Source organism: Luethyella okanaganae (assembly GCF_042660285.1).
GTDB lineage: Bacteria > Actinomycetota > Actinomycetes > Actinomycetales > Microbacteriaceae > Luethyella > Luethyella okanaganae.
Genome location: NZ_JBHSTP010000001.1, coordinates 56650 through 875246, shown reverse-complemented (window position 1 = coordinate 875246; position 818597 = coordinate 56650). Strand labels below are relative to the sequence as shown.

The following is an 818597-nucleotide window of genomic DNA, read 5'->3' as shown; positions in this document are numbered from 1 at the left end:
CAGCCACAGCCACAGCCACAGCCACAGCCACAGCCACAGCCACAGCCACAGCCACAGCCACAGCCACAGCCACAGCCACAGCCACAGCCACAGCCACAGCCTAAGGCGCGATCGAGCTGAGCGACGGATGCGACTAGCGGGAGAGCGCGAGAGTGGTCCCGTCCGCGATGCGGGTGCCGCTCGTCACGTAAGCACCACGGTCGATGCCGATGAGTGCCATGTTCCTGAGCGACTCGCTTCCTGGTTTGAAGTAGTCGTTGTGGCCGAACGAGGGCGCGAGATGGTCGTGATCGAGCGGATCCGTTCCACCGGCAACACCCATCCGAGTGGCGCCATAGGAGGAGGTGCCCGGATCACTTCCATAGAACGCCGTGTTCACCACGGGATCCCAATCGGCTTCGCCGACGAAGACGTTCCCGTTCGCGACATCCAGCGCAGCGACCGACTGGGCCGTGCTCCCCGGAGATCCGACGAGCGCCAGCGCATCGATCTCGACCGTGTGCCGTTCCAGCGCGATCAGCGCTGCCGTGGAGCCGTAGGAATGGGCGAGCACCGCCAGGAATGGCTGGTCGCTTCCCCGGGAGGCACGGATGCCGGCCCAGGAGCGCTCGAGCGCATCGGCTCCCCCCTGAGCGAGATCCAGACCCCCGACATTCAAGAGATCGGGCGTCTGGTAGCCGATCCAGGCGATCGTGGCGACCGTCGGCGTCGCACCCGGATCATCGGCGTCGGGGAGCCGTCGAAGCCAATCCTGCTGCTGGTCGTGCAGCACCGAAGCCGTGTCGGCCCAGTCGACGATCTGCTGGTCGACCGAGAAATACATTCCGGGGATGAGATAGCTGATGTAGTTAGCCCGGTCGAGATCTCCGTCGGCGATGACTGCGCGGCCCTGCCCCGTGATGTCGAGCGCGACGAGAGTCCTGCTCGCCTCGCCCTTCTTGGGAATCAAGGCCTCCCGAACCTGCTCGAGCATCGCGAGTTGTCTGGTGACCTGCTGACGCACGCCTTTGCCCACGCCTGCATCGAGGTGGTCCTGCAGCTGCCGGACAGCAGCGTCGAGGGTGAGCAGGTTGGCCTTATCGCGCATGCGATACGGAACCCCCTCCAGATTGCCGACCAGGCTTGGGGCGCCGGCGATCATGTCGCTGCGCGCGAGCGCGGTCATCCGTTGCCACCATGCCGAGACGTCACTCGGCGCGAGCCGCGCATCCAGGAGCGCCGAGATCTGTTGCGGGTTGCCGGTGACGTAGTTCACGATGTCGCTACGACTCAGTCGGGAGAGGCCGGAGAGCAAGCTGATGCCGGTCGCGCGTTGCAACGCGGCCGGATCGATCGATACGGAGAACAAAGATGCCGTGTTGAGCCAGGGCGGGAGGTTATCGCTGTTCACGCCGATGTCGGCGACGACCGTCAGGGATGTCGGCTCATGCGCGACAAAGGCCTCGGAGACTCCTCCAAGAGCCAGCGAGGCTGAAAGAACGGCTGCCACGTCCAACAGCAATTCGGGTACGTCCCCTCACGAACGGCATGGCACGAACCACTGACTGCCGCTGTACACAACTCTCTTAGCCATGTTAGCGGTGCGGACGTCCCCTCAACCAGCCGGTGCACCCCGCTTTCGAGGGTAGGACGCTGGCCGCGATCGCTACTCGGCCTCATCCGGCTGCACCGCATCCGCACCTTTCTCCAGCAACAAGCGAAACTGGGCCGCGTCGAGCACCGGGATGCCGAGCTGCTCGGCCTTGGCCAGTTTCGAGCCGGCCCCCGGTCCGGCCGCAACGAAGTCGGTGTTCTTGGAGACGCTCGACGCCGCCTTGCCCCCGGCCGCGATGATCGCCTCCTGAGCGCCTTCCCTGGTGAAGCCGTCGAGGCTGCCTGTTGCGACCACCGTCAACCCGGCGAGTACGCCGTCGGCCCTCTCAGCCGCTCCTGGGCCCGGGTGACCCGGCGTCGCGAACTGCACGCCGGCCGCAGCCCAGCTGTCGACGATGTGCACATGCCAGTCCACGGCGAACCAGTCGAGCAGCGAGTCGGCGATGATGCCGCCGACCCCGTCGACCTCGGCGAGTTCCTCACGACTCGCCGAGCGGATCGCGGCGAGGGAGCCGAAGTGATCGGCGAGGGCACGGGCCGCGACCGGCCCGACATGGCGGATGTTGAGGGAGACGAGTAGCCGCCACAACGGCTTGGTCTTCGCCTTCGCAATCTCGTCGAGAAGCTTGAGGGCGTTCGAGGATGCCTGCTGATCGATGAGCCCCGCCTTCTTCTCGGCGGCGGACGGGTTACGGCGGAACGGCGTGCGCAATTTGACCGAGCCGTCCTCTTCCTCCTTGGGCAAGCCGGTCTCGGCATCCCTGACGAAGACCTCGATCGGCAAGAGGTCGTCGATGGTGAGGGCGAACAGTCCGGCCTCCGTCAGCAGCGGCGGCTCTACCGGAACGGTCGGCTGCGTCAATGCGGCGGCGGAGACCTCGCCGAGCGCCTCGATGTCGAGGGCACCACGCGAACCGATGTGCTCGACTCTCCCGCGTACCTGCGCAGGGCAGGCACGCGCGTTCGGGCACCTCAGGTCGATGTCGCCCTCTTTCGCCGGCGCGAGCGGTGTTCCGCACTCTGGGCAGTTCTCAGGCATCACGAACTCGTGCTCAGTGCCGTCTCGCAGTTCCACGACGGGGCCGAGCACCTCCGGAATGACGTCTCCGGCTTTGCGCAACACGACGGTGTCGCCGACGAGCACCCCTTTGGCCTTCACCACGTCCTGGTTGTGCAGCGTCGCCTGCCGCACCTCGCTGCCGGCGACTCGAACCTTCTCCATCACCGCATACGGTGTCGCCCGCCCCGTGCGGCCAACGCTCACGACGATATCGAGCAGCTTCGTGTTGACCTGTTCCGGCGGGTACTTGTAGGCGATCGCCCAGCGTGGGGCACGACTCGTCGCCCCGAGCTCGTCGTGCAATGCCAGCTCGTCGATCTTGACGACGATTCCGTCGATCTCGTGCTCGACGCTGTCGCGATGTTCGCCGAAGTACCCGATGAACTCGGACGCGCCGGGCACGGAGTCGAGGACCCGGTAGTGACTCGAGGTCGGAAGTCCCCAGCTCTGCAGAAGCTCGTAGACCCTGGACTGGCTGCTCACGGGCGGGTTCCGCCACGCCCCGATCCCGTGCACGAGCATCTGCAGGCGTCCGAGCCGAGCGTGCATGAGTTCGAGCTGTGCGGCGTTCTTGCCCTCGGCCTTCTGCCGCAGGGAGCCGCTCGCGGCATTGCGGGGGTTCGCGAACACCTTCTCGCCCGCTTCGGCCTGCGCCGCGTTGAGCTCCCGGAAGGCCTCGACCGGAAAGAAGACCTCTCCGCGCACCTCGACGAGCGGAGGATGCCCCGTGCCGCTCAGCCGCCCCGGGATCGAGCGGATGTAGCGGATGTTCTCGGTCACGTCCTCGCCGACGACGCCGTCGCCTCGAGTCGCGGCGGTCGTCAGCACACCGCTCTCGTAACGCAGATTGACGGCGAGTCCGTCGATCTTGAGCTCGCACAGGTAGTCGACGTGACGGCCCGCGTCGCGCTCGGCACGCGTGGCCCATGCCTCGAACTCCTCGATCGAGAACACGTTGTCGAGGCTCAGCATGCGTTCGAGGTGTTCGACAGGGTCGAACAGGGTCGTCTCCGCCCGGCCGCCGACGGTCTGTGTCGGGCTGTCCTGGCTCTGCAGCTCGGGGAACAGCCGTTCGAGGGTTTCCAGGTCATGGATGTAGCCGTCGTACTCGGCATCGGAGTAGATCGGTGCGTCGCCCTCGTAATAGGCATCGCGGCCCTCGAGGATCTTGACGGTCAGCTGAGCGGCGAGCGCGGCAGCCTCGTCGAGCGCGAGCTTCTCGAACGCGGCGTCGGTCATCGAGCCTGCGCTGTGACGGCATCCTCGACGGGGACCGCACTCACGGTGCGGTCGATCGTGGTCTGACCGAGCACTCGCGTGCCGACGTAGACCACGGCGGTCTGCCCAGCGGCGACCCCGTTGAGGGGGGCAAAGGGTGTGATCACGAGTTCATGCCTACCAGCGGCGTCCGACATCACGAACGCCCGTGCGGGGACGGGGTCGGCATGAGCGCGGATCTGGACGTCGCAGTCGAACGGCGTCTCGGGCGACTCCGGCGGCTGACCAGCCCAGGTGAACCGCGATCCGGCGATCTCGGTGATGGCGAGAGCCGCCTTCGGTCCGACGACGACGACATTCTCCTTGGGCCGGACCTCGAGCACGAAACGCGGTTTCCCGTCGGACGCAGGCCTGCCGATATGCAGGCCGCGCCGCTGTCCGACAGTGTAGGCGTGCGCACCCTCGTGTTCTCCGAGCTTGGCGCCGTCGCGATCGAGGATGTCGCCGGCCTCGGCGCCGACACGCTCAGCCAGCCAGCCGCGAGTATCCCCGTCTGGGATGAAGCAGATGTCGTGGCTGTCCGGCTTGTTCGCCACGCTGAAGCCACGCTCAGCCGCCTCGGCGCGTACCTCCGCCTTCGACGGGGTGGCACCGAGAGGGAACATGGCGTGCGCGAGCTGCTCCGTCGTGAGCACTCCGAGCACGTAGGACTGATCCTTCGCCCAGGCGCTCGCACGATGCAGTTCGTGATTGCCGTCGGCATCCATCACGATGCTGGCGTAGTGCCCGGTGCAGACCGCGTCGAACCCGAGAGCGAGCGCCTTCTCGAGAAGCGCGGCGAACTTGATGCGCTCGTTGCAGCGCATGCACGGGTTCGGCGTGCGACCGGCCGAGTACTCCGCGATGAAGTCGTCGACGACATCGGCTTTGAAACGCTCAGAGAAGTCCCACACGTAGTAGGGGATGCCGACGATGTTGGCGGCCCGCTGAGCATCCATCGAGTCCTCGATCGTGCAGCAACCACGGGAACCGGTGCGCAAGGTTCCCGGCATGCGGCTGAGCGCGAGGTGGACACCGACCACGTCGTGCCCGGCTTCGACCGCTCGCGCCGCGGCGACGGCGGAGTCGACACCGCCGCTCATCGCTGCCAGTACTTTCACCCGATCAGTCTAAGCTCTCTCGCTTCGCGGGCGGCATGGATGGCACGTCACGGGCGACGACGCCCGTGTTCAGCGGTCGAAGGAGGTCACGCGGTCGGCGAGACCTGCCAGCACTGCCCGCGCGTGGGCGCCTGGTAGCGCGGCGAGGAACGCGTCGATGTCGGCCTCGGTCGAGGTATGCCCGAGCGTCATACGCAATGCTCCGCGCGCTTCGAGTTCGCCGCGACCCATGGCACGCAGCACGTGTGACGGCTCAGGGATTCCGGCCTGGCAGGCCGAGCCGGTCGACACGGCGACCCCGGCGGCGTCGAGCAGGAACAGGAGCGAATCGCCCTCGCAGCCGGGAAAGCTGAAGTGGGCGTTGCCGGGCAGCCTGCCGGACGGGTTCGGGTCACCGTTCGACACGGCATCCGAAACCGCCGTCGTCACACCGTCAACGAGCCGATCGCGCAGGCGCGCCAGTCGAAGCGCCTCATCGTCGATGCGTGCCGTAGAGATCGATGCGGCTGCCGCGAACGACACAGCGGCAGCGACATCCTGCGTTCCGGAGCGCAGCTGCCGCTGTTGGCCGCCCCCGTGAATGAGTGGTTCCACCGTTGCCGCTCGGCTCAGGACGAGGGCGCCGATACCGACGGGACCGCCGATCTTGTGGGCGGATACGCTCAGCGCCACGAGACCGGAACCATCGATGCCGTTGGAACCATCGACGCCGGAGGAGGCGTTCCTCACTCCGGCGAAATCGATCGGCAGCTGACCGTAGGCGGCGACGGCGTCGATGTGGAGTGGAAGGCCGAAACGCGCCGAGAGGGCGGCGATCGCCGTGACCGGCTGCACGGTTCCCACCTCGTTGTTCGCCCAGAGACTCGTGACGAAGGCGACGGAGGCCGGATCCGCAGCGATGGCGGATTCAAGGGCATAGAGATCGACCCGCCCGAGCTCATCGAGCGGAAGCGTCTCGACGACGGCGCCCTCGTGCCTCTCAAGCCACTCGACCGTGTCGATCGTCGCATGGTGCTCTCCGCCCGGCATGAGGATCCTCCGGCCAGGACGGGCCCAGAACAGACCCTTGAGGGCCAGATTCACGGCCTCGGTGCCGCTGCCGGTGAAAACGACCTCGATCGGATCGCAACCCAGGGTGGACGCGACGCGCTCACGAGCCTCCTCGAGCATCCGCTTGGCGTTCTGGCCGGGGCTGTGGATCGACGCCGGGTTGCCGACGACGGTCATGGCCGAGGTGTAGGCCTCGATGGCCTCAGCGAGCATGGGGGCCGTCGCGGCGTGATCAAGATAGGCCGCCATACTCACTACTGTAGAACGCATGATGGTCGCCCGAACCCTGCCCGGCCTCGGCGCACGAACGACCTCGGGTGGCGGGGAGCTCCGAGTGTGGTCGGCGAATGCCACGAACATGGAGATCTGCCTCTTCGACGACGCCGATCCCAACTGGATCATCAAAACCGTCCCGATGACGCGTGATGCCCACGATGTGTGGCACGGTCGCTCCCGGAGTCTCTCCCCCGGACGGCGTTACGCCATTCGGGTCTCCGGTCCCACCGGCCCGACGAACTCGTTCAACCCCGAGAAGCTGCTCGTCGATCCCTACGCCCGAGGCCTGGTCAGGGTCGGCGCGGGCGAGTGGCGGTCCGTCGTCGTCGATGACCAGTTCAACTGGAACGGCACGAAGAAGCCGAATACCCCTCTCGACCACAGCATCGTCTACGAGGCACACGTCCGCGGTTTCAGCAAGCTTAACCCGGCCGTTCCGGCCGAGCTGCGCGGAACCTATGCCGGGCTCGCCCACGAGGGGTCCATCGCCGCGCTCACAGACCTCGGTGTGACCGCCGTCGAGCTGCTTCCCGTGCACGCCTTCGTCTCCGAGCAGCGCCTCATCAAGCAGGGCCTCAGCAACTACTGGGGATACAACACCCTCAATTTCTTCACCCCGCACGCCGCCTATGCCACGACGGCCGCACAGGCCGAGGGGCCGGATGCCGTGCTACGCGAGTTCAAGGGCATGGTCAAGCTCCTGCACGAAGCCGGACTCGAGGTCATCCTCGACGTCGTCTACAACCACACCGCAGAGGAGGGACCGAACGGTCCCACCTCGAGTTTTCGCGGTATCGACAATGCGAACTACTACCGGCAGGATGCGCACGGCGCCTACATCGACGTCACCGGATGCGGCAACACCCTCAACTTCGGCAATGAAGCGCCCGTGCGCCTCGTGCTCGATTCGCTGCACTACTGGGCGAACGAGGTGCAGATCGACGGCTTCCGCTTCGACCTTGCGGCGACCCTCGGACGCGGAGCCGACGTGGAGTTCACGCGCGACCATCCGTTGATCAACGGCATTCTCAGCGATCCAGGACTCGACGGGGTGAAACTCATCGCCGAACCGTGGGATGTCGGGCAGGGCGGCTGGCAGACCGGCAATTTCCCTGACGGCTGGACGGAATGGAACGACCGCTATCGCGACCGCGTACGCGACTTCTGGTTGAGCGATGTCGCGAGTCAGCGGGCGAACGGGTTCGCCGGGAGCGGCATCGGCCGATTCGCGACCCGTCTTGCGGGCTCGTCGAACACCTTCGCCTCCGAACGCGGCCCGCTCGCCTCGCTCAACTTCGTGACCGCGCATGACGGTTTCACCATGGCCGACCTCACCACGTACAACGTCAAGCACAATATCGGGAACGGCGAGTCCAATCGCGACGGCACCGACAACAACAACTCCTTCAATCACGGAGTCGAGGGTCCGACGGCCGACCCGGCGATCCTCAACACTCGTCGCAAGGCGATGCGCAATCTGATGGGAACGCTGCTGCTGTCGGCCGGTGTACCCATGATCACCGCAGGAGACGAGTCCGGCCGCAGCCAGCGCGGCAACAACAACGCCTACTGCCATGACAGCGAGCTCACCTGGCTCGGTTGGGACCTCAGTGGGTGGCAGAAAGACCTGCGTGAGGTCACGAAGCGGCTCATCCAGTTGCGTCTCGAGAATCCCGCGGTTCGGCCGGAGCACTATGGCAAGTTCGGCGAGACCGTTCCGAGCGCGACCCAGATGGACTGGTACAACGCCGACGGCGAGTCGATGTCGGAGGAGGATTGGAACTCCCCTGAAGAACGCACCTTGCAGTATCTGGCCGCGAGCACTCCCGAGACCGAGGAGTTCAACCGCATCCTGCTCATCGTGCACGGGCTCGAGGATGACGTCGTCGTGACCCTGCCGACGCACGAGGGGGTCGTCGGCTACTCCCTGCTCTGGGACTCGAGCCTCGACGAGCTCGGCGGGGCGGTGATCGAGCATGCGCCGGGCACCGAATTGCGCGTGACGGGCACCTCGATGCAGCTACTGCGAGCGCATTGACCGAGGGAGGGCGATGAAGAGAGCGGATGTCTCGGCCGGCACGCTGGCGACCGTCGCGCTCATGCGTGCCGGCGTGCGGTTCACGCCCCACGGTTACGAACACGACCCCGCCACGAAGAACTTCGGTCTCGAGGCGGCCGAGAAGCTCGAGCTCGAACCCGAACGCGTATTCAAGACGCTCCTCGTCGAGGCGGACGGTCGTCTCGTCGTCGGAGTGGTTCCTGTGACGGGCCAGCTCGACGTGAAGGCACTCGCCGCGGCCGTCGCCGCGAAACGCGCGACGATGGCCGACCCCAAGCTGGCCGAGCGCAAGACGGGATACGTCGTCGGCGGAATCAGCCCGATCGGTCAGAAGACCCCGCTCGAGACCGTCATCGACGAGACGGCGATCCTCTACGACACGATCTTCGTGTCGGGAGGGCGACGCGGCCTCGACATCGAACTGGCCCCCGATGACCTCGCGTCGGTCACGGGTGCCACGTTCGCGCCGATCGCGCGCTGACGCTGCCCCGTTCTCTCTCTCGCGAGACTGCATGAATCGTTGAAATGGCGGCCCGAATCGACGATTCATGCAGTCTCGAGGGGGGAGGAGCTCGAAGGAGGAGACGGAGGGTCAGCTCGCGACGGCGATAAGCCCCATCTCGGCCGAACCGGCGAGGAGCGCGTTCTTCGGTACCACCCGCACCGTGTAGCCGAAGCCGCCCGCGCGTGCGAGTTCGACGGTCCCGGTGAACAGCACCGGCTTGCCCTCCGACGCGGCGGCTTCCGCCGACGGTTCGAGCTCGCGGATCTCGACCTCGCGGAGATCGTCACCGTTGTGGCTGCGACCATAGACGACCTCGACGGCGACATCGTCGGGCACGAGCGAACCGAGGTTGACATGCGCGCGCAGGTGCAGCTCGTCGCCGACCTGCGGCACGGCGGTGACACCGCCGGACTCCACATGTGCGACAGAGACGCCCGGCCACGCCGCGACGACCCGCGCCTTCCACGCGGCGAGCGCTCGCGCGGCCTCGTAGTGGTTGGCCGAGAGCAGGGCCTCGGCGTCTCCGGCCGGCCGGTACATGCGCTGCACGTACTCGCGCACCATGCGGTCCGCGCTGAGCTCTGGTGAGAGCGTCGCGAGCGTGTGTCGAATCGACTGCAGCCAGCGCACGGGAAGACCATCGTGGTCTCGCTCGTAGAAACGTGGCACGATCTGGTGCTCGATCAGGTCGTATAGGGACTCGGCCTCGAGCTTGTCACGCTCGGCGGCGTCTCCGGCGGAATCAGCCGAGGGGATGGCCCAGCCGTTCTCACCGTCGAAGTACTCGCTCCACCAGCCATCGAGGATCGAGAGATTGAGCACGCCGTTGAGGGCGGCCTTCATACCGGAGGTGCCGCAGGCCTCGAGCGGGCGCAACGGGTTGTTCAACCAGACGTCCGTGCCGGGATAGAGCAGCTGTGCCATCGCGATGTCGTAGTCGGGCAGGAACACGATGCGTTCGCGCACCTCTGGCTCCGCGGCGAATCGCACAAGCTGCTGGATGAGCCGCTTGCCCTCGTCGTCGGCCGGGTGTGACTTGCCGGCGATCACGATCTGAACGGGGCGCGTCGGATGCAGCAGCAGGCCACGCAGCCTCTCCTGGTCGTGCAGCATGAGGGTGAGCCGTTTGTAGGTCGGAACACGGCGCGCGAAGCCGATGGTGAGGACGGCGGGATCGAGGATCTCGCCCATCCAGCCGGGTGCGATTCCGCCGGGATTCTGCTTCTGCCAGGCTTTCGTCGTGCGCTCACGAGCGTCCAGAACGAGCTGTCGGCGCATGTCGTTGCGCACGCTCCAGAGCTCGTCGTCGCCGAGCTGGGCCGAGTTCCAGTCGGCCGCCGTCGTGTCGCTCCCGCCCAGCTGTGCCCGTGCTAGCGATCGCAGAGCGGAATCGGTCCAGGTCGGCGCGTGCACGCCGTTGGTGATCGACGTGATCGGCACCTCTTCGACGTCGAAACCGGGCCAGAGGTCGCGGAACATGGCCCGACTGACCTCTCCGTGCAGCTTCGAGACACCGTTGGCGTGGCGGCCGAGCCGGAGGCCCATGTATGCCATGTTGAACACCCCTGCGCCATCGGCCGAGGTCTCGGCGCCGAGCGCGAGCACGTCGGCCGCCGCTACTCCCGGTAGGAGGTCGGCGGAGAAGTAGCGCTCGACGAGGCTCGCCTCGAAGCGGTCGATGCCGGCTGCGACGGGAGTGTGCGTGGTGAACACCGTTCCGGCGCGAACCACCTCGAGCGCCTCAGCGAAGCTGAGCCCGTCGCCGATGAGGTCGGCGATGCGCTCGAGGCCGAGGAAGCCGGCGTGGCCCTCGTTGGTGTGGAACACCTCGGGCTCAGACGCTCCTGCGAGTTCGGCCCAGGCTTTGACGGCGCGAACGCCGCCGACGCCGAGCAGCAGCTCCTGCAGCAGCCGGTGCTCTCCGCCGCCGCCGTAGAGCCGGTCGGTTACGAGCCGAAGCTCGTCGCCGTTGTCGGGGATGTCGGTGTCGAGCAAGAGCAGTCGCACACGACCGACCGCTGCCTGCCACACCCGGGCGTGCAGCGTCCGATCGTCGGGCAGCGCGAGCGTGACCTGCACCGGCGAACCGTCCGGACGGCGGAGGATCGCGAGCGGAAGGCCGTCTGGATCGAGCACGGGATAGCTCTCGAGCTGCCAGCCGTCGGGCGAGATGGCTTGGCTGAAATATCCGGCGCGATAGAACAGGCCGACGCCGACGAGGGGCACACCGAGATCCGAAGCGCTCTTGAGGTGGTCGCCGGCGAGGATGCCGAGGCCGCCGGAGTACTGCGGCAGAGCCGCTGCGATGCCGAACTCGGGCGAGAAGTAGGCGATCGTTCCGGGAGCTGTGCCGTCGAGCGACTGGTACCAACGCGGCTGCTCGAGATATGCCCGCAACTCGTCGCGCTGGTGGCTGACCCAGTCGACGTAGCCGCCGTCCGCGGCGAGCTCGCTGAGCCTGGCCGGCTCGACCTCACCGAGCAGGGCGATCGGGTCGTGGCCAACTTCTCGCCAGATCTCGGGCGCGATATGCGCGAACAACTCGCGCGTCGGCTCGTGCCATGACCAGCGGAGATTGCCTGCGAGCTCCTCCAACGCAGCGAGTGGTTCAGGAAGAACAGCTCTGACCGTAAACTTGCGAATCGCCTTCACGACGACAACCCTAGAGCCGTCGGATGACGAATGCATAAACGGGCGAGCACTCTTGGATGGATTTCGCGCTACGGTCACAGTGTGTCCAATAACAGCGTTGCTCAGACCGCGGCACGAACCGGCCGCATTCCGGTGTTCGGTCTCTCCCCGCAGCTGGCCGACGATCTGTGGCCGGCGAAAGCCTTCTCCGGTGAGGTCGTGCCCTTCGAAGCGACCGCGTTCCGCGAAGGGCACGACCGCATCGGCGTCGAACTGCTGCTGACGTCTCCAGACGGCACGAATACCCAGCATCGGATGACGGCGCTCGCCCCGGGGACCGACCGTTGGCAGGCGCTCGTGCAGCTCGACGCAACGGGCGACTGGAGCTACCGCGTGCGTGCCTTCGCCGACGACTTCGCCACCTGGGAGCACAATGCGCTGATCAAGGTCCCGGCCGGCATCGACGTCGAGCTCATGTTCGCGATCGGCTCGACACTCCTCGGACGGGCCGCGAAGGACAAGAGCCGGGCGTCCGCCGACCGCAGGACGCTGACGACGCTGGCCAAGAAACTCGTCGACACCGAACGGGACGCGCTGGACCGCCTCGGACTGCTGCAGAGTCCGGCGCTACACGCCGTGCTCGACCGGATGCCCATCGCAGGGCTCGAGTCCCTTTCGGAGTCGCGGACGGTGCGCGTCGAGCGCACCCGTGCCGGTGTCGGCTCCTGGTACGAGTTCTTCCCTCGTTCAGAGGGCGCCAAGCGCCTCCCCGACGGCTCCTGGAAGAGCGGGACGTTCCGCACCGCGGTCAAACGCCTGAACGAGGTCGCCGCCATGGGCTTCGACGTGGTCTATCTGCCGCCCATCCATCCGATCGGCCGTGCCTTCCGCAAAGGTCCCAACAACACTCTCGACGCGGGGCCGAACGATCCGGGATCGCCCTGGGCGATCGGCTCGTCGGAGGGAGGGCACGACGCGATCCATCCGGAGCTCGGCACATTCGAGGACTTCCGCTACTTCGTCGGCAAGGCGAAGGACGCCGGCATCGAGATCGCCATCGATCTCGCTCTCCAAGCCTCCCCCGATCATCCGTGGGTGCGCGAGCACCCGGAGTGGTTCACGGCGCTCCCCGACGGCACGATCGCCTTCGCCGAGAACCCGCCGAAGAAGTACCAGGACATCTATCCGCTCAACTTCGACAACGACCCGGACGGGATCCGCGCCGAGGTGCTGCGCATCGTGCGGCTCTGGATCGACCAGGGCATACGCATCTTCCGTGTCGACAATCCGCACACGAAACCGCTCGACTTCTGGGAGTGGCTCATCGCCGAGGTCAACGGCGAGCATCCGGATGTCGTGTTCTTGGCCGAGGCATTCACCCGGCCCGCACTGCTCCAGGCACTCGCGAAGGTCGGATTCCAGCAGTCCTACACCTACTTCACCTGGCGGAACACGAAACTCGAGCTCGAGGAGTTCCTCGGCGGGCTCGCAACCGAGACCGCCGACTTCTTGCGGCCCAATCTGTTCGTCAACACCCCCGACATCCTGACCGAGTACCTGCAATTCGGCGGGCCGGCCGCGTTCACGATCCGCGCTGCGCTCGCTGCGACGGCGGCTCCGACATGGGGCGTGTACTCGGGGTTCGAGCTCTTCGAGAACGTCGCTCGTCCAGGCGCCGAAGAGGCAATCGACAACGAGAAGTACGAGTTCAAGTTACGCGACTTCGCCGCGGCCGAGAAGGCCGGGCGCTCCCTTTCGCTCTATCTCGGAATCCTCAACCGCATCCGCGCCGAGCATCCGGCGCTGCGCCAGTTGCGCAACATCCGTTTCCATCGCAGCGACGATGACTCCGTCCTCGTGTACAGCAAGTACCTCGCAGGAGCATTCACCCCGAGCGGGGAGCCGGATGCGCTGCTGGTCGTTGCGAACGTCGACCCCTACTCGGTGCGCGAGACCATCGTGCACCTCGAGGTGACCGCTTTCGGCCTCGCCGTCGGCGAGCGGTTCATCGTCGAGAACCTCGTGACCGGGGCGACATGGGAGTGGGGAGCCGACAATTACGTGCGCATCGACTCCTTCACCGAGCCTGTGCACATCCTGCGCGTGTCGCCTCTCGTGGCGCGCCGATCGACGGAAGGAACCCGAGAATGACGAGAGAAGAAGGCGAGGCAGGAATCCGCCTGCCTAGGCTCTCCCCCGAGCTTCTCGCCGCCGTCGCCGCAGGCAGCCATTACGATCCGCATTCGGTTCTCGGTCAGCATGTCGTCTCGGCGGCCGGGATCGCCGACCCTGTCACCGTCATCCGGGCCCTGCGTCCCCTCGCTCGGGAGGTGCAGGCCGTGCTTGCAACGGATGCACGGATCGAGCTCGCCCACATCGGTCACGGCATCTGGCAGGGTCTCAGTCTGCTCGGCCCCCAGGACTACGAGATCGAGACGCGGTACGACGACGGCAGCGAGTGGCTCGCCGACGACCCTTACCGTTATTCGCCGACGCTTGGCGAACTCGACCTGCACCTCATCGGAGAGGGTCGCCACGAACGGCTGTGGGACGTTCTCGGCGCGCACCACCAGGACCACTGGGGCGTCGACGCGGGAATGAGCGGGACCGCATTCGCGGTGTGGGCACCGCACGCCAAGGCGGTTCGCGTCATCGGCGACTTCAACGGCTGGAACGGCGTCCAGCACGCGATGCGCAACATGGGTGCGACGGGCGTGTGGGAGCTGTTCGTGCCGGCGCTGCATCCCGGGAGCACCTACAAGTTCGAGCTGCTCACCCAGGCCGGTGGCTGGGTGAGCCGCGCCGATCCGATGGCCCGCTATACGGAGGTGCCTCCGGCGACGGCGTCGATCGTCGGCGAGACGTTCTATCGATGGGGCGACGAGGAGTGGATGGCCCGCCGGGCCGCTACCGATCCCCACGACCAGGCGATGAGCGTCTACGAGATCCATCTCGGCTCATGGAGACCCGGGCTCGGCTACCGCGACGCCGCCGATCACCTCATCGAGTACATCCACGAACTCGGCTATACCCACGTGGAGTTCATGCCCCTGGCAGAGCATCCTTTCGGCGGATCCTGGGGCTATCAGGTCACCGGCTACTATGCGCCGACGAGTCGCTTCGGTCATCCGGACGAACTGCGCTATCTCGTCGACCGGCTGCATCGTGCGGGCATCGGCGTCTTCATGGACTGGGTGCCAGGGCACTTCCCGAAGGACGAGTGGGCGCTCGCCCGCTTCGACGGCCAGGCACTGTACGAGCATCCCGACCCCCGACGTGGCGAGCAGCCGGACTGGGGCACCCACATCTTCGACTTCGGTCAGAAGCAGGTGCGCAACTTTCTCGTGGCGAACGCGCTGTACTGGCTCGAGGAGTTTCACGTCGACGGACTCCGGGTCGACGCCGTCGCCTCCATGCTCTACCTCGACTATTCCCGCAGCGACGGCGAGTGGGAGCCGAACATCCACGGAGGCAACGAGAACCTCGAAGCCATCGCCTTCCTGCAGGAGGTCACCGCGACGGCGTACAGGCGCAATCCAGGCACCGTGATGATCGCCGAGGAGTCGACGAGCTGGGGCGGCGTGACGGCCCCGACATCGAGCGGAGGACTCGGCTTCGGCTTCAAATGGAACATGGGCTGGATGCACGACACTCTGCAATACATCCAGAACGACCCGCTGTACCGCTCCTACCATCACGGCGAGGTCACCTTCTCGTTCCTCTACGCCTTCAGCGAGAACTTCCTCCTGCCGATCAGCCACGACGAGGTGGTGCATGGCAAAGGCTCGCTGCTGCAGAAGATGCCGGGCGACCACTGGCAGAAGCTCGCGAACATTCGAGCCTATCTCGCCTTTATGTGGGCGCATCCTGGCAAGCAACTGCTCTTCATGGGCCAGGAGTTCGGCCAGCCGTCGGAGTGGAGCGAGGAGCGCGGCCTCGACTGGTGGGTGCTCGACCAGCCGTCACATCGCGGCCTGTTCGACCTGGTCGCCCAGCTCAACCGCGTCTATCGCGAGAATCCGTCCTTGTGGTCGCGGGACAACGACTCCGGCGGCTTCGAATGGCTCGATGGCGGTGCCGCCGCCCACAACGTCGTCTCGTTCCTGCGCTGGGATACCGACGGCAACCCGATCGCGTGCATCATGAACTTCTCGGGAAATCCGCATGTGGGGTTCCGAGTAGGATTGCCCCTCGCCGGTCAGTGGGAAGAACTGCTCAACACCGATGCGATCGAGTTCGGCGGATCCGGAGTCTGCAATTGGGGTGGCGTGACGGCGACGGACGCCCCGTGGGCCGGTCGACCGGCATCCGCCGAGATCACGCTCCCACCGCTCGCAGGTCTCTGGCTCAAGCTCCGCCGCTGACAGCTCGTCAGTACAGCAGCATTGCGAGGCGACCACGCGCCGTCGTGGCCGTCGGATCCTCGGGACCGACGACCTCGAAGAAATCGAGGAGTCGCTCGCGAACCCGGTTCTTGCCATCAGCGTCGAGCGTGGGGAACAGCGTGAGCAAGCGGTCGAAGGCGTCCTCGATATGGCCTCCGGAGAGATCGAGGTCCGCAACATCGAGCTGAGCATCGACGTCGCCCGGGGCGGATGCCGCCGCCGAACGGATCTCGTCGAGGCTCTTGTCCTGCAGCCGCTGAACCAGGCTGATCTGAGCGAGTCCGGCCACGGCGAGATGGTCACGCGGGTCTTCGGCGATCGCGGTCTCGTAGTGCGTGATCGCCTCGGCGTAGTCACCGCGTTCGATGGCATCGTAGGCTTCGGCGTGGTGCGGTGGCAACGGCTGCTCGGCGGGTGCGGCCTCGTCCGGCTCGCCCGGCTCGCCGTCGCCGGCATCCGCGGCGGCCGCGATCCCCGTCACGCTGTTCTGCGCTGCCAACTGCAAGACCTGGTCGAAGACGGAGCGTAGCTGGTCCTCGGGGATAGTCCCCTCGAACAGCTGAACGGGTCGCCCTGCGACGAGCGCGGCGACTGTCGGCACGGACTGCGCCTGGAAGGCCTGCGCGAGTTGCGGGTTCTGGTCGGCCTGGACCTTGACGAGGACGATGCGGCCATCGAATTCCCGGGTGATCTTCTCGAGCAACGACGTGAGCCGCCTGCTGGGCTCGCTCCGCTCCGCCCAGAGGTGGACGATCACGGGAACATTGAACGAGAGGTCGAGCACTTCGCCGAAATTGTCGTCTGTGCCCTCGAGCAACAGGCTCGGCACTTCGACCGCGGCTCCGGCCGTGCCTCCTTCTGCAGACGGCTGAGGGCGGTTCACGAGCGAGGACAGGTCGACGGCCCCACGCAGGTTCGCTGTCGACGGTGGAAGATTGGTCACGGTACCTCCGAAGATGAGATGAGTCCCTGCGCCCAGCCGAGCAGAACGATCTTGTCATTGGAGCCGGCCGCGGGAACGTAGAAGAGAAGCTGGTCTCCGTAGCTCGTCGTCACACCCTTGGCTGTCTTGTCGACGCCCGAGAGCGCCTTGGCAGCGCCTTCCGGACCGACCGTTCCGCCGTCGTTCGGCCTCACGGTCTCTGTCTCGTCGAGGTTGACGGCGACGATCGCGCCGGAGTCGTTCGTCGCGAGCGCGATCGTGGCACCCGATCCGACCGTGTTGGCGAACTCGATGTTCGCCGTAGCAGGCAGCGCGGCTCTCCTGAGGTTCTTTCCCTCGAGACCGACCTGTGCACGCAAGGTGTCGCCCTCTGCCTGGAACAGCGGGAAGAAGGGGCTCGCCTCGCCCTGCATGAGGATGTCGCCGTAGGCGCTTGCCACCTGGTTCGGCGGCAACGACAGCAGCTTAGAGTCCGGGTTGACGATCGGAGCGCCGATGCTCGCAGGGGCAACCTCCGGCATCTGAGCGTCCGCCTCGAGCGGGATGGCGTATTCGACGAGATAGTTGTCGCGCGGCGTCTTCTGCGTCATGACGAGTGTCATGGGCGCCAGAGTCGGGTCGTCCTGGTTCTGGATGACCGTCAGCACGACCCGCGGCCACGTGTTCGACTGCTGCGGCACGTTGTACGAAAGCGGCGAGGCCGGGATCGCCGGAGGTGCTGCGTATTCGGGAATGGTGCCACGGATCCTGTAGTTGGAGCGACGCAGTCCGAGAGCGGGTCCGTCGAAACGCGTCGCGAGCGCGTCGGCGTCGCGAGCGGTGTCGGCGTCGCCGGTCAGCACAGCGATCTTCCGCACGATACGTTCGAGCTGCGGCACCGTCACGGCCGCCGCCGGAATGTCCTCAGCGCCCTCAGGGGGTGCGGTGACGTCGGGACTCGGGATACTCGACACGGTCGACGTGGCCTGGAAACTCGGCCAGAAGTCCGCAGAGCACCCGCTCAGCACGAGCCCCGAGATCGCGAGAACTGGCAGGAAAGCGATTCGCGAGGAGCGGCCGATCGAGCGGCGTCGGCCACCACCGGTGATCTCACTCTGCTTGATCGTCTTGGGACGGGGGGCGCGCGGAAGCTTGGGCATCCGCGGCCCCTTCGGCAGGTTGCGACGCGGACCGCGCGAGCGGCGCATGTGGATGATCGCCCAGAGGTAGAGCAGCAGGCCGACGAGCAGGATCAGGGCGCCTCCGGCGATGAGCGGCCCCGCCCACGGCGTCGAGTTGTCGAGCGGCCAGGAGATGCGAACGTTCTTGGGCGCCGGATCGGTGCCGTCGGAGGCGACGAGCACCGAGATGCCCTCCGGCACGTTGATGGTGGTGGTGATGGCGTTGTCGCCCGAGAACTCCTCAAGCCAGAGATCGGATCCGGCAGGGTTGGGTTTCGCCGCGTCGACGGCATCTGCCGTCGGATCGGCAGAATCGGAGGCTTCGAACTCATTGACCCCAGCTATCACTTCGCTGGTCAACTCCTCGGTCTTCTCGTCGAAGCCGATGCGAGTGAACGACTGGTCGCCGAGCCAGGCCTCCATGTCCGCTGTGCGTCCATAGGACATGTACACGGTGCCGGAGCCTCGGACGCTCACGGTCTGGTTTCCCTTGTGCGAGATGAGCGCGGAGGGATCGATGACCGTGAACGGCCCGTTGCCGGGAACTGTCATACTGAGCGTCACATTCGCCGGCGCGAGAAACACGGTGCGCTGGGCGATGCCGAGCACGATCATGGCAGCCGCGACGATGAACGCCGCGATGGCAAGTACAAATCGCACGAAAACTCCTCCTGTGTTGCCAGCCGAAAGGCGAAGCATCCGGTGTGCGCAGTGGATTCTGCGGCGCAGAACACGACATCCGGGTGCACCCGGCTTCACATGCACTGCCCCGTCTCGGGTCCGAGTGGCAACAGACAAAGACAATTCACGATACCGGATGCGTCTGAGAGCCGCCTAACCTGTTCTCTCTCGGAGTAACGGGCAGCCCCGCGCACGGACTAAAATCGGATGGGCTCGCACGCCTCCCCCAGCCTGCGGACCGTGACAAGGAGAGAACGTGGCCACCGACGAAGCAGACTTCACCCAGGTATTCCGCGGGTACGACAAGGATGAGGTCGACAAGGCCATCCAGGGCCTGCGCCGTGATCTGATCAAAGCGAATGCGCAGTCGACGGAATCCGCCAAGGAGATCAAGCGGCTGGGCGCCCGGATCGACGAGCTCAACGCCGAGCTCGAGGAAGTCGGCAGTCCCACCTTCTCCGGCCTCGGGACCAAGCTCGAGAACACGCTGCGCGTCGCGGAAGAGCAGTCGACGAGGCTCATCGCCCAGGCGGACATCGACGCCGAGAAGCTGCGCAACTCGGCGGGCGGTGAGGTGGAGAAGCTGCGCAAGGACGCCATGGAGCTCGCGGAGCGCGCCGTCGCAGAGGCGCGGGCACGGGCCGCACGCATCCTCGAGGACGCCCGCATCGAGGCGGACGACCTGGTCGCCCGCGTGCGGGACGAGCATGAGCTGCTCAGCCAGGACGCGCTGCGAGACGCCGCGGCGATCCGCGGAGCCGTCGCGACCGAGGCCGCCGAACTGCGCGCGACGGCCAAACGTGAGACAGCCGCCGTCCGCGCCGAGGCGGAGCGGGAGGCGGCGGAGGTGCGTGCCGTCGCGAATCGCGAGGCGTCGGAGGCCCGTGAAGCAGCCGCTGGCCTCGCCCAGGAGACGGAGCAGACCCGTGCAGAGGTCGCTCTGGAACTCGACCAGGCCCGTGCCGACCTCGCTCGCGAGACCGAGCAGATCAGGATAGACCTCGCTCGCGAGACCGAGCAGGCCAGGCTCGACCTTGAGCGTGAGACCGCCGAGGCACGTCAGGCGATCGCCGCCGAGACGGCCGAAGCGCGCGCAGACCTCGCCGACGAGCTCGAACAGTCCCGCACGGATCTCGCCCGCGAGATCGAGCAGGCCCGCGCGGACCTCGCCGTCGAGCGGGAGCAGGCCAAGACAGACCTGTCGCGTGAGATCGAGGCCGGCCGGCTGAGGCTCGGTCACGAGCTCGAGCGCGCCCGCGCACGGCACGACGCGGAGAGCGAGCAGGCGCGCGCGGACCTGGCACTCGAGCACGAGCAGGCCCGTGCAGACTTCGACGCCGAGAGCGAGCAGGCGCGCATCGACCTCGACAACCAGCTGAGCGCGATGCGCAAGAAGGCCGATCACGAGGTGCGCAAGCTCCGTAGAGAGACGGAGCAGGCGCGCATCGACCTCGATGTCGAGCTTAAGGCACGACGCGATGAGGCTGAGCAAGAGCATCTCACCCGTCACCAGGAGGCCGTCGCTCAAACCCAGAAATACCTCGACGAGGCGAACGCTCAGCTCACGGAGGCGATCGCTCGCACCACGGAGAACCGCGCAGAAGCCGAACGCCTCGACGGCGGGGCTAGAGCGGAGGCGAAGGCGCTCATCGCCCGGGCCGAAGACGACTCGGCGGCGAAAGTCGCCCAGGCCGAGGCACGCTCGAAAGAACTCATCGCCGAGGCCGAGGAACGCACACACGCGCTCGTCGCCGATGCAGAAGACCGGCTCTCCCAGATTAGGATTGAGCGCGACGCGGTCGCCGGCTACTTCGAGAGTCTGCGTGGTGTGCTCAAGCAAGCCGAGAACGTGGCTGCCGACACCGGGAAGTAGTCCGCGCAACTCGTCGCACCATCGAGGGGAAGGTCGTCAGTGAAGATCCAGAATGCGTTCCGCGTCGGGCTCGTCGGTACGCTCGGCGTCGGACTCGGTCTGCTCATACTGCTCTCCATCACGCAACTGTCGACGATCCTCACGTACATCGGTGCGGCGCTCTTCCTCGCACTCGGCCTCGACCCGGCAATCGCTTTCCTGGAGCGGCACAAGTTTCCTCGGTGGGCCGCCATCCTCACCGTGCTCTGCGTGGTGGTCGGCGCCGTCACCGGTCTGGTCTTCGCGATCGTTCCGGTGATCGCGGCACAGGCGCAACAGCTGATCGATCAGATTCCCGGCATCACCCAGCTCGTGGTGACCGGCGCGCTCGTCGACAACATCCAGGCCGTGATTCCCGCGATCAATGTGCAAGAAGTCGTGAACACCGTCACCAAGTTCATCAATGATTTCGTCAGCGACCCCGTCAAGGTGCTCGCGGCGGCAGGCGGCGTGCTGGACTTCGCGGTGAAGTTCGCCTCCGGCATCTTCGGCGTGATCATCGTCCTGATCCTCACGCTGTACTTCGCGGCGAGTCTGCCGTCCACGAAGCGCGCTCTGTACCAGCTCGTGCCCGCGTCGAAGCGAGAGCGCTTCAGTGATATCAGCGAGCAGATCACGGAGTCCGTCGGGCGCTACGTCGTGGGCCAGGTATCGCTCGCCTTCGTGAACGGAGTGCTGAGCTTCATCTTCCTCAGCATCATCCAGGCGCCGTTCCCGGCCGTTCTGGCGCTCTTCGCCTTCCTGTTCTCGCTGATTCCGCTCGTGGGAACCATCTCGGGTTCCATACTCATCGTCCTGATCTGCCTGATCCCCGTGATCAGCTCGCCACTGACCGCGCTCGTCGCGGCGATCTACTACATCATCTACATGCAGGTGGAGGCATACGTGCTGAGTCCGCGCATCATGAACCGAGCGGTGTCGGTGCCGGCCTCCGTCGTCGTGATCGCGGCCCTGGCGGGCGGCTCGCTCCTAGGAATCCTGGGAGCGCTCATCGCGATCCCGGTCGCCGCCTCGATCCTGCTCATCATCAAACAGGTCGTCATCCCCCGGCAGAACGAGCTCTAGGCAGGCGGTCCGGTCCACTCCATAGGGAGCGGCGACGCCGCTGGGTTCACGACGGCGACGATCTCGTCGAGCACCCGACGGGTCTGGTTTTCGCCCACCCAGAGGTGCTTTCCGCCGTCCACGGCGATGAGGATGGCGTCCGGAACCACGGCGAACCGCTCCCGCGCCTCGTCGGGGCGCAGATAGTCGTCGTGCTCGGGGATGAGCGCGATCAGGCGTTTGCCACTGTGCGCCCATCTCGCGAGTTCGATGTCGCTCGCACGATGCAACGGCGGCGAGAGCAGGATCGCCCCGTCGATCGGATGCTCAAGCCCGTATTTGACCGCAAGTTCGGTTCCGAACGACCAGCCGACGAGCCATGGATGCGGCAGGCCGCGTTCGGCCACGAACGCCATGGCCGCGGCGACGTCCGCCCGTTCGGCCACGCCGTCGCCGAACGATCCCTCGCTCGTTCCGCGCGGCGAGGTCGTGCCGCGCGTGTTGAAGCGCAGCACGGCCAGATCGGCGAGTTCGGGGAGCCGAGCGGCCGCCTTGCGCAGAATGTGCGAATCCATGAATCCGCCGTGCGTCGGTAGCGGATGCAACGTGACGAGCGTCGCGACCGGGCGACGGTCCGCAGGAACCGCGAGCTCACCGACGAGGATGAGGCCGTCGTCTGTGCGGAGTTCGATGTGCTCTCTAAGGGCAGGAAGCTCCACGCCGCCCCGGATCTCGACGGTCTCCTCGCCCACAGCTCCCCCTGCGCTCATGCGATCTTCCAGCAATGCGAGTGCCAGTGACGTCTGGCGGTGATGTCTGCGCCGTCGCCCATGACTCCGTCTGCCCGCCACGTCACGAGGTGCGCGACACCCGGGTCGATGTCGAGGCCGCAACCGGGGCAGACATAGCTCTTGACGGCTTGGAGGGCGGCGACCGGCTGTATGTGCCACAGTCCGTCGCGCTTCGCCTCAGTGCGCTTCCACCCGGCGAGGACCCGGCTCAGATCGCTCGCGCCCTCGTCGCTCCGACCGGGCGTTCGACCGCGGGGGCGGTTGCTTCGTGGCATACGATCAGTCTATGCACGCGCGCCGACATGGCGCGCTCAGTGCTCAGTACCAGCCGGCGTCCTGCGAATGGGCCCAGGCGCCGCACGGAGTGCCATAGCGACCCGATACGTAGCCGAGGCCCCACTCGATCTGGGTGGCCGCGCTGGTCTCCCAATCAGCTCCCGCCGTCGCCATCTTCGAACCGGGAAGCGCCTGTGGGATGCCGTAGGCACCACTCGAGGCGTTGTACGCGTTCACCCGCCATCCGGACTCCTTGGACCACAGCGAGACGAGGCAGTCGAACTCGGTGGTGCCCCATCCGCGCGACACAACGGCACCGAAGGCGTAGGCCTGCGCAGAGCCCGGATCGGGAGCGACAGCGGGGGGAGCCCATCCGCTCAAGGATCCGCTGCCTGCGGCAGTGGAGACCGACGGCGCGACAGGTTTGGGCTTCTCGATAACGGTGTAGCCGTCTCGCACGACGACATGCTCGAACGAGCCGGCCACATCGACGGTCTGGACGGACTCGCCACCAAACCGGTCTCCGGCGGCGTAGAAGTAAGGCGAAGCGGTCGCACCCGAATACGGGTCGACGACGTTCACCAAGACAAAGGCGACGGCCGCCGTGAATGCGAAGAGAAACAGAGACGCCTTGCTGCGCAAGACTGACCGCTCCATCGCATGGCCTCTCGAGGCCCACCCGCTCGGAACCGTTCCGCTCGGTACGGGCACGCTGGTGAAGGGTCGCCGAGCCCCTGCCGCTGCTGCGGTCGAATGGGGCGTCACGACGCCCGAATGCCTACCCACGATTCAACGATGATAGCGGATAAGCACGGTAACGGCCAGGTAACGACGCACCGGATCAGCGAACTGCGAGCATCACGTCGACGACGCTGTCGAGAACGAGATCGACCTGCGCTTCCCGGTAGCCGCCCCGCTGGGGCCGAAAGACGGTCGTGCGGACATCGTCGACCGTGAGGGGCAGACTGTCCTGAAAATACTTGGAGAGCTTCGCGGCAAAACCGTCGACGTCGACCGTACTGTATCCCACCGTCAGCACGTTCGTGCGGTCGAAGCGATGACCGTTCGGCCTGCTGAGACGGTTGAGGATCACCTGCGCAGTGGAGCGGGCCTCCTGGAACCAGGCCTGATTGCCCACGGTCTGGTAGGCCAGTTCCCGTTCGCGTGCGGCGAATGCGTCCTCGAGACGCTCCATCGCGGCATCGACGTGTTGCGTCGAGTATCCGCCCTTCTGCATCGAGAACGCGGTATGACGGATCGCGTCGGCGGTGAGGCCGCCATCGCCCGCAGGCTGCGAATCGTAGGCGGCTCGTGCCCTCAGCAGGAAGTCCTCTACCTGCTCGACCCTATAGCCGAGTCTCGGACGGTGTGCTCGCGGAAAGGTATTGCTCACCAGATCATTCTCCCAAACCGATTATCCGAAAATGAGGAAAAGCGCGTAGGCGGCGGCGGCCGAGGGCAGGATGGAGTCCAATCGGTCGAGGAATCCACCGTGACCGGGCAGCCAGGAACTCATGTCCTTGATGCCGAGGTCGCGCTTGATGAGGGATTCTGCGAGGTCGCCGAGTGTCGCGCTCGACAGAATGACGACGCCGAAGACGACGCCGAACCACCATGGCTCCCCCAGCATGAAGATCGCGAGCAGGACGCCACCGACGAGGCAGGCCAGCGCACCCCCGGCGAGACCCTCCCACGTCTTCTTCGGGCTGATCACCGGCGCCATCGGATGCTTGCCGAACAACAGGCCACTCGCGTACGCGCCCGTGTCCGCCGCCACCACCACGATGAGGAATGCGAGCGTCCACCACTGACCGCCGTCTTCGCCGACGAGCACGACAGCGAAGCTCGCGAGAAAGGTGACGTAGACCTGAATGAAGCCACCCGCCCCGAGATCGCGCAGGAGCGGCCCGCCCGCCGTGCGAAGAGCGGGAACGACCTGCTCGACGAGCCGCCAGAGCGACACCAGCAGGATGCCGGAGAGCACCGCCAGCCATTGCCCGCTCGCCCCCCAGTAGTAGGCGGCGGGAACGACGGCGACCGCAGCGGCGACCGTGGGGATCCTCGGAACGGAGCGACCGGCCTTGCTCAGCGCCTCGGCCAGTTCGAAGGAGGTGAACGCCACGATGACAGCGGCGAAGACCATGAAGATCTCTTTGACGACGATGAGGCTGAACAACATGACCAGCCCCAGCACGAGGCCGATCAGGACCGCCAGAATGAGATTGCGGCCCGTGCGCGCCTCGATGCGTTCCGTCGTCGCGTCCAGTTGGGCCTTCGTCGCCTCGAACTGGCGCTCGATGTCCGCTCTCGTCGCCTTGACCTGGGCGCGGAGCTCTTCTTTGGTCACCCGGCCGGCCGGCCGTCTGCGCACAGGGCGGCCTCCATTCGGAACACGCGACATACGGTGCCCTCCTAGACCTCGAGGAGTTCGGCTTCCTTGCGCTTGAGGGCATCGTCGATCGCGTCGACGTGGCTCTTGGTCACCTGTTCGAGCTCCTTCTCGCCGCGCCCGACCTCGTCGTCGCCGACCTCGCTCTTCAGCGCATCGAGGTCGTCCTTGGCCTTGCGACGGATGTTACGGACGGACACCCTCGCATCCTCGGCCTTGCTGCGCACGATCTTGACGAACTCCTTGCGGCGTTCTTCGGTGAGCTCTGGCAGGGTCACGCGCACGATGTTGCCGTCGTTGCTCGGGTTGGCTCCGAGATTAGGGGTGTCGCGGATCGCCTGTTCGATGTCCTTGAGGGCACTCTTGTCGTAGGGAGTCACGACGAGGGTACGAGCCTCCGGGTTGGCGAGCGAGGCGAGCTGCGCGAGCGGTGTCGGAGTGCCGTAGTAGTTCACCATGATCTTCTGGAACAGCTGCGGGTTCGCCCGACCGGTGCGCACACTGGCGAAGTCGTCTTTGGCGACCTCGACGGCCTTGCTCATGCGACTCGAGGCATCGGACAGGACATCCGCGATCACGGCAACTCCTTCATGGTTCGTTGAGTCAAGCTTAGTTGCACTTAGTTGCTCACCACGGTGCCGAGGCCCGCGCCGAGGATCGCCGCGGTAACGTTCCCGCCGGGCTCCATGCCGAAGACCTGCATCGGCATCCCGTTGTCCATGCACAGGCTGAATGCGGTGGAGTCGACGACTTTGAGCCCGCGCTGCAGCGCCTCCTGATAGGTGATGTGGTCGATCTTGTGGGCATCGGGGTTGGTGCGCGGGTCGTCGGAGTACACACCATCGACGCCGTTCTTGGCCACGAGCACGACGTCGGCGTCGATCTCGAGGGCGCGCTGGGCCGCGACCGTGTCCGTCGAGAAGTATGGCAGTCCGGCACCGGCCCCGAAGATCACGACGCGTCCCTTCTCGAGGTGGCGCTCCGCGCGGCGCGGTATGTACGGCTCCGCGACCTGCGTCATGGAGATGGCCGACTGGACTCGGGTCTCCGCCCCGGCCTGCTCGAGGAAGTCCTGTAGTGCGAGCGCGTTCATGACCGTGCCGAGCATGCCCATGTAGTCGGCTCGACCCCGGTCCATGCCGCGCTGGGAGAGTTCCGCGCCGCGGAAGAAGTTGCCCCCGCCGACGACGATCGCGACCTCGACGCTGCGCGCTGCCTCGGCGATCTCGCGGGCGAGACCGCTGACGACGTCCGGGTTCACACCGAGGGATCCCCCGCCGAACGCCTCGCCGGAGAGCTTGAGAAGGACCCTGCGCCTCTTGCCTGTGTTCGACGTCCCCGTGCTTTCTATCATGACGTGTGAGCCCTTCCGATGCGATTGTTCTAGAACTTACTGGGTCCCTCGGCGGGGACGCACAGAAAAGGAGTCCGGATCACGAGTGGTCCGGACTCCTTCATCTAACGGCCTAGGCGCCGGCCTTGAAACGGGCGAAGCCCGTCACGGTCAATCCGGCGTCTTCGAGAACCTTCTTGACTTGAACCTTGCTGTCGCGGGCATAGTCCTGCTCGAGCAGTGCGACCTGTTTGAAGAACGCGGTGAGCCGACCCTCGACGATCTTGGGCAGAGCGGCCTCCGGCTTGCCCTCGTTGCGGCTGATCTCCGTGACGATCTCGCGCTCCTTCTCGACGATGTCGGCCGGAACCTCGTCGCGCGTCAGGTACTGCGGGTCGAACATCGCGATGTGCTGAGCGACGGCCCGCGCGGTCTCGGCATCCGGGCCGCTGTAGGAGACGACGACACCGATCTGCGGAGGCAGGTCCTTCGACGTCTTGTGCAGGTAGACCGCGACGGAATCACCGGAAAGCGCTGCGACACGACGCAACTCCACCTTCTCGCCGAGAGTCGCGGCCTGGTCGTCGATGAGCGCGGCTACCGTCGCCTGCCCTGAGCCTGTCGAAGGTCCGACGGGGGCTGCGATGGCCTCCTCGACGGTAGAGGCACCAGCGGCTGCGACGGCTTGGAGCACTCTGTCGGCGAGCGCGACGAACTTCTCGTTCTTCGCGACGAAGTCGGTCTCGCACGCGAGCTCGATCATCGTGACGCCGCCGTCGGTCTCGGCGACCGCGATGAGGCCCTCGCTCGTAGAGCGGTCGGCACGCTTCGCGTTGCCCTTCGCACCCTTGAGACGCAGGATCTCTGTGGCCTTCTCGACGTCACCCTCGGCCTCGACGAGCGCGTTCTTGGTATCGGTCATGCCGGTGCCGAGCTGCTCGCGCAGGGCCTTGAGGTCTGCGATGTTGAAGTTAGCCATACCTGGAGTTCCTTACTTGGTCTCGTCAGCGGAGGCCGCAGCGTCCGCAGCGACGACTTCTTCGACAACGGCGGCGACTTCGCCCTCGACGAAGACCGCCTCGTCGGCAGCGACGGCCTCGTCGGCGACCTTCTCGGTCTCGGCCGAGGACTGCTCAGGGGTGACCTCGGCTGCTGCGGTCTCGGACGCCTGGAGGAGCTCGGCCTCCCAGGCAGCCAGCGGCTCCACCTCTGCGCCCTCTTCGGGCCTCTGGTGGCGCTGGATGAGTCCCTCGGCGGCAGCGTCCGCGATGATGCGGGTCAGCAGGCCGACGGAACGGATGGCGTCGTCGTTGCCAGGGATCGGGTACTGCACCTCGTCGGGGTCGCAATTGGTGTCGAGGATGCCGATGACAGGGATGCTCAGCTTGCGGGCCTCGTCGATGGCGAGGTGCTCCTTCTTGGTGTCGACGACCCAGAGCGCCGACGGCGTCTTCGACAGGTTGCGGATACCGCCGAGCGACTTGTGCAGCTTGTCGAGCTCGCGCTTCTTGATGAGGAGTTCCTTCTTGGTGAAGCCGCTCTTGGCCGTGTCCTCGAAGTCGAGCTCCTCGAGCTCCTTCATGCGGGCGAGACGCTTGCTGACCGTCTGGAAGTTGGTCAGCAGACCACCGAGCCAACGCTGGTTCACGTAGGGCTGGCCGACGCGGGTAGCCTGCTCCGCGATGGCCTCCTGAGCCTGCTTCTTGGTGCCGACGAAGAGAATGGTGCCGCCATGGGCGACAGTCTCCTTGACGAAGTCGTAGGCCTTGTCGATGAAGGCGAGCGACTGCTGCAGGTCGATGATGTAGATGCCGGAACGCTCGGTGAAGATGAAGCGCTTCATCTTCGGGTTCCAGCGACGGGTCTGATGCCCGAAGTGCACGCCGCTGTCGAGCAGCTGGCGAATCGTTACGACGGCCATGAGCCGTTCTCCTTTTATTCTCGGTTGACACGACGGCCGGATGGCTGCCATTCCTGGTGCCCGACGCACGTCCGACCCGCCTCTGAGGAGACTGGGACCGATTGGATGTGGCTGCCGAGTGGGCACGCGTAGTCAGCGCTCGAAGCGCTGCTCGGGGAAGTCTAGCAGGATGTCGGCGCGCAGAGGCACGTCCACCACAGCCCCTCGCCCGGCACGATCGTCCCCAGATCGGCCGGAACCAGCGGGATCTCGAGTGGTTTCGGTGCACCATATTCGCATGCGTCGGACCATCAAGCGACTTCTCCTCACGACAGGGGGCGACCGGCCGAAGGGCCTGCGGCCGGAATGGCCACCGGGGCGTCGATCGGCGCGCCGACCGACGTGGCCGCCCGCGCTGCCCCCGCGCCCACCGTCGCCGGCAGCGGTTTCTGCTGGGCTGCTGATGCGCGGCGCCCTCGCGCTCGCCCTGACGGTGCTCGCGCTCACGGCCGCCGTGAACGGTCCGGCGAGCGCGGCGGAGCCGTTCGCCCCCGGGGATTCCGGGAGTCCCGGCGAAACAGGCGCAAGAGCCAGAGCGGGAACCTGGCTCTGGCCACTCGCTCCCCCGCATCCGATCGTGCGCCCCTTCGAGGCACCGGAGACCCTGTACTCGGCGGGTCATCGCGGTATCGATCTGCCCGCGACCGCTGGAACAGCAGTCTTCGCACCCGCCGACGGCGTTGTCTTCTTCGCCGGGACCGTCGTGGATCGTCCCGTGCTCTCTCTGAGCCATCCGGGCGAACTGCTCTCGTCGTACGAGCCGCTCGACGCGAGCGTTCGCGAAGGCGAGCGAGTGGTAGCAGGGCAGCAGATCGGCGTGGTCGCGAGCGGCGGCCACTGCGCAGACGGCTGCCTGCATTTCGGTGTGCGACTGCGCGGTCGGTACGTCTCGCCGTTGCTCTATCTCGGCGGGGTTCCGCGGGCGATCCTGCTGCCGATGGACTGACGATTCCCGGCACCCGGGCTCAGGCGCGAGGATGTGCCGTGCGGTAGCTCTCCTTGAGCCGTTCGGTCGACACGTGTGTGTAGATCTGTGTGGTTCCGAGGCTCGCATGACCGAGCAGTTCCTGTACGGCTCGCAGATCCGCCCCGCCGTCGAGCAAGTGCGTTGCCGCCGTGTGCCGCAGGGCGTGCGGTCCCGACGGGCCGGTTCCAGGAATCCCGGCGAGCAGCTCCGAGACGAGCCGGTAGACCGCTCGCACTCCGAGGCGTCCGTGGCGCGCACCGACGAAGAGCGCACGGGCACCCGGTTGCAGCGTGTGCGGTGAGGCATCCGCGCCTGGTGCGAGACCGGTGGAGGCGAGCAGCGAAGGCCGTGCCCGATGCAGATAGTCGACGATCGCCGAGTGAGCAGGAACTCCGAACGGGACAACGCGTTCCTTGGCGCCTTTGCCCGTCACCCGCACCGTGAGACGGTCGAGGTCGAGGTCGTCGACGTCGAGACCTACGAGCTCTGAGACGCGAAGCGCCGCAGCGTAGAGCAATTCGATGACCGCGAGGTCGCGAAGAGCGCCCGGGTCGCCTTCTGAACAACGCAGGCTCAGCCCTTCGAGCAGTTCGTCCATCTGCGTCCTCGTGACGACCCGGGGCAGGGTCCGCCCCGGCTTCGGCGCGCGCAAGCGGGCGCCGGGGTCCGCCGGAATCCGTCCCGTGCGTGCGAGCCATGCGGTGAAACTTCGGGCAGACGCCGAATGACGGGCTATCGTCGCCCGTGCGAGTCCTGACCGGGTGCCCCACCACAGCCAGTCGCGAAGAACTCCGAGGGTGAGCGCATCCACAGTCGGGATCCCATGCCTCTCGGCGAACGCAGCGAGCTGCGCGAGATCGGCATAATACGCCCTGACGGTATGCGCAGAGAAGCCGCGCTCTGCCGTGAGGTAGAGCACGAAGTCGTCGATGGCGACGTCGAGGTTCACCGTTCCAGCATCAGCCATCTGAAGCGATCCTTGTGGAGGCTCGCTGCCCTGGCACTGTGTTCAGGCACCGGGGTCGCCGCTGGAGACCTGGCGAGAGAACGACTCACGACGCAGCTCGGGCGTCATCGCCTCGAGTCGCGCGAGGAAGTCCGCGTCGAAACGAGTCGCGACGGGTGCCTCCCCGAGAGGGACGACGGAGTGCACGATCCGGTCCTCGTAGACGTGCACGAGATTGATCGACTGGCCACCGTCGACGCCGACGAGTTCGCGGGAGGGGGCGCTGAGATCCATGGTGTAGCACGTCGCCGCCGCGACGGACACGGGCACCCCCGCGAAGAGACTCGTCGTCGCATAGTGCAGGTGCCCGCCGAGAATGGCGCGGACGTCGCTGCCTGCGACGACGGCGGCGAGTTCGTGCTGATGCTCGAGTTCGAGGACCGTCATCGCCGCGAGCGGCGTGGGGATCGGCGGGTGGTGAAGGGCCAGGACGGTGCCGAGCGGTGCCGGGGTCGCGAGCACGGCGGCAAGCCATTCCAGTTGCGAGCGCTCGATAGCACCATGGTGGTATCCCGGAACGCTGGTGTCGAGGGCGACGATGCGCAGACCGCCCACCTCAACGATGCGATCGACGGGAGCCCCGACATCCTGGCGGCCGGTCTCGCGCAAAAGCTCCGAACGGAACGCGGCGCGCGCGTCGTGGTTGCCCATGACCCACACGAGCTCAGCACCGAGGCGTTCGGCGACGGGTTCGACGATGTCTCGCACGCGTAGGTACGCGTCCGGCTCGCCGCGGTCCGCGATGTCACCTGTGAACACGAAGGCATCCGGTCGTATCCCGGAACGCTCGAGCTGCCGCATGGCCGCCCACACCCCGATGTCGGTGTCCACCCGGCCGTAGAGCTCGCGCCCGCCGCCGAGGAAATGCGTGTCGCTGATGTGCGCGATGACGAGACAGGCCGCAGGATGCTGACCCATCTGCGCCGGACCCGCTTGACGACCCCGGTCTGCGCGCTGTTCGTCGTTCATGCTCCTCCTCGACACCGTTCCTCAACGATATGGTGCACCACCGTCGCGCGTCTCGGCCGTGAGGAGCCCGAGTCGCTGCGACGTCATCGACGTTATCCGGGCGAAGCCCTGACCCATCCCCCGTGCCGCTCCCGCACGATCCCGGCGAGTTCGAGCGTGCCGAGGGTGCCGAGCACCGTCGTGGTCGACAGTCCGCTGCGTTGCGCGATGTCGAGGGGCACCCGCGGAGATCGGGCGCTGAGCGCGTCGATGACACGCGTCTCCTCGCCCGTCTGGCGGACGCCGGGTGACTGTGCGCCCCCGCCGGCACCTGAGTCGTCCGAACGCACGAGCTCGGCCATCTCGGCCGCATTGGAGACGCAGCGCGCGTCGTACTCGCGCAGGAGACGATGGCATCCCGCGGACGCCGGCGAGGTCACAGGACCGGGAACGGCTCCGAGCGGACGGCCGAGCGCCGCCGCGTGGCCCGCCGTGTTGAGGGAGCCGGAACGCCAGCCGGCCTCCAGCACGACAGTCGCCTGGCTGGAGGCGGCGATGAGCCTGTTACGTTGCAGAAATCTCCATTTCGTAGGCGTCGATCCGCAGGGCAGCTCCGAGACCACGGCACCCACCTCGCAGATCCTGCCGAGCAGAGCGTCATGTCCGCGGGGGTAGAAGCGATCGACACCGCCGGCGAGAAAGGCGATGGTGTGTCCCTCGCTCGCGATGGCCGACCGATGCGCCATCCCATCGATCCCGTACGCGGCCCCGGACACGATCGCGAGGCCGCGGTCGACGAGACCGGCTGAGGCCTCCATGGCGACGTGCTCGCCGTAACCTGTCGCCGCCCTCGCGCCGACGAGGGCGATCGAGAAGGAGAGCGAGTGGAGGGCCGCGGAGCGTCCGCGCCACCAGAGCGCGATGGGGGCGTTGGCGCCCAGATCGTCGACGCCGACCGGCCACAGCTCCATGGCGGGGGTAACGAGACGGCAACCACGGCGCGCCGCCACCTCGAGCGATCGGATCACGTCGCGCAGCTCCATTCGTGGGCGCCAGCGCGCCAGTGCGTCGGCGAACTCTTTCCGCAGCGCGGCGACCGAGACGGTCGCCGCCGGATCGACCGCCCGTGCCAGCCGTTCTGCCGACCACCCCTCGAGGAGTGCGGTCAGGGCACCCGGCGCTCCGAGCGCCATCGTCAGAACGCCTGCGCTACGGTCTCCCGGCTCGGAGAGCCCCGTCCACGCCGCACGTGCGAAAAGGTCTGCGTCGGAGACGGCCTCCGAGTCCCCTCGTTCCAAGCGCGGATCCGAACACGAGGGGATGCGCAGCGGTGCCACCAGGCGGCTGACCTCACTCTCGCCGAGCCCGAACACCGCCATCTAGATCCCCTTCCTCAGGTAGAGCGCCTGTCCGATGTGGTCGCCGGTCGGCACGGAGGCGCCCTCGAGGTCGGCCACCGACCAGGCGACGCGCAGCACCCTGTCGTAGCCGCGCATCGTGATACCGCCCCGTTCGAGCGCCCGGTCGAGCCCGGCCATCGCCGCGGAACCCGGACGCATCCGGGTTCCGCGCAACCACCGCCCTGGAACCTCCGAGTTGAGCCGCCATGGCGTGGAGGCCAGCCGGGCGGCGGCCGCGGCACGGGCGTTCACCACCCGGCCGCGAGCTTCGGCCGTCGACATCCGCCCGAGGCTCAGGGCGGCACGCAGTTGCACGGTAGTGACTCTCTGCACGCGCAGTTGGATGTCGATGCGGTCGAGCAACGGCCCCGAGAGCCGCCCGAGATAGCGGCGTCGCGCGTTCGGGGCGCAACTGCACTCACCGCCCTCGACCCCGTACTGCCCGCACGGACACGGATTCGCCGCGAGAAGCAACTGGAATCTGCCGGGAAAGTGGGCGACCGCATTGGCACGGTGGATGCTGATCACGCCTGATTCGAGGGGCTGACGCAGCGCGTCGAGCACGGAGGCGCTGAACTCCGGGGCTTCATCCAGGAACAAGACGCCATGCGCCGCGCGAGCGGCGGCTCCCGGCCGGATGACGGAGCTGCCACCCCCGATGATGGCGGCGGCCGTCGCCGTGTGATGGGGGCTCTCGAGCGGTGGCCTCGTCGCGAGGGCTCGGCCGACTGCTCGGCCGCCGAGAGAACGGATGCTGCTGACCTCGAGCGCCGCCCGCTCGTCGAGGTCGGGCAGGAGCCCGGGAAGCCTGCCGGCGAGCATGGTCTTGCCCGCACCGGGCGGTCCGAGCAAGAAGGCGTGATGACCCCCGGCCGCGGCGACCTGGAGAGCGAGGACCGCCGCATCCTGTCCCACGACGTCGACGAGGTCTGCGACGTGCTCGCCGAGTATCGGCTCCTCCACCGGCACATCGGACGGCGGGACTGCGTCGACCGGAATCGGATCGAATGCGCCACCGTGCCAGATCGCTGCGTCGCGCAGGCTCGCGACACCGACCACGCGCATCCCAGAGACGAGTTCGGCCTCGGCGACACTCCCGGCCGGCACCATGACGGTCGTGTGCCCAGCACGCTGGGCCGCGACGACGGCGGGCAACACCCCGGGAATCGGCCGAAGCCGCCCGTCCAGGCCGAGCTCACCGATGTGCACGACACGCTCGATCGACTCAGCCGCGATGTCTCCGGCCGCTGCCAGGCAGGCGAGGGCGATCGCCAGGTCGAACCCTGATCCATGCTTCGGCAGCGCCGCCGGCGAGAGGTTCACCGTGATGCGGTGCGTCGAGAGCGGGATCCCGGCGTTGCTCGCGGCCGCGCGCACCCGATGGGCGGACTGGGCGAGCGCGGCGTCCGGAAGCCCAATGAGCACGATCGCGGGCAACTGGCTCGAGATGTCGGCCTCGACCTCGACGATCGAGCCGCTCATACCGATGAGAGCGACGGCGTGGGTGCGGCCGAACCGCATCAGCCGAGCCGTTCGAGGTGTTCGAGTCGCGGCGGTGATCCGGCTGGCCAGACGATCCCGATCACGTCGAGCCTGATCCGGGAGACGGGCCGCGGTGAGGCGTCGCACCACAGCATCGCGAGGCGCCGCATGCGCTCGAGCTTCGCCGGCGAGATCGCCGCGAACGGATGGCCGTATCCGAGACCCGACCGCGTCTTGACCTCGACGAAGGCGGTCTCGCCGTTGCGTTCGGCCACGATGTCGATCTCACCGGACTCGCATCGCCAATTGCGATCGATCACCCGATAGCCACCCGCGCGCAGATACTCGACGGCGAACGTCTCGCCCCGCCGTCCCAGCTCATTCCTGTCGACCACGACGACCTCCTGCAGCAAGCCTGCGGGAGAGGAGGCCGGTTCGGCGGGATGCTAGCCGGTTCTGTTCACAACCACGTGGAAGGCCGTGAGGTGCAGGAGAGCACGACCGCTACTCGTCGAGCGCGACTTCGGCAGCTCGAACTCGCGCGTAGCGAGCTCTTCGACGCTGACGTCTTTGAAGACGAGCACGCGCACCGACTTCGCGAAACGATTGGCCCGGTAGACGTCCCATCACCGGACGTCCTTCATCGTCAGCTCGAAGGAAAGGAGAAGCCGTGCTCCGTGTCTCGACGCACCAGCTTGACACACTCAGACGACCTTTCCCTTGCTCCGTGTTTGGCGAGCTGGGGACCTGGCGACCCATGGTGTGTGGATGGGTTGTGGTTCCGGGTCGTTGACTGTTACCCTGCCGGGGTCGTGGGAACTATTGTCGACACCGGTTCGGTAACAATACGAGTTAACCGAGAGATGCGAATTGCGCATGAAATCGATGTACATCGTGGCCGGAGTTGCCGCGCTGATTCTGGCTAGCGGAGCTGTGCCGGCACGTGCGGCCGAGCTGACGGGAGATCCGTTGGCGACGATTGCTGCATTCGCTGACAGCACGACTGCGGCGGGTACCGAGTCGGAAACCGGGGTGACAGTCGAGGTACCGAACGATCCCAGCGCGGGAATCATGGTGGAGGGCTCTGACAGCGGCGAACCGGTTACTATCGGCGACGGAGCCGACACCGCTGTGATCGAGGCACCGGGTGTGACCCCCTACTCGCTACGAATACCCATCGATGTTCCTGACGGAGCCTCGCTCGTCGCAGCAGAGGGTGGCGGCGCACAGATTCTCGCGACAGATGGTCTCCCGATCGGTGTCTTTGCGATGCCATGGGCGCTCGACGCGAATGACCAACCGGTCGGGAAGCGCTATGAGATCGAAGGCGAGACAGTCGTGCAAATCGTTGAACACGGCGAGGGCAGCGCATACCCGGTTGTTGCTGACCCCACCTACGTTACGACGACGTACTGGCTCTCGCGCGCCGATGTCGAGCGGATGTGGAACGTGCTCCAGACGACGGGTGCCGTCTGCAACTATCTCCCGCTCCCATACGTCTGGAGCATCTCGTGTGCCGCGGGGTCGGCCCTCGTTGATGCCGTCAGCAGCGCGCACTATCAGCAGAAGCGAATCAAGGCCGTGTATTACAACTGCGGTTTCACGTACTGCAACTACTACCGGTATTACGTGGTGAGCTAAGGAGCTACGACGATGGTGATACGCTCCGGGGCCGGCAAGGCCGCATCGGTGATCCTCGTGTATTTCGCAGCACTGTTGTCAGGGATCTTCACAGGGTTGCTGATCGATGTTGGCGCGGGATATCTCCTGACTGGAACACTGCTATTGCTCGGGATCTATGCGCTCACGCGATTCTTCCGCGGCGGGAACGAATCCGATGAACCTCGCGAGTGGTGGCGGATGACCGCATATCCTCTCGCCGGGTACGTCCTGGCAGTTTGGTTTGCTGCGCAGGCTGTGAGTATGGCGCTCGTGCCGCCGGTCAGTTCTCTCAGCATGGCCGGGACGGCGATCATGCTGGTGATTGCGATCGGCTACGTTAATTCATCAGCCAAGCTCTCAGCGCGACAGCGGGCAAGTTCCTAACGTTGCGCTGTCGGCGTCGACCGGACTTCTTCGTGTCGCCGCCACGACGAATCGGCGGGTTCAGCGGAACCGTCCTGAACCCGGTCTCCACAGGGCTCATCTCCACTGGGCTCATCTCCACTGGGCTCAGTGCGGACAGGTCACTCGTCGAGCGCGAGTTCCTTCGGCAGCTCGAACTCCTTCGTCGCGAGCTCCTCGATGTTGACGTCCTTGAACGTGAGCACGCGCACGGACTTGACGAAACGATCGGAGCGGTAGACGTCCCATACCCAGACGTCCTTCATCGTCAGCTCGAAGTAGAAGTCGTGCTCGGTGTCACGCCTCACGAGTTCGACTTCGTTAGCGAGGTAGAACCGCCGCTCGGTCTCCACGACGTATTGGAACTGCGCCACGATGTCTCGGTATTCGCGGTACAGCGCTAGCTCAACCTCACGGTCGTAGTCCTCGAACTCGTCTTCATCCATCGTGCGTCAATCCTACGCCAACGGGGTCTTCCGTGATTCCGTGGCGACGGCTCCGACCTTGAGCCAGGAGAGCCGGTGCAGCCCGCTCGGCCCATGCTCATCGATGGCGGCGAGGTGCGCGGCGCTGCCATAGCCCTTGTTGCCGCTCCAACCATAGACGGGCTCGGCGGCATGCGCCTCGATCATCAGCCGGTCACGGCGTACCTTGGCGATCACGGACGCTGCAGCCACCGAACCGCAATCACGGTCGGCCTTGACTCGCGTGACGACGCGAAGCCTGGTCGTGAGCGCCGGATTCAGCCAGTCGTGCGCCCCGTCGAGCACGACGGTGCTGGCGAGGATCTCGACGCCCAGCTCGTGCAACGCCGTCAGAGCGCGCTTGCCCGCGAGACCGAGGCAGGCGGTGATGCCGAGCTCGTCGACCTCCGATGCGGAGGCCATGCCGACAGCGGAATACAAAGCCCATGCCTCGGCGACCGGAGCCATCGCCTCGCGCCGAGGCTCGCTCAGAAGCTTGGAGTCGCGCAAGCCGTCGGGAACCCGGGCGACCGTGTGGTCGATCACGGCCATTCCCACCGCCACGGGGCCGGCGAGAGCACCCCGGCCGACCTCGTCGCATCCGATCACCAGTCGAGTGCCGCTCGCGAAAAGCTCCTGCTCGACCTCGAGGGTCGGAACGACGACGGGCATCAGCCGCCGGACCCGCTGCCGACCCCCTGGAACACCTCCGGGTAGTTGCCGAGCCACGCCCAGTGGTTGAGCGGCCAGCTCACTACGAAAGCCCGGCCGACGACGTTGCCGATCGGGACGAAGCCTCTTCCGGGGGCGTCACCGTTGTAGCGCGAGTCCTTCGAGTTGTAGCGGTTGTCGCCCATGACCCAGAGCGAGCCATCGGGAACCGTCACGTCGAAGCCGTCTTTGGAGACCTTGGACTCGCCTGGCGGCAGGGTCACATACGGTTCGGAGAGCGGGATGTCGTTGACACTCATCTGGCCGAGGGCGTTGCAGCAGACCACGTGGTCGCCCGGAAGCCCGATGACACGCTTGATGAGGTGGTCGTTGCTGTCGGGTGCCGAGAGACCGACGAGCGAGAGCAGCCAGTCCAGGCTCGCCACGATCGGGTTCTGCTCGGGAACAGGCTGCGGAACGAGCCATCCGCCCGGGTCCCGGAACACGACGACGTCGCCACGGGAGATCGGGACGAACTCGGGTTCGAGCTGGTTCACGATGATGCGATCGTTGACCTGCAGGGTCTCGCGCATCGACTCCGAAGGAATGAAGAAGGAGCGGACGAGGAACGTCTTGACCAGGAAGGACACGAGCAACGCGACCACGAAGATGATCAAGAGGTCGCGAAGGAAGACGAGCGCGCCGCGCTTCTTGCGTTGTCTGTCGCCGCGCGCGCTCCCGGCGCGTGTGCTGACCATGTTGTCTGTCATTAAATGTCTGAACTCCCCCACTCAGTGTATGCGATGGAGGAGTCCAGCTCGTATCGGCGCGCGGCTAGCTGTCGCGCTTCTCCTTGATCTTGGCCTTCTTGCCGCGCAGCTTGCGAAGGTAGTAGAGCTTCGCGCGACGCACGTCACCGCGGGTGACGACCTCGATCTGGTCGATCACCGGGGAGTGCACCGGGAAGGTGCGCTCGACGCCGACCTGGAAGCTGACCTTGCGGACCGTGAAGGTCTCGCGGACGCCTTCGCCCGAGCGACCGATGACGACGCCCTGGAACACCTGGATGCGAGAGCGGGTGCCCTCGATGATGTTGACGTGCACCTTGACGGTGTCACCGGCTCGGAAGGCCGGAATGTCCGACTTGAGGGATGCCGCGTCGACCGCGTCGAGGATATGCATGATGATTCGCTCTCTGTGCCCGCCGCCGGTCGAACACGGACTAGTTGTCGAAAAGAATAAAGAATGATGTGCGATTGCGGACGCACCGTCTGGCGCGTTGCCGGCTCCCCGGGGGCAGAACCGTGCCGCAGCACAATCATCAATTGTGCCATGCACAGGTCCCTCCTCGCAAAAGCGACGGCTAAGACGCGCTCATTCACGCGCTTCGCGGATGACGATCACCTCGCCGTCGCCGGGGAACGAGCCGCTCCCGGGCCTCCCGGCGGGTTCCGCCGGCTGTTCACCACGCTGGCCGGATCGAGGCACGCCCGGCCCGGCGGCTGGCTGCGAAGGCATAGCGGCCTGCTCGAACGCGTCGAGGGTGACCCGCATGCTGCGCGCGCCGTCGGTGAAGAGCTCCCAGAGCGAGATCCAGAATCCGGCGATCGCGGCGAGCACGCCGAGCACCGCGAAGAGGGTCGTCGTGGAACCGAAGAAACCGAAGCCGATGACCGCTCCGTGCCAGACCGTGAAGAGCGCGACGTCGGTCCAGGAGACGGCGCGTTCCCGCCGCACGGTCGGCCGGGCATAGACGAGAAGGCTCACGGCCGTCAGCGTGACGAAGACCACGGGACAGACGAGGAGCAGGCCAAGGATGCCCCAACCGCCCTGTCCGAAGACACCCCAGCCCACGAGGATCCATACGGGAAGGGCGACCGCGGCGACGAACTGCCAGTGGTAGAAGGCCCTGCGGATGATCACGGAACCAGGGTAGCCGCGAAGGCTGGGCGAGCGCTGCGCATTCGCTGGAGGCGCACGCCAACACGCTCCGCCGTCGAGAACGGGGAGAATGGTCCTGACGAGAGGACGCCATGATCGAGTTGAGAACCCCCGCCGAGATCGAGCAGATGAGACCGGCAGGCCGTTTCGTGGCGAGCGTGCTCGAGGCGACGGCCGCCGCCGCCGGGGTCGGCGTGAACCTGCTCGCGCTCGATCGGCTCGCCCGCGATCTGATCCGCTCCGCCGGTGCCGAATCCTGCTACATCGACTATCACCCGTCATTCGGTGCGAGTCCCTTCGGCAAGGTCATCTGCACCTCCGTCAACGACGCCGTGCTGCACGGCCTGCCGCACGACTACGCGCTCCGCGACGGCGACGTGCTGAGTCTCGACTTCGCGGCATCCGTCGACGGCTGGGTCTCGGACTCCGCGATCACGATCGTGGTCGGCACGCCGCGCGACGAGGATCTGCGGCTGATCGACACGACGACCCATGCCCTGGACGCAGGAGTCGCCGCCGCGCAGCCCGGGGCGCGCATCGGCGACATCTCTGCGGCGATCGCCGGCGTTGCTCTCGCGGACGGCTACACCATCAACACGGACTTCGGCGGTCACGGCGTCGGCCGCACGATGCACGGCGACCCCCACGTGCCGAACAACGGGCGCCCAGGCCGGGGGCTTCCGCTCAGACCGGGTCTCGTGATCGCGATCGAGCCCTGGTTTCTCGAGACGACCGACCGTGTCGTCACGGACCCCGACGGGTGGACGCTGCGCAGCGCCGACGGCTCACGTGGGGCGCACATGGAGCATACGGTGGCGATCACCGAGTCCGGTCCGATCGTGCTCACGGCGCGCATGCCCTGAGTTGCTGCACGTCGACGAAGCCGTCGGACCGGTGACCGCGGCACCCCTCATCGCGGCCGGGATCACACCGATCCAGCCGAAACGCTACCGGATGGGTGCGCTCATCCGGCTCGTCTGCGAATACCTGGAGCAGAACCGGGTCATCCGAGTCGAGACGCCATGGCATGGTCGAGCTGCGCGGATCGATCATCGAGCTCCCCGGTGGACGGATCGCGCTCGCCCCGACCGCACTCGCGCTCATGCGCACGTTCGTCAAGGCCGGCGCCTCGGCCGCCCGCTCACAGGGTAGCCGCACTGGCACCGCTCAACGCATCCGCACCTCGAGTCGCCGTCGGGACGTCGGCGGCGAGCCGCCTATCCGCCGATCGCGCTCATGCTACGGGTCGGTTGCACGAAATCGGGGCGATTGACGCCATGACCGGCGGCCTTGCGCCACATCTCTGCCTGCCACAGCCTGGCGATCGTCTCATCGTCGGCTCCCGCACGCAACGGTCCGAGCAAGTCGGTCTCCTCGTGCGTGAAGAGGCAGTTGCGCACTCCGCCCTCCGCCGTCAGCCGGGTTCGTCGACAGTCGCCGCAGAACGACTCGGTGACCGATGCGATGATGCCGACTGTTCCGGAGAAGGCCGGCCCCACACCGGTTCCGCGGCGTCGCAACCGCCACAATTCCGCCGGCGCGCCATCTCTCGGAGCGCGATCGGGAGTGAGCTCATAGACCTCCGCTAGCCGCCTTCTTGTCTCCTCAGCCGTCACAAACGAGTCACGCGACCAGCTGTGGTCGGCATCCAGCGGCATCTGCTCGATGAACCTCAACTGGTGGCCGTGCTCGAGGGCCCAGTCGACGAGCTCGACAGCTTGGTCGTCGTTCACGCCGCGCAACAGCACGGCGTTGATCTTGATCGGGCCGAGCCCAGCATGGCGCGCGGCGTCGATGCCCTGAAGCACGCGGTCGAGGAACGGCCGGCGTGTGAGCCGGGCGAAACTGTCGTGACGGATGGAGTCGAGCGAGATGTTCAGCCGGTCGAGGCCCGCAACCGCGAGCGCCTCGGCGCGCGAGGCCAGGCCGATCGCATTGGTCGTGAGCGAGATCTCCGGTCGGTCCGGCAGGTCGGCGCAGGCCGCGACGATGTCGACGAGGTCGGCCCGCAGCAGCGGCTCCCCTCCTGTGAAACGTACCTGCCGCACGCCGAGCCTGGAGACCCCGAGACCGACGAGGCGGCGGATCTCCGACACGGTCATGAGCGCGTCGGCTGGCTGGGTCGGAAGGCCCTCCGCCGGCATGCAGTACGTGCAACGCAGGTTGCAACGATCGGTGAGTGAGACACGCAGGTCCGTCGCCCGCCGCCCGAACCGATCGACGAGCGCATCCGTGGGTGGACGACCGGACGGAGGCTCGTATCCGGCCGGCATCGACGTGGCAGCACCGCGCACACGCGGCATTCCCAGAACGGTCGTCATGCAGACACCGTAGCCCGAGACAGACCCGTTGTGTTGCAGTATCGTTTCGACAGCGTCAACTCGGACCGATGCTCGGCACGGGCGGGCGACCCATTATGCACCCTGGAGGATCGATGACCGACGCGACAACCCCCGCTCCCCCCGCCGCCGCCCTCACACACGAACGCGCCGATGGCGCCGCGCACATGGTCGACGTCGGCGACAAGCCGTCGAGCAAGCGAAATGCGCGGGCACAGGCGACCCTGGTCACCCGGCCAGACGTCATCGGTCTCCTGCTCGCCGGAGAGCTGCCCAAGGGGGAAGCCCTGCCCCTCGCTCGCATCGCCGGCATCATGGCAGCCAAGCAGACATCGACCCTGATTCCACTCTGCCACCCATTGTTCATCACGGGGGCCGACATCGAGTTCTCGGCTGGAACGGATCGCATCCGCATCGTCGCAGAGGTCGGAACGACGGGACCGACCGGCGTTGAGATGGAGGCCATGACGGCCGTGTCCGTCGCTGCCCTCACGCTCTACGACATGATCAAGGCCGTCGACAAGGCGGCGACGATAACCGACATCGCCGTTCTCGAGAAGAGCGGCGGCAAGAGCGCCGACTGGACGCGCCCGCTCGACGATGTGGAGCAGACGTGATCGGCGCAGAACTCTCTGCCGTCGTCGTGACCGTCTCCACCCGGGCGTCCGTCGGCGTCTATCCGGACACGACAGGGCCGGTGATCGCAGCGTGGTGCGTCGCGCGCGGCTTCCGCACCGAGACACGTGTGGTTTCAGACGGCCCAGACCTCGGACCTGCTCTCCGCCATGCGCTGGCCGGCGAACCGGAGCTCATCGTCACGACGGGCGGAACCGGCATCTCTCCCCAGGATCGCACGCCGGAAGCAACCCGCGAGCTGCTCGACCTCGAACTTCCCGGATTCAGCGAAGAGCTGCGGCGGCGCGGGGCAGCGGCATCCGCCACCGCGCTGCTCAGCCGCGGCACAGCCGGGGTCGCGGGGTCCACGCTTCTCGTGAACCTGCCGGGCTCGTCGGGCGGCGTGCGCGACGGGCTCCAACTGCTTGGCGAGCTCGTCGACCACGCCATCGCCCAGATCCACGGAGGCGACCATGCCCGCTGAACCGGGAAACGAGCCAGAGGCCGATTCCGCCGGTTGCCGGATCGCCGAGGTCGTCGATGGCGCCATCTCCATGGCGACGCTGCGCGCCGTCGTCGCCGGAGACGGCCAGGGCGCGATCGTCGCCTTCGAGGGCGTCGTGCGCGACCACGACAACGGTGAAGCGGTGAGCTGGCTGCGCTACACCGCCCACCCGAGCGCGCAGACCGCCCTGCAGGCCGTCGCGGAGACTGTCGCGGAGCGGTTCACCGAGGTCGCGGTGGCCGTGCAGCACCGCATCGGCCTGCTGCAGATCGGCGACGTCGCCCTCGGCTGCGCTGTGGCCAGCGCGCACAGAGCGACCGCCTTCGCCGCGTGCGCCGCGCTCGTCGACGAGATCAAGGCACAGGTTCCGATCTGGAAGGAACAGGGCTTCGAAGACGGCCACACGGAATGGGTGGCCGCGCTCGGGTGAGCCGGCGAGTCGTCCGGGCGATCAACCCGCCCTCACCTCCCCATCCGAAAGATGTGAGAAGCACGCGGCGCTCGAGAAGTGCGGTGCGGCGCTCATCGCCGACAGCGCACTCCCGAACGGGATCACCGTGCTACGTGACCTTGCCGATGCGGAACGCATCGGCTCCATCGTGCGCGAGCGACGGCGCATCGTCGTCTTGGGCGCCGGCGTTCTCGGACTCGAGATCGCGCTCGCTGCGGCCCGCGCGGGAGCCGAGGTCTGCGTCGTCCATCACGGCGACCATCCGATGCCACGCAATCTCGACAGCGGTGGCGGAACAGTTCTGCGGTCGGCATTGAGACACTCCGGCATAGCCATCATCGCGCACAGCCGGGCCGAGGCGATCAGCTGCCACACGGATGCCGATGGCGTCGACAGTTTCGACGCTCTCGTCACAGCCGACGGCAAGCAGATCCGCGGAGACCTGCTGCTGCTCTCCTGCGGCGTGAGTCCGCGCACCGAGCTCGCGACCCTTGCGGGCCTGCGCACAGGCCACGGCATCGTCGTCGGACCCGAGCTGCGCACCTGGGCCGACCCGCAGATCTACGCGATCGGCGACTGCGCGCACGTGGTGGAGCACACAGCCCAGACCGCACAACTGCAGGTGCTCCCCGGCGGGGCGTCCGGCCTGATCGGCCCCGGCTGGCATCAGGCCGCCTGGCTCGCCGCACCTCGGTGGGCGCGTCGAGGGGGGCGATCTGTCCGCCGCCGACGATGGGCCAGCCGGCAGGCGCCCGGAGCAGCCGTCAGTGCGGGGTCTCGGAGGACTCGCCGACGAGCAGGTCTGGGCGCACCCGCCTCGTGCGCTCGAGCTGTTGTTCGCGCCGCCAGGTAGCGATCGCTCCGTGATTGCCGCTCAACAAGATCGGCGGCACCTCGAGTGAGCGCCACTCGGCCGGCTTGGTGTAGCTCGGATACTCGAGCAAGCCGTCCTCGTGCGACTCCTGTACGAGACTCTCGGGATTGCCGACGACGCCGGGGATCAGACGACCGAGCGCCTCGATCATCGCCATGACGGCGACCTCTCCACCGTTGAGCACGTAGTCGCCGAGACTCACAAGCCGCACCCGGCCGCGGGCGCCGTAGTGGTCGAAGACCCGCTGATCGATGCCCTCGTAGCGACCGCAGCCGAAGACGAGATGCCGCTCGTCGGCGAGATCGCGCGCGATGGACTGGGTGAAGCGTTCCCCTGCCGGGGATGGGAAGATCAGGAGCGGTCCGTCTGCATCCGCATGCGCATCCGGGTCATGGCCGAGGATCGCGTCGAGCGCCTCGCCCCAGGGCTGCGGCTTCATGACCATGCCCGCGCCACCGCCATAGGGCGTGTCGTCGACCGTGCGGTGTCGGTCGTGCGTGTAGTCGCGCAGGTCGTGCACGCCGAGTTCGATCAGCCCGGACTGCCGCGCCTTGCCGAGCAACGAGATGTCAAGCACATCGAAGAACTCCGGAAAGATCGTGACGATGTCGATGCGCATGTCTGCGAGTTTAGCCAGCGGAGCGAGACCGGATGCCGCCCGGGCGCAGCGAGGACTCCTACAGAGCTCGGCAGGCTACCCCTCGAAAGCCGGATCGACATCGGCAGCGTCGGGAGCCTCCTGTTCCTCCGACAGCTCTTCGAAGAGTCCGGGCGGTGGCGTCACGGTGACGACACCGCTCCCGATGTCGACGGACGGCACGATTGCCTTGACGAAGGGCACCATGACCTCGCCCCCCACGGTCTTGACGATGATCAGATCCTGCGCGGGAAGGTGGTCGACCCTGGCGATGGTTCCGACGACGACGCCCTCACGGATCACCTTGAGGCCGACGAGCTGGTGGTCATACCAGGCATCCTCCTCCTCGGGCAACTCAGTCTCGTCCTGGTCGACCCACAGGATCGCCTTGACGAGGCCCTCGGCCGCCGTTCGGTCCGCGACGCCTGTGAAGAAGCCGACGGCGTGGCCGTTGTACCAGCGGAGCTCGTCGAGCTTCAGAGTCTTGCCGTGCCACGGCGAACCCGTCGGCACCTGGAGAGAGAACACGGCGCCCGGGACGAAACGCCGCCCCGGATCGTCCGTGAACAACTCGAGCTTGATCGCACCCTTGAGGCCGTGGGCTTTGGTCAAGCGCCCAACCCGTAGCTGGGCACGGCGCGAAGCGTCGACGCCCACCTCAGTAGTCGGTGTCGACGACATCGACGCGTACGCGCCGACCGTCGGCGAGCGCGGCCACGAGGGTGCGCAGAGCCTTCGCAGTACGTCCGGCGCGGCCGATCACCCGACCCAGGTCCTCAGGGTTCACGCGAATCTCGAGAACCTCGCCTCGAGGCGAACTCTTGGCCACGACGTGCACGTCGTCCGGGTGATCGACGATCCCCCGGACAAGGTGCTGAAGTGCGGGAGCGAGCAAGACTAGGCCTGCTCGTCCGCTGCGGGAACCTCGACGGTCTCTTCTGCTGCGACCTCGACGACCTCGACGGTCTCCTCGACAACCTCGGCGTGAGCCTCGTCCTTGACGGCGGGCTTCGCAGCCTTGGGCTTCAGAACCGGCTTCTTCTTCTCGTCTGCGACGAACTCGACCTTGGCTTCCTTGGTCTTGACGGTGTTCTTGGCGTTCTTGTCGCCCTTGAAGATACCCCAGTCGCCGGTGAGCTTGAGAAGCGCCTCGACCTGCTCGGTCGGCTGGGCCCCGACGCCCAGCCAGTACTGCGCACGTTCGGAGTCGACCTCGATGAACGAGGGCTCCTCGGTGGGGTGGTACTTGCCGATCTCCTCGATTACACGACCGTCGCGCTTGGTGCGCGAGTCGGCGACGACGATGCGGTAGTACGGTGCCCGGATCTTTCCAAGGCGCTTGAGACGAATCTTGACAGCCACAATTCTCCTGTGTGTGTTGTGAATGGGCGAACTGACAGCCGTGAGCGTGGGGTGCACACTCGGCAAAAGCTCAGAGAGGACCGCACGCCTGATGAGAGGGTCGGACGGTGCGGTACTCGACTGACCATTCTTGCAGATTTCGGGCTGCTTCGACAATCGGCCTCGATCGGCGCATGCTGCGGAACTCCACCATGGCCGTCATGGCCGGGTCGATCGCTCGACAGTGATTTTTGCTGCGATTCCTCCTGCGACGTTCAACGACCGTGGAAGAGCATGGGCACCATCTTTTCCTCGTGTTGCGCGTCGCATGCGCCAGCCGCCGATCGCGTGCCAAAATTGCTGCAGCACAAACTACAGTGACACGGTCATCCGCTCGGATGACCCCCGGCAGAACGGCGGCCGCCCGTGCAGATCAGCTTCGCCGACTCCCCCCGGTCCACTGTCGGTATCGAATGGGAGCTCGCGCTCGTCGACGGTGCGAGCGGTGAGCTCGTCGGCATCGCCGACGAGGTGCTCGAGGGCCTGCGCGGCGCCGACGGCACCCCGCATCCGCGCATCACGGGCGAGCTTCTGCTCAACACGGTCGAACTCGTCTCCAGTGTGCACGAGACGGTCGGTGCAGCCGTCGCCGAGCTCCGAGAGCAGACCGAGGCCGTGCGCGCGATCACCGATCCGCGCGGCGTCGAGCTCATCTGCAGCGGTTCCCACCCGTTCAGCCAGTGGTACGACCAGCGGGTCACCGACAAGGTGCGCTATCACCGACTCATCGACCGCACCCAGTGGTGGGGGCGGAACATGATGATCTGGGGCATCCATGTGCACGTCGGTGTCGAAAAACGGGACAAGGCCATGCCGCTCCTCGGCGGGCTGCTCGGATATCTCCCCCATCTGCAGGCGCTTTCAGCGTCGAGCCCGTTCTGGGCCGGAGTCGACACGGGTTACGCCTCGAATCGGTCGCTCATGTTCCAACAACTGCCGACCGCGGGACTCCCCTACCAACTCGAGGACTGGGATGCCTACGAGCGCTACGTGCGCGACCTGATGACGACCGGCATCATCGACGACTACACAGAGGTGCGCTGGGACATCCGTCCATCGCCGCATTGGGGCACGATCGAGATGCGCGCCTGCGACGGCGCCTCGACCACAGAAGAACTCGGGGCGATCGCGGCCCTCGTGCACTGTCTCGTCGAACGGATGTCGCAACACCTCGATGCCGGAGGCGCCCTGCCCTGGCTGCAGCCGTGGTACGTGCGCGAGAACAAATGGCGGGCGGCACGGTACGGGCTCGACGCCGAGATCATTCTCGACCCGGACGGGCGCGAGTGCCTCGTGACCGATGAGCTGCGCCGACTCGTGACCGAGCTCGCGCCGATCGCGGAGCAACTCGGGTGCCCCGCGGAGTTGCTGCAGGTGCTGCAGGTGCTCGACCGCGGCGCGAGCTACCAGCGGCAGCTCCGGGTGGCGAAAGCCGCCGACGGCGAGCTCAGAGCGGTCGTCGCGGAGCTCGCGCGCGAACTCCGCGAGGGACTCGGCTAGGAGTCCCTCGCTCAGGCGGGCTCGCCGCGCCCTCGTCAATGGCTATGTTCCATGGGAACACCAGGGCACCTGGGACAGGTTCCGGGATCCGAACAACCGGCTTCAGACGCAGATCCTGTTCACGCTCGCCGGCGCGACCGCAGAGCACCCGGAACTCGACCTTCCCGGACTCAACCTCGACCTCGACGACTTCGCCGTCGCCTTGACCGCGCTACATCGTTGCGAGCCTTCTCGGCCTCTACCCCGATTTCTTCATCGCGAAGAGCGCGGCTCACATCGACAGCAGTTTCGCCACGCTCAAGCGGCGGGTGGAGCGGAGCACGCGCGACGCCGCATCCGGTCAAGCCTCCGAGTAGCGAGGTCTAGGGCGTGACGACGACGTTCTTGTCGTCGCGCCAGGCGAGCCATTCGCGCACGGGTGCAAGATCGTAGTCCGGGCCGCCAACGCCGAGAGTGAACAGCCGCGCTCCGAGGTCGTAGAGCTCATCCGCCTGGCGCGTCGTGCTCCGCCGAAGTTCGACCGAGATCTCGATCTCGGCGGGATCCCTCGACTCCTGTGCACACCAGCGGTGGAGGACGCCGAGCTTGTGCTCGAGAGTCGCCGGATCAGAGAAACTGTGCCAGATGTCTGCATGACGCGCGACGATGCGAAGGGTCTTGCGTTCGCCCGCGCCGCCGACGAGCACGGGGATCGGGCGGAGCGGCGGCGGGTTGAGCTTCGTCCAGCGCTCCTCGATGATCGGCAGATCGCGCGCAAGCGCATCGAGTCTGCTGCCCGCGGTTCCGAACTCGTACCCGTATTCGTCGTAGTCGCGCTCGAACCATCCCGAGCCCGTGCCGAAGATGAATCGGCCACCGCTGATGTTGTCGATGGTTCGCGCCATGTCGGCTTGGAGGTTCGGATTGCGATAGCTGTTGCAGTTCACGAGCGCGCCGAGCTCGACCAGGGAGGTCTGCTCGGCCCAGGCGGCGAGCAGCGTCCAGGACTCGAAATGCAGCCCGTCGGGATCTCCCGAGAGCGGATAGAAGTGATCCCAGTTGAACAGGATGTCGACACCGAGCTCCTCGAGCGCCCCGACGGCGTCACGCATCGACGGGTACAGGGCGTGCTGCGGCTGGAGCTGTACTCCGAGGCGGACGGGGGCGGAAGGAACGGTCGTCACGCAGGCCAGCCTAGAACAGTGCTCGCGCGTCAGCGCCGCATCCGGGCGAACCCGGTGCTCGAAATGGTACGACGGCCACGTCGCACATTCCGTATGCACGGTCTGCTAGCTCGGGTCATGGGGTCGCACACGTCGCCGGGGTGCCCTCGATCGGAGACGGACGCAGCATCCGCGACACTCCCACCAGCCACCGGATGCTGCCGCATCCGGTCAAGCCTCCGAGTAGCGAGGTCAGCGAGGTCTAGGCCGTGACGACGACGTTCTTGTCGTCGCGCCAGGCAAGCCATTGCCTCAACCGCGGCCGAGTAACCTCTGCAGGGCCGCGAGCTCGTCCTCGCTCGGGCCGGCCTTCGCCGCGGCGGCGCCCGCGCCGCCGCCGAGACCGAAGCCGGAGCCCCCGCCGGTCACGGGGTCGCCCAGCTTGACGCCACTCGCGAGCGCCGCATTCTCGGCGGCTCGCTTCGCGGGGTTCCCCGATCGCGAGCCTTTCTTCTTGGGCAGCGCTTTGCCGCGGCCTCCGCCGAAACCGGCTCCGGGGATCGGTCCCATGCCCGGCATGTTCGGCACACCGCCTTTGGCGACGGTCTTCATCATCTTCGCCGCCTGCTCGAAGCGGGTGACGAGTTGGTTGACGTCCGTCACGGTCATGCCAGAGCCTCTGGCGATGCGGAGCCGTCTCGAACCGTTAAGGAGCTTCGGGTTGGTGCGCTCGGCAACCGTCATCGACTGGATGATGGCCTCGGTGCGCACGATCTCCTGCTCATCGAAGTTGTCGAGCTGCTGCTTCATGGCCCCTGCGCCCGGCAGCATGCCCATCATCTTCTTGATAGAGCCCATGTTGCGCAGTTGCTGCATCTGCTTGAGGAAGTCGTCGAGCGTGAAGGTGTCCGTCGCGAACTTCTCGGCGACCTTGAGCGCCTCCTCCTCGTCGAACGCAGCCTGGGCCTGCTCTATGAGGGTGAGGATGTCGCCGAGGTCAAGGATCCTGCTCGCCATGCGGTCGGGGTGGAAGGGCTCGAAGTCGCCGAGGCTCTCGCCCGTCGAGGCAAAGACGATCGGACGCCCAGTGACCGACGCCACAGAGAGGGCGGCGCCGCCGCGCGCGTCGCCGTCGAGCTTGGTGAGCACGACTCCCGTGAAGTCGACACCCTCTTGGAACGCCTTGGCCGTTGCGACCGCATCCTGTCCGATCATGGCATCGATGACGAAGAGCACCTCGTCTGGATCGATCGCCCTGCGGATATCGGCTGCCTGTTTCATCATCTCGGCGTCGACGCCGAGCCGACCGGCGGTGTCGACGATCACGACATCGTGCTGCTTCTGCACGGCCCATGCGACGCCGTCCTTCGCCACCTTCACCGGATTGCCGACACCGTTGCCGGGTTCGGGCGCGAAGACGGGAACGCCTGCCTGCCCGCCGACGATCTGCAGCTGGTTGACGGCGTTGGGCCGTTGGAGGTCGGCCGCGACGAGCACGGGGGTGTGGCCGTCTTTCGCGAGCCACCGGGCGAGCTTGCCCGCGAGGGTCGTCTTTCCGGCTCCCTGGAGGCCGGCGAGCATGATGACCGTCGGCGGCCTCTTGGCGAACTCGAGCCGGCGCTGCTGCCCGCCGAGGATCCGCACGAGCTCCTCGTTGACGATCTGCACGACCTGCTGCGCCGGGTTCAGCGCCTTGTTGACCTCGTCGCCGAGCGCACGCTCGCGCACGGTCGCGGTGAACTCCTTGACAACGTCGAGAGCGACATCGGCGTCGAGCAGGGCGCGACGAATCTCGCGAACCGTGCCGTCGACATCCGCGGCCGACAGCTTGCCCTTGGTACGGAGGTTCTTGAAGGTGTCGGCGAGCCGATCGGAGAGGTTTCCAAATGTAGCCATGGTCTGGCTAGTTTAACCGGTGCGGGTGCCGCTCAGGCACGCCCGAGCACGCGGAGCGGCTCCCCCGAGACCTTGTCCACACCGCATCAGCTCTCGTAGTCGATGGCGACGACGTCGCCGTGCATGTCGATGATAGCCACGAGGATGCCGTCGGTCTCGTCGGGCGCTATCGAGTAGTCGAGCACCGCGAAGTGCTCCTCTTGCCCGGAATGGTGCGGGTGGAAGCCGACTCTCAGCAGGCGCATGGAGCGCAGGAAGTCGATCTGCCTGTCACCGGACTCCCGACTGATCGCGTCGTCGAGCACCGCCTCGTCGAGTTCTTCGAGATGATGGTTGACGTAGAGCGAGGTGTCGGACTCCTCGGAGCTGAGCTCTGCGACGAACGCCTCGCGAGCGTCGGAGTCGAGCTCCTCGAGAGCACCGATCATCGCTGCCGCGATGTCGAGGGCCTCAACCGAGACCTCGCTCTCGTCGGGCGAGCTGAGGTCGACATCGACCTGCTGGTCGCCGAGTTCGAGGCTCTCCGACCAGTACAGCTCACCGTCCTCGGTGCTTCCCAACAGTCCGAAGTAATCGTGTTCGATGGCCATGTTCTCTCCTTCCGTCTGACCGAGCGGCTCCGCGCCTAACCAATGAGCTTCTGGGCGAAGACATGAGGGGTGAACCCCGTCAGGTCGTTGATACCCTCGCCCTGGCCGACGAGCTTGATCGGGATACCGGTCTTCTCCTGCACGGCGAGCACGAAGCCGCCCTTGGCAGAGCCGTCCAGTTTCGTCAGCACGAGCCCGGTCACCCCGGCGTGCTCGATGAAGGCCTCGGCCTGCGCGAGCCCATTCTGGCCTGTCGTCGCGTCGAGTACGAGCAGGACCTCGGAGATCGGCGCCTGCTTCTCGACGACGCGCCTGATCTTTCCGAGTTCGTCCATGAGGCCACCCTTGGTCTGGAGCCGTCCTGCGGTGTCGATGATCACGATCTCCGTCCCATCCTGCTTCGCCTTCTCGATCGTCTGGAAGGCGACGGACGCCGGATCCTGGCCGTCGTGCTGCGGCCGCACGATCCCTGCGCCGGCTCGATCGGCCCAGGTCGCGAGCTGTTCGACCGCGGCAGCGCGGAAGGTGTCGGCTGCGCCCACGAGGACGGTCCTCTCATAACTGCGCAGGAACCTGGCGAACTTGCCGATCGTGGTGGTCTTCCCGACACCGTTGACGCCGACGACGAGCACGACGGCCGGCCGTTCGGTGAGCGTGAGGGTGGGGTCGAGCCTGGCGAGGCGCTCCTCGACGCTCTCGCGCAACATCCGTTGCAGATCGGTGGGATCGGTCGTCTTGTAGCGGTCGACCTTCGCTCGCAGCTCGCTCACGATCGCCTCTGTCACCTCAGAACCGAAGTCTGCGGTGATGAGCGCGTCCTCCAGCTCGTCCCAGGTCTCGTCGTCGATCGTCCTCTTCGCGAACATGCCGCGGAGCGCGCCGGAGAGAGACCAGGGGGTGCGTTCTGCCATGGTCCCAGCCTAGGGGCGTTGACCCCCGCCGGGTTCCGCGATTCGGCTTCGGCAGAGACTCCTCGTGCAGGAGTCCATGCAGTCGACTCGGATCCCTTGAGGAGCTCGTCTCAACGCGTCGGCTCAGCTGGCGCGCTCCTCGGCAACCCGCTGGCCGACGACGGCGGAGACACCGTCTTGACGCATCGAGACGCCGTAGAGCGCATCGGCGATCTCCATCGTGCGTTTCTGATGCGTGATGACGATGAGCTGGCTCGATTCGCGCAGGTCCTCGAAGATCGTCAGCAGCCGGCCGAGATTCGCGTCGTCGAGCGCCGCCTCGACCTCGTCCATGATGTAGAAAGGGCTGGGACGCGCCTTGAAGATCGCGATGAGCAGGGCAACGGCGGCCAGGGAACGTTCACCGCCAGAGAGCAGCGACAACCGCTCGATCTTCTTCCCAGCGGGCTTGACCGCGACCTCGATGCCCGTCGTGAGCAAGTCGTCGGGGTCGGTGAGCGAGATACTGCCGCTGCCCCCCGGGAACAGCACGGGGAAGACCTCGCTGAAGGCGGCCCTCGTGTCTTCGAACGCGCTCGCGAAGATGGACTGCATCTTCTCGTCGATCTCCTCGACGATCGTCAGCAGGTCCTTGCGCGTGTTGGTGAGGTCGGTGAGCTGCTCGGTGAGGAACTTGTGCCGCTGCTCGAGCGCGGCGAACTCCTCCAGTGCGAGCGGATTCACGCGGCCGAGCTGCGCGAACGTGCGCTCGGCGCGCTCGAGTCGCTTCTTCTGCTCCGCACGGTCGAAACGCGTCGCCTCCCCGCCCTCGTTCTCTGCCGGGATCTCCACGTCTGGTCCGTACTCGGCCACCAGAACATCCTCCACGAGCCCGAGCTCGGAACCCGCCCGTTCGAGCAGGCCTGAGAGGTGCAGCCTCTTCTCATAGATCTGCAGTTCGAGCCCGTGCACGTTCTCGGTGATCGCATCGAGCCGCTCACGGAGCGCGGTCTCATCCCGGCGCAGAGCGGCAAGCTCCTCGTTCTGGCTCGAGCGCTGCGCCTCGGCGGCCGCGAGTTCGAGCCTCGCCTGTGCGGCCGAGGCATCGACCGAGGCCAGCACGGGCGGCAACGCCTCGATCACGCTCGTCGCGGCCTCCACTTGGCGACGGCGGATGACGGCCCGCCGCGCTGTCTCCTCGGCTGCGGCACGATCCGCCTCCAGCTGCCTCGCCATCGCCTGCCCGCGCGCTTCCTCGGCACGGACACGCTCGCGGGCGGTCTCGAGCTGGAGTCTCGCCTCGACCTCGCCTTCGCGTGCAACCTCGAGTTCGCCGTGGAGCGCGTCGCGAGCGCTCACGTCGAGCATCGGACGCGGCCTGGCTTTCGCCGTCTCGAGCTCCGACCTGGCTTTCTCGGCAGCGGCCTCGGCGTCGGCGACCCGGTCACCGGCGAGCTGGAGCGCAGCACCCAGACGCTCGAGCTCCGCGGCAGCCGCCTCAACCTGCACGCGGGCGCGGTTGAGCTTCTCCGTCTGAGCCGCGAGCTGGGAATCGAACTCGCGCAGCGCGGCGAGCGCAGCAGTCGACTGCTCTTTGGCCACCTTCAGGATGCCGCGCTGTTCGGCGAGCGCGAACCGCGCGCGCTCGATGAGCGAAGTCACCTCGCCCAGACGTTCGGCCGCGGTGTCCCGCTCAGCCAGAAGCTCGATGCGGCCCTGTTCGCCGCCGGAGCCTCCACGCAGAACATACTCGGTCAGCACATCGCCGCCGCGGGTGACGATCGTCACCGGAGCACCGAACTCCACGCCCGAGAGAGCTGGCGCGGCAGCCCGCGCGGCCTCGAGATCGTCGGCGATCGCGATGTAGCCGAGCACCCCGAGCACTCCGGCCGGCGCCGTCACGACCGAGTGAGCCGACGCGACGCCCGGAAGACTCGGCCAGTCGGGCGTCGACGCTCCGGCGTCGGCGATGACGACCTCGACCCGGCCGAGATCGTGCTCCTTGGCATAGGCGATGGCGTCGTAGGCGATCTCCCGGGTGGCGACGAGCACTGCATCCGCGAGGGTGCCGAGGGCTGCTGCGACCGCGGACTCGTAGCCGGGCTCGACCTGCACGCTGTCTGCGACGATGCCGTGGACACCGGGCAGTTTCGCCGCGATGAGATCGGCGGAGCCGTCCTTGATATCGAGGGCTCGCGAGAGTGCGCTGGTCTTCGCCGCGAGAGCGTCGCGCTCGCGTTCGTTGCCGTGCAGCTCCTCGCGAATCCTCTCGATCTCGCCTTCGGCCTCGACGAGACGGCCCTGGGCCGACTCATACGCCTCGTCGAGGTCGGTCTCGCCGGCATCCGCCGTCGCGGCCTCCGCTTCGAGCAGTGCGAACTGCGCCTGAGCAGACTCACGTCGCTCTCTGGCCGCTTCGACGGCGTTCTCCTGCCGCAGGACCTCGCCACGCACGGCAGCAAGTCTGGATGCCGCAGCATCGGCTTGCCCGGTGAGCTTGGTGATCTCGAGGTCGTGCCGAGAGACGAGCGCGCTCTGCGCGACGATCTCCTCGTCGACGGCGTCGAGACGGTTCCGCGAACCGGCCGTGCGCGCTTGAGCCTGCTGCAGTGTCGCCTCTGCCATCACGACCGTCTCGCGCAGACGATGCACCTCGTCACCCACGTCGGCGAGCATCTGCGGGGTCACACTCGGTCCGGCGTCCGGCGCATCCGTGTCTGTGCCGAGCAGCGCGATCCGCTGGTTGGCGAGGGTGAACAGCCCGCGCAGACGTTCCTGCACCGATTCGAGACCGAAGCTGGTGCGCCTGGCCTGGTCGACGGCATCGCCGCGCTGCGCCTGTTCGAGCCGCTGAAGGCGCAACTGCCTCTGCTCGAGCTGCTCCTGCAGAACGATGCGCTCGCTGTGTCGTTCGTGCTCGGCACGGTTGTAGCCGTCCAGCGCGGTGCGCAACGTCACGACCTCGTCGGCGAGCAGACGCGCCCGGGCGTCGCGCACGACGGCGGCGATCGACTGCGCTTCGCGCGCTATCTCGGCCTGGCGTCCGAGCGGCTTGAGCTGGCGGCGGATCTCCCCGGCGAGATCGCTCAACCGGGTCAGGTTCGCCTGCATCGCGTCGAGCTTGCGTAGCGTCTTCTCTTTGCGGCGCCGATGCTTGAGGATCCCGGCGGCCTCCTCGATGAAACCGCGACGATCCTCCGGACTCGCGCGCAGGACGGCGTCGAGCTGCCCTTGACCGACGATGACATGCATCTCGCGTCCGAGCCCCGAATCGCTCAGGAGCTCCTGAACGTCGAGCAGGCGACATCCCTGACCGTTGATCGCGTATTCGCTCGACCCATTGCGGAACAGCGTGCGACTGATCGTGACCTCGGAGTAATCGATCGGCAGAGCGCCGTCGGAGTTGTCGATCGTGAGGGTGACCTCCGCCCGACCGAGCGGGCCCCGCGTCGAGGTGCCGGCGAAGATGACATCCTCCATCTTGCCGCCGCGCAGGGTCTTCGCCCCTTGCTCGCCCATGACCCAGGCGAGGGCGTCGACGACGTTGGACTTGCCGGATCCATTCGGTCCGACGACACAGGTCACCCCGGGCTCGAAGGCGAAGGTGGTCGGTTGTGCGAAGGACTTGAACCCCTTCAGGGTCAGGTTCTTCAGATACAACGCGCCGCCTCCCGTCGGCGTCCGCTCCTCGCACCGGGATGCCTGGACGCTGGGGTCAACGGTACCGGACTCTGGGCGAAGAACCGATCAAGCGCTGGGCTGGTCGGCTGCCCGAGTCGGAGCGGGTGCGCGAACAGGGCAATACACGAACCGGGTATCTGCTTAGGTCAAGTAGTGGTTCGGAGGCCGGTGCGCCGGCCCCTATAAAACTGCTTTCGTCTAGACGCAAGCTGCTGCTATCCGGCTAGGCCGTGCGCGCCTCAGAATTAGTTGGCTCAATGGCCAACTGAACTACGCCTATGCGATCGCCGTTCCAATGACAATCTAAACTCACCGTGTGGCCCGCTATTTCCCATGAACTTTGAGGCGCATCACCCAGCGAAATATCAGTCGCCGCCTCACCAAACAACGAGCAGAATTCCTCATCGAGGATGACGAATGCCTTCGACAGCTGATCCCTATTGGTGGGGGCGGTTTCGCAGGCGAAGATGCTGATACTTTCGAGCGCTCCGGCACAGATGGTCCAATGGCCCGTCACGCCCGAAAAGGGCGTAGCCATTTCGCCAGAGATCGTGAGACCGTCTTTGTCAGGCGCGTTGTCGGAAAGAACAAAGCCATGGCGGCGCAGAAACGCCACGGACTCAGCCTCAGTCGTGGGCCACGCGGCTTCGGTCAGCGTGGCAACCAGCGACGGAATTTTGTGCCTCAAATCATCACTACTCGTCATGTCCTGGTCTCCTCTTTTGCAAACAAGTGTGGGCTGCTCAGCAGAGCAGCCCACACTTTGCTTTAGATGTTGTTTTCCCCGAACCACAGCGCCCACCGGGTTTGGGCTGGGCAGACCTGCGCCTGGTAAGACTGGCACATCCAGTGATAGCTGGCGGGGTACGCCGCCTTCATCTTCGTAAGCAAAGCTTGGCACTTCGCCGACGTGCCGATGTTCTCATTTTTCCCCATCTCGTAAGCCACCGCGGCACACCCGCCCGGTGGTTACCTGAGTGGAGCACGAACATGGTGGTGCGCGGTGTCCTCACTTCGGGGGACGACCCTGAACCCGGGCGTGATAGTTCGTTAGCCGATCGGTCTACGGGCATCCCTCGACCAGGAACTGGGCTTGAACTGCGGCCTGCTTTCCGAGAACAGGTTGCCTAACGTAGGCGAAGCTCCAAATCCTCGACCGACGCCAAACGGGCGCCATGGTCACTCTTGGCGGCGATGATCGTAGGCAGGGGTGCAGGTTCCGTGCGCATTGCCTGTTGGAGGAGCCGGTAAAACAGTAGGCCTCTGCTACGGGATGTGCGGCGATTGAATCGGAAGGTGAACTCGTCGAGGTAATAGCCCAGGTGGTCATTGCCGAGTCCCTGGTGAAGGGTGCCTTCGAGCCAGCGCTTGAGCAGCGAGGCAACGGTGTGGACGCCGTAGAGGGATACATGGGCGGGGATGTTAGAGCCTAGTTCCACGTGACGTTCGTGCTCGTATCCGAGCTTCGCGAGGCGTTTGAGTTCTTGCGCTCCGTCCGTACGGATCAGGGAGCCGGGGGTGATGACACGCTGCGCGAAGCCGATCAGCTGCAAGCTCTCAACGGGACTTGGCTCGAGCCGTATTCGGCCCAGCCGCTTGACGCCGAGCATCTCTGCGGCGACCATCATTCCCACTTTTGTGCTGCTGCGGCCTGCATTTCCGCGGCTTACCCCGCCAACATAGGTCTCGTCGAGCTCGACCACACCATGCAGCAGCTCCCGGCCAGGCACGACCATCGCCCGACGGAACTTATGCATCCACACCCACGCTGTTTCATATGACCGCAGCCCGAGCACCCGCTGCAGCCCCTGCGCAGAGACCCCGGTTTTTTGCGAGGTGATGTACCACGCGGCGTGAAACCACATCCGCAAGGGCGATCGGGTTCGATCAAAGATCGTGCCAGCTGTCACGCTCGTTTGCCGTCCACACGCTCGACACATCCATAAGCCGCCCGTGATCCGCCACGCCTGCCCACTCACGCCACATCTCGGGCAGACAAAGCCGTCCGGCCATCGCAGACGCGTCAGGAACTTCAAGCATGCATCATCCGTAGCGAACCACTCCTGAAACTCCAGAATTGTCTGCGGATAATCCACCCCACCGACCAAACGCTCGACCATACCGGCGGCCCTATCAAGAGAACTTGACCCAAGCAGATACCCGGTATACACGATGGGGGAAGCGGGTGATCACCCGCTGAGGTCCGGCTATGGTACGAGAATGTCGGATCGCTTCCCGGCGACGGCATCGGCGGTCCGTCGCGCCGCCGAACGGCGTCGCACCACGGCGACGATCGGAGGAACGATGAGAAAGAGGATGAGGATCGAGTAGAGCATGATCGGCAACGGCTCGCTCAGGAGTATGACAGGGTCGCCGGCGCCGATCTGCAAGGCACGACGCAATTGACGCTCCATCTCAGGGCCGAGGATCGCCCCCACGATGACGGGCAGCACCGGCAGCCCGTAGCGGCGGCAGGCGTAGCCGAGCGCGCCGATCACGAGCAGAATCACGATGTTGAGGGCCTGGAGACCGACAGCATAGGCGCCGAGGGTGGCGAAGAACAGGATCCCGGCGTACAGATACGGTCGCGGGATGCGCAGCAGCTTCGCCCAGAGCGGCGCGAGCGGCAGGTTCAGCACCAGCAGCATCGTGTTGCCGATGAAGAGACTGGCGATCAGGGTCCAGACCAGCACCGGCTCCTTCTCGAAGAGCAGAGGGCCAGGGTGGATGCCGAACTGGTTGAATGCGGCGATCATCACGGCGGCCGTCGCCGTGGTCGGCAGCCCCAAGGTCAGCAGGGGCACGAGCGTGCCGGCCGCCGAGGCGTTGTTGGCCGCCTCCGGCCCGGCGACGCCCTCGATGGCGCCATGCCCGAACTCTTCGGGATGCTTCGAGAGCCGCTTCTCCGTGACGTAGGAGAGAAAGGTCGGGATCTCCGCCCCACCGGCGGGGATCGCACCGAATGGGAAGCCGATCGCCGTTCCACGCAACCAGGGCTTCCAACTGCGCTTCCAGTCCTGTCTGCCCATCCACGGCACCCCTACCGGAATCGTCGCGGGCTTCGACTTGCGCAGGTGGGCGGCGATCCAGAGTGCCTCACCGATGGCGAACAGGGCGACGGCGATGACGACGACGTCGATGCCACCGGCCAGCAAGGGCTGCCCGAAAGTCAGCCTCGGCTGCCCTGTCGTCGCATCCATGCCGACCAGGCCGACGGCGAGGCCGATGAAAAGCGAGGCGAGGCCGCGGATCCGCGACGATCCGAGCACGGTGCTGACCGCGACGAAGGCGAACACCATCATGGCGAAGTACGACGGCGCGCCGAGACTGATCGCGATCGCGACGATGAAGGGCGCGACGAGGACGATGGCGCCGGTTGCGATCGTGCCGGCGACGAACGAGCCGATCGCCGCTGTCGCGAGCGCCTGCGCCCCGCGACCGAGCTTGGCCATCTTGTTTCCCTCGAGCGCGGTGACGACCGAGGAGGACTCACCGGGGGTGTTGAGCAGGATCGACGTCGTCGATCCGCCGTACATGCCGCCGTAGTAGATCCCGGCGAACATGATGAGAGAACCGGTCACGTCGAGGGCATAGGTCAGCGGCAGCAGCAGCGCGACCGTCATCGCCGGTCCGATGCCAGGCAGAACGCCGACGGCGGTTCCGATCAGCACGCCGATGAGCGCGTAGAACAGGTTCTGGAAGGTCAGCGCGTTGGCGAAGCCATTCATCAGGAGACTGAGGTCGTCCATTAGAGAATTCCCGTCAAGAGCCCGGCTGGCAGTCCGATGCCGAGGCCGAGAACGAAGCCATAGAAGGTGAGCACGGCCAGCACGATCCCGATCAGCAGGGCGATGATGTATCTGCGCGAGCCGAGGAGAAGGGCCGAACCGTAGAAGAGGAGGCTGGTCGCGATCACGAAGCCGAGCGGCTCGATGAGCAGGGCCGTCAACAGGATGAGGCCGGCCAAGCAGAGCAGGGTCGGCCAGTGCGCACCAGCCTCCAGGTCGACGTCCTCGCCGTCTTCCGCGGCGCCGTGCCCGCCGCGCAGCACGTCGATCGCGAGGGCGACGGCACAGGCGCCGAGACCGACGGCGATGATCGTCGGCACGACCTGTGGTCCCATGACACCGGCGTTGACCGCCGTGTGGCGGATGTTGGCGGTGTCGATGGCGACGACGATGGCGAGCGCCCCGAGCAGGGCGGCGAGGCCCAGCTCGGAGCGACCGCGCATCAGGGAGCGGAGTCTGGTCACACCAGACCCAGCTGCTTCAGCACCGTCTCGACCCGCTTGTCCTGCTCGGTGAGGAACGAAGCGAAGTCGTCGCCCGTGACGAAGGCGTCCGTCCATCCATTGGCCTTCAGGACGACGGCCCATTCGTCGCTCTCGTGCATCGCGGAGAGGGCATCGATGAGCGCAGTCTTCTGCGCGTCCGTGATCTCCGGCGGTGCGACGAGACCGCGCCAATTGGTGAAGACCAGGTCGACGCCCTCTTCGGTGAGGGTCGGGATGTCGGGCAGAACGGGCACGCGCTCGGCGCCGGACACGGCCAGGACGCGCAGGTCACCCGACTCCACCTGCTCGAGAAACTCGCTGTAGCCGGAGAAAGCGGCTTGCAATTGGCCACCGAGGACGGCGGGGAGCAACTCGCCGCCCCCGTCGTAGGCGACATAGTTCACGGTGCTCGCCTGGATGCCGACCGCATCGGCAAACTGCATCGGCAACAGGTGATCGGGCCCGCCCGGCGAGGATCCGCCACCGATGGCGAAACCGGCCGGATTGGCCTTCCAGGCGGTGACCAGATCGTCGAGGGTGGCATACGGCGAGTTCGCGGGAACGAAGATCGCGCCAGCCTCCTCCACCAGACGTGCGATCGGCGTCGTGTCAGCGATGCGCGCATCCGTCTCGTTCGTGTACGCGGCACCGACGACGCCGAGGCCCATGACCATGAGGAAGTTGCCGTTGCCGGACTCGGTGATGGTGCGTGCGAGGCCAACGGTGCCGCCGGCGCCAGGCAGGTTCGTCACCTCTGTGTCGACGGTGATCCCGAGTTCGTCCATCACCTTGACCGCGGAACGCCCCGTCACGTCGTATCCGCCGCCGGGAGTGTTCGGCACCATGACCTGGAGGCTCTTGATCGGGCCGACGTCGCTCGCCGCAGTGCCGGCCGCATTCGTGACTCCGCAGGCACTGAGCGCCACAGCGAGTGCCGTCGCGACGACAGCCGTTCCGATCAGACGCCGCGTCGTTGCTGGTCTGCTCATTGCAATCTCCTTCGATTGGTGGTCAGCGCCATCGCTGACAGAGTCCATGATGGGCATGCCGCGCTCGCCTGGGGAGCTTCCGGAGGTAGAGAACATTGTGTAGCTTGTGATCGCTCACGCCGAATTTCCCTCCCGAGCGTTTGTGAGGGAACATATGTGGAGAACTCCGCCGGGACTCGCCCGCAGAGAGTTTCTGACATGCCAACGACGGCGGGAGGACAGAATGCGTTCGCGAACGCGACCCCTCGCCCGTCTCGGTCTCGCCCGCCAACTTCTGGTGTTCCAGCTCAGCCTGCTTGCGATCGTGCTCATCGCTGTCACCGCGATCTCGCTCGAGCAGACCAAGAACGGCTTCGTGAGCTCCCAGCAGCGGCGCATGCTCACCGTTGCCGAGTACTCAGCCGCGAACCCGCTGCTCAGAAGCATCCTCGCTGAAGGCCCGGCATCGCCCCGACTGACCGCATCGGTCGAGTCCCTGCGCACGACAACGGGCGTCGACGAGTTGATCGTGACCGACCCGGACGGACGGGTTCTCGCCTCCCCTGCCGACCCCCGCCTGCTCAGGACCACGCTCGCCATCGGCGGAGGCGATGGCGCTTGGGCGGGCGAGGCCGCCATCGGCTCCGTTGCTCACGTCGCAGGCAGTGTGCCGGTGCTTGGCGACAGCGGGGCGCTGGTGGGATACATGATCGCGGGAAGACGGTTTCCCACGCTCGGCGGGTTGCTCGCCAGCGCCGCACCCGATCTCCTCACCTACCTCGGGGTCGCCGGTGTTCTCGGCATCGCCGGCTCGTGGTGGCTGGCCGCCCGCGTGAAACGTCAGACCCTGGGCTTGGAGCCCGAGCAGATCGCCCGCTTGGTCGAGCATCGCGAGGCCATGCTCCACGGCATCCGCGAGGGTGTGGTCGCCGTCGACACGGACGGCATCATCACGCTCGCGAATGACAGCGCACGGCATCTGCTCGCCCTCCCCGACGACGCTGTCGGCCGGCCGGTCGACAGCGTCGGGCTCGAGCAGACGGCGGTGCGCGCCCTGCGAATGCGCGACACCGACGGCAAGGACACCGTTCTCGTGAGCGGTGGCGCGCTTCTCGTTCTGAATCAGACCACGATCTCGCCGCCGCGATCAAAGCCCGAGATGGTGACGACGCTGCGCGACCGGACCGAGCTCGTCACGCTCCAACACGATCTCGGCAGCAGCCTCCAGGCGACCAATACCCTGCGCGCGCAGACCCACGAGTTCGCGAACCGCCTGCACACGATCTCGATGCTCATCCAGCTCGGCGATCACACTGCCGCCGTCGACTACATCGACGCGGTCTCGCACGACAAGCTCGCGCAGGGGAGTACGGTCCTGACGCAGATCGCCGAGCCGGCCGTCGCAGCGCTCCTGATCGCCAAGACCTCACTGGCCCGTGAGCGGGGCGCCGAGTTGAGGCTCACGGCCGGCTCCGCCCTGCCCCGCGTCGACGAGATCCTGTCAGCCGATCTCGTGACCGTGATCGGCAACCTCGTGGACAACGCGCTCGATGCCGTCACGGGGGCGAATGCCCGCAGGGTGGACCTCGACATCCGCGCGCTCCCGGAGCCAGGGGAGGGCACGCGACTCGCCTCGGTTCACGTCTCGGTCAAGGACACGGGGCCGGGGATCGATGTGGATCTGATCGACCACGTGTTCGAGCCGGGCGTCTCGTCCAAAGCGACGACGTTGCAGAACGACGCGCACGGCTATGGACTGGCCATCGTGCAGTTGGTCGTCATGAGACGGGGCGGAGGCGTTTCTTTCCGAAACGACGGCGGGGCCGTCTTCGAAGCCGTGCTTCCGGCGCTTCCGCTCGTCGCGGCCTCCACCGCAACGTCGCATGGGGCGAACGATGTGTGATGTGCTCGTGGTCGAGGACGACTTCATGGTCGCGCGCACCCATGAGCGCGTCGTCGACCAATCCCCCGGCTTCCGCGTCGTCGGTGTCGCGCACACGGGTGCCGAGGCGCTCGAGCTGATCGGTGGGCTCAGGCCGCAACTCGTGCTGCTCGACATGTACCTGCCCGACATGTCCGGTCTCGACGTCATCCGCCGTTCGCGTGAGGCCGGCGACGAGGTGGACTTCCTCGTGCTGAGCGCCGCCCGCGAGGCCGACATGGTGACCGCGGCCCTGCAGGGCGGCATCGTGAGCTATCTGCTGAAGCCGTTCAAGATCTCGGAGTTGCAGGCCAGGCTGGCGGGGTACGCCGAGCGACGCCGTGTGCTGGGCGGTTCCGGCGAACTCGAGCAGAGCGACCTGGATCTGGCGTTCGGATCCGTTGCCGCTCCAACCTCGGCGGCGTCGGCAGTCGCCTCCCTGCCGAAAGGGCTCAGCAGGGAGACAGCTGCGCTCATCGAGCGCGAACTCAAAGAGCGCAAGCCCGATGTGGCAGCTTCGGAATGCGGCGAGATCCTGGGACTGTCGCGAGTCGTCGCCCGCAAGTATCTCGAGTACTTCGTTCATCGAGGCGACGCGACCGTCACCCATCGCTACGGTCACACAGGCCGCCCGCAGCGCCGGTACTCCTGGGTGGGCCGGTAGGCCCGCTCGACGGCACGACGAGTCCCCCGGAAGGTCCCATGCCCTAGCGCAGACGCTGGCAGCGCGGGCAGAAGTGCGAGCCGTGGTTCGTGGATATGGGTGATGGCGTCCTGCTTTGTCTTTGAAGCGGAGCACCTCGAGCAGCGACGCCACGGGTAACCGAGCCGCGCAATCGGCTGTGAGATCAGTAGCCGTATTCTGGGACCATGTCCGAGCCTGCGGTGACCATCGAAGACGTACGACAGCGGATCGATGCGCTCGATCTTCGGATCGTCGAGTTGATCGCTGAACGACAGAAATGGGTCGTCACGGCTGGATCGCTGAAGATGGACCAGCAGGCGGTGCGCGCGCCAGCACGGGTCGAGCAGGTGATCACCAAGGTCCGCGTTCTAGCCGAAGAATCGGGCGCATCCCCCGAGGTCGTGGAGCGCACCTACCGGGCCTTGATCACCGCATTCATCGACCTCGAGCTCGAACAGCAGGCGCGCCGAACGCGGAGAAGCACAGACGGACTACCGAACCGGGCTGCCGATCGTTGAGAACGATCCGACATAGGCCATCACATCCTCCAAACACATTCGATGCACAGCGCTAACTTGCTAACGGATCGTCAATAGGATCCTGCGCTCGACGACGTGACCAGAGCAGGCGGCAACGACGTGTCACGACACGAAATGCCCCCTAGATCTTCGTGTGCCACAGTGACACTGCCAGCGGCTCCCCCGCCGACGCCACCGGCGTCGCTGAGCATCTCAACGGCGTCGGCATGTAGGCGATGGCCGATCCGGACACATCCTGCAGCAGCGTGCTCGTCTTCTTGTGGTACTGCACTCGGATGGAGCGGGCCTGTCAGATGAACGGCGTTTCTGGGCCGGCGGTCACTAGTTGATTCGGCCTTCGAAGGCGATCGCGAACGCGTTCAGCGCCGGCTTCCACCTCGTCGCCCAGCGTGCCCTGCCGCGCCCGGTCGGGTCCCACAACTACATGCCCTCTAGCCGGATACCTGTTACCTGCCGAAGAGTCGACCGAAGAACCCGCCGCGAGCAAGAGGGGACCATTCAAGGTTCCACAGCTCACCAAGCGTGATGCCGGCGAGGCGGCAGAAGAGTTCGAGGTGGCCGTCCTCGGGGTCTTCCTCCTCTTCAAACACTGTCTCGACATCGAGTGGGGTTCCGATGTCTTCGGCGAGTTCCCGCTCGGCAAGCACTCGGAGTCGAGGATCGTCGCCGAACGACTGGACCACGTAGACGTCGCTCGTGCCTCCCAAAGAGACGAGGACCGTACCTGTCGGCGGCTCGACAAGCTGGGGAAGCCGTTGAAGGTCCAGACCGGGGTCTACGAGCAACACATGCCGACCAACCTGAACGGCTGACGGCCCTTTTGCACCACTACGACTCGCTTCATCAAAATCGATGGGCGTATCAGGGCGTCTGCCGAAGGTAGAGATGTCGGTTTCCGGCACGAAGCCCAGCATGAAGTTCATCGACATGGCGAGATCTTATCGCGAGACCCCGAAGCCGATTCAGACAGTATTCTGTGTTCTGCGACGACGACCTCCATCCTTTTCACGCAGCAGCTCACTGCCTACGCTGGCAGCGCGGGCAGAAGTGCGAGCCGCGGTTCATGAACCGCTCTCGCCGCATGAGGGTTCCGCAACGCAGGCACGGCTTGCCCTGCTGGCCATATGCGGTGAGGTGATGGGCGAAGTAACCAAACTCCAACAGTAGGAGACGTTGACCTGCCACTGATGACCAAGGTTGACCAAGCATCCCTAGATGCTTGGTATTCGAGCCGATTCTGTTTCTCCGCATCGCTTTCGACGTCTCGTTCTATCGAGGTGGCTCGCGCGCCACGACATCATCGGCGGTGATCCGCTTGTTCCATCCGTCATCGAGTGCACAGCATCTGTCTGGGACGCGGAGCCTTCGTGCGCAGGACGTGCCATGCGCAGGGCAGCTGCGATCCGAGCCCGCTGCGACGCCCTCGAGATGGGTCTGGCCGCCGACCGCGCCGGTCGGATACGGCGGTCTGCGAGAGTGGATCCCACCGGGCGCCCGGGCAAGACCACGGATGCGCGTCCCGCGGCGGACGCCGTGGACCGCACCGACTCGGCTCTTTCAGACTCCCGACGAGGCGTGGGAACTCCGCTACGGCCAGACTCTTGCGCAGCAACCGCACGCGCCGAGGCGCTACGTCTCCGAGGCGGAACTGATCGAGGACCTCGATCGGATCGAGTCCTGGCCGATGAGCGTCGAGGAACGTCGCCGGGAAGAGTTGGAGCGGCTCTGGACGACGACGGTCGCCGACGCGCACAACGAGCACTACATCGGGATGCCGGTCACGGAGCCCTATGGGAGTCGACTGGATGCGATCGAGGCGCGCCTGGCGTCGCGTGACGAGGCTCGACTCGACGACCCGCGCTCATCTGACCTAGCGGCCGGCGACATTCACGCGCAGCGGCGGCTCGTCGACGCCGAAGCATGGGCATCGGCCGTCCGCACTGCGCGCGCTGGCGGGCGCAGGTGGGGGTTGAACGGACCAGATCAGCCGCTGTAATCATCGACAACGTCACCGCCGACATGGCACTCGAAGTCGCGCAGACATCAGCGATCAGTTGCATGGACGCCGTGCACCATCTATATTATGAAATGAAACGGTTTCTTATTCTATGGTTGGGTGATGTCGTGCCGGAGGAAACGGTCGGGAGTGGGCGTTCACGAGGTCGACCGGTCAATGCCGACCTGACTCCAGCGATCGTCGAAGCGGTGCTTTTCTTGCTCGCTGAGGGCGGCTACGCGCAGCTGACGACCGCCGCGGTCGCCAAACGAGCGGGCGTCTCGACGGCGACGCTGTATCGGCGTTGGCCGTCGAAACGCGAGCTGCTGCTGTCGGCGGCCGAGCAGATCGCCGCATCGGAGCCGGCGGACATCGACACCGGGTCGACGGAAGGCGACCTCCGGGAGCTGTGCGCCCACAAGCGGCGGGTGCTCTCCGGCCAGGTCGGGGCGACGCTCATCACGCTGGTCGGAGAGTCCGTGCACGATCCCGAGGTCGCGGCGATCGTGCGCACCACTGTCTTCGATCCCACCCGCGACCATCTCGCCGTCATTCTGCGCCGCGCCGAGGCGCGCGGCGAGCACGTGGTGACCGACGCGACCGCTGCGGCTGGCTTAGTCGTCGGCGTGGTGCTCGCCCGTATCGCCTTCTCGGGGAGAGACGGGGCTGGTCTGCTCCCCGAGGCCGATGTGATGCTCCTGATCCAGGCGATCGCCGGAGCCCGTTCGGGGCCGAGGGGAGCACGGCGCCGATGAGCCGCGAACAGACCATCGTCATGACCGGCGCCAGCCGCGGCATCGGTCGGATCGCTGCTGCGCGCATTCTCCAGGAGCAGCCACAGACGCACCTCCTGCTGCTCAGTCGCAGCGTTCCCACCGACCTCGTGAACGAGCTGCGAGCCGCAGATGGAAACGTATCCGTGGTTCCTGCCGACCTGTCATCCCTGCGGGAGGTCGCCGACGCTGCCGATGCGGTCATCGCTCGGATCCGGGCCGGCGAGCTGCCACCGATCCGGGCTGTGGCCTGCAATGCCGGGGTCCAGCATACGAACGCGCGCACGACCACCATCGATGGGTACGAGTCGACGTTCGCAGTCAACGTCTTGGCCAACCACGTCCTTCTGCGCCGCCTCCAGAGCAGCCTGCACCCGGCTGCCAGAATCGTCGCGACCGTGAGCGACACCCACTTCGGCGATTTCCGGCACAACCTCGGCATGGTGCCGGGCCCGAGATGGCAGCCCGTCGACACACTCGCCCGCGTGGGCGCGTTCCGCGATCCAGAGCGCGCGGCCGCGGGCCGGACTGCCTACTCGACCAGCAAGCTCGCCGCGATCTACCTCGTCCACGAGTACGCAAGGCGTTTCACGGCGGGGCCTGTCGTCAGCTACAACCCAGGCTTCGTACCCGGCACGGACCTCGCTCGCGACGCCGATCCCGTCTCACGGTTCGCGATGCGCTGGATCATGCCACTGCTGACCCTCACTCCGCTCGCGACCTCGCCATCACGCGCGGGACAGTTCCTCGCCGACGCGATACTCGGCACCGTCGCAGCATCGAGCGGGGCGTACATCGACCGCGACCGGGTCGCGGAGTCCTCACCCGAGTCGTACGACCCACTGCGTGAGCGAGAGATCTGGGAGGCGGTGGAATCTCTCACCGACGCCTTCCTTCCGACAGCCAACCCGACCGAGCGCCTCAAGAAGTAGTCCGCGGAGGAAGCCCCGCGTCCGCGGATGCCCGAGTCGAACAGCACACGTGGTCGTTCGAGCCTTGGTGGCACTTCCGGGCCTGGGAGAATGGTTGAGTGAGCGCACGCAAGAACTGCCATCGTCGCGGACCTTGGCTGCTCTTCGCCGCCTGGGCATTGCACGACCTCGAAGAGGGCGCCGCATTTTCGAGCACTCGTGACGTCTCGGCCGATCGACCCGGCATCGACGGGCTCCGAGAGGCGATCGACGGCGCAACAGTCCGTGTCATCGCCGCGCGCACACACCTCGCCCCGGGCACCGTGCGAAACTACGCATCCACAGCCATGGCCAAGCTCGGGATCCCGGCCGCAGCACGGATGACGAAGTACACCACCAGCGCGGCCATGATCAGCCAACGCCAGACATCGTCCAACCGGTCCGGGAAGACCACGAACAGCAACAGTGCCACAGCACCGACCTGAAGGACGGCGGCAAGGAACTCGCGTCCCGGTGTCGACGCAAGGCCGACATTCATCAGGTTCACCGCCAGACTCGGCTTCGCTGCGGGCGCCTGCGACTGCTCATCATTCCATCTACTCATGCCTCGAGAATCACCGCCTCTCGCGCCGAGGGGCAGTGTCGAGTGTCACCGGACGTATGACAGACGTCACTCAGCCTGTCGTCGTCGAGATTCACAGCGCTCTCAAGCCCCACATACCTCATCGCGTCCCGATGTACTACTGGCCTCGCCAGAGTTGACTAGAACGGGAACTGACATTGAAGTGGCAAACCGTGTCCAACAGTGTCACACCTACTGCTGGTGCGAACAGACGCCGACAACGCGCGCCTCGCCGCCACGAACTCATTAATCCCAGGTCAGAAGCTAATCAGCGACGCTGACATCTGGGGCAGAAGTGAGACGATCGGTTCATGAACGCAACCCTCTTGATCGGGGTTCCACAACGGGGACAGGGCCGCCCAGTTCGACCATAAGCGGTCAATTGAAGGTCAAAATAACCGGAGACGCCGTTGACGTTCACGTACTGCGCGTCGAAGCTCGTCCCGCCCTCAGCGAGCGCTTTGTCGAACACCCGCCGGACTTCGCCGAGCACGGCCATCGCCTTCCGCGGCGAGAGCGAGGAAGCCGGTTGCTCGTAGTGCACCTTCGCGGCCCAGAGGGCCTCATCGGCGTAGATGTTGCCGATGCCGCTCACGAGGGTCTGGTCGAGCAGGGCACGCTTGATGCCAGACCTCCTGCGTGCGAGCGCGGCGAAGAACGCCTGCTCTGAGAAGCCGGGGTCGATCGGGTCGCGGGCGATGTGGGAGACCTGGCTTGGCAGCAGCGACTCCCAGGCACCGCGCGCCCGTCCGGAGTACCCGGCCGAGAGCCCATCGCTCGTCGGGGCCATCCTGTCGACCGCCATCGACCCGAAGATGCGCTGATCGACGAAGTCGACCCGGAGCTCGCCGTGCTCGGGGTGATCGAGGTGCAGGCGGATACGCAGGTGGCCGCTCTCCGCCGTCTCCGGCGTGCGCAGCAGCACCTGACCGCTCATTCCCAGATGGGTGACGAGCGCTCGGCCGCTCGACAGCGGGATCCACAGGAACTTGCCGCGACGCACCGCGGAGAGCATCCGCTGACCCTGCAGCAGGGCGTCGAAGGCGCCGGATGCCGCATCGTGCCGTCTGAGCGAACGCTCGTCGAACACCTCGATGCCGCTCACCGTCGACCCGCTCACCGCAGGAGCAAGGCCGGCGCGCACGACCTCGACCTCGGGCAGTTCGGGCATGGTCAGGGCCGGGTCAGGTCAGCCAGCGTTGAGAACGGTCCAGGCTTCGAGCGCGGCGGCCATCTCGGCCTGCTTCTTGCTCGTGCCCTGACCCGATGCCGTCAGGTCGCCGACGACGACCGCCGCGATGAACACCTTGCTGTGGTCGGGACCGCTCTCGGTGACCGTGTAGACGGGTGCCTCCCGGCCGTGGCGGGCCGCGATCTCCTGCAAGCTTGTCTTCGGGTCCATGGAGGCGCCGAAACGATCGGGGTCCTTCAGCAGTGGCTCGATGAGCCGCAGCACGAACGCGGTCGCGAAGTCCCCGCCGCGATCGAGGTAGACGGCGCCGATGACGGCTTCGACGGTGTCGGCGAGGATCGACGCTTTGTCACGACCGCCGGTGAGCGATTCGCCTCGACCAAGACGCACGTAGCGTCCGAGGCCGATCCCGCGCGCGACCTCGGCGAGGGCGACGCTGCTCACGAGGCTCGCACGACGTTTGGCGAGGTCGCCTTCGTCGAGCGTCGGGTATTCCGTGTAGAGCATCACCGTGACGGCTTGCCCCAAGATCGAGTCGCCGAGGAACTCCAGACGCTCGTTCGTCGGGATGCCGCCGTTCTCGTAGGCGAAGGAACGGTGCGTCAACGCGAGCTCGAGCAGCCCGTCGTCAATGTGGATGCCAAGAGACGCCGCAAGGGCATCCCGCGATTCCTCGGAGAGAGACGTCATGCGGAGATGCCCTTCACTCGAGGCTTCGGCCGTGAAACCGGCCGTGCGCGCCATGAGCGACAATCACCGACTAGACGTCGGCGACCTTGCGGCCCTTGTATTCCATGAACAACGCGGTGCCCGCGGAGTCCTCGACGACCTTGGCGCGGTGCGGAAGACTGTAGGTGACCTTGCCGTTCTCGACGGTCTTGACGAGCGTGGGGGCCTCGGCCTTCCACTGCGAACGACGAGCGTGCGTGTTTGCGCGTGACTGCTTCCGCTTGGGAACTGCCATGACTATCTCTCTTTCTCCATGTCGGCGCCGACGTCTCCGCCCGAACCGATGTCAGTGGAAGCCTGCAATTCCGCAAGCGCGGCCCACCTCGGATCGCGCGTTTCCTGTGCGGTGAGTTCTGGATGACGGGCCAGCCGCTCTCCGGTCTCGGGGTCGAGACCCGGGCAATCCGGCCGGCATACCGGCTGGAACGGAAGTGCGAGCACAACCGCGTCCCTGATCAGCGGTTCAAGATCCACGTGGTCGTCTTGAACCTCGAACTCAAAAGCTTCTCCAGAAGAATACGCGAAAAGCTCTTGAAATTCGACTTGGACCGGGATCTCGATGTCGATCAGGCATCGACCGCACACGCCGGCGGCCGTCGCGTCGATCTCCGCGGTCGCCAGAATGCCCTCGTGCACAGACTCCAGACGCACGGAGACGTCGATGCTGCCGCCTGCGCGAACCGCAACGAGCCCCTCGCCGAGATCCTCGGAAGCCGGCACGTCGAGCGTGAATTCGCGCATCTCGCCGGGACGGTGCACGAGGTCGCGCACGGAGATCGCGAATGGTGACTTGCTGAAGGTGCTCACAACGGTGAATTCTACGCGCGTGCAGCCGGGCGATCGGCACGAGGACCGAGGGCCTCCGACTGGCCAGAGCGACCCCGGCAGGAACATCGCGCGCAGCCGAGTCCACGGTGGGGCCGCACCGCGGATCGCACGCGCGACGAGATCGAGCTCGTCGCACAGGCCGGCGGCGGCGTCCTGCCCTGCCGACGGCCGCGATCGAACCTAGCCGCGCTTCGGCGACCCAACCGGCACCCGGGTGGCCGCCACGATGCGCCGCACGATCTCCTCGACGAGCAGATGCCCCCCGGCGAGCAGAACCGTCAACGCCGTTCGCACCGCCCCGTGCTTTCCGTCGATGACGGATTCCACATTGCGCACGACGAGTTTCGCGGTCTCCGTCATCTCGTCGAGCGGCATGGCGAGAGTGTCGACACTCGGTGCGACGGGGGGTCCGTCGGCACCCTGGTGGGAAAGCTGTTCAACGCTCGGCCCTCTGCAGGAACTCGGCGACGACGGGAGGCACATAGGGGGCGACATCGCCGCCGAGCGCAGACACCTGCCGGACCAGGGAGCTGGACACATGGGTGTTGGCCGGGTCCGGCAGCAGGAAGACCGTCTCGACCCCCGCGAGATTGCGGTTGACGATCGCCATCGGGGTCTCGTAGGCCACATCCACCTGCGAGCGGATGCCCTTGACCAGCACGGACGCCCCGACATCGGTGCAGTAGTCGACGAGCAACCCCATGCTCCAGGAGGCCACGATGACGTTCCCGTCGACGCCTGCGCCCTCGATAGCCCGTTCGAGCAGGAACACCCGTTGCACAATGGGCAGTAGCGCGGACTTGTCCGGGTTGTGCACCACGAGGACGTGCAACTCGTCGTACAGCCCCGCCGCGCGTTCGATGACGTCGAGGTGCCCTAAGGTGACGGGGTCGAACGAACCAGGGACGACGGCGATCCTGCGCATACGTTTCAGACTAGCGTGGCAGAATGGGAAAGAACCCGGTCGCCGAAGTCTTAGTTCTTGCTCAGGAAGTCGCGCTCGGTCTCGTCGAGTCGGCGGCGCACCGCATCGCCCAAGGCCGGATGGGCCGTGAGAGTCGGATCGTCCTCGATGATCGTATGCGCAGCCGCCCGGGCCTCGGCGATGAGCTCGCCGTCGCTCGCCACCCGTAGCAGGCGCAGAGAGGAACGGGCGCCCGATTGGCTACTGCCGAGCACGTCGCCCTCGCGACGAAGCTCGAGGTCGACCTGCGCGAGCTCGAAGCCGTCGAGCGTCGCGGCGACGGCCTCTACACGTTGCAGGGCGATGCTGTCCTTCTCGGCGCGTGTGACAAGCAGGCACAGCCCCGGAACGCCGCCGCGACCGACCCGGCCGCGCAGCTGATGCAGTTGCGATACGCCGAAGCGATCCGCGTCGAGCACGACCATCGTCGACGCATTGGGCACGTCGACCCCTACCTCGATCACGGTGGTCGCGACGAGCACATCGATCTCCCCGGCTGCGAAGGCGAGCATCCGCGCCTCCTTCTGCTCGCTGGTCATCCGGCCGTGCAACGGCTCGATGCGACGTCCGGCGAGAGCCGGATCCCTCAGCAGTCCGGCGAGCACCTTCTCGACGGATGCCGGTTCGACGGGCACGTTCCCGTCCACCGGCTCGAGTTCCTCGCCCTCCTCGACCTGCCTGGCCTCGATCGCGGGACAGACGACAAAGACCTGCCGCCCCTCGGCGAGCTCTTCTGCGACGCGCTGCCAAATGCGCGGCTCCCAGTTCGGGCGTCCTGCGAGCGGCACGACGAAGCTCTCGATGCCTTGTCGCCCGGCCGGCAGTTCGCTGATCACGCTCACGTCGAGATCGCCGAAGACCGTCATTGCGACGGTGCGCGGGATCGGGGTCGCCGTGAGCACGAGCACGTGCGGTTGAACGCCTTTGAGCCGCAGCGCCTCGCGCTGATCGACGCCGAAACGATGCTGTTCGTCGACGATGACGAGCCCGAGGTCGAAGAAGGAGACCGATTCCCCCATGAGGGCATGCGTGCCGACGACGACTCGCGCCTGTCCGGACACGGCACGGAGCAGAGCACGTTTGCGGTCGGCGGTCGCGAGCTGTCCGGTGAGCAGGGTCGGAACGAGTTCGGCGGCGAGATCAGGCCCGAGAATGCGGGCGATCGAGCGCAGGTGCTGTGCGGCGAGCACCTCGGTCGGCGCAAGCAGTGCGGACTGCCCGCCGGAGTCGGCGACGGCGAGCATGGCCCGCAACGCCACGAGCGTCTTGCCGGAGCCGACCTCGCCCTGCACGAGACGGTTCATGGGCGACGCCCGAGCGAGGTCGTCGGCGATCTCATCGCCGACCCTGAGCTGGTCATCGGTGCGCCGGAACGGGAGGGAGGAGTCGAAGCGTTCGAGGAACCCGCCGGAAGTCGGCAGCCGGGGGGTCGCACGCTGAGCCTTCGCGCTCGCGCGCTGCTGCAGCAGCGCCGCCTGCAACACGAGCGCCTCGGTGAAGCGGAGGGTGTCTCTGGCGCTTCGCCAATCGGCATCCGTTTCGGGGCGATGCACCAGCTCAAGGGCACGGCCGTGCGGCAGCAGGCCTCGTTTGCGACGGAGCAGCTCCGGCAACGGCTCGGGGATGTCGCCGAGACCGTCGAGCACGATCGCGATCGAACTGGCGAGCTGCCAGCTCGCCACGGTGCTCGTCGCCGGATAGATGGGGATGGGGGCTTCGGCCCAGCGACGAGCCGCCTCCGGGTCGCCGAGGGAGGCGTCGCTCTGCTCGTCGAAAAGCTCGTAGTCGGGATGAGCGAGCTGCAGCGATCCCTTGTAGTCGGAGACCTTGCCGGCGAAGATGCCACGGGCGCCGGGCCGGAGCTGCGTCGCCCGCCACTTCTGGTTGAAGAAAGTGAGGGTCAGGATGCCGTTGCCGTCGGAGATCTTGGCCTCGACGATCGAACCGTTGCGAGCCTTCATCGATCGTTCCCGCACTTCGAGCACCTCGGCGACGATCGTCACGTTCTCGTCGACGGGGAGGTCGCCGAGTGCGGTCAACTCGCCGCGGCGCGCATAACGCCGCGGATAGTGGCCAAGCAGTTCTCCGACCGTGACGAGTCCGAAGGCTTTCTGCAAGGCCGCCGCCGTGCGTCCGCCGAGCACGGACTGGAGCTTCGAATCGAGGCCGAGCCTGTCGGCTGCTCCTGCGTCGAACGATCCGGTCATGCTTCGATCGTAGAGGTGTCCTCCGACGGTCTCTCCGCGGTCAGCACGGCGATCTCCGCCGCCACGTACCGGTCGTCCGGGCGTTTCTCGGCGAGGCTCTGCTGCAACGCCAGCGCCTCGTCGTTCCGGCCGAGGGTCCGCAGACAGCGGGCGATCGCCCAGCGGGCGAGGAAGCGCTGGTCCGAGGTTCCGACGGTGCGTGCGAACTCGAGGGCCTGCTCGAAATGCGGGAGCGCCTCGTCCGGTCGCCCTGTGTCGTGTAGGTGCCAGGCGAGGTTGTTGTGCAGGGCGACACCCCAGCGCCGGGTGCGCGGCTGCGTGGCTTTGTCGAGCACGGCGAGGCCTTCCTCAGACCACTCCTCCTCGTGGCCGGTGTCCGTGATCGCGAGCATGTGCAGCGCATCGAGGACGAGGAAACTGACGTCACCGGATGCCGCCTCGCGCGCGGCCTTCGTGAAGAGCGGGACCGCCTCGTCCGGCTTCTTCTCCGCGTTGCGCAGCCGACCCCGTTCGAGAGCGATCCTCGCGGCCACGACATGACTGTCGCTCTGGATCGCGTCGAGCACCGCATCGCCGTCGTCGAAGCGCCCCTGAAGGCCGAGGGCACGCGCGAGCTGAGTGGCGAGCTCCGCGCGGGCCTCCTCGCTGTAACTCGCATCGTCCTTTCCATCACGGAAACGCTCTGCCGAGAGCTGCGGATCGGCGAAATTCCACAGTTTGTCGAGCACCGTCTGATCGATCGTCTTCGCTTGAGTGCTTGCATCTGTCACCCAACCATCATCACAGATTGTCCCCCGCCCACGCGTAGGCTCAGGTAACGATGACGAGAATTGTTGCGGGCTTCGCAGGCTCTTTGACCCTCGCAGTGCCGAAGCACGGCACCCGCCCAACGAGCGACCGCGTGCGCGAGGCGATCTTCTCGGCGCTCGACGCGAGGGACGCTTTGCCCGGGGCGCGAGTGCTCGACCTCTACGCCGGCTCGGGTGCCCTCGGCCTCGAGGCCGCGAGTCGCGGGGCCGCCACGGTCACCCTCGTCGAGCGGAGCGTCGCTGCGGTCCGCGTCTGCCGCGGGAACGCCGAGGCGATCCTGCGCGCCGCACCATACCCCGATACCTTGCAGATCGGGGTGACCGGGCAGCCGGTTCAGGCCTTCCTGTCGGCGTCGCACGCCCTGTTCGACGTGGTGTTCGTCGATCCCCCCTACGAGCTGGGCGAAATCGAACTGAGCCACAATCTGGTGGCTCTCGAACACCGTCTCGCAGAGGAAGCGATCGTCGTGGTGGAGCGCAGTTCGCGATCGCCCGAACCGAGCTGGCCGCACGGCATCGAGCTCGAACGACGCAGGGACTATGGCGAGACCACGCTGTGGTGGGCACGACGAACGACCTCACGAACGGCGAGCGGACCGGGTTGACCGACCCTAGCCCGCGTGCCCGTCCCATCCTCGGTACGGGTCCCAGCCGGTGTGAGCGTTGGGAACGCCGCCGACGGTCAGGGCACCGGGATCGGCCGTGACCCGGCCGATCGCGCGGAAACCCTCCGGCAACGTCGCCTCCGCTGGGAAGGCCGCCAACAGACCGTGGTCCTCTCCCCCGCCGAGCGCGAGCTCCCGGTCTGCGCCGAGAGCAACCGGGTCGAGGTCGATACCGACCCCGCTGGCGCGGGCGATGCGCGCCGCATCGAGCGCGAGACCGTCGGACACGTCGAGCATGGCGGTGGCACCGGCGAGCGCGGCCACCGCACCGAGCGCCACGGGGGGCTCAGGCCGCAACTGGGCGGAGACGAGGTGCGGATGACGCTGGCGCAGGGACTCCGCGCGTCGGGCATCCGGAACCCCGTCGTCGGATACCCCCTCTCGGAACAGCAATCGGAGACCGCGAGCGGCGTCGCCGAGACGCCCGGCGATGGCGAGCACGTCTCCGAACCGCGCACCGGAGCGCAGAACGGGCCTCCGGCCCTCGAGATCACCGAAGGCCGTGACCGCCAGAGTCAGCGTCTCGGATGCCGAGAGGTCGCCTCCCACGACACCGCAACCAGGGGCGAGCGCCTCACAGCATTCCCGGAGACCGTCGGCGATGCCCTCGAGTACGGCGACGGGCAGATGCTGCGGGGCGGCGATGGCCACGAGCAGCGCCGTCGGTCGCGCTCCCATGGCCGCGACGTCTGAGAGATTGGTCGCCGCGGCCTTCCACCCCAGATCGTTGGGCGTCGACCAGGCCAGCCGGAAATCCGGACCGTGCACCATCATGTCGGTCGTGACGACGTAGCGCCCGTCTGGGGCCGCGAGCACGGCCGCGTCGTCGCCAGGACCCACCAGAGTCGCCGACGACCTCGGCAGACGGGGGAAGATGCGCTCAAGAACGGCGATCTCGCTGAGTTCGGCGAGGGTCTCGCCCGAGCCGGGGCGGTCGACGTTCGTCATACTTCACACGCTAGCCTGAAAGAGATGACTTCTCATTCTCTCCCGCATGCCTCTGTCGCCATCACGACGGCCCTCCTGACGGCGGGGACGCTCGCCGGCTGCGCGTCGGCCGTCCCCTTCGATGCGGCGCCGAATGCCGCCGATCCGCTGTGCGCAGAGGTCATCGTGCGACTGCCGGATTCGGTCGGAGACAACCGGATCCGCGAGACCAATGCCCAGGCGACGGGAGCATGGGGCGATCCGGCGGCGGTCCTGCTGCGCTGCGGAGTGGATGTCCCTGGTCCAACGACCCTGCGCTGCGTGAACGTCAACGGCGTCGACTGGATCGCCGACGAGTCGCGGGCCCCGGTCTTCCGCTTCACAAGCTACGGCCGGACCCCGGCCGTCGAGGTCGTCGTCGACAATGACAAGGCGTCGGGAAGCGTGCTCGTCGACCTCTCCGCGGCCGTCTCGAGCATTCCCGCCGAGAAGCAATGCCTCGACGTCACCGATGTCGCACCGTGAACTGCGCAGGCGGGGTATCTCTCAGCGCTTCGCGTGTGCGAGCGCCACGTCGATCATCTCGTCGATGAGCTCCGGGTAGCTGAGCCCCGAGTTGAGCCAACACGTCGGGAACATCGAGATCGGTGTGAAGCCGGGCATGGTGTTGATCTCGTTGACGACGAAGCCGTTCCCCGTCAGGAAGAAGTCGACACGAGCAAGCCCAGCGCCGCCGACTGCGTCGAAGGCGCGGATGCCGAGGGCTTGCATCTCGCCGAGCTCCTCGACCGTCAGCTCGGCCGGACAGACCAGCTCGACACCGTGTGCGTCGAGGTACTTCGCGGCGAAATCGTAGAAGTCGCGGCCCGTCACCAGGATCTCACCGGCGACCGAGGCTCTGGCTGTCTCGCCGGGCCGCCCGCCGAGCACGGCGACCTCGATCTCCCGTCCGATCAGACCCGATTCGATGAGCACCTTGTCGTCCTCCGCGAGCGCGATCGACATGGCGGCGGCGAGGACTTCCCGCGATGAAACCTTGCTCACGCCCACGCTCGAGCCGGCACGGGCCGGTTTGACGAACACGGGAAGACCCAGCTCGTCGAGCGCGGAATAGGCTTCGTCAGGATCCGTGGCCCAGGCATGCGCCGTGACCGTACGCCACGGCGCGACCGGGATACCCGCCTGTCGCAGCACCGTCTTGGTGAAGTGCTTGTCCATGCCGAGCGCGCTCGCGAGCACCCCGGAGCCGACGAAGGGCAGCCCGAGGAACTCGAGCATGCCCTGGATCGTGCCGTCCTCACCGTACGGGCCGTGCAGAACCGGAAAGACCAGGTCGACCTCGCCGAGCGAGCGCCTGACGTCGTCCGCCTCGGCGACCGAGAGCTCCCGCGACGCCGTGCTCTCCGGCCAGCACACGCGTGTTCCGTTGTCGACGACCTCAGGCATCGCAGCCGGATCGAGCGTGAAGAGCGCAGCATCGTCAGGCTGCAGCGTGAAGGCGCCCTCACGGGTCACCCCGATCGGGATGACGTCGTACCGCTCGCGGTCAATCGCCGAGAGAACCCCGCCCGCCGTTGCGCAGCTGATGGAATGCTCGCTTGAGCGACCCCCAAAGAGCAGCGCCACCGTGAGCTTGTCCGTCATCGAGAGTCCTTTCGCCCTGCGGCTCGTCCGAGTCGGTCGTCAGATGAGGCGCGATGTCCTTCGGATCCAGCGTACCGTCGAGCACCTGCCGCACCTGCTCGACGATGGGCATCTCAACGCCCTTCGCGCGCGCCAGCTCGAGGATCGGCCCGACCGAAGCAAACCCCTCAGTGGTCTGCTGCATCTGCTTGACGACGTCGCCGAAGCTGTAACCCTGGCCAAGCAGCCGTCCCGCCGTGTTGTTGCGCGAAAGCGGAGACTGGCAGGTGGCGATAAGGTCTCCGAGGCCCGCGAGGCCGGAGAGCGTCTCCGGTTGGGCACCGTAGGCGACGGCGAAGTCGGTCATCTCGACGAGACCGCGCGTGATGATCGACGCCTTGGTGTTCTCGCCGTAGCCGACACCGTCGACGATGCCGATCGCCACGGCGATGAGGTTCTTGAGCACGCCGCCGAACTCGGTGCCGATGACATCCGTGTTCACGAATGAGCGGAAGTACCCGTTCGTCGCGAGCATGGCGACAGCCTGGGCCGTCTCGAGACTCGTCGAGGACACGACGGCTGCGGTCGGCTGCTGTTTGGCGATCTCGAGCGCGAGGTTCGGCCCCGAGATCACCGCGATGTCGTCCGGTGCGATCGGCAGGACCTGCGCGATGACCTCGCTCATGCGCAGACCACTCGCGCGCTCGACGCCCTTCATCAGCGACACGACGATCGCGTTCTCACCGAGATGCGGCTGCACCGCCACGAGGTTCTCCCGCAGCGACTGGCTCGGCACGGAGACGAACACCTGTTCGGCGCCGGCGAGCGCCAGATCGAGGCGGGCCGTGGCGCGCAGACTGACAGGGAGGTTGACGCCGGGGAGGTAGTCGCTGTTGCGCTTGGCCTCCTGGATCTCGCGCGCCAGCTCTGGGCGTCGCGCCCAGACCACGACGTCGGATCCGCCGTCGGCGAGGATCTTCGCGAAGGTCGTCCCCCAGCTTCCTGCGCCGAGTACGGCGACCCGTTTGCCGTGCACCACCGCGAGGTTGCGAGGCTTCTGCGCCTTAGCTTTCAAAACGACCCGTCTCCTTCTGATCATGCTCGGCGGGGTTCCATCGTCTCTCCGGCGCTGGTTCATCGCGCAGATCGGCCAGCAGCTCGGTGATGGCCTCCATCACGACCGTCGTCGCCGCGTTGAGATTCGCGGTGTCGAGCGGCTTGCCACGGAAGGCCGAGAGATCGACGGGATCGCCGATCTTCACAAGGACCGTCTTGCGCGGAAAGATGCTGATCTTCTTGGAGTACCGCGCCATGATGGCCTGGGACCCCCAGTGAGCAGCCGGGATGACCGGGATGCCGCGTTCGAGGGCGATGCGCACGGCACCGGTCTTTCCGCGCATGGGCCACATGTCCGGGTCGCGCGTCAGCGAACCCTCTGGGTAGACGACGACCATCCGGCCCTTCTCGACAAGCTCTTCAGCGGCGCGGATGGCGGTGTGACTCTTGCTCCCGTGCCGGTCCACCGGAATCTGCCCCGACGCGCGCAGAATCCAACCCGCGACGGGAATCCTGAACAAGGAGGCCTTGGCGAGGAAGCGTGGCAGCCGGCCGAGCCTCCACGAGACGACGCCCATCACGACCGGGTCGATCTCGCTGTAGTGGTTCGGGGCGAGCACGAACGCCCCCGTGCGCGGAAGCTTGTGGCCGTCCTCGATCTCGTATCGCGCGGCGAGGCTCATGACGGGGACCAGCAGGGCGGCGAGAAGCCAGAAGATCGACGGTCGGCTCTTCTCCGAACGGATTCTCCGGGCGGCGGGCGTCGTCTCAGATGGGGGCACTCCCCCATTATCCTTCGAGAACGAAGTCCGCTCCCAACAGCCGCAGCTTGGTGATGAAGTTCTCGTAGCCACGGGCGATGATGCCGACGTTGCTCACGGTCGACGTTCCCTCGGCCGTGAGAGCCGCGATCAGGTGGCTGAAGCCGCCACGCAGATCGGGAACCTCGATGTCGGCTCCATGCAGTTTGGTCGGGCCGGAGATCACGGCTGAGTGCTTGAAGTTGCGCTGTCCGAAACGACAGGCCTGTCCGCCGAGGCACTCCTTGTGCACCTGGATGGTCGCGCCCATCTCGATGAGGGCGTCGACGAAGCCGAATCGTTGCTCGTAGACCGTTTCGTGCACGATCGATACGCCCTCGGCTTTGGTGAGTGCGATCACGAGCGGCTGCTGCCAGTCGGTCATGAAACCCGGATGCACATCGGTCTCGATGAACACCGAGGTGAGCGGCCCTCCCGGATGGTAGAAGCGGATGCCGTCCTCGTGGATGTCGAACTGACCGCCGACCTTGCGGAACACGTTGAGGAAGGTGAGCATCTCGGCCTGCCGAGCCCCGCCGACGAAGATGTCACCGTCGGTCGCGAGGGCAGCGGCGGCCCAGCTCGCCGCCTCGTTGCGGTCGAAGAGCGCCCGGTGGGTATACCCATCGAGGTGCTCGACGCCCTCGATTCGGATGACCCGATCGGTGTTGACCGAGATCGTCGCCCCCATCTTCTGCAGGATGTTGATGAGATCCATGATCTCGGGCTCGATGGCGGCACCTTTGAGCTCGGTGATGCCCTCGGCGCGCACCGCGGTCAACAGTACCTGCTCGGTCGCGCCGACGCTGGGGTACGGAAGCTCGACCTTGGTGCCCCTGAGGCCGTTCGGCGCCGACATCCTGATGCCGCTCGGCAGCTTCTCGACGACGGCGCCGAACTTGCGCAACACCTCGAGGTGGTAGTCGATCGGACGGTCACCGATACGGCAGCCGCCGAGATCGGGGATGAACGCCTCGCCGAGGCGGTGCAGGAGCGGTCCGCAGAACAGGATCGGGATGCGGCTGGAGCCCGCGTGCGCGTCGATATCGGCGAAGTGGGCGCTCTCGACGTTGGAGGGGTCGAGGATGAGCTCGCCCTCCTCCGGTCCCTCGGTCACCTGGACGCCGTGCACCTCGAGCAGTCCGCGCACGATGCGCACGTCGCTGATGTTCGGCACGTCCTTGAGCACGCTCGGGCTCTCGCCGAGCAGCGCCGCGACCATCGCCTTGGTGACGAGATTCTTGGCACCTTTCAGCTCGATGCGACCCGTGAGCGGCTTGCCACCGTTGATCGTGATCCTGTCGACATTGAGTCCGACAGCCGAACCGTGGTTCTTGGCATCCTCACCGAGTGTGTTCACACGTCTTCCACCTGCACTGCCAGCCTCACGGGGAGGGTCTGCGGCCGCCAGTGTTCCCGGCGGGCCTCGAATTCTTCGATGAGCGCCTCGTCGCGCAGGGTCAGCCCGATGTCGTCCAGACCCTCGAGCAACCGCCACCGAGTGTAGCCATCGACCTCGAAAGGAACCTGAAGATCACCGATGCTCGCAATACCCGCAACCAGATCGACGGTCGCGTCTATTCCCGGGGCGGCCTCGATGGCCGCCCAGAGCCTCTCGGCATCCGCCTCGCTGATCTGGGCAGCGAGCAAACCCTGTTTGCCCGAGTTGCCTCGGAAGATGTCGCCGAACCGTGGGCTCAGCACGACATCGAAACCATAGTCGCGGAGCGCCCAGACGGCGTGCTCGCGCGACGAGCCGATACCGAAGTCGGCGCCGGCGACGAGCACCCGCGCGCCCCGGTACGCCTCCTGGTTGAGCACGAATTCCGGGTCCTGTCGCCAGGCCGCGAAGAGCGCGTCGTCGAAGCCCGTCTTGGTGACGCGTTTGAGGTAGACGGCCGGGATGATCTGGTCGGTGTCCACATTCGAGCGACGCAGCGGCACGGCCACGCCGGTGACTGTCGTGAACTTCTCCATCACGCCGCCGCCTCTCCTGACGTGGTTTCGACCCATTCCGCCGGTGGCTGCTCCAGATCCCAGGGGCTCGAGAGCGTACCCCGGATCGCAGTCGCTGCCGCGACGAGCGGCGACACGAGGTGGGTGCGCCCACCCTTGCCCTGCCTGCCCTCGAAATTGCGGTTCGATGTCGACGCGCACCGTTCGCCGGGAGCGAGCTGGTCCGGGTTCATCCCGAGGCACATCGAGCATCCGGCGAAGCGCCACTCGGCGCCGAACTCGGTGATGATCTTGTCGAGACCTTCGGCCTCGGCCTCCAATCGCACCCGGGCCGACCCCGGCACGACCATGACACGCACGCCCTCTGCCTTGGTCTTGCCCTTGACGATCTCGGCGAAGGCGCGCAGATCCTCGATCCGACTGTTGGTGCACGATCCCATGAACACGGCGTCGACCGCGACCTCCTTGAGCGGGGTTCCCGCGACGAGGTCCATGTATTCGAGGGCTCGCTCCGCCGCCGCACGCTCGTTCGCGTCGGCGAACTCGGCCGGATCCGGAACGCGGTCGCTCAGTGACACGCCCTGCCCGGGGTTGGTGCCCCAGGTGACAAACGGTTCGAGCGTGTTCGCGTCGATGACTAGCTCGGCATCGAACTCGGCGCCTTCATCGGTCGCGAGAGTGCGCCAGTATGCGACGGCCTCGTCCCAGTCGGCGCCTACCGGGGCGTGCGCACGCCCCTCGAGATAGGCGAAGGTCGTGTCGTCCGGGGCGACCATGCCCGCCCGGGCACCTGCCTCGATCGACATGTTGCAGATCGTCATCCGGCCCTCCATCGACAGCGCGCGGATGGCGCTGCCCCGGTACTCGAGCACATAGCCTTGACCACCCCCAGTGCCGATCTTCGCGATCACGGCGAGAATGACGTCCTTGGCAGTGACACCGCGACGCAACTCGCCGTCAACGGTGATCGCCATGGTCTTGAACGGCTTGAGCGGCAAGGTCTGCGTCGCCATGACGTGCTCGACCTCGCTCGTGCCGATCCCGAACGCCATCGCGCCGAACGCACCATGGGTCGAAGTGTGCGAGTCGCCGCAGACGACCGTGATGCCCGGCTGGGTGAGGCCGAGTTGCGGGCCGACGACGTGCACGATGCCCTGCTCGACATCGCCGAGCGAGTGCAGCCGGATACCGAACTCCTCGCAGTTGCGACGGAGGGTCTCGATCTGGGTGCGACTCGTGAGGTCGGCGATGGGCTTGTCGATGCCGATCGTCGGCGTGTTGTGGTCCTCCGTCGCGATCGTCAGATCGGGCCGGCGCACAGGACGCCCGGCCAGGCGCAAGCCGTCGAATGCCTGCGGGCTCGTCACCTCGTGCACGAGGTGCAGATCGATGTAGATGAGGTCGGGGGTGCCGTCTTCGCCCTTCTTCACGAGATGCGCGTCCCAGACCTTCTCGGCGAGGGTGCGGGGTCGAAAGATCGACGATGTTCCGGTTGTCATGGTGAGTGCGTCTTCCTCAAGAATGGTGGTCAGCCAGCGACGGGCTCCGCGACGAGGGAGGCCTGGAGACTAGGACTCGTCGCGGCACAGAAGAACTCGACCGAACAGCACTCCTATAGATTACACCGGATCACCGGGTGCCTAGCGCGCTCACCTGCGTCCATCGCGAACGACACGGAAGGAGAACTCGCCGAGTTTCAGCGTGTCACCGGACCGCACGACCCACCTGGACCCCGGTTCGAGCTCGGTCTCGGATCCGTCCACCCCGACCACGACGACCCCGTTCGTGGAGTGCAGATCGAGCACGGAGAGCTCACCGCCCTCGAGGTCGACGAGCAGATGGGTCTTCGACACGGAGCGGCTCGGATCATCGAGCGCGCGGAGCTCCGCGTGCGGTCGCGTCTCGACGGCGCCTGGATCACGGCCGAGCACGAGCGAGCCCGTCACTTCGATCTCCACCCCGTCCGGCAGGACGAGACGCCAGGGGCCGGGCACGGATGCGTGAGCGGGTGGCAGGACAGGGGCTGCTGTGGCCGGGCCGGCCGCCACCGGGTGGAAGACGGGGAACGTCGCGGGCCGCACGACAGAGGCGGCTGGGGCAGGCTCACCCTTGTGCTGCGGGATCAGGCCCGGCGGCGGGACGATGAAGTCGCGGTTGTCCACGCCACCACTCTAGCCAGCGGCGTCCGCCGGCGTGCCCATGCCCGCCGAAGCGGCCGACCCCGACCGCCCCGGGAGCGCGACGTTCACGCTCCTCCAATCACGTTGCGAGCGGATCCGGAAGCGGGCGATCATGCGCCGTGTTCGACCGGCGGAGCGACGGGCGATGCCGAGCGACTCCTCGACCTCGTTCCAGCGCTCGGAGACAGACTCGTCGGCGACCTCGTCGCCGCCGAAGACGGCGGCGTCGATCTCTGCGGCGATCGGGACGAGCCGGATCGCGGTGCCCGGTGCAGCCGAGCCCTCGACCGCGCGGACAGGCCCGGTATCCGTGTGGAGGGGTGCGCTGTCACCGACTCCCTGCTCGTGCAACTGCCCCTCGAGGCTCAGGGCGACCTGACGTCTCGTGCGTCCGCGCGGCACCTCGAAGCCGAGTTCGGCGTAACCGTCGGTGAGCTCGTCCCACGCGCCGGCGACCCGGCGATCGCCGCTGCCGCGCCCACGTCGACGGGCACGCCGGCGCTTCTTGAGCGCGGCGATCGCGAGGAGCGGAACACCGAGGAGAAGCAGGGGGATGCCGACGATGCCGGTGACCGCCCAGACCCAGCCCGGGATCGCGAACGGCGGCTTCCGGTCGTCCTTGTCGCTGTCGTCGGTCTCGACCGCCGTCAGCAGCTCGTCGCTGCGGTTGTCCGTGCGCGGTGGCTGGCGCACCTGCGGCTGAGGTTCCGTCTTCGGCTTCGGCGTGAGGTCCTGCGGCACGTCCGTCTGGTCTGGCGTCGGATAGAACGGCACCCAGCCGACACCCAAGAACGCGATCTCGACCCACGCCGTGACATCGTCCCCGACCACCCCCACCGTGCCGCCGCCGTCGGGGATGTCGGGAGCGAAGCCCATGACGACCCTGGCCGGGTAGCCGAGGTCGCGCGCCATGAGCGCCATCGCAGAGGCGTATTGCTCCTGGTCCCCGACCATCTGGGTACGGGTGAAGAGCTCGATCATCCGGTCGGCGCCGTGACCTGCGCGAGAGGGAACCGCGTCCGATGCGAGGCCGTGACTGAGAAAACCCTGGGTCTTCAGTCTCTGTTCGATGGCGCGCAGCTTCGCGATGGGCGTCTCGGCCTCGCCCGAGAACTCGACCGCCTTCGCGACGACGATGTCGGGGAGGTCCTGCACCGACGGCTGGGCGATCTCGGCGACCGGGACGTCCGCGAGGGCGTCGTCGGAGACAGAGGCCTGTTGGACCGACAGCACGTTGAAACGGAAACCGGACTCGAGCCCGCCCGTCAGCACGCCCGTGCCGGAATCCGGCCGATAGCGCACGGTCTCGGCGAGAGCCCGACTCTCGCCATCCTGGAAGTCGATCCGCGAGGGATAGCCGCTGAACGGCAGCCAGACGTCCGAGTACTTCTCGATCTCGACGGTGGCCTCGGTCATTGAGCTCGGCGTGAGGAGCGGCGGCGGCGGCACCGTGCGGCCGATGAGGCTGAAACCGGCCGCTCCGGATGCGGCCTCCTCCGGTCCGGCGACGTTCCAGAGCTTGCCGTCATACGAGTCCATGCTCGCCATCCGGATGCTCTCCCCTGGCTGCAGGCCCGAGACGGTGAAGAGGGTGGTGTCGACGAGGTCCTTGGTGTACTTCCGAAACCCGGCGAGCGGGCTCGGAAACTGGAGCGGGTCGAACGGGGGCTCGATCTCGTCGCGGAGGACGAAGCGGCTGGACGACGGCGGGGCGACCGCCGCGCCGACGAGTGCTCCCACGAGAGCCGCGCCGACGACGACCACCGCAGTGCCGACGAGCTTGCCGCGAAGAAGCCGTGCGGAGCCCGCCGCGTCGGCACGCTCTGCGCCAGAGGAACGCCAGCCGAGCCAGACGAGCGCCACGACCGCGAAACTGATCCCGCGCACCGCGGCCAGGTATGCCTCATCGGTGCCGAGTAGGATGCCGACCACATAGAGGGCGATTGGTCCGACGAGGAGCACCCCAGAACGCCAGACGGTGCGCGGACGCCGCGGCAGCCAGCGGGTCACGAGGAGCGTCCCGACGAGCGCGACGAGCCAGGTGGACACGTATGGCAGCACCGGCATGTAGTAGGGGGCTTCGACGGGGGCGGCGAGCGTGACGATGTCCGCCCAGCCGTGGACGGCGCCGATCGCGAGGCCCGCGAGCGATCTGAGACTCGGGAGCACGGCGAGGATGCCCTCTCCCGGCATCGCGAAGAGCGTGCCGAGGAGGAAGTAGCCGACGATCCCCGCCAGCACGGTCACAACGAGACCCAGCCGCAGCGCGTTGGCGGCGAGGACGACGCCGGTGCCGACGAGCAAGCCCCCGAGACCGGCGAGAAGAAAGTCGTACTCGCCGAAGGAAGTCTCGAAACCGAGCACGCCGAGCAGGCAGAGCAGGGTGAGTACGCCGAGGTCGACGACGGTGCGCACGCTCATCGATGCACCCGCCGCAGGAGCTTCGGAAGGTCGTCTAGCGTGCCGACCGTGAGCACGGTGATCCCCGAGACCGCCCCGACGCGCGATGAGGCACCGCATTCGACTCGGAAGGCGATGGTCATGGTGTCGAGTCCGAAGAGCGTCGTGACGCTCCGCAGCTCGGCGAGCGGAAGTGTCGAGCCGGCGACGATCATCGCGACGCTCGGCGGCGAGAGGCGCTTCGTCGTGTCACGGGCGAAGTCGCGAAGCGAGGGATAGGCGCCCTCGACGCCGAGGAGGCGGCTCGAGTCGTCGAGGAGGGTCGTCGGCGTGCTCGTGCGGAGCGGACGCTCCTCCGTCACGACGTTCAGCCGCGTTCCGTCACGGATGACCTGCAGGGCGAGCGAGGCGGTGACGGAGATCGCGAGCTCGAACTCCTCCTCGTCGGCGTAGTGATCGCGCTCCGTGGTATGAACGACGGTCAGCTGAGTGCGCCTGGTCTCCTCGAACTGGCGCACCATCAGCTGACCCGTACGCGCGGTCGTGCGCCAATGCACATTCCGCAGCGCATCACCCGGCTGGTAGGCGCGGAGTGCGTGGAAGGAGATGTCGTTGTCGGTGATCGTCTTGGTGACCTCGCCCTCGAGATCGCGAACGAGTCCGGCCGCCGACGACGCGAGCCGGGTGGTCACGGGGTGCACGAAGAGCTCGACGGGCTCGGTCCAGCGCACGGCGCGACGGAGCAGGCCGAGCTGATCGCCGCGAACGGAGACAGCAGGACCGGCGACAATGACCGCGCGGCGCTCGGTGGGCACCGCGAAGAGCTCCTCCTGCTCCCCTCCCGGCGGCAGGGAGGGGATCAGGAACTCGGCGAGACCGTCGCCGACCGGCAGCTCCATTCGAACGGGCAGAGCATTCCGCTCGGCGGTGTTCCGCACGAGCATCCGGCCGAGCGCGCGCTGACCCGCGACCACACGGTGGGGGTTCAGCTCGATGAGCACGGCGAAGCTCGAGCGTCCGAACACGAAGGCGACGGCGATGACGAATGCTGCCACGAGGGTCACGCCGATGAAGGAGAGTTCCATCCAGCCGAGGGCACCACCGAGGATCAGTGCGAGGGCTGCGCCACCCAGGGCCAGCCAGCCGGCTGGACCCACGACATCGATCACGGGCCGTATGAACGTCCAGAGCCGCGCTGCGAGCTGCCCGAGCAGTCGCCGAGCGTTGCCGAGCCCGCCCACGAGTGCGCGCCGGACGGAACGCAGGGCGTAGCCCGTCTGCGATGTCCGCCGCGACGACGGCTCGTTCGTCGGGCTCATGCGGCGCGGTACACGGGGGGTTCGACCTGGAGCAGCACGCGGGAGACGATCTGCTCGGCGGTGACACCGGCGAAGTCGGCCTCCGGATCGACGATGATGCGGTGCGCGAGCACGGGCACGGCCAGATCCCGCACGTCATCGGGCGTCACGTAGCTCCGGCCCTGTGAGATGGCCCAGGTCTTGACGGCGCGCGCGAGCGCCAGCGCGCCGCGCATCGAGACGCCGAGCGTGACGGAGGGGTCGACGCGTGTGGCCGAGACGATCTCGTTGAGGTAGCCGAGCACGGCGGCGTCCACGAACACCTCCGACGCCAGCTCCGCCATCGTCGTGACCGAGCTCGACGCGATGATCGGCGTCACCTTGGACGCGCGCGCCCGGTTGGACGAGTCGAGGAGCAGCGTGACCGCGGTGTCATGGTCGGGGTAACCGAGCGAGGTCTTGATGAGGAAGCGGTCGAGCTGGGCTTCTGGGAGCGAGTAGGTGCCCGCCTGCTCGACCGGGTTCTGGGTCGCGATCACCATGAACGGACTGCCGACCGAGTGGCTGACGCCGTCGACCGTGACGCGGCCCTCCTCCATGACCTCGAGCAGAGCCGACTGGGTCTTCGGGCTCGCCCGGTTGATCTCGTCGGCGAGGACGATCGAGGCGAAGATCGGCCCCCGGTGAAACTCGAAGACTCCCTTGCCCTGATCGTAGATCGTGACACCGGTGACATCAGACGGCAGGAGGTCCGGCGTGAACTGGATGCGCGAGTTCGTGCCGTCGAGCGTGTTCGCGAGAGCCTTCGCGAGGACGGTCTTTCCCGTGCCGGGGAAGTCTTCGAGAAGCACGTGCCCGTCCGAGAGCAGCGCGGCGACGACGAGCCGGATCACGTGGTCCTTGCCGAGGATCGCCTGGTCGACGTTGCCGACGAGTTTGGTGAACGCGTCGGCGAACCAGTCAGCCTGTTCCTGTGTCACTGCCATGGTGCTGTCCTTGCTCTCGGTTGTCGGGATGGGTGCCAGGTCATCGCCAGTCCTGGACATCGCTCTTCTTGCCGTCGACGGTGACCCAGACGTTCGGGTAGCCGCAGTAGCCGCTGTTCCCGCGGAACGATCCGCGGCCGTCCGCGCCGACGGAGATGCTGGGCGCGGTCTCGAGCTGGCCTCCGTTGCAATAGAGCACGACGGGGTAGCTGCCCTGCGGCCAGTCGGAGAGGTCGATGTTGTAGTACGTGGTTCCCGAGATCGGACCGGGGCCTCCTCGGAAGAGCGTGATCGTCTTGGCCGGCGGCGGCTTGGTGGGCGTCGCCTGACCGGAGCTCGTCCACGCACCGCAGTCGCGGGCGTTGCACGCCCTGACGTGGAACTGGTAGGTCGTGCCGTTGCCTCCGGATGCCGAGGCGGACTGGCCGCCCGTCTGTCCGGAGGCCGAGCTGCCCTGGATGAACGCCCACTCGTAACGGCTCACGGGTCGGCCACCGTCGCTCGACGGCGTTCCCCAGCTGAGCGAGAGCGCCCCACTGCCATCCTGCGCGGCGGTGAGCGTCGCCCCGTTCGGCGCGGACGGCACACCGTAGGGTCGGACGGCGTTGCTCGGCGCCGACTCGGCCGAGGTGCCCATCCCGTTGTGGGCGACGACCCTGAAGGTATAGCTCGTGCCGTTCGCAAGGTTCCCGATCGTGTACGTGCCCTCACTCGTCACCGGCCACTGTCCGCCGCCCCACAGGATCGTGTAGCCCGTGATCGGCGAGTTGTTGTTCGCGGTCGATGAGATCGTGACGGTCGCGGCGCCGTCGCCCTCCACCGCGACGGGGGCGCGGGGCGCGTCGGGCACGTTCCGTATGACGAGCGTGATGCGGCCCTGGGCCGCCCGCTCGGGATCCTTCGTGCCGTCCTCGATGCGATAGACCGCCGTCAGCGTCCCGGTCGCGGACGGCCCGGTGCGGATGACGACGTTCGACCCGGAGACGGAGACGGTGGCTGTGCCCCCCGGGACGTCCTGTTCGAGCTCGGCGCTGACGACCCGAAGGGGGACGCCGTCCTGGGCGAAGGGATTGAAGTCGTTGTCGAGCACGGGGACCGTGACCGTCGTGCTCGGCCGCGTCTCGAACTCTCCGTCGGGAACCGCCTGCGGCTTCGGCCGGGTGGAGGAGACGACCGTGACCGTCACAGTGCCGGGGACCGTGAACTCCTTGAGTCTGACCTCGAAGGAGAGGGTGACGCTCGTCCCCCGCTGCACACCGAGGGGCGCTGAGAGGCTGAGCGTCGCGCCGTCGAGGTTCGCCACCACGGAGCCGCCCCCGCCGGAGAGCGCGCCGTAGGAGACCTGCGAGACGAGCGCCGGGTTCGGGTGCCCCGTCGAGCTTCGGAGGTCGACGCTGTACGGGGCCTCGCCGGCCTCGATCGTGACGTTCTGGGCCGTGAACGTCGGCGGGGCGTCCTCGAAGTTGGGGTCGCCGACCGTGACCGGGATGGTGAGGAGCGCCGAGCGTCCCTTCGGGTCGTTCGCCGAGGTGCCGTCGGTGACCAGGAACGAAACGGAGGCGGGGCCGCGGTAGTCGCGGGCGGCGGTGAAACCGAGCGAGGTGCCCGAAAGCGAGGCCTCGCCGTTGACCGCCGAGGAGGACAGCACGATGAGCGGCCTACCCGACGGCACGACGACGAGCTCGGCCAGGTTCCAGTCGATGGTCCCGTTCATCCGCACGGTCTGCGGGGGCAGTGGCTTCAGATACGGCGGGCCGAAGGCCGCCTCCTCCTCGGCGTCCTTCGCATTCGGCACAGGCGGAACGACGATGAAGGATGTCGTGCTGAGCTCGTCGATGTCGTTGGTGAGCCTGTAGGCAATGACCTGCCGGGTGTCGCCAGGCTCGACGCGCACCTTCCCGCCGGCGAGCACCTCGCCTGCCTCGGCGTTCTGCCCGTCGAGGGTCACCACCAGATCCTCGAGCAGTCCACCGGGGTTCTGAGCCCCCTCGAGCACGTCGACGTCGACGCGGTTCTTGCCCGCGATATCCTTCGCCTCGAGCACATGGTCGATCGAGCTCGGGCGCACGGGCTTCGCGTCCTTCGTCACCTTCACCTGCAGGAAGGCCGTGTCGGATCCGCCGTGCCCGTTCGTGATCTCATAGCGGATCGTGAAGGCGCCCTCGCTCTCGGGTGCATCGACGATGACACGGTTGCCCGCGACCCGCGCTTTGATGCCGTCGTCGACCTCCGGCAGCTTCTTCGAGACCGTGAGCGCGTAGCCATTCGGATCGGAGTCGTTCAACCAAACGGGGATCGAGCCGGTGCGGCCCGGTTTGATCTCGATCGCGTCGTCGACGGCGTTCGGCGGCTGGTTGGCCTCGGGGCGCGGGATGACACCGACCTTGATCGTGCCGACCGCGGAGGCTCCACCCGTGTCCTCGACCTCGTAGCTGAAGGTGTCCGTCCCGGCGGCACCCGGGAACGACTCGTAGCTGACGGAGTTGCTCGCCGTCTCGACGATGCGTCCGTGCATCGGCACCGCGGTCACGCCCTTCAACCGCACGGAGTCGCCATCCGGATCGATGCCGTCGAGGGGCACGTCGATCTTCACCGTCGAGTCGGCGAAGGTGCGCACCGTGAGCGGAAGCGGGTTCGGCGGTTGGTTGCCCTCCGGGTTCGGCGCTACGACGGTGAAGCGAACGGTGGCGACCGCCGACTCGCTGAAGGCGTCGACGACCTGGTAGGAGGCACTGTAGACGCCGGCCTCACGGGGCGCCTGGTAGCGGACGGTGTTGCCGGAGACGAAGACGAGTCCGGCGGCGGCGCTCGCGTCGACGAGGTCCGGAGCGAGCGTCATCGTCGCGGAATCCGGGTGATAGTCGTTCTCGAGCACGGGGACGGTGACGATGTCGCCTGCACGCACGTTCACGGCGTCGTCGACGGCCACGGGTGGCTGGTGCTTTACGAGCGGCGGCACCGGGACGACGGTCACGCCCGCCGTCGAGGTGGAGACCCCGTCGCTGATCGTGTAGGTGAACTGGAGCTGCTGGGTGAGCGCCGACGCCGCGGTGACGCGAAGCACCGTGTTGGTGAGGAGCTCGACGGAGATCGCGTCCCCGCTCTCGCTCGTGTCGACCGATTGCACCGCGAGCACCTTGCCAGAAGGCGAGACGTCGTTGTTCAACACCGACAACGAGAACGGCTCCCCCGCACGGAGATAAGCGGTGTCCTTGACCGCGATCGGGGGCAGCGTCTCGGCCGGCGGCTCCTTGACGTCGACCCGGATGAGACCGACGCTCGCCGCGGGTCCGGCGCCGAGTGAGTAGAGAAAGACGAAGCTGCCGGCTCTGCCAGCCGTGACGGCGATCGTGCCGCGCTCGGTGTTCGGGACCACGGTGATCTCCTGCGGCACCTCGCTCACGCCGAGGAGCGCGAGGGGCGCACCGGACGGCGTGATGTCGTTGAGGAGGGGTTCTACGAGCACGGTCTCGCCGGCGAAGGTCTCGGCGAAGTCCGGTGTCCCGACCGGATTCAACGATCCCGTCGGCTGAACATCCACTCGCAACACCCCCGTCGCCGTCTCCACCCCGTCCGAGACGACGAAGCTGACCTCCTTCACCCCCAATTGCGCCGACTTGTGCTCGAACGTCACAAACCCCTCCGGCCCGAACCGCACCGCATCGCCGCTGCTCGGCGCCGCGGAGACCAGGTAGATGTCGTCGCCGTCGGGGTCTCGCCAGTCCGTGAGGACGTTGTAGCCGACGATCTGCCCCTGCTCTACGCTGAGCGCGCCCTCGCGGTGCGCGACGGGCGCCTGGTTCTCGGATGGAGGACGCACCGTGACGTCGACCTGCGCCTCGGCCACGCCGCCTGGTCGGCCATCGCTGACGGTGTAGCGGAACGACACCGTCGACACCGCGTTCTCGGAGGGGGTGAACTGCAGGGCGCGCCCACCGTCGATGACGTCGAGACGGCCAGCCGTTTCCGCGACGGCTCCGGTCTTGATGACCGTCAGCACATCGCCATCCGGATCCGTGTCGTTGTCGAGCACCGGGAGCACGGTGGTCTTTCCCGGGCGGACGCCGAAGACGTCGTCACGGGCGATCGGGGCTCGGTTCGTCTCCGTGCGCTCGGCAAGGGTGTCCTCGAACGATTGCTTGGACGCCTTCTCGTCGCCCTCCTCCGAGTCCTGCTCCTCGGGCGGCGTCACCTCGTCCCAGTTCTCGACGAGGCGCATGTTGGCGTCGACGAGCCAGACGTTGCCGTTGCTCAGATTGTTGAGCGCGATGACATCGCGATTGACGCGGAACTCCAGCTGGGACCCGGCCGTCGGCTGCTCGATCGACTCCACCCGGGGTTCCCCGTCCCCACAGGCGGCAACATAGCGTTGCGTGCTCGCCCAGGCGCCATGGGCGCAGCCGTTCAGCCACACGGGGGCTGACACCTCCGCCGGATCCGAGGAGCCGCCGTCTGCGCCGGTCGGGATCCGACGCGCCTCTCCTCCACCGAGCGGCACCATGAGCAGTTCGTCCGCGGAGGCGACGAGCACGTCAGCGGCTTCGCCCCCCGGCTGCTGAAGTCGGATACCCGGGGCGGGAAGCTCGCTCGTGCGTCCGTCGACGATGAGCTCGTTCTTCTCGAGGTCGAGTACGACGGCGGTGTCGCCGACCGCGCTCAACTGGTGCTCTCCATCGAGCCTCACCTCTCGCGCACTCGGTTCCGCCCCGAGGGAGTCGATACGGAAGAGCGTGTCCTTCTCAGGCGAGCTCGCGAAGACGACCCCGTCGTTCGTGACCGCGACGTGCCCTCCCTTCCCGAGCTTCAACACGGGATCCGACGTGCTCGGATCGAAGCTGAGCTCGCCGGCCGCGTCGACCGTCCAGAGCTCCCCGGATCCAGAGTCCAGTACCGCCAAGGTCTCTCCACCGAAGGCCAGTTCGGCACCGACGGGAACATCGATCCGCTCCACGAGCGTCGTGAACGACGGATGGATGCGCTCGACGGAACCGAGCGAGACATCGCTCAAGAAGACGTCATCGCCATCCTGCAGGACGTCCGCGGAACGGGAGGGGGTCGCCACGGCCGCGTTGAGCTCTTCGATCTGACGATTCAGTCGCCCGGCGAGCAGGGCCTCGCCGTTGGTCACCCAGACGTCACGAGCGCGCATGTCGACGTCGGTCACGGGGAAGCCCCGGTGCAGGATCGCGATCGTCACCGGCACGCCGACGAGCACCGCCAACGCGGTGACGGACGCCACGCTCTTACGAACGCGGATCCAGGACCAGAAGTGTCCCACCAGTCTCTCCCCCGGGTTGGCTCAACGGTGTCGCGAGGTCGACGGCCTCTCGCTTCGGATTACACGGTAACATGTGCCGCAGCAGTGCTCAGACCCTCACGGCGTAGCCCCGCTCAGCCAGGTGAACGTGCCGATCATTGAGTCGCTCAGCACGCTCAGACCCTCGAGGACATCCTCCGGCAACGGCGACTCACCGGCATGCACGATCGTCGTCTGGATGATGACGGCCGTGCGCCGTCGCATGCCGGGGACCGCTATGACATAGTCGATGGTACGAGCTGTGACGCCGCGCAGTTCGCCATCGGGCGTGCTCTCGCCGCTCCAGCGCACGATCGCGCGGTTCTCATCGAGGAACTCGGCTCCTCGGTCGCGGAAGGCGCTCGCAACCTCGTCGTCGAGACTCGCCCCCTGCCGCCCTTCCAGGACCGATGCCGACATCGTCATCGGGACGAGCTCGTCCTCCGTCACGCCCTGCTGGAGGTAGACGGCGAAGACCTTCGCCCTCCGCATGCGGCTGAACGCCTCTCGGGTCAGACGGGACAGCTCGGCGTCGAGGTCGGGCCGGTTCGCCCGCTTGAAAACCTCCCGCGAGCGCCCGAGCAGAGCCGTCGCCGTCTCCTCACTCGCAGGCAGTTGCACCCATCCGGGCGGTAGGAGGAAACGGAACGGCGGGATGCCGTACCGCGCGCCGACGACCTCGTTCTTCACCGCTGCTCCTTCCGTGGCGTCCGCAGCGCCGGCTGGCGGGCGCGGAGGGCGCGGACAGTGTCTCCGGCCGGGTCGAGCGCCTCGTCGAGTGCCGCGCGCCCGAACGCCCAGGAGGCTTCGTCTGACACGCCAATCGCGCGGCGGGCACGGGCGAGAGCAGCGGAGTCGACAGCGCCGAGGGCACGGCCGAGTCGGCCGACGGCGCGGCGGGCGACGAGTTCGACGCGGCGGTCTCTGTCGGCCGCCGCCGTAACCAGGGCCGAGGCCGTGTGCTCCGCGTGCTCCCGCCCGAGGACTCGCTGCTGCACGACGGCGAGCACGGCGACCGACGCGAGGAGAACGGCTCCGAGGAGCTGTGCTCCCAGACCGACCGCGCCGAGGCCGGGATCGACCGGCTGAGCACTCGATCGGAGCAAGGTGAGAACGATCGCGGCGAGCGCGAGCCCGAAGCAGAACCACGTCACCGTGCGGAAGTCTGCGTCGATATCGCGCGCTCTGCGCCGGGCGAGCTCGGTGGCGAGGAGAACGAGAGACGATGCGACGAGAAGCGCACCGGCCGCGACGATGGCTCCCTCGAGCGCATCAGCTCGTTTGAGCACCTCGGGGATGAGCAGGATCGGTGCGACCGCGGCGAGAAGGAAGGCGATGCCGACGGCGACGAGGATCCCGACGGAGGAGGTCACGGTGCGCGCGACCGGGGCGGCCCGGGAGTCTAACCGGTCGAGCACCGCGGCGACATCGGCCGCAGCGTCGTCCCAGACGTGCGCGATCGCCCGCAGCGCCGCCCCCTCGTCGTCGACCGCGCGACGCTCTGCGTTCGCGAGCCCTCTGTTCACGTGACCGGTCACGAGATGCTCGCACCATCGACGAGGGAGATGGCGTCGACCAGCGCCAAAAGCGCTGGAGTCATGGCTCCGATCACCGAGAGGTCCATGGCGATCGCGTCCACGATGATCAGATAGCCGGGCGGATTGAAGACGAACGTGACCTGGCCGATCACATCGGCCCGATCACCGGGGCGGTCGATGTCGACGACGCGGCGGACGACGACGCCAGGACCGAGCGCAGCCGTCTCCAGCGTCTCGACGACCGGCGGGAGGCTGGCGGAGGCGGAACCGAAGATCTCGGCAAGGCTCGGATCGACTCCCGGCGGAATCTCCTGCACCTGAATGTTGACGACCCCCGATGTCGGGGCGGCCCGCGGGCAGAACCAGAACGCCTCGACGCTCGCCGGCGATACCCCCTCCAGGCAGAGCCGGGCGAGCTGCGCGCCGGCCTCGCGGTCCTCCGAGCTCAACTCGCCGTTCGCCGCGGCGAACTCCCGCAGTTGCAGTTCGACCCAGGCGTTCTCGTTCGGAACCCCGCCGAGCGGGAAGGATCGCGGAAGACGCACCCAGCAGGCGATGTCGTAGTCGATCAGGTACTCGATCATCGGTGATCCCCCGTTCCTGGCATCCGCCTGAACGAGTGTGGCACGATCACGGAGTGCCCGCGAGCTGGACCCGCCACGTCTCGGAGGGAGTCGGGCCGCCGAAGAAGTCGCCGACGGCTGGTGCGATCGTGTTGTTGTACGAACGGTAGTAGCCGTTCAGGTTCTTCGCGGCGTTCAGCACGGCTTCGCCGCGGGCGAGGGGGCCACCACTCGAATAGAGGCCGCTGAGCGATGTCGGCAGCTGGGAGACGAGAGAGGCGGAGAACTTCGGCCCTGTACCGTCGACAGCGCCCCGGAAGGTCGTCGCCCAGGTGCGGTTCGCGCCGCCGAAGAAACGCGACAACGCGCCAGAGGGGGAGCCGAAGAGAGGCTGAGCGGACACCCGGCCCACGTAGCTGTTGAAGTTCTTGGCGACGGCCCCGTACCAGAGCGTACCGCTCGCACCCACGGCGCTTGCCGACGTCGGCAGCCCGCGGACACCCCGGATCTGGGTGACCGGTCCGCTGTACTGCTTGACGAAATCGGTCCCGAACCCTTTGAACTGACCTTTGAAGAGTTTGCCGAGCTTGCCGAACGGCAGCACACCGATGACGGCCCAGCCCACATCTCCCAGGGACTTCCGGCCCTGACTATAGAGATAGAGCGTGCCGAGGAGCGTCAGTGCCGCGACGATCGCCGCGAGGAGGGCGATGAGCGGGCCTCCGACGATGAGAGCGAGAACGGTGAGCACGATGCCGACCCAGGTGAGCACTGTCAGCGCAGCGTCCACGATGCCAGAGACGTCGTCCCAGAAACCGTCGCTGATACCACCGTCGGTCGCGGAACCGATCTCGTTGACCGCCTTGTCATAGGCCTCGTCCCACACGTCGTACTGCGTATCGAACTCGGCGAGGTTGGCGTCGTGATCGGTGATCGCGGCGTTGAGGGCCGTCTGCGCATTGCTCGCCGCTTGTGCGAGCTTCTCGTTCGCAGCAACCGCGACCGCGTCGCCGGGCGGAGGCGGCGGTGCCGACATGGAAGCGCCCTCCGCGGTCTCCTGCGAGCCACGGGCGGTCTCAAGGGCGGCGTGGGTCTGCTCGCACTCCGGGATGATCCGGCCGAGGCGCGTCTGCACGCCGTCGAGCGCGTCGCCGTAGCGCTTGAGCGCCGTGCCGGTCGGTTTGTAGCGCTCACCGGCGAGGCGGAGCTCGCCGTGGACGTCGCCGATCTCCTCTTTGACCTTGTCGAGCGAGTACCCGCGTCCATGCGCGGTTCCCTCCGCGATGCGCGACATGAGTTCGGCTGCGCCGATCATCTGTTCGCCGAGCTCTTCGATCTGCTCTCCACGATCGACGATGTCGCCGGCGCGACCCTCGATCGGAGCGACGGTACGTCCGCGATGCGTCTTCATGAGCTCTTCCGGTCCTCGTCTACGGTGCGATCGGGAGGGTGCTGGCTTCGTTCTCCTCGACGCGGAGCGAGGCCGCCGCTTCGAGGTCGAAGTCCTTCCAGCCCCGGCCCGTCGCTTCGACGCGGGCCTGGACGTTCTGCAGGTTCTTGAGGAGCTCCGAGCGACGATCGTTCCAGCCGCCCTCGAAATCGTGGCATCTCGATCGCAGTTCGCCGCGGCCGTCCGGCGAGCCGATGGCCGCTTCGACGTTGTTCTGCCGCTTCTCGGCGTCCTCGAACTCGACGATGATCTGCTTCAGCGAGCCGTTCAGCTCGCTGAGGTCCGTCATCGGAATCCAGATGTCACCCATCGCCCTCTCCCCTTCTGATGTGCGTTCCGACGACGTCGCTCCGCCGGATCCCGGCGGAGCGACGTCTATGGGGGGCTATTGGCCGGCGAGCGCGGCGTCGGTGTCCTTGATGGCCTGCTGCATCTTGCGAAGGGACTCGCCCATGTCCTTGATGCCGTTGATCGCGGTATTGAGACCGATCGTCAACTCGTTGTAGCCCTCGCCGAACTTGCCCGAGGCATGCTCGGTCTTGAAGTCGTCGCCGAGGAGGGTATCGACGCCCTCCTTGAGCGCGCGCAGGATGTCGGCGATGTCCTCACGGCCCTGCTCGAGCCTTCCGGCCATGCTCTCCATCTCGCCGTACGTTGCCTTGAAGTCAGCCATGTCGGCCATTCCTTTCAGTTCCGGCCCCCAACATTCGGACCTCTTGCACTCAGATTACGACACGACCCACTCGCATCCAATGGGGAGGACTACCCACCCTCGGTTCGCGTGAGCCCTCCCCATCGGCGCCCTCAGTCCACGCGCGGCATCTGCACCGTGACATGCCGGCCGTTCTCCACGAAGAGCCCACGCCCCTCGGGGAACTCGTGCCGCTGGACCTTCGGGAACGGGACCTTGAACAGCGAGTCGCCATCGTAGGTGTCCGGTTTCAGCACGATGCCGCGCCGCCCGCCCTTGAAGTCGCCGATGAAGCCGTAACTGGAGCCGAGCTGAGTGACGTCGCCGTCGCCGATCAGAAAGTGGTCGCTGCGGTTGATCGCCTGGAACATCTCCTTGAGCGGGCGTTCCGCGTCGGAATCGGCGAACTCGGCGACGTTCTCGATGACGATCACGAGTCTTCTCTGACTCGCCTCGTCGGGGATGACGTCTGTCAGCTCCTTGGCGAGCGAGCGCACATCCTCGACGGCTTGCGCCTGCCGCGCCCACGGCCGGAACTCCCTCAGCGCGGCACGGCGACCCCCGATGTGGAAGAACTGCGCCTCCGGGTCGAAGCGCTCCATGGCGCGCACGAGCGCGCGGAGCGCGTTCGACTTGCCGCTCTGTGGCGGGCCAGCCACGACGAAGGTGCCGACCGGCTCGAAGCCCTTCGGCCCGAGCACGTCCTCCGAGACGCCAATGACGGGCTGACCGTCGACCGACGCGGGAAGCTGCTCCGGAGCGAGCTCGGTCGGCAGCGCGCCGATCTCGCCGACGTCGACGGCACCGCGGGCGCGCAGGTCATTCGCGAACTCCTGCAACGCGACCGTCTGCTGGGCGACGTTGGCGGTCCCACCCATCACGGCCACCTGCGTCTCGAAGCCGTCGACGATGGCCCGTCCCGGTGCGCTGCGCTCGTTGAGAACGTCTTTCGGCGCGCCGAGCACGGAATACGCGGCGTCGTCAGAGAGCCGGAGGATCACCCGTTTGGACACGTTCGCGCTCACCGCCGTCGGCACCGCGCCGTAGCGGTCGGCCGTCGCAATCGCATGGACGCCGAGCGGGCGACCCTCCCCGAGGATGCGCATGAAGATGTTGTAGAACGGCGACCGCGCCGACGTCGACTCCCACTCCTGCCTGAACGTGCCGAAGCCGTCGATGAGCAGCAGCACACGCGGCTCCCGGTGGCGGCCGCTCAGGCGGCGGTATTCGCTGAGGCTCGACGCGTTGACGGCCGAGAACCGTTTCGCTCGGTCGTCGAGCATCGCTCGGAGCGTGCGCAGCAGGCGCTGGACCCGCTCCGCATCGTCGCCTGCGACGATCGAGCCGACATGCGGGAGCACCTCCAATGAGCGGAGCGCCCCGGTTCCGAAGTCGAGTCCGTAGACCGCGGCGGAGCCGCTCTCGGGATGCGCGCCGACCGCTGTGGCGATCGAACGCAGCGCGGCGGACTTGCCGGCGCCACTCGTGCCGTAGAGCAGCAGGTGCCCGTCCGTGTCCGGCTCGAAGAACACGGGCTCCTGCAACTGGCGCTCCGGGATGTCGGCGAGGCCGAGCGGTATGCGCCCATCGCCCTCGAGCGGCAGCTCCCGGAGGTCGACCTCGAGTCGCAGATCGTCGAGCCACGGTCGACGCGGAGCAGGGACCCCTGCCTCGTGACTTGCGGCGACGAGGTTCCGAACGATCCTCTTCTGATCGTTGGGACCGAGGTCGGCATCGTGGGAGTCCGGCTCCCGGGCACCGTCCTGCTCCCAGACCAGGATCGAGCCGAAACGCAATTCCGCGACGCGTACTTGCGCCGTCTCGGGCGTCGCACTCGTCCAGCCTCCTGCATAGCCAGACTGGAAGGGGACGAGGCGGCCTGGCCCGGTCTTCGCGATGCCCCGTCCCGGGATGGACGGGTCGAAGGTGCCCGCGATCGGGTCTCCGACGACATCGTTCGAGTCCGAGACGTCCGCCATGCGGAGCGCGACCCTGAGGTTGGTGTTTGCACGCAGATTGTCCTTGATGACGCCGGCAGGACGCTGTGTCGCCATGATGAGGTGGATGCCGAGCGAACGGCCGCGCTGGGCGATGTCGACGACGCCGTCGACGAACTCCGGCACCTCCCCGGCGAGTGCCGCGAACTCGTCGATCACGAGCACGAGCGCTGGCGGCGTCTCGGGATCGCGGCGCTTCTCGAGCTCCAGCAGGTCTTTCGCCTTCTTCCGGTTGAAGAGGTGCTCGCGATGGTGCAGTTCGGCGCGGAGGCTCGTGAGCGCACGCCGGACGAGGTGCGGGCTGAGGTCTGTGACGAGGCCGACACAGTGCGGCAGTTCGACGCAATCGGCGAACGCGGAGCCGCCCTTGTAGTCGACGAAGAGGAAGGTGACCCGATCCGGACTGTACTCGGCGGCCATTCCGAGCACCCAGGCCTGGAGGAACTCCGACTTTCCCGATCCGGTCGTGCCGCCGACGAGGGCATGCGGCCCTTGCGTGCGGAGGTCGAGCGACATCGCGTCCGGACTGGCCTGTCCGATGAAGGCTTTCAGGGTGCCAGCCCGCTTGAGCCTCGGACGCGCACCGGCGCTCCGGTCGAGGATCGAGTTGTTCTGTCTCCAGCGCTCGATCGCCGCGCTCGGCTGCGATGCCGCCTCCTCGCCGAGCAGCTTCAGAAGGGAGACGCTCCGCGGCAGATCGCTCGAGTCGGCAGCGACCGAGCTGGAGTCGATCACAGGTGCGAGGCGCTTCGCGAACATCTGAGCGTAGGCGTTCGAGACTCCCTCGACCCGCACGCTCTCGTAGCTCTCGCCCGCGCGGACATAGCCGACACGCGCACCCTCGAGCCCGTCCGTCGCGTCTATGAAGGTGCGGCAAGCCGCTGGGAGGGATTCGACGGTGGGGGCGAAGAACACGGTGTAGATGCCGGCGTCAGGACCGCGCTCGATGACCTGAGTGAGACGGGGACGATCGACGGGTGCGTCGCCGGAGACGAACAGGATGAGGGCGATGTCGCCCTCGGTCTTCTCCTCAGACAGCGTCGTCTCACCGACCTTCGCACCCAGCGCCATCGAGGTGTCCTCGCTGCGGAGCGGCCCGCGCCGGGTCGGCGTGCCCGAGAGCCGTTCGAGGATCGCCTCCTCGAGCCCGTTGAGGAGAGCGGTCCCCGCCGATTGGCTGTCGGCGAAGGCCATCTCGGCGAAGGGCGACCTCGGGCTCGTGGCGTGCGGCAACCACTTCATCCACTCGAGGTCCCCCGTCCATGCGGGGTCGACGATCGCGGCCGTCACGACCTCGTTCGGCGCGTGCATGCCGAAGATCTGCATGGCGAGGCCGCGCACGATGTCGGCGGCCACCTCTCGCGGACCGGCGACACCGATCGCGCCCGCGTTGGGCAGCATCTCGACAAGCGGAACGTCATCGAGCCAGGCCGTGGCGCCTCGGAGCTTCTCGACCTGTCGCGCGTACTTGGGGATGCCCTTCGCGTTCTGGGACTCCGCGATGGTGTTGCGACTGAGCGCCCGGCCGACGCCGAGCCGCAGCGAGAGGAAGTTCCAGTGCTCGGGCCGCCTGGTCCAGAGCAGCGGTCCGAGGCGCATGGCCTGCTCGTAGACGACGGCGACGGCGTGAGCCTCATCGTGCCGACGCTCACGCTCGGTCCGGGCCTGCGTGACGAGATCGTCCTCGAGCTGTTCGACCTGGACCTCATAGGTCTCGATCTCCTGGCGAAGTTTGCGCCCCTGCTGCGTACGTTGCCCGATCACGTTCCCGAGCATCATGAGGGGTGACATGAAGATGATGAAGAGCGAGGTCGCGCGACCCGTCATCGCGAACATCGCGAGGCCGAGCAGCACGGGCGCCGCCACCATCGGCCACGGGAACATGCGCGGATCGGACTCTGACGGCACCTCGGGGTGCGGGTACTCGGTGCCCGAATAGCGTGCCTCCACCCGTGGGGAACGGTTGAACATGAGCGCGCCACCACGTTCCAGCACCTGCTCCGTCTGCTGCGCGTCGGTGGCGAGCGGGACGACGGAGACCTCGGTGTCGCCGAGCGTGATGATCTGCCCGGGAATCGCTCTGAGACGCTGCACGAGCCCGCCGTCGACGAGGACCCCATTGGCGGAGTTCAGGTCGATGAACTCGATCCCCTGGCCGACCTCGATCCTGACGTGACGTTTCGAGATGAGCGGGTCGGCGAGGACGACGTCCGCGTCCGTGCCTCGTCCGATGACGGTGTTCCCCGCCGGCAGTCGTATCTCGCGGCCGGCCTCCGCCCCGTTGTGCACGCGGAGGAGCGCAGCGGCCGGGCGGGACTCCGCGCGGCTCGCGGCCCGCCGCCCGTGTGCGATGACAGTTGCGTTGAAGCCGGACCCGATGGGGGCTTCGGCGATGAGCACATCCGGCTGGAGCGGGACGAGCTCATCGGAGGTGGGCGGCGCGACGGCAAGCGTCAGCACCGTGGCTTCGGCGCGGGCGAGCTGGGTCGATACCGGGTCGGTGTTCGCGATCGAGCGCGCCACGTCCTCGACGGTGGCGGTGGCATCGGCGGTGATGACGATGTCGACCGGCGAACCGGCTTGCCGTCTGAGAGAGAGCTTGACCTTCATCCGTCACCCTTCGTGGGGGTGCCGACGACGAATTCCCGGCCCCCGATCTCAATGCTCGTGCCGCCGGACAGGTAGGTGCGTTCCTCGGCGACGAGCCGTCGCCTCGCGCCACCCGGTGTCGTGGCGTACGTTCCGTTGGTCGATCCGCGGTCGGCGACCCACAAGCCCCCTTCGTCGGCGCCGACCACGGCATGGGTCTTCGAGATCCGCATGGACTCGTCGCTCAGCGCGAGTGCACTGGCGCCCTCCTCGCCCGGACGCGCCTGCGGGCTGCGCCCGAGGAGGAGCAGTCCCTCGACCCGGACACGGGAACCGTCGTCGAACACGATGACGGGCGCGGGCTGAGGCGAGGACGACGGCGCCACGGCGGCGGATCTCAGCGGCGGCGGCGACCAGCCGGCGTCTGCGAGCTCGCCCGACGACGGCGCTGACACGACACCGGAGCTCGACCGGGCACCGGGTTCGAACATCGCGGCGGAGAAGGACGCGCCCGTCGCGAGTGACGGAAGCGCCCCCCGATCGCCGGAACTCGGCGAATCGAAGGCTCGACGTGCGTGCCTCAGTGTCTTCGCGTCGAGGGGGTTCAGCCCGCGCCGAACGTCGAGAACCCAGGTGTGGCCGACCCGATCGAGCCAGCTACGGCCACGGCCTTCTGCATCCCAGAAAGAGGAGGAGAACAGCACGGCGGGACCCGCGAGCGGAAGGATCCACTGTGCGACCTGGAGGACGAGTACCCGAAGCACGACCCGCCAGAGTCCTGGTGCGGTGAAGCGCTCGACGTTGACGGAGCGGAGCCCGAACGTCGCCTTGCCGACCGTGACCCCACGCTTGCCGTGCAGGATCAACTGGACGAGACCGTAGACGAGTATCAGACCCTGGCTGATGAGAACGGCGATGAGACTCGCCGGGAGCGCAGGGTGGTCGAGCAACCAGCCGAGGCTTCCGACGAACGGGCTCAACCTCGACCACAACGGGATGCTGCCGAGGATCGCCGGGAGGAGCAGTGCCAGCCAGATGACGAGATCGAGGGCGAAGGCGAGTGAGCGGCGGAGCGGCTCCGCGGCAACGAGACCGAGCCGAGCCGCGTACTCGGGATCCGGCCGGCCGTCCGGCAGAAGACCGGGGATCGGATCATCGTCGAGGTCGAGCGTGACGCTCACGGGTTCTCCTCACTCTCACTCGCGCGTGCGCACGGGAAAGCGCCGGCACGCCAGTCAATCCGACCCGGGGAGCGGTGTCGATGGGGAGGACTCACCATCTGCGGCGTTCGCGTCGAGGAGCACGAGATCGTCCTGTCCGACGAGCCGCGTCGCGACGGCGTACTCGACGAGCCGCGCGCGCCGATTCGTCGCAAGCTTGCCGCGCCCGCCGCGCAGACCGGCGACGCCGATCTTGTCGAGCTTGTCGCAGACGTTGTCGAGCTTGCGGTTGAACGTCGTCATGTTCCAGCCCAGCCGGGCGGCCGCCTCCGCAGAACTCGGGATGACACCGCGACCCGACACGGACCGCGTGAGCACGTTCTCGGCGAGCGCGACGACAAGAAGCCGCTGACTGCTCGTCAGCGTCACCGGGAGGATCGTCGTCGACCCGGCTGAGCTCACGACGGCGGCGGAGGTGTTGAAATAGTCCTCGGCTGCGTGGATCGTGAAGTCGTAGGTCGTCGATCCAGCACTGAACATGACGTGCATGGTCTGGAACACGATCGGGAGCTTCGCCCCCGGCGCGAGCCATGCCTGAACGGCTCCCGTCGCGTCGGACACGGTGGCCGAGAGCAGGTTGCCGACGTTGCCCAACCACCACATGCCGAAGTCCTCGGAGAGCGTGAGGAAGGTGCGATGCAGATAGGGGTTGTCGTCGATCGTGAGGTCGGATTCGCGGCCGATCGTGAACACGCGTCCTGCCTGGATCTCGTGCCACTCACCGCAGAACTCGAGTTTCAGAGGCGTCATGGGGCGCAGGCCCTGTTCGGCTCGGCCGAGAGGCGCCCGTCCCGGCGTTGGACATAGACGTCGATGCAGACGGGCGCGCCCGGCACGACGCCCTCGACGGTGATGCTCGGCTCATGGCTGAGCGCCGGCTGGTTCGGCGTCTCGGCCCGCGCCCAACGGTAGACGTCGCCGTCTTGCGGCTTCGGATTCGAGAACGAGAACGCGATGCTCGTCCCGTCGGCCGATGGGACGACGGAGTCGAGCCTCGGCGTCGGCACCCCGCCGCCGAGGTTCGCGTCGGACGACGGGTGGCTCGAGGGCGATGGCCGGGATGAGAGATCCTCGCCTCCGCCCAGCGAGAGGGCAACGGCCGAGACGATTCCGCCGAGCACGAGGACTCCCGCGGCTACGACGATCCCGATCACGAGGCCGCGTCGACGGACCGTGACGGGAGTCTCCTCGACCGTCTGCGACCGCGACCGCGCGACAGTGCCGTCAGCGACCGCGTCGCCCACGACGCGCGCGGTCGGGGCACCTCGGACGACCGTCGCATCCTCGACGGCGGATGGCTCGGACGGCTCGGACGGCTCGGACGGCTCCCGCCCGGACGGCGCATCCGGTCTCGTCGACGTCTCCGGCGAGCGTGGAGGCCGCGGTGCCTGGGCGGCGACGGTGGCGACAGGCCGCATGCGCGTCTCGTCCTCACCATCGGACTTGGCCTCGGCGGTCAGGGTGAGGTTCGGGACCTCGATCGATGTCGGCGCGTAGCCGAGCTCGAGCTCGATCCGCTGGAGCGCGCGGGCGAAGTCCGTTGCGCTCTCGTAGCGCGCTGAACGGCGCGTCGCGAGCCCTTTCCCGAGCACGGCGACGAGCGAGGCCGGCACGTCGTCACGCGCGATCGGCGTCACCGAACCGCGCTCGATCCTGCCGATCAGGTCGAGCGTGCCGTTGGAGCGCCCGCGGATCTCGAACGGCGTATGGCCGGCGAGGAGCGTGTACACCGTCGCCGCGAGAGAGAAGATGTCACTCCGCACATCGGGCTGCGGTTCGTCTTCGAACATCTCGGGCGGCGACCATGGAACCGACATCCCGACAGCCGACTGCCCGCTGTTCGTCCCGGTCTCCCCCGCGACCGGCCGCCCCGTCGTCGTGTGCACCGGCAGCTCGTCCTCGAGCGTCGAAGAGATTCCGAAGTCGGTGAGTGCCGGCCAACCATAAGCGTTCGTCAGCACGTTGGCCGGCTTGATGTCGCGGTGCAGGATGCCGGCGGCGTGTGCGGTGGCGATCGCGCCGGAGAGGCGCACCCCCGTGCGGAGGGCGTCTTCGACGCTGAACCGCTCGCGTTTGTATCGTTCGGCGAGACTCGGCCCTGAGCAGTACTCCATGACGAAGTAGGGCCGGGCATCCGACGCGACGTCGGCGTGGTGGATCGTGACGATGTAGGGATGCGCGGACAGCTGCGCCATCAGATTGGCCTCGGCGACGAATTGCGAGCGCGTTGCCGAGTTCAGCCCTTCTGTGAGAAGCACTTTGACCGCCACCTCGCGGCGCGGGAGCTTCTGCTCGTAGAGGAAGACGTCGGAGAATCCGCCGGAGCCGAGCACACGGACGAACTCGTAGCCGGGCAGTTCGGGTGGCGTCGACGGCGACCGGCGCATCATTCCTCCACGACTCGGAAGACGATGCCGCCGCCGAGGTCGACGATGGTGCCCGCGATGACCGTCGTCGGCTCGCCAGCGCGAAGTTTCCTGGGACTCTTGCCCGGGAGCACGATGAGCGTCCCGTTGCGGGAGTGCAGATCGGTGACGACGACGGAGTCACCCTCGAGCCGAAACTGCAGATGCGTGCGGGAGATGTCCTGATCGGCGCTGTCGACCGTGACGAGTCGAGGCATGGTTCCGCCTGCGACCGTTCCTGCGCGAGGTGCGCGGCCCACGACGACGGGCCGCTCGAGCGCGTCCGTCTCGCCGTCGGGGAGCACGATGTGCACCCGCGGATCCTGCGCGCCAGGAGCCGCAGCCGTAGGCGCGCCAGGCAGGCCAGAGCGGAGCGCGCGGATATCGCCGCTCAGTACGGTGAGACCGTCGTGATCACCCGACGATCCCGCTGCAGGAACAGGCCTCGGCTGGGAGCCCGTGATGAACGCGGGGAGCTCGATCGCGGGCGCGGCACCCGTCGACGCCGGAACGGCGTCGTCGCCGCGCAGCATCGTGGAGCCCGCGACCTCGTCTGCGGCGAACTCGACGATCGTCTGCTCGGACATCGGCTCGCCCGACCCGTCGTCGTTCTGCGGTACGGGGGCGGTCACGGGCATGCGAGGGGTGCGTGCGACGGCGACGGTAGAGTCGTCGATCTCGCCGGCGGGCTCCTCAGCGAGTGCGGATGCGGGCCACGCCGCCGCGGCGTCCGCCCGCTGAAGCGCGTCGTTCGGGGCCGGGTCCGCGCCACCTGACAGGGAGCCGATCCAGACGGCTCCGCCCTGCAGCGGAAGCTCGATCCCGCCGTCCGATCCTGTGTCGATGGAGAAACGAGTGACACCGTCGGTGCTCCGCTCAAGCCACGTCGTCGCCTCACGTCCGCTCAGCTCGAGCTCTCCGTCCCTCCGCTCGAGGCGTACCACGAGCTCGCCACGAACGAAGACGCGCACGTTCAGCGCACCGCCAGGGCCGGAGGTCGTGCTGAGCAGGGCGAACGACGGCGTCGCGGAGAGGCCACCGATTGTGAGCAGGTCGAGGACCCCCCGCTCCTCGCCGTCTGCAGCGGCCAGGACGCCGGTCACCGCCGCGTCGTCGTTCGTCGCCCGGACCACGAGGATGCGCCCCGGTCCCGCGACGGCGAGCCATCCCCCTGGCACACCGCTTCGATATCTCAGCACCGTTCTCCCTTCTACGCTCTCGGCCTGGTGTCTTCGAGGTTCTCGTCGCCCCGGTCGCGTCGGTCGCGCGTGCTCTCCGGGTCGTCGCTCTCGGCCTCGATCGTCGACTCCACGAGGACGACGCTGATGTTATCGCGCCCCCCGGAGGCCAGCGCTCGCTCGACGAGCTCGTCGGCGATGGCGCCGAGTTCGCTGGAATCCTGGCCGTTCGTCAGCACACGTTCGATCTCGCCGCGATCGAGCTCTTTGCTGAGGCCGTCCGAGCAGACGAGGAAACCCGACCGTCCATCTGCCGGGATCAGCCATAGGTCGATGTCGACGGACTCCTCGGCTCCGATCGCACGGGTGATGACATTGCGTTCGGGATGCCGTTCCGCGTCGGCCTCCGAGATGAGGCCTGCGTCGACCAGCTCTTGCACGGCCGAGTGGTCAACGCTCAGCTGCCCGAGCACCCGCCCGTCCCAGGTGTAGACACGGGAGTCGCCCACGTTGAACGCCATCCAACGGTATCCGCCCTCCCCGGTGTCGACGAGGGCCACTCCGGCCAACGTCGTTCCAGCGACAGCCGTGCCGACGTCGCCGACGTCGTTGAGGTCACGGACGGCGTCGTTCGCCGAGTGGATCGCGTCGAGCACGCGCTCGGGCGTGCTCGGGACGTCGGCTGCGAGGTGCTCCGTGAACACCCTGACCACGGTCTGGCTCGCGAGCTCGCCCCTGGCGTGCCCGCCCATGCCATCGGCGACGAGGAACACCGGCATGGCGGCGAGGATGCTGTCCTCGTTCGCGGCGCGAACCGCGCCGACGTCCGTGCGTGCGCCGAAGCGCACGTGCGCTCGATACGCGGACAGCGTCATCTCGACGTCGCCGTTCTCAGCCACGGGAACCCCTCACATCTGCAGCCGGTCGTCGGCACCCGTACCGGGCACCGGTCCTCCACCGTACCAATTCCTGGAGCGTGCTCAATCCTCCGTGAAGTGCGGGACTTCCTCCATCAGCGTGTGACCACGGCGGCGAGCGTCGATCCGGGCTTTGACGATGCTGGCGATCGTGGCGACCGCCATCGAACCGAGGATCACGCCGAGCGAGGTCCAGGTGTCGATCTCGGGCGCCCACGCGACGCCGTGGCCGCCGTTGATGAACGGAACCTCGTTCTCGTGCAGAGCGTGGAAGACGAGTTTCACCCCGATGAAGAACAGGATGAAGGCGATCCCGTACTTGAGGTACTCGAGTCGTTCGAGCAGACCTCCGAGCAGGAAGTAGAGCTGACGCAGACCCATGAGCGCAAAGACGTTCGCGGTGAAGACGATGAACGGGCTCGTCGTGATGCCGAAGATCGCCGGAATGGAGTCGAGCGCGAAGATGAGATCGGTCGTGCCGATCGCGACGAAGACGACGAGCATCGGGGTGAAGACCTTGCGTCCGTCGATGCGCGTGCGCAGCCTCGCACCGTCGAACTCCGTCGAGATGCTCATGCGACGGCGGAGGAGGCGGATGAGGCCGTTCTCCGAATCGTCGTCATGGTTGCCGAATGCCTGGTTGACGGCCGTGTAGAGCAGGAACGCGCCGAAGATGTAGAAGATCCAGCTGAAGTTCTCGATGAGCTGTGCGCCGAGCAGGATGAAGATGCCGCGTAGCACGAGCGCGACGATGATGCCCACCATGAGCACCTCCTGCTGGTACTTCCTGGGCACCGAGAAGCGGGCCATGATGATGACGAACACGAAGAGGTTGTCGATCGAGAGGCTGTACTCGGTGAGCCACCCGGCGAGGAACTGACCGGCGTGCTCGGCATCGCCCAGCAGAAGCATGCACAGGGCGAAGAGGAGGGCGAGCCCGACGTAGAACGCCACCCACAGGCTCGCCTCGCGAATCGATGGAACGTGCGGGCGCTTCACGACGATCAGGAGATCGGCGACGAGGATCAGTGTCAGCACGACGAGTGACCCGATTTCGAACCATGCGGGGAGTACCAGATCCAAGGGAGACCTCTCGAGGTTGGGATGCGCGAGTAGCGCAAGGCCCGAAAGTCTCTCCCACGACCAGCGATGATCGCCTCCGCGCCCGGGGTGCCATCGTCGGCACCCGTACTGACGTACACGGAGATCGGCCGCGAACGACCGAGAGGGATACTCCCCTTCGTAGGGCCGAGTCTAGCGGATGCGCCTCAGAGGTGCGCATCGACCCTCCACGCGGCGCGCGGCGTCCGCTCGCAAACTAGAATCGATCTCGAATCGAGAGCCGAGGAGACCCGAGTGAACGTCGTTCCCCCGCCCGCCGCCCGCAACTACAGAACCCCTCCAGGATCGCCGCTGATCGGCTATGCCATCTTCGCGAGCCGCTGGCTGCAGGCGCCACTCTACCTCGGGCTCATCGTCGCACAAGCGATCTATGTCATCGTCTTCATGATCGAGCTCTGGCATCTCGGAGAGAAGGTCTGGGACTCGTTCGCGCATCCGGGCGTCGACAAATATCAGCTTCAAGAAGCCGACGTCATGCTCGCGGTGCTGGGTCTCATCGACGTCGTCATGATCGCGAACCTGCTCATCATGGTGATCATCGGCGGCTACGAGACCTTCGTCTCGCGCATCAGGGTCGACGGGCATCCCGACCAGCCGGAATGGCTCTCGCACGTCAACGCGAACGTGCTCAAGGTCAAGCTCGCCATGGCGATCATCGGCATCTCCTCGATCCACCTGCTGAAGACCTTCATCGAGGTCGGCGACCTCGAAGCACCGGCGAGTGCGAGAGCGGAGAACATCACAGGGAACGTCTACACCGGCGAGGGCGTCATGTGGCAGGTGATCATTCACACCGTGTTCATCTTCTCGGCCATCGCCCTGGCCTGGATCGACCGGATGTCCTACCACAAGCCGGTCACCGGCGAGACGCACGATTCCCTGCCCATCCCAGCGCCTGCCATGGCCGACGTCGAGTGACCTGCACGCCGCTCGTGGCAGGAGCGGGTAGCATCCTGACGGGCGATCCCCAACAGACAACTCCATATCGACGAGTTCGACGACGAGCGGAAGGCGGCGCACGTGCTGGCATTGTTCAAGCCAAGCGGCGCGCCGGGACTGGAACTGGCCCACCGGCCGGAACCCGTTCCCGGCGATCATGAGGTCAAGATCCGGGTGCTGAGAACCGGCATCTGCGGAACGGACCTCCATATCGAGTCCTGGGACGCCTGGGCGGCGAGCACGATCGAGCCGCCCATCATCCCTGGACACGAGTTCTACGGCGAGGTGGTCGAGATCGGCCACGAGGTTCGTGACGTGCACGTCGGCGCTCGCGTCTCTGGCGAGGGTCATATCGTCTGCGGCAACTGCCGCAACTGCCGCGCCGGGCGGCGGCAGATGTGCATCCGCACGCTCAGCGTCGGCGTCAACCGCGACGGCGCGTTCGCCGAGTTCGTCGTCATCCCCGAGTCGAACGTGTGGGTGCATCAAGACGGAACGGATCCGGATCTCGCGGCGATCTTCGACCCTTTCGGCAATGCCGTGCACACGGCGCTGAGCTTCCCACTGGTCGGCGAGGACGTGCTCATCACGGGGGCCGGCCCGATCGGCCTCATGTCAGCCGCCGTGGCCCGCCACATCGGCGCCCGGTTCATCGTTGTGACGGATGTCTCGGAGCCGCGCCTCGAGCTGGCTCGCCGGGTCGGCGCCGACCTGACGGTCGATGTCGCCCGTGAGCGGATAGCGGATGCGCAGCTCTCCCTCGGCATGAAGGAGGGCTTCGACGTCGGCTTCGAGATGTCGGGGCACTCGAGCGCGCTGCCCGAGATGATCCTCAACCTCAACCACGGAGGCCGTGTTGCGATGCTCGGTCTGCCAAGCCAACCGATCGACGTCGACTGGGCCAAGGTCGTCACCCACATGCTGACGATCAAGGGCATCTACGGCCGCGAGATGTACGAGTCGTGGAACGCGATGAGCGCGATGCTGCAGACGAGCCGGGAGCTGCGGGACGCGCTCTCCATCGTGATCACCGACCGCTTCTCGGCGACGGAGTGGGAGAAGGGCTTCGCGGCGGCGCGCGAGGCGCACGGCGGCAAGGTCGTGCTCGACTGGAGTGGAGTGTAGAGCCCGTGTACGGAACGATGAGGGACCAGTTGCTCGGGACGCTGGATGAGATCACGGCGGGCGGGCTCTACAAGAACGAACGGCGCATCTCGTCTGCGCAGTCGGCGCACATCACCGCGAACGGCGGCGACGTGCTCAACTTCTGCTCCAACAACTACCTGGGGCTCGCAAACCATCCGGCGATCGTGTCGGCTGCCCAGCGCGCGATGGACCGCTGGGGCTTCGGCCTGGCGAGCGTCCGCTTCATCTGCGGCACCCAGGATCTGCACATCGAGCTCGAACGCCGTGTGTCTGAGTTTCTGGGAACCGAGGGGACGATCCTGTTCTCGTCGTGCTTCGACGCGAACGGCGGCGTCTTCGAGACCCTGTTCGGACCGGAGGACGCGATCATCTCGGACGAGCTCAATCATGCCTCGATCATCGACGGCGTGCGCCTGTCGAAGGCCCAGCGCTTCCGCTACAAGAACCGCGACCTGGCCGACCTCGAGGCGCAGCTCGTCGCTGCGGAGAATGCCAGGCAACGCGTCATCGTGACCGACGGCGTGTTCTCGATGGACGGCTATCTGGCTCCGCTCGGCGGGATCTGCGACCTCGCCGAGCGCTACGGGGCGCTCGTCATGGTCGACGACTCCCACGCGGTCGGCTTCGTGGGCGAGAACGGCCGTGGGACGCCAGAGCTCGCCGGGGTCGGCGACCGGGTCGACATCTACACCGGAACCTTCGGCAAGGCGCTCGGCGGGGCATCGGGCGGCTACATCTCCGGACACGCCGAGATCGTCGCCCTGCTGCGGCAAAGGGCGCGCCCGTACCTCTTCTCGAACACCGTCGCCCCTGCCGTGGTCGCCGGCACGCTCGCCGCCCTCGACCTGCTCGGCGAGAGCAGCCGGTTGCGCGAGCAACTGCGCACGAACGCCGCCCAGTTCCGTCGGCGAATGGTCGAAGAGGGCTTCGAGCTGCTCGACGGCGAGCATCCCATCGTTCCCGTCATGTTCGGCGACGCGGCGCTGGCTGCCCGGCTCGCCGACCGGATGCTCGCAGAGGGCGTCTACGTCGTCGCCTTCAGCTACCCGGTCGTGCCGCACGGCGCGGCGCGGATCCGCGTGCAGCTCTCCGCGGCTCACACGAGCGACGACATCGAGAAGGCCGTCGCCGCGTTCGTGATCGCGCACGACGCGGAGTCCGCCGCCTGACCGGCATCGGGAATGCAGAGACCCCCGGCACCGTGTTGTGTTTTGACCGACATCGACCAGAGCAGCGATCCTGCGACGGCGATGCCCAACCTCAGATGCAGCGGCTGAATCCTCACGGTCGTATGGTCGTCTCTCCTGCCGTTGGTGGCGGGCGATCAGCGTCGAGGGCTGTGGCAACCCGGCCTAGGCGATGGCCGATTCGCTTCCATCGGTGGCCACGACGCCGTAGTCGAGCTGGCCGGCGATTCCGGTCGCCGCAGCGTTCTTGGTGCCCGTCAATCGCATCCTTACAGTGCGGGGGGCCTTGCGGCAGGGTGCCCGTGTCGAAGACGAGTTGATATCCCGTCGCCGCGTACCCGTCCACGATTGCCTCCGGGCCGCCATCCACGCTCAACGCGTAGATCCCGTGGCCGGGATGCTTGCTCCCGTAGAGCTTCGCCTCTGTACCGGTGAACGAGAGAACGGCAGCCGCGTCCTTCCCGAGCGAGTAGTGCTACCCAAGTACTATAGTGAGTGCCTAAATTAAGTCGATAGCTCTGTCATCATCATCATCATCATCATCATCATCATCATCATCATCATCGTTCTTTACGGCTGGCCTTCGACCAACGCACAATTGTCTCAGGTCACGCTTCACCGAGGAGGGCAGCATTGGAGTTCCTGCGAGGCCGGCACTGGCAAATGCCGCCGGCGGTCAGCTCGGGACAACTCGAGACCCGGCGCCGCAACCTCCGCGCCGCACTTCAGCTCGTCGTCGAGAACGACGGCCGGATGACTCGAGCCGAGATCGCTCGCCGCTCAGGACTGACCTCGGCCACCGTCTCCTCCCTGCTGTCGGAGCTCATCCAGAACGGGTACGTCAGAGACGGGAGGCTCGCGGCGAGCACCGGTGGAAAACCCGCGACAACCCTGAACATCGATCGTAAGCGTCACAGCATCCTCGTCATCGTCCTGCGGCCACTACTCCTGCATGGCGCGATCCTGGACCTCGCCGGAGACATGGTCGTCGACGTCGTGGAACACCTCACCACCCGAGTCACCCCCGAGACTGTGGCCGGATTTGCGGCGAGGCTCATGGACGAGTCGAACCACGAGGTTCTGGGGGTCGGCCTGCAGATTCCCGGCACCACGAACCACGGCCGCGTCATCGAGAGCGTCCAACTGGGATGGCACGAGGAACCGATCACCGACCTCGTCCAGGCGGCGGTCGGCGCACCATGCATCGCGATCAACGATGCCGACGCCGAAGCACTCGCCGAGTCCGTCTCGTCTCCAGATGCCGGCCGGAGCTGCCTGTTCGTCCACCTCGGCGAAGGGATCGGCGCAGCGATCGTCCACGACGGAAAGCTGATGCTGGGCCCGACCGGCAGGGTCGGTGAGATCGGACACGTCCGAGTCGTCTACGAAGGCTCCCGAAACGTATGCCGCTGCGGTCTCACCGGATGCCTCGAATCCACCTCCTCGTTGAGCGCGATGCTCGGACCCGCCTTCCGCGACGAAGCCGACCTCGACGAGATCCGCGCACTCGCGGCGACGACAGACGCCAACGAACGCCTCTCAGACGGAGCACGCGCGCTCGCCCGCGCAATCCGCCTCATCTGCGCGACCCTCGACATCGGCGATGTCATCATCGGCGGAGCCGCCCCCGCACTCGGCGACACCTTCATCACAGACATCACAGATGACCTCGAAACCTACCCCGCCCACGGCACCCAGGCCATAACGGTCCGCTATGCCCAATCGAAGAACCCCTTCCAAGGCATCGGCCAACACGCGCTCCGAGAACTCCTCGGCATCCGCTGGGCAGCCCCGACCGTCGGCGAGGACTCCCCCACTTTCCGCGAGACTGCTTCCCGCGAGACTGCGTGAATCGTCGAAAAGAGGGCTCTTTTCGACGATTCACGCAGTCTCGCGGAACCACTTTGTCTCGAGGTCACCATCCGCCGCTCGCCCGAATCTGCCCAGGTAGTGCCACACCTTCTTGAGCTGTTGGGGATCGTGAGTGCCCTCCCACCGTGCGCGGCCGATGACTTCAGGGGTGAGCTCGCCGTACTTGGCGATCTGCTCTGCCAGGCGCACGATGCTCACTCCTCGATAGTCGGGGTGATCGCGGATTACCGCGAGGCCGACCCGATAGCCCTGATGCCATTCGAGGGGACAGTCAAGACGCGAGGCAGCGGCCTCGACCTCGGTGCCGCGGTATGACGGATCCAGGATCAGGGCCTCTGCGTCCCGCGCAACGATGACTGGCCCGTGAACGTGGGCTTCGATGTAGTGATCGAGCGGATCGTCGCTGGGACGGTCGGCCACGGCGTCGAGAAGTCCGAACCTGTCGGCCGTTGCAAAATTGGTCGGCTGGAAGACGCTGTCGGGATAGCAGAACGTGGTCCGGTCAAGCGCCTCCCGTCGGAGCCTGAAATAACAGGCTCCGAAGCGGGGCGCGGCCCCATACGGATCACGGTCGAGATTCAGCGCCCCGTACTTGGGGCGGACCTCGGGTCGAAGGGTGTCGTAGACGCTCGCGAACATGCGCTGCTCCCACGCGAAGCGGTCGCCGCCTGGGTGAGCAGTCAGCCCTCCATTGCTGACGCCCGTCTCGAACTGCGACAGGTACGTGCCCGATGAGGCAATGCCATCAAGGACTGACGCGCCGCCCGCATGATGCTGATCAGCTTGGAAATGGAGATTGATGCGCGCGTCTGGGTCTAGTGCTGCTCCGTCAGATAGCCCGCGGACGTGTTCCACAACCAAGGCGATGTACTCCGAAGCCAACACATTCCAAGCCTAGCCAGCTGACCGTGGCACCCGCAGGACATCTCGACCCCTGCTGTCACACAAATAAAAGCCCGGACCCCAGTAACACTGGCATCCGGGCTGTTGGTGACCCCAGCGGGATTTGAACCCGCGTTACCGCCGTGAGAGTTGGCTCCCCCGCAACGCTGTGACCGACCACGTTCTGTCCTGTGTTTACAGGGGTTCCGCGTGCGTCAAGTGCGTCGCGGAAGGTCTCGTCGTCAGCGTTCGTTGCCAAAATGTTGCCACGTTTCCGCCCCTGCGGAGGCGGGTAATCCTGGTGCGTCCGGGCACTTGTCGAGTGTGACAAGGTGCCCGCGTCTCCGACGTTGCCCTCTACGACATGACCGCCCAGGGCGCGACCACCCTGGCCTCCGTGCTGATCGAACGGCAGCTCGCCACCGCCGACGAGCGCGAGCGCGAGTATTGGGCCGCGCGGGTGCGCCTGGTGAACCAGCAGCGCACGGCACTGGACCCGGACGACCGGCTCGGACTGATCGCCCAGCAGCAGGCATGGCTCGATGAGATCGACGCCTTGACCGGCCAGGCGACCCGCCGGATCGCGTGATAGAACCCGACGCGCCCAGCGAGGCGCGGCTGCGGCAGGTGTTCGACGCCGCCGTGAGGGGCGCGATCTTCACGCCGGTCCCGGCCGGCGACCGACTCCTGGTGCTGCTCGGCGGCCAGCCGGCCGCCGGCAAGATGCGGGCGCAGGCGGCGATCCTCGCCGAGCATCCGGAGCTGGTGTCCATCACCGGCGACGATCTGCGCGCCTACCATCCCGGTTACCGCGAGCTGGCGGTGGACGACCCGCTGGGAATGCCGGCCGCGACCGCGCCGACCTCCAGCGGGCTCATCCGGCTCGCCCTGGATCACGCGATCGAGCACGGCTACCCAGCGCTGCTGGAGGGCACCTTCCGCGACCCGACGATGGTCACCGGCACCGCGGCCCGGTTCGCGGAGGCCGGCTACCGGGTCGAGGTCGTCGCCGCGCTGGAGGCTCTGCCCGCCGTCACCCGCATCCAGGTCTACGCCCGCGACCGCCGCCTCTACGACAACCATCGCACCCAGGCCGGCGTGTGGGAGCACCAGCCCCACGCGGCCGAGGTGCTCCGCGCCGAGCAGACCCGGCAGCTCACCCCGGCCGAGGCGGTCGGCTGGCTCGCGGACTACGGCGCCGTGTTCGGCGCCGCTCATGCCCGGCGCGGCTACTTCAGCCTGACCACCGCACCCGCCTACTGGCGACTGCAAGACGACGCCGCCGGGATGATCGAGCTGGCGCGGGACGAGCCGAGCGCCGACAAGCAGGCGCTGGAGGAACAGCAGGCCCACCGGAGGATCGCCCTCAAGGCGGCGGCGCCCGAGCCGTCGGGGATCGTCGGACGGGTCGGGCAGACCCTTCGGCGCTCGCTCCCGCCCTATCGCCCCGCGCCGTCGCGTGACGCGCCCGGTCACGAGCCACCGAGTTATCGGACGCTGAGCGGACGGGGAACGTTCGCCGTACCGACGGCAGCGACATGAGTCGAACCGTACTCAGCCCCTCACGCGCAGAACCATGGATCGGCGCTCAGCCTCGGTGAATCACCACTCAGCATCTGCGTCGGCACCTTGTTGCCGCAGGGAGGAGGGAGGGAGCTCGATATCTCTGAACCCCCTCCCTCAGGTCAGGATCAGCCCTGTCCACCGATCTGCTTTTGCTGCCTCGCTGCCGCTATCACGACGACAGTCAGCACCAGGAAGACGACGATCGCGATCGTCCCTGATGACGACAGGGAAGACCCGCTCGCTGTTCCCAGACCGACCATGAAGCTCGCAGTCACCAAGCCGACACCAATTCCGATGCCGAGGACGCCGAGGACAAGGCCGACGGCCATAAGACGGTTATCGATGGACATCTGGTTCACCTCTCTCTTATTGGGCCCAGCAGCTGGGAGGAACCACTCCGGGTATTCCGCCGTTGAGGTAGATAGCATTCACACTGCTCGTGTCCTTACAGATCGTCAAGAACACCACGCCCAGTCCGAGGACCGCGGCGACCACGCCTGTCACCGCGGCCGCCGGGAGTCCAGCAACCGTCAAGGCTGACGCGGCAGCGTAGACGCCGCCACCAGCAGCTGCCAGGGCGATGCCGTTGATGAAGGCCGTCGTGAGGCACGAATCCAGCGCCGTCTGGGGGCCGAACCAGTAGTAGCCTGTGAACCCGGTCTGACCAAGACATGCGGCCAGAGCCATCGCCCCGGCTTGGGTGCCTCGGGCGATGTCGGCGGCGACGGATGACAGGCCGGCCGCCAGCGTTCCTCCGGACTCCACGAACGCCGAGGCGTACCGCTGGGTCGCGGCCTCGTCAGCGCCGAGCTGAAGCGCCTGATCGACGTCGAACACCGCCACGTCGCCGCTATTGTCTGAGGCTGCCAGTAGGGCGTCGAGGTTCGCCTGCTCTTCAGCAGAGATCTCGACCACTGGCGGCGGTTCGATGGGCGCTTCCGCCGCGTTTGCTGCCGGCGCCATGAAGAGCATGGCGAGAGCCGTCGCAGTCGCCGCGGTGATCGAGGTGATCAGCCGCGCCTTATTGCGAGGCCCTCGTGCCTGTGTGGGTGGGTACATCGTTGTCCTTCCAAATGCCGGCGAACCGGGATGATGACGTCGCCCTACCCCAAGGGCTTCGGGCGAGGAGACTCTTGGCTGCCCAGCAGGTTTCCCTCACCAGACCTTCGCATCATGGTCGTCGCCTGTCGGGTCGCTCAAGACTCGACGGCCACTCTTAGCCCTGAGGCCACAGGTGCTATCCACAAAGCTGGATCAGAGGCTGATGATGCCCATCGCGGTGGCACGGAGAACGATCTGATCAACCAGGCGAAGGACGGCCGCGAGTACGGCTACGGTCTCGTGGTCCTCGTGCTCGCCTACTGCGGCCTCCGCTGGGGCGAACTGTCCGGGCTCCGTATCCGTGACCTCGATCTCGACGCGAAGCACCCCCAGCTGACAGTAGAGCAGACGGTCGTGGCCGACAGGGGCTATCAGCGCATCGAGCCGCCGAAGGACTACGAGCACCGCAGCATCCCGATCCCGGCGTTCCTCGTCGGCCTGCTTCGGACGCAGATCGCCGGCCGCGACGGCGACGCTCCGGTGTTCTACGGCATCCGCACCGGCACCTGGCTCCGCAACCACGTCTACCGGGTCGGCTGGTTCGACGACGCCGCCACCGCGGTCGGGATTAAGGGCCTCACGCCCCACGAGCTGCGGCACACCGCCGCCTCCCTCGCCGTCAGCGCCGGCGCGAACGTGAAGGCCGTCCAGCGGATGCTCGGCCACGCCTCGGCCGCGGTCACGCTCGACGTGTACGCCGACCTGTTCGACGACGACCTCGACGGTGTTGCCACGGCGCTCAACCTGGCGGCGATGCAATCAGATGTTGCCAATCTGTTGCCAAGAGCGGCTTAGGCCCTCCAGAGTCCCAACGGCAGAAATGCGAAAACCCCCGGATGACCGGGGGTTTTCTGTTGGTGACCCCAGCGGGATTTGAACCCGCGTTACCGCCGTGAGAGGGCGACGTCCTAGGCCGCTAAACGATGGGGCCGTTTCGACAACTTGAAAAGTATGCCATACAGCGAGCACCGACTCCAAACCGAGACACGTCCAGGCTCAGGCGAACACGTTGAGCGCTCCCGGCACCCAGGGGCAACAGCCGCAGGAACGCTGGCCGCGACATCGGCGACACGATGAAGAGGTCGAGCAGGCCATCGTCGAGCCGGGCGTTCGGGGTGATCTTCACCCCTCCCCTGAAAGAACGACGACGCGCAACGAGGCAGAGGTCCTAGGCCGATTATCGCGGTCAGCCGACCGGGCGGGGCAACCGAACCGCTGCGTGTCGCGCGGTCTATGCCGCCTCGCGCATGTTGCACCACGGGCGGGAAGGGTGTTGGCTCGAAGCATGAGACTGACCAAGTTGGAGCATGCCGCACTCGTTGTTGAGCATTCGGGGGACAAGCTCTATGTCGACCCCGGGACATACACGACGGCGATCACCGAATCCGCCGGAACGGTCGCGGTCGTCATCACCCATGAACACGCGGACCATTGGACGCCGGAACAGCTCGACCGCATCCTGAACGACAGCAAGAACGTGCGGATCTTCGCACCGGCCGGCGTCGCCGCCGCGGCTTCGGACTTCCCCGTCGAGGTCGTGCAATCCGGCGCCGAGGTGACCGTCGGACCGTTCTCGCTCCGCTTCTTCGGCGGCAAGCACGCCCTCATCCACTCGTCGATCCCCGTCGTCGACAACGTCGGGGTGCTCGTCAACGACGCGCTCTACTACGCGGGCGACTCCTTCACGATCCCGGAGGGTGTCGATGTCGACGTGCTGGCCGTGCCGGCATCGGCGCCATGGATGAAGATCGCCGAGGCAATGGACTACGTTACCGCCATCGCGCCGAAGCGCAGCTTCCCCACCCACGAGATGCTGCTCTCCCGCGCCGGCAAGGAGCTCTCGAACGTGCGCATCAAGTGGGCGACCGAGCTGGGCGGCGGGGAGTTCTTCCCGCTCGAGCCGCAGGGCACGCTCGACATCTGACCCGGTGCAGTCGACATTCAGTACGACATTCAGTACCAGTTGACGTCCTCGGAATGCTGCCAGGCGCCACACGGCGAGCTATAACGCGAGGAGATGTAGCCGAGCCCCCAGTTGATCTGGGTTGCCGCGTTGGTGCGCCAATCGTCGCCGGCCGACTGCATCTTGCTTCCCGGCAACGATTGCGGGATCCCGTATGCGCCGCTGCTCGCGTTGTATGCGTCGACCCGCCATCCCGACTCCCGGTTCCACAGACGAACGAGGCAGTCGTACTGATCGGTCCCCCAGCCGCGCGCCGCGACCTGATCGGCCGCATAGGCTCGAGCGCCGGCGGGGTCGACGACGACTCCCGACGGCGGGGTGAACCCGCCGGAGCCCGACCCGTCTCCCGGGTCGGATCCGCCCGCACTCTGCTGCCGCTCTCGATACTCCTGCTCGGCGAGCACCCCTGCTCGATACGCCCGCTCGGTCTCGGCTGTCGAGTTGCGCAGGCTCGCAAGCTGAGCGAACAGTACGTCGGCGATCACGCGCTGTGATGCGAGCTGCTCGTCGGCAGTCTGCTGCGCTCGGTTCGCGTCGTTCGACTCGGCTCGAGCCGTTCCGGCCAGGCGGTCGCGCTCGGTGGCAGCCGCCAGCGCCTGTTTCTCGAGGGTTCTGGCGACGTTGCGGGCGGCGAGTGCGTGCTGCTGCACGGATCGCGTGATCTCGCTCAGCCGGGTCGATGCACCGAGCTGGTACAGCAGGTCGATACGGTTCTGCCGGGTGACGAGCATGCGTGACACAAGATCTCCGGCACCGGAACGATAGAGGTGCGCCCCGAACCTGCCGAGCTGCTCGCCTGCCGCATCCGCTTGCGCGGAGGCCGTGGAGAGCTGAGTCCCGAGCGTCGCGGCCCGTGCCGTCGCCCCGGCGAGAGCGGCATCGGCCGCGGCAGCCTTCGCGGTCGCGACGACAGCGGCGTCACCCGCTTCCGCCGCTCGCGTCTCCAGGCCGGACAGCAGCGACTCGATGCGGTCGACCTCGGCCGCGGTGGCGGCCGTCGATGCTCGGGCGGCCTCGACGTCGGCCCAGCTCGGATAGTCGTCGACCGCATGCGCAGGCACAACGAACGACCCGCCTAACAGGGCGAGAGCCATCATCGCGCCGCCCAGAAGACGCATTCCCTTGCGCATGCGTTGGCGACTCCTCACTCTGCGCGAGTCTAGTTTCGGATTCGAGAGGTCGTGGGAGCACGCGCCAGCACACCCCATCCGATTCTCAGCAAGAGTTTGCTGGCCCGGCTGGCTTCGGATGTGCTACACAGACCTTGTGAGCGATCCAGTCACCGGAAGGCATGACGTGGGAGATCCCTTCATCGTCTACCACCGTCGTGGTCGGCGGACCGCTGCTCTGCGTCTGGTGGCGCTGGCGATAGCGACCGGAGTGGCGGTGTCCGGCGCCTGGTGGCTCGCGCCCCGGTTCGCAGAGGCGGCTCCCGCCCCGACGACGGCGCTCTCCCCAGCGATGGTTCCTATGGTGCCGCAGATCGCACAGGAGGTTCCCCAGCGGGTCGCCGAGCAGTCGCCCAACACCCTGCCGAGCATCGACCTCGGATCACGCGAGGCGTCTCCGGCGGACGTCGCCACATCCAAGCCTCACACGCCACAGAGCCCCGCGCGTTCATTCGAGATCCCGGTGACGGCCACCGGCTATCAAACGGAGATCGATCAATGCCAATGGGTGCGCATGGACATCGGCGCCGTGGCCCCGATCGTGGGAGCCCACACGAGCTGCGGGGGCGAGATCGTCCTAGACATGCAGGCCGGTGACCGCGTCTTCCTGACCGGAAACGGTGTCGACGGCGGCTACGAGGTCGCCATGAGCCGTGACGCGCACGCGGGCGACGACGCAGCGACCGCGACGGCCGGACTCAGCGCTGTCGTCATTCTGCAGAGCTGCTACCGGGATCGCGACGCGGTGCGCCTGGTCGGCCTCCTGCCACTCCCGCCCCCATGATTGAAGTAGCCGATCAAGAGGTTCGTGTCCCCCGCGTGTCAACGTCGGCTGTGGAATACGCTCACCGACGACACCCGCATCGAGGACAAAAACTCCGCTCGATGAAACCGAGACCGTCGTTCAGCGGCGACAGGTGGCCGAAAGAATCAGTCACGTTGTCGAGCCGGACTACCGACCCCGATCCACCTGCGAGTTGAACTTATCCATCGCGGTGCTCCGCCAGGGTTAATCCGCGGGTGGAACGCGGCGAACTGCTCGTCGAGATCCTTGGCCATGACCGACACTTGAATCCCCCGGCTTCCGCGGAACTCAGAGGTTATCGCTGGGGTACCTGGACTCGAACCAAGAATGGCGGTACCAGAAACCGCTGTGTTGCCAATTACACCATACCCCATTGGCCCGAAGCGAACCCCTGGCCGACACGCAACTCTAGCCTACGCACGCGTACCCGACCAAACCGGGCCGGCCACCCGCGCGTGCGGAACGTCGCGAGCCGGCGCCGCTCAATCCAGGCTCGGCTCCACGGCCAGGCTCGGCTCCACGGCCAGGCTTCCGAGCAGGTCCCGGTTGAGGACGGCGGCCACCTGGGCTCCCTGGCCAGCGGCGACGATCAGCTGCCCCGGTCCCGGCGCCGTGGAATCCCCGGCGGCGTAGAGACCGGGGACGCTCGACCGACCGGCGGCATCGACGGCAATGAGTCCCTCGCCGTCGAGAGCGATGCCAAGGCCGTCGAGGAACCCGATCGCGGGCGACCAATCCGGTCGCACGAAGCCCGCAGCACGCGCGATCGTCTCGCCGTCGGCGAGCAGCACCCCTGTCATGCGCCCCTGCTCCCCCACGACGTCGACGATGCCACGGCGCTCGACACGGATGCCGCGTGCGGCGAGACCGGCCTCGTCCCGGGGGGAGATCGCCGTGGAGCCGTTGGTGAACACGATCAGGTCGTCACTCCACTGGCTGACGATGAGCGCCCGTTCCGCGAGGTCGTCCGACTCGCCGATGAGCGCGAGGGCTTCGTCCGCCTTCTCGTAGCCGTCGCATTCGATGCAGCTGTGCAGATCGGTGCCGTACCAGGCGCGGATGCTCGGGATGCAGGGCAGGGATTCGACGAGCCCCGTCGCGACGATCACCGTGCGCGCGGTCGCCGAGAGGTCGGCGGAGCCACGCACTCCGCGGGCGGTGAGCACGAAACCACCGTCGGCGCGCTCGATCGACTCTACGAGGCCTGCGTGAAAGGTCGCTCCCGGGTAGCCCTCGAACTCCTCACGCGCCAGTCTGCGCAATTCCAGCGGTGAAGTCCCGTCGCGGGTGATGAAGCCATGCGAGTGCAGCGTTGCCGCGTTGCGCGGACGATTGCTGTCCACGAGAAGCGTGCGTCGGCGGGCACGCGCGAGATTGAGCGCCGCCGACAGACCCGCCGGGCCGGCCCCGACGACGACGACCTCGAATGCTGCGGCGTTCGACGGGGCGTCCGGTGTTCCGTCATCGCTGTGACTCATCGTCGCCCTCAGCCCGCCAGCTTTCCCGTCAACCGGACGAGGCGCAGGATCGACTCGTCTTTTCCGAGGATCTGCATGGACTCGAACAACGGTGGCGAGACGCGGCGACCGGAGATCGCGACCCGCAGCGGACCGAAGGCCACACGCGGCTTGAGGCCGAGTCCGTCGATGAGCGCGCCGTTGAGCGCCTGCTGCACCTGTTCGTGCGTCCACTCCACAGCGGGAACGCGGTCCAGGGCGTCGACGGATACCGTGAGCACCTCTTGGACGTTCTGGGGCAGGGATGCGAGCGCATCATCGGCGTAGCCGAGACCCGCCGCATCCGTGAACAGGAAGCCCAGCATGCCGGGAGCCTCGCCGAGCAGGGCGATGCGCTCCTGCACGAGCGGCGCGGCCTCGGCGAGCGTTGCCTCCTGCGCCGGGGTCAGCTCCTCGTCAACGATGCCGGCCGCCACCAGATACGGCACCGTTCGTGCGGCGAAGTCCCGCACCTCGAGCCTGCGGATATGGTCACCGTTGATCGACTCGGCCTTCTTGAGGTCGAAACGCGCCGGGTTCGGGTTGACGTCCTCGACGTCGAAAGCCGCGATCATCTCTTCGACCGTGAAGACGTCGCGGTCGTGCGAAAGCGACCAGCCGAGCAGCGCGAGGTAGTTGATGAGACCTTCCGGGATGAATCCCCGATCGCGGTGATGGAAGAGACTCGATTCGGGATCGCGCTTCGAGAGCTTTCTGTTGCCCTCTCCCATGACATAGGGAAGATGGCCGAAGAGCGGCACGAAAGTCGTCACGCCGATGTCGATGAGAGCATGGTAGAGCGCGATCTGGCGTGGAGTCGATGAGAGCAGATCCTCTCCGCGCAGCACGTGCGTGACCAGCATGAGCGCGTCGTCGACGGGATTCACAAGCGTGTAGAGCGGAGCACCGTTGGGGCGCACGACGACGAAGTCGGTGAACGAGCCGGCCGGAAAGGTGATCTCGCCGCGCACGAGATCCGTGAAGGACAGATCGTCGTCGGGCACGCGCAGACGCAGGGCCGGCTCACGTCCTTCCACGGCGAACGCCGCACGCTGCTCGTCGCTGAGGTCTCGGTCGTAATTGTCGTAGCCGAACTGCTTCGGCCGGCCGGCCGCCTCGTTGCGCGCGTCGATCTCCTCGGCGGTGGAGTAGCTCTCGTAGACGTGGCCGGAGGCCTTGAGCCTCTCGATCACATCGTGGTAGATACCGGTGCGCTGCGACTGCCGGTACGGACCATGCGGCCCGCCGATGTCGACACCCTCATCCCAGGTGAGGTTGAGCCAGGTGAGCGCATCGATGAGCTGGTGGTAGCTCTCCTCGCTGTCGCGCGCGGCATCAGTATCCTCGATGCGGAAGATGAGCCTGCCCCCGGTGTGTCGAGCATACGCCCAGTTGAACAGGGCGGTGCGCACCATGCCGACATGCGGAGTGCCCGTCGGAGACGGGCAGAATCGCACGCGAACGTCGCTGCCGGTGGCCGTGGAGAAGGGGTGTGCTGAGTCGGACATCACCCTCGATCCTAGTTGGCGGGAAGCGCCAGGAGGTCGTCGTCGAGGCGCCTGAGCACCTGGAGGGTGGCCGCGACGGCCGGCACCCGTCCGGCACCCTCCGCGGCGACGATGTGCACGGTGCGGTGGTCACGGTTGGCGGTCGGCCTCACGACGACCCCGGCCGGGATGCGCGCGGACTCGATCGCGAGCGTCGGCAGCACGGCGACGCCGAGGCCCGCGGCGACCATGCTCATGACGGCGACGAAGTTGTCGGTCTCATAGGCGATGCGCGGGGCGAAGCCACCCCGATCGCACAGCTCGAGCAGATGGCCTCGGCACCGCGGACAGCCGGCGATCCATGCCTCGCCGTCGAGCGCCGCCAGGTCGACGAGTTCGGATGTCCCGTGCGCATGACCGGAGGGAAGCACGAGCATCATCTCCTCCCTTCTCAATTCGGTGACCGCCAGCCCGTTGGCGCTCTCACGGTGGGGATCGATCCGGTCACCCGGATAGCTGAAGGTGAGGGCGATGTCGGCCCGGTTCTCGCGCACGGCTGCAACGGCCTCGGGCGGCTCGGCTTCGAGGTAGGTGATGCCGATGCCAGGGTGCTGTTCGCTCATCGTCGCGAGCAGCCGCGGAACGATCGTCGGCGAGGCGGAGGGAAAGGCGGCCAGGCGCACTCTGCCGGAGCGGAGGCCGCGCAGCTCCGCGAGTTCGCCGGCCGCGGCATCCAGTGCCGTCGTCACCGGAAGGGCGTGGCGGGCGAGCACGCGGCCGGGTTCGGTCAGCCGCACCCCACGACCTACACGCTCGATCACGGGCATGCCGAGACGTTGCTCGAGTCGTTTGAGATGCTGGCTGATCGCCGGCTGACTGTAGCCGAGTGCGTCGGCGGCGGCGGTGATCGATCCGTGCTCCGCGAGTGCCTGCACGATCCTCAGAGAGTGCGAGTCGAGGTCGAACACCGGCAAGGAAGGCATAGCCGAACAATAACATTCTGTCATGCTTATCCTCGAACACTGGGCATTGTCGAATGACATCCGCGGCCTCATCCTGAACTCATGAACGTCGAGACTGTGCCGGTTCCACGTGCCCGAACCGCCCCGTCGCTCACCATGAGCGATGCCCGCGAGCGCTTCCGTTCCGGTCGCGGCTACCTCGCGGCCTGCACCCTCGGCCTCCCGAGCATCGACACGATCGCCGCGATGCGTGCGGACGCCGAGCGGTGGGAGAGGGGCGCCGCATCCGCGCACGACTACAGCGGCCTCGTCGAACGGGTTCGCGCCGGCTACGCCGAGCTCGTCGCCGTGCCGTCGACCGCTGTCGCGATCGGTTCGCAGGTGTCCGCGTTCGCCGGCATGGTCGCAGGCAGTCTCCCCGACGGCGCCGAGGTGCTCTGTGTCGACGGCGACTTCAGCTCTATGGTGTTCCCGTTCCTCGCCCAGTCCCACCGTGGCGTGACGGTGCGACATGTCGCCATCGCCGAGCTCGCCGAGAACGTGACCTCGACGACGACTCTCGTCGTCTGGTCCCTCGTGCAGTCCGCGACCGGCACGGTCGCAGACACCGATTCGATCCTGGTCGCCGCCCGCCGTCACGGGGTGCGCACGCTCTGCGACACCACCCAGGCGGTTGGTTGGATGCCCGTCGACGCCTCGCTCTTCGACGCGACGGTCTGCCACAGCTACAAGTGGCTGTGCGCGCCCCGTGGAGTCGCCTTCCTCACCGTCTCCGCCGAGTTCGCCGCGGAACTCCGGCCAGGCTCCGCAGGATGGTATGCGGGCGACAACCCCTGGGAGTCCTGCTACGGGCCGCTCATGAACCTCGCACCGGATGCCCGCCGGTTCGACGTCTCGCCGGCCTGGCCGGCCTGGGTCGGTGCGGAGCCCGCGATCGCACTCTTTGGAAAGCTCGACCTCGCCGAGGTGCGCGATCATGTGATCCGCCTCGGCGACGCCCTCTGCGACGGACTCGGGATCGAGCGGCTGAATCAGGCGATCGTGGCCTGGCCCGACCTCGACGGCTCAGATCTGGCTCGGCTTACGGCCACCGGCCTCACGGCATCGGGGCGCGCCGGACGCGCCAGGGTCGCCTTCCACCTGTGGAACGACGATCAGGATGTCGTCGACGCCCTGCGTGCCCTCGACCGCTGAGCCCGGAACCGCCCGAACGCGCGGGTCAGCCCCTCCGGACCGGGTTGGAGAGCACGCCCAGACCAGAGATCTCGACCTCGACGACATCTCCGTCCACGATCGGGCCGACACCGGCCGGGGTGCCGGTGAGGATCACATCGCCGGGCAGCAGAGTCCACACGCTCGAGGCGTAGGCGACGACAGCCGCCACGGGGTGAGCCATGTCGCTCAGCTCGCCCCGCTGACGCACCTCGCCGTTGACGCGCGTGACGACGGTCGCGCCGTCCAGTTCGAACTCGGTGTCGACGACGGGACCGAGCGGGCAGAAGGAGTCGAAGCCCTTCGCGCGGGCCCACTGACCGTCGGCCCGCTGGAGATCCCTCGCGGTCACGTCGTTTCCGATCGTGTAACCGAAGACGACGTCGAGCGCCGCGTCCTCCGTGACGTTCTTCGCGATCCGGCCGATGACGACGGCGAGCTCGCCCTCGTGTTCGACCCGGTTGCTCTGCGGAGGCAGCACGATCGCATCTCCGGGGCCGATGACCGCGGTGTTCGGCTTCAGGAACAGCAGCGGTTCCGCGGGGACCTGCCCGCCCATCTCCTGCGCGTGATCGAGATAGTTCCTGCCGACGGCGACGACCTTCGAGCGCGGGATCACCGGGGCGAGCAGTCTCACCTCGGAGAGCGGAACCCGCTCCCCCGTCGTATCGTAGCCGGCGAACAAAGGATCGCCGGCGAGCACGACGAGCTCATCGTCGTCGACGATGCCGTAAGCGATGCGATCTTCATCGCTGAACCGAGCGATCTTCATTCCGGCGAACCCTCCCGTTCCGAACGTCGGCCGTCACGCATCGAGACGTGTGAGCCACCCGTGACGGTCGGGTAGACGACCGTACTGGATGTCGGTGAGCTCCTGGCGCAGCGACAGCGTCAGTTCGCCGGCCGGGGCATCCGCCGAGCCGACCGTGAACCCGTCGCTCTTGAGCTGCGCGATCGGCGTGATGACGGCGGCGGTACCGCAGGCGAACACTTCGGTGACCTCGCCCGAAGCGACGCCGTCGCGCCATTCGTCGATGGTCACGCGACGCTGCTCGACGGTCAGGCCACGGTCACGTGCGAGCTGCAACACCGAGTCGAGGGTGATCCCCTCGAGGATACTGTCCGATTCGGGCGTGACGATGGTGCCGTTCTTGTAGACGAGCACGATGTTCATCCCGCCGAGCTCTTCGAGGTAGGTGCCCTCTGAGGAGTCGAGGAAGAGCACCTGGGCGCAGCCATGCTCCGCGGCCTCGGCCTGCGGCAACAGGCTGGATGCGTAGTTGCCGCCGGTCTTGGCCGCTCCGGTGCCGCCCTTTCCCGCGCGGGCATAGTCGGTCGAGAGCCAGATCGAGACGGGGTTCACCCCACCGGGAAAGTAGGGGCCGGCGGGGCTGGCGATCACGTAGTAGGCGATCTTCTCGGCCGGCCTCACCCCGAGGAATGCCTCCTTGGCGAACATGAAGGGGCGCAGATAGAGGCTCGTGTCCGGAAGCGACGGCACCCAGGATCCATCGACGGCGATGATCTGCCTGAGTGACTCGACGAAGTACTCGACTGGAAGCTCCGGCAGTGCCAGGCGCCGAGCGGAACGCTGCATCCTGCGCCCGTTGGCATCGGGACGGAAGGACCAGATCGATCCGTCCGCGTGCCGATAGGCCTTGAGCCCCTCGAAGATCTCTTGTGCGTAGTGCAGCACCGCTGCGGAGGGGTCGAGCGGAATCGGTCCGTACGGCTGAACCCGGGGCCGGTGCCAGCCGCCCGTGGCCGACCAGCAGATGTCGACCATATGGTCGGTGAAGTACTTGCCGAAGCCCGGATTGGCGAGGATCTTCTCCCGTTCAGCGGTGGACTTGGCCGCGAGGTTGCGGGTCACGGCGAATTCGAGCGTTCCGCCCGATGTGGTGATGGTCATCGTTCATCCTGTTCGACGGTTGGACTCTGAGCCGTATGGCGAGTCCACACGGGGTAAACCCTAGTCATTCCTGCTCAGCGACCGGGCGATGGCGTCGCCGATTTCGGCGGTGCCGCGAGCTTCCCCCGTGCGAGCGGCGATGTCGGCGATGACGGCCGCGTTCACCCGGGCCGCCTGTTCCGCCAGACCGAGATGGTCGAGCAGGAGGGCGACGGAGAGAATTGCGGCAGTCGGATCGGCCAACTGCTTGCCCGCGATGTCGGGCGCGGACCCGTGGACCGGCTCGAACATGCTGGGGAATCGGCCGTCCGGGTTGATGTTGCCCGAAGCCGCAAGCCCGATCCCGCCGCTGATTGCCGCGGCGAGGTCGGTGAGGATGTCGCCGAAGAGATTGTCCGTGACGATGACGTCAAATCTAGCAGGATTCGTGACCAGGAAGATCGTGGCTGCGTCGACGTGCAGGTAGTCGACCGCGACATCCGGGAACTCGATGGCGACCTCGTTGACGATCCGCTGCCAGAGCGAGCCGGCGAAGACGAGCACATTGGTCTTGTGCACGAGCGTGAGCTTCTTGCGCGGCCGAGCGGATGCGGTGGCGAAGGCGTAGCGCACCACGCGCTCGACGCCGTAAGCGGTGTTCACCGAGACCTCGTTCGCGACCTCGTTCTGCGTCCCCTGCCGGATGGTGCCGCCATTGCCGACATAGGGGCCTTCCGTTCCCTCGCGAACGACGACGAAGTCGACGTCCCCTGGCTCCGCAAGCGGACTCGGCACGCCCCGGTAGAGCACGGACGGCCGGAGATTCACATAGTGGTCGAGGGAGAAGCGGAGTTTCAGGAGCAGCCCACGCTCGATGTTGGCGTCGGCCAGACGAGGGTCGCCCGGAGTGCCGCCGACCGCGCCGAGCAGGATGGCGTCGTGCTGCTTGATCGCCTCGAGGTCCACATCGCTCAGGACGTCACCGGTGTCGAGGAACCGTGCGGCGCCGAGCGAGAAATAGTGGGAGTCGACGACGATGTCGCTTCCCGCGGTAACGGCCTCCAGAACCTTGACGGCTTCCGAGACGACCTCGGGACCGATGCCGTCCCCAGGAATGACGGCCAAGGTGATGACACGGGACATAGAACTCCTCGCTGCGGTGACAGGGACGCCTCCAGCGTAGCGCTCACATTCCCCCGGGAACGATGCCTGCCGGCGGCTCTACGGCATCCTGTGCGACGCCGCCCGCACGAGCAGCGGCACCACGACGCCCAGGACGACCGCGAGCGCCGCGGCGGTCGCGCCTGCGACGAGACCCGCTAGACGACTGACCGCGACGTCGAAGATGAGCATGATCGTACCGGACAGGGTCAGTGCGACCCCGACGAGCACGAACCGAAGCACGAGGTCGCCGAACCTCACGGTCGCCGACTTCACCTGGCGGTGGAAGAGCAGGCGGTGCAGGCTCACCGGCAGCAGGCTCAGAGCCGTTGTGCTGACCGCGACGACGACGAGGCAGAGATAGAGCACGTGCTGGTAGGCGTCGAGGAGTGCGAAACGCGGCTGGAAAGCGATGGCGAGCAGGAATCCCGTGAGGATCTGCGTTCCGGCCTGCGTGACTCGCACCTCCTGGAGGATGTCGTTCCAGTTGCGGTCGGCACGTGAACTCGCCGACTCGGCCCGCCCGTCACCGGGCGCAGCATCCGGTTCCATGACGCCTCCCTCGCCCAACGCTACATCCGCAGCCCGCTCAGCGGGGATTCCAGGGCTCAACGCGCGTTGCGCAGACTGAGCACGGCGACCGTCGCCGCCGCGAGCACGAGACCGACGCCGATCCATGCGCTCAGTCCAACACCGCTGTCGAAGGCGTTCCTTGCCGAATCGAGCAGTTCAGAGGCAGTGCCGGCCGGCAGTCGCTCGGCGACGGCGACGGCACCTCCGAGCGTCTCGCCCGCGGCGATCCTCTGCGCGGCATCCAGCCCGTCTGGAAGCGTGACGGCACTGCGAAACGAGGCGGTCAGGATCGCGCCGAGGGTCGCCGTTCCGAGCACCGCGCCGAGTTCGTACGCCGTCTCGGAGACCGCGGATGCGGCGCCGGCCTTGTCGGCCGGCGCGCTCGCGATGATGAGTTCGTTCGACACCGTCTCGGCCGCGCCGATCCCGATCCCGAGCGCGACGAAGACCAGACCGAGCCCCACAACGTCGATCCTCCCGCCGGTGACGGCGACCGCGGCGTATCCGCCCACGGAGACGAGCAAAGCCGACGGCACGAGGATCGACGGTCGCACACGTTTGGCGATCGGAACGACGACGAGCCCTGCCGCGATCATCGCGACGAGTCCGGGCACGAGCACGAGACCGGCATCGAGCGGGGCGAGCCCGAGCACGAGTTGCAGGTGCTGCGAGACGAAGAACAGCCCGCCGACGAGAGCGATCACGCTCAGCAGGTTGACTCCGACGGCACCGCTGAACGAGCCGAGTGCGAACAGTCCCATGTCGAGCATGGGGTCGGCGAGGCGCAGCTGGCGGCGCACGAACAATGTACCGGCGGCCAGACCGAGCACGATCGGCGCGACCGTGATCAGACCGAGACCGTGCTCGGCGACGGTCTTGATGCCGAACACGATCGGCAGCATCGTCGCGAGCGAGAGCAGGATGCTCAGCACATCGATGCGACCCGGATTCGCGTCGCGCGACTCGGGCACGAGCACCGGCACGAGGATGAGCAGCGGCAGCAGCAGTGGAACGGCGAGCAGGAAAACGGAGCCCCAGGCAAAGTTCTGCAGAAGGACGCCGCCGACGACGGGCCCGAGGGCGCTGCCTGCCGCGAAGCCGCTCGCCCAGATGGCGATCGCCAGACGACGCCTGTCACGGTTCGTGAAGACCGAGCGCAACAGCGAGAGCGTCGACGGCATGAGCATCGCGCCGAAGAATCCGAGAGCGGCCCGCGCGATGATGAGCCACCCGATCGTCGGTGCGAACGCCGCCGCCGCCGACACGATGCCGAATCCAGCGGAGCCGACGAGCAGGAGCTTCCTGCGGCCGATGCGATCGCCGAGACTGCCCATCGATACGAGGAGTCCGGCAAGCATGAGCGGATAGATGTCGATCATCCAGAGCAGCTGGGTTCCGCTCGGACTCAACGCCTTCGAGATCGCGGGCAGTGCGAAGTTGAGGACGGTGTTGTCGATGGACACGAGCAGCACCGGGAGCATGAGCACGGCGAGTATCCACCACTGGCGACGCCGGGTCACGGGAGCGATGGGTGAGGAAGAAACGAGGGTCTCGACAGTCGGGGTCGACACGGTTATCAGCTCTTTCAGTCGTAGGAGACACGATTACTATACCGTCTAGCCGGTATAGTAATCAACTGGCTGCGCGCACTTCTCGCTACGATGGCCGCATGGCCCGCTCCACTCCGACGCGCGACCGCATCCTCGACGCCTTCCAGGAACTGCTCATCGAGCACGGCGAGCGCGCGGCAACACTCGACGCCGTCGCAGCGAGCGCCGAGGTCTCCAAAGGCGGACTGCTCTACCACTTCGGCTCGAAAGAGGCACTCGTCGAGGGTCAGCTCGCGCGGCTCTCGGAACTTGCCGCCGTCGACGCCGAGAACATCCGGAACGCGCCGGAGGGCGCCGTCGACTACCTCATCCGCACCTCGGTGAACACCGGAACGCCCCTCGACCGAGCTGTGCTCGCCGCGACCTGCCTCGCGCAGGGCTCGCACCCGCGGGTCAACGAGGCGATCGCTGCGATGCGGCATGCATGGCGCGCCGCGATCGAGGACGCCGTCGGCGATCCGGAGGTCGCCGAGGTGATCCTGCTCGTCAGCGACGGCCTGTACTACAACTCCGCACTCGCGAGCACGGAACCGGCCGCGATTCAGGCGGACATGGACCGGCTGCTCGCGGTGATCGCCCGGCTGCTGCCCTGAACGCCACCACCCGGCGAGGAGAGGTCAGCCGCGACCCCATAGCAGCTCAGTCGGTGATGTCGATCTCGACCATGACGTCGGCCGCGATCGCCTCCCGCACCGAGGCGAGCAGCCCCGCCGGAACGGGCGAATCGACGGTGAGCACGCTCAAAGCCTGCCCCCCCGCTTCATGCCGAGCGATCTGCATGCCGGCGATGTTGATGCCGGCCTCGCCGAATTCTCGGCCGTAGACGGCGACGATCCCCGGACGATCGGTGTAGAGCATGACAATGAGGTTCTTGGCGATCGGGACCTCGACGTCGTAGCCGTTGATCTCGACGATCTTCTCGATCTGCTTGGTCCCGGTCAGAGTCCCCGAGACCGAGACCTGGGAGCCGTCCGCCAGCGCACCGCGCAAGGTCACCACGTTGCGGTACTCCTCGGACACGGCATCGGTGATGAGGCGCACGGTGATTCCGCGCTGCTCGGCGAGCAGCGGCGCGTTCACGTAGGAGACCGTCTCGCTCACGACGTTCGTGAAGATGCCCTTGAGCGCGGCCAGCTTGAGCACGCTGACGTCGTATGCGACGATCTCGCCGCGCACCTCGACATCGACGTTCGTCAACGGGCTCGTGTGTGCGAGGCCCGAGAACACCTGGCCGAGCTTCTCGAGCAGCGGGATGCCGGGGCGCACGTACGGGTCGATGACGCCGCCGGCGACGTTCACGGCATCCGGGACGAGCTCGCCCGCGAGTGCCAGGCGCACCGAACGGGCGACCGAGACGCCGGCCTTCTCTTGCGCCTCGTCGGTCGACGCACCGAGGTGAGGGGTCACGATGACGTTGTCGAGGCAGAGCAACGGCGACTCCGTCGGCGGCTCACTCACGAACACGTCGAGGCCGGCGCCCGCGATCTCGCCGGTCGTGAGCGCTGCGTAGAGGGCGTCCTCGTCGATGAGCCCACCGCGGGCGACGTTGACGACGAAGGCGGTCGGCTTCATGCGCGCGAGCTGCTCAGCACCGATCATTCCCGTCGTCTCAGGAGTCTTCGGCATGTGGATGGTGACGAAGTCGGCCTGACCGAGGAGCTCGTCGAGGCTTACGGGCTGAACGCCGAGTTGCTGAGCACGGGCCGAGGTGATGTAGGGGTCGTAGGCGATCACGTTCGTGCCGAATGCCTGGAGCCGGGCCGCGATGAGGGCCCCGATACGGCCGAGACCGATGATGCCGACGGTCTTCTCGTAGAGCTCGACGCCCGTGTACTTCGAGCGCTTCCACTGCCCCCGGGCGAGCGCGCCGTGGGCGGCCGGGATATGCCTGGCCAGGCTCAGGATGTGGCCGACGGTCAATTCAGCGGCGGAGATGATGTTCGAGGTCGGCGCGTTGACGACCATGACCCCGGCAGCCGTCGCCGCCTTGATGTCGACGTTGTCGAGGCCGACCCCCGCGCGCGCGATGACCTGCAGCCTGGGAGCGGCCGCGATGGCCTCGGCATCGACCTTCGTGGCTGAACGCACGAGGATGGCATTCGCTTCGGCGATCTCACCGAGCAGTGCCCGGCGATCGGTGCCGTCGACCGAGCGGATCTCGAAGTCGGGGCCGAGTGCATCGACGGTAGCGGGCGAAAGTTCTTCGGCGATCAGCACGACCGGTTTTGACACGATGTATCGGATTCCTTTGACTGCAGGCGAAGCGGGCGGCGCGCGCCACGGCCATTGGGGCGCTGATACACCCTCACTCTAGCCGAGCGCCGGACACCGTCCCGACGCGGGAGCCGCGGTCGTCATATTTCGTTATGAAGCGGTTAGGCCAGCAGACTTCCCGGTCCGAAAACCGAGTAGACGTCGAGATAGAGCGTCGCAGAGACGCCGAGCCCGACGAGGTAGAGAGCCGCCTGTGCGAGCACGCCGCGGCTCCGTCCGAGCCAGAACGCCAGACCGAACAGGATGATCGGAAGCACGAGCGCGAAGACCAGCACGATCCACCCGAAGACGCTCAGCGTCGTGCCCAGCCCGCTCGCGAGGCTGCTCAATCCGACGAGGTTGCCGACCGCCTCCCACACATCGTAGGCATAAGACAGGCCGAAGAACACGGCGATGGTCGTCGCGAGCCAGAGCGGGGTGCGCCTGGTCCCGGATGTGGCATCCATCATGGTCTCGTGGGTGCTCATGCTCCGGCCCCAACCCCCGCGATGAACGGCAGCGGCACGAGCACCACCACGCCGACCAAGAGCCACAGCAGGCGTAGCCGCGGCCGGCCCAGAGTGAGCCAGAACGTCACTCCAAACCACAACGTGGGAGCGACGATGGCGAACCAGAGTCCCAGGGTGAACATGAAGCCGCCGACGACATCGCTCGCCCCGTTGACGACGCGTCCAGCGGCCACCGCCCAGCCGACGGTGTAAAGCAGGTAGATGCCACCGAGAACGCCGAGCAGGATCAGCACGGTCGAGCTCGCCGCGTACTCCTCGACAGCAGGCTCGTCGACGGCATCGTTCCCGGCATCGTTCCCGGCATCCGTCGCCGGTTGACCGACGACGGTCCAGCCCGGAGCGAGATCACCCTCGGCCGCGTGACGCTTGCCAAGGAGCGTTGGATCGTCTTCCCCCGGCCAGCTCAAGGCGTCGTCGTCGGAGTGCCGCGTCATGCCTTCACACTAGCGGTCGGCCCGATCCCGTGGACAGCGCTCACCGCCGCAGCCGCGATCGCCTCATCCGTGCGGTCGAAGCTCGCCTCACCACCGCCGGGACCACTCGGCGCGACATCGTCCACGACACGTCTGGCCGAGAGGTGGACGGCGTCGACACCGGAGGCGAGGAGCGTCGGGATGTCCTCGACCCGCACACCGCCACCTGCCATGATCTGCAGGCGCCCCACCGAACGTTCCACCATCGTGGCGAGGGTGCGAACGCCGTCGATGCTCCGGACGGCTCCTCCGGAGGTGAGCACGCGGTGGAGTCCGAGCTCGAGAAGGACGTCGATGGCGCGCAGCGGGTACGATCCGGCGTCGATCGCACGGTGGAAGGTGACATTCAGTCCGTCGGCGGCCGCGACGAGCTCGCGGGTCGCCTCGATATCGACCTCTCCGTCGCGAGTGAGCGCTCCGATGACGACCCCGTCCGCCCCGGCGTCCCTGGCTGCACGGATGTCGCGCACCGTCGTCGCGAGCTCGCTCGGCGAGTAGACGAAGCCGCCGGGGCGCGGACGAACGAGCACATGCACGAAACCCGGTGCTCCAGCCGCGCGCGCGGCATCGACGGCACCGCCGATCAGGCCGATCGACGGAGTCAGCCCGCCTGCGGAGAGCGCACCGCACAGCTCGACGCGGTCCGCGCCCACGGAGAGGGCTGTCGCGACGCCGTCGGCATCCTGAACGGCGATCTCGATAGCCGATCGTGCGGTCATGGCTCGCTCCTCGTGTCGGGCTGGCACCGCGTCGCCCGTCGTGAGCGCCGCCCGGAATGACGCGACACGAAGAAGTGGCGCTTTCGCGATCGGTTGTCTAGCGGGCGACCTCGCCGTCGACGTAGTCGTCGTCGTTCGAGGCGTTCCACGCGAACAGCTTGCGCAACTCACGTCCAGTGGCCTCGATCGGGTGGGCCTCGCCCTTGGCGCGCAACGCCAGGAACTCGGGGGCACCCGCGTCCTGGTCGGCGATGAAACGCTCGGCGAACGCGCCGGACCGGATGTCGGCGAGAACGGCCTGCATGTTCTCCTTGACGTGCGGGTCGATGACGCGCGGGCCCGAGACGTAGTCGCCGTACTCGGCCGTGTCAGAGACGCTCCATCGCTGCTTGGCGATGCCGCCCTCCCACATGAGGTCGACAATGAGCTTGAGCTCGTGCAGAACCTCGAAATAGGCGACCTGCGGCTGATAACCGGCCTCGGTCAGGGTCTCGAAGCCGTACTGCACGAGCTGAGAGACACCACCGCAGAGCACGGCCTGCTCACCAAACAGATCGGTCTCGGTCTCCTCGGTGAAGGTGGTCTTGATGCCACCGGCGCGGAGGCCGCCGATCGCCTTGGCATAGCTCAGGACGAGCGACCAGGCATTGCCCGATGCATCCTTCTCGACGGCGACGATGACGGGGACGCCACGGCCGGCCTCGTACTCGCGACGCACCGTGTGACCGGGACCCTTGGGGGCGACCATGACGACGTCGACGCCCTCTGGCGCCTCGATGTAGCCGAAACGGATGTTGAAGCCGTGACCGAAGACGAGGGCCTTGCCCTCGGCAAGGTTGGGCTTCACATCGTCGGCGTAGAGGTGGCGCTGCACCTGGTCGGGGGCGAGGATGACGATGACGTCGGCCCATGCGGACGCCTCGGCTGCGCTCAGCACCTGAAAGCCGGCCTCCTCAGCCTTGGCCTTGGACTTCGAACCCTCCTTGAGGCCGATGACGACCTCGACGCCGGAGTCGCGCAGGTTCTGCGCATGGGCGTGGCCCTGCGAGCCGTATCCGATGACGGCGACCTTCTTGCCCTGGATGATCGACAGATCAGCGTCTTTGTCGTAATAGATCTCAGACATGCGTGTTTCTTTCTCCTTGATGGTGGCGTATGGGCGTGATGACGCGTTCAGTTCTTGAAGACGCGCTCGGTGATCGACTTCGAGCCGCGGCCGATGGCGAGCAGGCCGGATTGGGCGATCTCCTTGATCCCGTAGGGTTCGAGCACCCTGAGGAATGCACCGGTCTTGCCGGAGTCTCCCGTGACCTCGATGACGAGGGCGTCAGCCGCGACGTCGACAACACGGGCACGGAACAAGGTGACGGCTTCGAGCACCTGAGAACGAGTCGCGTTGTCGACCTTCACCTTGATGAGCAGATGCTCGCGGTGAACGGACTGCGCTGGGTCGAGCTCGACGATCTTGATCACGTTGATGAGCTTGTTGAGCTGCTTCGTGACCTGCTCGAGTGGAAGGTCTTCGACGTCGACGACGACGGTGATGCGCGAGAGCCCCTCGATCTCGCTGTGGCCGACGGCGAGGCTTTCGATGTTGAAGCCACGACGGGCGAACAGGCCGGCGACGCGTGTAAGCAGACCGGGCTTGTCTTCGACGAGCAGGCTGAGGACATGGGTGCTCAAGGTCACTCCTCTCCCCAGGTCGGCGCATGATCCTTCGCGTATTGCACGAAGCTGTTCGAGACTCCCTGCGGGATCATCGGCCACACCATCGCGTCGCGGCTCACCACGAAATCGATGACGACGGGACGGTCGTTCGTCTCGAGGGCGAGCGTGATCGCCGGGTCGACCTCTTCCTCCTTCGTGACGCGGATGCCCAGGGCTCCATAGGCATCGGCGAGCTTCACGAAGTCGGGGATCATGGCCGTCTCGTGCCCGGTGTTCAGATCGGTGAAGGAGTGGCGACCATCGTAGAACAGGGTCTGCCACTGCCGCACCATGCCGAGCGAGGAGTTGTTGATGATCGCGACCTTGATCGGAATATCGTTGATCGTGCAGGTGGCGAGCTCTTGATTCGTCATCTGGAAGCATCCGTCACCGTCGATCGCCCACACGGTCCTGTGCGGCTGGGCCACCTTCGCGCCCATCGCCGCCGGGATCGCATAGCCCATGGTTCCTGCACCTCCGGAATTGAGCCAGGCGTTCGGGCGCTCGTACGCGATGAACTGCGCCGCCCACATCTGGTGCTGACCGACACCGGCCGCGTATACACCCTCGGGGCCTGTGAGCTCGCCGATGCGCTGAATCACGTACTGCGGCGCGAGCAGACCGTCGGTGGGCTCGGAGAAGCCGAGCGGGAACTCGCTGCGCAGCCCGTCGAGATAGCTCCACCACTCGTCCGTGTCGGGCGTCGTGCGCCTGGCCGCATCCGTGTAAGCCGCGGTGAGGTCGGCGATCACGTCTTTGGCGTCGCCAACGATGGGAACGTCGGCAGCGCGGATCTTCGAGATCTCTGCCGGGTCGATGTCGACGTGGACGATCTTGGCCTTGGGAGCGAACTCGGCGACCTTGCCCGTTACCCGGTCGTCGAAGCGTGCGCCGAGCGAGATGATCAGATCGGCCTCTTGCAACGCCAACACCGCGGGCACCGTCCCATGCATTCCAGGCATGCCGAGGTGCAGTCGATGCGAGTCTGGGAATGCGCCTCGTGCCATGAGCGTGGTCACGACGGGAGCCTTGCTGGTCTCGGCCAGAGCGAGCAGCTCCTCGGAGGCTCGGGCACGGATGACGCCGCCACCGACGTAGAGCACGGGCTTCTTGGCCTCGACGAATAGCTGCGCGGCCGCCTGGATCTGCTTTCCGTGCGCCCTGGTCACCGGTCGGTAGCCGGGCAGGTCCAGCTTCGGCGGCCAGGCGAACTCGAACGAGTTCTGCTGTGCATCCTTCGTGATGTCGACCAGAACGGGACCGGGGCGTCCGGTCGAGGCGATGTGGTAGGCCTCAGCGATCGTCGCGGGGATGTCTTCGGCGCGTTTGACCAGGAAGGAGTGCTTGGTGATCGGCATCGTGATGCCGACGATGTCCGCCTCCTGGAAGGCATCCGTGCCCATGAGGTGCGAGAAGACCTGACCGGTGATGGCAAGGAGCGGGACCGAGTCCATATGCGCGTCGGCGATCGCGGTGACGAGGTTCGTCGCACCGGGGCCAGAGGTGGCGATCGCAACGCCGACCCTGTTGCTCGACGACGCGTAGCCCTCGGCCGCGTGGCCGGCACCCTGCTCATGCCGCACGAGGATGTGTCGGATAGCGGTCGACGACATGAGTTCGTCGTAGAAGGGGATGACGGCTCCCCCGGGGATTCCGAAGACGTCGGTAACGCCGAGGAGCTCGAGAGAGCGCAGGATGGCGCCGGAACCCGTGAGGGTTTCCGGGCCGACTCGACTCTTCGGTGCGCTGGGTCGCGCGACGGGCGATGGCACGGGCAGTGATTCCGTGGACATTGGGATGGTTTCCCTTGATGAGTGGGTGATGGATATGCGGGCGCGAAGCTACCCCGTGATCGCGCCTTCCGCTGCGGAGTGCACGAGCTTGGAGTATTTCGCGAGGACGCCACGGGTATAGCGCGGAGGAAGCGGGGCCCAGCCTTCACGGCGGGCGGCCAGCTCAGCCGGTTCGACGCGTAGATCGAGTGAGCGAGCTGCGATATCGACCCGTATCAGATCACCATCGCGCACGAAGGCGATGGGACCAGCGTCCACCGCTTCGGGTGCTATGTGGCCGATGCACAGTCCGGTTGTGCCACCTGAGAATCGACCGTCCGTCAATAGTAGTACATCCTTACCGAGGCCAGCGCCTTTGATGGCACCGGTGATCGCGAGCATCTCGCGCATGCCTGGGCCTCCCTTCGGGCCTTCGTAACGGATGACGACGACGTCACCCGTGCCGATCCTGCCCTCGGTGAGAGCGTCCATGGCCTCGCGCTCGCGCTCGAACACACGCGCCGGCCCTTCGAAGACCTCGAGATCGAAACCAGCGGTCTTCACGACGGCGCCCTCGGGTGCGAGGGAGCCGTGCAGGATGCTGAGACCGCCGGTCGCGTGGATCGGATTGTCGAGCGTGCGCACGACCTCGCCGTCGAGCGGGTCGGGAGCGAGCGTCTCGAGGTTCTCCGCGACGGTCTTGCCGGTTACCGTGAGGCAGTCGCCGTGCAGGAGTCCGGCATCCAACAGCGCCTTCATGACGACGGGGACGCCACCGACGCGGTCGACGTCGTTCATGACGTACTTGCCGAAGGGTTTGAGGTCTCCGATGTGCGGCACCCTGTCGGCGATGCGGTTGAAGTCGTCGAGCGTGAGGTCGACCTCGGCCTCACGGGCGATCGCCAGCAGATGGAGGACGGCGTTGGTCGAGCCGCCGAACGCCATGACGACGGCGATCGCGTTCTCGAATGCCTTCTTGGTCATGATGTCGCGGGCGGTGATGCCGAGGCGCAGCAGACCGACCACCGCTTCGCCAGAGCGATGGGCGAAGTAGTCGCGGCGACGGTCGGCGGATGGCGGCGCGGCGGAGCCGGGGAGGCTCATCCCGAGCGCCTCGGCGACGGAGGCCATCGTGTTCGCGGTGTACATTCCGCCGCAGGCACCCTCGCCGGGGCAGATCGCCTTCTCGATGCGGGTGAGGTCCTCCTCGCTCATCGTTCCGGCCTTGCACGCCCCGACCGCCTCGAACGCGTCGATGATCGTCACGTTCTTCTCGGTGCCATCGGAGAGCTTGACCCAGCCGGGGGCGATGGATCCGGCGTACAGGAAGACAGAGGCGAGGTCCAGGCGCGCCGCGGCCATGAGCATACCGGGCAGGGACTTGTCGCAGCCCGCGAGCAGCACGGAGCCGTCGAGGCGCTCGGCCATCATGACGGTCTCGACCGAGTCGGCGATGACCTCTCGCGAGACGAGCGAGAAGTGCATGCCCTCATGACCCATCGAGATGCCATCGGAGACCGAGACGGTGCCGAACTGCAGCGGGTATCCCCCGCCGCCGTGGACGCCCTCTTTGACGGCCTGCGAGAGGCGGTCGAGCGAGAGGTTGCACGGGGTGATCTCGTTCCATGAACTGGCGACGCCGATCTGGGGCTTCTCCCAGTCTTCGTCACCCATGCCAACGGCGCGAAGCATGCCACGCGACGCGGCCTTCTCGATCCCGTCGGTGACATCTCTGCTGCGTGGCTTCAGGTCGATCTCCGGCATGTACCGAGTCTAGAACCTCTCTGGAAGGCTCCGGAACCGAGCGGGCACGACCTTCATCGAGAGGATCCGCGCAGGAGCGCGGCGGCCTGCGATCCGCGGAAGTCTGCGAGAAGCGCGAGCGCTTCGGCCACCTCCTCCGGACCTCGTACCCGGTTGCTCGCGGCGGTGATCCCCTGTCCGATCTTGAGACCGAGATCGTGGGACTCGAGCACCCCGAAGGCATCCTCGTCGGTCACGTCGTCACCAGCGTAGAAGACGACGGAAGCCCCTGTGTGCTCCTTCAATCGCACCAGCGCATCGCCCTTGTTGCTGTCGCGCACCGCGAACTCGAGCACGTTCTTGCCCTCGCGCACCGTCAGCTCCGGCAACGCGGCCCCGACCTGGCTGCGTGCGTTCCTCTGCACCGCCTGCCCGGCCGGCCGGGTCAGCAGGCGGGTGTGCAGGGCGAAACCTGCCGGCTTCCGTTCGACCCAGACTCCCTCTGTGCGCGCGGCGATGCTCTCGAGGATCACGGCGAGGCGCTCGAGCTGCTGCATCTCCCGGTCGAGCAGGTCGAGCGTGACCTCGGGGTTGTCGAGTTGCAGCTCGACCCCGTGCGAGCCGGTGAGCAGGACGCTCTCCGGCGGGTCGGCCACCTGCTGCAGGCTCACAAGCGCACGCCCCGAGACGAAGGCCACTCGGGTCTCTGGTAGTGCGATGAGGCGCTTGATCGCGGATCGCGCCCCCACCGATGCCCGTGCCTCCTCGGGACGGTCGACATGCGGAGCCAACGTCCCGTCGAAATCGAGCGCGATGAGCAGCCGCTCCGCTGCGGCCACCTCGCGCAATTTCGTGACGAGGGTCTCGGGGATGCCAGCCGGCACGGTGGCCCGACCGGTCAGAGTGTCGAGAAAAGAGGCCGACCAGTCGGACACAGTGTTCTCCTGCACCTTCTTGCGGAGCGCGCGCATCCGCCGTCTGCGTTCTGCGGGCGGCATCTCAATAGCCGTGACGATCGCATCCTTGAGCCCCTCGATGTCATGGGGATTGATGAGCAAGGCCTGTTTGAGCTCGTCGGAGGACCCGGCGAACTCGCTCAGCACGAGCACGCCGTCGTTGTCGACGCGGCAGGCGACGTACTCCTTGGCGACGAGGTTCATGCCGTCGCGCAGGGCCGTGACGAGCATGACGTCGGCAGCGAGATAGAACGCCACCATCTCCTCGCGGGGATAGGCCTGGTGCAGGTAAGAGATCGCCGTGTGGCTGATCGTGCTCTGGTCACCGTTGAGCCGTCCAACCTGAAGCTCGATCTCGTCGCGGAGTGCCATGTACGGTCCGACCCGCTCGCGGCTGGGACTGGCCACTTGCACGAGCGTCACGTCCTCGACGCTCAGACGATGCTGCGCGAGGAGCTCGCCGAAAGCCTTGAGCCGGTGCGCGATGCCCTTCGTATAGTCGAGCCGGTCGACGCCGAGCATGACGGTCTCTGGGTTGCCGAGCCCCTCGCGAATCTCTCGGGCGCGTGCCCGGATGTCCGGCCGCTTGGCGAGTTGCACGAAACTGTCGACGTCGATCGAGACGGGAAAGTTCCGCGCGACGACCCTTCGCACCTCCCCGCCATCGCCGGGAACCTCGACGACGGCGCCCCGCGTCGTGTACCCGAACAGCCGACGGACCGCGCGTGTGAAGTTGCCCGCGTCTGCACTGCGCTGGAACCCGACGACGTCGGCGCCGAGCAGCCCGTCGAGGATCTGCTTGCGCCAGGGCAACTGCGAGTAGATGCCGTAGGGAGGAAACGGGATGTGGTTGAAGAACCCGATCACAAGATCGGGGCGCAGCTCGCGAAGCATCCTGGGCACCAGCTGCAGCTGGTAGTCGTGCACCCAGACGACGGCTCCGAATGCCGCGGCACGGGCGGCCGCTTCAGCGAAGCGGCGGTTCACGACCAGGTAGGAGTCCCACCACTCACGGTGAAAGCTGGGGGGCGCGATGACGTCGTGGTAGAGCGGCCAGAGCGTGTCGTTCGAGAAGCCTTCGTAGTAGTACTCGACCTCCTCCCCGCTCAGCGGCACGGGAACGATCGAGATCCCGTCGTTCTCGAAGGGCTCGAACTCCTTGTCGGCCACTCCCGTCCAGCCGATCCAGGCGCCGTCGGCCGCGCGCATGACCGGTTCGAGGGCCGTTACGAGGCCCCCGGGCGAGGTGCGCCAACGCTGCGTCCCATCCGGCCCGACCTCGTGGTCGACAGGCAGCCGGTTCGATACGACCACCATGGTGTAGTCGCCGTACCCAGCCGCCCCTTTTTCTCGTGAACCCTGCACAGCTATGACGAATCCATTCCGGTGTGAGCCAGATTCCACACCTTGCTCCGGCTTCGAGGCTAGCAGCAGAGCGCGGCTTCGGCCCTCGAACCGTGCCCGAACGGACACCTTCCGTTCAGACGGCAGGGCTACACTGGCGCCAATGATCCGCGTCGGCATGAGCACCACCTGCGTCTACCCGCTCGCACCGGAACACGCGTTCCGGCTTGCCAAGCTGGCGGGCTTCGACGGTGTCGAGATTATGGTCACCCAGGAGGATACGACCCAGGACGCCACGGCACTTCTGGCGCTCAGCCGACGCTACGACCTGCCGATCCTATCAGTCCATGCTCCGGTCCTGCTGCTCACGCATTTCGTCTGGGGGCGCGACCCCCGGGTAAAGCTCGAGCGATCTGCTGCGCTCGCCCGCGACGTTGGGGCGACGAGCGTCGTCGTGCATCCGCCGTTCCGTTGGCAGTCCGGCTACGCCGAGAACTTCCTCGATATCGTGCGCGAGGTCGGCACAGACACCGGCGTGACGATTGCGGTCGAGAACATGTTCCCCTGGAAGGTCGCGGGCCGCAGCCTCAAGGCGTACTCGCCGGGTTGGGACCCGACCGCCATGGACTGCGACGCCGTCACGCTCGACTTCTCGCATTGCGCCCTCTCCGGACGCGACAGCCTGGCGATGGCGACCGCCCTGGGCGAGCGACTGCGACACGTGCACCTGTGCGACGGCTCCGGCTCGATCGACGAGGGCAAGGTCTTCGACGAGCATCTCCTTCCCGGACGCGGGAACGAGCCGGTCGCAGAGGTGCTTCGCTACCTCACGACGAGGCAATGGAACGGTTCGATCGTCGCCGAAGTGAACACACGCAAGGCCAAGACCGAGCAGGAACGCCTCGAACTGCTACGCGAGACACTGGCCTTCGCGCGGGAGCACACCGCGACGGCCACGCCGCGCAAGCGCTTCACCCGCTCGCGCCGCGCGCTCGAGGCACTCCTGCCCGGCCACAAGCTCTGACACCCTACCTCCTCCCCTCTCTCCTCCCCCTCCCCCTCCCCTCGCGAGACTGCGTGAATCGTCGTTATGAGCCGCCATAACGACGATTCACGCAGTCTCGCGAGAAGCAGAGGGCTCCTCGAGGGGTCACCGAGTAGCGTTGACCTGAACGGAGGCAGACGACATGCGCAAGTTTCTTTTCAACGGTGCGGTTCTCGGTGCGCTCGGGGGTGCGATCGGCGTAATCCAGGCGACGAGGAAAGGCCCGCGCGACTGGCGACTCCTGCTCATGTGGATCGGCTGGGGACTCACCCTCGCGGTCGCGATCGGCACGGTCATCAAGGAATCCGACGAGCGCGCACTCGAATCGCGCTAATTCCCCGGCGTTCCAAGCCTGTACTGGGGCTGTTGCGGCGTGTCCGAGTTGGAATACAGCGCACGTGACCGACACTGGAGATAACGTCCGCAGCGGTTGAAAGGGGCCAGAGATGTTTCGTCGTCGGCGACAGAACGCACCCGTCGTTCAGACGCCTGTCCCCGAACTTACCAACGAGCAGGTCTTCGAATTGCTCAACGGCAAACTCGCCGACCTCATCGGCACACATGGGCAGTGGACCCTCGTGCGCCGCACAAGCGAGGACACCGACGCCATCTTCCACGCTATGCTGACGCACCAGATCGCGGCGGAGCTCACGCGCACCGTGCAAGCCGGCCGTGCCGTTCTGCGCGGCGAACACGGAGCAGAGCCTGCCGCGCTCGCCTGGGCTCCTGCGCCCATCGCGCTGTGGACGGATTCGGAGGCCCCGGATGTCGCAGCGGCGGCACCCGCTCTCGAGGCGACACCCATCGATGCTGCCACGGCAGCCACGGACGCGCCTTCCGCCGACGCCTCCAGCCGGCTCGTCGCCTGAGCTCGCGAGCCTCGCCGTCCCCATACAGGATGACCGTCGCGCGTGCCTCGTGCGAACAAACGCTGCATGTACGGTTAGCCTGCGACCGCACAAAGCACGCATCTCACTGTCGAACCGCACGGCGTACAGATTTGCGGCTCATTTCTTGTAGCTCCTTGTGTGAGAAGGTCCGGCTCGCGCTCCTAGTCTGGGTTCCAGTCCGTGACCCACGAACCGGGTCCCCTCACCCCCTGGAGTCCCCGCATGGTTTCGTCCCGCTCAACCGCCCGCGATCTCGCCAGCATCGCGATCTTCGCGGCACTCATCGCCGCGCTCGGCTTGCCCGGTGCCCTGCAGCTCGGCACATCCGGAGTGCCGATCACCTTCCAGACCCTCGGCGTCATGCTCGCCGGCGCGATTCTCGGAGCGCGGAACGGATTCTTCGCCGTGCTGCTGTTCGAGGTGCTCGTCGCCGCGGGCCTTCCCCTGCTGTCAGGAGGGCGCGGTGGAATCGCGGTCTTCGCAGGCCCCTCGGCCGGCTACCTCGTCGGCTGGTTGCTCGGCGCGCTCGTCATCGGCTGGTTCACGGCACGACTCCTGCCCAAGTATGCGTTCTGGCCTGCCCTCGGTGCGACGGCGCTCGGCGGGATCGTCGCGGTCTACCTGCTTGGGATTCCCTGGCTCGCGTTCAGCACAGCCGCTCCGTTCTGGGTCGCCCTCTCCGGCGCGGCGGTATTCCTCCCCGGCGACATCCTCAAGGTCGTCGTCACCGTGCTCGTCGCCAAGCAGGTGCACCGGGCCTGGCCGGGACTCATCGCGGACCGCGGAGTCGATCGGCAGTCATCGGCGACCGCTGTCGAGACAACCGCTGCCGAGACAACCGCTGCCGAGACATCGGTCGACACGGTCGGGTCCTGAGCCTGAGGCAGCGCGTGGGTGGATGGCTCGGCGGAGCCGACGACGACATCGCCGTCGCCATGACGGATCATGCGATCGGCTATGCGGAGCTGCGGAGCCTCGTGGCAGAGCTGGAGCTCCCGTCCGAAGGAGTCGTCGAGGCGCACGATCCTGATCCGGTACGGATGCTCGCCCTCGTGCTCGCATCCCTCGCACGAGGCCGCCCGGTGCTCGTGTCCAACCCGGACGATCCGGCCGTGCCCCCGAGCGAGCTGCCCGTCGGCGCCGGGCTCCTGCTCAGGACCTCCGGCTCCTCCGGCCTCGCGCGAACGGTTGCCCGCACCGCGGCGTCCTGGACCGCCTCGTTCGTTCCCTTCGCACGGATCACGGGTGTCACCTCACACGACACCGTCATGCCGACAGGCCCACTGCATGTGTCGATGCATTTGTTCGCGGCTCTGCACACGCTGTGGCTCGGCGGCTGCGTGAGCGACGACGTCCGGCGGGCGACGGTCGCGCACTGCACGCCGACGATGCTCGATCGGCTGCTGTCGTCGCCGGGCCAGCTGCGGAGGGCCGTGGTCGCCGGCGCGGCCCTCTCCGGCCGTGCCGCCGCAGCCGCGACGACGGCAGGGATCGACATCGTCGAGTACTACGGCGCGGCCGAACTCTCCTTCGTCGCGGCCGATCGCGACCGCGGCGGGCTGCGCGCCTTTCCCGGCGTCGACGTGGCGGTCCGCGATGGCACTCTCTGGGTCCGCTCGCCCTATCTCTCTCTCGGCTACGTGGATGCCGCGGTCTCCGGCCCGTTCCGTCACGACGAGACCGGTTTCTCCACCGTCGGCGACCTCGCCGAGCTCGACGCCGACGGCAGGATCCGCATCCGCGGGCGCGGAACAGCGGCAATCACCACGGCCGGCACGACGATCGTGAGCGAAGACGTCGAGCGTGTGCTTGAGACCTTGCCAGGGGTGCGGACGGCCGCGGTGATCGGAGAGGCCCATCCTGTGCTGGGCGAGTCCGTGCTCGCGGTGCTCGAACTCGACGACCCGTCCGTCGATCCACGGGCGGCGGCGCGAGAGCACCTCGCCGCCGCCGAGCTGCCCCGGCGCTGGCTCGTGGTCGACGCCGTGCCGCGCACGGAGTCGGGCAAGATCGCGAAGGGCGAGCTCACCGCACGTCTCGCAGACGGACGGCTGCCGAGCCGCCGAGTGGGAAACGGAGACGTCGATGGCTGAACACGGTCCCCCGGTCATCGTCGCCGCACGCCGCACCGCAATCGGAACCGCGGGGCGCGGCTTCGCCCGGCACACTGTCGACGCTGTGGCCGCGCCGGTGCTCGCCGCGGTCGCCGCGGAGGTGGCGGCGTCCGGTCGGCCCGTCGACGACGTGATCCTCGGCAATTGCCTCGGACCCGGCGGCGACATCGCCCGCATCTCGGCATTGAGAGCAGGCCTGGGTGTCGAGGTGCCCGGGGTGACCGTCGACCGCCAGTGCGGATCCGGACTCGACGCCGTCGCACAGGCGGCCTCACGAGTGCGCGCGGGCGACGCCGAGCTCGTGATCGCCGGCGGCGCCGAATCAGCCTCAACCGCGCCGTGGCGACTCTGGCCACCGGACGACGGCGAGAGCCCCTCACGCCGTTACAGACGTGCACCCTTCGCCCCTCTCGGATGGCCGGACCCCGAGATGGGTCCGGCTGCTGAGGCCGTGGCGCGACGGTTCGGAATCGGTCGCGACCGCCAGGACGCCTGGGCCGCCCGTTCGCACCGCCTCGCGGCTGCGGCGCAGGCCGCTGGCGTCTTCGACACGGAGCTCGTCGCGGTCGACGGCGTCGTGCGCGACGACCGTCCACGCGCCTCGCTCGACGAGTTCCGCCTGCGTCGTTTCGCGCCGGCGTTCGAGGCAGGCGGCACGGTCACCGCGGGCAACTCGTGCGGCATCGCCGATGGAGCCGCAGCCGTGGCTGTGACCACCGAGGCCGTGCGCGCGGGGCTGGGCATGCCCGGGCTGCGGGTTGTGGCGAGCGCAGTCGCCGGCTCGGATCCCTCCCTTCCCGGCATCGGGGCCGTGTCCGCGGTGCAGCGGCTCCTCAGACGGACAGGCCTGACACCGTTCGACCTCGGCGCGATCGAGATCACCGAGGCCTTCGCCGCACAGCTCCTTGCAGTGAGCGACGAACTCGGCCTGAACGAGCATGAGATCTGCACGCAGGGGGGTGCGATCGCTCTCGGCCACCCGTGGGGAGCGTCCGGAGCCATCCTGCTCGTTCGGCTCGCGAGCCGCATGCTCGCGGCCGACGACTCCCGGCCGGGACTCGCTGCCTGCTCCATCGGCGGCGGTCAGGGGATCGCCATGATCGTGGAGCGCGTCGGATGAGCAGGATCGAGTTCCTGGGCGTCTCACACCATTTCGGAGAGCGCCCTGTGCTGCACGAGGTGGACCTCGATCTCGTCGAGCATCGCGTCGGCGTCGTCGGGGCGAACGGTTCCGGCAAGTCGACGCTTGCCCGCATGATCAACGGGCTCGTCACCCCGAGCCGCGGCCAGGTCCGCGTCGACGGCCTTGACGTGGCGAAGCACGGCCGCGAGGTGCGCAGAACGGTCGGATTCGTGTTCACGAATCCCGACAATCAGATCGTCATGCCCACCGTCGCCGAGGATGTCGCGTTCACGCTGCGCCGTCGTGGGCTCGACAAGGCTGACGCGGCGGAACGGGTCGCGCACGCGCTCGAGCGCTTCGGCCTTGCCCAGCACGCGGACCATCCGGCGCACCGTCTCTCCGGGGGACAGAAGCAGCTGCTCGCCCTCGCCGCGGTGCTTGTGGCCGAACCGGCCGTCGTCGTCGCCGACGAGCCCACGACGCTGCTCGACGCCCGCAACGCGCGTCACATTGGAGAGATGCTCCACGGCATGCCACAACAGGTGATCGTGATAACGCACCACCTCGAGCTGCTCGACGGCTTCGACAGGGTCATCGTGATGGAGCACGGACGCATCGTCGCCGATGACACCCCGGGCGCAGCGCTCGGCGCCTACCGGAGTCTGCTCGCATGATCGGGCTCTATCAGCCGGGCAGTTCTGTCGTCCACCGCGCTCCGGCGGTGGTCAAGCTGTTGCTGCTCTCCGTGGCCATCGGCGCTGCGGCGCTGCTGCAGGAACCGTGGCAGCTCGCCGTCGCCGTCGCCGTCGTGCTCGGGCTGTTCCTGGTCGCACGCGTGCCGATCGGACCGGTCTGGCGTCAGATCTCGCCCGTGCTCTGGGTGCTGCTCGTCGCCGTGCCCGTTCAGCTGCTGCTCGGCGGCTGGCTCGTCGCGACGATGATGGCCGGACGCCTCATGATGGCCGTGGCACTGGCCGCTCTGTTCACCCTCACCACGACGGTGAGCGCCGTCCTCGACACCTGCCAGACATTGCTACGACCCTTCCGACGCCGGGTGGACGCCGAGCGCGTCGGTCTGCTGCTGGCACTCACCATCCGATGCATCCCGCTCATCGCCGACATCGTCGCAGAAGTCGTCGAGGCCCGGCGTGCACGCGGAAGCCACGGCTCCGTCATGTCTCTCGCCGTGCCCGTGATCGTGCGTTCGCTGCAGAGCGCCGAGTCCCTCGGCGATGCGCTCATCGCCCGCGGTTTCGACGACTAGATTCGCCCAACGCGGAACGAGGCTCGGACTTCTTGACGGTACCTTCGTCCGCGCGTAGCGTGAGCCAAAGGAAGCATCATTTCGCATCCGAAAGGAGACGACCATGACTGAATTCATGGACGTACATCACAACATGGCTGGGATCACCGCGGAGAGCCTCAGAGAAGCCCACGAAGCCGACATCGCCATCCAGGGCGAGGAGAACGTCTTCTTCAAGCAGGCGTGGGCCGATCCCGAGAACGGCATCGTCTACTGTCTCTCGGACGCCCCATCCTCCGACTCGGTCCAGCGCGTACACGAGCGCACGGGACACCCCGCCGACGAGATTCACGCGGTGCCGCTCTCCGTGTGACCGTCGAGACTCGACGAGTGCACGAAGAGAAGCCCCACGCCTCTCGCGAGGTGTGGGGCTTTTTGTGGCATCAAGCCGCAGGGCTTGCCTTGAGCGGCAGACGGCGGTCGCCGACTTCGCAGAAGTCATCGAAACACTGTTTCAATGTACTGGGTACATGCTGGATTCGCAGACGTCCGTGACCCTCTTGGAGACGAGTAAGGCCCGAGATCGCCTAGATCTCGGGCCTAGCCGGTGCACCCCCAGGGACTTGAACCCTGAACCCACTGATTAAGAGTCAGTTGCTCTGCCGATTGAGCTAGAGGTGCGTTTCCGGCCCGAGCGAACGAGCCGAACCGAGGGTCAACATTAGCATCACGAACACGGGGAAGGCCAATCGACGTCGTGCGCCTCCGTCCCCCCGCGACAACTAGTCTGAAGCTGTGACCGACATCGCCAAGCCTTCTCTCTCCGACGATCTCGGGCTCGCCCTCGACCTCGCCGACCTCGCCGACGCCATTTCCCTCGACCGCTTCCGGGCGAGCGATCTGCTCGTCTCGACCAAGCCGGACCGCACGCATGTGACGGATGCCGACCAGGCCGTCGAGCGCACCATCCGCCAACGCCTGGGCACGGCACGTCCCGCCGACGGCATCTACGGCGAAGAGTACGGCATCGAGGGAACGAACACCCGCCAGTGGATCATCGACCCGATCGACGGCACCGCGAACTTTCTGAGGGGAGTCCCCGTGTGGGCAACCCTCATCGCGCTCGGCGTCGACGGCGTTCCCGTGCTCGGGGTGGTGAGCGCGCCGGCTATGGGCAGACGCTGGTGGGCAGCCTCCGGCGCCGGAGCATGGCTCGCGGACGGCGGTCTCGCACCACGCCGCCTGCAGGTCTCGGCCGTGAGCGACCTCGCCGACGCCTCGATCAGCTTCAACAGCATCGCCCAATGGGACGAGGCCGGCTACCTCGACCGGCTCATCGCCCTCACCCGCGCCGTCTGGCGCGACCGCGCCTATGGAGACATGTGGTCGTACATGCTGCTCGCCGAGGGTCTCATCGACGTCGCCGGCGAGTTCGACGTCAAGCCCTACGATCTCGCGGCGCTCGTGCCGATCGTCGAAGAAGCCGGCGGGCGCTTCACCTCGGTGACGGGCGAGCCGGGGCCGTGGCACGGCAACGCTCTCGCGAGCAACAGCTTGCTGCACGACGCCGTGCTCGACGCCTTGCGCTGAACCGCCCGCGTCCGCGGTGCCCTCAGCGTGCCCGGTGGCTCTCCGCGATCACTATGACGAGCGCGGCGACCACAGGGTCTCCTGCTGATCTACGACCCGGCCGGAGAGGTCACAGGAAGCCTCGCGGGAGCCGCCAAGTAGCTCAGGGCCCGGCTAGGCTGATGGCTCATGCCGGTTCCCCGCACTCCTTCGCTCCAGCCCGTCGTCGACCGTCTCCGCGCGGCAGGCTGCGTCTTCGCGGAGGATGAGGCGGCGCTGCTCGCCGCGTCAGCCGGGACTCCGTCCAAGCTCGACGCACTGGTGGCCCGGCGTGTCGAGGGTGTCCCCCTCGAACATCTCCTCGGCTGGGCAGAGTTCGCCGGCCTGCGCATCGCCGTCGATCCTGGCGTCTTCGTGCCGCGGCGCCGCACCGAATTCCTCGTCGAGTGCGCGGTCGCGGCCGCACGCACGACCGACCCTGTCGTGCTCGACCTGTGCTGCGGCTCAGGGGCCGTTGGGGTCGCCATGATGAAGAAGCTGCCCGGTGCCGAGTTGTACGCGGTGGACCGTGATCCGGGCGCGGTGAGGTGCGCGCTGCGCAACCTCACCTCCGTCGGCGGCCAAGTATTCGAGGGCGACCTGTTCGACCCGCTGCCGACCACACTGCTGGGTCGCATCGACGTGATCGTCGCCAATGCCCCGTATGTTCCGACCGACATGATCGGGACGATGCCCCCCGAGGCGCGCCTGCACGAGGCGCGCATGGCGCTCGACGGTGGATCCGACGGCCTGGACGTGCATCGTCGGATCGTCGCCGCCGCGCCGCGGTGGCTGGCGCCCGGCGGCAGCCTCCTGATCGAGACGAGCGAGGAGCAGGCACCGCTCGCCCGGGAGTTCTTCGCCCGCAACGGCCTTCTCCTCGGTGTCGCCGATTCCGAAGAGCACGAGGCCACCGTCGTCATCGGGACCCGGCCGACGACGTTCAGCCCCCCTGGCTACCGGCCCCCTCCCCTCCCCCGCGAGACTGCGTGAATCGTCATATAGAGCACTCTTTTCGACGATTCACGCAGTCTCGCAGGGATTCAGAGCGGGTACGCGCCGGGATCTTGACCGCGAACATCGTCTCGTCGATGAGTGCTCCACGTGCTTCGATGATCGTGTTCATGCTGCTGACTTCTGTTCATTGATCGGTCGTTCCCACACGGCGACCGACGTTGCTCGCCGCCCAGCCCGTGTCGATCGTGCGCGCCGCGTCCACCGCGAGCGCTACGCCGTCGTCGAAGGGGCGCCGCCAGATCGCCAGCATGTCGGCAGCCGCGGCGTCGAGGGTCGAGCGCGAGAAGGCCTCGACACCCCACCTCCCCCCGTATCCGTCGTCCAGGGCCTGGCGCACGATGCCCCCGATGTCGACCGCGCCCGCCGAAAGCGCCCCTCGCCCCGATTGGCCGAGCTCGAGGTAGCCGAGCCTGGGCAAGGCGGTGCGGATGGCTACAGAGGCATCGGTCTCCTCTACGGCCATGTGAAAGGTGTCGAGGTGGATCCAGAGGTGTTCGGAGCCGCTGGCGGAGACGTATTCCATCGCTTGCGCAGCGGTGTTCACGACGGACGTCTCGTAGCGGTTCAGCACCTCGAAGGTCATGAGAACCCCGCGATCGTGAGACTCGTCGGCAACGCGTCCTACCTCAGCAGCCGACCTCTCGAACGCCGCGCCATCGGTCAGGCCCGCAGGATGGCCGAAAACGCCGTAGGGCACCCCGTTCATCTGATCCGCGCCGAGCGCGACGGTGAGATCGAGTGCACGACGGAGCAGGGCGGCCCCGGCTGCGCGCACGTCTCCGCTCGGCGAGGAGACATCGGCGTCCGGAGCCTGCCCTGCGATGGTGATCGGAGTCAGCCCACGGACCCTGAACAGCTCACGCAGTGCCGCAGCATCGATGGCATCCGGATTCAGCGGCGGCAGCACGACTCGTCGATAGCCCGCGGCGGCGATGGTGTCCAGTGCGGCAGGAAGCCGCGCGGACGACACCCCAGGGGCGAGGACATTCAGGTGGCAGGCCACATCCAGATCGGCGTCCATTGTTCGCCCCTCAGAAGGTCGGCAGGTCGAATCGCTGCTTGAAGCTGGAGTACCCGTCGTCGACGTGCACGACGGTTCCATTGATCGCGTTGGACTCGTCGGAGGCGAGGAAAGCCACGACATCGGCGATCTCCTCGGGCTCGGTCATGACGCCGCGCAGTTGCTCCGATGCGAACGTCCGTCTCAGCTCCTCGCTGAACTGGTTGATGATCGGCGTGCCCACCCGGCCGGGAGTGATCGCGACCGCACGCACGCCGAACTCGGCGAGCTCGTACGCAGCCGAGCGGGTGAACGAGATCACGGCCGCCTTGGCGGCGCTGTACGAGAAGGCGAGCTCCGCCGCCTGCTCGCCGTAGATCGAGGAGGTGCTGATGATGACACCACCGGTGCCCTGATCGCGGAACTGCCGCCCCGCGGCGAGGATGCCATGGTAGACGCCGTCCTGATCGATACGGATCATCGGGGCATAGTCGACCTCGGGGTCGTGGTCGAGCAACGGCTTGCCACCTGCTATGCCCGCGTTGTTGAACATGACGTCGAGCTTGCCGAACACTTCGACGGCGCGCGCAACGGCGGCCTCGACGTCCGCGAAGCTCGAGACGTCGACCTGGGCAGCGGCGGCGGCGCCGTCGAAGCCTGCCGCCGTCACCTCGGCGACGACATCCTCGGCCCGTCTCAGGTCGATGTCGGCGACCAGCACTCGTGCGCCCTCGCGCACGAACTTGTGCACCGTTGCACGGCCGATTCCACTGGCTCCGCCGGTGATGATGGCGACTTTGTCTTCCAAACGCATGTGCTTACTCTCTCCAAAGGTGCGGTGATGGGCGAAGATGAGCCCGTGGGGCTGGGCGATCGCCCAGCCCCACGGGTGTCGGACCCGATTACTTCAACTTGTCCGACGGGGTGATGGTCGCCGCATTCGACGCATCGACGAGAGTCGTATCGACGGCCTCGAACTTCGTCTTCGGTAGCGTGCCGTCCTTGTGGAAGGCGGTCATGTGCCCGACCAGGGAGTCGAGGATACTGGGCCACGGCTGCTCGACCGTCGCGAGAAAGTTGCCGCCGGCTTCGATCTGGGCGATCGCCTCGCTCGTCGCGTCGACGCCCGTCACCTTCGCGCTCGAACCCGCCTCGGTGAGGGCTTTCGCCGCACCGAGTGCCGCGTCATCCCAGCCGACCCACACCGCGTCGAGCCCGTTCGGGTGAGCCGTGAGATAGTCGGCGACGAGGGCGAGCGCCTCGGTGCGACCCGTCGCAGGAGACTTGACCTTCTGGATGTCACCCCCGGCGATCGTGGCGCCGGCGGCGGTGAACGCCTTCTCCGCCAGGCTGGCACGCTCGCGAATGCCCGGGTGCGGGTCGTGGCCGATCACCATGACGCTCTTGCCCTTGAGCCCGCCGACCGCCTTGTCGAGGGCGTTGACGGTGCTGTCGGCGATCTGTTGCTGGTTGGCCGTGATGTTGATGGCGAATGCGTCGCTCTCCTTGGTCGCACTGTCCATCGCGAAGATGGGGATGTCCGCGTCCTTGGCTGCTGTGACGATAGAACCGATCGACGCGACGTCGGTGTAGCCATCGAGGATGGCGTCGGCACCCTGGCCGATGGCGCTCTCGACGGCCGGGTTCATCTTCTGGAAGTCGAAGTCACCCTGGATCATTGTCAGATCCCAGCCGAGCTCGTCGGCCTTCTGCGTGACGGCCTTGACCCACCAGGCGCCGACCGGGGTCTGGTTGCCGGAGGTGAAGGCGATGACCTTGAATGGTTTGGCGGCATCGCCGCCTCCGCCGGAACCCGAGCAGCCTGCCAGGGACAGTGCCGCCGTCACGGCGATGGCCGCGAAGACGGTGAACTTGGTACGCATATGTCTACTCCTTTGTCGCTGTTGCGTTTGTTTCTCTTGGTGCCGCGCAGGACGAGAGTCCGCTCGGTGGCTTACTGAGGCGGTGCTGCTACCTCTCCCGCGTCTTCAGGGACGAGAGGGTCACGGCCGCGATGATGATCAAGCCCGTGACGACCTGCTGCACATAGGCGTTCACGCCGAGGATGTTCAGGCCGTTGCTCATGACGCCGATGATCGCGACGCCAACCATGGTCCCGCCGAGATTGGCGACGCCAGACTTGATGACGGTCATCCCGAGGAACACGGCGGCAACCGAGAACATCATGTTGTCGCCGCCCTGGACCGCACTCGCGCTGCCCAGCCGGGCGGCCAGCAGGATGCCGCCGATCGCCGAGACCAGCCCCGCGATGGTGAAGGCGAGCAGTCGGGCGCGCCGGACGTTGACCCCAGAGAGCCGGGACACCTCCACACTCCCGCCGATCGCGTGCCACTGGCGGCCGACCGTGGTGAACCGCAGGGCCGCCCACAGGATGATCGAGATGACGATCGCGATATATACGGGCAGCGGAATGTTGAACAGCCTCCCCTGGCCGAGGTTGTTGAATTCGGCCGGGAGGTCGAAGAGCGTCGTCCCCGCAGTCACGAGGTAGGCGACGCCGATCACGGACGTCATCGTCGCCAAGGTCGCCACGAACGCCGACAGATTCACGTACGCGATGAGAAGGCCGTTGACGAGCCCGACGAGCAGCCCGACCCCTAGGGCGACGAGGATCGCTGGGACGATCGGCACCCCGGTCAGCATCAGTGACGCGGCGACGGCTCCGGCGAGGCTCGAGGTCGCGCCGACCGACAGATCGAAGTCGCCGACCACCATGACGACCGTCTGGGCACCGGCGATAATCGCCAGAATGGAGACCTGGAACAGGATGTTCTTTACATTCACGAAGGTGAGGAACACGTCAGGGCGCATCGCGAAGAAGAAGACGATGAGAGCGACGAGGGCGACGACGGTGCCGCCGTGCAGGAGCAGTCTCCCGACCGACCTGGCCGGGGCTGCGACGGTGAAGGTTCTGGTCATTTCAATCTGTCTTTCCATAGCAGTAGGAGAGGAGGAGCTCGTCGTCGGCGCCCTCTGCAGCGACCTCGCCCGAGACCTCGCCCTCGTGCATAATGAGGATCCGGTCGCTCATGCCGATCAGTTCCGGAAGCTCGGAGCTGACGGCGATCACCGCCGTTCCCTCGGCGGCGAGCTGACGGATCAGGCGGTAGATCTCCGCCTTCGTGCCGACATCGATACCGCGGGTCGGCTCATCCATGAGCAGGACCTTGGGCTTGCGCGCCAGCATCTTGGCCAAAACGACCTTCTGCTGGTTGCCGCCCGAGAGCTCGCCGACGTGCTGACGCGGACCACGGGCCTTGATCTGCAGATCCGTCATCCCGCGCTTGGCCATTTCGACGATCTGTGCGCCCCGCACCCAGCCGAGGGCGCTCACCTCCGGGATGTTCGCCAGGGCGATGTTGTCCTGGATCGACGCGCGGAGGATCACACCCTGGCTCCGGCGTTCCTCGGGGACGAGCGCGATACCCGCGTCGAGCGCGCGGCCGACCCCCGGGGAGCTCGGGAGTGTGGCTCCGCCCACGACGATCTCGCCGGATCTGTGCTTCTGCGAGCCGGAGAGGATGCGGAGCAGCTCGCTGCGTCCCGAACCCGCGAGACCCCCGATGCCGAGGACCTCACCGGCGTGGGCGGTGAAGGAGATGTTCTTCACTCGGCGACCCTGGAGATTCGTGACCGTGATCGCGACCGTGGTCGTCGCCGTTCCACGCTCCGGATACAGGTCACCGGCCGAGCGGCCCACCATCGTGGAGATGACCTCGTCGATGGTGGAGTCTGCGACGTCCTTCGTGACGATCGTCTCCCCGTTGCGCATGATGGTGAGGCGGTCGCACAGCTCGAAGACCTCCTCGAGCCGATGCGAGACGTAGACGATCGCGACTCCCTCGTCTCGGAGCGACCTCAGCACCGCGAAGAGGTCGCGAATCTCGTGGTCGGTCAACGAGGCCGTCGGCTCGTCCAGGATCAGCACCCGCGCGTCGGTGGCGAGCGCCCGCGCGAGCGCGACCATCGTCTGCTGCACCGGCGAGAGGGAGCCGGCGAGTCGGCGCAACGGGATCTTCTGGTTGAGGCGGTCGAGCTGCTGCCTGGCGCGTCGGCGCAGGGACGCCTGGTCCACGATGCCGGCACGGCTCGGCAGCTGCTCACCGAGGAGGATGTTCTCCGCGACGCTGATCGTCGGCACGATCGACAGCTCCTGGTAGAGCGCGACGATGCCCGCCCGGTGCGCGACGCGCACATTGGCGAACTCGACCAGCTCGCCACCGCGGAGGATCTGGCCGCCGTCCGGAGAGTAGATCCCGGTGACGATCTTGATCAGCGTCGACTTGCCGGCACCATTCTCGCCGAGCAGCGCGTGGATCTCGCCCGGTCGCACCGAGAGCCGCGCGCCGCTGAGGGCGTGCACGCCGTCGAAGCGCTTGACGATGTCGACCGCCTCGAGCGCCGGAGTGAGGTCCTGCACGCGCGGCTCCTCCCGCGTGAGCGTCATGACCGCACCGCAGCATCGTCGAGGTTGTTGCAGCGGATGACGACCTTGGGGTATGCGCCGCTGACATGCATGGCGAAGGCCTCTGCGGCATCCTCCAGCTCGAACACCGACAGGGTGAGCTCGTCGACGTCGAGGTGGGGCAGGATCTGCAACGCACGCGGGAACGCGTACGGCGAGACGAAGACCCCGGTGAGCGTGAGCTCCTTGAGGTAGAGGTAGTCCGAGAGGTTGAGGGGCATCTCGAAGTCATGCGGGTACATCGCCCCGTAGACGACGGTCGCTCCCTTGGCGGCGATGTCGAGCAGGCCGCGCACGGCGCGGGTCGATCCGGAGGCGTCGATCACGACATCGAACCCTGCGCCGTCGGTGATCTCATCCGCGCGCCGGTACTGGTCCTCTGCGATCGGATCGATCACGGCATCGGCACCGTGCCGAAGCGCCATCTCGCGGCGTTCCGCGATCGGCTCGATGAGGGTGAGCGAGGTCGCGCCGTTCATCTTCAGCACTTGCAGAGCCAACTGGCCGATCGGACCGCCCCCGCAGACGACCACCCGGTCACCGACCTTGATGGCGGTCTTGTCGGCGATCCGCACGGCGACGGACGTCGGCTCGAGCAGGCAGCCCTTCAGCAAGGACACACCGTCGGGCAGCTTATAGACCTGAGACTCGTGCCAGGTGACCGTCTCGGCCATGCCGGGACGGTTGTAGTCCTGGATGTGCTCACAAAACTGCTGCTTCCCGGTCCGGCAGGGCGTGCACGTGCCACAGAATCGCAGGAAGTTGCCCGCGACGCGATCGCCGATCCGCAAGCCGTTGCGATACGCATTCTCGCCGAGCGCCTCGACGACACCCGAGAGCTCATGACCGAGCCCGATCGGAACCTCTGTGCCGAAGAATCCTTCGGCCAGGTGCGGGTCCGAGCCGCAGATCGCGGAGTAGGCAACCCGGATCCGGACGTCCTCGGCTCCGAGTGTCGGCTCCGGAAAGTCGACAAGGCCGATGCGACCACGGGTCTGCTCGTCGGGATCGCGAAGGCTCCCGATCTTGGTGACAGCTACTGTTCTCATTCGTCTCTCCATTGAGCGCATGACAGGTGGGGCGGGTCAGGGCCGCGCCGCGATGACGCGCCGTGCGGCCGCGATCGTCGCCTCGAGCCCGTAGCCGTGCTTGTCGCGCAGCTCCTCGTCGTTCCCGAAGCCCGCGTACAGCTGCGGGATTCCGAGGCGATCGAAGGCGTTGAGGTGGATGTTGCGGTCGGCGACGACATCCGCGACCCGCGACGCAAGACCGCCGTAGGCGAGGTGATCCTCGAGGACGACGAACCTGCCGTCGGTCTCGGCGGCGCACCGCACGACGAGCTCCTCGTCGATCGGCTTGAGCGTGAACATGTCGACGACGCGCACCGAGTGACCGTCCTTCGCGAGTTCGTCGGCGGCATCCAGCGCCTGGGCGACGACCGTGCCGTGGGTGAAGATCGTGGCATCGGCTCCTTCACGGGCGATGATGCCCTTGCCGATACGGATGTCGTGCTGACCCTGCTCGTAGAGCACCTTGTCCTTCTTGCCGACGGCGAGACGGATGTAGATCGGGCCCTGCATCGTCATCGACTGGCGGATGATCTCCCCCACCATCAGCGGGTCGCCGATGGAGGTGACGGTCATGTTCGTCAGAGCGCACATGAGCGCCAGGTCCTCGACCGCATAGTGGGTCGAGCCGCCGTTGCCGACGAGGCCACCATGCGTGCCGATGATCTTCACCGGCAGATTGGGATAGCAGATGTCGCTGCGGACCTGTTCGAGCGCACGCATGCTCAGGAAGGGGAGCATGCCGGAGACGACGGGGATGTTGCCGTCGTAGGCGAGGCCGGCGGCGATGCCGACGCAGGCCTGCTCGGCGAGTCCCACATCGACGAAGCGCTCGGGATACTTGTCGCGGAACTCGACGAGCGTCGCGCCGATGTCGGGGGTGAGCACCCAGAGATTGCCGTGGTCCTCGCCGAGCTCGGCCAGCGTGGTGCCGATGACGGACCGAGCCGAGAGCATCTCGCCGAAGGTGAAGGTAACGGGCATCAGACGGACTCCTTCTCACGCGAGGCTTCGAGCGCGGCCATGGCGCGCTCCAGGTCGGCGGCGCCGAGCGAGCCGGCATGCCAGGCGAGGTTGCGCTCCATGAAGTCGACGCCCTTGCCCTTGACCGTCTCGCAGATGACGATGGTCGGACGGTTGCTGTCGGGTGCGGGCAGCGCGTCGACCGCGGCGACCAACTGAGCCATGTCGTGTCCATCGATGTTCACGACGTTCCAGCCGAATGCCGCCCACTTGTCGGGGTACGGCTCGAAGACGACCCGTTCCTCCGCGAAACTCGTCATCAGCTGACGATTACGGTCGACGAAGGCGACCAGGTTGCCGAGCTCGTTGCTTCGGGCGGCCATCGCCGCCTCCCACACCGATCCCTCGCCGGTCTCTCCATCGCCGAGCAAGCAGAACACCCGGTGAGACTCACCGCGGCCGCGGGCGCTGAGCGCCATCCCGACCGCCAGTGGGAGGCCGTGTCCGAGCGATCCCGTCGAGCACTCCACTCCGGGCAGCTGCACCTTGCACGGGTGCATTCCGTATGCGGAGTCGAGCTGGCCGTAGGTCTCGACGATCCCCTCGTAGGGGAAGAACCCTCGCATGGCCATCGCGATGTACATGCAGACCGCGGCGTGGCCCTTGCTCAACACGAAACGATCCCTGGCTGGGTTGGCGATGTCGGCGGGATCGACATTGAGCCCGTAATGGTAGAGCACCGTGAAGATGTCGGCGGCGGACAGGTCGCCGCCGATGTGCACGGCCCCCTCGTAGGTGCCGCACAGGTGCAGCAGCTTCGACCTCAGCTCGAAAGCGAGGTCTTCCAGTTCCTCGACAGTGTGCGGGTTCTCACCCGCTTGCAGGCTCATTTGGCCCATCTCATGCCTCCTCATTGAATGACACGGATGCCGATCTGCCGCCTTATCGTGGCGTCCTCATCGACTCACTCGCGGTCGGGGAACCGGCGATCCCGGCTCCGACGTAGCGACAGTAACACACTGATGTTTACAAGTAAACAAGAAGTTTTCCAAACGTGTTTACGGTAGCGTGGAGGGGTATCCCGATGAGGCGCGATCCCGGATCGTGCCGTCTGACGCGGAGTCCGAGGGACGAGGAAGTCAATGCGAGTCGTGACTGACGCGACCTCCGTGCCCCGTATCACGGCGAGAGCCGACGAGGGCCCGGCTGCTCTCTGAGACACTTTCCTCACAACGAATCGGGGTAGTCCGGACTTCACGCGCCAGAGGGGGACCATGTCTAGCGACAGAGAGCTGAGGGCGCGTTCGCTCACGTTGTCCGAGGCCGTCACGGATCCGTTGATCGACACGATCGACCCGGACAACTTCACCCCCAGACTTCTCGCGCTGCTCTCCAACACGCTCGTGTGGCGGGAGTCCCATGAGCTGCGCCGACGCTTCCGGCTCGGCACGAACGACTGGCGGGTCATCTCGGCACTCGCCATCCGCCCTGGCGCATCTGCGACGGAGGTGTCGGACTTCCTCGGGCTCAACAAGGCGGTCGTCTCGAAGAGTGTCAACACTCTGCTCAGGCGCGATCTCGTGCTCCTGGTCGACGGACCACGCGGCTCGCGACCCATGTACCTCACCCGCACGGGTGCAGAGATGCACGACGCCATGCTGCCGATCTCGCTGCGCGGACAGGAGATCATCCTGGCCGACCTCTCCGAGGACGACGTCGACCGACTCAACCGCCTGCTGCGCCGCATGCTCGAGAAGACCCGCGAACTGCAGACGCTCGAGAACGAAGCACTCGCCGCGGCCGAGAACGCTCCGCTGCCGGGCTGAGGATGCCCGGGCGTAGCCGGGACTCACCCGACGTGGCTTGCGCACGTCCTCCCGGGCGGTCACCAGCCTCGTCACGGTCTCCGGAAGGCCCTCAACGACATCCCATGAGCCAGCAAGCGAGAGGGCGAGCTGCCGCTGGCGCAGCCCTGTGAATCCGAACGCAAGAGAAAGCGGAATAGACCAATTGCCGCCACCTACTGGCGTCAATGCCCCATGTGGTGTCGGGCTTTCCTGATGGTGTCGATCCAGGATGTGGCGCCGAGCTTCAGATACATGTTGGTCGTGTGGCGCTTGACCGTGCCTTCAGCGATAACCAGCCTGAGGCCGATTTCACGGTCGTTGTGCAAGAAGAGCTGGTGGTCCGCAACCAGTACTGAGATGCGATGCACAGTCGGGCCTACGCGAAATCCCGTTGTCGCGGAATCACGAGTCGCACGGATGTGCTGCGCCCAATCACCGACTCGAACGTCAGCTCTCCTCCGATAACCTCGGCTTTCTCGGTCGCCGAGACCATGCCCATCACGCCCAAACGGATGCTATCCCGCGAAAAGCCGATCCCGTCATCATCGACCTGAACGCTTAGGCTCCGGTCTGACCGCTCGAGGTTGACCTCGATCGCCGTTGCCTCTCTCGTAGCCCCTATCAGACGAGGAGCACGCGCGAAGCCGCGCGGGTGCTGAGGAACAATGCCGTGGTCCAGCTGAACATGAGCAGCGTCGCGATCGCCAGGCGAAGACTCGGCGTCCCGACGGGGAGGAAGAACAACACGAAAGTGACGACTCCGACACATACTGATACGACGATCCATGCCCACTTGCCCTGATGCGTGAATCGCCTGACAAAGACGAAACAGGCGATCGACAGGCAGATGAAGGCAACCATCGACGACAGGTTGTGGGCGTACATGTGCCAGGTGTAGTCGGATTGGGTCAGGGCCGGAGACCCGGGAGGCGCGCCGTCTCCTGGGTCGACGTCGAAGATGCCGGAGCCGACGAGACCCACCCCGAAGACGCCGATCAGGAGTGGCCCGAATGCGCCGCTCGGGCGGCCACGGAGGGTGCGCCGTAGACCGATCGCGCCGGCAAGGGTGAGCAACCCACCGCCGAGGAAGGCGGTCTTGTTCATCCACCAAGTCTCGCCGACGCTCAGCACGCTCAGCGGGAACTTCACGATGTCGAACCAGGGGACGACCGCCATCTGGATCAGGACGAGCACAACGAACAGCGGCCCGCCGAACGACCCAAGCACAAGGAGCTTGCTACCACCACCCCCTCCCGACTCGACAACCCCCGGCTTCTTCACCATATCCTGGCCCTGTGCCTGTGCCTGTGCCTGTGACATGCGATCGCTCCGCTCTATAAAGAACTTATTAGTTATATAACTAATAAGTTACTATTAGACGATCACACGCGCACTGTCAACCATCGAGAGACCTCCTTGCCCGGCAGGCCAGATCCACCTCGCAGGCGGGTTGACCGAGGCCGACATGATGCTATTGTGTAACCGATAATTTCTACAACCGATTGGTTATGAATGGGGATTCGTTTGAGTTCCGCGTTTTCCTGCCAGCAGCATCCACCTTCCAAGCATTCAGGCGCCTGGAGGAACGACAACGCGAACGCCGCCGAACGAGCCGCGTCACTCTGGCGGAGAACTCGAGAGAGTCATCCCCACGCCGCGATACGAATGACGCTGCATCAGGGTTCATTCGCCGAAGTAGCCCGAAAAATCACAACCGAAGGCTGGGCCGAGTCCTTTTTCTAAGCTCGACAACATCCTCGGACACACCGGAAAGGAAAGATGAATGTCATTCCAGGCATATCTCGACACGATCGAAGACAAGACCGGCCTCACGCCTCGCCAACTGACAGAGATCGCCAAACAAAAGGGTTTCGACGACCCGGCCGTGAAGGCTGGCACCATCCTCGAATGGCTCAAAGAGGACTACGGGCTCGGCCGCGGCCACGGCATGGCACTCATCCACGTCATCAAGAACGGCCCGCAGATCGACGCGAAACACGTTGGAACCACCGGATCGCACCGCGACGAATCAGACATGCTCTGGCTCGACGGCAAAGACTCGAATCCGAACACAAGCAACTGACAAGCGGTGGCCGCTCCCGTCGCGGGCGGCAACGGGCGTTCAGCCAAGTTGCTCGGCCAGTGCGATGATGATGCCCCCGGGCCTCGAGACAGCAGAGCCGGTAGCGGTCCTCGTATCGCGTGACCTCGCCGACGAGTTCGGCACATGGGCACGAACACGGCCGGTCTCGACCTGACCGTCTGATCACTGGGCGAACGTGCTCACCAGTAATATGGGTGCCGATGACAGACAAGCCATACAAGGGGACGGGATACTGGGCCACCCAGATCGGGGTCTCCGCGCTCATAGCCGCCCTCAGCCTCGGCGGCGGCGTCTTCGTCCTCGCCGGCGACACGGAGAAAAAGGGCGAAGGGGTGATGATGATGCTGGTCGGCATCGCCTTCCTCCTCACCGTGATCTGGCTGGTCAAGAGGGTCATGAGCAGCACGAAAGAACAACGCGCAGTCTATGCGTGGGCGATCATGCAGCATCACTCCCGCAACGTCTACGATGGGCGACCGATCGACGTCCCTGGTTCCGCTGCCAACGACATCGAGACCATGAGCATCGCGGCGAAGGCGAGGGACGGACGGCTCTCGCTCGCCGAGGTCCAACGCCTTCAGGCTCTGCGGCCCGAGGTCCCGTATCCCGGACGGCTCCCCGACCCCGCACAAGCTGGAACTCTCTCGCGGCGCGAACTGGATTGAGCCGGCAGGCGCTCAGCAAGCGAGCTCCCGGCACCAACAGTTCGCGATAGCACCAGCGCCAAGCCCCTCGACGAGTGGTACGACATTTGGTACCACTTGGAAAAATGATGGCGATCACAGCAAGCGAAGCGCGGAGCGACCTGTTCGGGCTCATCGAGCGCGTCAACCTGGACCAGACCGAGGTCGAGATCACCTCCAAGCGCGGCTCGGCCGTGCTGATGTCCAAGGACGAGTACGACTCACTACTGGAGACGAGCTACCTGCTCCGCTCGCCCAAGAACGCCCGCCGCCTGATCGACGCTATTGAGAGAGCACGCGCCGGCAACGTCACGGAGCATGACCTCGACCAGTGAGTGACAGAAAGCTCGCGTGGACGGCCGGCGGCTGGGAAGACTACCTCTACTGGCAGGGCCAAGACCAGCGCACACTCAAACGCATCAACTTCCTGATCGAGGACATCCTTCGCGACGACCCATTTGACGGGGTCGGCAAGCCCGAACCACTGAGACATGCATTGGCCGGAGCGTGGTCGCGCCGCATCGACGAAGCCAATCGACTCGTGTGCCTCGTCGATGACGCCTATGTGATCATCCTGCAGGCCCGGTACCACTACTGAACCTGTGATGTATCAGGACATCTCTGACAGTCCCTTGGTCTTGCGCGGGCCACGGATATTCGGCTAGGAGGTCGCCCTGGGCGTCGAAAAACAGGGCAAGCGTCATGACCACACAGCGGTGAAGGAATTCCACCGGTCTCAAGCAACGTGTGACAGCGACCGAATGGTGGAGATGGGGGGAATTGAACCCCCGTCCACTGCTGTAATTCTGCGCCTTCTACGGGTGTAGCCCACATAGACGTTCTACTCGGCCCCAAACTTTGCCGTGAGCACCTAGCTTGACAGGCCCAGCCCGAGTGCAAGTCCCGCGTGGCGCTCAGACATCACCACACAGCAAGCTCTCTCAATGACGCCAGGCTCCGGGGCGAGAGCAGACCCGGTCTGACGGACTATCGGCTCTGCCTAGGCGGCGAGAGCGAAGTCAGTGCGCTTTGAATTGGCACTTATTGTTTTGCAGAGGTCGTTAACGAGATAACCCTGCATCCTCGACCCGCTTCTCGCAGTTTTGCAGGCAATGTCGAAACCGATCATCCCCATGCGCACTGGCCGGGCACGGATGCCCCGCCGAAGTGGGTCGCTGTCACACGCTGTTGAGTTGTCAGTGCCGCATCGGCGACTGGACGTCGGATCGATGCGGCCTTACAGTCTAGAACAGAAACCTCCTCAGCGCTATTTCATCGCGCTTACCCAGACGGCGCGATCCGGACGCCCTGCGATGGGAACTCGGTCGAATGACCGGGACCTCAGACGGCTTCCAGCCCGGTTCAGCCCGGTTCGACGAGCACATGGTGCAAGGTCGCGAGTTCGGCGAGCGTGAGGCCGCCGTCGAGCAGGTACTGCCGCACGGAGCCATGCTTGCGCTCGACGATGTCGAGTGTGGCCTCGAGCACTGCCGGCGGGCTTCCGCCCATGAGCACGCGTAGTTCGGGGGTGTCAGGCACACCGTAGCTCGCGACCATGGACACCATGCCCTCGAGCCACGCCCCACCCAGATTGGCCTGGGACAGCGCGTAGTCCTCGATGACGACGGCACGGTCCACGCCGACCGCGAGCAGGGCGAGCGCCACGACGATGCCGGTGCGGTCCTTGCCCGCCGTGCAGTGCACGAGCACGCCGTCGCTCCCCGTTGCGGCGATCTCGCGAAGCACGCCGATCACAACGTTCGCATGCTGATCGACGATGCGCGCATAGAGCGCCCCGAGGGTGATTCCCACGGCTCCCTGCGAGGCGCCCGAGCCTTCGAACACGGGAAATCGCACGACCTCGACGTCGAGACCGTCGAGGTCGTCGGGCATGACGGATGCCTCGAAGTCGTCGCGCAGATCGATGACGACACGCACGCCGAGCTTCGCGAGCTCCGCACGCCCGGCAGCACCGAGTTCGTGCAGCCCGTCGGAGCGGAACAGCTTGCCGCGTCGCACGAGCCCGCCGTCGGCCCGGTAGCCGCCAGGATCGCGGAAGTTGTAGGTTCCGGGAACCGGGATCCGGCGCGTCGTATCCATCGCGCTATTCCCCCAGGTTCTTGCGGCTCGACATGGCACGGTCCGCCTCGCGCTTGTCCTGCCTCTCCCGCAGCGCCTGGCGCTTGTCGTATTCGCGCTTGCCTTTGGCGACCGCTATCTCGACCTTCGCACGACCATCGCTGAAGTAGATCGACAGCGGAATGAGAGTGTACCCGCCCTCTTTGGTCTTGTGACTGATCTTGACGATCTCGCTCTTGTGCAGCAGAAGCTTGCGTTTGCGACGCGGCGGGTGGTTCGTCCATGTGCCACCGACATACTCGGGGATGTGCACCGCGTCGAGCCAGGCTTCGCCGCCCTCGATGAAGGCGTAGCCGTCCACCAGGCTCGCCCGACCTGCCCGCAACGACTTCACCTCTGTTCCGCTGAGGACCATCCCGGCCTCATAGGTGTCTTCGATGGTGTAGTCGTGGCGCGCTTTGCGATTGGTGGCCACGACTTTCTGGCCACGTTCTCTGGGCACGACGAAACTCCTTCACCATGTTGCCCCCGGCCGAGTGCCGGGCAGCCGTTCAGTCTAACGGATACTCCGAGGATGGCCGATCACGAGCGCCGGCGGCATCCGGTCTCAGACCTTCAGATACCTGGTGATGGCGAAGTTCGCGGAGAATGCGGCGAGCACCGCCCCGAGCACGATCAGGATCGGCACGACCACAAAGGCGTCGGCCTGACCGACGAAGCTCGTGAACTGCAGCCTGTCTGCAAGGTAGCCATCAATGAAGAACGCGACGATCGCCCAGATCGCACCACCGGCCAGGATCGATCCGAGCAGCGCGGCGAAGACCCCCTCGAGAATGAACGGCGTCTGGATGAATCGGTTCGACGCCCCGACGAGACGCATGATGCCGAGCTCGCGCCGCCGCGAGAACGCCGAGAGCCGAATCGTGGTGGCGATGAGCAGCACGGCTGCGACGAGCATGAGGATGGCGATGCCGATCGCCGTGTAACTGGCCGCGTTCAGCACCGAGAAGATCTGGTCCAGATAGCTGCGTTGGTCGGTTACGGCCTCGACGCCCGCGATGCCGCGCAGACTCTCGACGAGCACGTCGGCGTTCGACGGATCCTTGAGGTTCACCCAGAAGGTCTGGTTGAGCTGGTCGGGGGTGACGTACTCCGACACCGGGTTGTCTTTGAACTGCTGCTGAAAGTTCTCGAACGCCTGCTTGTGGGTCTCGAAGTAGTACTTATCGATGAACGGCGAGAGCACGGCCGAGTCGAGTTGTGTCTGCACGGCGTCGATCTGCTCCTGCGTCGCCTCGCCGGCCGAGCAGCTCTCCCCCGGCGAGATGCTCGTGCACATGTAGACCGCGACCTGGGCACGGTCGTACCAGTAGTTCTTCATCTGCGCGATCTGCATCTGCATGAGGATCGCGGCGCCGACGAAGGTGAGTGAGATGAAGGTTACGAGTACGACGGAGACCACCATCGAGGCGTTTCGCCGCAGGCCGTTCGCCGCTTCGGAGAGCACGAGGCCGATTCTCATTTGGTCGGCCCCACTTCCTGCTCGCCGGTCTCGTGCGGGTTCTCGCCGGGTGCACGCAAGCCGAGCTTCTCGGCCAGCGTGAGCTGCTCGGGCATGTCGTGCTTCGTCGCAGGCAGCACCGGGCGCGTCATGGTCGTCGGGGGTTGTTCAACCGGTGTCGCCTGCGTCGCGGCGGCGGTGACCGCTGCGGCGGCATCCGTCACCTCGTCGGAGACCTCGGGCTCGATGTAGAGCGGTTGGGCGTGTTGCATGACCTCGACGGGCACCTTCGGCGCGGCCGCAGCGGGTCTCGAGGTCGGCACGGAATCGGCTGAAGGGCCGGAAGAAGCGGTGATCGTCGGCACCGCGGAGGTCGCGCCGTAGCCGCCCCGCCGCTCGTCGCGCACGATCTGCCCCGCGGAGAGCTCGATGACACGGCGCTGCATCTGGTCGACGATGCCGGCTTCGTGCGTGGCCATCAACACCGTGGTGCCGCCGGCGTTGATGCGATCCAGCAACGTCATGATGCCGGCGCTCGTCGTGGGGTCGAGATTGCCCGTCGGCTCGTCGGCGAGCAGGATCTGCGGCTTGTTGACGATGGCGCGCGCGATGGCGACGCGCTGCTGCTCACCGCCGGAGAGCTCGTGTGGAAGACGCTGCGCCTTGCCATCGAGGCCCACCATCTTGAGCGTGTCCGGGACGGCCTCCTGGATGAAGCCGCGGGACTTTCCGATCACCTGCAGAGTGAACGCCACATTGTCGTAGACCGTCTTGTTCGGCAGCAGACGGAAGTCCTGGAAGACGACACCGAGATTGCGACGGAAATAGGGGACCTTGCGGTTCGAGATGGATCCGAGGTCCTGTCCAAGCACGTGGATGCTGCCCTTGCTCGGCTTCTCCTCCTTGAGCACGAGCCGCAGGCAGCTCGACTTTCCCGAACCTGAGGCTCCGACGAGGAAGACGAACTCTCCCCGCAGGATCTCGAGGTCGATGGAGTTCAGTGCCGGCCGATTGGTCCCGGGATACTGTTTGGTGACGTGGTCGAAGCGGATCATGACTCTCCGAGCTTAAGCAGCCCGACCCGGATTCGGGTCAACGACTCACCTATGGCGACCCTCCAACCCGCGAATGCCCGCTCGAGAACGTCCATGGCGGAGAAGAAGCCGGATACCGACCGTCGCAACATCGTGACCACTCAGACCTAGCCGGCGACCCGTTGCTTGCGCCAGCGGATGCCGGCCGCGATGAAGCCGTCGAGATCGCCGTCGAACACGTTGGAAGGGTTGTTCACCTCGAACTCTGTGCGCAGATCTTTCACCATCTGATACGGCGCAAGCACGTAGCTGCGCATCTGGTCGCCCCAGCTGGCAGTGATGGTGCCAGCGAGCTCCTTCTTCTGGGCCGCTTCCTGCTCACGCTGCAGCAGCAGCAGGCGCGACTGGAGCACACGCATGGCCGCCGCACGGTTCTGAATCTGGCTCTTCTCGTTCTGCATCGACACGACCGTTCCCGTCGGGAGGTGGGTGATGCGCACGGCCGAGTCTGTGGTGTTGACCGACTGCCCGCCCGGGCCGCTCGAGCGGAACACGTCGACACGGATGTCGTTCTCGGGGATGTCGATCGACTCGGTCTCCTCGATGAGCGGGATGACCTCGACCGCGGCGAAGCTCGTCTGGCGCTTGCCTGCCGCCCCGAAAGGCGACATCCGCACGAGACGGTGGGTCCCGGCCTCGACGCTCAGCGTGCCGAAGGCGTACGGCGCGTCGATCTCGAACGTCGCCGATTTGATGCCAGCCTCCTCAGCGTAGCTCGTGTCCATCACGGTCACCGAGTACTTGTGCTTCTCGGCCCAACGCAGGTACATGCGCATGAGCATCTCGGCGAAGTCGGCGGCGTCGACGCCGCCTGCGCCGGCGCGAATCGTTATCACGGCCGGCCGCGGATCGAACTCCCCATCGAGCAGGGTCTGCACTTCGAGGTCGCCGATCACCTTCTGCAAGCCCTGCAGTTCCTCGCGCGCTTCTTGCGCGCTGTCTTCATCGCCCGCCTCGTTCGCCAGTTCGACGAGCACTTCGAGGTCGTCGAGACGGCCCTCGATGCTCGTCACACGGGCGAGCTCAGACTGCCGGTGGCTGAGCGCGCTCGTCACCTTCTGCGCGTTCTCGGGGTCGTCCCACAGGTTCTGCACGCCTGCCGCCTCGCTCAGACGCTCGATATCGGCCCGGATGGCGTCGATGTCGAGCACCGCCCGGATGTCGCCGAAGGTGGTGCGCAGTGCGGCGATCTGTTCTGAGATATCGAGCTCAATCATGTCGCACCCCAGCCTACCCGTCCCTATGTTTCCGACGTGTTCGCCCCCTTTCGCCCCCGATACCTCGGCGGGCGTAGCATCGAAGGGCCATGACGAACGACGAGCGCCCCTTCCGTTTGCGCTCGGTCGCACTCGCGGCGTTCCTTCCGACGCTTCTGTTCTCGATCGGCGAGGGCGCGATCATCCCCCTCATTCCGATCGTGGCGCACAACCTCGGAGCAAGCCTCGCCGTGGCCGGGTTCATCGCCGCCATGGTGATGCTCGGAGAGCTCGTCGGCGACATCCCGAGCGGATGGGTCGTCAGTAGCATCGGTGAACGCAATGCAATGATCTGGGCCTCGCTGCTCGCCATCGTCGCGGTGTTGATCTGCGTCGCCGCCCCCAACCCCCTCGTGCTCGGCTTCGGCATCTTCGTCATCGGAATCGCGACGGCGGTGTTCGCCCTGGCCCGCCATGCGTTCCTGACGAGCTATGTTCCGCTCGTCTACCGGGCGAGGGCGCTCTCCACCCTCGGCGGCATCTTCCGCGGTGGATGGTTCCTCGGCCCATTCATCGCGGCCGGCCTCATCCAGTGGACCGGCGGAACCCAGGCCGTGTTCTGGGTCTTCGTCGTGTGCTGCCTCGGAGCGGCAGCGGTCCTCCTGCTCCTCCCGGATCCGGCGAGCACTTTCGGACCGCCTACCGTCGTGGTCGGTGCCGACGGCCGCACCCTCACCACGGGTGAGGAACTCGCCGCCGAGGAGTCGCACGGGCTTTTCCGCACGATCTGGGGATACCGTGCCGTTCTGTTCCGTCTCGGCACCGGGGCGGGACTTGTCGGCGCGATGCGGGCGACGCGCACCGTCGTCATGCCGCTGTGGGCTGTGAGCATCGGCATCACCGAGTCGAACACCGCCCTCATCATCGGCATCGCGGGAGCGATCGACTTCGCGCTCTTCTATGCGAGCGGTCAGATCATGGATCGCTTCGGCCGACTGTGGAGCGCCCTGCCGTCCATGATCGGTCTCGGCAGCGGGCTGCTCGCGCTCTCGTTCACCCACGAGCTGCCGAACGGCGTGCAGTGGTTCATCGGCATCGCGATGTTCCTCTCGGTGGCGAACGGGGTCGGCAGCGGCATCCTCATGACCCTCGGAGCCGACCTCGCGCCCGCCGCCTCCCCCGCACCGTTCCTCGGCGCCTGGCGTTTCGCGGGGGATCTCGGTGGCGCAGCGGCGCCGCTCGCGGTCTCGGGAATCACCGCCATCGTGTCGCTCTCGGTCGCCAGCGGCGCGATGGGCGTGCTCGGCCTCCTCGGCGTGGTCCTGCTCGCACGCTACATCCCACGCTATGTGCCACGGAAACCACGGCTTCCCCGCGCCCTGCCGCCTGACATCGCCGATGGGGGCGGATAGGAAAGAGGTCGGCCGGGTTCCGAGCGGGCGACCGATATCCGGCAGGCCCGAACTCGACTAGCCGTTCAGCGGAACACCGAGCGGGCGGTCGCCGTCACGTCGAGGCGGATGCCGCTCGGCACGACAAGGGTCAGCACAGGCGGCCTCCACCAGGCGCTGAGGGTGACGGAGGCACTGACACCGTCGTCGGTGGTGGCACGATCGATCGACAACGACTCGAGACCGGCCTGGGGCAAGCCGGAGACATACTCGGCGGCGGCGGCCCGCACCTCTTCCGGCCGCAGTTCGGGCGAGAGCACGCCGTCTCGCACGGTCACCTCGTCGAGCTCGAACGACTCCGCGCCTGCGAGAGCCGCGCCATCCGCGATGGTGAACAACTGTTTGCGTTCGAGATAGAGCGAAGTCGCCGCCACGACCGCGAGAACGAGAACCAGCCCCAGGAAGCCGTAGAAGATCGTGAGCAGCAGCGTCGATCCCTCATCGTCTCGCAGGCGCGCCCACGGGATCGCCGTTCCGCTCACGGCTCTGCGCCCCAGAACCGCGAAACGTGCTGAGTCGCGCTCGCCGTCAACGGCACGCTGGCGGCGTCACGCAAAGAGAGCACGTCGGGCACGAGCGGCAGGGCGATGTCGATGCGCACCGTCATGGTGACCGAGCCGTCGCGCACGAGGCATCCGTTCGACGATGAGCACTCCACCGCTATCTGCGCGGCCGACGCGTCGATCGCGTAGTCGGCAAGCGCGATCTGCACGGCACGCGATGCTCTGGCCTCGGCCTCGCCGTCGTCGGACGCCTGCACGTAGACTCGTGCAGCCTGCCGCGCTGCGCCTTCGACGGCGAGCGCGCCACCCTGGATGGACGCCATCGCCAACACGAGATAGACGAGCGGGACCAGCAGAATCAACCCGGCCGTGACGAACTCGAGCGACGCAGAGCCGGTCTCGTCATCCAACCGTCTCCACTGCGGCATGGCCGACCACCTCCAGCCCCCGATTTGGGCCGACAAGCCCGAAGAGCGGCAACGGCGCCACGACGCGCATCTCGACACTGGGGTGCCCGCCGAAATCCCCGTAGCGCGCGGCGATCCCAGTCGCGTAGGTGCCGCCGAGCGCAATGGTGATGAGGTCGCGCGTGCGCCCGACGCCGTCGGAGAGGCCGTTGTCGGCGAGGGCCGCATAGCGCGCACCCTCGGCAGCCGCGTCCAGAACCGTGTTGCGAATGTGAAGCGCGAGCGCGAGCTGCACCACCGCAAGCGCGAGCAGTGTGAGCAGGGTCGCCACCAAGGTGAACTCGGCGACCGCGGAGCCGGTCTCCCCGCTCAGACTCTCGCGCGACGACATGGCTGGTCAGAGCCCGGTCACCCGGTCGATGGCCTGCTGGAAGACGCCGCTGAGCGCTGGCCCCGCTAGCCCCCAGATCACGATCACAAGCCCGGCTGTCATGAGCGTGATGAGAACCCAGCCGGGCACGTCGCCGCGCTCCTCCGTGCACATCCGCGCGATCCGGTGTCGAACCGCAGCCCCCAATCGAAACATCGTTCGCATCCTTTCCTCGGTCATGGGTTTCTCGTTCCTCTGGCAACAGCACCTGGTCAGAATCCGGCCTGAAGCACGAACACGCCGGGAAAGATCGCGAACACGATCGTCGTGGGCAGAATCAAGAAGACGAGGGGAAGCAGCATCGCGACCTCCTTCTTGCCCGCGGTTTCGAGCAGCGTGCGCTTCGCCTCCTCTCTCGCGTCCTGTGCCTGGGCGCGCAGAACCTCGACAAGCGGTGAGCCTCTGTCGAGGGCTCCCACCATCTGGTCGACGCAACGGTCGAGCGCTGGGAGCCCCAGTCCATCGCTCATCTCGGCGAGCGCTCTGCCGAGCGGGATACCTGTGTTGACCCTGGTGACGGCTGCGGCAAGCTCACCGGCCAGCTCACCCGAGCCCGTGCGGGCGACGCGTCTCACCGCGTCGACGAGACCCTCGCCGGCAGACAGGCTCAGCGTCAGAAACTCCAGGATCGTCGGCAACTCGCTCGCCATGCGAGCGATCCTGGCCCTCGCCGCGCGATGCAGAGTCCAATCCCGCATGGCACCGGCGCTCACGGCGAACACGAGAGGTAGCGCGAATCGGGCGGCAAGCGGCAGCTCGGGGAACGCCGGCACGAACAGCACAGCCAGAAGCCCGAGGGCAAGACCGGCGAGGGCCCACGACAACTGCTCGCCTCGATGGCCGACGACCGAGGCCGAGCTGCCCGCTTGCCGCAACCGCCGGGCAAGCGTGTCCGACCCTCCGAGCATCGACGCGAGGAGGCGCGTGGAACCCGCGAGCGTCGGCGCGAACAAGGCCCCGAGCACAGGAAGGGGCTCGACCGTCGTGCGCCCGATCCGCTCGCGCGCGGCATCCGAGATATCTACGACGTACGGCGCGACACGATCGACGAGCCGAGGCCGGCTCAACCGAGGGATCATCGCGACGAGCGACCACAGCCCGAGGCCGAGGGTGACACCGCAGAACAGCGCCAGTGCGACATTCCCACTCATTCGAACCACCGCTGTTCCTCGGGCAGACGTCCGACGGCAAGCATGACGCGATAGGCGAAAACCGACACGATCAGCCCGACACCCACAACGGTCGCGCCCTGCGGAGTGTTGTAGGCGAGCGCGGCCTCCGGCCGGGACGAGAGCAGGAGGAGCACGATCCACGGCGCAACCACTCCCAGGCGGGCGGCGTTGACGATCCAGGACTGGCGGGCGCGCACTTCAGCGCGCGCGGCGGCATCCTGACGCAGGTAACTCCCGAGTGCCCGCAGGACGGTCGTCAACTCGCTGCCGCCGACGTCTCGCGCCATGCGCAGGGTCTCGAGAATCCGATCGGCGACCGGATCGGCGAGCGTCGCCTTCAGCCGGTCAAGGCACTGGCCGAAGTTGCCGCTCGACCGATAGTCGCGCTCGAAGGCCGCGAAGGCCGCCCGGGTGAACGGCGGGCTCAAACGTGCCAGGCTGCTCACGCTCTCGGGCAACGCGAGCCCCGACCGAACGGCCGCGACGAGATGATCGACGACATCCGGCCACACCGCCCGGTTCGCCCTGCGCTGGGTCGCGGCGCGACGGCGCACGAGGATGGCGGGCAGGACGACTCCGGTCATGCCGAGCGCGACGGATAGCGCCACGACCCCGAGGAACGCGTGGGCGAGAGCCGCGAATGCCACGCCGAGCATCACCGACATAAAGACGAACGCCGACAGCGGAACGACACCGAGACCCGCCTGACGCAGGTTCGTGCGCCAGCGGTCGATCGCGCCGCGACGTTGGGGTTTCTGGGAACGACTCTTCGGCCAGAGCCACGGCGAGGACGCGAGCAGAACGCCCGCCCCGAGAACACTGCCGAGGAGAGTACTGCCGATAGCGATGGTCATGCGACCTCCCGGGCGAGCACGATCGCAGGATCGAGACCGAATGCGTGGAACTTCTCGAGCTTGCTCGGATAGCCGCCCGTCGCCACGATTTGGCCGTCCTTCCATCCGAAGATCGGACTCGCCTCGACGAGCGCCCCCGCGACACGCCCGCTCGGGGCGAGGATCTCGGTCACCCGACGTCTGCCGGTGCGGTCGAGCTCGCAGTGCACGACGATGTCGATGCACCCGGCGACCGTCGGCTGCACGAACGACGAGTCGATGTTGCGCCCGGCCAGCAGTGGAAGCGTGCAGAGCTTGGCCAGGGCGTCCCGTGCGCTGTTGGCGTGGATGGAGCACATGCCGGGCAGGCCGCTGTTCAGGGCGATGAGCAGGTCGAGGCTCTCCGCCTCTCGAACCTCGCCCACGATGAGCCGGTCCGGCCGCATGCGCAGCGCCTCCTTGATGAGCCGGCGCAGGGTGATCTCGCCCGTCCCCTCCAGACTCGGCTGCCGGCACTGCATGGCGACGACATCGCGAGCGCTCAAATCGAGCTCGAAGGTCTCCTCGACGGTCACGATACGCTCGTTCTGCCGTGCACCAGACAGCAGAGCGTTGAGCAGAGTGGTCTTGCCGCTCTGCGTGGCTCCGGAGACGAGGATGTTCTGCCCGGCCAGCACACACATGCGCAGGAACTCCGCCGCCTGCCGGCTCAGCGAGCCGAGTTGCACGAGTTGACCGAGATCGCGGATGCGGCGGGTGAACTTGCGGATGTTCACCGCCCAATGCCGAGAGGTGATGTCTGGGATCACGACGTGAAGGCGCGAACCGTCGGGGAGAGAGGCGTCGACGAAGGGCGAGCTCAGGTCGACACGGCGACCGGAGGACTGCAGCATCCGTTCGACCAGCTCACGCACCTCCTGCTCACCGAGCACCGTCGTCGTCAGCTCGGGAACGCCGTCCCTCGCGACGAACACACGAGTCGGCGCGTTGATCCAGATCTCCTCGACGCCCGGGTCATCGAGAAAAGGCTGCAGCGCACCGAAACCCGTGAGCGACGCGACGACCTGCCGTGCCGCCTGCCCTTCGTCGCGGATCAGTGGCAGGGCGCCACCGAGAGCCCGCTCGTTGTAGCGCCGCAACTCGTCGTGCACATACTGCTCTGCAAGCGCACCATCGCCCGCCAGATCGACGCCGTCGCGGCGCACCCGCAGCCTCACCTCTTCGGTCATCATCCGCACGGCCTCGCTCATGGCGACATGATGCCCCGAAACAGTCACCGCCCGCCGAAGTTATCCACAAGCCCCTTCTCCAACCAGGTCGCCTCTGCCGCGATCAGCTCGCCCGGAAGCTCGGGGACCTCGACCGTCAGCGAGGCGGATGCGCTCCTCGAGGACGCCCTTGACGCGGACCGACGGTGAGCGAGGTGTCGTCATGCATGGGGGATTCCGGGGGTCGGCGGGGTAAGGGTGATCTCGCCGGTCCCCCCAGACTCGGCTGCCGGCACCACATGGCGACGACATCGCGAGCGCTCAAATCGAGCTCGAAGGTCTCCTCGACGGTCACGATACGCTCGTTCTGCCGTGCACCAGACAGCAGAGCGTTGAGCAGAGTGGTCTTCTCCACTTGGGAGCTTGAGGATCTCATCGACTTGGTGGAGTCCCACCCCATCCGAATCGACACGGTGAAAGGGGGCGGTTTTGATCTCAACGCGCATGAGGGGCGGCTGATGGCTCGTCAGTTGGTTGCGATTGCGTCCTATGAGTCGGGCCGCAAAGCTGACCGAATCCGACGCGCGAATCGGCAGAAGGCTGAGCGCGGTGAATGGCATGGTGCGCCGAAGTTTGGCTACGGTCTCGGCGGGGTTCTCATCCCCGGTGAGGCAGCCATCGTTCGGGAGATGGCAGACAGGTTCCTCGCGGGTCAGTCGCTCAGGTCCATCACGTCCTGGCTGAACGATGAATTCAGATACCCCTCACCCAAAGCGGACACCAGCAAGCTGAAGGTGTGGCATGCCACCACAGTGAAATCGATCCTGGTATCAGCACGAATCTCGGGACAGCGCGCATACGAACTGACAAGGAAAGCCGGGGATGCCCCTACAGGAAGGGAAATCCTCGGCGCGGGGAACTGGGAACCAATTATCACTCCCGAGGAAATGACCCGGATCAGAGGCACGTTCGCCTCCCCTGACCGACGGGTAGGACGGTCATCGATCAACCTGCTCTCAGCGATCGCTACCTGTGGCGTTTGTGGCGCGGGCTTGGTGAGCGGAAGACATCGCGCGCAGACCGCGCCCGCGAAGCGACGCTACTACCGGTGCATGCCCACCACCGGGTACCCAGAGCGAGGGAAACGTCCCACAGGTACGGCTCCGCTCCCCCCGCCGTGCACACCGCATCCGATGGACGACAGCCCCGACAGTGGCCTGAACCACGCCGTGACCGCAGTCTCAGCCTGTGACGGTGTCGCTGTACGGCTTCGCTTTGTGGCAGGACTCGATGAGCATCGCCACCGGTCAGAAGCATGGGGGGCCCTGTCGCCGGAACAAACACGAGATTCGTTCGCGGACGTCACTGAAAGCCGCCGTGATCGGAACGATACTGAATTTTGGACAGTTTCGGTCGTTGCCTACATATGTGGAGTAAGAGCTGTTCGCTGGATTGGAGCTAATGATGGATGAGGTTCGACTGGAAGCGATGCTCCGGGAGGCGGCGCCGCAGGTCGCGACGCCTATCAGCCTGGAATCGCACCGCGCACGCATCTTGTTCGATGCGCGCAGCCGTGCTCGTGGCAAAGCTGGGGCTTGGGTTGCCGCCATCGCCGCGTTGGCGCTGGCGCTGGGCGGTACTTCGGTAGCCGCCGCAAGCAGCGGGCTGGATACACCTTGGGGCTGGGTCGCTGACAACGTCTTCTCCTTTTATCAAGCGGATAGCTCAGTCTGCTTCCAAGGCACCCGAATCGTTTTGCATGGAGTTCCCGAGGATTCTGAGGCCGCTCGCGATGCGCAGATGATCGTCAATGGCATCGACATTGCCAGCCTCGACACGGGAGCTGCAGAAGCCTGGGTGCGGGAGCAGGAAGGCATCGAGAAGCTGAGCAAGGGAACGGTTCACCAGCTCGCAGTACACAGGGCCGTAGCGGAGGTGCTGTTCGGGGAGCTAGCCATGCATGGCTACAACAACGGCGACGGGGACAGACAGATCGGCTTGTTCTCACAGATCAGCGCCTGCAACTGATGTCTCGCCGGGAAGATCGGAATTCTCCGTTTGAGGACGCGATTCGCGCCAACGAGCATGACCTTTTGCGGTACTTCCAGCGCCGCCTCATCAACGGCGCGGATGCCGCCGAGGCGTTCGGCGAGTTGCTGCTAACCGCGTGGAAAGTCCGGCGGAAGATGCCGACCGAGCCGATCCAGGCGCGCATGTGGCTCTACGCGGTCGCGCGCAATGTTCTTGGGAACGTCCGGAGGTCAATCGCGCGCCGCTCGCATGCGGTGCAACGATTGATGGACGAGATGAACGATGTCAACGCGTCTGTGCCCACTGACGAGGCATCCGTCGAGATACGTATGGCTATCGAGTCACTCGCACCAGATGACGCCGAACTTGTTCGGCTCGTGTACTGGGACGGGTTCAAGTCCCACGAGGCGGCTTCCCTGCTCGGCATCAACCCATCCACGGCACGTTCGCGACTGTCATCCGCCAAGCAGCAACTGAGGGCCGCACTATCAGTGACCTCCCTCCCCATGGCATAGCGGCGGACGGCACGTGCCGCTGCGGCAAAGCAGGACAGATCGGCGATTCCGTTCGTCGCGCCGCCCTTCTGCCCGGCGGGACTGCGTTGATTCGATTGGTTTCGAGCTGTTCGCTCGGCGACACGCGAAAGGAATCGGACGAGGATACAAAAGCGGTGTTCCGCTCCCACCTACGTTGTGTGACGGTGTCGATGCGAGTGCACCAGGTACCCACGGCCAACCACCCACTCCTGCCGACCGCGGCTTCCATTCACCGTGGAATCGAACCATCCGCTCCCGCCTCCGTCACCAAGGCGGCCAGTAGTGCGTGACTTCGCGCTTGCCGTCGTTTCGGTGAGACTCCATGCCTGAAACCTCTGTCAGCACGAACGACTCACGGCCAAAAGGCAACCACTTGGGCCGCGTACGGATCATGCCGAAACGCGCGATACTGACACAGATGTCGACTGCCCATTCAAACTGGGCTAGCTCGTCAGAGCCCATCGCGTCGGAAGAGTCGAATTCCCACTTCGCTTCGGGCACCTCCAGGTACCACGAGACACCGGTGTCCGTCACAAGCAGCGTCGCCGACCCTGTCCGGTGCGGCTGAAGCCGAACGCAGACATTCCCCGAAATGCGCGTCGTCATCACGCGAGCGGCTTCAAACCGTTGAATGCCGCGCTCCGTGATCGCCGACAGAAATCTTCCAAGTCGCTCCTCAGGCACGTTGATCATCGCAGGTTCCTTAAACTCCGCCCCAAAAGCAATGGAATATGACCGTATCCATTCGCTCGATTGAACGGAACATACCTTGACGAGATCCTCAACTGCTCAAACCCGCGCCCATTCCCTCAGCCGAACTTCGTGTTGAACGAACTCCGGTTCCAGGACCCACCACCCTTGGGAATACCTCGGGTTCCCAACGTCCAGTTCCCGAGTCGCGCACTGTTTACACCAAGTCTTGACGATACCGCCAGCGTGGGACCAGCGACTCGCAGTATGCTGCCTCCCACCAGCGAGGTGGCGGCGCCACCGACAGCGGCAGTCCTCACACCCTTCCATGAATACTCAGCGGAACGCGTAGTGAGCGCGTAGTTTGCAACCCCTGCGGCAACGCCAATTGCAACGGTGGCCGCAATGGCGCATACAACCGTCGCCGCGCACCCCGCCACGGCCATCGCTGTACCGACAACAGCGGCTACAGATACCGCCACGGCAAGAAGGTCGCCCCATACCCCCCCCCCCCCCCCGTCTCCCGACAACCCGGCTAGGTCGGTCTTGTTGATCGGGTCGCCCGGGTAGTCGTAGTTGTTGGTGACGCCGCCCTCGACAGGGTCGACCTCCAGGAACCGGCCCAGGGCAGGCACATACTGGCGGGCACCCATCTCAATCGTATGAATCGAACCGGCATGCTCGGTGAGCTTGCGGAATGAGTTCTTCGCAGTTGAGACCGACACCTCGCCTGCTGTCCCGAACGCGCCGAACGGCATCGCCTCAAGATGACATCTCGATCCAGTACCCATTCGGGCGCAACCAACAACGCTATCTGTGAGAGTCGGCCGGTCGGACACGTCGGTGACCGGTGCGTCGTAGGACGAAGTACGCATTGCCAACCGTGAGACAGCCCGCGACCAACGCACAGAGAACAATGCCAAACGCCGTCACAGAACCAGAGAGTTGAGTGAGGCCAGAGAGTGGAATCAGCGGCGCGACTCCGATCGCACCACCGGTGCCGATCAACACCAGCCGCAGCCATAGGGGTGCCGCCCGCGTCGTTACCCAGCCGATGGATGACATAAGCGTCGCGACGGCTCCGACCATGAATCCCACGATGCCCCCGAAAAGCAATGCCCATGGCAAGAAGAACGCCGCCTCCGACACCGATCGCTCACGTGCGACAGGGATCGTCACAGCGACGAAAGAGAACACGATCCCCACGCACGTCGATCCGAGCAGCTCAAACCCAACAAACCTGCCCCACATCCTCATTGGCTGATCAGAGGTCATCGAAGTCCCCCACCGCCGACATCATGCCGGAGCCGACTCGCCTGGGCGTTCCATGTCATGTCGACTACTCCCATATCCTTCGCCAAGTACTCAGCATCCGCTGAGCTATCTGCTGGCCCAATTCGTGCCTGGATCGATCGACTCTGCTCGCCAACTTGTCCACACTTTGAGCACCCATGGTCTCCGAAGCCGCTCAATCGACACCTTCACTTCCGACGTAAGTGGCATCACCACAAGCGGGAAAGGCTGGAAAAGGCCCCGCCGATATGCGATTGCCCCATATTCACCGACACCTCGTACGAAGTCACACAAGCCTTGCCCGGATTCGGCCGACACGGAAGAGAACTCCCGATCCAGGTACGTTCCCGACACGACGCGGACCCAATCGTTCTCGAAAAAGAGGTCTAACGGCATCCCTCCCTCGGTTCTAGGAGCGATCGTATAGCCGCGAAACTCCGCGAACTCAAGAGAGGATACGTCTATCAGACCGGGAAACTCCACAACAAGCCTTTCGACAAGTCGAGTCAGCTCATCCATATGACTCTGCTCCCTCGGGCTGTTCCTCTTGCCAGACAAGCGCCCTGCTGGCACGACCGCGACGGACTGCCGCCGATGGACGCACATTTGCGCCGACAACGGGCGAAGATACCACCAACTCGCTTCAACTCGCTTAGTCCCAGTAGGAGACTGTCTCAAGAGTAACGCCGAGCCTCCCCGACAGCTCGCTCGTCGCGCTCGCGGATCGGTTGTTGGTCATTGCCGTTACCGGGAAGAAGCGGGACCTGTCGGTATTCCGAAATCCGATCATCCGGACACACGGGTTGAAGAGATCGAACCCCCTGACCAACGAATAAGTAGCCGTACTTGGCAAACGGCGGTGGCTGACGTGGCAAACGAGTCGCCGATCGCTCACGAGTTGCGCGCGCAAAACCACGAGACGGAGGCAACCACAACAACACTGCGCCCACGCCAACAGCAATGGTCGAAGCCACTGATTCCCAAGTCGTACCGTACAAGAGGTCTATACCTGCGAAGACCACGGTGGTGAAAGTCGCCGCAACCACCGGCCACCGCCTGCCATGAACCGCGAAGAACGCCGCCAGGAGCAGCCCCCCGGCGACCGCTGCAGCCACCACCACCAACACCGTGAGATAAACCACGACAGAAAGAGCAGGCAGACCCGAATAGACCACTGGATCAAGGAGCGGCGGCAAGAGCAGAGCGAACAAGACGCCACCGACACTCAAACAGATCGCGCCGAGGATGGTTGTCACAGGCGCATCTAAGCCGGACACATTCAGGAACCTAGCCCAGGTCGGCTTCACCTTCACCTCGGGACGTTTGATGCCTCGCTTAGTACTGCCGCCATTGTCGGACAAACCAGCCTCCCTTCTCCCAGTATTCTCGTTCCGCTTCGAGCAATCCAACTGTGTCGTACAGAAGACCAGCTGCCGCTTCGGCGTCTAGGTTCACCGGCTCGACATCCCAGACCCAACTGAAGACCTCGTCCTCGGGTTCGGAGCCCGCACCGTCCCCGATCGAGACCGGACCCGGACCTCGGATGTACGTACCTGCGTCCTCGCCGCGACGGCAATAGCCGATCATCGCGCGGTGTTCGGGGCGGCCTAGGTTCACCAGACCCTCCATCCTCGTCCGTGGTAAACATGAAGGCTCTTGCAAGCGCCCTGCGGGTAAGACGTCCTCCGCCTCCGTCGTTTCCGCTTCGTCGGATCGCTCACGAGGCGCTTCGCGCCCAAGGCTGCCAGGTGCGGATGAGTTCCGTCCGAGGTTCACGAAGCGCCTCCTCCAACTCATCGGAGGTCCCCGGAACGAATGGCATCGCCTGGCGCCGACCGAACAACGCTGGCCGCGACAACTGGGCCGCACCGAACCTGCCCAGATCGAGCACCGTCGTGATGGTCCAGTAGAAGCGATCTTCCGCCGGAACATACTCGTCGCGCGTGTCAACAATTGTCCCTGCCCCGATCACCACGACATACTCACCTTGGTGTTCTTCAACTAGCGCCGTGGACGCCGCAGAGTCATGGGGTTGAAAGAGAACTGCTTGACCACCGACCAGCACTGACGGCGGCACCGACTCGGCTTCCACACGTCCCGGGAACGCCAGAAGCACAGCCTCCGCCAACGCCCGCAAACGACCTTCGACAGGAATCTCGACCATCATCAGTAGTAGCGCCCTCCTCGGAACAGTGGAAAATGACCGTTGCCTCCGTGCCGCCCAACGGGTATGTATCGAGATGAAAGTCGAAAGACTGTCGCTCCGCTCGGCGCTCTACTCCATCCGATCTTTATCACCCTTTGGTTGTTGTTGAATAGCCCACCTGGTTTCGGCGGAGTGCCAATCTTGCCAAGAGAGTAGTTTCCGAATCGCGAGCTATTGACGCCAATTGTCGCCGATCGCATTGCAACGGAGCCAGCCACGCGAGAAACAACGCCGCCGAATCCACCTCCAATCCCACCAACCGCGGCAGCCCCTAACTGCCCTTCGATGGTCCAACGTGGTGTGAATGCTTCCTGCGCTGCGTATGCTGCTGCTCCAGCGGCGACGCCGATTACTGCGGCTCCGACCACCCCACATACGACACTCGCCGCGCAAGCTATACCACCGATAATTCCCGCGGCTATCGCGCCACCTGCGAGCCAGCCTCGCCACCATTCGTCGCCCTCCGCCATCCCGGTCAGGTCGAATCGGTTGATCGGATCGCTCGGGTAGTCGTAGTTGTTGGTGACGCCGCCCTCGACGGGGTCGACTTCCAGGAACCGGCCCAACGCTGGAACGTACTGGCGGGCACCCATCTCGATCGTATGAATCGAACCGGCATGCTCGGTGAGCTTGCGGTGGGTGCCCAACCAACCCCAATCCGCGGCGCCGGGCAGCGTGTCCGAGCCGGCATCATCCGCAGCCAGGGTGCCGATCCGGCCTTCGCCAAAGTGACCCCACCAGGCAGGCCGACCACCGAGCGACAACGGTCAATGTCGGCGACGTTCGCGACGACAGGCAAACTCGCGCTCGTCAACATTGGCGTACAACCCATCAACAGGCTGGGATACCGGGCCGCAAGCTCATCCGCGAGTCGAGTCAGATCATCCGTGTTTCCGTTTCCGGCCGACGTCAGGACACGCGATGGATCAAGTGACCATCGGAGAACCGGCGCGACAGCCGATTCTCGAACGTAAGCGCCCAGGGACTCGCCTGCACGACTGACCGCACTCGCTGCAATTTCCGTCGCCGAAGTTCGCTTGAGAGCTTCAGATGATCGCCGGCGATGAAGTACCGACGCCATCCGACACGATAGACAGCACAGCCGCCCATCGCGTTGGCCCAGAACAAGTCAAGTACGAGTTCTCGCGACTCCGTACCGTGAGGACCGACCTCGATTTGAAGCAGCTTGCCTATCGACAACACAAGCCCGCCGGGTCCGGCAAGCATTGCGAACGGCACCGCATCCGCTGGTCCGAATGGCACGATCCACACATCCCGGGTCTGACCTTCCACACCCACTCGCGACACGCTGATGTCGATGCCGGACACGACTTGGCTTCGGATCGAACGCAAGAGATCGTCAACGACGTCAGTCATGGTAGTGCGCCTCCTAATACCGATACAGCGAAGGTCCCCGGAACAAGTTGAAGGGCCCGCGACCCGGACCGCCAACCCTGAATACAGCGTGGGTGGTGGTCCCGGTAAAAGATCGATCCAGAGTCGACCAACCGACACGGAAAGACCTATTTGGGTTGTCCTGGACGAGGTCATCCTTGTCAGTTGCGGTGCTGAAAAACGTAGGACGAAGGCCGTAGACGCAGCGAGCCCGCCCCAGCTAAATCGCGATGTCCCAGAATTTGCTGCAGCGTACGACGCGGCTCCTGCCGCGGCCCCAATGGCTGCGGCAGCGACCACACCAACACCAACCCCTCGCCACCATTCGTCGCCCTCCGCCATCCCGGTCAGGTCCAGTTTGTTGATGGGGTCGGCGGGGTAGTCGTAGTTGTTGTATCGCGACGAACTGGTCCCAGAAAAACCTCAGATTGACGTTGAAGCTCCAGAAGGACACCTTCCAACATCCGCTCAGACCCCCCCCCAGCCGCGACGACCTCTTCGGAGACTCAACCGCGCTCTTCCACGGGCTCGATACACTCTCCGACCAATACCCCACGATTTCCCCGAACTCATACTTGATATCCGACGTGGGCACCTGCTTCCACCGCAAACAGTAAAGACTCATCGTGCAGTACAACCAAAGCGCTTCGACGTCCGAGAAATCAGGATCGAGATCTACCTGCAAAAGAGTCGCTTCCACCTCGTCCAATTGGTCCTCTAGCGCGTAAGCGAACCTCAACTGCGTATCGGTCTGCGGAACCCCCGCCGCGAATCGATCCATTGAGATCCGCACTACAAGCGTGACGTCGACATAGTGAAGCCTGTATCCGAATGCAAGCTCAACGACCCCCAGACGCGATAGATGAACGAGCTGATCAAGCGGCACACTCGGCGTGTCATAGGAGGAGATGGCGGCATTCAGACGCTCAAACCAGAAATCACCGTAACGCTGCACTTCCAACCGCTCCAAGGGCGGCTGCACCCACAAGACCCCCTCAGGGCCTACTTGTAACCGAACTCGATGAGCGTACGGCCGCCGTTCTGGGATGTTCGGAAATTGCTCTTGCCCTCGCATCTGCCATTCTCGCCCGCGCTTCCCATTCTGCCGGTGTGCTTGCCGTTGTCGGAGGTGGGGGCGCCGAACTCGATCTTGTAGTGCGGGTAGGTCTGGGCGTTGCACGCGGCAGAGTGCCGCCGGCCCAATCACCGATCGCAGCGGGACGATCGATGCCGCGCGGCGACCGTACACTGGAACAGCACTCGCGGGAGTGGTGAAATTGGCAGACACGCAGGATTTAGGTTCCTGTGCCTTCGGGCGTGAGGGTTCAAGTCCCTCCTTCCGCACCCAATGAACGATGTTGTAACCCGGGCCCGAAGAAGCGGGTCTTGGGTTATAAGATCGCTCTCTTCATGAGAGCTGGCCTGCTGGTCGCGTGCCAGCTCGAGGGCTCCCTCGGTGAGGACGCGGGCTCCTTGGTGGTCGTCATGGTGCTCGGCGACCTGATCGGCCGGCTATCGCACTGTCCGCGCGCGTTCCAGGCTCGCCCGTAGCAGCTTCACGGCTCCCGGCGCTCACGACCGCCTCGACCATCGACCGGAGCCCCCATTCGAACGCCTCGGCGACCTCTCCGCCCAGGCGAAATGCACCGGTGAGTTCCATCGAGACGAAGCCGCTCGCCCACGCGGTGACCGTCCGCGCCGCCGGCAGCACCTCGGACGAGGGCACGAGTGCGGCGACGGCTCGGAAGACCGGCTCGGCGGCGTGCTCCAGGATCGCCTCAGACGGGCGCTCCGCGTGCGGGCCAGGTCCGAAGATCAGCCCATACGCGTGCGGCGACCGATGCGCGAACGCGCGAAACGCCCGCACTGCCGCGGCGAGCGCCCACGGCGGGTCGGTCTCGGCATCGACCGCCTCTGCGAGGTCGCGGCCCAGCTCGTCGACTGCGGAACCCGCCACGAGCCGGAGCAGCCCTCCACGCCCGTCGACGTGCTTGTACAGCGACGGACCTCGCACACCGACGGATGCCGCGACCGCAGCCATCGTCACCGCTTCAGGCCCGCGATCGTCGAGCAGGGTGCGGGCCGCCGCGACGATCTCGGCAAGGCTGGTGCGCTGGACTGCGGGCATCTCGCATCCTCTCAACGAAGACTATTGACGATAGCCTTCATGGCTAATTATAGTAGCCTTATGGAACTCGCTCCGGGATTGATTCGAGTCGGCAACGATAAAATCGCGATTCACGCGATCCTCACGCCCGACGTCGTCACACTCATCGATGCCGGCCTCGCCGGCCTCTATCGGCCCCTGCTGGGTGAGCTCGCGAAGCATGGCAAGAGTCCCGAAGACATCCGCGGGATCGTCTTGACCCACGGCGACTCCGACCACATCGGGTTCGCCGAGCGGCTGCGCACCGACTACGGCTTGCCCGTGTTCGTGCATTCCGCAGACGCCGAGCGCGCCAAGGGGAACGAGAGCACGAAGCCGGAGTGGGGTGGCATGCGCGTGCTGTCAACCCTCGGCTTCATAGCGTTCGCTGCGACTCGCGGGGGGCTGCGCACGCGTTACCTCGGCGAGGTCGTGACCATGACCGACGGCGACGGGCTCGATCTGCCGGGTTCCCCCGAGATCATCGGGATGCCGGGGCACTCGCCCGGCAGCATCGCCGTCCACGTCCCCGCGGTCGGGGCAGTGTTCGTCGGCGACGCCCTGACTACCCGACACGTGCTGACCGGACGGACCGGGCCGCAGCCGGCGCCGTTCACAGACGACCAGGCCGCGGCATCCGCGTCGCTCGATCGCCTCGTCGGCACCGAGGCCGAATGGGTCATCCCCGGGCACGGCCCCGCGTGGCACGGCAGCATCCCGGCGCTCATCGCGGCCTACCGCGCCGCCGAGTAGCCCCACTGCGAACGCCCGGCCCAGAGCGAGGGCATCTCGCAGAGGCGCGTGAACCTCGTGCATACCCGCGAGAGGTCTGGGCGGCGGTCGGCTGATGAGTATGGACTCCACGCCGGGCGGTGAGTGGTCTGGGGCGCCGCTGACCCAGCAGCAGCGCCCCAGATGCGCAACAAGCGACCACCCGAAGATCGCCTGCATCCGGAGAATATGCCGGGCGGGCGAAAACTCCCCCTCCACGACGTTTCCGAACCGCGCAGAGTCAACGCTACGGGCAGATTGTTCGAATTAGGTACGGTTGATTGGACTATGAGTGTCTAAGGGAGACGAAAATAGGTAGTCATGCGCTGTTCAGTGTGACGACGTGAGCGCTGTTCTAGCCGGAGCACCCGTCCAATCGGAGTGCTCACATGATGAGCACCTAACACCATTCGGTGCTGCGATTGAGACTCTCGGGTTCCGATCCGTTCCGAGAGCATGCATGCTCCGTTTTCTCGGCGCTTCCCAGGAAGTCTCGATACGCTTAGGTGTGCCTAAGCTAACCGCATCCAACCCGGCCGCCTTCGATGTCGCTCAGCACGTGCGCGAGAGCACGCTCGATGCGCACCGAGACGCCGAGGAGCGCCCGTTCATCGTCGCCCTCTTGAAGGGGGAACTCACTCTCGACGACTACACGCGCTATCTGGCACAGTACTGCTATGTCTACCAGGCCCTCGAGGCTCGCGCAGCACTCTCCGATGGTCCGGTCTTCGACCCGAACCTGGCTCGCCTCACGGCCATCGAATCCGACCTGGCCGCCCTCGGCGTCGTCGACAGACAAACGGAGCACCCGCCGTTGAGAGCGACATCGACCTATGCCGCGCATCTGCGCGCTCTCCCCCCGAACGACCTCGCACGCTACCTCGCGCACCACTACACCCGCTACCTCGGCGACCTCTCAGGCGGACAGGTCATCGCGCGGCTCGTCTCCCACCACTACGCGGCCACACCGGAGCAGTTGAGCTTCTTCCGGTTCGACGACATCGACGACATCGTGCACTACAAACGCGCGTACCGCGCCGCACTCAACAAGCTCGCACTCTCATTCGATGAGGTCGACGCGCTCGTCGAGGAGGTCAATGCCGCCTACCACTTCAACAGTGCCATCTTCGACGAGCTGGCTGCATAGCAGTGCTCCGCGCCGCCGCTCTCGACCAGCAACTCAGTGACCTGCTCTCGGATGTCGGAGTGCTGGTCTTCTATCTCGTCGTGTGGGGACTCGTCTTCGCAGGCACCGCGCTCTTCGTTGGTGCCTTCGTGCCGTTCGTCACAGGAGATTCCCTGCTCTTCGCCTCAGGACTCATCGCAGCGGCGGCATCCGGGGTCGACATCTGGGTTCTTGCGATCGGCACGGGCATCGCCGCCTTCCTCGGCGACCAGATCGGCTTCCTGCTCGGTCGCCGCTACGGGCGCCCCTATCTCGACAGACGCGGCGGGCCACGCACCCGCAAGGCGATCGACCGCACTGAGGCGTTCTATCGCACCTTCGGCTGGTGGTCGGTCGTTATCGCCCGTTTCATGCCGTGGGCACGCGTCTTCGTTCCGCTCATCGCAGGGGTCGGAAACATGGGCTACTACCGCTTTCTCACCGCGAACGTCGTCGGGGCGCTCGCCTGGGGCGTCGGCATCACGGTCGTCGGCTACTTCGCCGCCTCCATCCCGGAAGTCCGGGTGGCCGCCTATGTGATCGCGGGCGTCTTCATCTTCGCGGCGATCGTCGCAGGCATCCGCGCTTGGCGTGCCGACCGGGTCACCGCGGATACCTCCGAGGGATGATCTTGGGCGCCACCCGAGGTTCTCACACATGCCCTCGCTAGACTGCCCCTCGTGACGCATACCGCTTTGATCCCCTGGCTCGACCCGAACACGATCATCAACGGCGCTGGCCCATGGGCTCTGCTCGTCGTCTGTGCCATCGTCTTCGCCGAAACCGGACTGCTCGTCGGGTTCCTGCTCCCCGGCGACACACTCTTGATCATCTCCGGCCTGCTCACCCATTCGGTGTTCGTGTTCGGCGTCGACATCTGGTGGGTATGCCTCGCCATCGGCCTCGCCGCGTTCCTCGGCGGTGAGGTCGGCTACCTGATCGGACACAAATTCGGCCCACGCGTCTTCGAACGCAAGGAGTCCGGCCTCTTCAGTATCGAGAACGTCGAACGCACGAACGCGTTCTTCGAGCGTTTCGGCGCCATCGCCGTGATTCTCGCCCGATTTGTCCCCATCGTGCGCACCTTCGCCCCCGTCGCCGCGGGCGTCGGCCATATGAACTACCGCAAGTACAGCCTCTACAACCTCGTCGGCGCACTGATCTGGGGCGTGGGACTGAGCTATTTCGGCTACCTCATCGGCTACATCCCGCCCGTCGCGAACTTCGTCGAGAGCTACATCGACGTGATCCTCATCGGCGCCGTATTGCTGACGCTCATCCCCACGGTGTGGCACTATTTCCAGTCGTCCCGCAAGGCGAAGAGGTCGGCAGCGGCAGCGGACGCCACGACCATCGAGACCGTCAGAGCCGCCGAGAAGCTTACGCTCGAGCCCGAGGTCTTCGAACACCGCCCAGAACACAAATAAGCAGCAGAACACAAATAAGCACCAGAACACGAATAAGCAGCGGCCGCACGCAGCCCCGCCGTGCGGTCCGGCCGCTACGCGTGTGATTGCTCCTCATGCGCCGCGTGCTCGGCCGGCTCGAGCTGGAAGGTCGAGTGCTCCACATCGAAGTGTTCGGCCAGGCACTCCGAGAGCTTGTCGAGCAGGCAGTCCGGTCCGTCACCGACGAGCGCGCCTGGTTCTACGACGACATGCGCGCTGAAGACATGCGCCCCCGAGGTGATCGCCCACACATGCACATCGTGCACGTCGACGACACCGTCGGTCTCGAGGATATGGCGGCGGATCTCGGCCACATCGGTGTCGACCGGGACGGACTGGCTGAGCACACGGAACACATCCCTCAGCAACGAGAGCGCACGCGGCACGATCATCACCGCGATCGCGAGCGAGGCGATGGCGTCGGCCTTCTGGAACCCGGTCACGATGATGACGAACGCCGCGATGATCACGGCCACGGAGCCGAGCAGGTCGCCGAGCACCTCGAGGTAGGCCCCGCGCAGATTGATCGACTGTTTGGCCCCGCCCCTCAGCACCAGCAGGGCTGCGAGGTTCGCCCCGAGTCCGGCAACGGCCACGATCAGCATCGGAATGCTCTGCACCTCGATGTCAGAGCTCTCGAACAGCCTCCGCAGACCCTCGATCGACACACTGACGGCCACCCCGATGAGGATCATCCCGTTGACGAGGGCGGCGAACACCTCGGCCCGCTGATAGCCGTAGGTCTGCCGGTCCGTCGCGGGTCTCGCCGCGACGACGGTTGCCACGAGGGCGATGACCAGTCCGGTGAGGTCGGAGAACATGTGACCGGAATCGGCCAGCAGCGACAGTGAGCCACTCAACAGCGCCCCGGTGACCTCCACCACGAGGAAGGTGCCGATGATGCAGATCGCGACGACCAGTCGCGAGCGGTTCGTCGTCGCGGTCGCGTGGTTGTGATCGTGTCCCATTACCTCAACGCTAGGCGCGTCGCGAGCATCGCACCAGCCTCTATGCCCAATGAGGAATGAATGCCGTTATCATTCTCACCGACCGGAGAGGCCAGCCGGGATCCGCCGGCTGGCGTCGATCGGAAGAGACGGACTGCGGGGGTCAGCCGACCAGATCCCGCAGCAGCGGAACGAGGTTGGCGATCGCCCGCGCACGGTGGCTGTTGTCGTTCTTGATGTGCGGCGCGAGCTCAGCAGCCGTCACCGCGAAGCCGTCGGGCACGAAGATCGGATCGTAGCCGAAACCGTTGCTCCCGCAAGGCTCTGTGGCTAGGTGGCCGCTCCACTCGCCGACGACGACGTGCTCCGCGCTCCCGGCTCCCGCATCCGGAACCGCGAGCGCTATCACGCAGACGAACCGGGCGGTGCGGTGAGGATCGCGGATGTCACCGAGCTGGTCGAGCAGCAGCGCGAGGTTCGCGGCTCCATCGCCGTGCGCTCCTGCCCATCGCGCCGAGAAGATTCCCGGCGCGCCCCCCATGACGTCGACGCACAGGCCCGAGTCGTCGGCCAGGGCGATGCGGCCCGTGTGCTCAGACGCCGCGCGCGCCTTGATGAGGGCGTTCTCGGCGAAGCTCACACCGTCTTCGACCGGCTCCGGTCCGTCGTAGCCGTGCACGAGCAGTTCAGGTACGACTGCGCCGAGGATGCGCTGGAACTCGTCGACCTTATGCCTGTTGTGTGTGGCGAGCACGAGTTCGAGTGCCATCAGGAAATCGTCGCCTCCGCGCCGAGGGTGGCCGCCTGCAACCCGCTCAAGGTGGCGGCGCCGCCGACGGCGAGGTCGAGGAGCGAGTCGAGCTCACCTCGGTCGAACGGCGCGCCCTCGGCGGTCCCCTGCACCTCGACGAAGAGGCCGCGGCCCGTGACGACGACGTTCATGTCGGTCTCGGCGCGCACGTCCTCGACGTAGGCGAGGTCGAGCATCGGCTCACCGTCGATGATCCCGACCGAGACCGCCGCGACGCTATCGATGAGCGGTCGGGCCTTCTGCCCGATGAACTTCTTGCCGCGACCCCACTCGAGCGCATCGGCGAGTGCGACGTAGGCCCCGGTGATCGCGGCCGTGCGGGTTCCGCCATCCGCCTGCAGGACATCGCAGTCGATGAGGATGGTGTTCTCACCGAGTGCCTTCATGTCGACAACGGCCCGCAGGCTGCGACCGATGAGGCGGCTGATCTCGTGGGTGCGCCCACCGATCCTGCCCCGCACCGACTCGCGGTCCATACGCTCGTTCGTGCTGCGCGGAAGCATCGAGTACTCGGCCGTGACCCACCCCTTGCCCTTGCCTGCCATCCAACGGGGAACACCATTGGTGAAGGAGGCCGTGCACAGCACCTTGGTGCGGCCGAAAGAGATGAGGGCCGAGCCCTCGGCCTGCTCGCTCCACCCGCGTTCTATCGTGATCGGGCGAAGCTCGTTGAGGGCGCGGCCGTCGGCGCGAATGACGGTATTCACGGTGGTTCTCCTTCGTTCGGGGATGTCCGGGATGTTCGGGGCAGCTCGGCGAGGTGGACCACGCCGGTCTCGACAAGCTCGACACCCGAGATCTCGGGACCGATCAGGCGGTGGGCGAGGTCGAGAAAGTCGGATGCGCTATCGCCGGTCGCCTCGTAGCGGTAGCTCGGGGGCGTGTTCGCCGCACGCTCGAGCCCTCGGCTCACGAGCACCCGGTAGACGTCGTTGGCGGTCTCTGTGTCGCTCGAGACGAGCGACACATCCTCACCCATCACATAGGAGATGGCGCCCTTGAGGAACGGGTAGTGCGTGCATCCGAGCACGAGGGTGTCGATGCCGGCCGACTTCAGCGGGGCGAGATAGTCCTCGGCGACCGCCAGCACCTCGTCGCCCGTCGTGACGCCCGCCTCGACGAACTCGACGAAGCGCGGGCAGGCCTCGGAGAAGAGCTTCAACCTCGGCGCAGCCGCGAAGGCGTCGTCGTAGGCACGGGAGTTGATCGTGCCGACCGTGCCGATCACGCCGACCCGGTGGTTGCGCGTCGCGGCGACGGCACGACGCACCGCAGGCTGGATGACCTCGATCACCGGCACGCTGTAGCGTTCCCGGGCATCCCGCAGCATCGCGGCCGACGCCGTGTTGCAGGCGATGACGAGCATCTTGACGCCCTGCTCGACAAGGTCGTCGAGCACGTCGAGAGCATAGCCGCGAACGTCCGCGATCTTCTTGGGGCCGTACGGCGAATGCGCGAGGTCACCGATGTAGAGGATCGACTCCCCCGGCAGCTGATCTTTGATCGCCCGCGCGACCGTCAGGCCGCCGACTCCGGAATCGAAGATTCCAATGGGTGCATCAGTCACGACTGGCAAGCCTACTAGCCTCAACCGTGCGACTAGGCTGGCCTGCGTGATCAGCTCTCCGGCTCTCCTCACCGACCGTTACGAACTCACGATGGTGGATGCCGCCATCCAGAGTGGCACAGCCCACCGCGAGTGCATGTTCGAGGCCTTCGCCCGCCGTCTTCCGAACGGCCGGCGCTACGGTATCGTTGCTGGCACCGGACGGCTGATCGAACTCATAGGCGCCTTCCGCTTCGAGGATCCCGAACTCGACTGGCTGCGCGACAACGGCGTCGTGCGCCAGCCGACCCTCGACTGGCTCGCCGATTACCGGTTCAGCGGCTCGATCTGGGGCTACCAAGAAGGCGAGGCGTACTTCCCTGGCTCTCCGCTCATGACGGTCGAGTCGAGTTTCGCCGAGGGGGTCGTGCTCGAGACCCTCATTCTGAGCGTGCTCAACTACGACACCTCGGTCGCGAGTGCCGCCGCTCGCATGGTCTCGGTGAGTCTCGGGCGACCGATCGCCGAGATGGGATCCAGGCGCGCCAATGAGAAGTCCGCGATCGCCGCGGCTCGTGCGGCCTATATCGCCGGCTTCAGCGCGACGAGCAATCTCGAGGCCGGTCGCACCTGGGGAATCCCGACGATGGGAACGGCCGCACACTCGTTCACCCTCCTGCACGATACCGAGGAGGATGCCTTCCGTGCACAGGTGGCCGCCTTCGGCCTCGACACGACGCTACTCATCGACACTTACGACATCCGCAACGGCGTCGAACTCGCTGTGAAGGTCGCCGGACCGGGCCTGGGTGCCGTGCGCATCGACTCCGGCGATCTGCCGACCGTGGTCGAGGCGGTGCGCGAGCAACTCGACTCGCTGGGCGCCGTCGGCACGAAGATCACCGTCACGAGCGATCTCGACGAATACACGATCGGGGCGCTCTCTGGCGCCCCCGTCGACGCCTACGGCGTCGGCACCTCCGTGGTCACCGGGTCCGGGGCTCCCGCAGCCGGCATGGTATACAAGCTCGTCGCTCACAAGGGTGACGGCGAGGAGTGGATACCGGTCGCCAAGACCAGCGCCCAGAAGATGAGCGTCGGCGGACGTAAGACCGCGGTGCGTCGTCTGGACTCCACGCGCACCGCACGCGAGGAGATCATCTACGTCGGCGACGGGCCGGAAGGGGAACCGGAGGGCAGCCCGGACTCGAGCCGTGAGCGCCGACTCATGATTCCGCTCATTCGAGACGGCGTGGCGGACGAGCGTTACCTCGGGAGGGAAGGAACGGTTCGGGCACGCCAGCATCGAGCATCCGTCATGCAGGAACTGCCCGTCGAGGCGTTCCGTCTCGGCCATGGGGAGCCCGTGATCCCGACCGTGTATCGCTAGAACGCCCCCGGCCAGGCGACTATTCGGCCTTGAGCCGCTCGTAGATCTCTTTGCACATCGGGCATACAGGGAACTTCTCAGGGTCACGACCCGGTGTCCACTTCTTGCCGCACAGGGCCTTGACCGGCTTGCCCGTCATAGCCGACTCGAGGATCTTCTCCTTCTTCACGTAGTGCGAGAAACGCTCGTGGTCACCGGGCTCGACGGACTCTTGGTTCAGCAGTTCCTCGAGCTCGCGATCGAGCGTCGAGGTGCCGCCGCCTGGGTGCCCTGGGTCGGCGATGCTCGCGCGGAACTGTTCAGTCATGCTTCCAGCGTATCCCGATGCCGGCCATGGAGGCCTCATGCGCGGAGTGCCGAGGCCAGCATCTCCGGTCCGCGACGCTCGAAGGTGCGCGACCCGAACCAGATGCCCCCGAAGAGGACGAGCAGCCCTGTACCACAGCCGACGAGGAGGGACACGACATGCCAGGCGGAATCGACGAAGAAGCCCAGCAGTGCAAGACCGATGGCCGGCAGGGCGAGCACGAGGGAGCCGAGGAGCGTGAGGGATTGCACGAACGAGGCGGCTGTGCCCGAGGCCTGCGGCTGGGCGAACGGGCTGTCACCCGGTTTCGGCACCGGGTAGGGGAAACGCGCGGAGGTGTAGCTCCCGAAGCCGAGGCCTGCCAGGAACAGGCAGGTGCTCACACCGAGAAGCGACGGCATGACGCTCCAGTCACGGTAGAAGAGCGTGCTCAGGCCGGTGCCGATCGCGATGACGACGACGCCGAGGGCGAGCGCGGGAACGAGCCGGCCGACCCGGTCGGAGAATCCCCTGGTGCCCGATACGACATGAAGCCAGATCGCCGTGCTGTCATAGGCAACGTCGTTGTGGGTCGTCCAGCCGAGGAACAGGCTCATGACCGGAACCGGGAGGAGCGCGAGGGCCGAGACGGGAATGCCGCCGATGTTCAAGGTCAGGACAAGGATGACGGGCAGCACCGGGATCATGATGAGGGACACCCAGTAGCGCGAGTCCCTGGTCCAGTAGGTGATGCTGCGTGCGGCGACGGCGCCCGTCGCATTGTGCGGCATTCGGTCGAACCACCCGATGCCGTGATACGACCTGGCCTGCGCCTCGCGGCCTGGCGTGACGAGCATGCGCACGACGAGCCGCTGCCAGGCCAGCCAGAGCACGCCGAGAGTCGCTGCGGCGATGAGCAGCTTCAGCATGGCTGCACCCCACGATCCGTTCGCCGCGTCGGCAGGGACGGCCCAGACCGCTCCAAGCGGAGTCCAGCTCAGGATGCCGGCAATAGCCTCGAGCACCGTGCGGCCCTGCCTGCCCCAGTCGACGTTGCTCAACAGGATGATGAGGGGCGAGATCATCACGATCAGCAGGAGGCCGATCGCGCCGGTGAACTCGCGCGAACGTCGCGTGGAGAGCAGGAACGAGGCGATCGAGGTCGTCACCCTGGTCGCGAGCATGCAGGTCGCGAGCGCGAGCACGGCCGCGACGACTGCGAGCGCCGTCTCGCCGAGGCCGCGGGTCCAAGTCACGACGAACCCGACGAGCACGATCACGAGGACGAGTGCCGGGATTCCGAGGAAAGCCGACACGGCGAGCCCCAGCGAGAGCTCACGGTTTTCGACGCCGAACAGAGCGAACTTTCGTGGATCCATGGTGTCGTCAACGCCGAAGACCAGAGGGAAGACGAGGAATCCGAGCATGACGAGCGAACCGGCGATGACCGTCGCGTCGCGGATGACGTCGACGGCGTCGACGAACCGCAGTCCGATGAGCATGCCGGCCAGGGTGACCGCGAGCCCGAGTCCGTAGACCAGTCCGACGACGATGCCGACGACTTGCCAGGGGCTACGACGGAAGAGATTGCCGAGCAGCCGGAGTTTCAGTCCGAGAAGCTGTGCAACCATTCCATCCCCTCCGCAGCCTTGCGCCCGCCCGCGAGCTCGACGAAGCGGTCCTCGAGCGGCTTGCCCTCGCGCACCTCGTCGAGCGTTCCCGCCGCGAGCACACGGCCCTGCACGATGATCGCGACGCTGTCGCACACCCGTTCGATGAGGTCCATCCCGTGGCTCGAGAGCACGACGGTTCCTCCAGCGGTCACGTACCTCTGCAGGATCTCGGTGAGATTCGCAGCCGAGACGGGGTCGACGGCTTCGAACGGCTCGTCGAGCACGAGCAGTCGAGGCGAGTGGATCATCGCGCACGCGAGCGCGATCTTCTTGGTCATGCCAGCAGAGTAGTCGGCGACGAGCCGGTTGAGCGCGTCCTCCAGCCCGAAGGCCGAGGCGAGGTCGTTTGAGCGGGCACGGACGGTCTCGCTGTCGAGACCGCGTAGCGCACCGGCGTAGTAGAGGAGTTGGGCTCCGGTCAGACGGTCGAAGAGCCTGAGACGGTCGGGCAGCACGCCGATGGCGCGCTTGGCTTCGACGGGTTTCGCCCACACATCGATGCCGTGCACGAAGACGCGTCCGGTGTCGGGCCGAAGCAGACCGGTCACCATGGACAGCGTCGTCGTCTTTCCTGCGCCGTTCGGCCCGACGATGCCATAGAACGAACCGGCGCGCACCTGCAGGTCGATTCCGGCCACGGCGACGTTGTCGCCGAACTGTTTGACCAGTCCGGAGATTTCGAGCACGACCTTCGCGGTCACGGGCGGGGCGACCGCCGCAGGCTTCTTCTGAGGAGCCGGTCGCGCCGCGCGCTTCACCGGGAACTCGGCGGTGTCCCGGGTCTCGGCACTCGTCTCCTCGGTAGCGGTCTCCGCGGATGACTCCGCCGCCGCGCGCTCGGTCACGAGCTCGGCCGCCGTCTGCTTCGCGTTCGCGCGCTGGGCTGTCCTCCGCGCTGCGGCGGCCTTGGCCGTGCTGCTGCGCTCGGCGGTCGATCGCACCGTGGTTCGGGCTGTGGCGGCTCGCGCCGTGCGTGGCGCACGAGCGGCTGCAGGCTCCTTGGCGGGGGCACCTTTCGCCGCGGTATCCGGCGTCGCAACGTCTGCGGCAGCGGCGTCGCTCGTCGCAGGCGTCGCCTTGGCAGCCTTCGTGCGTGTCGCGGTGGACTTCGTCGAGTTCGAGCGGACGGAGGTGCTCTTGGCCGTTGCCGTTCGTGCGGAAGCCGTCGAGCGAGCACTGTTCGTCCTCGTACGGGTCGTCTTCGGCTTGGCAGATGCCGGCTCGCGCTTCGCCTGCTCCGCCGTTCCCTCGGAATCAGCCATACCGTCCGTCACCACAGACTCGGCGGCCCCCTTCGGGGCACTCTCCTCGACGACGTCTGAAGGCCCCGACATCGCGCTCGTCTCTTGCGTCGAAGGAGGATGCGGCACTGAAGTCACCCCGCCAACCTACCAATTCCCCCGGGCACCCCGCCCGATTCCCCGTGTGTATGATGCAATCCGTAGCTGAGAATATGCCCAGCAGGCTGTGACGAACGCGCAGGCGCAACGATTACTCCCCCGACCGGGTGGCACGCTATGCTGATTTTGGCACAACGGCGTGTCCTTACGTGAAATTTGGGGTAAATCGTAGGCAAACTTCCGAGAACGGTGGTTTCAACAGCGATGAGCCCTTTATCTATGAGGAGCCTATCGTGACCACCCAGGTCGTCATTCTTGCCGCAGGCATGGGGAGTCGTCTCGGTCGATCCCTCCCCAAGCCGCTCACCGAGTTGGGCGACGGCCGCACGATCATGCGTCAGCAGTTCGACAACATCGAGCACGCATTCGGACACAGCGCCAGGGTGTCCATCGTCGTCGGCTACAAGCTTGAGCACATCATCGAGGCCTTCCCCCACACGTCTTTCGTCTACAACGAGCAGTACGACCAGACCAACACCTCGAAGAGCCTCGTGCGCGCACTTCAGGCGTCGCAGCCCGGCGGCGTGCTCTGGATGAACGGCGATGTCGTGTTCGACCCGATCGTGCTCGAGCGCGCCGCGGTGATGGTCGCACGCGACCAGTCGTTCGTGACCGTCAACACCTCGGAGGTCTCGGGCGAAGAGGTCAAGTACACGACGAGTGCCGAGGGTTACATCAAAGAGCTCTCCAAGACCGTCAAGAACGGTCTCGGCGAAGCCGTCGGCATCAACTACATTTCAAGCGCCGACAAAGCCACGCTGCAGCGTCACCTGATCAAAGTCGGAAACCAAGACTACTTCGAGCGCGGGATCGAGTTGGCCATCGAGAAAGACCGCATGCTCGTCGAGCCGGTCGACATCTCCGACCTCTACGCGGTCGAGGTCGACTTCGCCGAGGACCTGGCCCAGGCCAACCTCTACGTCTAGCATCGCGCAGCTCGCGGGGCCGAACCCCATGCCCCCTACGATAGACCCCGTGAGTTCCGATGCCGAGGAGCGGCAGCACTGGTCGCCGTTCGCACGCTACCGCCATTCCCTGTGGCTGCTCACCCGTCGCGACCTCCGCGTCCGCTACTCCACCTCTGCGCTCGGATACGTGTGGTCGATCCTCGACCCGCTCCTCATGTCTGCGATCTACTGGTTCGTCTTCACGCAGGTCTTCCAGCGCCCTGTCGGCAGTGAGCCGTATATCGTGTTCCTGCTCTCTGCTCTGCTGCCCTGGATGTGGTTCAACGGAGCGGTCTCCGATTGCACCCGGGCCTTCCTCCGTGAGGCCAAATTGATCCGTTCCACCAAGATTCCGCGCACGATCTGGGTCAACAGGCTCATACTCTCCAAGGGAATCGAGTTCCTGGCGTCGATTCCCGTGCTCGCGTTGTTTGCGATCGTGTCGGGAGCGGTCATCACCATCGGCGCCGTCTATTTTCCGCTCGCCATCCTCATCCAGGCGATGCTCACGGTCGGCATCGGGCTGGTCGTCGCCCCTCTCGTCGTCTTCTTCCGCGACCTCGAGCGCGCGATCAAGCTCGCGCTGCGTTTCCTCTTCTACGCCTCGCCTATCATCTATGGAGCAACCGATCTACCGGCGAACCTGCATTTCTGGGCGGCGTTCAACCCGCTCACGGGCATCTTCGGCCTCTACCGCGCCGCCTTCTTCCCCGGTCAACTCGACTGGTTCAGCGTGATCGTCGCCACGGTCATGTCCGCGGGCGTCCTCGTGCTCGGGCTCTTCGTGTTCCAACGCGTCGAACGCGCCGTGTTGAAAGAGATCTGATGGCGAACGCGACGAGGACCGCCACGCAGGAGACCGTCATCCACGTCGACGACGTCGGCATCCGATTCCGCCGCAATCGACGAGGACGACGCACTTTCAAGGACCTCTTTGCGAGCAGGAATCGACGCAGCCGCCCTGACGAGTTCTGGGCGCTGCGTCACCTGTCGGTCGAGGTGCGCGCGGGCGAGGCCATTGGCGTCGTCGGGCGCAACGGACAAGGCAAGTCGACTCTCCTGAAACTCGTCGCCGGGGTCATTCTGCCCGACGAGGGCAGCGTCGAGGTGAGCCTGGGTGTCGCTCCCCTCATCGAGATCACCGGCGGCTTCGTCGAGGACCTCTCGGTGCGCGACAATGTCTACCTCACAGCCGGTCTGCACGGGATGACGAGACCGATGATCGACGCGCGGTTCGACGACATCATCGACTTCGCCGAGATCGGCGGCTTCCTCGACACCCCTTACAAGCATCTGTCGAGCGGCATGAAAGTGCGTATCGCCTTCGCTGTGATCTCTCGCTTGGAAGAGCCGATCATCCTCGTCGACGAGGTGCTCGCTGTTGGAGATAAGGCTTTCCGCGAGAAGTGCTATCGCCGCATTGAGGAATTGCTCGCCGACGGTCGCACTCTCTTCTTCGTCTCGCACAACGAGCGCGATCTGCGCCGTTTCTGCACGCGGGGCCTCTATCTCGACAAGGGCAGGCTCGTGCTCGACGGCACGATCGCCGACGTTCTCGCCCGCTACGACGAGGAGTACGGGCCTGCCTGAGTTGCAGGCACTCCTCCTCCACAACCGCGTTCTTCCTTCAGTCGCCAACAGTGTCTGTCGGAAAGCCTGAATCGGGTGCGCTCAACGTCGGACGCCGCGGTTACCGTGTCTGCATGTTGCGAGCCGTCGACCCCCACGACTCCCCTTCGGAGTCGGCCTACCGCGTGCCATGGCGCATCGATCGCGGGGCCGCGCCCCGCTATGAGCTGCTCAACGTCGGGCACGAACGGCTTGTCGGCATCCATCTCGCCCTCCTCGGAACAGGTGCGCTCATCTGGGGACTTCCGACCGCGCTGAGCCCCGGCCAGCGCTTCTCGTTCATTCTGCACTCTGACGACCCTTCGCGGGCGACCGTCGTGCTCGTTCGCTGGTTTCGGCCCGATGGCGCAGAGTACCTCTGGCGGGTGAGCTTCTAGCACCCCCGCTCCCCGCCTCCGGCCTGCTCAGCTCCTGGCCTTGCGTTCCCTGATGAGGTCGGCGGCAGTGAGCCTGTGGGACCGCGGAGGAAGGTGGTCGAGACCGATACCTCTCACAAGGTCACCCGGGTCGACGTCGAGCACACCCGCGACCCGCACGATCGTCGTCAGGCTCGGATTCGCCTGCCCTCGTTCGATCTTGCCCAGATTGGTCACGTGGATCTCCGCGAGATCGGCCACGTCCTCCTGGCTCAAACCCAGACGCAGGCGGGATTCCCGTACGCGTGCGCCGAGCAATCGAGCTGCATCGGAGTGCGCGGAAACCATCCCTCATGACTACGCGCCCCTCGCGAGAGTATCCAGAGCGCCTGTGACTCATGCTTATATACCTCTAGCATAATGAGGATGAGCGCTGTCAGCGCCTGACCACCCGAGGACATACCGAGATATGGGCAAATCGCTACTTGAGCAGCTTCCCGAGATCGTCAAGGCCGGCAAACGACAGGCCCAACAGATCCTCGAGCAGCTCGAAGGCAACAATCGAGTCGGCCTGCAGACCCGCGAACTCGTCATTCCCTCGCGCGACACAGCCGGCCTCTACTCCTCCGGCCACACTCCGGACGTCGTCCCCGAGCACCCGAATCGCCTTATCTACGGTGACAACCTCCTCGCCATGGCCGCGTTGCTCGCGGGGGACGAGAACACCCCGAGTCTCCGCGACAAGATCGCACTCATCTACATCGATCCCCCCTACGACTCGAAGGCCGACTATCGCAGCAAGATCTCGCTTCCGCGGGCGGAGCTGAGCCAGCTGAGCACAACACTCGAGCAGTTCGCATACTCGGACACCTGGCGAAACGGCACCGCCTCCTATCTCCAGATGCTCGTGCCGCGGCTCGTCCTCATGCGCGAACTCCTCGCCGAGCGAGGCTCGTTCTATGTGCACTTGGACTGGCACGTCGGTCCCTACGTCAAGATCGTTCTCGACGAGGTGTTCGGACGCGAGAACTTCGTGCGCGAGATCGTATGGGCCTTCGACACGAAGTCGGGGTACAAGAGCGCCGTTTCGAACTGGGTGCGCAGCCACGACACGATCTTCTACTACGCGAAGAGCACACGCGGGCGGAGGTTCACCAAGCAGTACACCCCCTACGACGAGAGGTATCTGCAGAGATTCAAGAAGGATGACGGCGACGGTCGTCTCTACCGGGATGACCGAGGCAGCGGAGTCAAACAGTACCTCGATGAGCTGAAAGGGGTCCCCGTCGGCGACGTCTGGGGAGACATCCCGTCATTCCAGCAGAACGCCACGGCTGCCGAGTACCTGGGATACAGCACTCAGAAGCCGGCGTCGCTCCTGCGGCGGATCATCCTCGCCTCGAGCGAACCTGGAGACATCGTCGCCGACTTCTTCGGGGGATCGGGGACGACAGCTGCGACCGCCGAAGAACTGGCACGGCGATGGGTGACCTCGGACTTCGGCAAGCCGGCCACGATGATCACAAGGAAACGACTCGTCGACGCCGACGCGAAGCCTTTCCTCTATCAGGCGATCGGCGACTACCAGGTCGAACAGGCCCGTAGTGCACTCGGGCGCAAGTTCCGGGTCGGCGACCTCTCGCAGACGGTGCTCGACATCTACGGCGCACTCCCGCTGCCTCCCGCGGAAAACGTCAACGGCTCACTGGGCCGGTCAGCCGACGGCCGACAGCTCATCGTCGTCGAGAGTCCTTCGCGACTGACCACATTGTCATCGTTGCGACGCGCGCAAGGATACAGAGACGGCAAACTCGGCGGCTTCGACAAGGTCGTCGTCCTCGGCTGGAACTTCGTCGCCGATATCGGCAAGACCATCGAGCTCCTCGACGATCCCGCCCTGGATGTCCGGGTGATCCCTCCGGATCTGCTCGACCAGCTGAAGAAGAAAGGCAAAGAGGGCTTGACCGGGAACATCCGCTTCTCGACCCTGCAGTACCTCAGCGCACACCTGGAGACTCGTGTCATCGCTGAGGCCACCGAGGATCTGCAGATCCGTCTCGACAACTACGTCCTGCTCGATCCGCAGGCGATCAATCTCAACGAGGCGAATCGCGAGACCCTGCTGGAAATCATGAACGCCGAGCCACTCGCTCTGATCGAGTATTGGGCGGTGGACCCCGACTACGACGGTGAGCTGTTCCGCTCGGTATGGCAGGACTATCGCGGCAACACGGCGAACGACGCCGACCCCCTGCGCGTGGTGACCGACGCCTCTCTCACCGTCGAACGACTCGACCGGGAGCGCCGGATCTGCGTCCGCGCCGTCGACGTCTTCGGGTTCGAATCCGAGGTCGTGCTCTCCATCCCAGCGGCCGAACGATGACTCTCGGATTCGAGGTCTTCCCGCTTGCCGAGAACCTCTACAAGAAATTCGCCGACGACATCCCGGCCATCGAAGCCGGCGCGCCGAACCGGTTCCTGCAACAGGTGACACCGATCACGGCCTCACTCCTGAAGCACTGGTTCCAGACGGACTACGTGGATACTCGCGGCCCCAACTTCCATGTCGGCCAACGTGATGCGATCCTCTCGATCGTCTACGCGCACGAAGTCCTCGCAACCGCCTCGTTGCAGGAACTGTATGCCGCAGTCGCACCTCACGCGATGCTCGACGGCGATGTCCTGAACGAAGTCACGCTCGGACGGAACCGGTATCCGAAGTACGCCGCCAAGATGGCGACAGGAACCGGCAAGACCTGGGTGCTGAACGCCCTCCTCCTGTGGCAGTATCTCAATCGTTCCGCAGATCCGAACGACGAGCGATTCACGAGCAACTTCCTCATCGTCGCACCGGGCCTCATCGTCTATGACCGCTTGCTCGACTCGTTTCTCGGCAAGCTTCGCGACGAGACCCGCGACTTCGAGACCAGTGACATCTATGCCCAGCGCACGCTTTTCGTCCCCGAGACATATCGCAGCCAGGTCTTCGGCTTTCTGCAGTCCTCGGTGATCACCAAGCACGACATCGGTCGCAAAGTCACCGGCTCGGGCATGGTCGCGATCACGAACTGGCATCTTCTGGCAGGCAAGGAGGACCCGGATTTCATTGACGACGACGAACGTTCCGGCACAAAGATCGGTGCCAAGGAGCTGGCGCGTCGAGCACTGCCCCTCAGTCCCGGAATCACGACGGGCAATGCGCTCGATGCACTCGATCGTCGCTATCTCCGTGGCAGACCACTCGAGTCATTGAAAGACCTCCCCGATCTACTCGTTTTCAACGACGAGGCGCACCATGTGCACGCTATCAAGAAGGGAGAGCAGACGAGCGAGGTGGAGTGGCAGAGGAGCCTTATCGAGATCGCCTCGACGAAAGGGCGGCGTTTCACACAGATCGACTTCTCGGCGACCCCGTACAACGAGACGGGGTCGGGCAGAAAACGGGGCAAGCGGTATTTTCCTCACATCGTCGTCGACTTCGATATGCGATCGGCCATGAAACACGGTCTCGTCAAGGCGCTGGCCCTCGACAAGCGCAAGGAGGTCGCGGCTCTGCCGCTTGACTTCGCCTCCGAGCGCGATGAGCAGTTGCGCGTCGTCGGGTTATCGAACGGCCAACGCGTCATGCTGCGCGCAGGACTCAAGAAGCTCGAGATCCTCGAAGAGCAGTTCTCGAAGGCCGGCCCCGACAAGCATCCCAAGCTCCTCGTCGTCTGCGAGGACACGAACGTCACGCCATATGTCGAGGGCTTCCTCAGAGAACAGGGATACTCCGACGAGGACTTCCTGCGAGTGGACTCCGGGAAGAAGGCTGAACTCGGCCAACAGGAATGGGAACCGGTTCGTGAGCTTCTCTTCGACATCGATCGCCATCGACAGCCGAAAGTCGTCATCTGCGTACTGATGCTCCGAGAAGGATTCGATGTCGACAACATCTGCGTTATCGTGCCACTCCGATCGAGCCAGGCGTCGATCCTTCTCGAACAGACCATCGGTCGGGGCCTTCGCCTGATGTGGCGTGGCGACGAGGCGATCGAGGAGCTGAAAGCGGAAACACGGTCCAGGATCACACGGCGGCAGGAACCGAGAAACTACTTCGACGTCTTGTTCGTCATCGAGCATCCGGCGTTCGAAGCGTTCTACGACGAGCTTCTCGGTGGCGAGTTGGTTGGCCGAGTCGGGGATGACGGCGACGGCACCCGAGCGACGGGCGACCTCGAGACCGTTGGGCTGCGCGAAGGCTTCGAAGCCTATGACTTCGAGATCCCGTTCGTCCTTCGCGAGGCCGATGAAGAGCTCACGGCACCGCTCATCGATCCACTCGCCCTTCCCGTCAGCAAGTATCCTCTACACGATCTGCTGCAGATCATCGGCAACGGCGACCGGTTCTCCTCGATCGACGCTCAGACGAAGACCCAGTTCGGCGACTACCGTGTCGACGGCGGTGTGATGACTGCGACCGGATACAACGACTTCCTGTCTCGCATCACGACTCGCATCGCGGAGGCGCACGCTCGCGCCTTCGTCGCGACGAGCAAGCAGTACAACACGATCAGCCATTTTCCGATGCTCCTCGCCTATAAGCCGATGATCCTCGGCTGGCTGGACACCTACATTCGGCGACGCTTGTTCGGGTGCGAGTTCGATCCAGCGCTCGGAGAGAACTGGCGGGTCCTCTTGATCGACGATGTCGCTCAAGACATGGCCGGAGCGGTGGGGAGCCTTCTCGTCGAGATGCAGGCGAATACACCGATTGTGGTAGCCGAGGTCATGTACCGACGAGTCTCCGAAGTGTCCGAGATCACTGTGAGATCGACGGCGGGCGTCGACGCGCTCAAGTGCGTCTACCCACGCCTACCGATTCCCTCACGCGGCGGCGGGCTCGAACGTCTCTTCATCGAATGGGCGGACTCCGACACCCACATCGAGGCATTCGTCAAACTCCACGAGTACCAGCACGATTTTCTGCGCCGACCGTATCTGAAGGCCGATGGAATGCCCGCACAGTACTCACCTGACTTTCTGGTGCGCACTCGGCACGAGATCTTCGTGGTCGAGACCAAGGCTCAGAGCGCCCTGAGCGACGAGAACGTTGCGCGAAAGAAACGATCCGCGCTCGCCTGGGTCGACCAACTCAACGACCTCGCGCCCGAGCAGCGAGGCGACCGCGAGTGGAACTATGTCCTCCTGGGCGAGACGGCGGTGCGATCGTGGCATGACAAGGGCGCACGCGTCTCCGAGCTGCTGTACAACGCGCGGCTCACGGCGGCTCTCCCAAGCGCGCCGACGACGCTGATCTAGCTCGTGTCATCCAGACGAGCTGAGCAGAGGCTAGAAGGGCGGAGACTCTCCCGGTGGACCGACCGCAGTGTTGTCGAAGGAGCGCTCGGGAAAGGTGTCGTGGAGGCGACCGGCGGGCGACGTCCAGCGGATGACACCCGCCGGGAGTTGCTCGGCCCGCCAGTCGGAGTTGTGTTTGAGGCGATGGTGTTTGCGGCACAGATGGGCGAGATTGTCGTGCCTCGTCTCGCCGTCGAACTGCCAGGGCCGAGTGTGGTCGAGGTCGCATCGAACGGCACGCCGTGTGCAACCCGGGAATCGACAGACCCCGTCACGCAGTCGCAGGTAGTGCTTGAGCTCTGCGGGAACCCGGTAGCTCTTGCGACCGAAGGAGACGAACGCGCCCGTCTCTGGATGGGTCAGGATGCGAAAGAACGATGGCGCATCGGCAGCAAGCCTTCGCGCGGTCTCTGCGTCGATCGGACCGTATCCGTCGAGCACAGCGGGTTCGTCCGAGTGTCCGAGGAGCGTCAGCACTGGAACGGTGACGAAAACCGTGGGGCGCACAGCGGCGATGCCACCTGTGCAGGTGCCGCTCGACGACTCCTCGCCCCGGGAGATCGTGCCGTTCAGCAATAGGTCTGCCGCGACATCCGCTTCGGCCTGGGCACGCGTGCGGGGCTCTGAGCGGATGTCGCCGTCGCCCAGCACATGGCCGGCCAGGGCTTCGAGTCGAGAAGCGATTGCCGCAGCCTGGTCGCTCGCCAGGTAAAGCGTGATCCAGGACATGCCGTCACGGTCGGCCTCGACGGACACACGGCGATCGCGGCGAGATCGGCGGAGGCGCTCGGCGATCGACTCGGGGTGCAGGCGCTCGCGCAATCGACGGGCCAGCTGTCGGAACTGCGCGGGCGATAAAGCAAGGGCCAGCGGGAGTGCTGAACTCTCGTACAGAGCCCGCATGCCAAGGGGAAGCGCGGCCGCCTGAGCCAGAATCTCCCGCACATGCGGTCTGCCGATATCACCCCGTTCGAGCGCGTCGAGGGTCGTAGGGAACTCGTTCACGAGCGTACGGGCATCATGCACGAGTTCTAGAACGGTGCGTTCGTGCATTCCCAGGGCGGCTGCGATCTCGGCGGCGAGACTGCGCATGGCGAACTCCCGAGAGAGAGCCGCGCTCCTGCCGGAGCCGTCGGCGGTCGCCATCATGTGCAGCCTCGCCTGCTCGATCAGTCGATACTGGTCGGCTTGAGCGGCACGGATCGTCTCATCGTCGCGCCTGATGTCGCGCACGATCTCGTGGAGCCCTGCGTCGTCGAGCCCTGCGTCGTGGAGCCCTGCGTCGTGGAGCCCTGCGTCGTCGAGCCCTGCGTCGTGGAGCCCTGCGTCGTGGAGCCCTGCGTCGTGGAGCCCTGCGTCGTGGAGCCCTGCGTCGTGGAGCCCTGCGTCGTGGAGCCCTGCGTCGTGGAGCCTCGCGCCGGCAGTTGCAGCAACACCTGTCCGGATAGCGGCGGCAGCGCCGTCCGGCAACGCCCGGCCACTAGCCAGGGTCATTGTCGGCTCGGTTTCCATGGCCATAGTCAAGCAGGATCCACTGACATCGACGTTTCTGAATGCCCTGGTCAGGCTGTTATTTGTGGACAAATCTGGGACTTCCGGACTGTGCAGGACGAGACCTCCGCTCATGGACGGAAATTTCGCGCAATCCGGCAGCCTAGGATCATAGCGATGGCCAGGAAAACGAAACCGATCATCTCAGAGACCGGTGGCACCCCCAAAGGCGGTGAGCTGCCGCACCCTGTCGTGCGCGGAATCGACCGGGTCATGGCGGTCCATCGGCCCGTCGTGCTCTCGCACATTCGAGTCATCCGTCGCCGCAACCCTACCGCGACGCCCGAGCAGATCGTGAGGATCCTCGAACGTCGCTACCTCGCAGCCGTGACGACGGGCGGCGCTGCTGTCGGCGCCACTGCCGTGGTTCCCGGTATCGGAACGGGAGTGACTCTCGCGTTGTCGGGTGTCGAGACGGCGGGCTTCCTCGAAGCCACCGCTCTCTTCGCCCAGTCGGTCGCCGAAGTTCACGGCATCTCGGTCGACGATCCCGAGCGCGCCCGCGCCCTCGTCATGACGCTCATGCTCGGTCGAGAAGGGTCCGACCTCGTGCGACAGCTCGCCGCGCAGTTCGGCGGAGGAGGCGTCGTTCGTCATCTCTACTGGGGCGAGCTCATCACGAGCAGCTTGCCTGCCGCGGTCGTCGGCCCGCTCGCGGACCGGCTCAAGACTGCGTTCATCCGCCAGTTCGCGGCGCGTGGCGGAGCGAGCTTCCTCGCCAAGGCCGTGCCGTTCGGCATCGGGGCCGCAATCGGCGGAGTCGGCAACAACATCCTCGGCCGCCGTGTGCTGCGGAACTCCCGCGTGGCTTTCGGCTACCCTCCTCCAGCGTTTCGCCTGGAGCTGGACCCGCGACCGCGCGAGATCACGCTTCGCGGGTCGGCGACTCGACGGGTCACGGAACTCGGACGTACCGTGGGACGCGGCGTCGGAACGGCCGTGCAGAAGGCATTGCCGCGAGGTATGAAGGCGGCGGATGTCGCGACGGATGCTCAGGAGAGCGACCAGCCGTTCTCACGCCCGTCCTAGAGTTCGTCCTCTTCGGACCGATCGTGGTAGTCGTCGACCTCGCCGTCTGCCGCATGAAGCGCGGCATTGTGCTCCCATTCGTCCATGAGGTGCTGAACGGCAGTATGGAACCGAGCGGTCGCGACTCCCGGTGTGGTGTCGCCGAAGTAGTAGCGCACCCAGCGCGCCAGCCGTCTGCGGCCCTCGTCACCGTGCGAGACGTCATCGACGATGCTCACGATGTTCGCGGCGTCCTCGGCTTTCAACCACTCGCAGTCCGATAGGTAGCCGCCCGTGTCGATCTGCACTCCAGAATCGGCTGGCCGGGTTACGATGAGCGGCTTCCCCGCCGCGAGCCTGTCGTAGACCATGGCCGAGATGTCGACGATCGCGACATCCGCCGCCGCAAGCTGCCAACCGAGCTCTGCGCCCGTGTCGCAGAAATGGTGCGCTGAAGGGTCGGCAGCGTTCGCGAGCCCGATCATGTGCAGGATCTCGCGATTCGCGGCCCCGTATGCGTGGTCGACGACGCCGCTGCGCGGATGCGGGCGGTAGACCAGCCGATGGCGCCTCGTTGTGAGCAGTGCCCTCACGAGCTCGACACCATGGGAGGCGATGGAGCCGTAGGCCGCGGCGGCCCGGTCTCCTTCCCAGGTCGGGGCGTACAGCACGACCTGGCGCTCGTCGGGCGTGTAGGGCAGCCGCCCGCTATAGAAGTCGGCCTGGGGCCGCCCGATCGCGATGGCACGTTTGTCGAAGTCGAAGTCCCAGAGCACCTTGTTCAGTCGCGAGAGGGCGGCATCCCCCGCCACGAAGGAGTAGTCGTAGGCCTTGAACTGGTTCGTGGTCATGTACACCTTGTCGCTTTCACCATGATTGATGAAAACGTGCCAGCGTCGACCGTAGCGCATCATCTGGAAGTTCTTCGCGTTCTGATTGACGTAGAAGACGATCCGGATATCCTGTTCGGCGATCACCTGCTCGAGGTCGGAAACCTGCCGAACGTAGGCGACAGGGATGGGCGACTCGTCGAGGATCGTCAACGCCGCTTCGGATGCCCTGCTTAGGATGAGCACCGGCCAGGTCTTCGACAACTCGGCGAGCGGTTTGTACCACTGCCTGAGCTGGTACATGTTGACCACGCCGTCAGCGAAGTAGACCGCGACGACGAAACGATGCGGTTCGAGCGGAGCCTGTGCGGCGAGTCTTCTCCGCAGCGTCTTCTGCGCCCGACGGTTTGAGAGCGCACTCTTGACCATCGTGACGGCGAGTCGCGCGTCTCTCGTCAATCCCACGTTTTCAAGCGTAACGATTCGCTTCAAGTGACCTCGCCAGAAGGTCCGACCGGTAGCGAATCGTTAGACCAACGGAGCGCGGCCGGCGAGCGTCATGCGCCAGATCGTGCGCCAGCGCAGGGGGCGTCGCTCCCCCGGCTCCTCACTCCACCCCTCACGCCACCCGCCGAACCATGCCTTGAGCGCGTCGGGGTCGCGCGCCCAGCGCAGCACCTGGATGCCCGTCCAGGAGGCGACGTAGAAGGGCAGGAGCACGACCGGCAGGTTCCGCCGCGCGAGCCATACCCGGTTTCTGGCGTTCAGCCGATGGTAGTAGGCGTGCCGGGTCGGCTGGATCACAGGATGGTTCGCCTCGAGATCACCGGCGTACCAGACGCGTTTGCCCTGGTCCCAGACCCGCCAGGCGAGCTCGATGCCCTCGTGGGCGTAGAAGAACGGTTCGGCCCAGCCACCCGTCGCATCGAAGACAGCACGCGGGAGCAGCACCGCCCCCTCCCATACCGAGAACACGTTGCTCGACCGTGTCGCCTTCCCTTTGCGGATGCGCGGGATCCACCGCCGAGGAGAGGGCAGACCTGACGGATCGACGACCCTCGGCTGCAGCAAGCCGATGCCCGGATCGGCCATGCACGTGGCGACCGCGGTCTCGAGGAACGACGGATCGGGGATGCTCGCATCGTCGTCGAGAAAGAACAGGTAGTCGCCGGTCACCTGCGAGACCCCACGATTGCGCCCGGCGGGGATACCGAGATTGGTCGGCAGGCCGAGCGTCTTGACCCCGACCGGCAGGCCCTCCGGCTGCCAGCCGTTGCCGACGCAGACGATGTCGGCCGAGACTCCTCGTTGCGCGAGCACACTGCGGATGCCACGCTCGAGATCCTCGGGCCGCGTTCCCTGCGTGAGTACCACGACACCGACAGTCGGCGTGGAACGTGCGCCTGTCGCGCCGTCCCGGACCTGCCGCTCAGGAACGGACACGCCTGGACGCCATGATCGCGACGAAATGGCCGAGCAGCGCGAGCAACGACAACGGCACAAGCGTTGCGAGAAGCACACGATCCACGACCGGCTGACCGGCGAAGAGCCCGATGACGGCAGCCACGAAGACGAGCATCGTGAGTTCGACCGAGTGGTACAGCCGGTGGAACGGCACGAATCGGGCGGCACGACGAAGTCTGGCGATCCGGCCCGATACCGGAGCGGACTCTCCGCGCGTATCGGCCAACCTTGCGAGGCCGGCGTTGGCCCGTGCGACGTGCACCATGTCGTTGAGCGCCTTGTTGAGCACGATGAAGAGCGCGAGAAGTCCGGCGAGCGTCGTCCAGAGAAAGTCCTCGGGCGTCTCGAACGGATATGCAGCAGCGCGGATGCCCAGTGCGAGCGGGATGAACGCCTCGGTCGTGTAGTGGCCGACCTTGTCGAGGAAGACTCCGGCCGGCGACGAGGTGCGGCGCCAGCGCGCGACCTCGCCGTCGCAGCAGTCGACGAGCATCTGCAGCTGCCCGAGCACGAGAGCAAGCAGGGCACCCCAGATGCCCGGGATCAACAGCGCAGCCGCCGTCGACCAGCCGATGAGGATCATGAGCCCGGTGACGCCGTTCGCCGAGATGCGCGTCTTGAGCAGCATCCAGGTGAGGTAGGGCGAGATGCTCCGCAGGTAGAGCGAGGCAGTCCAGTGCTCGGCGTTACGCCGATCGCGGACTTCGAGCGGCTGGGCTACGGCGCGCAACTCGGCTATCGACGAGGGGCGGCTGGGTCCATCTGTGCTCTGAGCCACGGTCACCTCCCTGTGTGTGCAGTGATTTTGCCGGTCAAGGTGAGGAAGCCCAGCAGAAAGCCGACGCCCCAGCAGAAGTGGATGCACGGCAAGACGAGGAGAAACCAGGGCGACGGCCGAAATCCATCGGGCCTGGTCACGGCGACCATTGCGACGATCACGAAGAGCGCGTAGAGGGCGGGGGCGACGAAACCGACGAGGAGCAAAGGGAACGTTCCGAGAACGACCTGCAGCACACCGCCGATGCCGAGAAGGGTTCCGATCACGACGCCGAGAACCGTGATCGGCGGCACGAAATAGCGGATGCCGTTGCTGGCCGGGAATCGCCGGGCGAGCTCACCGCGCCACAGGCCCGTCGAGAGCATCTGCCGCGCAAGCCGCCGCAAGCTGGGGCGTGGGCGATAGGTCACCTTGAGCCTCGGCGTGAACCAGACAGTGCCGCCGGCCTTGCGAATGCGACGGTTGAGCTCCCAGTCCTGGCCTCGTTTGATCTCCTCGTCGAAGAGTCCGACCTTGACGATGCTGTCGCGCTGGAAGCAGCCCAGATAGACAGTCTCGGCAACGCCCTCCTTGCCTCCGACGTGAAACGCGGAGCCGCCGAGACCGAAACGCGAGCCGTAGGCGCGAGCGACGGCTTTCTGGAACGGCGACTCGCCCTGGGCGTCCATGATGCCGCCGACATTGTCTGCTCCCGTGCGCTGGATGGTCTCGACCGCGACCCTCGCATAGTCGGGCGGCAGCACCGAGTGGGCATCGACCCTGATGACGACCGGGTAACGCGATGCGAGGATGGCGACGTTGAGGCCGGCGGGCGTCGAACCGGCGTCGTTGGAAATGACACGGACGCGCGCATCCGCGCTGGCCATATCCTTGAGGAGTTCCGTGGTGCCGTCGATGCTCGGACCAAGGGCGAGCGTGACCTCGAACGGTCCTGCATAGTCTTGGTGCAGCAGGCTGTCGACGGCTTCCCTGACATGCGTCGCCTCATTGAGCACGGGCATGACGTAGGAGACTCCCGGAAGCGCGTTCGCTCCGTCGCTCTGCACCAGATCGGCCATCTCTCCTGCTCGTCGGGTTGGTCGATTGAGCCTACCAGCAGCGTTCGTGGCATCGCCTCGGGCCATCACCTCGTGTGCCGGACACGTGAACGTCGCCGTCCCGCTCGGATGACCGATGCGGAACCGCGACGTTCGGCCCGCGCGTCAGCTCTTCAGCTCGCCAAGAGTGACCGTGACAGTGCTCGACTTCCCGTCACGCACATAGGTCAGATCGGCTTTAGCGCCGGCGGCGAGCACCCGCACCTGAGCGGTGAGGTCGTTCCCGCTGGTGATCGGTACTCCGTTGAAGTTGGTGACCACGTCGCCCTTCTGCAAGCCGGCTTTAGCGGCGGCTTCGCCGGAGACGACCTCCTTGACGAGAGCACCGACCGTCGTGCTGTTCTTGACGACCCCCTCGGGGTCCGGCTTGACGCCGAGCAGGCCGTGCGTGGCCGTGCCGCCCTTGATGAGCTCATTGGAGATCCGCTCGGCGAGGTTCGACGGAATCGCGAAGCCGACACCGATGCTGCCGGGCGCACTTTGAGAACCACTGGGATTCGCTAGCGCGACATTGATGCCGATGAGCTGCCCCTTCGAGTTGACCAGCGCGCCACCCGAGTTGCCTGGGTTGATCGCCGCATCCGTCTGGATGACAGAAAGGGAGATGGGCGACTGGCTCTGGCTCTGGGTCTGGGTCTGGGAGCCTTGACCCTGACCGGGAATGTCGAAGTTCCAGACGTTGAAAGGCTGCCTATTGCTCGGGTCCGGGATCGTCGGGTCCTTCTGCTGCCCATCCCCGCTGCTGGGCACGGCCGACGAGGCGACGGTGATGCTGCGGTTGAGCGCGCTGACGATGCCATTGGTGACGGTGCCGTCGAGGCCGAGGGGCGCTCCGATGGCGATGGCGACGTCGCCGACGTTGAGCTTGCCCGAGTCGGCGAAGGCGAGCGGGGTGAGGCCAGACACGTCGGCAAGCCGGATCACAGCAAGGTCGGAGATCGGGTCGGTGCCGACGACGGTCGCCGTATAGATCTTGCCGTCGGACGCCGTCACCCTGATGACGGGGTTAGCGATCTTGCCATCGTCGGTGACGACATGGGTGTTGGTGAGCACGTAGCCGTCAGCGCTCAGGATGACCCCTGAGCCGGTGCCGCCGGTACTCGAGCTAGTGGAGCTGCCGTCCGCGACGGCGATCGTCACGACGCTCGGGGAGGCCTCAGCGGCGACAGCGGTGATCTCGTTGACCGAATCGGTGTTGTTGACAACGATGCTCTGCGGCCCTGACGTTTCTGAGGCGGGGCGTGCGTTGTTCTGGTTCGCGGTGACGAGCGCCGTGACACCCGCCCCGGAGGCACCGCCGACGAGCGCGGCTATAGCGAGAGCGGCGACCATGACGGCGCTGCTCTTGCGTTTGCCAGCCTCTGGCGCGGACAACACCGGAGAGCCAGGGCCACCGGGAGCACCGGGACCACCGGGACCACCCAATGGTTGGGTCGGCTGGGTGTGGGGTTGGGTCGGCTGGGTGTGGGTCGGCTGGGTGTGCTGGCTTGCCGCAGCGGGCGCGGTCGGCTGGCCGAACGCACCAGTTCCGTGGTTGATGATCGGCGTACCTGTGGCGGGAGCCTGAGGAGCCGAGGGGGCCGAACTGGCGAGGGTGGCGGTCTCAGGAGCGGTCTCCTCGACCGCAGAGGTGGCATCGACCCCAGAAACGGCCTCAGCTGACGATGCCCCGGCCGCCACAATAGAGGTTCCATCTTCTGTGGAGGAAGCTTCTGTGGAGGAAGGCTCGGTCGATGTCGGTGGTGTGCCCGGTGTGCTCGCCGAAGCAACTGGCGCGGCATCCGTCGCCGACGCAGCAGGGGTCGTCTCGGTCGAAGGAACTGGCTGCTGCGGCACCTCGGCCGTAGTCTCGTCGATGACACTGTCGCCGGCAGGCAGGGGCTCGGGCTTCTCTGTGTTGTTGGTACTGTCGGTCATTGGGGTGCTCCTTCCAAGCGTTGCCAGCTTCGTCGTCGAAGCTGAACGTTTCACGCATGCTGACTGAGAGCCGGCTCTCTAACCCCAATGCCTTTGCCAAGGGTGTTTCGCATCCGAGCGGGTCAGCAGCCTGGACCGCTCGGATTCGCCGCACAATTACGTGCGACCAGCACCGTTTTCGCCTCTCCTGCGACGACTTTGAGGTCGTTCGACGACACTGTCAGCGTACCTCGAATGCCCTGCCATGGCTGCCCGTCGAAACGGTACTCTGCGGCGAACTCGACACCCGCAGAAACGAGGTACGAACCACGCGCCGCGTAAGCGTGACTCGTTGTGGTTTCCGAGAACTCCGGCACCTGGAGCGTGGCCCAGTCTGCGCCACCATCCGCGGACGTTGCAACGGTTCCATCACCGTAGTTCCAATGGAATGCGACCGGCATGAATCGCACTTCGGCCGGGAGCCCGAGCAGGATGCCCGAGAGCGTCTCGGCCGGAGCAGTCGCATAGGGGTTGAATGGAAGCCCGACGAGGGCCCAACCGTCGGGATCCATCGCCATAGTGGGCGTCGCCGGGCGGAAGTTCACCAGATCACTCAAGCTGACCGCGGGCGTTCCCAGCTGCACGATGTCGCGCATGCAGAAGTCGGCTGGCCTTCCACGCGACGACACGGCGCATTTGGTCCGGATCCGCTGACCGTTCTGTTCGATGTAGATGACGGAGCCGGGCGGCTCCGTGCTTTCTTCGTCGGCATTGCCGTCGTCGCTGTCGCCGCCGCCGCCGCTCGGCTCCTTCCCCCCGATGCCGAGGCGGGCACTCAGATCGACTCCCCTGTCCCCGATGCTGGCACCGACATCGACCGCGCATGTGCCCGTGAAGCGATCAAAATCGGTGCAGCCTCCGGTCGCAGATACAGGCTCAGATACAAGCCCCATGAACCCGGTAACTACGCCAATGAACCCGATAACTACGCCAAGCGAAATGACGCCCCATCTACTTTTCAATCGCAAAAGGTCTCACCCTCCCAGAGATCCTTGCGCGAGAGAATCAACTTGTTGTTCAACTTGTGATCAAACTCCACGACAAATGGCGTTTTGTCAGGCCGATCTGGCGAGACGATCGATACACCGTCCTCTCCCAAGACATCCACCGAACTCACGTCATCGCACACATACACAAGAATCTCTAGGGTTTCCACATTTGCGTAGTTAGCCAACTGGAGCTTGTATGTCGAGTAAGTGGAGTCGCCGAATGTATGAGCTCTCGCTTCACGAAACTGACCCGCGCTCTTTAGCGCTGATTCCAACGCCTGACCTTTGGATACTTGCGCATATCGTTCTGGATTGTCTCCGCCCTGCTTCGAAATCTCGTCACCTACTGCGAGGTACGCCGCATACGCCTCCTCCGCCGCGGCGAGCGCCTCCTCGTCGGAGGCGAAGACCGGCGCGGGGGCGTCCGTGGTCGAGACAGGTGGCTGCACGGGCGTCTTCACGCACCCGGCGACGCCCATGACGAGCAACACGACGCCCACGAGCGCTGCGGTGATACCACGAGACATCAGGCGCATGCAGACACCGTAGAACACATCGCGTGATCCGCGTGGAAGATATCCACAGTCATGCAAATTCGTTGGAAGCGGCGATCTGTGCAGGAGATGTCCTAGCGTGGAGGCAGCGACCGACGCGAACCAAGACCGCAAAACCGAGACAACAGACAGGCGAGGTTCCATGGCAGTCACCGGCCCCTGGCGGCGAGCGGCGAGCGGAGCCGGGCTGCTCGCGAGCGACGGCAGCATCTCGGCGACGATCTTCGCCGAGATGAGCGCCCTCGCGGTGCGCACGGGCGCGATCAATCTCGGGCAGGGATTCCCTGACGAAGATGGACCGATGGAAGTGCTCGAGGCGGCCCGCGGCGCCATCGCCGACGGAACGAACCAGTACCCGCCCGGCCTCGGCCTGCCCATGCTGCGCCAAGCGATCGCGACACACCAGGAGCGCTTCTACGGCATCCGTCTCGACGCCGACCGGGAGGTGCTCGTCACAGCCGGCGCGACGGAGGCACTGGCCGCGACCATTCTCGCACTCGTCGACGACGGCGACGAGGTCGTGACCTTCGAGCCGTTCTACGACTCCTATGGCGCGATGATCTCACTGGCACGCGGCATCCATCGCACTGTTCCACTACACGCCCCGGACTTCCAGCCCGACCTCGACCAACTGCGCGACACCGTCACCGACCGCACCCGGCTGATTCTCGTGAACAGCCCGCACAACCCGACGGGCGCGGTGCTCCCCCGCGAGACACTCGAGCTCATCGTCGAACTCGCTCACCGGCACAACGCGATCATCGTGACCGACGAGGTCTACGAACACCTCACCTTCGAGGTGGCGCACCTGCCGATCGCGGCTCTCCCCGGCGCCCGTGAGCGCACAATCAGCGTCTCTTCGGGCGGCAAGACGTTCAATACCACCGGATGGAAGATCGGCTGGCTCAGCGGTCCCGCCGACTACGTCACCGCGATCCTCGCCGTCAAGCAATTTCTGACCTTCGTGAATGGCGCACCATTCCAGCCTGCGATCGCGATCGGCCTCGGCCTGCCCGACTCGTTTTTCCGGCGTGCCGCCGCAGATCTCGAGGCCAAGCGCGACGTGCTGTCGTTGGGACTCGCGGCGGCCGGCTTCACGGTTTCGCGACCACTGGGCGGTTATTTCTTGGTGGCGGATGCGACACCGCTGGGATACTCAGACGGCTCCGAACTGTGTCGACGACTTCCCGAATTGGCCGGCGTCGTCGCCGTGCCGATCAGCGCCTTCGTGCACGAGCACCGCCGTGCGGACTACTCCTCGCTTCTGCGTTTCGCCTATTGCAAGAAGGTCGATGTGCTGGAACGCGCGGCCGCCCGACTAGCCGAACTGCAGCACTGACGCGCTCCGCACACCTCAGATGGGTTCGACGCGGAAACGGCGAAGCGCGAGCGCCGGGTTGATCTCCCGAACGGCCTCGACGCGCTCGCGAGAGATCCACGCGACCGCGACATCCGTGTTCTCGCCGATCGTGACGAGCTCGACCCCCATCGGATCGATGACGAAGCTGTTGCCGACCCCGATCGGCGGCGCGTGATCCGCGGCCGCAAGGTAGACGGTGTTCTCGAGCGCCCGCGCCGTGGCGAGGGTGCGCCAGTGCTGCTCCTTGAGCGGGCCGCGCACCCACTCGGACGGCACGAGCACGAGATCGGCTCCCGCATCGACGAGACGACGCGTCACCTCGGGGAAGCGGATGTCGTAACACGTCTGCAGACCCACGGTCAGCTCTCGCACGACGAAGGTCTGCGGCATGCCGAGGGGTCCGGCGACCACCCAGTCGGACTCCTTCTGCCCGAACGCGTCGTAGAGGTGCTGCTTGCGGTAGACGGCGACGAGATCGCCCGACGGCGAGAACGCGACGATCGTGTTGGAGACGCGAGCCGGATCATCCGTCGTCTCCACCATGCCCGCGACGACGTGAATTCCCCGCTGGGAGGCGACTCCGGCGAGCGCCCGGCAGAACGGCCCGTCGAGCGGCTCTGCGGCCTCGACCCAGTCAGGCCCCATGGTCGCGGTGAAGTAGGACGAGTACTCGGGGAACACCACGAGCCGCGCGCCACGATCGACGGCGAGGCTCGCAAGACGCTCGATCTGCTCGATGTTCGCGGATGGGTCGTCCGTCGGCACGAACTGCGCGACGGCCACGCCGAGGATGTGTTCGCTCTCGCTCACCATGACGACAGCCTAGGACTCGTCGGTGCCCAGAGAAGCATCCCAGAGAGGGAGATGTTCATGACAGAAGCTTTCTCTTCAAGCCGTCGCTGCCCTCAGCTGCGATGAGAACGTACCAATCGACGATGGCGCCCACTGCGGCCGGGTTCGCGGCGAACTTCGCGTCGAAGACACGGGAGTACGTGAGAAGCTCGGAGACGACCTCGTCGGGGGCCTCGTGTCCTGCGGCTAGTTCGACGAGTTCGGCCGCCGCCGGGTCGTCGAGTCGCGCGACCGGGGTCGTCGCGACCCGATGCATCCAGGAGGCGACCGCGAGCGCGGAGGCGGTCGGGATCTCACCGCGCGCGAGCGCATCCCGCATCGTCGGCAAGATGCGGATGCCGAGCTTCTGCGATCCGTCGGACGCGACTTTCGCGCAGCTGTGTCCGAGCGCAGGATTCGCGAAACGCCGCAGCACCGAGCCGCAATAGGCGGGCCCGTCGAATCCCCTGGGGAGCGTCAGGCTCGGCAGGGCCTCGTCTGCGATCATCCGAGCCGCAATCCGCTCGAATGCGGGATCGGCGACCGTCTCGGCGATGGTCTCATAGCCGGCCAGCAAACCGAGATAGGCCAGAAGCGAATGCGCCGCGTTGAGGAGTCGCAGCTTCGCCTTCTCCCACGGTGCCACGTCGTCGGTGAACTGTACGCCGACACGCTCCCAGGGAGGCCGTGAACCCGCGAAGTCATCCTCGACCACCCACTGCCAGAACGGCTCCGCGACGACCGCCCCTTCATCACGGAGACCGAGAAAGCGCTCGACCTCGTCGAGATCGTCCGGCGACGTCGCGGGGACCATGCGGTCGACCATGGTCGAGGGGAATCGGACGTTCGTGTCGATCCACACGGCCAGCTCGTCGTCGTCATCGTCTGGCGCCGCGGCGAGGAAGTCGCGGACGAGCGTCTGCGTCAGGCGTCCGTTCGCGGGCAGGTTGTCGCACGAGACGACCGTGATGGCTCCTGCGCCGCCCCGGAATCGTCTCCGGAGTCCGGCCGCGATCTGACCCACCGCGGTGGTCGGCGACCGGCGTTCAGGGCCTCCCTCTGCCGACAGATCCGCCTGCACTGCCGGATCATCGAGGTCCAGCCGGCCGCTGCGGGCGTCGAAGCGGTAACCCTTCTCGGTGATCGTGAGTGTCACAACCGAGATGCGCCGGTCGGCGATCGCGTCAACGATGGCACCCGGCGAGCCGTGCCCGTCGATGACGGACAGGACGCTTGACACCACTCGGGTCGACGATTCGTCCGGCTGGCGCTCGGTCACCGTGAAGAGGCCGCATTGCGGATTGAGCTGCTCGGCGACATCGGCGGACCGCTGGGTGACGGCGATGATCCCCCAGCTCAGATCGTCCGTCGCCGCCATGGCGTCCTCGGTGACGGCGGCGACGTGGGCACGGAAGAATCCGCCGCTCCCGAGATGAACGATCCCGGGCGTCATCTGGGCACGATCGAGTGCGAGCTCGCGCCCGCTCCGCGCCAGCGAGTCAGGTGTCAAGCGGTTCATGATCCGCCACCGATCGAGATTCCGGCGTGCGCCCTGGTCTGGTCGAGCGTGGGCACGAATCCGGTGCCGCCGCGGCCTCCCACGACGAGCGACGACGCGGCCGCCGCGAGGGTAGCGGCCGTCACGAAGGAGTCGCCGAGAACGAGTCGAGCCGTCAACGTGCCGACATACGCGTCTCCGGCACCCGTCTGGTCGACGACCACCGGAGCCGGGATCGCATCGATCCAGGCCTCGGTACCATCGCTATCCATCAGCTGCACCCCTGTCGCCCCGCAGGTGACGGCCACCGCGCGCGCACCCCAGCCGATCAGCTTCTGAGCGGCATCGCGCGCGGAACCGCCGCCGAGCAGCGCCGAGGTCTCCCCCGGGAACGACGGCGTTATCACGAACGCTCGCGGAGCGATTTTCGCCAGCAGGGATGTAGCCGTCGCCTCGTCGGTGAGGCGTCGTCGAAAATTCGGGTCGAAGACGAAGCGCTCGGTCAGTTCGGATGCACGGAGCACCGTGGCCTGGGCGCTTTCCGACACGGCACAGGCGATCCCGCTCGCCACGACGGAGCCAGCGGAACGGATGACGCTCTCGTCGAGATCGTCGGCCCGGAGGAACGAGCCGGCGCTCCCCCGGCGGGCGTAGGAGAAGTCGCGTTCGCCATCGGGGTCACAGTGCACGAGATACATGCCTTGTTGACCGGTGCGGTAGCGGAGCAGTTCCGTCGAGACGCCGAGGTGTTCCACCTCCTCTGCGATGGCACGGCCGAGTTCATCGTCGGTGAGCACGGCGACGATCGCCGCTCGCGCACCGGCGGCCGCGGCGGCCGCGGCGACGTTGAGGGCATCGCCCGAGACTCCGAGTCGCGCGTGACCGCCGCTGACGAACGGTGCGTCGGTGATGACCTCAACGAGGATCTCGCCGACCACGACGACATCGAACGACGAGTCGCTCACCAGTCGTGAACCGATCCGTCGAGGCGCCGATTGATCGGCAGGTACTTCGGGTCGTAAGGGAAGGCGCCTGCCGCGTGCTCGTCGAACTCCACTCCGAGTCCGGGCGCGTCGCCAGGATGCATGTATCCGTCGCTGAACGAGTACGAGGTTCGGAACACTTCGCCCACCGGGTCGCGATGGCCCATGTACTCCTGGATACCGAAGTTCGGGATACTCAGGTCGACATGCAGTGCCGCCGCCATCGCGATCGGGGAGAGGTCGCCGGCACCGTGTGAACCCGAGCGTACGCCATAGAGGTCGGCGAGCGAGAAGATGCGGCGCAGATGCGTGATCCCACCCGCGTGCGACACCGAGGTACGGATGTAGTCGATCAGCCGCTCGGTGATGAGCTGCTGGCAATCCCAGATGGAGTTGAAGACCTCGCCGACCGCGAGAGGGGTCGTGGTGTGACTGCGGATCAGGCGGAACGCAGACTGGTCCTCGGCCGGCGTCGGATCCTCGATCCAGAACGGACGGTACGCTTCGACCGCAGCGCCCAGCCGTCCCGCCTCGATCGGCGAGAGGCGGTGATGCACGTCGTGGAGCAGGTGCACCCCGTAGCCGAACTGCTCACGGACGTAGGCGAGCATCATCGGGGCGACGTCGAGGTATGCCGTCGTCTCCCAGGAGTCCTCCTGCGGAACGTTGCCGCTCGCCGGCTCATACACCGTGCCACCGCCCGGCGCGATACCGTAGGTCTTCTCCAGGCCCGGGATGGCCGCCTGCGCACGGATCGCCTTGTAGCCGAGGTCTAGGTGAGTCTGGAAGTCCGCCCCCAGCTCGTCGAGCGACTCACCGCTGGCATGGCTGTAGACCATCACCCCGTCGCGGGCCGCGCCACCGAGGAGCTGGTAGACGGGCATCCCCGCCGCCTTGCCCTTGATGTCCCAGAGTGCGATGTCGATGGCGGCGATCGCGGTCATCGTCACTGGACCGCGCCTCCAGTATGCGCCTTTGTAGAAGTACTGCCAGATGTCCTCGATGCGACGGGCATCCCGACCGACGAGGAGTGGACAGAGGTGATCGGCGAGATACGACGCCACCGACAGCTCGCGCCCATTCAGGGTCGCATCGCCGACACCGACGACGCCATCCTCCGTCTCGATGATCACTGTGACGTAATTGCGACCGGGCGCGGAGATGACGACGCGCGCATCCGTGATTCTCATTGTGACGATCCTTCGTGGGCGATGGTTGACAGGTATGGAGGAGAGTCCAGCTCTCCGTCAGGCGATGTGCAGCATGACCTTGCTGCTGCCGGTGGAGCGATCGGCTGCCATGCGCATCGCGACGAGGGCATCATCGATCGGGAACGAGTGGGTCATCACCGGGGCGACGTCGAGTCCTTCGGCCATGGCCTGCACGGCGGTCGAGATCTCGTCGACGAACCGGTAGGAGCCTATCCACGTGATCTCCCGGGTCACCAGATCGCCCAGCACAGCCTCGGCGGGGCCGCCGGGAAGATTGCCGACCTGCACGACGGTGCCGCCGCGTGCCGCCGCCCGCAGGACGCCACCAAGCGCAGCGGTGGCCCCGGAGGCTTCGAACACGATCTCGGGGTCGCGCGGCAACTCGTCGCCGCGCGAGATGTCGCGCACCTCGTCGGCGCCCATGGCTGTCGCGACCTTCAAGGAGGCCGGACTCACGTCGGCTGCGATGACCCGTGCGGCGCCCGCGAACTTGAGCGCGGACACCACGAGGCACCCGATCGGGCCTGCGCCGTTGACCACGACCTCACGAGCCGACACGTCACCGGCACGCGAAACGGCATGCATAGCCACCGCAAGAGGTTCGGCGAGCGCACCGCGCTTCGTGTCGACCCCGTGGGGAAGGAGTCGCAGCTGATCGACCTTCACCCGCACACGCTCGCTGAAACCTCCGTCGGTGTGCGGGTCGAACGCCGCCGATCCGAAGTACCGCACATCGGGGTAGAGATTGGTACGACCCACGAGCCTGTCGGGAAGCACGCCAGACCCGACGAGTTCGGCAGGATGCACCGTGACCACCTGACCGAGGCGCCCTCGGTCGACACCATCGCCCACCTCCACGACATGGCCGGCGAACTCGTGGCCGAGCACCATGGGATGGCGGAGTGTCGCCGTCCCGGAGCGACCGCTCTTCCAGTATGAGAGGTCGGAGCCGCAGATGCCGCCCCATTCGACCGCGACCACGACCTCGCCCGCGGCCGGCTCGGGATCGGCGACCTCGTCGACCCTCAGGTCGTTCGGACCGTGTACGACGACGGCTTTCATCCGCATCCTCCAGAGACACGAGATCACGGCCCCGGACCTCGGGGCTGACGATCGCGGAAATCAGGGTGACCGCAGAGTAACCGACGAGCATCACGGCGAGCGCCCACCACGATCCTGTCACGGCGGTGAGGGTCGCAGCGAGCACCGGACCGATCGCGGTGGTCAGGATGCCACCGATCTCTTTGGCGAGAGCAAGCTGGGTGAAACGGTTTCGAGCGCCGAAGAGCTCGGCCATCGCCACGCTCTCGAGCGAGAACAGACCGAGAACCGCAAGGTTGAGGCCGAGGATCATCGCAATAGTGACAAGTGCCGTGTCACCGCTCGTGACCATGAGCATCATCGGCAACGCGTAGAGGATGCTGATGCTGGTGAGCGTGATGTAGAGCGGCCGTCGCCCGAAGCGGTCGCCGAGGAGCCCGACGAGCGGAACAGTGATGAAACCGAGGAGCGAACCCCACACGATCGCGTTCGTAGCGACCGACTTGTCCATCACCAGAGCCGTGGCGATGTAGCCGACGAGGAAGGTCTGGATGAGACCCGAGTTGCCGGCTTGTCCGAAGCGTAGGCCGAGGGCGATCAGGAAGGCCTTGCCCTTGCGCTGGTGCAGAGCGGTCTCGATCGTGCTCTTGTCTGACTCGGCAGCGGTGACGGCGAGTTGCTTGCGGGTCAGCGCGACCCCGTCCACGACGTCAGCGCGCTGTTCGAACACCGGGCTCTCCTTCACGGCGAGGCGGATCCACACTGCGAACAGAAGGAGAACGAAACTCGCGAGGAACGGGATACGCCAGCCCCACGAGATGAGATCCTCATCCGGCAGGACAGCGACGAGAAAAGCCCAGAGCGCGGATGCGCCGAGCGTGCCCGCGTTCGTTCCCAGCGAGACGAGCGACGAGATGAGACCGCGACGACGAGCCGGGGCGTACTCGGCGAGCATGACGGTCGCACCCGCGATCTCTGCGCCGGCACCGAAGCCTTGCAGAAGACGCAGGAAAACCAGCAGCGATGGGGCCAGCAGGCCGACCTGCGCGTAGGTCGGCAGCACTCCGATCAACGTGGTGGAGACGCCCATCAAGGCAATAGTGAGAAGCAGGACTCTCTTGCGACCGATGCGGTCGCCCATCCGTCCGAAGAAGACCGCCCCGAGGAGTCGTGCGACGTAGCCGACACCGTAGGTCGCCATGGCCGCTATGAGACCGACAGCTGGGTCGAACTCGGGGAAGAAGATGCGGTTGAACACGATTGCGGCGGCGAGCGAATAGAGCTGGAAGTCCATGAACTCCATGGCCGTGCCGAGCCAGCCCGAGACCGCGACTTTCGCGAGATCTCGCGTTGTGCGAGTGCCGTCCGGAACCATGGAGGATTTCTGCGTCTCAGCGGCGCGGATCATCTGGTGCTCCTGTGCGGTGATGAAAGATCTATGGGATGCGAGGATCGATGATCCCCAGAGACTGCTATACAAGCACTTGTATACTAGTCTGTCAAGGTCGACTACCATGAGGTCATGGCAAATCGCCCGACACTCCTCGCCCCCGGCGAATCGATCCGCGATCGCACGCTGCAACTGCTGCGGGCGCGGATCATCTCACTCGAACTCGCTCCGGGCGCCTCCCTGTCCGAGAACGAGCTCGCCGCGGAGCTCGGGATCAGTCGTACCCCAGTGCGCGAGAGCCTGATCCTCCTTCGCGAGGAAGGGCTGATACAGGTTTTCCCCCAGCTCGGCACCTTCGTCAGCCGGGTGGATCCCGGCCGCGTCGCCCAGGCCCAGTTCGTGCGGGAGGCCATCGAGTGCGCCTCACTACGCGAGGCAGAGACGGTCGACCCCGAGTCCCTGCAGGCGTTGCAAGCCAACATTCGCGAGCAGCACGCCGCGAACGAAGCCGGCGATATCGACGGCTTCTTCGCCCTCGACGAGGAGTTCCATCGCAGGCTGCTCCGAGCGACGGGGCATGAGAGCGCCTGGAACACCGTCAACGCCGCGAAGGCCCACCTCGATCGGGCACGCCGCCTGAGCCTCATCGACGCCCGTCCGGTCTCCTCACTGATCGAGCAGCACGCTCGTATCGTCGACGCCCTCTCCGAACAGGACACCACGAACGCCGTCGAGTCGTTGCGCGCGCATCTTCGAGCCGTCTTCGACGACGTGGAGCGAATCCGTCAGCGTTCGCCCGAGCTCTTCTCCGACGGTGGCGGGCTCAGGCCTGTACGCAGAACCCTCACCGTTCTCCCCTGACCTCGAACGGCCGCACCAGAGGTCGACACCGGATCGCGACACGGGCGGGATCCTGAGTTCGCGGCAATTCGAGTAGTGACCTCATCCGAACTCAGCCGACCCGAGGTAGATCTACCATCGGGCGGCGGCGATGCCGAGTCAGGTTTACCGCTTTACGTGTCGAGCGTGGAGCCCCGCTAGAAAACCTAACGAGGTACTACTGGTTGCCAGACGGGCAAACTGCAAGTTATTGTTCGTAATTAACGTTTATGGAGCAGTAATATTCACGCGCTACGGTCGACGATGAGAGGGTAGACGTGACGACGAGACTCGGCAATCACGGGGTGCGGTGCAAGGTGGCCGTGCCGGACTGGCGTGCTGCGATACACGCAGCAGGCGAGTTGATGGTGGCTTCCGGCGGGTGCGAACCCTCCTACGTGGCTGCGATGGAAGATGGCGTGGTCACGTATGGCCCTTACATCGTCATCGCCCCGGGAGTAGCGATTCCCCACGCCCGGCCCGAACGGGGCGTGCTCGCTCAGGGCACCGCCGTGGTGACCTTGGCACATGGTGTCGACTTCGGCGAAGAGTCCAACGATCCCGTCGACCTGATCATCGCCTTCACCGCGCACGACAAGGAAAGTCATCTGCAGACTCTGCAGACCCTCGTCGCCGTCCTCGGCGACGAGGTGACATTGACCCGCATACGGGCCGCGACAACCGAGGAACAGCTGGACGCGGCACTGCGCCGCGCGGAAACGGAGCTCACAGCATGATCACGATCACGACCGTCTGCGGCATGGGGCTCGGCACGAGCATGATGCTCGCGATGCAGGTTCGTCAGGTGCTGGAGAGCATCGGCGTGCAGGGCAAAGTCCATCCCATCGACCTGGGCTCGTTCAAGTCATCGCCGTCTGACATCGTCGTCACGACTCGTGCGATGGAGGCCCAGGTCTCTGGGACGACCGCGAAGGTCGTGGCCGTGGACAACCTCATCGACCGCTCCGAGATCGAAGCCAAAGTGCGTGCCGCTCTCGCCGAGCTCGACGACTGACCCAGATATCTCATGGATGCATTGAATTTTGTCGTAGCCCTCTTTCAGGTGCCAGCCGTCATCATCGGACTCATCGCCCTGATCGGCCTCCTGATACAGCGCAAACCCTGGGGCGACGTGGTGGCTGGCACGCTCAAGACCATGATCAGCCTGCTCATCGTTGCCGGCGGCGTCACGGTGCTGATCGCCAGCCTCGGTCCACTGCAGTCGATGTTCCAATTAGCGCTGCCAGTGGAGACGTTCGAGACCTTCGTCACTTTCGATGAGGCTGTCGTGAGCGCAGTGCAGACCGAAGACGTCGCCAACCTCGGCGCGATCATCGGCCTGACTCTTCTCTTCGGCTACGCGTTTCATCTGCTGCTCGCGCGTTTCACGCCGTTCCATTACGTCTACCTCACCGGGCACATGATCTGGGTGCACGCCGGTGCGTACTCCATCCTCTTCCACAGCCTGGGGCTCAACTTCGTGTGGACGATCGTTGCGGCGTCGTCACTCCTCGGCATCTACCTCACTCTCGCTCCGGCGCTCGCGCAGCCCTTCATGCGCAAGATCACCGGCGGCGACGACGTCGCGTTCGGTCACGGTCAGACCCTGCTCAACGTCGGCGTGGGTTACTTCGGCAAGCTCATCGGCGACCCCTCCAAGAGCACCGAGGACTACAAGCTGCCGACGCGGCTGAACTTCTTCCGCGACATCGCCGTCTCCACCACCCTCGTCATGCTCGTCGTGTCCTTCGTCGCCGGGACGATGGCGGTGATCGTGCTCGGCGCCGGCGAGTTCGAGACGCAGATCTCGGACGGCCAGAACTGGGCCGTGTTCACCCTCCTGACCGTGCTGGGCTTCACCGCCGGCATGTTGATCCTGCTCTACGGAGTGCGGATGCTCATCGGCGAGATCGTGCCTGCCTTCGAAGGCATCAGCCGTCGCCTGATTCCGAACGCACGGCCCGCTCTCGATGTTCCCGTGATCTTCCCATTCGCGCCGAACGCGCTGCTGGTCGGCCTGATCTCGGGTCTCATCGGACAGGTCGCCGGCATGATTGTCCTCGCTCTGATCGGTTGGCCTGTGCCGATCCCGAGCATCATCGTCGCCTTCTTCGCGTCCGGTGCGGGGGCGATCTTCGCGAACGCCATGGGCGGCCGTCGTGGCGCATGGGCGGGAGGCTTCCTCTGGGGTTTCGTCGGATGGTTCCTCATCTCCTACGCGTATAAGTTCCAGGTGTTCGGCGATCTGACCGCACTCGGCGCGCCCGCGCTCGGGTTCACCGTTCCTGATGCGCTTATCCCCGCGATCGTCGTCGACCTCATCGGCAAGCTTTTCGGATTCTGACTAGGAAGTAACAGTGACCACTCTCACCGACCGCTATCTCAACGAGACCATCGCTCTCATCGAGCGGATTCGCGACGAAGAGACTCCCGCCGTCGAGAAGGCGGCGGCGCTCATCGCCGACGTCCTGGAGGGAGGCGGACGATTGTTTGCCTTCGGGTGCTCGCATTCCTCCCTTCCTGTGCAGGACATCGTCTACCGCGCGGGCGGGCTCATGCTCGTGAATCCCGTGTTCGCCCCCGGCACCGCCGCCCTGGACACCCGGCCGACCACTCTCGGCTCCGCGATGGAACAGCTCCCCGGTGTTGCCGGCGCCGTCCTCGACAACTCGCCGATCCGAGCCGGCGATGCGCTCATCGTCGTGTCGGTGTCAGGACGCAACGCCGTCCCGATCGAAATGGCTGAACTCGCCCAGGAGAGGGGCGTCAAGGTCGTGGTACTCACCTCGCACGCGTACAGCGACGCTGTGACGTCGCGACACCCGTCGGGCCGAAAGGCGAAGGACTTCGCCAACGTCGTCCTCGACAACAAGGTCGACAAGGGCGACGCCGTACTCGATCACCCGGCAGTGCCTCAGAAGTTCACCCCTGCTTCAGGCGTCACCAGCACCGCCATCCTCCACATGCTCTCGGCGGCCATCATCGAGCAGTTGGCGGACCGAGGCGTGACCCCGCCCGTCTTCCTGGCGGCCAACGTGGACGGTGGCGCGGAGTGGAACGCCGCGCTCCTGGAGCAGAACGCGGCCCGGATCTTCTACCTCTGATCCATGGGTCGATGGTGGGGGCGGTGCTAGGGTCGGGAAGAATTGGGTTGCGTGGTCTTCGTCGGCCAGCAAGATGGTGAGCAAGGATCTTCATGAAAAGACCAGATCGGTTGAACCGGCTGCTCGAGCTGATCGCTGAGCGTCACACCCTTGAGGTCGACGAACTGCAGTCCGAGCTCGGTGTCTCGGCGGCGACCATACGGCGCGATCTCGATCACCTCGACGAGCAGCGCATGCTCACGCGCACGCGCGGAGGCGCGGTCGCCAACAACGTCGCCTACGATCTCCCCATCCGCTACAAAACGACGCGCAAGATCGGCGAGAAGCAGCGCATCGCGGCGGCGGCAGCGGAGCTGGTGCGTTCTGGAATGAGGATCGCGTGCAATGGCGGGACGACAACGACGGAGGTGGCGCGAGCGCTGACGATGCGCGACGACCTCGCCGCTGAAGACGGGACCGGGCCGACCATCACGATCGCCACCAACGCCGTCAACATCGCGAGCGAGCTCGCCGTGCGGCCCCAGGTCAAACTCGTGCTGACCGGCGGGGTGATGAGAACGCAGTCCTACGAGCTGGTGGGTTCCCTCGTCGACGCCGTCCTCGATCAACTGAACTTCGACCTGGCCATCGTCGGTGTGAACGGGATCGATCCGGTCCACGGCGCCAGCGCGGCCGACGAGAAGGAGGCGGCTGTGAATCGTCTGATGGCGTCTCGATCGGCCCGCGTCGTGATCGTCGCCGACAGCAGCAAGCTCGGGCTGACGGCGTTCGCAAACATCTGCACCGTGGAAGAAATCGATGTGCTCATCACCGATTCGGGTGCCGATGCCCGCATCATCGAGGAGTTCCGTCAGGCCGGCATCGAGACGGTCGTCGTGTGACCCGCGCTTTGCCGGCCTGACGGCGACCCGAGATCGTCAGTGTCGCGCCCACGCCCACATCCGCGCCCTCGCTCCGGTCGCGATCCTTCGCGTGGTCGAGATGCACCGACACGGACCCACATAGATCGTCTCGTGCGAGACCGGCCGTGTTGCATTGTCGGGGGTTCCGCAGGTCGATGCAACACGCGCAACGACTCGTTAGGCGCATATTCTTGACAGAAATTGCTCAAAAGTGTTCGATATAATCGAAATCGAGCATTAATGAGTAGTTCGAGGAGTGTCACGGTGAGACGACTACGTTCAGGTATGTGGCTCGGAAGCGGGGTGATGGCTTCGGCCCTCGTTCTCACCGGCCTCTCGATCGGCGGCGTTACGTACGCCTATGACCGCGAAACACTGGCGGCGGCGCAGCCGTCTCCAGTCTCGACGCAGCAGTCGCGCACGTCGTGGCGTTTGGTTGCCGCGGAGACATTCAAGACGGACCCGGAGGTCAGCCAAGCACCGTGGGTTCGTGACCCGCATGGCCCCGACAGCCCGTGGCACGTCGACCACCTCGACGACGACGGCGAGTTCTTCACGGTGCGGGGCGGTTCTGAGTTTGAGCGGCATCTTGCCGGTGCCGACATCTTGCGGAAGCGGGTTCAGTTCGGGGATGGCGGATGGCTCACGGCAGAACTGGCTGCACGCGATGCAGACAAGGATGGTCAACCGGAAGGCGCCCCGACTTTCACAGCTGAACACGGAGCAGGCGTCATCGACGAGCCGAGCCACGACTCCGGTCTGATCATCCGCAGCACCGAACCGCTCCCTGAGCAATACCGCATCGAGTATCGCTTGCGCGGGATCGAGTTCGGAGGCAAGCGCGACGGCACGTTCGAGTACGACGGCAAGATCAACGGCTACGAGCCGACAGGATGCAAGACCAACTGGCCTTGGAAGCGGACGGGCGCTCTCGACGGGCCCGCGGACCGTTGCAACGCCAACTTCGACGACGTTCGGTCCCAGAACGGCTATTACTTCTTGTCGATCATGGACTACGCAAAGCCAGCGCCGCATAACAACGTCTTCATCCACAACCATCGCAAGGTCGGCATGGATGCCTACAACGTAAACGGCCCGTGGGCTCGAGCGTTTTCTGTCTGCAACCCCAGCACCGGCCAGAAGTTGAACTACCTTGACAGCACGGCCAACGGAGTCAACGAGATCTTCTTCGACGGCTCGCGCTACCGCGACCCGAGCATCGGATACAACGAGTTCATCATGCCGACGGAATGTGGCCTGGAGGATGGGGCCACGCCTCGCGAGAATATTGTCTCGGCTGCGGAGATCAAGCCGGAGATCATGCCCAGAAAGACCTACACGTTCGCAATCGAGCGCACGGCCACCAGCTACATCGTGGAGATGTCTGGCGAGTTCAAATACATCGGTAAGACCACCCTGCGGTACGAGCGCGACTTCGTCGAGGATGGCACCCCCATCTGGCACTACAACCAGAGAACCGACGAATACGACGGTCAGTTCAACACTACGCTCACCTTCGACGGACCTTACGGCAGCTATACCCGTGAGCAATGGCCAGCCGGGTCCGCCTACCCCGACAACTTCGTCATTGGCGATCCCCACATGAACTACTACGAGGGGTCAGCAGTGATCGACGACATCCGGCTTTATGTTCCCCGACACGCCCAGGCCGGAGCGAACCGATGACTATGCCCAGCCTTGCGACAACGCCTGTGCTGCGCTCTCGCGCCGCGAGTCGAGGAGATCCGCGGCCGCACCGACAGCGTCGGCATCTTCACGAATCGCGACGCGATCATCCGCCTCGTCGGCGCGGTCCTAGCCGAGCAGACCGACGAATGGGTCGAAGGCCGCCGCTAGCTCGGACTCGAGATCCTCGCCAAGTCCCGCCTCAGTCTCGTCCCCAACACAGGAAGCAAGGTGAGCGCCGACCGAAGGACACCGCGCTACATCACGTTCCGAGGCTTGACCCACTGCTCGACGTCTTCGTCGATGAATACAACCGCCGCCGCACCTTAGTTTCTGAGACCAGCATCTCGAGCTAATGACGCGCTTGTCGACTAAAATTCATGCGCAAATCTGTCCGCTCTCAGGCTCGGCCTTCTCAGACTCGGCCGCGGCCCGATCGGTGTCGCTCCAGAGTTCCTGTGGTTTCTTGATGGTTGTGCTCACTTGGTAGCGATAGGCATCGCCTGGAGATACTTCACGGTCCCGGAACGAGTTCTCCTGAATGGTGGCTACGAGATGTCCGTCGCGCGAAACCTCATACTCACCGCTCACAGACACGTCGGGCCATGAAAGATCCCGTGCCTGGGCGGTCCTCGCTTAGGTTGCCGCCGTGGTCCTGAGTTCAGTCGACATTCACATCATGTCCGTAATCCCAGCCTGATTCGGGCCAGGTCTCCCACTACCTCTCTCGGAGACCACGGTGTTTCGCACAGTAGCGGGAAGATCATCCTCATCACGTGACGCTAAACACGAGAATGAAAAAGTTGTCTCAGCGTGGCGTGATGAGTCTGCTCAGGAATTACCTAATGCCGAGGGCTGTCTGAGCCCTAAGTAGTGTGCGGCGCGCAACTTCACTAGCTTTCTCAGCGCCGTCTTGCAGGATTCGGTCGAGCTCGGCCTCGTCTGCCCGCAGGGCTTCGTATCGTTCTCGGATGGGTTCAGTGGTGGAAACTATGCTGTCGGCAACCGTTTCTTTCAGCTTTCCATACGATTCTCCGGCGACGCGGCGCAATGCTTCGTCGAAACTTAGGTGGTCAAAGGACGCCAGTATCTCGACAAGGTTTCTGACACCCGCAGAGAGTGCCTCGGAATCGGCCTCAACGTAATCTCCGCTGTCGGTTACGGCTCGAGCAATTCGCTTGCGAATCACGGACTCAGAGGACAGCAAACCAATCGAATGATTTGGGTGGATGACAGCGTCCGTCTTGCTCATTTTCTTGTCGGGATCATCTAAGCCCATGATTCGAGCACCCGTCAGGGGCACACGGGCCCTAGGCAAGACAAATGTTTCGCCGTGTACTGCATTGAACTTCTGCGCGATATCTCGAGTCAACTCGATGTGTTGTCTTTGGTCGTCTCCGACAGGAACAATCTCGGTGTCGTAGAGCAAGATATCCGCAGCTTGAAGCACCGGATAAACGAGGAGACCGGCCTCAATCGAATCCGTTTGTCCGGACTTTCCCTTAAATTGGGTCATCCGCTGCAACGCCCCGAGCGGAGTGGAACAAGTCAGCAACCACATGAGCTCTGAGTGTTCGGGAACTTGTGATTGGACGAAAATAGTCGCTCGGCTGGGATCTATTCCACAAGCTACGTAAAGCGCGGCAACGTCTCGTGCTCGCGACGCAACGGTTGAGCCTGTGGCTTTCCGGGTGCTGGTGAGAGCGTGCAGATCAACAATGCAAAAAAAACAATCGTAATCATCGAGCATCTCGACCCACTGGCCGAGCGCACCGACGAAGTTACCAATATGCAGGTCCCCGGACGGCTGCACCCCGGAAAGGACTCTAGGCCGCGTCTTTTCGGTAGTCACGTATGATCTTTCGGTCTTGCTGTCGAACGAACTAGGCAGTCATTCTTTTCCAGGACCTCGAAGTTCGCATCGTCAACGCAGTCACCGGCGAACTCCTGCGAGAGCTCACGATCAATCCAAACAAGGACTACCAAACCAGAAAATGACGAACAGCCGAACCCATTTGTAGGTTCGGCTGTCCGGGATGTCCCGAGACATCACATGGTTGCGGGGACAGGATTTGAACCTGCGACCTCTGGGTTATGAGCCCAGCGAGCTACCGAACTGCTCCACCCCGCGGCACAAGAATCCACACTACCACACGGCGCGAGCCACAGCGAATCGAAACCGGCTCGGCCCGAAACGCGCTCTTCGCCCGTCGAAGACTGACCCGCGATCACGAGCCATTCAGCCATTCAGCAGCGTGATCATCGCGGAGAGCGTCTCGGCGAGCTTGGCGTCCGCGACGCCATAAGCAGCCCAGTTACCGGCCGCCAGAGCAGCCTGCTTGTCAGCGAGCGCCTGCTTGGCGATATTGAGCAGGCTCTTGACCTTGGCGTCCGTCGCGGGATCCCCGGTGGAAGGCGCTCCGGCGCCGGTGCCCGTCCCCGGTGCGACGGGCGTCGTCGTTCCCGCCCCGTTCGGCGTAGCAGTGTCGCCCGCCTGAGCACCCGAGTCGCCGCCGAAGAGCACGTCGAGCGCCTGATCGAGGGTGTCCTGGAACGCAATCTGGTCGCCGAAGGCCACGAGCACCTTCTGCAGCAGCGGATAGCTCGTGTTCCCCGTCGACTGCACGAAGACAGGCTGCACGTAGAGCAGGCCACCGCCGACAGGGAGCGTCAGCAGGTTGCCGTTGCGCACCTTCGACTGGCCCTGTTTCAGCAGGTTCAGCGTGGCTGAGACACTCGGATCACTGTTGAACTGGTTCTGCACCTGGCCGGGGCCAGGCACGGTATCGTCCTTCGGCAGGGTCAGCAGACGCAGCTTTCCGTAGTCGTCTGCGCGCTTACCGTCTTTTGCGCCAGCATCAGCATCGACCGCGAGGTAGCCGGTAAGCACGTTGCGACTCGTCTCGCCCTTCTGATCGGGAATGAACGTCGAGTACAGCGAGAACGATGGCTGATCCTGGCCGGGCATCTGCATCGTCAGGTAGTACGGCGGCTGCAGGGTCGCGGTCGTCGACGGCAGCGTCGGGTCGTTCGGCGTCGTCCAGGCGTCGTCCTTCGAATAGAAGGAACCCGGGTCGGTCACATGGTACTGGCCGAGAACCGCACGCTGCATCTTGAACAGGTCCGCCGGGTAGCGCACGTGACTCATGAGAGCGCCGGACATGTCGCTCATCGGCTTGAGGGCCGACGGGAAGATCTTCTGCCAGGTCTTCAGCAGCGGGTCCTCGTCGTCCCACGAGTACAGGGTGACCTTGCCATCGTAAGCGTCGACCGTCGCCTTGACGGAGTTGCGCACGTAGTTGACCTGGTCGACCGCGAAAGGCTGCGTCGCGGTCTCGGTGTCTGTGATCGTCTCGCTCATGCTGACCTTGGTCGAGTATGGATAGTTCTCGGATGTCGTATAGCCGTCGACGATCCAGACGATCCGCCCGTCGACGACCGAGGGATAGATGTCGGAGTCGAGCGTCAGATACGGCGCGACCTTCTGCACCCGGTCGAGCGGGCTGCGATCGTAGAGGATCTGCGAGTTGTCGTTGACGGAGTCGGAGAGGAAGATCTGCTCCGACTGGAACTTGAGGGCGTAGATGAGCTTCTTGAAGACGTTGTCGAGCTTGGGACCCCCTTCGCCGGAGAACGTCGTATACGTCTGCTGCTCGCCGTCGCCGCCAGACGGGTAGTCGAGCTCGACGGGCTTGGCACCGTCAGGTGCGCCCACGACCGAGTACAGCGGAGAATCCTCACCGAAGTACACCCGCGGTTCGAAGTCGCCGAGAGCGCCGGTCGTCGGGATGCCTGACTCGAGGAACACCGGCTGGCCGTCGGCCGAACGCTGATTGCCGTACGCCGCAACCACGCCGTAGCCGTGTGTATAGACGATTGTCTTATTCACCCAGGTCTGCGCGTCGCCAAGGCCGCTCAAACGCAGATCGCGCACCGCGACCACGGTGTCCTGGCTCTTGCCGTCGATCAAGTATCGGTCGACGTCGAGATCCTGCGGAAACTGGTAGTACTGCCGGAATTGCTCGAGCTGAGCGAAGGAGTCGCTCACGATCGCCGGATCGAGGATGCGGATGTTAGCCGTCGTCTTCGCGTCGGCGCGCAACGCCCCCGGTTCGGCGTTCGTGGTCGCGTTGTAGGGGATCTCTTCGACACCGGCTACACCATACGCGTCCCGGGTGAGGTCGATATTGCGCTGGATGTACGGTGCCTCGAGCGATTTGGCACTGGGGTCGACCTGGAAACGCTGCACGACCCACGGATAGAGAGAGCCGATCAACAGACTCGACACGATGAGGAGCACGGTTCCGACGACCGGAAGGCGCCAACGACCGACGACAGCCGTGACGATGAAGAGCACGGCGACGACCGTGGCGATGCCTGCGAGGATGGCGCGGCCGGGGATCGTCGCGTTGACATCGGTGTAGCCCGCTCCCGTGATGAGCCCGTTGTTGTCAGTGACGGTCGAGTACTGGTCGAGCCAGATGCTCGCGGCCTGCAAAAGCAGGTAGATGCTCGCCGTCACGGCGATCTGCACACGCGCGGACTTGGAGATGAGCACCTCCCGCCCACTAACCCGCATCGCCCCGTAGAGGTATGAGGTCGCGACGGCCAGGATGCCTGAGACGAGGACGACTGCCGAGGCGAAGCCGAGCAGAGCATGGTAGAACGGCAGGTCGAAGAGGTAGAAGGAGATGTCGAAGCCGAACTGAGGATCGGTCTTCCCGCTCGGCGTGCGGTTCAGCCACATCAGGCTCGTCTGCCAGCGGGAGGAGGACGAGACTCCGGCGAAGAGCCCGAGCAGAGCAGGGATGCCGTACATCGCGAGACGGCGCAACGGCTCGATGACCTGCTGATAGCGGTCGAGCTGCGAGTTCAGCTTGGCGTAGACGGGACGCGAGCGATAGGCGATTTGGATGCCCAGCCACACGGGGAGAGCCATCGCGAGGAAACCGGTGAAGAACAGGACCACGCCAGCAGCCCACTGCGTGGTGAGCACGTTGAGGAAGCCGAGTTGGTCGTACCAGAGCACATCGGTGTACAGGCCTGCGAACAGGAAGAACGCCACGGCGAGTCCCGCGACGATCGCCACGGTGATGGCGAGCGGGGCTCTGCTTCGTCGGGGGGATCCTTCGGCTGCTGGAGAAGTCACGTAGGCCTCTTGCTCTTCGAATTAGGGACGACTACCTATCCTAGGCAACCATGGCTGATCCTAGACAACCATGGCTGTGAGCAGGTGATGTTCGCGGTCAACCGACGGAACAGCGGGGTAGTGCGCTCGTATCCGCTCCGCCCGCTATCGCGTCGAGAGCCGCGACGGAGTCGTCGAGGGTCTTGACGGCGAAGACGGTCAGACCGTCTGGGACGTGTCCGGTCACCTCGTCGCAGTTCGACGCGGGGGCGAGGAACCAGTCGGCGCCGGCATTCTTCGCGCCGTACATCTTCTGCCGGATGCCGCCGATGGCGCCCACACTGCCGGCCGAGTCGATCGTGCCGGTTCCTGCGACGTTCTCACCGCCGTTCAGCTCCCCCGGGGTGAGCTTGTCCACAATGCCGAGCGCGAACATCATGCCGGCACTCGGACCACCGACGTTGTCGAGCTGGATGTCGACGGCGAAAGGAAAGGAGTAGTCCATCGAGACCTTGACGTCGAGCACGATGGCGTCCCCCCTCTCCACCGGCGTCGCCTGCACTGTGAGCGTATGATCACCACGAAGGATACCGAGGGTGGCTGGAGCGTCGGTGCCGTTCGCCGCGAGCGCGGTGCGGAAGGCGGCGAGGTCGTGCACCGCCTCGCCGTTCACCGAGAGAACCTCGTCATCGGCTCGCAGGATGCCCGCCGAGGGCGAGCCATCCGGCAAGGTCACGATCTTGACGTTGCGCGGAAAGTCATAGCCGAGATAGACGAGGGCTGCAGCGATCGCATCCTTCTGCGAGTTGACCATCGCGACCTGGTTGGCCCTGTTGCGCTGCTCGACGGTGACATCGGGGGGAAAGACCTGATCGATCGGGAGGACGGCCTTGCTCGAGTCGGACCAGGCGCCGAGGACGTCGAACCAACTGAAACGCTGCCCAGGGTTGCCGACGACGGATACCGTGAGCAGGTCGAGGGATCCCGCGGTCGGGTAGGTGGGCTCATCGGGGATCGTGACGAGGGGTACCTGTGCCCCGTCATGATCGGCGGTGCCGAGCGTGTTGTAGACCGGACCGGGCTGCTCGATCACATACGGCGCCGGAGCGACCCCGAGGATGACACCGATCGCGAGTGCGACGAAAAGGATGAGCCAGCCTCTGTTCCGGCGATGACCCGGAACCTCAACGGTGCTGTCGCTGAACAGTGCCACCGCGATCCTTTCCCTGCGTCCGCACGCTGTTCGCGACAGGCGGACAGCAGAACCCCCTAGCCTAGGGCATTTCCCATCGAAGCCAGAGAATCTCGGGCTAGCGTAGAGACAAGCAACTGAGAGGTGGCTGAAGTGGCCGACAACGCCCACCCCGGAGACGACTCCGACGACATGAATCCCGAGGATCATGAACCGAGCGACGAGTTCCGGGACATGTTGCGTGACATCCTGTCCGGCAACTCCTCGGTCGACCCGAGCCAGCTGGCCGGAGCCGCCGGCCTGCCCGACGACCCGGCGAGCGTCGCCGCACTCGTGAACCAACTGCAGAACGCGCTCCGCTCCAGCGACGACGGCATCAGCTGGGGGCTCGCACTCAAGCAGGGCGAGGACAGGGCGTCCGCTACGCAGCTCTCGGTGACCGACGAGCAGCGTACCCAGTTGGAGCAGGCCTTTCATATCGCCGCGCTCTGGCTCGACGAGGTCATCACGGTGAGCGAGCTCACGGTCGAGCCCCGGCTCATGAGCCGCAAGGAGTGGGTGACGGCGACGATGTCCGTTTGGACGCAACTCGCGGAGCCCGTGGCCACGAGCATCTCCGACTCGCTCACCCGTGTCATCACCGAGCAGGCGCCTGAGGAGTTCCACGACATGGTCGCGAACGCCAGCCAGGTGATGCGCTCGATCGGAGGCACTCTCTTCGCCATGCAGCTCGGCCAGGTCGTTGGGCAGCTCGCGAGCGAGGTCGTCTCGGGTGGCGACGTCGGCATCCCGCTGCTCGGAGAGCAGCAGGCCGCACTCCTGCCCCAGAACGTCGGCGAGTTCGGCGAGGGACTCGATATCCCGGCCGACCAGGTGCAGATCTATCTCGCCGTGCGCGAACTCGCTCACGCACGTCTGTTCCGGCATTCGCGCTGGCTGCGGTTGCACCTCATCACCTCGATCACGGAATTCGCGCGCGGCATCAGTATCGACACCGAACGACTCGAGGAGCTCGCCGAAGGATTCGATCCGTCGAACCCGGAGGAGTTGCGTCAAGCCATGGTCGACGGGACCCTCATTCCGCCGAAGAGCGAGGCCCAGCTCGCAGCGCTCGCACGACTTGAGACGATGCTCGCTCTCATAGAGGGCTGGGTCGATGTCGTGACGGCGCAGGCGACCAATCGACTGCCGAAGACCGTGGCGATCGCCGAGATGGTCCGTCGACGCCGCGCGTCCGGCGGACCAGCCGAGTCGGCGTTCGCGACCCTCGTCGGCCTCGAGCTGAGACCGCGTCGTCTGCGCGACGCCGCCACCATGTGGCAGGCGGTGACGGATGCCGTCGGAGCGGCGGCACGCGACGCCCTGTGGGCGCACCCCGACATACTGCCGACGGCAGAGGACCTCGACGATCCGCAGACGCTCGTCGCACGGCTGACGAGTGCTGCTGAGAGCGGGGAGGCCGTGCTCGACGATTTCGACCAGGCGCTCGAAGAGCTGTTGCGCGAGGACGGCCCAGAACGGCCGGTCGACCCCGACGATCCGAGCGGCCCGTCCAACTCATCCGATCCGGTGGATTGACGCCGCCGACGGAACCGGCGGCCTCTGTCCCTGTGGATAACTTCGGGCACCTCCTGCGCGACTGAGGCATCCTGCTCGCATGGTTTTGTCGCTCGATCCCCGCTATCCGGTCGTCTGGCGCACGCCCGACTCGCTCCAGTTCGGCGTCGACAGAGCCCTCGTCACCCTCACCGGGGTGACGGCGGCCGACGAGCGGGTGATCGCGGCCCTGAGACTCGGGCTGCACCGCGCCTCCCTCGACTACCTCGCCGGAGCCGTCGGAGTCCCCCGCGCCGAAGTCGACCGTCTGATCGACGTGCTCGCCCCCGCCATCGTCGAAACCGCGCGGCCCCCTGAACCGATGAGCGACCGCTCGGTCCTCGTCGACGGCACCGGGCCGACCGCCGACCGGGTGCGCACCTTTCTCGACGGTGTCGGCATCCGGCCGTTCGACCAGGCGGCGCGGCAGACACCCGCGCTCGTCGTGCTCGTCGCCTCCCACGTCGTCCCTCCTCGTCGTTATGGGCGCTGGCTCCGCCGCGACGTGCCCCACGTCCCGATCGTCTTCGGAGACACCGGGGTGCGGATCGGCCCGCTCGTCGAACCTGGTCTCGGACCCTGCCTCTACTGTCTCGAGCTTCAGCGCACCGACGCCGACCCGGCATGGCCCGCGATAGCCTCGCAACTGCTCGACAGCACCGCCGCCGCTGAGACGCAGCGCACCAGCCTCGCCGCGGCTTCACGGGCGACAGAACTCGTGCTCGAACGGCTCACGACCACACGGAGAAGCCTGACCGAGGCATCCGTGTTCCTGGATGCCGAGTCCGGCGAGACTATGATCCTCGAACACCGGCCGCACGAGGAGTGCGGATGCCGATCTCCGACAGGAAACGCGAACGATCCCTTTGACCCCGGCGTTGCAAGCCGGTCGCAGCCCAACTCAGCGTGAGCCGGCTCCGGGCGCGGGTGATGCCTACGTACAGCAGCCGGCGTTCCTCGTCGATCTGCTCGAACGTGGTCGCGTAGCTGATCGGCACAAGTCCCTCGCTCATCCCCACGACGAAGACGCTCTCCCATTCGAGTCCTTTGGCGGAGTGCAAAGTCGCGAGCGTCACGGCAGACACTGTCGGTTCGTGCTGACCAGCCTCGCGCTCCAGGAGTTCGTCGGTGAACTGCCGAAAGGTCGTGCCTGGCGCCGTCTGATCGACGAGCCCCATGATCGCGTTGAGCGACTCCCAGCGGTCTCGCACGGCCCCGCGTGCTTCGGGAGGCTGCTGGCTCCAGCCCAGGCCGCGCAGCACATCGCTCACCGACTTGAAGAGCGGCTCTCCCGAGATCGAGACGGATGCCGCCCGTAGCGACATGACCGCCTGCCGAACCTCCGACTGTTCGAAGAACCGCTTGGCCCCACGGATCTGGTAGCTCACCCCGACATCGCCGAGTGCGGTCTCGATGGCTGCCGCCTGCACATTCACCCGGTAGAGCACGGCGATGTCCTCGGGGCGCTCCCCCGCCTCGATCAACTCCAGGATCTGCTGGGCGATGCCACGCGCCTCGGCCAGGTCGCTCGCATACTCGCGCACCGAGACCCCTGAACCGGGCGGTGAATCGAGTCGCGACGCCGCCGCATGCAGCACGAGCGCGCCCGGTCTGCCACGCATGAGCCGATTGGCCGCGGCCACGATCGAGGGAGTCGAGCGATAGTTCTGCTCGAGTCGCACGATCGTGGCGTCCGCATAGCGCGCTGGGAACTCGAGCAGGTATTCCGCCCGAGCCCCAGCGAATGAGTAGATGGTCTGACTCGCATCGCCGACGACACACAGATCGCGGCGGTCTCCGAGCCACAGGCCGAGCAACTGGTGTTGCAACGGGGAGACGTCCTGGAACTCGTCGACGACGAAGAAACGATACTGCTCGCGCACCTGCAGCGCGACGGACGGCTCCTGCTCGATCATGCCAGCCATCGCGAGGAGCACATCCTCGAAGTCGAGCTGACGTCGCTCGTCTTTGAGGTCCTCGTATGCCTGCTGCAATGCGACGCTCTGCTCGGCATCGAGCGTTCCCGGCGCTCCCCGTTGCGCGAGCGTCGCGGCGTAGCGTTCCAGCGAAAGGCCGCTGACCTTGCGCCATTCGATCTCGCCCGCGACATCTCGCAACGTCGCGGTGTCGATCTTGAGTGCGAGGCGTTCGGCGGCGTGGCCGAGCAAGCGTGCCTTGTTGTCGAGGATCGTCGGCGTCTGGCTGCCGACGACCTGCGGCCAGAAGTAGTTGAGCTGCGAGAGCGCTGCCGCATGGAAGGTCCGGGCCGAGACGCCGGACGCCCCAAGCTGTCGCAGACGGCCACGCAGTTCGGCAGCGGCTCGCGTCGTGAACGTGAGCGCCATGACCCTGTTCGGCGCATAGGCTCCGCTCGCGATGCCGTAGGCGATGCGGTGGGTGATCGCCCGGGTCTTTCCGGTTCCGGCGCCCGCGAGCATGCACACCGGCCCGATGAGGGCCTCCGCCGCCACTCTCTGCTGCTCGTCGAGCCCGGCCAGGAGCACGTCAGTCGTCGTCATCAGCGCACTACCCGTCCTGAGCCGACTCAAGGGGCGAACCGTACCAGTCAGCGACGATGGCGTGCGCGATCGATGAGGGTCCGGGCAGGAGAATCTCGGCGAACGCCTCACGCAGTTGCTCACGGCTGAACCAGCGCAGCTCAAGGATCTCCTCGCCATCGGGAACGACGGCGTGAGGCGCCTCGTCGTCAGCCAGGGTCGCGCCGAATCCGACCATGATCGACGCAGGGAACGGCCACGGCTGCGAGCCGAGGTAGACGGGATTCGCGACCCGTAGGCCGGACTCCTCGTGCGTCTCGCGCAACACGGCCGCCTCGAACGACTCACCAGGCTCCACGAAACCCGCGAGCAGCGAGTAACGATTCGGCTCCCAGAGCGCGTTGGATCCGAGCAGGATGCGGTCGGCGTCGTCGGTGATTCGAACGATGACGGCCGGATCGGTGCGCGGGAAGACCTCGACGTTGTCGACCGGGCAGAGCCGCACCCAGCCGGCCTGCACGGTGTCGGTCGCCGTTCCGCATCGTGGACAGAAGCGGTGGGAATCGTGCCAGTTCGCCACGGCGATCGCCTCGGTGAAGAGGCCTGCGTCGCGATCGTCGAGATGTGCGGCGATAGAGCGCAGTCCAGCCCAACGCAGTTCCTCCGACTGCAGAGCGGATGCCGCGGCGTCAGTGAGCACGGCAGCGAGCAGCGGCGTTCCCGGAGCCTCGACACTCGACACCGAGGTCGACAGCCCGAGGTAGATCCACGTCTCGGCGGTGGGGATCGCGTCAGGCGGCAGAAGGTCCAGACGCGGCGCCGAGCCGTCCACCTGCTCAGCGGCGAGCGCGCGACCTCGCGCGATCGGAAGCACCCGGGTGGCCGGATCGGCCCTCAGCCGATCGATCAGGCCCGGATCAGCCCTGACCCCGGCATTCCGATCGACATCCTGCCGGACGAGGGGCAGCCTCGCCGGAAAGGGTTGGGACACGGCGAATTCTCCCTTCGCTGCGAAAGACCGATCAGGCACTGCGCAGCCGCATTTGCACGCTTGAGATGGAGCAGGGGGCGTGGCGCACGGCCACGCCGACCGGATGTCGACCTAACCTAGGGGTCATGGCCAGATCTCATCTCACTCTAGCCGCGTTGGCCACCTCGGCCGTTCCGGGGCTCGATGTCGCCGCAGCCCGCAGCCACACACGCGGAGAGCATGGCGATTTCGACGCGGCGGTGCTGCACGGACGCGATGGGCACCGACTCATCGTCCGTGTACCCCGCAACCAGGGTGCCGAGACAGAGCAGTCCGCCGACCTGGTCGCGCTGCGCGCCCTCAGCACGGGAGTTCGCAGCCGCCTGCCCTTCGACGTCCCCGAGTTTCTGGGCCAGACTCCGGTTGGAGGAACCCGTGCCATCGTCTACGGATACCTCCATGGCGAGAAGTTCCAGGTCGACGAGCTGACCGAGCGGGTCGGCCTCTCCGGATCGATCGGTCGCTCGATCGCCGCCATCCACGCCCTGCCGACGGCGTTCATCACGGATGCCGGTCTGCCGCAGCAGAACGCACAGGAATGTCGCACAGCCGCCATCGCCCTCATCGGGCAAGCCGCCGACACGGGGCATGTGCCGGCCGCGCTGCTGCGACGCTGGGAGGAGGCGACGGATGACGACGCCCTGTGGCGGTTCCCGCCGACGGTGATCCATGGCGGACTGTCGGCGGACTCGTTCCTCGTGTCCGACGACGCGGTGTCCGGCATCCTCGGTTGGTCCGGTCTGCGCGTCGGAGACGCCGCCCGCGATCTGCACTGGCTGCTCGGCTCGCGCGGCGAGGCCGCTGAGATCGCGCTCGCCGCCTATACGGCCGGCCGCGGCGGCGGCGCAGACCGGCTCATCACGCAACGCGCGATGCTATACGCAGAGCTGGAGCTCGCCCGCTGGCTCATGCACGGCGCCGACACGCACAACCAGGCGATCATCGACGATGCCGTCGCCATGCTGGACGGTCTCGTCGAGAGCGTGCACAGCGATGTGATGAACCCTCTCTCCCCCTCGACCGGACCAGTCCTCGCCGTCTCCGACGTGGAGGCCATGCTCGACCGCACTCCCCGAGCTCCGCTCACCCGCGACCATGGCTCGGCTATGCACACCGACAGCTACGACCAGTCGGACTTCGAGCGGTCCGAGTTCGGCGACCTCGACGATGCCGACCCCGACGACGACGACACCGCGCACGACGACACCGCGCACGACGACACCGCGACGGGGCCTATCGAGTCCGGTCGTCAGGCCTGACCTCGACGAGCCGAGACCTCCGCCGCTCGCCCTTTCGGCCATTCGTCCGGCGACCGGACCGACCCGTTGACGCGACCGCGTATGCGCCGCACAATCGAACTATGCGCACGCATGATGACATCGAGGAGGAGAAAGCCGTCGGCCAGGTCATCGACCGGCTCGCGGCCCGGTATCCTCAGCTGCCCTACGCTCACATCGGCGACGTCGTGCGGAGTGAGCTCCGCGTGTTCGACGGCCGTCCGATCCGCACCTACGTTCCGGTCCTGGTCGAGCACGAGGCGCGGGCGTTGCTGCGACGTGAGACGTCTGGGCATACCGCCGGTTGATCCGGTCGGCTACAGCCGGTTGCCGCCGGCCGCGAGCGGCTCGGGCTCGAACGACGAGCGCGTCACCGTCGACCAGAGTCGCAGGAGCTCGGATTCGTCGTCGAGGTGGCCGGGTCTGACCACGGTGTCGTCGGCGACGAAATAGAACACGGCGTCGACGATGGCAGGATCGACACCCTTCCAACGCGCATAGGCGAGGCGATACAGCGCGAGCTGAGTCTGCTTGAGCGTGAGGTCGGCGGCGTTCTTCGGCGCTTTCCCGGTTTTCCAGTCGACCACCTGATAGCCGGTCTCGGTGCGGTAGACGGCGTCGAGCTTGCAGACGAAGACATGCCCTGCGAGCGCGAGATGGATCTCGACCTCGATGTCCTCTGGTCGCTTGTCCGCCCACTCCGAGGCTTCGAAGGTCGCCGTGAGAGCGTCGAAACGATCGTCTTCGACCAGATCGTCCGGCATCCCGAGGTCGAGCTCGTCGCCGGTCGCATCGACAAGGTCGGATGCCGCCGAGCCGGCCGAGCGCTGCTCCACCCACCGGTGGAAGAGAGTGCCGAGGCGGGTAGCCCGGTAGGGACGCTGCGGCATGGGGCGGCGGAGTTGCGCGGCGACCTCCGTGGGATCGTCGACGAAGTCCTTGAAGCGCGAGGCCGGGATTCGCGTCGGCAGCGGCACGAGTTCGGCGGCGCCGGCGCGACGCCTGCGCTCCTCGAGCAGGGCATCGATCTCGCGCCGCAGAGCGGAAGCGATCGGGGCACCCTGCCCCGTCTCGATGGCGTGGACGACGATGGCGGCGGCGGTTCGCACGGCATGGCCGCGCCCTCCGAGCGGATCGAGAGGCCAGCTCGCACGATCCCGCGCCTCCTCCCGAGGATTCTCCGGCTCCGCCGGAGCGGCTGGCAGCGCGTCGACGGCGATGAGCCCAGCCGCGGCAAGCTCGCGCAGATAGGCTCCAGGACCACGCGGCGACTTCTGCGTCCACCACCACGAGCCGCTCAGCAGGAGCTCGCTCTTCGTGCGAGTCACGGCGACGTAGGCGAGCCGTCGCTGCTCCTCAGCATAGTGACGCGCATTGTCCGCGCCGAACTCCTTCGCCGCTTTGTCGAAGGCGAGCTGGTCGTGCACTCCACGCCAGGCGAGTTCCGGCAGCTCGTCGCTGTCGCCCTTGAACTCGAACGGCAGTTCACCAAAGGCGAGCCATCCCCGGGTCGACAGGGGCTTACCCGGCAGCTCGTCGTCGACCATGCGCGGGACGGCGACGACATCCCATTCGAGACCCTTCGCTCCATGGATGGTGAGGATCTGCACCGTGCCCGGCTCTGGGTCCTCCTGGCGTGGGGCGAGCCTGTCCCGCTGTTCCGCCTCCTCGAGCCATGAGAGGAACGCTCCGATCGTGGCAAGCTCGCTCGACGCGAGAAAGTCCGTGACGAGTTCGTCGAACGCCTCGAGGCTGGCCTCGCCGAGCACCTGATGCTCGTTCGCCGCGATCTCGATGTCGAGCAGAAGCTCCTGCTGCACGAGCGTTACGAAGTCGGGCAGCTCGAGTCCGGTCCGTCGACGCAACGACACGAATCGGGCGCCGGCGCGACGCATCCGTGCTAGGCCCCGCTCGCTGAAACCGTTGAGGAAGCGGTGGCCGGGGTCGGCCGAGACGAGAAAATCGAGCGCGTCGACGATGGATGTGTTCTCCTCGGCCGCGACGCTCGCGCGCACACGGGCGCGAACGTCGTCGCCGAGGGTGCGGAACGCATGGTCGCGGCCGGCTAGCTCCCTCGCCAGCCGACTGAGAGCCTCGATGTCCTTGGCACCGATGTTCCACCAGGCCCCGGCGAGCAGGCGCACGAGCTCAGAACCGCGACTCGGATCGTTGAGCACACGCAGGGCGCAGACGAGATCCACGATGACCGGTTGGTCGAGCAGGCCCGCAAGGCCGAGCACGTGGAAAGGCACGCCGCGCGCACGCAGAGCGTCGGTGAACACCTCGATCTTGCCGAGCGTGCGGCAGAGCATGGCAGCGGACCGCCGCGCGCCGAGCTCCGTCCGGGTGTGGAGACGCTCGGCGAACCAGGAGGCGACGGCGTCGGCCTCCTCTTCGGCCGTCTCCCTGAAGGCCACGTCGACGCGTCCGTCCCCGGCGAAACCGGGGGCGTTCAGAGGCTTCTTCGCGATCGAGGCATCGGCGACGAACGGCCGGACCAGCTCGTTGGCCACGGCGAGCACCGAACGCGGATTGCGCCAGCTGATCGAGAGGTCGTGGATTCTGGCGCCGTCCGGCGAGCCCGTGAAGTCGCGCGAGAAACGTCCGAGGTTCGCGGCGCTCGCCCCGCGCCATCCGTAGATCGATTGGTCGGGATCGCCGACGGCCATGACCGAGTGCCCGCCGAAGAGGCAGCTCAGCAACCGGGTCTGAACGACGCTCGTGTCTTGGTATTCGTCGAGGAGCACCACCGTGAACCTGGCCCGATAGTCGGCGACGACCGCGGGATTGCGGGTGCAGATGTCGAGCGCGAGCGCGACCTGGTCGGAGAACTCGACGAAACCGCGCCGGCGCTTCTCGTCGGAGAAGCAGATCGCGAGATCGAGCAGCGGTGGCAAGCCGCTGACGGCGGCGAGCGCGCTCGTGAAGCTCGGGTACGGCGCCTTCTTGCGCCCGGTCCCGCCGATGGGCAGATCGTCCATCGCAAGAAACTCGCGGGCCATGGCGTGCACGTCACTTGGATCGACGACGTTCTCGGCGAGCGCTCGGCTGAGCGACACGACCCCTCCGGTGATCGTGTCGAGGTTGCGGTCGAGGTCGACGAGGCGTTCGTCGCTCGAGTCGGAGACGACACGGCGCGCAAGTTGCCAGGCCGATGCCTCGCCGAGCACGATCGCATCGGGTTCCCGCCCGACGAGCACGGCGTGCTCGCGATAGATGGCGCTGGCGAAGGCGTTGTAGGTGGAGACGGAGGCATTCTCGAAGACGTCGAACTCCACATCGGCGATGCCCGCTGCGACGAGTTGCTCAACGCGTTCCCGGATGCGGACGGCGAGTTCTCCCGCCGCCTTCCTCGTGAACGTGAGGCCGAGCACTTCAGGCACGCTCGCGTGGCCGTTCGCCAGCAGCCACACCACACGATTCGCCATCGTCTCGGTCTTGCCGCTCCCCGCGCCAGCGACGACGATGCTCTGACCGAGCGGATCGGCCTCGATGACGGCGATCTGCTCCTCAGTGGGGCCGGGGAGTCCCAGCTGCTCGGCGAGGAACACCGCTCCGAGCGCCCGGCCCGGCCCGCTCATGCAGACACCGCCGGGACGAGGTGGATACGGTACTCCCATGCGCCGAGCGGATCGCGGAACGCGAGCTGGGTCGGCCCGTCGAAACGAGCGCCGGAGAGGGCCGCGGCGACCGCGCGCACACGCTCCCGGAACGCCTCGAACGCCTCCGCGTCGAAGGGCTGCTGCACCCGTTCCGTATAGCCGGCGCCATTCGCCGGATTCGCTACGAAGACGAGTTTTGCCCCACCGAGGGTGAGAGCCACGTCACGACCCGGATCGTCGAGAGAGTTCGAGGCCTCGTCGAAGGCACCCTCGTCGAAGGCGAGCTGATAGGCGGCGAGCTGCGGATGCTCCGGCATCCCCGTGATCGTCGGCAGGCGTTTGCCGGTCTTGAGGTCGACGATCACCGTCGTGCCGTCGGCCGACCGTTCGACCCGGTCGATCGAGCCAGACAACGTAATCCGGTCGAAATTTACCTCGAACCCGCCTTCCGCACCGACCAGCACCTTGCCGTCGTCGGAGAAGGTCGTGAGGTAGTCGGACAGGCCGGTGGCCATCCGCCGCGCGGAACGCAGCTCCCTTTCCGCCAGCCACGGAGCCTCGAAACGCAGTTCCTTCCAGCGTTCCTCGACCTCAGCCCAGATCGTGTCGACGCTCGTGTCGCCGTCTTCGCGTCGGCTCACGGTCTCCATCGCCGCGTGAACGATCGTCCCGATCGAGGCGGCGAGACCGCTCGGGCTCGACGCCATCGTGTCGACGAACCAGGCGAGCGGCGAGCGTTCGGCCTTCTCGATCTGCGACGGAGACACCCGCACCCGCGCCTCCGGGTCGTTCTGCACGTCGACGAGGGGCTCGGTCGTCGACGGTTCGGCGAGACCATACCAGCAATCCGGATGCGCACCAGGTGCCCCCTCATGTGCAAGCAGTGCAAGGGCGGACGCCACACCCGGCGTGCCACGCTCGACGAGGTCGCGCCGAAGGCTGCCGACGAGGCCGCGCATGTGCAGTGGGCGTCCGCGCGGCACACGTGCCTCTTCGGGCACGAAGGAGAGGAACGTCGACGCCTGCTCGTCATCGTTGCTGGTGCAGCTCACCACGAGCTGCCGACAGGCGCGCGAGATCGCGAGCGCGAACATCCGCAGCTCGTCGCTACGCACCGCCGCCCGTTCGTCGGCCGCCGACGTCGCTCCATCCGCCTCGGCACCGAGCAGGAGCTCCGGCAGGCGATCGGCGTGCAGAAGAGAGCCGCGCGGCTTCAGATTCGGCCACACGCCGTCTTGCAGTCCCGCGACCACGACGATGTCGAACTCCTCACCGACGACGGCACTCGGCGTGCAGACCACGACAGCCTCTCCATCGCGACGCGGCGCGAGCGAATCCTCGGGCACGTCGCTCGCGAGCACGTCGTCGATGAACTTGCCGGCCGGAGCGCTCGGTGTGCGCTCGACGTAGCGCTGAGCCGACGAGAACAACGCAACCACTCCGTCGAGCGACCGATTGGCCTCTTCGGCCAGCACTCCACTGCCGCGCGCCTGCTGACCCCACTCCGCTGCCAGGCCGCTGCGCTCCCACAGCTGCCACAGCACCTCCTCGATCGAGCCGCCGGACGCGGCGACGGAAGCGGCCGCCGCGAGCGTCGCCGCGAGCTTGCCGGCTCGCCGGGCAGGGGCCGAGTCGATCGTGTCGAACCCACCAGGAACGGTCATCGCCTCGACGATCAACTCGTCGCTCGTGCGGGAGCCGCCCGCGCCGAGCTCCTGCTGACGCAGGCTGAGTCGCAATCGACGCAGTGCGATCGCGTCGAGACGGCCGAGAGGCCCGGTGAGCGCTCCGACGGCGAACTCCGCCGTGAGCGGCTCGCGAGCGATGACGAGGCGCGCCGCCTCGAGCAGCCGTGCCGCGGCTGGGTCGTCGCGGAGGGCTCGCCGGGCGGTCGAACTGCGAGTCGGGACATCCGAGAGTGCGAGGCCACGCTCAAAGGCGGGGATGTCCGAGCCGGAGCGCAGCACGACCGCCATACGCGACCATGGCACATCGTGCAGCAGATGGTGTTCACGCAGGATGCGCGCGAGTTGCGCGCACTCGGAGGCGTGCGATGGCGCCTCGACACGCAACGCTGCGGGAAGAGGATCTGTGGTCGCGGCATTCGCGGCCATGTCGGCGCGGCGGTGAACGCCCGCGAGCGCGGTGCCGATGTGCCCGGTGACGGCGGTCACGATCTCGCGCAGCGCAGGTCGGCCTCTGTGCACGGTCGAGAGCACGATGCGCTCGACCGAGTCGAGGCCCAGGTTCCGAGCGAGGCCGCCCAGCACGTCGGAGCGGGCACCGCGGAACGCCGTCGTCGCGACATCCGGATCTCCGAAGGCCACCACGGCGACGCCGCGACCGGCGAAGGCCCGCAACAGGGCGATCGTCGACTCGGTGGCATCTTGGGAGTCGTCGACGACGATGAGCCGAAGCCCGCTCAGCGTGCCGAGGGAGCCGGCTCCGTTCGGCCCCGCCTCCGCGCTGCGCACCACCGCGGCGGCGTAGGCGGCGAGTTCGGCGGAATCGAACTGCCCGGGTCGGTGCTGGTCCTTGTTGTCGGCGTAGGCCGCCATAAACTGAGCGGCGGCCACCCACTCCGGATGGCCGCAGCGGAGACCGAGTCTGACGAGCGAGGGCGGCGAGATGCCGTATTCGGAGCAGCGCATCATGAGCTCGCGCAGTTCGGTCCGGAAGCCACGGAGAGCACGCACCTCGGGTACGAGCGGCTCTGGCCACTCCGGCCCGGCAGCGTCATCGATATCGCCCTGCAGCAGCTCTGCGATGATCGCGTCCTGCTCGCCGCCCGTCAGCAATGTGACGGGGGCATCCTTCGGCTCGACAGCCCGCACGATCTGGAATGAGACCGAGTTGGCGGTGCGAGCGATCGGCCCGTTCGTCGGCACACCGAGACGGATGGCGATTCGATCGCGCAGCCTGGTCGCTGCCGCCCGGCTGGGCGCGAGCACGAGCACCTCGGCGGGCTCGTAGCCGCGCCCGAGAACACGTTCGGCGACGAGTTCGACGACACAGCGGGTCTTGCCTGTACCCGGAGCGCCGATGACGGCAGCGGACGCGCCGTCGGCGAGGTCGAGCACGGAGCGCTGCGCAGGGTCGATCCGAGACGACGAGGAGGTACCCGGCATGGCATCCGCTGCGACGATCGGAGTCTCCTGCCGCACGAATCCCCGAATGGTCACGGAATCCACGCTAGCGGGTTGCGCCGACAGTGAACGGACGAGGGCGACCCAGCGTTGTGTCGTAATCTGGCTTCAACGCAATGAAAGGCGCAACAGTGGACATTCGCATCGGCATTCAGAACTCCCCCCGCGAGATCGGCTTCGAGACGAGCCGGCCCGCCGCCGAGATCGAGAAGGCCGTCGCGGCCGCGCTCGGCGGGGAAGCGAGCTATCTGAAGCTGAGCGACGACAAGGGCAAGATCTACATCGTCCCCGTTTCCACGATCGCCTACGTCGAGATCGGCTCCGAAGAGAGCCGCCGTGTCGGATTCGTAGGCTAGCCGGGCATGGAACTCCTCTTCGTCACGCTCGGCGGTGCGATCCTCGGCATCGGCGCCCGCTACGTTCTTCCGCACAGCAGCGAGCACGGCGTCACTCTCATCCCCGCGGTCGGCGCGGCCGTCGCCGCAATCGTCTGGGTCGGCCTCACCTGGCTCGGCTGGAAATGGGACGGCGGTTGGATCTGGTGGGTGAGCCTCATGGTCGCCGCGGGGGCATCCGTCGCCGTAGATCTGCTGATCGGACGCGCACGCAGCGCGGCCGATGCCCGCAGGCTCGCGATCCTGACCAAGACGGGCGTCGCCGCAGGCTGAACGCGAGACTATGCGGTGAGGCCGAGCAGGTCCATGCGCCGCGTGTGAGCGGCCACGAGTTCGGTGAACACGGGCTCGATTCGCGACTCGACAGGCGTCTCGGGCCCAGTGCCGTGCAGAGCGGAGCGTGCGATGAGCAGTGTGTCGCCGACGAGCCGTCTTCCCCACATCGCGAGCCGCGAGCCGAGCCGCGAGTCGGCGGCGATGCCCGCCTGGAGCTCGGACACGAGAACGTCGGTTCCTGCATCCCGCCCGAGCAGTTCCGCGACCCATGGCCCGCTGTCGCCGGGGAGCCCGTCTGCGAGGCGGATGAAGAAGTCGTCGAGCATGCCGGCGGTCAGGTAGCTGCTGAGCAGGAGCTCATACCAGTCGGAACCGGTCGTCGCCGCGCGATAGCGGTCGATGGCGGATCGGAACGGCGCCATCACCTCGTCCGGCTTCGCGTCACGACGCCGGATCTCGGCGATGAGCACGTGGTGCTTGGCGAGGGCGATTCCCGCCGCAGCGCTCAGGCCCTCTTTCGCGGTGAGTGTCGGAGCGGTGGACACGGCGCGCGACAGGTTCTCGAACACCTCGAGCTGGATGTAGGCGGCCTGACCGAGGAAAGGCAGAAGTTCCGGTGTCATCTCGCTGAAGTCGACGCGAGCGGACGACGCGGTCTCCCCGCGGGGTTTCAACCGGGGGATCTCCATGCGCATCCTGCGCCGACCGAACCACGAGACCACGAGACCAGCTTAGTGAGAGATGAGATTCCGGCTCATGTAGGGGTCGGCGACGATCGGGTATGCGAAGTCACCAGAGCTGTGGTCAACGATCTGCGAGACGACGTTCCCGCTGACGATGAAACGCGTAGGGACGTCGACACCGTTGCTGTCGACAGCCCACGGAGCTGCGATGGCCCCGAGGAGTCGACCCTCCACGGAGACGAGCAGCAATTCGCCGCCGACGGCCGGGACGATGGTGGCCCCGTCTGGAAGAACGAATGCGTAGTCGTAGGATGTGGCGCTCTTGTCGGATTCGATGACCATCGTCATCTGCACGGACGCATTGCCTTTCGGCATCACGGCCACCGACGATCCGTCTGGATAGCCGAAGATCAGGGCACCCGATGCGTCAATCGTGGCGAGGCCCTCAGCACCGACAAGCTTCAGTCCGATCGACCCGTCCTCGCCGGAGAGCGTGATCGCCTCAGCAGGGTCGAGTGGGATCTTCAGCGCGCTTTCGCCGGCCATGACAGAGACGCCGTCATTAACGACGTGAACACTCTTGGGTACGCCCTGGAACATCTCGGGCACCACATTCTGGAGCACCGCAATAGTCGAGTTATCCCCTGGAATACCGTCATCTGCGAATGCCGCTGACGACACCCCGCCGATCAACACCACCGCTCCCGCCAGCGCTAGCATCCTCGACTTGCCCTTCATGATTTTCCCCCCATCACAGAGCGCGTCAGCGCTCCCCCCTCACCCAGTATTGGGTTATTCACGTTCTCAGCGCAAGAGAGACCGGCGAACGCCTGTGGCTGAGGATCCATGGGGTGCTACGCCAGACGACGCCAGGCAACGCGCCTGGCGCCCTGGAGACAAGCTCAACGTGCCCCTCCGGCCCGCAGCGCCGCCTCGAGAACCACGGGATCCACGCATCCCCGGGCGAATCCTTCGATGCGCAGGCTGGCAGGTGAAGTCGTACCGCCAGGCATCTCGGCGCCCCTATCCGGCCATCGCGAGCATGTCGAGCGCTGCGATGAGAAGCATCTGTCGGCCGGGATGGATGACACGTTCCAGGAGCGCCAATCCGACACGATCGGCGATGTCGCACTCCGCCTCGACGGTCGTCTGCACGGGTCCGGTTCTCCGAGAGGACGAGTGTGCCGTGGCGATGACCGCACCGTCACGGCGCAGTTCGGCCCGCCGGGAGCTCGTGTGCACCACATCGTAGCTACGGTCGAGAAGCACCCACGAGGCGCCGGCATCGCGTCGGCGGCACGGCGCCTTCCCGCCGTTGACGAATTCGAAGCGTTCACCCGTCGACAGCGTGACGGCGACGGTGTCGGCCTGGAAAGCGGTCGCCTTCGATATCGGCGGCCAGTTCGCCTTCTCGCCACTGCGTCGGGACTCCACGATCGCGACCTCGGCTCCGCCTTCGTCGAGCAATCGCAACCGGCGCGCGTCCTCAGTGTCGAACGAGTAGCCGAAACTCAAGGGCACCAGTGCAGTTGGATCAGTCACCCGACCATTCAATCAGCCCGCAGGAGCACCTCCGTGCGTCGGCGGCGACCCGAGTGCGGCCAACCACATGTCAACTGTGCACTGGCGAACCGCGATGGGGAGCGCTCACCATCGGGGAACGCTCCGGCGGATGCTAGTCTCCCGCCAAGACGCGAAAGGGACACGACCGAGCCATGCCGAACGAATGGGAGTCGACCCGCACGGGAGCCGACCAGGCCGGATCCATCGACTCGGAGTGGCCGCTCGTGGCCGACGCCGAGGTGCTCGACGCGATGCTGCACGACTTCGAGCGCGAGGTCGGCACGGTACGGGGGTTCCGGCGGCGGGCCCGCAAAAGCAGGGAGTGGCTGGCGTTCGGCTTCGTGATCGGCGCTCCGATCCTGTTCTTCGGCCTCCCGGTCTGGGCGTCGACGGCGACCGCCACCGGAACCATCGGCGGCGATGGCGAGGCGATCTGGTGGGTTGCCGTCGGCGTGCTGTTCGTCACCGCGTCGATCGTGGCCCTGCCGTTGAAGCTGCGACGCGAGTTCCGCACGTTCCAGGAACAGGGTTGGGTCGCTTTCCAGGCCCCGACAGGTTGGGTGGTCTGCCAGACCGACAGCGGCAGCTATGTCCGCTACGACACGATGTCCGTCAGCGGCGGGACGGACTTCCGCGGCGCCATCTCCGCCCCGGTCGTACTCGTGTCGCCGAGGCGGATGCCTGCCGCCAGGTTCGCGCAGATACTGAACGGCGTACGGACGTCGATCGCGCAGACGGACCCGGAGGACGGGAAGGTGCTGATGCGATCGTTCGACAGAGAACGCGTGCTGCGCGCGGTTCCGGCCCGTTGGTTCGGTGACACGGCCGGCTGCCTCCTCGGCGGGGCCGACCGCGAACCGTTCACGATCGTCATCCCCCGAGCGGTGAAAGCCGGACGTCACATCCGCCTCGCGTCGATCAGGCTCACGAGTGAGGAGCGCAGGCTGCTCGCGGGCGGCCAAGTCGCGGCCAGGCGAAGATCATGGCCAGAACAGCGAGGGAGCGACAGGCGGTCGTAAGACTGTCGATCGTAAGACTGTCGAACGAGGCGGAGCGATAGGGCACAGGCCTCTCCATACTGTGCCCGTGCTCCGACGCGCCATGGCGGGATGCGCAACGCCTGGCGAGGCACAGGTCGAGAGACCCGTCCGCTCTGGACGTAGAGCACGTCGACCTCCACCTCGACGAGCCCAGGACGGATCCACTATGCAACGCTCGGCCGAGAGCCGAGAGCCGCGCCGATGCGACCTCCCGAGCCGGACCGAACGACCCTTCGGCCGGTCGCCGCTTGGTTTTCTGCTGGCGTGATCAGTACTTGTTTACAGATCAGTACTTGTTTACATATGGCCTCATTGATGACAGCTTGGTTTGAAGTACGCGGGGGACCGAAACTCTGCCTGAGTGGAAACGGAGAGCAAGGATGCGACGTATGACCTGGGGAAGTCGCGGGGGAGCAGCGATAGGAACGGCAGTTGCTTTGGCTTTGGCAATCGCCATAGGGTTGCCCGCACCTGCGTGGGCGAATACCGGTTCTCGTCCCGATGTCGGGGACCCATCGGCTCTCATCGAGAAGATCGCGCCGGACATCGCTACAGAGACGGTCGCCGTAGTGGAACCACCCGAGGTTCAGGACTCGGAGCGGGCGGAGCCATCACTCGTCATTCCCGCCACCGCGGACGAGCCTGTGAAGCTTGCTCCTCCCGAGAGTGAAGGCGCAGGCCAGGCGCTCTCTGTCGAGATCGTCGAAGCGCAGGGCAATGCAACCGTTGCGAACGGGATCACGGTCTTCGAAGGGACGAGTGACAGCTCGGTCGCCTACGTTCAGCCAACCATGAATGGGGTTCGGTTCCTCACGGCCGTCGAGGACGCCGATGCAGGCAACACGTTCAGCTACACGCTTGACATCGCCCCTGGCTCGCAACTCGTGGACATTCCGGGAGGCTTCACGATCCTTGTCGACCCGAACGGGCGGTACATCGCAACGCTCGACGCTGCCTGGGCTAAGGACTCCAACGGAAAAGAACTGCCGACTCGATACGAGCTGGTCGGAGACGTGCTGACGCAACATGTCGAATACCCGACTGGAACGATGTTCCCTGTTCTTCTCGACCCAGCTTGGACGTATGCCTACGACTTCTATGCTGGGCTGGGGGGACCCGCGTACTCGGTTACGTACCCGAAAGGAAAGGACTGGCGCGTGGCGAACCTCCTCAACACCTGTTTCAGCTGCTACTTCCCGATCGCCGGTGCGTCGCAAGGATTCCCGGCGGATGGGGCCATCCTGAACCTGAACGCGAGCCCGTTCTCACTCATCAACGTCCCCGCGCCCGTGAGGAAGTCGACCGTCAACCAGGGGGCGATGCAGTTCCTGGCGCTTGAAGGACACTTCGACGGCGCTGGGTCCAAGATCACCTTCTCTTGGTACAACGACGCCAGCGGCTACCTGCACCTCTACGTGTACGCCTACGTTGTCAAGGACAACGGCGCCGTGGCCAATGAAGCCAACCGGCTCGTCGCCGGTGCGAACTGGCTGACCTTCTGGCGCAACGTCGCGAACAATGTAGGCGACCCCGGCGGCGGCGGCGGCGGTGGCGGCGCATAGCAGCGGTCCGGCGGGCGCACGGCTCGGACTCTGGTTCCGGGCCCTGCTCCTGCCGTCGCTGACCACTGCCGGTGGAGCGCTTGCCGGGGTGGCCTATTCCATGTTCGTCACCGTTCCACAGCTGGTGAATGAACCATCATCAGCAGGGGGCACCGGATCTCTTGGGCTGACCGTGTTCAGCGCCTTGGTTGGAGGTTCGCTGGGCTTTGCCATGGGGGTGGCGACCGGAGCGACGGCGTACCTGGTCTACGTGCTGGTCTCGTATCTGAGAGCATCGGCGGCAGTGCGCACGCTTCTGCCCGCATTGACCGGTTCGGCTACCGCTTTCGCCGTGTTCGGTAGCTTCGCCAGGTGGGCCACCGGGCGTGCCTTGATCGAGTCGGTGACCGTCTCAGTTGCTGCTTTCGTCATTCTCGCGACCGGGGCAGCTTGGTTGCTATCCCGTGGCGCGAGCTCTTAGTCGTTGCGAGAGCCTCAGGTGGCCTCTTTCGGAGGTCGCTCGGCCGGCTGGCACTAAGCTGTGACGTATGCTGCGGGCATTGGAACCGCGGCCGTGCGCCTGGTGAAGCAAGGGCGCATCCTCTTCTATGTATTGACAGGCATGTATTCGTGACTTTCGCAGATCTGATCATCGACCAGGACATGGTCGATGCCCTTGCATCCAAAGGCATCGTCGAGCCGTTCCCGATTCAGGAACAGACGATCCCCCTGGCACTCTCGGGGCAGGACATCATCGGCCAGGCCAAGACAGGAACCGGCAAGACCTTCGGTTTCGGCCTTCCACTCATTCAGCGCCTCGGCCCGAACCCCGAGCACGGCGTGAAGGCCCTCGTCGTCGTTCCGACGCGCGAGCTCTGCGTGCAGGTCGCGGAGGACCTCGAGCTCGCCGCCAAGAACCGCAAGACCCAGGTCGTCGCCATCTATGGCGGCAAGGCCTATGAAGGCCAGATCGAGCAGCTCAAGGCAGGCGCGCAGATCGTCGTGGGAACCCCGGGCCGCCTGCTCGACCTCGCCTCCCAGCGCATGCTCGACCTCGGCAACGTGCGCGAGATGGTGCTCGACGAAGCCGACAAGATGCTCGACCTTGGCTTCCTCGCCGACATCGAGAAACTCTTCTCCAAGACGCCGTCCGATCGTCATACCATGCTCTTCTCCGCGACGATGCCCGGGCCGATCGTCGCCCTCGCACGCCGCTTCATGTCGAAGCCGATCCACATCCGGGCGAACGACCCCGACGAGGGTCTTACCCAGGCCAACATCAAGCACGTCGTATACCGCGCGCATTCGCTCGACAAGGATGAGGTCGTCGCCCGCATCCTGCAGGCGGAGGGGCGCGGCAAGACCGTGATCTTCACCCGCACCAAGCGCGCCGCGGCCAAGCTCGTCGAAGAGCTCGGCGACCGCGGCTTCAACGCCGCCGCCGTGCACGGCGACCTCAACCAGGATCAGCGAGAACGTGCCATGGCGGCGTTCAAAGCCGGTAAGAAAGACGTGCTCATCGCCACAGACGTCGCGGCGCGCGGCATCGATGTCCACGACGTCACCCACGTGATCAACCACACCATCCCAGAAGACGAGAAGACCTATCTGCACCGCGCCGGCCGCACCGGCCGTGCCGGCAAGACCGGCATCGCCGTGACCTTCGTCGACTGGGACGACCTGCACAAGTGGGCGCTCATCAACCGGGCCCTGGAGATGGACCAGCCAGAACCAGTGGAGACCTACTCCTCGTCGCCCCATCTCTACGAGGATCTCGACATCCCAGCCGGTTCGAAGGGGCGACTCAAACCTACGCCTCTGAAGGATAAGGCCCCGGATGCCTTGGGCGGACGACCGGGTTCGGGGTCCGGTGCCGCGTCGGGCCTGTCGAACCGTCCCCCTCGCAGCCGCAACCGTAGCCGTACACGCGGGGGCCAGGGCGGCACCTCCGCCCTGGGTGCCCAGCAGGAGACCACTTCTGCGCCCGAGGCGTCGGGAACGCACGACGGTCAGGGTCACGAGCATCACGACGGCAACAGCGCGCCGCGCCGACGCAGCCGCACCCGTCGCCGCAGCGCCAAACCCGAGTAGGCCGCTCAGGCCGCGTAGAAGGGTTCGGCCCCTGTGGCTTCCGCGATGATGCGATCGAGCACCTCGGGCGCCGTCGTGTTCTCGCCGAGACGGTTCGGCTTGCCGTCGCCGTGGTAGTCGCTTGAACCGGTCACCGCGAGCCCGAACTGCCGGGCGAGCGCGTGCAGCCGCACCTTCGCATCCGGCGTGTTCTCACGGTGATCGATCTCCAGTCCGAAAAGGCCGGCATCGACGAGCAGCTTGAGCCGCTCGGCCGGGATGACGTGCTCGGCGCCGCGGGTTCCCGGATGCGCGAGCACGGGCACCCCGCCAGCGGCGCGGATCATCCGCACACCGTCGAGCGGTTCGGGCGCGTAGTGGGGCTGATAGTAACCGCGCTTCCAATGCAGGATTCCCGCGAACGCATCGGAACGCGTTGGAACGTGGCCCCTTGCCACGAGCGCATCGGCGATGTGCGGGCGGCCGATGGTCGCGCCATCCGTGGTCTGCGCGAGGACATCCGCCCAGCTGAGGTCGTAGTCGAGGCCGATCCGTCGCACGATCTCCTCGGCGCGCGTCATCCGCGCCGCACGGATGCGCGCCGTCTCCGACACGATCGCCGCATCTCCAGGGTCGAAGAGATAAGCGAGCATGTGAACACTCGCGAACTGCAGCCGCGTCGACAACTCCATGCCCTGAACGAGAGTGACCCCGCTGTCCCGCGCGGCGACGCCCGCCTCGACCCAGCCTGCGGTGGAGTCGTGGTCCGTCAACGCGACGGTGCCGAGCCCGGCCTCCCCGGCGGCCCGCACGAGCTGTGTGGGTGTCTCCGTGCCGTCCGAGACGCTCGAATGCGCGTGCAGGTCGATGGGACCTCGGAAGCGCCTCGTGTGCATCTCCCCATGCTAGTTCGGCGACGTTCTGCCGGATCGCCGCCGAACCGCGTGGAAGGAGGAAGGAGGAATCGTACAGACTCCTCCCCTAGTGTGTAACGGAGATGTTTACCCGAGTCCTCAGCATCATCGTCGTCCTCGCCGTCACCGTCGGCCTGCTGATCCTCGCGTGGCCCCAACTGTTCGGGCTGCAGAATACGTGGATCGTCGCCCAAATCGTCTCGTTGCGCGGGCTCGCCGTCGTCGCCTCTGTCGGGTTGCTCGTCCTGCTGGCGCTGCTCGCGCACATCCGACCGCTCCGCCGACTCGTCGGGGGGCTCGCGATCGCCGTGCTGCTCTTCGGAGCGGCCAATACCGGCATCCTCGCCACACGCGGTATCGCGCAGGCGGACGCCTCGATCGCGTCAGCCGGCGCGAGCGACGCCGTCACCGTGCTCAGTTGGAACACGCGAGGCGAGCAGCCCGGCGTCGAGGGCATCGCCAAGCTCGCTTTGGAGAGCGGCGCCGACATCGTCGCCCTGCCAGAGACCACCGATGAGCTCGGTACGGAGGTCGCCGTCGCCATGCGCGAGGCAGGTCGCCCCATGTGGGTGTGGACGCTCAACTTCAGCGAGGTCTACAAGGCACGATCGACCGCTCTGCTGATCAGTCCCGACCTCGGCGAGTACACCCTCGACTCGGTCGACGGCAGTGGCCCGCCCGGCAACACGAACGTCTCGCCGACGGTCGTCGCGAGACCCATCGACGGTACCGGGCCGACCATCATCGCCGTCCACGCCGTCTCGCCCGTCGAAGGCGAGATGAGGAACTGGCGCAGCGACCTCGATTGGCTCACGGAACGGTGCGATGCCGAGAACGTCATCCTGGCGGGCGATTTCAATGCGACCATCGACCATATGGCCGGGCGCGGCATCGGCGGGGCGACGCTCGGCCGGTGCACGGATGCCGCGGTGCAGGCCGGCAGCGCCGCGATCGGCACCTGGCCCACCGATTTGCCGCCCCTTCTCGGCGCACCGATCGACCACGTTCTCGCCACAGCCAACTGGCGTGTCGAGAGCTTCCGCGTGCTCGACGATCGCGACGACTCGGGCAGCGACCACCGCCCCATCCTCGCCCGCTTCGTTCCGGCCTCGCCCTGAAGCCGTGCCTTCCGCCCGCCGTGCCCTCTGCCAACAGCCACCGCGGCGACATCGGCGAGCGATGACACAATGGAGTCATGGCGAACACCACTGACACGACCGGCTCCGTGACCGAGGCCTCGACGGCCGAGATCGCATCGGATCCGGAGAGCACGACCGAGACTCAGCGGACGATGTCGAATCGTTCGACGACGCCCGGCTCCGAGGGCTTCACATCCTACATCGGGAGCGGTTGGGCCGAGCGCGACGAGCTGTTGCCGCCGGCCAGGGAGCAGGCGGGATTCGCCGCCGAACGTCGCGCCCGTATCTCGGCACTGTACCGGGGCAAACGCCTCGTCGTCCCGGCCGGGAGCCTCAAACAGCGCTCCAACGACACCGACTACGCGTTCCGTGCGCACTCGGCGTTCTCCTACCTGACCGGCTGGGGATCCGACTCGGAACCCGGTTCCGTGCTCGTGCTCGAGCCGTCGCCCAGCGGCCACGAGGCGACGGTCTACTTCCGTGAGAAGGCCGGACGCGATTCCGACGAGTTCTACGCCAACCCCGAGATCGGCGAGTTCTGGATCGGCGCCCGTCCGTCACTCGCCCAGGTCGCGAGCGACCTCGCCCTGGGAACACGCGGCATCGCCGATTTCGACGCCGTCGTCGACGGCACCGACACCGAGACGCTGCTCGTGCGTGAGGCCGACCCCGCCGTGACCGAACGGATCGACAGCGCCCGCGTCCGCTACGCCGCCGAGCAGGCGATAAGAACCGACGCGAACGACTCGGCGTTCAGCCTCGAGGTGGGCAGCGAGCACGCACCTGACGCGGAACTCGCGCGAGACCTCAGTGAGTTGCGCCTCGTCAAGGACGCCTACGAGATCCGGCAGATGCGCGAGGCCGTCGACGCCACACGGCGCGGCTTCGACGATGTGATCGCGGACCTCCCTCGGAGTTCCATCTCGGAGCGCGGCGAGCGCCTCGTCGAGGGCGTCTTCTACACCCGCGCCCGGCTCGACGGCAACGCGGTCGGGTACGACACGATCGCGGCATCCGGACCGCATGCGACGATTCTGCACTGGACCAGGAACGACGGCCCCGTCGTGCCCGGCGACCTCATCCTGCTCGACGCGGGCGTCGAGCTCGACAGCCTGTACACCGCCGACATCACACGCACGCTGCCGATCAACGGCACATTCGACGATGTGCAGCGCAAGGTCTACGAAGCAGTCCGCGAGGCAGCGGATGCCGCGTTCGCGGTCGTTCGCCCCGGAGTCGTATTCCACGAGGTGCATGCGGCGGCGATGGAGGTCATCGCCCGCCGCACCGCCGAATGGGGACTGCTGCCGGTGAGCGCCGAAGAGGCGCTCGAAGCCGACAATCAGCACCATCGCCGCTACATGGTGCACGGAACGAGCCACCACCTCGGCATCGACGTGCACGACTGCGCGCAGGCACGTCGCGATATGTACCTCGACGGTATCGTCAGGGAGGGCATGGTCTTCACCATCGAACCCGGCCTCTACTTCCAGGCCGACGATGTATCGGTTCCGGCGGAGTACCGGGGCATCGGTGTGCGCATCGAAGACGACATCCTCGTGACAGCGTACGGCGCGGAGAACCTTTCCGCAGGCATCCCGCGCACAGCCGACGAGGTCGAGGCCTGGGTGCGCGGCGCGTAGCCTTTACCGACGAGCGGGCACGGATTCACTCCCTCCGCACCGCAATGACATCTGGTAGTCGCCCACGCCTTAGTCGCTCGTGTGCCCGGGGGCCGACTTGGGCTTGGGATCCGGGGCAGGCTCAGTCGGCGAGGCCTGCGGGGGCGTGGCAGGCGGCTCGGCTTCGGCTGGTCGCGACGCGGCCTGGGGAGCGGCATCGGCCGCGCCACTGAGCAGATTGCGCGCCCGATTCACGAGTTCCGGGTCGACGATCACCGAATAGCTCCCCGCGATCACCTGCATGACCGAGGTGAAGTCGCGACGTTTGCGGTTGACGGCATAGGTGACGATACCGAAGAGCATTCCGAAGCCGGCGCCGATCAGCAGGGCGGCGAGCACGAACGGCAGGCTCGCCCCCGTCGGCGAGAAGATGAACAGCAGCAGGCCGAAGAAGATCCCGAGCCAGGCGCCGGATGCCGCACCGGCGAGCGCAGCCCTACCGTAGGTGAGCTTGCCGGTCACATGCTCGACGCTCTTGAGGTCGCTGCCGACGATGGAGAGCTGCTTCACCGGAAAGTCAGCCCGAGCGAGGACATCGACGGCGTGTTGTGCCTCTGCATATGTCTCGTAGGTGGCGAGCGCCTCCCCTTTCGGCAGCACCGGGAATCCCGACGCTCCCCGACCGTTCAGTGGGTTCTGGTTGCTCATCCACCTATTCTTCCACGAGCGCATGGATACCGGCTCGGAGGGCATAGATTTGAGTGATGAGTGCCGCCAAAGTCTTCGTCGCCCGATTGGCAGGGTGCACCGTTTTCGACCCAGCAGGCGACCGCGTGGGCAAAGTGCGCGACCTGCTGGTGGTCTACCGCAGGAGCGACCCGCCGCGGGTGGTCGGACTCATCGTCGAGATTCCCGGCAAACGACGTGTCTTCGTGTCGATCGGTCGGGTCACGAGCATCGGCAGTGGCCAGATCATCACGACCGGTCTCATCAATGTGCGTCGTTTCGAGCAGCGTGGCGGAGAGGTGCGCGTCATCGCCGAGATGCTCGGGCGCACCGTCGCCTTCAACGACGGTTCCGGGGAGGCCACGATCGAGGATGTCGCCATCGAGGAACGCGGCCAGGGCGAATGGGAGGTGAGCCAGCTCTTCGTGCGACGCCCGAAGACGAGTGCCTCGCCGTTCGCGAAGGGCGCCACGACATTCGCCAGCTGGCAGGAGGTTCGCGAGAAGACGAGCGTTGGGCGGGCGCAGTCCGCCGAACAGCTCATCGCGACGTATTCGGAGCTGAAGCCGGCCGACCTCGCCAACACCCTGCTCGACCTGCCGCAGCAGCGCCGGCACGAGGTCGCCGAGGAGTTGCCGGATGACCGCCTCGCCGATGTGCTCGAGGAGATGCCAGAAAGCGACCAGGTCGAGATCCTCGCCCAGCTCGACGACGATCGTGCGGCCGATGTGCTCGACCAGATGCAGCCCGACGACGCGGCCGACCTCATCGCCGCTCTGCCGGAGGACCGCGTCGAGCACCTCCTCGAACTCATGGAGCCCGAAGAGGCCGACGACGTGCGCATGCTGCTCAGCTATGCACCGGACACCGCGGGTGGTCTCATGACGACCGAGCCCATCATCGTCTCGGCCGATGCGACCGTCGCCGAGGGACTCGCCCTCATCCGCCGCCACGAGCTGGCTCCCGCGATCGGTGCCGCTGTCTGCGTGACACTGCCGCCGTACGAACCGCCGACCGGGCGCTTCCTCGGCATGGTGCACTTTCAGCGGATGCTGCGCTATCCGCCGCACGAACGCCTCGGCACGCTGCTCGACGTGGGGCTCGACCCCGTCTACCCCGATACATCTGCGGCAGAGGTGTCGCGCATCCTCGCGAGCTACAACCTCGTCTCGGTTCCCGTCGTCGACGACAATCATCGGCTTGTCGGGGTGGTGACCATTGATGATGTTCTCGACTACCTGCTCCCGGACGACTGGAGAAGTCACGCGGACGACGACGACGTGAGCAGACGCGCGGCGGCGCGTGCTCAGCTGAGAACAGGCAGCATCCCGATCCAGGGCGGAAGGAGGACCGGCAATGGTACGAGCCCATAAGACGGACATCAGGCTCGACGCGCCGAAAGGCCTGCGCGGCTCCGTCGTCGGCTCCCGCAACCGAGCGAGCAGAGATCGTTTCGGTCGCTTCACCGAGTCGATCGCCCGCGGCATGGGCACGCCGTGGTTCCTGCTCGGTCTCACGGTGTTCTGCCTCATCTGGCTCGCGTTCAACACTTATGCACCAGACGCCTGGCGGTTCGACTCCGCCGCGATCGGGTTCACCGCGCTCACGCTCATCCTCTCGCTGCAGGCCTCCTACGCCGCCCCGATGATCCTGCTCGCCCAGAACCGACAGGACGACCGCGACCGCGTGCAGATCGAGCAGGATCGCCAGCGGGCCGAACGCAACCTCGCCGACACCGAGTACCTCGCACGCGAAGTCGTGGCCCTGCGTCTCGCGGTGAAGGACATGGCGTCGAAGGACTTCATCCGCGCCGAGTTGCGTTCGCTCCTCGAACAGCTGGACGAGCGCGGCGAGGCCGAGAAGGACGCCCCGACGTGAGCACGGAGGCCATCCGCACGGCACTCGAGAACGTCATCGATCCCGAGATCCGCCGCCCCATCACCGAACTCGACATGGTGGGGGCGATCTCGGTCGACGCTACGGGGGTCGCCAATGTCGGCATCAAGCTGACGATCGTCGGATGTCCCGCGGCCGACCGCATCGAACGCGACGTCCGCTCGGCCGTCGAGACGGTCGTCGGAGCGGGCAATGCCCGGATCGAGATCTCGATCATGTCCGTCGCCGAACGCAAGGCTCTCACCGTGAAGCTCCGCGGAGGGGCGACCGCCCGCACCATGCCGTTCACCCGTGACTCGCTCACGCGCGTCTACGCTGTGACGAGCGGTAAGGGCGGCGTCGGCAAATCCACCATCACCGCGAATCTCGCCGTGGCCATCGCTGCGAAGGGGCTGCGCGTCGGAGTCGTCGACGCCGACGTGTACGGGTTCTCGATCCCCGGGATCCTCGGCCTCGTCGAGCCGGTTCCCGGAGCGACGGACGGCGCCGTTCGCGCCGTCAAGCCGACCAGGGTCGACGAGATGATCCTGCCCCCCGTCGCACACGATGTGAAGGTCATCTCGATCGGCATGTTCGTCGAAGACAGTTCGGCCGCTGTCGCCTGGCGCGGCCCGATGCTGCACCGCACGATCCAGCAGTTCCTCACGGATGTCTACTTCGGCGATCTCGACCTGCTGCTCCTCGATCTGCCCCCTGGCACGGGCGACGTCGCGATCTCGATCGGCCAGTTGCTCCCGCATGCCGAGGTCATCGTCGTCACGACCCCGCAACCGGCCGCGGCCGACGTCGCGGAACGCAGCGGCATCGTCGCCCGCCAGACCGGCCAGCGCATCTATGGTGTGATCGAGAACATGGCCGGGCTGACACAGGCGGACGGCAGCGTGCTCGATCTCTTCGGCGCCGGCGGCGGTGCCGAGGTCGCACGCCGCCTCTCGGCAGGGCAGGATTCCGAGGTGCCGCTGCTCGCCCGCGTGCCGTTGAGCCTGTCCCTTCGCAGCGGCGGGGACTCTGGAACACCGGTCGTCCTCTCCCATCCGGACGACCCGGCCAGCCGGGCGATCCTCGAGGTCGCCGAGACACTCGCGAGGCGTGGACGCGAACTGTCCGGCCGATCGCTCGGTCTCTTTCCAAGATAGCCGGGGCGGCATATCGGTTCTTCAGACGCCGATCGACGCTCGACCGGCTACCGCATCCAACGGTACTCGAGTTCGGGGCGTCCAGGCGTTCCGTAACGCGCGCTCCGTTCGACGAACCCCGACGAGACGAGATGTTCAAGATAGCGACGCGCCGTGACCCGCGCAAGCGAGAGCACGGTGCCGAGCTCATTCGCGGACACAGCTTCTCCGCCCTCCCGGAGAAGAGCGACGACCCGTGTGAGCGTCTCCTCGGACAGTCCTTTTTCGAGCACGGGATGCGTCGGGGCCCGCAGGCGCGCGAAGGACTGGTCGACCTCGTGCTGGCTCGCAGTGCCAGCCGTTTCGTCGAGCCGTGCGCGGAAGGCAAGATACGCACGCAACTTCTCGGCGAACATGGCGAAGCCGAACGGTTTGATGAGGTACTGCACGATCCCGAGCGATACCGCCGCCCGTACCACGTCGACATCGCGGACCGCGGTGATGGCGATCACGTCGACGGCAAGTCCGGAGGAACGCAGTCGACGGCACAGTTCGAGGCCGTGCATGTCAGGCAGGTTCATGTCGAGCAGCACGAGGTGTATCCGGGCGGACTCCGAACCGTCCTCGGCGGAAACCCTGAGCGCGCGGATCGCCTCACTTCCGGTATGCGCGACCCCGACCACCCCGAGTCCCTCGATCCTCCGCACGAAGTCGGCGTGCGCGCTCGCGGCGAGCTCCTCGTCGTCGACGACGAGGACGTTGAGCTGCGGACGGGAAGCGGCGGTCACCGCGCGACCGGTCCTTCGTCGCACCACGGCGAACCGGGTGTTGCAAGCGGAAGCCGCACATCGAAATGCGATCCGCGAACCGTCACAGTTCCGTGCAATCGGCGTACCGCCTGCCGCACGAGGGCGAGGCCGACTCCACGACCGAACGCTGCTCCAGATGATTTCGTGCTGAAACCACGTTCGAAGGCCCGCTCCACCTCCGTGCCGCTCAATCCGGGGCCGCTGTCCGAGACCCTGATCATGAGCTCCCCTTCTGTGCGGTTAGCGGAGAAGGCGATCCACGACCCTGGCGTCCCTGCCACGGCATCCATTGCGTTGTCGAGGAGGTTGCCGACGATCGTCACAAGCTCGACCGAGGGAAGCCCGACACTCCCCAACTCTGGGTCGAGGTCGACGCGGAACTCGATTCCACGCTCACTCGCCTGCGCAGACTTGCCGAGGAGGATGGCGGCGAAGATCGGCTCATGGGCTGCCGCGAGCAGTTGATCGGCGAATCGGCGGCCGACATCGAGCTCATCGGTCGCGAAGGCGACGGCGTCATCGGCGCGACCGAGCTCGATGAGGGCGATGACGGCGTGCATCCGGTTCGAGAACTCATGGGTCTGCGAACGCAGGGCATCGGCGAGAGTGTGCATCGAATGCAACTCACCCGTGAGCCTCTGGAGCTCGGTGTGGTCACGCAGCGTCGCGACGGTTCCCAGGCTTCGTCCGGCATCGGTTCCGGAGACGGCCCTCTCCTGGTTCACGACCAGAACGTGAGAATCGGTGACGATGAGTTCGTCGACGACGCGCTCGCCGCGCAGGATGACCCTGGACAGCGGCTCGGGCAGGCCGACGGCCGAGAGCGCGACGGGAACGGACCGTCGATCGGGCACTGGCAAACCAAGCAGAGCGGCCGCCGCGTCGTTGTAGAGCACGAGCATTCCTTCGCGATCGACGAGGAGGAGCCCCTCGCGAACGGCGTGCAAAACGCTCTCGTAATAGGCGAACATCCGTCCCAGTTCCTCGGGTCCACGACTCCCGGTCGTTCTGCGCAGATAGCGGCTGAGCAACCAGGACGCGAACGCGCCGAGCGCGAGTGCGGCGAGCGCGGCAGCCACCAGAATCGGCAGGCGCGCCTGAATTGCCACCCCGAGATTCGCGACGGTCACGCCTGTCGAGACGATCGCGACGACTGTGCCGGCTGCGCTCTCGATCGGCACTGTGGTGCGCACCGATGGACCCAGGGTGCCCGTGTAGGTCTCTGTGATGGTCTCGCCCCGGAGGGCCGGGGCGATCGTGCCTCGGAACGGCTTGCCGATCTCCTCGGGATTCGGATGGGTGAAACGTGTGCGGTCCGGCGCGAGAATCGTGATGAAATCAGTGCGCGTCGCGGCCATGAGCTCGACCGCATATGGCTGCAGCGACACACTCGGATCCTGTGACTGCGCGGCATCGATCACGAAAGGATCATGGGCGATCGAATTCGCGACGGCGGCCGTCTTCATCTCGGCATCCTGCTCCACATCACGCCGGGCGTCGGCGAGCAGCACGATCACGGCGAGAACCGTGAGCAGCGCGACGACGAGCACCTGGAGTGCGAAGAGCCGTGCCGCGATGCTGACACGACGGATCCGGGCTCTCATGATGATCTCCTCGCCTCGTTGCGGGAGCCGCGCCGACGACCACAACCCTAGACCGCGCGCGGCCGCAGCGGCCTCCCCGCGCTACGAACAGTATGAACGCAACTCGGCCAACACCGGGGAGGTCGCCCAGGATGACCTGCAAGCAATCGATCCGTCATCGAACGGACACCTCACCCAATGGAGGGTAGACCATGGCAACGAAGCCCGCGGCCCCACGCAAGAAGCTCGACCGCACCCACTTTCTCTATCTCGCGGTCATCGTCGCCGTAGCCGCCGGGGCGACCGTCGGTTTGAGCGCCCCAGGGTTCGCGGTCGGACTCAAACCCATCGGCACCGCGTTCGTCGCGCTCATCCAGATGATGATCGCACCGGTGATCTTCTGCACGATCGCTCTCGGCGTCGGTTCGATAGCGAAGGCGGCGACCGTCGGCAAAGTGGGAGGTCTCGCTCTCGGCTATTTCATGGCCATGAGCTCGTTCGCTCTCGCGATCGGTCTCGTCGTCGGGAATCTGATCCATCCTGGCGACGGCCTCAACCTCACCGGCGTCAGCTATGACGCCCCCACGACGGCCGAAGGCCATACGACGACCGACTTCATCCTCGGGATCATCCCCACCTCGCTCCTGTCGGCTCTGACCGGTGGCAGCATTCTCCAGACCTTGTTCGTCGCTCTTCTCGTCGGCTTCGCGCTTCAGAAGCTCGGTGCACGAGGAGAGCCGATCCTTCATGGCATCCGGCTGATCCAGGGTCTCGTCTTCCGAATCCTGGCGATGATCATGTGGGTCGCACCCATCGGCGCATTCGGCGCCATCGCGGCCGTGGTCGGCAGTGCCGGCTTGCAGGCGATCCTGAGCCTCGCAACCTTGATGGTCGCCTTCTACCTGACCTGCGCAATCTTCATCGTCGTCGTGCTCGGCGGTCTGCTGAGGCTCGCGACGGGAGTCAGCATCTTCTTGCTCATGAAGTACCTCGCGCGGGAGTACCTCTTGATCGTCGGCACCTCGTCGTCCGAGGTCGCGCTTCCGCGCCTCATCGCCAAGATGGAGCATCTCGGGGTGTCCAAGCCCGTCGTCGGTATCACGGTGCCGACGGGGTACTCGTTCAACCTGGATGGAACCGCCATCTATCTCACCATGTCGTCGATCTTCATCTCGGGCGCGATGGGTACTCCACTCGGCCTTCCCGAGCAGATCTCACTTCTGGTGTTCATGGTGATCGCTTCCAAGGGTGCCGCGGGCGTCACCGGGGCAGGCCTCGCGACACTCGCCGGCGGACTGCAGGCACACCGGCCGGATCTGCTCGACGGCGTCGGACTCATCGTCGGCATCGACCGCTTCATGTCGGAGGCGCGTGCCGTCACCAACTTCACCGGCAACGCCGTGGCGACCGTTCTCATCGGCACGTGGACTAAGCAGATCGATGGCGCCCAGCTGAATGAGGTCCTCGCGGGCCGCCTGCCATTCGACGAAACGACGATGAGTGCCGACGACCACCTCGTGGCCGACGAGAAGGCGTACACCGAGGCCTACGAGACCGAAGACGGTGCGGTCGGCGCCAAGCGAGGGTGAGAACTACTGACTGCCTCCGGTGATCGGGCTCGCCGTGATTGAGTTCGCCGACGGGAGAGGCCACGACCGAGGGGACTGTCAGGTGGCTTCGGAGTCGAAGGGTGTGGCCTCCCCAGCCTTCACGACGCTGCGCTTGCGCTGCAGGTAAGCGGAATCAGGGTTGACGGAGCGCGAGACCGTCGGCTTCAGAAGGTCCTTCATCGGGTCCTCGTCGATGAGTGCCTCGCGGATGATGCGCCGCGGATCGTATTGGCGTGGATCGAGCTTCTTCCAGTCGAGATCGTCGAACTCGGGTCCCATCTCGTCACGCACGCGGTCTTTGGCTCCGTTGGCCATGTCACGAAGCTGGCGCACGAACCGGCCAAGCTGCGCAGCGTAGTGCGGGAGCCTCTCCGGGCCGAGCAGGAAGACGGCGATGACCCCGATGATGAGCACCTTCTCGAAAGTCAAACCGGACACCCCATCAGGATAACGCCCGGCGAGGCATCCCCAGACCGGGGCGCATGCGGTCGTAGTCTGGGTTCCACACACCTACGGGAGCAACAGCGTGTCTGACAATGACCTGAACTGGAAGTACGCCGACGACGTCGTCGTCGAGGCAGAGGCCGTGGCGAAGGCCAGGCAGCAGTCGCTCGAACTCGGCGTCGATGCCGTCTCACCCGCAGTCGGCGCTCAGACGGCGGTCGTCGCGGCCACGACGGGAGCGGGAGCCATCGTCGAGATCGGCACCGGCGTCGGTGTTTCAGGAATGTGGCTGCTGACCGGCGCTCCGGACGCCACGCTCACGTCCATCGACACCGAGCTTGAACACCAGCAGCATGCGCGCACGAACTTCGTCGAGGCGGGGATAGCCGCCAATCGTGTGCGTCTCATCACTGGTCGAGCGCTCGACGTGCTGCCGCGCATGAACGAGAACTCGTACGACATCGTCTTCGTCGACGCCGACCCCGGATCGGTGATCGAGTACGTCGAACACGGTCTGCGTCTGGCACGGCCAGGCGGAACGGTTCTCGTTCCGCACGCGCTCTGGCGCGGGCGGGTCGCCGACCCCGCCCGTCGCGACGACGTCGCGACGGGGTTCCGCACGCTCGTATCGGAGATCGCCGCCTCCAGCGCGGTCGTGAGCGCCCTCTCGATCGTCGGCGACGGGCTGCTCCAGATCACTAAGCTGCACGCCTGACACGGCTGTGCCAAGCCGGCTGGAGTCGCAGACATACATCCAGGGCTTGGCACAAGAGTCCGGAGCTATGCCGGAGTGACGACCTCTGCGAGGGCGTCGTGGAGTTCTCTGGCCTCGGCGTCGTTCACCGAGACGACCAGGCGGCCTCCACCCTCCAGTGGAACACGCACGATGATGAGGCGACCCTCCTTTACAGCCTCCATTGGCCCGTCTCCGGTCCGTGGCTTCATGGCCGCCATTGAGATCCCCTTTCGTGGCAAGACATTCCCATTATCGTGCATCCGGGCGACATCCCGAAATTGACGGATACCGTCGATCCCCGGTCACGGCGGACTCCAGTCGGCGCCGTCGATCCCCCAGCAGAGGAGCAACCAGCCCCATTGCAGTGCGACGAAGAGCACGACGATCGCGACCCGGTACAACGGGGAGCGCGGCTGCGCGACGGCACCGAGGAGGGGGAACATCGGCATGAGCAGGCGGAAGACGCTCGACTGAGGAAAGAACACCGCGAACAGGTAGAGCGCATAGCTCGCGAGCCACAACCGCAGGTCGACGCCGAGTCGCACGACCGCCGGCGTGAAGAGCAACAGCGCGAAGCCGATGAGGAGGGCGATCACGACGATAGCGCCGAGCGGAACGCCGAACCACCACGCACCGCTCTGGAACCACGGCGTGAAGGGCAGGAGCTCCTGATACCCGATGTACGGTGCCCGCCAGGCGAGCTCCGTCTCGGTGTACGCCATGGGCATGCCCGTCACGAGCGCCGCGAGCATGAGCCAGGAGAAGCCCATGATGCCGCTGAATACGGCGATGGACGCCGCCGCAACCCGCTCGCGCACCGGGAACGGGTCGCGAGCGCGCGTGAGCCAGCGGCAGATCACATGCAGACCGAGTGCGAGCGCGAACGCAAGCCCGGTCGGCCGGGTGAGCGCCATGACGGCGACAACCGGGAAAAGCAGCCAGTACCGGCGCTCGAGCAGAAGGAGCAGGGCGAGAATGAGGAGGAACAGCTGCATCGACTCCGCGTAGCCGAACTGCAGCACGGGCGAGAGCGGGGCGAAGCAGAAGAGCACGACGGCGTAGAGGCTCGCCGACGCGTCCAAGCTGTGGCGCATGAGCCGGTAGAACAGCAGGGCGCCGCCGAGCGCGAACACGAGCGAGACGAAGACTGCGAGCGGTTCCCAGGAGAAGCCGGTCAACCCCATCAGGACGCGGACGACCGCAGGGTATGCCGGCATGAACGCCCAGGCGTTCTCGTCGACCTGCCCGTCGAGCGTGAGCGGAAGGTGGGTCGGGTAGCCGGAGACGGCGATGACGTTGTACCACCGGGCATCCCACATGTTCGCGAAGTCGAGGTAGTCCGGATGGGCGCCGGTCCAGGCGTTGCGGCCCTGGACGCTCGCGAGCACGAGCACGAGCCCCGTCGTGACGAGGCGCGCCACGACGAAGACCACGATGACGCGCACCCACCACGGCGTCATCCGGTAGCGCACGCGCAGCGCCTTGCCATGGCCGGTGGTCGCCACCGTCGTGGCGGCCGGACGCGCGGTCACTGTACTCAACGACCGCTCAACCACGCCCGCAGTGCCCGCTCGGTCTGTGCGATCTGCAGCAACTCGACACGCTCGTCGTCGGCATGCGCCTTGAGCGGATCCCCGGGACCGAAGTTCACGGCGGGGATGCCGAGGGCGCTGAACCGCGCCACATCCGTCCAGCCGTACTTGGGCCGCGCCTCCGCGCCGACGGCGGCGACGAACTCGCGGGCGAGCCGGGCATCCAGTCCGGGGCGAGCCCCCTCGGCCTGGTCGACGACCGCGAACTCGAACTCGGGGAACAGTTCGCGGAGATGCTCGACCGCCTCGGCCACCGAACGGCTGGGCGCGAAACGGTAGTTGACGTGGACCATGGCCTCGTCGGGGATCACATTGCCGGCGACGCCGCCCGCGACCCCGACGGCGTTGAGCCCTTCGCGGTAGACGAGACCTTCGACCTCCACCTGGCGCGGCTCGTAGGCCGCGAGACGCTCGAGGATCGGTGAGATCTTGTGGATCGCGTTCTCGCCGACCCAGCCGCGCGCCGAGTGCGCCCGCACCCCCCGCGCGCGGAGCTCGACACGCAGGTTGCCGTTGCATCCACCCTCGACGTGTCCGTTGCTCGGTTCGCCGAGGATCGCGAAGTCGCCGACGAAGAGCTCAGGATGGCCAGCCGCGAGACGACCGAGACCGTTGAGATCGGCCGACACCTCCTCGTGGTCGTACCAGATCCAGGTGATGTCGACGACGGGTGCGATGAGTTCGGCCGCGAGCTTGAGCTGCACGGCGACGCCCGCCTTCATGTCGACCGTGCCCCGCCCCCACAGGTAGTCACGGCCGTCCACGGTCTCAAAGCGGGTGGGGAGGTTTCCGTTCACCGGGACGGTGTCGAGGTGCCCCGCGATGACGACGCGCTGCGCCCGGCCGAGGTCTGTACGTGCGACGACGCAATCGCCGTCGCGGATGATCTCGAGGTGCGCGAACCCCGAGAGGGCCACCTGGATCGCGTCGGCGAGGCTCTTCTCGTTCCCCGAGACGGACTCGATGTCGCAGATCGCCCTGGTGATGTCGACGCAATCGGCGGACAGGTCGATGGCGATGGGAGCGGCGGCAGTAGTGTCGAGCTCTGGCATACCCCCAGTCTACGGCTCGGCGTCACACGGCCCTGGCCGCCGATACGCTGGAACCATGGCCGACAGTACTCCGATTCCTCACCCGTCGACACCCGCCTGGGGCTATGGTCTCGCCACCGTCGCAGCCGACGGAACCGTGCTCGACACGTGGTTCCCTTCCCCGGCGCTCGGCGCCCTGCCCGCCGGTCGGGAACGGTGGATCGCCCCCGCGGAGCTCGAGGCCCTCGCCGGATCCGACGACCGTCGCAACGTGCGCATCGACATCGTCACGGTCGACGTCGACCTCGCGATCGCACCCGAGAGCACGCCCGACGCCTACCTTCGCCTGCACGTGCTCTCGCATCTGCTCGCCCGGCCCAACACCGTCAACCTCGACGGGATCTTCGCCCACCTGCCTGCGGTCGTCTGGACGAACGCCGGCCCGATGCTCCCGGCCGACTTCGACCGGCTGCGACCGGTCTTGCGGCGTGCGGGCATCCAGGCGACCGGACTCGACAAATTCCCCCGCCTGCTCGACTACGTCACGCCGGAGCGGGTGCGAATCGCGGATGCCTCGCGCGTACGGCTGGGCGCCCACCTCGCCCCAGGGACGACCGTGATGCACGAGGGCTTCGTGAACTTCAACGCGGGCACCATCGGCGCATCGATGGTCGAGGGTCGCATCTCGCAGGGCGTCGTCGTCGGCGACGGCTCCGACATCGGGGGCGGTGCCTCCATCATGGGCACGCTCTCGGGTGGCGGTACTCAGCGGGTGACCATCGGCGAACGCGCGCTGCTCGGGGCGAACTCTGGCATCGGGATCTCGATCGGAGACGACACGGTCGTCGAGGCGGGACTCTACGTCACCGCGGGAACGAAGGTTCTGGTCGTCGACCCGACCGCTGCCCCTGGCTCCCCGACGAGAACGGTGAAGGCCGCGGAGCTCTCGGGGGTGCCGAATCTGCTGTTCCGCCGCAACTCGCTGAGCGGCGCCGTCGAGGTGCTGCAACGCAGCGGCCTGGGAATCGTGCTCAACGAGACCCTGCACGCCTGAGGCGTCGGCCGGGCGTCGCGATCCGCACGCCGCCCGTCCGGTACGCTCGCTTCTACCGCTCGTATGCACCACGCAACGTCACGAAGGAGTGAAGTGGGAACCGATGCCCCGCGCGCGAAACGCCACCGCGGTCTGAAGGCGCTCGTCGCCGTCCTGGTCGCTCTGCTCGTCCTCGTCGTGATCGCGGGCGGCATCGGAGTCTGGACAGTTCAGCGATCCTTCCCGACCCTGTCCGGCTCCCTCGATGTTCCGGGCCTCGAACACGAGGTGACCATCTACCGCGACGACGCGGGAGTACCTCAGCTCGTCGCGGACAGCGCGCAAGACCTCTTCCTCGCGCAGGGCTTCGTGCACGCTCAGGATCGTTTCTGGGAGATGGACTTTCGGCGGCACGTGACGTCAGGGCGCCTCTCCGAGCTGTTCGGCGAGAGCCAGATCGGCACGGACTCCTTCATCCGCACGCTCGGCTGGCGTGCGATCGCCGAGAAGGAGGTACAGCTTCTTGAGCCGGAGACTCTGGCCTTCTACCAGGCCTATGCGGATGGCGTGAACGCCTATCTGGCGACCCGCTCCGGCGCGGAGCTGTCGCTCGAATATGCAGTCCTCGGCCTGCAGAACCCGGGCTACAGCCCCGAGGAGTGGACGCCGGCGGACTCGGTCGCATGGCTCAAGGCCATGGCCTGGGATCTGCGGTCGAACCTCGAGGACGAGATCGATCGCGCCCTCCTGTCGACGACGCTCAGCCCTGAGCAGGTCGCACAGTTGCACCCGGACTATCCCTATGCGAAACACCCCACCATCGTCGCTGGACCCGCACCGCAGGCTTCCGCGCCGGCATCGTTCTCGACGACACAGGTTCCGCCGATCACCGACCCGGCCGTCGTCACAGCCCTGCACGGGCTCAAGACCGCCCTCGCGAGTCTCCCCGAACTCGTCGGCCCCGCTGGCGGCGAGATCGGCTCCAACTCCTGGGTCGCCGCCGGGAGTCTCACGGACACGGGACTGCCGATCCTCGCGAACGACCCGCACCTGGGCCCCGTCATGCCCTCCATCTGGTATCAGGTGGGTCTCCACTGCAAGACCCTCTCGCCCAAATGCCCCTTCTCGGTCGCGGGCTACAGCTTCTCGGGGCTCCCCGGGGTGATCATCGGGCACAACGACCGCATCGCCTGGGGCTTCACGAACCTCGGCCCAGACGTCGCCGACCTCTATCTCGAGAAGGTGTCCGGCGAGACCTATGAGCTCGACGGCATCCAGCAACCGCTCGTGCAGCACAGCGAGACGATCACGGTCGCCGGGGGCGATCCCGTCACGATTGACATCCTCGCGACCGGGCACGGCCCGATCGTCACCGGTATCTCCGGCGACTTCGGAGAGATCGGTGCGGACTACCCTGCGGCTGTCGGCCAGCCGTCCGGCGTCTACGAACTCGCTCTGCAGTGGACGGCACTGACGCCCGGACGCACGGCGGGCGCCATCTTCGCGCTGAACCGTGCCCAGAACTGGGACGAGTTCCGCGAGGCCGCACGACTCTTCGAGGTTCCTTCGCAGAATCTGCTCTACGCGGATGTCGACGGCAACATCGGCTATCAGGCGCCTGGCCTCATTCCGGTGCGCAACAGCGGCGACGGAACGCTGCCGGTGCCCGGCTGGACGAGCGCCTACGACTGGAACGGCTTCATCCCCTTCGATCAGCTGCCCCGATTGCACAACCCGCCGAGTGGCCTCATTGTGACGGCGAACAACGCCGCCGTCGGTCCCGACACTCCCGGCATGATCACGAAGGACTGGGACCTCGGCTACCGCGCGCAACGGATCACGGCGCTGCTTCAGGAGGCGATCGGCTCCGGCGCGAGGATCACGATCGACACGATGGACTCCATCCAGGCGGACACCTTCGACGCGAACGCCGCGCAGATCGTGCCGGTGCTGAACGGCCTGACCATCGACGGCGATCCGGCCAAGGGACAGGAACTGCTTGCAGATTGGGACTTCCACGACGATGTCGACAGCCCATCGGCGGCGTTCTTCAACATGACCTGGCGGCATCTGCTCGATGCGATGTTCGCCGACAAGCTGCCAGAAGGCACAGCCCCCGCCGGCGGCGACCGCTGGTTCTCGGTGGTGGGCACCCTGCTCGATCAACCGGACTCGCCCTGGTGGACGAACGAGAAACGGGGCATAGCCGGACGCGATGCCATGCTCGAATACGCCATGGAGCAGGCCTGGTCGGAAGGCGTCGAACGCATGGGCCGCGATCAGAAACGGTGGTCGTGGGGACGCCTGCACACCCTTGAGCTCACGAACGCGAGTTTCGGCACGTCCGGCATCGGAGCGCTCGAGTGGTTGTTCAACCGCGGCCCGTACGAGCTCGGCGGAGGGTCGGCCGTGGTCGACGCCGTCGGCTGGGACGCACGGAACGGCTACCAGGCCGACTGGGTGCCGTCGATGCGCCAGGTGATCAGCCTCGCCGACTTCGACGACTCGACCTGGGTCAATCTCACGGGCGCCTCCGGTCACGCCTTCCACCCGAACTATGCAGATCAGACGTCGTTGTGGCAGACGAACCGCACCCGTCGGTGGGTATACGGTCTCGACACGATTGTCGAGACTGCGCGCGACTCCCTCATGCTCCGGCCGACCGGATAGTGCCGAGCCCGGTGCAAGACACGGCACACGGGCAGCAGGCGATTAGCTACACCTAGCGCGCCGGGAAGCTCCGCTCCGCGGCACCCGTATAGAGCTGCTGCGGGCGGCCGATCTTGGTCTGCGGGTCGGTGTTCATCTCGCGCCAATGGGCGATCCAGCCGGGCAAGCGGCCGATCGCGAACAGCACGGTGAACATGCGCGTGGGGAAGCCCATGGCCTTGTAGATGACGCCGGTGTAGAAGTCGACGTTCGGGTAGAGGCGACGCGATTTGAAGTAGTCATCCTCGAGGGCGATCGCCTCGAGCTCCTTGGCGATCTCCAACAGGTCGTCGTGCACGCCGAGCGCAGCGAGCACCTCGTCGGCGCTCTCCTTGACGAGCTTGGCGCGCGGGTCGTAGTTCTTGTAGACACGGTGTCCGAAGCCCATGAGCTTGACGCCGTCTTCTTTGTTCTTGACGCGCTCGACGAAGCGGCCGACGCCCTCTCCCGAGTCGCGGATCTGCGCGAGCATGGCGAGGACGGCCTCGTTGGCGCCGCCGTGCAGCGGGCCGAAGAGCGCGTTGATGCCGGCGGAGACGGAGGCGAAGAGGTTGGCCTCCGTGGATCCGACGAGGCGGACCGTCGAGGTGGAGGCGTTCTGCTCATGGTCTTCGTGCAGGATGAGCAGGCGCTCGAGCGCCTTGCTCAGCACCGGGTCGATCTCATAGGGCTCAGCGAGGTTGCCGAAATTGAGCTTGAGGAAGTTGTCGACGAAGCTCAGCGAGTTGTCCGGGTAGAGGAAGGCCTGGCCGATGCTCTTCTTGTGCGCGTACGCCGCCATGACCGGCAGCTTCGCGAGCAGACGCACCGTCGCGAGTTCGACGTGCTCGGGGTTCTTGGGGTTGAGCGAGTCCTGGTAGTAGGTCGAGAGCGCCGAGACGCCGGACGACAGCACCGACATCGGGTGGGCGTTGTGCGGGAGCGCGCTGAAGAAGCGCTTGAGATCCTCGTGCAGCAAGGTGTGCCGACGGATCTTGGTGTCGAACTCCTCGAGTTCGCTCGCGCTCGGCAGTTCTCCGTAGATGAGCAGCCAGGCCGTCTCGAGGAAGGTGGCCCTCTTGGCGACCTGCTCGATGGGATATCCGCGATAACGCAGGATGCCCTTCTCGCCGTCGATGAAGGTGATGGCCGACCTGGTCGAGGCGGTGTTGACGAAACCGTAGTCGAGACTGGTCAAACCGGTCTGGCGGGTCAGGCTCGAGATATCGATGCTCGACGGTCCGTCGACGCTCGGGACGACGGGGAACTCTGCCTGACCGCCCGGGTAGCTCAGCGTCGCCGTCAACGGCGCCGGGACCGGCGCCGCCGCAACCTGTCTCGCTGTGGCCTGTGCTTGCTCGACGTCGCCCACGGCGCCTCCCTGATTCCTCGTGAGTGGAAAACTCGGGACGCACGTCGCCGGTTGTGCCGCGACTGTGTAGACCCGCTTACAGCCTAATCCGAGTGAACGCCTACCGTTGCATCCGCCAAAGGATAGCGGAATCCGTTGGAGCACATGTCTAACCAGGGACCGTGACCGTCTGTACGACACCACGGTCTGAGGGGCGAGGCTAGCCGAGGCGCTCGGCGGCGGCGGCGATGCGCTCGTCGCTCGCGGTGAGCGAGAACCGAACATGGTCGGGGTAGAACGAGCCGTAGAAGTGCCCGGGCCCGGCGAGGATGCCGAGTCCGGCGAGCCGGTCGATGCTCCGCCAGGCATCCCGGCCCTCCGTTGCCCAGAGGTAGAGGCCGGCCTCACCGTGATCGATGCGGAACCCGGCCCGCCGAAGGGCCGGCAACAGGACATCGCGGCGGGCGCGGTAGATCTGCTTCTGCCGCTCCACATGCCCGTCGTCGCCGAGCGCCGCGATCATGGCCTCTTGGAGCGGAGCGGGCAGCATGAGTCCCGCGTGCTTGCGCACGGCGAGAAGCCGGTCGATGACGGCGGAGCATCCGGCGACGAAGGCAGCGCGATATCCGGCCATGTTCGACTGTTTGCTGAGCGAGTAGACGGCGAGCACATTGTGCCGGTCGCCACCGATGACGCGCGGATCGAGAATGCTCGGCACCCGCTCGGTATCCCACGGGGCGTCCCAGCCGAGCTCGGCGTAGCACTCGTCGCTCACGATGAGCGCGCCGAGTTCACGGGCACGTTCCCGGGCAGCACGCAGGTGCTCGACCGGCAGCACCCGGCCGTCGGGATTGCCAGGGCTGTTCAACCAGATGAGCTTCGTGGCATCCGGCCACTCGCCGGGATCGTCGGACGCGAAGGCCGTCGCCCCGGCGATCGCCGCCCCGATCGCATACGTCGGATAGGCCGCGCGGGGATGCACGACGACGTCGCCATCGCCGACTCCCGCCAGGAAGGGCAGCAGGGCGACGAGTTCCTTCGAGCCGATCGTCGGCAGCACATTCCTCTCGGCGAGTCCGGTCACGCCACGACGACGCTCGAACCACTCGACGATCGCACGGCGCAGTTCTGGCGTTCCCGTCGTCTGCGGATAGGCGTGCGCGTCGGTGGCGGCGGCGAGAGCCTGGCGGATGATCGGCGGGGTCGGGTCTACAGGCGAGCCGATCGACAGATCGACGATCCCATCCGGATGCGCGCGAGCTCGCTCAGCATGCGGGGCCATCAGGTCCCACGGGTATTCGGGAATCTGCTTCACGACGTGCTAGTGGCTCTGTGGTGGGAGTGCGCTGATGATGGGGTGGTCTTTGGCGATGACGCCGATCTTGGCTGCGCCGCCGGGTGAGCCGATGTCGTCGAAGAACTCGACGTTGGCGGTGTAGTAGTCGGCCCACTGCTCGGGGAGGTCGTCTTCGTAGTAGATCGCCTCGACGGGGCAGACGGGTTCGCAGGCTCCGCAGTCGACGCATTCGTCGGGGTGGATGTAGAGCGAACGCTCGCCCTCGTAGATGCAGTCGACCGGGCACTCGTCCACACACGCACGATCCTTGACATCCACACACGGAAGAGCGATGACATAGGTCACAGTGGTCCGGTTCCCTTCACGAGTGGGCTTCTAGTCTACGCGCGCCGAGACAGGCGAGCGGGCAGACGCGGCCAGGCGAGCACGATCGTGGAGATGAGAGTCGGAGCGACCGTCCAGACAAGACCGAGCGCACTCTGCGGGATCAGCACAGACCCGCCGGTGCTCCGTAGCGAGAGCAAGAAGATCGTTCCGAGCAGGCCGATGGCGGTCGCGAGCACGATGAGCCGGTCGTTCAGGACGAGTCGCAGCCCGACCAACAGCGCCGTGATACCGGACAGAGAGAGGATGAGCCCCCAGGGGACGTCGACACCGGCGACCTCGACGGTCGACTGGTGCGCGATCGTGCCGATGGCCCCGAACACTGCCCCCACGAAGAAGGCGAGGACGCCCGTCACGATGCGACTCCCGACGCTCGGCGGCGAATCTTCGAGCGCGCCGGGAGCGCTCAGTCGCACGAAGGCTTCCGTCTCCCCCAGGCTCCGCGCCTCCGCACCGTCTCGCCGCACGATCCGGCCATCGACCGAGATGCCTGTGCATGATGAGATGGCATCGAGCTTCGCGTCGAGCTGATCGGACACATCGATCGCCTTCAGCCGCCGCCCGACCGGCAGAATGTCGTTCACCGCCAGGTAGAGCGGGAGTCGACGGGCGGATGCCTCGGCGACGGCCAGGCGCACGAGACCGAGCTCATCGCGCTCGAAGGCGCTCGTGTCCTGGTGCGGCACGATGATCGCGGTCGAGTCTTGCTCGTCGATCGCCGAGGCGATCGCGGCGTGCGCGTCCATGGTCACGACACGACACTCGCGGGCGCCCATGAGGTAGAGCGCCTCGTCTACGCCCGCGACTTCCGGCACCGACGTCAGCACGAGGGTTCCAGCGCCGTCCTCGGCGAGCCGGGCGATGGTTCCCCCCGCCCGGAGCAGCGCGTCGTACGGATCGGGGAAGACCAGCAGCACGCGTTCCTCCCGGCCTGCCATGACCACGATCCGCCACCGTCCTCGTCCGGGAGGCCGTCTCCCATTCGCAATCCTAACTAGACAGCCGACGGCCTTCGGGGTTAGAGTCTCATACGGTAAGGTTAGCCTTACCATCCTTCACCCCCTCCTTTTCTGGAAGACCTGTGCTCGCTAACTATCTGATCGGCCTGCGCGAGGGCCTCGAAGCCGCCCTCATCGTGACGATCCTCATCGCCTATGTCGTCAAGATCGGCCGCCGTGATGTACTTCCGCGCATCTGGACGGGCGTCGGTCTTGCGGTGCTGCTGGCTCTCGCCATCGGGGCGGTGCTGACCTTCGGAACGTACGGGCTCTCGTTCGAGGCTCAGGAGGCGATCGGCGGCACGCTCTCGATCGTCGCGACCGGTCTCGTCACCTGGATGGTCTTCTGGATGCTGCGCACCGCACGGGATCTCACAGGGCATCTCCAGGGCGATGTCGACCGCCACCTCGACGGCACCGCGTGGGGGCTCGTCGTCGTCGCGTTCCTCGCCGTCGGCAGGGAGGGCATCGAGACCGCGCTCTTCATCTGGGCGGCGGTGCAGGCTACCGGAGAGACGACGATGCCGCTCGCGGGAGCCGCACTCGGAGTCCTCACGGCGGTCGTGCTCGGCTGGTTCATCTACACGGGGATGCTGCGCATCAATCTGTCGCGCTTCTTCACCTGGACCGGCTGCATTCTGATCGTCGTCGCGGCAGGGGTGCTCGCCTACGGGGTCCACGATCTGCAGGAAGCGGGCGTCCTTCCCGGGCTGCACGATCTCGCCTTCGATGTGTCGGCAGCCGTACCCCCGGACAGCTGGTACGGCACCCTGCTGAAGGGCACGCTCAACTTCTCTCCGGCGACGACCTGGCTCGAGCTCACCGTCTGGTTCGCCTACGTCATCCCCACCATGACCCTCTTCATCCTCAAGAGCCGCCAGGGTCGACGTCCGGCACGACAGGCGCAGCGCCCGACCGCCGCCGCCGCAGCCGGCTGACCTCCCTCCCCTCCCCCTCGATCCACAGGAGAACCATGACCTTCCGACCAACCATGCTCACCGCCGCGGCCGGCGCCGGCCTTCTGCTCCTCACGGGTTGCGTGGCGAACAAGCCCACCGGCGAGACGCATGCCGCCCTGACCGTGGAAAGCAGCGCCGACGCCTGCACCGTCTCGGCCGCCGAAGCCCCCAGCGGCAACGTGAGCTTTGCCGTCACCAACTCCAGCGAACAGGTCACCGAGTTCTACCTGCTCGCAGAGGACGGATTGCGCATCGTCGGCGAGGTCGAGAACATCGGTCCCGGCATCAGCCGCGATCTCGTCGTGCAGGCGCGCCCCGGAAACTACTTCACGGTGTGCAAGCCCGGCATGATCGGCGAGGGCGTCGGCAAGGCCGCCTTCACGGTCACCGACTCCGGGCACGACTTCGCCGCCGACGCCGACCTCGCCGCGCAGGTCGAGGCGGCAAACGTGAACTACACCGCCTACGTGAAGGACCAGGTCTCCCAGCTCGTGGCCGGAACCGAGGCGTTCGCCGCGGCCTACACCGCCGGCGACGACGACACGGCTCGCTCGCTCTACGCTCCGACCCGCGTCCACTGGGAGCGCGTCGAGACCATCGCCGAGTCGTTCGGCGATCTCGATCCCAAGCTCGACCTCCGCGAAGCCGACCTGGAGGAGGGACAGGAGTGGACCGGCTGGCACGCGATCGAGAAGGACCTGTGGCCGGAGGAGGCCGGAGCAGACTTCCAGGCGTACTCGGCCGAGAAGCGTCAGCGGCTCGCCGCGTCGCTCGTCGGGGACACCCAGAGCCTCAACACCAAGGTCCAAGACCTGGAGTTCACTCTCGCGCAGCAGACGAACGGCGCGATCGGCTTGCTCGACGAGGTCGCGACGGGCAAGGTGACGGGCGAGGAGGAGTTCTGGTCGCATACCGATCTGTGGGATTTCCAGGCGAACATCGACGGCGCGAAGGTGCTCTACGGCGGCGTCCGCGACATCCTGGTAGCCAAAGACGAGAAGCTCGCCGCGACGCTCGACCGCGAGTTCGGCAAACTCCAGGCGCTTCTCGACGCGCAGCGCGTCGGTGAGGGCTTCACGCGCTACACCGAGCTGACCCCCGCAGAGATCAAGTCGTTCTCCGACCAGGTGAACGCGCTCGGCGAACCCCTCAACCAGCTCACCGCCGCACTCGTGCTCAGATAATGACCGAGGATCAACCGCAGCGGACAGGAGGACTGTCCCGTCGTGGCCTGCTCGGTCTCACGGGTGTCGGTGTGGCGGGGTTCGGGCTCGGGATGGCGGCGGATGGCGCGATGCACGGCGCATCCGGCTCGACGGGCGGAGCGCAATCCGCCGACAACCACCCCTTCTACGGTGCGCACCAGTCGGGCATCGTCACACCTGCCCAGGATCGCCTGCACTTCGCCGCGTTCGACATGGCCGCCGAGACGACGCGCACCGATCTCATCGAGCTCCTGCAGGATTGGACGATCGCAGCCGGCGCGATGACCGCCGGCCGGGAGATCGGCGAGTTCGGCGCGGTGAGCGGGCCGTACGACGCACCGCCGCAGGACACCGGAGAGGCACAGGACCTGCCGGCCGCCGGGCTCACGATTACCGTCGGGTTCGGTCCGAGTCTGTTCGAGTCCGGCGACGGCGTCGACCGTTTCGGCATCGCCCATCGCCGGCCCGAGCGACTCGTCGAGCTCCCGCACTTTCCCGGAGACGCCCTCGAAGAGAAGCGCAGTGGCGGCGACCTCTGCATCCAGGCCTGCGCCGACGACCCGCAGGTCGCCGTGCACGCCATTCGCAACCTCTCGCGCATCGCCTTCGGCCGCGCGTCGCTGCGCTGGTCGCAACTCGGCTTCGGCCGGACCTCATCCACGAGCACGGCGCAGACCACGCCGCGCAACCTGTTCGGGTTCAAGGACGGCACGAACAACGTCAAGGCAGAGGACACCGCGACGGTCGACACGCAGATCTGGGTGCAGCCGCAGGACGGTCCCGCCTGGCTGGCAGGCGGAAGCTACCTCGTCGCCCGCCGCATCCGCATGACGATCGAGACCTGGGATCGCACCATCCTGCGCGAGCAGGAGGCCGTGATCGGGCGCACGAAGGGAGAGGGCGCACCGCTCTCCGGCGGGACTGAGTTCACTCCACCGGACTTCGAGGCGACGGGCCGCGACGACGAGCCGCTCATCGACCGTGCCGCGCATATGCGCCTCGCGCACCCATCGACGAACAACGGGACCGCAATACTCCGGCGCGGATACAACTTCGTCGATGGCAACGACCCCCTCGGGCGGCTGGACGCCGGGCTGTTCTTCCTGAGTTTTCAACGGTCGCCGAAACAGTTCATTGACGTGCAACTCAACCTCGCCAAGAACGATGCCCTCAACGAGTACATCAGGCATGTCGGTTCGGCGATCTTCGCCGTACCGCCCGGAGCGGCCGAGGGAAGCTACGTGGGGGCCACGCTCTTCACCTGATCGACGACACCCCCGCCAGCGCCGCCTTCTACGGGGTGATGGGCGTCACGGTGTAGAGGATGCCGTCCTTGCTGCCTGCGACGAGCACACCGTAGTTGTCGTTCTTCACGGCGACGAGCCCGGCCTGGCCATTGGCTACGTTCGCGTCCTCGGTGAATCCGGCCGCGATCAGCTTCGCCTTGGCGTCTTCGAGCGGATCGGCGGCCTTCGACGCGATCGTGACCACCCAGCCTTCGCTCCCGCTCGCCGAGCTGCCCGCGCCGAAAAGGATGTCGCCCTCGATCACCGGCACCTCGCTCGGCCATCCGTCTGGAAGCTTTCCGCCGAGGCTCACATCGCCACCCGTCGCCTTCTCGACGGCGCCGTTGATGATGCCTTCGACGGGATTGCCGAGACATCCGGCGAGCACAGGCGTAACGGCGAGTGCCGCGACGATCGCGAGAGGGATCGTGACCCGTCTGCGGACTGTGTACATAGTGGGACTCCGTTCGCTCCGCGGAGCGTTCTCCACACCGAACACAGATGCGTACCCCACCGTGCCAGCTTACGACGTGGCGCCCGCGAGCGGCAACGCATAGTAGACCCGTCGACCAAGGGGAGGGCCGACCACACCTGGCGCAATGGCCTTCCGGAGCGGAGGGCGGAGGGGCTCCGCCGCCGAATGCTAGCTCTGGTTCTGCTTCTTCAGACGCGAGGTCGCACGCGCACGAGCGGTGGCGTCGAGTTCGACCTTACGGATGCGCACGGCCTCCGGGGTCACCTCGACACATTCGTCCTCGCGAGCGAACTCGAGGCATTCCTCGAGCGAAAGCTGGCGCGACGGGGTCATCGACTCGAAGGTGTCGGAGGTCGACTGACGCATGTTGGTCAGCTTCTTCTCCTTGGTGATGTTCACGTCCATGTCGTCGGCGCGCGAGTTCTCGCCGATGACCATGCCCTCGTAGACCTCCTCAGTCGGGTTGACGAAGAAGGTCATGCGCTCCTGCAGCGCGATGATGGCGAACGGCGTGACGACGCCCGAGCGATCGGCGACGATCGAGCCATTGTTGCGCGTGACGATCTCACCGGCCCACTCGTCGTAACCGTGCGAGATGGCGTTGGCGATGCCGGTTCCGCGCGTGATCGTCAGGAATTCCGTGCGAAAGCCGATGAGGCCGCGCGACGGGACGATGAACTCCATGCGCACCCAGCCGGTGCCGTGGTTGGACATGTTCTCCATGCGGCCCTTGCGAGCAGCCATGAGCTGCGTGATCGCCCCGAGGTGCTCTTCGGGCGCATCGATCGTGAGGTGCTCGAACGGCTCGTGCAGTGTGCCGTCGACACGCTTGGTCACGACCTGCGGCTTGCCGACCGTGAGTTCGTAGCCCTCCCGACGCATCTGCTCGACCAGGATCGCGAGCGCGAGCTCGCCACGACCCTGCACCTCCCACGAATCCGGCCGGCCGATGTCGACGACCTTGAGCGAGACGTTCCCGACGAGTTCGCGATCGAGGCGATCCTTGACCATGCGCGCCGTGAGCTTGTGCCCCTTGACCTTGCCGATGAGCGGCGAGGTGTTCGTGCCGATCGTCATAGAGATCGCCGGGTCGTCGACCGTGATGGTCGGCAGCGGGCGCACATCCTCGGGATCCGCGAGGGTCTCGCCGATCGTGATGTCCTCGAAGCCGGCGACGGCCACGATGTCGCCGGGACCGGCGCTCTCGGCGGGGTAGCGATCGAGCGCCTTGGTGATGAGCAACTCGGTCACGCGCACAGTGTGCACAGAGCCGTCGTGCTTGACCCAGGCGACCGTCTGACCCTTCTTGATCGTCCCATGGAAGACGCGCAGCAGAGCGAGGCGTCCGAGGAACGGAGAGGCGTCGAGATTGGTGACGTGCGCCTGCAGCGGGTGCTCGTCATCATAGCTCGGCGCTGGGATGTGCTCGAGGATCGACTCGAACAGCGGCTCGAGATCGTCGTTGTCTGGGAGCTCGCCGTTTCCCGGCTTGGTGAGGCTCGCGGCGCCGTTGCGGCCGGAGGCGTAGACGACGGGCACGTCGAGGATCGCGTCGAGATCGAGTTCGGGAACGTCCTCGTGCATATCGGCGGCCAGCCCGAGCAGGAGATCCTGACTCTCACCGACGACCTCGTCGATGCGGGCATCCGGTCGGTCGGTCTTGTTCACGAGCAGGATGACGGGGAGCTTGGCCTCGAGCGCCTTGCGCAGCACGAAGCGGGTCTGCGGGAGAGGCCCTTCGCTCGCGTCGACGAGCAACACGACGCCGTCGACCATGGACAGGCCGCGCTCGACCTCACCGCCGAAGTCGGCGTGACCCGGGGTGTCGATCACGTTGATCGTGATCGGCCCGTTCTTGGCGTGCTTGCCCTTGTAGGAGATCGCCGTGTTCTTGGCGAGGATCGTGATGCCCTTCTCACGCTCGAGCTCGTTCGAGTCCATCGCACGCTCCTCGACGTGCGCGTGGTCGGCGAACGAGTTCGTCTGCTTGAGCATGGCGTCGACCAGTGTGGTCTTGCCGTGGTCGACGTGGGCGACGATGGCCACGTTTCGGAGGTCTTCACGCGTGGCTATTGCCATAACTGTTAATCCTTGGTCTGCTGTTCTGCGATCTGTCGCGCCTCGCGACGAGCATGCTGCTCGACGGGATCAGGCACGGGAACGACACTGATGAGGCGCTGGTGTAGGGGTCTCTGGGGCACGGAGTATCTGGTCACTGGCACCCTGCTCGACCAGTTTACCCTCATGTATCACGGCGATGCGGTGCGCGAGGGCGTCGACCACCGCCAGGTCGTGGCCGATGGGGCATCCTCCAGCCGCTACACCGCCAGCTGGATGCCCGCGCCGGGGATGGCCGCGAGAAGGTCCCTGGTGTACTGCTGCCGCGGGTTGTCGAAGACCTCGTCGGTGGATGCCGTCTCGACGATCTTGCCCTTCTGCATCACGCAGACGTTGTCGGCGATGACACGCACCACGGCGAGGTCGTGCGTGATGAACAGGTAGGTGAGGTTGAGCTCCTCCTGCAGATCCGCGAGCAGGCGCAGGATCTGAGCCTGCACGAGCACGTCGAGCGCCGAGACCGCCTCGTCGAGAATGACGATCTCGGGCTTGAGCGCGAGCGCACGCGCGATAGCGATACGTTGCCGCTGGCCGCCGGACAACTCGTTCGGGTAGCGGCTGACGAGAGTGCGCGGCAGGGAGACCTGATCGAGCAACTCGTAGACACGCTCCCGGCGGGAGGCCTTCGTTCCCACCCGGTGGGTCGACAACGGCTCTGAGATCGTGTTCCCGATGTTGCGCAGAGGGTCGAGCGAGCCGTACGGATCCTGGAACACCGGTTGCATGGTTCCCCGCAGGTCAAAGAGTTGCCTGCCCCCCATCCCCGCGAGGTCCTGACCGCCGACGATGATCTTTCCACTCGTTGCGTCCTCGAGCTTCAGCAGCATCTTGGCGACCGTCGACTTGCCCGATCCAGACTCGCCAACAAGGGCGGTCGTCGTGCCCCGTGCGATGGAGAACGACACATCGTCGACGGCCGTGAAGTCGCCGGAGCCACGGATCTTGTAGACCTTCGTCAGATTCTCGACGACGATCGCCGGAGGCAGAGACGCGACGGCCCGATGCGCCTCGGCACGAGCCTCAGCCGTCACGATGAGGTCGACGACCTCGTTGCCTTTCTCAGCCTCGTAGCCCAGCTCCGTGAGCGGTTTGCTGCTCGCCTGGATGCGACGCGACGCGAGGCTCGGCGCCGCGGCGACGAGACGCTGAGTGTACGGGTGCTGCGGATTCTGCAGGATCTGCACCGATGGGCCGGACTCGACGACCTTGCCCTTGTACATGACGACGAGCTGCTCGGCCCGCTCCGCTGCGAGACCGAGGTCGTGCGTGATGAACAACAGCGTCGTGCCGAGGTCGCGGGTCAGGCTCTCGAGGTGGTCCAGGATGACCCGCTGCACCGTGACGTCGAGTGCTGAGGTCGGCTCGTCGGCGATGAGCAGCTTGGGGTTCGACGCGAGCCCCATGCCGATCAGCACACGCTGTCGCATGCCGCCCGAGAACTGGTGCGGAAACTGCTTGAGACGACGATCCGCATCCTGCAGGCCTGCGTCCTTGAGCACCTGGATGGCGCGCGCCTTGACCGCCTTCCTGCCGGAGGCGATGCCGTTGGCTCTGATGGCTTCCTCCACCTGGAAGCCGATGCTCCACACAGGATTGAGGTTCGACATCGGGTCTTGGGGGACGAAGCCGATCCGCTTTCCGCGAATGTCCTCCATCTCCCGCTTCGATGCCGTGGTGATGTCCTCGCCGTCGAGGAGGATCTGCCCTCCGGTGATCTTCCCTGTGCCCGGCAGCAGGTTGATGATCGCGTGCGCGGTCGTCGACTTGCCGGAACCGGACTCGCCGACGATCGCGAGGGTCTGCCCCTGGTACAGCGTGATATTGACGCCGTCCACGGCCTTGACGACGCCGTCCTGGGTGGTGAAGCCGACCTCGAGGTCCGTGATCTCGAGGATCGGGCGGCTCGGGTCCGCGCTGATGACTGACTTGCTGCTCACCGTTGAGCCCTCGCTTTCGGGTCAAGCGCGTCGCGGACGACCTCGCCGAGCATGATGAAACTCAGCACGGTCACAGAGAGTGCGATCGAGGGGTAGATGAGAACCTGCGGCGCCGTGCGCAGATCGGACTGCGCCTGGCTGATGTCGTTGCCCCACGACATCACGGTGGACGGCAGACCGACACCGAGGAAGGACAGCGTCGCCTCCGCGACGATGGCCGCAGCGAGCGAGATCGTGGTGACGACGATCACCGGGGCGATCGAGTTCGGCAGCACGTGACGCAGCAGGATCCGGAAGCGCGAGACACCGAGCGCGGTCGCGGCCATGACGAAGTCGGAGTTCTTGACGCGCAGGATCTCCGCTCTCAGCACACGAGCCGTCGACGGCCACGCGAAGAGGCCGATCGCCAAGGAGATGATCAGCACGCTCCGGTACCGGGAGAAGACCGACATGATGACGACGGCGGCGAGGATGTAGGGGATCGAGAAGAAGATGTCGCCGACACGGGAGAGCACCGAGTCGATCCAGCCGCCGTAGAAGCCCGCGAATGCGCCGAAGACGATTCCGAGGGCAGCCACGAGCACGGTCACGATGATGCCGACCGAGAGCGATGTCGACGTTCCGTGGATGATGCGCGAGTAGATATCGCAGCCCTGCTTGTTGAAGCCGAGCGGGTGCCCCGCGACAGGGGCGCCGTTGCTGTTGGCCAGCAGGCAGCCGTCATTCGGAGCGACCTGCGTGAATAGGCCCGGGAACAGCGCGACGATGACGACGAGCAGGATCAGAGCGGACGAGATCCAGAACATAGGCCGCTTGCGGACATCGTGCCAGGCGTCGATCCAGAGATTCGACGGCTTGCCATCGGTCTTGACCGAGTCGATCGCGACGAGGGGTGTTTCCTCCAGGGGCGCGACAAAGTGCCCCTGGGTCGGGCGTGTGTTACTTGGCATAGCGGATCCTTGGGTCGAGCACGGCATAGAACAAGTCCACCAGGAGATTCACGACGAGGTAGATGAGCACCATCACGGTGACGAAGGACACCACCGTCGGGCCTTCACCCTTGAGGATGGCCTGGTACAACGTTCGTCCGACACCCGGGACGTTGAAGATGCCCTCGGTGACCGTCGCACCCACCATGAGCGTGCCGAAGTCGACGGCGAGATAGGTGACGACGGGGATGAGCGAGTTGCGCAGGATGTGCACGGGGATGATCCGCCGACGGCTGAGGCCCTTGCTCGCGGCGGTGCGTACGAAGTCCTGGCCGCTCGTCTCGATGACTGACGACCGTGTCAGTCGGACGATCTGGGCGAAGCTGATCGATGCGAGCACGATGGCCGGCAGAATCAGATCCTGGAGCGGAGCCCCGGAACTCACCGTCGCCCGGAACCAGCCGAGCTTGATGCCGAGCAGGTACTGCAGGGTGAACGCGAGTACGAAGATCGGCAGCGAGATGAGGATCAGGCTGACGACGAGCGCGCTTGCGTCGAAGAACTTGCCCTTGCGCAGACCGCTCACGAGGCCGATCGTGATGCCGGCGACCATTTCGAAGAACACGGCGAGGGCCGCGAGGCGCAGTGTGACCGGGAAGGTCTTGACGAGAATATCGCTCACGGCTTGTCCTGAGAAGGAGATTCCGAAGTCGCCGCGGAAGATGCCGCCGAGGTAGATGAAATACTGCACGATGAACGGTTTATCGAGGTTGTATCGTTCACGCACAGCCTCAAGGACCTGGGGAGACGGGGTCTTGTCGCCGAACAAGGCGACGATGGGGTCGCCCGGCATGGCGAAGACCATGAAGTAGATGAGGAACGTTGTCCCGAGGAGAACAGGCACCGCCTGCAGGACTCGGCGAAAAATATAGCCGCCCACGAGATCAGGTGGCGCTAGGGGGTTGGGAGGACATGCGTCGGTGAACCAATCTGTGTTTCCGGCTCGATCAGTCAAGGGTAGCGCGGTAGCGCCGCAAGCTGGTACGAGCGTGTACGTGGGGCGGCAGCTGATAGCTGCCGCCCCACGGAGCGGCTAAGAGAGAACTCTCACCGGTCGATGCGAACGATTACTCGCTCTTGGTCACCTCATAGTAGAGCGGGACCGAGTTCCAACCGAACTGAACGTTGCTCACGGCCTCGCCGTAGCCGCCGTTGACCGTGGCGTACCACAGCGGGATGGCGGGCAGATCCTTGAGCAGGATCACCTGAGCGTCCTGGAAGACCTTGTTGGCCGTCTTGAGGTCGGTCTCGGCGAGACCCTTCTTCAGCAGGGCATCGAACTCGGGGTTCGAGTAGTCGCCGTCGTTCGAACCGGCACCCGTGCCGTAGAGCGGGCCGAGGAAGTTGTACAGGGCCGGGTAGTCGGCCTGCCAACCGGTGCGGAACGCGGTCTGGATGGCGCGGTCGGTCACGGAGGTGCGGAACTCGGCGAACGTCGGAACCGGGGCGCCGGAGGCGTCGATGCCGAGAACGTTCTTGAATCCGTTGGTCACGGCGTCGACCCAGGCCTGGTGGCTCGAGTCGGCATTGTAGCCGATCTGGAAGGTGCCGGTCCACGGCGAGATGGCGTCGGCCTTGGCCCACAGCTTCTTGGCCTCATCCGGGTTGTACTTGAGCACCTCGGAGCCGGCGAGGCTGTCCGAGTAGCCGTCGATGACGGGCGAGGTGAAGTCGTGCGCCGGGGTGCGGGTCTCGTTGAAGATCACCTTGGTGATCTCGTCGCGGTTGATCGCCATCGAGAGCGCGGCACGGCGGAGCCGTCCTTCCTCGCCGCCGAAATGCGGCAGGCGCGCCGGGATCGTGAACGACTGGAAGATGGCCGCGGGCTGGTTGACCGCGCGGTCGCCGAGGTCGGCCTGGTAGCTGCCGAGGGAGCTGGCCGGGATCGAGTCCAGGATGTCCAGGTTGCCGGAGAGCAGGTCGGCGTAGGACGCGTCCTCGCTCGAGTACAGAACGAAGGTCACGCCGCCGTTCTGGGCCTTGCGGTCACCGTTGTAGTCGGGGTTCGCGACGAGTTCGATCTTCTCGTTGTGCGCCCACGCCTTGTCGCTCGCGAACATGTACGGACCGTTGCCGATGGGGTTCTCACCGAAGGCCGCGATGTCCTTGAACGCCGCCTCGGGCAGTGGGAAGAACGCGGAATAGCCGAGACGCAGCGGGAAGTCGGACTCTGACTGAGAGAGCTCAACGGTAAACGTCGTGTCATCAACGACTTTGAGCCCGGTGAGTTTTGCGGCGGCGGCATCCTCGTATCCTGCGATCGATGAGAAGAAGTAGCTGCCGGCAAATGTCTGACCCTCTGCCTGCGAAGTGTAGTTCCACGCATCGACGAAGGACTTCGCCGTGACCTTCTCACCGTTGGTGAACTTCTGGTCACCCTTGATCTTGATGGTGTAGTTCTTCGCGTCGTCCGTCGTGATCGACTCCGCGACATCGTTGACGGGAGCACCTAAGGCGTCGTAGTAGACCAGACCGGCGAAGATCGAGTCGAGGATCTTTCCACCGCCGACCTCGTTGGTGATAGCCGGGACCAGCGGGTTCTGGGGTTCAGTCCCGTTGACGGTGATGATGGCCGAGGAGCTGCCCTTGGTCGAGGAGCCTCCACCACCGGTAGCGCAGCCGGACAGGGTCAAAGCACCCGCCGCTGCCAGAGCAATGGCGGCAACGCCAAATCTCTTGATCTTCAATTTTCCTCCTGTGCAAAAGGGGCGACGACAGCACAGTTTGTGGCCACGCTGTCGCGCCAGGTTAGAAACGAGACTAAGGAGGACTGCTTACATCCGCAAACCAGCCGATCAAACGTTACCGAGCAGCAACCTTGCTCCAGATTTTTCTGCACGAAACATTGGTTTCATGCATCTATTCACATCTCGCAGCGGCGGCGGCTCCCGTCGACATCGTGGCGACGCGTCGTCGACGAGGTGCGAAGATGAGAGCATGCCAAGCGCAGCATCTTCCGGTGCCCTCCTCGTCTTCGACGGCGACTGCGGCTTCTGCACGACGGCCGTCGGCTGGCTGCAGCGTGCGCTACCGGCCATGCCAGAGGCCATGCCGTATCAGTGGACTCCGCTCGACGAGCACGGGCTGACCTCCGCCGATGCGGCAGCGCGCGTGTGGCTCCTCACTCCGACGCGCCGATACGGCGGACATCTCGCCGTATCGGCGCTCCTGCGCCACCAGGACGCCCCGGCCCTGCGCGCCGTCGGTTGGCTCATGACGGTGCCGCCGTGGTCCTGGATCGCCGCACTCGGCTACACGCTCGTGGCGAAGTACCGGTACCGGCTCCCCGGTGGAACGCCCGCCTGCCGGGTCGGAGGTGCCGCACGGTGACGCGCACGCGGCTCCGGCTCGAGATCGTCATCGTCCTCGGGCTCTCGCTCGGAGCGTCCGCGGTCTATTCGATCGTCTCGATCGTGGCAAGGCTCACCGCCGGAACCCCATTGTCCGAGCAGTCGGCAAGCCTCAACGCCTCACGCTCGCAACGTGAGTGGCTCGACTTCAGCTACCAGTTCCTGGACGTGTTCTTCGGCCTGTTCGTCGTCGCCCTCGTGCTCTATCTGCTCTGGCAGCCGGGCGGGAGTCCCTTCAGACGCATCGGCTTCGACCTGAGCAGGCCGGGCAAGGACACAGCCGGAGGACTCGCGCTCCTGCTCGTGATCGGCGTCCCGGGCATCCTGTTCTACCTCGCAGGCAAGGCGATCGGCATCACCGTGCCGATCGTCGCGTCGCCGGTCGACCCGCACTGGTGGACCATCCCGATTCTCGTGCTGTCCGCGGTGCGGGCGGCGCTCAGCGAAGAGATCATCGCGATCGGTTACCTGTTCACCCGGCTTCGCGAACTCGGCTGGTCGCGCTGGACGATCATCCTGTCGAGCGCGGCACTGCGCGGCAGCTACCACCTCTATCAGGGCATCGGGCCGTTCTTCGGCAATATGGCGATGGGCGTGCTGTTCGGATGGTGCTACGCACGGTGGGGACGGACCATGCCCCTCGTTGTCGCGCACTGGCTCATCGACATCGTCTCGTTCGTGGGGTACCCGCTCGCCGTGGCATGGTGGCCGGGCTTTTTCGCCGTGACTCAGGGCGAGGGCTGAGCGCCAAACACACAGGGCGGAAGGCCAGGCTAAAACACTCACGATGAATCGACAAGTCGGCCGAACGGACGACTTGGGCGCTTCTCTGCATGACCATAACGTGAGACATCCAGACAGAAAACGGGGGGACATCTTGAAGATCACGGGGGACATCTTGAAAATCAAGAGAACGGCCACCAGCGCCTTGGTGGGGGCAACAGTCGTGTGGGCGGCGCTCTTCGGAGTAGCTACTCCGGCCTTCGCGGGAGGGGGCTCTGCAAGCTATGCGACCTGGTTGACATGCAATGTCACGCGGGCGGACTTGCGGGCTCACGGAGCCACCATCCTCAGCGGCTGCTACTACGACGCCGTGCTCCATAGCTATTTCTTGCACTGGCGCTCATAGGAACGTATGCAGAGTGGTTGGGCCAACAACGGTGGCCCGACCACGGCTGCTTGCGTTGCCTCATCGGCCCGCGGCATCCGGCGGCCTGACGGGAGGCCATCGCGCAGACAGGAGGCCAATTCTGTGCGAGGCGGCCTCCCCTGGCTGCGATGGCTTCCCTTCCGGCCTTTCTACGACTGGATCTCAGACCTCGAAGGCCTCCGGCGGAGGGCACGCGCAGACGAGGTTGCGGTCACCGTAAGCCTGGTCGACGCGGCGCACGGGGGCCCAGTACTTGGTGCGGACAAGCGTGTGCACGGGATAGACGGCCTGTTCACGCGTGTACGGGTGTTTCCACTCGCCGCTGATCACCGACTGCGCCGTGTGCGGGGCGTTGCGCAGCGGGTTGTCGTCGGCCGGCCAGGCTCCAGCGGCGACGGCGTCCGCCTCGCCCTTGATGGCGATCATGGCCTCGACGAAGCGCTCGATCTCTCCGAGGTCCTCGCTCTCGGTCGGCTCGACCATGAGGGTCCCCGCGACAGGGAAGGACATGGTCGGCGCATGGAACCCGTAGTCGATGAGGCGCTTGGCCACGTCGTCGACGGTCACCCCCGTCGCCTCGGTGAGCGGGCGCAGGTCGAGGATGCACTCGTGCGCGACGAGGCCGTCGTCGCCCGTGTAGAGCACGGGGAAGTGCTCACGCAGACGCTTGGCGACGTAGTTCGCCGAGAGCACGGCGGCCCCCGTCGCCTGCTTGAGCCCTTCGGTGCCCATCATGCGCACATAGGCCCACGAGATCGGCAGGATGCTCGGACTGCCGTAGGGCGCGGCCGAGACCGGACCGCCGGCATGGACGTAGCCTCCGTGGTCGGCACGCTGCGCCAGCGGGTGCCCCGGCAGATAGGGCGCGAGGTGGGCCTTCGCCGCGACCGGGCCGACACCCGGCCCGCCGCCGCCGTGCGGGATGCAGAAGGTCTTGTGCAGGTTGAGGTGCGAGACATCGCCTCCGAAGTCGCCGAAGCGGGCGAATCCGAGCAGGGCGTTGAGGTTGGCCCCGTCGACGTAGACCTGGCCTCCCGCGTCGTGCACGGCCTGAGTGATCTGGGTCACCTCGTGCTCATAGACCCCGTGGGTTGACGGATAGGTGATCATGAGCACGGCGAGCTCGTCGGCGTGCCTGTCGATCTTGGCGCGCACGTCGTCGAGGTCGACGTTGCCGAGCTCGTCGCAGGCCACGACGACGACCTTCATGCCGGCGAGCACGGCCGACGCCGCATTCGTGCCGTGAGCACTCGACGGAATGAGACAGACGGTGCGCCGCTCGTCGCCGTTCGCGCGATGGTACGAGCGGATGGCGAGCAGTCCAGCGAGCTCCCCCTGGCTACCAGCATTCGGCTGCAGCGAGACCGAGTCGTACCCGGTGACCTCGGCGAGCCAGCTCTCGAGCTGCTCGATCATGCCGAGATAGCCGACGACGTCGGCTTCGGGGGCGAAGGGGTGCAGGCCCGCGAACTCCGGCCAGGTGACGGCCTCCATCTCGGTGGCAGCGTTGAGCTTCATCGTGCACGAGCCGAGCGGGATCATGCCACGGTCCAGCGCATAGTCACGGTCGGCGAGCGTCTTGAGGTAGCGCATCATCGCCGTCTCGGAGTGATGCGTGTTGAACACGGGATGCGTGAGATAGCCGCTCGCGCGCACGAGGCCGGCGGGCACGCTCGCGCGCACCGCGTCCGCGCTCGGATCGAGCGAGACCTCGGTGCGGGCGGGCAGCCCGAAAGCCGCCGCGATCGCCGAGAGGTCGTCTGCCGTCGTCGTCTCGTCGACCGCGACCGCGACCGTCGCGTCATCCGCGAGATAGAGGTTGTAGCCGAGCTCGCGGGCACGTGCGACGATCGTGGCGGCCTGGCCGGGGACGCGCACCCGGATCGTGTCGAAGAAGTCGTCGCACACGAGGGTCAGGCCGTACCCGCCGAGCACGCGCGCGAGGGCACGGGCCTTGAGCGCCGTGGTGACGGCGATGTGACGAATGCCTCCCGGGCCGTGGTACACAGCGAACATGCTCGCCATGACGGCGAGCAGTACTTGCGCGGTGCAGATGTTCGAGGTCGCCCTCTCCCTCCGGATGTGCTGCTCACGGGCTTGCAGGCTGAGCCGGTACGCGGGGTGGCCGGCCGCGTCCTGTGACACTCCGACGAGACGACCGGGGAGCTGGCGTTCGAGGCCGGCGCGCACAGCCAGGTAACCGGCGTGCGGCCCTCCGAAGCCCATAGGAACACCGAAGCGCTGACTCGTGCCGACGGCGACGTCGGCGCCCAGCTCACCCGGTGACGTTATGAGTGCGAGGGCGAGCAGGTCGGCCGCGACGACCGCGAGACCACCCTGGGCCTTCGACGTCGCGATGATCCCCGCCGGGTTCCAGACCCGGCCAGAGGCTCCCGGGTACTGCACGAAGACGCCGAAATGCTCACCGAGTGCGGCGAGGCCGCCGCCGCCGATGGCCGACAACGGGGCGAGGACGAGCTCGATGCCGACGGCCTCCGCGCGCGAAGAGAGCAGAGCGAGCGTCTGAGGCAGCGCGTCCGCATCGACGACGAAGCGGTTCGACACGGACTTCGACGCTCGTCGAGCGAGCAGCATCCCCTCGACGACGGCCGTGCTTTCGTCGAGCATCGAGGCGTTCGCCGTATCGAGTCCCGTGAGATCGGCGATCATCGTCTGGAAGTTGATGAGCGCCTCGAGCCGGCCCTGAGAGATCTCCGGCTGGTAGGGGGTGTAGGCCGTGTACCAGCTCGGGTTCTCGAGCACATTGCGCGTGATGACCGCCGGCGTGATCGTGCCGTAGTATCCGAGACCGATCATCGAGGTGCGCACGGTGTTCTGGTCGGCGTAGGAACGAAGCTCGGCGAGCGCCTCCCGCTCGGTCGCAGCCGCGGGAATCGCCGAGTCCAGGATCTCGCCGACATGGATCGACGCAGGGATCGCGGCGTCGACGAGCGCCTCGAGCGAGCCGTAACCGAGCTCGGCGAGCATGCGCTGCTGCTCGACGAGACCGATTCCGATATGGCGGCGTCCGAAGGCGTCCTGCCCGAAAGCCGACGAGGGGATGGACGAGGAGGCGTCGTTCATTGCTGCGTTACCCAATCCGTCGCACTACTCCCCGACGAGCGCGGCGTACTCGTCGTAGCTGAGCATCGCGGGGAGCGCCTCGACGGAGACCGCGATGAGCCAGCCTTCGCCGAACGGGTCGGTATTGACGAGTTCCGGACGCGCGACGACCTCGCCGTTGACGGCGGTGACGATGCCGTCGATCGGAGCGAAGAGCTCGCCGACCGACTTGGTCGACTCGATCTCGCCGACGACGGCGCCGTTCACAACGGTCGAACCGACGGCCGGAAGGTCGACGAACACCACGTCGCCGAGCTTGTCGGCCGCGTAGTCGGTGATGCCGATGACAACGGTGTCGCCTTCGACGCGCACCCACTCGTGCTCGGCGGTGTACGTGAGTTGGGTCTTGTCAACCATGGGTTTTTCCTCTCCGGCGGTGCTTCTCGATGGGTGGTGCTACTTCTGGCGCTTGTAGAACGGCAACGTGACGACGGCTGCCGGGATGCGGGTCCCACGCACGTCGATGAAGACCTCTGTTCCGGGCCCGCCCAGCTCCGGCGCGACGTAGGCCATGGCGATCGGATGACCGAGGGTCGGCGAGAGCGCACCGCTCGTGATGACGCCGACCGGCTCGGCCGCATCCGCACTCGCGAAAACGGCGTAGCCTGCGCGTCCGGCACGACGGCCTTCCGAGGCGAGCCCGACGAGCACCCGCGCGGCGGCGTCCGGTCCGCGCTCGCTCGCCGAGCGTCCGACGAAGTCGCCCTCTTTGGAGAGCGCGACGACGCGCCCGAGGCCGACCTGCGCCGGGAAGATGTCGACGCCGAGTTCGTGGCCGTAGAGTGGCATGCCGGCTTCGAGGCGCAGGGTGTCGCGACTCGCGAGCCCGCACGGCACGAGCCCACCGGCCTCACCGGATCTCAGGAGGGCCCTCCACAACGCTTCAGCGTCCGCGATGTCGACATACAGTTCGAACCCGTCCTCACCGGTATAGCCGGTGCGCCCGATGAAGACCGGATGTCCGGCGAAGGTGGCCTGGGTCGCCCAGTAGTACTTGACCTCGCCGATGCCCCGTTCGCCGTCGTGAACGGCGAGACCGTCGGTCGCCTCGAGGACGGCGCGAGCATTGGGCCCCTGGACCGCGATGAGCGAGATCTCGTCGCTCACGTCGCTCACGGCCGCCTCGAAGCCCGCCGCGCGCTCGGCGAGCGCGGCGACGGCTGCCGCGCGGTTGCCCGCATTCGCGACGACCATGTAGTCGTCGTCTCCGCGGCGGTAGACGACGAGGTCGTCGACGATGCCGCCCCGCTCGTTCAGCAGCAGACTGTATGTGGCCTGGCCGACGGCGATCGAGGAGAGCGTGCTGGAGAGGGCGAAGTCGAGGAACGCTGCAGCCTGCCTGCCACGCACGGCGATCTCGGCCATGTGCGAGATGTCGAAGATGCCTGCAGCCGTGCGGACCGCATGGTGCTCGGCGAGATCGCTCGAGTAGCGCACGGGCATCTGCCAGCCGCCGAAGTCCGTGAAGCTCGCGCCGGCATCGACGTGGAGCTGGTGCAGTGGAGAGAAGCGTTCGAGCGATCGATCTGAGGTGGTCGAGGTCATGGAGTTCCTCTGTGGTCTAGCCGGTCGAGACCGGACGAGATTCTCGGGGTCCGGTCGGACCCTTGGAACTCCCCCTCTGTCATCCGGCCTGAGAGTTTCGTCCCGGCGACACCGCGACTTTCACCGTGGGCGGAACATCGTCTGTCCAGAGCGGGCGAGGATTTGACAGGCCCAATCCGGATGTCGCAAACGACGTCCACTTTTCAGAGTGGCCAGCTCGACGCGGTACACGTACCTGAGAGATTGTCGGGGAGGATTGCTCCTTCGGTGCCGATCCGTCTTGCGACGACCGGCTCTCCCGCGTCGACCGTAGTGGCCCGATATTCACTTGCGCACATCGCACCCGAGGGCACGCTCACAGCATACCGTGCCGTGGAGGCGCAGGGCACGCCAAGCGCACCGTGCCGCCGATTGCATGTTCGGGTCATTGTGACTATAAGATGGCTCTACAGTTACAGTCGTTTTGACCTTTACCGAGACGGATGTCCCATGACCATCGATCCCACGGGTGCGACGCCCCCGGTCGGCATCGCCTCGCCGGCGTCCCTCGCCGTGTCGACGGTCATCTTCGCCCTGCGACCCGACCCGGTCACGTCGATCATGACCCTGTGGCTGCCGCTCGTGCGCCGTATCCGCCAACCGCACCTGGGGCTGTGGGCACTGCCGGGCGGCTGGCTCCCCGAAGACGAAGAGCTCGGTGCGGCGGCGGGGCGCACGCTCAGGGAGACCACCGGGCTCTCGCCCAAGTACCTCGAGCAGCTGTACACCTTCGGCGGGATCGGCCGCTCCCCCGGCACCCGCGTGGTGTCCGTCGTCTACTGGGCCATGGTCGAATCCGAGGAGGCCGCACGCACGGCGGTCGGCGAGAACGTGCGCTGGTTCCCCGCAGATCACCTCCCGGAACTCGCCTTCGACCACAACACGATCGTCGAATACGCGCAGTGGCGGCTCCGCACGAAGGTCGAGTACTCGCGCATCGCGCATGCCTTCCTCGGCGAAACCTTCACCCTCGCCCAGCTGCGCGAGGTGCACGAGGCCGTGCTGCGCAAACCGCTCGACCCGGCGAACTTCCGCCGCATGATCGAGGCATCCAAGGTTGTCGTGGCCACGGAGGAACGCCTCGCCGGAGCCCCCCACCGCCCGCCGCGGCTCTACCGCTACGACTCGTCCATCGACCTCGCCGACCAGGGTCCACTCGGTCCGGCCATCATCGGGAGCGCACTATGACCACGACCTCGAACATCACTGACACGAGCATGACGGCATCCGTCGACCGCACGATCCGCCTGATCGGCGCCGGCCAGACGACCGGAAGCACCTGCAGCCCCGATCTCGTGAAAGCCCCCTGGGAGCTCGACGGAGGTACTCCTGGCTATGGTCCCGGCTCGTCGATGGGCGACGTGCTCCCCACCGGAGCACCGCGGCAGGGCGAGCTTCCCGCGCGCTACCGCGCCGCATCGGCCCGAGAGCTCGACGCTCGCATCCGCGCCGCGAAGGCGACCCTCGGCGACCGCGTCGTCGTGCTCGGACATTTCTATCAGCGCGACGAGGTCGTGCAGTACGCCGACTTCGTCGGTGACTCCTTCCAGCTCGCCCAAGCGGCCCGTTCGAAGTCAGACGCAGAAGCCATCGTCTTTTGCGGCGTTCACTTCATGGCCGAGACCGCGGACCTGCTGAGCGCACCCGGCCAGGCCGTGATCCTGCCGAACCTCGCCGCCGGCTGCTCGATGGCCGACATGGCGGACATCGACTCCGTCACCGAGTGCTGGGAGCAGCTCGAGGAGCTCTACGGCACCGAACCGGACGCGGACGGCCGGGTGCCAGTGATCCCCGTCACCTACATGAACTCCTCGGCGGCACTCAAGGGCTTCTGCGGCGAGCACGGTGGCATCGTATGCACCTCCTCGAACGCCGCGTCGGTGCTCGAATGGGCCTTCGAGCGCGGCCAGCGCGTATTGTTCTTCCCCGACCAACACCTCGGGCGCAACACGGCCAAAGCCATGGGGGTGCCGCTCGAGCAGATGCCGATGTGGAACCCGCGCAAGCCTCTCGGCGGCAACACCCCAGAAGGGCTCGACGACGCGCGCGTCATCCTGTGGCACGGTTTCTGCAGCGTTCACAAACGCTTCACCGTCGACCAGATCGAACAGGCCAGGATCGACCACCCTGGCGTACGCGTGATCGTGCATCCTGAGTGCCCCATGCCGGTCGTCGACGCGGCGGACGAGTACGGCTCGACCGACTACATCACCAAGGCGATCGCCGCGGCCCCGGCAGGCAGCAGCTTCGCGATCGGCACCGAGATCAACCTCGTGCAGCGGCTGGCCGCACAGTACCCGCAGCACACGATCTTCTGTCTCGACCCCGTCGTGTGCCCGTGCTCGACGATGTACCGCATCCACCCCGGCTACCTCGCCTGGGTGCTCGAGGCGCTCGTGGGCGGCGACGCGCTCGACGCCGGAGCGGATCGGCCGTCTGAGGTGCTCAACCGCGTCACGGTCGGAGCCGACGTGGCCGAGCCCGCCCGTCTGGCCCTCGAGCGGATGCTCGCAGCGAAACCCCGTTCCGAGCCCGTCGGTGTGCCGCCGGCCACCGTGGACGGGGTCTGAGATGACGTCCGTGCTCGTGGTCGGCAGCGGCCTCGCGGGTCTGTTCGCCGCCGTGCGCGCCGTCGAGGCAGGAGTCGACGTCACCCTCGTGACGAAGGAAGCGCTCACAGAGAGCAACACCCGCTACGCGCAGGGCGGCATCGCCGCGTCCCTCTTCGCCGACGACTCGACCGAAGCACATCTGATCGATACGCTGCGCGCCGGCGCCGGGCTGTGCGATGCGCATGCCGCCCGGGTGCTGTGCGAGGAGGGACCGGCCCGGGTGCGCGATCTCATCCGCTTCGGCGTCGACTTCGATCGGGACGACTCGGGGCTCGCCCGCGGTCTCGAGGCGGCTCACGGCCGGGCCAGAGTGTTGCACGCCGGCGGCGACGCGACAGGCGCCGCGATCGAAGGTGCGCTCATCGCGACGGCACATCGGAGGGGGGTTCACGTCATCGAACACACGATGCTCGTCGATCTCGTGGTCGACGGCGGCATCGTGGCGGGCGCAGAGGTGCAGGCGTCCGACGACACGCGCAGCGTCCGGCGTGCGGATGCCGTGATCCTCGCGACCGGCGGCGGCGGGCGGCTCTACCGGCACACGACGAACCCCGCCGTCGCAACGGGTGACGGCGTCGCCGCCGCGTGGCGGGCCGGCGCGCAACTGGCCGATCTCGAATTCATCCAGTTCCACCCGACCGCGCTCGTCGCCCCAGGCGCTCCTCTCGTCTCGGAGGCCGTACGCGGCGAGGGCGCCGTGCTGCGGAACGCGCGAGGCGAACGGTTCATGCTCGACGTGCATCCTCTCGCCGAGCTCGCCCCACGCGATGTGGTCGCGCGTGCGATGGTCGTCGAGATGGCCGCGCAGCACGGCGTGCCGATTTCGCTCGATGCCACCGCCCTCGGACGCGCGTTTCTCGAGTCGCGATTCCCCACGATCGCCGCGGCGTGCCACGCGGCCGGCTACGACTGGGCAGCCGATGGCGTTCCGGTCACCCCCGCCGCACATTACTGGATGGGCGGCGTCGCGACGGACGTCTGGGGCCGCACGTCGTTGCAGGGGCTCTTCGCCGTCGGCGAGGTCGCCTGCACAGGAGCGCACGGGGCCAACCGGCTCGCGTCGAACTCGCTGCTCGAGGCGTCGGTCTTCGCAGACCGCGCCGTGCGAGCGATCTGCGACGAGCATCACGACCGCGACGATACGGCGCGACGTGCCGGCTCGGTGCGCACGCGGTATGGAAAGTCGGACGACGCCCCCGCGATCGCAGACATCGCTTCGTCTCCGGCGGAAGAGGACGAGGGGAACGCCCTGCCCGGTTTCTCCCGCGACGCCCTGCAGGGGCTCCTGTGGGATGCGGCCGGCGTGCTCCGGACGGGTGAGGGACTCGAGGCGGCATCCGAAGCCCTCGACGGCTGGCGCAGACCGCCGACCGGGCCGGGCGCCTCGCGCGGCGAGCTGGAGGACGCCAATCTGCTCGACCTCGGCCGGCTGGTCGTCGCGGCCGCGATCGCCCGCGAGGAGTCGCGTGGCGCTCATTTCCGTTCGGACTTTCCCGTCGAACGCCAGGAACTCGCCGTGCGCGCCCCGCTCGCACGAGCCAGAGAGGACGCCGTCGCATGCTGACCCCGGCCATCGTGAACACCGTCGTCTCCGCCGCGCTTGCGGAAGACGCGCCATGGGGTGACCTCACCTCGCAATTGCTGATCCCGGCGGGAACCATCGCGACCGCCCGGCTCGTGGCTCGCGAGCCGGGCGTGTTCAGCGGCGGGGTGGTCTTCCGGGCGGCGTTCGCTCTGACCGATGACACCATCGACGTGTCGGCGGTCGCGGCGGACGGGGCGCGGTTCGATGCCGGAGCCGTGCTAGCGGAGGTGAGCGGCTCCGCCCGGGGCATCCTGCAGGCGGAGCGCGTCGCGCTCAACCTCGTGCAGCGCATGAGCGGCATCGCCAGCCTCACCGCCGCCTACGTCGCCGAGACCGTCGGTACGCGCGCCCGCATCGTCGACACCCGCAAAACCACGCCAGGGCTGCGCGCCTTCGAACGTCAGGCCGTGCTCGACGGCGGCGGGCACAATCACCGCTTCTCGCTGTCGGACGCCGTCATGGCCAAGGACAACCATCTCGCCGTGCTCACCGCCGGAGGGCTCTCGGTCACAGAAGCCCTGCTCGGGGTGCGCGCCCAGCTCTCGCACACCACGCACCTCGAGGTGGAGGTCGACCGTCTCGATCAGATCGAGCCGGTCCTCGCCGCCGGAGTCGACACGATCATGCTCGACAACTTCACCCAGCACGATCTGAGGGAGGGCGTCGCCATCGTGGCCGGCCGCGCGATCGTCGAAGCCAGCGGCGGGGTGACCCTCGACACGGTGCGCGCGATCGCCGCAACCGGCGTCGACGTGATCTCGGTCGGCGCGCTCACCCACAGCGTGCGTTCGCTCGACCTCGGACTCGACATCGCGATCGGCACGGACGACGGAGCCGATCGCCGCGAAGGCCCATCATGATCTACCTCGACAACGCAGCGACGACCCCCGTGCGGAAGGAGGCCCTCGAAGCCATGTGGCCGTTCCTCACGGGAGAGTTCGGCAACCCCTCGAGCCGACACCGGGCAGGCGAGGCCGCCGCCGAGGCTCTGGCTGGCGCCAGGCGTGATGTCGCCGTCGTGCTCGGCTGCCGGGCGGGCGACGTCGTGTTCACCTCCGGAGGGACGGAAGCCGACAACCTCGCGATCAAGGGCATCGCGCTCGGTTCGCCACGCGGCAGGCACGTGATCACGACCCCGATCGAGCACGAGGCGGTGTTGGAGTCCGTCGACCATCTGCGGCGCGTCCACGGCTTCGAGGTGAGCGAGTTGACCCCGGATGCGGCTGGCACGGTCGATCCGGAGGAGCTGCGCGGCGCCATCCGGCCCGACACGACCCTCGTCTCGGTGCAATATGCGAACAATGAGATCGGCACGGTGCAGCCGATCGCGGTGCTCGCCGGGATAGCACACGATGCCGGCGTCCCGTTCCACAGCGACGCCGTGCAGGCCGCCGGCTGGCTGCCCGTCGACGTGCCGACACTCGGCGTCGACGCCCTCTCGCTGTCAGGACACAAGCTCGGCGCGCCGAAGGGGATCGGCGCGCTCGTGGCGCGCGGCCGTCTGCCGTTGGAACCCATCGTGCACGGCGGCGGTCAGGAACGCGGCAGGCGCAGCGGCACCGAGAACGTCGCCGGCGCCGTGGCCTTCGCCACAGCGCTGCGCCTCGCCGAGCGCGAGCGTGCGGATGCCGCGACGCGGGTCGGCCTGCTGCGCGACGATTTCGTCGCGGCGGTGCTCTCCACCGTGCCCGGCGCTCGGCTCACAGGACACCCGGAGGAACGCCTTCCCGGCACGGCCTCGTTCGTGTTCCCCGGTACGAGCGGAGAGGCGGTTCTGCTCGAACTGGAGCGACACGGGGTGCTGTGCTCGAGCGGGTCGGCATGCGCGGCGGGCAGCGATGAGCCTTCGCACGTGCTCACCGCGATCGGCGTCCCGCGCGAGGTGGCGCAGACGGCCGTGCGTTTCACCCTGGCCGCCACCACCACGGCCTGCGAGTTGGACGACGCGGCGATTGCGGTGGCGGCCGCCGTGACATCCGTCGCCGGAATAGCCTCCGACTGATCCGGAATGTCTCATGCGGTCCGGAATGTCTCATGCGGCCGGTATCGTCGTCATGTGCGATCGCTAAAGTCGGAACGGCAGACGGCGGTCTGTTCTCACCTGCTGCACCCCTCCGGTAGAGCTGCCGCTGTGCCCACCATGAAGCTGTGCCCACCATGAAGCTGTGCCCACCATGAATAGGAATCGCCCGTGACCGAACGAACGAGCTCCGACACCGACCTCGGCCCAGACCCCACCGTCGACGACGCGACCGTCGACGCCGGCGATCGCCCCGATCACGGACGCCGCAACACGAGGGTGATCTGGTTGCTGCTCGCGGCGACCTTCGTCGTCATCCTCAACGAGACCATCATGGGCGTCGCCCTGCCGAAGCTCATGACGGATCTACGTATCGACGCTGGCACTGCCCAGTGGCTCTCGACGGCGTTCATGCTCACGATGGCGGTCGTGATCCCGATCACCGGCTACCTGCTCGAACGCTTCGACACCCGTCCGATCTTCATCGCAGCCATGAGCCTGTTCTCACTGGGAACCCTCATCGCCGCTCTCGCGCCGGGCTTCGAGATCCTGTTGCTCGGTCGCATCGTGCAGGCCTCGGGAACAGCCATCATGGTCCCGCTGCTCATGACGACCCTGATGACCCTCGTCGCCCCCGCGGAGCGCGGCAAGACCATGGGCAATGTGTCCATCGTCATCTCGGTGGCGCCGGCCATCGGACCGACGATCTCCGGGTTCATCCTCGACACCCTCAGCTGGCGGTGGATGTTCTGGATCGTGCTGCCCATCGCGGTGGCCATGCTCGTCATCGGCATCCGCCACGTCGAGAACGTCACCGAACCGCAGAAGGTTCCGATCGACGTGCTCTCCGTCGTCCTATCCGCCTTCGGCTTCGGCGGGCTCGTCTACGGTCTGAGCCGGGTCGGCGAGGCCGTCGGCACCGGGCCGGGGGCACCCTCCGCCGGAATCCAGATGTGGATAGCCCTCGGCGTCGGCGCTGTCGCTCTCGCGAGCTTCATCGTGCGACAGCTTCTCCTGCAGCGCCGCGACGTGGCGCTTCTCGATCTGCGCACCTTCAACTCGCCGATCTTCACGGTGGCCGTGTCGATGATGGCCGTGTCGATGATGGCGCTCTTCGGCACGATCATCCTGCTGCCGATCTACCTGCAGAACGTGCTGCACATGGACCCGGTCAGGGTCGGGCTGCTCCTGCTGCCCGGCGGGCTGATCATGGGCTTGCTCGCGCCGTTCGTCGGCCGTATCTACGACAAGCGCGGGCCACGGGTGCTGCTCATTCCGGGGTCGATCATCGTGAGCACGGTGCTCTGGTCGCTCACGCTCGTGAACGCGACGACCTCGCCATTCTTCATGCTCGCCGCGCACATCGTTCTGAGCCTCGGGCTCGCGCTGATGTTCACACCGCTGTTCTCTGCGGGCCTCGGCGCGGTGCAGCCGCAACTGTACTCGCACGGCAGCGCGATCGTCGGCACCGTCCAGCAGGTGGCCGGTGCGGCGGGAACGGCGCTGTTCATCACGATCATGACGGCACAGACCGGTGTGCTCACGGTCAGCGGTGCATCTCCAGAGGTGGCCCTGGCCGACGGTGTGCGCATGGCCTTCCTCGCCGGCGCGATCATCTCCCTCCTCGCGATCATCGGCGCCGTCTTCATCCGCAAGCCGTCCGATGCACCGGGAGGCTCTCACGGCGGACACTAGCGGCCCGGCCGGGCGCGGAACCGGAACGGCGCAAAGAACCGCCACGGACCAGTCTCCCCCGTGACTTCCCCAGACAACCCAAAAGGCCTCGGCGTCTGTCGACTCGTCGAGACCTTTCTATGCCAGAGATTCATCTGGTGGTAGATAACATCTTACGCCGGTCGGTGAATAGCGCAAGGGTTCATGACAGTCGCTCAGATTCCCAGGGCAGAGACCGTTCCTGTCTGCTGCTCCTGCCCGCCACCTGCAGCTGGCACGACCCCATCAGGATGGCGGCGAAAACGAGAGCGAGTCCGAGAAACTGCCCCGGCCCGAAGGGATCGCCTGCGACCAGGGTGCCGAGGAGCACCCCGGTCACGGGATTCAAGAGCCCGATCAGGCCGACCGTCCCCGCGGCGAGGCGGCGTAGCCCGCTGAACCAGGCGACGAAGGCGAGCGCCGTGGCCACGACGCTGACATAGGCGAACGCGGCGAGCTTCGATGCGTCGAGCGTTGGGGGCATACCCTCCCAGATGAGCGCGGCAGGCACGAGCATGACGCCGCCCGCGATGAGCTGCCACGAGGTGAGCGAGAGCACGTCGACGCCCGAACCCCAGCGCTTTGCAAGGATGAAGCCGAGCGAGGACATCGACATGGCCGCGATTGAGGCGACAACGCCCCACGGGTTCACCGGCTGCACTCCCACCGCCAGCATCAAGACGACTCCGACGAGGCCGACAAAGGCGCCGACGAGCGACAGTACGCGCGGCCGCTCGGAGACGAGCAGCCACGCGAAGAGCATCATCACCATGGACGATGTCGCCATGATCGTCGATGCGATGCTCGTCGGCAGCAACTGTGCGGAGAGGTACACGAGCACGAAGAACACTCCCATGTTGAGGGCGCCGAGCGAAGCAGCCCGCCACCACCAGGACCGGCGCGGCCGCTCGCGTCGGATCACGAGCAACAGCAGGCCTGCCGGCAGTGCCCGGAGCACCGCACCCCACAGCGGGAGATCTGCGGGGAGGAACTCTCTCGTCACGAAGTACACGCTCCCCCACGCGACGGGGGCGATCGCGGTGACGAGCACCCACCTCCATTTAGCTTCCATGGAAGCTAGTATAGCTTCCATAGAAGATATAGTGGAGACATGGATGCCCCGACCGACCGCGTCGCGCAGATCATGGCCGAGTGGGCGCGCGAACGCCCTGACCTCGACGTCGCCCCTCAGGGCGTGATCGGCCGACTCCACCGCCTCGCGAACCATCTCCGCGAGGATCTTGACGCCGTCTATCGTCGCTTCGACCTCTCAGAGGGCGAGTTCGACGTGCTCGCGACTCTTCGCCGTGCCGGAGCACCCTTCGAACGCACTCCTGGCGAGCTCACGGCATCCACCATGGTCACCACAGGCGCGATGACGAAGCGCCTCGACCGCCTCGAGCGGCGTGGGCTGGTGACCCGGCGCCGAAGCGAGGCCGACGGACGCGGGCGCGTCATCGCCCTGACATCATCAGGCCGAGGGCTCATCGACGAAGCATTCACCGCACACATCGCGAACGAGCATCGCCTCGTCGACGAAGCGCTCCCCACCGGGCAGGCCGCTGCGCTCGAGCAGCTCCTCGCCGGGTGGCTCGCGCGATACGAATCCTGAGCGGGGTTCCTCCCGACACGCCGAGCTCCCCTCGACTCGCCCCAGACCGGAATCAGATCAGGCATAGCATGCGTGACGATACAAGCTACACATTGAAACGAAACTCGACGACGTCGCCGTCCTGCATGAGGTAGTCCTTGCCTTCCATCCGCGCCTTGCCCTTGGCACGGGCCTCGGCGACCGAGCCCGTCGCGACGAGGTCTTCGAAGGAGATGACCTCGGCCTTGATGAAGCCGCGCTCGAAGTCGGTGTGGATGACGCCAGCGGCCTGCGGGGCCTTGGCGCCCTTCGGGATGGTCCAAGCGCGCGTCTCCTTGGGACCGGCCGTGAGATAGGTCTGCAAGCCGAGCGTGTCGAAGCCGATGCGCGCGAGCTGGTCGAGGCCGGATTCGGTCTGCCCGGTCGAGGCGAGCAGCTCGGCGGCGTCCTCGGCATCGAGGTCGATGAGCTCGGACTCGAGCTTGGCGTCGAGGAAGATCGCGTGGGCCGGCGCGACGAGGGCCGCGAGTTCGGCGAGCTTCGCGGCATCCTGCAGCACAGCCTCGTCGACGTTGAAGACGTAGATGAAGGGCTTGGCTGTGAGCAGACCGAGCTCCTTGATCGGTTCCAGGTCCAGCTTCGCAGCGGACAGCGGCGTTCCGGCGTCGAGCGCCACGCGCGCGGCCTCCGCAGCAGCGAGCACCTCGGGGCCGAGCCTCTTGCCGCGCACCTCCTTCTCATAGCGCCCGATCGCCTTGTCGAGCGTCTCGAGATCGGCGAGGACGAGCTCGGTGTTGATGGTCTCCATGTCGCCGGCGGGGTTCACCGCACCGTCGACATGCACGACGTCGCCGTCGGAGAAACCGCGCACGACCTGCGCGATCGCGTCGGCCTCGCGGATGTTGGCGAGGAACTTGTTTCCGAGCCCCTCCCCCTCGCTGGCACCCCGCACGATGCCGGCGATGTCAACGAATGCCACCGCCGCAGGGAGGATGCGCTCACTGCCGAAGATGCCTGCGAGAGTCTCGAGGCGCGCATCAGGCAGATTCACGACGCCGACGTTGGGCTCGATCGTCGCGAACGGATAGTTCGCCGCGAGCACCTGATTCTTCGTCAGTGCATTGAACAGAGTCGACTTGCCGACGTTGGGCAGGCCAACGATTCCAATAGTGAGCGCCACGATCGGCCAGTCTACCGGCCGTCGGTTGGCGCAGCCGACGCGCACCGTGACCAGGCCGACGGAACACGAGCGGCATTGTCACAGGAGCATGAGACCATGGATCCGTGCCACTGGAATTCACCGCGATCGACTTCGAGACCGCCAACTCGTCGAGTGCGTCGGCGTGTTCCGTCGGCCTGGTCAAGGTGCGCGACGGCACGGTCGTCGACCGGGCCGGATGGCTCATCCGCCCGCCTTACGGGCATGACGCATTCCTGGAATGGAATACGCGCATCCACGGCATCACCGCGGACGACTGCGAGGATGCCCCGGACTGGGCGACGCAGCTGCCGAAGCTGCTCGCCTTTGCCGACGGAGACCATCTCGTCGCCCACAACGCCGGTTTCGACATGGGCGTGATCGCTGCGACCTCAACCGCCGTGGGCGTCGTCGTCCCGGACTTCCGCTACGTGTGCAGCCTGCAGCTCGCGCGCCGCACCTACCACCTCGACTCCTACCGGCTTCCCGTCGCCGCCATGGCCGCCGGATTCGAGGACTTCCGGCACCACGACGCCCTCGCCGACGCAGAGGCGTGCGCGGCCATCGTGATCCACGCGGCGAGGCGACACGAGGCCGGTGACCTCGAACAGCTCGCGCACATCACCCGGGTGAAGGTCGGCGCGATCGGCCCCGTCGCGACAGCGGAGCGAGCCTCGGTCCACGGGCCGATGGCATTCGGCTAGTACTCCGTCCGAATGTCCGGCCAGAGATGTCGGGCCAGAATCGCAGTCCAGCGCCCGTCGTCACGACGATGTCGGTGGTGACTGCGACACTGGAGCCATGGACCCCATCCTGAGTCTGATCGTCGGCCTCGTCATCGGAGCGCCGCTGGGCGGCATCCTCGTCTGGTTGCTCCTGGGTCGCCGGGCGGCACAGCAGCCGGTCGCTGAGAACCCGGCATTCGTCGCCGCGCGGCATGCCGTCGAGATGACCGAATTGCGCGCGGCGGAGGCATCGGCGCGCGCAGACCTCAAAGCCGCTGAGGCGGCCGTTCAGGCCGAGATCCGCGCCGACCTCGCCTCGGCCGTCGCGACCGTCGCCAATCTGCAGGAACAGGTCGAGCATCACAAGCAGCAATACCGCGACCTCGTCGACCGTCATCGTGCCGATCAGGCCGAGCAGTCTGAGCGCGAGAAACGCGAGAGCGCCGTGCTTCAGGCCCTCAGCCCCGTGCGCGAAACGCTCCAGACCATGCAGCAGAAGGTCGCGGAACTCGAGAAACAGCGCAGCGAGCAGTACGGCTCGATCTCCGAGCAGCTCAAGCAGGCCCAGGTCTCCGACGAGCAGTTGCGGGCCACGACGGAGTCGCTGGCCTCCGCTCTGCGCTCCAACAGCACCCGCGGAGTATGGGGCGAGACCCAGCTGCGGCGCGTCGTCGAGGCAGCCGGTCTGGCGCAGTACGTCGACTTCGACACCCAGCAGAGCATCACGACGGATGCCGGAGCCGGACGCCCCGACATGGTCATCCGCCTTCCCGGCGACAAGTCGATCGCGGTCGACGCGAAGGTTCCGCTCGAGCACTACCTCGAGGCCAGCCAGATCCCCGTGACCGCCAACGGCGAGGAGGGTGCGCGGCGCAAGGCTCTCGTCGACAGGCATGTCAAGGCCGTGCGCGGTCACATCGATGCACTCGCGAAGAAGACCTACTGGGAAGGTCTCGACGCGAGCCCGGAGTTCGTCATCGCCTTCATCCCGAGCGAATCCCTGCTGTCGTCTGCGCTCGAGGCCGATCCGGCGATCCTCGACTACTCCTTCGCCAAGCGCGTCGCCCTCGCCTCGCCCGTGAATCTTTGGGCTGTGCTCAAGACCGTGGCCTACACCTGGCAGCAGCAGGCGGTGACCGATGATGCGAAGAAGCTCTTCGACCTCGGCAACACTCTCTACCAGCGACTCGGCACGCTCTCAGCTCACGCAGATGGACTGCGCAAGGCCATCGAGCGCACCGTGGACAGCTACAACAAGTTCGCCAACTCGCTCGAGACCCGCGTACTCGTGACCGCCAGGCAGTTCCCCGGCATCGACGAGACGAAGCTTACGCTGCTCACGGAACCGGCACCCGTTCACGAGTCACCGCGCAAACTCACGGCGCTCGAGTTCGAGCTATCCGGCTCAGCCACAGCCGGGATCGCTGCGCCGGAGTTCACCTCCCCCGAACTCGACGACACCGAACTCGACGGCAGTGAGAACGACTCCATCGGGCGCGACGCGAACTCACTCGCATCCTGACACCAAGTTCCTGAACGCCAAGTTCCTGACGCCGCGCGGGCGCCAGCCGGTCGGCTACTGGTCCCGACCGGCCGATGTCGACGTGGTGCGCAGCGGAGGAACTACAGCCACTTCGAGACGAGGTGGTCAGCCACTACACGACGGATCGTGCCCGATTGAGAGCGCAGCACGATGCTCTCGGTGCGGATGTGGGTGCGGCCGATCTTGCGCGGCCCGGCCACGAGACCACCGTCGGTCACACCTGTCGCCACGAAGAAGGTGTTGTGGCCTTTCACCAACCCGTCCGCGTCATAGACCCGATCGCAGTCGAGGCCGGCCGCTTCGCCCCGGGCACGCTCGGCGTCGTCCCTCGGCGCGAGGCGGCCCTGCATGAAGCCCCCGATGGCCTTGATCGCGCACGCCGTCGTGATGCCCTCCGGGCTGCCGCCGATGCCGACGCACATGTCGATGCGGGAGTCGTAGCGAGCGGCATTGATGCCGCCGGCGACATCGCCGTCGAGCATGAGCCGGGTGCCGGCACCGGCGGCTCGAATGTCGGCGATGAGCTGCTCGTGACGCGGACGGTCGAGCACGGCGATGCGCAGATCCCCCACATCCATATTCTTGGCTGTGGCAAGCGCACGGATGTTGTCACCGATCGGCCGCCGGATGTCGACGACCCCGATGCCCTCCGGCCCGGTCACGATCTTGTCCATGTAGAACACGCTCGACGCGTCCAGCATCGTGCCGCGATCGGAGACCGCGATCACCGAGAGCGCATTCTGGCGACCGGCCGCGGTGAGACTCGTCCCATCGATCGGGTCGACCGCGATGTCACAGGCCGGGCCGCGCCCGTTTCCGACACGTTCACCGTTGAAGAGCATGGGCGCCTCGTCCTTTTCGCCCTCGCCGATGACGACGACGCCGTCGAAGTTGACGGTTCCGAGAAAGGCACGCATGGCGTCGACGGCGGCGCCGTCAGCACCGAGCTTGTCGCCCCGCCCGATCCACGGCACGGCACGGATCGCGGCGGCCTCGGTCGCGCGCACGAGCTCCATCGCAAGGTTGCGATCCGGGTGCAGGAAGAGGCTGGCGGTTTCGGTACTCATCATGATGGGTCCCTCTCGGACACAATGCTCAGTGGCATGGGTGCTGCTTCGCTCCCCGAGCCTCCGTGGACCGCCACGCGAGACCGCCTGCCTCAGCCTATCGCGGGCGACAGCGCTCAGTCGGAGGTCGGCTGGATGTGCAGTGCATCGAGCACGTCGACGAGGGTCGAGGAATCGCCGACGTTGCCCGGCACGACCACATAGAGCCGCGTGCGCCCGTCTCCGGCGTCGAGCCGCCAGACCGATACCCCGGGCAGCACCTGGCCGAGCACGATCGCCGCGCGCGCGCCCAGGCCGATGCGAGCGACATCCGCCGAGGTGATCCCACCCTTCGACACGACGACGTCGACCTGCGGCAATGCGGTTCGCACGACAGACGTCAATGCCTCCATGACCCGCTCACCATGCCCGAGGGTGTTGTGCTCCACGGCACGCTTCCTCTCGGAGACGACGACCGCGAGGCCGCGCTCCTCGAGCTGGGCGAGCACCTGAGCGGATGCCGCGGCGGCGGCGAGCCTGGGATCGGCGAGCGCGTCCCCCGTGTCGATCACGACAGGATCGCCCCACTCCTCGGCGACGCGCTCGAGCTGCGCGGTCGCCCCCGCCGTGTGGGAACCACACACGAGCAACGTTGGCAGAGCGTGCGGAACGAGCGGCCGCCGCAGCAGGCCCTCGCTCTCGACACCGGCAAGCATGGCGGCGAGAGGCGAGGCGGAGCGCACCACGATCGAGGCCCCAGCCGTCCTGGCCTCGAAGACGGCCCGGGCGATCGCATGGATGTCGCCGTTCGTGACCGCATCGGGAACCACCACCGAACCCGGGGCCGCACCGAGGAGCGCTCTGGTCACCCCATCGCCGTCGCGCACGACGTCGAGCCCGAGAGGCACGGCGGATCGACCGGACTTCTCGGCCACATAGTCGGCGAGCACCGCCGTGCTGAAGGGGAACACGGGATCGTCTGCGTACTCGCTCTCATGGGCGGCGACATCCACGCCGTCGATCGAGACGTAGTGCACGCCGTCTCGCGTCGTCCTCCCACCGTCGGGGAAGGCCGGCACGAAGAGCATGACCGAGTCCTCGTCGAGGAAGACGGAGGTCTCGGCGAAGACGTGTCCACGCAGGGTGGAATCCCCGCGGAGGACGAACTGCACCTCCTGCCCGAGCCTTCGACCGGCCTCGAGGGCGTGGGACCGCACGGTGCTCACGAGCTCGACGGCCGTCGCCTCGTCGATCGCGCGGCTGTTGGTCTGCACATAGACGCTGTCTGCTTCGGCGAGGGCGTGTTCGAGCAGCTCCGCGCTGCTTTCGAGCAGAACGCGCACACCGGTCGCCGACTGGGTGCCGGTCGGGTCGTCATCGAGTACGACGGTCTTCATGGGATTGCTCCTTCTTGCACGGCGTCGCGCCCGCCTGTCGGCTATGCGCCTGCGATGATTCGATCGACCTCGGCCCGTTCCTTCGCACCCCAGGTCTCGCGGGTGAGCAAGACGCCGACCAGGCCGATCACGCCAACCGTTACATAGATCCAGGCGACGCCGCCCCAGCCGACGGCGAGCGCAGCCGCCGTGGCGATGAAGGGGATGAATCCCGAGATCGCAGCCGAGAACTGATAACCGAGCGAAGCTCCCGAGGTGCGGGTGTTCGTGTCGAACAGTTCGCTGAAGTAGGCGCCCTGCGTTCCCGCCAGCATGTCGTGGATGATCGTCAGGCCGATGACGTAGACGGTGACGATGAGGAACGGCATCGCCGTGTTCACGAGCAGGAACAGCGGGAACCCGAATGCGATCGTCGCGAGGCAGCCGATCAGGTAGACCGTCTTGCGACCGAAGCGGTCGCTGAGCGCCCCGAAGATCACGGTCGTGAAGCATCCGAGCGCGGTGGCGATGATAAGGCCGGTCAGCGCGGTCTCACGCGGAGCGATCTCGTTCGTCGTGACGTAGGAGATCAGGTAGGTGACGATCACGTAGAAACCACCGGTCTCGGCAAGACGCAGGGCGATGACGCGCAGCACGGTGCGCCAGTCGTTGCGGATGACCGTGAGGATCGGGTTCTTCACGAGCTCACCGCGCGCCTTGGACTCCTCGAACTCGGGCGATTCCGAGACCTTGAGGCGGATGATCAGGCCCGCGACGATGAGCACGGCGCTCAGCATGAAGGGCAGACGCCAGGCGAGTTCGCTGTTGAACCCGCCGGCGAGCAGGAAGGCGACGTTCGCGAGGAAGACGCCGAGCGGCACACCGACCTGCGGGATGGCGGCGTAACGGCCACGCTTGCGCCACGGGGCGTGTTCGAAGGTCATCAGAATGGCGCCTCCCCACTCGGCACCGAATGCGAGGCCCTGGATGACGCGGATCAGCGTGAGCAGGATCGGCGCCAGCAGTCCGACCTGGGCGTAGGTCGGCAGGAGTCCGATCAGCACGGTCGCGATGCCCATGACGAAGAGTGCGCCGACGAGCACGGGCTTGCGGCCGTACTTGTCGCCGAGGTATCCGCCGATGATGCCGCCCAAGGGCCGCATGGCGAATCCGATGCCGAAGGTCAGGAAGCCGAGAAGGACGCCGACGACCGGGTCCTCTCCGGGAAAGAACGCCGGGCCGAAGTAGAGGGCCGCGGCAGTGCCGTAGGCGAGGAAGTCGTAGTTCTCGACCGTGGTGCCGACGGCACTGCCGATCGCGGTCTTCAGTTTGTCGGGTGAGCCGTGCGCTGCCTGAATGCTGGCGGGCTGGGTGATGGTGCTCATGGGATTGTCCATATCTCCTTTGATATCGAGACAGCGGCGCTGTCCCGGGGCACCGTGGGAGAGGGCCCGACCGGATGGCACCGCCGGTCGGATCCGGTGATGCTATCCGGAGGCTTGGACCACTCCTCCGACGTTGCTGATCTTGTAGAAGTCGTGGATGTGATCGCGCACCAGGTGCACGGCCTCATCCGGCTCTCGGCGCCGGATGGCGTCGAGAATGTTGCGGTGTTCCTGCCTCACCGTCTTCGCGGTCTCGTGCCAGTCCTCGAGGCCCGCGTAGGCCTCGATCATCTGGCGATTGATCGCGACGCGCAGTGACCCCATGAGGTGCGCGGTGAGGGCGTTTCCTGTCGACTCGGCGACCTGCACGTGGAATGCGGTGTCGAGCCGGTTGAACTCGGCCGTCTCGATGTCGGGGTCGTCCATCTGATCGAGGATGGCGGCGAGTTCCGTGTGATCCTGTTCAGTCGAGCGATAGGCCGCCTCCGCGCAGGACCACGATTCCAACGCGATCCGGGTCTCCAGCACATCCGTATGGCTGAAGTGCCCGAGAGCGAGTTGAAGCTTGAGCAGATTGACGAAGCCGGGGCCTGGTGTTCCCACCAGCACCGCACCGCCATCCGAGCCGCCCCCACGGCGGATGTCCACGACCCCGAGCGCTTCCAGCACACGGAGCGATTCCCGCAGCGATGGACGTGAGACCCCGAGCATGATCGCGAGCTCCCGCTCGCTCGGCAGGTGATCGCCGGCCTTGAGCCGCCCGTCGAGAATCCGCTCCTCGATCTGTGCCATGACCTGCTCGTAAGTGCGCAGGCGCTGCACGGGTTCCCACCCGTTCGCTGTGGACATCGCGGACCAACCCCTCAGAACATCGCGGCGAAGCGGTGCATTCACCGATCACCCTCAGTCTAGTTTTCATGGGCGTTGATGGTCTGTTGGTCAGGCCGCGCGAAGCGACTCGGCGCGGAACTCCGATTCGAGCTCCCTGCGCACCTGCACTGCGAGAAGGGTTCCATCGGCGTCGATGTCGGCCCAGGAGACCGTGCGATCCTTCGGAACGTCGCGGATGAGCTTGGCCCCGTGGGCGAGGCCGAGCGGGAGCGCATTGCGCTCGAGGGAGACATGGGCGGGTGCGAGCTTGCCGAACACCGTGTAGCCGCCCTCGCCGTCGAGGGTGTCGCCGGCGCGGAGGTCTTTCTTCGCCGTCGTGACGACATCGCCGCGAAAACCCGTCGGCGACCCGGTCGCCTCTCCGCGCAATACTGCCGAGGCGACGCTGACCCCGAGCTCGAGCCCGATCATGTGATACGGGCGGTAGAGAGAGCCGTATCGGCCGGTCTCATCCGTGTGCACACCGTACTCGGCGAAGCACTGGACGGCGTAGTCGGTCTTCGCCTCGAAGGTCACGTAGACGCCCCAGCGGAGGTCTCGCTGCACCTCGGTGCCGTCACGGTAGAGGCTCGACGCGATCTCCACGGTGCCGCGGCGGGTGAGGGCGCCGCCGATCTCGCGGGGGCGGTAGATGTGTGGCAGATCGTCGACACCGGCAGGCGGGAAGAGGAGTCCTTCGTCTTGTGGCAGGAGACCGGTGCCATTGGCGACCGCCGCCATTTCGATCGCCGACTTCGTGCCGTCGAGGAAGGAATTGAACATCTTCGGATTGAAGTCTCCACTCGCGAGCTGTTCGGCGCTGAAGCCGTAGTAGTCCCAGACCGTGTCAGGAGTCGAATAGTTGTACTCCGGGAGGTATTTCGTGCCCTTTCCTGCCGCTACGACGTCGAAGCCGACCGTGCGACACCAGTCGACGAGCTCGCAGATGAGCGCCGGCTGGTCGCCGTAGGCCATCGAGTACACGACCCCGGCCGCCTGGGCACGGCGTTGGAGGATCGGACCCACCATGCAGTCGGCCTCGACGTTGACCATGATGATGTGTTTGCCATTGTCGATCGCGGCGATGGCGTGGTAGGTGCCGATGATCGGGTTGCCCGTGATCTCGAGGATGACCTCGATCTGCGGCAACCGGATGAGCGCATCCGCGCTCTCGAGCACGTGGGTCGCTCCCGTGCGCAGAGCCTCGTCGAGCGAGGCGGCGGCGTACCGCTCGGCCGGCCATCCGGTCCGTTCGAGTGCGCTCTTCGCCTTCGGCACGTCTATATCGGCGACGCCGACGACGTGGATGCCCTCGGTGTTGAGCGCCTGGGTGAGGAACATCGACGAGAACTTGCCGGCTCCGATGACGCCGACGCGGATGGGTCCGGCTTCCTCGGTTCGCTTCTGCATGAGCGAGTGGAGATTCATCTCACTACTTCCTTGTAGCTCGGCCGAGCCGAGAAGACACGTGTTGTGGATTGATGGTCTGACCATCTGATGTTAACGAGTGTGAGCTTGGTCTGACCATTTGTCAAGTCGAGCTCGAACAACGTCCCCCCGCACCCCCGGGCTGGATAGACTTTGAGCACACCGAGCCATCGCCCAAGGAGACGACATGCCCATCGCAACCCCCGAGCAGTACGCAGAGATGCTGGACAAGGCCAAGTCGAAGGGCTTCGCCTACCCAGCCTTCAACGTCTCCTCGTCGCAGACCATCAACGCGGTTCTGCAGGGTCTCACCGAGGCGGGCTCCGACGGCATCATCCAGGTGACGACGGGCGGCGCAGACTACTTCGCCGGCCATACCGTCAAGAACCGGGCATCCGGAGCCCTCGCCTTCGCCAAGTACGCACACGCCGTCGCCGACAACTACCCGGTGACCGTCGCCCTGCACACCGACCACTGCCCTAAGAACGCGCTCGACGGCTTCGTGCTGCCCCTCATCGAGGCATCCGAGGAGGAGGTGAAGGCGGGCCGCAACCCGATCTTCCAGTCGCACATGTGGGACGGTTCCGCGGTTCCCCTCGCGGAGAATCTCGAGATCGCCCAGGACATGATCAAGCGCACCCAGGCGATCAACGCGATCCTCGAGGTCGAGATCGGCGTCGTCGGCGGTGAAGAGGATGGCGTCAGCCACGACATCAACGAGAACCTCTACACGACGCTCGACGACGCCATCGCGACCGTCGAGGCGCTCGGCCTCGGCGAGAACGGTCGCTACATGACCGCACTCACCTTCGGCAACGTGCACGGCGTCTACAAGCCGGGCAACGTCAAACTGCGCCCCGAGCTGCTCAAGGACATCCAGGACGGCCTTCAGGCCAGGTACGGCACCGGCCCGAAGCCCCTCGACCTCGTCTTCCACGGCGGATCCGGTTCGACGGACGCCGAGATCGCCGAGGCCGTCGCCAATGGCGTCATCAAGATGAACATCGACACCGACACACAGTACGCGTTCACACGCGGGGTCGCCGACTACATGCTCAAGAACTACGACGGCGTGCTCAAGGTCGACGGCGAGGTCGGCAACAAGAAGCTCTACGACCCCCGCGCCTGGGGCAAGGTCGCGGAGTCCACCATGGCCGCCCGTGTCGTCGAGTCGACGAGGCAGCTGGGTTCAGCCGGCCATTCCGATAGCTGACCGAACCGTCGCGAAGATATCCGCAATGAACCCGACATCGCAGTACTCGAGCCATCTGTTCGACCGGGATGCCCGCAACAATAGTTGGTCGAACCTGCTCCGGTTCATCCCGCGCGGCTCTCGAGTGCTCGACGTCGGCTGCTCGAGTGGAAACTTCGGCGAGGCCCTCGAGCAGATGAACGAGTGCAGCGTCGTCGGGGTCGATCTCAATCCCGACGACATCGCGGTCGCTCGTCAGAAGATCTCCGAAGCGCACGTGCTCGACATCACGGACGACACCGCACCAGACATCCTCGGCACCTTCGACGTGATCGTCTTCGCCGACGTGCTCGAACACCTCCCCGATCCCCGAGCCGCCCTGGTCAAGATCCGGTCCATGCTGCGCGATCGCGGAGTCGTCGTGTACTCGATCCCCAACATGAGCCATGCTTCGATCCGGCTCGACCTCCTGGAAGGCCGGTTCGGCTACACCGAGGTCGGGCTCCTCGACAAGACCCACTTCCATTTCTACGACGGCGACGAGATCAACGACGTCTTCGCATCGGCAGGCTATCGGATCGACGCCGAGGAGCCGGTCGTCTCCGAGTATCCGGAGGGGATGGTGCGCGAGCGTCTGGCGAAGATCGGTCTGGCCGCCAACGCCGAGTTCTTCGACATGCTGCATCGCACCGAGAGCAACATCTACCAGTACGTCGGCGTTGCCGAGCCCGACCAGGCTCCCCCCTCCGAATGGCGTCGCCCCGTTCGAAGCACTCCCCCCGATGATATCCTCACGCGAGCACGCGAGATCGAGAACGAGTGCGCTCTTTTGCGCTCCGAGCGCGACCTCTTGCGTTCCGAGCGCGACGCCGTTCGGAACGAGTTGGACGGGCTCGTCGCACATATCGCATTCGTGAAGCGCCACCCGCTCACCTTCCTGTTCCGAAAGATCACGGGGCGACCGACACATGGCTGAAACACCCGCCGAACCCTCGGAGCCCGCGGAGGCGACCGGCGATCAGCGTCCGCGCCCACGTTTCGGCGAACTCGCGCCGGAGGGGTGGGCGTGGCGACCGCCCGTCGATCCGACCACCGCAGGTGGCTCAGGAGTCGCCGGGCGACCGTCACCCCCTCCCGGGCCGAGCTCGTCGCTGAAGACCTCGCTCCCCGACGGTTTCAGGAAGCCCCGAGAGATCCCGCGGTGGGATGCGCGACTCACGATCGTGCTCATGGTCATCGGCCTGTTCGGACTGACCCTGGCGATCTCGACCCAGGCGGCGCTTCCCGAAGCGATCGGCCTACTGCACACCCAGGAAGGCCTGGACGACTACACGCCGACGGCCGCGGTCGACGGCATCATCGTGGCCGGCGGGATCGCGCAGGCCGCGCTCTGGGTCGGGTCCGTGGCAGCATCCATCACCCTCATGCTCCGTCGCAAACGGGCCTTCTGGGTGCCCCTGACGGCGGGCGTGCTCTCGATGATCGTGCTCCTCATCGTGGCCGGATTCGTGGCCGGGACCGATCCAGCTCTTATCGACTTCTACAGCAACATCGGCGGCAGAAGCAGATGAGAGGAGCGCCGAGACCGGTACCTCGAGAACCCTCGCGCGAGCCTCAGGCCGGGCGGACGCGTCCGCCGAGAGCGCGCTCGTCCTTCTTGCCAGGCAGGTCTTTGCGCAGTTCCTTCGGCAGCGAGAACATGAGGTCCTCTTCAGCAGTCTTGACCTCCTGCACGTCGCCGTAGCCGGCATCGGCGAGGTCGCGCAGTACCTCCTGTACGAGTTCTTCGGGTACAGACGCCCCGCTGGTCACACCGACGGTGGCGACACCGTCGAGCCATTCCTGCCTGACCTCGCTCGAGTAGTCGACACGATAGGCAGCCCTCGCCCCGTATTCCAGGGCGACCTCGACAAGGCGCACACTGTTCGAGCTATTGGCCGAACCGACGACGATCACGAGCTCGGCATCCTGGGCGACCTTCTTGATCGCCACCTGCCGATTCTGCGTCGCGTAGCAGATGTCGTCGCTCGGCGGATCCTGCAGATTCGGAAAACGCTCGCGCAAACGACGCACAGTCTCCATGGTCTCGTCGACGCTGAGCGTCGTCTGCGAGAGCCACACGACCTTCTCGGGATCCTTGACCTCGATGCTCGGCACGTCATCCGGGCTGTTCACAAGGGTGACGTGGTCCGGCGCCTCGCCGGCCGTGCCCTCGACCTCCTCGTGCCCCTCGTGGCCGATGAGCAGAATCTCGAAGTCGTCGCGAGCGAAGCGCACCGCCTCACGATGAACCTTGGTGACGAGCGGGCAGGTCGCGTCGATTGCCTGGAGTCCGCGGTCGGCGGCGGCGTTGACGACGGCCGGCGAGACTCCGTGCGCGCTGAAGACGATATGCGCGCCCTCGGGCACTTCGTCGACCTCGTCGACGAAGATCGCGCCCTTCTTCTCGAGTTCGGTGACGACGTGGATGTTGTGCACGATCTGCTTGCGCACGTAGACGGGGGCTCCGTAGTGCTCGAGCGCCTTCTCCACCGCGATCACGGCACGGTCGACGCCCGCGCAGTATCCACGAGGTGCCGCGAGGAGCACCCGCTTGTATCCGTCGACCGGGATATCCTTAAGCCGGTTGCGCACGCCCGGGATGCGGGGCATGCCGAGGCCGATGGCTGGGGCATCCGTCATGCTTGTCACGGAACAAGTCTAGGCGCGTCTCGCCGGACCGTCGGCGAGTATTGGGGGCGCGGGAAGACATGGAGGATCAACGAGTGACGGACGCACCGCCCACCATGGAGGAACCATGGCCGGTCGCCGTGCTCTCGCAGAAGATCCGGGGCTACATCGAGCGACTCGGAACGGCGTGGGTCGAGGGTGAGCTCACCCAGTGGGGCGTCTCGGGCGGGAACGTCTACGGCAAGCTGAAGGATCTCGGCGAGGACGCGACCGTGAGCTTCACCGTCTGGTCGTCGGTGCGCGCCAGGCTGGACGGGGACTTCGCGCAGGGCGATCGCGTCATCGCCCTCGTCAAGCCGAACTGGTGGGTCAAGGGCGGAACCCTCACCATGCAGGTGTTCGAGTTGCGTCATGTGGGCCTCGGCGATCTGCTCGAGCGCTTGGAGCGGCTGCGCAGACAACTCGCGAGCGAGGGGCTCTTCGACCCTTCGCGCAAGAAGCGGCTCCCCTTCCTGCCCCGTCGCGTCGGACTCATCACCGGCAAGGACTCCGACGCCGAGAAAGATGTCCTGCGCAATGCGCAACTGCGTTGGCCCGCCGTCGACTTCCGTATCGTCCACGCCGCGGTTCAGGGTGAGCGCACGGTCGCCGAGGTGACGGCGGCCATCGAGAGGCTCGACGCCGACCCGGAGGTCGACGTCATCGTCATCGCGCGTGGCGGCGGCGACTTCCAGAACCTGCTCGGCTTCAGCGATGAACGACTCGTGCGCGCGGCGGCCTCGGCATCGACACCGATCGTGAGCGCGATCGGGCACGAGGCCGACCGGCCGCTTCTCGACGAGGTCGCCGACTTGCGCGCCTCCACCCCGACGGACGCCGCCAAGCGCGTGGTGCCGGACGTCGCCGAGGAGCTCAGCCGGGTGCAGCAGGCCCGCGCCAGGATCGGCACGCGGCTGACCGGAATCCTCTCGGCAGAGATCGACCGCATCGGCCAACTGCGCAGCCGCCCGGTGCTGGCGACGACGCGGTGGATCCTCGACTCGCGGGCCGAGGAGCTCACCCGCTTCGTCGCACGCGGAGCGGAACTCGTCGACCGCGCGCTGGAGCGCGCGACGACCACGACCGCGGAGTTGCGCGGACACCTACGCGCCCTCTCACCGCAGGCGACACTCGACCGCGGCTACGCGATCGCCCAACTGCCCGACGGCCGCGTGCTGCGCGATCCCATCGATGCGCCGTCAGGAACGGGACTCCTGCTCACACTCGCCTCGGGAACCGTGCACGCCACCTCCGACGGCTCGGCGCCGGAAGCCTGAGCCTCACCGGGAGCCGAGCCGATCACGACCCCGACGACCAGTGCTCCCTCAACTAGAATCGAGAGCATGCCCGTGAACGACGACATCGCCGAGTTGAGCTACGAGGAAGCGCGCGACGAGCTCATCCGCATCGTGGCCGAGCTCGAGCAGGGTTCGTCGACGCTCGAGCAGTCCCTGACGCTGTGGGAGCGCGGCGAATCCCTCGCGCGGCGCTGCGAGGAGTGGCTCATCGGAGCGAAGGCCCGGCTCGACGCGGCGCGCGCCGGCGTCGAGCCTGCGGCATCCGGCGAATGAGAAAGGCCAGACCTCCGCGCGTCGTCGCCGAGCTCGGCCGGCCGGAGACCACGGATGAGACGGCCGCACGCAAGGCGGAGAACTCGCGCAAGCACCGCGCCAGACAGACCATCAACAACCTCGCACTGTCGCTTCTGGCCACGCTCGCCCTCGTCGCCGTGATCGTGCTTCTCGTGCCGCGCAGCGACAAGCCGCTCGACCGCGCCGTCGACTACGCAACCGTTGCCGTCGAGGCGCAACGGAGCACCCGCGGCGTCCTCGCGAACCCGGCTCTCCCAGAGGGCTGGCGCTCGAACGCGGCCGAGCTCCGCACGGGTTCCGCCGACAAGATCCAGGCCTGGTACATCGGCTTCCTGACCCCGCAGGACCAGTTCATCGGCATGACACAGGCCTTCGACGCCAATCCGAGTTGGCTCGCGGCACAGCTCGAGAACACGCTCGCGACCGGCACCACGACCGTCGGCGGCATCCGCTGGACGATCTATGACAACCGCGACTCGCCGGACGATCTCGGCAATGTGCGGTACGCCATGACCTCGGAGGCCGGCAGCAGCACCTATGCTCTCGCGGGCACCGCCGACCCTGCGGAGTTCTCGGCGCTCGCCGAGGCGATCGCCCCGGACATTCGGGAGAGCGGCAAAGGAGGCACGCAGTGAACGACGACGACACGCTGACGCACGCGCGCACACCGGCGGGAACCTGGCTGGAGATGCGCCGTGGCAACGAACGCTTCGTGAGCGGTGAGCCCGCGCATCCTCGACAGGATGTCGACCACCGCACCGACGTGGCACACCGGCAGAACCCGATCGCGGCGCTCTTCGGGTGCAGCGACTCACGCCTCGCGGCCGAGATCATCTTCGACCTCGGGCTCGGCGACCTCTTCGTGGTGCGCAATGCGGGCCAGGTCATCTCCGACTCCGTCGTCGGCTCGCTCGAGTATGCCGTCGCGGTGCTCGGGGTTCCGCTCATCCTCGTGCTCGGGCACGACGAGTGCGGCGCGGTGAGCGCGGCGATCGAATCGCAGACGGCCGACGCCCCGCCGCTCGCCGCTCACATCGACGCCCTCATCCAGAAGATCGTGCCCGCCGTGCGCCGGGTTGCCGGCGGCGACCCGGACGCCCCGATCAAGCTCGGCAACGTCGACGCCGCCTTCGTCGGCCGTGAGCACCTGCGCGACACCGTCGCGGAGCTGCTGGAGCGCTCGGAGATGATCAGCGACTCGATCGCAGCCGGTACATTGGCTATCGTCGGCGCGAACTACCGTCTTCTCGAGGGGCGCGCCGAGACCGACATCGTCGTCGGCACGATCTAGCGCGGTGCCGCGCAGACAAGCAAGTGAAAGGGACATCGTGAGCAACACCGCAGAGGCCAGATACCGGATCGAGCACGACACGATGGGTGAGGTGCGGGTTCCCGCGGACGCGCTCTACCGCGCGCAGACGCAACGCGCCGTCGAGAACTTTCCCATCTCGGGTTCCGGGCTGGAGTCCGCGCAGATCGCCGCACTCGCACGCATCAAGAAGTCCGCGGCGCTCGCCAACGCCCAGCTCGGCGTGCTCGACGTCGGCATCGCCCAGGCGATCGCCGCCGCCGCCGACGACGTGATCTCCGGTCGCTACGACGACGAGTTCCCGATCGACGTCTACCAGACCGGTTCTGGAACCTCCTCGAACATGAACATGAACGAGGTGCTCGCGACCCTCGCCGGCGACCGTCTGGGCAGCCCAGTGCACCCCAACGACCACGTGAATGCCTCTCAGTCGTCGAACGACGTCTTCCCGACATCCGTGCACATCGCCGTCACGAGTGCCCTGATCGACGACCTCATTCCGGCTCTCGACCATCTCTCGGTCGCTCTCGAGGCCAAGGCGGGGCTGTGGGCCGGCGTCGTCAAGGCAGGACGCACCCACCTCATGGACGCAACCCCGGTGACGCTCGGTCAGGAGTTCGGCGGCTACGCCCGTCAGATCCGTCTCGGCATCGAGCGCGTGCAGTCGGCACTCCCCCGGGTAGCGGAGGTTCCCCTCGGCGGCACCGCCGTCGGAACCGGCATCAATACCCCGGCGGGCTTCCCGCAACTCGTCATCCGGCTGCTGCGGGAGGAGACAGAGCTCCCCATCACCGAGGCGAAAGACCACTTCGAGGCCCAGGCGAACCGCGACAGCCTCGTCGAGGCCTCCGGGGCCCTGCGCACCATCGCTGTGAGCCTCACCAAGATCTGCAACGACCTGCGCTGGATGGGCTCCGGCCCGAACACCGGTCTCGGCGAGCTGCACATCCCCGATCTCCAGCCGGGTTCGTCGATCATGCCAGGCAAGGTCAATCCGGTGATCCCTGAGGCCGTGCTCATGGTCTGCTCGCGCGTCGTCGGCAACGACGCCGCGATCGCCTGGGGCGGCGCGTCCGGCTCCTTCGAGCTCAATGTGCAGATCCCGCTCATGGGCACCGCGCTCCTCGAGTCGATCCGCCTGCTCTCGAACGCGTCGCGAGTCCTCGCCGACAAAACCGTCGACGGACTGCAGGCGAACATCGAGCGCGCGACCGCCCTCGCCGGGATGTCACCGTCGATCGTCACCCCGCTCAACAGGGTGATCGGTTACGAGGCCGCGGCGAAGATCGCCAAGCACTCGGTGGCCAGGGGCATCACCGTGCGCGAGGCCGTCGTCGATCTGGGCTACGTGGAACGCGGTGAGGTGACCGAAGCGCAACTCGACACAGCGCTCGATCTGTTGTCGATGACGAGGCCTCCACAGGGGTAGAGCAACGCCCGGTACGTGCATGAACGGGGCTGCCCAGTGAACGGCCCCAGGCCGCCATTCCGTGCCAGGCCGCCATTCCGTGTGTCAGGCGAGCTCGTTGCCCTCCAGCATCTCGGTGACGAGCGCGGCGATCGCGGAACGCTCCGATCGCGTCAGCGTGATGTGCCCGAACAGCGGATGCCCTTTGAGCGTCTCGATCACCGAGGCGACGCCGTCGTGGCGGCCGACGCGCAAGTTGTCGCGCTGGGCCACGTCGTGCGTGAGCACGACCCTCGAGTTCTGACCGACACGGCTGAGCACGGTGAGCAGCACATTGCGTTCGAGCGACTGAGCCTCGTCGACGATCACGAAGGCGTCGTGGAGGCTGCGTCCGCGGATATGCGTCAGCGGGAGCACCTCGAGGATGCCGCGCTCGGTGATCTCCTCGAGCACATTGTCGGAGACGAGCGCGCCAAGGGTGTCGAAAACCGCCTGACCCCAGGGATTCATCTTCTCGCCCTGGTCACCCGGGAGATAGCCGAGTTCCTGGCCTCCGACCGCGTAGAGCGGCCGGAACACCATGATCTTGCGGTGCTGCTGGCGTTCGAGCACGGCCTCGAGCCCTGCGCAGAGCGCGAGCGCGGACTTTCCCGTTCCTGCCCGACCTCCCAGCGAGAGGATGCCGATCTCGGTGTCGAGCAGCATGTCGATCGCAAGACGCTGCTCTGCCGATCGCCCGTGCAGTCCGAAGACGTCACGGTCCCCGCGCACGAGCTTGAACTCGCCCTTCGCGGTGACCCGGCCGAGAGCGCTTCCGCGGTCGGAGTGAACGACGAGACCCGTGTTGACCGGGAGGTCGGCGACGGCGCGCGTCGACATGTGCTCGTCCTCATAGAGCTTGCTCATGTCGTTGGAGCCGAGGTCGAGCTCTGCCATCCCGGTCCAGCCGGAGTCGACGGCGAGCTCCGCACGGTACTCCTCGGCCGCGAGGCCGATCGACGATGCCTTGACGCGCAACGGCAGGTCCTTCGACACAACGGTGACATCGAGTCCATCATTGGCCAGGTTGAGGGCGACGGCGAGGATGCGGGAATCGTTGTCGCCGAGCTGGAGCCCGCTCGGCAGCACCGACATGTTCGAGTGGTTGAGCTCGACACGCAGCGAGCCACCGTCGCCGACCGGGATCGGGAAGTCGAGCCGTTCGTGCTGCACACGCAACTCGTCGAGGTTGCGCAGCGCCTGACGGGCGAAGTATCCGATCTCAGGGTCGTTGCGCTTCGATTCGAGCTCGGTGATCACGACCACCGGGAGGACGACGGCATGTTCCGCAAACCGGAACATGGACTTCGGGTCAGACAACAAGACCGAGGTATCCAGCACATAGGTACGCTCGGTCTGTCTGATCTTCTCACTCGTCTGATCCGAATCCCTCTCCCCGATCCGGCTGCCGGTCTGACGAACTGGTCTCTGGGTTTCCAGTGAGGTCACAACCACTCCCACCCCGAGCAGAATCTGCTCGGATCCTGTCAGCGAGCCGGCCAAAACGGTATCGAGTCGAACGTGCGTGGCCGCCTCGGTCAGGCGCTGTGCCTGATGATGACGACGCTACGACTCCGCGCCGGCATCCGCGGTTCCGACACGCCCGTTGTCATCAGACGTTCATATGCCGAGCGCTCGCGCCCCATAGCTCGCCGCGGTCGAGTACGAGGTGAAGGCCGCGCGCAGCATTTCGGCCGTATCGTCGGCGAACGCGGCGTGCACGCTGAGCCGCACCGTTCCGAGCCGGGATGTCGTTGTGACCCCGTGGTTGAAGAGTGATGCCCGAAGCAGGGTCAATTGCTCGACCGGAGGTTCCAGCACGACCAGCCCCGCGCGCTCGCGCTCGTCGCGCGACGACGAGACGGGGATCGCGAACTCATCGGCGAGATCGATCACCCGGCTGACATTGCCTGCGATGGCCGTCTGGATCGTGGACACCCCGACAGACGTGATCTCCTCGAGTGCAGCGGCGAACCGTGCTTCTGCGATGGCGTCGGGGGTGCTCACCCGGAAGGCCCGCGCGCCGTGACTCGGCGGCGGAGTCGGCACCTCGTCCCAGATCTCCGCGTCGTCGGTGCCCGTGAAGCCGCTGAACACGGGCGTGAGGTTGTCGATGGCGCGCTCGCTGAGCGCCATGAACGCGGTGCCCCAGCCTGCACGGCACCACTTCTGCCCGCCGGAGACGACGACGTCGGCGAGCGCGAGGGGCGCATCGACGACACCGAAGCCCTGGATGGCATCGACGACGAGCAGCCGGTCGCCGATGACCTGGCGGATGCCCTCGAGATCGGTGAGGTACCCTGTGCGCGAATCGACGAGGCTCACGGCGACGGCGACGATCCCCGAACCGAGCTGCTCCTTGACCCGCCCGGGGGTGACCCGTCCATGATCGGTCCCGAGCCAGGCCGGTTGCACGACGTGCAGCGCCTCCTGGGCACGGGATACCGCGATCGGGAGGCTCGGGAACTCCCCGGCCGAGAGCAGTACGCCCCCGGTGAGGCCGAACATCGCATGCATGAGCCCCGTGCTCGTATTGGGCTGGAACACGATCTGCTCGGCGGGAAAACCGGTTGCGGTCGCGATCGCATCGCGCACCCGGCGGTCCTGTTCCGAGAGGCTGTCCATGCTGCCGAAGCGGGCGCGCGTGAGCACCTCGCCGAAGACCTTGGACTCGCCGACGACCGCGGCCGAGAGCGGACCAACGCGTCCGTAGTCGAGATATCCGGGTTCGTCGAGGAATCCGGCCGTGAACTCGTCGATCGTCGTCATGGCATCCTTCCTAACCCCCGAAGCGCCGGTTGCGGCGAGCGTAGTCACGCAGCGCGCGCAAGAAGTCGACCTGCCGCAGGTCAGGGCCGAGCGCCTCGACGAAGTAGAACTCGCTGTGCGCGCTCTGCCACAGCATGAAGTCGCTCAGACGCTGCTCGCCCGAGGTCCGGATGACGAGATCCGGATCCGGCTGACCGCCTGTATAGAGGTGCTCGCCGATGAGATCCGGGGTAAGCCGCTCGGCGAGATCCTCGAGGCTGCGGCCCTCGGCGTGGTGGTCGGCGACAATGCTGCGCATGGCATCGGTGATCTCCTTGCGGCCCCCATAGCCGACAGCCAGGTTGACGTGCAACCCCGACTGGCCGGCCGTGCGCGCCTCGGCTGCATCGAGTACCGCGACGAGGGGTGCCGGAAGTCCGGTTCGCGACCCGACGTGCTGCACCCGCCAGTCCCGGTAATGGGAGAGATCCTCGGCGAGTTCCGCGATGATCTCGATGAGGGCCGAGAGCTCCTCGCTCGAGCGGTTGCCCAGGTTGTCGCTCGAGAGCAGGTAGAGCGTCACGACGCGGATGCCCAGGTCGTCGCACCATTCGAGGAACTCGCGCATCTTCGCGGCACCGGCACGGTGCCCGTGTGCAGCCGTGTCGAAGCCGAGCTGTTTGGCCCAGCGGCGGTTGCCGTCGATGATCATCGCCACGTGGTGAGGCATGGTCTCGGGCGAGAGGCCGCGGCGCAGGCGAGTCTGGTAGAGGCCATAGAGGATGCCTCGTCCCAACGGCTGCTCGCGCTTCTGCACAGCATTACGCTAGTGCACTATTACGGCGCAGACTCACAGCTCAGCCGGGGAATCGCTACCGTATCCTGTCAGCATGACAGTGCGCGGGACCCGAGACTCCAAAGACCTCGGGGAACTCCCGAACGGGTCGATCGAGACGCTCGGCACAGCAGATGCCGCCGTCGCGCTCGGTGAGCAGCACGCGCCCGAGGTGCCGAACATCCCCTTCCTCGACGCCTCGCGAGCGAATCTCTCCGTGCTCAAGCCGAGCTGGCGCGGCTGGATCCACGCGGGCACGTTCCCGCTCACGATCGCAGCGGGGATCGTGCTCGTCACGCTCGCGCACGGCGCGCCGGCCAAGTGGGCCTCGGTCGTGTTCATGCTCACCTCGATGCTGCTGTTCGGCAACTCGGCCCTGTATCACCGCTTCGACTGGAAGCCGCGCACCAAGGTCGTCCTCAAGAGGATCGACCACGCCAACATCTTCCTGCTCATCGCAGGCACGTACACGCCGCTCGCGCTCCTCGCGCTCCCGCCCGCTAAGGGCCTGCTGCTGCTCTGCGCCGTCTGGGCGGGGGCGCTGCTCGGAATCGGCTTCCGCGTGTTCTGGATCTCGGCGCCGCGTTGGCTCTACGTGCCGCTCTACCTGCTGCTCGGATGGGCGGCCGTCATGTACATGGGCGATCTCCTCGTGGCGAACGTCGCGATGATGGTGCTGGTAGCGGTCGGAGGTGTCCTCTACACCATCGGCGCCGTCGTCTACGGTTTCAAGAAGCCGAACCCGTGGCCGAGCGCCTTCGGCTTCCACGAGATCTTCCACGCCTGCACAGTGCTCGCGTTCATGTGCCACTGGACGGCTACGCTGCTCATCGCACTGGCCCCCGCCTACAATGCCTAGCGCTTCTCGACTCCACCGCCCGACGCGGCCGAAGTTCCCCTCTCGGCCTCGTTCTTCGCGGCGAGCTCTGCCCTCGCGGCGAGCTCTGCCTGCAGCTTCTCGTGGATCTCGGCCTTATAGTTGGTGCGGCGGACGCGGCGGACCATGTCCATGACGAGCAGCACGACGACCGCGGCGATGGTGAAGGTGATCACGAAGCCCCACACACCGGGTGTGACCGTGTTCGGGTCGAACTCGTCCTTCGTCGCGGCGAACACCGCGCGCATCAGGAGATCGGTGCTGGTCGTCTCCACGTGCGGAACTCCTCAGGATTGCCGGATAGCCTTGTATTTCAAGACTAAACCTTTCGAAGCAGTGCTGGAGTCGGTGTCAATGACGGATGAGCTCGATGCCCGTTACGGACGCACCCGTACCCGCAGCAGACGTGATCGACTGATCCTGGTCGCGCTGGCTGGCACGTTCGTCGTCGTGTTCGGCGCGTGGGTGATCTGGGCGGGGCAGGACGGCGCCAAACCCGTTCTCGAGGCACGCGACACGAGCCACAGGGTCCTCGACGACCGCACGGTGAGCGTCACCTTCGAGGTGTCGATGCCTGCCGGCGAGAACGCCAGCTGCGCCGTCCAGGCGCTCAACGAGCAATTCGTGATCGTGGGCTGGAGGATCGTGGCGATCCCGGCATCCGAGCAATACACCCGGTCGTTCACCGAAGTGCTGCGCACGACTCAGCCGAGCAACACAGGTTTGATTTACCGCTGCTGGCTGACCTAGTATTGTTCATTCGCCCTGACTGTCCTGTCAGGGCGTCGACTTTATCTGCGGCAATCGTTTCAAGGAGAACTGATGACTCAGGAAGCTACGGTCACCTGGCTGACCCAGGAGGCCTTTGATCGCCTCGCCGCCGAGCTCGACTACCTCGAGACCCTCGGCCGCTCCGAGATCGCGGGCAAGATCGAGGCGGCTCGTGAAGAGGGCGACCTCAAGGAAAACGGCGGCTACCACGCCGCGAAAGACGAGCAGGGCAAGCAGGAGGCCCGCATCCGTCAACTCAAGCATTTGCTCAAGACCGCTGAGGTGGGCGCCGCCCCGGAGAGCCATGGCGTCGTCGAGCCAGGAACGGTCATCACCGCGGTGATCGCGGGCGAGGAGACTGTGTTCCTCATCGGCAATCGCGAGATCGCGGGCGACAGCGACCTTGACGTCTACAGCGAGCAGAGTCCGCTCGGCGCCGCCATCCTCGGCCTCAAGGTCGGCGAGAAGACGAACTATACCGCGCCGAACGGCAAGGAGATCGCCGTGCACGTGACCAAGGTCGAGACGTGGGCCGGCCAGTAGCCGGGGCGTGACCGGGCAATCCCGCCCCGTGAACCTCGACCCTGCGGTCGCAGGACGGGAGGACTTCGCGCGGTCGGGAGGCCTCTCCGCGCAGAAACGGCCTCCGTTCTGAGCGAAGGCCTTCGGTCCGGGGCTCCGAGGGCTTCGTTCAACCGACCGCCTGCATGAGCGGCGAAAACCACCGGCTGCGGTCGCCAGGGAACGACGCTGCGTTCTTCACCATGAGCGTCGACGAGTGGAGCGGCGCAACACCGTGCTCGCTCGCCCAGGCGCGCAGACGCGGATGCCTCCCGTCGAGGTCCAGACGCACGGGGCCACCGGCACCGGCGGCGAGATCGTTGATGAGCGCTTTCGCGTCGTCCTCCGATTCGGCGACGATAGGCCCGATCTGGGTGTTGTCGATGTTGGACCAGCGCGCGGCGAAGCCCGTGGTCTCGCCATCTCGTTCGACCACCCGGATCTCGTCCGCGTAGCCGAAGAGCCGTTCGATCAAGCTCGCGCGCCGTGCGCCGACGACTGCGGCGTCCAACTCCACGAGACTCGGCACCTCGCCGACGCCGACGACTCGAGTCACGGTATCGGTCGCCGCCGACTCAACGGCTGCCCCGAAGACGCCGACGTGCGTGTGGGTCATGCCGACCGTGACGAAGCCGAGCTTGCTGTAGAGCGGCTGGCCGAACTCGGTCGCGTTGAGGATGAAGACGGCGTCGGCATCGGCCGCGATGGCGTGCTCCATGAGCGCTCGGCCGAGACCTCGCCCCGCATGGCTCTTGGCCACGAGGACCATGCCGATGGCGGCGACACCCTCGAAACGGGTGACGGCCGTCGTTCCGACGAGCGAGTCGTGCTCGTCCCTCGTCCCGTAAACCGTTCCGAGTTCGAAGAGCAGCCGCCACTTGTGGGCTTCGGGGCGCCAGTCCCGGTCGACGGCGATGGCAAGGCAGTCGTCGAGGTCGTCGATGGTCAGCGCGTGGATCTTCGGGGGCGTCACCTTAGCTCCGACGTCGATCGAGCTTCGGCTCGTACCCGGCTTCGCGGAGGGCGGCGATCACCTGGGCGACGTGTTCGGAACCACGGGTCTCGACCGTGATATCGAGCTCGACCTCGCTGATCTGCAGATCGGGGCCGTGCTGCGTGTGGAGCACCTCGATCACATTGGCGTTGACCTCCGCGAGGATCTCGGCAACCCGGGCGAGCTGGCCGGGGCGGTCCTGCAGCATGACGCGCATTGTCAGGAACCGATCGGATGCCGCCAGGCCGTGGCTGATGACGCGCTGCAGCAGCAGCGGGTCGATGTTGCCGCCGCTGAGCAACGCGACGGTCGGGCCGGTCGCACGGATCTTGCCTGCCAGGATCGCGGCGACCGAGACGGCACCGGCCGGCTCGACCACGAGCTTCGCCCGTTCAAGCAGCACGAGCAGCGCGCGAGCCGCATCGTCCTCGCTCACGGTGACGATCTCGTCGACGGCGTCGCGGATTATCCGGTAGTTGAGCTCGCCCGGCCGGTACACCGCGATGCCGTCCGCGATCGTCGGGCGCACCGGGATGTTCACGGGAGCGCCGGCGTCGAGCGAGGCCAGATACGAGGCGGCGTTCTCGGCCTGCACCCCGATGACGCGGATGTTGCGGCCGGAACGGGCCGAATGCTGCTTGAGCGCACTCGCCACCCCCGAGACGAGTCCTCCGCCGCCGATCGGCACGATCACCGTGTCGAGGTCGGGAACCTGCTCCAGCAGCTCGAGCCCGATCGTTCCCTGACCGGCCACGACGTCGGGATGGTCGAACGGGGGGATGAGGATGGCCCCGGTACGCTCGGCGAACTCCGCGGCGGCCTGGAGGGTCTCGCCGATCACGTCACCGCTCAGCATGACATCGGCGCCGTAGTCGCGGGTGGCCTCGAGCTTCGGCAACGGCACGTTCGTCGGCATGAAGATCGTCGCCGCGATGCCCAGTTCGCGGGCTCCGAACGCGACGCCCTGGGCGTGATTGCCGGCGGACGCCGCGACCACTCCCCTGGCCTTCTCCTCGTCGCTCAACCGCGAGAGCCGGTGATAGGCACCGCGGATCTTGTATGACCCTGTGCGCTGCAGATTCTCGCACTTGAGCATCACAGGAAAACCGAGCTTGCCGGAGAGGAAGTGCGAGGTCTCGATCGGGGTGATCTGGGCTACGGCGGCGACGATTCCCCTGGCCGCCTCGATATCGGCCAGGGAGGGCCCGGCGAGGTGGGTGGGCGACTTGAGTTCAGGCATCCGTTGCTGTCTCCGTGCTGTTCTGGGGACCATTCGAGGTGCGGTAGCCCGGACGTCGCTGCGGCACCGTCTGCCAGAGCGGCGAGGTCACCGCTGGCGAGTGCGAGGGCGGATCGCTCTTCCACGCCCCGCTCGAGACGTATCGGATCATCACGTTGAGAACCGCGGCGACGGGAACCGCGAACAGCGCCCCGGGGATGCCTGCGAGGAGGGAGCCGGCCGCGACGACCAGCACGACGGCGAGCGGGTGCACCTTGACAGCCGTGCCCATGATGAGCGGCTGCAGCACATGCCCTTCGATCTGCTGCACGAGCAGCACGACGCCGAGCATGAGCAGCGCGATGACCCAGTTGTTGTAGATGAGAGCGATGAAGACGGCGACGGCACCCGTCGCGACGGCACCGACGATGGGAATGAAGGAGCCGAGGAAGACGAGCACGGCGATCGGGATCGCGAGTGGAACCCCGAGGATGAACGCGCCGAGGCCGATACCGACCGCGTCGATCGATGCGACGAGGATCTGGACCTTCACGAAATTGCCGAGCGTCGCCCAGCCGGCGATCCCCGCCCCGTCGATGGCAGCACGGGCGCGCTTCGGGAAGATGCGAACGATCCAGCCCCAGATGCCCTTGCCGTCGATGAGGATGAAGAGCGTGCTGAAAAGCGTGAGCAGGAGCCCGGCGAGGAAGTGCCCCAGCGAGGAGCCGAAGGAGAGGGCGCCGCTGATGAAGACCCTGCTGTCTTGCTGAATGGCCGAGAACGCCTGCTGCAGATAACCGTTGAGCTGTCCCTCGGTGAGGTGCAGCGGCGAGTCGAGCAGGGCTTTCTTGAGGTTCTCGTAGGAGCGGATGGCCTGCGCGCTGAGGTCGTCGAAGCCGCTCGTGACCTGTGTGACGACGAGCACGATCAGGCCGGCGACGATCGCGAGCGTCCCAACCATGGCGAGCACAACCGCAAGCCACTTCGGCCACCTATGCCGTTGAAGGAATGCGACGAGAGGCACGAGCAGCGCGCTCACGAGCACCGCGACGAGAAGCGGTATGACGATGAGTCGGAGCTGGATCACGAGGAAGACGACGACGGCGATGGCGGCGCCGAGCACAAGCAGGCGCCACGACCACTCGCCGGCGAGTCTTACTCCGCGCGGAATGCTCTCCTCGATCGTCGGCAACTCATCGTCACGTCTGCCCGCTCGTGCCTGGAAGAGGCCACTCCACCGCGTCTTGCCCGTCGAATCCGTCACGGCTTCAGTCTATGACCGGGTTGCTTCCGTATTCGGCATACGTCCCGGATCCCGAGTGGAAGCTCAGCGCGCGGTGTCCACCGAGACCGGCCGATCGCCGAAGGCCAGATGCACGCTCTCGCCCGGTTCGGGATGCAGCTGAACGGAGTGCTGCACGATGAGCACTGCGCCGTCCTCGAGCCGCACGCTCGTGCGACGGATCGAGCCGAGGAAGCTCGACGCTACGACCGTCGCCGGGATGCCGGTCGGTGCCAGCTCGATGTCCTCCGGCCGCAGGAAGATCCACGCCTCGCCGTCGGTCGCGCTCGAATCCGCGAGCGGCAGCCTCCGTCCGTGCACCTCGGCCGACCCATCGCGCAGGATCCCGCGCAGGCGATTGCTGAGCCCGACGAACTCGGCGACGAACCCGCTCGCGGGGCGTGTGTAGAGCTCCTCCGGCGTGCCGATCTGCTCGATACGACCGGCCTTCATCACGGCGACCCGATCCGAGACGGCGAGTGCCTCTTCCTGATCGTGGGTGACGAACACCGTCGTGATACCCAGCCGCAACTGGATGCGCCGGATCTCCTCACGGAGTTGCTCCCGCACCTTGGCGTCGAGCGCCGACAGCGGCTCGTCCAGCAATAGCACCCGCGGCTCGGTCACGAGAGCCCGGGCGAGTGCGACGCGTTGCTGCTGGCCACCGGAGAGCTGATGCGGGAAGCGGCCGGAGAAGTCGGCCAGGCCCACGAGATCGAGTGCGGCCTCCGCACGTTCGATAGCATGTCTCGCCGGAATCTTGCGCATCGCGAGGCCGAACATCGTGTTCTTCAGCACGGTGAGGTGCGGAAAGAGCGAGTAAGCCTGGAAGACCATGCCGATGTCTCGCTTGTTCGTGGGGATCGTCGAGACGTCGGCGCCGTTGATGAGCACCGCGCCGACGTTCGCCTCCTCGAGTCCGGCGAGCACCCGCAGCGCCGTCGTCTTTCCGCAACCCGAGGGGCCGAGCAAGGAGACGAACTCCCCAGGCCCGATGACCAGGTCGAGGCCGTGCAGCACACGCTGGGTTCCGTAGTCCTTGACGATCCCGTCGAAGACGACGGTCGCGCCCTGTCGGCGGGTGGCGACGAGCGGGTTGTCCATCGTCTGGATTCCGGAGGACTCCTCGCGCGCGATTCCTGTCATCGATGGGCTGGTCATGAACGTGCCTTTCTGCGGCGCTGAGTGGGGGCGGCGGCCGCCCCGGCCCGGCCGATCACCGACAGCAGCACGAACACGAAAGCGAGGGCGAGCAGCGAGAGGATCACCGAGACGTACGGATCTTGCTTGTTCACGACGAACAGGGCGGTTTGGAGGTTCTGCCGGTTGAGGAGCGAGGCGATCGTGAACTCGCCGAGGACGACGGCGACCGAGAGCAGCGAAGCGGCGAGCAGTCCCGTGCGCAGATTCGGGGCGAGCACGCGCAGCAGCACCGCACCCCATCCGGCGCCGAGGGAACGAGCCGCCTCGGCGAGGGTCTTCACCTCGATCGCGTCGAGGTTGGCCTGGATCGCCCGATAGGCATACGGCAGCACGGTCACCCCGTAGGCGAAGGCGAGCGACCACACCCCTGTTCCGAGGCTCCGGCCGATGACGAGATAGACGGGCGCGAGCCCGACGACGAGCACGATCGCGGGGATCGAGATCGGCAGCAGACAGAGAAACTCGAACGGGCGGCGCAGGCGGGGGAAACGCAGTGCGATGAGGATCATCGTCGGCGCAAGCAGAAGCAGCACGATCCCGACGGTCGCGACGGCGAGTACGAGCGAGTTGCCGAGTCCGGCCCAGATCGGCGCATACCTGGAGGCGTTCGCCGGGTCGAACAACGCGCCCCAGTGCGCGAGCGAGTGCCCTCCGGCCCCGTCGCGAAGGGTGAACTCGATCATCGAGACGATCGGGATCGCGAAGACGAGGCCGACGACGGATACGATGAGGACCTTGCCGGTCATGCCCGGCGCGAGGCTCGTCCTGCTCATCGCTGCCACCGTGCCGCCCGCCGCTGCACGATGGAGTAGGCCCACATCACGACGGCCATCACGACGATCATGCCGAGCGCGAGGGCTCCGGCGAGGTTCTCTCGCCCCAGCACGGTCTCACTCGTGAGCGCGGCGCGGATCTGCAGCGGCACGATCTGCGAGCCCTGGCTCGCGAGGGCGGCGGCTGTCGCATAGGAGGAGAAGGCGTTGGCGAACAACAGCAGGAAACTCGCCAGGAAGGCCGGAGCCAGCACGGGCATCCCGACCCGGCGCCAGAAGGCTCCGCGTGTTCCGCCGAGAGTGAGGGTGGCCTCCACCCACTGCGGTCGCAACGCGGTCATGGCGGGCATGAAGGTTATCACCATGAGCGGAACCTGGAAGTAGACGTACGGCAGGATCAATCCGGGCAGGCCGTAGATCCAGGCGCCTTCGGCGAAGATGTCGATGCCCCATTGGTCCCGCAGCCAGACGGTGACGAGTCCTTGCAGGCCGATCGTCGCGATGAAGGCGAAGGCGAGCATGACCCCGCCGAACTGCGCGAGCACGCCGCTGAGGGCCTCGACCGTCGCCCGCGCGACGCCTCCAGGACGGAAGCCGAGCATCGCGTAGCTGAGCAGGGCGCCGAGAACGGCCCCGACGGCCGCTGTGAGCAGCGAGAGCCAGATCGAGTTCAAGAACGTCTCGATGACGAGGGGGTCGGCGAGAGCCGCGATGTTGGCGAGGGTGAAGCCGCCATCGCGATCGAACAGTCCGCTGGCCACGGCGAGCAACGTCGGCACGGCGAGGAACAGGAGCAGATAGACGGCGAAGGGAACGAGTCCCAGCGCGTCGATACGAGGGAGGCGGCGCTGCCGGGACGGACCGATTCGGTCCGTCCCGGCAGGCCGGGTCGCGATGGTGGAGCTCATGGACGATCGGCGTCAGTTGACGGCCGAGACCCACTTCTCGCCGAGGAGCGTTCCCGCTACGGTGCTCTGGTCCTCAGTCGGCACGACGGTGTCGCTCGGTGCCGGTGGAAGAGCCTGGAAGAGCTTCTCGTCGATGGTTCCCGCCGCCGCCATGGCCTCGGCGCGTACAGGGCGGGCACCACCGGCGAGCCAGAGGTTCTGCGCCTCGTCGCTGTAGAGGAACTCCTGCCAGAGACGTGCCGCCGCCGGATGTGGGGCGTCTTTGTTGACGGCCTGGTTGTAGTAGCCGGCGTATCCGGTGCCGGGAAGGATGGTGACCTTCCAGTTCGCGTTGCCCGTCTGATGAGAGGCGTTCAGGTAGTCCCAGTCGAAGACGACGGGGGTCTCGCCGGAGGCGACGGTCGCTGTGGTGACGTCGACCTTGAGCAGGTTTCCTGCGGCGTTGAGCTTATGAAAGAAGTCGATGCCGGGCTGGAAGTCGTCGAGCTTTCCGCCGCTCTGCACCGTGGCGAGGCCGACGGCGGCGAACGCGGCACCCGCCTGGGTCGGGTCGCCGTTGATGGCGACGGCGCCTTTGTACCGCGCGCCGAGCAGGTCGTCGAGGGTCTTCGGCGCCTCGAACTTCGAGGAGTCGTAGCCGACCGACATGTAGCCGCCGTAGTCGCCGACGAAGAGGCCCGTCGACTCCTTCAGCGCATCAGGGATGTCGTCCCAGGTCTGCACCTGGTACGGGGCGAACTGGTCGGTGTTCTGCAGGGCGACGGTCAGGCCGACGTCGAACACATCCGGAGCGGTGTCGAGTCCGGCATTGGTCTTCGCCGCCTGGATCTCCTCAGCACTCGAGGAGTCCGGCGACTGCTCGGTGATCGCGATCTCGGGATACTTCTCGGCGAAGAGGTCCAGCACCTTGCCGTAGTTCGCCCAGTCGCGCGGCAGCGCAATGACGTTGAGCGCGCCTTCGGCCTTCGCGGCCGCTTCGAGGGCCGCGCGGTCGCCAAAATCGGCCAGGCTGGTCGCCGTCGCGGCATCCGCACCATCGCCTGTGGCAGCGGTGGACGCAGCCGAGCAACCAGTGAGCGTGAGGGCGAGAGCCGCAGAGGCGGCGAGTCCCGCCACCAGTGTGCGCTTCGTGAACACTTTTCCTCCGTTGAGACCCGGGAACGGCCGCCCTGCTGTGATCGGGACGTTCGAAACCGTTGCGGGCCTCTGCGAGGTTAGGCGGAGGAGTCAGCCGCAGAACGGCACCGCGGTAAATCGGGGGTGAACGTCGGGTGTCGGCACTGTCGGATGCCGGCGGTATCGTCGAGGCGATGGTCCAGTCACTCTCGCCCGAGCTCGCCCGCCGCATCGCTCTCGCCGCACAGGGCTTCGGCCGTGCGCAGTCGACCGCCCCGGGCACCCGGCAGCTCAACCAGCTCATCGCCAGGCTCGGACTGCTACAGATCGACTCTGTCAACGTGTTCGAGCGCTCGCACTACCTGCCCGTCTTCGCCCGCCTCGGAGCCTACGACAAGGCGGCGCTCGACAAACTCGCCTTCGCCGCGAGGGGCCGCTACATCGAGTATTGGGCGCATGAAGCGGCCATCATCCCCGTCGAGACCTGGCCGATGCTCCGTTGGCGCATGGAGGCCTATCGGCAGCGCGCGGCCGACGACCTCACGGCCTGGTCGCATGCCAACCGGCACATGATCGATTGGCTCAAAGCCGAACTCGCCGAGAAAGGACCGTTGCCGGCGAGCGCGATCGAGCACGACGCGAACAAGCGCACAGGGCCGTGGTGGGGCTGGTCCGATGTCAAGACCGGGCTGGAGGTGCTGTTCCGCTGGGGCGAGCTCGTCTCGGCCGGGCGCCGCCGCTTCGAACGCACCTACGCCCTGCCCGAGCAGATCCTCCCCGACGAGATCCTCGGGCGTAGCGTTTCCCGCGCCGAGGCGCACAGGCACCTGGTCGAGCACTCCGCGAGGGCGCATGGCATCGGAACGAACAGCGACCTCGCCGACTATTTCCGGCTCAGGAACGACGAGACCAAGGTCGCGACGCGCGAACTCGCCGAGGAGGGCATCCTGGTGCCCGTGAGCGTCGGCGGCTGGAAGCAGCAGGCCTGGCTGCACCGGGACGCGCGGATGCCACGGCGCCTCGAGAACGCCGCCCTGTTGTCGCCTTTCGATCCGGTGGTCTGGGAACGCAGCCGGGCGCTCCGTCTCTTCGACTTCCATTACCGGATCGAGATCTACACTCCCGCCGAGAAGAGGGTCTTCGGCTACTACTCGCTCCCGGTGCTGGTCGACGACAGGCTCGTCGGGCGGATCGACTTGAAGAGCGACCGGCAGGCTGGCATCCTACGGGTGCAGTCGGCGTGGCGCGAGAAGCATGCGCCGGACGGGATCGCGGAGCGCATCGCCCCACTCGTACGTGCCGCAGCCGATTGGCAAGGCCTCGACGGCGTCGTCGTCGTCGAAAGGGGCGATCTCTCCGCCGCGCTGGCCATCGCCCTTGAGGGTGCGGCCTAGATGCAGTTCCTCGATACGTTGCGAACAGGCTCGGCCGGCGACTGGCCCAGAGGCGACCGCCGGAGCGCATCGATGGTCGTGACGACGCTCATCGATATCCGGTCAGCGGAGTGGTGTGCTGCGATGCGGCGACATCCGAGGTCGCCTATCTCGAGAATGGCGACGGAGTACTCGGTGCATTCGTGGTCGAACGCCGACCCGAAGGGCGGCGTGAGTCGTGCTGAGGTCGTCTCTCGGAACGCGGCGACGGTGACTGTGACTGTTCGATCGCTCAGCTCAGCAAGCTCGGACAGCTCTCGGCGTGCTGTTCGCAGTTCGATGATGTCCGCGCGCTCGCATAGGCGCACGCCTGCGACCGTCAGCCGCACTCGCCCAGAGGTCGAATGATCCAGCGAAGCTCAACTGAATGAGAGTCTGAACCATACAGACCCCAAGGAGCAATGAACCATACAGACCCCAAGGAGCAAGCAGTGGACCTCATCATCGGAGTCGTCGGGTGGACCGGCACGATCCTCCTCCTCAGCGCATACGCACTACTGACCGCGCGCAAACTCAGCGCAACGGGGGCGATCTATCAGACCATGAACCTCATCGGAGGACTCGCCCTCATGGTGAACACGGCCTACTACTCTGCCTGGCCATCCGCCGTCCTCAACCTCGTCTGGTTCGGCATCGGTTTGGTCGGCCTCATCCGAAGCAAGCAGTCTGCGAAGCCATGGCCCGTCGAAGACGTCATCGAACAGTGACGCACGCGAACACTCCTCTGACGCTCGAGGGACGGCGTCGACTCGCCGTCATGATCGTCGAGCGCGGCTGGACGATGAGGCGCGCAGCCGATCGCCTGCGGTGCTCAGCATCGACAGCATCCACGTGGGCGAGTCGCTATCGCGCCGGGCTGCACCTTGTACCCATCAACGTCGACGTCCCGACGGCTCGCATTCGCATCGTGCAGGGAGACCACGCCTAGACATCCGCTTAGAAGCTGCCACCCATGGTGCGCAGACGCTCGACACGCTCCGCGATCGGCGGGTGCGTGCTGAACATGCGGTTGATGAGGCCCGGCTTGAGCGGGTCTGCGATCCACAGGTGCGACATCGACGAATTCTGCCGCTGCATCGGCCGCCCGTAGTCTCCGAGCTTCTCGAGCGCCCGCGCGAGGGCTTCGGGGTGGCGCGTCGTCATGGCGCTCGTGGCATCCGCGAGGTACTCCCGCTGTCGCGACACGGCCATCTGCACCATGCCAGCGACGAGGGGAGCGACGAGCATCGCTACGAGGCCGAACACGAGCACGACCGGGTTGCCGTTGCTGTTGTTGTTGCGCCCGAAGAAGGCCATGCGCAGGAACATGTCGGCGATGAAGCCGACAGCGACGACGAGGCCGAACACGATCATCGAGACCCGGATGTCGTAGTTCTTGACGTGACCCATCTCATGCGCCATGACGCCCTCGAGCTCCGAGTCGTCCATGATCTCGAGCAGACCGGTCGTGGCCGCGACGACGGCGTGGTCGGGGTCCCGCCCCGTCGCGAACGCGTTCGGCGCGGGGTCGCTGATCACGTAGACCTTCGGCATCGGCATGCCGTTCGTGATGGCGAGGTTCTCGACCGTGCGCCAGAGACGCGGGTGATCGGCCTTGCTCTGCACCTGGATCGCGCCGCTCATCGCGAGCGCCTGCCGATCGGCCATGAAGTACTGGAACAGCGCGTAGGCGATCGACACCACGATGGTCGTGACGACGATCGTCGGGCTGTTGTAGACGTACCCCGCCAGCCATCCGAGCCCGCCGATGATCAGCAGAAAGAACAGGATGATGAAGACGGTGTTGCGCTTGTTCCTGGCTATCGCGCTATACATGGACCAACCAGGGCTGGACTAGAACTGCACGCGCGGCGGTTCCGCGATGGCCGCGGAATCCGCGACCTCGAAGAACTCGCGCTCGGAGAAGCCGAGCCTGCGCGCGAAGACGTTGTTCGGGAACACCTTGATCTTGGTGTTGAGCTCGCGAACGCCTCCGTTGTAGAAGCGGCGAGACGCCTGGATCTTGTCTTCGGTGTCGACGAGCTCTGCCTGCAGCTGCAGGAAGTTCTGACTGGCCTGAAGCTGCGGATACGCCTCGGCGACCGCGAAGATGCTCTTGAGCGCCTGTTGCATGTGATTCTCGGCCACGGATGCCTCTGCCGGGCTCTGCGCGGAGAGCGTCTCGGCGCGCGCCTGGGTGACGCTCTCGAAGACGCCCTTCTCGTGCGCGGCATAGCCCTTGACCGACTCGATCAGGTTCGGGATGAGGTCAGCGCGTCGCTTGAGCTGCACCGTGATGTCGCTCCACGCCTCATCCACTCGCACATTGAGCGTGACGAGGGAGTTGTAGGTCGCCCAGAGGTAGATGCCGACGATGACGACGAGGACGACGACAATGAGGATCGGGATGAGCCATTCCATGGCAGCAACTCCTTGTTCTGTGGCAAGCCATTCGGCGGGTGCGCTCTCATCCTAACGGCGAGTCTCCCCCTTCCCTCCTGCTTCCCATCAGACTCAAAGCGAGCGCGCGAGCGATGCACAGCGGGCTCCCCGGCTCATGGAGCTTCGCCCAGCCGACGCCACCGTCGGCCACTCGTCGTAGGCTCGCAGTGTGATCGAGTCCACTCCGCCGAGCGCGCAGGGTCGCGGCCCGGCGGAAGACCGGCCGCGGGGTCGTCCGCGCGGCCGCCCCCGCGCGAGCGCCGACGACACCCGTGCACTCATTCTCGACGCCGCCGAGCGGGAGTTCGCCGACCGCGGTTACGAGGCGGCCTCCCTCCGTGCCATCGCGCGACGAGCCGGCGTCGACCCGGCACTCGTCCACCACTACTTCAACGACAAGTCGGACCTCTTCGCCGAGATCGTCGCCGTCCCGATCCGTCCTGACAAGGCGGTGGCCCGGATCCTAGCCGGCCCGCGCGACGAGATCGGCACCAGTATCGTGCGCTTCCTGCTCGCCGAGTGGGAGTCGCCGGCCGTGCAGGCGCGTGGCACCGCCATCCTGCGATCGGCGATCGCGAGCACGCCTGCGACGAGGTATCTCAAGGAGTTCCTCACGCGCGAGATCCTGCGTCGCATCGCAGAGGGCATCGACGCGCCGGATGCCGAACTGCGCGCGAACCTCGCTGCGTCTCAGGTGGTCGGGCTGATCCTCACCCGCTACGTCATGCGGCTCGAACCGGTGGCGAGCGCCCCGATCGAAGATCTCGTGGCTCGCATCGGTCCGGTGCTGCAATGGCACCTCGTCGGTTTCAGCGGAGCTGCCCGCTCCCCTCTTGACGACGAGAACCTTCAGGCGAATAATTCATCACATGATGAATAGCACGATTCCGGCTATCGCGCTCGACGGGCTGCACGTGCGCCGCGGGCGCTCCCGCGTGCTCCACGGGCTCACCCTCAGCGTCCCACGAGGGGAGGTCGTCGGTCTCATGGGGCCGAGCGGATGCGGCAAGACGACCCTCATGCGAGCGGTCGTCGGCGTTCAGCTCGTCGAATCGGGCACGGTGACCGTGCTCGGACGGCCGGCAGGCAGTGCCGATCTCCGGCGCAGGGTGGGCTACGTGACACAAGACGCGAGCATCTACGACGACCTCACCGTCCGACAGAATCTCGACTACTTCCGAGCCGTGCTCGGCGCTCCGCGCACCGACGTCGACCGCGTGATCGAGGAGACCGATCTCGGCGACAACGCCAAGCAGCTCGCCGGCTCGCTCTCTGGCGGGGAGCGCAGCAGGGCCTCCCTCGCCGTCGCAATGCTCGGAACCCCGGAGCTGCTCGTGCTCGACGAGCCGACGGTCGGTCTCGACCCGGTGTTGCGTGTAGACCTCTGGCGGCTCTTCCACAACCTCACCGCTGCGGGAACGAGTCTTCTCGTCTCGAGTCACGTCATGGACGAGGCGACGCGCTGCGACCGTCTGCTGCTCATGAGGGAGGGTGAGATCCTCGCCGACGACACACCGGCCGGGATACTCTCCTCGACGGGGGCGAGCGACACCGAGAGCGCTTTCCTCGAACTCATCGGGCGGCATCCGCGCCATGCGGCGAAGGGCGGAGAACGATGAGCCCGCGCCGCACCCTCGCCACGACCGGCCGGGTTCTCACCCAGATCCGGCACGATCCGCGCACCATCGGTCTTCTCCTCGTCGTTCCGACCCTGCTCATCGGGCTCGTCGCCTGGATCTTCGTCGACACCGACACCTTTGCGCGGATCGGGCCGGCCATGCTCGCGCTGTTCCCGTTCACCATCATGTTCGTGGTGACGAGCATTGCGACCCTGCGCGAGCGTCGCACGGGGACTCTCGAGCGACTGCTCTCGATGCCGCTCGGCAAGGGAGATTTCATCCTCGGTTACACGCTCGCCTTCGGTCTGCTCGCAATCGTGCAGGCCTCGATCGCGGTCGGCTTCGCCATCTGGGTGTGCGGTCTCGACATCAAAGGCTCCGTGTGGCTGTTATTCGCCGTCGCGCTCATGGACGCCATCCTCGGAACGACCCTCGGCCTCTTCGCGAGCGCTTTCGCGCGCACCGAGTTCCAGGTGGTGCAGTTCCTGCCTGCGTTCGTGTTCCCCCAGATCCTGCTCGGCGGCATCTTCCTGCCGCGCGAGCATCTGCCCGACGTGTTGCAGACGATCGGCGACTGGCTACCGCTCTCGCACGCGATCGACGCGCTCGATGCCGTTGCCACGAACTCGGAGGATGCGGCATACGTGGGAGGCGAGCTTCTCATCATCGCGGCGTTCGCGATCGGCGCCGTCGTGCTCGGCTCCATAACACTGCGCCGCCGCACACCGTAGGGGTGGCGGCGGCGAGCGCTGCGAGGAAGGGCCGCCCTGGTCAGGGGCATCCCCAGTAGGTGACGCCGTCCCAGACGATCGGAACGAGCGTCGCGCCCGGGCAGGGACCGCAGTTGTCGTTGGCGGGAGGCGTGCCGTAGTCGACGGAGGCCGCGACAGGGGCGGGCGCCGCCTTGACGGCAGCCGGTTCACCAGACGAGGAACCGCCCGAGGACGATCGCGAAGACGAGCTCGACGGGGCGCTCCACGAGTCGGCACTCACGAAGGCAGCTCCTGGTTCGGCCGCCTGTGCCGCCGCGACCTCGGCCGCGAGGCGAGCGTCCTCGGCGCGCTGCCAGTCTGCGACCGAGTCGGTGACCGCCTTCTGCGCCGCACGCAGCGAGAACACCTGGGAGAGCAGGCTCGAACCGAGACCGGCCGAGTCCGCCTCGGCCGTGAGCGCGTCTATGCCCTGCCTCAGAGTGGCGAGCGACGCGTCCGTCGCCTTGCCGGCTCCGAGCGCGAGAGTGGCGGCGGCTCGCCCGAGTTCGGCTCTGGCGCCGTCGACCTCGACGGTGAGGCGAGTCTCTGCGATGTCGAGGCCGGATGCTCCGATCCCGACACGATTGCCCACCTCGAGTTGCGCGCTCGAGCGCGCGATCTCGAGCTGCGCGCTGCGTTCGCTCGCGTTGGCCGCGACCGCAACAGTCGTCCCCGTCACGACGACGAGGGCGGCGACGCCGATCCCCATGATTGCGTAACGACGTTTGTGCGCTTGCTGAGTGGTTCGGAATTCTCCGCGGTGCCACGTCATGACTTTTCCCGTCCCTTTGCGAAATCGACATATGTTCCGGGTAAGCGGATCGGGTTGGCACCAGAGTGACAGCCTCGGGGGGCGCTGTCAAACCTTTTCGCGGGGGACGAGTTGCTCGAGACCTCACATCGGGGGATAGAAGGACAATTCTGTCAACGCAACGGTAGTGCCGGTCAACGGGGATTTCTCGCTCCGTGCGCTGACACGTGCTGTCCCTCCCATTGGGGCGGAGGAGGCGCCGGAGACCAATACCCCCGACGACACCTAGCTGCTCAGTCGCCGAGGACCTGACGTAGGTAGGCGTTCGCGAAGCGGCGTTCCGGATCGAGTCGGTCGCGCACAGCGAGGAAGTCGTCGAAGTGCGGATAGCTCGCCCGCAGCGACTCCGCATCGCGGTCATGCATCTTGGCCCAATGCGGTCGCCCGTCGTGCGTCTTCATGACATCCTCGACGGCCCGGAAGTACTCACCTGGATCTTCACGGAAGAAGCGATGCACGGCGATGTAACCGGTCTGACGTCCGTTCGCCGTCGACATCCACAACTCGTCCGCTGCAGCGGACCGCACCTCGATCGGAAAGGAGATGCGCCAACCGCGTCTCTTGATGAGCGCCTGTACCGCGCGCACGGCGTCGGGAACTGCCGCGATCGGTAGCCCGTACTCCATCTCGCGAAATCGCACGGAACGGTTCGTGGTGAACACCGAGGTCGAGACATCGGTGAAGTCGCGATCACCCGTGATCGTCTCGGTGAGCCGGTTGAACGATGGGACGACGGCCGGCACCGCTCGCCCGACATTGCACATCATCCGGTAGAGGCCGTTGGCCAGGAGCTCGTCGTCGACCCAGCGCCTGACCGCTCCGATGGGCGCGCGGTGCGCATCCCCGGGAAGCCGGGTGCTGGTCTTGGTGAGGGCCGTCCCGGTGTGAGGAAACCAGTAGAACTCGAAGTGGTCCTCGGATGCCGTGCGCTCGAGGAACCCGTCGAGCACCGCTTCCACCGGTTCCGAGCGCTCGACGGCATGCAGCGCGAAGGCAGGCTCGAGCTGCACCGTCACATCGACGATGACGCCGAGGGCGCCAAGCCCGAGCCGAGCGGCCGGCAGGAGCTCGGCGTTCTCTGTCTCGGAGATGCGCAGGAGCTCACCGGTGCCCGTCACGAGAGTGAGCGCAGTGAGCTGGGTCGCGAGGCCTCCGAAGGAGCCTCCGGTGCCGTGGGTGCCCGTCGAGGTCGCGCCGGCGATGGTCTGCCGATCGATATCGCCCGGGTTCGTCATCGCCAGGCCAAAAGGGCGCAGCAGTGCCGGCAGCCGGTGCAGATGGGTGCCGGCTGCGATGGTGACTCGGCCGCGGGCCTCGTCGCTCGCGACGATGCCGCTGAGCGCCGAGAGGTCGAGCTGGACGCCCGGGGCGACCGCGATGCCGGTGAAGCTGTGACCGGAGCCGACGGCCTTGACCCGCAGCCCGGACTTCGCCGCCGCCGTCACGGAACGCTGAACCGCTGCGACGCTCGCTGGTCGCTCCACGCGCAGCGGGCGCACGGCCTCGGTGCGCCCCCAGTTGCGCCAGATCGCTCCGGTGGCGGTCACAGAGAAGCCCTTCCTTCGCCGCGATAGCTTGGCAGCATGCCGAGGAGGATGCAGACCCAGATGCTCTCGTGCTTCGACAGGGGCAGCACGATCACCCGGCGCACCCGCACGGACTTGCTCGCCACGCAGATGGGCGTTCCACCCGCCCGGCGCACCCTGTCGTGCACGGTGTGGCGGGAGTGCGGGGCACGGATCTCCTCACGCGTCGTCGACACATAGTGGGACAACTGACCCAGTGGTTGGATTTCCTCAGTATGCACCATCCCCCCTTTGAGTAGGGGGTTCATGATAGCGCCGATCGGGTCGGTGTACCCCGGCCCGTAGGCGTGGCCGAGGTTTAGTTGCCGCAGTTCGCGACGGGAGTGGAGACGACAGACTTCGCGGTCATCTCGGTGCCGTTGACGGTCGCCTTATACTCGACGGTCGCCTCGCCAGCTTCGACCGTCGAGGAACGAACGGTGAAGACGGCCAGCTTCCTCTTCCCGGGTTGGATCCTCGGGAGAGACTTGGAGCCGTACGCGGTCTTCACCTCTGCAGAGACCGGAACGTCGTCGTTGTTGGTCACTCGAATGCTGAGGGCCACACGGTTGCCGACGCAGCGGGCCTGAGCGGAAGACTCGACATCCAGGACGCGAGGCAGGACCACTGACGCTTCCGCGGAGGTGTTCCCCGCGTTGTCAGTCGCTCTGTAGTAGATCTCCTGCATGGTGGTGTCCGCGACGATCGGCTCGCCATAGTTTCTCCAGCCGCCCTCGCCGATGCGGTATTCCGTCAGGTGCAGTCCTGACCCGCCGCTGTCGGCCGCGGTCAGGGTCACGGCGCGGCCGTCTACCGTCGCTTCGACGGTTGGTGCGGAAGCGTCGACCTTCACGACCTGTCGTCCGACGGCCGAGAAGCCGCCATTCGCTGAGAATGCTCGGTGTTCTACTGTCGTCTCGCCCTCGGCCAGCGCGACCGGCTCAACCCAGTTCGTCCACCCGCCGTCGTTGAGCCGGTACTCGATTGTCTCGGCTCCTTCCGCCGTCAGTGTGAGTGCTGCGCCGGCTCCGTGCCACCCGTCGTCGCCTTGCTCAGATACGGCGACCTGCACCTCTCCGCCGGTGTACTTAGGGGCTTCGCGAGTTCCCAGGAGCTCCAGTTCCCAGATCGAGGGGCTGCGTGTGCCCGCGGGTGAGAAGGTGAATCGCAGCTGCTCCGTACCGGGAGCACTGACGCTCACCCAGGTTTTCAGGTTGTTGCCGCTCGCACCCGTGCCCATCTGTGTGCTCGCGGCGACCTGCCTCCAGTTCGCGCCGTCGAACGCTTCGATCTTGTACGCCTTCGATCGCGACGCGAACGAGGTTCCACCGTCTACAAATTCGGCGATTCCCACGAGTCCGACATTGGCGGGCTGGGCAAGTGCGACCGTCACGACCAAGTCACCGGTGGAGTCGTCGGCATAGGCGAAGCGGGTCGACTGATTTCCGTCCACCATGTTCGCGGCCTGGTACGGGGCGCTGTGCGGGGTTTTGTCGGCGGCGGCAGTTGCCCCGGCCGCGACGTTGACGGTGGGCGAACCGGTCGCTTCCATCTCCCACAGTGTCACGCCGCGCTGTCCGGGTTCCCGAGGCGTGAAGGTGACTCTCAGCTGCCGGGCCACTGCGTTGACGGGTATGTCGTGGACGAACATGGAGTCCGAAGCTCGTTCGGGGTTGGTCACGGTACCCTCGGCAACACGTGCCCAGCTGGTGCCGTTATACGCCTCGACGAAGTAGGAAGCCGCCCGAGAGGCCGTCTCGGCGTTGCCGACAAACTCGCGGACCGTGAGGTCGCCCACCCGGATCGCATCCTGAAGGTCAACCGTCACCGTCAGATCTGCGCTTACCGAGTCCTGGTATGCGAAACGTGTTGCGTCGTCCCCGTCCACGATGTTCTTCGCGGGGTATGCCGCAAGCGACGGATGGTTGGTCGTGACAGGCTTTCCCGCCAGCAGGTTCGCGCCTGGCGTGATCTGCACGGACACGGGGCCCGCCTTGCTCAGGATGCCGTTGTCGTCGATGGTTCGAACCTTGAATGTCGTCTGCTCCGACTCCGCGCTGGCGGTGTAGGTGAAGGACGTACCGGTGACCGTGCCGACCAGCTGGTACGACGGCGCACTGCCCTCTGCCACGTAGACGTTGTAGCGGCCTGCCCCGGCGGCACCGGTCCAGGTCAGACGGTAGGTGCTCTCATCCATTGCAACGACGCGCAGATCAGTCGGCGCGACCGGCGCGACGTCCGGCGTGATTCCCGAGATGCGATACTGCTCACCCGGCTGCGTGTCGAACGTGACGACATCACGACCTTCGCTCGAGTACGAGACGGCCGTGCCATCGCTGATGCGGACAATACTCACCGCGGAGGCCGCGAGTCCGGGGTACTTGACGCTGGCCGAGTTTCCCGCCTTGGAGTCGACAGTGAACGAAGTGGCCTTCCCATCAGCCCACTCCGCCCCAACGACGAACCCGCCGCGAGCTGTGAGACCCTCATACGATCCGGTGCCCCAGTCCTTTGACAAGGCGGCAAGTGGTTCGAGGTAGCCTGCGCCACTTTGAAGGAGCATCTCGGCCACGCCGTTCGTGCCGCCGAAGTTCGCGTCGATCTGGAACGGAGGATGGGTCGCCCACAAATTGGGCAAGGTGCTGGCCCCGATCAGGTTCTTCAACAGTGCGTGCGCCCGGTCGCCGTCCTTCGCGCGCGCCCAGAGGTTGATCTTGGCGGCCTTTGCCCACCCGGTGCCACCGTCGCCGCGGCCGTTGAGCGTTACCCGTGCCGCGTCCATCCATGCGTCGGTGGTGTCGTTGATAGTGGTGCCGGGATGCAAACCCACCAGCTGTGAGATGTGTCGGTGCTGCGCTTCTCCGATCTGCCCGTAAGTCTGCTCTTCGCGGAACTCTTTCACCTGTCCAGAACGGCCGACGATCACCGGCTCGAGTCGGTCCACCTTCGCAGCGAGCGCGTCAAGTTCAGCGCTTTTATATCCGAGCTTCTCCGCCCACTCAAGAAGCGCGACGAGGTTGGCATGCACCATCTGTTGATCGAACGCCGCGCCAACGGTCTGATAGTACTTCCCGCCGTGCTCTTGCTCAGGAGACGCCGAGTCCTCAACTAGCCATGTTCCGTCGTAATCCTTCAGAGTCTTATCAAGGAATCGGGCCATCTCAAGAAGTCGGGGGTAGCCGAGCTCTTCCGCGAACTTCAGATCCTGGGTGTAGTCCATGTAGTCGTGGAAGAGCAGCGAGGTGAATCCACCGGTGCCGGGACCCGAGTGGCTGTCAGGGTTAGGGGCCATCACCCAATACGGGTCGACACCCGTTCCGACCGCCCACCCGTTCTGCCCATTCGGCGCCTTCGCGGCTGGGTTCACTGCCTGGATGTACGAGTCGGCTCCGCGGCGTGCCGCGTCCATGTATGCGGTGCTGAAGTCGGCGTAGGGGAGGAATGTCTCTGCGAGGTTCGTGGTGAATGACGGCCAGCTGTTCATCTGCTGGTTGATGTTGTGCCACATTCCCGATCCCCACGGGGCGCTGTCGTACGCGTTCCAGATGCCCTGGAGGTTGTTCGGCAAAGCACCTTCTCGCGACGATGAGATCAGCAGGTAGCGTCCATGCTGGAAGAACAACTCCTCGAGATACGCTCGAGCGGACGCGCTGGCCGACGTGGCATAGGCCTTGACGAGTTCGTCCGTGGTGACCGCTGGGGCGGAGCCTCCCAGATCGAGGCGGACACGGTCGAAAAGCTCCTGGTAGTCGACGAGGTGCCGCTGGCGAAGGTCGTCGACCGACCGCTGAGCGGCTGCGGCGATGAGGGCGGAGACCTTCTCGTGCGGGTGCGGGTTTCCTGCAAGCTTCTCTGCGTTCGACGCGGTGAAGGACTCAGGGCGGAGAACGTAGTTCGTGCCCACCGCCAGCAGAACGGTTGCGCTGTTCGCACCGGTCACCGTGAGCTCGCCACGTCCGTCGACCGTGGCGGTGCTGAGGGTTCCACCGTCCGGCATGACCTTGTACTGGCCCTCGTAGTCGATCCCGTAGTGGCTGAGCCTTCCCCCCACGGTCACGGTGTCACCGTCAGCGGTCACTGTGCCGGTCTTGGCCATCTTGTCGGCTGGATACTTATTGAAGGATTTGATGTACGGCGTTTGCGGCTTCAGTGTGAACGACAGCGCTCCCGGCTCTGACGCTGTAAAGCGCATCACGAGAACGTTGTCGGGATGGCTGGCGAAGTACTCGCGTTCATATGTCACATCACCGCGCACGTACTCGACATGGGAAGTCGCGGTCGCGATGTCGAGGTCGCGCTCGTAGTTGCTGGTGGACGCATCATGTTTGAAATCGATGTACGTCTCCACGAAGTTGTTCATACCACTGTCCCCAAACAGCTGGGGACCGGTGGTGCCCGGCTCGACCCGCGCCGAGTTGTACGCGTTGCGGAAGCTGTTCTCGGTGATCTGGATGCGTTCCGTCTCAACCCCGCCGAACACGCTCGCGCCGAAGTGCCCGTTACCCAGCGGAAGCGACCAGTCCTCCCAGCTCGTCTCCAGATCCTGAGAAGTCCAGTCGCTCTTGCCAAGCGACTGCGGCGTCTGACTCATCGGAGCGGGCTCGTCGTACCAGAGACGCAGCGCATCGCTCGACACTTCGGCCATCGCTACGGAGGGTACGGTCAACACCGCCCCTACCAGCGCGGCTCCCAAGATCAGGGCGGTATTGCGTACCCAAGACGGCGCGTTGGTTCGCCGGCGTAGGAGTTCGCTCGGGTAGCTCGTACGTGACGGCATCGCCAGCTCCTCTTTGAGTGGTCGGCCTGTAACAGGCGAAAGAATCGAAACCGATTGGTAGGATGATTCGCATCAGAATTGCATGAATGCTCGATTCACGCAAGAACCCAGGCAAAACTCATCGGATGTCTCATGCCACCTTCATCGGCGCCGACAGCAAGGCCGATGAGTACCAGAAAGGCTTCGAACCAGGGGGCGCACAGGGTCGAGCTGTGCAACCAGCACGTCGATGAGGACGAGGGGCTGCGCGTCGAGAACAACCGTCCATTCGAGATGCCGCTCGACCCCGAGGTCAACGCCAACGCCCTCACCTGGCATTAGACACCGACAAGGCCCGAACCCCAGCCCTTGAATCCAAGGGCCAAGGTTCGAGCCTTGTGCCTTGGGTGCCCCCGCAGGGACTCGAACCCTGACTTGAACGATTTTAAGTCGTCTGCCTCTGCCGATTGGGCTACGGGGGCGGTGCCGAGCAGGCTCCGCCGAGTCTAGCCCGGGCGGTCACGACTAGCTCGCCGCGACGGTCTCTACAGCGACCTTCGGCTCGACGGGTGCCGCCGCAGACCCAGCCTTGCGACGGACGGGTGCCTTGGCCGGAGCCTTCTGCACAGGTGCGGCCTCGACGGTCGGCTTCGGGCGCGAGGCGAACTCCTCGAAAGCGGCACGCGGCTGCTCGACGGCCGCGAGCGAGGCGATGTCCCGGCCGAGGAAGAAGTTGTTCACCCAGCCCCAGATGACCCGGAGCTTGCGCTCCCAGCTCGGCATCGCGAGACCGTGGTAGCCGCGGTGCGCGAACCAGGCCGGCAGCCCCGTGATCGCGAGCCTGCCCGACTGGAACACACCGTAGCCGATACCGAGGCCCGCGACGGCGCCCATGTTCTTGTGCACGTATTCCTTGGGGCCCTCACCGCGCAGGACCGCGACGATGTTCTTGGCGAGAAGCTTGCCCTGGCGGACGGCATGCTGCGCGTTCGGCACGCAGTAGCCACCGACTCCACCACCGGACAGGTCGGGGATGGCGGTTATGTCGCCGGCTCCCCAGGCGTCCGGCACGAACTCGTCTTCAGTGCCGACGCGCAGATCGGCACGCACCTGGAGCCGGCCCCGCTCCTCGACGGGCAGATCGGAGCCGCGCACGACACCCGGGTTCGCCATGACGCCGGCAGTCCACACGATGAGATCGGTCTCAAAGCTCTCACCCGTCGACAGCTCGATCCTGCCGCCGACCGCGGAGGTGAGCTGGGTGTCGAGGTGCACCTCGGCGCCACGCTGGGCGAGGTTCTTGAGCACCCAATGGCTGGTCGGCAGCGACACCTCGGGCATGATGCGCCCCATCGCCTCGATGAGGTGGAAGTGAGTGTCCTCGAAACTGAGCTCCGGGTAAGACTTGATCAGAGCGCTCGCGAAGGAGCGGAGCTCGGCGAAGATCTCGATGCCGGCGAAGCCGCCGCCGATCACGACAAAAGTCAGGAGGCGGTCGCGCTCCGGCCCGGCCTGCAATCCGGCCGCCTTGTCGAAATTGGTGAGCACGCGGTTGCGGATCGCGACCGCTTCCTCGATGGTCTTGAGGCCGATGGCCTCGTCGGCGACACCGGGGATGGGGAAGGTGCGCGACACAGCGCCGGCGGTGACGACGACGATGTCGTAGTCGAAGGTGTATGGCTCACCGACGGGAGGCGTGATCGTCGCCTGCTTGGAGGCGTGATCGATTCCGGTGACCTTCGCGGTGATGATGTTCGTCTTCTTGAGGTGCCGACGGTGCGCGACGACGGAGTGCCGCGGCTCGATCGATCCGGCCGCGACCTCTGGCAGGAACGGCTGATACGTCATATACGGCAGCGGATCGACGACGGTGACGTCGGCCTCGCCTGCGCGCAGCCATTTCTCGAGCTTCCACGCGGTATAGAAACCGGCGTAGCCGCCACCGACGATGAGGATTTTGGGCACGGTTAAAGATCTCCTACATGATCACAGATGTGCGAACAATGTACTACTTGCGCAGCACTCGCCTGAAATGCCGTGTGGCCCCTATGCCCAGCAGCGCGACAAGACTACCAAATCCCACGAGCACGGCGAGCGGGATCGTCACGTAGGTCAACGTCCAGCTATTGGGCAGGATCGATGCGAGCGTGTCCTTCCTGTCGGCTGGCGGGTCTGGTGCGGGAGTGATCGGCGGCTGGGTCGACGGCGGCAGTGCACCAGGGGCGGAGTCCGCGCGGCGATGCAGGTGGATCCAGTCCTTGAGCAACGTCAGGGGGTCGGATGTCGCCGCCGCGACATCCGCGGTCACCGCAGCCGCCGCGTCGATGAGTCCGTTTCCGTAGATCGGGCTGGGAACCTTGTGTCCGTTCGGGTTGGCCGTCGAAACGACCCGATTGATGACCTCTGCGGCGTTGAGCTCCGGATAGGCGGAACGCACGAGGGCGACGAGGCCCGAGACGATCGGGGCGGCAGCGCTCGTGCCGTCCCACTGGACGTATCGCCCGCCGGGCAGTGCGCCGACGAGTTGCTCGCTCGGCGCGGCGACCGAGATCGTGATGCCCTGCGATGAGGCGTTGAAGCTGGCCTGCTTGTTGCGGTCGACACCGCCAACCGTGAGCACGCCGGGGATCGTTGCCGGCGCACCGACCTCGCTCGTCCCGCTTCCCCGGTTTCCGGCGGCCGCGACGACGACGACGTCGTGCTCGAAGGCGTAGAGGAACGCATCGTCCCAGCTCTGCGGCCAGTCCAGGGAGTTGCGGGTGAGCGACATGTTGATCACCCTGGCACCGTTGTCGACGGCCCAGCGCACGGCGCTGGCGATCTGATCATCGTTGCTGACCAGTGAGCCGGTGTTCGAGCCGAACGCGACCGACACGGAGAGCAGTGACGCCTCGGGAGCGACGCCGATCAGGCCGTTCCCTGGTCCGGTGCCCCGACCGGCGAGCAGGGAGCCGACGAGAGTGCCGTGCGTCTGGCCGCCGACCGGAGTCTGCCCGTCTGCGGAGCCGATTCCGGAGACATCCGTGCCGCCGACGACCGCACCGGCAAGATCGGCGACGCTCCCGTCGACTCCCGTGTCGATGACGGCGACCTTCACTCCGGCGCCGCGTGTCGTGCCCCACGCGCTCGTGAACCCGTAATCGTTGAGCCAGTACTCGAGATCCCGCACCTGGTCGGCATGCGCCGGTGGGGCATCGATGACGACGGATCCGAACGCGACTGCCGCGGCGACGCCCACCGCGACACCCGCAGAGACCCGACGCCAGACGCGGATCATACGTCGCCCACCGGGCGCGCGGCGTCGTCGACACCGGGATAATCGAGGCATTCGCAGACGGCGGGCGACCAGACCGAGCGTTGCAGCGTGAGATCGCCGATCGGGTTGACGCCGGGGCCTGCGGCGAGGGCGTGCGCGGCGAGCGCGTGCAGGCACTTGACCCGATCGGGCATGCCACCGGCGGAGAAGTCCTCGATCTCGGGGACGACGGCGACGCTCGACCGATCCGCGAGGTAGGCGTCATGGGCGCGGGCGTAGCTCGCCCGCAGCTCCTCGTCGTCGACCAAGAGCTGGTTGTACTCTGCCATGACCTGGGTGGCCTCGAGATAGGACATCGCGGCCGTCGCGGCCGGATGCGACAGGTAGTACAGGGTCGGGAACGGAGTGCCGTCGCTGAGACGCGGTGCGGTGGCGACGACTGTCGGCGCTCCGCATATGCAGTGGGCGGCGATGCCGATCACGTCGCGCGCCGGCCGCCCGAGCTGTGCGGAGACGATCGCGATGTCGCGTGCGCTGACGGCGCCGAACGGCGGAGTGGTCATTGCTGTGCACCTTCTGCGAGGCCCGCCGTCATCGCGGAGACGAACATCGACTGTAGCCAATCCACCTGAGTGTTCTGGATGTCCTTGCTCACGGGTGCGGTATCGCTCTCGACGGGAGCGGCCAGGTCGTTGATGACGAGAAAGCTGATCTCACCGGGCATGGCGTAGTAGAGCCTCTCACGCGCCTGGGTGACGACATAGGTCTTGTCGTTCCAACGCTCGCGTTCGACGGTGAGCGTGTCGACCTCGTTCTGCTGCTTCCGCACGGAATCCTGAAGCATGGCGATCTGCTGACGCTGCTCGACGTAGACACGCAGGCTCGGGGCGAGCACGACGACGGCGAGCACGAGGATGCCCATCATGATGAGCGAGAACCCCGAGAATCGGATGCCGCGCAGCCAGCCGCTCGTCGCGCTCTCCCCGGGGCCCATGGCCACCGGAACACGCTTCGCGCGCACCTTCGCAGAGGTGTGAGACATATGCCCGTCCCTCCATTCCGGATGCTGGCTGCGCGGCGTCCCGGCGCTAGGCCGAGAAACGCGGGAACGCACCGCGACCAGCGTAGACCGCCGCGTCGCCCAGCTCTTCTTCGATCCTCAGCAATTGATTGTACTTAGCGACGCGCTCGCTGCGAGCAGGCGCTCCGGTCTTGATCTGACCGCAGTCCGTCGCGACGGCGAGGTCGGCGATCGTGGTGTCCTCGGTCTCGCCGGAGCGGTGCGAGAGGATCGCGCTGTAGCCGCTGCGCTGGGCGAGCGCCACGGCGTCGAGGGTCTCCGTGAGGGTGCCGATCTGGTTGACCTTGACGAGCAGGGAGTTCGCGGCGCCGCGCGAGATGCCGTCGGCCAGGCGCGCGGGGTTCGTCACGAACAGGTCGTCGCCGACGATCTGGACCTTGCCGCCGAGCTCCGGGGTGAGGTGAGCGTAGCCTGCCCAGTCATCCTCGGCGAGGGGGTCCTCGATCGTGACAAGCGGGTAGCTCGCCACGAGGTCGGCGTAGTACGCGGTGAACTGCTCGGCGTTCAGCTTCTGCCCCTCGAAGTGGTAGACGCCGTCCTCGTAGAACTCGGTGGATGCGACATCCAGGCCAAGTGCGATGTCGGTGCCGACCGTGAAACCGGCCTTGCCGATCGCCTCGACGATGAAGTCGAGCGCGGCCTTGCTGTTGGCGATGTCGGGGGCGAAGCCGCCCTCGTCCCCGAGACCTGTCGCGAGGCCGTTGGCCTTGAGCAAGCCTTTGAGCGCGTGATAGGTCTCGACTCCCCAACGAAGGGCCTCTCCAAACGACTCGGCGCCGATCGGCAGGATCATGAACTCTTGCGTGTCGATGCCGTTGTCGGCGTGCGCACCGCCGTTGATGATGTTCATGAGTGGAACGGGCAGCGTGTGGGCGTTCGGTCCGCCGACATAGCGGAACAGCGGCAGGTCGAGCGAGTCGGCCGAGGCCTTCGCCACGGCGAGGCTCACGCCGAGGATGGCGTTGGCGCCGAGGCGGCTCTTGTTCTCGGTTCCGTCGAGGGCGATGAGTGTGGCGTCGAGCACGCGCTGTTCGGTGGACTCGAGGCCCTCGATCTCGTCGGCGATCTCACCGATGACGGCGTCGACGGCCTTGAGCACGCCCTTGCCGCCGTAACGCTTCGGGTCGCCGTCACGCAGCTCGTACGCCTCGAACGCCCCGGTGGAGGCACCGGATGGGACGCCGGCACGGGCGACCGTGCCATCTTCGAGGAGCACCTCGACCTCGACGGTCGGGTTGCCCCGGGAGTCCAGAATTTCGCGAGCGCCTACAGCCTCGATGAGAGCCACAACTATCTCCTAATAGGAAGGTGAAAGGGGAGTGGAAAACAGCGTCGTGATCCGCAGCCAGTCTAGTGATCGGGACTGTCGATCGCGGCGCCACGGCGGTCAGCCGAGCGGCTTGATGTCGAGGGAGGCGGCATCGACGATGTCGGCGTTCACGAAGGCGAATCCGTCGAAGCCGTCCGCCTCTGCCCGCTCGAGCAGGGCTTTGAGGTTCTTGGAGCGCTTCTCGAGCCGCACGCGCCGCCCTTCGCGCACAAGGTGCGATTTGAGAGCGACGAGGGCTGCCGCATCGGCGTCTTTGTCGTGCACGAGCACGACGGCGCCGCTCCTCCGCACCGCATCAGCCGGAAGCAGGTCGACGATGCGCTCGAAGCCGATCGAGAAACCGCAGGCGGGAACGTCCGTGCCGAGGAATCGACCGATCATCCCGTCGTAGCGTCCGCCTCCACCGAGCGAGTAGCCGAGGTCGGCGTGCGCGATCTCGAAGATCGTGCCCGTGTAGTAGCCCATTCCTCGCACGAGCGTGGGGTCGAAGACGAGTTCCACCTGCGGGACAGCGGCACGCAGTGCGAGCAGTTCAGCATAGGCGTCGCGATCGAGCCAGGGCAGCGGGTCGGCCGAACCCCATCCACCATCCGCGACAGCACCAAGCGTCTCGGCGAAGCCTTCGGTCTGCAGGCCCAGTCCGCCGAGCTCTGCGACGACGCCGCCGGCGCCGATCTTGTCGAGCTTGTCGATCGTGATGAGCGCCCGTTCGTGCAGTTCGGCTGGAATCCCCCAGAACTCGAGCAGCCCGGTGAGGATTCTGCGGTCGTTGATGCGGATGCGACAACCCGCGAGTCCGAGCGCGTCGAGCGTCGCAGCCGTCGCGGTGATGAGCTCGATCTCGGCGAGCTGCCCCGCCTCTCCGATCACGTCGATGTCGCACTGCACGAACTGTCGGTAGCGACCCTTCTGGGGGCGCTCGGCGCGCCAGACAGGAGCGATCTGGATGGAACGGAAGACGGGCGGCAGGGTGGCACGGTGCGTCGCATAGAAACGGGCGAGCGGAACCGTGAGGTCGAAGCGGAGGCCTAGATCGGCGAGGGCGAGCACGTCGCCGGCCGCTGCGGCAGCAGCGAGGTCGTCCGCACCGAGACCACGACGCAGCACGGCGAAGGCGAGCTTCTCGTTGTCGCCGCCCATCCCGGAGTGCAGATGTGCCGAGTCCTCCATGACAGGAGTCTCGATCTCGTCGAAGCCGTGGGCGGCATAGCTGCGGCGGATCACACCGAGAGCGTGTTCCCGTGTGGCTTTCTCGGCTGGGAGGAAATCACGCATACCTCTCGGTGGGTTCACAGTCTGGGCCATGCCCCCATTCTTCCAGTTCGCCGCCCCAGGAAATGCTCAGGCCGCGGTCCGCCCCTCGCGCTGCCGACCGGTGTGCGTTCGGAACAGCCGAAGACGGCACCTGCCACACCTGAACCCTAGAGCGCACCACCAGCCGCGGCGGGCGCATCCGCATCGACACCGCCGTCTCCGATGGTCTCCCGGGCGACGAAGTTCTCGATGTCGAAGTAGTTCTCGGCGCGCTGCGCGATCGTGAGGAGCGTCGACATCGAGGCGACCTCCTCAACCTGCTCCTTGAGAAACCAGAGCATCGCCTGCTCACCGAGTGCGTCGCCCTCATGGCGGGCGGCACGGAAGAGCGCCTCGATCTGCGTGGTGACCTGCTTCTCCTGTGCGAGCGCGAGCTCGATGGGCTCGACGACTCCCGAGAAGTCGTTCCTGACCGCCGGAATGCCGGGAATGGCGACGGGAAGTCCCCGGTCGAGGCTGTACTGCACGAGCATCATCGCGTGGTTGCGCTCCTCGAGCGACTGGCGGTAGAAGTGCGCGGCCAGCTGAGGAAGCGACTCGTTGTCGAACCAGACCGCGATGGCGATGTACTGCTGCGACGCGGCGAACTCATTGCCGATCTGGGTGGACAGGAGATCTGTGAAGGAAGTCTCGCTCATGCGTTCGACGCTACACTCCGCCTCCGACGCTCGCCAGACAGGAAAGGCTAGCCTGAAGGGATTCGGCCACTCTCCCGGGTAGCCGGACTCACGCTCGCCTCGCTCGCACACCGCGAACGCGGCTATTCGGGCGGCGCGGTGAAGCCGACGATCCCGGCATCCGCCGCCGCATCCTCGGCCGCCCTGATCTCGGTCTGCAGCTCACGCAGGCTCGCGCGGAGCGCACGTTCCGCGTCGAACCCCTGTGCTTTGGCCGAGGAGACGGTGGACAGCAGCAACGCTCCGAGCTCAGCCTCGCTCGCGACGGGGACGGCCACCTGAGCATCGGTTTCGAGCACACCGATCTTCTGCGCGCGGCCGATGACCTTGTCCGCGAGGGCGAGCGATGGCATTCCGAACGGGATCCCGTCGAGCACGCTCGAGCGGTGCGGCTTCTCCTCGGCTTTGAGCTCGTCCCAGAACGCGACGACATCGTCGGCCGTCGCCGCGGCGCGGTCGCCGAAGACATGCGGATGCCGGCCGATCATCTTGGCCGACATGTGGGCGGCGACATCGTGGATGTCGAAATCCTCACCGGTGGTGTGCGCCGCGATGTCGGCGTGGAAGAGCACCTGGTAGAGCACGTCGCCGAGTTCCTCGATCATCTCGTCGCGGTCGCCGGCCTCGATCGCCTCGATGAGTTCGTGCGTCTCCTCGATGAGGTATTGCACGAGAGAAGCGTGGGTCTGCTCGGCGTCCCATGGACAGCCCCCTGGCGCGCGCAGGGTGCCGACGAGCTGGACGAGCTCGTCGAGCTCAGAGAGTCCGACATCGTCGTGCGAGCCGGCGGAGAAGCTCAGATCGGTCATGCAGACATGCTATGCCGCACCCGTTCCGGCGACGATCCACTCGCTAGACTGATCGAGGTGCGCCGGGAAGCCTGGTCGGCGGGCAGGTCTCCTGTTCTCAACCATCGATGACTCCAGCACAGAAGGAGACACTCCTCATGGGGATCTTGCGCTCCGAGCGCCACGCTGCTCTCCTGCTCCTCCTCGCCGCCGTCTTGGGCCTCGTCCTCGCGAACACCGCGATCGGGCCTGAGCTGAACTCCTTCACGGCGCTGTCTCTCGACATCCCCTGGCTCGACTTCCACCTCTCGATCGACCGCCTCGTCAGCGACGGCCTGCTCGCGATCTTCTTCTTCATCGTCGCGGTCGAGCTCAAACGCGAACTCGTGATCGGAGAGCTCAACGGCATCGGCAAGGCGGCCCTCCCTGCGATCGCGGCTCTCGGGGGCGTCGTCGTGCCCGCCGGCATCTACCTGCTCCTCACAGCCCGCAGCGGTCTCGAAAGCGGATGGCCCGTGCCGACGGCCACCGACATCGCGTTCGCCCTGGGCGTTCTCGCCGTCTTCGGCAGAGGCATCCCCACCCGGGTGCGCGTCTTCCTCATGGCCCTCGCCGTGCTCGACGACCTCGTCGCCATTCTCATCATCGCGTTCTTCTTCACCGTGGATGTGCAGTTCGCCTCCATCGGACTCGCCGCCGTCGCCGCGACGATCTTCGCAGCCCTCAGCCGTCTGGTGAAACCGCGCTCGACGTGGGTCCTGTCCCGACGACCGCAATGGCCGATCATCGTGGCGATGGTCGTTCTCGGACTGCTCACGTGGTTCTTCACCTACCAATCGGGGGTGCATGCGACGGTCGCCGGTGTCGTGCTGGGCCTCGTCGTCGCCCGCAGGCCGGGCGGGCGGGCGGTGCACGTGCTCGAACCGTATTCGAACGGCATCGTGCTCCCCCTCTTCGCCTTCTCAGCCGCGATGGTGACCATCCCGGCGGTCAGCCCGACCGAGCTGAGCCCGGCCTTCTGGGCGATCCTGGTCGCACTTCCCGTCGGCAAGCTCATCGGCATCACCCTCGCAGGCTGGCTCGGCGGCCTCGCCGTGCGCAGACGCATGGGGACGGGGACGGCTCTCACCCTCTCCGATCTGGCCGTGGTGGCCGCTCTCGGCGGGATCGGCTTCACGGTGTCGCTGCTGATGAACGAGCTCGCCTTCGCTTCCGACCAGGGGATCGCCGACGAGGGGACTCTCGCCGTGCTCCTGGGCTCGGCCGTCGCGATCGTGGTCTCCGGCTTCCTCGTAGGCTGGCGCGCGGCCGGATACCGCAGGCTGGCGAAGGCCAGGGCAGCACTGGATGCCGTATGAGCGAACGGGTGTCCGAGCATCTGCGTGCCGAGCTGCGCGAGCGGCGTCTCGACGGCGTCCGCAAGGTTCTGCACACGATCGTTTGGGTGCTGGGGATCTCCTACGACCTCGACACTCCCCGGTTCAAGCGCGGGGTGCCGGCGTCTCCTCGACGACGATCGGTGGCGGGAGGAGTGCTGCAAGCAGCTGCGTCGTCCACTCGATGAGATCGGCGTCCGCGAGTGGCTCACCGTCCACGAGCGGGAGCGGCACAGAGATCGCACCTGTCTGCGTGAAGTAGCGTGATCCCGGATACATACGCTGCAGACGCACCTGGATCGAGTCGGGCAATGCAGCCGACGCGATGCGCAGATTCGAGCCCATCGCGACGACCTCGCTCAATCCGGCGCGTTGCGCACGACGACGCAGCCGGGACACGGCGATGAGGGTCCGCACCGCCGCTGGAGGTTCGCCGTAGCGGTCAGAGAGCTCCTCGAGCACAAGACCGATCTGCTCGTCCTTCGCGGCGGGAGAACTCGCGGTCGAGAGCTTCTGGTACGCCTCCAGGCGCAGCCGCTCACTATCGACGTAGTCCTCCGGGATATGGGCGTCGACGGGCAACTCGAGCCGCAACTCCCTCTGTCCTTCGGCGACGTCACCGCGGAAGGCACTCACGGCCTCGCCGATCATACGCAGATAGAGGTCGAAGCCAACCCCCGCTATGTGTCCGGCCTGCTCCCCGCCGAGCAGGTTTCCGGCACCGCGGATCTCGAGGTCTTTGAGCGCGACCTGCATGCCGCTGCCGAGCTCGTTGTTCGCCGCGATCGTCGAAAGCCGGTCGTGGGCCGTCTCGCCGAGCGGCTTGTTCTCGTCGTAGAGGAAGTACGCGTAGGCCCGCTCCCGGCCTCGGCCGACTCTGCCCCGAAGCTGGTGCAGCTGGCTGAGGCCGTACTTATCGGCGCGATCGATGATGATGGTGTTGGCGTTGGCGATGTCGAGGCCGGTCTCGATGATGGTCGTCGATACGAGAACGTCGAACTTGCGCTCCCAGAAATCGACGACGACCTGTTCGAGCACGTGCTCTGAGAGCTTGCCGTGTGCAACGGCGATACGTGCTTCCGGAACGAGCTCTGTCAGCTGAGCGGCGACACGGTTGATGCTCGAAACCCGGTTGTGCACGAAGAACACCTGACCCTCACGCAACAGCTCGCGCCGGATGGCCGCGGCGGCCTGCTTCTCGGAGTACGGCCCGACGAAGGTGAGGATCGGATGCCGGTCCTCCGGCGGCGTCGCGAGGGTCGACATCTCACGGATGCCCGTCACGGCCATCTCGAGCGTGCGCGGGATCGGGGTCGCGCTCATGGCGAGCAGGTCGACATTGGTCTTGAGCTTCTTAAGGGAGTCCTTGTGCTCGACGCCGAAGCGCTGCTCTTCGTCGATGATCACGAGGCCGAGGTCTTTGAACGTCACCGATTCGCTGAGGATGCGATGCGTGCCGATCACGACATCGACCGTTCCGTCGGCAAGTCCAGAGACCGTCTCCCGTGCCTCCCGATCGCTCTGGAAGCGGCTGAGCGCCCTCAGGTGCACAGGAAAGCCCGCGAACCGCTCCTGGAACGTCTCGAGGTGCTGCTTGACCAGTAGCGTCGTCGGCACGAGCATGGCGACCTGCTTGCCGTCCTGAACCGCTTTGAACGCAGCGCGCACGGCCACCTCGGTCTTGCCGAAGCCCACGTCGCCCGAGAGCAGGCGGTCCATCGGGATGGGCCGCTCCATGTCGGCCTTGACCTCGTCGATCGTCTGCAGCTGATCGGGGGTCTCCGCGTAGGGGAAGGCTTCTTCGAGCTCTCGCTGCCACGGGGTGTCCGGTCCGAAGGCGTAACCCCTGCTCGCCATGCGCGCCGAATAGAGCTTGACGAGTTCGACGGCGATGTCGCGCACCGCCTTGCGCGCCCGGCCCTTCGCCGCGGCCCAGTCCCCGCCACCCATCTTGCTGAGTGCGGGAGCCTCACCGCCGACGTAGCGGGTGAGCAGGTCCAGCTGGTCGGTCGGCACGTAGAGCCGGTCCCCGGCCTGCCCGCGCTTGGACGGCGCGAACTCGAGCACGAGGTACTCGCGCACGATCGTCGGAGCCTCGGCGATGCCCGCCGTGCGCGACGGTCCCTTCGGCCGGCTGCCGGCTGCGACAGAGCGTTGTGTCATCTCGACGAACCGGCCGATGCCGTGTGTCTGGTGCACGACGTAGTCACCGGTCTTGAGCTGCAGAGGGTCGACGACGTTCTTGCGACGGCTCGCGAGCTTCTTCACCTGGCGAGAGTCATAGCCGGCGGCACGCCCGTAGAACTCGGACTCGCTGATGAGGGCGAGCTTCGCGCCGGGCAGCTCGAAGCCATGGTTCGCTTCCGCCTGAACCAGGTAGGCGATGCCCGGCTCGGGGTCGCTCGGGAAGTCCGAGACGACGCGCCCGGCGAGCTCCCGCTCCGCGAGCACATCCGCGGCGCGTTCCACGAGGCCGTGCCCCGCCGAGACCACGGCGAGGGTCCAGCCGTCGGCGAGGCGGGAGGCAACGTGCTCGACCGCGCCGGTGATGTTGCCCTGGAAGCTGGGGACGGCATCCGAGGCGATGCGCACGTATTCGTCGACGGCTCCGCCGGCCGATCCCGCGTCGGTCGCTCCTGTCGAGACCATACCGGCGTCGAAGGCGCTGAGTGTCCACCATGGATGCTCCTGAACCGGCTCGCCCGGTGCACTGAAACGGACGGCGTCGCGCACGTCGCCGAGAGTGAGGAAGTCTCCGGAGGCGAGGTCGATCGGCACCTCGGCCCCCATCGTCGCGGCGCTCCACGCGGCCGAGAGGAACTCGCGATTCGTCTCGGCGAGGCTCAGGGCGCGTCCGGCGACGCGCTCCGGGGAGAGCACGGCCACCGCCATGCCTGCCGGAAGATAGTGGGTCATCGGCACGAGGCGGTCGACGAGCGCAGGAGTCAGGCTCTCCATGCCCTCCACCGGGATGCCATCGCCGATCTTCGCGAGCATCTGGGCGAGGCTCGGGAACTCATGCTGCATCTCGCGCGCCCGCTGCCGCACCGGCTCGCTCAGCAGAAGCTCCCGACTGGGCGGGAGTGAGACGGATTCGAACGGCTCGGGCAGCGAACGCTGATCGGCGACCGAGAACGCCCGCAGCTGGTCGACCTCGTCGCCGAAGAAGTCGATGCGATAAGGGTGCTCGGCGATGGGCGGAAAGACATCGAGGATGCCTCCACGCACCGCGAACTCCCCACGCCGGGTCACCATGTCGACCCGGGTGTAGGCGAGGTCGACGAGTTGCAGTGCGAGCGCCGAGAGCTCGTGACCCCTGCCACCCAGCGTGAGCACGATCGGCTCGAAATCGGTGAGGTTGTCGGCGACCGGTTGCAGCGCGGCACGCACCGAGGCGACGACGACAAGCGGATGCCGCTCCGAGCCGTCGTGCTCCTGCCACTCCTGCATTCGACGTAAGGCATGCAGCCGCTTGCCCACGATCTCGGCGCTCGGGCTCAGCCGTTCATGCGGGAGGGTCTCCCAGGCGGGGAAATCCACGATCTCGGCATCGGGGGCGAAGCCGGCCAGGTTCGCTCGCAGGATCTCCGATTCCCGACCGGTCGCTGTGATCGCGAAAAGGGCGGGAGCCCGGCCGCCGGCGCGGCGCCTCTCGATCAGACCAGCGAGCAGCGGCGCATCGAGCCCCTCTGCGAGGGAGAAATCGGCGTCGCGATTCGCGTACCCCAGGGCGGTTTCGAAAGTGGGGGCGCGCGAAAGCGCCGCGATTAAGCCCTGAAGGATCACCGCACAAGTCTACGCATCACCGCCGACAGCGACCTTTCGACTCCCGCTTCGTCGAGAGCTCTAGGATGACGACGCCCCTTCGGATTCAGGCCGGGGAATGAAACTTCTGCTGGGCGGCGGTGAGGCCCTCGCGCGTGACGAGCTCGACCGCGTCCGCGGCGTCTCCGAGCAGAACCGGCAGCGCCGACCGTTCTGCCGCGGCAAAGTCGTGCAGCACGAAATCGGCGGCCGGTTGACGACCCTGCGGCCGGCCGATGCCCACTCGCACACGGATGAAGTCGGGAGTCCCAATGGCCGAGACGATATCGCGGATGCCATTGTGCCCGCCGTGCCCGCCGCCGAGCTTGAGGCGCACGGTGTCGAAAGGGATGTCGAGCTCGTCGTGCACGACGATGAGCCGGGAGGCATCCGCGGAATAGAACTTGACGAGGGCCGCGACAGGTCCACCGGAGAGGTTCATAAAGGTGTTCGGCTTGGCCAGCACGAGACGCGGGCCGCCCGGGAAGAGCCGCCCCTCGGCGACCAGCGAATTGGTCTTGTGTGTCTTGAAGGTCGCCGACATCCGATCGGCGAGTTCGGCCAGCGCCATCTGGCCGACGTTGTGCCGATGGCCGACGTAGCCGGGCCCGGGGTTTCCGAGCCCGGCTACGAGCCAGATGTTCTCGTCCAGGGGAGGCCTCTCCGCGCGACGAACGAATCCGAGAACGACTACTCGGCCGCCTCGGCGGGAGTCTCTTCCGCGGCTTCCGCAGCGCCGCCCTCGGCTTCCGCCTCATCGGCCTTGCCTGCTGCGGGCACGTGCACGTTGATCACGAGCACATCGCCGTCGGTCAGCAGGGTCGAGCCTCCTGGCAGCTGCACGTCCTTGGCGAGGATCTGCGAGCCTTCCTCGAGGCCCTCGACGTCGACGACGACGTTCTCGGGGATGTGCGTTGCCTCGACCTCGAGCAGCAGGGTCTTGGCGTCGAGGTCGGCGATCGTGCCAGAAAAGGACTCACCGGTGACGTGCACGGGAACCTCGACGTGCACCTTCTCGCCCTTGCGCACGACGATGAGGTCGATGTGCTCGATGATCTGACGCACGGGGTCCTTCTGCACGTCTTTCACGAGCACGAGCTGGCTCTTGCCCGAGATGTCGAGCTCGAGCAGGGCGTTGGCCTTGCGCAGGATGAGACCGACCTGGTGGGCTGGGAGAGTGACGTGCTGCGGGTCGGTTCCGTGGCCGTAGATGACGGCCGGGATCTTGCCGACGGCGCGGATCTTGCGGGCAGCGCCCTTGCCGAACGACTCACGCGGTTCTGCGACGACCTTGTTGTCTTCGTCCATGATGATTCTCCTTGCGGGCTCCTGGCCCAGATCGTTGTCTGCCAGATCGGATATCTGGATTGTCGACTCGAACGCATGTCAGCGTGAGGAAAAGCCGTGAAGCCGCATCCACCGCGTCGATAACGGATGCCCGCGCGCTCTTCCGAGCACCGAAGGCATCCCTCGCCGAAGTTCAGTCGCTCAGTATACCCGATCGATCGCGGCCCAGTCGCCCGCGAGGCGCGCAGTCGGCCGGCGCCCGCACTGGCTATTCTCGGAGAATGATCTCCCGCCTGCACAGCCTCGTCGTCGAGACGCTCGGCAAGAGCATCGTCGGCGGCGAGCTCGAGCCAGGGGCGACGATGCACTCGGAGCACGTCGAGAGGGAGCTCGGCGTCTCCCGCTCCGTCGTTCGTGAAGCAGTGCGCGTGCTGCAATCGCTCGGGCTCGTGGAGACGGTCAAGCGCATCGGCATCCGCGTTCTGCCCCGCAGCGAGTGGAATCTGTTCGACCCGTCGATCATCCGCTGGCGGCTCGCCGACGCCGAGAAGGGGGCGCAGCTGCGCTCACTCACGGAACTCCGTTCCGCCGTCGAGCCCGCAGCGGCGGAGCTCGCCGCGCAGCACTCCCCCGATGAGCTCGCCGCAGAGCTCATGGCTGTCGCTGCCCAGATGCGCGCGAGCGGCCGGGCCGGCGACCTCCAGCGATTCCTCGATCTCGACATCCGCTTCCACTCGCTCGTTCTCACGGCCTCCGGCAACGAGATGTTCTCGAAGCTGCACGACGTCATCGGCGAAGTGCTCCGCGGTCGAACCTACTACGGGCTCATGCCTCTCCACCCCCACGAGGAGGCGCTGCAACTGCACGTCGACGTCGCGAACGCCATCCAGGCGCGCCGACCGGAGGATGCCCGCGCGGCGATGGACAAGATCATGCGCCGCACCGCCGTCGAGGTCGAGCAGGTCTGGGTCGACGAGCCGCGCCTGTACGTCGGCTAGCGGGACCGGCCGTCGAGGTCGAAAGACGAGCAACCGAGGCCCTGCCCCTTAGAACACGCCGGCGAGAAAGTAGATGCCGAGGGCGAGCACAAAGCCCATCGTTCCGACGAGCGCCTGCCCGACGGTCCAGGTCTTCAAGGTCGTCTTCGTGTCCATTCCGAAGAACCGGCTGACGAGCCAGAACCCGGAGTCGTTGACATGCCCGGCGAACACCGAGCCTGCTGCGAGGCTCAGGACGATCGCGGCGAGTTCGACCGGGTTGAAGGCTGGGTTGTCTATGACGACCGGCTGCACGAGCGCTGCGGCGGTGGTGAGCGCGACCGTCGCGGACCCCTGGGCGAGGCGGACGACTGCGGCGATGACGAAGCCTGCGACGATGACGGGCAGCCCGATCGCGTCGAGGGAGTCGGCGATGGCCGTGCCGATCCCGCTCGCGCGCAGCACGCCGCCGAACATGCCTCCGGCGCCGGTGATGAGGATGATCGTGCAGACGGGACCGAGCGCGCTGTCGACGACGGTCTCGACGAGCGTCGCCTTCTTCTTCTGGCGCCAGCCGAGCAGCCACATGGCGAAGAGGACGGTAATGAGGAGTGCTATCGGGGTCTCGCCGAGAAGGCGCAGCGCCTGCACCCATGTGTCGTCGAGCGAGACGAACCCGACGGTCGCCGCCATGTTGAGACCGGTGTTGAGGAAGACGAGCGCGAGCGGCAGCAGGAGCAGGAAGACGATCGTGCCGAGCTTCGGCGTCGAGCGGAACTCGTCCTCCTTCGAACCGACGACGGCGTCGAGGATCGTCGGGACCGGGATGTCGATACGGCGGCCGAGGACATGGCCGAACAGATAGCCGACGACGTACCAGGTGGGGATCGCGACCACGAGGCCGAGCAAGAGCACGAGTCCGATATCGGCTCCGAGCAATCCCGTCGCCGCTACGGGTCCGGGATGCGGCGGCACGAAGATGTGCATCACGGAGAACGCCGTCGCAGCCGGGAACGCGTAGAACAGCAGTGAGCCGCCGAGCCGTCTCGCGATGGTGAAGATGATCGGCAGCATGACGACGAGACCCGCGTCGAAGAAGATCGGGAAACCGAACATGAGCGAAGCGACGGACAGCGCGAGTGGGGCGCGCTTCTCGCCGAACATCCGGATGAGCGCGTTCGTCAGCACCTCGGCTCCGCCGCTGACCTCGAGCATGCGGCCGAGCATCGCGCCGAGGCCGACGAGGAGCGCAACGCTCGCGAGCGTCCCGCCGAAGCCGGCAAGCAGCGTCGGCACGAGCCCACCGGCGGGGATGCCCGTCGCGATCGCCGTGAGCACGCTCACGATGATGAGAGCGAGGAACGCATGGATGCGGAACTTCATGATGAGCAGCAGCAATGCCGCGATGGCGGCCACGGCGATGCCGAGGAGGCCGGGGATGCTGAGCGTCCAGTTCAGCTCGAGATCGGTCATCGTTGTCCTGTCGTGCGGGGGCGGTGGCCCGGTTCTAGAGGGTATCGCCGAAGAGCGCGGCGACGTCGGCGACGATCTCCTCCGGGGTCTTGGCAAGGTCGATGCGCACGCCGGGCTCGTCGGCGTCGAGCGGTTCGAGCGTCATGAACTGCGAGTCGAGCAGCGTCGGCGGCATGTACTCGTGCCGCCGCATACTCAGCCGCTCGGCGATGAGGCCGCGCGCGCCGTCGAGGTGCACGAATCGTGTCTCCGGTGCGGCGGCGCGGATGAGTGCGCGGTAGCTGCGCTTCAGCGCAGAGCACGCTACCACGACGGAGCCGCCGTGCACGACGGCATTGCCGATCACGGCCCCGATCGCACGCAGCCACGGTTCACGATCGGCGTCGCTCAGCGCATAGCCCGCGGCCATCTTCGTCTTGCTCTCCGGCGAGTGCAGCTCGTCGCCATCGATGAATGCGACGCCGAGGCGCACGGCGAGCGCACGGCCGACCGTGGTCTTGCCCGATCCCTGCACCCCCATGACAACGAGCGGCGGAATGACGGCGGGCGGCATTGACACCATACGAAAACTCCTCAGACGCATCATTACATCTGATTCCAAATGTATTTTGCGTCTATAAATCAGATTTATTTCAGTTACAATAATGACGGATATCGAATGTGTCAAGGCAGCGCCCGCGGCATGTCGCCCCGGAACGTCACGGAGGGGCCTGGGAGGCTACCCTTGGTCTCACACCCAAACGAAGTGACCCGGTCGCGCCTGCGCCCGCGGCAAGGAGGCAAAATGGCGGACAGCCGCGAAGCACGTGCAAACATCGGTGTCGTCGGACTGGCGGTGATGGGCTCGAACCTCGCCCGCAACCTCGCCAGTCGTGCCGGAAACACGGTCGCCGTGTTCAACCGCTCCCCCGAACGCACACGCACGCTCGTGGCAGAGCACCCAGAAGCCGGGTTCGTGGCCGCCGAGACGATCGACGAGTTCGTTGCTTCGCTCGCCAAGCCGCGCACGGCCATCATCATGGTCCAGGCCGGTGCCGGAACGGACGCCGTCATCGACCAGCTCACGGAGCGTTTCGAGTCCGGCGACATCATCGTCGATGGCGGCAACGCCCTGTTCACCGACACGATCCGTCGCGAGAAGGCGGTACGGGAGACGGGCATCAACTTCGTCGGAGCCGGTATCTCCGGCGGCGAAGAGGGAGCATTGCTCGGACCATCGATCATGCCGGGCGGTTCCGCCGAAGCCTACGAGACGCTCGGGCCGATCCTCGCCTCGATAGCAGCCGTCGCAGAGGGCGAACCGTGCGTGACCCATGTGGGTACCGACGGCGCCGGCCACTTCGTCAAGATGATCCACAACGGCATCGAATACGCCGACATGCAGCTCATCGCAGAGGCCTACGACCTCCTCCACCGAGTCGGCGGGCTCACCCCGACCGAGATCGCCGAGGTCTTCACCGAGTGGAACCGGGGCGAGCTCGAGTCCTATCTGATCGAGATCACCGCCGAAGTGCTCAGGCAGGTCGACGCGAAGACGGGCAGGCCCTTCGTCGACATCGTCCTCGACCAGGCCGGATCCAAGGGCACCGGGGTGTGGACCGTGCAGAATGCGCTCGCACTCGGCGTTCCCGTGTCCGGCATCGCCGAAGCCGTGTTCGCCCGCTCGCTGTCCTCGCACCCCGAGCAGCGTGCCGCGGCCCGTGAACTGCCCGGTCCGAACACGACGGTCACCATCGACGACGTTCCTGCCTTCGTCGAGGCCGTCCGGCAGGCGCTCTACGCCTCGAAGATCGTCGCGTACTCGCAGGGTTTCGACGCCATCGTCGCCGGCGCGAAGGAGTACGGCTGGAACATCGACAAGGGGGAGATCGCGAAGATCTGGCGCGGCGGCTGCATCATCCGCGCCCAGTTCCTCAATCGCATCACCGACGCCTACCGCGCCGACGACTCCCTCATGACGCTGCTCGCCGCGCCCTATTTCCGCGACGCCGTGATCCGCACCCAGGCCGCCTGGCGCCGTGTCGTCGTGGTGGCGGCCGAAGCCGGCGTGCCCGCACCCGCGTTCTCGTCGTCGCTCTCCTATTACGACGGCCTCCGCGCCGAACGGCTCCCCGCCGCCCTCGTACAGGGCCAGCGCGACTTCTTCGGCGCCCACACCTACAAGCGCGTGGATGCCGAGGGCACCTTCCACACGCTGTGGTCCGGCGACCGCAGTGAGATCGGGTCAGCCGGTTCGAGCCACTAGCTCCGCGACAGGGCGAGGCGGATGCCGCGCGCGGCGAGCCCGAGCGCGAGCACACCGCCCGCCCCCAGCACGGCCTGCCACGGCAGGGTGACTGCCAGTGCCGAGCATCCGGCCATCCCCAGGATCTGCACGGCAGGGTGCAACCACCGTCCGGCGCGAGGCTGGCGCAGGGCTGCGACGTGCGCGATCGCATAGTAGACGAGCACGGCGCACGCCGAGAACCCGACGAGTTGGCGCGGGTCGAGCACGAGGACTCCGAGGATCGCGAGCACACCGAAGGTCGTCTCCGCGACGATGGGCGCATGGGTGCGGACCGAGATGAGGCTCAACGGCCCCGGCAACTCGCCGTCGCGCGCCATCGCGAGGCCCGTGCGGCTGAGACCGGCGAGGATTCCGACGAGCGACCCCAGGCTCGCGACGGCGGCGAGGACACTCGCGAACACCGGCCACCCCGTGCCGCCCAGCGCGCTCCTCGCCACGTCAGCGACGGGTGAGGTCGAGGCCGCGAGCGCGTCGATACCGAGCACCGCCGCGCAGAGCAACCCGATCACGGCGTAGAGCACAACGGTGACGGCGAGCGCTGTGACGATCGCCCGCGGCAGAGTGTGCCGAGGGTCTACGACCTCCTCTCCGAGCGTCGCCATCCGCGCATACCCGGCGAAGCAGAAGAACAACAGACCGGCCGATTGCAGGATGCCGTACCAGCCTGCGTCCAACGCGGTCGACAGCTCGATCCCCGAATATGCGCTCCCCCCGCCGAGCACGACGGCTCCGAGCAGCGCGGCGAGGCCGGAGAGCACGACGAAGACGACGACGACGCTGACTCGCGCCGTGCTGCGGATGCCGGCCAGATTGCCCGCTCCGAGCACGACGATCGCGGCCACGGCCACCGTCCTCGCCTGATCCGGCCACAGGTAGCTGCCCGCGATGAGAGCGATCGCACCAGCCGACGCCGTCTTGCCGGCGAGGAAGAGCCACCCGGCCGAGAATCCCCACCACTCCCCGATCGTCGCCCGGCCGAAGGCGTAGGCTCCGCCCGACATGGGATAGGCCATCGCGAGCTGAGCCGAGCTGAGGGCGTTGAGCGAGGCGATGAGACCGGCGATCACGAGGCCGACGAGGTAGCCGGAACCCGCGACGCCCGCGGCCGGCGCCCATACGTAGAACACGCCGGCCCCGATCATCGAGGCGAGGCCGACGACGATCGCATGGCCGATGCCGAGACGGCGTCGCAGTGTTGGCACCCGTCGATGTTAGCGAGCGCGGATGAACGGCAATCGTCGTTCGTCGGGAATACTGGAACGACATCCCGAGGAGAACGGCGGCACCATGCACACTCCGAAGTGGCGAGAGCAGGGCGAGGAGCCCGACTACCGCTTCACGCTGGCGAACGAGCGCACCTTCCTGGCCTGGATCCGCACCGCCCTCGCGCTGCTCGCCGGAGGCGTGCTGCTGCACCAGTTCTCTCATGCCCTCGGTCCGCGTTGGGTCGTGGTCGCCCTCGCCGTCGCGCTCGGCGTGATCGGGGCCGTGCTGAGCGTCATCGCATACACCCGATGGCGCGCGAACGAGATCGCCATGCGTCGCAACGGTCCACTGCCGTTCAGCGTCATGATCCCGGGACTCGCGGCCGTCACACTGCTGGTCGCGGCCGTGATCGCCGTGCTCATGGTGATCGGATGACCTCGGCCACGGCGTCCCCTGCTCGCGACCCGGGTCTCCAGCCCGAGCGCACGGCGCTGGCCTGGAGCCGCACGGCACTCGCCATCTCGGTCAACGCGCTGCTCTCGGTGCGCGCCGGCCTCGTCGGCGGAGCGACCGCCTTCATCGTCGTCGGGGTTCTGCTGCTCGCGGCGGCCGCGGCCTCCGTCGTCTACGGCAATGTTCGCCGACACCAGTTGCTGCGCACCGACGTGCCGGTGCGGCCACACGCGGGCGCGATGCTCGCCGCCGCCATCGTCACCACCTTCGCGTGCGCAGCGGGCGTGGCGTCCGTACTGTACGAGCACTGAGCACGGCCGTGACCGGACACCCCGAACTCGAACTGGCCGACGACGGCGACCACCGCCCTCTCCGCAGCGAGCGGATGCGCAGGATCACCCGGTTCGTCGTGCTGCTCGGCCTCACAGCGCTCATCCTGCCGACGATCCTCACGACCCTCAGCGTCACGCAGGCGAGCGCGAACCGCGCCTGCGCGGTCGCAACCTCGGTGTACCGACAGGATGCCGCGGGTTCGACCGCCGGGTTCGAGCTGTTCGGCCCCGGCGGTCCCGGCTGGCAGTGCTACTGGATCAGTGGCAACGGCGTCTCGAGCTACCTTCTCCCCCTGGGCCTCGTTCCGAGCGTGCCGAGGGAGCCTCCTGCGAGACCCACAGCCGAGGCCTAGCATTCGATCGCGGGCTGGGAGGAGCCGAGGCCTTCCGATCGATCTCAGGCGCCGCAGTTCCGGTCAGGACGCTCACTCTGCGGCATCCTCCGACAGGAACACGCGCTTGTACGTGCGCCCATCCGGCACCTCGACGGTCTCCGCCCGCAGGGTTCCCCTCGTCACGCGCAGATAGACGGCCTGCACGCTGACGCCGAGCCTCTCCGCTGCCTCGGCAACCGAGAGCCCAGGAAGTCCTGTGGGCTTCGCGCTCGGCCGAGCCGAACGCTTGCGGCTCGCCTCCCGCCTCGCCGCGATCTCGGCGTCGCCGCCATACCAGCGGTTCTTGGCTGCGGCGGCCTTGAGACCGGCGGCCTCGGCGATCTCGTTCCAGTCTGCGCCGTCTGCGAGAGCCTCCCTGACGGCGGAGAGGGTCGCCGGCTCGGCATCCAGTGCGAGTTGCAGAGAGCGGATGGCACGCAGGCGCTCGAGCCCGTCGGCCGAGGCATCCGCGGTCTCCAGGGACAGCAGGCGCTCGAGCGCTGCGCGGGTCGACGACGAGAGAGGCATGGGGTTAGAGACTAGTCGAGACGCGATGCTCCGGGGCAGAAGCGACGCTCGCACGCGTCTCTTATGCCGCGCCGTCGAACATCGAGGTGACCGAGCCGTCGTCGAAGACCTCGTGGATCGCTCGCGCGAGCAGTGGTGCGATGGGCAGGACGGTGAGCTTCTCGAAGTGCTTCTCGGGCGGCAGCGGCAGCGTGTCGGTGACGACCACCGAGTTGATCGCGTCGCCCTGAAGCAGTTCGACGGCCGGGTCGCTGAACACCGCGTGCGTCGCAGCGACGACGACGCCGATCGCGCCAGCCTTCTTGAGCGCCTCAGCGGCCTTGACGATGGTGCGTCCCGTGTCGATGAGGTCGTCGACCAGCAGGCAGACCCGCCCGCTCACCTCGCCGACGATCTCGTGCACGGAGACCTGGTTCGGAACGAGCGGATCGCGGCGCTTGTGGATGATAGCGAGCGGAACACCGAGCTTGTCGCTCCAGATGTCGGCGACGCGCACCCGCCCCATGTCTGGCGAGACGACGGTGAGCGTCTCGGGGTCGAGCTTCGACCGGAAGTGCTCGAGCAGCACGGGCATGGCGAAGAGGTGGTCGACCGGACCGTCGAAGAACCCCTGGATCTGGGCGGCGTGCAGATCGATCGACATGATGCGGTCGGCACCGGCCGCCTTGAACAGATCGGCGACAAGGCGGGCCGAGATGGGCTCACGGCCGCGGCCCTTCTTGTCTTGACGGGCGTACGGGTAGAACGGGGCGACGACGGTGATGCGCTTGGCCGAGGCGCGCTTGAGCGCGTCGACCATGATGAGCTGCTCCATGAGCCACTCGTTGATGGGCGCCGAGTGCGACTGGATGACGAACGCGTCACAACCACGCACGCTCTCGTCGTAACGCGCATAGAGCTCGCCATTGGCGAAGGTGCGGGCGTCCGTCGGCACCAGCTCGGAGCCAAGTTCCTCGGCGATGTCGAGCGCGAGCTGCGGATGAGCGCGGCCAGCGACGAGAACGAGTCGTTTTTCGCCGGTGATCTTGATTCCGGACACGTGGTCTCCGCTCTCCTCGACGGCCGAAGCCGCTCGGGTCTCTATTCCGCCTGTCCGGCGGCCTCGGCAGCGTGGTCTGCTGCTGTTCCTGGACGGTTGGCATGCACCCAGCCGTCCATGTTTCGTTGCGGGGCGACGGTGATGGCGAGGGCTCCGGGCGGGACATCCTTGCGGATGACCGCGCCGGCACCCGTGTACGCTCCGTCCCCAATCCTAATCGGCGCTACGAAGACCCCGTGAGACCCGGTACGCACGTGCGAGCCGATCTCGGACGAATGCTTCTTCGCCCCGTCGTAGTTGGCGAAGATCGAGCCTGCGCCGATGTTCGACTGCTCGCCGATCGTCGCATCGCCGACATAGCTCAAGTGCGGAACCTTGCTGCCGTCGCCGATCCTGGCGTTCTTGGTCTCGACGAAAGTGCCGATCTTGCCGTTCGCGCCGAGCAGGGTGCCCGGGCGCAGATAGGAGAAGGGGCCGACGGATGCGCCTGCGCCGATCACCGCGAGGGTGCCGTCGGTGCGCTTGACGGTGGCGTTCTCGCCCACCTCGCAATCGAGCAGCGTCGTGTCAGGGCCGATCACCGCGCCGGTCTCGACCACGGTCGCACCGAGGATCTGCGTTCCCGGGAGCAGTGTGACGTCGGGGGCGAGCCGTGCCTTGAGGTCGATCCACGTCGACGTCGGGTCCTGAACCGTCACCCCCGCGAGCTGCCAACCGCGCACGATGAGCGCGTTGAGCTTGAGAGCGGTCTCGGAGAGCTGCGCGCGGTCGTTGATGCCGGCGACCAACCACGGCTCGGCGACGGGAACCGCGACGACCTCGGAACCGGCTCGGCGCAGCAGCCCGATCACGTCGGTGAGGTACTTCTCGCCCTGTGCATTGTCTGTCGTGAGCCGGGCGAGCTGGTCGCGCAGCGTGGACAGGCCGAAGATGTAGACACCGGCGTTGATCTCGTCAATGGCGAGTTCGGCATCCGTCGCGTCCTTCTGCTCGACGATGCGGTCAAAGGCTCCGGTCTCGTCGCGCACGATGCGGCCGTAGCCGTTCGCGTCGTCGGGAACAGCCGAGAGCACGGTGGCGGATGCGTCGCTGGAGCGGTGCACGGAGACGAAGGAGGTGAGCGTGTCGGCATCGAGCAAGGGCACATCGCCGTTGATGACGAGGACGTCGCCCTCGAAGTCGTCGGGAAGAGCCGTGAGCGCTTGCTCGACCGCCCGGCCCGTTCCAGGAACCTCATCCTGGTCGACGATCGCACTCTCGGGCAACTCGACGGCTATGACGTCGACGAGACGGTCGCGTTCATGACGAACGACGGTCACGATGTGCGCCGGCTCGAGCGCCCTCGCAGTGGCGAGCACGTGGCTCACGATGGGCATGCCCGCGAGCGGATGCAGGAGCTTCGGCATCGACGACCTCATACGCGTCCCCTGGCCGGCCGCCAGCACGACGATGGCGAGACGGGGGTCGATCATGTGTTTCCCTTTCGCTCGGTGGGCACACGGTTCCTGCATCGCGTGGTCGTGGACGAAAGCCGCGTTCCCAGGGATTCCTGGGAATTGGCCGCCGCCCTTCGGAGCTTCTTGAACCGATCCGGTGGATTGTCTCAAGAAGCTCCGCCGCCAGGACTCGAACCTAGACCTCACAGCTCCAAAGGCTGTCGTGCTGCCATTACACCACGGCGGATTGCGCGCGAACTGGCCGAGCGCGCCATCCAGTCTGCCAGATCAACGGCAGGCCTTCTGTCATTAGCCTCCGCACTTCAGGCGCGCGGTCCGGCGCGCGCTCAGCCGAAAGGGTGCAAGAGCGGATGTGACCCGATGTGCATCCGTCCCGCGATAATAGGTGGATGCCTGCGAGTGACGAAGTCGACCGGATCGTCGACGCCTGGTCGCGCGAACGCCCGGACCTCGACTTCACGCCGCTGCACGTGTTCTCGCGCGTCCGTCGGCTCGCGAAGCACCTCGACCGTGCACGCCGGAGCGCCTTCTCCCGCTCAGACCTCGAGTCCTGGGAGTTCGACGTGCTCTCTGCACTGCGACGAGCCGGCGGACCGTATCAGCTCTCCCCCAAGCAGCTGCTGCAGCAAACGCTCGTCTCGAGCGGAACCATGACGAACCGCATCGACCGGCTCGCCGAGCGCGACCTCGTCACACGACGCACCGACCCGAACGATGGCCGCGGCATCCTGGTGGCCATGACGCCGGCCGGGCTCAGCCGGGTGGATGCCGCGATCACGCGACTCGTCGACGCCGAGGCCGTGCTGCTGTCGACGCTCACCCCCGCCGATCAGGAGCGCATGACCGGGCTACTGCGCAGGCTCTCGCTCGACTTCGAATTGCCCGACGCCTGAGGCTCCGCCGTTCAGCGGCGGAGCGCCTTGCGCGCCAGCCGGTTGCCGAGGAACTGCACAGCCTGCACGAGCACGACGACGAGCAGCACCGCCGCCCAGGTGACGACCGGCTCGAACTGCCGGTAACCATAGAGCTGCGCGAAGTAGCCGAGCCCGCCACCGCCGATGAGGCCGGCCATCGCCGACATGTCTACGATCGCCACGAACACGAAGGTGTAGCCGAGGATCAACGGGCCGAGAGCCTCGGGGATGACGATCGTTCCGAGGATGCGCAGTGGACCGGCCCCCATAGCCCGGGCCGCCTCGACCACGCCGGGTGAGACGGTTAACAGGTTCTGTTCGACGATGCGACCGATTGCGAACGACGCGGCGAGCGAGAGCGCGAAGATCACTGCATTGTTGCCGATGCCCGTTCCGATGACGAAGCGGGTGAGCGGCTGCACCGCGGCGATGAAGATGATGAACGGGATCGGGCGGAAGAAGTTGATCACGACGTTGAGTACCGTGAAGACCCAGCTGTTGGGCAGCAGGCTGCCGGCCCGGGTCGAATAGAGGCCGAGACCCAGGGCGAGTCCGCCGAAACCGCCGAAGAAGAGCGTGAGCGCGACCATGTAGAGCGTCTCGACAGCGGCCTTCCACAGCTCCGGTTGCAGACCGATGAGCGCATCCATCACGCCACCTCCGTCACGTCGACATGCGAACGGATGCGGCCGAGAGCGGCGTCGATCACGGCATCGGCACCTCGCAGAGCGAGCGTCAGGTGGCCGAAGGCCCGGCCCTGGATGTCGTTGATGCCACCGAAGACGAGCTCGAAGGCGATTCCTGCCTCAGCCAGGTCGAGGAAGACGGACGCCTGGGAGGCGTCGCCGTCGCGGAATGAGACCGTCACGATCCTGCCCTCATGGCGCTCACGCAGCACCGCGAGCTCGGCGGGCGACGGCACGCCCTTGACGACGGTCGAGACGAACCTCCTCGACGAGGGATTCTGCGGATCTGAGAACACGTCGAAGACGTCGCCGTTCTCGACGACCCTGCCGCCGTCCATGACGGCGACCTTGGTGGCGATGGTCTGGATGACATCCATCTCGTGGGTGATCACGATCATCGTCACCCCGAACTCCTCATTCACCCGCTTGAGCAGGGCGAGCACCTCTTGCGTCGTCTCCGGGTCGAGCGCGCTCGTCGCCTCGTCGGCGAGCAGGATGCGCGGTTCGGTCGCGAGCGCCCTGGCGATGCCGACGCGCTGCTTCTGCCCACCCGAGAGCTGGTCGGGGTAGCTGCGCGCCTTGTCGGCGAGACCGACGAAGTCCAGCAGTTCGTCGACACGGGCCCTGGTCTTCTCCTTCGACACACCGGCGACCGTCAACGGATAGGCGACGTTCCTCCACACGGTCTTCGAGTTGAACAGGTTGAACTGCTGGAAGATCATGCCGATGCCGAGCCGCACACCGCGCAGCTCCCGCTCCGGCATCCCTGCTAGCTCCCGACCGTCGACGACGACGCTGCCCGAGGTCACGGGTTCGAGGGCGTTCACGAGCCGCACGAGGGTGCTCTTGCCCGCGCCGGAGTAGCCGATGATCCCGTAGACGTCACCGGCATCGATGTCGATGCTGACGTCGTCGATCGCGAGAATCGGCTTGCCGTTCTTTTCGGATGACGGATACGCCTTGGTGACGTTCCGCAGGCTGACGAGTGGCACGGGGTTCCTTAACGACAATGGTGCGGCCGAGCGGGGGGACGAGCGCCATCGTGTGGCCCGTCCTCCCGCTCGACCGCGGATCGATCGATGCTGCGGCTCAGCCCTGCGCCTTGGTGTCGGCCTCGACCTTGGTCAGAGACGACTGGAGGTCGGCGACCGGGGTCTTCAGCAGCACGGCGGTGCCGCCAGAGACCTCGAGAAGCGCCTCCTGCACGGCCTTGTTGGTCTGGAAGATCTCGACGAGCTTCTTGTAGGTGGCGTTGTCCTTGTCCCCGGCGCGGGTGGCGAAGATGTTCACGTACGGCAGCGCGTTGGGGTCGGCGGGGTCGTCCTTGGCGATCGCGTCCTCGAAGGTGAGGCCGGCATGTTCGACGAAGTCGTTGTTGATCACGGCTGCAGCGACATCCGGAAGCGAGGTGGGGGTGAGCGATGCCTCGAGCGCGGTGACCTTGACCTTGGACTTGGCCGCGTCGATGTCGTTGAGACCCGAGAAGATGCTGCCGCCGTCCTTGAGCGTCACGAGGCCGGCTGACTGCAGCACGAGGAGCGCGCGGGCCAGGTTGCTGGCGTCGTCGGGAACGGCGACCGTGTCACCCTTCTGGATCTCCTCGACCGAGCCGTGCTTCGTGGAGTAGAGGCCGAGCGGGTAGATCGCGGTCGAGCCGATCGGAACCAGGTCCGCACCGCTCGAGACGTCGTAGTCGGCGAGGTAGACGATGTGCTGGAACTGGTTGAGGTCGACCTCGCCTTCGGTGACGGCGGGGTTCGGTTGGGTGTAGTCGGCGAAATCGACGATCTCGAGCGTTATGCCCTGTTCGGCTGCGGCCTTGGTGAACGCAGCCCACTGCGGGTCGCTCTTGCCGACGACGCCGATCTTCACGATCTCGTCGTTGCCGCCCTCGACTGCCGCGCCGCCGCCCGCGCAGGCCGCGAGGCTCACGATGAGCGGGATCGTGGCGAGCGCAGCGACGAGCTTCGCGGTCTTCTTCGAGAGTGTGATGGACATCCTTGGGTTCCCTTTCGCTGGTGGAGGCCCGCAGAGCCGTTGCCGGCGAGCTTCGGGGGCACAGCACGGCCACCGCTTTGTTCAGGGGGGGGATGATGTGCCGCAACTCTGCGAGACGCAGTACTACGGTACCCGGCGATCCTTCGATCTGTGAGCAGAGCGGTCATGGTTCGTCACAGCTTCTGCGGGATCAGGCGTCGAGCAGCTCGGATACTTCAATCCGATGTGTCTCCAGATCGATGACGGACGCCTCGAGCGCCTGGAGTTCGACCGCGGGCGACGCCAAGCGCCGATCGCTGAACCGCGTTCGGCCAACGCCCTCGTGGATGCCCTGGTGCAGCACGCCCTCAGCACCCCGACTGACGCAGGAGTCAGCTGGCAGTCGGGGTCGCACCGAGGGCCTTCTCGATGGCTTCCCGCACGCGAGCATCCTCACGGGCCTGCTGCTGCATACGGCGACGTTTCCGCAGACGCGGTGTCAGGATCACCAGTGCGACCAGAGCGGCCACGATCGCCAACAGCGTCCACGGCACTGCCCATCCGTTCGCCGTGGACACGATAGGGGCCAGATTGGTCATCGAGCCCGAGGCGTCGATGACCACAGGGGTGACCGTGGTGGTGGCGGCAAGCCACACTGCGGCAGCGACACCATGGACGGGAACGGTCACCTTCCAGCTCTCCCCCGGCAGCAGCTGCGGCGGAGCCTCGATCGCTCCCGCCTCGCTGCGCAACCAGCCGAACGGGCCGGTGACCGCCGCGGTCTGTTGCGCGCTGAGCACGGCGTTGCCTGTGTTGTGGATCGTGTAGCTCATCGTCGCGTCGCCGCCGGCGAAGGGGTTGAGCCCTCCGCTCCAGTCGACGCGCTGGCCTTCGATGGCGAGGCTTGGCCTGAGGTCGCCGCCCACGCGCAGGGCGATCCGGATTCCCAGGCGCCGATCGACATTGATGCCGTTCGTATCGCCCGGCTGGACGAGCGAGGTGACGATGCCCCCCGCATAGTCGCCGGGGGTGGCATTCTGCGGAACGGTCAGCGTGAACGGGATCTCAACGGTCTGGCCGGGGCCGACGGTGACGCTTTCGGTGCTGTCCTTGACCCAGACACCGATGCCCACCGAGGTGGCTCCACCCACGACAAGATCGAATTGGCCGCTTTCGGTCGTGTACCCGTCAGCGGCGTAGACGCCGAGGTCGAGAGCAGCACCGCCGCGATTGGCGATCACGATCGCGTCCTCGATCTTCGCACCGGGGTTGACCGTGTAGTTGTAACTCGTGCGCTCGGCACCGAAGGCATTGGAAGCGGTGCGAACCGTCCAGGTGACGTCATCACCGCTTGCCGCCTGCGCAAGGCCCGCTGAGCCAAGGCCGAAGCCCAAGGCGAGAAGCAGTGCGAGGAAGATGCGGACGGAGTTGCTGGCGAGCGCCTTCATGGGGTTCCTGAGTGGTGAGGGGTGAAATGGTGAATGTCCTGTGGGGCGGATGCCGATTGGCGCCCACCCCACAGGAGTCATGTCGTTCTGCTGAGCTGCTCGGTGTTAGCTGCTCAGCGTTAGCTGCTCAGCGTTAGCTGCTCAGCGTTAGCTGCTCAGCGTTAGCTGCTCAGCGTTAGCTGCTCAGCGTTAGCTGCTCAGCGTTAGCTGCTCGGTGTTAGCCGCTCAGCGTTAGCTGCTCAGCGTTAGCTGCTCGGTGTTAGCTGCTCAGTGCGGTGATCGTCAGGGTTGCACGGTAGCTACCCTTGTCGATCGTGCCCGGGATCTTCAGATCGAGGTCGGCGCCGAGTTTGGCGCCTCCTCGCGGATGACCCTGGTCGGCCCCGCCGAGAGTGCGGGCGACGGACAGACCATCGCCACCGTCATAGGCCGACTGCACTGCGGCACCCTCGGTTGCTCCGAGGCCGGCCTCGACCAGCTTCGGGGTCCAGCCGAGGTAGCTGCCCGAAAAGGTGTTGGTACCGTCGCGGAAATCCCCGACCGATGCGGAGATGGACCATGGAGCGAGCGAACGGCGGCTGTCCGTGACGGCGATCGGGTTGATCTGACCCTTCGCCTCGAAGTAGTCGCCATTGTGCTCGACGGCGGTGCCGAGGTCGACTAGGCCGTTGTGGCCATCGATCGTCCAGCCGAACTCGCCAGGAGCTGCATCCGGAACCGTCACCTGGATGTCCTGTCCATCGCCGTGGTTGGCGTGGATCGTGACCGAGTCGACAATCGAGCCGACCGGCTGGGCAGCGGTGGCACCGCTGTTCGGGCCACACCAGGCGACCTTGGCGAGCTCGACGGCCGCGTTGGGGGCGTCACAGGTACCACTGCGAATGTTCTCGACGACGAGCTGATCGGCCTGCACCTGGACCTTGACATAGGTGCGGACGTGCTCTTGGTTCTGCACCGAGTTATACCAGTAGCTGCCCGGGTTGAGCGGGTCTGCGCCGTTTCCTGCTCCGCTGGTGCCGCTGGAATCCGGGGTGGTGTTGTCGTAGTACTTCGAGCCGGAGGCAGAGTTGGCCGTCACGTAGATGACGCCGCCAGGGCCGGGGTACACATCGGCAGCGCCTGGCTGCTCATCGGGGTTCGCCTTCGCGCCGTTCTTGATTTCGTAGCTGCGCGAGTAGCTGTGGTCGTGACCTTGGAGTACGAGGTCGACGCCCAGATTGGAGAACACGGTCGGGAAGTCGACGCGGCGCACCTTGGCGTCGCTGTCCTTGGCATGAGCCGCTGGGGAGTAGATCGCGTGGTGGTAGACCAGCACGGTGTGCTTGGCCTCGGCACCGTGCTGGTTGATCACATCGGTCACGTAGGCGATATGCGCCTCGTCGCCGCCGCCGCCCGAGGAGGTCCGGTAGCTGTTGCTGTTCAGGTCGACGAACAGGACATCCTTGTAGATGTACCAGTAGTCGCCGCCGGAGGTGTTCGAGGTGGGGGTGCCGTTCGAGTAGTACGCACCCGAACGGTCGGTGTTCGGCGTGAACAGGTGCTGCTCGTACGCCTTACCGCCCACATCGTGGTTTCCGATGGTCGCCGCCCAGGGGTACTGGCGCAGCTTCTCGGGAGCCAGGAATGCATCCCACTGCGACTCCGTGTTGGCGGTCTCGACCTGGTCGCCGCCAGAGACGAGGATTTCGGCGTTGGGGTTGGCTGCGAGGCTCACATCCAGAGTGTCCTGCCAGCCGGCCTGATCCTTGGGGATATTGCCAGAGGAACCGATCTGCGGGTCACCGAAGAACAGGAAGTCGAATGCGCCGTCGAAGGACTGTGTCTTGAACGCGTAGGTCGCCGACCAATTGCCTTCGAAGCCGACCCGGTAGGAGTACCCGGTGTTCTCCTTGAGGCCGGAGAGGGTGGCGTGGCGATTGAATCCGCCGCTGGTCGCGATGTTCGCGCCGCCGCTGGCGGCGAAGGTCGATGCATCGGCGGGGAACTGGTCGTTGACGAGACTGGAGCTCGGTACGAGCTGCACCGACTGTTCGGCATCGGCGGATGAGTACCAGCTGACGATTCGCTGAGACTCGCTCGCTCCGACACCGAGAATGATTCCGGTCAGGCTGACAGGATCGGCAGCCATCGCTGGGGCGGCACCGAGGCCGCCAATCGTGACCGAGGCGCAGAGCGCAACGGCGGTCAACACCGCCGAAGCGCGCTGGCGCGAACGAGACCGCGGCTGTGCCGTGGAAAAGGGGGAGGACATACAGGTCCGTTCTGTTGGGGTTCGGAAACATGCGTGTTCCGACGGGGAACGGGTGTTCGGAAACATGCCTGTTCCCAGAGGGAATCGGGTGGACAGGCATAAACATCCGCGCGCTGAGTGAACTCCTGTCGTACATCAGGCTCTGAGCCGCTTTCAGCGGGGCGAACATTCAGGGCATGTTCACTGACCGAACACGCGCTGCACGAACCAGATCAGGCCGGCGACGAACACCGAGACGGCCAGTGCTCCCGTCGCCCAGAGACCGATACGGGGAGCGCGGCGACGCAGCAAGGCCAGCAACGGGAAGAGCGCGGCGATGATCGCAAGCTGCACGACCTCGATCCCGAGGTTGAAGACGAGCAAGGACCACAGCAGGGTCCACGACCAGGGCTCGTGGATTCCCAGCGCGCTCGCGAAACCGAGTCCGTGCGCGAGGCCGAAGAGGAACACCACGGCCAGTCGTAGCCATCCGGCGCGGTCGAGGCCGAGTGGACCGCTGCTCGAGTCGAGGGTGTCGGCAGCCTTGCCACGGCGCCAGATCCGCCAGAGATGCCAGGCAGCCACCACCGCGATCGACAGTGCGATGATCGGCTCGACGATCATCGCTGGCGCTGAGATCACACCGGTGGCCGCCAGGATGAAGGTCACCGAATGCGCGATCGTGAAGGCCGTGGCGGTGAGCACCACTTCACGGAAACGTCGCGAGCCCACGATGAGTGCCAGTAGGAAGAGGATGTGGTCGATTCCGCTCAGCAGGTGTTCGGCGCCGAGACGGAAGAACTCCCAGAAGCGTTCGCCCGTGCTCTGCTCGGTCGAGAACGAGGGTTGCCCCGAGTCGAGCGCGGCACTGCCCGACCGGTTGTCGACTTCATAGCTGAGGATCGTCTTGGTCCCCGTCACGAAGCCCTCCGAGTCGCCGAACAGATGGCTCGTCAGCACATGGCCGCCGCCGGCTGCAGGGCAGGAGTAGTCGAGGACGAGGACGGCATACGGCACACCCTGCTGATGACTCATGGTGATCTTGCCCACCTGCAAGGGGATGCACTGTTCCCCGCCTGCGGCAACGCCGAACCGCTCGGTGACATAGGCGAGCACCGTTGCGGCGTGGTCGTCGAGGACAGTCGCCTGGGACGTCGCGTCGCCGTCTTCGAAGGCGGCGGTGCCCTCCCGGAAGAGCGGATCGTCGCGCTCGGAGTCCGCCGCGGAGACGACGAGGAGGTCGTACTCCAATTGGAGTTCCGTCCGCACCTGCCCCTCTGCACTCGAACTCACGTCGACATACGCGACCGAGGAGAAGCCGTGTGCCGCGGCGGGTGAGACAGCCAGCGCACCGATCGTCACGACCACCGCCCCCGCGAGAAACGCGAGGACGCAACGACGAGCGGTGTGCGACATGAGTCTCCTTCGGTGGGGTCGTCAGTAGGCTTTCGCGGGTCGATGAACGAAAGGAGAAGCGCCCGCTAACGGCTGAGGAACCGTCGCCGCGGCAACTAGCGCGCCGTTCGGATCTGAAGCAGACTGCAATCGCGTATTCCTGCTCTCATCGCATCTCATCGCATCTCATCGCATCTCCGGAGGACGAACCCCGTGCATCCTCGACAGCGGATGGCCGCCTGGCTTGCCACGACCGTTCTCACTGCCGCGCTGCTCGCGGGTTGCGCGGGCGACCCATGGGCCGAGTCGCATCCCAAGCCGGTTGCGGTCGGCACCATCGGAGCAGGCTTCGTCCCCCTGTCTCCTCCCGCCCCGGAGTCGACGATCAAACCGTCCCCGGGCTCCTGGGACGAGGTGCACCCATCGCCGGGCTACCGGGTCGTTCTGCTGAGCGCAGGAGACGACGCGCCGACCCGGACCCTTATCGCTGAGGTGCGCGGGTGGGCCGCTGCCGAACGCGTGGACCTGCGAACCGTTGCGACTGACGGCGGCCTGATCGAGAGGATCGTCCAGGCACTCGAGCTGAAGCCCGACCTCATCGTGAGCGTGGGCAACGATCTCATCGACCCGCTCGCGACCGTCACGGCGAGCCACCTCGATCAGCAGTTCCTCGTGGTCGGCGCCGAGGTGGCCGAGCCGACTCATAACGTCACCGCCGTCGATTGGACGGGAGCGTCGTTCCGTGGTGAGGGGCTGGGCGCCTCCTCGAATTACGACCCTGCCTCCTTCACCGCCGAGCGCTGCGCGGCGGCGGTGCGCGCCGGGGTTGCGGCGGTGCTCCACGACCTCACCGGAATCGTGCTCTGGATCGACTGACGCGGCGGCGGCGAGTCGCCGCCAGGCCTGAAGCCGCAACGCCTGTCTACTGCCCTGCGAGCCAGCGGCCTTCATCTCCACAGCCTGGAGAGGGCTCCGATATCCGACCGTTCCGAAGCAGCAGCAGTGTTCCGCTCATGTTGCGTCTCTGCAGGCTAGCTCGTACCCGTTGATCTGCCGGATGAGCGTGTAGGGAATGTCCGGGTGGAGGTGGTGCGAGACGTCGAGTACGCCGCCCCAGTCATTGGGGGTTCCGCCGGCGACTCGGTCAATCAGGATGCAGCCGGCTGGCGGGTTGGAGTTGCCAATCCAGTAGACATCGTGCCCGTCGACGAGGTAGGACATGAGGCCGATGTCAGTCTCTACACTGGCCGCAGGCGGGACGTCGTCGAGGATGGTTCGGCTGCGTGAGCGCGGGAGGATTGCTCCCACACGGTTGGGGTGAGGATCGTCCAGAGTGGAAGGCTCGGCAGGAGCATGATCGCGGCCGTGATCGAAACGGCGACGCCATGCCGACTGTGCCTGCGCAGCCAGGCCCAGTGGCTGATCGGGCCACGTTCGACCACGTCGAGGAGGGCGATGAAAGCGATCGGCATCAGGACTGCGCCGTAATGCCAGGTGGGACCCCAGTAGCCGTGGTTGGTGGACAGGAACCGCCAGGCAAGGGTGGGGAGGAGCACAAACGCGACAGGCGATCTGACGAGCAGCCCGCCGGTGATCACCATAAGAAGCAGCAGCGTGTGTCCTTTGGATGGGCTGAACAGCCCAGACAGGTCGGCCAGCAGCGAGACCGGGTTGGCGTTGCCGGCGTATGCCCAGGAGCCGTTCGGGTTCACAAGCGGCAGAACCACGAGAGTGGCGATCGCGAACCATGCGAGACCCCACGCGGCCAGCCAGAGGCCCAGTGGTCTGCGGGAGCGGTAGGCGATGAGGAGCCCGATCACGACGACGGTGAGCCCGAGGTCCTCTTTGACGAACACGAGCAGCCCCGCCCATACGGACGCCACGCCCCACCGGCGTTCGAGCAGCGCGCACAGAGAACCCGTGAGAAGGGGAACGGCAAGGGCGATCTCGTGGAACTGCGCTTCAGCGGCGTACTGCAATCCCCAGCTGAGTCCGAACGCGGCGCCCAGGAGCACGCCGCCTGCGATCGTGCCGAGGCTGCGGATCGCGGTGCGGGTCAGTATGCCGGCAGCGACCGCGAAGCAAAGCGCTTGAACGACCAGGAGCGTGAACGCATGCGGAGCGAGCGCGTAGACGGGGGCGAGGAACGCGAGCAACGGATGGAAGTGATCGCCCAGGAGGTTGAAGAGGTCCCTGCCAGCTCGACGCGACGGCACTTACGCCACAGCAGCAGGAATGCGTCCTGTGTGATCTCCTCCGCGTCCAGAGTCGACCCCAGCTGTTCGCGCGCGACCCAATAGACGGTCTGAGCGTGTCGCTCGTGCAGCTCGCTCAGCGCCGCGTCGTCACCGCCGCAGAGACGTTGCAGAAGGATCTGGTCGTCCACGGTCTTCTCATCCGGAAGTCCATGTGGGCGAGCGAACGCTCGTGCCGGCTCCATCGTATTCGCCTCCCTCGGATCCTGTTCGCTCCATATTCCCTCGTGAGGCGGATGCGAGCTGCGACTGTGTCCGGTCCAAGCAAACCGTCTCAGTATTCGATGATGCACCGCACGCAGTCATGTTGGCAGGAGCTCGACACCGGCAAATCGCTCTGCGTCGATGCGAACGCGAACCTCGCGAACGCCGTGTTCGAGAAGTACGGAATCGAGCTCTCCACATCGGACGGAGCACTCGCTGTCGGCGGCGGCTTCACCAGCGCACGCTCCACCGTGATGCCCGTGCGGCGATGAACGACCGGGCGTCGTCCATCCGCTGGGCGGCATAACCCCCGTACTCTGCGGGCGACCGGACAGGATCCGACGCCTCCGGGTGGGAGCCACCATGAACTGCAGAAAGCACGAACTGCAGAAAGCACGATCTGCAGAAAGCACGTCGCCGCCGCCAGCAGGTAGCCGATCGCGACCCCAGAGAGGATCACTCGTCTCGACCGTCACCGACCCTCCCCATATCTGATAATCGTTCTCGATAGAGTTGCTACCGACGGTACGAGACAGACAGAAGCAGGTGAAAATTCTCATGCCGAATCGGCAAGACACACCGAAAATTCCTCCCAACGCGTCTGCGACGGGCCGGGTGCCGGTCGTCGCGGTGACCGGGTATCTCGGCGCCGGAAAGACGAGCCTGCTCAACCACCTGCTGCGCTGCCCCGGCGCCCGCCTGAGCGTGGTCGTGAACGACTTCGGCACGCTCAACGTGGATGCCGCGCTCGTGGCCGGGCAGATCGATGAGGTTGCGGCGATCTCCGGCGGATGCCTGTGCTGCCTGCCAGATGCTGGCGGGCTCGATGATGCGCTGGCGAAGCTCTCCCATCCGCGACTGCGCTTGGACGCGATCCTCGTGGAGGCCAGCGGCGCGGCCGACCCGATCGCGCTGGCGCGGCTGATCCGCTTCAGCGGGGTCGAGCGGATCCGGCCCGGGGGCGTCGTCGAGGTGATCGACGCGGTCGAGCACTTCCACACGGTCGACACCTGGCCCGATCCACCCCTGCGTTACGCGGCGGCGACGCTCGTGGTCATCGGCAAGACCGACCTGCTGCCGAACGGCGAGCGGGAGAGCATGATCGAGCGCATCCGGCTGCGGGTGCGCGAGCGCAATCCCCATGCGCAGCTGGTCGTGGCGAGAGCGGGTCGGATCGATCCCGCTCTCGTGTTCGACACCGCCACCGCCGAGGATCCCGACGACGAGCTCCCCATCGCCCGGCTGCTCCGCGACGAGGCGCACGGCCACCGGGAGCACGAGCACGCCCATGCCGCCTCCGTGTCACTGACGGGGCCGGTGTCTCCGGGTGCGCTGATCGATCTGTTGGAGGATCCGCCCGACGGTGCGTACCGGGTCAAGGGTCGTGTGCGCGTGCGCGGCCCGAAGGCAGAGCGCGGCTATATCGTGAACGTGGTCGGGCGAATGATCCATGTCGCCGCTTTGCCGGAACCGCCACAGGTGGGTGAGCTCGTCGCGATCGGCATGCACCTCTACCCCGCGCTCGCACAGCAGCGGTTGGTGGCGGTCGCCGGTGCGCCGGCCGAGCGCCCGGATGCGGCGGGCTTGCGGCGGCTGCGGCGCTACCGCCGGCTCAGCAACTGACGCGGGCACTTCGGGCGGGTGAGGGGTCCGCAGTGTAGCTCCGCTGTCTTCCGGTCATGCCGCTCAGTCCGTGGTGTGGGTGTGCATGCGGGCGCCAGCACCGTTGAAGATGCTGATCACCTGCGCGGGGCGTCCGCCTGCGGCGGACATCGCGTGCGGCGTGCGCGTGTCGAACTCGGCCGCCTCGCCGCGACTCAGGGTCAGGTCCTGTTCGCCCAGCCGCAGCCGGAGCTTCCCTGCGAGCACATAAAGCCACTCGTACCCGTCGTGCACGCGAAGCTCAGGCAGCACGGTGCGCACCGGATAGGTGATCTTGTAGGTGAGGATGGGTGAGCCCTCGGGGGCGAGTGGCGCGATGATCAGCCCGTCGCGACGGATGACCGGTCGACGCACCCGGGGGTCCGCCGACTCCTGCGGCACGAGGTCGTCGAGCCGGATCCCGAGCCTCCGCGTCAACGGCAGTAGCAGCTCCAGGCTCGCCTGCCGCTTCCCGGACTCCAGCCGCGACAGCGTGCTCGCCGACATGCTCGTGCTCGAGGCGAGCTCTTCCAGCGTCAGCCCGCGCGACTGGCGCACGGCCCGCAGCCTCGCCCCGACCTGTTCCACTTCGCCGAGCATCCTGGCCTCCTTGCTGATTCTGCAAATCTGTTTGCGTACTCTTCATTGTGACGCACAGGATGGGAGCATGCAGGAGAACTCATGGGATGTGATCGTCGCGGGCGGTGGACCGGCGGGACTGTCGGCCGCGCTCATGCTCGGCCGCTCGCGCCGCCGCGTGCTGGTCATCGATGCGGGCAACCCCCGCAACCGCTTCGCCGCGCACATGCACGGTGTGCTCGGCCAGGAAGGCGTCCCGCCGGGTGAACTCCTCGAACGGGGCCGCGCCGAAGCCGAGGGCTATGGCGTCGAGTTCGCAAGCGGAACCATCCAGCGGGTCGAGCGCGAACATGACGGCTTACAGGTCACGACCGTCGAGGGCGCCGTGCGATCGACGCGCGCCATGGTCGTCGCGACCGGGCTGAGCGACGAGCTCCCCGACATCCCCGGACTCGCCGAGCGATGGGGAAGCACCGTCTTGCACTGCCCCTACTGCCACGGCTGGGAGGTCCGCAACCAGCACCTCGGCGTCCTCACCACCTCACCCTTCGGCTTGCACCAAGCCGAACTCATCCGCCAGTGGAGCGACCACGTCACCGTCTTCACCGCAGGACTCGGGCACGTCACTCCCGCGACTGAGCAGCGCCTGCGCGCACGCGGCATCGACCTCGAGCCCGCACCTGTCACAGAGATCCTCGGCGAAGGCAGCACCATCGGCGCCGTTCGCCTCGATGACCGGCGCGAGGTGTCGGTCGACGCGATCTTCACCGCCGGCGCACCACGACCGCACGACGACTTCCTCGCCCCACTGGGCCTGGCACGCAGCGAGACCCCGTTCGGGTCGTTCCTCACTGTCGACCCCACCGGGAAGACGAGCGACGACCGGATCTGGGCGATCGGCAACGTCGTCAATCCGGCCGCGAACGTGCCCATGTCGATCGGTGCCGGGGCATTCACCGGCGGCGTAGTGAACGGCGCGCTCGTCACCTGGGACTTCGATACCGCTGCGCAGGATCCAGCAGCGTGGCCGCGGATCGCACCGGCCGATTTCTGGGAAGAACGGTACGCGGGCTCCGACCATGTGTGGTCCGGAACGGTCAACCGCGTGCTCGCCGACGTGGTCCGCACCCTTTCCCCGGGGCGCGCGCTCGACCTGGGCTGCGGAGAGGGGGCGGACGTCATCTGGCTCGCGCAGCACGGCTGGGAGGCCACCGGCGTCGACATCTCGCCCACCGCCATCCGGCGTGCCACGGCCGCCGCTGAGACGGCTGGCCTCGGCGCCGACCATGCCCGATTCATCGCCGACAACCTCGCGGCGACTCCCACCGGTGCCTACGATCTCGTGTCAGCGAGCTTCCTGCACTCCCCAGTCGAACTGCCCCGCGAGGACATCCTCCGCGAGGCCACCAGACGCGTTGCGCCGGGCGGGCATCTGCTCATCACCTCGCACGCGGACTTCCCGCCCTGGGCGGGCGTGCCCCACGGGCACGAGCATCGCTTCCTCAGCCCGGAGCAAGAACTCGAGCAGCTCGCCCTCGAGCCAGAGGAGTGGGATGTACTCCTCGCCGAGACCCGTCCCCGGGCGACCACCGCACCCGACGGCGAGCCGGCGACTCTCGACGACGTGGTCGTGCTGATCCGCCGCCACTGACCCGACCGTCGTCACAGAACGAGGCGGATGCGGCGAGGGCCGCGCTGAGCGCGATCACCGCCCCGATCGCGAGAGCTCGGCGGCGATCGCGTGCAGAAACCAGACACCGAAGCCCTCGTCTACACCCGAGCCTCGATGGATCGGCACTACCTCATGCGGCTCGGTGATCTCGGTGATCGAAACATTCACGTCGACCTGGTCATCCTGGAGGTCATCGGCGTTTGCGGCTGCGGTGCCGACTCCCACCAGGATGAGGGCCCCGATGCCGCGACGCAGGCACGGGTGGTGGCGGAGCGGATGTTCATCGTTGTCTCCTATGTGTTCGGGTTCTGATAGCGGTTGATGGGCTACGGATGGGTGTCAGCCACAGGTGACCGCCGGGTAGTCCGCGGTGAATGCACCCGCGCCGAACCAGCCACAACCGACGCCTGCCGGGTCGTGAACGCGTGGAACGCGTTCTTGCCCGCCGCCACGTTCGTGAACGACGTCGCACCGAAGGTGGTGGGCACATCCACCCCCACCGGCACACTGTTCCGGTTCAGCACCGTGACCGACAGGTACACCTTCCCGGCCACGCACTTGCCTGTCGCCTCAGCCGACACCGTCAACGCCGCCGCCGCCGCCGGATCCACAGGACCCACCTCAGCCGACGCCGTAGCGTCCGACCACTGCGGCCTGCTCGCCTGCAGCTGCACACCTATCACCGCGTCCGCATCCTCCGGGGTCAGCACATACGACTCCGAAGTCGCCGACGCAATCGGCTCACCATTCCGCGTCCACTGATACGACGACGCCGTCCAGCCCTCCGACACCACCGCGTGCAGCGTCTCACCAACCTTCGCCGCACCCGACACCGACAACGCCTCACCCTCGGCGTGGACGGCGTGCTTCATGGTGATGGTGACACTGGACGTGCCGTGCGGCAGCCGGACGGTGCCGGCGGTGGGGTCGATGGTGGCGCCGGGGGTGGAGACGCTCGCGATGTTGTCCTTGAGTGCGAGCAGCTCGACGCTGAAGTTCTCGACCTTGGAGATGTCACCGTCGAAGTCGATCTTCACATCGGTGCCGGTGGTGGTCATCGAGTAGCCGACGCGGCCGTTGCCGACCACCGGGTACCGGTCCAGCGCCACCTGCTGACCGTCCGTGGTCCATGCGGTGGGCACGCCGCGACCGATGATCACCGTCCCATCGGCCTTCTCAGCGATCAGCGAGTCGAACAACACCTTGGTGGCGGTCGACTGACCCCACATGTGCTGGTCGGAGCCGCCGCCGCCGGAGGCGTGGTCGATGTTCCACGGGGAGGTGGCGCTCGGGTAGTCGACGCCCTCCCACCATCCGAACGGTCCACTCTGCGCCTTGTCGATCATGAACTGGTAGGCGCGGATGCCGGCGTCACGGTACTGCTCGCCGCGCAGCGCCGCGCTGCCGTAGCCGGCGTTGTAGGCGCTGGAGAAGAACCCATGCGGGTACCCGCCGAAGTTGTAGATCGTGTCCGAGATGTCGGCGCGCCGCCCAAACCCGTGCGTGTAGGTCTGATCGATCCAGTCCAGCATGATGCCGGACTGATCGGCTCCGAACAGGTAGCCGTCCCACGCCCACCGTCCGAACAGGAACATCGACGCCCAGTTCGCGTCGCGCGGGTCGCTGCGCGGGCCGGTCTCGTTCGGCTCCACCATCGAGATCGGGATGTAGTCCAGGTGGTGCTGATCGATGGTCTGCTGGAGTCGCGCGGTGGCGACAGCCTGCAGGTCGTCGTACTCCGCCCGCGCCCAGTTGGCCTCCGCGGTCTCACCGAGTTGCTCGGCGAGGTAGCGGTAAGTGGTCAGACCCGTCAGCGCGGACCAGTTGTCGATCGTCCAGTATCCGGCGCTGTCGATCGCGTTGGTCTGCTTCATGATGCCGGTGCCGCCGTTGATCCGGTCCGTCTCGATCTTGTGGGTCTGTGTCTTGATGTTCTCGAACTCGGCACGGATGAAGTCCAAGTCGCCGGTGCGTTGCAGGTACAGCGCGAACGGCCAGCTGTACTTCCACTTCGCGTCGTCGTACTGCAGTTGCGCGGGCAGCGTCGACAGGTAGTCCTTCGCGTAGGTGAAGTCGCCGATCGTGAGCAGGTTCGCAACGATACCGATGGTGTCGTGGTCGAACATCTCGTCGTAGCCGTTCTCACCGACATGCAGTTCCTTGCGGCCGTCGAGGTCGTCACGGATCAACAGCGTGTAGATGTAGCCCGCCTTGTAGGCGTTGATGAGGTCCTCATCCGGCAGCGCGGTGATGTCGGCGATGGCCGAAAGACGGTCGTTCCAGTAGTCGCGCATGTGGTCGTAGTGCGTGTCGTAGCCACCGAGCGCGGCGACCTCCTCGGTGCTGGGCCAGCCGTAGGTGCCGTTGAAGCGGTCCGCAGCGATGGCATAGTCGCGGGTCATGGTCTGTCCCGGCTCGATGACCGTGGTCGACGACGCGGCGCTGTTCAGCGGCACCAGCTGGCTGGATACCACCGGCAGCTTCATCTGCGCGTCGGTGGTGTTGGTGGTCGTCATGCGCGAGTAGGCGATCTCGAACCGGTTCCCGCCGATGGTCGCCTCGTCGGAGAAGCTCTGCACCGTCACGTCGAGTCCGCGTTTGCCGTACTCGCTGATGAATGCGGGCAGGTATCCCTCCGCGTTGGTCCAGCCAATCTTGCCCGGAATGGCGGGTACACCGAACGTGACCATCAGGTTGCCGCGGTCGCGGAGTTTGTAGCTGCCGTCGATGAACGCGATAGGCGCGTGCTTGTCGCCCTCCCATCCGAACGAGGACGTCAGCCCCGGATTCGACTGGTAGGTGAACTGCGCGTCAGACGTGGAGTGGCGTGCCGCGTCGTACGCGGTGGACAGCAGGATCCGCGCCGCGTCGATCGCCGCCTCCTCCGCCGCCGGGTCGTCCAGCAGAGCAGTCGTCTCGGCGAGCACCCGGTCCAGTTGGGTTAGGGCCACCGCATCGGAGGCGAACAGATCGGCCGCGTTCACCTCGTCCACCTGCGCCTGCAGCGCGTCGGCGGACGCCGACGACTCGGCCAGCGCGACGCCGCCAAGGGCGATGTTGCCGTCGTTGTGGGTGCGGGCGGTCAGCTGCGCAGAGATCACGGCGCTGTCGCCCGCGGCGAGTCCCAGCGTGTACAGCTTGGATAGCGAGGTGCCGCCGGCGACCAGCTCGGTGTTGGTCGAGGCTGCCGTGGTGGACCCGTTGAGGTAGACCGAGATCTTGGCCGAGGACTGCCACACGCCGGTGACGAACTTCAGCACCCGGGGGCGGGGGTCAGCGGCGACGGTGATGTTCCAGCCGTACGGCTTGGTGAAGTCGGCGCTGTCGGCGTAGAAGACGCCACCGTGGGTGGTGCCGTTCTGCGTGGCCAGCGGGGTGCCGTCTGTCCAGCTGTAGGTGACCGGGTTGTCGCCCTGGGTGTTGATCGACAGCTTGGTGGCGCGGTTGGCCACACCGAGGGCGTTGCCGCCGCGGTTGGAGCGGTTGATCGTGGCTCCGTCCAGGTGCAGCCAATCGATCGGCCCTTCGGCGGTGAGGTTCATCGCGGTCGGTACGGCATGCGAGACCACCGCTCCCGAACCGCCGGCGGGGATCGCCTCGAGCACAGCGGCAGCAAGCGAGAGGTTCCCGAACGCGTGGCGCTTCAGAGTCATCTTCGAGGTGAAGACCGCTCCCTGGCCGGGGCGCAGCGTGACCGAGTACTTCTTCACCCGGGCGTCGCCCGAGGAGGTGATGCTGGTGGTGTAGACGGCGGGGCCTGCGCTGCTGGTGGCCACGGTGATCGCCGCGTCAGACTGCCAAGCGCCGCCGATGATCGTCAGCCGACGGAAGCTGTCAGCGGCGGGCACGCTGACCCGGTAGCCGGCATCGAACCCGTTGGTGGCGCCGACTGTGGCGGTGTCGTAGTTGAAGACGCCGCCGGTGGTGACGCCCGTCGACGTGGCGGTGGGGGTGCCGTCAGACCACCGATACGAGTAGGCGCTGTCAGTGAAGGTGCCGACCGGAGCGTTCGGGTTCAGGTTGGCGACTTCGATCACCGGTGCGACATTCTTGCGGTCGTTGCCGGTGCCGGCAACGTGCACCCAGTCGATGCTGCCGGTGGCGGTCAGATCCAGCGGGCCTGCTGCGCCCGCACCGCCGGGAAGGGTCTGTGCGTCCACGACGAGCGGGACCGGGTCGGCGGCGGCCACGGCGGGCGCGGTCGCCAGCGTCAATCCAGGCGGGATCGCGATCGTGCTGGCGACCAGCGCGACCAGGAGACGGCGCATGCGTGTCTTCTTCACTTCGTTCTCCTTTGAACGGGTTGTGGGAGGGGCTATTGGTCAGCCCGTGCGGCGCGGACCGCGGGAGGATTCGCGGGTCACGAGACTGGGCTGGATGAGTCGCTGCAGGGGTGCCTGGTCTGCGCCGTCGAATTGGGCGAGCAGGGATTGCCAGATGAGGACGACGACTTCGTGAATCGGCTGGGAGACGGTGGTCAGTTGCGGTCGGCAGCGATGTGCGAGTTCGGAATCGTCGAAGCCGGTGACGGCGATGTCGCGGCCGGCCTCCAGGCCGAGGGTGTGCAGGACCTGGACTGCTTCGAACGCGAACGAGTCGTCTCGGCAGGCCAGCGCGGTGGGCTGATGATCGCGAAGCAGTCGTGGCAGCGCCGTCCACAGCTCGGTCGGGTCTTCGACGGACAGCTGTGTGACGGACCGTCGTCCTACCCCCCGCCCTATCTGGCCGCTGAGGAAGCCGTCCAAACGATCGTCTTCCATGCCGCGGTTGCGTGCCGGACCGATGTAGGCGAGACGGTCATGACCGTTCTCGTCGAGGTGCTCGGCGACCAGGCGCATGCCCAGTCCGCCGTCCACGTCGACCCAGGAGTGCTGCGCTTGGATTGTCGCCCAGGGGCGGCCGAACGCGACCATGGGCATGCCGTGCTCGACCAGCCATGCCGGCCGCTGGTCGCCGACATGGGTTTCTGCGATGACGACGCCATCGACGGATCGGCGGGCATAAAGCTCCTCGTAGGAGTCGATCTGCTCGGTGTCGTCACTGCCCACGATGTCCAGCACCACCCGGTACCCGTGCTGCTTGCCGACGCGGGCCAGCTCCCGCATGAAGGGGTCAAGCACAGACGCCTCGTTGTGGTGACCCTGGCCGATGTGGAAGGAGATCAGCCGGGTGGACTGCCGGGCCAGCGACCGTGCCGTCTCGTTGGGGCGATAGTTCAGCTCCTTGATCACGTCGAGCACGCGTTCACGTGTCGCCTCGGCGACGCGCTCCGGCGAGTTGAGCACGTTGGACACCGTCTGGTGCGACACCCCGGCTTTCAGTGCGATCGACTGGAGCGTCGGTCGCCGCGTCACTGATTCTTTGCTCGATACGGTCATTTCAGGCCTCCTGAGGTCAGTCCTTCGACGATGCGTCGTTGGAACAACAAGACCATGATGACCAGTGGGATGGTGGCGATGACACCAGCCGCCATCTGGGTGCCGAATGGCTGCTCGAACTGCGACGAGCCAGTGAACTTCGCGATCGCCACGGTGACCGGCGCGGTGGAGGCGTCGATGGACACGTTGGACGCGATGAGGTACTCGTTCCATGCCGCGATGAACACCAGGATGGTGGTGGTGAACACACCGGGAGCCGCCAGCGGCAGGATGATCATCCGGAACGCCTGCAGCGGGCTGGCGCCGTCGACCTTGGCCGCCTGCTCGAGCTCCCATGGCATCTGCCGGAAGAACGAGGTCAGCGTCCAGATCGCCAACGGCAACGCGAAGGAGATGTCCGGCAGGATCATCGCCTGGTAGGTGTTGATCCAGCCCAGGTTGGCGAACAGCTCATACAGGGGGGTGAGGATCGCCACGCCGGGGAACATCGAGGCCGCCAGGATGAGCGCGAGGATGAACGTGCGCCCCCGGAATTTCAGCCGGGTCAGCGCGTAGGCTGCCGTGACGCCGACGATCATCGCCAGCAGGGTCGTGGTGCCGGCCACGATGAGTGAGTTCAGCAGCGCCTGCGCGAACTGGTTGCGCCCCGAGAATACCGCCGCGAAGTTCTCCAGCGAGATCGGTGAAGGCAGCAGGTCGTTGTTGAAGATCGCGCTTGGGCTCTTCAGGCTCGACACCAGCATCCAGTAGAACGGTGCAAGGCAGAACACCACGAGCAGCACCACACCCAGCACGAACCAGGCGGCGTTCGCGGATCGCTTCACCCGCGGGGACGTGGCCAGAGTCATTCGATACCTCCGTCGCGGTCGCCCATGACCCGGGCGCCGAGCACTCTGATGTATAGGAAGGCGATCGCGAACACGATCAGGAAGGTGAGGGTGGACAGCGCGCTTCCCAGACCGGCCTTCAAGTTGCCGATGGACTGCTCGACGACGATCATCGACAGCGTCTCGGTGTTGTTGGCGCCGTGCGTGAAGATCTGCGGCAGGTCGTAGATGCGTAGCACGTCCAGCATCCGGAACAGCACGGCGACCACGATCGCGGGCCGCACCAGCGGAAGGATGATGGTGAAGAACCGGCGGACCGCGCCGGCACCGTCCACCCGTGCAGCCTCATAGATCTCCTGCGAGATCGTCTGCAGACCCGCGAGCACGAGCAGGGCGATGAACGGTGCGGTCTTCCAGGTGTCGGCGAAGATGATCGCCCATTTGGCGGGCCATTCCGATCCGGTCCACAGGATCTGCTGCCCGATCAAGTGATTGACGATGCCGTTGGCGTCGAACGTCCATCGCCAGAGCACCGCGCAGACCGCGGTCGGGATGGCCCACGGCACCAGAACCACTGCGCGGACGATACCGCGTCCTCGGAAGGCCCGGTTCATCACCAGCGCCATCGCGACACCGATCACCAGTTCCAGCAACAGCGTGGTGACGGTAAAGAACAGGGTCGTCGACAGCGCCGACCAGAAGCCCGGCGCCTCCGAGCCGACAAGGACTTCCAGATAGTTCTGCAGGCCGATGAACTGCGGCTCGGTGCCGATCCGGTCGCCGTAGAGGGACCTGATCAGCGCGCGAACCACGGGATAGCCGATCACCGCAGCCAGCACCACCAGGGTGGGCAGGACCAGCCAGAGCGCGAGACGAGAGTCACCTGTCTTGCGTGCGCGGTGGGACGAGGTCCTCATCGGTTGACCCGAGGATCGGGTTCGCTCGCCGGCTTGCGCCGTTGCTTCCAGGTTTGTCACTGCTGCATGCCTCACTGCTCGCTCTTACCGACTGGTCCTGTCCAGCTCGGTTGTTACTGGCTGTCGACGATCTTCTGCAGGCCGTCCTGCAGCTTGGAGAGCGTTTCGTCAACCGACACGTTCCCGTTGATCGCGCCCTGCAGCGCCTTGTAAACGTTCTCAGAGATCAGCGTGCTGAGCTCGTTGTACGAGACCGCCTTGGGGCGGGGCACCGCGTTCTCCAGCGCCTCCTTGAGGGTGGCCAGGTAGGGCACCTGCTTCTGCAGCTCGGCATCGTCGTACAGGGCAGAACGAACCGGCGGCAGCGACAGGTCCGTCAGCAGCTTCTTCTGCACACCCTCGGACTCCATGTACGTAATGAAGTCCTTCGCGGTCTCCTGGTTCTTCGACGCCTTCGAGATGGCGAGGTTGTAGCCGCCGAGCGTCGACGCGCCCGGGCTGTCAGCACCCGGCAGCGGTGCGATGCCGATCTTGTCCTGCACGACCGAGTCGGCGCCGTCCTGGGTGGCCAGGCCGTACACGTACGGCCAGTTGCGCAGGAACAGAAGTTTGCCGGCCTGGAACGCGCGGCGGCCCTCCTCCTCCTGGTAGGTGACCGCCTCGTCAGGGATCGTGCCGTTCTCGAAGCCGTCGACGAGGAACTGCAGGCCCGCCTTGGCCTCCGGGGTGTCCAGCGTCACATTGCCGCCGTCGTCGATGACGGTCCCGCCTGCCGAGTTGACAGCCTCCGAGAAGTTCACCGTGAGGCCCTCGTACTGGGCAAACTGGCCGGCGTAGCAGTCGATGCCGGCGGTCACCGCGACGGCGCAGTCCCCTTCGAGCTCGGCCCACGTGGTGGGCGGCGTATCGATGAGGTCGGTGCGGTAGTAGAGGAAGCCGGCGTTGGTGTTGTACGGCGCCGCGTACAGCTTCCCGTCATAGGTGCCCGAGTCGACGGTGGACTCGAACAGCCCGGATGTGTCCACGCCGTCCAGCGGAACCAGCCAGTCGCGTGCGGCGAACTCTGCCGTCCAGACCACGTCCAGACCGGCGACGTCGTACGTGCCGGCGCCCGCCTGGAAGTCCTGCACCAGCGCGGTGCGCTGGTCGTTGGCCGACTCCGGCAGCTCGACGAAGGTGACCTTCTCGTCAGGGTGCTCGTCGTTCCAGTCATCGATGATCGTCTGCAGCTTGCCTGTGGTGTCCTTGCCCTGCGCGAACGTGATCGGGCCGCGTCCTTCTTTGCCCGCATCGGGCGACGCGCCACCGGAACAACCGACAAGGGCCGTGGAGGCGACGGCGAGGACCGCGCCGACGGCATACATACGTGCGTGCTTCATAACACTCCGTTGGGTCGAAGGCGGGCCGGATGGACCGCCGGATTCTTGGTGGAATACCCGGCTGGAAGTTCGGGTAGAGGAACGATAAGTGATTTTACCGCTCAAACGCAACTGTTTGAGCGGTAATAATATGAGTATCCCTACAACACCGCGGCCGAGGCCCGGAGAACAAAGGAGTCTCGATGGCTGAAATGACCTCGACCCGCCAGCCCCCCTTGGCAGCGCTGGCGACAGTGCTGAACGCGCCGGCCAGCGCGGTCTCGGATCCTGAAGGCGATACCGGCGTCACCCCGATCGAGGGCTACTACCTTGACGATCGTCGAATCCTCTCCCGCGTCAGGCTGCATGTCGCGCGTCGGCCCATGGACCACATCGCCACCGCGTACCGGGGTCCGCAGTCGGTCGAGTTCACTTCAGTCGTGCCGGGTTTGGCCACGGCGGATGCCGACTTCGGGCTCGACGGCGACCCGCAGATCTCGGTGTGCCGCCGCCGAACACTCACTCGAACCGGTTATCACGAGAAGATCACCCTGCGTTCGGCATCCCGCAAATCTGTCAGCCTTCCTGTCGCGCTGTCACTGGGAACCGACGGCGCCACAATCTCTGAGGCCCGCTCCGGCACCACGCGTCCGCTGGTCGCCCCCCAGCTGCGCAACGGCATGGTGACCTGGCTGCTCGACGACGCCAGCGTCGCCGCGTCGTTCGATCCGCCTGCCACGGTGGAAGCCGGCAGCGATGGACTGGCGACTGCGGAGTGGAATGTGACGCTGCACGCCAGGGAATCGGTCGAGTTGACCGCCGAGGTCACCACGGCCGGGGCACTAGCGGCCCCCGCCAACGCGGTCCCGTCCGCGTCGCTCGAGCTGGAAGCGGATCCGCGACTGGAGCGGCTGTTCGAACGGTCGGTGGCGGACGCATACGCGCTGGTCCGCACCGATACCGACGATCCGGCCGACCGCTACATGTGCGCAGGGGCGCCGTGGTACCTCACCCTCTTCGGCCGTGATTCGATCTGGGCCGCGCGCATGATGCTGCCCTTCGACCTGGACCTCGCCGTCGGCACGCTGCGGGCATTGGCCCGGCGACAGGGGGTGGTCCACGATCCGGTCTCCGGTGAGCAGCCGGGCAAGATTCTCCATGAGCTGCGGCGCGAGGAGGCCGCGCAGCTGCTGCCCGCGCGTTACTACGGTTCCGCGGATGCCACGAGCCTCTGGATCATCCTGCTCACGGAAGCGTGGCGTTGGGGTGCCGACCCCGCTACGGTGCAGGAGCTCATCCCCCATCTTCGTGCCGCCTTGCAGTGGCTGACCTCCGACGCGGACTCTGACCGTGATGGGTTGCTGGATTACCGCCCTGACCCCGCCGGGCTCTCTCACCAGGGTTGGAAGGACTCGCGCGACGCCGTCCACGATGCGGTCGGCGCCGAGCACGCCGGCACTGTGGCACTCGTCGAGATGCAGGCCTACGCCTACCAGGCCGCGGTCGAAGCCGCCGACCTGCTGGACGCGCTGGGCCAGAACGGAGCGCCCGAACTGCGCGAGTGGGCCGCCCAACTGCGGGCGAGGTTCCATACTGCGTTCTGGGTTGAAGACACCAGCTATCCCGCCCTGGCGATCGTGGATCGGGTGCACCGGGCCGACGCGATCAGTTCGAACATGGGCCATCTGCTCGGCACCGGCATCGTGAGCGCCGGGGAAACCGCGCTGATCGCCAGCTACCTAGGCAGCGGCGACCTGGATTCCGGGTTCGGCTTGCGGACTCTGTCGGCGTCTTCGCCCCGCTACAACCCGATTTCGTACCACAACGGGTCCGTCTGGCCGCACGACACCGCCATCGCCATCCGCGGGCTGGCGGAGACGGGCTTCGGCGAGGTCGCTGCGCAACTCGCGGACGGCATCATCGCCGCCGGCGAAGCATTCGAGTTCCGGCTGCCCGAGCTGTGGAGCGGCATCTCAACAGCCGGCGGGCCTTCCGGATCAGTCATCCGCCCGCTTCCCTATCCGACCGCCTGCAGTCCGCAGGCATGGTCGGCCGCATCGGTGGTCGCGATCATCACGGCCGCACTGGGATTGCACGCCGATGTGCCGAACGGGCGCATCCGGATCCGTCCCCCGCGGTCGCCGATCCTCGGCGCCCTCACCGTCAAGGGGATCCAGCTGCCCACCGGGCAGCTCGACGTCCACCTCGACAAGAAGGGCGATGTCACCGTGCTGCGAGCACCGGAAGGAGTGCAGATCGACACCCCCAGCAGGCAGGAGTGCGCGGCATAGGACGGCAAGGACGACAATCCGCGAGATGCCGGCCACGGCCTCCCTCGTCAGCGCGATCGGCGTGCAGGTGGGCCGATTTGTCGTCCTGACGCTGGGTCTAGGGAATGCTGAATGGCTTGGCCTGCGGGGAGTTTATTGTCAGTGCTCGACACGATCAGGTTGAAGGTCGCGGCCCGGCGCTAGCCGACAAGCTCGGAGAGCTCGAACCAGCGCTCCTCCAGAGCGGCGGTCTCGGCCTCGGCTTGGCGAAGCTCGTCGTTCAGCCGTCCGATGCCTTCGTAGTCGCCCTGATCATGAGCGGCCATGCGGTCGTGAATCATCGCGATCCGCTCCGAGAGACGTTCGAGCTTCCTCTCCGTCGCACTCAACTCCTTCTTCGCAGCGCGCTCGTCAGCACCCGACAGGCGCGTAGCGCTCTGCTCAGAGACAGGGGGAGGCGTCACAGCCGACGGTGTCGCTGTCGCCGCCGCGCGCAGTCGCAGGTACTCGTCCATCCCGCCCGGCAGATGCCGGAGGCGGCCGTCGATGATCGCATACTGCTGGTCGGTGATCCGCTCCACGAGATAGCGGTCGTGGGAGACCACGATAAGCGTTCCGGGCCAGGAGTCGAATAGGTCCTCCATCGCGGCCAGCATGTCCGTGTCAACATCGTTTGAAGGTTCATCTAGAGCGATGAGATTAGGTTCGCTCAACAGCAGCAGCAGGAGTTGGAGGCGCCGCTTCTGGCCTCCCGACAACTCCCCGACACGGGCGGAGAGGTGTTCGCGGGCGAACCCGAGCCGTTCCAGCAGTTGCGCCGGAGTGAGGTCCTTGCCGTCGATCGTGAACGTCGTCTTTGTGCGCGCCAAGACCTCACGCACCCGGTCGTCACGGATGTCCGCGAGCTGGCTGAACTGCTGGTCCAGCATCCCGAGCCGTACCGTCTTGCCGCGTTTGACCCGTCCCGAGACAGGCTGCACGGTTCCGGCGATCAGCCCCAGTAGCGTGGACTTGCCGCTGCCGTTCGCCCCGAGAATCCCGGTCCGCTCGCCCGGTGCGATCCGCCACATCACGTCTCTCAGCACCTCGCGATTCCCATAGCGCACGCTCGCATCTTCGAGGTCGATCACGTCCTTGCCGAGACGTGCGACTGCGAGCCGCTGTAGTTCGATCGGGTTCCGCACCGGCGGCACGTCCTCGATGAGCTGATTGGCGGCGTCGATGCGGAACTTCGGCTTGGACGTGCGGGCCGGGGCTCCCCGGCGCAACCACGCCAGCTCCTTGCGCATCAGGTACTGCCGCTTGGCCTCGGTCGCGGCGTTCATCCGATCCCGCTCGACTCGCTGGAGCACATAGGCCGCGTAGCCGCCCTCGAAAGGCTCCACGGTCTCGCTGTGCACCTCCCAGGTCTCGGTGCAGACCTCATCGAGGAACCAGCGGTCGTGCGTCACGACCAGCAGGGCGCCGGAGTTCTTCGCCCAACGATTCTTCACATGCTCGGCAAGCCAGGCGATGCCCTCAACGTCCAGATGGTTCGTCGGCTCGTCCAGAGCGATCACGTCCCACTCGCCCACCAGCAGCACGGCCAGGGCGACCCTGCGCCGCTGTCCACCGCTGAGCGCACCGATCTGCGCGTCCCACGGCAGATCGGCGACGAGCCCGCCGATCACGTCCCGCACATTGGCATCGCCAGCCCACTCGTGCTCGGGCCGATCCCCGACGATCGAGTGACCCACCGTGGTTGCCGGGTCAAGGTCATCGCTCTGAGACAGCATCCCGAATCGAACGCCGCCCCGCCTCGTCACCTGACCGGCCTGCGGCTCGATCAGACCGCCAAGCATCCCTATAAGGCTCGACTTGCCATCGCCGTTGCGACCGACGATCCCGATCCGGTCGCCCCCCTCGACCCCAACCGTCACAGAGTCGAACACGACCCGCGTCGGGTACTCCAAATGCAGGGCTTCCCCGACCACCAACGACACAGCCATCAACGCACTCCAACCATCGCCCGGCGTCCAGGGCACCCCAGGCCAGGCCCGCGGCGCACGCCGCGACACCCGGCGAGCATCGCAAGCAGGCTCGACTTGCCGTCGCCGTTGCGGCCGACGATCCCGATCCGGTCTCCCCCGTTCACTCCCAGCGAGACGGAGTCGAAGACGACTTTGGTCGGGTATTCGAGGTGTAGGGCTTGGGCCCCCAGTAAGTGCGCCATGTTGTCCCAGGATATCCAAGCAACCTGCCAGCCCGCGGCAGCCTCCTCCTTCGGTCAAGCCGCGGTCGCGGACCTGCCCTCGAAGGGCTATCCAGCCGGCCCGAGACCCGGCTGTCGGTGTCTGAGCTGTTGATGAGCGCTGAAGGGGCTGCCGCGACTGTCGCCGTGCGTGGCGACAGGCTCCTTCTGCATATCGGGCTGGGAGAAGTACGGGTGCACCTCGACCCGATTGACCGCGGGCCCGACCTTGGTCTGCTCGTGCTCTCCCCTCTCCCTTTCTCCCTTCGCGAGACTGCGTGAATCGTCGGATAGGGGGCTCTTTTCGACGATTCACGCAGTCTCGCGGTCATAGGGGGGCTCCTCGGGAGCGGAGGCGAGTGCGAAGGCGGGCGATCGTCTCGGCCGGGCGCAACCCCATGTCGTCGATGGAGATGTAGACGACGGTCCAGCCAAGATCTTCCAGCCGCTCACGACGCGCGATGTCGTCTCGAAACCGCCCTTTCTCGCGGTGATGATCGCCCTGATACTCGACCGCGACCTTCCAGTCGACGAACGCGAGGTCGACCATCGACACCGGTCGACCATGCGTGTCGCAGACTCGATAGTTGATGGAAGGCTCGGGAAGCCCCGCGCGAACGACGAACAAGCGAGTGATCGTCTCCATTCGGGAGAGAGGGCCGTATCGCACGAGCCGCAGAGCCGCCGAGAGGCTCCGGGCGCCACGCCGACGTCCGTGCGCCGTCACGGCGGCACCCATGTCATCGAGGCAGGAGAGCGGCGGATGTCCCGAGAAAGGCTCGTCGCCGGTGACGATGAAGTCGCCGACGGCGACGAGGTCGTCGAGTTCGAGAATCGTCGACAGCTCGCACCAGGTGTCGAGGGGCGAGCTCGCACGGAGCGCGCCGAGCGTCGTCGGAGTCCTGTCCCATGCCGCGTGATGCCCGATCACACCCCGTGCACGCGGAATCGCGCCTCCGGGTTCGGCACTCACATGAATGAGCGACGACCGCTCGAGGCGCGTGGGCAGCGGCATTCCATACAGAAGTGCCGCCGAGGTATGGCTGAAGAACTGGGCCGGCGGCATCCTCCTCGAATACGCCTCGATGAGTTCGCGCACAGAGAGCTCGGCATCGTGCGCGATCCGCACCCCATGGAATGGTCTCGCCAATCCGGGACCACGCCACAACGACTCCGTCAGGCCGACCGACGCGGCATCACGCGCGGCGATCGGGCGACCGCGAAGGTGATCGGGGATCGGTCGTCTCTTTCGCACGCGCACATCATGCACGCTCCGTCCCACCCGACGCGCAAACTATCCACAACCCGCCTCCCGCCCGTTCGCGAGACTGCGTGAATCGTCGAAATAAGCCACTTTAAGGACGATTCACGCAGTCTCGCGAACAGGTAAGAATGGGAGGGAGGTGGTGAGTTAGTCGGGGAGGAGGCGCGCGCCGTGCACGGGACCGTGGGCGCGCACGGCCGTGAGGCGCGACGCGGAGAGGGCGACCTGGAGCTCGAGGGCGGAATCGGCGTCGCTCGTGAGGAACGCGACAGTCGGCCCTGAGCCGGAGACCAGGCCGGTGATCGCTCCGTTCTCTTCGCCGAGCTCGAGAATCTGGCCGAGCCCGGGCGCGAGGTGCAGAGCTGGCGCCTGCAGGTCGTTGTGCAGAGACTCTGCGAGCATGCGGGCGTCACCCGCCCGCAAAGCCTGCAGCACGCGAGCATCGACGGTCGGCACCCCCGGCGACGGCGAGATGTCGTGGACGTGGCGCTCCCGGTGACGATCGAGTTCCGCGTAGACGGCCGGCGTCGACATGCCGAATTCGGCGATCGCGAGCACCCAGTGGAAGCTTCCCTGTGCGAGCGCAGGGCTCAGCTGGTCTCCACGGCCGGTACCGATCGCCGTCCCCCCTGTGAGCGCGAAGGGCACGTCGGCACCAAGCTTGGCGGCGAGGATGACGAGCTCCTCCCTCGTCGCCTCGGTGCCCCACAGCGCGTCGCATGCGAGCAGGGTGGCAGCGGCATCCGCGGACCCTCCGCCCATGCCGCCCGCGATGGGAACGCTCTTGTCGATCTCGAGGTGCACACCGCCGCGGAAGCCCGTCTTTCTGGCCAGCAGCCGTGCCGCCTTGATCGCGAGGTTGCTGCCGTCTGTCTCGAGTCCTGAGGTGTCTACGCTGCCGCCGAACGAGACCGAGAAGTCGTCGGCGGGGTGTGCGCGCACGTCCTCGTAGAGGGACACGGCCTGATAGGCCGTCGCGATCTCGTGGTAACCGTCGTCGAGCCGCGCACCGACCTTGAGGAACACATTGATCTTGCCCGGCGCTCTCGCGTGCGCAACCGGAGAGGTGGCCGCGATGGTCATGGTTCTAACCTAGCTCAGCGTGCCCGCCGCCTTCAGCCACGCCTGCATGCGCGCCGAGCTCGTCGCTCACAGCGGCGATCAGCGCGTCGATGGCTTTCTGCTGATCGAGGGGAAGCGTCTTCGAGGCGCCGACTTCGAAGGTTCCGTCCTGACGCTGACCAGGCAGGCGGATGCCACGCGCCTGCTCATAGCCGACGGTCACACCCTGCGCCCACCATCCGCCGATCGTGAAGTTCGCGTCGAGCCACTGCGCGGTCTTGGAGTGCTTCCATGTCTGCGCACCCGCCTCGTCGAGCACCGCGAACCACGCCGGCCAGGCCTTGCCCGTAGCGTTCGCGAGCGCCTGGTCGCTCACGCCATCTTCGCGACCCGTCACCGTCCAGTCCGCCATGTGCGCCTCTTCCCGTTCACGGCTCAGGCTATTTCACCCGCTCGGCCCTCACGATAGCTGAAAGAAGGCGCGCCAGCGCGCTCGCGCCCGAACGGACTGTGTCGGTCTCCTAGTACTAGTGCTCGCATAGTACTAGTGCTCGCAACAGCGCCCGTAGTCAGCGCCGCGACGACACCGGAAGCCACCAAGCGAGGAACGCTCTGCCGTTTCGCGACGGGTCCGACAAGGCGACGAATTCAAGACGCAAACAGCAGCGACTCTATCTACGAGACGCTCCGCGAACTCCAAACCGCGGTCATCCGCCTCCTCAGCCGCTGCCCATACTGCCAACGCGCCGGACCGAGCTAACCAAGCACTACTAGGCGTCGAGCGGCCGGACCCGAGCGATGGCGAGGAACTCGTGCACGGTCAGCTGCTCACCCCGCGCCGTCGGGTCGACCCCTGCCGCCTCGAGCACCCATGAGGCCTCTGCACCGAGAACACCGGAAAGGGACTGGCGCAACATCTTGCGGCGCTGTTGGAAAGCCGCATCCACGAGCTCGAACGTCACGAGCCGTTCCTCCTCCGTGCCGAGAGCACCCGTTCCATCGGCGGCGTCCCGACGCTCGAAGCCAACGAGGATGGAGTCGACGTTCGGAACCGGCCAGAAGACCTGCCGGGACACCTGCCCGGCCGTGCGCCACGCGCCGTACCACTCCGCCTTCACACTGGGGCTGCCGTAGACCTTCGACCCGGGTCGGGCCGCCAGCCGCTGCCCCACCTCGGCCTGCACCATGACGATGCCGGCGCGGATCGACGGGAAGTGCTCGAGCAGGTGCAGCAGCACCGGTACTGACACGTTGTACGGCAGGTTGGCGACGAGCCGCACCGGGTCGCCCGGCAACTCCTCGATGCGCAGAGCGTCGGCGTGGATCACCGTGAGCGGGGCCGCCGGCTGCATGAGCTCGACCGTCTTGGGCAGTTGCTCGGCGAGGCGCCTGTCGATCTCCACGGCGATCACGGACGCCCCCGCTTCGAGCAGCCCGAGTGTGAGGGAGCCCAGCCCCGGACCGACCTCGACAACGTGTTCGCCCGGGATGATCCCCGCCGTCTTGACGATGCGCCGCACCGTGTTCGCGTCGATGACGAAGTTCTGGCCGAGCTTCTTCGTTGGGGTGACATCGAGCAGTTCCGCGAGATCACGGATCTCGGCCGGGCCGAGCAGCCGGCCGTGTCCAGGGTTCGAGGCGGAAATCGGGCTCTCGTGACGGTGCGCGTTCACGCAAGCCCTCCGACGGCACCGGCCTCGGGAGCGACGATCGCCTCGGCATCCCAGCGGCCGTAGACGAGCTCGGAATTCGAGGTGATCTGCGCGGCGAACAGTGCGAGGTCGGTGTCGAGGTGGGCGGCCATCGCCCGCACGGTGTGCGGAAGCAGGTAGGGCGCGTTCGGCCGGCCTCGGTATGGCATCGGGGTGAGGAACGGAGCATCCGTCTCGACGAGGACGAGGGATCGCGGCGCCACCCTGAGCGCCTCGCGCAGATTCTCGGCGTTCTTGAAGGTCACGTTGCCCGCGAACGACATGTACCAGCCGTTCACCGCGCAGATCTCGGCCATCTCCGCGTCTCCCGAGTAGCAGTGGAAGACAGTGCGTTCGGGAGCACCGACCCGTTTGAGCGTGCGGATGACCTCGCCGTGGGCCTCGCGATCGTGGATCTGCAACGCCAGGTCGTGCCGCTTGGCGATCTCGATGTGCGCCTCGAAGGAGCGGTATTGCGCGGCGAGCCCCTCCTGCCCGGTACGGAAGAAGTCGAGTCCGGTCTCGCCGACAGCGACGACGCGCGGCAGCCCGGCGAGCCGGTCGATCTCAGCGAGGGCGTCGTCGAGCCCGCCGTCGGCCTCATAGACGGGTGCCTCGTTGGGGTGGATGGCGACCGCGGCGAGCATCCTCGGCTCGATCGCGGCCGTCGCCGCCGACCACCGCGAGGTCCAGACGTCTCCGCCGACCTGGATCACTCCGCGCACCCCGACCGCTGATGCGCGGTCGAGCTGCTCGCGATAGTCGAGCTGATGCCTGCCGTCGGCGATCGGCCGCCCTGGTCCCGTCGGAGGGTCGAGGTGGGTGTGGTTGTCGTAAACGCCGACCGTGAGCGCCTCCGGCAGCGGCGGGTAGCCGAGTTCATGCCCGTCGGTCTGCTGGTGAACGTGCGCATCGGCGTTGTTACTCACGGCCCGTCCTACTCACTCGTCGATTCGATACGGGGGAACAGCGCCTCGAGCGGTGCGACCGATGACTCGCCCGACCATTCCCAGGCGCGGTCGATGCGCTGGCTCTGAACCGTGCCGACGCCGCCGAGCGCCGTCCACAGCCTCTCGGTGGCCTTGGGCAGCACGGGCGAGAGCAGCACCGCGAGGGTGCCGAGGCCGCGAACAGCCGTGAACAGCACCGTCTCGAGGCGCGCACGCTTGTCGGGGTCCTTCGCGAGCACCCACGGTTCCTGCTCGGTGATGTACCCGTTGAGCGAGTCGACGAGCTCCCAGACGGCGGTGATGGCCTCGTGGATCGCGAGCCGGTCGATGGCGATAGAGGCGGTGTCCGTCACCGTGCGCTCGATCGCCCGGATGGTCTCGTCGGACTCGCCGAACTCCCCCGGCACCGGGATGACCCCATCGCAGTAGCGCGCGACCATGGCGATGACGCGCGAAGCGAGATTGCCGAAGCCGTTGGCGAGCTCGGCGGTGTAACGCGCCGAGAGGTCTTCCCAGGAGAACGAGCCATCCTGACCGAAGCTGATGGCGCGCATGAAGTAGTAGCGGAACGCATCCGAGCCGAAGGTGTCGGTGATCTGCGTCGGCGCGATCCCGGTGAGCTTCGACTTGCTCATCTTCTCGCCGCCGACGAGCAACCAGCCGTGCCCGAACACGCGATGCGGAACGTCGAGGCCGGCCGCCATCAGCATGGCCGGCCAGATGACGGCGTGGAACCGGAGGATGTCCTTTCCGATGATGTGGGTCGCGGGCCAGCGATCCGAGAAGACCTCGTCGTCCTGACCGTAACCGGCCGCGGTGATGTAGTTGAGCAGAGCGTCGAACCAGACGTAGACGACGTGGCTGTCGTCCCACGGCACCTTGACGCCCCAGTCGAAACTGGAGCGCGAGATGGAGAGGTCGGCGAGACCCTGGCGAACGAACGACACCGCCTCGTTGCGGGCGCTCTCGGGCTGGACGAAGTCGGGGCGCTCCTCGTAGAGAGCGAGCAACCGTTCGGCGAAGGCGCTCATCTTGAAGAAGTAGTTCTTCTCGTTGAGCAGTTCGACGGGCTTCGAATGGATCGCGCAGACCTTCAGGCCGACGTACTCCCCCTCGCCGTCGAGGAGTTCACTCGGCTGCTTGTACTCCTCGCAGCCGACGCAATAGTAGCCTTCGTACTCACCCGTGTAGATGAACCCGGCGTCGTAGAGGCGCTGCAGGAACTTCTGCACGTTCTCCTCGTGACGCGGCTCCGTCGTGCGGATGAAATCGTCGTTCGAGAGGTCGATCGTCTCGAGCAGCGGCTTCCAGGCCTCCTCGACGAGTTTGTCGGCCCACTCCTGAGGGGTCACACTGTTGGCGGTCGCGGTGCGCAGGATCTTCTGGCCGTGCTCGTCGGTTCCCGTGAGGAACCACGTGTCGTCGCCACGCTGACGGTGCCAGCGTGCGAGCACGTCCGCGGCGACCTCCGTGTAGGCATGACCGATGTGCGGCACGTCGTTGACGTAGAAAATCGGCGTTGTTATATAGAACGAAGAGCCGTCGGACATGCTGACCATCCTATTCGGCGCACGAGGCCGCCCCTGCTGTGTTACCTCGGGCTGATTCCGGCTTCTCCTCCCCGGCCCGCCCATCGTTCGTCAGCCGAGCGGAAGCCCGACGCGATCCCGATCCTGCGGCCGATCAAGGGGGTCGTCTGCTGGCTCGGAACGCCGCGTGTCCGATGGGTGCGGATGCGCCTGATGCGGTAGGTGGCCGATGACGGGCGGCAGGTTCTCGTAGACGTCCATGTGCGGATGCTCCGTCGAGACCCCGACCGTCACCGCCGCCTCCTTGACGTCGACGGCCTGCACGCGCTGGTGCCGGTAGTTCACGGGCTGCATGCCGAGCACGATCTTGCCGCGGGTATGGCCACGGTCGAGTTCGACGAACGCCTCGCGCACGCGTTCGAGCGGGAAGATGTCGGAGACGGGTACGACGAGCTTGTGCTGGGCGACGAGATGGGCGACCTTGGCCAGCACCTCGGTGGCCTCCGAATCCGCGTCGGCCATCGTGTTGAGGCCGTACTCGTCGATCGCCTCCCAGTCGATGATCGTATTGATCCGATACCGAGACACCCCGAGCTCGACCGCGGTGTGGATGTTGTCACCGCCGTGCGTGTCGAGATACGCGTCGACGCCGTGCGGGGTCACCGCGCGGATGCGCTCGACGACTCCGGGGCCGTGGGCGACGGGAATCACCCCGAGCTGCCGCAAGAAGTCGAAGTTCTCGGGACTCGCCGTGCCGATGACCGTCGCACCGCGCAGACGCGCCAGCTGTGCTGCGATGCAGCCAACGCCCCCGGCCGCGGCCGAGACGACGACGACATCGCCCGCCTTCACGCCAACGGCGTTGACAGCGGCCCAGGCAGTGGTGCCCACCACGAACAGGCTGCCGGCGACCTCCCAGGGGAGGCGCCGCGGCTTGGGAGTGAGATTCGTGGCGGGCACGACCAGGTGACTGGCGTGCGAACCTCGCGAGGTGTGTCCGATCACGGCGTCGTTCACCTCGAATGACGTGACACCGCGGCCCAGCGCAGAGACGAAGCCCGCGAAGTCGCTGCCCTGCCCCTGGGGAAATCGCGAGACCCACCTCTCTGAGAGTCTGCCCTCGCGAATCGCCGACTCTGCAGGATTGATCCCAGCCGCGACGACCTCGACGAGTACCTCGCCATCGGCCGGCCTCGGGATCGCGATCTCAACGACCTCGAGAACCTCGGGACCGCCGTATCGGGAGAACTTCACTGCGTGCGGCATGCGCTCACCTCCAACGCTCGCGTTGTCCTTATGGCAACAACCGGGAGCCTTCAGATGTTCCATCCGGAGCCGTGCGAACCCTCGACACCGGTTCAGCGGGCGGCGAGAGCCGCCTGATAGAGCTCGCGCTTGCCGAGCCCGGTCGCCTCCGAGACGGTGGCAGCGGCATCCTTGAGCCGCTCCCCCGCTGCGACGAGGGCGAGCACTTCCTCCACACCGTTCGCGAGATCGATGATCCGTTTCTCGGCTCCGGCGACGACGACGCAGATCTCGCCCTTGACACCGCCGGCAGCCCAGGCCGCAAGCTCGACGGCGGTGCCTCGTCTGACCTCTTCATAGAATTTCGTGAGTTCTCGGCAGACGACGACTCGCCGGTCCGCGCCCAGCGCGACGGCCAGATCGGCGAGTGACGCGGCAAGACGGTTCGGCGACTCGAAGAAGACCATGGTGCGGCGCTCGTCCGCGAGGCCGCGGAGGGCGGAGAGCCGCTCCCCTGCCTTGCGGGGCAGAAAGCCCTCGAAGGTGAATCGGTCGGTCGGGAGACCGGAGACGGCGAGCGCGGTGAGCACGGCGCTCGGTCCGGGGAGGGCGGTGACCGCGACCCCGGCACGTGCGGCGACGTCCACGAGGTGGAAACCGGGATCGGAGACCGTCGGCATGCCCGCGTCGCTCAGCACGAGGATGTCGGCGTCGCGCGCGAGCTCGACCAGCTCGGCCGCTTTCACGCGTTCGTTGTGGTCGTGCAAGGCGATGAGTCGCGGCCGATTCTCGACACCGAGTGCGGCGAGCAGCCGCTGGGTGACCCGGGTGTCCTCAGCGGCGATCACTTCTGCCGAGGCGAGCGCCTCGACGAGACGGGCCGACGCATCCTTGAGGTTGCCGATGGGAGTCGCCGCAAGAATGATCATGTTCCCAGTCTGGCTTAGCATGGGCGAATGAGCACCGGACCGGTCCAGCAGGATGCGCCCGAGTCGCCCGCATCCGATGTCGGCCCCGCCGTGGCAGCCGCCTCGGGGCCGCCAGTGGCGAGCGAACCGAGCGGCAGCCCGCTCGACGATTGGTGGGGGCGGGTGCTGTCATCGCCGGGCCGCCGGCGCCTCTGGTACTGGGGTGGTCCCATCGCGGTCACCGTGCTTGCCGCCGTGCTGCGGCTGTGGAACCTCGCCCATCCGCATGCTCTCGTGTTCGACGAGACCTTTTATGTCAAAGACGCTTACACCCTGCTCAACAACGGCTACGAGTCCACGTGGCCGGCGGATGCCGATCCCGAGTTCAACGCCGGCAACACCGACATCTTCACCACCGAGGGCTCCTTCGTGGTGCATCCTCCACTCGGCAAGTGGATCATCGCCGCCGGGCTCGCGGTGTTCGGAGCCGACAGCAGCTTCGGCTGGCGCATCGGCACCGTCGTCGTCGGGGTGCTCGCGGTGTTCCTGCTCACCGTCATCGCGCGCCGGCTCTTCGCCTCGACCCTCCTCGCCGTCGTCGCCGGGTTGCTCTTCGCCGTCGACGGCCATGCGATCGTCATGTCGCGGGTGGCACTGCTCGACGTCTCGGTCATGTTCTTCGCCCTGCTCGGTTTCGGCGCCGTGCTCCTCGATCGCTCCTGGCATGAGAGACGGCTCGCCACCCGGCTCGCTGAACGACGATCCCGCGGGATGGAGCCGAGCTGGGGTCCCACACTGTGGTGGCGTCCGTGGCTGCTCGCCGCAGGCCTTGCCTTCGGGCTCACGGCATCGGTCAAGTGGTCCGGGCTCTATTTTCTCGCGGCCTTCGGCGTGTACCTCGTGGTTGTCGACGCTCTGGCCCGCCGCCGCGCGGGGGTGCCGTTCTGGCTGAGCGCCGCAGCGCTCAAGCAGGGCCCGGTGGCCTTCCTGCTCCTCGTGCCGATCGCACTCGGAAGCTATCTGGTCACATGGACCGGCTGGTTCGTGACGAGCGGCGGCTTCTACCGGGGCTGGGCCGACCAGACGGATGCCGCCTGGACGGGTCCGCTCGCGTGGGTTCCGCACGCGCTGCAGAGTTTCTGGCACTTCCAGGTGGCCGCTTACAACTACCACGTCAACCTCTCGACGCCGCATCCCTACCAAGCGAACCCGCTCACCTGGCTGCTCATGATCCGGCCGACGAGCATGTACTACGAAGGATCATCCTTCGGCCAGAACGGATGCCTCGTCGACACCTGCGCCGAGGCGATCAACTCGGTCGGCAACCCGCTCGTCTGGTGGGCGGCCATGGTGGCCGCGCTCTATCTGGTCTACCGGCTCGCCCGCTACCGCGAGTGGCGGATCGGGCTCATCCTTATGGGTCTCGCCGCCGGATACCTGCCCTGGCTCATGTACCTGAACCGAACCGTCTTCCAGTTCTACACGATCGCCTTCGAGCCCTACCTCCTGCTCGGCCTGACTTTCGTGATCGGGCTGATCCTCGGCACGCGGGAGGACCCATGGTGGCGTCGCCAGCGAGGAATCGGGGTCGTCGGCGTCTACCTGGGCTGCGTGCTCGCCGTGAGCGCGTTCTTCTACCCGATCTGGACCGCCCAGCAGGTGCCGTTCTGGTTCTGGCAGCTGCACATCTGGCTGCCAGGCTGGCGCTGAGTCCCCTTCGCCTCGCATTCCGAAATCGTGAGCGTATGCCCGAAACGGCATGGATCACCCTCGAAGACGCGGCTGTTTCTCAGCCTCTGCCCCTTAGACTGGTGCCATCCGATCTCTGACGATATTTCGATCTCCGGCGATCTCCGGGCACTTGCTCTCTCCTCGGCTGGGAAGTCGCCTCTATTCGAAGGCCGTGTGATGTCTGAAGTCTCCACCGCACCCTCTGTGCGCATCATCCGAACCAAACCGGGCGGCGACACCAAGAACCCGACGACGGAGTACTCGGCCCTGATGCACACGGTGCGCAATCTCGGCCTGCTGCGCCGCGCCAGGGTCTTCTACTGGGTGGTCTTCTCGATCCTCGTGGTCGCCCTCGGCGGCGCGGTGACGGGTTTCGTGTTGCTCGGCGACACGTGGTACCAACTGCTCATCGCCGGTGCCCTCGGCATCCTGCTCACCCAGTTCGCGTTCCTCGCGCACGAGGCGTCCCACCGTCAGGTGTTCGAATCGGGCAGGGCCAACGACCGGGCCGGGAGGGTGCTCGCCAACGCCGTCGTCGGGATCAGCTATTCGTGGTGGATGACGAAGCACTCCCGCCACCACGCCAACCCGAACGTCATCGGCAAAGACCCGGATATCGACACCGACTTCATCGTCTTCCAGCCCGAGGAGGCGGCGAAGGTCTCACGACTCCATGCCCTCGTCACGCGCAAGCAGGGCTGGTTCTTCTTTCCGATGCTGCTGCTCGAGGGCCTCAATCTGCATGTGCAGGGGCTGCGCACCGTGATGGGGCGCGGCAAGGTCGACAATCGCTGGCTCGAGATCGCTATGATCTGCACACGCCTCGTCGCCTATCTCGCCGTGGTCTTCTACTTCCTTCCGCTCGGCATGGCCTTCGCCTTCATCGGCGTGCAGCTCGCCGTGTTCGGCCTCTACATGGGAGCCTCCTTCGCCCCGAACCACAAGGGAATGCCGCAGCTGCCCCACGACAGCAAGGTCGACTTTCTGCGGCGTCAGGTGCTCACCTCGCGCAACATCCGCGGCGGCTGGGTCATGCTCACCTTCATGGGAGGCCTCAACTACCAGATCGAGCACCACCTGTTCCCGAACATGCCGCGCCCCCACCTGCGCAAGGCGCGCGAGATCGTGCTCGAGTACTGCCAGACACACTCGATCGCCTATACGGAGACCGGTCTCGTGCAGAGCTACGGCATCGTGATCGCCTACCTCAACAAGGTCGGCCTCTCTGCGCGCGATCCGTTCGACTGCCCGATGACGGCTCGCTTCCGCACGCACTGACCCCGCGAGGCCATGGCGCCTCGCCGAACGCTAGGCTCGTGGGATGCCTTGGCTTCCCGGTGTGCTCCTCGCCGGGGCCGCAGCCCTCACCTCCTGGGGCATCCACACGCTGATCCCCGTCATCCCGCTGCTCACGGCGGCGATCGCGCTGGGCATCGTCGTCGGGCAGCTCCCCATCGCCCGTCCCGCCCTCGGCGGCAGCCTCGCGCCGGGGATCTCGGTCGCCTCGAAGGGCTTCATGCGGCTCGGTGTCGTGCTGCTCGGCCTCAAACTCAGTCTCACGGACATCGCCGGTCTCGGCTGGCCGTCCGTCCTGCTCATCGTCGGAGTCGTGCTGCTCGCCTTCGTCGGCACGATCGGCCTCGGCCGCACTCTCGGCCTGCCCGGCCATCAGCCCTTGCTCGTCGCGACGGGGTTCTCAATCTGCGGAGCCTCGGCGATCGGCGCTATGAGCGGCGTCGTCAGGGCGAAGGACGAGGAGACGGCGACACCGGTCGCGCTCGTCACCCTGTGCGGAACGCTCGCGATCGCTGTGCTGCCGCTGCTGTGGCATCCGCTCGGCCTCACGAACGAGCAGTTCGGGCATTGGGTGGGAGCGAGCGTGCACGATGTCGGTCAGGTGATCGCGACCGCGCAGATCGCCGGCCCGGCCGCGCTCGCGGTGGCGATCGTCGTGAAGCTCACGCGCATCGTGATGCTCGCACCAATGGTCGCTATCGTCGCCTCCATCGAACGGCGCCGCCACATCGCAGCCGTCGCGAACGACGACGACGGCGAGCGCCCGCCCATCGTGCCCCTGTTCGTGCTCGGCTTTCTGGCCATGATCCTCGTGCGCACCCTGCTGCCTGTTCCGGACGCCGCCATCGAGGTCGCGGACGCAGTGCAGACGGCGCTGCTCGCCATGGCGCTGTTCGGCCTCGGCTCGGCGGTACGGCTGAGCGAGCTCATGCGCACCGGCTGGCGGGCGCTGCTCGTGGGATTGCTGTCCTGGGCGCTCATCGCGGCCCTGGCGTTGGCGGCAGTTGTTCTGAGCTGAGCCGCCGAGCCGCGCCGTACAGGTGGGCGCCGCGCCGACCCCGACCCGGACCGCGTAGGCGGTGCCTGGAGGCGTAACGCATCGCTGGAGGTTGATGCGGCTTAGACGACCGCAGACACTCCGACAACCATCACGTGGTCACCGCATAGATTGCCCAGGTGGGTCCCGCATACGCCGCCATGGTCGATCTCGTCGATCTTGAAAAAAATGCACGTTCTCACCGATCACTGAACGGTGTGGCACCGGCCTCCGCGACCCGGACGAAGTGCTCCACGGCGGGAAACGGCTCGTAGAAGCCGTGCAGCAGCTCGCGCCAGCGACCATACTCCGCCGATCCCCGAAAGCCGGGATCGTGCGCCTCGATACTCTCCCAGCTGACGAGCAGCAGATAAGTGCCGGGAGTCTCGAGCGACCGCGAGAGCGTGAGACCGAGAAAGCCCGGCATCGACGCGATGATCGCGAGAGCCTCGACGAAGGCGGATTCGAATGCCTCCTCCCGGCCGGGAACGACGGGCAGCAGGGCATGCTCGAGGATCATCCGTCCACCGTAGCGAACGGACTCGCTCGCATCGGTGGCGAGATCGGTGGCCAGGTCAGTGGCCAGGTCAGTGGCCAGGTCAGTGGCCAGGTCAATGGCCAGGCCAGTGGCCAGAACGGCGGCACGTCGCGCAGGATCGTCGGCCGGCTGAGCCGGACGCGCATCGACGCCACGCACACCTTCGATTTCGCCGGCCCCGACGGGCGAGGCTCACAGCCTCAGAACTCGGCTGCACGACGTCCGTCAACCCGCAGGGGCCGACGGGAGGATCTCGGCGATGAGGTCCTCGATGCGGGCGCGGATGCCGTCGCGAACGCGGCGAACGCCGTCCAGCTCGAGACCGGCCGGATCGTCGAACTCCCAGTCCTCGTAGCGCTTGCCCGGGAAGATCGGGCAGGCATCGCCGCAACCCATCGTGATCACGACGTCGGCGTCGCGCACGGCCTCGGTGGTGAGCACCTTCGGCACGGTGTTCGCGATGTCGATGCCCTCTTCGGCCATCGCCTGCACCGCGAGCGGATTGATCCGGTCCTTCGGTTCGGAACCGGCGGAGAGCACATCGACGCGGTCGCCCGTGAGGGCGCGGAGGTAGCCGGCGGCCATCTGGGACCGGCCCGCGTTGTGCACGCAGACGAACAGGACGGTGGGTCTGCCGGTCATGGGAGTCCTCGCTTCCAGTCGTTTCTCAAAGCATAGATCATTGTCTATGTTTTGATGAGGGAATCCGCGAGACACTCACGCATCGTCCACCGCGGACCCTCCGGCGAGGACACCGAGGACATTGAGGAGCTCGCGGACGCGGATCTCGATCTCGTCGCGGATCTCGCGCACGCGCGGCACAGGCAGACCCACCGGATCTTCGAGCTCCCAGTCGAGGTAACGGCGCCCGGGGTAGACCGGGCAGGCGTCGCCGCATCCCATCGTGATCACGACGTCGGCCGCACGCACCACCTCGTCGGTCAGAGGCTTCGGAAACTCTCCGCCGATCGGCACGCCGATCTCGTCGAGAACGGAGACGATGACCGAGCGCACCGCGGCCGCAGGCTGGGAGCCTGCGCTACGGACGTGCACGCGATCGCCAGCGAGATGCCGCAGGATCGCGGCGGCCATCTGGGACCGGCCCGCGTTCTGCACGCACACGAACAACACCTCGGGAGCGCCGCCCGGCGTGTGCTGCGCCCTGGCCAGGGCGGTGAGCCGCTCGCCGGTGAAACGGGCCGTCAACGACGGCAGATACCGAGTGATCCGCGCCTGCCCGGCCAGCAGCTCGTAGCTCTCTTCGACGTATCGCTCGACCGTCTCCGGGCTGAACACCCCGGTGAAACGGTGCGCGAGATCACGTCCGATGCGCTCGAGAACGGCTCTCTCCACCTGCGGCACCGGCGTCTGCAGCAACTCGGACACCTGGTCGAGATGTTCAGGGGCGATGGAGTACCACGCTTGCCGCCCCTCGGGATCGCGGCGTAGCACCCCCTCGTCGAGGAGGACCTTCACGTGATGCGAGACCGTCGGCTGCGTCAGCTCCAACATCTCCGCGAGACGGGTCACGGTGGCACGTGCGTTCTGACTGCCGAGGATCAAAGACAGCATGCGCGCCCGCGTAGGGTCGGTGAGCAGTCTCAGCACTGCCGTACGCGGCGCCATGTCCATGGACCTGAGCCTAAGGCGACGGGAACGATCGGTCGACCTCGCCGAGCATCCTCCTGTCGTTCATCACGATATGAGCGAGCCTGGACGGCGCCGTGCCATGAGTTCACGTGCCGCCGAAACCGACGGACGCGTTTCGTCGCGTTACGCGTTCGCGAGAGGCACGCCAGCGCACGGGTTAGCGTGAGCCCATGGCAGATCGCGAATACGGCTTCAAGACCCGCGCCATCCACGCGGGCAACATCCCCGACCCGGTGACGGGAGCACGAGCGCTGCCGATCTACCAGACGAGCGCGTTCGTCTTCGACGACACCGCGGATGCCGCCGCCCGCTTCGCCTTGCAGAAGTACGGCAACATCTACTCCCGCCTCGCCAATCCGACGGTCGCGAGTTTCGAGGAACGCGTCGCGAGCCTCGAGGGAGGCCTCGGCGCCGTCGCGACCGCGAGCGGCCTGAGCGCCCAATACATCACCTTCGCGAGTCTCGTCGGCGCCGGTGATCACATCGTGGCGAGCGCGAACCTCTACGGTGGGTCCATCACCCAACTGGATGTGACGCTCCGCCGCTTCGGTGTCGAGACGACCTTCGTGCACAGCTCAGACCCGGCCGACTACGCGGCAGTGATCACCGACAGAACCAAGCTCCTCTTCGTGGAGACGATCGCGAACCCCTCCGGGGAGATCGCCGACATCGAGGGACTCGCGGAGGTCGCGCACGGTGGCGGCATCCCCCTCATCGTCGACTCGACGATCGCGACCCCCTATCTCAACCGCCCGATCGAGTGGGGTGCCGATGTCGTCATCCACTCGGCGACGAAGTTCCTCGGCGGACACGGCACGACCCTGGGCGGCGTCGTCGTCGAGAGCGGCCGGTTCCACTGGCACAGCGAGAGGTTCCCGCTCTTCGGCGAGCCCGTTCCGAGCTATGGCGGGCTGGAATGGTCGGGCAACTTCGGTGAGTACGCGTTTCTGACGCGGCTCCGCGCCGAGCAATTGCGTGACATCGGTCCGACGCTCGCCCCGCACAGCGCTTTCCTGCTCGCCCAGGGCGTCGAGACGCTGCCGTACCGCATCCAGGCCCACGTCGACAACGCCAGCACCGTCGCGGAATGGCTCGAAGCCGATCCGCGGATCTCGGCAGTGCACTGGGCCGGCCTGCCCGGCCATCCGCACTTCGAGCGCGGGCGGAAGTACCTGCCGAAGGGTCCGGGATCGGTGTTCACCTTCGAACTGAAAGACGGCCGCGCCGCCGGTCAGACGTTCATCGAGTCGCTCAACCTCGCAAGCCACCTCGCCAACATCGGTGATGCGAAGACCCTCGTGATCCACCCGGCGTCGACGACCCACGCCCAGCTCACCGAGCAGCAGCTGCTCGACGCGGGCGTGCGTCCCGGCTCGGTGCGCATCAGCGTCGGCATCGAAGACGTCGACGACATCGTCTACGATCTCGACCAGGCTCTGGATGCCGCGACAGGAGGTTCCCGATGAGCGTCGATGCCACGATCGTGACGAGCGACGAGACCGTGCAGCTCGCCAACGGACTGAGCTGCGAGTTGCCGGCCGACTCGCCACTCGCCAGGCTGTTGCGCTCGCAGCGCACCTGGGTAGGCCCCGATGCCAAGCAACGGCTGCGAATCCTGCGAGAGGCGACGTCGATCGCGATCGTCGGCGCCTCGCCCAACCCGGCGCGGTCGAGCTACTTCGTCGGCACCTACCTGCAGCAGTCGAGCGACTACCGGGTGTACTTCGTGAACCCGAACGCCGATACGATCCTCGGCGAGAAGGCCTATCCCGACCTGGCCAGCCTGCCAGAGGTGCCCGACATCGTCGACGTGTTCCGGCGTGGGAGCGACATCCCGAGTGTCATCGACGACATCGTCGCGATCGGCGCGAAGACGATCTGGGTCCAGCTCGGGATCTGGAACCAGGATGCCGCCGAATACGGCGAGTCCCGGGGCCTGACGGTCGTCATGGACCGCTGCGTCAAGATCGAGCACGCCCGCTTCAACGGAGGCCTGCACCTGCTCGGTTTCGACACCGGCCAGATCACCGCGCGCAAGACCATCCGCTAGCCGCTCGGCACCCCATGAACCGGCAGCAGCTGCCGCCATCGACAGCGGATGAGGGCGGCTACTGCCGGTTCAGGACGTGGGTCGTCGAAAGCTCAAGAGCTTGACCGTGTGACCGCCGAGCTCGAGCACGGGCTCACGGTCGGGCATCCGTTCGAAGCCGAGCGTCTCGTAGAGGCGGTGGGCACTCGTCATCTCCGGTCCGCTGTTCATCACGACGCTCCCGAGACCGCGGATGCGAGCGAGACCGAGCACATGCCGGGTGAGCAGCTCGCCGATTCCGTGCCGCCGCACAGCAGGGTCGACGGCGAGGAGGCGGAAGTCCAGTTCGCCGGGTCGAGCGAGATCCGAGATCGCCTCGCCCGCGTGCGGAGTCGAGACCGTTCCGAGCAGATCACCAGAAGCAGCATCCTCTGCCACCCATACCTGGTGCTCGAGCGCACGATCTTCGACGGCCATGATCGACGCCCGGTAGGGGTCCGAGAGCTCGTAGTCGTGACTGTAAGCGCGCTCGGAGAGCAACGACACCGCATCCGTCTCCTCCGGCCGCATGAGGCGCACGACGACGTCGTCGCGCTGCTGGAGCCGATAGCTGAAGACGAGGAGTTGCACGCCGCCGACCACGACCGCCGGATCCCGCTCGGGAAGCCTCTCGAAGCCGAGTCGCGTGCAGGCTCGCTGCGCCGGGTTCTCGGAGCCGGTGTCGAGCACCACGGCCAGCTCACCCCACTCCAGAGCGCACTCCAACGACACCCGTACGAGTGCGTCGCCAACGGCGTTGCCACGCGTGGCAGGGTCGACGGCCAGCAACCGCACCTCGGCCTCTCCCGGGCGGGCGAGTCGGGCGTAGCGGGTTCCGGCCCGCAACAGGCTCACTGTGCCCGTCACCCGATCGGCGTCGTCGACGGCGACGAGCAGGGTTCCGGATTCCGCACGCCCTGCCGCGTCACATTCGAAGGCACGTCGCTCGGCACTCACCGACAGGTGCCCGTATGGGCCTGCGCGAAAAGCGTTCTCGATGACGGTCACTATGACGCCGAACTCGTCGGCGCGGGCCGGTCGCACGGTGAACGGTGGAGTGGAGGCTGTGAGGGCGGTCTGAGGGGCGGTTGTGTTCGGCACGGACGCTCCAGGACGGTCGATGGTGTGCGGCTCAGCGGGATTCGAAGAATCCAGCCTCATTCTTCGCGGAATGGAGGGCACCCGCTCGCTGAGGGCGATGGGGTGAGATGGGGTGATGGGGCGGGTGGCATGGGTCAGGTACAGGTGGCCCCGTCACAGGTGAAGCTACGCTGAGAGAGTGCGCCGCATCCTCTTCGACTCCCCGATCAGTCGCCTCGGCTATCTCTACGCGACCCTCGTCGGGATCATCTGGGGGTTCGTCTGGAGCACAGGACGGGTGGAGCGACGCGGCGGGCTCATCGTCTTCCGCGGCCTACCGGGATGGGCATTCGCACGGGGCGGCTCCTGCGTCGGCGGGTGCTACCTCACCGACCAGAACGTGAGCGAGGAGGTGCTCGAGCACGAGGTCGTGCACAAGCGGCAGTGGCAGCGCTACGGCATGGTGTTCCCCGTGTTGTACTTCCTCGCAGGACGGAACCCGCTGAACAACCGCTTCGAGATCGAGGCGGGTCTCGAGAAGGGCGGCTACCTGCCGCGGCGCCGCTGACCATCAGTTCTCCGCGCGACCGAGCTTCCAATAGCCCATGAATGCGACCCGCTTCCGGTCGATGCCGAGATCGCACACGAGATGTCGACGCAGTGTCGTGATGGCGGAGGCCTCACCGGCCAGCCAGGCGTACAGATCGCCGTCCGCGGACCCCTCCGGCACCTCCCAGAGCAGGTCGACGCCGAGATCGGCGGGCTCCGGCTCCGGACCGGGACGCACGGCGTCGACCCAGGACTCCGCCCAGCCACGCACGGCGGGAACGAGGGCAGAACCATACCCCGCACCCCCGATCGCCGCCGCGGCCGCGTCGAACGCCATGGCATCACGCGGCAGCCACCGCACATCGACTCCGACGGGGGCCGATACGGCGAGAGCATCCGCCGCGGTCGGGACCTCGATGAATGCGCACCCGCGTGCGTCGGCCGGCAACCCCTCGAGAATCGAGCAGATCGCCGGTGCCGCCGTCTCGTCACCGACGAGCAAAAGGGTCTCCGCCCGCCCCGGCTTCCACTCATAGCCTTCCGCAGGCGCCTCGCTCGTGGCATCCGGGCCGATGATCACGAGCTCATCCCCCGCGGCGGCGGTCGCGATCCAGCGCGAGGCAGGCCCGCTGTCACCGTGCGCGACGAAGTCCACGTCGACCTCGCGCTGAGCGGGTCGCGCGTCGCGGATCGTGTAGGTGCGGATGGGGTTGCGCTCCCCCTCCGGCAGGCCGCGCCACGCCTGATACCAATCGGCGTGGTCGGGAAAGGCGTCGACCCCGCGCCCATCGATCGGAAGCACGACCTTGATGCGCTGATCTGCGCCGAAACAGCCGAAGTCGGCCAGATCGTCTGCGGTGAAGGTCACCCGGGTGAAATGCGGCGAAAGCCGGTCGACGGTGCGCACCCGCACTCGAAAGCCGCGGTAGCCCTGTTTCGACATGATGTCCTCCCTGGACGGATCGTGGATGATCGGGTCAGCCGACACGACGCGAACGCCAGAGCAGCCAGACGAAGTACGGTGCGCCGACAACCGCGGTGAGCAGGCCTGCGGGAAGCTGACCGGGCGCGATGACGGTGCGGCCGAGCGTGTCGGCGACGCAGACGAGCAAGCCGCCCAGGATCGCGGACATCGGCAGGACGAGCGCGTGCCGGCCGCCGACGAGCGCGCGGGCCGCGTGCGGCGCGACGAGGCCGACGAAGCCGATCACGCCGACGGCCGCGACCGCCGTCGCCGTGAGAGCCACGCACACGCTCAGGAGTCCGAGACGGGCACGTCCGAGCGGTACGCCGAGGATGCGCGGGGTGTCGTCGTCCTGTGCGAGCAGGTCGAGCTCGCGCCGCGCGCCCGCGAGGATCGGCGCAGCGACGACGACCGCGACGAGCACGGGCAGCAGCTGCGGGAGCGTGCGACCATACGTGGATCCCGATAGCCAGGTGAGCGCCTTCGCGCCGTTGTAAGGGTCGGTCGCGATGATGAGCATGCTCACGGCCGCCCCCGCGGCGGCGGACACGCCGAGGCCGATCAGGATGAGCCTGCTCCGGTCGAGTCCACCTTGGGCGGCGAGACCGAATACGATGACGGATGCCGCGACGGCGCCCAGCAGCCCTCCGGCGGTGACCGCCCAGAAGCTCGCGAGGGGCGCGATCGTGATGACGAGTACCGCGCCGACGCCCGCGCCGCCCGTCACCCCGAGCAGGCCGGGCTCGGCGAGGGGGTTCCGGGAGACGGCCTGCACAACGGAGCCGGCGATGGCGAGCGCAGCCCCAGCGAGAATCGCCGCGAGCACCCGGGGAACCCTGGTGTTCATCACGAAGTTCGTGACGGGTCCGACCTGGCCGGTGATCCAGTTGAGAACGTCACCTGCGAACAGTTTCGCATCGCCGAGCAACAGGGAGCAGAAGGCGACGACGAGCAGCACCATCACGGCGAGGACGACGAGGCGACGACGCAGCCGTTCGTCCGATGCCGTGGTCAGTGCGAAGCTGTCGGCTTGAGCGGTCGAACCGGCGTCCGAGAGCCTTCTGGCGAGGACGACGAGGAAGACGGCTCCGAAGATCGTCGTGACGACGCCGGTCGGAACCTCGACCCCCGCAGCGCCACCGAAAACGAGACGCAGTGCAACATCCGAGCCGAGCACGACGATCACGCCCATGAGCGCCGCGGCGGGGATGAGCGCGCGGTGGCGCTGCAGGCCAGGGACGCGGGTCGCCGCGAGCCGCACGATCGCCGGCGCGGCGAGCCCGACGAACCCGATCGGCCCCGCGACGGTGACGGCGGCGGCCGAGAGCAGCACGGCGAGCACGATCGCCGCCCACCGGATGCGAGGCACCCGCACGCCGAGCACGGCCGCCGCGTCGTCGCCGAGCATGAGAAGGTCGAGCCTACGAGCGAACAACAGGAGGGCGAGCACGACGAGCAGCACCACGGGACCGAGCTGGCTCACCCCGTCCATGCTCGTCTGGCCGATGGTTCCCGCACCCCAGGCGAAGAGTCCCGTCGTCTCTTCGGCGAAGAGCAGCAAGAGCATCGTGGTGAGAGCCGCGAGCGCGAGGGCTATCGCCGAACCGGCCAGAACCAGACGCACAGTGCCCTCTCCGCCGCCGGAGGCGAGGCCGAGCACGAGTACGGCGGCCGCAAGTCCACCCAGGAAAGCGACCGCGCCGCCCGTGAGCACGGGCAGGGCTATTCCGAAGGCGGCGAACGCGACGACGGCCAGATAGGCTCCCGCGTTGACCGCGAGAGTGTCTGGCGAGGCGAGCACGTTGCGCGCGACGGTCTGCATGACCGCGCCGGCTGTGCCCAGCGCGACTCCGACGAGCAGACCCGCGAGCAGGCGCGGGATGCGCGAGGCGACGAGCACCGATGCCGCCTGGTCGCCGCCGTCGCCCGTGAGAACGCGCCACAGTTCCACGGGTCCGACGGAGGAGGATCCTTGGGTCAGATGGACGGCGGCCAGCACGGACGCGAGCACCACGCCGACGATCACCGTGACGAGGAGCAGGCCTCGGCGGTCCACGGATTCCGTGGCCGCAGCCGGGGCAGCTCCGGCCGCGGACACGGTCGTGGTCGCACACATGGGGCGGATGCCGTTACGCGGAGAGGGCGGCGACGACCGCGTCGATGTAGCCGTTCATCGACGACGGGCCGCCGAACATCCAGATGCCGTCGGCGAGACGGTGCACTTTGCCGGCCTGGACTGCGGGAAGCGAGGTCCAGACGGCGTTGCCGGCGAGCTCGTTCCGATAGGGGTCCATACCCTCGGTCGCCACATAGAGAAAGTCGACGTCACCGAGGACGGTGAGCCCTTCGACATCGGTCGACCCGAGGCCGTAGTCCTTGTCGCCCTCTCCCGTCCAGGCGTTCTTCAGGCCGAGCCGCTCTGTGATGTCGGAGAGCAGCGAGCCCCGGGCGTAGGGGCGAATGGAGACCTGGCCGTTGCTGACCCAGGCATCGCTGATGAAGAACGCTCTGCCCGCGAGACCGGCTGCGTCGATCGCTGCCTTGCCCTCGGTGATCTTCGCGCCGAATCGGTCGAGCAGGGCGACGGCCTTGGTCTCGGTGCCCGTCGCGGTCGCAATGGCGTTGAGGTTCTTCTCCATCTGGCCGATGGCGTTGGAGGCGTCGGCGCCGCGCACGACGAGGACCGGGGCGAACACCTCGATCTGAGCGATGGCGCTCTGGGGGAGGTCGGTGGTCGTGACGACGAGATCGGGGGCGAGACCGGCGATCGAGTCGATGCTCGGCTCACCGCGTTTTCCGACGTCCGTCACGGAGTCGTCGAGACGCTCCGCCTTGACCCAGGTCCCGTATCCGTCGACGTCGGCGACGCCGACCGGCATGACGCCGAGCGCAACGAGGTTCTCGGCGGTGTTCCACTCGAGTGCGACGACCTTCTCGGCGGGCGCCGCGAGCGAGATCGTCTCGCCGCGGTCGTCGACGATCGTGATCGCCGTCTCACCGGCGGCGGACCCGACGTTCCCGATCGTTCCGCATCCGCCGAGCAGCAGTGCGACTCCAGCTGCGGCGATGGACAGGGCGATGTTGTGCGTTCTCATATGTTTCCTTCCATGGCGGGCGGGCGAATGCACCGCTCCGGTGGTGTGGTCGGTGGAGGAGTCCGGTCCGGCTAGACGAAAGCCGGTGCGAAAGCTCTGCTGTTGTGGCGTCCGACCGCGCGTGTGCGGACGATGCCGGTCCGTTCGTCGACGTCGACGTCGACGCGAATGCCATAGCTCGAGCTCAGCACGTCGCTCATGAGCACCTCGCGCGGAGTGCCGACGGCGCGCACTCGACCGGCCTCGAGAAGGATCATCCGGTCGGCGATGGCCGCCGCCTGATCGAGATCGTGCAGCACGAGGCCGATCGTGACCCCGTGCAGCTCGGCGAGGTCGCGCACGAGGTCGAGCAGTTCGACCTGGTAGCGCAGGTCGAGGTAGGTCGTCGGCTCGTCGAGAAGAAGCACGCCGGTGTCCTGGGCCAGGCAGCTCGCGAGCCAGACCCGCTGCAACTGCCCTCCCGAAAGCCGGTCGACGGGGCGCTCGGCGAGGGACTCGACGCCTGTGATCGCCATGGCGTGCCGCACGATGGCCGGCCCCTCGGCGTCTCCCCCTGTCCAGCGCCCCCTGTGCGGGTGACGTCCGAACTCGACGACCTCCCGCACGGTGAGTCCTGAGGGCGTCGGGCGGTTCTGAGTGAGCAAGGTGACCCGTCTCGCGAACTCGCGATTGCTCAGCGCGAGGGCGTCGACGCCGCGCTCGGGATCGTCGACGGCCGCAGTGTCCGGCTCGAAGGGCGATGCCAGAACGATTCGGCCGGCATCGGGCGTGTGCAGACGAGCGAGCGCCCGCAGCAACGTCGACTTTCCGCTGCCGTTCGGCCCCACCAGGGCTGTGATCCGACCGGGTGCGAGGGCGACATCGGCACCGTGCACGACAGGGATGCCGTTGTAGGAGAGCGTGAGGTCGAGACCGAGCATGGTTACACTATAGGCAAGCCTTACCTAAGTCAGCCAGTCCTTAGGTTCAAAAACCTCGCCGCCTTTCCGTCAGCCGCGATCGCGAACACGATGGCGCCCCGCCTTCCGCGACCGCAGGACCGGACGCCGGAGCGTCACCGTACCGGAGGGCGGCGACGCTCCCAGTGCAGCCGTCGCTCGAGTTGCGCGCCGAGGGCGAGGAGCGCGGCCTCGCCTCCCGGTCGCCCGATCAGCTGCACACCCATCGGCAGCCTCTCCTCTGTTTCATCCACGGGAAGCACGATCGCCGGCAGTCCGCTCACATTGACCATCGAGGTGAACGGCGTGTATCGCACCTGCTGGGCGAAGTTGCGCTCGCCATCCTCGGCGTCATACCAGCCGATCGGCCGCGGAGTCAGAGCGAGGGCCGGTGTGAGCACGGCGTCGAAGCGGGAGAGCTGCCGGATGAGCGAGCGTTCGAACACGGCGAGTGTCGCGAGCGCCTCGGAGAGCGCTCGCGCGGAGAGCTCCCGTCCGCGGCGCATAAGCCACCGCGTGAGCGGCTCGAGCATGTCTTCCTGTTCGCCGCCCTCAGCGGGGATGCTCGCCGCTCCCGCCTGCCAGACAGTGCGGAACGCCGGTGCGTAGCTGTCGTCGGGTTCGAGCGCGGTCTGCTCGATACCGTGGCCGAGCCCCGCGAACTCGCCGACGGCGCGCTCCAGCGCCGCGAGCGCCTCGGGAGCGAGATCGATGTCGTAGGCGTCGTCCCATGCCGAACTCGTCATGACCCCGAGCTGGTATCGGCCCTCGCCGCGCACCGCCGAGGCGAGGAACGGCCCGTCGCCGCCCGGCGCGCGGAGCGCGAAACGGTGGCCGGCCGGCGCACCATGCGGCAGCACCATGCCGTCGAGCAGGAGCGCGGCATCAGCAACGGTCCTGGCCAGAGGCCCAGGGACGACGAGACCGGCAAGCTTGTCGATCCCGCTGCCGGACGGCACACGCCCACGCGACGGCTTCAGGCCGACGAGACCGCATGCCGCGGCGGGAATACGTATGGATCCCCCACCATCCGAGCCGGGCGCGAACGGCAGCATCCCCGCCGCGACCGCGACCGCCGCACCCCCGCTCGACCCGCCGGCGCCGAGCTCCGGATTCCACGGATTGCGCGCGGGCGCGGCCACGAGACTCTCGGTGTACGAGGAGAGCCCGAACTCCGGCGCGTTCGTCTGACCCAGACTTACTCCTCCGGCCGCATCGAGCGTCTCGACGAGCTCGTCGGACGACTCTGGCACGAAGCCCGAAAAGAGCCGCGAGCCGAAGCCCGCCGGAACGCCCGCACGCATGGTGAGGTCCTTGTCGCCGAAAGGCAGACCCCACAGCGGTGCGGTGCGCGGAACCGAGGTCTCGACGGTCGCCGCGCGGGCGCGGGCGGCATCCGGAGTCACCGTGACGAAGGCGCCCAGCCCGGGATCGAGCTCGGCGATGCGGGCGAGGTAGTGGTCGACGAGTCCACCCGGAGAGATCTCTCCGGACTGCAAAGCCTGCCATTGCTCGAGCGCGGTGAGATCGTGGAGTTCCGCCATGGCTCGAGCCTACGCGCCGTGCGTTGCACCCGCCCGGGCGTGGACACGCCGGTACAGTGAAAGCATGGGCGCGCAACCGCAATCGGATGGCGGTGCCCTGCGCAGACTGGACGCCACCCTCCCCGCGTGGATGGTCGCTCATCCGCTCACCCTCGGCTGGCTCTGGCTGTTGTTCTTCGCAGCGCTGCTGGTCGCGACAGAGCTCTTCGACTGGCCAGACTGGATCTGGGGCCTGTTGATCGCGTTCAGCGCGCTGCCGTCGTTCGCAGCCATGGTGATCGTGCTGCAGGCGACCCCGCGACGCAGCCTGCACGCGCACAGTTCCGTGTTCGGTCATTTCTTCACCCGCTACCTCACCCTCGTCGCGGCCTTCGTCGCCTGGACGACGTCGATCGTGATCGGTGCCTCGATCTCCTCCGCGCTCCAGCTCGCCGCTGAGAACCGCGAAGAGGAAGTTCTCGGCAGCGGGCTCTCGCTCGTCTTCGGGTCGTTCCCACTGGTCGCCACCCTGCTCTGGGTCGTCTTCCTCCTACGCTGCGCATGGTTCCTCACCCGGGTTCGCGGGTGGCGCCAGCATCCCGCGCGCACGACGATCCCCGCCCGGCTCCTCTCCTCCGCCCCCGGGCTCCGCACCGTGGTGATCGGGCTCGCGCACCCCGGCATCCTGCTCGCCATCAGCGTGTTGTCGGGAATCGCGCTGCTTGCCGTGGATCTTGGAGGCCTCGAATGAGAAGACCGATCGGTTGGGCACTGCTTTGCGTAGTCTCGGCGACGGTTCTTGCTGCGTGCACCCCGACATCCTCGTCGGGAGCACGGACGACCTCGACTACTGCCTGACCAAGTACACCGGCCCCGGAGGATGGATCGAGGGAGGAGAGACTCCCGCGGGTTGGACTCGCATTGGCGAGGTCATTCTGGCGCAACCACACTAGAGTCGCGGGCGGTGCGACCCCCAAGGGCCGACTCGCCCCGCCCGATCCCCAGTCGACGCATCTGGTCCAGCGCCCCGCGACGGTCTAGCCTCTGACTATGGCACGAGCACACTTCGCCCCCATGGGCACGACCGCATTGATCACGGGGGCCAGCAGCGGGCTCGGCGTCGAGTTCGCGCGAGAGCTCGCGGAACGCGGCACCGACCTCGTCCTCGTGGCTCGAAGGCAGGACAGGCTCGAGGGGCTCGCGGTCGAACTCGCCGAACGATTCGGAACGGTGTCGACCGTGATTCCGCTCGACCTGACGGCGCCGGGAGCCGTCGACGAGCTCGTCGCCGACCTGGAGAGCCGCGCCATCAGCGTGTCGACACTCGTGAACAACGCCGGCTTCGGCAGCTACGGGCGTTTCGGATCGCTCGCGCCCGAGCGCGTGTCCGACGAGGTGGGGCTCAACGTCACGGCCCTGACCGCGCTCACGCGCGCTCTCTGGCCCGGTCTCATCGCCCATGCCCGCACGGCTCCGGCGACGGGAGCGCTCATCAACATCGCGAGCACTGCAGCGTTCCAGCCCATTCCGTTCATGTCTGTCTATGCCGCAACGAAGTCCTACGTGCTCAGCTTCACCGAGGGGCTCTGGTACGAGGCCAAAGGCACCGGGCTCAAGGTACTCGCCCTCTGCCCCGGCCCGACAGACACAGAGTTCAAGAAGGTCGCCGAGAACGAGCGACTGTTCTTTGGCAACCCCCAGAACGCCCGCCAGGTCATCGCGGTCGCGTTCCGCGCCCTCGACCGACGCTCCACACCGCCGAGCGTGATCAGCGGCCTCGGCAATGCTGCGTCAGCCCGTTCGGCCGGACTCGTGCCGAAACGCTCGCTGCTCACGGCTCTGGGTCGGTTCGCAACTCCTGAAAGACGGTGATGTGCAGTCCGGCTGGCGCATCGAGCCTGGCGTTGAGCGACTGCCACGGCGTCACGACCGGCTGAGCCACGAGGGTCGCGCCGCCGTCGACGAGGGTCGTCGTGACGGATGCCGCGTCGGCCACCTCGAAGGCGACCCTCATGCGCGGCGCCACCTGCTGCCCGACCTCCACGTCGTCGATCATGCGCTTCTGCGCGGGGTTGGCGATCTCGAGGGTTGCCCGACCGGCGTCGAGGATCGCGACGCGTGCCCCGCCCTCCCCCGCATACGCCGCCTGCTCGGGCAGGCCGAGCACGTCGCGGTAGAACGCGAGCGCCTCTTCGTAGTCTTCCGCCTCGACGACGAGACGAAGCTGACGCACAGGCTTCGACGATCCGCGGGCGTCACCCGCGGATGGATTGCTGACGGTCATCTGCCGTCCCCTATCTGATCGGTCGACACTTCGATATTTGTGTTCCACACGCGCCGGTCGCATGCTGCGCCAGCATCCGAAGGAACGCACATGCATAGGCTACCTATTCCGGGGGCTTCGCGATCGTCTGCGAGGTGATGGCGATCCTCTTCCTCACCTTCACCACCGGAGAGCTCCTCGATGCGCTGCTGCAGCCGTGACGCGACGACGCATCAATTGCGGACGGCCGCTACTTGAGGCTCTTCTGCAGCAGGACGGTGCCGAGCCAGCGCTCGAACTTGAACCCGACCCGGCCCATACGGCCGATCTCCTCGAAACCGAACTCGAAGTGCAGCCGCAGAGACGCCTCCGCCCCCTGATCGGCGATGACAGCGATGATCTCCTTGAGACCGGCATTCGTGGACCGCTCGATGAGCTGCGCAAGCAGCACACGGCCAAGCCCCTTGCCCGTCGACGCAGGTCCGAGGTAGATCGAGTTCTCGACGGTGAATCGATAGGCTCGCTTCTGCTTCCACGGCGAGACGAGGGCGTAGCCGAGGATCTGGCCGCTCTGCGACTCCGCGACGAGGAAAGGCATGCCCAGCTTGCTCAGATACTCGAACTTGCTGCGCCACTCCCGCAGCGTCATCTGGTCCTCGTCGAACGTGACCATGCTGTTGGCGACGTAATAATTGTAGATCTCCCGCACGTGGGGCAGATCGGCCGCGGTGGCGTCGCGCAGGCTGTACTCGAACGGCGTCTCGGCGGGCAGCACCTTGCGCAGGTGGCGGGGCAACGCGCGCCGCGGCTGGTATTCCTCTTCGAGCATGCCGCCAGATTACCTCCGTCGTGTTGCGGACGGGTTACGCCAGCGCCCAGTCGACCGGCTCTCCGCCCCGCTCCCGCAGGAGCGCGTTCGCCCGGCTGAACGGCTTCGAGCCGAAAAAGCCGCGACTCGCGGACAACGGGCTCGGGTGAGCCGATTCGATCACCGGCGTCGCTCCGAGAAGCGGCTTGAGCGTCGACGCATCCCGCCCCCACAGAATCGCGACGAGCGATTTCTGCCGAGCCACAAGCGTGCGGATGGCGTGGTCGGTCACCGCCTCCCAGCCCTTGCCACGATGCGAGGCGGCCTCGCCGGGGCGCACCGTCAGCACGCGGTTGAGCAGCATGACGCCGCTCTCGCTCCAGGCCGTGAGGTCGCCATGAACCGGCGGCACGACGCCGAGGTCGTCGCGCAGCTCCTGGTAGATGTTCTGCAGACTGCGCGGGATCGGCCGCACATGCGCATCGACGGCGAAGGAGAGTCCGATCGGATGCCCCGGAGTCGGATAGGGATCCTGACCGACGATGAGCACCCGCACGCGGTCGATCGGGTAACTGAAGGCGCGCAGCACGTGACGTCCAGCGGGTAGATAGCCGCGCCCCGCAGAGCTCTCGCCGCGGAGGAAGTCCCCGAGCGCCGCGATGTCGGGCGCAACGGGCTCGAGTGCCGTGGCCCAGCCCGGGTCGATCAGGCCGCTCGTGGCCAGTTCTGAGAGGGTCTTGCCGCCGGCCATTCAGACTCCGATCGTGCTGACGAGTACGCCGTTCTCGGCGGGGATGACGCGCCACACGCTGCCGGCGCCGACGACCCTCAAGCCGCTGTCGCCGACGATGAGCGCCGTGTTCTCGTCGATCGCGAGACCGCCGTCCACGAGTCCGGCCTCCACGGCGGCGACGAGGCGCGAGAGACTCCCCCACTGCGCAGCGTGCACGTCGATCGCCACGTCGACGAGGCCGATGCCCTGCTCGACCGTGACCTCGTCGAGGTTCTCGGCACCGCCCTCCTGGCTCACTTCGACTCCGCCGATGCGCCAGCCGCCGACGACTGCTCGTTCCGCCGCGATCGACGCCCCCGCCGAGAACCCGAGGTACGGCACCCCCGACGCCACCTGACGGCGGATCTCGCCGAACCGGCCCGCGAGTGCGGCCCGATAGGCCGGCGTGATGCCGCCGCCGACCAGAATGCCGTCGACATCGACGAAGGCCGCCAGGGGAACCTCGGCGGTCTCGGAGACAGCGGTCACGAAGGGCTCGAAGGCTCCGGCGGTCGAAACCGCCTCGATGAGCTTCGCGGCGTGTTCCACGCCGTCGGCGCCACGCACGACGACGATCGCGATGCGCGGCGCATCCGCCCGATCGCTGCCATGGGCGACAACCGCCGCCTCCGCGAGGAACGCGGAGTAGACGGCGGCAGAGGATGCTGGCGACCAGCCGCCGCCGACAAGGTGAACACTCATTGCTTCGAGCTTAGGCGTTCGCGGGGCTTCAGACCGCAACCAGAGGCTAGCCACCCCTTCTGCTACCTCCGCTTGCGGCCGGAGGCCCGCTCGTTGAGGTACGAGATGACGGTGGCGGACGCTGTTCCGACGATGGCGATCCCACCGATCATGAGGACGACGGCGAGAAGTCGTCCGGGTGGGGTGACGGGATACATGTCCCCGTAGCCGACCGTCGCGATCGTCACGCACGCCCACCACACCGCGTCTCCGAAGGTGGTGATCGTCGCGCCGTCGGCGTCGCGCTCGACCTGCAACTCGGCGAGGGCGATCACGTAGACGAAGAGCACGACGAAGCACAGAGCCTGGATAAGGAGCTGGATGCGCACCGCGGCACCGCTCGCGGCCCGGAAGAACGGCACCTTATGCAGATAGGTGAGCAGCCGGAACGGCCGGAAGATCGGCACGATCACCGACAGCAGATCGGGCACATTGTTCCGCACGAACCACCAGCGCCGATGGCTCCGGACCAGGCGTGTGAGGTAGTCGACGGCGAAGCAGATCCAGATCACGACGTTCAGGAGGTGGAGAGCGACAAGCACGGCCGTCGGCAGCTCGGGTCGCAACACGATGATCGAGTAGCTCGCGATGAACACCAGCGACATGACGAGGAGCGGCCAGGTGGTCCATTCCTCCCACCGTGTCGACGGTGACGTGTCGCTCATGCCCCGTTCGCGTCCTTCGCTTCGCGCACCCGCAGCTCGCCGCGGGCGAAACGATGGGGGGCGGCCTGGGCGACAGGCTTCACGACGATGAGATCGAGGTCGACGTGCGGCGGACGCTCCACAGCGTTCACGATGGTCTCGGCGACATCGTCGGCCGAGAGCGGGTTCGGCACGTTCTCGTAGACGGCATCCGCCCGGGCCCGGTCACCGCCGAACCGCACGAGGGCGAACTCCTCGGTGCGGACCATGCCCGGCGCCACCTCGATGACCCGAATCGGCTCGCCGTTGAGCTCGAGCCGCAGCACCTCTGTCATCGCATGCGCAGCGAACTTCGCAGCGTTGTACCCTCCCCCGCCCACGTAGGCGGAATGCCCGGCGATCGACGTGACATTCACGATGTCGGCGCTGCCGCCATCCGCCAGGACGGCCTCGCGCAGGAGAGGCAGGACGGCGCTCGTAACCCGCTTGACGGCGAGCACGTTGATCTCGTACATCCAGGCCCAGTCTTCGACAGCGGAGTCCTCGACGCTGTCGAGACCCATGGCACCGCCGGCGTTGTTGACGAGCGCGTGGACGTGCCCTGTGGCAGCGAGGTGGTCGCGCAGGGCGTTGACGTCTCCCGGGACGGTGAGGTCCGCCACGAACATGGATGCCCCGGTGCGCTCGGACAGCTCGGCCAGCCGGTCCGCCCGCCGTGCCACGCCGACGACCTCCCAACCGTGCTCACGGAAGAGCCGTGCCGTGGCAGCCCCGATACCCGAACTCGCACCGGTCACGACGACTCTCTTCACTGCCATGCCTTCATTCTGGCAGTTCGCCGCGAGACGACGCGAGACAATGGGGCGATGAGTGCGTACGAACCGACCACGCAGCAGATGCGCACAGGACGACGCCTCCCCTCTGGGACAACGCCCGCTGGATGGCGATCGCCCTCGTCGTCGTCGGTCACGGCATCCTGCCGCTCATCGCGGAGTCGGACACCGCCTACGGGACGTATCTGTTCATCTATTCCTTCCACGTTCCCGTGTTCGTGACCGTGAGCGGCTACTTCGCCACCTCGGGTGCGCCCGGCACACGACAGCTCATGAAGGTCCTCACCGACATCGTGCTCCCCTACCTCGTCTTCGAAACGATCTGGACGGTGATCCGCTGGCTGCTCGGCGGCAACTTCTGGCTCGACTACGCGACGGCGTCCTGGACGCTCTGGTTCCTCGTCGCACTCGGGATCTGGCGGATCGTGCTCCCCTACCTCGTGCTGCTGCGCTACCCTGTGCTCATCAGCGTGGCCGTCTCGGTCGGCGCCGGCTATCTCGGCACGATCGACGACACCTTCGCGCTCGCCCGCACCTTCGGACTGCTGCCGTTCTTCTTGTTCGGCTGGAAACTGCGGCAATGGCAGCTCACAGGCCGGTGGCTCGCGCTCTCGCGGTCCGCCGTCCGGCGCTGGCGAACGGCTGCGATCGTGCTCTTCGTCGCCATCGCCATCGCCATCATGATCCTGATCGAGCCGCTGCGCGAGATCAGGATCCGCCGATTCCTGCTCTACGACGAGGCATATCGAGCCTTCGGCTACGACGAGCTGTGGGCCGGCGGCATCCGGCTGGTGCTCATCGGGGTGGGGATGCTGCTGTCCGTCGCCTTCCTCGCGCTCATACCTCGTCGCGCGGTCTTCTTCACCGCGTGGGGCTCCGCGACCATGTACATCTACCTCCTGCACAGCTTCCTGCTCTACCCACTGCGCGAGACAGGAATCCTCACTGGGCAGCGACCGTGGTGGGTCCTCCCCACCGTGATCCTGTTCTGCGTCGGGATCGCCGCCATGCTCTCGCAACGCTTCGTGCGTCGACTGTTCCGCCCCGTCGTCGAGCCGAGAGCCTCGTGGGCGCTCCGCCGCGAGCCTCACACGGCGACGGGAACCCTCGTACTGCCGCCCCGCGAGCCTCGGTGACACGAGCTGCAGCATTACGGTGTATTGCGGGGTGCGTTGCCGGGCGGTGTGCGGCTGTCTAGGCTCGCTCACGAGCGGTGGAAGGCCCACGCGCTCTAAGGAGAATCCACCTCATGAGCGACGCCGCCGCGAACTGGAAGTTCGAAACCAAGCAGGTGCACTCTGGGTCACAGCCCGACCCGGTAACGAACGCCCGCGCCACCCCGATCTACCAGACGACGTCCTACGTCTTCAACAACTCCGACCACGCCAAGAACCTCTTCGCGCTGGCCGAGTTCGGCAACATCTACACCCGCATCCAGAATCCGACTCAGGATGTCGTCGAGCAGCGTGTCGCCGCGCTCGAGGGCGGCACCGCAGCCCTCCTCGTGGCCTCCGGCCAGGCCGCGGAGACGTTCGCCGTGCTCAACATCGCCCAAGCCGGCGACCACATCGTCTCATCGAGCTCCGTCTACGGCGGAACCTACAACCTGTTCAAGTACACCCTCGCGAAGCTCGGCATCGAGACCACCTTTGTCGAGAACCAGGACGACGCCGAGGAATGGCGCCGTGCCGTCCGCCCAAACACCAAGCTGCTCTTCGCGGAGACGATCGGCAACCCGAAGATCAACGTGCTCGACATCCGCCTCGTCGCGGATGTCGCCCACGAGGCCGGAGTGCCGCTCATCGTCGACAACACCATCGCGACTCCCTACCTCATCCGCCCGTTCGAACATGGAGCCGACATCGTCGTGCACTCCGCGACGAAGTTCCTCGGCGGGCATGGCACGGTCATCGGCGGCGTCATCGTCGACGGCGGCACGTTCGAGTGGTCGAAGAACGTCGAGAAGTTCCCCGGCCTCACCGAGCCCGACCCGAGCTACCATGGCGCGAGCTACACAGCGGTGCTCGGCGACGGGATCGCCTACATCATCAAGGCCCGCGTTCAGCTGCTGCGGGACCTTGGCTCGGCCATCGCCCCCGCAAGCGCCTGGCAGCTCATCCAGGGCATCGAGACGCTGTCGCTCCGTGTCGAACGCCATGTGCAGAATGCGCAAGAGGTCGCAGAGTGGCTCGACAGCCACCCCGACGTCGCCTCCGTCAACTATTCGGGACTGCCATCGAGCCCGTGGTACGCCGCTGCGAACCGCTATGCCCCGAAGGGCGTCGGCGCGGTGCTCTCCTTCGAGCTCAAGGGCGGCGTCGACGCCGGCCGCGCCCTCGTCGACAACCTTCAGCTGTTCAGCCACCTCGCCAACATCGGCGACGTGCGTTCGCTCGTCATCCACCCGGCGTCGACGACGCACTCGCAGCTCACCCCCGAGCAGCAGCTCACAGCCGGGGTGACCCCGGGCCTTGTGCGCCTCTCGGTGGGCATCGAGAACATCGACGACCTCAAAGCCGACCTCGAGGCCGGCTTCGCCGCCGCGCGCGCCGTCGTCGAGGCGGCGAACGCCGCCGCCTGACGCCCGCCACACGCGACTCCGAGAGGAGAAGGATCCCGGTATCCCGCCCCGGTAGGGATGACGTACCGCCTGGATTCTCCTCCTCTCGCCGTTCCGACGGCTCGGCCACCCACGATCGGAGGCGGCCGACGGACGGCGCGTAACAATGCGGGCGCATCGGCATCCTGACGGCAGAATTGGGTCATGGACTGGCAAACTTCCGCCGACTCCGTGCCGTCGAGCTTCGTCACGGAGGCCCAGACGCGCTCGCTGTTCGGCAAGCCCCCGGCGACGGGAGCCTGGCGAGAGGGAGATCCCGTCGGCAACCGCCGTTTCATCCCGATCGGGCGGCGCGAGTTCGAGCACGGCGGCAACCTCCCTTTCGCCCGGCTCGCCTATGAGAGCTGGGGCGAGTTGTCGGTCACCGGTGACAATGCCGTCCTGATCCTGCATGCCCTCACCGGTGACAGCCATCTCACCGGGTCCGCGGGCGACGGCCATGCGACGGCCGGGTGGTGGGGAGACGTCGTCGGTCCGGGAAAGGCCATCGACACGGACCGCTGGTACGTGGTAGCCCCGAACATGCTCGGCGGATGCCAAGGCTCCACCGGCCCGGCATCCCTCGCCCCCGACGGCATCGAGTGGGGGCCACGTTTCCCCTCCATGACCATTCGCGATCAGGTCGAGGCGCAGGCGGCCTTCGCCGACGCGCTCGGCATCGAACGCTGGGTTGCGGTCATCGGCGGCTCAATGGGCGGCATGCACGCCGTCGAGTGGGCGATCATGTACCCTGACCGGGTGGCCCGGCTCGCCGTCCTCGCCGCCCCGCCGGTGACGACCGCCGACCAGATCGCGCTCAACTCGGTGCAGATCGAGGCCATCCGCACCGATCCGCTCTTCCGGCACGGCGAGTACTACGACGCCGAGGACGGCGACGGACCCTCGCGAGGCCTCGCCCTCGCGAGGCGAATGGCGCTGCTCAACTACCGCAGCCCCACCGAGCTCAACGACCGCTTCGAACGTAGCTGGCAAAGCGAGATCAACCCGCTTGGCGACGGCGGACGCTTCGCCGTCGAGTCGTATCTCGACTTCCACGGCAACAAGTTCACGAGGCGTTTCGACGCCAACAGTTACGTCAGGCTCGTCGAGGCCATGAACTCGCACGATGTCGGCCGCGATCGCGGGGGCGTGACATCCGCCCTTTCCCGCGTCACGGCACGCACCCTCGTGCTCGGCATCGACAGCGATCGGCTATTCCCGGTCAGCGGCCAACGGCAGATCGCCGCCAACGTCCCCGGGAACATCAACGGCACGGAGGCCGTCGTCCTCGAATCCGACTACGGTCACGACGGGTTTCTCATCGAGAGCGAAGCGGTCGGCAATCAGCTACGTCGTCTCCTCTCCGAGCAGACCGTGCACTGAGTCGCTTCGGCCTATGGCCGCGCGACGCTAGGGTTTTACTATCTCAATCTTTCTCGACACGGCAGGATTCATGCAGCGCATCCTCAAGGAGCGGGACAGACTGCTACGTCGCACCGCACGCCTCACCGGGTTGACCGGAACCTCGGTCGCGGCCGTTTGCGTGTGCATTCCCGGCGCCGTGTCATTCGTCACCCTGGTGAGCGTCCTCGCGCTTTTCGGCATCATGGCGATCGGCTACTACCTTCTCGGCACGCACGGGGCCATCCGCTGGGCCGTGGTCGTGCTGGTGTCAGGGATCGCGGCGATGCTCCTCATCGGAACGGGACCGCTCAGGCTCAATAGCGCCTCCGTGACGACCGTCGCCATGATCGGCTCCGCCGCGCTCGGCGCGCTCGCGCTGGTGCTTCTCGCCAGCCGGGCGCGAATCGCACTGCTGGCCTCCTCCTTCGTCACGGTGGTCACGACGGTCGCCGTGACCACCGTCACCCACGAGATGTCCACCACCGCTCTCGGCTTGGTCGTGTGCACGTGGGCGGCGCTGGTGCTCGCCGGCTGGTGGATCAGCCAGAGCGTGCCACGGATCATGCAACGCATTGCGAGCATCGGCCGCGCCCATCAGGCCGAGCGCCACGCGAGCGAGGTCGAGGCACAACGCAGGCAGGACGCGCGGCTCCTGCACGACACGGTGCTCGCGACCCTTACCTTGCTCGCCCACTCGGGAGTCGGCGTGAGCGCCGAGGCGCTCAGGCACCAGGCCGCCGACGACGCCCAGCTGCTCAGGCAGCTTCGCCTCGGCGGCCTGCCCACGCCGCGCAGTTCCGGGGTGTACACGCTCGAACCGGTCGCCGAGTCGGCGCTCGGCAAGACCCTTGAATCGGTCAAACAACGTTTCGGGCGTATGGGCCTCGAAGTCAACTGGCACGGCAGCGGCCAGGTTCTGCTGCAGAGCGGCGTCCTCGACGCGTTCCTCGGCGCCCTCGGCGAATGCCTCGAGAACGTGCGCAGGCATGCGGGCGTGGCCGAAGCGGATGTGACCATCACCGATGACGAGACGACGGTGAGGGCGATGGTCACCGATTCCGGCGTCGGGTTCGAGCTCGGGGACGTGGACCGCGCCCGCCTCGGCTTCGCCGAGTCGGTCGTCGGCCGTCTGCGCGAGGTCGGCGGAAACGCCCGGTTGTTCTCATCGCCCGGTTCGGGGACGACCGTGGTTCTCGAGGTGCCCAAATGAGTCGTGGGATCGAGGAGAACACGCTCGGGGTCGTCGTCGGCCGGGAGCACAAACACCGGCGCAACAACCGCGACTTCCGGCGTTCGGCGCGCACGGTGTCGACGACCCGTGCCAATCAAGGCGGCCTGGGCACCAGGGATCTCGGCTTCGGCATGGCCGTCTGCGGCGGGATCATCGTGGTCTTCCTGCTCTGGCGGTTCATCTACCAGTGGCCGGCTTACGAGCAGCCGATCCTGTCCATCGCATCCTGGTGCGCGATGATCCTGACGATCACCCTGGTGCTTCTCGGCGTCGGGCTCTCCTCCGGCGGAATGCCGAGTTGGCTGTTCGCGAGCACTCTCGCGGGCGCCGCCGTCGCCGTCGGCCTAGACATCGCCGCCTGCTGGGGGCCGGACCAGCATGTCTATCCCACGGCCGCCGTCGCGGTCGGCTCGCTGCTGTTGCCGATCGTCACCCTGCGTGAGACCAGGCAGGTGATCGCGGCGACCGCCGTGCTCGGCGGCGTGCTGACGGCGGCGGCTCTCCTCGAAGTCCGAGCGGATCCGCTCACCCTCGCCCCCGATTTCGTGGTGATCACGCTCGCTGTCGTCCCGCCGATGCTCGGGGTCGCCATCGTGCGCGCATTCCGACGCATGGTACAGCTCGAGCTCGACCTCGTTCTCGTGCAGAGCACCGTCGACGCGCCACGGCTGGCCGTCGGGATGCTCGCCTCCGAGGAGCTCGCCCGGCTCGACCTCGACGCGGAGCAGCTCCTCAACGAGGTGGCCGAGGGCCGGGCGGCCCTGCCGCTCGCGCGCGGATCGTCCAGCAAGGCCTCGTCGCTCGCCACCCAACTGCGCCTGCACCTCATCGAAGGCCGCAAGGAGACCTGGCTGCGCAACGCGGTCATGGAGTCGGAATTCCTCGCCCCTTCCGTGACCATCGACGACCCCGCGAGCCTCGCCGGTCTGCTCGATCCCGAGCAGCGCGACGCCCTGCTGATCGTGATCTGGCTGCTCGTGAGCGACTCCGAACGCCGGGATGCGACGGTGCACATCGAGATCGGCCCAAGACATCCGTTCACCGCCGAGTATCCCCGCACGCTGCGATTTCCGATCGTTCTCGCGATAAGGGGCGTGCCACGACGGCGTGTCGACCTCGCGGCATGGGAGGCTATGGGAGTTGTAGGTCCGCACCTCGACTCCACGCACAACGGCGACCTTCGGGTGGAGATCGACTGCAGCGTCGACAACCCGGCAGATGCATAAGGCGTCAGGGGCGGCTGGAAACATGCATCAGCTCAAGGAGGCAATTGTGGGAAGCTCAGAAAGTACGATTCGGTTGGCGATCGTCGACGACCATCGGATGCTCCTCGGTGCCCTGACAGAGTGGATTCGCGGCGCAGCAGACGACATCAGCATGGTGGCAGCGGTCACCACCTGGCCTGAGCTGCTGACGCACCCGGAGTTCCCCGTCGACGTCGTGCTGCTGGACCTCGATCTCAAAGACAACATCCCGGTCTCGCTCAAGCTCTCGACTCTCAAGACGACGGGCGTCAAGACCGTGCTCATGAGCACCTATTCTGAGCCGGCGCTCGTGCGCGAGGCACTCGCCGCAGGGGCGCTCGGCTATCTCGTGAAGAGCGAGGAAGCCGACATGATCGTCGAGGCGATCCGAGCGGCCTATGCGGGCGAGTCTTATATCTCCGAAGAGCTCGATCTGGCTCTCAATGCCGGTCCGGGCGGGGACGCCCCGCGTCTGAGCGCTCAGGAGCGGCGTGTCATGGCTCTCTACGGAGCCGGCGAACCCGTCAAGGCCGTCGCCTATCAGCTCGGCATCTCCGAGGAGACCGCCAAGTCGTATCTCAAGCGCATCCGCGAGAAGTACCGGGTGGCTGGATTCGATGTCGGAACGAAGGTCGCGTTGCGCAAGCGGGCCATCCACGACGGCATCCTGCTGCAGGGCGACTGAGCCGGAGGCCCGCAGAGCCCGGTCGGCACCCCGAACAGAACTCGGCGAGCAGAACTCGGCTAGGCGGGTTCGACCGTCTCGACGAGTCCCGTTCCATATGGCACGACGAAGCCACGACGGCGACGTTCACGGTCGATCGCGAACGTCACGACCGCGAACAAGACGCCCACTGCGCTGAGACCCAGTCCGATCCACACGGGCGCGACGTAGCCGAGACCGGTGGCGATCGCCAGGCCGCCGAGGTAGGCACCGAGCGCGTTGCCGAGGTTGAGCGCTGAGTGGTTGAGCGCTGCGGCGATCGACTGGCTGTCGCGCGCGACGTCCATGAGCCGGGTCTGGATCGTTGGCGCGAGAGCCGCCGCGGATGCGCCGACGAGGAAGAGGAACAGGAGCAGCCCGACGATGTTCGTCGCCGTGAGCGCGAGGCCGACGAGGGCGAGCAGCATGACACCGAAGAAGGCGTACATGGTGCGTCGCACACTACGGTCGGCGAAGGCACCGCCGACGAGATTGCCGACCGTCATGCCGACGCCGATCACGACGAGCACGAACGGAACGGCACCGGCGTTGAGCCCCGTCACATCGGTGACGAGCGGGGCGACATAGCTGTAGACGGCGAAGAGCCCGCCGAAGCCGATCGCACCGATCGCGAGCGCGAACCACACCTGCGCACGGGTGAACGCCTTCAGCTCGTTGCGCATGGTCGCCGCGCGATCGCCGGCCTGCCATGGCATGGCGAGTACGACGGCGAGGAACGTCGCGGCGAAGATCGCGGCGACGACGAGGTAGGCGGCGCGCCATCCGGCGCTCTGTCCCAACCACGTGATCGCGGGGACCCCGACGACGTTGGCGATCGTGAGACCGGAGAGCACGAGCGCTACGCCGCGAGCCCGCTTGCCCGGTCCTAAGAGGCTCGCCGCGACGAGAGAGGCGATGCCGAAGTAGGCACCGTGCGGCAGTGCGGAGAGGAACCGCGCCGCGAGCACGAGTTCGAAGCTCGGCAGCAACGCGGATGCGACCGTGCCGAGTGTGAACGCGGCGAGGAGTGCGAGCAGCAGTTGTTTACGTGGCCATCGTGCCGCGGCGGCGGCGATCGTCGGAGCGCCGACGACCACACCGAGTGCGTAGGCCGAGATGAGCCATCCCGCCTGCGCGTTCGCGGCGGAAGGATCGGCCGCGTACAGTCCGGGAAGAAGATCGCTGGCCAGGTTGGGCAGCAGGCCCATCGCGACGAACTCGGTCGAGCCGATGCCGAAGCCGCCCAGGGCTAGTGCCAGTAGGGCAAAACGAATACGGGCCGGCGACAACGTCGTCGGCCCGTCGGATGAGGGGAGGGTCACCGAGCCAGTATAGCGCAGCGAGTCGAATCGATTCGACCCCGAGTGCGAGCCGATGAGAACTGCCGCTCAGAGCCGCAGACGGAGGCAACTGGCGTCATGTCGCGAGAGAGGCTACGCGCCGAGCGCGCGCTCGAGCCGCTCGACCTTGCCGCTGAGCTCCCCCGTGTAGCCCGGGCGGATATCGGCCTTCAGCACGAGGGACACACGCGATCCATAGGCGCCGACGGCCTCGGTCGCCCGTCGGACCACGTCGAAGACCTCGTCCCACTCCCCCTCGATCGTCGTGAACATCGCATCGGTGTGATTCGGCAGCCCGGATTCGCGCACGATACGGACGGCTGCCGCGACGGCGTCGTGCACCGAGGCGTCCACGTTCTCGCCCGCTCCCGGAACACCCGGCGCCGCACCGGACGGCGCCACAGAGAATGCCACAAGCATGATTACTCCTTTGCTCGCCTTCCACTCTTCCACACCGCGAACAGCGCCCAGCCGAACAGCACGAGTTCGAGCAGATTGCGCGCCGTCAGAAGCAGAACGAGCGCGGGGTCCGCGACGACGAGCCAGTCGTACAGATACGGGTAGATGAGCTGGGTGAGAGCTGCGATCGCGAGCACGAGCACGGCGGGCACGGCGAAGCCTCGGCGGCGATACACGATGCCGAGGACGACCGGGGCCACGAGCCAGCAGATGAACTGCGGCGATCCCACCTTGTTGAAGGCGATGAGCGCAGTCACGATGGCGAGCGCGAGCGCAGGAAACACGGCGACGAAGGCGGCACCACGACGTATAGCGAGCACTCCGAGCAGCATCGTCCCGGCGACGACGATCGCGAGCAGAGGAGTCATGATGGCGCTCGCCACGTCGGCGCCGGGCCCCGCGACCTGGTAGGTGAGGATGTCGCGATCGTAGTAGGGCCGAACGCCGGGCATCCGCATCGCCGCCTGCCACATCCAGATCGTGCTGACGGGGGACTCGATCTGCAGTCCCCTGCCGGTCTGCTGGGTCACGAAGCTCAGCATGTTGGTTCCGCCGCCGAGCACAAGGCCGATCGCGAGCACGGTCGCCGTCACGGTCAGCGCCGACCAGATCACACGCAGGCGGGCGCGGGACGCGACGATCAACCCGGCTACAACCGCCGCAGGCCAGATCTTCAGCCAGGCACCGATCGCAAGCAATGCCGCGCCCAAAGCGGGGCGTCGCGCCACGACGAGCAGGGCGACGATCGCGATCGGCACGGTCACGGCATCGATCCTGGCAAGCGCTATCGGCCCGAGGGCGATCAGGAGGCCGATCCACCACCATGCCGCGGCACGCCGCCGCGGGGGCCGACGCCATCCGCCGACGAGCACGGCGAACGCCGCGATGTCCAGGAGCACGATGATGCCCAACCAGGTCACGGGGTAAAGCTCGGGGCCGAGCGCCATGGCCGCGGCCATCGGGATGAAAGCGAGGATCGGATACACCCACGCCCTGTCGATCCCCACCTGGAACGCCCCGGCCTGAGCCTCGACGACCCAGAGCTTGTAGACACGTGTCACGTCGCCGAGCGGGAGACCCGGCGCGGTGAGGCACAGCCATACGAGCATGGCGTGAACAAGACCGAAAACACCCCAGAGCGCGAGCGGATGCCGCGCCATCCGAGCGAGCGCCGACACACGCGCCCTCGTCGGGGCGGGGGCATCGACCATGCCTGCCATGCCAGCCATGCCAGCCATGCTACCGTCCATGGCCACTCGAGCTCGGCCCGTCGTGATCCCCCTTCTCCACCGCAGCACTCCCCACGGCGGCACTGCCGCGGGGACGCGTCACAATTCGTCGCCGTTCTGAGCACGACGACGACGGATGCGGCATGCTGGAATTTCCCGTCACCCTGGAGCGCCCATGCCGTCACGTACTCTTCTCACCCGCACCATCGCCGTCGCCTCGCTGGCTGCCACTGCCCTCACCCTCACCGCTTGCGCGGCCGGTTCCGGCTCCTCCGCCTCGGCCGACGGCTACCTCACCGAGGGAAAGCTCACCATCGCGACGGGCGAGCCAGCCTACTATCCGTGGATCATCGACAACACGCCCGAGTCCGGCGAAGGCTTCGAAGCCGCGGTCGCCTACGCCGTGGCCGACGAGCTCGGCTTCTCGAAAGACGACGTCGTGTGGGTGCGCAGCACCTTCGAGGAAGCCATTGCACCGGGGTCGAAGAACTTCGACTTCAACCTGCAGCAGTTCTCGATCACCGACGAACGCAAGCAGCAGGTCGACTTCTCCTCGCCGTACTACGAGACGACGCAGACGGTCATCACCGTCGAGGGCTCGCCAGCGGCATCCGCGACCTCGATCGCCGATCTCCGAGGGCTGCTCATCGGCGCCCAGACCGGAACGACGAGCTTCCAGACGATCGAGAGCATCATCGAGCCGACGGCCGGCGCCCAGGTCTTCAACACCAACGACGACGCGAAGCTCGCCCTGCAGAACGGCACCGTCGACGCCATCGTCGTCGACCTGCCCACGGCGTTCTACCTCACGGGTGTCGAGCTCGACGGCGGCACCATCATCGGGCAGCTTCCGCAGGTGAAAGGCGCGACCGGCGACCAGTTCGGCCTGGTGCTCGCCAAGGACAGCGCGCTCACGGCGAAAGTGACCGCAGCAGTGGACGCCCTGCGGGCGAACGGCACGCTCGACAAGCTCGCCGAGGAGTGGCTGGCCTCGGGAGCAGATGCACCCGTGCTCAAGTAGCACGCTCCCGCGCGCTAGTTTTGGTGGAGTGAGCACCTCAGAGATCGTCGCCCGGCGTCCGAGCGCCATCGAGCTCGGACGCCGGGCGTTCCGTCGCCGACAGACCCGGATCTCGGTGCTCACCAGCATCGGCAGCACCATCGGGTTCGCGCTGCTCGTGTGGGCGCTCGTGGTCAACACCCCCGGCTGGACCCAGGTGCAGCAGACGTTCTTCAACCCGACGGTCGCGGTGGAGGCGTTTCCCCGGGTGATCGACGGACTGTGGTTGAACGTGCGGGTGCTCGTCTTCGCGGCGATCGGCGTGCTCGTCTTCAGCTTGCTGCTCGCCATTCTGCGCACCCTGCGCGGTCCGATCTTCTTCCCGGTGCGTGCCCTGGCCGCCGGCTACACGGACCTGTTCCGCGGCGTGCCGCTCATCATCGTGCTCTACCTCGTGGGGTTCGGCCTCCCCGGGCTCAACGTGTTCCCCCGTATGGCTGCGGAGTTCTGGGGAACGATCGCCCTCATCCTCACCTATTCCGCCTACGTCTCCGAGGTGTTCCGCGCGGGCATCGAGGCCGTACACCCCTCGCAGCGACTCGCGGCCCGCTCGCTCGGCCTCAGCCACGGCCAGACGATGCGCCGCGTGATCCTGCCCCAAGCGGTGCGCAAGGTGACCCCGGCTCTCATGAACGACTTCGTCGCGATGCAGAAGGATGTCGGGCTGATCTCGGTGCTCGGCGCGGTGGACGCCGTGCGGGCCGCGCAGATCGAGACGGCCGCGACGTTCAACTTCACGCCCTACGTGCTCGCCGGGCTGCTTTTCGTGCTGCTGGCGTTGCCGATGATCCGCCTCACCGACTGGTACACGGCCCGGGTACGCGAGCGCGAGCAGATGGGAAGCATCGTATGATCGTGATCCCGCCGCCCAGGGCGGAGCCGGCCTCGCCCGCATCCGAGCCGGTGCTGCGACTCCGCGGCATCCACAAGTCGTTCGGCGACACTCAGGTGCTGAAGGGTGTCGATCTCGACGTGCACCGTCACGAGGTGGTCGCGCTCATCGGGGCGAGCGGCTCTGGAAAGTCGACGCTGCTGCGCACCGCGAACCTGATCGAGCGCATCGACGACGGCCAGGTGTTCCTCGCAGGACAGGATGTGAGCGACCCGCGGACGAAGGCCGATGAGGTCCGCGCCCGCATCGGCGTCGTGTTCCAGCACTACAACCTCTTTCCGCATCTGAGCGTGCTCGACAACGTGACCATGTCGAGCCGGGTGGTTCACGGCGTCGACAAAGCGGCGGCCGAGAGACGCGGACTCGAGCTCCTCGCCCAGATCGGCCTCGCCGACAAGGCACGGGAGTTTCCCGACCGGCTCTCTGGCGGACAACAACAGCGCGCCGCGATCGTGCGCGCGATCGCGACGGATCCCGAACTGCTCCTGCTCGACGAGATCACGAGCGCGCTCGACCCCGAACTCGTCGGTGAGGTGCTCGACCTCGTGCGCGAGCTCGGCCTCGGCGGCACGACCATCGTCATGGCCACGCATGAGATGGCGTTCGCGCGCGACGTCGCCCACCGGGTCGTCTTCCTCGACGACGGCGTCATCGTCGAGCAAGGAGATCCTCAGCAACTCTTCGGGAATCCCGTGCACGATCGAACCCGGGAGTTCCTCTCCCGCTTTCTCGAAACCGACTACCGTTAGGGAACAATGCAGAAGCGGACCATCGTCTGGGTCTCCGTCGTTGCCGGCGCCCTCCTTCTCGGGGGGACCGTCGCCGTGGCCGGCCCGCTCGTCTACCGCGATCTCATCGTCGGGCCGGCGGATCCCGCACCGACCGTTCAGGCCACCGCCCCTGCTGTGGGGTCTGGCATGAGCGTCGACGACCTCAGCGGCACCTGGAAGGTCGGAGGCGAGTCCTTCGCGGGATATCGCGTCGACGAAGTGCTCAACGGAACCGATGTGACGGTTGTCGGCCGCACCTCCGAGGTCTCCGGAACCCTCGAGGTCGACGGCCTGACGCTCACCGGCGCCGAGATCGCGGTCGATGTCGCATCGATCACGACGGATCAGCCCAACCGTGACGCGTTCTTCCGCGACAGCACCATGCACGTGAGTTCCTTTCCGACAGCGACCTTCCAGCTCACCGAGCCGGTGACCGCGAGCTCCTCCCCCACGAACGGCGAGGTGCAGACCGTGACCGTGGCAGGCGAACTCACCCTGCGGGGCGAGACCCGCCCCGTCACGGCCGAGCTCCAGGCGGTGTTCTCCGGCGACGGAGGTCAGGTGAGCGGAAGCATTCCGATCGCCTTCGCAGACTTCGGCATCGAGGCGCCCAACCTCGGCTTCGTCTCGGTGGGGAACGCCGGTTCGATCGAGTTCCTGCTCGACATCTCGCCGGCCTGAACCAGATCGGCGGGGACTCCGGTCCGCCTGGAGCCGCGAGAGATCAGCCCTCTGACCGCGCCAGCAGTGCCGCGATCGTCGCCGGGATCGCTTGCGCGACATCGAGGGCGGCGATCGGCCCGCCACCCGACGCCCGCCGTGCGGCGAGTCCGTGCAGGAGCGCCGCGGTCGCCGAGAGCGGCGCCAGCTTCGAAGGATCATACTTCAGCACTTCGTGATGCGTTGCGAGCAAAGCGCCGAGGACGCCTCCGAGCACATCGCCCGTTCCCGCTGTCGCAAGCCAGCCAGGGCTGCTCGAGACCGTGAGCCGGATCCCGTCGGGCTGCGCGATATGCGTCACGGCGCCCTTGAGCAGCACCGTCGCGCCGAGCGCCTCCGCCGCGCGAATCGCCCACTCGCCGGGGTTCTCTGCGACTTCCTCGACCGTCGGTCCCTTGCGCCCACCGAGAAGCGCTGCAAGCTCACGGTAGTGCGGCGTGATGACGGCGGCACCGTGCGTCTCGCCGACGAGATCGAGGGCGCCGGCATCCAGAACGATCGGATGGCCCTCTCCGATGGCCTGACTGAGCTCGCCGCTCAGCACGAGCGTGCGCCGGGCCGGGTTCATGCCGGATCCGAGCAGCCAAGCCTGCACCCGTCCCGAGATGGTCACAACCTCCGGGCGGCGGGCCAAGACGGCCCCCGCAACGGCCCGTGGCCCCGTGTAGCGCACCATGCCGACTCCCGTGCGCATCGCAGCCTCGACACCGAGCACGGCCGCGCCGGGATAGTCATGAGAGCCGGTGATGACGCCGAGCACGCCACGGGAGTACTTGTCGTCGTCCGACCGTGGGACGGCGATCCAATCCCGCGCCCTCGCGACGTCCCATTCGATCCACTCCTCAGCATCCGCCATGCCATCACGATAGGTTGTTTCACGATGGAAAGCTCAGAACTCGCACCAATCAGCATCCCCGGTCGTGTCGTCGTCTTCGACTACGGAGAGGTCATCTCCCTCACCCCGAGCGAGGAGGACCGGGATCGGCTGCTCTCGGTCGCCGAAGCCGACGCCGACGCGTTCTGGCCTGCGTATTGGCGGTATCGCGAGGCGCTCGACGAGGGCTCTCTCGGCATCCACGACTACTGGGGCGCGATCTCTGACGACCTCGGCGTCGAGTGGCCGCCGGATCGGGTGCACCAGCTCTGGGTAACGGACTACACGAGCTGGCTGAGCATCAACATCGACACGACTCAGATCATCGACGGGCTCGCAGCCGGCGGAACGCGCCTCGCTCTGCTCTCCAACGCCGGGCGCGACTTCGCGAGCTTCTTCAGGTTCGGCTCGCTAGGCCCCCTCTTCGAGCACGTCTTCGTGAGCGGCGAACTCGGCCTCGTGAAGCCAGATGCGGCCATCTACGAGCACGTGCTCGATCAGCTCGGCATCGTCGCTACACAGATGGTCTTCGTCGACAACCGGCCGGCCAATGTGCGGGGCGCCGAGGCACTCGGCATCACGACTCATCTCTTCACCTCGGCCGGCGAGCTCCGCCGGTTCCTGACCGAGCTCGCGGACTGATCCAGATGGCCGGCGTCTTCGAGCCTCTCACGATCCGCGGCTTGACGGTCCGCAACCGCATCTGGGCGGCACCGATGTGTCAGTACACCGTGAGGGAGAAAGACGGGGTGCCCCGCGAGTGGCATCTCGTGCACCTCGGTGCGATGGCGGCGGGTGGTGCGGGGCTCGTGGTCGCCGAGGCCTCCGCGGTGAATCCGGAAGGCCGGATCTCCGACGAAGACACCGGAATCTGGAACGACGAGCAGGCGAAGGCCTGGTCCCGGATCGTCGCCTTCGTGCACGGACAGGGCGCGGCGGCGGGCATTCAACTCGCCCATGCAGGGCGCAAGGCCTCCGTATGGCCGGAATGGGGTCACGAGCGCCGAGGCAGCATGGCGCCGGAAGACGGAGGATGGCCGACCGTGTCGGCGTCGCCGCTGGCCTTCGCAGGCCTGACCGAACCCACCGCTCTCGACGCGAGCGGAATCGAGCGCATCGTCGCCGCCTTCGCCGACGGAGCGCGCAGGGCGGCCGACGCCGGGTTCGACGTCGTGGAGATCCACGCCGCGCACGGCTATCTGATCCATCAGTTCCTCTCGCCGCTCAGCAACGAGCGCAACGACGAGTATGGAGGAACCCTCGAGAACCGGGCGAGGTTCCTGCTTCGTATCGTCTCGGCGGTGCGCGAGAGTGCCGGCGAGGAGACGGTCGTCTTCGTGCGATTCTCTGCAACGGACTACGCCGAGAACGGCTGGAACGAGGAGCAGACCGCTATCGTCGCCGGCTGGGCGAGCAAGGCCGGCGCCGACTTCTTCGACATCTCGAGCGGCGGCAACATCGCCGGAGCACCCATTCCCCTGGGTCCCGGCTACCAAGTGCCGTTCGCCGAGTTCGTCAGGGAGCGCGCGGCGGTGGCGGTCAACGCCGTCGGACTCGTCACGACGCCGCAGCAGGCCGAGCAGATCGTCGCGTCCGGTCAGGCCGACGCCGTCATGCTCGGTCGGGAGATGCTGCGCGACCCGCACTTCGCCCTCCGCGCCGCTCACGAACTCGGCGCGGAGATCGACTATTGGCCGCCGCAGTACTTGCGTGGCCGCTGGACGAGTTGAGCTAGAGACGTTGCGAGACGGCGAGGATATTGCCCTCGCTGTCTGTGAACCAGGCCGCCTTCTCGCTCCCCGTCGTCGCGATGCCGTTCTCGGTCTTGAGTCCGGGAATGTCGTAGTCCTGGAACTCGACCCCGAGCGAGCGGAGCCGCGCGACCTCGGTGTCGAGGTCCTCCGTCTCCCAGCCCATGGCCGTGTTCTGAGCCGTGCCGGCGTATGGCGTCTCGTAGAGCAGGAAGGTGAAGCCGTCTGTGAGCCGGTAGAAGTCGCCTTCCACGGATGACTCGTCAGGCTCGATGCCGAACTTTTCGCTGTAGAACGTGCGTGCTCGCGTGATGTCCTGCGCGGGCAGGACGGCGAACATCCGAGTTGCATTCATCATGAGAAGACCTCCTCGTATAACCTCCGCTCCCGAGCTTACGCCGGCCTGCTCCCATCCGGAACGACGAGTCGTGACTCACACCCGTCGCGTGGCGTCCTGCACCTCGCCGACGAGCTCCTCGATGATGTCCTCGAGAAAGAGCACCCCGCTCGTCGCCCCGTCGACGTCGAACGCCCGCGCGAGGTGGGTGCCGCTGCGCCGCATGGTCGAGAGGGCGTCCTCGAGGTCGGTTTCCTCGAAGATCGACACGAGCTGACGAATGCGCTTCGCCGGGACCGGCTCGTCCCAGCTCGATCGCTTCGACCCGGGTGCGCTGTCGACGTCGATCACGTCCTTGAGGTGGAGGTATCCACTGGGCTCGCCCTCCGTATCGATGGTCACGTAGCGGGAGAACCCGTGTCGTGCCACCGCTCGTTCGACGTCTGTCGGTGTGGCCGTCTCGGCGAGGCTCACGAGATCGCTCACGGGCAGCGCGATGTCCTTCACCTTCTTGGCCGTGAACTCGAAAGCAGCGCTGAGCGCGCCCGTGCTGTCACGCAGAACACCCTCGCGGGTCGACTGGTTCACGATCGTCGCGACCTCGTCGAGGGTGAAGGTGTTGGTCGTCTCGTTCTTGGGCTCGACCCCGAACAGCCGAAGCACTCCGTTCGCTGCGGCGTTGAGCGCCACGATGACCGGTTTGAGGATGCGGGCGATGAAGACGAGCGGCGGCGCGAGAATGAGCACGGCCCGGTCGGGCACCGAGAACGACAGGTTCTTCGGAACCATCTCGCCGAACACGACATGCAGGTAGGAGACCAGTACCAGGCTGATCGCGAAGGCGATCGCCGCGATGGCCTCCTCAGGCCAACCAGTGAGGGCGAGCGGGTGCTCGAGCAGGTGGTGGATCGCCGGCTCGGACACATTGAGGATGAGCAGCGAGCACACGGTGATCCCGAGCTGGCTGGTGGCGAGCATGAGCGTAGCGTGCTCCATGGCCCAGAGCGCCGTCTTCGCGCTGCGCCTACCCTGTTCGACGAGGGGCTCGATCTGCGAACGGCGCGCCGAGATGACGGCGAACTCGGCGCCGACGAAGAAGGCGTTGGCGACGAGCAGCACCACCAGCCAGGCGAGTCCGGCCCAGTCGCTCATGAGCGGCCTCTCGCTCGTTCGGGTGCCCTCGAGTGGGTCGAGCCTCGATCGATCGGATTCCGCCCGCCCCCGCCGTTCTCCTCTTCCGGCTCGGGGGTGAAGCGGATCCTGTCGATGCGTCGCCCGTCGAGACGCTCCACCCGGAGTTCTCCCCCGTCGATGAGAACGGTGTCCCCCACGATCGGCAGCCGTCCGAGCTCGCTCATGACGAAGCCAGCGACCGTCTCGTACGGGCCCACCTCCGGCACCACGACGCCCGCGCGCTCGAGCAGTTCGTCCGGTCGGAGCATGCCGGGGAAGGTCAACGAGTCGCGCTGGCGGACGACACCGGCACGCGTACGGTCGTGCTCGTCGGCAACCTCTCCGACCAGCTCCTCGACGAGGTCTTCGAGGGTCGCGACGCCAGCGGTTCCGCCGTATTCGTCGACGACGACAGCCATCTGATAGCCGCGACCGCGCAGCTCGCCGAGCAGCGTGTCGAGCTTCATCGTCTCGGGAACGCGCAACGCTTGTGACTGTAGAGCCGAGACCGGCACGTCCGGCCGTCTCTCGCGCGGTACGGCGACGGCCTGCTTGACGTGCACGAGACCGACGACATCGTCGGCGCTCTCGTCGATCACCGGGAATCGCGAGTATCCGGTCTGCGCCGCCAGCTCGAGAACCGTCTGGGCCGATGCGGTGCGCTGCACGCTCGCGATACGTGGACGCGGCGTCATCACATCTGATGCGGTGTGGCCCGAGAATCGCAACGTGCGGTTCAGTAGGGTCGCGGTGTCCTTCTCGAGCAGGCCGGCGCTCGCCGAACGGCGCACGAGTGACGACAGCTCCTCGGCTGTACGCGCTCCGGAGAGCTCCTCCTTCGGCTCGATGCCGACAGCGCGGAGAAGCACGTTGGCGCTGCCGTTCAGTAACAGGATGGCAGCTTTGAAGACGACCGTGAAGACCGTCTGGAACGGGATGACGAACTTCGCTGTCGCGATCGGGAGAGCGAGGGCGAAGTTCTTCGGGACGAGCTCGCCGAGGATCATCGACAGCAGGGTCACGCCGACGATCGCGATCGTCGCCGAGAACGCCGAAACCACGACCGATGGCGCGCCGAGCGCCGTGAATCCCGGTTTCAGCAGGCTCGTGAGCGCCGGTTCCATCGTGAAACCGGTGAGCAACGTCGTGAGGGTGATGCCGAGCTGCGCACTCGAGAGGTGAGTCGAGGTGATCTTGAGCGCCGCGATCGTCATGCTAAGACGGGTTTCACCGCGCTCGCGACGCGCCTCGAGTTCGGAGCGATCGAGATTGACCAGCGCGAATTCGCTGGCGACGAAGAAGCCCGTTCCCACGGTCAGGATGACGCCGATGCCGAGCATGATCCACTCATACATGGCCGTCACCCCCGCGGGTCACGGGCAGGGGTCTATGGCTGGGCGAATTGGCAGAAGGAGGTTCGTCCATTGTGGGGCCCAGTATACCAAGCGCATGTTCCGCCGCCGAGTGTGCGTCCACGACCCACAGGGCGAGAAAAGAGAGCGAGAATCTTACGAGAAGGCCGACCGGCTACCAACTGATGGGAAGCGCCTTGCCCTCCTCGTAGCCGGCGGCGGACTGGATGCCGACGAGCGCGCGCTCGTGGAACTCGTCGATGCTGCGCGCACCGGCGTAGGTGAAGGAACTGCGCACTCCCGAGGTGATCATGTCGAGCAGGTCCTCCACGGAGGGCCGCAGCGGGTCGAGGTAGATGCTGCTCGACGAGATGCCCTCGGCGAAGAGCGTCTTGCGCGCGAGATCGTAAGCGTCGAGCCGCTCGAAGCGCTGTTGGACGGCCTTCGTCGACGCCATGCCCCAGCTCTCCTTGAACAAGAGACCGCTCGCATCCTTGCTGAGGGTTCCTGGCGCCTCGATCGTCCCCGCGAACCACGAACCGATCATGACGGACGCCGCGCCCGCCGCGAGCGCGAGCGCGACGTCGCGGGGGTAGCGCACGCCACCGTCGGCCCACACGTGTACGCCGAGTTCGCGCGCAGCCTGCGCCGTCTCGAGCACGGCTGAGAACTGCGGACGGCCGACGGCCGTCATCATGCGGGTTGTGCACATGGCGCCGGGGCCGACGCCGACCTTGAGGATGTCGGCGCCCGCCTCGACCAGGTCGGCGACCGCATCCGCCGTGACAATGTTGCCGGCGACGACGGGCACGCCCAGATCGAGCTCCTTGACGATGCGCAGGGCACGGAGCATGCCATCTTGGTGGCCATGCGCAGTGTCGATGACGAGAACGTCGACGCCTGCCGCTGCGAGCGCCTGGGCCTTGGCGGCAAGATCGCCGTTGATACCGACGGCGGCGGCGACCAGCAGACGACCATCCGAGTCGACGGCCGGCTGGTAGATCGTAGAACGCAGGGCGCTCTTGCGGCTTAGCGTTCCGACCACCGCTCCGTGGTGCAGCACGGGCGCGAACTCCAGGCCGGCCGCGACCATGACGTCAAAAGCCGTGCGCGGACCGTCGACGTCATCGGCATCGAGGGAGGTGAGAGCACCGTGGAGCAGTTCGCCGAGGCGGGCATCCGGCAACGCCGTGCCCAGTCGCGCTGCGTCGATGCAGCCGAGGTAGCCGCCGGTCTCGTCGTGGACCACGATGCCGTGCCCTTCGACAGCGGGAAGCTGGCGCAGCGCATCGGCCACGGTGTCGCCGGGCCGCAGCACGAGAGGGGTGTCGAATCGCACCGACTGAGCCTTGACCCAGCGGATGGCGGCGTCGAGGTCCTGCAGGTGCATGTCCTGCGGCAGCACACCCAGGCCGCCGCGCCTGGCCAGGCTAGCGGCCAGCCGCGGACCGGTCACAGAGTTCATGTTCGCCGACACGATCGGGATGGTGGCTCCCGTCCCGTCGCCGGGGGCGAGGGAGACGTCGAGACGGCTCGTCACCGCCGACCGGCTGGGGACGAGGAAGACGTCCGAGTACGTCAGATCATGGCTCGGAGCCGTGCGATAGAACTCCATGCCGACAACGTTATCCCCCCGGCAGCCTGACCGCAGCCTTCTGCAAAGAGGATTAGGCTTGACGAGCAGAACGTCTGCGCCCCTGCGACGCAGCATGTGACATCCAGAATCAACGGAGAGAGTGGGCGATCGGCTGTGTCGAGCCAGTTGACCGGATCGGGTTCCGACGAAACAGTGTCGGGCGAATATGGAGCCAATGAATGGCTCGTCGACGAGATGTACGAGAAGTACCTCATCGACAAGAACTTGGTCGACCGCTCATGGTGGTCGATTCTCGAGAGCTACCAGCCTCCCGCGTCACCGTCCGCCCCGGTGGATGCCTCGGTGGATGCCCAGGTGGATGCCCAGACCGGGACCGCAGCAGAGCACCCCGGGACCCCTGCGGAGACGCCTGCCGCCACTGTCGCCGAGCCCGCCGAGCCCGCCACTCCTGCTGCTCCAGCCGAGACCCAGAAAGACCACGAACCGGCGCCGCCGACGCATCCGATCACCGCGCCGATCCCGATCATCGGCAGCCAGCCCGCGGCGAAGACCACCTCGCTGGCGCCGAAGCCCGAGCCTGTGCCAGCCGATGTGCCCATTACGAGCCCGCAACCCGTCATCAGCGGGGAGCAGGCCGAGCAGGCACAGGATGTGATCACCCCCCTGCGTGGCATGGCCAAGTCGCTCGCGACCAATATGGATGCGAGTCTGGCCGTTCCGACCGCGACGAGCGTGCGCACGATCCCGGCAAAGCTCATGATCGACAACCGCATCGTCATCAACAACCATCTCAAGCGCACCCGCGGCGGCAAGGTGTCGTTCACCCACCTCATCGGTTGGGCGCTCGTGCAGGCGCTCAAGATCTTCCCGAGCCAGAACGTGTTCTACGAACAGGTAGACGGCAAACCGTCGGTCGTCAAGCCGGCGCACGTCGGCCTCGGCATCGCGATCGACCTCCCCAAGCCAGACGGCTCACGCGCCCTGCTGGTCCCCGCGATCAGGCGAGCGGACACCATGACCTTCGGCGAATACCTCGCCGCCTATGAAGACCTCGTGCAGCGCGCACGCAACAACAAGCTCACAGCCGACGATTTCGCCGGCTCCACGATCTCGCTCACGAATCCGGGCGGCATCGGCACCGTGCACTCTGTTCCCCGTCTGATGAAGGGCCAGGGCTGCATCATCGGAGCCGGCGCGCTCGAGTATCCGGCAGAATTCCAGGGTTCGAGCGAGAAGACCCTGGCCGGTCTCGCCATCGGCAAGACCATCACTCTGACCAGCACCTACGACCACCGCGTCATCCAGGGCGCGGGTTCCGGCGAGTTCCTCAAGGTCGTGCACGAGCTGCTCACCGGTCAGCGCACCTTCTACAGCGACATCTTCGCCGCCCTGCGCATCCCGTACTCTCCGATCGAGTGGGCGCCGGACATCAGCGTCGACATCGCGAGCGCCATCGACAAGACGGCCCGCGTGCAGGAGCTCATCAACGCCTTCCGCGTACGCGGCCACCTCATGGCCGACATCGACCCGCTCGAGTATGTGCAGCGTTCGCACCCCGACCTCGACATCTCAACGCACGGACTCACCTTCTGGGACCTCGACCGTGAGTTCGTGACGGGCGGCTTCGGCGACAAGCGTTCCGCGCTGCTGCGCGACATCCTGGGCGTGCTCCGCGATTCGTACTGCCGCACGACCGGCATCGAATACATGCACATCCAGGATCCCGCCCAACGCAGGTGGGTTCAGTCCAAGGTCGAGCGCAAGTACGAGAAGCCGACGCACGACGAGCAGATGCGCATCCTCGGCAAGCTCAACGAGGCCGAGGCCTTCGAGACCTTTTTGCAGACCAAGTACGTCGGCCAGAAAAGGTTCAGCCTCGAAGGCGGCGAGTCGACCATCGCGCTCCTCGACTCGATTCTGCAGGGCGCTGCAGAGAACGGTCTCGACGAGGTCGCGATCGGGATGGCCCACCGCGGCCGCCTCAACGTGCTCACCAACATCGCAGGCAAGACCTATGGTCAGATCTTCCAGGAGTTCGAGGGCACCCAGGACCCGAAGACCGTGCAGGGCTCGGGCGATGTCAAGTACCATCTCGGCACTGAGGGAGTGTTCCGTGGCGCGAACGGGGAGGAGATCCCGGTCTACCTCGCCGCGAACCCCTCGCATCTCGAGGCCGTCGACGGCGTGCTCGAAGGCATCGTTCGCGCCAAACAGGACCGAAAGCCCATCGGCACCTTCTCAACGCTCCCCGTGCTCATCCATGGCGACGCTGCGATGGCTGGCCAAGGCGTCGTGCTCGAAACACTGCAGATGTCCCAGCTGCGCGGCTATCGCACGGGCGGCACCATCCATGTCGTCGTCAACAACCAGGTCGGCTTCACGACTCCTCCTGGCGAGGGGCGCACGTCCATCTACTCGACCGATGTGGCCAAGACCATCCAGGCACCGATCTTCCATGTGAACGGCGACGACCCCGAGGCCGTCGTGCGGGTCGCCGAGCTCGCGTTCGAGTACCGCCAGGAGTTCAAGAGAGACGTCGTCATCGACCTCGTCTGCTACCGTCGCCGCGGTCACAACGAGGGCGACGACCCCTCGATGACGCAACCGCTCATGTACAACCTCATCGAGGCGAAGCGGTCGGTGCGCAAGCTCTACACCGAGGCGCTCGTCGGTCGTGGTGACATCACCGAGGAGGAGTACGAGGCCGCGCACCGCGACTTCCAGGACCGCCTCGAGCGTGCATTCATGGAGACGCACGCCGCGCAGACGAACTCGATGTCGATCGTCATCGACGAGAAGAAGGGCGCTGCGGTGAACGCGGTCGGCGAACCGGAGACCACAGGCGTCTCCGAGGCCGTCGTGCACCTCATCGGCGACGCGTTCAATAACAAGCCGGCCGGCTTCACTGTGCACCCCAAGCTCCAGCAATTGCTGCAGAAGCGACTCGACATGAGCCGCAACGGCAACATCGACTGGGGCTTCGGCGAGCTCCTCGCGCTCGGCTCGCTCCTCATCGAGGGCACTCCGGTGCGTTTCGCCGGTCAGGACGCGCGCCGCGGAACCTTCGTGCAGCGGCACGCGGTTCTGCACGACCGGGTGAACGGTCAGGAATGGCTGCCGCTCGCGAATCTGAGCGAGAACCAGGCCCGGTTCTGGATCTACGATTCACTGCTCAGTGAGTATGCGGCGATGGGCTTCGAGTACGGCTATTCGGTGGAACGTGCCGACGCCCTCGTGCTCTGGGAGGCGCAGTTCGGCGACTTCGCCAACGGCGCGCAGACCATCATCGACGAGTTCATCTCCTCGGCCGAGCAGAAGTGGGGACAGCGCTCGAGCGTGGTTCTGCTCTTGCCGCACGGTTACGAGGGGCAGGGGCCGGACCACTCCTCCGCCCGGATCGAGCGTTACCTCCAGTTGTGCGCGGAGAACAACATGACGGTCGCCCGGCCATCGACCCCCGCATCTTATTTCCATCTGCTGCGTCGGCAGGCGTATATGCGCCCGCGGCGTCCCCTCATCGTCTTCACCCCGAAGGCGATGCTGAGGCTGCGCGGGGCGTCGAGCGTCGTCGCCGACTTCACGACCGGAAAGTTCGAACCGGTGATCGATGATGCTCGCGTCACCGACAAGGCCGCTGTGAAGCGCGTGCTGTTCATGGCAGGCAAGCTCTACTACGACCTGCTCGCCGAGCTCGAGAAGAGTCCGAACCCCGAGATCGCCCTCGTGCGCCTCGAGCAGTTCTACCCGCTTCCCGGCGCCGAGCTCGCAAGCACGGCCGGCCAGTATCCGAACGCCGAGATCTACTGGGTGCAGGATGAGCCGGAGAACCAGGGCGCCTGGCCGTTCTTCTGCCTTGAGACGAACAAGCTGGGCACCCGCCCTGTCGGCGTCATCTCCCGTCCAGCCTCGGCGTCCCCGGCGGCCGGATCGGCGAAACGGCACGCGGCCGAGCAGACGGAACTCATCCGCCAAGCCCTCACCCTCTGAGATCCGAGGGTGGAGCCGCCCCGCAGGGGTTCCGCTGGGTCGGCAGAGGCCACCTGACAGGGCGCAGAACGGCACGGGAGCAGCCTGCGCTCGGCCCGTCCGACGGCGGGCCTCATCGCGTGGACGATCTAGTGGCTGGCTTGAACGGCGCGGAGCTTGAGCAGCACCTGGTCGCGCAGGTCCTCTGGGGCCACTTCCTTGCAGGCACGCTGCACCGCCTCGGTCAGCACCCTGCCGATGTGGTGCTCGGTCGTGCAGTCCGTGCAGTTCTCAAGGTGCTCGCGGATGTCCGCCGCGTCATCGCTGCACAGCTCGTTGTGCAGGTACTCCTCGAGTTCTGCCTTGGCCTTCTCGCAGCCGCAATCGCTCATTTCGTACTCCTGGGGGGTTTATCGCCGGCCGGGGCTGCGAGCCCGACGCCCTGTTCACGGGCGTAGTCGGCCAATAGCTCGCGAAGCATCCGCCTGCCACGGTGCAGCCGGCTCATCACAGTGCCAATCGGGGTCTTCATCATGTCGGCGATCTCCTGGTAGGAGAATCCTTCGACGTCGGCGAAGTAGACAGCGAGCCGGAAATCCTCCGGAAGCGTCTGGAGGGCATCCTTCACGGCGCTGTCCGGAAGATGGTCGATCGCCTCGGCCTCGGCCGAACGACTCGCACTCGCGGTCGTCGACTCCGCACCACCGAGTTGCCAGTCTTCGAGATCGTCGATCGTGCCCTGGTAGGGCTCGCGTTGCTTCTTGCGATAGCTGTTGATGAAGGTGTTGGTGAGGATGCGATACAACCACGCCTTGAGGTTGGTGCCCTGCTCGAATTGCTTGAAGGCGGCGAAGGCCTTCACGAACGTCTCCTGCACGAGGTCCTGCGCATCGGAAGGATTCCTCGTCATGCGGAGCGCGGCCGCGTAGAGCTGATCGATGAACGGGAGCGCTTGCTCCTCGAACAAGGCGTTGAGGTCCGGCGTGGCCGCGTCTGTCGATTCAGAGGTCATCACCCGCAATCCTAGAGCGTCAGGCTCTGCGGGCACCGCGGATACGTCGAGCGCGCGTTCCAGAAGCAGAGCCTGCGGCATCCGTGACCTCCGAAGTCGTTCGCTATACCGACTATTCTGATAACCGATGCTGATCTCGAGATATTCCGCCCCGGACTTCGATCCGTACGGCGACAACCGCCCGGAGGACGAGGGGGTGCTGTGGGCAGCGCCTCTCGCGTCCGGCCCGCTCGATGCGAGGCTGTCCCTCCCCGGCTCGAAATCTCTCACCAATCGCGAGCTCGTCCTCGCCGCCATCGCCGACTCGCCCTCCAGGCTCATCGCCCCGCTGCATTCGCGCGACAGCGGGCTCATGGTCGAAGCACTGCGTGCGCTCGGCACGACGATCGAAACCGTTCCGGGCGAGGGCGTCTTCGGCCCCGACCTGCTCGTCACCCCCGGCGAACTGACCGGAAGCACGACCATCGACTGCGGGCTCGCCGGCACCGTCATGCGTTTCCTGCCGCCGCTCGCCGGTCTCGCCCTTGGCCCCACCACCTTCGACGGCGACGAAGGCGCCCGCCGGCGGCCCATGGCCACCACGATCTCGTCCCTGCGCGCCCTCGGGGTCGACATCGACGACGACGGCCGACGCTCGCTTCCCTTCACCGTGCACGGCATGGGCACCGTCGATGGCGGAGCCGTCACGATCGACGCCTCAGCCTCGAGCCAGTTCGTGTCCGGACTCCTGCTCGCGGCGGCGCGCTTCGACTCGGGTCTGCGCCTCACCCACTCCGGTGAGCGACTGCCGAGCATGCCACACATCGACATGACGATCGCCACCCTGGCAGCGCGCGGCGTCGCGGTCGAATCGCCATCGGTCGGCGAGTGGGTCGTCTCGCCGGGGATCATCGCTGGTAGAGACGTCGCGATCGAGCCGGACCTCTCCAACGCCGCGCCGTTCCTCGCCGCAGCGCTCGTCACCCGGGGCCGCGTCACCATCACCGGCTGGCCGTCGCCGACAACGCAGATCGGGGCACGGCTCGAGCAGCTGCTTCCACTCTTCGGCGGCTCTGTCGAACGGGCAGACGGTCTGCTGACCGTGACGGGGAGAGAGAGCATACGGGGTGTCGAGCTCCACCTGCCAGAAGGCGGCGAACTCGTGCCGAACCTCGTCGCCCTGGCTGCGCTCGCGGACTCGCCGAGCACAATCACGGGCATAGGACACATCCGCCACCACGAGACCGATCGTCTCGCCGCGCTCGTCACCGAGATCAACGGGCTCGGCGGCGCCGTCACCGAGCTCGAGGACGGGCTGCACATCGAGCCGGCGACGCTGCACGGCGGGATCTGGCACTGCTACGAAGACCATCGGATGGCGACCACGGGTGCCATCCTCGGCCTCGCCGTTCCCGGAATCGAGGTCGAGAACATCGCGACGACCTCGAAGACGCTCCCGCAGTTCCCCGCGCTGTGGCACACGATGCTCGGTGGAGGCTCTCCCGCGTGAGCTGGTGGGACAACGGCGACGATGACGACGAACCGGAGTTCGACGAGTCGGATGTGCACGTGCGTCCGAATCGCAAAGGCAACCGTCCCCGCACCAAGACCCGGCCGGACCACGACGACGCTCTGACCGGGCGCGTGCTCGGCGTCGACCGCGGCCGCTACGCGGTCATGCTCGACGAGAACACGCCGGAGGAACGCCAGGTCACCGCCGCCCGCGCGAGCGAGCTGCGCAAACACGCGGTCGTCACGGGCGACCGTGTCGACATCGTGGGTGATACGAGCGGGGCTGAAGGCAGTCTCTCCCGCATCGTCCGCATCCGTCCGCGCGCCACGCTGCTTCGGCGCAGTGCCGACGACACGGACGCGGTCGAGCGCGTGATCGTGGCGAACGCGGACCAGATGCTCATCGTCGTGTCGGCCGCCAATCCCGAGCCGCGCATCCGCCTCGTCGACCGCTATCTCGTTGCCGCTTACGACGCCGGGATCGCTCCCATCCTCTGCGTCACCAAGACAGACCTCGCCGATCCCGCAGACTTCCTCGCGAACTTCGCAGCACTCCAGCTGCCGATCTTCACGAGCCGGGACGCCGACATCCCGATCGACACGATCGCCGATGCCCTCGTGGGGCACGACACGGTCTTCGTCGGCCACTCCGGTGTCGGCAAGTCCACCCTCGTCAACGCCCTCGTTCCCGGCTCTGACCGGGCCGTCGGCGTCGTCAACACCGTCACAGGGCGAGGACGCCACACGTCCTCGTCGACGGTCTCGCTGCGGCTTTACACGGACGCCGGCCGAGGCTGGGTCATCGACACCCCTGGCGTGCGTTCCTTCGGCCTGGGCCACATCGACACCGACAACATCCTGAAGGCCTTCACCGACCTCGCCGCCGTCGCCGAGCACTGCCCTCGTGGGTGCACACACCTCCAGAACTCCCCCGACTGCGCGATCATCGAGGCCGTCGAGGCCGGGGAGCTCGGCGAAACCGGACGTGTCCGGCTCGATTCGCTCCAACGCCTGCTCGAGACCTTCGCGGTGCACCCACGCCGCGAGTGAGCCGTCGTGCGAGCCGCCAGTCGACTGCCTACGATGGAGACATGACGGAAACCACGCGCCTCGAAGCAGGCGACACTGCCCCACCGTTCACTCTCGGCGACCAGGACGGCGCGCCCGTCTCGTTGGGCGACTTCGCCGGTCGCAAGGTGATCGTCTATTTCTACCCCGAGGCGATGACTCCGGGCTGCACCACCCAGGCGTGCGACTTCCGCGACAACCTCAACTCGCTGGCATCGGCGGGGTACCAGGTGCTCGGCATCTCCCAGGATGCCCCGGCCAAGCTCAAGGAGTTCGAAGAGGTCGACTCCGTCAACTTTCCGTTGCTCAGCGATGAGGATCGTTCCGTGCACGACGCTTACGGCACCTGGGGCGAGAAGAACCTCTATGGCAGGATTGTGACCGGCACACTGCGCTCGACCTTCGTGATCGATGAGCACGGGGTCATCGCGTTGGCTCTCTACAACGTGAAGGCCACCGGCCACGTCGCGATGCTGCGCAAACGGCTCGGCATCGACGCGGCAGCCTGAGCCCGCCTCATGAGCCGGGTTCGCCGTCGCGCACGAACTCGGCTCTGATGCGCGGGCTCAACAGCAGGCCGATGACCAGAAGCGACGGAACGATCAGAGCCCAGCCGATCTCGGGCCGCGCGTAGGTCCCTTGGAAACAGCCGACGGCGACGGCGATCTGCAGGAGCTGCCACGTCACCGCTCCCCCGCGGATCCAGGGGCTTCGTCGGAGCGATCCGATCGCAACGGCGAGCACGAAGACAAGAGCGACCGCAGTCAGGACGATAATGGCGACGGCGCTCTCGATCAACGCCGGACGCTCAGTGAGCGATTCGACCACGAGCCAGACCAGCGCAACGACCAGAAGGGCCGCCTCGGCGAACAGCAGAACCGAGAGGAGCATGAGTTCGCGCGGCGCACGGCGGTGGATTTCGGAGCTGATCGCGTCATCTACGCCACCGGAAGGCTGTTCACTCACAGGGATATCCCATACAAAACTATTGATTTGGGTCTTTTACTATGCGACCATATTTGAGGTCAAGTTGACGCTCACAGGGACGTGAGCTGGTCACTCAAGATCCTACTTCCTGCAACCTGGCCGTTACCCCCATTTCAGGCCGTTCGGCCATGCACCCCCGCAACAAAGGAGCACCCCCCATGGATTGGCGCGACAAAGCCGCCTGCCTGACCGCCGACCCCGAGCTGTTCTTCCCTGTAGGGAACACCGGACCAGCCGTCGACCAGATCGAGAAGGCGAAGACTGTCTGCGCACGGTGCAGCGTCACCGAGGTCTGCCTGCAGTACGCGCTCGAGACCGGTCAGGACTCGGGCGTCTGGGGCGGCCTCAGCGAAGACGAGCGCCGCGCGCTCAAGCGCCGCGCCGCACGCGCACGCCGCGCCTCCTAGTACCAGACTCGAAACGCGCCGCACGCCTCGCGTGCGGCGCGTTTTTCTGCGCCTGCTGACGGCGGCCGCGCGTCACAGTGCGGAACGCCGCGTCGTCGCCCACCACACCCGCGTGAACCTCGATCCGATGCCCCGCTAGTCCTTCTGTATCCAGCGCAGCGGAATCTCGATCGTCACTTCCGTTCCGCTTCCGAGGATGGTATGCCAGTCGATCGTGCCGCCCAGCTCGCCCTGGATGAGCGTGCGCACGATCTGCGTGCCAAGTCCCGACCCGACCTTGCCCTCCGGTAGACCGGCGCCGGTGTCGCGCACCTTGACGGCAAGCGTCTCATCGGAACGGCTGGCGACGATCTCGACATCTCCCTCGAGTCCGGCGAGTCCGTGCTCGACGGCGTTCGTGACGAGCTCGGTCAGCGCGAGTGCAAGCGGCGTCGCGTATTCGCTGGGCAAGACGCCGAAACTGCCCGATGACTTCGGGTGCACGGTCGTGTTGTGGACGGACGCGACTTCGGCGATGAGCAGCAGCACCCGGTCGAAAACCGCGTCGAAGTCCGCATTCTGGGAGAGCCCCTCCGAGAGCGTGTCATGCACGACCGCGATAGCGGCGACCCGGCGCATCGCCTGCGTCAGGGCCTCGCGTGCCTCGTCGGAGTGGGTTCTGCGCGCCTGGATGCGCAGCAGAGATGCGACCGTCTGCAGGTTGTTCTTGACCCGATGATGGATCTCGCGGATCGTCGCATCCTTCGTGATGAGCTCGCGCTCCTGATGCCGAAGCTCGGTCACGTCGCGGCACAACACGATCGCACCCGTGCGCTCGCCACGATTGCGAACCGGGATCGCGCGCAACGACACCGTGACTCCACGAGCCTCGATGTCAGTACGCCACGGGGCTCGTCCGGTGACGACGAGCGGAAGCGACTCATCAACGACGAGCTTTCCGGTCAGCAGCCGCGTCGTCACCTCGGCGAGCGACTCGCCTTCGAGCTCGTCGACGAATCCCATCCGGTTGAACGCCGAGAGCGCGTTCGGGCTCGCGAAGGTGGTCACGCCATCGACATCGAGACGGATGAGGCCGTCCGATGCGCGCGGTGCACCGCGTCGTGGGCCGGTCGGCGCACCGAGATCGGGAAAGTCACCGGACGCGATCATCGAGAACAGCTCACTCGCACAATCATTGAAGGTGAGCTCCTGGCGGCTCGGTGTGCGCGCCTCGCTCAAATTGGTATGACGCGTGAGCACGGCGACCGGAGCATCGGCGATGGCGGAACCGCCCGATGACAGACGACGCATGACCGGAACGGCACGCACCCGGGTTGGGGTCTCCTCATACCAGTCCGGAGCCGAGGAATCGACGATGTGCGCCGTCTCGAAAGCCTCGGTCACCTGCTTGCGCCACTCGCCCTTGACCTCCTGACCGACGAAGTCGCGGTAGAACAGCGTGGCGGCGCTCGACGGACGCGCGTGGGAGACCGCCACGAAACTGTCGTCCGCGGCCGGTACCCAGATCACGATGTCGGCGAAGGCGAGATCCGCGATGAGCTGGCAGTCCGCGATCAGCATATGCAACCAGTCGACGTCCGCCTGACTGCTCCGCCCCTGGGCAAATACGAGATCACTGAGCGTCGACACGTTTCCAGCGTAGCCCCCGAGCCGAGCCGAGCCGTCCGAGAAGCCCACGCCGGTGCCCCTGCCGGGTCTCGGGCGCTGAGAGCAGTTCCTGTCGCACGAAACGCCGCACGCTCTGCCCGACGGGCGACTTCGGCGCCGCATCAGGCAGGGTGCGGCCGCTCAACAACGCAGCATCCAGACCCTGCTGATCGTCCGGAACGATCAGGACGTCGTCGATGCCGCCGAAACGCCTCAGCGTCGACCGCACCTGTCCTCCGGCGTCGAGGCCGATCGCGCTCGAGCGAACGCGGTTCATGACCACGCTCACCCGATCGGTCGTGATCACCGCGGCCAGTTCGGCGTAGGCACGAAGAAAGCGAGACATGCCGACGGGATCGGCGAGACCGACCGCGACGACATGATCCGCGTCGCGCAGCGCAGCGAGCGTCGCTGCATTGCGCCTGGGCGCGAAGAGGTCGCTCGAGATCTCCTCGTCGCGTTCGAGGTTGAATCCGGTGTCGAGCACGACATAGTCGACCCAGTCTCGACAGGCTTCGATCGTTCGCGTCACCCGCTCGGCACCCAGTTCGGGCCAACGAGACGGCCGGCCGAGGCCGGTGAGCACCCAGAAGGCGCCACGGGGCGATTCATAGCGCTGGGCGACCCTTTCGAGTTCGGCCCGGGTGAGGCTGTCGGATGCCGCAAGTCGGCAGGCCGCCGCGAACCCCGGCGCCTCGTCGAGCATCCCCAGCGCGGGCGCGGCCGAACCGCTATAGGTGTCGGCATCGGCGAGCACGACACCGTAGCCGATCGCCGCGATCTCTGCGGCGATCGTGATCGCAAGCGTCGTGCGACCGGGCGCCCCAGCAGGCCCCCACACCGCGACAACCGAACCTCGATCGGGCGAACTCGACAGCGGCCCCTGCCCGAGACGCAATGGAACGGGTACGCCGGCATCGATCATGGCCTGGATCTCCGGCCAGTCCGCCGTCGCCTCCAGCACCTCGTAGAGCCCGAGGGATGCCGCATGCCTCCGTTCCAGGTCGCTCGACGCCAGCGCGATGACACGAACCCCTCGCGCATCGCATACCGCGATCAGCTCGGCGTTGAGAACCGAGCGCGCAGCGCCCACGAGCGCCACGCTCGGCGTGAACGCCTCGACAGCTGCGAGAAGCTCCCGAGCGGACGACACCCTGGCGACGATGCTGTTGCCGTATTCGACGATGTCGCCGAGCAGACGGTCTTCGACTTCTCGGTCGAGGGCGAGAGCGACGACGGCCATCGTTCAGCGTCCGAGCGGAGTCGTCGCAGGCACGACCGAGAGGGCATCCCCGTTGGCAATCGCCTCGAGCACGGCGGCGACCCTTCCGCGTCGCACGGTGATCTCGACCGCCTCGCCGCCGCCGTCGGCGATGAGGCCTTCTGGTTCGAGCACACGCACGACCTCCGCCGAGTCCACGAGCACGGTCGGCGGACCGAATCGCGATTGCTCCAGCCGGTCGGCCGCCCACACGTCGACACGCGCCCCAGCTGCGACCGTAGCCGAGAGACGTCCCGAGGCGATCACCACGACAGAGGTCATGTCGGCATCGGCACTCGACCCGACCGCGGACGCCGGCACGAGCTCGCCGGCGGCGACCGATCGCACGACCACGAGTCCGCCCTCCGGGACAACGCCGGCATCGAGATATTCACCTCGCGCCGATCCGAGACGCACATTCGTCACGACGAGATCCGCCGTGTCAATGCGTTGGCCGACCGTCAGGGCATCTCGGGCCGCATAGACCCGTGCCGAGTCGTCGGCGCTGGCGACGACGACGTAGACGCCGCCGACGGATGCCGCGATCAACACGATGCCGATCGCGAAACGTGGATCGAACCAGAAGGTACGCGCACCGGAACCTCGCGCCCCGTCCTTGCGTGCGACCATCCGTCTCCCTCGCTCTCACTGTCGAATCGGCCGTTGACCGACCAGTACCATCGTGACCGCTTTGAGAAAATCGCGAGAAAGTTATCCACATGCGGAAGGGTCTCATCCCCTTCGCAGCCGATCGCGGGATAATCGAGAAATGGCCTCCTCCCCCTCCAGCGATGCCGTGGGACGGTTCCTCACGCTTGCCGACACGGCGGAGATCCTCAACCTCACGGTCGCCGAAATACGCGGACTCGTCGATTCAGGCGAGCTGCCGGCCATCAGGCTCGGCGGTTCGTGGCGCGTCGAACGAGTGGTTCTCGAGTCGTACATCGAGGCGAAGTACGAGGAGTCGCGTCGTATGAGCCTGTGGCAGCAATCGGACTTCGCGAACATCCCCGAGCTGTCCGGCGGAACGATTCTCCGGAGCGACCACTGACGACCGGCCCGTCTGCATAAGGAGAGGCCTTCGAAGGGAAAGAAGGCAGAATGCGCCGAACTGGCCGCCCTTCCGGCCTCATGCCTCCCCTCCTGTCGAACTCGGTTCGGGCTAATCGTCGATCCGCACGAGCTGTATCCGCTCGAGCGGCACGATCCGATACTGAGACACCGAGGACTCCCGTCTCGGGAGCCCCGTCTCGTGCACGGCCAGATCGAGGTGGTCGCGACCAACCCGGTCGATCGTGCCATGCACGGATCCGCTCGTCGTGACGAGCTCGATCGCCTTACGTCGGCGACAGAGATCGCGCAAGACGAACGCGACGCCGATCCGGTCCGCCAATCTTTCCGGAGTCTCCGCAAGCGAGCGAAGACTCGGCTCGACTCCGGAACGATCGATCAGCACGGCCACGACCGCCGCGGTCGGCACGATGCACTGGGAGTCCCGCCGACTCCCGTCAACGAGATCGCCCGAGAGCCAGTCCTTGCCGAAGGTGATGGGACGGATCGCGACGACGACTCCCGAGAGCAGTTCGAGGCGGATGATCCTGCCGTCGACACGTGAAGCAGCGAGCGCCGCGAGCCGAGCGCGCAAAGACAACCGCCCGATCCGAAGCCGCTCCTCCTCAGCACGCAGGTCGACCTCGTCGGCGTTCAGCTCATGTTCGAGCTGACTCTCGAGGTCGTCGAAGAGGCTGTCCCAGCGCATGCGACGACGCTAGTCTTCGACATCCGCCGTCCGTCAAAGTTATCCACAGCGCATTTTTGCTCTGGACACGAGCCATACGGTTCTGCTTTCATCCCATGTTAAGGATTCCACCCCCGTACGGGGGTGGTCTTGTCGTTCGTGCGTCGAACCCGGTGCACCCGACCGTTGAATCAACGGAGTTGCATCGATGAGCACCGCAATCGTCCCGCTCGACGACCCCACCGATCGCGAGCCCCGCACATGAGCGCCGCCACGAACGCCGGCGGGCCAGCAGTCTCTCGGTCGGCAGACCACGACGACTACTTCGCCCATCAGCCGACGTCGCGCTCTGCGCTGCCCGATCCCGAGCCGCTCCTCGTCAACCTCACGCGGTGCGTCATGGAGGTGCTCGCTGGCGCTCGAGAACTCGAGCAGATGGCGCGCTGGGTGAGTGACGAGGTGTACGCCACGCTCCTGAAACGCGTCGTGCTCGCTGCCCGCGCCCGAGCGGTCAAGCGACAGCCAGCGCAGCGCCCCACCGTGCAGATCGGACGGGTCATGATGTTCGAACCGCGCGACGGTGTCGTCGAAGCCGTCGTGATGGTGCACGGCCGCTCGCGATCTCGCGCAGTGGCGCTGCGCCTCGAAGGCATGGACAGACGCTGGCGGGCAACCGCGATCAGCGTCCTCTGACGGACGCCGAACGCGCCCACTCACTCCCCACCGCGAGACTGCGTGAATCGTCGGATAAGAGACTCTTTTCGACGATTCACGCAGTCTCGCGGTGGGGTTTGGAGGACTCTCCCTCTACTTGCGCTTCCCCTGGGTGCGACGCTCAGCGCGATTGCCGGGGGTCGGGTTTTCTCCTCCCTCGGCGCGTTGTCCGAACGCACCGCGAGGCGCGGGCTCCTGTGTGGGAACAGGCTCGCTCTGGCTCGCCGCCACCTGCCGGCGCGCACGTTCCGTGGCAGCCTGCTGGATCTGGCCGCGCTGGTTGCGCACCTCGACCCCACCGGAGTCGCTCGGAGCCGTGTAGCTGAGTTTCTCGGCTGGGGCCTCCGATCGTGCGAGGCCCTTCGCGGCGACCCGCGGACCGGAGACCTCACCAGGAGCCTGGCTCACTTCGACCTCGAGGTTGAAGAGAAAGCCGACCGTCTCCTCACGGATCTGCCCCATCATCTGCTGGAACATCGAGTAGCCCTCGCGCTGGTACTCCACGAGGGGGTCGCGCTGCGCCATCGCACGCAGGCCGATGCCGTCCTTGAGATAGTCCATCTCGTAGAGGTGGTCGCGCCAACGACGGTCGATCACCGACAACACCACGCGACGCTCGAGCTCGCGCATGGCAGGCGATCCGAGCGATTCCTCGCGCCTGCGGTAGGCGAGCTTGGCGTCGGAGAGGATCTCCCTGCGCATGAAATCGCGGTTGATCTTGCCCTTGTTGCCCGCCTCCGCGACGACTTCGTCGATCGTGAGACCAACGGGATAGAGCGTCTTGAGCTCGGTCCACAACGCGTCGAAGTCCCAGTCGTCGCCGTTGCCCTCGCCCGTATGCACCTCGAGCACCTCGCCGATGACGTCGTCGAGGAACTTCTGCGTGCGCTCATGCAGGTCGTCGCCCTCGAGCACGTGTCGGCGATCGCCGTAGATCGCCTCGCGCTGACGATTGAGAACGTCGTCGTACTTGAGCACATTCTTGCGGATCTCGGCATTGCGCGCCTCCACCTGCGATTGCGCGCTGCGGATGGCGCGGCTCACGACCTTCGACTCGATCGCCATGTCGTCCGGCACACCGCCACGACCCATGAGACTCTCGGCAGCACCCGCGTTGAACAGCCGCATGAGGTCGTCGGTGAGCGAGAGATAGAACCTGCTCTCGCCCGGGTCGCCCTGGCGACCGGAACGACCGCGCAACTGGTTGTCGATCCGGCGCGACTCGTGACGCTCCGTGCCGAGCACGTAGAGACCACCGGCGTCGATGACCTTCGCCGCCTCCTCTGCGACGACCTCTTTGACACGGTCGAACACCTCGTCCCACACGGCCTCGTAGTCGTCGGGGGTCTCGACGGGGCTGAGCCCCTTGGCATTCATCTCCGACACGGCGAGGAACTCGGCGTTTCCGCCGAGCATGATGTCGGTACCGCGGCCCGCCATGTTGGTGGCCACCGTCACCGATCCGAGCCGGCCAGCCTGTGCGACGATCGCAGCCTCGCGCGCGTGGTTCTTCGCGTTCAGGACCTCGTGCCGCACGCCTTTCTTGGCGAGCAGGCGGGAGAGGTACTCGCTCTTCTCGACGCTCGTCGTGCCGACGAGGACAGGCTGGCCCTTCTTATGACGCTCGACGATGTCTTCAACGACCTGGCCGAACTTCGCCTCCTCGTTCTTGTAGACGAGATCGGGCTGATCGATGCGCTGCATGGGTTTGTTGGTCGGGATCGGCACCACTCCGAGCTTGTACGTGCTCATGAACTCTGCGGCCTCGGTCTCGGCGGTTCCGGTCATTCCGGAGAGCTTCGAGTAGAGACGGAAGTAGTTCTGCAGGGTCACCGTGGCGAGGGTCTGGTTCTCGGCCTTGACGGCGACTCCCTCTTTGGCCTCGATCGCCTGGTGGATTCCCTCGTTATAGCGACGACCCATGAGGATGCGGCCTGTGTGCTCGTCGACGATGAGCACCTCCCCGTTCATTACGACGTAATCCTTGTCGCGCTTGAACAGGGCGTTGGCCTTGATCGCGTTGTTGAGAAAGGAGATGAGCGGGGTGTTGGCCGATTCGTAGAGATTGTCGATGCCGAGATAGTCCTCGACCTTCTCGATGCCGGGCTCGAGCACACCGACGGTGCGCTTCTTCTCATCTACCTCGAAGTCGGCATCGCGAACGAGGCGCTTGGCCAGGCTCGCGAACTCGTTGAACCACCGATTGGCCTCGCCAGATGCCGGCCCAGAGATGATGAGCGGGGTACGGGCCTCGTCGATGAGAATGGAGTCGACCTCGTCGACGATCGCGAAGTAGTGGCCACGCTGGACCATGTCGCTCGCCTGCCAGGCCATGTTGTCGCGCAGATAGTCGAAGCCGAACTCGTTGTTCGTCCCGTAGGTGATATCGGCCGCGTACTGCTCTCTGCGCTGCTCGGGGGTCTGCCCGGAGAGGATGCAACCGGTCGTCATGCCGAGGGCGCGGAACACGCGCCCCATGAGTTCCGACTGGTAGCTCGCCAGGAAGTCGTTGACCGTGACGATGTGCACGCCGCGGCTCGTGATCGCATTGAGGTAGGCGGCCGTCGTCGCGACGAGGGTCTTGCCTTCACCGGTCTTCATCTCCGCGATGTTGGCGAGATGAAGCGCCGCGCCTCCCATGAGCTGCACGTCGAAGTGACGCAGACCGAGCGTGCGATGGCTTGCCTCGCGCACGGCGGCAAAGGCCTCGGGCAGGAGGTCGTCGAGCGACTCGCCGTTCGAATAGCGCTCACGCAACTCGACCGTCTCGTGCTTCAGCTCTTCGTCGCTGAGGTGGGTGAAGTCCTCTTCCAGCGCGTTGACGGCTTTCGCATAGTTCTCGAGGCGACGCAGGATGCGCCCCTCACCCACACGAAGAACCTTTTCAAGAATCGAGGCCACGAATGCACTCCAGTTGTCGTCACGGCGTAGTCGCTACGCCTTGCGTCCGGTCGGACGCCGGGTTACCGCCCGCAGCCGGCAATCATAGCAATCGTACCGGGATGCGGCCCGGGCGAGCCGCCGCATGGTGCGAAGACACAGCAGCGACCGCTCCTGCCCGATGAGAACACCGGGCCGCCCCATCGAACTGAAAGACCACCGACCCGGAGAACCGCTCACAAAGCTCATGTCGACGGGAGGATCACCCGAGCACCGTCGGTCGCGAAGCCCGGCCGGTGGCAGTCCGTCGAACGGATACGGGAACCGCTGGATCGGGAGCCGCATGCAATACACGGCCGCGGTGAGGCGCACCGCGGCCGTCGTCGGAAGCGATCAGGCACGAGCCGCCTGGTCCTCCTCGTCTTCCTCTCCGAGTCCGATCACCCCGTAGTCCCAGCCCTTGCGGCGATAGACCACGCTCGGACGATCCGTTTCAGAATCGTGGAACAGGTAGAAGTCGTGGCCGACGAGCTCCATGTTGTAGAGAGCGTCGTCGATCGTCATTGGAACGGAGGCGAAGACCTTCTTGCGGATGACGACGGGGCAGTAGGCGTCCTCTGTCTCTTCCACGTGGCTGCCCTCGTCGATGACCGGGATCGAGCCCGTGCGCACCTGGTACAGAACCTCCGCGTCGGCCGGCTTGATGTCGACGACTCTGAACCCACCCGTGCTGGCCTCGCGGAGCGACGTCGGTCGATGCTGGCCTCGATGCACCTTCCTGCGATCCTTCGCGCGACGTACTCGCTCGAGCAGTCGGCCGAGGGCGACATCGAACGCGGCGTACTTGTCGGAGCCGTCAGCCTCCGCACGCACCAGCGGACCCTTCCCGATGAGGGTCAACTCAACCCTGTCGTTTCCCGAGCTGCCGTTCGTCTCATGGTGACGGCTGACCTTGATCTCGAGAGCGAGGGCACGATCGGCGAGATGAGCGATCTTGTCGGCCTTCTCGGTCGCGTATTCGCGAAATCGATCGGTGATTCCCAGGTTGCGTCCGACGATGTTTGTTTCCATGACGACCTCCCAGATCTGGCGCGCCGCCCAGAAACAACAGGGCGGTCCTTTCACGCCTTTAGGCCAACCGTAGTCGTCGCATCCGGATAAGTCATCGGTTATTTCTCCGAGTCTCCCGTGCGCCGAAGTTTCGGTCGGAACGCAGCCTGGTCTCGGCGAGGACCGCCGCCCCCAGCACGCTGCCACCGGCGGCTTCGATCGCGCGCGCCGCTTCCTGAATCGTCGCCCCCGTTGTGACGATGTCGTCGACGATGAGGAACGCGCGCCCGGCGATGGATGCCCGCCGGGAGCGACGAATGCCGGATCTCACGACGAGCGTCCCCTCGAGATTGACCCGCCGCGCTTCGCGCCCCAGCCCGACCTGATCGGCTCGGGCGATGGAGTGCCGCAGGAGCGCGCTCGGTCGAAGACCGGCCCTGCGCAGCAGCACCCCAACCGGATGATAGCCTCGCGCCCGCCAGGACGTCCGCGACGAGGGGATCGTCACGAGTTCCACGGCCGAAGCGCCTGACGCCAGACCGAGGGGGAACCCGCCTCCGAGCGCAGCAGAGACCGCCGCTCTCAGCCCACGACCGAGCACGCGCGCGAGATCGGTTCTGCCGGCATCCTTGAACGCGATGATCGCCCTCCGCACGGCACCGTCGTAATCGTAGACGCACCAGATCGGGATGCCGAGTCGTGCGGTGAGGTGCGGTCGCGGTTCGAGTTCTGCCAGACAGGCCGCGCAGAGCGAGCCGTCGGGCCGCCCGCACGACGCGCAGACGATCGGCACGACCACGCAGAACGCCTCGGTCGCCGCTCGCGCAAGCCCGTCGAGTCCGCCCATGGCCCCGAGTGTGACACCCGAGGACGCTGTGCGGTCTCCGCCGCCGCGGAACCGTGGACGACGAGCGGGCCCGGCACATTGTGCAGGAGCGGATTCGCCTCCTGAGCGCTCTGGCTCAGGACCCCTGCTGGGTTCCGAGCATCGACACCCCGTTGATCCGCTCCTGCCAGCCTCCCCCACGCCGAAGCTCGAGCTCCCCTGTCCGGGTCAGAATCCGCAACTCTCGCACGGAGTTCCCTCCGGCGATCGTGACACCGCCCGGCGTCCCCTCGATGCTCGCGCTCAGTCCGCCGAGCTGCTGGGTCGTCACCTGGGTTTCACCGCTCGGCAGCGCGGTGAGCGATGCCACCGTCAGCTCGTCGACCCAAGCCGCGTCGCTGGGCACGCCGGCCCCGGTCGCCAACGTCACGGACCCGCCGAGGCTCTGCGGCGCGTTACGTTTCTCGCCGTCCCCCCTCAGCACGGCGGCGGCCACGAATCGGGTCGTGTCGCCCGCTTGGTACAGCGCGACCACTCTGGTGCCGTCGCGGGAGACGTCGAGCGAGATGATCCGGGTCGCGTCGGGCCAGTGCGTCTCGACGTGAGTGGCCGTTCCGTCCTGGGCGTAGACGAACAGCTCCCCCGGAGCGTCCGCCGGGACCGACCAGACGTAGCCGAAGTCGTCGATGGCTGGCTGGATCAGCCCGCGGCGCAGATCGACGAGCTGCGCGCCGCTGCCCGCGCGCACCGAGTAGACGCCGTCCTGGCCGAGCGCCGCAGCCGAGGCCTGTCGGCTGCCCAGGGTGACGGCCGACGGCTCGATCGCCACGATCGCGTCGGACAATCCGACGATCGGCGCGACCGTGTTGGCGGTCGGCGCGAGGAAGCCGAACTGGCCGTCGCGCAAAACCAGAGAACGCGAATCGACATGCGGGTCCTTGATCGGCGGGTTCACGGTGATCTTGGGGATCTGCTGGTCGATCTGATCGGTCGAGATCGTGACGTCGGAGATCGCGCTGACGCTGCTCAGGCTCGCGCTCAGCTGCAACTGCATCCTCTGCAGATTGATCAGCTCGGTCTGAAGCGCCTCACCGTTGAGATCGACCTGGGCATTGCGTGCGACGACCTGCACGGAGTCCGACGACAGCTTGGTGCCGTCGAGGAATGCAGAGACGACCGCACCCTTGAGCCACGTGCTCGGCCCCTTCAGCAGCTCTTTGACGATCTGGGTGGGCGTGGAGGTCCTGCGCGGGAACCAACGCACCTCCGGTACGAGGTAGGTGAAGCTCGGATCGTAGAAATAGAGCGGATAGCTGCCGAAGACGAGCCCGAACGTCGGCTCGCCCAGCACGATCCCCGGCGGTGCCTTTCTGATGCGCCACTGGCCGTCCACCTGCTCGAACTCGTAGCCGAGCGGTACGGACGCGGTCGAGTCCGGCACGTCGAAGACGCCGGCCGCGTCAACATCCGCCGCCGGCGTGAGGGTGAGCACCATCGAGTTCTCACCGGTCACCGAATAGCTGCGGCTCGCCTCCTTGTCGATCGTCACCCCGGCGTCGGGATCCCATTCACGGCTGAAGGAGGGCGTGAGGAACTCGCGGGCGGTCGCATAGCGATCCTGCGGACTCGCGGCGGCGTCGACGAAGCCGCGCAGGATCTCCTCCTGGAGGGCGTCCTTCTCGGGGCCGCGCGAGAGGATGTCGATCTCGGGATTGTCCTCTGAGACGATGACGTCGCCGACCTCCACCGTTCCGGAGCGGGGAATGCCCGCGCAGGCGACGAGCACGACGGCGAGCGCCGCGGCAGCCGCAACCGAGCGGATGACTCTACGCATCGTCATCTCTCCTCCCTTCCTGAGCCGGCTGCAGAGCACCGGCGTCCTCAGGCGGGAGCAGCAACGGCGACTCACCCGGCTCGACGCCGACGATGCGGGGCACGACCAGCAGGAACGCCGATCCTCGTCCGGGAGATGACCAGACTTCGATGCGGCCGCTGTGCAGGGTTGCGTCTTCGAGGGAGATCGCGAGGCCGAGCCCCGTTCCCCCGATCGTGCGCTGTCGCGACGGATCCGCGCGCCAGAACCTGTCGAAAACGCGATCGGCCTCGTCCTCGGTCATGCCGAGGCCGTAGTCTCGCACCATGAGCGCCACGGCCGACGCGGTGCTGTCGATCGAGACGACGATGGGCTTTCCCTCACCATGCTCGATCGCGTTGCCGAGCAGATTGCGCACGATGCGACGGATCCGCCTCGGATCGAGCTCCGTGCTCAGGTGGCCACCGGGAGCGACGAGCCGTACCTCGGTGCCGTTCTTCTCGGCGAGCGACCGCATGCTGTCGATCGCGTCCTCGGCGAGATGCACGAGATTGGTCGGCTCTGTTTCGAGGCGCACGGAGCCGGCGTCGTAGCGGCTGATCTCGAGCAGATCGCCCAGCAGCACCTCGAACCGTTCCACCTGGGTGTGCAGGAGCTCGGCGGTGCGCTCCGTCGCGGGCGGGAAGGTCGCACGCTGGTCATAGAGCACGTCACCTGCGAGCCGGATCGTCGTGAGCGGGGTGCGCAGTTCGTGCGAGACATCCGACACGAAACGCTGCTGCACCTCCGAGAGCTCCGCCAGTTCCTTGATCTGGCTCTGCAGGCTGTCTGCCATGCCGTTGAACGAGCGGGCCAGTGTTGCGATGACGTCTTCTCCCTTCTCGGGGATGCGCACCTCGAGATCTCCCGCCGCGAGCTTCTGGCTGGTCTCGGCGGCGACACGGATCGGGGTCACGACGAAACGCACGACGACCCAGGTGACGGCGCCGATGAGCAGCATGAGGGCGAGGGCGGCGATGAACGCCGTCTGCTGGACGAACAGGAGGGTGTTCTCGGCGTCGGCGAGGCTGTAACCGAGATAGAGCTCGTATGCGCCAGCAGCCGGGAGCAGGATCTGCGAGCCGACGACGATCCCCGGCGCAGTCCCGCCATCCCCGGTCGGGAGCTCGACCGATTGCCAGTACTGCTCGTCGGGGTTCTGCTGCACCTGCGCGCGCAGTTCCGGGGTGATGGCACCGTTCCGCAGCTCAGGACTCGCGAAGTCCTGCGGCGCAACGGCCGAGGTCGCTCCTGGGATGAGGAACACCGCGCTGAGGCGGCTCGACGAGGTCGCGTTGATGCTGATACGGGCGGAGGTCAGCACCGCTTGAACGGCCGCGCGGTCGGTCGCGTCCGAAGCGTCGAGGATGTGCTGGGCGGAGCTCGTCGCACGGCTCGAATCGAGCAGCACCTGTTCAAGACGGGACTGGAACAGGTTGTTGCTCACACTCAGCGACAGGTAGACCCCCGTGAGCAGGATCGCGATCCCGGACAGGCCGAGGGTGATGGCGACCGTGCGGAACTGGAGGGACTCCCGCCAGAGGCGGAGCAGCTGCTGCGGCCAGCTGCGCCAGGACCGCCAATCCAGCCACGGCCTGCCGACGCGTGTGATCATGGGCTAGGTGACGGTGCCGGCCCGATAGCCGACGCCGCGCACGGTCATCACGATACGCGGATTGTCCGGGTCGTCCTCGACCTTGGCGCGTAGCCGCTGCACGTGCACGTTGACCAGCCGGGTATCCGCCTTGTAGTGGTAGCCCCAGACTTGCTCGAGCAGCATCTCGCGTGTGAACACCTGCTGCGGCTTGGAGGCGAGGGCGAGGAGCAGATCGAACTCCAAGGGTGTCAGATTGATGCGCTGCTCGCCGCGCCGCACCTCGTGTCCGGCCGCGTCGACGATGAGATCGCCGATCTGCAATGTCTCGGCAACGGCCGTCATCGGCCGCAGCCGCGTGCGGATGCGAGCGACGAGCTCCTTCGGGTTGAACGGCTTCACCATGTAGTCGTCCGCACCCGATTCGAGGCCTTTCACGACGTCGGTCGTGTCTGACTTGGCCGTGAGCATGATGACCGGGGTGCCGGACTCCGCCCGGATGAGGCTGCACACCTCTATGCCGTCGAGGCCGGGCAGCATGAGGTCGAGCAGGACGAGGTCCGGCCTGGTCTGACGAAAGGCGTCGAGAGCGAGGGCGCCGTCGGTGCAGAAGCCCGGCTCGAAGCCTTCGCCGCGCAGCACAATGCCGATCATCTCCGCCAGGGCGGTATCGTCGTCGACGACCAAAATCCGTGCGTTCATGCTTCCGTCTCTCGCTGAGGCCGGGTGCTCCGTCGGGCTCGGCCGTGCGTCCTCTCGCATAAGAGTAGTCGAGACGACCGGAAAGGTGCGGGAGACGCTGTGCGAAGGGGCCGGCTATGACAGCATTGGTCTGGTGACGGATGAGCAGAACTGGCAACCTCCCGCAGCCGCCCCGCAGGATCGCCCACGCTACGGCGAGTATGCCCCGACACCCGTCGAGCCGCCTTCTCGGCAGTACGGCTATCCGCAGCCGGCCATGGGCCGGCAGCCGTACGGGCAGGCACCATACGAGCAGCAGCCCGGCTGGACTCCCCCACCGAAGCCCGGTCTCATCCCGCTGCGCCCGCTCGGCTTCGGCACCCTCATCGGCACCCCGTTCCAGGTGCTCAGGCGCAACCCCAAGGCCACCTTCGGCAGCGCGCTCCTCATCCAGGCCATCACCCTGGTGGCGACCCTCGTCGTCCTGATCCCTGTCGGCATCGGCGTCGTCGGGCGCATCGAGAGCGCCACTCTCGGCGAGCGCGATGCGGTCGCAGCCGGCGGGATCGCAGCGCTCGTGCTGTCGGCGCTCGTGCCACTCGCGATCTCGATCCTGGCCTCAGCTCTGTTGCAGGGGGTCATCGTGCTCGAGGTCGCACGCGCGACCCTCGGCGAGAAGCTCACCCTCGGGATGCTCTGGAAAGCGGTGTTCAAGCGCCTCTGGCCGCTCACCCTGTGGATCCTGATCCTGGCCGGGGCCCTTCTCGTCGCTCTCGGCGTTCTCGTCGCGATCATCACCGGCCTCGTCCTGCTCGGCGGTGCTTTCATCGGCGTCGGAGTGCTCGCCGGCGTCGTCGGCGGCCTCGGCCTCGCCCTGCTGTTCGTCTGGTTGTTCGTCAAGACCTCTCTCGTACCCTGCCTCGTCGTCGTCGAGAGGGCCGGAGTGTCAGCCGCCATCCGGCGATCGTGGGCCCTCACGAACGGCTACTTCTGGAAGACGTTCGGCGTGCAATTGCTCGTCGGCCTCATCGTCAACGTCGTGAGCCAGGTCGTGACGACCCCGATCATGCTGCTCTACAGTTTCGCTGTGACACTCATCGATCCGAACAACGTCCTCAACAGCATCGGGCCCGCCATCGGGCTCTACCTCGTGCTGATCATCGTCACCCTCGTCGTCGGTTCGATCGCGGCCGTCGCCCAGGCAGCCACTGTCGCGCTCATCTACATCGATCTGCGGATGCGCAAGGAGGGTCTCGACCTCGAACTGCAACGTTTCGTCGAGGCGCGCGAAGCGGGAAATGACGACGTCGCCAACCCGTATCTCGTCGCGGCCGGCACACCGCACGCGACCGCCCCGAAACCCGCTTCCCCCTGGGCATGATGCTTCCGACGCCGACCATGCCGTCCGCTCCCGTCGCGCACCCTCCCGCCGTGCTCGGGATGGCCACGATCGATGTGCCGGTCGACCCGGAGGCACCGGAAGCCAGGCAATGGCTCATCGACGAGCTCGCCAAGCCGCCCTATCAGGCTGCGAAGCCGAGCCTGTTCGATCATGCATCGAAGGCCGTCTGGGACTGGCTGAACTCGCTCTTCGTCCCCACAGGCGACGCGTTCGACGGCTGGCTGCCCATACTCGTCGTCGGTGTGGTCGTCGTGCTCATCGCCGTCGCCTTCCTCGTCTTCGGACTCCCCCGCCTCAATCGCCGCAGCCGTACGGCGATCCCGCTCTTCGGGATCGACGAGCGCCGCAGCGCCGGTGACATCCGACAGGCGGCACGGGCGGCGGCGGCATCCGGCGACTGGTCACTCGCCATCGAGGAGCAGTTCCGCGCGATCGCGAGCGACCTCTCGTCGCGCACGATCCTCAACGTCACCCCCGGCACCACCGCGAACGAGTTCGCGCGTGCGGCAGCCTACTCGTTCCCCGCAGAACGAGAGGGACTGCGCACTGCGGCGGCGGCCTTCGACGAGGTTCGCTATCTCGACCGCGCCGGAACGGAGGACGGCTTCCGTCATGTTCTCGCTCTCGACGAGCGGCTGCGTACCACACGACCCGGGAATCTCGGCCCGTCACACGTGGGAACGCCGGGTGATCGGGCATGAGCAGGCGCAGCGATCCCGGAGCCGAGCTCATCGCGCATTCCGATTCACCCCTCGGCGACCAATCGGCCGTGGCCGACGATGTCGCGCCATCGGCGACTCCGACCGTCCGTGCCGCGTCACGGAAAGCGGCCTACTGGGTGGTCGCAGCCGTCGGCACTCTTCTCGTCGGGGTTCTCATGATCCTGATCGTCGGCGGGAGCTCGACCGGCGGGCCGCCCCTCGCCTCCGACAATCCGGCGCAGGCGGGTGGCAAAGCCCTCGCCGAGGTGCTGCGACAGCGCGGGGTGTCCGTCGTGGCCGCCGATAGCCTCGCCGAGGCACGTGACGCTGCGGCGTCCGCCCCGGAAGCGACGCTGTTCTTCTACGACCCCACCGGGTATCTGGGCGACGACCAGCTGATCGAGATGGCCGGACTCGCGGAGCACACTGTCGTCGCAGACCCCGACTTCTCGACGCTGCAGACGCTCGCACCCGACGTCGGTTTCGGCGGAGTCGGAGCAGCAGCAGAAGCAGACGCCTCATGTGCGGTGCCTGCGGCTCGGAAGGCCGGGCAGATCACCCCGGGAACGAACACGCTCTCCCTCGCCGGCGACGCATCGGGCAGCCTCACGGGTTGCTTCCCGAGCGGCGGCGACACCTACGCTCTGGTACAGCGACAAAGCGGCTCAACGACGCTCACCCTCGTCGCGCCGACCGAGGTCTTCAGCAACGATACGATCGCCGATTTCGGGAATGCCGCGCTCGCTCTCAATCTCCTCGGCGAGCACGAGACCCTCGTGTGGTACATCCCCACCCTCGCTGACGTCGCGGTCGACGGGCCGCCGAGCCTCGCGGAGCTCACTCCCGGCTGGGTCACCCCGGTTCTGAGTCTCGCAGCGGTCGTCGCCCTCGCCGCGGCGGTCTGGCGCGGTCGCCGGTTCGGCGCCATCGTCGTCGAGAACCTTCCCGTCGTGGTCAAGGCGAGCGAGACCATGGAGGGCCGCGCTCGACTCTACGCACGCAACTCCGCGCGGCTCCGCGCACTCGACGCCCTGCGCATCGGAACGATCGACCGCCTCGCCCACCGGTTGGGTCTCTCCCGCACCGCGAGCGTCGACGAGGTCGCCGGCTCGGTCGCGACGACGATCGGCGCGAAGCTGCACGAGGTACGATTCTGGCTCGTCGACGCCGTCCCCTCCGGCGACGCCGAGCTGATACGCCTCTCCGACCACCTACTCGGCCTCGAACACGCCGTCGAGCGCGCAACCTCCTTCGATTCACCCCACAACGCACACGGAAGAACGGACACATGAGCGAAACCGCATACGCCACGAACACGGAGACGGTCGACGAGCTGCGCACCGCGCTCGCACAGGTGCGCACCGAGGTCGGCAAGGCCGTCGTCGGTCAGGATGGAGCAGTCACGGGACTCATCATCGCCCTTCTGGCACGTGGCCACGTGCTGCTCGAGGGCGTTCCCGGGGTGGCCAAGACGCTCCTCGTGCGATCGCTCAGCCAGGCGCTGAGCCTCGAGACACGTCGTGTGCAGTTCACCCCGGACCTCATGCCCGGCGATGTGACCGGATCGATCGTCTACGACGCGAAGGAGGCCGACTTCGAGTTCCGCGAAGGACCCGTCTTCACGAACATCCTGCTCGCCGACGAGATCAACCGCACGCCGCCGAAGACCCAGTCGGCCCTGCTGGAGGCGATGGAGGAGCGCCAAGTCAGCGTCGACGGCGTCTCCCGCAAACTCCCGGATCCGTTCATCGTCGCCGCTACCCAGAACCCGATCGAGTACGAGGGCACCTATACGCTGCCGGAGGCGCAACTCGACCGCTTCCTGCTCAAACTCGTGCTCGATCTGCCGGAGCGGGAGGCGGAGGTCGAGGTGCTGCGCCGCCACTCCGCCGGGTTCGACCCGCGTGACCTCGCGGCAGCCGGAGTGACGCCCGTCGTCGGTTCGGCGGAGCTCGCCGCGGCCCAGGCATCCGTGTCGTCGGTGGGCGCTAGCCCCGATGTGCTCGGCTACGCCGTCGACCTCGCCCGCGCCACACGGCGCAGCCCCTCGGTCAAGCTGGGCGTCAGCCCCCGTGGAACGACCGCGCTGCTCGCCTCGGCGAAGGCCTGGTCCTGGCTGAGCGGCTACGATTCGATCACCCCCGACCATGTTCAGGCGATGGTTCTGCCGGTCTGGAGACACCGGATCCAACTGCGGCCGGAAGCCGAGCTCGAGGGTGTCTCCGTCGACGCGATCCTGCGCTCGATCATGCAGCAAGTCCAAGTCCCGATCTAACATGGCCGTCACCGGACGTTTCGTCGCATTCCTCGCCATCGGGGCGGTGCCGATCGTGCTGCTCGGACGCACCCAGGAGGCAGCGGCGCTCGTGCTGCTCGCGTGGGTGCTGCTTTCTGCCCTGTGCGGCATGCTCGATCTCTCCCTGGCGGCGTCACCACGCCTCCTGGCCGTGAACCGGGCCGTGCCGGAACGGGTGCGCCTCGGCGAGACCGTCACATCGGAACTGTTCATCGCGAACCGCGGTGAGCGCACGCTGCGGGGCATCGTTCGGGATGCCTGGCAGCCGTCAGCCGGCGCCACGATCACACGCACGCGGATCACGATTCCGCCCGGCGAGCGACGGCGTGTCGCGATTCCGCTCACGCCGTTCCGCCGCGGGGAGCGCCGAGTGGAGCAGGTCACGGTCCGTTCGTTCGGCCCGCTCGGGCTGTGGGCACGCCAGGCGACGCTGACGTATCCAGGTCGCATCCGGGTTCTGCCACCGTTCCATTCGCGCAAGCATCTGCCGTCTCGACTCGCGCGCCTGCGCGAACTCGACGGTCGGACATCGGTCATGGTGCGCGGCCAGGGCACCGAGTTCGACAGCCTGCGCGAGTACGTGCGCGGCGATGACGTGCGGTCCATCGACTGGCGTGCGACCGCCAGGCGGAACGATCCTTCGGGTGCCGGACAGAAACTCATGGTGCGCACCTGGCGGCCGGAACGCGACAGGAGGGTCGTCGTCCTCATCGATTCCGGGCGCACCTCTGCCGCCCGGGTCGACGACGAGCCACGCATCGACACGGCGTTCGAAGCGTCGCTCCTGCTAGCTGCGCTCGCGACCCGCGCCGGCGACCGGGTCGACTTCCTCGCCTACGACCGTCGCGCGCGAGGCCGGGTTCAGGGTGCGACGGGCGCCGATCTGCTCTCGCGCATGGTGGATTCGATGGCGCTCATCGAACCGGAGCTCATCGAGACCGACTGGTCGGCCGTGCCGGGCCAGGTACGCACGGTGACGAGCCAGCACGCGCTCGTGGTGCTGATCACATCGATCGATGCGCCGGGAGCCTCGCGCGGACTGCTGTCTGTGCTGCCGCAGCTCAGCCGACGGCACACCGTCGTCGTGGCGTCCGTCACCGATCCGGCCGCGCTGCAGGCCACGACCGAACGCGACAGCCGCGAACAGGTCTATCGCGCGGCGTCCGGTGAAAGGTCTCTGCTCGAGGTGGCGCGTGTCTCAGCGGCGATCCGTCGGCTCGGCGGCGAGGTCGTGACGGGTGCACCGACCGAGCTCCCACCTGCCCTCGTCGACCACTACCTGGCGCTCAAGGCGGCCGGTCGACTCTGACGCTGCCACCTCGTCGAACGATGCTCGACCCGGCTGTGTCACGCAGCGATGATGCGTCGGGCACCCGCCTCGTACTCGCCGAGATCGCCGGTCTCGCCCGCGTCGTTAGCCCGCCGCCCGAGCACGAGCATATAGAAGAGAAACGCGCAGAGAGCGAGCACGCCGACGCCGATCTTGACCGGCCAGGGCCAGTCCGCCGGCGTCACGAAGCCCTCAATGATTCCCGCGACGAAAAGCGCGATCACGAGACCTGTCGCCACGGTGAACAGTGATCGCCCGTCCTCGGCGAGCGCCTGGCCACGCGTGCGCGGGCCTGGCGAGATCCACGCCCAGAAGATCCTCAGACCGGCCGCGGCGGCGACGAAGACGCAGGTGAGCTCGAGCAGTCCGTGCGGTGCGATGTAGAGGAAGAAGACGTCGCCCTTGCCGTAGGCGAACATGACCGCGGCGCTCACTCCAAAATTCTGCGCGTTGCTGAAGATGACGCCGGGCACGTACACGCCCGAGATGCCGAACGCGATGCACTGTGCCGCGATCCACGCGTTGTTGGTCCAGACGAGCCCGGTGAACGACGCGGCGGGATTCTCGGAGTAGTAGTCGACGAAGTCCTCGTCGGCGACCTTCCGAAGCTGCTCGTCGCTTCCGAAGTTCGCGAGCACCTGGGGATCTCCGAGCGCCCACCACGCGTACAGGCCCGCGATCACGACGGTAGCGATGGCAACCGCGAGGGTCAGCCAGCGCAAGCGGTACAGTGCGGCGGGAAGCTGCGCGATGAAGAACCGTGGGATCTGGGCCAGCAGGTTGGCGCCCGCCCCGGTGAATCGAAGCCGGGCGCGCGAGAGCGACACCGAGAGCCGGTCTCCTTGCACGGTCGAGCCTGCCGTCGTCTTGATGGCGGACAGCTGCGTCGCGCCCGACTGATATCGGTCGATCAGCTCGTCCGCCTCGGCTCCCGTCAGGGAGCGGCGACCGCCCAACTCGGCGAGGCGGGTCCATTCATCGCGGTGTGCGGCGGAGTATGCGTCGAGATCCATCTGCTTGAATACTATCTATGGCCCAGCCTGTTCCGCCGAGTACGGCCCTCGTCAGTCAGCGCGACGATGAGGCGCTCGTGACCGGCGAGGCCGTCGCGCTCGACGTGCGTCCCGCTGGTGTGATCCTGCGCGGTGCAGGCACCCTCATCGACTGGGCGCTCTCCCTCGCCCTGTTCCTCCTCGCCGCCTTCGCCGTCATGACGATCGCCGGCTCGCGCCTCGACCCGGCACTGGCGACGGCCTTGACGACCGCCAGCCTCGTGTTCGCGATCGTCGTCGTTCCCACCGTCGTCGAGACCGCGACCGGGGGACGATCGCTCGGCAAGCTCGCAATCGGCGCACGCATCGTGCGCGACGACGGCGGAGCGATCCAGCTGCGCCACGCCTTCATCCGTGCCCTCGTCGGTGTCTTCGAGATCTACATGACCTTCGGAGGTCTCGCCGCAATGACCGGTCTCCTCAACGCGAAGGCGAAACGGCTCGGCGACATGATCGCCGGCACCTATAGCCAGATGGAACGGGTCCCAGCCTACGACCAGCCGGTCTACGGGGTTCCGCTACCGCTGACCGAGTGGGCACGGATCGTCGATGTCGCGAAGATGCCGGACCCCTTGTCCCGCCGCATCGCGCAGTTCCTCGCCCAGGCCTCGAAGCTCACTCCTGAAACCCGGGTTCGGCTCGCCGCGGACCTCGCCCAGGAGGCCTCCCCCTACGTCTCGCCGCTGCCTCGGGTGCCCGCCGAGATGTTCCTCGCCGGGGTCATCGCCATGAGGCGCGATCGCGAGTACGCCGCTCTCATGATCGAACGCGAACACATGCTCCGGCTCGCGCCCGCGCTCACCGGACTACCGCACGGTTTTCCCGAGCGCTGAACGCGCCGTCCGCCTCGGATGCCGTCCACCGAGCCGGGGTCAGGCAGCGTCGCGCGGGCGGGCGTGACCGGAGGCCGCCGAGGCCTCGATCAGTAGCGGTAGTGATCGACCTTGTACGGGCCATCGACGGAGACGCCGATATAGCCGGCCTGCTCCGGCGAAAGCGTCGTGAGCTCCACGCCGAGCGCGTCGAGGTGCAGGCGCGCCACCTTCTCGTCGAGGTGCTTCGGCAGTACATAGACCCCGATTGGGTAGCGCTCCGGAAAGCAGTACAGCTCGATCTGTGCAAGCACCTGATTGGCGAACGAGTTGCTCATCACGAAGGAGGGGTGACCGGTCGCGTTGCCGAGATTCATCAGACGTCCCTCGCTCAGGACGAGCACGGAACGCCCCGTCGGCAGGCGCCATTCGTGCACCTGTGGCTTGATCCGCACCTTCTCGGCCCCAGCGAGGCTCTCGAGACCCGCCATGTCGATCTCGTTGTCGAAGTGGCCGACGTTGGCCACGATCGCGAGGTGCTTCATCGCGAGGATGTGCTCCGTCGTGATGACGTTGTAGTTCCCTGTTCCCGTGACGAAGATGTCCACCTCGCCGACGACGCTCTCGATACGCGCCACCTGATAGCCGTCCATGGCCGCCTGGAGCGCGCAGATCGGGTCGACCTCGCTCACGATCACCCGAGCACCCTGGCCGCGCAGCGCCTCGGCCGCACCCTTGCCGACATCCCCGTAACCCGCGACGAAGGCGGTCTTGCCGCCTATGAGCACATCGGTCGCCCGGTTGAGACCGTCGGGCAGCGAATGACGGATGCCGTACTTGTTGTCGAACTTCGACTTGGTGACCGAGTCGTTCACGTTGATCGCGGGAAAGAGCAGTCCACCGGTTGCAGCGAGCTCGTAGAGGCGGTGCACGCCTGTCGTTGTCTCCTCCGTCACACCCTTGATCTCGGCCGCGATGCGGGTCCACCGGTCGACCGAGAGGTCGAGCGACCGCCGCAGCGTCTCGAGCACGATACGGTACTCGTGGCTGTCGGCGTCGCCGGGGGCCGGAACACTCCCGGCGAGCTCGAACTCCCGGCCTTTGTGCACGAGCAGTGTGGCATCGCCGCCGTCGTCGAGGATCATGTTCGGCCCGGCCCAGGTCGCGCCGGCCGCCGCGGCCTCGGCGCTCCAGTCGAAGATACGCTCGGCGCACCACCAGTACTCGTCGAGGGTCTCGCCCTTCCAAGCGAACACGGGCACGCCTGCCGGCTCGTCCTCGGTGCCGAAAGGGCCTACGGCGATGGCGGCCGCGGCGTCATCCTGCGTGGAGAAGATGTTGCAGCTCGCCCAGCGCACGTGGGCGCCGAGGGCGACAAGGGTCTCGATGAGCACCGCGGTCTGCACGGTCATGTGCAGCGAGCCTGCGATCCTGGCACCGGAGAGAGGTTTGGTCTCGCCGAACTCGGAACGCAGCGCCATGAGGCCCGGCATCTCGTTCTCGGCGAGCCGGATCTGGTGACGACCCGCTTCGGCGAGCGAGAGGTCGGCAACCTTGAACGGCAGGGCGGATGTCGCGGCGAGGGTCATGCCCCCATTCTCGCAGCATCCGAGGCGGTCACCCGCACCGATCCGACCGTCCGGAGTGCGCTATGCCCGGATGAGGGCGAGCGCCTCGTCGCGTATGCGCCCCATCTCGCCTTGGCTGGCGGCCTCGACGTTGAGGCGTAGGAGCGGTTCCGTGTTCGACGGACGCACGCTGAACCACCAGAACGGCTCGTCCGCCGAGGTGATGCCTGTGACGGTGAGCCCGTCGAACTCGTCGAACTCGGCCCGGCCGGTGTAGTGTTCGACGATGCGCGCATAGGCCGCGGGCACGTCGGCGACGGTGGAGTTGATCTCGCCCGAGAGCGCATAGGGCGTGTACTCGGCGGCGAACGCCGAAAACGGACGCTCCTGACCGCCGAACTCGGCGATGGTGTGCATCGCGGCGAGCATGCCATTGTCGGCGCCCCAGAAATCGCGGAAGTAGTAGTGGGCGGAGTGCTCCCCGCCGAAGATGGCACCCGTCGCGCGCATCTCGTCCTTGATGAGCGAATGCCCGACCTTGGTGCGGACCGGAATCGCCCCGGCCGCCTCGATCGTCTCCGGCACGATCCTCGAGGTGATGAGGTTGTGGATGACGTAGATCTCCCCGTCGAATCCGGCTGCGCGCACCCGGGTGATCTCACGCAGAGCAACGATCGCGGCGATCGCTGAGGGGTTGACGGCCGCGCCGGTCTCGTCGACGACGAAACAGCGGTCTGCGTCTCCGTCGAAGGCGAGACCCAGATCCGCGCCATGCTCGACGACCGCCTTCTGCAGGTCGGCGAGGTTCGCCGGCTCGAGAGGGTTGGCCTCGTGGTTCGGAAAGGTGCCGTCGAGTTCGAAATAGAGCGGCACGATCTCGATCGGCAATGCGGACAGGCCGGCGGCCCGACCGAGCACCGCAGGCACGGTGAGTCCGCCCATGCCGTTGCCGGCGTCGACGACGACCCTGACCGGTCGGATGCCGGAGAGATCTACGAGCGAACGCAGGTACGCGGCGTAGTCCGCGAGCACGTCGAGTTCGCGGTAGCCGCCCTCGGCGGGGAGGGAGGCGACGCCGTTCCTCAGGTAGGCGGCTGCGCGGTCGCGGATGGCGACGAGACCCGTGTCGAGCGAGATGCCCTGGGCGCCGGCACGGGAGAACTTGATGCCGTTGTACGTCGCGGGATTGTGGCTCGCCGTGAACATGGCCGCCGGGGCGCCGAGAGCGCCAGACGAGAAGTAGCTCTCGTCGGTCGAGCACAGCCCGATGTTGACGACGTTGGCGCCGCGGGCCTGCGCGCCGCGGGCGAAGGCGGCCGCGAACTCTGGCGAGGAGTCGCGCATGTCGTGGCCGACGACGACGTCGGAGCCCGCTGCACCCACCTCGTCGACGAAGCCGGCCGCGAGCGCGGCGACGATGTCCGCCGTCATGGCCTCGCCGACGAGTCCACGCACGTCGTAGGCCTTGACGATCGTGTTCAGACGGGCAACGGAGTCTTCGGGGTGTTCGGAGGTCACGCGCTAAAACCTACATCACCGAGCACGACGTGCCGCACGACCTGCCACCCCTGCGGTGCCGAGAGGCGGTCGGCGTGGCGGGAGCAAAGATCGTAGCTGTGCGGCTCCGAACTGATGCTCAAAGGGCCGAGCACTGCCATGGAGTCGGCATAGACGTAAGTGAGCGTCGCCACCGCTTCATCGGCGCACACGATCCTGGAACACGGCCTGGTCATATCGAATCCAGATTACCGTCACCCGGGCGGAATAGGATGGCGACATGCCTCGATCACGACGTGCACTCGCACCGGCGCCCTCCGCACGCCGAGGCATCCGTGACCGGCACGGCCGTGGCTTGCGATCCTCCGTCGCTGGACCGTATCTGCCGATGCTGCGCGGGCGCATCGAGCTCTTCGACACGACCATCGCGTCGACCGCCGAATACCTGCGCGGGCTCTGGCCGGGCGAACTGTCGGCGATGACCATCGAGATCGCGTCCGCGCCCCACGATGCGTTGCACGGCGACCACGTCGACCGCTGGACGGTGCGTCCGCACGACAACAGGATCGTCTTCTATCGCGTTCCCATCCAGCGACTCAGCAAACTCCACCGCAACGACGAGGTGCACCAGCGGCTCATGGTGGAGAGTTGCGTGTTCCGCGCCGTCGCAGAACTGCTCGGCAAGGATCCGTGGGATCTGGCGCCCGAGCGCTTCCGGCATTTCTGACACCGCGCTGCGTCAGAGAAGCGCCGGCCGGCGTCGCCTCACGATCTGCCGGGCCGCCTCAGGCTCCTCGAGAACGACCACCTCTCCGACATATGGCCCCATAGAAGATTGGTTGCTTCACAGAAGCTGCTCTCACCCCTGCGAATCGTCTCGGGTCCCCATCACGAACGACGAGTCGTTCCTACGACCTGGATCTCGATCATCGTCCGGAAGAGAAAGCCCCTCGGCCAAGCGACGGGCGGTCTCGGCATACACCGTGATCGGCGCCGCGAGCGGGCCGGCGGGGAGGACGGCGAACGAGGAGAGCTGACCGTCGCCCTGATAGCCAACGGAGACCACGACGCCGGCTGCTCCGGCAAGCGTATATCGTGTCACCGGACGGACAGGCTGGGAGACGGACTTACCGGCCGCGACCACGACCTCGACAGGCTGACCATCCTCTGGTGTCAGGATGAGACGTTGATCCATGCTCGTCGGATTGGAGAGATGCATGACGGGGGACGGCCCCGAGGCGACTCCGAGGAACGCGTCACCGATCAGCGCGCCGGAGGAGACGAACCAGCCGAAGTCCTTTCCGCCTGCGCCGACGACCGAGCTGCGCGCGGCGGCCACGACCGGCTGATCGGCGGTCACCCTGACGGTGTATGTGCCGGTCGCGAGCGACGACAACGGGACCTCGGTCACGATGCCGGGGGCGAGCGACACCTCGAGGGAGGTTCCGACGGCCCCGCCCTCACCCGCCACACTCACCGTCGCCGTCGCGGGTTCCCCGCCGGGTGCGAGCAGTCGCAATCCCGGCTGATCGTCGCTGTATCCGGTGTCGTTGCTCAACGCCGGATCGGCGGCCCGCGCCACGACGATGAATCCGCTCACCACCTGCTCAACACTCGGCGGTGCAGTGATGCCGACGAGCTCGACTCCGCCAGGCTCGAGGCCGCGGACGATGCTCTGTTCGAGCGAGGCGACGACCTGACCGCCCCTCGTCGAGACCCGCACAACGGGCGACTTGAGGTTGGGCGCCAGTCCGGCGAGCGGGACGACGCGTTGCGATCCGGGCTGCACAAGGATTCCCGTCGCGCCCGGCGCCTCGACGGCACCGCTCTCGCCGTAGACCGTCAGATCGACGGTGGCGGCCACCGTTGTCGGATTGCTCAGCAGAACGAGGCTCGTCCGCCCGATGTCCGTCGAGCCGGCGACGAGCCAACTGTCCGCAGCCGCCTCGCCGCAGGCGGCGACCGCCAGCCCGGCGATCGTCTCCTGCTGGGCGGTCTGAGACTGGCTGCCGCCCATGAGCGGCGGCCTACTCGCGTTCTCGGCGACGGGAACGCTCAGCAGCAGCGGCGTGCCGTCTCGGCCTCCGCTCGCGTTGTCCGGCGCTGCGAGGTCGGTCACGGTCGCGACGCCCGCACCGGAATCGGAGCCGTAGCTCGCCGATTCCGAACCGAACGACGAGGCCGTCGTCGCGGCGCCGGCGTCCGCCGCGAGTCCGAGGAGCGGCCCGGGGCAGACCCTCTGCTGCTCGGTCGGATTCGGCGAGACGACCGTCGCCGGCGGCGTCGCCGTCACGGTCGGCCATGGCACGAACGCGGCGGCTCCCACGACGACGACGACCGCGGCGATCCCGAAGACGCCGGTAACGGCCCGCGCTCCGAGCAGAGCCCATCCTCGCCTAGTGGGCATCATCGTCTCCTTGCATGGGCGTGGCGGATCCGACGGCGGTCGCCTCCGTATCGTCCGTTTGGGCGGACCCCTCGGCGGGATCGGAAGGCTCTCGGAGAACGCCGGAGTCGCCGCGCTCGGGCTGCGCGCCATCGGTCTCAGCCGGGCTATCGGCGCTGGGACTCGGCACCGGAGCCTGTGCCCGGTTCGAGTCCGGCACGGCTACGGGGTCCGATGCGTCGGCATCCTCCTCTGTGCCGTCGGCCGCTGTCGGATCGTCCTCCGCTGAATCGACCTCCACCGACTCTCTCGGCTCTGGGTCCTCAGCGACATCGGCCTCGACCGCGGCGTCTGCAAGCGGTTTGGGTCGCCCCTTTCGCCCGGTCTGAGCGCGAGGCTCGTCGCGGCCGGCACCCGTCGGGATCGACAACAGCAAGGTCACTCCGAAGACGACGGCTTGCACGACGAGCACGAGCGTCCCGAACCAGCCGCCGGCATGCGCGGGGATGACCGCGGCATCGGCAGCCGCTCCGTCCCTCTCATAGCGCCACAGCGAGCCGAACGCCGTCTCACCGACGGGAACGAGCAACGGGTTGCCGTCCAGAGACGTCGAGGTCCGCCGGGAAGTCTCCTCCGCGGCGGTGCCGACTCCATGACCGAGTTCCCGCGCCGGCGGCGCGAGCAAGACGAAGCGGATACGGAACGCGTCGAGGCCGTCGCTCGCGTCGAGGCCGCTGCGGGAACTCAGGTTGCCGGCGAGCTCGGCGAGTCTCACCTCGTCGCCGCTCTGCGACTCATTCGTGTCGTTCAGCGTCGACTGGTCGTCGAGCGTCGTTCCCGTGCCGCGCTGGAGTACGGCACGCACCCCGCCGTCGGGCTGCGGAACGATCTCGAGCGTTCCCGCACGAGGATCTGACTGCGCCTCCGCGGTCACGAAGGCGGGGAGCGCGCGTTGCAGACCGCCTCGCACACTCGACTGCCCGAGGGGAAGGGCGATGGCCAACGGCACGGCCGCGATCACGAGGAGAACGCCGGATGCGACGGCGGGCAGCGTCGCCCACCGCCCGAGCGCGCGCAGGGCGACGACGAGCGCCCCGATCAACCCGAGCCAGTAGAGGCTCAGTCCTGTTCCGGTCCAGACGGGAACGGCCTGCGATCCGACAGTCGCCACGGCGATTCGGGACGCGCCGACCGCAGTCGCGAACCCCAGCGACGCGGTGAGCAGGGATAGTGCGGCCAGCCGGGAGCCAGGAAGGAAGAGCGCGAGCAGAGCAAGGAACCCGAGTGGGGCGAGCAGGACGGCGACGATCACCTGTGCTGTGACTCCCGGGAGTGCGACCACGTCGGCGAGGGCCGTCCATCCGCCGAGACCTCCATCCGGAAAGCCGAGGACGAGCTGCCACACAGAGACCCGGGGTCCGACGATGGCTACTCCCGGGTCGGCGACCAGGGCGAGCCACTGAGCTCTGCTGTACTGGTCGAAGACGAGGGGAGCGGCGAGGGCGAGCATCGGAATCGGGATGCCGAGGTACCGTATGGCCGAGCGTCCGCTCAGCGCCACCGCGACGAGCCACATCACGAGCAGCGCCGGTGCGAGCGACGGGGCGCAGGCGATGATCGCGGCGAACAGGAGCGCGGCGGTGGCAGCCGACGACCAGGACCGGGCCGCTGCCACCCCGGCGAAGAACAACCAGGGAAGCAGGAGGTGCACGAGGATCGCTGCGGGCCTGCCATCGACGACCGCGCTGAGGAAGGTCGGAGCGAGCATCCACAGGACTGCGGCGAGTGCGCGGAGCCAACCGTGCTCTGTGAGCCGTGCAGCCGCCATCCAGGCACCGAGAGCGGCGAGCGGTATGGCGAGGAAGTACAGCAGGAGCAGAGCGAAAGATGGCTCCCAGAAGGCAAGCGAACCGAGCACCGCGAGTACGGAGGCGAAAGGATCGGCAGCGCCGACGAAACCGACGCCGATGTCGCGCCACCCATAGCCGGTGTTCTGCCACAGCTCGGCTGGCGTCGCGCTGAGCGGCAGGAGTCCACCGCCCGAGATGGCCGGGGCGCCGAACAATGGCGCAAGGACGACCGCGGCGACGGCGACCGCGGCGAGCACGGTCCACGCGCCGCCCCCGCTGAAGAAGCGCAGTTCGCTTCGCGCGCCGCGCGCCCGGGTGATCTGAGCCTCGCGCAGGAGCGCACGACGACGATGGACCTCGGCGCCCGGAACCCGTAGCGGCGCGATCGACGCCCAGCCCAACGCTCGCGTTCTCGCGAGCTGCCGTCTCGCGGCGCTCGTGCGAAAGCCCGAGAACGCCGCGCCGAACGCGGCCGTGAACTCCCCTGCGATCGCGCCAGGCTGCTTGCGCAGGAGGCGCAGGATCGAGCGCAGGATCGCGAGCGGCACGAGCGACAACCAGTGGAACGGCACGGCGGCGGCCGGCGCATAGACGAGGCGCCGGTGCAGCTGAGCGGAGCGACGCTGCCGCAGGCGCTTGCGCCGCGCCGCGCCGCGCTGTGACGCACTCGGTCCTGCGACGCCGTCTCCCGCCGATGCGATGCGGGCCGCCGGGACCACCGATACCCGATGTCCGGCGAGCCTGGCACGCACGCAGAGGTCGAGCGCATCGTCGACCACGGGCAACGCCGGATCGAATCCGCCGAGTTGCTCCCACACGCGGTGCCGAACGAGCATCCCGCCGGCGCCGACGGCCATGACGTCGCTCAGGATGTCGTGCTGGGCCTGATCGAGCTCTTGGCCGACGAGCGAGATCGACGCCCCGTATCGGGTCATCGACTCGCCGAACTCGCGGAAGTAGTCGGCTCGGTCCCAGTCCATCTGCTTGGGGCCGACGATAGCGACGGACGGAGCGATCTCGAGCGCACCGACCAGGGCGGCGAGCGCATCCGGCTCGGGCGCACTGTCCTGCGCGATGAGCCAGAGCAGTTCGTTGTTCGATGTCGGCGGGGCGGTGACCCGCACCGCGGTGGCGACCGCGTCACCGAAGCTCAGCTCTTCGCCCGCCGCGATGAAATGTGTCGGACCGAATTCAGCGAGCAGTTCGGCCGTGGAATCCGTCGACCCGCAGTCGACCGTGACGATGGAATCGGGACGCCGCGTCTGTGTGGAGAGCGCATCGAGAGTCCGTGGAAGGTGCGCTGCGCCGTTGCGCGCGACCAGTATGGCGGTGACTCTCGGATACATCGTGGCAAGCCTAAGTCGACTCCATGCCGTCTCGGCCTAGGCGAGACGGGCGCGCCTCAAATCGGCCGAGGCCGTCGTGTGCCGCGTTCGCGGCACACCGACCATCAGATGTAAGCCAGCGCGGATGCTAACCAACGCAGATGCTAACCGGCGCGGATGCTAGCCAGCGCGCTTACGCAGCTTGCGCCGCTCGCGTTCGGACAGCCCACCCCAGATTCCGAAACGCTCGTCGTTGGCGAGCGCGTACTCGAGACATTCCGTCCGCACCTCGCACGATCCGCAGATCTTCTTGGCATCCCTCGTCGATCCGCCCTTTTCAGGGAAGAACGCTTCGGGATCGGTCTGCGCACACAGAGAATCGGACTGCCATGCCAAGGGGTTGTCATCGTCGATGTTCGACCGAACTCCGGGCACCCCCAGTGTGACAGGATCAACGAACCAGTCTTCGGGTACCCCAGAACGATACTCAGGAACTGCCATATCGTCTCCCACCCATTGTGTGGCGCACCATCGCGGCGCGTCACAAGTAATTACACCGTTGTAGTTACCGTGGAGTCAAGTCGCAGATCGTAAACCCTCAACCGACCCTCGAGGGTTTACGACGCGCCGGAGAACACTCGTGTCACACCGCGCGGAGCGCGATCCCCCCGTTCGAGGGTGCGGTCATGGCGTCGCATTCCGTCGCGAGTTCCAGGCGCTCGCGACCATCTCGTCGAGCGTATGCCGCATGCGCCAGTCGAGGTCCCGGGCCGCGAGCTTCCCCGAGGCGACGATCCGTGCCGGGTCGCCGGGACGCGGTGGACCGACATCGGGCACGAAGGCGATGCCCGTGACCTTCGCCATCGCCTCCATGATCTCCCCGACGGAGACCCCGTCGCCGCTGCCGAGGTTGTACACGGGCTCGATCGCATCGCCGGCGTCGAGCAGCTTCGCCGCAGCGACATGCGCGATCGCGAGATCGGCGACATGAATGTAGTCACGCACGCAGGTGCCGTCTGGAGTCGGATAGTCGTCTCCGTTGATGCGCGGTGAACGACCCTCGAGCAGAGCCTCGAACACAAGCGGGAACAGGTTGTGCGGGCTTGAGTCGTAGAGATCGGCGGCGCCGGATCCAACGACGTTGAAGTAGCGCAACGAGGTATGACGGAGCCCGACGGCCGCACCCTGATCGCGAAGCAGCCACTCGCCGATCAGCTTCGACTCGCCGTAGGGGGATTCCGGACTCTTCGTCGTCCGCTCGGTGACGAGGTCGGTGTCGGGAGTGCCATACACGGCGGCGCTCGATGAGAACACGATGCTCGGGACATCCGCCGCCTGCATCGCGGCCAGCAGGGTGATCGTCGCCGTGACGTTCTGCTCGTAGGCGTGCAGCGGGCGTTGCACCGAGACGCCAGCGTACTTGAATCCCGCGACGTGGACGACGCCGGAGACCTCGTGCTGGGCGAAGACGCCGTCGAGCAGTGCGCGGTCGAGGATCGTTCCCATCGCGAAGGGCACGTCGGCGGGGACGAAGTCGCGATGACCGCTCGAGAGGTCGTCGACGACGACGACCTCGACCCCCTGGTCACGGAACGCTCGCACGATGTGCGCACCGATGTAGCCGGCTCCCCCGGTGACAAGCCAAGCCATCCCGCGCACCTCTCAGCGTCGTGGCCGGTGTCGATCCACCGGCCACGACCACCCTAGCGCCAGTCGGTCGCGTCGCCCCTGTGCCTGTTGCGCTCGCTGATCTCCGGACGGCCGTACCCATCCTGATCGACCCCGAGAACCGTTGCCAGGACACCCCAGAGCACGAGAGCCGCGAGTGCGAAGAGAACGATTGCCGTCATGGCAGAAACTCTACGGATTGCGTGTTTCTGCCGCGAGTGGCAGAATAGACACTGTTCGGCATATTTCTGCCAACGATATGCGCCTCGTCCCATGGAGGGTTCCATGCTCCAGAAGATCGCCTGCATCGCCCTGCCGGGCATGGCGCCGTTCGAGTTCGGCGTCATCTGCGAGGTGTTCGGCATCGACCGCAGCGATCAGGGCGGTCCGGTCTTCGACTTCCACGTCGTCGCGGCGGAGCCAGGCCCGATCCACATGAGGCTCGGCTTCGACATCGTCGTGCACGACGACCTCGCCGCCGCCGCCGACGCCGACCTCGTGGCGGTACCCGCCTACTATATGGATACCCTGGTCGCCGGTGACGCTCACCCCCGCGTGCATCCGGACATCATCAGGGTCGTGCAGGAGGCCGAGGCGCGCGGCGCCTGGGTGCTGAGTGTCTGCAGCGGTGCGTTCGTGCTCGGCGAGGCCGGGCTGCTCGACGGTCGCCGCAGCACCACCCACTGGATGCACACCGACCGCCTCGCCCGTCGCTTCCCACGCACCGAGGTCGACCCTGACGTGCTCTTCGTCCAGGACGACCACGTCGTCACCGGCGCGGGCACCGCAGCGGGCATCGATGCCGCGCTGCACATCGTGCGCAAGGAACTGGGCGCCGCCGCCGCGAACATCATCGCCAGGCGAATGGTCGTCCCGCCGCAACGCGACGGCGGCCAGTCCCAATTCATCCGGACCCCGGTCATCGAGTGCCAGAGCGACTCGTTCGCCTCGGTCACGGAGTGGATGCTCGAGAACCTCGACCAGGCGCTCACCGTCGACCAGCTTGCACGCAAGGCGCTCATGTCCTCGCGCACTTTCGCCCGTCGTTTCCGTGCCGAGATGGGCACGACGCCGACCGCCTGGCTCAACCGTCAGCGGCTGCTCCGCGCCCAGCAATTGCTCGAAGAGACCGACCTCGGGCTCGAGGCGATCGCGAGCGACACCGGTTTCGGCGCAGCCGCCGTCATGCGGCACCACTTCCTCAAGGTGTTGCAGACCACGCCGACCGCGTACCGGCGCACCTTCGGCGCCCGCAAGGCCGTCTGAGCTCAGCCGACGGTCGCGAGGAAGAACGTGCCGTTCGCGACGACGGCGAGCGGCCCCTCGTCCGGAGTGATGAAGAGCGCCTCGCCGCGCGTGACGGAGGCTGAGGACACGGCGCCGCTGAGCCGTACGGCACCGCTCGTGCAGAGCCCGATCGCCGCACCCCGGAGCTCGAGCGTCTGCTCGCCCCCGCCCTCGACACGGTAGAGCACGAAGTCGGGAACGTCTGGCCGGAACACCGAAAGACCCGGAGCAGGATGCTCGGCCTCGAGCAGGGGAATGGGGAGCGGCGTGAAGTCGAGCACCTCGAGCAGCTCATCGACATCGATGTGCTTCGGGGTGAGACCACCGCGCAGCACGTTGTCCGAGGCCGCCATGAGCTCGATTCCCAGGCCGGAGAGGTAGGCATGGATGTTGCCCGCCGGCAGATAGAGCGCCTCGCCGGCGTGCAGGGTCACCCGATTCAGCAGAAGAGACAGGACTATCCCGGGGTCGCCGGGGTACGCTCGCGCGAGATCGCGCACGGTCCCGAACTCGCGAGCGTACGGCGACGCGGATGCCCCCGCCTCCCCCGCTAGCGCGACGACGCGCTCCACGAGCCAGGAAACCTCCCCGCTGTCCTCGCCACGCCCGTCACGCAACAGCCATTCGACCGTGTCGCGCAGCGGATCCTCCGCCAGCAGATGCGCCTCGAACACGTCGAGCGGGTCCGGTTGCGGATTGCTCGTCGCCGCATCCAGCTCACGGAGCGCGGTCAGGACCGACACCGTCTCCTCGACCGGACGAAAGCCGCTCAATGCCTCGAAGTCGGGACTCAGGGCGACGATGAGCTCCGGCTTGTGAAAGGGGTCCTTGTAGTTGCGATCGGTCGCATCGATCGGGACTCCGGCCTCTTCCTCGAGCTCGAAGCCGGCCAGCGCCTGCTCTGAGGACGGATGCGCCTGCAGCGAGAGCGGTGCGGCCGCCGCGAGTACCTTCAACAGGAAGGGGAGCCGTGCGCCGTAGCGCGCGAAGGATCCTGCACCGAGCGCGCGCGCGGCATCCCGCTCGACAAGCACGGCGAGATCGGGGGCGTCCACGCTTCGGGGAGTGACGATCCTGCTCGGCGATCCCGCATGGGCACCGAGCCACAGCTCGGCTTCCGGTCGGCCGGATGGCTCCCGCCCGAGCAGTTCGGCAATCGCGCTCTTCGATCCCCACGCGTAGTCCCGCGGGGTATTGGTGATGGCCACAAACATAGTCGGTTCCCGATCGATTGGTTTATCCCAAACTACCAATCCCCTTCGCAGTCGGTGCCGACCCGCATGGGCCGGCCGTGATCGCCGAGGACCGCCTCACGAAGGGACACACAGGGTGAAGACCCTCATCGTAGGACGCAGCATCACCGAGAAGGCCGCGTTCGCCTGACGATTGGATACCCTTGAACGCATGAAGCCAGGCCGCAGCCGTTTCGCCGTTCGCACGCTGGCGGTCTTCGTGTTGTTCACGGCCTTCGCCGGGCAGTTCTGGCGGAACCTGCTGGGCTGGTGGGGGTTTGGAGCCGTCGCGGCGATCGCCGTCATCGCCGCAGTAGCCGCGCTCATCCTGCTCAAGCCGGAGTGGCGATGGCGGAGGATGCCGAAGAGCCTCTTGCTGTTCCTCGTCTTCGCCGCCCTATCGATCCTCTGGTCGTTCTATCCGGGCGCGACCGCCGTCGGCATCGCCATTCAGTGGGCCACGACAGCCGCCGCGCTGTTTCTCGCCCTCTGCTTGGACTGGATGGAACTGCTCCGCACTCTCGGCACTGCGCTGCGCTGGATCCTCGCACTGTCGCTCGTCTTCGAGTTCGCCGTCGCCATCTTCGTGCGCGGCCCCCTCCTCCCGTTCTGGACCGACTACGGCGACGAGAGGGTCCCGAAGGCCTTCTACTGGTCACGGGGGCTGCTCTTCGATGGCGGCCCGATCGAAGGGATCGTAGCCAACCGCAATCTGCTGTGCTTCATCGCGCTGCTCGCCGTCGTCGTGTTCGCGGTTCAGCTCGCCGAGCGAGCCGTCAAACGCGGTCGGGGAGTCGTCTGGCTCGCGCTCGCCGTCGCCGTCTTCGTGCTCGCCCGCTCGGCCACGGTCATCCTTGCCGCTGCCGGAGTCGCCGTCGTCCTCGGTTTCGCGTTGTGGACGCGCATGGCTGGCCCGGACCGGCGGCGACCGGTCTATCTGACCTCCGGTTTCGTGCTCATCGCAGGAGTAGCCGGGACGATCACGCTCTGGAAGCCATTGCTCACGGCATTCGGCAAGAACGAGGATCTCACGGGTCGTCTCGACATCTGGGCGGCCGTGGCCGGGCTCGCGGCCGGGCGCCCCGTCGCCGGCTGGGGCTGGGTGAGCTATTGGGCACCGTGGGTGGAGCCGTTCGACGATCTCGCGGCGCGCAATGGCGTCGTCTATCTGCAAGCCCACAACGCCTGGCTCGACGTCTGGCTGCAGCTCGGCGTCATCGGCGTGGTCCTGTTCGCCTCACTCGTGCTGGCGACACTCTGGCGCTCCTGGTTCCTGGCCGTCGATCGTCCACGTTTCGGACTCGACGCAGATCGCCCCTATACGGCGTCCAGCCTCCTGCCCCTCCTCGTGATGGCGGCCCTGCTCGTGCAGAGTGTCGCCGAGAGCCGCATCCTCATCGAGGGCGGCTGGGTTCTCCTGGTCGTGCTCGCCGTGACGACGAAGCGTCGCCATGGTCTCGTCGAGGCGATGCCCTAGCAGCATGAGCGAGCAACCACGACGCCCCATCGTCCCCCATGCCGTGCAGGAGCTCTTCGGCTCGGCTCGCTTCACCGCCGCTCTGACCCTCGCGATCATCGGCACGGCCTTCGGAACCCATCTGTTGCTCAGCACGATGGGATGGCCTGGGTTGCTCGGAATCGTCTGTGGCCTCGTGACGCTCGCCGCGATCTCGCTCACGACTCGTCGCGCGAGCCTCGACTGGCGCGGGTTGCCGCCGATCTCGATCATCGTCTTCGTCGGCTGGTGCGCCATCTCGGTTTTCTGGAGCAACACGACACTCACGAGCGTGTCACGCGTGCTCTACCTGCTCGCCTTCGCCTTCCTCGGCGTCTATGTCGCTCTCGTGCGAGACACCATCCAGGTGGTGCGATCGCTCGGGGACGTGCTGCGGCTGCTGCTTGTGACCTCCATCGTGCTCGAGGTGCTCTCAGGGCTTCTGCTCGACGTGCCGATCTCGTTCCTCGGCATTCAGGGCGACCTCGCCGATCTCGGGCCTATTCAGGGCGTCTTCGGAACGCGCAACGAACTCGGGCTCATCTCCCTTGTCGCGCTCATCACTTTCGCGATCGAGTTCTTCACCCGTTCCGTTCCGCGCGGGATGGGTCAGTTCTCGATCGTGCTCGCGAGCGCCTGTGTGCTGCTGTCACGCTCCCCCGTGACCCTCGGAGCCTTCGCGGCGGCCGGAGTCGCCGCGCTCGCCCTGATCGGCCTGCGCCGGGTCGCAGCGGATTCGCGATGGCTGTGGCAGCTCGGCCTGCTCGGCGCCGCCGTGCTCGGCGCCGTGGTCGCCTGGCTCGCCCGTAGCCGCCTGATCGAATTGCTCAACGCGGGCAGCGAGTTCGAGGTGCGCCTCAGCACCTGGCGCGAGATGTGGCGCTACATGGGCGCGAATCCCCTGCAGGGCTGGGGCTGGGTCGGTGAATGGCCCATGAGCACACCGCCGTACTTCTGGGTGAACCTCGCGACGCGACGCCCGCAGAGTTCCGGTCTCAACGCCTATCTCGACGTCTATTTCCAGGTCGGGCTCATCGGCTTCATCGCCTTCACCGCCCTCATCGGTCTCGCGCTCGTACGCTCCTGGCTGCTCGCGAGCGAGAAGCGCAGCGTGGTCTATTTCTGGCCGGCGCTCGTTCTCGTGGTGCTCGCGGCCACCTCGATCGCGGAGAGCACCGTCCTGGTCGGATACGGCTGGATGCTGCTCATCATGTGCTCGATGAAGGCGTCCCAGGGCATGAGCTGGCGAGACGCGCTGCGCCGGCATGAGCACTCGCCCGTGCCGAACGAGTGAGCTCGGTACGGCGGCGGGGCGATAGCCGATCGCGAGCTTGTCCCGACCGCCTCACCTCGAGCCGACCATCAGCGCCCTGTGCTGCGTTCCGCGCTGCTAGACCGGCTGCACGAGATCCCGCAGCACATCCTGCCCCCCGAGTCCGTATTCGCGATAGCGACCGCTGAGCCACTCGCGCAGCACCGGTCCGACACGCAGTATCCTCGCCTTCGGGAGCGAACTGCGCACTCGCTCATGCCGAAGCTTTTCGACGCTCCGCGCGATCGTCTCAGCAGAGACCGCAGAAAGCCGCGGCATCCTCTCAGCGAGGTCTGCGGCTCGATCGAGCAGCCGGGCGTTGCGTTCGGTGCGCGGGGTGCGCAACCGCGCCAGCCTGCCCGAACCGTTCAGGATCGTCGCGCCGATCTGGTTGCCGCCGTGTTGCCGGTAGTCGATCAGCGATTGCTCGAGAAGATCCATCTCGCCCGTCGCCGCAGCGACGACCGCGAGCCATTCGTCGTGCACCCAGGAGGCCGGAAACGGCCTCGCCTGCTCGACGAGCCGAGCATGCACCAGCATGGTGGCCCCCGTGCATACGTTGCGACGTAGCAGCACGTCGAGCGCCCGCCCGCCATGGATGGCGCTCTTCTGCTCCACCGACACGGCAAGGGTGTCGAGGAGTGTCGCGCCGCTCGGAGTGCCCGCCGCGTCGACGATCCGAGCATCCGAGTGCAGCAGCTCGAGCGACGGCCGGGCCTCGAACTCCGCGACCATACGGGCGAGCTTGTCTGGATGCCATTCGTCGTCCTGATCGCAGAGAGCGATCAGGGTTCCCTCGCATGCCGCGAGCGCCTGCTCGAAATTCGGCGTCACGCCCAGGGGACTCTCGTTCTTCAGCACCCGGAGACCGAGCGGTGGCCGGCGCCCCTGCGCGCGCCATGCGGCGACCGTACGCTCGACGATCCCGGTCGTCCCGTCTGTGGAAGCGTCGTCCGAGACGACGATCTCGCTCGCCGGACGGGACTGGGCGAGGATGCTGCGCACCTGACGCTCCACGAATCGCGCACCGTTGTGTGTGCAGAGCGCTACCGAGACGGTGATCGACATGGCTACCGACGTTTGAGGCCGACGCCGAGGATGCCGAGGAACATCCCGGCCATGACGGTCTGCGCACCCAGCATCATGAAGAGCGTGGCAGGGATCGCCGCGCGCAACATCTTCGACGTGTCGAGCGCCCCGAACCCTTCGGCTCCCCAGGCGATGAGTTGCACGACGGCGATGACGAGACCGATCAAGAAGATCAACACCCCGACGACGGCGCCGCTCTCCAGGCTCAGTCGTTTCTCGAGTCTGTCGAAGTTCCGGCCACGCGGGATGTTGAACCCCTCGTGCTGCGCGTAGATCTTCGTGAGGATGGCGAAGAGCACCGCCTGATACCCTACGACGGCGAGCGCCGTCAGGTAGAGCTGGCTCGAGACGTCCAGACCGATGTCGCCGAAGTCGAGGGGACCGAAGGCCAACACGAGCGTGCCGAGCAACCCGATCCCGAACGCGACGCTGCCGGGGATGAGGAACAGCCAGCGCGGGCTGAAGATCATGAGGAAGCGAAGATGTCGCCAGCCGTCTCGCCAGCTGCGCAGGTGCGGGGGGCGGCTCCGGCCGTCCTTCTTGAGCGTCGTGGGCACCTCGCTGACGCGGAGCCCGCCGAGAGTCGATTTCACGACGACCTCGCTCGCGAACTCCATCCCCGTCGTCTGCAGGTGCAAGTCGAGGACGGCCTGCCGGTCGAAGCCGCGGAGACCGCAGTGGAAGTCCTTGATCGGCGAACGGAAGAGGATCCGCCCGATCCACGACAGCACGGGGTTGCCGAGATACTTGTGCAATGGCGGCATCGCCCCTGGCTCGATCCCGCCACGGAAGCGATTGCCCATCACGAGTTCGTCGCCGGCTCGCAGGCGCTCGACGAAAGCGTCGAGGCGGGAGAAGTCATAGCTGTCGTCGGCATCGCCCATGATGACGTAGCGACCGCGGGCGGCCTCGATGCCTCCCATCAGCGCGCTTCCATAGCCCTTCTCGACGATGTCGACGACACGTGCTCCGTGGTCGATGGCGATCTGCTGGGAGCCGTCGGAGCTGCCGTTGTCGGCGATCACGATCTCGCCGACGACCCCGCTCCGCGCAAGATAGTCGTGCGCCTTGTCGATGCAGGTGGCGAGGGTCTCCGCCTCGTTGAGGCAGGGCATCACGATCGAGAGCTCGATCGTCTCGGTAGTCGTCATCCGGCTCATGCGTCCTGTCGTTCTCGGCGGGGCCTTCTCATCGTACAGAATGAGAACATCGTGAATCTTGGACTCGTGGTGTCGACGCTCGGACGTGAGAGCGGTCTGCGTCGACTGCTCGAGAGCATCGACGGCCAGATGCGGGCGGGCGACCGGCTCGTGGTCGTCGCACAGGGAAACCTCGTCGCCGTGGAATCCCTGGCCGAGCGATTCCGCGCGCCGCATTTCGTCATCGATGTCACGACCTCGGAGCGGGGGGCGTCGAGGGGTCGGAACGTCGGCGTCGCGACGCTCCCGGCTGGCACCGACTACCTCCTCGCCTTTCCGAACGATACCACCTGGTTCCCCGAAGGGGTCCTCGACCGTCTGCGGACGCTGCCGGAGGAGTTCTCGGCGGGGGCGCTCACCGTTCTCGACGAGAACGGTCCGAAGTTCGAGCTTCCGCCGGAGGGCACCCCCCTCGATCGGTGGAACGTCTGGAATGTCATCGAAATGGGCATCCTGATCAGGCGGAGCGTTTTCGACGAGCTCGGCGGATTCGACCCAGGGGTCGGCACGGGGGCTCCTACTCCGTGGCAGGCGGGCGAGGCCACGGACCTGCTGCTGAGGCTCCTGCGCGACCGACGGGATGCGACGGGCTTCGCCTGGCAGCCGCCGGACGTCTCGGTCGGTGGTGTCGCAGATTCGCGAGGTCTCAGCCGTTCCGAACGCCGGCGCAAGCTCCGCGGCTACGGGCGAGGACTCGGACGCCTCGTCACGCGCTGGCGGTATCCGCTGTGGTGGCGGTTCGCCTTCCTCCTCGGCGGGATGCTGTTCGGCGCGCGCAATCGCCGCACCAACGAGTTGGGCGACGGCTGGTGGGTCTTCCTCGGCCGATTCGAGGGCATGCTCGGCCGCACCGTCGGGAACGGCACGATGACGGCGGTGACGCGATGACGACGGATCTGCCCGCTCCGCTGCGCATGCGCCGAGCGATGACGAGCCTCATCACTCTGCTCGGCGGGGTCTCGCTCGCCGTGATTCCAGCGGCGACGGTGTCGATCTCCTCCCGCCTGTTCTCCGAACAGGAACAGGGTGTCATCGCGGTCGCCGTCATGGTCGCGACCTTCGCCGGACAGCTCGCCTTCGCCGTCGTCGTCGAATCCCGGCTGAGCTCTGCGGCCACCGAGCGGCGTGTGGTGTTCCCGCTCTGGCTCGCGGCGCTATCCGTGCTCACCGCGATCGTGCTCGCCTTCAACGCGACGAATCCCGTGGTGCTCTGCATCGCCCTGCCGATCCTGGTCGCCGCCCTCGAGGTCGGCCGTGGGGTCTCGGTCGCAGAGAGGCTCGACGGGCGTGAGATCTGGGCGTCCGTCGTGGTCGGCATCGGCGCACTGCTCGGGGTCGCCGCCGGGTTCGCCGGTCAGAGCTGGGCACTGATTCCACTCGTGGCGGGGATCGCCGTCGCCACGTGCATCCGCTGTCTGCCCGTCGAGCACGAGGCCAGCCGCCCGGAACCCGCCGTCATGGGCTGGGTGGTCGCGGATACCGCGATCACCGGAGTCATCTATCCCCTCCTCAATGCGATGATCCTCACGTTCCTGGGCCCGAGCGATGCCGTGCTGTTCATCTCGATCGCGACGGTGTCTGGCCTGCTCGCCATCCCGCTCAACTTCCTGCGCCTCCGCCTGCTCAAGGAGCATTCCGGGCTCGACATCGTCGTGTCCGCCGGAGCCGTGCTCGCGGCCGTCGTCGCCCTGGTCGTGCTGGAGCTGAGCGGCGTCCTCGGCTTCGTCTTCGGCGAGGCGTGGACCGCGTCGGCGACCCTGCTGCCGCTCGTCCTGGCCTGCGGGTGGCGCGCGGCCTCGCTTGCGACGACCATCCCGTTCGCCGCGCTGCGTCGAAGAGGAGAGGTGCGTCTGCTGACCGGACTCCGCGCGGCGGTGTCCGCGATGACCTTCGCCCTCGCAGCCCTCGGCCTCTGGGTTCAGAGTCTTTCGGCCGTGTTCATCGGGCTGCTCGTGGCGGAGCTGCTCTCCGCCGTCGTCTACGAGTGGGCCCGTCGGCATCGGACCAGCCGCGTCCAGCGGGCAGCAACGTCGACGGCGGGGAAAGTCCAGAATCCCGGGCGAGGCGCTGACCCTGAAGCGACGAGCGGCGCGAGCGTATGACCCGTGTTCTCGTCGACCTTCTCTTCTTCACCGGCAAGAAGGGCGGCATGGAGTCGTATGTGCGCGAGGTCTACGGCCGTATGCCGTCCCACCCGGAGATCGAGTTCGTGGGCCTCGCCTCGACGGAACTCGCCGCGACGGACACGAGCTGGTTCCCGGGCACGATCGTGGATTCCGGCGTCAGCGGCGAGAACCGGGCCGCGTGGGCGCTCGGCGAGCTGTTCGGCGTGAGCCGCTTCGCGCGAAGGCTCGACGCGGATCTCGTGCACTGCCCGGCGAATCTCGGCCCCGCCCGCTCCCGTGTCCCCGTGGTGCTCACCATCCACGACCTGCTGCCGTTCAGGCATCCGGAGTACGTGCCCGGCCCGTATGCGCGCGTCCTGCGTGCGATGATCCGACGCGCCGCCCGTCGAGCGTGCCGCGTGCTCACCGTGAGCCGTGCTTCGCGGGACGACATCGTCCGCTACCTCAGCGTTCCGGCCGCTCGTGTCGATGTCGTGCCCCTATCCGGGACAGGCCGTGCGGGGGCCGTTGCCGGCGGACCGCGGCTCGACGATCAGGTGCTCGCCGTCGGCAACCGTATGCCGCACAAGAACTTCCCCCTCCTGCTGGAAGCCCTCGCGCTCCTCCCCGCGGAGTCCCGGCCTCGACTCGTCGTCACGGGCGGCCACGGCGCAGACCCCCTCACCCCTGTCGTTGAACGGCTCGGACTCGGGCCCTGGGTGTCACTGCACGGCTGGCTGGACCCCACCGAGCTCGACGCCCTCTATGCGGAGTCGACCATGGTGGTCTTTCCCACTCTGTTCGAGGGGTTCGGGCTGCCACCGCTCGAGGCGATGTCGCGCGGCTGCCCCGTCGTATGCTCCGACCTCCCCGTGCTGCACGAGGTCGCCGGCGACGCGGCGGCCTACGTCGATCCGCACAGTGCCGCATCGGTCGCTCGCGGAATCGGCGACGTCCTCGCCTCAACGGAGACCCGGGAGCGGATGTCCCTCGCGGGTCTCGCCCGCGCTGCGGAGTTCTCCTGGGAACGCACGGCCCGGCAGACGCTGGACTCGCTTCAGCGTGCCCTCGCCGAACGGTAGCGTTCGAGGATCGCGTCGACAGACGAGGCGAGTCCATGGCCTTCCCGCTCGCGCAGGAACCACGATCGCGTGCTCGCACGCAGCTCCGCGCCGGCGCGGATGGCACGCACGATGGCAGCACCGAGAACGACCGGATGGATTGTCGTCGCAACGAAGCCGTTGACACCGTCCACGACGAGCCCGGCGGCCGCATTGTCCTCTCCTTCGACGACCACACTCGGCGTCGCATGCGCGGCGGCCTCGGCGACGACGAGGCCGAATCCCTCCCGGGCAGACGGATTGACGAGCACGAGTGCTCGTGCGAAAAGGCCGTCTAGCAGCTCGTCGTCCACCCGTCCAGCGAAGGTGATCGCCTTCTCCACTCCGAGCTCGGCAGCACGTGCACGCACGACCTCCGTCGCAGGGCCTGTTCCGACGACGACTGCACGAAGGTCCGGGATGCTGCGCCTTGCCTCGGCGAGCGCGTCGGGCAGCAGGTGCAAACGCTTGTCTGCGACGTGCCGGCCGACGAAGAGCACGTACGGGTCGACTGATCGGTCGGTTGCGGCCTCCGGGACCTCGCCGACGAGGTCGACGAGGCCGAGCACGATCGGATCGGCCGCTGCGCGGTAGCGCCGCACCCGATCCCGTGTGAAACGGCTGTTGACGGTGTGCAATTGCCCGAGTCGAAGGCCGAACCATTGCAATGCGGCGGCGACGGAGCCGACGAGCGGCCCGGAATAGTCGCGCCATTTGCGCCACCCCCACACCTCGAGCCAGTCGACCACGATGTAGTGTCCGGAGCCGAGCAGGGCGAGCCGAACGGCGAAGACGTTGAGCACCGGCAAGGCGCTCACGACGACCAACTCGTAGTCGCGTCGGTGGCGACGGAAATGCCTGAAGAGCGCGAATGCGAACGCGACGGCACTCGCGCTCGTCCGGGTCCCGTTGCGGTCATAGATGTCGCCGGACCAGACGGGAGCGATCGTGAACGTCGCAGTCGGTGCCCCGCCTGCAGCCCACTGCCCTCGCGTCACATAATCGACGCTGCAGCCGCGTTCGGCGAACAACTCCGCCATACGCCGATAGACGCGTTCCCCTCCCCCGGCGTTGACCGGGAACAGGCAGTCGTAGGCGATTGCGACGCGAGGCTCAGGCATAGTCGCGCGCATCCGTCGACAGTTCGGGACTCGTGCGCACCTCAGACAGGATGTCGTCCTCTCGTCGAGCGAGAACATGCGCGGTCAGGCCGGTCCAGGCGATGTAGACGAGCGAGATCAGGCTGAACGCGACGGTGAGTGCCAGCCAGCCGAGGGGTGGCTGCCACTTCGCCGCGTTCCATAGAGCACCCAGCACGGTGTCGAACCCCGCGACATAACGATGGAGCACGAAGAGATAGGCGCCGACGCCGAACGTCCCCATGAGAACCGCGATGATCCAGGTCACGCGCACAGATATGAAGACTACTGCGCGACCGTTCCGAGAGAGCAGCCAGGCACCGAGGAACGGGATTCCGAGGTAGAGGAAGAGCCCGTACCGTCCCTGCCAGATGATGCCGGTCTGGTGAACGCTGTATCCCTGCACCAGTGCGGGTACGAGTAGGCAAGCAACCAGGATGGCGCACAGCACGAGCACGCTGCGACGATCGACGGCCACGACGGAGAGAACGACGAGCACGCTGAAGGCTGCCACGACCGACCACCCGATCTCGGGCGCGAGCTGGGTGTCGAGCCAGCCGAAGGTGATGAAGGCTTCCTTGAGGTAGTCGGGCGTATAGCGGAGCGTGTGGAAGAACCCCTGCGCGAAGCTCCCACCCACCAAAGACGCGTCCGAAGCCTCCGCCTGGCTCGACAGGGCTCCGCCACCGAGCGTCCACGCCACGGAGAAGATGCCGCCGGCTACGATCGCCGCAAGCCAGCCATAGCTCGAACCCCGCGTGAAGAGCGCCTTGACGGGATCCCATCCACTCGCGACGAAGCACAACCCAACGACGATGAAGAGCCACAGGGGACCGAGCGAGCGAGCGTTGACCAGCACGATGGACGACAGCGTGACGATCGACCACAGGTACGGCCGGGGCAAGGCGAAGGGATCGGGATCCTCGTCGCGTCCGAAGGTCTGCAGCAGCCGGAGGACGGACACCCAGAGTGCCGCTGCCGACGCGATCTCGACGCCGTTCGGGTTGACGGAGCCGGCGAGGTACAGAGCCATCGGAACGGCGGCGAACGCGAGACCTGCCGGCATCCACCTGGCTCTCCTGGCCGCCATCCCCGCCTGCCAGGCCCACGCGAAGAACATGGCACAGAACAGGGAACTCGCGATGCGCATCGCGTAGATCCCCGCCGAGCCGTCGAAGATCAGGCTGGGCCATCCGACGACATAGTAATAGACGGGGTTGTAGGCGCCGACCCAGGTGTTGAACTGGTTCGTCCCGGTCGACGTTCCGAGTTCCACGCCGCAATCCGCGGTGACGTCGGGCGCCATCGCGAAACAGACGATCTGCGGGCTGTAACGATAGCCGTCCGGAAGCTGGACGACCAGGTGCTTGACCCCGGGAACCACCTCGCCGATGACCTGGCCGCGTAGCTGGGCGACCGCCTTCGTCGCGTGCGCGTTCTCGTCGGGCACCGACAGGATCGGGCTCGCGAGCGCCCAGAGCGAGGCGAGGGCCGAGAACAGCAGGAACGGCACCCAGAACGCCGTCCATCGGGATCGATCTCTCAACCGTGCCGATGAGAGTCTGGTTCTCTCACCGGCACGATCACCCATCGGACAACGTCTCCACCGTTGCAACACTATCCGAGGCCACGACCAGAGAACCCTCGCACCGTACACCGTCACACCAAGACGACAAGCCATGCAGCGGAACGCCGAGCCGCGAGCTTCCCTGCCTTGCGGCTGCGCTCAACGCCGTCTCTCGCATCCAACTGCCCTGATCCAGAGAAATGGGGCGAGAATCAAGAGCTCGTTGAGGCACGCCGCTCGCCGAGATCAAACAGTAGGAGGTAGCCGAGGTGGACGATCAGCCCGAGCAGCGGCGCCACGACGAGCGCGGTGGCCGTCCGGCTGAGGAGGTCCCAGGGCGTGAACAGCACCGCCACGAGACACAGTGCGGCAAGAACCCATCCTACGAGGAACGCCGTGTGCCCTGAGCGGGCGATGACGGCCGGTCCTGACACGCACAGCGCTCCCGTCAATCCTGCCGACGCGACCAGTCCCGCGAGCGTCGCACCACTCAGAACGTAACCGGAACCAAAGATCCAGCCGACGACCACGGGGGCGAAGAGCCAAACCAGCACCGAGGCAACGACGGTCGCAACCGCGACGATCGCGAGCACCTTCAGTAGCGATGCCCACAGTGCTCGAAGCTGATCCCGGAAGTGCACGATCAGATAGCTCTGCAACGCGAGGAACGGGATCACGAGAGGCGCACGGGTCAGGGTGATATTGAAGATGAGCGAACCGACATCGGAGGGGTCTTCGCCGCCCGAGCTCGCACCGATGAAGAGCGGGAGCCCGCTCACCAGAACCGCCGTCGCCGTTGTTCCGACGATCGTCTGTGCGCTGTTCGATACGAGTACGCGCAGTGGCACATCCACGACGGACCGATGCGGCAGACGGAACCTCACCAGGAGAAGGCTCAACAGGAACGTGATGGGGATGGGAAGGACGATGGCCCAGTCGAGAAGCTCCTGATCGCCTCCGACGCCGAGGGCGATGGACACGAAGAGGAGCCGGAGCGCAGGATCCACCACCACCACCAGCGCGAGGATCGGCCACGCTTTGCGGCCGTAGAGCACGCCGGAGATGGTCGCGAAACCTACATACGACACCGCACCGACGACAACAGCACTCGCGCTCGTCACGACGTGCCCCGGAAAGACGGCGCCCACCCACAATGGTGTGCTCGCAGCGATGACGATTGCCACGAACACGGCGAAGACGACCACGAAAGATCTCAGTGGATTGCTCGCCTTCTTATCACGTTCGGCCTCGGGTTCGCGCGTCGCGCGTGACACCTCCTGCTGGATGCCGGAGACTCCGCCGACGATGAGGTAGAGCGTCGCCCAGAAGACGCCGAACCCCTTGTACTGTGCGGGTGTCAGAGCGAGTCCGGCCACCGTTTGGATGATGTAGCCGAGCCCGCCCGCGACCGCGGTCGAGATCAACACGATCGCCAGTCCGCTAGGACCGTGTCGGACGCGGGAGGCTGCGGCAGGCACCGGCTCGGAGCTCGCTTCTGTCACCCCATAACCTTAGGCGCTGCCAGGCCCGAGGCGAAGCGAGAGTCGCCGGGTGTAGCCGCGCCGGGGTGTCGAGCTTCGTTGATAAGATCGAAGCCATGCCGACCGACCTCGAACGAACGCTCATCGTCATGCCTGCGTTCAACGAGGAGGAGGCTGTTGGGGATGTCGTGCGCGAAGTACTGTGCAAGCTCCCGGGCGCACACTGCCTCGTCGTGAACGACGGTTCCCGGGATGACACGACGCGCGTTGCTCGAGACGCAGGCGCGACCGTCGCAGAACTCCCCTTCAATTTGGGCGTCGGCGGTGCTATGCGACTCGGCTTCAAGTACGCTGTGACCAATGGCTACGCCAACGTCGTCCAGATCGACTCCGACGGTCAACACGATCCCGGCAATGTACCGGAGCTTCTCTCGCGCCTGGGCGAATGCGACCTCGCCATAGGAGCTCGCTTCGCCGGCGAAGGCGACTACGAGGTGCGCGGGCCCCGCAGATGGGCGATGCGCGCGCTCGCCGGTATCCTCAGCCACACCAGCGGAACAACCCTGACCGACACGACTTCAGGATTCAAAGCCTGCGGGCCGAAGGCGGTTGCGCTCTTCGCGGACCACTACCCGGCGGAATATCTGGGAGACACGATCGAAGCACTCGTCATCGCATCCCGCGCGGGATGCGCCGTCCGACAAGTTCCGGTAGCCATGAGGCCTCGTGCCGGTGGCACACCCTCGCACAACCCTTTCAAAGCCGCCCTGTATCTGGGCCGCGCATTCCTCGCTCTCGGCTTCGCTTCCGTCCGTCCCGTTCGCACTCTCACGGTGAAAGTTGAGCCATGAGCGTACCCTCCTACGTCTTCGGCATTCTCGCGGCACTCACAACTCTCGGCGTGGTCATCGAGATGCTCCGCCGCCGCAGGCTTCGCGAACGCCATGCAGTATGGTGGCTCATCGCAGGCTCCCTCGCCCTGATCATCGGGATCTTCCCATCGATCCTCGATTGGGCGGCTACCCTCATCGGGGTCGGACAGCCCACGAACCTCGTGTTCTTCGTCAGCATTGCGATTCTCTTCCTGGTGTGCATCCAGCACAGCTCGGAACTCACCGATCTGGAGAACAAGACCCGTACGCTCGCCGAGATGTCCGCACTGCAAGACCTCCGGATCCGCGAACTCGAAGGCGCTCTCGGCGGGCGAGCCGCCGAAGACTCTCACTGACATGGTTGCGTGAACACACCCCTCCCTCCTCCTGCTTCCCCCTCCGCGAGACTGCGTGAATCGTCGTATAGAAGGCTCTTTTCGACGATTCACGCAGTCTCGAGGAAACGCAGTCTCGCGGTGAACAGGGAACGAGCCCGGGGAGTTGACCGCAAGCTCAGCGAGACGCGAGGAACTGCTGAATCTCGGGGAGAGTGAGCAGGAGACTCTCGACCTGGGAGACATCGAGGCGCTCGGTGTTGTGCGAGGTGTAGGAATCCGCCGCGACCGAGCGGCTCTCCCCTTCGTCCACATACGGATGGTAGTCGAGGCTGCGTGTGTCGAGCGGCACTTTGTAGTAGCCACCGCAATCTTCGGCGTGAGCAGTCTCTTCTGTGCTGAGGAGCGACTCGAAGAGCTTCTCGCCATGGCGGGAGCCGATGACGTTGATCTCGGGGTTCGCGACGCCGACGATGGACGCCACCGCAAGCAAAAGGGTCTCGACGGTGCTCGCCGGGGCTTTGCGCACGAAGAGATCCCCGGTGCTCGCCTGAGTGAACGCGTATTCGACGAGGTCGACGGATTCGGAGAGCGACATGAGGAAACGAGTCATCTGGGGATCCGTCACGGTGACGGGCATACGGTTCGTGAGCTGGCTGATGAAGAGCGGGATCACGGAGCCACGCGAGTACATGACGTTGCCGTAGCGGGTGACGGCGATGACCGTGTCCGAATCGAGGTTGTTGCGGGCGAGTGCCATCGCCGTCTTCTCCATGAGCGCCTTCGACATGCCCATGGCGTTGATGGGGTAGACGGCCTTGTCGGTGCTGAGGCATACGACGGACTTCACGCCGTACTCGAGTGAGGACTTGACCACGTTCGAGCTTCCGATGACGTTCGTGGCGACAGCTTCCATCGGGAAGAACTCGCAGGACGGCACCTGCTTGAGCGCCGCCGCGTGGAACACGAGATCCGTGCCGCGGATCACCTGATCGACGCTGGCGGGATCGCGCACGTCGCCGAGGTAGAAACTGAGCCGATTGTCCTTTATAGCGTGCCGCATCATGTCCTGCTTGGACTCGTCGCGGCTGAAGACACGGATCTCGCCGACGTCCTGGGAGAGAAGATACTTCGCCATAGTGGAACCGAAGGAACCCGTTCCTCCCGTGATCGTCACCACGGAACCAGCGATCTGCCTCGACGTCATGTGCCCTCTTCCATCGACCCGCCCTGCGTAGCGCGCTTCTAGCGCCGGAATCACAGGAGGCGGATTGCGATCGGGGCCGTGGCCGCCGCCGCCGCTCCCGGTTGAATAACGTCCTCCATGCTATCGCACAGTGTTCATCGCCTCTTCTAAAGAGGCCACCGAGTCCTCCTTGGAGAACGTCGCCGCGATGCTCGCGAGCTGCCTCTCGGCGATCGCCGAGCGCTCCGCAGATTCCGCATAGGCAAGCCGCGTCGCGAGCTCCGCGACCTCTTCGGGGCCGGCACCCCAGATAACTCCTGAGTCGTCGCCGAGGAGACCGCGGATTCCGCCCAGAGAGGTGGAGACCGTCGGGATACCGGACGCCATGTACTGCAGGATCTTGTGCGGGAGCGCGACGTGCGTGAGCAGCTGCGGAACGAAAGGATTGATCGCGACGTCAGCGAGCTTGAGGTAGGACGGAAGATCCGTGTAGGAAACCACGCCCGTGAAGATGACACGATCCTCGATGCCGAGCTCTGCGACGATCGCACGAAGGGCACCATCGAGTTCGCCTCCACCGACGAGGACGATCCGGAGATCCGGGTGCTCGTCGAACTCTTCCGAGAAGCGCCGGAGCGCGACATCGAGACCGGAGAAGCTGAAAAAGCTGCCCATGTACAGCACGACCCGATCCTCCGCACGGAGACCGACAGCCGCGCGGTCGATGCCCTCGACAGGCGTCTCGAAGTGGCCGAGGTCGATCGGCGGCACGTTCACCCGGCTCGGTCCCGTCCGACCGGAGATCTCGACGCAGTAGTCGACCATCGCCGGATTGTTGCCGGAGAGGAGAGAGACGTTACGGTAGACGTACTTCTCGGCTGCGCGGACGAGCCCGGACAGCGGGGACTCGCGAATCTGGTGCGAGACGTCGAGCGCGCGGAAGATCACGGGGATCCCGTGTTTCTTGGCCAGCCCGACCGTCTGCCAGCCGGACGTCGGAACCGCGTAGAGGACGATGACATCGTAACCGCCGTGCACGATCTCCCGACGGAGAGACGGCAGGTTCCAGAGGGGCGCGATGTAGCGTTCCATGGCACCCCCGCCGAGCGTCGGAGGGGTGATCAGCTCGATCTCCGCCTCCGGGTAGACCCGACCACGGATGCGCTCGTGTCGAGTCCGCAGCGAACGACGGGGAACATCGGGGTGCTCTGGGAAATGGAAGAAGGAGATCTCATGGCCTCGCAACGCGAGCATCTCGGGGAACTCGTGCATCTCGAAGATCACTTTGTTGCTGTAGTTCACCTCGTGAATGAACAGAATCCGCATCAAGAAACCTCTGCAACCATGTGAGCGCCGCGCCAACGGCGAATAGACGCGCTCGCCCAGGATAAGCGACGCGTATGCATCTCAGCGGCGGATTCCGGCTCGCGCGTGGTGCGTGCCCGCGGTCGAACGGATGAAGTTCACCGCGCGACGGGATGCGTCGGCGATCTCATACTCCCACGGCACGGCGGCTGGTCCGTCTGCGTCGAACCCCTCGAGCGTCATCCGCACGGCATCGAGGATGTCTTCCACCTCGACCCCCGAGGTGATCGTGACCCCGGTGTCGATCGCTTCGGGACGTTCGATCGCGTCACGGACCGATATCCCCGGGAAGCCGAGGATCGATGACTCCTCGCTGATCGTGCCGCTGTCGGAGAGGACGAGTCTCGCCTCCTGCTGCAGCTTCACGTAGTCGTGAAAGCCGAACGGGGCGTGGAACACCACACTCTCTGGGAGAGTGCCCCCGAGGGCTTCGAGACGCTTCCGTGTGCGCGGGTGCGTCGAGACGAGCACGGGAAGGCCATACTCGGCTGCGACCGCTTCGAGTCCGGCGAGCACGGAACGGAGACGCTCCGGATTGTCGACGTTCTCTTCGCGGTGCAGGCTCACCATGAAGTAGCCGCGTGGCTCGAGTCCTTGACGCGCGAGCACGTCGCTGGCGGCGATGGCGTCCGCGTTCGCGTCGAGGACCTCCTTCATCGGCGAACCTGTGAGGAGGATCCTGGCCGGGTGGATGCCCTCGGCGAGGAGATTGCGTCGGGCGTGCTCCGTGTACACGAGGTTGTAGTCGGAAACGTGATCGACGAGACGACGGTTGACCTCCTCGGGGACGTTCTCATCGAAGCAGCGGTTTCCGGCCTCCATATGGTAGACCGGCACTTTCAGACGGCGGGCCATGAGCGCCGAGATGCAGCTATTCGTGTCTCCGAGCACGACGAGCGCGTCCGGCTTCTCCGCGAGGATGACGGTCTCGACCTTGCTGAGCACCGAGCCGAGCACGGCGCCCAGCGAAGTCGTGTCGGCGTCCAGGAAGTGGTCCGGCTTCCGCAGGCCGAGGTCTAGGAAGAACACCTCGTTGAGTTCGTAGTCGTAGTTCTGGCCTGTGTGCACCAGGACGTGCTCGGTGTAGGCATCCAGCCGCTTGATGGTCGCGGCGAGACGGATGATCTCGGGACGCGTGCCAACCACCGTCATGACTTTCAGTCTCTTCACCATGACTTACACAGCCTCCGGAAACGTATCGGGTGATGCCGGGTCGAACACGTCGTTCGCCCAGAAAGAGGTGTAAAGCTCGCTCGAGCCCGTATTCGTGATCTTGTGCGACCACATCGTCGGCATGTCGACCGCGACGGGCTCGGCGCCGGACACCGGGATCTCGACGGTCTCGTCGCCGAACAGGCGGCGGATCGAGATGACGGCCTCGCCCGAGAGCACCGTGAAGCGCTCGACCTTCCTCCGGTGAAAATGATCACCGCGACTGATGCCAGGCACCGTCGTCGAGAACGAGGACTGGCCCTGGCCGCCGTGCGAACGCACGATCTCGAAGAAAGACCCGCGTGCGTCGGCATGGCGCCGCAGCGGGATGGCCGGACGAACGTCGAAGAGGAAGGATCGGTAGGTGTTGAACAGGTCGCGGTCGAACGGGTCGGTGATGTCAGGGACATCGCCTCCTGCGTACCGCGCCGCCATGCCCTGAATGGACTCGAGCACCCCGCTCACCGTGATCTCACGTGTCATCGCAGTGAGATCCTCGGTGGTGCCGATCAGAAGATCGGCGGCATTCTGCGCGTGCAGGAGGGTGAGCGAGCGGTCCTGATCGATCGTCGGGCTCCCGCCCGTCGCCACGAGGTGGCAGAAGGTCGCTACCACGGAGTTGTAGAACGGGCGACCGTGTTCACCGAAGATGTTGGGCAGGAGAACGTCTCGGAACACAACGCCGCGGAGACCGGTCTCGGCGGCGAGAAGGTCACCAGCAGCCCTCTTGGAACGACCATAGGGCGAATCGTTGTCGGCTTGAACCGAATTGGCGTACACCAGCGAGCGTGGTGACGAGTCCGCCAGAGCCAGCGCATCGCTCAACTGTCGCGCGAAGAGGATGTTGCCGTCGTGGACCTCCGGATCCGTGCCCCGGTTCATGCCCGCGAGGTGAATGACGCTCTGGGCGGAGGAAACCATGCGTGCCGCCCGGCTGAGGTCGAAACCCTCGCCGAGACCGAGCGCCACCGGTTCGAATCCTTCTGACACGAGGGCGGCTCGCACGTGCCAGCCGAGGAACCCTCCGGCCCCCGTCACGACGATCCGCGGTCTCGAGCTTGCCGCGTCGCCGCGTTGGTCCGTCATCGCCACTCTTCCTGGTCTCCTGTATGCGTGCGCTCGCACGCCTCTTCAAGCGTAGCGTCCGGCCTTGACTCTCTCAGCGCGGCACGACCTCGTAGATGTGGAGCGGGAGCTGGCCCTGTTGCACGAACGCGCGCTCGACGAGGCAACTGCTTGACTCCGGAACCACAACGGAGGCCACATAGTCGACATTCTCCTGCGCGAAGGTCGAGCACGGGTCGAATGTGACCGCGATCACGTCGGGCTGCGGGTTCTGGATCGTCGGCTCGCCGGGTGCAAAGTTCCACTGCACGTGCCCCAGACGGTTCCACTGCTCCTCGAAACGGTCCTGAGGATCGACGAGCTCCCACATCTCGCGCGAAGGATACGTCTGCACCCCGCTCAGAGACTCCACATCGGACTCCATCAGCAACGCCATCGCTTCATGGGATCCGACGCCGACCCAGACGCCGGGGTCGGCGTCGTCGATGGAATCGATCGTCTGACCGGCTGTGGTCGCTCTCAAATCGAACACGCCTCGATAGATCGGATTCACCCCCCAGCCTATGAGAACGGTCGCGAGGGCGATGCAGGCCGCAGCCACCGTGACACCGCGTCGGACGAAGAACAGCGCGGTCGCCACAACCACGAGCACGGCGATGACCTTCCAGGTCGGTGCCAGTGCGAAGAGCTCGGGTTGCAGCGTCTTGATGCGATACCAGGCATAGCCGATGAGAAGCCCCGCACCCGACGCCGACAGCAGACCGAGGAGCCAGGCGCGCTTCCCGGAGGCACTATCGACTCGTTTGATCGTCAGCACGGCGATGATCGGCGCCAGGACGACGAAGAGTATTCGGAAGCGCTCGGGTGGCACACGGTCGAACTGGAGGACGTGGGCGATCGCGTCCCAACCGGGCACGAACAGATACGCAAGCGCAATGGCGAAATATGCGAGGACGCACAAGGCCACCCAGTCGGTCCTGCGACCTCGTCGCAGAGTGGCGAGAGCCAGCACGAGGAGACCAGGAAGGAGGAAAACGCTGAGCAGAAGCACCGAAGAGCCTTCGGAGGAATTGAGCCCAAGGACGGTCGTGCCGGACTCCCCCTTCAAAGCCTGGTTCCAGGGGGCACCGAGAATGCCAAGGAGGAAGGGATCTTTGAGGAACACGGATCCTGTCGGCTCGGAGCGCTGCCCAGGATAGACGGTCGACATGATGGCGCCGAAGGTTCCGATCCGGGTGATCACCCACACGAGGGTGACTCCAAGGGCGGCGACTCCGGCCACCACCAGCGGAGCGAGACGCAGCCAGGTGGCTCGGAATCCACCGTGTCGCCACGGTGCGACCATGAGGAGGTAGCCAATCGCGAACGCCAGGTAGGCGAACAGCCCAGGCAGGATGTAGGGGACGTAAAGCCCCATGACGAGGGTGACGGCGGTATAGCCGACAATCCCAGCCCAGAGGAACCGGGTCCAGCGTCGGGTGTCTACGAGGATCCACACGGTGCCTGCCATCGCGAGGAGCGGCCAAGCCGCCGACCAGAGCGAGCTCGGCGTGAACCACCACTGGAGAAAGGGGGTGAAGAAGAGTGCGACCGCGAGGAAGGCAGCCGTCAGCGGCCGCCGCGGGAGGAGCGTGACGACGAACACATAACAGGCCGAGACGAGGGCCAGCGCCGGAATCCACCAATGCCAGGCCATGCCGGATGTCAGCCCGAAGAAGAGGTAGCCCCAGAGATGCGGGCGGAAGACGGACGACCAGTCCCAGGAGGGAAGCTCATTGAGCACCGTCATGTCCGTGCCACCGGGGAACATCTCGTTCGTCGAAGGATAGCCACGGTACGACTGCGAGACGACCCAGCCTTGCTGAACCAGCCATTCATCCGATCGGATCCCCCTCGGAGTTCCGAGGATCAACCGGGGGTCGTCGCCGATTCCCAGCGAGAACCAGTGCGCTCCCGAGGAGGTGCCACTCCAGCCGAGGACGATGAGCACGAGACTCCCCGCTGCCGCCAGGATCGGGAACCAGGTGAGGACACGCCAGTTCGGGAGACCGAGCGCAGTGGGCAGGACGATACGACGATAGCCATCCCTCAGGCGTTGCACCGATCGACGAATAGTCGATTCAGGCACAGCGCTCATCTCGTACGTTCTCCCGAATAGTTTGACAATTCGCTACCGTGTCACGGCCATCAGGATGCGGTACCAGCCGCGCGCACTCGCCCGATCATATCCGCATGAGTCATGCCTTGCCTCCATACACGGCATTTGCGCTCATCCAGGAGGCTCGACAGAGTAGACGCGCATGGTGCTGCCCCCTTGTCTGACCTCACCCTGCTCGGACAGGCAACGGGTGTCCGGCACCGCATCGATGTCGGTGAGGACGAAGTCGACGTTGGCCTGCGCAAAGCTCGAGCAGGCGTCGAACGTCACCAATATCACATCGGCATAAGGGTTCGAGACCTGGGGCTCTCCCGATTCGAACGTCCACGTGACATGCCCGAGGCGGTTCCACTGTCCCTCGTAGTTGCCGGCCGGGTCGATCTCGTCCCACATTCCGTCGGGCGGGTAGTTCTGAACGCCCGTCAGCGACGTGACCCCGGTCTCCGTCAGAATGGCCATGACTTCCGATGATCCGACCCCGACCCACGTGCCCGGGTCGTGCCGATCGACCTTCCCAACGGTTTGCCCCGTGCGGGTCTCGCGCAAGTCGTAGACGCCGTGATATATGGGATTCACACCCCATCCGGTCAAGCCGGAGGCCAGGAACAGCGCGAGGGCACCCGCGAACGCCAAGCGCTTGACGAAGATGAGGAAGACGCCGAGCACGAGCAGAATCATGATGATCTTCCACTGACGGGAAAACCCGACAACACCCGGATCTCCCGATCTCAGCTGCAACCAGACGAAGACGGAGAGCGCAGCCGCCCCCAGCGCGCAAACACCTCCGACGGCCCAGTTCGATCGTTTGGGGAAGCGATCGATGTGCTCGATGATCAGTGCAATGCTCAGCGGCAGCAGCACGACGAATGCGATGCGGAATCGTTCTGCCGGAACCCGATCGAGCTGCAGTACGTGGGCAAGGGAGTCCCACCCAGGAATGTAGAGGAACGCGAGGAAGAGGAGCATCACGGCAGGGACGGTGATGAGGAGCCACTCGGGCCGCCTCCCCTGCCGAATGGAGCGCACCGCGAACCAGAGCATGGCGGGCAACAGGAAGAGCGCGACGAGAAGGACACTTGCCGCTTCGGAGGGGTTGCCGCCGAGCATTGTCGGGCCGAGGGCGCGGAGCGCCTGGTTCCATGGCGCCCCCGCAAAGCCGACGAAGAGCGGGTCGCGCACGAGCAGCTGCCCGGTAGCTTCGAAACGCTGTCCGGGATAGACGGTCGACAAAACTGCCTCGAAGGTGGCTGCACGCGTGAGCACCCAGATTCCGAGCACGGTGACCGCCGCCGCCCCCGCCACAAGAAGAGGGCCGAGCCGTACGATGCTCCCGAGCAAGCCACCGTCTCGCCAGGGCGCGACGCGAAGAAGCATTCCGACGGCGAAGCCCAGATAGACGAGGATTCCCGGGAGCAGGAATGGAATGTAGAGGGTCATCGCCATCGTAACGGCCGTGTAACCGAGCACACTCGCCCAGACATAGCGAACCCAGCGTCGACGATCGGTGAGGATCCAGGTGGTTCCCGCCATCGCAAGCACCGACCATGCGACGGCCCAGAGCGTCGTCGGCGTATACCACCACTGGACGAACGGGGCGAGAAATGTCGCTCCTGCGAGCGCGGCGGCCACGAGGGGACGCCTCGGCGCCAGCGCGACCACGAGGAAGTAGACCGCGCATACCAACGCGAGTGCTGGTAGCCACCAGTGCCAGGCCACACCGGTTGTGAGCCCGAAGAAGAGGTAACCCCAGACATGCGGGCGAAAGATCGACGACCACTCCCAGGTCGGCAGTTCGTTGAACACCGTCATGTCGATGCCACCGGGAAAATGGTCGTTGAGCGCTGGATAGCCGCTGTTCGCCTGGGACACCACCCACGCCTGCTGAACCAGCCACTCGTCGGAACGGATCGCGCGAGGCATTCCTACGATTAGACGCGGATCGGCACCGTTCTCAAGCGCGAGCCAATGCACGCCCGAGGACGTGCCACTCCAGCCGAGCACGATCAGAATCGTGCCAACTGTCAGGGCGGCTAACGGAAACCACGTCATGACCCGCCAGTTGGGCAAGCCCTGAGGCGTTGGTTCGACGAGTCGCGCGAGTGTGCATCTTGCTCGGCTCCACAACGAAGCGGCTTTGGCTCGATCTTTCACCGATGCTCAGCTTGCCACATAGATTGATCCGCTCACGAGAGATCAGCCATTCCTGCCACCCTGTTCCCGTTGGCGCATACGTGGACGGGCACAGTCCAACGGAACTCGCGCCCACTGTCTACTTCGTCCAGGTGACCACCCGTTCGAGCTCGCTCAGCGACATCCTCGACTCCAGCTCTGTCATGAGCTGCGGCGCTACGATCACTGTGACTCTCGGATCGGCCTGGAGGACGATACGGACGGCTCCTGCGACATCGTCGGCCGCGATCAGATCGGCGATCTTCGCACTGCTGAGGAGCTTGCTCGGCGCGTCCGCGTTCACCGACCAGATTCCAGCCAAGGAAAGATGCCACTGGTTGGCCAGATGCATGGTGGGATCTCCCGGGAGCGGCGCGAAATACACCGTTGTTCCGAAGGGCAGACCAGCTGCCGTTTCGGCTGCGCGAAGAAGCCTCGTTGCCTCCGATGAGTCACCTCCCGTAAGGATCACGGCATCCGAACGGTACTTCATGCCGGAAGCCTGCTCCTGGATCACACCGCCGAACGTCGGGCCGACATAGCCGAACGGCTGGAGTGCAGCGATCGTGAACAACGCCGACGCCACGACGGCGGTGGCTCGGCGCCAGCCTCGTCGGATGATCGTCCGCTCTCCGATCAGTGCGCTGACAACGACTATGCCGATGGGGATGCCCGCAAGCAACGCTCCGGATATGAACTTCGACACATAGTACGAGAGTTCGCCCGTCAGCCAGAGCTGACGGTAGCCAAGGAGGAACACCATGCACAGCGCCACCGTCGGCATGACAGCGAGCGCGGTCGTTCGCACGAGCGTTCCACGCGCGCGAGTTGGCCTGCCCTTCGCGATGACGACAAGGGCGATGGCGGCCGTCGAGAGCAGCACTCCGAGCGCCATTCCTGCGGGAAACGACTCTGTTTCACCGGTGGTCAGCGTCTCTTCGTTCAGACTCTGGAGCGCAATGTACACCGCGAGTGCCATTCCAGCGATTCCGCAGACGACAGCGAAGAGAGTGAGTCCCCACCGCACGGGAGTCCCACGCCAACGTGCGCGGGCGAACGGCAACAGCACCACGAGGACGACCGCCCCGGCGAGCGGCAGCATGAGAAGCCAGCTGTGCGCCGCAGCGACCAGCATACCGACGGCGGCGAACATCTGCACGGGCGCTGCGATCCGCACCATGCCGACGGCGATACAGGCTGCGATCCCAACTGTTGTGCACGCGAGCACGAAGTTGGGGAACCCCACTGCTAGTCCAACGGCTCCCGGGCCAACGAGATATGCAGAGACGGGGAGCGCGACGAGCGGAACTGCAACGAGAGGGCGGCGGACGAGAGAAGGCAACTGCGCGAGGCCGGACGAGAGGACAACAATCGCGATGACAAGCGTCAAAGAAGTGCCGCGCCCGTAGTCCCGGATCGTGAGGACGCCGTCTGTCACAGGCAGTCCAATGAGGTCGTGGAACATATCCACCAGGATGTGGAAATGCTTGGGATAGGCGGCGCCAACCCAAAGAGAACCATCCGGCGAGCTACCCGTGGTTCCCCACAGCGACCCGCCCTGCTCGAGCCGCTGCGTCATGAAGAAGTGTGCGACGTGGTCCCACCCGCTCTTCATGAGAAGAGTGAGCGTGCGACCGTCGCTCGGAGAGAGAAGCAGCGGGGAGAAGAGCCAGAGTCCCCACGCACCCGTTCCCACGGGAATAAGGTCGGACCATCGAAGGCGCGGGAGCAGACGCTTCGCACGTCCGACGGTGTCAGGGCGTCCGAACAACCACGCGACGAGCCCTCCGGCGGAGAGCGCAAGAACCCACGACATCCGGTCGGAGAACTCACCGAGGTCGAACCACCAAAGCACAGGGATCCAACCCAGGACGATCGCCCCGTTGTAGAGGATGCGTCGCGAGAGGCTGCTCGAAACGGGGAAAAGAACGATGAGAAGTGCGGTGAAGGCGAGCACGCCTACCCCGGCGAGAAGGCCGGCCGATCGGAGTCCGAGGACTGCAGTGGCGACCAGAAGACCCGAGATCAGTCCGACGACGAACAAGACCCGAGAACGCACGCTTACTCCTTCCGGTCGATTGACCCTAGCGCCTGTATTGGCGCGACAAAAGCGCGGCTGCTGGCACGAACGCGTTCAGGTCCACACCAGCAACCGCTTCAAGCGGATCAGACGATGACCGTTCTACAGCCGATCAACTTGTTGTCGCCAGGGCCCATGTTGATGCCATAGATGCATACCTGATGCGAGCCCGGACTCGATGGGATCGCCTCGGAATACCCATGAGGCGCTCCGTAAGCAGGGTATACGGCCGCGAGATCTGGGCGATCGCGGTTCGCCATGAAGGCATATCCGCTCGAATCGACATAGACGTGAACCGGAACCGGATCTGCCGTGTCGGGATCGTAGGCCCAACCCGCCACCGAAATGACGCCATTGGAAGCCGTCACGGAGTCAATGACGCCAACGGGTGGTCCACTCATCCCCTGAACGACACGGCAAGCGAGAACACGGTTGCCGCCAGGCGCGGCGATATCGATGCCGTAAGCACACACCGTATTGGCTTCGGGCGATGCGGGCACGGTCACCGAATAGCCGTGCTTGTCGCCGTAACCGGGGTAAGCGCTGGCGACATCCGGCCGCGACTGATCGGCCGCTCCCGCCACGCCGTTTGCGTTCGCGTACACGTGAACGGGCGTCGAAGCAGCCGAGTCCGGGTCGAAGGTCCACCCGGTCACAGTAAAGCTGCCCGGCTTCGCCGTCACCGAGTCCACAACACCGTAAGGAGACCCCGAGTGCACCGTCACGGTACGGCACCCGATCTGTTTGTTCTGTCCACCACCGGCGATGTTGATGCCGTAGACGCAGACGTTATGTATGCCAGGACTCGCCGTCATCGTGCGGGAATACCCATGCTTCGGACCGTAGGCAGGATAGGTCGAACCGAAGTCGGGGCGATCGTCGTCAGCGGTGTAGGCGTAACCGTCGCCGTCCACGTAGATGTGCACAGGAGCGGACGCGACGGTGTCGGGGTCATACACCCACCCGGTGACCGTGATCTTGTCGCCGACCGCGGTGATGGCGTCGATGACGCCCGACGGCGATCCCGTCATCCCGGGCAGAACCGGGCACCCGAAGAGCTTGTTCTGCCCAGGTCCCAGATTGATCCCATAGATGCAGACGGTCTGAGGACCCTCGCCTTGCATGGGCAGACTCGCATCGAAGCCATGGTACGGGCCTGCGCTCGGCCATGTCGCTCCGACATCGGGCCGGTTGTTGCCGGCAAGCACTTGGAACCCGACACCGTTGATGTAGACGTGGAGGTAGATGGACTGCGAGGTATCCGGGTCGAACGCCCAGCCTGCGAGGCGCACCGTTCCCGGGCTCGCCTGCACCACGTCGAGGCTCGCGATCGGGCTGCTCGAGTCGTTCGGCGAGCCGAACCAGTTGTTGAAGTAGACCCAGAAGTTGCGATTCCCATAGGAGGAGCACGAGTCACCCGTGCCGCCGAGGTTCGCCAGCGCAGCCGCGTTCGGCTGATAGGGCGTGTAGTTGTAGAGGTTGGCCGTCGCCTGGTTTCGGATGTTCACGATGCTTGAGCCACACGAGGCGTTCGGGTGGTAGCCCACCGAGATGTTCCCGATCCGGTACTGGCGGCTCGGGTAGTTCGTGTACTGACGGAACTGCCAGGCGGCCTTGTAGACCTGGTTGTAGAAGCCGTAGAACTGCGCGTCGCAGTCGGAGGTGTCCGGACAGCCGTAGCCCATTGCGACACGATACTGGCGCTCCGTGGGTGAGGATGCCGTGACGAGTCCTTGCTCTTTCTGCAACGTGACGATCAGAACCTTGGGACTGATTCCACAGGCCTGGGCGACTTTGAAGATGATACGGCTGGCCGGCTCGTTCGTCGCGCCGGTGTAGGCATCGCAGTGGCCGGGCTCGACCGCGCCACGACTGAAGGTGTCCACGGAGTAGTTCTTCAGGCATGTGTACCCGTTCGCACCGATGCAGTTCGGCACCTGCGACTCGAGGAACGCCTGGACCTGCGCCTCGCTCAGCGCATTCGCGTCGAAGAATTCACCATCGGAAATAATCGATCCTGGATCGAAGTCCGCTCCGGAGAGCGCCGACGCGGTCTGAGCGGGCTGTACAACAGGCATGAGCAGCGCGGTCACACAGGCGACAACGAGCCCCCACGCCACAACGCGCATCCGTCCGATTGTCATTGGTCTGTGATCTCCTCCGGTGCGGCGTCGGGTCGCACACAGTCAACGAGACGTGGAGTGAACGACGGTCACGTGCCGACCGAGCGCCTCGTGCTCCCTTTCGTGAGCAGTCCAACGGTACGACAGGAGTGGTCCATCCGCACCGTGACACGACACTCTCGAGCGAAATGACCTCCCTGCGACCCTGCTTTCTTCTCCCGAAGACGACACCTCATAAGGGCAAAGACGCCGTCTCGATAGTCATCCCCTCCTCGCCTCGACACCTGACGCCATCACGCGAGGAAGGGATCCCTCTGGGGACCACCCCACCGGTTGAGGATGGACTTCTCCTCGTAGGAGTGCACAAGCGGGTTCCGCGAACGGGACTCGAAATGGTAGAGACGGACATCCGGCAGCCAGAGAAGCCGGTAGCCGGCCTGTCGCACCTTGTTACAGAGATCGACATCGTTGAAGTTGCCGGGGAATGACTCCGAGAAGCCGCCGACCTCGAGAAAGACCGTGCGCGGCATGGCGATGCAGGCTGCGGTAAGCCCAGAGGCCTCACGATTGATCAGCAGCGAGGAGAACGCCCCATAGGCATCGGCTCTCTCACCCAGATAGGCATGAGTGTACTGCCCCATGTGGTGTAGGTGACCGGCGTGCTGAATCCCGCCATCCTCGAAATAGAGCATGGCACCGGTCATGCCGACGTCTGGTTCCCGAAGTGGTGCCAGCATGGCTCCGACGATCTCCTCGCTGATGGCCTCGACATCGTCGTTCAGGAAGAGAAGCGCATCGCCGGTAGCCGCGAGTGCACCGACATTGCACTTTCGGCTGAAGTTGAAGGCGCCCTCGAAAAGAACCGGCAACAAGCGGTCATCGGCGATCTCACCGAGTTCGTCCAACACCGATTCAGGAGTGTCCGAGTCGTAGACGACAACAATCTCGAGAGAGCGATGCTCGGTTCGCGCCAGCAAGCTCCTGACGGCCTCGACAACGAAGACACGCTGTGCACCCCAGACCTTGCCAGCCGTTCCGCGCGTCGGGATGATCACGCTCACCCGCCGATCGAGCTCCGGCTCCCGTGCAATCCTGTATGTGCCCGGCACAGGCCCGAACTCAGCATGGCCGAGGATGCCTACCCGCCCAAGGTGGGCATCGACCGCGCGAAGCCCCGCCTCCCAAGCGTAGGGCTTCGCATCCGAGGAATGCGCGGTCGACCCCGGCAACACCCGCCAGTGATACAGAACGTCCGGAACGTGAACGATGCGACGCGCCCGCTCAGTCACCTTGAGGACGAGATCGTGGTCCTGCGAGCCCTCAGTGGAAGGGTCAAATCCTCCGACCGCTCGCGCGAGCTCGGTGCGCAGCACAGAGAAGTGCCCTGTGTACATCTGCCCTCGGAGACGTTCCGGCGACCAATCCGGCTTGTCGAATCGATCGAAGACCCCCCCCATCGCGTCGACCTTGTCCTCATCGCTGTATACATAGTCGACATCACGGTCGGTGTCGATCGCTTCTGAGACGAGCCGCAAAGCGTCTGGGTCGAGCACGTCGTCATGGTCGAGAAGCGCAATGAACTCACCCGCCGCCACTGCGAGGGCATCGTTCGATGCGGCGACTATGCCGCCGTTTTCCGCTCGTTCGATCACCCGGATACGCGGATCGGCGCGAGCGGCTTTCCGAAGCGCTGTGCGCACACGATCATCCGGCGACATATCGTCGACGAGAATGAGCTCCCACTCCGGATAGCTCTGTGCGAGCACGGAGTCGATGGTGCTCCGCAAGACGACAACTGGCGTGTTGTAGACCGGCGTCAAAATCGAGAATCGCGGAACTCCGCCCATCATTTGCGCCCGAGGAGTCGACGGACGAGTCCGACCGGCTTCGTCACGATACGACCGATCTTCCACGTCGTGGACTTCCGGATGAGGCCCACCGTGTGGATCGTGCGTCCTTCGGCGTTTTCGAGGTCGATACGTGCCTGCATCAGCTCGGAGCGCAGTCCGACCTCGATGTCGCGAGCGATGAGCTGCGCGTGGCTGAGCTCCCTGACACTGATCAGAAGCTCATCGCGTTCCCGCTGGAGCACCCGGAAGGCTTCTCTCTCGCTGTGTACGGTCTCAGTGTGCTGCTCGGTCATCGAATCACTCTCGTCGGCTATCACGTCGCCTCGAATTGTACCGCCGCGCTCGAACGAGTAGAGCGCCATTAGACATAGACACGGAAGCTGCGAGGTCGCTGTGCATCGCACGATCGGGATACGCAGCGCAAGTCGATAGGATTCTCTGGATCGATCCCGACCCCGAGAGGCTCACGATGTCGACAACCCCCGAGGAGGCGCGCGCTCAGCGTATCCTCACCGAACCGATGACCCGTGTCGGGCGGGCAGCGGGCGGCCATCGCGGAACGATAGCGTCCATACGCGAGATCTGGGACTATCGGCACCTGCTCGGCCTACTCGTCAGCCGCGAACTGCGCGCCCGCTACAAGAACAGCAGCCTCGGCATCGTGTGGTCGCTCCTGCGGCCCCTCGCCCAGCTCCTCATCTATTACGTCGCGATCGGCCAGTTCCTCGGAGCGGCCAGGCAGATCCCCGACTTCGCGATCTTCGTCTTCACAGGCCTCACCGTCTGGGGCCTCTACAGCGAGATCATCAGCGCAGGCACGATGTCGATCGTCTCGAACTCAGGCCTCGTCAAAAAGGTCTATCTGCCGCGCGAGATCTTCCCCCTCGCCTCGGTGGGCAGCGCGCTGTTCAACTTCCTCGTCCAGTTCATCATCCTTGTAGCGGCGACACTCGTCCTCGGCCGGGCCCCGCTGCATCCTGACCTCCTCCTCGTGCCCCTCTCGATCGCGCTCATTGTCGTGTTCGCGACCGCTTTCGCGCTCGCCCTCGCGGCGATCAACGTCTATCTGCGCGATGTCCAGCACCTGGTCGAGATCATTCTGCTCATCCTGTTCTGGGCTTCGCCGATCGTTTACTCGATCACCTTCGTCAACGGCACGCTCCACGGCTCCTGGGTCGAGGAGATCTACCTGGCCAATCCTGTCACCCTTGCCGCCCTCGGCATGCAGAAGGCGATGTGGGTCGCAGGGACACTCGATACCGCTCAATACTGGCCGCCCGGCCTCGAATGGCGCATGCTCACGGCGCTCGGCGTCAGCCTCGTACTCCTCTGGATCGGCCAGCGGGTGTTCTCCCGCCTGCAAAGCAACTTCGCTCAGGAACTCTAGATGCCAAAAACCGCTTCCATCCCCATCGTCCGGCTGGATGACGTCTCCAAGCGCTTCATCCTGCACAAGGACAAGTCGTTGAAGGACCGCGCGCTCTACTTCACGTCGCGCAAACAGTCGCGCTCCGACTTCTGGGCGCTTTCGAACGTCTCCCTCGAGATCCAACTCGGCGAGACAGTCGGCCTGATCGGCCACAACGGCTCGGGCAAGAGCACACTCCTAAAGGTCATCGGCGGCATCATCGACCCATCCGGCGGGGTCGTCGAGCGGCGCGGCCGTGTCGCCGCTCTGCTCGAGCTCGGCGCGGGCTTCCACCCCGACCTCTCCGGCCGAGAGAACGTCTACCTGAATGCTGCGATCCTCGGCATGAGCCGTCCCGAGACCGATGCCGTCTTCGAAGAGATCGTCGAGTTCTCCGGCATCGGAGAGTTCATCGATTCCCAGGTGAAGTTCTACTCGTCCGGCATGTACGTGCGGCTAGCGTTCGCCGTCGCGGTGCACTCAAACCCCGATCTGCTCCTCGTCGACGAAGTCCTCGCGGTCGGCGACGAGCCGTTCCAGCTGAAGTGCATGACGAAGATCCGCCAGTTCCAACTCGAGGGCCGAACGATCGTGCTCGTCAGCCACTCCGCCGACCAGGTGGCCGAGATCTGCACGCGCGCCGTCGTTCTCGACGCAGGCAAGGTGGTGCACGACGGCGATGTCGGCGAGGGCATCCGCACGCTCCGCGAGGGCTACGAACGCGATCGCGTCGAAGCCGAGCAGGAGTCGGCGCAGCGCCACCGCGTCACGCTCGCCGAGCCGCTCACGATTCACGGTGTCTCCGTGACCGATGGCGCCGGAGTCGCGATCGACGGCCCCGTCGAGCCGGGAACCGACCTCACCATCACGATCGACGCCCAGCTCAAGGAGACCCTCTCCTGGATCACGGGCTTTACGTTGGCAAATCCGCTCGGTCAGACGGTCTACAGGCTGAATACCGAAGGCCTCGGAATGGAGCTGCCCGACACGCCCGGCCGTTACAGGGTGAGTTTCTCCGTCCCCGCCACGAACTTCTCCTCGAGTCAGCTCGTGCTGAGTGCCGGAGCGACGACACCCGATGGGCATATCATCGCCTCCGTCAACCCCGCAGGGCACCTCGACTTCACGGCGGACCCATCGGGTGCAGGCTTCGTCCAGTTCGCGGCGAGCGGCCGAATCGAGACGTCGGCCGACAGCTGAGCCGGACACCTCGATATCATCGAAGAAATGACGTCCACTGCACTTGCACTCGTCACCGTCAGCTACGGATCGGACGACGCCCTCGCCGCGCTTTTCGCGAGCCTCTGTGACGCCACAACCCACCCCCTGCTGATCGTCGCGGCCGACAACCTGCCCGGTACCGGCCGCGCGAAGGAGATCGTCTCCGCAACGGGGGGCAGCTACCTGCCGATGACGAGCAACCGGGGCTACGGCGGCGCCATCAATGCGGCGGTCGCCACCCTGCCACCCGAGGTCGAGTGGGTCGTCATCACGAATCCGGATGTCACCTTCTTGCCAGGCTCGATCGACACGCTGCGCCGTACCGCTGAGTCCGATGCGCGCGCAGCGAGCGTCGGGCCGCTCATCCGCAACGACGACGGCACCGTCTACCCCTCCGCCCGCGCGGTGCCGTCGATCCGCGTCGGCATCGGCCACGGCCTGTTCGCGAACATCTGGCCCGGGAATCCCTGGACCGCCCGCTACCACGCCGACACGGCGACGGATCGCCCCCGCGCCGCAGGCTGGCTCTCAGGCGCATGCCTCCTCGTGCGCCGTTCAGCCTTCGAGGCTGGCGGCGGCTTCGACGAAGGCTTCTTCATGTACTTCGAGGACGTCGACCTGGGCTACCGTTTCGCAAAAAACGACTGGCACAACATCTACCAGCCGGCGGCGGAGGTCGTGCACACAGGCGCGCACTCGACCTCCGGCTCCTCCGTTGCGATGGTCAGAGCCCACCATCGCAGCGCAGAGCGCTTCATCTCGAAGAAGTACTCCTCGCCTGTGATGTGGCCGGTGCGCACGGCGCTCCTCGCCGGACTCCGCCTGCGTTCACTCGTCGCTGAGCGCCGCTCCCGCCGAGGCGAGCGAACCACGTCCGAGCTCGTTCGGGAGCGACGACGACGCTCAGGACGGGAGTTCGAGTAGCTGCTTGAGGTACGAGCCGTAGCCGCTCTTCACGAGCGATCCCGCAAGCTGGGCGAGCTTGTCGTCGTCGATCCACCCGGCACGCCAGGCGATCTCCTCGATGCAGCCGATCTTGAAGCCCTGTCTATCCTCGATGACACGCACATACTCCGACGCTTGCATCATCGACTCGAAGGTTCCCGTGTCCAGCCAGGCCGTGCCACGATCGAGGACCTGGACCTGGAGACGGCCTTGCTCGAGGTAGCGCTCATTGACGGTGCTGATCTCGAGCTCGCCGCGCGCGCTCGGCTCGATCGTCTTGGCGATCTCGACGACCGAGTTGTCGTAGAAGTACAGTCCGGGAACCGCATAGTTGCTCTTCGGTCTCACCGGCTTCTCTTCGATAGACAGAGCGGTGAAGCCACCGTCGAACTCGACGACCCCATAAGCGGTCGGGTTGCTGACCTGATAGGCGAAGATCACGGCACCATCGATGTCGGCGTTGTGCCGAAGCGACGATCCGAGCCCCGTACCGTGGAAGATGTTGTCACCGAGAACCAGGGCGACACTCTCGTCGCCGATGAACTCCTCGCCGATGATGAATGCCTGGGCGAGACCGTCCGGCGATGGCTGCACGGCATATTCGAGTCGGATTCCGAGGTCGGAGCCGTCACCGAGAAGGGCACGGAACTGCTCATTGTACTCGGGCGTCGTGATGATGAGGATCTCGCTGATTCCCGCCATCATGAGCGTCGAGAGCGGATAGTAGATCATCGGCTTGTCATAGATCGGCATGAGCTGCTTCGAGATGCCCTTGGTGATCGGCCAGAGCCGGGTCCCGGATCCTCCGGCGAGAATGATTCCGCGCATGGACTATGCCTTCCCGTCGAGCTCGTCGTAGTAGGCGCGTGCCGCCTCCCAGGTGGGCAGCAGACCGGAAGCCGCCGCCTCTGCGAGCCCCGGCGCCTCGGTGTCCTTCGGAGAGAGGAGCAGCTCACCGGCCTCCTCGGGAAAGGCCAAGGCGATGCCAGGGTCGAGCGGATTGATGCCGTGCTCACGCTCCGGCCTGTAGACGTCCGTCACGAGATAGCTGACCGTGGCATCGTCGGTGAGCGCGACGAAGCAGTGTCCGAGCCCCTCGGCAAGGTAGACGGCGCGGCGGTCCACATCGTCGAGCCGGACGGCGTCCCAGGTTCCGAACGTTGGCGAGCCGACACGGATGTCGATGACGAAGTCGAGGACGGCTCCGCGCATGGCGGTGACATACTTCGCCTGGCTCGGCGGGACGTCGGCGAAATGAATGCCACGGACGGAGCCGCGGCGAGAGACGGAGGTGTTGGCCTGCCTGAGGTCGATAGGGTGCCCGACGGCCTCTTCGAGCCTGTCGAAGCGATACCACTCGAGGAAGACCCCGCGGTCGTCGCCGAACTGTTTCGGTGTGATCTCGTAGGAGTCGGGGACCTTCAGCTCGCGGATTTGCACGCCCAGCAGTCTACCAAGCGGCTTCCCGATAGAATCACAGAGGTCATATAGCGATTGGAAACGGTACTCGACGTATGAAGATCCTCGTCACCGGCGGAGCCGGCTTCATCGGCTCGAACTTTGTTCGCCGTACCCTGCAGGACGCCTATCCCGGCCTGGAAGGCGCCGAGGTCGTCGTGCTCGATGCGCTCACGTACTCGGGCAACCTGGAGAACCTCGCACCGGTCGCAGACTCGCCGCGGTACCGCTTCGTGCAGGGCGACATCCGCGACGGGCGTCTGCTCGATGAGCTCCTCCCCGGCATCGACGCCGTCGTCCACTTCGCCGCGGAGAGTCACGTCGACCGTTCGGTGCGCGACGCGAGCATCTTCGTCGAGACCAACGTGCTCGGCACCCAGCAGCTGCTGGATGCCGCTCTCCGCAACGACCTCGAACGTTTCGTCCACGTCTCCACCGACGAGGTCTACGGCTCGATCGCCGAAGGCTCCTGGAACGAGGAACGCCCGCTCGAGCCCAACTCCCCCTACTCGGCCTCGAAGGCCGGAAGCGACCTGCTCGCCCGCAGTTACCACCGAACACACGGTCTCAACGTCTCGATCACACGCTGTTCGAACAACTACGGCCCGTATCATTTTCCCGAGAAGGTCATTCCGCTCTTCGTCACCAACCTCATCGACGACAAGCACGTTCCGCTCTATGGCGAGGGCGACAACATCCGCGATTGGCTGCACGTCGACGACCATACCCGGGGAATCGCCATGGTGCTCGTCGGCGGTCGCGCCGGCCAGATCTACAACATCGGCGGTGGAACGGAGCTCACGAACAAGGAGCTCACCCGGCTTCTGCTGGATGCGACAGGCAAGGACTGGTCCTCTGTCGATCGAGTCGCGGACCGCCTCGGCCACGACCTGCGCTACTCGGTCGACATCTCCAAGATCCAGGCCGAGCTCGGCTACCGCCCCGAAGTTCCCTTCGAGCAGGGCCTCACCGATGTCGTGCAGTGGTATCGCGACAACCGCAACTGGTGGGAGCCCCTCAAAACCCGCGCCGCACTGAGCTAGGGCATTATGAGCCGCTATCTCATCACTGGCGCGTCCGGCATGCTCGGTCGTGACCTCCAGCACGCATTGGCCGGTCGTCACGTGACCTCCCTCGGCCGCGCAGACCTCGACGTGACAGACGCGGACGCCGTGCGCTCGGCAACCGCCGGACACGATGTGATCATCAACGCAGCGGCCTACACCAGGGTCGACGATGCCGAGACCCACGAAGACGAGGCCTTCGCGGTCAACGCGACGGGCGCTCGGAATCTCGCGCGCGCCGTCGCCGAGAACGCGGCACGACTCGTGCAGATCTCCACCGACTACGTCTTCGACGGCTCGGCGAGGGAGCCCTATCCGGAGGACACTCCGTATACGCCCATCTCGGCGTACGGACGCACGAAGGCGGAGGGTGAGCGGCTCGCGCTCCTAGAGCATCCGGATGGAACCTATGTCGTGCGTACCGCATGGACCTACGGCGCATACGCCTCGAACTTCGCCAAGACCATGCTCAAGCTCGCCAAGTCGAAAGACAGCTGGGGGGTCGTCGACGACCAGATCGGTCAACCGACGTGGACCGGAGACCTCGCACGTCAGATCGTCATGCTGATCGACGCCGGAGCACCCACGGGGATCTACCATGGAACGAACTCCGGCCACGCGAGCTGGTTCGACTTCGCCCGCGCCGTGCTCGACGTGTCTGGACTCGATCAAGAGCGGATCACCCGGACGGACAGTTCGCAGTTCATCCGGCCTGCTGCACGGCCGGCTTACTCCGTGCTTGGACACGAGGCCTGGCGCACGGCCGGCCTTGCCCCCATGCGCGATTGGAGAGAGGCCCTGGACGAAGCCGCGCGCACCGGCGCCCTGGACATCTCATGACCGTGCTCCGCGTCGTCGTGGACCAGATGATCGCACCGGTTCCCGGGCCGATCGGCCGGTACGCCGAAGAGCTCACCCGTGGACTCATCGCCACCGCCCCCCTCGACTGCGAGGTCGAGGGTATCGTCTCGTCGTCGCCTCCCGAGAGATACGAACAGCTCGAAGCCGCCTTGCCGGGTCTCAGCGGGCTCTACAAGACGACGCTCGCCCGGCGCGAGCTCGCCGCGACGTGGCAACTCGGGCTCACGACATCTCCCGGTGGTGGCATGATCCATGCGCCAGGGCTGCTCGCACCCCTACGGCGGCACGATCGTCTCAACGATGGAACCCAGATAGCCGTCACGATCCACGACCTGCTGGCCTGGACCCATCCTGGGTCGTTCACGAACGCGACGGTCGCTTGGCACAAGGTCATGGTGCGACGCGCACGGAAGCACGCCGATGCGATCGTCGTGCCGAGCCACGCGCTCGCCGAGCAGCTCTGCGAGATCGCCGACTTCGGAGACCGCGTCCAGGTGATCCCCGGTGCGGGACGCTCGAATCTGTCGGTGCCGCTCGACGCGAACAAGCGGGCACTGGCTCTCGGACTCCCCGAGACCTTCGTTCTCGCGACGGGCTCCCTCGAGCCGAGAAAAGGCGTTACCGCCCTCATCGAAGGGCTGGGCGCATCCGGCGCCCCAGACGTGCCGCTGCTCATCCTCGGCTCGGACAGCTGGGGCGAGATCGAGCTTGCCGCGATCGTCGACGAGGCCGGACTGCCCGAAGGCAGAGTGCGCGCACTCGGCACGCTCTCAGACGAGGACTACGCGGTCACACTCGCGCGTGCGACCGTTTTCGTGAACCCGAGCCTCGAAGAAGGATTCGCCTCGTCGATCATCGACGCGTTCCGCTTCGAGACGCCCGTCGTGCACTCCGATGCGCCGGCACTCGTCGAGGTTGCCGGAGACGCAGGGGTCGCGGTCGCTCGAGAGCCCGCGAAGGAGTACCCAGGGCGGTTGGCCGCGTCCATCGCGGCCGTTCTCGGCGACGACGAGCGAGCCGCGCGCCTGAGGATCTCCGGGGCGGACCGTGCACGGGCCTTCAGCTGGCGCGACGCCGCCGAGCGCGTCTGGCAACTGCACGCAGATCTCTAGGGAGGAGCCTGGACGGTCGTCAGTCGACGTAGCTCGGCCAGTACGCATCGACCTGCATCCTGCTCGCCCACCGGTTCTGGATGGCCGTGAGCTCAGAGGGGGCAATCGTCGCAACGCGTGACTTCGACTCGAAATGGTAGAGCCGCACATAAGGTGTCCAGAGGATCGACCGGTCGATCGAGCGCAACTTGAGGCAGAGATCGACGTCGTTATAGTTCCCTGGGAAAAGGTTCGAGAAACCACCAACCTCCCAGAAGTCATCCGCGGGGATCATCGCGCAGGCGGCGGTCGCTCCTGACACCTCCCGGACGACACCCATCGAGCGCAGAGGATCATTCCACTCCGGCGGCCAGCTGTGCGCGATATGGCCGGCCTGACCGCCGCGGTAGAGATGCCCTCCGTGCTGGACAGTACCGTCGTCGAAATAGAGCATCGTGCCGACGAGGCCGATGCCCGGCTGCTGCGCGAGGCCGACGAGCTCCTCGATCCAGCCACCGCTCACGAGTTCCGTGTCGTCGTTCAGCAGAAGAAGGTACTCGCCGCGCGCGAACAAGGCGCCTCGATTCATCTTCGCGGAGAAATTGAACGGCTCAGACCAACGCACGAGGCGAAGTCGCTCACCGGCCAACTCGACCAAGTCGTCGATGACAGTCTGCGGCGTGGCGTCGTCGGCGACGACGACGAACTCGAGAGCCGCCCAATTCGAGCGATCGAGGATGCTCCGCACGGCTTCGACGACGAGCACCCGCTCGGAGCCCGCGATCACGGCATCGCCCCCCCGAGTCGGGATCACGATCGAGACGAGCGGTTCGCCGACGACGGCGTACCGCAAACGGAACGTGCCATCGCCGAGAGTGTCGATCTCGGCGTCCACGCCGAGCCGTTCCAGGTGATCGCCGACTGCTGTGCGGCGCGCGATGGTCATGTCTTCCCCGAAGGCCTCCGGCTCGATACGGGAGGACAGCGGACTCGGGAGGCGAAGCACAGGAGCATCCGCCTCGGCCAATCGGAAGAACAAGTCGAGGCTTTCGGCCCCGGGAACGAGCGGCCCTGCTGCGAGCGCCGTGCGGGCTGTCCCGCTGCGGAACACCCGTATCGCTCCGAGGTAGTCCTGGGATCGGAGGCGGATCGGAGAGAACTCGGGCCGGCGGATCTCGTCGTCGTCACCGTACACGGATTGAATCTCCGGAAAGCGCTCGAAAGCTGCGCCGAGGGTCTGAAGCGCGTCGGGCATGAGACGAGCGCCGCCATCGAGAACCACGAGCAATTCCGCGTCATCGAGCGCAGAGACGAAGACGGCGCCGGGATCGGTCTCGTCCGCGCTCAGCACACGCGGGGACAGCGAGACGGAGACGAGGGAATCGAGGCAGGCGGCGAGCGCATCCTCCGACGCGTGCCGCCCGTCGACCAGAACGGCGAACGACGCGAGTGAGGCGCTCACTCGTGGTGCCCCCTCCGGCTGTTGCGGACACGGTTGACCGCTCGAAACGGCGAGGTCATCAGCCGGCCGATGCGCCACGACGGCGATCGCTGCAGACGGTCGAGCCGCTCCTCGACGCTCAACTGATCGGCCGGCGTGAGGCTGGAAACGGCCGAACGCTCAGCGAGTTCGGCTTCGAGGCCCAGCACGCGATCCACGAGCGCAAGCTGGCGTTCGAGCGTCACGATACGTTCATCGGCGGTGAGCTCGGCTTCCGGCCCGGTCCAGATGTGTTCCGGCTGTGTCGTCACGGTGCAGTCGTTTCCCCTCGTGGATGGACGTGAACTACTGTAGCTGTGTCGGCTGGGCGGCTCGTGCTCCGAACAGTCATCGCCGTCGCCCAGTTGCCAGATAGAGAGTGGTCCTTCCCCCGTGCACACCGTGATCGCCGTCGTCCCGACGTATCGTCCCGACCCCGGCGTCCTCGAACGACTCGACGCCATCGCCGAACAATTGGACCGCGTCGTCGTCGTCGATGATGGCAGCCCGAGCAGTTCCACGGTCCTCGATGAGATCGAGGCACGTGGACACATCCTGATCCGGCGCGCACGCAACGGCGGCATCGCGACCGCCCTGAACGACGGAATCGCACGTGCCCTCGCAGACGGAGCCGAGTTCGTCGTCAACCTCGACCAGGACACAGTCGTTCCACCCGGCTATGTCGACGCCTGTCTCGACACCTTCGACGCAGCGAGTCCGGCCACGCGTCTCGGCATCGTCTGTGCGGACGCCATCAACGGCCACCCCTCGATTCCCCCACGCCACTCCCCCGAAGGATTCGGGCTCGTTGACGAGGCAATCCAGTCCGGACTCGTGATCTCCGCCAAATGTCTCAGGACCGCCGGGCTCATGGACGACCGGCTCGTCATCGACTGCGTCGACACGGAGTTCTGCCTGCGCGTCCGCGCCGCGGGCTTCCGCATAGCCGTCGCCGCGGGCACCAACCTCGAGCACTCGCTCGGCGAGCAAGCCCTCTTCCGGCCCTTCGGTTTCCAGCGCTACGTGAACGGGGAGCCGGCGCGCTACCAATACCACTCGCCGATGCGGCGTTACTACATCACCCGCAACAATATCGACCTCGCACTCCGCTGCCTGCGTTCGCGTCCACGCTGGGTGCTCTCCATGGTCCGCCGTGAGGTCACGCCAGCCATCAAGACCATTACATCGGGGCCGCATCGTGCCCGTCATCTCCTTGCAGCCGTCACCGGGGTGGCGCACGGTCTCGCTCGGCGGCGCGGGATGATCCCGGCCGCGTTGCAGGCGAGCCTGACTCCATCTCGAGGCTGAGACGGGAGTCAGCTCCGGGCAGTGCGTGTCCGCGCGTGCTCCAGCGAGCCGCGCTCGATCGCGGCGACGTCACTCAGATCCACCCGGTTCGCGCGACGATAGCTGACCCACCTCGCCACGTGATAGGCCGGGTTTCGCAGAAGCCAGCCGATCGTGTGCGCAACACCATAGTCCGGGTCGCGAACGATCCGCACCGAGTCGCCGAGCACACCATAGCCGATGTGGGCGAACATCTTCAGGAGACCGAACGCCGCTGTGCGCTCGCCTACGCGGCGCATCCCGACGACCTCGTCGAAGATGCGTGCGCCGTACTCACGGAGCGTCAGATCGTTCGAGTGGATGACGGCCCCGCCTGGAGCATAGGCCTTGCGATAGCCGGCTGCCACGACGTCGGCCCCGAAGGCGAGATCCTCCGAATACGGAACGTCGCGGTATGGGATGGTCTCGAGCAGGAAGTCCCGCCGTGTCGCCGAATTGACGTCGGAGTAGAAGGTGTCGGGACCGTCTGCGTCGTTCTTCTGCACGACCGTCGTGCGGCCCTCAGGTCCAAGACGCGCGAAGACACCCTGAATCTCGTACTTCGCGAGCGGAAAGCATCCGGCACGCGGGATCTGTTTGCCGACGACGGCGACCGCATCGTCGCCATCGGGCTCGAGCGGCGCCGTGAGTTCGCGCAGCCAGTTTTGGTCGGCCGGGATCGCATCCTGCGTGAGATAGGCGAGGAGCCGTCCCCGCGCCAGCCGTGCGGCCAGGTTGCGTGTGCGGCCGTGACCGAACTCGACGTTCGGAATCTCATGGAGACGAACGGTCGGATGAGACCGCACGATCTCGACCGTTCCGTCGGTCGAGCCCGAGTCGATCACGAGAATCTCCACCGTTCCCGGGAACTCCTGCCGTGCGAGCGCGTGGAGGACATCGTCGAGATGGTCGGCACCGTTGAAGGTCGGAACGATGACCGTCACATCGACGATGGTATCGTCCACGACCTCGGCGTCACGCTCGCTCATGCCGCGCCGGTTCTCAGAGCGCCGTCCGCATCGCCGCGACGAAATCCGCGACGAACCCGCGACCGAGGGTCTCCCAGTCGACGCTCTCCACCGATCGCGCGATGGCCGCCGCGTGCTCCACGGCGTCCGGTCGGTCGAGGATGCTCTCGATCCGATCGGCGATCGCCTTCGGCGACATCGGCACGTATTCGATATTGGGGCTGTCGAGGACGCCACGTACGTTCGGCGCATCGTTGACGACCGGAACGACACCGCTGGCCATGAGCTCCATGGGCAGCAACGACATGTTCGTGAGCGAGAGGACCAGGCCCGCTGCGCAGCGGTTGTAGATGTCGTTGAGCTGCGCGATGTCGAGGGCCGAGTGATTCACGTAGGGGAACGGCACGTCGTAGCCGGACATGTCCCAGCCGACCAGGTTGATGACGACATCGGGTCGGCGACGATGGAGCTCCTGAAGAGCGAGCAGACCGAACTCGCTCGCACGCCTCGGGGTCGGTGGCCGCACATAGAAGACGACCTCGTTGCGCGCCCCGGCGTTGAGGTAGTTGTAGCGGCCGACGTCGACGGCGAAGTCGAAATGGTCGCAGCTCATGCCGAACTCGTCGCGAAGCTTCGAAGCAAGCCAGCCGCCGGCGACGAGTCCGTGGAACCCGAGTCGGTAGGAGTTCTCTGCGAGCACGAAATCGCTGCCGGCGGCGAAGAACGACGGCTCATAGTCCTGGGCGAAATAGAACCGCTTCGCTTCGCCTTCGTAACGGTAGGCGGCGTAGCTCGCCTCCCAGTCGGATGCGACGAGCGCGTCGTATCCCGGAGCGAAGCCCTCGGACGGGTCGTAGACACGCAGTTCGGCGGCGAGGTCAGGATAGCCGGTCGTGCTGCTCATCATCTCGCGCACGACGTGAACGCTGACCACCGGATACCGGGCCGGCGAGTAGAGGTACACGGTGAGGTCATGACCGGCGTCCTCGAGGAACTTCATGAACCGGAACGCGTTCTGGTGGCCACCGCTCGTACGTCCCGGCGGGGTGATCACCCAGGCGATGCGATATTTTCCGTTGCGCCCCTCGCTCACGAATCCATTGAAGTCGTGCGGCTTCGACCAATCCACGGCGATCACGTCATCGCTGTAGACGGTAGAGAGCGGCGCTTTGCTGAAGCCGTTGTACCGCGTCGACAACCATTTGCCGGTACGCCAGGCGGTCGATCTCAGCCCCTCGTTCTTGAGTGCGCTGACGACACGCGAAACCTTGTCCAACGGTGATCCCTCACTACTCTAGAGGCGGAACGATTGAACCGCCTCGATTACCCTAGTCGTTTGATCCTCGCTCATCCCCGCCCAGAGCGGGAGTCGCACGAGGCGCCGCGAGAAGTCCTCGCTGCGATCGAGCGGCCTCAGAACGCGGCCGAATCGCCGGCCGGCCGGGCTCGAGTCGAGCGGAACGTAGTGAAAGGTTGCGATGACCCCGCGTTCGCGCAGATGCCGGATGATCCGACCCTGGAGCTCCCAGCTCGGCATGAGCAGATAGAACAGATGTGCGGCGTGGATGCCATCGGGCGGCAGCATGAGACGCACGGAGCTCTCACCAGCCCAGTCGGCGAGCTCGGTGGCGTAGCGATCCCAGACTTCGAGACGTCGACGCTGGATCCCGTCGAACTCTTCGAGCTGCGAGTCGAGGACCGCGGCGTTGAGTTCGCTGAGCAGGTAGCTCGATCCCCAGTCGACCCAGCTGTACTTGTCGACCTCGCCACGAAGGAACTGCGAACGATTCGTCCCCTTCTCCCGCATGATCTCGGCCCGATCGACGAGCGCAGGATCGTTGACGAGCAGGGCACCGCCCTCTCCGCTGTGCACGTTCTTCGTGTCGTGGAAGCTCTGCGTGGCGAGCACGCCGAAGGTTCCCAGCGTGCGATCGCCGGCGTCCACCCCCAGGCCGTGCGCGTTGTCCTCGACGATGGGCAGGCCGTGCTCGCGGGCGACCGCACCGATCGCCGGCATGTCGACCGGCATGCCGCCGTAGTGCATGACGAAGATCGCCTTCGTAGCGGTCCCGACCGCCTCGGCGATCTGGACAGGATCGATGTTTCCCGTCGTGGGGTCGAGATCCACGAAGACGAGGGTCGCTCCGGTTCGCGCCACCGCATTCGCGGCGGAGGCGAAGGTGAAACTCGGCATCACGATCTCGTCTCCCGGGCCGAGGTCGAGCAGATAGCTCGCCATCTCGAGCGCGTGGGTGCACGATGTCGTGAGCAACACGTGGTCGGCATCCGAAAGCGCGGCGATGCGCGCGCTGGCCGATCGTGTGAACCTGCCGTCACCGTGCGCGTGATCGGACGCGAGGACTGTCGCGAGATTTTCGAGCTCCCGCGCTGAGCGGAACGGGCGAGAGAACGGAATGACGTCTTCCATGCTTGCTACTCCTCTCCTTTTCCCTGTCGGCGAGGCGCGCGACATTTCATCTGCGACATACAAGACCAGAAGCGAAGGGTCGGATGGCCAGGATTCCCACGGGGTCAACCGGCCGGCGTCGGCTCGGGCGATGGCGGATACACGGCCTGGTTCACGAGCTGGCGGATGTACTCGTAGTCGGGGTCTTCCGGATCCACCCCGTTGTCTGGCACGAGCTCGACCGTCTGGATCGGCAGCTCCTTCGTCTTCATGGCGAGGTTGACGAAGTAACCGAGCATGCCCTGCGGGACATCCGTCTTCACGACCTGCGCTCCCGCCTTGGCGATGTCCTGGAACTTGGAGAGCACGTTTGTGGGGTTGAACTGCTTGAGCACGGCCTCTTGCAGCTGCCGCTGCCGCGCCATCCGATCGTAGTCGCTCGTGTCGTGACGCGAGCGCGCATACCACAGCGCGTGGTAGCCGTCGAGGTGCTGCTCGCCCGCCGGGATCCATTCGGCGACAGTCGTGAAGGTCTCGTCCGCGTGGATCGGCACGTCTTCGGGCACATTGATGTCGACCCCGCCGAGCGCGTCGATGAGGTCGAGGAAGCCCTGCATGTCGATGAGCGCATAGTACTGGATCTGGAGGCCCGTGACGCCCTGGGCTGCGTCCCGCATCGCCTCGATGCCCGGCTCGCTGCCTTCATGGACCGCGTTCGGATACATATCCGGGCTCTTCAACTCGACCTCTGTGTAGATGGAGTTGAGCATGCAGGCGTCGACTTCGCATCCGTCGATCGCGCCATAGCCCTCCGGGTAGACGGCGGCGAGCGGGGAGCCTTCCGAAAACGGGACGTGCTCCAGGTTGCGCGGCAAGCCGATCATGACGGCCTGCCCGGTCTCGGCGTCGACGCTCACGACCGAGATGCTGTCGGGGCGCAGCCCTTCGCGGTCGGGTCCGGCGTCGCCTCCGAGCAGGAGGATGTTGTACTTGCCGTCGATAGGAGGATCCGAGGGGCCGGCAACGAAGACGGATGACAGGAACCCACTCGCCGTCGTCGCGAGATAGACGCCATAAGCCGCCGTCCCGGAGAGACCGATCATGAGCACCGTGGTGAGTCCGGCGATCCACACTCGCGCGAACGGCGCGGTGCGCACGAGCCGCACGAGCCGCAGGGTGTCGAGTGCGAGCACAACCCACACCACGGCGTAGAACGCAAGCACGAAGGCAACGAGCCAGAGGCTGATCGTCGTGCTGAACAGGGTGAAGACCGTCGCCGGCCAGAACAGGTAGGTCACGAGGAGCGCGACGAGCAGAGCCCAGAGCAGGAGGGTGGTGGCGAGGCCGAAACGGCCGAGTCGGCGATTCCCCGCGAGCACCTGCGGCGAGCCTGGAATGAGGAAGTTGAGCACGATGAGCCACCAGCCGCGTCGGGTCATGACCTGGGACGAGCCGGTGTTCGGATAGCGGATCGGATTGGCGACGCTTGTCATAGTCGGGATTGCAGGTCCGTGTTCTTCCGCTCGACGAGCGCTGCGAGTCCCTCGGCATAGGAGGCGAGCCTGCCGGTCAGCTCAGGGGTGGCTGTCGCGAGGATCTTGACCGCGACGAGCCCGGCGTTCTTCGCCCCTCCGATCGACACCGTGGCGACGGGGACCCCCGCGGGCATCTGCACGATGGAGAGTAACGAGTCGAGGCCGTCGAGGTGGCCGAGCGGAACGGGAACACCCACGACCGGAAGGGTTGTGACGGATGCGAGCATGCCGGGCAGATGCGCCGCGCCGCCGGCGCCGGCGATGATCACCTTGAGCCCGCGATCGGCCGCGGTCTTGCCGTAGGCGATCATCTTCTCGGGGGTGCGATGCGCCGAGACGACTTCGACCTCGTAGGGGATCTCGAAGTCGGCGAGCAGCTGTGCGGCGTCGCTCATCACGTTCCAGTCGGAGTCGGAACCCATAACGACCCCGACGAGGGGACTCCTGCTGTCTTTCGGCACGGAGACCATGCTAAGCGTCAGTCCTGAAAGAAAGCCGCAGTGGCGCGCGCTTCATAGACGACGACGTCGAGCTCGGCGCCGGTTGCCGTGACGTGTCCGACCTTGCGCCCTGGCTGAGGATCCTTGCCGTAGTTGTGCAGCTTGACCGTCGGATGCTCCGCGAGCGCCGCCTGATACCGGTCGGCGAGGCTGCCCTCTGCCGGCCCTCCCAGGATGTTGACCATGACGGACCAGGCGCCGCGACTCTCCGTGCCGCCGAGCGGAAGGTCGAGCACGGCACGCAGATGCTGTTCGAATTGACTCGTCGTCGAGCCATCCATCGACCAATGGCCGCTGTTGTGCGGTCTCATCGCAAGCTCATTGACCAGCAGCCGCTCGTCCGTCGTCTGGAAGAGCTCGACCGCGAGCACTCCGGTCGCTCCGATGCCGTTCGCAATGGTCACGGCGATCTCGGCGGCGACGTCCGCGACGCGTCCCGTCGATTGCGGCGCAGGCGCGATCACCTCGCTGCACACCCCGTTGCGCTGGACCGTCTCGACGACCGGCCAGACGGCGACATCGCCCGACGGACGACGAGCGACCAGTTGCGCGAGCTCCCGCCTGAAGTCGACGACTTCCTCGACGAGAAGTGCCCCGCCCCGGCCGTCTTCGGCGAGCGCGATGAACCAGTCATCCGCCTCGTGCGCGGCGCTCACCACACGAACGCCCCTGCCGTCGTATCCGCCGCGCGCGGTCTTCACAACGGCTCGTCCACCATGGGCATCGAGAAAGTCACCGAGCTCGGCCGCATTCTCGATCCGCGCCCAGTCGGGAACCGGAAGTCCAAGCTCCGAAAGCTTCGCACGCATGAGCAGTTTGTCCTGGGCGTAGAGCAGTGCATCCGGCCCTGGATGCACCCGGACGCCACGCTCCACCAGTTCCCGCAGGATCTCCTGCGGCACGTGCTCGTGATCGAAGGTGATGACGTCGACGGTCTCCGCGAAGGCGAGCACCGTGTCACGGTCGCGGTAGTCGCCGACATCGCTCGCGGCGAGACCCGCGGCCATGCCGTCGCTCTCGGCGAGCACACGGATCTCGATTCCGAGATTGACCGCAGCCGGGATCATCATCCGGGCGAGCTGACCGCCGCCGATCACTCCAACAATCATGAAACCCGCACTCTCCGAACTGTGAGTCTGCCCCAGGATGCCCGAGAGAGAACTCTCAGGATCCGCCGCACGCCGCGTCGTAGACTTCCAGGCGCACTCCTATCTTCGCCCATCTTCACGGTTTGGATGTATGACCATGGCTCAGCCCGCGAGACGCCGCTGGATGACGTTCTCCGTGCAGGTGGCGAAGTTCGGCGCCGTCGGGCTCATCGGCTTCGTCGTGGATGTCGGTGTGTTCAACCTCTTGCGCACGACCGTTCTCGAACCCTCGGATGTCGCAGCAGGTCCGCTCATCGCCAAGATCGTCTCGACCACGCTGGCGATCCTCGCGAACTGGCTCGGAAACCGCTATTGGACCTTCGGAGAGAACCGCCGGAAGAATACGGCACGAGAGGGCATCGAGTTCTTCGCGGTGAGCATCGTCGGCATGGGCATCGGCCTGCTCTGCCTCTGGGTCTCGCATTATGTGCTCGGCTTCACCTCGGTCGCCGCCGACAACATCTCGTCAAATGTCATCGGCCTGTTGCTCGGCGCGGTCTTCCGCTTCGTGCTCTACCGCTACTGGGTGTTCGCGCCCCACCGACACTCCCCCGGGCTTGCCGGTCAACAGGGCTAGCGCTGCTGACTCCAGATCACGGTCTGGTCGGTTGCGAGCGACTGCTCCTGCTGCCTTCGCGCCGCCATGACGCTCTGATTCGACTCCATGAGGTCGTGAAGGACCTTCTGCACGAGATCGGCATTCGGCACGTCGCGTAGCACGATCGGCTTCTCGAGGCCCGCGTTGACATGCACGTCCCCCGACCCGAACGCGCTCTGCAGCCACGACTTGCGCACCGTGACGTCGTAGCCGCGACTGTGCAACAGCTCCTGGCGCACGCGCACGAAGAAACCGTGGCGCACGATCACCCGCCGCGTCGTGATCGTATAGCGGCGACTCAGCCAGGCGACGAGCGGAAGCAGCCAGAGCAGTAGCACGACAGCCGCAGCCGAGCCCAGCAGCGCGAGGTTCTGCCATGACTCCGGCAGCTCTCCCGCGAAGTATCCGGTCACACCGCAACAGGCGACGAGCAGCAGGGACGGCCAGAACAGGATGCGGGCGTGTCGACGGAGACGAACGACGACCTGTTCGGCCGGGGCCGGGGCCGGGGCCCGACTCCCGGGCATGCTCTCGCCCTGGTAGGTCATAGGACATTAATACCGTAGATGGGTCACGTCGCCGGCGGCGACAGACTGCAACTCGTCGTTCTCCCGGTCGCGAACGACGAGGCGCCCCGCATTGTCGAGCGCGACGGCGGTGCCGAGCAGCTCCGATTCACCGGGCAGTTCGACCCGCACAGCCCGCCCGAGCGTTCCGCACAGCTCGGTGGCGACCCCCAGCAGCCCACTCTTGGCCGCGTCCCCCTCGGCCGCGACGAAGTCGTGGTAGAGCGATGTCAACTCCCGAAGGTATGAGGCGAGTACCACATCCTGGTCAGGTGCGGTCCCGGTCACGAGCGAGAGCGATGTCGATGTGATCGTCGGCAGGTCGTGCTCGTCGAGCGAGACGTTGAGCCCTGCGCCGATCACGACGCCACGCGCATCCGGCAAGAGCTCAGACAGTATCCCCGCCACCTTGTAGCCCGAGATCAAGACGTCGTTCGGCCACTTGAGCGACACCTCGACGCCTCCCATCCCGTCGGCGTCGTGCTGCTGGGCATCGGGCTCCACGTCGGCTTCGAAGGCCGGGAGCACGACCCCGCGAACCGCTCTGGTCATTGCGGCGCCCGCCAGCAGGGGCAGCCAGCCGAAGTGCTCGACGGCGAGCGGCTCGCCACCGGGCAGGAGCGGCCTGAGCAGTAGGGAGATGGCGAGCGACTTGCCGGTCGGCGCCATCCAGGTGCGTCCGAGCCTGCCGCGACCACGGGTCTGGTTGTCGGTCACGACGACGGAGAGGTCGGACCAGGATGCCGCGTCGACGCCGATCGCACGCAAGACGAGCTCGTCATTCGTCGAGCCGGCCTCCGCGAGATATTCGAACCGCGGCACCGCCGTCGCGCTCAGCGGAAATCGCGCAACGGACCCCGATACGTTCCGCGCTCGCTCGCCTGAGGTTCGGGCACCTCGACTCGACGCAGGTCCGCCCGCGGCCCGCCCACCCGACGCCTGCCCGCCCGCTGAATCCTGCACCCGACCTCCTCGTTCACAACTCAGGCTATTTTCTCCGAACAGAGCCGCATCCGCCCGTTTTGACGGCAAGTCCCCGAAACTGCCTGAGTTGTGCACCACGGCTGGGAGGTAATCACGAGACTCCACCGACAACTTTGTATGAATTCGTCAAAGGATCGCGGCGGGGACTGGCCGGTAGAGTGAACCGCGTGACCGAGAATCCCAGCACGCCCGGCCCCGACCTCTTCACGACGGCGGGCAAGCTCACCGATCTGAAGCGCCGCTATCACGAGGCCGTGACAGCGAGCGGTGATGCCGCGATCGAGAAGCAGCACGCCAAGGGCAAGATGACGGCGCGTGAACGCATCGACGGCCTGCTCGACCCGGGCTCCTTCGTCGAACTCGACGAGTTCGTTCGCCACCGTACCCACGCGTTCGGTATGGAGAACAAGCGTCCGTATGGCGACGCCGTCGTCACCGGACTCGGCACGATCCATGGCCGTCAGGTGGCTGTCTACTCACAGGACTTCACGATCTTCGGGGGCTCGCTCGGCGAGGTGGCTGGCGAGAAGATCATCAAGGTCATGGACCTCGCACTGAAGACAGGCGTGCCGATCGTCGGCATCCTCGACTCGGGCGGAGCACGCATCCAGGAGGGTGTCGTCGCTCTCGGCAAGTACGGCGAGATCTTCCGCCGTAACACCGCGGCGTCCGGCGTCATCCCCCAGATCTCCATCATCTGCGGTCCGGCCGCCGGTGGCGCCGTCTACTCTCCGGCCCTCACCGACTTCGTCATCATGGTCGACAAGACCAGTCAGATGTTCGTGACGGGTCCCGACGTGATCAAGACCGTCACGGGTGAGGATGTCGGAATGGAGGAGCTCGGTGGCGCGCTCACCCACAACAAGGTCTCCGGTGTCGCCCACTACCTCGCGAGTGATGAGTCCGATGCTCTCGACTACGCACGCACCCTGCTGAGCTTCCTGCCCGACAACAACCTGGCCGAGCTTCCGCTCTACGACAACGACGTCGAGCTCGAGATCACGGATGCCGATCGCAAGCTCAACACGATCATCCCGGACTCCCCCAACCAGCCCTACGATGTCAAGACGATCATCGAACACGTCGTCGACCACGGTGACTTCCTCGAGGTGCAGCCGCTCTTCGCCCCCAACATCGTCATCGGCTTCGCGCGTGTCGAGGGCCGTTCCGTCGGCATCATCGCCAACCAGCCGAGCGCGATGGCCGGAACACTCAACATCGACGCCGGGGAGAAGGCCAGTCGTTTCGTGCGATTCTGCGATGCCTTCTCGATTCCGATCCTCACGCTCGTAGACGTGCCCGGTTACCTGCCCGGCACCGACCAGGAGTGGACCGGCGTGATCCGTCGCGGTGCGAAGCTGCTCTACGCCTACGCCGAGGCCACCGTGCCGCTCGTCACGGTCATCACACGCAAGGCGTATGGCGGGGCGTACATCGTCATGGGTTCGAAGCAGCTCGGCGCCGACATCAACCTGGCCTGGCCGACCGCCGAGATCGCCGTCATGGGAGGGCAGGGCGCCGTCAACATCCTCTACCGACCGGAGATCAAACGAGCGGAAGAGGCGGGCGAGGACGTCGCGGCGGTTCGCACGAAACTCGCCAACGAATACACCTACAACGTCGCGAGTCCGTTCCTCGCCGCCGAGCGCGGAGAGCTCGACGGGGTGATCGAACCGGCGGCAACACGTGTCTCGGTGATCAAGGCGCTGCGCGCGTTGCGTACCAAGCGGGCGAGCCTGCCTCCCAAGAAGCATGGGAACATCCCCCTCTAAGGGGCGTCATGGCAGCGTTCGAGAAACCAGACGCGTTCGAGCCGTCCGAGATATGCTTCGTCACTCGCGGGGTCACCCAGGAGGAGGTGGCAGCTGTGACCGCCGTGCTCAGCGGCATGCTCCAGACGGAGTCAGACTTGCGATCACGCCCCGATCGAGGTCAGAGCGCCTGGCAGCGAAGCCAGCGCGGCGTTCGAAGCCCGATCGTGCCGGGGCACGGCGCATGGAGGAGCTTCCCCGATTGAGCCAGCCACCCGCCGACCGCGCTGGCCGACCGCCGCGAAAAATCCGGCAGGCTGCTGAGACCCGACCGACAAGGCCTATGGAATCCGTCGCACCAGACGCGGACAACCTCCTACTTTTTCCGCTTTGACGACAGATTCCATGCTCAATACGAGGATGTACCCCGATTCTCGTTGCCCCTCTTGACGGTGCCCCTAGTTTGCGGGGAGGATTAGCGCAGTGCCAGTGGGATTTGTCCCCCGATGTCCCCCTAAATGACGACTTTTGGAAGAGTTTCGCATCCGGCACTATAAGTATTGCTAGGTGTCTCTCTCAGAGTTACACCACCAATCATTTGCCGACTAGGGTAAGCAGGCGAATGTTTTGGGGGCGAGTCAGGGTGATATTCGGGTTGTCGCCCTGACTCGGATTCTCGAAGGGGAGCCGGTCATGGACCGGCTCCCCTTCTTCCTGCCCGTCGGCATTCTCGAGGCAGCGGCTTGCATGCGTGCGGCAACGTCGGCATTCTGTATCGGTCTTCGCCGGCTTGCGACTTCTCGAACGCTAGCTAGGCGTCACACGTCTTGCGCGGGATCTCCAGCCACAGATCCACCTCGTCGTCGAGGGATTCCTGACCGAGCGCACTCGCGCTCCCATCACCGCCCTGGCTCAAACCGACGACCGTGACCGCGGTGGCCGAGCCATCCGAGACGGTCCTCGCGATGATCTTGTCCGCCGTGGAGCCGCCGATGGCTTCGGCGAGATGATTGAGCACACGCTCCCGCTCCTCCTCGTCCAGATCGTCGATACCGCCCTCGTCGAGCAAGGTCACGACGGTGCCACGGTTGCGCGCCGCCCGGACACGATCGCGCACCGCATCGTTGAGCAGCATGCGTCCACGGATCTCGTCGCGGATGGCCGCCTCGAGGTAGCGGCATTCCAGGCGCTGCTCGTCTGTGAGGTCGCCACCACGATCGACGATACGTCGCAGCATGGGCGCGGCGATCCGATTCGTCTGCGCGAGCCGGAACCGCCTTTCGTAGAGGTGGGCGTCCTGAGCGGCCTGCCACTCGGTCGCCTCCCGCTCCGCGACCGCGAACTGCCGGGTGTCCCTGCCTGCCTTGGCCAACGCTCGCGCCAGCATGTGCGCGATCCCGACCCACACGACGCTTCCGACGACGCCGATGTTACCGAGTGCGAACGGACCAGCCCATACGATCGTCTGAACCACGAGGAATCCGACGCCGATCCAGGCGACGGTCTGGCGACGCCTGGTGGCCGTGATGGTCATGAGCGTGCCGACTGCGGCTACGTACCAGGTGGCGTAACCGTTGTCGGCTGCTCCACCGTCGAGCTGGCTCGTGACCAGCAATGGCAATGCCACGCAGACCGCGAGGTTGAATGCGGCCAGCCAGGCAGGCATCCGAGTGGGACTCGTCGGCCACAGGCTGATGACGGTGGCGACGGCATAGAGGAGCATCGCCGCGATCGGGGGCCAGCGAGACACCGGGACGTCGAGAGAGTAGACGCCGAGCACCACGTGATACGCCGAGAAGAGCGCGGCAAGGCTGAGGATGAGCATGCGTGGCACCGTTATCATGTGCCGGCCTCTTCTTCGTTCTCCTGCTGATCGTCGAAACCGAGCACGGGCTTCTCGTCGTTGCTCAGCCGGCTCACCACCGGATCGGGCGCGTTCGAGGCCACCGGCCAGACGATCACGATCCTGGTCCCCTCTCCGACCCGGGAGTGCACCCGCACGGTCCCGCCCGCGTTCGCGACTCGCTCATGGATCGACACGCGGAGCCCGAGCCGGCCCGTCGGTATCCGATGCTCGTCGAAGCCCGCGCCCGTATCGGCGATCACGACCGTGCACCCACCGCCGTCGGTGCCGCTCAGCGTGAGCGTACGGTTCACGTGCATCTCCTCTCCGCCAGCGTGCTGCATGCTGTTGACCATCGCCTGCACGGTCGCAGAGTAGATGGCCTCTGCGGCCTGGATGGGTAGGCTGTGCTCCTCGACGTTCCTGGTCACGATCGCGAACGGTGCCGAGAACGCCTCGGCTGCCGCGCGGATACGCCGCCCGAGCCGGCCGAGCGTCACGATCCGTTCGTCACCGGGGGCGATGGCACCCGCGGCGTCCAGGCGGTCGATCGCATCGTGCGCCATGCTTGCGGCGAGTTCCTTCTCTTGCGGCGTGCGGGCACTGGCCGCCGAGAGAAGTGTCGTGAGCACGCTGTCGTGCACGATCGAGTCGACCTGCACTCGCTCGACCTCCGTCGCATGCTGGCGAACGGCGACCGCGTACCTGCGGAGAGCCGCCGACTGAGCGACATCGACCGCGAGCGCCGCCTGGCGCAGCATCGTGATGATGATGAGCACGACCTCACCGAGGATGATCGCATAGACGGCATCGAGGGAGGCCAATGCGAGGTCGACGTTCCCTCCGGCCGGCAGAGTGCGCAGGATGCCGTACACGAGGGGTACGACAATCGTGTAGACGGAGGCCAGGAGCAGTCTGAAGGCGATCGCCGCGCACGCTGTGGCGACGGTGCAGAGATACCAGAGCCAGGGCTTCTCATTGGCGAAGGCGGTAACGTCAACCACCGCGAACGGCCAGGCTATGAGCGCGAGGAGATAGACGATGGCGAACATCGCGGTGGTCGCGCGCACGAGTACCTTGATCATCGTGGCGAGGGCCACGACGACGATACCGCCGAACACGGCGATGTTCATGCCGTCCGCCCACGTCGGGTGGAGGTTGTTCAGTTGGCTGAACATGGGCGACAGCGTCTGCAGCCCGAAGACGACGCCGAAGATCCCGACGGAGCGCGAGGCGACAGTCTCGATCTGTGCGGTGCTGATCGGGTTGCGGGGCTGAGCCGCATCGCTCAAGAGCACTCGGCTCTCGCGTCGGCTCCCGCCGAGTCGTCCCGTCTCCCGGGTGCTGACAGGCTCCTGGTTCTGAGAACCGCTAGCCGCGGTCATCCCCGCCGTCCTGGTCGAGACCGGGCAGGATGCCATCCTCGACCGCACGGCGGAGCAGGTCGACCTTGGTCGGCGCCGGACGGCCGACCTCGACGTATTTGACCCGGATACGATCGAGATACTCGCGAGCGGTCGAGTGCGCGATCCCGAGCTGCATCGCGACCAGCTTCAGCGGCAGTCCCGACGCATAGAGATGCAGCACATCGCGTTCGCGACGCCCCAGCTGAGCCTTCGCGAAGTCGCGGTCGGCGTCGATGGCTGTAGCCCATTCGAGGTTGTTGAGCACCTCGCCACGGGCGACCGTCGCGATCGCCGCCATGACGGTCGTTGTCGGCGACGATTTCGGGATGACGCCCGCCGCACCGGCGGCGAGAGACTCGCGTACGCTCGCGACGCGATCGGCGATGCTGTGGACGAGAACCGCGGCTCCCGTGCCCTGCGCGAGCTTCACGTTGTCGGTGACGCGTGAGCCGTCACCGAGCGAGAGATCGAGAACGACGACGTCGCACGATCGTCCGGCGAGTCCGTCGACGAGCTCTTGCGTAGTGGCGGCTGTCAGAACGACCTCGTAGCCGGCCTCTTGACAGGCGGCCTGGAGGCCGAGTCGTACCGATTCGTGGTCGTCGACGATCGCAACGCTCACTGACACAGCATCCGTCATCGAGTGCTCTGAAGTCTTCCGAGTCACATTCATCCTTTTCTCAAGCGCTGCACAGACAACGATAGTCAGCGGGTGAGCCGCGCGACCGCTTCGAGGTGGTGTGTATTGGGGAACAGATCGAATGCGCGCAGTTCACGAAGCTCGTAGCCGTGCTCTCGAAGCAGCCCGACGTCACGGGCGAGCGCGACGGGGTCGCAGGCTACATAGACGAGCTGACGCGGGCCGACGGCGGCGAGCCGGTCGACGACGGCGCGCCCGGCGCCGGCGCGCGGGGGGTCGAGCACGACGGTCGCCGCCTCGAAGCTGCGCCTTTCCGCTGCTCCCGCCTCACGCGTGACGTGCTGGAGATAGCGGTCTACCCGATCGGTCAGCGCGTTCGCACCGATCCACTCGGCAAGGTTCTCGGTGGCGTGCTCGGTCGCTCGCGCATCGCTCTCGACCGTCGTGATCCGCACGGTCTCGCCGAACCGGTCGCCGACGGCGACCGCGAGCAGGCCGACACCGCCGTAAAGGTCAAGGTTCGACGCGCGGGGATCGAAGTCGCCCTCGTCGATCATGTCTTGGACGGCATGGTACAACGTCTCCGCTGCCCGCGCGTGCACCTGCCAGAACCCACCGGTCTCGAGCCGGAACGTGCGGCCGGCGACGGTCTCGTGGATGACACCGTGCCGAGCGGGCTTCGGCCGCCCCTTGCCGTCCCGCTCCACAACGAGAACGCGGGCGGAGTCTGCACTGGGGGCTATGACGTCGACGTGCGCGGCCCCGGGAAAACGCCGCGTCAACGGCGCGACCTCCCCGATCCTCACGGTCGCAAGGGGTAGCGACCCGACATCCACGACGCGATGCGTGCGAGACGCGTACGGGCCGATCGAGCCGTCGTCGGCCACCTGCAGACGCACACGTGTGCGCCAGCAGGTCCCATCCGCTTCGGCAACTCCGGTGGCGCCGGCTGGCGGCGCGACGGCTTCGACCGTCACGTCGGTCTCGACTCCGGCCATCCGCTGCAGAGCGTCGGCCAGCACTTGTCGCTTCAGTTCGCGCTGATGCTCCAGACGGATGTGGCCGAACTCTGCTCCGCCCGCGCGCTCGGACGGCGCACGGTCCACGGATGCCTCGGACCAGACGTGCGGCCGGCGTTCCGGCGCGGCCTCGAGCACTTCGACGGTCTCGGCGCGCCAGAAGCTCTTGTGCCCGTCGTCGGTGATGCGGGCGCGCACGCGCTCTCCCGGCAGAGTGTCGCCGACGAACACGACACGACCGTCGTGGCGGGCGACGAAGACGCCGCCGTGGGCTACGTTGGTGACGTCCAGTTCGACCTCGGTGACGCCGACGCCGGATTCGCGTGTGCTGCTCGTGCCCATCGTCAGAGCATCCCACACCGCGACCGACGTCGCACGAAGGAGCCGCATGCGCCTCTACCTGGCCTCCACGTCGCCCGCCCGACTCGCCACCCTGCGTGCAGCGGGCGTCGAGCCCCTCGCCGTCCCACCGCACGTCGACGAGGACTCCCTCGTCTCGGCCGTCGAGGCCGAGCACGGGCCACTGGACGCTCCGAGGATGGTCGGTCTGCTGGCCCGTGCGAAAGCCGAGGCCGTGGCCGGGAAACCGCACGACGGCGCACCGATCGACGGCCTCATCCTGGGCGGGGACTCGGCCTTCCTCTTCGACGGCACGATCTACGGCAAGCCGCACCTCCCCGAGGCGGCCCGCGAACGGTGGCGGCGGCAACGTGGCCGCAGCGGTCAGCTCTGGTCTGGCCATTGGCTCATCGACCACCGCGGTGGCCGACCGGGTCGGGCCGTCGGGGCGAATGCGGTCGCCGTCGTGAGTTTCGCGGATCCCGACGATGCCGAGATCGACGCGTACGTCGCGAGCGGGGAGCCACTCGAGGTCGCCGGCGCATTCACGATCGACAGCCTCGGCGGACCGTTCATACGCTCGGTCGACGGCGATCCAAGCACCGTCGTCGGCCTCTCCCTCTCGACGCTGCGCGACCTGGTGCGCGAACTCGGCATCGACTGGCCTGCCTTGTGGAATCGCGGCTGAACCGGTCGAGGCGAGGGTGTTGTCGAGATCCGCAGGACCTGCCGGGCATTTTTGTGGACACCGGCCAAAGGTCAGGCGAGGCAGGGCAATAGGCTAAGGAACTATGCCGCGCATAACCAAGGTTCTCGTCGCCAATCGAGGCGAAATCGCCGTCCGCGTCATCCGGGCGGCTCGCGACAGCGGAATCCTCTCGGTCGCCGTATACGCCGATCAGGACCGGGATGCCCCGCACGCACGCCTCGCCGACGAGGCCTACGGGCTCGACGGCTCGACGAGCGCGGAAAGCTACCTCGTCATCGACAAGCTACTCTCGGTCGCACGCCGTGCCGGGGCGGATGCCGTGCACCCTGGCTACGGCTTCCTCGCCGAGAACGCGGACTTCGCGAGAGCGGTCATCGCCGCAGGTCTCGTGTGGATCGGGCCGAGCCCCGAGGCGATCGAGCAGCTCGGCGACAAGGTCTCCGCGCGGCACGTTGCCGAGAAGGTCGGTGCGCCGCTCGCCCCGGGAACACTGAACCCCGTCTCGGATGCGGCCGAAGTGCTCGCCTTCGTCGACCAGCACGGCCTGCCCGTCGCCATCAAGGCGGCGTTCGGCGGCGGCGGTCGAGGTCTCAAGGTCGCGCGGGAGCGCGATGAGGTGGCCGAGCTCTTCGACTCGGCGACGCGCGAGGCGATCGCGGCGTTCGGACGAGGAGAGTGCTTCGTCGAGAAGTACCTCGACCAGCCACGACACGTCGAGACCCAGTGCCTCGCGGACGCCCACGGCAACGTCGTCGTCGTCTCGACGCGCGACTGTTCGCTGCAGCGCCGCCACCAGAAGCTCGTCGAGGAGGCTCCGGCTCCATTCCTGACCGACGAGCAGAACACCGAGCTCTACCGGGCGTCCAAGGCCATCCTCAAGGAGGTCGGCTACCTCGGCGCAGGCACCTGTGAGTTCCTCATCGGCAAAGACGGTACGGTGTCCTTCCTCGAGGTCAACACCCGGCTGCAGGTCGAACACCCCGTTTCCGAGGAGATCACCGGCATCGACCTCGTTCGCGAACAGTTCCGGCTCGCAGAGGGGGGGGTGCTCGACTACGACGACCCGGTCGCGCAGGGGCACTCCTTCGAGTTCCGCATCAACGGCGAGGACGCCGGTCGCAACTTCATGCCTGCGCCCGGTCCCGTCCACGTCTTCAAACCGTCGGGCGGCCCCGGGGTACGGGTCGACAGCGGCGTGCAGGCCGGGGATGTGATCTCCGGCGCTTTCGATTCGCTTCTCGCCAAGCTCATCGTCACCGGAGCGACGCGCGAGGAGGCTTTGGAACGCTCACGCCGCGCCCTCGACGAGTTCGAGGTCGCCGGCCTTCCGACCGTGCTCCCGTTCCATCGCGACATCGTGCGCGATCCGGCCTTCGCCCCCGTGAACGGCGAGCCGTTCTCGATCTACACCCGCTGGATCGAGACCGAGTACGTCAACACGATCGAGCCCTGGAGCGGTACCGCCGAGGAGGCGACGAAGCCACAGCAGCGCCACAACGTCGTCGTCGAGGTCGAGGGCCGACGCATCGAGGTCAGCATGCCGGCCCGGCTGATCCCCGGGACGGCATCCGACCAGACGGCCGGTCCCGCACCACGCCGCCGGAGCAACAGCCACGCCATCGACACCTCCACCGGCGACGCCGTCAAGGCACCCATGCAGGCGACCGTCGTCAAGCTCGCGGTCGCCGAGGGCGACCAGGTCGTCAAGGGGGATCTCATCCTCGTCCTCGAGGCCATGAAGATGGAGCAGCCTCTCACCGCGCACAAGGACGGCCGTGTCGGCGGCGTGAACGCCGAGGTCGGCTCGACCGTGTCATCCGGCCACCTGCTGCTCACCATCACCGGCTGAGGGACGCGCCGCCGCTCGCCCCCTGATTCGACACGCCCGTCTCCGTGCGGAAGACTTGGTATGCCCTGGCGACGTCGCCATCCGGAACGTCCTTCGGGCACTTTCAGGCTGAGCGTCATGAGCGCTGAGCCTGCGTCACCGCAGAGCCGTCACCAACGGGGAGGATCACAGTGATTCAGGACTACGACGTATCCCAGCCGCTCGACACCGACTTCTACCGGGTGTTCGCCGACGTCCCCGCCGAGGACCGTGAGGCCTGGCGACGCGCGCGCGGCTTCGTCGATGAGATCTGGCCAACGATCAACGAGGCGTGGGAGGACGCCGAGTACCCCTTCTCGCGCGTGCGGCGCATGGGCGAGCTCGGTTTGCTCAATGACGGCGTCGAGGGACCCGGCCTGCGCACGCTCTCGCCACTGGCCGCGGGACTGGTGACCATGGAGGTCTCCCGCGGTGACGGCTCGCTCGGCACGATCATCGCCATCCAGGGTGGACTCGCCCTGCGCACGATCGCACTGCACGCGAGCCAGGAGCAGAAGGAGAGGTGGCTCGTCCCCGTCGAACGCGCCGAGGTGATAACCGCTTTCGCCCTCACCGAGCCGGGCCACGGCTCCGACTCGGTCGCGCTGGAGACGACCGCGGTGCGGGACGGCGACTCCTGGGTGATCAACGGCACGAAGAAGTGGATCGGCCACGGCCTGAACGGCGACCTGACGATCGTCTGGGCGCGTGTGCCAGAGGGCGAGGTTCGGGCGTTCTTCGTTCCGCAGGACACGCCCGGCTACAGCGCCGAGCTCATCACCGGCAAGGTCGCCCTGCGCTCGGTGCACCAGACCCGCATCACCTTCGACGACGTTCGCGTGCCGCTCGACAACGTTCTGCCCGGCGCCAACAGTTTCAAGGACACCTCGCGCGTGCTCTATGCGACGCGCCTCGGCGTCGCCTGGTCTGCGCTCGGACACGCCATCGCCTGCTACGAGGCGGCGCTCAACTACGCGCAGCAGCGTATTCAGTTCGGCCGTCCGCTCGCACAGTCGCAGATGGTTCAGGAACGCCTGACCCAGATGCTGTCGGATGTCACGTCGATGCAGTTGCACTGCATGCACCTGGCCACACTGGACACCCGCGGAGAGCTCGACCCCGTGATGGCCTCGATGGCGAAGTACACCTGCACCCGCAAAGCCCGCGCCGTGGCGTCGATCGCCCGCGACATGATGGGTGCCAACGGCATCCTGCTCGAGAACCACGTTATCCGGCACCTCGTCGATATGGAGGCCGTGCACACCTATGAGGGCACGGAGAGCATCCAGGCGCTCCTTATCGGGCGCAGGGTGACGGGTGAGAGCGCCTTCGCATAGCGAGAGAGTGATCGCGGCGCGGTCGGAGGGGTGACGAGCTACAGGACGATGTGCATCGCCCTCGCGGCATCCGAGATGGAGCCGGTCAGCGACGGGTACACGGAGAAGGCCTCAGCGACCTGGTCAACAGTGAGCCGGTGCTCGACGGCGAGCGCGAGCGGGAAGATCAGCTCGCTCGCCTTCGGGGCGACGATGACGCCGCCGATGACGGTGCCAGAGCCGGTGCGGGCGAAGAGCTTCACGAAGCCGTCCTTGATGCCCATCATCTTCGCGCGCGGATTGGAGGCGAGCGGAAGCTTGTAGATGTCGCCCTGCGCGATGCCCTCCTCGATCTGTTTCTGGCTCCAACCGACGGTGGCGATCTCGGGCTGCGTGAAGATGTTCGAGGTGATGTTGCGCCTCTCCGGCGGGCTGACGATGTCGCCCATCGCGTGGAAAACGGCGGTGCGGCCCTGCATCGAGGCGACCGAGGCGAGCGGCAGGAACGTCGTGCAGTCCCCCGCAGCGTAAATGTTCGGCATAGAGGTGCGCGCGACCCGGTTGACCCGGATGTGCCCGCTCTCGCTGAGCTGCACTCCCGCCTCTTCGAGGCCGATGCCCGCCGTGTTCGGGATCGACCCGACCGCCATGAGACAGTGGCTCCCCTCGACCTCCCGCCCGTCGGACAGAGTCGCGGTGACGCCGGACGCGGTGCGCACGACGGAGTCTGCGCGCGAGGTGGAGAGAACCGTCATGCCGTTGCGGGTGAAGACGTTCTCGATCACGCGGGCGGCGTCGGCGTCCTCACCGGGGAGCACCTGGTCACGGCTGGAGATCAGCGTCACCTCGGCGCCGAGGGCGCGATAGGCGGATGCGAACTCGGCACCGGTCACGCCAGATCCGACGACGATGAGATGTTCGGGCACCGACTGCAGATCGTACAGCTGGGTCCAGGTGAGGATCCGCTCCCCATCGGGCGCGGCGGACGCCAGCACGCGTGGACTCGCGCCGACGGAGACGACGATGGTGTCGGCGTCGATGCGGTCGAAGTCCGTTCCGGAGCCCCCTGGTGCGGTCGACACGATGACGCCGCTCGTGCCGTCGAGGCGTCCCTCACCCTGCACAAGCCGAACTCCGGCACGCAGGAGGTTCGCTCTCATGTCCTCGGATTGCTGGTGAGCCAGGCCGAGCAGGCGCTTGTTGACGGCGGCGAGATTGATCGCGACATCGGGTCGCACGGGCTTGCCCGACTCACCTCGGAGGTAGAACTGCACCCCGAGGTCGGCGGCCTCCTTGATGGAATTGCTCGCCTCGGCGGTCGCGATCAACGACTTCGAAGGCACCACGTCGGTCAGCACGGCCGAGCCTCCGACGCCAACCCGTTCGACGAGCGTGACCTCCGCACCGAGCTGGGCGCCGGAGAGCGCCGCCTCGTACCCGCCGGGGCCGCCCCCGAGTACGGCGATTCTCTGTTTGCGCTCGAACTCGTAGGACATGCTCATATTCTGGCGTAGCGGTTCTCTCACCGGCAAAACGAGCGTGGCCGTCGAACAGGGATCGCCGATCGTTAGAGTGGTCTCATGTCTGAGACGAATCCGCTTGACCTGTCGGAAACCGACCCGTTCGAGGTCGCACGGACCGCTGCGGAGCAGGTCGCGGAGAAGACCGGCGTCGAACGCCACGATGTCGCATTGACCCTCGGCAGTGGCTGGGGCAAGGCCGCCGACCTCATCGGCGAGACGACGGCCACCGTCGCGGCGACCGAGATCATCGGTTTCAGCAAGCCGGCGGTCGATGGGCATGTCGGGACCCTGCGTTCGGTGCTCCTGCCGAACGGCAAGCGAGCCCTCGTCATCGGCGCCCGCACACACTACTACGAGGGTCACGGCGTGCGCCGCGTGGTGCACAGTGTTCGCACCGCCGCAGCGACGGGTGCGAAGACCATGATCCTCACGAACGGCGCCGGCGGCATCAAGGAGCACTGGAAGGCGGGAACCCCTGTGCTCATCAGCGACCACATCAATCTCACCGCGGACTCCCCGCTCGAGGGTGCGACGTTCGTCGACCTCACCGACCTGTATTCGAAGCGCCTGCGCGACCTCGCCCGCTCGATCGACCCAGGCCTGGACGAGGGCGTCTACTGCCAGTTCCGCGGCCCGCACTATGAGACCCCCGCCGAGGTGCAGATGGCGAAGGCGATCGGCGGGCACCTTGTGGGCATGTCGACCGCGCTCGAGGCGATCGCCGCTCGACAGACAGGCATGGAGATCCTCGGCATGTCCCTCGTGACGAACCTCGCCGCCGGCATCCAGAAGACGCCACTCAGCCACAACGAGGTCATCGAGGCCGGTCAGGCCGCCGGGCCGGCGATCAGCGCGCTGCTCGCACGGATCGTGGCCGAACTGTGAACCCTACCGACGCTTCGGCCGCTGGCGTCGTCGCCGAGGCCCTGGCCTGGCTCGCCCAGGATCCGGACGCCGAGACCCGAGCGGAGCTACAGCAGCTCATCGACGAGGCCGGTGCCGGCTCCGAAGACGCCGTCGCCGAGTTGCACGACCGCTTCGACGAGCGTCTCGCGTTCGGCACGGCCGGCCTGCGCGGCCAGATCGCCGCCGGCTCCAACCGGATGAACCGGGTGCTCGTCTCCCAGGCCGCAGCGGGCCTTGCCGCCTACCTGGTCGCCCGCGCGGTTCCCGGCACCGCACCATCCGTCGTCATCGGCTACGACGGACGCAAGAACTCGCGCGTCTTCGCCACGGACACCGCCGAGCTCATGGCCGGTGCCGGGGTGCGCGCGACCCTCCTCCCCCGGCTGCTGCCCACCCCCGTGCTCGCCTTCGCGGTCCGCCACCTCGGCACGAGCGCCGGAGTCATGGTCACGGCCTCGCACAATCCGCCGGACGACAACGGGTACAAGGTCTATCTCGGCGGCCGCGACGAGGGCTCTCAGATCGTTCCACCTGCCGATGCCGAGATCGCCGAGGAGATCCTGCGCGTCGCCGCCGAACTCGATGTCCTCGAGCTTCCTCGCGGCTCCTACGAGACGGCCGACGAGGCCGTGATCGAGGCGTACGTGGCTGCGACGGCCGCCGTGGCCTCCGCCCCCCGCTCGCATGTCGAGGTCGTGTACACGGCGATGCACGGCGTCGGATGGCAGACCGCGCAGCGCGTCTTCAGGATCGCCGGCTTCGATGACCCCCACCTTGTGAGTGCGCAGATCGACCCGGACCCAGCCTTCCCGACGGTCGCGTTCCCCAACCCCGAGGAACCGGGTGCGATGGACCTCGCTTTCGCCGCGGCACGCGCGGTCGGTGCGGAGCTCGTCATCGCGAACGATCCCGACGCCGACCGGCTCGCAGTCGCGATCCCCGATGCCGCGAGCACGGACGGCTTTCGTCGGCTGAGCGGCAACGAGGTCGGCGCCCTGCTCGGCTGGCGTGCCGCCGAGCAGGCAGCTCAGCAGCCCGGCGACGGCGGCCCGAGCGGCACGCTCGCCTGTTCGATCGTGTCCTCCCCAGCTCTCGAGGCGGTGGCGACGGCCTACGGCCTCGAGTTCTCGGACACGCTCACGGGCTTCAAATGGGTTTCCCGGGCTCCCGGACTCATCTACGGCTACGAGGAAGCTCTCGGCTACCTCGTCAACCCCGAGACGGTGCGCGACAAGGACGGCATCTCGGCCGCCGTCGCGTTCCTCTCGCTTGCGAGCGAGCTCAAGGCGAACGGCAGTTCCGTCGCCGAGCACCTGGACCGTTTCAGTGAGACGTTCGGGCACTTCGCCTCCAGTCAGATCTCGGTGCGCGTCACCGACCTCGCCAGGATCACGACGATCATGGCGGCGTTGCGCGCAGATCCTCCCGCCGAGATCGGCGGCCTTCGCGTCGACAGGATCGAGGACCTCAGCGATGGTTTCGGCAGCCTCCCGCCGAGCGATGTCCTGCGCATCCGGCTCGATGACGGTGCGCGCGTGATGGTGCGACCGAGCGGCACCGAACCAAAACTCAAGATCTACATCGACGCTTCATCGGCGACGGGATCCATTGCCGAGCGCAAAGCCGCTGCCATAGCCACGGTCTCGCAGCTCGAGGCAGGCATGAGGAAGCTCATCGGGAGCGAGTGAGCCGCCCGGCGGCCGTCCGACGTTACCGGCCGAGCGCCGCTTCGAGCTTCTCGGTGATCTCCTGCATGTCGAGGTAGTTCAGGATCACGACGACGTCCGCGTTGGTCTTCCCGATTCGCTCGACCAGTTCGGGAGAAGTGAGGATCACCTGCGCGTCCGCCGCAGCCTGCTGCACATTCGCGATGTTCGACGCGGTCACGCTCGCCTCGATGTCCAGTCGCCGCAGAGCACGCTCGGCGTTCACCTGGAGAATCACCGATGTCCCGATTCCCGCCCCGCAGATGGCGACGACCTTCACCCGGCCACGCCCAGGATCTCGCGCACCTGCGCGGCATCGGTCGCCGCGGCGATGGCGGGGATGACACTCTCGTCGTTGAACACGTTGGCGAGCTCGGCGACCGAGTGCACGTGCTCGTCCGCACTCGTCACCGCAAGACCGATCACGACGCTCACCGGGTCGTTGTGCGGATGCCCGAACACCACCGGCTCGGCGAGGATCACGACGCTCAGGCCATCGGCCAGCACATCGGGTCCCGGCCGCGCATGAACGAGCGCGAGCCCCGGGGCGATCACGATATAGGCGCCGAACTCGTCGATCATCCGCACCATCCGCTGCGTATAGCCTGCGCCCGTGGCCCCGGACCGACGCAGGGCGGCACCGCTCAACTCGACGGCGGCACGCCAATCCACCGCGTGGGCCTTGATGTCGATGGCGGTGTCTGGCAAGGGCGGAAGGGTCATCCGTGTCTTTCTCGTGATGGGTCGGGGCTAAGTCGATCGTCAGGCCTCGACCCCGCGGGGGTCAGACCTCTTCGAAGCCCGCAGAGATGATGTCGGCCAGCTCCTCGCGCTCCTCGAGCGCGAGGAAGGTGGAGGCGGCCGCATTGAGTTGGAAGGCCTCGAAGTCACCGAGGTCGTAGCCGAACGCATCGCTCAGCAGGGCAAGCTCCCGGCTCAGGCTGGTGTCGCTCATGAGTCGGTTGTCGGTGTTGACGGTGACTCGGAACCCCAGCTGGTAGAGCAGGTCGAACGGGTGGTCGACGAGCTCGTCTCCCCAGGCGGCGATCGCACCGGTCTGCAGGTTCGATGACGGACTCGTCTCGAGCGCGATCTCGCGATCTCGAATCCACTGGGCGACGGGGCCGAGCGTCACATAGGTGTTCTCGTCGTCCTCCCGCTCGATGACGATGTCCTCGGCGATGCGAATGCCGTGGCCGAGACGGAGCGCGCGCCCGTCGAACAGAGCACCGCGGATGCTCTCGATGCCGTCGGCCTCGCCTGCATGCACCGTGACGGGCAGGAACTCCTTGGCGAGGAAGTCGAAGGCAGCGAGGTGGTTGCGGGCAGGGAAGCCGAACTCGGCCCCGGCGATGTCGAAGCCGACGACGCCCAGGTTCCGGTGCCGCACGGCGAGCTCGGCGATCTCGAGTCCGCGGTTCGCGTGACGCATCGCGGTGACGAGTTGGCCGATCTTGATCTGCCGACCGGATGCCCGCACGTCGTCGATTCCGGCCTCGATGCCGTCTTGCACGGCCTCGACCGTCTGGTCGAGTGTGAGGCCTCTGCTCAGATGCTGTTCGGGCGCCCACCGTATCTCGCCGTAGATCACGCCGTCGGCGGCGAGATCCTGAACGAATTCACGGGCGACGCGCTCGAGACCCTCCGTGGTCTGCATGACTGCGGTCGTCACGTCGAAGGTCTTGAGGTACTCGACGAGAGAACCAGAGTTGGACTGCTCGGCGAACCAGGCCCCGAGCGCGATGGCATCCGTCTCCGGCAGGTCGAGGCCGATCCCGTCTGCGAGCTCGACGATCGTCTGCGGACGCAAGCCTCCGTCGAGATGGTCATGCAGTGAGATCTTGGGCAGCGCGTTGATGCTCGTGCCGCCGCCCGCGAGCAGGTACTCCGTCTGAGGCGTGTTCACATCTCAAACCTAGTGGCGGATGCCGCGACTCGTCTCTGCGAATTCGCAGCAAGCCTTCGCCAGCGCGTCGAGACGACCGCGAGTGCTCATTCGTCGGGCCGAGAAGCGCAGTCGGCGTCAGGCCGACGGCGGCGACCCCTCAGCGGCCGATGCGCTCCACGATGAGCGGGCCACCGTCCTGCACGGGCTCGCCCGGAGCGCCGACACGCCAAGCGCCCTCGACAGCTTCGAGCGCCCTCGGAAATCGCTCAGGCTCGTCGGCGCTGAGGGTGAACAGCGGCTGACCTTTCACCACGGTGTCCCCTGGCTTGGCATGCAGATCGATTCCGGCCGCATGCCGCACCGGGTCCTGCTTGCGAGCGCGTCCGGCGCCGAGACGCCAGGCGCCGATGCCGAACGGGAGCGCCTGCTGTTCGACGAGCACGCCGTCACGATCCGCGAGCACCGTGTGCGTCTCTCGGGCGACGGGCAGAGGCGCATCCGGATCGCCGCCCTGGGCGCGAATGACGTCCCTCCATTTGTCCATCGCGCGACCGTCTCTCAACGCCGCCTCGACGTCCACGTCGACCTGGCCGACGAGGGCGAGCATCTCACGCGCCAGCGCCACCGTGAGTTCGACGACGTCGGCTGGCCCACCGCCGGCGAGCACCTCGACCGACTCGCGCACCTCGTTGGCGTTGCCGATGGCGAGGCCGAGCGGAACGTTCATATTGGTGAGCAGCGCCGAGGTGGCGACTCCGGCGTCCTCTCCGAGGCCGACCATGGTGCGGGCGAGTTCCCGCGACTTCTCGATGTCCTTGAGGAAGGCACCCGAGCCGAACTTCACGTCGAGCACGAGGGCGCCGGTGCCCTCTGCGATCTTCTTCGACATGATCGACGAGGCGATGAGAGGAATCGCCTCGACCGTCCCCGTGATGTCACGCAGCGCATAGAGCTTGCCATCGGCCGGGGCGAGCCCGCTGCCCGCCGCGCAGATGACTCCACCGTGATCGCGGAGTTGCGCGAACATCTCCTCGTTGGAGAGGTTCGCACGCCATCCGGGAATGGATTCGAGCTTGTCGAGGGTTCCTCCCGTGTGACCGAGGCCGCGGCCGGAGAGCTGTGGGACGGCGGCACCGAAGACGGCGACGAGGGGCATGAGCGGGAGGGTGATCTTGTCTCCGACGCCGCCGGTCGAGTGCTTGTCGGTCGTAGGCTTGCCGAGGCCGGCGAAGCTCATCCGCTCGCCGCTCGCGATCATCGCCATGGTCAGATCGCGGATCTCGCGTCGGGTCATGCCGTTGAGAAATATCGCCATGGTCATGGCCGACATCTGCTCGTCCGCGACATAGCCGCGCGTGTAGGCGTCGACCAGCCAGCCGATCTGCTCGGTGCTCAGCTCACCGCGATCGCGTTTGACGTGGATCAGGTCTACTGCATCGAAGGCCTCGAGGGCGGCCATGTGTCACTCGTCTCCGTATTCTGTGAGCTGTCGAGGTCCGAACGCGTCGGGCAATACCTCTTCTATCGTTCGGATGCCGGAAACCGTCTCGAGCAGCATCCCCGGCACGGCATGCTCAGAGAGCAGCTGCCGACAGCGACCGCACGGCATGAGGATATTGCCATGACCGTCGACGCACGTGAATGCCACGAGCTGCCCACCGCCCGAGAGGAACAGGGTGGAGACGAGTCCGCACTCCGCGCAGAGCGTCACGCCGTACGACGCGTTCTCGACGTTGCAGCCGACGATCACGCGGCCGTCGGTGACGAGCGCGGCGCAGCCGACGGGGAACCTCGAGTATGGCACGTAGGCCTTGCCCATCGCCTCGGTGGCGGCCTCGCGCAGCACGCCCCAGTCGATGTCGCCCGAGAGCGGCTCGATCATGTCGTCGGCCATGGTCATCCCTTGATATAGGGTTTGCCGGATGCCGCCGGCCCGCGCACCCGCCCGACCAGGCCAGCGACCGCGAAGATCGTGACCAGATACGGCAGCATGAGCATGAACTCGCTCGGAACCGGAGAGCCGATGATGCCGAGCACGTTCTGCAGGTTCGTGGCGAAGCCGAAGAGCAGCGCCGCGAGGGTCGCCTTGATCGGATCCCACCGACCGAAGATGACCGCGGCAAGGGCGATGAAGCCGTAACCGGCTGTCATCTCCTTGTTGAAGCCGCCGACGGCACCGAGCGTGAAGTACGAGCCTCCGAGTCCGGCGATCGCGCCTGCGAGGGCGACGTTCCAGAAACGCGTGCGATTCACGTTGATGCCGACGGTGTCGGCGGCCTGCGGGTGCTCGCCGACCGAACGGAGGCGCAAGCCCCACTTCGTGTGGAAGAGAGCGAAATAGACGACGAAGATCGATACGTACACGATGTAGACGATGATCGTCTGCCGGAAGAACACGGGGCCGATGATCGGGATCTCGCTCAGCAGGGGGATGTTGACACGATCGAATCGCGGTGGCGAGTTGAGCATTTGGGCATGCGGGGTGAGCACCTGCGAGTAGAGGAAGCTCGTGAGGCCGGTGACGAGCACGTTGAGAACGACACCGACGATCACCTGGTCCACGAGGTACTTGATCGCGAACGCGGCGAGTACGAAAGAGACGAGGACGCCGGCGACCATCGCCGCGACAAGACCGACGTAGGGGGAGCCCGTGATCGACGCGACGAGCGCTGAGGTGAACGCCCCGGCGAGGAACTGCCCCTCGATCGCGACGTTGACGACGCCGACACGCTCCGAGATGACACCGCCGAGCGCTCCGAAGATGAGCGGAACAGCAAGCCCGAGCGAGCCGAACAGCAGGCCGGTGACCGGGATGACTCCTCCAGCGGCAGCCCAGGTGAGGAAGCCGAAGAGCAACGACGCCGCGAAGACCACCGTGAGCCACAGCGGCACCCGTCTGCTCGATCGCACCAGCACGGCGCTCCAGATCGTGATGACGGCGAGCAGCACGGTGACGAGAGTGCACGTGAGCTGCGTCGGCGCCGCGACGACGGGCAGCTGGAAGAAATCTGAGTCGGTCGAGAGCCGGAAGCCGCTCTCGGTCTCCTCCCGCCCGACGATGACGAAGAGCACGAAGGCGATGATGGTGAACGCCGCGTAGGCGATCGGCGCTTTCCAGCTCTTGACGACGGTGGTGTCGAGCACGACGGGACCGGGGTCCGGAATCCCGGGCTGAGTTGTGGTCGTCACCTCGCCGTCACCTCCTTCGTCACGATCGGTCGCTGCCTTCGCGGGGCGGTTCCGGGGGCAGGCAATCGGAAGATCGCGCGCACGAGCGGCGGCGCGGCGATGAAGAGCACGATGAGCGACTGCACGACGAGCACGATGTCGATCGGCACGCCCTCGGCGGCCTGCATGCTGAATCCTCCGGCCTTGAACGCGCCGAACAGAATGCCGGCGACGAAGACACCCCATGGCCTGGAGCGCCCGAGCAGGGCGACCGTGATGGCGTCGAAGCCGATTCCGGCGTCGATGCCGGCCGCGAAGCCTGTCGTGACCGTTCCGAGCACCTGGTTGACGCCCGCGAGACCGACGAGACCACCGGAGATGAGCATGGCGTAGACGTACATGTTCTTGACGTTGATGCCAGCGACGCGGGCGGCATTCGGGTTCTCGCCGACCGCGCGGAAGCGGAACCCGAGCGCTGAGCGGTTGAGCAGCCACCACACGTAGATCGTCGCAGCGATCACGATGACGAATCCGAAGTGCAGGTTGTACCGGGGGCCGAGCAGATCGAAGAAGACGGCGGTGTCCTTCATCGGCGCCGACTTGGGTGTGTTCTGCCCCGGCGCCTGCAACAGGCCGGGCGTGCGCAGCATGAAAGAGACGAGGTAGAAGGCGACGTAGTTGAGCATGATCGTCACGATCACCTCGTGCGCGCCTGTACGCGCTTTGAGCAGGCCGACGATGCCACCCCACAGCGCGCCACCGATGATCCCGGCGACGACCGCGACGACCATGTGGACGCCCCAGGGCAGGTCGACGGCGAAACCCACCCAGCCGGTGCACGCGACGGCGATGAGCATCTGACCGCGTCCACCGATATTGAACAGGCCGACGCGGAAGGCGAGCCCGACGCCAAGACCCGCGGCGATGAGCGGTGTTGCGAAGGTGAGGGTCTCGGTGAGCGGCTTGATCGCGTCGAGAAAATCGGGGCGACGAAAATTGTAGATCGCGCCTTGGAAGAGGGCGGTATATGCACCCGAGACGGAATTCCAGATCGCCGCGACGGTGTCACCGGGACGCGCGAAGAAGTAGCCGGCGGCATTCTGCACCTCCTCGTTCGTGAACGCGATCATGATCGCGCCGACGACGAGCGCGAGCACGACGGCGAGGACGGACATGATCGCGTTGCCGGTCACGATCTGCTGAAAGACCCCGTGCCAGCGGGAGGGATCGTCGGAACGGGGTTCCCGGTTTCCCTGACCGGCGGACCGAGCCGCCTGTCCCGCATCGGTGAGCGGCGCCCCTGCCACCCGGCCGTCCGTCGCCTCGGGCACAGCGGACGAAGGCTCGTGACCGTCGCTCACGCGGCAGCTCCTTCCCCTGCCGGAACCTCGCCGGCCATCATCAAGCCCAGAACATCTCTGGGGGTGGTGCCAGGAACGATCCCGACGACCTTGCCGCGGTACATGACCATGATGCGGTCGGCGAGCGCGACGACCTCATCGAGCTCGGTCGAGACGACGACCACAGGAACGCCAGCGTCACGGGTCTCCACGATGCGCTTGTGCACGAACTCGATCGACCCGACGTCGATTCCTCGTGTCGGCTGGGCGGCGACGAAGAGGCGGAGCTCACGGCTCAGCTCACGGGCGAGCACGACCTTCTGCTGGTTCCCGCCCGACAACCGCCCGACTTTCGTGCCGATGCCCTGCGAACGCACATCGAATTCCTTCGACTTCGCCTCGGCGAAGTCGTTCAGGTAGCCGAGCTGCAGGCTGCCGGCCTTGACGAAGGGAGGCTGGTCCGAACGGTCGAGCATCAGGTTCTCGGCGATCGTGAACTCGCCGACCAGGCCGTCATCCTGCCGGTCCTCAGGAATGAAACCCACCCCGGCGTTGAGGATCTTGCGCACGCTGAGGTGGCGCAGCTCACGACCGTCGAGCTCGATGCTCCCGGTGACGCGCGACTGCAATCCGAGAATGGCCTCGGTGAGCTCGGTCTGACCGTTGCCCTGCACCCCGGCGACGGCGAGGATCTCGCCGCGACGCACCTCGAAGCTCACGTCGTTGACGACGAGCTGGCCGACGTGATCGATGACAGAGAGGTTGGAGACGACGAGTGCCTCGTCGCCGAGCTGTGGCGGGTTCTTGTGCACGGTGAGCTCGACCGCGCGACCCACCATGAGTGAGGCGAGCTCCGCGTTGGTAGCGCTCGGGGCGGCCTCTCCGACGACCTTTCCGAGTCGGATGACCGTGATGCGGTCCGCCACCTCGCGTACCTCACGCAGCTTGTGGGTGATGAACACGATCGACGTCCCCGATTCGCGCAACTGCCGCATGATGCCCATGAGCTCGTCGGTCTCCTGCGGGGTGAGCACAGCCGTCGGCTCGTCGAAGACGAGCACCCTCGCGTCGCGGGAGAGCGCCTTGATGATCTCGACACGTTGCTGGACGCCGACGGGCAGTTCGCCGATGAGCGCATCCGGGTCGACATGGAAACCGAAGCGTTCAGAGATCTCCCTGACCTTCTCGCGTGCCGCGGCGAGGTCGAGGCGCCCGCCGAACGTCGTCGACTCGTGGCCGAGCATGACGTTCTCCGCGACGGTGAAGACGGGGATGAGCATGAAGTGCTGGTGCACCATGCCGATTCCCGCGTTCATGGCGTCGCCGGGGCCGGCGAAGTTCTGGACGACGTCGTCCAGAAGGATCTCGCCTTCATCGGCCTGATACAGTCCGTAGAGCACGTTCATCAGGGTGGATTTGCCCGCGCCGTTCTCGCCGAGCAGACAGTGGATCTCGCCGGCCTCGACAGTGAGGTCGATGTGATCGTTCGCGACCAGGGCACCGAATTTCTTCGTGATGCCGCGAAGTTCGAGCTTCATGTTCCCGATTCTATTGAGTGGCTATCAGTTTTTGGCCTGTTGAGACAGAACGCTCTTACGAGCCCCCGTCTCGACCCGAACGAACTCGGGGAGGCCAGCTCGACGCTGGCCTCCCCGACAGTTGACGGTCGTCTGCTACTTGGGCGAAGACGGCGATTCGACCGTGATCGAACCGTCGATGATACCAGCCTTGATCTCTTCGAGCTGAGCGGCGAGCCCGGGCGAGACCTTGGACTCGAGGTCGTGGAACGGCGCGATGCCGACACCCTCGTTCTCGAGCGTGCCTACGTAGGGCGAGCCGTTGAACTTGCCGGCAGCGGCATCCTTGGTGACCGTGTAGACGCCGACCTTCATGCCCTTGAGGACGGAGGTGAGGTAGAGATCCTTGAAGTTCGGGTAGGTCTCGTACAGATCGGCGTCGACACCGATCATGGCGATGTCCTTCCCCGAGTCCCGGATTGCCTCACCTGCGGAGATGAAGATCGCGCCCCCGACCGGCAGGATGACGTCGGCGTTCTGATCGATGAGACCCTGGGCCGCCGTCTTGGCCTCGACACCCTGGGCGAACCCACCGGTGAAGACTCCGTTCTGAGTGGCGACATCCCAGCCGAGGGTCTGAACACTCTTGCCGTTCTTCTCGTTGTAGTACTTGACGCCGTCGACGAAGCCGTCCATGAAGATCGTCACGGGCGGGATCGGGATGCCGCCGAAGGTGCCGACGACGCCGGTCTTCGAGTAGCTTGCGGCCGAGTAGCCGGCGAGGAAGGCGGCCTGCGCGGTGTTAAACAGGATCGGCTTGACGTTCGAGGAGTCGGTCTTGCCATCGCCGTCGATGTCGGCAAGGTCGTCGATGATGGCGAAGTTGACGTTGGGGTTCGCCACCGCGGCCTCTGCCGTCGCCTGGGCCAGGAGGAAGCCTACCGTGACGATCAGGTTGCAGTTCTGGTCGACAAGGTTGCTGATGTTCGGGGCGAAGTCCGTCTCTGTTTCGGACTGGACCGTGACGGGCTTGATACCGAGTTCGTCGGAAGCCTGGATGAGTCCCTCATAGCCGAGTTGGTTGAACGACTTGTCGTCGAACCCGCCGGAGTCGGAGACCATGCAGGGGAGAAAGTCCGCGCCGGCTGCGCCGGAGGAGCCGCCGCCTTTGGGTGCGGACGCACAGCCGGCGAGCAGGGCAGCTACGCCGAGAATGGCAAGGCCGCTGAGCGCGACCTTACGAGTCGTGATAGTCAAAGTGACCTCCAAGGTGCTGCCCCGACAGAGTGCGGGGACCTGTGTGCGAATCACGTTACCGAATATTTCCTTGCTCATCCGAGCAAAGTGTCGTTGCGGCCGAATGGTTATGAATCCGCGACGTTGTGCTCACATGAGCACGGTAAAGGGGTTCCGGTCGGGGATAACGACGATCCCGCTACCCAGGAGCGCTCGGCGACGTCACAACGACGACGCCGGCCTTGATCGCCTCGCGCAGCCCGTCGATCTCACCGGCCAGTGCCGGCGACACGAGTGAGCTCCGATCGTGGTATGGCGCGATCTCGACGCCGCCATTCGCGAGCGTTCCGACGAATGGCGCATTGTCGAATGTGCCGTCGAGATCGTTCCCGACGATGCCGACCACCGCATCCTGGGTGTTCTTGAGCACACTCGTCAGCACGATCGGCCGGAACTCCGCGGGGAGAGTCTCATAGCCGTCGTTGTCGACCCAGACGAGGGAGACACCCTCGTTCTCGATCGCGGCCGCAGCCGCACCCTCGCCGACCTGTCCGGCAACCGGCAGGATGACGTCGGCGCCTTGGTCGATGAACGCCTGCGTGAAGGTCTTGCCCTTGGCAATGTCCTCGAAATCACCGGTGAACGTGCCGTCCTGCGCTGCTTTGTCCCAGCCCAGTGCCACCACGGCCGTGCCGTGCACCTCGTTGTACTTCGCGACGCCGTCGACGAAGCCATCCATGAACAGGGTGACGGGCGGCTGGTTGCCGCCGCCGAAAGTCGCGACCTTCCCCGACTTCGAGACGCCGGCCGCGAGGTAACCCGCCAGGTAGGCGGCCTGAGCGGTGTCGAAGACGATCGATTTGATGTTCGGGGCGTCGACAAGCTCGTCGACGATCGAGAAGTGGATCCCCGGGTTCTTCGACGCCTGGTCCAGGGTCGCATCCGCGAGCTCCCAGCCGACCGTGAGGATGAACTGGCATCCGGTGCCGACCGCCTGCTGGACGTTCGGCGCCAGATCGGTCTCCGAGGTGGAGACGATGGCGTTGACGTCGATGCCATACTCGGCTTGCGCCGCCTGGAGCCCCTCCCAGCTCGACTGATTGAACGAGCGGTCCTCGAGGCCGCCGGAGTTGGTGACCATGCGGGCGCAATACCCCAGGCCCGCGCTGGCCCCGGAGCCGTCGAGGGCCGGGGCGCAACCGGCGAGGACGAGCACCGCCGTCCCAACGGCCGCGGCTGGCGCGAGGAGGCGGCCGACGACTCTCCGAGATCTGGACATGGTCGGCTCCTTGTCGTTCTCGATCACTACAGCACGTCTCCGCGGCCGGACAGCTTGAGGGCGTCGACCACGGACTTGACCTTCTGCGCGTTGGCACTCGTCGTGACGAGGAGAGCATCCGGCGTGTCTACGACGACGATGTCCTCGACGCCGATGAGCGCGATCGTACGACCGCCCTGGCTCACGACGATGCCGCTGCTCGAGTCGGCGAGCACCCTTGCCCCCTCGCCAAGGATGGCGAGATCGCGCTTGCCCCCCCCGGAGTGCAGCTTGGCGATCGATGCGAAGTCTCCGACGTCGTCCCAGGCGAAGAGTCCGGGAACGACGGCGAGGCGACCGGCCGCTGCGGCGGGCTCCGCCACGGAATAGTCGATCGCGACCTTCTTGAGCGCCGGCCAGATCCTGTCGACAGCAGGGCCTCTGGTCGCCGGGTCGTCCCAGGCCTCGGCGAGCCGAAGGAGGCCATCGAGCAGTTCCGGTTCTGTACGGCCGAGCTCTTCAAGCAGCCGGTCGGCACGGGCGATGAACATCCCGGCATTCCACAGGTAGTCACCGCTCTGCACGTAACGTTTCGCCGTCGCGAGGTCCGGTTTCTCGACGAAGGAGTTCACTGCGAGCGCGCTCGGCGCGCCGGCGACGTCGAGCCGGGCACCAGAATGGATGTAGCCGAAGCCGACGGCCGGTTCGCTCGGTCGGATGCCGATGGTCGCGATGTAGCCGGCATCGGCCACGACGACGGCCTCGGCGACGGCCGCACGGAACGCCGTGCTCCCCGTGATCACATGGTCGGCCGCAAAGGAGCCGACGATGACGCCCGGCTCACGCTTCTGCAGGATCGCGGCGGCGAGGCCGATAGCCGCTGACGAGTCCCGCGGCTCGCTCTCGAGCACGACGTTCGGGTCTGCGAGCTCCGGAAGCTGCCGCTCGACGGCCGCCCGGTGCGCGCGACCGGTGACGACCATGATCCGCTGCTCGCCCGAGAGCGGCGCGAGACGATCCCAGGTGTCCCGCAGCAGGGTCTGACCGGAGCCCGTGAGGTCGTGCAGGAACTTGGGCGCGTCGGCCCGTGACAGCGGCCACAGGCGCGATCCGATCCCGCCAGCCGGGATCACGCTGTAGAAACGGTCGATGGGTCCGTGAGACGCGGTCATTCCGTCAGACTACCGGTGGCGTCAGGTGTTCACCGGGCATTCATGCCACCGCAAGACGCCCCGCCTAGCCTTGCAGACATGAGGGTCGCGGTCATCAGCGAGAGCTTTCTGCCCACCGTCAGCGGAGTCACGACGAGTGTGTGCAAGGTGCTGGACCACCTCAGGAGCGTGGGTCACGACGCGGTCGTGATCGCACCGGCGGGGGCACCGGCCGAATACGCGGGATTCCCTGTGCACACGGTTCCGGTGATGGCCTACCGCCAGTTCCCGGTCGGGCTGCCGAGCCCGCAGGTGCAACGAGTGCTCTCGGACTTTCGGCCGCATGTTCTGCACGCCGCGTCTCCGTTCCTGCTGGGAGCGCAGGGAATCGCGGCCGCCAACCGCCTCGACATCCCCTCGGTCTCGATCTTCCAGACGGACGTGGCTGGCTACGCGCGCCGCAACCGGCTCGGTAGGGCCGCCAAGGCCGCCTGGCGTTACGTGCGCTGGGTGCACGAGGGCTCTGACCTCACTCTCGCACCGTCGACGGCATCGATGCTCGATCTGCGCCGCGTCGGGCTGCGCCGCCTTGCGTTCTGGGGACGAGGGGTCGACCTCACCGGCTACCATCCGAACCGCCGCACGGATGCCGCCGTCATCGCGTTGCGCGACCAGCTCGCGCCGGAGGGCGAGACCGTCGTCGGCTACGTCGGACGCCTGGCCCCCGAGAAACAGGTCGAACGGTTTCGCGCTTTGCGCGGCACCCGCGGCATCCGGCTCGCCATCGTCGGCGACGGTCCGTCGCGCGAGAACGTCGAGCGGGAGCTGTCCGGGATGCCCGTGACCTACCTGGGCCGGTTGAGCGGTCCACAGCTCGCCGCCGCCTACGCGAGCTTCGATGTCTTCGTGCACGCCGGAACCGAGGAGACCTTCGGCCAGACCCTGCAGGAGGCACATGCGAGCGGACTCCCAGTCGTCGCGCCGCGCGCTGGCGGGCCGATCGATCTCGTCGCGCACGGCGAGAACGGCTTTCTCTTCGAACCGGACGATGAGCGCGAGCTGCGTGCGAGCGTCGAGCGGCTCGTATACGACGCTCCCCTGCGCCACCGGATGGGCGAGGCTGGCAGGCGGGCCGTGCTGAGCCGCTCCTGGGAGAGCGTGTGCGAGCAGCTGCTCGACTACTACCAGCTCGTGATCGACGAACGCGCCGCAGTCCGCGCGACCACTGCGGTGCCTCTCTCGATGCAGCGCTGAGGTCATGTCGACCGGGCCCGTCGTGCTTAGGCATGCCTAACCGGAAATTCGCTCCACGGGAGGAATAGACTTGCCTCACATGCTCGTCGAGCGATAGCGGCCTCTCGGACGAGGCCTTTACTCAGCCAGGGAGGGTTGTTCATGCCACAGCAGACGGCGGGAACCCTGACAGCAGACAAGAAGCGCGTCTCGCGCCGGCCCGCCGGAACCCTCTATCGGGGGGGCGAAGGCATGTGGTCGTGGGTGCTTCATCGCATCACCGGGGTGGCGATCTTCTTCTTCCTGCTCGTGCACGTTCTGGACACCGCGCTCGTGCGAATCAGCCCGGAGGCCTACAACGCGGTGATCGGGACCTACCAGACTCCCATCATGGGCCTCGGTGAGGTCGCGCTCGTCGGAGCCATCGTGTTTCACGCATTCAACGGTCTGCGCATCATCCTCATCGACTTCTGGTCTGGCGGCACGAGGCACCAGAAGCTCATGTTCTACATCGTCGTCGCACTCTGGGTGATCACGATGCTGGCCTTCACGCCGCGCCACCTGATCAACGTCTTCGGCCACTAGAAAGGGGAGAACAATGACGACGACCATCGAAGCTCCCCGCAGCCCGCTCCGCCCGGTCGGCAAACGCGGCGTCAACTGGGAGAAATGGGGCTGGATCTACATGCGCGCCTCCGGCGTTGTGCTGGTGGTGCTCATCTTCGGTCACCTCTTCTTCAACCTCATGGTCGGCAACGGGGTGAGCGCGATCGACTTCGCCTTCGTCGGCGGCAAGCTGTCCAATCCGTTCTGGCAGTGGTGGGACGTGCTGATGCTCTGGCTCGCCTTGATCCATGGCGGCAACGGCATGCGCACCCTGATCAACGACTACGCGACCCAGGCGATCAGCCGCGGCATCCTGAAGTCGGCCATGCTGGGCGCCGTCGTCGTGCTCATCGTGCTCGGCACCCTCGTCGTCTTCACCTTCGATCCCTGCCCGCCCGCCCAGCCCGCCGAGCTGCTGCCGTCATTCTGCCCGGTCAGCTAGGAGAGACAGTTTCTGCGATGAGTACGGATGCCCCTGTGAACCAGTCCTCCCCGTCCAGTGAAGCGGCCCAGTCCACCGTGGTCGACGGCGTGCACTACCATCAGTTCGACATCGTGATCGTTGGCGCCGGCGGCGCCGGCATGCGCGCGGCCATCGAGGCCGGGCCGAACGCCAAGACAGCGGTCATCTCGAAGCTCTATCCGACTCGCTCCCACACGGGCGCGGCGCAGGGTGGCATGGCCGCTGCCCTCGCGAACGTCGAGGAGGACAGCTGGGAGTGGCATACCTTCGACACCGTCAAGGGCGGCGACTACCTCGTCGACCAGGATGCGGCCGAGATCCTCGCCAAAGAGGCGATCGAGGCCGTCATCGACCTCGAGAACATGGGTCTACCCTTCAACCGCACCCCTGAGGGCAAGATCGATCAGCGCCGCTTCGGCGGTCACACCCGCGACCACGGCAAGGCACCCGTCCGCCGCGCGTGCTACGCGGCAGACCGCACCGGCCACATGATCCTCCAGACGCTCTACCAGAACTGCGTCAAGCACGGCATCAACTTCTTCAACGAGTACTACGTGCTCGACCTCGTCATGACGGAGGTCGACGGAACCGAGAAGCCGTCCGGGGTGGTCGCCTACGACCTCTCCTCTGGCGAGATGCACGTCTTCCAGGCCAAGGCCGTGATCTTCGCGACGGGCGGCTTCGGCAAGATCTACAAGACCACCTCGAACGCACATACCCTCACCGGCGACGGTGTCGGCATCGTCTGGCGCAAAGGCCTCCCGCTCGAGGACATGGAGTTCTTCCAGTTCCACCCGACCGGCCTTGCGGGACTCGGCATCCTGCTCACCGAAGGCGCCCGCGGCGAGGGAGCGATCCTGCGCAATGCGAGCGGCGAGCGTTTCATGGAGCGCTACGCCCCGACAATCAAGGACCTCGCACCGCGTGACATCGTCGCCCGCTGCATGGTGCAGGAAGTGCTCGATGGCCGCGGGGCCGGACCGCACAAGGACTACGTCTACCTCGACTGCACCCACCTCGGCGCCGAGGTACTCGAGACCAAGCTGCCGGACATCACCGAATTCGCCCGTACCTACCTCGGCGTCGACCCGGTGACGGAGCCCGTTCCGGTGTTCCCGACCGCGCACTACGCGATGGGCGGCATCCCCACCAACACGAGCGCAGAGGTGCTGAGCGACAACGACACCGTCGTACCCGGGCTCTACGCAGCCGGCGAGTGTGCGTGCGTCTCAGTGCACGGTTCCAACCGCCTGGGGACAAACTCGCTGCTCGACATCAACGTCTTCGGCAAGCGCGCCGGTCGCAACGCGGTCGAATACGTCAAGACCGCCGAGTTCACGCCGCTTCCGGATGACCCGGCCGCCGCCGTGCGTACTTTGCTCGAGACGCTGCGCGACTCCACCGGCACCGAGCGCGTCGCCGCGATCCGCAAGGAACTGCAGGACTCGATGGACCGTTGCGCTCAGGTGTTCCGCACCGAGGAGTCGCTCGCCGAGGTCACCGAGATCATCCATGGCCTGCGGGACCGTTACCGGAACGTCGCCGTTCAGGACAAGGGAAAGCGCTTCAACACCGACCTGCTCGAAACCGTCGAGCTCGGCTTCCTGCTCGACCTCGCCGAGGTCGTGGTGTACTCGGCTCGCAACCGCAAGGAGAGTCGCGGCGCGCACATGCGCGACGACTACCCGAAGCGCGATGACGAGAACCTGATGAAGCACACCATGGCGTACCTGTCGGGCGACCCGCACTCCTCGAAGGCTGAGGACCACATCCGCCTTGAGTGGAAACCGGTCGTCGTGACGAATTACCAGCCGATGGAGAGGAAGTACTGACGGTGAGCACCGCGACCATTGGGGCCGATCGACCCGGCAACGCGGACCCGGCGATCACGCCGTTCACCGTCACGCTCATCATCCGCCGCTTCGACCCAGAGGTCGACGACGAACCGCGCTGGCAGGACTTCGACGTCGAGATGTACGCGACGGACCGCATCCTCGACGCCCTGCACAAGATCAAATGGGAACAGGACGGATCGTTGACGTTCCGACGTTCCTGCGCGCACGGCATCTGCGGTTCGGATGCCATGCGCATCAATGGCCGCAACCGTCTGGCTTGCAAGACTCTCATCAAGGATCTCGACATCTCGAAGCCCATCTACGTCGAGGCGATCAAGGGGCTTCCGCTCGAGAAAGACCTCGTCGTCGACATGGAGCCGTTCTTCGCGTCATTCCGTGAGGTTCAGCCGTTCCTCATCGCGGACAGCGTCCCAGAAGCCGGCAAGGAGCGCGTTCAGTCGGTCGTTCAGCGCGAGCGTTTCGACGACACCACCAAGTGCATTCTATGCGCGGCATGCACCTCGAGCTGCCCGGTGTTCTGGACGGACGGCCAATATTTCGGCCCGGCCGCTATCGTCAACGCGCACCGCTTCATCTTCGACTCGCGCGATGACGCGGCCAAGGTGCGACTCGACATTCTCAACGACAAAGAGGGAGTGTGGCGCTGCCGCACGACCTTCAACTGCTCGGAGGCCTGCCCACGCGGTATTCAGGTGACCCAGGCGATCGCAGAGGTCAAGCAGGCCATCATGCGCGGCAAACCGTAGGCTCGAGACGTTCACAGCCCCAGTGTCTCGCCGGCTCCGGTCGGGGTCAGCGTGCCAATCCTCCCAGGCGAGAACCGTTCACGACAAGAGATCGTTGACGACAAGAGATCGTTGACGAATTCCCGCCTCGATCGTCGACGCGATTCGGACCGGCGCCATGGCTCACACCGGCCTCCCGCCTGGTTCGGGTCCAGGCGGGAGACCAGCTTTCAGCCCGAGGAGCGGCGGCCTAGGCCTTGCCACCCCATCGGCGACGGACCGCGATCAAGATGACCGCGCCGAGTCCCAGCAGCAGGATGCCGACTGCAAAGGGCTGGACTCCGTCGAATCCGGTCACCGCGAGCGGCGTCGATGACGTCGGCATCGACGGCTGCGTTGGCCCCGGATTGCAGTTCGGACCGACCGGCGGGTAGACCGTCGTACCGGCAGTCGTCGGGTTCATCCGAAACTCGGTGACCGACTGCTCGCGCAGCTCAGAGAACGGCGAGCTCGGATCGAGCACCCATTGCCCGGTCGGCAGCTGCCGCCAGCCCGGCCACGCGATGCCGTTCCCGTTCGCATCCACGGCCGCACCCGGCCAGAGGATCTCGCCCGTGATCGTCTGCCCCGGCGTCCAACCGGCCGGGATCGTGATCGTGTCGACCTGCTTCGCACCGTCCGCGAGGATCGCGGCCGAGTCGGAGGCGGAGATCGACGGGTTGCGACCGTCGTAGCCCGCCTGGGTCCACCAGATCAGCACGATCGTCAACGGATCGACGTTCTCGGTGTTGTACGGCGTGATCGAGTAACCCAGCCACGGGGCATCCGCACGGCACATCGCACTGGCGAGCACCGCGATCGACTTGACCGGTGTCCTCACCGTCGACGAGTTGTCCTCAGGAGTCTTCTCGACCCCTCCGCTCGTCACGGCAGCCGTGTTGACGATGTCGAGGATCTTGCCCTGTGGGTCTCCGCCCTCGCGCGGCAGCTCGGTCGCGGTATGCACCGAGATCCTGAACTCGACAGGCGTGTCACCGGTCGGCGGCAACGGCCCGTCGGTCTTCGTGAGGGTCAGCGTCCCGCCGAAGCCGTCGCCGTCGGCACCCGTGAGAAGCGCCGTCCACCCCGCAGGAAGCACCCAGTTGCCCTCGTCGACGGCGATCGTCGACGGGATCGCGTCGGTCACCACCACGTTCGGCGCCGCCACCGTCCCGACGTTCTCCACCGTGAAGGTGTAGTCGTAGCCGGAGTCGACATCGGTCGGAACCGCTGGCTTCCCATCGATGGCTCCGCCGTCAGCCTTCGTCAGTCTCAGGTCGACGGTCTCACCCGTGTTGGTGATCTGGCACGTGACATCGGCTCCGGGAGCGACCGCGACGACCGCGCCGTCGAGCACCGCCCCGTCGCAGCTCCACGCACTCGCCTTGTAGAAGTCCTTCAGGAAGGAGCTCCCGACGTTCGCGAGGCTCTCCTCAAGGGTGTAGGAACCGGGTGCGACGGAGACGCCCTCGATACCGGTGGAACCACCGACCCCAGAGAATCCACCACCGTCACCGGTAGCAGACAGCCTCCAATCGCCGCCATCGTCCTTGGCCGGCACGTTGCTGTTCAGGTCGAGCCCGTCGAAGGGCGTGTTGTCGACCTTCTTGACAAGAGTCAACGTCGCCGGCTCCAGCGGTGTCTCATGCGTCGTCGTGCACGGAGCCCCCACTGTGCAGTGCTCAGGAGGAACATCACCGCTACCGGTGACAGCATTGACCAGCTCGACATCCCACGCGGTCGGCTTCACCCGAACGGCATAGTCGAGCGTCGCGTTCGCCGCAACCGCAAGAGACCCCACCGTCCACGTCAACGTCTTGGTCCCAGCATCGTAGACAAAAGACCCAGCAGAGGCGACGATGCTGCCCTCATCAAGAGTCGCGTCAGCGAGAACATCAGACAGATCATCGGACACGACAACATCATGAACCGTGACATCACCCGTTGACCTCGCGGTCACCCTATACGCAATGTCAGTGCCCGGCTGAACCACACTGCCACTAACAGGATCACTCGACTTCACGATGTCGAAGGCACCAAAGCTGCGGGTGAGCGTGTTGCTCGCCACGACCTGCACAGCCGCCGGCGCGTTGCCGCTGATCGGGATCGTGAAGGACACGGTGCGCCCGGAGCTGCTCACCTCGCTCGCATTGTTCACCGTGTAGGCGAGTCCCGTCCAGGAGAACGCGTCGTCGATCGGGGTCGGCATCGGCAGTCGCTCTGTCACGTCGCATTCGGTGCCGACAGGGAGCTCCTGGTCTGCGGGCAGCAGCCAGGTCTCGCCGTCCTTGATCGATGCCACTCCGGTGACGGGGTCCGCTGTTCCAGGGACGTCGCAACTCCAGTCGAAGCCGTACTCCGCGCCTGGGTCCACGCCCTCCGGGTTGCCCAGCACAGCCTTCGTGATGCCGAAGGAGCCCGTGATGCGCACGGTGTCGTTGATCACCGAGATCGTCGGCACCGTTCCACCCGTACCCGGCGCGATCGCAGGATTGCCGGTGTAGGTCACCGGTGGAACCCACTGGTACGAGGGGTCGGCCGGAACCGGCGTCGTCGCAGGGGCGGTCTCGACAGCGACGCACACCGAGCCGGCGAGGATGCCGCCGACGGTGGCGATCGAGTCGCGGGTCGCCGTCCAAGGATAGAGCACCGGAGCCTCGGCGCCGTAGGTGCAGCTCAGTGTTCCGCCGAACTCGCTCGTGCCCGCGACCGGCGCCCCACCCGTGATCAGCTTGTCGATGTCGACGGAGGTGCGCACGCGCTCCACGGTGTTCGCAACGGTCAGCGTCTGGGTGCGACCGTCGATCAGGGTGACGTTCGGGCCGTAGCTCGGAGCAGCCCACGTGAACGATACGTCCTTGAGCGACGAGTCGCTCAACGAGTTCTCCGCCGTGTAGCAGTCGGCGGTGGCCGGAATCCTGTCGGATGCAGTGAAGAGGGTCACCGTTCCGCCGGTGGCCGGCACCTCCCACCGCCCGTTCCACTCATCATCGCCGAGAGCGCAATACCACGTTCCGCTGACAGTCTCGCCATCTTTGACACCGCGGTCGGGATCGGTCGTCGTCTTCGTCAGCTGCAGTGCGCCCCAGAGGCGGTGCACCGAGTTCGTCACGGTGACGACGGGGGCATCGTCCGCGGTCAGAACGGTCACGTGCTGGCCGTAGTCCGGCATCCCCCAGGCCCACGAGCCGTTGACGAGGTCGCCCGAGTCGGGCGAGTCCTCCAGGTCGACGGAGCAGTCGGAGTTGAGGAGCACGGCCGGGTCGCCGGTCAGCGTCGCGCCTCCGCCGAGCTTGCTCGAGACGCTCCAGGTGCCGGTCTGGTCCGGGTCGCCCGGATGGGTGCACACCCAGGTTCCGCTATAGCCCGGCCCATTCGTGATGACTCCACTGAGATCGACGCCGACCGGGCCTCTCACGACCTTGGCGATGTCGAAGGTTCCCGTACGACGCTCGATCGGGTTCTTCACGGCGACCGCGACCTTCTGGCCTGCCTGGGTGATCGTGGCTGAGGCCGGGGAGACGGTCACGTCACCCCATCCGTACGACGTGTCCTGCAGCTGGCCCTGCGTCGGGGTGGTCTCCGAGATGGCGCAGGTCCAGCCGAGCGGGATCTCCTGCGGTAGTACGGTCGTTCCACCGTCGGCGACGGAGGCGGTCAGCAACAGGTGCCCCGCCACTCCGGCGACCGAACAGTCGGCATTGACCTCGAAGTTCTTCTCGGAGCCGCCCGTGTAGCCGGCGGTCGCGCCGGTCACGGTCTTGCTCACCTCGATCGTTCCGGTCTCGCGGTGGAACGCGTTGGCCACGGTGAGCGCCGCCGGCTCGCCGACGCCGACCGTGCCGCCCGTGATCCGGGGGGCGTCCCACACGTAGCTCGGGTCATCCGAAGGAACGGCGAGCGAGTCCTCGGTGGCGGAGCAGTCCGCTGTCACGAGCACGTGATCGGAGAGTTGGACTGGGCCGTCCCCTGCCAGAACGGCCCAGTCACCTTCGGCGACGGTATCGTCGCCGTAGGTGCAGCTCCACTTCCCGGTGAAGCTGCGTCCTGGGCTCACCACGCCCTGCGGGCCGGTGAGGGTCTTGTCGATGGTGACCGATCCGTAGACGCGCTCCGTCGGGTTCGTGATGGTCACCACGAGCTGCTGGTTCGCTTCTGTGATCGTGAGGGCCTTGCCCGGCGAGTAGCTCTCGGGTCCGGTCCAGTTGTAGGAGGCATCCTTCAGGCCACCGCTCGGCGTCGACTCATCGATGGTGCACTCCGATCCGAGCGGGAGCTCGAGCGGCTCGGAGCCCTCGGTCGTGAACGTCACCGGGTAGATCGCGGTGCCACAGCGCACGCTCGCCGTGAAGGCGAAGTCCGGGCCACCGACGAAACCGCCTGCGCCGCCGATCTTCTTGACGAGGGTGACATGGCCGAACTTCGGCGAGATGGTGTTCGTCGCCTGCACTCCGACGGTGACGGGAGCCCCGTTCTGCGGCGCAGGAACCGTGAACTTGATCGAGCGGCCGTCCTGGGTTCCTCCGGCGGTCGTCGAGAGGGTCAAGGCGTCCCAGCTGTGGCCGGGTTGCGGCTCGGGGTTTCCGAGTTCCTGCACCGTGCAGAGACTGCCGGCGGGAAGCGCGCTCGGACCGTTGGTCGAGCCGCCGGGCAGTACCTCAAGCTCACCGGATACCGTGGTCTTGTCCGGCAGAGTGCACTTCCACGAGAAGGTGAACGGGTCCGCCGTCGCCCCATCGCCCTTGACGGTCTTCGTGATCCCGAAGGAACCGGTGAGGCGGGTGATCGAGTTCTGCACGGTCACGGAGCCGTCCGGGGCCGCGTTGCTCAGAACCACCTGGGCGCCACTCGGGTCGTAGACGACGCCGCCCCACACATAGGAGGAGTCGTCGGCGTTCGGCTGACCGGTGAGTTGGTTTTCTGTCACCGTGCAGGTGGAGCCGCGCAGGATGCCGCTGCCGACCTGCTCCGTGCCACCGGCCGCTATCGACCAGACGCCACTGCTGCCGTCTGTGCAGCTCCAGGTTCCGGTGAAGTCACCGCCGGTGTACACGTCAGGGCCGCTCAGGGTCTTGATGACCGAGAGGGTGCCGTACTGGCGCACGATCGTGTTCGTGACCGTGACCGGGACGACCTGACCGGAAGCCGCAACGACGACCTGCTGGGGAGCGGGGGTCGGCCCCCAGCCGTACGAGGCGTCGACGAGCCCACCGCTCGGGGCGGTCTCCGAGACGGTGCATCGCGTGCCGACCGGGACGCTGTCGGTGACGCCGGCTGGACCGCCGTTCGTCAGCGTGAACGGGAACGAACCGGCCGGTCCGCAGTCCACGATGACCGCGAATGTGGTTCCTGGCGCGAGTCCATCGACCGGGGATACGACCTTGACGACGGACACCGTGCCGAAGACCTCGACGGTCGGATTGGTGACGGTGACCGTCTTGGTGGAGTCGGCGGCGATGGTCACCTGGCCGCTCTGACTGGTACCGACCCAGCTGGGAGTCCCCCAGTCGTGCGCGACGTCGAGAAGGCTCTCGTCCGGTGCCGCCTCGCTGAGACTGCAGATGGCGTTCGCCGGGAGGCCGGTGATCGTCGTGCTTCCGCCTGCCGCGAGTGCGACGGCAACATCGCCCGCACCGCAGTCGTAGGTGACCGAGAACGGTTCGCCCGAGCCGACGTATCCGTCTCCCCGAACGACCTTCTTGATCGTAAGCGAACCGAAGTCGCGCGTGAAGGTGTTGGTGAGCACGGAGCTCTGCGACGATGCGCCGATCGTGATCGCACTGGGCACGAACGTTCCATCGGTCCACGAGTACGAGCCGTCCGCGAAGTCGCCCGGCTGGGTCGCGAGGGGTTCCTCGGTCAGCGAGCAGAACGCGGTGCGCGGGATGGCCTGGCTCGGGCCGCCCGGCGTTCCGGTGCTGACCACGAAGGAGCCGGAGGCGACCCGCTCGCCGCCGATCGTGCAGACGTAGTTCACCGTGAAGGGCCGCGACGGACCGCCGGTGTAGCCCGCGGCCGTGCCGTCAGGTCCCTTCACGGCCTTGCTGACGGTGAAACCGCCAGTGTCTTGGCGCACCGTGTTCGTCACCGTGATGGTGGCGGTCTGTCCGTCGGCGATCGTAACGGGTCCGGTGACCGTCGGGGTCTCCCAGGCGAAGGATCCGTTGACGAGTCCTCCGCTCGGCGCGGTCTCACCAACCGTGCAGCTGCGACCGGTTGGGATGCCTGTGACGACGAGCGGGGTGTCCACCGAGACGGACTGCCCGATGGCTGAGAAACCCGCGCCGCAGTTGTAGCTCACGGTGAAGGTCTTGCCGTTGCCGCCGTTGTAACCGCTCACGGGGTCGTGGATCTGCTTGACCACCTTGAGGGTTCCGGTCTGGAACCGGTTGTTAACGGTGCAGGTCACGTCCGCTCCGTCGACGAGGGTCACCTTCTCCCCCGCAGACATCGACGGGTTGCCGCCGGTACCGCTGTTGGTGCACACCCAGTTGCCCTGCTGCTGATAACCGGCTGGCCCGCCGGACTCGCCGAGGGTGTACTGCCCTGTCGGCAGGCTCGCCTTCGAGACCGGGCTGCTGCCCGTGAGCGTCGCGGGACCGACCGCGTTGAGCGTCCACTCCGCGGCGGCCGCGGATCCGCCGCTGACAGTCTTCTTCAGGGTGAGTTTCGCGCTGCCCGTGTACGTGTTGGTGATGGTGCAGGTGATCGCCTTGGCGGCGGCGCTCGTCGCCTCGGGGATGTCGCTCAGGCTGATCGTGCGGTTCGCGACGTCATACGTCACGCCCGAGACGTCCTGGTTCGCTCCGTCTTTGCAGACGAGGCCGGTGAGCGCCCACTTGGGGTTGGCCGGTGATACCGGCTGCTCGGTGACGGTGACGGTCTCGCCGGAGACGACCGGACGCGTGACGGAAGGGGTCGCCGGCGGGGTCACGGTGAAGTTCGGGGCGGACCACAGCGATCCGGCGAGGTTGCTCGTCGTGGCGAATGCGAAGCTCTGGCTTGGAGCGTCGACACCCGCGACCGCCTTGACGACGGTCAGCGAACGCACCTGGCTCAGCTTCGCGTACAGGCACGCCTGAGTCTGGCCGCGCTCGTTGGTGAGCCAGTTGTTGATGACGCTCGCGGCTCCGGGGTCGGCCGGGCACGCGGTTCCGTTGGGAACCTGAACGAAGCCGAGCACGACGAGCTTGTAGTCGAGCCCGCCGACGGTGATGTTCTGGTCGGCGACCTGGTTGAGGAACTTGACCTGGTCCTGGCAGTTTCCGTTGCCTAGCCAGAGGCCTGCAGGGCATGAGTCGCTGTAGTTCGGCGTCTCCCACATCCACCAGTCGTAGTCGAACGTCGGCGCGCCCGAGACTCCGTTGAGCCGGAAGCTCAGCTTGCCCTTGAAGTAGTTGTTGCTCCCGTCGTAGCTGATCGGGTTGTTGTAGTGGGTGATCCTGCCGACGTTGAACGCAACACCCGATGCAGGGTTGAGAGAGCCGCTCACGGCTTGGACTCCGACGGCGCTCTGCGTGTTGACATCGAGGTTGCTCGGGCAGGTGCTGCTGTTTCGGCCATGTGCGGTGCGCGCCTCGGAGCCACCCGGCTGCCAGTCCGACGGTCCCGTGTTGCTGCTGCCAGTGGGCGGGCCGTAGCGGATGCAGTAGCCGTTCGTGGTCCCGGCATCCGTGCCGGAGGCGTTCGTGCCACCGACGTGGTCGCTCACCCGCGAGTCGACCGTGCCAAGGGTGACCGCCTCGGCCGACGCGGTCGGAGAGAAGATCGCCATGCCGGTCACCGTGACCGCCGAGATGAGGAGGGCGCTTACGCCGAGACTGAGAGCCTTCTTGAGCGTCTGGAGCCGGCGTCGTTGACGACGCAGCCGGAATCGGCCGGAGGCAGGGTCTGCAGCATCGCTGAAGATATTTCGGGTAAGCATGTTTCAAGCCTTCGGGTATTGCGTGTTCGGGCACGCTGGCTTTGTCGCGACTCCTATCGGGTATAGAAGCCAGTCGAGATTCTGGCAGAGCCGCCCGGGCCGGGGAAGCCCTTTTTGGCCTCCATCTGGGGGGTATGACGCGAAGAGCCCGAAAATTCCCCGAAACTACGGGGATTCCATGACGAGAAAAAAGATAACAATAAGATAACGCCCTGCGCGAGCCGTTTGCCCGGTGCCGATTCATCCGCACAACGCCGTGCAGCCGCGGCCCAGGGGCCACGGCTGCACGGGACGGCGGAGGTCGACGCTACTCGATCTCGCCTCGACGCCTCCTGGCGATCAGCAGGACGATGATCGCTCCGACGAGGATCATCCCGCCCGCCATCGGCACCAGCCAACCCGACTCGAAGCCTGTGCTCGCGAGCGGCTTCGACGGCTGCTTGGGCGTCGCATTGCAGTTCGGGGTTGCGGGCGGGTAGACCGTCGTGGCGTCCGTGGTCGGGTTTATCCTGACCTCGGTGATGGCCGAGCCGCGCAACTCGTAGAACGCTGAACTCGGGTCGAGCACCCAGGTGCCGTCGGGGAGCTGACGCCAGCCCGGCCATGCAGTGCCTTGACCGTCGGGTCCGACGGCCGCTCCCGGCCAGAGGATGCGTCCGCTGATGGTCTGTCCGTCGACCCAGCCGGCAGGCACACCGATCGTGTCGACCTTGGAGGCTCCGTCCGCGAGGATCGCAGCGATGTCCGAGGCCGGGATGGACGGGTCATGCCCGCCGAAGGCCGCCTGTGTCCACCAGATCAACCGGATCACGAGCGGGTCGACGTTCTGCGTGTTGTACGGGGTCACCTCGTAGTAGAGCCACGGGGCGTCGAGCACGCACTGCGCGAACACCGATACCTTGATCGACTTGACCGGAGTGGTCTCCGTCGACGTGTTGTTCTCCGGAGTCCTCTCGATGCCGTCGCTGTGCACGACCGCAGTGTTGACGATATCGAGGATCTTGCCCTGCGGATCTCCGCCCTCGCGCGGCAGTGACCGGGCCGTGTCCACCCAGATCGTGAACTCGACGGTGGAGCCGGCCTCACCGGCCGCTGGCATGGGCGCGTCGGTCTTGGTCAGGGTCAGCACTCCACCGAAGCCGTCGGCGTCCGCACCGGTCAGCGCCGCCGTCCAGCCGGAGGGGATGCTCGACTTGACCGGATCGTAGGCGAGCGTCGCCGGAAGCCCGTCGGTGACGACCGTGTCGGGGGCCGGCACGACGCCTGCGTTCTCGACGGTGAACAGGTAGCTGAACGACGAGCCCTCGTCGGTCGGCACGTCGAACACGTCGCCGACCCTCTCGATGTTCTTTTTCGTGATGACGAGGTCCACCGGATGCAGCGTGTTGGTGAGCCCGCACGTGGTGTCCTCGCCGTTCACGACGGTCGCGATGTCGGTCGCCTCACCGTTGCAGAACCACTGCCCGTCGGTCACGAACTGAGTGATGAAGAGGAACAACGGGTTCGCATCGCCGCCGCGGATCTTCTCGAGGAGGGAGTAGTCGCCGACCGGGATCACGTAGCTGTTGCCCTCCGTCGACGCGACGTTCTCGTGAACCGCGTCGCCGAGCGTCGCCGAGAGGTTCCAGTCGCCGACCGTCGGCAACGTCTGGCCGCCGAGGTCGAGCCCGTTCACCTCACTCAGCTCGAGGGTCTTCGAGAGGGTCAGACGTCCGACCGGGATCGACTCGCAGGCGTCGTCACGCGTGACGACGGTGCCGTTGAGCAACTCTGCGCCGTTGAAGAAGCCATGACCGCTCGTGCTCGCCAGGCATTCCGCGTCCGAGATCGTCGTGATGTCCTGCACGTCCGCAATGACCGTCACTGTGTAGCTGTGCACGGTGGGGCCGCCATCGGCCGCCGCGATGATCTTGTTGTCGGCGAGCACGGTGTTGGGCGAGAGTCCCGTCCACGAACTCGTGTCGACTCCGGCGTCATTCGTCGCGGCGCTCGACACGATGCCGACGCCGGAGGGGAAGCCGAGGGTGTCGGACAAGTCATAGTAGAGGTTCTTGTCGCCGCTGTTCGTGACGGTCACCGTGTAGAGCACGCGCCAGTTGCCGCTGGGAAGCAGTTGCGGTGAACCCTGACTGACCTTCTCGACCACGGCACGGCCTGGCTCGCCACAATCGGTGGCCGGCTGCGGCTCGCCGTTGCCGACGGTCAGCCATGCGGTGTTGCGGAAGCCGCCGTTCTCTGTGGTGCCATCGGGCGAGCAGCGGGTCGCGAGCGTATCGAAGGCTTCTCCCGACACCGTCGCAGTGATGTGGACGGTGTAGATGTCGGTTCCGCTGGCCGCCAGCTCCTGACCGCCGGCCAAGCCGAAGGACGCGGTCGTCGGGTTCCAGTCGTCGGCGAGACTGCCGACGGGTCCGGTGGCCGTGCCATCGTCGATGGTGATGCCCGAGCCGAACTGCGGCTCATCGACCAGATCGTAGACGAGCGGGATAACGACGCTCTGGTTGGTGACCTTCACCGTGTAGACCAGATCCCAGGTGCCATCGGACAGTTGCGCCGAACTCACGAGTTCTTTCGTGATCACACCGGTCGGCGGCACGACGGAGTTGTCCACCGTGCAATCCAGGGTCAGCCCGGGCGTCGCCATGAACTGGAAGCCCGAGGTCTCAGGCAAGAGGTCGCCGAGACCGCCGCACACGACCGTGCCGCCGGTCCAACCGGTAGGAACCGTCTCGGAGAGCGTGTATACCGTGCCGATCCGCAACTGGCTCCAGGAGACGCTCGGGTCAGAACTCGTCATCGCCTGCTTTGCATTCTGCTGAGCCGGGGTCGGCGAGATCGTCATGCCGAACGACCAGTCGAGACTGAGCCCCTCTGGCACGCCGTGCACGACCTTGGTGACCTCGACAGAACCGGGCACCGCCGTGTTCGTCACGTCGCAGCTGAGCTGAAGGCCCGGTATGACGACGAACTGGAGTCCGACAGTGTTCGGGTCGGCATCGGTGATCCCGGTGCAGGCGATCTGCCCCTCGATCCAGCCGTCCTGACCGGTCTCGTTGAGCGTGTAGGTCTCTCCGACGACAAGGCCGGTCCATTCGACGGTCGGGTTCTCGTCGGTCATGGCCTGCGTCGCCGGCTGAGCGCCGACGGCCGGGCTGATGGTGGCGTCGAAGGCGAAGTTCCAGCCTGCGGGAACACCCAGGACGTGCTTCGTCAGCGAGACGGAGCCGGGGTTCGGGGAGTTCGTGTAGACACAGGTGACGGTCTCGCCTGCTGCGAGAGCGATCGACGCGTTTGCGCCGGTGTAGCTGACGCCGTCACCGGTGCACTTCACCGAGTCGAAGGTCCAGTTCGGAGTGCTGAGCTCGAGCACCGAGTAGTCGCCAGGCGGAATGAGCCCGGACGTCCACGGCTCAGCCGCGTTGGTCAGAGAGAAGGTCTCGTCCGCTGCTCCGCCCGCGGAGAACTCGAAGGGGAAGGCCTGCTCAGGACCGCCGGTCGTGACCTTGTCGACGATGATCATGCCGCGTTGCGTGTTGCTGTAGACGCACGTGACCGTCTCGCCCGGGTCGAGGTTGATGGTGCCCGTGAGCCCCGCAGCACTCGAGGCCTGTCCTGTGCTCGAGTCGAGGCAGCTGAGAACCATGCCGTCATAGCCGGGCTTGGGAGTCTCGGTGACCACATAGCCACCCGGAGCGACATTCTGGAAGGTCTCGGTTCCGGTCTTGCCGCTCGTCGTGATGGCGAAGTTCTCGGGATCGAGCCAGCTGCCCGTGAAGTTGAAGGCGCCGTCGGCACCCCGAACGTTCTTCACGATGATGATCGTGCCCTTCGCGGTGTTGGCGATGGCGCAGGAGATCGCGTCGCCGGGAGCGACGGTGAAGTCGCTCTCGTCGATGGCCTGCGGCGATCCGCCGGCCGCATGGACGACGGTGCAGCCGAGCGTGCCGTCGATCCAGTGGGCTCCGGGATCCGCTTCCGCGAGCGAGTAGTGCTGACCGGACAGGAGCCCGGAGAACGTCGTGGTCCCCGTTCCGCCACTGGTCGTGATGATCTGCTCGACCGGGTCGCCGCCGGGCAGCGGCGTCAGCACGAAGGTGAATGAGCCGTCGCCGCCGATCGAGGTCTTGGTGATCTCGGCACTACCGGGCTTCGCCGTGTTCGTGATCGAGCACTGGAGGTCGAGGCCCGGCGTCGCGACGAACTGGAAGCCGGCCTTGTCGGCGTTCGAGTCGACGAGGTTGCCGCACTGGACCGCTCCGCCTTCCCATCCCGCAGGCAGGTCCTCCGAGATCGTGTACTCCTGGCCTATCGCGAGCTTGGTCCACGCGACCGTGTCGGAGGTGTTCCCCGTTCCACTCACCTCTTGGGTGGCCCCGGGGAGCACACCAGCCGAAGGGTCGATCGCGAGGTCGAAGCTCCACCCGGTCCCATCCGCCACGCCGGAGACGGCCTTGGTGACCTGGACCCTTCCAGGCACCGCGGTGTTGGTCACGTCACAGGCGAGCGCGAGCCCCGGCATGACAGTGAGCTGAAAACCGGGATCGGGCGACTCGTCCGCGATTCCGGTGCAGGTGATCGCACCCTCGGCCCATCCGGCGGCCGAGGCCTCGTTCAGGGTGTACTGCGTTCCGATCTGGAGATCTTTCCAGCTCACCGATGGCGAGGCGTTGTCCGCCGTCTTCGTGCCGAGTTGGCCGGTGGGAACCGGGCTGATCGAGAAGTCGAACGACCAGGGGTATCCGTCGGGCACGCCTGCGACGTGCTTGGTGATGGTCACCTCACCGGGCACCGCCTTGTTGACCACGGTGCAGTTGACCGTTCCGCCTGGCGGCAGTGCGAAGACCAGTGGAGAGGTCGACGACGAGGTGGGCGACGGAACGGTGCCGGCGCAGTTGATGGTCTGCAACTCCCAGTTCTGAGTCGCGTCCTCTGCGAGGGTGTACTCGCCCGCGCTCACGAGGCCGGAGTTGAACGGCGCGGCGGCGTCGGTCAGATCGAACCCGGTTCCTGTGCTCCCGGTCGGAGTCAGGGTGAAGTGGAACGGCTGGGTCGAGCCTCCGGGGTTGGTCACCTTGTCGACCGTGATCGTACCGCGCTGGGTGTTGGTGTAGGTGCAGGTCACCAGTTCGCCCGGGTCGAGGTGGATCGAGGATGTCGGAATCGTCGCCGTCGAGACGTTGGCGCCGACCGCTCCGCCCTCGACACAGCTCAACCCCGTGAGGTCATAGTTGGGAAGCGGCGTCGTCTCGGTCACGGTGTAGTCGCCGGGGGTCAGGCTGGAATAGGTCTTCTGGCCCGTCCCGTTCGAGGTGAGGACGTTGAACGGGTCGAAGCCGTTGCCGCCGGTGGTCGTGAAGGCGAAGGTGCCGTTCGCGCCCTCCACGTTCTTCACGATCGTGATCTCGCCGTCCTGCCGGTTGCTGAACTCGCAGTTGATCACCTCGCCTTTGACGCTCGTCACGGTCGCAGTCCCGGCCGTGAGATTGATCACGGCCGGCACAGACCCACCGGCCGCGTTCGTGCAGACGACACCCGTCAGATGCCAAGCGGGGGTCCCCGGTTCGGGGAGCTCCGTGATCGTCACGGTCGATCCGGGAACATAGTCGGCCACTCCGGACTTCTGTCCGCTGGCCAGAGTCGCGGTCTCTCCGCCGCTCAGGGTGAAGTCGAAGTCTGCGGCCTGACCTTGGGCGACCTTCGACACGGTCACGCCCGACGTGGCGTTCGTGATCACGCACGCCGTCGTCTCACCGGCGACGACCGGGAACTGGTCTGTTGGGCTGCTCAGCACGAAGGGACTCTGACCGGGGACGGTACAGACGATCGACTCCCGCGACCAGGGCGCACCGACAGGGATCGTCTCCTGGAGGGTGAAGTCGCCGCTCGCAGGAACCTGCGGCCAGGTATCCGTCCCTCCGATGGCGAGGCTACCGCTGATGCCCACGGCTTTGGAGCCGCCAACCGCGTATCCGAACGCCGTGCCGCTGCTATCGGGCTGTCCGCCCAGTGACTGTTTCGCGACGGTCAGTGCACCACAGGTGGAGGGCGGGTTCACAGCGAGCGGAGCGACGTACGCCTTCAAGTTTCCTGACGCGTCGACGTTGTTGCCGGTAATCGACCGAACATACACCGATGCCTGGTTGGCCACGGGCGGACACGACGGTGCCGCCCCGGTCAGCTGCGTCACGTTGAGACCGAACTCGAAGAACAATCCGTCGCTGCTGAAAGCGAAGTCCACCGTCGGCAAGTTGACACACGTGCCCGGGTAGTTCGCGACCGAGGTGTATGTGCAGATGGAAAGGAACTCGGGGGCACTGGAGCCGTGCATCTTCAGGTAGAGCACATAGCCGCCGGCCGACCGATCGGGCTGGGGTGCGCCGTCCGGTCCCACTCGCTCGCCGGCGTAGCTCACCTCGACGGCATACCCGCCGGTGCCGCTGTTGCTGGTGCGCGTCCAGGCGAAATAGCTGAAGTAGTCGCCACCGACCACCTGCGCGTAGGTGTAGACCTGATCAAAGTCCGCCTTGCTGGGAGTGCTCCCGGACGATGTCCAGCCCACGGGGTTGCTGCCGTCTTTGTTCGAGGTCTGGTACGTTCCGCCCTGCGTGGTGGTATCCGAAGCGAGACCGGGCGTTCCCCAGTCGATGCCGACTGGATTGCAATCGGGCGGAAGGTTCCCGTCGATCTCGAAACCGCCCGGCGTCGCGCAACTCGCCGCCGAGGCCGACTGGACCGGCACGAAGACGGCGTAGCTCATGCCGACGCTCGCCAGGAAGCTGGCTGCCACGAGGCCGCTGATCAGCTTCCGTCTCGCCCTTCTCGCCTTGAGCGCACGGCCCCGCGTCCGGTCGAGCTTTCGGGATTCGGAAGAAGGGGTCGAAAAAAACGGCAGGGTAAACAAAATACTCATCAGCCTTCGGGTTTTGGCATCGGGAAATGCCAGGCTTTTCAAACCCGTCGGGTACGGGTTAGCTGGATTGTCGCAGACACATCGCGTGCGAGGAACCCTCGACATCTCACCAGAAAGGGGGCCAATAGTTCGGTTTCCCCCGGAATGCCGGGTATGTCTCCTGATCCGCGACGGTAGGTCAGGTTACGATACGGTAACGGAGCGACTTCTCAACTCATTCGCGATGCGATCTCGCGGGCCTCGTCGATCCGCATGGCCTCCGTAGACGTGCTTTAGGCTTGCATCGTGGTTTCCGGCAGCGAGACACGTCGCGAAGACGACGACGGTCGGTCACGGCCGGGTCGCGGTCGTCCTGCCGAACGAGGCGACAGCCGATCGGCGGCGGCCGTGCCTGAGGACGCCGCGCGGAAGTCCCTGGACGTGCTCGGCGAACCGCTCCGGGAACACTTCGGCCAGCCGGTGCAGCGCGTCACGGAGCTGACCCGCAGAACGCTCGCGCTGTTCCCGGTACGCGTATGGCGCCATTTCCTCGCCAGCAACGGATTCCTACTCGCCGCAGGCATGAGCTACCAGGCGATCTTCGCGATCTTCGCGGCCGTCTACGTCGGATTCTCCGTCACCGGGATCTGGCTCGTGAGCCATCCAGACACGCTCGACGCGCTCGTCCAGCTCATCAACACCTATGTTCCGAGCCTGATCGGTCCAGACGGAGCCGTCGGCACCGACGAGATACAGGCGCTCACGGCGACGAGCGCGACCGTGCTCGGCTGGACGGGCGTCTTCGCCCTGGCTGGCCTGGTCTGGACGGCGATCGGATGGATCGATTATTCGCGCATCTCCGTGCGCAGCATCTTCGGACTCGAGAAGGACACCAGGGCCTATGTGCTGCTGAAGACGCGAGACCTTCTCGCCGCGATCGCCTTCGGTGCGATCCTGCTCGTCTCGGCCGCGCTGAGCGTCGCGAGCACGGCGGCGCTCGACTGGATCTTCGGACTGCTCGACATAAGCGACGACACGCTCGGGTTCAACATCGCCGTCAGCGCCAGCGGACTGCTCCTCGTCCTCGTGATCAACACCGGCGCTCTCGCGGCGATGTTCCGATTCCTCTCTGGCGCGGCCGTCGAATGGCGGCGCATCTGGGGAGGCTCGCTCTTCGGCGGGCTCGCTCTCGGCGTGCTGCAGGTGCTCGGCAGCACCCTCATCGGCAGTGCATCGAAGAACCCGCTCCTCGCCACCTTCGCGGTCTTCATCGGCCTCCTGCTGTGGTTCCGGCTGACCGGCATCGTCACGCTCGTCGCCGCGGCCTGGATAGCGGTGTCGGCCGGTGACCGAGGCGAGTCGCTGCGGCGAGTGACTCCGAAGCAGCTGGCCGCCGAGAGGCGCACGGAGGAACGGAAGGCTTTGCAGATAGCCGCGGAGGTCGGGCTGCGCGAGGCCCAGACAGAATACGACGACGCACGCTGGTACAACCGGTTCGTCGCGTCCCGGCGGCTCCGCAAGGCCCGGGAGAGACTCACCGAGCTGAATGACGGCGCCTCGACCTAGAATCGGTCTATGCCTTCCGCCTCCAAGCCGCTCCGCATCGCGTCCGTCAACGCCAACGGCATCCGCGCCGCCTATCGCAAGGGCATGGGCGACTGGCTCACCGCTCGCGACGTCGACGTTCTCGCTATCCAGGAGGTGCGCGCCGAGACCGACGACGTCGTGGGTCTGCTCGGCCCAGAATGGAGTGTGCTGCACGACCCCGCCACCGCCAAGGGTCGCGCGGGGGTCGCCCTCGCCAGCCGTGACAAGGCGACGATCCACCGGGTCGAACTCGGCGCGGTCGACTTCGACAGCGCGGGCCGCTGGCTCGAGGCCGACTTCGACGTCAATGGCAAGATCGTGACGGTCGTGAGCACCTATGTGAACTCCGGCGAGGCAGACACTCCCAAACAGGTCGAGAAGTACAAGTTCCTCGACGCGATGGTCGAGCGCCTCCCGCAGCTGGCCGACCATTCCGAGCTCGCCGTCGTGCTCGGCGACCTCAACGTCGGCCATCGCAAGCTCGACATCAAGAACTGGCGGGGCAACGTCAAACGCGCGGGGTTCCTCCCCGAGGAGCGCGCCTACTTCGACAGGTTCCTCGGCGCGGAGGGCGAGCCGGAGTACAACAACGGCGCCGGTCTCGGCTGGATCGACGTCGGTCGCCGCTGGGCCGGTGAGATCGAGGGGCCGTACACCTGGTGGTCTCAGCGCGGCCAGGCTTTCGACAACGACACCGGATGGCGGATCGACTACCACCTCACGACGCCCGCACTCGCGGCGAGGGTGGTCGGGTACTCGGTGGATCGCGCGGCTTCCTACGACGAGCGATGGTCGGACCACGCTCCCGTGGTCGTCGACTACGCCCTCTGACCCTCGCTCTCCGTCACGTTCGGGCTGAGACTCTCCGAAAGACCTTCTATGACCTTCCTCCCTCGCCTGTACTCCGGCATGCAGCCGTCTGCCGACTCGCTGCACGCCGGCAACTACATCGGTGCCATCCTGCAGTGGAAGAAACTGCAGTCCTCGCACGACGCCCTGTTCTCGGTCGTCGACATGCACGCGATCACCGTGCCGCAAGACCCGACCGAGCTGCGCGAGAAGACTCGCCGAACGGCCGCGCAGTACATCGCCGCCGGCATCGACCCCGCGAGCTCGACACTCTACGTGCAATCGCATGTCCCGGCGCATGCCGAGCTCGCGTGGGTGCTCAACACCATCACCGGCTTCGGCGAGGCCGGTCGCATGACCCAGTTCAAGGACAAATCGCAGAAGCAGGGAGCGGACGCGACCTCCGTCGGACTGCTCGCCTACCCGGTGCTCATGGCCGCCGACATCCTGCTCTACAAAGCGGATGTCGTGCCTGTCGGCGACGACCAGAAGCAGCATGTGGAGCTGACCCGTGACCTCGCCATGCGGTTCAACTCGCGGTTCGGCGACACTTTCGTTCTGCCCCGGCCGGTGATCCAGAAGGAGACCGCCCGTATCTACGATCTGCAGAGCCCCGGCTCGAAGATGTCGAAGTCGACGGATTCCACGGCAGGCGTCGTCTGGCTGCTCGACGAGCCCGGCGTGACCGCGAAGAAGATCATGCGTGCCGTGACCGACAACGATGGCGTCGTGCGCTTCGATCGCGAGTCGAAACCCGGTGTCTCGAACCTGCTCACGATCTTCTCCGTCCTCTCAGGACGGTCGATCGAGACGCTCGAGAACGAGTACGCGGGCCGGGGCTACGGCGACTTCAAGAAGGATCTCGCAACCGTCGTCGTCGACGAGTTCGAACCGGTGCGGGCACGCACGCTCGAACTGCTCGACGACCCAGCAGAGCTCGACCGCCTCCTGGCGATCAACGCAGACCGCGCCAGCGAGATCGCGGAGCAGACGCTCGCAACGGTGTACGAACGAATCGGCTTCCTGCGTAAGGTGCGTTGACGTGGAACCCGTCGTGCTTCGTTCCGATCGTCTCGTGCTCGACCAGCCGGTGGTGGCCGACATCGATCGCGTCGCCGAGTACTGCCGAGACCCGCTCTTCGAACGCTTCATGACCACGCCGTGGCCGTATACGCGGGATCACGCCGAGGGCTTCCTGTCCGAATATGTGCCGAACGGCTGGTCGACCGGGCGCGAGGCGACGTGGGCGCTGCGCGCAACGGACGAAGGCCCGCTGCTCGGCGTGATCGGCATCCGCCTGCAGCGCACGGACATCGGCTACTGGCTCGGAACCCCGCACCGGGGATCGTCCCCGACGACGGGAGTTTCAGCCGGTGGGCAAACTCGGCGCCCGGCCTCCTTGTGCATAACTCAGGCGGCTTCGAGCGCGCAGGATATATTTCCTCGCAGATTCAGAGGAGCTCAGGCGAGAGCACGGCCGCGGTCTCATCGGGTAGCGGAATATCCTCGGCGTCATGGCGTTGACCTAGAATCAGACAGAAGAAACGTGCTCCGGGGTCGGTGAGAGTCCGAACCGGCGGTGATAGTCCGCGAGCCCTGTCCGACACATCCACACGATGCATAGGACACGGTTGAGCCGGTGGAATTCCGGCACCGACGGTGAAAGTCCGGATGGGAGGATGCACGCGTCGCACGGATCTCGCCGTGCGACGGGTTCCGAGCACGCTCGCGACCTCCCGGAGTTCGTTGCCAGCAACGAGGACGGGATCATGGGTTACGCAACGGGACGGGACGAGGCATTGGTCGAGCGCGCCATGCGCCGCGCGATCGAACTCGCCGCGAACGGTCCGGCGCGAGGTGTCAATCCGCGCGTCGGCTGTGTGATCCTCGACGCCGAGGGAACGGTCATTGCCGAGGGCTGGCACCGGGGCGCTGGCACCGCGCACGCAGAGGTGGACGCCCTCTCCCGCCTTGCACCGGGTCGGGCCGCTGGCACCACCGCCGTCGTGACCCTCGAACCATGCAACCACACCGGACGCACCGGACCGTGCTCTGTGGCGCTCGTCGAGGCGGGTGTCGCGCGCGTCGTCTATGCTGCGAGCGACCCGGGCGAGCGGTCGTCAGGCGGGGCCGAGCGGCTGCGTTCGGCGGGCATCGCCGTGAGGGACGGCGTGCTCGCCACCGAGGTCGAGGAGTTGCTCGGCGATTGGCTCATCGCCGCACGGCTCCGCCGTCCCGTCGTGACGGTCAAGTGGGCTTCGAGTCTCGATGGCCGCGCTGCCGCTGCCGACGGTTCGAGCCGATGGATCACGGGACCCGAGGCGCGCGCCGACGTCCATCGGCGCCGGGCCGCCGCCGATGCGATCGCCGTTGGCACCGGAACGGTGCTGGCCGACGATCCCTCGCTCACCGCACGCGACGAGCACGGCGCCTTGCTGCAGGAACAGCCCATTCCCGTCGTGTTCGGGCGACGGCCGATACCAGCGGATGCCACGATCCGCCGCCACCCGCGCGAGCCGATGTTCTTCGACGGCGCCGAGTTACGCACGGCACTGCGCGAACTACACGGCCTCGGCGCGCGTTCGCTCTTCGTCGAGGGCGGGCCGACCTTGGCGAGCGCTTTCATCGCCGCCGGCCTCGTCGATGAACTGCTCGTCTACCTCGCGCCCGTGCTGCTCGGGGGGCCGCGGCTCGCACTCACGGATCTCGGCATCGCCTCGATGGAGAGCGCGCTACGACTGGAGATCCGTGCCGTCGAACGCCTCGGGGCCGACCTGCTCGTCGTCGCTACTCCCCTCCTGCACCCGCCGGTCGACGACGCAACGAACTCGACCGGCGATCCGACCGGGCCGATCGACGCATTCACGGAAGGAAACTGACCATGTTCACCGGAATCATCGAAGAACTCGGCCGAATCGAGCACATCGAGCAGAACGGCGACGCCGCCCGACTGACCGTGCGCGGACCCATCGTCGCCGCCGACGTCCGCCACGGTGACTCGATCTCGGTGAGCGGCGTCTGCCTCACTGTCGTCGACAGCACGCCCGAGAGCTTCACTGCAGACGTCATGGCCCAGACGCTCGCGATGAGCACCCTCGACCGGGCCTCCGTCGGAACCGTGGTGAACCTCGAACGCGCCGCGCAGGTGGGCGACCGACTCGGCGGGCACATCGTTCAGGGGCACGTCGACGGCACGAGCGAGGTGCTCGCCGTCGCAGAGGGCAGCGCCTGGCGCATCGTGCGGTTCAGCCTCTCCCTCGCGCACGCCCCCCTCGTCGTCGACAAGGGCTCGATCGCGATCGACGGCGTGTCCCTGACGGTCAGCGCCGTCGGCGGCGATCCGAACGGCGACTGGTTCGAGGTGTCGCTCATTCCCGAGACCCTTACCGCGACGACCCTCGGCGAGCGGGTCGTTGGCGATCTGGTCAACATCGAGACCGACATCCTTGCTCGTCATGTCGAGCGGCTGCTGTCGCTCGCAACCCATCGCAGCATCCCCTCATCGGTCTCCGCGCCCGACCTTCCTGCGGCATCGATCCCGCCTTCGTTCCCGACAAGGAGCCGCTCATGAGCCTCGCCACGATCCCCGAGGTGCTCGACGCCCTCCGCGCCGGCAAACCCGTCATCGTCGCCGACGACGAGGGCCGCGAGAACGAGGGAGACGCCATCATGGCCGCTGAGCTCGCGAGCCAGGAATGGACGGCGTGGATGGTGCGCAACACAAGCGGCTTCCTCTGCGCACCCATGCCGAACGAGATCGCCGACCGACTCGAACTGCCGCTCATGACCTCCGACAACCAGGACGCACGCGGCACCGCGTATACGATCACGGTCGATGCGGCCGACCGCATGAGCACGGGCATCAGCGCAGCCGACCGTGCGCACACCCTGCGCGTGCTCTCCAACCCCAGCTCGACCCCGGCGAGCCTCATCCGCCCGGGTCATGTGCTGCCGCTGCGTGCCGTCGATGGCGGGGTCCGGGAACGTGGGGGTCACACCGAGGCGGCCGTCGACCTCATGAAGCTCGCCGGGCTGGCACCCGTCGCGGTCATCGGCGAGATCGTCTCGGACGACGGCGAGATGATGCGCCTGCCGGGCCTCATCGAGCTCGGCGCACGAGAGAACCTGCCCGTCACGACCGTCGCCGCGATCATCGATTGGCTGCAGGAGTGGCACTGCGACGAGGAGCTGCCGACCGTGAGCCCGATCCTCGAGACCTCGCGCGTCACCTTCGAGGTGGAGACGACGGTTCCGACCTCGCACGGACCGTTCCGGGTGCGCGCCTACCGCGACCGTACGACGGGCGCCGACCACGTCGCCATCGTCTCTGGCACGCCTTCGTCCGAAGGAACACTCGTGCGCGTGCACTCCGAGTGCCTCACGGGTGAGGCCTTCGGGTCGCTCAAGTGCGAGTGCGGTCCCCAATTGAATGCGGCGCTCGACACGATCCAGCGCGACGGAGGGGTCGTCATCTACCTGCGCGGTCACGAGGGACGCGGGATCGGCCTCATCAACAAGCTCCGCGCCTACCGTCTGCAGGAAGACGGACTCGACACGCTCGACGCCAACCTCGCCCTGGGCCTGCCCGCCGACGCACGTGACTACGGCGCGGCCGTTGCGATCCTCGAAGACATGGGCATCTCCTCGGTGCGTCTGCTGACGAACAACCCCGAGAAGGTGCGTCAGCTCGAGGAGCGCGGCGTCTCCGTGAGCGAGCGCGTGCCGCTCGTCGTCGGAGTCGGGGCGCTCAACGAGTCCTATCTCGAGACCAAGCGTGACCGCATGGGACACGCGATCGACAACGGCCAGTTGGCGAATGCCGCCGACGAACTCTTGAAAGGACACGCCTCATGAGCGGAACAGGCTCACCCACGATCGACATCGACGGCACGGGACTCGAGGTGGTGATCGTCGCCGGCCAGTGGCACGACACCATCACGGAGGGCCTCATCGCCGGAGCGAAACGCGCGCTGGAGGCATCCGGAGCGTCGTACCGTCTCATGCGCGTTCCCGGCAGCTTCGAACTGCCCGTCGCGAGCAAGGCGGCACTCGAGGCGGGTGCCGATGCCGTGGTGGCCCTTGGCGTGATCATTCGGGGCGGCACCCCTCACTTCGAGTATGTCTCGGCGGCGGCGACGGACGGGCTGACGCGCGTCGCGCTCGACACAGGCAAGCCCGTCGGCTTCGGTGTGCTCACCCTCGACGACGAACAACAGGGACTCGATCGAGCAGGTCTGTCGGGCTCGAGGGAGGACAAGGGCGCTGAGGCCGCGGAGGCCGCGATCGCGACCGCCCGTGTCCTCGCCCGGCTACGCGCCTAGGGCTTCCAGACCATGAGCACGACTACGACCACCAAGAGCAGCGAGACGATGCCACTGCCGGCCGCGATCGCGCCATAGCCGCTCGGCCTACCTCCGGCGGCCACGGAGCCGTCAGCACCGTGCGATTCAGCGGCGGCCTTGTTCAGAGCCGGGACCACGAAGAACAGGTTGAGTCCGAGCGCTATCACGTAGAGGATGACCGACCAGAGGATCCACGGGGTCGTGAACGAGAGCCCGTACTTCTCATCCGCCATCCCCATAACCCCAAATCCGAGCACCACGACGAGCAGAGAGAGCAGACTGAAGATGTTCGTGGATTTCGCGAGCGTCGCCACCTGCTCCCTGTGGTCGGCGCGCAGGGCACGCAATGCCGTCTGCGGCAGAACGGCCATCGGACCGACGATGAAGACGGCTGAGACGACGTGCAGCACGTTGAAGACAGTTTCCATGTGTTCAGCCTAGCCATCACCCCTCCGCCCCGTCGTCACCCCCTCGAGACTGCGTGAATCGTCGTATACGGGGCTCTTTTCGACGATTCACGCAGTCTCGAGGAGGATGAAGAGCCCATGCGAGCCGGCGCGATACAGCCACACGCTCACAGCAGTCGTCAATATGAGTTGACACCAACCCACATGTCAATTACGGTTGACGCATGGTATCAGCCACGCTCCGCACCCTCGTCGCCGGCGCAGACGCCCAGGACCCCATCCAGGCGCTACGCGCGATCCGCTCGATGCGCCGCGAGATCGACCGCGTCGAAGCCATAGCGGTGCGCCGCGCCCGAGCCGCGGGAGCATCCTGGCGGCTCATCGCACTCGCGCTCGAGGTGAGCAAGCAGGCAGTGCACAAGAAATACGGTCGCGCCTGACCCGGTACCACGAGACGATCCGGCGGCCGGCCACACGGCGGATGCCAGACTCAGCCCGCTCGATTAGGGTTGACCTCGGCTTTCGGCCGGAACCACATCGAAAGGCACGCATGAGCAACGAAACCCATACTCGTCGTCGGTTCGGACGTCGGCCAGAGCAAGAGGTCGGCCCTCGTGCGACGTTCCGGCAGCTGCTGCCCTACATCTTCGAGCACAAGGCCGTGATGATCGTCGTCACCGTCTTGAGCGTGATCGGCGCGGCGACGAACCTCGCCCAGCCGCTCCTGGTCAGCCAGGTCATCAACGTCGTGCAAGCCGGCGATACCCTCGGGCCGCTCGTCTGGCTGCTCGTCGGACTCGTCGTGGTCTCGGCGGTCATCAGCGGCTACCAGCACTATCTCCTGCAGCGCACCGGCGAAGGTGTCGTGCTGTCGAGTCGTCGCCGCCTCATCGGGCAGATGCTGCGCCTGCCGATCTCGGAGTTCGACACCCGCCGCACGGGTGACCTCGTCTCGCGCGTCGGCTCCGACACCACTCTCCTGCGCGCCGTGCTCACTCAGGGACTCGTGGAAGCCGTCGGCGGCGCACTCACCTTCGTCGGGGCACTCATCGCGATGCTCGTGATCGATCCCATCCTGCTCGGACTCACCCTGCTCGTCATCGCGGTGTCGGTCGTGACCGTCACCCTGCTCTCAGCCCGCATCCGGGTCGCAACCCAGAAGGCGCAGACCAGAGTCGGCGATCTGGCCGCGAGCGTCGAGCGCGCGATCAGCTCCGTGCGCACGGTACGCGCCTCGAACGCCACCGAGAGAGAGATCGCCGCCGTCGACGAGGATGCCAAAGGCGCCTGGCACATGGGGGTGAGGGTCGCGAAGATCTCCGCCCTCGTCGTTCCCGTCGCGGGCATCGCCATGCAGGTCTCGTTTCTCGTCGTGCTCGGTGTCGGCGGGTTCCGGGTCGCCAGTGGTGCCATTACGGTGGCGAACCTCGTTGCGTTCATCCTGTTCCTCTTCATGATGATCCTGCCGCTCGGACAGGCGTTCGGCGCCGTCACCTCCGTGAACGCCGCACTCGGCGCACTCGGCCGCATCCAGGAGATCATCGATCTGCCCGTCGAGGATCAGTACGACCGAGAGATCGCCCCTCTCGCGATGACTGTGGGCGCAGCGAACGAGCTTGTCAACCCGGATGCCCCGGCGCTCGAGTTCGACGATGTGCACTTCGCCTATGCCCTTGCCCCGTCCGACGAGGCGGATCCCGCCGACGACGGTGCCGGCGAGCACGAACCGGAGCCGAACCCCACCGAGCGTCGGCCAGTGCTGCGGGGAGTGTCGTTCTCGGCCCCGCGCGGACAGCGCACAGCCCTCGTCGGCCCGTCCGGCGCCGGCAAGAGCACGATTCTCGCGCTCATCGAGCGTTTCTACGACCCGAGCCTCGGCGAGGTGCGGCTGGGCGGTCTCGACATCCGCACCCTTGAGCGCACGGCACTGCGCTCGCAGATCGGCTATGTCGAGCAGGATGCACCCGTGCTCGCCGGTTCGCTGCGCGACAACCTGAAGCTCGCGAGCCCGGACGCATCCGACGAGGAGTGCGTCGACGTGCTGCACGCTGTGAACCTCTCCGAGGTACTCGACCGCGACCCAGCCGGTCTCGACGCCCCCGTCGGCGAGGACGGCGTCATGCTCTCCGGCGGCGAGCGGCAACGGATGGCGATCGCACGGGCGCTGCTCGCGGCACCGCCCATCCTGCTGCTCGACGAGTCGACCTCGAGCCTCGACGGCGTCAACGAGCAGAAGATGCGCGCCGCGATCGACGCCGTCGCCGAGAATCGCACACTCATCGTGATCGCTCACCGACTGTCGACCGTGGTCGACTCCCACCAGATCGTCGTGCTCGACCACGGCCAGGTCATCGGCGTCGGAACCCACTCGGAGCTCGTCTCATCCACGCCGCTCTACCGCGACCTCGCCAAGCACCAGTTGCTGGTCTAGCCTTTTCCCGCGCGTCTCTCCCCGCCGCGATGTCCGATCCCAGGGGCGGCGACTTCTCGCCCCCGAAAAATCAGGCACCTCGATGGAACGGCGAACGGCTCTACTGCTTGAGGTGGTAGCGCAGACTCGCGAGCTCCGCGAGAAGCGCAGCCGGTACCTTGCCGTTGAACTGATCGAAGTAGTCCTCAGTGAGGTCGCACTCGGCCAGCCAGGACTCCTTGTCGACGTGGAACAGGCGCTCGATGGCATCCGGAGTCACATCGAGGCCGTCGAGGTTGAGCTCACCTTCGGCCGGCAGCACCCCGATCGGCGAGTCGACACCCTGCACCTCGCCCTCGATGCGACGGACGATCCATTCGATCACCCGCGAGTTGTCTCCGAAGCCCGGCCAGAGGAAGCTGCCGTCCTCGTCCTTGCGGAACCAGTTGACCTGGAAGACCTCCGGTGCGTTCGAGCCGAGGAGCTTGCCCATCTTGACCCAGTGCGCCCAGTAGTCGGCCATGTTGTAACCGCAGAAGGGAAGCATCGCGAAGGGGTCGCGGCGCAGCTCGCCGACGGTTCCCTCGGCGGCGGCCGTCTTCTCCGAGGAGATCGTGGCTCCCATGAAGACCCCGTGTTTCCAACTGCGCGCCTGGGCGACGAGCGGGACGTTCGTGGCACGACGCCCGCCGAACAGGATCGCGTCGATCGGCACTCCGGCGACATCCTCCCAATCGTCGGCGATCGTCGGGCACTGTGCAGCGGAGACCGTGAAGCGTGAGTTGGGATGGGCGGCCGGGCGGCCGGAGGCGGGAGTCCAGTCATTGCCCTGCCAGTCGATCAGGTGAGCGGGCGGCGTCTCGGTGAGACCCTCCCACCACACGTCGCCGTCGTCACGAAGCGCGACATTCGTGAAGATCGTGTTGCCCCACAGAGTGTCGACGGCCGTCTTGTTGGTCTCGATGCCTGTGCCGGGGGCTACTCCGAAGAAGCCGGCCTCCGGATTGATGGCATACAGCCGGCCGTCCTGACCGGGACGGAGCCAGGCGATGTCGTCGCCGATCGTCTCGACCTTCCAGCCGGGGATGGTCGGACGCAGCATCGAGAGGTTCGTCTTTCCGCAGGCCGAGGGGAACGCGGCGGCGACCTGGTATGCCTTGCCCTCTGGCGAGGTGACCTTGATGAGCAGCATATGCTCGGCCATCCAGCCTTCGTCGCGAGCCATGACGGAGGCGATGCGCAACGCGAAGCACTTCTTGGCCAGCAGCGCATTGCCACCGTAACCGGAGCCGTACGACCACACCTCGCGGGTGTCGGGGAACTGGACGATGTACTTGGTCCCGCTGCACGGCCACTCCACGTCTTCGCGTGAAAAGCCGTCGGAGTCGACGAGCGGGTAGCCGAGGCTGTGGACGGTGCGCACCCAGGCGTCACCGTCCTCGATCATGCGGTACACCCGATCGCCCATGCGCGTCATGATGCCCATGCTGAGCACGACATATGGCGAGTCGGTGATCTCGACGCCGAGCTGAGAGATGGGGCCGCCGAGCGGGCCCATCGAGAACGGCACAACGTACATCGTGCGTCCACGCATGCTGCCCGAGAACACACCGCGCAGTTCTTCGCGCATGTGCTTGGGATCGCGCCAGTTGTTGGTCGGACCCGCGTCCTCCTCGTAGGCGGAGCAGATGAAGGTGCGGTCCTCGACGCGCGCGACGTCCTCAGGATCGGTGCGCGCGAGGTAGCTGTTGGGACGCCATTCCGGGTTGAGGCGGATGAGCTTGCCCTCGGAGACGAGTTGCTTGGTGAGCTGGTCCGTCTCTGAGATCGAACCGTCGCACCAGACGATATCGGCCGGCTGCGTGATCTCGGCGATCTCCTTCACCCAGGCGAGCAGCCCAGGGTCCGTGGTTCCGATGGTCCGCTTCTGCGCGCGGGCCTGCGCCGACGACGCCGTGCCGACTGAGATCTCTGAAATGGTCATCTCCTCGCCTTTCCGTTCCACCACGTTATAAACGTGAAACTTATACTCTATGAATCCAGAATGCGCCACATTTCGAGGCAAGTACCCGTGGTTACGACGTTAAGAATCGCATTTCTTTCGCTATTCTTAAGCCATGAACCAACGCGGCTCCGATCTGGAGACACTCGGGCATCGAATCAGGCACTTCCGCAGCGAGCGCGGCCTGACCCTCGACCAACTCGGCGAACGGGCCGGAATCGCGGGCAGCCAGCTCTCCCTCATCGAGAACGGCAGACGCGAGGCCCGTGTCGGCACCCTTCAGGCGCTCGCGGCGGCGCTCGAGGTCGAACTCGTCGAGTTGCTCTCCGGCCAAGCACCGAACCTCCGGTCCGCCCTCGAGATCGAGCTGGCCCGCGCCCAGAGAAGCCCACTGTACGCGGCTCTGGGCCTGCCGGTCCTGAAGCCGACGCGGGGCATGCCGACGGAGTCGCTCGAGTCGCTCGTCGGTCTGCACCGCGAACTCGCGCGCCGGGCATCCGAAGCCATTGCGACGCCGGAGGAGGCCCGCCGCGCCAACACCGAGCTGCGCGAACGGATGCGCGAACGCAACAACTACATGCCCGACATCGAGGCTCTTGCCGAGGAACGCGTCCGTGCCTCCGGCCATACCTCAGGTGCGCTCACCCACCGCGAGGTGAGCATCATGGCGGAACAGCTCGGCTTCGATCTCATCTATGTGAACGACTTGCCGCATTCCACCCGCTCCGTGACCGACCTCGCCAACGGTCGTATCTATCTGCCGCCTGCGTCGATCCCCGGCGGTCACGGACTGCGCTCGATGGCGCTGCAGGCCATGGCGCATCGCCTGCTCGGCCACCAACGTCCCGCGAGCTATGCGGAGTTCCTCTGGCAGCGGCTCGAGATCAACTACTACGCGGCGTGCTGTCTCATGCCGCGCGAGGCATCCGTCTCCTTTCTGTCGACCGCCAAGAAGGAGAAGCGGCTCGCGATCGAGGACTTCCGCGATGCCTTCGGTGTCACGCACGAGGCGGCCGCACTGCGGTTCACCAATCTCGGCACCTCCCACCTCGACATGACGCTGCATTTCCTGCGTGTCAACGGCGACGGCGCCCTGCAGAAGGGATACGAGAACGACGATCTGCCGCTGCCGACCGATGTGACGGGCTCGATCGAGGGCCAGTACGTGTGCAAGCAGTGGAGCGCGCGCAACGCCTTCACGCACACGAACCGTACGACGGAGTTCTACCAGTACACCGACACACCGGCAGGCACTTACTGGTGCGCGACGCAGACCGGTTCGACGGATGCCGGCGAATTCTCGATCAGCGTCGGCGTGCCGTTCGCCCAGGCGAAGTGGTTCCGCGGGCGCGAGACGACGAACCGGGCGGAGTCGCGCTGCCCCGACGAGTCCTGTTGCCGCCGCGCGCCGTCGGAACTCGCCACCCGCTGGGCCGGACAGGCCTGGCCGAGCGCCCGCCTGCACTCCCATGTGCTCTCGCCGTTGCCGTCCGGTACCTTCCCCGGTGTCGACGATTCCGAGGTCTACGAGTTCCTCGAGGCGCACCAGAGCGAGTAGGGGAAGGGGATTAGTTCGGCTGCATCCGGATCGCGCCGTCGAGCCGGATGACCTCGCCGTTCAACATCGGGTTCTCAACGATGTGGAGCACGAGGGCCGCATACTCGGCCGGCCGTCCGAGACGCGAGGGATGCGGAACCTGGGCGCCGAGCGAGGCGCGCACCTCGTCGGGCATGCCCGCCACCATGGGCGTCTCGAAGATGCCCGGAGCGACCGTCATGACCCGGATGAGCGTCTTCGCGAACTCGCGGGCCAGCGGCAGCGTCATCGCCGCGACTCCGCCCTTCGACGCCGCGTAGGCAGCCTGACCGATCTGCCCGTCGAACGCCGCGACCGATGCCGTGTTGACGATCACGCCGCGCTCGAGGGTCTCCTTCTTCGCCGTACCGACCGGTTCGGTCGCCTGCATGGCCGCCGCCGCAAGACGGATCACGTTGAACGTTCCAACGAGGTTGACCCGGATGACGCGTTCGAAGTCCTCGAGCGGCAACGGTCCGTCGCGGCCGACGGCGCGTGCCCCCGCGGCGATGCCTGCGCAGTTGACGGCTATGCGCAACGGAGCGAGCGCGCTCGCCGTGTCGACGGCGCCGCGGACCTGGACCCCGTCTGTGACATCGGCCGGCACGAACACGGCGCGCTCCCCGATGGCCTCCGCCGCGGACACCCCCGCCGAGCCGGGCAGGTCGACGATCACGACGTGCACGCCCGCCGCATGGAGCGCCTCGGCGGTGGCGCGGCCAAGACCAGACGCCCCGCCAGTGACGAGTGCGGAGCAACGGGGCTGCGCGGAGTCGAGTCGCACGGCTCAGATCCTCTCGATGATGGTCGCGTTGGCCATGCCGCCGCCCTCGCACATGGTTTGCAGGCCGTAGCGCCCCCCGGTCGCCTCGAGGTGGTTGACGAGGGTGGCGAGAAGACGCGTGCCCGAGGAACCGAGGGCGTGCCCGAGCGCGATGGCTCCCCCGAGCGGATTGAGACGGGCAGGATCGGCGTCGAACTCGCGTCGCCACAGCAGCGGGACGGGAGCGAAGGCCTCGTTGACCTCATAGGCGTCGATGTCGGCGAGACGCAGCCCCGAGCGGTCGAGCACGGCACGAGTCACCGGCAGCACGCCGGTGAGCATGAGCAACGGATCGCTGCCGGCCACGGCGAAGCTGTGGAACCGGGCACGCGGTGCGAGCCCGAGACTCGCTGCCCGCTCGGAGCTCATGATGAGCGCGGCGGAGGCGGCATCCGTCAGCGGTGAGGAGTTGCCCGGCGTGATCAGCCAGCCGATCTCGGGAAAACGCGCTGCGAGTCGATCTGTGCGGAACGACGGCGCTAGCCCTGCGAGGCGTTCGGGCGTCGTGCCGGCTCGCACGGTCTCGTCGACGAGGGAGTCGACCCCCTCGACTGCGACGATCTCCCGGTCGAAGGCACCACGCCGGACCGCGGATGCCGCCCGCTCGTGGGACTCGGCCGAGAACGCGTCGAGCTCCTCACGAGTGAACCCATTGCGAGCGGCGATGAGTTCCGCGGAGACGCCCTGGCCGACGAGTCCGTCGGGATAGCGGGTCGCGAGCCGTTCACCGTAGGGGTTCTGCCCGGCGATAGACGACCCGAGCGGGACCCGGCTCATCGACTCGACGCCGCACGCGACGACGATGTCGTACGCGCCGGCGAGCACGCCCTGGGCCGCGAACGCCGCCGCCTGCTGGCTCGAACCGCATTGCCTGTCGATCGTGGTGCCTGGCACGCTGTGCGGAAAACCGGCGGCGAGTACGGCGCTACGCACCGTGTTGTAGCTCTGCTCGCCGATCTGGCTGACGCATCCGCCGATGACGTCGTCGATCAGCACAGGATCGAGTCCGTTCCGCCCGACGACAGCGGTCAGCACTCCGGCGAGCAGGTCCACCGGATGCACGCCTGAGAGCAGCCCGCCCGGCTTGCCGCGCCCGCTCGGGGTGCGCACCACGTCGACGATGACGGCTTCTCTGCTCATGCCTCCAGCTTAGGCACGCTCATCGGTCCAGCGGCGGCCGGTCGAGCTTTCCGTCGCCGCAACCGTGGCTCGCTCCGCGGTTCAGGCGAAGGGATCGGGGGTGAGCGTGTACTTGGTGGAGAGGTACTCGTGGATGCCCTCGAAGCCACCCTCACGTCCGACGCCGGACTGCTTCACTCCGCCGAACGGGGCGGCGGCGTTCGACACGACGCCGATGTTGAGCCCCATCATGCCCGTCTGCAGGCGCTCGATCATGCGCTGCCCGCGAGCGAGGTCCTGCGTGAAGACATAGCTCACGAGCCCGTACTCGGTGTCGTTGGCAATGCGCACCGCGTCATCCTCGTCGGCGAAGGTGACGATGCTGAGCACAGGACCGAAGATCTCTTCGCGCAGGATGTCACTGCCTGGCCTCACCCCGGTGAGCACTGTCGGCTCGAAGAAGCTCCCCGCGCCCTCGATCTTCTTGCCGCCCGTGGTGACGGCGGCGCCGCGCGCGATCGCGTCCTGCACCAGCTCAGCAGCCTTGTCGACGGCGGCACCGTTGATAAGCGGTCCGATCGTTACGCCGTCCTCGGTGCCACGGCCGACCGCGTAACCTTTCACCCGCTCGGTCACCCGGCGGGCGAACTCGGTGGCGATGGACTCGTGCACGATGAAGCGATTCGCGGCCGTGCAGGCCTGGCCGACATTACGGAACTTCGCAAGCAGCGCGCCCTCGACGGCCTTGTCCAGCTCGGCGTCCTCGAACACGACGAAGGGGGCGTTGCCGCCAAGCTCCATCGACACCCTCAGAACGCTCGCAGCCGACTGCTCGATGAGGCGTCGACCGACCCCCGTCGAACCCGTGAAGGAGAGCTTGCGCAGACGAGGGTCGGCGATGATAGGCCCAGACACCGCCGCCGACGTCGACGTCGTGACGACATTGACGACACCGGCGGGGAGTCCAACGTCCTCCAACAGTTGCGCGAAGAACAACGTCGTCAACGGGGTGAGCTCGGCGGGCTTGACCACGACGGTGCAACCCGCAGCCAACGCCGGGGCAACCTTCCGCGTCGCCATCGCGAGCGGAAAATTCCACGGCGTGATGAGGAAGCACGGCCCGACCGGATGCTGCGACACAATCATCCGCCCAGTGCCCTCCGGATTGGTGCCGTAACGGCCGCTGATGCGCACGGCCTCCTCACCGAACCAGCGCAGGAACTCACCACCGTACGCGACCTCACCACGAGCCTCCATCAACGGCTTGCCCATCTCGAGCGTCATCAGCAACGCGAAGTCCTCCCTCCGCTCCTGCAACAGATCGAAAGCACGGCGCAGAATCTCACCACGAACGCGTGGCGCCGTCGCAGCCCACGACTCCTGCGCGGCCACCGCGGCGTCGAGGGCTGCGGCGCCGTCCGCGACGGAGGCGTCCGCGATGGTCTTGATCACAGTGCCGGTCGCAGGATCGGAGACGCGGATGGTGCGCCCGGAGGTGCCAGCGACCCAGGCTCCGCCGATGAACAGCCTGTCGGGAACGCTTGCCAGCACTTCTGATTCACGTGACTCGGTCATAGGGGCTCCTTCACCGTCGCGGGCGACCACTTCCGAGCATAATCAACCGCACCGTGGATGGCACTGGCAGCGCCGACTTCGCGCGCCAGGCGCCAAGGCGCGTGCGCCGGCCGTCAATCCGACGTCGGCCACACGGTGACGATGAAGTCAGGCGAACGTCGTCGGCAGCACCATCCCAAGCGCCATGAGAGCCATGCCGACGGCCATGCTCTCCCGCTGGATCGACGCTATACGACGGCTCCCTCGCCACGCCGGAAGGGAGGCGTCCGCACGAAGCGGAGGCCAGCTCCCGGATCGAGGCCTCCCGGCATCGCGAAGGCCTCCCCCTCTGCGCGGGCGACGGGGCACGTTCGCACGCATCCCCTGTCATCGGATCGGTGGGACCGGCGAGGTGGTAGAAACCAGCGACAGCGACACTAGTCCTCGCGGGCGAGGAAGTCGCGCACACGCTCGCGCACCTCGCTGCGATCGTAGCTGTTCACGAGAGCACCGGCCATGCGCACCGGGTCCCCGAAGAAGAAGTATTCGTAGAGCGCTTGCCTGCTCGAGAAACCCGAGATCGACGCGTCGTAGGCCAGCTTGAACAGCCTGACCCGCTCTGGTCCCGTGAGCGTCTTGCCCTGCAGATACATCTCGATGTCGCCGAGGGCCTCGCTGGCGAGGTCAGCCTCTCCCGGAAGCGCCATGAGACCGGATGCGCAGAACTTGCGGATGATCTGCGGAAAGCGCTGCGCGACCTTGGGGTACCAATTGCGAGCGGCATTGAGAGTCGACCACTTCGGCTGCATCATCCCGAACTCGTTGAGCTCGGCATCGACCTCGGAGGCGCGCATGAGCGCCTTGCCGATCTCTACGTCGACGATGAGTTCTGCGATGTCCTCCTGGATGTGCTGGAACCCGTCGATGCCGATCGAGTCGGCGATCTCGCTCGCGAGGCCGAGAAAGAACTCGCTCTTCGCGATCGTGCGGGTGACCACCTGGTGTGTCATGAGCGCCCCGGCGCCGGTCTCGGAGTAGAAGCCATTGCAGAGTTCGGGATGGCCGAGCATGAAGATGCGCTCGTTCGGAACGAACACCCTGTCGAAGACCGCGACGGCGTCCATCTCCTCGAAACGTGCGGCGAGCGGCTCGTCAAAGGTGCTTCCGCCGTTGTGCAGGGACGTGCGGCATAGGTAGCGCAGACCCGGGGCATCGTTCGGGATCGCGAAGGCGTAGGAGTACGGCGCATCCTCCGGGGTGCCGCGCAGGACGGTCGAGGGGAAGACGAGCAACTCGTCGGCGATGGGGGCGATGGTGGCGAGCATCCGAGCACCGTCGATGACGATGCCGTCCTCGCGCTCCTCGACGATGTGCGCGGAGAGTCGGCCGCCGAGCTGCTCGCTGCCCGAGACGGAGCGGTTGACCTGCGGCGGGATAAGCGTGTGGGTGGCGAGCAGGTCGTTCTCGCGAGCGTGCTCGTAGTACCTGCGGATGTTCTCACCGTACTTCGGATCAGCTCGGGAGAACCATTTCTCCGCCGCCGACAACGCTGTGAGCGAGCTGTTCATGTAGTCGCCTGACCGGCCGAGAAATCCGTTCGAGTACTCGGCCCAGGTTCTGATGGCCGCGCGGCGCTTCTCGAGGTCTTCGAGGGTCTTCGGCACGAGGAAAGAGGCGTTGACGAGGTCACCCGTCGTCGGCGAGACATAGGTGAGCGCCGCCTGGTGCTCGGGGTCGTGCTGCAGGTCGAAGAGTTTCGCGTAGCTATGCGCCACGTTCGCGAAGGCGGGGTGCTCTGCGACGTTCTCGCTCACGATCTCGCCGTCGATGACGATGTGCGGGCGGGACGCGTTCAGGCGATCGAGGTACTGCTGTCCGGTGCGGATGCCCATGGTGTCTTACTCCTTTGCCGTTGGGGTCGTGCCGTGTCGTCGGGGTCGGGGTCGGGCGGTTGAATCGTCAGAGAAGGTCCTCATGCCCGAGCAGGCGCTCGGGAATGGCCGTGAACCGGCCGTTGACGAAGCCGAGGGCATCGCCGGAGCGATAGTCGAAATTGACGACTTCGCCGAGGTAGAGGGTGTGGTCCCCGCCGTCGTAGGAGGCCCACGGTGTGCATTCGAACCAGGAGAGCACCCCGGCGAGGCGAGGCGCGATCTCTCCTTCCGTCCAGCGTGGCTCGACGTTCGGACCCCCCGCGAAGTGGCCGGCGAGCAGTTCTTGTTCGGCACCGAGGATGTTCACGGTGAACGGTCGATCGGCGAGCTCGTCGTGGGCACGAGTCGCGCGGGCGATGCTCACGAGCACGAGCGGTGGATCCATCGAGACCGAGGTGAAGGAGTTCACGGTGATCCCGTGCCGCTTCCCCGGCCCCTCTGATATCGCCGCGCCGTCGAAGGTGACGATCGCGACGCCGGTCGCGAAACGGCCGAGGCTGCCGCGAAAGTAGTGCTGACGCGGACGGTAGAGCTGCGACTCCGGGCGAAAGCCGCTGTTGGGATCGAGTGTGGCGATCATCGTTGGTTCCTTCGCACGGCAACGACGCCGGTCTTCGGCTCAGATAGTTCTATAATCGAACATATAGTTCGATAAATGAACAGTAGAGCATGAATGGGAGAATGCCAAGATGTCGACGGCACTGAGTAGCGCGGGCCAGGGGGCCAGTCCCCACTCGCAGACGCTCTCGCGCGGCATCCGCGTGCTCGAGATCCTCGCCGAGAACGGCGACCCGATGACGATCGTGGCGCTCTCCACGACGCTCGGCGTGCATCGTTCCATCGCGTACCGGATCCTGCGCACGCTGGAGGATCACGGCCTCGTACTGCGGGATGCGGCTGGCGCCGTGCGGCTCGGGCCGCGTATGGCCGCGCTGGCCCGCGGTGTCGCACGCGACCTGCAATCCGCGGCGCTACCCGAACTCACGGCTGCGGCGAATGAGCTCGGCATGACAGCCTTCCTGACGGTGCTCGACCACCGCGAGGTCGTCACCTTGCTCAGCGTAGAGCCGCGCCAGGCTCATGCCACTGTGGCGCAACGCCCGGGAACGCGGCATCCGCTCTCCGTCGGAGCGCCCGGGATCGCGATCCAATCCCGGCTCGACGCGCGCCAGTGGGCCGAGCTCGGACACGGCGAGACCGCGCGACCCGAAGCCGATCTGGCGCGCGCCCGCGGCTTCGCAAGCAGTCACGACGAGGTCATTCCCGGCCTCTCCTCGATCGCCGTTCCCCTCTTCGTCGCCGGCCAGCCGCCTGCCGCGATCGCCGTCGTCTACGTCGCCAACGCGAACGACGCGGCCATGATCGGCGCGCGTCTCACGCAGTCGGCAACCGCCATCGAGGCCGAACTCCGCTGATTCACGGCTCCGGCCAGGTGCCATCGCCTCGGAACCGTCGCTCGAAACGCCTGATAATATGATCCATGCCACGGCATCGTATACAGTGACGTCACGACCCGACTGAGTTCCCGAGGTGGTAAATCAGTGCCTAGCATTCAAACATCACAGCTCAGCGGCCACAGCCGCGTCTCAACATCGATCTCCCGAAACTTCAGCGAATTCCGCACCGCCGTTTCGGAGTCCTTCGTGCCCCTGCACGTGACGAGCGAGCGGCCCGATCCGTTCTGGGGCAAGATCCGCTCCATCGACGTCGACGAAGTGCACGTCTCGGAGGTCAGCGCCACGGAGCACGTCGTCGAGCGGACGCCGGAGCTCATCGCTCGCGCCGACCGGCACTACTTCAAGCTGAGCCTGCAGCTCGCGGGCACCGGCCTGCTCATCCAGGACAATCGCGAGGCCATGCTGCAACCAGGCGATCTCGCCGTCTACGACACGCATCGGCCGTACTCCCTCGTCTTCGACGACGAGTTCCGCACGATGGTCGTCATGTTCCCCAAGCACCTGATCGACCTTCCCGCCGATGTCGTTGGCCAGCTCACGGCGGTGACGATGTCTGGCAAGGAGGGCATCGGCAGCATGATCGTGCCTTTCTTGGCGCAGCTGGTCAGCAACCTCGAACAACTCAACGGCAACACGGGCACCCGTCTCACCCACAGCGCGCTCGACCTCGTCACGACGATGTTCTCGAGGGAGCTCGACCTCGAGCGCGGCAACGGCAACCCACATCAGGCACTCATGCAGCACATCCGAGGCTACATCGACGCCAACCTCGCCTCCACCGATCTGGGGCCGAGTCAGATCGCAGCGGCCCACTTCATCTCGACGCGTCACCTGCACGGCATCTTCCAGGCGCAAGGCACGACGGTATCCACCTGGATTCGCAGTCGCCGCCTGGAACGATGCCGTCGAGACCTGCTCAACCCGGTCTACGCCGACCGGCCGGTCGCCGCGATCGCGGCGAGATGGGGATTCGTCGACGCGGCGCACTTCAGCCGGGTGTTCAAGGCGAGCTACGGCCAGGCGCCGAGCGAGCTCCGCAGCAAGGCGGCCTGAGCAGCGCCTCCATCGACGTGATGGGCCTGCCGATGCGTCGATCGATTAGTTCGCGAGCGAACAGGGTTTGACAGCGAGCGTACGAAGCCGCAGGAGGCCTTGAACCCGCGCCACGGTGAGACGACGATGACCGTACCCCCGTGCACTGCTGCGTGGGAAGGAATCCCTGGAGCGTGTCATGGTGGTCTCGTCCGTTCCCGCCTCGAGCAGGCAGGCGGTGTTCCCGACGCGCGATGAGATCGTCGTCGAGGAGCAGACGATCCCGGAGACCGGGTCCGACGAACTGCTGCTGAGGGTCGCCCTCTTCGGCGTCTGCGCGACCAAACTGCCGCCGTCGCCCAGATGTCGGGCACGGATGCCCGTTCCAGGAAAGTGCCCGTTCCAGGAAAGGAAGAACACCGATGACGGACTCCACGATCTCGCAGGCGCCCGAAGACGAATGGCGCAGCTATGACGAGTTCGCCGCAGGAATCGACACCTATCGGCTGCCTAACATCGACCTCGGCGGAACACGGCTCGCCCTCACGCTGCACGACGGCACCGTGATCGCGCTCGTCTTCGAGACCGACGTCGTGGTCTGGGAGGCCCACGGCTCCATCTCCTCCGCAGCGGGAACCCGAGACCCCTACGACGCCATCGCCGCCCGCGACGACGTGATCTTCGTCAATCTCCCACTCGAGAGCGTCGAGCGGGAGGCGATCACGATCGTGTACTCGACGACAACGCACCGGGCGACCGTCGTGCATTCCGCTATCGGTGACCAAGACATCGGTGGAGCGCCGCGCGTGCGCCAGACCTTCTGGTCCGCGGTGACGGACGCCGGCACGCCGAGCAGCGACGAACCCGGCCCGTCGCGCGACCTCATCGGCAAACGGAACCTCTACCGCTACAGTCCCGAGCACCTCTACGAGCACGTCTACGTCTCTTCGCAACGCTACGCCTGGCAATGCCTCGAAGGGGTGCAGCGCGGCCACGGAGACATGGACCTCTCGACCGTGTGGAAGTTCGACCACGGACTCTACCTGTTCTGCTTCCGCGAGTTCCGCATCGCCGTCGCGAGCGTCTGGCTGCACGACCTCGGCTACGCCCTGCACACGACGGGGATCTTCCTCGGTCTGAACGGCTCCGGGGAATCCGAGCACTCACGCGCCGGCGGCCACATCTACCCGATCGGCTCCGTCGCCTACCCCGATGCCCAGCCGGTCTGAGCCCACCCCGAACCAGCCTCGTCCGACCCAGGAGAAACCATGAACAACGTGCAGATCGTCAAAGACCACTACGCGGCATCCGACCGGGGAGACCTCCAGGGGATGCTCGCACCGTTCGACCCGGACATCCACTGGACGGAGGCAGCCGGCTTCCCCTATGCAGGAAGCTACGTCGGTCCGGCTGCCGTGCGCGACAACGTGTTCGCACGCATTCAGAGCGAGTGGGATGACTACACGGTCACGATCGACGAGGTGCTCGATGCCGGCGACACCGTGATCGGCATCGGCCTGTACAGCGGCACCTACAAGGCGACAGGGAGGTACTTCGCTGCCCGCGTCGCCCACGTCTGGCGTCTCGCCGACGGGCGCGTCGTCGCCTTCGAACAGTTCACAGACACCGAACTCGTGATGCGCGCGGTCGACGATCGCTAGAGGTCGGCGTTCGGCCGGGGCCGGGCGACAGCGTCGCGTCCGGCATCTCGACGCCCGGCATCCGCGTCTTTACCCGACCGTTATCGACGGTTCCCGCAGAGACAACGACTGCGCACTCGAAGACAAACCGCACCCGCAGTCGGCTCCTAACGTCGGAGCTACGAATCAGCCATCGCTCGTTCACCCGGACGGCGCTGGTGACACGACGAAGTGTTCGTCGTGCAACCCGAGAGGCAGGGAAGCGCATGAAGAACCACATCATGAAAGTGACTGCGGTCGCCGCGGCCAGCATCATCGTCCTGAGCGGATGCGGCCAGAGTGGTGCTCCCGGCGATGGAGACGCGAGCCCCATCGTCGTGGGCTCCGTCAACGCCCTGAGCGGCGCGGCAGCCTTTCCCGAGGCATCGCAGGCCGCGAAAGCCGTCTTCGACGAGGTCAACGCGAACGGCGGCGTCAACGGCCGTCAGATCGACTACAAGATCCTCGACGACAAGGGTGACCCGGCTGCGGCGGCTGCGGCTGCCCGCGAGATCGTTGGCAGCGACAACGCGGTGGCCATGGTGGGTTCCGCGAGCCTCCTCGAATGCGAGATCAACGGCCAGTACTACGAGCAGCAGAAGATCAGGTCCATTCCCGGCGTCGGCGTCGACCCGGTCTGCTTCAACAACCCGAACATCTCTCCGGCCAACACGGGTCCATACGTCGACATGACCCTGTCACTGATCTACGGCTCCGAGGTGCTTGGGCTCAAGAACATCTGCGGAATGCTCGAGATCGCCGGCAGCACGCTGCCCGCCTACCAGGCGGCCATCGACAAGTGGACCGAGGTCACCGGCAAGAAACTCATCTATCTCGATGACGCCGTGCCCTACGGAGCTTCGGACTACACTCCCTACATCGTCGCGGCCAAGGGGGCCGGCTGCGAGGCCGTGACCGTCAATCCTGTGGAACCGGACTCGATCGGTCAGCTCAAGGCGGCACAGGCGCAAGGCTGGAACGATGTGACCTGGCTGCTGCTCACGAGCGTCTACAGCGAGAACTACGCGTCGGCTATCTCCGATGCCGGCGCCGGCATCTACGTCCCGGCTGAGTTCTACCCCTTCACCGACGCCGCGAGCTCCCAGACCAAGGACTGGCGCATGCTGATGGAGAAGAACGGCATCCCCCTGACCGCGTTCAGCCAGGGCGGATACCTCGCCGCGACGTATTTCGTCGAGATCGTCTCCGGCATCGAGGGCGACGTGACCCGCGAATCCGTGGCGAAGGCGCTGCTCGAGATGACGCCGATCGAGAACCCGATGGTCGGCACCCCGTACATGTTCGGCCCGGGAGACGCGCACAACAGCAACACCGCCGGCTGGCCGATCAAGCTCACGAGCGGCACGAACAAGTGGGAGCTCGCCGGCGACGACTGGCTGCCCCTCCCCGAATAACCGGCTTGACCCCGTGGTGGGTGCGAGCGTACGCATCGCATCCACCTCGGGCTCCCAAGCTCGACAGCCAGGAAAGGGCATGACAGTGACGATGAATGGAGCGGCATCATGTTGCAGGGCGCGCTAGCCGGACTGGCGGCGGGTGGGCTCTACGCCGTGCTCGCCGTCTGTCTCACGCTCATGTCCCGTCTGGTCAGGGTGGTCAACTTCGCCCAGGCGGCGACCGGGATGTTCGGAAGCTACGTCGCCGTATGGTTCGTCAGCGATCTCGGCGCGCCCGTCTGGCTCGCTGCGATCGTCGGCATCCTCGTCGGCGGCGGACTCAGTGCTTTGATCGGCTGGATCGTCGCCATCTGGCTCTCCGAGGCCGATACGAGCACCCGCTCCGCGGTCACCGTCGGACCGTTCCTGTTGCTCATCTCGCTCTCGTTCATCCTCTTCGGCAACAAGCCGCAGCCGTTCCAGCCGATCCTCGCCGGCCCTGCGTTCACCCTCGGCGGTGTCGTCATCAGCCAGGTCACCCTCGTCACGGTCGCGCTCGCCATCGCGGTCGCGGTCGCCTGCCGCATCGTGCTCGTCAAGACCTCGGTCGGCACCAAGCTCCGTGCCCTCTCCGAGCGGCCGACGACCGCGGAGCTCATCGGCATCCCCGCCAAGTCGCTCAGCGTCGCGGTATGGGCGCTCACCGGGGTCGTCAGCACGCTCGTGATAACGATCGTCGCCCCGTCCCAGTCCAACGACGCGATCGCGCTCTCGATGCTCATCGTGCCGGCCGCTGCCGCCGCCCTGCTCGGCGGCTTCCGCCGGCTCGACCTCGCCGTCGTCGGCGGGCTCGTGCTCGGCATCCTGCAGGGAACCGTCGCCCAAATCGACCAGCTCTCCTTCATCCGCTACTTCCTCCCGTTCCTCTTCATCGTCGGGCTTCTGCTCTGGCTTCAGCGCAAGGAGGTGTGGGATGCGGCTCGCTAAGAACAGCACGGTCGTGCGTCTGCTGGTTCCGTTTCTCGTCGCCATCGGCGGCGTGCTCGTCGGCTACGCGCTCAGCGTCGGCCTGCCCGGTTACTTCGTCTACCTCGGCACGAGCGCGATCGTCGCGGCCATCGCGATCCTCGGCCTCGGCATCGTCACGGGCAGCGCCGGCATGATCGCACTGTGCCAACTCACCTTCGCCGCGATCGGCGCCTGGGTGGTCTCCGGGCTCAGCCTGATCGACGCCCCCGGCGGTTTCGTCGTATGGCTCGTGCTCGGCGGACTCGGAGCGGGTGTCGCAGGGGTTCTGGTCGGTCTTCCGGCTCTCCGCTTGCGTGGCGTGAACCTCGCCGTGGTCACCCTGGGCTTCGCCGCAGCGGCCGATGTGACGCTCGTGCAGATCCAGTTTCCCGGCGCCGCGACCGGCATCTTCGTGACTCGGCCCGACGCGTTCAGCGACGACCGGTCCTTCTTCTTCCTCGGCATCCTCGCCCTCGCCGCCTGCGGCCTCGTCGTGTTCTTCCTGCAGCGAGGACGCTGGGGTAGCAGCTGGAGGTCGGTCGCGTTCTCGGAACGAGGGACCGCGTCGGTCGGAACGAGTGTTCCCGGGGCCAAGCTCACCGCGTTCGCGGTCAGCGCGACGCTCGGCGGTGTGAGCGGCGGTCTCGTCGCCGGTCAGGTCGGCATCGCCTTCGCGAGCAGTTTCTCTCCGATCCAGTCGCTCGCGCTCTATGTGCTCGCGATCATGTCCGGTGCCTACCTCATCGATATGGCCATCTTCGGCGGCCTGCTCTGGGTCGTCGTTCCCGAACTGCTGAAGCGGTGGGGGGTCCCACAAGACTGGGGGTTCGTCGTCTTCGGCGCCCTCGGCGTGCAGGCGTTGACGAGTGGAACCAACCTCGGCCAGGGAATCCGCAAACTGTGGTGGAAACGAGCCGACGAACGCGCGGCCCGTGAACGGGAGGAACACGCGAGCACGATCGCGGCCGAAGCCGGGTACTATGGCCAGGATCTCACGCGGAGCACGATCTCATCGGGGGCTCCATTGCTCGTCGTCAAGGATCTCTGGGTGACCTTCGGACGGGTGAAGGCTCTCAGCTCAGTGAGTCTCACCGTGCCGGAGAACACGATCATGGGCCTCATCGGGCCCAACGGAGCGGGCAAATCGACCCTCGTCGACGCGATCTCCGGCTTCCTCCCCCAGCACGAGGGGAGCGTGTCGCTGGGCGGGAAGACCCTGGACGCGCTGTCGCCGACGAAACGGGCGCGCCTCGGGCTGCGCCGCACCTTCCAGCAAGACCGCGTTCCGCCGAGTCTGACGGTCGAGGCCTATGTGCGCTTCGTCGCCAGACGGAGGTTGACCGCGACCAGAATCTCCGAGACGCTCGACTTCTTCGGATGTCCGCCTGCGCGCACCCGCCTGGCGAGCGTCGACGTCGGCACACGCCGGCTCATCGAAGTCGCTGCCAATGTGCTCGCCCGTCCGCGCCTGCTGCTGCTCGACGAGCCGGCAGCCGGCCTCTCACACGAGGAGCACGTCGATCTCGGCCGACGACTCATGCAGGTGCCGGCGCGCTTCGGCATCTCGGTTGTGCTCATCGAACACGACCTCGACCTGGTGCGTTCTGTGTGCTCCACCCTCACCGTGCTGGACTTCGGCAGAGTACTCGCAAGCGGGCCGCAGGCGGACATTCTCGCCGACCCCGCCGTCATCAAGGCCTACATGGGCGAAACGGAGATGCTGTGAGCGCGCTCACCCTGGAATCGGTCAGTGTCAGCCGCGGCGCGGGCCCCGTCATCAGCGATGTCACCCTGACTGTCGAATCCGGCAGCGTCACCGCGCTCGTCGGCCCCAATGGCGCCGGCAAGACGAGCCTGCTCGAATCGATCTCTGGTGTCATCGGCACGAGCGCAGGCAGCATCAACCTCGATGGGAAGCCGATCGGCAAGCTCTCCCGCGTGAGACGCGCCCGCGCCGGCATCGTGCACATCGAACAAGGCCGCGCGGTGTTCCCCTCCCTCACCGTCCTCGAGAACCTGCGCCTCACCGCACGCAGCCAGCGCGAAGTCGACGAAGCGATCGCGCTGTTCCCCGAGTTGGAGAAGCGGATCGCTTCGGCGACGGGGCTGCTATCCGGCGGAGAGCAGCAGATGGTCGTGCTCGCCCGCGCCTTCGCCTCGAAGCCGCGATTCCTGCTCATCGACGAGATGTCGCTGGGCCTGGCGCCGGTCGTGTTCATGAGACTGCTCCCCATCGTCGACAGGCTGCGTGAGAACGGAGTCGGGGTTCTGCTCGTCGAGCAGTTCACCCACCTCGCGCTGAGCATCGCGCGCGATGCGCTCGTCGTGGCCAGTGGACGGGTGACCTACCAGGGGCCGGCGGCGGAGTTGCAGAACTCTCCCGAGATCCTGCGCCACGCCTACCTCGGCACCCCGCCACCACCCCGCGAGACTGCGTGAATCGTCAGATAGGGGGCTCTATCCGACGATTCACGCAGTCTCGCGGGAGAGAGCCAGGGTGGGGACGTCTACGATGTGGGCGCCTCCGTCTGCGACGATGACGGCGCCGGTGACGTATGAGGACTCCCCGGAGCCGAGGAACCGGGCGATCGCCGCGATCTCCTCCGGGCGGGCGGCGCGGCCGAGCGGGACATCGGCGGTGACCAGGCCGTATCCGTGCTCGCGACCTTCGAATCCGGAATGGCGCGCGAACTCGTCCATCTCGGCGTCGGCCATCGGAGTCTGCACCCAGCCGGGGCAGATCGCGTTGACTCGCACCCCGTGCTTGCCGTAGTCGCGCGCGAGAGTGCGGGTGAGGCCGATGAGGGCGTGTTTGCCCACCGTGTAGCCGGCGACGCCCGGTCCGGCGAAGAGCCCGGCGAGCGACGACACGATCACGATCTGACCGTGTGCTTCGACGAGGGAGGGCAACGTCTCCCGCGCGATCACGAAGGCACTCGTGACATTGCTGTTCAGGCTGAGCGCCCAGGCGTCGTCGTCGGTGTCGCCGACCGTGGCCAGGCCGTGACCGCCTGCGTTCGCGACGAGTACGTCGATGCGACCGAGCGTCGTGAGGATCTTGGAGACCGCGGCCCTGGCCTGCGCCGAGTCGCTCGCATCCGCCACCACCGCGAGTGCTCCCGTGCGTGCCGCGACCTCGTCGAGCGGCTCCCGGCGTCGTCCGAGCACGGCGACCCGTGCTCCCTCGGCCGCATAGCGCTCGGCGATGGCAGCGCCGATGCCGGTGCCTCCCCCGGTGACGACGACGACCTTGCCAGCGACCGATGCTCCCGCGAAATTCATGATGACCGCTTTCTTCTCTGCCGCGCTCAGGCGGGGAACGATGACCTGGCCGCATAGCCGAAGTCGGAGAGCAGCGCCACGCCGTTGATCGGGCGCGATCGCTGCGAGCTCAGGTATAAGACGTGGTTTGCGACGTCATCCGGCGTCTGCACCGGGTAGTCGACGCCCGCGAACCCGGTCGTCTCCCGTCCGAGATCGACACGCGACATCGGGGTGTCCACGATCGACGGACACACGCAGTTGACCCGGATGCCGTAGCCCGCGAGATCGACGGAAAGCGCTTTCGTGAGCTGTACGACCGCCCCCTTCGACGAACAATACGGCACCATGCCCGGCGCGGCCACGAACCCGGAATCGCTCGCTATGAAGACGACGGTCGGCGCGCTCGATCGGCGCAAGTGCGGGACGGCGGCTTTGACGAGCAGAAACTGACCGCCCGCATTGACGGCGAACACGGCGTTCCACTCGGCGAGGGCGATGTCCGCAACGTCCTGGCCGAACGGCCCGGAGACGCCCGCACATCCGACGACGCCGTCGATCCGGCCGGCTCCGCCCTTTTCACCCTGGCCGAAATACTCCGCAATCGCATCGATGGCCGCCGCGAACCCGGGCTCATCAGTGACGTCTGCCGTGACCGCATGCACTTCCGTGGTGCCGGTGTCCGCTCCCAGTTCGACGACGAGAGTCGCGAGCGCCGCGGATTCTCGGTCGATCAGACCGAGACGGGCCCCCTCGGCGGCGAAGGCCATGGCACAGGCCCGACCGATGCCGGACGCCGCCCCCGTGATGAGGATGACCTTGCCGTCGAGGGTCAGCTCCATCGTCTAGTCGTTCCGAACCGTCGCCTCGGCGTCGTCGACGCCGAGCAGATTCTCGCCCGTATCCGCCCCGTGCCCAATCTGCCGATAGACGTTCGGCTTCGTGGAACGCAGCCGATACGCCCACAGCACGCCGATGACTCCCGGAACGATCACGAGTGCCGGAAGGAGGAAGGTCGTCATGGTCGACTCGGCCTGTCCGAGCAGCACGTCGAAGTTGGCGAGGATCGTGACGAAGACCGCCGCGAGCGCGACGGCCGCGACGATCGGCGCGAGGAGGCGGCTGCCGATTCCGACTCCTCGGTCGTCGCGGCGGAAGTAGCCGATCACGGCAACCGAAACGATCGCCATGAGCAGCACGAGACCGAGCGCACCCGAGTTGGTGAGCCAGGTGAACAGTGTGAGCACGGGATAAGGACCGGAATCCGGGTTCCAGCCGGCCTCGCCGATCGCGAAGGCGATGACAACGGCGGCCGCGAAGATGCTCTGGGTGATCGAGCCAGCCCACGGAGCCCCGGTGCGATGCCGCACGGCGGCGAGCCTGTCGGGTAACACACCCTCTCGGGCGAGCGAGAAGACGTAACGGGCGACCGCGTTGTGAAAGCTCACGAGAGCGGCGAAAATGCTCGTGATGAACAGCAGCGACATGAGATCGACCCAGATCGTGCCCATGTTGGCTGCGACGAAACCGAAGAACAGCGGCGGGCCGGCCTCTTCCGGAGCGATGCCTGCGGGGTCGACGACCTTGCCGACTCCGATCGCGAGCGCAAGCGCCCACGACGACACCGCGTAGAAGACGCCGATCACGGCGACGGCGAGGAAAGTGGCCCGGGGGATGGTGCGCTGAGGGTCCTTGGACTCCTCCCCGTAGATGGCGGCGGACTCGAAGCCCATGAAGGCGGCGACGCCGAAGGCGAAGACCGCGCCGACTCCGGGGACGAACAGACCGGACAGGTCGAGCGGCGCAGTCGAGAGGCCCGAGGCCGGAACGGCGAATGCGACGATGTCGAAGGCGATGACCACCACGAACTCGAGCGCCACGAGCACACCGAGCACCTTGGCCGAGAGGTCGACACGGTTCACCCCCATCCAGCCGACGATCGCGATGCACACGAGCACGGGAGCCCACCAGGCGATGTCTGCACCGGTCTTCTCGACGATGAGCATGGACACCTGAAAGCCGAACATGCCGTAGATGCCGATCTGCATCATGTTGTACGCGACGAGCGCGACGACCGATGCGCCGACCCCGGCCGGCCGGCCGATGCCCTGCGCGACATAGGAATAGAAAGCCCCGGCATTCCTGATGAAGCGACTCATCGCGGCGTAGCCGACGGCGAAGATCGCCAGCACGGCCGCGAGCAGCAGGAATGAGACCGGAACGCCCGCGACGTGCGTGACCGAGAAGGTGGAGGTCACTCCGCCCGCGACCACGGTGAGCGGCGCGGATGCCGCGACGATGAGGAACGCGACTGCCAGGACGCCGAGACGCCGACGTGAGGAGACGACGACCGGCGACGGCTTCGAGCTCGATGCCGCCTGAGTTGAGCTGCTCATGGATCTCCTTCGATTCCGACCGGGTCTACGGGAGCTCGACGCCGAAAGCTGATAGTCCGATTGTGCCGCGCGGATCGAGCGGGCGCTGTTCTCTGCGCGCACAGCGCTTGACCTGGCGGGCACGTGGAGTCAGCGCCGCAGCCGGATGCCGCGCTTGACGCAGAGCGCACGGCTTCCACCCGTCTGCAGGAGCGACTCAATTCTAGAAACCGCCCTACTCGGAGAGCTGTTCGACCACGCGCTCGATGTCGATGACGATCTCCGGATTCTCCGTGGCGATCACGCCCGGGGTGTACATGACCCGGCGTAGCCCGCCCGAGTAGGGGAAGGAGCGGCGGCGCTCGTGCAACTCCCAGTCGACGGGACCTCCGCGGTCGATCCCGACGCTGATGCCCGTGAACGGCGCCATCCCGAGCAGTTGCGGAACGGTGAGCTCCTCTCCGATCGGCTCTCCGTCGCAGTGTGCGGTGACCGTCCAGCGCATCCCGGCAAGCGTGTCGAAACGCAGCCCGATCGAGCGCTCGCCGTCGCCGTCCGGCAGCTCTGCGGTCCATCGGCGCATCACACCGTAGGCGTTGTACGAGAAGCCCAGCCGACCGGCTTCGACGAACAGCACGTACCCGCCGCCCTGGTCGCCGTGTGCGACGAGCACTCCCTCATCGCCGGGATGAACTGTGAGGAGCGCGTCGACGGCGAAAGACCGGAGCAGGGTGAGCTTGCTCGACCGGAAGCGTTCGAGAGTCGCCGTTCCCGGCATGATCGTCACCGGCTCAGAGAGCGGCAGCTCGGTGGACGGACGACGGGCGAACATGCCGATGTCGTCGAGCGGAAACACCGTGTTCATCCAGGCGGCCCTCCGCCACCTCTCGGCGAGCCCGGCGAGGAGCGATGGATGCTCGGCGGCGACGTTCCGCGTCTCGGTGGGGTCGACACGCGTGTCGTAGAGCTCCCAGGATCCGTCATCGATCGGGCCGCCGAAATCGCGCGGAGCGATGGCCTTCCAGCCGTCGGAGAAGTAGGCGCGCTGACCGCCGCACTCGACATACTGCTCGTGGTGCGACGAATCGGCCCGCGCATCCTCCAGGGTGGGGGCGAAACTCACCCCGTCGGGTTCCTGGGTCACTGCACCGCAGCGTCGGGCGAGCGGAGCGACCCCGGCGAGGGCGAGCACCGTCGGCGCGATATCGGTCACATAGGCATACTGCTCGCGCAGCCCCGTGTCGTCGGAGGCCCGCGGCCGGCCGGCCGGCCAGCTCACGACGAGCGGCGCGTGGATCCCGCCAGCGTAGGCGTGCATCTTGTATCGGCGAAACGGGGTGTTGGAGACGTGGGCCCAGCCGCGAGGGTAGTGCCCGTGCACTCGCGGCCCACCCATGAGCTCGAGCTCGCGTTCGACATCGGCGGTCCAGTCGTCGGGCAGACCGGCGAGGTGCACGAACTGGCTGAAGTAGCTGCGCGTGCCGCGGACGCCGCCCTCTCCCGTTGCTCCGTTGTCCGAGGTGAACACGAACACCGTGTTCTCGTACTCGCCGAGCTCCTTGAGCCGGGAGATCAGCGCGCCGAGACTCTGGTCGACCCCGTCGACGGCCGCCGCGTACACCTCCATGTGCCGCGCGAAGAGTCGTCGGTCGTCGTCGCTGAGCTCGTCCCACTCCGGCACCCCCAGCGTGTCCTGCGGATCCGAGGGGGCGAGCACCGTGCCCTCTGGGAAGAGCCCGTCGTGCAACTGCGCGGCGAAACGCTGCTCCCGCAGCAGCCCCCAGCCTTGCGCGTAGCGACCGCGGTACTTCTGGATGTCGGCATCCTTCGCCTGAATGGGGCCGTGCACCGCCTGGTGGGCGAAGTAGAGGAAGAACGGCTTCTCCGCGTCGTTCGCGCGCAGAGCGCCGATCATCCCGAGCGCTCGCTCGGTGAGCTCGTCGGTGAGATAACGGTCGTCGGGCACATCGTCGTCGACGACCGGGCTGTTGTCGCAGACCAGCCGGTGCGGGTGGAACAGGGTGGTGTAGCCGTCCATCGAGCCGTAGTAGCGGTCGAAGCCCCGCTGCAGGGGCCATGAGGACTTGTCCGCGCCGTCGTGCAGCTTCGACTCCTTCGTGAGGTGCCACTTGCCGACCGCGAAGGTGGCGTAGCCGCCGGCCCGCAACGACTCCGCGAGCGTGGCGACATCGTCGGCGAGCTCGAGACGGAAGCCGGGAAAACCCGGATCGACGTGTGCGACGCTCGCGAAGCCGGCCCGGTGCGGGTTGAGCCCGGTGAGCAGGGCGGCTCGCGACGGCGAGCAGAGCGGCGTCGTGTGGTAGTTGCTGAAACGATAGCCGTCATCGGCGAGCGCTTGCACGTTCGGGGTGTCGATCTCGGAGCCGAAGGGCGAGACATCGCTGAACCCCATATCGTCGACGAGCACGACCACGACGTTGGGCGAGCCGGGTGCCGCTCGCTTCGGCGTCGGCCAGGCCGGAACCGACTCGGAGGCACGCTCACGAACGATCCCGGCGAAGCCCTCATATCCCCGCGTCGGCATGCCGCCGGCCTGCTCCGCCATCGTCGGCTCCTCACGCTCGTCACCGAACGCAGTTCGACGGTCCGGTCTTCTCCCAGTCTGCCCTGCCCGGAGATCGTTGCAACCGTTGATCTACGCTCGTAGTCAAGTGCCTCTCGCTGCCAGACAAGGTGGCCGACGCGTGCCGTCGAATACTGAGAGGAAGCCAGCAACGAAGGAAGAACATGTCGCACCATTCGCACGAGGACGCCTCCGCGCACGCGCACCACGTAGCCTCCGGCGAGCCAGGCTCGGTCGCGCATCCGCTCGACCCGCTCACGGCGGAGGAACTCGCGGCCGGCCGCGCCGCGCTCGTCGAGGCCGGCTATGTCGACGCGTCGACGCGCTTCGCACAAGTCCTTCCCGTCGAGCCGGACAAAGCGGTCGTTGCGGCCTTTCGGGGCGGCGACCCGATCGAGCGCCGCATCCTCTTCGTGCTTCTGAACACTGCGACGGGGGCATCGGCCGAGGCCGTCGTCTCGGTCACGAGCGGCGCCGTCGTCTCCTACACCCCGCTGGTGACGGGCGAAGCGCCTTATGGTCAACCGCAGTACCTGTTCGAGGAGTACGACAGCGCCGCCGAGATCGCCAAGGCGTCGTCGGAATGGCGCGCCGCGATGACGAGGAGAGGGCTCGCGGGCCGCATCGAGAACGCCTTCTGCGCGCCGCTGGCCCCCGGCTTCTTCGGGCGGGCCGATGAGGTCGGACGCCGCGTCATCCGCTCGCTCACCTTCCTGCGCGAGAACGAGAACGACAGCCCGTGGGCGCACCCCGTCGAGGGCCTCATCGTGCACATCGATCTCACCGAGAGACGGGTCATCCGCATCGAGGACGACGGCAACGTTCCGGTTCCGACGGAGAACGGCAACTATGGAGCAGACGCCACGGGTCCTGCCCGAACGAGCCTCAAGCCGATCGAGATCACCCAGCCGGACGGCCCGAGCTTTCGGGTCGACGGAAGCGCCGTCGAGTGGGAGAACTGGAAGTTCCGCATCGGCTTCAATGCGCGCGAAGGGCTCGTGCTCAACACCGTCACCTTCCGCGACGGCGACGAAGACCGCTCGGTGCTGCACCGCGCGAGCGTGCCCGAGATGGTGGTCCCCTATGGCGACACCTCGCCGACCCGGTTCTGGATCAGCTACTTCGACGCGGGCGAATACCTGCTCGGCAAGAACGCCAACCCGCTCGCACTCGGCTGCGACTGCCTCGGCGTCATCCATTACTTCGACGGGTTCGTGGCCGACGACCACGGCAACCCGGTGAAGATCCCCCAGGTCGTGTGCATGCACGAGGAGGACTACGGCATCCTCTGGAAGCACACCGACTTCAGCGGGAAGCCGGAGGTGCGGCGCTCCCGTCGGCTCGTGGTCTCGTACTTCTCCACGATCGGCAACTACGACTACGGCTTCTTCTGGTACTTCTATCTCGACGGCACCATTCAGGTCGAGGCGAAAGCCACCGGCATCGTCTTCGCGGGTGCGGGGCACCCCGGCAGCGAGAACCCGCATGCGCCGGAGATCGCCCCCGGTCTCTTCGCGCCGGTGCACCAGCACCTGTTCTGCGCCCGTCTCGACGTCGCCATCGACGGTGAGGACAACTCGCTGCACGAGATCGATGTCGCCGGAATCCCGATCGGCGAGGAGAATCCGCACGGCAACGCGTTCACGTGGCGGTCGACGCAGCTTTCGAGCGAGATGGATGCCGCGCGGCTGGCGAACCCGACGGCCGGCCGGGTGTGGGAGGTGCAGAGCGCCTCCCGCACCAACCGCGTCGGAAAGCCCACCTCGTACCACCTGTTGCCGCAGGGCGGGCCGGTCCTCCTTGCCCAGCCGGAATCGACCGTGTTCGGCCGTGCGACCTTCGCGACGAAGCACCTCTGGGGCACCGCGTTCGATCCATCGGAACGGTTCCCAGCCGGCGACTACCCGAACGCCCACGCGGGCGGCGCCGGACTGCCTTCCTGGATCGCAGCGGATCGAGACCTGAACGGAACCGACATCGTGCTCTGGCACGTCTTCGGTCCCACCCACATCCCGCGCCCGGAGGACTGGCCGATCATGCCGGTCGACTATTCAGGGTTCCTGCTCAAGCCCTACGGATTCCTCGACCGCAATCCCGCGCTCGACCTGCCGGACGGCGCCGCGCCGAACGCAGGATCGCCGAGTTGCGGCAGCGGTGACATCTGCCATTGCGAACACGAGACCGACACATCCGAGGAGAAGCCGTGACCGACACCGCCGTCAACCTGTCCGACACCTCGACCTGGCTGCCACTCGACGGCCTCGCCCCAGGCTTCGACGCCAACAAGACGGACACCACGGATGAGCTGGCCGGCCGCACCGTCACACTCACCAACTCCAACGGCTCGGTCATCGAGCACCGCTTCACCGCCGAACGCGTGCGCTGGAGCTACGACGCCGCCGACGGTGATCCGCACGGCGACGAGGACGGCGACGATGCCTACGAGGCGATCCGCGTCGACGAGCAGCTCTACTACGTGCAGTTCCATGCCGAGGTGCGCTCCAACGACGCCGTCTCGCTCATGCTCGACTTCCGCTCCGGCCGGGCTCTCTCGGTCGTGACGGTCATCGGCGAGGAGACCGCCGGTCGAACCCGGGTGCGGCAGATCTTCGAACCTGGTGTGATCCATGGTATCGAGACAAACGGTGCCGAGCCGGCTCCGACGAACGCCCTCATCGGCCGTCGTGTTCTCTGGGTGTACAGCGAACAGCACGCCTACGAGCATGTGTACCTGTCACCGCAGTGGTACACCTGGCAGTGTCTCGCCGGCCCAGAGCGAGGTCTCGCAGACACCGACGAGAACTCGGTGTGGGAGATGCGTCCCGGCATCTACGTGTTCGCATGGCGAGAGAAGGTCATCCCCTGCGCCTCGGTGACGATCGCAGACCACCGCAATGCCCGCGCCATTCGCTCTCACGGAGTGCTCTTCGGTCTCGACGAGTCGGGCACGACCCCCGTGCACTTCACCTTCGGCGCCCACGGCCGGCTGATCTCCACGACCGTGCATCCCGAACCCTACGATCCGGCCGCCTGACTCTGCGTCCTTCACACCCGACTCCGCGAAGGACAGAGCATGCCGCAGCCCGCCGACCTCATCGTCACCAACGCTCGCATATACACCGCCGATCATGCGCTGCCTTGGGCAGAGGCGCTCGCTGTCTCGGCCGGCCGGATCGTCGCCGTCGGCGGCTCTGCGGAGGTCGAGGCGTTCGCGGGCGCGACGACGGTCGTGCGCGATCTCGGAGGCGCCTTCCTCATGCCGGGTCTCGTCGACGTTCACAATCACCATGCCCTGGCCGGCAAAGCAGACCTCTTCGAACTCAGATTCTCGGCGAACGCGAGCTATGCCGAGATCCTCACCGCCGTGAGCGAGCGTGCCGCGACACTTCCCGTCGACGCGTGGGTGACGGGTGGCAGCTGGGGCAGCACACTCATGGACGAGCTATCGACGGAGGCCGCGCGGCGCGATCTCGACGAGGCGGCCGGCGGACGCCCCGTCATGCTGAGTGATGACAGTCATCACAACCGCTGGGTGAACACACACGCGCTCGAACTGGCCGGCATCGCGGCAGACGCCATCTCCTCCGCGGGCGGAGCGATCGTCCCAGACCCGGTGACCGGGCGGCCGAGCGGTGTCCTGCTCGAAGCCGCAGGCATCCCGGTCGAGGAAGCCCTCAGCCGCACCCAGAAGCTGACGACTGGGCAGCATCGGCTCGCTTCACGGCGCGGCATCGAGATCCTTGGCAGCTACGGCGTGACGGCGTTCCAGGATGCCGCGGCATCGCTCGAGATACTGCAGTCGCTCAAAGCACTCGATGACGCCGGCGAGTTGGACGCCTGGGTCGTGAGCTCGATGACCGTCAACGACCAGATCTTCGGCTTCGATCCCGTCGGCGACGAGCTCATCGTGCGCGGCGAGGAGTTTCGCAGCGAGCACCACCGGCCCGATTTCGTGAAGATCTTCCTCGACGGCGTGCCCCCGGCGCGCACAGGGGCCTTCCTCGACGCCTATCTGCCTGATGATGCGCACGGCGACCAGTTCTGCGGACACACGACGATGCCGCAGGATGAGCTTCTCGACCGGTTGCGCCGCATGGCCGAGCGCGGCCTGTCGGCCAAGATCCACTGCACCGGGGACGCCTCCGCCCGGATGGTGCTCGACACGGTCGAGACCCTGCGCGGCGAAGGTCACGTCGGCACCCGGTTTCAGATCGCCCACGGTCAGTTCCTGCACCCGGACGATCTCGCCCGGTTCTCGACGCTCGGCGTCGTCGCGGACATCTCACCCTTCCTCTGGGTTCCAGGAGTCATCCCCGCGGCGATCGCGACGGTCATCCCGGCCGATCGGGCGTCGCGGATGCAGCCGAACCGCTCCTTGCTCGACTCCGGCGCCCTCGTCGCCGGCGGCTCGGACTGGCCGGTGAGCGACTCGCCGAATGCCTGGGAGGGCATCCAAGGCCTCGTCACCCGCGCCGACCCGCATGGCCAGTTTCCCGGGACCCTCTGGGCGGAGCAGGCCATCAGCCTCGACGAGGCGATCGCCGTGTTCACGATCAACGCGGCCGAGGCAATGGGACTCGGCGAGGTGACCGGCTCGCTCCAGGCCGGCAAGTCCGCCGACTTCGTGGTGCTCGACCGCGACCCGTTCGCCGTCGACGCGTCCGAGCTCGTCTCCACGGGCATCGTCGAGACCTGGTTCGCGGGTCGGAAGGTGTTCGACGCCACGGTGTGACGACGCGCGCGGTGTCCGCTCAGGGCATCCCGCTCGCCCTCGGGTGAGGACCGGACGCTGCTGCTTTGTCCTACACTGGTTGACGATCCGCGCATGCCCGAGGCGTGCGTTCCGGAGCCACGTCTGACTGAAGGGGACACGCATGCCGAAGGTGATCGACCACGACGAGCGCCGTCGCGACATCATCGAGGTGACCAGGGGGCTGATCATCAAGGGCGGCATCGAAGCGGCCACGATGCGCGAGATCGCGAGCGAGGCAGGCTTCGCCAACGGTGCCCTCAAGCACTATTTTCCAGGCAAGGACGAGATCATCCAGGGTACGTACGAGACCTCTCTCTCCCTGATGACGAGCAAGATCACGACCGAGGTCGACGACAAGCGCGGTCTCGAGGGGCTGCGCGCCTTCTGCTGGGCGGCGCAACCGCTCGACGAGGAGAGCATCACGGCGGCCCGAGTGCTGCTCTCGTTCTGGGAACGCGCCGTCTCGAACGAGGCGCTGCTCGAGGTCTATACGAGTCACCTCGAGACCTGGCGTTCAGAGCTCGCCCGGTTCATCCGCGAGGGACGCGAGGATGGCGACATCGTGACGACGACCCCCGACGACCAGCTCGTCGACGAGATCGTGATGCTCAATGTTGGCGGAAACCTGATGAGCTTGATCGCACCGCGGCTCAGCACCATTGATCTGCAGAAGCGGCACCTCCAGAGCTTCTTCGAACGGCTCACACGACCGTAGCGCGGCTCGACCGCCACGCTTGGCGTGATTTCCTGGGGAACTTCGCGTTCAGACGTCGGGTGCGCCTTCCGCGCATTCCTTGCTTGAATCTTCTCCATTTCAGGCTCCGCTCCTCGGATTCTCGAATACGCGGACCCTCACATGTTCGAAGACCGGTCGACATCGAGATCGCGCTGACGAATGACCCGCGTCGGTCTGGTGCCGACGAACGAAACGGCCGGCCAAGGCGCCGGGCCGGTCACAGTGGAAGCCCATCGACATTTCGTCGACGGGTCTCCCCGCGCCGGCCGGAGCGCGTCTAGACGGCCTCGGCGATGAGGATGCGTGGGCTGCCCGGCAGGGCGACCTTGTCGACGGGCTTCCAGCCTGTGCCCGCGAGCCACTCCCGCACCGTCGACTCGGGATACACGACCGTGCCGTCGATGACGAGATATTCGCCCGCGTGCAGGGCATCGATCGATCGCTGCCGAGCATCGTCGTCGAGGAAGAAGTCGAGCAGCACGAGGCGGGCACCCGTGCGGGCCGCGGCGCGCGCGTTCGCGAGGATGACGCGGTTCTGAGCATCGTCGAAGCGGTGGATCACGTGGTTGACGAGCACGAGGTCGTGCTCACCGCCGGGGGCCGCCGTCTCGGTCTCGGCGCCCTCGACGATGGCGCGGTCCCCTAGCCCGGCCTGCGCCACAGCCTCCTCGACGGAGGCCGTGAAGTCGGGCGCGAAGACGAAGCGAGTGCTCAACTCGGGGTTGGCCTTCATCCCTTCGATGGCGAACGCCGGGCTCAGGCCTCCGAGGTCGAGCGCGTCGCGGTAGGGCGAGAAGTCGAAATGGCGGGCGAGCATCGACGCGTGCAGTTCGTTGTAGGTCATGACGCCGGCCATGAACGTCGCCCAGCGTCCCTCGTCCATGCCGAGCTCGCCCGGCTCGGTGGTGTCGACGGTCGCATCGAACTGCAGCCAATGCCCATAGCTGACCTCGTTGAGGAAGGCGAGGAACGGGCCGAGGTCGAGTTCGGCGTTCGCGCCGCTGAGGTAGGCCGCGGCATCCGCTGTCAGCTCATAGCGCCCATCCCGACGGTTCAGCAGCCCCAGCGAGGCCATCGCATCGGAGAGGATCCTGGCCATGCGCGGAGTGACCGATGTCGCGGCGGCGATCTCGTCGACCGTGCGGGCCCCATCAGCGATGGCGGCGAAAAGCCCGATCCGGCTCGCGGCGAAGAGCTGCTTGGCGCCCATGTAGCCGATGGCGATGTCGACGATGCGCTCGGGGGTGGTGATCGCGGCGGTGGTCGGCGTCGTGGCCGTCATGGTGTTCTCCTCGTGGTGACGGCCCCTGCATCCTCGCACGGCACCGTATCGATGATCGGTGGACGAAACTCTACAATCGTTGACAAAAAACGCCAGGGTGTCCCGTTGGCATTTCCCCCGAAGGCGAGTGTCGTCGTTTTATTTTCTACTAGCATAGACTATCCGGCGGGCCGATCGGCTCCCCGGAGCCCATTCATCGTCGAAGAGAGACCAGCGCCATGACTCCCCCTCCCGCACCCCTCTCGACACGGATCCTCAGAGCTGCGTCGAACGACTCCAGACCACCCGTGCTCCTGCTGCACGGCTTCGTGTCGAGCGGTGCCGAGGACTGGATCGACACAGGCTGGGCCACTGCACTCACGGGCACCGGGCGAACCGCGATCGTGCCCGACCTCCCCGGTCATGGCGAAAGCCAAGCCGTCACGAGCACCGCGGATGCCGCGACGCACCGGATCCTCGCTGCGATCGACGCCGTCATCGACGCCAGCGGAGCCGAGCAGGTCGACGTGATCGGCTATTCGCTCGGGGCTCGTCTCGCCTGGGATCTCCCCGCCGCGTCATCCGGCCGCGTGCGCCGCCTCGTGCTGGGTGGGCTCAGCCCTTTCGAGCCCTTCCTCGGCGTCGATCTGCCGGAACTCGAACGGGTGATAGCCGGCGATGCGGAACCTGGCCCGTCGCTCACCGGCTTCATGGCACAGATGATCTCGGCGCCCGGTCGCGACACCGCGTCGCTCGCGCATTGCATCGCCGGCCTCGCGAGCGAGCCCTTTCGACCGACGGAATCGGCGCCGGTCGTTCCGGCGCTGTTCGTGGCCGGTCGAGACGACCAGCTGACCGACGGAGTCGAGGACCTCGTCGCGCTGATCGACGACGCCGAGTTCGCAAGCGTCCCCGGCGATCATCGCGGCGCGCTCGACAGTGCCGAATTCCGCGCCCTCGCCCTTGCCTTCCTCGACTAGCGGCTCGCGAGTTCGAGGCCGAGCGTGCCCTTTTCCGACGAGTGTGCCCGCTCTACCGGCAACACTCGTCGGAAAGGGACGCTCTCGGCAATGACATCACGTGCCGTCGGCGTTGACCGCGCGGTCGAGCCAGAACTCCGCCGTGGCCGCACGCACCGCTCCGGCGCCGACCCGGTCGAGCAGGTCGATGGCACCGAGATTGTCTTCGAGCTGGGCGCGGCTGGAGACGCCGAACAACACATTCGCCGTAGCCGGATTGGCCAGGCAGAACGCGATGCCGAGTTGCGTTGGGGTCGCATCGAAGCCCTCGGCGATGCGCCGCACCTCGGGATAGGCCGCGACGATGCGCTCACGGATTGCACCGACATCCGCACCGATCTTGCGCACCGGCGCGAGCTTGCCCGCGAGGATGCCGCCCTCGAACACGTCGGACGCCTGCAGCGCGATCCGACCAGAGGCGAACAACTCGCCGTAGTGCTCGCCCTCGGCCATAGAGCGGCGCACGAGCCCGTACTTCAGCTGAGCGAAACTCGGAGCCGTGAGCCCCTCCGCCTCGGCGAACTCGAGGGCCACGCGCAGATCGGCGATGGCCCAGTTGTTGACGCCCCAGGTGTCGAAGCGTCCGGCGGCGATCTGGGCGGCGACGTCGATCACGATCGCTCTCGCGTCGATCGGGCTCATGTAGTCGCCGACGACGACCATGTCGGCTTTCTCGATGCCGATGCGGTCGAGCGAGGTGACGAGCTGCTGTTCGAAGCCCGTTGCCGGATACTCCCAGAGCCACAGCTTGCCGCACAGCAGGTAGTCCTCGCGCGCGAGCCCGGCGGCCCGCACCGCCTCGCCGAAGATGAGGTCAGTGCGGGCGTTCTCGGCGTGCGGCCCCATGTCGTAGTGGGCGACGTCGAAGAACGCCGCGCCGAGCTCGACGGCACGCCGGATGAGCGCGACGGAGTCGTCGAACCCCATCCGATCCCAGGTGTTCCACGAGCCGAGTGCGAACACGGGCACCTCGGGGCCGTCAGGCCCGAGACGTCGAGTGGGGACGGATCCTGCGGTGCTCATGGCTGCCCTCCTGTAAACGACATCGCTTTATTTTCTACGATCGTATAACATACCGCCATCCCCTTCCCACCACACCGATGTGGCGCAGGCATCAGACAGGAGTCCCGCACCGTGACCGACTCACGCACCGTTCTCATCACAGGAGGCGCAGGCGGCATCGGCCGCGGAATCGCCGAGGCCTTCATCGCGAACGGCGACCGGGTTATCATCGTCGACGTCGACGCCGCAGCCCTCGCCGTGACGGCGCGGGAGATCGGCGCGACCGCCATCGCCGTCGACATCGCCGATTCCACGGCCGTTCAGAACGTGATCGACACCGTGACCGCCCAGGCCGGGCCGGTCGACGTGCTCGTCAACAACGCCGGGATACTCTCGGTGCACGGACGCCTCACCGAGCTCTCCGTCACAGACTACGAGGGGATCCTGCGGGTCAATGTGCTGGGAACCTTCCTCGTCACCCAGGCTGTGGCCAGGCACATGATCGAAGCCGGCACCGCCGGCGCGATCGTCAATGTCTCGTCGATCGGGGCACGTCAGCCCACCCCGGGGATGGGCGGCTACGAGTCGAGCAAAGCCGCCGTGGATTCGCTCACCCGCTGGGCAGCGATCGAGCTCGCCGAGAACGGCATCAGGGTGAACGCGGTCGCCCCCGGGCCCGTGCTCACGCCGATGCTGCGGCTCGGGATGCCGGAAGGGTCGCCCGCGCGCACCGCCTGGGAGTCCCGCATCCCACTGGGCCGGCTGGCCGAGATCGGCGACATCGCGCCGGCCGTGGTGTTCCTCGCCGGTCCGGGTGCCGCTCACATCACCGGCACGAGCCTGCAGATCGACGGCGGCCAGCTACTGGCCTGATTCGGGGCCTGCGATAGGCGACCACCGAGCCGGCAGTCGTCGCCGCTCCGACCCTCCCATAAGGGCGACGACTGCCGGCTCACGACGAATGGGCGCGCTCGAACACGACCTCTCCGTCGACGACCGTCATATCGATCGGCACGGAGGGAAGCTCGGCGGGTGCAACCGTTATCGGATCCGTCGCGAGCACGCAGAGGTCGGCGACCCTGCCATCGTCGAGTGTTCCCTTCCAGCCGTCGGCGCCATCCTGGCGCGCGGGAGCGACCGTGTAGGCGCGCAGCAGAGCCAGCATGCGCGCCACCTGTTCGCCACCCTTCGCCGGTCCCATCCAGGCGTCGGCCGCGGCGATCCCTTCGCGCCAGTCCGGCGAGAGCACAGGGGCGTCCGAGCTGAGGCACACGTTGACCCCGGATGCGAGGGCGTCGGCGATGGGCCAGGCCGAGCCGGCCGCATCCTCGCCGAGCACCCCGGCCACCCAACCGCTCGTCTTGACCGCGATGCCGGGCTGCACGTTGAGCCCCATGCCGTTCTCCGCCATGGAACCGAGAACCTCCGCGGTCACGAGGTCGCCGTGGATCACATAGTGACGCAGGTCCACGCGGTGCTCGCGCATGGCTTCGGCCACGGCGTCCACGGCGACGGCGATGCTGCGATCCCCGGTGGCATGCACGCCCACCTGGTAGCCGGCGCGATGTGCGACCCTGATCATGCTGCGTAGATTCGCTTCACGCTCGGCGTCGTCGAGTCCGCTCACCATGAGCCTCCCTGATGTGCCGTCAGGATAGCGCCCGTGCGTCCAGGCGGTATGCATCGGCGGGATCCCGTCGGCGAAGATCTTGACACCGGCGATGCGCAGCCATGCCGGCCGCGCGGTCTCGCGCGACGCGCCGCGCATTCCGTCGACGTAGTCGTGCAGATGGCTCGGCCCATCGAGCTCCCCGAACAGCAGGAGCACATTGACACGAGCCAGGAGCAGGCGCTCCGCTTCGAGCGCGACGTACTCCTCGAAGACGGCCTGTCCGAAGCATCCGGTCGGTCCGTCGTCCTCGCCGGGGCCGAGACCCGGTTCCGTATAGCTCGTAATGCCCAACGTTGCCGCGAGCCGACCGGCGGCCAGGATGGCGGCACGGCGCTCCCCCCTCGTGCCGAGCCGCGGCCCGGTGGCGTGCCCGGCCTCGCCCTCGGGATCGACGGGCGCGAGGGCTCCCGCGGTGTCGAAGATCGTGCGTGGCCACATCGCCCCGAGCCAGGTGGCATGCATGTGCGAGTCGTTGATTCCGGGGATGACGGCCCGCCCGGAGAGCTCGACCACGCGGGTCTTGCGCCCGATCTGCTGAACGACCTCCTCGTCACGCCCGACCCGGGTCACTCGCCCGTGCCTGACGGCAAGAGCGGTGGCAGCAGCACGTTCTCCCGTGCCCAGGGTGTGCACCGTTCCGCCTAAGAACACCAGCTCCGCCGGCCCGTCGGCACTCTCACGTTCCACATGCTGCACGTCTCCTCCTCGAGAGGTTCGCAATTTTGGTCAACATATGTAGAATATCCGAAGATGACGGCGCCCCGACAATGTCGCGATCGACGTCGGAAGGAGCATTCGATGACGATCCCCACCTCCACCCGTGCAGCGGTGCTGACCGCGCACGGAGAGGCACTTGCCATGCGCGACGTGCCGCTGCCGGCAGCGATCGAACCCGGGGCGGCACTCGTCCGGATCGCCTGCACCACCCTGTGCGGCACCGACATCGAGATCTGGTCGGGGAAGATGAGCTTTCCCGGCATGCTGCCGATGATCCTCGGCCACGAGATGGTCGGCGAGGTTGTCGCTGTCGGCGGCGATACGACGGATGCGCTGGGCCGCAGCATCGCGGTCGGCGATCGCATCGGCTGGTCGGAGTCGACGTGCGGAGAGTGCTTCGCCTGCACGGTGTTGCGCGAGCCGGTGGCCTGCTCGCGCCGCGGCTACGGCTTCCTGCAGCGCTCCGACGTGCCGCCCTACGCCACCGCGGGGCTCGTCGAGTACTGCTACGTCACGCCCGGCGCGGCCAAGCTGCTGCTGCCAACGGAGGTGAAGGACACGTGGGCCGCGATGGCCGGTTGCGCGGCCAAGACCGTATTGCGTGCGTTCGGCCGCGCCGGCCCGGTGCGACCCGGCTCCCGCGTCGTCGTGCAGGGCTCCGGAGCCCTCGGCATCTTCGCGACGGCGGTCGCCCGCATCTCGGGCGCCGGCACCGTGATCTCGGTCGGCGCACCGGCCGACCGCCTGACTATGGCACAACGCTTCGGCGCCGACGCAGCCATCGACATCGCGGGCGGCTCCGAGGCGACGATCGCCCGCGTTCTCGAGCTCACCGACGGGCAGGGCGCCGATCTCGTGCTCGACTTCGCCGGTGCGCCGAGCGTCGGCCCGGAGGCGGTCGCCATGACGGCCCAGCGAGGGACGATCGTCATCGTCGGCAGCACAGGGCCTGTCGGCGACCCCATCGCGCTCGGCACTGTCATGGGCAAGGAGCTCACGATCGTCGGCTCGCTCAACGGCGACATCTCCGACTACTACCGCGCCATCGAGTTCTTCCGCGCCTTCCCCGAACGGATGCCGTGGGACGACCTCTTCAGCGAAGCAGTCGGGCTCTCCAGCGCCTCAGAGAAGGTCGCCGCCATGAGCCGCCTGCACGAGATCAAGGCGGTCATCGATCCGCGTCTGCCCTGAACCGACAGCACCATGCCGACAGCACGACCCATGCCGACAGCACGACCCAGCACCGACAAACGAGGAGATCGACAATGTCAGCACCCGTGAGCGTACCGAAGCGCCCCATCGGCGTGACCGGAATCGAGGCGTCCGTGCTCTCGCTCGGCTCCTGGCATACTTACGACCGCATGGACTTCGGCGAAGCGGTCGAGATGCTGCACCACGCCGTCGACAGCGGCATCAACCTCTTCGATGTCGGCGTCTACGGATTCCGCGACGCTCAGCCGCCCGTGTTCACCGATGTGCTGTTCTCGGCAATCGTCCGCGCCGCCGGGATCGCCCGCGAGGACTATCTGCTCTCGTCGAAGCTCTGGCTCGAGGGCTACGACGACGACGGATTCCGCCCACAACTCGAACGCTCCCTGTTCCGGGTCGGCTGCGAGCACGCCGACCTCGTCGTGCTCGGCGATCTGCGGCGCGACGACGTCGAGCTGCGCGATCTCGTGCTCGATCTCGCCCGGCTCGCCGAGGACGGTCTCATCCGCACCTGGGGCGTCAACAACTGGTCGGCCGGCAACATCCAGTCGCTCATCGACATCGCGGCGACCGAGGGCGTGCCCGGACCGCAGATCGCCCAACTCAAGTACAGCGTCTCGCGACGCTCGATCCCCGACGGAGGACCCTTCGCTCGACTCTTCGCACAGGGCCTCACCATGCAGGCATCCGACGTGCTCGAGGGCGGCATCCTCGCCGGAAACCTCGCCCCAGGCCGCGAGGTCGGGCGCGACCCCGGCGGCATCCGGGAACGCATCATCGCGTCGACCGCGGGCATCGCCTCGGTCGCCGACCGGTTCGGCGCGAGCCCAGCCCAGCTCTGCGTCGCCTTCACACTGACCCATCCCGCCAATACGAGCACCCTCTTCGGCGCGAGCCGCGTCGAGCAACTTCGGCAGAACCTTGCGGCTGTCGAGCTCGTGGACCGGATCGGCGCGGCAGAGCTGCGCGAGCTCGTGACACCCTTCTGGGCGGACGAGGGCGTCGTCGACCCGGAAGGCCCCTGAACGATGCAGCCAGACAGCCGACCGTCGCTGCGCACACCTCCCGCCTCACCCGCATCCCCCACCGAAAGCACACCATGACCATCGCCAGCGTCCCCTTCGATCCGGAACTCGAACTCGTCTTCACCGCGATGACAGTCAGCGAGGAAACCCCGTTCACCACTGAGAATCTACCGGCCTTGCGGGCCGCCATGACGCGGTCGGTTCCGTCCGTCGCCACGGTGATCGGAGACCGCGCGGTCGAGTTCGAGGAGCGGATCGTTCCCGGCCCCGCCGGCGCGCCGGACCTCGAGGTGACCGTGTTCTCGCCGAGCGGGCACGCAGCACGAACCGCCGCGGGCCGTGCGGCCGTGCCCGGCCTGCTCAACATCCACGGCGGCGGCATGATGCTCGGAAACCGCTTCATGGACACCGACAGACTCGTCGGCCTCGTGCTCGAGCTCGGCGTCATCGCTGCCAACGTCGAATACCGTCTCGCGCCGGAGCATCCGCACCCTGCGCCCGTCGAGGACTGCTACGCGGGCCTGTCGTGGATGGCGAAGAACGCCGCATCGCTCGGTGTGGATCCCGCCAGGATCGTCGTGATGGGAGGCAGCGCTGGCGGAGGCCTGAGCGCGGGAGTCGCGCTGCTCGCCCGCGACCGTGGCGGTCCGAGCATCGCCGGTCAACTGCTGCTCTGTCCGATGATCGACGATACGAACACCACCATCGCAAGCCACCAGTACGACGGGGTCGGCACGTGGACCAGGAAGGCCAACCTGTTCGGCTGGGAGGCACTGCTCGGCGAGGCCGCCGGCACCCCGGATGCCTCACCCTACGCCGCCCCCGCACGGGCGAGCGACCTCTCGGGACTGCCGCCCGCGTTCATCGAGGCCGGCAGCGCCGAGCTGTTCCGCGACGAGAACGTCGACTACGCGAGCCGGATCTGGGCGGTCGGCGGTCAGGCCGAGCTGCACATCTGGTCCGGCGGCTTCCACGGTTTCGACATCTATGCCCCCGATGCGGAGATCACCCGCGCCGCACTCGCCGCGCGCATCTCCTGGCTCCGCCGCCTCCTCAGCCCCTGACCCGGCCCGCGACGCCGAGGTGCCCACCTCCGTGGGTTCAGGCGCCGACACACCCCATACCCGGGAAGCCTGCCAAACACGGAGCACGAAAGGAAGCAGCGATGACACACACACCCGTTCCCTACGACCCGGAGCTCGAGGAGGGTCTCGCAGCCTTCGTCGAGCTCGTCGAGGGAATCCCGCTCCGGGCCGACACCATCCAGGTCAATCGCGCTCATTTCGCGACGATCGTCCCGCCGATCGAGCAGATCGTCGCCGGTCGTCCGGTCGAGGTCGAACACCGCACGGTGCCCGGCCCGGTCGGTTCGCCGGACGTCGCCGTCACGATCCTGCGACCGGCGTCCGGGGCGACGGATGCCGTCGGCTTCTACGGCATCCACGGCGGCGGCATGGTACTCGGCAACCGCCTGTTCGGCATCGACGAACTCATCGACCACGTGCTGCGCTTCGACGCCGTCGCCGTCTCCGTCGAGTATCGACTCGCACCGGAGAACCCCGCACCGGCTGGGGTGGAGGACTGCTACGCCGGGCTGCTGTGGATGGCGCAGCATACGGCGGAGCTCGGGATCGATCCGGAGCGCATCATCGTGACGGGCGCAAGCGCCGGCGCCGGGCTGAGCGCCGGCGTGGCACTCCTCGCCCGAGATCGGAGCGGTCCGACGATCGCCGGCCAACTCCTCAACTCGCCCATGATCGACGACCGCAACGAGACCGTGTCGAGCCGGCAGTACGACGGCATCGGCGCGTGGGACCGCAACAACAACGACACCGGCTGGAATGCCCTCCTCGGTGCCTCCCGCCGCACCGACGCCGTCTCCCCCTACGTGGCTCCGGCGCGGGCAACCGATCTCTCGGGCCTCCCGCCCGCATACATCGAGGTCGGCGCGGCCGAGGTCTTCCGCGACGAGGCGATCGACTATGCCACACGCATCTGGGCGACGGGCGGGCAGGCCGAGCTGCACGTCTGGTCGGGCGCGTACCACGGCTTCTCGGGCTTCTCGCCGAATGCGCTCGTCTCCCAGACGGCGAATGCCACACGATTGTCGTGGATCCGTCGCATCCTCGCACGGTGAGGGTCGGGCCGGAGATGTAACCGCAGCGTTCCGGGGGTGCGAGCGCATCCCATGCCGGTTCGTGCCGTTGCTCCTCCGCCGCGAGCCTGGCGATGGTTCCCCGTCTCCGGCTCGACCACGAAGACGAGCTCAGCGACAGACTGCTCCACTCCGGGTCGTCGGGGTGTGACGACGAAAACCCGCCTCGAGCCTGGCCCGTTCGACGCCCGACTCGTCGTCGGCGTCGATCAGCGCACCGCCAGGGCCGACCATCGCTTACTCGCCTGCGAGCAGGAAGCGCGCGGCCTGTTCGCCGATCAGCACGGCCGGCGCATTCGTGTTGCCGGTCGTGATCCTGGGCATGATCGAGGCATCCGCGACGCGCAGCCCCGTCAGGCCGTGGACGCGCAGCCGGGCGTCCACGACAGCCGAATCATCCGCCCCCATCTTGCACGTGCCGACCTGGTGGTGATAGGTGATCGCGGTGCGACGCACATAGTCGACGAGCGCCTCGTCGCCGACCTCGTCACCCGGATAGAGCTCTACCGCGCCCCACCCCTCGGCGAGCGCCGGAGCGCGACCGATCTCCCGGCATTGCCGCACGGACGCAGCGAGCGCACGCACGTCATCCTCGTGCGCCAGGGCCGCCAGATCGATGAGCAGCGGGTCGTGCGGGTGCGGGCCAGAGAGCCGGATGCTCCCGCGGCTCTTCGGAGTGACGATCCCGGCCATGAGCGAGAACCCGTCGGCCGGCCCCCGCATCCCGTCCTGGTACATCGGCACGCTGAAGTGGATCGGCTGCGTGTCCGGCACCTCGAGCTCCGGCCGACTCCTCCAGAACAGGTGAGATTGGGTGATCGACACACCGGCGCGAGGCGCTCCGACCTCCCGCTCGGTTCCGAAGATCACCGGCGAGAGCAGATGATCGTGCAGGTTCCTGCCGACTCCGGGCAGGTCCAGTGCGACGGGGAGTCCGAGCGCCGACAGCTCGTCGGCCGGCCCGACCCCGGACTGCAGCAGGATGCGCGGCGAGTCGATCGCACCCGCGGCGAGCACGACCTCGTCGGCGAAGGCCTGATGCAGCCGGCCGTCCTGCTCGTACTCGACGCCGATCGCCTGTGCGCCCTCGAACAGCAGCCGGTGCACCCAGCATCCTGTCTCGACCGTGAGTAGCCCCGAGTCGCGAACCGGTGCCAGATACGCCATGTAGGTGTTCAACCGAGCGCCGGACCTGATGGTCACCTGCTGTTGCGAGACTCCGTCGAGATGATCGGAATTGTAGTCGGGGTTGTGCTCCAGTCCGATCTCAAGGGCCGCATCGACGATGGAGCGTTGGATCGGCTCGAGCGGATAGTCGTCGATCACGTCGAGGAGGCCGTCACCGCCACGGACGTCGGAAGCCCCACCGGAGTAGTTCTCGATCTGCTTGTAGATCGGCAAGACGTCTTCCCACGCCCAGCCGTCGTTGCCGAGCGCGGCCCAGTGGTCGAAGTCCGAGGGAGCGCAGCGCACCCAGATCATGGCATTGAGCGCGTGCGAACCGCCCAACACCCTGCCGCGCGGAAGGTGGAGTCGCCGGCCGGCCGCATGCTCCTGCGGCACGGTGTGATAGTCCCAGTCGTCCGGACTGTGCCACAGCTCGCCCATGCGGCTGGGATCGTGGATCGCCGGGTTCGTGTCCTCTCCACCGGCTTCGAGCAGACGCACCGTCTTGGCTGCGTCGACGAGCCGCCTGGCGACGACAGAACCGGCCGATCCGGCTCCGACGACGATGACGCTCTCCGGCGCATTCCTGTGCTGATTGCCGATCACGTGCCCGTTTCCTCTCCGCCGAGTCTGTTCCGAGTCCGCCGAGTCTGTTCCGAGGTTCCCATGCCGCGCCGCCTGTGGGAACTGTTGCACGCTTTCGCTTCGCTCATCGTCAACCCTCATGCTTGAACAGACAAGACACGGCGTGAACCGCGCGCCGATACTGGTTCGCGTGGGACACGGAACGACCGCCGCAGCCGCCCGGCTTCCAGCCGAAAAAGGAGCAGAACATGGCTAAGCGTCTGTACATCGACGGCGAGTGGGTCGAGGCATCGGGGGGCGCCATCCCCAGCTACGACCCGGCGACAGAGGAGGTGATCGACGAGGTCGGCACGGCGTCGCAGACGGATGTCGACGCTGCGGTCGCTGCGGCACGTGCAGCGCTCGGCACGGCGGAATGGGCCGGCCTGCTCCCGGTGCAGCGCGCCGCGCTGCTGTTCAAGCTCGCCGACCTCATCGACGCCAACCGCGAGGAGCTCGCCACGCTCGAGACCCGCGACCAGGGCCAGCCGATCGGCGTCTCACGCGCGGTGAGCGTGACCGGCGCGGCGGAGCACTTCCGTTACTACGCCGGCTGGGTCACCAAGATCCAGGGCACCACGAACCCGGTCTCCTTCCCCGACACGCTGCACTACACGCGACGCGAGCCCGTCGGCGTGAACGCGCTCGTGACGCCGTGGAACTTCCCACTGATGATCCTCGCCTGGAAACTCGGCCCCGCACTGGCCGCCGGCAATACGGTCGTCATCAAACCGAGCGAGGTGACCCCGCTCACGAGCATCCGCCTCGTCGAATTGTGCGCCGAAGCCGGAATCCCCGCCGGTGTCGTCAACCTCGTCACGGGAGACGGCGCGACTGGCGCACTGCTCAGTTCGCATATGGACGTCGATCATCTCTCCTACACCGGGTCGACGGCTGTGGGCAGGATCATCACGCGGGCGAGCGCCGACTCCAACCTGAAGCGGCTCACCCTCGAACTCGGCGGCAAGGCTCCCTCGATCATCGCGGCCGACGCAAACATCGACGCGGCGGTCGCCGGCAACATCATGGGCAGTGTGCTCAACAGCGGACAGGTCTGCGCTGCATACACCCGGTTCTACGTCGACAAGAAGCGCGAACAGGAGTTCGTCGACAAGCTGGCCGGTGGGGTGTCGGGGATGACCATCGGCAACGGTCTCGAGGAGTCGACGCAGTTGGGTCCGCTCGTGTCGGCCAAGCACCTCGATCATGTGGAGAGACTCGTCCGGACCGGAACTGAGCAGGGGGCCGAGCTGGTCACGGGAGGCGCCCGCATCGACCGCGACGGCTACTTCTTCGCACCGACGGTCTTCGCCGGGGTCGACGACGAGATGACGATCATGCGCGACGAGATCTTCGGCCCCGTGCTCGCCGTCACCGCTTACGAGGACGCCGACGAACTGGATGCCCTGATCGCCCGCGCCAACGACACGGAATACGGTCTGGCCGCAACAATCTGGACCAGGGACATCGCCACCAGCCAGCGGCTCGCCAACGGGATCAAGGCTGGCGCGGTATTCGTGAACATGCCGTCCATCCCCGATATGACCGCGCCATGGGGCGGCTACAAGGCGAGCGGCTGGGGTCGCGAGATGGGTCCGTGGGCGATCGACGCGTATACCGAGACCAAGTCGGTCTGGCTGCACTACGGCGACTAGTCTGTCAGGTCCACCAGGTCCACCAGGTCCACCAGGTCCACCAGGTCCACCAGGTCCACCAGATCCACCAGATCCACCAGATCCACCAGATCCACCAGATCCACCAGATCCACCAGATCCACCAGATCCACCAGATCCACACGGCAAGGCGGCGTGCTCTGGATGTCGCGGGTCAGCTCGCCGCATCATCGTATACGATCGGTGGGTAGTCATCGACAAGGAAGTGGTGCAGAACGTGATCGAGACCTCCCGCATCAGTGAGATCGCCGATGAGCTCTTCGAGGCGGATCGATCCAGAACCACGGTTCCCCTGCTGACGAAGCGCAACCCCGACATGACCGTCGAGGATGCCTATGCCGTGCAGAGCCTGTGGAGGCAACGCGGTCTCGATGCCGGGCGTCGCCTCGTCGGCCGCAAGATCGGCCTCACCTCTAAGGTCATGCAGGTCGCGACCGGCATCACCGAGCCCGACTACGGCGTCATCTTCGACGACATGGTGTTCGAGAACGGCTCGAGCATCCCCTTCGACTCGTTCTCCAATGTGCGCATCGAGGTCGAGCTGGCCTTCGTGCTCGGCAAAACGCTCGCCGGTCCCGGCTGCACGATCTTCGACGTGCTTGATGCCACGGACTACGTCGTGCCTGCGCTGGAGATCCTGAGCTCGCGCATCGAGATGGCCGGGCGCACGATCATCGACACGATCTCCGACAACGCGGCGATGGGCGGGATGGTCTTGGGCGGCACACCGGTGAAGATCGGCGATGTCGACCTGCGCTGGGTCTCGGCCCTGCTCTACCGCAACCAGACGATCGAGGAGTCTGGCGTCGCCGCAGCCGTGCTCAACCATCCGGCAGCCGGCGTCTACTGGCTCGCGAACAAGCTCGCTCAGCACGGCACACGCCTCGATGCCGGAGAGATCATCCTCGCCGGATCGTTCACACGCCCGATGTGGGTCGAGAAGGGCGATACCGTGCACGCGGACTACGGACAGCTGGGAGCCATCACGTGTCGATTCGAGTAGGCGGTCTCAAGCCGACGTTCCGCGATGCCCTCCGCGCCGCGGAGCGTCCACTGATCGGCATCTGGGTGAGCTCCGGCAGTCCGCTCATGGCCGAGATCTGCGCGGGGAGCGGTCTCGACTGGGTTCTGATCGACGCCGAACACGGGCCGAACGGGCTCGAGTCGATCCTCGCGCAGCTGCAGGCGGTCCACGGCTATCCGGTGACCCCTGTCGTTCGCGTGCCTTTCGGCGAGCCCGTGATCATCAAGCAGGTGCTCGACCTCGGAGCGCAGAATCTCCTGGTCCCCATGGTCGACACCGCGGACCAGGCGCGCGCCGTGGTCGCCGCGGTGCGCTATCCGCCACGAGGGGTTCGCGGCGTCGGAGCGTCACTCGCCCGCGCGTCGCGCTGGAACCGGGTCGACGACTATCTCGCCGTCGCGGACGACACGGTCTCATTGACGGTGCAGATCGAGACGGCGACGGCCGTGGAGAACGTGCGCGAGATCGCCTCCGTCGACGGCGTCGACGCGCTCTTCGTCGGACCGGCCGATCTCGCGGCGTCGATGGGGCTCCTCGGCCAGCAGGAACACCCGGAGGTCGTCGCCGCGGTGGAACACTGCGTACGCGTCGCCGCTGAGCTTGGCCGGCCGCTCGGCGTCAACGCCTTCGCCCCGGCGACCGCCGAGCGCTATCTCGCTGCCGGGTCGCCGTTCGTCGCCGTCGGGGCGGACGTCGCGCTCGTCGCCCGAGCATCCGAGAAGCTCGCCGAGGCATTCATCGGCGAGCGACAGGATGACCCGGGCGGCAAAGCTCGCACGGCACCTCCCGCCGAGCGCCCCAGCTACTGATCCTCCCCCGCCACCCTGCCCCCGCACCTGAGTGTTCCCGTTTCCGACGAGTGTGACCGGCGTACGGGGCGCACTCGTCGGAAACGGGAACACTCGCATCACGAGGGTGGGAGGGGGTGGGAGAGGGTGGGAGAGGGTGGGAGAGGGTGGGAGAGGGTGGGACAGGGTGGGACAGGGCGGGACAGGGTGGGACAGGGCGGGACAGGGTGGGACAGGGCGGGAGAGGGTGGGAAGGGAGGGGAGGCGCGGCGGGGGCTCTTACGTTTGCATCCATCGCAAGATCGTATATGATTTCAGATAAACCTATCTCGACGAGGACGTCCATGAGCATCGAGGCCATCAGGCAGCCCGGCAAGATCATCGCCGTGCACCTCAACTACCGTTCCCGTGCCGAACAACGCGGGCGCATTCCCACGCAGCCGTCCTACTTCTTCAAGCCGAGCTCTTCGGTGGCCACGAGCGGCGACATCCTCGAACGCCCCGCCGGCAGCGAGTTGCTCGCCTACGAGGGCGAGATCGCCCTCGTCATCGGCGAACGCAGCCGACGCGTCTCGCCAGAGCAGGGCTGGGCCGCCGTCTACGGAGTCACGGCATCCAACGACTTCGGCATCTACGATCTGCGCGCGGCCGACAAGGGATCGAACGTCCGGTCGAAAGGCGGCGACGGCTTCACGCCGATCGGCCCGGCCGTCATTCCCGCTGCGGACATCGACCCTAAGGCGCTTCGAGTGCGCACCTGGGTCAACGGCGAACTCGTGCAGAGCGACACGAGCGACACCCTGCTCTTCCCTTTCGGACAGCTCATCGCCGATCTCTCCCAGCTCATGACTCTCGAGCCAGGCGACGTCATCCTCACCGGAACGCCGGCAGGCTCGTCTGTGGCCCGGCCCGGCGACGTCGTCGAGGTCGAGGTCGACGCGCCGAGCGCACCCGGCGCCCCCACCACGGGACGCCTCATCACCAGGATCGTCGAGGGCACCGTCCCCTTCGGCGACTTCGGAACCGCGCCGAGCGTCGACGACCGCCAACGGGCGGAGGCGTGGGGCAGCCCGCAGGCCGCCGGCCTCGGCGTCGGCGTCGAGCAGGCATTCGAGCGGGCATTCGAGCTCACCGACGAGCTGCGCGAGAAGATCCTCGGCGTCGGAGTGGCAACCCTCAGTGTGCAGTTGCGCAAACGCGGCTACAACGACGTCTCGATCGACGGCGTGCACAGCAATACGCCCGGTGCGAAGATCGTCGGCCGCGCCCGCACCCTCCGCTTCGTCCCTTTCCGCCCCGACCTCTTCGCCTCGCATGGCGGAGGGTTCAACGCACAGAAACGCGCATTCGATACCGTCGGCCCTGGCGAGATCATCGTCATCGAGGCACGTGGCGAGCGCGGAACCGGCACCGTCGGCGACGTCCTCGCCCTCCGTGCCCAGGTGCGAGGAGCAGCGGGCATCGTGACCGATGGGGGCATCCGCGACTATGACGTCGTCGCAGGCCTCGACATCGTCAGCTACTCACAGGGCGCCCACCCCTCCGTTCTCGGACGGCGGCACGTTCCGTGGGAGACGGACGTCACGATCGCCTGTGGCGGCGCGGCCGTGCAACCGGGCGACGTGATCGTCGGCGACGGGGACGGGGTCGTCGTGATCCCGCCCGCGCTCGTCGAGGAGGTCGTCGACGCCGCCGTAGAGCAGGAGGCGGAGGAGGTCTGGGTCGCCGAGCAGGTCGCGTCCGGCGAGGCCGTCGACGGGCTCTTCCCCATGAACGCCGCTTGGAGGGCGCGCTATCGGGAGTGGGCGGAAGGCCGATGAGCTCGCTCAGCAAGGCGCAGCAGGCCCACCTGTGGATTCGCGAGCGTATCAGCGACGGACGCTATGTTCCCGGCTTCCGCCTCGTGCTCGGTCAGATCGCCGGAGAACTCGACATGAGCGTCGTGCCCGTGCGCGAGGCCATCCGTCTGCTCGAGGCCGAGGGGCTCGTCACCTTCGAACGCAATGTGGGCGCCCAGGTGGCCCTGATCGAAGAGGCAGAGTACGTGTACACCATGCAGACACTCAGCATCGTCGAAGGTGCCGCCACCGCGCTCTCCGCCGCGCACATCTCAGCCGAGCACCTGCGCCGCGCCCGCGCCATCAACAAGCGGATGGTCGACTGTCTGGATGACTTCGATCCGCATCGTTTCACGGAGCTCAACCTCGAGTTCCACTCCGTCCTGTTCGAGGAATGCCCCAACCCGCACCTCCTCGACCTCGTGCACCGCGGTTGGAACCGCATGAAGGTGCTACGTGATTCCACCTTCAGCTTCGTTCCCGGGCGCGCCCGCGCCTCCGTCGACGAACACGAGAAGTTGCTGCGACTCATCGAGCGGCACGCTCCGGCCCTTGAGATCGAACTCGCCGCCCGCGCCCACCGCACCGCGACGCTCGATGCCATGCTCGACTACCAAGCCGAGCACCGGCATCCCAGCGACGGCGCCATCGCCGTCTGACCCACAACGACCGTCCTATCAGCCACGGAGGAACCCCTATGGGTCACTACATTCCCGACGAACTACCGACGCACATCCAGCACTTCATCGGCGGTCGCTTCGTCGACAGCGTCTCCGGCAAGACCTTCGACGTTCTCGACCCCGTGTCGAATGAGAACTACGCGACGGCGGCGGCCGGTCAGCAGGAGGACGTCGATCTCGCCGTCACCGCAGCCAAGGAGGCATTCGACAGCGGGCTGTGGCCGCGCATGAAGCCGCGTGACCGTGCCCGCATCCTGAATCGCATCGCCGATGCCGTCGAGGCGCAGGACGCGCGGCTCGCCGAACTCGAGACCTTCGACACCGGCCTGCCGATCACCCAGGCACTCGGGCAGGCGCAGCGCGCGGCCGAGAACTTCCGCTTCTTCGCCGATCTCATCGTCGCCCAAGCCGACGACACCTACAAGGTGCCTGGAGCGCAGATGAACTACGTCAACCGGAAACCGGTCGGCGTCGCCGGTCTGATCACCCCGTGGAACACCCCGTTCATGCTCGAGAGCTGGAAACTCGCCCCGGCGCTCGCCTCCGGATGCACCGTCGTGCTCAAGCCGGCAGAGTTCACACCGCTCTCGGCGAGCTTGTGGGCGGGGATCTTCCGCGAGGCCGGGCTACCAGACGGCGTGTTCAACCTCGTTAACGGCATCGGCGAGGAAGCCGGCGACGCGCTCGTGAAGCATCCTGACGTTCCCCTCATCTCCTTCACCGGCGAGACCACGACCGGCCAGACCATCTACCGCAACTGCGCGGCCAACCTCAAGGGCATGTCCATGGAGCTCGGCGGCAAGTCGCCCGCCGTGGTGTTCGCCGACGCAGACCTCGACGCCGCGATCGACTCCACGCTATTCGGCGTGTTCTCGCTGAACGGAGAACGCTGCACCGCAGGAAGTCGCATCCTGGTGGAGCGCTCGATCTACGACGACTTCTGCTCCCGATACGCCACGCGGGCCCAGCGCATCGTCGTCGGCGACCCGCACGACCCGAAGACCGAGGTCGGAGCGCTCGTGCACCCCGAGCACTACGCCAAGGTCATGAGCTATGTCGAACTCGGCAAGAGCGAGGGCAGGCTCCTCGCCGGCGGCGGTCGTCCGGAGGGTCTGCCCGACGGCAACTACGTTGCTCCGACGGTGTTCGCGGATGTCGCACCCGGTGCCCGCATCTTCCAGGAGGAGATCTTCGGCCCGGTCGTCGCCATCACCCCCTTCGACACCGACGAAGAGGCGCTCAGCCTCGCCAACGGCGTGAAGTACGGCCTCGCCGCCTACCTCTGGACCAACGACCTCCACCGCGCCCACACCTTCGCGCAGTCGGTCGACGCCGGCATGGTGTGGCTCAACTCGCACAACGTCCGGGATCTACGCACTCCGTTCGGAGGGGTGAAGGCCTCCGGACTCGGCCACGAGGGCGGCTACCGTTCGATCGACTTCTACACCGACCAGCAGGCCGTGCACATCACCCTCGGCCACGTGCACACGGCCCGCTTCGGCGCCAACTAACGGCAACCCGGCCTGGTTTGCATCCTGAACCGCACTTGAATCTCATCGAGGAGACACCATGAGCACCACCACCCCCATCCCTACCCCATCGATCGCTCCGCCCGACATCCTGCGCTGCGCCTCTATGGAGCTCGTCGTCACCGACCTCGCCGCCTCACGCGAGTTCTATGTCGACATCCTCGGACTCGTCGTCACCGAGGAGGACGAGAACGCGATCTACCTGCGAGCGTTCGAGGAGTTCATCCACCACAACCTCGTGCTGCGCAAGGGTCCCGTCGCCGCCGTCGCCGCATTCTCCTACCGGGTGCGCACGCCGGAGGACGTCGATGTGGCCGAGGCCTACTACCGAGAGCTCGGCTGTCGTGTCGAGCGTCGCTCAGAGGGCTTTGCGAAAGGCGTCGGAGACTCCGTGCGCGTCGAGGATCCGCTGGGCTTCCCCTACGAGTTCTTCTACGCCGTCGAGCACGTCGAGCGCCTGGCCTGGCGTTACGACCTCTACGGCGCAGGCGCCCTCGTGCGCCTGGACCACTTCAACCAGGTCACGCCCGACGTCCCGCGGGGTCGCAGCTACCTGGAGGATCTGGGCTTCCGCGTGACCGAGGACATCCAGGACGATCAAGGCGTCACCTATGCCGCGTGGATGCGCCGAAAGTCTACCGTGCACGATACGGCACTCACCGGCGGCAACGGCCCGCGGATGCATCACGTCGCGTTCTCGACACATGAGAAGCACAACATCATCCACATCTGCGACAAGCTCGGCGCCCTGCGCAAATCGGACACCATCGAGCGCGGCCCCGGTCGTCACGGCGTCTCGAACGCGTTCTATCTGTACTTGCGCGACCCCGACGGCCACCGTGTCGAGATCTACACGCAGGACTACTACACCGGGGACCCCGACAACCCCGTCGTCACCTGGGACGTGCACGACAACCAGCGCCGCGACTGGTGGGGCAACCCGGTCGTGCCGAGCTGGTACACCGAGGCCTCGTTCGTGCTCGACCTCGACGGCAACCCGCAGAAGGTCGTCGAGCGCGACGACCCGAGCGAGATGGCGGTGACGATCGGTGCCGACGGCTTCTCCTACACCCGCAAGGGCGACAGCGATCACGGCTTCAAGCTCGGCAACACCCTCTAGCGCTCTCGGCCGCCCACGAGCCGCTTGCGCGCACGACTGCTACCGGCACGCCGACAGCGGTCGCGCACCGGTAGCGGATATCGCGACATGGCGGCGAGCGCGAGACGTGTCAGCCGAGAAAGCCGACAACGGCGTCTTTGAACGCACGCGCCGTGAGTGTGTTGATGTGGTCGCGGCCGGGGATCGACACGTAGTCGACGCCCCAATCGAGCGCAAGTCCCTGGGTCCCCCGCGTCACCGGGTCCTCCTCACCCGCGACGAAGAGAACAGGGATCCCGGCCGGCATGATCAATGGCGCACCGGACACGCCCTCGACGCAGGCCAGCATCGACTCGCGATCGGCGCCTGCGGCAAGCGCCGCACCGAGAACGGCCTGCACGAGCGGGTTCATCGGCGGCTCGTCGCTCAGCAACAGGCCGCGCACCTCGGCGAGGTCCCATGTCGCGAACAGCTCGACAGGCCCGGCTCCGCCGAGCACGACCCTGCGCACCCGATCCTGGGCGAGTTCTACGAAGGCCGATGCCACCCGGCACCCCATCGAGTAGGCGACGACGTCGACGACGTCGGCTCCAGCGGAATCGAGCACGGCACGCACATCTGCGCCGAGGAGCGTCGGAGCGAACTCGTCGGCCCGGTGCGGCTTGTCGCTACGACCATGACCCCTGAGATCGAGCGTGACGACGACGCGGCCGGCATCCGTCAGCGCCCTCACCCAACCGGTACTCTCCCATGTGACGGCGGCCGTCGATGCGAAACCGTGGATGAGGACGATGGGCGGATGCTCCCCGACCGCCGTTGCCCCGCCGTGGACGTCGTAGGCGATGAGCACGCCGTCGGCGCTCTCGGCGTAAAGGGGCATCTTCAGGCACCCTGCCCCGCATCGGAGCGGACGATCTCGGCCCCGGCGTGGCCGAGTTCCGCGAGGGCTGCGTCAGAGGACTCCACGGCGACCCCGGCTATGAGGTCGCTCAGCACGCGAACGCGCTGGCCGTGCTCCAGCGCGTCCAGCGCACTCGCCCGCACGCAATAGTCCGTCGCGATGCCGGCGACGTCGATCTCGGTCACGCCGTGCTCCGTGAGCAACTCCTGAACGGTTCTGCCGTCCTCGGTCACGCCTTCGAAGATCGAGTAGGCGGGCTTGCCCTGCCCCTTGCGAACGTGGAAGGTAACGCCGGACGTTTCGAACGCCGGGTGGTACTCGGCACCTGGGGTGCCTGCGATGCAATGCGCCGGCCAGGTGTCGACGAAGTCGGGGGCGATATCCGTGGCGAAGTGACCGCCGTTGTCGTTGTCGCCGTCATGCCAGTCGCGCGAGGCGAACACGTAGTCATAGGCGCCAGGATGCCGTGCCAGCAGTTCGCTGACGCCGGCGGCGACGGCCGCCCCGCCGTCGACCCCGAGAGCACCCCCCTCGGTGAAATCGTTCTGTACGTCGATGATGAACAGCGCCCTGGTCACGATTGCCTCCTTGCGGCCTCACCTCAATTACTTGCGGCCTCACCTCAATTATTGGAGAGATTGTCCCCACAACGGTAGAACCCAGCAGTGATGGCGTCGATCGCGGTCTTCGCATCGTCGCTCACATCGCCGAGCGCGTACACGGCGAAGGTGAGCACGGTGCCGTCCTGCGCATGCACGATCCCGGCCAGGGTATAGCCGGTGTCGATCCATCCGGTCTTGGCGAAGACCGATCCATCTGCCACCGAGCTGTCACCCGTGAACCGGTCGCTGTACGACAGCGATCCGGTCTCGCCGGCGATCGGGAGCCCGTCGAAGATGATGCCGAGGTCGCCTTCGCGCGCATTGACCTTGATGAAGAACCTGGTGAGATACGACGGCGGCACCGCGTTGTCGTCGCTCAGGCCGGAGCCGTCGGCGACGACGATTCCCGAGGTGTCGATACCGTAGGGCTGCAGGCCTCCGATGATCGCCGTCTGCAATGCGTCGAAGGAGTTGCCCGTTCCCAACTTCACCGCGACGAGCCGGGCGAGCATCTCGGCGATCGCGTTGTCTGAGACGATGAGCGACTGCTGGATGAGAGTGGAGACCGGCTGAGAGGAGACCGCGCCGAGTTGGGCGGCACCGGCCGGCGCCGTTCCCCGCTGGACCGACACGCCTCCGCCGAGCGCCTCGGCGAAGGCGCCGCCGGCGCGACCGATCGGGTCGTCGCTGCGTGCCGATGTGTTCTTATAGGGATTGTCGCGATCGCCGTCGGTCTGCAGCGCAGTGATCGGCGGCATGTAGCCGTCGCTCAGTTCCTTGCGGTTCCAGCTCGGCTGCCATTCATCGCCGCCGAAGAGCGACGCGTCCAGGATGAGGGCGGTCAACGGCGGGTTCGACGGGTCGGCGTTCCAGGCGGCTCGTACCTGGCCGGCGAGGTCGTCGAGGTGCGCGGCGCCCGCATAGACGGATTCATCGCCACTCGGCGTGCGCGACAGCGTGATATCGCCGCCGCCGACCAGAACGACGGATCCGGGTTCGACGCCCTTCACGACCGTCGTCGTAGCGCGATAGCCCGGCCCGAGCACGCTCAGAGCCGCCGCCGAGGTGAGCACCTTGAGGACGCTCGCCGCGCGCGACGGAATCGCTCCGCCCCGGTCGAAGAGCACCTCGCCGGATGCCGCACTGACGACCTGAGCCTGAAAGCTGGCGAGCCGCGAGTCGGCGGCGAGTTCGGCGACGGAGCAGCTGCGCAGTTTGCTCGCCGCGGGAATCGCGGAGGGAGCGGGACGATGTGCTACCGGGGCGGCGGCACTCGGAGTCGACACGGCGACGGGTGCCGGGCCGGGCGATCCGGCGGCGCTTCCGGCGAAAAGGGCCCCGGTGCCGAGAAGGGCGAACACGAGCGCACCGGCCGCGATCGACCAGGCTGTCGGATGCCTGCGGACGAGCCCCGCAACGCCGCCGGCCCTGGGTTCCGGGTTCGACACGGCGCCGCCTGCGGGTTCGATTCCCGCGGGTGCCGCCGCTTCATCCTGTTCGTGCACCCCCGATATTTTACGCGACACCGCCTGAACGCGCCGTGGACCCGATCCTGGCGGCTATTCCCCGGGGTAGCGCAGTCCGATCTGTGCCCTGATCGCATCGAGGGTCTCCATGATCTGAATCGATTCCGACGTCGGCAGGATGTCGCTCGAGATCGCACCGTCGGCGACGAGACGCTCAGCCTCGGCCGCCTGGAACTGCATACCCCGGCCGACGACCTCCGACTCGAACGACTCGACGACGGCACCGGCCGCGTCATAGACCCTGAAGGTCGTCGGGCAATACCAGACGGAGTCGATGTCGATGCGTCCTTCCGTGCCGAGCACGGTAGCGACGTTCGGACCTCGCGTGTCGCTGGCGGAGAGGGTCGAGACGATCTGTCCGCCGGGGTAGCGAAAGATCGTCGCCACCTGGGCATCAGCCCCCGTTTCCTTGAAGGTCGCGCTGGCCTGGATGGTCTCGGGGCAGCCGAAAAGCGAGGAGGCGAAGGAGATGGGGTAAATAGCCAGGTCGAGAAGGGCACCCCCGCCGAGTCCGAGCGCGTTGACGCGATGAGCCGGATCGTCCGGTAGATCCTGGGTATGGTCTGCAATGAGCGTATGCACCTCGCCAAGAGTGCCGGCGGCGAGGATCTCACGAATGCGCACCATGTGCGGCAGAAATCGCGTCCACATCGCCTCCAAGACGAGCAGACCCTTCGACTCCGCCAGGGTCACGACCGCACGGGCTTGGGCCGCGTTGACGGTGAAAGACTTCTCGACGAGCACGTGTTTGCCCGCGTTCAGGGCGAGCATCGCATATTCGGCGTGGAACGGATGCGGCGTCGAGACGTAGACGATGTCGACCTCGGGGTCTGCGACGAGCGTCTCGTAGCTTCCATACGCCGCCGGGATGCCGTACTCAGCGGCGAACGCATCGGCGGAGTCCTGCGAACGCGATCCGACCGCCTGCACGACGAATCCATGGAGCACGAGGTCTTTCGTGAATGCGTGGGCGATTCCGCCCGTTGCGAGGATGCCCCAGCGCAGTGACGTCGTCATATGACGAGACTACCGGCACCAGGCAGACGGTTCCGCGAATTGGAGCCGCCTGTGGGAATCGAACCCACGACCTTCTCATTACGAGTGAGACGCTCTGCCGACTGAGCTAAGGCGGCGTGGCATTCCTGACGGTCCTCACCGGGCCGGCGAATGGCACAGCAACAAAGCTTAGCCGGTCTCGTGAAGGATTTCGTGCAGCTGCGCGAATGAGGCGCGCACCCGTTCGGAGAGCGGGTCGAGTTCGTCGGTGTCCGCCCAGCAACGCCACGCGTGACGCATCGTGGCGAAGGCGAGCATGGCGATGAGAGACGCACGTTCGAAGAGGGCTTTCCGGTCGGCGGCCACATCGGGGGCGTCGGCGGTGAGCCGCCGCTCGACGATCTCATGCAGCGCAGCCTCGAAGTCGCGCACGGAAGCCATGCGCAAGCCGAACAGATGCGGATTGTCGCGCAGCACGCTATGTCGCAGCAGGTGGATCTCGCGATCCTCCTCGACCGAGCTCGCCGCTGTCGCGAAGAGCTCGCCGATCTCGACGAGGATCGCGCCGTCGGGGCCGGCGTGCACGAACGCCTCGACCGCATCATCGTCGGGAAGATGCGGGACGTCACCGATGAGGGCGGCGTCCTTCGACGCGAAGTAGTTGAAGAAGGTGCGCGGCGAGATGTCGGCGAGACGACTGACGTCCTCGACCGTGACCTTGTCGATGCCGCGCTCTGCGGTGAGGGTCAGCACCGCGTGCTGAATGGCACGGCGAGTCGCGATGCGCTTGCGCTCGCGCAATCCGGGTTCCATGCTGACGCCGGCGCTGTACAGGACCATACCTCAATTATTGCAAACGCTGCAAAGTTGCACACGAAGAGTGCTGAGCCCGTGCGGATACCGCCCGACGAAGCACCATCAGCACTTCGGATCACTGCCCGGCACCGACCCGTTGATGAGGTAGTCGTCGACGGTGTCGTTCACACAGGGATTGGATTTGTTGTACGCCGTGTGGCCGTCGCCTTCGTAGCTGACGAGGTGTCCGCTCTCGAGCTGGTCAGCCAGCGCCTGCGCCCAGACGTACGGGGTCGCCGGGTCGTTCGTCGTGCCGATCACGAGAATGGGGGCGGCGCCCTTGGCGTGGATCTGGCCACGCTCACCAGTGAACGCATACGGCCAATTCGCACAGCCGATGTCGAAGAAAGTCATGTACGTGCCGATGACCGGCGCCGCCGCTTCGATCTCGGCCGCTTCCGCTCGCATCTTGGCCGGGTCGTCGTCGTAGGCGTAGTCGGTGCAGTTGACGGCCATGAACGCCGCGGTCGAGTTGTCCCTGTAGCTGCCGTCGGCGTTGCGTCCGTTGTAGTCGTCGGCGATCTGGAAAGCGTACTCGGCCTTTCCAGCCATCACGCTCACGAACAAGTCGCTCAGATACGACCACGTGGTCGCGTCGTAGAGCGGATAGATGATCGCGGTCAGCAGGGCGCTCGAACCGAGCTGGCGTCCGTCGTCGCTGCGGATCGGGCTTACGTCGACGGAGTGCAGGAGGGCACGGATGGTACCCATGCCATCATCGACCGACCCGTCGAACGGACAGCCGGATTTGGCAAGGCAATCCTTGAGATAGGCGCGCAGCGCGCTCTCAAAGCCCTCCGCCTGCAGCTTTGTCACCTCGAAATTGCCCGCCGACGGGTCGATGGCGCCGTCGAGCACGAGCCGGCCGACCTTGTCGGGGAAAAGGTCGGCGTAGACCGCTCCGAGAAGAGTGCCGTAGGAGTAACCGAGATAGCTGAGTTTCTTGTCGCCGAGCGCGGCACGCAGCACATCGAGGTCGCGTGCCGCGCTCCTGGTATCGACGTTGCCGAGAAGCGCTCCCGTGTTCGTGTCACAGGCCTTGGCGAAGTCCTTGGCCGAGACCTCCAGCTCTGCGATCCACTCATCGGTGCCCCGCGTGGCTGTAGCCAAACCATAGAGGTAGTCGTCCATCTGCGCGGGCTCATAGCATTTCACCGCGGAGGATCGGCCGACGCCTCGCGGGTCGAAACCCACGATGTCGAAACGCTCCTGCAGCTTCGCATCGGTCGCATAGTCGGCCGAATCTTTGATGAAGTCGTATCCGGAGCCGCCCGGGCCGCCCGGATTCACGAGCAAGGAGCCGATCTTGTCACCGGTTGCCGGATGCCGCACAAGGGCGATCTCGATCTCCGCCGCTCCGGGGTCCGCCCAGTCGAGTGGGGCCTTCGCCGTGGCGCACTGCATACCTGCGCCGCAATCGCTCCACGCGAGCACCTGGTTGTAGAACGGCTCGAGCTCTGCTGCGACCGACTCGCCCGTCGGCTTCGAGGTGTTGGCGGGCTTCTGCGGCAGGAACATGGTGACGCAGCCGGAGAGAACGAGGGTGAGTGCGAGCGCTCCGGCCCAGACGGCAAGCATCTGGAAACGTGTGCGCATCTTTGCGCCGGTCAAAGGGTTCCTTCGGTTAGCTGCGTCTGAACGTCACGAGCATAGCCTCAAGCGCGAGCGTCGGTGCGACGTTCGACTCGATCCTGCGCCGTGCGATCGTGATCGCTTCCAGTGTCACCAGCGTCTCTGCCGGTGAGCTGGAAGAGCTCACGGCCTCCAGTCTAGCCGTAAGCTCCCGGTTGATCACCGAGTCCCTGCGACCGAGTTGCAGCATGATCACGTCACGAAAAAGCGAGGAGAGATCGACGAGAATGCGGTCGATGCCGTCGTTGAGGCTGCGCTTCGCTCGACGTTTCTGATCGTCCTCGAGCATCTTGATCTGGCTGCGCAGCGCGGCCGGGATCGCTTGCCCCGGCTCGACGCCGAGCGAGCGCAAGGTGTTCTCACGCTCAACGGCATCGCGCTCCTCCGTGACCGATCTGGCGTCGTCTCCCGCGATGGCAAGCATCCGGGCAGCGGCGTTCACAGCATCGGAGACCGTGTGGATTCCGAGCGCGGCGAGGAGTGTCTCCTGACGTCGTTCCCTGGCTTCGGCACTCGTCGCCAGGCGATGCGCCATGCCGATGTGGCTCTGCGCTTCACGCGCGGCCCGCTCGGCGACCCCCGCGGACACGGCGTCTCGCCTGACGAGCAGCTCAGCGACCTCGTCAACGTCGGGAACGCGCAACCGTACGCTGCGAACCCGGGATCGGATGGTCGGCAGCAGATCCGCCTCGCTGGGGGCGCAGAGTATCCATACCGTGCGCTCCGGCGGCTCCTCAAGCTCTTTGAGCAGCACGTTCGAGGCATGCTCGACCATGCGATCGGCGTCTTCGACCACGATCACGCGATAGCGCCCAACAGACGGGGAGTAGTGGGAACGTCTGACCGTCTCACGCACGTCGGCGATCTTGATGATGACGCCCTCGGTGGTGAGCACCTGAAGGTCGGGATGGGTGCGGGCATCCACCTGCCGCCGGGTCGCCTCATCGCCGTCAGGGTTACCGCTCAGCAGGGCGGTAGCGAAGGCGTATGCGAGATTCGAACGGCCAGAGCCCGGTGGGCCGGTGATGAGCCAGGAATGGGTCATGCGATTGTCTTGGGCGGATGCGACATCCGGTCGGTCGGCTGCGCCTGGGGGCATGCGCATGCCGGATGCCTCGATGCCGGGCGCCGAGGCTGCGGCGCGGAAGACGGCGATGGCATCGGCCTGTCCCGTCAATTCGTCCCACACAGCCATGGATCAAGGCTATCGCTCACGGCCGACACCCCTGTCCGTCCGTCACCGCACTCCTCTCTCCGCTTCACATCGAGATCGAGCCGCCCGAAAAAGGAAGCGAGGTGGGGAGAGGAAGAGCGGGCTAGCCGAGAACCGCCGTGACGCGGGTGCGAATCCGCTCGGCGATCTGCTCCACCGGAGCAGCGGCATCCACAACGAGAAAACGCCCGGGCTCGGCCGCGGCGAGTTCAAGGTAGGCGGCACGCACTCGCGCGTGAAACTCGCCTTTCTCGGCCTCGAGCCTGTCATAGCGCGTGCGCGCCGCGTTGAGGCGCCCTCGGGCGACGACCTCGTCGAGGTCGAGCAGCACGGTGAGATCGGGCAGCAGTCCCTTCGCGGCCCAGAGGGACAGCTTGCGCACCTCGTCGGCGCCGAGCACCCGGCCGGTGCCCTGGTAGGCGACGGAGGAGTCAAGGTAACGGTCCTGGATCACGACCTCGCCGCGATCGAGCGCAGGGCGCACCACGGTCGCGATGTGGTGCGCACGGTCGGCCGCGTAGAGCAGCGCCTCGGCACGCGGCGTGATGTCGCCGCGATGATGCAGCACGATCTCGCGGATCTCGTGACCGACGTCCGTACCGCCAGGCTCCCGGGTACGCAAGACGGCGCGGCCCCGCTCGCCGAGCCAGGCGGTGAGCAGCTCCGCCTGGGTGGACTTGCCGGAACCATCTCCGCCCTCGAAGGTGATGAACAGTCCGGATGCGCGATCGGGAGCGTCGGTCACTCCGCCGCTCCCGCTTCGGCCGCGGCCTTGTTCGCCGCCCGGGTGGCCGCCGCCTTCTTCGCCGCCGTCGAGCGGGTGGCGGAGGTCGTCGTGCTCGCCCTCGCGGCCGGTTTCTTCGTGGCAGCCTTCTTGGCAGCGGGCTTCTTCACGGCCGGCCCTTTGTCACGCTTGATCTGCAACAGTTCCACGGCGCGTTCGAAGGTGATCTCCTCGACCGTCTCGCTCTTCGGGATCGTGGCGTTGGTCACGCCATCGGTGACATAGGCGCCGAAACGGCCGTCCTTGACCTTGATCGGCTTGCCGCTGACCGGGTCGGCGTCGAACTCCTTGAGCGCGCTCGACGCACGACGTGCGCCATACTTCGGCTGCGCGAACAACTCGACTGCACCCGCGAGGTCGATGTCGAAGATCTGATCCTCGCTCGTGAGCGACCGCGTATCCGCGGCCCTCTTGAGGTACGGTCCGAACTTGCCGTTCTGAGCGGTGATGTTCTCTCCGCTCTCCGGATCCTGTCCGACGACCCGGGGAAGGTCGAGCAGCCGCAAAGCCGTGTCGAGGTCGATCGCCGCGAGATCCATCGAGGTGAAGAGCGACGCTGTACGTGGCTTGACCGTCGCCGTCTTCTTCGTCCCCGTCTTCTTCCTGGCAGGAGCCTTCTTTCCGGCAGGAGCCTCGACGACGTCGACGATCTCGCCCGTCGCCGGGTCAGCGGCCGGTGGACTCGCCTCCACCGCCTCCGGCTCCGGCTCGAGCTCGGTGACGTATGGGCCGAACCGGCCGTCTTTGGCGACGATCCGCTTGCCGTTGGCCGGGTTGATGCCGATGACCCGATCGGTGACGACGGGGGCGTCGATGAGCTCCCGGGCCTTGGCCTCGGTGAGCTCGTCCGGCGCCAGCGCCGGCGGGATGTTGACCCGGCGCGGCACCGCGTCTGCGGCGGCACCCGGCACGACGGTCTCCAGATAGGGGCCGTACTTGCCGATACGCAGAGTGATGTCGCCGGCGATGGGGATCGAGTTGATGCTGCGCGCGTCGATCTCACCGAGATTGTCGATGACCTGACGCAAGCCTTTGTGCTTGTCCGACCCGAAATAGAAGCTGTTCAGCCAGTCGACTCGGTCGGCCTCGCCTGCGGCGATGTGGTCGAGGTCGCCCTCCATCTCTGCGGTGAAATCGTATTCGACGAGGTCCCCGAAATAGTCCTCGAGCAATCGGACGACCGAGAACGCGATCCAATTGGGCACGAGGGCCTGGCCGCGTGGCGTGACGTAGCCACGGTCGACGATCGTCGAGATGATCGACGCGAAGGTCGACGGACGCCCGATGCCGAGCTCTTCCAGCCGTTTGACGAGACTCGCTTCGGTGAAACGCGGCGGCGGGGTGGTCTCGTGACCGTTCGCTTCAAGCTCGGCGAAAACGAGTTCCTGTCCTTGAGTGAGCGGCGGGAGCTTCGACTCCGTGGGTTCGTTGCTCGCGTTGCGCTCTTCGTCGCGGCTCTCCTCGTAAGCGTGCAGGAACCCGCGGAAGGTGATCACGGTACCGCTGGCCGAGAACTCGGCGAGCGCTTTCGAGGCTGCCGGGTGCTGCGACTCTCCGGTCGGCCCGGCGACGATCGTCACCGAAGCAGTCGAGCCCTTGGCATCCGCCATCTGCGAGGCGACCGTGCGCTTCCAGATGAGGTCGTAGAGCTTGAAATCGTTGCCTCGCAGCGTCGACGAGAGGGATGCCGGGGTGCGGAAGGTGTCGCCAGACGGCCGGATGGCCTCGTGCGCCTCCTGCGCGTTCTTGCTCTTGCCGCTGTAGAGCCTCGGCTTGTCCGGGATGGTGTCGGCTCCGTAGAGCGCCGTGGCCTGCGCACGGGCCGCGGCGATCGCCTGCTGAGAGAGAGAAAGCGAATCGGTGCGCATATAGGTGATGTAGCCGTTCTCGTAGAGCGACTGGGCGACGCTCATGGTCTGCTTAGCCGAGAAGCGCAGCTTGCGAGCGGCCTCCTGCTGCAAGGTCGAGGTCGTGAACGGCGCGGCGGGACGACGCGAATACGGCTTCGACTCGACTTTGGCGACGGTGAGGTCGACGCCCGGCTCGCGCAACGCTGCGGTCAACGCCCGGGCCGCGGCCTCGTCGAGCACGATCGCACCGGACTTGAGCGAACCGCTGTCGTCGAAGTCTCGGCCGCTCGCGATGCGTTCGCCCCCCAGACGGGTGAGACGCGCGTCGAAGCCCGTTGCGGGAGCAGGGGTCGCCGTGCCGATCTCGGTGCTCAACCGAGCGGTGAGACCCCAGTATCCTGCCGCGGTGAAGGCAAGGCGTTCACGTTCGCGGTCGACCACCAGGCGGGTCGCCGCGGACTGCACCCGCCCGGCCGACAGACCAGGGCCGACCTTGCGCCAGAGCACGGGCGACACCTCGTAGCCGTACAGCCGGTCGAGGATACGCCGGGTCTCCTGCGCGTCGACGAGGGCGGTGTCGAGCTCGCGGGTGTTGTCCTTCGCGGCGAGGATCGCATCCTTGGTGATCTCGTGGAACACCATGCGCCGCACCGGGACCTTGGGTTGGAGCACCTGCAGCAAGTGCCACGCGATCGCCTCTCCCTCGCGATCCTCATCGGTTGCGAGCAGGAGCTCATCGGCGTCCTTGAGCGCGCGCTTGAGCTCCGAGACCGTCTTCTTCTTGGCGTCGGACACCACGTAGTAGGGCTCGAAGCCGTTCTCGACATCGACGGAGAACTTCCCGAGCGAGCCTTTCTTGAGTTCCTGCGGCAGGTTCTTGGGCTCGATGAGATCGCGAATGTGACCAACGGATGACAGCACCTCGTATCCGTCGCCCAGGTACTGGGCAATCGACTTCATCTTCGTCGGCGACTCGACGATGACCAGTTTCTTCGTGCCTGGCACCAGACTCCTCTTATGTTCTCTTGAGCGTGTGCAGCCTCTTCGCGCCCCGAGCGGATGCATGCACTGTGCGATCGACGGCCTGAGCGGCCCGCCAAGGCACACCATACACATAGACATCGAGTTCGTGCCTAATTACGGCATGCGCGCGTACGCCGGGTCAAGCCTTGCGGTTCTCGGCGTGCGGAGGAGAATGGCTCATATGGACACGTCTACCGCAGGAACCTACACCGCGAAACTCACCGACGGGCCGCTCGAGGGCAAGACCATCACCACCTCGTTTCTCGACTCGGGCGATCCACAACCCCGACTCGAGATTCCTGCCGAGTCCGGCACCAAGCGATATCTCTACGTGCGCGGCTCCGGCATCGAGTTCGGAGACGCCAGCGGGGAGCGCCCAAGCGCAGTCGACTACCGTTACCGCGAGGCCATCGTCGACTGAGAGGCCCCGGCCGACGACGATCGGCGGCTCCCGGCCGCCAACTCAAGGACCCACGGGCGGACCGGCACGCGCTCTCGCCCTGACAGTCATGTCCAGCCAGCTCCCGGAGACCTCGACCTCCGCTACGGCACCGGATATCTCGCAGCTCTCGAGGGTTGCACCGTTGAGTGCGGTCGCCTGCCCGGCAGCCGCGCATGCGACCCCGGGAACGACACCTGACGCGACATCCGCGGCGGCGAGCGCCGCCGCGTCTGCCGCGTTCGCGATCGTCTGGGTCACGACGAGAACGGCGAGCACCGGGATCGTGAGTACGGTGAGCGCCATCACCGCGGCTAAGACAGCGACGGCGAGGATCGAACCGGATCCCCGCTCCTCGCCGACGCGAACCCGGTATCGCCGCCGGCCGGTAGCACTCGGCCGGGTCGCATGCGACGGGCGAGCGCCCGACGGCCCCCTCATCAGAGACCTCCCGCGAGAGCACAGGACGATCCGCTCACTGTCAGCCCTGCTGCTGCAAGCGGCGCGAAGGCGACCGGAGCCGAGAGGCGGGCACACACGAACTCGCCGTCGCGGACCTGGTCGAGCATGGCTCCTGGGACCGCTCGCAGCACCAGAGCCGCCACCCGGCCCGGCCCGTCGCCACGCGCGAGGGCACGTGCAGCGTCGGCCGCCGTGTCCACGAGGCGCACCTGCTGGCCGACGATCTGCACCGAGCCGAGACAGAGCGCGAGCACGATCATGACGGCAGGAACGACCGCGGCGAACTCGGCTGTGACGCTGCCACGGTCGCGGTGGCATCCGCTCTCGTGCCCGTCGCCTCCCGCGCAATCGTCGACGTGAACCCACCTCGCCACGGAGCAGGCCCGTCATCCGACGGTGAGCGCATTGCGCACGAGATCCGTCAGCATAGCCCGCACCTCGTCACCCCGAAGGATGACGACGAGCAGGCCGGCGAATCCGACAGCCGCCATCGTGGCGACCGCGTACTCCGCTGTCGCCGCGCCGCGTTCTCCCGCGAGCCGTCGCAGCAGACGCCGGCCGATCGAACGAATCGTGTTCATGGGTCCCTCCTTTCGCGTCCCGGTAGGTGGACGCTTCTGCCTACGGCGCGAGCACCCCCAGTGTTGCTCCTCCCGGCCAGTCGCCGGACGGCCGAGCCGTGATCCGTGTACTGCGTCAGAAACCCGCGAATGTGGAGGACACGACCGCGAGCAGGAGCGGCGCGACCCCGAGCAGCATGAACGCCGGAAGCACGCACAGACCGAGGGGGATCATAAGTGCGACGGCGAGGCGCGCCGCGCGCCGCTGGCCATCGCTCCGCGCGTCGAGACGCATTCCTTCCGCCTCGCTTCTCAGCAACTCGACCGCCGGAACTCCCGCCCGTCGCGAAAGCGCGAGGACGGCCTCGACGATCAGGTCATCCACGGCTCTTCGTGGTGCCTCCGTACCGCTGTAACGTGCCATGGCGGTCCGCGCGAGCTCGCGAGCTCGCTCCGTCGAGGCTCCTCCGGACATCGCGATCGCCGTGAGCTCGATGGAGAGCCCGGGCACCCCCGGGTCGGCACCGGCACGGCGCACGAGTGCTCCACTCCATCGCGCGCCAGACAGCATGAGAGCCGAACCTGTCGCAAGGCATAGGAGTCCCGGAACAGTCGTGAACAGTGTTTCCACGGTGTTGAATCCCATGATGCTTCCGAACAGCACTCCGATGGCGGGCATCGCTCCGACCAGGCGGGCCGTTGCGCGTGGCCCGGCCAGAGCGACCTCGAGGTCGCGTTCGAGCTGCGCCTGGGCGCGGAAGGATGCCGCCAACTCTCGCAGACACGCGGCCAGGGGCGCTCCAGACTCCGTCGCCACCGCCCACGCCGCGGCGAGAGCCAGCCACGCGCGCGCGATCCCCTCTCGCCGTGCCGACCGCGAACCCCTCGGCGTTGCAGCTGCGACGGCCTCGGTCGCGGCACTCGCGATGGCGTCGGCGATGCCCTCTCCGAGGGCTCCAGCCCGCTCGGCCGCCCCGATGACGGCGGCAGTCGGGTTCGTCATCCTATTGCCCACGGCTCCAAGCTCGTGTCCTGCGGAGCCATGGCCCACCGTCGCGCCGGATCCGCCCTGTTTCGAGGCCGTCGCCGCATCGAGATATCGCCACACGGCCTGCGGCGGAACGCCGGCGGCGAGGAGCACGGCGAGCCGTTGTGTAACCGCCGCGACGGCTTCCATGGCCGGTGGCGCACTCCTCATTGCTCCTCCACTACGAGCCGCTCTCGTCGATCCACGGCGAACCGCCCCATCTGGGCCAGCCGCCGCACCCCGTCACGGCGCTCGAGGTGCAGGACGAGTCCGATCGCGCTCACGGTTTGACGTGCGACCGCCTGCGAACTCATCCCCGCCAGCGCACCGAGCGCCTCGATGCGAGCGGGGACGTCATGCAGGGAGTTGGCATGCAACGTTCCGGCACCTCCGTCGTGTCCTGTGTTGAGCGCGGCGAGCAGTTCGCGGACCTCGGCGCCACGGCACTCGCCCACGACGAGTCGATCCGGTCGCATGCGCAGTGCCTCCCGCAGAAGGCTCTCGAGACCGACGCGACCGGCTCCCTCGAGGTTCGCCTGTCTCGCCTCGAGTCCGACGACATGCGGGTGATCGATGCGCAATTCGGCGACATCCTCAATCGTCACGATGCGCTCGTTCGCCGGGGCTGCTCCGAGCAGGGCGGCAAGTAGCGTCGTCTTGCCACTCCCGCCTGCTCCGGTCACCAGCAGGTTCTCCCTGCGTTCGACGGCGTCCACGAGCCCACGGGCGAGCGCCGCCGTGAACATCCCAGCGCGCTCGAGGGCGACGAGCGAGAGTCCTTCGGATCGCGGCATCCGCACCGAGAGCACGGTACCCGTTGTCGAGATCGGCGACAGGACGACGTGCACCCGGATGCCTCCGCCCAGGCGCACATCGACGCACGGCGTCGCCTCGTCGACGTGGCGTCCGCCGATGGCGACGAGGCGTACCGCGAGGTCGCGCACCTCCTGCTCGTCGCGATCCCATTCCTGCACGCGCCGCGCGCCGTGTCCGTCGTCGATCCAGAGCCCCCGGTCGCCGTTGACGAAGAGATCGGTCACTCCGGTGCGCCTCGCGAACGGCTCAAGTGGACCGAGAACACTCGAGTCGATGGCAGGAGCCATCTGCCCGGTCCCTCGGCCGTGCCGTCCACTGTCCACCGAGGCGAACGACGGCGCTTCGAAGCAGCCATTCGTGACACGGGTCGCCGAGCTCGGCGAATCGACTTTCGCCGCGCCACTCGACAGCGACCCGGCGTCGATCTCGATGCCGAGGGATCTCGCGTGCGAATCCACCGCGACCGTGCCAGCATCGGCGTAGCTGGGAACCGCGACGAAGGGCTGAATCACGGCGGAAGCCTATGTGCTCGACGCCCTCAGAGGGGGCGCGACGAGACCATCTGGGGAGAACGAAAGGGGGACCGACACGGTGCAGGACACGACGCTCGAAGGCCTCGCCGTCTGAGCCCGACGCCTGCGCGCTGCGCTCAGCTGTGATTCGCAGCGATGGGGGGCGGGTCGTCTGCTTTAGATCTAGCTCAGCTGTGATTCGCAGCGATGGGTGGCGGGTCGTCTGCTTTAGATCTAATTGGGAGGCCGAAGCAGAACATCAGTGCCTCGGAACTCGATGGTATGGCCGGCCTTTTCGCGCTGCAAGGCGATGTAGCCCTGGCTGTTGACCCAGCTCGGCCGATGGCTGCGCTGTTCGGACGGGGAGGAAGCAGCTAACGACCGAACTGCGCGAAAACACGCCATCGAGCGCCGCAATCCACGGCAGCCAACACAGAAACAACCAGCGCTTCAAAGGTTTACAAGGCTTAAAAGAAGGGGGCGGCACCTATTGGGGGGAACAGATGCCGCCTCAGCGGCGCAGGATTGGGGGGAACCACATACGCCACACGCCCGAATTTTCATTCGCGCGCATCTAAGTGTACGCGTCCAAGCTGCTTTTGCAACTCCTTAGTTCTCCGATCCCGGCCGACTAGCGGGCGGCTTGCAGCAAACGACCGATTTCGCGCCACGTCGTCGACACAGGTCGAACCCGTTTCGCGCAAAGAGTAGGGTCTGTCTGGGGCAGGTCATCGCCTGGAGAATAACCAGACACGCAGCGCAAAGGAGCGACACACACCAATGAGCGTCCAGATCGACCACAACCTCGAAGAGATCCGCCGTTTCCGGCCCAGTCCCGAATTCGCGGCGCAGGCCGTGGCCTCCCTGGCCCTCTACGATGCGGCCAAGGCCGACCGCCTCGGCTTCTGGGCGGCGCAGGCCAAGGAGCTCCTGCACTGGCACAGACCGTTCACGCGCACCCTCGACTGGACCAACCCGCCCTTCGCGAAGTGGTTCGACGACGGAGAGCTCAACGTCGCGTACAACTGCCTCGACCGACACGTCGAAGCCGGCAACGGGAACCGCATCGCGCTGCATTGGGAAGGCGAGCCGGGCGACAGCCGCGACTACAGCTACGCCGAGCTCACGGCCGAGGTGAAGAAGGCCGCCAACCTGCTCACGAGCTTGGGTGTCTCCGCGGGCGACCGGGTCGCCATCTATCTCCCGATGATCCCCGAGGCCGTCATCTCCATGCTCGCTGTGGCCCGCATCGGCGCGGTGCACTCGGTCGTCTTCGGCGGGTTCAGCGCCGAGAGCCTCCGCACCCGCATCGATGACGCCAGCGCCTCGATCGTCATAACGGCCGACGGCGGATATCGCAAAGGCAAGGTCTTCCCGTTGAAGACAACCGTCGACACCGCTCTCGCCGACGGCGAGTCCACGGTTCGCAACGTCCTCGTCGTCAAGCGGGGCGGCAACGAGGTGGAATGGACCGAGGGACGCGACCTGTGGTGGCGCGACGAACTCGCCGCGGTCGATGCCGAGCACGTGGCCAAGGGTTTCCCCGCCGAGCACCCGCTATTCATCCTCTACACCTCCGGCACGACGGGAAAGCCCAAGGGCATCCTGCACACCTCGGGCGGCTACCTCACCCAGACCGCATTCACCCACAAGAACGTGTTCGACCTGCATCCTGAGAAGGACGTCTTCTGGTGCACGGCCGACATCGGCTGGATCACCGGCCACAGCTACGTCGTATACGGCCCGCTCGCCAACGGGGCGACCCAGGTACTCTTCGAGGGCACACCCGACAGCCCCCACCCCGGTCGCTGGTGGGAGATCATCGAGAAGTACAAGGTCTCGATCTTCTACACCGCGCCGACCGCCATCCGCTCGTTCATGAAGCTCGGCCGTCAGATCCCCCAGGAATTCAACCTGCGATCGCTGCGTCTACTCGGATCGGTCGGCGAGCCCATCAACCCAGAGGCCTGGATCTGGTATCGCCACGTCATCGGCGGCGGCAGCATCCCCGTCGTCGACACCTGGTGGCAGACCGAGACGGGAGCGATCATGATCTCGGCATTGCCGGGCATCACCGATCTCAAGCCCGGATCGGCTCAGACGCCCGTCCCGGGAATCGAGATCGAGGTGCTCGACGACAACGGCGCACCCGTCTCGGAAGGCGGCGGGCTGCTGGTCGTGAGCGAGCCGTGGCCGTCGATGCTGCGCGGCATCTGGGGCGACCCGGAGCGCTTCACGGAGACGTACTGGGAGAAGTTCGGCGACAGGTACTTCGCCGGCGACGGCGCCCGCATCGATGAGGACGGCGACATCTGGCTGCTCGGGCGTGTCGACGACGTGATGAACGTCTCGGGGCACCGTCTCTCGACGGCCGAGATCGAGTCGTCTCTCGTCGCCCATCCGCTCACGGCCGAGGCGGCCGTCGTCGGCGCGAGTGACGAGACGACCGGTCAGGCCGTCGTCGCCTTCGTCATCCTCAAGGCCAGCCAGGAGGACGCCGTCTCGCCGGAAGAGGCGAGCGTCTTGCTGCGGGCGCACGTCGCGCGGCAGATCGGTGCGATCGCCCGCCCCCGCGAGGTCTTCATCGTCAACGAGCTGCCGAAGACGCGCTCCGGCAAGATCATGCGCCGCCTGCTCCGCGACCTCGCCGAGGGGCGCGAGATCGGCGACACCACGACGCTCTCGGACGCCTCGGTCATGCAGGTCATCAGCGACAAGGTGCGCTGAACCGTCTGGACTGCGTGGGGGCGGAGGTCACGACCTCCGCCCCACTGCGTTTCGAGCCGTCAGGCGAACGACACCACGAAATCGATCTCGACGGGAGAGTCGAGCGGCAGCGCCGCGACGCCGACGGCGGAGCGCGCGTGCACGCCGATGTCGCCGAAGACCTCGCCCAGAAGCTCCGACGCCCCATTGATCACGCCAGGATGACCAGTAAAAGACGGGTCGGACGCGACGAAGCCGACGACCTTGACCACCCGCGTCACCCGGTCGAGCGAGCCGATCGCGGCGCGGATGGCGGCAAGGCCGTTGAGCGCGCAGATACGGGCGTAGTCCTTGGCGGCGGATGCGGGCACGAGCCCGTGAGCATCGCCGACCTTGCCCGTCGCCGGAAGGGCGCCGTCCACGAACGGCAGCTGGCCGGAGGTGAAGACGAGATCGCCCGAGACCACGGCCGGAACGTAGGCACCCACGGGACGGGCGACCTCGGGAAGCGTGATGCCGAGTTCGGCGAGACGGGCGTCGATCTGCGACATCAGTTCTCCCCCTCGAATGCCGCCGCGGCGCCGCTCGCCGCCGCAACGCCGGCAGAGGCCGCGCCGGAGTCGGCTTCCGAGCCGCCGACGGGGCGCTTGAGGTAGCCGACGAGCCCGCCTTCCGGGCCGCTGACGACCTGCACGAGCTCCCAGCCCTCCGAACCCCAGTTGTTGAGGATCGCGGCGGTGTTGTGGATCATCAGCGGGGTCGTGATGTACTCCCAGGCGGGCATCTGCAGCTCCTTATATCGGGGGGTGTGTTGACGGATGTTGCGGTTCGTGGTTCGCTCCTAGCAGCGACGTGCGCGAACCCCGACCGCCGCGACAAGGCGGTTTTTCAGCTTTTTCACCTAGGGTCAACTATATGTCTGCCCAAAATCGAACGGCGAGCGGAGCGCTCGGAGGCTTCCTCGGCTTCCTCGGGATGAGTGTCGTCGCCGGCGTCCTGGTTACGGCCGCGGTGACTCCCGCCCTCGCTGTGACCGGCATAGCCGCCAACAACTCCATCAGCATGTTCGAGAACCTGCCCGGCTATCTCGAGATCGGCGATCTGGCCGAGGGCTCCAACATCTACGCGACGAACGCTGACGGCTCCGTCGTGAAGCTGGCTTCGTTCTACGACCAGAACCGGCAGGAAGTCGGCTGGGACAGCATCTCGCAGTTCGCCAAGGACGCCGCGATCGCCGGTGAGGATCCCCGTTTCTACGACCACGGAGGAATCGATCTGCAGGGCACCGTGCGCGCCGTGCTCTTCAATGCCATGGGTCGTGAGATCTCGGGCGGCTCGTCGATCACACAGCAGTACGTGAAGAACGTGCTCATCGAGCAGAACGTCGCCAAGGCGAAGACCGACGAGGAGAAGATGGCCGCCTACGACGCCGCGACCGAGCAGAGTCCCGAGCGCAAGCTCAAGGAGATGCGGTACGCGATCGGTCTCGAGAAGGAGTACACGAAGGACCAGATCCTGCAGGGCTACCTCAATATCGCCTTCTTCGGCGGCCGCGTCTACGGCATCGAGGCCGCGAGCCAGTACTACTTCCGCGTGAGCGCGAAAGACCTCACCGTCGAACAAGCCGCCGCACTCCTCGCGATCGTCAACAGCCCGACGGAGTACCGCCTCGACCAGCCCGACAACGAGGTCAATGGCGCGGCCGACGGCTACGCGAAGACCAAGGAACGGCGCAACTACATCCTCGACAAGATGCTCGAGCACAAGAAGATCACGCCGGAGCAGCACGACGCGGCCGCCGCCGCCGCGATCGCTCCGTCGATCAACCCGCCGAGCTCTGGCTGCCAGACGGCCGGGGGCTCCGCGTACTTCTGCGACTATGTGACCTGGGTCATCAAGAACGATCCAGCCTTCGGAGAGACCGAGGAGGATCGTATCGCGATGCTGCAGCGCGGCGGCCTCGAGATCTTCACGACCGTCGACCTGGACGTGCAGAACGCGTCCGAGTCCGCCATCAACGAGCTCATCCCACGGGTCGATGACAGCGTCGACATCGGCAGTGTCGCCGTGTCGGTACAGCCGGGCAGCGGCAGGATCCTCGCCATGGCTCAGAACAAGGACTACAGCAACGACCCCGAGGTGCTCGCAAGCGGCGCGAACTACAGCGCCGTCAACTACAATACCGATCGCGACTACGGTGGTTCGAGCGGCTTCCAGCCGGGCTCGACCTACAAGGTGTTCACCCTCGGCGAATGGCTCAAGGAGGGCCACTCGCTCAACGAGAGCGTCGACGGCCGCAGAAGGTCGAATTGGGGAACCTTCCGAGACAGCTGCAACGGTCCGCAGAGCGATCCGAGCTGGAACCCGAGGAACGACGAGGGCGGCGGCGGCGGCACCTATACGGCTCTGTACTCCACCGAACAATCGATCAACACCGGCTTCGTCGCCATGGCCAAGCAGCTCGACCTCTGCGGCATCCGTCAGACGGCCGAGGCCTTCGGCGTGCACCGCGCCGACTTCGATCCGCTGCAACAGGGGCCTGCGTCGATCCTCGGCACGAACGAGATCGCCCCGCTCTCGATGGCGGAGGCGTTCGCCGGCATCGCGGCGAGCGGCACCGTGTGCAAGCCCGTCGCCATCGACCGCATCACCCACAAGGACGGCAGCCCGATCGTCAAGTCCGACGGCAGCGCGCTCGTGCTGCCGAGCGGCGAGTGCGCCCAGAAGGTCGACACCGCTGTGACGGCGGGCATGGCCTATGCCATGCGGCGCGTCATGACCTCTGGAACGGCGGCCCCCTCGAATAACCGCACCAACCCCCGGGTGCCCATGATCGGCAAGACCGGAACAAGCGACAACAACGAGGCCACCTGGATGAGCGGGGCGAGCACCAAGGTCGCCACCGTCGTCGGCGTCTTCAACGTCTCAGGACACGCCAACCTGCGAAACACCTTCTTCGACGCCGGGCAGGCCGCCCAGATCCGCCACCAGATCTGGCCGCGCATCATGTCGGTCGCCAATGGAAAGTACGGCGGTGGCGACTTCCCCGAGGCTTCGAGCGGGGCGCTCAAGACCGTCACAGCCTCGATCCCCGATGTGCGCGGCAAGTCGATCGACGAGGCGCGCAACCTCATCGAGAACGCCGGCTTCGGCTTCGAGGACGGCGGACAGCAGGATTCTGAGCTGCCCGCCGGACAGGTCTCGGGCACTAGCCCCGCCGGTGAGGCACCCCGGGGCTCCGTCGTCACGGCCTACACGAGCAACGGATCCCTGACGCTGTTGCCGAACGTCGCGGGCATGGACGAGAACGCGGCGAAGGCGACGCTCGCCGGGTTCCAGGTCAAGGTCAAGCAGCAGCCGGTCGCCGACCCGAGCCAGAACAACAAGGTGATCGCGACCGATCCTGCCGCAGGCACCCCGGTCAAGGTGGGCACGCAGGTCACGGTCACAATCGGCAAGTCCCCAGGCAACGGCTAGTGCCGGCACCGACGACAGGCGGCAAGGCCGTCGCGACGATCGCCACAGCGGTGGGTGCGGCGGGTCTCGCCACTTTCGCCTGGGGCTCGCTCGTCGAGCGGACCCGCTGGACGCTGCGCGAGGCCACAGCGCCCGTTCTGCCGCCCGGGGCCGCCCCGATCCGGGTTCTGCACCTCTCCGACCTGCATATGGCTCCGTGGCAGCGCGACAAGCAGGAGTGGGTGCGGGCTCTCGCCGACCTCGAACCCGACCTCGTCGTCGACACGGGGGACAACCTTGGCCATGAGCGCGGCATCGACGGCATCGAGTACGCCTTCGAGCGCTTCCGCGGTGTGCCGGGCGTCTTCGTCAACGGTTCGAACGACTATTTCGGCCCGGTCCTCAAGAACCCTTTTCTGTATTTCAGCAGGCGGTCGAGGCCGATGCAGCGGGCCGCGAGACTCGACATCGCCCGACTGCACGGGGCGTTCCGCGAGCTCGGCTGGATCGACCTCAACAACACCGCGGCCTCGATCGACGTGAACGGCACGCATCTCGAGTTCTTCGGCGTCGACGATCCGCATAAGCACTACGACCGGCTTGAGCTCATCGCCGGCGCCATCGACGAGTTGCGGGCGAACGACCCGCTCGGCGAGGAGACCTGGCCGGATGCCCAGGACGCCCCCGCGCCACGTCCGACGGTCACGATCGGCGTTGCGCACGCCCCCTATCAGAGAGTGCTCAACTCCTTCGTCAACCACGGCGCCCAGGTGATCTTCGCCGGACACACGCACGGCGGCCAGGTCTGCGTGCCCGGCTACGGTGCCCTCGTCACCAACTGCGACATCCCGCACCGACAGGTCAGAGGACTCAGCGTGTGGAGCCACGGCTTGCACTCGGCCTTCCTGAACGTGTCAGCCGGTCTCGGAACCTCGATCTACGCCCCCGTGCGCTTCGCCTGCCCGCCGGAGGCCACCCTGCTCACGCTCGTCGCCTCCGCCTAGCGGTGTGCATGGGCCGTGTGATTTATCGGCTATTCTTATGGAGGCTCTTCGGGGCCACCGGGGTGTGGCGCAGCTTGGTAGCGCGCGTCGTTCGGGACGACGAGGTCGCAGGTTCAAATCCTGTCACCCCGACCGTGTGATTTGTCGAGACATCCTTCCAGGATGTGTCGGGACATGGTTCACTTCCCCCCCTCCTTTGGGAGGGGGGTTTGTGGTTTCTGGGGTTGGCAATCGCGGATGAGCTGGCCGTGTGCTGGTGTTGATGGTGGTCGCCGGTCGGGAACGTCGCGCTGATCCATGCTCGCTTCGGCACGCCAATCGGAGATCGTCCGGTGTGATGATGGTTACATGAAGGTCGAGATTCTACACATCGACGAGTGCCAGAACTGGGTCGAGGCAGGCAAGCGGGTGCGGGCCGCCCTGGACTCCGCCGGGCTGGGCTCGGTCGGCATCGGGTTCCGGCTGTTGGCGACGCGTGATGAGGCGGCGAACGCGCCATTCGCAGGGTCGCCGACGATTCTGATCGACGGGTCCGACGCGTTCCCCGACGGTGCAAGAACAGCGGATCTCGCGTGCCGTGTGTATCGCACAGAGACTGGTCTCGCCGGGATCCCCTCTGTCGAGCAGATCGCGGAGGGGATCCGTCGGCATCGGTGAGATCGGCGACAGGGTCCGACAGCCGGGATCAGCACGGACCGCACGCGGTCGCGAACCTTGAACGCGACGGATCGCGGCGCGCCTCAGGCTGGCACGCGCACTCACGACCCGAGCGGCTGAGGCCCGAGGGTCAACTGAGAACGCTCGCGCCCGAGGCACGCCCCATGCCGCGATAGTGCCATCCGGCGGCCCGCCAGGTCTCCGGATCGAGCACGTTGCGGGCGTCGATGATCGTCCTGGCACGCACCGACGCACCGACCCGCACGGGGTCGAGGTCGCGGTACGGGCGCCACTCGGTCACGAGCACGACGAGGTCGGCGTCGCGGAGCGCGAGATCCAGGTCCGGCTCATAGCTCAGCTGAGGATGCCGCAGCCGCGCATTCTCGATGCCCTGCGGGTCGGTAGCGACGACGTCGGCTCCCAAGCCCTTGAGCTGCACGGCCACATCGAGCGCGGGAGAGTCGCGAACATCGTCGGACTCCGGCTTGAATGTGACGCCGAGCACGACGATCTTCCGGCCGTGCACGGAACCTCCGAGCGCCTCGATGGCACGATCGACGACCCGTTGCCGTTGCCGCAGATTGATCGCGTCGACTTCCTTGAGGAACACGACGGACTCGCCGCGACCGAGTTCCTCCGCCCGCGCGGTGAACGCGCGGATGTCCTTGGGCAGGCACCCCCCTCCGAAGCCGACACCGGCGTTGAGGAAACGGCGGCCGATACGCGTGTCGTGCCCGAGCGCATCCGCGAGCTGGGTGACGTCCGCGCCGGTCGCCTCGGCGATCTCGGCCATCGCATTGATGAAGGAGATCTTGGTGGCGAGGAAGGCGTTCGCCGACACCTTGACGAGCTCTGCCGTGGCATAGTCGGTGACGATGCGGGGCGTGCCTGCCGCGAGCGCCGCGGCATACACCTCGTCGAGAACGGCTGCCGCTCGCTCGTCCGCCACGCCGTAGACCAATCGGTCGGGTTCGATCGTGTCCCTCACCGCATAGCCCTCGCGAAGGAACTCGGGATTCCAGGCGAGGGTCGCGCCGTTGCCCCGCCCGGCGATGACCGACGCTAGCCGGGCGGCGGTGCCGACGGGAACGGTGCTCTTGCCGACGACGAGGTCGCCGGGCTTGAGAAAGGGAAGGAGTCCCTCTATCGCGGCGTCCACATAGCTCAGGTCTGCGGCGCGGCCGTCTCGTGTCTGCGGGGTGCCGACCGCGACGAAGTGCACCGTCGCGTCTGCCGCGTCGGCTATGTCGGTGCTGAAACGGAGCCGGCCGCTCGCCGATGCCGAGGTGAGGATCTCAGGCAGTCCCGGCTCGAAGAACGGCGGCTTCGCAGCCGCCAGCTGTGCGATCTTCGCACCGTCGACATCGACGCCGACGACATCGTGTCCGAGTTCGACCATCGCAGAGGCGTGCACGGCGCCGAGGTAGCCACAGCCGATCACCGAGATGCGCATGGAGACCCTTCCGTCGAACCCGTCCCATTCTGTCAGGCGGAGGCGACTTCAGGGGATGACGAGCGTTGGACCCCGCGGGTGCGCGAGCACCCCGCGGCTGACCGGCCCGAGCGGAACCGCTCGTGCGCTCCACGACCATGACTGCCGACGACGAGCATCGTTCTTGCGCCTTTGTCTGGCCGCGCTCTCGCGCTCATCGTGTCCCTGCCTGCACGCGATGCAGGCAGGGTGACCGGTGCCCGTGATCTGGTGGCGGATGTCGCAGGGCGGCCGGATCCTGGGCTGAGCCCGCCACGCGCTAGCCGCAGTTCGCCTGAACCAGGGTGACCGTGGTGGGGTTGATCATCGGCGTGGTGCGCACCTCGGTCGGCGCGTAAACGTCCCCGGGCCTGCCCGCGAAGGTGGCACTCACCGTGGCCTGCTGTCCGTCGTCGGAGTCGATCGTGAACTTGACGACCGGTCGGCCGAGATCGTCGACGGCCGGACCGGTCTCCCCACTGCGGGCAGGGACCGGAATCGTCGCGGCCGTGCCCGAGCCGCCGACCGGGCCGTAGACGAAGACTTCGGTGCGCCAGAAGTCATATAGCTGGCTGTAAGCGTACGGGGGAAGCTCCACCCCTGGTGGCAGTGAGATCCCTAACGTCACCTCGACCGTATATGTGGGGGCTTCAGGTGCACACGTGTTCGTGGTGACGGTCGTCGCCGTGCTCAGATAGTAGCTGGACTTCGACGACGATCGATCGCGAAAGTACACGCCGATCACCGAGGCATCCGCATTGCTCGTGGGAAGCGTCCCCTGCAAACGGGTTCCATCGAGCGCGGACTGCACCACGGGGTCGGCACTCCACACCATGAGGCTGCCGTTGTTCGCCGCGGTGGTCAAGGCGCTCAGCATCGGGCGCAGCTCGAAGCCACCCGAGAGCAGCTTCTCGAAGACCGCGAACGCCGCCGCCTTGAAGAACGCGTCTTGGTCGAGGGGATCGGAGAACCTGAGGTATGCCTCGTTGAGCAGCATCGATACGGCGTTCCCGGCGTCGAGCTGCGTGCCATCGGGCAGGGCAACCGGCCCCGTGACCGAGAGGATGGCCGCGAGAGCCATCGGGTCCGCAAGCACGATTCCATCGACGGTGACGCCGAGGTCGCGCTGCAGCCAGGCGTTGAGAATACTCGCCGAGTAGGGCAGATCGGGCCGGCTTGTCGAGGCGTTGATGTTGTCGGTGAGGATCGTGTTATAGAGCTGGCGTACGGGATCTTCGATCGGCAGGCCGAGATCGACGCCGTTGCGAAAGCTCGCGCTCGACGGTTGCTGGCCGAACGAGAGATGCCCCTCATCGGCGCTCATGAGCATCTGAGCGCTCGGCCCTCCCCCGAGCCCCGATGCTTCGGCACTGTTCATGAACGCCAGGTCGATGGTTCTCGGCCCGTCGACGCCGAGGATCATGCTCGCTGCAGAGATTCCGGCCTCGATCGGCGGCAATGCCGAGCGAGCCGAGTCGATCAGCGACACGAACTCCTCGGCCGCCGATGCGATCTGGCCGATCGTCGCGTCGGCATCGAGCGTGCCGAGGTCGGCCACGACACGGTCGAAGGTCTGCTCAGTGGTCGCGGTCAGATCCCGCGCCTCGCGGATGACCGTCACGTCGAAGCCACCGGTTGCAGGGTCGATCGGCGATGAGAGACGGGCCACGATGGCAACCCCCGGCTGGCCGACCTCGGCCGTCACCGTCTGCGTGCTCTCAGCGATCACCCGGACAGCGCGAAAGTTCTCGCCGAGTCCTGGGATCGCCTCGCCCAATGCCCAGAGCCAGCCCCTCGTGCCGATCACTGCCTTGTCTGCCGAGGCGACAGCGGCATCGACCGACCCAACGAGCCTCGTGGTGTCGCCCGCTGCGACGGCGCTCTGCGCAGTAGCGAGTTCGGCGCGTGCGGCTTCGAGATCGGCTCGCACATCGTTCGCAGCCTGGTACAGCGTCCATGCCCCGAGCCCGCCCCCGATCACGAATGCTACGAACACGCCGAGCGGAACCCACAGCCTCGCGCTGCGCACCAATGGTCTCCGCGCCCGCATCGCGCCCCCTGCCGCCCTGCTGCTCACCTCTACAATGCTATGGGTTTCGGCTGGAGGATGTTGGGCAGACACCGCGGCGCCTGTCGACTACGGCGCATAAACCCACGAGCTCTGGCAACATGACTTGATTTGCTCGTGCTACGTTCAAGCAGACAGTTCGCGGTATCTAATGAGGGATAGAGACCTTGACAGTCGAAAAAGTCGTCATCGTCGGGCAAGGTTATGTCGGACTCCCCGTCGCTATGCGTGCGGTCGCTGTCGGTTACGACGTCGTCGGCGTCGAACTCGACAGCCGACGGGTGTCGGGACTCATCGCCGCAACCTCATACGTTGAAGACATTGGCGACGCCGATCTGGCTGCCGCGCTGGCGAGCGGCAGGTACCTCCCGACCGACGACTACCGAAGATCGGAGGGCTTCGCGATCGCCGTCATCACGGTGCCAACGCCCCTGCGCGAGAGTATCCCGGACCTCTCCTATATCCAATCGGCCGCCGCCTCACTTGCACAGACACTCAGCATCGGCGCGACAGTGATTCTCGAATCGACGACCTACCCAGGCACTACTGAAGAGCTCCTCGTGCCGATTCTTGAGCAGGGCTCCGGTCTCGTCGCGGGCCGCGACTTCTACGTGGGATACAGCCCAGAACGCATCGATCCTGGCAATTCGAGATGGGGGTTCGTAAACACGCCAAAGGTCGTCTCTGGGATCGACGCCGAATCGCTCTCGCGGGTGAAGGAGTTCTATGGAAATCTCGTCGAGCAGCTCGTGCCAGTGAGCACTCCGAAGGAAGCAGAACTCACTAAATTGCTCGAGAACACATTCCGCCATGTGAACATTGCGCTCGTGAACGAGCTCGCGATCTTCGCGACTCAGCTTGGGGTGAACGTCTGGGAGGCGATCGATGCCGCTGCGACGAAGCCTTTCGGATTCATGCGCTTCACGCCCGGCCCCGGAGTTGGCGGTCATTGCCTTCCCGTCGATCCGAGCTATCTGTCGTGGCAGGTTCGCAAGATGCTCGGGCAGAGCTTTCGCTTCGTCGAACTCGCCAACGACATTAACAACCACATGCCCGACTACGTTGTGCAACGCACTATGCGCATGCTCAACGACGCAGGTAACGCCCTTCGCGGATCGCGCGTGCTCCTCGTGGGACTTGCATACAAGCGCGACACCGGAGACATTCGCGAGTCTCCCTCGGTTCGACTCGTCGAGCTCCTTCAGGAATATGGCGCACTCGTGCAGGCAATCGATGGACATGTGGAAGCGCACCGTTGGCCAGTCGGTGTTGAGCGTGTCGAGTTGACATCGGAAACGCTCGGTGCGGCTGATATCGCCATTCTGGTGACAGATCATGCGCGCTTCGATTTCGAGTTGATCGAGCAATCCTCGACTTTGGTGCTCGACACTCGCAATCGACTGCGTGGACCAAGCGTCGAACGATTGTAGCCGGACGACACCAGCGCTCGCCGACACGATACCTTGCTCGGGCTGCCCCTGTGTCGGAGAGCACGTAGCAGCTCTCGCAGAAGGTTTCTAGCGTGCCCGCTGATCCTTGAACCAGCTGACCGTCCTGGCAACGCCCTCTGAGAGCGGCACCGGGGAGAGTTCCGTAAAGTACTCACGGATGCGAAGCCCATCCGATTGAGACGCACGGACATCGCCGGCACGGCTCGCAACGCGCCTCACCTTGACCGGAAAGCCAAGCTCACTCTCAATGACACCAATGAGTTCAAGTAGATTCGTATTCGTACCAAACGCAAGGTTGATCGGATCCTGCGCCACAACACGTCCCACGCAAGCCGAGTACAACGCTGCGCATACACTGTCGACGTAAGTGAAGTCTCTTGACTGGAGCCCGTCACCGTGCACGAGGAGCGGCCTGCCATTCAGTGCGGCATCGACAAACCGCGGGATAACTGCAGCATACGCATGATCGGCCGGCTGAAGCGGGCCGTACACATTGAAGAACCTGAAAGCGAGGGTCTCCATTCCGTAGGCAAATTGATAGGCGAGCGTGTAACCCTCGGCACCAAGCTTGGTCACCGCGTACGGACTCATCGGGCGAGTCCAATCGAATTCGGACTTCGGGAGCTTCAGATTCGCGCCGTAAACCGAACTGGATGAAGCAGATACCACGTATGCTCCGACCGAGCGCGCCGCTTCGAGCACGGAAAGCGTGCCCGTCAGATTCGCGACATGACTCGCGAAGGGATCGTCGATTGAGCGCAGGACGCTTCCGAGCGCACCAAGGTGCACGACCGCATCGACGCCTTCGACGGCCGAGCGCATAGCCTCGGCATCGGCGATCGATGCTATCCGCACATCCACGCTGAGCCCGGCGAGATTCGTCATCCGCCCGGTGCTAAGGTCATCGATCACTCGAATGTCGAATGACGAGTCGCGCGCTAAAAGGTAGCGCACGAGATTCGAGCCGATAAAGCCTGCGCCACCGGTGATCAGTATTCGCACGATAGGGATCTTCCATTCTGTTGGAACCGCGAAGAACGAGATTCTCCGCTACTGCCTCGTCGGCGGATGCGGCACAGCCAAGGAGAATCTGGTGCACCGGGCATCCTTTGCCAAGTACAAGCAACGATCAGTGCTGCGAGGAAAACAGTCCCAACGAGATCGACCGACGCCATGGGCTCAATCCCCCAGCCATGGGCTAGAACGCCGGTTGGACCCGCCTGAGAGATGTACCGATCTGGCCCCCAATCAACACCGAAAACGTCAACTTCCGAACTCCACGGGCACTACGTTACAGGCCTTCATACCTCGCTTGCCGCCGCGAAGTCGCCCGCGGTCAGGGAGAGGATGCGACTGGCCGCGACGTCTCCGCACGACCTCGGACCGCCCGGAACGGGAACCAACGCTCGTCCCGCCCGAATGGCACTATTGTCGAGGAGACCACCGATCTCCGAAGTGAGGGAGAGCTTTCGGGAGGCAGCCAAGTGATCGCGATGAAAGTTCTTGTAACCGGGGCATCCGGCAGACTCGGCCGTGCCGTCCGTAGGCGGCTAGAGTCGAGATCGGGGGTAGAAGCAGTCTTCCTTCGTCACTACACGGACGGTTCACGAGGTGACGACGCGTTCGCGTTCGACATGACCGACATGCCTCGTCTGCACTCAGTCGTCTCCACTGCGCGCCCCGACGTGATCATCCACCTCGCATCGATCACCGGCCTCGCGTGTGACAACGACCCTCAGCTAGCCAATGCGATCAACGTCGAAGTCACCATCGCACTTGCTGGCATCGCCGCTGAGCTTGGCACTGAGCGCATTGTCTTCACCTCAACTGCCGCGGTCTACGGCGATGGCTATCGCGAGCCGATTCACGAGGGCACGCCTCTTCGGGGGGCCTCAAGCTACGCATCAACGAAACAACTCGCCGAACGCGGCCTTGTGAAGTGCGTCGAGACGTCAGCGAATCTTTCGGCTGTGGTACTTCGTATCTTCAATCTGTACGGTGACGACTTCACCGACTCTGTTGTGCAAAAACTCCTGACCTCGACGCCGGATCAACCAGTCCGGATACACGGCCTCGATCGTTTCGTTCGCGACTACGTCCACGTAGACGACGTGGTCGACGCGATCATGGCCTGTGTCGATGCGGAGCTAACCGCGCGACACCAGGTGATCAACATCGGGACAGGAGTCCCGACGTCGAACCGCGCGCTTCTCGAACGCCTGGGCGAGCGCCGCGAACTCTACTTCGACCTCGTCGGCGAAGAACGGGAGAGCTACAGTTGCGCCGACATCACACGAGCAGCAGACATCCTCGATTTCGCGCCGAGACTACGCCTTTGAGCCCGGCGACGAACGCGAGCCGGCGACGCCCTTCAAGAAGGTTATCAACCGCGCCTCGGTCGTCAGCTCTGCGAGGTCCCTCAACCTGCTCAAGTTCTCGGTCGATGTGCGATCGTATTCGTGCGGGTCCGCCAACAAACGGGCGATGCGGCGCGTAAGCGCCTCGACATCACCGATGTCAACGAGATCGTCGTCGTCGAGCAGCTCTTCGACACCTCCCGCCCTGGTGGAGACAGCGGGCAAGGCCCGTGCCATCGCCTCGATGAGCGCTCTCGGCAAACCCTCGACAGCTGAGGCCATAACGAACACATCGGCCTCGTCGAGCACAGAGCGAACCTCATCGGCATGCTCCATATGACCGGTGAACGTCACATGCTCGCGGATGCCGAGTTCGCTCGCACGGGCCTCGAGCCCTCCTCGTTCGCGACCGTCGCCGACGAGTGTGAGCGCGACGCTGAAGCCCTGCCTCCGCAGTTTCGAGAGAACGACCAGCAGCTGATCGAATCTCTTGTAGCTCGTCTCCATGGTCCCAACGCTCACGAGGCGGAACTCATGCTCCTGTGCACTCGGATGCCGACGTGGTCGATCTACAAGTAGCCCGTCCATGTCGATGTTGTTGTACCCCATCGTCGGTACACCGGCTCGAACGGGGTAGAGCTGCTGCAGCCAGCTCTGGGTGACGTAGATCGCAGCCGAAGAATTCCGCAGGCAGGATCGCATGATCGAGCTGAACACGCCGGCAAGCAGGCGACCCGCAAGACCCGGGACCAACGCCCGGTAGAGCTGGTTCGGCTCCGATACCACGAGGGCTATGAACGTCGCCTTCAGCTTCCGTGCGCGGAGATAGAGGAGGAGGGAAATCGGCTCAGGAAGTTTACCCACGAAGATACTGTCTCGATCTCCGAGAGAGAAGACCGTCGACATGACTTTTGGCATGCTCACAAGCATTCGTCGAAGTCCGTAGTAGAACCGAACGGGCACGACGCCGACGGCTGGGCCGGTGACATATTCGCCATGCGACTGCGCCCTCGACATATCGACACGGCCAACGACGTTCACCCGCCCGAACGCTTCACCATACGGCTTCCAGATCGTGTATGCGGCGGCGTTGTGATAGCTCTTCGTTCGTCCGTCATCATCACGATGCATACGGACTTCCGTTCCGATGAATGCTTCTCGTCTGTGCACTATCGGGTCAGCTCCCTCGGAAGGACACGATGCTCGCGCTCCGTGCCCCGGGCCATTCCACTCGCGCTCATGAATGCACCGAGCAGCAGCGCCCAAGCCATCGATGCCACCCCTCCCCCGGTAATGAGGGCCACGATGACCGCCACGAGAATGACCACCGAGGAAAGAACACGGTTGAGCAGGAGGACTCGTGGGCGGTCTCGGAGTTTGAAAATGAGCGTTAGACCCGCTGACACAGCGAGGAACAGATACTCGACGCTGGTGATGGGGAGGATAGCTCGCGTCGAACTCCACGTTTCGCCGAGCAGCAGCCGTCCGACCGTTTCAGGCAGCAGGAGGAGGATCCCTGCCCAGGCTGCCGTCACAAGTGTGAGAACCCCGGTCACGGCGACCACCGATCGGACGTCACGACTACGTTCCCTCGTGGAGAGACTCCCCAGGACGCTGAAGTCCAGCAACGCGATGAGCGTATTGACCGGTCCGAAAAGCGTGCCGGCACCCCGGATGGTTCCAACCGCGCTCGCGCCGAGGAACGGAACCATCAGGAATCCCATGGCAAGGGTTACTCCTGTCGACAACGCCACAGCAAGGGTGACCGACTCGCGCAAACCTCGACGTGGGGAAAGCAGGCGCAGGCCTTCTCTGAAGAGCAATCGTGGCCGAAGACTCGGCATCACGGTGATGACGGAGAGGAACACGATCATCGCCCATGCGATACTCAAAGTCGTCGATTCCAAGAAGGGGCCGGTCACGAAGAGGACCAAGGCACCCCCTAATCGGACTGCATCGGAGAGGACGGCCTTGAACGGTTCGCCCTTGGCAATCGCATAGTAGCGGCAGAGGTCCTGAATCATCACAAGTGGTGTTGCCAGCGCGATCATGGCGATGAGCACCATGGTTGTCGAATCCCGTTGGTCGGTCGCCAGCAGTCCCGTGACGGCGACCATCAGTGCGAGAGGGATGAAGAGCAGAGAAAGAGCTGTCGTCGAGGCTGAGAAGAGACGACGGAGGTGATCCGCGCTTCCTGCTGTCGCGAGCGCGACCGGGATGCCGAAGAACGCTCGAGAGAGCCCAAGAAAAAGTGTCAGCGCCGTGAAAAGCATCGCGAAGACACCGAATACCGTCGGCTCGAGGCTCCGGGCCATCGCGAGGACCGCAATGAAACTCGTACCGCTCGAGAGTGCCTGATCGACGATGGAAAGCGCATGTCGCCTCATAAGTGACTTCATCGGCAATCGGTTCGTCATCGGCCCTCCCCCCGGCCTTGACTTTCTATGGCGGCACTGGCAGGGCAGGGCAGGGGTGGTTTGCGCACCAAGCTGCGCGAGAAAACGAGAACGAAACCGCAGATCGCCAGCGGGTAGACAATGCTCTTCAGCTCACCCAACGCATCGGATCGAAGACCATAGGGAAGATATGAGAGTAAGAGGGGGTAGAGGTACCCGCTCAGATTGATGACGGATGCGACCCGCCCAGACTGTTGATATGAGCGCCCGAAGAGCAGCCCGACTAAGAACGCCACCACTGCAATGCCGACGAAGCCGAAGTTGAGGTAGGCCTCCGCAGGCAAAGCGAACCCCCAGCCGTTGCCTTCGAAAGTGAATCCGATGAGGTGACGATAGACAAGGGCGCCCGTGCCTTGGACATCGCCGAACATGGCTCGCGAGATCACTCCAGGGAACATGAACTTGAGTGACTCCAGATACGTGGCTCCCCCAAAAAAGTCATACTGCTGAGGAACAAGCTGAATAAGGCTGTCGGTGATATACAGCGGGCTCGATGTCTCGACAAGGAGGTTCTCGATCAGTGGGTAGCCAGGTGGTCCTGCTGAGCGTGAGCGAAACTGTGCGACAGCGAGAAAAGCCGCGGCCACGATGGCGGCCGCGACAACGACTCGTCCCACCGGAATCCTGCGCCCGCATTTCAGCCAGAACCACAAGTACAGAACGAGAGGTGCGATCATTTCCGCCCGCGAGCCGAGGATGAACAGGCTGATCCCGCAGATCGAGATCACCAAGACCTTGTCGATGGCGGTGAGCGGCCGGCCAAGTGCAAGTGTGTTTCCGCGCATGACCAGAAGACAGCCGACCGCGACGAGCGATTCACCGAGGATCGAGATGGCGGTGTCCGTGGTGTAGGCCAATTGATTGGCACCGTACACTCGACTGGAGATCGCACCGTCCACGAGCCACTCGTAGACCCTTGCCGCAAGAGCCAAGAACAGAACCAACCGGCCGAAGTCCCGCGTGACAAGACTCACGGCGGCATCGTACGGTGAAACAAGCTGCAGATCACTCGCCGTAGAGCGGTTGCCGGCGACCCGTCCACCCATCGAAAGCCTTGCGCCAACGCAATACATGATGATGACGAGGGACATTGCGACCGCAGTCTGCGAATTAAGCATGCTGCTGGGCATCGTTTGGATGCCTTGTCCGGTCAATGAAATGTAGATCAGCGGAACGAGAAGAGCATAGACCAGGTAGGCGACCGGTGCGACGAGCGGATGGAGTAGTCGCGTGGCTTCACGACAGCGGAGCGCTGTCAATACGACCACGACGATGGCTCCCGTGAACGTCACCCAGACAATCAATTTCGCCGCTGCTTCACTCCCGCTATCGGTTACCGAGGACATGACGAACGTGATTGCCACGATGACGACGATCGAAACCACGAGGCTTCCCGCGATTGCGCTCTTGCGCATCCCTACCCTCCAAACTCTCCGTCAGATCGATCCGTGATTGACCTCGGTTCGCGCGCCGAGGCCGAGCGGGCTACCTCTTGCGCAGTCCCGTGCGTTCGGCGTGGCTCCATACCGTCGAGAGAATGAAGTTGAAGGAGCCGGTGCCACCGGTGATGAGCATTCGTTTGCCTGTGTAATCGGTCGATTGCATCGAACCGCCTCTATCCACTGCTTGACCGTCCTTCAATCGCAAGACTGAGTGCGTTTACGGTTCTCTCAGCAACGATCTTTGCCGAGAGATTTTCGTCGTAGTAACGACGTCCCGCCCGAGCCATTCCGTCGCGGCATGCTTCGGTCATGGTCGCCAGGTCTGAAATGGCTTCGGCAAGCGCGACAGTGTCGCCGGGGTTGGCCGTCATCGCCGCTCCCGACTCTCGCAGCAGTTTCTCGCCGTCGCCAGCGATGAGTCCGATGATCGGAACCTGCGATGCGAGCAGCGAGGCGATCTTGCTCGGCGTCGTATGGCGGAGAAATGCTGAGTCCGCCAGCGAGACGAGCTGCGCATCCGCGCGCGCCATCACTTCAGGCACGGCGACCTTCGGAATCCTGCCCGTGAACGAGACATGATCGAGCCTGTGACGACGCACGTGGGCTTCGAGCCTTTCGCGAGCGATTCCGTCCCCGACGATGATGATCCGCAGATCCTGGCGATCACGGAGCAATTCGGCTGCTCCGAGCAGCGTATCGAGGCCCTGGACCTCACCGACGGATCCCACGTACATCAGAGTGAACACTCCACTCTCTGCCCTGATGCTCAGTCGTCGGCGCACCTCCGACATCGGCACGAACAGACCTTCGTCGGTCGGGTTCGGAACGTAGACGATCTTGCTCGGATCCAACCCCGGATGCCGGTCAAGAATAAACTCTCGAACACTCGGCGAAATGACGCCGACCACAGCCGATCTCCGCTCCGTTGTGCGCACGATCCGCTTGACAAGTCTTGTCGTAAGATCTCCTGCACGCCCGGTGGGGAACATTCCACTCTCGATCAACGATTCCGGCCATAAGTCTTGAACATGCAAAAAGTACGGTGTGCGCCCGCGACGTGTGTGGGCCAGTAACGGGAGGCTGACGGTTATCGGGGAGTTATACACCCAGACGGCATCGACTCCGTTCAACGCGTTCAAACCGGCCACGGTTGCCGACAGTCCGAAACTTCCATAGTTCGCGATCCGTCCGAATGCCGACGAGCTGTGGTTCGGATACAGGGCGACACGTGTGAGGTCGTAGTCAGGCTCACTCGTCAGGTATCGCAGCCTCTGTCGATACCCCTGATAAATCCTTCCATCAGGATAGTTCGGAAAGCCGGTCAACACCTTTACCGAATGTCCGAGCTGGTGAAACTCGCGCGCAAGGACCCCGGGGATCGCCGCTGGGCCAGGCTCCGGATCGAACCATTGGGAGAGCATGCCGATTTTCATGGGGCTCCCCTCGATGAATCGGACGAGATGAACTCCCGCTCGAGTCTGATGGAGCGTGCCCACGAGGCGTCCTGCTCTTGTCCGAACCACATCAACTCGACGCGCCGTACCGCTCCCGCGTGCCGGCGCCCGAGAACCGCTGTCGCGGCATAGCCCAAGCAGACCGCGACGCCACACAATCGACGCGGGAGCACCTTCGGCTCCCGGTTTCCCGCATCGCGTAACACGCTCGAGACTGTCGTTCCTTCCCAAGGTTGCAAGACCACCCCTGGAACCGGGCCAGGTGCTTCTCCTACCGCGATGACGAAGTCCACGAGCCCTTGGAGCGAGCTGACCACCGTACGCTGCGTCCCCGGGGAGGCGACCGACGAGAAACCCGATCTCGCGAGACGCGCGAGGCGGTCGGTCGTGTCCCTCGTGTGCCCCTGAACCGAGGTCGCCCGGACGATGACCAGTGAGGCACGTTCCCCGGCGTCGTGAGACCCAGACCAATCCATCAGCAGACGTTCGCCCATCGCCTTGGACTCTGAGTATGGCGAGAAAGGGGCGAGCCTCATGGTCTCATCGAGTGACGCAGCACGACCCTGCACCGCCGCAGAACTCAAGTGGATGATCCGACGAACGCCCGCCTGTTGTGCCGCTTCCGCGACGACGAGCGGGAGAAACGCGTTGGCGCCGTACAGGGCGCCACTCGCAGCAGAACCCGGTCGAGCCAGCCCCGCAGCGTTGACGACGACGTCCGTGCCGGCAAGCTGGGACGTCAGTCTCTTCACATCGTCCCTTGACGCGACGCGCAGTGCGTCCCCCTTGAGTGATCGGCGGGGAACGTCCAGGCGGGGCGCAGAAAGCGCGCTATATGCCTTATGACGCTTCTCGAGCTCAGCGACGATAGACCGTCCGATGAACCCGCTTCCTCCTACGACACTCCACGTGCTGCCTGTCATTGGCGCAGGCTCTCAACCCGTGTCAGCAGGAGGAGGTATCCGGCGACGATCGCCACGATTCCGGCGCCAGCGCCGCAAGCGGCTTCCCAGCTCGGGATAAGCGAGAGACAACCGAATGTTGCGGCGAGAGCACTCGCGACGGCGACGATGGCGGCGACTTTTGCATGGTCGACTCCTGCGTCGGCCATGCGCTGATACGCGTGGCCTCGGTGCGACTCGTACCATTTCTCTCCTCGTGCAATACGACGTGTAAGAGTGGAGGCGGTGTCGGCAAGGTAGATGCTCAGCGGGCCGAGAACTGCGAGTGGAGGTAAGCCTGTCATCATCGCTGCGACCGCGATGATGGAAACGACTCCTCCCAGAAGGTAGCTTCCTGCATCACCCAGGAACATACGCCCCGAGTTGATGTTCCACGGCAGAAAGGCTCCGAAGACGCCGGCGAGGAGCAGCCCGGCAAAGAGCAACCACCCCAGCCCGAACCATACGCCAAGGAACGCGAACACCCCACCGACAACGACTCCGTGAAGCCCGGATATGCCATTCACGCCGTCCATGAAGTTCGCAACGTTGATATAACCGGCAACGAAGATCGCCGCAATGACAGTCCACGGCCAACTCGTTCCGGTATACGCAGAAAGACCAGCGGCTCCAACTGCGCCGATCAGGAGTTGACCCAGCACGCGACCCAGAATGGAAATCCCTGCGGTGTCCTCGAAGAACCCGAGCGCCCCTGAGAGTAGTGCGACGATCGCAATGCCCCCGTAGATCCCGTCGAACTCGCCGGCTCCTGCTGCAAGGACTATCCCAAGTCCGCAGAGAGCGCCGACGAGAAGTGCAACACCCGCGCCTCGCACGACCGGCGTCGAATGGAGCGATCGTGCGCTGGGAACATCCAAGACTCCCCAATGTCGAAACAATGGCTCGACGACGGCCAAACCGATCGTCGTTGCCGCGATCGCGACAGCCAGCGCGCCAACCTCGACCACCCCGTTCATTTCACCACCGAATTCAAACCGCTCGCGCTCCCTGCGGCATGTATCTTCGCGATCCAGTTTTCGAACCGTAACTCTGAAGGGTTCAGGCTCGGCACTGTTGAATGGGACACCTTCGGATGGAACAGCCGCTCATTCGTCTCGCCATCCCCCATCAACTCCTCGTGCAGCTTCTCGCCATCGCGCAACCCGGTGAACACTAGCTCGATCTGCTTGCCGCTTGCGGCAATCATTCGTTCCGCCACGTCCAGGATGCGGATCGGTTCGCCCATGTCGAGGGTCAGCACCTCCCCGGGTGCGCCAATCCCGCCGGCCTGCACGACGAGCTGGCACGCCTCGGGGATCGTCATGAAGAAACGGGTGGCATCAGGATGCGTCACGGTGAGTGGCCCGCCCGATTCGATCAGAGCCGTAAACGTCGGGAACATGGAGCCGCGAGAACCGATCACGTTACCAAAGCGCACCGAGAGGTAATGGGAACCCGTCTCGCCGGCTGCCCAGGCCGTGAGTTTCTCGGCCGCCCGCTTCGAATGGCCGAGCGCGCTCGTGGGATTGGCCGCCTTGTCGGTCGAGATGTTGACGAAGGTGTCGACGCCGACCCCGCGAGCCGCGTTCAGCACGTTCAGCGTGCCGATCACGTTGGTCTTCCACGCCTCGTCGGGATACTGCTCCAGCATGGGCAGGTGCTTCAGCGCAGCCGCATGGAAGACGACATCCGGCCGACGCTCCTCGAAGATGCCGACGAGCGCCTTGACGTCGCGGATGTCCGCGAGCACGACGTCCCTGGTGTCGAGAAGCCCATGCCCGCTCGTGCCCAGCTGCGCGCTCTGCAATCCCGTCTCATCGTGATCGAGCATGATGAGCTCTTGCGGTCCGTACTTGGAGATCTGGCGGCAGAGCTCCGAACCGATGGAGCCGCCGGCCCCGGTGACGAGGACTCGCTTGCTCGCGAGGTAGCCGGCGATCGACTCGACCTGGGTGTCGACCGGGTGCCGGCCGATCAGGTCCTCGATCTTCACATTTCGAAGGTCCTTGAGGTTCTGCCTGCCGGCGAGCACCTCCTCCAGAAGCGGGAACACCTTCACGACGACGTCGTGCTGAGAGGCGACATCCGTGAGTTCGCGCAGCAGGGTGGCATCTGCTTTGGCGACGCTGACGACAAGCACGGTCGCACCGGTCTGCTCGAGGATTCCGCCCAGCCGACTGCGATCTCCGAGCACCGGAACATCGTAGAGCCGTAGGTTCTGTTTGCCGGGGTCGTCGTCGACGATGCCGACGGGGCGATACACGGAATAGGGGTCGAGAAGCATCCTGCGGGTCAGCGCATCGCCCAGGTATCCGGCACCGAAGATGAGAGTCCTCTGCGCGCTCTCTCCAGGTCTTATCGAGCGTTCGACGAGCAGACGCTTCGTGTAACGCACCCCCGCCATCATCACGAAAGCGAGCGGCAGGGCGATGAACATCGTGCTCCGCGGAATCCCGAACGAGACGCCGAAGACGGCGACAGGGACGCCGATCACCGCGGCCACCCAGAGAACCGCCCACAGCAGGCCTCGCACCTCGGAGAAGCTCCCGTAGGTGTAGCGGCCGCGATAGAGATGGTAGCCCCAGCCGAAGGCGAGTTGTGCAAGAACCGCAGCCGCGCACACGAGGATCAGCGGGACGAACGCGATGAGTCCGACTGCGAACTCGTAACGCAGCGTCTCGGCGATCACGAGGGCGACGACCCAAGCCATCGCGTCGAGCACGAACTGACTGCCGAAACGTACGGGCGGGACCGATCCATGGATCTCGACCATCCGTTTCGTCGCAAAGTCTCCTAGCGCCATGTGGCTCCCCCGTCGTTCGACCGGGCTAACGTGGCACCGGCCCAGATCCACAGTGTCCCGTCGGACGCCGCGGCCAAAGCGATCTCCCCTGGCTGGGTCGCGGCCACTAGGCACGGCGTCGGCGACGAGCGATCGGATCCCGCCAGCGCTACGAGGTGAACACCCTGGCAAACGGAGGCGTCGGCGACGGCGACCGCATAGCCGGCCGTGGTCGCCGAGACCGCGGCGGCCCCGGCGACGATGACGGGATCGGACCAGGTCGCGCCGGCGTCGACGGTCACGAAGAAAGTCGCGTCGTCGCAGAGAACGGCGGCCTCGGTTTCGTTCTTCGATGCGAGCTGGACAGCCCGCGCGCACGGCGCGGTGACCAGACCGGCCTGTGAATGGATCGAAGCCGGGTCGGCGGGGAGCAGGTACCAGTTGTTCGCGAGCCGCTCGTCGTAGACCGCCCATTGCTCACCCGCCACGAAGGTGCCGAGAGCGGTGGGAGCGCACTCGGCGGTCTGCGCGATGAGCGTGACCTCGTCTTCGGTGGCCGGGTAGATCGCGAGAATCGCCGACGCTCCCGCCTCGAAGGCTCGAAAGCTCGCCCCGCCGTCCGTCGTGCGCTCGGGTTCCGCCGGAACATTCGGGCACGCTCCCGTGCTCGACCGCCACGCCGTGTCGGCGTCAAGGGCCGCGAGGACGCGCCCGGGGACGACGACGGTTCCCGATTCGGCCGGGCTCACCGACGCGGTCGGGCTCTCCGACGCGGTCGGACTCGCGGTCGGCGTAGCCTCTCCGTCGACGAGCGGAGATCCCGGGGCCTCCCCGGCTGTGCTCGGTGTGCCGACCGGGACCAACGCTACCGCGACGAGAACCACGGTCACCGCAGCGAGAACCACGAGCCCGAGGATCGCCGGTGTTCGCGCGATCCGACCACGACCCGTTGCTTTCGCGTTCCTGATGACAGCCATGATCTATCGCAGAGCGACCGACGCCGCCCGATCGAAGAACGTGAGGACCGCGCGGACCGCAGGAACGATCTGCTCGGCCGAACGCTGATAGACGGCATCGCTCTGCCCATAGGGATCGACGACGTTGTCATCGTCCGGAGCGTCGGGATGCTGGACTATTCCGCGACGCGATGCGGCGAGTTCCACTGCCGCCGTGAATCGCGCCGAGAGATCGCCCCTGGGCAATTGCGCGATCTCAGCGAACTCGGGCTCAGGGACGTTCACGACAAGACGCGCGAACTCGCGGATCATGAACGTCGTGCGACTCGCACGCGGCAGCAGCTCAACCACGGCGCGCCGATGCTCGCGCGACATCGCGAACACGAGATCCGCATCCCGGATCAGAGCGATGGTGAGTTCACGAGCGGCATGCCTCTGCGGCTCGACACCGCCGAAACGCAGCGACAAGGCCTGCGCCTGCTGCGTCATCCCCTGTCCGACGAGCGCCATCGTCCCGGCACTGGTGACCTCGACACCGGCGAACGTCGACAGTCCCGTTCGCAACAACTGCTCGGCGAGCGGTGAGCGGCAGATGTTTCCGGAGCAGACGGTGAGGATCGAGAAGGTGTCCACGATCAACCTCGTCGCATCCTGTGCAGAGTGCGCCGGTCTGCGGTCTGGCCCAGGTCGGTCTCCTCACCGTCGAAGTCGTGGGTGACCCCGTAGATATAGGCACCATAGCTGTAGGAGTCGGGGCCCTTCGTCGGCAGCATCGTCACGATGACGCCGATCAGGCGGCTGCCGATGCCTTCGAGGGCACGCACGGCACCGGCGAGCTCGTTCTTCCTCGTGCTGCCGGATGCCGCCACCAGGATCGCCCCACCGCAGAGCTTGCTCAGCACAGCGGCGTCGGTGACGAGCAGAAGCGGTGGCGTATCGATGAGCACATAGTCGAACTGCTCGGTCAAGCCCCCCAAGAGGCGCGCCATCGCGGTCGAGCCGAGGAGTTCGCTGGGGTTCGGGGGGATTCGTCCGGCAGGAAGCACGAAGAGCTTCCCCTTGCCCCATTTCTGGAGGACGTCGGCGAGCTCCACCCGTCCGATGAGCACATCGGTCAGGCCGACACCGCCCTCGACCCCCATGTACTCGGCGATCTTGGGCAACCGGAGATCGCCGTCGAGGAGCGCGACACGCGCGCCGGTCTCGGCCAGGGAGATCGCGAGGTTCGCCGTCGTCGTGCTCTTGCCTTCGCCGGGGCCGGAGCTCGATATGACGAAACTCCGGGGCCCTCCTTCGACATTGACGAACTGCAGGTTGGTGCGGAGACTGCGGAACGACTCCGCACGCGGACTGCGGGGATCGACGTGCACGACGAGCGGGCGCTTCTTCGCTTCGGGATCGAGCGCGATCCCGCCGAGGATCGGGCTGTCGGTGATCTGAGCGATGTCGTGCTGGCTGTGGATGCGCGTGTCGAGCACGCTGCGCAGGATCGCGACAGCGATCCCCGCGACCAGTCCGAGGAGCAGCCCGAGCACGAGATTGAGCGGAACGTTCGGGCTCGACGGCCTGGCCGGAACGAGAGCCGGCTGGATCGTCTCGATCTTGACGAGACTCGCCCCTTCGCCGTCGGGCTTCTCGAGGTCGTTCACGACGACGTCGGTGAAGTTCTTGCCGACCGAGTTGGCGACGGCCGCGGCGCGCTCAGGGTTCGTATCGGTCACCCCGATCTCGATGAGCACCGTGTTGAGCGGCGAACTCGCCGCGATCTGGCTGGAAAGCTGCTGAGCACTGGTGTCCAGACCGAGTTCGTCGATCACCTTGTCGAGTACGAGGGCACTGCCGACGACATCGACGTAGGAGGTGACCGCCTGGCGTGCGAAGCTCGTGCCCTGCACGAGATCGCCTGTCGCCGCGCCCTCGCCCGCACGCACCGACACGTAGAGCGAGGTCGTCGCCTGGTACTTCGGCGTCGTCAGGATGGAGTATCCGGCCGCGACGGCGACACCGAGAAGCGTGCCGACGAGAATGAGGATCCAGCTCTTGTGCAGAATCCTCAGATAGTCATGAAGTTCCAAGCGATTGCCCCCCGCAGCCCCCCAAGGCCACCAATCCCGATAACTTGCTCAGAGCAAGTGTGGCATATTCGCGGTCTCCTTCCCCGCTGATAACCCCAAATGGGGGCATCATCTCGAGTACCGGGGGAAATTGCGGCAGCCGCTCTGGGACGGAGTCGGCGGTCTGTCCTCAGCCCTCGCGGACCCTGCCTGCAAGGTTCACCGTGAGCATCCGCGACTCGCCGGCCGCCAGCTCGGTGACGATCACGGCGAGGTCGTCGCGCCCGGCCGGGAGCAGTCTGGCGGTCAGGCGGCCGGATGACAGCTCGCGCAATTCGCGGACGATCAGATCCGCGACGGCGACCGGACCCCATGCAGTCCCCGAGTCGTCGAGCAACGTCACCTCCACCCCACGTTCACGCGCGGTGCGCGCACTCGCCAGAACCTGTGAGAAGGCGAGGCCGCGCCCGCGCACGACGTCACGCAGCGATGCCTCGATGAGCAGACATTCCCGCCGTTCCTCTGCACTCAGCCGTTCGCCCCGGGCGACACGCTCCATCATGGGACGAGCCACCTCGTCGAGGCGCGCAAGTTGGGCGACCCGCTCGTCCTCCGCCGCACGGGCCGTGGCATCCGCTGCCGCCTGGGCGATCCGCTGACGATCGACCTCGGTCAGGCGCACAGCCGTGCGCCGGAGCCCGACGGCGAACATGGTCGCAACGACGAGAGTCGCCGCGTGCCGCACGACGAGCCCGACCCCGGTCATCGGGCCGAGCCCGCTGAGCATCGCCCAGCTGATCGCGATGAGCGACATGATCCCGTAGCCCGCCCATCCCAACCAGGGCCGCCCACGCAGGATGAGCATGAAGAGCACGAGGGTGATCGCTCCGAGATGCCAGGTGGCGTAGGTGGGCCAGCCCGCCGGGGTCACCTGCTGGGTCTGCAGAATCGCGGTCAGCGTGCACAGCGTGAGGACGCCGAGAGTCCAGCCGAACGGAAAAGGGTCGGGCGCAGGCCACAGCGACCAGACCGCGGAGGCGGCGAGCGACAGGAAGGCGATGATCGTCAGACCCGGTTGCGCGCGCGGGTCGGGATTCGCGAACGCCAGCAGGGCGTGCACGCCGAGGAAGAGCACGAGGATGGTGCGGGCGTGCGGTCCTCCAAGGCCCAGCAGACTCGTCACGTCGACGGAGACGGCGTCCTTCGGCGGAGCGGACTTCGCGGGGCCCGTCGTCATGAGGGCACCCAGCCGAGTTCGACGCGCGTGCCCAGGCCGGCCCGCGAATCGATCGTGGCGTAGCCTCCCGGCAGACCGGCCATCCGGCCGCGGATGCTGCGTGCGATCCCGAGGCGTTCCGGGCGCACCTGAACCTCTTCGAACCCGATGCCGTCGTCGCGGACTCGCACGACGATCGAGGCCTCGGACAGCGTGACCGCGAGACTCCGGTGCACCGCGCGCCGCTCATCGCCGCCACCGGCATGCAGGATCGAGTTGCGCGCCGCCTCCCCGGAGGCGGCGACGATGGCCTCGACGACGTCGGCGGGAACGCAACGACTTCCTTGGTAGTCCTCCGAGCCCTCGGCCGAGAACGCGATGCCCGCCTCTTCTGCGATCGAGCGCAGCCGGTCGACGAGCTCTGCTACGGTGAGCGCATCGACGGGGCTCGAAGCACCACGCAGGCGATCGATCTGCTCGAGGGTCGTGCGCGCCTGCTCAGAGCCCTCGACCTGATCGAGCGGGCCGCGCCCGGCCATGAGCAACGTCGAGATGACCCCGTCATGGATGAGCGCGTCGAAGCGCGCCCGCTCCTGCTCGCGCGCCTCGCGCGCCGCCTTGCGTGAGGCCTCAGTTCTCGCCCGCTCGTTCAAGCTGTCCAGCCGGGCCGCGCTCTGCTGTCCGACCAGCACGAGGCCGGTGAACACGGAGGCGAAGACGATCGCGTAGAGCGCCGTCTCAACGGCGACGAGCACGGCATCCGGGCGGTCGGAGGCGCGCACCATGATCGTTCCGTTCATGACGCTGATGATCAGCAGATAGCCCCATACGACATTGCCCCGAGCCGCGAGGGCAAGGCAGACGACGGGCATTGCCGAGATCGTGAGAACCCACGGCATCCCGGATGCCGCGGGGATCGCGTGACGATGGATCGCCACCCAGATCACGAGCACGAGCAGGTAGGCGATCGCCTCCGCGAGCGCCAGGCCGCGCACGAACGCGATCGGAGTCCAGAGCGCGCAGAGTCCCAGGCTGACCGGGATTCCGACGACGATCGCGAAGGCGACCATCTCGAGAGCGCCGAAGCCGTTCGGATGCTGCACGATGAACGGCTCGTAGGCGAGCGCTCCGAAGATGACGCCGCCGACCCCGAGCGCGAGGGCCGTGATGCGGATCACGCGCTCCTCGGTGGCACCCGCCCGAGCACGAACGGTCATTCCCGTCGTGGCGATCCTCGCAACGGTCACCGCTGCTCCGACGTCGGGGCACGCCAGCGCTGGCCGGGCACGGGAAGGATCCCATCCTCCAGTGCGCGCTTGTAGAGATCCACCTTGGTCGACGCCGGACGGCCGACCCTTTCGTACTTACCTCGGATGCGGCGGATGTAATCGATCACGGTGGCTTCGCTCACCCCCGTCGTGCTCGCGACGAGCGGTGCCTTGGCCCCGGCAGCGTAGAGCGACAGCACCTGCCGTTCGCGCGAGCTCAGTACGGCATCCGCCAGATCGGGGTCGCCGTCGAGCGCGGCTGCCCACTCCATCGAGGCGATCGTCTCACCCGCAGCGGCTCGTTTGACCGCATCGAACAGCACGGCGACCGGCTCAGACTTTCGTATGACGCCGAGCACGCCGCTATGGGCGGCGGAGCGCACGAGCGACGTGTCATCGCCGCCGGTGAAGGCGAGGACCTCCGCGCCGGTCTCGCGGATGCGCCGCACGTTCTCGGCCGGAACCGAGCCGTCTGCGAGACGCAGATCGAGGATGACGAGATGGAGCGTCTCCCCGAGCTCGAGCAGCTCGGTCACCGTCGGCCTGTACGCCACGACGGTGATGTCGGGAATGGTGGCGAACAGATCTGCGAAGCCCCGCGCGACGATCTCATGGTCGTCGACCAGCGCAACTCGATAGCTCTCCACAATGCCCTCTACCCCAACTTAGCGCGATTCCGGAGGTTTGCCTCCCCCCGAGTGCCCCCAGAAATGACGGCTACTGCCGTACGACGCGAAGACCTACAGTGAGAACAAGGGGGAACAGCCTCACGTGTCGTGATGCTCGAACCCGAACGGGCGTGGCGCACAGTGAGTAAATGTGGCCGTCTCAACACCAGTTGATGCGGCCACATTTGTGCGTCTGCGCGCGTCGTCAGCGCTTGCTTCCGTTGAGCACACCACGACTCTCCTGCAGGTAGCAGGCACCGCACAGCGACTCGTAAGCGACCTCCTCGCCGTCGATGGCGACCTGCGCTCCGTCGAACACGTATTGCTCGCCGATCTTGCGCCCATTGAACACCGCCTTGCGACCACATCGGCAGATCGTCTTCAGTTCCTCGAGACTGTGAGCGATCTCGAGCAGGCGGCGGCTGCCGGGGAACGCGACGGTCTGGAAGTCCGTGCGGATGCCGTAGGCCAGCACCGGGATGCTCTCGAGGATCGCGATCCGCAGGAGGTCGTCGACGTGCGCCTCGGTCAAGAACTGGGCCTCGTCGACGAGAAGGCAGCTGACATCCCTTCCGGCTGCATCCACAACGGCACGCCGATGCTGCTGGAACGTCGCATAGGCGTCCGTCTGAGAAGCAAGCAGGAAGTCGACCTCGCGGGTCACACCGAGCCTCGACAGGATGCCGAGATCGCCCTTCGTGTCGATCTCCGGTTTGGCGAGGAGCACGGCGTGACCGCGCTCCTCGTAGTTGTAGGCCGCCTGAAGCAGCGCAGTGCTCTTGCCCGAGTTCATCGCGCCATAGCGGAAGTAGAGTTTCGCCATTACTGCAGGTATCCGTCCTCGGCGGCTCGCCTGATCAACTCGGCCTTGCGGCTCGCAGGCCGGTTCGCCTTCGCGTACTTCTCTCGCACGCGTCTCAAGTATGTCTTGGCCGTCTCGTATTTCACATTCATGAGTCGTGCCACTTCCGACGTGCTGTGCCCTTCGACATAGAGCTGCAGGGCATCCAGCTCGGCGGGGCTGAGTCGAGGCTTCTGCGGCGCAGCCAAGGACCGCTTCGACCTGGAGCCGTCCGACTGCGATACCCCGAGCCCCATGACGACGCGGGCGACGTCCATGATCTCGGCCATAGGCTGTGCCTTGGAGCAGAAGGAGGACGCGCCGGAGTCGAGGGCACGGGAACGCGCCTCCGAGGTGTCGAGCGCGCTCATGACAATCACCTTCGCCCCGGCGGCGCGGCATGTTCGGATGCGCGCCTCGATCGAGACGGTCTCCTTCAGCTGGAAGTCCATCAACACGAGCGCCGCCGGGAACGCCGGACTGCGCACGAGATCGATCCACGTTCCCACGGAGACGACGAGATCGAAGTCCGGTGCGTGTGCCGCGATCCAGCTGCCGATGCTGTCGAGCAGGAGCTCGTGGTCGTCGAGAAGCGCGAGCCGCACCCTGGACGCATCGTCGGGCAACGAGCCGTCGCCCCCGCTCATCACCGCCACAGGGTATCCGGGTTATACCTCATAGTCGAATGCTACTGTCAGCCGCCCGTCCTGTGTGGTCGCCGAGACCCGCACGAACACCGCGCACAGCACGCTCGTGTAGGGCCGGAGCGCCCGACGCACCGAACGGCTCGCGCCCGTGACCGTCGCGACCACGCGCACCGTGTGCGGCGTGAACCCGGAACGCTGCAGTGTGCCGGCCTCGATGCCGATCGTGACGCCCGACGCGCCGATGACGACGCTCGCACACAACTCGGCGAGGATGGCGGCGCACGCAGCGCGTTGCTCGCCGCGCATCCTGGCAGCCAGATGGAGGGGGTCGGTGACGACCGGAGGCGGCGAGACGTCGCGGACGCGTGCACGCGCACGCTCCCGGTCGACGATCTCGTCGAGCCAGGTGTGTTCCAGCTCTGCGACGAGCGAGCCGCGCACGGTGCGCGCCAGGGAACGTGCCAGCGCGGTCTCGGCCTCGGTGATCGACCCGGCGCGGACGATCGCGGCGAGGAACGGGAGCACATCGCGACCGAGCAGGGTCACCTGCTCCTGTTGCACCGAACGAGCGATGCCCTCGCGCATCTCGCGGTCGCGAGCGAGGGTCGCCCTGGCGGCCGAGCGCTGCCAGGCTTCGACCGCCCGCACGGAGTGCTCGGCGTAGGCGACGCCGGCGAGGCCGAGGCCGAGGATCGGCACGACACCGACGACGATGTACTCCGACACCGGCGCGATGATCGCGAAGTACGGCGCCCCCACCACGGCGCAGCCGGTTGCGATCGTCGCGAAGGCCACCGCGGCGACCGCGATCTGGATAGCGGGTCGATAGGACGCCATCATGGCCAGAATCACCCCGGTCGCGACGGGACCGTAGTCGTCTTGGAAGAGCCTGTTCGACCCGAAGGTGCTGGCCATCTCGAGTCCGAACGAGAAGGCGGCGAGCGCGACAACGAATACTAACAGGCTGCCGCGAAGCGGAGCATGGGATGGTGCCGCGCCGGCGAGGAACACGATGAACGCCCCGGCCATGGTGAACACGGCGAGCACGGCGAGATCGACGTGCACAAGCTGATCGCCGTGGCTCGCAGTCGCGATGGCCGCATACCCGACGACGAAGACACTCGCGACCGGCAGGAGCGGCCAGCCGGAGAGCGTGCCGAGCGGATCCATTCGTTGCCGGGTGCGCGGCCGTCTCCGTTCGACGAAAGCCGGCCACGCCGAGCCCAGCGGCGCCGGATCCTCGGCGAATACCGCGGATTCCGACCGTCTCACGACCCGATCCGATCCGGCGCATCCGAGTGGTCGCCCGACCTCGACGCGGCAGGATCGATCGGCACGACGATCATGACCGATGTCCCGACTCCAGGCCGGGACCAGATCTCGACGGAACCGCCGACCGCAGCGATCCGATGCTGAACGGAATGGCGCAGCCCGAGGCGTTCCTGAGCCGCTTCTGCGAGGATGAAACCACGACCGGCGTCGACGACGAGCACCACGACGTCCTCCCTCGCCCGGCCGATCGACACCTCGGCCTCATGCGCGCCCGCATGACGGATCACGTTCACGAGGCACTGTCGCACCGCTTGGCCGAGGGCGACCGACTGCTCGGTGGCGAGCAACCCGACGGAGCGACGGTCGCCCGTGACCTCGACGACGAGGCCACGGTCGCGCACCTCCTCGATCGCTGCGAACAGCTCACTCGTCGTCCACGGATCCGACATGCCGCCACCGACGACGCTTCCGGGCGCGCTCCTGTCGGAGGCCTCCTCGTCCACCGCGACCGAGTTGTGCGAGATGAGCCAGTCCTGGCCGACGAGCGATTCGAGATCGCCTTCGACCGCACGGCGTAGCCGGGGATCGAGTCTACCGGGCGGCGCCTCTGCAAGCGCGATCAGATGGCTGAGCGTCGTGTCGTGCAGATGAGCCGCCGCACGCAGCTCCAGCTCATGTCGAAGCGTGAGCACACGATCCTCGCACGCGGCGCGATGGACGACGGGCTGCGCAATCCGCGCGGAACGTCTATTCAGGCCGTCGAACAGCAGCACCCCGACGAGCACGGCATAGGTGCAGAGCGTGACGACATCGGGCTTGAACGGAATGCCGGTCGCCCACGCCGCCACCGCGACCGCGACCTCGCCGATCACGAGCCCCGCCGAGGCCCAGAGCACGCCGATCAGGGCTCCCGATCCTGCTCCTCCGACCACGACGAGCGCCATCTTCGGCAGCGCGACGATGAACATGTCCGTGGTGGGGAACACATGCCGCTGACCGAGGATCGTCGTGGTGTAGACGAAGGTGCACACGCCGCCGACGGCGAGATAGAGCACCGAGAACAGCACGGTCCGGCGTCGCGTGAGCATCACGAGGAGCCCCGCCATGGGAAGAAGCGCCGGCACCGTGGCCCAGAGCCCGCCGAGAGAGCTCGCGATCGACAGAGAGATCACCGTCGCGAGCGCGCCGCCAAGGCACGCGAGCCCGAACCAATGGGCCGCTCGCGCAAGAGCATGACCCATCGACGACTCGGCCAGATGGCTTGGCAATCCGAGTGACAAGACTTACCCCCTGCGGGGAATTATGCCACCGGCACGGCGGGCTTGTCCTCCGGTCCTCGAAACTGTCTCCCTGCCGCAGCGGGCCTCGCATCGCGGTCAGAAAAGCGTCGGAGCCTCCGTCGACCGATGGGCGACTCCCCCCGAGCCCGGCGACGCGCGACCGCGTCGTTCGAGGCCGCTCGACCGGATGAGCGGCTTGATACGTGCGGCAAGCCACCTGCGGTACCCCTTCGGCGCATATGCGCCGTGGCCATAGAGCTGCTCGTAGCGCGGCACCAGCTCCGGGTGCTCGGAGGCCAGCCATTGCATGAACCATTCTCGAACGCCCGACCGCAGGTGGAGAGCGGTGTAGAGGACGGATGTCGCCCCGGCGGCCTTCGCCTGGCGAAGCGCCTCGTCGAGGTGCTGTCTCGTATCGGTCAGGAACGGCAGGATCGGCATCAGGAAGATCGTGCAGTCGAGTCCAGCATCGCGCACAGCCGTCACCGTCGCGAGTCGGGCTCTCGTGGTCGGGGTTCCCGGTTCGACCGACTGCTGCAGGTCATCGTCGTAGATAGCGATCGACAGAGCGAGGTCGACGGGAACGCGTGTCGCGGCATCCGCGATCTGTTCGAGGTCTCTGCGCAACAGGGTTCCCTTGGTGAGGATGCTGAAGGGGGTGCCGCTGTCTGTGAGCGCCTCGACGATCCCGGGCATGAGCCTGTAGCGGCCTTCGGCACGCTGGTAGGGGTCGGTGTTGGTTCCGAGAGCGACCGGATGCCGTTTCCAGCTTGGCTTGCCCAACTCGTTCCGCAACACCTCGGCCACGTTGACCTTCACGACGATCTGCCGGTCGAAGTCCTCGCCTGTATTGAGATCGAGGTAGCTATGGGTCGGGCGCGCGAAACAGTAGACGCAGGCATGACTGCAGCCGCGGTAGGGGTTGATCGTCCAGCCGAACGGCATCGAACTCTGGCCTGGCACCTTGTTGAGTGCCGACTTGGCGAGCACCTCGTGGAAGGTCATCCCGGCGAACTCCGGGGTTTGTACCGAACGAACGAGGTTGTTCAGGCGAGCCAACCCCGGCAGGGTCGACGGTTGGTCGACATCGAGTTCTTGGGCGCTCCATCTCATGATTAGATTCGAACATAGTTTCTATGTATCTGTCTAGGTGAAGTAGGCTTGTGTCGTGGCCGAATCTGCCCATCCGATTGGTGGTGTTGACTATCCGCGGACGTTTCAGGAGTTGCGTGAGTGGTTCCCGGATGATGCGGCGTACCTGGCGTATCTGGCGCGGTTGCGGTGGCCGTATGGGTTCGTCTGATGCAGGAGTCTTGAGCCCGGCGAAATGGCAATGTCAACCTGCGATCCCGGACGCGGCAAGATCAGCCTTCTGTCGTCGCCGAACCATCTCCAGAGATGATGCGCAACGCGGGAGTCAACTCGAGGGATAAGCGAGTTCTTTCCCGGCCACGAGCGCGCTACTCAAGAAGGAGCATCGTCGATTGTCCCTCGAGAGTGATAGCAAAGGACCATCCCCGCTGAGGACGGCAATTGTTCCATATCCAGCGCCTCACCCACTCAGTGCCTGTTCCGCCGGTCAAGCACACGAGTTTTCCGATACCGCGAAGCTCGTCGGGTGGCGTTATCGTGATCTCGCTCAGGTACGCTTCTGCGCCATTGCGCGGAGGTAACCCCGCTGACGAAATGCCTTTGAGCCGAGCCTGCTCGAGGTAGAGCGATAGATCCCGCTCGTACTCCTGATCGAACGCCCGTGTCGCGTCTGAGCAGACCGCGGTGGCGGTGATTTCGATTCTCGATTCGGTAAATTCCGCGGTGACGACCGCCTCGATACTGGAGGCGGTCGTCACCATGATGCTTGAGCTCACACCGAACCTATGGAGCTATGGCCTGGACTTGATCGATTTTGGTCGTGCCTGCCTTGTAGAGTGTCGCGATACTGGTGACGTACTAGGTGGTGGACATTGTCCCGGCTACCGTCGGCAGCGTCCCGTACGTAGTGATTCCAAGTGAGGGTCCTAGCTGCCAAGCGCCGGAGCTCGGGCCTACACGCCATATCACATTGAGATTGTTCAGTGTGCCGTTGTACGGGACGCCCGTCGCGTTGACGTCAATCGACCAGGAACGGTACGTGGGCCCGCACGGGCAGGTTACATTCGTCGACTGTGTGCTGTTCCTGATATAGATGCCGTATGCGGTGCCCATCGGCGTGACCGTGTCCTGATCGGGAGTTGGCATTCGACCACCGATCCCAAGGCAATAGTCTCGGACCGCGGCAACAGCACGCGCCAGTTCCAGTCCAGCCACTTCGGTGCCATCTTGACGGGCCAAATTGAGCGATTCCTCGCCGCACACATGGATGACGTCGGGGCTGGTCGCAGGCTTGCCTGGATCAGCCACGGCCGGGGCGGCGCTCAATCCGATGAAGAGTACGGCACCGATCACCGCAGTCACGAGTGCCGCTGGCCGTTGCCGCCATCCAAAGCGCGTGTTCGGGCTGGAGGCACTCCGTAGGGGCATCGCTGTCTCCATTTCGCCAGAGTCACTCAGAACTCCGAATTGACATAGAGGTTCGCGCGCCCCGCCAGGGTCTGTCAAGAGAGCAGATGGTAATGAGCATTGCTCATGGGTTCGCGTGGTCTCCCCAAGTGGCAACCGAGCAATTCACCCTCGTTCGTGATGGTTACGGTCGGCACTCGACTCAGCTACAAACTACCGGTCCCGCAATGTCTCGGCTCCACCTCACCTAGACAGCTACCCAGAACATAGTTTCGAATGTTGAGCAAGATCTCCTCCCGGAATGCTGGGTCTCTACCGTGTTCGCCACTTTGTGCGTTCTGCGCCACCCGAGGTGGCGCAGAACGCACAAAGTGGCACGCAGGATCTCAGCTAACCCCGTCGAGGGACACCGAAGCGGCGTACGGGGGTAGGCGCCGGGCAGCGGCGGCCAACATCTTAGGCGGGGATACCGAGGACAGCGGCGGTCGCGGCGAGCGACGCAGCCGCCTCATGAGGGTCGTCGGAGAGCCGGCGGCCATAGCTGGGGATCATCTCGCGGATCTTGGGCTCCCACGCCGTCATCTGGCCTGGGAAGCATCGTGCGAGCAGGTCGAGCATGATCGACGCCGCTGTCGAGGCGCCCGGCGATGCGCCGAGCAGCCCGGCGATCGATCCGTCCTCTGCCGCGATGACCTCCGTGCCGAACTGCAGCACCCCGCCTTGTTTCGGGTCCTTCTTCATCACCTGAACCCGCTGGCCCGCTGTGATGAGCTCCCAGTCCTTCATCGTGGCGGTAGGCATGAACTCCTGAAGCGCCTTGAGTTTCTTCGCGCGGCTGGCGAGCAGCTCACCCACGAGGTACTTGACGAGGTCGAAGTTGTGCCAGGCCACCGCCAGCATGGGGCCGAGGTTGTGTACACGTACCGAGAACGGCAGATCAAGCCAGGTGCTCGTCTTGAGGAATTTCGGAGTGAAGCCCGCGTACGGCCCGAACATCAACGACCTCTCGCCGTCGACGACGCGAGTGTCGAGGTGCGGAACCGACATCGGGGGCGCACCGACCGCCGCCTTGCCGTAGACCTTGGCCTGGTGCTGCGCCACGACCTTCGGATTGGTGGTGCGCAGGAACTGGCCCGAGATCGGGAACCCGCCGAAACCCTTGACCTCGGGGATTCCGGAGTGCTGCAGCAGAGCGAGCGCGCCTCCACCCGCGCCGACGAAGACGAAGCGGGCATTGACGACCTTGGGCGTGCGGCCGACCGTGTGGCGGAGCTTGATGCGCCACGTGCCGTCTGGGAGCTTCTTGAGGCCGGTGACGTGATGGTTCACGTGCACCTCGCCGCCGCGCGCGACCAGGTCGTCGAGCAGGTACCCAGTGAGCGCCCCGAAGTCGACGTCGGTTCCCGCCTCGATGCGCGTCGCCGCGATCTTCTGCTTCTTCGGACGTTTGAGGGTGATGAGCGGAGTCCACTCGCCGACCTTGCCTGCGTCCTCGGAGAACTCGATCCCGTGGAAGAGCGGCTGATCCTTCAATGCCTCGTAGCGCCTGCGCAGATATCCGATGTTCGCCTCGCCATGCACGAAGGTCATGTGGGGCGTCGCGTTGATGAAGTTGTGGGGCTCCGGCAGGGCGCCGGCCCCGATGAGATACGACCAGAGCTGGCGACTCACCTGGAACTGCTCGTTGATGCTCACGGCCTTGGCAGCATCGACACCGCCATCGGCGGCCTCGGGCATGTAGTTGAGTTCGCAGAGGGCTGCGTGGCCCGTGCCGGCATTGTTCCACGGGTTGGAACTCTCCTGTGCCACCGCACCGAGGCGCTCGTATACACGGATCGACCAATCGGGTTGCAGCTGCTTGATCAGCGTTCCGAGAGTGGCGCTCATGATGCCGCCGCCGATCAGGACGACATCGACGGGTGCCTCAGAATTCACGGTTCTCAGTCTACCGGCGCTCGGAGTCCGCTTCGCGCACGACCGCTGCGGCCCTCCAAACGCTGACATCCTCCTGCCGTTGGTCCCGCCGACCGCTACGGCCCTCTGATCACACGACGCGCAGAAGGGTGATGAGCGGGACAACGCGGGGTTGGGGTGGGAACCCGGGGGACGGGGACTGAAGAGAAAGGTTCGGGGCAGCAAAACGAGCGGTGCCATATCCTGGCCGCAGGGACGAAACACACCTGGGGGAGACCACGCACGTGAGCAACAGTTCGGAACGCCGTGTCGCCGTGATCATAGAGGACGACGTCGACATCAGGTGCTTGCTCGAGACCGTGCTCGAGCAGGCAGGCTTCGACACCGTCTCGGCCGGCAACGGTCTCGATGGCGTGGAAGCCGTGCGCATGCACGACCCGCTGGTCACGACGCTCGACGTGAGCATGCCCGGTATCGACGGATTCGAAGCGGCCAAGCGTATCCGCGCGTTCAGCTCGACCTACATCGTCATGCTCACCGCGCGGAGCGATGAGATCGACATCCTGCAGGGGCTCGACTCGGGCGCGGACGACTACGTGACCAAGCCGTTTCGGCCCCGCGAGTTGCGCGCCCGCGTCGAAGCGATGCTGCGGCGTCCACGCTCGGGCCCAGCGTCTCCGACGCACGAAGGGGCGCTCGGCGGACTGTCCGGAGAAGACGGCGGCAAGCCCTTCCCCGCATCGGTGTCTGCGACGAACGATGCAGCGTATCCCGACACCGGCGGCCCCCGCTCGGACTGGCTCAGGCATCGAGGGCTGTCCCTGCAGCCCGAAATGCGACTCGTGCGCCTCGGAGGCATCGACATCCTGCTCACCCGCAGCGAGTTCGACCTGCTGCATGCGCTTCTCGAATCGGGTCAGCGCGTCAGGAGCAAGGCCGATCTCGCGCTCATGCTGCGCGGAGAAAGCTATGCCACGTCGCACTGCGTGAGCGACGCAGACAAGCGCGCGATCGAGGTGCACGTGGCCAATCTGCGACGCAAGCTCGGCGAGGACCCCACGACACCACGATGGATCGAGACCGTGCGCGGCGTCGGCTACCGGCTGACGGCACCCGAGAAGACCTAGCCGACGGAGAGCGGGAACGACGCAGCCGATCGTGGCCCGGTAGGTGGGGAGCGCATGACGCCGGCGATGAAGTCATTCGCATACGCTTCAAGTTCGGGAGCGAGAAGCGGCTGTGATCGGATGTAGCGTCTGTCCTGCTGAGCCGACGATGTTGGCGTCTCGGCCGAGCGGGTGTGTGAGAAACATGCGTTCTCTCCTTCCCGACCATGATCGGGTGCATCGATTCCTCGCTGCAAGTGTCAAGTCTGACGCGGCAAGCTCTGAACCGGCACGAGAATGCTGCAGGATCGACTCAGGATTCCCTCAAGATTCAGGGCACGGTGTCGCGATCCGCCTCTCTTCGCCGATCGTGGCTTGGCGACCATCGAAGCTCAACCGCCTGATCGCGGCAGCGGCCGCCCAGGACTCCGAGACGGTCACATCGACGAGCACGCGGCCCCCGGCCGCTGCCGCAGTTGCCGACACCTTGCGGGCCGTGACGACGAGGTCGTCGAATCCGTGACCGAGGTAGTCCGACAACGCGATGCCGATGCTCACCGTCGGACGCAACCCGATCACCCTGTCGGATGGCGTCTCGAGGAGTCCTTCCTGGATGGTCTCCGCTGCAGAGCGTGCCGCTGCGGCATCGATCGCGGGCACGGCGACGAGCAGCCGGCTCGGTCCGTCAGCCCCGATGATGGAATGCGGCGAAGCGAACCGACGGGTGAGCGCTATGAGGTTCTGCGCGAACGACTCGCCGATGACCGCGCCGAAGGCCACATTGACCTCCCCGATGTCGTCGAGGGCCACATGCATCATCGCGAGCTGCTCGTCGTGATACCCCGCGCGTTCCAGCCAGTCGGTCAGAACGCGGCGATAGGACTCGGCTTCGAGCACACCGTCGGCCGTGTAGGCGAACACGGCTCCACGACCCCGCGCCCGGAACCGGATGCCACGACACGAGAACCGCGAAGGCGCTCACGACGATGGTGATGGCTATGCCCAGAAAGAACAGGAAGGAGTCGACGCGGCCTGGTTCGAAGAACTGGGTGACCGCGAGCACCGCGAGGACGACGACTCCGAAGAGCATTTGCGACAGCGCCACCGAGCGGTCGAGAGCCGACGAGCCGACCGGCTTGTCGACGGATGCGCGTATGACATCGAGGATAACGCCCGGGTACCCTCGCGAGCAGGCCGTGTCCCGACCCGACAGGGAACGAGCCGAGCATGTCCCCGCCCCGTGGCGGGCGAAGGCCTCGATCCTGCGAAAGCAACGAGTCGACGGCGGAGCCTTCGAGCGAATGCTGACGCGTATGGCAGCACTTGTCAGTGCAGGAGGCCGAACGACGTCCTAGAGTCGCGCCGCCACCAGCTCGGCGATCTGCACGGCGTTGAGCGCAGCGCCCTTGCGCAGATTGTCGTTGCTGATGAAGAGAGCGAGGCCGCGTCCGTCGGGAACACCGGGATCCTGACGGATGCGCCCGACAAAGCTCGGATCCTTGCCCGCTGCCTCAAGCGGTGTCGGAACGTCCGTGAGCACGACGCCTGGGGCGTCCGCGAGCAACGACTTCGCCTTCTCGACGGAGAGGGGATTGGCGAACTCCGCGTTGATCGAGAGCGAGTGACCTGTGAACACGGGCACACGCACGCAGGTGCCGCTCACGAGCAGTCCCGGCAGCTCGAGAATCTTGCGGCTCTCGTTGCGGAGCTTCTTCTCCTCATCGGTCTCGAAGTCGCCGTCGTCGACGATGGAGCCCGCAAGCGGAATGACATCGAAGGCGATCGGTCGCACGTACTTGACGGGCGCGGGCAGATCGACGGCGCCGCCATCGTGCACCAGACCGATCACCTCGCCTTCCATTGCGGCCCGCACCTGGCTCTCGAGCTCCTCGACACCGGCGAGCCCGCTGCCGGACACGGCCTGGTAGGTGCTGACGACGAGCCGCTCGAGACCGGCCTCCTCGTGCAGCACCTTGAGCACGGGCATGGCCGCCATCGTGGTGCAGTTCGGGTTGGCGATGATGCCCTTCCTGGCCTCCGCGATCGCATGCGGGTTCACCTCGCTCACGACGAGCGGAACCTCAGGGTCCATCCGCCACCCGGACGAGTTGTCGACGACAATGACTCCGGCAGCCGCGAAGCGCGGAGCCTGCTCCTTGGAGAGCGTCGCACCGGCGGAGAAGATCGCGATATCGAGGCCGGTGGGGTCGGCGATCGCAGCATCCTCGACGACGACATCCTCGCCGCGCCACGGCAGGGTCGTGCCGGCCGAGCGCGCCGACGCGAAGTAGCGGATCTGCGCCACAGGAAAATCGCGCTCCTCCAGGAGCTGGCGCACGACTGCTCCGACCTGACCGGTTGCGCCGACGACGCCGACGTTGATGCCCTGGCTGCTGCTCACTTCTGTGTCCTCACTTCGTGCTGTATTTGGCGCTCATCCCGACTCAGGCAATTTTCGCAGAGACGGCCCGAAACGGGCCGAATCCACGAACTCTGGCAGGAATTGACGGGTTATGAACGGAAGTCGTCGTTGCTGTGCGTCGTCAGGCGCGCGGCGGTGCTGGAAGGGCGGATGTCGCGAAGCGCGCCAGCCGCCGCACAGCGTCTAGCGACCGGTTCCCGCGTGCACGACGGCGTCTTCGTCTCCATCGAGGCCGAAGGCCGAGTGCACGGCGCGAAGCGCATCGGCGAGCGTGTCGGCACGGGTGACGACCGAGATGCGGATCTCGCTCGTCGAAATCATCTCGATGTTGATGCCTGCCTGGTAGAGCGCCTCGAAGAGTTTGGCCGAGACACCGGTGTTCGTGCGCATCCCCGCACCGACGAGGGCCAGTTTGCCGATCTGGTCGTCGTATTGCAGGCTCTTGAATCCCACGTTGCTCTGCTCGTTGGTGAGAGCGGTGAGAGCGGCCTGTCCGTCGGACTTGGGAACGGTGAAAGAGATGTCGGTGAGCCCGGCCGCCGATGACACGTTCTGCACGATCATGTCGACATTGGCATTTGTCTTCGCGACGATCTTGAAGATGTAGGCCGCTTTGCCCGGGATGTCCGGCACGCCGACGACCGTGATCTTCGCCTCGCTCATATCGGTCGCGACTCCTGCGATGATCGGCTCTTCCACGGTTTCTCCCTCGGCTGGGTTGTAGACGATGGTGCCCTCGTTGTTGTTGAACGAGGAGCGCACGTGCAGGGTCACACCATGACGGCGAGCATATTCCACAGCACGAATATAGAGGACTTTGGCGCCAGCCGCCGCAAGCTCGAGCATTTCCTCGCTCGTGATGCGGTCGATCTTCCTGGCCTTCTGCACGACACGAGGATCGGCCGTGAACACACCGTCGACATCGGTGTAGATCTCGCAGATGTCGGCCTCCAGTGCCGCGGCGAGAGCCACCGCGGTCGTGTCGGAACCACCGCGACCGAGGGTCGTGATGTCTTTGGTGTCGCGGTTGAAGCCTTGGAAGCCCGCGACGATGACGATGGCACCCTCGTCGACCGCCGAACGCAGGCGAACGGGGGTGACATCGACGATGCGGGCCGCGCCATGGCGGGCGTCCGTGATCATGCCCGCCTGACTGCCGGTGAAGGAGCGCGCATCGTAGCCGAGGCTCTTGATGGCCATTGCGAGCAACGCCATCGAGATGCGCTCGCCCGCGGTGAGCAGCATGTCGAGCTCCCGCGGCTCGGGGAGAGGCGCGACTTCGTGCGCGAGGTCGAGCAGCTCGTCGGTGGTGTCGCCCATCGCCGAAACGGCGACGACGACGTCGTTGCCGGCTTTGCGCGTCTCGACGATCCGCTTGGCGACGCGTTTGATGCCCTCCGCGTCGGCAACGGACGATCCGCCGAACTTCTGCACGATCAAGCTCACGTGGTTCTCCTGATGGGAAAGCGACAACTGCCCGAAAGTCCATCATAATTGCCGATGCATGCCGAGCTGACTATACGCGACGCCCAGGACCACGCGGCGCGATTCGGATGCCGCTCAGCTGACGACACGCCGCCCCTCGAATGCTCGTCCGAGAGTGACCTCGTCGGCGTATTCGAGATCACCACCAACGGGCAGGCCGGATGCGAGCCGGGTGACCCGGATCTCGAGTGTCGTGAGAAGCCGAGAGAGATAGGTCGCCGTCGCCTCGCCCTCGAGATTCGGGTCCGTCGCGATGATGACCTCCTGTACCGTGCCGTCAGCGAGGCGCTGCATGAGCTGACGGATGCGCAACTCGTCGGGGCCGACGCCGTCGATCGGGCTGATCGCCCCCCCGAGCACGTGGTAGAGCCCGCGGAACTCACGCGTGCGTTCGATCGCGACGACGTCCTTCGCCTCCTCGACCACGCAGATGAGAGCGGGGTCGCGACGAGGATCACGGCAGATCGAGCATGTCTCCTCCTCAGCGATGTTGCCGCAGATGCTGCAGAATCTCACCTTGTCACGCACGGTCATGAGGATCTCGGCGAGGTGCGTCACGTCGAAGTTCTCGGTCTGCAGAATGTGGAACGCGATACGCTGCGCAGACTTCGGACCGATGCCGGGCAGCCGCCCGAGTTCGTCGATGAGTTCCTGAACGATTCCTTCGTACACCGGCTAGCCCTGCTGGTCTCTCGCGGTCACGCGCACCGTGTTATCGTGCGCCTGCTCCTCGATGAACGTGGCGCCGAGAATCTCGCGGACGACGGACTCCCCATAACGCTGAACACCGTCCACGGATGACGCACCGCCGACAGTCGCTGCGCGTGGCGGCGTCCGCGCTGCAGGCTCCGACGCCCGAGACGGATCGGCGACCGCCACCGGTCGGGCCGGTGACGCGGCGACGGGCGGTTGCTCGGCAACCGGCGGCTCGAAAGGCGGCTCGTCATCGAGTGGCGGAGCGTCTTCATCGCGCGGGAACGCGGGTTCGACCTCCCCCTGTGGCATGGCTGGGTCGGAACTCGGGATCGCGACGACCGCCCAGCCGCCAGCCGGTGCCGGAACCTGGGCCGATGGCGATGCCTCAGGCTCAGGCTCAGGCTCAGGCTCAGGCTCAGGCTCAGGCGACACAGAACCCGACTGGACCAGCCGAGCCGCCTCATCCCGACCAGACTCTGCGGGAGCCGGAGCGCGGTCTGGAGCCGCCGGTGCCGCCGGACTGCCGTCGACCTTCGCGACGAGCCTGGGAGTGAAGCCGAGCACGGCAGAGACCGCCTGCTTGAGATAGTCGCCGACCCCCTGCCCGGGCGCCGCCGCCTGCTTGAGGTTGTCGACGTCCTTCTCGCTCGGGAACGACAGCACCAGCACCTCGCCGTCGCGGAGTTCCCGCACCGTCGCCGTCAGGAGCACGATCCACGCGCCCATCTTGGCCGTCTTGATGGCGTCGAGGATCTCGGGCCAGGCGTCCTTGACCTGCTGGAGGGTCACGGGGCCGATGGCCGCCGTGGTGCCGGATACCGGAACCGACGCTTCCTCTGAGAACGTTGCACTGTGCTCCTCCGACGGGGACGGAACCGAAATCCCGGCGGGAGTCGCACTTCGGGAGGCTTCGCTCCGCTCGGCAGACGGGGAGACGCGCTGAGCGGTCTCGACCGCCGAGGGACCTGAACGCTGCGGAGGCGCCGAAGCCCGGCCCGATTCTCCCTTCCCCATGGCCTTCCCCTGGGCGTCGCTCCGCTCGGCGGATTGCGGAGGAGCGGAAGAGACTCCGGCGGCGTCCGTCACTCCCACACGGCGTTCCAGGCGTTCGACGCGAGCGAGGGCGCCGCGCTCTGTCTCGTCGCTCGAGGGCACGAGCGTGCGTGCGACCATGAGTTCGAGGTGGAGCCGTGGCGATGTCGCACCGGTCATCTCGGTGAGCGCGGCGTTGACGATGTCGGCCGTGCGCGAGATCTCGGCCTGGCCAAATCGTGCCGCCTGCACGGCCATGCGGTCCAGCTCGTCTTGTGCAACTCCCCGCAGCACCGCGGCGGCGCCCTCGGGCGAACTCGCCCCGACGATGATGAGGTCGCGCAAGCGCTCGAGCAGGTCTTCGACGAAACGCCGTGGATCCTGCCCCGTCTGGATCACCCGGTCGACGGCTCCGAAAGCCGCGGCGGCATCCCGTCCGGAGATGGCGTCGATGACCTCGTCGAGCAGCGCCCCGTGCGTGTAACCGAGCAGCGCGACCGCACGCTCGTAGTCGACCGTCGCCGACTCGGAGCCCGCCATGAGCTGGTCGAGCAAAGAGAGGGTGTCGCGAGGCGATCCACCGCCGGCGCGCACGACGAGCGGCAGCACACCCGGGGCGACCGTCACACCCTCGGCGGTGCACAGCGTCTGCACGTACTCGAGCATCTGAGCCGGAGGAACGAGGCGGAAAGGATAGTGGTGGGTGCGCGAACGGATCGTGCCGATGACCTTCTCGGGCTCGGTCGTCGCGAAGATGAACTTCACGTGCTCCGGCGGCTCTTCCACGATCTTGAGCAGGGCGTTGAAGCCGCTCGCGGTGACCATGTGCGCCTCGTCGAGAATGAATATCTTGTAACGATCTCGCGCCGGGGCAAAGATGGCGCGTTCGCGCAGATCGCGAGCGTCGTCGACGCCGCCGTGGCTCGCGGCATCGATCTCGACGACGTCGAGCGACCCGCTGCCGTCGCGCGAGAGCTCAACGCAACTCGGGCACACGCCGCACGGGGTGTCCGTCGGCCCCTCAGCACAGTTGAGGCAGCGGGCCAGGATGCGCGCCGAGGTCGTCTTGCCGCAGCCGCGCGGCCCGCTGAACAGGTAGGCGTGGTTCACGCGGTTGGTGCGCAGGGCGGTCATGAGCGGCTCGGTCACCTGTGACTGTCCGATCATCTCGGCGAAGGTTTCTGGCCGATAACGGCGATAGAGAGCGGTGACCACGCGTCAATGCTACTTGGCGGCACCGACAGCAGGGTCGTGCGGGCCACGTCGGAGCTCGGAGGCGCTCACAGCGCTCGTGCCGGCATCCGGCAGCACACCGCGGGGAAGGGCCGTGTCGGCCGGCCGCGCGACTAACGCCGAGGGTGTCGGGCGCCGCCCGCGCAGTAGTCACCACGTCTATTTCTTCTCGCGACCCGTTCTGGTGCTCGTGTCTCCACTAGGGGACATTCGCGCCGACCGTCGATCGCACCACACCGGGTCGACGAGGAGAGAAAGAGGCGACGATGTGACTGCGGTCCCAGCCAGCGGGGGATTGGCCAGGACCGCAGCACTCATGAACGGCTAACTAGAGAGCCGTCCACGCCTGACCAGCAGCACGCCAACGCCGCCTATAAGAAGGACGAATGCGCCGAGGACGGCCGCCAGAGCGCCGTCGACGCCGGTCGCTGCAAGACCGCCAGACGCCTTGTAGGCGAATGCACCGGGGAGCGTTCCCGTGCCGCACGCGCCCGCCCCGACGATCGTTACCGGCACGATGCCGGTGCCCGCGGGCGAGACTGCCGTTATCACGGTGTCGCTCACGACAGTGAAGCTGAGCGCCGACTTGTCACCGAACCGTACCGCTGTCGCCCCGGTGAAGCATCTGCCCGTTATCGTCACAGTCGTCCCACCCGCTTCCGGACCGGTCCCCGGGTCGACCGTGTCGACAACCGTCACCGCGTCGTAGAGGAACGGCAGCGGATCGGACACCCCTCCCGGCCCGGCCACGACGACGTCGACAACGCCGGGAGCATGGGCCGGGCTCGTGACACGGATCTCTGTGTCAGACACCACCACGAAGCCCGTGCCCGGCGCCCCGCCGAAGGTGACGCCGGTCGCACCCGTGAACCCGGTGCCGATTATCGTGACGACGGTACCACCGGTCTCCGGCCCGTGATCGGGAGTGAGCGAGGTCGCATCCGGTGCCGGCAGGTACTCGTAGCCGCCCGGCAGGGTGCCGGTGCCACATGTGCCGCCACCGACGACCTGGATGTCGACCACGCCGACTCCCGCGGGAACCACCGCGGTGATCGTGGCATCGTCAACGACCGTGAAGCTCGTCGCCGGGACTCCGCCGAAGGTGACGCTCGTCGCGCCGGTGAAGCACTGGCCGCTGATCGTGACCGTGTTGCCGCCGCCGACAGGCCCCGACCCTGGATCCACACCGTCGACCCTGGTGACAGGGGTGAAGGTGAAGGTGCCCGGTGCCGAAGAGCCCCCGGGACCGGTGACGATCACAGCCACGGCACCCGGTGCATGCACCGGTGTCGTGACCGTGATCGTCGTGTCGTTCACGACCGTGAACGCCGATCCGGCGACACCGCCGAATGTCGCACCCGTCGCCCCCGTGAACCCGGTGCCCGTGATCGTCACCACCGTGCCGCCCGTCTCCGGACCGCTCGGGGGAACGATCGACGAGATCGTCGGCGCCGGGATGTACGTGAACGGCAGCGGCCCGGACGTTCCGCCCGGCCCCGTCACGACGACATCGACCGTGCCGGTTCCTGGAGGGGAGGTCACCGTGATCGTCGTGTCGTTCACGACCGTGAACGCCGATCCGGCGACGCCACCGAATGTCGCACCCGTCGCACCCGTGAACCCGGTGCCCGTGATCGTCACCACCGTGCCGCCCGCTTCGGGACCGCTCGTCGGCGAGAGCGAGCTGAGTGCAGGAACCGGCAGGTAGCTGAAGCCCTGCGGTGCCGAATCGCCGTTCGGCGAGGTCACGATAACGTCGACGACACTCGGCGTGTGAGGCGGGCTCGTGACCGTGATCTGCGTGTCGCTGTTCACCGTGAACGCCGTCCCGGCGAGCCCGTCGAACGTGACACCGGTCGCACCGGTGAACCCGGTCCCCGTGATCGTGACGACCGTCCCACCGGTCTCCGGACCTTCGGAGGGCGTGAGTCCCGTGATCGCCGCAGCGGGCAGATAGGTGAACGTGGCGGGAGCCGAGTCGCCGTTGGGGTCGAGCACGATCACGTTCACGGGGCCGACCGCATGCGGTGGGCTCGTGACCGTGATCTGCGTGTCGCTGTTCACCGTGAACGCCGTCCCGGCGAGCCCGTCGAACGTGACACCGGTCGCACCCGTGAACCCGGTCCCCGTGATCGTCACGACCGTCCCACCGACGACAGGACCACTCGTGGGGCTGAGCCCGGTGATCGCGGCCGCAGCGATGTAGGTGAACGTGGCGGGAGCCGAGTCGCCGTTGGGGTCGAGCACGATCACGTTCACGGGGCCGACCGCATGCGGTGGGCTCGTGACCGTGATCTGCGTGTCGCTGTTCACCGTGAACGCCGTCCCGGCGAGCCCGTCGAACGTGACACCGGTCGCACCCGTGAACCCGGTCCCCGTGATCGTCACGACCGTCCCGCCGACGACAGGACCACTCGTGGGGCTGAGCGACGAGATCGATGACGCCGGGTCGAGTGCGTTCGGTCCGACCCTGGCGGTGCCCAGATCGAGTTCGAGCGCATCGACAAGCGGCAGAACGGTGACTCTGAGCGCGGTCTCGGTGAAGACTCCGGCTGCGGTCGACTGATTGTTGACCGTAAGGGTGAGCACCTCGTTGAGCACCGGTTTCAGGGCCGGGATGAGCGTGCTCGTCACAGGCGCCAGTACGGTGCCGCTGAGCGCGCCGATCGCGTCGGTCAGCGCCGTGAGCGGCGGGGTGAGGGCGGCGAGCACCGTGCCGAGGCCACCGGGAAGCGTGAGTCCTGTGCCGAGGAGCACGAGGCCGCTCGTGTCGCCGGCGAGGAGTGCCCCAACGGTGGTGTCGAGCGTCAGGATGTCCAACCCCAGGAGCGAGGCGGAGCCTTGCACGGTGATCCCGTCGACCGCGCTGAGCAGGGCGGCCTCCACATTCGTGAGAAGGCCGGTGACGAGGCCGAGGACCCGGTCGGTGATCGTGTTGATCGTCGCGTCCGTCAGGATGTCCGTGTTCGCCGGGAGTCCGTTGAGGGCGGTGATCTGGTCGAGATCGACGGTAACAGTGCCGGTCGCGAGATCGAGCGTCACCCCCGGGTAGGCGGGATCCGCGAGCGGGCCCGTCGTGAGCCCGCTGATGGTCGCGGCGAGGTTCGGGGCGCTCACCGAGAGATTGACCGAGACGACGCCGAGCGAAGACAGCAGTCCGCTCAGCGCGCTGGTCAGGGTCGCGTCGAGACCGTCCACCGTGGTCTGTAGCCCAGCGACCTGCGTGTTGATCGCGCCGACGAGATTTGCGACCGTCGGGCTGTCGAAGCTCAGTTGCGCATCCGCGATGTCGTAGCTGCCGCTCGCGGCTGCGGGAGCAGCCTGGCTCGCGCGGCCAGCGACTGCATCGACGGAGAGCTCCAGATTGGCGAGTTCCGCGAGCGTCGTCGGCGGGAGGCCGAGGGAGCCCACGACCTGACCGAGGCTGAGGTGCAGTGGTCCTGGTGCGACTCCCGGAGCCGGAGTGATACCAGTGCCGATGTCGCCGCTGTCGGAGACCAGGCCGGATGCCCCGACGGAGGAGCCGTTCGCGAGCGCGCTCGCATACTGCGAGACCACGCCGGCGTCGGCGAGGTTCAGCGGAATCTGAATGCCGCCGGGGACATTGATGTTGACCAGCCCGAGCACGCCGAGGTCGAGATTGTTCGCGTTCGTGACATCGGATGTGCCGTCGCTCGTCGCGGTCTCGCCGCCCAGGCTCGCCACGAGGGCTGTGTTGAGGTCGATCAACGAACCGGAGAGGAATTGTCCTTCCGCATGCGAGGAGTCGCCTGGCGCGGCCTGCGCGACATAGATTCCTCCGCTCGCGAACAAACCCACGATGACCGTGGCAGCGACGAGCCTGAATGCTCTGCGCGAAGACTGTGACGCACGATGACGGGGTTTTTTTGGACTGGAATCGATGAAACGACGCACGGTTCTCTCCCACGACGTACCCGGCGTCTGCGACTACTGGGCCCCCGCCCCGCAATCCATCGAAATACTTCCGTCACACCGTAGCCGTCACACCGGCTTCGCTGCAAGAGAAATTTCCTCAGCTTCCCAAATACGGGGATCTGTGCTTTCCGGAGTTTATATTCCTCTCGACGTACGCTACGGTGATCGCATTACGATGCGGCAATCTTCGGAAAGTCGACCCGAGATCGTATAGCAATTCAGCAATGTCATTGACGACAATCATGCGCGAATCGGGGCATCATGGATCAATCCGAACTCTTCTCGTCACCGCCACGACGTGGACCGAGCCGCAAGTTCAAAGCCGTTCTCGCCGGAGGACTCGCCCTCGGGGTCGGGGCCGCCATCACGCTCGCCGCGTGGAATGACTCCGAGTTCGCCAGCGGGACCTTCGCCGCCGGCAGCTTCGAAATCGAGGGCAGCACCGACGGCACGACCTTCGGCGACCACGAGCCGGCAGCCTCCGCTGCGACCCTCGCCTTCGCGCTCGACGCAAACAAGCTCGCACCGGACGAGCCTGTCTACGCCGCCTTCGCGGTGCAGCTCAAGGCCGGATCGACGAATGCTGCTAGTGTGAGCATCGCCGCGAGTAGCGCAGCACCGATCGCCGGGTCGCTGAACTACTCCCTCGTGAGCACCGCGACCTTCGGATGCGATGCGGCGGCCTTCGCGGGCGGAGTGGCGCTCGTGACGGATGCTGCGACCACGACGAGTTCGGCCGCAGGCATCATCCCGCTCGTCGCGGTCTCCACTCCGGTCGACCTCTGTTTCAGGGTGACACCGTCGACTTCTCTACCGCCTGGAACCGCTTCGGGCAGCGTGCTGTGGGAGTTCACAGCCGTGTCGACGACTCCGATCCCCTAGCCGAACATGAGTCGCCACAGATCGGCGTCACGAGACGACGACGTCGGGTTCACGCGACTCCGCGCGGTGCTCGCCGGCGCGCTCGTCCTCGGCGTCGGAGCGACGCTCACGATGGCCGCGTGGACGGACACCGAGTACGCGAGCGGCTCGTTCGCCGCGAGCACCTTCAGCACGGAGTCGATGACGGCGACGACAAGCTGGGGGAGCCACGACACGGCGCCGGGTGCGGCCCTCCTCGCGTTCAACGCGAGTGCCATGTCGCCGGGGGCATCCGCGTTCGCATGGGTCAATGTACGCACGACGTCTCCGACGACGGTGAGCGGGACGATCACCCTCGACTCGGTCGCGCCGTCCGGTGCGCTCGTGCCCGCGCTCGAATACCGTGCCGTCCGCACCGCCGCCACCACGACGAACTGCGATTCCACGGCGTTCACCGGCGGAACGTTCATCGCGGGCGGCGCATCGACGTACATCGCGGCCGGTTCCGTCCCTGCGTCTCCAGTGAGCAGCCCCCTCGCCGCGGCCGGCGGCGAGGTTCGGTTCTGCTTCGAAGTGCGCGTAATCGCCTCTGCCGCGAACACCTTCCAGGGCACGACGGCGACTCTGGTATGGAAACTCGGCGCAACCTCCAGTTCGTAGATCGGGGTGACATGGCACGAAGTCGGCGTGGCGTCATCGGCGGCGTCGCGCTCAACCTCGCCGCGGTCGGCGGTCTGCTCTGCATCGCGCTCACATGCCTCGCGTTCTTCCTCGGAGTGACCCTCATCATGTTCAAGACGGGCTCGATGGGTCCGACGATCCCCGCCGGTTCTCTCGCCGTCGTCCGTGAGATCCCCGCGAGCGAGGTCGTCGTCGGCGATGTCGTGACGGTGGATCGAGCGGGCGCACTGCCGATCACGCACCGGGTGGTCTCCATCTCTCGCTTCGGCTCAGGAAGCCAACGCAGCCTCGTCCTGAAGGGCGATGCGAACGAGGTTGAGGACCCGCTTCCCTACACGGTCGACTCCGTGCGGATGGTGCTGTGGTCGGCGCCGGGCCTGGCCTACGTCGTCGTCTGGCTCGCCAATCCCTGGGTGCTCGGATCGCTCACGATCGGGTCGTCCGCCCTTGTCACGTGGGCATTCTGGCCGCGGGGCGAGCGAGCGATCCGTCGAACGGGTCGCCACTCCCCCGGCGTCGCGAGCACGGCGCTCGCCGTCCTCGTGATCTGCTCCGTCGGGACCGTCGCCGCCGATCCCCCGTCGGCGGCTGCCGCCCCGACGGAGCAGATCTTCACGGGACGGTACATCACGCTGACGACGATCAGCGACGAGCGAGCCATGGCGAGCCTCGCCTCCGGCTCGCCTGTGCGCTGGGAGGTCGGCGTCGCCGCATCGCCCCCGGAACCAGGGGAGGTGAAGATACTGCTCTCGGGAGCGGGAAGCGCCGAGCTGGGACTGCTCGCGACCATCCGCTCGTGCCGCGAACGCTGGACGGACTCGGATTGCGCGACAGGGGCGTCGATCATCGCCGACGCCGAGCCCCTCCCAGTCGACGGTGTCGAGCGATTGATCGAGTCCATGCCGTCGTCGGAACAGCGTTGGCTGCTCTTCGAGGTGTCCATGCCAGGGAGCCCGGTTCAGGACGATGCTGCTCATACGGTGGTGCTCCGCGTGCACGCCTCGGGTTCCGGCGACGACGCCTCGACCGTTCCCGGCGCGATCGGCGGTCTCTCGGCCACGGGATCGGAGCTTGCGAGCCTCCTCGCCGCCGGAGCCGTGGCCATGGCCCTGGGAATCGCATTGCTCGTCACTGCGCAGATCTTCATCGCACGGAGGAGGCGACGCGCCGGATGAGTCGCCCGACCGCCTCGGAACGGCGCGTATCGTGCGCGACGCGCGCGCTTCTTCTCGCCGCCGGTGCTCTCGCAGCGGTCGGCATGCTCCTCGTCGCCCCGGCCGCATCGGATGCGTCGTGGGCGGATGCCGAGCAGGCGTCATCCGGAACCCTGCAGGCGTTGACCGTCCCCGCGCCCGTCATCACGAGTTGCACGGCGAAGAACGTGCTGATCGTCGGCGCTCAGGTGGACATCACCTGGACCATCGGCGGCGGCTACACGAGCACCAATGTGAGCTACGCGGGCGGCGCATCGTTGTTGAGTCTGCTTCCCATCTCGATCGGAAGCGGCGTCACGACCACCGGCCCGGTCGGGGGCGTGTACTCGACCCGTTTCCAGGGCGGCCTTCTCTCCGGAGCGCTCGGCGGCGACGTCTATCTCGTGCTTCAGACGCAAGGCCCTGGTGGCTGGACATCCAAGCAGTCGTATGTGATCGGGACTCTGCCCGTGCTGGTCGGCACCGGTAGCTGCTCGATCCACAACGGCTAGAGCAACCGACCAGACGGGAGGCCTTCGGGAACTACGGAGGCCGATTCCGCGGATTGGGGCCTCCCGTCCGCACGAAGGCCTCCCTTCCGGCCGGTACAGGCGAGGGTCTGGCGCGCGATCTCGAGCTCTTCGTTGGTCGGCACGACGAGCACGGTCACGGATGAGTCGTCTGAGGAGATGACACGCGCGATTCGCGACCGGGCCTCGTTCCGCTGCGGGTCGATCCGGATACCGAGCCCCTCGAGCCCCTCGAGCGCCCCAGCGCGCACGAGCGCGTTGTTCTCGCCGACGCCCGCCGTGAAGACGATCGTGTCGAGGCGTCCGAGCTGCGCATAGTACGCTCCGACATAGTGCTTGAGCCGGTGCAGATAGACCTCGAAGGCCAGACCGGATGGGCCGTCGCCTGACTCTGCTGCCGCGATGACATCGCGCATGTCGCCTCGGCCGCTCATGCCGAGCAGACCGCTCCCCCGGTTGAGCAGTTCGTCGAGCTCGTCGACGCCGAGGCCTGCCTTGCGGTGCAGGTGAAAGAGCACGGCTGGATCGATATCGCCGGAGCGCGTACCCATGACCAGGCCTTCGAGCGGCGTCATCCCCATGCTCGTCTCGACCGAACGTCCTCCGGCGACGGCGCACGCCGACGCCCCGTTGCCGAGGTGGAGCACGATCTGATTGAGCTCTTCGACTGGGCGTCCGAGGAACTCCGCCGCCGCGCAGGACACGAAGCGATGCGAGGTGCCGTGGAAACCGTAGCGGCGGATGCGGAACCGCTCGGCGAGACCCGCGTCGATGGCGTAGCTGAACGCCGCCGGCGACAGGGTCTGATGGAACGCCGTGTCGAAGACGGCCACATGGGGCACCGACGGGAAGGCGCTTCTGGCCGCCTCGATGCCCTGGACAGCGCCGGGATTGTGCAGCGGAGCGAGCGCGGCGAGATCCTCGATGTCGCGCACGACCGCCGGCGTCACAATCGTCGGCTGGTGGAACCGCGCACCACCATGCACGACGCGGTGGCCGACGGCGACGGGAGCGTTGCCCTCGAGGGAAGGCCCGTGCTCGCCGAAGGCGTTGAGCATGAGGGCGAATCCGGAGGTGTGGTCGGGGATCGGGGTCTCGAACGAGGTCTCGTCCTGCTGCTCGCCCGTACCGCTCACGGTATGGATGACCCGGCCGAGTTCCTCGCCGATGCGCTCGACGAGCCCACTCGCCAGTCGTCGTTCCGTCAAGATGTCGATGAGCTGGTACTTGAACGACGACGAGCCCGAGTTGACGACGAGAATGCTGCCGCTCACGACGTGGCCGCCTGGATGGCGGTGATCGCGACGGTGTTGACGATGTCCTGAACGAGCGCGCCACGGGAGAGATCGTTGATCGGCTTGTTGAGGCCCTGCAGAACGGGTCCGATCGCCACTGCGCCGGCGCTGCGCTGCACAGCCTTGTAGGTGTTGTTGCCCGTGTTGAGATCCGGGAAGACGAACACGGTCGCGCGACCGGCTACGGTCGAACCCGGCATCTTCGTGGCCGCGACCGCGGCGTCTGCGGCGGCGTCGTACTGGATAGGCCCCTCGACCGGCAGCTCCGAGCGGCGCCGGCGAACGAGCGCGGTCGCAGCGCGCACCTTGTCGACGTCGGCCCCCGAGCCCGACTCGCCCGTCGAGTAGGAGAGCATCGCCACGCGGGGCTCGATGCCGAACTGCCGTGCCGTCTCCGACGACGAGATCGCGATATCGGCAAGCTGTTCCGCCGTCGGATGGGGGATGACGGCGCAGTCACCGTAGACCAGAACCCGGTCGGCGAGCGCCATGAGGAACACACTCGAGACGACCGACACCTCCGGTCTGGTCTTGATGATCTCGAAGGCGGGCCTGATGGTGTGCGCCGTGGTGTGCGCCGCACCGGACACCATGCCGTCTGCGAGGCCCAGGTGCACCATCATGGTTCCGAAATACGAGGAGTCGGTGACGGTGTCACGCGCCTGGTCGACGGTGATGCCTTTGTGGGCGCGCAGTCGCGCATACTCCTGAGCGAACTTGAACCGCATCACATCGTCGAAGGGACTCACGATCCGCGCCTCGGCGATGTCGAGCCCGAGTTCGATGGCACGCGAACGCACCTCGATCGGTTCGCCGAGGATGGTGAGCTCGGCGATGCCCCTGGCGAGCACCGTCGCCGCCGCGCGCAGCACCCGGTCGTCGTCGCCTTCGGGCAGCACGATGTGACGGCGGGCGGCGCGGGCCCGTTCGATGAGACCGTACTCGAACATGAGCGGGGTGACCACGGCAGCCCGGCTGAGGTCGAGGAGGTCGAGGAGCGCTTCGCTGTCGACGTTCGCTTCGAAGAGCGCGAGAGCGGTGTCGCGCTTGCGGCTCGAATCGGCGGCGAGCCGGCCACGGGTTCGTGTGATACGCAGGGCCGTGTCGTAGCTGCCGAGGTCGGTGCGGATGATCGGCAGCGGCGATCGCACGCCGGCGATGAGCCGTTCGATCGGCTCCGGCAGCGCGAAGCCGCCGTTGAGCACGATGCCGGCGAGCGACGGGAAGGTACTGGAGGCGTTCGCGAGCAACACGGCGAGCAACACCTCGGTGCGGTCTGCTGGCACGACCACGACGGCTCCTTCGATGAGCCGGGGCAGGACGTTGTCCATCGACATCGCGGCGACCACCACGCCGAGGGCCTCACGCGCGAGCAACTCGGGATCGCCCTTGATGAGCGTGCCGTCCGTCGCCTCCATGATGCCGCGCATCGTCGGCGCCACGAGCACGGGGTCCTCGGGGATCGCCCACACCGGCACCGAGGTGCCGGCCGATAGCAGTGCAGAGGAGACCGCTTCCGTGGTCTCGGCAAGCAGCTCGGCATCCGCACGGTTGACGATGCAGGCGAGCAACGAAGCGTGCGCGTGGCGGAGTTCGACGAGCGCGAGCTCGGCGAGATGCTGCACGTCTGCCGGACTGCGCGGATCGGACTGGCCGAGCCGCTCACCCTGTGCCTGAGCGATGCGACCGCCGAGCACGAGCAGCACCGGCGCCCCGAGATTCGCGGCGATCCGCGCGTTGAATCCGAGTTCGGTCGGGCTGCCGACATCCGTGTAGTCGGATCCGACGATGACGACCGCATCGCATGCGGCCTCGACCGCCTTGTACCGCTCGACGATGTGCGAGAGTGCCGCATCGGGGTTGGCGTGCACATCGTCGTAGGTGACGCCGACGCAGTTCTCGTAGGGCAGGTCGACCGTCGCCGAGGCGAGCAGGAGCTGCAGCACATAGTCCGGTTCGACGGTGGAACGCGCGATCGGGCGGAACACCCCGACGCGCGCGGCCGTATGGGCGAGGGTCTCGATCACCCCGAGCGCGATCGTGGACTTACCGGTGTTGCCCTCGGCCGAAGAGACATAGATGCTGCGCGTCACCCCTCCAGCCTAAGCGGGAGAATGCCGGTGCCCGCCTACGATGTCGTCGCGCGCCGGCCACGCGGACTTGGAGTCGCGGCGGAAAGATTAGGAAAGATTAGGTCTGACTGGGGGCGGTGATCGTGAAGCCGGTCGTCGTGTCGCTCCGACCGGTGCCGGTGTCAGGCATGCGCGGCACCGGCCGAACATGGGCGAGCCCCGGAGTCGGTTCCGGTGGCTCGAGGCATGGATGGTCGCGTCAGTGTCGCCGACCGCGATCGAGGTGGGCTTCACCGTCAACGAAAAAGGACCCCTCGCGCACCCGCCAGCGCCCGGTTACCCTTGCTACGTTTCCGTCCTGGGGGAGTTGGCCTGGATGGCGCCACGCGAGGAGCCACTGACTACTTTACCGTGCTCACGCGGCAGCTTCTGCTTCTCCCTCTGTTCGCCAGCGCCATCGCCATCGCCATCGCCGATGATGGCGCGGCCTCTCGTTAGGCGCATCCACCGCGCGCCGTATGCACATCCGCCGCGCCGCGAGCAGCACCGCTTCCCGTCGGGTAGGATTCTCTGTGGCTTGCTCCTTCGAACCGGGAGTGATCTGCCAGGAGGATTCGCCTAGTGGCCTATGGCGCACGCTTGGAAAGCGTGTTGGGTGAAAGCCCTCGGGGGTTCGAATCCCCCATCCTCCGCCCTCCGCCCTCCGCCCTCCGCCCTCCGCCCTCCGCCCTCCGCCGCGAGTGTGTCCGTTCCCGACGAGGCGTACCTCTATACCGGGAACACTCGTCGTGAATGGACACATTGGGCGCTTCGGGCGGGTTAGGCGAGATCACTCGAGACCAGACCGATGACGGGCGAGGTCTCGCTCGGATCCGGACTCGCGTTTTGGAGCCGCGCAAGCAGGCGACGTGCAAGCTTCATGAACTCCGCCGTGGCCGGCGAGATGGCACCGGCGCGCCGCGTGACGAAGGCATAGTGCTCCTCGACCGAAGGGTTGAGCGACACCCAGTGCAGCCCTCTGTCTGCGATCACCGAGCGCCCAACGTGGTAGGAGACGAGGGAATCCCCGGCCCCCTGCGCCGCTAGTTCGAGCGCATGGGTTTGGAACTCGACCTCGATTATTGGGCGCAGCGCCACACCGGCCGCTTGCGCTCTTTCCAGGAGGGAGACACGCAGCGGGTCGTCCTGAGACCACCGAGCCTCAGAGAGGATGAGGGGCCGAGTGGCGAGCGTCGCGATATCGATCGGCGTGCGTGTGCTCTCGGGGTTACGCGAGACGTAGACGACCCGGTCGACGAACACGCTGGGCGTCATCATGAGCTCGCGGTCGTCGATCGGAAGTTGCACAAGACCCGCTTCGATGCGGCCATCGCGCACCGCGTCGGCGACCTCGGCTGAATTGAGTCCGGTCACCTGGATACGTACCGCCGGGTGCAGAGCATGGAAGTCGCGGATGAGGTCGGTGAGCAGATAGAGGTGAGCGCTGTTGAACGTGCCGAACGACACTGTCCCCTCCTCGATCGCTCGCACTCGCCGCCCTAGCTCAGACATCTCGGCGATATCCGAGAGGGCACGTTCAGCGAGGGGGAGGAGTTGTTTTCCCGCGTCGGTGAGCAGCAGTCTCCGTGATGTGCGGGTGAACAGACGAAGGCCGAGGATCTGCTCGAGAACCCTGATCTGCTCGGACAGGCTCGGCTGCGCGACGCGACGATCCACCGCTGCGGCGGCGAAGGTACCCAGCCGTGCCGCGGTGATGAAGTACTCCAGTTGACGGACCGTTGGCGATGGCATCCCGCTCCTTCTATAGGAAAAACCTATGGTCAGCATATCGAAGTGAGGATTGCCCTTATGATCCTGCACTGGTGCACTGGTATCTCCACCAGGTGTCAACAAGGAGCAGGAGAATCGGATGTCGCAGACCACGGGAGTGGCCCTCATCACGGGAGCCGCCAGCGGCATGGGATTGAGCACCGTCGAAGAGTTTCTGCGCCGCGGGTACAAGGTCATCGGCATCGACATCGACACGGGATCGGTGGCGGCAGACCTCGCCGCCGACTTCACCCCGATCATCGCCGACGTGCGCTCCCGCGACGCACTTGTGGCGGCGATCGACGGTGTCCTCGCCGAAGGGGAGCGGATCGACGTCGTCGCGAACATCGCTGGCGTCTACCCGCCTACCACGCTCGACAGCTACGACGAGGCGAGCTATCGCCGCATCTTCGACATCAATGTGCTCGGACCCCTGAACGTCATCGCAGTGACCCATCCGCGCATGGGCGCCGGCGGCTCGATCGTGAACTTCGCATCCGTCGACGCCTTCGAGGTCTCGCGCGGACAGCTGCTCTACGGCGCCTCGAAGGCGGCGGTGGTCATGCTGACGAAGTCGCTCGCGCTCGAGCTCGCCCCTCGCGGCATCCGGGTCAACGGGATAGCCCCCGGTTGGGTGGCGACACCGGGCAACGCGGCGACAGGTCGGATGGAGGCGGCAGCCGCATCCATCCCCCTCGGCCGCGTCGCTCAGCCCGAGGAGATCGCCGCCTGGGTGTGGCTGATCTCACACGGAGACCATGCAGCGTTCCTCACCGGAGAGACCATCGTCCTCGCCGGCGGCGACGTGATGCGCTGAGCAGATCGATCGGGACCGAGGAGAGAGCCGTGAACACCATCACCGCCGTACAGCGACGGACCGTCGTGGTAACGGGTGCCGCGCGCGGCCAGGGGGCGGCCCATGCGGCCCTGCTCGCACGCACGGGCTACCGGGTGGTCATGACCGACGTGCTCGACGAGATCGGCGAGCAGTACGCGGCCACCGTGCGCACCCGTGGCTATGACGTCGACTACCGTCGCCTCGACGTGACCGACGAGGCGGATTGGGCTCGGCTCGCTTCCAGCCTCGCGGCGACGGACGCCGCGGTGTGCGGACTCGTCAACAACGCCGGCATCCTGCGTTACGGCCTCATCTCGGACACCTCCGTGCAGACCTGGACACTGCATGAGCGTGTCAACACCTTGGGCCCCTTCCTTGGCATCCGGGCGCTCGCACCCCTCATGACGACCACCGGATCGATCGTCAATGTCTCGTCCACCGCCGCGCTGGTCGGGTCAGCAGGCTACGCCGCGTACGCAGCATCGAAGGCAGCGCTCATCGCCCTCACGAAGGTCGCAGCCGTCGAATGCGCCCCCAGGGTGCGCGTCAACGTCGTCTGTCCCGGAGGTGTCGCCACGCCGATGAACGACGATGAGCCCGCGGGCGGCACGAGCAGCGATGCTCCACTCGCACGCCGCGCCCGGCCAGAGGAGATCTCGCCTCTCATCCAATACCTCATCTCCGAGGCATCCTCCTTCGTCACCGGCTCCACCTTCACGATCGACGGCGGATTGACCGCCGTCTAAACACCCCACCCCGCACCCACCAGAAACGAAAAGGAATGTTCACCATGGCACGCACCCCCATCGCTCGCCGCACCATTCACGCGACCTCTCTCACCGCGGTCGCCGTGCTCGCGCTGGCCGGCTGCACCTCCGCCCCCGCCGCCTCGAGCGGCTCAGCGGACTGTACACCCGCCGATGCCGGCCTCACCACGTACACCGCTGGCACCCTCACGGTCGGAGTCCCCGAGAATCTGCCCTACACGCAGACCAAGGGTTCGGACGCAACCGGACTCGAGATCGACGTGATCCGCAAACTCGCCGAGGCCGAGTGCTTGAACCTCGCGTTCGTGCCGATCACCTATGCGAACGGCATCCCGATGATCAGCGAGCAGAAGAAGACCGACATGATCTCCGGTGGTTGGTACGTCACCGAAGCGCGCGCCAAACAGGTCGGCTTCACCACGCCGACCTTCTTCGACAGCATGGGGATCATCTCAGCGGACGGAGCCTCGACCGTCGAGGAACTCGAGTCGATCGGACCCGTCGGCTCCGGAGCTGGCTTCTCATGGGAGGCCGACATGTCGAAGATCCTCGGCGACAACTTCAAGACATATCCGGGGACGATCGAGATGAAACAGGACCTCTTGAACGGACGGATCAAGGCAGCACTCGACGGGTACGCCGTCGCGGTCGCCGCCTACGCGGACACCGACTTCACAGTCGAGCCGGCCGCCGCCGATCCGCGCGTCGCGATCACGACCAAGATGCCGATGATCGCTTTCCCGATCGCGCAGGAGAACACCGATCTCTCCGACGCATTCAGCAAACTGATCGACACCTACCGCGAGGACGGCACGCTCGCGCGTATCCTCGCGGACTACGACCTGCCCGCTGATCTTCTGATCCCCGCAGACCAGGCCGCCACCTCCATCCGATGACTCGCGGGGTGCCGGCGATCACGCCGACACCCCCGACCCCAAACCAAGGAGCCGTTGTGTCCGGTCCCCTTATCACCCAGCCCAACGAGCTCGCCACCGCCGGGGTCGCGATCTCGAATCTCTCCAAGAGCTTCGGCGACAACCTGGTGCTCGACGACATCTCGATCACGGTCAATCCCGGCAGCGTGACCGCGTTGATCGGACCATCCGGATCAGGCAAGAGCACCCTGCTTCGCTGCGTCAACCTTCTCGAGACGCCCGACAAAGGCGTGATCACTGTGGGGTCGCAGACCGTCGAGGCGGGCAAGCGAGTCACCGACAGGCAACTGCTGGCCCTGCGCCGACAAGTGGGCATGGTCTTCCAATCGTTCAATCTGTTCCCGCACTACACCGTGCTGCGAAACGTGGCGTTCCCGCAGGAGAAGATCCTCGGGCGCAGCCGCGAGGAGGCCGAGCAACGCGCTCTGACACTGCTCGAGCGCGTCGGTCTGAAAGACAAGGCCGACCAGCACCCCGGCAGATGCTCCGGCGGTCAGCAGCAGCGCATCGCGATCGCGCGCGCCCTCGCCCTCAACCCTCGGGCCATGCTCTTCGATGAGCCGACCAGCGCGCTCGACCCGGAGGTGGGCGTCGAAGTTCTCGCGGTCATGCGGGAACTCGCTCACGCAGGCATGACGATGATCGTCGTCACCCACGAGATGCAGTTCGCCCGCGACGTCGGCGACCATCTCGTCGTCATGGCCGAGGGCCGCATCATCGAGGAGGGCGACCCCGTTGACGTCATGAACTCGCCACGGGAGGAACGCACTCGCCGGTTTCTCAGCGCCGTGCTGGAGCGCTGACATGGGCGACGCGATCACGGTCGTCCTCCTCGGCCTCCCGTTCACACTGCTGGTGACGGCCCTCTCCTTCGCGATCGGGCTCGTCGGCGGAATCCCGCTGATGCTGGGCCTCCGCTCCCGTATCAGGCCGGTGAGGCTCGCGATCCGATTCGTCGTCGACCTCATCCGCGGCGTCCCGCCGATCGTCTGGCTGTTCCTGCTCTACTTCGGTGTCTCGATCGGAACGATCCGACTCGATTCGCTCACCGCCGCGGTGATCGGCCTCGGCATCATCTCGAGCGCCTACCTCGCCGAGATCTACCGGGGCGGATTCGCGACCCTGCCGCTGGGACAGGCGGAGGCAGCGGCTGCGCTCGGGCTCGGAGGCGCAACCACGTTCGGCCGCATCCTCGTACCGCAAGCCTTTCGCGTCGCGCTGCCGTCGATCACGACCTTCCTTCTGTCCCTGTTGAAAGACTCCTCGATCGCATCCACGATCGGCGTCGCCGACATGGTGTTCCAAGCGACGATGTTCGCGCGGCAGAACCCTGCGGTTGCCGGCATTCTTCCGTTCTTCGTCGCCGCCGCGGTCTACCTGATCGTGAGCGTCCCCATCGCCGTGATCGCGCGCCGACTCGACACCCGGCTGCGGAAGGCGCACTGATGGACCTGATCGAATACCTGCCACGCCTCGGACAAGGGCTCGTCGTCAGTCTGCAGTTGACCGGCCTGTCCGTCGTGTTCGGCTATCTCATCGGGCTGCTCTTCGCCCTTGGCGTCTCAGCGATCAATCCCTGGCTTCGCTGGCCGACGCTCGTCGTCGTCGAGATCGGACGCGGCATCCCCGCCCTCGTGGTGCTCTACATCGTGTACTTCGGCCTCCCAGCGCTCGGTGTGCTTTTCGAGAACTTCTGGGCCGCGGTGATCGGCCTGACGTTCACGGCCGCCGCCTATTCGTCGGAGATGATTCGCGCCGGTATCCAGTCCGTGCCAGCCGGCCAGGTCGAGGCATCATCGGCACTCGGACTATCCCGCACGACCTCGTTCGTGCGGATCATCCTCCCGCAAGGGCTGCGTTCGTCGATCCCTGCGCTGATGGGGCTTGCGATCATGTCTTTTCAGGGCACATCGCTCGCCTACTCGATCTCGGTCAACGAGCTCATGAGCCAGGCCTATCAGGTGAGCACGATCACCTTTCAGTACCTGGCGGTCTACACGGTCACCGGCCTCATCTACGCGGCGATCGCAGTTCCAGCCACATGGTTGTCGGTCTGGGTCGAGCACCGCCTCGCGAAGGGATACGTGTGAAGACCGTCACCTGGCTCGAGGCCACGCACGGCGACCCGGCACTCGACGAACTGTGGAGCTTCCTCTCCGACCAGGTCGAGAAGCTGGCAGAAGGGCGAGTGCGCACGCGCCTCCAGCACGTGGCCGTCGACGCCGGCGGAATCCGCACCTCTGCCAACCGGCTCATGAGCGATGCGGCGATCCTCGCCAGCAGCCTCGAGGCGCAAGAGCGCGCGGACGCGATGGTTCTCGGATGCTGGGGAGCACCAACGGAGGCTGTCCGCACGGCGTCGCGGATTCCGGTCTCCAGCCTCCCCGACGGAAGCGTGCGCGCGGTCGGCAGCCTCGCCAAGCGGGCAGCAGTGATCACGGTGGCCCCGAGCCTTGTGCCCATCTTCACGGATGACCTCATGCGCCTTGGTGCGACCGGGTTCCTGGTGGATCGTCCTGTGCGAGCGTACGCTCCTGAGTCGACGCACCTCGATGTGCTTCGCGCGATCGTCGATCCGACAGAGCTCATCGCGCGGTTCGACGCGATCGCCGAACTGGCCGTAGCCGATGGCGCGGATGCGATCGTCGTGGGTTGCGGCTACCTGGCCCCGATCTTCACCGCACACGGCTATACCAGCGTGCTCGGTCACGCGGATGTGCCGGTGCTGGATTGCAACCGCCTCGCGTTCACCCATGCGCTCCAGCTCATGGAGCTGCAGCAGGCCGGCATCGGGCCGACACCCCGCGGATACATCCGCCCCACCGGCGCCCGCGAGGCCGCGCTCGCCGCGACATCCCGGCTGCTCAATCGCGCGCCCGTCGGCACCCGCTGATGGAAGAACATCCATGACGAAAGGACCACGAATGACCAGGTACTGTGTCATCGGCGCCGGTGCCGCAGGCATCTCGGCGCTCGAACAGCTCCGCAAGGCCGGATTCGCCGTCGACTGCTACGAGAAGACGAACCGCGTCGGCGGCCATTGGCACACCGACTACGACGCCCTACACCTCATCACGTCGCGCGATATGACGTCTTTCGAGAACTTTCCGATGCCAGCCGAGTACCCGCATTTCCCGCGGCGCGACCAGGTCCGCGCATACCTGGAGTCATACGCTCGAGCGCACGACCACTACGACATCATCAGCTTCAACACCACCGTCGAGTCCGTCACGCCGATCGCGACCGAGGAGCCAGACGGCTCAGCCGGATGGCTGGTGACGCTGAGCACGGGCGAGAGCATCGAGTACGACGGCGTGTTCGTGGCGAACGGCCACCTCTGGGATCAGAAGGTCCCCACTGTCGCGAAAGACTTCACCGGCAAACAGGTGCACTCCGGGTCGTACCGGAACGTCGGTGATATCGAAGGAGAGCGCGTGCTCGTGGTCGGTGCCGGAAACTCGGGCTGCGACCTCGCCGTGGATGCGGCACAGCACCGCTTCGACGTCGACATCGTCATCCGCGAAGGCACGTTCTTCCAGCCCAAGAGCTACTTCGGGGTGCCACGCCAGGAGATCGAATGGATGGCGCAGTTCTCGCCGGATGAGCAGGACCTCATCGCGCGTCTGCTCGCCCGAGTGACCATCGGGGAGTGGCACAACTACGACGGAATGCCCCGACCCGCGCATCACACCCTCGCCGAGGGGCGTACCGTCGTCAACAACCTGATGCTCTACTGGGTGCAACATGGTCGCGTCACGATCCGCCCAGGCATCGACCGGATCGACGGCAAGATCGCTCACTTCGCCGACGGCACGGCACGCGAGTACGACACGATCCTGTGGGCGACCGGGTTCAACGCGAGCCTGCCGTTCCTCGAAGACGATCTCGTTCCCCGCAGATACGGAGTGCCCCTGCGCTACGCTGCTGGAATCATTCCGCAGGGCCTCGAGAAGCTCTATTACATCGGGCTCAGCGCGCCGCGAGGACCGCAGATTCCCGTGTACGGCGTGCAGGCGAAGCTCGCGGCTCGGATGGTGGCACTGCACGAGAAGGCGCCATCCGGTTGCGCCGGCGTCCAGGCCTACCTCGCGGAACTCCAGGAGGCAGACGATCGCATCGATATCGTGCGCGCCATCTGGAACGATCAGATCGCAGACACCGAACGTCTGCTCGATGCCTTCACGCTGTCGCGCGACACCGCTGCGCCCCCGGGGGCCAGCGCGGTCGCGTGACGGGCCCCCCGTTGCGATCGACTCCCCGGGACGGTGGACACAGCCGTCCCGGGGTCTTCACAAGAGAACTCGCCGTCATCCTCGACTGGACTGAACCATCAGGCTGCGAACGTGCCCGTTCCCGACGAGACGTACCGCTACAGCGGGAACACTCGTCGGAAACGGGCACACTCGGCGCTTCGGTTCGACGTGTCCCCCAAAGAGCCGATACCACATCCTTGCGCTATCGGGCATACTCGCTGGGGTATGTATGGGGGAGCAGCTGGGACAGCACGCAGACGGCACGAGGTGGGCGCAGTGACCCTGAAACCCCACGGACATCTGTTCCGCCAGGGAAGTCTTGCGACTCTCGCCCTGCTCGCACCGGTGTTCGCGGTGCTCTATTGGCTCGCCATTCCTTACGGCATCTGGATGTCGGTCCTCGTCGCGCAACTCGTGCTCATGGCCCTGTATGGCCTCACGGTCGTGGCCTATATGCGCGTCTACATCCGCGTCGACAACAGCGGAGTGGAGGAGCGCGGGTTCTTCGGCAGGATAAACCGGGTTCCGGTCGATCGGGTCGACTCGATCCTGATCGCCGATCTCTACCAGGGCGGAACGCTCGACACGCATCCGCAGCTCTTCGCGATCGACGAGAACGGCCGGCTCCTGCTGCGCATGCGCGGTCGCTACTGGCCACAAGCCGCGATGGATGTCGTCGCAGAGACCCTCGGCGCACCCGTCACCTACAGCGCGACTCCGACGACGCTCGCCGAGTTCACACGTGTCCACCCCGAGTTGCTGTACTGGTTCGAACGCCGCCCGTTGTGGGGCCGGAACGAGACACGGCCCCCACGACCGTAGGCCCAAGCGTCGACCGCGCGGGCGATCCACGTCTGTGTGCGATTCAGCGCCGGTAGAGGCTTACTTCGCTCGCCTTCACCGACAGCCACACCTCAGAGCCCTCCGCGAGACCCAACTCCGCGACGGAAGCGGGCATGAGGTCGGCCACGACGGGAAGCGGCCCGGTGCGAACCCGGATTCCACCCGCAGCGTGTTCCATCCCGTTCACACGGGCACGCCAGACGTTCCGTGAACTCACGCCCTCCGGCTGCCGCGTCGAGACGACGACCGAGGCCGGCCGGAACACGGCAGCGGCGGGTGCACCTCCACTGATCCGGATCATGGCTCCTTCATCGCGGTGACCACCTCGCCCCGTGAAGCGGATGCCGCCGGCGGCCACGACCGCACCGCCGTCTGCGCTGCCGGTCACGAGGTTGACCCCCGCGACGGCGGCCGTGAAGAGGTCTCGCGGCTCCGCGAACACGCGAGCGGTCGGCCCCTCGTCGACGATGCGGCCGTCGGCGATCACAGCGGTACGGTCTGCGAGCACCACCGCGTCGAGAGCGTCATGGCTCACGACGATCGCGGTGGTGGGCGACGAGCGCAGTTGCTCGCGCAACAGCTCCCTGATGTCCGGAGCCGTTTCGACGTCGAGGGAGGCGAAGGGCTCGTCGAGGAGCAGCACAGACGGCCGGGCCGCTAGAGCGCGCGCGATCGCAACGCGCCGCTGCTGTCCACCCGAGAGCTCGGCGGGACGGCGCTCTCCCAGCCCCGCGAGGCCGACGCGCTCGAGCCAAGCCGCGGCGTCGGCCGAGGCGACGCGCATCGGATGGCGCTGCGCACGCGGTCCGAAGGCGACGTTCTGCAGCGCGGTGAGGTGCGGGAAGAGTTGGGGGTCTTGGCCCAGCAAGCCGATGCCGCGGGCGGAAGGAGGCACATGCACCGCCGGACGACGCCCCGCCTGCACCCGGGTGAGCTCCCTTCCGCCAGCGTGCACTCGACCGGCTCCCGGCATGAGCAGTCCGGCTATGACCGCCAGGAGGGTGGACTTCCCCGCTCCGTTGGGGCCGAGGAGCGCGAGCACCTCGCCCCGCCGGAGCTCGATGCGCACGTCGACCACGAAGGTCCCCCGCGCGACACGCACCTCGGCGCTCAAGGCCGGCGGCGTCACCGAACGGCCCCCGGCCGCCATCCGCGCACCAGCACGAGAATGAGGAACGCCGTCACCAGCAGCAGCAGCGAGAGCGCGACCGCCGAGCCCTGCGTGACGCCGGCTCCATTGAAAGCCGTATAGATGGCAAGCGGCATGGTCCTGGTCGTGCCGGCCGCGTTGCCGGCGAAGAGCGCCGTCGCCCCGAACTCTCCGAGCGCGCGTGCGAAGCAGAGCACCGTGCCCGCGACGAGCCCGGGCATCGCGAGCGGCACGGTGATGCGACGGAACACCGTCCACCGGCTGGCCCCCAACGTCGCGGCCACGCGCTCGTAGCCGGTGCCGACCGCACGCAAGGCGCCCTCGACCGTCAGCACCAGGAACGGCAGTGCCACGAAGGTCTGGGCGATCACGACCGCCGCTGTCGTGAACGGCAGGCGGATGTCCCACAACAATTCCAGCGTACGGCCGAGCAGGCCATTGCGTCCGAGCAGGAACAGCAGCGCGATACCACCGACCATCGGCGGCAAGACGAGCGGAACTGTGACGAGCGCACGCAGCAGGCCGGCCACGCGTGGGGTGCTCCGCGCGATGACGAGGGCGAGCGGAACGCCGAACAGGAGGCAGAGCACTGTGGCGGCCACTCCGGTGCGCAACGACAGCCAGAGCGCCTCACGCGCCTCGAACGAGGTCACATCGCTCAGCAGAGTGCTCCAGTCCACGCGCACGACGAGACCCGCCAAGGGCAGGAGGAGAAGGGCGACGCCGAGAAGCGCCGGCACATAGAGCGAACGCGGAACAGTGCCGATCCTGTTCCCTCCGACGTCCAGCCGCCTTCCGGCCGATGCCGACCCTGCGGTCACGGCGCCCCGAAGCCGAAGGAGGTGAGCGTCTTCTGCCCGGCATCGCCGAGCACGAGGCGGGCGAACGCCCGTGCGGCGGCCGGGTTGCGCGCGTTGGCGAGCACAGCCAGTGGATAGTGGTTCACGACGTCCGAGGCGCCGACGGGGACGATGCCTTCCACGTCACGAGCGGCGATTGCGACATCCGTCGCATAGACGAGGCCGGCATCGGCCTCGCCGGAGCGCACCTTGCCGAGCACCGCGGCGACGTTCTGCTCCTCACTGACCGGTGTGACGGATACCCCCGCACGGTCCAACAGCTTCGCGGATGCCGCTCCGCACGGCACCGCGGGAACGCACACCACGGTGGAGACGTCGGGCCTCGCGAGGTCGGCCAGACCGGTGACACCGGCCGGGTTTCCCGTGGGCACCGCGATGCGCAGGGTGTTGGAGGCGAAGAGCTCGGTGCCTCCTGCAAGGAGGCCGGCGTCGGCCACGATCGCCATGCTCCTCTCGTCGGCGGAGGCGAAGAGGTCGACGCTCGCTCCCTCGACGATCTGGGTGGCGAGGATGCTGGATCCGTCGTAAGAGATCGGAAGCACGTCGACAGCCGGATGACGTTCCTCGAAGATCCCGGCAAGCTCGTCGAAGACAGACACGAGTGAGGCCGCAGCGTAGACGGTGAGCGTGCCGGAGAGCTCGTCGGCGGCGGCACCGGTGCCGGTCGTCGCCCGCTCGGTCGGCGCGGAGCATCCGCCGAGGGCGACGGCCAGAGCGGTGGCGACGAACACACCGCTCACACGACGGCGCACCGGTGAAGACATGCGGGCCGTCATCGGGCCCCACCCGGCGTCTCGACGATCACACTGGTGGCCTTGACCACTGCGACCGCGAGCGAGCCGACCTCGAGGCCGAGTTCTCGCACGGCCTCGGCAGAGAGCAGCGAAACCACACGGTGGGGGCCGGCTTGAATCTCGACCTGCGCCATCACCCCGTCGACGAGCACGCGGGTCACGAGACCGACGAAGCGGTTGCGGGCGCTGCGACCGATTGCCGACGGGTCGGCGGGCGTCTGTGCGAGCTGTACGGCCCTGGCTGCGAGAGCGGCACCGTCGACGACGCGCCGTCCTGAGGAGTCGATGGAGAGCTCGAATATTCCGGCATCGGCCCAGCGCCGTACGGTGTCGTCGCTCACACCGAGCAGCGAAGCCGCCTCACTGATCCGAAAACTCGTCACAAACGTCATCATAGCTCCGCAAATCCGCGAGCAGATAGCGAGAAGCCACGCAAACGCGAATGAGAACGAGCCGGCCGACGGCACGCAGCCATCGAATCCCCCTCCAAGCCCCTCTCACGGTGGAACGCCTGGCAGCACGACAGACGCGCGACTAACGTGGAGCCATGCGATTGCCACCGCTCGTGAGCCCCGTGGTCGCTCTCACGCCCGGGGAGCGTCGCCGGACCGCGCGACAGTCCAGGCTGCCCCAGCTGGGAGAGCTCGGCCAACGACGTCTCGCGGCCGCCCGCGTCTGCGTGCTCGGGGCCGGCGGGCTCGGCGCACCCGCACTGCTCTACCTGGCGGCGGCCGGAGTCGGAACGATCGGAATCGTTGATGACGACGTGGTCGAGGAAAGCAATCTGCAACGACAGATCGTGCACGGTCTCGCCGACGTCGGACACCCGAAGGTCCTGAGCGCCTCCCGGCGCATCGCGGAGCTCTCGCCGGAGACGACGGTGATTCAGCATCGTGTCCGTCTCGACCGCGACAACGCGGTTGGCATCCTCAGCGGCTACGACCTCGTCCTCGACGGAACCGACAACTTCGAGACCCGCTACCTCGCAGACGAGATCTGCGCTGTCCTCGGCCTGCCCCTCGTCTGGGCGGCCGTCCTGCAGTTCACCGCGCAGCTCTCCGTTTTCTGGGCCGATCCGCCGGGGGGCTTCGATGCCGTCGGAGTCCGCCTGCGCGACCTCTTTCCCCGGCAACCGGAGACCGGGGACGCACCGTCCTGCGCAGAAGCGGGCGTGCTCGGCGCCCTCTGCGGCCAGGTCGGCTCCATCATGGCCGCGGAGGCCGTGAAACTCGTCACCGGCACAGGAGACCCGCTCCTCGGCAGGGTTCTCGTGATCGACGCGCTGAGCGCACGCCAGACGGAGCTACCGCTCCGGCCGATGACGGCTCCCGGCACCGCGCGTGGCCGAGTGTCGCGGGCGGACGTGCCACCGATGACGTCGGCGCATCCGGCCCCGGCCGCCCCCCTCACACACCGTCTCACGGCCTCCCGGCTCGCCGAGCGACTGGACGCCAAGGCCCGCGGCGATGACGACTTCGTCGTGGTCGACGTGCGCGAGCCCGAGGAGCATGCCGAATCCGCCATCCCCGGTTCCCGCCTCGTTCCGCTCGGAACCCTGCTTCGCGCGCCTTCCGAGGTGACACTCCCCCGCGGCGTGCCGCTCATCGTGCACTGTCATCGCGGCAGCCGGGCCGAACAGGCCGCACGAGCGCTGTCGTCGGCCGGCTTCGGCGATGTCGTCGTACTCGACGGAGGCATCGAGTCCTGGGAGAAGCAGTCGTGAGCGACGCCTCCGGCACGGCCGCGCCGACCGAGCTGGTCACGGTCGACGAGCAGCTGGCGCGAGTGCTCGCCACCGTCGGCCCTCTCGCGCCCGTACGCCTGCCGCTCGCCGGCACGTGGGGGCTCACCCTCGCCGGAACCGTCACCAGCAGCACCGACATCCCTGTGTTCGACAATTCCGCCATGGACGGCTACGCAGTGCGTCACGCGGACACTGAGACGGCGAGCGCCGGGAACCCGGTGGTGCTCGACGTGATCGCCGACATCCCCGCAGGCAGCGATCACGATCCGTTCGTTCCCACCGGCGCCGCCGCCCGCATCATGACGGGGGCACCTGTGCCGTCGTCGACCGACACGATCGTTCCCCTCGAGCACACCGACAGCGGGACCGTCCGTGTGGCCATCACCACGGCGCCGCGACCGTCCGCCCACATCCGTCGCGCCGGCGAAGACGTTCGCGCAGGTGACGCCGTTCTCGAGCCCGGCGTCCTCCTCACCCCGTTCCGGCTGGCCGCCGCAGCTGCGGCCGGGAGTCCGACCCTGCTCGTGCGTCCCGCGCCACGGACGGCGGTGATCGCCACGGGCAGCGAGCTCGTTCCCCCGGGGACCCCGCTCGAGCGCGGCCAGATCCCCGATTCGAACTCGCTGCTCCTCGCCTCCCTGGTCGCGGAAGCAGGTGGGGTCGCGACGCGAGTCGGCACCGTTCGCGACGACGCCGACGCCCTCCGCGCAGAGCTCGAGGCCTGCCGGTCGGCCGGCGTCGATCTCGTGGTGCTCTCCGGTGGCGTGAGCGTCGGCGCCTACGACGTCGTCAAGGCCGTGCTCGCGCCGCTCGCCGGGGTCGATTTCATCTCCGTGGCGATGCAACCGGGCAAGCCGCAGGCCTTCGGCGTGCTCCCGGACGGAACCCCCGTCTTCGGGCTCCCCGGAAATCCGGTGAGTGCGGCCGTCTCATTCGAGGTGTTCGTGCGCCCGGCGCTCCTGCGGATGCAAGGCCGCAGCGATATCTTCCGGCCAACTCTGCGCGCCACGGCGCACGAAGGATGGCGCACGCCCCCGGGCCGTCGCCAGTACATGCCCGTCATCATCGATCGTGAGGATGCCGCTCTGCCACGAGTCCGCCAGGCCACGCGCGGCGGATCCGGTTCTCATCTGGTGGGAGGCCTCGCGTCGGCCGACGGATTCGCCGTCGTTCCCGCCGAGGCCTCCGAGGTCCTTCCCGGCGACATCCTGACCGTCATGCGGGTGCGATCGTGAGCGAGCCGGCTTCTCGCACCTCGATGCCGTCGACCAGGCGCAGGAGGGTCTCGACGAAGACCGCGTCCCAGGGTATCGACGACGAGCGCCAGCCCGGGATCGACGCGCTGATCCTGGCCGGCGGTCGCGGCTCCCGTCTCGACGGCAGGGGCAAGACCGGAATCGTCGTGGGAGGACGCACTCTCCTCGGTCATGCTCTCGAGGCCGCGAGCGCCGTTCACGCTCGACAGGTCGTCGTCGTCGGGCCGGACGGTCTCGTCGAGCCACCCGTCGTAAACGTGTGCGAGGAGCCGGCCCTCGGGGGTCCCGTCGCCGGGATCGCAGCCGGACTCCCCGCGCTGAGCGCGGAGTGGGTTCTCATGCTGTCGTGCGATCTTCCGCGCGCGCTCGCCGCCGGCGCCCTGCTCGTCGCGGCCGCCGATGGAATCGACTCAGACGCCGACGGCCTCTGCCTCGTCGACGAGACCGGTCGCGCACAGTGGCTGGCCGGACTCTACCGCCGCGCTGCGCTGCGCGCGGCCGTCGACGCTCTCACCCGTCCGGAGGGTCCCGGCGTGCACGGCGCATCCGTTCGCAGCCTGATGGAATCCCTCAGCATCGTGATGGTGCCGGACCCGGATGGTGTCGCGGCCGATGTCGACACCTGGCAGGATCTCGAACGTGCCCGACAGGCATTCCCGTAAGGAGACATGATGAACGACGCATCGCACACACGAGAGCCCACGCGCGAGAATACGCCGCTGCCACCCGAAGCACTCGACGCCTGGCTCGCGGTGCTCGCCGCGAAACTCGGTCTCGACCCCGCCTGCGTGCCCACCGGCACGATCCTCGACGTGGCCCGCGACGTCGCGCACGGGGTGGCACGACCGGCCGCACCTCTGAGCACCTTCCTCATCGGCCTCGCCGCGGGCGCGTCCGGCGGGAACGAGGCGGCCATTCGCAAGGCGTCGCGTATCGTGACGGAAGCAGCCCGCGACTGGGCGCCCGTCGAGGATACGACGACCCGCTGATGGCGCGAGTACGCTACTTCGCGGCCGCCGCCGAAGCGGCCGGGCTCGACGAGGAGACGATCGACGCCGTATCCTTCGGCGAGTTGTCGGCCGAGATCGTCCGGCTGCACGGACCTGGGTTGGAGGCGGTGCTCCGCCGGTGCTCATTGCTCGTCGACGGCGTGAGGACAGACGGGGCCGACGCCGCCATCGCCGACGCCGCCACCGTCGACGTGCTCCCTCCCTTCGCCGGAGGCTGAAGTACCGGGCACGTACGGCGTCACCGAGCTCGCAGGGCCGAGCAACTCCTGACTCCGCGTCGGACGTCGAAGCCGATCGCGTGGAGCACGTCGCCGACCGGCGCAGCAATCGTGCCACCGGCACGCCGCCGAGTCACGGTAGCGCGGTCGACGCGCCGATGCACGGCCACCGTGAACGATCATCGGCCCTGTCGAGGACCCGTTCGGGAGGGGTGCGAGACGCTCGTCGCCCCGAACCCGGGCATCTGAACTGAGTAATGGCGGCTAGCGACGTTTCAGGGTTCCGAAGATGCCCTTGACCACCTCGCTGAGGATCGACTTGGTTGCGCTCGAACCGAGCACCTCCTCGAGCACCGTCTTCTGCTTCCTGGTCGAGCGCGACGTGCCCGACGTCTGCCTCATCAGCCGGTCGTATTCGGCCTGGGCCTTCTTGTCGGCCTTGGTTGCGTCGGCGGCGACCTTCGCCGCCATCTTCTCGTATTCGGCGTCGGCCTTGGCCTTGTCGATCGCCTGTTGCTCGGCATCGGCCTTGGCGGCCGCATCCGCCAGCTTGCGCGTCAGGATCTCGCGGGCGGAGTCGCGGTCGAGCGCCGTGCCGTACGTGCCGAGCAGCGGGGACGCCGCGATCACCGCATCGATGTCGGCATCCGACGACGGCGACATCGATCCCTGCGGCGCCCTCAACCGAGTCCAGGCGACGGGACTCGGCGCTCCCCTCTCATTCATGACGGTCACGATCGCCTCGCCGGTGCCGAGCATGGTGAGGACCTCCTCGAGGTCGTAGCCGGAGTTCGGGTACGTGGAGACCGTCGCTCGCAGAGCCTTCGCGTCGTCCGGGGTGAAGGCGCGCAGCTGATGCTGCACCCGTGAGCCGAGCTGTGCGAGGACGTCACCGGGAACGTCCTTCGGAGTCTGCGTGACGAAGAAGATGCCGACGCCCTTGGAGCGGATGAGCCGCACGGTCTGTGTGATCTGAGCGAGGAAGTCCTTCGAGGCGTCCTTGAACAGCAGGTGCGCCTCGTCGAAGAAGAACACGAGCTTGGGCTTGTCCAGATCGCCCACCTCTGGCAGGTCGTTGAACAGGTCGGCGAGCAACCACATGAGGAAGGTCGAATAGAGCGCTGGCTTGTCCTGCACGCCGGGCACCTCGAGCAGGCTGATGATTCCTCTGCCGTCGGCGGTGCTGCGGATGAACTCGGCCGTGTCGATCTCGGGTTCGCCGAAGAACACCTCGGCGCCTTGATCGGCGAAGGTGATGAGCTCGCGCAGGATGACGCCGACCGTTGCGCTCGACAATCCGCCGAGGTCCTTGAGCTCGGCTTTGCCATCGTCGCTCACCAGGTAGCTCAGCACGGCCCGGAGGTCGGAGAGGTCGAGCAACGGCAGGCCCGCCTTCTCGGCATAGTGGAAGACGAGGCCGAGACTCGACTCCTGAGTGTCGTTCAGGCCGAGCACCTTGCTGAGCAGAAGCGGTCCGAACCCAGAGATCGTGGCCCGGATGGGCACGCCATTGCCGACACCGCCGAGGGAGAAGTACTCGACGGGGAACGCATCCGGAGTCCAATCCTGGCCAATGCCCTTCGTGCGGGCGATCAGCTTGTCGCTGGAGGCTCCCGCGGTGGCGATGCCGGACAGATCTCCCTTGATGTCGGCGGCGAAGACGGCGACTCCGTTCGCGGAGAGCTGCTCGGCGAGACCTTGCAGGGTGCGGGTCTTGCCCGTTCCTGTGGCTCCGGCCACGAGGCCGTGCCGGTTGGTCATCGCGAGCGGGATGCGAACCTGCACCCCGGGCAACGCATCACCGTTGACGAGAGCGCCCATCTCGAGCGCAGCCCCCTCGAAGGCATAGCCCGCGCGGATGGCATCGACATGCTCGGCATCCAGTGGACCGGCGCCAGTCTCGGCGGATGCCGTCGGCACGTTCTCGGAACGCGTGACCTCGGCACGCGGAACCTCGGTGCCCGGCACTGCCGCCGGGGCGACGGCGGGTTGCGCGGCTGCAGGCCGTGCAGCCGCCGCCTGGCTCGCGGCGTCAGCGGCGAGCTGCGCCTCGGACGCTTTCGCCTGCGCATCCGCAGCGGCTTGAGCGAGCGCTGCGGCCTCCTCGGCCTTCTTGATCGCTTCCTCGGCCTGTTCCCGAAGTTTCTTCGCCGCCTCAGCAGCCACTGCCGCTGCTTCCTGAGCCTGCTGGAGGGCGTCATCCGTCATGAGCAAATCCTATCCGTGTGCTCGGCATGCGCGAACCGCCGGCCACGCGCGACAGGCCGCCTCACGACCGCTCGAAAGAGGCTTTTCGGGGATGCGGAACCTTTCAGCGCAGCACGACCACAGGCGTCGTCGCCCACTCGCGCACGAGCTCCTCGCGCACGGTGACCCCTGTTCCCGGCCCGGTCGGCACGGGCAGCTGCCCCGCGTGCACGCCCGTTCCAAGGACGAACGGCTCTGTGAGGTCCTCGGCGTAATAGCGATCAGAGGCTGAGGTATCGCCGGGCAAGGTGAACCCGGGCAGGGCGGCGAGTGCGACGTTCGCGGCGCGGCCGACGCCGGTCTCGAGCATCCCGCCGCACCACACCGGAACCTCGAGTTCGGCGCAGATGTCGTGCAACCGCACCGCTTCGAGATAGCCTCCTACCCGACCCGGTTTGATATTGATCACGGAGGCCGCGCCGCGTTCGATCGCGTCGAGGGCGATCTCGGCGTTGACAATCGACTCGTCGAGGCACAACGGGGTCTCGATCGCGCGCGCGAGCAGGACGTGCGTGGCGATGTCCTCCTCGACGAATGGCTGCTCGATGAGCAGGAGCCCGAATGCGTCGAGCCGACGCAGATGGTCGATGTCGGCCACGGTGTACGAAGCGTTCGCATCGACCTGCAGCATCATGTCGGGACCGATGAGTTCGCGAACGGCGGCGATGGGGGCGATGTCCCAGCCCGGTTTGATCTTGAGCTTGATGCGAAGGTAGCCGTCGTCGAGGTAGCCGGCGACCTCGTCGAGCAGGGTGTCGAGATCCGGGCTGATGCCGACCGAGACACCGCAATCGACCCAGTCGGCCACCGCACCGAGGTACTCGCCGAACGAGGTGTCCGCCTCTCGCAGCTCCGCGTCGAGCACCGCCGCCTCGAGGGCGGCCTTGGCCATGCGATGCCCGACGATGGGTCGCAACAGCTCTGCGACGGTCTCGCCCCCGACATCGTGCGCCGCGAGCAGTGATGGCGCGAGATAGCGTTCGATCACACGAGCGCATCCGTCGACGTATTCCGAGCTGTAGAGCGGGTCGTTGCCTGCGACGCATTCGCCCCAGCCGGCGCCATCGTCGCCGCGCACGCGCACGAGCAGCACCTCGCGCTCGGTCTCGCGTGCAAAGGAGGTCTCGAAGGGGCGCACGAGCGGCATGCCGACCCGGTGCAGCTCGATCGCCTCGACTCTCATGGTGATCCGCCGTGGTCCGCTCGCCTGTCGACGTCGTCCGCGGTGAAGACGTAGTCGTTCTCGCCGTCGAGCTCCGGGCGGAGCCCACGCTCCATGAGCTCGCCGAAGAGCCTGCGAGACTCCTCGCGCAGCCGGGCCGCGACGTCGACGTTCTCTGCCCGCAGGGTTTCGAAATCCGCGTCGAGTTCGAGCCGGTCGTCGGCGTTCCACTCCGGCTGCGGCTGTCCCGTCACGGCGCGCACCGTGCGCTCGGATGCCAGGCGCCAGCGCACCTCGAACCGGTCGCTGCGATCACTGCCGGTGATGGTGTCGTCGAGCCGGCCGTAGAAGTCCGGCCAGAAGTGGGTGACCTCCGCGCCGAGCTTGACGAGATTGAAGTGCGCGTTCCTGCGGATGAGCGGATCGAAGGTCCAACGCATCTCGTCCACGCCATTCTGCAGGCAGATCGCGCGCTGGAACAGCTTGAGCGCATAGCCGACGCCGCCGCTGCGACGCCAGGGCACGACGGCGTTCATGTGGGAATGCAGATGGGTACCGCCGCTCCAGCCCAGAAACCCGAGAGTCGCCCCAACAGGCCCCGCGCCGCGCCTGCTCGTCGCGTCTGTGGCGATGAGCACGGTGTTGCCGGCATGGTCGAGTGCCTGCAGCATCGAGGCGTCCGGGCTGCGACCCACCCCCCAGGTTCGCTCGAACAACCCGACGACGCTCGCGAGGTCGCCGGGGGCGACGAGCCGGACCGCGACGCCGGCGGTCGCTCCCGCCGCATCGGCGAGGCGGAAGGCATCGTCGATGAAGGCCGCGGTATGCCCGGTCATCGGCCCAGTCGCTCTTCCAGGCCCCAAGCCTGGCCATAGCCGCCGCTGTCTTCCGGCAGGGCCATGAGCTCGAGGAAGGGCTGCGCGTCGAAGGCCTCCGGACCGAGCACGCCCGAGCCCGACCAGATGCCGCGGGCCAGAAGCTCGAGCGCGATCACCGGGTTGAGGGCCGTCTGCCACACGACGCACTGCGCGTCGTACTCCCTCATCGTCCACTCGTTGTCGCTCACGTGGTAGAGGTATACCTCACGCGGTCTGCCGTCGACGCCGAGCCCGCTCGCCCAGAGGCCCGCGCAGGTCTTGCCGGTCATCCGCGGACCGATGGTGGCCGGGTCGGGCAGGGCTGCCGCGACGACGTCACGAGGAGCCACCTCGACCGGGCCGTTCTCGCTGCGCACCCGCACCGGCATGGCCGAGTCGAGGCCGAGCAGGTGCAAGGTCTTGAGCACGGTGATGAACTCCTCGCCCAGGCCGTACTTGAAGGTCACGCGCTTCGCGTCGATCCAGCGTGGCATGAGCACGACCTCCTCGTGCTCGACGTTGACGCATTCGATCGGGCCGATCCCCTCGGGAAACTCGAATACCTCCGGCTCGCTGAACGGCGGCGTCGTGAACCAGCCGGCGTCCCGCTCCCAGACGATCGGCGGATTGAGGCATTCCTCGATCGTGGTCCAGATGCTGAAACCCGGCGCGAAGATCTCGTTGCCGGCCTCGTCGCGCACCACGAGGTTGGCCCCGTCACGGGTGCCGAGCTCTTCGATGTCGCTGAACAGGTGGTCGGCGGCATACCGCGCGAAGACATCCGACAGCCCCGGCTCGACGCCCATGCCCACGAGGGCGAGCCGGCCGGCGCGCTCCCAGTCGCCCGCCTGGGCGAACTGGTCGTCGCCGAGCTTGACCCCGGTCCGGGCATGCGGGTCGGTCGGATGCGGCTCCGAGAGGCTCATCGCCATGTCGAGGTAGTCGGCGCCGGCGGCCAGCGCCCCGGCGAAGATCGTCGGCACGAACAGGGGCTCTACCGCGTTCATCACATGGGTCGCGCGGTGTTCCCGCGCCACCTCCGCCACCCGGTCGGGGTCGGAGGCGTCGATCTGAGCCGCGCCGAAGCGACTCGCGACATCCGCGCCATGCCGTGCAGAGATCCAGGCGACCGTGCGCTCGGCGCGGGCCTTGTCGTAGTCGCTCACAACGATCTGCTCGTAGAAATCGCGTCGCGCCGCGATCTTGGCGATCGCGTCGCCGACTCCGCCAGCACCGACCAGGAGGATTCTCATGCCCGCCACGCTATCGCGCCAACGCAAGCGAACTCTAGGGCTGTCGGGGGCTATCCGGCGCGATCTTCCGCTTCCGGAGCGTCCGCTCACGCTCGAACGCCAGTCGCCGCGCGAAGATCTGCCACACGATGAGGGCGACTCCGGCGCCGAGCAGCGAGCCGCCGATGGTGTCGCTCACCCAGTGCGCACCGAGGTAGGTGCGGCTCAGCATCATGAGCACCGTATAGCAGGCGCAGGAAAGCCACACCCAGATCTGCGGGAAGAGCACGCCGAGCGTCACCGCGAGCGTCGCGGCATTCGCCACATGCCCAGAGGGGAACGATCCGAAGTCGACGTGAACGAGGATGTCCTCCGGGCGGGCGCGTCCGAAGAGGTGTTTGAGAAGCTGCACCGACAGCGAACTCGCGACGGCTGCCGTGACCGCATAGAGCGCTGCCAACGGCCGCCGTCGCAGCAGCATGAGCGCGACGGTGCCGAGCGGCACGATGACGATGCCGATGAGACCGCCGCCGAGGCGATTCATCAGGAACGCAAGCCACTCACCGGCTGGAGTGCGATTGGCGACGATCGTCGCCATCCAGTTGACGTCGAATCCGAACGGGCCACCGTTCTCGCGCAGCACGATGAGCGCGCCCAGTCCGATGCACAAGATGAGCAGCACGGCTCCGCCGACCAGCGGAACGCGGGTGGCGAGCCGGCTCGCCCACCCCTGCCACGTCACGTCCTTCGGCTCGGAACTGGACGGGGTATGCGGCTCCATGCCGACCACGTTACTGCCGACATCCGGTCGTGCCGCGCTCAGTCGACGAGCGCGGGGACGGTGCGAGGACGCACGAGGATCCACATGGCGATGATGCCGATCCCCGCCGCCGCCCCCATGACGACACCCATGGGCGTCGCAGTGGCCACTCCGAGCAGTCCGACGAGCGGCGAGATGATCCCGGCGAGGCCGAAGTTGAATGCTCCGAGCAGCGACGCCGCGGTCCCGGCCTCGGCGCCGTGCTTGGCGAGCGCGAGCACCTGGACGGCCGGGAAGCCGAACCCGCAGGCCGCGATGAACACCCAGAGCGGGATCGCTGTGCCCCAGAATCCTGCGTCGGCCTGATCGAGCACGACGATCGCGACCGCCATGACGAACTGCACGATCGTGGTGGTCACGAGGATCCATTGCGGTGCGACGACGGTGCGCATGAGACGCGAGCTGATCTGAACGCCGGCGACCACACCCAGTGAGTTCACGGCGAAAAGGAGCCCGTATTGTTGCGGATTGAACCCGTAGACGTCTTGGAAGAGGAACGACGACGACGCAAGATAGCTGAACAGCCCCGTGAAGCTCATGCCGCCGATGAGGCCGACGCCGACGAAGACACGGTCGGAGAAGAGGGACCGATAGCGATCGCGCGTCGTCGAGTGGCCGGTGACGTGACGCCCGCTCAGCGGCAGCGTCTCGACGATAAGCAGCGCGACGGCGGCCACGACGACCACCCCATAGGCGGCGAGCACCCAGAAGATGCCCCGCCAGTCCATCACGAGCAGCAACTGCGACCCGATGACAGGCGCAAGCACAGGCGCAAGCCCGTTGACGAGTGCGAGACGCGAGAGCATGCGCACGAGCGGCTTGCCGCCGAAGAGGTCGCGCACCATCGCCATCGCGACGACACCGCCTGCGGCTGCACCGAAGCCCTGGAGCACCCGGAACACGCCCAGCCACACGATGTCGGGGGCGAGCGCCGCGCCGACACAGGCGGCGATGTGCAAGAGCGTGGCGAGGATGAGCGGCAGGCGCCGTCCGACCTTGTCGCTCCACGGTCCGACGATGAGCTGGCCGAAGCCGAAGCCGATCATCGTGCCGGTCAGGGTGAGTTGGATCACGGCAGCGCTCACCCCGAGCTCATCCTCGAGCTTAGGGAAGGCGGGAAGATAGAGGTCGATCGTGAACGGCCCGAGCGCGGTGAGCGCGCCGAGTACGAGCACATAGACAAGCCGCTGACGGCGGGTGAGGGCGTCGCCGGGATGCGTCGTGCGTGTGCTCGGCAGAATGAGCGGGATGGGGCTGGTCGCGGTCACGGTGTTCCTTGCCGGGAATGAGAGGGCGGCGCGCGCCCTCGGACGCCGGAAAACGAAAGATGACGCCCTCGGACGCCATCCGTGATTCGACCGGCCGCTGCATAGCCTCGAATCGATTCGATCAGTGCGGGTTACAGCTTAGCCGCTCCCGACGCATTTCGCCCCACTCGCACGGCTCCCTCTTGCGCAACGCGGCACCCTCCTCCCCACCTGCCCGCTCCCACCACCACCTGACCGTCACACCCTCCCCCTCCAGCCGCACCACCATCTGCTTGCGCCATCCCGGCTGGCGCAGAACGCAAAAGATGGCGCGTACCGGGAGGCGAGGGCAAGGCAGGAGCGTGAGGGCGAAGCGGAAGCGGAGCACGGAGTAGTACCCGGGTACTACACCAATCCCCCGGCCGGTGGAGGGTCACGCGGGCAACATCACCACAATCGCCGATGTGCCGAAACACCGCGGAACCTAGCGTGGACGGTGGGCGCCACTGCCCAGGATCCCCCGACGTGCCCCGACGAGAGGCAGCCCCGCCCATGACATTCCTGACCAAAGTGAGCCTTGCGAACCGTGTGATCGTCGGACTGGTGACCATTGTGATCGTCGGCTTCGGCCTGTTCGCGACGACCTCGCTCAAGCAGGAGCTCCTCCCCTCGGTGCAGCAGCCGGGCGCGACCGTCCTCGCCACGTTCCCCGGCGCCTCCCCCTCCTCGATCGAGCGCGAGGTCACCGAGCCTATCGAGCAGGCCGTGCGCAGTGTGAAGGGGGTCACCCGGGTCACCTCGAATTCGACGAACGGCAGCTCGAGCATTCAGGTGCAGTGGAACTTCGGCCTCGACTCAGAGAAGATCGTCACCGATATCCGCGGGGCCGTCGACGGCGTGAAGAGCACCCTTCCGACCGCCACCACGAGCGAGGTGTACGCGGGGAGCAGCGACGATATCCCCGTGATGGCACTCGCTGTGGCCTCGGAGAACGAGTCGGCGGACTTCGCCAGGCAGGTCGATTCGACGGTGCTCCCCGCGCTGCGTGCGATCGAGGGGGTACGGCAGGTTCGGCTCAGCGGCCAGAACGAGACCCAGCTGGTCATCACGATGCGGCTAGCCGACCTCGCCGCCAAGAAGGTCTCCGCCGAGGAGATCGGCGCCGCCATCCAGGCGAGCGGAGTCGTCGTCGCCGCTGGCACGAGTGTGAGCGACGGGCTCGCCCTCGCGATCGAGATCGGCAGCCCCATCGCCACGCTCGACGATGTCAAGGCCTTGCCCATTCAGCACCAGGACGGCCCATTCCCCCTGTCGGCCGTCGCCGACGTCGAACTGGCTCCGGCCGCCATGACCTCCATCGCGCGAGCTGACGGCCTGCCGTCCCTCAGCCTGTCGGTGCTCAAGAACCCGGACGCCAACGCCGTCAAGGTCGCGCACGCCATCCGAGCCGCCCTGCCGGGTCTCGAAGGCCAGCTCGGCGGCAACGCGGCGTTCACGATCATCTTCGACCAGTCGCCGATGGTGGAACAGTCGATCCACGACCTCTCCGTCGAAGGCGGCCTGGGACTGCTCTTCGCCGTGCTCGTGATCCTCGTCTTCCTGCTCTCGCTCCGCTCGACGATCATCACAGCCGTCTCGATCCCGTTGTCGTTGCTCATCGCCATGATCGGTCTGTGGATCGGCGACTACTCACTCAACATCTTCACCCTCGCGGCGCTCACCGTCGCGGTCGGCCGAGTCGTCGACGACTCGATCGTGGTGATCGAAAACCTCAAACGACGGCACACCGGTGTGCCCATGACGACCGCGTCGGCGCTTGCCGCCGTGCGCGAGGTCGCGGGAGCTGTGACAGCCTCGACCATCACTACCGTAGCCGTCTTCCTGCCGGTCGCCTTCGTCGGCGGGGTCACCGGCGAGTTGTTCCGCCCTTTCGCCGTGACCGTCACGATCGCGCTCCTGGCCTCGCTGATCGTCTCGCTCACGATTGTGCCGGTGCTCGCCTTCTGGTTCATGGGCGGACTCTCGAAGCGGGCCTCCGACACGGACACAGGCACGATGGCAAGCGCCGACTCCCCCACGTCGGCCATTGCCGCCAGCCCGGTCACGGCTAGTTCAGGCGTCGCCGCGACCGCGCAGGATACCGAACGCGCCGAGGCATACACCCGGCTACAGCGCGGCTATCTGCCGGTGCTCACCGCTACGCTGCGGCATCCGATCATCGCACTGCTCGTCGTCACCGCGATCTTCGCGGGCACCATCATCGCCGGCAGCTTCCTCAAAGTGGACTACCTGGGCGACCCCGGCGCGAAGAACACCCTGCAGATCTCGCAGGAGCTCCCGAGCGGCACGAGCCTCGATGCGACGAGTAAGGCCGCCGCCCAGGTCGAGGAGGTTCTGGCCGAGACCTCCGGGGTCGCCTCCTACCTCACGACGATCGGCGACAGCACGTCGTCGAGCAACGCGTCGATCACCGTCACTCTCGAGAAGAGCGCAGAAAGAGACGAGGTCGAGGCGGCGATCACCAGGCGGGTCGACGCCTTGGACGGCGCCGGCACGGTCACGATCGGCGAGAAGGACACGGGATTCTCGGCCGGCGGCATCGAGGTCGCCGTTCGAGGCGAGGATGCTGCGGCCATCGTCACAGCCGCCGCCGCGGTGCAGAACATGCTTGCGGACCTCCCCGGGCTCGGCGCCGTCACGAGCGATCTCGCCGACGAACAGGCCATCCTCAAGGTGAACGTCGACCGAGCCGCCGCAGCACGCCACGGCTTCACCCAGGCGCAGGTCGGCACCGCGATCTCCAACGCGATACGAGGAACCCCTCTGGGATCGATCGTTCTCGAGGGCAGCTCGCGCGACATCATCATGCGCGCGCAACGAGCGGGAGCCACCCCCACCGAGATCGCCGCCCTCCCCCTCCCCGTGAGCGCACTCCAGCAGGCGGCGGCGCAGAAGTCGGCCTCGAATCAACTCGCGGCCGACCAGGAGGCGGCGGCCCAGCGCGCCGAGAACGCGGCGCGTTCACAGTCGGCTGCGCAGGAGTCCGAGCTCCGCGATGCGCGCGCTGCGGCCGCGACCCAGTTGCAGCAGCTGACCGACCAGCTCGCCGCGCTCTCGGCTGCACCGCTCGAGGTTCCGCAGGCCGTGCCACCGACCCCGGAGGAACAGGCCCAGGTGCGCGCCGCTCAGCAGCGCGCAGAGCAGCTCATGGCACTCGACGGAGCCGTGGCGCAGGCGCGGTCCTCGCTCTCCGCGCTGGACGAGCAGCTCTCTGCGATGGCTAAGTCCAAGGCGGATGCGGCGTCCCAGCAGGCCGAGACGGATGCCTTCAAGAAGGCCCAGGAGAATCTCGCGAACGTCACCGCGACGCCCATCCGGGTGCAGGATGTCGCGCGGGTCGCGAACGAGCTCGCCCCGGCGACGATCACCCGCGTCGACGGCATTCGCACCGTCACCGTCTCGGCCACTCCCGAGGGCGAGGACCTCGGCGCGACCTCCCTCGCGATCCGCGACGGTCTCGCCGCTCTGGAGCTGCCGAACGGAGTCACCGCCGAGCTGGGCGGCGTCGCGCAGGCGCAGGAGGAGTCGTTCGGCCAGTTGGGCGTGGCGATGATCGTCGCCATCACCCTGGTCTACATCGTCATGGTGGCGACCTTCCGCAGCCTCATGCAGCCGCTCATCCTCCTCGTCTCGGTGCCGTTCGCGGCAACGGGCGCCGTCGCCGGGCTCCTCGTGACCGGAACGCCTCTCGGCACCCCCGCGATGATCGGACTTCTCATGCTCATCGGCATCGTGGTCACGAATGCCATCGTGCTCATCGACCTCGTCAACTCCTACCGGCAGCGCGGCGACAGCGTGCACGACGCCATCATCCACGGGGCCAGGCTCCGCCTGAGACCCATCATCATGACGGCCTGCGCGACCGTGTTCGCACTGCTTCCGATGTCGATCGGGCTCACCGGTGGCGGCGTCTTCATCTCGCAATCGCTCGCGATCGTCGTGATCGGCGGGCTCGTCTCGTCGACGCTGCTCACGCTGCTGCTCGTGCCGGTGCTTTACACCCTGCTCGAGCGACGCAAGGAACGGCGTGAGGAGCGCCGATCGGCCACTGCTGCAGAGGAATCCGGCGAACAGAACGAGCAGGCCGAGACCATCGTGCTCCTTTCCGAAGGACAGTAAGACCGACGATAGAGGGGAGCGGGGCAACAGCATCGTCGCTGTGCTCCCCAGGCAAGACGTTCGCCAGCCGGTCCTGGCAGCATGGGCTGAGGGGAGAGGGGAACGACGATTGCGATCACGGGCAGGGCGAGAGGGGCCTGAAGCCCCAACCGCGACCGTCGACGAAGGGCCGTCGATGAGCACGACTACTTCTATTCATCGTCCTCTCCACATTCGCTCTCCCGCCTCTCCACGATCCGGACGAGACGCATCGCTTCCGAGACCGAGCAAAATGCCGGCCCGCCCATGAGCCGTCCCGAACGGCCTGCGAGCAGGTATTCGACAGCTCCGTCGTCGCCGTACACGACGGAGGCACGGCCTGAGAGCACGAGGTACGCCGACTCGTCGCCGGAGTACAGGAACGTGCCCGGCAACCACTCCTCGATGACCGCTCTACGACCGTCGGAGAGTACGATGCTCTGCGCCGAGATCAGAGACTCGCCATCGCCTCCGCACTCTGATGTTCGCGCATACAGAATGAGCTCACGCAGCGAACGGCGATCACGCGGACTTAGCGTCAGAGTGGGTGTGGACATGGGATGCCTGCCTCAGCGCGCCGTGTTCGCGGTCTCGTCGCGGATACGACTCGTCGCACGAACGACAATCTCCTCGGGCATCCCGTCGATGGGGATCGTCATGCCGTGCTCGTCAACGTCGAGCGGCTCAAGAAGGTCGAACTGGCTGTCGAGAAGCGCGGACGGCATGAAATGCCCCGACCTCGTCGCCAGACGAGCCGCGATCAGCTCCCGGCTTCCCGAGAGGTGGATGAAGAACACCCTGGGCTCCTCCCAGAGAATGATCCGCCTGTAGATGCGCCGCAGACTCGAACACGCCACGACGAGCCCGCTGTGCTCATGAGCACGAAGCGTCCGACCGATGTCAGACAACCATGGGCGTCGGTCGGCATCGTCGAGCGGGACGCCGGCGGACATCTTCGCAAGGTTCTCCGGCGAGTGAAGGCTGTCCCCATCGATGAAAGGCGTGCCGAGGAGGCCGGCGACCAGTTCGCCGACAGTGCTCTTACCGCTCCCGGAGACGCCCATGACCACGACGAGCGGGCCCTGGCTGCGGCCGGGTTCTTGCTGTGCGGAATCCATCTCAGAACGCCAGGACGACTTTGCCCGACTGCGAGGCGTCGGCTGCGACCACGAGCGCCTCGAGGGCATCGGCGAGTGGGAACTCGTGGGTGATCACAGAATCCACCGTCAGCGAACCGTCTGCGAGCGCCCGGATGACATCGTCGATCTCTCGATGGAATCGGAACGAGCCGATGAGTTCGAGCTCCCGTGTGATTGCGAGCGAGATCGGCACCGGCTGATCGCCGGACGGAAGCAGCCCGACCATGACGACCCGTCCTCCGCGCGTCGTTCCCGCGATCGCCGAGGCGAGCCCGCGGTGGTTCCCCGACGATTCGATGGCGATGTCGGCGTCTACGGCGGCGATCGCGTCGACGTCGCCCGCTTTCAGCACGACGTCGGCTCCGAGGGCATGCGCGATCTCGAGTGGTTTGTCGAAGACATCGACAGCCACGATCTCACCGGCTCCGGCGCGTTTGAGCACGGCGACGGCCAGTGCCCCAATCGGACCGCTGCCGACGACGAGAACCCGCTTGCCCCCGATCGCGCCCGCCCGCGAGACGGCGTGCCATGCGACACTGGTCGGCTCGATGAGCACGGAGGTGCGCAACGGAAGGTTCGTCGGTAGAACGTGCAGCATCGCGGTCGGAAACGCCACCCGGGCGGCGAATGCTCCCGCAGTATGCGGCAGATGTGCCGCCGAGCCGAGATACGTCACGGTCGGCGACAGGTTCGGACGCTCGGACGGAAACCGAACCGCTGTCGCGCTGCTCCGAGCGGGGTGTACCGTGACGGGCGTGCCGACGACGGGGCCGGAGCCGTCGGCGGCGGCGCATTCGACGATACCGACGATCTCGTGGCCAAGAACCATCGGCTCGCGCAAGACGGACTCGCCCGCGGCGCCATGCTTCCAGTAGTGGAGGTCGGATCCGCAGATTCCGCCGTAGGAGATGCGGATGACCGCTTCATCCGCTGCCAACGGGTTCAGAGGGACGTCTTCGATGCGGACGTCTCCGGCGGCATGGGCGACGAGCGCCAGGTTCTCTACGCGTTCGGTGGTCATCGTTCTGCTCCTCGGCACTCTCAGACGACGACGCTCATGCCGCCGTCGATGAAGACGACCTGACCGTTGACGTAGTTCGACGCGTCAGAGGCCAGCCAGATCGCCGGCCCGACAAGATCCTCGACGCGGCCCCACCGCGCCGCGGGGGTTCGGCCGAGGATCCAGGAGTTGAACGTCTCGTCGTCGACGAGAGGCTGAGTCATCTCGGTGTGGATGTATCCGGGAGCGATTCCGTTGATCTGCAGGCCACTGGCTGCCCATTCCGCCGTCATCGCCCTGGTGAGGTTTCGCAAGCCGCCCTTCGCGGCCGTGTATGGCGCGATCGTCGGGCGGGCGAGGTCGGTTTGCACGGAGCATACGTTCACGATCTTGCCCCGTCCTCGCTGAATCATGCGGCGTGCTACAGCGCGCCCGACGATGAACGCGCTCGTGAGATCGACGAGGATCACCCGTTCCCAGTCCTCCAGCGCGAGATCGAGCATGGGAACCCTGTGCTGGATACCGGCGTTGTTGACGAGGATGGAAAGCGGGCCGATGTCCGCTTCGATCCCGGCGACGGCAGTCTCGACAGCGGCTTCGTCGGTGATGTCGAAGGCGACACCGTGCACCCGGTCGTCGCCGTAGCGGGCGCGCAATGCCGCCACCGCCGAATCGAGACGCGATTCGTCGATGCCGTTCAGAACGAGGTTCGCGCCGGCGGACGCCAGGCCTTCCGCGAGGGCGAGACCGATTCCCCGGCTGGATCCGGTGATGAGTGCCGTACGGCCGGTGAGGGTGAAGAGAGTGTCTTTCATTGAAGCCTCCTGCTCAGTAGAACTCGACGGTGTCGACGCGGTTTCGGAGCTCTCGGCCGTCGAGGAGGCGAGTGGCGTTCTCGGCGAAGAGCTCGGCAATACGTCGATCCTCGGCCGCGTTGAGGGCCGCGGTGTGCGGGCTGACGAGCACGTTCTCGAGCTCCCAGAGAAGGCTGTCGGCGGCGAGCGGCTCGACCGCGAAGACGTCGAGCGCAGCGAATCCCACCCGACCGTCCACGAGCGCCGCGATCAGAGCCTCCTCGTCGATGACCGTGCCTCTTCCGACGTTCACGATGGTGACCCCGTGCTTGACCCTGGAGAGAAAGTCCTCGCCGATCAGGCACTCGGTCGCCTCCGTTCCGGGAAGCGTGGTCACGATGGCATCGGCACCGGCGATCTCGTCCACCATCCGGTCAGGGTGCACCACGCGTGTCACGCCCGAAACCGGGCGGCCTGAGCGGCTCACGCCGATGACGGTGGCTCCGAGGGAGGACAACCTGACGGCGACTTCGCCGCCGATTCCACCGAGGCCGAGCAGCAGAATGGTCTGCTCGCTGATCTGGCCCATGGTCCACCTCCCCGTCCAGGCGTGCGCCCTCTGCTGCGCCAGCAGCCGCGGCAGAGTCTTGGCCCCGGCGAGGACGCCGAAGACGGCGAACTCGGCCAACGGTCCCCCGTGCACCCCCGCTGAGGTCGTGAAGACGACGCGTTCGAGTTGCTCGGCCGACAACGACGCGGCACGCACTTGCGCTCCGCCCCCGGCGGCCATCGTGTGCACCCAGCGCAACGCCAGGTTGGCCTGTACCGTTCGGGACAGCGCTCGGGGATCGACATCGGGGATTCCGTAGAGCGCGTCGGCCGAGTCGACCAGCTGGTCGAACCGGGCCTGCTGCGCGGGTGTGCGAGCGAACGATGGGTCTCCGGAGAAGTCGGCCGGATGGCGCATCGGAGGCAGAAGCTCGTGTTCGAGGACGAGATCGATACGAGACTCGAGGCGCGTGATCCGTTCGCCGTCCGCATCGGAGAGCGGCGTCGCCGCGACGACACGGAGCCTGTTGCCCGCCACGATCATGCCCTCGCCGCGCGCAATGCGACTACTTCGGCGTCCTTCGCGACCTCCAACTCGACGATGCTGCGAACGGCAGCCAGCACAGACTCAGCGCGCGACTGCGGGATGACGATGACCCCGTCTGCGTCGGCGGCGACGATATCGCCCGGATTGACGACGACTCCCCCGATCGCGACAGGGACGCCGATGCGCCCTGGCCCGTTCTTGAACGGACCGGCCGGCGTGAGTCCTCGCGCGAACACCGGGAATCGCAGTTGTTCGATGATGTCTCGATCCCTCACGTATCCGTCGACGACGACACCGGACGCTCCGTAGAGCTCGAAGCGCTGGGCCAGATTGTCGCCGAGAATCGCGCGACCGTCGAAGCCCGCGGCGTTGATCGCGATCAGATCGCCCGGCCGGATGTGCTCCAGCGCCTCGATCACCGCTCTGTTGTCGCCGGCGACCGTGAGGATGGGCAACGCCGCACCGACCGCCTTGGCACCCGGCCAGACCGGGTGGATGCCGCCGTCGACGATGTCGAGGCGCTCCATAGCGTCGCCGAGGTTGGCGACGGAGTGTCCCCCGAACGCTTCCAGAAGTGCCGCATCCGGGCGCCCCCAACCGGCGTGCACGGTGATATTGTCCAAAGTCATCTGCTTTCCTCCTGTTACTCAGGGATAGAGACCGCGGCTGCGGTGAGCGTCGAAGACGCGCTCCACAGCGATGGTCATGGCGGCCTCTCTCAGCGAGACACGGCGACATTCAGCCGTCTCCATCACGAAGTGCCACGCAGCGAGCATGCGTTCGCGGAGTCGCGCCTCGACCGTGTCGAGAGACCATCGATACGTCTGGTTCGCCTGCACCCACTCGAAGTACGACACGATCACACCGCCAGCATTCGCGAGGATGTCCGGCACGACGTACACGCCGGCGTTCGCAAGCACCCGGTCGGCATCCGTCGTGGTGGGGCCGTTCGCACCTTCCACGACGATGCGCGCACGTATCCGGTGCGCGTTACCGACGTGAATCACGCCTTCGACAGCGGCGGGTACGAGCAGGTCGACATCCAGTTCGAGCAACAGCTCGGGTTCAAGAGGCGCGCCGAGCGCGAATCCTACGACGCTGCCGGTGGTGTCGACGTGCCGGTCGAGCGCATCCAGGTCGAGGCCGGCAGGCTCGTATACGGCGCCGTGCTGGTCAGCGACAGCGACCACGACGATGCCTGCCTCGATGAGGAAACGCGCTGCACTGCGTCCCACCTTTCCATACCCGTGCACCGCGCTCGTGGCACCGTCTCGGTGCACGCCCCGATGTTCGAGGGCGGCGAGCGCAACGTGGGCAACGCCGCGTGACGTCGCAGTGGCACGGCCCAGCGATCCGCCGAGACTGACGGGTTTGCCCGTCACGACTCCAGAGACGGTGTACCCGTGGTTGACCGAGTACGTGTCCATCATCCAGGCCATCGTGCGTTCGTCGGTTCCGATGTCGGGGGCGGGGATATCCCGTTCCGGTCCGATCACGGGCAGTATCTCGCTCGTGTAGCGGCGCGTGACGCGTTCGAGTTCGGCGAGGGAGTGCGTTGCGGGGTCGACGTTGACGCCGCCCTTCGCTCCTCCGTACGGCAGGTCCATCAGCGCGCACTTCCAGGTCATCCACATTGCAAGGGCGCGGACTTCGTCCAGCCGGACTCCGGGGCTGAATCGCAGGCCTCCTTTGGCCGGGCCCCGAGAGAAGTTGTGCTGCACCCGATATCCACGCAGAACCTCGATGGTTCCGTCGTCTCTCCGCAAGGGGATGCCGACAGTGACTTCTCGGCGCGGGGTGGCGAGAAGCTCATACGCTCCGTCGTCATAGCCGAGGGCTCGCGTGGCTCCCCGAAGCTGCGTGAGGGCGTCTTCTAGCGGGCTCGCCGCGATGGGATCCCCCGTAGCTGCGGTGTCGAGCATCAGCACCTCTATGATCTCTTCAAGAACAAAATGCGACTAGATTCGCGTTTCTTTTTGCTAGTTTGCCTGATCGAAGCCCCAGAAGCAACAAGTGGACTCTCCGAAGAAAAACTCTCAGGTTCCTGTATTCTCGCGGAAACAAAGTACCAATAGAGTTCCGAACACAGCACCCCATCGAGGATTCATTCCGAATCCTTGACCATTTTTAAATGCGACTCTAATCTCATATATGAGATATATCGCACGTCTACGCTTGATACTCGATACGTGATAGCGGGTATGCGGAAAGCTCGCGGAGTTGCACTGATTTCGAAGGTGAGAGAAGCAATGACTGCCACGCCCCCGCTCGACACGACCCAGGTCGCGATCGTCACAGCCGATGGAAAGGTCGTCCGTAAAGCGACGATCGCCGGCTCCGTCGGATCGTTCGTCGAATGGTACGACTACGGGATCTACGGTCTGCTGACGACCTATATCGCCATCAACATCATGGGCGGCGCCGAGGCGGGCGCCCTGTTTCTCACGAACGTCGGATTCCTCGTCAGTTTCATCGCCCGGCCGTTCGGCAGCGTGATCTGCGGGTACCTGGGCGACCGCCTCGGGCGTCGCACGCTGCTTGCGTCGCTGTTGATCCTCATCTCAGGGGCCACGGCCTGCATCGGCCTGATCCCCTCCCAGCATGTCATCGGCGTGGCCGCTCCGATCCTGCTCATCGCACTCCGCGTCCTCCAAGGCTTCTCAGCCGGTGGCGAAGTCGCCGGCGCCATGTCGTTTGTGGGGGAATACGCGACCGATGCTCGCCGCAACTACTCGATGAGCTTTATCGCCGTCGGGTCGTTCATCGCGCTCATGTTCGGCAGCGCATTCTCCGCCGCGCTGATCACGACCCTCGGCGATGCCACCATGGAGGCCTGGGGCTGGCGCATTCCGTTCCTGCTCGCTGCCCCGCTGGGATACATCGGCTTCTACATCCGCCGCAAGATGGAGGAGACTCCGCACTTCGAAGCCCTCCGTGAGCGCAAGTCGGTCGAGCGCAACCCTCTCCGCGCCGTCTTCACCTCCAAGAAGCACCTCCAGGCGATCGCGCTCACGATCTTCCTTCCCGCTCTCAACGGCCCCGGCTACTACCTGCTCTTCGCCTACATGCCGACATACCTCAAGACCTCGCTCGGCGAGGGCCACAACTTTCCCATGCTGCAGGCGCTCACGGTCACAGCCTTTAGCCTCATCGCAATCGTCATCGCCATACCTCTGATGGCGAACCTCTCGGACCGAATCGGCCGCAAACCGGTTCTCGTCATCGCCTCGGTCGCCGTCGCCGTGGCCGCCTATCCGTGTTTCGCCCTCATCACAACCGGACAATTCGGTCTCGCCGTGATCGCGACGATCGTCATGGCCGTCGCATTCTCCGGTCATGCGGCCGTCGTACACACCGTGCTCACAGAGATGTTCCCAACGACCGTGCGCTACAGCGCCTACAGCATAGGGTTCAGCCTCAGCACCATCATCTTCGGCGGCAGTGCGCCGCTCGTGATGACGGAGCTCATCCGGGCGACGGGAAACAGCATGGTGCCAGCGTTCACCGCGATCCTCACCGCATTCATCACGCTCGGCGCCGTCTTCTTCCTCAGGGAGACGAAGGGACTCCCCCTCCGTTCCGAGTAGTCGAGGCCTTCCTTTCCTCCAACGGGCGCAGAATCATAGAACGAGAGAAACAGGAGCTCATCATGAGAGTCAACTCCGTCGCCGTCGTAGCCGACCTCGGCGAAAGCTATGGGAACTACACCATCGGCGATGACGATGCCCTGCTCGGCCTCGTCACCTCGTCGAACATCGCCTGCGGGTTCCACGCCGGCGACCCCCGAGTCATCGATCGGACCGTCGCCGAATGCGTCGCACGTGGCATAGAGCTCGGTGCCCATCCCGGGTACCCCGACCTCGTCGGATTCGGCCGCCGGCTCATCGAGGCGTCCGAGGAGGAGATCCGCACGGACGTCCTCTATCAGATAGGCGCCCTCGACGCGTTCGCGCGCGTGCATGGCGGGAGGATCAGCCACGTCGCCCCGCACGGCCGTATGGGCAGCATCGCCCAGACCGACGCGAAGCACGCACGCGCCATCACGGACGCCGTCTTCGCGTACGACAGCTCCTATATCGTGATCTGTCAGCAGGGACTCCTTGCCGAGGAGTCTCGCAAGCGCGGACTCGAGGTCGGCTATGTTTTCCTTGCCGACCGCGGCTACGGCGACGACGGATGGCCCGTGCCCCGGTCGCACCCCGATGGTCTCATCTACGACCCCGCGGCGATCGGAGATCGCGTCACCCAAGTGGTCCGAGAGGGAACCGTGACGACAGTCGACGGCAACACCGTCCCACTCGGCCACGATGCCGACATCGTGCTCCTCCATGGCGACCATCCGAACGTCCTCGAGAACGGCACCGTTCTCCGCGCCTCGCTCGCGGCCGAGGGCATCCGTGCCACCGGGCTCCGTGAGGTCCTCTCCGAGAAGGCCGCGCTCGCGGCCCGATGAGCCGTGTCGGCCTACACGCTCTCTCTCGCCAACTACGGCGACAGCGCCGTCATGCTCACGGTCGCCCACCCCGACGAGGCCATCCGGCGCCGAACGATCCGAGAATTCCGGACGCTCCTTCTCGAGGACCTTCCACCGGGTGTCGACGACGTGGTCTCCGGATTGGAGTCGCTGCTCGTCGAGTTCGACCCGCTGCTGACCTCGCAGGAACAGCTGGCATACGCGCTGTCGGCGCGCTCTCTCCACTCGCACGAAGGGGCGACGCCAGCCGGGCCGGTGCGCGAACTGCTGGTTCCGCTCGTCGTCGACCCTGACACGGCACCGGACCTCGACGCCGTCGCGGCCGAACTCGGGCTGACGGCGGAGGCGGTGATCGACCGAGTGGTCAGGTCGCACCTCACCGTCAGCCTGCTGGCCGCCGCGATGGCGCCGATGATGGACGGGCTGAACGTGCCGCGGCCGGTGCGGCGACAGTCCACACCACGGACCGACGTCCCGGCCGGATCGCTCATGATCGCCGGACGCAACGCCATCATCCAGCCGTTCCCGGGCCCGACAGGATGGCGGGTGATCGGTCGGACCCCCCTGACGATCGTCGATATCACCCGCCAGTCGCCCATCTCCTTCTCCCCCGGTGACCGCATGCGGTTCACGGTCGTCTCCGCCCAGGTGGCTGCGGGTCTGGCCGGCCGCTTCCTCGAGAAGGACACGCGATGACGTTCGACGTCCGTCTCCATGTCAGCGAGGTCGGCTGGCGCACGACACTCCAGGACCTGGGACGGCGCGGCTCCGAACGTCTCGGAGTGCCCCGAGGCGGTAGCGCCGACCAGGGGGCGGCGCGAATCGCCAACATCCTCGTCGGCAATCCGCAGTCACGCCCGGTGATCGAGAGCCTGGGCGGGGCATTCGCCTTCGTCCCGTCGCACGACGTGCTCGCCGCCGCGACCGGTTCCGTCGGACGCCTGACCATCGGTGGTTGCGCGGTCGACGCCGGTCAGCCCCTGGCTGTACCGGCCGGCATCGAGATACGCATCGAGTGCTCGGACGCCGCGGCACGCACTTACGTCGCCGTCAACGGCGAACTCGACGCCGCCCGGTTCCTCGGCAGTGTCGCACCGGACTCCCGGATGGGATTCGGCCAGACCGTCGCCGCTGACGCCGAGTTGCACCTCGCAACAGGAGTCACGCGAATCGACCAGCCGTTTCTCGGTCGCGTCCTGTTCCATCTCCCGGTTCCCGAGCGCCACCTCCCCGACGGCCCGTGGACGATCGACATCGTCGCCTGCGCCGAGACGGACCGGATCCCGGGCATCCGCGAGCTCCTGAGCACCTCCGGCTATCACGTCACCGAGCGGTCCGATCACGTCGGCATCAGACTCGACGGTCCTGTGCTGCACCCTCCGGACGACTCAGAGATCGTGTCACACGGCGTTCCCATCGGCGCGATCGAGATCCCTCACTCTGACGAGCTCATCGTGCTCGGTCGGTATCGCACCCTGACGGCCGGCTACCCGATCGTGGGTTTCGCCACCCGTCTGGCGCAAGATCTCATCGGCCAGGCACGATCGGGTCGTGAACTTCGATTCGCGTGGACGGATCACCACGCCGCGCGGACGCTGTCCACGCGATTCGAAGCCGAGCTCGCGGTCCTCGAAGCCGCCGCGGCGAACGCCTTCGCCGCGCTCGACCTCCCGATCGGCGCATCGGACGCCCTTGCCCTCTCATCCAAAAAATGAGAAGCTGATCGTACTTTATATTAAATTCTCATATGAGATCTGGTCGCCACCGGGCGACAGGAGAGGAAGCCATGTCGACGTTGACGGGACGCATCGCCATCGTGACAGGCGCGGGCTCGGGAATGGGCAGCGAATCCGCACGTCTGCTCGCGGAGACCGGGGCGACCGTCGTCGTCGTGGGACGCCGAGAGAAGCCACTGCAAGAGGTGGTCGATGCAATCCGATTCGCGGGCGGCACCGCCCATCTTTGTGTGGCGGACATCGCCGCGCCCGGCGCAGCGCACGAGTTGATCCACTGGGTTCACGACAATGTCGGGCTCGTCGACATCCTCGTCAACAACGCAGGCAGCTCCTCCGCCGTCCTCAACCCGCAGTGGATGCCGGAGGAACAATGGCGACAGGTGGTCGACGTGAACCTCACCGCCGTCTTCGCTCTCACGCAAGCCGTACTCCCTGACATGCTGAATCGTCAGACTGGCACTATCGTCACGGTCTCCTCGCTCGCTGCGCTGACGCCCAACCTTCTCGGCGGTGCCGCGTACGGGGCGGCGAAAGCCGCCGTCCGCAACTTCATGACCTTCCTCCATGCCACCTACCGCAACGAGGGCTTGCGCGCGATCACGATCCTGCCGGGAGAAGCGGACACGCCGATCCTCGACAACCGCGCCAGACCGCCCGCGCCCGCCGAGCGGGCCAATATGGTCCAGCCGATCGACGTGGCCCGCGCGATCCAGCTGGCGGTCTCGCTGCCACAGCGCACCGTTCTCCAAGAGATCGTCGTCGCACCCACCCGGCAACGCGACACCAGCGGCGACCTCGAGATCAGCAGATGGCTAGGCGCTCCGAACGAGGTCGCTCCCACGAATCGCAGCACCCGGACAACCGCCACCGTCGAGGAGGGCAACGCCAAATGAGCACGTCGATCATCCCCACGAGAGCCCTCGCCTTCAGACCGTCGGAATCCGTCGAACGGATCATCGCGACATCCCGCCGCGTTCAGCAACCCCATTCGTCCGGGAACCTCGTGTCGTTGGCGATGGGCGAGCCGGATTTCGACACACCTCACCGCATCGTCGAAGCCGCCGTCGAAGCCGCCGGACGCGGTCGCACCCACTATTCGCAGCTCCTCGGCGAGAGCTCACTGCGGGCGCGCCTGGCCGAAGATGTCGGCGCGCTCAGCGGAGCCGTCGTCGACCCGGCCGACATCCTCATCACACACGGCGGCACCGGCGGACTGGCCGCTGCGATTCTCGGCATTGTCGGCCCGGGCGACAAGGTCGTCATCCCAGATCCCACCTACTCGCTCTACGCGGATTTGGTGAGCATGGCCGGCGGCACCGCCGTCCACGTCCCATTGCGCAACGACCTGCACTGGGATCTCGATGCACTCGCCGCCGCATTGCCTGGAGCGCGCCTGTTCGTCTTCTGCAACCCGGGCAACCCGACGGGGATCGTGCACACCCGCGACGAGTTGGAAGCCCTCAGCCGCCTGCTCGACGGCACCGACACCCTGGTCATCTCCGACGAGGCGTACGCGTCGCTCGACTTCACGGGGGCGTCGTTCGCCTCGGCGCTCACGATCGGCGGCTTGGTCGATCGCACCGTCTACTGTCAGACGTTCTCCAAGAGCTATGCGATGACCGGTTGGCGCGTCGGCTATCTCTGGGGACCGAGCGCGGTCATCTCCGCTGCAGCCCGCATCCACAACACGTTCAACGGCTCGGTCAATACCTTCGTGCAGGACGCGGCTCTCGTCGCCCTCGAGCAGTGCGCCGACGATGTCGCCCGGATGAAGGAGGCCTATGCCCGGCGACGGGAGCTCATGCGCGAGGCGCTTCAGACGGTTCCGGGACTCGAACTCAGCGAGCCGGAAGGCGCGTTCTACTTCTTCCCGAGGTACGATCTCGATCTTCCGTCGGTTGAACTGGTGGCGAGGCTCCGCGAACACGGGGTGGCCGTCAGACCCGGCGCCGAGTTCGGCCCGAGCGGCGAGAACAGGCTCCGCCTGTCGTACGCCGCATCCGATGAAGCCATCCGCACCGGCGTCGCTCGCCTCGCAGAAGCGATGACCGCACTACGATCGAGGTAGAAGCAAGGAGGACCGATGCGCAGCGACACCGAGAGGAATCGCCGCCGACTGATCAAGGCTGCCGCCCACCTCGTCGCCCGTCGCGGCTCCGCTGTCCGCATGATCGATGTGGCCGAGCGTGCCGAGGTCTCGACCGCGACCGCATACCGGCACTTCGGGTCGGTCGACGAGATCCTCGCGCAGTTCCGTTACGACGTCGGCCTCCGCCTTCTGGAGTTCAGCCAGAAGAGCGAATCCAGCGGGCTCGATCTGCTCAAGGGCGTGTGCGAGTACTGGGTCAAGCTCGTCGTCAAACACGGCGGAGCCATGGTGCACACCCGTTCAGACGAGGGCTACCTGGCACGTCTGCGCGCCGGAGCCGCCTACCTGACGGTGCAGGCCGACGCTCTCCTCCCGGCGATCTCACAGGCTTCCGAAGAGATGGGCATCGACGACCCCGGCGATGAGGCCCTCTTCCTCTGGAACATCCTTTTCGATCCCCGCGAGATCTTCGACCTGCTCCGCACCGTCGGCCTCACCGAACAGCAGGCGGCACAACGGCTGTTCTCCGCCTTCTGCGGCGCGCTCCGAGAGTGGGCGGCGGACTCGACGGCGGCAACGCAGGTCGCGGCGACCGCCTGATTCGACGACGGGACGGGGCACCCGTCACGAAGCGTGCAAGCCCGGCGGCGACCTCCAGCGACACCCATCGGCCGACCCTGGTCAGATCGGTAAGCCATCGCGATGGCGTGCAGACGGCGGCGAGCCGGGCCGCAACACCCGATAGAAGCAGGCGTTGCGACCCGGGTCTCGCGGGTTCCGAGCTACCGGGACGGGTTGCAGGCGACCGCGAAGACGACGCCTTCGGGACCGACGAGGTGGTACTCGTGTTCCCTCGGCAGATGCATCGCGTCTCCCGGGCGGAACTCATGGACGGTGCCGTCAGGTAGGGTCTGCCTCGAGCCACCCTCGAGGCAGTAGAGAACCGACTCGTGCTCCCCATCCTTCTTCGATGCCGCCGCGGCGGTGAGCCGTTCGAAATACGGCTCGCGGTCGGCGAACTCCATGGTCGCGCTGACGCCCTTTTGCGTCTCGATCACCGCCGCTCCGCGTCGGTTCGACGCGCAGAGCAGCGGCCGGCTCGATCACGTGGCGCAGCGCCCCACCTGCCCGGCCGGCTCAGCCCTCGCGCCTGAGCGCCGACGGCGGCACCACGATCCGCTGCGGCGTGCGGATCCAGCGCGCACCGCTCGCACGGTACTCGGCGCGCGTCGCGAAACGGTAGTGATAGCTCCGGGCGCGTACCCACGACGGTCGTCCGCCGTCGAAGGGGTCGACGAGCAAGAGCCTCAGCGTCGCCGCATCCGCTTGGAGCAGTCGCACGAGGAACATCGCGAACCAGGGCTCCCCGATGCGGCCGAGCGGCAGGAACCACATGAGCCAGTCGAGGCGCAGATGGTACGGAGCCCACTGCCGGGGCAGGCGGCGCGGATCGCCGGGTTTGCCCTTGAACTCGTACTCGCGCCATTCGGCGTCTTCACCCGGCTTCTTGTCGAGCGTGCCCTCCACGACGATCTCGATGCGACGCTTCGTCACGGTGCCGAACGCGCCGTACGCGTTCACGAGCATCCAGCGATTGAAGCTCGCATTCATGAGCTGCCGGCGCGAGAACAGGTTGCGGATCGGTTGGACGCTCAACACGACCAGGAGCGCCGAGACGGCGAGCACCACCACGAGCCACCCGATGGGGATCGTCGTGGCATCCGTGCCGAGATCGGCCGGAATCGCGGGAATGACCGCGTGCCAGACGGGATCGCTGATCGCGGCGGCGGCGAGCACGACGGTGATCCAGTTGAGCCACGCAAAGTTGCCCGTCGCGATGAGCCATAGCTGGGTGAGGATGACGATCGCCGCCGCCGCGCTCCCCACCGGGCCGGGCACGAAGAGGAGGAACGGCACGACGAGCTGCGCGATATGGTTGCCGAGCACTTCGCAGCGATGGAACCACCCGGGCAACAGGTGCGCCTGACGACTGAACGGGCCGGGCATCGGCTGTGTCTCGTGGTGATAGCTGAGCGCGGTGAGGTCGCGCCATTCGCGCCCGCCGCGAATCTTGATCATGCCCGCGCCGAACTCGAGTCTGAACACGAGCCACCACACGAGCACGACGATCGCGATGGGCGGCGGCTCGCCGTTCGAGCCGAGGAAGGCGACGGTGAAGAGCGCCTCGCAGAGGAGCATCTCCCAACCGAAGCCGTAGAACGTCTGGCCGACGTTCACGATCGAGAGGTACAGGATCCAGAGGGCGAGGAACACGAGCATCGGCACCCACGGCGGGCCCGACTGCGGCAGGCCGAGCACGACGGATGCGCCGAGTGCCAGTCCGGTGATCGCGACCATCACGAGCCGACGATCGGTGTACCCCCAGCGAAAGACGGACGGTCCGCGGAGCCGACTCGCCCGTTCGAGCAACTCGGGCACAGGCAGCAGCCCGCGTTCGCCGAGAAGAGCCCGAAACTGGTTCAGCGTCGACAAGAACGCAACGCAGGCGAGCGCGGCCACGCCGCGCTGCAGCACCTGGCGGGCGATCTCATAATCGTGCGCCTCGAACCATCCAAGCGACCCCACACCAGAACGCTACGCCTCCATCGCACACCGGTCGAGGGGATGCCCGATCACGCGATCTCGGGCACCTCGATGCCGAACCGCTCCCTGAGCGCGAGCCGCGCCGCGAACCAGCCGTTCATGCCGTGCACCGCAGGGCCAGGCGGCGTCGCGCTCGAGCAGAGGTAGACGCCAGGCAATGGCGTGCGCCACGGCGCGGTCGAGACGACCGGTCGCCGCACCAGCTGCGACAGCGTGATGGCACCCGAATAGATGTCGCCGCCGGGATAGTTCGGGTTGTAGGCGGCGAGCTCGGCCGCCGAAGTCGAGGCCGAGGCAAGCACGCTGTCGCGGAATCCGGGCGCGAATCGCTCGATCGCCGCGGTGACGAGCTCTGTCGCATGCAGGGTCGAGCCGGCGGGCACATGCAGGTAGGCCCAGACCGTCTGCGCGGCGCCCGGCGCCCGGCTCGGGTCGAGCACGCCGGGCTGCGTGAGCAGCACATACGGATGCTCGGGCATCCGCCCCGTCGCCACGAGGTTCTCGGCGGCAGCGATCTCGGCCCGACTGCCGCCGAGATGCACGGTCGGCGCGAGCCCGACCTCGGGATTCGCCCACGGAACCGGCCCCGCGACGGCGAAGTCGACCTTCGCGACTCCGGAACCGTAGCGGTAGCGATCGAGCGAGCGCAGGTATCGAGGCGGCAGCGGTGCGGTGCGAAGAAGCTCTGGCGAGGTGTCCAGCAACGTCACCCGCGAAGGCGAGCGATCGGCCAATTCGGCGAGGGAGGTCACGAGGGCGTCCGTCTCGACGGCGCCACCGTGCTCGACGAGGTCGGCGACGAGAGCGTCGGCGATCGCCTGCGACCCGCCGACGGGGTAGCCCCACCCGCCGGCATGCCCGTGTGCGGCGAGCAGCAGGCCCACGCCGGCCGAGGTGAACCCTGGCATCCGCCCGGCTGCGTGAGCGACGACCCCGGTGAAGAGGGCGGGTGCGACCTCGTCCCGAAAGCGGGCGTTCCACAGACCCGTGCCCTGTTCGAAAGCGCGCACGCCGAGGCGGAGGGCCGCAATCGGATCGTGCGGCCACCTGAGCAGCTGGTGCCCGGTGACATCGACCACGCCGTCGATGCGACGCACGAGTGGCTCGACGAGCCGTCGCCACGCCCCGCCGTCGCGACCGAGCCCGTCGACCGTGCGATCGAGGTCTCGCCAGGCGAGCCCGGCACCACGGGCCAAGGGGTGCGCGTACGAGAGTTCGGGCGTGATCCAGTCGAGCCGGTCGAAGAGCCCGATCGACCGGAAGAACGGCGAGGCGAACGCCGCCGGATGCACCGCCGAGCAGACGTCGTGCCGAAAACCCGGCAGGGTCGACTCGGTCGTGCGCATGCCTCCGCCGAGCGTGGGGGCGGCTTCGACGAGCCGCACCGCGAGCCCCGCGCGCGCCGCCGTGACCGCTGCCGCGAGCCCGTTCGGTCCGCTGCCAACGACCGTGACGTCGGTCTCGCGATCATTCACGCTGGCTGCCCATGCATATCAGACTAGGCCGGTCGCGCGCGTCTCTCATGCTTCGGCGACCGCTCCGATCTCACCGCGGCAGCGACTGTCGCTCTCGCGATCCCCAAGTCCCTCGGGACCAGCCGCCGAATCGACGCCCAATCTTCCACCGAGATCGCCCATCCAATCTGCATGGGCGGTCTAGATTTCGAACGTCGCTACGACCTCACCTTCGAGCGAGGTCGACAGTCAACTCTCGCGACCTCGAACTGCGGGCACCCCTCAACCCTGGCACCTGCGATCCCTGCTCGCCGGATCTGGGACCGCAACCGTCGCATTGACACTGGCGCTTGGCGCTGCTCCAGCACAAGCCGCTGATGCGACCTGGTGGAGTGGGCAAGGGTGTCACAACGTGTGGCGATACGAGACCGGAGCGACTCTTTCCCAGTCACGCATGGGAATCCGTGGCACCGGCGGCTCCACCGCTGGTCTGAGCAAGATCACCGTGTACTTCGGCGGCTACTCCTCGAGCACATGGTCCGGAAGCCTGCATGTCAACGGCCCCCGCTCGTACGGGGCCGGCAAGTTCATGGTGTTCTGGAACGGGGGTCAGAACGGGGAGTGCGCCGGCCAGAGCCACGGTAGCGCCCTGAACGTCGGCGCTCCCGCAACCTCGCCTCAGCCGGCTGACCGTCTCTATGGGCGCATTCGAGAGCCGGGAGTCGTACTTCTACCCGCCGCCGAACGAAACTCGCTGACGACAGCGTCGATACGGTCCTGCATCGGTCCTTGGGGGTGAGGAGTTCGGCCGCCCACGCACCTGCGGGCGCCAAGGCGGTGAGCGCGGCGATGGCGACGGAGGTTACGACACGGGTGATGCGCATGAGACAAGCTCCGTTTCTCGGTGGTCGGGAGTCACTCGATCAGCGCTCCCAGACTGTGTAGTCGATGACCGACAGGCTCCGGATGTCGGTGCGATCGCTGCCGATGTAGATGGTCTCGGAGGCGATGATCGCCCCCGTTTCGGTCGAGATGATCAGCAGGTCTTCGAGCTCCCCCGGCTCACGATCGGTCGCCTTGAGCGCCACGCCGACGCGGCCGAGACGGTCCGTGACCGCCCCTGCGACCGTCAACCCGCGGACCGTGCGCAGGTAGGACAGGATCGCGATCTCCTGTCCCTTGTCGAGGGGGACGTTCGACAGGAGGCCGGAGATCTCGATGATCGTCTCCCCCGCCGTCAGCGAGTCCTTGCCTGCGGCACGGGCCAGATAGCTGCCGATCAGCGCCGGATCAGTCGGCACCGGCTCGGCGAAGGGGCTCGCATATTCTCCGCGAGCGTATGACTCGTCAGCAAGAACCGTGCCCGTTTTCGTCAGCCCCTCCGTGTCCTCGCCCGGAAAGGGATCGGCTGCCACGACGAGGGATCGTACGCTCCCGTCCTTCTCGAACATGGTCTCGTTCCATTGCGGCTCCACCGTCGATGACGTGATGTTTCCTTTCGCGTCGACGGTCGTGTTCAGCGACCAGGTCTGAGCTCGGATCGTGTTCCCAGAGGGGAGTTCCACATCGCGTCTTTTCTGCTCCAGGTCCTCCAGCAAGGCGGGAACGGTCTCATCGACCGAGGTCGTCTCCAGTAGCGGCGGGGTCATCGCGACTGCAGGTGTCTGATGGAGAACCGAGATCATGACCGTGCCGAGGACAACCAGCGCGGCCGCAGCTGATCCGACGATCCTGAGCAGCTGACCGCCCCGCCTGCGGTTAGCCGGACGCCGCGGCCGGCGGATCGCGCTCCTGCGGTCCGGATTCGACAGCAACAGATCTGCGAGCTCGCGTTTGGCGCGATCGGACAGTGGCTGATAGCGGTTCCCGCTGAGGGGGCGGGCCGCGCGGATCCGTCGTTCAACCTCGTCCATCATTCGCCTCCTTCGTATCGGGTCAGCTGCTGCTCGCATGCTTTTGAGAGCCATGCTTCGAGTGCCCGTCGTGCGCGCAGCAGCCTCACGCGCACACTGACCACGGAGGTGCCGAGGATCTCAGCCATCTCATGTCGGGTCAGGTCCTCCCAATAGGCCATGAAGAGAAGCTCTCGATCCTCTTCTCGCAGGTCGTTCATGCACCGCCGGACCTCCAAAGCGTCGTCATCGTCGATGCTCAGAACCTGTTCTACGTACAGCGGGAGTACCTGCTGGCGCAGCTGCTCTGAACGGACGAGCCGCTGATATTCGTTGCCGATGATGTTGCGAAGCACCCGGTAGATCCAAGAGAGGGTGAGCTCGTTGCCTTCGAGATGGTGCATCCAGGCGACACGAAAGGTCTCGTGCGTGACGTCTTCGGCATCGGCGAGCCCTGAGAGCCGTTGCTGCGCCACGGAGAGAAGGAGCTCGTAGTTGGACCCGTAGAACAGTGCAAAGGCATCACCGCTCGGTGCCGCATTCGGCTGGGCATGTTCGGGGTCCATCTCGGGTCTTTCTCGGTGCTCGTGGCCTGGGTACCTGACGCTATCCGGTGATCGTGGTCGTGGACAGCGCGCCGTAGACGAGGACGCCTGCACCGATGGCGAGGCAGATCGCGAATGCGAGAATCCGACCGATCGCGCCGCCCTTGTTCGGTCCGCGCGGCCTCCAGCCGGGTATCGCGAGAGCGCAGACCAGACCGACCAGGCCGACGACGCCCAACAGCGCCCCCGCGATGATGATGATGCCCATGATGGATCATTCCTTTCCTGAAACGGTGATGCCGTCACCGGCGGAGGCGATGAGTCGGCCGTCCCGAAGCTCGTGGATCGCGTCGCACTGCTCGGCGAGCTCGAGATCGTGCGTGACGATGACGACGAGATGGCCGGCGTCCGCGATCTCGCGCAGATGCTCGAAGACCCGCACCCCGTTCGCCTGGTCGAGAGCTCCCGTCGGTTCATCCGCGAGGATGACCTTCGGGCTGTTCACGATCGCTCGGGCGAGTGCCACGCGCTGCCGTTGCCCCCCTGAGAGGTTCTTGACAGGGTAGTCGACCAGATCGCCGACCCCGAAGCGCATGAGCGCCTCGGTGACGAGGCGGCGCTGCCCCCGCGGACGACGGGCCGAGTACACGAGCGGGATCCGCACGTTCTCGAACACGGTGTCCGTCTCGATCAGCGCGAAGTCCTGCACCACGTATCCGAAGGTCTCGTTCCGGAACCGTGCAGCCCACCGTTCGCTCCGGCTGGTGATGAGCTCCCCCTGGATGGACACCGTTCCCGATGTCGGCTCGGTCAGCCTCCCGATGACGTTCAGGAGGGTCGACTTCCCGCCTCCAGAGGGCCCGACGATAGCGGTGATGCGGGATGGGTGAAGCCGCAGGGACACGTCGCGCACGGCGTGAACGGTCTCCTCGCCGACACGGAACTCCTTGCTGACGTTTTCGAGGACGATCATGGCCTCACTCCTTCCGTAGCATGCTGGTGACGCTCGCGCGCCGGAGGGTGACGAGAACCCGGATGGACAGGATGACATGCGCGACGAGAACCGCCGCGATCGCGATCGCGAGCACTTGGCCGACGTTCACGGTGACCGCTGCGAATCCGGCGAAGATGAGCGTCGACGGAACCGAGAACGCCGCCGCGAGAAAAAGATTGACTCTCAGGACGATGTGGCCGTTGTTCGCGCCGTAGAGTCGCTCTATCGAGTAGCGGCGGAGGTTGCTGGCGATCAGCGCGTCGACCGTGGAGACGATGGTGCCCAGAAGCACGATCAGGAGGCAGGCGAAGAAGAGCAGGAACATGCCGCTCTTGCCGAGTTGGGCCTCGTAGACCGTCGACACGCGCTGACTCAGATGCTGCGGAACCACCTCGATCCCTCCCGTGGAGGATGCCGCTTCCACATAGGAGTCGATGAGCTGATCAGACGGGTCGAACAGGACGGTCCTCCCGACGACCTCCTGCTGCCAGACGTCGGCCGCGTTCGCCTCGCTGAAGCGTTCGTATGTGCTCAGCAGGACGATTCTGTCGTCGAGGGAATCGTATCCCATCCACGGGTCGAGATAGGAAGCTCCCGCGGTCAAGCGCCCGTCGATGGTGACGTGGCGGGTTCCGAGCTCGAGGACGTCGCCCGGCTGGTACTGATGCACGTTCGAGCCGATGAGGACAGCGTCGTGCTCGGCTGTGTCGTTCGGCAGATGGTAGGCGTCGGCGAATCCCCCGAGCACGACGAGGATCGGGGCGTCGAGCTGGGCGCCGTCGAAGTAGTTGTTCTTGATCACCGAGTAGTCGGCGGTCTTCGCATTCAACGTGTCCGCGAGGAGGGTGCCCATTCGCTCGTTGATATCGGGCGCGCGGGCGTCGTCGTAGTAGATCGTGAAGTACGACACGTTCTCGACGCCGAGCTCGCTGGCGAGTCGGAGGTCGTTGGCGCTTCTGAGCGTGTCGTTGAGCGTCAATGACAGGCTGGCGGCCACCACGACGACCTGCAGGATCAGCAGGAAGGTGCGGAACCGCAGCGAGACGAGTTCTTTGACGGCGGTGCCGAGCTGGTAGCCGATCATGTGCGGCTCCACCTGGACGTCTGTACGACGACAGCCGCGGTGAACAGCGCCACGAGCACGACCGTGTTCGCGAGGACCACGACAGTCAGCTCCATCGCTCCGGGCAGGACCGACAGCGTCCCCAGCGCGCGCAGCACCGACATTCCGACGAGGACGCCGACTGCGGTACCCACGACGGCCGCGAGTGCCACAAGCCGAACGGAACGAAGGGTGAAGCTCGCCGGACGGGCGCCGCAGAGGCGTTCGATCAGGTATCTGCGCTTGTTCGAAGCGCCCCAGTTCAGACACAGCAGCAGCGCGCTCCCATAGACGAGGAGCAGGGAGCTCTCATACGCGTACGTGAGCGGCTCGCTCTGGATGATCGACCACGCATCGACGTCCAGCTTCACCTTCGCCACGAGGTAGCCGTTGGCTGTCAGCACAGCTGCGAGTCCCTCGGCGATGCCCGGGTCCTGAGCGTCGATGTAGTACACGCCGTGGACGTTCTCCTGCGTGAACAGGGAGTAGACGTACTCCGTTCTGAACGGCACGGACGCCGGACCGTAGTGGCCGAGAATCGTCACATCCTCCGGGATGTAGCGTTCTTCCCGACCCACAAGGTACGAGTCGGCTCTGATGATCGCTGTCGGGTCGGCGCGAGCGAAGTCCCCCGGTTTGAAAGCGCGACCCGTCGTCATCCGAATGTCGGCGAAGCGTCCTCGGGGATCGTACAGTCCGATCCTGGGGCCGTCACCGTCCTGCGCGTCGAGCACGACCACTGCATCCTCACCGTCGAGGAGGGCGCGCAGTTCGGTGTTGATCCGCTGCGCGCGATCAGCGGTCGGTGCCTCGCCTCCGGGATCGGGGATGACGGTCAGGGTGTAGGCGTGGTCGCTCATGCGGTAGTTCGCCTCGCTCCAGTCGTGCACCGCAGAGCGCACGTGACCGGCGACGACCGAAAGCATGATGCCGAGCGTGCATGCCACAGTAGCGAGGAGGATCGGGAACCGCAGCCTCATGCGATGATCCGCCTTCGAGAGGGCACGCAGGCGCGCCCACGTCGCCCTGAGAGGGCGGCGCGGAACGCGCCTGCGTGCGAGCGCCTCACCTGCGGGTCACCACCAGTTGTAGCCGCAGGAGAATTGCGTCGAGGGAACGCTCCAGTCCCACGAGTCCCAGAACCGGTAAGACTTGCTCTTGACCGCCGTCGAGGTGCTGCTAGCGGTGTTCGCGGTGTACTGACGCCCCGAGTCGGACACGCCGGGGATCAGGTAGCGCAGCCACCCGTTCTTGGCGTGAAGGCCGGAGTCGTTGTACGACGCCTGCACCTGCACGTACCCGTCGTAGTAGAGCTGCCACTGCTCCGTGGAGGTGCAGTAGTTCGGGCCTGCGGCGTTCGCCGCCTGGGTGGTGACTGGGCCGACGCCCGCGACGAGGGCGAGAGCCACGACCGTGGCTCCGACGCGGCTCCTGAGCCGCGATGAGAATAGGGTCATTTTCCCGTAACCTTTCTTCTGTGAACGGCGCACATCAGGCCTTCGAACCTATGCGCCGGGAACTGAACTGGTATCGGCGAGCACATCTCCCGCTGCCGACGGGGCGGGTCCCTACTGCTGGGGCTCGCCCTTGTGCACGGTCCCGCGAACGGGTGCCAAGCGTGGACGGTGGCCTCCTCCTTCCGAAGTCAGCCTTTGACTGGGTTATTTGACGAGCACCGCTCCGCGTTACACATGCACCGGAAATTGTTCCCCAAGCTCCCTCCCTCCTCCGCTGGCGCGTCGCTGCTACGAGACCCCCGGGGCACTCACCACGAGGTTCATCGTTTTCTCGTGAACCCCACAGCCGTGACTGCGGATTGTCGAAGCGAGGGGGCCTTCCTCACAGACCCGCACTCGCGCGGGCATCCCAGTTGAGGAGGCTCCCCTTGAACATCGACCTGCTGTTCGCTGTCGTGTCGGTTCTGCCGGCCAAGATCGACATCACCCCGAACGACAACGGCCTGCCGAGCCTGCCCCAGTTGAAGGTGATCGTGGGCCGCCGACACTGCGGCCTGGATGTTCGAGGTGGTGTGGACGGCGATCGACTCGACCACCCTGGTCCGGTGTGCCACCACCGTGCCATTCCGAAAGTCGCTTGTCGTCCATTTCCGGCCTCCTATGTTCATTGGAAGACGGCACGAAAAAAGCCCGGACCTGCAGTTTTCTGCAGTTCCGGGCCTCTGATCAGTCCTTTCGGGCTATGGGCTCAAGTTGTAACCCTAGAAGTCCCAGTCCTCGTCTTCCGTGACGACGGCCTTGCCGATCACATACGAGGAGCCGGACCCCGAGAAGAAGTCGTGGTTCTCGTCGGCGTTCGGAGAGAGCGCCGAGAGGATCGCCGGGTTCACATCCGTGACCGACTTCGGGAACATCGCCTCGTAGCCGAGGTTCATGAGGGCCTTGTTGGCGTTGTAGTGCAGAAACTTCTTGACGTCCTCGGTGAGACCGACGCCGTCGTAGAGGTCCTGCGTGTACTGCACCTCGTTGTCGTAGAGCTCGTACAACAGCGAGAAGGTGTAGTCCTTGATCTCGTCGCGCTTGGCCTGGTCGACGAGCTCGAGGCCCTTCTGAAACTTGTAGCCGATGTAGTAGCCGTGCACAGCCTCGTCGCGGATGATGAGGCGGATCAGGTCGGCCGTGTTGGTGAGCTTCGCGCGACTCGACCAGTACATCGGCAGGTAGAAGCCGGAGTAGAAGAGGAACGACTCGAGCAGGGTCGAGGCGACCTTGCGCTTGAGCGGTTCGTCGCCACGGTAGTACTCCATGACGATCTCGGCCTTCTTCTGCAGGTTCGGGTTCTCGACCGACCAGCGGAAGGCGTCGTCGATCTCCTTCGTCGAACACAGCGTCGAGAAGATCGACGAGTAACTCTTGGCGTGCACCGACTCCATGAACGCGATGTTCGTGTAGACGGCCTCCTCGTGCGGCGTGAGCGCATCGGGGATGAGCGAGACGGCGCCAACGGTTCCCTGGATGGTGTCGAGCAGGGTCAAGCCGGTGAAGACGCGCATCGTCATCTGCTGCTCGGACGGAGTGAGCGTGGCCCACGACTGCACGTCGTTCGAGAGCGGCACCTTCTCGGGCAGCCAGAAGTTGTTGACGAGACGGTTCCACACCTCGACATCCTTCTCGTCCTGGATCCTGTTCCAGTTGATGGCGTTGACGTGGCTGACGAGCTTGAGCTTGCCTTGGTGTGCTGGATCGCTCTGCGCGGAGTTCACCGGATCAGTGAGAGTCATTTCTTCGTTCCTCGGTTGACGCTGATAGGGCGTGTCGGAATCAGGGCTAGAGCATGCATGAGACACAGCCCTCGACCTCGGTGCCCTCGAGGGCGAGCTGGCGCAGCCGGATGTAGTAGATGGTCTTGATGCCCTTGCGCCACGCATAGATCTGGGCCTTATTGATGTCACGCGTCGTCGCGGTGTCCTTGAAGAACAGCGTGAGCGAGAGGCCCTGATCGACATGCTGCGTCGCGGCGGCGTAGGTGTCGATGATCTTCTCGGCGCCGATCTCGTAGGCATCCTGGTAGTAGTCCAGGTTGTCGTTCGTCATGAACGGCGCCGGGTAGTAGACGCGACCGATCTTGCCTTCTTTGCGGATCTCGATCTTCGACGCCACCGGGTGGATCGACGAGGTCGAGTTGTTGATGTAGCTGATCGATCCGGTCGGCGGCACGGCCTGCAGGTTCTGGTTGTAGATGCCGTGCTCCTTCACGGATGCCGCGAGCTCACGCCAGTCGTCCTGCGTGGGGATGTGCACGCCGGCGGTGTCGAACAACTCCTGCACCCGGCGGGTCGACGGTGCCCATTCCCGCTCGGTGTACGTGTCGAAGAACTCGCCGGAGGCATACTTCGAGTCCTCGAAGCCTTCGAAGGCCTGGCCGCGCTCGATCGCGATCGTATTCGAGGCTCGCAGCGCGTGGAAGAGCACCGTGTAGAAGTAGATGTTCGTGAAGTCGATGCCCTCTTCGCTGCCGTAGTAGACGCGCTCGCGGGCAAGGTAGCCGTGCAGGTTCATCTGGCCGAGGCCGATCGCGTGCGACTTGTCGTTGCCGTCTTCGATCGAACGCACCGAGGCGATGTGGCTCTGGTTCGACACCGAGGTGAGGCCGCGGATGGCAGTCTCGACCGTCTTGCCGAAGTCGGGCGAGTCCATCGTGAGGGCGATGTTCAGCGAACCGAGGTTGCAGCTGATGTCCTTGCCGATTCGGTCGTAGGAGAGGTCCTCGTTATAGCTCGTCGGCGTGTTGACCTGGAGGATCTCCGAGCAGAGGTTCGACATGTTGATGCGACCCTTGATCGGGTTCGCCTTGTTCACGGTGTCCTCGTACATGATGTACGGGTAACCGGACTCGAACTGTATCTCGGCGAGCGTCTGGAAGAACTCACGCGCCTTGATCTTCGACTTCTTGATGGCCGGGTTGTCGACCATCTCGCGATACTTCTCGGTGACCGAGATGTCGGCGAACGGCACACCGTAGGCACGCTCGACGTCGTAGGGCGAGAAGAGGTACATGTCCTCGTCGTTCTTGGCGAGCTCGAAGGTGATGTCGGGCACGACGACGCCGAGTGAGAGCGTCTTGATGCGGATCTTCTCGTCAGCGTTCTCGCGCTTGGTGTCGAGGAAACGCAGGATGTCGGGGTGGTGGGCCTGCAGGTAGACCGCGCCGGCACCCTGGCGCGCGCCGAGCTGGTTGGCGTAGCTGAAGCTGTCCTCGAGCAGCTTCATGACGGGAATGATCCCGCTCGACTGGTTCTCGATCTGCTTGATCGGCGCGCCGGCCTCACGGATGTTGGAGAGCAGGAGCGCAACGCCGCCGCCGCGCTTCGATAGCTGCAGAGCCGAGTTGATGCCGCGGGCGATCGACTCCATATTGTCCTCGATACGCAGCAAGAAGCAGGAGACGAGTTCGCCGCGCTGCGCCTTGCCCGTGTTGAGGAAGGTCGGCGTCGCGGGCTGGAACCGGCCGGCGATGATCTCCTCGACGAGGTTGACCGCGAGCTTCTCGTCGCCCTGGGCGAGGCCGAGCGCTGTCATGACGACACGGTCCTCGAAGCGCTCGAGGTACCGCTTTCCATCGAAGGTCTTGAGCGTGTATGAGGTGTAGTACTTGAATGCGCCGAGGAAGGTCTCGAAGCGGAACTTCTTCGAGTAGGCGAGGTCGTTGAGCTTCGTAATGAACTCGAAGGGGTACTGATCGAGCACGGCCTGCTCGTAGTACTCCTTCTCGACGAGGTAGTCGAGGCGCTCTTTGAGCGAGTGGAAGAAGACCGTGTTCTGGTTGACGTGCTGGAGGAAGTACTCGCGGGCGGCTTCGCGGTCTTTGTCGAACTGGATCTCGCCGTTCGGCCCATAGAGATTGAGCATCGCATTGAGGGCGTGGTAGTCCATGCCCGTGCGCGGCGCGTCGATCACTGCGACGCTGTTACTGGTTGTGCTGCCCAAAATGAGTCCAATCCCTCTTCGACGATGCGCACATCGTCTGGTGTTCCGAATACTTCGAAGCGATACAGATGGGGCACATCGCACTTGGATGAGATGATGTCCCCCGCGAGGCAGAACGCCTCACCGAAATTCGTGTTTCCCGCGCCGATGACGCCGCGGATGAGCGACCGGTTCTTCTCGTCGTTGAGAAACCGGATCACCTGCTTCGGAACGGCCCCGTGCGCGTCGCCCCCGCCGTAGGTGGGCACGACGAGCACATAGGGCTCTTCCGCTGTGAGCGGTGCATCCTTCGCATAGAGCGGGATCCGCTTCGCCTGACGGCCGAGCTTCTGCACGAATCGGTGCGTGTTGCCCGAGATGCTGGAGAAGTAGACCAGATCGGTCATGGGATCACCTCTCTCATTCCATGAACGGCGAATGGGATAGCTGCCAATGGATACCGCGGATGTCGCGACTACTACACGACGCGCAACGCGAGCTCGTCGATCTTGTCGGGGCGGAAGCCCGACCAGTGGTCGGCATCGGTGATGACGACCGGTGCCTGCAGGTAGCCGAGCTCCTTGACGGCCTCGAGAGCCTTCTCGTCGACCGAGAGGTCGAAGACTTCATATTCGATGCCCTTGTTGTCGAGGGCTCGATAGGTAGCCGTGCACTGCACGCAGGAAGGCTTGGTGTAGACCGTGACAGTCATCTCATCCCCTTGTTTTTCGCTGATTCCCCACAGGGTTGCTGGACTTCTAATACTACATCTAGTGCTTGTGGAAGTTAACAGCCACTAGATGATGTAGTTACATTTATGTAGTTTTCCACGTATTATTCACTGGTTTTCAACAGGGCGCTACGCTGCGATCGGCCATATTCCGCGGCTCATGGCAGGGTTATCCACAGCCCGGAATTTATGAATTTTTTTGCCTGTGAGTGATCTCCCGGCGTGTCGCCGTCGGATGCCCGAACCACTACATCTTGTACTACTAGCGCAACTCTGCCACCACCCACCGACATTCCCGGTTGCGTTGCGGGCCACGTCGTGCGGGCCTGTTGCGGGCCGTGTTTCGAGCCTGTTGCGGCCCACGTCGCGCGCGGGCCTGTTGCGGGTCCCCCCACGGAGCCGTCGTCGCGGGCTCCGGCCCCGCCCCGTCCAGAAACGCAGGACAAGAGGTGCGCTGGGGCTCCCCTACCCTCAAAGTGCCTCTAGTCCTGCATTCGCTTGGTGGTGAGCGGACAGAGACGGAGACGGAGACAGAAACGGAGAACGGGGCGGGAGGGGCGGGAACGGAGACAGGGACGGGCGGGAACGGAGACAGGGACAGGAACGGCGGACGGGCGCGGGAACGGAGACGGAGACAGGGGGCGGAGACGACAATCGGCCCCTGCCAAAGGCAGGGGCCGACCGAAGCAGATCGCTGCGAGCTACTTGGTGAGCGGCTCGAGAGTCGGGTCGTTGGCGTACGCCTTGGCCGCGTTCTCCTTGGTCACGATCACAGGAGGCAGCAGGTACGACGGGACGATCTTCTTGCCATTGTCGTATGACTTGGTGTCGTTGACCTCGACCTCGACGCCCCCTTGGAGCTGCTGGACCATCTTGATCGCCTGGGCGACAAGCAGACGGGTGTCCTTGTTGATGGTCGAGTACTGCTCGCCGGCCATGATCGACTTGACCGACTCGACCTCGGAGTCCTGTCCGGTGACGACCGGGATGGGCTTGCCTGCGGCCTTCACCGAGGTGATGATGGCCCGGGCGAGGGTGTCGTTCGGCGAAAGCACTCCATCGATCGACTTGTCGCTGTAGGTGCTGGTGAGCAGCGAGTCCATACGGCTCTGGGCGTTCTCAGCCTTCCAGCCCGCGGTCGCCGTCTGCTTGATGTCGGTCTGGCCGGAGCCGACGACGAGAGTGCCGTCGTCGATCTTCGGCTGCAGCACGCTCATCGCACCGTTGAAGAACACGGCCGAGTTCGCGTCGTCCGACGATCCTGAGAACAGCTCGATGTTGTGCGGGCCTTTGCCCTTTGCAGCGAGGCCGTCGAGCAGCGCCTGACCCTGCAGCTCACCCACCTTGAAGTTGTCGAAGGCGACGTAGTAGTCGACGCTGTCGGTGTTCAGGATGAGACGGTCGTAGGCGATGACGACCGCGCCGGCATCGTGGGCTGCTTTCACCTGCGTGCTGAGCTGACCGCCGTCTGCCGCGCCGACGATGATGACCTTGGCGCCATTGGTGACCATCGCCGAGATCTGGTCCTGCTGGTCCTTGACGATGGTCGAGGCACCCGCGTACTGGACGTCTCCCTTGAAGCCGGCTTTTTCGAGACCGCTTTCGAAGAGACCGCCCGCGAGCACCCAGTTCTCCGACGTCTTCGATGGAAGGGCGACGCCGATGAGAGAGTCAGCGGCGAACCCGGCAGCGGCGCCTGTGCTCGCAGGCGCGTCTGTTCGTGAGGAGCAGCCCGAGAGGGCCAGCAGTGCGACGGAGGCGACCGCCACCGTCGTGAGGGCGAGTTTACGCATTGTCAATCACTTTCTGTTTGGAGGGTAGGTAGCAGGTCGCTGGGAGGAAAGCAGGGCGGCCGGAGTCAACTGGGAAGATCACTCGGTCTCGCCGTCTCAGGGGTCCCCGCCGTGGGAACCACGGCCGGAGGCTCCGAAGACTCGGCGGTCTTCCGCCCGCGGGTCAGGAAGCCTATGACGGACGGACGCCCCTGGCTCTTGTTCCACACGTCGACGCCGACCGCGACGAGCAGCACGAGGCCCTTGATGATCTGAACGAGGTCCGACCCGACGCCGAGCAGTTGCAGGCCGTTGTTGAGCACCGCCATGACGAGCCCACCGATGATGGAACCGGTCACGGTTCCGATGCCGCCGGAGACCGCAGCCCCGCCGATGAACACGGCCGCGATGGCGTCGAGCTCCCAGCTGAGGCCGTCCTGCGGCCCGGATGCCACCGAGCGGGCCACGAAGATCATGCCAGCGAGGGCCGCCAGAATGGACATGTTCATCATGACGAGGAAGTTGACACGCCGTGACTTGACGCCCGAGAGCTCCGCCGCGAGCTTATTGCCGCCGACCGCGTAGATGTGACGGCCGAAGATCGTGTTCCGCGTCACGAAGGAGTAGAAGACGATGAGCACGCCGAGGATGATCCCCGAGACGGGGAAGCTCGTGCCGACGCGGCCACCGGCAAAGAGGAACGTCACGTAGATCACGACGGCGTCGAGCAGGACGACCCGCACGATACTGACCCACAGCGGCACCGTCTCGGAACCCATCGTGCGCTGCACCCGCCGCGCACGCCACTCACGGTAGACGACGACGGCCGCGACGATGAGCCCGAGCAGGAGCGTGAGGTTGTTGTATCCGGTGTATGGTCCGATCTCCGGAAGATACCCGGCGCCGATCATGGTGAAGCCTTCTGGCACAGGGACGGTGTTCGCGTTTCCGATGAGCTGGTTGCCGCCTCGGAAGATGAGCATGCCGGCCAGCGTCACGATGAAGGCCGGCACCCCCACATACGCGACCCAGACGCCCTGCCACGCGCCGATGAGCGCACCGATGACGAGGCCGAAGAGAATGGCGAGCGGCCAGGGGAGGTGCCAGTTCTGCATGGACGTCGCCACCACGATGCCGACGAACGCGGCGACCGAGCCGACGGAGAGGTCGATGTGCCCTGCGATGATCACCATGACCATGCCGATAGCGAGAATCAGGATGTAGGAGTACTGGCTCACCAGGTTGATCAGGTTGCCCGACGACAGCGTGAGGCCGTCGGTCAATACCTGGAAAAGCACCACGATGGCGATGAGGCTGAACAGGATGCCGAACTGCCTCGCACTCGACCCGGTGCCGCCGATGATCTTCTTGAGGTCTGCGAACTTGCTCTGGGAGCCCGTCTCTGCGCTCATGTGCTCTGAACTTTCTTCCTCGCGGAGGTCATGCTTCTCATCAGGGTTTCCGGATCGGCTTCGGCAGCCGGGATGCAATCGGTTATGGATCCTTCGAACACCGTGTAGATGCGGTCGACGAGGCCGAGCAGCTCAGGCAACTCAGAGGAGATGAGGATCACACCCTTGCCCTGGGCGGCGAGCGCCTGGATGATGCCGTAGATCTCGTACTTCGCGCCGACGTCGATTCCGCGGGTCGGCTCGTCGAGAATGAGCAGGTCTGGGTCAGTGAACATCCACTTGGCCAACACGACCTTCTGCTGGTTGCCGCCGGAGAGCTTGTTGACGCCGGCGTCCACGCTGGGCGTCTTGATGCGGAGGGTCTTGCGGTATTCCTCGGCGACGGAGTACTCCTTGGCCTCGTTGACCACCTGCCCAACCGAGATCTTCGTGAGCTTCGCCGACACGACCGACCTCTTGATGTCGTCGAGCAGGTTGAGGCCGAGTGCCTTGCGGTCCTCGCTCACATAGGCCAGACCGTGCTCGATCGCCTCGGCGACACTGCGCAGTTCGATCGCCTCGCCGTTCTTGTAGATCTGGCCGGAGACGTATTTGCCGTAGGAGCGCCCGAAGATGCTCATGGCCAACTCGGTGCGGCCAGCACCCATGAGCCCGGCGATGCCGACGATCTCTCCACGCCGCACGTTCAGGCTGGAACCCTTGACCACGAGGCGTTCGGCCGCGAGCGGATGCTGCACGGTCCAGTCCCGCACCTCGAAGAAGACCTCGCCGATGCGCGGCGTGCGGTCGGGAAAGCGGCTCTCGAGGCTGCGGCCGACCATGCCACGGATGATGCGGTCCTCGTTGACCCCGTCATCCTTGACATTGAGGGTCTCGATCGTCTTGCCATCTCGGATGATCGTGATGGAGTCGGCCACCTGCTCGATCTCGTTGAGCTTGTGCGAGATCACGATGGAGCTGATGCCCTTGCCTTTGAGGCCACGGATCAGGTCGAGCAGGTGCTGTGAGTCCGCCTCGTTGAGCGCGGCCGTCGGCTCGTCGAGGATGAGCAGCTTGACCGACTTGTTGAGGGCTTTGGCGATTTCGACGAGCTGCTGCTTGCCGACGCCGATGTGCTTGACGAGCGTGTCGGGATCCTCGCGCAAACCGACGCGGGCGAGCAGCTCGATGGCGCGCTTCTTGGCCTCGACCCAGTTGATGACCCCGAACGCCCCGAGCTCATTGCCGAGAAAGATGTTCTCGGTGATCGAGAGCTCCGACACGAGTGCGAGCTCCTGATGGATGATCGCGATGCCGGCCGCCTCACTCGAGCGGATGTCCTTGAACTGAACATGCTCACCGCGGAATATGATGTCGCCCGTATAGGTCCCCGCCGGGTACACGCCCGAGAGCACCTTCATGAGCGTCGACTTGCCCGCGCCGTTCTCGCCGCAGATCGCGTGCACCTCGCCGGCCAGCACAATGAGCGAGACATTCGAGAGGGCCTTGACTCCTGGGAACTCCTTGGTGATCGATCGCATCTCGAGGATCGCCGGTTCTCCTGCCATCACAGCACCTCCTCTCCGATGGGGCGCGTGGGGAGACGCGCCGGGGGACGGTCGCGGTCGCGGACTGAGCGATGGCGGCAGCCCGACGACGCGGCGACGACGCAGTTGCCGTTCCGGGCGAAGAGAGTACTCACGGGCTTGACCTCGATGTCATGCGGTAGACGAAGAAGAGGACCGATCCACGGTGCGTGTGACCGTTCACATCGTGACCAATGGTGCTCTCGCAACCTTTCGATGTCAAGTTGAGCCATCGCGCCTGGGTAACGGGACCACCCGGCTAGGCGGGTCCGGTCGAGTCCCGCACGATGAGTTGCGGTCGCACAAGCTCCTCTCGGGGGCCGATGTCGTCGTGCATCTCGGCGAGGAGCAGGGCGATCGCCCGCCTGCCGATCTCCCGGAAATCCTGATACACGGTCGTGAGCGGCGGCCACAGGTGCTTCGCGATGGGAACATCGTCGAAGCCGACGACGCTCACCTCGCCCGGCACATCGATCCCCGCCTCGCGGAAGGCATGCAGAAGCCCGATCGCCATGTGGTCGTTCGCAGCGAAGACAGCCGTGAAATCACGATGGTGCAGCAGCTCCCGACCGGCGAAGTAGCCGAAGTCCGCCGACCAGTCGCCGAGGATCGGCGGATGGGTACGCAGCTCAGCCTCGTCGATCTCGTCGAGAAAGCCCTGCATGCGCGCCTCGGCCTCGATCCAGTCCTGCGGTCCGGCGAGATGGATGATCTCACGGTGACCGAGTTCGACGAGATGCCGGGTGGCCATGCGCGCCCCTGCGATCTGATCGACGGCGAGCGCACGATGTTCGGCATGCCCGGTCGACTGCAGACTCACATAGGGCACCTCGATTGCCATCGCCGCGAGCAGGTCGAAGACCCGCACCTGTGGGGCGATCACGACGAGACCCTCGATGGCCTGGTTCATGAGGTGTTCGATCGCGCCGGCGATCGACTCGGGAGCTGTCGAAGCGATGTTCGCGGTGTTGACGTAATAGCCTGCTTCGCGGGCGGCATCCTCGATCGCCGCGATGCTGCTCGTCGGCCCGTATTGCGTGCTCGATGCGGTCAGCACTCCGAGCGTGTGCGACTTGCTCGTGACGAGGGCTCGCGCCGCGCGGTTCGGCCGATACTGCAATTGCTCCATGACGTCGAGCACGCGCTGCTTCGTCGTCTCACGGATGCTCGGGTGGTTGTTGAGCACACGGGAGACCGTCTGATGCGAGACTCCGGCGAGGCGGGCGACATCGCGGATGCTGGGCGCTCGGCTCTTGGGCGGGTCCTCGGTCACGTCATCCTGTTCTCGGCCATGTTTACGTTCACATACTCCGCCGCAGCTCAATTATGCACAAGGCCGGGGAATGTGACAGACACATTTGTGACAGTCACATCGCAGTCTCGTCGCCACCCCATGCTGATGACACTCCCGTGACGAGCAGAGCAACCGCGATCTCCACAGGAGTGAGGGCTCCCCGACTGTGCAACACCGATCCGGGCGCGCTGGCGGGGCAGGCCGACGTCGGACGACGGAGGATCCTCAGCCGAGGGACGGGAGTTCGGCGAAGGCCCGAACCGGAAACGTCCCGAAGCCCTCCACGAGAGGGGGCACCGCGGTGAAACGAGCTCCCTGGGCCGGCAGTTCACCGAGGTGCGCGAGGTGCTCGACGATGTGGACACCGGCCTCGAGCAGCAGTGAATGCGCGGGCCGCTCGCCGCCGGACTCGGTGTCGTCGATGTTGAGCGAGTCGATGCCGACGAGTACGACTCCCCGCTCGACGAGGTGCCGCGCACCTGCCTCTGTGAGGAACGGCGCGCCGACCGCGTACTCCGGTTCGCCGAAGAAGCGGTCCCAGCCGGTGTGCAACAACACGGCCGAACCGCGCAGCTCACGGTCGAAGAACGTCGCGGCGGGAATACCGCGGCTCGCGGAATCCATCACATGGAACACCTCGGCCCGCAGTCCGACAAGCGTGTCGAGTGCGAGCCCGGCCAGGTCTGCACCGCCCGCATACCGATGGAAGGGGCTGTCGAGATAAGTGCCCGTGTTGCCGATCATCGTGATCAGGTCCATGGCGAACTCAGTGCCTGCTGCATAGCGACTTCTGGATTCCTCGCGGGTGAGGTGCGACGTGAACACCGGAACCGGGAGGCCCGGGTAGGTGACCAGGCCCTCACGTATGACGTGGCTGAGCTCGACGAAGCGACTCCCCGTCTCGCGGTCCCCCGCACCGCCGGCACCGCCGGCCGCACCGAGAGATTCGGCGTTCGGGTTCGCGGCGATCGCCTCGGTGAGCAGCTCGCCCAGCGACATCCCCCTGCTGCCGCGATGCCGTTCGCGCACGAACTCCACATTGCTCAGAGCGACGTCTTCGACGAGCGCGAGGCCGAGGTGGCGCACGAACAGTTCCGCGAGACGCTGCGGCGAGACGTCCGCCGCCGGCACGTCGAGACGGAAGCCATGGGTCGAGAGACCGCCGCCATTGACGAAGGTGACCTCGGCGTCGAAATGAGCGCGATACTCGGTCAACCTTTCCTCCATGTCTTGAACAGGCTCACGACGACCGCCACGACGGCAAGGCAAGCGGGGACGAGCAGGTTCGGACCGGCGAGCACGAGCAGACCCGCCGTGAGCACGGTCGACACGCTGAGAGTTTCTCGGTCGACGTCACCCGTCTATCCCGTCTATCCTGATGGTCGCCCCCGGTATCCGAAATCGCAGAGTTGACGCACATCGTTGAAATACTGCCAAAGCGCCGGCTACGACCTCGGCTCCTCCATCCACCACTCCGTGAACGAGGTCGCCCTCCCGTCCGGGGCGAGCCGGATCACCCAGAGGTTGTGATAAGTGTTGTCGACGTAGTCGGTCTTCGCCTGCACCACGGCCGTGTCGTCCGTGACGACCACGGGCTGCCACTCGAAGGTATAGTCGTTCGGTTCATCGCCCACCTCGATCCACTTGGCGACGATCTCGTCGCGCCCGTGCCACGGTTTCGCGTGCGGGCGCGTACGGTACTCCGCGTCCTCGGTGAAGAGGGCACGAATGTCGTCGGGGGCGTTCGAGTCCCAGGCGCGCCGATACCCGTCGATCCAGTGCGTAATCACGTCATTCATGCTTCCGTTCTACTCCCCCGAGCCAGCGACCCGCCAGAGCGCGGGCACACCCGCTCCCCGCCCCGCGTTCACAACTCAGGCAGTCTTCCGCACTTCGCGAGCGGCCACCACTTATCGGGGCCGGAGCCGACGAGCGAGAAGAACTGCCGGAGTTGTGAACACGAGGGGTGCACGCGGCCGGTCGGCGAAGCGAGACCGCTCAGACTCGGGAGAGCGCCTGGTCGAGGTCGGCGATGAGGTCCTCGACGTCTTCGATGCCGACGGAGAGTCGCACGATGTTCGCAGGAACCTCGAGTTCGGTGCCACGCACTGAGGCGTGCGTCATTTCCGAGGGGTAGTTGAGCAGCGATTCCACCCCGCCGAGCGATTCGGCAAGCTGGAAGAGACGCGTCGCCTCGCTGAAGGTGCGCGCTGCGACCTCCCCACCGCGCATGGCCAGCGACAGCATCCCGCCGAAGCCCGACATCTGCCGGGCGGCGAGCTCATGGCCGGGATGCGTGGCGAGGCCAGGATAGTAGACGGTTTCGACGGCAGGATGCCCCGCGAGGTGCTCGGCGATCGCCTGTGCGTTGCGGCTGTGCCGTTCCATCCGCAGGGCGAGGGTCTTGATGCCGCGGATCGTGAGGAAGGCCTCCATCGGCGCCGATACGGCTCCCACCGCGAATTGGATGAACCTGACCTTCTCGTGCAGTTCGTCGTCGTCGATCACGAGCGCGCCGCCGATCACGTCGGAGTGACCCCCGAGATACTTGGTCGTCGAGTGCACGACCACGTCGGCACCATGAGCGAGTGGACGTTGCAGCGCGGGCGAGGCGAAGGTGTTGTCTACGACGACGAGCGTCCCGGCGCGGTGACCGATCTCCGCGAGCGCGGCGATGTCACTCACTTTCATGAGCGGGTTGCTCGGAGTCTCGATCCACAGGATCTTCGTCTCAGCCATGATCGCCGACTCCACGGCGGCGAGGTCGGCCTGGTCGACCGTCGTGTTGCGGATGCCCCAGGCGCCGTTCACCCGGTCGACGAGCCGGAAAGTACCCCCGTAGGCGTCGTTGCCGAGCACGACATGGTCGCCCGGAGCCAGCACGGCCCGCAGAATCGCATCCTCCGCCGCGAGTCCCGACGAGAACGACAGCCCGTGCGCGCCGCCCTCGAGCGCCGCGATCTGGAGCTCGAGGGCGGTGCGGGTGGGGTTGCCGCCCCGCGAGTACTCGTAGCCGCTGCGCAGTCCGCCGATGCCGTCCTGTACATAGGTGGAGGTCTGATAGATAGGCGGGATGACCGCGCCGGTGGTCGGGTCGAAATCCTGGCCGGCGTGGATGGCGAGCGTGTCGAACTTTTTCGATGAAACCATTAGGGGGTCCTTGAAGTTGGGCGGCCGAGAAGGCCTGAGCTGAAGGGATCAGTGACTCAGGTAGCTGAGCAGGTCGTGGCGGGTGATGACGCCGAGCGGCTTCCCGCCATCCGTCACAAGCAGGGCACTCGCCGTCCCGAATGCCGCGCGGGCTGCCGCGACCGACTCGTTCACCCCAATGAGCGGAAGCGGCTCCCCCGCGAACTGCCCAACCTTGTCGGTGAGCTTGGCACCGCCCGAGAACACGAATTCCATGAGTGAACGCTCCTCGATCGCCCCCGCGACCTCGCCCATGACGACCGGAGGCTCCGCGTTCAGCACGAGCACCTGCGAGACCCCGGAGTTCGTCATCTCGTCGATCGCCTCACGTACCGTGTCCGTGGAATGCACGTAGACGAGTGCCGGCATCCTGTCCGACTTCGAGGCGAGCAGATCGGCCACCGTGTGGCCGGCCGGCGCGTTGCTGAAGCCGTAGCTGCGCAGCCACTTGTCGTTGAAGATCTTGCCGAGGTATCCGCGCCCACCGTCCGGCAGCAGAACCACCACGATGTCGTCGGGGCCGAGAGACGCCGCCGCACGCAAAGCCGCAACGACAGCCATCCCGCTCGACCCCCCGACGAGGATTCCTTCCTCGAGGGCGAGCCGCCGAGTCATCGCGAAGGAGTCGGCATCGCTCACGGCGATGATCTCGTGCGGGATCGCCGGATCGTACGCCTCCGGCCAGAAGTCTTCTCCGACACCCTCGACGAGGTAGGGCCGCCCTGTTCCGCCGGAGAAGACGGATCCCTCCGGATCCGCTCCGATGATGCGCACGCGGTCGTTCGAGACCTCGCGGAGGTAGCGTCCTGTGCCGGTGATCGTTCCGCCTGTGCCGACGCCTGCGACGAAATGCGTGACCTTGCCGTCGGTGTCCCGCCAGATCTCCGGTCCGGTCGTCTCGTAATGGCTGAGCGGGCCGTTCGGGTTGGCGTACTGGTTGGGCTTGAAGGCACCCGGGATCTCGCGGGCGAGCCGGTCGGAGACACCGTAATAGGACTCGGGGCTGTCCGGGGCGACCGCGGTCGGCGTCACAACGACCTCGGCGCCGTAGGCCATGAGCACGTTGCGCTTGTCTTCACCGACCTTGTCGGGGCAGACGAAGACGCAACGGTAGCCGCGCTGCTGGGCGACGAGCGCGAGGCCGACGCCGGTGTTGCCGGAGGTCGGCTCGACGATCGTGCCGCCGGGTTTCAGGAGTCCGTCGTGCTCGGCGGCGTCGATGATGCGCGTCGCGATGCGGTCCTTCGCCGACCCGCCCGGGTTGAGGTATTCGAGTTTCACCAATACGGTCGCGGCAACGCCGTCCTTCACCCGGTTGAGTCTGACGAGGGGGGTATTGCCGACCAGATCGATGATGGTCTCGGCGTATTTCATGGGTGTCCTTCAGTTGTGGATGCCGTAGCACCTGGAAACGGTCCAAGTGTTGACTGCCGACGAGCGGCCGGAGTCAGGTCGGGGGTCGTTCAGCGACGACAACAGGAATTCACGACGGACACGATTCCACTGTAACCACTCGACGCCGGTTCTGCCATGTGCATACCTCCCCTGTGACAGCCCCAGGAGATCTGTGTCCAAGCCTGCCCTGATAGCGAAGCCCCCGTCGCCCGCTCACGCCGCCACCCACTCGCCCACGTCGCCCGGTCGGCCACGTCGCCCGCTCACACCGCCACCCGGTCGCCCAGGTCGCCCAGGTCGCCGGTCGTGCGCGCGGCCGTCTGCCCAGCGCAGCGGCGCCTCCCGAGCACAGACTCGCGGCTCAGCCCCCGACCGCCGTTCCCTCGACCTGCTGTTCGTAGAGCCGGGCATAGGTGCCGTCCGCCGCGATGAGTTCCGAGTGCGTTCCGCTTTCGACGATGCGGCCGCCGTCCACGACGAAGATGACGTCTGCGCCGACGACGGTCGAGAGGCGGTGGGCGATCGCGATCGTCGTCCGCCCCCGCGCGGCGTCATCGAGCGCCGCTTGAACGATGCGCTCCGAGATCACGTCGAGCGCGCTCGTCGCCTCGTCGAGCACGAGCACCTCCGGGTCCTTGAGCAGCACACGAGCGATCGCGATCCGCTGCTTCTCCCCACCCGAGAGGCGGTATCCACGCTCCCCCACAACGGTTCCATAACGCTCGGGAAACGAGACGATCGTGTTATGGATGTTCGCGGCACGGGCTGCCGCCTCGAGTTCGGCATCCGTGGCATTCGGCTTCGCGTACCGTAGGTTCTCGGCGATCGTCGCATGGAAGAGGTAGGTCTCCTGGCTCACGATTCCGATGTGTTTGACGAGCGACTGCTGTTGGAGGTCGCGCACGTCGGCACCGGCGAAGCGCACCGAGCCGGTGCTCGCTTCGTAGAGCCGAGGAACGAGATAGGAGACCGTGGTCTTGCCCGCCCCACTGGGTCCGACGAAAGCCGCGTACTGACCGGGTTCGATGGCGAACGAGACGTCGTCGAGGGTCGGGCGCGACTCCTCAGCGGCATCGGGATAGGCGAAGGTGACATGGTCGAATTCGACCCGCCCGAGCTCGGCCGTTCCCGCCTCGGCCACGGTCTTCGCGTCCGCTCGGTCGACGATGACCGGCTTCAGGTCCAGGTACTCGAAGATGCGGGAGAACAGGGCGGTCGAGGTCTGCAGATCGAGAGCGACGCGCATGAGTCCCAGGAGCGGGAACATCAGCCGGGCCTGTACGGTCGTGAAAGCGACGATCGTCCCGGCGGTGACATCCGTCGCCCCGTCGAGCACGAGCCAGCCGGCCACGAGGTAGACGATGGCGGGGATGCTCGACAGGAAGATGTTGACGAGGGCGAAGAACCACTGCCCGCTCATCTGCTGGCTCACCTGCAGGCGCACCTGATTGTCGTTCTCGGCGGCATAGCGCGTGATCTCGGTGTTCTGCCGCGTGAGACTCTTGGAGAGCAGGATGCCCGAGACGCTCAATGTCTCTTGCGTGATCGCCGTCATCTCTGAGAGCGACTCCTGCGTCTTCGCCGCGATGCGGGCACGCACCTGGCCGACCCGCCGCTGGGCGATGACCATGATCGGCATGAGAACCAGGGCGACGACCGTGAGCTGCCAATTGAGCAGCAGCATGGCGACGAACGCCGCGATGACGTTCACGGTGTTTCCGAGCACGCTCGAGATCGTGTTGGTGAGCACACTCGCGACTCCGCCGACGTCGTTCTGCAGCCGAGATTGGATGACGCCTGTCCTGGTGTGGGTGAAGAAGCTGAGCTCCATCGCCTGCAGGTGGGTGAAGAGACGCACGCGCAGGGCGCCCATGACTCTGTTGCCGACGGTCGCGGTGAGCCAGGTCTGCCATACCCCGAGGAGCGAGTTCGTCACGAAGACGACGATCATCAGGCCGACGAGCCCCAGCAACACGGGCATGTCCGGCCTCCCGCCCGGCGGGAAGAGGCCGTCGTCGAAGGCACGTTGCGTGAGCAGTGGAGGGATGACGCTGAGGCCCGCTCCGATGAGCACGAGCACGACCGTCACGATGAGCGCCGTCTTGTGCGGTGCGAAAAGACCGCTGATGCGCTTCAGGAGATGCGGGATCTTGGGCGCCTGAGCATTCTCCGCGCGCTGCGCCTGCGCGTCCCCGTTGCTGATGCGCGCACGGGGCTTGCCGTAGGTCCCGCTCTGGGGTATCGGACCACCGCTGCTCATGCTCGTGCGTCCTCCCTTCGAACCACGGTCACCCGACCCCGAGTCGCGCGAACCGCAGCCAGCGAGCTGCAGTCATAGCCTCACCCTACGACCAGAGAACGACGGCTACCGCGCTGTTCGCTCTGGGCAGCGCTGCACCGCGCCAGGACGTGCCGGGGCAGCGGACCACGGCACCCTGCCGGGCCGCGCCGGACCGGGGGTGCGATGCCCGAACATCACACCCGGCGTGCGATGCCCGAAAGCGACACCGGTGTGCGACGTCCGAAGGCTATCCCTTCGTCGCCCCGGCGAGCAGACCGCGCACGAAGAAGCGCTGCAAGCTGAAGAAGACGATGAGCGGAACGATGAGCGAGATGAACGCGGATGCCGTGAGCCGCTGCCACTCCTGGCCGCGGTTGCCGGTCAGCTCGGCGAGCCGTTGCGTCAGTGGTGCGACATTCGGCGTGCCTCCCGAGAACACGAGAGCGACGAGCAGATCATTCCACACCCAGAGGAACTGGAAGATCGCGAACGACGCCAGGATCGGCACCGAGAGCGGCAGGATGATCCGCAGGAAGATCTGACCATGGTTGGCCCCGTCTACACGGGCCGCCTCGACGAGTTCGCCGGGAATCTCCGAGATGAAGTTGTGCAGCAAGAAGATCGCCAACGGCAGCCCGAAGATCGTGTGAGCGATCCACACCTGGGTGTAGCTCTGCACCGGGATCACCGGGATCACCTCGTGCACCCACTCCTGAATGGGCAGCAGAAACGTCGTGAATCCCTGCAGCAACGGAATGAGCGCCATCTGCAGCGGAACGATCTGCAGGGCGAAGATGATGATGAAGATAATGCCGGCGCCCTTGAACGGGATCCAGGCGAGAGCATACGCGGCCATCGCCGCGAGCACCGTGGCGAAGACGACGACCGGGATCGTGATCGCGAGCGAGTTGACGAAGTATGCGCCCAGTTGCGGGGCCGACGCGGAGGAGGAGAGCAGCACCTCGCTGTAGTTGTCGAGCGTCCACCCCCAGTTCTGGAAGATCGTCCACCATCCGGTCGACTTGATGAGATTCTCCGGGCGGAAGGACGAGATCAGCAGGCCGAAGGTCGGGATGGTCCAGACGATCGCGATGAGCAGGGAGAAGATCGTCGCCGTGCGCGACGTGAGCCGTTTCTTGACCCGCACCGCCTTGGTTCCGTCCGCGTTGAAACCGCGGCGCAGTTCTCCGCGGGTCTCCTCGTCGACCGGGAGCTCGATCGGTGTGACGCTCATCGGATCTCCTTTTGCTGGCGCAGCACGCGGATGTTGTAGACGACGATGGGCAGGACCAGCAGGAACAGGATCAGGGCGAGCGCCGATCCTCTGCCCGGCTCGATGGCGCGAAACGCCTGCGTGTACATCTCGTTGGCGACGACGCTCGTCTCGAAGTTGCCGCCCGTCATGGTTCTGACGATGTCGAAGACCTTGAGGGTGGCGATCGAGATCGTGGTCACGACCACGACCAGTCCACCGCGGATGCCGGGGAGGGTGACGTTGGTGAACCTCTGCCACGCCGAGGTCCCGTCGAGTTCCGCCGCTTCGATCTGTTCCGTCGGGATGCCCTTGATCGACGCGGACAAGACCACGACGGCGAAACCGGTCTGCACCCAGATCATCACCACGATGAGCAGGAGAGTGTTCGCCGGGGCTGTCTGCAGCCACTGCACGGGTTGCGCACCGAGCCAGACGAGGATCTGGTTGAGCAGGCCGATCTGGTCGCGCTCGGCCGGGCGGTACTCGTAGACGAACTTCCAGATGATGCCGGCGCCGACGAACGAGATCGCGACGGGCATGAAGACGAGCGACTTGTAGATCTTCTCGCCGCGGGAGCGGTCGATGAAGACGGCGTAGGCCAGGCCGATCGCGGTCGAGATGGTCGGAACGAGGACAACCCAGATCACCGTGTTGCGCAGCGTGACGAGCGCTTCGGGCTGAGTGAACATCCACACGAAGTTGTCGAAACCGATGAAGTTGCCCGCTTTGTCGGCGAAGGCGGCGATTCCCGTGCGCACGGCCGGATAGACGAGACCGACGGCCAGCAGGAGGACCGCCGGCAGTAGGAAGGCGAGGAGCTGAAGGAGATCCCGCCCTTTCTTTGGTGCGCGATCGATGAAGAACAGGACGAGACCGATGACGATCGCGAAAACCGCGAGTCCGGCCACGACCTGGACGATCTTGCCGATGAGATCAGCTGTCGTCATGGACGTCTTCCTCTCCGTTGAGGTGGGGTGGTCGGAGCCGCGCGGGAGATGCCGCGCGGCTCCGGATGGTGCTGATGATAGTGCGGAACGGCTACTTCGACCAGGTTCCCTGGATGAAGGAGAGCGTGTCAGGGGTGCTCTTGCCCCCGATCCAGTCGACCATTCCCTTCCAGAACGATCCCGCCCCCACTGCACCCGGCATGAGGTCCGACGCGTCGAAACGGAAGGTCGTGTCCGGGTCCTGCAGGATCTCGACGCTCGTCTTCAGCAGTTCACTCGAGGCCTTGGCCGAGTCGAGGCCCTTGTTGGCGCTGATGACGCCGCCGAGTCCGACTCGGATGTTCGCCCAGGTGTCGCTCGAGAGGTACGTCTGCACCGCGGCTACCTCCTTTGCGTCACTGAACGCCGCGACGATCTCGCCGCCACCGGTCACGGCGTTCGCGCCGGCCTTCTCACCGGGAAGCAGGAACGCCCAGACGTCGCCGTCCGGCGCGACCGTGGTGCCCTTGGGCCAGAAGCCCTCGTAGAACGACGCCTGGTGGTGCATGGCGCAGGATCCGTCGAGGATCGGCAGGCCGGCGTCGCCGAACTCGGTCGTGGCGATCGAGTTCACGTCGCCGAGTCCCCCGTTGACGTAGTCGGGGTTCTTGATGAGGCTGCCGACCCCGTCGAAGGCCTTCGCGATCGCCGGGTCGGTGAACTTGACCTCGTTGGTGACCCATTTGTCGTAGACCTCTGGCCCGGACTGGCGCAGCACGAAGTCCTCCACCCAGTCGGTTCCCGGCCATCCGGTCGAGTCACCGGAGGCGAAGCCGACACACCATGGCTTGGTGCCGCTGTCGGCGATCTTCTTGGTGAGAGCTGACAGCTCGTCGAGGGTCGCCGGAACCTGCCATCCGTTGTCCTTGAAGGTCGACGGCGAATACCAGACGTAGCCCTTGACGCTCGCCATGAGCGGCGCTCCGTAGACGGTTCCGCCGACGGTGCCGTACCTCTGCCAGTCTTCCGACCAGAACTCCTTGGAGTTGGCGACGACCGTGTCGGGGGCCGGCTTGAGGTGACCGGCGTCGGCGAGGTCGGCCAGCAGGCCGGGCTGCGGGAAGATCGCGAGGTTCGGCGGGTTTCCGCCCTGCGCGCGAACGTTGATCTGGGTCTCGAACTCCTTGCTCGGCTCGTAGACGACGTCGATGCCGGTGCATGCCTCGAAGTCGGCCCACGACTCGTTGAGAAGATCGGCCTCGGTGTCGCTGATGGTGCCGTAGAGACTCACCTCGGTTCCCGCGTCGAAGCTGCCGTAGGCCTCGTAAGCGGCGCAATCCGCGACACTCGAAGCACCGGGTGAAGCGGTGTCACCGGTACAGCCGGTGAGTGCCAAGCCGATCGCTGCGGCGCTGGCGAGGGGGATCGCAAGACGGCGATGCCGTGTGAAGCTCATCTCTTTCTCCTCATTGAGTGTGATGCAGAAGGAACTGGGGAACCGGTTCCACACGCCAAACTACGACACTGATCAGCGCTTGCACAAGCCGTGAATGGTTACAATCTGGCAAAGAGAGCGCGCTCATTCCCGAGCTTTCCACAGATGCTCCCCCATCCGAGTGAACGATTCCCGCCATTGTTCCCGGAAATTCTGCAACCGGTTCCATATTTGCAGCCCGGCCGCTATCGTTGGCCCTGCGAGAGGGATGTCACGTTTCAGGCCTCCTCCACGACTGGAGCAGGCACTGAGATGTGGAACCCGTTCACACACGCGGCGGCCACAACGGTCGCGACCTCGAGGAGGAGGAGGAGGAGGCATGAGCGCGATTGCCGACGTCGCCAGACTCGCCGGCGTGTCGAAGGCCACCGCATCCCGGGCGCTGAGCGGACATGGCTACGTCGCCGACGAGACGCGGGAGCGTGTGACGGCCGCCGCTGCGGAGATCGGGTACATCGCCTCTCCCAACGCCGCGAGCCTCATCACCGGGCGCTCCAAGAACATCGGCGTCCTCATCCCCTTCGTGAACCGATGGTTCTTCGGCGAACTGCTCGAGGGCATCGAGAGCGCGTTGCTCGGTGAAGGCTACGATCTCACGCTCTACAACCTCACGGTGGGCGGGATCGAGCGCGAACGCATCTTCGACTTCTTCCTCGCCCGCAAGCGTGTCGACGCGATCATCGCGGTCGGGGTCGAGCTGAGCGCCAAAGAGCTCGAACTGCTCACCCGGCTCGGAAAACCGATCGTCGGGGTCGGCGTCCCCATCGAGGGAATACCCAGTCTGTCGATCGACGACATGACGGCCGCGCGACTCGCGACCGAACATCTCATCAGTCTCGGACACACCCGCATCGCGCACATCGGCGGCGGGCAGGCGGAGCGGATGGGTCACTCTGTGCACGGCAAGCGGCTCGCGGGGTTCCGTCAGGCCATGGACGCAGCCGGGCTGCCGGACGGCGACTTCTGGCCAACCGAGATGAGCATGCCCGACGGCTTCTCCGCCGCGCTCCAGGCGCTCGGCGACCCGCGCCGACGTCCGACGGCGGTGTTCGCCGCGTGCGACGAGATCGCGTTCGGCACGATGATCGCCGCCCAGCGGCTCGGCATCCAGGTTCCCGGCGAACTGTCGGTCGTCGGCATCGACGGTCACGAGTATGCCGAGATGTTCGGACTGACCACGATCGAGCAGAAGCCGCGCGAACAGGGCGGGCTGGCGGTCGAGATCGCGCTCGCGATGCTCGACGACGCGGCATCTTCTCGCCCGCCGACCGAGACGTTGCTGCCTCTGCGCTTCATGGTGCGTTCGAGCACGACGTCGCCGCCCCGCGGCTGAGACGCACACCACAGTTGAGGCGCGTACCCACAGCCGAGCCGCTCACCCGCTCGCACGCCGCCTTCCCCGCGAACCGACACTCGGTGGTCCTCGCGGCGAATCCAGGCCGCCCCGCCAGACCGTACGTCCGTGGCCGCGATCAGCGCACGTTCTCGCCGCGCTCGTGGACCCGGGAGGCCGGACCGACCTCGCGCCAGGTGTCGACCTGGGCACCGCTCGAGTCGACGAGGATCGGATCGTCGTCATCGAGGTCGAGGACCGTGCAACCAGAGACATCGTCGAGGCGTGGAGACTGGGCGTAGTGGCTTAGGGGCTGCGTCATGGCCGTGACGGTAGCTCCGTGAGGCGTCACGATGCTTGCGCGCAGGTGCACACGAGCTTGCGTCCGTCTCGAAGACACCTAACTGTTCTTCTGAGCGCATCTCTTCTGAGCTTCTGAGCGCATCTGTTCTGAGCACAACGGACGAGCAATACGCGTCATCTCGCGGAACGGGGTGGGAAGAGCGGATGCCCCGACCGGCCGGGGCATCCGCTCTGGTGACTACCGGGCCCAGTTGACGCCGATGAGCGTCGGTGCCCGGTGGATATCCGGCGGTTGCGCGACGAGTGAGTGCCCGTCGCCCGCTCGGAGTGCGCCGACGATGACCTGGCGCAGGTAGCGGGCGAAGCGCCGCCCGCGTGATCCGTTGTCCATGATGAGACTCGTTTCCGTGTGCGCGTCCCCAGCGGTGTGAACACACGACGTGGATGCACACGAGCGGACGCAGGGTTGCCGGAACGCCGAATGGCAGACCGGGTGCCCAGGCACCCGCTTGACGAAACTCTCGCGTTAGACGCGCGAGGGCGTCGCCCCGTTACCGGGGCGACGCCCTCGGAACACGGAATACCCGGTTGCGGAGTCAGAGACTCCGAATTCTGGGAGACCGCGTCCGTCGCGTAGGACTCGCAAATGCGAGCGCAACGCTACACCTCGAATGAACCCCTCGCGGGGCCCGACTACTTGAGGGAAGCGGTGGCGCCGGCCTCTTCGAGAGCAGCCTTCGCCTTGTCGGCGGTCTCCTTGTTGGCGCCCTCGATGACGGCCTTGGGGGCACCATCGACGACGGCCTTGGCCTCACCGAGGCCGAGCGAGGTGAGCTCGCGGACGACCTTGATGACCTGGATCTTCTTCTCGCCGACAGTCTCGAGGACGACGTCGAAGGAATCCTTCTCCTCCACCTCTTCGACGGCGGCGCCGCCGCCAACGGCAGCGGGGCCGGCAACGGCGACGGGGGCAGCAGCGGTGACCTCGAAGGTCTCCTCGAACGCCTTGACGAACTCAGAGAGCTCGATGAGGGTCAGGCCCTTGAACTGCTCGAGCAGTTCTTCATGTGACAGCTTTGCCATGATTTTCTCCTTTAGTTTCTTAGTGACTCACCGCGTGTCCAGACAGGTGCCTAGACAGCGGACCCCTGCTTCTCACGCAGCGCATCGACCAGACGAGCAGCCTTCGACAGCGGTGCGTTGAACAGATATGCGGCTCCGAACAGCGAGGCCTTGAAGGCGCCGGCGAGCTTGCCGAGCAGAACTTCACGGGACTCGAGGTCGGCGAGCTTGCCTACCTCTGCAGCGGTCAGGGGCTTGCCATCGAAATAGCCACCCTTGACCACGAGGAGGGGGTTTGCCTTGGTGAAGTCACGCAGCGACTTCGCGACGGCGACAGGGTCTCCGTGCACGAACGCGATGGCGGACGGACCGGCGAGTTCGTCGTCGAACGACGAGATGCCGGCGTTGTTCGCCGCGATCTTGGTGAGCGTGTTCTTCACCACGGCGTATGTGGCGTCCTCACTGATGTTCTTGCGCAGCTGCTTGAGCTGAGCAACAGTGAGACCGCGGTACTCGGTCAGCAGAACGGCGGTCGAGCTCTGGAACTTCTCCGTGAGCTCGGCAACCGCGGCTTCCTTGTTCGCCATGGCCTACTCCTATATGTCTACGTCACGCATCGCGGAAGCGATGCGTGCCTCGGCCGCCGGAGGCCAGGCTCGCGCAAACAAAAAAGCTCCGGCGCAGGGCACGGAGCTCAAACAGTCTCTCGACTGAAGACGACTTCACACACCTGCGCGGGCCCCTGCTTTCGCAAGCCTTCGATCACCACGCATTTTCATGCGCGACGACAACCAGCGGTCTTTGGCTTCGTCAAGGCTACCGGATGCCACTCCTTCTGCACAACTTTGCGCGGCGCGAGTCTGCATGCAGCTCTGAACGGCGCAGGTCCGCTCAGCGCAGGTCCGCTCAGCGTAGGTCCGCTCAGCGCAGGTCCCAACAGCGCATCGCCCCCCTCTTCCGGAAGGGAGGCCTCCGCCACGAACGGAGGCCCGTCCCTCGACAATCGACCTCCCCAGCATGCAAACGCCTCCCCTCCGGTGGAAGCCTCGAGGCAGAAGCCAGAGGCGGCCGGCGGACCGACCCGCCTGAGCCACCCAAGCTGAGCCACCCAGCTGAGCCACCCAAGCTGAGCCACCCAGTCCGAACTCCTGAGCCTCGAGCCTCTCTGCGCCGCCCGACTTGCGCCGCCCGACTTGCGCCACCCGACTTGCGCCACCCGGCCCACGCTGTCCCCGCATGCGCCATCCCGCCCACGCCATCCCGCCCACGCCACTCGGCCCGGCCCGCGCCACTCGGGACCCTGAGTTCCTCGGCCCGAACCTCTCGGCCAGGCCCTCAGTCGACCGACGGGATACGCACCGTGAAGCGCGTCTCGCCCGATGTGCTCTCCGCCGAGACAGAACCGCCGTGCGCGGTGACGACGGCTCGCACGATCGCGAGGCCGAGGCCCGTGCTCCCGGTCGACCGCGACCTCGAGGAGTCGGCCCGGGCGAATCGCTCGAAGAGATTCTCCCGCACCGAGGGATCAATGCCGGGACCGTCGTCGCCCACCGTCAGGACCGCCTCCCCGCCGACAACGGCGAGATTCGTGACGACGACCGTGCCGGCCGGGGTATGCGCAGCGGCGTTCGCGAGCAGGTTGGCCACGACCTGGTGCAGACGCGGCGCATCACCGGAGACCATGACCGGATCGGGCGGCGACTCCAACCGCCACTCGTGAGTCGGTGCGGTCGCGTGAGCATCGCTGACCGCGTCGACGATCATCCGCCCGAGATCGACGGGGTCACGTGCGAGCTCCCGCCCCTCATCCAGACGAGCGAGGAGGAGCAGGTCTTCGACGAGTCCGGTCATACGGACCGACTCGGACTCGATACGGGAGAGCGCGTGCGCGATGTCCGCAGGCACCTGCTCCCCGCTACGCCTGGTGAGCTCCGAGTAGCCGCGGATCGACGACAGGGGGGTGCGCAGCTCATGGCTCGCGTCGGCCACGAACTGCCGCACCTTTCGCTCGCTCGCCTCACGGGCGCCGAGCGCTCCGGCCACATGGTCGAGCATGTTGTTGAATGCCGCGCCGACCTGGCCGACCTCGGTGCGCGAATCCGCGTCGGCGGCCGGGATCCGCTCCGCGAGGGCGACCTCGCCCCGATCGAGCGGCAGCTCGGCGACGCGGCTCGCGGTCTGCGCCATCCGCTGCAAGGGACGCAGGGCACCACGCACGATGCGTGCGCCCAGAACGGCGGCGAGCACGATGCCGAACGCCGCGACGATGGCGACCGTGAGCACCACCTGGCCGACCGTCGTCTCCACGTTCGCGAGCGGAAGGCCGATGACGATGCGCAGCCCGTCGCCGGTGCTCGGCGCCGTGTCGAAAGCGACGAGTGCCCGGTAGTCGCCCATTCTCCCGCCGAGATCGAGGCTGTGCGCAGCGCCATCGGCAGCGACCGCGGCGAGGGCGGCGTCCTGCCCCGCGGTGAGGGCGTGCACGGTGCCTGCGGTGTCGAGATAGCCCGAGCTCAGCACCCTGCCTTCGACGAGCACGGCGGCGAGAGTGCCCTCCGCCTGACCCGGAGCCTCGAGCACGCGCTCGGCACTCGGGACGATCAGCTGCGGCGGCGTCGGAAGCGGGCCGAGCGAACCGCTGACGACGACCAGGGAACGGCTGATGGAGGTCGCCAGCTGCTCGTCGAGCCTGTCGGTCAGCGACGCACGAAGCGCGAGAACGCTGACGACGCCGACGAGGGCGCTCACGAGGGCGAGCAGCACGACGAGAGCGACGACGAGCCGGCGTCGCAGCGACCAGCCCGCGCCGCTGGGTGTCATCCGGGCGCCTTGATCAGATAGCCGGCACCGCGCACCGTGTGGATCATCGGCTCACGACCCGCATCGATCTTCTTGCGGAGATAGGAGACGTAGATCTCGACGACGCTGGCCTTGCCGCCGAAGTCGTAGCTCCACACCCGATCGAGGATCTGCGCCTTGCTGAGCACCCGACGTGGATTGCGCATGAGGAAGCGCAGCAGCTCGAACTCGGTCGCCGTGAGCTCGATCGGCTCGCCACCGCGGGTGACCTCGTGGCTGTCCTCGTCGAGCGCGAGGTCGCCGAGGACGATGAGCGGGTCATCGGCCTGCTCGGTGGTCAGAGTCGAGCGCCGGATGAGACCGCGCAACCGCGCGACCAGTTCCTCGAGACTGAACGGCTTGGTCACGTAGTCGTCGCCGCCAGCGGTCAGCCCGGCTATGCGATCGTCGAGCGAGTCCTTCGCGGTGAGGAAGAGCACGGGGGTCTCCGGGCGATCCGCGCGCACCCGCGCAAGCACGGTGAGGCCATCGAAGTCCGGCAACATGACGTCGAGCACGATCGCGTCCGGACGGAACTCGCGAGCGATCGACACCGCTTCCCGTCCGTCGCCCGCCGCGCGGGTCTCCCAGCCCTCGTAGCGCAGGGCCATGCGCAGCAGATCGGCGAGCGCGGCTTCGTCGTCGACGACCAGCACCCTGATCGGGCTGCCATCCGCACGCGTCATCCGGCGGGCGGGGGAATTCGGCGATTCGAATGCTGAGACCGTCATTCTTCTCAGTATCCGGAGTTTTCTATGAACCGTCTATGAGGCGACGGGGTTCAGGCTGTGCGTCATTGCAACTTTCTTGAATAGTCACGCGAACAGCCGGACGGGAGGCCACCACATTCTCGGGAGGCCATTACCGGCAGAACCGGCCTCCGCTCCGCACGGAAGCCTCCGCTCCGGCGACAACACCCGAGCGCAGCGCCCGGCTCAGTCCTGGCTAGGGAACGCGGCCGGTTGCCCGACACACCGGTGAGCCCGTCGAAACCGCCGACCGGATTCCGACAGGCCTGATCCGCAAGGGGCAGACCGTGAGCCGAGAGGAGACAATGGACCGGTGAGTGACACGATGCCGCAGCCGTTCGACCCGGAAAAGTCGTGCGGCGAGGCATTCGGAGCCGCATGTCTGCAGCGCATCGTGGCCGACTCGAGCGATCGTGTCGCCTGGTTGCGGGCCCGATCCCGCGGCATCACGGCCACGGATGTCGCGAAGCTGGCGACCCAGCGGTCCATCCAGAACGCCGCGCTCGACAAACTGCACGGCTCCGGGTTCGGCGGCAACGTCTGGACCGACCACGGGCGCAGCCGGGAACCGGTGATCGCGGCCTGGGTGCAGGCGATCCACGGCATCGCGCCGAGCACGAGCCTGTTCCACGCCGAGGGTCAGCCCCTGCACCTCGCCACCCCCGACGGCTTCGCGGTGCGCGCGAGCGGAGCAGTCGAGCTCGCCGAGATCAAGACGACGAGCAAGCCGTGGCGTAGCATCCCGCGCGCCTATCTGCGTCAGGTCTGGTGGCAGCAATACGTGCTCGGCGCCGAGCGCACGCTCGTAGTGTGGGAGCAGCATGACAATTTCGTGCCGACGCACGACGAGCCGCTCAGCCGCTGGGTCGACCGGGACGACGAGCAGATCGCTGTTCTCGTCGGTCTCGCCGGCCAGCTCGTCGAGGTGCTGCGCCGCCAGGTCGCCCGCGACGCGGCCTCCCGAGAAGCCCGGGAGCTCTACGGGCCGGGAGCGCTGTACGTCTAGTGACGGTCGCCGGGTCGCGATTCGTGCCTCTCCCGGGCGGCAATGACCGCATCCCATGAACAGGACCCAGACCGCCGCTGACGCTCCGAGCGTCGCGACAGAGTCGAGGGGGCCGAGCGCGACACACACCGGATCTGCAGCGCGGCGCCTTTGTGAACCGTCCGTGCATCGATCACGCGAGTGATCGAGCCACCAGCCGGGTGTGGCTGAGCCAGATGACCGCACACCCCATGAGTCCGATGAACCCGGCGATCGCGACGACGTAGATGAGCACAGCCCTGTAGCCCCCTGGCTGCGCGGGATCGAGGAACGGATAGGGGTACCAGCCGACGATCGGGCCGCGCAACATGGTGTACACCGACCACACGAGTGGGAAGGAGACGATGGCCCAGAGTCGGTTCCAGGGCAGCGGCGACTTGCCGGGCGTGAAGATCCAGACGAGAACCATGTAGCTCGGCGCCCAGAGATGCAAGATCTCGTTCGACCATGGCAGCGTCGTCGCCTGGTCGAGCGAGACGTCGCGCAGCAGCAGGTTATAGACGACGCCCGTCGTCGCCATGTAGGTCACGACGCACGCGAGCACGACATTGTACAAGGGCGGGTCGATCTTCGTCCTGAAGCAGTACCAGGCGCCGATGAGCAGGACCACGACGGACAGGGTGTTCGAGAGGATCGTGAAGAAGCTGAAGAAGTTGACGGCGAACGCCGCGGGATCGGGAACCATGGAGAAGCTCTTCGCGAACTGTCCGACGATTGCAGTGACGATGGCCGCAGCCGCGACGATGCGGATGAAGCCGAAGATCTTCCTCACATGGTTCCTCTCGTTTCGCGCCTTCGATAGCGCTGAATGCAGCTTAGTGACCGGGAGCCTGGCTGGAAGTCCCCTACATCGAGTTACATCGAGTCGAAGAGCCGAGACACGGGTGGCGCTGCTCGCAGATCCGTGTCTGCCCGTGGTTCCATGGGACGAGACCCCGTGCGCGGACCGACCGCGATGAGCACCCAACGAGCGATCGTGGTCGCGCCGGATCATGCTCCGGCGTCAAGGAGGCGGAATGTCCGAGACCATGCGCGCGCTCGTCATCGACCGGACCGGCGACCCAGACGAACTGCATATCGCAGAGGTGCCGCGTCCGCTACTCATCGGCGACGAGGTGCTGGTGCGGGTCGCGGCGGCCGGCGTCAACCCGATCGACGCGAAGACCCGAGCGGGTCGCGGTGTCTCCGCGGCGATCGAGCGCTTCCCCTGCGTTCTCGGCAACGACTTCAGCGGGGTCGTCGAGGCGGTGCCATACTCCGACCATCCGCTGCAGCCCGGCACGGCCGTCTACGGCATGGGCCGCGTCCCGCGGCTCTCGGGCAGCTTCGCCGAGTTCGTCTCTGTGTCGTCGATGAGCATCGCCCGCAAACCCGCGAACCTCGGTCATGTCGAGGCCGCGGCCGTTCCCGTCGCAGCGCTGACCGCGTGGGGGATGGTCGTCCACCTCGCCAAGGCGCATGCCGGGCAACGGATGCTCGTGCACGCCGGCAGCGGCGGCGTCGGCCACTTCGCCGTGCAGTTCGCACGCTTCTTCGGCGCACAGGTGGTGGCGACAGGCTCGGCACGCAACGCGGACTTCCTGCGCGAGCTGGGCGCCGTCGATGTCATCGACTACTCGACGCAACGCTTCGAGGATGCCGTCGAGGGTATGGATGTCGTCATCGACCTCATCGGCAATGTCGCTGACGACACCGGTACCCGTTCGCTCGAGGTGTTGCGCCCCGGCGGGCTGCTCGTCAATGCCCCCACCGGCAGCTGGCCGACAATGGCAGAGGATGCCGCGGCGCGTGGCATCCGTGCCACCGGTTTCAACGTCTCGCCCGACGCCCGCACCCTCGGCATCATCACTCGAATCATCGAGTCGGGAGACGTCCGCGTGCACGTCGACCGCGTGCTCGATCTCGCAGAAGGCGCCGACGCGCATCGGGCGATCGAAGACGGGCACGTGCGCGGCAAACTCGTGTTGCGCGTCGCCGAGCTCTGAACGAACCTTCCCGCGGCCGGCCCCCCTGCCCTGCCTGCCTGCCCTGTCATGTCCCGCCCTGCCCTGCCTGCTCTGCCCTGCCTGCCCTGCCCTGCCTGCCCTGCCCTGTCATGTCCCGCCCTGCCCTGCCCTGCCTGCCCTGTCATGTCCCGCCCTGCACGGCCCGAAGGGAGGCCTTCGCGAGATCGGGAGGCCGCCATCCGCAGAACTGGCCTCCCCTGCGAGCGAAGGCCTCCGCCCCGGGGCTATGGCGTCACCATCCTCCGGCCGCGCAGGAGACGTGCGCCGGTCGTCAGAGGGCTCGTTCGAGCACGAAGTCGTCTTCGAGCCTGCCGCCGACGAGGAACCGCTTGCGACCCACCTTGGCGAAGCCGTTCTTTTCGTAAAAGCGGATGGCGCGCCCGTTCTCCTCGTTCACACCGAGCCAGGCGCCGGATGCTCCCCCCGCGCGCGCGACCTCGAGTGTCTTCGCCATGAGCTCGGCGGCGGCCCCATGGCCATGGCTTCCTGCGCGCACATAGCACTTGCTCAGCTCGACGGTGGGACGGATGCCGACCGCGGCGGCCACATCGGGATCTCCCGGTTCGCCGAAGACCAGCATCGTATAGCCGACCGCTTCGCCGTCGCTCTCCGCGATGAGGATCTGCTTCGCCGGATCAGCGAGATACTCTGCGAAGTTCCGCTCCGAGAGCACGTCGCGCAGGAACTCGGCGACGGCCTCGGCGGTCGTGTGTGGAGGACAGGCGAGCGCGAAGGTCGCGGCGGCAAGATCGGCGAGCACGGCGGCGTCCACCGGCCGTGCGAGACGGGTGGCGGTCATCGATCCAGACTATCCAGTCGCCTGAGCAACCACCGACCACAAACCACCGGCCACCGGCCACAAACCACAAACCACAAACCACAAACCAGGTTGCCGCGAATCCTGGGTCGAAGTCTTGTAGACCCTGGATTCGCGGCAACCGATCAAGGCCATCCGCAGATGACCGCGATGGATCGCGGGCCTAGAGGAAGCGGGCGTAGGCCCCGATCGTCAGAAAGGTCGGGAACTCCGGCTCGAGCGCGACCAGGCGGAACACCTCGATCGCATCATCGAAACGGTCGGCGCCGGTGCGCGGCAGCCCGGCCGCGACATCCTGCAGCACCGATTCGACCCAGGCTTCGTCGACACGGCGACCCTCGGCGGTGACGGCGTTGTCGTGCACCCACTGCCAGAGCTGCGAGCGCGAGATCTCGGCCGTCGCCGCGTCTTCCATGAGATTGTCGATGGCCGCGGCGCCGACGCCCCGCAGCCACGACTCGATATAGCGGACCGCGATCGACACGTTGTCGTACACGCCTGCCTCGGTCACCCGCCCACCGATCGACGGGATGTCGAGCAGTTGCTCCGCCGTGACGTGCACGTCGTCGCGCAGTCGATCGAGCTGATCGCCACGGTCGCCGAAGACGGCGTCGAACTCTGCCAGCGCCGTCGGGATCAGATCGGGATGCGCAACCCAGGTTCCGTCGAAACCGTCTGAAGCCTCTCGTCGTTTGTCGGCGGCGACCTGTGCCAGCGCCTGCGCCGTCACCTCGGGATTACGTCGGTTCGGGATGAAAGCGCTCATGCCTCCGATGGCATATGCACCACGTCGGTGGCATGTCGCAACGAGCAACTCCGTGTAGGCGCGCATGAACGGGACCGTCATGGTGATCCGCTTGCGGTCGGGGAGGACGAATCGTCGTCCGCGCGAACGAAAGGTCTTGACGATGCTGAAGATGTAGTCCCATCGACCGGCGTTGAGCCCCGCGCAGTGCTCGCGCAGCTCGTAGAGGATCTCCTCCATCTGGAATGCCGCCTGGATGGTCTCGATCAGCACGGTCGCGCGCACGGTGCCGCGCGGGATACCGAGGAAGTCCTGTGAGAAGACGAAGATGTCGTTCCACAGCCGCGCCTCGCGGCGCCCCTCGAGCTTCGGCAGGTAGAAGTAGGGGCCACTTCCCTGATCGATGAGCATGCGCGCGTTGTGGAAGAAGTAGAGGCCGAAGTCGACCAGGCTCCCCGAAGCGCTCATGCCGCGTCCGGCGCGATCATGGAAACGGATGTGCTTCTCGACGAGGTGCCAGCCGCGCGGCCGCATCACGATCGTCGGGGTTCCCGATCCGCCGATCGGACTCTCGACGCGATACTCCTTGCCCTCAGGACTCGTGAAGCTGAGCTGTCCGCGTAGCGCGTCGAACAGGGTGAGCTGTCCCTCGACCACATTCGCCCAGGTCGGGCTCGTCGCGTCCTCCTGGTCGGCGAGCCATACCTTCGCGCCGGAGTTGAGCGCGTTGACGGCCATCTTGCGGTCGGTCGGACCGGTGATCTCGACGCGACGGTCCCGCAGTCCTGGGCCGGCTCCGGCGACCCGCCATGAGGAGTCATCGCGGATATGCGCGGTCTCGGGCAGGAAGTGCGGGTCGCGACCGTTGGCGGCATCCACCCGCGTCTGCAGCCGTGCGGCGAGCAAATCGTGGCGGGTTCCCGCGAAACGGTCATGCAGTTCCGCGAGGAACCGCAGAGCATCGGGCGTGAGGATCTCGTCGTAGCGCGGGCCGAGGTCGCCCGTGACCTCGATCCGAGGTTTGTGGCTGGGGAACGGGATCGACCCGGTCGTCAGCCGGGTGCCCGTCGACAGTTCACTCAGGGTGGATGCAGCGGTGGTGTTCATGGTCTGTCTCCTTGCGAGATGGAGTTCGTGCAGTAATCGGATGCTCAGAACTGTTCGGCCTCGGTCGATCCGACGAGGGCAAGGGTGGCGCTGTCAGGGTTGAGCGCTGCGGCGATCCGGTCGAAATAGCCGGTGCCGACCTCCCGCTGGTGACGGGTGGCGGTGTATCCACGGGATTCCGAGGCGAACTCGGCCTCCTGCAGCTCGACGTACGCGCTCATGTGCCGCTCGTTGTAGTCCTGCGCGAGCGTGAACATCGAGTGGTTGAGGGAATGGAAGCCGGCCAGTGTGATGAACTGGAAGGCATACCCCATGCTGGCGAGCTCCCGTTGGAAACGAGCGATCTGGTCGTCGTCGTGGTGACGCTTCCAGTTGAACGACGGCGAGCAATTGTAGGCGAGGCGCTTGCCCGGAAAATCCTGGTGGATGCGCTCGGCGAACCTGCGGGCGAGCTCGATGTCGGGCTCGGCGCTCTCCACCCAGAGCAGGTCGGCGTAGGGCGCATAGGCGAGGCCGCGCGCGATGACCGGGTCGATGCCGTTCTGGACGGTGTAGAAGCCGTCGGCGGTGCGCTCCCCTGTGACGAACGGCCGGTCGCGCTCGTCGTGGTCGCTCGTGATGAGGGTCGCAGCGAGGGAGTCGGTGCGCGCGATGACGATGGTCGTTACGCCCGCGACGTCCGCGGCCAGTCGCGCCGCGTTGAGGGTGCGAATGTGCTGGCCGGTGGGCACGAGCACTTTGCCGCCCATGTGCCCGCACTTCTTCTCGCTCGCGAGCTGGTCCTCCCAGTGCACCCCGGCTGCGCCGGCCTCAATCATCGAGGCCATGAGCTCGTAGGCATTGAGTGGGCCACCGAAGCCGGCCTCTGCGTCGGCCACGATCGGCGCCATCCAGTCGAGCTCGTCGCTCACATCGCGCCAGCCGACCGAGTCGTCTCCGCCAGTCGAGCCTGTCGAAACCGCTGCGGATACGCCTTCGGCGGACTCAGGACAATGCTCGAAATGCTCGATCTGAGCGGCTCGAAGCAAGGCGTTGTTGATGCGACGCACGACCGCCGGAACCGAGTTCGCGGGGTAGAGCGACTGGTCGGGATAGGTCTGGCCGGAGAGATTCGCGTCAGCGGCGACCTGCCAGCCGGAGAGGTAGATGGCCTTGAGCCCGGCACGCACTTGCTGCACGGCCTGGTTTCCGGTGAGCGCTCCGAGCGCGGCGACCCAGTGCGGGTCGTGCGGCGTCCCGCTGTTCTCTAGCTCTTCCCAGAGCTTCTCGGCGCCGCGGCGCGCGAGGGTGTGCTCCTCGCGCACCGGGCCGCGCAGGGCGACAACGTCTTCCGCCGTGTAATCGCGACGGACGCCCTCCCAGCGCGGATCGGCTGCCCACTCGAGCTCGAGCTCGGTCGCGGTCTGTGTCTGGTCGCCGGGGCGGGGTGTGGTGCTCATGGTCTCTCCTCGTGATCGGCCCTGGGGCTCCTCGTGATCGGCCCCGGGCTCTTCGTGATCGCTCTTCGTGATCGGCCCCAGGCTCTTCGGCCCGCCGGTGGCGGTTCGACCGCCGGCACTGCTCGGCCGTTGACACAACTCTGCGTCCGCGCCAACAGTCGCAACTCGGATTCACCCGAAGAAGAACCCATGATCTTGCGCGTACCGAAAGATTCCGCGGTTCCGCGGTTCCCCCGCCCCGCCCCCGTCCCGTCCCGCCCCGTCCCGCCCCGTCCCACCCGTCCCACCCCGCGAGACTGCGTGAATCGTCGAAAAGAGCCCCCTATCCGACGATTCACGCAGTCTCGAGGAGTTCACGCAGTCCGCCGAATGCTCAGCCGTTGATGATCTGAGGGACGCCGAGTCCCTTGAGCCCTTCTGCACCGAATTCGAGACCGTAACCTGACTCCTTGATGCCGCCAAACGGGATCATCGGGTGCACGCCGCCGTGCGAGTTGATCCACACCGTTCCCGCCTTGATTCGGGGAGCGATGGCGCGCGCCCTCTCGACGTCACCCGACCACACCGAGGCGCCGAGGCCCGACTCGAGGGCATTCGCCCGGCGGATGACGTCTTCAAGATCGGAGTACTTCACAATGGGCAGCGCCGGACCGAACTGCTCCTCGAGCACGAGCGGATCGTCGGGATCGATCTCAGCGACCAGGGTCGTCGGATAGAAGTTGCCCGAGCGGTCGCGATCCGGGTTGCCGCCCAGCAGCACGCGAGCTCCCGACGCTTTGGCCTTCTCGACGAGATCATCGACGATCTCCCACTGGGGACGGTTGGTCAGAGGGCCGAGCACGCTGCTCTCATCGGCGCCATCGCCCATCCGCACGGTGACGGCATACTCTCTCAGCGACTGACACACCTCCTCGTAGACGTCCTCGTGCACATACAGGCGCTTGAGTGCGGCACGGGTCTGGCCCGTGTTGATGAAGGCTCCCCAGAAGAGTCCCTCGGCGATAGCCTTCGGATCGACATCCGGAAGCACGATCCCCGGGTCGTTCCCGCCGAGCTCGGGGGTCAGGCGGGTGATGTTGTCGGCGGAGTTCTTGATGGTCGTCTTACCGGTCTCTGTAGACCCGGTGAACATGATCTTGCCGATCGCTGGATGCTCGACGATGCGAGCGACGACCTCACGATTTCCAGACATGACCGTGAGCACGCCCTCCGGCAGTTCCTGATTCAGGATCGCGACGACGGCGAGCACGCTCAACGGCGTATACGCAGACGGTTTGACGACGACAGCGTTGCCCATGCGGAGCGCAGGAGCGATCTGCCAGATGGCGATGAGGGCGGGCCAGTTCCACGGTCCTATCGCGCCGACGACGCCGATCGCACGGTAGTGCAGTTCGGCGCGGGTCTGCTCGTCGTCGACGACGACCTCGGGTTCGAGCGTCGTCGTCGCGGACGCGCGCAGCCATGCCGCGCAGCCCCCCGCCTCGAAACGTGCGCCGGGACCGTTCAACGGCTTGCCCTGCTCGCGGGTGATGATCTGAGCGAGCGCCTCGGCTGCCTCGTCGATACGGTCGGCGGCACGTAGCATGATCTCCACACGCCCGGCATGGCCGAGCGCCTCCCACTGCGGCTGCGCCGTCACGGCCGCGGCGACGGCTCGTTCGAGATCCTCGACGGTGTGCACGGGCGCCCGTCCGACGACGCCGTTGGTGGCGGGATTCCGGATCGCACGACCCTCGCCGCCGGCGGGTTCGATGGCGGAGAGCAAGCCCTCGAATGTGGTCAGGTTCTCAAGCGTATTCATGGGTGTGCCTTTCGTGTAGGTGCTTCAGGAGTAGGGTCATGACGGTACGGCCGAGGTGCGTGCACACCTCGGCGTAGGAGGCGGCGACATCCGGACGCGACGGCGTTCGCCCCGGGGCCGACCGCGACGACCGAGAACTCATGAGCCGCGGGAGCGGGAAGACCGAGCCAGCCGGTCGAGCCCGCG

At 66.3% G+C, this 818597-nt stretch carries 728 protein-coding genes, 10 tRNA genes, 2 other RNA genes, 10 pseudogenes and 3 riboswitches; of the genes and pseudogenes, 282 read left to right on the top strand and 468 right to left on the bottom strand.

Translation table 11 applies throughout. The features are described 5' to 3' along the window. Positions 1 to 133 precede the first annotated feature (133 nt). The 4 genes from ACFQB0_RS04030 to ACFQB0_RS04015 form a co-directional block, all read right to left on the bottom strand. Positions 134 to 1489 (bottom strand): alpha/beta hydrolase, encoded by a 1356-nt coding sequence (locus tag ACFQB0_RS04030; protein WP_386727879.1) that lies wholly within the window; start codon positions 1487 to 1489, stop codon positions 134 to 136. Between the two features lie 156 nt (positions 1490 to 1645). Continuing rightward, positions 1646 to 3892, bottom strand: a complete 2247-nt coding sequence (gene ligA / locus ACFQB0_RS04025) for an NAD-dependent DNA ligase LigA (protein ID WP_386727876.1) — start codon at positions 3890 to 3892, stop codon at positions 1646 to 1648. Next, entirely contained in the window at positions 3889 to 5031 is a 1143-nt protein-coding gene (gene mnmA, locus ACFQB0_RS04020; RefSeq protein ID WP_386727873.1) for a tRNA 2-thiouridine(34) synthase MnmA, read from the bottom strand. Before mnmA ends, ligA begins: the two co-directional genes overlap by 4 nt. 69 nt (positions 5032 to 5100) lie before the next feature. Next, the gene (locus tag ACFQB0_RS04015) at positions 5101 to 6330 is read right to left on the bottom strand and encodes a cysteine desulfurase family protein (RefSeq protein WP_386727870.1); all 1230 of its coding nucleotides are present in this window, start codon (positions 6328 to 6330) and stop codon (positions 5101 to 5103) included. A gap of 19 nt (positions 6331 to 6349) precedes the next feature. Between ACFQB0_RS04015 and glgX the strand changes: the two genes are divergently transcribed. Beyond that, positions 6350 to 8395: a glycogen debranching protein GlgX gene (glgX, locus tag ACFQB0_RS04010; RefSeq protein WP_386727867.1), complete on the top strand. Its 2046-nt coding sequence runs from the start codon at positions 6350 to 6352 to the stop codon at positions 8393 to 8395. Between the two features lie 13 nt (positions 8396 to 8408). Continuing rightward, positions 8409 to 8897, top strand: coding sequence for a Cys-tRNA(Pro) deacylase (gene ybaK / locus ACFQB0_RS04005; protein ID WP_386727864.1), 489 nt, complete (start codon positions 8409 to 8411; stop codon positions 8895 to 8897). 111 nt (positions 8898 to 9008) lie between these two features. Here the strand turns inward: ybaK and glgP are convergent, their stop codons facing one another. Beyond that, positions 9009 to 11573 carry an alpha-glucan family phosphorylase gene (gene glgP, locus ACFQB0_RS04000; RefSeq protein ID WP_386727861.1) on the bottom strand — a complete coding sequence of 855 codons (2565 nt, stop codon included), beginning with the start codon at positions 11571 to 11573 and terminating at the stop codon, positions 9009 to 9011. A gap of 30 nt (positions 11574 to 11603) precedes the next feature. Between glgP and ACFQB0_RS03995 the strand changes: the two genes are divergently transcribed. Both ACFQB0_RS03995 and glgB read left to right on the top strand, forming a co-directional pair. Further along, positions 11604 to 13703, top strand: a complete 2100-nt coding sequence (locus ACFQB0_RS03995) for an alpha-1,4-glucan--maltose-1-phosphate maltosyltransferase (RefSeq protein ID WP_386727858.1) — start codon at positions 11604 to 11606, stop codon at positions 13701 to 13703. Then, positions 13700 to 15916 carry a 1,4-alpha-glucan branching protein GlgB gene (glgB, locus tag ACFQB0_RS03990; RefSeq protein WP_386727855.1) on the top strand — a complete coding sequence of 739 codons (2217 nt, stop codon included), beginning with the start codon at positions 13700 to 13702 and terminating at the stop codon, positions 15914 to 15916. Before ACFQB0_RS03995 ends, glgB begins: the two co-directional genes overlap by 4 nt. A gap of 7 nt (positions 15917 to 15923) precedes the next feature. Here the strand turns inward: glgB and ACFQB0_RS03985 are convergent, their stop codons facing one another. Together ACFQB0_RS03985 and ACFQB0_RS03980 are read right to left on the bottom strand one after the other, a co-directional pair. Next, positions 15924 to 16880: a tetratricopeptide repeat protein gene (locus ACFQB0_RS03985; RefSeq protein ID WP_386727852.1), complete on the bottom strand. Its 957-nt coding sequence runs from the start codon at positions 16878 to 16880 to the stop codon at positions 15924 to 15926. After that, entirely contained in the window at positions 16877 to 18700 is a 1824-nt protein-coding gene (locus ACFQB0_RS03980; protein ID WP_386727849.1) for a hypothetical protein, read from the bottom strand. The genes ACFQB0_RS03985 and ACFQB0_RS03980 overlap by 4 nt, the downstream gene beginning before the upstream one ends. Positions 18701 to 18977: 277 nt before the next feature. On the opposite strand from ACFQB0_RS03980, the gene ACFQB0_RS03975 reads away from it, so the two are divergent. After that, positions 18978 to 20594, top strand: coding sequence for a hypothetical protein (locus ACFQB0_RS03975; RefSeq protein WP_386727846.1), 1617 nt, complete (start codon positions 18978 to 18980; stop codon positions 20592 to 20594). Positions 20595 to 20633: 39 nt separating this feature from the next. Next, positions 20634 to 21698: an AI-2E family transporter gene (locus ACFQB0_RS03970; protein WP_386727843.1), complete on the top strand. Its 1065-nt coding sequence runs from the start codon at positions 20634 to 20636 to the stop codon at positions 21696 to 21698. On the opposite strand, the gene ACFQB0_RS03965 is transcribed toward ACFQB0_RS03970, so the two are convergent. The 9 genes from ACFQB0_RS03965 to rpsB all read right to left on the bottom strand — a co-directional run bounded on the left by ACFQB0_RS03965 (position 21695) and on the right by rpsB (position 28387). Then, positions 21695 to 22447, bottom strand: a complete 753-nt coding sequence (locus ACFQB0_RS03965) for an alpha/beta hydrolase (RefSeq protein ID WP_386727841.1) — start codon at positions 22445 to 22447, stop codon at positions 21695 to 21697. The genes ACFQB0_RS03970 and ACFQB0_RS03965 overlap by 4 nt on opposite strands. After that, entirely contained in the window at positions 22444 to 22743 is a 300-nt protein-coding gene (locus ACFQB0_RS03960) for a hypothetical protein (protein ID WP_386727839.1), read from the bottom strand. Before ACFQB0_RS03960 ends, ACFQB0_RS03965 begins: the two co-directional genes overlap by 4 nt. A gap of 43 nt (positions 22744 to 22786) precedes the next feature. Further along, positions 22787 to 23401: an aggregation-promoting factor C-terminal-like domain-containing protein gene (locus ACFQB0_RS03955; protein WP_386727836.1), complete on the bottom strand. Its 615-nt coding sequence runs from the start codon at positions 23399 to 23401 to the stop codon at positions 22787 to 22789. A 184-nt stretch (positions 23402 to 23585) separates the two neighbouring features. Continuing rightward, the gene (locus ACFQB0_RS03950; protein WP_386727834.1) at positions 23586 to 24137 is read right to left on the bottom strand and encodes a DivIVA domain-containing protein; all 552 of its coding nucleotides are present in this window, start codon (positions 24135 to 24137) and stop codon (positions 23586 to 23588) included. Between the two features lie 21 nt (positions 24138 to 24158). Then, a complete protein-coding gene (locus tag ACFQB0_RS03945) occupies positions 24159 to 25145 on the bottom strand; it encodes a phosphatidate cytidylyltransferase (protein ID WP_386727832.1) in 987 nt (328 codons plus the stop codon). Positions 25146 to 25156: 11 nt separating this feature from the next. Continuing rightward, the gene (gene frr / locus ACFQB0_RS03940; RefSeq protein WP_386727829.1) at positions 25157 to 25711 is read right to left on the bottom strand and encodes a ribosome recycling factor; all 555 of its coding nucleotides are present in this window, start codon (positions 25709 to 25711) and stop codon (positions 25157 to 25159) included. A gap of 41 nt (positions 25712 to 25752) precedes the next feature. Further along, complete coding sequence (pyrH, locus tag ACFQB0_RS03935; protein ID WP_386727826.1) at positions 25753 to 26487, bottom strand: UMP kinase; 735 nt, start codon at positions 26485 to 26487, stop codon at positions 25753 to 25755. Between the two features lie 112 nt (positions 26488 to 26599). Continuing rightward, positions 26600 to 27445 carry a translation elongation factor Ts gene (gene tsf / locus ACFQB0_RS03930; RefSeq protein ID WP_386727823.1) on the bottom strand — a complete coding sequence of 282 codons (846 nt, stop codon included), beginning with the start codon at positions 27443 to 27445 and terminating at the stop codon, positions 26600 to 26602. 12 nt (positions 27446 to 27457) lie between these two features. Continuing rightward, positions 27458 to 28387 (bottom strand): 30S ribosomal protein S2, encoded by a 930-nt coding sequence (rpsB, locus tag ACFQB0_RS03925; RefSeq protein WP_386727820.1) that lies wholly within the window; start codon positions 28385 to 28387, stop codon positions 27458 to 27460. 277 nt (positions 28388 to 28664) lie between these two features. Between rpsB and ACFQB0_RS03920 the strand changes: the two genes are divergently transcribed. Then, positions 28665 to 29372: a M23 family metallopeptidase gene (locus tag ACFQB0_RS03920; protein WP_386727818.1), complete on the top strand. Its 708-nt coding sequence runs from the start codon at positions 28665 to 28667 to the stop codon at positions 29370 to 29372. Positions 29373 to 29391: 19 nt separating this feature from the next. On the opposite strand, the gene ACFQB0_RS03915 is transcribed toward ACFQB0_RS03920, so the two are convergent. From ACFQB0_RS03915 to ACFQB0_RS03890, 6 genes and pseudogenes are all read right to left on the bottom strand, one after another. Next, complete coding sequence (locus ACFQB0_RS03915; RefSeq protein ID WP_386727815.1) at positions 29392 to 30360, bottom strand: tyrosine recombinase XerC; 969 nt, start codon at positions 30358 to 30360, stop codon at positions 29392 to 29394. A gap of 42 nt (positions 30361 to 30402) precedes the next feature. Beyond that, positions 30403 to 31368, bottom strand: a complete 966-nt coding sequence (locus ACFQB0_RS03910) for a phosphodiesterase (RefSeq protein ID WP_386727812.1) — start codon at positions 31366 to 31368, stop codon at positions 30403 to 30405. Between the two features lie 92 nt (positions 31369 to 31460). After that, complete coding sequence (dprA, locus tag ACFQB0_RS03905; protein WP_386727809.1) at positions 31461 to 32726, bottom strand: DNA-processing protein DprA; 1266 nt, start codon at positions 32724 to 32726, stop codon at positions 31461 to 31463. After that, on the bottom strand, positions 32727 to 34268 hold the full coding sequence (locus tag ACFQB0_RS03900; RefSeq protein ID WP_386727807.1) for a YifB family Mg chelatase-like AAA ATPase: 1542 nt from the start codon (positions 34266 to 34268) through the stop codon (positions 32727 to 32729). It lies immediately after the preceding gene. After that, positions 34268 to 34624 carry a YraN family protein gene (locus ACFQB0_RS03895; RefSeq protein WP_386727804.1) on the bottom strand — a complete coding sequence of 119 codons (357 nt, stop codon included), beginning with the start codon at positions 34622 to 34624 and terminating at the stop codon, positions 34268 to 34270. The genes ACFQB0_RS03900 and ACFQB0_RS03895 overlap by 1 nt, the downstream gene beginning before the upstream one ends. Positions 34625 to 34675: 51 nt before the next feature. Beyond that, positions 34676 to 34929 (bottom strand): annotated as a pseudogene (locus ACFQB0_RS03890) (DUF2469 family protein); the annotation flags it as partial. Between the two features lie 185 nt (positions 34930 to 35114). On the opposite strand from ACFQB0_RS03890, the gene ACFQB0_RS03885 reads away from it, so the two are divergent. Further along, positions 35115 to 35870 carry a hypothetical protein gene (locus ACFQB0_RS03885; RefSeq protein WP_386727801.1) on the top strand — a complete coding sequence of 252 codons (756 nt, stop codon included), beginning with the start codon at positions 35115 to 35117 and terminating at the stop codon, positions 35868 to 35870. 12 nt (positions 35871 to 35882) lie between these two features. Continuing rightward, positions 35883 to 36275, top strand: a complete 393-nt coding sequence (locus tag ACFQB0_RS03880) for a hypothetical protein (RefSeq protein ID WP_386727798.1) — start codon at positions 35883 to 35885, stop codon at positions 36273 to 36275. Between the two features lie 140 nt (positions 36276 to 36415). On the opposite strand, the gene ACFQB0_RS03875 is transcribed toward ACFQB0_RS03880, so the two are convergent. The 5 genes from ACFQB0_RS03875 to ACFQB0_RS03855 form a co-directional block, all read right to left on the bottom strand. Then, the gene (locus tag ACFQB0_RS03875; protein ID WP_386727796.1) at positions 36416 to 36739 is read right to left on the bottom strand and encodes a DUF2469 family protein; all 324 of its coding nucleotides are present in this window, start codon (positions 36737 to 36739) and stop codon (positions 36416 to 36418) included. 12 nt (positions 36740 to 36751) lie between these two features. Next, complete coding sequence (locus ACFQB0_RS03870) at positions 36752 to 37429, bottom strand: ribonuclease HII (protein ID WP_386727793.1); 678 nt, start codon at positions 37427 to 37429, stop codon at positions 36752 to 36754. After that, positions 37429 to 38178: a signal peptidase I gene (gene lepB, locus ACFQB0_RS03865; protein ID WP_386727790.1), complete on the bottom strand. Its 750-nt coding sequence runs from the start codon at positions 38176 to 38178 to the stop codon at positions 37429 to 37431. The genes ACFQB0_RS03870 and lepB overlap by 1 nt, the downstream gene beginning before the upstream one ends. Positions 38179 to 38242: 64 nt before the next feature. Further along, positions 38243 to 38590 (bottom strand): 50S ribosomal protein L19, encoded by a 348-nt coding sequence (gene rplS, locus ACFQB0_RS03860; protein ID WP_386727787.1) that lies wholly within the window; start codon positions 38588 to 38590, stop codon positions 38243 to 38245. A 192-nt stretch (positions 38591 to 38782) separates the two neighbouring features. Then, entirely contained in the window at positions 38783 to 39331 is a 549-nt protein-coding gene (locus ACFQB0_RS03855; RefSeq protein ID WP_386727786.1) for a hypothetical protein, read from the bottom strand. 110 nt (positions 39332 to 39441) lie between these two features. On the opposite strand from ACFQB0_RS03855, the gene map reads away from it, so the two are divergent. Continuing rightward, the gene (gene map / locus ACFQB0_RS03850; RefSeq protein WP_386727783.1) at positions 39442 to 40212 is read left to right on the top strand and encodes a type I methionyl aminopeptidase; all 771 of its coding nucleotides are present in this window, start codon (positions 39442 to 39444) and stop codon (positions 40210 to 40212) included. 354 nt (positions 40213 to 40566) lie between these two features. Here map and moaA read toward each other — a convergent pair whose 3' ends face one another. Then, positions 40567 to 41670: a GTP 3',8-cyclase MoaA gene (gene moaA, locus ACFQB0_RS03845; protein WP_386727781.1), complete on the bottom strand. Its 1104-nt coding sequence runs from the start codon at positions 41668 to 41670 to the stop codon at positions 40567 to 40569. A gap of 113 nt (positions 41671 to 41783) precedes the next feature. On the opposite strand from moaA, the gene moaC reads away from it, so the two are divergent. The 4 genes from moaC to ACFQB0_RS03825 all read left to right on the top strand — a co-directional run bounded on the left by moaC (position 41784) and on the right by ACFQB0_RS03825 (position 44112). Next, positions 41784 to 42305 (top strand): cyclic pyranopterin monophosphate synthase MoaC, encoded by a 522-nt coding sequence (gene moaC / locus ACFQB0_RS03840; protein ID WP_386727778.1) that lies wholly within the window; start codon positions 41784 to 41786, stop codon positions 42303 to 42305. Beyond that, the gene (locus tag ACFQB0_RS03835; protein WP_386727775.1) at positions 42302 to 42787 is read left to right on the top strand and encodes a MogA/MoaB family molybdenum cofactor biosynthesis protein; all 486 of its coding nucleotides are present in this window, start codon (positions 42302 to 42304) and stop codon (positions 42785 to 42787) included. The genes moaC and ACFQB0_RS03835 overlap by 4 nt, the downstream gene beginning before the upstream one ends. Continuing rightward, positions 42777 to 43238, top strand: a complete 462-nt coding sequence (locus ACFQB0_RS03830) for a molybdenum cofactor biosynthesis protein MoaE (RefSeq protein WP_386727772.1) — start codon at positions 42777 to 42779, stop codon at positions 43236 to 43238. Before ACFQB0_RS03835 ends, ACFQB0_RS03830 begins: the two co-directional genes overlap by 11 nt. A 127-nt stretch (positions 43239 to 43365) precedes the next feature. Then, entirely contained in the window at positions 43366 to 44112 is a 747-nt protein-coding gene (locus tag ACFQB0_RS03825) for an FAD-dependent oxidoreductase (RefSeq protein WP_386727770.1), read from the top strand. Here ACFQB0_RS03825 and trmD read toward each other — a convergent pair. The 4 genes from trmD to rpsP all read right to left on the bottom strand — a co-directional run bounded on the left by trmD (position 44024) and on the right by rpsP (position 46132). Then, the gene (gene trmD, locus ACFQB0_RS03820) at positions 44024 to 44752 is read right to left on the bottom strand and encodes a tRNA (guanosine(37)-N1)-methyltransferase TrmD (RefSeq protein WP_386727767.1); all 729 of its coding nucleotides are present in this window, start codon (positions 44750 to 44752) and stop codon (positions 44024 to 44026) included. The two genes, ACFQB0_RS03825 and trmD, sit on opposite strands and share 89 nt — an antisense overlap. A 75-nt stretch (positions 44753 to 44827) precedes the next feature. Then, positions 44828 to 45451 (bottom strand): ribosome maturation factor RimM, encoded by a 624-nt coding sequence (gene rimM, locus ACFQB0_RS03815; RefSeq protein WP_386727765.1) that lies wholly within the window; start codon positions 45449 to 45451, stop codon positions 44828 to 44830. Continuing rightward, complete coding sequence (locus ACFQB0_RS03810) at positions 45429 to 45665, bottom strand: RNA-binding protein (RefSeq protein WP_386727762.1); 237 nt, start codon at positions 45663 to 45665, stop codon at positions 45429 to 45431. The genes rimM and ACFQB0_RS03810 overlap by 23 nt, the downstream gene beginning before the upstream one ends. 2 nt (positions 45666 to 45667) lie before the next feature. Continuing rightward, on the bottom strand, positions 45668 to 46132 hold the full coding sequence (gene rpsP / locus ACFQB0_RS03805; RefSeq protein ID WP_386727759.1) for a 30S ribosomal protein S16: 465 nt from the start codon (positions 46130 to 46132) through the stop codon (positions 45668 to 45670). Between the two features lie 405 nt (positions 46133 to 46537). Between rpsP and ACFQB0_RS03800 the strand changes: the two genes are divergently transcribed. Further along, entirely contained in the window at positions 46538 to 47671 is a 1134-nt protein-coding gene (locus ACFQB0_RS03800) for a glutamate--cysteine ligase (RefSeq protein ID WP_386727756.1), read from the top strand. A 362-nt stretch (positions 47672 to 48033) separates the two neighbouring features. On the opposite strand, the gene ACFQB0_RS03795 is transcribed toward ACFQB0_RS03800, so the two are convergent. The 10 genes from ACFQB0_RS03795 to ACFQB0_RS03750 all read right to left on the bottom strand — a co-directional run bounded on the left by ACFQB0_RS03795 (position 48034) and on the right by ACFQB0_RS03750 (position 61132). Next, complete coding sequence (locus ACFQB0_RS03795; RefSeq protein ID WP_386729635.1) at positions 48034 to 48762, bottom strand: LLM class F420-dependent oxidoreductase; 729 nt, start codon at positions 48760 to 48762, stop codon at positions 48034 to 48036. Positions 48763 to 49125: 363 nt separating this feature from the next. Further along, on the bottom strand, positions 49126 to 50709 hold the full coding sequence (gene ffh, locus ACFQB0_RS03790; RefSeq protein ID WP_386727754.1) for a signal recognition particle protein: 1584 nt from the start codon (positions 50707 to 50709) through the stop codon (positions 49126 to 49128). Between the two features lie 86 nt (positions 50710 to 50795). Beyond that, the gene (locus ACFQB0_RS03785) at positions 50796 to 51299 is read right to left on the bottom strand and encodes a DUF2004 domain-containing protein (RefSeq protein ID WP_386727752.1); all 504 of its coding nucleotides are present in this window, start codon (positions 51297 to 51299) and stop codon (positions 50796 to 50798) included. 35 nt (positions 51300 to 51334) lie between these two features. Beyond that, entirely contained in the window at positions 51335 to 52210 is an 876-nt protein-coding gene (gene ftsY / locus ACFQB0_RS03780; RefSeq protein WP_386727749.1) for a signal recognition particle-docking protein FtsY, read from the bottom strand. A gap of 123 nt (positions 52211 to 52333) precedes the next feature. Next, entirely contained in the window at positions 52334 to 55849 is a 3516-nt protein-coding gene (gene smc / locus ACFQB0_RS03775) for a chromosome segregation protein SMC (RefSeq protein ID WP_386727747.1), read from the bottom strand. Positions 55850 to 56093: 244 nt separating this feature from the next. Further along, positions 56094 to 56576 carry a DUF6301 family protein gene (locus ACFQB0_RS03770; protein WP_386727744.1) on the bottom strand — a complete coding sequence of 161 codons (483 nt, stop codon included), beginning with the start codon at positions 56574 to 56576 and terminating at the stop codon, positions 56094 to 56096. Between the two features lie 421 nt (positions 56577 to 56997). Continuing rightward, positions 56998 to 57990, bottom strand: coding sequence for an IS1595 family transposase (locus ACFQB0_RS03765; RefSeq protein ID WP_386727741.1), 993 nt, complete (start codon positions 57988 to 57990; stop codon positions 56998 to 57000). Between the two features lie 87 nt (positions 57991 to 58077). Beyond that, entirely contained in the window at positions 58078 to 59619 is a 1542-nt protein-coding gene (locus ACFQB0_RS03760; protein WP_386727738.1) for a tripartite tricarboxylate transporter permease, read from the bottom strand. Further along, the gene (locus tag ACFQB0_RS03755; protein ID WP_386727736.1) at positions 59619 to 60122 is read right to left on the bottom strand and encodes a tripartite tricarboxylate transporter TctB family protein; all 504 of its coding nucleotides are present in this window, start codon (positions 60120 to 60122) and stop codon (positions 59619 to 59621) included. Before ACFQB0_RS03755 ends, ACFQB0_RS03760 begins: the two co-directional genes overlap by 1 nt. Next, entirely contained in the window at positions 60119 to 61132 is a 1014-nt protein-coding gene (locus tag ACFQB0_RS03750) for a Bug family tripartite tricarboxylate transporter substrate binding protein (RefSeq protein ID WP_386727734.1), read from the bottom strand. Before ACFQB0_RS03750 ends, ACFQB0_RS03755 begins: the two co-directional genes overlap by 4 nt. Before the next feature lie 223 nt (positions 61133 to 61355). On the opposite strand from ACFQB0_RS03750, the gene ACFQB0_RS03745 reads away from it, so the two are divergent. The 3 genes from ACFQB0_RS03745 to ACFQB0_RS03735 all read left to right on the top strand — a co-directional run bounded on the left by ACFQB0_RS03745 (position 61356) and on the right by ACFQB0_RS03735 (position 64235). Then, positions 61356 to 63014: a sensor histidine kinase gene (locus ACFQB0_RS03745; protein ID WP_386727732.1), complete on the top strand. Its 1659-nt coding sequence runs from the start codon at positions 61356 to 61358 to the stop codon at positions 63012 to 63014. Further along, entirely contained in the window at positions 63007 to 63696 is a 690-nt protein-coding gene (locus tag ACFQB0_RS03740) for a response regulator (protein ID WP_386727730.1), read from the top strand. Before ACFQB0_RS03745 ends, ACFQB0_RS03740 begins: the two co-directional genes overlap by 8 nt. Before the next feature lie 206 nt (positions 63697 to 63902). Continuing rightward, a complete protein-coding gene (locus ACFQB0_RS03735) occupies positions 63903 to 64235 on the top strand; it encodes a chorismate mutase (protein ID WP_386727727.1) in 333 nt (110 codons plus the stop codon). A gap of 467 nt (positions 64236 to 64702) precedes the next feature. Here ACFQB0_RS03735 and ACFQB0_RS03730 read toward each other — a convergent pair whose 3' ends face one another. Both ACFQB0_RS03730 and ACFQB0_RS03725 read right to left on the bottom strand, forming a co-directional pair. Beyond that, on the bottom strand, positions 64703 to 65185 hold the full coding sequence (locus tag ACFQB0_RS03730) for a hypothetical protein (RefSeq protein ID WP_386727724.1): 483 nt from the start codon (positions 65183 to 65185) through the stop codon (positions 64703 to 64705). 88 nt (positions 65186 to 65273) lie between these two features. After that, positions 65274 to 65408 (bottom strand): annotated as a pseudogene (locus tag ACFQB0_RS03725) (zinc finger domain-containing protein); the annotation flags it as partial. Between the two features lie 358 nt (positions 65409 to 65766). Between ACFQB0_RS03725 and ACFQB0_RS03720 the strand changes: the two are divergent. From ACFQB0_RS03720 to ACFQB0_RS03705, 4 genes are all read left to right on the top strand, one after another. Further along, a complete protein-coding gene (locus ACFQB0_RS03720; RefSeq protein ID WP_386727723.1) occupies positions 65767 to 66252 on the top strand; it encodes a hypothetical protein in 486 nt (161 codons plus the stop codon). A 128-nt stretch (positions 66253 to 66380) separates the two neighbouring features. Continuing rightward, on the top strand, positions 66381 to 67007 hold the full coding sequence (locus ACFQB0_RS03715) for a TetR/AcrR family transcriptional regulator (protein WP_386727721.1): 627 nt from the start codon (positions 66381 to 66383) through the stop codon (positions 67005 to 67007). Further along, positions 67004 to 67957: an SDR family NAD(P)-dependent oxidoreductase gene (locus ACFQB0_RS03710; protein WP_386727719.1), complete on the top strand. Its 954-nt coding sequence runs from the start codon at positions 67004 to 67006 to the stop codon at positions 67955 to 67957. Before ACFQB0_RS03715 ends, ACFQB0_RS03710 begins: the two co-directional genes overlap by 4 nt. A gap of 98 nt (positions 67958 to 68055) precedes the next feature. After that, positions 68056 to 68421 carry a hypothetical protein gene (locus tag ACFQB0_RS03705; RefSeq protein ID WP_386727717.1) on the top strand — a complete coding sequence of 122 codons (366 nt, stop codon included), beginning with the start codon at positions 68056 to 68058 and terminating at the stop codon, positions 68419 to 68421. Positions 68422 to 68826: 405 nt separating this feature from the next. Here ACFQB0_RS03705 and mutM read toward each other — a convergent pair whose 3' ends face one another. From mutM to ACFQB0_RS03665, 8 genes are all read right to left on the bottom strand, one after another. After that, positions 68827 to 69729 carry a bifunctional DNA-formamidopyrimidine glycosylase/DNA-(apurinic or apyrimidinic site) lyase gene (gene mutM, locus ACFQB0_RS03700; RefSeq protein ID WP_386727715.1) on the bottom strand — a complete coding sequence of 301 codons (903 nt, stop codon included), beginning with the start codon at positions 69727 to 69729 and terminating at the stop codon, positions 68827 to 68829. A gap of 18 nt (positions 69730 to 69747) precedes the next feature. Next, positions 69748 to 70440: a ribonuclease III gene (gene rnc / locus ACFQB0_RS03695; RefSeq protein ID WP_386727713.1), complete on the bottom strand. Its 693-nt coding sequence runs from the start codon at positions 70438 to 70440 to the stop codon at positions 69748 to 69750. 70 nt (positions 70441 to 70510) lie between these two features. Next, complete coding sequence (gene rpmF / locus ACFQB0_RS03690; protein WP_123046552.1) at positions 70511 to 70714, bottom strand: 50S ribosomal protein L32; 204 nt, start codon at positions 70712 to 70714, stop codon at positions 70511 to 70513. A 2-nt stretch (positions 70715 to 70716) separates the two neighbouring features. Continuing rightward, positions 70717 to 71286, bottom strand: a complete 570-nt coding sequence (locus ACFQB0_RS03685) for a YceD family protein (RefSeq protein WP_386727711.1) — start codon at positions 71284 to 71286, stop codon at positions 70717 to 70719. Between the two features lie 201 nt (positions 71287 to 71487). Beyond that, complete coding sequence (locus ACFQB0_RS03680) at positions 71488 to 71682, bottom strand: hypothetical protein (RefSeq protein ID WP_386727709.1); 195 nt, start codon at positions 71680 to 71682, stop codon at positions 71488 to 71490. A gap of 61 nt (positions 71683 to 71743) precedes the next feature. After that, positions 71744 to 72232 (bottom strand): pantetheine-phosphate adenylyltransferase, encoded by a 489-nt coding sequence (coaD, locus tag ACFQB0_RS03675; protein ID WP_386727706.1) that lies wholly within the window; start codon positions 72230 to 72232, stop codon positions 71744 to 71746. Between the two features lie 50 nt (positions 72233 to 72282). Continuing rightward, entirely contained in the window at positions 72283 to 74478 is a 2196-nt protein-coding gene (locus ACFQB0_RS03670; RefSeq protein WP_386727704.1) for an ATP-dependent DNA helicase RecG, read from the bottom strand. Next, the gene (locus tag ACFQB0_RS03665) at positions 74475 to 75248 is read right to left on the bottom strand and encodes a tetratricopeptide repeat protein (RefSeq protein ID WP_386727702.1); all 774 of its coding nucleotides are present in this window, start codon (positions 75246 to 75248) and stop codon (positions 74475 to 74477) included. Before ACFQB0_RS03665 ends, ACFQB0_RS03670 begins: the two co-directional genes overlap by 4 nt. 50 nt (positions 75249 to 75298) lie before the next feature. Between ACFQB0_RS03665 and rsmD the strand changes: the two genes are divergently transcribed. After that, positions 75299 to 75892, top strand: coding sequence for a 16S rRNA (guanine(966)-N(2))-methyltransferase RsmD (gene rsmD, locus ACFQB0_RS03660; RefSeq protein WP_386727701.1), 594 nt, complete (start codon positions 75299 to 75301; stop codon positions 75890 to 75892). Between the two features lie 6 nt (positions 75893 to 75898). Here rsmD and ACFQB0_RS03655 read toward each other — a convergent pair whose 3' ends face one another. After that, the gene (locus ACFQB0_RS03655; RefSeq protein WP_386727699.1) at positions 75899 to 76900 is read right to left on the bottom strand and encodes a thiamine-phosphate kinase; all 1002 of its coding nucleotides are present in this window, start codon (positions 76898 to 76900) and stop codon (positions 75899 to 75901) included. A gap of 24 nt (positions 76901 to 76924) precedes the next feature. Between ACFQB0_RS03655 and ACFQB0_RS03650 the strand changes: the two genes are divergently transcribed. Then, on the top strand, positions 76925 to 77404 hold the full coding sequence (locus ACFQB0_RS03650; protein ID WP_386727697.1) for a DUF3515 family protein: 480 nt from the start codon (positions 76925 to 76927) through the stop codon (positions 77402 to 77404). 21 nt (positions 77405 to 77425) lie between these two features. On the opposite strand, the gene ACFQB0_RS03645 is transcribed toward ACFQB0_RS03650, so the two are convergent. The 24 genes from ACFQB0_RS03645 to ACFQB0_RS03530 all read right to left on the bottom strand — a co-directional run bounded on the left by ACFQB0_RS03645 (position 77426) and on the right by ACFQB0_RS03530 (position 110105). Continuing rightward, on the bottom strand, positions 77426 to 78523 hold the full coding sequence (locus ACFQB0_RS03645) for a D-alanine--D-alanine ligase family protein (protein WP_386727694.1): 1098 nt from the start codon (positions 78521 to 78523) through the stop codon (positions 77426 to 77428). Beyond that, complete coding sequence (locus tag ACFQB0_RS03640; protein WP_386727693.1) at positions 78426 to 79577, bottom strand: NAD(P)H-dependent glycerol-3-phosphate dehydrogenase; 1152 nt, start codon at positions 79575 to 79577, stop codon at positions 78426 to 78428. Before ACFQB0_RS03640 ends, ACFQB0_RS03645 begins: the two co-directional genes overlap by 98 nt. Then, positions 79567 to 80340: a lysophospholipid acyltransferase family protein gene (locus tag ACFQB0_RS03635; protein WP_386727692.1), complete on the bottom strand. Its 774-nt coding sequence runs from the start codon at positions 80338 to 80340 to the stop codon at positions 79567 to 79569. Before ACFQB0_RS03635 ends, ACFQB0_RS03640 begins: the two co-directional genes overlap by 11 nt. Before the next feature lie 7 nt (positions 80341 to 80347). Then, positions 80348 to 81718: a UDP-N-acetylglucosamine 1-carboxyvinyltransferase gene (gene murA / locus ACFQB0_RS03630; RefSeq protein ID WP_386727689.1), complete on the bottom strand. Its 1371-nt coding sequence runs from the start codon at positions 81716 to 81718 to the stop codon at positions 80348 to 80350. After that, on the bottom strand, positions 81715 to 82335 hold the full coding sequence (gene leuD, locus ACFQB0_RS03625) for a 3-isopropylmalate dehydratase small subunit (RefSeq protein WP_386729632.1): 621 nt from the start codon (positions 82333 to 82335) through the stop codon (positions 81715 to 81717). Before leuD ends, murA begins: the two co-directional genes overlap by 4 nt. Next, positions 82335 to 83813 (bottom strand): 3-isopropylmalate dehydratase large subunit, encoded by a 1479-nt coding sequence (leuC, locus tag ACFQB0_RS03620; protein ID WP_386727687.1) that lies wholly within the window; start codon positions 83811 to 83813, stop codon positions 82335 to 82337. The genes leuD and leuC overlap by 1 nt, the downstream gene beginning before the upstream one ends. A gap of 150 nt (positions 83814 to 83963) precedes the next feature. Further along, positions 83964 to 84476: an FHA domain-containing protein gene (locus tag ACFQB0_RS03615; protein ID WP_386727685.1), complete on the bottom strand. Its 513-nt coding sequence runs from the start codon at positions 84474 to 84476 to the stop codon at positions 83964 to 83966. Positions 84477 to 84485: 9 nt separating this feature from the next. Then, positions 84486 to 86915, bottom strand: coding sequence for a transglutaminase-like domain-containing protein (locus ACFQB0_RS03610; protein WP_386727682.1), 2430 nt, complete (start codon positions 86913 to 86915; stop codon positions 84486 to 84488). Continuing rightward, the gene (locus tag ACFQB0_RS03605) at positions 86912 to 88213 is read right to left on the bottom strand and encodes a DUF58 domain-containing protein (RefSeq protein WP_386727680.1); all 1302 of its coding nucleotides are present in this window, start codon (positions 88211 to 88213) and stop codon (positions 86912 to 86914) included. The genes ACFQB0_RS03610 and ACFQB0_RS03605 overlap by 4 nt, the downstream gene beginning before the upstream one ends. Continuing rightward, entirely contained in the window at positions 88210 to 89178 is a 969-nt protein-coding gene (locus ACFQB0_RS03600) for an AAA family ATPase (protein WP_386727677.1), read from the bottom strand. Before ACFQB0_RS03600 ends, ACFQB0_RS03605 begins: the two co-directional genes overlap by 4 nt. Before the next feature lie 40 nt (positions 89179 to 89218). After that, complete coding sequence (locus ACFQB0_RS03595; protein WP_386727675.1) at positions 89219 to 94456, bottom strand: Ig-like domain-containing protein; 5238 nt, start codon at positions 94454 to 94456, stop codon at positions 89219 to 89221. 96 nt (positions 94457 to 94552) lie between these two features. Then, the gene (locus tag ACFQB0_RS03590; protein WP_386727672.1) at positions 94553 to 95164 is read right to left on the bottom strand and encodes a hypothetical protein; all 612 of its coding nucleotides are present in this window, start codon (positions 95162 to 95164) and stop codon (positions 94553 to 94555) included. Further along, positions 95161 to 96012 carry a hypothetical protein gene (locus ACFQB0_RS03585; RefSeq protein ID WP_386727670.1) on the bottom strand — a complete coding sequence of 284 codons (852 nt, stop codon included), beginning with the start codon at positions 96010 to 96012 and terminating at the stop codon, positions 95161 to 95163. Before ACFQB0_RS03585 ends, ACFQB0_RS03590 begins: the two co-directional genes overlap by 4 nt. Next, positions 96009 to 96596: a hypothetical protein gene (locus ACFQB0_RS03580; RefSeq protein WP_386727668.1), complete on the bottom strand. Its 588-nt coding sequence runs from the start codon at positions 96594 to 96596 to the stop codon at positions 96009 to 96011. The genes ACFQB0_RS03585 and ACFQB0_RS03580 overlap by 4 nt, the downstream gene beginning before the upstream one ends. Before the next feature lie 46 nt (positions 96597 to 96642). Continuing rightward, positions 96643 to 97986, bottom strand: a complete 1344-nt coding sequence (locus tag ACFQB0_RS03575) for a hypothetical protein (protein ID WP_386727666.1) — start codon at positions 97984 to 97986, stop codon at positions 96643 to 96645. A 19-nt stretch (positions 97987 to 98005) separates the two neighbouring features. Next, positions 98006 to 98335 carry a hypothetical protein gene (locus tag ACFQB0_RS03570; protein ID WP_386727665.1) on the bottom strand — a complete coding sequence of 110 codons (330 nt, stop codon included), beginning with the start codon at positions 98333 to 98335 and terminating at the stop codon, positions 98006 to 98008. Between the two features lie 75 nt (positions 98336 to 98410). After that, complete coding sequence (locus ACFQB0_RS03565) at positions 98411 to 98698, bottom strand: WXG100 family type VII secretion target (RefSeq protein WP_386727663.1); 288 nt, start codon at positions 98696 to 98698, stop codon at positions 98411 to 98413. 131 nt (positions 98699 to 98829) lie between these two features. Then, positions 98830 to 103323 (bottom strand): FtsK/SpoIIIE domain-containing protein, encoded by a 4494-nt coding sequence (locus tag ACFQB0_RS03560; RefSeq protein WP_386727661.1) that lies wholly within the window; start codon positions 103321 to 103323, stop codon positions 98830 to 98832. Beyond that, positions 103320 to 104483, bottom strand: a complete 1164-nt coding sequence (locus ACFQB0_RS03555) for an RDD family protein (protein ID WP_386727658.1) — start codon at positions 104481 to 104483, stop codon at positions 103320 to 103322. Before ACFQB0_RS03555 ends, ACFQB0_RS03560 begins: the two co-directional genes overlap by 4 nt. Positions 104484 to 104537: 54 nt before the next feature. Further along, the gene (locus ACFQB0_RS03550; RefSeq protein WP_386727655.1) at positions 104538 to 105272 is read right to left on the bottom strand and encodes a hypothetical protein; all 735 of its coding nucleotides are present in this window, start codon (positions 105270 to 105272) and stop codon (positions 104538 to 104540) included. Then, positions 105269 to 106912, bottom strand: a complete 1644-nt coding sequence (locus ACFQB0_RS03545; RefSeq protein ID WP_386727652.1) for a serine/threonine-protein kinase — start codon at positions 106910 to 106912, stop codon at positions 105269 to 105271. The genes ACFQB0_RS03550 and ACFQB0_RS03545 overlap by 4 nt, the downstream gene beginning before the upstream one ends. Then, the gene (locus ACFQB0_RS03540; protein ID WP_386727649.1) at positions 106909 to 108126 is read right to left on the bottom strand and encodes an FHA domain-containing protein; all 1218 of its coding nucleotides are present in this window, start codon (positions 108124 to 108126) and stop codon (positions 106909 to 106911) included. The genes ACFQB0_RS03545 and ACFQB0_RS03540 overlap by 4 nt, the downstream gene beginning before the upstream one ends. Positions 108127 to 108137: 11 nt before the next feature. Continuing rightward, a complete protein-coding gene (locus ACFQB0_RS03535) occupies positions 108138 to 109004 on the bottom strand; it encodes a PP2C family protein-serine/threonine phosphatase (protein WP_386727646.1) in 867 nt (288 codons plus the stop codon). Positions 109005 to 109085: 81 nt separating this feature from the next. Further along, positions 109086 to 110105, bottom strand: a complete 1020-nt coding sequence (locus ACFQB0_RS03530) for a TerC family protein (RefSeq protein ID WP_386727644.1) — start codon at positions 110103 to 110105, stop codon at positions 109086 to 109088. Between the two features lie 273 nt (positions 110106 to 110378). Here ACFQB0_RS03530 and ACFQB0_RS03525 point away from each other — a divergent pair, with 273 nt between their 5' ends. The 4 genes from ACFQB0_RS03525 to ACFQB0_RS03510 all read left to right on the top strand — a co-directional run bounded on the left by ACFQB0_RS03525 (position 110379) and on the right by ACFQB0_RS03510 (position 115267). Further along, positions 110379 to 111062: a TIGR00645 family protein gene (locus ACFQB0_RS03525; RefSeq protein WP_386727642.1), complete on the top strand. Its 684-nt coding sequence runs from the start codon at positions 110379 to 110381 to the stop codon at positions 111060 to 111062. Positions 111063 to 111164: 102 nt separating this feature from the next. Further along, a complete protein-coding gene (tdh, locus tag ACFQB0_RS03520; protein ID WP_386727640.1) occupies positions 111165 to 112208 on the top strand; it encodes an L-threonine 3-dehydrogenase in 1044 nt (347 codons plus the stop codon). A gap of 17 nt (positions 112209 to 112225) precedes the next feature. Further along, positions 112226 to 113398: a glycine C-acetyltransferase gene (locus ACFQB0_RS03515; RefSeq protein WP_386727637.1), complete on the top strand. Its 1173-nt coding sequence runs from the start codon at positions 112226 to 112228 to the stop codon at positions 113396 to 113398. A gap of 651 nt (positions 113399 to 114049) precedes the next feature. Next, complete coding sequence (locus ACFQB0_RS03510) at positions 114050 to 115267, top strand: ROK family transcriptional regulator (protein ID WP_386727634.1); 1218 nt, start codon at positions 114050 to 114052, stop codon at positions 115265 to 115267. Between the two features lie 30 nt (positions 115268 to 115297). Here the strand turns inward: ACFQB0_RS03510 and ACFQB0_RS03505 are convergent, their stop codons facing one another. Beyond that, positions 115298 to 116143: a DUF3626 domain-containing protein gene (locus tag ACFQB0_RS03505; protein ID WP_386729629.1), complete on the bottom strand. Its 846-nt coding sequence runs from the start codon at positions 116141 to 116143 to the stop codon at positions 115298 to 115300. A 391-nt stretch (positions 116144 to 116534) separates the two neighbouring features. On the opposite strand from ACFQB0_RS03505, the gene ACFQB0_RS03500 reads away from it, so the two are divergent. Then, a complete protein-coding gene (locus ACFQB0_RS03500) occupies positions 116535 to 116759 on the top strand; it encodes a hypothetical protein (RefSeq protein ID WP_386727632.1) in 225 nt (74 codons plus the stop codon). After that, complete coding sequence (locus ACFQB0_RS03495; protein ID WP_386727629.1) at positions 116756 to 117712, top strand: zeta toxin family protein; 957 nt, start codon at positions 116756 to 116758, stop codon at positions 117710 to 117712. Before ACFQB0_RS03500 ends, ACFQB0_RS03495 begins: the two co-directional genes overlap by 4 nt. A 149-nt stretch (positions 117713 to 117861) precedes the next feature. Here ACFQB0_RS03495 and ACFQB0_RS03490 read toward each other — a convergent pair whose 3' ends face one another. Next, a complete protein-coding gene (locus ACFQB0_RS03490) occupies positions 117862 to 118086 on the bottom strand; it encodes a hypothetical protein (protein WP_386727627.1) in 225 nt (74 codons plus the stop codon). A gap of 16 nt (positions 118087 to 118102) precedes the next feature. After that, positions 118103 to 118795, bottom strand: a complete 693-nt coding sequence (locus ACFQB0_RS03485) for a hypothetical protein (RefSeq protein ID WP_386727625.1) — start codon at positions 118793 to 118795, stop codon at positions 118103 to 118105. A 114-nt stretch (positions 118796 to 118909) separates the two neighbouring features. Here ACFQB0_RS03485 and ACFQB0_RS03480 point away from each other — a divergent pair, with 114 nt between their 5' ends. Continuing rightward, the gene (locus ACFQB0_RS03480) at positions 118910 to 119632 is read left to right on the top strand and encodes a site-specific integrase (RefSeq protein ID WP_386727623.1); all 723 of its coding nucleotides are present in this window, start codon (positions 118910 to 118912) and stop codon (positions 119630 to 119632) included. Positions 119633 to 119692: 60 nt separating this feature from the next. Here ACFQB0_RS03480 and ACFQB0_RS03475 read toward each other — a convergent pair. Continuing rightward, positions 119693 to 119768 (bottom strand) — tRNA-Glu (locus ACFQB0_RS03475). Beyond that, a pseudogene (locus ACFQB0_RS03470) lies at positions 119754 to 119984 on the bottom strand (hypothetical protein); the annotation flags it as partial. The pseudogene ACFQB0_RS03470 and the gene ACFQB0_RS03475, both read right to left, overlap by 15 nt. A 138-nt stretch (positions 119985 to 120122) precedes the next feature. Between ACFQB0_RS03470 and ACFQB0_RS03465 the strand changes: the two are divergent. Then, entirely contained in the window at positions 120123 to 120761 is a 639-nt protein-coding gene (locus tag ACFQB0_RS03465) for an MBL fold metallo-hydrolase (RefSeq protein WP_386727620.1), read from the top strand. A 29-nt stretch (positions 120762 to 120790) separates the two neighbouring features. On the opposite strand, the gene ACFQB0_RS03460 is transcribed toward ACFQB0_RS03465, so the two are convergent. Beyond that, a complete protein-coding gene (locus tag ACFQB0_RS03460) occupies positions 120791 to 121930 on the bottom strand; it encodes a coiled-coil domain-containing protein (protein ID WP_386727618.1) in 1140 nt (379 codons plus the stop codon). 136 nt (positions 121931 to 122066) lie between these two features. Between ACFQB0_RS03460 and ACFQB0_RS03455 the strand changes: the two genes are divergently transcribed. Further along, positions 122067 to 122753 carry a hypothetical protein gene (locus ACFQB0_RS03455; protein WP_386727616.1) on the top strand — a complete coding sequence of 229 codons (687 nt, stop codon included), beginning with the start codon at positions 122067 to 122069 and terminating at the stop codon, positions 122751 to 122753. 322 nt (positions 122754 to 123075) lie between these two features. Here the strand turns inward: ACFQB0_RS03455 and ACFQB0_RS03450 are convergent. From ACFQB0_RS03450 to ACFQB0_RS03435, 4 genes are all read right to left on the bottom strand, one after another. Next, positions 123076 to 123147, bottom strand: a tRNA-Gln gene (locus ACFQB0_RS03450). Positions 123148 to 123256: 109 nt separating this feature from the next. After that, complete coding sequence (locus tag ACFQB0_RS03445) at positions 123257 to 124252, bottom strand: NAD(P)/FAD-dependent oxidoreductase (RefSeq protein WP_386727614.1); 996 nt, start codon at positions 124250 to 124252, stop codon at positions 123257 to 123259. A gap of 8 nt (positions 124253 to 124260) precedes the next feature. After that, a complete protein-coding gene (gene gltX, locus ACFQB0_RS03440; protein WP_386727612.1) occupies positions 124261 to 125778 on the bottom strand; it encodes a glutamate--tRNA ligase in 1518 nt (505 codons plus the stop codon). Positions 125779 to 125789: 11 nt separating this feature from the next. Continuing rightward, positions 125790 to 126740, bottom strand: coding sequence for a LysR family transcriptional regulator (locus tag ACFQB0_RS03435; RefSeq protein ID WP_386727609.1), 951 nt, complete (start codon positions 126738 to 126740; stop codon positions 125790 to 125792). 81 nt (positions 126741 to 126821) lie between these two features. On the opposite strand from ACFQB0_RS03435, the gene ACFQB0_RS03430 reads away from it, so the two are divergent. Further along, positions 126822 to 127913, top strand: a complete 1092-nt coding sequence (locus ACFQB0_RS03430; RefSeq protein WP_386727607.1) for an aminotransferase class V-fold PLP-dependent enzyme — start codon at positions 126822 to 126824, stop codon at positions 127911 to 127913. A gap of 25 nt (positions 127914 to 127938) precedes the next feature. On the opposite strand, the gene ACFQB0_RS03425 is transcribed toward ACFQB0_RS03430, so the two are convergent. The 5 genes from ACFQB0_RS03425 to ACFQB0_RS03405 all read right to left on the bottom strand — a co-directional run bounded on the left by ACFQB0_RS03425 (position 127939) and on the right by ACFQB0_RS03405 (position 133127). After that, positions 127939 to 128703 carry a fumarylacetoacetate hydrolase family protein gene (locus ACFQB0_RS03425; protein ID WP_386727604.1) on the bottom strand — a complete coding sequence of 255 codons (765 nt, stop codon included), beginning with the start codon at positions 128701 to 128703 and terminating at the stop codon, positions 127939 to 127941. Between the two features lie 33 nt (positions 128704 to 128736). Then, a complete protein-coding gene (locus ACFQB0_RS03420) occupies positions 128737 to 129843 on the bottom strand; it encodes a branched-chain amino acid aminotransferase (protein WP_386727602.1) in 1107 nt (368 codons plus the stop codon). Between the two features lie 60 nt (positions 129844 to 129903). After that, positions 129904 to 130965, bottom strand: coding sequence for a 3-isopropylmalate dehydrogenase (locus ACFQB0_RS03415; RefSeq protein ID WP_386727600.1), 1062 nt, complete (start codon positions 130963 to 130965; stop codon positions 129904 to 129906). A gap of 78 nt (positions 130966 to 131043) precedes the next feature. After that, complete coding sequence (locus ACFQB0_RS03410; protein ID WP_386727598.1) at positions 131044 to 131535, bottom strand: DUF6328 family protein; 492 nt, start codon at positions 131533 to 131535, stop codon at positions 131044 to 131046. Between the two features lie 56 nt (positions 131536 to 131591). Beyond that, the gene (locus ACFQB0_RS03405; protein ID WP_386727596.1) at positions 131592 to 133127 is read right to left on the bottom strand and encodes an MFS transporter; all 1536 of its coding nucleotides are present in this window, start codon (positions 133125 to 133127) and stop codon (positions 131592 to 131594) included. 98 nt (positions 133128 to 133225) lie between these two features. Between ACFQB0_RS03405 and ACFQB0_RS03400 the strand changes: the two genes are divergently transcribed. Further along, positions 133226 to 133759: a TetR/AcrR family transcriptional regulator gene (locus ACFQB0_RS03400; protein ID WP_386727594.1), complete on the top strand. Its 534-nt coding sequence runs from the start codon at positions 133226 to 133228 to the stop codon at positions 133757 to 133759. A 46-nt stretch (positions 133760 to 133805) separates the two neighbouring features. On the opposite strand, the gene serA is transcribed toward ACFQB0_RS03400, so the two are convergent. The 9 genes from serA to ACFQB0_RS03355 all read right to left on the bottom strand — a co-directional run bounded on the left by serA (position 133806) and on the right by ACFQB0_RS03355 (position 144636). Beyond that, a complete protein-coding gene (gene serA, locus ACFQB0_RS03395; protein WP_386727592.1) occupies positions 133806 to 135398 on the bottom strand; it encodes a phosphoglycerate dehydrogenase in 1593 nt (530 codons plus the stop codon). Positions 135399 to 135541: 143 nt separating this feature from the next. Beyond that, positions 135542 to 135907 carry a hypothetical protein gene (locus ACFQB0_RS03390; RefSeq protein WP_386727590.1) on the bottom strand — a complete coding sequence of 122 codons (366 nt, stop codon included), beginning with the start codon at positions 135905 to 135907 and terminating at the stop codon, positions 135542 to 135544. Continuing rightward, the gene (locus tag ACFQB0_RS03385; protein WP_386727588.1) at positions 135904 to 136383 is read right to left on the bottom strand and encodes a hypothetical protein; all 480 of its coding nucleotides are present in this window, start codon (positions 136381 to 136383) and stop codon (positions 135904 to 135906) included. The genes ACFQB0_RS03390 and ACFQB0_RS03385 overlap by 4 nt, the downstream gene beginning before the upstream one ends. Continuing rightward, entirely contained in the window at positions 136380 to 137141 is a 762-nt protein-coding gene (locus ACFQB0_RS03380) for a copper homeostasis protein CutC (protein WP_386727585.1), read from the bottom strand. The genes ACFQB0_RS03385 and ACFQB0_RS03380 overlap by 4 nt, the downstream gene beginning before the upstream one ends. Before the next feature lie 97 nt (positions 137142 to 137238). Continuing rightward, the gene (gene ilvC, locus ACFQB0_RS03375) at positions 137239 to 138267 is read right to left on the bottom strand and encodes a ketol-acid reductoisomerase (RefSeq protein ID WP_386727582.1); all 1029 of its coding nucleotides are present in this window, start codon (positions 138265 to 138267) and stop codon (positions 137239 to 137241) included. A gap of 47 nt (positions 138268 to 138314) precedes the next feature. Continuing rightward, entirely contained in the window at positions 138315 to 138824 is a 510-nt protein-coding gene (gene ilvN, locus ACFQB0_RS03370) for an acetolactate synthase small subunit (protein WP_386727580.1), read from the bottom strand. Positions 138825 to 138826: 2 nt separating this feature from the next. Further along, positions 138827 to 140641 (bottom strand): acetolactate synthase large subunit, encoded by a 1815-nt coding sequence (locus ACFQB0_RS03365; protein ID WP_386727577.1) that lies wholly within the window; start codon positions 140639 to 140641, stop codon positions 138827 to 138829. Between the two features lie 48 nt (positions 140642 to 140689). Further along, a complete protein-coding gene (gene ilvD / locus ACFQB0_RS03360) occupies positions 140690 to 142384 on the bottom strand; it encodes a dihydroxy-acid dehydratase (RefSeq protein ID WP_386727574.1) in 1695 nt (564 codons plus the stop codon). A gap of 53 nt (positions 142385 to 142437) precedes the next feature. Then, the gene (locus ACFQB0_RS03355) at positions 142438 to 144636 is read right to left on the bottom strand and encodes a bifunctional alpha,alpha-trehalose-phosphate synthase (UDP-forming)/trehalose-phosphatase (RefSeq protein ID WP_386729625.1); all 2199 of its coding nucleotides are present in this window, start codon (positions 144634 to 144636) and stop codon (positions 142438 to 142440) included. 190 nt (positions 144637 to 144826) lie between these two features. Between ACFQB0_RS03355 and ACFQB0_RS03350 the strand changes: the two genes are divergently transcribed. From ACFQB0_RS03350 to ACFQB0_RS03310, 9 genes are all read left to right on the top strand, one after another. Further along, the gene (locus ACFQB0_RS03350; protein ID WP_386727571.1) at positions 144827 to 145687 is read left to right on the top strand and encodes a sugar phosphate isomerase/epimerase family protein; all 861 of its coding nucleotides are present in this window, start codon (positions 144827 to 144829) and stop codon (positions 145685 to 145687) included. Between the two features lie 163 nt (positions 145688 to 145850). After that, complete coding sequence (locus ACFQB0_RS03345; protein ID WP_386727569.1) at positions 145851 to 146042, top strand: hypothetical protein; 192 nt, start codon at positions 145851 to 145853, stop codon at positions 146040 to 146042. 112 nt (positions 146043 to 146154) lie between these two features. Further along, positions 146155 to 146577 carry a hypothetical protein gene (locus tag ACFQB0_RS03340; RefSeq protein WP_386727566.1) on the top strand — a complete coding sequence of 141 codons (423 nt, stop codon included), beginning with the start codon at positions 146155 to 146157 and terminating at the stop codon, positions 146575 to 146577. A gap of 243 nt (positions 146578 to 146820) precedes the next feature. After that, positions 146821 to 147474 (top strand): biotin transporter BioY, encoded by a 654-nt coding sequence (locus ACFQB0_RS03335; RefSeq protein WP_386727563.1) that lies wholly within the window; start codon positions 146821 to 146823, stop codon positions 147472 to 147474. A gap of 14 nt (positions 147475 to 147488) precedes the next feature. Next, positions 147489 to 148691, top strand: a complete 1203-nt coding sequence (locus tag ACFQB0_RS03330; protein ID WP_386727560.1) for an AMP-binding enzyme — start codon at positions 147489 to 147491, stop codon at positions 148689 to 148691. Next, positions 148684 to 149832 (top strand): thiolase family protein, encoded by a 1149-nt coding sequence (locus tag ACFQB0_RS03325; RefSeq protein ID WP_386727558.1) that lies wholly within the window; start codon positions 148684 to 148686, stop codon positions 149830 to 149832. The genes ACFQB0_RS03330 and ACFQB0_RS03325 overlap by 8 nt, the downstream gene beginning before the upstream one ends. Beyond that, positions 149829 to 150509, top strand: a complete 681-nt coding sequence (locus ACFQB0_RS03320) for an energy-coupling factor ABC transporter ATP-binding protein (RefSeq protein ID WP_386727556.1) — start codon at positions 149829 to 149831, stop codon at positions 150507 to 150509. Before ACFQB0_RS03325 ends, ACFQB0_RS03320 begins: the two co-directional genes overlap by 4 nt. Then, complete coding sequence (locus ACFQB0_RS03315) at positions 150506 to 151099, top strand: energy-coupling factor transporter transmembrane component T family protein (protein WP_386727554.1); 594 nt, start codon at positions 150506 to 150508, stop codon at positions 151097 to 151099. The genes ACFQB0_RS03320 and ACFQB0_RS03315 overlap by 4 nt, the downstream gene beginning before the upstream one ends. A gap of 103 nt (positions 151100 to 151202) precedes the next feature. Further along, positions 151203 to 151451, top strand: a complete 249-nt coding sequence (locus ACFQB0_RS03310) for an SCO4226 family nickel-binding protein (RefSeq protein ID WP_386727551.1) — start codon at positions 151203 to 151205, stop codon at positions 151449 to 151451. 235 nt (positions 151452 to 151686) lie between these two features. On the opposite strand, the gene ACFQB0_RS03305 is transcribed toward ACFQB0_RS03310, so the two are convergent. Continuing rightward, a tRNA-Lys gene (locus ACFQB0_RS03305) sits at positions 151687 to 151759 on the bottom strand. A 114-nt stretch (positions 151760 to 151873) separates the two neighbouring features. On the opposite strand from ACFQB0_RS03305, the gene hisN reads away from it, so the two are divergent. Both hisN and ACFQB0_RS03295 read left to right on the top strand, forming a co-directional pair. Then, positions 151874 to 152668 carry a histidinol-phosphatase gene (gene hisN / locus ACFQB0_RS03300; RefSeq protein ID WP_386727548.1) on the top strand — a complete coding sequence of 265 codons (795 nt, stop codon included), beginning with the start codon at positions 151874 to 151876 and terminating at the stop codon, positions 152666 to 152668. Between the two features lie 168 nt (positions 152669 to 152836). Beyond that, complete coding sequence (locus ACFQB0_RS03295) at positions 152837 to 153679, top strand: putative protein N(5)-glutamine methyltransferase (RefSeq protein ID WP_386727545.1); 843 nt, start codon at positions 152837 to 152839, stop codon at positions 153677 to 153679. 148 nt (positions 153680 to 153827) lie between these two features. Here ACFQB0_RS03295 and ACFQB0_RS03290 read toward each other — a convergent pair whose 3' ends face one another. The 8 genes from ACFQB0_RS03290 to ACFQB0_RS03255 form a co-directional block, all read right to left on the bottom strand. After that, positions 153828 to 154724, bottom strand: coding sequence for a sugar phosphate isomerase/epimerase family protein (locus tag ACFQB0_RS03290; protein ID WP_386727543.1), 897 nt, complete (start codon positions 154722 to 154724; stop codon positions 153828 to 153830). A 10-nt stretch (positions 154725 to 154734) separates the two neighbouring features. After that, positions 154735 to 155517: an SDR family NAD(P)-dependent oxidoreductase gene (locus tag ACFQB0_RS03285; protein ID WP_386727540.1), complete on the bottom strand. Its 783-nt coding sequence runs from the start codon at positions 155515 to 155517 to the stop codon at positions 154735 to 154737. Positions 155518 to 155605: 88 nt separating this feature from the next. Next, positions 155606 to 156586: a sugar ABC transporter substrate-binding protein gene (locus tag ACFQB0_RS03280; protein ID WP_386727537.1), complete on the bottom strand. Its 981-nt coding sequence runs from the start codon at positions 156584 to 156586 to the stop codon at positions 155606 to 155608. 88 nt (positions 156587 to 156674) lie between these two features. Continuing rightward, a complete protein-coding gene (locus ACFQB0_RS03275; protein ID WP_386727535.1) occupies positions 156675 to 157643 on the bottom strand; it encodes an ABC transporter permease in 969 nt (322 codons plus the stop codon). A gap of 1 nt (position 157644) precedes the next feature. Further along, the gene (locus ACFQB0_RS03270; RefSeq protein WP_386727533.1) at positions 157645 to 159171 is read right to left on the bottom strand and encodes a sugar ABC transporter ATP-binding protein; all 1527 of its coding nucleotides are present in this window, start codon (positions 159169 to 159171) and stop codon (positions 157645 to 157647) included. Continuing rightward, positions 159168 to 160238 carry a zinc-dependent alcohol dehydrogenase gene (locus ACFQB0_RS03265; RefSeq protein WP_386727531.1) on the bottom strand — a complete coding sequence of 357 codons (1071 nt, stop codon included), beginning with the start codon at positions 160236 to 160238 and terminating at the stop codon, positions 159168 to 159170. The genes ACFQB0_RS03270 and ACFQB0_RS03265 overlap by 4 nt, the downstream gene beginning before the upstream one ends. A gap of 36 nt (positions 160239 to 160274) precedes the next feature. Next, positions 160275 to 161240, bottom strand: coding sequence for a transketolase family protein (locus ACFQB0_RS03260; RefSeq protein WP_386727529.1), 966 nt, complete (start codon positions 161238 to 161240; stop codon positions 160275 to 160277). After that, positions 161240 to 162118 (bottom strand): transketolase, encoded by an 879-nt coding sequence (locus ACFQB0_RS03255; RefSeq protein WP_386727526.1) that lies wholly within the window; start codon positions 162116 to 162118, stop codon positions 161240 to 161242. Before ACFQB0_RS03255 ends, ACFQB0_RS03260 begins: the two co-directional genes overlap by 1 nt. Before the next feature lie 375 nt (positions 162119 to 162493). On the opposite strand from ACFQB0_RS03255, the gene ACFQB0_RS03250 reads away from it, so the two are divergent. After that, on the top strand, positions 162494 to 163045 hold the full coding sequence (locus ACFQB0_RS03250; protein ID WP_386727523.1) for a MarR family transcriptional regulator: 552 nt from the start codon (positions 162494 to 162496) through the stop codon (positions 163043 to 163045). A gap of 203 nt (positions 163046 to 163248) precedes the next feature. Here the strand turns inward: ACFQB0_RS03250 and ACFQB0_RS03245 are convergent, their stop codons facing one another. Continuing rightward, entirely contained in the window at positions 163249 to 163434 is a 186-nt protein-coding gene (locus tag ACFQB0_RS03245; RefSeq protein ID WP_386727520.1) for a LuxR C-terminal-related transcriptional regulator, read from the bottom strand. Between the two features lie 253 nt (positions 163435 to 163687). Further along, positions 163688 to 164386: a DUF998 domain-containing protein gene (locus tag ACFQB0_RS03240; RefSeq protein WP_386727518.1), complete on the bottom strand. Its 699-nt coding sequence runs from the start codon at positions 164384 to 164386 to the stop codon at positions 163688 to 163690. Between the two features lie 463 nt (positions 164387 to 164849). Here ACFQB0_RS03240 and ACFQB0_RS03235 point away from each other — a divergent pair, with 463 nt between their 5' ends. The 4 genes from ACFQB0_RS03235 (at position 164850) to ACFQB0_RS03220 (ending at position 166451) form a co-directional block, all read left to right on the top strand. Next, entirely contained in the window at positions 164850 to 165149 is a 300-nt protein-coding gene (locus ACFQB0_RS03235) for a DUF4287 domain-containing protein (RefSeq protein WP_386727515.1), read from the top strand. Between the two features lie 221 nt (positions 165150 to 165370). Continuing rightward, positions 165371 to 165835, top strand: a complete 465-nt coding sequence (locus ACFQB0_RS03230) for a hypothetical protein (protein ID WP_386727514.1) — start codon at positions 165371 to 165373, stop codon at positions 165833 to 165835. A 107-nt stretch (positions 165836 to 165942) separates the two neighbouring features. Beyond that, positions 165943 to 166188, top strand: a complete 246-nt coding sequence (locus ACFQB0_RS03225; protein WP_386727512.1) for a type II toxin-antitoxin system Phd/YefM family antitoxin — start codon at positions 165943 to 165945, stop codon at positions 166186 to 166188. Next, positions 166185 to 166451 (top strand): Txe/YoeB family addiction module toxin, encoded by a 267-nt coding sequence (locus tag ACFQB0_RS03220; protein WP_386727509.1) that lies wholly within the window; start codon positions 166185 to 166187, stop codon positions 166449 to 166451. Before ACFQB0_RS03225 ends, ACFQB0_RS03220 begins: the two co-directional genes overlap by 4 nt. A gap of 164 nt (positions 166452 to 166615) precedes the next feature. Here ACFQB0_RS03220 and ssrA read toward each other — a convergent pair. The 6 genes from ssrA to prfB form a co-directional block, all read right to left on the bottom strand. After that, positions 166616 to 166986, bottom strand: a transfer-messenger RNA (tmRNA) gene (ssrA, locus tag ACFQB0_RS03215). Between the two features lie 229 nt (positions 166987 to 167215). Continuing rightward, the gene (locus ACFQB0_RS03210; protein WP_386727507.1) at positions 167216 to 167953 is read right to left on the bottom strand and encodes a tyrosine-protein phosphatase; all 738 of its coding nucleotides are present in this window, start codon (positions 167951 to 167953) and stop codon (positions 167216 to 167218) included. Positions 167954 to 167957: 4 nt separating this feature from the next. Then, positions 167958 to 168434 (bottom strand): SsrA-binding protein SmpB, encoded by a 477-nt coding sequence (gene smpB, locus ACFQB0_RS03205; RefSeq protein WP_386727504.1) that lies wholly within the window; start codon positions 168432 to 168434, stop codon positions 167958 to 167960. A gap of 105 nt (positions 168435 to 168539) precedes the next feature. Beyond that, a complete protein-coding gene (gene ftsX, locus ACFQB0_RS03200; RefSeq protein WP_386727501.1) occupies positions 168540 to 169454 on the bottom strand; it encodes a permease-like cell division protein FtsX in 915 nt (304 codons plus the stop codon). After that, entirely contained in the window at positions 169451 to 170488 is a 1038-nt protein-coding gene (gene ftsE, locus ACFQB0_RS03195) for a cell division ATP-binding protein FtsE (RefSeq protein ID WP_386727499.1), read from the bottom strand. The genes ftsX and ftsE overlap by 4 nt, the downstream gene beginning before the upstream one ends. A 146-nt stretch (positions 170489 to 170634) precedes the next feature. Continuing rightward, positions 170635 to 171744 (bottom strand): peptide chain release factor 2, encoded by a 1110-nt coding sequence (prfB, locus tag ACFQB0_RS03190; protein ID WP_386727496.1) that lies wholly within the window; start codon positions 171742 to 171744, stop codon positions 170635 to 170637. Between the two features lie 89 nt (positions 171745 to 171833). Between prfB and ACFQB0_RS03185 the strand changes: the two genes are divergently transcribed. Next, positions 171834 to 173135, top strand: a complete 1302-nt coding sequence (locus ACFQB0_RS03185) for an MFS transporter (RefSeq protein WP_386727494.1) — start codon at positions 171834 to 171836, stop codon at positions 173133 to 173135. Between the two features lie 65 nt (positions 173136 to 173200). Here ACFQB0_RS03185 and ACFQB0_RS03180 read toward each other — a convergent pair whose 3' ends face one another. From ACFQB0_RS03180 to ACFQB0_RS03150, 7 genes are read right to left on the bottom strand one after another with little or no spacing between them, the layout of a single operon-like run. Continuing rightward, a complete protein-coding gene (locus tag ACFQB0_RS03180) occupies positions 173201 to 173656 on the bottom strand; it encodes a pilus assembly protein TadG-related protein (protein WP_386727492.1) in 456 nt (151 codons plus the stop codon). Continuing rightward, on the bottom strand, positions 173653 to 174105 hold the full coding sequence (locus tag ACFQB0_RS03175; protein WP_386727489.1) for a hypothetical protein: 453 nt from the start codon (positions 174103 to 174105) through the stop codon (positions 173653 to 173655). The genes ACFQB0_RS03180 and ACFQB0_RS03175 overlap by 4 nt, the downstream gene beginning before the upstream one ends. Then, the gene (locus ACFQB0_RS03170; protein WP_386727487.1) at positions 174080 to 174475 is read right to left on the bottom strand and encodes a TadE/TadG family type IV pilus assembly protein; all 396 of its coding nucleotides are present in this window, start codon (positions 174473 to 174475) and stop codon (positions 174080 to 174082) included. Before ACFQB0_RS03170 ends, ACFQB0_RS03175 begins: the two co-directional genes overlap by 26 nt. Before the next feature lie 6 nt (positions 174476 to 174481). After that, the gene (locus tag ACFQB0_RS03165; protein ID WP_386727485.1) at positions 174482 to 174670 is read right to left on the bottom strand and encodes a hypothetical protein; all 189 of its coding nucleotides are present in this window, start codon (positions 174668 to 174670) and stop codon (positions 174482 to 174484) included. 56 nt (positions 174671 to 174726) lie between these two features. Next, entirely contained in the window at positions 174727 to 175665 is a 939-nt protein-coding gene (locus ACFQB0_RS03160; RefSeq protein ID WP_386727482.1) for a type II secretion system F family protein, read from the bottom strand. Continuing rightward, on the bottom strand, positions 175662 to 176540 hold the full coding sequence (locus tag ACFQB0_RS03155) for a type II secretion system F family protein (protein ID WP_386727479.1): 879 nt from the start codon (positions 176538 to 176540) through the stop codon (positions 175662 to 175664). The genes ACFQB0_RS03160 and ACFQB0_RS03155 overlap by 4 nt, the downstream gene beginning before the upstream one ends. Continuing rightward, positions 176537 to 177769, bottom strand: coding sequence for a CpaF family protein (locus tag ACFQB0_RS03150; protein WP_386727477.1), 1233 nt, complete (start codon positions 177767 to 177769; stop codon positions 176537 to 176539). Before ACFQB0_RS03150 ends, ACFQB0_RS03155 begins: the two co-directional genes overlap by 4 nt. A gap of 185 nt (positions 177770 to 177954) precedes the next feature. Between ACFQB0_RS03150 and ACFQB0_RS03145 the strand changes: the two genes are divergently transcribed. Genes ACFQB0_RS03145 through ACFQB0_RS03135 form a run of 3 tightly spaced genes read left to right on the top strand, consistent with a single transcriptional unit; the run spans position 177955 to position 180273 of the window. Beyond that, the gene (locus tag ACFQB0_RS03145; RefSeq protein WP_386729622.1) at positions 177955 to 179199 is read left to right on the top strand and encodes a recombinase family protein; all 1245 of its coding nucleotides are present in this window, start codon (positions 177955 to 177957) and stop codon (positions 179197 to 179199) included. Then, positions 179189 to 179755: a hypothetical protein gene (locus tag ACFQB0_RS03140; RefSeq protein ID WP_386727475.1), complete on the top strand. Its 567-nt coding sequence runs from the start codon at positions 179189 to 179191 to the stop codon at positions 179753 to 179755. Before ACFQB0_RS03145 ends, ACFQB0_RS03140 begins: the two co-directional genes overlap by 11 nt. Beyond that, entirely contained in the window at positions 179755 to 180273 is a 519-nt protein-coding gene (locus tag ACFQB0_RS03135) for an RNA polymerase sigma factor (RefSeq protein WP_386727472.1), read from the top strand. Before ACFQB0_RS03140 ends, ACFQB0_RS03135 begins: the two co-directional genes overlap by 1 nt. A 285-nt stretch (positions 180274 to 180558) precedes the next feature. Here ACFQB0_RS03135 and ACFQB0_RS03130 read toward each other — a convergent pair whose 3' ends face one another. Further along, a complete protein-coding gene (locus ACFQB0_RS03130) occupies positions 180559 to 180987 on the bottom strand; it encodes a hypothetical protein (RefSeq protein WP_386727469.1) in 429 nt (142 codons plus the stop codon). Between the two features lie 116 nt (positions 180988 to 181103). Continuing rightward, complete coding sequence (locus tag ACFQB0_RS03125; protein WP_386727466.1) at positions 181104 to 181742, bottom strand: RHS repeat-associated core domain-containing protein; 639 nt, start codon at positions 181740 to 181742, stop codon at positions 181104 to 181106. Between the two features lie 239 nt (positions 181743 to 181981). On the opposite strand from ACFQB0_RS03125, the gene ACFQB0_RS03120 reads away from it, so the two are divergent. Continuing rightward, a complete protein-coding gene (locus tag ACFQB0_RS03120) occupies positions 181982 to 182248 on the top strand; it encodes a hypothetical protein (RefSeq protein ID WP_386727463.1) in 267 nt (88 codons plus the stop codon). 703 nt (positions 182249 to 182951) lie between these two features. Here ACFQB0_RS03120 and ACFQB0_RS03115 read toward each other — a convergent pair. From ACFQB0_RS03115 to ACFQB0_RS03095, 5 genes are all read right to left on the bottom strand, one after another. Further along, positions 182952 to 183638 (bottom strand): hypothetical protein, encoded by a 687-nt coding sequence (locus ACFQB0_RS03115; protein WP_386727460.1) that lies wholly within the window; start codon positions 183636 to 183638, stop codon positions 182952 to 182954. 356 nt (positions 183639 to 183994) lie between these two features. Beyond that, positions 183995 to 184444: a hypothetical protein gene (locus ACFQB0_RS03110; RefSeq protein WP_386727457.1), complete on the bottom strand. Its 450-nt coding sequence runs from the start codon at positions 184442 to 184444 to the stop codon at positions 183995 to 183997. Continuing rightward, on the bottom strand, positions 184444 to 185076 hold the full coding sequence (locus tag ACFQB0_RS03105; RefSeq protein WP_386729620.1) for an RHS repeat-associated core domain-containing protein: 633 nt from the start codon (positions 185074 to 185076) through the stop codon (positions 184444 to 184446). Before ACFQB0_RS03105 ends, ACFQB0_RS03110 begins: the two co-directional genes overlap by 1 nt. A 316-nt stretch (positions 185077 to 185392) precedes the next feature. Beyond that, the gene (locus tag ACFQB0_RS03100) at positions 185393 to 185812 is read right to left on the bottom strand and encodes a hypothetical protein (protein ID WP_386727455.1); all 420 of its coding nucleotides are present in this window, start codon (positions 185810 to 185812) and stop codon (positions 185393 to 185395) included. Between the two features lie 1068 nt (positions 185813 to 186880). After that, entirely contained in the window at positions 186881 to 187081 is a 201-nt protein-coding gene (locus tag ACFQB0_RS03095) for a hypothetical protein (RefSeq protein WP_386727453.1), read from the bottom strand. A 59-nt stretch (positions 187082 to 187140) separates the two neighbouring features. Here ACFQB0_RS03095 and ACFQB0_RS03090 point away from each other — a divergent pair. Then, positions 187141 to 187222, top strand: a tRNA-Leu gene (locus tag ACFQB0_RS03090). A 139-nt stretch (positions 187223 to 187361) separates the two neighbouring features. Here the strand turns inward: ACFQB0_RS03090 and ACFQB0_RS03085 are convergent. Then, positions 187362 to 188006, bottom strand: a complete 645-nt coding sequence (locus tag ACFQB0_RS03085) for a TetR/AcrR family transcriptional regulator (protein WP_386727450.1) — start codon at positions 188004 to 188006, stop codon at positions 187362 to 187364. A 60-nt stretch (positions 188007 to 188066) separates the two neighbouring features. Between ACFQB0_RS03085 and ACFQB0_RS03080 the strand changes: the two genes are divergently transcribed. The 4 genes from ACFQB0_RS03080 (at position 188067) to ACFQB0_RS03065 (ending at position 191387) form a co-directional block, all read left to right on the top strand. Beyond that, a complete protein-coding gene (locus tag ACFQB0_RS03080) occupies positions 188067 to 188777 on the top strand; it encodes an MBL fold metallo-hydrolase (RefSeq protein WP_386727447.1) in 711 nt (236 codons plus the stop codon). A 526-nt stretch (positions 188778 to 189303) separates the two neighbouring features. After that, positions 189304 to 189942 carry a biliverdin-producing heme oxygenase gene (locus ACFQB0_RS03075; protein WP_386727445.1) on the top strand — a complete coding sequence of 213 codons (639 nt, stop codon included), beginning with the start codon at positions 189304 to 189306 and terminating at the stop codon, positions 189940 to 189942. Positions 189943 to 189944: 2 nt separating this feature from the next. Beyond that, the gene (locus ACFQB0_RS03070) at positions 189945 to 190589 is read left to right on the top strand and encodes a DedA family protein (protein ID WP_386727442.1); all 645 of its coding nucleotides are present in this window, start codon (positions 189945 to 189947) and stop codon (positions 190587 to 190589) included. A 51-nt stretch (positions 190590 to 190640) separates the two neighbouring features. After that, entirely contained in the window at positions 190641 to 191387 is a 747-nt protein-coding gene (locus tag ACFQB0_RS03065) for a DedA family protein (RefSeq protein WP_386727440.1), read from the top strand. A 74-nt stretch (positions 191388 to 191461) separates the two neighbouring features. On the opposite strand, the gene ACFQB0_RS03060 is transcribed toward ACFQB0_RS03065, so the two are convergent. From ACFQB0_RS03060 to murI, 4 genes are all read right to left on the bottom strand, one after another. Further along, positions 191462 to 192376, bottom strand: coding sequence for a cation diffusion facilitator family transporter (locus ACFQB0_RS03060; RefSeq protein ID WP_386727437.1), 915 nt, complete (start codon positions 192374 to 192376; stop codon positions 191462 to 191464). Between the two features lie 142 nt (positions 192377 to 192518). Then, positions 192519 to 193124, bottom strand: a complete 606-nt coding sequence (gene rdgB, locus ACFQB0_RS03055) for an RdgB/HAM1 family non-canonical purine NTP pyrophosphatase (RefSeq protein ID WP_386727435.1) — start codon at positions 193122 to 193124, stop codon at positions 192519 to 192521. Beyond that, a complete protein-coding gene (gene rph / locus ACFQB0_RS03050; RefSeq protein WP_386727432.1) occupies positions 193124 to 193873 on the bottom strand; it encodes a ribonuclease PH in 750 nt (249 codons plus the stop codon). Before rph ends, rdgB begins: the two co-directional genes overlap by 1 nt. After that, the gene (gene murI, locus ACFQB0_RS03045) at positions 193870 to 194733 is read right to left on the bottom strand and encodes a glutamate racemase (RefSeq protein ID WP_386727430.1); all 864 of its coding nucleotides are present in this window, start codon (positions 194731 to 194733) and stop codon (positions 193870 to 193872) included. The genes rph and murI overlap by 4 nt, the downstream gene beginning before the upstream one ends. A 46-nt stretch (positions 194734 to 194779) precedes the next feature. Between murI and ACFQB0_RS03040 the strand changes: the two genes are divergently transcribed. Then, the gene (locus ACFQB0_RS03040; protein WP_386727428.1) at positions 194780 to 196102 is read left to right on the top strand and encodes a nicotinate phosphoribosyltransferase; all 1323 of its coding nucleotides are present in this window, start codon (positions 194780 to 194782) and stop codon (positions 196100 to 196102) included. Positions 196103 to 196121: 19 nt separating this feature from the next. Here ACFQB0_RS03040 and ACFQB0_RS03035 read toward each other — a convergent pair whose 3' ends face one another. From ACFQB0_RS03035 to ACFQB0_RS03025, 3 genes are read right to left on the bottom strand one after another with little or no spacing between them, the layout of a single operon-like run. Further along, positions 196122 to 196409: a DUF3039 domain-containing protein gene (locus tag ACFQB0_RS03035; RefSeq protein ID WP_386727426.1), complete on the bottom strand. Its 288-nt coding sequence runs from the start codon at positions 196407 to 196409 to the stop codon at positions 196122 to 196124. Positions 196410 to 196444: 35 nt separating this feature from the next. After that, entirely contained in the window at positions 196445 to 198019 is a 1575-nt protein-coding gene (locus tag ACFQB0_RS03030; protein WP_386727423.1) for a hypothetical protein, read from the bottom strand. Further along, positions 197995 to 198747 (bottom strand): ABC transporter ATP-binding protein, encoded by a 753-nt coding sequence (locus tag ACFQB0_RS03025; protein ID WP_386729617.1) that lies wholly within the window; start codon positions 198745 to 198747, stop codon positions 197995 to 197997. The genes ACFQB0_RS03030 and ACFQB0_RS03025 overlap by 25 nt, the downstream gene beginning before the upstream one ends. Before the next feature lie 947 nt (positions 198748 to 199694). On the opposite strand from ACFQB0_RS03025, the gene ACFQB0_RS03020 reads away from it, so the two are divergent. From ACFQB0_RS03020 to ACFQB0_RS03005, 4 genes are read left to right on the top strand one after another with little or no spacing between them, the layout of a single operon-like run. Continuing rightward, positions 199695 to 200387 carry a phosphocholine cytidylyltransferase family protein gene (locus tag ACFQB0_RS03020; RefSeq protein ID WP_386727420.1) on the top strand — a complete coding sequence of 231 codons (693 nt, stop codon included), beginning with the start codon at positions 199695 to 199697 and terminating at the stop codon, positions 200385 to 200387. 28 nt (positions 200388 to 200415) lie between these two features. Then, positions 200416 to 201234 carry an ABC transporter permease gene (locus ACFQB0_RS03015; RefSeq protein WP_386727418.1) on the top strand — a complete coding sequence of 273 codons (819 nt, stop codon included), beginning with the start codon at positions 200416 to 200418 and terminating at the stop codon, positions 201232 to 201234. Continuing rightward, positions 201234 to 201998, top strand: coding sequence for an ABC transporter ATP-binding protein (locus tag ACFQB0_RS03010; RefSeq protein WP_386727415.1), 765 nt, complete (start codon positions 201234 to 201236; stop codon positions 201996 to 201998). Before ACFQB0_RS03015 ends, ACFQB0_RS03010 begins: the two co-directional genes overlap by 1 nt. 50 nt (positions 201999 to 202048) lie before the next feature. Continuing rightward, the gene (locus tag ACFQB0_RS03005) at positions 202049 to 202414 is read left to right on the top strand and encodes a hypothetical protein (protein WP_386727412.1); all 366 of its coding nucleotides are present in this window, start codon (positions 202049 to 202051) and stop codon (positions 202412 to 202414) included. A gap of 27 nt (positions 202415 to 202441) precedes the next feature. Here the strand turns inward: ACFQB0_RS03005 and ACFQB0_RS03000 are convergent, their stop codons facing one another. Continuing rightward, positions 202442 to 202741 carry a helix-turn-helix domain-containing protein gene (locus ACFQB0_RS03000; RefSeq protein ID WP_386727411.1) on the bottom strand — a complete coding sequence of 100 codons (300 nt, stop codon included), beginning with the start codon at positions 202739 to 202741 and terminating at the stop codon, positions 202442 to 202444. A 121-nt stretch (positions 202742 to 202862) separates the two neighbouring features. Between ACFQB0_RS03000 and ACFQB0_RS02995 the strand changes: the two genes are divergently transcribed. Both ACFQB0_RS02995 and ACFQB0_RS02990 read left to right on the top strand, forming a co-directional pair. Then, positions 202863 to 204776, top strand: a complete 1914-nt coding sequence (locus ACFQB0_RS02995) for a site-specific DNA-methyltransferase (protein ID WP_386727408.1) — start codon at positions 202863 to 202865, stop codon at positions 204774 to 204776. Then, on the top strand, positions 204773 to 207694 hold the full coding sequence (locus tag ACFQB0_RS02990; RefSeq protein ID WP_386727406.1) for a DEAD/DEAH box helicase family protein: 2922 nt from the start codon (positions 204773 to 204775) through the stop codon (positions 207692 to 207694). Before ACFQB0_RS02995 ends, ACFQB0_RS02990 begins: the two co-directional genes overlap by 4 nt. A gap of 30 nt (positions 207695 to 207724) precedes the next feature. Here ACFQB0_RS02990 and ACFQB0_RS02985 read toward each other — a convergent pair whose 3' ends face one another. After that, on the bottom strand, positions 207725 to 209245 hold the full coding sequence (locus tag ACFQB0_RS02985) for an HNH endonuclease (RefSeq protein ID WP_386727403.1): 1521 nt from the start codon (positions 209243 to 209245) through the stop codon (positions 207725 to 207727). 156 nt (positions 209246 to 209401) lie between these two features. On the opposite strand from ACFQB0_RS02985, the gene ACFQB0_RS02980 reads away from it, so the two are divergent. Then, a complete protein-coding gene (locus ACFQB0_RS02980; protein ID WP_386727401.1) occupies positions 209402 to 210313 on the top strand; it encodes a hypothetical protein in 912 nt (303 codons plus the stop codon). On the opposite strand, the gene ACFQB0_RS02975 is transcribed toward ACFQB0_RS02980, so the two are convergent. The 7 genes from ACFQB0_RS02975 to ACFQB0_RS02945 all read right to left on the bottom strand — a co-directional run bounded on the left by ACFQB0_RS02975 (position 210310) and on the right by ACFQB0_RS02945 (position 217942). Then, a complete protein-coding gene (locus ACFQB0_RS02975; protein WP_386727398.1) occupies positions 210310 to 211587 on the bottom strand; it encodes a CDP-glycerol glycerophosphotransferase family protein in 1278 nt (425 codons plus the stop codon). The genes ACFQB0_RS02980 and ACFQB0_RS02975 overlap by 4 nt on opposite strands. Before the next feature lie 63 nt (positions 211588 to 211650). Beyond that, a complete protein-coding gene (locus ACFQB0_RS02970; RefSeq protein WP_386727395.1) occupies positions 211651 to 212496 on the bottom strand; it encodes a glycosyltransferase family 2 protein in 846 nt (281 codons plus the stop codon). A gap of 55 nt (positions 212497 to 212551) precedes the next feature. Continuing rightward, on the bottom strand, positions 212552 to 213370 hold the full coding sequence (locus ACFQB0_RS02965) for a CDP-alcohol phosphatidyltransferase family protein (protein ID WP_386727393.1): 819 nt from the start codon (positions 213368 to 213370) through the stop codon (positions 212552 to 212554). Then, the gene (locus ACFQB0_RS02960) at positions 213367 to 214422 is read right to left on the bottom strand and encodes a glycosyltransferase family 2 protein (protein ID WP_386727390.1); all 1056 of its coding nucleotides are present in this window, start codon (positions 214420 to 214422) and stop codon (positions 213367 to 213369) included. The genes ACFQB0_RS02965 and ACFQB0_RS02960 overlap by 4 nt, the downstream gene beginning before the upstream one ends. 144 nt (positions 214423 to 214566) lie before the next feature. Continuing rightward, the gene (locus tag ACFQB0_RS02955; RefSeq protein WP_386727388.1) at positions 214567 to 216378 is read right to left on the bottom strand and encodes a S1C family serine protease; all 1812 of its coding nucleotides are present in this window, start codon (positions 216376 to 216378) and stop codon (positions 214567 to 214569) included. A gap of 122 nt (positions 216379 to 216500) precedes the next feature. Next, positions 216501 to 217310, bottom strand: coding sequence for a hypothetical protein (locus ACFQB0_RS02950; protein ID WP_386727386.1), 810 nt, complete (start codon positions 217308 to 217310; stop codon positions 216501 to 216503). Positions 217311 to 217375: 65 nt separating this feature from the next. Further along, a complete protein-coding gene (locus tag ACFQB0_RS02945; protein ID WP_386727383.1) occupies positions 217376 to 217942 on the bottom strand; it encodes a hypothetical protein in 567 nt (188 codons plus the stop codon). 160 nt (positions 217943 to 218102) lie between these two features. On the opposite strand from ACFQB0_RS02945, the gene ACFQB0_RS02940 reads away from it, so the two are divergent. Beyond that, positions 218103 to 219299 (top strand): aminotransferase class I/II-fold pyridoxal phosphate-dependent enzyme, encoded by a 1197-nt coding sequence (locus ACFQB0_RS02940; protein WP_386727380.1) that lies wholly within the window; start codon positions 218103 to 218105, stop codon positions 219297 to 219299. A gap of 15 nt (positions 219300 to 219314) precedes the next feature. Here ACFQB0_RS02940 and ACFQB0_RS02935 read toward each other — a convergent pair whose 3' ends face one another. From ACFQB0_RS02935 to ACFQB0_RS02905, 7 genes and pseudogenes are all read right to left on the bottom strand, one after another. Then, positions 219315 to 220133: a carbon-nitrogen hydrolase family protein gene (locus ACFQB0_RS02935; RefSeq protein ID WP_386727377.1), complete on the bottom strand. Its 819-nt coding sequence runs from the start codon at positions 220131 to 220133 to the stop codon at positions 219315 to 219317. A 55-nt stretch (positions 220134 to 220188) separates the two neighbouring features. Next, a complete protein-coding gene (locus tag ACFQB0_RS02930) occupies positions 220189 to 221670 on the bottom strand; it encodes a mannitol dehydrogenase family protein (RefSeq protein WP_386727375.1) in 1482 nt (493 codons plus the stop codon). Further along, positions 221667 to 222614: a PfkB family carbohydrate kinase gene (locus ACFQB0_RS02925; protein WP_386727373.1), complete on the bottom strand. Its 948-nt coding sequence runs from the start codon at positions 222612 to 222614 to the stop codon at positions 221667 to 221669. Before ACFQB0_RS02925 ends, ACFQB0_RS02930 begins: the two co-directional genes overlap by 4 nt. Continuing rightward, positions 222611 to 223822 carry a D-mannonate dehydratase ManD gene (manD, locus tag ACFQB0_RS02920; RefSeq protein WP_386727370.1) on the bottom strand — a complete coding sequence of 404 codons (1212 nt, stop codon included), beginning with the start codon at positions 223820 to 223822 and terminating at the stop codon, positions 222611 to 222613. Before manD ends, ACFQB0_RS02925 begins: the two co-directional genes overlap by 4 nt. Before the next feature lie 57 nt (positions 223823 to 223879). Beyond that, entirely contained in the window at positions 223880 to 224428 is a 549-nt protein-coding gene (locus ACFQB0_RS02915) for a zinc-binding dehydrogenase (RefSeq protein WP_386729614.1), read from the bottom strand. A 111-nt stretch (positions 224429 to 224539) separates the two neighbouring features. Further along, positions 224540 to 224905, bottom strand: a pseudogene (locus ACFQB0_RS02910) (alcohol dehydrogenase catalytic domain-containing protein); the annotation flags it as partial. A gap of 25 nt (positions 224906 to 224930) precedes the next feature. Next, positions 224931 to 226259: pseudogene (locus tag ACFQB0_RS02905) on the bottom strand (MFS transporter); the annotation flags it as partial. 147 nt (positions 226260 to 226406) lie between these two features. On the opposite strand from ACFQB0_RS02905, the gene ACFQB0_RS02900 reads away from it, so the two are divergent. The 8 genes and pseudogenes from ACFQB0_RS02900 to ACFQB0_RS02865 all read left to right on the top strand — a co-directional run. Continuing rightward, entirely contained in the window at positions 226407 to 227135 is a 729-nt protein-coding gene (locus tag ACFQB0_RS02900; protein ID WP_386727367.1) for a GntR family transcriptional regulator, read from the top strand. Between the two features lie 296 nt (positions 227136 to 227431). Beyond that, a complete protein-coding gene (locus tag ACFQB0_RS02895; RefSeq protein ID WP_386727364.1) occupies positions 227432 to 227890 on the top strand; it encodes a PTS sugar transporter subunit IIA in 459 nt (152 codons plus the stop codon). After that, entirely contained in the window at positions 227887 to 228168 is a 282-nt protein-coding gene (locus ACFQB0_RS02890; protein WP_386727361.1) for a PTS sugar transporter subunit IIB, read from the top strand. Before ACFQB0_RS02895 ends, ACFQB0_RS02890 begins: the two co-directional genes overlap by 4 nt. 12 nt (positions 228169 to 228180) lie before the next feature. After that, complete coding sequence (locus tag ACFQB0_RS02885; protein ID WP_386727359.1) at positions 228181 to 229497, top strand: PTS ascorbate transporter subunit IIC; 1317 nt, start codon at positions 228181 to 228183, stop codon at positions 229495 to 229497. Positions 229498 to 229510: 13 nt separating this feature from the next. Continuing rightward, positions 229511 to 230257 (top strand): sugar isomerase domain-containing protein, encoded by a 747-nt coding sequence (locus ACFQB0_RS02880; RefSeq protein WP_386727356.1) that lies wholly within the window; start codon positions 229511 to 229513, stop codon positions 230255 to 230257. 92 nt (positions 230258 to 230349) lie between these two features. Next, complete coding sequence (locus tag ACFQB0_RS02875) at positions 230350 to 231138, top strand: DeoR/GlpR family DNA-binding transcription regulator (protein ID WP_386727354.1); 789 nt, start codon at positions 230350 to 230352, stop codon at positions 231136 to 231138. 327 nt (positions 231139 to 231465) lie between these two features. Further along, the gene (locus ACFQB0_RS02870; protein WP_386727353.1) at positions 231466 to 232845 is read left to right on the top strand and encodes a hypothetical protein; all 1380 of its coding nucleotides are present in this window, start codon (positions 231466 to 231468) and stop codon (positions 232843 to 232845) included. A 54-nt stretch (positions 232846 to 232899) separates the two neighbouring features. Beyond that, positions 232900 to 233175: pseudogene (locus ACFQB0_RS02865) on the top strand (transposase); the annotation flags it as partial. A 508-nt stretch (positions 233176 to 233683) separates the two neighbouring features. Here ACFQB0_RS02865 and trpS (ACFQB0_RS02860) read toward each other — a convergent pair. The 4 genes from trpS (ACFQB0_RS02860) to ACFQB0_RS02845 all read right to left on the bottom strand — a co-directional run bounded on the left by trpS (ACFQB0_RS02860) (position 233684) and on the right by ACFQB0_RS02845 (position 239186). Then, the gene (gene trpS / locus ACFQB0_RS02860; RefSeq protein ID WP_386727351.1) at positions 233684 to 234697 is read right to left on the bottom strand and encodes a tryptophan--tRNA ligase; all 1014 of its coding nucleotides are present in this window, start codon (positions 234695 to 234697) and stop codon (positions 233684 to 233686) included. A 202-nt stretch (positions 234698 to 234899) separates the two neighbouring features. Then, positions 234900 to 234976: transfer RNA gene (locus tag ACFQB0_RS02855), tRNA-Met, on the bottom strand. 108 nt (positions 234977 to 235084) lie between these two features. Continuing rightward, the gene (locus tag ACFQB0_RS02850) at positions 235085 to 237994 is read right to left on the bottom strand and encodes a UPF0182 family membrane protein (protein WP_386727348.1); all 2910 of its coding nucleotides are present in this window, start codon (positions 237992 to 237994) and stop codon (positions 235085 to 235087) included. Positions 237995 to 238091: 97 nt separating this feature from the next. Continuing rightward, complete coding sequence (locus tag ACFQB0_RS02845) at positions 238092 to 239186, bottom strand: YlbL family protein (RefSeq protein ID WP_386727346.1); 1095 nt, start codon at positions 239184 to 239186, stop codon at positions 238092 to 238094. Between the two features lie 171 nt (positions 239187 to 239357). Between ACFQB0_RS02845 and ACFQB0_RS02840 the strand changes: the two genes are divergently transcribed. Beyond that, positions 239358 to 240743 (top strand): zinc-dependent metalloprotease, encoded by a 1386-nt coding sequence (locus ACFQB0_RS02840; protein WP_386729612.1) that lies wholly within the window; start codon positions 239358 to 239360, stop codon positions 240741 to 240743. A gap of 79 nt (positions 240744 to 240822) precedes the next feature. Further along, positions 240823 to 241671 carry a hypothetical protein gene (locus ACFQB0_RS02835; RefSeq protein WP_386727343.1) on the top strand — a complete coding sequence of 283 codons (849 nt, stop codon included), beginning with the start codon at positions 240823 to 240825 and terminating at the stop codon, positions 241669 to 241671. On the opposite strand, the gene ACFQB0_RS02830 is transcribed toward ACFQB0_RS02835, so the two are convergent. Together ACFQB0_RS02830 and nudC are read right to left on the bottom strand one after the other, a co-directional pair. Continuing rightward, positions 241556 to 243280, bottom strand: coding sequence for an ATP-dependent helicase (locus ACFQB0_RS02830; RefSeq protein WP_386727341.1), 1725 nt, complete (start codon positions 243278 to 243280; stop codon positions 241556 to 241558). The two genes, ACFQB0_RS02835 and ACFQB0_RS02830, sit on opposite strands and share 116 nt — an antisense overlap. A gap of 7 nt (positions 243281 to 243287) precedes the next feature. After that, positions 243288 to 244250, bottom strand: a complete 963-nt coding sequence (gene nudC, locus ACFQB0_RS02825) for an NAD(+) diphosphatase (RefSeq protein ID WP_386727339.1) — start codon at positions 244248 to 244250, stop codon at positions 243288 to 243290. A 125-nt stretch (positions 244251 to 244375) separates the two neighbouring features. Here nudC and ACFQB0_RS02820 point away from each other — a divergent pair, with 125 nt between their 5' ends. Further along, positions 244376 to 245548, top strand: a complete 1173-nt coding sequence (locus tag ACFQB0_RS02820; protein WP_386727336.1) for a phosphotransferase — start codon at positions 244376 to 244378, stop codon at positions 245546 to 245548. A 101-nt stretch (positions 245549 to 245649) separates the two neighbouring features. Then, entirely contained in the window at positions 245650 to 245874 is a 225-nt protein-coding gene (locus tag ACFQB0_RS02815) for a three-helix bundle dimerization domain-containing protein (protein ID WP_386727333.1), read from the top strand. A gap of 9 nt (positions 245875 to 245883) precedes the next feature. On the opposite strand, the gene ACFQB0_RS02810 is transcribed toward ACFQB0_RS02815, so the two are convergent. Both ACFQB0_RS02810 and ACFQB0_RS02805 read right to left on the bottom strand, forming a co-directional pair. Beyond that, positions 245884 to 249147: a UvrD-helicase domain-containing protein gene (locus tag ACFQB0_RS02810; protein WP_386727331.1), complete on the bottom strand. Its 3264-nt coding sequence runs from the start codon at positions 249145 to 249147 to the stop codon at positions 245884 to 245886. Then, positions 249144 to 252350, bottom strand: coding sequence for a PD-(D/E)XK nuclease family protein (locus tag ACFQB0_RS02805; RefSeq protein WP_386727328.1), 3207 nt, complete (start codon positions 252348 to 252350; stop codon positions 249144 to 249146). The genes ACFQB0_RS02810 and ACFQB0_RS02805 overlap by 4 nt, the downstream gene beginning before the upstream one ends. Positions 252351 to 252445: 95 nt before the next feature. Between ACFQB0_RS02805 and ACFQB0_RS02800 the strand changes: the two genes are divergently transcribed. After that, positions 252446 to 252670, top strand: a complete 225-nt coding sequence (locus ACFQB0_RS02800; protein ID WP_386727326.1) for a DUF3107 domain-containing protein — start codon at positions 252446 to 252448, stop codon at positions 252668 to 252670. Between the two features lie 6 nt (positions 252671 to 252676). Then, positions 252677 to 252982, top strand: a complete 306-nt coding sequence (locus tag ACFQB0_RS02795; protein ID WP_386727324.1) for a hypothetical protein — start codon at positions 252677 to 252679, stop codon at positions 252980 to 252982. Between the two features lie 8 nt (positions 252983 to 252990). Here ACFQB0_RS02795 and ACFQB0_RS02790 read toward each other — a convergent pair whose 3' ends face one another. The 3 genes from ACFQB0_RS02790 to ACFQB0_RS02780 form a co-directional block, all read right to left on the bottom strand. Continuing rightward, positions 252991 to 253674 carry a ferritin-like fold-containing protein gene (locus tag ACFQB0_RS02790; RefSeq protein WP_386727322.1) on the bottom strand — a complete coding sequence of 228 codons (684 nt, stop codon included), beginning with the start codon at positions 253672 to 253674 and terminating at the stop codon, positions 252991 to 252993. A gap of 42 nt (positions 253675 to 253716) precedes the next feature. Next, positions 253717 to 254292: a hypothetical protein gene (locus tag ACFQB0_RS02785; protein ID WP_386727321.1), complete on the bottom strand. Its 576-nt coding sequence runs from the start codon at positions 254290 to 254292 to the stop codon at positions 253717 to 253719. A gap of 399 nt (positions 254293 to 254691) precedes the next feature. Then, complete coding sequence (locus ACFQB0_RS02780; protein ID WP_386727319.1) at positions 254692 to 255210, bottom strand: hypothetical protein; 519 nt, start codon at positions 255208 to 255210, stop codon at positions 254692 to 254694. A 173-nt stretch (positions 255211 to 255383) separates the two neighbouring features. Here ACFQB0_RS02780 and ACFQB0_RS02775 point away from each other — a divergent pair, with 173 nt between their 5' ends. The 4 genes from ACFQB0_RS02775 (at position 255384) to ACFQB0_RS02760 (ending at position 259903) form a co-directional block, all read left to right on the top strand. Continuing rightward, a complete protein-coding gene (locus ACFQB0_RS02775) occupies positions 255384 to 256250 on the top strand; it encodes a hypothetical protein (protein WP_386727317.1) in 867 nt (288 codons plus the stop codon). A gap of 458 nt (positions 256251 to 256708) precedes the next feature. Next, positions 256709 to 257833 carry a hypothetical protein gene (locus ACFQB0_RS02770; protein WP_386727314.1) on the top strand — a complete coding sequence of 375 codons (1125 nt, stop codon included), beginning with the start codon at positions 256709 to 256711 and terminating at the stop codon, positions 257831 to 257833. A 100-nt stretch (positions 257834 to 257933) separates the two neighbouring features. Continuing rightward, complete coding sequence (locus tag ACFQB0_RS02765) at positions 257934 to 258293, top strand: hypothetical protein (protein ID WP_386727311.1); 360 nt, start codon at positions 257934 to 257936, stop codon at positions 258291 to 258293. Positions 258294 to 258442: 149 nt separating this feature from the next. Further along, positions 258443 to 259903 (top strand): DEAD/DEAH box helicase, encoded by a 1461-nt coding sequence (locus ACFQB0_RS02760; RefSeq protein ID WP_386727308.1) that lies wholly within the window; start codon positions 258443 to 258445, stop codon positions 259901 to 259903. A 5-nt stretch (positions 259904 to 259908) separates the two neighbouring features. Here ACFQB0_RS02760 and ACFQB0_RS02755 read toward each other — a convergent pair whose 3' ends face one another. After that, positions 259909 to 260778 (bottom strand): PHP domain-containing protein, encoded by an 870-nt coding sequence (locus ACFQB0_RS02755; RefSeq protein ID WP_386727305.1) that lies wholly within the window; start codon positions 260776 to 260778, stop codon positions 259909 to 259911. Positions 260779 to 260879: 101 nt separating this feature from the next. On the opposite strand from ACFQB0_RS02755, the gene ACFQB0_RS02750 reads away from it, so the two are divergent. Both ACFQB0_RS02750 and ACFQB0_RS02745 read left to right on the top strand, forming a co-directional pair. Next, positions 260880 to 261914, top strand: a complete 1035-nt coding sequence (locus ACFQB0_RS02750; protein ID WP_386727303.1) for an endonuclease/exonuclease/phosphatase family protein — start codon at positions 260880 to 260882, stop codon at positions 261912 to 261914. 77 nt (positions 261915 to 261991) lie between these two features. Further along, positions 261992 to 263578, top strand: a complete 1587-nt coding sequence (locus ACFQB0_RS02745) for an aminopeptidase P family protein (protein ID WP_386727301.1) — start codon at positions 261992 to 261994, stop codon at positions 263576 to 263578. 69 nt (positions 263579 to 263647) lie between these two features. On the opposite strand, the gene ACFQB0_RS02740 is transcribed toward ACFQB0_RS02745, so the two are convergent. Next, the gene (locus ACFQB0_RS02740) at positions 263648 to 264265 is read right to left on the bottom strand and encodes a general stress protein (RefSeq protein ID WP_386727299.1); all 618 of its coding nucleotides are present in this window, start codon (positions 264263 to 264265) and stop codon (positions 263648 to 263650) included. Between the two features lie 56 nt (positions 264266 to 264321). On the opposite strand from ACFQB0_RS02740, the gene ACFQB0_RS02735 reads away from it, so the two are divergent. Genes ACFQB0_RS02735 through ACFQB0_RS02725 form a run of 3 tightly spaced genes read left to right on the top strand, consistent with a single transcriptional unit; the run spans position 264322 to position 267315 of the window. Continuing rightward, positions 264322 to 265656 (top strand): magnesium transporter MgtE N-terminal domain-containing protein, encoded by a 1335-nt coding sequence (locus ACFQB0_RS02735; RefSeq protein WP_386727296.1) that lies wholly within the window; start codon positions 264322 to 264324, stop codon positions 265654 to 265656. After that, positions 265640 to 266161: a DUF1003 domain-containing protein gene (locus ACFQB0_RS02730; RefSeq protein ID WP_386727295.1), complete on the top strand. Its 522-nt coding sequence runs from the start codon at positions 265640 to 265642 to the stop codon at positions 266159 to 266161. The genes ACFQB0_RS02735 and ACFQB0_RS02730 overlap by 17 nt, the downstream gene beginning before the upstream one ends. After that, the gene (locus ACFQB0_RS02725) at positions 266158 to 267315 is read left to right on the top strand and encodes an Mrp/NBP35 family ATP-binding protein (protein ID WP_386727293.1); all 1158 of its coding nucleotides are present in this window, start codon (positions 266158 to 266160) and stop codon (positions 267313 to 267315) included. Before ACFQB0_RS02730 ends, ACFQB0_RS02725 begins: the two co-directional genes overlap by 4 nt. A 47-nt stretch (positions 267316 to 267362) precedes the next feature. Here ACFQB0_RS02725 and ACFQB0_RS02720 read toward each other — a convergent pair whose 3' ends face one another. Next, on the bottom strand, positions 267363 to 268082 hold the full coding sequence (locus ACFQB0_RS02720; RefSeq protein ID WP_386727290.1) for a response regulator: 720 nt from the start codon (positions 268080 to 268082) through the stop codon (positions 267363 to 267365). After that, a complete protein-coding gene (locus ACFQB0_RS02715) occupies positions 268079 to 269707 on the bottom strand; it encodes a sensor histidine kinase (RefSeq protein ID WP_386727287.1) in 1629 nt (542 codons plus the stop codon). The genes ACFQB0_RS02720 and ACFQB0_RS02715 overlap by 4 nt, the downstream gene beginning before the upstream one ends. A 191-nt stretch (positions 269708 to 269898) precedes the next feature. Between ACFQB0_RS02715 and ACFQB0_RS02710 the strand changes: the two genes are divergently transcribed. Next, positions 269899 to 271275 (top strand): cation:dicarboxylate symporter family transporter, encoded by a 1377-nt coding sequence (locus tag ACFQB0_RS02710; RefSeq protein WP_386727284.1) that lies wholly within the window; start codon positions 269899 to 269901, stop codon positions 271273 to 271275. A gap of 78 nt (positions 271276 to 271353) precedes the next feature. Here ACFQB0_RS02710 and ACFQB0_RS02705 read toward each other — a convergent pair whose 3' ends face one another. Beyond that, positions 271354 to 271734 carry a sec-independent translocase gene (locus ACFQB0_RS02705; RefSeq protein WP_386727281.1) on the bottom strand — a complete coding sequence of 127 codons (381 nt, stop codon included), beginning with the start codon at positions 271732 to 271734 and terminating at the stop codon, positions 271354 to 271356. 88 nt (positions 271735 to 271822) lie between these two features. Here ACFQB0_RS02705 and ACFQB0_RS02700 point away from each other — a divergent pair, with 88 nt between their 5' ends. Continuing rightward, positions 271823 to 272455: an O-methyltransferase gene (locus ACFQB0_RS02700; RefSeq protein ID WP_386727279.1), complete on the top strand. Its 633-nt coding sequence runs from the start codon at positions 271823 to 271825 to the stop codon at positions 272453 to 272455. A 65-nt stretch (positions 272456 to 272520) separates the two neighbouring features. Here ACFQB0_RS02700 and ACFQB0_RS02695 read toward each other — a convergent pair whose 3' ends face one another. The 3 genes from ACFQB0_RS02695 to dapE form a co-directional block, all read right to left on the bottom strand. Further along, positions 272521 to 272694, bottom strand: a complete 174-nt coding sequence (locus ACFQB0_RS02695; RefSeq protein WP_386727276.1) for a DUF3117 domain-containing protein — start codon at positions 272692 to 272694, stop codon at positions 272521 to 272523. 84 nt (positions 272695 to 272778) lie between these two features. Next, positions 272779 to 274008: a hypothetical protein gene (locus ACFQB0_RS02690; protein WP_386727274.1), complete on the bottom strand. Its 1230-nt coding sequence runs from the start codon at positions 274006 to 274008 to the stop codon at positions 272779 to 272781. 5 nt (positions 274009 to 274013) lie between these two features. Further along, the gene (gene dapE / locus ACFQB0_RS02685; protein WP_386727272.1) at positions 274014 to 275120 is read right to left on the bottom strand and encodes a succinyl-diaminopimelate desuccinylase; all 1107 of its coding nucleotides are present in this window, start codon (positions 275118 to 275120) and stop codon (positions 274014 to 274016) included. A 55-nt stretch (positions 275121 to 275175) separates the two neighbouring features. Here dapE and dapD point away from each other — a divergent pair, with 55 nt between their 5' ends. Both dapD and ACFQB0_RS02675 read left to right on the top strand, forming a co-directional pair. Further along, entirely contained in the window at positions 275176 to 276153 is a 978-nt protein-coding gene (dapD, locus tag ACFQB0_RS02680) for a 2,3,4,5-tetrahydropyridine-2,6-dicarboxylate N-succinyltransferase (RefSeq protein ID WP_386727269.1), read from the top strand. Between the two features lie 93 nt (positions 276154 to 276246). Then, positions 276247 to 278802, top strand: a complete 2556-nt coding sequence (locus ACFQB0_RS02675; protein ID WP_386727267.1) for a penicillin acylase family protein — start codon at positions 276247 to 276249, stop codon at positions 278800 to 278802. A 52-nt stretch (positions 278803 to 278854) separates the two neighbouring features. Here ACFQB0_RS02675 and ACFQB0_RS02670 read toward each other — a convergent pair whose 3' ends face one another. The 4 genes from ACFQB0_RS02670 to ACFQB0_RS02655 all read right to left on the bottom strand — a co-directional run bounded on the left by ACFQB0_RS02670 (position 278855) and on the right by ACFQB0_RS02655 (position 282790). Next, a complete protein-coding gene (locus tag ACFQB0_RS02670; protein WP_386729609.1) occupies positions 278855 to 280126 on the bottom strand; it encodes a citrate synthase in 1272 nt (423 codons plus the stop codon). Positions 280127 to 280391: 265 nt separating this feature from the next. Next, complete coding sequence (gene dapC / locus ACFQB0_RS02665) at positions 280392 to 281486, bottom strand: succinyldiaminopimelate transaminase (RefSeq protein WP_386727264.1); 1095 nt, start codon at positions 281484 to 281486, stop codon at positions 280392 to 280394. A gap of 6 nt (positions 281487 to 281492) precedes the next feature. Continuing rightward, positions 281493 to 281813 carry a ferredoxin gene (gene fdxA / locus ACFQB0_RS02660; protein ID WP_386727262.1) on the bottom strand — a complete coding sequence of 107 codons (321 nt, stop codon included), beginning with the start codon at positions 281811 to 281813 and terminating at the stop codon, positions 281493 to 281495. A 35-nt stretch (positions 281814 to 281848) separates the two neighbouring features. Further along, entirely contained in the window at positions 281849 to 282790 is a 942-nt protein-coding gene (locus ACFQB0_RS02655; protein ID WP_386727259.1) for a hypothetical protein, read from the bottom strand. 143 nt (positions 282791 to 282933) lie between these two features. Between ACFQB0_RS02655 and efeU the strand changes: the two genes are divergently transcribed. From efeU to efeB, 3 genes are read left to right on the top strand one after another with little or no spacing between them, the layout of a single operon-like run. Further along, entirely contained in the window at positions 282934 to 283788 is an 855-nt protein-coding gene (efeU, locus tag ACFQB0_RS02650) for an iron uptake transporter permease EfeU (protein ID WP_386727256.1), read from the top strand. Positions 283789 to 283823: 35 nt separating this feature from the next. After that, positions 283824 to 284993: an iron uptake system protein EfeO gene (efeO, locus tag ACFQB0_RS02645; protein WP_386727253.1), complete on the top strand. Its 1170-nt coding sequence runs from the start codon at positions 283824 to 283826 to the stop codon at positions 284991 to 284993. Then, complete coding sequence (efeB, locus tag ACFQB0_RS02640; RefSeq protein ID WP_386727250.1) at positions 284993 to 286279, top strand: iron uptake transporter deferrochelatase/peroxidase subunit; 1287 nt, start codon at positions 284993 to 284995, stop codon at positions 286277 to 286279. Before efeO ends, efeB begins: the two co-directional genes overlap by 1 nt. A gap of 28 nt (positions 286280 to 286307) precedes the next feature. On the opposite strand, the gene ACFQB0_RS02635 is transcribed toward efeB, so the two are convergent. The 6 genes from ACFQB0_RS02635 to ACFQB0_RS02610 form a co-directional block, all read right to left on the bottom strand. Continuing rightward, the gene (locus ACFQB0_RS02635; protein WP_386727247.1) at positions 286308 to 286754 is read right to left on the bottom strand and encodes a hypothetical protein; all 447 of its coding nucleotides are present in this window, start codon (positions 286752 to 286754) and stop codon (positions 286308 to 286310) included. Between the two features lie 189 nt (positions 286755 to 286943). Next, positions 286944 to 288854: a translational GTPase TypA gene (gene typA / locus ACFQB0_RS02630; protein WP_386727244.1), complete on the bottom strand. Its 1911-nt coding sequence runs from the start codon at positions 288852 to 288854 to the stop codon at positions 286944 to 286946. 239 nt (positions 288855 to 289093) lie between these two features. Next, the gene (locus tag ACFQB0_RS02625; protein ID WP_386727242.1) at positions 289094 to 290830 is read right to left on the bottom strand and encodes a dipeptide ABC transporter ATP-binding protein; all 1737 of its coding nucleotides are present in this window, start codon (positions 290828 to 290830) and stop codon (positions 289094 to 289096) included. Further along, on the bottom strand, positions 290827 to 291780 hold the full coding sequence (locus ACFQB0_RS02620; RefSeq protein WP_386727239.1) for an ABC transporter permease: 954 nt from the start codon (positions 291778 to 291780) through the stop codon (positions 290827 to 290829). Before ACFQB0_RS02620 ends, ACFQB0_RS02625 begins: the two co-directional genes overlap by 4 nt. Further along, on the bottom strand, positions 291770 to 292699 hold the full coding sequence (locus ACFQB0_RS02615; protein ID WP_386727236.1) for an ABC transporter permease: 930 nt from the start codon (positions 292697 to 292699) through the stop codon (positions 291770 to 291772). Before ACFQB0_RS02615 ends, ACFQB0_RS02620 begins: the two co-directional genes overlap by 11 nt. A gap of 187 nt (positions 292700 to 292886) precedes the next feature. Beyond that, positions 292887 to 294506: a peptide ABC transporter substrate-binding protein gene (locus tag ACFQB0_RS02610; protein WP_386727234.1), complete on the bottom strand. Its 1620-nt coding sequence runs from the start codon at positions 294504 to 294506 to the stop codon at positions 292887 to 292889. Between the two features lie 250 nt (positions 294507 to 294756). Here ACFQB0_RS02610 and ACFQB0_RS02605 point away from each other — a divergent pair, with 250 nt between their 5' ends. Both ACFQB0_RS02605 and ACFQB0_RS02600 read left to right on the top strand, forming a co-directional pair. Further along, positions 294757 to 295149 carry a thiol-disulfide oxidoreductase DCC family protein gene (locus ACFQB0_RS02605; protein WP_386727231.1) on the top strand — a complete coding sequence of 131 codons (393 nt, stop codon included), beginning with the start codon at positions 294757 to 294759 and terminating at the stop codon, positions 295147 to 295149. Beyond that, positions 295146 to 295913 (top strand): CPBP family intramembrane glutamic endopeptidase, encoded by a 768-nt coding sequence (locus ACFQB0_RS02600; protein WP_386727228.1) that lies wholly within the window; start codon positions 295146 to 295148, stop codon positions 295911 to 295913. Before ACFQB0_RS02605 ends, ACFQB0_RS02600 begins: the two co-directional genes overlap by 4 nt. A gap of 568 nt (positions 295914 to 296481) precedes the next feature. Here ACFQB0_RS02600 and gcvP read toward each other — a convergent pair. The 3 genes from gcvP to gcvT are packed head-to-tail and all read right to left on the bottom strand — an operon-like array spanning position 296482 to position 300987. Continuing rightward, complete coding sequence (gene gcvP / locus ACFQB0_RS02595) at positions 296482 to 299403, bottom strand: aminomethyl-transferring glycine dehydrogenase (protein ID WP_386727226.1); 2922 nt, start codon at positions 299401 to 299403, stop codon at positions 296482 to 296484. A gap of 24 nt (positions 299404 to 299427) precedes the next feature. After that, positions 299428 to 299799, bottom strand: coding sequence for a glycine cleavage system protein GcvH (gene gcvH, locus ACFQB0_RS02590; protein WP_386727223.1), 372 nt, complete (start codon positions 299797 to 299799; stop codon positions 299428 to 299430). Positions 299800 to 299838: 39 nt separating this feature from the next. Beyond that, positions 299839 to 300987 carry a glycine cleavage system aminomethyltransferase GcvT gene (gcvT, locus tag ACFQB0_RS02585; RefSeq protein WP_386727220.1) on the bottom strand — a complete coding sequence of 383 codons (1149 nt, stop codon included), beginning with the start codon at positions 300985 to 300987 and terminating at the stop codon, positions 299839 to 299841. Positions 300988 to 301053: 66 nt separating this feature from the next. Continuing rightward, positions 301054 to 301146, bottom strand: a riboswitch (glycine riboswitch). A 54-nt stretch (positions 301147 to 301200) separates the two neighbouring features. Then, positions 301201 to 301298: riboswitch (glycine riboswitch) on the bottom strand. Positions 301299 to 301476: 178 nt separating this feature from the next. Between gcvT and ACFQB0_RS02580 the strand changes: the two genes are divergently transcribed. From ACFQB0_RS02580 to ACFQB0_RS02555, 6 genes are all read left to right on the top strand, one after another. Further along, entirely contained in the window at positions 301477 to 302214 is a 738-nt protein-coding gene (locus tag ACFQB0_RS02580) for an NUDIX hydrolase (protein WP_386727217.1), read from the top strand. After that, positions 302211 to 303596 (top strand): quinolinate synthase NadA, encoded by a 1386-nt coding sequence (nadA, locus tag ACFQB0_RS02575; protein WP_386727215.1) that lies wholly within the window; start codon positions 302211 to 302213, stop codon positions 303594 to 303596. The genes ACFQB0_RS02580 and nadA overlap by 4 nt, the downstream gene beginning before the upstream one ends. A 1-nt stretch (position 303597) precedes the next feature. Beyond that, positions 303598 to 305202, top strand: coding sequence for an L-aspartate oxidase (nadB, locus tag ACFQB0_RS02570; RefSeq protein WP_386727212.1), 1605 nt, complete (start codon positions 303598 to 303600; stop codon positions 305200 to 305202). Further along, entirely contained in the window at positions 305196 to 306083 is an 888-nt protein-coding gene (gene nadC, locus ACFQB0_RS02565; protein WP_386727209.1) for a carboxylating nicotinate-nucleotide diphosphorylase, read from the top strand. The genes nadB and nadC overlap by 7 nt, the downstream gene beginning before the upstream one ends. Then, positions 306080 to 307225: a cysteine desulfurase family protein gene (locus ACFQB0_RS02560; RefSeq protein ID WP_386727206.1), complete on the top strand. Its 1146-nt coding sequence runs from the start codon at positions 306080 to 306082 to the stop codon at positions 307223 to 307225. The genes nadC and ACFQB0_RS02560 overlap by 4 nt, the downstream gene beginning before the upstream one ends. 189 nt (positions 307226 to 307414) lie before the next feature. After that, positions 307415 to 308938 carry a DHA2 family efflux MFS transporter permease subunit gene (locus ACFQB0_RS02555; protein WP_386727203.1) on the top strand — a complete coding sequence of 508 codons (1524 nt, stop codon included), beginning with the start codon at positions 307415 to 307417 and terminating at the stop codon, positions 308936 to 308938. A 181-nt stretch (positions 308939 to 309119) separates the two neighbouring features. On the opposite strand, the gene ACFQB0_RS02550 is transcribed toward ACFQB0_RS02555, so the two are convergent. Continuing rightward, complete coding sequence (locus ACFQB0_RS02550) at positions 309120 to 310028, bottom strand: EamA family transporter (RefSeq protein ID WP_386727201.1); 909 nt, start codon at positions 310026 to 310028, stop codon at positions 309120 to 309122. A gap of 39 nt (positions 310029 to 310067) precedes the next feature. Between ACFQB0_RS02550 and ACFQB0_RS02545 the strand changes: the two genes are divergently transcribed. Continuing rightward, entirely contained in the window at positions 310068 to 310568 is a 501-nt protein-coding gene (locus ACFQB0_RS02545) for a MarR family winged helix-turn-helix transcriptional regulator (protein WP_386727198.1), read from the top strand. Positions 310569 to 310653: 85 nt separating this feature from the next. On the opposite strand, the gene ychF is transcribed toward ACFQB0_RS02545, so the two are convergent. Then, a complete protein-coding gene (gene ychF / locus ACFQB0_RS02540) occupies positions 310654 to 311727 on the bottom strand; it encodes a redox-regulated ATPase YchF (protein ID WP_386727195.1) in 1074 nt (357 codons plus the stop codon). A gap of 104 nt (positions 311728 to 311831) precedes the next feature. Here ychF and ACFQB0_RS02535 point away from each other — a divergent pair, with 104 nt between their 5' ends. Next, the gene (locus ACFQB0_RS02535; protein ID WP_386727192.1) at positions 311832 to 312449 is read left to right on the top strand and encodes an exonuclease domain-containing protein; all 618 of its coding nucleotides are present in this window, start codon (positions 311832 to 311834) and stop codon (positions 312447 to 312449) included. A gap of 97 nt (positions 312450 to 312546) precedes the next feature. Continuing rightward, complete coding sequence (gene rmuC / locus ACFQB0_RS02530; protein WP_386727189.1) at positions 312547 to 313992, top strand: DNA recombination protein RmuC; 1446 nt, start codon at positions 312547 to 312549, stop codon at positions 313990 to 313992. A 101-nt stretch (positions 313993 to 314093) separates the two neighbouring features. Here rmuC and glpX read toward each other — a convergent pair whose 3' ends face one another. From glpX to ACFQB0_RS02505, 5 genes are all read right to left on the bottom strand, one after another. Beyond that, positions 314094 to 315080: a class II fructose-bisphosphatase gene (gene glpX / locus ACFQB0_RS02525; RefSeq protein WP_386729606.1), complete on the bottom strand. Its 987-nt coding sequence runs from the start codon at positions 315078 to 315080 to the stop codon at positions 314094 to 314096. Positions 315081 to 315196: 116 nt separating this feature from the next. Next, positions 315197 to 316456 carry a four-carbon acid sugar kinase family protein gene (locus ACFQB0_RS02520; RefSeq protein ID WP_386727186.1) on the bottom strand — a complete coding sequence of 420 codons (1260 nt, stop codon included), beginning with the start codon at positions 316454 to 316456 and terminating at the stop codon, positions 315197 to 315199. A 41-nt stretch (positions 316457 to 316497) separates the two neighbouring features. Beyond that, the gene (locus ACFQB0_RS02515) at positions 316498 to 317820 is read right to left on the bottom strand and encodes an MFS transporter (RefSeq protein WP_386727183.1); all 1323 of its coding nucleotides are present in this window, start codon (positions 317818 to 317820) and stop codon (positions 316498 to 316500) included. Between the two features lie 102 nt (positions 317821 to 317922). Then, the gene (locus tag ACFQB0_RS02510; RefSeq protein WP_386727181.1) at positions 317923 to 318669 is read right to left on the bottom strand and encodes a FadR/GntR family transcriptional regulator; all 747 of its coding nucleotides are present in this window, start codon (positions 318667 to 318669) and stop codon (positions 317923 to 317925) included. Between the two features lie 90 nt (positions 318670 to 318759). Further along, the gene (locus tag ACFQB0_RS02505) at positions 318760 to 320118 is read right to left on the bottom strand and encodes an NAD(P)H-dependent oxidoreductase (protein WP_386727178.1); all 1359 of its coding nucleotides are present in this window, start codon (positions 320116 to 320118) and stop codon (positions 318760 to 318762) included. A 187-nt stretch (positions 320119 to 320305) separates the two neighbouring features. On the opposite strand from ACFQB0_RS02505, the gene fbaA reads away from it, so the two are divergent. The 3 genes from fbaA to ACFQB0_RS02490 are packed head-to-tail and all read left to right on the top strand — an operon-like array spanning position 320306 to position 322881. Continuing rightward, on the top strand, positions 320306 to 321331 hold the full coding sequence (gene fbaA / locus ACFQB0_RS02500) for a class II fructose-bisphosphate aldolase (protein WP_386727175.1): 1026 nt from the start codon (positions 320306 to 320308) through the stop codon (positions 321329 to 321331). A 25-nt stretch (positions 321332 to 321356) separates the two neighbouring features. After that, on the top strand, positions 321357 to 322286 hold the full coding sequence (locus ACFQB0_RS02495; protein WP_386727172.1) for a class I SAM-dependent methyltransferase: 930 nt from the start codon (positions 321357 to 321359) through the stop codon (positions 322284 to 322286). Then, complete coding sequence (locus tag ACFQB0_RS02490; protein WP_386727170.1) at positions 322279 to 322881, top strand: DUF6264 family protein; 603 nt, start codon at positions 322279 to 322281, stop codon at positions 322879 to 322881. The genes ACFQB0_RS02495 and ACFQB0_RS02490 overlap by 8 nt, the downstream gene beginning before the upstream one ends. Positions 322882 to 322924: 43 nt before the next feature. On the opposite strand, the gene ACFQB0_RS02485 is transcribed toward ACFQB0_RS02490, so the two are convergent. Beyond that, a complete protein-coding gene (locus tag ACFQB0_RS02485) occupies positions 322925 to 323962 on the bottom strand; it encodes a 4-hydroxy-3-methylbut-2-enyl diphosphate reductase (RefSeq protein ID WP_386729603.1) in 1038 nt (345 codons plus the stop codon). A gap of 98 nt (positions 323963 to 324060) precedes the next feature. Between ACFQB0_RS02485 and xseA the strand changes: the two genes are divergently transcribed. The 5 genes from xseA to ACFQB0_RS02460 all read left to right on the top strand — a co-directional run bounded on the left by xseA (position 324061) and on the right by ACFQB0_RS02460 (position 328349). Further along, the gene (gene xseA, locus ACFQB0_RS02480) at positions 324061 to 325296 is read left to right on the top strand and encodes an exodeoxyribonuclease VII large subunit (RefSeq protein WP_386727167.1); all 1236 of its coding nucleotides are present in this window, start codon (positions 324061 to 324063) and stop codon (positions 325294 to 325296) included. Positions 325297 to 325362: 66 nt separating this feature from the next. After that, a complete protein-coding gene (locus ACFQB0_RS02475) occupies positions 325363 to 325590 on the top strand; it encodes an exodeoxyribonuclease VII small subunit (protein ID WP_386727165.1) in 228 nt (75 codons plus the stop codon). Beyond that, entirely contained in the window at positions 325587 to 326246 is a 660-nt protein-coding gene (locus ACFQB0_RS02470; protein WP_386727162.1) for a DUF4245 domain-containing protein, read from the top strand. Before ACFQB0_RS02475 ends, ACFQB0_RS02470 begins: the two co-directional genes overlap by 4 nt. A 53-nt stretch (positions 326247 to 326299) precedes the next feature. After that, entirely contained in the window at positions 326300 to 326902 is a 603-nt protein-coding gene (locus ACFQB0_RS02465; protein ID WP_386729601.1) for a carbonic anhydrase, read from the top strand. A gap of 37 nt (positions 326903 to 326939) precedes the next feature. Next, positions 326940 to 328349, top strand: coding sequence for a class II fumarate hydratase (locus ACFQB0_RS02460; RefSeq protein WP_386727159.1), 1410 nt, complete (start codon positions 326940 to 326942; stop codon positions 328347 to 328349). Positions 328350 to 328433: 84 nt separating this feature from the next. Here ACFQB0_RS02460 and ACFQB0_RS02455 read toward each other — a convergent pair whose 3' ends face one another. From ACFQB0_RS02455 to ACFQB0_RS02445, 3 genes are all read right to left on the bottom strand, one after another. After that, a complete protein-coding gene (locus ACFQB0_RS02455) occupies positions 328434 to 329768 on the bottom strand; it encodes a PhoH family protein (protein WP_386729598.1) in 1335 nt (444 codons plus the stop codon). 219 nt (positions 329769 to 329987) lie between these two features. Further along, the gene (locus ACFQB0_RS02450; protein WP_386727157.1) at positions 329988 to 331136 is read right to left on the bottom strand and encodes an aminotransferase class V-fold PLP-dependent enzyme; all 1149 of its coding nucleotides are present in this window, start codon (positions 331134 to 331136) and stop codon (positions 329988 to 329990) included. A gap of 10 nt (positions 331137 to 331146) precedes the next feature. Then, entirely contained in the window at positions 331147 to 331932 is a 786-nt protein-coding gene (locus ACFQB0_RS02445) for an isoprenyl transferase (RefSeq protein ID WP_386727154.1), read from the bottom strand. 190 nt (positions 331933 to 332122) lie between these two features. On the opposite strand from ACFQB0_RS02445, the gene trhA reads away from it, so the two are divergent. Continuing rightward, on the top strand, positions 332123 to 332809 hold the full coding sequence (gene trhA, locus ACFQB0_RS02440; protein WP_386729595.1) for a PAQR family membrane homeostasis protein TrhA: 687 nt from the start codon (positions 332123 to 332125) through the stop codon (positions 332807 to 332809). On the opposite strand, the gene ACFQB0_RS02435 is transcribed toward trhA, so the two are convergent. Continuing rightward, the gene (locus ACFQB0_RS02435; protein WP_386727152.1) at positions 332806 to 333102 is read right to left on the bottom strand and encodes a hypothetical protein; all 297 of its coding nucleotides are present in this window, start codon (positions 333100 to 333102) and stop codon (positions 332806 to 332808) included. The two genes, trhA and ACFQB0_RS02435, sit on opposite strands and share 4 nt — an antisense overlap. Before the next feature lie 79 nt (positions 333103 to 333181). Between ACFQB0_RS02435 and ACFQB0_RS02430 the strand changes: the two genes are divergently transcribed. Together ACFQB0_RS02430 and greA are read left to right on the top strand one after the other, a co-directional pair. Then, a complete protein-coding gene (locus ACFQB0_RS02430; protein WP_386727149.1) occupies positions 333182 to 333577 on the top strand; it encodes a DUF4307 domain-containing protein in 396 nt (131 codons plus the stop codon). A gap of 72 nt (positions 333578 to 333649) precedes the next feature. Further along, entirely contained in the window at positions 333650 to 334141 is a 492-nt protein-coding gene (gene greA, locus ACFQB0_RS02425) for a transcription elongation factor GreA (protein ID WP_386727148.1), read from the top strand. Positions 334142 to 334289: 148 nt separating this feature from the next. Here the strand turns inward: greA and ACFQB0_RS02420 are convergent, their stop codons facing one another. The 7 genes from ACFQB0_RS02420 to ACFQB0_RS02390 form a co-directional block, all read right to left on the bottom strand. Beyond that, positions 334290 to 335132, bottom strand: a complete 843-nt coding sequence (locus tag ACFQB0_RS02420) for a GNAT family N-acetyltransferase (RefSeq protein ID WP_386727145.1) — start codon at positions 335130 to 335132, stop codon at positions 334290 to 334292. Position 335133: 1 nt separating this feature from the next. After that, a complete protein-coding gene (gene ilvA / locus ACFQB0_RS02415) occupies positions 335134 to 336393 on the bottom strand; it encodes a threonine ammonia-lyase (RefSeq protein ID WP_386727142.1) in 1260 nt (419 codons plus the stop codon). Continuing rightward, positions 336386 to 337636 (bottom strand): AI-2E family transporter, encoded by a 1251-nt coding sequence (locus ACFQB0_RS02410; protein WP_386727140.1) that lies wholly within the window; start codon positions 337634 to 337636, stop codon positions 336386 to 336388. The genes ilvA and ACFQB0_RS02410 overlap by 8 nt, the downstream gene beginning before the upstream one ends. Positions 337637 to 337699: 63 nt before the next feature. Next, on the bottom strand, positions 337700 to 338815 hold the full coding sequence (locus ACFQB0_RS02405) for an ABC transporter ATP-binding protein (RefSeq protein ID WP_386727135.1): 1116 nt from the start codon (positions 338813 to 338815) through the stop codon (positions 337700 to 337702). Next, positions 338812 to 339630 carry an ABC transporter permease gene (locus ACFQB0_RS02400; protein ID WP_386727132.1) on the bottom strand — a complete coding sequence of 273 codons (819 nt, stop codon included), beginning with the start codon at positions 339628 to 339630 and terminating at the stop codon, positions 338812 to 338814. The genes ACFQB0_RS02405 and ACFQB0_RS02400 overlap by 4 nt, the downstream gene beginning before the upstream one ends. After that, complete coding sequence (locus tag ACFQB0_RS02395) at positions 339627 to 340538, bottom strand: ABC transporter permease (protein WP_386727130.1); 912 nt, start codon at positions 340536 to 340538, stop codon at positions 339627 to 339629. The genes ACFQB0_RS02400 and ACFQB0_RS02395 overlap by 4 nt, the downstream gene beginning before the upstream one ends. Before the next feature lie 12 nt (positions 340539 to 340550). Then, complete coding sequence (locus ACFQB0_RS02390; RefSeq protein WP_386727128.1) at positions 340551 to 341675, bottom strand: ABC transporter substrate-binding protein; 1125 nt, start codon at positions 341673 to 341675, stop codon at positions 340551 to 340553. Positions 341676 to 341848: 173 nt separating this feature from the next. On the opposite strand from ACFQB0_RS02390, the gene ACFQB0_RS02385 reads away from it, so the two are divergent. The 3 genes and pseudogenes from ACFQB0_RS02385 to ACFQB0_RS02375 all read left to right on the top strand — a co-directional run. Continuing rightward, positions 341849 to 343048: a winged helix-turn-helix domain-containing protein gene (locus ACFQB0_RS02385; RefSeq protein ID WP_386727126.1), complete on the top strand. Its 1200-nt coding sequence runs from the start codon at positions 341849 to 341851 to the stop codon at positions 343046 to 343048. A gap of 440 nt (positions 343049 to 343488) precedes the next feature. Continuing rightward, the gene (locus ACFQB0_RS02380) at positions 343489 to 343794 is read left to right on the top strand and encodes a CBU_0592 family membrane protein (protein WP_386727124.1); all 306 of its coding nucleotides are present in this window, start codon (positions 343489 to 343491) and stop codon (positions 343792 to 343794) included. Continuing rightward, positions 343791 to 343955: pseudogene (locus tag ACFQB0_RS02375) on the top strand (helix-turn-helix domain-containing protein); the annotation flags it as partial. The gene ACFQB0_RS02380 and the pseudogene ACFQB0_RS02375, both read left to right, overlap by 4 nt. Positions 343956 to 344023: 68 nt before the next feature. On the opposite strand, the gene ACFQB0_RS02370 reads toward ACFQB0_RS02375, so the two are convergent. Next, positions 344024 to 344902 carry a M48 family metallopeptidase gene (locus ACFQB0_RS02370; protein WP_386727122.1) on the bottom strand — a complete coding sequence of 293 codons (879 nt, stop codon included), beginning with the start codon at positions 344900 to 344902 and terminating at the stop codon, positions 344024 to 344026. 18 nt (positions 344903 to 344920) lie between these two features. After that, on the bottom strand, positions 344921 to 345487 hold the full coding sequence (locus ACFQB0_RS02365) for a LemA family protein (RefSeq protein ID WP_386727120.1): 567 nt from the start codon (positions 345485 to 345487) through the stop codon (positions 344921 to 344923). Positions 345488 to 345677: 190 nt separating this feature from the next. On the opposite strand from ACFQB0_RS02365, the gene ACFQB0_RS02360 reads away from it, so the two are divergent. The 3 genes from ACFQB0_RS02360 to ACFQB0_RS02350 are packed head-to-tail and all read left to right on the top strand — an operon-like array spanning position 345678 to position 347858. Further along, entirely contained in the window at positions 345678 to 346388 is a 711-nt protein-coding gene (locus tag ACFQB0_RS02360; protein WP_386727117.1) for a TetR/AcrR family transcriptional regulator, read from the top strand. Further along, the gene (locus ACFQB0_RS02355) at positions 346381 to 347127 is read left to right on the top strand and encodes an ABC transporter ATP-binding protein (protein WP_449280266.1); all 747 of its coding nucleotides are present in this window, start codon (positions 346381 to 346383) and stop codon (positions 347125 to 347127) included. The genes ACFQB0_RS02360 and ACFQB0_RS02355 overlap by 8 nt, the downstream gene beginning before the upstream one ends. Further along, positions 347124 to 347858, top strand: coding sequence for an ABC transporter permease (locus ACFQB0_RS02350; protein ID WP_386727112.1), 735 nt, complete (start codon positions 347124 to 347126; stop codon positions 347856 to 347858). Before ACFQB0_RS02355 ends, ACFQB0_RS02350 begins: the two co-directional genes overlap by 4 nt. 40 nt (positions 347859 to 347898) lie before the next feature. Here ACFQB0_RS02350 and ACFQB0_RS02345 read toward each other — a convergent pair whose 3' ends face one another. The 4 genes from ACFQB0_RS02345 to ACFQB0_RS02330 form a co-directional block, all read right to left on the bottom strand. Next, on the bottom strand, positions 347899 to 348651 hold the full coding sequence (locus ACFQB0_RS02345; RefSeq protein ID WP_386727109.1) for a hypothetical protein: 753 nt from the start codon (positions 348649 to 348651) through the stop codon (positions 347899 to 347901). 272 nt (positions 348652 to 348923) lie between these two features. After that, positions 348924 to 350237 carry a D-arabinono-1,4-lactone oxidase gene (locus ACFQB0_RS02340; protein ID WP_386727106.1) on the bottom strand — a complete coding sequence of 438 codons (1314 nt, stop codon included), beginning with the start codon at positions 350235 to 350237 and terminating at the stop codon, positions 348924 to 348926. Beyond that, positions 350234 to 350500, bottom strand: coding sequence for a hypothetical protein (locus ACFQB0_RS02335; RefSeq protein WP_386727103.1), 267 nt, complete (start codon positions 350498 to 350500; stop codon positions 350234 to 350236). The genes ACFQB0_RS02340 and ACFQB0_RS02335 overlap by 4 nt, the downstream gene beginning before the upstream one ends. 74 nt (positions 350501 to 350574) lie before the next feature. After that, positions 350575 to 354900 (bottom strand): glycosyl hydrolase family 95 catalytic domain-containing protein, encoded by a 4326-nt coding sequence (locus tag ACFQB0_RS02330; protein WP_386727101.1) that lies wholly within the window; start codon positions 354898 to 354900, stop codon positions 350575 to 350577. A gap of 297 nt (positions 354901 to 355197) precedes the next feature. On the opposite strand from ACFQB0_RS02330, the gene ACFQB0_RS02325 reads away from it, so the two are divergent. Continuing rightward, positions 355198 to 355353, top strand: coding sequence for a hypothetical protein (locus ACFQB0_RS02325; RefSeq protein WP_386727098.1), 156 nt, complete (start codon positions 355198 to 355200; stop codon positions 355351 to 355353). Positions 355354 to 355419: 66 nt separating this feature from the next. Here the strand turns inward: ACFQB0_RS02325 and ACFQB0_RS02320 are convergent. The 9 genes from ACFQB0_RS02320 to ACFQB0_RS02280 all read right to left on the bottom strand — a co-directional run bounded on the left by ACFQB0_RS02320 (position 355420) and on the right by ACFQB0_RS02280 (position 363478). Then, a tRNA-Leu gene (locus ACFQB0_RS02320) sits at positions 355420 to 355493 on the bottom strand. A gap of 43 nt (positions 355494 to 355536) precedes the next feature. Further along, a complete protein-coding gene (locus tag ACFQB0_RS02315) occupies positions 355537 to 356976 on the bottom strand; it encodes an NAD(P)/FAD-dependent oxidoreductase (RefSeq protein ID WP_386727096.1) in 1440 nt (479 codons plus the stop codon). A 43-nt stretch (positions 356977 to 357019) separates the two neighbouring features. Further along, entirely contained in the window at positions 357020 to 358288 is a 1269-nt protein-coding gene (locus tag ACFQB0_RS02310; protein ID WP_386727093.1) for a S8 family peptidase, read from the bottom strand. Further along, complete coding sequence (locus tag ACFQB0_RS02305; protein WP_386727090.1) at positions 358285 to 358830, bottom strand: DUF501 domain-containing protein; 546 nt, start codon at positions 358828 to 358830, stop codon at positions 358285 to 358287. Before ACFQB0_RS02305 ends, ACFQB0_RS02310 begins: the two co-directional genes overlap by 4 nt. Beyond that, entirely contained in the window at positions 358827 to 359309 is a 483-nt protein-coding gene (locus tag ACFQB0_RS02300; RefSeq protein ID WP_386727088.1) for an FtsB family cell division protein, read from the bottom strand. Before ACFQB0_RS02300 ends, ACFQB0_RS02305 begins: the two co-directional genes overlap by 4 nt. A 46-nt stretch (positions 359310 to 359355) precedes the next feature. Then, positions 359356 to 360636: a phosphopyruvate hydratase gene (eno, locus tag ACFQB0_RS02295; RefSeq protein WP_386727085.1), complete on the bottom strand. Its 1281-nt coding sequence runs from the start codon at positions 360634 to 360636 to the stop codon at positions 359356 to 359358. Positions 360637 to 360735: 99 nt separating this feature from the next. Next, positions 360736 to 361983 (bottom strand): histidine--tRNA ligase, encoded by a 1248-nt coding sequence (hisS, locus tag ACFQB0_RS02290; RefSeq protein WP_386727082.1) that lies wholly within the window; start codon positions 361981 to 361983, stop codon positions 360736 to 360738. A 116-nt stretch (positions 361984 to 362099) separates the two neighbouring features. Then, positions 362100 to 362630, bottom strand: a complete 531-nt coding sequence (locus ACFQB0_RS02285; RefSeq protein ID WP_386727079.1) for a ferritin — start codon at positions 362628 to 362630, stop codon at positions 362100 to 362102. 122 nt (positions 362631 to 362752) lie between these two features. Next, a complete protein-coding gene (locus ACFQB0_RS02280) occupies positions 362753 to 363478 on the bottom strand; it encodes a MazG family protein (protein WP_386727076.1) in 726 nt (241 codons plus the stop codon). Positions 363479 to 363585: 107 nt separating this feature from the next. Between ACFQB0_RS02280 and ACFQB0_RS02275 the strand changes: the two genes are divergently transcribed. Beyond that, complete coding sequence (locus ACFQB0_RS02275; RefSeq protein ID WP_386727073.1) at positions 363586 to 364815, top strand: Na+/H+ antiporter NhaA; 1230 nt, start codon at positions 363586 to 363588, stop codon at positions 364813 to 364815. 123 nt (positions 364816 to 364938) lie between these two features. Here the strand turns inward: ACFQB0_RS02275 and mfd are convergent, their stop codons facing one another. From mfd to ACFQB0_RS02260, 3 genes are all read right to left on the bottom strand, one after another. Continuing rightward, positions 364939 to 368619, bottom strand: a complete 3681-nt coding sequence (gene mfd, locus ACFQB0_RS02270) for a transcription-repair coupling factor (RefSeq protein ID WP_386727070.1) — start codon at positions 368617 to 368619, stop codon at positions 364939 to 364941. An 85-nt stretch (positions 368620 to 368704) separates the two neighbouring features. Beyond that, a complete protein-coding gene (gene pth / locus ACFQB0_RS02265; protein WP_386729592.1) occupies positions 368705 to 369289 on the bottom strand; it encodes an aminoacyl-tRNA hydrolase in 585 nt (194 codons plus the stop codon). A 38-nt stretch (positions 369290 to 369327) separates the two neighbouring features. Next, entirely contained in the window at positions 369328 to 369945 is a 618-nt protein-coding gene (locus ACFQB0_RS02260; RefSeq protein ID WP_386727067.1) for a 50S ribosomal protein L25/general stress protein Ctc, read from the bottom strand. A 260-nt stretch (positions 369946 to 370205) separates the two neighbouring features. Here ACFQB0_RS02260 and ACFQB0_RS02255 point away from each other — a divergent pair, with 260 nt between their 5' ends. Then, positions 370206 to 370922 carry a FadR/GntR family transcriptional regulator gene (locus ACFQB0_RS02255; RefSeq protein ID WP_386727064.1) on the top strand — a complete coding sequence of 239 codons (717 nt, stop codon included), beginning with the start codon at positions 370206 to 370208 and terminating at the stop codon, positions 370920 to 370922. A 48-nt stretch (positions 370923 to 370970) separates the two neighbouring features. On the opposite strand, the gene ACFQB0_RS02250 is transcribed toward ACFQB0_RS02255, so the two are convergent. Both ACFQB0_RS02250 and ACFQB0_RS02245 read right to left on the bottom strand, forming a co-directional pair. After that, on the bottom strand, positions 370971 to 372374 hold the full coding sequence (locus ACFQB0_RS02250) for a GntP family permease (RefSeq protein WP_386727061.1): 1404 nt from the start codon (positions 372372 to 372374) through the stop codon (positions 370971 to 370973). A gap of 34 nt (positions 372375 to 372408) precedes the next feature. Beyond that, entirely contained in the window at positions 372409 to 372936 is a 528-nt protein-coding gene (locus ACFQB0_RS02245) for a gluconokinase (protein ID WP_386727058.1), read from the bottom strand. A gap of 222 nt (positions 372937 to 373158) precedes the next feature. On the opposite strand from ACFQB0_RS02245, the gene gndA reads away from it, so the two are divergent. Next, positions 373159 to 374619 (top strand): NADP-dependent phosphogluconate dehydrogenase, encoded by a 1461-nt coding sequence (gene gndA, locus ACFQB0_RS02240; RefSeq protein ID WP_386727056.1) that lies wholly within the window; start codon positions 373159 to 373161, stop codon positions 374617 to 374619. Here the strand turns inward: gndA and ACFQB0_RS02235 are convergent. Continuing rightward, on the bottom strand, positions 374616 to 375863 hold the full coding sequence (locus ACFQB0_RS02235; protein WP_386727053.1) for an APC family permease: 1248 nt from the start codon (positions 375861 to 375863) through the stop codon (positions 374616 to 374618). The genes gndA and ACFQB0_RS02235 overlap by 4 nt on opposite strands. Before the next feature lie 22 nt (positions 375864 to 375885). Here ACFQB0_RS02235 and ACFQB0_RS02230 point away from each other — a divergent pair, with 22 nt between their 5' ends. Genes ACFQB0_RS02230 through ACFQB0_RS02220 form a run of 3 tightly spaced genes read left to right on the top strand, consistent with a single transcriptional unit; the run spans position 375886 to position 377005 of the window. Continuing rightward, a complete protein-coding gene (locus ACFQB0_RS02230) occupies positions 375886 to 376302 on the top strand; it encodes a YidH family protein (RefSeq protein WP_386727050.1) in 417 nt (138 codons plus the stop codon). After that, entirely contained in the window at positions 376299 to 376631 is a 333-nt protein-coding gene (locus ACFQB0_RS02225) for a DUF202 domain-containing protein (protein WP_386727047.1), read from the top strand. The genes ACFQB0_RS02230 and ACFQB0_RS02225 overlap by 4 nt, the downstream gene beginning before the upstream one ends. Positions 376632 to 376639: 8 nt before the next feature. After that, positions 376640 to 377005: a hypothetical protein gene (locus ACFQB0_RS02220; RefSeq protein WP_386727044.1), complete on the top strand. Its 366-nt coding sequence runs from the start codon at positions 376640 to 376642 to the stop codon at positions 377003 to 377005. A 72-nt stretch (positions 377006 to 377077) separates the two neighbouring features. Here ACFQB0_RS02220 and ACFQB0_RS02215 read toward each other — a convergent pair whose 3' ends face one another. The 4 genes from ACFQB0_RS02215 to ACFQB0_RS02200 form a co-directional block, all read right to left on the bottom strand. Next, positions 377078 to 377554 (bottom strand): hypothetical protein, encoded by a 477-nt coding sequence (locus ACFQB0_RS02215; RefSeq protein WP_386727041.1) that lies wholly within the window; start codon positions 377552 to 377554, stop codon positions 377078 to 377080. Positions 377555 to 377615: 61 nt separating this feature from the next. Continuing rightward, positions 377616 to 378593 (bottom strand): ribose-phosphate diphosphokinase, encoded by a 978-nt coding sequence (locus ACFQB0_RS02210; RefSeq protein ID WP_386727039.1) that lies wholly within the window; start codon positions 378591 to 378593, stop codon positions 377616 to 377618. 41 nt (positions 378594 to 378634) lie between these two features. Continuing rightward, positions 378635 to 380065, bottom strand: a complete 1431-nt coding sequence (gene glmU, locus ACFQB0_RS02205) for a bifunctional UDP-N-acetylglucosamine diphosphorylase/glucosamine-1-phosphate N-acetyltransferase GlmU (protein ID WP_386727036.1) — start codon at positions 380063 to 380065, stop codon at positions 378635 to 378637. Positions 380066 to 380204: 139 nt separating this feature from the next. Beyond that, positions 380205 to 380276: transfer RNA gene (locus ACFQB0_RS02200), tRNA-Gln, on the bottom strand. 163 nt (positions 380277 to 380439) lie between these two features. On the opposite strand from ACFQB0_RS02200, the gene ACFQB0_RS02195 reads away from it, so the two are divergent. After that, complete coding sequence (locus ACFQB0_RS02195) at positions 380440 to 380943, top strand: MarR family winged helix-turn-helix transcriptional regulator (RefSeq protein ID WP_386727033.1); 504 nt, start codon at positions 380440 to 380442, stop codon at positions 380941 to 380943. An 11-nt stretch (positions 380944 to 380954) separates the two neighbouring features. Here the strand turns inward: ACFQB0_RS02195 and ACFQB0_RS02190 are convergent, their stop codons facing one another. The 6 genes from ACFQB0_RS02190 to ACFQB0_RS02165 all read right to left on the bottom strand — a co-directional run bounded on the left by ACFQB0_RS02190 (position 380955) and on the right by ACFQB0_RS02165 (position 388721). After that, positions 380955 to 381614, bottom strand: a complete 660-nt coding sequence (locus tag ACFQB0_RS02190; protein ID WP_386727030.1) for a methionine ABC transporter permease — start codon at positions 381612 to 381614, stop codon at positions 380955 to 380957. Next, positions 381614 to 382642, bottom strand: a complete 1029-nt coding sequence (locus tag ACFQB0_RS02185) for a methionine ABC transporter ATP-binding protein (protein ID WP_386727027.1) — start codon at positions 382640 to 382642, stop codon at positions 381614 to 381616. The genes ACFQB0_RS02190 and ACFQB0_RS02185 overlap by 1 nt, the downstream gene beginning before the upstream one ends. 97 nt (positions 382643 to 382739) lie before the next feature. Continuing rightward, positions 382740 to 383648, bottom strand: a complete 909-nt coding sequence (locus tag ACFQB0_RS02180) for a MetQ/NlpA family ABC transporter substrate-binding protein (protein WP_386727024.1) — start codon at positions 383646 to 383648, stop codon at positions 382740 to 382742. Between the two features lie 371 nt (positions 383649 to 384019). After that, positions 384020 to 385075 (bottom strand): WxL protein peptidoglycan domain-containing protein, encoded by a 1056-nt coding sequence (locus tag ACFQB0_RS02175; protein ID WP_386727022.1) that lies wholly within the window; start codon positions 385073 to 385075, stop codon positions 384020 to 384022. Between the two features lie 259 nt (positions 385076 to 385334). Further along, entirely contained in the window at positions 385335 to 387266 is a 1932-nt protein-coding gene (locus ACFQB0_RS02170; RefSeq protein WP_386727019.1) for a fibronectin type III domain-containing protein, read from the bottom strand. A 240-nt stretch (positions 387267 to 387506) separates the two neighbouring features. Next, positions 387507 to 388721, bottom strand: a complete 1215-nt coding sequence (locus ACFQB0_RS02165) for a HupE/UreJ family protein (RefSeq protein ID WP_386727016.1) — start codon at positions 388719 to 388721, stop codon at positions 387507 to 387509. Positions 388722 to 388913: 192 nt separating this feature from the next. On the opposite strand from ACFQB0_RS02165, the gene ACFQB0_RS02160 reads away from it, so the two are divergent. Then, complete coding sequence (locus ACFQB0_RS02160) at positions 388914 to 389576, top strand: hypothetical protein (protein ID WP_386727014.1); 663 nt, start codon at positions 388914 to 388916, stop codon at positions 389574 to 389576. Positions 389577 to 389711: 135 nt separating this feature from the next. Here ACFQB0_RS02160 and ACFQB0_RS02155 read toward each other — a convergent pair whose 3' ends face one another. The 3 genes and pseudogenes from ACFQB0_RS02155 to ACFQB0_RS02145 form a co-directional block, all read right to left on the bottom strand. Continuing rightward, positions 389712 to 389921: a hypothetical protein gene (locus tag ACFQB0_RS02155; RefSeq protein WP_386727011.1), complete on the bottom strand. Its 210-nt coding sequence runs from the start codon at positions 389919 to 389921 to the stop codon at positions 389712 to 389714. A gap of 17 nt (positions 389922 to 389938) precedes the next feature. After that, positions 389939 to 390916, bottom strand: coding sequence for a DUF2079 domain-containing protein (locus ACFQB0_RS02150; RefSeq protein WP_386727008.1), 978 nt, complete (start codon positions 390914 to 390916; stop codon positions 389939 to 389941). Then, positions 390916 to 391140: pseudogene (locus ACFQB0_RS02145) on the bottom strand (RNA polymerase sigma factor); the annotation flags it as partial. The gene ACFQB0_RS02150 and the pseudogene ACFQB0_RS02145, both read right to left, overlap by 1 nt. Before the next feature lie 102 nt (positions 391141 to 391242). Between ACFQB0_RS02145 and ACFQB0_RS02140 the strand changes: the two are divergent. Beyond that, positions 391243 to 391431 carry a hypothetical protein gene (locus ACFQB0_RS02140; protein ID WP_386727005.1) on the top strand — a complete coding sequence of 63 codons (189 nt, stop codon included), beginning with the start codon at positions 391243 to 391245 and terminating at the stop codon, positions 391429 to 391431. 343 nt (positions 391432 to 391774) lie between these two features. Beyond that, on the top strand, positions 391775 to 392782 hold the full coding sequence (locus tag ACFQB0_RS02135) for a CobW family GTP-binding protein (protein WP_386727003.1): 1008 nt from the start codon (positions 391775 to 391777) through the stop codon (positions 392780 to 392782). Positions 392783 to 392845: 63 nt separating this feature from the next. Here the strand turns inward: ACFQB0_RS02135 and ACFQB0_RS02130 are convergent, their stop codons facing one another. Next, positions 392846 to 393400 (bottom strand): helix-turn-helix domain-containing protein, encoded by a 555-nt coding sequence (locus ACFQB0_RS02130; RefSeq protein WP_386727000.1) that lies wholly within the window; start codon positions 393398 to 393400, stop codon positions 392846 to 392848. Positions 393401 to 393467: 67 nt separating this feature from the next. On the opposite strand from ACFQB0_RS02130, the gene ACFQB0_RS02125 reads away from it, so the two are divergent. Together ACFQB0_RS02125 and ACFQB0_RS02120 are read left to right on the top strand one after the other, a co-directional pair. Next, entirely contained in the window at positions 393468 to 395030 is a 1563-nt protein-coding gene (locus ACFQB0_RS02125; protein ID WP_386726997.1) for an FAD-dependent oxidoreductase, read from the top strand. 90 nt (positions 395031 to 395120) lie between these two features. Continuing rightward, positions 395121 to 395363 (top strand): hypothetical protein, encoded by a 243-nt coding sequence (locus ACFQB0_RS02120; protein ID WP_386726995.1) that lies wholly within the window; start codon positions 395121 to 395123, stop codon positions 395361 to 395363. Positions 395364 to 395377: 14 nt separating this feature from the next. Here ACFQB0_RS02120 and ACFQB0_RS02115 read toward each other — a convergent pair whose 3' ends face one another. The 5 genes from ACFQB0_RS02115 to ACFQB0_RS02095 form a co-directional block, all read right to left on the bottom strand. Then, positions 395378 to 399334, bottom strand: a complete 3957-nt coding sequence (locus ACFQB0_RS02115; RefSeq protein WP_386726992.1) for a hypothetical protein — start codon at positions 399332 to 399334, stop codon at positions 395378 to 395380. 39 nt (positions 399335 to 399373) lie between these two features. Then, a complete protein-coding gene (locus ACFQB0_RS02110) occupies positions 399374 to 400429 on the bottom strand; it encodes a LacI family DNA-binding transcriptional regulator (protein ID WP_386726989.1) in 1056 nt (351 codons plus the stop codon). Then, positions 400426 to 401214 carry a carbohydrate ABC transporter permease gene (locus tag ACFQB0_RS02105; RefSeq protein ID WP_386726986.1) on the bottom strand — a complete coding sequence of 263 codons (789 nt, stop codon included), beginning with the start codon at positions 401212 to 401214 and terminating at the stop codon, positions 400426 to 400428. Before ACFQB0_RS02105 ends, ACFQB0_RS02110 begins: the two co-directional genes overlap by 4 nt. A gap of 59 nt (positions 401215 to 401273) precedes the next feature. Then, positions 401274 to 402083, bottom strand: a complete 810-nt coding sequence (locus ACFQB0_RS02100) for a carbohydrate ABC transporter permease (RefSeq protein ID WP_386726983.1) — start codon at positions 402081 to 402083, stop codon at positions 401274 to 401276. A gap of 203 nt (positions 402084 to 402286) precedes the next feature. Next, positions 402287 to 403657 (bottom strand): ABC transporter substrate-binding protein, encoded by a 1371-nt coding sequence (locus tag ACFQB0_RS02095; protein WP_386726980.1) that lies wholly within the window; start codon positions 403655 to 403657, stop codon positions 402287 to 402289. A gap of 77 nt (positions 403658 to 403734) precedes the next feature. Between ACFQB0_RS02095 and ACFQB0_RS02090 the strand changes: the two genes are divergently transcribed. Next, entirely contained in the window at positions 403735 to 405822 is a 2088-nt protein-coding gene (locus ACFQB0_RS02090) for a glycogen debranching N-terminal domain-containing protein (protein ID WP_386726978.1), read from the top strand. A gap of 179 nt (positions 405823 to 406001) precedes the next feature. Here ACFQB0_RS02090 and ACFQB0_RS02085 read toward each other — a convergent pair whose 3' ends face one another. From ACFQB0_RS02085 to rsmI, 10 genes and pseudogenes are all read right to left on the bottom strand, one after another. Further along, positions 406002 to 407789: an ABC-F family ATP-binding cassette domain-containing protein gene (locus ACFQB0_RS02085; protein WP_386726975.1), complete on the bottom strand. Its 1788-nt coding sequence runs from the start codon at positions 407787 to 407789 to the stop codon at positions 406002 to 406004. A gap of 62 nt (positions 407790 to 407851) precedes the next feature. Beyond that, a pseudogene (locus tag ACFQB0_RS02080) lies at positions 407852 to 408013 on the bottom strand (ATP-binding cassette domain-containing protein); the annotation flags it as partial. 346 nt (positions 408014 to 408359) lie between these two features. Further along, positions 408360 to 409286 carry a hypothetical protein gene (locus ACFQB0_RS02075; RefSeq protein ID WP_386726972.1) on the bottom strand — a complete coding sequence of 309 codons (927 nt, stop codon included), beginning with the start codon at positions 409284 to 409286 and terminating at the stop codon, positions 408360 to 408362. A gap of 156 nt (positions 409287 to 409442) precedes the next feature. Beyond that, on the bottom strand, positions 409443 to 410378 hold the full coding sequence (locus ACFQB0_RS02070; protein WP_386726969.1) for a 4-(cytidine 5'-diphospho)-2-C-methyl-D-erythritol kinase: 936 nt from the start codon (positions 410376 to 410378) through the stop codon (positions 409443 to 409445). Between the two features lie 4 nt (positions 410379 to 410382). After that, entirely contained in the window at positions 410383 to 410769 is a 387-nt protein-coding gene (locus ACFQB0_RS02065) for a hypothetical protein (protein WP_386726966.1), read from the bottom strand. Positions 410770 to 411127: 358 nt separating this feature from the next. After that, positions 411128 to 412030, bottom strand: a complete 903-nt coding sequence (gene rsmA / locus ACFQB0_RS02060) for a 16S rRNA (adenine(1518)-N(6)/adenine(1519)-N(6))-dimethyltransferase RsmA (RefSeq protein ID WP_386726963.1) — start codon at positions 412028 to 412030, stop codon at positions 411128 to 411130. Then, entirely contained in the window at positions 412027 to 412977 is a 951-nt protein-coding gene (locus ACFQB0_RS02055) for a TatD family hydrolase (RefSeq protein WP_386726960.1), read from the bottom strand. The genes rsmA and ACFQB0_RS02055 overlap by 4 nt, the downstream gene beginning before the upstream one ends. 8 nt (positions 412978 to 412985) lie before the next feature. Further along, positions 412986 to 414548 (bottom strand): methionine--tRNA ligase, encoded by a 1563-nt coding sequence (gene metG / locus ACFQB0_RS02050; protein ID WP_386726957.1) that lies wholly within the window; start codon positions 414546 to 414548, stop codon positions 412986 to 412988. 90 nt (positions 414549 to 414638) lie between these two features. After that, positions 414639 to 415793 carry an NADP-dependent oxidoreductase gene (locus ACFQB0_RS02045; RefSeq protein ID WP_386726954.1) on the bottom strand — a complete coding sequence of 385 codons (1155 nt, stop codon included), beginning with the start codon at positions 415791 to 415793 and terminating at the stop codon, positions 414639 to 414641. Positions 415794 to 415885: 92 nt separating this feature from the next. Next, positions 415886 to 416701 (bottom strand): 16S rRNA (cytidine(1402)-2'-O)-methyltransferase, encoded by an 816-nt coding sequence (gene rsmI / locus ACFQB0_RS02040; protein ID WP_386726951.1) that lies wholly within the window; start codon positions 416699 to 416701, stop codon positions 415886 to 415888. 27 nt (positions 416702 to 416728) lie between these two features. Between rsmI and ACFQB0_RS02035 the strand changes: the two genes are divergently transcribed. From ACFQB0_RS02035 to ACFQB0_RS02025, 3 genes are all read left to right on the top strand, one after another. Continuing rightward, positions 416729 to 418390 (top strand): dolichyl-phosphate-mannose--protein mannosyltransferase, encoded by a 1662-nt coding sequence (locus ACFQB0_RS02035; protein ID WP_386726948.1) that lies wholly within the window; start codon positions 416729 to 416731, stop codon positions 418388 to 418390. Between the two features lie 198 nt (positions 418391 to 418588). Next, entirely contained in the window at positions 418589 to 419689 is a 1101-nt protein-coding gene (locus ACFQB0_RS02030) for a fatty acid desaturase family protein (protein WP_386726946.1), read from the top strand. Positions 419690 to 419732: 43 nt separating this feature from the next. After that, on the top strand, positions 419733 to 420725 hold the full coding sequence (locus tag ACFQB0_RS02025; protein ID WP_386726943.1) for a YeiH family protein: 993 nt from the start codon (positions 419733 to 419735) through the stop codon (positions 420723 to 420725). A 217-nt stretch (positions 420726 to 420942) separates the two neighbouring features. Here the strand turns inward: ACFQB0_RS02025 and ACFQB0_RS02020 are convergent, their stop codons facing one another. From ACFQB0_RS02020 to ACFQB0_RS02010, 3 genes are all read right to left on the bottom strand, one after another. Further along, positions 420943 to 421440: an antibiotic biosynthesis monooxygenase family protein gene (locus ACFQB0_RS02020; RefSeq protein WP_386726940.1), complete on the bottom strand. Its 498-nt coding sequence runs from the start codon at positions 421438 to 421440 to the stop codon at positions 420943 to 420945. A gap of 66 nt (positions 421441 to 421506) precedes the next feature. After that, the gene (locus ACFQB0_RS02015) at positions 421507 to 421923 is read right to left on the bottom strand and encodes an arsenate reductase ArsC (RefSeq protein WP_386726936.1); all 417 of its coding nucleotides are present in this window, start codon (positions 421921 to 421923) and stop codon (positions 421507 to 421509) included. A gap of 75 nt (positions 421924 to 421998) precedes the next feature. Continuing rightward, positions 421999 to 422913 (bottom strand): metalloregulator ArsR/SmtB family transcription factor, encoded by a 915-nt coding sequence (locus ACFQB0_RS02010; RefSeq protein WP_386726933.1) that lies wholly within the window; start codon positions 422911 to 422913, stop codon positions 421999 to 422001. 188 nt (positions 422914 to 423101) lie between these two features. On the opposite strand from ACFQB0_RS02010, the gene ACFQB0_RS02005 reads away from it, so the two are divergent. Together ACFQB0_RS02005 and ACFQB0_RS02000 are read left to right on the top strand one after the other, a co-directional pair. Continuing rightward, positions 423102 to 424397 carry an O-acetylhomoserine aminocarboxypropyltransferase/cysteine synthase family protein gene (locus tag ACFQB0_RS02005; RefSeq protein WP_386726930.1) on the top strand — a complete coding sequence of 432 codons (1296 nt, stop codon included), beginning with the start codon at positions 423102 to 423104 and terminating at the stop codon, positions 424395 to 424397. Then, positions 424394 to 424981 (top strand): CoA-binding protein, encoded by a 588-nt coding sequence (locus ACFQB0_RS02000; RefSeq protein ID WP_386726927.1) that lies wholly within the window; start codon positions 424394 to 424396, stop codon positions 424979 to 424981. The genes ACFQB0_RS02005 and ACFQB0_RS02000 overlap by 4 nt, the downstream gene beginning before the upstream one ends. A gap of 69 nt (positions 424982 to 425050) precedes the next feature. Here the strand turns inward: ACFQB0_RS02000 and ACFQB0_RS01995 are convergent, their stop codons facing one another. Beyond that, entirely contained in the window at positions 425051 to 426100 is a 1050-nt protein-coding gene (locus tag ACFQB0_RS01995; protein ID WP_386726924.1) for a GNAT family N-acetyltransferase, read from the bottom strand. Positions 426101 to 426278: 178 nt separating this feature from the next. Here ACFQB0_RS01995 and ACFQB0_RS01990 point away from each other — a divergent pair, with 178 nt between their 5' ends. Beyond that, positions 426279 to 426647 (top strand): Fe-S oxidoreductase, encoded by a 369-nt coding sequence (locus ACFQB0_RS01990; protein WP_386726921.1) that lies wholly within the window; start codon positions 426279 to 426281, stop codon positions 426645 to 426647. 3 nt (positions 426648 to 426650) lie between these two features. Here ACFQB0_RS01990 and ACFQB0_RS01985 read toward each other — a convergent pair whose 3' ends face one another. The 5 genes from ACFQB0_RS01985 to ACFQB0_RS01965 form a co-directional block, all read right to left on the bottom strand. Beyond that, positions 426651 to 427571 carry a siderophore-interacting protein gene (locus ACFQB0_RS01985; protein WP_386726918.1) on the bottom strand — a complete coding sequence of 307 codons (921 nt, stop codon included), beginning with the start codon at positions 427569 to 427571 and terminating at the stop codon, positions 426651 to 426653. Between the two features lie 34 nt (positions 427572 to 427605). Then, positions 427606 to 429708 carry an iron ABC transporter permease gene (locus ACFQB0_RS01980; RefSeq protein ID WP_386726916.1) on the bottom strand — a complete coding sequence of 701 codons (2103 nt, stop codon included), beginning with the start codon at positions 429706 to 429708 and terminating at the stop codon, positions 427606 to 427608. Between the two features lie 13 nt (positions 429709 to 429721). Then, on the bottom strand, positions 429722 to 430687 hold the full coding sequence (locus ACFQB0_RS01975; protein WP_386726914.1) for an ABC transporter substrate-binding protein: 966 nt from the start codon (positions 430685 to 430687) through the stop codon (positions 429722 to 429724). A 71-nt stretch (positions 430688 to 430758) separates the two neighbouring features. After that, positions 430759 to 431607 carry an ABC transporter ATP-binding protein gene (locus ACFQB0_RS01970; RefSeq protein WP_386726911.1) on the bottom strand — a complete coding sequence of 283 codons (849 nt, stop codon included), beginning with the start codon at positions 431605 to 431607 and terminating at the stop codon, positions 430759 to 430761. 134 nt (positions 431608 to 431741) lie between these two features. Beyond that, positions 431742 to 433169: an amidase gene (locus tag ACFQB0_RS01965; RefSeq protein ID WP_386726909.1), complete on the bottom strand. Its 1428-nt coding sequence runs from the start codon at positions 433167 to 433169 to the stop codon at positions 431742 to 431744. Positions 433170 to 433233: 64 nt separating this feature from the next. On the opposite strand from ACFQB0_RS01965, the gene ACFQB0_RS01960 reads away from it, so the two are divergent. Continuing rightward, a complete protein-coding gene (locus ACFQB0_RS01960; protein WP_386726907.1) occupies positions 433234 to 433899 on the top strand; it encodes a hypothetical protein in 666 nt (221 codons plus the stop codon). 299 nt (positions 433900 to 434198) lie between these two features. Continuing rightward, positions 434199 to 435020, top strand: coding sequence for an SDR family NAD(P)-dependent oxidoreductase (locus ACFQB0_RS01955; RefSeq protein WP_386726904.1), 822 nt, complete (start codon positions 434199 to 434201; stop codon positions 435018 to 435020). On the opposite strand, the gene ACFQB0_RS01950 is transcribed toward ACFQB0_RS01955, so the two are convergent. The 6 genes from ACFQB0_RS01950 to ACFQB0_RS01925 form a co-directional block, all read right to left on the bottom strand. Beyond that, a complete protein-coding gene (locus ACFQB0_RS01950; RefSeq protein ID WP_386726901.1) occupies positions 434980 to 435432 on the bottom strand; it encodes a VOC family protein in 453 nt (150 codons plus the stop codon). The two genes, ACFQB0_RS01955 and ACFQB0_RS01950, sit on opposite strands and share 41 nt — an antisense overlap. Positions 435433 to 435661: 229 nt before the next feature. Continuing rightward, entirely contained in the window at positions 435662 to 436240 is a 579-nt protein-coding gene (locus tag ACFQB0_RS01945; protein WP_386726898.1) for a GNAT family N-acetyltransferase, read from the bottom strand. Positions 436241 to 436274: 34 nt separating this feature from the next. Beyond that, on the bottom strand, positions 436275 to 436970 hold the full coding sequence (locus tag ACFQB0_RS01940) for a uracil-DNA glycosylase (protein ID WP_386726895.1): 696 nt from the start codon (positions 436968 to 436970) through the stop codon (positions 436275 to 436277). Then, the gene (locus tag ACFQB0_RS01935) at positions 436971 to 437693 is read right to left on the bottom strand and encodes a Type 1 glutamine amidotransferase-like domain-containing protein (RefSeq protein WP_386726893.1); all 723 of its coding nucleotides are present in this window, start codon (positions 437691 to 437693) and stop codon (positions 436971 to 436973) included. Between the two features lie 62 nt (positions 437694 to 437755). Beyond that, on the bottom strand, positions 437756 to 438397 hold the full coding sequence (locus ACFQB0_RS01930) for a potassium channel family protein (protein WP_386726890.1): 642 nt from the start codon (positions 438395 to 438397) through the stop codon (positions 437756 to 437758). Further along, positions 438394 to 439194: an SDR family NAD(P)-dependent oxidoreductase gene (locus ACFQB0_RS01925; RefSeq protein WP_386726887.1), complete on the bottom strand. Its 801-nt coding sequence runs from the start codon at positions 439192 to 439194 to the stop codon at positions 438394 to 438396. Before ACFQB0_RS01925 ends, ACFQB0_RS01930 begins: the two co-directional genes overlap by 4 nt. On the opposite strand from ACFQB0_RS01925, the gene ACFQB0_RS01920 reads away from it, so the two are divergent. From ACFQB0_RS01920 to ACFQB0_RS01895, 6 genes are all read left to right on the top strand, one after another. Further along, positions 439092 to 440345 carry an acyltransferase family protein gene (locus ACFQB0_RS01920; RefSeq protein ID WP_386726884.1) on the top strand — a complete coding sequence of 418 codons (1254 nt, stop codon included), beginning with the start codon at positions 439092 to 439094 and terminating at the stop codon, positions 440343 to 440345. The genes ACFQB0_RS01925 and ACFQB0_RS01920 overlap by 103 nt on opposite strands. 113 nt (positions 440346 to 440458) lie before the next feature. Then, positions 440459 to 441790, top strand: a complete 1332-nt coding sequence (locus ACFQB0_RS01915; protein ID WP_386726881.1) for a bifunctional o-acetylhomoserine/o-acetylserine sulfhydrylase — start codon at positions 440459 to 440461, stop codon at positions 441788 to 441790. Positions 441791 to 441973: 183 nt separating this feature from the next. Beyond that, entirely contained in the window at positions 441974 to 443191 is a 1218-nt protein-coding gene (metX, locus tag ACFQB0_RS01910) for a homoserine O-acetyltransferase MetX (protein ID WP_386726878.1), read from the top strand. A 70-nt stretch (positions 443192 to 443261) separates the two neighbouring features. Next, a complete protein-coding gene (locus ACFQB0_RS01905; protein ID WP_386726875.1) occupies positions 443262 to 444422 on the top strand; it encodes a sensor histidine kinase in 1161 nt (386 codons plus the stop codon). After that, on the top strand, positions 444419 to 445669 hold the full coding sequence (locus ACFQB0_RS01900; RefSeq protein ID WP_386726872.1) for a hypothetical protein: 1251 nt from the start codon (positions 444419 to 444421) through the stop codon (positions 445667 to 445669). Before ACFQB0_RS01905 ends, ACFQB0_RS01900 begins: the two co-directional genes overlap by 4 nt. A 46-nt stretch (positions 445670 to 445715) precedes the next feature. Next, a complete protein-coding gene (locus ACFQB0_RS01895; RefSeq protein WP_386726869.1) occupies positions 445716 to 446372 on the top strand; it encodes a response regulator in 657 nt (218 codons plus the stop codon). Between the two features lie 59 nt (positions 446373 to 446431). Here ACFQB0_RS01895 and ACFQB0_RS01890 read toward each other — a convergent pair whose 3' ends face one another. From ACFQB0_RS01890 to ACFQB0_RS01880, 3 genes are all read right to left on the bottom strand, one after another. Next, positions 446432 to 447712, bottom strand: coding sequence for an MFS transporter (locus ACFQB0_RS01890; protein WP_386726866.1), 1281 nt, complete (start codon positions 447710 to 447712; stop codon positions 446432 to 446434). A gap of 111 nt (positions 447713 to 447823) precedes the next feature. After that, positions 447824 to 448150 (bottom strand): thiamine-binding protein, encoded by a 327-nt coding sequence (locus tag ACFQB0_RS01885; RefSeq protein WP_386726863.1) that lies wholly within the window; start codon positions 448148 to 448150, stop codon positions 447824 to 447826. Positions 448151 to 448152: 2 nt separating this feature from the next. Further along, positions 448153 to 449418, bottom strand: coding sequence for a hypothetical protein (locus ACFQB0_RS01880; protein WP_386726861.1), 1266 nt, complete (start codon positions 449416 to 449418; stop codon positions 448153 to 448155). A gap of 175 nt (positions 449419 to 449593) precedes the next feature. Between ACFQB0_RS01880 and ACFQB0_RS01875 the strand changes: the two genes are divergently transcribed. The 4 genes from ACFQB0_RS01875 to ACFQB0_RS01860 are packed head-to-tail and all read left to right on the top strand — an operon-like array spanning position 449594 to position 452821. Further along, positions 449594 to 450439 carry an ABC transporter substrate-binding protein gene (locus ACFQB0_RS01875; RefSeq protein WP_386726859.1) on the top strand — a complete coding sequence of 282 codons (846 nt, stop codon included), beginning with the start codon at positions 449594 to 449596 and terminating at the stop codon, positions 450437 to 450439. 28 nt (positions 450440 to 450467) lie between these two features. Next, positions 450468 to 451331: an amino acid ABC transporter permease gene (locus ACFQB0_RS01870; RefSeq protein WP_386726857.1), complete on the top strand. Its 864-nt coding sequence runs from the start codon at positions 450468 to 450470 to the stop codon at positions 451329 to 451331. After that, a complete protein-coding gene (locus tag ACFQB0_RS01865) occupies positions 451328 to 452119 on the top strand; it encodes an amino acid ABC transporter ATP-binding protein (RefSeq protein ID WP_386726854.1) in 792 nt (263 codons plus the stop codon). Before ACFQB0_RS01870 ends, ACFQB0_RS01865 begins: the two co-directional genes overlap by 4 nt. A 6-nt stretch (positions 452120 to 452125) precedes the next feature. Beyond that, positions 452126 to 452821 carry a YceI family protein gene (locus tag ACFQB0_RS01860; RefSeq protein ID WP_386726851.1) on the top strand — a complete coding sequence of 232 codons (696 nt, stop codon included), beginning with the start codon at positions 452126 to 452128 and terminating at the stop codon, positions 452819 to 452821. A 43-nt stretch (positions 452822 to 452864) separates the two neighbouring features. Here ACFQB0_RS01860 and ACFQB0_RS01855 read toward each other — a convergent pair whose 3' ends face one another. Further along, a complete protein-coding gene (locus ACFQB0_RS01855) occupies positions 452865 to 453716 on the bottom strand; it encodes an ADP-dependent NAD(P)H-hydrate dehydratase (protein WP_386726848.1) in 852 nt (283 codons plus the stop codon). A gap of 24 nt (positions 453717 to 453740) precedes the next feature. Between ACFQB0_RS01855 and ACFQB0_RS01850 the strand changes: the two genes are divergently transcribed. Further along, the gene (locus ACFQB0_RS01850; protein ID WP_386726845.1) at positions 453741 to 454376 is read left to right on the top strand and encodes an HAD family hydrolase; all 636 of its coding nucleotides are present in this window, start codon (positions 453741 to 453743) and stop codon (positions 454374 to 454376) included. A gap of 5 nt (positions 454377 to 454381) precedes the next feature. After that, a complete protein-coding gene (locus ACFQB0_RS01845; protein WP_386726842.1) occupies positions 454382 to 455464 on the top strand; it encodes an NADH:flavin oxidoreductase/NADH oxidase in 1083 nt (360 codons plus the stop codon). 1 nt (position 455465) lies between these two features. On the opposite strand, the gene ACFQB0_RS01840 is transcribed toward ACFQB0_RS01845, so the two are convergent. The 4 genes from ACFQB0_RS01840 to guaB1 all read right to left on the bottom strand — a co-directional run bounded on the left by ACFQB0_RS01840 (position 455466) and on the right by guaB1 (position 459962). Further along, the gene (locus ACFQB0_RS01840; protein WP_386726839.1) at positions 455466 to 455843 is read right to left on the bottom strand and encodes a VOC family protein; all 378 of its coding nucleotides are present in this window, start codon (positions 455841 to 455843) and stop codon (positions 455466 to 455468) included. Positions 455844 to 455918: 75 nt separating this feature from the next. Continuing rightward, complete coding sequence (locus ACFQB0_RS01835; protein WP_386726837.1) at positions 455919 to 456974, bottom strand: hemolysin family protein; 1056 nt, start codon at positions 456972 to 456974, stop codon at positions 455919 to 455921. Further along, positions 456971 to 458350, bottom strand: a complete 1380-nt coding sequence (locus ACFQB0_RS01830; protein ID WP_386726834.1) for a hemolysin family protein — start codon at positions 458348 to 458350, stop codon at positions 456971 to 456973. Before ACFQB0_RS01830 ends, ACFQB0_RS01835 begins: the two co-directional genes overlap by 4 nt. A 172-nt stretch (positions 458351 to 458522) precedes the next feature. Further along, positions 458523 to 459962 (bottom strand): GMP reductase, encoded by a 1440-nt coding sequence (gene guaB1 / locus ACFQB0_RS01825; protein ID WP_386726831.1) that lies wholly within the window; start codon positions 459960 to 459962, stop codon positions 458523 to 458525. Positions 459963 to 460097: 135 nt separating this feature from the next. Between guaB1 and ACFQB0_RS01820 the strand changes: the two genes are divergently transcribed. Next, positions 460098 to 463931, top strand: coding sequence for a multifunctional oxoglutarate decarboxylase/oxoglutarate dehydrogenase thiamine pyrophosphate-binding subunit/dihydrolipoyllysine-residue succinyltransferase subunit (locus ACFQB0_RS01820; protein WP_386726828.1), 3834 nt, complete (start codon positions 460098 to 460100; stop codon positions 463929 to 463931). A gap of 128 nt (positions 463932 to 464059) precedes the next feature. Here the strand turns inward: ACFQB0_RS01820 and ACFQB0_RS01815 are convergent, their stop codons facing one another. Next, positions 464060 to 464302, bottom strand: a complete 243-nt coding sequence (locus ACFQB0_RS01815) for a zf-HC2 domain-containing protein (RefSeq protein WP_386726825.1) — start codon at positions 464300 to 464302, stop codon at positions 464060 to 464062. Continuing rightward, positions 464299 to 464922 (bottom strand): sigma-70 family RNA polymerase sigma factor, encoded by a 624-nt coding sequence (locus tag ACFQB0_RS01810; protein ID WP_386726822.1) that lies wholly within the window; start codon positions 464920 to 464922, stop codon positions 464299 to 464301. Before ACFQB0_RS01810 ends, ACFQB0_RS01815 begins: the two co-directional genes overlap by 4 nt. Positions 464923 to 465049: 127 nt before the next feature. On the opposite strand from ACFQB0_RS01810, the gene aroA reads away from it, so the two are divergent. Genes aroA through bcp form a run of 3 tightly spaced genes read left to right on the top strand, consistent with a single transcriptional unit; the run spans position 465050 to position 467990 of the window. Next, entirely contained in the window at positions 465050 to 466411 is a 1362-nt protein-coding gene (gene aroA, locus ACFQB0_RS01805; protein ID WP_386726819.1) for a 3-phosphoshikimate 1-carboxyvinyltransferase, read from the top strand. Then, the gene (rsgA, locus tag ACFQB0_RS01800) at positions 466408 to 467463 is read left to right on the top strand and encodes a ribosome small subunit-dependent GTPase A (RefSeq protein ID WP_386726816.1); all 1056 of its coding nucleotides are present in this window, start codon (positions 466408 to 466410) and stop codon (positions 467461 to 467463) included. The genes aroA and rsgA overlap by 4 nt, the downstream gene beginning before the upstream one ends. A 41-nt stretch (positions 467464 to 467504) precedes the next feature. Continuing rightward, on the top strand, positions 467505 to 467990 hold the full coding sequence (bcp, locus tag ACFQB0_RS01795) for a thioredoxin-dependent thiol peroxidase (protein WP_386726815.1): 486 nt from the start codon (positions 467505 to 467507) through the stop codon (positions 467988 to 467990). Between the two features lie 7 nt (positions 467991 to 467997). Here the strand turns inward: bcp and ACFQB0_RS01790 are convergent, their stop codons facing one another. Further along, positions 467998 to 468447, bottom strand: a complete 450-nt coding sequence (locus ACFQB0_RS01790; protein ID WP_386726813.1) for a hypothetical protein — start codon at positions 468445 to 468447, stop codon at positions 467998 to 468000. A 179-nt stretch (positions 468448 to 468626) separates the two neighbouring features. Between ACFQB0_RS01790 and ACFQB0_RS01785 the strand changes: the two genes are divergently transcribed. Further along, on the top strand, positions 468627 to 468875 hold the full coding sequence (locus ACFQB0_RS01785) for a WhiB family transcriptional regulator (protein WP_386726811.1): 249 nt from the start codon (positions 468627 to 468629) through the stop codon (positions 468873 to 468875). Positions 468876 to 469010: 135 nt separating this feature from the next. On the opposite strand, the gene ACFQB0_RS01780 is transcribed toward ACFQB0_RS01785, so the two are convergent. Genes ACFQB0_RS01780 through ACFQB0_RS01770 form a run of 3 tightly spaced genes read right to left on the bottom strand, consistent with a single transcriptional unit; the run spans position 469011 to position 472413 of the window. Then, positions 469011 to 470504, bottom strand: a complete 1494-nt coding sequence (locus tag ACFQB0_RS01780) for a sensor histidine kinase (RefSeq protein ID WP_386726809.1) — start codon at positions 470502 to 470504, stop codon at positions 469011 to 469013. Continuing rightward, the gene (locus tag ACFQB0_RS01775) at positions 470488 to 471765 is read right to left on the bottom strand and encodes an AAA family ATPase (protein WP_386726807.1); all 1278 of its coding nucleotides are present in this window, start codon (positions 471763 to 471765) and stop codon (positions 470488 to 470490) included. The genes ACFQB0_RS01780 and ACFQB0_RS01775 overlap by 17 nt, the downstream gene beginning before the upstream one ends. Before the next feature lie 3 nt (positions 471766 to 471768). Then, complete coding sequence (locus tag ACFQB0_RS01770; protein WP_386726805.1) at positions 471769 to 472413, bottom strand: hypothetical protein; 645 nt, start codon at positions 472411 to 472413, stop codon at positions 471769 to 471771. A 139-nt stretch (positions 472414 to 472552) separates the two neighbouring features. Between ACFQB0_RS01770 and ACFQB0_RS01765 the strand changes: the two genes are divergently transcribed. Continuing rightward, on the top strand, positions 472553 to 472834 hold the full coding sequence (locus ACFQB0_RS01765) for a helix-turn-helix domain-containing protein (protein WP_386726802.1): 282 nt from the start codon (positions 472553 to 472555) through the stop codon (positions 472832 to 472834). Positions 472835 to 472945: 111 nt separating this feature from the next. Here the strand turns inward: ACFQB0_RS01765 and ACFQB0_RS01760 are convergent, their stop codons facing one another. Next, positions 472946 to 473542 (bottom strand): hypothetical protein, encoded by a 597-nt coding sequence (locus ACFQB0_RS01760; RefSeq protein WP_386726800.1) that lies wholly within the window; start codon positions 473540 to 473542, stop codon positions 472946 to 472948. 240 nt (positions 473543 to 473782) lie between these two features. On the opposite strand from ACFQB0_RS01760, the gene ACFQB0_RS01755 reads away from it, so the two are divergent. Further along, entirely contained in the window at positions 473783 to 474214 is a 432-nt protein-coding gene (locus ACFQB0_RS01755) for an Rv3235 family protein (RefSeq protein ID WP_386726797.1), read from the top strand. 114 nt (positions 474215 to 474328) lie between these two features. On the opposite strand, the gene secA is transcribed toward ACFQB0_RS01755, so the two are convergent. From secA to mtrA, 6 genes are all read right to left on the bottom strand, one after another. Next, a complete protein-coding gene (gene secA, locus ACFQB0_RS01750) occupies positions 474329 to 477136 on the bottom strand; it encodes a preprotein translocase subunit SecA (protein WP_386726794.1) in 2808 nt (935 codons plus the stop codon). A gap of 372 nt (positions 477137 to 477508) precedes the next feature. Next, positions 477509 to 478186 carry a ribosome hibernation-promoting factor, HPF/YfiA family gene (gene hpf / locus ACFQB0_RS01745; protein ID WP_386726791.1) on the bottom strand — a complete coding sequence of 226 codons (678 nt, stop codon included), beginning with the start codon at positions 478184 to 478186 and terminating at the stop codon, positions 477509 to 477511. 91 nt (positions 478187 to 478277) lie between these two features. Then, a complete protein-coding gene (locus ACFQB0_RS01740) occupies positions 478278 to 479012 on the bottom strand; it encodes a ComF family protein (RefSeq protein WP_386726789.1) in 735 nt (244 codons plus the stop codon). Positions 479013 to 479127: 115 nt separating this feature from the next. Next, positions 479128 to 480831, bottom strand: coding sequence for a GerMN domain-containing protein (locus tag ACFQB0_RS01735; protein ID WP_386726786.1), 1704 nt, complete (start codon positions 480829 to 480831; stop codon positions 479128 to 479130). Further along, positions 480818 to 482458: an MtrAB system histidine kinase MtrB gene (gene mtrB, locus ACFQB0_RS01730; RefSeq protein ID WP_386726784.1), complete on the bottom strand. Its 1641-nt coding sequence runs from the start codon at positions 482456 to 482458 to the stop codon at positions 480818 to 480820. Before mtrB ends, ACFQB0_RS01735 begins: the two co-directional genes overlap by 14 nt. A 3-nt stretch (positions 482459 to 482461) precedes the next feature. Then, positions 482462 to 483139 (bottom strand): MtrAB system response regulator MtrA, encoded by a 678-nt coding sequence (gene mtrA / locus ACFQB0_RS01725; protein ID WP_386726781.1) that lies wholly within the window; start codon positions 483137 to 483139, stop codon positions 482462 to 482464. A 133-nt stretch (positions 483140 to 483272) separates the two neighbouring features. Here mtrA and ACFQB0_RS01720 point away from each other — a divergent pair, with 133 nt between their 5' ends. From ACFQB0_RS01720 to ACFQB0_RS01700, 5 genes are read left to right on the top strand one after another with little or no spacing between them, the layout of a single operon-like run. Then, on the top strand, positions 483273 to 484499 hold the full coding sequence (locus ACFQB0_RS01720; RefSeq protein WP_386726779.1) for a hypothetical protein: 1227 nt from the start codon (positions 483273 to 483275) through the stop codon (positions 484497 to 484499). Further along, positions 484496 to 485221, top strand: a complete 726-nt coding sequence (locus tag ACFQB0_RS01715; RefSeq protein WP_386726776.1) for a DUF4129 domain-containing protein — start codon at positions 484496 to 484498, stop codon at positions 485219 to 485221. The genes ACFQB0_RS01720 and ACFQB0_RS01715 overlap by 4 nt, the downstream gene beginning before the upstream one ends. Further along, a complete protein-coding gene (locus ACFQB0_RS01710) occupies positions 485218 to 486513 on the top strand; it encodes a DUF4350 domain-containing protein (RefSeq protein ID WP_386726775.1) in 1296 nt (431 codons plus the stop codon). The genes ACFQB0_RS01715 and ACFQB0_RS01710 overlap by 4 nt, the downstream gene beginning before the upstream one ends. Then, entirely contained in the window at positions 486510 to 487496 is a 987-nt protein-coding gene (locus ACFQB0_RS01705; protein WP_386726773.1) for an AAA family ATPase, read from the top strand. Before ACFQB0_RS01710 ends, ACFQB0_RS01705 begins: the two co-directional genes overlap by 4 nt. A 1-nt stretch (position 487497) precedes the next feature. Next, a complete protein-coding gene (locus tag ACFQB0_RS01700) occupies positions 487498 to 488826 on the top strand; it encodes a DUF58 domain-containing protein (RefSeq protein ID WP_386726771.1) in 1329 nt (442 codons plus the stop codon). Between the two features lie 38 nt (positions 488827 to 488864). On the opposite strand, the gene ACFQB0_RS01695 is transcribed toward ACFQB0_RS01700, so the two are convergent. Beyond that, the gene (locus tag ACFQB0_RS01695) at positions 488865 to 489860 is read right to left on the bottom strand and encodes a stage II sporulation protein M (RefSeq protein ID WP_386726769.1); all 996 of its coding nucleotides are present in this window, start codon (positions 489858 to 489860) and stop codon (positions 488865 to 488867) included. A gap of 17 nt (positions 489861 to 489877) precedes the next feature. Between ACFQB0_RS01695 and ACFQB0_RS01690 the strand changes: the two genes are divergently transcribed. After that, positions 489878 to 490732, top strand: coding sequence for an RDD family protein (locus tag ACFQB0_RS01690; RefSeq protein ID WP_386726766.1), 855 nt, complete (start codon positions 489878 to 489880; stop codon positions 490730 to 490732). A gap of 89 nt (positions 490733 to 490821) precedes the next feature. Here the strand turns inward: ACFQB0_RS01690 and ahcY are convergent, their stop codons facing one another. Genes ahcY through ACFQB0_RS01675 form a run of 3 tightly spaced genes read right to left on the bottom strand, consistent with a single transcriptional unit; the run spans position 490822 to position 494012 of the window. After that, the gene (gene ahcY, locus ACFQB0_RS01685; protein ID WP_386726763.1) at positions 490822 to 492300 is read right to left on the bottom strand and encodes an adenosylhomocysteinase; all 1479 of its coding nucleotides are present in this window, start codon (positions 492298 to 492300) and stop codon (positions 490822 to 490824) included. A gap of 60 nt (positions 492301 to 492360) precedes the next feature. Beyond that, positions 492361 to 493797 (bottom strand): phosphomannomutase/phosphoglucomutase, encoded by a 1437-nt coding sequence (locus ACFQB0_RS01680; protein ID WP_386726760.1) that lies wholly within the window; start codon positions 493795 to 493797, stop codon positions 492361 to 492363. Further along, entirely contained in the window at positions 493794 to 494012 is a 219-nt protein-coding gene (locus ACFQB0_RS01675; RefSeq protein ID WP_386726758.1) for a DUF3499 family protein, read from the bottom strand. Before ACFQB0_RS01675 ends, ACFQB0_RS01680 begins: the two co-directional genes overlap by 4 nt. A 44-nt stretch (positions 494013 to 494056) precedes the next feature. Here ACFQB0_RS01675 and ACFQB0_RS01670 point away from each other — a divergent pair, with 44 nt between their 5' ends. Beyond that, complete coding sequence (locus ACFQB0_RS01670) at positions 494057 to 494503, top strand: metallopeptidase family protein (RefSeq protein ID WP_386726755.1); 447 nt, start codon at positions 494057 to 494059, stop codon at positions 494501 to 494503. A gap of 132 nt (positions 494504 to 494635) precedes the next feature. On the opposite strand, the gene ACFQB0_RS01665 is transcribed toward ACFQB0_RS01670, so the two are convergent. The 5 genes from ACFQB0_RS01665 to ACFQB0_RS01645 form a co-directional block, all read right to left on the bottom strand. Next, positions 494636 to 496183 (bottom strand): DUF5719 family protein, encoded by a 1548-nt coding sequence (locus ACFQB0_RS01665; RefSeq protein WP_386726753.1) that lies wholly within the window; start codon positions 496181 to 496183, stop codon positions 494636 to 494638. After that, a complete protein-coding gene (locus tag ACFQB0_RS01660) occupies positions 496173 to 499358 on the bottom strand; it encodes a glycosyltransferase (RefSeq protein WP_386726750.1) in 3186 nt (1061 codons plus the stop codon). The genes ACFQB0_RS01665 and ACFQB0_RS01660 overlap by 11 nt, the downstream gene beginning before the upstream one ends. Positions 499359 to 499517: 159 nt before the next feature. After that, entirely contained in the window at positions 499518 to 499838 is a 321-nt protein-coding gene (locus ACFQB0_RS01655; protein WP_386726749.1) for a WhiB family transcriptional regulator, read from the bottom strand. A gap of 183 nt (positions 499839 to 500021) precedes the next feature. Then, positions 500022 to 500987 (bottom strand): UDP-glucose 4-epimerase GalE, encoded by a 966-nt coding sequence (galE, locus tag ACFQB0_RS01650; protein ID WP_386726746.1) that lies wholly within the window; start codon positions 500985 to 500987, stop codon positions 500022 to 500024. Between the two features lie 53 nt (positions 500988 to 501040). Further along, complete coding sequence (locus ACFQB0_RS01645) at positions 501041 to 501187, bottom strand: hypothetical protein (protein ID WP_386726744.1); 147 nt, start codon at positions 501185 to 501187, stop codon at positions 501041 to 501043. Positions 501188 to 501290: 103 nt separating this feature from the next. Here ACFQB0_RS01645 and ACFQB0_RS01640 point away from each other — a divergent pair, with 103 nt between their 5' ends. Then, entirely contained in the window at positions 501291 to 502271 is a 981-nt protein-coding gene (locus tag ACFQB0_RS01640) for a GlxA family transcriptional regulator (RefSeq protein ID WP_386726742.1), read from the top strand. Between the two features lie 2 nt (positions 502272 to 502273). On the opposite strand, the gene manA is transcribed toward ACFQB0_RS01640, so the two are convergent. Further along, complete coding sequence (gene manA, locus ACFQB0_RS01635) at positions 502274 to 503506, bottom strand: mannose-6-phosphate isomerase, class I (RefSeq protein WP_386726739.1); 1233 nt, start codon at positions 503504 to 503506, stop codon at positions 502274 to 502276. A 190-nt stretch (positions 503507 to 503696) separates the two neighbouring features. Here manA and ACFQB0_RS01630 point away from each other — a divergent pair, with 190 nt between their 5' ends. Beyond that, a complete protein-coding gene (locus tag ACFQB0_RS01630) occupies positions 503697 to 505001 on the top strand; it encodes an O-antigen ligase family protein (RefSeq protein ID WP_386726736.1) in 1305 nt (434 codons plus the stop codon). 4 nt (positions 505002 to 505005) lie between these two features. Next, on the top strand, positions 505006 to 506313 hold the full coding sequence (locus ACFQB0_RS01625) for an O-antigen ligase family protein (RefSeq protein WP_386726733.1): 1308 nt from the start codon (positions 505006 to 505008) through the stop codon (positions 506311 to 506313). Positions 506314 to 506409: 96 nt separating this feature from the next. On the opposite strand, the gene ACFQB0_RS01620 is transcribed toward ACFQB0_RS01625, so the two are convergent. After that, on the bottom strand, positions 506410 to 507399 hold the full coding sequence (locus tag ACFQB0_RS01620) for a glycosyltransferase family 2 protein (protein ID WP_386726731.1): 990 nt from the start codon (positions 507397 to 507399) through the stop codon (positions 506410 to 506412). Positions 507400 to 507401: 2 nt separating this feature from the next. Next, positions 507402 to 508571 carry a glycosyltransferase family 2 protein gene (locus tag ACFQB0_RS01615; protein ID WP_386726729.1) on the bottom strand — a complete coding sequence of 390 codons (1170 nt, stop codon included), beginning with the start codon at positions 508569 to 508571 and terminating at the stop codon, positions 507402 to 507404. Between the two features lie 60 nt (positions 508572 to 508631). On the opposite strand from ACFQB0_RS01615, the gene ACFQB0_RS01610 reads away from it, so the two are divergent. The 3 genes from ACFQB0_RS01610 to ACFQB0_RS01600 are packed head-to-tail and all read left to right on the top strand — an operon-like array spanning position 508632 to position 511806. Continuing rightward, entirely contained in the window at positions 508632 to 509507 is an 876-nt protein-coding gene (locus tag ACFQB0_RS01610) for a glycosyltransferase family 2 protein (RefSeq protein WP_386726726.1), read from the top strand. After that, positions 509504 to 510721 carry a hypothetical protein gene (locus tag ACFQB0_RS01605; RefSeq protein ID WP_386726723.1) on the top strand — a complete coding sequence of 406 codons (1218 nt, stop codon included), beginning with the start codon at positions 509504 to 509506 and terminating at the stop codon, positions 510719 to 510721. Before ACFQB0_RS01610 ends, ACFQB0_RS01605 begins: the two co-directional genes overlap by 4 nt. Beyond that, on the top strand, positions 510718 to 511806 hold the full coding sequence (locus ACFQB0_RS01600; RefSeq protein WP_386726721.1) for a glycosyltransferase family 4 protein: 1089 nt from the start codon (positions 510718 to 510720) through the stop codon (positions 511804 to 511806). Before ACFQB0_RS01605 ends, ACFQB0_RS01600 begins: the two co-directional genes overlap by 4 nt. On the opposite strand, the gene ACFQB0_RS01595 is transcribed toward ACFQB0_RS01600, so the two are convergent. From ACFQB0_RS01595 to ACFQB0_RS01585, 3 genes are all read right to left on the bottom strand, one after another. Further along, complete coding sequence (locus tag ACFQB0_RS01595; protein WP_386726719.1) at positions 511782 to 512945, bottom strand: glycosyltransferase family 4 protein; 1164 nt, start codon at positions 512943 to 512945, stop codon at positions 511782 to 511784. The genes ACFQB0_RS01600 and ACFQB0_RS01595 overlap by 25 nt on opposite strands. Continuing rightward, entirely contained in the window at positions 512938 to 514509 is a 1572-nt protein-coding gene (locus ACFQB0_RS01590; RefSeq protein ID WP_386726717.1) for a DUF2142 domain-containing protein, read from the bottom strand. The genes ACFQB0_RS01595 and ACFQB0_RS01590 overlap by 8 nt, the downstream gene beginning before the upstream one ends. Before the next feature lie 233 nt (positions 514510 to 514742). Next, on the bottom strand, positions 514743 to 516032 hold the full coding sequence (locus tag ACFQB0_RS01585) for a hypothetical protein (protein WP_386726715.1): 1290 nt from the start codon (positions 516030 to 516032) through the stop codon (positions 514743 to 514745). 95 nt (positions 516033 to 516127) lie between these two features. On the opposite strand from ACFQB0_RS01585, the gene ACFQB0_RS01580 reads away from it, so the two are divergent. Together ACFQB0_RS01580 and ACFQB0_RS01575 are read left to right on the top strand one after the other, a co-directional pair. Next, on the top strand, positions 516128 to 516862 hold the full coding sequence (locus tag ACFQB0_RS01580; protein ID WP_386726713.1) for a glycosyltransferase family 2 protein: 735 nt from the start codon (positions 516128 to 516130) through the stop codon (positions 516860 to 516862). Beyond that, positions 516859 to 517239, top strand: a complete 381-nt coding sequence (locus ACFQB0_RS01575; RefSeq protein ID WP_386726710.1) for a DUF2304 domain-containing protein — start codon at positions 516859 to 516861, stop codon at positions 517237 to 517239. The genes ACFQB0_RS01580 and ACFQB0_RS01575 overlap by 4 nt, the downstream gene beginning before the upstream one ends. A 157-nt stretch (positions 517240 to 517396) precedes the next feature. Here the strand turns inward: ACFQB0_RS01575 and ACFQB0_RS01570 are convergent, their stop codons facing one another. The 10 genes from ACFQB0_RS01570 to ACFQB0_RS01525 form a co-directional block, all read right to left on the bottom strand. After that, positions 517397 to 518425, bottom strand: a complete 1029-nt coding sequence (locus ACFQB0_RS01570; protein WP_386726708.1) for a polysaccharide biosynthesis protein — start codon at positions 518423 to 518425, stop codon at positions 517397 to 517399. A gap of 120 nt (positions 518426 to 518545) precedes the next feature. Next, complete coding sequence (locus tag ACFQB0_RS01565; RefSeq protein ID WP_386726706.1) at positions 518546 to 519730, bottom strand: glycosyltransferase; 1185 nt, start codon at positions 519728 to 519730, stop codon at positions 518546 to 518548. Between the two features lie 81 nt (positions 519731 to 519811). After that, positions 519812 to 520921, bottom strand: a complete 1110-nt coding sequence (wecB, locus tag ACFQB0_RS01560; protein WP_386726703.1) for a non-hydrolyzing UDP-N-acetylglucosamine 2-epimerase — start codon at positions 520919 to 520921, stop codon at positions 519812 to 519814. Between the two features lie 24 nt (positions 520922 to 520945). Beyond that, positions 520946 to 522067: a polysaccharide biosynthesis C-terminal domain-containing protein gene (locus ACFQB0_RS01555; RefSeq protein ID WP_386726701.1), complete on the bottom strand. Its 1122-nt coding sequence runs from the start codon at positions 522065 to 522067 to the stop codon at positions 520946 to 520948. Between the two features lie 73 nt (positions 522068 to 522140). After that, positions 522141 to 524174, bottom strand: a complete 2034-nt coding sequence (locus ACFQB0_RS01550; RefSeq protein ID WP_386726699.1) for a DUF7657 domain-containing protein — start codon at positions 524172 to 524174, stop codon at positions 522141 to 522143. A 141-nt stretch (positions 524175 to 524315) separates the two neighbouring features. Further along, complete coding sequence (locus ACFQB0_RS01545; protein ID WP_449280264.1) at positions 524316 to 526253, bottom strand: DUF7657 domain-containing protein; 1938 nt, start codon at positions 526251 to 526253, stop codon at positions 524316 to 524318. 220 nt (positions 526254 to 526473) lie between these two features. Further along, positions 526474 to 528432 (bottom strand): hypothetical protein, encoded by a 1959-nt coding sequence (locus ACFQB0_RS01540; protein ID WP_386726694.1) that lies wholly within the window; start codon positions 528430 to 528432, stop codon positions 526474 to 526476. Positions 528433 to 528539: 107 nt separating this feature from the next. Next, on the bottom strand, positions 528540 to 530597 hold the full coding sequence (locus tag ACFQB0_RS01535; RefSeq protein WP_386726692.1) for a hypothetical protein: 2058 nt from the start codon (positions 530595 to 530597) through the stop codon (positions 528540 to 528542). Positions 530598 to 530869: 272 nt separating this feature from the next. Continuing rightward, complete coding sequence (locus tag ACFQB0_RS01530; RefSeq protein WP_386726689.1) at positions 530870 to 532423, bottom strand: glycosyltransferase family 2 protein; 1554 nt, start codon at positions 532421 to 532423, stop codon at positions 530870 to 530872. Next, positions 532423 to 532719, bottom strand: a complete 297-nt coding sequence (locus ACFQB0_RS01525; protein ID WP_386726687.1) for a hypothetical protein — start codon at positions 532717 to 532719, stop codon at positions 532423 to 532425. The genes ACFQB0_RS01530 and ACFQB0_RS01525 overlap by 1 nt, the downstream gene beginning before the upstream one ends. Before the next feature lie 176 nt (positions 532720 to 532895). Between ACFQB0_RS01525 and ACFQB0_RS01520 the strand changes: the two genes are divergently transcribed. Genes ACFQB0_RS01520 through ACFQB0_RS01510 form a run of 3 tightly spaced genes read left to right on the top strand, consistent with a single transcriptional unit; the run spans position 532896 to position 535979 of the window. Then, positions 532896 to 533813, top strand: coding sequence for an ABC transporter permease (locus ACFQB0_RS01520; RefSeq protein ID WP_386726684.1), 918 nt, complete (start codon positions 532896 to 532898; stop codon positions 533811 to 533813). Next, positions 533814 to 535034 carry an ABC transporter ATP-binding protein gene (locus ACFQB0_RS01515; RefSeq protein WP_386726681.1) on the top strand — a complete coding sequence of 407 codons (1221 nt, stop codon included), beginning with the start codon at positions 533814 to 533816 and terminating at the stop codon, positions 535032 to 535034. A gap of 27 nt (positions 535035 to 535061) precedes the next feature. After that, positions 535062 to 535979: a glycosyltransferase family 2 protein gene (locus ACFQB0_RS01510; protein WP_386726679.1), complete on the top strand. Its 918-nt coding sequence runs from the start codon at positions 535062 to 535064 to the stop codon at positions 535977 to 535979. On the opposite strand, the gene rfbA is transcribed toward ACFQB0_RS01510, so the two are convergent. Both rfbA and ACFQB0_RS01500 read right to left on the bottom strand, forming a co-directional pair. Then, entirely contained in the window at positions 535959 to 536828 is an 870-nt protein-coding gene (rfbA, locus tag ACFQB0_RS01505; protein ID WP_386726677.1) for a glucose-1-phosphate thymidylyltransferase RfbA, read from the bottom strand. The two genes, ACFQB0_RS01510 and rfbA, sit on opposite strands and share 21 nt — an antisense overlap. 3 nt (positions 536829 to 536831) lie before the next feature. Then, positions 536832 to 537440 carry a dTDP-4-dehydrorhamnose 3,5-epimerase family protein gene (locus ACFQB0_RS01500; RefSeq protein WP_386726675.1) on the bottom strand — a complete coding sequence of 203 codons (609 nt, stop codon included), beginning with the start codon at positions 537438 to 537440 and terminating at the stop codon, positions 536832 to 536834. 74 nt (positions 537441 to 537514) lie between these two features. On the opposite strand from ACFQB0_RS01500, the gene rfbB reads away from it, so the two are divergent. The 3 genes from rfbB to ACFQB0_RS01485 are packed head-to-tail and all read left to right on the top strand — an operon-like array spanning position 537515 to position 540495. Continuing rightward, positions 537515 to 538501 (top strand): dTDP-glucose 4,6-dehydratase, encoded by a 987-nt coding sequence (gene rfbB, locus ACFQB0_RS01495; protein WP_386726672.1) that lies wholly within the window; start codon positions 537515 to 537517, stop codon positions 538499 to 538501. Between the two features lie 6 nt (positions 538502 to 538507). Continuing rightward, positions 538508 to 539362: a dTDP-4-dehydrorhamnose reductase gene (gene rfbD, locus ACFQB0_RS01490; RefSeq protein ID WP_386726670.1), complete on the top strand. Its 855-nt coding sequence runs from the start codon at positions 538508 to 538510 to the stop codon at positions 539360 to 539362. Beyond that, positions 539359 to 540495 carry a glycosyltransferase family 4 protein gene (locus tag ACFQB0_RS01485; protein WP_386726669.1) on the top strand — a complete coding sequence of 379 codons (1137 nt, stop codon included), beginning with the start codon at positions 539359 to 539361 and terminating at the stop codon, positions 540493 to 540495. Before rfbD ends, ACFQB0_RS01485 begins: the two co-directional genes overlap by 4 nt. Positions 540496 to 540514: 19 nt before the next feature. On the opposite strand, the gene ACFQB0_RS01480 is transcribed toward ACFQB0_RS01485, so the two are convergent. Then, the gene (locus ACFQB0_RS01480) at positions 540515 to 541936 is read right to left on the bottom strand and encodes a glycosyltransferase family 2 protein (protein ID WP_386726666.1); all 1422 of its coding nucleotides are present in this window, start codon (positions 541934 to 541936) and stop codon (positions 540515 to 540517) included. Further along, entirely contained in the window at positions 541933 to 542160 is a 228-nt protein-coding gene (locus tag ACFQB0_RS01475) for a hypothetical protein (protein WP_386726663.1), read from the bottom strand. The genes ACFQB0_RS01480 and ACFQB0_RS01475 overlap by 4 nt, the downstream gene beginning before the upstream one ends. A gap of 187 nt (positions 542161 to 542347) precedes the next feature. Between ACFQB0_RS01475 and ACFQB0_RS01470 the strand changes: the two genes are divergently transcribed. Next, entirely contained in the window at positions 542348 to 543262 is a 915-nt protein-coding gene (locus ACFQB0_RS01470; RefSeq protein WP_386726661.1) for a glycosyltransferase, read from the top strand. An 8-nt stretch (positions 543263 to 543270) separates the two neighbouring features. On the opposite strand, the gene ACFQB0_RS01465 is transcribed toward ACFQB0_RS01470, so the two are convergent. From ACFQB0_RS01465 to ACFQB0_RS01440, 6 genes are all read right to left on the bottom strand, one after another. After that, positions 543271 to 544269 carry a glycosyltransferase gene (locus tag ACFQB0_RS01465; protein WP_386726659.1) on the bottom strand — a complete coding sequence of 333 codons (999 nt, stop codon included), beginning with the start codon at positions 544267 to 544269 and terminating at the stop codon, positions 543271 to 543273. A gap of 13 nt (positions 544270 to 544282) precedes the next feature. Then, positions 544283 to 545524, bottom strand: a complete 1242-nt coding sequence (locus ACFQB0_RS01460) for a rhamnosyltransferase WsaF family glycosyltransferase (protein ID WP_386726656.1) — start codon at positions 545522 to 545524, stop codon at positions 544283 to 544285. A gap of 18 nt (positions 545525 to 545542) precedes the next feature. Continuing rightward, positions 545543 to 546676, bottom strand: coding sequence for a dTDP-4-amino-4,6-dideoxygalactose transaminase (gene rffA, locus ACFQB0_RS01455; protein ID WP_386726653.1), 1134 nt, complete (start codon positions 546674 to 546676; stop codon positions 545543 to 545545). A gap of 104 nt (positions 546677 to 546780) precedes the next feature. Then, complete coding sequence (locus tag ACFQB0_RS01450) at positions 546781 to 548148, bottom strand: LCP family protein (protein ID WP_386726651.1); 1368 nt, start codon at positions 548146 to 548148, stop codon at positions 546781 to 546783. Next, positions 548145 to 548660 carry a 5-(carboxyamino)imidazole ribonucleotide mutase gene (gene purE / locus ACFQB0_RS01445; protein WP_386726649.1) on the bottom strand — a complete coding sequence of 172 codons (516 nt, stop codon included), beginning with the start codon at positions 548658 to 548660 and terminating at the stop codon, positions 548145 to 548147. The genes ACFQB0_RS01450 and purE overlap by 4 nt, the downstream gene beginning before the upstream one ends. 8 nt (positions 548661 to 548668) lie before the next feature. Continuing rightward, positions 548669 to 549835, bottom strand: coding sequence for a 5-(carboxyamino)imidazole ribonucleotide synthase (locus tag ACFQB0_RS01440; RefSeq protein WP_386729590.1), 1167 nt, complete (start codon positions 549833 to 549835; stop codon positions 548669 to 548671). Between the two features lie 94 nt (positions 549836 to 549929). Here ACFQB0_RS01440 and ACFQB0_RS01435 point away from each other — a divergent pair, with 94 nt between their 5' ends. After that, positions 549930 to 550415: a GtrA family protein gene (locus tag ACFQB0_RS01435; RefSeq protein ID WP_386726646.1), complete on the top strand. Its 486-nt coding sequence runs from the start codon at positions 549930 to 549932 to the stop codon at positions 550413 to 550415. Here ACFQB0_RS01435 and ACFQB0_RS01430 read toward each other — a convergent pair. Together ACFQB0_RS01430 and ACFQB0_RS01425 are read right to left on the bottom strand one after the other, a co-directional pair. Beyond that, the gene (locus ACFQB0_RS01430) at positions 550412 to 550984 is read right to left on the bottom strand and encodes a PH domain-containing protein (RefSeq protein ID WP_386726645.1); all 573 of its coding nucleotides are present in this window, start codon (positions 550982 to 550984) and stop codon (positions 550412 to 550414) included. The genes ACFQB0_RS01435 and ACFQB0_RS01430 overlap by 4 nt on opposite strands. A gap of 6 nt (positions 550985 to 550990) precedes the next feature. Beyond that, complete coding sequence (locus ACFQB0_RS01425) at positions 550991 to 551824, bottom strand: biotin--[acetyl-CoA-carboxylase] ligase (protein WP_386726643.1); 834 nt, start codon at positions 551822 to 551824, stop codon at positions 550991 to 550993. A gap of 329 nt (positions 551825 to 552153) precedes the next feature. On the opposite strand from ACFQB0_RS01425, the gene ACFQB0_RS01420 reads away from it, so the two are divergent. Both ACFQB0_RS01420 and ACFQB0_RS01415 read left to right on the top strand, forming a co-directional pair. Continuing rightward, positions 552154 to 553758, top strand: a complete 1605-nt coding sequence (locus tag ACFQB0_RS01420; protein ID WP_386726641.1) for an acyl-CoA carboxylase subunit beta — start codon at positions 552154 to 552156, stop codon at positions 553756 to 553758. Positions 553759 to 553766: 8 nt separating this feature from the next. Then, positions 553767 to 554003, top strand: a complete 237-nt coding sequence (locus tag ACFQB0_RS01415) for an acyl-CoA carboxylase subunit epsilon (protein WP_386726638.1) — start codon at positions 553767 to 553769, stop codon at positions 554001 to 554003. 545 nt (positions 554004 to 554548) lie between these two features. Here the strand turns inward: ACFQB0_RS01415 and ACFQB0_RS01410 are convergent. The 4 genes from ACFQB0_RS01410 to ACFQB0_RS01395 all read right to left on the bottom strand — a co-directional run bounded on the left by ACFQB0_RS01410 (position 554549) and on the right by ACFQB0_RS01395 (position 558987). Beyond that, positions 554549 to 555580: a hypothetical protein gene (locus ACFQB0_RS01410; RefSeq protein ID WP_386726635.1), complete on the bottom strand. Its 1032-nt coding sequence runs from the start codon at positions 555578 to 555580 to the stop codon at positions 554549 to 554551. Further along, a complete protein-coding gene (locus ACFQB0_RS01405; RefSeq protein ID WP_386726633.1) occupies positions 555577 to 556965 on the bottom strand; it encodes a sensor histidine kinase in 1389 nt (462 codons plus the stop codon). The genes ACFQB0_RS01410 and ACFQB0_RS01405 overlap by 4 nt, the downstream gene beginning before the upstream one ends. Continuing rightward, positions 556952 to 557626: a response regulator transcription factor gene (locus ACFQB0_RS01400; RefSeq protein WP_386729587.1), complete on the bottom strand. Its 675-nt coding sequence runs from the start codon at positions 557624 to 557626 to the stop codon at positions 556952 to 556954. Before ACFQB0_RS01400 ends, ACFQB0_RS01405 begins: the two co-directional genes overlap by 14 nt. A gap of 65 nt (positions 557627 to 557691) precedes the next feature. Beyond that, positions 557692 to 558987, bottom strand: coding sequence for a class I SAM-dependent RNA methyltransferase (locus ACFQB0_RS01395; protein ID WP_386729584.1), 1296 nt, complete (start codon positions 558985 to 558987; stop codon positions 557692 to 557694). A 46-nt stretch (positions 558988 to 559033) separates the two neighbouring features. Between ACFQB0_RS01395 and ACFQB0_RS01390 the strand changes: the two genes are divergently transcribed. The 3 genes from ACFQB0_RS01390 (at position 559034) to ACFQB0_RS01380 (ending at position 562897) form a co-directional block, all read left to right on the top strand. Beyond that, positions 559034 to 559672, top strand: coding sequence for a Maf family protein (locus ACFQB0_RS01390; RefSeq protein WP_386726630.1), 639 nt, complete (start codon positions 559034 to 559036; stop codon positions 559670 to 559672). 103 nt (positions 559673 to 559775) lie between these two features. Further along, positions 559776 to 561542 carry an acetyl/propionyl/methylcrotonyl-CoA carboxylase subunit alpha gene (locus ACFQB0_RS01385; protein ID WP_386726628.1) on the top strand — a complete coding sequence of 589 codons (1767 nt, stop codon included), beginning with the start codon at positions 559776 to 559778 and terminating at the stop codon, positions 561540 to 561542. 170 nt (positions 561543 to 561712) lie between these two features. Beyond that, entirely contained in the window at positions 561713 to 562897 is a 1185-nt protein-coding gene (locus ACFQB0_RS01380; protein ID WP_386726626.1) for an acyl-CoA dehydrogenase family protein, read from the top strand. Positions 562898 to 562935: 38 nt separating this feature from the next. Here the strand turns inward: ACFQB0_RS01380 and ACFQB0_RS01375 are convergent, their stop codons facing one another. Further along, positions 562936 to 564372: an NAD(P)H-quinone dehydrogenase gene (locus ACFQB0_RS01375; RefSeq protein ID WP_386726623.1), complete on the bottom strand. Its 1437-nt coding sequence runs from the start codon at positions 564370 to 564372 to the stop codon at positions 562936 to 562938. 84 nt (positions 564373 to 564456) lie between these two features. Here ACFQB0_RS01375 and ACFQB0_RS01370 point away from each other — a divergent pair, with 84 nt between their 5' ends. Next, entirely contained in the window at positions 564457 to 565284 is an 828-nt protein-coding gene (locus ACFQB0_RS01370) for a purine-nucleoside phosphorylase (protein ID WP_386726620.1), read from the top strand. Beyond that, on the top strand, positions 565281 to 566993 hold the full coding sequence (locus tag ACFQB0_RS01365; protein WP_386726618.1) for a phospho-sugar mutase: 1713 nt from the start codon (positions 565281 to 565283) through the stop codon (positions 566991 to 566993). Before ACFQB0_RS01370 ends, ACFQB0_RS01365 begins: the two co-directional genes overlap by 4 nt. A 22-nt stretch (positions 566994 to 567015) precedes the next feature. Here the strand turns inward: ACFQB0_RS01365 and ACFQB0_RS01360 are convergent, their stop codons facing one another. The 11 genes from ACFQB0_RS01360 to ACFQB0_RS01310 form a co-directional block, all read right to left on the bottom strand. Then, complete coding sequence (locus ACFQB0_RS01360; protein ID WP_386726616.1) at positions 567016 to 567291, bottom strand: PTS sugar transporter subunit IIB; 276 nt, start codon at positions 567289 to 567291, stop codon at positions 567016 to 567018. Next, on the bottom strand, positions 567288 to 567734 hold the full coding sequence (locus ACFQB0_RS01355) for a PTS sugar transporter subunit IIA (RefSeq protein ID WP_386726614.1): 447 nt from the start codon (positions 567732 to 567734) through the stop codon (positions 567288 to 567290). The genes ACFQB0_RS01360 and ACFQB0_RS01355 overlap by 4 nt, the downstream gene beginning before the upstream one ends. 61 nt (positions 567735 to 567795) lie before the next feature. After that, positions 567796 to 568917: an adenosine deaminase gene (locus ACFQB0_RS01350; protein WP_386726612.1), complete on the bottom strand. Its 1122-nt coding sequence runs from the start codon at positions 568915 to 568917 to the stop codon at positions 567796 to 567798. A 139-nt stretch (positions 568918 to 569056) separates the two neighbouring features. Further along, positions 569057 to 570358 carry a thymidine phosphorylase gene (locus tag ACFQB0_RS01345; protein ID WP_386726609.1) on the bottom strand — a complete coding sequence of 434 codons (1302 nt, stop codon included), beginning with the start codon at positions 570356 to 570358 and terminating at the stop codon, positions 569057 to 569059. Between the two features lie 3 nt (positions 570359 to 570361). Next, positions 570362 to 570793: a cytidine deaminase gene (locus tag ACFQB0_RS01340; protein WP_386726607.1), complete on the bottom strand. Its 432-nt coding sequence runs from the start codon at positions 570791 to 570793 to the stop codon at positions 570362 to 570364. A 2-nt stretch (positions 570794 to 570795) separates the two neighbouring features. Then, entirely contained in the window at positions 570796 to 572088 is a 1293-nt protein-coding gene (locus tag ACFQB0_RS01335) for an ABC transporter permease (RefSeq protein ID WP_386726605.1), read from the bottom strand. Continuing rightward, on the bottom strand, positions 572085 to 573428 hold the full coding sequence (locus ACFQB0_RS01330) for an ABC transporter permease (RefSeq protein WP_386726602.1): 1344 nt from the start codon (positions 573426 to 573428) through the stop codon (positions 572085 to 572087). Before ACFQB0_RS01330 ends, ACFQB0_RS01335 begins: the two co-directional genes overlap by 4 nt. Further along, positions 573425 to 574945: an ABC transporter ATP-binding protein gene (locus ACFQB0_RS01325; RefSeq protein WP_386726599.1), complete on the bottom strand. Its 1521-nt coding sequence runs from the start codon at positions 574943 to 574945 to the stop codon at positions 573425 to 573427. Before ACFQB0_RS01325 ends, ACFQB0_RS01330 begins: the two co-directional genes overlap by 4 nt. Before the next feature lie 135 nt (positions 574946 to 575080). Further along, on the bottom strand, positions 575081 to 576181 hold the full coding sequence (locus ACFQB0_RS01320; protein ID WP_386726596.1) for a BMP family lipoprotein: 1101 nt from the start codon (positions 576179 to 576181) through the stop codon (positions 575081 to 575083). A gap of 178 nt (positions 576182 to 576359) precedes the next feature. Continuing rightward, on the bottom strand, positions 576360 to 577439 hold the full coding sequence (locus tag ACFQB0_RS01315) for a BMP family lipoprotein (RefSeq protein ID WP_386726595.1): 1080 nt from the start codon (positions 577437 to 577439) through the stop codon (positions 576360 to 576362). Between the two features lie 26 nt (positions 577440 to 577465). Further along, positions 577466 to 578590, bottom strand: a complete 1125-nt coding sequence (locus tag ACFQB0_RS01310) for a mannose-1-phosphate guanylyltransferase (RefSeq protein WP_386726592.1) — start codon at positions 578588 to 578590, stop codon at positions 577466 to 577468. Between the two features lie 78 nt (positions 578591 to 578668). On the opposite strand from ACFQB0_RS01310, the gene ACFQB0_RS01305 reads away from it, so the two are divergent. From ACFQB0_RS01305 to ACFQB0_RS01285, 5 genes are all read left to right on the top strand, one after another. Then, positions 578669 to 579823 carry a glycosyltransferase family 4 protein gene (locus ACFQB0_RS01305; protein ID WP_386726589.1) on the top strand — a complete coding sequence of 385 codons (1155 nt, stop codon included), beginning with the start codon at positions 578669 to 578671 and terminating at the stop codon, positions 579821 to 579823. A 141-nt stretch (positions 579824 to 579964) separates the two neighbouring features. After that, positions 579965 to 580387 carry a succinate dehydrogenase, cytochrome b556 subunit gene (gene sdhC / locus ACFQB0_RS01300; RefSeq protein ID WP_386726586.1) on the top strand — a complete coding sequence of 141 codons (423 nt, stop codon included), beginning with the start codon at positions 579965 to 579967 and terminating at the stop codon, positions 580385 to 580387. A gap of 13 nt (positions 580388 to 580400) precedes the next feature. Continuing rightward, the gene (locus ACFQB0_RS01295) at positions 580401 to 580850 is read left to right on the top strand and encodes a succinate dehydrogenase hydrophobic membrane anchor subunit (protein WP_386726584.1); all 450 of its coding nucleotides are present in this window, start codon (positions 580401 to 580403) and stop codon (positions 580848 to 580850) included. A gap of 35 nt (positions 580851 to 580885) precedes the next feature. After that, positions 580886 to 582703 (top strand): succinate dehydrogenase flavoprotein subunit, encoded by a 1818-nt coding sequence (gene sdhA / locus ACFQB0_RS01290; RefSeq protein ID WP_386726581.1) that lies wholly within the window; start codon positions 580886 to 580888, stop codon positions 582701 to 582703. Between the two features lie 2 nt (positions 582704 to 582705). Further along, complete coding sequence (locus tag ACFQB0_RS01285; RefSeq protein ID WP_386726578.1) at positions 582706 to 583473, top strand: succinate dehydrogenase iron-sulfur subunit; 768 nt, start codon at positions 582706 to 582708, stop codon at positions 583471 to 583473. A 229-nt stretch (positions 583474 to 583702) separates the two neighbouring features. Here ACFQB0_RS01285 and ACFQB0_RS01280 read toward each other — a convergent pair whose 3' ends face one another. Both ACFQB0_RS01280 and ACFQB0_RS01275 read right to left on the bottom strand, forming a co-directional pair. Beyond that, complete coding sequence (locus ACFQB0_RS01280) at positions 583703 to 591415, bottom strand: DUF5979 domain-containing protein (protein WP_386726576.1); 7713 nt, start codon at positions 591413 to 591415, stop codon at positions 583703 to 583705. A 307-nt stretch (positions 591416 to 591722) separates the two neighbouring features. Continuing rightward, positions 591723 to 598202 (bottom strand): prealbumin-like fold domain-containing protein, encoded by a 6480-nt coding sequence (locus ACFQB0_RS01275; protein WP_386726574.1) that lies wholly within the window; start codon positions 598200 to 598202, stop codon positions 591723 to 591725. Between the two features lie 408 nt (positions 598203 to 598610). Between ACFQB0_RS01275 and ACFQB0_RS01270 the strand changes: the two genes are divergently transcribed. From ACFQB0_RS01270 to ribH, 8 genes are all read left to right on the top strand, one after another. After that, positions 598611 to 599870 (top strand): YihY/virulence factor BrkB family protein, encoded by a 1260-nt coding sequence (locus ACFQB0_RS01270; RefSeq protein WP_386726572.1) that lies wholly within the window; start codon positions 598611 to 598613, stop codon positions 599868 to 599870. 9 nt (positions 599871 to 599879) lie between these two features. Then, entirely contained in the window at positions 599880 to 600722 is an 843-nt protein-coding gene (locus tag ACFQB0_RS01265) for an exodeoxyribonuclease III (protein ID WP_386726570.1), read from the top strand. 48 nt (positions 600723 to 600770) lie between these two features. Beyond that, complete coding sequence (gene trpS / locus ACFQB0_RS01260; RefSeq protein WP_386726567.1) at positions 600771 to 601781, top strand: tryptophan--tRNA ligase; 1011 nt, start codon at positions 600771 to 600773, stop codon at positions 601779 to 601781. 1 nt (position 601782) lies between these two features. Then, entirely contained in the window at positions 601783 to 602304 is a 522-nt protein-coding gene (locus ACFQB0_RS01255; protein ID WP_386726564.1) for a GNAT family N-acetyltransferase, read from the top strand. Continuing rightward, positions 602284 to 602428, top strand: a riboswitch (FMN riboswitch). (Overlaps the previous gene by 21 nt.) 81 nt (positions 602429 to 602509) lie before the next feature. Continuing rightward, complete coding sequence (gene ribD, locus ACFQB0_RS01250; protein ID WP_386726561.1) at positions 602510 to 603619, top strand: bifunctional diaminohydroxyphosphoribosylaminopyrimidine deaminase/5-amino-6-(5-phosphoribosylamino)uracil reductase RibD; 1110 nt, start codon at positions 602510 to 602512, stop codon at positions 603617 to 603619. Positions 603620 to 603621: 2 nt separating this feature from the next. Further along, positions 603622 to 604311: a riboflavin synthase gene (locus tag ACFQB0_RS01245; protein ID WP_386726559.1), complete on the top strand. Its 690-nt coding sequence runs from the start codon at positions 603622 to 603624 to the stop codon at positions 604309 to 604311. Then, complete coding sequence (gene ribA / locus ACFQB0_RS01240) at positions 604308 to 605594, top strand: GTP cyclohydrolase II (protein WP_386726556.1); 1287 nt, start codon at positions 604308 to 604310, stop codon at positions 605592 to 605594. The genes ACFQB0_RS01245 and ribA overlap by 4 nt, the downstream gene beginning before the upstream one ends. Further along, positions 605591 to 606061: a 6,7-dimethyl-8-ribityllumazine synthase gene (ribH, locus tag ACFQB0_RS01235; protein ID WP_386726553.1), complete on the top strand. Its 471-nt coding sequence runs from the start codon at positions 605591 to 605593 to the stop codon at positions 606059 to 606061. Before ribA ends, ribH begins: the two co-directional genes overlap by 4 nt. Here the strand turns inward: ribH and ACFQB0_RS01230 are convergent. After that, positions 606058 to 606510: a DUF2269 family protein gene (locus tag ACFQB0_RS01230; RefSeq protein ID WP_386726551.1), complete on the bottom strand. Its 453-nt coding sequence runs from the start codon at positions 606508 to 606510 to the stop codon at positions 606058 to 606060. The two genes, ribH and ACFQB0_RS01230, sit on opposite strands and share 4 nt — an antisense overlap. A gap of 203 nt (positions 606511 to 606713) precedes the next feature. Here ACFQB0_RS01230 and ACFQB0_RS01225 point away from each other — a divergent pair, with 203 nt between their 5' ends. After that, positions 606714 to 606929 (top strand): hypothetical protein, encoded by a 216-nt coding sequence (locus ACFQB0_RS01225; RefSeq protein WP_386726548.1) that lies wholly within the window; start codon positions 606714 to 606716, stop codon positions 606927 to 606929. A gap of 110 nt (positions 606930 to 607039) precedes the next feature. Continuing rightward, positions 607040 to 608920, top strand: a complete 1881-nt coding sequence (locus ACFQB0_RS01220; RefSeq protein ID WP_386726546.1) for an ABC transporter ATP-binding protein — start codon at positions 607040 to 607042, stop codon at positions 608918 to 608920. 100 nt (positions 608921 to 609020) lie between these two features. Here the strand turns inward: ACFQB0_RS01220 and ACFQB0_RS01215 are convergent, their stop codons facing one another. Beyond that, complete coding sequence (locus ACFQB0_RS01215; RefSeq protein WP_386726543.1) at positions 609021 to 610883, bottom strand: phosphoenolpyruvate carboxykinase (GTP); 1863 nt, start codon at positions 610881 to 610883, stop codon at positions 609021 to 609023. Positions 610884 to 611016: 133 nt separating this feature from the next. Between ACFQB0_RS01215 and ACFQB0_RS01210 the strand changes: the two genes are divergently transcribed. Next, complete coding sequence (locus ACFQB0_RS01210) at positions 611017 to 612459, top strand: helix-turn-helix domain-containing protein (RefSeq protein ID WP_386726541.1); 1443 nt, start codon at positions 611017 to 611019, stop codon at positions 612457 to 612459. Positions 612460 to 612469: 10 nt separating this feature from the next. Here ACFQB0_RS01210 and ACFQB0_RS01205 read toward each other — a convergent pair whose 3' ends face one another. From ACFQB0_RS01205 to ACFQB0_RS01185, 5 genes are all read right to left on the bottom strand, one after another. Further along, entirely contained in the window at positions 612470 to 613261 is a 792-nt protein-coding gene (locus ACFQB0_RS01205) for a 3-hydroxyacyl-CoA dehydrogenase (protein ID WP_386726538.1), read from the bottom strand. A 3-nt stretch (positions 613262 to 613264) separates the two neighbouring features. Further along, the gene (locus tag ACFQB0_RS01200) at positions 613265 to 614440 is read right to left on the bottom strand and encodes a thiolase family protein (RefSeq protein WP_386726536.1); all 1176 of its coding nucleotides are present in this window, start codon (positions 614438 to 614440) and stop codon (positions 613265 to 613267) included. 81 nt (positions 614441 to 614521) lie between these two features. After that, positions 614522 to 615994, bottom strand: coding sequence for an NAD-dependent succinate-semialdehyde dehydrogenase (locus ACFQB0_RS01195; protein ID WP_386726533.1), 1473 nt, complete (start codon positions 615992 to 615994; stop codon positions 614522 to 614524). A gap of 416 nt (positions 615995 to 616410) precedes the next feature. Then, positions 616411 to 617865: a 4-hydroxyphenylacetate 3-monooxygenase, oxygenase component gene (gene hpaB / locus ACFQB0_RS01190; protein WP_386726532.1), complete on the bottom strand. Its 1455-nt coding sequence runs from the start codon at positions 617863 to 617865 to the stop codon at positions 616411 to 616413. Positions 617866 to 617932: 67 nt separating this feature from the next. Continuing rightward, complete coding sequence (locus tag ACFQB0_RS01185; protein ID WP_386726529.1) at positions 617933 to 618487, bottom strand: flavin reductase family protein; 555 nt, start codon at positions 618485 to 618487, stop codon at positions 617933 to 617935. A 109-nt stretch (positions 618488 to 618596) separates the two neighbouring features. Between ACFQB0_RS01185 and ACFQB0_RS01180 the strand changes: the two genes are divergently transcribed. From ACFQB0_RS01180 to ACFQB0_RS01140, 9 genes are all read left to right on the top strand, one after another. Continuing rightward, complete coding sequence (locus ACFQB0_RS01180; RefSeq protein WP_386726526.1) at positions 618597 to 619322, top strand: IclR family transcriptional regulator; 726 nt, start codon at positions 618597 to 618599, stop codon at positions 619320 to 619322. Positions 619323 to 619457: 135 nt separating this feature from the next. Beyond that, positions 619458 to 620417, top strand: coding sequence for an AraC-like ligand-binding domain-containing protein (locus ACFQB0_RS01175; RefSeq protein WP_386729581.1), 960 nt, complete (start codon positions 619458 to 619460; stop codon positions 620415 to 620417). A gap of 178 nt (positions 620418 to 620595) precedes the next feature. Then, positions 620596 to 620871 (top strand): hypothetical protein, encoded by a 276-nt coding sequence (locus ACFQB0_RS01170; RefSeq protein ID WP_386726524.1) that lies wholly within the window; start codon positions 620596 to 620598, stop codon positions 620869 to 620871. After that, positions 620819 to 621625, top strand: a complete 807-nt coding sequence (locus tag ACFQB0_RS01165) for a MoaF C-terminal domain-containing protein (protein WP_386726522.1) — start codon at positions 620819 to 620821, stop codon at positions 621623 to 621625. The genes ACFQB0_RS01170 and ACFQB0_RS01165 overlap by 53 nt, the downstream gene beginning before the upstream one ends. 39 nt (positions 621626 to 621664) lie before the next feature. Further along, on the top strand, positions 621665 to 622057 hold the full coding sequence (locus ACFQB0_RS01160) for a nuclear transport factor 2 family protein (RefSeq protein ID WP_386726519.1): 393 nt from the start codon (positions 621665 to 621667) through the stop codon (positions 622055 to 622057). 260 nt (positions 622058 to 622317) lie between these two features. After that, the gene (locus ACFQB0_RS01155) at positions 622318 to 623490 is read left to right on the top strand and encodes an ABC transporter substrate-binding protein (RefSeq protein ID WP_386726517.1); all 1173 of its coding nucleotides are present in this window, start codon (positions 622318 to 622320) and stop codon (positions 623488 to 623490) included. A gap of 108 nt (positions 623491 to 623598) precedes the next feature. After that, positions 623599 to 624459, top strand: coding sequence for a branched-chain amino acid ABC transporter permease (locus ACFQB0_RS01150; protein ID WP_386726514.1), 861 nt, complete (start codon positions 623599 to 623601; stop codon positions 624457 to 624459). Continuing rightward, positions 624446 to 626206, top strand: a complete 1761-nt coding sequence (locus tag ACFQB0_RS01145) for a branched-chain amino acid ABC transporter ATP-binding protein/permease (RefSeq protein ID WP_386726511.1) — start codon at positions 624446 to 624448, stop codon at positions 626204 to 626206. The genes ACFQB0_RS01150 and ACFQB0_RS01145 overlap by 14 nt, the downstream gene beginning before the upstream one ends. Continuing rightward, the gene (locus tag ACFQB0_RS01140; RefSeq protein ID WP_386726508.1) at positions 626203 to 626919 is read left to right on the top strand and encodes an ABC transporter ATP-binding protein; all 717 of its coding nucleotides are present in this window, start codon (positions 626203 to 626205) and stop codon (positions 626917 to 626919) included. The genes ACFQB0_RS01145 and ACFQB0_RS01140 overlap by 4 nt, the downstream gene beginning before the upstream one ends. 30 nt (positions 626920 to 626949) lie before the next feature. Here the strand turns inward: ACFQB0_RS01140 and ACFQB0_RS01135 are convergent, their stop codons facing one another. From ACFQB0_RS01135 to ACFQB0_RS01120, 4 genes are all read right to left on the bottom strand, one after another. Beyond that, positions 626950 to 627762, bottom strand: a complete 813-nt coding sequence (locus ACFQB0_RS01135; RefSeq protein ID WP_386726505.1) for an SDR family NAD(P)-dependent oxidoreductase — start codon at positions 627760 to 627762, stop codon at positions 626950 to 626952. 26 nt (positions 627763 to 627788) lie between these two features. Beyond that, positions 627789 to 628583 carry an SDR family NAD(P)-dependent oxidoreductase gene (locus ACFQB0_RS01130; RefSeq protein WP_386726502.1) on the bottom strand — a complete coding sequence of 265 codons (795 nt, stop codon included), beginning with the start codon at positions 628581 to 628583 and terminating at the stop codon, positions 627789 to 627791. Positions 628584 to 628586: 3 nt separating this feature from the next. Next, the gene (locus ACFQB0_RS01125; protein ID WP_386726500.1) at positions 628587 to 630137 is read right to left on the bottom strand and encodes an APC family permease; all 1551 of its coding nucleotides are present in this window, start codon (positions 630135 to 630137) and stop codon (positions 628587 to 628589) included. Between the two features lie 214 nt (positions 630138 to 630351). After that, positions 630352 to 632682, bottom strand: a complete 2331-nt coding sequence (locus ACFQB0_RS01120; protein WP_386726497.1) for an arylsulfatase — start codon at positions 632680 to 632682, stop codon at positions 630352 to 630354. Positions 632683 to 632864: 182 nt separating this feature from the next. Here ACFQB0_RS01120 and ACFQB0_RS01115 point away from each other — a divergent pair, with 182 nt between their 5' ends. From ACFQB0_RS01115 to ACFQB0_RS01100, 4 genes are all read left to right on the top strand, one after another. Continuing rightward, a complete protein-coding gene (locus ACFQB0_RS01115; protein ID WP_386726494.1) occupies positions 632865 to 634907 on the top strand; it encodes a primary-amine oxidase in 2043 nt (680 codons plus the stop codon). Beyond that, positions 634904 to 635734: a molybdenum cofactor biosynthesis F family protein gene (locus ACFQB0_RS01110; protein WP_386726491.1), complete on the top strand. Its 831-nt coding sequence runs from the start codon at positions 634904 to 634906 to the stop codon at positions 635732 to 635734. Before ACFQB0_RS01115 ends, ACFQB0_RS01110 begins: the two co-directional genes overlap by 4 nt. A gap of 39 nt (positions 635735 to 635773) precedes the next feature. Next, positions 635774 to 637432, top strand: coding sequence for an amidohydrolase (locus ACFQB0_RS01105; RefSeq protein ID WP_386726488.1), 1659 nt, complete (start codon positions 635774 to 635776; stop codon positions 637430 to 637432). 142 nt (positions 637433 to 637574) lie between these two features. After that, positions 637575 to 638168: a TetR/AcrR family transcriptional regulator gene (locus ACFQB0_RS01100; RefSeq protein WP_386726486.1), complete on the top strand. Its 594-nt coding sequence runs from the start codon at positions 637575 to 637577 to the stop codon at positions 638166 to 638168. Between the two features lie 298 nt (positions 638169 to 638466). On the opposite strand, the gene ACFQB0_RS01095 is transcribed toward ACFQB0_RS01100, so the two are convergent. After that, positions 638467 to 639471: a methyltransferase gene (locus tag ACFQB0_RS01095; RefSeq protein ID WP_386726483.1), complete on the bottom strand. Its 1005-nt coding sequence runs from the start codon at positions 639469 to 639471 to the stop codon at positions 638467 to 638469. 287 nt (positions 639472 to 639758) lie between these two features. Between ACFQB0_RS01095 and ACFQB0_RS01090 the strand changes: the two genes are divergently transcribed. Further along, a complete protein-coding gene (locus tag ACFQB0_RS01090; RefSeq protein ID WP_386726481.1) occupies positions 639759 to 640430 on the top strand; it encodes an alpha/beta fold hydrolase in 672 nt (223 codons plus the stop codon). Positions 640431 to 640526: 96 nt separating this feature from the next. On the opposite strand, the gene ACFQB0_RS01085 is transcribed toward ACFQB0_RS01090, so the two are convergent. Further along, positions 640527 to 641492, bottom strand: a complete 966-nt coding sequence (locus ACFQB0_RS01085) for an aldo/keto reductase (protein ID WP_386726478.1) — start codon at positions 641490 to 641492, stop codon at positions 640527 to 640529. Positions 641493 to 641603: 111 nt separating this feature from the next. Between ACFQB0_RS01085 and ACFQB0_RS01080 the strand changes: the two genes are divergently transcribed. Further along, the gene (locus ACFQB0_RS01080) at positions 641604 to 642344 is read left to right on the top strand and encodes an SDR family NAD(P)-dependent oxidoreductase (RefSeq protein WP_386726475.1); all 741 of its coding nucleotides are present in this window, start codon (positions 641604 to 641606) and stop codon (positions 642342 to 642344) included. A gap of 79 nt (positions 642345 to 642423) precedes the next feature. Here the strand turns inward: ACFQB0_RS01080 and ACFQB0_RS01075 are convergent, their stop codons facing one another. Beyond that, positions 642424 to 643839, bottom strand: a complete 1416-nt coding sequence (locus tag ACFQB0_RS01075) for an amidohydrolase (RefSeq protein ID WP_386726472.1) — start codon at positions 643837 to 643839, stop codon at positions 642424 to 642426. 102 nt (positions 643840 to 643941) lie between these two features. Here ACFQB0_RS01075 and ACFQB0_RS01070 point away from each other — a divergent pair, with 102 nt between their 5' ends. The 4 genes from ACFQB0_RS01070 to ACFQB0_RS01055 all read left to right on the top strand — a co-directional run bounded on the left by ACFQB0_RS01070 (position 643942) and on the right by ACFQB0_RS01055 (position 648231). Further along, on the top strand, positions 643942 to 645051 hold the full coding sequence (locus ACFQB0_RS01070; protein WP_386726469.1) for a zinc-binding dehydrogenase: 1110 nt from the start codon (positions 643942 to 643944) through the stop codon (positions 645049 to 645051). Between the two features lie 74 nt (positions 645052 to 645125). Next, complete coding sequence (locus ACFQB0_RS01065; protein ID WP_386726467.1) at positions 645126 to 646094, top strand: aldo/keto reductase; 969 nt, start codon at positions 645126 to 645128, stop codon at positions 646092 to 646094. A 74-nt stretch (positions 646095 to 646168) separates the two neighbouring features. Then, positions 646169 to 647158 (top strand): alpha/beta hydrolase, encoded by a 990-nt coding sequence (locus tag ACFQB0_RS01060; RefSeq protein WP_386726464.1) that lies wholly within the window; start codon positions 646169 to 646171, stop codon positions 647156 to 647158. Between the two features lie 101 nt (positions 647159 to 647259). After that, positions 647260 to 648231 (top strand): alpha/beta hydrolase, encoded by a 972-nt coding sequence (locus ACFQB0_RS01055; RefSeq protein ID WP_386726461.1) that lies wholly within the window; start codon positions 647260 to 647262, stop codon positions 648229 to 648231. 255 nt (positions 648232 to 648486) lie between these two features. On the opposite strand, the gene ACFQB0_RS01050 is transcribed toward ACFQB0_RS01055, so the two are convergent. Further along, a complete protein-coding gene (locus ACFQB0_RS01050) occupies positions 648487 to 650022 on the bottom strand; it encodes a GMC family oxidoreductase (protein WP_386726458.1) in 1536 nt (511 codons plus the stop codon). A 227-nt stretch (positions 650023 to 650249) separates the two neighbouring features. Between ACFQB0_RS01050 and ACFQB0_RS01045 the strand changes: the two genes are divergently transcribed. Further along, positions 650250 to 651695: an aldehyde dehydrogenase family protein gene (locus ACFQB0_RS01045; RefSeq protein ID WP_386726455.1), complete on the top strand. Its 1446-nt coding sequence runs from the start codon at positions 650250 to 650252 to the stop codon at positions 651693 to 651695. On the opposite strand, the gene ACFQB0_RS01040 is transcribed toward ACFQB0_RS01045, so the two are convergent. Continuing rightward, entirely contained in the window at positions 651692 to 651835 is a 144-nt protein-coding gene (locus ACFQB0_RS01040; protein WP_386726452.1) for a hypothetical protein, read from the bottom strand. The two genes, ACFQB0_RS01045 and ACFQB0_RS01040, sit on opposite strands and share 4 nt — an antisense overlap. A gap of 95 nt (positions 651836 to 651930) precedes the next feature. On the opposite strand from ACFQB0_RS01040, the gene hpaH reads away from it, so the two are divergent. The 6 genes from hpaH (at position 651931) to hpaD (ending at position 658692) form a co-directional block, all read left to right on the top strand. Then, positions 651931 to 652716: a 2-oxo-hept-4-ene-1,7-dioate hydratase gene (gene hpaH, locus ACFQB0_RS01035; RefSeq protein ID WP_386729579.1), complete on the top strand. Its 786-nt coding sequence runs from the start codon at positions 651931 to 651933 to the stop codon at positions 652714 to 652716. Continuing rightward, entirely contained in the window at positions 652701 to 653546 is an 846-nt protein-coding gene (locus ACFQB0_RS01030) for an HpcH/HpaI aldolase family protein (protein WP_386726449.1), read from the top strand. The genes hpaH and ACFQB0_RS01030 overlap by 16 nt, the downstream gene beginning before the upstream one ends. Before the next feature lie 323 nt (positions 653547 to 653869). Further along, on the top strand, positions 653870 to 655345 hold the full coding sequence (locus ACFQB0_RS01025) for a fumarylacetoacetate hydrolase family protein (RefSeq protein WP_386726447.1): 1476 nt from the start codon (positions 653870 to 653872) through the stop codon (positions 655343 to 655345). Beyond that, entirely contained in the window at positions 655342 to 656022 is a 681-nt protein-coding gene (locus ACFQB0_RS01020; RefSeq protein ID WP_386726445.1) for a GntR family transcriptional regulator, read from the top strand. The genes ACFQB0_RS01025 and ACFQB0_RS01020 overlap by 4 nt, the downstream gene beginning before the upstream one ends. A gap of 38 nt (positions 656023 to 656060) precedes the next feature. Continuing rightward, positions 656061 to 657554, top strand: a complete 1494-nt coding sequence (hpaE, locus tag ACFQB0_RS01015; RefSeq protein ID WP_386726442.1) for a 5-carboxymethyl-2-hydroxymuconate semialdehyde dehydrogenase — start codon at positions 656061 to 656063, stop codon at positions 657552 to 657554. A gap of 58 nt (positions 657555 to 657612) precedes the next feature. Next, positions 657613 to 658692: a 3,4-dihydroxyphenylacetate 2,3-dioxygenase gene (gene hpaD / locus ACFQB0_RS01010; protein ID WP_386726439.1), complete on the top strand. Its 1080-nt coding sequence runs from the start codon at positions 657613 to 657615 to the stop codon at positions 658690 to 658692. A 109-nt stretch (positions 658693 to 658801) separates the two neighbouring features. On the opposite strand, the gene ACFQB0_RS01005 is transcribed toward hpaD, so the two are convergent. The 10 genes from ACFQB0_RS01005 to topA all read right to left on the bottom strand — a co-directional run bounded on the left by ACFQB0_RS01005 (position 658802) and on the right by topA (position 670035). Next, on the bottom strand, positions 658802 to 659551 hold the full coding sequence (locus ACFQB0_RS01005) for an alpha/beta fold hydrolase (protein WP_386726437.1): 750 nt from the start codon (positions 659549 to 659551) through the stop codon (positions 658802 to 658804). Between the two features lie 2 nt (positions 659552 to 659553). After that, positions 659554 to 660150, bottom strand: coding sequence for an isochorismatase family protein (locus ACFQB0_RS01000; RefSeq protein ID WP_386726434.1), 597 nt, complete (start codon positions 660148 to 660150; stop codon positions 659554 to 659556). Positions 660151 to 660194: 44 nt separating this feature from the next. Further along, positions 660195 to 661679, bottom strand: coding sequence for a D-alanyl-D-alanine carboxypeptidase/D-alanyl-D-alanine-endopeptidase (locus ACFQB0_RS00995; protein ID WP_386726431.1), 1485 nt, complete (start codon positions 661677 to 661679; stop codon positions 660195 to 660197). Between the two features lie 54 nt (positions 661680 to 661733). Then, a complete protein-coding gene (locus ACFQB0_RS00990; RefSeq protein WP_386726429.1) occupies positions 661734 to 662717 on the bottom strand; it encodes a Gfo/Idh/MocA family protein in 984 nt (327 codons plus the stop codon). Between the two features lie 40 nt (positions 662718 to 662757). After that, positions 662758 to 662833: transfer RNA gene (locus ACFQB0_RS00985), tRNA-Thr, on the bottom strand. A gap of 52 nt (positions 662834 to 662885) precedes the next feature. After that, positions 662886 to 663536, bottom strand: a complete 651-nt coding sequence (locus ACFQB0_RS00980) for a TetR/AcrR family transcriptional regulator (protein ID WP_386726426.1) — start codon at positions 663534 to 663536, stop codon at positions 662886 to 662888. Positions 663537 to 663614: 78 nt separating this feature from the next. Beyond that, on the bottom strand, positions 663615 to 665162 hold the full coding sequence (locus tag ACFQB0_RS00975) for an alpha/beta hydrolase (protein WP_386726424.1): 1548 nt from the start codon (positions 665160 to 665162) through the stop codon (positions 663615 to 663617). Between the two features lie 13 nt (positions 665163 to 665175). Further along, the gene (locus tag ACFQB0_RS00970) at positions 665176 to 666378 is read right to left on the bottom strand and encodes a DNA polymerase III subunit delta' (RefSeq protein ID WP_386726421.1); all 1203 of its coding nucleotides are present in this window, start codon (positions 666376 to 666378) and stop codon (positions 665176 to 665178) included. A 121-nt stretch (positions 666379 to 666499) separates the two neighbouring features. Beyond that, positions 666500 to 667141, bottom strand: coding sequence for a dTMP kinase (tmk, locus tag ACFQB0_RS00965; RefSeq protein WP_386726419.1), 642 nt, complete (start codon positions 667139 to 667141; stop codon positions 666500 to 666502). After that, positions 667138 to 670035, bottom strand: a complete 2898-nt coding sequence (gene topA, locus ACFQB0_RS00960) for a type I DNA topoisomerase (protein WP_386726416.1) — start codon at positions 670033 to 670035, stop codon at positions 667138 to 667140. Before topA ends, tmk begins: the two co-directional genes overlap by 4 nt. Positions 670036 to 670234: 199 nt before the next feature. On the opposite strand from topA, the gene ACFQB0_RS00955 reads away from it, so the two are divergent. Next, positions 670235 to 670474, top strand: a complete 240-nt coding sequence (locus ACFQB0_RS00955; protein WP_386726413.1) for a hypothetical protein — start codon at positions 670235 to 670237, stop codon at positions 670472 to 670474. A gap of 42 nt (positions 670475 to 670516) precedes the next feature. Here the strand turns inward: ACFQB0_RS00955 and ACFQB0_RS00950 are convergent, their stop codons facing one another. The 5 genes from ACFQB0_RS00950 to ACFQB0_RS00930 all read right to left on the bottom strand — a co-directional run bounded on the left by ACFQB0_RS00950 (position 670517) and on the right by ACFQB0_RS00930 (position 673869). Continuing rightward, positions 670517 to 670933 (bottom strand): Rv3654c family TadE-like protein, encoded by a 417-nt coding sequence (locus ACFQB0_RS00950; RefSeq protein WP_386726411.1) that lies wholly within the window; start codon positions 670931 to 670933, stop codon positions 670517 to 670519. Further along, positions 670933 to 671328 carry a TadE family type IV pilus minor pilin gene (locus ACFQB0_RS00945; RefSeq protein ID WP_386726409.1) on the bottom strand — a complete coding sequence of 132 codons (396 nt, stop codon included), beginning with the start codon at positions 671326 to 671328 and terminating at the stop codon, positions 670933 to 670935. Before ACFQB0_RS00945 ends, ACFQB0_RS00950 begins: the two co-directional genes overlap by 1 nt. Before the next feature lie 12 nt (positions 671329 to 671340). Continuing rightward, positions 671341 to 671535, bottom strand: a complete 195-nt coding sequence (locus ACFQB0_RS00940; protein WP_386726406.1) for a DUF4244 domain-containing protein — start codon at positions 671533 to 671535, stop codon at positions 671341 to 671343. Between the two features lie 115 nt (positions 671536 to 671650). Then, positions 671651 to 672712, bottom strand: a complete 1062-nt coding sequence (locus tag ACFQB0_RS00935; RefSeq protein ID WP_386726403.1) for a type II secretion system F family protein — start codon at positions 672710 to 672712, stop codon at positions 671651 to 671653. Continuing rightward, on the bottom strand, positions 672709 to 673869 hold the full coding sequence (locus tag ACFQB0_RS00930; RefSeq protein ID WP_386726401.1) for a TadA family conjugal transfer-associated ATPase: 1161 nt from the start codon (positions 673867 to 673869) through the stop codon (positions 672709 to 672711). Before ACFQB0_RS00930 ends, ACFQB0_RS00935 begins: the two co-directional genes overlap by 4 nt. 780 nt (positions 673870 to 674649) lie before the next feature. Between ACFQB0_RS00930 and acs the strand changes: the two genes are divergently transcribed. Continuing rightward, positions 674650 to 676596, top strand: coding sequence for an acetate--CoA ligase (gene acs, locus ACFQB0_RS00925; protein ID WP_386726399.1), 1947 nt, complete (start codon positions 674650 to 674652; stop codon positions 676594 to 676596). A 59-nt stretch (positions 676597 to 676655) separates the two neighbouring features. Here acs and ACFQB0_RS00920 read toward each other — a convergent pair whose 3' ends face one another. Further along, positions 676656 to 677126: a RidA family protein gene (locus ACFQB0_RS00920; RefSeq protein WP_386726397.1), complete on the bottom strand. Its 471-nt coding sequence runs from the start codon at positions 677124 to 677126 to the stop codon at positions 676656 to 676658. After that, positions 677126 to 677359, bottom strand: coding sequence for a hypothetical protein (locus ACFQB0_RS00915; RefSeq protein WP_386726395.1), 234 nt, complete (start codon positions 677357 to 677359; stop codon positions 677126 to 677128). The genes ACFQB0_RS00920 and ACFQB0_RS00915 overlap by 1 nt, the downstream gene beginning before the upstream one ends. 131 nt (positions 677360 to 677490) lie before the next feature. Between ACFQB0_RS00915 and ACFQB0_RS00910 the strand changes: the two genes are divergently transcribed. From ACFQB0_RS00910 to ACFQB0_RS00895, 4 genes are all read left to right on the top strand, one after another. Next, entirely contained in the window at positions 677491 to 680052 is a 2562-nt protein-coding gene (locus ACFQB0_RS00910) for a transglycosylase domain-containing protein (protein WP_386726392.1), read from the top strand. Then, a complete protein-coding gene (locus ACFQB0_RS00905; RefSeq protein ID WP_386726389.1) occupies positions 680052 to 681035 on the top strand; it encodes a metallophosphoesterase in 984 nt (327 codons plus the stop codon). The genes ACFQB0_RS00910 and ACFQB0_RS00905 overlap by 1 nt, the downstream gene beginning before the upstream one ends. 58 nt (positions 681036 to 681093) lie before the next feature. After that, positions 681094 to 681167 (top strand) — tRNA-Pro (locus ACFQB0_RS00900). Between the two features lie 216 nt (positions 681168 to 681383). Continuing rightward, positions 681384 to 681692, top strand: a complete 309-nt coding sequence (locus ACFQB0_RS00895) for a hypothetical protein (RefSeq protein WP_386726387.1) — start codon at positions 681384 to 681386, stop codon at positions 681690 to 681692. A gap of 130 nt (positions 681693 to 681822) precedes the next feature. Here the strand turns inward: ACFQB0_RS00895 and ACFQB0_RS00890 are convergent, their stop codons facing one another. Both ACFQB0_RS00890 and ACFQB0_RS00885 read right to left on the bottom strand, forming a co-directional pair. Beyond that, positions 681823 to 683145, bottom strand: coding sequence for a UDP-glucose dehydrogenase family protein (locus tag ACFQB0_RS00890; protein ID WP_386726385.1), 1323 nt, complete (start codon positions 683143 to 683145; stop codon positions 681823 to 681825). Positions 683146 to 683443: 298 nt separating this feature from the next. Then, a complete protein-coding gene (locus ACFQB0_RS00885) occupies positions 683444 to 685240 on the bottom strand; it encodes a DUF4012 domain-containing protein (protein WP_386726382.1) in 1797 nt (598 codons plus the stop codon). 158 nt (positions 685241 to 685398) lie between these two features. Between ACFQB0_RS00885 and ACFQB0_RS00880 the strand changes: the two genes are divergently transcribed. Beyond that, on the top strand, positions 685399 to 686661 hold the full coding sequence (locus tag ACFQB0_RS00880) for a nucleotide sugar dehydrogenase (RefSeq protein WP_386726379.1): 1263 nt from the start codon (positions 685399 to 685401) through the stop codon (positions 686659 to 686661). 87 nt (positions 686662 to 686748) lie between these two features. Here the strand turns inward: ACFQB0_RS00880 and ACFQB0_RS00875 are convergent, their stop codons facing one another. Then, a complete protein-coding gene (locus tag ACFQB0_RS00875) occupies positions 686749 to 687684 on the bottom strand; it encodes an NAD-dependent epimerase/dehydratase family protein (RefSeq protein WP_386726376.1) in 936 nt (311 codons plus the stop codon). Positions 687685 to 688175: 491 nt separating this feature from the next. Between ACFQB0_RS00875 and ACFQB0_RS00870 the strand changes: the two genes are divergently transcribed. Further along, positions 688176 to 689021, top strand: a complete 846-nt coding sequence (locus ACFQB0_RS00870; RefSeq protein WP_386729576.1) for an NAD-dependent epimerase/dehydratase family protein — start codon at positions 688176 to 688178, stop codon at positions 689019 to 689021. On the opposite strand, the gene ACFQB0_RS00865 is transcribed toward ACFQB0_RS00870, so the two are convergent. From ACFQB0_RS00865 to ACFQB0_RS00780, 18 genes are all read right to left on the bottom strand, one after another. Beyond that, on the bottom strand, positions 689010 to 690170 hold the full coding sequence (locus ACFQB0_RS00865) for a glycosyltransferase (RefSeq protein WP_386726374.1): 1161 nt from the start codon (positions 690168 to 690170) through the stop codon (positions 689010 to 689012). The genes ACFQB0_RS00870 and ACFQB0_RS00865 overlap by 12 nt on opposite strands. Positions 690171 to 690208: 38 nt before the next feature. Next, a complete protein-coding gene (locus ACFQB0_RS00860) occupies positions 690209 to 691426 on the bottom strand; it encodes a hypothetical protein (protein ID WP_386726371.1) in 1218 nt (405 codons plus the stop codon). Between the two features lie 26 nt (positions 691427 to 691452). Beyond that, positions 691453 to 692910, bottom strand: coding sequence for an O-antigen polysaccharide polymerase Wzy (wzy, locus tag ACFQB0_RS00855; RefSeq protein WP_386726369.1), 1458 nt, complete (start codon positions 692908 to 692910; stop codon positions 691453 to 691455). A gap of 200 nt (positions 692911 to 693110) precedes the next feature. Further along, positions 693111 to 694370 (bottom strand): glycosyltransferase family 4 protein, encoded by a 1260-nt coding sequence (locus tag ACFQB0_RS00850; RefSeq protein WP_386726366.1) that lies wholly within the window; start codon positions 694368 to 694370, stop codon positions 693111 to 693113. Further along, positions 694367 to 695314, bottom strand: a complete 948-nt coding sequence (locus tag ACFQB0_RS00845) for an NAD-dependent epimerase/dehydratase family protein (protein WP_386726364.1) — start codon at positions 695312 to 695314, stop codon at positions 694367 to 694369. The genes ACFQB0_RS00850 and ACFQB0_RS00845 overlap by 4 nt, the downstream gene beginning before the upstream one ends. Beyond that, complete coding sequence (locus ACFQB0_RS00840) at positions 695311 to 696249, bottom strand: UDP-phosphate glycosyltransferase (protein ID WP_386726361.1); 939 nt, start codon at positions 696247 to 696249, stop codon at positions 695311 to 695313. The genes ACFQB0_RS00845 and ACFQB0_RS00840 overlap by 4 nt, the downstream gene beginning before the upstream one ends. Positions 696250 to 696305: 56 nt before the next feature. Further along, positions 696306 to 698135: a polysaccharide biosynthesis protein gene (locus ACFQB0_RS00835; protein WP_386726359.1), complete on the bottom strand. Its 1830-nt coding sequence runs from the start codon at positions 698133 to 698135 to the stop codon at positions 696306 to 696308. Further along, entirely contained in the window at positions 698126 to 699091 is a 966-nt protein-coding gene (locus ACFQB0_RS00830; RefSeq protein WP_386726357.1) for a hypothetical protein, read from the bottom strand. Before ACFQB0_RS00830 ends, ACFQB0_RS00835 begins: the two co-directional genes overlap by 10 nt. A gap of 3 nt (positions 699092 to 699094) precedes the next feature. Beyond that, positions 699095 to 699703, bottom strand: a complete 609-nt coding sequence (locus tag ACFQB0_RS00825) for an arsenate reductase/protein-tyrosine-phosphatase family protein (RefSeq protein WP_386726355.1) — start codon at positions 699701 to 699703, stop codon at positions 699095 to 699097. A 2-nt stretch (positions 699704 to 699705) separates the two neighbouring features. After that, complete coding sequence (locus tag ACFQB0_RS00820) at positions 699706 to 701145, bottom strand: polysaccharide biosynthesis tyrosine autokinase (RefSeq protein WP_386726353.1); 1440 nt, start codon at positions 701143 to 701145, stop codon at positions 699706 to 699708. A 169-nt stretch (positions 701146 to 701314) separates the two neighbouring features. Next, positions 701315 to 702361 carry a hypothetical protein gene (locus tag ACFQB0_RS00815; protein ID WP_386726350.1) on the bottom strand — a complete coding sequence of 349 codons (1047 nt, stop codon included), beginning with the start codon at positions 702359 to 702361 and terminating at the stop codon, positions 701315 to 701317. Continuing rightward, a complete protein-coding gene (locus ACFQB0_RS00810; RefSeq protein ID WP_386726347.1) occupies positions 702358 to 703557 on the bottom strand; it encodes a sensor histidine kinase in 1200 nt (399 codons plus the stop codon). Before ACFQB0_RS00810 ends, ACFQB0_RS00815 begins: the two co-directional genes overlap by 4 nt. A 26-nt stretch (positions 703558 to 703583) precedes the next feature. Beyond that, complete coding sequence (locus tag ACFQB0_RS00805; RefSeq protein ID WP_386726345.1) at positions 703584 to 704255, bottom strand: LuxR C-terminal-related transcriptional regulator; 672 nt, start codon at positions 704253 to 704255, stop codon at positions 703584 to 703586. 226 nt (positions 704256 to 704481) lie between these two features. Further along, a complete protein-coding gene (locus ACFQB0_RS00800) occupies positions 704482 to 705099 on the bottom strand; it encodes a thymidine kinase (RefSeq protein ID WP_386726343.1) in 618 nt (205 codons plus the stop codon). Next, entirely contained in the window at positions 705099 to 705764 is a 666-nt protein-coding gene (locus tag ACFQB0_RS00795; RefSeq protein WP_386729574.1) for a helix-turn-helix transcriptional regulator, read from the bottom strand. The genes ACFQB0_RS00800 and ACFQB0_RS00795 overlap by 1 nt, the downstream gene beginning before the upstream one ends. Positions 705765 to 705785: 21 nt before the next feature. After that, positions 705786 to 707036, bottom strand: a complete 1251-nt coding sequence (locus ACFQB0_RS00790) for a hypothetical protein (protein WP_386726340.1) — start codon at positions 707034 to 707036, stop codon at positions 705786 to 705788. Further along, on the bottom strand, positions 707033 to 708304 hold the full coding sequence (locus ACFQB0_RS00785) for a sensor histidine kinase (protein ID WP_386726339.1): 1272 nt from the start codon (positions 708302 to 708304) through the stop codon (positions 707033 to 707035). Before ACFQB0_RS00785 ends, ACFQB0_RS00790 begins: the two co-directional genes overlap by 4 nt. 108 nt (positions 708305 to 708412) lie before the next feature. Continuing rightward, positions 708413 to 709429 (bottom strand): Rv2578c family radical SAM protein, encoded by a 1017-nt coding sequence (locus ACFQB0_RS00780; protein WP_386726336.1) that lies wholly within the window; start codon positions 709427 to 709429, stop codon positions 708413 to 708415. A gap of 76 nt (positions 709430 to 709505) precedes the next feature. Between ACFQB0_RS00780 and ACFQB0_RS00775 the strand changes: the two are divergent. Continuing rightward, positions 709506 to 709613: pseudogene (locus tag ACFQB0_RS00775) on the top strand (IS1595 family transposase); the annotation flags it as partial. 163 nt (positions 709614 to 709776) lie between these two features. Here ACFQB0_RS00775 and ACFQB0_RS00770 read toward each other — a convergent pair. Continuing rightward, positions 709777 to 710184, bottom strand: coding sequence for a hypothetical protein (locus ACFQB0_RS00770; protein WP_386726333.1), 408 nt, complete (start codon positions 710182 to 710184; stop codon positions 709777 to 709779). A 1087-nt stretch (positions 710185 to 711271) separates the two neighbouring features. After that, on the bottom strand, positions 711272 to 712819 hold the full coding sequence (locus ACFQB0_RS00765) for a malate:quinone oxidoreductase (RefSeq protein ID WP_386726330.1): 1548 nt from the start codon (positions 712817 to 712819) through the stop codon (positions 711272 to 711274). Between the two features lie 194 nt (positions 712820 to 713013). Between ACFQB0_RS00765 and ACFQB0_RS00760 the strand changes: the two genes are divergently transcribed. Further along, positions 713014 to 713856: a response regulator transcription factor gene (locus ACFQB0_RS00760; RefSeq protein ID WP_386726327.1), complete on the top strand. Its 843-nt coding sequence runs from the start codon at positions 713014 to 713016 to the stop codon at positions 713854 to 713856. A gap of 303 nt (positions 713857 to 714159) precedes the next feature. Here the strand turns inward: ACFQB0_RS00760 and ACFQB0_RS00755 are convergent, their stop codons facing one another. From ACFQB0_RS00755 to ACFQB0_RS00730, 6 genes are all read right to left on the bottom strand, one after another. Further along, a complete protein-coding gene (locus tag ACFQB0_RS00755) occupies positions 714160 to 714756 on the bottom strand; it encodes a diguanylate cyclase domain-containing protein (protein ID WP_386726325.1) in 597 nt (198 codons plus the stop codon). 430 nt (positions 714757 to 715186) lie between these two features. After that, positions 715187 to 716236 (bottom strand): aspartate-semialdehyde dehydrogenase, encoded by a 1050-nt coding sequence (locus ACFQB0_RS00750; protein WP_386726321.1) that lies wholly within the window; start codon positions 716234 to 716236, stop codon positions 715187 to 715189. A 204-nt stretch (positions 716237 to 716440) separates the two neighbouring features. After that, complete coding sequence (locus ACFQB0_RS00745; protein ID WP_386726318.1) at positions 716441 to 717703, bottom strand: aspartate kinase; 1263 nt, start codon at positions 717701 to 717703, stop codon at positions 716441 to 716443. 114 nt (positions 717704 to 717817) lie between these two features. Further along, on the bottom strand, positions 717818 to 718414 hold the full coding sequence (gene recR / locus ACFQB0_RS00740) for a recombination mediator RecR (RefSeq protein ID WP_386726315.1): 597 nt from the start codon (positions 718412 to 718414) through the stop codon (positions 717818 to 717820). Positions 718415 to 718417: 3 nt separating this feature from the next. Next, positions 718418 to 720685, bottom strand: coding sequence for a DNA polymerase III subunit gamma and tau (locus tag ACFQB0_RS00735; RefSeq protein WP_386726312.1), 2268 nt, complete (start codon positions 720683 to 720685; stop codon positions 718418 to 718420). Positions 720686 to 721027: 342 nt separating this feature from the next. Continuing rightward, the gene (locus tag ACFQB0_RS00730) at positions 721028 to 724522 is read right to left on the bottom strand and encodes an IPT/TIG domain-containing protein (RefSeq protein WP_386726311.1); all 3495 of its coding nucleotides are present in this window, start codon (positions 724520 to 724522) and stop codon (positions 721028 to 721030) included. A gap of 378 nt (positions 724523 to 724900) precedes the next feature. Here ACFQB0_RS00730 and ACFQB0_RS00725 point away from each other — a divergent pair, with 378 nt between their 5' ends. The 4 genes from ACFQB0_RS00725 to ACFQB0_RS00710 are packed head-to-tail and all read left to right on the top strand — an operon-like array spanning position 724901 to position 727886. Further along, positions 724901 to 725521 carry a SipW-dependent-type signal peptide-containing protein gene (locus ACFQB0_RS00725; RefSeq protein WP_386726310.1) on the top strand — a complete coding sequence of 207 codons (621 nt, stop codon included), beginning with the start codon at positions 724901 to 724903 and terminating at the stop codon, positions 725519 to 725521. Positions 725522 to 725527: 6 nt separating this feature from the next. Beyond that, positions 725528 to 726160: a SipW-dependent-type signal peptide-containing protein gene (locus tag ACFQB0_RS00720; RefSeq protein ID WP_386726307.1), complete on the top strand. Its 633-nt coding sequence runs from the start codon at positions 725528 to 725530 to the stop codon at positions 726158 to 726160. A gap of 11 nt (positions 726161 to 726171) precedes the next feature. Next, entirely contained in the window at positions 726172 to 727356 is a 1185-nt protein-coding gene (locus ACFQB0_RS00715) for a signal peptidase I (RefSeq protein WP_386726304.1), read from the top strand. Beyond that, entirely contained in the window at positions 727353 to 727886 is a 534-nt protein-coding gene (locus ACFQB0_RS00710) for a hypothetical protein (protein ID WP_386726301.1), read from the top strand. Before ACFQB0_RS00715 ends, ACFQB0_RS00710 begins: the two co-directional genes overlap by 4 nt. Here ACFQB0_RS00710 and ACFQB0_RS00705 read toward each other — a convergent pair. From ACFQB0_RS00705 to ffs, 3 genes are all read right to left on the bottom strand, one after another. Continuing rightward, positions 727883 to 729178: an acetate/propionate family kinase gene (locus ACFQB0_RS00705; protein ID WP_386726299.1), complete on the bottom strand. Its 1296-nt coding sequence runs from the start codon at positions 729176 to 729178 to the stop codon at positions 727883 to 727885. The two genes, ACFQB0_RS00710 and ACFQB0_RS00705, sit on opposite strands and share 4 nt — an antisense overlap. Then, positions 729175 to 731292: a phosphate acetyltransferase gene (gene pta / locus ACFQB0_RS00700; protein WP_386726297.1), complete on the bottom strand. Its 2118-nt coding sequence runs from the start codon at positions 731290 to 731292 to the stop codon at positions 729175 to 729177. The genes ACFQB0_RS00705 and pta overlap by 4 nt, the downstream gene beginning before the upstream one ends. A gap of 281 nt (positions 731293 to 731573) precedes the next feature. Further along, positions 731574 to 731670: signal recognition particle sRNA small type (ffs, locus tag ACFQB0_RS00695), an RNA gene on the bottom strand. A 208-nt stretch (positions 731671 to 731878) separates the two neighbouring features. On the opposite strand from ffs, the gene ACFQB0_RS00690 reads away from it, so the two are divergent. Then, positions 731879 to 731963: transfer RNA gene (locus tag ACFQB0_RS00690), tRNA-Ser, on the top strand. Positions 731964 to 732090: 127 nt separating this feature from the next. Here ACFQB0_RS00690 and ACFQB0_RS00685 read toward each other — a convergent pair. Further along, on the bottom strand, positions 732091 to 733062 hold the full coding sequence (locus ACFQB0_RS00685; protein ID WP_386726293.1) for a LysR family transcriptional regulator: 972 nt from the start codon (positions 733060 to 733062) through the stop codon (positions 732091 to 732093). A 118-nt stretch (positions 733063 to 733180) separates the two neighbouring features. Here ACFQB0_RS00685 and ACFQB0_RS00680 point away from each other — a divergent pair, with 118 nt between their 5' ends. The 9 genes from ACFQB0_RS00680 to ACFQB0_RS00640 all read left to right on the top strand — a co-directional run bounded on the left by ACFQB0_RS00680 (position 733181) and on the right by ACFQB0_RS00640 (position 740695). Continuing rightward, positions 733181 to 733897 (top strand): SDR family NAD(P)-dependent oxidoreductase, encoded by a 717-nt coding sequence (locus tag ACFQB0_RS00680; protein ID WP_386726290.1) that lies wholly within the window; start codon positions 733181 to 733183, stop codon positions 733895 to 733897. A 29-nt stretch (positions 733898 to 733926) separates the two neighbouring features. Further along, the gene (locus tag ACFQB0_RS00675) at positions 733927 to 734664 is read left to right on the top strand and encodes an SDR family oxidoreductase (protein ID WP_386726288.1); all 738 of its coding nucleotides are present in this window, start codon (positions 733927 to 733929) and stop codon (positions 734662 to 734664) included. A 44-nt stretch (positions 734665 to 734708) separates the two neighbouring features. Then, positions 734709 to 735581 carry a substrate-binding periplasmic protein gene (locus ACFQB0_RS00670; RefSeq protein WP_386726285.1) on the top strand — a complete coding sequence of 291 codons (873 nt, stop codon included), beginning with the start codon at positions 734709 to 734711 and terminating at the stop codon, positions 735579 to 735581. 56 nt (positions 735582 to 735637) lie between these two features. Beyond that, positions 735638 to 736423 carry an amino acid ABC transporter ATP-binding protein gene (locus ACFQB0_RS00665; RefSeq protein ID WP_386726283.1) on the top strand — a complete coding sequence of 262 codons (786 nt, stop codon included), beginning with the start codon at positions 735638 to 735640 and terminating at the stop codon, positions 736421 to 736423. A 1-nt stretch (position 736424) separates the two neighbouring features. Beyond that, positions 736425 to 737066 (top strand): amino acid ABC transporter permease, encoded by a 642-nt coding sequence (locus ACFQB0_RS00660; protein WP_386726280.1) that lies wholly within the window; start codon positions 736425 to 736427, stop codon positions 737064 to 737066. Continuing rightward, positions 737066 to 737710: an amino acid ABC transporter permease gene (locus tag ACFQB0_RS00655; protein WP_386726278.1), complete on the top strand. Its 645-nt coding sequence runs from the start codon at positions 737066 to 737068 to the stop codon at positions 737708 to 737710. The genes ACFQB0_RS00660 and ACFQB0_RS00655 overlap by 1 nt, the downstream gene beginning before the upstream one ends. After that, positions 737707 to 738513 carry an aspartate/glutamate racemase family protein gene (locus tag ACFQB0_RS00650; RefSeq protein WP_386726275.1) on the top strand — a complete coding sequence of 269 codons (807 nt, stop codon included), beginning with the start codon at positions 737707 to 737709 and terminating at the stop codon, positions 738511 to 738513. The genes ACFQB0_RS00655 and ACFQB0_RS00650 overlap by 4 nt, the downstream gene beginning before the upstream one ends. A gap of 31 nt (positions 738514 to 738544) precedes the next feature. Continuing rightward, positions 738545 to 739852 carry a flavin-containing monooxygenase gene (locus tag ACFQB0_RS00645; protein WP_386726272.1) on the top strand — a complete coding sequence of 436 codons (1308 nt, stop codon included), beginning with the start codon at positions 738545 to 738547 and terminating at the stop codon, positions 739850 to 739852. A gap of 297 nt (positions 739853 to 740149) precedes the next feature. Beyond that, positions 740150 to 740695 (top strand): hypothetical protein, encoded by a 546-nt coding sequence (locus ACFQB0_RS00640; protein WP_386726269.1) that lies wholly within the window; start codon positions 740150 to 740152, stop codon positions 740693 to 740695. A 43-nt stretch (positions 740696 to 740738) separates the two neighbouring features. On the opposite strand, the gene ACFQB0_RS00635 is transcribed toward ACFQB0_RS00640, so the two are convergent. Genes ACFQB0_RS00635 through ACFQB0_RS00620 form a run of 4 tightly spaced genes read right to left on the bottom strand, consistent with a single transcriptional unit; the run spans position 740739 to position 743903 of the window. After that, a complete protein-coding gene (locus ACFQB0_RS00635; RefSeq protein WP_386726266.1) occupies positions 740739 to 741866 on the bottom strand; it encodes a sulfate/molybdate ABC transporter ATP-binding protein in 1128 nt (375 codons plus the stop codon). Continuing rightward, positions 741842 to 742687, bottom strand: a complete 846-nt coding sequence (locus ACFQB0_RS00630; protein ID WP_386726263.1) for an ABC transporter permease — start codon at positions 742685 to 742687, stop codon at positions 741842 to 741844. The genes ACFQB0_RS00635 and ACFQB0_RS00630 overlap by 25 nt, the downstream gene beginning before the upstream one ends. Further along, on the bottom strand, positions 742684 to 743490 hold the full coding sequence (gene modA, locus ACFQB0_RS00625; protein ID WP_386726261.1) for a molybdate ABC transporter substrate-binding protein: 807 nt from the start codon (positions 743488 to 743490) through the stop codon (positions 742684 to 742686). Before modA ends, ACFQB0_RS00630 begins: the two co-directional genes overlap by 4 nt. A gap of 8 nt (positions 743491 to 743498) precedes the next feature. After that, on the bottom strand, positions 743499 to 743903 hold the full coding sequence (locus tag ACFQB0_RS00620; protein WP_386726260.1) for a TOBE domain-containing protein: 405 nt from the start codon (positions 743901 to 743903) through the stop codon (positions 743499 to 743501). 164 nt (positions 743904 to 744067) lie between these two features. Here ACFQB0_RS00620 and ACFQB0_RS00615 point away from each other — a divergent pair, with 164 nt between their 5' ends. The 5 genes from ACFQB0_RS00615 to ACFQB0_RS00595 are packed head-to-tail and all read left to right on the top strand — an operon-like array spanning position 744068 to position 747748. Further along, a complete protein-coding gene (locus ACFQB0_RS00615) occupies positions 744068 to 745243 on the top strand; it encodes a ThiF family adenylyltransferase (RefSeq protein WP_386726258.1) in 1176 nt (391 codons plus the stop codon). Next, positions 745240 to 746499: a molybdopterin molybdotransferase MoeA gene (locus tag ACFQB0_RS00610; RefSeq protein ID WP_386726256.1), complete on the top strand. Its 1260-nt coding sequence runs from the start codon at positions 745240 to 745242 to the stop codon at positions 746497 to 746499. Before ACFQB0_RS00615 ends, ACFQB0_RS00610 begins: the two co-directional genes overlap by 4 nt. Then, positions 746496 to 747182, top strand: coding sequence for a molybdenum cofactor guanylyltransferase (mobA, locus tag ACFQB0_RS00605; protein WP_386726253.1), 687 nt, complete (start codon positions 746496 to 746498; stop codon positions 747180 to 747182). The genes ACFQB0_RS00610 and mobA overlap by 4 nt, the downstream gene beginning before the upstream one ends. 6 nt (positions 747183 to 747188) lie before the next feature. After that, positions 747189 to 747509 carry a DUF6457 domain-containing protein gene (locus ACFQB0_RS00600; RefSeq protein WP_386726250.1) on the top strand — a complete coding sequence of 107 codons (321 nt, stop codon included), beginning with the start codon at positions 747189 to 747191 and terminating at the stop codon, positions 747507 to 747509. Next, on the top strand, positions 747509 to 747748 hold the full coding sequence (locus ACFQB0_RS00595) for a MoaD/ThiS family protein (RefSeq protein ID WP_386726247.1): 240 nt from the start codon (positions 747509 to 747511) through the stop codon (positions 747746 to 747748). The genes ACFQB0_RS00600 and ACFQB0_RS00595 overlap by 1 nt, the downstream gene beginning before the upstream one ends. Before the next feature lie 264 nt (positions 747749 to 748012). Here ACFQB0_RS00595 and ACFQB0_RS00590 read toward each other — a convergent pair whose 3' ends face one another. The 6 genes from ACFQB0_RS00590 to ACFQB0_RS00565 form a co-directional block, all read right to left on the bottom strand. Then, positions 748013 to 749956, bottom strand: a complete 1944-nt coding sequence (locus tag ACFQB0_RS00590; protein ID WP_386726245.1) for a helicase HerA-like domain-containing protein — start codon at positions 749954 to 749956, stop codon at positions 748013 to 748015. A gap of 103 nt (positions 749957 to 750059) precedes the next feature. Next, positions 750060 to 751178 (bottom strand): o-succinylbenzoate synthase, encoded by a 1119-nt coding sequence (menC, locus tag ACFQB0_RS00585; RefSeq protein WP_386726242.1) that lies wholly within the window; start codon positions 751176 to 751178, stop codon positions 750060 to 750062. Then, positions 751175 to 751993, bottom strand: a complete 819-nt coding sequence (locus tag ACFQB0_RS00580; protein ID WP_386726240.1) for a hypothetical protein — start codon at positions 751991 to 751993, stop codon at positions 751175 to 751177. The genes menC and ACFQB0_RS00580 overlap by 4 nt, the downstream gene beginning before the upstream one ends. Next, positions 751990 to 753267: a saccharopine dehydrogenase family protein gene (locus ACFQB0_RS00575; RefSeq protein WP_386726238.1), complete on the bottom strand. Its 1278-nt coding sequence runs from the start codon at positions 753265 to 753267 to the stop codon at positions 751990 to 751992. The genes ACFQB0_RS00580 and ACFQB0_RS00575 overlap by 4 nt, the downstream gene beginning before the upstream one ends. 34 nt (positions 753268 to 753301) lie before the next feature. Beyond that, a complete protein-coding gene (locus ACFQB0_RS00570) occupies positions 753302 to 754027 on the bottom strand; it encodes a phosphatase PAP2 family protein (protein ID WP_386726237.1) in 726 nt (241 codons plus the stop codon). 38 nt (positions 754028 to 754065) lie between these two features. Next, entirely contained in the window at positions 754066 to 755334 is a 1269-nt protein-coding gene (locus tag ACFQB0_RS00565; protein ID WP_386726235.1) for a multidrug effflux MFS transporter, read from the bottom strand. Positions 755335 to 755865: 531 nt separating this feature from the next. On the opposite strand from ACFQB0_RS00565, the gene ACFQB0_RS00560 reads away from it, so the two are divergent. Next, a complete protein-coding gene (locus tag ACFQB0_RS00560) occupies positions 755866 to 759492 on the top strand; it encodes an efflux RND transporter permease subunit (protein ID WP_386726233.1) in 3627 nt (1208 codons plus the stop codon). 191 nt (positions 759493 to 759683) lie between these two features. Here ACFQB0_RS00560 and ACFQB0_RS00555 read toward each other — a convergent pair whose 3' ends face one another. From ACFQB0_RS00555 to ACFQB0_RS00525, 7 genes are read right to left on the bottom strand one after another with little or no spacing between them, the layout of a single operon-like run. Beyond that, the gene (locus tag ACFQB0_RS00555) at positions 759684 to 760067 is read right to left on the bottom strand and encodes a hypothetical protein (RefSeq protein ID WP_386726231.1); all 384 of its coding nucleotides are present in this window, start codon (positions 760065 to 760067) and stop codon (positions 759684 to 759686) included. Between the two features lie 12 nt (positions 760068 to 760079). Then, positions 760080 to 760628 carry a gluconokinase gene (locus ACFQB0_RS00550; RefSeq protein WP_386726228.1) on the bottom strand — a complete coding sequence of 183 codons (549 nt, stop codon included), beginning with the start codon at positions 760626 to 760628 and terminating at the stop codon, positions 760080 to 760082. Between the two features lies 1 nt (position 760629). Then, positions 760630 to 761670 carry an L-idonate 5-dehydrogenase gene (locus ACFQB0_RS00545; protein WP_386726225.1) on the bottom strand — a complete coding sequence of 347 codons (1041 nt, stop codon included), beginning with the start codon at positions 761668 to 761670 and terminating at the stop codon, positions 760630 to 760632. A 20-nt stretch (positions 761671 to 761690) separates the two neighbouring features. Next, the gene (locus ACFQB0_RS00540; RefSeq protein ID WP_386726222.1) at positions 761691 to 762464 is read right to left on the bottom strand and encodes an SDR family oxidoreductase; all 774 of its coding nucleotides are present in this window, start codon (positions 762462 to 762464) and stop codon (positions 761691 to 761693) included. A 13-nt stretch (positions 762465 to 762477) separates the two neighbouring features. Further along, entirely contained in the window at positions 762478 to 763536 is a 1059-nt protein-coding gene (locus ACFQB0_RS00535; RefSeq protein ID WP_386726219.1) for a D-2-hydroxyacid dehydrogenase, read from the bottom strand. Beyond that, positions 763533 to 764168: an RraA family protein gene (locus tag ACFQB0_RS00530; RefSeq protein ID WP_386726217.1), complete on the bottom strand. Its 636-nt coding sequence runs from the start codon at positions 764166 to 764168 to the stop codon at positions 763533 to 763535. Before ACFQB0_RS00530 ends, ACFQB0_RS00535 begins: the two co-directional genes overlap by 4 nt. Before the next feature lie 18 nt (positions 764169 to 764186). Next, positions 764187 to 765461: a Glu/Leu/Phe/Val family dehydrogenase gene (locus ACFQB0_RS00525; RefSeq protein ID WP_386726214.1), complete on the bottom strand. Its 1275-nt coding sequence runs from the start codon at positions 765459 to 765461 to the stop codon at positions 764187 to 764189. A gap of 327 nt (positions 765462 to 765788) precedes the next feature. On the opposite strand from ACFQB0_RS00525, the gene ACFQB0_RS00520 reads away from it, so the two are divergent. The 7 genes from ACFQB0_RS00520 (at position 765789) to ACFQB0_RS00490 (ending at position 772438) form a co-directional block, all read left to right on the top strand. Continuing rightward, on the top strand, positions 765789 to 767126 hold the full coding sequence (locus ACFQB0_RS00520) for an MFS transporter (RefSeq protein WP_386726213.1): 1338 nt from the start codon (positions 765789 to 765791) through the stop codon (positions 767124 to 767126). Between the two features lie 62 nt (positions 767127 to 767188). Further along, positions 767189 to 767992 carry a LamB/YcsF family protein gene (locus ACFQB0_RS00515; protein ID WP_386726211.1) on the top strand — a complete coding sequence of 268 codons (804 nt, stop codon included), beginning with the start codon at positions 767189 to 767191 and terminating at the stop codon, positions 767990 to 767992. 3 nt (positions 767993 to 767995) lie between these two features. Then, positions 767996 to 768709, top strand: coding sequence for a 5-oxoprolinase subunit B family protein (locus tag ACFQB0_RS00510; protein WP_386726208.1), 714 nt, complete (start codon positions 767996 to 767998; stop codon positions 768707 to 768709). Beyond that, complete coding sequence (locus ACFQB0_RS00505) at positions 768706 to 769728, top strand: 5-oxoprolinase subunit C family protein (RefSeq protein WP_386726206.1); 1023 nt, start codon at positions 768706 to 768708, stop codon at positions 769726 to 769728. Before ACFQB0_RS00510 ends, ACFQB0_RS00505 begins: the two co-directional genes overlap by 4 nt. A gap of 71 nt (positions 769729 to 769799) precedes the next feature. Then, positions 769800 to 770642, top strand: coding sequence for an SDR family oxidoreductase (locus tag ACFQB0_RS00500; protein ID WP_386726203.1), 843 nt, complete (start codon positions 769800 to 769802; stop codon positions 770640 to 770642). Next, positions 770639 to 771817, top strand: a complete 1179-nt coding sequence (locus ACFQB0_RS00495; RefSeq protein ID WP_386726202.1) for a pyridoxal phosphate-dependent aminotransferase — start codon at positions 770639 to 770641, stop codon at positions 771815 to 771817. Before ACFQB0_RS00500 ends, ACFQB0_RS00495 begins: the two co-directional genes overlap by 4 nt. Before the next feature lie 15 nt (positions 771818 to 771832). Beyond that, on the top strand, positions 771833 to 772438 hold the full coding sequence (locus tag ACFQB0_RS00490; protein WP_386726199.1) for a TetR/AcrR family transcriptional regulator: 606 nt from the start codon (positions 771833 to 771835) through the stop codon (positions 772436 to 772438). 182 nt (positions 772439 to 772620) lie between these two features. On the opposite strand, the gene ACFQB0_RS00485 is transcribed toward ACFQB0_RS00490, so the two are convergent. The 3 genes from ACFQB0_RS00485 to ACFQB0_RS00475 all read right to left on the bottom strand — a co-directional run bounded on the left by ACFQB0_RS00485 (position 772621) and on the right by ACFQB0_RS00475 (position 775917). Then, entirely contained in the window at positions 772621 to 772896 is a 276-nt protein-coding gene (locus ACFQB0_RS00485; RefSeq protein ID WP_386726197.1) for a hypothetical protein, read from the bottom strand. 79 nt (positions 772897 to 772975) lie between these two features. Next, positions 772976 to 774424 (bottom strand): lipase maturation factor family protein, encoded by a 1449-nt coding sequence (locus ACFQB0_RS00480; protein WP_386726194.1) that lies wholly within the window; start codon positions 774422 to 774424, stop codon positions 772976 to 772978. Positions 774425 to 774471: 47 nt separating this feature from the next. Continuing rightward, complete coding sequence (locus tag ACFQB0_RS00475; RefSeq protein WP_386726191.1) at positions 774472 to 775917, bottom strand: phytoene desaturase family protein; 1446 nt, start codon at positions 775915 to 775917, stop codon at positions 774472 to 774474. Between the two features lie 433 nt (positions 775918 to 776350). Here ACFQB0_RS00475 and ACFQB0_RS00470 point away from each other — a divergent pair, with 433 nt between their 5' ends. Further along, positions 776351 to 776695 carry a hypothetical protein gene (locus ACFQB0_RS00470; RefSeq protein WP_386726188.1) on the top strand — a complete coding sequence of 115 codons (345 nt, stop codon included), beginning with the start codon at positions 776351 to 776353 and terminating at the stop codon, positions 776693 to 776695. A gap of 124 nt (positions 776696 to 776819) precedes the next feature. On the opposite strand, the gene ACFQB0_RS00465 is transcribed toward ACFQB0_RS00470, so the two are convergent. From ACFQB0_RS00465 to ACFQB0_RS00355, 23 genes are all read right to left on the bottom strand, one after another. Further along, positions 776820 to 777812, bottom strand: coding sequence for a hypothetical protein (locus ACFQB0_RS00465; RefSeq protein WP_386726186.1), 993 nt, complete (start codon positions 777810 to 777812; stop codon positions 776820 to 776822). Beyond that, the gene (locus tag ACFQB0_RS00460) at positions 777809 to 778354 is read right to left on the bottom strand and encodes an RNA polymerase sigma factor (RefSeq protein ID WP_386726184.1); all 546 of its coding nucleotides are present in this window, start codon (positions 778352 to 778354) and stop codon (positions 777809 to 777811) included. The genes ACFQB0_RS00465 and ACFQB0_RS00460 overlap by 4 nt, the downstream gene beginning before the upstream one ends. 40 nt (positions 778355 to 778394) lie before the next feature. Further along, positions 778395 to 778601, bottom strand: a complete 207-nt coding sequence (locus ACFQB0_RS00455; protein WP_386726182.1) for a hypothetical protein — start codon at positions 778599 to 778601, stop codon at positions 778395 to 778397. A gap of 6 nt (positions 778602 to 778607) precedes the next feature. After that, entirely contained in the window at positions 778608 to 779306 is a 699-nt protein-coding gene (locus tag ACFQB0_RS00450; RefSeq protein ID WP_386726180.1) for an ABC transporter ATP-binding protein, read from the bottom strand. A 4-nt stretch (positions 779307 to 779310) separates the two neighbouring features. Continuing rightward, positions 779311 to 780411: a hypothetical protein gene (locus ACFQB0_RS00445; protein WP_386726177.1), complete on the bottom strand. Its 1101-nt coding sequence runs from the start codon at positions 780409 to 780411 to the stop codon at positions 779311 to 779313. After that, positions 780408 to 781409, bottom strand: coding sequence for a hypothetical protein (locus ACFQB0_RS00440; RefSeq protein WP_386726174.1), 1002 nt, complete (start codon positions 781407 to 781409; stop codon positions 780408 to 780410). The genes ACFQB0_RS00445 and ACFQB0_RS00440 overlap by 4 nt, the downstream gene beginning before the upstream one ends. Before the next feature lie 96 nt (positions 781410 to 781505). Next, the gene (locus ACFQB0_RS00435; RefSeq protein WP_386726171.1) at positions 781506 to 781886 is read right to left on the bottom strand and encodes a hypothetical protein; all 381 of its coding nucleotides are present in this window, start codon (positions 781884 to 781886) and stop codon (positions 781506 to 781508) included. A gap of 761 nt (positions 781887 to 782647) precedes the next feature. Next, the gene (gene nrdF / locus ACFQB0_RS00430) at positions 782648 to 783667 is read right to left on the bottom strand and encodes a class 1b ribonucleoside-diphosphate reductase subunit beta (protein WP_386726169.1); all 1020 of its coding nucleotides are present in this window, start codon (positions 783665 to 783667) and stop codon (positions 782648 to 782650) included. A 46-nt stretch (positions 783668 to 783713) separates the two neighbouring features. Continuing rightward, complete coding sequence (gene nrdE / locus ACFQB0_RS00425) at positions 783714 to 785819, bottom strand: class 1b ribonucleoside-diphosphate reductase subunit alpha (protein WP_386729571.1); 2106 nt, start codon at positions 785817 to 785819, stop codon at positions 783714 to 783716. Positions 785820 to 785839: 20 nt separating this feature from the next. After that, positions 785840 to 786259, bottom strand: coding sequence for a class Ib ribonucleoside-diphosphate reductase assembly flavoprotein NrdI (nrdI, locus tag ACFQB0_RS00420; RefSeq protein ID WP_386726168.1), 420 nt, complete (start codon positions 786257 to 786259; stop codon positions 785840 to 785842). Between the two features lie 71 nt (positions 786260 to 786330). Then, positions 786331 to 786564 carry a glutaredoxin-like protein NrdH gene (gene nrdH / locus ACFQB0_RS00415; protein ID WP_386726166.1) on the bottom strand — a complete coding sequence of 78 codons (234 nt, stop codon included), beginning with the start codon at positions 786562 to 786564 and terminating at the stop codon, positions 786331 to 786333. 719 nt (positions 786565 to 787283) lie between these two features. Beyond that, on the bottom strand, positions 787284 to 788375 hold the full coding sequence (locus ACFQB0_RS00410; protein ID WP_386726163.1) for a substrate-binding domain-containing protein: 1092 nt from the start codon (positions 788373 to 788375) through the stop codon (positions 787284 to 787286). Positions 788376 to 788440: 65 nt separating this feature from the next. Beyond that, on the bottom strand, positions 788441 to 789766 hold the full coding sequence (gene mmsB, locus ACFQB0_RS00405; protein ID WP_386726161.1) for a multiple monosaccharide ABC transporter permease: 1326 nt from the start codon (positions 789764 to 789766) through the stop codon (positions 788441 to 788443). After that, positions 789763 to 791313, bottom strand: a complete 1551-nt coding sequence (mmsA, locus tag ACFQB0_RS00400; protein ID WP_386726159.1) for a multiple monosaccharide ABC transporter ATP-binding protein — start codon at positions 791311 to 791313, stop codon at positions 789763 to 789765. The genes mmsB and mmsA overlap by 4 nt, the downstream gene beginning before the upstream one ends. 277 nt (positions 791314 to 791590) lie before the next feature. Further along, positions 791591 to 792604, bottom strand: a complete 1014-nt coding sequence (locus ACFQB0_RS00395) for a LacI family DNA-binding transcriptional regulator (protein WP_386726158.1) — start codon at positions 792602 to 792604, stop codon at positions 791591 to 791593. Between the two features lie 246 nt (positions 792605 to 792850). Further along, positions 792851 to 793840 carry a cyclase family protein gene (locus tag ACFQB0_RS00390; RefSeq protein WP_386726156.1) on the bottom strand — a complete coding sequence of 330 codons (990 nt, stop codon included), beginning with the start codon at positions 793838 to 793840 and terminating at the stop codon, positions 792851 to 792853. A 230-nt stretch (positions 793841 to 794070) separates the two neighbouring features. Next, positions 794071 to 794424, bottom strand: coding sequence for a nuclear transport factor 2 family protein (locus ACFQB0_RS00385; protein ID WP_386726153.1), 354 nt, complete (start codon positions 794422 to 794424; stop codon positions 794071 to 794073). A 199-nt stretch (positions 794425 to 794623) separates the two neighbouring features. Next, positions 794624 to 795775, bottom strand: coding sequence for a cystathionine gamma-synthase (locus tag ACFQB0_RS00380; protein WP_386726150.1), 1152 nt, complete (start codon positions 795773 to 795775; stop codon positions 794624 to 794626). Between the two features lie 48 nt (positions 795776 to 795823). Then, a complete protein-coding gene (locus ACFQB0_RS00375) occupies positions 795824 to 797188 on the bottom strand; it encodes a cystathionine beta-synthase (protein ID WP_386726147.1) in 1365 nt (454 codons plus the stop codon). Between the two features lie 382 nt (positions 797189 to 797570). Then, the gene (locus tag ACFQB0_RS00370) at positions 797571 to 799469 is read right to left on the bottom strand and encodes an ABC transporter ATP-binding protein (protein WP_386726144.1); all 1899 of its coding nucleotides are present in this window, start codon (positions 799467 to 799469) and stop codon (positions 797571 to 797573) included. Between the two features lie 268 nt (positions 799470 to 799737). Beyond that, the gene (locus tag ACFQB0_RS00365; protein WP_386726141.1) at positions 799738 to 800724 is read right to left on the bottom strand and encodes a carbohydrate ABC transporter permease; all 987 of its coding nucleotides are present in this window, start codon (positions 800722 to 800724) and stop codon (positions 799738 to 799740) included. Next, entirely contained in the window at positions 800721 to 801692 is a 972-nt protein-coding gene (locus ACFQB0_RS00360) for a carbohydrate ABC transporter permease (RefSeq protein WP_386726138.1), read from the bottom strand. Before ACFQB0_RS00360 ends, ACFQB0_RS00365 begins: the two co-directional genes overlap by 4 nt. A gap of 91 nt (positions 801693 to 801783) precedes the next feature. Beyond that, entirely contained in the window at positions 801784 to 803127 is a 1344-nt protein-coding gene (locus ACFQB0_RS00355; RefSeq protein ID WP_386726136.1) for an ABC transporter substrate-binding protein, read from the bottom strand. A gap of 358 nt (positions 803128 to 803485) precedes the next feature. On the opposite strand from ACFQB0_RS00355, the gene ACFQB0_RS00350 reads away from it, so the two are divergent. Continuing rightward, entirely contained in the window at positions 803486 to 804499 is a 1014-nt protein-coding gene (locus ACFQB0_RS00350; RefSeq protein WP_386726133.1) for a LacI family DNA-binding transcriptional regulator, read from the top strand. A gap of 139 nt (positions 804500 to 804638) precedes the next feature. Here the strand turns inward: ACFQB0_RS00350 and ACFQB0_RS00345 are convergent, their stop codons facing one another. The 6 genes from ACFQB0_RS00345 to ACFQB0_RS00320 all read right to left on the bottom strand — a co-directional run bounded on the left by ACFQB0_RS00345 (position 804639) and on the right by ACFQB0_RS00320 (position 809433). Next, complete coding sequence (locus ACFQB0_RS00345) at positions 804639 to 804821, bottom strand: hypothetical protein (RefSeq protein WP_386726130.1); 183 nt, start codon at positions 804819 to 804821, stop codon at positions 804639 to 804641. A gap of 219 nt (positions 804822 to 805040) precedes the next feature. Beyond that, complete coding sequence (locus ACFQB0_RS00340) at positions 805041 to 805193, bottom strand: hypothetical protein (RefSeq protein ID WP_386726128.1); 153 nt, start codon at positions 805191 to 805193, stop codon at positions 805041 to 805043. A gap of 302 nt (positions 805194 to 805495) precedes the next feature. Next, on the bottom strand, positions 805496 to 805885 hold the full coding sequence (gene rplL / locus ACFQB0_RS00335; protein WP_386726125.1) for a 50S ribosomal protein L7/L12: 390 nt from the start codon (positions 805883 to 805885) through the stop codon (positions 805496 to 805498). A gap of 50 nt (positions 805886 to 805935) precedes the next feature. Beyond that, positions 805936 to 806451 carry a 50S ribosomal protein L10 gene (gene rplJ / locus ACFQB0_RS00330; RefSeq protein WP_386726123.1) on the bottom strand — a complete coding sequence of 172 codons (516 nt, stop codon included), beginning with the start codon at positions 806449 to 806451 and terminating at the stop codon, positions 805936 to 805938. Positions 806452 to 807199: 748 nt separating this feature from the next. After that, the gene (locus ACFQB0_RS00325; RefSeq protein WP_386726120.1) at positions 807200 to 808684 is read right to left on the bottom strand and encodes a sensor histidine kinase; all 1485 of its coding nucleotides are present in this window, start codon (positions 808682 to 808684) and stop codon (positions 807200 to 807202) included. Beyond that, the gene (locus tag ACFQB0_RS00320; RefSeq protein WP_386726117.1) at positions 808681 to 809433 is read right to left on the bottom strand and encodes a response regulator transcription factor; all 753 of its coding nucleotides are present in this window, start codon (positions 809431 to 809433) and stop codon (positions 808681 to 808683) included. The genes ACFQB0_RS00325 and ACFQB0_RS00320 overlap by 4 nt, the downstream gene beginning before the upstream one ends. 343 nt (positions 809434 to 809776) lie before the next feature. Between ACFQB0_RS00320 and ACFQB0_RS00315 the strand changes: the two genes are divergently transcribed. Continuing rightward, positions 809777 to 810457, top strand: coding sequence for a YqaJ viral recombinase family protein (locus ACFQB0_RS00315; RefSeq protein ID WP_386729568.1), 681 nt, complete (start codon positions 809777 to 809779; stop codon positions 810455 to 810457). A 172-nt stretch (positions 810458 to 810629) separates the two neighbouring features. On the opposite strand, the gene ACFQB0_RS00310 is transcribed toward ACFQB0_RS00315, so the two are convergent. Then, complete coding sequence (locus ACFQB0_RS00310; RefSeq protein WP_386726114.1) at positions 810630 to 811268, bottom strand: Pr6Pr family membrane protein; 639 nt, start codon at positions 811266 to 811268, stop codon at positions 810630 to 810632. Positions 811269 to 811512: 244 nt separating this feature from the next. Here ACFQB0_RS00310 and ACFQB0_RS00305 point away from each other — a divergent pair, with 244 nt between their 5' ends. Beyond that, positions 811513 to 812481, top strand: coding sequence for an NADP-dependent oxidoreductase (locus ACFQB0_RS00305; protein ID WP_386726112.1), 969 nt, complete (start codon positions 811513 to 811515; stop codon positions 812479 to 812481). Between the two features lie 292 nt (positions 812482 to 812773). Here the strand turns inward: ACFQB0_RS00305 and ACFQB0_RS00300 are convergent, their stop codons facing one another. The 4 genes from ACFQB0_RS00300 to ACFQB0_RS00285 all read right to left on the bottom strand — a co-directional run bounded on the left by ACFQB0_RS00300 (position 812774) and on the right by ACFQB0_RS00285 (position 818393). Continuing rightward, positions 812774 to 813301, bottom strand: coding sequence for a GNAT family N-acetyltransferase (locus ACFQB0_RS00300; protein ID WP_386726109.1), 528 nt, complete (start codon positions 813299 to 813301; stop codon positions 812774 to 812776). Between the two features lie 181 nt (positions 813302 to 813482). Continuing rightward, a complete protein-coding gene (gene aceB / locus ACFQB0_RS00295) occupies positions 813483 to 815171 on the bottom strand; it encodes a malate synthase A (RefSeq protein ID WP_386726106.1) in 1689 nt (562 codons plus the stop codon). A 44-nt stretch (positions 815172 to 815215) separates the two neighbouring features. After that, complete coding sequence (gene aceA / locus ACFQB0_RS00290; RefSeq protein WP_386726104.1) at positions 815216 to 816610, bottom strand: isocitrate lyase; 1395 nt, start codon at positions 816608 to 816610, stop codon at positions 815216 to 815218. Between the two features lie 373 nt (positions 816611 to 816983). Then, positions 816984 to 818393 carry an aldehyde dehydrogenase family protein gene (locus tag ACFQB0_RS00285; protein WP_386729565.1) on the bottom strand — a complete coding sequence of 470 codons (1410 nt, stop codon included), beginning with the start codon at positions 818391 to 818393 and terminating at the stop codon, positions 816984 to 816986. Positions 818394 to 818597 lie beyond the last annotated feature (204 nt).

What these genes read in the sequence shown, in the direction of transcription:
- ligA (WP_386727876.1), bottom strand. Translation starts at nt 3,892, where the DNA reads ATGACCGACGCCGCGTTCGAGAAGCTCGCGCTCGACGAGGCTGCCGCG.
- ACFQB0_RS04015 (WP_386727870.1), bottom strand. Translation starts at nt 6,330, where the DNA reads ATGGCGGCCTATCTTGATCACGCCGCGACGGCCCCCATGCTCGCTGAG.
- glgX (WP_386727867.1), top strand. Translation starts at nt 6,350, where the DNA reads ATGATGGTCGCCCGAACCCTGCCCGGCCTCGGCGCACGAACGACCTCG.
- ybaK (WP_386727864.1), top strand. Translation starts at nt 8,409, where the DNA reads ATGAAGAGAGCGGATGTCTCGGCCGGCACGCTGGCGACCGTCGCGCTC.
- ACFQB0_RS03995 (WP_386727858.1), top strand. Translation starts at nt 11,604, where the DNA reads ATGCATAAACGGGCGAGCACTCTTGGATGGATTTCGCGCTACGGTCAC.
- glgB (WP_386727855.1), top strand. Translation starts at nt 13,700, where the DNA reads ATGACGAGAGAAGAAGGCGAGGCAGGAATCCGCCTGCCTAGGCTCTCC.
- ACFQB0_RS03965 (WP_386727841.1), bottom strand. Translation starts at nt 22,447, where the DNA reads ATGAGCGCAGGGGGAGCTGTGGGCGAGGAGACCGTCGAGATCCGGGGC.
- ACFQB0_RS03960 (WP_386727839.1), bottom strand. Translation starts at nt 22,743, where the DNA reads ATGCCACGAAGCAACCGCCCCCGCGGTCGAACGCCCGGTCGGAGCGAC.
- ACFQB0_RS03955 (WP_386727836.1), bottom strand. Translation starts at nt 23,401, where the DNA reads ATGGAGCGGTCAGTCTTGCGCAGCAAGGCGTCTCTGTTTCTCTTCGCA.
- ACFQB0_RS03945 (WP_386727832.1), bottom strand. Translation starts at nt 25,145, where the DNA reads ATGTCGCGTGTTCCGAATGGAGGCCGCCCTGTGCGCAGACGGCCGGCC.
- pyrH (WP_386727826.1), bottom strand. Translation starts at nt 26,487, where the DNA reads ATGATAGAAAGCACGGGGACGTCGAACACAGGCAAGAGGCGCAGGGTC.
- tsf (WP_386727823.1), bottom strand. Translation starts at nt 27,445, where the DNA reads ATGGCTAACTTCAACATCGCAGACCTCAAGGCCCTGCGCGAGCAGCTC.
- rpsB (WP_386727820.1), bottom strand. Translation starts at nt 28,387, where the DNA reads ATGGCCGTCGTAACGATTCGCCAGCTGCTCGACAGCGGCGTGCACTTC.
- ACFQB0_RS03920 (WP_386727818.1), top strand. Translation starts at nt 28,665, where the DNA reads ATGCGTCGGACCATCAAGCGACTTCTCCTCACGACAGGGGGCGACCGG.
- ACFQB0_RS03915 (WP_386727815.1), bottom strand. Translation starts at nt 30,360, where the DNA reads ATGGCTGATGCTGGAACGGTGAACCTCGACGTCGCCATCGACGACTTC.
- ACFQB0_RS03910 (WP_386727812.1), bottom strand. Translation starts at nt 31,368, where the DNA reads ATGAACGACGAACAGCGCGCAGACCGGGGTCGTCAAGCGGGTCCGGCG.
- dprA (WP_386727809.1), bottom strand. Translation starts at nt 32,726, where the DNA reads ATGGCGGTGTTCGGGCTCGGCGAGAGTGAGGTCAGCCGCCTGGTGGCA.
- ACFQB0_RS03900 (WP_386727807.1), bottom strand. Translation starts at nt 34,268, where the DNA reads ATGCGGTTCGGCCGCACCCACGCCGTCGCTCTCATCGGTATGAGCGGC.
- ACFQB0_RS03885 (WP_386727801.1), top strand. Translation starts at nt 35,115, where the DNA reads ATGTACATCGTGGCCGGAGTTGCCGCGCTGATTCTGGCTAGCGGAGCT.
- ACFQB0_RS03880 (WP_386727798.1), top strand. Translation starts at nt 35,883, where the DNA reads ATGGTGATACGCTCCGGGGCCGGCAAGGCCGCATCGGTGATCCTCGTG.
- ACFQB0_RS03875 (WP_386727796.1), bottom strand. Translation starts at nt 36,739, where the DNA reads ATGGATGAAGACGAGTTCGAGGACTACGACCGTGAGGTTGAGCTAGCG.
- ACFQB0_RS03870 (WP_386727793.1), bottom strand. Translation starts at nt 37,429, where the DNA reads ATGCCCGTCGTCGTTCCGACCCTCGAGGTCGAGCAGGAGCTTTTCGCG.
- lepB (WP_386727790.1), bottom strand. Translation starts at nt 38,178, where the DNA reads ATGACAGACAACATGGTCAGCACACGCGCCGGGAGCGCGCGCGGCGAC.
- rplS (WP_386727787.1), bottom strand. Translation starts at nt 38,590, where the DNA reads ATGCATATCCTCGACGCGGTCGACGCGGCATCCCTCAAGTCGGACATT.
- map (WP_386727783.1), top strand. Translation starts at nt 39,442, where the DNA reads ATGATCGAGTTGAGAACCCCCGCCGAGATCGAGCAGATGAGACCGGCA.
- moaA (WP_386727781.1), bottom strand. Translation starts at nt 41,670, where the DNA reads ATGACGACCGTTCTGGGAATGCCGCGTGTGCGCGGTGCTGCCACGTCG.
- moaC (WP_386727778.1), top strand. Translation starts at nt 41,784, where the DNA reads ATGACCGACGCGACAACCCCCGCTCCCCCCGCCGCCGCCCTCACACAC.
- ACFQB0_RS03830 (WP_386727772.1), top strand. Translation starts at nt 42,777, where the DNA reads ATGCCCGCTGAACCGGGAAACGAGCCAGAGGCCGATTCCGCCGGTTGC.
- trmD (WP_386727767.1), bottom strand. Translation starts at nt 44,752, where the DNA reads ATGCGCATCGACATCGTCACGATCTTTCCGGAGTTCTTCGATGTGCTT.
- rimM (WP_386727765.1), bottom strand. Translation starts at nt 45,451, where the DNA reads ATGTCGTCGACACCGACTACTGAGGTGGGCGTCGACGCTTCGCGCCGT.
- ACFQB0_RS03795 (WP_386729635.1), bottom strand. Translation starts at nt 48,762, where the DNA reads ATGCGTGACGCCGTCGGGGCGCTCGAGGAGCTCGGTGTCGACATCCTG.
- ffh (WP_386727754.1), bottom strand. Translation starts at nt 50,709, where the DNA reads ATGGCTACATTTGGAAACCTCTCCGATCGGCTCGCCGACACCTTCAAG.
- ACFQB0_RS03785 (WP_386727752.1), bottom strand. Translation starts at nt 51,299, where the DNA reads ATGGCCATCGAACACGATTACTTCGGACTGTTGGGAAGCACCGAGGAC.
- ftsY (WP_386727749.1), bottom strand. Translation starts at nt 52,210, where the DNA reads ATGGCAGAACGCACCCCCTGGTCTCTCTCCGGCGCGCTCCGCGGCATG.
- ACFQB0_RS03770 (WP_386727744.1), bottom strand. Translation starts at nt 56,576, where the DNA reads ATGACGAGTAGTGATGATTTGAGGCACAAAATTCCGTCGCTGGTTGCC.
- ACFQB0_RS03765 (WP_386727741.1), bottom strand. Translation starts at nt 57,990, where the DNA reads ATGGTCGAGCGTTTGGTCGGTGGGGTGGATTATCCGCAGACAATTCTG.
- ACFQB0_RS03760 (WP_386727738.1), bottom strand. Translation starts at nt 59,619, where the DNA reads ATGGACGACCTCAGTCTCCTGATGAATGGCTTCGCCAACGCGCTGACC.
- ACFQB0_RS03750 (WP_386727734.1), bottom strand. Translation starts at nt 61,132, where the DNA reads ATGAGCAGACCAGCAACGACGCGGCGTCTGATCGGAACGGCTGTCGTC.
- ACFQB0_RS03745 (WP_386727732.1), top strand. Translation starts at nt 61,356, where the DNA reads ATGCGTTCGCGAACGCGACCCCTCGCCCGTCTCGGTCTCGCCCGCCAA.
- ACFQB0_RS03740 (WP_386727730.1), top strand. Translation starts at nt 63,007, where the DNA reads ATGTGTGATGTGCTCGTGGTCGAGGACGACTTCATGGTCGCGCGCACC.
- ACFQB0_RS03735 (WP_386727727.1), top strand. Translation starts at nt 63,903, where the DNA reads ATGTCCGAGCCTGCGGTGACCATCGAAGACGTACGACAGCGGATCGAT.
- ACFQB0_RS03730 (WP_386727724.1), bottom strand. Translation starts at nt 65,185, where the DNA reads ATGTCGATGAACTTCATGCTGGGCTTCGTGCCGGAAACCGACATCTCT.
- ACFQB0_RS03720 (WP_386727723.1), top strand. Translation starts at nt 65,767, where the DNA reads ATGCGCGTCCCGCGGCGGACGCCGTGGACCGCACCGACTCGGCTCTTT.
- ACFQB0_RS03710 (WP_386727719.1), top strand. Translation starts at nt 67,004, where the DNA reads ATGAGCCGCGAACAGACCATCGTCATGACCGGCGCCAGCCGCGGCATC.
- mutM (WP_386727715.1), bottom strand. Translation starts at nt 69,729, where the DNA reads ATGCCCGAACTGCCCGAGGTCGAGGTCGTGCGCGCCGGCCTTGCTCCT.
- rnc (WP_386727713.1), bottom strand. Translation starts at nt 70,440, where the DNA reads ATGACGTCTCTCTCCGAGGAATCGCGGGATGCCCTTGCGGCGTCTCTT.
- rpmF (WP_123046552.1), bottom strand. Translation starts at nt 70,714, where the DNA reads ATGGCAGTTCCCAAGCGGAAGCAGTCACGCGCAAACACGCACGCTCGT.
- ACFQB0_RS03680 (WP_386727709.1), bottom strand. Translation starts at nt 71,682, where the DNA reads ATGCCGCTCGACGAGATGACGGAGACCGCGAAACTCGTCGTGCGCAAT.
- coaD (WP_386727706.1), bottom strand. Translation starts at nt 72,232, where the DNA reads ATGCGCAGGATCGCCGTCGTCCCTGGTTCGTTCGACCCCGTCACCTTA.
- ACFQB0_RS03670 (WP_386727704.1), bottom strand. Translation starts at nt 74,478, where the DNA reads ATGACCGGATCGTTCGACGCAGGAGCAGCCGACAGGCTCGGCCTCGAT.
- rsmD (WP_386727701.1), top strand. Translation starts at nt 75,299, where the DNA reads ATGACGAGAATTGTTGCGGGCTTCGCAGGCTCTTTGACCCTCGCAGTG.
- ACFQB0_RS03655 (WP_386727699.1), bottom strand. Translation starts at nt 76,900, where the DNA reads ATGACGAACGTCGACCGCCCCGGCTCGGGCGAGACCCTCGCCGAACTC.
- ACFQB0_RS03650 (WP_386727697.1), top strand. Translation starts at nt 76,925, where the DNA reads ATGACTTCTCATTCTCTCCCGCATGCCTCTGTCGCCATCACGACGGCC.
- ACFQB0_RS03645 (WP_386727694.1), bottom strand. Translation starts at nt 78,523, where the DNA reads ATGACGGACAAGCTCACGGTGGCGCTGCTCTTTGGGGGTCGCTCAAGC.
- leuD (WP_386729632.1), bottom strand. Translation starts at nt 82,335, where the DNA reads ATGGAGAAGTTCACGACAGTCACCGGCGTGGCCGTGCCGCTGCGTCGC.
- leuC (WP_386727687.1), bottom strand. Translation starts at nt 83,813, where the DNA reads ATGACAACCGGAACATCGTCGATCTTTCGACCCCGCACCCTCGCCGAG.
- ACFQB0_RS03610 (WP_386727682.1), bottom strand. Translation starts at nt 86,915, where the DNA reads ATGAGCGTGCGCACCGTCGTCGACCTCGGCGTACTCACCCTGCTCTGC.
- ACFQB0_RS03605 (WP_386727680.1), bottom strand. Translation starts at nt 88,213, where the DNA reads ATGAGCCCGACGAACGAGCCGTCGTCGCGGCGGACATCGCAGACGGGC.
- ACFQB0_RS03600 (WP_386727677.1), bottom strand. Translation starts at nt 89,178, where the DNA reads ATGGCAGTGACACAGGAACAGGCTGACTGGTTCGCCGACGCGTTCACC.
- ACFQB0_RS03580 (WP_386727668.1), bottom strand. Translation starts at nt 96,596, where the DNA reads ATGATCGAGTACCTGATCGACTACGACATCGCCTGCTGGGTGCGTCTT.
- ACFQB0_RS03575 (WP_386727666.1), bottom strand. Translation starts at nt 97,986, where the DNA reads ATGAAGACGCATCGCGGACGTACCGTCGCTCCGATCGAGGGTCGCGCC.
- ACFQB0_RS03570 (WP_386727665.1), bottom strand. Translation starts at nt 98,335, where the DNA reads ATGGGTGACATCTGGATTCCGATGACGGACCTCAGCGAGCTGAACGGC.
- ACFQB0_RS03565 (WP_386727663.1), bottom strand. Translation starts at nt 98,698, where the DNA reads ATGGCTGACTTCAAGGCAACGTACGGCGAGATGGAGAGCATGGCCGGA.
- ACFQB0_RS03560 (WP_386727661.1), bottom strand. Translation starts at nt 103,323, where the DNA reads ATGAAGGTCAAGCTCTCTCTCAGACGGCAAGCCGGTTCGCCGGTCGAC.
- ACFQB0_RS03550 (WP_386727655.1), bottom strand. Translation starts at nt 105,272, where the DNA reads ATGACGCCTCTGAAACTCGAGTTCTGCGGTGAGTGGCACGAGATCCAG.
- ACFQB0_RS03545 (WP_386727652.1), bottom strand. Translation starts at nt 106,912, where the DNA reads ATGATGCGCCGGTCGCCGTCGACGCCACCCGAACTGCCCGGCTACGAG.
- ACFQB0_RS03515 (WP_386727637.1), top strand. Translation starts at nt 112,226, where the DNA reads ATGAGGGACCAGTTGCTCGGGACGCTGGATGAGATCACGGCGGGCGGG.
- ACFQB0_RS03500 (WP_386727632.1), top strand. Translation starts at nt 116,535, where the DNA reads ATGACCGCCCAGGGCGCGACCACCCTGGCCTCCGTGCTGATCGAACGG.
- ACFQB0_RS03490 (WP_386727627.1), bottom strand. Translation starts at nt 118,086, where the DNA reads ATGTCCATCGATAACCGTCTTATGGCCGTCGGCCTTGTCCTCGGCGTC.
- ACFQB0_RS03485 (WP_386727625.1), bottom strand. Translation starts at nt 118,795, where the DNA reads ATGTACCCACCCACACAGGCACGAGGGCCTCGCAATAAGGCGCGGCTG.
- ACFQB0_RS03480 (WP_386727623.1), top strand. Translation starts at nt 118,910, where the DNA reads ATGGTCGTCGCCTGTCGGGTCGCTCAAGACTCGACGGCCACTCTTAGC.
- ACFQB0_RS03465 (WP_386727620.1), top strand. Translation starts at nt 120,123, where the DNA reads ATGAGACTGACCAAGTTGGAGCATGCCGCACTCGTTGTTGAGCATTCG.
- ACFQB0_RS03460 (WP_386727618.1), bottom strand. Translation starts at nt 121,930, where the DNA reads ATGCGCAAGGGAATGCGTCTTCTGGGCGGCGCGATGATGGCTCTCGCC.
- ACFQB0_RS03445 (WP_386727614.1), bottom strand. Translation starts at nt 124,252, where the DNA reads ATGAGTCACAGCGATGACGGAACACCGGACGCCCCGTCGAACGCCGCA.
- gltX (WP_386727612.1), bottom strand. Translation starts at nt 125,778, where the DNA reads ATGTCCGACTCAGCACACCCCTTCTCCACGGCCACCGGCAGCGACGTT.
- ACFQB0_RS03435 (WP_386727609.1), bottom strand. Translation starts at nt 126,740, where the DNA reads ATGCCTTCCTTGCCGGTGTTCGACCTCGACTCGCACTCTCTGAGGATC.
- ACFQB0_RS03430 (WP_386727607.1), top strand. Translation starts at nt 126,822, where the DNA reads ATGAACGTCGAGACTGTGCCGGTTCCACGTGCCCGAACCGCCCCGTCG.
- ACFQB0_RS03425 (WP_386727604.1), bottom strand. Translation starts at nt 128,703, where the DNA reads ATGAAGATCGCTCGGTTCAGCGATGAAGATCGCATCGCTTACGGCATC.
- ACFQB0_RS03420 (WP_386727602.1), bottom strand. Translation starts at nt 129,843, where the DNA reads ATGACCATCACCACATCGGGCGGAACGCTCGAATTCGCCGTGACCCGC.
- ACFQB0_RS03415 (WP_386727600.1), bottom strand. Translation starts at nt 130,965, where the DNA reads ATGTCCCGTGTCATCACCTTGGCCGTCATTCCTGGGGACGGCATCGGT.
- ACFQB0_RS03410 (WP_386727598.1), bottom strand. Translation starts at nt 131,535, where the DNA reads ATGGAACCGGATGCTGCGCCCGGTGACGGGCGGGCCGAGTCGGCGAGT.
- ACFQB0_RS03400 (WP_386727594.1), top strand. Translation starts at nt 133,226, where the DNA reads ATGGCCCGCTCCACTCCGACGCGCGACCGCATCCTCGACGCCTTCCAG.
- ACFQB0_RS03390 (WP_386727590.1), bottom strand. Translation starts at nt 135,907, where the DNA reads ATGAGCACCCACGAGACCATGATGGATGCCACATCCGGGACCAGGCGC.
- ACFQB0_RS03385 (WP_386727588.1), bottom strand. Translation starts at nt 136,383, where the DNA reads ATGACGCGGCACTCCGACGACGACGCCTTGAGCTGGCCGGGGGAAGAC.
- ACFQB0_RS03380 (WP_386727585.1), bottom strand. Translation starts at nt 137,141, where the DNA reads ATGACCGCACGATCGGCTATCGAGATCGCCGTTCAGGATGCCGACGGC.
- ilvC (WP_386727582.1), bottom strand. Translation starts at nt 138,267, where the DNA reads ATGTCTGAGATCTATTACGACAAAGACGCTGATCTGTCGATCATCCAG.
- ACFQB0_RS03365 (WP_386727577.1), bottom strand. Translation starts at nt 140,641, where the DNA reads ATGTCCACGGAATCACTGCCCGTGCCATCGCCCGTCGCGCGACCCAGC.
- ilvD (WP_386727574.1), bottom strand. Translation starts at nt 142,384, where the DNA reads ATGCCGGAGATCGACCTGAAGCCACGCAGCAGAGATGTCACCGACGGG.
- ACFQB0_RS03355 (WP_386729625.1), bottom strand. Translation starts at nt 144,636, where the DNA reads ATGGTGGTCGTATCGAACCGGCTGCCTGTCGACCACGAGGTCGGGCCG.
- ACFQB0_RS03350 (WP_386727571.1), top strand. Translation starts at nt 144,827, where the DNA reads ATGATCCGCGTCGGCATGAGCACCACCTGCGTCTACCCGCTCGCACCG.
- ACFQB0_RS03345 (WP_386727569.1), top strand. Translation starts at nt 145,851, where the DNA reads ATGCGCAAGTTTCTTTTCAACGGTGCGGTTCTCGGTGCGCTCGGGGGT.
- ACFQB0_RS03340 (WP_386727566.1), top strand. Translation starts at nt 146,155, where the DNA reads ATGTTTCGTCGTCGGCGACAGAACGCACCCGTCGTTCAGACGCCTGTC.
- ACFQB0_RS03335 (WP_386727563.1), top strand. Translation starts at nt 146,821, where the DNA reads ATGGTTTCGTCCCGCTCAACCGCCCGCGATCTCGCCAGCATCGCGATC.
- ACFQB0_RS03325 (WP_386727558.1), top strand. Translation starts at nt 148,684, where the DNA reads ATGGCTGAACACGGTCCCCCGGTCATCGTCGCCGCACGCCGCACCGCA.
- ACFQB0_RS03320 (WP_386727556.1), top strand. Translation starts at nt 149,829, where the DNA reads ATGAGCAGGATCGAGTTCCTGGGCGTCTCACACCATTTCGGAGAGCGC.
- ACFQB0_RS03315 (WP_386727554.1), top strand. Translation starts at nt 150,506, where the DNA reads ATGATCGGGCTCTATCAGCCGGGCAGTTCTGTCGTCCACCGCGCTCCG.
- ACFQB0_RS03310 (WP_386727551.1), top strand. Translation starts at nt 151,203, where the DNA reads ATGACTGAATTCATGGACGTACATCACAACATGGCTGGGATCACCGCG.
- ACFQB0_RS03295 (WP_386727545.1), top strand. Translation starts at nt 152,837, where the DNA reads ATGCCGGTTCCCCGCACTCCTTCGCTCCAGCCCGTCGTCGACCGTCTC.
- ACFQB0_RS03290 (WP_386727543.1), bottom strand. Translation starts at nt 154,724, where the DNA reads ATGGACGCCGATCTGGATGTGGCCTGCCACCTGAATGTCCTCGCCCCT.
- ACFQB0_RS03285 (WP_386727540.1), bottom strand. Translation starts at nt 155,517, where the DNA reads ATGCGTTTGGAAGACAAAGTCGCCATCATCACCGGCGGAGCCAGTGGA.
- ACFQB0_RS03280 (WP_386727537.1), bottom strand. Translation starts at nt 156,586, where the DNA reads ATGCGTACCAAGTTCACCGTCTTCGCGGCCATCGCCGTGACGGCGGCA.
- ACFQB0_RS03275 (WP_386727535.1), bottom strand. Translation starts at nt 157,643, where the DNA reads ATGACCAGAACCTTCACCGTCGCAGCCCCGGCCAGGTCGGTCGGGAGA.
- ACFQB0_RS03270 (WP_386727533.1), bottom strand. Translation starts at nt 159,171, where the DNA reads ATGACGCTCACGCGGGAGGAGCCGCGCGTGCAGGACCTCACTCCGGCG.
- ACFQB0_RS03265 (WP_386727531.1), bottom strand. Translation starts at nt 160,238, where the DNA reads ATGAGAACAGTAGCTGTCACCAAGATCGGGAGCCTTCGCGATCCCGAC.
- ACFQB0_RS03260 (WP_386727529.1), bottom strand. Translation starts at nt 161,240, where the DNA reads ATGCCCGTTACCTTCACCTTCGGCGAGATGCTCTCGGCTCGGTCCGTC.
- ACFQB0_RS03255 (WP_386727526.1), bottom strand. Translation starts at nt 162,118, where the DNA reads ATGGGCCAAATGAGCCTGCAAGCGGGTGAGAACCCGCACACTGTCGAG.
- ACFQB0_RS03250 (WP_386727523.1), top strand. Translation starts at nt 162,494, where the DNA reads ATGTCTAGCGACAGAGAGCTGAGGGCGCGTTCGCTCACGTTGTCCGAG.
- ACFQB0_RS03240 (WP_386727518.1), bottom strand. Translation starts at nt 164,386, where the DNA reads ATGTCACAGGCACAGGCACAGGCACAGGGCCAGGATATGGTGAAGAAG.
- ACFQB0_RS03235 (WP_386727515.1), top strand. Translation starts at nt 164,850, where the DNA reads ATGTCATTCCAGGCATATCTCGACACGATCGAAGACAAGACCGGCCTC.
- ACFQB0_RS03230 (WP_386727514.1), top strand. Translation starts at nt 165,371, where the DNA reads ATGACAGACAAGCCATACAAGGGGACGGGATACTGGGCCACCCAGATC.
- ACFQB0_RS03225 (WP_386727512.1), top strand. Translation starts at nt 165,943, where the DNA reads ATGGCGATCACAGCAAGCGAAGCGCGGAGCGACCTGTTCGGGCTCATC.
- ACFQB0_RS03210 (WP_386727507.1), bottom strand. Translation starts at nt 167,953, where the DNA reads ATGGATACGACGCGCCGGATCCCGGTTCCCGGAACCTACAACTTCCGC.
- ftsX (WP_386727501.1), bottom strand. Translation starts at nt 169,454, where the DNA reads ATGAGAATCGGCCTCGTGCTCTCCGAAGCGGCGAACGGCCTGCGGCGA.
- ftsE (WP_386727499.1), bottom strand. Translation starts at nt 170,488, where the DNA reads ATGATCCGCTTCGACCACGTCACCAAACAGTATCCCGGGACCAATCGG.
- prfB (WP_386727496.1), bottom strand. Translation starts at nt 171,744, where the DNA reads ATGATTGAGCTCGATATCTCAGAACAGATCGCCGCACTGCGCACCACC.
- ACFQB0_RS03185 (WP_386727494.1), top strand. Translation starts at nt 171,834, where the DNA reads ATGACGAACGACGAGCGCCCCTTCCGTTTGCGCTCGGTCGCACTCGCG.
- ACFQB0_RS03175 (WP_386727489.1), bottom strand. Translation starts at nt 174,105, where the DNA reads ATGCCGCAGTGGAGACGGTTGGATGACGAGACCGGCTCTGCGTCGCTC.
- ACFQB0_RS03170 (WP_386727487.1), bottom strand. Translation starts at nt 174,475, where the DNA reads ATGTCGTCGCGCGAGAGTCTGAGCGGGGAGACCGGCTCCGCGGTCGCC.
- ACFQB0_RS03165 (WP_386727485.1), bottom strand. Translation starts at nt 174,670, where the DNA reads ATGTTTCGATTGGGGGCTGCGGTTCGACACCGGATCGCGCGGATGTGC.
- ACFQB0_RS03160 (WP_386727482.1), bottom strand. Translation starts at nt 175,665, where the DNA reads ATGAGTGGGAATGTCGCACTGGCGCTGTTCTGCGGTGTCACCCTCGGC.
- ACFQB0_RS03155 (WP_386727479.1), bottom strand. Translation starts at nt 176,540, where the DNA reads ATGACCATCGCTATCGGCAGTACTCTCCTCGGCAGTGTTCTCGGGGCG.
- ACFQB0_RS03150 (WP_386727477.1), bottom strand. Translation starts at nt 177,769, where the DNA reads ATGAGCGAGGCCGTGCGGATGATGACCGAAGAGGTGAGGCTGCGGGTG.
- ACFQB0_RS03145 (WP_386729622.1), top strand. Translation starts at nt 177,955, where the DNA reads ATGGGGGATTCCGGGGGTCGGCGGGGTAAGGGTGATCTCGCCGGTCCC.
- ACFQB0_RS03140 (WP_386727475.1), top strand. Translation starts at nt 179,189, where the DNA reads ATGATGGATGAGGTTCGACTGGAAGCGATGCTCCGGGAGGCGGCGCCG.
- ACFQB0_RS03135 (WP_386727472.1), top strand. Translation starts at nt 179,755, where the DNA reads ATGTCTCGCCGGGAAGATCGGAATTCTCCGTTTGAGGACGCGATTCGC.
- ACFQB0_RS03130 (WP_386727469.1), bottom strand. Translation starts at nt 180,987, where the DNA reads ATGATCAACGTGCCTGAGGAGCGACTTGGAAGATTTCTGTCGGCGATC.
- ACFQB0_RS03125 (WP_386727466.1), bottom strand. Translation starts at nt 181,742, where the DNA reads ATGCCGTTCGGCGCGTTCGGGACAGCAGGCGAGGTGTCGGTCTCAACT.
- ACFQB0_RS03110 (WP_386727457.1), bottom strand. Translation starts at nt 184,444, where the DNA reads ATGATGGTCGAGATTCCTGTCGAAGGTCGTTTGCGGGCGTTGGCGGAG.
- ACFQB0_RS03105 (WP_386729620.1), bottom strand. Translation starts at nt 185,076, where the DNA reads ATGGGTGCCCGCCAGTACGTTCCAGCGTTGGGCCGGTTCCTGGAAGTC.
- ACFQB0_RS03085 (WP_386727450.1), bottom strand. Translation starts at nt 188,006, where the DNA reads ATGCCCGCAGTCCAGCGCACCAGCCTTGCCGAGATCGTCGCGGCGGCC.
- ACFQB0_RS03080 (WP_386727447.1), top strand. Translation starts at nt 188,067, where the DNA reads ATGGAACTCGCTCCGGGATTGATTCGAGTCGGCAACGATAAAATCGCG.
- ACFQB0_RS03060 (WP_386727437.1), bottom strand. Translation starts at nt 192,376, where the DNA reads ATGGGACACGATCACAACCACGCGACCGCGACGACGAACCGCTCGCGA.
- rdgB (WP_386727435.1), bottom strand. Translation starts at nt 193,124, where the DNA reads ATGGCACTCGAACTCGTGCTCGCCACACACAACAGGCATAAGGTCGAC.
- ACFQB0_RS03035 (WP_386727426.1), bottom strand. Translation starts at nt 196,409, where the DNA reads ATGACTGAACAGTTCCGCGCGAGCATCGCCGACCCAGGGCACCCAGGC.
- ACFQB0_RS03030 (WP_386727423.1), bottom strand. Translation starts at nt 198,019, where the DNA reads ATGGTTGCACAGCTTCTCGGACTGAAACTCCGGCTGCTCGGCAATCTC.
- ACFQB0_RS03015 (WP_386727418.1), top strand. Translation starts at nt 200,416, where the DNA reads ATGCCCCCTACGATAGACCCCGTGAGTTCCGATGCCGAGGAGCGGCAG.
- ACFQB0_RS03010 (WP_386727415.1), top strand. Translation starts at nt 201,234, where the DNA reads ATGGCGAACGCGACGAGGACCGCCACGCAGGAGACCGTCATCCACGTC.
- ACFQB0_RS03000 (WP_386727411.1), bottom strand. Translation starts at nt 202,741, where the DNA reads ATGGTTTCCGCGCACTCCGATGCAGCTCGATTGCTCGGCGCACGCGTA.
- ACFQB0_RS02995 (WP_386727408.1), top strand. Translation starts at nt 202,863, where the DNA reads ATGGGCAAATCGCTACTTGAGCAGCTTCCCGAGATCGTCAAGGCCGGC.
- ACFQB0_RS02990 (WP_386727406.1), top strand. Translation starts at nt 204,773, where the DNA reads ATGACTCTCGGATTCGAGGTCTTCCCGCTTGCCGAGAACCTCTACAAG.
- ACFQB0_RS02985 (WP_386727403.1), bottom strand. Translation starts at nt 209,245, where the DNA reads ATGGAAACCGAGCCGACAATGACCCTGGCTAGTGGCCGGGCGTTGCCG.
- ACFQB0_RS02980 (WP_386727401.1), top strand. Translation starts at nt 209,402, where the DNA reads ATGGCCAGGAAAACGAAACCGATCATCTCAGAGACCGGTGGCACCCCC.
- ACFQB0_RS02960 (WP_386727390.1), bottom strand. Translation starts at nt 214,422, where the DNA reads ATGGCCGATCTGGTGCAGAGCGACGGAGCGAACGCGCTTCCGGGAGTC.
- ACFQB0_RS02955 (WP_386727388.1), bottom strand. Translation starts at nt 216,378, where the DNA reads ATGACCGACAGTACCAACAACACAGAGAAGCCCGAGCCCCTGCCTGCC.
- ACFQB0_RS02950 (WP_386727386.1), bottom strand. Translation starts at nt 217,310, where the DNA reads ATGGGGCTTGTATCTGAGCCTGTATCTGCGACCGGAGGCTGCACCGAT.
- ACFQB0_RS02945 (WP_386727383.1), bottom strand. Translation starts at nt 217,942, where the DNA reads ATGCGCCTGATGTCTCGTGGTATCACCGCAGCGCTCGTGGGCGTCGTG.
- ACFQB0_RS02940 (WP_386727380.1), top strand. Translation starts at nt 218,103, where the DNA reads ATGGCAGTCACCGGCCCCTGGCGGCGAGCGGCGAGCGGAGCCGGGCTG.
- ACFQB0_RS02935 (WP_386727377.1), bottom strand. Translation starts at nt 220,133, where the DNA reads ATGGTGAGCGAGAGCGAACACATCCTCGGCGTGGCCGTCGCGCAGTTC.
- ACFQB0_RS02930 (WP_386727375.1), bottom strand. Translation starts at nt 221,670, where the DNA reads ATGAACCGCTTGACACCTGACTCGCTGGCGCGGAGCGGGCGCGAGCTC.
- manD (WP_386727370.1), bottom strand. Translation starts at nt 223,822, where the DNA reads ATGAGAATCACGGATGCGCGCGTCGTCATCTCCGCGCCCGGTCGCAAT.
- ACFQB0_RS02915 (WP_386729614.1), bottom strand. Translation starts at nt 224,428, where the DNA reads ATGCATGCCGTTTCGCGTGCCGGTGACGTGTCGGCTCGTGAGGTCGTG.
- ACFQB0_RS02900 (WP_386727367.1), top strand. Translation starts at nt 226,407, where the DNA reads ATGGCAAATCGCCCGACACTCCTCGCCCCCGGCGAATCGATCCGCGAT.
- ACFQB0_RS02890 (WP_386727361.1), top strand. Translation starts at nt 227,887, where the DNA reads ATGATCACGATCACGACCGTCTGCGGCATGGGGCTCGGCACGAGCATG.
- ACFQB0_RS02885 (WP_386727359.1), top strand. Translation starts at nt 228,181, where the DNA reads ATGGATGCATTGAATTTTGTCGTAGCCCTCTTTCAGGTGCCAGCCGTC.
- ACFQB0_RS02875 (WP_386727354.1), top strand. Translation starts at nt 230,350, where the DNA reads ATGAAAAGACCAGATCGGTTGAACCGGCTGCTCGAGCTGATCGCTGAG.
- ACFQB0_RS02870 (WP_386727353.1), top strand. Translation starts at nt 231,466, where the DNA reads ATGGCTTCGGCCCTCGTTCTCACCGGCCTCTCGATCGGCGGCGTTACG.
- ACFQB0_RS02840 (WP_386729612.1), top strand. Translation starts at nt 239,358, where the DNA reads ATGAATCCCGAGGATCATGAACCGAGCGACGAGTTCCGGGACATGTTG.
- ACFQB0_RS02835 (WP_386727343.1), top strand. Translation starts at nt 240,823, where the DNA reads ATGGTTTTGTCGCTCGATCCCCGCTATCCGGTCGTCTGGCGCACGCCC.
- ACFQB0_RS02830 (WP_386727341.1), bottom strand. Translation starts at nt 243,280, where the DNA reads ATGACGACGACTGACGTGCTCCTGGCCGGGCTCGACGAGCAGCAGAGA.
- ACFQB0_RS02820 (WP_386727336.1), top strand. Translation starts at nt 244,376, where the DNA reads ATGGCCAGATCTCATCTCACTCTAGCCGCGTTGGCCACCTCGGCCGTT.
- ACFQB0_RS02815 (WP_386727333.1), top strand. Translation starts at nt 245,650, where the DNA reads ATGCGCACGCATGATGACATCGAGGAGGAGAAAGCCGTCGGCCAGGTC.
- ACFQB0_RS02810 (WP_386727331.1), bottom strand. Translation starts at nt 249,147, where the DNA reads ATGAGCGGGCCGGGCCGGGCGCTCGGAGCGGTGTTCCTCGCCGAGCAG.
- ACFQB0_RS02795 (WP_386727324.1), top strand. Translation starts at nt 252,677, where the DNA reads ATGGAACTCCTCTTCGTCACGCTCGGCGGTGCGATCCTCGGCATCGGC.
- ACFQB0_RS02790 (WP_386727322.1), bottom strand. Translation starts at nt 253,674, where the DNA reads ATGGAGATCCCCCGGTTGAAACCCCGCGGGGAGACCGCGTCGTCCGCT.
- ACFQB0_RS02775 (WP_386727317.1), top strand. Translation starts at nt 255,384, where the DNA reads ATGCCGAACGAATGGGAGTCGACCCGCACGGGAGCCGACCAGGCCGGA.
- ACFQB0_RS02765 (WP_386727311.1), top strand. Translation starts at nt 257,934, where the DNA reads ATGTTCGTCACCGTTCCACAGCTGGTGAATGAACCATCATCAGCAGGG.
- ACFQB0_RS02755 (WP_386727305.1), bottom strand. Translation starts at nt 260,778, where the DNA reads ATGCACACGAGGCGCTTCCGAGGTCCCATCGACCTGCACGCGCATTCG.
- ACFQB0_RS02750 (WP_386727303.1), top strand. Translation starts at nt 260,880, where the DNA reads ATGTTTACCCGAGTCCTCAGCATCATCGTCGTCCTCGCCGTCACCGTC.
- ACFQB0_RS02745 (WP_386727301.1), top strand. Translation starts at nt 261,992, where the DNA reads ATGGCGAACACCACTGACACGACCGGCTCCGTGACCGAGGCCTCGACG.
- ACFQB0_RS02740 (WP_386727299.1), bottom strand. Translation starts at nt 264,265, where the DNA reads ATGAGCAACCAGAACCCACTGAACGGTCGGGGAGCGTCGGGATTCCCG.
- ACFQB0_RS02735 (WP_386727296.1), top strand. Translation starts at nt 264,322, where the DNA reads ATGAGTGCCGCCAAAGTCTTCGTCGCCCGATTGGCAGGGTGCACCGTT.
- ACFQB0_RS02730 (WP_386727295.1), top strand. Translation starts at nt 265,640, where the DNA reads ATGGTACGAGCCCATAAGACGGACATCAGGCTCGACGCGCCGAAAGGC.
- ACFQB0_RS02715 (WP_386727287.1), bottom strand. Translation starts at nt 269,707, where the DNA reads ATGAGAGCCCGGATCCGTCGTGTCAGCATCGCGGCACGGCTCTTCGCA.
- ACFQB0_RS02710 (WP_386727284.1), top strand. Translation starts at nt 269,899, where the DNA reads ATGGCAACGAAGCCCGCGGCCCCACGCAAGAAGCTCGACCGCACCCAC.
- ACFQB0_RS02695 (WP_386727276.1), bottom strand. Translation starts at nt 272,694, where the DNA reads ATGGCGGCCATGAAGCCACGGACCGGAGACGGGCCAATGGAGGCTGTA.
- dapE (WP_386727272.1), bottom strand. Translation starts at nt 275,120, where the DNA reads ATGCCAGAGCTCGACACTACTGCCGCCGCTCCCATCGCCATCGACCTG.
- dapD (WP_386727269.1), top strand. Translation starts at nt 275,176, where the DNA reads ATGGCCGACAGTACTCCGATTCCTCACCCGTCGACACCCGCCTGGGGC.
- ACFQB0_RS02655 (WP_386727259.1), bottom strand. Translation starts at nt 282,790, where the DNA reads ATGGCAGGCCGGGAGGAACGCGTGCTGCTGGTCTTCCCCGATCCGTAC.
- efeO (WP_386727253.1), top strand. Translation starts at nt 283,824, where the DNA reads ATGACCTTCCGACCAACCATGCTCACCGCCGCGGCCGGCGCCGGCCTT.
- efeB (WP_386727250.1), top strand. Translation starts at nt 284,993, where the DNA reads ATGACCGAGGATCAACCGCAGCGGACAGGAGGACTGTCCCGTCGTGGC.
- ACFQB0_RS02635 (WP_386727247.1), bottom strand. Translation starts at nt 286,754, where the DNA reads ATGTACACAGTCCGCAGACGGGTCACGATCCCTCTCGCGATCGTCGCG.
- typA (WP_386727244.1), bottom strand. Translation starts at nt 288,854, where the DNA reads ATGGCAATAGCCACGCGTGAAGACCTCCGAAACGTGGCCATCGTCGCC.
- ACFQB0_RS02620 (WP_386727239.1), bottom strand. Translation starts at nt 291,780, where the DNA reads ATGCCAAGTAACACACGCCCGACCCAGGGGCACTTTGTCGCGCCCCTG.
- ACFQB0_RS02605 (WP_386727231.1), top strand. Translation starts at nt 294,757, where the DNA reads ATGCCAAGCGCAGCATCTTCCGGTGCCCTCCTCGTCTTCGACGGCGAC.
- gcvP (WP_386727226.1), bottom strand. Translation starts at nt 299,403, where the DNA reads ATGAACGACGCCTCCTCGTCCATCCCCTCGTCGGCTTTCGGGCAGGAC.
- gcvH (WP_386727223.1), bottom strand. Translation starts at nt 299,799, where the DNA reads ATGGTTGACAAGACCCAACTCACGTACACCGCCGAGCACGAGTGGGTG.
- gcvT (WP_386727220.1), bottom strand. Translation starts at nt 300,987, where the DNA reads ATGACCTCGACCACCTCAGATCGATCGCTCGAACGCTTCTCTCCACTG.
- ACFQB0_RS02580 (WP_386727217.1), top strand. Translation starts at nt 301,477, where the DNA reads ATGACCATCGATCCCACGGGTGCGACGCCCCCGGTCGGCATCGCCTCG.
- nadA (WP_386727215.1), top strand. Translation starts at nt 302,211, where the DNA reads ATGACCACGACCTCGAACATCACTGACACGAGCATGACGGCATCCGTC.
- nadB (WP_386727212.1), top strand. Translation starts at nt 303,598, where the DNA reads ATGACGTCCGTGCTCGTGGTCGGCAGCGGCCTCGCGGGTCTGTTCGCC.
- nadC (WP_386727209.1), top strand. Translation starts at nt 305,196, where the DNA reads ATGCTGACCCCGGCCATCGTGAACACCGTCGTCTCCGCCGCGCTTGCG.
- ACFQB0_RS02560 (WP_386727206.1), top strand. Translation starts at nt 306,080, where the DNA reads ATGATCTACCTCGACAACGCAGCGACGACCCCCGTGCGGAAGGAGGCC.
- ACFQB0_RS02550 (WP_386727201.1), bottom strand. Translation starts at nt 310,028, where the DNA reads ATGGAAGCTAAATGGAGGTGGGTGCTCGTCACCGCGATCGCCCCCGTC.
- ACFQB0_RS02545 (WP_386727198.1), top strand. Translation starts at nt 310,068, where the DNA reads ATGGATGCCCCGACCGACCGCGTCGCGCAGATCATGGCCGAGTGGGCG.
- rmuC (WP_386727189.1), top strand. Translation starts at nt 312,547, where the DNA reads ATGGACCCCATCCTGAGTCTGATCGTCGGCCTCGTCATCGGAGCGCCG.
- glpX (WP_386729606.1), bottom strand. Translation starts at nt 315,080, where the DNA reads ATGAGTACCGAAACCGCCAGCCTCTTCCTGCACCCGGATCGCAACCTT.
- ACFQB0_RS02520 (WP_386727186.1), bottom strand. Translation starts at nt 316,456, where the DNA reads ATGAAGACCGTCGTACTCGATGACGACCCGACCGGCACCCAGTCGGCG.
- ACFQB0_RS02515 (WP_386727183.1), bottom strand. Translation starts at nt 317,820, where the DNA reads ATGAGCACCATCACCCAGCCCGCCAGCATTCAGGCAGCGCACGGCTCA.
- ACFQB0_RS02510 (WP_386727181.1), bottom strand. Translation starts at nt 318,669, where the DNA reads ATGTCCACAGCGAACGGGTGGGAACCCGTGCAGCGCCTGCGCACTTAC.
- ACFQB0_RS02505 (WP_386727178.1), bottom strand. Translation starts at nt 320,118, where the DNA reads ATGAATCTCCACTCGCTCATGCAGAAGCGAACCGAGGAAGCCGGACCC.
- fbaA (WP_386727175.1), top strand. Translation starts at nt 320,306, where the DNA reads ATGCCCATCGCAACCCCCGAGCAGTACGCAGAGATGCTGGACAAGGCC.
- ACFQB0_RS02495 (WP_386727172.1), top strand. Translation starts at nt 321,357, where the DNA reads ATGAACCCGACATCGCAGTACTCGAGCCATCTGTTCGACCGGGATGCC.
- ACFQB0_RS02490 (WP_386727170.1), top strand. Translation starts at nt 322,279, where the DNA reads ATGGCTGAAACACCCGCCGAACCCTCGGAGCCCGCGGAGGCGACCGGC.
- ACFQB0_RS02485 (WP_386729603.1), bottom strand. Translation starts at nt 323,962, where the DNA reads ATGCCCCGCATCCCGGGCGTGCGCAACCGGCTTAAGGATATCCCGGTC.
- xseA (WP_386727167.1), top strand. Translation starts at nt 324,061, where the DNA reads ATGGAGGATCAACGAGTGACGGACGCACCGCCCACCATGGAGGAACCA.
- ACFQB0_RS02475 (WP_386727165.1), top strand. Translation starts at nt 325,363, where the DNA reads ATGCCCGTGAACGACGACATCGCCGAGTTGAGCTACGAGGAAGCGCGC.
- ACFQB0_RS02470 (WP_386727162.1), top strand. Translation starts at nt 325,587, where the DNA reads ATGAGAAAGGCCAGACCTCCGCGCGTCGTCGCCGAGCTCGGCCGGCCG.
- ACFQB0_RS02465 (WP_386729601.1), top strand. Translation starts at nt 326,300, where the DNA reads ATGCGCCGTGGCAACGAACGCTTCGTGAGCGGTGAGCCCGCGCATCCT.
- ACFQB0_RS02450 (WP_386727157.1), bottom strand. Translation starts at nt 331,136, where the DNA reads ATGACGACGATCGACGAGTTCACGGCCGGATTCCTCGACGAACCCGGA.
- ACFQB0_RS02430 (WP_386727149.1), top strand. Translation starts at nt 333,182, where the DNA reads ATGACGGATGAGCTCGATGCCCGTTACGGACGCACCCGTACCCGCAGC.
- greA (WP_386727148.1), top strand. Translation starts at nt 333,650, where the DNA reads ATGACTCAGGAAGCTACGGTCACCTGGCTGACCCAGGAGGCCTTTGAT.
- ilvA (WP_386727142.1), bottom strand. Translation starts at nt 336,393, where the DNA reads ATGCCTGAACTCAAGTCGCCCACCCACCTCGCCGGGCCCTCCCTGGCC.
- ACFQB0_RS02405 (WP_386727135.1), bottom strand. Translation starts at nt 338,815, where the DNA reads ATGACCAGCCCATCGATGACAGGAATCGCGCGCGAGGAGTCCTCCGGA.
- ACFQB0_RS02400 (WP_386727132.1), bottom strand. Translation starts at nt 339,630, where the DNA reads ATGAGCAGGACGAGCCTCGCGCCGGGCATGACCGGCAAGGTCCTCATC.
- ACFQB0_RS02395 (WP_386727130.1), bottom strand. Translation starts at nt 340,538, where the DNA reads ATGAGCTCCACCATCGCGACCCGGCCTGCCGGGACGGACCGAATCGGT.
- ACFQB0_RS02385 (WP_386727126.1), top strand. Translation starts at nt 341,849, where the DNA reads ATGGTCCAGTCACTCTCGCCCGAGCTCGCCCGCCGCATCGCTCTCGCC.
- ACFQB0_RS02380 (WP_386727124.1), top strand. Translation starts at nt 343,489, where the DNA reads ATGAACCATACAGACCCCAAGGAGCAAGCAGTGGACCTCATCATCGGA.
- ACFQB0_RS02370 (WP_386727122.1), bottom strand. Translation starts at nt 344,902, where the DNA reads ATGTATAGCGCGATAGCCAGGAACAAGCGCAACACCGTCTTCATCATC.
- ACFQB0_RS02365 (WP_386727120.1), bottom strand. Translation starts at nt 345,487, where the DNA reads ATGGAATGGCTCATCCCGATCCTCATTGTCGTCGTCCTCGTCGTCATC.
- ACFQB0_RS02355 (WP_449280266.1), top strand. Translation starts at nt 346,381, where the DNA reads ATGAATAGCACGATTCCGGCTATCGCGCTCGACGGGCTGCACGTGCGC.
- ACFQB0_RS02350 (WP_386727112.1), top strand. Translation starts at nt 347,124, where the DNA reads ATGAGCCCGCGCCGCACCCTCGCCACGACCGGCCGGGTTCTCACCCAG.
- ACFQB0_RS02345 (WP_386727109.1), bottom strand. Translation starts at nt 348,651, where the DNA reads ATGACGTGGCACCGCGGAGAATTCCGAACCACTCAGCAAGCGCACAAA.
- ACFQB0_RS02335 (WP_386727103.1), bottom strand. Translation starts at nt 350,500, where the DNA reads ATGGTGCATACTGAGGAAATCCAACCACTGGGTCAGTTGTCCCACTAT.
- ACFQB0_RS02330 (WP_386727101.1), bottom strand. Translation starts at nt 354,900, where the DNA reads ATGGCCGAAGTGTCGAGCGATGCGCTGCGTCTCTGGTACGACGAGCCC.
- ACFQB0_RS02325 (WP_386727098.1), top strand. Translation starts at nt 355,198, where the DNA reads ATGAGTACCAGAAAGGCTTCGAACCAGGGGGCGCACAGGGTCGAGCTG.
- ACFQB0_RS02310 (WP_386727093.1), bottom strand. Translation starts at nt 358,288, where the DNA reads ATGATCCGCGTCTGGCGTCGGGTCTCTGCGGGTGTCGCGGTGGGCGTC.
- ACFQB0_RS02305 (WP_386727090.1), bottom strand. Translation starts at nt 358,830, where the DNA reads ATGACCACTCCGCCGTTCGGCGCCGTCAGCGCACGCGACATCGCGATC.
- ACFQB0_RS02300 (WP_386727088.1), bottom strand. Translation starts at nt 359,309, where the DNA reads ATGTCTCACACCTCTGCGAAGGTGCGCGCGAAGCGTGTTCCGGTGGCC.
- hisS (WP_386727082.1), bottom strand. Translation starts at nt 361,983, where the DNA reads ATGGCCCAGACTGTGAACCCACCGAGAGGTATGCGTGATTTCCTCCCA.
- ACFQB0_RS02285 (WP_386727079.1), bottom strand. Translation starts at nt 362,630, where the DNA reads ATGAGCGAGACTTCCTTCACAGATCTCCTGTCCACCCAGATCGGCAAT.
- ACFQB0_RS02280 (WP_386727076.1), bottom strand. Translation starts at nt 363,478, where the DNA reads ATGACCGATCTGAGCTTCTCCGCCGGCTCGCACGACGATGTCGGACTC.
- ACFQB0_RS02275 (WP_386727073.1), top strand. Translation starts at nt 363,586, where the DNA reads ATGACTCCAGCACAGAAGGAGACACTCCTCATGGGGATCTTGCGCTCC.
- ACFQB0_RS02260 (WP_386727067.1), bottom strand. Translation starts at nt 369,945, where the DNA reads ATGGACGAAGACAACAAGGTCGTCGCAGAACCGCGTGAGTCGTTCGGC.
- ACFQB0_RS02255 (WP_386727064.1), top strand. Translation starts at nt 370,206, where the DNA reads ATGATCTCCCGCCTGCACAGCCTCGTCGTCGAGACGCTCGGCAAGAGC.
- ACFQB0_RS02250 (WP_386727061.1), bottom strand. Translation starts at nt 372,374, where the DNA reads ATGACCGATCTCGAGCTGAACTGGACGCTCAGCATCCCCGGCCTCCTC.
- ACFQB0_RS02245 (WP_386727058.1), bottom strand. Translation starts at nt 372,936, where the DNA reads ATGGTGTCAATGCCGCCCGCCGTCATTCCGCCGCTCGTTGTCATGGGG.
- gndA (WP_386727056.1), top strand. Translation starts at nt 373,159, where the DNA reads ATGGCGGACAGCCGCGAAGCACGTGCAAACATCGGTGTCGTCGGACTG.
- ACFQB0_RS02230 (WP_386727050.1), top strand. Translation starts at nt 375,886, where the DNA reads ATGAACGGCAATCGTCGTTCGTCGGGAATACTGGAACGACATCCCGAG.
- ACFQB0_RS02225 (WP_386727047.1), top strand. Translation starts at nt 376,299, where the DNA reads ATGACCTCGGCCACGGCGTCCCCTGCTCGCGACCCGGGTCTCCAGCCC.
- ACFQB0_RS02215 (WP_386727041.1), bottom strand. Translation starts at nt 377,554, where the DNA reads ATGCCTCTCTCGTCGTCGACCCGCGCAGCGCTCGAGCGCCTGCTGTCC.
- glmU (WP_386727036.1), bottom strand. Translation starts at nt 380,065, where the DNA reads ATGATCGACCCCCGTCTCGCCATCGTCGTGCTGGCGGCCGGCCAGGGG.
- ACFQB0_RS02195 (WP_386727033.1), top strand. Translation starts at nt 380,440, where the DNA reads ATGCCTGCGAGTGACGAAGTCGACCGGATCGTCGACGCCTGGTCGCGC.
- ACFQB0_RS02190 (WP_386727030.1), bottom strand. Translation starts at nt 381,614, where the DNA reads ATGGATGCGCTCATCGGTCTGCAACCGGAGCTGTGGAAGGCCGCTGTC.
- ACFQB0_RS02180 (WP_386727024.1), bottom strand. Translation starts at nt 383,648, where the DNA reads ATGTCCATCACACTCTCGAAGAAGACCGCGAAGCTCGTCGCTGCGCTC.
- ACFQB0_RS02175 (WP_386727022.1), bottom strand. Translation starts at nt 385,075, where the DNA reads ATGAAGGCGCTCGCCAGCAACTCCGTCCGCATCTTCCTCGCACTGCTT.
- ACFQB0_RS02165 (WP_386727016.1), bottom strand. Translation starts at nt 388,721, where the DNA reads ATGTCGCACACCGCTCGTCGTTGCGTCCTCGCGTTTCTCGCGGGGGCG.
- ACFQB0_RS02155 (WP_386727011.1), bottom strand. Translation starts at nt 389,921, where the DNA reads ATGTCCTACCTCGTCGACGGGCACGATGTCTACTGGATTGGCAACTCC.
- ACFQB0_RS02140 (WP_386727005.1), top strand. Translation starts at nt 391,243, where the DNA reads ATGCACCGCACGCAGTCATGTTGGCAGGAGCTCGACACCGGCAAATCG.
- ACFQB0_RS02130 (WP_386727000.1), bottom strand. Translation starts at nt 393,400, where the DNA reads ATGCTCGGCGAAGTGGAACAGGTCGGGGCGAGGCTGCGGGCCGTGCGC.
- ACFQB0_RS02125 (WP_386726997.1), top strand. Translation starts at nt 393,468, where the DNA reads ATGCAGGAGAACTCATGGGATGTGATCGTCGCGGGCGGTGGACCGGCG.
- ACFQB0_RS02110 (WP_386726989.1), bottom strand. Translation starts at nt 400,429, where the DNA reads ATGACCGTATCGAGCAAAGAATCAGTGACGCGGCGACCGACGCTCCAG.
- ACFQB0_RS02090 (WP_386726978.1), top strand. Translation starts at nt 403,735, where the DNA reads ATGGCTGAAATGACCTCGACCCGCCAGCCCCCCTTGGCAGCGCTGGCG.
- ACFQB0_RS02085 (WP_386726975.1), bottom strand. Translation starts at nt 407,789, where the DNA reads ATGGCTGTGTCGTTGGTGGTCGGGGAAGCCCTGCATTTGGAGTACCCG.
- ACFQB0_RS02070 (WP_386726969.1), bottom strand. Translation starts at nt 410,378, where the DNA reads ATGACCATCGCGGCCACCTCTCCGGTTGCGCACGCGAGAGCGCCGGGC.
- ACFQB0_RS02065 (WP_386726966.1), bottom strand. Translation starts at nt 410,769, where the DNA reads ATGGCGGACTGGACGGTGACGGGTCGCGAAGATGGCGTGAGCGACCAG.
- metG (WP_386726957.1), bottom strand. Translation starts at nt 414,548, where the DNA reads ATGTCCGACGGCTCTTCGTTCTATATAACAACGCCGATTTTCTACGTC.
- ACFQB0_RS02045 (WP_386726954.1), bottom strand. Translation starts at nt 415,793, where the DNA reads ATGCCGCACGCAGTGAAGTTCTCCCGATACGGCGGTCCCGAGGTTCTC.
- rsmI (WP_386726951.1), bottom strand. Translation starts at nt 416,701, where the DNA reads ATGATCATTCTTGCGGCGACTCCCATCGGCAACCTCAAGGATGCGTCG.
- ACFQB0_RS02035 (WP_386726948.1), top strand. Translation starts at nt 416,729, where the DNA reads ATGAGCACCGGACCGGTCCAGCAGGATGCGCCCGAGTCGCCCGCATCC.
- ACFQB0_RS02030 (WP_386726946.1), top strand. Translation starts at nt 418,589, where the DNA reads ATGTCTGAAGTCTCCACCGCACCCTCTGTGCGCATCATCCGAACCAAA.
- ACFQB0_RS02025 (WP_386726943.1), top strand. Translation starts at nt 419,733, where the DNA reads ATGCCTTGGCTTCCCGGTGTGCTCCTCGCCGGGGCCGCAGCCCTCACC.
- ACFQB0_RS02015 (WP_386726936.1), bottom strand. Translation starts at nt 421,923, where the DNA reads ATGACCGGCAGACCCACCGTCCTGTTCGTCTGCGTGCACAACGCGGGC.
- ACFQB0_RS02010 (WP_386726933.1), bottom strand. Translation starts at nt 422,913, where the DNA reads ATGGACATGGCGCCGCGTACGGCAGTGCTGAGACTGCTCACCGACCCT.
- ACFQB0_RS02005 (WP_386726930.1), top strand. Translation starts at nt 423,102, where the DNA reads ATGGCAGATCGCGAATACGGCTTCAAGACCCGCGCCATCCACGCGGGC.
- ACFQB0_RS02000 (WP_386726927.1), top strand. Translation starts at nt 424,394, where the DNA reads ATGAGCGTCGATGCCACGATCGTGACGAGCGACGAGACCGTGCAGCTC.
- ACFQB0_RS01985 (WP_386726918.1), bottom strand. Translation starts at nt 427,571, where the DNA reads ATGTCGAAACAGGGCTACCGCGGCTTTCGAGTGCGGGTGCGCACCGTC.
- ACFQB0_RS01980 (WP_386726916.1), bottom strand. Translation starts at nt 429,708, where the DNA reads ATGTGTGCGACCACGACCGTGTCCGCGGCCGGAGCTGCCCCGGCTGCG.
- ACFQB0_RS01975 (WP_386726914.1), bottom strand. Translation starts at nt 430,687, where the DNA reads ATGAGAACGCACAACATCGCCCTGTCCATCGCCGCAGCTGGAGTCGCA.
- ACFQB0_RS01970 (WP_386726911.1), bottom strand. Translation starts at nt 431,607, where the DNA reads ATGCTCGGTCTCGACCTCACGCTCTCCTACAACGGCATCCCTGTCGTG.
- ACFQB0_RS01965 (WP_386726909.1), bottom strand. Translation starts at nt 433,169, where the DNA reads ATGGCGGAACTCCACGATCTCACCGCGCTCGAGCAATGGCAGGCTTTG.
- ACFQB0_RS01960 (WP_386726907.1), top strand. Translation starts at nt 433,234, where the DNA reads ATGGGCGCGCAACCGCAATCGGATGGCGGTGCCCTGCGCAGACTGGAC.
- ACFQB0_RS01955 (WP_386726904.1), top strand. Translation starts at nt 434,199, where the DNA reads ATGGCACGAGCACACTTCGCCCCCATGGGCACGACCGCATTGATCACG.
- ACFQB0_RS01950 (WP_386726901.1), bottom strand. Translation starts at nt 435,432, where the DNA reads ATGACCGTCAGCAATCCATCCGCGGGTGACGCCCGCGGATCGTCGAAG.
- ACFQB0_RS01945 (WP_386726898.1), bottom strand. Translation starts at nt 436,240, where the DNA reads ATGCTCGAAGAGGAATACCAGCCGCGGCGCGCGTTGCCCCGCCACCTG.
- ACFQB0_RS01940 (WP_386726895.1), bottom strand. Translation starts at nt 436,970, where the DNA reads ATGGCCGGCGGCAAGACCCTCTCAGAACTGGCCACGAGCGGCCTGATC.
- ACFQB0_RS01935 (WP_386726893.1), bottom strand. Translation starts at nt 437,693, where the DNA reads ATGAGTGTTCACCTTGTCGGCGGCGGCTGGTCGCCAGCATCCTCTGCC.
- ACFQB0_RS01930 (WP_386726890.1), bottom strand. Translation starts at nt 438,397, where the DNA reads ATGAGCGACACGTCACCGTCGACACGGTGGGAGGAATGGACCACCTGG.
- ACFQB0_RS01925 (WP_386726887.1), bottom strand. Translation starts at nt 439,194, where the DNA reads ATGGCAGTGAAGAGAGTCGTCGTGACCGGTGCGAGTTCGGGTATCGGG.
- ACFQB0_RS01915 (WP_386726881.1), top strand. Translation starts at nt 440,459, where the DNA reads ATGAGCGACGCCGCCGCGAACTGGAAGTTCGAAACCAAGCAGGTGCAC.
- metX (WP_386726878.1), top strand. Translation starts at nt 441,974, where the DNA reads ATGGACTGGCAAACTTCCGCCGACTCCGTGCCGTCGAGCTTCGTCACG.
- ACFQB0_RS01905 (WP_386726875.1), top strand. Translation starts at nt 443,262, where the DNA reads ATGCAGCGCATCCTCAAGGAGCGGGACAGACTGCTACGTCGCACCGCA.
- ACFQB0_RS01900 (WP_386726872.1), top strand. Translation starts at nt 444,419, where the DNA reads ATGAGTCGTGGGATCGAGGAGAACACGCTCGGGGTCGTCGTCGGCCGG.
- ACFQB0_RS01885 (WP_386726863.1), bottom strand. Translation starts at nt 448,150, where the DNA reads ATGCTTGTGGCATTCTCTGTGGCGCCGTCCGGTGCGGCGCCGGGTGTT.
- ACFQB0_RS01880 (WP_386726861.1), bottom strand. Translation starts at nt 449,418, where the DNA reads ATGGCTGGCATGGCAGGCATGGTCGATGCCCCCGCCCCGACGAGGGCG.
- ACFQB0_RS01875 (WP_386726859.1), top strand. Translation starts at nt 449,594, where the DNA reads ATGCCGTCACGTACTCTTCTCACCCGCACCATCGCCGTCGCCTCGCTG.
- ACFQB0_RS01865 (WP_386726854.1), top strand. Translation starts at nt 451,328, where the DNA reads ATGATCGTGATCCCGCCGCCCAGGGCGGAGCCGGCCTCGCCCGCATCC.
- ACFQB0_RS01860 (WP_386726851.1), top strand. Translation starts at nt 452,126, where the DNA reads ATGCAGAAGCGGACCATCGTCTGGGTCTCCGTCGTTGCCGGCGCCCTC.
- ACFQB0_RS01855 (WP_386726848.1), bottom strand. Translation starts at nt 453,716, where the DNA reads ATGGCGGATGCTGAGGAGTGGATCGAATGGGACGTCGCGAGGGCGCGG.
- ACFQB0_RS01850 (WP_386726845.1), top strand. Translation starts at nt 453,741, where the DNA reads ATGGAAAGCTCAGAACTCGCACCAATCAGCATCCCCGGTCGTGTCGTC.
- ACFQB0_RS01845 (WP_386726842.1), top strand. Translation starts at nt 454,382, where the DNA reads ATGGCCGGCGTCTTCGAGCCTCTCACGATCCGCGGCTTGACGGTCCGC.
- ACFQB0_RS01840 (WP_386726839.1), bottom strand. Translation starts at nt 455,843, where the DNA reads ATGATGAATGCAACTCGGATGTTCGCCGTCCTGCCCGCGCAGGACATC.
- ACFQB0_RS01835 (WP_386726837.1), bottom strand. Translation starts at nt 456,974, where the DNA reads ATGAGCGACTGGGCCGGACTCGCCTGGCTGGTGGTGCTGCTCGTCGCC.
- ACFQB0_RS01830 (WP_386726834.1), bottom strand. Translation starts at nt 458,350, where the DNA reads ATGTATGAGTGGATCATGCTCGGCATCGGCGTCATCCTGACCGTGGGA.
- guaB1 (WP_386726831.1), bottom strand. Translation starts at nt 459,962, where the DNA reads ATGGAGTTCTATCGCACGGCTCCGAGCCATGATCTGACGTACTCGGAC.
- ACFQB0_RS01815 (WP_386726825.1), bottom strand. Translation starts at nt 464,302, where the DNA reads ATGAGCGATTGCGGCTGCGAGAAGGCCAAGGCAGAACTCGAGGAGTAC.
- ACFQB0_RS01810 (WP_386726822.1), bottom strand. Translation starts at nt 464,922, where the DNA reads ATGACCTCTGAATCGACAGACGCGGCCACGCCGGACCTCAACGCCTTG.
- aroA (WP_386726819.1), top strand. Translation starts at nt 465,050, where the DNA reads ATGCTGATCTCGAGATATTCCGCCCCGGACTTCGATCCGTACGGCGAC.
- bcp (WP_386726815.1), top strand. Translation starts at nt 467,505, where the DNA reads ATGACGGAAACCACGCGCCTCGAAGCAGGCGACACTGCCCCACCGTTC.
- ACFQB0_RS01785 (WP_386726811.1), top strand. Translation starts at nt 468,627, where the DNA reads ATGGATTGGCGCGACAAAGCCGCCTGCCTGACCGCCGACCCCGAGCTG.
- ACFQB0_RS01775 (WP_386726807.1), bottom strand. Translation starts at nt 471,765, where the DNA reads ATGGCCGTCGTCGCTCTCGCCCTCGACCGAGAAGTCGAAGACCGTCTG.
- ACFQB0_RS01770 (WP_386726805.1), bottom strand. Translation starts at nt 472,413, where the DNA reads ATGGTCGCACGCAAGGACGGGGCGCGAGGTTCCGGTGCGCGTACCTTC.
- ACFQB0_RS01765 (WP_386726802.1), top strand. Translation starts at nt 472,553, where the DNA reads ATGGCCTCCTCCCCCTCCAGCGATGCCGTGGGACGGTTCCTCACGCTT.
- ACFQB0_RS01760 (WP_386726800.1), bottom strand. Translation starts at nt 473,542, where the DNA reads ATGCGCTGGGACAGCCTCTTCGACGACCTCGAGAGTCAGCTCGAACAT.
- ACFQB0_RS01755 (WP_386726797.1), top strand. Translation starts at nt 473,783, where the DNA reads ATGAGCGCCGCCACGAACGCCGGCGGGCCAGCAGTCTCTCGGTCGGCA.
- hpf (WP_386726791.1), bottom strand. Translation starts at nt 478,186, where the DNA reads ATGGAAACAAACATCGTCGGACGCAACCTGGGAATCACCGATCGATTT.
- ACFQB0_RS01740 (WP_386726789.1), bottom strand. Translation starts at nt 479,012, where the DNA reads ATGGGCGGACTCGACGGGCTTGCGCGAGCGGCGACCGAGGCGTTCTGC.
- ACFQB0_RS01735 (WP_386726786.1), bottom strand. Translation starts at nt 480,831, where the DNA reads ATGACGATGCGTAGAGTCATCCGCTCGGTTGCGGCTGCCGCGGCGCTC.
- mtrB (WP_386726784.1), bottom strand. Translation starts at nt 482,458, where the DNA reads ATGATCACACGCGTCGGCAGGCCGTGGCTGGATTGGCGGTCCTGGCGC.
- mtrA (WP_386726781.1), bottom strand. Translation starts at nt 483,139, where the DNA reads ATGAACGCACGGATTTTGGTCGTCGACGACGATACCGCCCTGGCGGAG.
- ACFQB0_RS01715 (WP_386726776.1), top strand. Translation starts at nt 484,496, where the DNA reads ATGATGCTTCCGACGCCGACCATGCCGTCCGCTCCCGTCGCGCACCCT.
- ACFQB0_RS01710 (WP_386726775.1), top strand. Translation starts at nt 485,218, where the DNA reads ATGAGCAGGCGCAGCGATCCCGGAGCCGAGCTCATCGCGCATTCCGAT.
- ACFQB0_RS01705 (WP_386726773.1), top strand. Translation starts at nt 486,510, where the DNA reads ATGAGCGAAACCGCATACGCCACGAACACGGAGACGGTCGACGAGCTG.
- ACFQB0_RS01700 (WP_386726771.1), top strand. Translation starts at nt 487,498, where the DNA reads ATGGCCGTCACCGGACGTTTCGTCGCATTCCTCGCCATCGGGGCGGTG.
- ACFQB0_RS01695 (WP_386726769.1), bottom strand. Translation starts at nt 489,860, where the DNA reads ATGGATCTCGACGCATACTCCGCCGCACACCGCGATGAATGGACCCGC.
- ACFQB0_RS01690 (WP_386726766.1), top strand. Translation starts at nt 489,878, where the DNA reads ATGGCCCAGCCTGTTCCGCCGAGTACGGCCCTCGTCAGTCAGCGCGAC.
- ahcY (WP_386726763.1), bottom strand. Translation starts at nt 492,300, where the DNA reads ATGACCCTCGCCGCGACATCCGCCCTGCCGTTCAAGGTTGCCGACCTC.
- ACFQB0_RS01675 (WP_386726758.1), bottom strand. Translation starts at nt 494,012, where the DNA reads ATGACCAGGCCGTGTTCCAGGATCGTGTGCGCCGATGAAGCGGTGGCG.
- ACFQB0_RS01670 (WP_386726755.1), top strand. Translation starts at nt 494,057, where the DNA reads ATGCCTCGATCACGACGTGCACTCGCACCGGCGCCCTCCGCACGCCGA.
- ACFQB0_RS01665 (WP_386726753.1), bottom strand. Translation starts at nt 496,183, where the DNA reads ATGCCCACTAGGCGAGGATGGGCTCTGCTCGGAGCGCGGGCCGTTACC.
- ACFQB0_RS01660 (WP_386726750.1), bottom strand. Translation starts at nt 499,358, where the DNA reads ATGTATCCGAGAGTCACCGCCATACTGGTCGCGCGCAACGGCGCAGCG.
- ACFQB0_RS01655 (WP_386726749.1), bottom strand. Translation starts at nt 499,838, where the DNA reads ATGGCAGTTCCTGAGTATCGTTCTGGGGTACCCGAAGACTGGTTCGTT.
- galE (WP_386726746.1), bottom strand. Translation starts at nt 500,987, where the DNA reads ATGGCTTGGCTTGTCACCGGGGGAGCCGGCTACATCGGTGCGCACATC.
- ACFQB0_RS01645 (WP_386726744.1), bottom strand. Translation starts at nt 501,187, where the DNA reads ATGACGGCAATCGTTCTCTTCGCACTCGCGGCTCTCGTGCTCTGGGGT.
- ACFQB0_RS01640 (WP_386726742.1), top strand. Translation starts at nt 501,291, where the DNA reads ATGCTCCAGAAGATCGCCTGCATCGCCCTGCCGGGCATGGCGCCGTTC.
- manA (WP_386726739.1), bottom strand. Translation starts at nt 503,506, where the DNA reads ATGTTTGTGGCCATCACCAATACCCCGCGGGACTACGCGTGGGGATCG.
- ACFQB0_RS01630 (WP_386726736.1), top strand. Translation starts at nt 503,697, where the DNA reads ATGAAGCCAGGCCGCAGCCGTTTCGCCGTTCGCACGCTGGCGGTCTTC.
- ACFQB0_RS01625 (WP_386726733.1), top strand. Translation starts at nt 505,006, where the DNA reads ATGAGCGAGCAACCACGACGCCCCATCGTCCCCCATGCCGTGCAGGAG.
- ACFQB0_RS01620 (WP_386726731.1), bottom strand. Translation starts at nt 507,399, where the DNA reads ATGTCGATCACCGTCTCGGTAGCGCTCTGCACACACAACGGTGCGCGA.
- ACFQB0_RS01615 (WP_386726729.1), bottom strand. Translation starts at nt 508,571, where the DNA reads ATGACGACTACCGAGACGATCGAGCTCTCGATCGTGATGCCCTGCCTC.
- ACFQB0_RS01605 (WP_386726723.1), top strand. Translation starts at nt 509,504, where the DNA reads ATGACGACGGATCTGCCCGCTCCGCTGCGCATGCGCCGAGCGATGACG.
- ACFQB0_RS01600 (WP_386726721.1), top strand. Translation starts at nt 510,718, where the DNA reads ATGACCCGTGTTCTCGTCGACCTTCTCTTCTTCACCGGCAAGAAGGGC.
- ACFQB0_RS01595 (WP_386726719.1), bottom strand. Translation starts at nt 512,945, where the DNA reads ATGCCTGAGCCTCGCGTCGCAATCGCCTACGACTGCCTGTTCCCGGTC.
- ACFQB0_RS01580 (WP_386726713.1), top strand. Translation starts at nt 516,128, where the DNA reads ATGCCGACCGACCTCGAACGAACGCTCATCGTCATGCCTGCGTTCAAC.
- ACFQB0_RS01575 (WP_386726710.1), top strand. Translation starts at nt 516,859, where the DNA reads ATGAGCGTACCCTCCTACGTCTTCGGCATTCTCGCGGCACTCACAACT.
- ACFQB0_RS01570 (WP_386726708.1), bottom strand. Translation starts at nt 518,425, where the DNA reads ATGACGTCGAGGCAGATCGCTGGTTCCGTGGTGACGATCACGGGAGGA.
- ACFQB0_RS01565 (WP_386726706.1), bottom strand. Translation starts at nt 519,730, where the DNA reads ATGCGGATTCTGTTCATTCACGAGGTGAACTACAGCAACAAAGTGATC.
- wecB (WP_386726703.1), bottom strand. Translation starts at nt 520,921, where the DNA reads ATGACGGTGGTTGGCACGCGTCCCGAGATCATCCGTCTCGCCGCGACC.
- ACFQB0_RS01555 (WP_386726701.1), bottom strand. Translation starts at nt 522,067, where the DNA reads ATGACGGACCAACGCGGCGACGCGGCAAGCTCGAGACCGCGGATCGTC.
- ACFQB0_RS01545 (WP_449280264.1), bottom strand. Translation starts at nt 526,253, where the DNA reads ATGACGTGGTTTCCGTTAGCCGCCCTGACAGTTGGCACGATTCTGATC.
- ACFQB0_RS01535 (WP_386726692.1), bottom strand. Translation starts at nt 530,597, where the DNA reads ATGACAATCGGACGGATGCGCGTTGTGGCGTGGGGGCTCGTTGTCGCC.
- ACFQB0_RS01530 (WP_386726689.1), bottom strand. Translation starts at nt 532,423, where the DNA reads ATGGGCGGAGTTCCGCGATTCTCGATTTTGACGCCGGTCTACAACACG.
- ACFQB0_RS01525 (WP_386726687.1), bottom strand. Translation starts at nt 532,719, where the DNA reads ATGACCGAGCAGCACACTGAGACCGTACACAGCGAGAGAGAAGCCTTC.
- ACFQB0_RS01520 (WP_386726684.1), top strand. Translation starts at nt 532,896, where the DNA reads ATGTCGACAACCCCCGAGGAGGCGCGCGCTCAGCGTATCCTCACCGAA.
- ACFQB0_RS01515 (WP_386726681.1), top strand. Translation starts at nt 533,814, where the DNA reads ATGCCAAAAACCGCTTCCATCCCCATCGTCCGGCTGGATGACGTCTCC.
- ACFQB0_RS01510 (WP_386726679.1), top strand. Translation starts at nt 535,062, where the DNA reads ATGACGTCCACTGCACTTGCACTCGTCACCGTCAGCTACGGATCGGAC.
- rfbA (WP_386726677.1), bottom strand. Translation starts at nt 536,828, where the DNA reads ATGCGCGGAATCATTCTCGCCGGAGGATCCGGGACCCGGCTCTGGCCG.
- rfbB (WP_386726672.1), top strand. Translation starts at nt 537,515, where the DNA reads ATGAAGATCCTCGTCACCGGCGGAGCCGGCTTCATCGGCTCGAACTTT.
- rfbD (WP_386726670.1), top strand. Translation starts at nt 538,508, where the DNA reads ATGAGCCGCTATCTCATCACTGGCGCGTCCGGCATGCTCGGTCGTGAC.
- ACFQB0_RS01485 (WP_386726669.1), top strand. Translation starts at nt 539,359, where the DNA reads ATGACCGTGCTCCGCGTCGTCGTGGACCAGATGATCGCACCGGTTCCC.
- ACFQB0_RS01465 (WP_386726659.1), bottom strand. Translation starts at nt 544,269, where the DNA reads ATGAGCGAGCGTGACGCCGAGGTCGTGGACGATACCATCGTCGATGTG.
- rffA (WP_386726653.1), bottom strand. Translation starts at nt 546,676, where the DNA reads ATGGAAGACGTCATTCCGTTCTCTCGCCCGTTCCGCTCAGCGCGGGAG.
- ACFQB0_RS01450 (WP_386726651.1), bottom strand. Translation starts at nt 548,148, where the DNA reads ATGACAAGCGTCGCCAATCCGATCCGCTATCCGAACACCGGCTCGTCC.
- purE (WP_386726649.1), bottom strand. Translation starts at nt 548,660, where the DNA reads ATGGTCTCCGTGCCGAAAGACAGCAGGAGTCCCCTCGTCGGGGTCGTT.
- ACFQB0_RS01435 (WP_386726646.1), top strand. Translation starts at nt 549,930, where the DNA reads ATGACCATGGCTCAGCCCGCGAGACGCCGCTGGATGACGTTCTCCGTG.
- ACFQB0_RS01430 (WP_386726645.1), bottom strand. Translation starts at nt 550,984, where the DNA reads ATGACCTACCAGGGCGAGAGCATGCCCGGGAGTCGGGCCCCGGCCCCG.
- ACFQB0_RS01415 (WP_386726638.1), top strand. Translation starts at nt 553,767, where the DNA reads ATGGCAGCGTTCGAGAAACCAGACGCGTTCGAGCCGTCCGAGATATGC.
- ACFQB0_RS01410 (WP_386726635.1), bottom strand. Translation starts at nt 555,580, where the DNA reads ATGATAACGGTGCCACGCATGCTCATCCTCAGCCTTGCCGCGCTCTTC.
- ACFQB0_RS01405 (WP_386726633.1), bottom strand. Translation starts at nt 556,965, where the DNA reads ATGACCGCGGCTAGCGGTTCTCAGAACCAGGAGCCTGTCAGCACCCGG.
- ACFQB0_RS01400 (WP_386729587.1), bottom strand. Translation starts at nt 557,626, where the DNA reads ATGACGGATGCTGTGTCAGTGAGCGTTGCGATCGTCGACGACCACGAA.
- ACFQB0_RS01395 (WP_386729584.1), bottom strand. Translation starts at nt 558,987, where the DNA reads ATGGGCACGAGCAGCACACGCGAATCCGGCGTCGGCGTCACCGAGGTC.
- ACFQB0_RS01390 (WP_386726630.1), top strand. Translation starts at nt 559,034, where the DNA reads ATGCGCCTCTACCTGGCCTCCACGTCGCCCGCCCGACTCGCCACCCTG.
- ACFQB0_RS01385 (WP_386726628.1), top strand. Translation starts at nt 559,776, where the DNA reads ATGCCGCGCATAACCAAGGTTCTCGTCGCCAATCGAGGCGAAATCGCC.
- ACFQB0_RS01375 (WP_386726623.1), bottom strand. Translation starts at nt 564,372, where the DNA reads ATGTCCTACGAGTTCGAGCGCAAACAGAGAATCGCCGTACTCGGGGGC.
- ACFQB0_RS01370 (WP_386726620.1), top strand. Translation starts at nt 564,457, where the DNA reads ATGTCTGAGACGAATCCGCTTGACCTGTCGGAAACCGACCCGTTCGAG.
- ACFQB0_RS01355 (WP_386726614.1), bottom strand. Translation starts at nt 567,734, where the DNA reads ATGACCCTTCCGCCCTTGCCAGACACCGCCATCGACATCAAGGCCCAC.
- ACFQB0_RS01345 (WP_386726609.1), bottom strand. Translation starts at nt 570,358, where the DNA reads ATGGCCGCCCTCGAGGCCTTCGATGCAGTAGACCTGATCCACGTCAAA.
- ACFQB0_RS01340 (WP_386726607.1), bottom strand. Translation starts at nt 570,793, where the DNA reads ATGGCCGACGACATGATCGAGCCGCTCTCGGGCGACATCGACTGGGGC.
- ACFQB0_RS01325 (WP_386726599.1), bottom strand. Translation starts at nt 574,945, where the DNA reads ATGAAGCTCGAACTTCGCGGCATCACGAAGAAATTCGGTGCCCTGGTC.
- ACFQB0_RS01315 (WP_386726595.1), bottom strand. Translation starts at nt 577,439, where the DNA reads ATGTCCAGATCTCGGAGAGTCGTCGGCCGCCTCCTCGCGCCAGCCGCG.
- ACFQB0_RS01310 (WP_386726592.1), bottom strand. Translation starts at nt 578,590, where the DNA reads ATGACCGCGTCTCACGGACCCATCGACCGTTTCTACAGCGTGATCCCG.
- ACFQB0_RS01305 (WP_386726589.1), top strand. Translation starts at nt 578,669, where the DNA reads ATGAGGGTCGCGGTCATCAGCGAGAGCTTTCTGCCCACCGTCAGCGGA.
- sdhC (WP_386726586.1), top strand. Translation starts at nt 579,965, where the DNA reads ATGCCACAGCAGACGGCGGGAACCCTGACAGCAGACAAGAAGCGCGTC.
- ACFQB0_RS01295 (WP_386726584.1), top strand. Translation starts at nt 580,401, where the DNA reads ATGACGACGACCATCGAAGCTCCCCGCAGCCCGCTCCGCCCGGTCGGC.
- ACFQB0_RS01280 (WP_386726576.1), bottom strand. Translation starts at nt 591,415, where the DNA reads ATGCTTACCCGAAATATCTTCAGCGATGCTGCAGACCCTGCCTCCGGC.
- ACFQB0_RS01265 (WP_386726570.1), top strand. Translation starts at nt 599,880, where the DNA reads ATGCCTTCCGCCTCCAAGCCGCTCCGCATCGCGTCCGTCAACGCCAAC.
- trpS (WP_386726567.1), top strand. Translation starts at nt 600,771, where the DNA reads ATGACCTTCCTCCCTCGCCTGTACTCCGGCATGCAGCCGTCTGCCGAC.
- ribD (WP_386726561.1), top strand. Translation starts at nt 602,510, where the DNA reads ATGGGTTACGCAACGGGACGGGACGAGGCATTGGTCGAGCGCGCCATG.
- ACFQB0_RS01245 (WP_386726559.1), top strand. Translation starts at nt 603,622, where the DNA reads ATGTTCACCGGAATCATCGAAGAACTCGGCCGAATCGAGCACATCGAG.
- ribA (WP_386726556.1), top strand. Translation starts at nt 604,308, where the DNA reads ATGAGCCTCGCCACGATCCCCGAGGTGCTCGACGCCCTCCGCGCCGGC.
- ribH (WP_386726553.1), top strand. Translation starts at nt 605,591, where the DNA reads ATGAGCGGAACAGGCTCACCCACGATCGACATCGACGGCACGGGACTC.
- ACFQB0_RS01230 (WP_386726551.1), bottom strand. Translation starts at nt 606,510, where the DNA reads ATGGAAACTGTCTTCAACGTGCTGCACGTCGTCTCAGCCGTCTTCATC.
- ACFQB0_RS01225 (WP_386726548.1), top strand. Translation starts at nt 606,714, where the DNA reads ATGGTATCAGCCACGCTCCGCACCCTCGTCGCCGGCGCAGACGCCCAG.
- ACFQB0_RS01220 (WP_386726546.1), top strand. Translation starts at nt 607,040, where the DNA reads ATGAGCAACGAAACCCATACTCGTCGTCGGTTCGGACGTCGGCCAGAG.
- ACFQB0_RS01215 (WP_386726543.1), bottom strand. Translation starts at nt 610,883, where the DNA reads ATGACCATTTCAGAGATCTCAGTCGGCACGGCGTCGTCGGCGCAGGCC.
- ACFQB0_RS01210 (WP_386726541.1), top strand. Translation starts at nt 611,017, where the DNA reads ATGAACCAACGCGGCTCCGATCTGGAGACACTCGGGCATCGAATCAGG.
- ACFQB0_RS01200 (WP_386726536.1), bottom strand. Translation starts at nt 614,440, where the DNA reads ATGAGCAGAGAAGCCGTCATCGTCGACGTGGTGCGCACCCCGAGCGGG.
- ACFQB0_RS01195 (WP_386726533.1), bottom strand. Translation starts at nt 615,994, where the DNA reads ATGACCGAGTCACGTGAATCAGAAGTGCTGGCAAGCGTTCCCGACAGG.
- hpaB (WP_386726532.1), bottom strand. Translation starts at nt 617,865, where the DNA reads ATGGGCATCCGCACCGGACAGCAGTACCTCGATCGCCTGAACGCGTCC.
- ACFQB0_RS01185 (WP_386726529.1), bottom strand. Translation starts at nt 618,487, where the DNA reads ATGATCGCCACACTCGATCCCAACAGCGGCTTTCGCCCGGAGTCGCAG.
- ACFQB0_RS01180 (WP_386726526.1), top strand. Translation starts at nt 618,597, where the DNA reads ATGTCGACGGCACTGAGTAGCGCGGGCCAGGGGGCCAGTCCCCACTCG.
- ACFQB0_RS01170 (WP_386726524.1), top strand. Translation starts at nt 620,596, where the DNA reads ATGGTGGTCTCGTCCGTTCCCGCCTCGAGCAGGCAGGCGGTGTTCCCG.
- ACFQB0_RS01165 (WP_386726522.1), top strand. Translation starts at nt 620,819, where the DNA reads ATGACGGACTCCACGATCTCGCAGGCGCCCGAAGACGAATGGCGCAGC.
- ACFQB0_RS01160 (WP_386726519.1), top strand. Translation starts at nt 621,665, where the DNA reads ATGAACAACGTGCAGATCGTCAAAGACCACTACGCGGCATCCGACCGG.
- ACFQB0_RS01155 (WP_386726517.1), top strand. Translation starts at nt 622,318, where the DNA reads ATGAAAGTGACTGCGGTCGCCGCGGCCAGCATCATCGTCCTGAGCGGA.
- ACFQB0_RS01150 (WP_386726514.1), top strand. Translation starts at nt 623,599, where the DNA reads ATGTTGCAGGGCGCGCTAGCCGGACTGGCGGCGGGTGGGCTCTACGCC.
- ACFQB0_RS01145 (WP_386726511.1), top strand. Translation starts at nt 624,446, where the DNA reads ATGCGGCTCGCTAAGAACAGCACGGTCGTGCGTCTGCTGGTTCCGTTT.
- ACFQB0_RS01135 (WP_386726505.1), bottom strand. Translation starts at nt 627,762, where the DNA reads ATGAATTTCGCGGGAGCATCGGTCGCTGGCAAGGTCGTCGTCGTCACC.
- ACFQB0_RS01130 (WP_386726502.1), bottom strand. Translation starts at nt 628,583, where the DNA reads ATGGAGCTGACCCTCGACGGCAAGGTCATCCTCATCACGGGGGCGGCG.
- ACFQB0_RS01125 (WP_386726500.1), bottom strand. Translation starts at nt 630,137, where the DNA reads ATGAGCAGCTCAACTCAGGCGGCATCGAGCTCGAAGCCGTCGCCGGTC.
- ACFQB0_RS01120 (WP_386726497.1), bottom strand. Translation starts at nt 632,682, where the DNA reads ATGGCGGAGCAGGCCGGCGGCATGCCGACGCGGGGATATGAGGGCTTC.
- ACFQB0_RS01115 (WP_386726494.1), top strand. Translation starts at nt 632,865, where the DNA reads ATGTCGCACCATTCGCACGAGGACGCCTCCGCGCACGCGCACCACGTA.
- ACFQB0_RS01105 (WP_386726488.1), top strand. Translation starts at nt 635,774, where the DNA reads ATGCCGCAGCCCGCCGACCTCATCGTCACCAACGCTCGCATATACACC.
- ACFQB0_RS01100 (WP_386726486.1), top strand. Translation starts at nt 637,575, where the DNA reads ATGCCGAAGGTGATCGACCACGACGAGCGCCGTCGCGACATCATCGAG.
- ACFQB0_RS01095 (WP_386726483.1), bottom strand. Translation starts at nt 639,471, where the DNA reads ATGACGGCCACGACGCCGACCACCGCCGCGATCACCACCCCCGAGCGC.
- ACFQB0_RS01085 (WP_386726478.1), bottom strand. Translation starts at nt 641,492, where the DNA reads ATGAGCACCGCAGGATCCGTCCCCACTCGACGTCTCGGGCCTGACGGC.
- ACFQB0_RS01070 (WP_386726469.1), top strand. Translation starts at nt 643,942, where the DNA reads ATGACGATCCCCACCTCCACCCGTGCAGCGGTGCTGACCGCGCACGGA.
- ACFQB0_RS01065 (WP_386726467.1), top strand. Translation starts at nt 645,126, where the DNA reads ATGTCAGCACCCGTGAGCGTACCGAAGCGCCCCATCGGCGTGACCGGA.
- ACFQB0_RS01060 (WP_386726464.1), top strand. Translation starts at nt 646,169, where the DNA reads ATGACCATCGCCAGCGTCCCCTTCGATCCGGAACTCGAACTCGTCTTC.
- ACFQB0_RS01055 (WP_386726461.1), top strand. Translation starts at nt 647,260, where the DNA reads ATGACACACACACCCGTTCCCTACGACCCGGAGCTCGAGGAGGGTCTC.
- ACFQB0_RS01045 (WP_386726455.1), top strand. Translation starts at nt 650,250, where the DNA reads ATGGCTAAGCGTCTGTACATCGACGGCGAGTGGGTCGAGGCATCGGGG.
- ACFQB0_RS01025 (WP_386726447.1), top strand. Translation starts at nt 653,870, where the DNA reads ATGAGCATCGAGGCCATCAGGCAGCCCGGCAAGATCATCGCCGTGCAC.
- ACFQB0_RS01020 (WP_386726445.1), top strand. Translation starts at nt 655,342, where the DNA reads ATGAGCTCGCTCAGCAAGGCGCAGCAGGCCCACCTGTGGATTCGCGAG.
- hpaE (WP_386726442.1), top strand. Translation starts at nt 656,061, where the DNA reads ATGGGTCACTACATTCCCGACGAACTACCGACGCACATCCAGCACTTC.
- hpaD (WP_386726439.1), top strand. Translation starts at nt 657,613, where the DNA reads ATGAGCACCACCACCCCCATCCCTACCCCATCGATCGCTCCGCCCGAC.
- ACFQB0_RS01005 (WP_386726437.1), bottom strand. Translation starts at nt 659,551, where the DNA reads ATGCCCCTTTACGCCGAGAGCGCCGACGGCGTGCTCATCGCCTACGAC.
- ACFQB0_RS00990 (WP_386726429.1), bottom strand. Translation starts at nt 662,717, where the DNA reads ATGACGACGTCACTGCGCTGGGGCATCCTCGCAACGGGCGGAATCGCC.
- ACFQB0_RS00980 (WP_386726426.1), bottom strand. Translation starts at nt 663,536, where the DNA reads ATGGTCCTGTACAGCGCCGGCGTCAGCATGGAACCCGGATTGCGCGAG.
- ACFQB0_RS00970 (WP_386726421.1), bottom strand. Translation starts at nt 666,378, where the DNA reads ATGGCTGTGTGGGACGAATTGACGGGACAGGCCGATGCCATCGCCGTC.
- ACFQB0_RS00955 (WP_386726413.1), top strand. Translation starts at nt 670,235, where the DNA reads ATGGACACGTCTACCGCAGGAACCTACACCGCGAAACTCACCGACGGG.
- ACFQB0_RS00950 (WP_386726411.1), bottom strand. Translation starts at nt 670,933, where the DNA reads ATGAGGGGGCCGTCGGGCGCTCGCCCGTCGCATGCGACCCGGCCGAGT.
- ACFQB0_RS00940 (WP_386726406.1), bottom strand. Translation starts at nt 671,535, where the DNA reads ATGAACACGATTCGTTCGATCGGCCGGCGTCTGCTGCGACGGCTCGCG.
- ACFQB0_RS00935 (WP_386726403.1), bottom strand. Translation starts at nt 672,712, where the DNA reads ATGAGGAGTGCGCCACCGGCCATGGAAGCCGTCGCGGCGGTTACACAA.
- acs (WP_386726399.1), top strand. Translation starts at nt 674,650, where the DNA reads ATGAGCGTCCAGATCGACCACAACCTCGAAGAGATCCGCCGTTTCCGG.
- ACFQB0_RS00920 (WP_386726397.1), bottom strand. Translation starts at nt 677,126, where the DNA reads ATGTCGCAGATCGACGCCCGTCTCGCCGAACTCGGCATCACGCTTCCC.
- ACFQB0_RS00915 (WP_386726395.1), bottom strand. Translation starts at nt 677,359, where the DNA reads ATGCCCGCCTGGGAGTACATCACGACCCCGCTGATGATCCACAACACC.
- ACFQB0_RS00910 (WP_386726392.1), top strand. Translation starts at nt 677,491, where the DNA reads ATGTCTGCCCAAAATCGAACGGCGAGCGGAGCGCTCGGAGGCTTCCTC.
- ACFQB0_RS00895 (WP_386726387.1), top strand. Translation starts at nt 681,384, where the DNA reads ATGAAGGTCGAGATTCTACACATCGACGAGTGCCAGAACTGGGTCGAG.
- ACFQB0_RS00890 (WP_386726385.1), bottom strand. Translation starts at nt 683,145, where the DNA reads ATGCGCATCTCGGTGATCGGCTGTGGCTACCTCGGCGCCGTGCACGCC.
- ACFQB0_RS00870 (WP_386729576.1), top strand. Translation starts at nt 688,176, where the DNA reads ATGAAAGTTCTTGTAACCGGGGCATCCGGCAGACTCGGCCGTGCCGTC.
- ACFQB0_RS00865 (WP_386726374.1), bottom strand. Translation starts at nt 690,170, where the DNA reads ATGCATCGTGATGATGACGGACGAACGAAGAGCTATCACAACGCCGCC.
- ACFQB0_RS00860 (WP_386726371.1), bottom strand. Translation starts at nt 691,426, where the DNA reads ATGAGGCGACATGCGCTTTCCATCGTCGATCAGGCACTCTCGAGCGGT.
- wzy (WP_386726369.1), bottom strand. Translation starts at nt 692,910, where the DNA reads ATGCGCAAGAGCGCAATCGCGGGAAGCCTCGTGGTTTCGATCGTCGTC.
- ACFQB0_RS00850 (WP_386726366.1), bottom strand. Translation starts at nt 694,370, where the DNA reads ATGAAAATCGGCATGCTCTCCCAATGGTTCGATCCGGAGCCTGGCCCA.
- ACFQB0_RS00845 (WP_386726364.1), bottom strand. Translation starts at nt 695,314, where the DNA reads ATGACAGGCAGCACGTGGAGTGTCGTAGGAGGAAGCGGGTTCATCGGA.
- ACFQB0_RS00835 (WP_386726359.1), bottom strand. Translation starts at nt 698,135, where the DNA reads ATGGCGCTAGGAGACTTTGCGACGAAACGGATGGTCGAGATCCATGGA.
- ACFQB0_RS00830 (WP_386726357.1), bottom strand. Translation starts at nt 699,091, where the DNA reads ATGGCTGTCATCAGGAACGCGAAAGCAACGGGTCGTGGTCGGATCGCG.
- ACFQB0_RS00815 (WP_386726350.1), bottom strand. Translation starts at nt 702,361, where the DNA reads ATGACGACGGGCCCCGCGAAGTCCGCTCCGCCGAAGGACGCCGTCTCC.
- ACFQB0_RS00810 (WP_386726347.1), bottom strand. Translation starts at nt 703,557, where the DNA reads ATGACCGTTCGTGCTCGGGCGGGTGCCACCGAGGAGCGCGTGATCCGC.
- ACFQB0_RS00800 (WP_386726343.1), bottom strand. Translation starts at nt 705,099, where the DNA reads ATGGCGAAACTCTACTTCCGCTATGGCGCGATGAACTCGGGCAAGAGC.
- ACFQB0_RS00795 (WP_386729574.1), bottom strand. Translation starts at nt 705,764, where the DNA reads ATGAGCGGGGGCGACGGCTCGTTGCCCGACGATGCGTCCAGGGTGCGG.
- ACFQB0_RS00780 (WP_386726336.1), bottom strand. Translation starts at nt 709,429, where the DNA reads ATGAGATGGAGCGCCCAAGAACTCGATGTCGACCAACCGTCGACCCTG.
- ACFQB0_RS00765 (WP_386726330.1), bottom strand. Translation starts at nt 712,819, where the DNA reads ATGTCAGCGTTTGGAGGGCCGCAGCGGTCGTGCGCGAAGCGGACTCCG.
- ACFQB0_RS00725 (WP_386726310.1), top strand. Translation starts at nt 724,901, where the DNA reads ATGGATCAATCCGAACTCTTCTCGTCACCGCCACGACGTGGACCGAGC.
- ACFQB0_RS00720 (WP_386726307.1), top strand. Translation starts at nt 725,528, where the DNA reads ATGAGTCGCCACAGATCGGCGTCACGAGACGACGACGTCGGGTTCACG.
- ACFQB0_RS00715 (WP_386726304.1), top strand. Translation starts at nt 726,172, where the DNA reads ATGGCACGAAGTCGGCGTGGCGTCATCGGCGGCGTCGCGCTCAACCTC.
- ACFQB0_RS00710 (WP_386726301.1), top strand. Translation starts at nt 727,353, where the DNA reads ATGAGTCGCCCGACCGCCTCGGAACGGCGCGTATCGTGCGCGACGCGC.
- ACFQB0_RS00685 (WP_386726293.1), bottom strand. Translation starts at nt 733,062, where the DNA reads ATGCCATCGCCAACGGTCCGTCAACTGGAGTACTTCATCACCGCGGCA.
- ACFQB0_RS00680 (WP_386726290.1), top strand. Translation starts at nt 733,181, where the DNA reads ATGTCGCAGACCACGGGAGTGGCCCTCATCACGGGAGCCGCCAGCGGC.
- ACFQB0_RS00670 (WP_386726285.1), top strand. Translation starts at nt 734,709, where the DNA reads ATGGCACGCACCCCCATCGCTCGCCGCACCATTCACGCGACCTCTCTC.
- ACFQB0_RS00660 (WP_386726280.1), top strand. Translation starts at nt 736,425, where the DNA reads ATGGGCGACGCGATCACGGTCGTCCTCCTCGGCCTCCCGTTCACACTG.
- ACFQB0_RS00655 (WP_386726278.1), top strand. Translation starts at nt 737,066, where the DNA reads ATGGACCTGATCGAATACCTGCCACGCCTCGGACAAGGGCTCGTCGTC.
- ACFQB0_RS00645 (WP_386726272.1), top strand. Translation starts at nt 738,545, where the DNA reads ATGACCAGGTACTGTGTCATCGGCGCCGGTGCCGCAGGCATCTCGGCG.
- ACFQB0_RS00635 (WP_386726266.1), bottom strand. Translation starts at nt 741,866, where the DNA reads ATGGCGGCCGGGGGCCGTTCGGTGACGCCGCCGGCCTTGAGCGCCGAG.
- modA (WP_386726261.1), bottom strand. Translation starts at nt 743,490, where the DNA reads ATGTCTTCACCGGTGCGCCGTCGTGTGAGCGGTGTGTTCGTCGCCACC.
- ACFQB0_RS00615 (WP_386726258.1), top strand. Translation starts at nt 744,068, where the DNA reads ATGCGATTGCCACCGCTCGTGAGCCCCGTGGTCGCTCTCACGCCCGGG.
- ACFQB0_RS00600 (WP_386726250.1), top strand. Translation starts at nt 747,189, where the DNA reads ATGATGAACGACGCATCGCACACACGAGAGCCCACGCGCGAGAATACG.
- ACFQB0_RS00595 (WP_386726247.1), top strand. Translation starts at nt 747,509, where the DNA reads ATGGCGCGAGTACGCTACTTCGCGGCCGCCGCCGAAGCGGCCGGGCTC.
- ACFQB0_RS00590 (WP_386726245.1), bottom strand. Translation starts at nt 749,956, where the DNA reads ATGACGGATGACGCCCTCCAGCAGGCTCAGGAAGCAGCGGCAGTGGCT.
- menC (WP_386726242.1), bottom strand. Translation starts at nt 751,178, where the DNA reads ATGAGAGTCGAGGCGATCGAGCTGCACCGGGTCGGCATGCCGCTCGTG.
- ACFQB0_RS00580 (WP_386726240.1), bottom strand. Translation starts at nt 751,993, where the DNA reads ATGACCGGGCATACCGCGGCCTTCATCGACGATGCCTTCCGCCTCGCC.
- ACFQB0_RS00575 (WP_386726238.1), bottom strand. Translation starts at nt 753,267, where the DNA reads ATGAGAATCCTCCTGGTCGGTGCTGGCGGAGTCGGCGACGCGATCGCC.
- ACFQB0_RS00570 (WP_386726237.1), bottom strand. Translation starts at nt 754,027, where the DNA reads ATGGAGCCGCATACCCCGTCCAGTTCCGAGCCGAAGGACGTGACGTGG.
- ACFQB0_RS00560 (WP_386726233.1), top strand. Translation starts at nt 755,866, where the DNA reads ATGACATTCCTGACCAAAGTGAGCCTTGCGAACCGTGTGATCGTCGGA.
- ACFQB0_RS00555 (WP_386726231.1), bottom strand. Translation starts at nt 760,067, where the DNA reads ATGTCCACACCCACTCTGACGCTAAGTCCGCGTGATCGCCGTTCGCTG.
- ACFQB0_RS00550 (WP_386726228.1), bottom strand. Translation starts at nt 760,628, where the DNA reads ATGGATTCCGCACAGCAAGAACCCGGCCGCAGCCAGGGCCCGCTCGTC.
- ACFQB0_RS00545 (WP_386726225.1), bottom strand. Translation starts at nt 761,670, where the DNA reads ATGACCACCGAACGCGTAGAGAACCTGGCGCTCGTCGCCCATGCCGCC.
- ACFQB0_RS00540 (WP_386726222.1), bottom strand. Translation starts at nt 762,464, where the DNA reads ATGAAAGACACTCTCTTCACCCTCACCGGCCGTACGGCACTCATCACC.
- ACFQB0_RS00535 (WP_386726219.1), bottom strand. Translation starts at nt 763,536, where the DNA reads ATGATCGTGGCGGGCAACAGGCTCCGTGTCGTCGCGGCGACGCCGCTC.
- ACFQB0_RS00530 (WP_386726217.1), bottom strand. Translation starts at nt 764,168, where the DNA reads ATGACTTTGGACAATATCACCGTGCACGCCGGTTGGGGGCGCCCGGAT.
- ACFQB0_RS00525 (WP_386726214.1), bottom strand. Translation starts at nt 765,461, where the DNA reads ATGCTCGACACCGCAGCTACGGGGGATCCCATCGCGGCGAGCCCGCTA.
- ACFQB0_RS00520 (WP_386726213.1), top strand. Translation starts at nt 765,789, where the DNA reads ATGACTGCCACGCCCCCGCTCGACACGACCCAGGTCGCGATCGTCACA.
- ACFQB0_RS00515 (WP_386726211.1), top strand. Translation starts at nt 767,189, where the DNA reads ATGAGAGTCAACTCCGTCGCCGTCGTAGCCGACCTCGGCGAAAGCTAT.
- ACFQB0_RS00505 (WP_386726206.1), top strand. Translation starts at nt 768,706, where the DNA reads ATGACGTTCGACGTCCGTCTCCATGTCAGCGAGGTCGGCTGGCGCACG.
- ACFQB0_RS00500 (WP_386726203.1), top strand. Translation starts at nt 769,800, where the DNA reads ATGTCGACGTTGACGGGACGCATCGCCATCGTGACAGGCGCGGGCTCG.
- ACFQB0_RS00495 (WP_386726202.1), top strand. Translation starts at nt 770,639, where the DNA reads ATGAGCACGTCGATCATCCCCACGAGAGCCCTCGCCTTCAGACCGTCG.
- ACFQB0_RS00490 (WP_386726199.1), top strand. Translation starts at nt 771,833, where the DNA reads ATGCGCAGCGACACCGAGAGGAATCGCCGCCGACTGATCAAGGCTGCC.
- ACFQB0_RS00470 (WP_386726188.1), top strand. Translation starts at nt 776,351, where the DNA reads ATGGGAATCCGTGGCACCGGCGGCTCCACCGCTGGTCTGAGCAAGATC.
- ACFQB0_RS00465 (WP_386726186.1), bottom strand. Translation starts at nt 777,812, where the DNA reads ATGATGGACGAGGTTGAACGACGGATCCGCGCGGCCCGCCCCCTCAGC.
- ACFQB0_RS00460 (WP_386726184.1), bottom strand. Translation starts at nt 778,354, where the DNA reads ATGGACCCCGAACATGCCCAGCCGAATGCGGCACCGAGCGGTGATGCC.
- ACFQB0_RS00455 (WP_386726182.1), bottom strand. Translation starts at nt 778,601, where the DNA reads ATGGGCATCATCATCATCGCGGGGGCGCTGTTGGGCGTCGTCGGCCTG.
- ACFQB0_RS00450 (WP_386726180.1), bottom strand. Translation starts at nt 779,306, where the DNA reads ATGATCGTCCTCGAAAACGTCAGCAAGGAGTTCCGTGTCGGCGAGGAG.
- ACFQB0_RS00445 (WP_386726177.1), bottom strand. Translation starts at nt 780,411, where the DNA reads ATGATCGGCTACCAGCTCGGCACCGCCGTCAAAGAACTCGTCTCGCTG.
- ACFQB0_RS00440 (WP_386726174.1), bottom strand. Translation starts at nt 781,409, where the DNA reads ATGAGGCTGCGGTTCCCGATCCTCCTCGCTACTGTGGCATGCACGCTC.
- ACFQB0_RS00435 (WP_386726171.1), bottom strand. Translation starts at nt 781,886, where the DNA reads ATGACCCTATTCTCATCGCGGCTCAGGAGCCGCGTCGGAGCCACGGTC.
- nrdF (WP_386726169.1), bottom strand. Translation starts at nt 783,667, where the DNA reads ATGACTCTCACTGATCCGGTGAACTCCGCGCAGAGCGATCCAGCACAC.
- nrdE (WP_386729571.1), bottom strand. Translation starts at nt 785,819, where the DNA reads ATGGACTACCACGCCCTCAATGCGATGCTCAATCTCTATGGGCCGAAC.
- nrdI (WP_386726168.1), bottom strand. Translation starts at nt 786,259, where the DNA reads ATGACCGATCTGGTCTACTTCTCCAGCATCTCGGGCAACACGCACCGA.
- nrdH (WP_386726166.1), bottom strand. Translation starts at nt 786,564, where the DNA reads ATGACTGTCACGGTCTACACCAAGCCTTCCTGCGTGCAGTGCACGGCT.
- ACFQB0_RS00410 (WP_386726163.1), bottom strand. Translation starts at nt 788,375, where the DNA reads ATGCGTAAACTCGCCCTCACGACGGTGGCGGTCGCCTCCGTCGCACTG.
- mmsB (WP_386726161.1), bottom strand. Translation starts at nt 789,766, where the DNA reads ATGAGCGCAGAGACGGGCTCCCAGAGCAAGTTCGCAGACCTCAAGAAG.
- mmsA (WP_386726159.1), bottom strand. Translation starts at nt 791,313, where the DNA reads ATGGCAGGAGAACCGGCGATCCTCGAGATGCGATCGATCACCAAGGAG.
- ACFQB0_RS00385 (WP_386726153.1), bottom strand. Translation starts at nt 794,424, where the DNA reads ATGAATGACGTGATTACGCACTGGATCGACGGGTATCGGCGCGCCTGG.
- ACFQB0_RS00380 (WP_386726150.1), bottom strand. Translation starts at nt 795,775, where the DNA reads ATGGTTTCATCGAAAAAGTTCGACACGCTCGCCATCCACGCCGGCCAG.
- ACFQB0_RS00375 (WP_386726147.1), bottom strand. Translation starts at nt 797,188, where the DNA reads ATGAAATACGCCGAGACCATCATCGATCTGGTCGGCAATACCCCCCTC.
- ACFQB0_RS00370 (WP_386726144.1), bottom strand. Translation starts at nt 799,469, where the DNA reads ATGAGCAGCGGTGGTCCGATACCCCAGAGCGGGACCTACGGCAAGCCC.
- ACFQB0_RS00365 (WP_386726141.1), bottom strand. Translation starts at nt 800,724, where the DNA reads ATGAGCGTCACACCGATCGAGCTCCCGGTCGACGAGGAGACCCGCGGA.
- ACFQB0_RS00360 (WP_386726138.1), bottom strand. Translation starts at nt 801,692, where the DNA reads ATGACGACAGCTGATCTCATCGGCAAGATCGTCCAGGTCGTGGCCGGA.
- ACFQB0_RS00355 (WP_386726136.1), bottom strand. Translation starts at nt 803,127, where the DNA reads ATGAGCTTCACACGGCATCGCCGTCTTGCGATCCCCCTCGCCAGCGCC.
- ACFQB0_RS00350 (WP_386726133.1), top strand. Translation starts at nt 803,486, where the DNA reads ATGAGCGCGATTGCCGACGTCGCCAGACTCGCCGGCGTGTCGAAGGCC.
- ACFQB0_RS00345 (WP_386726130.1), bottom strand. Translation starts at nt 804,821, where the DNA reads ATGACGCAGCCCCTAAGCCACTACGCCCAGTCTCCACGCCTCGACGAT.
- ACFQB0_RS00340 (WP_386726128.1), bottom strand. Translation starts at nt 805,193, where the DNA reads ATGGACAACGGATCACGCGGGCGGCGCTTCGCCCGCTACCTGCGCCAG.
- rplL (WP_386726125.1), bottom strand. Translation starts at nt 805,885, where the DNA reads ATGGCAAAGCTGTCACATGAAGAACTGCTCGAGCAGTTCAAGGGCCTG.
- rplJ (WP_386726123.1), bottom strand. Translation starts at nt 806,451, where the DNA reads ATGGCGAACAAGGAAGCCGCGGTTGCCGAGCTCACGGAGAAGTTCCAG.
- ACFQB0_RS00325 (WP_386726120.1), bottom strand. Translation starts at nt 808,684, where the DNA reads ATGACACCCAGCGGCGCGGGCTGGTCGCTGCGACGCCGGCTCGTCGTC.
- ACFQB0_RS00320 (WP_386726117.1), bottom strand. Translation starts at nt 809,433, where the DNA reads ATGACGGTCTCAGCATTCGAATCGCCGAATTCCCCCGCCCGCCGGATG.
- ACFQB0_RS00315 (WP_386729568.1), top strand. Translation starts at nt 809,777, where the DNA reads ATGCCGCAGCCGTTCGACCCGGAAAAGTCGTGCGGCGAGGCATTCGGA.
- ACFQB0_RS00305 (WP_386726112.1), top strand. Translation starts at nt 811,513, where the DNA reads ATGTCCGAGACCATGCGCGCGCTCGTCATCGACCGGACCGGCGACCCA.
- ACFQB0_RS00300 (WP_386726109.1), bottom strand. Translation starts at nt 813,301, where the DNA reads ATGACCGCCACCCGTCTCGCACGGCCGGTGGACGCCGCCGTGCTCGCC.
- aceB (WP_386726106.1), bottom strand. Translation starts at nt 815,171, where the DNA reads ATGAACACCACCGCTGCATCCACCCTGAGTGAACTGTCGACGGGCACC.
- aceA (WP_386726104.1), bottom strand. Translation starts at nt 816,610, where the DNA reads ATGAGCACCACACCCCGCCCCGGCGACCAGACACAGACCGCGACCGAG.